This window comes from Pseudomonas sp. FP215, assembly GCF_030687795.1.
Taxonomy (GTDB): Bacteria; Pseudomonadota; Gammaproteobacteria; order Pseudomonadales; family Pseudomonadaceae; genus Aquipseudomonas; species Aquipseudomonas salmasensis.
Genome location: NZ_CP117447.1, coordinates 807,401 through 1,730,146, shown reverse-complemented (window position 1 = coordinate 1,730,146; position 922,746 = coordinate 807,401). Strand labels below are relative to the sequence as shown.

The window sequence follows — 922,746 nt, the reverse complement described above, 5'->3', positions numbered from 1 at the left end:
CGAGGCGTAGGCTATACACTGTCTTCAGGCACCAGCAGTTGTGCGGCGGCGGCTGTTTCTCGAAAACTTGGTTTGGTCGATGCTCAGGTCGCCGTGCGAATGCCCGGAGGTGTGATTAATATCGAACTTGATAATGACTACCACGTTCTGATGCAAGGTCCAGTGTGCAAAGTCGGAGAATACTCACTGGACGCTGAATGCCTTGTCCAAGAAGATTTTTAGGGTCACTAGTGATACCGAGGGCACGACAGCACAGAGTGCAAACTCAAACCATTATTTAATATAACGTCAAACCCTCCATTCACTCCATGGTCGCCACTACAGCGCCCCTAATATCGAACTTAGCATTCAGACTCGATATTCTTGAGGTATAAAGTTCTTTACTATTTCTTCGCATGCCCAGCCCATCATATTAGTGCCTAGTGCAAATCATAGCGATAGACTTGCAGAACAGCAGTCATAAATCTAAGGCGGAGCCACAGGCAAATCGGATCAATTTGGCTGTCATTAGCTCCCCCCAAACGGGTCCAGAACGCGCCGCTCACTAGATGCCGCACGTTTCCTACATGATTCCAAGAAACGTCTGACTGGATCGCCATAACGTTTAAGTCGATTATCTGGACTGGTTCGCTGTCGTAGACAGCACCTGCCTGGGTGACATGGATCTTGAAGGTCACCACGCTATCCGCGTTGATCAGCTGTAGTTCGCAAAGCATTCGGTAGCTCGGACAGTCGTCGACATTCTCGCCGACCGAATGCACCAACCCTCACTGTGACGGGAGCCTGCCGTCAGGTGGGGTCTCTACGTCACTTGCCAATCGCAGGAGACATGATGAAAATATCGCTTGCCTTATATGACGCGCTGACATCCATCAGTGTGCCAAATAACAAAGCTAAAGCTGTTGTAGATGCATGGGAGGACGATGTGAAAGATTTCGCTTCAATATCCGACTTAGAGCGTACCGAGTCGCACCTTCAGGGTTCGATCACTGCATTACGTACTGACCTCACCGCCTTGATTAAGGAGCAAGGCGCGGATTTGCGAACACTGGTCGAACGCCAAGCCAGTCAATTTCAAAGCTCAGTGTCAAAACTAGAATCAAACATAACGGTGCTTCGTTGGCAATTCTGGCTCCTGGTTCTCTGTTTTGGCTTCCCCATTTTAAAGAGCCTTTACGAGGTTTACGGGAAAGTCGTCACTTCTTGATCCATCGCGACACCCTCAGCCATCAGTAACCAACCGGTGGCCTATTAGCTTTAAGACGCCGGCCTTGTCCGTGTCCTGATTTGTAGCTATTCAGCCATGCGGGGAACACTCGCCGTATGGGCGACGTGTCTCTCCGTTTTGGGCTTTTTTCGGAGAGACACATGAAACTCGAAAAGCTCACCTCGCTGCAAACTCAACGGTTAAAACTGCCCGTCGTCTTCACAGAGTGCGCTGGGTATGAAGCTGTCTACCTAGAGCAACCTGCGAGCTTCGGCGACTTGGGCAGCCGCTTAGGCGACACCCTCGAAGATGCCTATACATGCCTCTTCCCCCCGGTATCGGCAAGGATCAAATTGAAATCCTGAGCGAACGCCGGTATCAAATTCTTGAGGCGAAAGCGTCCATCAGCAGCATGAAGCAACAAACGTCCAAGCTGATTTAACGGATCATTGGAATGGATCAGTGAGAGATTAGGGATGCAGGTCTTGGAAATGACCTGTAAGCGTTTGGATTGCTGGGTCAAATCCCAAGCAAAAAAAAGCCTGCATCTCTGCAGGCTTTTCTCTATCTGGCTCCACGACCTGGACTCGAACCAGGGACCCAATGATTAACAGTCATTTGCTCTACCAACTGAGCTATCGCGGAATGCGCCGTATGTTACTGATTAAAAAGAAGAAGTCAAGCATCCTCTGACACTTTCCGTAAATCGCCCCCCTGCTCGCTTGAATACGACGGTTCCTTGGCCAGCTCCAACCAGGCTCGCGCTGCCGGTGGCAGATGAGCGCTGGCGCGCCAGGCCAGGGCGATGTGCCAATCGGTGTGGGGTTCGTCCAGAGGGATCAAGGCGATGCCGGGGTGTTGGTGTTTGTACGCCAGCATCCGCGGCAGGAAGGCGACGCCCAGCCCGGCTGTGACCAGATCGACAATGAAGTCTATTTGCCCACTGCGAGCGGTAACTTTGGGGGTCACGCCTTTGCGTTCACAGGCGCTGAGGATCTTGGCGTTGAGGGCAAAGCCGGCTTCGAACAGGATGAACGGCGAGTCGGCCAGGTCGGTGAAGTCGATGCGCTCGCGCCGGGCCAGTGGGTGGCCCATGGGCAACACGGCGATCAATGGCTCGTTGCGCACCGGTTGGTAGTCAAAACCTTCATCAACCGGTAGCAGCAAGGCGGCGAGGTCCACCTCCCCCGCTTCCAGGCATTCGCGCAGCCTTTTACTGCCGTATTCGGTCAGTTCGATGTCGATGCCCGGGTAGCGGCTGCGATAAGTGGCAAACATGGCCGCGAACAGCACGCCGCACCCTACCGGCGGCAGGCCGATGCGCAGCACGCCGCGCTTGAGGCCGCGCAGGTCGTTGATTTCAGCCATCAGGTCGGTGCGTTCGGCGAGCATTACCAAGGCGCGGCGGTAGGCAATTTCGCCGGCGGCGGTGAGTTCGTTCTTGTGGCCGAGACGATTGAGCAGTGGCATGCCCAACTCGTCCTCAAGGGTCTTGACCGCTTTGCTGACGGTGGACTGGGTCAGGGCAACCACTTCGGCTGCCTGGGAGAACCCGCCCTGGCGCACCACTTCGACAAACGCACGCAAGGTTCGCAGGTTCATCAGTATTCCTTTGGCGACTGGATAGCAGTGATAAAAGTTGTTTTCATCATGGCATAACTTTGCTTAGGGTGTAGCACTTTGCCCTGTGGAGACACCGTCGATGATCATCTCGTCCGCTTCCGACTACCGCGCTGCGGCCAAGCGCAAGTTGCCGCGCTTTCTGTTCGATTACATCGACGGCGGCGCCTACGCCGAGCACACGCTGCGCGCCAACAGTTCGGACCTGGCCGAGATCAGCCTGCGCCAACGCATCCTGCGCAATGTCGACGACCTGAGCCTTACCACCCAGCTGTTCGGCACCGAACTGGCGATGCCGGTGATCCTCAGCCCGGTCGGCCTGACCGGCATGTACGCGCGCCGCGGTGAAGTGCAAGCGGCCAAGGCGGCGGCCAACAAACACATCCCCTTTTGCCTGTCGACGGTGTCGGTGTGTTCGATTGAGGAAGTGGCGTCGCAGAGCCCGCAGTCGATCTGGTTCCAGCTGTATGTGCTCAAGGATTGCGGCTTCATGCGCAACGCCCTGGAGCGGGCGCAGGCGGCCGGCGTGACCACCCTGGTGTTCACCGTCGACATGCCGACACCGGGCGCACGCTACCGCGACGCCCACTCGGGCATGTCCGGCCCCTATGCGGCGCAGCGGCGCATGTTGCAGGCGGTGACCAAGCCGCAATGGGCCTTCGATGTGGGCTTGATGGGCCGCCCTCACGACCTGGGCAATATCTCCAAATACCTGGGCAAACCCACCCACCTGGAAGACTACATTGGTTGGCTGGCCAACAACTTCGACCCGTCGATCAGCTGGAAAGACCTGGAGTGGATCCGCGATTTCTGGAAAGGCCCGATGATCATCAAGGGCATCCTCGACCCGCAGGATGCCAAGGACGCGGTGAGTTTCGGTGCCGACGGCATCGTGGTCTCCAACCATGGCGGCCGCCAGCTCGACGGGGTGCTCTCCACGGCCAAGGCGTTGCCGCCGATTGCCGAAGCGGTGGGCGATGACCTGACCGTGCTGGTGGATTCGGGCATTCGCTCCGGGCTCGACGTGGTGCGCATGCTCGCCCTGGGTGCCAAGGCGTGCCTGCTGGGGCGCGCCACCGCTTATGCGCTGGCCGCCGAGGGCCAGCATGGGGTGGAGAACCTTTTGGACATCTTTGCCAAGGAAATGCGCGTGGCCATGACCCTGACCGGGGTCACCTCCATCGCGCAAATCGACCGTACCACCCTGGTCTAGTGGTGATGGGTGCGGTGTACTTTGTTCACGAATAACCGAAGCGTTGTTTATTTGCGACAAGCAACTCGCCCCACCGAAACAGTTACGTTAACCGGGCCGGCAGCAACGCTGGCCCAAATCAGCCAAATAACTGGCGCCATGCTTTAACGGACTTTTCTTACTTAAAAATTAGTTAATTGATTTATAAAGAATTTTTCCAACTAAATACACTTGGCATGAATCTCGCTCTAGTACTGTTCAAGCAGGTTCGGCGATGACAAGACGTGCGGCAGTGCCCCGGGGTTATAACCCAACGAAAAGCGGTTTAAACTGTTTCCGATGTTTTACGGAACTGACGGATCAGTAAGACGCTTGGCACTCGCCACTCTCATCCCGCCTGTAAGACAGCCCAGTGCTTAGAGGCCACCCGCTTATGAAAACCCCCACCCAGACCAACGCAATTGACTTTGACAGTGCCAAATTGCAACGCCTGGGATTTGGCCAGCCATCCTTACGCCCACGCCGCCCCGCCACCCTCGCCGAACTTCGCCAGCAACTGAACCAGCAGTTGCAAACCAGCCTGGAGCCGGAGCGCATCCTGGGCCTGTTCTTTCGTGAGGTTCAGCGCCTGGTGCCGCTGGACGCCTTGCAATACCGTCACGCCGCCAGCGACCTGCGCCTGGAGTTTGGCCACCGGGGTCATCACTCCGTCAGCTACACCCTGAGCCATGAAGGCGAACACCTGGGGGAACTGGTCTTTCGTCGCAACCAGCGGTTGCTTGAAGAGGAACTGAGCCAGCTTGAACTGCTGCTGGTGACCTTGCTTTATCCGATGCGCAACGCCCTGCTCTACCGCGCCGCCACCCGCAGCGCCCTGCGTGACCCGTTGACCGAAACCGGCAACCGTGTGGCCATGGACCAGACGCTGCAGCGAGAAATCGACATGGCACGCCGGCACCTGCACCCGCTGTCGTTGTTGATGCTGGACATCGACCACTTCAAGAAAATCAACGACACCCATGGGCATGCCGCGGGCGACAACGTCCTGCGCGCCGTAGCCGGGGCGATCAAACGCCAGTTGCGTAACGTGGACATGGTGTTCCGGTTTGGCGGGGAAGAGTTTTTGATCCTGCTGTCCAACACCGGTCGCGATGCTGCGAGGATGGTGGGAGAGCGCCTGCGCCAGGCGGCACAAGCCCAGGACTACTGGGTGGAGGGCACGCGAATCGAACTGACCGTGAGCCTCGGTTGCTCGACGTTGCTGGCGGCAGAATCGGCTGAAAGCCTGCTGCGTCGGGCCGACAATGCGTTATATGTGGCCAAGCGCGAAGGTCGTAACCGCCTGGCTATGGCGGGGTAAGGTCAGTTGTGGAGAGGGAGCTTGCTCCCTCTCCACTGTTACCACTACGCCTCGCTGGCGATGCGCACAGGACGCTCGCGCACGGCTGGCGCCTTGTCTTTCTCCGCATTCTCTAGACGCATGCAGCTTTCCAGGAACAAGTGCATGTAGTCGTAGCTCTTGCACACCGCCTGGCGCAACTCTTCCTGCAAGGCCTTGCTCGGGTTGGTCCCGGCCAGGGTGCAGATGATTTCCAGGGCTTCCCAAGGGTGGGCATCGTCGTACTGGGCATGCATCTTCAGCCACTTCATCGCCCGCTTGCGATCTTCCTCCGGGAAAGCGGCAGCATACACACCGGTAGAGCAGACCACGGCGGACCACTCCCCCGTCGCCCCCTCGATCGCGTAGTTGGTGGCGGCAATCGCGACGATCAACGCATCCGCCGAGCTGGTGTGCCAGCACCAATGGCTCAGGGCGTGCAACTCGGGCGGCACCTCCTGCGCTTGCAGCTCTTCAAGGCTGACGCCGTGAGCCCGTGCCCAATTGACCCAGTAGTCGGCATGGTTGAGCTCCACACGAATGTTGCGCATCAGCCAACGGCGCGCCATGTCCTCCCCAGGATGACGGGCAAACTTGGTCTTGGTCAGGTTCTGCGCCATGTACAAGGCAAACTGTTCCACCACCGGCCAACCACCAATGAGGTAGTGACGCAGGGTCTTGGCGCTGAGGGCGTTGTCACGCATGCGCTGATACAGTTCGTGCTCGACAACCCGGCGCTTGCTCTCGCTACAGTCCTGGATCAGCTGTTGCGCCCAGGCAGGGTAACTCGAGGCTTCCATAAGCGGGCCGGTTCTGTTGAAGGTGTCGATCACTGTGGGGCTCCTTTTCAAGTGTGATTGTACAGACCAGCAAATGTTTCAGCGGAAAGTGCCGGGCGCCTTGAATAACAGTGGCTGCGGCCGCTCAGGGCGGCACTGCAGGCTATCAAAGGTAAACAATTGCGGGCGTTCAATCAGGTAGCCCTGAGCGTAATCCACACCTATCTCAAGTAAAGCCTGTTCGATCTGCGGTGTTTCAACAAACTCGGCAATTGTGCGCTTACCCATGACGTGGCCGATGTGGTTGATCACTTCGACCATGGCGCGGTTAATCGGGTCGTCCAGCATATCCTTTACGAAACTTCCATCGATCTTCAGGAAGTCTACAGGTAAATGTTTCAAATATGCGAATGAGGACATTCCGGCGCAAAAGTCATCGAGGGAAAAATGGCAGCCTAACGCTTTGAGTTCATTAATAAATCGAATCGCGCTGCCCAAATTGGCGATAGCGCTGGTTTCAGTTATTTCAAAACAAATCATTTCCGGTGGAATGTTGTAAGTATCGAATTTCTGACGTAAAAATCCTAAAAAGTCATCGTCGCCAATAGTTATTCCTGACAGATTAATCGCACACATGGCCATGGGTCGGCCCGGACGCTCATGCATGCAGCGGGCGATAATCTTGAATACGTTTTCCACTACCCAACGGTCCAGGGACGTCATCAAGCCGTAACGCTCGGCCGCCGGAATAAAACTGTTGGGCAAAATGATCCGCCCCGCTTCGTCATGCAGGCGCAAGAGAATTTCAATGTGCCCATTGCCGGCGTCGGTAGTGCCCAACGGCGCAATTTCCTGGGCGTAGAGGCAAAAGCGGTCTTCCTCAAGAGCAATATGCAGCCGCTGTACCCAGGCCATCTCGCCAAACCGCAGAGACAATTCCGAGTCATCGACGTGGTAGACCTGCACGCGGTTGCGCCCTTTTTCCTTGGCCATGTAGCACGCCATGTCGGCGGCGCGCAGGGAGGTTTCCAGGGTGGTCGGGGTTTGCGAGATATGCACCAGGCCGATGCTGACAGTGGTCATGAAGGGCCGGCCCTTCCACACGAAGTGCAAGCTCTGCACGGTATGGCGCAGGCTCTCGGCGATTTTTTCCGCCACCGGCGCCGGGCAGTTTTCCAGCAGGATGCCAAACTCGTCGCCGCCCAACCGAGCCAGGGTATCGCCCTCGCGCAGGTCCGACTGCAGCAGCGCGCAGATGTGGCGCAGCAATTCATCGCCCGTCGCGTGGCCACAGGTGTCATTGACCAACTTGAATTGGTCGAGGTCGAGGAACATCAAGGCATGGCGCCCACTTTGCTGGCGCGCTACCTGTTGCAGCACCTGTTCAAGCCGGAACTCGAACTCGCGACGGTTGGCCAGGCCGGTCAAGGCGTCGTGGGTGGCCTGCCAGGAAAGGTTGGCGATGTACTGGCGTTCCTGGGTCATGTCGTGCAGCACCAGCACCGCACCGCTGATCTTGCCGGCGCTGCGGATCGGCGCGCCCACCAGGGTCACCGAGACGGTGCTGCCGTCCAGGCGCTGGATCAGCTTGGAATGCTCGCTGCCGCCGCTGAACTGGCCCTTGACGATGTGTTCAATCAGGGTGAAGCCGTCGGGCTCGGCGTTTTCATCCAACAGCTTGAACAGCGCCGCCAGCGGTAGGCCCTGGGCCTGCTCCGAGCGCCAGTGGGTCAAAGCTTCGGCTGCAGGGTTCATGTAAGCAATGGCCCCGTCGACATCGGTGGTAATCACCCCGTCGCCAATCGACTCCAACGTGATCTGCGCCCGCTCCTTCTCCGCTTGCAGCGCATCGGCAAAGGCATGACGCTGGGCCAGCAACTTGTGGGTGCGCAGCAACGCCAACACGATCAGGCCCAGGGCGGTCGCCAGGTTGGTGATCAACAACAGGCGCAGGATCATCCGCGAACCTTCGCCCAGGGCATCGCTGAACGCCTTGGCGGCGGGCGTCACTCCTTCATTGATGGCCGTGATACGCGCCTTCCAACTATGGACATCGTCATCGCTGACGTAGCCGGAGGTAATGGCGCCGTGCATCTCCTGGGCCAGCTCATCCAACTGCACCAGGTAGCCGTCGCCCACCGTCCACAGCTCAATGGCTTTTTCCAGGTAGCTGAAATGACGGAAGTTGAGGTACAGCCAGATCAGGCTGGAAACGTCGTCCGGATGGTTGCCGCCCTTGAGAATACCCAGGCGCGCGGCCTCCATGTCGGGATTGGGACGGTCCAGGGCAATGCGCAATTCATGCCCACCCTGGGGCACGGCAATGGCCTGCTGGTATTTGAGGTAGGTGGCGTCGTTGCGGTTATCGGCGTAGAGGGTCAGGTAGTAAATGGCATCTTTCTGGCCCTTGGACCATAGGCTTTCGCCCGCCACATAGCCCCGCACTGCCGACAGCACGTAGAGACTGACGCAGCCTAACAATGCCTGGAACAACACGACGGCGATAAAGGGCCAGACAATACCCAACAGGCGTGGCGTTCCGAGAGTCCGCTTTTGCTTCATGAAGTCCCTTGCACATGCACAGCTTGATACGCACGCGAAAATCCGCTCCCGATAGCACAGCCTAAGCTAAATCAACGTACTTGTTGCAAGTGTCCGTACAGTTTGGCGTACAACCCGCCATCGGCAATCAACTGCTGATGGTCGCCGTCCTCGGCAATGTGCCCGCCATCGAACACCAACACTCGGTCAGCCTGCTTCACCGCAGACAGCCGGTGGGCGATGATCAGTGTAGTACGCCCACTGAGAAACCGCGCCAGTGCCTGGTGCAGGTTGTACTCGGTGGCCGCGTCCAATGCAGACGTGGCCTCATCCAGAATCACCACTTTAGGCTCGGCAAGCACCATGCGGGCAATGGCCAGGCGTTGGCGCTGGCCCCCGGAAAAACGCACGCCCGAGCGCCCGACCACGCTGTCCAGGCCCAAAGGCAGTGCTTTGACAGTAGCATCCAGTTGGGCGATTTCCAACGCCTGCCAGCAGGCTTGATCGGTGCGGGTACGGCCCATGGTCAGATTGGCGCGCACGGTGTCGTTGAACAGCGCCGGGTGTTGCAGCACCACCGCGACGTTCTCGCGGATGGTCTCCAGGCCGATCTCCTGCTGGGTGGCAGCGCCAAAACGAATACTGCCGGCCTGGGGCGTATAGAGCCCCAGCAACAGTTGCACCAGGGTGCTTTTGCCGCCGCCGCTGGCGCCGACAATTGCCACCTTTTCACCCGGTGCGATGGCCAGGTTCAACTGGTTGAGCACCAGGTCTTCGCCGTAGCCAAAGTCGAGGCCACGCACTTCGATGCCGACCGTCTCGCGCCCGCTGAACGGGTCTGCGCCGCCTGGGTATTGCGGTTCATCGGCACGCGCCAGCAGCTCGTTGATCCGCGACAGCGCGCCGCCCGCCGCGTAATAGGCGTATTGCAGGTTCAGCAGTTGTTCCACCGGGCCGATCATGAACCACAGGTAACTGAATACCGCGAGCATCTGGCCGATGGACAGGTCGGAAAACAGCACGGTGAGCATGGCCGCGGCGCGGAAGATGTCGATGCCGAACTGGAACAGCAAGCCACTGGCGCGGCTCGACGCGTCGGTTTTCCACTGGGAATGAATGGCGTAGTCACGCACTTCCTGGGCACGTTGGCCCAGGCGCCCGAGGAAAAAGCCCTGGCGGTTGCCGGCGCGCACTTCCTGGATGGCATCCAGGGTTTCGGTCAGCGCCTGGGTAAAGCGTGAAGTACTGTCGTTTTCCAGCTTCTTGAGATGCTTGACGCGCTTGCCCAACTGCACCGTGGCGTAGATCACCAACGGGTTGAACAACAGGATCAACAACGCCAGTTGCCAATGCATCCACACCAGGATCGCCGAGGTGCCGACCAGGGTCAGCATCGCCACCAGGAAGCGGCTGAGGGTTTCGCCGACGAATTTGTCCAGGGTGTCCAGGTCGGTCACCAGGTGGGTGGTGACCGTACCGCTGCCCAGGCTTTCGTACTCACCCAGTGAGATACGCTTGAGACGTTCGATCAGGCGCACGCGGATGCGGTACACGATGTCCTTGGCCAAGCGCGCAAACAGCCGCGCCTGCACCACGTTGAACACCAGCGCGCCGCAGCGCAGGGCCAGGGTGACCAAGAGCATCAGGCCGATATAGCCAGCAGCTTTTTGCCAACCCAGGGGCAGCGCGTGGTTCATCACCTTGAGGGCCGCATCGCCATGGCCCAGCAGCACTTCGTCCACCAGCAACGGCAACAACAGCGGGATAGGCACGCTGCACAGGGTGGCGAGCACGGCGACGCCGTTGGCGACCCACAGGGATTTCTTGTGACGCAGGGCCAGGCGGCGAATTTCCGCCCAGGTCAGGCGGTCGGTGCGTGGAGGCTGTTCATACACAGGCAGCTCGCTCCAGCCATCGACCCAGTAGCGGCGACAGCTCGGACAGCGGCTGGTAACCATTGGTCAGCAAGGCCAACTGGCCGTTGCGCTCGGCCAGCAGGGTCGGGAACCCGGCAATGCCCAGGTCCTGCACCCAGGTAAAATCAGCCGCCGTGGCCGCGTGCTGATCGGCACGGTCGAACTCGCCGGCAAACTCGATGCGTGGAATACCGGCCTGCTCGGCCAGTTCCACCAGCACAGGGGCCAGGGTCACGTCCCGACCTTCGACATAGAACGCGCGCTGGATCAGCCCCAGCAGCTTCCAGGCACAATCCGGCGCCAGGCTGCGTGCGGTGACGATCGCGCGGCACGCAGGCTCCGTGTCGTAGACAAACCCGTCGGGCAACGCGCCTTCTCGCTTGAACGGCTGGCCGGTGGCGTCGGTGACGGCCTGCCAGTGTTCAAGGATGTAGCGCCGGGTAGTCGGCTCCAGCGCCGCGCCGCTGCCGGTGCGCAAGCCGCCCACCACCAGGTGCACGTCCACGCCGGCCGCCTGGGCCTGCTCTACCAGCGCTTGTGCCACCGGGGCAAAGCCCCAGCACCAGGAACACATCGGGTCCATTACATAGAGCAGGCGCGCAGACATGGCTCAGGCCTCGGAAGGGGTTTGCTTGTAGTTGTAACCAATCGGGTGCGGCATGTTGCGGGCCTTGGCCAGTTCGATCTGCTTCTGGCGGTCGATCGCACTGCGACGGGTCTTCTCCGGCAGCTTATCCCAGCAATGGGGGCAACTGATGCCGGCCACATAATGCTCAGAGGTGCGGTCTTCTACGCTCACGGGTGTGCGGCAGGCATGACATTGATCGTAGTCGCCTTCGCTCAAGTCGTGGCGCACGGTCACGCGATTGTCGAACACAAAGCAGTCGCCCTGCCATTTGGTTTCTTCCTGGGGCACCTCTTCGAGGTACTTCAGGATACCGCCCTTGAGGTGGTAGACCTCATCGAAGCCTTCGCTGAGCATGTAGCTCGACGCCTTCTCACAGCGAATGCCGCCGGTGCAGAACATGGCGACCTTCTTGTGCTTGGCCGGGTCGAAGTTGGCTTTGATGTAGTCGGGAAATTCGCGAAAACTGGTGGTTTTCGGGTCGATTGCGCCTTCGAACGTGCCAATCGACACCTCGTAGTCGTTACGGGTGTCGATCAACAATACTTCCGGGTCGCTGATCAGCGCGTTCCAATCCTGCGGGTCGACGTAGGTACCGACCTTTTTGTTCGGGTCGACGCCTTCAACGCCCAGGGTCACGATCTCTTTCTTGAGCTTGACCTTGGTGCGATAGAACGGCTGGTCGTCGCAGTAGGATTCCTTGTGGTCGATGTCGACCATGCGCGGGTCTTTTTTCAGCCAGGCCATCAGGCCGTCAATGCCTTCGCGGCTGCCGGAAACGGTGCCGTTGATGCCTTCTTCGGCGATCAGCAAGGTGCCTTTGATGCCGTTATCGACCATCGCCTGCAACAGGGGCTCGCGCAGGGCGACGTAATCTTCGAGGGTGACGAACTTATACAGTGCCGCCACGACAATCGGTTGAGTCATGGGTGTTCTCTCCAGGTGGCTACCCTCGTAAGGGGTGAACCGGATGCAAAAAGGCGTCGCTCAGGCGACGCGGCGCGCATTCTAGCAAAACCACGCCGCCACCGCATCGGCATGCAGCCGCTGAAATGCCCTCAACGGTGTGGGTTACGTACCCCCTCCACGCGGTACCGCGGGCCACCGAGATGGCTGAACATCAATCGATAGGCACCACGCCCGCGAGAAGAGGCGTAGCCATGCAAATCAGCGGACCATAGTTGGTCTCTGTGAGCATGCCAATGAACCGCGCCGAACCGCCCTTCACGCAAGTGGCTGAGGGTAAGGGCAATACTGCGACGCTCGCGGCCCGATAGTTGGGTATCTACAAGCCTCGCGGTGTCGAACTCCATCTGCGGGGCAGCGGCTCTCGCTGCTGCCGGCGCTACCCACGGCACCTGCGCCTGTGCTTGCCGACCACCACGTGCGCGACTTGAACCAGCCACCGGTGTCGTCACCCCAACCTCGAACGCCCTTGACCCCGCCTGCCGACTGCTCGCGGCAGCGGACTCACGCTCTGGGCTTCGCAGCACTATCGCGCTATAGCCCATGCGTTTCAACTCAGGCATCGGGTTACGACTCTCCCTTAGTATGCGAGCGACGTCTCTGGACAGGTCCACAGGCCCCACGTAGCCACGCAGGGTCCCCTGACGCTGACTGACGTAAAAGGTAATGCCTTCTTCAGCGTGACGGCGCGCATAGACAAAATTCACCAACCGCTCCGTTTCTTCGTGACTCAGCCCACTCTCCTGCGCCGCCGCGATCGCCGCCTCCGAAATATTCCTGGCGAACTGTTCTTCCTGTTGTTGCGCTGCACTGGCCATGGCCTGCGGTTGCCTGCTTTGATAGGCACTGAAGCGGCTGGCACCAAACAGTAAGCCTCCCACCAGAGCCCCCACGGCAGCCCCCGCCCCCCCATTGCCCAGCAGCGCTCCCGCCCCCAGGCCCAGCAAGACCAGCACCAGGATCATCACGATTTCGTCCTGTAACTTGATATTTTCCATGGCGGCAGGCTGCAACCCCATTGAATCAACGAACGTGACCGGGTTGTTAAACGCCATGAGATAAGGATTGAGCTGCGCGCCTCCCCCTGCGGGGTCGGGGTTTATCCAGCGCTGCAACCATGGGGCGTAGTAGCGCAAACCGTAGTAATACAAACCGCTGCCATCACGCTCCTTGCCGGAGTATCGGCGGGTTTTGTAGCTGCCCTCCACCGCGTTGCGCGATGCCCACCACGCCGTCCCCCCATACGGAAAATAACTCTCCTGGCTCAGTAACTCAGCCTGTTCGCCCACCTCCAACCCATGACTTGACTGCTGATCCTTCAGGCAAAAGCGCAGGGTCTCATCGGCTGCCGCCTTATCGAGTCCCACCTCCCATTGCAAGACCTCCACCGTGCAACATGCCACTTCAAGACGCACTACATTGAGCTTACGCAACGGCCGATGGCGCAGTTCCAGGCCTGGCAGGTAATACACACGAGCCGTTTGCAGACTGCCAGCAACCTTCTGGCGAGTCAGCTTGAGCGCACGCTGGCCGTCGCTTGCATACACATAAGCCTCCTCATCCGAGTCCTCTTTCTCGCGCTGAATTGTCGTGACCCTGGACAACTGATTACGCACATTCCACGCCATCGGCAAACCACGCCCAAGCTGTTTCTGGTTGCCATTGGCATCAAAACCCTGCGCTAACTCGCCAACCGGATGCTCGCTCGACAACGCGCGATTACTGCCCGTTGCGACTTGCATGTCGCGGGTGTAGCCGACACCACTGGAGGGCACGTGGCGCAGCCGAGTCAGGTTGCCCCCCTCGTCATAGGCATAGTACTGGGCGTAGGTGCGCCATAGACCGGTATCGGTTGAACCGAACGAAATACGCGAGGGGAGCGCCGGCCCAATGGCGGCGGCGACACTTTCCCGGCCCGCCGCCTGGGTCAATTGGTACAGCGAGTCATATTCGTAGTGATATGAAGCCTCCACTTGCGTGTTGTGGCTCCATTTCGTCGGTTGTGCCTGATCCTGCAGGTTTGAAATATTGCCCACCGGATCATAGTCGTAGCTCAAATCCTGTAACGGCGCTGCCCGCTCATTTTTGCGATGGGCCACCAGTCGGCGCATACGACCATCCTCGGCCCGATAAGTGGCCAGGCTGCTCACGCCATTGCCCAACAGGGCCTCCTCCACCTGACCGGCTGCATTGTAGACGTAGCGCTCTATCACGGTCTTGCGCGCGCCACTTTTCAAGGTCAGGTGAATATGTTTCACCTGTCCGTCCAGACCATAGGCAAAGTGCCGAACATTACCCTTGGCGTCGACCTGTTCCAAGGTGCCGCCAAGGACGTCAAACACCCAGCGTGTAGCGTAATGCGCGCTTTCCAACTGCGGGTTCTGATCGGCCTGGGCAAGCGGCCAGTCAACATCGCCAGGCGCCTCGCGAAACCGCCGCGTTTGCCCAAGCACTTGTCCAGTGATCCCATACTGGTCGTACACCTGCGTGCCCGCCGGGTCGGCATGGTGTACCAAACGGCCGCTGCGGTTAAGTGCGCGGTGCTCGGGTGTTGGCGTGGCATACACCAGGCGTTCGACACATCGGGGGCGCGCGTGGTCGCCAGCTTGTTCGAACACCGCCACCGGACGCTGCAAAGCATCGTAGTCGTGGCGCTGATAAGCACCCCGCCCGTCCCAGGCATGCAACAGTTGCCCGGAGGGCGCCGACAGCATCAGCCGCATGCCTGCATCCACATCGTTGCGGCGAATCAGCGTACCGGACAGGCTGTACACCGACACCTGATTCGCCTCGGTCAATGGTTCGCGGGATTTAAGGGTATGCAGACGAGGGTCCCACTGCTCAAGCATCAGGCCGCTGGCCCCATAGACTTGACGCCTGATACGGGCCGTCGGAGCAGCCTGAGGGGTAGCGCGCAGATAAGCGACACTACGGACCGCCAACCCACGGGGGTCAAATGCCACAAGCGAGGGTGTGTTTCGATGAAGTGAAGTAGACATGATCACATGACCTGAGTTGCACAATGGTCAGAAAGCCTAGGACTCATGTCTTGCAGCGAGGTGGTATCGGTGTACGGGCACCTCAACCGGCGGGCGCCGACGCTGCCTGTAAATACCTATACCTGACGCCATTAACCTGCGTGATAGCGTTTTTCATTGCCCGCCGGCCCCATCGGCGGGCGTGAAGGAACGTATGAATATGCAAACCGACAACAGCCCGTTGCTCGCTCAACTGATTGATCACTCACGCCCGCCCGCTCCCGGTCGGGACGATTTCAAGACCGCCCTGCGGCGCCTCAACATTCACTCGATATTGGACATCGTACGTTTGTCCGAAGAGGCCTTTACCGAGCAACTGAAAAAGTACAACGATGACGATGCCCACACGGTGTATCTCAAGGCCCAGAACGCTGCCACGCAACTGGAAACCTTATTTCGCGAACAGCAAGTCTCGCCTCCCGCTTCTTCACCGCGCAATAAACGCAGTATCCCCCCCGAGACCAGCGCAATCTACCAGGCCTTGTTCCAGGAAAAGTGGGACCAGTTCTGCTCCAGTTCGTCTATTGCAGCGCTCGATTCACCGATTGCCTACCTGCGGGCGCTCTATTTATTCGCCCTGCAGCTGGAAGAAAACACCAAGGACACCCGCGCACTCAAGCTGTCGCAGCGACGCCCGGAACTCAAAGACCTGGTACTCAACCAACATAGCGTTTCGGGCCAGGTTCCCATGTTGTCGATCGTCAACCAGATCCTGCTCAAAAATATCGCGCAGGCCAAAGAAGAAGATACCTATAAGGTGCTGAGTGAAACCTGGTACCCGTTTTCTCTGCCCTATCACTTCCACCATCAGCAATGCCAACAGGGCTTGTCGGGCGACAAGCCGGCGCTGGGTGAGTTGAACTATCGCATCAGTCGCCAGTTGCCGCTGGCGGAAGAAACCAGCAGTTACGGGCAGGTCGGCGAACAGAACAACGAGGTCCAATGTCAGTTATCGGGGTTGAGCCCTCAACAACAGACACTGCTGAAAAGTAGCTGGGTAGCCGAAACGGGCGCGAAAGCGTTCTATCACAACTATTACAACTGGAAGTCTGATCTGATCGGACCGGCAAAACTCACTGACTTTCTGAGCCACACACAACTGGATGCCGACCAGCTTCAGGCACTGCTTGCACTACAGACTCAGTCACCACGCCAATCGCCTAACTGCAAGCAAAAAACCAGCCTCAGCTACGGTGCGTGCTACATCAACGGCACGACCACCCCCGCTATCAGCCTGGACAACGCCAAGCTGACCAACATCAGCCTTGAGCGCTTCGACAGGCTGCAACGCATGATTCGTCTACAGCGCTGGCTCGGCCTGCCTTTCGCGCAATTGGACACCCTGATAGTCAGCGCCATGCGCTGCGAAGGCAATCGCAACAACACGCTGCTGATCACCCATAACACCCTCCGAGCGCTGGGGGTCTTTTGCTATTTGAGCAAACGCTACACATTGCAAGCCGAAGAGTTTGCTGCCTGGCTTCATCAATTACCCGTTCATGCCTCAGGCGACCGCGTGTCATTGTTCGACCAGGTATTTAATCGCACCGGGTCTGCCCTGCCGCCCCTGTATCTGGACAGTGCCAGGTTCGACGATACCACCCGGCAACAGCTCTGCGCTGGGTTGGGCCTGCAAGACACCCAGGATTCGCTTCAACTACTGATCAACCCCAACAAGCCTGCAACCCGTACGATCGAGACAGTCAGCGAGATCTATCGGCAAGCAAGAATCGCTCGCCTGTTTGGGGTATCGGTCGTGGAATGCCGACAACTGGTGCAAATGCTCGGGAATGCGAACCTTCTCATGCAGTTGCGCAACCCAACGTTACGCAACAAACCGAAGGGCATGACTGACTTTCTCGATGTGCTCATGCAACTGGAATGGGCCAGCCGTTGGTTTAAAGAAAACGGCAGCAGCCTGGCGTTGCTCAGATGCCAACTATTGCTGGATCGCCAGGTCCAGGACCCGGTCATCAATCAGCTATTGAAGGAGTTCGCCCTCTATGACCAAGCGTCCCTTTCCAAAGCGTTGCAACCGCTTGATCTTCCTCAGCAACCCATTGACGAAAAAGACCGTTTACCCGCCGTTGACTGGGAAGCCTTGGCCTATACGGCGCTGCAACAGATGCGTCCCAGTAACAACATCGAGACAGCGCTCGATCAGGTGCTCTCTTCCGTTCAAATCAGCACGGCGCCTGCCCGTACGACACAGTTGATCAACCAAGCTAAGTCCAAGCTCCACACATTGCTGAGCACGGTGCGTGATGAGTTGTGGTCTTTATATCTACGCCTTAAAGCAATCATCCAAGCCGTCCCACAAGCCCCAAGCGATGCCAACGGCTATCAGAAATACGACAATGACCAGCATTTCCTGCGTTTATATGCCCCCGCTGCTGCGCCGCTGCAAACCCTCAGTTATCTGATACTGCTGTTACCTCACGCCGCCGATATTCTGCAACTTCCCCTCAGCTCACAAGCACTTCACCAGTTCCTGGTCAATCCGCACTGGCTCGCGCGCAAGTACAAGATGCCCTCGCTGCTTGAACTGACCCCGTACAACCTCTACCTCATGCAGCAGTTCAAACATTGCATCCACCACTGCGGCCTGACGGAAGAGCAGCTTCTGAACTACTTCGAACACGCCAATGCCCTGCCCAACAGCACTGCGCAAAACACCAGCGAAGACACGAACGAGCATCTCGCTCAACTTTTAGGTTGGAGTGCCAGTGAAATCGATGTGTTCAGCAACCAACTCAAACCTCCACGCATTACCTCAATGAACCGCCTGGACTGGGTGCTGCGCTGCCGCCGAGCCAGCATCGACACAGGCCTGCCTGCCAACATGCTGATCAAAGCCAGCGAACTGAAAGCCGACTCTGCGTTTGCTGACTGGAAGAGCGTCGGTGAGGCGATCACCAGTGCGTATCCATAACCCATTCACACACTACTCACATTCGACCTGTTCAAGGATTGATCATGTCTCACTCGCTTAATCAACAGCTCAATGAAAGCCTGCGCGACGCCATGCTCGCGTACTACCTGACCTACAAGGTACCTACCGACTTAAAGGAAAAGATCACCCTTGCCGACGACCTTTACGAATACTGGCTGCTCGACGTACAAGTCAGCCAAGCCGTACCGACCAGTCCGGTAGCCTGTGCCATCTCCAGCCTGCAGCAGTACATCACGCGCATCCAGCTCGGCCTGGAACCTGGCTATGAAAAGCAGGGCATGACCGCACCACAAGACAAATTATGGCGCGAACAGTTACACACCTACGCACTCTGGAACGCCAACCAGCAGTTGCACTATCACCCCGCCAACTACTTGGACCCGACATTACGGCGTGACAAAACCGACAGCTTTGAGCAGTTGGAAAACGACCTGAGCCAGTATCGAATCCAAGCGGATACCGTCACCACGGCGGTTCAGAATTACCTGGCCAGGTTCGAGGAAACCGCCAACATACGCACGATCAACGGTTATATCGACGCCGATGTGGGCAACCTGTATAGCGGCATCTATTACTTCGTCGGTAAATCGAGCTCGGCAAACACCTACTACTGGCGCTCCCTCGACCTGTCCAAGCGCGCTGGCTCGGTACTTTTCCAGGACGCCTGGTCAGACTGGGAGAACATCAACTTGTCGGTGTCTGACGCCACCGCCGAGCAAAGTATCCGGCCGGTGTATTTCAATAACCGGCTATTTTTCATCTGGGCCGAATGCATCAAACCCGCCCCCACCAGTTCCGTCCCACCGGCGCAAACAAATTCAGAGGAAAAAAAACAGCTGGCCGAATGGATCAACAGCCGCTACGTCAAGTTTCGCCTCAATTTTTCTTATAAAAAGCACGATGGCAGTTGGAGCGCACCCAAAGCGTGTATTGAGGAGCACTGTGCCACCGAAGACGTCAACGCATTGACCTCTGCCTTCCTGAAAACCATTACACAGACAGTGGCTATCGTCGACAGTAACGGCCCCCCTGTCCTATTTTTAAGTGTCCTGGCCACCAGCCGTAAAGACCCCAAACAGCAGGAGAATTTTATTGGCAAATTTTTCCAGGCTGTCCACATCGATCAGTCCTTCAATATCACCACCATCGCCGATGGCGGCAGCCCCGAGCGCTACAGCGTGCTGCCCGGCTCACAGGTGGAGGAGGAGATAAACCGGCTCCTGGAACACTTCGATCCGTCGCAGAAGAAAAAAGTGCAGGCTGTGGTTCAAGGCGAAGATCAAAGCGTGAGTGGATACTACAGCGAATTGCTGCCTGACACCGCTCGGCAATACCTCACGTTCTTTGCTCATAAAAACCAAGACAACTTGCAGTTCAAGGTAATGTCCCCAAACAAACACTCGATTTCCCCCACAGAGGAAACAATTACCGAAAACAACAACCATTGGAACTTTGAAAAAAATCGAGAAAAAATAAAAACCCCTGACGCCAGTGACGTCTCTTTTGATTCAAACACCAATGAACTCGTATTTACTTCCACCCTCAATGGCAATTTTCGGCAATCGTACAGTGTGACACTAACAAAAGCAGCGCCTAAAAATATCCGCATCGTACTGATAGTAGACGACGCACTCGATGATCCGACAGCCACTCAGCTTAAACTGACCAGCGGCTCTCAAATTACCGGCCCAACTGACACGTTAAAAACTGATTTTTACGCTCTTTATTTTAAAAACACGGCCACGCATGATGAGTTCCCCAACGCTGTCCATACCGCGAGCGGGTTACTCATCGTCGCTCAACCCAAAGACACAGACACAGACACTAGCTCGCTAGAAGATCATTACATCGATAAGAATGCGTTCATCAGCTTATATACAAGTACAGAAAATTCCATCCAGATCGCCATTGACCGTTACAGTAAATACACAGATGCAGACGCAGACGCAGACAAAAAGACGTCACTGCACTCACAAAGTACGTTGACTATCAAAAGGCCCAAAGTGAGCACCTCTGATTTGCGTGCCTACAAGCACATTATTATGAGAGCCAACTTTAAAGACTATCCATTCACCGAAAAAATCAATGCCAACTCACATAAAATCACCAACTATCAGGACGCTGTCCACGAAAGCCTCACCGGATCAACTCCCGAATTACCCACCGGGCATCGGGTCACGGCGCGTATTCCAGTAACCACGAAGGAAATAACGTCGGGCATCACCTTGATACACGGAGTGATGACGCTTGAGCCTACCAAAGAAGGCGACTCCACAATTCTCGGGTATAGCCTGAAAGCGACCACCTTGAAGTTGGCCGATTCCACCTCTGGCACACCGCTCACTCAACAACTGGCGCCGATGATCAAAAGGCTGACATCGGAAACACTCGGCACCGCCGAATTTATTGATTTCCCAACGAACACCTCTACCCCGCCTGCCGACACTCCGCTGCGCATTCGCATGAATACCTGTTTTGCCGGCAAGCTGGTCAAGGAGGCCAATGTCAGCCTTGAGCATTTGTTTTCGTTAACGCCCAAAACGTGGCAAGAACCTCCACTCACGCCAAGTGGCGCGGCAGACGACATTGACTTTAACGGGGCTCACGGCAAGTACTTCTGGGAGCTGTTCCTGTACGTGCCCTGGCTGGTTGCCCACCGCCTGAATCAGGAGCAGCAGTATGTCGAAGCCCAAGCCTGGCTCAAATACATCTTCGACCCAAGGCGGTTGGCCGATAAGGCCAGCGAACGCCCTGCATTCTGGGGGTTCAACGAGCTCGTTCGTACAGCTCCGCTCGAAGGTTACGTCAGCCACGACCCACACAAACTAGCGATTCGCTCACCGGTGCATTTTCGCAAAGCAATCTACCTGTTTTATCTCGATATACTGCTTAATCGTGGCGATGCCGCCTATCGGCAGCTCACCCCCGACAGCCTGACCCAAGCCAAACTCTGGTACACGCGAGCCAATCACTTTCTGGGGCCACGCCCCCGCGTCACCACCACTGAACCGTGGGATGAGATCACCCTCGAAAGTTTGGCGTCGAAGCGCTCTAAAGCCCTGGAAAAACTGGAGCAGGAAAACCCACCCATCAATGTCACCCCTGCGACCGAAGGCGCCGCACTGGCTTCGCTCACGGACACCGATAATCTGTGCCTACCCTTCAATACCGAGCTGGTAGCGCGCTGGGACAAGCTCGAAAGTCGCCTGCATAACCTACGGTACAATCTCGACATCACCGGCAAACCCTTGCGCCTGTCGCTGTACGCAACTCCACTTTCACCGCTCAAACTGTTGGCCAGCCGCAACAGCGGTGCCTTCGGCGCAGGCGGCGCGGCGCCGTTCACTGACGCGCAAGTCGGCCATTATCGCTTCCAGATCATGCACGGCCACGCACTCACGGCAACCGAGGCGGTGATTCAATTCGGCAACACGATGCTGAGCCTGATTGAGCGCAAGGAACAGACTGAATACCTGGAGTTGCAGCAACAACAAGCCTGGGACTTGGCCAATATCGTCGTAACCCAGCAACACCAGGCATTGTTGCTCGACGAGAAAAACCGCCAGGCACTCGGCGCCAGTCGGAGCATGATCGAATCGCGGATGCGCCACTACGAACACCTGCTCACCGAAGGCATCAGCCCCGCAGAAGCGCATGCAGGCCAACTCTATCTGATCAGTAGCGGATTCGAGACCGCAGGTTCCGCCGCCGCTGCAGGGGCCGGCATCGCGATGATAGCGCCGAACATCTTCGGTACAAGTACCGGCGGGTCGCGCTGGGAAGGCCCGTTCTATGCAGCCCAGGCCTTGGCCCAAGGCGTCGCGACGGCGTTGCGCGGCACTGCCGCAGACCTGGACCGCTCCCAGCAATTCAACCGCCGGGAGCAAGAATGGGCGCATGCCCAGGATCAGGCCCGACTCGAACTGGCCCAGGTCGACGCCCAGTTACAAGCCTATGCCGAGCAGGAAAACGCCACGCGCCTGCAATTACGCCTGGCCGAGACCTCCCTGGCCCAGGCCTGGTCGAACTACCAATTGCTGGCCAAGCGTTTTACCAGGGCCCAGCTGTATGACTGGCTCAACGCACAACTGAGCAAGTTCTACTATCAGGTTTATGACCTGAGCCTTTCCCTGTGCAGCACCGCACAAGCGTGCTGGCAGTACGAAGTCGCAGACTATGCGAGCACGTTTATCCAGCCCGGTGCCTGGAACAACAACTACCGCGGTTACTTGGCGGGTGAGGCGCTGAAGCTGTCGCTGTTGAAGATGAATGCGGCCTATTTGAACCATAACGTCCGGGACCTGGAGATCGTCAAGACCATCTCCCTGCGTCATCGCATGATCGATTGCAAAGTCACCACGCCCACAACAGGCACAACCGGCACTCAATCATCGAGTACGCAAAACAAATGGGCCGAGCATAAACGACAACTGGTCGATACCGGCACGCTGTGCTTCATGTTGTCCGAGGTTCTGTTTGAAGAGGATTACCCCAACCACATCCTGCGGCGAATAAAAGGCATCAGCGTGTCGTTGCCCGCGACGCTAGGCCCCTATGAGGACATTAAGGCGATACTGACCCAGACCCACAACGAAATCGTATTGCCCACAGGCGAGCGGCGCCGCGACATGCGTGCCCATCAGCAAATCGCACTGTCCACCGGACTGGATGACAACGGCCTGTTCACCCTCAACTTCGAGAGCAACGATCGCTACTTGCCTTTCGAATACACCGGGGCCATCTCCAACTGGACCTTGGAGTTCCCCAATCACAACCTGCAAAAAGCCGTACTCGAATCGATCAACGATATCGTCATCCACCTGCGTTACACCGCTAGGGTGCCGACGGTCAGCGGGGGCAAGGCATGAACGACGATACGCTCAACCTCCAGGTCAATACCCCGGCCCTGCCAAAAGGCGGCGGTGCCATTCAAGGCACGGGTAAGGGCTGGGGCGATATCGGCTCCAGTGGTACGGCAAGCTTTGAGATTCCCTTGCCGATCTCTCCCGCGCGCGGCTACGCACCCGCCATGTCACTGACCTACCGAAGCGGCGCCGGTAACGGCCCCTTCGGATTGGGTTGGGAGGTTGCCCTGCCGGCCGTCAGCCGGCGTACCTCCCATGGCGTGCCGGCCTACACGGAGCACGACGTACTGGTGGGCCCCGACGCGCAAATATGGCTACCCGAGCGCGACGCTGAAGGGGCGACCGTCAGCCGTTCCACGACCTCTTTCAATGGTTTGCCACTGACCATTGCCTACACGGCCACCCGGTATTTCCCCAGGGTCCAGAGCCACTTCGACCGTATCGAACACTGGCAAACGGCATCCGACACGGCGGGTTTCTGGTTGATACAGAGTGCCGATGGCAGCCAGCACTTTTACGGAAAAACCTCGCTGGCCCGGATTGCCGACCCGGACCAGACGCACCATGTGGCGCAGTGGTTGTTGCAGGAAAGCCTGAATGCCCACGGCGAGCACATTTATTATCACTACACAAAAGAAACCGACAACGCGCGCTATCCCAGGGATTGTCGCGCCCGGCATTACCTGGAAAGTGTCTGCTACGGCAACTTCACCGCCAGGGAGCAAGAGCAGCTGTATCTGTGGCAGACCGAGGATAAACCGGACGTAGGCTGGCACTTCCAATTGCTTTTTGATTATGGCGAACGCTCCCTTGATCTGGAACAGCGGCCCACGTATCAGAAAACTCAGCAATGGCCTGTGCGACCCGATCCCTGCTCGGATTTTGCCTTTGGCTTCGAGTTACGCACCCTGCGCCGCTGCAGCCAGATTCTGATGTTTCACCACTTCCCTAAAGAAACAAAAATGGGCCTCGACCCCGTGCTGTCCAAGCGCCTGCTACTGCAATACCACACATCCAGCCATGTCAGCCTGTTGAGCGGGGTGCATGAGCAAGCCTTCGACAGCGCGGGCAATAGCGTGAGCCGCCCGCCGCTGGAGTGCCTTTATCAGTCGAGCCAACTCAACGTCGACCCGAGCCGCTACCAGGCATTTGGTGCATTTCCCAAGCTGCATGACGGCGCTCGTTATCAACTGGTGGATCTGTATGGCGAAGGCTTGCCCGGTGTGTTGTATCGCGCAGATAAAAGCTGGTATTACCGCGAACCGCAGCGGCCGCAAAACCCGCAAACCCGCGACCAGGTGAGCTACGGCGAGGCCGTGGAATTAACGCGGGTGCCGGTCGCCGACAGCACTCGCCCCCTCCATCAGGCGCTGGCCGATGTGGATGGCGACGGGCGTTTGGAATGGCAGGTGGCCGGGCCCGGGATGAACGGATTTTTCAGCCTGGACGAACAGCGCAACTGGTCAGCCTATACACCGTTCGATGCATTCCCCTCGGAGTTCTTCCACCCCCAGGGCATGCTTGCTGACTTGATGGGGGCAGGTCGTCATGACTTTACGATGATCGGCCCGCGTAGCGTGCGCCTGTATGAAAATCGCCGAGCATCCGGCTTCGCCCCCGCCATCGAGGTACCGCACACGCCCGACGATGGCTTGCCGATCATTTCCGCCTCGCCCAACGAACTGGTGGCGTTCAGCGATGTACTCGCCACAGGCCAACAGCATCTGGTGCGTATCCGGCATAACGAAGTGAAATGTTGGCCGAACCTGGGTCGCGGCCGTTTTGCCCAGGGGTTTGTATTGGCCACATTGCCGTTGCGTTATCAAACGTTCAACGCGGCGCATGTACTGCTCGTCGACCTCAATGGCGGCGGTGCCGCAGACTTGCTGTATTTGAGCACCACTCATCTGAGTATTTTCCTCAACAAAGGCGGCAACGGCTTCGAGACAAAGGCGATCAACGTGCCGTGGCCAGAAGGCGTGCAGTACGACGACCACTGCCAGGTCAGCATTATCGACGTGCTCGGCCTGGGCTGTCCGAGCCTGATCCTGACCGCCGCCCACCAGACCCCCATCCATTGGCGCTACGACTTTTACAGCCAGAAGCCCTGGCTGCTCATACGCACCGACAACAACATGGGCGCTCAGGCTTCGATCAAATATCGCAGCAGTGCCCAGGAGTGGCTGGACGAAAAACGCGAGCTGCATGCCAAGGGCCAGCCTGCGATCAGCCAGTTACCCTTTGCGCTGCTGCTGGTCAGCCAACAAGCCCAACGGGACGAGATTACCGGCAACCAGTTGACCCAGCGCGTGAGTTATCGCCAGGCTTATTACGACCGCGTGGACCGTGAGTTTCGTGGCTTTGGGCTGTTGCTGCAAACCGACACCGACAGCCGCAAGGACGCCCCCCATACGCAGGGTTCCAGCGCACCCTTGCTCAGCAAAACCTGGTTTCATACCGGGCGATCCCTTGACATGCCCACCCTCGACCAGAGCACTCATGACCCGCACGCCAAGGCTCTCGGCCGCACGCTGGTCAGCCGCTACAGGGGGACGGTTCAGGCAGAGCCGCTGGAGCATCATGACGACTTGATCAGCGACCCCGCACCGGCGCTGGCACGCGAGGTGGCCCGTGCACTCAGTGGCAGGGTGCTGCGGGTCGAGCTGATGGCGGCGGAGCCGGCGCAAGGCGTCGTGCCCTACTCAGTTCACCACCAGCGGTATCTGGTCCGCGAACTCGCGCCGGCCAGTGCCCATACCCCTTACGCCCGGTTGCTGCCATTAGCCCTGGAGTCGATCAGCTATCAATATGAAGGCGTGAAAGACGATCCCCTCTGCCAGCACCAGATCAATCTGCGCTGGGATGCCTATGGTTACCTGGTGCATGGCGTGTCCCTGCATTATGCCCGCCGTAGCACCGCCGAGAGCCCACCGCCCGCCGTGCTGGTGGATGAGCACCAGCAGCGCTGGTGGCGCGATACCCATGACAACGCGCAACAGTTCTATTACCTGAGCGAAACGCTGGCGCAGCCTATTCATCTGGACGACGCACAGCAGTGGTGCCTGGGCTTGCCCTACCGCCAACGAGACAACGCCCTGGTGCTCGGCAAGGCACCGGCGCCTGGCGGGCTGGACCCTGCGCGTATCACCTATGAGGTGTTCATCGACACCCACGACGGGCCACTGGCCGCTGGGGCCAGGCGCACACTGAGCGGCTTGTCGGTGCAGCACTACCGTCAGGCCGGTGGCCTGGGTAAAACCCTGGCACCAGGCGTCGCCACTGCCCAGGCATTGACTGACTACCTGGAAACCGCCGAGCTGGATGACCAGGCCCTGAGCGCCTACAACGACATCCCGGCCATGCCCAACCAACCCAAGGTGGACCTGGTGCAAAAGCTCACCGACAGCGGCTATCACACCATGGAGCTGTTTTTTCTCTTCGACGGCGAGGCACCGCTCAAGGAAAACCGCCTGTGGTCGATTCGCCGGCATTTTCCCCGCTATGGCAAGGCCACCCAGTTTTATCGGATAAGGGCGCTGCGGGCCACCGAGGCCCATGGCGAAACAACGCTCAACTATGACCCCTATACGTTGCAAACCGTGCGCGTAAAAATGCCCGACGGTTGTGTGACCACGGCCGAATACGACTATCAAGTGATGCTGCCGATAAAAGTCGTCGACCCCAATGGCACTGTTCAAGAAGCGCTTTATGACGGTTTTGGGCAGTTGCTCGCCAGCACGTTTTACGGCAGTGAACAAGGCCTCAGAGTGGGTTTCGCTGCCCTGGAAAGCTACCGCACGCTCAACAATGTGACGCCCGAATTAGCCATCGAACAGGCGCAAAGCGTGTTGCAAGACATGGCCAGCGCGCACTGCTACGCCCCGTTCAGTTGGATGGGCAGCATCGACTTGGCCGTGGTCAAGCCTGAGTGGGTCACCAAGAACTATCTGCTCCCCAGCGGGCATATCCGCATGAGCGCGCGGGCGCGTCTGAGTGGTGGTCGCCAGCCCCTCGGCGACAGCGAAAAACAACTCAAGGCGTTGATCGATAAGGCCAGCCGCGTGCCGGTACACGGGCTCATGTCGCAAGCCGACCGCTACCCCGGCGATGCCGACCAACAGGTTCGCATGACCCTGACCTGCTGGGACGGCTTCGGCCGCTCGTTACAGACCAAGCAAAAGACCGAACCAGGCAAGGCCTATGCAGTGGACGACAAGGGCAACCTGCTGGTCGACGAGGTGGCGGATGCATCCGGCACCTTGAGCAAACAGCTGCGCCAAGTGGATGCCGCCCCCCGCTGGCGCGTCAGCGAGCGTGTCGAATACAACAACAAGGGCTTGGTCATACGTGCCTATCGCCCCTATTTCGCCAATAGCCACACCTACGTCAATGATCACTCCATGCGTGAGCTGGGCCACAGCGACCGGCAATTGTATGACCCCCTCGGACGCCCGACGCAGACGTTCACTGCCGGGGGATTCATGCGGCGTACCGCCTATTGGGCCTGGTACACCGTCAATGAGGACGAAAACGACACCCATGAAGAGCTGAACGCAAGCCAAACTACTGACTGAAGAACCATGGGCCGCGGCGCCGGCCCATTCATCTTCTCCTCAGGATCGCCGGGCTGCGCCCCAGCGCGAGGCCAAAGTTGTATACCCGCGCCGGGCAAACGTTACGAAAAAGCCGCGCCATTCGGTCAGTGATGCAATCACGCCGCGGGCCGCCATGACAATCGTTCGAGTGGTCCGGCTTTGTGCGGCCTGGGGCAGGCCCGTCAGCGCAACGGCCAATGCCTCGACACCGGACGCGGCCCAATGCGTCCACACCTGATTGAACATTCGGCTCAACCCACCGTGTATCGTCGCGGCCGGGTCCGGCAGTTGCAGGGTCTGGCCATGGGGGTCGTGGGCAGCGGTCAGGTGACCGCCGCGAATCATCGTTCCCACCGCCCCGTCGTAGGCTTCTATTGCAGGTGAGACATTGGGTTGCATCAGCGCAGGCACTTGCCCGCCATAAACAGCATTGGCCACGGTAGCGAGGGCATAGGCCGCCGTCGTTCCGGCGGTACGCGTGACCCTGCCGCTCAGGGGCGTGCTGCCCCAGGAGATGCCAGTACCGTGCCCACGCAAGACTTGCTGCACCAGTTCCCTGGAGAGCGCGCGAACATGCCCGCCCAAACGCTGAACCGCCACCGGGTCCCAGCTGTGCTCGGCTTGATCACCTATCGAGTCGCCATACATGGCATAACCCATACCTGCGGCACCTGCAAAAACAGCACCGATCTGTGGCGCATAGTGCGTCCAGTTAGCGACGATACCGGTGCTCATATGTGCCGAGGACACGGCATCAAGCACCGCAACGCTAATGCGCAAAATCTGGTTGCGTTGCGCCGTGGGCTGCAGGTTGCTGAAGATCGCCAGATCGACGCCCGTCGCGATGGCATTGGCGATATAGGTGGATAATCCATCGCGAATCGCGGCCGACGAGGCTGCTTGTATCCTGGGGCGCATAACCCGCCCTACATTCGCGAGCCTGCGACTGACGGAAAGCCTGCGTATTTGTTTGTCCTGCGGCTCCTCCAAAGCCGGTGTGGCGGCCAGCCCTTGCACATCGACCTGGGTGACTGGGTTACCGCCAACCATGGCGTACAGATTCAAGCCATCGGCATCGCCGGTCGGGTCCGGGCTGATCCAGCGGCATAACCACGGCGCGTAATACCTGAAGCCGTAGTAAGACAGCCCACTGGCATCGCGCTCCTTGCCCGAATAACGGATGAACCTGTAACTCGCCTCGCTGGAGCTTTTCGCCGCCCACCACGCGGTCCCGCCGTAAGGGTAATAACTTTCCTGGCTGAGCAGTTGCGCCTGCTCGCCCAACTCCAGGCTGCTGCTGCCCAAGTGGTCCGACAAGCCGTAACGGATCTGCGCCTCTTGGCGCCCTCCCGAAGGGTGGCGATCCCAAAGCAGGATGCGCACCGTGGTCGTACCGGCATCAAGGTTGAGTACATTCAGTTGCTCACCCGTTGCGCTGTCATGCCGAATTTCCAGCCCCGGCAAGTAGCGCACCTGGGCCGTATGCACCACGCCCCTGGCCTGGGAGACCCTGCGTTTGAGGATGCGCTGGCCCGTGGCATCGTAGGCGTAGCGTTCTTCATCGTCATTGCCGCCCTCGCGTCGCACCTGCGTGAGGCGCACCAGTTGATTGCGCACATCCCAGCTCATCTTGTGATCACCTGCCAACGCTTGCAGATTGCCGTTGCGGTCAAAGCCCTGGCCCAACCCCGGCGCGGTCTTGCCATCAGCCTGCGGCAAAAAATGATTGCTGCCCGCGGCCACGCTCATCTGCCGCGTGAAGCCGGCGCCGCTGCTGGGCACATGTTGCAACTTGAGCAAATTGCCGGCGGCGTCATAGTAAAATCGCTGGGTGTAGCGACGCCATACGCTGTCGTCAGTCGAGCCAAACGTCACATTCGCCGGCAACGCCGGGCCTCCCGTGTTACCGGCGGTTTCGCGGCCAGTGGCTTTGGTCAGTTGCGATAACGAGTCGTACTCATAGAGGCTGGCCGAACTGATTCGGGTGTTGCTGGACCATTGCGTCGGCTGGGCAAGGTCGTCGATCCGCACGATGTTGCCAACGCCGTCATAGTCGTAGCGCAGGTCTTGCAACGCTGCGCCCGGTTGTGCGGGTAGATGGGCAGTCATTTGCAGCAAGCGACCGTCAAACTCACGGTATTGCATGGCACGCACCACGCCGTTGCCGGCGCGTTCGCTGAGCACCTGACCCGCTGCGTTGTAGTCCCGCTGGCCCAGCACCTGCGTACGCACGCCGCCCTTGGGCGTCACAACAATACTCGCCGGTTGGCCGTCAATGCCGTAGGCGTAGTCAAAGCGATTGCCCTTGGCGTCCGTGTGATGCAGGCGCTCACCCAGCGCGTTAAACCCAATGGATGTCTGGAACCTCTCGGGCTCCAGGCGCACCTCGCGTTGTGCAGCGGGCTGCGGCCAATCCAGCGCGGCATCCGCCTGCCGAAAGCGTCGGGTCTGCTGAGCAACTTCTGCGTGCAGCCCATACCGCTCGTGGAACAACGAGCCGCCGCCGTCATCATGGCGAACCACCCGGCCACAGCGGTTGCGCGCAGCCTCCTCATCCGAGGACACGGCATAGGCAAGACGCTCGACGCACAACGCTTGCTCGTCACTGGCCGCCTGCTCGAAGACGGCGATCGGCCGCAGATATTGATCATAGTGATGAGCCTGGTGAGCACCCCGCCCATCCCATTCTTCGAGTAAATGCCCGGCTTCCCCCATCAGCGTCAGTCGCCAGCCGGCATCCACGCTGTGGGTGCGCAACGCTTGTCCACCAAGGCTATAGACCGTGCGTTGATTAGGCGCGGTGTCGGGTTGTGAGCGTGACAACTGCAACAGACGTGGGTCCCATTGTTCAATCATCAAGCCTGTACTGCCAAAGACCTGGCGATGAATGCGCACCTGCGGTTCATCCTCCGCGCTTGAGCGGTGGTAATTGACGTTACGAACAATTAACCCACGTGGGTCGACTGCGACCAGGGACGGTGTGTTTCGATGGATGGAATCAGACATGATCTCAAGACCTTATTGCTGAATAAGTAGTCCTGAAAGCCTAGGGACGGGGGGGCGAGAAAGGTGGTGCAGGAGGATGCTTTTGTGTGTCCGGGTACTGGCATCGCCCCGCCCCGCTCACGCGGGTCGAGGCGGCGTTCTTGAAGATCAAATGTGGCAGGGGCCCGCTCCCATAGGGTATGTGCTCACAGGCCGAGGCGTTTGGTCAGCGTGCCGCCCGCCCTGATACCCCGGGACGCCGCGGGGTGTAGCGACGCCAAGCAGACGCGTTTGACTCCCAAGGCGCGTCGACCCGTTGTTGGTTTTGATAGAACCTCACGCGGCCTGCCAGTTGCGTCCTGTGCCGATAGAGCCAGCGCAGCTCGGAAGCCGTAGCAGATACCCCCTGCTTGCTGATGACGGCTCCTATGTCCAAATTGTCGAGAGCGAAATGGACCACCGCCGCACTGTGCAAGCTGGTCAAGGTTTCCAAAGCGGATTTGCTGCTTCGAGTGACGATCTTTTGCTGGATGGTCAAAAGGTCTGTGCCAATGTATTGGTGAGCCGTCGCTACAAGTGAATATTTGCCTGCGCCAAGATCACTGACAAACTTCCTGGCGAATTGCTGGTTGCAGGCAGTTGACGTACACCCTGAGTACTTCAAAACAATGCCCTCGTAAAACGGCCGGACGCCGACCGAAAGCTGCTCAATGAGCTCAGCCTTGAGTTCGTTAGCTTTCGCTGGATCGTCTGGGTTTTGCGTCAAGTCTCTGAAGAGGTCCGCATTCGCGTTGCGAAAAGCAGAGAAGGCGCGAACGGGAGACGCCAGCCCGGCAGTCCAGCGCTGCAGTTCCGCGCCTGAAAAATAGGCCACCATCGCATCCCCTCGCGCACTCAGCTTCGACCAGAAACTCCTGTAGGCAGTAATTGTGGCGGCCAGGCCGAAAATGATATCCCCTCGACTGGGCTGGAATTGCTCGCCAAACGTCGTTTGCGTGCCACCGGCATCCCTGAACCCCACGGGATTGCCCCGGACCATCGCATACAGGTTCAAGCCGTCCACATCGTCCATCGGGTCCGGGCTGATCCAACGCTGCAACCACGGCGCGTAATAACGGGCGCCGTAGTAATACAAGCCCGTGGCATCGCGCTCCGTGTCTGAGTAACGACGAACCTTGTGGTCCCCCCGAACATTATTGCTGGTTGCCCACCACGCCGTTGCGCCATAAGGATAGTAATGCTCCTGGCTCAACAACCGAGCCTGTTCGTCCAGTTCCAGCGCACAGCTCTTGAGGTGATCCAGAACGCTGAATCGCAACTGATGGGCGCTCATCTCGCGGGGCTTACCCGACTCCCATTGCACCACGGTGACTCGCCCACCGCCCGTATCGATGTCCAGCACATTGAAGCGCTGTGTGCTTTGCTTGTGGACCTGCAGGCCTAGCAGGTAATAGGTTCCCTGGGTGTAGGGTTTTGTACGCGCTTCGCGGCTGCGCACCTTGAGTGCGCGCAGGCCTTGACTGTCATACAGGTAACTCTCCACATCCGGGTCACCGTTCTCACGCTGTACCTGGGTGGTGTAGGTCAATTGGTTGCGCACATCCCAGACGGCCTGCTGTACGCCGTCGAGCGACAACTGATTGCCATTGGCATCGAACGCTTCATCCCATTGAACCTGCCGCCCTTGCACCGCAGGCACGGCGCGGTTGCTGAACGCAGCCACCTGCATTTCGCGGGTATAGCCTGTGCCGCGGGAGGGCACGTGTCGAAGGCGCGTCAGATTGCCCGCCGCATCATAGGCATAATGCTGGGTGTAATTGCGCCAGAGCCCCCGATCCGTCGCCCCGAACTGCACCGCGGTCGGGAACTTCTGGCCGCCAGTGTTGGCGCTGTTTTCCCGGCCGCTGGCCTGGATCAACTGATAAAGCGTGTCGTACTGGTATCGACTGATTGCGTCGATCCGGGCGTTGCTGTGCCATTGCGTCGGCTGGACCAGATCGCTAAGACTGAGAATGTTGCCCACTGGGTCGTATTCATAAACAAGCTGCTGCAACGGCGCGGCGGCCTGCCCTTTACGATAGACCTTAAGTTCCAGCAACCGGCCATCTTGCTCGCAATAACGGGCGACTTTAGTGACATCATTACCCGCCCGCTCGGACACGATCTGGCCGCCGGCATTATAAGCGCGCTGATCCATTAACACCTGGCGCTCGCCATCCTTCAACGTCAGCGCCACTTCCGCCGGCCAGCCCTGTTGCCCATAGCGCCACTGTTGGCGGTTGTCCTTGGCGTCGGTCTGCTCAAGCAGCGCACCCAATGCATCGTAACGCCAAGTAGTGGTATAGGCCTGGCGTTCCACTAGCTCATCTTGGGCCTCATCGCTTTGTGGCCAGTCGACCAGCGCGGTGTCGGCGCGAAACCGCCTGGTTTGCTTGATGACGCGTTGATCGATCCCGTACGCCTCCATCAGCAGAACGCCTGCCGGGTCCGAATGCCGAATCAGCCGTGCGCAGCGATTACCGACGGCCTCGGCAGGGACTGCGGGCGCGTACGTCATACGCTCGACACAACGGGGTGACGGGTCCTCTGCCGATTGTTCGAACACCGCCACAGGGCGCAGCGAACGGTCATAGTGAAACGCTTGATGGGCGCCACGCGAGTCCCAGCTATACAGGCGCTGCCGCGCTGCGCCGTGCAAGACCAGGCGCCAGCCGGCATCCGCACTCAGGGTACGCACGGCCTCGCCGGAGAGGCTATAAAGGTTCGATTGCGCCGCCACCCCGGTCGAGCCGAGGGCGAACTGACGTGGGTCCCACTGTTCCAGTAAGAAACCACTGGCCCCAAACACTTGGCGATTGACGCGCGGCTGTGGGGAGTGCGCAAGCGTTGCGCGGTGATACTGCACAGTGCGCACGGCTAACCCGCGAGGGTCAATGGCCGTCAAGGTAGGTGTATTTCGATGAAGAGCGTTAGACATGAATTCATGACCTGTTTGCACTAAGGTCAAAAAATCCTAGAGGTCTCGGCATTGCGAAGGGGGTATTGAAGACGGCCTTTTGTAACCAGATCCTGATAGCACCTATCGAGACCAGCAGGCTGGCACCGCCGGTCTCAAAGGTTTTCAGTGCCCGCCGGCGCAGGTCGGCGAGGCCGGGGCTGCGTCGATTGTCGCCCATTCTTCAGGCGTGTAGGTATGCAGCGCCAGCGCATGGAACTCGCTCATCAGGCTACCCAGGGTGGCGTAGACCTTCTGGTGGCGCTTGACGCGGTTGAGCCCCGCGAACTGCTTACTGACCAGCACGGCCTTGAAGTGGGTCTGCAACCCACGGCTGTGCATGTGGCTTTCATCCAGCACGCTCAAATGTTCCGGCTCCAGGGCGGCAAGGGCCGTTTCGATACGCTGTTGCATGGTCATTCCTGCTTACTTCTTCTTGGCCGGTGCGGCGGCTTTGGGCGCCAGCTCGTTGGTCATGTCTTCCAACAGCTTGTTCACCACCGGTACGGCGCTTTCCAGTTTGGCCTGGGTCATCTGGGCCGATTGCTGGGTCAGCTGGGGCATTTTTTCCAGGACTTTCTTACCCAGTGGCGACTGGTAGAACGCTACCAGGTCCTTGAGTTCGGATTCGCTGAAGTTGGTGGTGTAGAGCTTGACCATGTCTGGCTTGAGCTTCGGCCAGCCGATGGCCTGGTCCAGAGCGGCGTTGGCCTTGGCCTGGTAGCTGTCCAGTACGGACTGCTTGGCGGCAGGCGCCTTGGTCTGTTCGAAACGCTGGGCGAACATTTGCTGCACTTGCATGTACACCGGGGTCCCCAGCTTGTCAGCATGGGCCAGGGTAAGGAAGGCTTCGGCACTGGCGTTGTGGCTGGCGGTATCGGCAAGAACCTGGCCGCTGGCGCAAACCAGAGCAACCGCGGTACAGATGGCACGAAGACGAGTCATCGAGTTTCCTTTTCTAGCAGGCGAGGTAAGACCCCAAGGGCGACCATTCTGCGCCTAAAAAACCTCGCGGCTCAACCCCACCCCATCGCAAGCCCCGGTTTCACGGGGCGCGGTGACACAAAAGCGCTTTTAGGGAACCCACGCTGGCCGCCAGGGCCTAAACTGACCAATCACGACAGCATAAGGAGGGTGACCGATGAGCCGTATCGAAACCGACAGCCTGGGGGAAGTACAGGTCCCTGATGACGCCTATTGGGGCGCGCAAACCCAACGTTCGCTGGTCAATTTCGCGATTGGCGAGCAGCGCATGCCGCTGGCGGTATTGCATGCCCTGGCCTTGATCAAGAAGGCTGCGGCACGGGTCAACGACCGTAACGGCGACCTGCCCGCCGACATCGCCCGCCTGATCGAACAGGCTGCCGACGAGGTCCTGGACGGCCAGCATGACGACCAGTTCCCGCTGGTGGTCTGGCAGACCGGCAGTGGTACCCAGAGCAACATGAACGCCAACGAAGTGATCGCCGGCCGCGCCAACGAGTTGGCCGGCAACAACCGAGGCGGCAAGAGCCCGGTACACCCTAACGATCACGTCAACCGCTCCCAGAGTTCCAACGACTGCTTCCCCACCGCCATGAGCATTGCTGCGGTGCAAGCGGTGAACAAGCAACTGCTGCCGGCGATCGCCACCTTGTCCGGCGGCCTGGCGGAATTGGCCGCGCGGCATATGAAGCTGGTCAAGACCGGCCGTACCCACATGATGGACGCTACGCCAATCACCTTCGGCCAGGAGCTGTCGGCGTTTATCGCCCAACTCGATTACGCCGAGCGGGCGATCCGCAGCGCCCTGCCCGCGGTGTGCGAGCTGGCCCAGGGCGGCACCGCCGTCGGCACCGGCCTCAACGCACCCCATGGCTTTGGCGAGGCGATTGCCTCCGAACTGGCCGCATTGTCAGGCTTGCCTTTTGTAACCGCGCCGAACAAATTCGCCGCCCTCTCCGGCCATGAGCCGCTGGTGACCCTGCACGGCGCGCTGAAAACCCTGGCCGTGGCGCTGATGAAGATCGCCAATGACCTGCGCCTGCTGGGTTCCGGCCCTCGCGCCGGGCTGGCCGAAGTCAAGTTGCCGGCCAACGAACCGGGCAGTTCGATCATGCCGGGCAAGGTCAACCCCACCCAATGCGAAGCGCTGTCGATGCTGGCCTGCCAGGTGCTGGGCAACGACGTGACCATCGGCATGGCCGCCAGCCAGGGGCACTTGCAGTTGAACGTGTACAAACCGGTGATCATCCACAACCTGCTGGAGTCCATCCGCCTGCTGGCCGATGGCTGCAACAACTTCCAGGAACATTGCATTGCCGGCCTCGAACCCGACGCCGAGCAAATGGCCCAACACCTGGAACGCGGGCTGATGCTGGTTACCGCGCTGAACCCGCATATCGGCTACGACAAGTCGGCCGAGATCGCCAAGAAGGCTTACGCCGAGGGCCTGACACTGCGCGAGGCCGCGCTGGAGCTGGGCTACCTCACCGATGCCGAGTTCGACCAGTGGGTACGCCCGGAAAACATGCTGGGTAGCTGACTACACCGCCGTACGCAGCCGCCGGGCCTTGAGCCCGGCGAGCAGCGAAGGTGCCAGCGCCACGGTCGCCGAACCCAGCACCACCACCAAGGCGCCGAAATACCCCAGGGCATTGATCTGCTCAGCCTGCACATAGTCCGGCCACAACCACGCCGCCACGGCCACGGCCACAAAGGTCACCAAAGGCGTCAACGCCAGGGTTGCACTGACCCGCGAGGCTTCCCAATGCGCCAGGGCTTCGGCAAATGCCCCGTAGGCCACCAGGGTATTCATGCAGCACGCCAACAACAGCCAGCCTTGCAATGGGCTCAACTGCAACGCCTCCAGCGGATGTGCCCAGGGCGTGAGCAACAGCGCACACGACAGGTAAATCACCATCATCACCTGCAATGAATTCCACACCGTCAGCAACTGCTTCTGCCCCAGTGCATAGAACACCCAGATGGTGGTAGCGAGCAGGATCGTCAGCACACCGGCGGTGTAGGTACCCATGGAGGTCAGTAGTTCCACCAGGCGTTGGTTGAAGAACAAGCCAAAGCCTGCGATCAACACCACCAGCCCGATAACTTGCCCCAGGCTAAAGCGCTCCTTGAACACAAACACACTGGCAACCATCAAAAAGATCGGCCCCATCTGCACCACCAACTGCGCCGTGCCTGGGCTGAGCATTTTCAGGCCCACCAGGTACAACACGTAGTTGCCCACCAGGCCACACACCGCCATGCCCACCAGCCAACCACCCTTGGGGCCAAGCACTTTGCGGCTGGGCAGGCGTTTGGTAGCGGCCAGGTAAACGAACAGGCAAGTGCCCGCTACCATGAGGCGAAACCAAGTCACGGTGATCGGGTCCATCACCTGCAACACTTGCTTGAGCTTGATCGGAAGAATGCCCCACAGAAACGCGGTCAGCAGGGTCAGGAAAAAACCGTAGACCCAGCGGCCGGAAGAAATGTGCATGAGAGCCCCAGATGCCAGAGGAAGTGGAGCAGGCATTCTAGGGGCAAGTCACTGAATTGGGATACGTCACAGTTTTGAATGTGGGAGCTGACTTGCCTGCGATGGCCATAGGTACAACGCTGTCGCGATCAACGGTAACCACGATGCGAAGCGAGCCGCTCTTGATCTTGATCTGCTTGTGATCTTGATCTCAGGCGCCCCATTAAACCACGCTGGCCGAACGCAGGCTTGAATTCGTGGGTAACCCGGCAGGACGCCGGGTTAGCCGCCCCGCGCCATGGATGGCGCGTGGCGGCGGCCCACGGATTCAAGCCTGTGTTCGGGCACACCGAGCCCAAGCGAGGTGCCGAGTGGTGGGGCAAGAGCGTTTTGCTTACTTTTGCGCTTTTCAAAAGTGAGCCGCCGTCAGGGCGGAACCCTAAGTGGCCGTTACCGCAGGAATGGATATGTACACAATCCAACTGTGTTGACTGCCAGGCCGCCTTCGCGAGCAAGCCCGCTCCCACAGTTGGATTGTGGGGTGTCAGGGAGAGAAGTGTCGGCTGGCAGGCCGTTATCGCAGGCAAGCCAGCTCCCACATTAGCCCTCCCACAATGGTGCTATTCCAACCTGAGTCAGCGCACGGCTTCGAAAAGCCCGGTGGCCCCCATCCCGCCCCCCACGCACATGGTGACAATCCCATACCGCAGATTGCGCCGTTGCAACTCCCGCACCAGATGCCCCACCTGCCGCGAACCGGTCATGCCAAACGGATGCCCAATGGAAATCGAACCCCCGTTGACGTTGTACTTGGCGTTATCAATCTCCAGACGATTACGCGCGTAGAGGCACTGGGAAGCAAAAGCCTCATTGAGTTCCCACAGGTCGATGTCCGCTACCTGCAAGCCCTTGGCCTTGAGCAACTTGGGCACCGAGAACACCGGGCCAATGCCCATTTCATCCGGCTCGCAACCAGCCACGGTAAAACCACGGAAGAACGCCTTAGGCTTGAGCCCCAGCTCCAAGGCTTTTTCCAGGCTCATCACCAGGGTCATCGACGCACCGTCGGAAAGCTGCGAGGAGTTACCTGCCGTCACCGAGCCATCCTCGGCAAATACCGGCTTCAAGCCGCTGAGGCTGGCCAGGGTGGTGTCCGGGCGGTTGCAGTCATCCCGGTCGACCACGCCGTCCAGGATCTGTACCGCGCCAGTGTTCTTGTCCTCGACCTTGTACTTGACCGCCATCGGCACGATTTCATCGTTGAACAAGCCATCAGCCTGGGCCTTTGCGGTGCGCTGCTGGCTTTGCAGCGCATAAAGGTCCTGGTCTTCGCGGCTGACGTGATAGCGCCGCGCAACGATTTCGGCGGTCTGCCCCATGGGGAAGTAAATGCCCGGCACCTGTTCTTTAAGCAGCGGGTTGATCAGGTTATCGGTGTTGACGCTCTTCATGGTCAGGCTGATGGACTCCACGCCACCGGCAACAATGATGTCGCTGCAGCCCGAAGCGATCTGATTGGCGGCAATGGCAATCGCCTGCAAGCCCGAGGAACAGAAACGATTGAGGGTCATGCCCGCCGTACCGGTGCCCAGTTGCGAGAGTACCGCCACGTTACGCCCGATGTTATAGCCCTGGGCGCCTTCGTTGGAGCCGGCACCGACGATGCAGTCTTCCACCGTCGCCGGGTCGACGCCGTTGCGGGCCAGCAGCGCATTGACACAATGGGCCGCCATGTCATCGGGACGGGTCTGGTTGAACTTGCCGCGAAAGGATTTGGCCAGGCCGGTTCGCACGCTGTCGACGATCACTACTTCACGCATGGGCTACCTCGATCTTGGGGTTGTGGATCGAGGATAGAGCCTGGCCGGGCCGACAGCGATGATCATTCACTGCGTGGATGCAAAAGCATGGAGCCTCTGTAGGAGCGAGCTTGCTCGCGAAAAACTAATAGGCGCCGCGTTCACTCAGGAAGCACGCGTTATCGTTGACGTTTTTCGCGAGCAAGCTCGCTCCTACAGGCTATTTCTTTTTCTTCTTGTCGTGCTTGTCGCTTTTATCAAACGCTTCTTCCAGCGCACGGTTGATGGTGCGCAGCACCTTGACCCGCGCCCAGCGCTTGTCATTGGCTTCTACCAGGGTCCAGGGCGCCACCTCGGTGCTGGTGCGGTCAACCATGTCGCCCACCGCCGCACGGTAGTCGTCCCACTTGTCGCGGTTGCGCCAGTCGTCTTCGGTGATCTTGAAGCGCTTGAAGGGAATTTCTTCACGGGCCTGGAAGCGCTCCAGCTGCGTCTCCTTGTCGATGGCCAGCCAGAACTTGACCACGATCACGCCCGCATCGCGCAGTTGCTCTTCAAAGTCATTGATCTCGCCATAGGCGCGCATCCAGTCCGCCGGGGTGCAAAAGCCTTCGATACGCTCCACCAGCACGCGGCCGTACCAGGAGCGGTCAAACACGGTGAACATGCCGCGCGCCGGGATTTTCTGCCAGAACCGCCATAGATACGGCTGGGCCCGTTCGTCTTCGCTGGGCGCGGCAATCGGTACGATGTGGTACTGGCGCGGGTCCAGTGCCGCCGCCACACGACGGATCGCCCCGCCCTTGCCCGCCGCGTCGTTGCCCTCGAACACGCTTACCAGGGCGTGCTTGCGCATGCGTTTGTCGCGCATCAGGCCAGAGAAGCGTGCCTGTTCGGTAATCAGTTGTTCTTCGTAATCGTCCTTGTCCAGGCGCAGGGTCATGTCGAGGCTGTCGAGCAGGCTCTTGCGGTCCACCGAGGCCAGCAACGGCGCCGGGTTCATGCCGCTGGCCTTGACCTTGGCCTGCTTCAGCGCACTTTGCAGCCCATCGAGCAGGATCTTGCCCACGGTCAGCCCACGGTAATGGGGGTCGACGCCTTCGATCACATGCCACGGCGCGTAATCGCGGCTGGTGCGGCGCAGCACCCGCTCACCGAAATGCACGAACTTGTCGTAGGTCTTGGACTGCTGCCAGTCCAGCGGGCTGATGCGCCAGCTGTGCAGCGGGTCGTCGGCCAGGGCCTTGAGGCGCGCCTTCATCTGTTTTTTGGACAGGTGGAACCAGAACTTGAAGATCAGTGCGCCTTCATCGCAGAGCATCTTTTCCAGGCGCTCGGCGCCGGCGATGGCCTGGTCCAGGCGCGCATCCTTGATCTGCCCATGCACACGGCCTTGCAGCATCTGGCTGTACCAGTTGCCGAAGAAAATACCCATGCGGCCCTTGGCCGGCAGTTGCCGCCAGTAGCGCCAGGCCGGCGGGCGCGCCAGTTCTTCGTCGGTCTGCTGGTCGAAGGTGCGCACTTCGATCAGGCGCGGGTCCATCCATTCATTGAGCAGCTTGACGGTTTCACCCTTGCCCGCGCCCTCGATGCCGTTGATCAGGATGATCACCGGGAAGCGCTTCTGCTGTTGCAGCTCGTATTGAACCTCCAGCAAGGCTTCCCGCAGGGCCGGCACTTCGGCGTCGTAGGTGTCTTTGTCGATGGCGTGACCGATTTCGGCGGATTCGAACATGGGCAGCTCCGTTTCAAGATGGCTCAAGACTAGCGGATTGGGCCCCGACACGCGCAAGGAAATACAACCCAGCCTTGCCATGGATCAATTCAATGCCTGTTGATCGGCTAGAATGGCCGCCTTGTCTTTGCCCGCTTTCATTTTATGAGTCGCCATGAACCCCATCACCCACGCCCAGCTCGACTGGGATGATCAAGGCCGCCCGCATTCGCGGGTGTTCGACGATGTGTATTTCTCCGACCAGTCGGGCCTGGAAGAAACCCGCTACGTGTTCCTGGAGCAGAACCGCTTGCAGGAACGCTTCGCCGCCTTGCCGGCAGGTGGGCGCCTGGTGATTGGTGAGACCGGCTTCGGCACCGGTTTGAATTTCCTCTGCGCCTGGCAGTTGTTCGAGCAGCACGCGGTTTCCGGTGCGCGACTGCACTTTGTCAGCGTGGAAAAATACCCCCTCAGCCATACAGACTTGCAACGCGCCCTCGCCCTCTGGCCCGAACTGCAACCGTTGGCCGAGCAACTGCTGGCGCACTACATTGCCATTCACCAGGGCTTCCAGCGCCTGGTACTGGACAACGGCCGCGTGACCCTGACCCTGCTGATCGGCGATGCGCTGGAACAATTGCCGCACCTGGACGCCCAAATCGATGCGTGGTTTCTCGACGGGTTCGCCCCGGCGAAAAACCCCGACATGTGGACCGCCGAGCTGTTCGCCCAACTGGCACGCCTGGCGGCTCCAGGCTCGACCATCAGCACCTTCACCAGCACCGGCTGGGTAAGGCGGTTGATCAATGCCGCCGGGTTCAAGATGAAACGCACGCCGGGCATCGGGCATAAATGGGAGATCCTGCGTGGGGAGTTTCTCGGCTGGCCCGAGGACGCTCCCACGCCGGCCCCACGTAAACCCTGGTTCGCCCGGCCTCCCGCCATCGAGGGTGAACGTCGCGCCCTGGTCATCGGCGGCGGCTTGGCCGGCTGTGCGACCGCCGCCAGCCTCGCCGCCCGTGGCTGGCGTGTCAGCCTGCTGGAGCGCCATGCCGGCCTGGCACAGGAAGCTTCGGGCAACCCACAGGGTGTGTTGTACCTCAAGCTTTCGGCCCATGGTACGGCCTTGTCCCAACTGATACTCAGCGGTTTTGGCCACACCCGGCGTCTGCTGGAACACTTGCACCGAGGCGTCGATTGGGACGGCTGTGGCGTGTTGCAGCTGGCGTTTGACGCCAAGGAGAGCCAGCGTCAGGCTCAATTGGCACACGCCTTCGCTCCAGACCTGCTGCACCTGCTGGACCGCGAGCAGGCGCAGCACAAGGCGGGAATCGAACTGGCCCACGGCGGGTTGTTTTTCCCACAGGGCGGTTGGGTGCATCCACCCGCGCTGTGCCAGTGGCAGGCAGCGCATCCCCTGATTGAAGTGCTCACCCACCACGAGGCACTGGAACTGCACCGGCTCGACGACCAGTGGCAAGCCCGCGCCGGTGACCGCGTGCTGGCCAGCGCCAGTGTCGTGGTGCTCGCCGGGGCTGCGGAGATCAAGCGTTTCCCCTTCAGTGCTGACATGCCGCTCAAGCGCATCCGTGGGCAGATCACGCGGCTGGCGCAAACCCCGGCAAGTAAGGCCCTGGCCACTGTCGTCTGTGCCGAGGGATACGTCGCACCGGCTCGGCTTGGCGAACACACCCTGGGCGCCAGTTTTGACTTCACCAATCAGGACCTCACGCCCACGCCGGCCGAACACCACGGCAACCTGCAGATGCTGGGTGAGATTTCTACCGACCTGCTGCAGCGCCTGGGTGCTGATCGCTTGGCGCCCGAACAGCTGGAGGGCCGTGCCGCGTTTCGTTGTACCAGCCCTGACTACTTGCCCATCGTTGGGCCACTGGCTGACCATGCGGCGTTTGAGCAGGCTTATGCGGTACTGGGCAAAGACGCCCGGCAAGTGCCGCAAACGCCATGCCCGTGGCTGCCGGGTCTGTTTCTCAATAGCGGCCATGGCTCGCGTGGATTGATCACTGCGCCGTTGTGCGGCGAACTGCTGGCTGCGTGGCTGAGTGATGAGCCCCTGCCAGTGCCAACCAGCGTAGCCGAGGCTTGCCACCCCAACCGCTTTGCCCTGCGGGCTCTGGTTCGAGGCCAAGCCGCGCCTCGCAAAGAGACCGATTGATGGCAAAGTGATTAGCTGCCTTATAACTTATCGGTCTAAAACTCCACGCATAGCACTGGGTCAGTTTCTGGGTACGCGCCCTTTTGGGCGTATTGAGTGTTGACCCCTCCCCAACGGAAAAACCGGTAAGGAATTTATGTGTGGATTAGCTGGCGAGTTACGCTTTGATCATCAACCTGCCGACCTGGCAGCCGTAGAACGCATCACCCATCACCTCGCCCCCCGAGGCCCCGACGCCTGGGGTTTTCATGCCCAAGGGCCGATTGCCCTGGGCCACCGCCGCCTGAAAATCATGGACCTGTCGGACGGCTCCGCCCAGCCGATGGTCGACGCCCATCTGGGGCTGTCCCTGGCGTTCAATGGCGCCATCTATAACTTCCCGGAGCTGCGCCAAGAGCTGGAAGCCCTGGGTTACGCCTTCTATTCCGGTGGCGACACCGAAGTATTGCTCAAGGGTTATCACGCCTGGGGCGAAGCGTTGCTGCCCAAGCTCAACGGCATGTTCGCCTTTGCCATTTGGGAGCGTGATGCCCAGCGCCTGTTCATCGCCCGCGACCGTCTGGGGGTCAAACCTCTGTACCTGTCGCGCACCGGCCAACGCCTGCGCTTTGCCTCGGCGTTGCCCGCGTTGCTCAAGGGTGGTGACATCAACCCGATCCTCGATCCGGTCGCCCTCAACCACTATCTGAATTTCCACGCCGTGGTGCCCGCACCGCGCACGCTGTTGGCCGGCATCGAAAAACTGCCGCCTGCCAGCTGGATGCGCATCGACGCCAGCGGCAAGACTGAACAGAAAACCTGGTGGACCCTGCCCTACGGCCCCCATGAGGACGAAAAACACCTGACCCTGGAAGACTGGACCGACCGCGTGCTCGACAGCACCCGCGAAGCCGTGGCCATTCGCCAACGTGCGGCGGTGGATGTGGGCGTGCTTCTCTCTGGCGGCGTCGACTCGAGCATGCTCGTCGGCCTGTTGCGCGAAGTGGGCGTGGAGGATTTGTCGACCTTCTCCATCGGTTTTGAAGACGCTGGCGGTGAGCGTGGCGATGAGTTCCAGTACTCAGACCTGATCGCCAAGCACTACGGCACCCATCACCACCAACTGCGCATTGCCGAAAGCGAGATCATCGAGCAACTGCCGGCAGCCTTCCGCGCCATGAGCGAGCCGATGGTCAGCCATGACTGCATCGCCTTCTACCTGCTGTCGCGGGAAGTGGCCAAGCATTGCAAAGTGGTGCAAAGCGGCCAGGGCGCCGATGAATTGTTCGCCGGTTACCACTGGTACCCGCAAGTGGATGGCGCCAGCGACCCGTATGCGGCCTATCGCGAGGCGTTTTTCGACCGCAGCTACGACGACTACGCGGCGACCGTCGCGCCCAAATGGCTGACCGCCAACGACGCTGCCGGCGACTTCGTGCGCGAGCATTTCGCGATGCCCGGCGCCGACGCGGCCGTGGACAAGGCCCTGCGCCTGGACAGCACGGTGATGCTGGTAGACGACCCGGTCAAACGCGTGGACAACATGACCATGGCCTGGGGCCTGGAGGCGCGCACACCGTTCCTCGACTACCGCCTGGTGGAACTCTCGGCCCGTGTGCCGGCCCAGTTCAAGCTGCCCGACGGTGGCAAACAGGTGCTCAAGGAAGCGGCGCGTCGGGTGATCCCCAGCGAAGTCATCGACCGCAAGAAAGGCTACTTCCCCGTGCCCGGCCTCAAGCATCTGCAGGGCGATACCTTGAACTGGGTGCGCGAGTTGCTGCTGGACCCGAGCCAGGACCGTGGGTTGTTCAACCCGGCCATGCTCGACCGCTTGCTCACCGACCCGCAAGGCCAACTGACCCCGCTGCGCGGCTCCAAGCTGTGGCAGCTGGCGGCGCTGAACCTGTGGCTGAGCGAACAAGGAATCTGATCCATGAAACCGAATGCCGCGGCTTACAGCCAACGCTTACTCAAAGGCCAGGCGCCGACCTACGAGCGCCTGCAAGCGCGCCTGGCCGAGGATGGCAGCGCACTGGCCGCCGACCCGATTGCCGTGCATTGCGGCTGGGGCCGGTTGTTGATCGGCCACACCTTTCCCGACCCGGCAAGCCTGGCCCAGGAACTGCTCAACGAGCAGCCCGGCGAGCGCGATATCGCGCTGTACGTGGCCGCACCCCAGCAGATCCTTGGCATTGACCCGCAGCAACTGTTCCTCGACCCGTCCGACACCCTGCGCCTGTGGTTCTCCGACTACCGCCCGGCCACCCGCGTGTTTCGCGGCTTTCGTATTCGCCGGGTGCAGAGCGAGGCCGACTGGCAAGCGGTCAACCACCTGTACCAGGGGCGCGGAATGCTGCCGGTTGACCCGGAACGCCTCACCCCACGTCATCAAGGCGGCCCGGTGTACTGGCTGGCCGAAGATGAAGACAGCGGCGCGGTGATTGGCAGCGTGATGGGCCTCAACCATCACAAGGCCTTCCACGACCCGGAGAACGGTTGCAGCCTCTGGTGCCTGGCCGTCGACCCTCAATGCACACGCCCTGGGGTCGGTGAAGTGTTGGTGCGCCACTTGGTGGAACACTTCATGAGCCGAGGCTTGAGCTACCTGGACTTGTCGGTGCTGCACGACAACCGCCAGGCCAAGAGCCTTTACGCCAAGCTCGGTTTTCGGGCGTTGACCACCTTTGCAATCAAGCGCAAGAACGGCATCAATCAACCGCTGTTTCTAGGCCCGGGGCCGCAGGCGGAGTTCAACCCTTACGCGCGCATCATTGTCGAAGAAGCCCATCGGCGCGGCATTGATGTGCAGGTCGACGATGCCGATGCGGGCCTGTTCACCCTTAGCCACGGCGGGCGTCGCGTGCGTTGCCGTGAGTCCCTGAGCGACCTGACCAGCGCCATCAGCATGACCCTGTGCCAGGACAAGAGCCTGACCCACAAGGTGCTCAAGGCTGCTGGCCTGCAGGTGCCGGTGCAACAGTTGGCGGGTAGTGCCGACGACAACCTGGAGTTTCTCGACGAACACCAGCGCATCGTGGTCAAGCCGCTGGACGGCGAGCAAGGCCATGGCGTCGCCGTGGATTTGCAGAGCATCGAAGAGGTGCAGCAGGCGATTGAAGCGGCGCGCCAGTTCGACAGCCGCGTGTTGCTGGAAAGCTTCCACGAAGGCCTGGACCTGCGCATTCTGGTGATCGGTTTTGAAGTGGTCGCGGCTGCGATTCGCCGCCCTGCCGAAGTGATCGGCGACGGTCAACATTCGATTCGCGCGTTGATCGAAGCCCAGAGCCGTCGTCGCCAGGCAGCCACCGATGGCGAGAGCAAAATCCCGCTGGATGCAGAAACCGAGCGCACCCTCAAAGCCGCAGGTTACGACTACAGCAGCATCCTGCCCCGTGGCGTGCAACTGGCCGTGCGACGCACCGCCAACCTGCACACCGGGGGTTGCCTGGAAGATGTCACGGCGATCCTGCACCCCACGCTGGTGGACGCCGCCGTACGTGCGGCCCGTGCCCTGGATATCCCTATGGTCGGCCTGGACCTGATGGTGCCTGCGGCCGACCAGCCGGAGTATGTGTTTATCGAAGCCAACGAACGGGCCGGCCTGGCCAACCATGAACCGCAACCTACGGCTGAGAAGTTTGTGGATTTGTTGTTTCCACACAGTCAGCCGACTACCTGACTACCGATCATTCCCACGCTCCGCGTGGGAATGCAGCCTGTGACGCTCTGCGTCACCACAGCGGACGCAGAGCGTCCCTGAGGCGTTCCCACGCAGAGCGTGGGAACGATCGCCCTCAACTCATCAGGAGTTTCCATGACCCGAACCATTCCCGAACCTGATCTGGCGTACCTGCAAAAAGTGCTGCTGGAAATGCTCGCCATTCCCAGTCCCACCGGCTTTACCGACACCATCGTGCGCTACGTCGCAGAACGCCTGGAAGAACTCGGCATTCCGTTTGAAATGACCCGGCGCGGCACCATTCGCGCCACCCTCAAGGGCCAGAAAAACAGCCCTGACCGCGCCGTCTCCGCGCACCTGGACACCATCGGCGCCGCCGTGCGTGCGATCAAGGACAACGGGCGTCTGACCCTGGCACCGGTGGGCTGCTGGTCGAGCCGCTTTGCCGAAGGCAGCCGCGTCAGCCTGTTCACCGACAACGGTGTGATTCGCGGCAGCGTATTGCCGTTGATGGCCTCCGGGCACGCATTCAACACCGCCGTGGATGAAATGCCGGTGAGCTGGGACCATGTGGAACTGCGCCTGGACGCCTACTGCGCCACACGTGCTGACTGCGACTCCCTGGGAATCAGCGTCGGCGACTATGTGGCCTTCGACCCACTGCCCGAGTTCACCGAAAGCGGGCATATCAGCGCCCGCCACTTGGACGACAAGGCCGGCGTCGCCGCCCTGCTCGCTGCGCTCAAGGCCATCGTCGACAGTGGCCAGCCCCTGCTGATCGACTGCCACCCGCTGTTCACCATCACCGAAGAAACCGGCAGTGGCGCAGCGGCCGCCCTGCCCTGGGATGTGAGTGAGTTTGTCGGCATCGATATCGCCCCGGTCGCCCCCGGCCAGCAGTCCAGCGAACATGCAGTGAGCGTGGCCATGCAGGATTCCGGCGGCCCTTATGACTATCACCTGTCCCGCCACTTGCTGCGCCTGGCCTCGGACAACGACCTACCGGTGCGCCGCGATCTGTTCCGCTATTACTTCAGCGATGCCCACTCGGCGGTCACCGCCGGCCATGATATTCGCACCGCGCTGCTGGCCTTCGGTTGTGACGCCACCCATGGCTACGAGCGTACCCATATCGACAGCCTGGCCGCCCTGAGCCGCTTGTTGGGCGCTTACATCCTCAGCCCGCCGGTGTTTGCCAGCGATGCGCAACCGGCCCAGGGTTCACTGGACCGGTTCAGTCATCAGATCGAGCATGAAACGCAAATGGAGAGCGACACCCGTGTGCCGTCGGTGGACAGCCTGGTCGGCCAGAAGTCCTGACGCGGTGAGTTGATACTGGCAACAAAGGTCCCGGCGCAGTAGCATCGCCGGGACCTGACACCTGAGGCTTGTATGCTGATTCCCTACGATGCACTTGAAGTCGACACCCTCACCCGCCTCATCGAAGACTTCGTCACCCGCGACGGCACCGACAATGGCGACGACACGCCCCTGGAGACCCGCGTGCTGCGCGTGCGCCAGGCGCTGACCAAAGGCCAGGCGCTGATCGTCTTCGACCCCGAGAGCGAGCAATGCCAGTTGATGCTCAAGCACGATGTGCCCAAGCACCTGTTCGACTGAACAGCGGCGCCTAAGGGTTGGGCGCCGGCACGGGATGGGTAGCCTGGCCCTCGCCTTTGAGTATCTTGCGGTACACCTCGGCGCGGTGCACGTTGACGCCCACGGGCGCCTCGATGCCGAATTTCACATGAGTACCGTTCACTTCCAGGATATGCACGGTGATGTCATCGCCAATGGCGATTGCTTCGCCTGTGGCACGGCTTAAGACCAGCATGGCGGTTGTCCTTTTCCAGTAGCAGGACCTTGACCATGCCCCCTTGGCGCTGGGCCGGCAATGGCTTGCGGGAAAATCAGGCACTGCCTACGCAGGTAGGTAATTTGTCTGACAGACCCCAGCCGAATCAGCCCTTCACAGCCTGCGCCTTGGCGCGCATCTTGTCGGCCATCAGGGTCATTTCGTCATACAGCAGTTGCGGATTTTTCTGTTTCAACGCCCAAGCCATGCGGCCTTGCTCATGGGGCAGGATCATGAATTCGCCTGCGGCCACGCGCTGGTAAATGTAGTCGGCGATATCCGCCGCCGAGATGGGCGAACTCTCCAGCAGCTTGCCCACCTGGGCCTTCATGGCCGGGGTTGGCCCACGGAAGGAGTCGAGCAGGTTGGTCTGGAAAAACGACGGGCACACCACATGCACGCCCACTTCCTGTTGCTTGAGCTCCACCAGCAGGCTCTCGGACAACGCCACCACGCCTGCCTTGGCCACGTTGTAGTTGCTCATGGCCGGGCCCTGCATCAGCGCGGCCATTGAGGCGATGTTGATAATGCGCCCCTTGCTCTTTTCCAGCAGCGGCAGGAACGCCTTGCAGCCTTTGACGACGCCCATCAGGTTGATTGCGATCTGCCAGTCCCAATCCTCCAGGGACAATTCAGCGAAGAACCCACCCGAGGCCACGCCGGCGTTGTTGACGATCACATCGATGCCGCCGAGTTTCACCTCACAGGCCTGGGCAAAGGCTGTGAGCTGGCTGTAGTCACGCACGTCACAACGCTGGGTAAAACCATCACCGCCCACCTCGCGAACCTGCTTGAGGGTTTCCTGCAAACCGGGCTCGCTGACATCGGACAACGCCAACTGCCAGCCTTCACGGGCCCAGCGCAGAGCGATTTCGCGACCCAGGCCAGACCCGGCGCCAGTGATCATCATGCGGTTTTGCATAGGAGGTAGCCTTGTGGTTCACGAAGAAGTGACCGGCAGTGTAGCGAAGGTTTTTGCTCCACCCACGCACCATCAGGGTGATGAATGCCCCAGGCAAACCGCGGGCTCGGTCACAGCTGCGCGCATAGACTAAGTTCAATTTTTTTCAACTAATTAGTTCAAGTTGCGTACGCGTTAAAAGAAATAAGCAACGCATCAAAATGTTTTATAAAAACAATGAATTTTCTGCGAAGCGGCAGAGTCGGAAGGGGTAAGGCGTCCCACTGTACATGGACGAACCAACGGTTAAACAGCCGGTTTTTGCAAAGAACCTATAAGGAATAAAACCATGAGCCTCATTCTGATTATTATCCTGATCCTCCTGCTGGTCGGTGGCCTGCCGGTGTTCCCGCACTCGCGTAACTGGGGTTATGGACCGTCGGGTATCCTGGGTGTGGTACTGGTTGTTCTGCTGGTGCTGTTGTTGCTCGGCAAGATATAACGCCGCGGTTTTGTAGGAGCGAGCTTGCTCGCGAAACACTCACAGGCGCCGCGTTTATTCAGGACGCGCGCGTTAGCGTTGAGGTTCTTCGCGAGCAAGCTCGCTCCTACAATTGAGAAGCAAAAAAAAGAGGCCTTCTAGAAGGCCTCTTTTTTATTGCCGGTCAGTTAGTCCGGCTTACCGTCCACCACACCTGCGGTGTTATCCAGCAGGCTCTTGGTCGCGGTTTGCAGGAACGACTCAAGTTTCTGCTTGAGTGCGGCTTCGTCCGGCGACTCAGGAATCACCTTGCCAGTCGGCTCGGCGCCCAGTGTGTATTCCCACAACTTGGGTGGCATTTCCTTGGGCAATACCAGTACGCGGTCGCCGGTGAGCAAGGCCACGGTCTGGTCGCTGCCCGATGGCTTGATCACGCCGAAACCTTTATCACCTTCCGGCAGGTTCAGCAGGTCACGGCCCCAGCACTGGTGCAAGGTGTCGCCGCCCAGGCGGCCCATGATGGTGGGCACGATGTCGATCTGGGTGCCCACAGTGTGGTCACGCTCACCGAACTTCTCGCGCATGCCCGGTGCGATCATCAGCATCGGCACGTTGAAGCGGCCCAGGTCCATCTCGGTAATCTGCTGCTCGTTGCCGAAGCCGTGGTCACCGACGATCACGAACAGGGTTTCCTTGAAGTACGGTTCCTTGCGGGCCTTTTCAAAGAACTGGCCCAGGGCCCAGTCGGAGTAGCGCATGGCCGTCAAATGCTCGTTGAGGCTGCCACGGTCGGTGACTTTCTCAACCGGCAATGGGGTCGGCAACGCGTACGGCGTGTGGTTGGACAGGGTTTGCAGCAGTGCGTAGAACGGCTTGCCGCCTTCGCGTGCCTTCAGTTCTTCCAGGCCACGGTTGAACATGTCCTGGTCGGACACGCCCCACGTCGGGTCGGAGAACACCGGGTTGACGAAGTCATTACGGCCGATGAAGTTGGTCATGCCCTGGTTGCTGAAGAAGCCCGACTGGTTGTCCCAGGCGAAATCGCCGTTGTAGACATACACATCGTCGAAATCACGCGCGCTGAGCAACTGCGGCAGGCCCGACAGCTTGTGGCTGCCTTCCGGGGTCTGCATCAGGTATTCGAAACCCGGCAGGTTCGGGAAGCAGGCCATGGTGGCGAACATACCCTGGTGGGTGTGGGTGCCGTTGGAGAAGAAGCGGTCGAACAGCAGGCCCTCTTGGGTCAGCTTGTCGAAGTACGGGGTGATATTGCCCGGACGTCCCAATGCGCCCACCGAGTGACCGGCGAAGCTTTCCATCAGGATGACCACGACGTTCTTGATCGGCAGGGTTTTCTCGGCCGGTGGCGTGAAGTCACGGCGCACGGCAGCGGTGTCGGTGTCTACCAGCTTCTCTTGCGGCAGCACCAGCATGTCGCGCACGGTCTGGGTGGCCAGCGGTTGTTCCAGCGTGGCCTTCCAGATATTGGCGCGGTCTTCACCAAAGCGCGCCTTGGCCGCCGCGATCAGCGACAAGGTGCCATTGAGGCCCAACTGGTTGGCGAAGTTCGAATCGGTGGTGTAGACGTCACCCCAACGCAGCGGTGGCCCCTGGCGCAGGGTGCCACGGATGGCGACCACGGCAACCAGCAGGCAGACCATGAACACCGCGATGCGGCTGTACCACGGCGCCACCTGGCGCGTGCTGATCGTGCCGCCGCTGAAGGGGCCGCGTGGGCGCGTTGCGCGGTCAGCGCCCTTGAAGGCCATGCTCAGGATCAGCGTGCCCACGGCCCAGGCCAGCAGGTAGCGCACCACCGGGAAACCGTACCAGAGCATGCTCATCACGGTTTTCGGGTCTTCCTTCACATACTGGAAGACCAGGCCATTGAGGCGCTGGTGGAACTCGCGATAGAAGTCCATCTCCATCAGGCCCAGGAACAAGGCGATGCTGGACGCGACGGTCAGCCACAAACGGAAGAACCCACGCGCCGCCATGGCCCGCACGCTGAACAGCGCCAGCAGCAGCGGAATCAGCAGGTACATTACCAGGCGAATGTCCAGGCGCAGGCCGTTGGCGAACGCTTCAAGGAACGTCGAGGCCGGCGTGTCCAGGATCATCTCGCGGTTGTAGACCAGCAACGCCAGGCGCAGCAGGGAAAACATCACCATCATGACCAGTGCGCAGAGCAGCGTGTACGCCAGATGGGATTTGACGGTCGGTTGCAGCAGGCGATTTGAAGCTCGCTGCTGATTCAGGGCGTCCGGGTTTGCCATGTCGTTTTAGGACCCATTGGAAGTTTAAGTTGCGAAATAATGCAGTGGCGTCCGTCCCTCGCCCAGGCTGGCTGGGGTAGGCGGTTAACGCGGTGGCACAAATGGTGCCCGATCAAGGCCGGCAAGGCTATTAATTACTGAACGTAAGGCACGGCCATGCCTTTAAGGGCACTGGAGATAGAGCCCTGGCAGCCGGTTAAAGCCGGCGAATTGTCTTGGATGGGATGTGAAAATTTCGTGCGGCGAATAGTTTCGACACACAAATCTACTTAATGCCGTGAAACCCGTGTGGGAGCTGGCTTGCCTGCGATAGCGGTGGGTCAGCTTGCATTGTCTTGGTTGACACACCGCAATCGCAGGCAAGCCAGCTCCCACATTGACGGTGCCCACCGCAAATCGAGCAGGTCGTCAGATCCGCACGTTACCGCGCGGCCCGGCGATAGCCCAGATGATCAGGCCCAGCACTGGCAACAGCAGGATCAACAGAATCCACAGCACTTTGGCACCGGTGCTGGCGCCGCTTTTGAACACGTTGATGATCGCCCAGATGTCCAGCGCGAGGATGATCAGGCCAATCAGGCTATTAAACGTGGAACCCATGGTGTCGCTCCTAAAGTGAGGGCATGCCCTTGTAGGATAGTCAGCCTTGGCGGGGGTTCCGTTTTATTTCAGACGTGTACGGCAATCTTCAAGGCTTCAAGCGAGGGCTCGGCCTTGATGCCGACTTCGGCACACAGTTCCAGCACTCGTGGCAGGTCGTTGCCGAACACCAGCACCGCCTGGATCTCGTCGTCCAGCAACTGGCTGAAGTTCACCAGCACATAACCGCCGTCTTCCGGGCTCAGGGCGCTCATCTGGATCTGGATGCGGTTGAGCGCGGTCAGGTCTTCGGTCTTGGCCAGTTGCTTGGGCTTGAGGTTGAACGCCACACCCGGACCGAACGACGCGACGATCTGGGCAAACAGGTCGCCATAGGTATCAGCCTGGAACAACACCGTGTCCGGCAAGCTACCCACCACCACCCACTCCCCTAGCGGGATCGGGAAACTGTCGTCGTAGTTGATATCCGGGTTGGCCGCCAGGAACGCTGCCGGGTCCGCATAGGCCTGGGCCGCTTCGTCGGCGATACGCGCTACTTCGTCCTCACCCATGACGCCGGCGCTGATTTTGCTGATGAGTTCGACGAGGGCGGTTTTCATGGGGCGATCCTGTAACGGGCAAGTTTTGAAGGGCGCGTAGCCTACACCAGTTTCTGCAACTTCGCCGCCGTATCCACCGCACCCATGGTCTGCGCCGCAGCCAGCGCCGTCGCGCCCTGTGCATCAGTGGCCTTGGGGTTTGCGCCTTTACCGAGCAGGTAATCAACCATCTCAACGCGGTTGAACATCGCCGCCATCATCAACGCCGTACGCCCATCCGAGGAGGCCGCCTCAACCGGCGTGCCACCTTCGATCAACGCCTGGACCACCGGCAGGTTGCCTTTGAACGCCGCACCGGCAATCGGCAATTGGTTCTTGTCGTTGGCGATCAGGGGATCGGCCTTGAACTCCAGCAGCACTTTGACCGCCTCGGCATGGCCGTGGTAAGCCGCGAGCATCAACAAGGTGTCACCATTGTGATTACGAAAGTTGGCCGGCAGGCCTTTGGCCAACAGTGCGGCAAGCATGGCGGCGTCGCCGCGACGGGCCACGTCAAAGACTTGCTCGGCAAATTCGGCGGCTTCGTCTTCGGTCATTTGTTTAGGCTGTTGTGACATGGGGGCTCCTTGCTGAGGCGACTGATATAACTGTTTAAGGCGCCCAGTGTCGCGAGGGAGTTCCCCGGTGTCATGGCTTTTTTGTCAAAAGCCGCCATAGCCAGAATCAATAACGGAAGTGGCCGCCCTGGATCTGCGCCAGCAATTGCCCGGTCACCGGCACATAGCTGTCCGAACCCGGCAACCAGGCATAAACCGGATCATTGCCGGCCTTGTCCGGGTCGAACCCTTGCTCCTTGAGCGTCACTTTCTGGTACTTGAACGTGCCGGTGGTTTCCATCTTCACCTTGATCCGCAAAAACAACGGCACCGCATAAGGGGGCAACTGGCCGTGGGCGAATTGCAGCAGTTCGCGCATGTCCAGGCTGGCCAGGGATTCGCTGGGGGTGATGGCGACCATGCCGGCGCGGCCGTTGGTGTTGTCGATCTCGACGCCATAGGCCACCACTTCAGCAATCTGCGGGTGTTGCAGCAAAACGTTTTCCACCTCGGTGGTCGAGACGTTTTCGCCCTTCCAGCGATAGGTATCCCCCAGGCGATCGACAAATTGCGCATGGCCGAAACCGATACTGCGCACCAGGTCGCCGGTGTTGAAATAGCGGTCGCCTTTTTCGAACACGTCCGTTAGTACCACCTTGCGGTTCTTTTCCGGGTCGGTGTAACCGTCGAAGGGCGACTTTTCATCAATGCGTGCCAGTAACAGGCCCTGCCCGCCGGTGGGCACCTTGACCATCAACCCATTGCTGCCGCGCAGGGGTTCGCCAGTGTCATGGGCGTAATCCACCAGCGCCCAATGCTGCAGGCAAAAGCCGATGGTGTTGTCAAAGTTCAGCACGTTGGTAAAGCCGATATTGCCGTCGCTGGCGGCATACAGCTCGCAGATATGCGCCACACCATAGCGCTGCTTGAACTGCGCCCACACACCGGGGCGCAAGCCGTTGCCGACCATCTTGGTCACGTGGTTATCGCGATCCTGCGCACTGGCAGGCTGGTCGAGCAGATAGCGGCAAAGCTCACCGACATAACCCAGGGTGGTCGCCTTGAACTTGCGGGCGTCATCCCAGAACTGGCTGGCGCTGAATTTGCGTCGAATGGCAAAGCCCGATGCACCGATAATCGCCGCCCCCCAGCACACGCACAGGCCGGTGGCGTGGTACAGCGGCAAGGTGCAATAGAGGACGTCCTGCGGGCCCATGTCCAGGGCGATACTGCCGAAGCTCACGGCGGTTTTGGTCCAGCGCCCGTGCTTCATGATGCCGGCCTTGGGCAAGCCGGTGGTGCCGGAGGTATAGATATAGAAGCAGGGATCATTGAAGAACACCTGCGCGGAACTCACCGGGTTGTCCACCGGGCTTTCAGCACTGGCGGCCATCAGGTCGATATAGCCATCGGGCACTGCACTGCCAGGCTGATCGGCCACGAACCAGGTGCGCTCGGCCGGGATCTGCACTTGTTCACGCACTGCTGCGTAAGGGCTCAGCAATTCGGCACCGACCACGATGGCAACCGGGTTGACCAGGGTCAGGCTGTGTACCAGTGCCCCTTGAGTTTGCGCCGTGTTGAGCATGGCGCAGATGCCGCCCAGCTTGGCCACGGCCAGTACGTTGAGCAGCAACTCGGGGCGATTTTCGATAAACAGCGCCACCACGTCACCCTTGCCGATGCCTTGGGCTTGCAGGTGGTGGGCAAGACGGTTGGCGCGCTGATTGGCGTCGCGGTAGCTGATCACGCTGTCCCCATAAAGCAGTGCAGCACCGTCCGGGTTGCGCAAGGTGGCTTGTTCGAAATGCCAGCCCAGGCCGCAGGGTTGCCTGGGGTCGGTGACGTTGGCCGCGCGCATGCCGCGCACCACGCGTGGGAGGGCTCGAACGATGGCAGGCACCTTACGCAGCATCATGCGCCAGGTGATCATGTCGTTTTGCTGGTGAGTCATGGCGGGACGTCCCTTTTCTTATTCTTGGTCGGGTCCAGGTACATCGACTGGTGTAGCGGAAAGTACGTCAGCGGTTCTTTGGCTGTACATGCGGGATTTGAAAAGTTTTGTATCCCGTGGCGGCTGGCCGATGCTTATCTCCCGGACACCCCGCCATCCAACTGTGGGAGCTGGCTTGCCTGCGATGACGACCTACCAGCCGACACTTCTCTACCTGACATCCCACGATCCAATTGTGGGAGCGGGCTTGCTCGCGAAGGCGGCCTGACAGGCGACACAGTTGGATTGTGTACATATCCATTGCTGCGGTAACGGCCACTTAGGGTTCCGCCCTGACGGCGGCTCACTTTTGAACAGCGCAAAAGTAAGCAAAACGCTCTTGCCCCACCACTCGGCACCTCGCTTGGGCTCGGTGTGCCCGTAATCCGCCAGTGATTTGGGGGGCCGCCGCCACGCGCCATCCATGGCGCGGGGCGGCTAAACCGGCATCCCTGCCGGTTTACCCCCCAAATCCCTGTCGAATTCCGGCCAGCGTGGTTTGACGGGGCGCCTAAGATCAAGAGCAGATCAAGAGCGGCTCGCTTCGCATCGTGGTTAGCTTGGGCGGATACCACCAATAACGTGTAGATGGATTTTTCCGAGCAAAAGGCGGTCAGTATGATTACAGCCCTCCCGCTCCTTGCGGAAAATCGCCGGGCAGATAGCGCAAAATGCAGGATGCACGATGGCCCTTCATGCAAATTGCACGAAAATGAAAATCCTATAAATTTATAAGATGCTGATTTATAAGGATTTTTTAGAAAATCCAATACTGGCACAATCACTGCACCTATCACTCCATGCTTGCCAACTTGAGCCAATGGAGCTGATAGACATGAGCCTGATCCAAGATAAATTCGCTTCGGTATTCTCCAACTACGACGTCACCACCCAGCCACGTCCGGACGGCGGCATCCTGTTGACCCTGCGCAACAGCGAAGGTAAGCAGGTCAAGCGCTCGATCTCTTATCAGCAGCTGCACACTGCCGACCAACTGACTTGGGTGATCAGCGCCATTCGTCGTGACTTGGCCGAACAGGCCAGCGAACTGCCGCAGATTTCGATGCTGCAAAGCCAGAACCGCTTTGCGCTGCCGACTTATCACTCGGCCTAAGCTACACATCTGAAGAAGGGCCGCGACGCTACTCAGCGTCGCGGCCCTTTTTCATGTCGTTAACATAAGCCCTGGCGGGCGGCCTCATTCTTTGCCTGTACACGGTTGGTGACATCCAACTTGCCGTAGATGTTGCGCAGATGAAATTTCACCGTGGCTTCAGAGGTGGCGCGAATCTGGCTGATTTCCCAGACCGTCTTGCCCTCGGAGGCCCATCGCAGGATTTCCAGCTCTGTGGCAGTCAGGGGCTTGCCGCACAAGCTCAGGCGTTTTCTGATAGCCGTCGGCACAATAACCAACGGGCGATACGTCTCCTCGGGGCCACTCATTGTTCTCTCCTTTATGTCTGCTGATGCGCTGCCACCTTTCGGATTCCTCCTATTGACAGATGGCATAAACATTGACGTTAAGCAGAGAGTTACATAATCAGTGGAATCAAAGCGCACAGCACAGAACAAACAGCTTTGCCCTACAAATAATTAAGTTTCTTCCCACAGCAACTTCCAACTTGCCAGGGTTGAACATTCAGTTATCTGTGCTTAGTCATCGAGTCCTGGAAAGCGTGTGGCAATCTCATTGCCCGTCAATGAGGGCACGCTGCCTTGGGCTGTGTTGAACAAGCGCAGTGTCACACAGTGCGGGTTCTCGCCCATGTCGAACCAGTGCGGTACACCGGCCGGGATGATCAGCAGGTCATTCTTCTCACAGCGCAGGCTGTACACATAGTCGCCTATGTGCAGCGTAAACAGCCCCTGGCCTGCGATGAAGAAACGCACCTCGTCTTCAGTGTAGGTACGTTCGCCCAGGAACTGCGCACGTAACTCGTCCTTCTGTGGATGGTCTTGGGTCACGCGCACCACTTCCACAGCGGCGTAGCCGAGGGCTTTGATCTGAGCCTGGTAGGCGGCAATCATTTGAGCATCCGTGGCGCCCTTTTCTAGTGGGCTGGGCTGCCAGCGTTCGAACCGCACACCGTGGTCGGCCAGGGTCGACTGGATGTCGTCGGCATGGGTCAACACTTTGTTTGGGGTGTCCGGGGTGGCGATGGAGTAGACGGCTACATAGCTCATTGCACGGTTCCTTGGTTCGGCTCTTGCAATCGAAGGCCAATGATAATGGCGGCGGCCAGGGCCGCGAGGCTGGCGATACTGAACGTGAGGGTTGGCCCCAGCAGGTTCCAGCTGTAGCCGGAATACAGGGCGCCGAGCGCGCCGCCGGTGCCGGCCAGTGCGGCATAAAGGGCCTGGCCCTGGCCTTGCTGGCGGTCGCCGAAGCTGCGTTGCACAAAGGCAATCGCCGCTGCATGGAAGCTGCCAAACGTGGCGGCGTGCATCAGTTGCGCCACCAGCAGCAGCCAGAAAACCTCGGCAAATGAACCCAGCAGCCACCAGCGCAGCGCGGCCAGCAGGAAACTGGCGAGCAGCACCCGGCGCACCGAAAAGCGCGCAAGGATACGGCTCATGGCCAGGAACATCAGCACTTCCGCCACCACCCCCAGCGCCCACAGCAGGCCAATCACGCCACGGCTGTAGCCCAAGTGCTCCAGGTGCAAGGTGAGGAAGGTGTAATACGGGCCATGGCTCATTTGCATCAGCGCCACGCAGGCATAAAACGCCAGCACGCCTGGGCTGCGCAATTGCTTGAGGAAACCCTCACCGGCCAAGCGGTTGCCGTGGCTGACAGGCTGCGCGTTCGGTACCCAAAGGCTGGCGCCGATGATGCCGGCCATGATCACCACGACCGCCACCGGGTAAATATCCAGGCTCAGCCAATCGAACAGCCGCCCCATGACCACCACGGTGAGGATAAAACCAATGGAGCCCCACAGACGGATCTGGCTGTAGCGTGAGGTTTGCGTGTGCAGGTGGGCCAGGGTGATGACTTCGAACTGCGGCAGCACTGCGTGCCAGAAGAACGCGTGCAGGGCCATCACCAGCGCCAGCCAGGCGTAGGTCTTGCTGACGAAAATCAGGCAGAAGCTGGCCAGGGTGCACACCGCGCCGAACCGCACGATGGCCAGGCGCCGGCCGGTGTAATCGCCGATCCAGCCCCACAGGTTGGGGGCCACGCAGCGCATCAGCATGGGGATGGCCACCAGTTCACCGATGCGTGCGCTGGAAAAACCCAGGTGATCGAAGTACAGCGCCAGGAACGGCGCGGTCGCCCCCAGCAGGGCGAAGTAAAAGAGGTAGAAGCTGGAGAGGCGCCAGTATGGCAGTGGTTGGGGCATGCTATTGGGGCTGCTTCGCAGCCCAGCGCGAGCAAGCTCGCTCGCCACAGCAAGCGCGCTCATTGCCCCAGGCGATCACAGCTGGCCCAGTATCGGGGTACTCACGCGCACATCGGCATTTTGCCCACGGTTACGCAAGAGGTGGTCCATCAGCACGATGGCCATCATGGCTTCGGCAATCGGTGTGGCGCGGATGCCGACGCACGGGTCGTGGCGGCCCTTGGTGATCACGTCCACCGGGTTGCCGTGCACATCGATCGAACGGCCTGGTGTGGTGATGCTCGACGTGGCCTTGAGCGCCAGGTGCGCCACGATCGGCTGGCCGGAAGAAATACCGCCAAGGATGCCGCCCGCGTTGTTGCTGAGGAAACCTTCAGGGGTCATCTCATCGCGATGCTCGGTACCGCGCTGGGAGACGCAGGCGAAACCAGCGCCGATTTCCACGCCTTTCACTGCGTTGATGCTCATCAGCGCATGGGCCAGTTCGGCGTCGAGGCGATCAAAGATCGGCTCGCCCAGGCCCGGCTTCACCCCTTCGGCCACGACGGTGATCTTCGCGCCGACCGAGTCCTGGTCGCGGCGCAACTGGTCCATGTAGGCTTCCAGTTCCGGCACCTTGTCCGGGTCGGGGCAGAAGAAGGCGTTGTCTTCGACGCTGTCCCAGGTCTTGAACGGGATTTCAATCGGGCCCAATTGGCTCATGTAGCCACGGATGACGATGCCCTGGGTGGCCAGGTATTTCTTGGCGATGGCGCCGGCGGCCACGCGCATGGCGGTTTCACGCGCCGAGCTGCGGCCACCGCCACGATAGTCGCGTTCGCCGTATTTGTGATGGTAGGTGTAGTCGGCATGGGCCGGGCGGAACAGGTCCTTGATCGCCGAGTAGTCCTTGGACTTCTGGTCGGTGTTGCGAATCAGCAGGCCAATGGCACAGCCCGTGGTGCGGCCTTCGAACACTCCGGAGAGGATTTCGACTTCATCCGGTTCCTGGCGCTGGGTGGTGTGGCGGCTGGTGCCGGGCTTGCGGCGGTCGAGGTCGCGCTGCAGGTCGTCCAGGCTCAGCTCGAGGCCTGGCGGGCAGCCGTCGACAATGGCGACCAACGCCGGGCCATGGCTTTCGCCCGCGGTGGTGACAGTGAACAGCTTGCCGAAGGTATTGCCGGACATGCAGGGCGCTCCGTGAAATCAGTTGAATCAAGTCAACCGTAATAACTTAAGGCGGCCAGTATACGCAGGCTAACCGACTAGTTCATCCTCGAAACCTTACCGGTAGACGTTGGTCCAACCGGCACCTCTCCAATGATGGCGCTATGATGCTGCGAGTTCTGCTGTTCACCCTCACCCTGTTTACCGCCGTGGCCCAGGCCGCCTCCCCTGTGGTGCTGCAACGCCCGATCAGCCTGGACACCGGCAGCGGCCAACTCTTTGGCTCGTTGCTGTTGCCGCAATCGGATAAACCGGTGCCGGTGGTGCTGATCATCGCCGGCTCCGGCCCCACCGACCGCAACGGCAACAGCGCCGACGGCGCGCGCAATGACAGCCTCAAGCGCCTGGCCTGGGTGCTGGCCAGGCATAACATCGCCAGCGTGCGCTACGACAAGCGCGGCGTGGCCGCGAGCCTGGCGGCCACGCCGGACGAGCGCAACCTGACCCTGGAGGCCTATGTGGCCGACGCCGTGGCCTGGGGCAAGTTGCTCAAGGCCGACAAGCGCATGGGCCCGCTGATTGTGCTGGGCCACAGTGAGGGCGCGCTGGTCGCCGCCCACGCCGCGCCGCAGTTGGAACCGGCCGGGGTCATTTCCTTGTCTGGCAGCGCCCGCCCGGTGGACCAGGTGATCCGTCAGCAACTGGCCGATCACTTGCCCCCTGCCCTGTTGCTGCGCAGCAATGAAATCCTCGATCACCTCAAGGCCGGCCAGGTGGACGCCGATGTGCCGCGCCCGCTGGAAGGCATTTTCCGACCCAGCGTGCAGCCGTATCTGATCAGCCTGTTCCGCGCCGATCCGTCGGCCGCTTTTGCCCGCCTGGACATGCCGGCGCTGATTATCCAGGGCACCAACGATATTCAGGTTGGCGTAAGCGATGCCCAGCAACTGAAGCAGGCCAAGCCCGACGCTCAGTTGACGGTGATCGAAGGCATGAACCACGTGATGCGCATCGTGCCCAATAACGTGAAGCAGCAACTGGCCTCCTACAACGACCCGAAACTACCGCTGGCTGCGGAGCTGGGCCAACGTATCGTCAGCTTTATCGAAGGACTTCAACCCCGTTAAGCGGCAATTGGCCTCCAGTCCTGGAAAAAACGGCCGATAAGTCCAGAGTCGACAGTAAAAAGACTGTCGGCTCGCAGGGCTTGGACAGGATCGCGCCGCATGACAACCACCGAAACAACACCCGAATCGACCGCCGAGACCCCGGCCGCAACCGAGGCTAGCGCAGCAGCGGCACTGCCGTGGGCCGACGTTCACGCCGAACATTTCAAGATGCTGCGCCTGGCCCCACTGGCCACCGACCGCGCCACCGGCGCACGGCCATTGCGCTTTGTGCAGTTCGGCTATGCCGAACGCCATGACAAACACCACAGCCTGTTGCGCATGGTCATCCAGTTACCGGGCCAGCGCGTACGGCGCGAGCAGAACCACCTGGATATCTGGGTCGATCACGATAAACACCGCGTGCACTTCGGCCCCGGCAACAGCCTGGAAATCGAGCCGGCCAACCGCGGTATCGGGCGCTTCCTCGTGGCCCAAGGCGCTGCCTGGGCGAAGAAGAAGTGGTCCCACTACCGCGTCGACGGCGTGGACCTGGCCAACAAAGACGCCCTCAACGAAGCCACGCGCCTGCGCCGCGATCACTTCCTGCGCATCCAAGGTTTCGATGTGGCCTACGCCGATGTGCAGCACCTCAAAGGCAATGTGCAACCGGGCAAGGTCAGCGACGTGCTGGACAGTTGGAACACCGAGAAAGTGCAGTTCGTGGAGATCCTGGAAGCCGCGCAAATGCTGCAACAGGCCGAGCAGAACCTGGCGGAGCAGGAAGTGAAGCTGCGCAAGGAAGAGGAGAAAGTCACCAAGTTCAAGCGAGAAGACAGCGGGCTGCGCTTTACCATCACCTGCCTGGTGGCGTTTACGGTGTTCCAAGCGGGGTTGTTGATCTGGATTGCCACGCACCGTTAACAGACTGAAATACGATCCAATGTGGGAGCTGGCTTGCCTGCTCCCACAGTTAACCGCGCCCGGCCACACACTCCACGATGCGAAGCGAGCCGCTCTTGATCTTGCTTTTGATCTGCTTTTGATCTGAAGCGCCCCGTTAAACCACGCTGGCCGGAATTCGACAGGGATTTGGGGGGTAAACCGGCAGGGATGCCGGTTTAGCCGCCCCGCGCCATGGATGGCGCGTGGCGGCGGCCCCCCAAATCACTGGCGGATTACGGGCACACCGAGCCTAAGCGAGGTGCCGAGTGGTGGGGCAAGAGCGTTTTGCTTACTTTGCCGCTTTTGCAAAGTGAGCCGCCGTCAGGGCGGAACCCTAAGCGGCCGTTACCTAAATAACGGATATGTACCCGGTCCAACTGTGTTGACTGCCAGGCCGCCTTCGCGAGCAAGCCCGCTCACACAGTTGGATTGTGGGGTGTCAGGTAGATAGATGTCGGCTGACAGGCCGCTATCGCAGGCAAGCCAGCTCCCACATTGACCGCGTTTGTGCAGTTATACCCGCGCGGCAAATACTGCCTGGTGCGCACGGCACTGTTCAGCCGTGAGCATAAACACCCCATGCCCACCGCGCTTGAAGTCCAGCCAGGCAAAGTCCACTTCCGGGTACAGCGCCTCGACATGCACCTGGCTGTTACCCACTTCGACAATCAGCAAGCCCTTCTCGGTCAGATGGTCCGCCGCTTCAGCCAGCATCCGACGTACCAGGTTCAGGCCGTCGTCACCGCAGGCCAGGCCCAGTTCCGGTTCGTGCTGGTATTCGTCGGGCATGTCGGCGAAATCTTCGGCATCCACGTAGGGCGGGTTCGACACAATGAGGTCGAAACGCTGGCCAGGCAAACCGTCAAAACCATCGCCCTGCACGGTGTAGACGCGCTCGTCGACGCCATGGCGCTCGATGTTCTGGTTCGCCACTTCCAGGGCTTCGAAGGACAGGTCTCCCAGCACCACTTCGGCCTCCGGGAATTCGTAGGCACAGGCGATGCCGATGCAGCCGGAGCCGGTGCACAGGTCGAGGATGCGTGCCGGCGGCTGGGCCAGCCAGGGTTCAAAACGGTCTTCAATCAGCTCGCCTATCGGTGAACGCGGAATCAGTACGCGCTCATCGACGATAAACGACATGCCGCAAAACCAGGCTTCGTTCAACAGGTATGCGGTAGGCACTCGCTCATGGATACGCCGATGCAGCAAACGCTGCACGTGGGAGATTTCCTCTTCTTCCAGGTTGCAGTCCAAATAGCTGTCGGCGATTTCCCACGGCAGGTGCAAGGCGCCCAGCACCAATTGCCGGGCTTCGTCCCAGGCATTGTCGGTGCCATGGCCAAAAAACAGGTCTTCCCCATGGAAACGGCTGACAGCCCAACGAATATGGTCGCGCAAGGTGCGCAGGCGGGAAGTGATCACGGGGCAAGCTCCTGGAAAAAACGACTGGCGATTCTAACAGCCTTCACCTGTACCGACGATGTACGAAACACCTGGCACCGTACGTCGGATTTCATCCAATTTGCCCGCATTGTGTTAAACAGGCCTGCCTCTTGACATGGCTGCACGCCAGCAACGGCGTACCTTACGATAGTAGCGATTCACAGAAGCGCTCAGCCAGTGGACAATGTCGCAAAAGCCCCACTCACAGGAGCCCCAGAATGTCCGTTCCAAAGACGATGTTTCAACTCAGCGGTCGCGGTTACGCAGCAGCCAACCTCAATCATGCGACCCTGGTGATCATCGACGCCCAGAAAGAATACCTCAGCGGCCCGCTCGCCCTCTCGGGCATGGACGCAGCGGTGCAGAACATCAAGCAACTGGTGACCGCAGCGCGCAGTGCCGGGCGCCCGATTGTGCACGTGCGCCACCTGGGCACCGTGGGCGGCCTGTTTGACCCCCAGGGCGAGCGCGGCGAATTCATTCCGGGCCTTGAGCCTGAAGGTGACGAAACCATCATCGGCAAACTGCTGCCCAGCGCCTTCCATGGCACCGGCCTGGAAAAACACCTGCAAGACCTGGGCTCACTGGACCTGATCGTCTGCGGTTTCATGAGCCACTCCAGCGTCAGCACCACCGTGCGTGCGGCCAAGAACCTGGGCTTTCGCTGCACCCTGGTGGAAGACGCCTGCGCTACCCGCGACCTGCCGTACAAAGGCGGCATCCTGAGCGCCGAGCACGTGCAGCAAACTGAAATGGCCATCATGGCCGACAACTTCGCCACCCTGGCGCTGGCCAAAGATCTGATCTGATCCCGTTGGCGGTGAGCGGCGTGTTTATTGCTCCGCTCATCCGCAAAGCCCTTTCATTTGGCGCATTTACCCCTCCCCCCGGAACAACCTGTGTATCTTCCGGTCGAAGGGCCGATACCCTGGAGGAAAGGTCGGAATGAAGATATCCGATGGTTTTGATGCTCGTCGCTTGCGCCCCAAGGGCCCGAGCAATTGGCGTCTGCGCCTGGTAGCGTGCATTGCCGCGTTGCTGGCGATAGTAGGCTTGTTGTTAGCGGGCGCTGGTGGCGCCGGCCTGTTTGGACGTTCGCCGGCACTCGGCGAACTGAATGCCAGCCCGGGCGGCTCGGCGCTCCTGCTGGGTGTCGGCTTGCTGGTGCTGTGGTTGGGTGTGTGGCTGTGGCGTCGCAGCCGTCGGAAAATGCGCCAACCGCTGTCGTTGAATATCGCCTCTCACCTGATGAAAAAGCACGACTGATGGCGCTTGGATAGCGTTTCCTGCGCCCTGGCCGCCGCGATTTAGGTAAACTGCCCGCCCTTCGCGGAGGCTGACATGCAAGACGACGATTTTTCCCTGTTCAAAAACGAGCTGCGCGGCGTCAAGCCGATCAAGCACGACCGCGCCGACACCGGCAAACCCAAGACTGACCGGGCGCAGATCGCCAAGCTGCGCCAGGCCGCGACCGTGCGCACCGATGCCACTACCGTGGACGGCCTGTCAGACCAGTTTGTGATCGACGTCGGCCCTGAAGATGAACTGATGTGGGCCCGCGACGGCGTGCAGGAAAGCCAGATGCGCAAGCTCAAGGCCGGCCAGATCCCCTTTGAAGGCAGCCTCGACCTGCACGGCATGACCGTAGAAAAAGCCCGGGAAACCCTCTGGGCCTTCCTGGCCGAAGCGACCAAATTCGAAATTCGCTGCGTGCGCGTCACCCATGGCAAGGCTGTGCGGCTGGACGGCAAGCGGCCGATGATCAAGAGCCACGTCAACACCTGGCTGCGCCAGCATGCCCAGGTGCTCGGCTTTACCTCCTGCCAGGCCCGTCACGGCGGTGCCGGCGCGGTGTATGTGATGCTCAAGCGCACCATGATGGAAGGGCGCGACGAGTAACAAGTGCCATCGTCAGGCTTGCAGCGATGTGTCCGCCACCGTAACCTTGCGCTTTGCGAAAATCCCACAGGTAGTTTCATGTCCCTGGAACAGAATTACACAGAGATTCTCGGCCAACTCGGCGAGGACGTGTCCCGCGAGGGCCTGCTCGACACGCCAAAGCGTGCCGCCAAGGCAATGCAGTACCTCTGCCGCGGCTATGAACAGACACTCGAAGAAGTCACCAACGGTGCCTTGTTCAGCTCTGACAACAGCGAAATGGTGCTGGTCAAGGACATCGAGCTGTACTCGTTGTGCGAACACCACCTATTGCCGTTTATCGGCAAGGCCCACGTGGCGTATATCCCGAGCGGCAAAGTGCTGGGCCTGTCGAAGGTCGCGCGCATTGTCGACATGTATGCACGCCGCCTGCAGATCCAGGAAAACCTCAGCCGCCAGATCGCTGACGCCGTGTTGGAAGTGACAGGCGCCCTGGGCGTCGCCGTGGTGATCGAGGCCAAGCACATGTGCATGATGATGCGCGGTGTCGAGAAACAGAATTCGTCGATGATCACCTCGGTGATGCTGGGTGAGTTCCGCGAAAACGCGGCCACCCGCAGCGAATTTCTCAGCCTGATCAAATAACCGGCCAGGCAGGAAAAAACCGGCGTTCATCGCCGGTTTTTTTTCGCCTGCAGAAATCAGGTAAGCTGCGCCCCCTCAGTCATGGGCAAGAGGTTTCAGCCATGTTCGTCAAAGCACTTCGAGTGGGCCTCGGCCACGTCATCATCGCGGGCGACTTTCTTACCCGCCCACGCAAAAAACAACGCCCTGCCGAACAACAGGCCAAGGTCAATGCTGCGGCCAAGGACCTGACCCTGTATCAGTTCCACGCCTGCCCGTTCTGCGTGAAGACCCGCCGCACCCTGCACCGCCTGAATGTGCCGGTGGCCTTGAAGGACGCGAAGAACAACGAACAGGACCGCCAGACCCTGCTGGAGCAAGGCGGCAAGATCAAAGTGCCGTGCCTGCGCATCGAAGAGAACGGCCAGACCACCTGGATGTATGACTCCAAGGTGATCATCGAGTATCTGGACAAGCGCTTCGCTGCGATCTGAAGCACACGGCGATCAAATGTGGGCTGGCTTGCCTACGATCCAGTCAACTCGGTGATTCAGGTACACCGAGTCGATACCTTCGCAGGCAAGCCAGCTCCCACAGTTGACCGCGCCCGGCCACACACTCCACGATGCGAAGCGAGTCGCTCTTGATCTGCTTTTGATCTTAGGCGCCCCGTTAAACCACGCTGGCCGGAATTCGACAGGGATTTGGGGGGTAAACCGGCAGGGATGCCGGTTTAGCCGCCCCGCGCCATGGATGGCGCGTGGCGGCGGCCCCCCAAATCACTGGCGGATTACGGGCACACCGAGCCTAAGCGAGGTGCCGAGTGGTGGGGCAAGAGCCTTTTGCTTACTTTTGGGCTCCTTTCAAAAGTGAGCCGCCGTCAGGGCGGAACCCTAAGTAGCCGTTACCGCAGCAATGGATATGTACACAATCCAACTGCGTCGCCTGCCAGGCCGCCTTCGCGAGCAAGCCCGCTCCCACAGTTGGACCGTGGGGTATCGGGTAGATAAGCGTTGGCTTTCAGGCCGTCTTCGCAGGCAAGCCACCACATTTGCTCTGCGGTGTTCTTAAGTCGGTATTGCCAGGTCTAGATCCAGCAGTGCCGAGCCCAGGCACTTGCCGTGGGCATCCAGCGCCAGCGAGCGGGTCACGCCGCCACGCAGGATGCCCGGCAACACGAAGTTAAGCGCCTGCACGTTCGGCAATTCATAACGCCGAACCGGCTCAGCGCCGGGTTCCAGTAAATCCGCGAAGAACGCTGCCACGCGCTCGGCCGTCAGCTGTTCGCACAGCAACGGATAGTCTTGCACGCGATAGGCAATGATCGAGATGTTCGACGTATCGCCCTTATCCCCGGTGCGGGAATGGGCCAGCGTATGCAGTTTCATTCTTCAATCCTCGGTTTGACCGCTTCACGGGGCAACAGCAACGACGCCACCGCCACCACCTGGCGCACGCTCTTGCTCGCCCCACCGCCGCCGGCCGGGCCGTTGGTGTAGAGGGTCTCTACTTCATTGCCAACCCGTACGGCATCGCCGCGCTCGTCACACCGGGCGGCGACCCGCAGGCGCACCTCCCAAGGCTCGACGCTGCTGCGTGGGCCGTGCAGTGAGTCCATGCCGATCAACTCGGCGCGCAGGTCCTGCATCTTTACGCCGATCAACGCCAGGCGCTTGAGCACCACTTCCCGCGCCAACTCGGCCCGTGCGACAGCACCGGGACCGCCGTAGGACATCTGCCCCTCACCGATCCAACCGTCCAGATAACCGACGCTGACCTTCAGTAGATCAGGCCGGGCACGCCCACTGGCTCCCTGGGCGCGCACCCGGTCCACGCCCTCCTCGACAAACCCCACCCCGGAAAAATCAGCCGTCACATCCGGGGTCAAATAGGCTGCCGGGTCGTGAACTTCGTAAATCAGTTGTTCGGCGCAGGTCGCGCGGCTGACCCGCCCACCGGAGCCTGCCACCTTGGTGATCACTGCATTGCCGTCGGCGTCGACCTCGGCCAGGGGAAAGCCCAGGCGTGCCAGATCCTCCACATCCTTGAAGCCGGGATCGGCGAAGTAACCCCCACTGACCTGCCCCGCGCACTCCAGCAAATGCCCCACCAACGTGCCCCGGCCCAACCGCTGCCAATCATCGAAGGCCCAGCCGAATTCAAACATCTGCGGCGCCAGGAACAGCGAAGGGTCGGCCACGCGCCCGGTGATCACCACATCGGCGTCGGCGCGTAGCGCCTCAACAATGCCCTCCACGCCCAGGTAAGCATTCGCGGAAATCAGCCGCTCGCCCAGCGCACCCACGGTCTGGCCGTTATCCAGCATCTGCTCGGTAGGCAAGGCGTGCAGCACGTCATCGCCGACCACGGCCACAACCTTGAGGCCCAGGCCCAGCTCGCCCGCAATACGCCGTACTTCCCTGGCCGCCGCCAGCGGGTTGGCCGCGCCCATGTTGGTGATCACCCGCAGGCGTCGACGTCCCACCCGCTGCCCCACAAAGGGCAAGACACGGCGCATGCGCTCAGCCAGCAGCGGGTCATAACCGCCCTGCGGGTCGCTGATACGCGCCTGTTGCGCCAGGGCGATGGTACGTTCGGCCAGGCATTCGAAGACCAGGTAATCCAGGTCGCCGTGTTCGGCCAGTTCCACGGCAGGTTCTATACGGTCGCCGGAGTAGCCGGCGCCGGAGCCGATGCGCAAGGTGTTCATCTCAAATCACTCCCAGGAGCAACGCCGTCAGGGTCATCAACACCGAAGCGGCAAACAGGAAAGGAATGGTGAAGCGCTGGTGATCGGCCAGTTCGATCTTGCACAGGCCCACCAGCAGGAAGGTCGCAGGCGTCAGCGGGCTGACCGGAAAACCGGTGGTGTGCACACCCAGCAGCGAAGCCTGGGCCACTTGCAGCGGGTCGACGCCCAGGGCCTTGCCGACCTCGGCGATCACCGGCATCACACCGAAATAGTAGGAATCGGGGTCAAACAACATGCTCAGGGGCATGGACAAAAAACCCACGACGGCCGGGATCAATTTGCCGTGGCCCGCCGGGATCTGCGCCACCGCCACTTCGGCGATGGCCTTGAGCATGCCGGTGCCTTGCATGATGCCGGTAAATACCCCGGCGGCGAGCAGGATACTGGCCATGGTCAGCGCGGTTTTCGCATGGGCATCGATGCGCGCACGCTGGGCGTCGACGTTGGGGTAGTTGATGCACAACGCAACCACCGTGCCGAGCATGAACATCACCACCGGGTCGACCCAGCCGGCGATCATTACCACCATCACCAGCACAGTGAGGATCAGGTTGACCCAGAACAGCCGTGGACGACGCAGCTTGATGTCGTCATCGCTGAGCACTCGTTGCGGTACCGCCTCCACGCTGGAACCCGCGCCCAGGCCCAAGCGTTTTTCTTCACGATGGCCCAGCCACCAGGCGCAGGCGAAGACAAAGATCAGCCCGACGATCTGCACCGGGATCAATGGCTGGAACAGGTCGGCCACCGGCACATGCAGCGCCGCCGATGAACGCAGCACCGGGCCGGTCCAGGGCAGGAAGTTGACCCCGGCGGCCATCGCACACACGCAGGCGAGGATGCGTTTATCTATGCCCAGGCGCGTATACAGCGGCAGCATCGCCGGCACTGTCACCAGAAAGGTCACCGCGCCAGAGCCGTCCAGGTGTACCAGCAACGCCAAGGTCGCAGTACCGACGACAATCCGTGTAGGACGGGTCCCGACCGTGCGCAGGATGCGATCAATGATGGGGTCGAGCATGCCCGCATCGGTCATGATCCCGAAAAACAGGATGGCGAACACAAACATGCCCACCACGGGGGCGACGTTCTTGATACCGGTAATGATGAAGGCGCTGGTCTGCAGGCCGAAGCCACCGAGCAGTGCAGCGATGATCGGCAAGGCGATCAGGGCCACCAGCGGCGAGAGGCGTTTGCTCATGACGGCAGCGAGCAGGCACAGGATGGTGATGACACCCAGGGTTGCGAGCATGGGTTACTCCAGGGCGGCCTGGTTGGCCGGTTATTGTTTTCCCTGGAGTATTGGAATCGCGCTAGGCTTTGTAAATTGCAATATTCAGTCACCAGCGTTCGGAAAAACAAAATGAAGCGACGCTTATGAAAAACAGCATCCAGCACATTCAAGCCTTCCTTGCGGTTGCCCGCACAGGCAGCTTCACCAAGGCGGCCAACGAACTGCATCTGTCGCCGTCGGCCCTCACCGTGCAGGTGCAGCAACTGGAAGACTGGCTCGGCGTCGCCCTGCTCGACCGCAGCCCGCGGCATGTGAGCATTACCGCTGCGGGCCAGGATGCGCGGGGGCCCATGGAAAAACTGCTGCTGGACCTGGACAACATCGTCACCGGCTCCCGCGACCTGGCCGCCTTGCGCCGTGGCGTGGTGACCATCGCCGCCCTGCCCTCAGTTTGCGCCGGCGCTCTGCCCCCGGCCTTGCGCCTGTTCCGCGAACGCTTCGCCGGCATCGAAGTGCGCCTGCATGACCTGGTGGCCCAACGCATTCACGCAAAGGTTCGCAACGGCGAAGTGGATTTCGGCATCGGCGTGCGCGCCCGCCTGAGCCACGGCCTGGACTTCGTGCCGGTGCTCAATGATCGGCTGTGCGCGTTTGTGCCGTCGGGTCATGCGCTCGCCCATCACCGCCAATTGACCCTGGAGCAACTGGCAGACCAGCCGATCATCCTGACCGGGCGCGACAGCAGTGTGCGCGAGCAAGTGGATACGTTGTTCGATGAGACACGGCTGACGTTGAACGCCGGCATGGAAGCCAACTACATGTCGACCGTATTGGCCCTGGTGCGCCAGGGGTTGGGCATCAGTGTGCTGCCGGAATCGGCGGCGGATAGCCTGGAGGGTTTGCAGCGGATCAGCATCGATCATCCCGGGGTGAATCGGGAGATCGGCTTGATCAGTCGCAGCGGCATGGGTTTGAGCCCGGCGGCGCAGCGCTGCTTTGAACTGCTAAATAGAGAATTATCTGACTCACCATTGAGCTAAATGTGGGAGCGGGCTTGCTCGCGAATGCGCAGTGTCAGTCACTGAATACTGAGACTGACCCACCGCATTCGCGAGCAAGCCCGCTCCCACAGTTTGACGGCGTTAACTCAGTCGAGCATCGCCACGTACTTGGGATGGCTGGCCACCCGCTGCAACCATGCCTGTACACCCGGATAAGCATCCAGATCAAAGCCGCCCTCTTGGGCCACATGGGTATAGGCATACAACGCCACATCGGCGATGGAGAATTGGTCGCCTACCAGATACGGGGTCAACTGCAGTTGGCGCTCCATCACCTTAAGGGCCTTGTAGCCGCCTTTGTGCAGTTTCTTGTATTCCTCCAGGCGATCTTCCGGCAGCCCCAGGTAGAACTGAATAAACCGCGCCACCGCAATGTAAGGCTCATGGCTGTACTGCTCGAAAAACTGCCACTGCAATACCTGGGTACGCAGGCGCGGTTCGGTGGGCAGGAATTCGCTGCCATCGGCGAGGAAGTTGAGGATCGCGTTGGACTCCCACAGGCAGGTGCCGTCTTCAAGCTCCAATACCGGGACCTTGCCATTGGGGTTCTTGGCCAGGAACTCAGGGGTCTGGGTATCGCCCTTGAGGATATCGATATCGATCCATTCATACGGGATGCCCAACAGAGTGAGCATCAATTTGACCTTGTAGCAATTGCCCGACTTGTAATCGCCATAAACCTTGTACATGGGGCTCCCCTTTTCGCCGCGCTGACCGAATGCTTGCGCCCACAAGGTGCGGGTATCGAGAGCTTGTTTCAAGGCGTGCCGCAGAATAAATCCCCTGGCGTGGGCCTTTCATCCCTTTTCGCCCAGATAATCGAAAACATTATTTGCTTTATTTGTATACAAAAGCATAATTCGCTTCGTGCGAGTTCCTGACCTTTTGGTCAACAAACCCGCCAGTACCTCAAAGCGCCGTTGCCCACTCATGTAACCGGCGCTGGAAATAACAATAAAACGATTGAGGAGTACTCGCTGTGGATAGCCGCAAAACCGAAGCCCCTACGTTGGACCTGGCCGCGCCCCGAGGCGGTTGGCTGGAACGCCTGTTCAAACTGCGCTTGCATGGCACCACAGTGAAGACCGAGCTGATCGCCGGCCTCACCACCTTTATCACCATGGCCTACATCATCTTCGTCAACCCCAATATCATGGCCGATGCCGGTATCGATCACGGCGCGGCCTTCGTCGCCACCTGCATAGCGGCGGCGCTGGGTTGCCTGCTGATGGGCCTGTACGCCAACTGGCCCGTGGGCCTGGCGCCGGGCATGGGCTTGAACGCGTTTTTCACCTACACCGTGGTCGGCACCATGGGCTACACCTGGGAGACCGCCCTCGGCGCGGTGTTTATTTCCGGCGTGCTGTTCATGATCCTGACGCTGTCGCGCATCCGCGAGTGGCTGCTCAACAGCATTCCGGTCAGCCTGCGCCATGCCATGGGCGCCGGCGTGGGCTTGTTCCTGGGGGTGATCGGCCTGAAAACCGCCGGCATCATCGTCGACAGCCCCGCCACGCTGATCAAGCTCGGTTCCCTGCACGAGCCGGCACCGCTGCTGGCGGCCGTGTGTTTCCTGCTGATCGCCATCCTCAGTTATCACCGCGTCTTCGGCGCCATCCTGATCAGCATCATCGCCGTAACCCTGGCCGGCTGGGGCCTGGGCCTGGTGCACTACAACGGCATTCTCGCCACCCCACCGAGCCTGGCACCGACCTGGATGGCAATGGACGTGATGGGTGTGTTCAATGTGAGCATGATCAGCGTGGTATTTGCCTTTCTTTTTGTACACATGTTCGACACTGCCGGTACACTGATGGGCGTTGCGCAACGCGCAGGCCTGGTGAATGCCGATGGCAAGATCGACAACCTGTCGCGCGCATTGAAGGCTGACAGTGCGTCCAGCGTGTTCGGCGCCATGGTCGGTGTGCCGCCGGTGACCAGTTATGTGGAAAGTGCCGCGGGTGTGGCTGCCGGCGGCCGTACGGGTTTGACTGCAGTGACCGTGGGTGTGCTGTTCGTGGCGGCGATGTTTTTCGCGCCGCTGGCCGGCATGATCCCTGCCTACGCAACGGCAGGCGCGCTGATTTATGTAGCGATGCTGATGATGGCGAGCATGGCCCATATCAATTGGGATGAGGCCACCGACAGCATTCCGGCGATCGTCACCGCGATCATGATGCCGCTGACGTTTTCGGTCGCCGACGGCATCGCCCTGGGCTTTATCACGTATGTGGCGTTGAAGGCGGGCACCGGCAAGTACCGCGAGATTTCCATCAGCCTGTGGGTGCTGTGCGCGATCTTTATCGCCAAGTTCATCTTCCTGTAGTTCGGGAACGGCTGAAAAACCGCCTCACCTTCGGGTGGGGCTTTTGCATGAAGGGAGGACTGTAAATGACCTTGGAAACCTGGCTGCTGTTCAGTGGTGCTGCGCTGGTGGTAATCCTGATACCTGGCCCGCTGTCGCTGTTGATGATCAGCAACAGCCTCAACTACGGCCTGCGCCGCTCGTACCCGGCGTTTCTCGGCGGCGTGTTCGCCTCGATCTGCCTGTTGAGCGCCTCGGCGCTGGGCCTGGGCGCGCTGTTGCTGGCCTCCGAGCAATTGTTCAGCGCGCTGAAAATCGTCGGCGCGCTGTACCTGTTCTACCTCGCCTGGCAGAGCTGGCAACAGTCGCGCCAGCCCAGCCAAGGAGCGCAAGTACCGCAGACGCCAGCCGTGCCGCGCTTTCGCGCCTTGTTTGGCCGTGCCTTTGTACTGGGCGCCAGCAACCCCAAGGACATTCTGTTTTTCGCCGCCTTCCTGCCGCAATTTCTCAATGCCCAGCAGGCCTTTTTACCGCAGTTGCTGATCATGATCGCCACCTGGACGGTGCTCGACCTGCTGTGCAAGCTGGCTTACGGCCTCGGCGCCCATGGCGCGGCGCGGTACTTGCGTTCTGGCGCTGGCCAGAGCTGGTTCAACCGGGTCAGCGCCGCGCTGTTCGGCGGCGCCGGCGCGGTGTCGCTTATCGGGGCGAGGGGCTCACTTTGACGAAATAGACGGTGGGAGAAAGCGTCCTCTTGGTCGGCCATTGAATGCCTGCCACGATCCGAACCAGGCGCCCTTCGTCCAGCGCGAGCTTGACGCCCTGCAATGGAAGCGCATTGGAGTGTTTGCTGAGTGCGTCGCTAAACCAAAGATCCGAGAGTCGGGTATTTAGCTGAATACTGCCCTCCTCCACCCAGCTGGGTGACACGTAGTACAGCTGGTTCGAGTTGGGGTGAGTCGCGATCAGATCATCCATTGCCCTGCCGTGCTTCACTTTTACTTCACGGACATTGAAACCCTGCTGCTCCAATACGCTCTTGATCGCCGCGCGTTGGGCAGTGCTTCGCTCAACCGCGACAGACCGGCCACCGAATAAAAGCGATGGGTCTAATCCCGCCACGTTAAAGTCAACGCGGGTGAAACCAGGCGCCTGGTCTTCGTAACCGATGTGTACCCTGGTGTACGGCTTATCAGTGGGCCGCAACATTCGCAATAAATCATCTGTCTGGCCAATGTTCCCCTGGGTCGGGGTTAACCACGTATCGAGCGTCGAACGCACATTAAGTAAGTGAGTGGCCGTTACCTGGCGCGTAGAGCCTGACAACTCAATCAGCCTTTCGGCGGTGAACCTTTGGCTATTGACGGTCATGGTAGGGAATGCCGTACCGATATACTGCTGCAGCGGCCTGTCAAACAAGCGCGCATGGAACCGCCATTGGTTCGTCAGGGTGTTATATGACGCCGGAAGGGGTTGTTCCGCGAGTTCAGTGGCTGTCCAACGCCCAATATCAACCCGTGCGGCTGAAACCGGCGTCCAGTCCCTGGTGATAAACACGATACCCGTCAACGGCGCCTGATCACCTTGGGGCAGCAACCTGTAATAAACGTTCGAAGGGTCCCTTATGTTGGTATAAACAGGAGCCACCCTGAGAACGTGGTGCGGCCCCCTGCGGGCATCCTTCCCGATGTAAAACACCCCAGGAGCGGCAGAAGCAAAATCGGCATCCAACCCAGGTGAAATACGCCAACTGAACCAATGGTCCCCCATTGCAGACGACTGAAGAATGGCGCTTTCAGTCACCCCGCGTGCAGTGGATGGCCGCCAGGTCGGCACGGCCGCAGGCCACGGCTGACGGGCCGCCGAACTGCTTCCCGCCACCGGTTGAGGCGTATCGGCCCCCAGTAACCACTCTGGGGGCTGATGGATATTCAATACCAGTTCATTTTGCGATTCTTTAAAGCGCACGACTGATTCGGCCTTGCGCTGATACACCGTGTAGAGCTCGCCCCCCTCGGCAAGCAACTGCTGGCCATTCTTCACGTACTGAGTCTTGCTTGCTGGCCCCTTCAACTCAACGGCGCCTTCCAATACGTCGGTTGATTTGAAGCGCGCAAGCAGATGAGTCGGCTTGGTCGACGGCGCCTTCAGGCCTGTGAGAGCGAGTGTGTTGCCTTTATAGCGAGGCAGAGCGCCCCGTGCGACGCGAGCACCCTTGGGGCCTGGGGCAAAGGTAGACAGCACATCAATAAATGCAAAGAGCGTCAAAGCCACCACATCTACCGCGTCATGACCAGAACCGCTCAAATGATAGCGCCGCGCCGCCAGCAGCATCTCATACAAGCTGATGCCCACCCCTAGCACTGGAATAAATGCCAGTAACCCACGAATCGTGGCCTCGAACTGTTCTCTCAGGCGTCGCTCACGGTACTCCCCCAGTGCCTGGGAGGAATTGGACCGAGCCTGCGTACGTCGTTGCAGCTCGAACACCCGCGCATGGGCCAGCAGCGCCGTGGGATTGGAATGGGAGGTGGTCACAACCTCCAACCAACTTTCTGGTTGCAGCGCAATCTGCTCCTCGATTTGCGCTTCGACAGCTTCAAGCCCGGCAGCCGGGTCTTTATGCTTGAGCAGGAAAAACTCAACGAGAACAGCGATCAGGTCGACCCCGCCGGTGAGACGATGCTGGGCCGAGTCAGGCAGCCTGGGCTCTACCTGGAGGCTTTCGCCGGGATAATCTTGCACCGCCTGATGCTCCCAGCCGGGAGCCACCAGGCGCGCCAACTCTTTCAGGTTGGCAGGTAATGCGCCCAACCGATTCAGGGCTTGCTCGGCCTCGGCCAAACTGGGGTACCCGACCAGCACCCGACTTGCCACTGCCGTGGGCCAGTACACCACGCATTTCCCCGTGGGCTTGTCATGAATCACCAGTACCCCGGCGATGTGGCGATCATATTCCAGGGTAACGCCCACCAGGCGCAGGACAGCCAGTTGCACGTCAAACTCGTCGTTTTTCAAATCGCCCGCCTTGCGCGCGGCCATGGCGAAGGTAAACAGGCGCTGGCCCCAATCCTTCAAGCCTTGTCGTACCGCCGAGTACAACTGCATCTCGGCGCGCTGTTTAAAGCCTCGATCAATCAGCGCCTGAGACAACCCGAAGGACGAGCCAGTGCTCGGATAAAAAGCCCTACGTATATGCTTGTCGTATTCGCCCCCCACATTCAGGGATGCGATCGTTTTGATCAGGTAGCTCACACTCAAGCGTTCTTTCCAGGTCGGGTCCAGCCAGCGCGCACGGTTCAAGCGCCAGCGGGTCCAGGGCGCCTCAGGGTCGAGGTTGTGCAACGCCAATTGCAGCATGCTGAAGGTGGTACGTTCCTTACTGACCACCGTTTTAATCTGACGATCACCCACCGCCCCCTGGCTCGTCCAGCCCTCGTAGTGAGTGCTGACATCATCGGGCATGTCGAGCAGGGGGGTATCGATATCCAATTGCGGGTAGAAACCGTCCTCGGTCAATTTGGCAATCAGGGCTTTGCGAGCAAAGGGCTCCAAGTCAGGCAAGTCCTGCCAGAGCTTGGTTTCCAGTGCAAAAATGCTGACCAGATAGCGGCGTAACAAACGCTTATAGTGTTTGCGCTCAGCGGGCGATGCGATGCCGAGCCAAGAAGGGAGTTTTTTGGCCTGAGTGGCTGCCGTCTGCAACAAGTCGATGTTGGCCAAGGCCAGTGTTCGAGCATCATTGTCAGGTACTTGCAGACACTCGAACAGCTCCCGAGCCAGCAACATCCGGCTAAGCTGCGGATCACTCACTTCGCTGAACAGTCTCTTACCCTTGTCAATACGCTTGTTCAGCGCGATATGGTGTACCGTCAGTTTCATGAACAGGTCTTTGAACATGTAACGCTCGATCGCGGTGTAGCTCACCACCAGTGCAGCCGTCTGCGGCAGCAAACCGATCGACGTGCGCACCGCCTCGCGCCGGTGACGCTCGATGCAGCGCCATAACACCGAGCCATCGCGGCTTTTCAGGCTGGCTTGCAGGCCCGCGACAAAGGCGTTCAAGCTATCGAACGTCACCAGCCCGCCGTGCTGGCCCATCACATATAACACTACGGGATACAGGGCCCCCGGCTGAGTCCGAGCCGCTTGGGTGGTTACCACTACTGCGCCCAGCAATGGGTACAATTTGGTTGCCTTGCCACCCACGGATACTTGCAGTACACAGCTGTCCGTGGACTTGGCCCCGGGTACCCATGCTTCATTCAACACAGCATCCAGACACTCCAGATGGGCGCGACTCATCAGGCCCAAGCGGTGTTGCATCTGTGCCTCCCCAAGCAAGGCGTCACGCTGTGCTTGCATTACCAACGAACCACGTGTGCGTGAGCCTTCGGGTTTCTCCAGCCAGTAATCACTCTGAAACACGCGTTCAAGCGGGCTTTGCGCCCACTTGCGCGCCACCGCAACCTGGTCCTGCCATTGGCGTTCAAGGCGCAAAAATTCCTGGTAGTCCGCGCTGGGGCTGCCCACATCCGCGGCGTCCAGCAAGCCCATCAGTTTTTTTTCGTAACGCTTGAGCTGTGCTTGCTGGGTTTTGAACGCGAGGTCCGGCGTCAGGCGCCCAAGTACAATTTCGTCACTGCGGCGCTTGTAATCCCACTCCAACAAGGCATCCAGGGTGCGGCCCAACCGAGTGAACGCCACCACACGCTGGCGCCCTTTTTGGATAAACCTGAGAAAGCGTTGGATACCGGCGATAGCTGGCTGTCCCGCGTCCTGAATGCCCATCACCCCATGATTGATCGATAACGCACACGCCAGCTCATTATCCCATTGCCCGTCCAGCAATTCGCGCGCACTGTTTTGCAACGCGTCCCCATGTTGCCGGACGAATGTCATGGGCGTTGCGCCTATGGTGTTACACGCCTCATGCCTACGACGCAGCGGCAGGCATTGCCATAAAGCACTGCTCAAGGGGCCGTTGACCAATAGCGGCAAATCACACTGCATCTGGTTAAAAGAGTCGAACTCATAGAATTCGCGGAACAGACCGGGCAGATAAATAACCTGGGGCGTCCCCCCGACGACGCCATCACGATAAATATGCAGAGCCCCTGGGATGGCCACCATGGCCCGATTAGTCCCAGGCCACATGATGTGGCTCACCTGAATCGCAGCCCATTCGCCGCCGGCCTTCTGACGCAAGCCGGCGTCAGGTATTTGCAGCAGTTTGCTTAGCATGTCATAGCCACTGTCCGTCAGTTGAGACGTGCGATGGGCCAAAAACGCATTTTCGGCGAACAACGATGTGCGCAATTGCACCCAGCGCTCTCGACGTGTCAGCCAGGAACCGTGGGCCAACTGCTGCCAATACTCGGCTACCGCGCGCTCGAACCGAGCGAGCAGCGCCAAGTCCTTGACCCGAACCAATGCTTCCCTGGCGGTAAACGTTAGACGCTTGGTCGGATCATCCTTGAGGCTCAATGAGGTGAACTGGTTGATATTGAGCGGTACATTGGGCTGGATCAGCAACGCCAGGGCCCGCTCGGTCAAGCTGTTGACCTTGCGCGCGGGAGCCGGCGGCAGAGGTTCGGTGAACAGTAAGGTGTCAGGGTCGAGGCCGAAGGCTTCGCGCAATGCGCCACGAATGACCCCCAGTATCCTCGGTGCGCGTCCAATCAGGCCGCTGAGGGCTTTGGCCGATTCGCGTCCCCTGACCTGAGCCTGGTGGATCTGGTTGATTTCATGGCTGGGGTGCGCGACCGCATTGAGCCGACGGGTCAGCAACACGCGAATGGCCTCGTCACGCTCCAGGGAAGAGGTGTGTGGGTCAGCGAAATCAAGCTTGTCGGCCCAGGCCGTGGTGTCGGTGCTCATAGCGACTATTCCGTTCAGAAAAGCCGAGACTAGGCACCGCTGCCGCCCAGGGTGCGTTACATACTTGAGCGGCCAATTCACAAGCCACGGGCAAAAAAAAGCCCGCAGTGTGCGCGGGCGAAACCAACGAAGAGCATTTGGGGGTATGAAGCGAGGTGACGACTCAGCTACCGCGATAAGTGGAGTAGCTGTAAGGCGAAATCAGCAAAGGCACATGGTAATGGTCCTGTTCGGCACTGATGCCAAAGCGCAGTACCACCACGTCCAGAAAAGCCGGCTCGGGCAATTGCACGCCACGGGCACGGTAGTAATCACCGGCGCTGAACTGCAGTTGGTACACGCCGCTGCGGTAGTCGTCGCCTTGCAGCAGCGGCGCGTCGCAACGGCCATCGCTGTTGGTGGTGGCGGTGGCAACCAGTTCCAGCTGCGCGCCTTCGACGCGGTACAGCTCAACCTTGATGGCGCTGCCGGGGCAGCCGTGCGCGGCGTCCAAAACGTGTGTGGTCAAACGTCCCATGGCTTTTATGCGCCTCCCGAAGTCAGTCATAGAAAAACCCGCACTCTTTCAGGGCAGTGAAAAAGCCGGCGATGGCTGATTAAGACATTTTCAAAGAAAATTGTACACAATAAATTTCACAGCGCTTCAACCCCCCGTAGGAGCGAGCTTGCTCGCGAAAAACGCCAACGATAACGCGGGCTCTCAGGATGAAAAGTGGCGCCCTCAGGTTATTCGCGAGCAAGCTCGCTCCTACAGTGGGCTTTTTGATCTTAACCTGACCACTTAGGCAAGTTTCTTGCAGAGACCCGTAGAGAGCCCGTTCAGAAAAAATGCAGAAATGCAGGCTTACAAAGTTCGCGATAAGTTGTATACAATCACTTATCGCTGTGACGCCACTCAGTCATTCCACTGCCCGGCCGCCACACATTTGCTACCACGAACAAGAAGGAAGACTGCAGTGAGCGCTGACTACCCACGCGACCTGATCGGTTACGGCAGTAACCCTCCTCACCCCCACTGGCCGGGCAAGGCACGCATTGCGTTGTCGTTCGTACTCAACTACGAAGAAGGCGGCGAGCGCAACATTCTGCACGGTGACAAAGAGTCAGAAGCCTTCCTCTCGGAAATGGTCTCGGCCCAGCCGCTGCAAGGCGAGCGCAACATGAGCATGGAGTCGCTGTACGAGTACGGCAGCCGTGCCGGCGTGTGGCGCATCCTCAAGCTGTTCAAAGAATTCGACATCCCGCTGACCATCTTCGCCGTGGCCATGGCCGCCCAGCGTCATCCGGATGTGATCCGCGCCATGGTCGAGGCCGGCCATGAGATCTGCAGCCACGGCTACCGCTGGATCGACTACCAGTACATGGACGAGGCCCAGGAGCGCGAGCACATGCTCGAAGCCATTCGCATCCTCACCGAACTCACCGGCGAACGCCCGCTGGGCTGGTACACCGGCCGCACCGGCCCCAACACCCGCCGTTTGGTGATGGAGGAAGGTGGCTTCCTGTACGACTGCGACACCTACGACGACGACCTGCCCTACTGGGAACCCAAAACCCCCAACGGCAAGCCGCATTTGGTGATCCCCTACACCCTGGACACCAACGACATGCGCTTCACCCAGGTGCAGGGTTTCAACAAGGGCGACGACTTTTTCGAATACCTCAAGGACGCCTTCGACGTGCTGTATGCCGAAGGTGCCGAAGCGCCGAAGATGCTGTCCATCGGCTTGCATTGCCGCCTGATCGGCCGCCCGGCACGCCTGGCCTCGCTCAAGCGCTTCATTGAATACGTCAAAGGCCATGACCAGGTGTGGTTCACCCGCCGCGTGGACATCGCCCGTCACTGGCACCAAACCCACCCTTTCCCGGGAGCGGCGAAATGACTGCGTTCCAAACCCTGAAACCTTCGACCTTGAGCCGCGACGCCTTCGTCCAGGCCTTCGCCGATATCTACGAACACTCGCCATGGGTGGCCGAAGAGGCCTTCGACCTGGGCCAGGACGCATCGATCGACCAGATCGAAACCCTGCACCAGCGCATGAGCGATATCCTGTTGAGCGCTGATCACGCCTCGCAACTGGCGCTGATCAATGCTCACCCGGACCTGGCAGGCCGTGCGGCCGTCCAGGGCCAACTGACCCAAGCCAGCACCGATGAACAAGCGGGCGCGGGTATTCACCAATGCACGGCCGAAGAGTTTTCTCGCTTCACCGAGCTGAATGAGGCCTACAAAGCCAAGTTCAAGTTTCCCTTCATCATGGCGGTAAAAGGCAGCAACCGGCACCAGATCCTCGCCGCGTTCGAAACGCGCATCCACAACTCGGCAGACGCTGAGTTCAAGTGCGCGCTGGACGAGATCAACAAGATCGCGTTGTTCCGTTTACTGACCCTCTAGCAGTCCATCCCCAGCCACTCTATCTAAGGCAGACAAGAAGAATGAAAGCTTACGCCGTACCTTTCGAAAAGTTCGTCAACCTGGCCGACGCCCGCCTGGGCACCAAGATCATCTCGGTGACCGATGACTGGTTCGCTGACGCCAACCGCCTGTTCCAGCCGACCCCGGCCGTGTGGAAGGAGGGCGTTTTCGATGACAACGGCAAGTGGATGGACGGCTGGGAATCACGCCGCAAGCGCTTCGAAGGCTACGACAGCGCGGTGATTCGCCTGGGCGTACCGGGCTCGATCAAAGGCGTGGACATCGACACTTCATTCTTCACCGGCAACTTCCCGCCGTCGGCCTCCCTGGAAGCCTGCTTCCTGGCCTCGGGCGAGCCGGATGCCAACACCCAGTGGGTGGAAGTGCTGTCGGCCGTCGAGCTGCAAGGCAACAGCCATCACTACCACGAGATCAACAATGACCAGGCGTTCAGCCACCTGCGCTTCAACATCTACCCGGATGGCGGCGTAGCGCGTCTGCGGGTGTACGGTGTGCCGTTCCGCGACTGGTCTTCGGTGGGCGACAACGAACAGGTCGACCTGGCCGCCGCGCTCAATGGGGGCCGTGCCCTGGCCTGCTCCGACGAACACTTCGGCCGCATGAGCAACATCCTCAACCCGGGCCGTGGCATCAACATGGGCGACGGCTGGGAAACCGCGCGTCGTCGTACGCCTGGCAATGACTGGGTGATCGTAGCTCTGGGCCACCCGGGCGAGATCGAGAAAATCGTGGTCGACACCCTGCACTTCAAGGGCAACTACCCGGACACCTGCTCGATCCAGGGCGCCTTTGTGAAAGGCGGCACCGACAGCCAGATCGAAACCCAATCGCTGTTCTGGCGCGAACTGCTGCCGGCACAGAAGCTGGAAATGCACGCCGAACACACCTTCGCCGAGCAGATCAAGGCGCTGGGGCCGATTACCCACATCCGCTTGAACGTGTTCCCGGATGGTGGTGTGAGTCGCCTGCGTGTCCTGGGCAAAGTGTCGAAATAACACCCGATCGTCCCCACGCTCTGCGTGGGGATGCACCCCGTGACGCTCCGCGTCACACAGCGGACGCAGAGCGTCCAGGGCAGCGTTCCCACGCAGAGCGTGGGAACGATCTATAGACAAGACAAGAAGACAGCCATGCGCACACTGATGATCGAACCTTTGACCAAAGAAGCCTTCGCCCCCTTCGGAGACGTTATCGAAACCGACGGCAGCGACCACTTCATGATCAACAACGGGTCGACCATGCGCTTTCACAAACTGGCCACGGTCGAAACCGCGAAGCCGGAAGACCACGCCATCATCAGCATCTTCCGCGCCGACGCGCAGGACATGCCGCTGACTGTGTGCATGCTGGAGAGACACCCGCTGGGCAGCCAGGCTTTCATCCCGCTGCTCGGCAACCCCTTTCTGATCGTGGTCGCGCCACTTGGCGATGAACCTGTATCGGGCTTGGTCCGTGCCTTCGTCACCAACGGCAGGCAGGGCATTAATTACCATCGCGGCGTCTGGCACCACCCGGTGCTGACGATCGAAAAGCGGGATGACTTCCTGGTGGTTGATCGCAGTGGCACAGGCAATAACTGCGATGAGCATTTTTTCAAAGAGGATGAGCGGTTGATCCTCGCCCCCCACCAATAAGAGAAGGTCTGATCACCCGACAACAAGGGTGACAGGCGAGAGGTAAAGACTGTGGAAGCACATCTGTTGGAATGGCTGAACCTGAGCGTGCGCTGGGTTCACATGATCACTGGCGTCGCCTGGATCGGCGCTTCTTTCTACTTCGTCTGGCTGGAAAACAACCTTAATCGCGTCAACCCCAAGAACGGCCTGGCCGGCGACTTGTGGGCGATCCACGGTGGCGGTATCTACCACCTGGAAAAATACAAACTGGCCCCGCCGACCATGCCGGACAACCTGCACTGGTTCAAATGGGAAGCCTATTTCACCTGGATGTCGGGCGTGGCGCTGCTGTGCGTGGTGTTTTACCTCAACCCGACGCTGTACCTGCTCGCCCCCGGCAGCAGCCTCAGCGGCACCGAAGGCGTATTGCTGGGCATCGGCTCACTGTTCGCCGGCTGGTTCATCTACTCCTTCCTGTGCGACTCGGCCCTGGGCAAACGCCCTGCCCTGCTCGGCTTGATCCTGTTCGTGCTGTTGATTGCAGCGGCCTACGGCTTCAGCAAGGTGTTCAGCGGCCGCGGTGCGTATCTGCACGTGGGTGCGGTGATCGGCACGATCATGGTCGGTAACGTGTTCCGCATCATCATGCCGGCCCAACGTGCGCTGGTGGCGGCCATCGCCGAGAACCGCACGCCCGACCCGGCGCTGCCGGCCAAGGGCCTGCTGCGTTCACGCCACAACAACTACTTCACCTTGCCAGTGCTGTTCATCATGATCAGCAACCACTTCCCGAGCACCTATGGCAGCCAATACAACTGGCTGATCCTGGCCGGGATCGCGGTGGCGGCGGTGTTGGTGCGCCACTACTTCAACACCCGGCATGACAGCCAGAAGTATGCGTGGACCTTGCCCGTGGGCGCCTTGGCGATGATCAGCCTGGCCTACGTGACCGGGCCCAAGCCCGCTGAGCCGATTGCCAAGGCACCGGCTGCCATCGAGTACCAACCCCTGCCGGAAACCGCCTTGGGCGGTGGCTTGAAACCGGCCGCGCCTGCCGCACCCGCCGCTGAACCGGCACCGGCCCAGGCCACCACGGACTTCGGCCAGGTGCACCACGTGATCGAGCAACGCTGCACCGTGTGCCACTCGGCCAAGCCCACCAGCCCGCTATTCAGCACCGCTCCGGCTGGGGTGATGTTCGACACACCGGCGCAGATCCAGCAGCAAGCCGCGCGCATTCAAGCGCAGGCCGTGGCCAGCCAGATCATGCCACTGGGCAACATTACCCAGATGACCCAGCAGGAGCGGGATTTGATTGGCACCTGGATCAACCAGGGGGCGCGCACCAACTGACTGTTTCACACCGTTCCCATGTGGGAGCTGGCTTGCCTGCGATAGCGGCAGATCACCAACGCTTTCGGTGACTGACACACCGCCATCGCAGGCAAGCCAGCTCCCACAAGCGAGATCAGTGATGGCTTGAAGATTAAGTTTCATCCGGCAATTGAATGCCAAACAACACAAAAATAAAAAGATTCGAGGTGTTGCATGTCCCAGTTAGAAACGCAGACTCCTGCCGCGCCCGCCATGGTGCGGCTGCCCCTCTTGCAATTGATTCTGGTAGGCCTGCAACACGTCTTGCTGATGTACGGCGGTGCCGTCGCCGTGCCTCTGATCATTGGCCAGGCCGCCGGCCTGAGCCGTGAAGAAATCGCCTTTCTGATCAACGCCGACCTACTCGTAGCCGGTATTGCCACCATGGTGCAGTCGTTCGGTATCGGCCCGATGGGGATCCGCATGCCGGTGATGATGGGCGCCAGTTTTGCCGCCGTGGGCAGCATGGTCGCCATGGCCGGCATGCCCGGTATCGGTTTGCAGGGCATCTTCGGCGCGACCATCGCCGCCGGGTTCTTCGGCATGCTGATCGCGCCGTTCATGTCCAAGGTGGTGCGCTTTTTCCCACCGCTGGTGACCGGTACGGTGATCACGGCCATCGGCCTTTCGCTGTTTCCCGTGGCCGTGAACTGGGCCGGCGGAGGCAGCGCCGCCGCCACGTTTGGCTCGCCGGTCTACCTGGCGATTGCCGCCCTGGTACTGGCCACTATCTTGCTGATCAACCGCTTCATGCGCGGCTTCTGGGTGAACATCTCGGTGCTGATCGGCATGGGCCTGGGTTACGCGCTGTGTGGTGTGATCGGCATGGTCGACCTCAGCGGCCTGGCCCAGGCGCCGTGGGTGCAGGTGGTGACGCCGTTGCACTTTGGCATGCCCAAGTTCGAGTTGGCGCCGATCCTGTCGATGTGCCTGGTGGTGGTGATCATTTTTGTCGAGTCCACCGGCATGTTCCTCGCTCTGGGCAAGATCACTGGCCAGGAGGTCACGCCGAAGATGCTGCGGCGCGGCCTGCTGTGCGATGCCGGCGCGTCGTTCTTTGCCGGCTTCTTCAACACCTTTACCCACTCCTCCTTCGCCCAGAATATCGGCCTGGTGCAGATGACTGGCGTGCGCTGCCGCTCCGTCACGCTGATGGCCGGCGCGTTCTTGATCGTGCTGAGCCTGTTGCCCAAGGCGGCCTATCTGGTTGCGTCGATTCCGCCCGCAGTGCTCGGCGGCGCGGCGATTGCGATGTTCGGGATGGTGGCGGCGACCGGGATCAAGATCCTGCAGGAAGCCGACATCGCTGATCGGCGTAACCAGTTGCTGGTGGCGGTGAGCATCGGCATGGGCCTGATCCCCGTGGTGCGCCCGGAGTTCTTCGCACAGCTGCCGTTGTGGATGAGCCCGATTACCCACAGCGGCATCGCCATGGCGACCCTCAGCGCGTTGTCGCTGAACATTCTGTTCAACATCCTTGGTGGCGCTGAGCGCCCCGAAGTCGCCCATACGCATTGATTCCTTTGTTAGTACAAAAATAACAACAAACAGGGAACACCCACATGCACAACCTTGACATGGGGCCGGCCACACGCCGCGCCCCATTCTTGCCCCTCGCGCTCTGTTACAGCGCACTTGAGCCCAGGCCTGGGAGCCAGTATTCTCCGCGCCCGCTCGAATCGACTCAAAAAAAAACAGCGAATGTAAAAGCTGACCTCAAGGCCAACTTATCCCGGCCTGATGTTTGCTGCCAAAGTGCGCAAAAGCCCCCTGAATTCGACTGCATTCGCTGCAGCCGACGGGGATTTTTTGGCTTTTTGAACACCTTGGCGCAGCTCTTGCTAAAAGCATCAAAGCTGACCGAACAGACGATTTTTGCAGCGAACCAAAAGGCGCCACACCAGAGCGCCTGCGTAGAAGAAAAACCATAAAACTTTAACTCGGGAGCAACCGAATGAAACCTATGTTCAAAGGCCTGATGCTGGCAGGGTCGCTGTTGGCCGGTGGCCAAGCGGTGGCTGGTGACTTGTTGCAGTGGCAAAACAACAGCCTGACTTACCTGTGGGGCAAGAGCTTTACCGTCAACCCGCAGATCCAGCAAACCGTCACCTTCGAACATGCCGACGCGTGGAAGTATGGCGACAACTTCTTCTTCCTCGACCGTATCTTTTACAACGGCAAGGAAGACGGCAACGTCGGGCCCAACACTTACTACGGCGAGTTCAGCCCGCGCTTGTCCTTCGGCAAGATCCTGGACAAGGACCTGTCATTCGGCCCAATCAAGGATGTGTTGCTGGCCTTCACCTACGAGTTCGGCGAAGGCGATAACGAGTCCTACTTGCTGGGCCCGGCATTCGATTTGAACATCCCCGGTTTCGACTACTTCCAGTTGAACTTCTACCAGCGCCAGACCGAAGGCAATCGCCCAGGTGACGGCGTATGGCAGATCACCCCGGTGTGGTCTTACACGATTCCGGTGGGCAACTCCGACGTGTTGATCGACGGTTTCATGGACTGGGTAGTGGACAACGACAAGAACGCCCGTGGCACTTACCACGCCAACCTGCACTTCAACCCACAGGTCAAATACGACTTGGGCAAGGCGCTGCATTGGGGCGATAAGCAGTTGTATGTGGGTTTTGAGTACGACTACTGGAAGAACAAATACGGGATTGAAGACAGCGGCGCCTTCAAGACGACTCAGGACACAGCAAGCTTCCTGGTCAAGTACCACTTCTGACGGCCCTGTGTAGGAGCGAGCTTGCTCGCGAAAAACTCAAGATCACCGCGCTCATGCTGAATAAACGCGGCGTTCTCAGGTTCTTCGCGAGCAAGCTCGCTCCTACAGAGGTTCACGTCAGGCCGAGGAACCGGGTGATTTCTTCGCGCTTGGCCAGCGCATCCTTGCGCCCCAGCTCGATCAACTCGCTGCAATACCCCGCCTCGAACAGCAGATAACTCAACACCCCCGCCCCACTGGTCTTGGTCGCCCCAGGCCCTCGCAAAAACACACGCAGTGCCGCCGGCAACTCCTGGCGATGTCGCGCGGCGATTTCATCGATGGGCTGGCTGGGGGCAATCACCAGCACCTCTACCGGCGCCAGGCCCTGTACCGCCGCATCCGCAGGCACGACGCGGCTGAACTGGTTCAAGCGCTCCAGCAGCTCGATATCGCTTTCCAGGCTGTCAATGAACGTGCTGTTGAGCATGTGCCCGCCAATTTGCGCCAGGGTCGGTTGCTGGCCGGTGTAGGTGCGTTGCACCGACGGTTCATTGCCCCGTGGGTTGCCACTCACCCCCACCACCAACACGCGACTGGCACCCAGGTGCAAGGCCGGGCTGATGGGGGCGGACTGGCGCACCGCGCCATCGCCGAAGTACTCCTGGCCAAGCTTGACCGGGGCAAACAGCAGCGGAATCGCCGAACTGGCCAGCAGGTGCTCCACGGTCAATTGGGTGGGCACGCCGATACGCCGATGGCGCAACCAGGCATCGATGGTGCCGCCGCCCTGATAGAAGGTCACCGCTTGCCCGGACTCATAGCCAAACGCGGTCACCGCCACCGCCTGCAAATGCTGGCGACGGATCGCTTCGTCGATGCCGTCCAGGTTCAAGCGCTCCTGCAACAGCTCGCGCAGCGGTGAGCTGTTGAGCAATGCCACTGGCACCTGGCTACCCAGGCCCAACAGGCTATGGATCAGGAAACGACTGGCCTGGCGCATCACCCCCGGCCAGTCGCTGCGCAGCACCTGATGACTACGAAAGCCCTGCCAGAAGGCCGTCAGCCGTTGGATGGCCGCGGAAAAATCGCTGGCGCCACTGGCCATGCTCACCGCATTGATCGCACCAGCGGAGGTGCCGACGATCACCGGAAAAGGATTCGGTGCACCCACGGGCAGCAACTCGGCAATCGCCGCCAACACCCCCACCTGATACGCCGCGCGCGCTCCGCCGCCGGAAAGAATCAAACCTGTGACCGGTTCCGCTGGGCGCATTGCGTCACTCCATGTGAGAAGGGGTTGGGGTTATCGACGGCGCTTTTCGTACAACTTGGGCTCACCCGGTGGCCGGCTCTTGAACCGGCGGTGCGTCCACAGGTATTGCTCGGGGCATTCGCGCACCGAGGCTTCCACCCACTGGTTGATGCGCAGGCAGTCGACCTCGTCGGTTTCACCCGGGAAGTCGGTCAGCGGCGCATGGATCACCAGGCGGTAACCGCTGCCGTCAGCCAGGCGCTCCTGGGTAAACGGCACCACCAGCGCCTTGCCCAGGCGGGCGAACTTGCTGGTGGCGGTGACGGTGGCGGCCTGGATGCCGAACAGCGGCACGAAGATACTTTGCTTGGCGCCGTAGTCCTGGTCTGGCGCGTACCAGATGGCCCGGCCGGCGCGCAGCAGCTTGAGCATGCCGCGCACGTCGTCACGCTCCACGGCCAGGGAATCGAGGTTGTGGCGTTCGCGGCCACGGCGCTGGATAAAGTCGAACAACGGGTTGCCGTGTTCGCGGTACATGCCGTCAATGGTGTGCTTTTGCCCCAGCAGCGCCGCGCCGATTTCCAGGGTGGTGAAGTGCAGCGCCATGAGGATTACGCCCTTGCCTTCCAACTGCGCCTGCGTGAGGTGCTGCAGCCCTTCGACATGGGCCAGGCGCGCCAGGCGCGGCTTGGGCCACCACCAGCTCATGGCCATTTCAAAGAAGGCGATGCCGGTGGAAGCGAAGTTTTCCTTGAGCAGACGTTTGCGTTCCTTGGCAGATTTTTCCGGGAAGCACAGCTCGAGGTTGCGCGCCGCGATACGGCGACGATCACCGGCCACGCGGTACATGCCCGCGCCCAGCAGGCGACCAATGGTCAACAGCGCCCGATACGGCAATTGAGTGACCAGCCACAGCAGGCCGAGCCCCAGCCATAGCAGCCAAAAACGCGGGTGAAGAAATACAGCTCGAAAACGCGGGCGATCCATTACAGATTCCGGTAAAGACAAGGGCCGCGCATTCTACAACGGTTCGACTCGGCTTGCGGCGGGTGAGTGTTCTCGTTATAAGTCTCGACACTTTTCGTGACAAGCCGCTTTCGCCGACCATGAGCCAAACCGAACCGCTAGACCAAGATCCCGTGTTCCAGCTAAAAGGCAGCATGCTCGCCATTACCGTGCTGGAACTGGCCCGCAATGACCTCGACGCCCTGGACCGCCAACTGGCCGCCAAGGTCGCCCTGGCGCCGAACTTCTTCAACAACGCCCCGCTGGTGCTAGCGCTGGACAAGCTGCCGGCCGGCCAGGGCGTGATTGATTTGCCCGGGCTGATGCGCGTATGCCGCTCCCATGGCCTGCGTACACTGGCCATCCGCGCCAGCCGCATCGAAGACATTGCCGCCGCCATCGCCATTGAACTGCCAGTACTGCCACCGTCCGGCGCTCGCGAGCGTGCGCTGGAACCATCGGTCGGCGAAGAAAAGAAAAAACCGGAAAAACCGCCCGAGCCTACGATCAGGCCTACCAAGATCATCACCTCGCCGGTGCGCGGCGGGCAGCAGATTTACGCCCAGGGCGGCGACCTTGTGGTGGTCTCCTCGGTCAGCCCGGGGGCGGAACTTCTTGCCGATGGCAACATCCATGTATACGGCCCGATGCGCGGACGCGCCCTGGCCGGCATCAAGGGTGATACCAAGGCGCGTATTTTTTGCCAGCAGTTGACCGCTGAGCTGGTTTCCATCGCGGGTCAGTACAAGGTTTCCGAAGATTTGCGCCGCGATCCACTGTGGGGCGCTTCGGTACAGGTCAACCTGTCGGGCGATGTGTTGAACATCATCCGTCTTTAACGGATACTGCCGCATTTTCCAAGCATCTCTAGACTCTGATAGCAAAGCGAAACCGGCAAGACTTGTGTAGGACTTTTTTGAAGTTGGTGTTTTCCCATGGAAACCCCGGCTTTTTCCTGCAAAGGCTGTCCGCCTGCGGCGAGTTTCAAGAGATGTTTTTCAGGGACCGAAAGTCCTTTTTCCTTAGGGGTGAAACACCTTGGCCAAGATTCTCGTGGTTACATCCGGCAAGGGTGGTGTGGGTAAGACCACCACCAGCGCCGCTATCGGTACCGGCCTCGCTCTGCGCGGCCACAAGACAGTCATCGTCGACTTCGACGTCGGCCTGCGTAACCTTGACCTGATCATGGGCTGCGAGCGCCGCGTGGTGTATGACTTCGTCAACGTGGTGAACGGCGAAGCCAACCTGCAACAGGCCCTGATCAAGGACAAGCGCCTTGAGAACCTGTACGTGCTGGCCGCCAGCCAGACCCGTGACAAAGACGCGCTGACCAAAGAAGGCGTGGGCAAAGTCCTGGCCGAGCTGAAAGAAACCTTCGAATACGTAGTATGCGATTCGCCGGCCGGTATCGAAACCGGTGCTCACCTGGCGATGTACTTCGCCGACGAAGCCATCGTGGTCACCAACCCGGAAGTGTCCTCGGTACGTGACTCGGACCGCATGCTGGGCCTGTTGGCCAGCAAGTCCAAGCGCGCCGAAGAAGGCCAGGACCCGATCAAGGAGCACCTGCTGCTCACCCGCTACAACCCGGAGCGCGTCAACAACGGCGAAATGCTCGGTGTTGAAGACGTGAAGGAAATTCTCGCCGTGACCCTGCTGGGCGTGATTCCAGAATCCCAGGCCGTGCTCAAGGCATCCAACCAGGGCGTACCGGTGATTCTCGACGACCAGAGCGACGCCGGCCAGGCGTACAGCGATGCCGTGGATCGCTTGCTGGGCAAGACCGTGGAACACCGCTTCCTCGATGTCAAGAAGAAGGGATTCTTCGAGCGTATCTTTGGAGGCAACTAAACAATGAAATTTCTCGACTTCTTTCGCGCCAACAAAAAACCCAGTACCGCATCGGTCGCGAAAGAGCGTCTACAGATCATCGTGGCGCACGAACGCGGCCAACGCAGCACCCCGGACTACCTGCCAGCCTTGCAGAAGGAACTGGTCGAGGTGATCCGCAAGTACGTCAATATCGGCAACGATGACGTGCATGTCGCCCTGGAAAATGACGGCAGCTGCTCGATTCTGGAACTCAATATCACCCTGCCCGATCGTTGATCGAACGGGCGGTCGCCACGGCGGCTCTGCTACCTGGCCCCTGTACTGCTGTTGTAGGAGCGAGCTTGCTCGCGAAGAACTCAACGGCACCGCGTTCATTCAGGTGAAACGCGGTGCTCTGAGGTTCTTCGCGAGCAAGCTCGCTCCTACAGGGTGAGGGGGCAGTCAGTGGAGCCGCCGTTGGCGTTTGTTACGAGGCTGTTTAATGCCGCTGTCCAATATCCATATCCTGCATCAGGACGACGCTGTCCTGGTGGTGAACAAGCCCACCCTGCTGCTCTCGGTGCCTGGCCGCGCCGACGACAACAAGGACTGCCTGATCACCCGCCTGCAGGAAAACGGCTACCCCGAAGCCCGTATCGTCCATCGCCTGGACTGGGAAACCTCAGGGATCATCCTGTTGGCCCGGGACGCGGATACCCACCGCGAACTGTCCCGCCAGTTTCACGACCGCGAAACAGAAAAGGCCTACACCGCCCTGGCCTGGGGCCAACCGGCACTGGACAGCGGCAGCATCGACCTGCCCCTGCGCTACGACCCGCCGACCAAGCCCCGCCATGTGGTCGACCATGAGTTCGGCAAACATGCACTGACCTTCTGGAAAGTGCTGGAGCGTTGCGGCGACTGGTGCCGCGTGGAACTGACGCCCATCACCGGGCGCTCGCACCAGTTGCGCGTGCATATGTTGTCCATCGGGCATCCGTTGCTGGGTGATGGTTTGTACGCCCATGAACAAGCCCTGGCCGCCTGGCCGCGCCTGTGCCTGCATGCAAGCATGCTCAGCTTCACCCATCCGCAAAGCGGCGAGCGCCTGCGCTTCGAGTGCCCAGCCCCTTTTTGAAGGCACAGACGCTTACCTGTAGGAGCGAGCTTGCTCGCGAAGAACCTAAGAACACCGCGTACAACCCGAATGACTGCGGTGCCATTGAGTTTTTCGCGAGCAAGCTCGCTCCTACAATGAATCGGCGGGGCCAATACGGTAAACTCCGCGCATTGCTGTCTGGAGCTATTTATGCGCGAAGCGTTGAATCAAGGCCTGATCGACTTCCTCAAGGCCTCCCCTACTCCTTTTCATGCCACTGCCGCCCTGGCCCAGCGCCTGGAAGCGGCCGGTTACCAGCGTCTCGACGAGCGCGACACCTGGGCCACCGAGGCCAACGGTCGCTACTACGTGACCCGCAACGACTCCTCGATCATCGCCTTCAAGCTCGGCCGCCAATCGCCGCTGCAAGACGGTATCCGCATGGTCGGCGCCCACACCGACAGCCCGTGCCTGCGGGTCAAGCCCCAGCCGGAGCTGCAACGCCAGGGCTTCTGGCAACTGGGCGTGGAAGTCTACGGCGGCGCGCTGCTGGCGCCCTGGTTCGACCGCGACCTGTCCCTGGCCGGGCGTGTCACCTTCCGCCGCGATGGCAAGGTCGAGAGCCAACTGATCGACTTCAAGCTGCCGATCGCCATCATTCCCAACCTGGCCATTCACCTCAACCGTGAAGCCAACCAAGGCTGGGCGATCAATGCCCAGACCGAGCTGCCGCCGATCCTCGCGCAGTTTGCCGGTGACGAGCGCGTGGACTTTCGCGCCGTGCTCACCGAACAGTTGGCCCGCGAGCATGGGTTGAATGCCGATGTGGTGCTCGACTACGAGCTGAGTTTCTACGATACCCAGAATGCTGCCGTGATCGGCCTCAATGGCGACTTCATCGCCGGCGCGCGCCTGGACAACCTGCTGTCGTGCTACGCCGGTTTGCAGGCTTTGCTCACCAGCGACACCGATGAAACCTGCGTGCTGGTGTGCAACGACCACGAAGAAGTCGGTTCCTGCTCGGCCTGCGGTGCCGATGGCCCGATGCTGGAACAGACCCTGCGTCGCCTGTTGCCCGAAGGTGAAGAATTCGTACGCACCATTCAGAAATCCCTGCTGGTGTCGGCAGACAACGCCCACGGCGTGCACCCCAACTACGCCGAGAAACACGACGCCAACCACGGCCCGAAACTCAACGCCGGCCCGGTGATCAAGGTCAACAGCAACCAGCGCTACGCCACCAACAGCGAAACCGCCGGGTTCTTCCGCCACCTGTGCATGGCCCAGGAAGTGCCGGTGCAAAGCTTCGTGGTGCGCAGTGACATGGGCTGCGGCTCGACCATCGGCCCCATTACCGCCAGCCACCTGGGCGTGCGTACGGTGGACATCGGCTTGCCGACCTTTGCCATGCACTCGATCCGCGAGCTGTGCGGCAGCCATGACCTGGCGCATCTGGTCAAGGTGCTGGGGGCGTTTTACGCCAGCCGCGACTTGCCCTGAGACCGAGGCGCGCCCATCGCGGGCAAGCCCGCTCCCACACTTGAATGCATTCACAGATCAAATGTGGGAGCGGGCTTGCCCGCGATGGGTTTCCAAACAGACATAAAGCTATCTGACTCACATCAACTGCACTTCTGCCAATCCGGCCTAGACTTGTCAGAACTTCCAGTCCGACAAGGCCGCCCCCGCCATGATCTCCATGTCCTCCTTCCACGCCATGCTGATCCCTATCATGATCGGCATGATCATGCTCGCGGTCGGCTTCAACTTTCGTGACAAGCCCCTGGGCGTGTTCGGCATGTGGATTGGCATGCTGTTGATCCTCGGCACTGTGGTCTACAAGATCCTCGCCAAACTGGCGCAGTGACAAATGCGCTCGCATTGGGCATAGCGGCCTCGTACACTCGGTCAATTCGTCGTTTTCAAGGTTGACCGCCTCGTGTTCTCCCGTCTGTTTGCCCTGCCCTGCTACCTGCTGATCGCCCTGCTCACGCTGCTGCCGCTAACGTCCGCCCAAGCCGTAGGCTTGCCGGGGATGCTGGGCGGTTCCAGCAAGACCCAACCCCAGGCCGAAGTGCCCCTGGGGCAGTCGCTGGACGAAGTGATCAAGACCCTCGAAAACGACCAGCAACGCACCCAGTTGCTCAGCGACCTGAAGAAGCTGCGCGCCGCCACGCAAAAGGCCCAGCCCGCCGCCGAACTCGGGGTACTCGGGTTGATCGGCAGTACGTTGTCGGGCTTTGAGCAGCAGTTTTCCGGCGCCGACAGCCCGCTGGGGCGCTGGTCCAATGAAGTCGACCTGGCCAAGGATGAACTCGCCGCGCTGATGTTGCCGGCCAGCGAATGGCTGCCGATCATCTTCGGCTTTGCTGTGATTCTGGCCGTTTGGAGCCTGCTGGCCGCCGCGCTGATCTGGCTCAGCCACCGGGTGCGCGAGCGCTTCGGCCTGCCCGAAGAGCTGCCGCAGCATCCGCGCACCTGGGACATGCTGCGCTTCGCCCTGCGCAAGCTGGGCCCCTGGCTGATCGCCCTGGTGATCACGGTTTACCTGAGCTACGCCCTGCCCTCATCCCTGGGTAAATCCTTGGCCATGGTGCTGGCCTATGCCTTGGTAGTCGGCACCTGTTTCTCGGCAATCTGCGTGATTGCCTTCTCCGTACTCGACGGCCCGCACCGCCACCGCGCCTTGTATATCCTGCGCCACCAGGCGTTCCGCCCGCTGTGGTGGATCGGCAGTTTTGCCGCCTTCGGTGAAGCCTTGAGCGACCCGCGCCTGGTTGCCGCGCTCGGCCAGCATCTGGCCCACACCGCCGCGACCGTGGCCAATGTAATGGCGGCGTTGTCCACCGGGGTGTTTATCCTGCGTTTCCGCCGACCCATTGCGCACCTGATCCGCAACCAGCCGCTGTCGCGCCGACTGACCCGCCGCGCCCTCACCGATACTCTGTCGATCATCGGCACCTTCTGGTACATCCCGGCTCTTCTGCTGGTGGGCATCTCACTGTTCGCCACCTTCCTGTCGGCCGGCGACACCAGCACCGCCCTGCGCCAGTCGTTACTGTGCACGGTGCTGCTGGTGTTGTGCATGGTGATCAACGGCCTGGTGCGCCGCCACGCTCTCAAGCCGCAACGCGGGCACAAACGCCACGCGCTGTACTCCGAACGCCTCAAAGGCTTTGTCTACACCCTGGTGCACCTGGTGGTGTGGCTGGTATTTATCGAACTGGGGCTGCGGGTCTGGGGCCTGTCGATGATTCGCTTTACCGAAGGTGAAGGCCATGAAATAGCCGTGAAGCTGTTCGGCCTCGGTGGGACCTTGTTGTTCGCCTGGCTGATCTGGATCCTCAGCGACACGGCGATTCACCACGCCCTGACGCGTTCGCGCAAAGGCTTGGCCAACGCCCGTGCGCAGACCATGATGCCGTTGATCCGCAACGTGCTGTTCGTGACCATTTTCATCATCGCCGCCATCGTCGCCCTGGCCAATATGGGTATGAACGTCACGCCCCTGCTGGCCGGTGCGGGTGTGATCGGTATCGCCATCGGTTTTGGTGCGCAGTCGCTGGTGGCGGACTTGATCACCGGCCTGTTCATCATCATCGAAGACTCCCTGGCCATCGACGACTACGTGGATGTGGGCGGCCACCTCGGCACGGTGGAAGGCCTGACTATCCGTACCGTGCGCCTGCGCGATATCGACGGCATCGTGCACACCATCCCGTTCAGCGAAATCAAGAGCATCAAGAACTACTCCCGTGAGTTCGGCTACGCGATCTTCCGCGTGGCGATCCCCTACAACATGGAAATCGACGACGCGATCAAACTGATGCGCGAGGTCGGCCATGCCATGCGCAACGACCCGCTGCAACGCCGCAATATCTGGTCGCCGCTGGAGATCCAGGGCGTGGAAAGTTTCGAGTCCGGCAGCGCGATCCTGCGCGCACGCTTCAAGACCGCGCCGATCAAGCAGTGGGAAGTGTCGCGGGCATTCAACCTGTCGCTCAAGCGGCACCTGGATGAAGCCGGGCTTGACCTGGCGACGCCGCGCTTGAGCGTGCAGGTGCTGACCGCCGGCAGCGTGCAGGAGAAAGATCCACAACAATAGGCAAGGAGAGGTTGGTATGCGTATGAACGGTCTGACACACCAATGGGTTTTGGGGTTGCTCGGCGCGGTCGCAAGCAGCGCAGTGATCGCCGCCAACAGCGGCCAGGACAGTGCCCGGGAGGAAATTGCCGCCCAGGCGAAAATCCTCGAACCCAGCCTGTTGGAAACCCGCCGCGATATCCACGCCCACCCCGAACTGGGCAATACCGAAACCCGCACCGCCGAGCTGGTCGCCAAACAGTTGCGCGAACTCGGCCTTGAAGTGAAGACCGGGGTGGCCCGCACCGGCGTCGTCGCCATCTTGAAAGGCGCCCTGCCCGGCCCGACCGTGGCCCTGCGCGCCGACATGGATGCGCTGCCGGTCAAGGAAGTCGCCGACCTGCCCTTCGCCTCCAAAGCCAAGGGCACCTACCTGGGCAAGGAAGTCGACGTGATGCATGCCTGCGGCCACGACGCCCATACCGCTATCTTGCTGAGCACTGCGAAGATTCTTACCGGGATGCGCGAACGCCTGCCCGGCACCGTGGTGTTTTATTTCCAACCGGCGGAAGAAGGCCCCAGCGACTTTATCCCCGACGGCAAAAACACCTGGGGCGCGAAGATGATGGTGCAGGAAGGCGTGATGAAAGCGCCTAAGCCCGACGCGGTGTTCGGCCTGCATGTGTGGGCCGGTGTACCTGCCGGGCAAATCGCCTACCGCCCGGGCCCGACCCTGGCCAGCTCCGATGACCTGCGCATCAAAATCCTCGGCAAACAAACCCACGCCGGCCGCCCCTGGGACGGTATCGACCCGATCACCGTCGGCGCGCAAACCATTGTCGGCCTGCAGACTGTGGTCAGCCGCCGTACCGATATTTCGTCATTCCCCTCTGTGGTGAGCATCGGCACCATCAACGGCGGCACCCGCTACAACATCATCCCCGAGTCGGTGGACATGAGCGGCACCATTCGCTCCTACGACTACGGCATTCGCCAGAAGCTGCATGCAGACGTGCGTCAAACCGTAGAGAAAATCGCCGAAAGCGGTGGCGCCAAGGCCGAAGTGACGATCATCGAGAAGTACGACCCCACCATCAACAACCCGGCGCTGACCGAGAAGATGCTGCCGAGCCTGCGCTGGGCGGCTCAGGATGATGTGGTGCAAGGCCCGTTGGTGGGTGGCGCCGAAGACTTCTCGTTCTATGCCAAGGAGGCGCCGGGGCTGTTTGTGTTCCTGGGGGTGACCCCAAGGGACCAGGACATGAGCAAGGCGGCGCCGAATCACAACCCAGGGTTCTTTGTGGATGAGTCGGCGCTGGTGGTGGGCGTGAGGACACTGGCGTCGTTGGCGACGGATTACCTCTACACCCACACCCCCTTGTAGGAGCGAGCTTGCTCGCGAAAAACTTCAGAACGCCGCGTTTATTCAGGGTAAACGCGGCGTTCTTGCGTTCCTCGCGAGCAAGCTCGCTCCTACAGGGGGTATTGGGGTGAATCAGTTGGCGAGGGCCGCGCCATCCATTTTCTGGCGCAGGCTCAGCGGGCGCATGTCGGTCCACACTTCCTCGATGTAGGCCAGGCATTCTTTCTTCATGCCGCTCTTGCCCACGGTGCGCCAGCCTTCTGGCACGGCCTTGTAGTCGGGCCAGATCGAATACTGTTCTTCGTGGTTGACCACTACCTGAAAGAGGATGTCGTCGCGGTCAAATACTGAGGTCATTGCTGTTCTCCGTCGCTCAAAGGCTGGCTGCGCACCACGCGCAGCACTGATATCTGTAGAAACGTACCAAGGGCCTGGAAAATTAGACGCTGGCTACGGCCGCCGCCAAGGCGCGCCCGAAAATCTCGGCCACCTGGTCGACTTCGCCAGCGGTGATCACCAGCGGTGGCAAAAAGCGCACCACACTGCCATGGCGCCCGCCCAGTTCCAGGATCAGCCCGCGCTTGAGGCATTCGCGCTGCACCAGCGGCGCCAACTGGCGATGCACCGGTGGGTGGCCCTGACTATCAGGCGTGCCAGCTGGGTCGACCAGCTCCACCCCCAGCATCAGCCCACGCCCGCGGATATCCCCCAGGTGCGGGAAGTCGCGCTGCAGGAGGCGCAGGTGTTCACCGAGGCGCTCGCCCATGGCCGCCGCATGGCCTGCCAGGTCGTGATCCTTGAGGTAGCGCATCACCGCCGAGCCCGCCGCCATCGCCATCTGGTTGCCACGGAAGGTCCCGGCATGGGCGCCCGGCAGCCAGGTGTCGAGCCAGTCGCGGTACACCACCACCGCCAGCGGCAGGCTGCCGCCAATGGCTTTGGACATGACCACCACATCCGGGATGATGCCGGCATGTTCGAAGGCAAACATTTTGCCGGTACGCCCAAAACCACTCTGGATTTCATCGACGATCAACGCCACCCCCGCTTGCGCGGTGATACGGCGCAGGCCACGCAGCCAGTCGAGGTCCGCCGGGATCACACCGCCCTCACCCTGGACCACTTCGACAATCACCGCCGCTGGCAGCAACACGCCGGCTTCCGGATCGTTGAGCAGGTTTTCCAGATAATGCAGGTTGACCCGCACACCCTCGGCGCCACCCAGCCCGAACGGGCAACGGTAGTCGTACGGGAATGGCAGGAATTGCACGCCATTGCCGAGCAAGGCGCCCAAGGGTTTCTTCGGCCCCAGGCTGCCCATCAAACTCAGCGCGCCCTGGCTCATGCCGTGATAGCCGCCCTGGAACGACAGCACAGTGCTGCGCCCGGTGGCGGTGCGCACCAGCTTCAACGCGGCTTCCACCGCATCGGTGCCGGTGGGGCCGCAGAACTGGATTTTCGCTTCCCGCGCCAGCTCCGAAGGCAGCAAACCGAACAGGTCCTGCACGAATTGATCCTTGACCGGCGTAGTCAGGTCCAGGGTGTGCAGGGGCAGTTCGTCGCTCAACACTTGCTGGATGGCCTGGATCACCACCGGGTGGTTATGCCCCAGCGCCAGGGTGCCGGCACCGGCCAGGCAATCGATGAACCGGCGTCCCTCAACGTCTTCCACATAAATGCCCTTGGCGCGCTTGAGCGCCAGGGGGATGCGCCGTGGGTAACTGCGGGCGTTGGATTCCTGCTGGCGCTGACGGGCCAGCAGCGGGCTTTCGTCAAACTGATAGAGCGTTTCCGCGGCCTGCACCGGGGCGTCTTCGATACGGCTGGTAGCGACTGACATCTCTGGATCCCTCAATACGCTGATGATCGTGACCAAACTGCCGATCCGTTGGCGTCTGGCCCAAGGGCATGCGCACGGATTTCCTGTTGTGGAGACGCTTCAGATGCACGGGGATTTAGGAGGTTGGTCGGATATTTACCGGCTGTGCAGTTCGCCACAGCCACCGCTAACCACGATGCGAAGCGAGCCGCTCTTGATCTGCTTTTGATCTGAAGCGCCCCGTTAAACCACGCTGGCCGAACACAGGCTTGAATTCGTGGGTAACCCGGCAGGACGCCGGGTTAGCCGCCCCGCGCCATGGATGGCGCGTGGCGGCGGCCCACGGATTCAAGCCTGTGTTCGGGCACACCGAGCCCAAGCGAGGTGCCGAGTGGTGGGGCAAGAGCGCTTTGCTTACTTTCGCGCTTTTCGAAAGTGAGCCGCCGTCAGGGCGGAACCCTAAGCGGCCGTTACCGCAGCAATGGATATGTACACAATTCAACTGTGTTGACTGTCAGCCGCCTTCGCGAGCAAGCCCGCTCCCACAGTTTGATTGCGGGGTGTCAGAGAGATAGGCGTCGGCTGGCAGGCCGTCATCGCAGGCAAGCCCCACAGTTAGATCGACGTCGGCTGTCAGGCCGACACGGGGGCAAGCCCTCTCCCACATGGGGCCCCATATTTGAACAGTACTCGGCATCAAATCCCCCGGTACTTTTCGTTCAGTGCATACAAGATCGCGCAAGTCTCTGCATCCAGGAACCCACAATAATCCCGTGGCCGAAAGTGCATCTGAAACGCTCGGGTACGCTGCTCAAAGGCCCGACGATTCTGCGCGGGCTTGTAGCCATACCGCTGAAACGCCCGCTCCACTTCCACCTCCGGCGGCAAGCCAACACAAAAGCGGCGCTGGTACATCGCCCGGGTCGACTCATCAAACCAGGCCCCGATGCCGGCTTCATGCAGCACACGCCAGGGCAACCGAGGCCCTGGGTCGCTCTTGCGCCAGTAGGCCACATCCGAATGCCCGAGCCAGTCCGTAGGGCCGACCTGCGGATAGCGTTCCAGCAGGTCGCGAAGCAATTCAATCAATACATCAACCTGCGCCGGTGCATATTCAGGAAAGGTAAAGACGCCCGCGTCATCGCGCGCCAGGTTGACGATTTCAATGCCCATCGAGCGGCTGTTGAGATCGGCCTTCCCCGCCCAATAGCTCACGCCTGCGTGCCAGGCGCGCTGCCCCTCGTCCACCAGGCGAAACACACGCAGCTCTTCATAACCGGCAGCGCGGTAGCTGGGTTCATCGGGGTCGGGCAGCAGATAGTGGGCGCTGACGCCATCTTGGGTGAGGGTGCGCAGCGAGCAAGCAAAGGGCGAAGCGGTGTAGTGCAAAACCACCTGTTGCACGGTTTCGCCGCGGCGGTCGTTGAAATCCCTGGCAGGGTAACTGGTGTCGATCACCAACATAAGAACGGTCCTTTTCAATTCAGGCCGACTCATTCGGCCCGTTCAAGCGCAAAAAAATTACCGCCATCCTGAAGGCTTGAGCTTCAGGCGGGCGGTAATTATTTGCCACGTGAAAAGTCAGTTCAGCGCCGCAATGGCATACCCAGGTCGACCCGCATACCATCGGGCTGGCTGTCAAAATGCAACGAGCAAGAGCAGCGCTGCACGATCGCTTGGACAATCGCCAGGCCCAGGCCACAGCCTTCGCTGCTGCCATTGCGCCAGAAACGTTGGGTGAGGTATTGCAGGTCTTCGCTGGAGATCTGCTGGCCATGGTCACGCACGCGGAACACCACGTTATCCGGGGTGGAAAACACCTGCAGTTCCACGCGGGTATCGGCCGGGGTATGGCGCAAGGCGTTGTCCAGCAGGTTACGCAAGGCCGCGACGGCCAGGCCCACGGGCATTGCCACTGGAACAGGGGAAAGATCCGGCGCCAGGATCAGATCGATGCGTGAATTGTCACCGGCGTTGGCATCCTGGATCGCCAACCTGGCGACTTCCTCGGCACTCGATTGCAGGCCATCATCAAACGACAGGCTGCCCTCCACTCGCGCCAGCAACAGCAGTTGCTCCAGGGTGCGATGCAAGCGGTCGGCGCCCTCCTCGGCGTGCGCCAGGGACTGGTCGCGGGCCGCCCCCTCGGTCATGCGTGCGACTTGCAGGTGGGTCTTGATCGCGGTCAACGGGCTGCGCAGTTCATGGGCGGCGTCACCGGTCAGGCGACGTTCGCGCTCGATGGTCTTGGCGATGCGTTGCAGCAATTGGTTCTGGGTGTCGAGCAACGGTTTGAGTTCGCTGGGCAGCGGATGAATCTGCAAGGGTTCGAGGGAATCGGCACTGCGCCGCATCAGCGCGTCACGCATCCGGTTGAGCGGCACCAGGCTCTGGCCGATGCCCAGCCACAGCAGGCACAGGCAGCCCAGCAACGCCACGCCGACCGGCACCGACGCCGCCAGCAGGATCGACAGGTTCAGGGCCTCGCGCTCCACCTGGCGGTCGGCGGTGGTGATCAGCAAGTCGCCACGGGACAGGGTAAAACTGCGCCAGCCCACGCCGTCGATGATCTGGTCGCGAAAGCCGCTGCGGCGCGACTCCAGCCCTTCCTCAGGCGTGGTATGGCTGCGCGCCAGGATCTCGCCGCGCAACGAACTGACCTGGCAGGCCATGCCGCCCGGCACATTCAGTTGTTCGGTGCGCAAATGCGCGCCACCGCTGACACTGGCCAGGCCCGGCATCTGCTCGGTGAGCCCGGCCACCATGCGCGCCGAAGCCACCAGGCGCTGGTCGAGGGAAAACATCATCTGGTTGCGCAAATCGTTGAGCATCCAGGCAGCCGCCAGCACCCAGATCAGTACAAAAGCGGCGCCCAGCTTGAACGTCAGGCGCAGACGCAAGCTCATCACGGGGTGTTTTCTCCCCCATCAGCCGTGCCCAGGCGATAGCCCAGCCCCCTGACGGTTTCGACAATGCCGTTGCCCAACTTGCGCCGCAGGTGGTGGATATGCACGTTGAGGGCGTTGCTTTCCAGTTCGTCGCTGAAGCCGTAGACGCTGTCTTTGAGCTGTTCGCTGGACAGTACGCGGCCCTTGTTGTGCAACAGCGCCTGCAACAACGCCTGTTCACGCCGGGACAAATCTACCGGCTGGCCGCCGAGGAAGGTCTCGCGGCTGCTGGGGTCATAGGCCAGGCGGCCATGTTCGATCAGGTTGACGCTGCGCCCCGCCACCCGGCGCAGCAGGGTTTGCAGGCGCGCGGCGAGTTCGCGCAGGTCGAAGGGCTTGAGCAGGTAGTCGTCGGCGCCGGCTTGCAGGCCGTCGACGCGGTTGGTCACCGAGTCCCGCGCGGTGAGGATCAGCACCGGAATCTCCAGCCCCTGGCTGCGCTGTTGTTGCAGCAGCTTGAGGCCGTCCTCGTCGGGCAAGCCAAGGTCGAGCACCATGATGTCGAAGGCGGCGGCCTTGAGCATCGCCCGCGCAGCCGAGGCCGTGGCCACGCGTTCCACGGTAAAGCCCTGGGCGGTCAGGCCGGCCACGATGCCACTGGCGATCAGTTCGTCGTCTTCACAGACCAGTACGTGCATGGTTAACCCTTCATGAATGATGGCGCGATTAGAAAAGCCACGGATTAAGCGCGCATTATGCCGTTAAAGTTGGCAACACCGGATAATCCCTACACTCTAGAATAGCGGCGGTTAATCATCGGTTAATCAACGCCACACATTGTGTGCCTCACTTGCATCGAACTAAGGCTTGACCATGCGGCATCTGTTTACCTTTCTGCTGGTGTTGTTCGCGGGATTCGCCCAGGCAGCGCCGGGCAGCCCCTTCGAAACCAAACCCGATTTCCTACCGGTGGGCAAAGCCTTCGCCTTTACCTCCGAACGTCTTGAAAGCGGCGAAACCCAGCTGTTCTGGCAGATTGCCGACGGTTATTACCTGTACCAGCAGCGCATGAAGTTCGACGGCCTGGCCGAAAAACCCGTGCTGCCCGAGGGTGAAGCCCATAGCGACGAGTTCTTTGGCGAGCAGCAAGTGTATCGCCAGGGCCTGGAAGTGAAGATCCCCGCCGGCACCACCGGCCAGGTCAAGCTCGGCTGGCAGGGCTGCGCCGATGCGGGCCTGTGCTATCCGCCGCAGTCGATCACCGTGGACCTGGGCGGCAACCCGGCCGTCGCCGCCACCGCGCAGGCCCAGGATCAAAGCCTGGCCAGCGGCCTGCAGCAGCGCAGCCTGGGGTGGAGCCTGCTGGTCTTCTTCGGCCTGGGCCTGCTCTTGGCGTTTGCGCCCTGCTCGTTGCCGATGCTGCCGATCCTCGCCGGCCTGGTGGTGGGCAGTGGCGCCAGCCCGCGCCGTGGCTTTGCCCTGGCCGGCAGCTACGTGGTGTGCATGGCGCTGGTGTATGCCGCCCTGGGGGTGATGGCCGCGTTGCTCGGCGCCAACCTCGCCGCGCTTTTGCAAACGCCGTGGATCCTCGGCAGCTTTGCGGCGTTGTTCGTGCTGCTCGCCCTGCCGATGTTCGGCTTCTTTGAACTGCAACTGCCCGCCTTCCTGCGCGACCGCCTCGATAACGTCAGCCGCCAGCAAAGCGGTGGCAGCCTGGTGGGTGCCGGTGTGCTCGGCGCGTTGTCCGGCCTACTGGTGGGCCCATGCATGACCGCGCCCCTGGCTGGCGCCCTGCTGTACATCGCCCAGAGCGGCAACGCGCTGCACGGTGGCCTGATCCTGTTTGCCATGGGCATCGGTATCGGCATTCCCTTGTTGCTGCTGGTCACCGTGGGCAATCGCTTCCTGCCCAAGCCGGGCACCTGGATGAACGTGCTCAAGGGCGTCTTCGGTTTCCTGTTCCTGGGCACCGCGGTGCTGATGATTCGCCCAGTGGTCGGCGACAGCCTGTGGATCGGCCTGTGGGGCGCCTTGGCGCTGGTGATGGCGTACTGTGGCTGGGCACTGGCCCGTGAGTCCGGCCTGGCGGCCAAGGTATTCGGCGCCGGTTCCCTGGTGCTGGGCCTGTGGGGCGCGGTGCTGGTGGTGGGTGCGGCCGGTGGCAGCGATGAGCTGTGGCAGCCGTTGAAGGTCTACAGCGGCTCGCGGCTCGCCGCTGCACCCAGCGCTCACGATGCCTTCACCACCGTAAGCGACCCGGCGGTATTGCAAAGCCAGCTCGACAGCGCCAAAGCCCAGGGCCAGTGGGTGCTGTTGGACTATTACGCCGACTGGTGCGTGTCGTGCAAGATCATGGAGAAACAGGTGTTCGGCAAACCCGAGGTGATGGACGCGCTCAAAGACGTGCGCCTGTTACGCCTGGACGTCACCGCTGACAACGCCGCCAGCCGCGAGCTGCTGGGCCGCTACAAAGTGCCAGGGCCACCGAGCTTCGTGTGGATCGGCCCGGACGGTGAAGAACGCCGCGCCCAACGCATCACCGGCGAAGTAGACGCCGCCGCGTTCCTACAACGCTGGACCCAGACGCGGGACGCTCTCTGATGCTGACCCTCACCATCGGCACCTTCGCCATCGCCCTGAATCACCTGCTGCTGATCAGCGCGCTGATTCTCGCCACCCTGGTGGGCTGGCGCGTGGCCAAGCGCGGCGGCGAGAACCCGGAGTCGGTGCTGTTCAGCCTGTTCCTGCTGGGCCTGCTCGCCGCCCGCGTCAGCTTTGTGCTGATGTACTGGAGTTATTACAGCAACGACTGGGTGGAGATGGTCGACCTGCGTGACGGCGGCTTTCTCGCCTGGCCCGGGATCATCGCGCTGATCCTTGGCGCGCTGGCGTACGGCTGGCGTCGCCCAGCCCTGCGCAAGCCCCTCAGCGCCGGGGTGATCACCGGCCTGTTGTTCTGGGGCATGACCAGCCTGTCCCTGAGCCTGTATGAAAAAGGCACGCGCCTGCCGGACATCACCCTGCGCAATGCCAATGGCGACGTGGTGCAACTGGCGGATTATCAGGGCGGCCCGTTGGTGATCAACCTGTGGGCCACCTGGTGCCCGCCGTGCCGACGCGAAATGCCGGTGCTGGAAAACGCCCAGCGCATGCGCCCCGACGTGACCTTCCTGTTCGTCAACCAGGCCGAAAGCATGCAAAGCGTCAGCACCTACCTGGCCACCCAGGGCCTGAACCTCGACAACGTGCTGTTCGACGCCAGCGGCCGCCTTGGCCAGGCCGTGGGTTCCATGGCCCTGCCGACTACGCTGTTCTACCAAGCCGATGGGCGCCTGATCAACAGCCACCTGGGCGAACTCTCCGAAGCCAGCCTGGCCCGCGCCATGGAACCCTTCGACAACGCCACGATAAGGAAACCGACATGCCTCGCCTCCGCCACCTGCTGACCCTGCTGCCTTTGACCCTAGCCGCTGCGCTGGCCCAGGCCGAAGACCTGCCGGCCCCGATCAAACAGATCGAAGCCAAGGGCGCCAAGATCATCGGCAAATTCGATGCGCCCAGCGGCCTCACCGGCTACGCCGCCCAGTACCAGAACCGTGGCATGGCCCTGTACTTGACCGCCGACGGCAAAAACGTCATCGCCGGCAACCTGTACGACGCCCAGGGCAATGACCTGAGCACCGCGCCCCTGGAAAAACTGGTGTATGCGCCGATGGCCAAGGAAGTCTGGGCCAAGATGGAAAACAGCAGCTGGATCCAGGACGGCGACAAAAACGCCCCGCGCACCGTCTACCTGTTCAGCGACCCCAACTGCCCGTACTGCAACATGTTCTGGGAACAGGCCCGCCCGTGGGTCAAGGCCGGCAAGGTGCAGTTGCGCCACATCATGGTCGGCATCATTCGCGAAGACAGCCCAGGCAAATCCGCCGCCCTGCTCGCCGCCAAAGACCCGCAAAAAGCCCTGCAAGAGCACGAAGCGGCCGGCAAGGGCAGCAAGCTCAAGGCCTTGGAAAAGATCCCGGCCGAGGTCGAGGCCAAGCTTGATGCGAATATGAAGCTGATGGATGAACTGGAGTTGTCGGCGACGCCGGCGATTTTCTATCTGGATGACAAGGGGGGGTTGCAGCAGCAGCAAGGGGCGCCGTCGCCGGATAAGTTGGTGAAGATTCTTGGGCCTAAGTAAAGTTATAAAAGTACAACCGTTATAAAACGCCCTCGCCTCATGCGAGGGCGTTTACATCGCTCTGGCTCATTTACAACCAAAATGTAAAGTTATCTACATAGATCCAATCGCTAGCGATGAGATCTATCCTTGCTATCTCCCTACCGCCTCCCGAGAATTCCACCCATTGATTAAGCCCTCCAGATGCATAGTGCCGAGTAGTGCGTCCTAGCCAACCACCAGTGCTATCAAAAAAGTCCGCATGAAAGGTCTGATTAAGCGCGGCAATACCGAACTGAACTTTTTTGCATGTAAACTTTAAATCCAAACGTAAAACCTGTGGTCGCGGCAGACCGTTAACGAGATAGGACATCAAGATGGCTGGACCGGAACTGAACGGTGACGCTTCATAACTATGAATACCCGCCTGCTCAGGACCCGAAACGAAGGTTATATCCATGGTAGGGACACTAAAACGCTGCCCCGCCGAGATAAAACGGTCTGACTGACCCGTAAAGTTCTCATAGCGAATTTTGGGGGGAACAATAACTGTCAATTCCAAAGATGGAAACCGCACTGCGTCCGTTGCACTTGAACTGCCGTCAGTCGTGACCTCGCAAAAAACAGTCAACGGGCTGTGATCTTTCAATTTTTCCAATTCAGATCGCAGCAGTACTGCCGACAACCCGTTATCGACTTCCTCTGAAATTACGCGTGGGTCTATACGCACGTTGATCGTATGAGAAGCACCGTTTTCGAGAGTCCCAACAACACGCAGAAAAGCATTTTGGCCTTCAAAAGCAAACCACCACGCTTTGTCGAAGTTTGCGTCATACACGGTGATATGCGCATCACCGGTAAAAGTCTGAAGATCTAAAATCCCGCCTTGAGTAGCAGGTGGCGTAGCCTCTGGCACAACGGGTGTCGGCAACCGGGTCGGCACACTGATCTTCAACGCAAGCGTCTTCGACGGCGCCAGCTTACAAGTACTGGTCACTATGTAATTGATCAGGATTGTTTTACCCGCACCCTGGATCACCGCTTTACGCGGGACCGCGAAATCGACATAGCCAGGATCGCTGTTGCCCGGTTTTGATTCCAACGGCAGGCTCGTACCGTCAGGCTTGACCCACTTGAGGTCGATCATTTGTTTGGGGCCGATCCGTTCATATTGAACCCGGACAATCACACCGTCACGGCCATTCCAGATAGTCAGTTGGTCCTCCACCGCTTGGCGCACCTTGGGAGGGGGTAGTGTCAAAGCCTCCTGCTCTATGATGAAGGTCCGAACAGGGAACTCAATAGCAGTCCCCAGTACACACTGGCCATCGAAGTTCGCCGCAAAATGCAGTTCAAATTCGCTGCAATCCGCCAACTTTTGCAGTTTGGTCCTGTCTATCGGCGTATCGACCCCATCGTGTAACCAGGGAGCGTCAAGCGGCTCACCCTCCAACACATAAAAATGATAGTCGCTGCCATCCTCAAGCGTACCGGTTACCCACATCCAGCAGCAGTCCGGCTCAAGGGCATAGCTCCAAATGGGCACCAAGCCTGTTGCATCGCCACGAAAGGTATTGAGGTCCAGCCTATTGCCCGTGGACTGTTCAATATCCGACTTCGGCAACCCCGTGATACCCAGCACTTTCATCTTACGCTCGGGTGAAGACCACTGGCTGCCATCGCAGCGCGTGACGCCGTACGTCAAGGTAATGGTTTGGTCAAAGTTGGCGCGAATCGCTGAAGGCGCTACCGCAAACACCAGGCTGGTTTCACCCTCAATCACCTGGCGACACTCCAGTACCGGCGTTCCTGGCCCCGGCATCCCGGAAAGTTTCGGGCACACCGTGTCGCCGCTGCACATGCCCTCATACGCCACAACAATATGCGCGCCGTTAACCGTGTTTATGGGGTTGACCACCCAGCCGTCGAACTCGGTGTGTACCGCTTCTTTGAGCTCAGGTGACGAGAGTTCCAGGTGAGGCTCGGTGAGCAACGTCAACACTAGCGAGGGGAACGTTCTATAGGGGTTAGCCAGACTGAAACGCACGGACGCTGAAACAAACAGTTCGCTGTCATGTTTAAGCTGTTGAAGCAACTCTCGAGGGATAGCCCGGCGCCACCCAACGCGTACGTCTTCTTCTGTAACCAGTTCATCCTTGAACGGATAAAGCCTGGCCTTGGAGCCATCGGGATAGACGCCGCCTATATAGCAGTTGATCGTTTGGATTGTGCCGATAAATGCCCAGGGTGGAATGTAAATAATCGGATCTTTACCGCACAATAGAGAAAGATCCAGCTTGCCATCGATCGCTTCGAGAATCTGTTCCTGAGGCAGGTTGGAAGGCAGGCTGATCCATACTTGACCTTGCAAAGACATTTGATCCTCACCGTTTCGAGTAACGGTGTAGGTGAACAACACGTAATTGTCCAACCATAGTGCTATGTATTCGGGAGGGATATAAATGTTGATACACCCTGCGTCGTTGCCATTTTGGGGTGGTATCGGCGGATAGGGGCTGCCCGCCAGTGGCCAATTCAGAGTGATACGGTCAGTTGCCTGCATGTCGTCGTAGCAGACGCTGACATTGCCTCCGTCTAGCAGCGTGAGTGAATCGACACGGCCATTTTCGTCAGCCTCAACCAGCGTTGGCTTGGGCAGATCAAGGGCATCCGGCAATAAATTGGGCATGGGGAGAATTCCTTTCAGTGGACAGGTAGCGCCGAGAAGCAGGTGTTAGTCCTAATCGGCACTGTTTCATCACATCGAAAAAACACTGCTTTTCCTACTGTCAGAATTCACAGTTCTCTTCCAAAAAAAGCACTATCCGACCATTGGACAATGCCCACTACACCTTAAAACGCTCTCAGAAAGACACCTGCGCACAACGGATGTCGCGGCCAGGCTAGAGGCCAATATGAAATCGATGGAGTGGTCGGCGATTTTCTATCTGGATGACAAGAGGGGGGGAAATGCTCCTGGGTTACCGGGAGCATTTTAAAAAAGCACTTAGGCCGACAAGCCGGCCCACTTAGTCAGTAGTAGAACTGGAAGCTATCCAAGTACGAGTGCTGCTGACTAACAACGCTGATCTTGTTGATTAACTTTCCATCCGGGGCGCTGAAGTCTACCCAGCTATTGATTGACAATCCCGAACGCGTCCCAAGGAGTTCGCCGTTGCGGCCATAGAAGTAGCACACCCCATAATAGGCATTGCGCGTAAAAGCAAACCTGACACGCAGATACTCACGTTTCAGAAACAGGTCAACTGATTGAGAGGGCGTCGGCCCCTCAGTACCAGTGGAACAACTCAATGCGATGGCATTGCCTGAGGTCATTCCAGGAACAGCTGGTGAAGCCGCATGGATACCGACGATACCGGACCTGGCTGTAATGGTCATTGTCGGCGTCTGTGCTGGAGAGCCCGCCGGAAAGTAACCCGGCAGCGTAGTCGTAAAGTCCTCGGTGACTAACGTTATCACGCGCACGATCAGTGTCCGCGATGGACACACCACATTCTCATTCAAGCTAGCGTCCGTTGCCACGCTGAATGTCAGGGTCAAATTGGTGTTGTCTTTTAACTTATCCAAGTCCGTTCGCAGGACTGGATATGTCACCCCTTCTGTCACCTCCTGAGGTGTAATGGTCCTGTCAGCATATATATCGAACGTATAAGGGGTGTCGTTTTTATCAGTTCCCGTTGCCCGCAGCCGGCACTTCTGCCCTGCCCGCAAAAACCACATAGGGTCTTCGTGGGAGTTGGCATTCCCGGCAAATATTCTAGTGTCCAAGATGGCATTCTGGGTATTTGGCGGCGTCGCCTCCAGTACGTTCGGCGTTTCCAGCCGCGTAGGCAGACTGATATTCAGATTCAGAGGCAGTGAAGTCTGGAGCTTGCACGCAGTGGCCACGGTGTAAGTGATAGGTATGGTTTTTCCCATGCCCTCAATGACCGCTTCCGGCGGCAGAGCGAAGATGACAGGCCCTACCGTACTGCCGGGTTTGGAAATCAGGGGCCAGCAGGTATCGTCTTGCTTGCGCCAGCAAACACTGATGCTGTGTTTGGGGTTGTTGCCAACGTAATTCACTTCCACATGCACACCACCACGACCATTCCAAGCGGTCAAATCGGAGCCCACTGCTTCGGTCACTGAAGGCTCAGGCAGGACAAGCGGCTCCTGCTCGATGTTGAAAACTTGCGAAGGGAACACCTGCGCGTTCGCAAGCGTAGAGGCATCGCAAAAAGCCACCGCAAAGTGCAACGTAAATGTGCTGCAATCGGCCAGTTTTTGCAGATCACTCCTGCGGATAGGTGCATCGACCCCATGCGCCTTCCAATCATCAATAACTGCGACACCCGCTAAAATATCGAACCTATAGGCGCTACCGTCTTCATGCTCACCAGTAGCCCACATCCAACACTGGTTTGAGCACTCGGCATAGGCCCATACGGGCACCTTGGCCATCGCATTCTCGCTGAATGTGCGGAGGTCCAGCGTCCCTCTGGTTGCCTCTTCAATATCCGGGTGGGGAAATTGGGGCGCTGAAACACTGACCACCTGTCCAGGGGATTGCTGTTCATTATCGTTGAACGCAAGGGTGTAGGTCAGCGTCATTGATTTGTCGAAGAAACACGCGACGATACAGGGCGACAGAGTGACAGCCGGAAGATCGCCGTCATGCTCAATGGTCACGCAATCAAGCAGTTTTCGTCCATAACCCGGCCCGTTTACATAGAAACAGACACGGTCGCCTGCATAGGTATCCAGGTTCAAAGCCTCTACATGCCCGCCCTCCCTGGTAAGTTCAGGGTTGAGCCACCATTCACCGTTATATTCCACAGACTCCTTCAGACGCGGAGGTGGCAGGTCTAACTCAGGCGCCACTATCAAAGCAGCCGTGCGGCGACGCTGAACTTCGAGTGCATTTCTAGGCAGGCGAGTTTCGAGATGCGGGTCGACGTCGGCATAAGGTTTGGCCGGCAAGCCGCTGGTAATCCAGGCAGATTGGAGCGTGATGGATCTCCATGGTTTACGCCGTGCCAGCCAGCCCCGCGCTATTTCAGGCCGCAGTGGAGTACCGCTGGCGACGTCCTCTTCAGTCAGCAGATGATCGTAAATAACGGTGTAGAACGTGTGCGGCGGAGCGTCTTGCTTGGTGACTGCCGTGCAGTAAACCTTATCACCTGCCTTCGCAAGAGGATGGAGCGGCACGAGGACCGTTTCGTTCCCGGGGTGGTCATTCATGTCATAGGTAGGCGTGTTGTGAAGGAGCTTTTCGTGCAGCTGTCGGGGGGCAAGTTCTTCACTTTCACTTTCCGGGTAGAACGATATGCGCACCTCCTTGACCAGCGAAGCCGCTACCTGCCCTTGCGAGCGTCCTGTATAGGAAATAAGAGCCGTGAACCCCATGAGCGTCGTCAAGTAGTCCAATGGAATATCGATATCTCTGGCTCCTGACTCACCGCTTGAATCCACCAAATCCTCAAGTAGTAGTTCAGGTGCCTCCTTTGCACCGAACTTGACGGTAATGTCTGAACTGTCCATGCGTGGATCAACAGTCAGATATGAGCCTTTCATTGCAGAGGGAACGACGCTTGAGTGGACCTCGCTGGAAATCAACGGCGCATTGACTTCAAGTGCATTTGGCGTAGCCGTTCTCGGTTTAGGCCTCTGTGGCTTTGGCGCGTTTTCAACACTCGGTGAGGTATTAGAAGCGGGAACGGGAGGTTGCTTGGCCATTTTCAGAACTCCGTGTTCAAGAGAGGTAGGTATCCTCGACCAGCCCAACCCGGCCAAGGAGCGCCCCTAAGTGAGTCCTATTTTTCTTCTCCCGCCTACTGTCAGAATTGACAGTTCTGACGAAGAAAACGGCGCTACCCGACCAGCGGGTAGCGCCCATTCAGGCCTTAAAGCCCCTCCAACTCCGCCATCAAATCACTCAACCGATCCACCTTCTCGGCACTGATCTCATTGCCCGCCAACCCCTCGATATACCCGGCCAACTCCGCCACCGTGCTGCACTCGAACATCGCCCGCAGCGGCACATCGCGCTGCAACGTCTTCTGCACCCGCGAAGCAATCTGCGTAGCCAGCAGCGAGTGCCCGCCCAGTTCGAAGAAGTTGTCCTGCACCCCGACCCGCTCCACCTTCAGCACCTCGGCCCAGATAGCCGCCAAGGTGATTTCCAGTTCAGTGCGTGGCGCCACATAGTCCTGGCTGTGTAACTGGCCAATCTCCAGGGCCGGCAGGGCCTTGCGGTCGAGTTTGCCGTTGGCATTCAGGGGCAGGCGGTCTAGCCAGAGCCAATGCAGCGGCACCATGTATTCGGGCAGTTCGGCACGCAGGCGTTGCTTGATGCGCTCCAGGTGTTCGCTCGGGTCCAGCGTGGCGTCGGTAGCCACCAGGTAGCCGACCAGATGCTTGCCGTTAACCCCCTCTTGCACACCCACCGCCGCGTCACGCACATGGGGTTGTTCATGCAGGCGCGCTTCGATTTCACCCAGTTCGATGCGGTAGCCGCGAATCTTCACCTGGTGGTCGATACGCCCGACATACTCCAGCACGCCATCGCTGCGGCGCCGTGCCAGGTCGCCGGTACGGTAGAGCCGCTCGCCAGGCGCGCCAAAGGGGTTGGGTACAAACACCTGGGCAGTGCGCAGCGGATCGCTGACGTAGCCGCGACCGACACCGGTGCCGGCGACGCACAACTCGCCCACCGCCCCTTGGGGCACCAACTCCAAGGCGCCATCGAGCAGGTACAAACGGTTGTTGTCGGTCGGCGTGCCAATCGGCAGGTAAGTACCACGGGTGGAGGCCAGATCGACGCGGAAGAACGCCACATCATCGGAGCATTCCGCCGGGCCGTAGGCGTTCACCAGGCCGATCTGCGGATAACGCAGCAGCCACTGATGGGCCAACTCCGGCGGCATGGCCTCCCCGGTCGGCAACATCCAGCGCAGGCCGTCGAGGCTGATACGCTCCTGGGCCAGCATGCCCTGGATCAGCGATGGCACACTCTCCAGCACGGTGATGCCCTGTGTTTGAACGTGGGCCAAAAGCCCTTGCGGATCATGGGCAATGGCAGGCGGCACGATGTCCACCCGCGCACCAAACAGCGGCGCGGCGAGGAACTGCCAGACGGAAATATCGAAGCTTTGCGATGCGGTCTGGGCGATCACATCGGCATCGCTCAGGTTCAGGTACGGCACCTTGCTCAACTGGTTGTTGAGCATGCCGCGCTGTTCGACCATCACGCCCTTGGGCAAGCCGGTGGAGCCTGAGGTGTAGATCACGTAGGCAAGGTTGTCCGGGGCACTGTAGACGCCTGGGTTTTCGCCACGGGCGGGGATTTCCTCCCACACCAGCAACTGGCAGTCGAAGCCTTCAAGCAGTTCGATCGTCTGTTCCCGGCATGCTTCGGTGCACACCAGCAACGGCGTGCGGCTCATGCCGATGATACGACTCAGGCGCGGCCCAGGCAGCCCAGGATCCAGCGGCAGATAACCGGCACCGGCCTTGAAGCTGCCGATGATCATGCCGAGCAAGTCCAACCCACGTTCAGCCAGCAACGCCACCGGTTGGTCCAGGCCCACACCGGCCGCAATCAACGCGTGGCCGAGGCCGTTACTGCGGCGGTTCAGCTCGTCGTAGTTCCATTGCTGGTCGAGGCAACTGGCGGCGATGCGCTGCGGATGCTGCGCGACCTGCTCCTCGAACAACTCGATGTAGCTGCGTTCCAGCGGGTAGGCATGTGCGCTCTGGTTACAGCCTTCCACAAGGAATTCACGCTCGTGCTCGCCAATCAATGGCAGCTCGGCCATGTCGCCATGGAAGCCCTGCACCAGCGCCAGCAACAGGCGCTTGAACTCAGCGAGCATGCCTTGCACGGTGCTTTCGTCGAAATAACGCTGGTCGTAGGACAGGTGCAAACCGAGGTCATCGCCCGGATAACACACCGCCGTCAGCGGGAAGTTGGTGTGGGTGCGGCCAGAATCCGAGGTAGCGTTCAGGCTTTGCGCTCGGTCCAGCACCGAGACTTCCACCGGCGCGTTCTCAAACACAAGCAGGCTGTCGAACAGCGGCTGGCCCTTGGGCAATTCGCTGTGTTCCTGGATCGTCACCAAGGGCAGGTATTCGTACTCGCGCAGTTGCATATTGCTGTCGAGCAAGGCGCTCAACCACTGGCGCACGCTGCACGTCTGGCCGTCCTCGGGCAGTTTTACCCGCAACGCGATGCTGTTGATAAACAGGCCGACGGTGCGTTGCATCTCGGGCATGTCCACCGGGCGCCCGGCCACGGTGACGCCGAACAGCACGTCGCGATCGCCACTCAAACGCCGCAGCACCAGGGCCCACGCCGCTTGCGCGAAGGTGTTGACGGTGAGCTGATGCGCCTGGGCCAGTTCGCGCAGTTGCGCACCGTCGCGGGCATCCAGGCGGGTGTAGCAGTCGCCCACCACCATGCCGCCGCTGCCACCGGCGTGTTCGCGCAGGAACGGGCGGTCGCTCGGGATCGGCGTGGCGCGCTCGAAGCCTTGCAAGTTTTGCTGCCACCACTGGCGCGCTTCGTTGAGGTCCTGGCGTTGCAGCCAGGCGATGTAGTCGCGGTAGCGCGGCGGCGTCGCCAGTTGCGCGTCGCGGCCTTCGCCCAGGGCTGTGTAGATATCGAAGAAATCATTCATCAGCAGCGAACGGCACCAGGCATCGATCAGGATGTGGTGGTTGCTCATCATGAACCAGTAGCGCGCCTCGCCCACGCGAATCAGGCGCAAGTGGAAAGGCGCCTGGTTGAGCAAGTCAAAACCGGCTTCGCGTTCGGCCTTGAGCAAGGCTTGCAGGCGCGGCTCCTGCTCATCCTGTGGGTCGGCGCTCCAGTCCAGGTAGTCAATCGGCGTGCTGCCGGGCTTGTGGATCACTTGCAGCATGTCTTCGCCGACGTTCCAGCAGAACGAGGCACGCAAGGCTTCGTGGCGGGCGATCACCGCTTGCCAGGCCTGGGCAAAACGCTCCGGGTCCAGGGCGCTGTTGATGCGGTAGCGGTCCTGCATGTAATACAGGCCGGTGCCGGGCTCCAGCAGGGTATGCAGCAGCAGGCCCTCCTGCATCGGGGTCAGCGGGTAGACGTCTTCGATGGCGCTGGCCGGAACCGGCAAGGCGTCCAGTTGCACCTGGGTCAGGTGCGCCAGGGGGAAGTCGGACGGTGTGAGTCCACCGGCATCGTCCTGTAGGCAATGGGCGATCAGGCTGTGCAATTCGCCCAGGTAAGCCTCGGCCAGATCGCGAATCACCTGTTGATCATGACGCTCGCGGCTGAAGGTCCAGCGCAGCACCAGCTCGCCGCCGTAGACCTGGCTGTCGATGCTCAGTTCATTGGGCAACGGCGCATCCGGGTCATGGGCCAAGCCGGCGGATTCCTCCAGTGGATGGAACAGCGCCTCAGTGCCAAAGCTCTGGTCGAACTGGCCCAGGTAGTTGAAGGTGATCTGCGCGCTCGGCAACGCGGCCATGCTCTGCTTGCACAGGTCATCGGCCAGGTAACGCAGCACGCCATAGCCCAAGCCTTTATGGGGCACACCGCGCAGTTGTTCCTTGATCGCCTTGATCGAGTCGCCCTGCTCGGCCTGGGGCGTCAGACGCAGCGGATAGGCACTGGTGAACCAGCCCACGCTGCGGGTCAGGTCGATGTCATCGAACAAGGTTTCGCGGCCATGGCCTTCCAGTTGAATCAGCGCCGAGGCGTGCCCGCTCCAGCGGCATAGCACGCGGGCCAGGGCGGTCAGCAACAGGTCGTTGACCTGGGTGCGATAGGCACTCGGCGCCTGTTGCAGCAACTGCCGGGTGCGCTCGGCATCCAGGCGCACGCTGACCGTCTCGGCATCACAGTTTCGCACTGTTCCTTGTGGGCGCTGCACCGGCAAGGCCACGGCCGGGCCAGCCAATTGCGCTTGCCACAGGCTCAGCTCTTCGCGCAAGGATTCACTGTGGGCATAGGCGTGCAAGCGCGCGGCCCAATCGCGCAGCGCGCTGGTTTTGGCCGGCAGGCTGACGGACTGGCCTTCACTCAGTTGGCGATAAACGTTTTGCAGGTCTTCCAGCAAGACGCGCCACGACACGCCGTCCACCACCAGGTGATGGATGGCGATCAGCAAGCGTTGCTGGCCTTGCGGCCCATCCACCAGCAAGGCGCGCAGCAGCGGCCCCTGTGCCAGCTCGAGGCTGCGCTGGGTGTCGGTGAACAACGCCGTGCATGCCTGCATGTCGCGCACCTGCGCCTGCAGCAGCACGCCGCCTTCCGGCACGCCCAGGTGTTCGGCATGCCATTGCGCATCGCGCGGGGTAAAGCTCAAGCGCAGCGCGTCGTGGTGTTCCAGCACCGCCAGCAGCGCTTGCTCCAGGCGGTGGGCATCGAGCAGTTGCAGCGGCTTGAGCACCAAGGCCTGGTTCCAGTGCTGGCGCGCCGGGATATCGGTGTCGAAAAACCAGTGCTGGATCGGCGTGAGGCCCGAGGGGCCGGTCAGCAATCCTTGCTCGGCGATGACGCGCTCCGAGCGGGTCGCCACGGCAGCCAGGCTCTGTACCGTCTGGTGCTGGAACAGGTCACGGGGGCTGAAATGAATCCCGGCCTGGCGCGCACGGCTGACCACCTGGATCGACAGGATCGAGTCGCCGCCCAGTTCAAAGAAGTTATCGTCGAGGCCGACTTGCTCCACGTTCAGCACCGCGCACCAGATGGCGGCCAGGCTGTGTTCCAGCTCACTGCGGGGCGCCACGTAGGCTTGGCGATTGGCCTCTGGGTCCGGCTCCGGCAAGGCGCGGCGGTCGAGCTTGCCGTTGGCGGTCAGCGGCATGCTTTGCAGCACGATCAGATGCGCGGGCACCATGTAGTCCGGCAGCTGCGCCTTGAGGTGCGCCTTCAACGCGTCGCGCAAGGCGACGTGCTCGGCATCGCTGACCAGGTACGCCACCAGCTGTTTGCCGCTCGGCGCATCCAGAGCCAGCACCACCGCTTCACGCACAGCCTCATGTTCGAGCAAACGCGTTTCGATTTCGCCCAGTTCGATGCGGAAACCGCGGATCTTCACCTGATGGTCGATGCGCCCCAGGTACTCCACCAGGCCATCGGCACGCTGGCGCACCAGGTCGCCGGTGCGGTACAGGCGCCCGCCCTTGGCGGCAAACGGGTCTGCGACAAAGCGCTCCGCCGTCATCCCTGGCCGCTGATGATAACCCTGGGCCAGGCCGGCGCCACCGATGTACAGCTCACCGCTGGCGCCCCGGGGCACCAGCGCCAAGTCGGCGTCTAGAATATAGGCCACGCGCTCGCCGACGATGCTGCCAATCGGCACGCTGCCGGCGCCCTCCTCTAACTGCTCGGGCGCCAGGCTGGCCAAGGGCATCACCACGGTTTCGGTGGGGCCGTAGGCGTTGAAGAACAGCTGGGGCGTGAACGCCGCACGGATGCGTTGCAGGTGTTCGCCGGTCAAGGCTTCGCCACCGGTGATGCACATACGCACCGGCAGCGTCTGTTGTTGGGTCGCCAGCCACTGCGCCAGCTGGCTGCCGTAGCTGGGGGTAAAACCGAGCACATTGATGCGATGGGTACGGATCAGCGCGCAGATTTCTTCGGCATCCCACTGGCCCTGGGCGCGCAATACCACCCGCGCCCCGCACAGTAGCGGCACCAGCAAACGCTCGGTGGCAGCGTCAAAGTTGATGGAGTAGAAATGCAGCTCGCAGTCATCCGGGCGCATGTCAAAGCGCTCGATCACCGCTTGGCAGTGCATGGCGATCTCACCATGGGACACCACCACGCCTTTGGGCTTGCCCGTGGAACCCGAGGTGTAGATGAGGTACGCCTGGTGTTGGGCCAGACTCACGAACGGCAGCGCCTCGGCGGGGTAATTGGCCAGCACCGGCGAGTCATCCTCCAGGCACCAGCACGCCACCGTCGCCGGCAACTCACCCAGGGCTTCGAACAGGGCCGCATCACTGAGCAGCAGGCCGATGCCACTGTCTTCGATCATGTAATGCAAGCGGTCCAGCGGGTATTCCGGGTCCAGCGGCACGTAGGCGCCGCCGGCCTTGAGGATCGCCAGCAAACCGATGACCATTTCCAGCGAACGCGGCAGCGCCAGGCCCACGCGCACCTGCGGGCCCACGCCACGCTCGCGCAGCATCCAGGCCAGGCGGTTGGCGCGCTCATCCAGTTGCGCATACGAAAGGGTCACACCGGCAAAGGTCAGCGCCGGGGCATCCGGCCGCTGGCTGGCCTGCTGGCTGAACAGTTGATGGATACACTGGTCGAGGCGATGCTCGCCCTTCTCCACCCCCAGGCTGTCTTGCAAGGCGCGTTGCTCATCGGCGCTCAGCAACGGCAATTCGCTGAGGCGCTGGCCGGGATCGGCGATCAGCGCTTCGAGCAGGTTGCACCAATGCGCGGCCATGCGTGCAATGCGCGGCTCATCGAACAGGTCGGTGCTGTAGGTCAGGCAGCAACCCAGGCGATGGTCGAGGTCGGTGACTTCCAGGTTGAGGTCGAACTTGGTCGCCCGCGCATCGTTGGCCAGGTACTCCACGGTCATGCCGGCGAGTTGGCGGCTTTGCTGGAATTCCCAGCGCTGCACGTTGCACATCACCTGGAACAACGGGTTGTACGCCGCGCTGCGCGGTGGTTGCAGAGCTTCCACCAGGTGGTCGAACGGCAGGTCCTGATGGGACTGACCCTCGATCACGGTGTGACGCACCTGCTCGAACAACTCGCTGACCTGCATCTGCCCAGTGAGCTGGCAACGCAGCACCTGGGTATTGAGGAACGCGCCAATCAAGCCTTCGCTTTCCGGGCGGATTCGGTTGGCCACTGGCGCGCCGATGCGCAGGTCGGTCTGGCCGCTGTAGCGGTAGAGCAACACCGCCAGGGTCGCGGTCATGGTCATGAACAGCGTGAGGCCGTGTTGCGCGTTGAAGGCACGCACGCGGGCGGCCAGTTCATCGCTTAAATCAAAACGGTACAGCTCGCCCCGGTGGCTTTGCACGGGTGGCCGTGGACGGTCGCCGGGCAGTTCCAGCAAAGGGTGTTCGTTGCCCAGTTGGGCGGTCCAGTAGTCCAGCTGGCGCTGGCGCTCACCGGCTTCCATCCACTGGCGTTGCCACACGCTGTAGTCGAGGTACTGCACCGGCAACGCTGGCAGCGGCGAGTCGCGCTCGTCGATAAAGGCTTCATACAGGGCGCTGAGTTCACGGGCAAAGATGTCCATGGCCCAGCCTTCGGTGACAATATGGTGCAGGGTCAGCACCAGGTAATGCTCTTGCTCGCCGGCCTTGACCAGGCAGGCCCGCAACAGTGGCCCGGTTTCCAGGTTGAACGGCGTGTGCGCCTCGACATCGGCCAGTTGCTGCAAACGCTGCTGGCGCTGCGGCTCATTCAGCACGGAGAAATCCTGCCAGCCCATGCGCACAGTGGTTTGCGCCGAGACCTTCTGGCAGGCCACGCCGTCAACACTGGGGAAGGTGGTGCGCAGGGTTTCGTGACGCATGATCAAGGCTTGCAAGGCCGCCTCGAAACGCCCCACATCCAGTACCCCGCGCAGGCGCGCCATGCCACCGACGTTGTAGGCCGGGCTGTCCGGTTCCATCTGCCAGAGGAACCACATGCGCTGCTGGGAATAGGACAAGGGGACCGGCTGGCTGCGGTCGACTCTGGCGATGGTAGTCTGTTGGTTGCGCTGGCCCGCCGCCTGGATCAGCCCGACCTGCTCGGCAAAATCGCCCAGCTCGCTGGCTTCGAACAGGGTGCGCAGCGGCAGTTCGACGTCACAGGCCTGGCGGGTGCGGGAGATGATTTGCGTGGCCAGCAACGAGTGCCCGCCCAGTGCGAAAAAGTCATCGCGCAGGCCGATGCGTGGCAGGCCCAGCACCTTGCGCCAGATCGCGGCGATTTGCAGTTGCAAGGGGGTGTGCGGTTCGACGTGTTCGCGGGTTTGCCATACTGGCTCTGGCAAGGCACGCCGGTCGAGCTTGCCGCTGGGGCTCAGGGGCATGGCGTCCAGGCGCATCAGCAGCGCGGGCACCATGTACTCTGGCAACTCGGCCGCCAGGGCGATTTTGACCGTTTGCTCATCCAGTTCGGCGTGGGCGGTGTAGTAGCCGATCAACTGGGCATCACGCACCAGCACCACGGCTTGGGCGATGCCTGCGAGGGCCAGCAGGCGCGCTTCGATTTCTTCCGGTTCCACCCGGAAACCGCGCAGCTTGACCTGCTGATCGAGGCGCCCGAGGTATTCGAGGACGCCATCGGCGTTCCAGCGCGCACGGTCACCGGTGCGATACAGGCGGGTGCCCGCTGCGCCCAACGGGTCGGCGACAAAACGTTCGGCCGTCAGCCCGGCACGGCCCAGGTAACCCCGCGCCAGGCCGATGCCGCCGATGCACAGTTCGCCCGGCACACCGGCCGGTAGCGGGTTGAGCTGCTCGTCCAGCACGCGACAGATCACATTGCCCAGTGGCCGGCCAATCGGCGAGCGCTCGCCATCCGAGGCGGCGCATTGCCAGTGGGTGACGTTGATCGCGGTCTCGGTCGGGCCATAGCGGTTATGCAATTGCACCGCTGGCAAGCGCGCCAATACGCGGTTACGCAACTCGGCGGGCAAGGCTTCGCCACCGGAGAACAGGCGACGCAGACTGGTGCATTCGGCCACCAGCGGCTCGTCGATAAACAGCTGCAACAGCGGCGGTACGAAGTGCAGCGTGGTCACCCCATGTTCCTGCACCAGCTGCGCGATACGGTGCGGGTCGCGATGTTCGCCCGGCCCGGCCAGTACCAGGCGGCAGCCGGTAATCAATGGCCAGAAGCACTCCCACACCGACACGTCGAAACTGATCGGCGCCTTTTGCATCAGCACATCGGTGTCGTTCAGTTGATAGGTGGCCTGCATCCACTGCAACCGCTCGGCCAGGGCGCCGTGGGTGTTGCCCACGCCTTTGGGTTGGCCGGTGGAACCGGAGGTGTAGATCACGTAGGCGAGGTTATCGCCGTGCAGGTGCAAGCCTGGCGCCTGGGTCGGCCAGCTGTCGAGGTGCAGGCTGTCCATGGCGATCACGCACACGCCTTCGGCGCTGGGCAGTTGGGGCAGCAAGGCGGTCTGGGTGAGCAGCAGTTGTACGCCGCTGTCCTTGAGCATGTAGGCCAGGCGCTCGGCGGGGTAATCCGGGTCCAGCGGCACGTAGGCGCCACCGGCCTTGATGATGGCGAGCAGGCCGATCAGCAGTTGCGGCGAACGCTCGGCGGCGATGGCCACGCACACGTCCGGGCCCACGCCCTTGTCGCGCAGGTAATGGGCCAGGCGGTTGGCCTGGGTGTGCAGTTGGGCGAAGGTCAGGCTGCCGTCCTGCCAGACCAGCGCGGTGGCGTCCGACGTCTGTTGGCTGAGCAGCTCGGGCAGCCAGTGCCGGGCCGGCTCGCAAGAGGCTTCGCTCCAGGATTGCTGTTCGTCGGCCTGCATCAATGGCAGGTCGCCGATGGCGTGTTGTGGTTGCGCGCACACAGCGCGAAGTAGATGGATAAAGTGCTCGGCCAGGCGCTGGATGGTCGCAGGTTCGAACAGCTCATCGGCGTAGTCGAACGACAGGCTCAAGCGCCCATTGCGGTCTTCTTCGCTGTGCAGTTGCAGGTCGAACTTGGCTTCGCGGCTATGCCAGGGCAACTCATCGGCCAGCAGGCCCGGCAAGCGGCGCAAGGCACTGAGGTCACGTTGCTGGTGGTTGAACATGACCTGGAACAGGCCCTGTTCGCGGGCCTGGGGGAAGGCTTCCAGCAATTGCTCGAAGGGCAGGTCCTGATGGGCCTGGGCGGCCAGTGTGGTCTCGCGAGTGGCGGCCAACAGCTGGTTGAACGGCAGGCGCCCGTCCAGCTCGGCGCGCAGTACCAGGGTGTTGATAAAGAAGCCGATCAGGCCCTGGGTTTCCTGGCGCGGACGGTTGGCATTGGGCACGCCGATACGGATATCGCGCTGGCCACTGTAGCGATAGAGCAAGGTCTGGAACGTCGCCAGCAGCAGCATGAACGGCGTCGAGTCATGGGCCTGGGCGGTCTGGCGTATCGCCGCACTGAGGCGCGCATCCAGGCGTACGCTATGGCGCGCGGCGCTGTGCCGATGCTGGGCGGCGCGCGGGTGATCGGTAGCCAGGTTCAGGGCCGGATGCTCGTCACCCAACTGCGCTTTCCAGTACGCCAGCTGTCGTTGGCCCTCGCCTTCGGCCAGCCATTGGCGCTGCCAGCTGCCGTAGTCGGCGTATTGCAAGGCCAACGGCGGCAGCTCCAGGGGTTGGCCTTGGGCGGCAGCGGCGTACAGGCGCGAGAACTCGTCGATCAGGATATTCAGCGACCAACCGTCGGCAATAATGTGGTGCATGGTCACCAGCAATTGGTGCTCTTCATCGTCCAGACGCACCAGGGTCACCCGCAGCAATGGGCCTTTTTCCAGGTCGAACGGGCTGCGCGCCTGGTCTTCGCGAACCTGTTGCGCACGGGCTTCGCGCTCGGCGTGGGGCAGGTCGCTGAGGTCGATGATCGGCAGTTCGAAATCCGCCGAAGCCTCGACACGCTGGAACGCCTGGCCGTCGCGTTCGTAGAAACGCGTGCGCAGGGCTTCGTGGCGCTGGATCAGTTGCTGGAAGCTGTGGCGCAGTGCGTCTTCATCCAGCTCGCCGCGCAGGTGCAACGCGCCGGGAATGGTGTAGGCGCTGCTGTTGGGGTCCAGTTGCCAGGTGATCCACAGTCTGTTCTGTGCCAGGGATTGGGGCAGGTCTTCTTGACGCGACAGCGCGTGGATTGCGCCTTGGGCCACGCCGCCGTCCTGTTGCAGTTGCGCCACGGCCGCAGCAAAGGCGGCGAGTGTCGGTGCCTCGAACAGCAGGCGCAGGTTCAGCTCCAGGCCGAGGGTTTCGCGCAGGCGGGCGACCACTTGGGTCGCGGTGATGGAGTTGCCACCCAGCAAGAAAAAGTGATCGTCGCCCGCCACCTGGGCCAGTTGCAGTTGTTCGCACCAGATCGCCGCGATCTGCTGTTGCAGGTCCGATTCCAGCGCCACTTCGCTCGCCGGCCCCTGCAGCCCGGGGAATTGCGCGTAGCTGTCGAGGCTGCCATCGGCATACCGAAGCGCACAGGCCGCACGCTGCACTTTGCCGCTGGAGGTCTTCGGCAACGCGCCGGGGTTGAGCAGTACCACAACGCTCGGGGCTTGCTGGCAGGCCTCGGCCACGGCTTGGCGAATCGCCTTGATCAGCGCTTCGGGCGGCAGGATTTTCTGCACGCTGCGGCTGATTTCTGCGGCAATGCCGATGCCTTCCAGACCCTGGTCATCGACCGCAAATGCGGCGACCCGGCCCTTGCGCACCACTTCCACTTCGCGCTCGATGGTCTGTTCGATGTCCTGGGGGTAGAGGTTGTGGCCGCGCACGATCAGCAGGTCTTTCAGGCGCCCGGTGATATACACCTCGCCGTCGCGGATAAAGCCCAGGTCACCGGTGCGCAACCAGGTGCGGCCGGCGTGCTGGACGAAGGTCTTGGCGCTGGCTTCGGGGTTGCGCCAGTAGCCGTGGGCGACGCTCGGGCCCGTGGCCCAGAGTTCGCCGACGCGCTGGTCGGGCAGCTCGGTGAGGGTGTGCGGGTCGGCGATCAGCACGGCGTGGTCCGGCTGGCTGGTGCCGCAACTCATGATCGCAGGGCCCTGCCCCGGTTCGGCACGGTTGGCGGCCAGCGCCTGTTCGTCCACGCGCAGAGCGGGAATACCACGGCCACGGCTGCCGCCAGCGACAAACAGGGTGGCTTCGGCCAGGCCGTAGGAGGCGAAGAAATTACTCGGCGTGAAACCACAGGCGGCGAATTTTTCCGCGAAGCGTTCCAGGGTGTCGAGACGGATCGGTTCGGAACCCGAATAAGCCACGCGCCAGCGGCTCAAGTCGAGGCGCTCCAGGGCCGACTCACTGACCCGCTCGCTGCACAGACGGTAGGCGAAATCCGGGCCACCGCTGATGGTGCCGCCGTATTCGCTGATCGCCTCCAGCCAGCGCAAGGGCCGGCCGAGGAAGTAGGCCGGCGACATCAACACGCAGGGCACGCCGCTGAAAATCGGTTGCAGCAGGCCGCCGATCAGGCCCATGTCGTGGTAAAGCGGCAACCAGCTGACGATCACGTCATCAGGGTTGAGGTCGATCCCGAAGCCGCGACGAATCAGTAGCTCGTTGGCGACCAGGTTGCCGTGGCTGACTTGCACGCCCTTGGGCAAGGCGGTGGAGCCGGAGGTGTATTGCAGAAAAGCGATGTCGTCGGCCTTGAGGTCGGGCTCGACCCACTGGTCGGCCTGCTGCGCCTCCAGGGTGTCGACGCTCAACACCGTGGGCGCATTTTCAATCTGCGCCAGGCCTTCGCTGAGGCTGGCAATAGTCAACAGCAGCCGCGGCTCGGCATCGCTGATGATCGACAGCAGACGCTCCTGGTGATGACGGCGCGTGGATTCGGGCGGATACGCCGGCACCGCGATCACCCCGGCGTACAGACAACCAAAGAACGCCGCCACATAGTCCGGGCCACTGGGGAACAGCAACACCGCGCGCTCGCCCAAGCCAGCATTGGCTTGCAAGGCAGCGGCGATGGTGCGGGCGCGTTGGTCGAGGTCGCGATAACTGAGCACCACACTGTGCTCGGCGCTCTCGGCGAGGAAGCGCAACGCCACCTGGTCCGGCGTCTGCGCAGCACGCTGTTTAAGGGACTGGACCAGGGTGCGGGGGAGTTCGAAGGCGTCCATCATGGGGTTCCTGCCTGAAATCGGCTTACGGGAAATTCGGGAAACGGTGGGGTTCAGCCGGCGGCGAGCTGCCGCGCCGCGCCAATGCGCCAGCGAGTCAGGTGCTCGTCGGCATAGCGACGCACACAGCGCAGCACCGCGCTTTCGTGCTGCACGAGGAAGAAGTGGTGGCCGTCAAACATGTCCAGGGAAAACCCACTGGCAGCGTCGAGTTGCCAGTCGAGCAACTGGTCGGCACGCACGCTGTCCTGCTTGCCACCGAACACATGGATCGGCAGCGCCAGGGGCTGGCGCTCGCCATAGGTGAAACTGCCGCACAGCAGGAAATCGGCGCGCAGGATCGGCAACATCAGTTGCATCAACTCAGGGTTGGCCAGGGCTTCTTCGGCGGTGCCCTGCAATTCGCGCAGGCGGGCTACAAGTTGGGCATCGGTCTTTTCGACGGCGTACTCGCTCACATCACGACGCGCCGGGCCCGCCGTGCCAGACGCGAACAACGCCAGCGGCGCAGGCAGACTGCGTGCGTTTAAAGCGTGGGCCAATTCAAACGCCAACAGCCCGCCAAGGCTGTGACCGAACAAGGCATAAGGGCCATCCAGATCACGGCTGATCTCTTCAGCAAGCTGCGCGGCCAGGGCCTTGATATCGCGCTGCAACGGCTCGTCCATGCGCATGCCGCGCCCCGGCAATTCCAGCGGGCACACTTGCAGCCAGTCCGGCAGCACCCGGCGCCAGCGCGCATAGACCGAGGCGCTGGCGCCTGAGTGGGGCAGGCAAAACAGGCGTAGCCGCAGGGGCGTACTCATCCGGCGAGTACTCCAAACTGAAACACGCTGAATGCACGATAAAAACCCATCTGGTCCTCCTGCGGGTGCTGATCCTTGGCCGTTGTACTAACGAACCTGTCACCCATGAGAACGGACGGAGCCTTCAAATAATTAGTCGCCGGGGGCGAGCGAGACGTGGTTCACACCTTTGCCCAAGGCATAAGATTAGTTCGCCTTCTCATTTGACAATCATTATCATTAAGCATAATTTGTTGCCCGATGTGTAGGAGGCCTCAGCAGGGAAGCCCTCCCCTAACCTATTAGCAACAAGGTGATTTCCATGACGGAACAAGTATCCACAGGCAGGTGCGATTCACCCCTTCTTCAGGCGTTCGTCGACAATCGGCTGATCCTGGTGAAGATCGCGGCCCGCATCACCGGGTGCCGCTCCCGCGCCGAAGACGTGGTGCAAGACGCCTATTTTCGGCTGCAGTCGGCACCGACCATCACCTCATCGTTCAAGGCCCAACTGAGTTATCTGTTCCAGATCGTGCGCAACCTGGCGATCGATCACTACCGCAAGCAGGCCCTGGAGCTCAAATACTCCGGGACCGAAGAGGAAGGCTTGAATGTGGTTATTCACGGCGCTTCACCGGAAACCTCGCACATCAATTTCAACACCCTGGAAAACATCGCCGACGCCCTGACGGAGTTGCCACAGCGCACCCGCTACGCGTTCGAGATGTACCGCCTGCATGGCGTGCCGCAAAAAGACATCGCCAAGGAGCTTGGGGTGTCGCCGACGCTGGTGAACTTCATGATTCGCGACGCGCTAGTGCATTGCCGCAAGGTGTCGGGTAGCCATAGCGATACGTTTGCGCGGCGGGTTTGAGAGAAGCGCAGAATGTATGGGCGGCAGCTTCCAACGGTAACCACGATGCGAAGCGAGCCGCTTTTGATCTGCTTTTGATCTGCTTTTGATCTTGATCTTAGGCGCCCCGTTAAACCACGCTGGCCGAACGCAGGCTTGAATTCGTGGGTAACCCGGCAGGACGCCGGGTTAGCCGCCCCGCGCCATGGATGGCGCGTGGCGGCGGCCCACGGATTCAAGCCTGCGTTCGGGCACACCGAGCCTAAGCGAGGTGCCGAGTGGTGGGGCAAGAGCGTTTTGCTTACTTTTGCGCTTTTCAAAAGTGAGCCGCTGTCAGAGCGGAACCCTAAGTGGCCGTTACCTAAATAACGGATATGTACCCCGTCCAACTGTGTTGACTGTCTGGCCGCCTTCGCGAGCAAGCCCGCTCCCACAGTTGGATCGTGGGGTGTCAGGTAGATAGGTGTCGGCTTTCAGGCCGTCATCGCAGGCAAGCCAGCTCCCACAGTTGATACCACTGAGCCCGAAGAATTTTATTTACTGCGATCTAGGGCAACGGCGTCACATCAATACGATACGGCTCAAAAATCCTCAGCATCTGCCCACTGCTGCGCAGCCCCTTGAGCAACGCCGAAAACGCCTCGCCCGTGATCGGCGCCTTTGGCCGCAGCAACGCATAGTGGTGATACACCTGGTCAATACGCTCCGACACCAAAAACTGCCCCGCCATGTCCGCGTTGCGCACCATGAAATCACTCAGGTACGAACGGGTAACCAACGCAATATCCGCACGCCCACGAGCAACCATCAGCAGATTACTGTCATGGGAATAGGTCAACGTCGCATTGAAACGCTCGGCCATGTTCTTGGGATCAGGATTGAAGTCAGCAAAGGCATAGTGATACCCACTGAACACCGCCAGACGTTTGCCGGTGAGGTCGGCAAAATACCCCTGGTCGCGCCCGGGCTGACGCTGAGCGACAAAAATCTCCGCATCTTCGAGCCCCATATCAACACTGGTATGGGCAATATTCTGCCAACCCCAGGCCGGGTTTTCGAAGATCGCCATGTCGACCCGGCCTTGCTCGAAGTCGCGAAAACGCCGGGGGATCGAGGTAGGCACCACCACAAACTGGTAATCGGTTTGCGCAGCGTTCAACGCTTCGACCAATTGCGGCAACAACCCGGTGTCGGCCCCTTGCTCGGGGCGCACGGTGTAGGGCGGAAAATGCGCAGCGCCGATTCTCACCAACTGCGCGGCACCGGCCTGCGTCCACGCGGCGGTGCCCAGTGCCCATAAAGTAAGTCCTGCAGCCAGCCGCCATGGCGAAAACATCGAGGCACACACCGTTGAAGAGTTCAATGCCGATAAGCTAGGCGTTTTTACCGGGGGAGACAACTTTCGCCAGCAAATTAATGGCTTGCGCCTCAGTCCGCCTTCAGCACCATCAACAAGGCCTCTTCGGCCAACTCTTCAAGGGTCAGGCTGCCTTGGGCGCGAAACCAGGTGGTGGTCCAGGACAAAGCGCCGGTGAGGAAGCGCCGAGTGATAAACACATCGCCCCGGATGTAGCCAGCGGCCTTGGCCTCGCCCAGCACCTGCAACCAGATCTGCTCATACACGTCACGCAGGGCCAGCACGTGCGCCTGGCCTTCAGCCGACAGCGAGCGCCATTCGTAGACCAGCACCGCCATGGCCTCGCCACTGCCGCCCATGATCGACTGCAACTCGCAGCGGATCAGCGCCAGCACGCGCTCGCGCACCGTGTTCGCCTCCTCCAGTGAAGCGCGCATCATCGCGGTGTTGTAGTGGATGGTTTCCTCCATCACCGCACGCAAGATCTCATCCTTGCTCTTGAAGTGATGAAAAATGCTGCCGGACTGAATGCCCACGGCGCTGGCCAGATCTCGCACGGTGGTGCGCTCGAACCCCTTGTTGCGAAACAGATGAGCCGCGGTTTGCAGCAACTTGCCGCGGGCGCTCTCGGGGTCGGTCAATTGGCCACCATCGACCATGGTGCGCATCACCCCCAGGGCTTTGTGCTCATCCATGTTGCTCTCCTTCACGTCTACTGTGGTCTTGGCCGGCAATTTAGGCCGTGACTGCCACCCAAGCAAGCGCTTGGGTAAAACTTGTGACTGGAGTTTACAAACCAAGCGCTTGCTTGGTAGTCTCGACGCCAGCCCTTGGAGGAAGGATTTCTCATGAGCAAGACGGTACGTATCGGCTGCGCCAGCGCCTTCTGGGGCGACACCTGCACCGCCGCCGCCCAATTGGTGCAGGGCGGCGCCCTGGATTACCTGGTGTTCGATTACCTGGCGGAAGTCACCATGTCGATCCTAGCCGGTGCCCGCCTGAAAGACCCCAAGGCCGGTTACGCCACGGATTTTGTCGAGGTACTGACACCCCTGCTGGCGGATATCCAGCGCCAGGGCATTCGGGTGATCAGCAACGCTGGCGGCATCAACCCGCAGGCCTGCGCCGCTGCCCTGCAAGCAGCCTGCGATAACGCGCACATCCCGCTGAAAATCGCCGTGTTGCTCGGCGATGACCTGCACCCTCAACTCAAACAGCTGCCGCCTGTCACCGACATGTTCAACGGCGCCCCACTGCCGCCGCTGTGCGTGTCCGCCAATGCCTACCTCGGCGCACCGGGCATTGCCCAGGCGTTGGAGCTCGGCGCCGACATTGTCATCACCGGCCGGGTGGTCGACAGCGCAGTGGTCAGCGCGGCACTGGTGCATGAATTCAACTGGTCGTGGCAGGACTACGATCACCTGGCCCAGGCCGCCCTGGCCGGGCATATCATCGAGTGCGGCGCGCAGTGCACCGGCGGTAACTTCACCGACTGGCGTGACGTGCCCGACTACGAACACATCGGTTTCCCTATCGTCGAAGTCAGCGCCGACGGCCAGTTCACCGTCAACAAGGTCGAAGGCAGCGGCGGCCTGATCAGCGAACTCAGCGTGGCCGAACAACTGCTGTATGAAATCGGTGACCCGCGCGCCTATGTGCTGCCGGACGTGATCTGCGATTTCAGCCAGGTCAAACTGCAGCAACAAGGCAAACATGCGGTGCGCCTGCACGGCGCCAAGGGCCTGCCACCCACCGATCAGTACAAGGTCAGCGCCACCTACCCCGATGGTTTTCGCTGTACCGCCAGCTGCCTGATCGCCGGCATCGACGCGGTGGCCAAGGCCGAGCGGGTCAGCCAGGCGCTCATCAACAAGACCTCGGAGCTGTTCAGCCAGCGCGGCTGGGCGCCCTACACCGACGTCAACATCGAACTGCTGGGCAGCGAAGCCACCTACGGCGCCCATGCCCGGCGTGCGGATTGCCGTGAAGTGGTGGTGAAGCTGGCAGTGCGGCACCCGAGCAAGCAGGCGCTGGTGCTGTTCGCCCGCGAGATCGCCCAGGCGGCCACCGGCATGGCCCCGGGGCTGACCGGCATTGTTGGCGGGCGGCCGACGGTGTATCCGCTGATCCGGCTGTTTTCGTTCCTGGTCGACAAATCGTCCTGCTCCGTCGCCATCGATTACCAGGGCCAACGTCATGCCGTTGAGCTGCCCGCCTGCGCGCCTCTGCTCACGCCGGCCGCGCCCATCGAGCCGGACAAGCCCCAGGGCCGTGCCGACGCCAGCGTGCCGCTGGTCAAACTCGCCGTGGCGCGCTCCGGTGACAAGGGCAACCACAGCAATATCGGGGTGATCGCCCGCCACCCCGACTACCTGCCGTGGATCGCCGAAGCCCTGACCCCGGAGGTGATCGTCGACTGGATGGACCACGTGCTCGACCCGATCCATGGCCGCGTCGAGCGCTGGTACTTGCCCGGCAGCCACAGCCTCAACTTCCTGCTGGAAAATGCCCTGGGCGGCGGCGGTATCGCCAGTTTGCGCATCGATCCCCAAGGCAAGGCCTTCGCCCAGCAACTGCTGGAAATCCCCATCGCCGTACCGAAACACATTGCCGATCAACTCAGCTAAAGGACCGTTGCCGTGGCCTTCGATTCGATCTTCAAAGCCGACCTGTTCCAGGGGCACACCCTGATCGTCACCGGTGGCGGCAGCGGCATTGGCCGCTGCACCGCCCATGAACTGGCGGCCCTGGGCGCCCGCGTGATCCTGGTGGGGCGCAAGCCGGACAAGTTGCAGCAGGTAGCCCAGGAAATTGCCGAAGACGGTGGCCTCGCCCATTGGCAGGCCTGTGATATCCGCGATGAAGAGGCGGTGAAGGCACTGGTCACACAAGTTCTGCACGACCACGGCCCCGTTCATGGCCTAGTCAATAACGCCGGCGGCCAATACCCTTCGCCACTGGCCGCAATCAATCAGAAGGGCTTTGAAACCGTACTGCGCACCAACCTGGTGGGCGGTTTCCTGATGGCCCGGGAAGTGTTCAACCAGTCGATGAGCAAGCACGGCGGCGCAATCGTCAACATGCTCGCCGACATGTGGGGCGGCATGCCCGGCATGGGCCACTCCGGCGCGGCGCGCTCCGGCATGGACAACTTCACCAAGACCGCCGCGTTTGAGTGGGGCTATGCCGGGGTGCGCGTCAACGCCGTGGCGCCTGGCTGGATCGCCTCCAGCGGCATGGACACCTACGAAGGCGCCTTCAAGGCGGTGATTCCCACCCTGCGTGAGCATGTACCGCTCAAGCGCATCGGCACCGAGTCGGAAGTCAGCGCGGCCATCGTCTTCCTGCTCAGCCCGGCTGCGGCCTTTATCAGCGGCAGCACCCTGCGCATCGACGGCGCCGCCAGCCTGGGCAACCGCGCATGGCCGCTGCACAAGGCGCAGGCGCCGAGCGAGCCGTTCAATGGGTTCCACCGCGCCTACCTGCCGGATGTGCTCAAGGCGGAGCAATAACGCCATGCCAGTCATTGAAACCCTGATCGACCCCAATAGCCCAGCGTTCGCGCAAAACCACGAAGCCATGCTGGCGTCCATCGCCCAGTTGCGCCAGCTGGAACACACCCTGCTGGCCAAAGCCCAGGAAGCCAAGCCCAAGTTCGACAAGCGCGGCCAATTGCTGCCCCGCGAGCGCCTCAACCTGCTGCTGGACCCCGGCGCGCCGTTCCTGGAGCTGGCCAGCCTGGCGGGCTACAAGCTCCACGACGACAAAGACGGCAGTGCCGCCGGCGGCGGGCTGATCGCCGGTATCGGCTATGTCAGCGGCGTGCGCATGCTGGTGGTCGCCAATAACAGCGCGATCAAGGGCGGCACCATTTCCCCCTCCGGGCTGAAGAAATCCCTGCGCCTGCAACAGATCGCCATGGAGAACAAATTGCCGGTGGTAACCCTCGCCGAAAGCGGCGGCGCCAACCTCAACTACGCCGCCGAAATTTTCGTCGAAGGCGCGCGCAGCTTTGCCAACCAGGCGCGCATGTCGGCCATGGGCTTGCCGCAGATCACCGTGGTACACGGCTCGGCCACGGCGGGCGGGGCGTATCAGCCGGGCTTGTCGGACTACGTGGTGGTGGTGCGCGGCAAGGCCAAGCTGTTCCTCGCCGGGCCACCGTTGCTCAAGGCCGCCACCGGCGAAATCGCCACCGATGAAGAACTGGGTGGCGCGCAGATGCACGCGCAAACCGCCGGCACCGCTGAGTACCTGGCCCAGGACGATGCCGATGGCGTGCGCATCGTGCGTGAGATAGTGGGCCTGCTGCCCTGGAATGACCGCTTGCCGCACGAGCCCCAGGGCGCCTATCGCGAACCGCTGTACCCGATTGAAGAGCTGTTGGGGCTGATCCCCGATGACCCGAAAAAACCCTACGACGTGCGCGAGATCCTGGCGCGCCTGGCCGACGGTTCCAACCTGCTGGAGTTCAAGGGCGAGTTCGACTCCCACACCGTCTGCGCCCATCTGCATATCCAGGGGCGCGCCGTGGGAGTGATCGGTAATAACGGCCCCATCACCCCAAAGGGCGCGAGCAAGGCCGCGCAGTTTATCCAGCTGTGCGACCAAAGCCGCACGCCGCTGCTGTTTTTGCACAACACCACCGGTTTCATGGTGGGCACCGAGTCGGAGCAGCAAGGGGTGATCAAGCACGGCGCGAAGATGATCCAGGCAGTGGCCAACGCCCGAGTGCCTAAACTCACCATCGTCGTCGGTGGCTCCTACGGTGCGGGCAACTACGCGATGTGCGGCCGCGGCCTGGACCCGCGCTTTATCTTCGCCTGGCCCAACAGCCGTACTGCGGTGATGGGCGGTGCACAGGCCGGCAAAGTGCTGCGCATTGTCACCGAGGCCAAGCAACTCAAGGACGGCCTGGTGCCCGACCCCAAGGTGCTCGACATGCTCGAACAGGTCACCGCGCAGAAGCTCGATAGCCAGTCCACCGCCCTTTACGGCAGCGCCAACCTGTGGGACGACGGGCTGATTGATCCACGGGACACCCGCACCTTGCTCGGGTTTTTGCTGGATATCTGTCACGAAGCCGAACGGCGGCAACTGCAACCCAACACCTTCGGCGTAGCGCGCTGATCGTTCCCACGCTCCGCGTGGTAACGCCAACCAGGACGCTGCGCGTCCCAACCGGGAGAACAATAAAAATGATCTTCACCCAGGAACACCAGGAACTGCGCCGCACCGTGCGCGCCTTCGTCGACCGCGAGATCAACCCGCACGTGGATGAATGGGAAAAAGCCGGGCGTTTTCCCATTCACGAGATCTTCCGCAAAGCCGGCGACCTCGGCCTGCTGGGCATTTCCAAACCAGAAAAATTCGGCGGCATGGGCCTGGACTACAGCTATTCCATCGTCGCCGCCGAAGAGTTCGGCAGCATCCGTTGCGGCGGCATCCCCATGTCCATCGGCGTACAGACCGACATGTGCACCCCGGCCCTGGCGCGCTTCGGCTCCGATGAACTGCGCGAGGAGTTCCTGCGCCCAGCCATCAGCGGTGAACAGGTCGGCTGCATCGGCGTCTCGGAAACCGGTGCCGGCTCCGACGTGGCCGGGCTCAAGACCCATGCGCGCAAGGATGGCGACGACTATGTGATCAACGGCAGCAAGATGTGGATCACCAATTCGCCCAGCGCCGACTTTATCTGCCTGCTGGCCAACACGTCCGATGACAAGCCGCATATCAACAAGTCGCTGATCATGGTGCCGATGAACAGTCCCGGCATCAGCGTCAGCCCGCCCCTGGAAAAACTCGGCATGCACAGCTCCGAGACCGCCCAGGTGTTTTTCGACGGCGTGCGCGTGCCGCAACGCAACCGCATCGGCCACGAAGGCGCGGGCTTCATGATGCAGATGTTGCAATTCCAGGAAGAACGCCTGTTTGGCGCGGCGAATATGATCAAGGGCCTGGAGCACTGCATCGACAGCACCATCGAGTACTGCAAAGAGCGCCAGACCTTCGGCAAGGCGCTGATCGACAACCAGGTGATCCACTTTCGCCTGGCGGAACTGGCCACCGAAATCGAATGCCTGCGCGCCTTGGTCTACCAGGCCACCGAGCAGTACATCAAGGGCCAGGACGTCACGCGGCTGGCCTCCATGGCCAAGCTCAAGGCCGGGCGGCTGGGCCGTGAGGTCAGCGACAGTTGCCTGCAATATTGGGGCGGCATGGGTTTCATGTGGGACAACCCGGTGGCCCGCGCCTATCGCGACGTGCGCCTGGTGTCGATTGGCGGCGGTGCCGACGAAATCATGCTGGGCATCATCTGCAAACTGATGGGCACCCTGCCCGGTAAAAAGCCATGAATACCTTGCTGCTCGAAGCCCATAACGGCGTGCTGCACATCACCCTCAACCGCCCCGAATGCCGCAATGCGATGAGCCTTGAAATGGTCAATGAACTGCGTGCGGTACTGGCGCAGTTGGACAGCCAGGTGCGTGCCGTGGTGATCAGCGGCGCGGGCGGGCATTTTTGCGCGGGGGCCGATGTGAAGGATCTGGTCGGCGCGGGAGATCAACTGCAAGCATTGAACCGCGCTTTTGGCTCCTTGCTGCAAGCGGTGGAGGCGCTGGCGCAGGTGGTGATCGTGGTACTGCAAGGCGCGGTGCTGGGTGGTGGGTTCGGGCTGGCGTGCGTGAGTGATATTGCGATCGCCGACCACAAGGCACAGTTCGGCTTGCCGGAGACCCGCCTGGGCTTGTTGCCGGCGCAGATTGCGCCCTTTGTGGTCAAGCGTATTGGCCTTACCCACACACGGCGCCTGGCGCTGACGGCGGCGCGGTTCGATGGGGTGGAGGCTGGGCGGCTGGGCGTGGTGCATTTTGTCGAGCACGACCCGCAGGCATTGGCGCAGCGTGTGGATGAGGTGTTGGGGCAGGTGTTGCAGTGCGCGCCGGGGGCGAATGCGCGGACCAAGGCCTTGTTGTTGGCCAGTGCGGATGAGCCGCTTGAGACCGTGCTGGATCGCGGGGCGCAGTGGTTTGCCGAGGCGGTGAGGAGTGAGGAAGGGGTTGAGGGGACGCAGGCGTTTGTGCAGAAGCGAAAGCCGAGTTGGTCTGGATGACGCCATCGCAGGCAAGCCAGCTCCCACAGGGGAACACATTTCAAATGTGGGAGCTGGCTTGCCTGCGAAGAGGCCCCAACACACGCCGCATTCATCAAGGGATAACCCAATGCCCGCATTCACCAAGATCCTGATCGCCAACCGCGGCGAAATCGCCTGCCGCATCCAGCGCACCGCCCAGGCCCTGGGCTACCGCACCGTGGCCGTCTACAGCGACGCGGATAGCGATGCCCTGCACGTGCAGATGGCCGACGAAGCCGTACACATCGGCCCGGCGCCCGTCCACCAGTCCTACCTGAACACACCGGCCATCCTCGCCGCCGCCGAATTGACCGGCGCCGACGCCATTCACCCCGGTTACGGCTTCCTCTCGGAAAACCCCGACTTCGCCCGCGCCTGCCAGCAGGCCACTCTCACCTTCATCGGCCCCAGCGTCGAGGCGATCGAACTGATGGGCAGCAAACGCCTGTCCAAACTCGCCATGCTCGACGCCGGCGTGCCCTGCATCGCCGGCTACCAGGGCAGTGCCCAGGACGATGCCACCTTGCAACAGGAAGCCGAGCGCATCGGCTTCCCACTGATGATCAAGGCCAGCGCCGGTGGCGGCGGGCGTGGCATGCGCCTGGTGCACCAGCGCGAACAGTTGCTGGAGCAACTGCGCACCGCACGCTCGGAAGCCATGAATGCGTTCGGCAGCGACGAGCTGATCCTCGAACAGGCGCTGATCGACCCGCGCCACGTGGAAGTGCAACTGTTCGGCGACCGCCATGGCAACCTCATCTACCTCGGCGAGCGCGACTGCTCGATCCAGCGTCGCCATCAGAAAGTCATCGAAGAAGCGCCCTGCCCCGTGATGACGCCCGAACTGCGCCAGGCCATGGGCGAAGCCGCGCTCAAGGCCGGGCGGGCGGTGAACTATGTGGGTGCCGGCACCGTGGAGTTTCTGCTCGACCGTAACGGCCAGTTCTATTTCCTGGAAATGAACACGCGCCTGCAAGTGGAGCACCCCGTCACCGAGATGATCACCGGCCTCGACCTGGTGGACTGGCAGTTGCAGATCGCCGCCGGTCAAGCGCTGCCACTCACCCAATCACAGGTGACCCTGACCGGCCACGCCATGGAAGTGCGCCTGTACGCCGAAGACCCGGCCCAGGGCTTCCTGCCGCAAACCGGTGACGTGTTGCGTTGGGAACCCGCCCCCGGCGTGCGCATCGACCATGGGTTGCGTGAAGGCCAAACCATCAGCCCGTTCTACGACCCGATGCTGGGCAAGATCATCGCCCACGGCGCCAGCCGCGAAGAAGCCCGGCGAAAATTGCTGCGCGCCGTGGAAGACACGGTGTTACTCGGCGTGGCGTCCAATCAGCACTTGCTCGTCGACCTGCTCAAGCACCCAGACTTTATCGCCGGCGACTTCAGCACGGGCTTGATCGCCGAACATTTCAGCGTCATCCCACAGCACACGGCGAGCGCTGAACAGCTCTCGCTGGCCGCCGCGCTGTTTTATCAACACAGCGCCAACCAGCACTCACACCCCCTCGCACGCTGGCGCAACACGGCGAGTGCCCCGGTGACATACCGCCTGGAGGTCAACGGCCAAGTCCACAGCGTCAGCGTTGACGACCTGCCACTCACCACCGACGGTCGCCACGCCACCTTTGTCATCAAGGGGGTTCGCCGCCGCATCGCCTATCACCTGAACGGCAACCGGCTGTGGCTGCCAGGGCTGACCGTCACCGACCGCACCCAGCAAGTCGCCAGCCGCCCGGCCGATGCCAGCAGTGGCACGGTCCAGGCGCCCATGGACGGCGCCATCGTCGATATACGGGTGTGCGTCGGTGAAAGCGTCAGCAAAGGCCAGCTTTTGCTGGTGCTCGAAGCGATGAAAATGGAGCACCCGTTGAAGGCCGGTATCGATGGCACGGTCAAGGAACTGCGCGTCGTGACGGGCGATCAGGTGCGCAACCGCCAGGTTTTGCTGGAGATCGAATAACGCCCCTAGGCGGAACTACAGGGCCGGGCTACGCTCTATCCCCATCAGGAAGGGACGAGTACGGGAACCTGCACCATGCCTCATTGGCTGATTATTGACCTTGAAGCCACAACGGATGACGGCGGCTGGCCCGTGACGGAGATGGAAGTCATCGAGATCGGCGCCAGCCTGGTCAACCGCCAAGGCCGCGAACTGGATCACTTCCAGCGCTTTGTGCGGCCCTTGCGGCGGCCATTGCTGACGCCCTTTTGCCGCAAACTCACCCATATCACCCAGGCCAATATCGACATGGCCGCGCCGATCACCGAGGTGTGGCCGCTATTCGAACGCTGGCTGGGCCAACATCAGCCACGCCTGGAAGGCTGGGCCAGCTGGGGAGATTATGACCGCGTGCAGCTTGAGCTGGAGTGGCAGCGCCATGGCCTCGCCAGCGCCCTGGGCGACACCCCGCATGTGAACCTCAAGCAACGCTTTGCCAAGGCTCGGCGCCTGGAAAAACCGCTGGGGCTCAATGGGGCGCTGCAATTGGCCGGGATGCAGTTCAATGGCCAGCAGCATCGCGCCCTGGAGGATGCACGCAATACCGCGCGCCTGCTGCCGCTGATATTGCCGGTCTAGGCAGCGCTTGCAGCCTTGGGCATACTGGCCAACCATTTTCCTGCTGCCCTGTAGGAGCGAGCTTGCTCGCGAAAATCGCCAACGATAACGCAGCGCCTCAGCTTTAACGCGGTGTTCTCAGGTTTTTCGCGAGCAATCTCGCTCCTACAGTGGTTGGCGTAAGCCTTGACCTTTTTCCGAGGATTCACCCATGTTCAAAGTCAACGAGTACTTCGACGGCACCGTCAAGTCGATCGCTTTCGGCACCGCAGAAGGGCCGGCGACCATCGGCGTGATGGCTCCGGGTGAATACGAATTCGGCACCGCCCAACGCGAAATCATGCACGTGGTGTCCGGCGCCCTGACCGTGAAGCTACCTGAGAGCAGCGACTGGGAAACCTTCGCCGCCGGCAGCCAGTTCCACGTCCCGGCCAACAGCAAGTTCCAGTTGAAGGTCGCGGTGGACACCGCCTACCTGTGTGAATACCGCGGCTAAGCAGTACCCGCCCCACAAAAAAGCCCGTCTCCCACGAGACGGGCTTTTTTTATTCCAGCACCGTTACCGGCATGCCGACTTCCAGGCGCCCGACGCCATCGTTGACCAGGTTCTGGCCGAACATCGCGCCCTTTTCGGTCTTGCGGTAGGTTTCCAGCGTGGCGAAGGGCTCGCGGTCGGGGCTGCGTTCGCCGGTCTGGGGGTCGATGGTGGTGAGGATGCACCGCGAGCACGGCTTGACCACCCGAAACTCCACCTCGCCGATGCGCACGCGCTTCCAGCCATCTTCGGCGAAGGCCTCGGCGCCTTCGATGACGAGGTTGGGACGAAAACGCAGCATCTGCATCGGGCGGCCGATCTTTTCACACAAGTCGTCGAGGGAGCCCTGGCCGATCAACAGCAAGGGGTAGCCGTCAGCGAAGCCGACCTTGTCGTCATCCTTGCCATACCCGGCTTCAGTGGTGCGCGCTCGTTCCAGGGGCAGTTGCACCAGGCGCGTCGGCTTGCCGAGGAACTCGCTGACCCAGGCCGCAGCCTCATCGCCAGCATCCGGCACGCGCAAGGTGTCACGCCAGATGGTCACACCGCGCAGTTCGCTGGCGCTGTCCGGCAATGCCACATCCAGCGGCGCGTAGCCCGGCGAACTCAGGGTCAAGCCCCCGCTGCTGTTCCACAACGCGATGAGCTGGCTCATCTTCGCCACCGCCCGTTGCGTCAAGAACCGCCCGCTGGCTTCATCCACCAGCATCCAGCGTCGATCCCCGTCCAACCCGAGTTTATCCAGGCCAATCTGCTGCAAGGCTTCGGCCTTGCCGGACTTCAAGGGGTAACGGTACAACGCGCTGAGACGCAGCATGGGCCTGCCTTCCTAGGAAACAAAGTGTCATCCTAAAGTCAGGCGGGCATTTCGTCCAACATCAGACGCTGACGCACCACATCCACCAGCTTGTCCGGCTGGAATTTGGAGAGGAAATTGTCGCAGCCGACCTTCTTGACCATCGAGTCGTTGAAGCTGCCCGACAACGAGGTGTGCATCACCACGTAGAGGCCGCGCAGGCGCGGGTCATTGCGGATCTCGGTGGTGAGACGGTAGCCATCCATTTCGGGCATTTCGGCGTCGGTGAAGATCATCAGCAGTTTGTCGGTCATCACCTGGCCGCTGTCGGCCCAGGCCTTGAGCATGTTCAGTGCCTTGAGGCCGTCGCTGGCAATGTGCATCTTCACGCCCAACTGGCCCAGGGTGTCACGCAACTGCGACAAGGCCACGTTGGAATCATCCACCAGCAGCACTTCACGGCCACGGGCACGCTCCAGCACCGGGTCTTCAAGTTTGTCCCGGGAGACCTTGGCGTTGTAGGGCACGATCTCGGCGAGGACTTTTTCCACGTCGATGATTTCCACCAGTTGCTCATCGACCTTGCTGATGGCCGTGAGGTAGTGCTGGCGACCGGCGCTGGTCGGCGGCGGCAGGATGGCTTCCCAGTTCATGTTGACGATGCGGTCCACGCCGCCCACCAGGAACGCCTGCACCGAGCGGTTGTACTCGGTGACGATAATGGTGCTGTTGGGGCCCGGCACCAAAGGCCGCATGCCGATGGCCTGGGACAGGTCGATCACCGGCAGGGTCTGGCCACGCAGGTTGACCACGCCGCACACAAAGGGATGGCGCTGGGGCATCAGGGTCAGTTTGGGCAGTTGCAGCACTTCCTGCACCTTGAACACGTTGATCGCGAACAACTGCCGTCCGAAGAGGCGGAACATGAGAATTTCCAGGCGATTCTCACCCACCAATTGCGTGCGTTGATCTACCGTGTCGAGAATGCCGGCCATTGAAAGCTCCTGGTGTACACGCAGGTGTGCGCTGAAGGGGTGTGCGGTTCGTATAGGCGGTTATCGGCGGCAAACGCCAAACCTTGACCCTGTTAAAATGCCACGCAAACACATTGATGTCACACTGACATCATGCTTTACTGCATTCACCCCTCAGAACGCTTGCAACGACCCCGCACGACACTCGAATCGGCGCGCGGTTCCGCCTTGTAAGGGATTCCCCTATGCGCAATCGGGCCCAACCTGATATTCGCGATATCTAATAGCCATTAATGTGACGCCATTCTCATTGCATGAATGGAGTCAGGCTTTTGTTTGCCAACCCAAGCCCTTGGTCTACGGGCCTTTCAGGCACTCACGTATCGGCAACTGAAGTTGCGTCATCTCGCATAACAGCGGCTAAAGGCGGCATTCGTGAGCGATTCAATAAACGTCCTACTGGATTATCGGAAGCAGCCTACACGCCCCAGTCGTATTTCAGCGCTAGTTTTAAGCCATTCACCCGGTGCGACATCTCATCACCCGACCTTAAGTTGTGGAGACTTGCATGATGAATAGCGCGAACGAATGGCAAACCGCACTTCCCGAGTTTTTGCTGGAAGCCGAAATGCTGCTGGCCAAGTCCGAGGAATGCCTGAACCACCTGCATTTGATCCGCAATGACAGCGACGCCATCGACTGCATGAAAACCAGCCTGGCCAAACTGGCTGAAAAGGCCGACGGCCTGGCCCTGCAGGCGATCAGCGAATTCTCCCGGCATATTCAATACCTGATTGCCAATGCCGTGAGCCCGGTGCAACTGCATGACCAAGCCCTGGATGCGTTGCACGACTGCCTGACGTTGCTGGCCTGGCAACTGGAACTGATTGACATCCGTACCGGGGAACTGGGCCTGGATGAGAGTGAGCAAACTTCGCTGATTGCCACGGTGACTTCGCAGATTCCGCAAAAAGACTACGGCCATCAGCCGCGTTTACAGCAGAGGTCTTAAAGCAAAAAGGTCGTATTTAATATCAGAGTTATCTAAAAACGACCCTTTACGTCAACTATGAAAGCGCTTTCAGAGCTTGAAGAAATATCAATTAGCCAGCACCTTAAAAATTGTACAAAACAGGCTAACTAATACAACTCAATAGCGCTGGCCGGGCTGCCAGGGCATTTCCGTGGTTAATATATCGACCAAGGAATATGCCAGGCGACCAACGGTAACAGGGGTGGTACCATGCCCCGCTCGAAATGAAGCAACTTCATTATGGATAACCACGATCCGGCACCGCACGCTCGACAGAGCCCAGTCAACCGCCGTGACCGGTCTTCGCGCAGTGAACCCTCATTGGCTCCATCCGCTATGTACGCCAGCCTCAAGTCACTCATCGCAAGGTTCGTGTCCCACTGCCATGCGCGCAGCCTCATCCTTGCCCTGTGCCTGTGTTCATTGCTGGTCAGCCTATGGGTTTACCTGCAAGGCGCGCCGTTGCCGTTACTGATTGTGCTGCTCAACCTGGTCACGTTGGCGGTGGTAGCCCTGCACCAGTGGCGCTCGCGCAACGCCATCAAGTTCCAGCCCCAGGAACTGGCCGACCGCCTGCTGCAAGTCCAGGAAAACGAACGCCACCGCCTCAGCCGCGAATTGCACGATGACATCGGCCAATTGCTGACCGCCGCCAAGCTGCAAAGCGAATGGCTGCAGCGTCGCCTGCCCCACGACCTGCAAAGCCATTGCTCGGTGCTGTGCAACACCCTCAATGAAACCCTGGCCAAGGTGCGCGACGTGTCCGCCATCCTCAACCCGCGCCAACTGGCAAGCCTGGGGCTGGAAGCGAGCCTGCGCGCGCACCTGCTCAAGACCCTGGAAAATACCCAGGTGTGCTGGAGCCTGGAGTGCCAGCAACGGCTCACCGGCATTCCCGAAGAAATGGCCGTGGCGGCCTTTCGCATCACCCAGGAAGCGGTCACCAACATGCTGCGACATGCCAACGCGCACAACCTGCTGGTGCGCCTGCAACGCTTGCCTGAAGGGCTGTCGCTGATGATCTGCGATGACGGCCAAGGCTTCGAACCTGCCGCCGACCCCGCCAAGGTAGGCCAACGGGGCATGGCCGGCATGTGCGAACGGGCGCACCAATTGGGCGGCACCTTGTCCGTCAGCAGCCAGCCGGGCAACGGCACACGCATCCACGCACTTTTCCCCTGGGCACCCCGCGCCCTCGAACGGGCCAGTGCCCATAAGGTTCTGCAGTGACCTGCAATTTGCTCCTGGTCGATGACCATGCCTTGATCCGCGCCGGCGTGCGCGCACTGATCCTGGATATCCCCGGGTACGCCGTGGTGGGCGAGGCCAGCGATGGCGCACAACTGCTTGAGGCATTCAGCGCCCTGCAGCCCGACATTGTGCTACTGGACCTGTCGATGAAACACACCGGCGGCCTGGATGCCTTGCAGCAACTCAAGCGCGCCTACCCCAAGTGCAAGGTGCTGATCCTGTCGATGCACACCGACCCCGAGATGATCATGCGCGCCCTGGAGTCTGGCGCCCACGGCTACCTGCTCAAGGACACCACCGCCAACGAGCTGGAACACGCCCTGCAGGCGCTGCGTCACAATGAACGCTACCTGAGCCCCGCCATTGCCCACACGGTGATCAATCAGGCGCTGGTTCGCAGCCAGGGCCCGAGCACGCCTGTTGCCCACAGCCACAACCTGACGGCGCGGCAACTGGAGATCCTGCGCTTGATCGTGCGCGGCAAATCCACCCGGGAAATTGCCCACGGCCTGGGCCTGAGCATCAAGACCGTCGAAGCCCACCGCTCGCAGATCATGAAGCGCTTGCAGATTTTTGACGTGGCGGGCCTGGTGTTATTTGCCGTGCGTGAGCAGATCATCAGCCTGGACGACTAACGGCGACCCCAGCGGCAAGTGCACGCGCAGGGCCTTGGGCAGCGCCTCGAAATGCAGGTCGTCGCCTTCCAGCGGCTCACCGTCGAGGTTGATGTACAAGCCTTGCGCCACCTTGATCTTCACCCACGGCAGGCGTGCGCGCACAAACATGGTGTCCAGGCCCCAGCCGTTGTTCATCAACTCACGCAGCGTGCCCACCACTTCCTGCGGCGCCGGCAGGATGCTGACATCCAGCAGCCCGTCATCAGCCAATGCACCGGGGCACAACACATGCCCGCCACCGGCCTGGCGACCGTTGCCGATGCCCAGCGCGAGCAACTCGCCTTTCCAGTGGAAATCCGGGCCTTCCAATTCACCGTAGGCGGCTTTCAATTCACTGAAGCGGGTTAAACCGGTAAACAGGTAGGCGGCACCGCCCAGAACCTTCTTCAAATCTTCAGAGGTGTTAGCCGTGACCTGGCTACCAAACCCACCGGTGGCCATATTCAGGAAAATTTGCCCACCCACCTGGCCAAGGTCGATGGCCCTGGGCTGCACGTCCAGCAAGGCCAGGGCACCCGCCGGCTCCAACGGCACGCCGGCCGCCTTGGCGAAATCATTGGCGGTGCCCAGGGGCATCAGCACCAGGCTGGCGTCGGTGTTGGCATGGGCCATGGCTTCAGCCACATCGCGCAGGGTGCCGTCGCCACCGCCTGCAATGATGTGGGTGTAGCCCGCGGCCAAGGCTTCATTGACCAGGCGCTGAGCATCACCGCCCTCCCACGTCACCCGCACGGCCAACTCCCCACCCTGCTCCCGCCGCGCCAGCACGGCAGCACGCACATCCTCGTTGAGGGCTTGTTTGCCATGGAGGATCAACAGGGCTTTGGGGGCGGTCATTTGAGGGAATCTCCTGGGTCAAAGGTGCATGAAGGATGTTGACCCTTGGGGCACCGGAAAAGTCTGTGGGCTGAAGAAAATTGATTGAAGGACACAAATCAACCTGTGGGAGCTGGCTTGCCTGCGATGGCGGCGGTTCAATCGACAAACATCTCAACCCTGCCACCCAACGGTAACCACGATGCGAAGCGAGCCGCTCTTGATCTGCTTTTGCTCTGCTTTTGATCTTAGGCGCCCCGTTAAACCACGCTGGCCGGAATTCGACAGGGATTTGGGGGGTAAACCGGCAGGGATGCCGGTTTAGCCGCCCCGCGCCATGGATGGCGCGTGGCGGCGGCCCCCCAAATCACTGGCGGATTACGGGCACACCGAGCCCAAGCGAGGTGCCGAGTGGTGGGGCAAGAGCCCTTTGGTTACTTTGGGGCTCTTTTCCAAAGTGACCCGCCGTCAGGCGGAACCCTAAGTGGCCGTTACCGCAGCAATGGATATGTACTCGCTATAACAATGTCGCCTGTCAGGCCGCCTTCGCGAGCAAGCCCGCTCCCACAATTGGAGGGTGGGGTGTCAGGTAGAGAAGGGGCGGCTGGTAGGCCGTCATCGCAGGCAAGCCAGCTCCCACAGTTGGAGGGTGGGGTGTCAGGTAGAGAAGGGGCGGCTGGCGGGCCGTCATCGCAGGCAAGCCAGCTCCCACAGCTGGAGGGTGGGGTGTCAGGTAGAGAAGGGGCGGCTGGCGGGCCGTCATCGCAGGCAAGCCAGCTCCCACAGCTGGAGGGTGGGGTGTCAGGTAGAGAAGGGGCGGCTGGCGGGCCGTCATCGCAGGCAAGCCAGCTCCCACATGAACCAAGCAAGCCCAGCCCCAATCAGCTCTTGTGCAACTTGCTCATCAACTGTGCCTCAGCCTGAGTCAACCCACACGACTGAGTCAACTCATCCACCGTCGCCCCCATGCCCACCAGCTTGGCCGCCTGGGCAAACGACAGATTCGACGGATCACGCTGCTCCAACTGCACCAACCTGTCCGGCAACGGCGCAAGAATCGCACGCAATTCATGCACCTCATCCCCCACCCGCACCGCACTTTGCTGGAAATGATCAACGCGCTTGACCAGCTCCAGAATGCGCCGGTCACGCACCGCATCGCGCTCGGCCTGTTGCAAGGCCAACTCCCGCTGCTGGCGCAGATAGCGCAGCACAAACGCCAAGGTCCCGGCCCACAACAGGGCCAGGACAATCACCGCTGCCTCAAGGAACAATCAGATGCTCTCCAGTTCCGACCACTCTTCTTCGCTCATCATCTTGTCCAGCTCAACCAGAATCAGCAGTTCGCCGTTCTTGTTGCACACGCCCTGGATGAACTTGGCCGACTCTTCGTTACCCACGTTCGGTGCGGTTTCCACTTCCGATTGGCGCAGGTAAACCACCTCGGCCACGCTGTCGACCAGGATGCCGACCACTTGCTTGTCGGCTTCGATGATCACGATACGGGTGTTGTCGCTGACTTCAACCGTGTCCAGGCCGAACCGCTGACGGGTGTCGATCACCGTCACCACGTTGCCGCGCAGGTTGATGATGCCCAGCACGTAGCTTGGCGCACCTGGCACCGGGGCGATCTCGGTGTAGCGCAGCACTTCCTGCACGCGCATCACGTTAATGCCGTAGGTTTCGTTGTCCAGCTTGAAGGTCACCCATTGCAGGATCGGATCATCCAAACCTTGTGCGGACGCTGACTTGTTCATTCATCTGACCCCTTCAAATGCCGCTATCGACGGCGTGTGTGCAAGTGGACCGCGCAACCGCACGGCCCTTATTGTTCAATCAACTGCGTTTGTTCTGTGGCATTGCCTTCACCGCACCGCTGGCGATCAACTCGGCCAGTTCGGCGACATCCAGCAACGCGCACATGTGTTCGATCACAGTGCCCGCCAACCACGGCCGCTGGCCACGGTGGCTGCGCCATTTGATTTCATTGGGGTCCAGGCGCAACGAGCGGCTGACTTGATGCACCGCCAGCCCCCACTCGTAGCCCTGCACCGAGATCACGTATTGCAGGCCCTGGCGAAAATCATCGCGGTAGCGGTCGGGCATCACCCAGCGCGCCGTGTCCAGCACCTTGAGGTTGCCGGCCTGGCTGGGCAGGATGCCGAGGAACCACTCCGGCTGCCCGAACAGCGGCGTCAGCTCCTGGCCTTCCAGGGAATAGATCGATCCCAGGCACACCAACGGCACCGCCAGGGTTAACCCGGCAACGTCGAACAGCAGGCACTCGAACGGCTCGGCAGCCCACGAAGGGCGACCGTCGCCCGTCACCGGTGGCGGCGTGATGCTGGGCGGCAGGTGCACGTCCACCAGCGGTTCGACCACCGGCGGCGCCGCCACTGCCGGGGCGCTCGGCACCACGACGGGCGCCTCCACCACCTGCGCGTCACGCGCCTGCTCCTCCATCACCGCCTGCTGGAATTCATCCAACGGGCGGTCGGGCTCGACAGCAGGCTCGAGTACCAGAATCGGTTCGGGCATTTCTTCGGCCGTCGCATCCTGCAGCAAGGCATCCAGGTAGGATTCCAGTGCCAGTTGCGGGCGGGTCTTGAATTGGACAGGACGGTTCATCACGCCACCTGCGCCACAAGCTGTTGCGACAGCAGGTGCTTGAGCAACGCACGGTAGGCCAGCACGCCACGGCTCTTGCCGTCGAACTGCGACGGTGTGAGCCCGGCACGGCTGGCGTCACGCAGGCGCGTGTCCACCGGGATGTAACCGTTCCAGATGGTGTCCGGGTAGGCATCGCGCAACACGCGCAAGGTGCCGAGGGACGCCTGGGTGCGACGGTCGAACAAGGTCGGCACGATGCTGAACGGCAGCGCCTGCTTGCGCGAGCGGTTGATCATCGCCAGGGTGCTGACCATGCGCTCCAGGCCCTTGACCGCCAGGTGCTCGGTCTGCACCGGGATCACCAATTGCTGGCTGGCCGCCAACGCGTTGACCATCAGCACGCCGAGCAACGGCGGGCTGTCGATGATCGCGTAGTCGAAGTCCTGCCACAGTTGCGCCAGGGTCTTGGCGATCACCAGGCCCAGGCCGCTCTGGCCCGGCGACTGACGTTCCAGGGTGGCCAGGGCGGTGCTCGACGGCAACAGCGAAATACTCTCGTTGCTGGTGGGCAACAGCAGTTGCCCAGGCAGATCCGCCGGCACGCTGCCCTTGTGCAAAAACAGGTCATAGCAGCTGTGTTCCAGCGCATCCGGGTCGTAGCCGAAATAGCTGGTCATGGAACCGTGGGGGTCCAGGTCCACCACGACCACACGCTTGCCCGCTTCGGCCAGCAAGCCGGCCAAGGCGATGGAAGTGGTGGTCTTGCCGACTCCACCCTTTTGATTGGCAACTGCCCAGACTCTCATTCGGTTGGTTCCTCCCGGCGGGCACAGGCGCGTCCGAGACATTGCATACGGTTATTGAGCCGGCGACGGAGAATTGACGTTACTCGGTCGGACCGGCGGCTTGACAACGGGCGGTGCAGTTTGTGTGCCAGCACGCTTCAACGCCGCATCCGGGGTGGCATTGGCGGTGCCGGTACCGGTCAGGCTGCGACGCACATCCAGGTTGCGCGAGACCACCAGCACCACCCGGCGGTTACGGGCGCGGCCTTCGACCGTGGCGTTATTGGCCACCGGCTGGAACTCACCATAGCCCACCGACGCCAGGCGCTGGGGGTTCACACCCTGCATCGCCAACATGCGCACGATGCTCGACGCGCGGGCCGAGGACAGTTCCCAGTTGGTCGGGTACTGCGCGGTGCTGATGGGGAAATTGTCGGTGAAGCCTTCCACGTGGATCGGGTTTTCAAACGGTTTGAGGATCGCCGCGACCTTGTCGATGATGGTGAATGCCTGGTCACTGGGCAACGCATCGGCACTGGCGAACAGCAGGCTGGAGTTCAGTTCGATCTCCACCCACAGCTCATTGCCACGCACGGTCATCTGGTTGGAACTGATCAGGTCGCCAAAGGCGGCACTGATATCGTCGGCGATGCTTTTGAGCGGGTCGCTGGTGCCTTGGATGCCGGCGGCGGTTTCATCACTGTCATTGACCAGAGGCTTGGCCGGGGTCACGGTCTTGGGCCGCTCTTCGCCGATAGGAATGGGCTTGAGCGACCGCTCGGCATCGTTGAATACACCCACCAGCGCCTGGGAAATGATCTTGTACTTACCTTCGTTGATCGACGAGATCGAGTACATCACCACGAAAAACGCGAACAGCAAGGTGATGAAATCCGCGTAGGACACCAGCCAGCGCTCATGATTGACGTGTTCTTCAGGCTCGCGACGGCGACGGCTCACAGGCACTCCCCTCCACACACCCACCCCACTGTAGGAGCGAGCTTGCTCGCGAAGATCGTTAACGAAAACGCGGACATCCTGAATGCACGCGGCGCTCTCGGGTTCTTCGCGAGCAAGCTCGCTCCTACGGGGGGACGGATGTTCATGTGCATCAATCCATGAAGCCCTGAAGCTTCAATTCGATGGAGCGCGGGTTTTCGCCTTCGGCGATCGACAGGATGCCTTCGAGCAGCATTTCGCGATAACGCGACTGGCGCATGGCAATCGACTTGAGCTTGCTGGCCACCGGCAGCAACACCAGGTTGGCACTGGCCACGCCGTAGATGGTGGCGACAAACGCCACGGCAATGCCGCTGCCCAGTTGCGAGGGGTCGGCCAGGTTGCCCATCACGTGGATCAGGCCCATCACCGCGCCAATGATGCCGATGGTCGGCGCGTAGCCGCCCATGCTTTCAAAGACTTTGGCCGCGTTGATGTCACGGCTTTCCTGGGTGTAGAAATCCACTTCGAGGATGCTGCGGATCGCTTCCGGTTCGGCGCCATCGACCAGCAGTTGCAGGCCCTTGCGCGCATAGCTGTCGGGCTCGGCATCGGCCACGCCTTCCAGGCCCAGCAGGCCTTCCTTGCGAGCGGTGAGGCTCCAATTGACCACGCGGTCGATGCCGCCTGCCAGGTCAACCCGTGGCGGAAAAATGATCCACACCAGAATCTGCATGGCACGCTTGAACGAGCTCAGGGGCGACTGCAACAACGCCGCGCCCACGGTGCCACCGATCACGATCAGCGCTGCCGGGCCGTTGGCCAAGGCGCCGAGGTGGCCGCCTTCCAGGTAGTTGCCACCAATGATGGCGACAAACGCCATGGTGATGCCGATCAGGCTCAACACATCCATCAGAGGCAGGCCTCCACCAGATGCTTGCCGATGTCGTCCAGGCTGTAGACCGCATCGGCCAGGTCAGCCTTGACGATGGCCATGGGCATGCCATAGATCACGCAACTGGCTTCATCCTGGGCCCAGATGGCGCTGCCGCCCTGCTTGAGCAGGCGCGCGCCTTCACGGCCATCGGCGCCCATGCCGGTGAGCACCACCGCCAGAACTTTGTCGCCATAGGACTTGGCTGCAGAACCGAAGGTGATGTCCACACACGGCTTGTAGTTCAGGCGTTCATCGCCCGGCAGGATTTTGATCGCGCCACGCCCGTCCACCATCATTTGCTTGCCGCCCGGCGCCAGCAGGGCCAGGCCAGGACGCAGGATGTCGCCATCCTCGGCTTCCTTGACGGTGATGCGGCACAGCTTGTCCAGGCGCTCGGCGAAGGCTTTGGTGAACGCCGCCGGCATGTGCTGCACCAGCACAATCGGCGCCGGGAAGTTGGCCGGCAGTTGGGTCAACACCCGCTGCAAGGCCACCGGGCCGCCGGTGGAGGTGCCGATGGCGACCAGCTTGTAAGCCTTGCGCTTGGGCGCCGGCGAATGGGCACTCGGCGCGGCAGCACGTACCGGCGCTACCGCAGGCCGGGCCACAGGCGCAGGCGCCGGGCGCGCAAACGACGACGTCGGCGCCGCTGCTGCGGGCGCAGGCGTGGGGGCTGGCGCGGGTGTGCTGAACAGGCTGCGACGGTTACTGCGGGAAATGCTGTGCACCTTCTCGCACAGCATCTGCTTGACCTTGTCGGGGTTGCGCGAGATGTCTTCAAAATTCTTCGGCAAAAAATCCACCGCGCCGGCATCCAAGGCGTCGAGGGTCACCCGCGCGCCTTCGTGAGTCAGCGAGGAAAACATCAATACCGGTGTGGGGCAGCGTTGCATGATGTGGCGCACGGCCGTGATGCCATCCATCATCGGCATCTCGTAGTCCATGGTGATCACGTCTGGCTTCAAGGCAATGGCTTGATCGATCGCCTCTTTGCCGTTAGTGGCCGTACCGACCACCTGGATCGTTGGATCAGCGGAAAGAATTTCCGAGACGCGGCGGCGGAAGAAACCCGAATCGTCCACCACCAGGACCTTGACTGCCATAAACACTCCGTTAGGCGGGGCGGGCATGACCGCCCTGCCCCACCAGAATCAAATACGCCGTGCGGCGTAACGCTTGAGCATGCTTGGAACATCGAGAATCAGTGCGATGCGACCGTCACCGGTAATGGTTGCGCCCGACATACCCGGGGTGCCCTGCAGCATCTTGCCCAAAGGTTTGATCACCACTTCTTCCTGGCCCACCAATTGGTCGACCACAAAGCCGATGCGCTGGGTGCCCACGGACAGAATCACCACATGGCCCTCGCGCTGTTCTTCATGGGCAGCCGAGGCCACCAGCCAACGCTTGAGGTAGAACAGCGGCAACGCTTTGTCGCGCACGATCACCACTTCCTGGCCGTCCACCACGTTGGTGCGCGACAGGTCGAGGTGGAAGATCTCGTTGACGTTGACCAGCGGGAAGGCGAACGCCTGGTTGCCCAGCATCACCATCAGGGTAGGCATGATCGCCAGGGTCAAAGGCACCTTGATGACGATCTTGGAGCCTTGGCCCTTGGTCGAGTAGATATTGATCGAGCCGTTGAGCTGGCTGATCTTGGTCTTCACCACGTCCATGCCCACGCCACGCCCGGACACGTCGGAGATCTCGGTCTTGGTCGAAAAGCCCGGGGCGAAGATCAGGTTGTAGCACTCGGTGTCGGTCAGGCGGTCGGCGGCGTCCTTGTCCATCACGCCGCGCTTGACCGCGATATTGCGCAAGATGGTCGGGTCCATGCCCTTGCCGTCATCGGTGATCGACAGCAGGATGTGGTCGCCCTCTTGCTCCGCCGCCAAAATCACTTTGCCGTTGCGGGACTTGCCGGCGGCTTCGCGTTCTTCCGGGGTTTCTACGCCGTGGTCGACCGCGTTGCGCACCAAGTGGACCAGCGGGTCGGCCAGGGCCTCGACAAGGTTTTTGTCGAGGTCGGTTTCTTCGCCCACCAGTTCCAGGTTGATTTCTTTCTTGAGCTGGCGCGCCAGGTCACGAACCAGGCGCGGGAAACGGCCGAAGACTTTCTTGATCGGCTGCATCCGCGTTTTCATCACTGCGGTTTGCAGGTCGGCGGTGACCACGTCGAGGTTCGACACGGCCTTCTGCATGGCTTCGTCGCCGCTGTTCAGGCCCAGGCGCACCAGGCGGTTACGCACCAGCACCAGTTCGCCCACCATGTTCATGATGTCGTCCAGGCGCGCGGTATCCACGCGCACGGTGGTCTCGGCTTCGCTGGCGGGCTTTTCCGCTGCTGCCGGCGCCGCTGCACGCGCAGGGGCCGGGGCGGCGGCAGGTGCTGGCTTGGCAGCCGGCGCAGGTTTGGCAGCAACCGGTGCCGCAGTGGCAGCGGCTGGCGCTGCAACCTGGGCGACAGCGGCCGGGGCCACTTCGCTGAACTTGCCTTTGCCGTGCAACTCGTCGAGCAGGGCTTCGAATTCGTGATCGGAGATCAGCCCGTCGCCGGCCGGTGCGGCACTGGCCGCTGGCGCAGCGGCGGCAGCAGTCGCTGCAACCTCGGGCAGGGCTTCGGCCACAAAGGTGCCTTTGCCATGCAGTTGGTCGAGCAGTGCCTCGAACTCGTCGTCGGTAATATCGGTGCTGGCGTTGGCAGCGGGTGCTTCTGGCGCTGCGGCAGGCGGTGCCACGGCATCCGCCGCGAACTGGCCTTTGCCGTGCAACTGGTCGAGCAACGACTCGAACTCAGCGTCGGTAATGTCTTCACTGCTCGGCGTCGCGGCAGGCTGCACCGGCGATTCCGCTTGGGCCTTGACCGCGCTGAGAGAGTTGAGCAGTTGTTCGAACTCGCTGTCGGTCACGTCCGGCTCGGCTTGCGCCACCGGCTCCGGCGCGGCCTCGACCACCGGCGCAGCCGCGGTGTCGGCAGGTTCTGCCAGGCGCGCCAGGGCGGCCAGCAGTTCCGGCGTGGCGGCAGTGATCGGCGCACGTTCACGCACCTGGCTGAACATGCCGTTGACCGCATCCAGTGCTTCGAGAATTACGTCCATCAGTTCCGAGTCGACGTGACGCTCACCCTTGCGAAGGATGTCGAAAACGTTCTCGGCGATGTGACAGCACTCCACCAGCTCATGGAGCTGGAGGAAGCCGGCGCCCCCTTTTACAGTGTGAAAACCGCGAAAAATTGCATTGAGCAGGTTCGCATCATCCGGTCGGCTTTCCAGCTCGACCAGTTGTTCGGACAGTTGCTCTAGAATTTCGCCGGCCTCTACAAGGAAATCCTGAAGGATTTCTTCATCGGCGCCGAAGCTCATGTGGGTGCTCCTTAGAAGCCTAAACTGGATAACAGGTCATCTACGTCATCCTGACCTGACACAACGTCTTCACGTTTATCGGCATGAATCTGCGGACCTTCACCCTTGGCGAGATGTTTTTGTGGATCTTTTTCCGAGAGGATCGCTTCGCGGTCATGTTCGATGCCGGCAAAACGATCGACCTGGCCGGCCATCAGCACCAATTTGAGCAAGTTGCTTTCCACTTCGGTGACCAACTGGGTCACGCGCTTGATCACCTGGCCGGTAAGGTCCTGGTAATCCTGGGCCAGCAGGATGTCGTTGAGGTTGCTGGCCACCGTGCGGTTTTCCTGTTCGCTGCGCGACAAGAACCCGTCGACGCGACGCGCCAATTCACGAAACTCTTCAGCACCGACTTCGCGGCGCATGAAGCGGCCCCAGTCCTGGCTCAAGGCCTGGGCTTCGGTGGCCATGCCATTGACCAGAGGCGTGGCGTTTTCCACCAGGTCCATGGTGCGGTTGGCCGCAGCCTCAGTCAGCCTGACCACATAGGACAGGCGCTCGGTGGCATCGGTGATCTGGGAAATTTCTTCGGCCTGGGGCATGCGCGGGTCAATCTGGAAATTGACGATTGCGCTGTGCAGCTCGCGTGTGAGCTTGCCCACTTCCTGGTACAGGCCGCGGTCACGGGTCTGGTTAAGCTCATGGATCAACTGCACCGCATCGGCGAACTGGCCTTTTTCCAGGCTGTCGACCAACTGGTGAGCATGTTTTTTCAGGGTCGACTCAAAGTCGCCCTGTGACGTTTCGTTATGCTCCATAGCTCCCCCGCGATGGCATTAGCCGTGGATGCGTTCGAAGATTTTCTCGATCTTCTCTTTCAAGGCCAGTGCCGTGAATGGCTTGACCACGTAACCGTTGACCCCGGCTTGGGCGGCTTCGATGATCTGTTCACGCTTGGCTTCGGCGGTCACCATCAGCACAGGCAGGCTGCGCAGTTTTTCATCGGCGCGCACGTGGCGCAGCAGGTCGATACCAGTCATGCCCGGCATGTTCCAGTCGGTCACCAGAAAGTCGATGCTCCCGCTGTTGAGAATCGGAATGGCCGTCAGGCCGTCATCCGCCTCGACCGTGTTGGTGAACCCAAGGTCACGCAACAGGTTTTTAATGATCCGCCGCATCGTTGAGAAGTCATCAACGATGAGGATTTTCATGTTCTTGTCCAATTCGACCTCCAAGCAGTCTTAAACGCGCCCAGCACCTGGACGCGCCATTTCAATCAACAGGCGTTACACAAAAAGGACTGCCCAGGGCACCACGGTACTCACCCGCAAAACCCTGCGGTTTCACGGTAGCGTCTGCAGTGTCCCCACACTGCCTGTCAGCGCGCGCGCCACTCGGCCAATCGCCCCCGCAAGCGGGCTGCGCACTGGCTATGCAACTGGCTGACACGCGATTCGCTGACCCCCAGGACCTCACCGATTTCCTTGAGGTTCAGCTCTTCGTCGTAGTACAGCGCCAGCACCAGCCGCTCACGCTCCGGCAAGTTGGCGATTGCATCGGCCAACGCGCCCTGGAAACGTTCGTCTTCCAGGTCGCGCGACGGCTCCGTATGCGCGCTCGCGCCGTCCTCGTGCAGCCCTTCGTGTTCGCCGTCCTGTAAAAGGTCGTCGAAACTGAACAGGCGGCTGCCCAAGGTATCGTTCAAAATCCCGTAGTAATCGTCGAGACTCAATTGGAGTTCGGCCGCAACTTCATGATCTTTAGCGTCACGACCGGTTTTTGCTTCAATTGCACGAATTGCATCACTGACCATGCGCGTATTGCGGTGTACCGAACGCGGCGCCCAATCGCCTTTACGCACTTCATCGAGCATCGCGCCACGGATGCGGATACCCGCATACGTTTCGAAACTGGCGCCCTTGCTGGCGTCGTATTTGGTCGAGACTTCGAGCAGGCCGATCATGCCGGCCTGGATCAAGTCTTCAACCTGCACACTCGCGGGCAGGCGCGCCAACAGGTGATAGGCAATGCGCTTGACCAGTGGCGCATAGCGCTCGATCAATTCGCCCTGGCTGTCACGTGCCGACTTTTTGTAAAGGTTGTAGCCGCTGGATGTCATAGCACCGGTCCTGCGCTCGTCTGATGCACCAAACGCTCGACGAAAAACTCCAGATGCCCCCGCGGGTTGGCGGGCAACGGCCAGGTATCGACCTTCTGGGCAATGGCCTTGAACGCCAGTGCGCATTTCGAACGAGGGAACGCTTCATAGACCGCACGCTGCTTTTGCACGGCCTTGCGCACACACTCGTCATAGGGAACTGCGCCGACGTATTGTAAAGCCACATCGAGGAAGCGATCCGTGACCTTGGTCAACTTGGCGAACAGGTTGCGCCCTTCCTGCGGGCTCTGGGCCATGTTGGCCAGCACGCGAAAGCGGTTCATGCCGTAATCACGGTTAAGCAGTTTGATCAGTGCGTAGGCATCGGTGATCGAGGTGGGTTCGTCGCACACCACCAGCAGCACTTCTTGCGCGGCGCGCACAAAGCTGACCACGGATTCGCCGATGCCGGCGGCGGTGTCGATCACCAGCACGTCGAGGTTGTCGCCGATGTCGCTGAACGCCTGGATCAACCCGGCATGCTGCGCGGGGCTCAGGTGCACCATGCTCTGGGTGCCCGAGGCCGCCGGCACAATGCGAATGCCACCGGGGCCCTGGAGCAGCACATCGCGCAGCTCACAGCGGCCCTCGATCACATCGGCCAGGGTATGTTTGGGTGTCAGCCCCAGCAGAACGTCCACGTTCGCCAAGCCCAGGTCAGCATCCAGCAGCATGACGCGACGGCCAAGCTCTGCCAGCGCCAGGGACAAATTCACTGACACGTTAGTTTTCCCGACGCCACCTTTGCCGCCGGTCACCGCGATCACCTGTACGGGATGCATGCTGCCCATTTTATTTCTTTACCTTGTCTTGCTTAGACGCAGGCTACATGGCTTGGCCGCGTGAATCGCTTGCAGACCATCGATGTAGGTACATTTCACGGTGTTCATCCTGCCTCAACCCACCCGTTTAGCCGGGTGGTGGTAAAGGTCGGCGAACATATCAGCCATCGCTTCCTCGCTAGGCTCGTCTTGCATTTGCACACTCACGGCACGGCTGACCAACTGATGACGGCGCGGCAGATGCAGATCATCCGGGATCCGCGGCCCGTCGGTGAGGTAGGCAACCGGTAATTCATGGCTGATGGCCAGGCTCAATACCTCGCCCAGGCTCGCGGTTTCGTCGAGCTTGGTGAGAATGCAGCCGGCCAGGCCGCAACGCTTGTAGCTGTGATAGGCAGCGGTAAGAACCTGTTTCTGGCTGGTGGTTGCAAGCACCAGGTAATTTTTCGACTTGATGCCACGCCCGGCCAGGCTTTCGAGCTGCATGCGCAGCGCCGGGTCGCTGGCCTGTAGGCCTGCGGTGTCGATCAGCACCACGCGCTTGCGCAGCAACGGCTCGAGGGCATTGGCCAGGGACTGGCCCGGGTCGACATGGGTCACCGGCACATTGAGGATGCGGCCCAGGGTCTTGAGCTGCTCCTGGGCGCCGATGCGGTAACTGTCCATGCTCACCAGCGCGATATTCTGCGCGCCGTACTTGAGCACATAACGGGCGGCCAGCTTGGCCAGGGTGGTGGTCTTGCCCATGCCGGCGGGGCCGACCATGGCGATCACACCGCCCTCTTCCAGAGGTTCGATTTCCGGCGTGGCGATCATGCGCGCCAAGTGCGCCAGCAACATGCGCCAGGCCTGGCGGGGCTCTTCGACCTCAGCGGTCAAGGCCAGCAGGTCGCGGGACAACGGGCCCGACAGGCCGATGCGTTGCAGACGACGCCACAGGTTGGCTTGCTGCGGCTTGCTGCCTTGCAGTTGGGTCCAGGCCAGCGAGCCGAGCTGCACTTCGAGCAATTCACGCAGGCCGTTGAGTTCAAAACGCATCGAGTCGATCACGCGCTGGTCAACTGCGGCAGCCGGGGCAGGCGCTGCAGGACGCGGCGGTTCGACGAACGTGGGCTCAACCAGCGGCTCGGCGGCGGTCAACGGCAGGCCGGCGAACAATTGGCGATTGGTGCTGGCATCGCTGTCGCCACGCATGCTCAGCTCAGCCTGGGCCGACACAATACGCGAGGCGGTCTTGCGCAGCTCGTCTTCGAGTTCCATGTTCGGCACGCGCGGGGCCAGCGCCTGGGGTGTGTAATCCAGGGCAGCCGTCAGCTCGACACCGCCGGCAATCCGACGGTTACCGATAATCGCGGCATCGGCGCCCAGCTCATCACGGACCAATTTCATGGCCTGACGCATATCGGCGGCGAAAAAACGCTTAACTTGCATAACCCACTACCTCAGCCATTGGGCCCAACTGTCGCGACGATAGTCACTTGCTTATTGTCAGGAATTTCCTGGTAAGCCAACACGTGCAAATTCGGTACAGCCAGGCGTCCAAACCGCGACAACATCGCGCGAACCGGGCCGGCCACCAGCAGGATCACCGGGTTGCCTTGCATTTCCTGGCGCTGTGCGGCGTCGATCAACGAACGCTGCAGCTTTTCAGCCATGCTTGGCTCCAGTAAAACGCCCTCTTCCTGGCCTTGCCCTGCCTTCTGAATACTATTGAGCAATATTTGTTCCAACCTGGGTTCCAGGGTGATCACAGGCAGCTCAGACTCAGTCCCTACAATGCTTTGCACGATTGCGCGGGACACGCCGACACGCACCGCCGCCACCAGAGCGGCAGTATCTTGACTCTTGGCGGCATTGTTGGCGATGGCCTCGGCAATGCTGCGAATGTCGCGCACGGGCACCTGTTCGGCCAACAGCGCTTGCAGCACCTTGAGCAACTGCGACAGCGACAGCACGCCCGGCACCAGTTCTTCGGCCAGTTTTGGCGACGATTTGGCCAGCAAGCCCATCAATTGCTGGACTTCCTCGTGGCCGATCAACTCGTGGGAGTGCTTGTAGAGAATCTGGTTGAGGTGCGTGGCGACCACGGTACTGGCATCCACCACGGTGTAACCCAGGGACTGCGCCTGGCTGCGCTGGCTCACTTCGATCCACACCGCTTCCAGGCCGAAAGCCGGATCTTTGGCGGTGATGCCGTTGAGCGTACCGAACACTTGGCCCGGGTTGATCGCCAGTTCGCGGTCCGGGTAGATCTCGGCTTCGGCCAAAATCACTCCCATCAGCGTCAGGCGATAGGCGCTGGGGGCCAGGTCGAGGTTGTCGCGGATATGCACGGTGGGCATCAGGAAGCCCAAGTCCTGGGACAGCTTCTTGCGCACGCCCTTGATCCGCGCCAGCAGTTGCCCACCCTGGTTGCGGTCGACCAGTGGGATCAGGCGGTAGCCGACTTCCAGGCCAATCATGTCGATGGGCGTGACGTCGTCCCAGCCCAGCTCCTTGGTTTCCTGGGCACGGGCCGGAGATGGCAGCAGCTCCTGTTGACGGGCGATTTCCTGCTCGGCCTGGACCTTGACCTGGTTCTGCTTCTTCCAGAACAGGTACGCCGCCCCCCCCGCCAGGGCCGCCATGCTCAGGAACGAGAAGTGCGGCATGCCCGGCACGATACCCATGATCGCCATGATGCCCGCCGCCACGGCCAGGGCCTTGGGCGAAGCGAACATCTGCCGGCTGATCTGCTTGCCCATGTCTTCGGAGCCCGAAGCACGGGTAACCATGATGGCCGCCGCTGTGGATAACAACAGTGATGGCAATTGCGCCACTAAACCGTCACCGATGGTCAGCAAGGCGTACACCTTGCCAGCATCGCCGAACGTCATGCCGTGCTGGAACATACCGACGGCCACACCGCCGATCAGGTTGATGAACAGAATCAACAGACCGGCGATGGCGTCACCGCGCACGAACTTGCTGGCGCCGTCCATGGAGCCATAGAACTCGGCTTCCTGAGCAACTTCGGCCCGGCGCGACTTGGCCTGGTTCTGGTCGATCAGGCCAGCGTTAAGGTCGGCGTCGATGGCCATTTGTTTGCCAGGCATGGCATCCAGGGTAAACCGCGCACTCACCTCGGAAATCCGCCCGGCGCCCTTGGTCACCACGACGAAGTTGATGATCATCAGGATCGCGAACACCACGATACCAACCACGTAGTTACCGCCGATCACCACCTCACCGAACGCCTGGATCACCTTACCGGCGGCGGCGTGGCCGTCCTGGCCGTGGAGCATCACCACCCGCGTGGAAGCAACGTTCAAGGCCAGGCGCAGCAGGGTCGCCACCAACAGAATGGTGGGGAATACCGCAAAATCCAGTGGTCGCAAGGCGTACACGCACACCAGCAACACGACGACGGACAGGGCAATGTTGAAGGTAAAGAACACGTCGAGCAGGAACGGCGGCATCGGCAACATCATCATTGCCAGCATCACCAGCAACAACAACGGCACACCCAGATTGCCCCGCGACAGATCAGTCAGGGTGCCACGGGCCGTGTTGAGCATTTGAGAGCGATCTACCACCGGTATTCCTCGGGTCCTTGAAGCAAAGTTTTGACGCTGGAGGGCGACTTGGAGGCGGGGTTGCAAGAAGCCTTCCAACTTTGCTTTTGGAGTGATCGTCGGGTGGTAACCGATTCGAGTGTGGGAGCTGGCTTGCCTGCGATAGCTGACTCACAGCCAATATCCCGGTGACTGACACACCGCAATCGCAGGCAAGCCAACTCCCACATTTGGATCTGTGTGCCGTCGGTACCGCTGAGGATATTTCTGACAAGGATTTGGGGTTGCCCCTAGGAAATCTGATCTCTAGTCTCCGTACACCGCTGCAAATGCAGCGGACGGGCGTCGCGGCCCGGTTTACCACCGAACAAAAGCACCATCTCCCTTTCAGTAAGCGGTTTTTTATCGTCTACTGTGCGGCGCTATGGCGGCTGTACGCGGGATACCTTCGGGTATGCCGGGTTCCTTGGTAACCGGTCCGCGAACCCGCGTACAGCTGCCACCCTCCATCGCGTCGCGGCGATCAGTGGCAGCTCCACCTTTACCGAGGCGTCACAATGATCAAACCCACCCCAAATCCCCCCATCCGGCTGTTTACCGTAGCCGACGGCATCAGCAGCGAAGACCTGTTGGTCAACCTCAGTGAAACACTCGCTTCGGCCAACGCCTTGAGCTGCGACCTGGCCTTTGACCTGGAAGGTTCGAAACGAGAGGAATTGCTCGGCGTTGCGCAGTTGATCGAACTGGCGCAGTTATTGGCTGATCGCCTGCACCTTGGCAGCGGAATGACGGACACCGCAAACAGCGGATAACGCGGTCCCCTCGATCGTTCCCACGCTCCGCGTGGGAACGATCAAGCGGTTATTCCGTTTCTAAACTGGCCGTATATTTTCAGCCTGTGGGCCTTTTGGACCTTGTGTGAGGTCATACTCTACTTTTTGGTTCTCTTCCAAAGATCGAAACCCACTCGACGCAATTGCCGAGTGATGGGCGAACACGTCCGCCCCTCCATCCTCCGGGGTAATAAAACCAAACCCCTTCTCCGTGCTAAACCACTTCACAGTACCCGTTGCCATTGCCGCTCTCCTTACCCTTACTCAGAACCCAATCCACCTCGATCATGCCCCCTGACGGGCACCGCATAGATGCCCTTGGGCCGATGGACCATTTTAAACCTCAGACGCTTACCCACCGACAGCGCGGTGCAGCGCCAATCCTTGCGATTGATAAATACCTCTTCTGTCCCCTCATCCAATTCGACCAGCCAATCGCCCCTGATCCAGTCGTAGGATTTGACAGTCCCTTTGACCTCGCTCAATCCCGCTCTCCCTGCATCTCGTTGACTACATACGCGCAGTGTTTGGTTCATCCATAAAACAACGGGGAAACGAGCTTTGGCTACTGTCAGAGTTGACAGGTAGACGCGAGCTGCCGATGGGTGGTAGCGGTGGAACAGCAAGCGATTCATGCATCCGATGATTTCTTGCGTTTGCGGGGTTTTCGCAGCTTGGGAGGATTGGGTGGCAGGTCACTGCATTGCGTGCCTGCCGATTGGACGGCAACCGGGTTGCCATCACGATCCCGGGCAATAAAGCCGATGCCTTTGACCGCATCAAACCACCTGACCGTACCCCTATCCATCACCGCCTCCCGAGTCGTGCAGGGCTGCACGTCTCATCGCTGTATCAAACAGTGAAGGCGGCGTATTGGCTACTGTCAAAGTTGACAGGTTGTAGGAGCGAGCTTGCTCGCGAAGGTGGTAAAGATAACGCGGGGAGTCAGGATGAACGCGGCGACGGTGAGTTTTTCGCGAGCAAGCTCGCTCCTACTAGGAATCGCGGCGCAGGTCCGGCGGGATCGGCAGGTCTTTGAGCGGATCAGGCCGCTTGCCCTTGCCGGCGCGGTATTGGCGAATCTGGTAAACGTAGGCCAACACCTGGGCAACGGCCAGGTACAAGCCGGCCGGAATTTCCTGGTCCAGGTCGGTAGAGTAGAAAATCGAGCGCGCCAATGCTGGCGACTCCAGCAGCAGAATGTCGTTGGCCACGGCGATTTCGCGGATTTTCAACGCGGTAAAGTCGCTGCCCTTGGCCAGCAACATCGGCGCACCACCCTTCTCGGGGTCGTACTTGAGGGCCACGGCGTAGTGGGTCGGGTTGGTGATGATCACATCGGCGTCGGGCACCGAGGCCATCATCTTGCGCTGGGACATTTCCCGCTGCAGCTGGCGGATGCGTTGCTTGACCTCGGGGCGGCCTTCCTGGTCCTTGTGCTCGTCGCGCACTTCCTGCTTGGTCATCAGCAGTTTCTTGTGGCTTTCCCACAGTTGAATCGGCGCATCCACGGCGGCGATCAGGATCAGCCCGGCCGCCATCCACAACGCACTCCAGCCCACTACCTGCACGCTGTGGATGATCGCGGACTCCAGCGGCTCATGGGCGATGCGCAGCAAATCGTCGATGTCGGACGACAACACCGCCAAGGCCACGAACAGAATCAGGAAAAACTTGGCCAGGGCCTTGAGCAATTCCACCAGGGCCTTGACCGAAAACATGCGCTTGAGCCCCGCCCCGGGGTTCATGCGGCTGAACTTGGGCGCCATGCTGCCCGCAGCAAACAGCCAGCCGCCCAGGGCCACCGGGCCGATCAGCGCGGCCAGCAGCAAGGTGATCAGGATCGGCTGCACCGCCAGCAGCGCGATTTTGCCCGAGTGCAGCAGGTATTGGGCCATGGCGTCGGGGTTGAGCAACACGTCGCGCGGCAGGCTGAAGTTGTGTTTCATCATCTCCAGCAGGTCCAGCGCCAGACCACCGCCGTAGATCAGCAAGGCGCCTGCGCCGGCGATCATGGTGGCGAAGGTGTTGAGCTCTTTGGAGCGGGCGATCTCGCCCTTTTCCCTGGAGTCCTTTTTACGTTTCTCCGTGGGGTCTTCTGTTTTGTCCTGACCACTCTCGCTCTCGGCCATGGCTCAGCGCGCCCGTGCCAGATCACGTAAGAACTGCAAGGCTTCGCTCGCCAGCGGTTGATACTGATTGAGAATGTCAGCCAGGCCGACCCAGAAAATCCCCATGCCCAACACCAGGGTCAAGGGAAAACCAATCGAGAAGATGTTCAGTTGCGGCGCCGCACGGGTCATCACGCCAAACGCGATATTGACCACCAGCAGCGCGGTGATCGCCGGCAGCACCAGCAACAGCGCTGCACCCAACACCCAACCCAGGCGCCCCACCAGCTCCCAGAAATGGTTGACCACCAACCCCGAGCCCACCGGCAAGGTGGCGAAGCTTTCGGTCAAGACTTCGAACGCCACCAGGTGACCGTTCATGGCCAGAAACAGCAAGGTCACCAGCATGGTCAGAAACTGCCCGATCACCGCCGCCGACACCCCGTTGGTGGGGTCGACCATGGACGCGAAGCCCATGCCCATCTGGATCGAAATGATTTGCCCGGCGATCACAAACGCCTGGAAGAACAACGTGAGGGAAAACCCCAGCATGGCGCCGATCAGGATCTGTTCGGCAATCAGCAGCAAGGCGCTCAGGTCGAGGGCGTTCACCGGCGGCATCGGCGGCAGGCCAGGCACGATCACCACGGTGATCGCCACGGCAAAATACAGGCGCACGCGACGCGGTACCAGGGTGGTGCCGAACACCGGCATGGCCATCAGCATGGCCGTGACGCGAAACAGCGGCAGGATGAACGAGGCCACCCAGGTACTGATCTGGGTGTCGGTCAAGGCCAGCAAGGATTGCATCGGCTCAGCCGATCAACTGCGGAATACTGCCGTACAACTGCAGGATGTATTCCATGAAGGTTTGCACCAGCCACGGGCCGGCGACAATCAGGGTCACCAGCATCACCAGCAGGCGCGGCAGGAAGCTCAAGGTCTGTTCGTTGATCTGAGTGGCGGCCTGGAACATCGCCACCAGCAGGCCGACCAACAGGCTCGGCACCACCAGCACGGCGACCATCAGGGTGGTCAGCCACAGCGCTTCACGGAACAGGTCGACGGCGACTTCTGGGGTCATGGCGCTATACCCCTCCGAAACTGCCGGCCAGGGTGCCGATAATCAGCGCCCAGCCGTCCACCAGCACAAACAGCATGATCTTGAACGGCAACGAGATGATCAACGGCGACAGCATCATCATACCCATGGCCATCAGCACGCTCGCCACCACCAGGTCGATGATCAGGAACGGGATGAAGATCATGAAGCCGATCTGGAACGCGGTCTTCAATTCAGAAGTGACAAACGCCGGTACCAGGATGGTCAGCGGTGCCTGGTCTGGGGTAGCGATGTCGGTGCGCTTGGACAGGCGCATGAACAGCTCAAGGTCGCTGGAGCGGGTTTGCGACAGCATGAAGTCCTTGATCGGGCCCTGGGCCTTGTCGATCGCATCCTGGGCCGTGAGCTTTTCCGCCAGGTAAGGTTGCAGGGCTTGCTGGTTCACCTTGTCGAACACCGGTGCCATGATGAACAGCGTCAAAAACAACGCCATGCCGGTGAGGATCTGGTTCGACGGCGTCTGCTGCAGCCCCAGGGCCTGACGCAGGATCGAGAAGACGATGATGATCCGCGTAAAGCTGGTCATCAGCATGACGAACGCCGGGATAAAACTCAGCGCCGTCATGATCAGCAGGATCTGCAGGCTGACCGAATATTCCTGCGCGCCCGCCGCGTTGGTGCCCAGGGTAATCGCCGGGATCGACAACGGGTCGGCGCCCAGGGCCATCGGCGCGGCCAACAACAGCATGAGCGTCAACAAAACGCGCATTACTTCTTATCCTTCTGATCCTTGCCCAGCAATTCCATCAGGCGCTGGGCGAATTCTGGCGTGGCGGCTTCGGTCTTGACCGCATCCACCGGGGTCTTGAGTACATGCAGCGGGGTGATACGGCCAGGGGTGATGCCAAGCAGGATCTGCTCCTCGCCCACCTGCACCAGCACCAACCGATCACGCGGGCCGAGAGCGCGCGAGCCCACCAGCTCGATCACCTGGCCGTTGCCCGGGCCGATGCGCTGTACGCGGCGCATCAGCCAGGCCAGCACAAAGATCAGGCCGATCACCAGCAACAGGCCCAGCACCAGTTGCGTCAACTGCCCGCCGACGCTGCCGACCGCAGGTGCCGTGACTGCCTGCGCCACCGGTTCAGCCGCCAGGGCGCTCAATGGCAGCGCCAGCAACAGTCCCGCCATCGCGTACTTCATCTCAGCGCAACTTCTTGATGCGTTCGCTCGGGCTGATCACGTCAGTCAGGCGGATGCCGAACTTCTCGTTGACCACCACCACCTCGCCATGGGCAATCAGGGTGCCGTTGACCAGCACGTCCAACGGCTCGCCGGCCAGGCGGTCCAGTTCGATCACCGAGCCCTGGTTAAGCTGCAAGAGGTTGCGGATGTTGATTTCGGTGCTGCCCACTTCCATGGAAATCGACACCGGGATGTCGAGGATCACATCCAGGTTCGGGCCATCAAGGCTCACCGGATCGTTGTTCTTCGGCACACTGCCGAATTCTTCCATGGCCAGGCGGTTGCCGGCCGGCGCGGTGGCGGCGTCGGCGGCCAGCAGCGCGTCGATGTCGTCCTGGCCGACATCGCCGGTTTCTTCCAGGGCCGCAGCCCACTCGTCAGCCAGGGCCTGGTCTTCGGCGGAAGTGTTTTCGTGTTCGGTAGCCATTACATGTCCTCGGCGCAGCAAACAATCATGAATTAGGGTTGAATCAGCGGCGGTTGATCGGCTCAACCACTTGCAGCGCCAGGTTGCCCTTGTGGGAACCGAGCTTGACCTTGAATGACGGCACGCCGTTGGCGCGCATGATCAACTCTTCCGGCAAGTCGACGGGGATGATGTCCCCAGGCGCCATGTGCAAAATGTCCCGCAGGCGCAACTGGCGGCGGGCCACGGTGGCGCTCAGCGGCACGTCGACGTCCAGCAGGTCTTCGCGCAGGGCCTTGACCCAGCGTTCGTCCTGGTCGTCGAGGTCGGACTGGAAACCGGCATCGAGCATCTCGCGCACCGGCTCGATCATCGAATACGGCATGGTCACGTGCAGGTCGCCGCCACCGCCATCGAGTTCGATGTGGAAGGTCGACACCACAATGGCTTCGCTGGGGCCGACGATGTTGGCCATGGCCGGGTTCACTTCCGAGTTGATGTACTCGAAATTGACTTCCATGATCGCCTGCCAGGCTTCCTTCAAGTCGATGAAGGCCTGCTCCAGCACCATGCGCACCACGCGCAGTTCGGTGGGGGTGAATTCACGCCCTTCGATCTTGGCGTGACGGCCGTCGCCACCGAAGAAGTTGTCCACCAGCTTGAACACCAGTTTGGCGTCGAGGATGAACAGCGCGGTGCCGCGCAACGGCTTGATCTTGACCAGGTTGAGGCTGGTGGGCACGTACAGCGAGTGTACGTATTCACCGAACTTCATCACCTGCACACCGCCCACGGCCACGTCCGCCGAGCGGCGCAGCATGTTGAACATGCTGATGCGGGTGTAGCGGGCAAAACGTTCGTTGATCATCTCCAGGGTCGGCATGCGTCCCCGCACGATGCGATCCTGGCTGGTCAGGTCGTAACTTTTGACGCTGCCGGGTTCGGCAGCCATTTCGGTCTGTACCAGACCATCGTCCACGCCATGCAACAGCGCGTCGATTTCATCCTGGGACAGCAGGTCTTGCACGGCCATGTCGTGATCCTACTGCAATACGAAGTTAGTGAAGAGCGCCTGCTCGACCACGACTTTGCCGAGTTCTTTCTGGGCCACTTCCTGCACGCTGGCAGTGACCTTCTGGCGCAGCATTTCCTGGCCGACCGGAGTGGCCAGGCTGTCGAAGCTCTGCCCGGAGAACAGCATCACCAGGTTGTTGCGGATCACCGGCATATGCACCTTGAGGGCATCGAGGTCCGCCTGGTTGCGCGCCAGCAAGGTGATGCTCACCTGCAGGTAGCGTTGGCGACCATTCTGGTTGTAGTTGGCGACAAAGGCCGGAAGCATCTGCTCGAAGATTGCCGGTTGCTTGACGTTAGTGGCGGTTTCGGCAGCGGGCGCCGGTTTGCTCGCACTGCTGTGCATGATGTACCAGGTGCCGCCCACCGAGGCACCGATGGCCAGGAGCAGGCCCAGCACAATCAACAGGATCAGCTTGAGCTTGCCTTTACCTGCGGGGGGAGTTGCTGCGTCGTCGCTCTTCGCCATGCCAATAATCCGTCACTATTCGGGGATTCGTAGATCTATGGCAAGGCAAGAGCAAGTGTTATGCCAGAGTTGGCTGGTAATGAGGGAAGAGCGAACACCACAAAACAAATGTGGGAGCGGGCTTGCTCGCGAATGCGGTGTATCAGTCACACATATACTGACTGACACTCTGCATTCGCGAGCAAGCCCGCTCCCACATTCAGGCCTGTACAGCCCTCAAGTCAGGCGTAGTAGTCGACCGCGCTGGAGCCGATCACGCTCTGGCTCACGGGCGCTGCCACTTCGGCCACATCCACAGGGCCACCGGCGTCGCCGTTGTCAGCACGCCTGCCGCTGCCACTGATGCCCCGCGCCTGGCTCTGCTGTTGCTGCTGGTCCTGCCCCCGCGATTGGTCGGAGACATTCACATCCACCTGCCCCATGCCCTGCTGGGCAAACATCTCCCGCAAGCGCCCCGACTGGCTCTCCAGCGCTTCACGCACCACCGCATGGCCGCTGATGAAGTTGACCTGGGCTTGCTGGTCCGCCGTCATGTTGACCTTGATATCCAAACGCCCCAGCTCAGCGGGCTGCAACTGAATCTCGGCCGACTTGAGGTTGGCGCTGGACAGGTACATCACGCGGTTGACCACCTCTTCGGTCCAGCCGCTCTGGTGCATGGCCAGGGGCGCATTGGTGACGGGCGGCAAGGCATTCGCGGTTTTCGGCGTGGCCGCCTGGGTCAGCGCGGCCAGGCGGTTGGCGAAGTCATCTACGCGGGTGTCGCTGCTGGCGTTCTTGAGGTCCTTGAGGCCGTCATCGATCAGCGCGCCGAAGGCCTTGTCACCGCCTTGGTCGGTACTGTCCTTGGTGGCTTGCTGGTCAACCATGCTGGCCAGGCCAGCGGCAAAGTTCTGCGCGGCGGTCGGTTGGTCCTGAGTGGTGGGCGCGGCTTTCTGCGGCGCCTGGCTGCTGGCCGAGACGTGACCGCCCTGCTCCATCGCCAGGCGCACGGCCGGCATCGAATCCAGCGGGTCGGCCTCGGGGTCGAAGGCCGGCTGCTTGGGCTCCTCGGTCACCGCGATGAGCGGCAGGGCCTGGTCATCTTCGGCAGCGACGGCAGGCGCTTGTACGGGCACAGGGACCGCCACCGGCGTCACGGCTGCAACCAGCGCCGGGTCGGCCACTGGTTGCTGCGCCAGGGACGGGTCGGCCGGTGGCTCGCCTTCACTGTCTGCGCTGTCATCGCTCTTGGCCGGCTTGGCAGGCAAGGGATTGCCGCTATCGGCAACCGCTGGCGCGCTGGCGGCAGGTTTATCGCTGGCGTCAGGCGCTTTGTCGCGCACGGGTTTGGCTGGCGCGTCGTCGCTCTTGGCCTGCGGCTTGGCAGCTTGCTTGGCAAACACTTGAGCGAAGCCAGGGCCCTTTTCCCGCGGGGCCGCAGGCGCTACCGCAGGCGTGGCGGCCGGCGCTTGAGGCTTGGCTGCGGTGGCAGCCTGAAGGAGCGAATTGGGGGCGACTGGCATAAGTAAGGGTCTCCACTGCATGGGGTCGGAAATGCAGTCTGTGGAGGTATAGCAAGAGTCGGGCCAGGTTTACAAAATGCCTGGACATATCCGATTCAATGTAGGAGCGAGCTTGCTCGCGAAAAGCTCACAGGCGCCGCATTCATCCAGGAAGCACGCGTTATCGTTGACGTTTTTCGCGAGCAAGCTCGCTCCTACATTCATACAGTGGCTTGACCAGCGCGAACTCATGATCAATCTGATCAACCAGAGCACCTAGATCAGAGGCCGCCTCGACGGCCTCGGTCTCCAGCAGCTCACACAATCGGGCCAAACGCACCGCCCCAAGATTGCCGCTGCTGCCTTTGAAACTGTGGGCAATCCGTCCCAACGTTTTCGCGTCGCCCCCAGCCTTGCGCAGTGCTGCGACGCGCTTTTGCGAGTCCTCGATAAAGGTGTCGAGCAACGTCGGGTACTCGCTCTCCATCACTTCCTGCAAGTCCGACAACACCTCGGGGTCCAAATGAATCTCAGCCACTTGCTCGCTCCTTGATCAAGAATCGGCGGATTATGCCAGAGCCTCCCAACAAAACTCCACGCAGACACTGCGCCCGCCATCGGACCAGCCTACAGCGCTGCTCAGTTGACGCACCAGGCTAAGACCCCGACCAGACAGACGGTCGATGTCCACGGGGCGTGCCAGCTCCTGCTCCACATCAAAACCCTGCCCGCTGTCTTCCAGACGCAAGGTCAGTTTGCCGCCCTTGTCGGTGGGTACCACCTGCACATGCACGCGCACATAACCGCTGTCCAACTGTGCCAGCCGCTCATGGCGCTGGTGATAATACTGCGCAAACCCCTGGGCATCGCGCTTGAGCCGTGAGTCCAAGCCCAGCACGCCATGCTCCAGCGCGTTGGAATACAACTCGGCCATCACGCTGTAAAGCGCCCCGCTCTGCTCACGCAGGCCGTGGATCTCCAATAGCAGTTGCAGCAGGTACGGCAGCGGGTTGTAGGCTCTAAGGGTCTGGGCGCGAAATTCGAAACTCACCGACCAATCCAGTGGGCACGACTGGCCGCTGTCGGCATACATCGGTTCGGCCGCCCGCAAGGGCTGGCCCGCCTGCAAGGTGATCTCGACCATGCTGACGTCATCGCGCGCCTGGCCGCGAAAGGCCGCCAGAGCCTGCTCGATGTCCTCGAACAGGCGGTCAGGCTCGCGGTTGGCGGCGAACACCTGCTGCAAGCGCTCGGCGCCGAACAGTTGATCGTTGGCGTCAGCGGTGTCCAGCACGCCGTCGGAGAGCAAAAACACCCGGTCGCCCAACGCCATGGGCCAGACCTCGGTGCTGTCATCGAACGCCTCTGCCGACAACACCCCCAGGGGCAGGTGCCGCGACATCAACGGCGTGCGCCTGCCGGTGGCGACTTCATGCACATAGCCTTCGGGCATGCCGCCGTTCCACACTTCCACCGCCCGCCGCTGGGCGCTCAGGCACAGCAAGGTGGCGCAGCAGAACATGTCCACCGGCAGGATGCGCTTGAGCTTGGCGTTCATTTCCCGCAGGGTCTGCGTGAGGCCGTAGCCCTTGGCGGTCATGCCGTAGAACACTTCGGCCAGGGGCATGGCGCCGATGGCGGCCGGCAAGCCATGGCCGGTGAAATCACCGAGCAGCACGTGCATATCGCCGGACGGCGTGTAGGCCGCCAGCAACAAGTCACCGTTGAACAACGCATAAGGCGATTGCAGGTAGCGAATATTCGGCGCGGCGTTGATACAACCGGAATGGGCGACCTTATCGAACACCGCCTTGGCCGCCCGCTGTTCATGCATCAGGTGTTCGTGGTGTTTGGCGATCAGGTCACGCTGCTGCAAAACCGTGGCCTGCAGGCGGCGCAGGCGGTCCATGGCGTTGATCTTCGCCGCCAGGATCAAGGGGTTATAGGGTTTGGGCAGAAAGTCATCGCCGCCGGCGTCCAGGCACTGGGCCAGGGCTTCGCTTTCGCGCAGCGAGGTGAGGAAGATGATCGGCACCAGCGCCTCGCCCGCCAGTTGTTTGATCTGCCGTGCGGCCTCAAAGCCGTCCATCACCGGCATCAGCGCGTCCATCAACACCAACTGCGGGCGCTCGCGGGCAAACACCTCAATCGCTTCGGCACCATTGCTCACCGTCAGCACCTGGTGGCCCTGGCGACGGATGATGCTCGCCAGCAACAGGCGGTCGGCGGCGCTGTCTTCGGCGATCAGGATGGTCAGCGCTTCAAGAACAGGGGCCAAGGCGCTCAACTGATGTCGAACAGCTTGTCGAAGTTGGAGATGGCGAGGATCTTGCGCACGTCGGAGTTGCTGTTCGTCACGCGGACCTCGGCGTCATCACCGCCGGCATGATCCCGTAGCAACAGCAGCATGCCGAGGGCTGAACTGTCCATGTAGGTGGCATCCTTGAGGTCGACGATATAGGTCTCGGGGACCTTGTAGAAACGCTCGTACGCATCCCGAAACGCCTGGTGGCTGCCGAAATCGAACCGGCCCCTGATTGCGATCGTCAACTTCTTCCCATCCAGGGATACTTCTGACTCGACTGACATGTGACTGCTTCCTTGTCATTGCACTAGACACAAGGCGTAGCAGCTGAAGAGCATCTGAGCAACACAGTGGATCAACTGTGGGAGCGGGCTTGCTCGCGAAGGCGGCCTAACAGTCAACACAGTTGGACCGGGTACATATCCGTTATTTAGGTAACGGCCACTTAGGGTTCCGCTCTGACAGCGGCTCACTTTTGAAAAGAGCCCAAAAGTAAGCAAAAGGCTCTTGCCCCACCACTCGGCACCTCGCTTGGGCTCGGTGTGCCCGTAATCCGCCAGTGATTTGGGGGGCCGCCGCCACGCGCCATCCATGGCGCGGGGCGGCTAAACCGGCATCCCTGCCGGTTTACCCCCCAAATCACTGTCGAATTACGGCCAGCGTGGTTTGATGGGGCGCCTAAGATCAAGATCAAAAGCAGATCAAGAGCGGCTCGCTTCGCATCGTGGTTACCGGTGAGCGCTACGGAGTCGTGTAGATACCTATGCCCATCGCAGGCAAGCCAGCTCCCACACTTAGAACTGTTCTGGGCGGGGAAGGCGCTGGGAGAGTTCATCGAGCAGTTTTTGCTCGCGCTTGTCTTCGATGGCTCGCGCTTCGTCGATGTAGCGCTGCACCAGTTTGCGCAACCCCTCAACCCGGGCAAACGCCGCTTGCCAGGCCTCGCGGGCTTTGTCGAGGTTGGCCTCGTGCCAGGCCAGGCTTTGGCGTTGTTGGCCGACGGCGGTTTCAAGCTGGTTGAGAAAGCCCTGGTACCCCATCAGCCACTGGCCGGACACGCCCTGGCTGCCGCGCTCGATCCACTGTTGCTGGTACTCGCCACGAAAACGCTCCAGGTCGCCCAGCTTGCTTTGGGCCAAACGCACCTGGCCCTGGAAGTAGCCAAGGCGCTGTACGGCGGCTTTCTCGGCCTTTTCGGCCATGTCCACCACCGGGGCCAAGCGTGCGGCGCGGCTGTTGGCCATGGCTTAGCCGCCCGGCGCCGGGGCGAAGATGGACTGCAAGTGCGACTGGCTTTCGCCCATGGTGATCTTGTCGTTGAGGCCTTGGCGCAGGTAGGTCACCAGTTGCGGCTGCAAGGCGATGGCCAGGTCGGTGTCGCGGTCGCCACCGGCCACATAGGCACCGACGCTGATCAGGTCACGGCTTTGCTGGTAGCGCGACCACAACTGCTTGAACTGCTGCGCACGGGCCATATGCTCCGGCGTGACCACCGCCGGCATCACCCGGCTGATGGACGCTTCGATGTCGATGGCCGGGTAATGCCCCTCTTCGGCCAAACGCCGCGACAGCACGATGTGGCCGTCGAGCACGCCCCGCGCCGAGTCGGCAATCGGGTCCTGTTGGTCGTCGCCTTCGGACAACACCGTGTAGAACGCGGTGATCGAGCCGCCGCCGGCTTCGGCATTACCGGCACGCTCCACCAGCTTGGGCAGCTTGGCAAATACCGATGGCGGGTAACCCTTGGTCGCGGGCGGCTCGCCGATGGCCAGGGCGATCTCGCGCTGGGCCTGGGCGAAACGCGTGAGCGAGTCCATCAGCAACAGGACGTTCTTGCCCTTGTCGCGAAAATATTCGGCGATGCGTGTGCAGTACATCGCCGCACGCAAGCGCATCAGCGGTGCATCGTCTGCCGGAGAAGCGACGACAACAGAACGCTTGAGCCCTTCTTCACCGAGGCTGTGCTCGATGAACTCCTTCACTTCGCGGCCCCGCTCGCCGATCAGCCCCACCACGATGATGTCGGCCTCGGTAAAGCGCGTCATCATGCCCAGCAACACCGACTTACCCACGCCGGTACCGGCGAACAGGCCCAGGCGCTGGCCGCGACCGACCGTCAATAAACCGTTGATGCTGCGAATACCCACATCCAGTGGCACGCTGATGGGGTTGCGCTTGAGCGGGTTGATGGTGGGGCCGTCCATCGGCACCCAGTCTTCGGCCTTCATGCCGCCCTTGCCGTCCAGCGCACGGCCGGCGCCATCGAGTACGCGGCCCAGCATGCTCATGCCCATGGGCAGGCGGCCAGTGTCGGCCAGTGGCACCACGCGGGCGCCGGGGGCAATGCCGGCGAGGCTGCCGACCGGCATCAGGAAAATCTTGCTGCCCGAAAAGCCCATCACCTCGGCTTCGACTTGCACCGGGTGGTAACTGTTGTCGTTGATCACCAGGCAGCGGCTGCCCATGGCGGCGCGCAGGCCCTCGGCTTCGAGGGTCAGGCCGACCATACGCAACAGGCGCCCTTCGAGGATCGGCTGGCCGGGCAACTCGGTGACCTCGGCGTAGCTGCCCAGGCGCTTGGCGAAGCTGGTGCGGTCAAGACGCATCGGTGGCGTCCAGGTCAACGCTCAGGTCCGGCTCAGCGGGGTGCAGGGCCTGTTCATGCAGTTGATCGAACAGCTTGGCCATTATCTGGCTGATGCGGGTTTCCACCGTTGCATCGATGCGGCTGTGTTCGGTCTCGACGCGGCAACCGCCGGGCTGCAACGAAGCATCTTCGACGATGCGCCAGGTTTCTTCATGGCGCTCGCGCAGGGCTTTGACCTGTTCGAAATCCTGGGGGTTGATGTACAGCCGCACATTGCCGACGCCCAGGGGCAGCAGCTTGAGGGCTTCACGCATCACCGCTTCGATCTGGCTGGAATCAAGCACCAGTTCGCGCTGGATCACCTGGCGCGCGATGTGCTGCACCAGGCCGACCATGGATTTTTCCAGCTGTGAGTCCTGTTCGGCGATAGGGTCGAACAGGTTGCCCATCAGGCGCTCCAGGCTGCCCAACTTGGAGGCCAGCGCCGCCTCGGCTTCCTGGCGAACCTTGAGGGTGGTGCTGCGAAAACCGTCTTTTTCCCCCGCGGCAAAACCTTCGTTGTAGGCCTCCTGGCGGATGGTTTCCAACTCTTCGAGGGTCAGTGGCTGGACTTCATCCAGCGGCACTTCTTCCATTTCCGCTGGAGGTTCCTCCACCGGTTCAGGCTCGGGCTCCGGCACATGGGGGTCGAAGCTGGGCAGCGACCAGATGTCGAAACCGCCGACATCCCGCGCGCGAATCAGATCGCTGGGCGCCTCATCTTTATTCGACATGCAAGGCGCCTTAGATCATTTCTTCGCCGCCCTTCCCGCCGAGAACGATTTCTCCGGCTTCGGCCATACGGCGGGCAATGGTGAGGATTTCCTTCTGGGCGGTTTCCACGTCGCTGACGCGTACCGGGCCCTTGGCTTCCAGGTCGTCGCGCAACAGCTCCGAGGCGCGCTTGGACATGTTCTTGAAAATCTTTTCTTTGACGTTTTCGTCCGAGCCCTTGAGCGCCAGCACCAGCACGTCCGAGGACACTTCGCGCAGCAGCGCCTGGATGCCACGGTCGTCGACATCGGCCAGGTTGTTGAACACGAACATCAGGTCTTCGATCTGGCCGGACAGGGTGTCGTCGATCTCGCGGATCGAGTCCATCAACTGGCCTTCCACCGAGCTGTCGAGGAAGTTCATGATGTCGGCCGCGCGCTTGATGCCACCCAGGGTGGTGCGCGAGGCGTTGGAATTGCCGGAGAACTGCTTCTCCAGAATGGTGTTGAGTTCTTTGAGCGCCGCCGGCTGCACGGTGTTGAGCGACGACACGCGCAGGATGATGTCCAGGCGCACTTTATGGTCGAAGTGGCCGAGCACTTCACCGGCCTGGTCCGGGTCGAGGTAGGCCACCACGATCGCCTGGATCTGCGGGTGCTCGTAGCGGATCACGTCGGCCACTGCGCGCGGTTCCATCCACTTGAGGCTGTCCAGGCCGCTGGTGTTGCCACCTAGCAGGATGCGGTCGATCAGGCCGTTGGCCTTGTCTTCGCCCAGGGCCGAGGTGAGCATCTTGCGAATGTAGCTGTCGGAGCCGACGCCCAGGCTGGTCTGGTCGCCGACGATCTCGACGAACTCACTCATCACCTGCTCGACTTGCTCGCGGTGCACATTGCGCATCTGCGCCATGGCCACGCCCACTCGCTGGACCTCTTTAGGGCCCATGTGGCGCAGCACTTGGGCAGCGTCGGTTTCACCCAGGGACAGCAGCAGCACGGCGGCTTTGTCGACCCGGGACAGCTTGGCCACAGCGGCTCGATCATTCATCTGCGTTAATCCACTCTTTCACGACCTGAGCCACACGGCCCGGGTCTTCTGCCACCAGACTCTTGATTGCGTTCAACTGAGCGTCATAGCCTTCGCTCGGGCTTGGCAACAGAATGCTTTGCGGGCCGCCGAGGCTGACGCGGTCGTTGGCCAGTTCGCCGTCCAGGCCGCCCATGCCACCCAACTCGACGTCGCCACCGGCCAGTGCCAGTTGCTTCTTGCTGCCGCCGGTGATGTTGTTGAGCACCGGGCGCAATACGCCAAACACCAGCACCAGGATGAACAACACCCCGAGCACTTGCTTGACGATGTCCCAGAACCACGGCTGGGTGTAGAACGCAGGGTCAGCGATGACTTCACCGCGCTCGGCGGAGAACGGCATGTTGATCACGCTGACGCTGTCACCACGACTGGCATCGAAGCCAACGGCGTCCTGCACCAGGCGGGTGAAACGCGCCAGCTCGTCAGCCGTCCACGGCGCACGGGTCACCGCGCCGTCTGCTGGGTTGACCTTGACTTGGTCATCGACCACCACCGACACCGACAGGCGATTGATCTTGCCCTGTTGCTGCTTGGTGTGGCTGATGGAACGGTCGAGCTCGAAGTTCTTGGTGGACTGGTTACGCTTGTCCGCAGGGTACGGCGCAAGCATCGGCTGGCCGGTGGCCGGGTCCATGATCTGCTGGCCGTTGGCGTCCAGCAGCGGCTGGCCAGGCTGGATCGCACCAGCGGTAGCGGCGGCGCCACCGGTGGTCTGCGGTGCCGAGGCCGGCGCAGGCGGCTGGTTGCTCAGGGCGCCCGGCACACCTTGGGGGCCATTGCTGGCGGTGCGTTGTTCGCTGGTGGACTGCTCGCTGCGCAGGGCCGGTTGGTCGGGGTTGAACTGCTCGGAGGTGGATTCGACGGCGCTGAAATCCACGTCGGCCGACACTTCAGCCTTGTAGCGGTCGTTGCCCAATACCGGCTGCAGAATGTTATGCACGCGCTGGGTGAGCATGCTCTCCATGCGGCGGCTGTAGTCGAACTGCTTGCCGGCCTGGGTCAGCGCAGAGTTTTCGGCCATGTCGGACAGCAGGTTGCCCTTCTGGTCCACCACGGTGATTTGCGACTTGCTCAATTCGGGAACACTGGTTGCCACCAGGTTGACGATCGCCAGTACCTGGCCAGGCTCCAGGGAGCGGCCGGCAAACAGTTCGACCAACACCGAGGCGCTGGGCTTGCGTTCGTCACGCACGAACACCGAGCTTTTCGGAATCGCCAGGTGCACACGGGCAGCCTTGACGTTATTCAGGCTGGAGATGGTGCGCGCCAGTTCGCCTTCCAGGCCACGACGGTAGCGGGTGGCTTCCATGAACTGGCTGGTGCCCAGGCCCTGGTCTTTGTCGAGGATTTCAAAACCGATATTGCTGTCGGACGGCGCCACGCCAGCAGCGGCCAGTTTCATCCGTGCGCGGGCCACGTCATCGGCCTTGACCAGCAAGGCGCCGGAGTTGGGCTCCACGGTGTAGGCGATGTCGGCGGCGGCGAGGGTTTCCATGATCTGCTTGGAATCCATGCCCGACAGGCTGCCGTACAGGGGGCGGTAATCGGGTTGCTGCGACCACAGCACCACGGCAAAACCAATCGCCACGCTGGCTGCCAGGCCCACCATCAGACCCACCTGACGCAGCATGGTCATTTCCGAGAGGTTTTCCAGGAACGACAGGCCAAACAACGGCGGTTTGCCGTCGGCCTTGGCGGGGAGGTTGTCGGAGAGTGCTTCAGCCATGACTTAAATCTCGTCCTTAAACCGGCATCTGCATGATGTCTTGATACGCCTGAACCAGCTTGTTACGCACTTGGGTCAAGGCCTGGAAGGACACGCTGGCCTTTTGCGAGGCGACCATCACATCGGTGAGGTCCACGCCGCTTTTACCGATCTCGAAAGCCGTCGCCAACTGGCTGGACGCCTGCTGGGTATCACTGACTTTATTGATTGCCTGACCGAGCATGTCGGCAAAATTGCTTTGGCCCAATTCCGGCGCTGGCGCGACGGATTTCGGTTGAGCCATGGCATCCATTTGCATGGCGCGCATATCCAACATCAACCGATTGAACTCAATACCCTGGCTCATGACCTTCTCTCTCCGACGACCTGCAATTTTTTGACACTACGCAGCGGTTACCAGGGGTGGTAGCAACAAGGGTGCCAGCTCTGGAGCAACTCGTAAGAAAAGGCGACAAAGCTTGTCAAACTTGTTACCGCAGATTTTTTGGCCCTTCTTACCGCACGTTTTTCTGTAGGAGCGAGCTTGCTCGCGAAAAACGTCAACGATAACGCGTGCTTCCAGGATGCCCGCGGCGCCTATGGGTTCTTCGCGAGCAAGCTCGCTCCTACACACGGGATTGGCGCGAGGTCAGGTGGCGAAAAGATAGGCTTCCACGTCCATCCCGGCGTCGCGCATCTGCGCCAGCTTGTAGCGCAAGGTGCGCGGGCTGATGCCCAGGCGCTCGGCCGCTTCTTTGCGGCGGCCGCGTTCGGCGCGCAGGGTGTCGATGATCATCTGGAATTCGCGGCGGCGCAGGTCATCGCCCAGGGCGCCGGCCGATTCCGCCTCGGCGACCACGGGAGCCGGGGCCAGGCTCGGCAGCGGCGCAGCCCCATTGCCCATGGCCAGGCAAAAGTCTTGCGGCTGGATCAAACCGCCCTGCTGCAAAATCAACGCACGCTGTATCGCGTTGTCCAGCTCGCGCACGTTGCCCGGCCATGGGTAACTGACCAGGCAGGCCTGGGCCTCGGGCGATAAGCGCGCCTGGGCATGCTTCATTTTTTTGACGTGGTTGTTCAGCAGGCGCTCGGCCAAGGGGATGATATCCGCCGGGCGCTCGCGCAGTGGGCGCCAGGCCAGGGGGAACACCGACAGCCGGTAGAACAGGTCTTCACGAAAGCGCCCCGCCGCCACTTCGCCCGCCAGGTCGCGGTTGGTGGTGGCGACCACGCGGATATCCAGCTGGATCGGCTTGCGTGCGCCCACGCGCTCCACTTCCCGCTCCTGCAGTACGCGCAGCAACTTGGCTTGCAGGCCCAGGGGCATTTCCGAGATTTCGTCGAGCAGGATGGTGCCGCCGTCGGCCTGTTCGAACTTGCCGGCCTGGGCCGCGATGGCGCCGGTGAACGAGCCCTTTTCATGGCCGAACAAGGTGGCTTCGAGCATGTTGTCGGGGATCGCCGCGCAGTTGATCGCAATGAACGGCTGCTTGGCACGGCCCGATTGCTGGTGGATATACCGCGCCAGCACTTCTTTACCGGTGCCGGACTCGCCGGAAATCAGCACAGTGGAATCACTGCGCGCTACCCGCGCTGCCAGTTCCAGCAATTGCGCGCTGGCCGGCTCAAAGGCAATCGGGCCATCGCCGTCGGCTGCGGGCATCACGCCCAGGGCATGCCGGGCCACCAGCTCGATCAACGCCTTGGGTTCGAACGGCTTGACCAGGTAATCCGCCGCGCCTTGACGCATGGCATCCACCGCCCGCTCCACCGCGCCATGGGCGGTCATCAGCAGCACTGGCAGTTGCGGCTGGCGCACGCGCAGCACGCCGAGCAACTGGTGGCCGTCCATGCCGGGCATATTGACGTCGCTGACCACCAGGCTGAAGGTTTCCTGCTCGACCGCCTCCAAGGCCTCCTCGGCAGAGCCGACCGCACGGTAGTCATGGCCCGCCAACAGCAGCGTGTCTGCCAATGCTTCACGCAGGGCGCGATCGTCTTCCACCAATAAAACCTTGATAGCCATCATCCTCTTACTCCGCGCTTGCCGCGCTGGAAAACAGCGGCAAGGTCATCAATGCACAGGTGCCACGCCCCAGGCGGGAACGCAGCTGCAATTGTCCCTGATGGGCACGGGCCACTGCCTTGACCACGGTCAGGCCCAGGCCAGTGCCGTTGGTCTTGGTGGTAAAAAAGGGTTCGCCCAGGCGTTGCAGCACTTGCGGGGCGATACCGCTGCCGCTGTCGCTGACGCACAGGCGCAGAGTTTGCTCGCGGGTGTACAGGTGCACTTTAAGGCGCGCACCGGGGCCACTGGCCTGGGTGGCGTTTTCGATCAGGTTGAGCAGCGCGCCCACCAGGGTGTCGCGGTTGCACAGCAATTCGCCCTGGTGGCTGTCGCACTGCCAGCGCAGATTGGCCTCCTGCACATGAGTCGCCGCTGCCGCTTGCAGGGACTGCATCAAGCCGGCAGGGGTAACGCGATCGGTCAGCGGCAGTTCGCCGCGGGCAAACACCAGCATGTCGCGCACTTGGTGCTCCAACTCATGCAAGCGCTCCTTGAGGCGTCCGGCAAAGCGTTGGTGGGTGGCCGCCGGTAATTGCTCGTCAGTCAAATGACTGGCGTAGATCAATGCCGCCGACAATGGCGTACGAATCTGATGGGCCAAGGAAGCGACCATCCGCCCCAGGGACGACAGCCGCTCATGGCGGGCCAGTTGATCTTGCAGGTGCCGGGTTTCTGTCAGGTCATTGAGCAGCACAAGCTGGCCAGGCTCAGCGTCCAAGGAACGGGTCGCGATGGACAGCCGGCGCCCGTCCTTGAGGGAGACTTCGTGGCCGTCGTCTTCACGGGGGGCAAAACAGCGGGTGATGACTTCACGCCACAGCTCGCCTTCCAGCGGCAGGCCGAGCAGGTCGCAGGCTGCCGGGTTGGCTTCGCGCACACGGCCCTGGTCGTCGATAACGATTACGCCACCGGGTAACAGGTCCAGCAGGTTTTGCAGGCGGTTGGCCAGGCGTTCTTTCTCGGCCAGCTCTTGCATGCGCTGGGCGCTGACCACCGCCAGTTCGCCTTTAAGCTCGGAAACCCGCGCCTCAAGCAGGCTGTAGGAGTCGGTCAGCTGGCTCGACATCTGGTTGAACTGCGAGAACGCGTGCTCCAGGCCCTGGCGGGTCGGCGGTTCTACAGGCGAAACCAGCCCCTGGATGGCAGGGGCCGAAGATAGTTGGGCGGCGTGGGGCATGATGCTCTCTCGCTTGGCTGACCGTCAGTTAAACGGAACGTTGCGAGGGTTGTAGCAATACCCGTGCCGAAAAAAATCTACCTATAAATCAGGTAGTTGAAAAACAGGCGTCAATCATCCGCCTGTTCATCACCTTCTTTGCGGCTCATACCGTACTTGCGCATCTTCTCCACCAGGGTGGTGCGACGGATGCGCAGGCGCTCGGCGGCGCGGGCCACGATGCCATGGGCATCGTCCAGGGCCTGCTGGATCAACCCTTGTTCCAGGCTGCCGAGGTAGTCCTTCAGATCAAGGCCTTCGGGCGGCAACATCGCGGTGGCGCCGAAGTCCGGGGTATGACCGTTGATCGCCACGCGCTCTTCCATGTCACTGCGCAGGCTGTCCATCTGCTCGTCTTCGTCGTCGACGTAACGGAATTTCTTCGGCAACTCGACCACGCCGATCACCCCGTACGGGTGCATGATCGCCATGCGCTCCACCAGGTTGGCCAGCTCGCGGACGTTGCCCGGCCAGCCGTGGCGGCACAGGGACATGATTGCCGCGGAGTTGAAGCGAATGGAGCCGCGCTTTTCGTGCTCCATGCGCGAGATCAGTTCGTTCATCAGCAACGGGATGTCTTCCACGCGCTCACGCAGCGGGGCCATCTCGATAGGGAATACGTTGAGACGGTAGTACAGGTCTTCGCGGAAGCTGCCGACCTCGATCATGCTTTCGAGGTTCTTGTGGGTGGCGGCAATGATGCGCACGTCCACGCTCTGGGTCTTGTTGCTGCCCACGCGCTCGAAGGTGCGCTCTTGCAACACGCGCAGCAACTTGACCTGCATCGGCAACGGCATGTCGCCGATTTCGTCGAGGAACAGGGTGCCGCCATTGGCCAGCTCAAAGCGCCCGGCACGGCTGGTGATCGCCCCGGTAAAGGCGCCCTTCTCGTGGCCGAACAATTCGCTTTCCAGCAGCTCTGCCGGGATCGCCCCGCAGTTGACCGGTACGAAGGGCCCGTCGCGGCGCTTGGAGTGATAGTGCAGGTTACGCGCGACCACTTCCTTGCCGGTGCCCGACTCGCCGAGGATCAGCACGCTGGCGTCGGTGTCGGCCACTTGCTGCATCATCTGGCGTACGTGCTGGATGGCACGGCTGGTGCCGACGAGGCTGCGAAACAGGTTGGGCTCACGATGACGGCCGCGCTCGCGGGCCTGGTCGTACATCTCGCGATAGACCTGGGCGCGGTGCAGGGAATCGAGCAATTTGCTGTAGCTGGGCGGCATTTCCAGGTTGGACAGCACGCGGCGGCGCTGGTCTTCCGGCAGGTCCACGGAAGAAATATCGCCCATTAGCAACACCGGAAGGAACTCATCCCAGGTAGACAGTGTCTTTAACAGGCCCAGAACTGCGCCAGGAGCGTTTACCGTCCCGATCAATACGCAAATGACTTCACGGCTCGACGACAACGAGCTGACCGCCTGCTGCCAATCGTGGCTGCCGCAGGGTAAATTTTCTTCACCGAGAAAATTTAAAATCACCGCTAAATCGCGGCGGCGGACGCTATCGTCATCGATCAGCAGAATTTTGGTTTCACGCCACATGCAATAGCAACTTCCCTAGTAAAACTTCCTGCCCCGGAATGAGGGCAATCTAGACGTCTGTAAGATTTCTTACCTTCTAGACGTCTGAAATCTGAAAACAGCACTAGTTAAGTCAAAAATGTTGGCACAGTCAAATATATGACGCGCCGTTCGGATTAACTGCGCCCGTTCAACCGAACAGATGGTAAACCTTTGACGCATTTTTCGCTTGGTTGATCTGCGACATCTCTTCGAAAATCGCCTGGCGCTCGCCGGTCGTCACCTCCAGCAACTGCCGATACACCACCAGCAGGCTTTCCAGCTTTTCGCGCAATGCATCCTCATCTACCGGCGCCTCGCTGAGCACCTCATCAATCACCGCCCGGCACCCCAGGTCCAACTCGCCGACAGCTTCCCAGTTGCGCTCAGCCAGCGCGCCGATCAGGGCTTCGCGGGTTTCGTCGATGCGTTGCAGTGCGTGGCTCATGATGTGTACCTCAAGGCAATCGGCCTTATTGTGGAGCGATGGCATCCCAGCCGGTCTTGACGGTGATCAGCAGACGGGCGACTTCGTCGATCATCTCGACATCATTGACTCGGTTGGCCTCGACCAGGCGATTGCCCATGTAGTTATACAAGGCATCCAGACGCTGGATCGCGGCTGGATCTTCGGCTTTCTCCGGCTCCAGGCCATCGCGCAGGCCCGAAATGATTTCGATCGCCTTGCCCAGCATCAGGCCTTTTTGCGCGATGTCCCCGCGACTCAACGCACCCTTGGCCTGCGCCATGCGGTCCAGGCCACCTTCCATCAGCATCTGCACCAGGCGGTGCGGGCTGGCTTCAGAGACCTGAGCGTGGGCATTGACCTTCTGGTACTGGCGAAGGGCTCTCATCGGGTTCATGTTGCTACCTCGTTACTGGCGACAATCGAATAGGTTTGCTTAACCAGTTTTTCGACCACAGCGATAAAAACTTTAATCCAGCACCCTGCGCGAGAGCCCCTGGACAGGGCTCTGGCGCGCACCGCTCATCAGTTCGACTTAGGATTGTTCAGCGAGTTGAGGGTGGTCAGGATGCTGGAGCTGCTGGCGTTGATCTGCGCGATCATGGTGTCCATCGCCGTGTACTTGGCGGTCAGGGACTTCTGCAAGGCATCCATGCGCCGCGTCAGGTCGTCGGTCTCTTTGTTCAAGTCGGTCAACTTGTTATTGAGATCGGTGGCCCGGGTCGCCAGGGTGCCGGTGGTGCCGACGTAGCTGCTGGTCGCCTTGTTCATGCGGGTGATCAAGCCCGAGTCGCCGGTGAACAGCTTGGCGATATCACCAGCGCCCTTGACCACGGCCTTGTCCCAGGTTTTGTCATCCAGGCTCAGCAGGCCGGTTTTCTGGTCGGTGGTGATGCCCATCTGCGCCAGGCTGGTCATCGTGCCCGCGCCGGAGCCGTTGACCAACTCGGAACGCAGGCTGTTCACCAATTGACGCATCGACGCATCGCCGGTCAACGCACCTGCGGTGGTGGTGGAGGCATCACCGGTGGCGGTGACCTTGGTTTGGGTGTTAATCGCCGTCATTAGCGTGTTGTACGCACTGACGAAGGACTGCACCGAGGTTTTTAAGGTGTCGGTGTTGCTGGCCACGGTGATGGTGGTCGGTTTGGTGATGTCTACCGTGTCCAGCAAGTCCAAGGTCACGCCGCTGATCGCGGAGGTGATCTTGTTGCTATTGGATGACATTTCAATGTCATCAATGGAGTATTTGGCGTTGGTCGGCGGCTTGCCTTTGTCGTACCCGGTAGCCAGCTGCGAATCACCGCTGAGGGTGATGTCGGTGCCCTCGCCCATGGTGGTCGAAGTCAGTACCAGCCGCGCGCCATTGGAGTCGCTCAGCACGTTAGCACTGATGCCCTGGGACGAGAGCTGGGTGTTGATGGATTCGCGCACCTGCTGCAACGTCGCGCCACCGGGAATGATCACGTCGTAGCTCTTGCCCGACTGGTTGATGGTCAGCGTCTGGTCTTCGTCCGTGCTGTTGGCCTTGCCTGATGCGCCATCGACATTCACCGCCGTGGTGACTTTCGAAGCCGTCGCCAGGTTAGTGACCTTCAATACGTACTTGCCGCTGGATGCGCCGTCACCCAAGGTAACCTTGGCGTTTTTTTCTTCCGAAGAAGACGCCGCCAGCCCGTTGAAGGCCGAGGCATTGTTCAACTTGGTGATCGCCGCCTGGTAGGCTTCCAACGCCGTCTTGACCGAGCCCACGGCAGACAACTGCACGGTGGCTTTCTTCTGCTCGTTGGTGATCTGAGCCTGCTTGGGCGCCTGCTCGGCACCGACCAGCGCCTTGACGATTGCTTGGGTGTCGTAGCCCGAACCTGGGCCGGAAATCGTTGAACTAGCCATTTGCCATTCTCCTTGTCCTGCAGCGGCCGTTTTTTGGCGCTTATACGCCTAGACCGCAATCAGAAACATGTTTCGTGCCAACTCAAGCCTTGCTATCAAACAACAGGCTGCCGGCATCGCTCAGGTTCTGCGCCAATTTCAGCGCGGTCTCCGATGGAATCTGTCGAATCACTTCACCACTGTCAGTGGCGATCACCTTGACCACTACCTTGCCGGTAGAGTCATCGATGGAAAAATCCAGGTTGCGCTGTGAAGCCTGCACAAACTCACGCATATCGGTCACAGCCTTTTCCAGCGCAACGCGCTGAGGCTCTTCACTTTTGATCGGCTCATTGCTGGCCACAGGCTTGGCCTGGGTCACCACTGCGCCAAGGTTGGCCGGGGCCGTGGCTGCGGGGTAAGACGAGGTCAGCTTGATGCTCATGTCCATGTCACCACCTCCAAACTGAGAAAACGGAAGGGCACGTTGTTAAACGCACCCTCCCGTTATTTAACCGCTAGCGCTATTACTGAAGCAGCTTCAGAACAGACGATGGCAGTTGGTTGGCCTGGGACAGGATCGCAGTGGAAGCCTGTTGCAGGGTTTGTTGCTTGGTCAGCTCAGCGGCTTCAGAAGCGAAGTCAGCGTCTTCTACGCGGCCTTTGGCAGCGGAGGAGTTCTGCGAAATGCTCTGCAGGTTGGCCACGGTGCTGGCGAAGCGGTTTTGTACGGCACCCAGCTGCGAACGCTGGCTGTCGATCTGCTGCATGGCGTCGTCCAGAGCTTGAACAGCCTGCTGCGAAGAAGCGGCAGTCAGAATGCTCAAGTCGGAAACGCTGGTTTCCATGGTGACGGCGGTTTTGGTGCCGTTGTTAGCAACGGTAGTCAGACCCAAAGCAGCCAGGCCAGTACCGGCGCTGCCGTCTTTGATAGTGATGTCTTTGTCAGCGAACAGATTCAAGGTGCCGTCAGCATTTTTGCTGGCTTGAACACCGGTGCTGGCGCTGTTGATCGAGGAAACGATCGCGTCAGCGGTGTCGCCCTTCTTGAACTTGACTTCAACGCCGTTCACGTCGATGGAGGTATCATCTTTCAGCTTCGCCTGAGACGTACCTGCCGACAAGCCCAACTGCGACAGCGAACCGCTTACAGTATTGGAAAGTTTAATATCTTTCCCTTCACCCGATTTAACACTGATGCGACCGTCTTCCATTTTAGCAGTAGCGCCAGCACCTGCTTGAGCTGCGATCTTACCCAATACAACCGACAGTTTATCAGTGGCAACCCAATCAACAGCAGTACCATTTACGCTGATACCACCCTTGGCCCCCATATCTGAGGCTTCACCGAACGCCGCAGCAGTCTTGGTACCCACAGCCAGCTTAAGACTTGCAAGACCATCGGTAGGTGCCGCAGGTGTAGTGATAGCCGAGGCTTCAAGCTTAATATCACCTTTCGACGAAAGTGTGAGCAAACCGTCAGCATCGGTAGAGGCAGTTACACCCGTAGCTGCGGTTTTAGCGTTGATCGCGGTCACTGCGGCATCAGCGGCAGGCTTGCCAGCGCCAGCGGCGGCCAGAGATATCTCTACACCGTTAATCCGGAAACCGTCGGTCGCTAGAGTCGCACCAGATGCAGCAGTGCCAGTTGAAGTAGCTTTAACATCACCAATATTGGAGCCCACGGCTGTAGCGCTCAGGCCAGCCATCGCTTGCCCATTTACAGCCGCTTCTTTGTAGTTACCTTTCAGCGCAGTCGAGCTGATGTCGGTCATACCGAACGAGATAGTCTCGTTGGCGTTGGCGCCGATCTGGAACGCTACGTTGCTGAACGAGCCGTCCAGCAGGTTACGACCACCGAAGGTGGTGGTGCTGGCGATACGGTTCAGCTCGCCCACTTTAGCGGTGAATTCTTGCTGCAGGGAAACACGGTCAGCGTCGCTTTTATCACCGTTGGCCGCTTGCAGGGCGAGTTCACGCAGACGCTGCAGGGTGTTGGTGGATTCTTGCATCGCGCCTTCAGCGGTCTGGGCAATCGACACGCCGTTGTTGGCGTTGGCGATGGCAACGTTCAGGCCTTTGACCTGGTTGTTCAGACGGTTAGCGATCTGCATGCCGGCAGCGTCGTCTTTGGCGCTGTTGATTTTCAGGCCGGAGGACAGACGGTTCATCGACTGGCTCAGAGCGTCGGAAGCTTTGTTCAGGTTCTTCTGGACACCCAGGGAGGTGATGTTGGTGTTTACTGATAATGCCATGACGAAATCCTCGTGGTTTGGATACTGCGGCTTCCGGCCCTGGCGACCGCCGGGTGTGGCCTAGAGAACCTACGTAATAGTTATCGTCGTGGTAGCCGGTTGCTTGAGGATTTTTTTGATTTTTTTTAGTAGCCCTATGCCAGCCCTTGTATTTCAAGGCCTTATAAAGGCGTGAAACGCCCGTAATCACGGGTTACTGGCGCCAAAACTCCGCCCTTGTAGGAGCGAGCTTGCTCGCGAAGAACGTTAACGATGACGCGGGTATTCAGGATGCACGCGGCGTTCTCAGGTTCTTCGCGAGCAAGCTCGCTCCTACAGGGAGGGGGCGCAAAAAAAACGCCGATGATCGTGGGATCATCGGCGTTTTTTTGTGCAGCGGCTAAAGCATCATGGACGATAGAGAATCGCCGAGCCCCACGAAAGGCCCACACCAAAGCCGCTGATTGCCACGCGCTTCCAAGTGGCGTCCATCACATGCTTTTCCAGCAGCAGCGGAATGCTCGACGACACGGTGTTGCCGGTCTCGACCATGTCCTTGATGAACTTGTCCACCGGCGCTTCTTCAAAGCGACGCGCCACGGCGTCGACGATGGCGGCGCTGCCCTGGTGAATGCAGAACGCGTCGATATCATCAGCCTTGAGGTCCGACTCATTGAGCAGCTCGTGCAAGTGCGCCGGCACTTTGAGCAAGGCGAAGTTGAACACCTGGCGGCCGTTCATGAAGAACACACCGTCGCTGACCTTCAGGTGCGGTGCGCCGGAGCCGTCGGTGCCGAACTTGGATTTGCCCAGCAGCCATGGTGCGTCTTCGCCCATCCATGTAGCGGTGGCGGCATCGCCGAACAGCATGGTGGTGTTGCGGTCTTCCGGGTCGACGATCTTGGAGTACGGGTCGGCGGTGATCAGCAGGCCGTTTTTCAGGCCGGCGGCTTCCATGAAGCCCTTCATCGCGTAGATGCCGTAGACGTAGCCGGAGCAGCCCAAGGAAATGTCGAAGGCGGCCACGTGAGTTGGCAGGCCCAGTTTGTCCTGCACGATGGCGGCAGTGTGAGGCAAGCCCTCTTCATCGCCGTTCTGGGTGACGACGATCAGCGCGTCGATGGACTCGCGCTTTAAATCCGGGTTATTGGCGAACAATGCGTTGACGGCTTCGACGCACAGGTCGGACGTCTCCTGTGCAGCTTCCTTGCGCGGCAGAAACGCCGAACCGATCTTGCCGATGATGAACTCTTCATCCTTGGCGAATTTGGCACCCTGGGCGTAGTTATCGATCCCGTCTGCCGGCACGTAACTGGCGATGCTTTTTATGCCAATCATTGTGGCTTCCCAATACTAAATAGCTGGAGAACACCCCTCGGGCTACGCCGGGAGTGCTGACAATAAAGGGGATAACCCCATGAAAAACTCGCTGAAAGCCGCCCGATGAAGGCCCTGTGACGACTTATCCTTTTCACACGATACAGTGAAGATGCGCTTTATGACTCACAGGTCACTCAATTTTGCGTGGTTTATGCAAAACGTTTCAACAATTAACCCCCAGAAACGACAACGGCCCGCCCTGTTTCCAGAGCGGGCCGCTTGACTGAACGCCGTTTACATCTTGTTGAACAGGCTCAACTGCGAGATTTTCACGAAGGCCAGTTGCGAAGCCTGCAACATGGTTTGCTGCAAGCTCAGGTTGACGGCGGCTTCGGCGAAGTCGACGTTGCCCAGGGCATTCATGGTGGTGGTATTGGCCAGGTCCAGGCTGACGTTTTCCTTGGACTGAATGTCCAGGCCATTGAGGCGCGCGCCCAGGGAGCCACGCGCCTGGTCGATCTGCCCGTAGGCATTGGTCAAGTTGCCAATCGACTTGGCCACCACATCCTTGAGCTCCTTCTGCGCCGCTGGGTTGCCGTCTGACGGCGTTTCCAGAATTTTGCGCAGATGGCTCAGGGTATCGAGAACGTTCTCGTTTTTGTTGCTGGTGGCACTGATCGCAAACTGATCGCCGGCTGCCGGCGCCGGTGCGGTGGTGACATCAAAGGTCACCCCTGCCGCCGTGATGGTGGTTGCGCCGGCCGCCAGGGTGCCACTGGCGATGGATTTGCTGTCTGCGGTATACGGCTGCGCATACAGGTCATAGGCGCCAGCGGCACCGAACTTCACGATCACGCCCGAATTGGGAAAGGTGCTGGCGTAGGCCGCCGGATCGCTCACCGTGCCGCCGCTCAGTTGCGCGGTGGACGGATTGCTCGGGGTGCGCGAAACGCTGAAGGTGTCTGGTTTGACCGACAGGCTGAACTCGCGGTCCTTGACGATGGCGTCCGACGGCGCGCCTGGCAGTATGTCTTTGCCCAGTGCGTCTTTGCCCAGGTTCAAGCCAATGTCGAACTTGACCCCGCGCAGGCTGACAGTCGAACCGCCTTCCTTGGTGGCGTCGAAAGCGCCGTTGCCCGGAATCTCCGAGGTGATGTCCTTGCCGGCATTGTCCGTGACGACGTATTGGGTGCTGCTGGTGAAGGTCAGCTTATACGGCTGACCATCGGAAAAACTGCTGTTATAGCTGCTGTTGGCCGCGATCAACCCGGCAGAGACGGTGACCTTGCCATCATCGACCGCTGGCGGCACGAGGATTGGCGCGGTTTGCGTACGGCCCGTATTCGCCGAGCTTTCAAGCATGCTCTTGGCGGTATTGCCCATGGCAACCGACAGGTTCTCTGCGATCTTCAGGCTCAGCGGCGTGTCATCGCCCTGGTAGCTGTAGGTGCCGTCATTGTTGCGGGCGTAGGGCGGCGTGTCGGTCTTGCTGCCGGAGAACAAGTAATTGCCGCTGGCGTCCTTGGTATTGAGCAAACCCAAAACCTGGTCTTCAATGGCGCCAATCTCGGCGGCCGTCGACTTGCGGTCAGCGTCGCTGATGCCGACGTTACCCGCCTTGAGCGCCAACTCACTGGCTCGTTGAATCGCGATATTGATATTTTCCAGCACGCCGTCCTGGGTGGTCAGCGAGTTCTTCAGGGTGTCGATGTTGCCATTGAACTGCGCCAGCATGTCTTTCTGCTGCTGCAGCATCAACAACCGCGCCGCCGCCACCGGATCATCCGCGGCGGTTTGCACGCGCACGCCGGAGCTGGCCTGGTCCTGGGCCTTGACCACGCTGGAATAGTTGCTCTGGTACTTGGCAGAGCTGGTCTCAAAATACTGCTGTGTAGAAATACGCATCGTCCCAGCCTCCCTTAAAGAGCATTCATCAGTGTGGTGAAGGTTTCCTGCGCAGCCTTGATGATCTGCGACGACGCGGTGTAGTACTGCTGGAACTTGATCATGTCGCCCGCTTCATCATCCAGGTTGACCCCGGATACCGAGTTGCGTGCTTCCTTGTTGGCGCTGAGCAACGCGCCGGTGGCGGCGGTGTCGACCCCGGCCTGGCTGGCCTTGGCACCTACGGTCGAGACCAGCTTGCTATTGGCGCCCACCAGGCTGGTGCCCCCGTTGCCGTCGCCCATGCCGACGGTGGCCTTGGTTTGCAGGTTCAGCAGTTCCTGGGCGTTGCGGCCGTCGGACTTACCGCCACTGTTGAAGGCAAAGGTGGTGCTGTCGCCGTCTGCCGGCGAGCCGTTGACGGTGGTGTCGAACTTGAAGCTCTTGCCGGGAATGGCGGCACCGCTGGCGTCGCGCATCGGCACGTCCACGGTGATCTTGTTGCCCTGCCCAGGAATGATTGAGCCAGTGCCAATCGGATTGCCCTTGGAATCGTTGATGGTATAGGACTGCGTACCGTCGGCGGCGGGCTTGCCGAACACCATTTTCACCGGCATCGAGTTTTCAATACCGGCGCGCAACTGGGCGGTGTCGGTGCCGCCATGGATATCCAGCGGCACCGTCAAGGCCGGCTGGGTAAAGGTGCCCGTGCCGCTGTTGGTCGTGCTGCTGGTACCTGCCAACGGGCCGGCGAACGCCAGTTTGTTTGCATCGGTGAGCGCCACGCCAATACCGCTGGCGCCCGTGGCGGTGGGGCTGACCTTGAAGCTGTCACCAAACGCCATGGTGCCCTTGCCGTCCAGCGCCAGGGTGAAACCATCCAGGGTCGGCGGCGGTGTTGAGCTCATGTCGAAGGTGCCCATGGCCTTGCCGTCCGAACGTAGCACCGTGATCTTGTTAGGATCGGTCTTGTCGCTGAAGGTCACGGTGTAGTCAAACGTGGACAACTGACTGCTGTCCTTGATCGTCACATTCAGGTTGCCCGCCCCGGCACTGTTGCCCGAGGCACCCTGGCTGCGCGAGGCAATGGCGGCGGCGCTGTTGATGTCTTTGAACAGCGAAACACCAAAGTCACCGTTGAGGTCCAGACCCTGGCCCAGTTGGTTGTTGAGCGTGTCTGCCGTGGCGATGGCGATACGGCCCAGTTCATTGATGGCCGGCATCAGGGCATCGCTGCGATAGCGCAACAGGCCGCCGATGCTGCCGCCGCTGATCACCGAGCCCAGGTCCAGGGTGGTGCCGTTCATGTCCAGCTGGATGGTGTATTGGCTGTTATCGGTTTTGCTTGGCGCGGCGGAAATCTTGTTGGAGATCCCGCCCTCTACCAGGGACTGGCCGCTGCCAGTGGTCACGCTGAACTGGCCGTTTTTCTCGGTGGCCGTCACGCCAATCAACTCATTGAGCGAGCGTACTGCCTCGTTACGCGAGTCCAGCAGGTTGGCCGGGGCGCTGTTGGAGCTGCCTTGGGCCTGGGAGATCTGCTGGTTAAGGGAGGCAATCGAGGCGGTCAATTGGTTGACCTGGTCACTCATGCTGCTCAGTTGGTTGTTGATCGTCTCTTTCTGCTGGGTCAACTGCGTGGAGATCGCGTTGAAACGGCTGCTCAGGGTCTGGGCGTTGGTCACCAGCAATTGGCGGGCCGACAGGTCGCTGGGGTTGGACGCGGCGGTTTGCAGGGTGGCAAAGAACGAACTGAGCACCGAGGACAAGCCGGTGGTTTTGTCCGACAGTACTTTGTCGACGGCACCGACCTGGTCCAGGTATGCCTTGGCATCGTTATTGAGCGCCGTGCTGTTCTGGTAAGCGGTGTCCAGGTACTCGTTGTACACCCGGCGCACATCGGCCAGGGTGGTGCCGCTGCCGATGTACACGCCGCCGAACGGGTTCGACGCGTTGGTATTTTGCGTGGTCTGCTGACGCGAGTACCCCGGGGTATTCACGTTGGCGATGTTATTACTCAAGACCGACAACGATCCTTGAGCGGCATTGAGCCCTGACATCCCGATACTGAGCAAACTCATGGTTCAGACCTTATAAATGTGTGGTTGCGCCAGCGGCAGCGTAGTTCTGGTAACTGTTCATGTTTTTTGCGATCTGCGAAATCTTGCTGGCGTAATCCGGGTCGGTTGCATAACCGGCTTTTTGCAACTCGCGTACAAACTGTTCCGGGTTGTCGGCTGATTTCACAACTTCTTTATAGCGATCATGGCTTTGCAGCAGGGTCACGAGGTCGTGGAAGCTGTCCTGGTAGGAGCTGTAGGAACGGAACTGCGCCGTTTCCTTGACCATCGCGCCATCGCGAAACTCGCTGGTGATCGCCCGGGCCTGACCGCCCTGCCAGCTCTGGCCGGCCTTGATGCCGAACAGGTTGTGGCTGCTGCTGCCGTCCTCGGCGCGCATCACCGATTTGCCCCAGCCGGTTTCCAGTGCGGCCTGGGCCACCAGGTACTTGGGGTCGATACCGATACGTGCGGCGGCGGCCTTGGCCATCGGCAGCATGGTGGCGACAAACTCATCCTGGGAGCTGAAGGCTTTCTTCGCTGGCGCCAGCGGTGGCTGGGCAATGGCGCGGCCATACACTTGCATGCGCCCGCTCGGCACGGCAAAGCTACGCGCGCTGCTGTTGATGACCGTATCGTCGGCAGCGCTGTTACGCAGGGGCGCGGCTTTGGCTTCGACCGGGGCGTTCGGCACGATGCCCGCCAGCAGGCGGTCGGCCAACTTGCTGGGCAAGGCGATACGGCGCTGGTTCATCAGCTCCATGTCGTTGGCATGGGTACTGGCCCCCTCAGGCACAGCCACGCGATATGCCCATAAAGGCCGCTGGCCATTGGAGCGGCCCAACGGGCCTTCAGCCTGGGTACCGGCGGCAATCTCGGTCGGCACATCGACTTTCTTCACCGCCGCATCCGCCGCCGGGCCTTGCAAGGTGGCGGCCTGGGCCTCCACCGGTTTGTTCTTCTGCATCTGGCGCATCAGCACATCGGCCAGGCCGATACCGCCGCCTTCGCGGGACATCGACACCGCCAGTTGCTGGTCGTACATTTCCTGGTACTGCTTGGCGGCCGGGGTGTTCAGCGGGTTGTCCTTGCCCAGGGCCTCGGTGGCCGAACGCATGGACTTGAGCATCTCGTTCAAAAACAGCGACTCGAATTCCTGCGCCACTTTGCGCAGGTTGCCTTCGCTGTTTTTGTCGTCGCCCACCTTGAGCTGGTTAAGCCGGTTGAGGTCGGAGTAAGACCCCGAGTCCGCCGTGCTGCTGATACCGCTCTTGCGCATATCCATGGCCATGGCCTCAGATCACAATCAGGTCGGCTTGCAACGCGCCGGCCTGCTTCAAAGCTTCGAGGATCGCCATCAAGTCGCCGGGCGCAGCGCCCACCTGGTTCACCGCACGGACAATCTCGTCCAGGGTGGTGCCGGGGCCGAACTTGAACATCGGCTTGGCTTCTTGCTGGGCATTGACGCGCGAACGCGGGACCACGGCAGTCTGGCCACCAGACAAAGGCCCCGGCTGGCTGACGATCGGGTCTTCGGTGATGGTCACCGTCAGGCTGCCGTGGGTCACCGCCGCTGGCGAAACCTTGACGTTCTGGCCGATCACGATGGTACCGGTGCGCGAGTTGATGATGACTTTGGCCACGGCCTGGCCGGGGTCCACCTCAAGGTTTTCCAGGATCGACAGGTAGTCCACGCGCTGGCTTGGGTCCAGCGGCGCAGTGACACGAATCGAGCCGCCATCGATGGCCTGGGCCACGCCAGGGCCGAGCATGTCATTGATCTTGTCGACCACGCGCTTGGCGGTGGTGAAGTCGGAGCGGTTGAGGTTCAGGGTCAGGCTGTTGCCCTGGTTGAAACCACTCGGCACGGTGCGTTCAACCGTGGCGCCACCGGGGATACGCCCGGCTGACGGCACGTTGACGGTGATCTTCGAACCGTCGCGGCCTTCGGCGTCAAAACCGCCCACCACCAGGTTGCCCTGGGCGATGGCGTAGACGTTGCCGTCGATACCTTTGAGCGGCGTCATCAGCAAGGTACCGCCGCGCAGGCTCTTGGAGTTACCCATGGACGACACGGTGATGTCCACCACCTGCCCCGGCTTGGCGAACGCAGGCAGATCGGCGCTGATCGACACTGCCGCGACGTTCTTCAACTGCACGTTGCCCGAGCCAGGCGGTACCTTGATACCGAACTGGGAGAGCATGTTATTGAAGGTTTGCAGGGTGAACGGCGTCTGGGTGGTCTGGTCACCCGTACCGTTGAGCCCCACCACCAGGCCATAGCCGATCAACTGGTTGGAGCGCACGCCGGAAATACTGGCGATGTCCTTCAGGCGCTCGGCCTGGGCCACAGCGCTCAAGGCCAACAAGAGCGCCATCGCCATCAGCTGTTTGAACTTCAAAATGGCCACCTAGAAAGGGAACAGCGGGCTGAGGAAGAAGCGGTCGAACCAGCCCGGCTGGCTCGCATCGGCAAACGAACCGGTGCCCGAGTAGGTAATGCGTGCATCGGCAATGCGCGTCGACGGCACGGTGTTGTCGGTGGAGATGTCATCGGCGCGGACCATGCCGGCGATGCGCACCAGCTCGTCGCCGGTGTTGAGGGTCATCCACTTTTCACCGCGCACGGCAATGATGCCGTTGGGTAATACATCGGCGACGGTCACGGTGATCGAACCGGTCAGGCTGTTGCCCTGCCCTGCCGCGCTCTTGCCGTTGGTGGCACGGTCGCCGCTGTAGCCGGCGTCCAGGCTCAGGTCACCGCTGCCCAGCGGGTTATTGGTGTTCAGGCCGCCGCCGAACAGCGAGGTCAGGCCGATGCTGGTCTTGCTGTTCTTGCCGATCTGCGAGTTGGCGTTCTTGCTGGCCTGGGTTTTCTCGTTCAGGGTGATGGTGATGATGTCACCGACCCGGAACGCCTTGCGGTCGCTGTACAGGTTCTGCTCGAACCCGGCCTGGTAGATCGAGCCATTGTTGGCCGCCGCCGGCAGCGGCGTGCGTGGCAACACCGGCGCGTAGTACGGGTCATTAGGCTTTGGCGAGGGGGCGACACAGCCCGCAAGCACGGCGATCCCACTCAATGCCAACACACAAACATAGCGATTCATGACCCTAACCTCACGGTGTTGCAGGCACCCTGAAGGGCGCCCCATAGACTGATTACAGATTCTGCGTAACGAACGAAAGCATCTGGTCGGCGGTGGAAATCACCTTGGAGTTCATCTCGTAGGCGCGCTGGGTGGTGATCATGTTGACCATCTCCTCAACGGTGCTGACGTTGGAGGTTTCCAGGGTGCTTTGCAGCGTGGTGCCGAAGCCGTTCAAGCCAGGGGTGCCGATTTGCGGCGCGCCACTGGAGGCGGTTTCCAGGAACAGGTTGTTGCCCATCGCCTGCAGGCCGGCCGGGTTGATGAAGTCGGCGGTTTGCAGGTTGCCGATCACTTGGGAGGCCGGGTTGCCAGCCACGGTGATGGACACGGTGCCGTCGTTGCCGACGGTGAAGGTCTTGGCGTCTGGCGGCACGACGACAGCAGGCTCCAGGGCGAAACCGTTGGCGGTCACGATCTGGCCGTTGGAGTCCAGGTGGAAGGTGCCGTCACGGGTGTAAGAGGTGGTGCCATCCGGTTGCAGCACCTGGAAAAAGCCGCGGCCATTGATCGCCATGTCCAGCGGCTGGCCGGTTTGCTGCAGGTTACCGGCGCTGAAGTTTTTCTGGGTGCCGACGATCTGCACACCGGTACCCAGTTGCAGGCCCGACGGCAGTTCGCTGTCCTGGGTCGATTGGGCGCCCGGTTGCTTCTTGATCTGATAGAGCAAGTCCTGGAACTCGGCGCGGTCACGTTTGAAGCCCGTGGTCGACACGTTCGCCAGGTTGTTGGAAATGGTCGTCAGGTTGGTGTCCTGGGCGGACAGGCCTGTCTTGGCAACCCATAGAGCCGGAAGCATGCTGTTCTCCTTCGTGCGCCGGATGGTTGGCGCTGCGTTGCAAATTAGTTAGTGGGCTTGAATCAGCTCATCTGCATGACGCGCGTCATGGCCTGGTCGTCTTCTTTAGCGCTGTTCATCATCTTGATGTGCAGCTCGAACTGCTTGGCCAGCGCCAGCACCGCGGTCATTTCTTCCACGGCATTGACGTTGCTCGCCTGCAGGAAACCCGAGGTCAGCCGCACGTTCGCGTCGGCCTGGGCCGGCTGGCCATCCTTGGTATGGATGGTGCCGTCCAGGCCCTTGGTCATGTTCTTGAGGTCTGGCTGGACCATCTTGATACGGTCCACTTCCGCCATCACCCGCGGGCCTTCGCCCATGGCACGGATGCTGATGGTGCCGTCCGAACCCACTTCGATTTTCTGCTGGGGCGGCACGGCAATCGGGCCACCGTTGCCCATGATCGGCATACCGTTGCCAGCCCGCAGCACGCCCAAGGCATCCACGTTCATACTGGCGCTGCGCACGTAGGCTTCGCCGCCATCCGGGGTTTGCACCGCCATCCAGCCGTCGCCGCTGACGGCTACGTCCAGGTCACGGCCGGTTTCGATCATCGCGCCCGGAGAAAAGTCAGTGGCCGGCCGCTCGGTCATGGCAAACGCCCGCGCCGGAAAGCTGTCACCGAACACCGGCATCGAACGCGCCTGCTCCAGGTCGCGCTGGAAACCGTTGGTGGAAATGTTCGCCAGATTGTTGGCATGGGCCTTCTGCGCCAGTGCATTCTGGCTGGCGCCGGTCATTGCCACATAAAGGTACTTGTCCACGCTCTATCCTCTTTCTGACGGACGCTTGCCGCCCACCGCTGTACTGAGGAGGCTTAAGCAATTTGCGAACCAACTTTTTAAAAGAGGCCAAAGTCCAGGCGTGGCGGGGGTTTGGTGGAGGTAGCTGAAATAGCGCGGGAAAGAAACAGTCGAAAAAACGGCGGACTACTGCCGCCTGCGGCAAACACCGGCCTGAAAAACGACAGAGCTCAAATGTGGGAGCGGGCTTGCTCGCGAATGCGGTGGCTCAGTCACTGATATGTTGAATGACCTACCGCATTCGCGAGCAAGCCCGCTCCCACAGGGGATTGATGCAGGGCGCTGACTCTGTGGGCAATACCCAACCAATGTGGGAGCTGGCTTGCCTGCGATAGCGGTGGAACAGGCACTGATATGCCAACTGACAGTCCGCTATCGCAGCATAGGTATCTACATAACTTTATGGGCTATAGCAGCAGACGGTAACCACGATGCGAAGCGAGCCGCTCTTGATCTGCTTGTGATCTTGATCTCAGGCGCCCCGTTAAACCACGCTGGCCGAACGCAGGCTTGAATTCGTGGGTAACCCGGCAGGACGCCGGGTTAGCCGCCCCGCGCCATGGATGGCGCGTGGCGGCGGCCCACGGATTCAAGCCTGTGTTCGGGCACACCGAGCCCAAGCGAGGTGCCGAGTGGTGGGGCAAGAGCGCTTTGCTTACTTTCGCGCTTTTCGAAAGTGAGCCGCCGTCAGGGCGGAACCCTAAGTGGCCGTTACCTAAATAACGGATATGTACCCGTTCCAACTGTGTTGACTGTTAGGCCGTCTTCGCAGGCAAGCCAGCTCCCACATTTGGATCGCGGTGTGTCAGTTAGATCAGCGCCGGCTGTCAGTCCGTCACGGAGCCAGCTCCCACCGTTTTAACTGCGATCAGCCTTGAGCACTTCGTAATCCCGCAGCTTGTTGGCAATGGTGGTGTGCGACACCCCCAGGCGCTTGCCCAACTGGCGACTGCTCGGGTGTTCGGCATACAGACTTTCCAACACCGCCTTCTCAAAGCGCCCGACGATATCCTCCAGGCTGCCCTCCAGGGAAAAATCACCCAGCGGCTGGCGCACGCCATAGTCCGGCAAGCGAATATGCTCAACCTTGACCGTACCGCCTTCACACAATGACACCGCCTGGAACAGCACGTTTTCCAGCTGCCGCACATTGCCCGGCCAGTGGTAGTGGCTGAGTTTGTCCATGGCCGCAGGTGCCAGCTTGGGCAGTGGGCAACCGATCTGCCGGCTGGCCTGATCGAGAAAGTGCTCGACCAACGGCGCAAGGCCATCCAGGCATTCGCGCAATGGCGGGATATGCAACGACAGCACATTCAGCCGATGATAAAGGTCCTGGCGAAACTCACCCCGAGCGCAGAGCTCCGACAAATCCACCTGGGTCGCACAGATCACCCGCACATCCAGGTACACCTCTTCATCACTGCCCACCCGACGGAAACAACCGTCCTGCAGAAAGCGCAGCAGCTTGACCTGCAAGCGCGCGCTCATTTCCCCCACGCCATCCAGAAATAAGGTACCGCCCGCCGTCAGCTCAAGCAGGCCCAACTTGCCTTCGGCCCGCGCCCCTTCAAATGCACCGGGGCCGTAGCCAAACAGTTCGGTCTCGGCCATCGACTCGGGCAACCCCGCACAGTTGAGCGCCATCAATGGCGATTGCCCGCGCGGGCTGGCCAAGTGGCAGGCCCGGGCCAACAGTTCCTTGCCGGTGCCGGTTTCGCCTTCTATTAATAGCGGTGCATCCAGCGGCGCCATGCGCCGCGCTTCCCGCACCACAGCGGCCATGACCTTGGAGCTCTGGAAGATGCTGTCGAAACCGCGCAGCTCTTGCTTGCGCACGTTATAGATACGCTCACCGACACGGTCGGCGCGGTGCAGGGTGAGCACGGCGCCGGCCATGGCTTCGCTGTCATCGTGCTCGGAAGATTGCAGGGGCGCGATGTCCGCCAGAAATACGTCGCCCTTGACCTTGACCCGCAGGCCATTGATTCGCGATTTGCTGGCGCGCACCAGTTCCGGCAGGTCGAAATCCTCGGCGTAACGCGACAGGGGAATCCCCGGCACTTCATCCACCCGTACGCCCAGCAACTGCGCCGCCGCACGGTTGGCGGCCACGATGGAGCCGCCCATATCAATGGACAGCACCGGAAATTCCAGGGCGCCGAGCAATGCATTGAGTTCCATATGCCGACGCTCGCTAGGCATCAGCCCTACCCGCTTGACGCCAAACACCCCGGCAATCGCCTCGAACTGCGGGCGCAACGCCTGAAATTGCATATTCACCAGGTTGGGGCAGAACAGGTAAATGGCATTGCCATGCTCACCGCCGACTTCGCCCTTGGCGACGTTGACGCCGTACTCCACCAGCAGGTTGAGGATGTCCCGCAGGATGCCGATGCGGTTCTGGCAGTGCACTTTGATACGCATGGAAAAACTCGAAAAGGGAGTAGGCGCCGCGTCTTTTTGTCGCTGGGCGCAGATAGTCGTCAAGATTATGTGACAGTACGGCCGCTATTCCCAGCCCATAGCTGCGACAGGCGGGCCTATCGTAACGAATACTTTACGATTAACGGTAATTTTTCCTACACGCATCCTCTAAAGGCGGATGGAATCCTGCGCCTATCCGGTTATCAATAGAGGTATCCCAGGACATAACAAGAACGAATGCCTAGCAGGAGAGCCGTATGAAGCAGACGCACTACGTGGCCCGCGAGCCCGATGCGCAAGGTTTTATCCACTACCCGCCCGAAGAACACGCGGTGTGGAATACCCTGATCACTCGCCAGTTGAAAGTGATCGAGGGCCGCGCCTGCCAGGAATACCTGGACGGCATCGACAAGCTCGGCCTGCCCCTGGACCGCATTCCCCAACTGGGCGAAATCAACAAGGTGCTGGCCGACACCACCGGCTGGCAAGTCGCCCGCGTGCCGGCGCTGATTCCCTTCCAGACTTTTTTTGAATTGCTGGCCAGCAAGCAGTTTCCGGTGGCGACCTTTATTCGTACCCGTGAAGAACTGGACTACCTGCAAGAGCCGGATATTTTTCATGAGATCTTTGGCCACTGCCCGCTGCTGACCAACCCCTGGTTCGCTGAATTCACCCACACCTACGGCAAGCTCGGCCTGGCGGCCACCAAGGAGCAACGGGTGTACCTGGCGCGCCTGTACTGGATGACCATCGAGTTCGGCCTGGTGGACACGCCCCAAGGGCGGCGCATCTACGGTGGCGGCATTCTGTCGTCGCCTAAAGAAAGTGTGTATTGCCTGTCGGACGAGCCCGAGCACCAGGCCTTCGACCCGCTGGAAGCGATGCGCACCCCCTATCGCATCGACATCCTGCAACCGTTGTACTTCGTCTTGCCCGAGCTCAAGCGCCTGTTCGACGTGGCGCAGGAAGACATCATGGGCATGGTCGAGCGCGGTATGGAGCTAGGTCTGCACACGCCGAAATTTCCACCCAAGCCCAAAGCCGCGTGAACCTCACGTTTTAAGGCCAGGTGAGTCTGTTCCCTGGCCCCGCGTTGCTTTAGGGTAACGCCACTGACCTTCAATCATTCGAATTCAGGACACCTTCCATGACCACCTTGAACCAAGCCCACTGCGAAGCCTGCCGCGCCGATGCCCCGCAAGTCAGCGATGAAGAACTGCCGGTGCTGATCAAGCAGATCCCTGACTGGAACATCGAAGTGCGCGACGGCGTGATGCAGTTGGAAAAGGTTTTCCTGTTCAAGAACTTCAAATTCGCCCTGGCTTTCACCAACGCGATGGGTGAAATCTCCGAAGCCGAAGGCCATCACCCTGGCCTGCTCACCGAGTGGGGCAAAGTCACCGTGACCTGGTGGAGCCACTCCATCAAGGGCCTGCACCGCAACGACTTCATCATGGCCGCGCGCACCGACGACGTGGCCAAGACTGCCGAGGGCCGCAAGTAATGCATTTCGATGCCATCGACCTCGTGCCCGGCGACCCGATCCTCGGGCTGATGGACCTGTATGCCCAGGACGCCAACCCGAACAAGTTCGACCTGGGCGTAGGTGTCTATAAAGACGACCAGGGCCTGACGCCGATTCCCCACTCGGTGAAGCTGGCGGAACAGCGCCTGGTCGACACCCAAGTGACCAAGACCTATATCGGTGGCCATGGCGATGCGGCCTTCGGCAGCCTGATCAGCGAACTGGTGCTCGGCGCCGACTCGGCCTTGCTGCGTGACCGCCGCGCTGGCGCCACGCAAACCCCCGGCGGCACCGGCGCCCTGCGCCTGAGTGCCGACTTTATCGCCCACAGCCTGCCGGGCCGTGGCGTGTGGCTGAGCAACCCGACCTGGCCGATCCACGAAACCATTTTTGCCAAGGCCGGGCTCAAGGTCAGTCATTACCCTTACGTGGGCAGTGACAACCGCCTGGACGTGAAGGCGATGCTGGCAACCCTGTCCAGCGTGCCGAAGGGTGACGTGGTATTGCTGCACGCGTGCTGCCATAACCCGACCGGCTTTGACCTGTCCCAGGACGACTGGCGCCAGGTGTTGCAGATCGTGCGGGAACGCCAGTTGCTGCCGCTGATCGACTTTGCCTACCAGGGCTTTGGCGACGGCCTGGAGCAAGACGCCTGGGCGGTGCGCCTGTTTGCCGCCGAGCTGCCGGAAGTGCTGATTACCAGTTCCTGCTCGAAGAACTTCGGCCTGTATCGCGACCGCGTGGGTGCATTGATTGTGTGTGCGGCGGATGCCGAAAAGCTCACCGATGTACGCAGCCAACTGGCGAATATCGCGCGCAACCTGTGGTCGACGCCGCCGGATCATGGTGCCGCCGTGGTGGCGACCATCCTCGGTGATGCGCAGTTGAAAAAGCAGTGGAGCGAGGAAGTCGAGGCCATGCGTTCACGGATCGCCCAGTTGCGTTCCGGGTTGGTGGAAGCACTTGCGCCCCATGGGCTGGCCGAGCGCTTTGCGCATATCGGCGCGCAGCGGGGGATGTTTTCCTATACCGGCTTGAGTGCCGAGCAGGTCAAGCAACTGCGCGAGAAGCACAGTGTGTATATGGTCAGTTCGGGGCGGGCTAACGTGGCTGGGGTTGATGCGACGCGGTTGACGTTGCTGGCTCAAGCCATTGCTGACGTCTCTAACTGAAGAAATGGGATTAGGTGTGGGAGCGGGCTTGCTCGCGAAGGCGGCCTAGCAGTCAACACAGTTGGACCGGGTACATATCCGTTATTTAGGTAACGGCCACCTAGGGTTCCGCCCTGACGGCGGCTCACTTTTGAACAGCGCAAAAGTAAGCAAAACGCTCTTGCCCCACCACTCGGCACCTCGCCTAGGCTCGGTGTGCCCGTAATCCGCCAGTGATTTGGGGGGCCGCCGCCACGCGCCATCCATGGCGCGGGGCGGCTAAACCGGCATCCCTGCCGGTTTACCCCCCAAATCCCTGTCGAATTCCGGCCAGCGTGGTTTAACGGGGCGCCTGAGATCAAAAGCAGATCAAGAGCAAGATCAAGAGCGGCTCGCTTCGCATCGTGGTTACCGTTGGCTGCTACGACCTACAAAGTTGTGTAGACCTAAAGCAATCGCAGGCAAGCCAGCTTCCACCTTCAGCCAGCAACCATTTCAGCCTTCAGCAGTGCCTCTTTAGCCTGCGCATCCGCCAACCGATACAACTCGATATGCCCATCCCAGTGCTCGATCAAGGCCGTGCACGACTCCACCCAATCCCCGCAGTTGAGGTAATCCACCTCGCCCACCTTGCGAATCTCGGCATGGTGAATATGCCCGCACACCACGCCGTGCAATTCGCGCTTGGTTACTTCGTGGGCGATCGCCTCTTCGAAATCGCTGATAAAACTCACCGCTGTCTTGACCTTGTGCTTCAGGTACGCCGACAGCGACCAGTAACCGTAGCCGTACCGCGCGCGCCAGTGATTCAACCAGCGGTTCAGCGTCAGGGTGAATTCGTAGGCCGAATCGCCGAGGAAGGCGAGCCAGCGGTGATAGCGCGTGATCACATCAAACTGGTCGCCATGAATCACCAGCAAGTGGCGGCCATCGGCGGTGACGTGCACGGCTTCATCCACCAACTGGATATTGCCCAGGATCAGCTTGGAATAGCGGCGCAGGAACTCGTCATGGTTGCCGGTGACGTAGATGACCTCGGTGCCACGCTTGGCCATGGTCAGCAGCCGCCGGATCACGTTGGTATGGGCTTGAGGCCAATACATGCCGCCGCGCATTTTCCAACCGTCGATGATGTCACCGACCAGGTAGACCTTGTCGGCGTGATAGCCCTTGAGAAAGTGCGACAGGTGTTCGGCCTGGCAATCCCGGGTGCCCAGGTGCACGTCGGAAATCCATAGGGTTCGCACCCGTTGCTTGCGGCTGGGCTTGGTGAACTCGGCACGGGTCATGGGCATCCCTCGACGCTGTTTTGGCGAGCTTGCGCCTTGGCGATTAATAGCCCATGACAAGCGTGCGTCAGTCTGATGACAGCGCTCGTCGCTCGCCAAGCGTTGTAGACTGACAGCTTGCCGCCCTGGAGACCGCGATGAGCCCGACCCTCACGCTACGCCACTACCTCGAAGCGCCCATTGCCCACAGCCATGACCATGCGCAGTTGGTGTTCGGCCTGTCCGGACACCTGGACCTGGAAGTGGATGGCCGTGGCAGCCAGGTGCGCGAAAGCAGCGTGATGGTGCTGCCCTTCTCCACCCATCATGCCTGCATCAGCCGCGATGGCAGCCGCTGCCTGGTGCTGGATGTGCCGACTGAAAACTGGATGGTGCAATCCTTGGGCGAACATGCCGATGCCAGCCGCCGCTTGCTCGACCAACCCGCGCGCCTGGCGCTGGATGCCCGGCAACACCAACTGGTGCAGTGGCTGGCACAAAGCCCGGTGCACGACCCGCTGATCGTCCAGCAAGGCGCTGTGCTGTTACTGGCCAGCCTCAACCATCCTCAGGCCCAACCGCTGCCTGGCCGGCGCCTGCCTTACGCGGCGTTCAATGCTCATATCGAGCGCCATGCGGCGCGCCCGCTGCAGGTGGCCGACCTGGCGCGGATTGCCGATTTGTCCGTGCCGCGCCTGCATGCACGGTTTATGGCGGAGTGCGGGCAGACGCCGATGGACTATCTACGCAGTCGCCGCCTGCACATGGCGCTCAGGCTGTTACGCGAAACCTCCCTGCCCATCGGCGAGATTGCCGAGCGCGTCGGCTACGCCTCACAAAGCGCATTTTGCGCGGCCATGCTACGGGCCTTTGGCGCCTCGCCCGGGGCGTTGCGTCGGGCGGGCTAGCAAGAGTCTTGCGCTAAAAATCACCCCGTCCGCGACAGACGCCCACCCGCCAACCCTCTAGACTGCGAGGCTGTCACCCCCTGTTGGATCAAGGATCGCAATGACTCCCCGCTCAGCCCTTGGCGCCCTGCATATCGGCGCATTGATGTTTGGCCTCACCGGTGTATTCGGCAAGCTGGCGGCTGCCTCCCCTGCCATCATCGTATTTGGCCGGGCGGCGTTTGCCGTGCTGGCGCTGGCGGTGTTTGCGCGCTTTGCCAGCAATGCTCCGTGGAAGAGGCTGGAGATGCGTGACTGGCGCCGGCTGCTGGTCAGCGGTGTGTTGTTGGCCGCCCATTGGGTGACGTTCTTTATTGCCGTCAAGGTCGCCGGCGTGGCTGTCGCGACCCTGGGCTTCACCGCCTTTCCGGCCTTTACGGTGATCCTTGAGGGGCTGATTTTCCGCGAGCGTATTCGGGCCAACGAAGTGCTGCTGGTGGTGCTGGTTACCGTTGGCCTGGTGCTTGTGACCCCGGATTTCAATCTCGCCAGCGAGGCTACGGGCGGGCTGCTGTGGGGCATCGCCTCGGGCTTGCTGTTCTCGTTGTTGTCGCTGAACAATCGCGCCAGTTCCGGGCGCATTCCTGCGGTCCAGGCCGCGCTGTGCCAGAACGTCGTGGTCGCCGCGCTCCTGCTGCCCGTGGCCGCGCCGGGGCTGGCGGATGTGCGTGGGATAGATTGGTTGTGGATCGGGCTGCTGGGGGTGTTCTGTACAGGCCTGGCCCATAGCCTGTTTGTCGCCAGCCTCGCGGTGATCAAGGCGCGCACCGCGTCGGTGGTGTTTGCCATGGAGCCGGTCTACGGCATTACCGTGGCCTGGCTGTTGTTCGCCGAAACCCCGACCTTGCGCATGCTGCTGGGCGGCGCGTTGATCATCGTCGCCATCGTGCTCTCCGGCCTGATGGGCAGCGCCAGCCAGGCCAAACAACCGGCGCCGGCCTGATTTCAGACGCTACGGTCGTTATGCCCGAGGTCGCGCTGCGGGTCGATCTGGTCGCGCACTCGCTGCTTGAGCACCTTGGCCTCGGGAAAACCGCCATCGGCCTTGCGCTCCCAAATCTGCACGCCATCACAGGTGATGCGAAACGCGCCGCCAGTGGCCGGTTCCAGCGCCACGCGCCCCAAATCATCGGCAAAGGTGCTGAGCAACTCCTGGGCCAGCCACGCGGCGCGCAGCAACCACTGGCACTGGGTGCAATAGGTGATGACGATCTCGGGTTTGCATGCAGACATCATTAAGCGGCTCCTGGCGTAACAGGCTCAGCGAATCGGGTGGCTATAATAGCGGCCTTTGTCGCCCAGCCACGAGATTGATGATGCGCCGCCTGTTGTCTTGCCTGTTCCTGTGCCTTGTCCCCCTACTTGCCGACGCTGTAGAAGCCCCCCGCCCGAAAATCGGCCTGGTGCTGTCTGGCGGTGCCGCCCGTGGCCTGGCGCACATCGGCGTGCTCAAGGCGCTTGAGGAGCAAGGTATTCATATCGATGCGATTGCCGGCACCAGCATGGGCGCGGTGATTGGCGGGTTGTACGCGTCGGGCTACAAGATCGACGAGCTGGAGAAATTGGCGCTGGGGATCGACTGGCAGCAGGCCCTGTCCGACGCGCCACCGCGTGAAGACGTACCGTTTCGGCGCAAGCAGGATGACCGGGATTTCCTGGTCAAACAAAAACTCAGTTTCCGCGACGATGGCAGCCTCGGCCTGCCGCTGGGCGTGATCCAGGGTCAGAACCTTGCACTGTTGCTGGAGAGCATGTTCGCCCACAGCAGCAACACGCGTAACTTCGACAAGCTGCCGATCCCTTTCCGCGCCGTGGCTACCGACATCACCACCGGCGAAAAAGTAGTCTTCAGCAAAGGCCACCTGCCCCAGGTGATCCGCGCCAGCATGTCGATCCCTGCGGTGTTCGCCCCGGTGGAGCTGGATGGCCGCCTGCTGGTGGACGGCGGCATGACTGACAACATCCCGTTGGACGTGGCGCGGGAGATGGGCGTCGACATCGCGATTGTGGTCGACATCGGCACCCCGCTGCGTTCGCGCAAACAACTGGCCACCGTGGTGGACGTGCTCAACCAGTCCATCACCCTGATGACCCGGCGCAACTCCGAGGAGCAACTCAAGGCCCTGTACCCCAAGGACGTGTTGATCCAACCGCCGCTGGCCGCTTATGGCGTCACCGATTTCGGCCGCGCCAAGGACATGATCGAAGCCGGTTACCGCGCCACCCGTGCCCTCGACGTACGCCTGGCACACCTGCGCCCTGCCGAACCCATCGACGCCGACCTGATAGCTGCGCGCACGCCAGGCGAACGCACCCCGGTGATCACCGCAATCCAGGTGGAGAACGACTCCAAGGTCAGCGACGACGTTATCCGCTACTACATCCGCCAGGACCTGGGAGAACCGCTGAACCTGGGCCGCCTGCAATCGGACATGGGCACCCTGTACGGCCTGGATTACTTCGAGCAGGTGCAATACCGCGTGGTGAAAAAAGGCCAGGACAACACCCTGGTAATCAGTGCACGCGGCAAGCGCAGCGGCACCGACTACCTGCGCCTGGGCTTGAACCTCTCGGACGACATGCGCGGCGACAGCGCCTTCAACCTCGGCGCCAGTTACCGCGTCAACGGCATCAACCGACTCGGCGCGGAATGGCTCACGCGGGTGCAGATCGGTGATCGGCAGGAGCTGTACAGCGAGTTCTACCAACCCATGGACACCGGCTCACGCTACTTTGTGGCCCCCTACATCAGGGCCGAGGCACAGAACGTCGAGCTGATCCTGGATAACGACCCCATCTCCGAATACCGCCTGGAACGCTATGGCTTCGGTTTGAACGTGGGCCGGCAGATCGGCAACAGCGGCGAGATCCGCTTTGGCGTGGGCGAAGCCTGGGGCAAGGCGGACGTGCGCATTGGCGACCGCGATCTACCGAGTGTGAGCTTCAGCGAAGGCTTCTATGAGCTCAAATACTCCTTCGATTCCCTGGACAACGTGTACTTCCCCCACAGCGGCGAAGACATCGGCCTGGCCTTTCGCGAGTTCGAACCCGGCCTGGGCTCGGACCAGCGCTACCGCCAATGGGAGTTCAAGCTGGACAAGGCCATGAGCCACGGCCCGGACACCCTGATACTGGGCGGCCGCTATGGGCGCACCCTGGATGATTCGGATGTGGTGATTTCCAGCTTCCTGCTGGGGGGCGCACGGCAATTGTCGGGCTTTCGCCAGGATGCGATTTCGGGGCAGAACATCAGCCTGATGCGCGCGGTGTACTTCCGCAGGCTCACTCCGCGTTCTTACCTGCCGCTGGACTTCCCGTTGTACCTGGGTGCATCCCTGGAACGGGGCCGGGCGTGGAACAACGATAACGAGTTCGACAGCGGCTATATCAACGCCGCGAGTATTTTCCTGGGGTTTGATACGCCATTGGGGCCGCTGAATTTCAGCTATGGGTTCAACGATGATAATCAGAAGGCGGTGTACTTGAACCTGGGCCAGACGTTCTAGGAAAGCCAAACCCACATGCGGGAGTGGATTGCCAAGGTTTTTTTGTAGGAGCGAGCTTGCTCGCGAAAAACCCACAGACGCCGCGTTTATTCAGGAAACCCGCGTTATCGTTGACGTTTTTCGCGAGCAAGCTCGCTCCTACAGAAGGCTTTGATCGTCCCCACGCTGGAGCGTAGGGACGATCAAATGTAATTGAAGATCAGGACTTTTCCAGGTTCGCCAGGATGTGCTCATGCACCCGCATGCACACCCGCAGGTCTTCCTCATTCACACCCACGAACAACTCATGGCGCAATGCCGTGGCGATGGTTTCGATCTGGTCGATCAGCGGTTGGGCGGTATCGCACAGCAGGATGCGTTTGGCACGACGGTCTTCCACCACGGCTTGGCGTTGTACCAGGCCCTGGCCTTCCAGGCTGTCGAGCAGACGCGCCAGGGTTGGCCCTTCCACGCCGACACTTTGGGCCAATTCACGCTGGGTGGGTGCTTCGACAAAACGGGCCAAGTGCAGCAGCACCAACCAGCGCGCCTGGGACAAGCCCAGCCCCGCCAGGCGGCGGTCCAGTTCGGCGCGCCAACCTCGCGACATTTGCGCCAACTGCATGCCAAAACGGTGTTGATCGGTTAAAGGCATAAAAAACTCGTGTTTAAGACTGAAAATAAAGTATGGCTAATTATTAGTCAGCTAAGCATGAGCCCTGCCCGTAGGCAAGGCCCGCTATGTACTGATTCGTTACATTGTGGTAATTGCCACACTAAATTTCGAATTCCGACTGCAAAGCGGCACGCACGCAGTACAAAACGCCTTCCGGAACACGCCCGGTAAACAACGGCGCAATCTCCGTCACAGCTGGCAATTCGCCTTCTCCATCGAGAAAGGCGTCCTGGATTTCACCGAGCAAATCCTCTGGCAAATCAAGGGCCTGCTCCAGGGACAATTGCTGCTTGCCGATGGCTTCGGCGAGCAAGGTGTACACGTTTTTTTCCGAGCATTGCAGCTGGCCAGCGATCTGGACCGGGGTCATGCCGGCGCGGGCCAGGCTGATCAGTTCGTGGCGAATATCAGCGATTTCCTTCGGCGCTTCGGCCTGGCCGCCGAGCACTTCCAGGAAGGCCTGGCCGTAGCGCTCCAGTTTGCGCGCGCCCACGCCGCTGACTCGGGCCATCTCGGCCATGGTGGTGGGCTGCTCGCGCAGCATCTCCAGCAAGGTGGAGTCGGGGAAGATAACGTAGGGTGGCACGCTGTGCTCCTGCGCCAATTTGCGCCGCAGGGTGCGCAAGGCTTCCCATTGTTCACGCTCCTCGCCCCGCACCAGCTGGCTGGCCTGGCTGGTACTGCTGCTTTTGGCGGTGGTCTGCGGCTTGAGGTCGCGGCGCAGTTCCAGGCTTACTTCGCCCTTGAGCAACGGCCGGCAACTGTCATTCAGGCGCAGCCCGCCGTAGCCCTCGATATCGATGTCGACCAGACCACGGGCCACCATCTGGCGAAACAGCGAACGCCACTCACCTTCGGCGCGGGCTTTACCGACACCGTACACCGAGAGTTTTTCGTGGCCGAAGCTGCGGATTTTTTCGTTGTCCTTGCCCAGCAGAACATCCACCAGATGGCCCACACCATAGCGCTGGCCGGTGCGATAGATCGTCGACAACGCCTGGCGCGCCGGCTCGGTGGCGTCCCAGGTTTGCACGCCGTCGATGCAGTTATCGCAGTGGCCGCAGGGTTCAGGCATGTCTTCGTCGAAATACGCCAGCAGGGTCTGGCGGCGGCAGCGGGTCTCTTCGCACAACGAGAGCATGGCGTCGAGCTTGTGCTGCTCCAGGCGCTTGTGGCGCTCGTCGCCTTCGGAGTTCTGCAGCATCTGCTTGAGCATCACCACGTCTTGCAGGCCGTAGACCATCCAGGCATCCGCCGGCAGGCCATCGCGGCCGGCACGCCCGGTTTCCTGGTAATAAGCCTCAAGGGACTTGGGCAGGTCCATGTGCGCCACGAAACGCACGTTGGATTTGTCGATGCCCATGCCAAAGGCAATGGTCGCCACCATGATCAGGCCTTCCTCGTTGAGGAAGCGTTTTTGGTGCGCAGACCGCGTGTCATTGGGCAAGCCGGCGTGGTAAGGCAGCGCCGGGTAGCCTTGCTCACAGAGGAACGCCGCGACCTCGTCGACTTTCTTGCGCGACAGGCAGTACACGATGCCCGCATCACTGCGCCGTTCGGACAGAAACGCCAGCAACTGCTTGCGCGGCTGCTCTTTGGGCACGATGCGGTAGAAAATATTGGGCCGGTCAAAACTCGACAGGAAGCGCTCGGCGTTCTGCAAATGCAGGCGCTCGACGATCTCTTCGCGGGTCCGCTTGTCGGCGGTGGCGGTCAGCGCAATGCGCGGCACATCGGGAAACAGTTCGGCCAATTGGCCAAGCTGCAGGTATTCGCGACGGAAATCGTGACCCCATTGCGAAACGCAGTGGGCTTCGTCGATGGCGAACAGGGCGATCTCAAGGCTCTGCAAAAAGGCCAGCATGCGTGGCTGCACCAGGCGCTCCGGCGCCAGGTAAAGCATCTTCACCTCGCCACGCTTGATACGGGCAGCCAGGTCGCGCTGCTGCTCGGCGCTGAGGGTGGAGTTCAACGACGCGGCAGCGACTCCGAGTTCTTCAAGGGTGGCGACCTGATCGTCCATCAGCGCAATCAGCGGCGACACCACCACGGCCAGGCCATTGCGCAACAGCGCCGGCACCTGGAAGCACAGCGACTTGCCGCCACCGGTAGGCATCAGTACCAGGGCATCGCCGCCACTGGCCACGCGCTCAATGATCGCACCCTGGCGGCCACGAAAACTGTCGTAGCCGAAGATGTCCTTGAGGACGCGTTGAGCCTGCTCGAGCATGTAAAACTCCAAAATGGTGCCGAAATCCCTCTATACAGGCTGGCCGAAAAAATCCGCGTTCACGAAAAAAAATCCGTAAGCGAAGTTTTCCCGGATTGGCGCTGGGCCTGCAGGGGCATCACAAAACGCGGCAGTATACCCGAGCGTTATCCCCCAAAGGGCGCGACTGACGAATAGACGCACCAGGCTAAAACCGGGCAAATATGCCGTGCGGCTGGCCTGGGCGCTCAAGAAAGCCTAGAATTCAGCATCGTTTATTCCCAAGGTAGCCCTTCAATGTCCTTCGCTGAGCAACTAACCCGCCTGCAAGCCTTCCTCGACGCCGATGAGCTGCATGACGAGGCGCTGGACTACGTGGCCGCCCACGGCTACCTGACCGCCCTGTCGATCTGCTCCGACCCCGTCCCGGACCGTGAATGGATCGACGCGCTGTTTGCTGAAGAGCCTCACTACAGCGACGACGCCCAGCGCACAGAAATCGAAGCCACCCTGCTCGCCCTCAAAGCCCACATCGCCCGCCAACTGGCCTCCGACGAAGAGTTCGAGCTGCCGTGCGAGCTGGACCTGGGCGACGATCCGGATGACTCCGACCTGCGCGGCTGGTGCATCGGCTTCATGGAAGGCGTGTTCCTGCGCGAAGCCGCCTGGTTCGAAACCGCCGAAGAAGAAGTCAGTGAAATGCTGCTGCCGATCATGGTCGGTTCGGGCCTGTTCGAAGAGGAAGCAGAGTTCTCCGACATCGCCGCCGACGCCAACCTGATGGACGACATGATCGTGCAGATCCCGGAAGCCCTCACCGCGCTGTACCTGCTGTGCAACGCGCCTGACGAAAAACCGGCGATCCTCAAGCCACGTCACCACTGAGTCGCTTGCCCGTGGCACCCATGGGCAACCGTCCACTGCTCCTGCGCTACGCGCTGCTGGCCATTGGCTGGCTAAGCGTAGCGCTAGGCGTCATCGGTATTTTCCTGCCGGTGTTGCCGACCACACCCTTCCTGCTACTCGCCGCCGCCTGCTTCGCTCGCAGCTCCCCGCGCTTCTACCACTGGCTGGTGGAACACCCGCACCTGGGGCCTTGGGTGCGCGACTACCTGGACGGCAATGGCATCCCGCTCAAAGGCAAGGTCTACGCCATTGGCTTGATGTGGTTGAGCATCTCGATTTCCTGCTACCTGGTGCCGCTGCCGTGGGCAAGGGGCTTTATGCTGACCAGTGCGGTGCTGGTGACGATCTACATCCTGCGCCAGAAAACCCTGCCACCCCGCTGAGCGCCGCCTGCGACATTCGATCCCACACGACCTTGGTCGACACTGACTAACATCAGGCATCATGCGAGACTGTCCAGCCGGGCCTGGAATGCCCGGGTGTTCTTATGCTCGGAGTTACCATGACGCTGTCCAGCGGGCTGATCGCCGCCGTTGCCCTGGCCTATATGGCCACTATGTTTGCCATCGCCTTTTACGGTGACCGCCGCCATGCGCCACTGCCACCGCGCGTGCGTGCGTGGGTGTATAGCCTGTCGCTGGCGGTGTACTGCACCAGTTGGACCTTCTTTGGCGCCGTAGGCCAGGCCGCGGAACAACTGTGGGCATTCTTGCCGATCTATCTGGGGCCCGTGCTGTTGCTGGTGCTGGCCCCCTGGGTGCTGCAGAAGATGATCCTGATCAGCAAGCAGGAAAACATCACCTCCATCGCCGACTTTATCGCCGCCCGTTACGGCAAGTCCCAGTCCTTGGCGGTGGTGGTGGCACTTATTTGCCTGGTCGGCGTGCTGCCCTATATCGCGCTGCAGCTCAAAGGCATCGTGCTGGGCGTGAACCTGCTGATCGGCGCCGGCCCCGACACCACCGGCACCCGCGCCCAGGACACGGCCTTGATTGTGTCGCTGGTATTGGCGCTGTTTACCATCGTGTTCGGCACCCGCAACCTCGACGCCACCGAACACCACCGCGGCATGGTGCTGGCGATTGCCTTTGAGTCGCTGGTCAAGTTGTTCGCTTTTCTGGCCGTCGGTGCGTTTGTCACCTACGGCTTGTACGACGGTTTCGGCGACCTGTTCAGCCAGGCCATGCTCGCCCCGCGCCTGGAGGAGTACTGGAAAGAGACCATCAACTGGCCATCGATGGTGGTACAGACCGGCGTCGCCATGATGGCGATCATCTGCCTGCCACGACAATTTCATGTGACGGTGGTGGAGAACATCGACCCCCAGGATTTGCGCCTGGCCAAGTGGGTATTCCCGGCCTATTTGATCCTAGCAGCACTGTTTGTGGTGCCCATCGCCCTGGGCGGCAAGATGCTGTTGCCAAGCTCAGTGCTGCCGGACTCCTATGTGATCAGCCTGCCAATGGCCGAGGCCCACCCGGCGCTCGCGGTGCTGGCATTCATCGGCGGTGCATCGGCGGCCACCGGCATGGTGATCGTGGCGAGCATCGCCTTGTCGACCATGGTCTCCAACGACATGCTGCTGCCCTGGCTGTTGCGGCGCTCCAGCGCCGAACGGCCATTCGAAGTCTTCCGCCACTGGATGCTGTCGGTACGCCGGGTGAGCATTGTGATCATCCTGCTGCTGGCTTACGTGAGCTACCGCTTGCTGGGCTCCACCGCCAGCCTGGCGACCATCGGCCAGATCGCCTTTGCCGCCGTGACCCAGCTGGCCCCGGCGATGCTCGGTGCGCTGTATTGGAAGCAGGCCAACCGGCGTGGCGTGTTTGCCGGTTTGGCCGCCGGTACCTTCTTGTGGTTCTACACCTTGGTGCTGCCGGTGACGGCGAAAAGTCTGGGCTGGTCACTCAACCTTTTCCCCGGCCTGACCTGGATTCACTCCCACCCGTTCGGGCTGTCGGTGACGTCGCTGACCCTGGGCACTGTGTTCTCCCTGGCCGGTAACTTCACCCTCTTCGTGTGGGTGTCGATGCTGTCGCGCACACGGGTTTCCGAGCACTGGCAGGCAGGCCGTTTTATCGGCCAGGAAATCAGCCAGCGCGCGAGTGCGCGTTCCATGCTGTCGGTACAGATCAGCGACCTGCTCAGCCTGGCGGCACGCTTCGTCGGGGAAGAACGGGCCCAGCAGAGCTTTATTCGTTTCGCCTATCGCCAGGGCAAAGGCTTCAACCCCAACCAGAATGCCGATAACGACTGGATCGCCCACACCGAACGCTTGCTGGCTGGAGTACTCGGCGCCTCCTCGACGCGGGCGGTGGTGAAAGCGGCGATTGAAGGGCGGGAAATGCAACTGGAGGACGTGGTCCGTATCGCCGACGAAGCCTCGGAAGTACTGCAGTTCAACCGCGCGCTGCTGCAAGGCGCCATCGAGAACATCACCCAGGGCATCAGCGTGGTGGACCAGTCGCTCAAGCTGGTGGCCTGGAACCGGCGTTACCTGGAACTGTTCAACTACCCGGACGGCTTGATCAGCGTTGGCCGGCCGATTGCAGACATCATTCGCTACAACGCCGAGCGCGGCCTGTGTGGCCCCGGTGAAGCGCAAGTGCACGTGGCGCGTCGCCTGCACTGGATGCGCCAGGGGCGTGCGCACACCTCCGAGCGCCTGTTCCCCAATGGCCGGGTGATCGAGTTGATCGGCAACCCGATGCCCGGCGGCGGGTTTGTCATGAGCTTCACCGACATCACCGCGTTCCGCGAAGCCGAACAAGCGCTGACCGAGGCCAACGAAGGCCTGGAGCAGCGGGTGACCGAGCGCACCCATGAACTGTCGCAACTGAACGTGGCCCTCACCGACGCCAAAGGCGTGGCCGAATCCGCCAGCCAGTCGAAGACGCGGTTCCTGGCGGCCGTGAGCCATGACCTGATGCAACCGCTGAACGCTGCGCGGCTGTTTTCCGCCGCCCTCTCCCACCAGACCGATGGCCTGTCCAGCGAGGCACGGCAATTGGTGCAGCATCTGGACAGTTCACTGCGCTCAGCTGAAGACCTGATCAGTGATTTGCTGGATATTTCGCGCCTGGAAAACGGCAAGATCAATCCGCAACGCCAGCCCTTTGTCCTCAACGAGTTGTTCGACACCCTGGGCGCAGAATTCAAGGCGCTGGCTCAGGAGCAACACTTGCGCTTCCGCTGGCGCGGCAGCCGTTTACGGGTCGACAGCGACATCAAGCTGCTGCGGCGGATTTTGCAGAATTTTCTGACCAATGCCTTCCGTTATGCCGACGGCCCGGTGCTGCTGGGCGTGCGTCGTCGCAAGGGCGAACTGTGCCTGGAAGTCTGGGATCGCGGCCCTGGCATTGCGCCGGATAAACAGAAGGTCATCTTCGAAGAGTTCAAGCGCCTGGACAGCCACCAGACCCGTGCCGAAAAGGGCCTGGGCCTGGGCCTGGCGATTGCCGACGGCCTGTGCCGCGTACTGGGCCATCGCCTGAGCGTGCGCTCCTGGCCGGGCAAAGGCAGCGTCTTCAGCGTGTGCGTGCCGCTGGCCCGCAACCAGGCCAGCGTGCAACCCAAGGCGCCGGCAGAAACCGGCCTACCCTTGAGTGGCGCACGGGTGCTGTGCGTGGATAACGAAGACAGCATTCTGATCGGCATGCGCAGCCTGCTCACGCGCTGGGGCTGTGAAGTCTGGACAGCCGCTAACCAGGCCGAATGCGCGGCGTTGCTGGCCGAGGGTATCCGCCCGCAACTGGCGTTGGTGGATTACCACCTGGACCACGGCGAAACCGGCACCGAGTTGATGGGCTGGCTGCGTGCGCAACTGGCCGAGCCGATTCCCGGTGTGGTGATCAGTGCCGATGGGCGACCGGAGATGGTGGCCGAGGTGCATGGGGCGGGGTTGGATTACTTGGCCAAACCGGTGAAGCCGGCGGCGTTGCGGGCGCTGTTGAGCAGGCATTTGCCCCTGTAACGGCATAGGTATGACGCCGAGCCTGTGGCGAGGGAGCTTGCTCCCGCGACGGCCTGACAGCCGGCGCTGATCTAACTGACACACCACGATCCAAATGTGGGAGCTGGCTTGCCTGCGAAGACGGCCTCACAGTCAACACAGTTGGACCGGGTACATATCCGTTATTTAGGTAACGGCCACTTAGGGTTCCGCCCTGACGGCGGCTCACTTTGCAAAAGCGGCAAAGTAAGCAAAACGCTCTTGCCCCACCACTCGGCACCTCGCCTAGGCTCGGTGTGCCCGTAATCCGCCAGTGATTTGGGGGGCCGCCGCCACGCGCCATCCATGGCGCGGGGCGGCTAAACCGGCATCCCTGCCGGTTTACCCCCCAAATCCCTGTCGAATTCCGGCCAGCGTGGTTTAACGGGGCGCCTAAGATCAAGATCACAAGCAGATCAAGATCAAGAGCGGCTCGCTTCGCATCGTGGTTACCTTTGAGCGCTACAGAGTTGTGCCTATGACGGGGTCGAACTCGATCTATGTGTGGGAGCGGGCTTGCTCGCGAAAGCGGTGTTTCAGTGTTAGATGTGCTGACTGACATTACGCCTTCGCGAGCAAGCCCGCTCCCACAATTTAGGTCCGTGTTTATTCCGGGAGATGTGCCACGCCGTCCGAATCGGTCATTGCCCGTTCCAGCAGATCTGCCGGCAAGCTCTTACTGGCGCGGGCGCCGAGCAACCTTAGTTGCTCGGTACGGCTGACCAGGTTCCCACGCCCATCCGTCAGCTTGTTGCGCGCCGCGCTGTAGGCCTTGTCCAACTGTTGCAGTCGGTTGCCCACTTCGTCCAGATCCTGGATAAACAGCACGAACTTGTCATACAGCCAACCGGCACGCTCGGCAATTTCCCGGGCGTTCTGGCTCTGGCGTTCCTGCTTCCAGAGGCTGTCGATCACGCGCAGGGTGGCGAGCAAGGTGGTGGGGCTGACGATCACGATATGGCGGTCGAAGGCTTCCTGGAACAGGTTGGGCTCGGCCTGCAATGCGGCAGAAAAGGCGGCCTCGATCGGTACGAACAGCAGCACGAAATCCAGGCTGTGCAAACCCTCCAGACGCTTGTAGTCCTTGCCGGCCAAGCCTTTGACATGATTGCGCAGGGACAGCACGTGCTGCTTCAAGGCGGCCTGGCCAATCACCTCGTCATCCGCCGCGACGTACTGTTGATAGGCGGTCAAGCTGACTTTGGAGTCGACCACCACCTGCTTGTCGCCCGGCAACATGATCAGCACGTCAGGCTGGAAACGCTCGCCATCCGGGCCTTTGAGGCTGACCTGGGTCTGGTATTCACGGCCCTTCTCCAGGCCCGCGTGCTCCAGCACCCGCTCGAGAATCAGCTCGCCCCAGTTGCCCTGGGTTTTCTGGCCCTTGAGGGCCCGGGTCAGGTTGGTGGCTTCGTCCGACAGGCGCAGGTTCAATTGCTGCAGGCGCTCAAGCTCTTTGGCCAGGGAAAAGCGCTCACGGGCTTCGTTCTGATAGCTTTCTTCGACACGTTTCTCGAAGGACTGGATACGTTCCTTGAGCGGGTCCAGCAGTTGACCGAGGCGTTCCTGGCTGGTTTCGGCAAAACGTTGCTCACGCTCGTCGAAGATCTTGCCGGCCAGTTCGGCAAATTGCGCACGCAGCTCGTCTCGTGAGCCTTGCAGGTCGGTGAGGCGCTGCTGATGACTCTCTTGCTGCTCGCGCAATTCGGCGCTCAGGGCCGCGGCCAAGGCGTCGAGGCGACGCAGTTCGGTTTCCTTGGCGCTGCGGTCGAGGTTCCAGGCGTGCGCGGCGTCGCGGGCGTTATCGCGGTCGATCTGCAACAGCTCGACTTCACGGCGCAGCGCCGCCAGGTCGGCTTGCTTGGCGGCATTAGCCTGGCTCAGGTCACTGATCTCATCGCGGCTGGCGTCCAGTTGGGCGGCGAGCCCTTCCTGGGCCAGTTGGGCGGTCGCCAGGCGTTCCTCCAGCAGTTCCCAGCCGGTGGTGCGTGCGGTCAGGCGCCGCTGGAGTTGCCAGCACAGCGCCAGTAGCGGCACGGCTGCGCCTACAAGCCCCAAGGCGATACTGGTCCAGTCAAACACCATAGCCATTTCTGCCATCACCGAAAAAGATCAAGGGTAACCAAGCCTAAGGCCGCAGGACAGCTCAGTCTTCGACCTGGCCCAGTTCGCGCTGGGCGCAACGGTCGCCGGCGCGAGCAGCCGAACGCAACAAATCGTGGCCGATGCGCCGGTCACGGGCGTTTCCACACTCGCGACACATCAGTTGGCCGAGACGGCTCTGAGCGGCCACCACGCCTTCGCGGGCAGGCTGCTTGAGCAAGCGGCCGGCGATATGCTTGATATTGGTACTCTGCCCCAGGCGCGGGCTGTCGAGCAGCCACAAAGCAACCTTCAAGGAAAAACGCTTGGGCGCGGTAACAGTTTGGGGCGTGTCGGTAACAGAAGGTGATACTGAGCGAAACTTCATAAAGCACTGTGGGGCAGAACGGAAGGCGCGCCACTCTACTCTTTTTTTCGTACAGGTAAAGCTGAAAAAACCGTGCACGCCCGTCCTAGAGCAAGCGCTCGGGACAATCCACAGAAGCTGTGGATAACTCAGTGGACAACCCCCCTTGAACAGGCGCAAAGCCCCATGGAACGGGGGCCGCAGTCAAACTGACGATTTTTTCACCAATAAAAAAAAGCGAGATTTTTCATTGACTTAAATTTTGATTACAGGCAAATGGGCGCACTTGCACACCCGTGACAGCAGGGTTACACCCTTGGCCACGAATGTGCACAAGTCACGATCGGCTGATTATATCGTCGGCGTTTTTTGATTCAACAGCGGTTAAACATGTTACTGAGCAGGCAAACTCGAGGGCTTTTCAAATCTGCCTCGGCTCGCCACACTGCGCCACCGACAATGCAAACCAGTAGGGCCGATGAAAGGAATTCTGTTATTCGCCGGGCTGCTGCTGGCCATCTGCGCGACCTCGCTTGGGATCAATGCCGCGCTCCCCTCCCCTGACGGCGCACTGTTTGCTATTGCTATCCTGCTATCGGCCGCCTTTACCGCTGTGATCCTGTGCATCGAACTCAGTGATGGCAGAATCAACGACATGGGCGATGTGATCCGCATGATCGAGACCGGGCAGTCCTTGCGACTGACGCTCGCAGCCTACGGGCTGGGATGCGCCCTGGCTGCGGCCATCACCGTGCTGGTCTATCGCGAGTTGCTCGGCGGCTGATGAAGTTTTTTGCAATCGGCCTTCCCTTCCCTGTTTCAATCCGTTACTATCCGCGGCGTTAGTACCAAGCTGAAAGTCAATTCTGGTCGAATACGTCCCCTGAACCACATGGGATCGACCACCTCGATGGTTTCCAGGTATTCCTTGCGACGACACTGCCTTTGAACAAGCAAAGGGTGGCGCGAAGTTCCAATACTCTGACCGAACCAACCTGCAAATTGATCAGGATCTTCACCCCGGGCCCAGAACCTTTGCCCCTGTTGTGTTGCCTGCCCTCCTAAGTACCTACCTGCCAGCCCAAGCGCGCCTAATTTAATAGCGCTTCAAACTGGCTGCTTTGTTCCAGTCGGGTTCTTCGTTTGATCAATGGTGATCAGCGTTACTGGAACGTTTTAACGTTGCACGGTTCTTATCCGTGTCATTTGTAGGAACACCAATAATATGAACGCTCAAATCCACACTCAGGATGCCATTCGCACCCTCACCAACGCTTTTGCCCCAATGAACTGCCTGATCATGGCTGCTCGCAAAGGCTGCTTCAGCTTCACCCTGGTCAACGAACACGGCATCGCTCGTCACAGCGAACGCCTGTACCCCGATCAATACTCCAGCGCAGAACCGCTGCAGGCCGTGATCGATCGTACCCGTCAGGCACTGACTGCCTGATCGACCCGCGTCGCTGAAACTCAAAAAACCCTGTTTGAATAACAGGGTTTTTTATTGCCTGGAATTTGGCACTGAACACCTGGTGCTAAGTACAAATCGATATAAACGTTATAACCGGTTGCAGAAGATGTTTTAAAAACAGTCCTTTACATCGTGAATATGACACTACACTTCAACTCAAGCGGCATGATCCGCTTACGACGGGCCTGAGATCCGATTCACCGCTGCCAAGCTCCCCTTCTCAGGCTCGTCCACTCTTTGCATGGACTGAGGCTCGTATGGGTATTGCCGCCAGTGAATTGTGTCGTTATGTGATCCGGCCAACGCTGATGTACCTCGGCCGTCACAGCCCAACAGCCGAGTCCCTGCTGCTGGGCATTGCCGCCAGCCAGTCCGAACTGGGCTCGGCGCTGCATGACCGGCGCGGCCATGGCCTGTACAGCATCACCGAACCCCGCCACCGCGCCCTCTGGGATGATTACCTGGCGCTGGACCCGGAACGTGCCAGCCTGGTGCGCGGGCTGGCCAGCCAACATGCGTTCCTCAGCGCGCCCCAGTTGGAGTTGACGGTAAACCTGCGCTACGCCACGGCGATCGCCTGGTTGCTGGTGGAACAACATCGTCCCGCCCTGCCCGCACCCGGCGATGTACTGGCCATGGCGCGTATCTGGAAAGAAATATTCCACCCCCAGGGCCGCCTGCGAGATTTCACCCACGCCTGGCAAACCTGTGTAATCCCAATGAAACAGGCAGCTTGCTGACCGGGCAAATTGCAAGATTCGCCAAAAAACAGCAATTTTGGTCGGATTGTCCTACAAAACAGCTCTATCTCCAGCATTACAGCCTATAGCGCGATCTGAAATTTATTGATACTTTCCGCAGCGGTGATCACACGGAGTTCTAATAATGAAAAAAGTAATGCTCAAGACCACACTTAGCCTCGCCGTTGCCATGGCATCCTCCCAACTGTTCGCCAGCGGCTTTGCCCTCAACGAACAGAGCGTGAGCGGGATGGGTACCGGTTTCGCAGGTCGCTCTTCTTCTGCCGATGATGCGAGCACTGTGTTCGGTAACCCTGCTGGTATGGCACGTCTGGAAGGTCAGCAGGTCACCGGCGGCGTTGCAGCCATTGATGCCTCCACCGATATCAGCAATGTCAGCGGCCGTTCCGCTGGCAGCAACAAAGGCGACATGGTGCCTTTTACTGCCGTGCCTTTCGGTTTCTACACCAATAAACTCAACGACCAGTGGGCTGTCGGCTTCGGCGTCTATGCGCCGTTCGGCCTGGTGACCGACTACGAAAGCGGCTTCCAGGGCCGTGGCTTTGGCAGCAAGAGCGAAGTGAAAGTCATCACCTTGCAACCGACCGTCAGCTACGCCTTCAACGATCGCGTTTCCGTGGGTTTCGGCCCGACGATCAACCGCATCGCCGGCACCCTGGAATCGGACCTGACGCTGAACCCTCGCGCGCCAGACACCAATATCAAGATCAAGGGTGACGACACCGCACTGGGCTTCAATATCGGCGTGCTGGTTCAAGCCACCGATACCACCCGTGTCGGCCTGACCTACCACTCCAAGGTCAGCTACAAGCTGGACGGCCATACCGAAGTCACCGCACCGACCGCGACCTCGCCGTTCCTGCGCAGCAACCGCTACGACGCCTCGCTGAAAATCGACACGCCTGAGTCCTACGACCTGTCCGTCACTCAAGACCTGACCGACGCGTGGAAACTCTACGCCGGTGCAACCTGGACGCGCTGGAGCCGCCTGAAAGACATCACCGTCAAGAACGAAGGCGTCAGCGGCGCTACTGGCGGCGCGCTTGCCCCGGGCCTGGTCAGCACGATCAAGGAAGACCAGAACTGGCACGACACCTGGGCCTACGCCGTGGGTACCTCGTACCAGCTCACCAAGCAGGTGGTGCTGCGTACCGGCCTGACGTTCGACCAGTCGCCTACCAACAACACGGATCGCTCGCCGCGTATCCCGACCGGCGACCGTACGATCTTCAGCCTGGGCCTGGGCTATCAGGTCATGGATAACATGACCATCGACCTGGCCTACTCCTACCTGAAGGAAGAGGACGTCAAGGTTTCGCGTTCCAACCAATTGGCCAGCTACAACGCCAAGTATGAAAACAGCGCCAACGGTTTCGGCTTGGGCATGACCTACAAGTTCTAACCCGCAGCCGTATAAAAAAGCCCCGCTCTCCTGTGAAGGAGGCGGGGCTTTTCAGTGCTCGCCCATCAGGGTTTGGACGCTATGGCCTGCTCCACCGCCTTGATCAGTTCCGGGCTGTCCGGCTTGGTCAGGCTGGAAAAACTGGCAACCACATTGCCTTGGCGATCCACCACATACTTGTAGAAGTTCCACTTCGGCGCCGCGTCAGCCTGCTGCGCAAGCACCTTGAACAGGTGCACCGCGTCCGGCCCCTTGACCTTCTGCGGCTCGGTCATGGTGAAGGTCACGCCATAATTCACGTAGCAGACCTTGGCGGTTTCTTCACCCGTCTTGGCTTCCTGCTTGAAATCATCGGACGGCACGCCAATCACTTCCAGGCCTTCGCCCTTGTAGCGCTGATATAACGCTTCCAGGCCTTTGAACTGCGGAGCGAAGCCGCAGAAACTCGCCGTATTAACGATCACCAAGGGTTTGCCAGCAAATTGCTGGCACAGGTCGATGGATTCCTTGGCCCGCAGCTTGGGCAACTGGCCCTCCAGCAACGGTGGGCAACTGGCGGCCATCGCCACGCTGCCAATAGCCATCAGGACGGGTACAGCGAGCCAGCGCATCTGCATGTCAAAAGTCCTTGAGTCGGTTCAGACCCACAACTTAACAGATCGCCATGCCCAGTTGCATCAACGCCAGGCCGCCCCGCTGCCAGCCCCACCAGGCCAGCAGCAACAACACCATCCCCACCGCCAACAGCATAAGACGCGCCGTCATGCTCATGCTGCCTCCATCTGCGCCTGAATACGTGCCACCGGCCGTTCACGCACCGGCCAATTCAGCGCGGCGGCGAGCAGGCTGAGCAAAATTGCCACCTGCCAGATCAAATCGTAGCTGCCGGTTCGATCATAGACCACCCCGCCCAACCACCCGCCGAGGAACGAGCCAAGCTGGTGGAACAGGAACACAATCCCGCCCAGCATCGAGAGGTTGCGCACACCAAACAGGGTCGCGACGGTGCCGTTGGTCAGCGGCACGGTGGACAACCACAAAAAGCCCATCGCCATGCCAAACAGATACGCCGTGACTTCGGTGACCGGCGCCCACAGGAACAACACGATCACCACCGCCCGCAACAGGTACAAGCCGGTGAGCAGGCGCGGCTTGGACATGCGCCCACCGAGCCAACCCGCCGTGTAGGTGCCAAATACGTTGAACAGGCCAATCAACGCCAGCACCGTGGTGCCCACCGTGGCCGGCAGGTGCTGGTCGACCAGGTACGCCGGCAAGTGCACACCGATGAACACCACTTGGAAACCGCAGACAAAAAAGCCGAAGGACAGTAGCCAGAAGCCGGAGTGAGAACAGGCTTCTTTGAGCGCCTCACCCAGGGTTTGCTGGCCCACCGTGACCGCCAGCGGCCGGTCCTTGAGCATGGCGACCAGCGGCAGGATCAGCGCCACCATCAAGCCCAGCGCCAGCAAGGCGGCCGACCAGCCGAGCCAGCCAATCAGGCCCAGGGTGCCGGGCACCATGGCGAACTGGCCGAACGAGCCGGCCGCACTGGCAATGCCCATGGCCATGCTGCGTTTTTCGGGCGCTACGGCGCGGCCGACCACGCCGAGGATCACCGAGAACGAGGTGCCGGACAGGCCAATGCCAATCAGCAAGCCTGCGCTCAATGACAGCGACCAGGCGGAGTCGGACATGCCCATCAGCACCAGGCCGACGGCGTACAACACCCCGCCGACAAACACCGCCTTGGTCGCGCCGAAACGGTCGGCCAAGGCCCCGGTAAATGGCTGCGCCAAGCCCCAGATCAGGTTCTGCAAAGCGATGGCAAAGGCAAAGGTTTCACGCCCCCAACCGAATTCGCTGCTCATCGGCGCCAGGAACAGGCCAAAGCCATGCCGTACGCCCAAGGACAACGCCAGGATCAGCGCACTCCCTAAAAGAACCCAACCACTGGTGCGCCACATCGAGGTCATTTCTTATTCTCCGTTCGCGGGTATATACCCGCTTGTAGTCGAACAAACCGCCGTTCAGGCGAGTTCATCCAGCAAGGCCAACAACATTTCGCGCTTTTCGGCGCCAAGCTTATCAATCAGTTTCTGTTGCGCTGCTTCCCACGCCGGCAACGCAGCGGCCAGCCGTTCATGGCCGGCGTCAGTCAACACCACCAGGCGGTTGCGCAAATCGTCGCCCTCCACCAACTGCACCAGCCCATCACCTTCCAGGACGCGCAGGTTGCGCCCCAGGGTGCTGCGATCCAGGCCCATGGCGTCCGCCAGGCTGGAAATGCTCGGCTGGTCGAGACGCTGCAGGTTGCACAGCAAAGAATACTGGGCAACGTTGATCCCGAAGCCGTCGAGAGCGCCGTCGTAGTGCCTGCTGACGCCACGGGCGGCGCGTCGCAGGTTAGTGCATAAACATTGGGAGGCAAGCATAGAGCGTGTATATACCCGGAGTTAACCAATTGCAAGAAAGCGTTACAACGCCAGCCCGACCAACACCGCGACTTCAAGCAGCTCCAGCAGTGCGCCAGCGGTGTCGCCCGTGGTGCCACCCAGACGCTTGACCATCAACTGGCGCAGCCACACGAAACACAATGCCGCCAGCAACACCGCGATGCCGCCGTTGAAACCGCCGATCAGGATACAGACCAACCCGCTGAGGATCAGCACCTGTTGGCCGACAATTCGCGGCAGATGGTCTGACAGTGCCTGGCCCAATCCGCCCGCCCGCACATAGCGCGTGGTGAGAAACAGCGCCAGCATCGAGGCGCGTCCGATCAGGGGCGCCAGGATCAAGGCAGCGCCATTGTGTTGTTCGATCAACGCCACCAAGGCGCTGAACTTGAGCAGCAGCACCAAGCACAGGGTGACCACCGCAATCGGGCCGCTGCGCGGGTCTTTCATGATGCTGAGGGTGCGCTCGCGGTCGCCAAAGCCACCCAGCCAGGCATCGGCGCTGTCGGCCAGGCCGTCCAGGTGCAGGCCACCGCTGAGCAATACCCAGGCCGTGAGCAGCAACGCGGCGTGCAACAGCAACGGGGCGCCCTGCAACACCTGGTTGAGGCCCCATAACAGCACGCCGAACAGCAACCCTACCAGCGGATAAAACAGCAACGAACGGCCCAGCTCTTGAGGCTGCGGCATGCCCGGCAAGCGAATGGGCAGACTGCTGAGAAATTGCAGAGCAATCCAGAACGGCAGCATCATCAGCGTCCTTCCTTCAACACGCCATCGGCCTCAACCTGCAGGCCGAACAGGGCACCGTGACCCACTTCGACATTCAGCAGTTGCTCACGGGGCAACCCTCGCGCCTGGGCCAGCAGCAGGCGCATTACACCGCCATGGCTGATCAACAGCACGCGCTGGCCAGCATAGGCCTGATGCAGCCGCGTGACAGCGCCAAGCACGCGCGCGGAAAACTGGATGACCGGCTCGCCTTGCGGCGGCGTGAAGGCATAGGGGTTGGCCCAGAACAAGCCCAGCCCTTGGGCATCGGTGTCCATCAACGCGGCCGCACTCTGCCCTTCCCAGGCGCCGAAGTGAAGCTCCTGCAAGTCAGGCTCCAGACTCACCGGCACATCGAGCTGCGCCCCCAACTCCTGGGCAAACAGAGCGCAGCGTTGCAGTGGTGAGCTGATCAGCCGATCCCATGGCCCCTGCCCCACCACTGCGTCGCGCATCTGCTGCCAGCCGTTGGCGGTCAGCGCATCGTCCAGGCTGCCACGCAGGCCACCGCCCAGTTCGGTTTCGCCGTGGCGCAGCAGGTCCAGGCGCAAGGTCATGCGGGGCGGTCCGCCACGGCGGCTTCGGCGAAGGTTGCCATCTGCCCGTGCAGCGCACACGCCAGGCGCAACAAGGGCACCGCCAACGCCGCACCGCTGCCCTCGCCCAGGCGCAGGCCCAGTTCCAGCAACGGCTGAGCATCGAGGCTGTGCAGCACATGGCGATGGCCTGGCTCTGCGCCCCGATGGCCGAACACCAGCCATTCGCGGCACGCCGGGTTCAAGCGCACCGCCACCAGCGCGGCCACGCTGCAGATGAACCCATCCACCAGCACCACCATGCCTTCCTGGGCGCAGGCCAGGTAGGCGCCGACCAGCGCGGCTATTTCAAAACCGCCGAGATTGAACAGGGTTTGCAGCGCATCGCTGCGCTGGCCGGCGTGCAACGCCAAGGCGCGTTCAATGACCGCGACCTTGTGGCTGACCCCTGCGGCATTCAAACCGGTGCCTGGGCCTGTGAGGTCAGTGACCTGGCAATCCAGCAATGCGCAGGCCAGGGCGCTGGCGGCAGTGGTGTTGCCGATGCCCATCTCGCCGCCGATAAACAGCTGCGCGCCGCCTTCCAGGGCGCGGCGTGCGCTGTCTCGTCCAGCTTGCAAGGCCAACTGCCCTTGGGCCTGGGTCATCGCCGGGCCATGGACAAAGTTGGCCGTGCCCGCGCCGATATTCAGATGACGAACGCCGGGCAGATCCAGGGACGGCGTGACGGTGCCGAGGTCGACCACTTCCAATTGCGCTCGCAGTTGCCGCGCCAACACGCTGATCGCCGCACCACCGGTGACGAAGTTTTGCAGCATCTGGCCAGTGACCGCTTGGGGAAACGCCGACACACCTTCAGCGACCACACCGTGATCGCCGGCAAAAATCGCGATCCACAGGTGATCTACCGAGGGTTTGACCTGGCCCTGCAAACCCGCCAACTGCACCGCCAGCGCTTCCAACTGGCCGAGGGAGCCGGCGGGTTTGGTCAACTGCTGCTGGCGTGCCAGCGCCTGCTCGTGGGCCGTGGCATCAATGGTCCTGCAGGGGTTGAGCCACCAGGAATCGGTCATAACGCAGTACCTTTCAAAGTCAGGGGCAGGCCGGCAACTGTCAGCACAACGCGCTGACAGTGCTCGGCCAAGGCTTGATGCAGCCAACCGGCTTCATCCACATAACGGCGAGTCAATTCGCCCAGCGGCACGACACCCAGGCCGGTTTCGTTGCTGACAAAAATGATTTCCCCCGGCAGCGAGGCCAGGGTTTGCAGCAGGTGATCACGCTCGGATGCAAGGCGCGCCGGGTCTTCGAGCATCAGAAGATTGGTGAGCCATAAGGTCAGGCAATCCACCAGCAGGCAGCGATCAGTGGCGGCGTTTTCGCGCAGCACGCGCGCAAGGTCGATGGGTTCTTCAACCAGGCCCCAATGGTCGGGGCGGCGCTGGCGGTGCAGCGCGACGCGCTCGTTCATCTCACCGTCGAGGGGTTGGCTGGTGGCGATGTAAATGACGGCAAGCCCGCTCTGTGCGGCAAGCTTTTCGGCCAGGCGGCTCTTGCCCGAACGGGCGCCGCCGAGGATCAATTGATACATGCAAAGGTCTCTGGCGAACAGTGTGGGAGTGGGTTTGCTCGCCAATAGGGTGTGTCAGTGAATGCATCTATGGCTGGCCCACCGCATTCGCGAGCCAGCGTGCTCCCGCGCCGGCCTGACAGCCGACCGGGATGTTGGATTAGACCGCGTACATATCCGTTATGTAGGTAACGGCTACTTAGGGTTCCGCCCTGACGGCGGCTCACTTTTGAACAGCGCAAAAGTAAGCAAAACGCTCTTGCCCCACCACTCGGCACCTCGCTTAGGCTCGGTGTGCCCGTAATCCGCCAGTGATTTGGGGGGCCGCCGCCACGCGCCATCCATGGCGCGGGGCGGCTAAACCGGCATCCCTGCCGGTTTACCCCCCAAATCACTGGCGAATTCCGGCCAGCGTGGTTTAACGGGGCGCCTGAGATCAAAAGCAGATCAAGATCAAGAGCGGCTCGCTTCGCATCGTGGTTACCGTTGAGCGCTGCAGAGGTGTGTAGATAGCTATGGCTATCGTAGGCGTGCCAGCTGCCACAATTGGGTCGTGTGAACACCTTCAGATTCCACATAGCTTGCGCAACAACTCGGTGTCCAGGTGGTGCTCCACCAAGTCCGCCAAGCGCTCGATATCGCGCTCGCGCAGGCCGTGATAATCCACCTCTTGCACGTCCTGCAACCCGGCCCAACGCAGCAACGCGCTGCACGCTGCCGGGGTTTCGAATAAGCCGTGCAGGTAGGTGCCTAGAATTTGCCCATCGGGGCTCTGCGCGCCATCGCTGCGGCCATCGTCCAGCAGCACGGCAGCGCTTGCCAAGGCAGCGCCGCAGGTTACCCCCGCATGGATCTCGTAACCGCTGACGTCGGCATCTTCCAACACAAGGCGCCCACGCACGTTGCGCAACTGCTTCTCTTGTTCCAGGGTGGTGCTGAACGCCAGTAACCCGAGGCCGTCGCTGGAGCCCGCAAGCCCTTCCAGGCCCAGCGGGTCATGGACTTGCTCGCCGAGCATCTGCAAGCCGCCGCAGATCCCCAGTACCTTGCCGCCATAACGCAGGTGCCGCGCCACGGCGGTGTCCCAGCCATTGGCACGCAGGTAGGCCAGGTCACTGCGCACGCTTTTCGAGCCCGGCAGGATGATCAGGTCAGCAGCCGGTATCGACTGGCCTGGCCCGACGAACTGCAAATCCACCTGGGGATGCAAGCGCAGCGGGTCGAAGTCGGTATGGTTGCTGATGCGCGGCAGCACCGGCACCACCACCTTGAGCACTTGGGCGGCCTTGTCGATCTGGCGCTGGTCGATGCCGTCTTCCGCCTCCAGGTGCAGGTCCATCACGTAGGGCAGCACGCCGATCACCGGTTTGCCGGTGCGCGCTTCGAGCCAATCCAGCCCGGGTTGCAGCAACGCGATATCACCGCGAAAACGGTTGATGATGAAGCCCTTGACCCGCGCCTGCTCACTGGGTGACAGCAGTTCCAGGGTGCCGACCAGATGGGCGAACACGCCGCCGCGATTGATGTCTGCGATCAACAGCACCGGGCAGTCCACCGCTTCGGCGAAGCCCATGTTGGCGATGTCATTGGCGCGCAGGTTGATCTCGGCCGGGGAGCCCGCGCCTTCGACCATTACCACCGGGTAGGCCTGGCTCAAGCGCGTGTGGGAGGCCAGCACAGCTTGCATCGCAATGGCTTTGTAGTCGTGGTACGCCACGGCATTCATGCTGGTAACGGCACGGCCATGGATGATCACCTGGGAACCGGTGTCGCTGTTGGGTTTGAGCAACACCGGGTTCATGTCGGTGTGGGGCGCCAGGTTGGCAGCCTGGGCCTGCACCGCCTGGGCGCGGCCGATCTCGCCGCCTTCGGCGGTCACTGCGCTGTTGAGCGCCATGTTCTGCGGTTTGAACGGTGCCACTGCGATGCCCTGGCGTACCAGCCAGCGACACAGCGCGGTCACCAAGGTGCTTTTGCCGGCGTCAGAGGTGGTGCCCTGCACCATCAACGTGCTCATGTGGCGTCCTTGTAGGCGGCCAGGGCTTCGTCAAGGCGCAGCCAGTCGGCGTCGGTGTCGGGCAGGCCGAAGCGCACGCTGCTGTTGTGCACAAACAGGCGCAGCAGGATGCCGCGCTGGGCCATGAATTCGTACAGCCGTTCAGCGTGGGGGGTAATCAACCACTGGAACAATGCGCAGCCGCCGTGGGGTTGAAGGCCGCGGCGCTCAAGCAACTCGAACAGACGCTGGCCGGCTTCGATGCAACGACTGCGCTGGCGCGCATGCCCGGCGGTATCGCGCAGGCACACTTGGCCCAGCACCCGCGTCGGCCCGCTGACGGCCCAGGGCCCGACTTGTTCGGCCAACAGCTTGAGCAACTTGCGCTCGGCCAGCACGAAGCCCAGGCGCACACCGGCCAGGCCGAAGAACTTGCCGAATGAGCGCAGCACGATCAAGCCGACTTGATCGGCATGCCTGGCCAGGCTCAAGTCCGGGGTTACGTCAATGAACGCCTCGTCCACCACCAGCCAGCCACCGCGTTGGGCCAGGCGTGCATGCCAGTCCAGCAGGCGCTGCGGGCTCAAGCTCAAGCCCGTGGGGTTGTTGGGGTTGACCACCACCAGCACGTCGAGGCTGTCGAGAAAGAAGTCGACTTCCTGCTCCTGCACTTCGCGCACCACATAACCGGCGCGGCGCCAGGCTTCGGCGTGCTCGGCATAACAGGGCGACAGCACGCCGACCTTGCCGGAACGACGCAGGCGCGGTAGCAGTTGGATCGCCGCCTGGGAGCCCGGCACTGGCAGCAATGGGCCGGCGCCGTAATACTCGCTGGCAGCCTTTTCCAAACCGTCATCGGTTTCCGGCAAACGCGCCCAGGCACGCAAGGGAATCTCGGGAATCGGCCACGGCCAGGGCGCCAGGCCGCTGGACAGGTCGAGCCAATCCGCTTCGGCAATGCCGTACTCAATCGCGGCCTTACGCAGCCGACCACCATGTTCAAGCATAGATTTGCGCCCCCACGCACAGGACCAGCAGCCACAACCATACGCCGCGCTGCACCAGTTGCCAGCCGCGATCAATGGAATCGGCGTCGGCCGGCGGGCCTTCGCCCAATGGCGGGCGCTGATGCACCTCGCCGTGATAAATCGCCGCGCCGCCGAGTTCCACACCCAAGGCTCCGGCCCCTGCCGCCATCACCGGGCCGGCGTTGGGGCTGTCCCAGGTCGGGCCCTGGGTGCGCCAGCATTTGAGCGCCAGGCGGGTTTTACCCAGTAGCGCGTAGGTTAAGGCCACCAAACGCGCAGGAATATAGTTGAGCACATCATCGATCCTGGCGGCTGCCCAGCCGAAACGCTCAAAGCGCTCATTGCGATAGCCCCACATGGCGTCCAGGGTGTTGCTGAGGCGATAGAGGACCACGCCTGGCACACCGGCCACCACGAACCAGAACAACGCAGCGAATACCGCATCGCTGCCGTTCTCCAGCACCGATTCGGTGGCCGCGCGGGCGACTTCAGTGCGGTCCAGTTCGCTGGTCTGGCGGCTGACCAGGTAACTCACACGCGTGCGCGCTTCGTCCAGGTCATCACGGCGCAGGGCCTGTGCCACTGGGGTGACGTGCTCACCCAGGCTGCGCATGCCCAGAGCGCAGTACAACGCCATAATCTCCAGCAGCCAGCCGATATAGGGCGCCCACGACAACGCGGTGGCCAGCAGGGTCAGCGGCACCACCGCGATAAACCACGCGGTCACGCCATGGCTGCGCCAGCCACGCCCACCGCTATTGAAACGTTGCTCGATGCGCCCGGCGAAATTGCCGAACGCCACCAGCGGATGCCAGCGCCTGGGCTCACCCAGCAGCGCATCCAGCGCCACCGCAGCCACACACAGCAAGGCCACACTCATTGACTCACTCCCCACGTGTTTTCATACAGCATGTCACTTAGCGGTCGCGGCTCGGCCCAGCCTTCTAGCTGCAACATCGGTGCCGGGTAAAACTCGGCCACTGGCCCCAGGCACAACACTGCCAGCGGTTTTGCGCCGGGCGGCAAGCCCAGCAGCTCGGCCAGGGCCTGGGGGTCGAACAGCGAAACCCAGCCCATGCCCAACCCTTCCACGCGCGCCGCCAGCCACAGGTTCTGGATCGCGCAAGAGAGCGAGGCCATGTCCATTTCCGGCAAGGTGCGGCGCCCGAAGATGTGGCGCTCGCGGTCGTCCATCAAAGCGGCGACCAATACCTCGGCGCAGTCGTTGATGCCTTCGACCTTGAGCTTCATGAACGCATCGGAGCGCTCGCCCAACGCTTCGGCAGTGCGCACGCGCTCTTCTTCCACCAACTGTTGAATCTGGCTGCGCAACGGGCGGTCGCTGATGCGGATAAAACGCCACGGCTGCATCAGGCCGACGCTGGGCGCCTGGTGCGCGGCGTGGAGCAGGCGTTGCAGCAGTTCAGGCGCGACACTGCCGCCGCTGAAGTGGCGCATGTCGCGGCGTTCGGCGATGGCGCGGTAGACGGCTTCGCGGTCGGCTTGGGGGAATGCGTTGTCAGTCATGGCCTCTTCGCGAGCAAGCCCGCTCCCACATTTGAAATGCATTCCCCTGTGGGAGCGGGCGCAAACAACGCGGCCACCGCGCCAGGATTCGACGGAAAATAAAAGTGTACGTAGGACGCGGTCAATCGACCTTGGCGATAGACCGCTTCGGCCCCGCGCCCGCCGTTAGGGCTCAGGCCACGGGCAATCGGCGCCCATTCGGTGCTGGTCAGGGAATGATGATAGGTATGCCCACGCAAGGTCCCCTCCGGCAGCTCAACGCTTTGCAGCGCCAGGGCCGCGAGTTTCTTCTGCATCACTGCATCGCCTTGCAACAAGCCAACCAGTTCGGCGCGTGTACCCTCCACATCGGTCAAGGAGTCGAGCAGATAGAGCATGCCACCGCATTCGGCGAGCAGCGGTTTGCCAGCGCTGTGATGAGCACGAATGGCGCCTAGCATCGCGGTATTGGCCGACAATGCCTGGTGGTGCAATTCTGGATACCCACCGGGCAGATAGAGGCTGTCAGCTTCAGGCAGTTGGCGATCATGGATCGGTGAGAAGAACTTCAGCTCGGCGCCCATTGCCCGCAACAGATCCAGGCTGGCGCCGTAGGTAAAGGCAAAGGCTTCGTCACGGGCCACGGCAATACGCACACCGGCCAGCAAAGGTTCGGCTTCGATCACCTCGGGCGCGGCAAAGGTCACCGGCGGCGGCAGGGCCACTTCGCAACTGCTGCCCAACGCCTGGGCGGCGGCGTCCAGGCGCACGTCTAGGTCGTTCAATTCGCTGGCTTGCACCAGGCCCAGATGACGGCTGGGCAGTTCGATGCCGGTCTCGCGGGACAATGCACCGTACCAACGCAAGCCCTCGGTGAGGCTGCCTTCGAGCAATTGCGCATGGCGCAACGTGCCGACGCGGTTGGCCAGCACGCCGGCGAACGGCAGGTCGGGTTGATAGCGCGCCAGCCCCAGGGCCAAAGCGCCGAACGTCTGGGCCATGGCGGTGCCATCGATCACGCCCAGCACCGGTACACCGAAGTGCCGCGCCAGGTCAGCGCTGGAAGGCGTGCCGTCGAACAGGCCCATCACGCCTTCGATGAGAATCAGGTCGGCCTCCCCCGCCGCCTCCCAGAGCAGACGGCGACTTTCCTGCTCGCCCACCATCCACATGTCCAACTGGTACACCGGCGCTCCACTGGCACGCTCGTGGATCATCGGGTCGAGAAAGTCCGGCCCGCATTTGAACACGCGCACCTTGCGCCCCAGGTTGCGGTGCAAACGGGCGAGCGCGGCGGTGACCGTGGTTTTGCCCTGGCCGGACGCCGGAGCGGCGATCAATACGGCCGGGCAATGACGGGGCTGATTCAAAGTTCGACGCCTTTTTGTGCCTTGATACCGGCCTGGAACGCGTGCTTGAGCATGCCCATTTCGGTGACGGTGTCGCCCATTTCGATCAGTTCAGGCTTGGCGCCACGGCCAGTGACCACCACATGCTGCATGGGCGGGCGGGCTTGCAGGTCGCTGAGTACCTGGTCCAGGTCGAGGTAACCGTGCTTGAGGGCGATGTTCAGTTCGTCCAGCACCACCAAGCCGATGGAGGGGTCATTCAACATGGCCCGAGATACCGCCCAAGCCGCTTCGGCGGCGGCGATATCGCGCTGGCGGTCCTGGGTTTCCCAGGTGAAGCCTTCGCCCATCACATGAAAGCGCACCTGCTCGGGGAAGCGGCGGAAGAACAATTCTTCGCCGGTGCTGTTACGCCCCTTGATGAACTGCACCACACCGCATTGCATGCCATGGCCCATGGCTCGGGCCAGCATGCCGAACGCCGAACTGCTCTTGCCTTTGCCATTGCCGGTCAACACCAGCAGCAGGCCACATTCGTTGGGGGAATTGGCGATGCGCTCGTCAATCACGGCTTTTTTGCGCAGCATGCGCGCCAGGTGGCGTTCGTCGCGTTCGGGGGAATCAGTCATGGCAGCTCTCCGTTGGGGCTGGACAAAAACGGCGGGCAGGAAAAAGAAAAAAACAGACAGCCAAGCATCGCCCACCGTGATGCTGTTGGATGATCCAGGCCGGTCTCCGGGCTCATGAGTGGCGCTTTTGATAGCAAGCAGCCGAGGGTGCGCCTTCCCATATCGCACGCGATACAGTGGCAAACAGCACCGTCTTGACTCATTTACCGTTGCGGGGGCAGCGCCGGAATCGCGGCAGCACTGTGTACAAGTGCGCTCACTCACCGGCTTCCCTGTTTCACTCCGTCGACGCGTACGCCACAGAGCACCTGGAACAAGCCGCGAAGGTTAGTGGGTTGGGGGTGGAGCGTCAATTAAAGCTGGCCTTGTACTTGAACCATCCGCCGTTCGTGCTTCTCTACCCCTACAGGTATCAAGGAGAAAACCATGCCTAAAACCCGACTCGCCCTAATGATCATGTTCGCCGGCAGCCTCGCTGCGTGCGGCGAAAGCTCGACCCTGCAGGTCGCCGACGGCACCGGGCCCTCGCCCCGGCTGCCGGAGCCGAACAAGACGCTGATCCCCACTGTCAATATCGCCCCGGCCATCAGCTGGCCCGAAGGCGCCAAGCCCGTCGCCGCCGCCGGCACCCAGGTGGCCGCGTTTGCCGAAGGCCTGGATCACCCGCGCTGGCTCTACGTATTGCCCAACGGCGATGTACTGGTGGCCGAGACCAATGCACCGCCCAAGCCGGACGATACCAAAGGCCTACGCGGCTGGGTGATGGAAAAAGTCATGGACCGCGCTGGCGCCGGCGTGCCGAGCCCGAACCGCATTACCTTGCTGCGCGATGCCGACCATGATGGCGTGGCAGAAACTCGCACGGTGTTCCTGGAAAACCTCAATTCGCCGTTTGGCATGACCCTGGTGGGTAACGACCTCTATGTGGCCGATTCGGATAAGTTGCTGCGCTTCGCCTATCAGCCGGGTGAAACCGCGATCACCTCCCCCGGCACCAAGGTGGTGGATTTACCCGGTGGCCCTTTGAACCACCACTGGACCAAAAACGTAGTGGCCAGCCAGGACGGCAGCAAGCTGTACGTGAGCGTCGGCTCCAACAGCAACGTCGGCGAAAACGGCCTGGAAGCCGAACAGGGTCGCGCCGCCATTTGGGAAGTCGACCGCGCCAGCGGCCAGCACCGCATTTTTGCTTCTGGCCTGCGCAACCCCAACGGCATGGCGTGGGAGCCACAGAGCGGCAAGTTGTGGACGGCGGTCAACGAGCGCGATGAGATTGGCAGTGACCTGGTGCCGGACTACATCACCTCGGTCAAGGATGGCGGCTTCTATGGCTGGCCGTTCAGCTATTACGGCCAGCATGTGGACGTACGTGTCACCCCGCAGAACCTGGACATGGTCGCCAAGGCCATCGCTCCCGACTATGCGGTAGGCCCTCATACTGCGTCGCTGGGGCTGACCTTCGCCGAAGGCAGCAAACTCCCCGCCCCCTTCAGTCATGGCGCATTTATCGGCCAGCATGGTTCCTGGAACCGCAAGCCGCACAGTGGCTACAAGGTGATTTTCGTGCCGTTCGAAGGGGGCCAGCCGAAAGGGCAACCGGTGGATGTGCTGACGGGGTTTCTTGATAGCGATGAGAAAGCCATGGGCCGGCCGGTTGGCGTGGTGATTGATCAGCAGGGGGATTTGCTGGTGGCCGATGATGTGGGCAATAAGGTTTGGCGGGTTACTGCGGCCAAATAATCCATTTGAACAGCGCCACAAAAACAATGTGGGAGCGGGCTTGCTCGCGAAAGCGGTGGTTCAGTCAGAAAGTTTATCGACTGACACTCCGCCTTCGCGAGCAAGCCCGCTCCCACATGGGGTGCTGTGTTCGGCTCAGGGGTTACGCGCAAGATTCGCTGGCAGTACCCGCTTGGCGCTCAGGTAGGCATTCTGCCAATACGCTTTGGATAGCGTATCCAGCTTCACCGTACCGCCAGTTTGCGGCGCGTGTACGAAGCGCCCCTCCCCCACATAAATGCCCGCATGGCTGACCCGCGAACCACCACCGGTGGCGAAGAACAGCAAGTCGCCGGTTTGCAGGTTTTGTTCGCTGACGTCCTGGGCACGCATCACGATCAATTCACGGGTGGTGCGCGGCAATGAGATGCCGGCAGCGTCGCGGAATACAAAGCCGATCAGGCCGCTGCAATCAAAACCCGAGTCCGGTGTGTTGCCGCCCCAGCGATAAGGCGTGCCGACCAGGCCTAGCGCACGAAAGAGCACGTCTTCGGCAGCCGGCGAGAAATTCTGGGTGGCATAGTTGAACACCGGCTTAGGCTTGACCGCGACGGGCGCGGGCGGCGGTGTGCGACTGGCGCAGGCGCTGAGCAGCGCGGCGCAAACAATAAGCATCAGGCGGGCCGAGGTCGACATGTGCAGAACAATCCTGGTCTGGATGCGGCTTTCGCTGCCGAACGTTGAAAACCAGAACGCGCAAGCAAAGCTCGCGCGAACGGATGACAACAATGTCCAGGGATTCTAGCGCTTACACGTCAAACTTCAAGTATCACTTTAACTTTACTTACTAGCGGTAACCGTCGTCGGGGCCATGGCGAGTGCGCGCTTGGCTTCGATGAAGGTTTTGCTCCAGTAACTGTCACCCAGGTTATCGACCCGAACACCACCACTGCGGCGGCTGCTGGAGTGAATAAACTGGTTATCGCCCAGGTAGATACCGGCGTGGCTGACACGACCGCGGCCACTGGTACTAAAGAAAAGCAGATCACCGGGCTTGAGGTTGTTTCGTGCGACCAACGGTGCATTCACGTTGATCATCTCGCGCGTGGAGCGCGGCAGGTTCATACCGGCTTCTTCACGAAACAGGTAGCCAATGAACCCGCTGCAATCAAAACCGGCTTCCGAGGTGCCGCCAAAACGGTAACGGGTACCGATCAAGGACATGCCGCGCTCAAGGATGCTGTCGGCCAGAAGTGGCAGCTGGTAAGGCTTGCTGTCGGAGAACTCGGCGAGTTCTTTTTCGGTTGCCACCTCTTCTTCATAAACAGAAGCAGACTGTGCAGCAACGAACTTTGCCTGATTTTGAACCTGTGGTTTTTGCTGTTCTGCCACCTGCTGAGGGTGGGAGGCGCAACCAAACAACAGGGTAACGAGTGCGAGAGGCACGAGGGGTGCGAAGCGATTTAGCATGGGCACGACCGTGGCTGATGTGTAAAGAAGCCGAGACTATGCCCTCTATCACATCGATTTGCAAATTCAATCGTGATCTATGTGACTTCCCGTTTCGACCATGACATCTAAGCCGTGATTCCATTTTTTGCTTCAGTTGCGTAGCCCTTAAGGCTCAAACGCAGGTTTTCTGACGCCTTGAAAATGCCGACATATGGAAAATCAAGGCCTTACCAACCCAAGGTCTCTTTCAGAAAAGGGATCGTCAATTTTCTTTGCGCCTGCAAAGAAGCCTGGTCGAGCTGTTCAAGCAAATCGAACAGCGCACTCATGCTGCGGGTACCACGGGTAAGAATAAAGTGCCCGACTTCGTCGGTCAGGTGCAGGCCACGGCGGGAAGCACGCAGTTGCAGCGCACGCAGCTTGTCCTCGTCGGACAACGGGCGCATCTGGAAGATCAGCGCCAAGGTCAGCCGCGACTTGAGGTCGGCCAGCTTCACCGGCAGCTCGCGAGGCGAGGTAGACGCCGCAATCAGCAGGCGTCGGCCGCTGTCGCGCAGGCGGTTGAACAAATGAAACAGCGCCTCTTCCCACTCCGCCTTGCCGGCCACTGCCTGCAAGTCGTCGAGACACACCAGCTCGTACTGCTCAAGGTTATCGAAGATGCCGATGCCGCGGTCCATCAACTCTGCCAGGGGCAGGTACACCGCCGGTTCGCCCATCTGTTCGAACCGCAGGCACGCGGCCTGCAGCAGGTGGGTGCGCCCCACGCCATGCTTGCCCCACAGATAGATCAGGCTTTCAGTCCACCCGGCGTCGGCTTCGCAGAGCCGCTCGACATAGCCGAGTGCAGCGGCATTGGCGCCTGGGTAGTAGTTGATAAAGGTAGCGTCATCACGCAGACGCACACCTAGGGGCAGCTGAATCGGTTTCATGCTGACTGAACGGCTCCCATCGAACCGTTAGTGGCCTCTGTGTAAAGTTTGCAAAGTTTATACCCGTGACGCCGGGCGCACAATGCAGCAGACCACAAGCAAAATCAAAGGTTTGCGTTAACTCGCAGGTTTACGCAAATTGTTTGACGCACCCGGCGCCAGAAATAACAAACCCGGCCAAGGCCGGGTTTGTGACATTGCGATTACAACTCGGGCTCATCCACCCCTGTGTAAACGTCCGAATCCTTGTACAGGTCGTGCACATGGCGCACCAGCACCATGATCACCGCCGCCACCGGCAGCGCCAACAGGATGCCGGTAAAGCCGAACAGCTCGCCACCCGCCAGGATCGCAAAGATTACTGCCACCGGGTGCAGGCCGATTCGATCGCCCACCAGCAGTGGCGTCAGCACCATGCCTTCCAAGGCCTGGCCCACCATGAACACTGCGACAATCCCCAGCATCGGGTACAGGTCGCCGCCGAACTGGAACAGCCCGGCCACCAGCGCCGCACCGATGCCGATCACAAAGCCCATGTAGGGCACGATGGCCGCGAGGCCCGCAATCAAGCCGATCAACAGCCCCAGCTCCAGGCCGATCGCCATCAGGCCGGCAGCGTAAATCACGCCCAGGGCGAGCATCACCAGCAACTGCCCGCGCACGAACGCACCCAGCACCTCATGACACTCCGCCGCCAGGGAAACCACGCGCTCTTCACGGTCACGGGGCAGCAGGCTGCGGATCTTGGCCATCATGATGTCCCAGTCTCGCAGCAGGTAGAACGCCACCACCGGGATCAGCACCAGGTTGGTCAACCAGCCGATCAGCGCCAGGCTCGACGCGGTTGCCTGGCTGAGCACCACCGTAACGATGTCGGTGGTCTTGTCCATATGTTCGCTGATGGCCGCCTTGACCTTGTCGAACTTCCAGAAGCCATCTGCCAGCCCGAACTTGGACTGGGCCCACGGCATTGCCGTGTGCTGCAACCAGTCGAGCATCTGCGGCGCCAGTTCATAAAGGCGAAACAGCTGCTTGGCCAACATCGGCACCAATATCAACACCAGCGCCGTGATGATCAACGTGAACAGCGCAAACACCGTGATCACGCCCCAGGTGCGCGACATGCCGACTTTTTCCAGGCGATCCACCACCGGATCGAACAGGTAGGCGAGCAGTAGCGCCACCAGGAACGGCGTCAGGATCGAATGCAGCAAGAACACAAAAACGCACAGCAGGACAATCCCGCCAAGCCACACCCAACGACGCGTATCCGCCATAAACCACTCCATCTGTTATCTACGCCCTTCTTCTATATAGAAGGAGGAACACCGTTTACCAACGAAAACGCAGTTGCGCCTGGGGCTCAGGTGCAGCAGCCGGTTGCGTGCCATCGACCACGACTGGCTGGGCCGGGGCTTCGCCAGCAGGAATTTCCTGCAGCTTGGCCAAGCTCAATTGGGTGCGCAGTTGTTCAGCGCTGCCATTGACGCGATACACGATCCGGTTGCCATCCACTAACTGCGGCTGGCCGCCAAAGGGCTCCAGCAAGCGGCCCAGGGCAGCGTAGCGCTCCAGGTTCATGCCTTGTACTTCAAGCAGTTGCTCAGTGCTCACGCCCGGCTTGACCGCAAAGCGTGGCGCCAGCTTTTGGCTGACCGCCAGCAATACCGCATCGGCGAGCGCGGCAGTGTCAGCGCCTTGGGCGGTGCCCTCCTCAGCCTTGTCGCCCAGCCACAGGCGCCATTTGGCCTGCCATTGACTGCCTTCCTGACGCGCATGCACCGCCAGCAACGCATCGGCACCGTAGCGCTCGGACGCTGCACGCAAAGGCGTGGCGTCTGGGCTTTCAAGATTCGGCGCGGTGGCAACTACCTGTTCATCCAGGTCTCCCAGCGGCAAGCGCAGCGGCAGACCCCGGTGTTGCGCGGCCCGGCGCAGGGCCTGGGCAACGGCCTGGCCATCGCCGACCAGGCTGCTGCCTTCGGTTGAATCGTTGAGCCACCAACCCAGGATCGACGGCCGGTTGCTGCCCCAGATCGACAGGCCCGCATCACGCAAGGCGCGGTCGGTGCTGACCGGGTCGAAGTCCACTTGCAGGCTTTCCGGCGGGCCGGCGTCGTAGCCGTACTGGCTGATGATTTGTTGCGGGTCTTTGCGGATAGCCGCCAGGCCCGGGCCTTCGGCGGCCTTGGCGTCGCCGGTCAGGCGGATCACCAGGGTCTGCACGGCACGCTGGGTGGCTTGGTCACGCTCTTGGGGCGACTGGCTGCTGACCGGTTCAAGTACTTGATAGAGGCCATTGAGGGTTTCGGCATGACTCGCCAGGCTGACCAACGACAAGCAGCCTACAAAAAAGAATTTACACAGACGCATGGAAGATTCCCGAACGACAAATTTAGCGGTTGGAACAGACCGCGTGATCTCGGTTTGGCAAGGCTGTGACACAGCGACCGGTAAAACATTCACAGGGTCCCGGTAAGTTTTCATACTGTCATAACGCTAGCGAGCTCAAGGCTATACCTTAATACGCACGATTACCGGCCCGATTTGCATTTTTTTGAGCTCATATGCCCTGCCCGTCGGCCCGAGGATGGCCGCTGCCCCTCAAGCCTGATAAAATCGCGCGCCTTCGCAGACCGTCAACGGCAGGGCCCTTTCCAAAAGCCCCCGCCCGCCCGGTCGTTACCCAGAAATCCCCCCTAAAGGCCTGGATCATGAGCAAGCAACCCTCCCTGAGCTACAAGGACGCCGGTGTAGACATCGACGCCGGTGAAGCATTGGTCGAACGCATCAAGAGCGTCGCCAAGCGCACTGCGCGCCCTGAAGTCATGGGTGGCCTGGGCGGTTTTGGCGCCCTCTGCGAAATCCCGGCCGGCTACAAGCAGCCTGTACTGGTGTCCGGCACCGACGGCGTGGGCACCAAGCTGCGCCTGGCCCTGAACCTGAACAAGCACGACAGCATCGGCATCGACCTGGTCGCCATGTGCGTCAACGACCTGGTGGTGTGCGGCGCCGAGCCGCTGTTCTTCCTCGACTACTACGCCACCGGCAAGCTCAATGTCGAGACCGCGACCCAGGTCGTGACCGGCATCGGCGCTGGCTGCGAACTGTCGGGTTGCTCCCTGGTGGGCGGTGAAACCGCTGAAATGCCAGGCATGTACGAAGGCGAAGACTACGACCTGGCCGGCTTCTGCGTGGGTGTGGTGGAAAAAGCCGAAATCATCGACGGCTCCAAAGTCGCTGCTGGTGACGCCCTGCTCGCCTTGCCATCGTCCGGCCCGCACTCCAACGGCTACTCGTTGATCCGCAAGATCATCGAAGTGTCCGGCGCCGACATCGAGAACATCCAGCTCGACGGCAAGCCACTGACCGACCTGCTGATGGCGCCGACCCGCATCTACGTCAAGCCACTGCTCAAGCTGATCAAGGACACCGGTGCCGTCAAGGCCATGGCCCACATCACCGGTGGCGGCCTGCTGGACAACATCCCGCGCGTCCTGCCAAAAGGCGCCCAGGCGATTGTCGACGTAGCCAGCTGGCAGCGCCCGGCAGTCTTCGATTGGCTGCAAGAGAAAGGCAACGTCAACGAAACCGAAATGCACCGCGTGCTGAACTGCGGCGTGGGCATGGTGATCTGCGTTGCGCAGGAACACGTTGAAACCGCGCTGAACGTGCTGCGTGAAGCCGGCGAGCAACCTTGGGTCATTGGCCAGATCGCCACTGCCGCCGAAGGCGCAGCCCAGGTTGAACTGAAGAACCTCAAGGCTCACTGATGCCCCAGACCTGTGATGTCGTGGTGCTGCTTTCCGGCACCGGCAGTAACTTGCAGGCCCTGATCGACAGCACGCGCACCGGCGACAGCCCGGTGCGCATCGCTGCGGTGATTTCCAACCGCAGCGACGCCTACGGTCTGCAACGCGCCCGTGACGCGGGTATCGACACCCGCGCCCTGGATCACAAGGCGTTCGACGGTCGCGAGGCCTTCGACAGCGCCTTGATCGAACTGATCGACGCCTTCAAGCCCAAACTCGTGGTCCTTGCCGGCTTCATGCGCATTCTCAGCGCAGATTTCGTCCGGCACTACGAAGGGCGCCTGCTCAATATCCACCCTTCCCTGCTGCCAAAGTACAAAGGCATGCACACCCACCAGCGCGCCCTCGACGCCGGCGACAGTGAGCATGGCTGCAGCGTGCACTTTGTGACCGAGGAACTCGATGGCGGGCCCCTGGTCGTACAGGCAGTGGTTCCGGTAGAGTCAGGCGACTCGGCGCAGACGCTTGCGCAACGGGTTCATACCCAGGAACACAGGATTTACCCGCTGGCTGTTCGCTGGTTTGCCGAAGGACGGTTGATTCTTGGCGACCAGGGTGCATTATTGGACGGCCAGTTACTCGCGGCCAGCGGCCACTTGATTCGAACCTAGGAGATTTTATGCGTCGCGCCCTGCTTTTCGCTTTTGCGCTGTTCGCTTTGCCTGCCGTACAAGCGGCAGACCTTCACCCCTTCTCCGTCAGCTACACCGCCGACTGGAAACAACTGCCCATGAGCGGTTCGGCTGAACGCAGCCTGGCCAAGAATGGCGACGGTACCTGGACCTTGAATTTCAAGGCCTCGATGATGATCGCCAGCTTGACCGAAACCAGCGTGATCCTGTTCGACAAGGACACCCTGCAACCCAAGAGCTACAGCTTCGAACGCGGCGGCCTGGGCAAGGCGAAGAAGATCAACCTGGACTTCGACCAGAGCGCCAAGAAAGTCACCGGCTTTGAAAACAAAGACCCGGTCAATGTCACGCTCGAAAGCGGCATGCTCGACAAGTCCACCTACCAACTCGCCCTGCAGCGTGATGTGGCTGCGGGCAAAAAGAGCATGAGCTACCGCGTGGTTGAGGGTACCGATACCGATACCTACGATTTCCGCGTGATCGGCTCGGAAAAGGTCCAGACCAAGGTCGGTTCGATCGACGCGATCAAGGTCGAGCGCGTGCGCGACCCGTCGCAGAGCAAGCGCATCACCCAGATGTGGTTTGCCAAGAACCAGGGCGGCATCCTGGTTGCCCTGCGTCAGGTTGAGACCGATGGCAAGGAATACAACATCATGCTGCAGGATGGCACCGTTGACGGTAAGGCCGTCAAAGGCAGCTGATTGCTGATGCACCGGAAAAGAGCCTCGCTGAATGCGGGGCTTTTTTTTGCCTGCAATTTTAGGCGCGGCCACTACCGCTATCGCAGCATAGGTATCTACACAACTTCGGTACGACGCTACACCTGTGGCGAGGGAGCTTGCTCCCGTGACGACCGGACAGCCGACGCCCATCTATCTGGCACCCCGCGATCAACCTGTGGGAGCGGGCTTGCTCGCGAAGACGGCCTGACAGCCAACACAGCTGGACCGGGTACATATCCGTTATTTAGGTAACGGCCACCTAGGATTCCGCCCTGACGGCGGCTCACTTTTGAAAAGCGCAAAAGTAAGCAAAACGCTCTTGCCCCACCACTCGGCACCTCGCTTAGGCTCGGTGTGCCCGTAATCCGCCAGTAATTTGGGGGGCCGCCGCCACGCGCCATCCATGGCGCGGGGCGGCTAAACCGGCATCCCTGCCGGTTTACCCCCCAAATCCCTGTCGAATTCCGGCCAGCGTGGTTTAACGGGGCGCCTAAGATCAAAAGCAGATCAAGAGCGGCTCGCTTCGCATCGTGGTTACCGTCTGCTGCTATAGCCCACAAAGTTGTGTAGATACCTACAGCCATCGCAGGCAAGCCAGCTCCCACAGTGGAATGCATTTCAAGGTGGGAGCTGGCTTGCCTGCGATGGCGGTGCCGAGGTCAACCTGGTCGCCCGGAACATGAAACTTTTGTCATAAAGCCCCGGTGGTGGCGACGTAATGCCTTGGTTTACGCGGCCTGCAGCATTGTTGCGTTTCCTGCAATGAATTATTGCGCGCAAAATCAGTTTACTTAGCAAGCTAACAAATCATATAACAGAGGCCTGCGACGACTTGCCGCAGATCAACCAGAGATTGGAGCAAGCAGATGACTGTAAAAGTAACTGAACGCGACGATGAACATATGTCCCATGAAGCCGTAGGCCACGGGATTCACATCTGGGATGTCCATCAGCAAGACGTATTGGTCGGCATGTTTCACAACGAGAGCGACGCCAATAATTATAAAAACGAGCTCGAAACTCTCGAACTGCAACGCCAGGCAAAAAGCTCCTGAAGCTCTGAAATCATGTTGACGCCCGGCCCACGCAGCCGGGCCGTCTACAAGAAACCGCGCCTTTGGAGCGCGGTTTTTTTGTCAATAATCGCCAAAAATTAATGTAACAAAAACACACACAAATAATGATTCTCGATATCATTCGTTCGCTTTTCATTCAGGCTCACGAATCAGGGAATCAATTTGATGCATGGAAACAGCAGCAAGCCGGAAAACGCGTTACTGAAACGCTGGAGCGAAGCACTTGCCACCGCGCAATTTCAGGCCAGCCACATCAGCCTCCAAGCCCTGATCAAAACGCTGGCACCCGCCGCCGAACGTAGCTTCCAACGCCTGATCCAAGCTTTGTTTCGTGAAAGCCTGCTGGACCCCAGCACCCTCATTTATGACGAACACGGGCATTGCTCACTGACACTGCCTTGCCAGGCCCGACTGCGTTTCGAACATTTGCGTCCTGGCCGCATGGCAAGCTGGGACCTGCGCGGCGAAGTCATCCTGTTGCGCGAAGGCCAGCCCGAACAGAAAATCCAGTTCCCCTCACAGTTGTTGACGTTGCTTAACGCCAGCCTTGATTCGCCTGCCGACCGGGAAGTGCTCAACCGCCTCAACGTTGAGATCGACGACAGCTTCATCAACGACACCTTGTGCCTGGCCTTCCATGAGCAATGGACGCTCAAGTTGCAGGCGTCCATGGGCCCGGCGCACCAAGACAACCTGCTGAGTCATCTCAAAAACAGCCCGAGCGTTATCAACCCGACTTCCGTGCTTGAACAGTGGGGAACATTGGGTCACCCATGGCATCCCAACTACAAGACCAAGCTGGGCCTGAATACCGAGCAAGTCATCGACTATTCGCCAGAGTTCGAAGCACGCTTCCCAGTGCTGCTGTGTGCGCTACATCGCCAATTTGCCCATGTCGAAAAGTTGGCCGGTACCGCCGATTACTGGCAGTGGTGGAGCGAGCACTTCCCGCAAGCGGCACAGCAACTGACCGCAGTCCTGCAAGCACAGGGCCTTCAGGCAAGCGATTATCTGCCATTGCCCGCCCACCCTTGGCAGGCACGCCAGGAGCTGCCCCAACTGTTCGCCAACGAAATCGGTGACAAGCTGCTGGTGCTGACCGATATCGTCGCGTTTACCGCCCACCCCACCATGTCATTCAGGACCGTGTTGCCTGAAGGCCGTTGCGATGCGCCGATGGTCAAGCTGCCCGTGTCACTGCGACTGACCAGCGTACAGCGCACCGTATCGCCGCGTTCAGCGCGCATGGGCCCACGGATCAGCCATCTGCTGCTGAGCATCCTGGAGCGCGAGCCTGCGATTCAACAACGCCTGAACATCGTTCCCGAGCGGATCGGTGTGCATTTCCAGCCACAACCGGCCAATGACGAGCACTCCCGCCACTTGGCAGTGCTCTATCGCGACAATCCCCAGAGCCAGCTCCAGCCTGGGGAAATGGCCGTGCCAGTGGGCAGCCTGTTTGCCATTGATCAACACGGCCAGCCACTGCTACGCCAATGGGTGCGCCTGAGCCAAGGCAAGGATGACGTCGCGGCCATGCTCGCGTTCTTCCATGACTACGCAGCGATCACCGTGCCAGCACTGCTGGGCATGTACCTGCGTTATGGCATCGCTTTTGAGGCCCATCAACAGAACTCGTTCATGGTGATGGCCGCAGACGGACAATTGAGCCGCCTGCTGTTGCGCGACTTCGGCGATATCCGAATCGACCGCAAGACCTTGCACGCCCACGGCCTGGACATTGAACTGCACGACCCGAAGATGACGCTGTACGACGACGCCGGTTTCGTACGGGACAAACTCCTGCACACCGTATTCATGTGCCATCTGGGCGAGCTCATCCTGCTTGCCGCGCGCCACTTCGACATCCCCCAGGCGCTGCTCTGGGATGAACTGTCGGCTCAGGTCAGCCAGTGTTTTGACGACCTGCGCACGCAGGTTGATCCACAGCGCTGGACCACCGAGCGCGAAGCACTGCTGGAGCACGCGTGGCCGGCCAAGTCGTTCATGCGCATGCGCCTGCTGGAGAGCCATGCCGATATCGTCGGGCGCCTGCCTAACCCGTTGAGCGCGGCCGCCAATGCCGACTAACAACACAGCGCTGCGGCTGCTGGTGGTGATTCAGTTGGTGTCGATGGGAGCGATGGAAATGAGCGGCCCGTTCTGGCCGCTGCAAATCCAGAAGCTGCTGGGCGTTGCCAATGCCCAGTACACAGGCCTGCTGTCTTCGCTGGTGTATGCAGGGCCAATGATGGCGGCGATGATCCTCACGCCTATGTGGGGAAGACTCGGCGACCGCACCGGCCATAAGCTCATGATTATCCGTGCGTTACTGGCATTGGCGGTATGCCAGGCGCTGGCTGCGATTACGCCTGATCCATGGTGGCTGGTGGTCATCCGCGTGGTACAAGGCGCATTGGCTGGTTTCATCGCCGCTGCCCAAGCTTACGCGCTGGCCTGCTGCGGCGACGGCGGACGGGGGCACATTCTTGCCCGGCTGCAATCAGCCACCGCCGTAGGCTCCCTGGCCGGGCCGGTGTTGGGCGGCTGGCTGATGGACATATCCGGTTTCGCATTGCTGTGCTACAGCGCCACCGGCGTCTGCCTGTTGTGCGCGATAATCAGCGCGTTCTTACCCAGCGACTCACCACGATCGAGACCTGCCCGCACGTCCAAGCCTGCCGCACTCCCCAAAGGCTGGATTGGCGCGATGCTGGGGATCATCGTATTGATCCAGGCAGCCAGGATGATGCCGCAACCGTTTTACGCCCTGTATGTCGCCGAGGTTTTGCACGCACCCGCGTGGCTGATCGGCGCCAGCTATGGCGCCAGCGCCTTGACCCTGGCGCTGTCCGCGCCGTTGTGGGGCCGCCTGTTCGATCGGCATCAGCCAGCCCATACGCTGCGCATCATCGAGTGGGTCACGTGGGCCTGCGCCTTCACGCTGGCCTGCACGGCGCTGGCCAGTGAGTGGGTGGGGTTCATCGCCAGCCGGCTGCTGTGGGGCGTGTGGCAGGGTGCTTTGTTGCCCGTGGCCTACACACTGATCGCCACTACCGTAGCGCACAACCAGCAGGGTTTTGCCCTGGGCATGGGCAACAGCGCCGCCAAAGCCGGTGCGCTGTGCGGCGCCTTGTTGGGCGGTATCGGCATGGGGTGGGTGGGCCTGGCGCACAGCTTCTGGCTGGTCGCACTGACCTATGCCCTGGCCGCCGCGAGTATCCGAGTCATCCGTGCATTTGCGCGAGCGCCTGAGACATCCGATTTTTCTGTCAATACTTCTAATAACTCTGAGACATGATCATGAACACATCGCAATGGGCAGTACTGCTGCCACTTCTTGGGTCGATAAGCGCCCCTGCCTGGGCCGATCAGACCGAGCAGGCACCGGCAACGCCGACCAGCCTGCAACTGCAGGCGACAGTGGTATCGGCCACGCGCAGTGAAACCAGCATTGCGCAGATTCCAGGCTCGGTGCAGGTGATCAATCAAGAGCAAATCCGCCAGCAGACGGGTGCAGGACGTCGGGTCGCCGATATCCTCGGCCAACTGGTGCCTGGCATTGCGCCTTCCAGCGGCGGCATGAGCAACTTCGGCCAGACGCTTCGCGGGCGTAATACCCTGATCCTGATCGACGGGGTTTCGCAAAACGCCACCCGCGATAACTTCCGCCAGCTCAACAGCGTGGCACCAGAAAGCATCGAGCGTATCGAAGTGATCTCCGGCGCCAGCAGTGTCTACGGCGCAGGCGCATCGGGCGGCATCATCAACATCATCACCAAGCGCAACCAAGGTGAAGACCTGGCGTTCAGCAGCAAGATCGGCATGACCGCCGGCAACAACTTCAGCCACAAGGGTTTCGCTTACCAGGCGTTCCAAAGCGCCACGGGCCGCAAGGGCCCGGTGGACTGGTACCTCTCGGGCAACACCGTGCAGCGCAACGATCAGTTCGACGGTAATGGCAAACGCATTCCCCAGGACACGTCCCAGGGCAGCAACATGGACACCGATACCTACGACCTGCAAGGTCGCTTCGGCTATGAGCTTGATGACGACAAGAAGATCAGCCTGTCGCTGCAAGACTACAAGGACGAACAAGACACCCGCTACACCAAGAACCCACGCATCACCAGCGACGCAGTCGCCGTAAAAGGCCTGGACCTTGGCGACCAACCCTACACCCATAACCAGGCGGTCAACCTCAACTACGCCGACAAGGATTTTTACGGCCAGGGTTTGCAGGTCGAAAGTTACTGGCGGCGGGCGGATGCACTGTTCTTCCCAGACCTGTCCCGAGGCCGGGCAGGCGTGTCAGACAACAACAGCGTGCAGGATGTCTACGGTTTGCGTGCGGCGATCGATACCCAGATGCCAGACATCGGCCCGGCAACGGGCAACCTGGTATGGGGCGCGGACTACGACCATGAAACCTCACGCCAGCGTGGCGACCAATACCGGGTCAATGGCCTGACCTACACCAAAACCGGTACCACGTTCGAACTGGGCCCAGATATCGAGACCACCACCAAAGCCATCTTTGGCCAGCTGTCCTACGACATCGACAACTGGACCTTGCGCGGTGGCGTACGTCGCGAGTGGATTGAGAGCAAGGTCTCCGACAGCATCGCATACGGCGAAATCGTCCAGACCGGCAACCGCGCGACACTGCCCGGTGGCACGCTCAAATACGATGACACGCTGTATAACCTCGGTGCGGTGTACCACCTGACCGACAACCAGGATGTGTTCGTCAACTTCAGCCAGGGCTTTTCCCTGCCGGATATCCAGCGCTTCCTGCGTGACGTGAGCAGCAAATACGATATCCAGGACCTCAATGCCCAGGCCCTTAAAGTCGACAGCTACGAGCTGGGCTGGCGCGGCGACTGGGACAAGTGGCAGGCCAGTGTCACCGCGTATGAAAACACCTCGGATGTCACGCAGTTCTATGATGCCAATGATCGTGTGCTGCGCCTGATCAATCAGAAAGAACGCGTGCGTGGCGTCGAAACCGGCCTGACCTATAACATCACCGACCAATGGTCCGTCGGCGGTACTTACGCGTACGCCAAAGGCGAGACCCAGCAGAACGGCAAGTGGATCGACCTGCCTGCCACCCGCATCTCCCCCGCCAAGACCACAGCCTTTGTCGGCTATGAGCGTGACGACTACAGCCTGCGCTTGCAGGGCATGCGCCTGGCCAATTACGACGCGGCGGCCAAGGACAACAACGGTCGAGATATCCAAGGCTACACCCTGGTTGACCTGCTGGGCTCGGTAAGGCTACCGGTAGGCCGCCTGGAAGGTGCGGTGTACAACCTCACCAATCGCAACTACCAGAACATGTTCGCCCAGGCCAACGCCCGCGCACCGTACCCGAATGCCGAGGGTCGTACCTTCAGCCTGAGTTACGCCGTGGATTGGTAACAGGCTGACGCTGCACGCTTAAAACACAAACCCCGCCTTTTGGCGGGGTTTGTCGTTTCTAGATGCTTACCACATCAGATCATCAGGAATCTGGTAAGCGGCGTACGGATCGTCTTCATCCGGCACCTGGCTTTCGGTGAGGATGTTGAGCTGCACGATACGTTCCGGCGCGCGCTCCTGGATTTTGAGCGCCGCCTCGCGCGGGATCACCTCGTAGCCGCCACCGTGGTGCACGATCGCCAGGGAGCCGTTGCTCAGCTTGTTGCGCATCAGCGTGTTGACCGACAGGCGCTTGACCTTCTTGTCATCCACAAAGTTGTAGTAGTCCTCGGTGGTCAGCTTGGGCAGGCGCGAGGTCTCGATCAGTTGCTTGACCTGGGCGGTACGCGCCTTGGCCTCGGCTTTTTCCTGCTGCTGACGGTTCAGCTCCTGGTCGCGCTTGACCTTCTCGGCCTGGGCCTCGGCGGCCAGGCGCGCCTGGGTGTCATCGACTTCGGCCTGGCCTTTGTGGACCAGGCGCTGCTGTTTCTGTTTCTCTTTGCCGACCTGCTTGGCCTGCTTTTGGTTGACCAGACCTGCTTTGAGCAACTGGTCGCGAAGGGAAAGGCTCATGGTGCTTACTCACTTAGGCAACTGCTCAACCGCAGCTGGACACATTCTTTTCCTGACGTTTGGCTTCACCCCAGAGGGCGTCCAACACTTCGAGGGTGCAATCTTCTATGGGTTGGTGTGTATCGCGCAATGCCTGTTCGATAAATCGGAAACGTCGTTCGAACTTGGCATTGGCGCCGCGCAAGGCGATTTCCGGGTCGACCTTGAGGTGACGCGCCAGGTTGACCGCGGCAAACAGCAGGTCGCCGACTTCATCGGCAATGGCTGCCGAGTCGTTATCGGCCATGGCTTCGAGCACTTCGTCCAACTCTTCGCGCACGTTGTCCACCACCGGCAATGCGGACGGCCAGTCGAAGCCGACCTGGCTGGCGCGCTTTTGCAATTTGGCCGCGCGGGACAACGATGGTAAGGCGGTGGGCACATCATCGAGCAGGGAGAGTTGCTCGGGGGCGTCGGACTTTTCTGCGCGTTCCTCAGCCTTGATCTGCTCCCAGCGCTGCTTGACCTGTTCTTCGCTCAACTGCGGGATATCCAGCGGCGCGTACAGGTCGCCGGTTGGGAACACATGGGGATGCCGGCGAATCAACTTACGGGTGATGCTGTCGATCACGCCGGCAAATTCGAAGCGCCCTTCTTCCCGGGCCAGCTGGCTGTAATACACCACTTGGAACAGCAGGTCGCCCAACTCGCCTTGTAGGTGATCGAAATCGCCGCGCTCGATGGCGTCGGCCACTTCATAGGCTTCTTCCAGCGTGTGCGGGACGATGGTGGCGTAGGTTTGCTTGATGTCCCACGGGCAGCCGTATTGCGGGTCGCGCAGGCGGCTCATCAGGTGCAGCAGGTCTTCGAGTGAATACATCAGTCTCTTTCCGCTGGAGTGAAAACACTGAAAATCCAATGTGGGAGCGGGCTTGCTCGCGAAAGCGGTGGGCCAGTCGACACATCCGGCACTGACAAACCGCATTCGCGAGCAAGCCCGCTCCCACAGGTTACTGCGCGTTCATTCAGATTTTCATGGGGTGCGGTTGCGCCGGGTTTCGATGATGTTCGGCAACTGGGAAATCCGCCCCAGCAACCGTCCCAGTGCATCCAACCCCGGAATCTCGATGGTCAGCGACATCAACGCAGTGTTGTCTTCCTTGTTCGAGCGGGTGTTGACCGCCAGCACGTTGATCCGCTCGTTGAGCAGCACTTGCGAGACGTCACGCAACAGGCCGGAACGGTCGTAGGCACGGATGATGATGTCCACAGGATACGTGAGCACCGGCACCGGGCCCCAGCTGACCTGGATGATCCGCTCCGGTTCGCGCCCGCCCAACTGCAGCACCGAGGCGCAATCCTGCCGGTGAATGCTCACGCCACGGCCCTGGGTGATGTAGCCGACAATGGCGTCGCCCGGCAGTGGCTGGCAGCAGCCGGCCATTTGCGTCATCAGGTTGCCCACGCCCTGGATCTGGATATCGCCACGCTTGCCCGGCTTGTAGCCAGTGGCTTTGCGCGGGATCAGCTCCAGCTGTTCGTTGCCGCGCTCCGGCTCGACCAGTTGCTGGGCCAGGTTGACCAGTTGCGCCAGGCGCAGGTCGCCCGCGCCGAGGGCGGCGAACATGTCTTCGGCGATCTTCATGTTGGCCTTTTCGGCCAGCTTGTCGAAGTCCACCTGAGGCAGGCCCAGGCGCGCCAGTTCGCGTTCAAGCAAGGTCTTGCCGGCGGCGACGTTCTGGTCACGCGCCTGCAGTTTGAACCAGTGGACGATCTTCGCCCGCGCCCGCGAGGTGGTGATGTAGCCCAGGTTCGGGTTCAGCCAGTCGCGGCTCGGCGTGCCGTGCTTGCTGGTGATGATCTCGACCTGTTCACCGGTTTGCAGGCTGTAGTTGAGCGGCACGATGCGCCCGTTGATCTTGGCGCCGCGGCAGTTATGCCCGATTTCGGTGTGCACGCGGTAGGCGAAGTCCAGCGGCGTGGCGCCTTTGGGCAGGTCGATGGCGTGGCCGTCGGGCGTGAAGATATAGACCCGGTCCGGCTCGATATCCACCCGCAGCTGTTCGGCCAGGCCGCCGATGTCGCCGAGCTCTTCGTGCCATTCCAGCACTTGGCGCAGCCAGGAAATTTTCTCTTCGTACTGGTTGGACCCGGCCTTGACGTCGGTGCCCTTGTAGCGCCAGTGCGCGCACACCCCCAGCTCGGCCTCTTCGTGCATGGCGTGGGTGCGGATCTGCACTTCCAGCACCTTGCCTTCAGGGCCGATTACCGCCGTGTGCAGCGAGCGGTAGCCGTTTTCCTTGGGGTTGGCGATGTAGTCGTCGAATTCCTTGGGAATGTGCCGCCACAGCGTGTGGACGATACCCAGCGCGGTGTAGCAGTCGCGCATTTCCGGCACCAGCACGCGCACCGCACGCACATCGTAGATCTGGCTGAAGGCCAGGCCCTTGCGCTGCATTTTGCGCCAGATGGAATAGATGTGCTTGGCGCGGCCGCTGATGTCGGCGTCCACGCCGGTGGCCTGCAACTCCGAACGCAACTGGCCCATCACGTCGCTGATAAAGCGCTCGCGGTCCAGGCGCCGCTCATGCAGCAGCGTAGCGATCTGTTTGTATTGGTCGGGTTCCAGGTAGCGGAAGGACAAATCCTCCAGCTCCCACTTGATATGGCCGATGCCCAGGCGATGGGCCAGCGGCGCGTAGATGTCGAAGACTTCGCGGGCCACGCGGTTGCGCTTTTCGTCATCAGCGGTCTTCACCGCCCGGATCGCGCAGGTGCGTTCGGCCAGCTTGATCAGGGCGACGCGTACGTCGTCGACCATCGCCACCAGCATTTTGCGCAGGTTCTCTACCTGCCCCTGGGTGCCCAGCACCATCGACTGGCGCGGGCTGAGGCTGGCGCTGATGGCCGCCATGCGCAGCACGCCATCGATCAGCTTGGCCACCACCGCGCCGAAACGCTGGCTGACCAGCGGCAACGCAATGTGCCCTTCGCGCACGCCGCGATAGAGCACGGCGGCGATCAGCGAATCCTGGTCCAGCTTGAGATCGGCGAGGATCTCGGCGATTTCCAGGCCGGTGCGAAAACTTGAAGTGCCTTCGGCCCACAGGTTCTTGGCCGCATTGTCTTGCTGTTCAGACTCACGAGCGAACTCGCAGGCTGCTTTCAAGGCTTCACGGTCCAGTGCCGGGTCGACACTGACGGCATGATCCAGCCATGCCTCGAGATTGATACTGCCGTCGGTGTTGATCGGCTGGTGTGCTCTCACCTGTACCATCTTGCTTACCTTCCCTACGACGCACCTTCGATGCGCCAAAATCATCGCCGACTTTTACTGCGAGCTCCGTGGCAGTGTTCAGGCCCTGGAGAACGCAGGCCAGTCGGATTAAACGGGCATCCTAGCCCGCTTCAAATAACGCCATGGCCTCGACATGCGCGGTCTGCGGAAACATGTCGAGGATCCCGGCACGCTTTAGCCGGTAGCCTTGCTTGACCAACTCAACCGTGTCCCGCGCCAGCGTGGCTGGGTTGCAGGACACATACACCAGGCGCTTGGCCCCCAAGGCTGCAAGTTTGCGCACAACCTCCAGGGCACCATCGCGGGGTGGGTCCAAGAGTACCGCAGAAAAGCCCTGTTTGGCCCATTCTGCGTCGGTCAAAGGCTGGGACAAATCGGCCTGAAAAAACTGCGCGTTATGCAAATGGTTGCTGACGGCATTGAGCGCCGCACGCTCCACCATGGCCTGTACGCCCTCCACCGCCACCACTTCGCGCACATTGCGAGCCAGTGGCAGGGCAAAGTTGCCCAAGCCGCAAAACAGGTCCAGTACCCGTTCGTCGGCTTGTGGCGCCAGCCATTGCAGGGCCTGGGCGACCATCGCCTGGTTGACCCCGGCGTTGACCTGCACAAAGTCACCCGGCCGGTACGCCAGCTCCAGGTCCCAGGCATCCAGACGGAAGCCCAGGGCCTGACCCGGTTCGACGGGCTCCGGCTGCCCTTCCCCGTGCAGCCACAATTGGGCGTCATGGAAGGCGCAGAATTCCTTGAGGACCTGCAGGTCAGCCTCGGACAACGGCGCCATATGCCGCAGCAACACGGCGATGGACGAACCGCTGAACAACTCGACATGCCCCAACGCCTGCGGTTTGCTCAAGCGACGCAGCATCGTTGGCAAACGCTGCATGATCGGTTGCAAGGCCTGTACCAGCACCGGGCAATCATCGATAGCGACGATGTCCTGGCTGGCCACGGCGCGAAAACCCACTTCGAGTTTCTTCGCCTTGGCGTCCCAACGTACGGCCACGCGGGCGCGGCGCCGGTAACCGAACTCCGGCCCGCTCAACGGCGCTGCCCACTCCTGTGGCTCGACACCGGCCACCCGGGACAATTGCTCGGCAAGCATGCGCTGTTTCAGGGCAAGTTGTTCTTCATGGGGCAGGTGCTGCACGCTGCAACCGCCGCAGCGGCCAACATGGGCGCAGGGTGCCGGGCGACGCAACTCACTGGCCTGAAACACCCGTTCGGTACGCGCCTCGACCACTTTGCCATGGGCGCCCAACACCCGTGCTTCCACCTCTTCACCGGCCAACGCGCCATTCACAAACCAGGTGCGGCCTTCAAAGAACACGATGCCCCGGCCGTCATTGGCCAGGCGCTCGATGGTCAGGCGTTGTTTCTTGCCCACGGGTATCTGTGGGGCCCGGCTGCCGCCCGTCGGTTGGAAGCGCAGGCCTCTCTCGTGCTTGGCCATCAGTTGGGTTCGTCGAAAATGCCGGTCGACAGGTAACGGTCGCCTCGGTCACAGATGATCGCGACGATCACCGCGTTTTCCACTTCTTTGGACAAGCGCAACATACCGGCCACGGCGCCACCGGAGGACACGCCGCAGAAGATGCCTTCTTCACGGGCCAGGCGGCGGGTGGTGTCTTCGGCTTCGCGCTGGGCCATGTCGATGATGCGGTCTACCCGCGTGGCGTTGTAGATCTTCGGCAAATACTCTTCGGGCCAGCGGCGAATACCCGGGATGGCCGCGCCTTCCATCGGTTGCAGGCCGACGATCTGGATCGCCGGGTTCTGCTCCTTGAGGTAGCGCGAGTTGCCCATGATGGTACCGGTGGTGCCCATGGAGCTGACGAAGTGGGTGATGGTGCCCTGGGTCTGGCGCCAGATCTCCGGGCCGGTGCTGGTGTAGTGCGCCTCGGGGTTGTCGCCGTTGGCGAACTGATCGAGCACCACGCCACGGCCTTCGGCGGCCATGCGCTCGGCAAGATCGCGAGCGCCTTCCATGCCTTCTTCCTGGGTAACCAGGATGAGCTGGGCGCCATAGGCGGTCATCGCCGCCTTGCGCTCGGCACTGCCGTTGTCGGGCATGATCAGCACCATCTTGTAGCCTTTGATCGCCGCGGCCATGGCCAGGGCGATCCCGGTGTTACCGGAGGTGGCTTCGATCAGGGTGTCGCCGGGCTTGATCTGCCCACGCAACTCGGCGCGGGCGATCATCGACAGCGCCGGGCGGTCTTTGACCGAGCCGGCCGGGTTGTTGCCCTCGAGTTTGAGCAACAGGGTATTGCTGGTTTCACCCGCCATGCGTTGCAAGCGGACCAGGGGCGTGTTGCCGACGCAATCGGCGATTGTGGGGTACTGCAAGGTCATGGCGTATTCGCAATCCAGACTGCGGGGCGCACATCATACCGGGAAAGGCCGGCGGGCCATATCACGCAAAGTGTGGTGCTTATGGCTTAAAGGCATAAGCAGGGTTTATGTCGGGTCGCCATGGTTACGCTGGAAGACTTCCTCGCCCATCGCAGCAATCTGCCCTTCGATCAGCGCTTCAAAAGGTTTGAGCAGTGGCTCGAACGACGTCGGCGCTTCCAGCACCTGCAAGGCTTGCGTGATCGCTTCGACCGTCGACAAGGCGCCAGGCCCCGGCGCCTTGCGCAAGCGATAGCGGGAAACGCCGCCTTCGGCCAATGTCACCCGGGGCAACGCTGCCAGCAAAGGGTTGAGGTGCAACAGCTTGCGTGCCTTGCGCCAGGTGCCATCGGGAACCACCAACAGCAGTGGCTGATCGTCAGGGGCATAGGCGTGCAGCGGCTCGGCGTCATCCGCCGGGAACAACAGCCGTGCCCGATAGCCAGGCGGGTTCAATAGCGTCGCCAGGTCATCAAACACCTCCCCCACCACCAACTGCGCGTTGTTCAGGCCCAACGCCGCCAACCGCGCCGTATTGAGCGCATGGCCGACCTCGCTCGGGTGCTGCAGCAGCAACACGCGGGTGCGGCTGTCGAGGTGGGGGATCAGCGCACAGAGGCAGTGCGAGGTCGGGCGCAGGCAGCGCGGGCAGTGGGGTCGGGACATGGTGTTTTCAGGCCTGGTTGAGCTGGGTCTTGAGCAAATCGCGGAAGGTCTGGATCAGTGGCTCGCGGCTGCGGCCACGGCGCATGATCATCGAAAACGGCGCCTGGTAACCAAAAGTGGCCGGCAGCAAAACACGCAGGTCGCCCTTGTCTGCCCAGGCCTGGGCGTAATGCTCCGGCAGGTAGCCAATATAAGCGCCCGACAGCACCAGAATCAGTTGCGCTTCCATACTTTCCACCGTCGCAGCGCTGTGCTTGAAGCCGTGGCGCGCCAGCTCGGCCTGGCTCCAGTAACCTCGCCCGACCATGCGTTGCTGGGTGATCACTTGCTCCGGGATGCGCCGCTCGTTGAACAGCGGGTGCCGGGTGCTGCAATACAACCAGTGCTGTTCGCGGTACAGCGGCATGTAGATCAGCCCGCTCATGCGGTTGGAAAACGCGCCGATGGCCAAGTCCAGGCGGTTGTCCTGTACCCCCAGTTGCAATTCGTAGGGGCTCATCACCGACAGGTGCAAATGCACAGCCGGGTGCTCCAGGCTGTAGGCGCCAATCACTTCGGCAAACGGCAAGGCCTTGTCGCTGACGGTGGAGTCGAGCACACCGAGTTTGAGGGTGCCGCGCAATTCGCCTTTCAACGCAGCGGCGTATTGCTCGAAGCCTTCGAGTTCGCCCAACAGGCGCAGGGTTTCCTGATGAAACAGCTCGCCCTTGCTGGTCAGGCTGAAGCCACCTCGGCCTCGATGGCACAGCACCAGGCCCAAGGCAGATTCGAGTTGGCTCATGTAGGTGCTGATGGCCGACGTCGACAGGTTGAGTTCGTGCTGGGCATTGGCGAACCCTTGATGGCGCACGACGCTGACGAAGATGCGCAGGAGTTTCAGGTCGGGCAAGGCGTTGGCCATGGGGGCTCCAATGAAGCGTGACGCAGAGCATCACAGGATGCATCCCCACGCAGAGCGTGGGAACGATCAACTGTAGGAGCGAGCTTGCTCGCGAAAAACCTGAGGACGCCGCGCACATTCTGGGCGTGCGCATCATCGTTGACGTTTTTAGCGAGCAAGCTCGCTCCTACAGGATCCAGGGAGTTTAACCCAGGCTTTAGTTTAGAAAAATCTGAACTAAGTATTTGCGTCTGCCGATTCTTCATACGCCAGGCTTTTCGCAGAATCGGCCATCAATAAACAAAACAACGATGAGGCAATCCCGTGGACAAGATTCTCCACCAACCACTGGGCGGCAACGAAATGCCGCGCTTCGCCGGCATCGCCACCATGATGCGTCTTCCCCACCTGCAAACAGCCAAGGGCCTGGACGCCGCCTTCATCGGCGTGCCTCTGGATATCGGTACCTCGCTGCGCGCCGGTACGCGCTTCGGCCCTCGGGAAATCCGCGCCGAGTCGGTGATGATCCGCCCCTATAACATGGCCACTGGCGCCGCCCCGTTCGACTCACTGTCGGTGGCCGATATCGGCGATGTGGCGATCAACACCTTCAACCTGCTCGACGCGGTGCGCATCATCGAAGAGGCCTACGATGAGATCCTCGAGCACGACGTCATCCCGCTGACCTTGGGCGGCGACCACACCATCACCCTGCCGATCCTGCGGGCGATCCACAAGAAACACGGCAAGGTCGGGCTGGTGCACATCGATGCCCACGCCGACGTCAACGACCATATGTTCGGCGAGAAAATTGCCCACGGCACCACCTTCCGCCGCGCCGTGGAAGAAGGCTTGCTCGATTGCGACCGCGTGGTGCAGATCGGCCTGCGGGCCCAGGGGTATACCGCCGAAGACTTCAACTGGAGCCGCAAGCAAGGCTTTCGCGTGGTCCAGGCCGAAGAATGCTGGCATCACTCCCTCGCGCCGCTGATGGCCGAAGTACGGGAGAAAGTCGGCGGCGGCCCGGTGTACCTGAGCTTCGACATCGACGGCATCGACCCCGCCTGGGCGCCCGGCACCGGCACCCCGGAAATCGGCGGGCTGACCACCATCCAGGCCATCGAAATCATCCGTGGCTGCCAGGGCCTCGATCTGATTGGTTGCGACCTGGTAGAAGTGTCGCCGCCTTACGACACCACCGGCAATACCTCGCTGCTGGGCGCCAACTTGCTGTACGAAATGCTCTGCGTACTGCCTGGCGTCGCGCATCGCTGATACAGCGTCTTCACATTAACAACCAAGGGGATCTAACAGGTCCCCACAACGATGTACCTGACTTTCGCTCGCGTGCTTACCGAGCCAGCTGCCGCCTGATCGCCCATAAAAAATATAATCGGAGAACCGCCGTCATGGCTTTGGATTTATTCGTCGTACTCATCTACGCCGCCGGCATGCTGGTGCTCGGCTACTACGGCATGCGTCGCGCCAAGACCCACGAAGACTACCTGGTCGCCGGCCGCAACCTCGGCCCATCGCTGTACATGGGCACCATGGCCGCGACGGTGCTGGGCGGTGCCTCCACCGTCGGCACCGTGCGCCTGGGGTATGTGCATGGTATTTCGGGTTTCTGGCTGTGCGCCGCGCTCGGCGCGGGCATCATTGCCCTGAACCTGTTCCTGGCCAAGCCTCTGTTGAAGCTGAAAATCTTCACCGTCACCCAGGTCCTGGAAAAACGCTACAACCCCATGGCCCGCCAGGCCAGCGCGGTGATCATGCTGGCCTATGCGCTGATGATCGGCGTGACCTCGATCCTGGCCATCGGCACGGTGCTGCAAGTGCTGTTCGACCTGCCGTTCTGGATGTCGGTACTGGTGGGCGGTGGCGTGGTGGTGGTGTATTCGACCATCGGTGGCATGTGGTCGCTGACCCTCACCGATATTGTGCAATTTGTGATCAAGACCGTCGGCCTGATGTTCATCCTGCTGCCGATCTGCCTGTACCGCGTCGGTGGCTGGGATGAGCTGGTGGCCAAGCTGCCAGCGTCGAACTTCAGCTTCACCGCGATCGGCTGGGACACGATCATCACCTACTTCATGATCTACTTCTTCGGCATCCTGATCGGCCAGGATATCTGGCAACGGGTGTTCACCGCCCGTGACGAAAAGGTCGCCCAGTACGCAGGCACTTTCGCCGGTTTCTATTGCATCCTGTACGGCCTGGCCTGTGCGCTGATCGGCATGGCTGCCCATGTGCTGATCCCGGATCTGGACAATGTCAACAATGCCTTCGCCGCGATCGTCAAAGCCTCGTTGCCGGACGGCATTCGCGGCCTGGTCATCGCCGCCGCGCTGGCCGCCATGATGTCCACCGCCAGCGCCGGCCTACTCGCCGCCTCCACCGTGTTGACCGAAGACCTGCTGCCCCGCCTGCGCGGCGGCAAGGCGTCGAGTCTGCGTATCAACCGCCTGTTCACCCTGTTGACTGGCATTGCCGTGCTGGGTATCGCCTTGGTGGTGAACGATGTGATCAGCGCCCTGACCCTGGCCTATAACCTGTTGGTCGGCGGTATGTTGGTGCCCTTGATCGGCGCGATCTTCTGGAAGCGCGCGACAACCACGGGCGCAATCACGTCCATGAGCCTGGGCTTTGTGACCGCGCTGGTGTTTATGTTCAAAGATGGGTTGGATGCAAACACGCCGATCTACTACAGCCTGGCGGTGGCGCTGGTGAGCTTTGTGCTGGTGAGCTTGCTGTCACGTCGACCCGAGAAAGTGGCGGCTGCGGTGGTTTGAGCTATAACAAGGACAGGAATATTTTCTTCAGCGGGCGCGACGTCGGAGGTCGCGCCCGTTTTTTTCGCCGGGTACAAAATAATTGTGGGAGCGGCGGTGCGACGATTCGACTTGCTCGCGAAAGCGGTGTGTCATTCAACCTTTTCGTTGCCTGACACACCGCTTTCGCGAGCAAGCCCGCTCCCACATTTTTTAGCGGCGACGTGGCCGACGCTGCTCGTCATCCGTGCGAATCGGCACCGGTTGCAGCGGAGGCTCGATCAAGCCCAATGCAACGCCAAGGTCGTGGAGCCAGTTTTGGATTTTCTCTTTCATGATTGCCCCCTTTGAGGGTAGTGCTGGCCGGCGTGAGTTCTGTCGCCGTTTCCTACAGTGATAGTAGCCCTAAGTCCTAGGTAATGCTTGAAGGAAACCACAACGAACTATTACTGAATTGATCCGAATCCTGACGGATCGTTCAAGCAATGGCACGTGTGTCTTGCACGCATCGCGGATTACCGTCTTGCTGCAGGTCGATCCATGCATTGAGGTTAGCGCCGAGCATACCCTTTCGCCACATCAGCCAGGTGGTCGCAGTGGCAAAAGGCCCGGTCAGCGGATGAACGGACACGCTGTCCTTGCCGGGCAGGCTTGCGAGCATGGACTCAGACATCAACGCCACGCCGGAACCTGCGATCACGCAGGCGAGCATGCCTTGGTAAGACTCGATCTCGATGGCTCGCCCCATCGCCACACGCTCGTGGGAAAACCAGGTTTCCAGGCGCGTGCGGTAGGCGCAACTGCGCCGGAACGTGAACACCGCACGGCCTGCCACATCCTGGGGGCCGCGCACCGGCGGATGGTCGGCCTCGCAAATCAGCACCAGGCGCTCTTCGCACAGCGGTACGCCATCCAGGGTGGCGATGGTCAGCGGGCCGTCGACGAAGGCTGCGTCCAGGCGCCCGGTAATCAGCCCTTCCAGCAACTCCCCACTGGGCGCCGACTGCACCTGCAGGTTCACCATGGGGTAGGTCTTGTGATAGCGCGCCAGCAGCCTCGGCAAATGCACAGCGGCCGTGCTGTACATGCTGCCCAATACGAAATCACCGGCTGGTTGCCCGCCTTGTACTGCGCCGTGGGCTTCGTCGTGCAGCGCCAGCAGGCGGGTGCTGTAGTCCAGCAGTACTTTGCCCGCCGGAGAAAGCTGCAAACGCTGGCGCTCGCGCACGAACAGGTCGACGCCCAGTTGCTCTTCCATTTGTTTAAGCCGGGTCGACAGGTTGGACGGCACGCGGTGCAGGCGCTCGGCGGCGCGGGTAATGGAGCCCTCTTCCGCCACGGCCTGGAAAATGCGCAATTGACTGAACTCCATTACTTTCTCCAAAACTGAACAAGTTACTCACTATTATTCAATTTTACAGAAAGTCAATCCGTCTTAGCCTGCAAGGCATTCGCTTCTTTGCAGGAAACCTGAATATGTCCCCGCTGATTCGTTTACTCGCCAGCTTCGTCGCCCTGATGATGGCCATGGGCATTGGCCGCTTCGCCCTGACCCCGCAAATGCCGCATTTGCTCAGTGAAGGCCAGATCGACCTGACCGGCGCCGGCCTGCTCGCTGCCGCCAACTACCTGGGTTATTTCGTCGGCGCGGTGGACTCGATCTTTGCTCGTAGCCATCAGCATGTGCGCGGGCGCCTCTACGGCGGGTTGTGGCTGTGCGTATTGCTGACCCTGGCGTCCTACTGGGCCCACGGGTTCTGGCCGCACGTGTTGCTGCGCTTCGGCACTGGGGTCGCCAGTGCCTGGGCCCTAGTGATGATTACCAGCCTGAGCCAGCCACTGGCGATTGCCGCTGGCCGCCCGCGCCTGGGTGCGTTGGTGTTTGCAGGGCCGGGGTTGGGGATTGTGCTGACGGGGCTGCTGGCGTTGGTTTCCAACCTGTTGGGGCAAAGTTCTGCCACGCTGTGGTTGCTCTACGGGACGGTGGCGCTGGTGATGCTGCTGGCGATCCTGCCGTTTTTACCCAAACCGGCCGTCACGGTTACCCAGGTCGCCAGCGCGGGGAGCAACGGCAGCATCGCGCACCTGTGCTGGATTTATTTCCTGTACGGCCTGGGCTACATCATCCCGGCGACCTTTCTGTCGCAGATGGCCAGCGCACAATTCCAAGGCGCCTGGCAGGCCGATCTGTTCTGGCCCTGCTTTGGCTTGGCGGCCGCGTTGGGTGTAGGGGTGGCGAGCCTGCGCCGCAAGCACCCGAATACCACCCGTCGCTGGTTGATGGCGACTTTATGGCTGCAAGCGGCCGGGGTGTTCGCCTGCCTGCTTGGCAATGGCTGGGGCTTGGCGCTGGGCGTGTTGCTGTGCGGTGCGCCATTTCTGGCGTGCATGCAACTGGTGATGGCGCGGCTCAGAGAAGTCGCGCCCCATGGCTACCAACGCAGCACGGGGTTGCTGACCGCCAGCTTCGCCGTCGGCCAATTGAGCGGCCCCCTGTTGGCGTCGGTCAGCAGCCACCTCAGTGGCGGCCTGCAACCGGCGCTGGTCGTTGCCGGTACCGGGTTGCTATTAGCCGGGTCAGTACTGATCAACCGGCCGCTACCGGCGCAGCCGATTTGCACACAAGTGGCCAACGGTGCAGCAAATGGCGGTTAGGCAGGTGCCCCACGCCATATCCATCAGTGCCAACCCGGCAGACCAGCCTTGAAGCGTGGCCCAGTTGCTCAGGTCATAGGTGCCGTAGGCCACCAGGCCAAGCAAGGCGCCCAAACGCGCAGCGCGCTGCCAACTGGCGCTGGGCAAGATCACCAATACTACGCAACCGAGGACATACAGGAGATAGAACAATACCGCAGGCAGCAGGCGTGGCTGATCAAGCATCAGCGCGCCGAGCAGGGATTTGTAGGTAGGCCCCATGAGCACGCCGAGCCAGAGGCCGTCGAGGACCAGGAAGGCGAGCAAGGTGCCGAGGTAGGCAAAAACCGTTCTTTTCGACATGACACAACCCTGTAGGAGCGAGCTTGCTCGCGAAAAACGTACATCCGACGCCACACTGCGCCTGGAATATTTTCGCGAGTAAGCTCGCTCCTACAGGAGAGCAGCGTGTACTCAGCTTAGTTCAATGCGGTCCGCATGAATCACGATCTGGCCCTGCTTGTAGAGCGCGCCAATGGCCTTCTTGAAGTTGCCCTTGCTCACGCCGAACAAGTTGCTGATCACCGCCGGGTCGCTTTTGTCGCTGACCGGCAGGGTGCCGTTGTTGTCGCGCAACTTGGCGAGGATCTTCGAGTTCAGGCTGGAGGCCGCTTCCTGGCCCACCGGTTGCAGGCTCAGGCTGATGTTGCCATCGGCGCGGATCTCTTTGATGAACCCCTTCTCTTCCTTGCCCGGGCGCAGGAACTTGAACACTTCGTTCTTGTGGATCAGGCCCCAGTGCTTGTTGTTGATGATCGCCTTGAAGCCCATGTCGGTGGCTTCGGCCACCAGCAAGTCGACTTCCTGGCCCACCTGGTAGTTGGCTGGCGTCTTGTCCAGGTAACGGTCAAGGCGAGCGGTGGCGGTGATGCGCTTGGTGTGCTTGTCGAGGTAGACGTGCACCACGCAATACTCACCCGCGGTCAGCTGGCGTTTTTCTTCCGAGTACGGCAGCAGCAGATCCTTGGGCAAACCCCAATCAAGGAATACGCCAATGCTGTTGACTTCCACAACTTTCAAACTGGCGAATTCACCAACTTGAACTTTGGGCTTTTCGGTGGTGGCGATAAGTTTGTCATCGCTGTCCAGATAAATGAAAACGTTGAGCCAGTCTTCATCTTCACTGGGAATATCTTTAGGGATATACCGATTAGGCAAGAGGATTTCCCCGTCTTGCGCACCATCGAGGTACAAACCAAAGTTAGTGTGCTTGACCACTTGCAAGCTGTTGTAGCGCCCGACTAAAGCCATTTCCAATACCCTCATTGCGTGGGCGGCATTCTACCCGAGTTGGGCCCTGCACGCGCGCACGCCTGAAAAATCGCGGGCTGGCATGGCATTCCAGTGGCAGCGCCCCACTCGTCTGATCGTTTGGTTCACTTTGAGCAGGCCACCAGGGCGCGACCCAGGCTTTGGTTTCCAGCTAAAACAGTAAGTTAGCGCTTTATTTCGACGCTGAACTTCGGCTATTTCCAGCGCTGCGTCTTATTCCTGAGGGATATTTGCCAAGCAATTGTCAAGTATTTCCTGTACGATGCCTGGCCAAGTTAATTTTCTACAGGTTAGTGGCCGCCATGCGTGTAAAAGCATCCAACAGCAAAGCAAAGCCAGCTCCCGCCGTTGAAACCAGCGAATCGATCAACAGCCAGATTGCTGCGTTCCTCAAGTCCGGCGGCGAAATCCAGCAAATTGCCAAGGGCGTGAGCGGCCAGACTTTCGGCCCGTCCAAGCAGATCAGCCTGGGCAAGAAGTAATCGTCTTACCCGCGCACTGCATCTGGTCCCTAAGCGTCTTGCCTTCAAGGCGCTAGGACTAGAGTTGTAACCCCCTCCTGACACCTTCAATACGCAGCTAATCGACGAACGGGCCTCAACGCCTGGCATTCGCCGGTATCCTTGCACACGTCTAGCACGGGCATCCGCCTGAATCCTTCCGTTACTGCTCCTCGCTTTTCATGGAGTGAAGCATGCTTAAACGCTGTATTTTCGTGGTCAGCTTCCTGGTCGCCAGTCCTTTGGCCCAAGCGCATATCTTCCAGCGCGAATTGGGTGACTTCGACCTGAAGTTAGGTACAACCCCCAGCCGTACAATGGCCCAGGGCCTGGTCAAGCCGACCACCCCTGGCAGCGACTCGTTCCACGGTGGCCTGGACCTTACCCACGACAGCGGCCTGTATTTCGGCCAGTTTTCCCCGAATATGGGCCTGTCGTCGGCCAATAACCTTGAAGTCGACTCCTACATGGGCTTCAAGCGTCCGTTCGACCAGACCCTGGGCTACGAAGTCGGCTTGATCCACTACAGCTACCCCAAGGTCAGCCCCCTCGACAGCCAGGAGTTCTACGGTGGGCTGAACCTGTTGGGCAACCGCTTTGGCGTGTCTTTCAGCAATGACCCCGACCGCCAGGACAGCACCCTGTTCGCCGACCTCGGCGGCACCCAGCCTTTCGGCATCGGCGTCAGCATGAAGTACACCACCCATCAACTGGGCACGCCGGTCTCGGTAGAGAACGGCGCCATCAGCAGTTTCAGCGATTGGTCGGTGCAATTTTCCCGGGCCTGGAAAGGCATTGACCTGGATCTCATCTACAGCGGCTCCAGCCTCAGCGGCAGTGACTGCTCAGCCTACTCCGGACACAATTCGCAATGTGATGGGCTGTTGACCTTGAAGGCTGCACGGTCGTTTTATTGATGGGCTGAACTGTCGCACCCCGCGCAGGTTCACATGCATTAACGCCCTCCATGCAAGGACCTGCCCATGTTGCGCCGGCTTAAATTCCTGGTGGTACTGCTGACCCTGAGCCTGGTGCTCGCCGGCTGCAATCGCGTAGGCCTGGCCTACCGAAACCTCGACGTGATCATCCCCTGGACCCTCAACGATTACCTGGACATGAATGCCGGGCAAAAGAGCTGGTTCAACGACACCCTCAAGGAACACCTGGCCTGGCACTGCACCACGCAATTGCCTGGCTACCTGGACTGGCTCGACCGCCTGCAACAGATGGTCGACAGTAACCAGGTCACCGACGCCGCATTGCAAACCCGTACTGTCGAAGCCAAAAAGGCAATTGCCGAGATCGCGCGGGAAATCACGCCCTCAGCCGTGCAATTGCTGCAAGGCCTGGACGATCAGCAGGTCAAGGACATGAGCGATGCCCTGGCCAAGGACCTGCGCAAACGCCAGGACGAATACCTCAAACCGCCGCTGGACCAGCAAATCAAGGAACGCGCCGAACGCATGAGCAAGCGCCTGGACGCCTGGATCGGCCCGTTGAGCCCAGGCCAGCAAAACCGCGTGACGGCCTGGTCTGCCGAGTTGGGCACACAAAACCAGGCATGGATCGGTAACCGCGCCCATTGGCAGGCGCAATTTATCGAGGCGCTGCAACAGCGTCACAGTGCCGATTTCCCGCAGAAAATCCAGCAATTGCTGGTTGATCGCGAAAGCCTGTGGACCGCACAATACCGCGCCGCCTACGCACAGACCGAAGCCGCCGCGCGCAGCCTGCTCGTCGACGTGATGGCCCAAAGCTCCCCAGCGCAGCGCCTGAAACTCACCCAGAAAATCAACAAGGTCCGCAGCGACTTCCAGGCGCTCAAATGCCTGAAAAGCGCACAGTCTTGATGCGTGCCTCCCATCAGAACCACAGGCGCACGCCAACCACCCAGCGCAGTTGGTGAACGTCCTCATCGTCGTCCCGTGCGTATTGCGCGGTCTGGCCATAAGCCCGGTTCCAGCTGACCCCAACGTAGGGCGCAAACTCGCGGCGAATTTCGTAGCGCAAGCGCAGACCCAGTTCACTTTCAGCCAAGCCCGACCCGACACCCCGTTGCGGATCGTTCTGCGCATAAAAATTGAGTTCTGCGGTGGGCTGCAAGATCAGGCGATTGGTGAGCAGAATGTCGTAGTCACCCTCAAGGCGTGCGGCGGTATGCCCCGATTCGCCGACAAACAACGTGGCTTCGGCCTCGAAGTTGTAGAGCGCCATGCCTTGTAGGCCAAAGGCTGCCCAGGTCTGGCTGTCACCGGGTTTGAAGTCCTGGCGCACGCCGCCGACCACGTCCCACCACGGGCCGATAGCGTGCCCCCATAACGCTTGGGCTTCGGCGCTTTCAGTGCGGCCGGCGCTGCGTTCGCCTTCACTGCGTAGCCACAGCCGGTCGATATCACCGCCGACCCAACCCTTGATGTCCCAACTCTGCGCGTTGCCGTCGCCGCCCTGCCATTCCAACTGGTTGATCAGCAGCATCGCGTTGACGCCGCGGTCGTGCACCTGATGCCCTCCCGGCGCGTTGTAGACCGCTGCACGGTCTGCGTCGGTCAGCGCCGGAATCGGCGTACGGCTTTCGGTCAGCGCTGGCGTCGCCGGGCTCATGCCCTGAAATTCATACTCGGCCGCCAACGCCCATGGGGCGAACCCCAGCGCGGCGAACGCGATACAAACGGGTAGAACGCAACGGTTCATGCTCGCTTCCTTATTCATGCACGCGCACCTCACGGAACATGCCCATTTCCATGTGGTACAGCAGGTGGCAGTGATAGGCCCAGCGCCCCAGGGCATCGGCGGTGACGCGGTAACTGCGGCGGGAGCCCGGTGGCATGTCGATCGTATGTTTGCGCACCTGGAACTGGCCGTTTTCGTCCTCCAGGTCGCTCCATAAGCCATGCAGGTGAATCGGGTGGGCCATCATGGTGTCGTTGACCAGCACCACCCGCACGCGCTCGCCATAGGTCAGTTGCAGAGGCTCGGCATCGGAAAACTTCACGCCATTGAACGACCAGGCGAACTTCTCCATATGCCCGGTGAGGTGCAATTCAAGCGTGCGCGAGGGGTCTCGGCCATCGGGGTCTTCGAAGGTACTGCGCAGGTCGGCATAGGTGAGCACCCGGCGGCCGTTGTTGCGCAGGCCGATTCCAGGGTCGTCCAGCTTGGGCACCGGGTTCATCGCCTGCATGTCTACCAGCGGGTTGTTCTGCTCGCTGGCGGGGTGTTTCTGCATCGCCATCGCGCCCATGGCGCTGTGATCCATGCCTTCCATGCCCGGCATATCGGCCATGGCACCGTGGTCCATGCCGCCCATGCCCATATCGTCCATGGTCAGCCACGGGCGCGGATCAAGCGGCGGTACCAAGGCCGTCGCTCCCACCTGCCGGGCGAGGGTGCCACGGGCAAACCCTGTGCGGTCCATGGACTGGGCAAACAGGGTGTAGGCCTCTGCCACGGGCTCGACCAGCACATCGTAGGTTTCCGCCACGGCGATACGGAATTCATCGACGCTCACCGGCTTCACTGGCTGCCCATCCGCGGCGATCACGGTCATCTTCAGTCCGGGAATACGCACATCGAAATAGGTCATCGCCGAGCCATTGATAAAGCGCAGGCGAATCTTTTCTCCCGGTTTGAACACCCCGGTCCAGTTCTGCCCAGGCGGCTGGCCGTTGAGCAAGTAGGTGTAGGTCTCGCCGCTGACGTCCGCAAGGTCGGTGGGGTTCATCTTCATTTGCGCCCACATCAGCCGGTCGGCAGCCGTGGCCGACCAGCCCTGCTCGCCCACATCCCGGATAAAATCGCCCAGGGTGGGTTTGTGCAGGTTGTAGTAATCGGACTGCTTCTTGAGGGTCTTCATCAGGGCGACGGGGTCTTCGTCGGTCCAGTCCGACAGCATCACCACGTAGTCACGCTGGTAGGTATAAGGCTCGGGCTCCTTGGGGTCGATGACCAGCGGGCCGTACACGCCCTGCTGCTCCTGAAGCCCGGAATGGCTGTGATACCAGTAGGTGCCGTGCTGCTTGACCTTGAACTGGTAGACATAAAGACCGCCCGGCTCGATGCCCTTGAAGCTCAGGCCGGGCACGCCGTCCATGGTCGATGGCAGCAGGATGCCGTGCCAGTGGATCGAGGTGGGCTCCCCGAGGCGGTTTTTCACGCGCAGGGTCACGGTGTCGCCTTCGCGCCAGCGCAACAGCGGGCCGGGCAGGCTGCCGTTGACGGTCAACGCGGTGCGCGCACGGCCGGTCAGGTTGACGGGGGTCTGGTCAATAAACAGGTCAAATTCGCTGCCGGCGAGTACCGTGGGCTGGCCGGGGCTGGTCAGTGCCCACACAGGGGGGCGCCAAAGCCCGAGCCCGCCTAGCAGGCCGCCTGCGGCCAGGCCTTTAACGAATGTGCGTCTGGAGGTAGTGGAGTGCATGCCGATTCAAGTCCGTGAGTTGAATGGCAGCAGATTAGAAGTCGCCGGCTGTCAGCAACCTTAGCGGCAGATTACCGATTCGACAGGTTCACCCGGCACCCTCGGGGGCGCCCGGGCATAAGAGGATCAGGCGATCTGGGCTTTGGAGGCCACTTCAGCGAACGTTGCCGGATCAAGCGCGTCAGCCTGCTCATCCAACACCTGGCGCGGATGATCATTGCCCGGAATCGAGCTGTCGATCAGCGCCAGCAGTTGCGCACCCAGGCCCGTGAGGATGAAGTTCTCGCCATTGCCGCCCTCTTCCTCCGGCCGCGACTCGATAAAGCCACGCTTGAATAGCAGCGCCTCGTAATCGGCAGCGGTCTTCTTCAGCGCATCCAGGTTGCCAGTGTCCTCGCCGGCCGTCGCCTTCTCGGCAGCCTCCTGCTCGGCGTATTTGCGCGGGGCAAAGCTGCCCTCGCCGTTCTGCACTTCATGCAGCAGACGTTCGATCAGATCCCAATTGTAAGCCTTCATCCTGATTCCTCCTGCAGGCCGATGGAGTTAGCCCGTCTAAGGGAGTGACACGTCCTGGCACTGGCCGTTCAACCGAACGGACGGGCGTCATTTCTCTGAACTTTCCAGAGGTTCGCCACCTCAACTGCACATCACTGCCAAGGAAGTCCGACCATGAAAACCTTGCTGAAGCTGACCCTCGCCGCCACGCTGTTAAGCGCCCTGCCCGCCTGGGCCTGCACCCCCGAGGAGGCCACCGCCAAGCGCGAAGAACTGGCCAAGGAAGTGACCAAGCTCACAGAGCAGAACCCGACCAAGGCCAAGGAGATGAATGACGAGTTGCAGAAAATGGACCTGGATACCGAAAGCGCCGAGTTTCCCGACAAGTGCCAGTTGATCGATGCGCGGCTCAAGGAGCTCAGAGAAGCTGCGGGGAAGCGTTGAGCACAGCGGGACGCTGATGGCGAAAAAAAACCGGACATCGTCCGGTTTTTTTAGGCCCGCCTGCTTATTCGGCAGCCGGTGCTTCTGGCTTGCGGCGCTTGAGCGGGGCCATGCCGTCCTTGCTGACGAGCGACAGGTTGTCGGTCTTCGGCCGGTTGGCGATCTTGCGCTTGGTCGGCGACTTGGCGCCGGTTTTCTTCTTGTCGCCCTTGGCGTCGGTCTTTTTCTTCTTCACGCCAACGGCCTTGCCCGACGCCTTGACCTTCTTCGGCCCGGTGTACGTGCCTTTGACTTCCTTGATGGTGCGGCGCTCGAACGACTGCTTCAGGTAGCGTTCGATGCTCGACATCAGGTTCCAGTCGCCGTGGCAGATCAGCGAGATGGCCAGGCCATCGTTGCCGGCCCGGCCGGTACGGCCGATGCGGTGCACGTATTCGTCGCCGCTGCGTGGCATGTCGAAGTTGATCACCAGGTCCAGGCCGTCCACGTCGAGGCCGCGTGCGGCAACGTCGGTGGCCACCAGGATCTTCACACCGCCCGCCTTGAGACGGTCGATGGCCAGCTTGCGGTCCTTCTGGTCTTTCTCGCCGTGCAGCACGAACGCCTTGTACTCCTGCGCAACCAGGCGCCCGTAGATACGGTCGGCGGCGGCACGGGTGTTGGTGAACACGATGGCCTTCTGGTAGGTCTCGTTGGCCAGCAACCAGTTCAGGATCTGTTCTTTGTGCACGTTATGGTCAGCGGTGACGATCTGCTGACGCGTGGTGGCGTTCAGGTCGCTGACGTTGTTGACCTGCAAGTGCTCAGGGTTGTTCAGCACCTTGGCGACCATGTCGCGCAGGGTCGAACCACCGGTGGTGGCGGAGAACAGCATGGTCTGCTGGCGGTTGACGCACTCGCCGACCAGACGTTGCACATCATCGGCAAAGCCCATGTCGAGCATGCGGTCGGCTTCGTCGAGCACCAGCACTTCGACTTCCTTGAGGTCAAGGTTGCCAGCGTTGAGCTGCTCGATCATGCGCCCTGGGGTGCCGATCAGAATATCCGGCACCTTGCGCAGCATCGCGGCCTGGACCTTGAAGTCTTCGCCACCGGTAATGATGCCGGACTTGATGAAGGTGAACTGCGAGAAACGCTCGACTTCCTTCAGGGTCTGCTGGGCCAGCTCGCGGGTCGGCAGCAGGATCAGGGTCTTGATGCTGACGCGCACCTTGGCCGGGCCGATCAGGCGGTTGAGCACCGGCAGGACGAAAGCGGCGGTCTTGCCGCTGCCGGTTTGCGCCGTCACCCGCAGGTCACGCCCTTGCAGCGCGAGCGGGATGGCCGCTGCTTGCACAGGCGTAGGCTCGACAAATTTAAGCTCGGCCACGGCTTTGAGCAGGCGTTCGTGCAGGGCGAATTGGGAAAACACGGGTGCTACCTCGAAGAAATACAAAATATCAGCTGTATAGGTTACCGGTTTCGCGCGCCCAAACCGAGTTTCTTTACGCGAACGGGGCTAATCAGCTGCTTTTTTGTCAGCGATTTTGTCCAGAGCGTCAACTTTGTTGCACTTAAATGCTCTAATCGCCCCGTGTTGTCTTAAAGAAGAATCGGTTCACTCATGGATATCAAACAGCTCTGGCTCAACGTCAAAGACCTTTGGGGCACCCTCGATGAACACCCGGTCCTGCATTCCAGCCTTGGTTTGCTGGTGTTGCTGGTGGTGGCATTGGTGGTGGGACGGGTCGCCCGTTACCTCATCCTGCACGCGGTCAAATTGCTCGGCCGGCAACCGGCGCTGCACTGGCTGAACGACCTGCGGCACAACAAAGTCTTCCATCGCCTGGCGCAAATGACGCCGTCGCTGGTGGTCCAGTTCGGCCTGTACCTGGTACCAGACCTGAGCAAGACCGCCATCCTGTTCATCGGCAACGTGGCCCTGGCGATCAGCATTCTGTTCATGGTGCTGGCGATTAGCGCCCTGCTCAACGCGCTGCTGGATATCTACGCACGCACCGAACACGCACGCACCCGCTCGATCAAGGGCTATGTGCAACTGGCGAAAATGGTGCTGTTCGTGTTCGGCGCGATCATCATCGTCGCCACCCTGATCGACCGCTCGCCGCTGTTGCTGCTGTCGGGCCTGGGTGCGATGTCGGCGGTGATTCTGTTGGTGTACAAGGACACCCTGCTGTCGTTCGTCGCCAGTGTGCAATTGACCAGCAACGACATGCTGCGCGTCGGTGACTGGATCGAAATGCCCCAGGTCGGCGCCGATGGTGATGTGGTGGATATCACCCTGCACACGGTGAAGGTGCAGAACTTCGACAAGACCATCGTCTCGATCCCCACCTGGCGCTTGATGTCCGAGTCGTTCAAAAACTGGCGTGGCATGCAGGCCTCCGGTGGGCGCCGTATCAAGCGCAGCCTGTACATCGACGCCAGCGGCGTGCGCTTCCTGAACGATGAGGAAGAAGTGCGCATGACCCAGGTGCACCTGCTCAGCGGCTACATCAGCCGCAAACAGGCCGAACTCAAGGCCTGGAACGAGGCCCAGGGCCACAGCGCGCAACTGTCGGCCAACCGTCGGCGCATGACCAACCTCGGCACCTTCCGCGCCTACGCGCTGGCGTACCTGCAAAGCCACCCGGAGATTCAGCCGAACATGACCTGCATGGTGCGCCAGATGCAAACCACCGCCCAGGGCGTGCCGCTGGAGATCTACTGCTTTACCCGCACCACGGCGTGGGGCGATTACGAGCGGATTCAGGGCGATATCTTCGATTATCTATTGGCCGTGTTGCCGGAGTTCGGGCTGAGCCTGTATCAGCAGCCGAGCGGCAATGACCTGCGCGCCGGCGTGCTGCCGGCGTTGGCTGGGGCCATGCCGGTGCCCGTCGCCGAAACGGCATGAGGTGATGCGAACGGGATTACGGCAGTGATGCCGTAATCTCCTTGCGGCACACTTCAAGCACTTCATCGGCCAGGGCGGAATCATCCGGGCACGCCCGCGACAGCATGATTGCGCCGATGGCATGGGCCATGCTGTCGAGCATTTTCGCGCGCACGCCTTCTTGTGGCGTTTCATGAGCCGCGTTGTACTTTGCTTCCAAGGCTTGCAGGGTGTTTTCCAAACCGTTGGCAAAGGTCGCCTTCAGCGTGTCCGATTGACGGGCAGCATCGGCACACAACGCCGCCAAGGTGCATCCGCCGCCGCGATGATCGCGGTGCTGTCTGGACAGGTAAACCTCGAAAAACTGCTCCACCTCCATCTCTGCGCTGTCGGCCAATGACTGCGCCAGGCTGTTGGCGGCGGCTTCCGCCATCAGGTCCGCCTTGGAACCGAAGTGCTTGTAAAAGCCGCCCTGGGTAAACCCGGCCGCGGCCATCAGCTCGGCCACGCCCACCCCATCAAAACCCCGCTCGCGGAACAGCTCGGAAGCTGTCGCGACGATATGGGCTCGATTGTTCTGTGACTGCGCCTTGGTGATCTTCATGTCTGTGGTCCTGCCAGCTTGCGAGATAGGCATATTACTATGATGTCGATCATAATCAAAACCGTTGACAGCTTTGATTATGATCGACATCATAAAACCTCCTCGCACTCACAGAGCATCACACCATGAGCACTTCCAACACCGTTCTGATCACTGGCGCTTCGACCGGCATTGGCGCCGCCTATGCCGAACGCTTTGCCGCACGCGGCCACGACCTCGTACTGGTCGCCCGTGACGTCACGCGCCTGGAAGCGCTCGCCGCCCGACTGCGTGAACAGCATGCCGTCAGCATTGATATCCTCCCGGCCGACCTGACCCAGAGCGCGGACCTGGCAGTGGTTGAAGCGCGCCTGCGTGATGACGCCAGCATTGGCACCCTGGTCAACAATGCCGGCGCTGCGCAGTCCGGCGGTTTTATCGAACAATCCACCGACAGCGTCGCGCAGTTGGTCGCCCTCAACACCACCGCGCTGGTACGCCTGGCCAGTGCCATCACCCCGCGCCTGGCGGCAGCGGGCAACGGCGCTATCATCAACATTGGCTCAGTAGTGGGCCTGGCCCCGGAATTCGGCATGACGGTCTACGGCGCGACCAAGGCGTTCGTACTGTTCCTGTCCCAGGGCATGAGCCTGGAACTGGCGCCCAAAGGCGTGTACGTGCAAGCCGTGCTGCCCGCCGCCACGCGTACCGAGATCTGGGAACGTGCGGGCATTGATATCAACACCCTCACGGACGTGATGGAAGTAGGTGATCTGGTGGACGCAGCGCTGGTGGGGTTTGATCGCCGCGAGCCGGTGACCATTCCGCCGTTGCAGGACGGTGCCCGCTGGGATGCGTTGCAAGCTGCGCGACAAGGCCTGCTGGCGCAGATCAAGCAGTCCCAGGTTGCCGAGCGTTACCTGGCCAACGCCTGATTAACCGGTAGCAGGCGTGCTCCGCGCCTGCCCTTCTCAGCCAAGCAACGAGCGTTGAACCATGAAGGCATTTTCCATCGAACGGTACGGCAAACAGCCCGGCCGCCTCATCCAGGCCCCCGCGCCTATCGTAGGCGAGCACGACGTGCTGGTTCAGGTGCGGGCCAGCAGCGTCAATGTGCTGGATGCAAAGATCGCCAAAGGCGAATTCAAACTGATCCTGCCGTATGCGTTGCCGTTGACACTGGGCAATGACCTGGCCGGCGTGGTGCTCAGCGTCGGCACGGCGGTACAACGCTTCAAGCCGGGGGACGAAGTCTACGCCCGCCCGCCCCAGCAGCGTATCGGCACCTTCGCCGAGTTGATTGCCGTGCGCGAAGACGCACTGGCGCGCAAACCCGACAACATCACCATGGAGCAAGCCGCGTCCCTGCCCCTGGTCGCGCTGACGGCGTGGCAGGTGCTGGTGGAAACCGCGAAGCTGAAAAAAGGCCAGAAGGTGTTCATTCATGCCGGCTCAGGCGGGGTGGGCAGTATCGCCATCCAACTGGCCAAGCATTTGGGCGCTTTTGTCGCGACCACCACCAGCACCGCCAATGTGGAGTGGGTCAAGGCGTTGGGCGCGGATGTGGTGATCGACTACAAACAGCAAGCCTTCGAGGCCGTGCTGCGGGATTACGATGTGGTGCTGAACAGCCTGGGCGCGGAGGCGCTGGCCAAGTCACTGAAGATTCTCAAGCCCGGCGGTCAACTCATCTCCATCTCCGGCCCACCGACGCCTGCCTTCGCGCGCGCGCAGAAACTGCCCTGGGTATTGGGCCTGGTCATGGGTGTGTTGAGCAGCGGTATCCGCAGGAAAGCACGCAAGCAAGGCGTGAGCTATGACTTTGTGTTCATGCGTGCCAGCGGCGCCCAACTGGATGAAATCACCGCGTTGGTTGAGTCCGGGATTATCCGGCCGGTCATCGACCGTACCTTTCCTTTCGAATCCACAGCTGCGGCCCTGGACTATGTGGAACAAGGCCGCGCCAAAGGCAAGGTGGTGATCACGATGGCGACGGCACCGCCCGACGCACACCCAGCCGGCTGATCCACACGGCCCCCAGAATCACCAGACCGCCCAGGGCCAAACGGCCCAGCGGTTCGTGCTGGTTCCAGATCAGCAGGTTCAGCAGCAACCCCACCGGCACATGCAGGTTGTTCATCACCGCCAGGGTGCCGCCATTGACCAGGCAGGCGCCCTTGTTCCACCAGTACATGCCCAGCGCGGTGCTGACCAACCCGAGGAACACCAGCACGCCCCATTGCAGCGGCGCTTGCGGCAGGAAGTCAGCCTTGCCGAACAGCAGGAACGCCGGCAACACCACCAACAAGGCGCCCAGGTAGAAATAACCGAAACGTCGAAAGTGCGGCTGGTCACTGGGATAACGCGCCACCAGGTGCTTGTACATGACTTGCCCGGCGGCGTAGGTGAAGTTGGCCAGTTGCAGGAGCAAGAACCCCATCAAAAAGTGCGGGGTGATCTGATCGAAACGAATCACCGCCGCCCCCCCCACCGCCACCAGGGCCGCGACCAGTGCCCAGGGATTGAAGCGGCGATTAAGCGCGTCCTCGATCAGGGTCACATGCAGCGGTGTGAGGATGGTGAACAGCAGCACTTCCGGCACCGTGAGCACGCGAAAGCTCAGGTACAGGCACACATAGGTCACGCCGAACTGCAATGCACCGATCACCAACATGCCGCGCATGAACGCGGGCTCCACCGAGCGCCAGCGTGTCAGCGGAATAAAGATCAGCCCGGCCAGCACCACACGCACCAGCACGGCAAAGTAGCTGTCGACGTGACCGGCGAGGTATTCGCCGATCAAGCTGAAGGAAAATGCCTGAATCAGGGTGACAACCAGTAGATAGCCCATGCGCGCCTCGTTTCGAATGGGCGCGACATTAAAGCTTTTTGGGGTTTGAAGAAACTCGGCGCAAAAAAAACCCGACCTCGCTAAAGCGGCAGTCGGGCAGGAGCACTCAGGAGCAAAAAGTGCAAAGGGAGGTTCGATACGCGTACTTGAAGGGTTTGCGTGGGGCTATATAAGCAGCACGGGATTATCTGACGATTAACGCCTCAGGCCACCTGGGCCAGCAGTGCCTTGGCGTGATTGACGCCCTTCTCCTGGAAGTCGCCGCCCAGGTTGACGCCTTCGGCGTGAATGAAGGTGACGTCATGAATGCCGATAAATGCCATGACCTGGCGCAAGTACGGTTCCTGATGATCCGAAGTGGCGCCGGTGTGGATACCACCGCGTGCGGTGAGCACAATGGCGCGCTTGCCGGTCAACAAACCCTGGGGCCCGGTAGCGGTGTACTTGAAGGTCACACCGGCCCGCAACACGTGATCCAGCCAGGCTTTGAGGGTGCTGGGGATGGCGAAGTTGTACATCGGCGCGGCCATCACCAATACGTCGGCGGCCAGCAGTTCGTCAGTCAACTCGTTGGAGCGGTCCAGGGACACCTGTTCGTCGTCGTTACGCTGCTCCGCCGGCTTCATCCAGCCACCCAGCAGGTTGGCATCCAGGTGGGGTACCGGATTGAGCGCGACGTCACGCACGGTGATGCTGTCTGCCGGATGGGCGACTTGCCATTGGCTGATGAACTGTTGGGTGAGCTGGCGGGAAATCGAATCCTGCTGGCGCGCACTGCTTTCGATGATCAGGACATTGGACATGGCTTCGTAGGCTCCATCGGTAATTGCTGTAAGTCGATGGAGAGAAGGTTAACCAGGGCCCATTCGATAAAAAAGCGCAAAAAACTGCTACAACCCATCTAGAAATTTGTTTATATGCGGAGTATTCCTGTGGGCATGCTCCGCTGCTGCTTTATTTTGGCGCGCAGTCCAGGGCAATACGCATCTTGATGATGGAGCGGTTGAACTTGGCCGTGGTGTTGGTGCTTTTGCCGGCTGGCACGGTCACGGTGCGGCGGCGTGGCGATTCCGGGCCGTTGGTGAAGGTTACCGAACACACAGCATCCTGGGTGCCGTAGTTGCTTAGCTGAATCGAACTGATGTCTGCGTCCACATCGGACGCTGTGTAATCAATGCTGACGCCATCGATCTTTTTCGTCACGTCGATAGGATAGGCAAACGCGCTCATCGGCAGCAGCGCCAGCAACACACAACACAATTTTCTCATTCGGCAGTCTCCAATAAGGACCGCCAGCTTAGGACAAGAGGAGCTCATCTTGAAAGCGCCCCGCGTTACCCTCGATCAATGGCGCACCTTGCAAGCCGTGGTCGACCATGGCGGCTTTGCCCAAGCCGCCGAAGCGCTGCACCGTTCGCAATCTTCGGTGAGCTACACCGTGGCGCGCATGCAGGACCAACTTGGCGTCCCGCTGCTGCGCATTGACGGGCGCAAGGCGGTGCTGACCGAGGCTGGTGAGGTGCTGCTGCGCCGCTCCCGCCAGTTGGTGAAAAACGCCAGCCAGTTGGAAGACCTCGCCCACCATATGGAACAGGGCTGGGAAGCCGAAGTGCGCCTGGTGGTGGATGCCGCCTACCCCAGCGCCCGTCTGGTTCGCGCGTTAACCGCCTTTATGCCGCAAAGTCGTGGCTGCCGGGTGCGCCTGCGCGAAGAAGTGCTGTCTGGCGTCGAAGAGTTGCTGCTCGACGGCATGGCGGACCTGGCCATTTGCGGGTTTATCATCCCCGGCTACCTGGGCACGGAAATGAGCGATGTGGAGTTTGTCGCCGTGGCCCACCCCGATCACTCGCTGCATCGCCTCAACCGTGAGCTGAGTTTTCACGACCTTGAAAGCCAGATGCAGGTGGTGATCCGTGACTCGGGCCGCCAGCAACCGCGCGACGTCGGCTGGCTCGGCGCCGAACAGCGCTGGACCGTCGGCAGCCTCGCGACCGCCGCCACCTTCGTCGGCAGCGGCCTGGGCTTTGCCTGGCTGCCCCGGCACATGATCGAGCGCGAACTCAAGGAAGGCGTGCTCAAGCAGTTGCCCCTGGAAAAAGGCGGCAGTCGCAACCCGACCTTTTACCTGTACTCGAACAAGGATAAGCCCCTGGGGCCCGCCACGCAGATCCTCGTGGAATTGCTGCGCACCTTTGACACCGCTCCCTTGGACGCGCCCTTTGCCGCCCCTCAACAAGCCTGAAACGGAGTTCACCCATGGCCTGGTTCGACCATGAAGGCTGCAGCCTGCATTACGAAGAATATGGCCATGGCAACCCGCTGATCCTGATCCACGGCCTGGGCTCCAGCAGCCAGGATTGGGAACTGCAAGTGCCGGTACTCGCCCGGCACTACCGCCTGATCGTGGTTGACGTGCGCGGCCATGGTCGCTCGGACAAACCCCGGGAGCGCTACAGCATCAAGGGGTTTACCTTCGACCTGATCGCCCTGATCGAACACCTCAACCTGCCAGCGGCCCACGTGGTGGGTTTATCCATGGGCGGCATGATCGCCTTCCAACTGGCGGTGGATGAACCCCTGCGGGTCAAGAGCCTGTGCATCGTCAACAGCGCGCCTGAGGTCAAGGTGCGCAGTGCCGATGACTATTGGCAGTGGGCCAAACGCTGGACCCTGGCCCGCGTGCTCAGCCTGGGCACCATCGGCAAGGCCTTGGGCGATCGGCTGTTCCCCAAACCTGAGCAGGCCGACCTGCGCCGCAAGATGGCCGAGCGCTGGGCAAGAAACGACAAACGTGCTTATCTCGCCAGCTTCGACGCCATTGTGGGCTGGGGCGTGCAGGAACAACTGTCGAGAATTGCCTGTCCAACCCTGGTCATCAGCGCCGACCATGACTACACCCCCGTGGCGCAGAAAGAAATCTATGTAAAACTGCTGCCCGATGCGCGACTGGTGGTCATCGAAGATTCCCGCCATGCCACGCCCTTGGATCAACCCGAGGTCTTTAACGCGACCTTGCTCGATTTTCTAAAGACCGTCGAAACCACTACCAGGATCACTGACCCATGCTGAAAAAAATCGCCTTCTTTGCCGGTTCCGCCTTGTTCGCTGCCAACCTGATGGCGGCTGAGCCGGCCAAGGCGCCACACGTGTTGCTCGACACCACCAACGGCCAAATTGAAATCGAACTCGACCCGGTCAAGGCGCCGATCAGCACCAAGAACTTCCTGGCCTATGTCGACAAAGGCTTCTACACCAACACGATCTTTCACCGCGTGATCCCGGGCTTCATGGTCCAGGGCGGCGGGTTCACCCAGCAAATGTCGCAAAAGCCGACCGAAGCCCCGATCAAGAACGAAGCCAGCAATGGCCTGCATAACGTGCGTGGCACGTTGTCCATGGCTCGCACCAATGACCCGAACTCGGCCACCAGTCAATTCTTCATCAACGTGGCTGACAATGCCTTCCTCGACCCGGGCCGCGATGCCGGTTATGCCGTGTTCGCCAAAGTGGTCAAGGGCATGGACGTGGTCGACATCATCGTCAACTCCCAGACCACCACCAAGCAAGGCATGCAGAACGTGCCTATCGATCCTGTGATCATCAAGTCGGCCAAGCGCATCGACTGAGGTCTGCAGGCAGCTTTGCGCGGTGCCCACACGGCACCGTGCACCTTTGAAAGGAGAGCCCGCCCGGCGGGCGTCAAACCTAATGCTCTATCGTCGTTTTGAACAACTGATCGATATTTTCCGCGACGCCCCCAGCGCGGCCCCTCCCGAAAAAGTCCTGCCCTTCTATCTCTATTACCTACGCCAGGTGTGGCCGTGCTTCGCCGCGCTCTTGGTAGTGGGACTGGTCGGCGCCCTGATCGAAGTCGCGCTGTTCAGCTATTTGAGCCGCATCATCGACCTGGCCCAGGGCACGCCGCCGGCGAACTTCTTCCAGAGCCACAGCGCCGAGCTGATCTGGATGGCCGTGGTCGCCCTGTTGTTGCGCCCGCTCTTCAACGGCCTGCATGACTTGCTGGTGCACCAGACCATCAACCCTGGGATGACCAGCCTGATTCGCTGGCAGAACCACAGCTACGTGCTCAAGCAGAGCCTGAATTTCTTCCAGAACGATTTCGCCGGGCGCATCGCCCAGCGGATCATGCAAACCGGCAACTCCTTGCGTGACTCGGCGGTGGCGACCGCAGAGGCTATCTGGCACGTGTCGATCTACGCCATCAGTGCCCTGGTGTTGTTTGCCGAGGCCGACTGGCGGCTGATGATCCCGCTGATCACCTGGATCGTTTGCTACAGCCTGGCCCTGCGTTACTTCGTACCTCGTGTGAAAGAACGCTCGGTGGTCTCCTCGGAGGCGCGCTCCAAGTTGATGGGCCGAATTGTCGACGGCTATACCAATATCACCACCTTGAAGCTGTTCGCCCATACGCAGAATGAACAGGAATACGCCAAGCAAGCGATCATCGAGCAGACCGAAAAAACCCAACTGGCCGCCCGCGTGCTCACCAGCATGGACACCGTGATCTGTATTTTGAACGGCCTGCTGATCGTCACCACCACTGGCCTGGCCTTGTGGCTGTGGACGCAGTCGCTGATTTCCGTGGGCGCAATTGCCCTGGCCACCGGCCTGGTGATCCGCATCGTCAACATGTCCGGCTGGATCATGTGGGTGGTCAACGGCATCTTCGAAAACATCGGTATCGTGCAGGACGGCCTGAAGACCATCGCCCAGCCACTGGCTGTGGTCGACCGTGAAAACGCGCCGCGCCTGACCGTGCCCCACGGCCAGGTGCGCTTTGAGCAGGTGGACTTCCACTACGGCAAGAAGAGCGGAATCATTGGCGGCCTGAACCTTGAGATCAAGGCCGGGGAAAAGATCGGTTTGATCGGCCCATCCGGCGCAGGCAAATCGACGCTGGTCAACCTGCTGCTGCGCCTTTACGACCTGCAGGGCGGGCGCATCCTCATCGACGGCCAGGACATCGCCGAAGTGGCCCAGGAAAGCCTGCGCGCACAGATCGGCATGATCACCCAAGACACCTCGTTGCTGCACCGCTCGATCCGCGACAACCTGTTGTATGGCAAGCCCGACGCGACTGATGAGGAACTGTGGGCGGCGGTGCACAAGGCCCGCGCCGATGAGTTCATCCCGCTGCTGTCGGACTCCGAGGGCCGCACCGGGCTGGATGCCCATGTGGGTGAACGCGGGGTAAAACTCTCCGGCGGGCAACGCCAGCGTATCGCTATCGCCCGCGTGCTGCTCAAGGACGCGCCGATCCTGATCATGGACGAAGCCACCTCTGCGCTGGACTCGGAAGTGGAAGCGGCGATCCAGGAGAGCCTGGAAACCCTGATGCAGGGCAAGACGGTAATTGCGATTGCGCACCGGTTGTCGACCATCGCACGCATGGACCGCCTGGTGGTGCTGGAAAAAGGCCAGATCGCCGAAAGCGGCAGCCATTCCGAGTTGCTGGCATACGGCGGGCTTTATTCGCGGTTATGGCAGCATCAGACCGGAGGGTTTGTCGGTATAGACTGATTTTGCTGGGTAAAGCCCTGCTCAATTCCGAACAATTCTGACAGCTTTCTCTATCTGACTGGTCTTGCGGCACAATCCTGCTGTACTGCAATCAGGCCCCAGGAGGGCCCTGATTTAAGGCGGCAGGGAAGCCACACAGACCGTTAATCAGATAGAGCAATCTAAGGAAGTGTTCATGTCACTGTTCAAACGTTCCGTAACGGAAGGACTGGGTACGTTTTGGCTGGTGTTGGGCGGCTGCGGGAGTGCGGTGTTGGCCGCAGCGTTCCCCAATGTAGGCATCGGCCTGCTCGGTGTGTCACTGGCTTTCGGGCTCACGGTACTGACCATGGCGTTTGCCATCGGGCATATCAGCGGCTGCCACCTTAACCCGGCCGTCTCGGTGGGGCTGGTGGTCGGCGGCAGGTTCCCGGCCAAGGAGTTGCCAGCCTACATCGTGTCGCAAGTGATCGGTGGCGCCATCGCCGCCGCACTGCTGTACTTCATCGCCAGCGGCAAGCCTGGGTTCGAACTGGCCTCCGGGCTGGCAAGCAATGGTTACGGCGAGCATTCACCCGGTGGTTATTCCATGGCGGCAGGCTTTGTCTGTGAGCTGGTAATGACGGCGATGTTCGTGCTGATCATCCTTGGCGCCACCGACCGTCGAGCCCCGGCAGGCTTCGCGCCCATCGCCATTGGCCTGGGATTGACGCTGATCCACCTGATCTCCATCCCGGTGACCAACACCTCGGTCAACCCGGCCCGCAGCACAGGGCCTGCGTTGATTGTCGGCGGCTGGGCGCTGCAGCAGTTGTGGCTGTTCTGGCTCGCGCCGATCCTCGGCGCGGTGATCGGCGGCATCACCTACCGATGGTTAGGTGCAGAGAAAACAGCTTGACCCAATCCCTGTAGGAGCGAGCTTGCTCGCGAAAAACGCCAACGATGACGCAGTGCTTACAGCTGTAAACCCGCGTCGCCTGTACGTTCTTCGCGAGCAAGCTCGCTCCTACAAGGTGTTTTACGGCTTGACCTCTATTGAATGCGCTTCAACCCTGGTGGGCTTGCATGTACTGACGCAACAATTGATTAATACGTGTCTGATATCCGGTGCCTTGACCTTTGAACCACTCCAGAACATCGGCATCCAGTCGAATGGTCACCGCCTGCTTAACCGGAACACGTAACTCGGCGCGTCGGAAAAATTCGGCGTCCAGCTCAGGAATATCGCTGGTGTCGATTTCTTTATCATTCATGTTGGCCAGGCGCTCCCAATCAGTTTTCGATGTTTGCGTCATAGTATTCAGACCTGCCGATAAGGCAAAGCCGCCCTCGCCTCTTCGGCATACGCCAGAACCCCCACCCGTTCTCGCTCAAGAAAACCTTCCACAGCGTTCTTCAACCCCGGGTGGCGCAAATAGTGCCATGAGCGCGTAATCACCGGTTCAAACCCGCGAATCAATTTGTGCTCCCCCTGGGCACCGGCATCGAAGCGTTGCAGGCCGTGGGCGATGGCGTAGTCCATGCCTTGGTAGAAGCAGGTTTCGAAATGCAGGCGGTCGAATTCCGCCAGGCAACCCCAGTAGCGGCCATAGAAGCTGTCGCCACCAAGCAGGCTGAAGGCCATGGCCACCGGCCGCGTGCCTTGTTTGGCCAAGACTACGCGGATGGCTGCGGGCATGCGCTCAGCCAGCAGGCTGAAAAACGCGCGGGTCAGGTAGGGTGATTGCCGGCGCACCGCGTAGGTATTGGCGTAGCAGGCGTAGACAAAATCCCACTGGGCTTCGCTCAGCTCATGGCCTTGCAACCACTCGAACTCGATACCCTGCCCTGCCACCTGTTCACGCTCTTTACGCATCTGTTTGCGCTTGCGTGAACTCAAGGCGTCGAGGAAATCCTGGAAGTCGCGGTAGCCTCGGTTCTGCCAATGAAACTGACACCCCAGGCGTTGCAACCAGCCGGGGTGTTGGGCCATGGCTTCATCGGCGAGGGCATCGGTAAAGTTGATATGGGCGCTCGACAAGCCCTCGATCTCCAGATACCCCGGCAGGCTATTGAGCAACTCAAAAGCGTCTGCGGCACTGGCAGCCAACACGCGCGGCCCACCGACCGGGCTGAACGGCACGGCCGTCAGCAACTTGGGATAGTAGTCGATGCCAGCGCGCTCGCAGGCGTCGGCCCAGCCGTGATCGAACACGTACTCGCCGTAAGAATGCCATTTGCGATAACCCGGCAATGCCGCCATCAGCCGGTCGCCTTCCCAGTGCAGCAAATGCTCCGTCTGCCAGCCCGAATGCGGGCCGACGCTGGCGCTGTCTTCCAGCGCACTCAGAAACCCATGCTGCATAAACGGCTGGGCCGTTGGCATCAGGGCATCCCACGTGTGCGCAGCGATATCGGACAGGCTGTCCAGGCGTTGCAGCGGCATCGGCATCCTCATTGTTTCTTGGCATGAAAACCTGGCGAGTATCGCTGATCACAGCCGCGCGCACATCCTCAAAACACGCGGACAGACCTCAAAACCCTTAGTTCCGTAGCGAAACGATTTGTCATCTAGATGAAATCACTTAGCCACTACTCCGTCATAAACGGTCGCGATACTGACGCCAGTTTTTAGAGCGTCCGGGTCTACCGGGCGACATTTTTCCGCCCGTCATGGGTCGGTTGTGTCCTGGAGGGTGTTGCCCTCCCTCCTCACTTTCGGAGATTGATATGCGTCTTGCTTCCACTAAAACTGCGGCGGTCCTGTGTGGCGGCCTGTTGCTGGCACTGAGCGTTCCGGCCAGCGCTGCAGTCGACGCTAAATTGCTCGACATGCTCAAGGCCAACGGCCAGATCACCGCGGCGCAGTACACCGAACTGCAAATGGAGCTGGCCAGGGATCAGAAAGAACAGCAGATCGCTCGCCAGGCTCAGCAAGAGACCAACGAGCAGATCGCGGCCACTGCGAAAAAAACCAACGAGCTGAGCAGCTTCGACCAGAAATTGGCTTGGGCAGCCAAGACCCAGTTCAAGGGTGACGTGCGCTTCCGCCAGGAAACCATCAAGATCGACGGCGAGCCCAACAACGGTGGGCGTGACAAGGACCGTCAACGTATCCGTGCACGCCTGGGTGCCTACACCGAAATCAACCCGCAGGTGGACACCGGTATCCGTATCGCCACCGGCGGCGGCGACGATGCACGCTCCACCAACCAGGACCAGGATGGCTACTTCGATAAGAAGTCGATCTGGCTGGACCTCGGCTACATCGACTACCACCCGGACCAGATCAAGAACCTGCACGTGATCGGCGGCAAGATGCTGCAACCGTGGGTGAACATGGGCGACGTGATCTGGGATAGCGACATCAACCCTGAAGGCCTGGCCGTCACCTACAAATACCCGCTGGGTAGCAGCGCTGAGCTGTTCGGCAGCCTGGGTAACTACAACCTCAAGGACAACGTGGACGGTGACGGCGTGCAATTTCGCCATGACCTGCGCCTGACGTCCGGCCAGTTGGGTACGCGTTTCTCGGTCACCGACAACCTGAAAATGACCTTGGGCGGCAGCATCTACGCCTACAAGAATGACGAAGACAGCCGCTGCACAACCACCACCACGCCTTGCGCATTGGCGGTCAACGGCAACTCGGCCAACAATGAATTCCGCTTGTACGAAGGCTTTGCGCAAGCAGACATCGGTGGCCTGGCTGTGCCGCTGTCGTTCTACGGTCAGTACGTGAAAAACAACGATGCAGTGACCGATCAGGACACCGCCTGGTTGCTGGGTGCCAAGTCCAAGGTGTTCGGTTTGAACCTGGACTACAACTACCGCGACGTTCAACGTAATGCCGTCGTAGGCGCCTTCACCGATTCGGACTTCGCCAACGGCACCACCGGCTCGCGCGGTCACAAGATGAAAGTCAGCTACGACATCGACAAGAACTTCGCCATCGGCGCCACCTACTTCCTGACCAAGGCTGACTTCGCCAGCCGGACCCAGCGGGATGCCGACACCAACACCTTGCAGCTGGATGCTGAAGCCAAGTTCTAATGCCTAACATGTAGGAGCGAGCTTGCTCGCGAAGAACGTCAACGATAACGCGGGTATCCTGGATAATCGCGTTGCCTGTGGGTTCTTCGCGAGCAAGCTCGCTCCTACATGATGTCTTTACGGCGCTCGGCGGCCAGCTGTTCAGCCAACGCATCCACACCCTCCACCGGCTCCTGCGGCATACGCTTGAGCGTCGCCTGCATCAGGCGCATCTGACGGATAAAGCGCCGGCAGTTCGGGCAAAACATCAAGTGATGACGCACCATCAGACGCTCGCGAAAGGTCAATTGCCCATCGAGATAGTCACTGGAACGCGCTACTTGCTCTTTACAGGTCAACATTCGCCCGTTTCCTCAAAATGCTCCACCGTGGCGAAGACTTTAAGCCGTGCTCGATGCAACAGCACACGGACGTTGGAGAGTGAAAGGGTGAGAAGATTACAGATCTCTTCCAGCTCCAGGCCCTGGCGTTCACGCAACACCAGCACGCTGCTTTGCAATTCGGACAAACTCAGAATCGTATGCTCCAGGCATTTGCGCAATTCATCTTCGGTCAGCAGCGCTTCCGGGGTGTCCTGGTGCCAGGCATACGGGGCGACAGCCCAATGGCCATCATCCGGGCTGAAGCGGTCATCACCGATAGTGCCGTGGGGTGAGGGCAAATCATCGAGCAGCACTTCCCGACGATTTTGTTTGTAACGACTCTTTGCGGAGTTGGCAGTAATGGTCAATAACCACGTCTTGAGGCTTGATCGCCCTTCGAACTTGGCCAGGTTGCGCACCACGGAAAGCCAGGCGTCTTGCACGACTTCGTCGGCGTGGCGCTGGCCGACGATGGCATAGGCCACTGCCCGCATTGCACTCTGGTAGGTGTTGACCAAATCCTTATAAGCCCGCTGCTCACCCTTGAGCAGGCGTTGAAGCAGGTGCGTGTCGTCCGCTGCTGCCATCGTTTACCTCAATCTTGCCGTGGAAATACGGTCAATGTGGAAGCTGGCTTGCCTGCGATCCAGACAACTCGGTGAATCAGGCACACCGAGCCGATGCCTTCGCAGGCAAGCCAGCTCCCACAGTTGACCGCGCCCGGCCACACACTCAGCGTTTGCGCAGGATCACACTGCCAATCGAATACCCGGCGCCAAAGGAGCTGAGTACCGCAACCGCGCCCTTGGGCAGGTCATCTTGATAAGTGTGGAACGCAATCACCGAGCCGGCCGAGCTGGTATTGGCGTAAGTATCGAGGATCACTGGCGCTTCTTCCACCGACGCGTCGCGCCCCAGCAGCTTCTTCACGATCAGGTGGTTCATGCTCAGGTTGGCCTGGTGCAGCCAGAAGCGCTTCACATCGGTGACACTCAGCTGGTTTTCTGCCAAGTGTTCGCCGATCAATTCGGCCACCATCGGGCAAACATCACGGAATACCTTGCGGCCTTCCTGCACGAACAGCTTGTCGGGGGCGCCGATACCCTCTTCCGCCGTGCGGTTGAGAAAACCGAAGTTGTTGCGAATGTTGTTGGAGAACTTGGTCAGCAGCTTGGTGCTCACCACGTCGAACTGATGCTCGGATGTCGCCAGGTCAGCACGCTCCAGGATCACCGCCGTGGCGGCATCGCCGAAGATGAAGTGGCTGTCACGGTCACGGAAGTTCAGGTGGCCGGTGCAGACTTCTGGGTTGACCATCAGGATCGCCCGGGCCTGGCCCAACTGGATGCTGTTGGCCGCGTTCTGGATGCCGAAGGTGGCCGAGGAGCACGCCACGTTCATGTCGAAACCGAAGCCTTGGATACCCAAGGCTTCCTGGACTTCGATGGCGATCGCCGGGTAGGCGCGTTGCAGGTTGGAGCAGGCGACGATCACGCCGTCGATGTCGGCGGCGGTCTTGCCGGCGCGCTGCAGGGCTTGTTCGGCGGCACCGATGGCCATCTGGCAAAGCACCGACCATTCGTCGTTGCTGCGCTCGGGCAGGCGTGGGGCCATGCGCTGCGGATCGAGGATGCCGTCCTTGTCCATCACAAAACGGCTCTTGATGCCGGATGCTTTTTCGATGAATGCCGCGCTCGACTCAGTCAGCGCCTGCACATCGCTACGTTCGATAGCGGCGGCGTTGTCGGCATTGAACTGTTGTACGTAGGCATTGAAAGACTGCACCAGCTCTTCGTTGGAAATGCTGTTGGCCGGGGTGTACAGGCCAGTGCCGCTGATGACGACGTTATGCACGGTCGTTCCTCTAAATCTGTCAGGCAGAAGATATTGGTACCGTCGTACCAAACTTAAAGTGGTTTGATGTCATCCAGCGGGCATCAAACTGGCAATGCTTTTATTCACTCTTGTAACCGCGAAGTTTGCCACAACCCCGGGGATTTGGCGCTATAGGCCAAACAAACATCCCATTTGGGGCGGGGCTTGCCCTGATGCCTGTAGGAGCGAGCTTGCTCGCGAAGAACCCACAGGCAACGCGTTTATCCAGGATACCCGCGTTATCGTTGACGTTTTTCGCGAGCAAGCTCGCTCCTACAGGGGTTCAGGGCTCTACCTGGCTCCATTGCTTGCTCAAACGCTTGTCGGAAATCGGCACTTTGGTGCCCAGTTGTTGAGCAAACAGCGACACCCGGTATTCTTCCAGCCACCAGCGGTACAGCTCCAACTGCGGGTCGCGCTTGCCTTCCTGGGTGTGTTTGTTCAAGCGGTTCTGGTACTGCGCCCATAGGCCGCCCAATTCGCTGCTCCACACCCGGTCCTTTTGCACCTGGCTCGGCAGTTTTTCCAGGCGCAGCTCGATGGCCTTGAGGAAACGCGGCAGTTCCTTGAACCATTGGGCCGGGGTTTCCCGCACAAAGCCTGGGTACACCAGGTTGCTCAGTTGCTGCTTGATATCGTTCAAGGCCACGGCCTGGGCCAGGTCGATCTTGCCCTTAAAGCGTTTTTGCAGGCCGTGCCAGAGTTTCAGCACCTCCAGGGTCAGGCGCGCCAGGCGTTCGGCGTGCTCAGTCCAACTGCCGCGCTTGCGCTCAGCCAAGGCCGCCAAACCCGCGCCATCGCGTGGCAGGCTGTCTTCGCCTTCGAGTACGCAGGTATCGAGGCTAGCCAGCAGGATGTCTTCCACCAGCGCGTCAATGCGCCCCAGTTCGCGGTACATCAAGCCCAACTCGGTCAAGCCTGGCAATTTGCCACGCAGGAATTTCGCCGGTTCCGCCAATTGCTGCATCAGCAGGCGCTGCAAGGCGCGACGGTGCTGGAACTCGGCTTCGGCAGCGGTAGAGAAACGCCCCTCCTTGACCGTGCCGTTCTCTTCCACCAGGGCCGGGTACACCGTCATCGATAGACCGGCGATGTTCTGCTGGGTTTTTTGCGCCACCGCCGCAAACACCTTGGCCTCTACCGGCTGCTGGCTTTTCGCGGTTTGCGGCACGGCCAAGGCGGCCTGGCTGGCTTCGGCGAACCGTGCGGTCAGCTCGGCCAGGTCGCGGCCTTCGCCGAGGAACTTGCCCTGGCCGTCGACCACTTCCAGGTTCATCTTCAGGTGGTTTTCCACCTGCTGCGCCGCCTCCGCCCACGCCTCATCGCTGACCCGCGCGCCGGTCATGCGCAGCAATTCACGCCCCAGCGCCTGGGGCAGCGAGCCCTGGCCGAATTCGATGCGTTGCAGCGCGGCCTTGACGAAGTCCGGCACCGGCACAAAGTTTTTGCGCAGCGCCTTGGGCAAGTTGCGCACCAGGGCGATGCACTTGGCCTCGATCAACCCCGGCACCAGCCACTCCAGGCGCTCGGCTGGCAACGCCGGTAACAACGGCGCCGGCACCCGCAAGGTCACGCCGTCACGGGGATGGTTGGGTTCGAAGTGGTAACTCAACGCCAGGGCCAGGTCGCCCAGGTGCAAGGTGTCCGGGTAATGCGCGGCGGTGACTTCACTGGCCTCGCGGGCCAGTACGTCTTCTTCGCGCATGATCAGCAGTTGTGGGTCTTTCTGGCTGTTGACCTTGTACCAACTGTCAAAAGTGGCGGTCTGGTGAATCTCTGCGGGCAGGCGCGCATCGTAGAAGGCGTAGAGGGTTTCTTCGTCGGCCAGGATGTCGCGACGGCGGGCCTTGGCTTCCAGCTCGTCGAGTTGCTCCAGCAGTTTCTGGTTGGCCGTCAGGCATTTGGCCCGGGACTGAATCTCGCCGCGCACCAGGCCTTCACGAATAAACAACTCGCGGGACACCGCCGGGTCAATCGGCCCGTAATGCACCGGCCGGCGCCCGACCACGATCAGCCCGAACAGGGTGATCTGCTCAAAGGCCACCACCTGGCCGCGCTTCTTCTCCCAATGGGGTTCGAAGTGGTTTTTCTTGATCAGGTGCCCGGCCAGCGGTTCGATCCAATCCGCGTCGATTTTCGCCACCATGCGTGCATAGAGCTTGGTGGTTTCCACCAGTTCGGCGGTCATCAGCCATTGCGGGCGTTTCTTGCCGATGCCCGAAGACGGGTGAATCCAGAAACGTCGCTGCCGCGCCCCGAGGTAGTCGCCGTCTTCGGTCTTCTGGCCGATCTGGCTGAGCAGGCCGGACAACACGGCTTTATGCAGCTTTGGATAGTCGGCGGGCTCTTTGTTGAGGCTCAGCTGCATGTCGCGGCAGATCAGGCTCAATTGGCGATGGGAGTCGCGCCACTCGCGCAAACGCAAGTAGTTGAGGAAGTTCTTGCGGCACCAGTTGCGCAACGGGCTGGCGGTCAGTTCCTGGCGCTGCTCCTCGAAACCGCGCCACAGGTTGACCAACCCGGCGAAGTCCGAATCCGGGTCTTTCCACTGGGCGTGGGCCTGGTCGGCCGCTTGTTGACGCTCTGGCGGCCGCTCGCGCGGGTCCTGGATCGACATGGCGCTGGCGACGATCAACACTTCCTGCAAACTGCCGAGCTTGGCCGCTTCCAGCAACATGCGGCCCATGCGCGGGTCCACCGGCAAGCGGGCGAGCTGGCGACCCAAGGGTGTGAGCTGGCTGTTGCGGTCGACCGCCGAGAGTTCTTGCAGCAGGTTGAAACCGTCGCTGATGGCCTTGCCATCCGGCGGTTCGATAAACGGGAAATCGGTGATCTCGCCCAGGCGCAGGTGCAGCATCTGCAGGATCACGGCCGCGAGGTTGGTACGCAGGATCTCCGGGTCGGTAAATTCCGGGCGCCCGATAAAATCTTCTTCGCTGTACAGGCGTACGCAAATACCCGGCTCAACCCGGCCGCAACGGCCTTTACGCTGGTTGGCGCTGGCCTGGGAAATCGCCTCGATTGGCAAACGCTGCACCTTGGCGCGGTAGCTGTAGCGGCTGATGCGCGCCGTGCCGCTGTCGATCACGTAGCGAATGCCCGGCACGGTCAGCGAGGTTTCCGCGACGTTGGTCGCCAGTACCACCCGCCGGCCCGGGTGGGACTGGAAAATGCGCTGCTGCTCGGCCGGCGACAGCCGTGCGTACAACGGCAAAATCTCGGTGTGCTTGAGCTGGGCCTTGCGCAGCATGTCGGCCGCGTCACGAATCTCGCGCTCGCCGGGCAAAAACACCAGTACGTCGCCAGGGCTGCGGCGTTCGCTGCGTTCATAGGCGGCGATTTCATCGAGGGTAGCAAGGATCGCCTGGTCGACAGTCAGGTCGTCCTCGACGCGGTTGCCCTCCTCGTCCTGTTCCAAGGTGAGCGGGCGATACCAGGTGTCCACCGGGAAGGTACGGCCCGACACCTCGACAATCGGCGCATCGTCAAAATGCTTGGAAAAGCGCTCCAGATCGATGGTGGCCGAGGTGATGATGACTTTCAGGTCGGGGCGACGCGGCAACAGGGTCTTGAGGTAGCCGAGCAGGAAGTCGATGTTCAGGCTGCGTTCGTGGGCTTCGTCGACGATGATCGTGTCGTAGCGTTCCAGGTAACGGTCGTTCTGGGTTTCGGCCAGCAGGATGCCGTCGGTCATCAGCTTGATCAGGGTGTTGGCATCGCTCTGGTCTTCAAAGCGCACTTGATAGCCAACCAACGCGCCCAGTGGTGTGGCCAGTTCTTCAGCGACGCGGCTGGCGACACTGCGCGCGGCGATCCGACGCGGCTGGGTATGGCCGATCAGGCCGAACTGGCCGCGGCCGATTTCCAGGCAGATTTTTGGCAACTGCGTGGTTTTACCCGAGCCGGTCTCACCGGCGATGATCAGCACCTGGTGCTTGTTCAGCGCGTCTTTGATCTCATCGCGCTTGGCGGCAATCGGCAGGCTGTCGTCGTAGCGAATCACCGGCAGGCTGGCGCGCCGCGCCGTAACCTGCGCGCAAGATGCCTGCATGCGCGCCACCCACTGCGCCATTTTGTCCTCGTCGGGCTTCTTGCGCAGCTCAAGCAACTGGCGCCGCAAGCGGTGGCGGTCGGCGAGCATGGCGTGATCGAGGGTTTTGAGCAGTTGGTCGAGGGTGGGTGCTTGGTCAGTCATCAGCTATTTCGACGGTCATCTATTTATGCACGGCCGGCAAGTGTGGCAGAAAAGCAGCCCATCTGGCAGGCGGTTGAGCTTCAACGGGTGTAAACCGAACCAAAATGTGGGAATAGGTTATAGCGGGTCTTTGCGGCGGTAGGGGAAGACGTCGATCACCTTGCCGGCACGAATCGCGTCCTGCAGGCCCTTCCAGTAATCAGCGTTGTACAACTCGCCATGCAGCTCATCGAACAACCGGCGTTGCCCGGCGTCGGCAAACAGGAACGGCGGGAACTCTTCGGGGAACACGTCCAGCGGGCCGATGGAGTACCAGGGCTCGGAGGCCATTTCATCCTCGGGGGTACGCGGCGCGGGGATATGGCGGAAGTTGGCTTCGGTGAGAAAGCAAATTTCGTCGTAGTCGTAGAACACCACGCGGCCGTGGCGGGTGACGCCAAAGTTCTTCAGCAGCATGTCGCCGGGGAAGATATTCGCCGCCGCCAATTGCTTGATCGCCAGGCCGTAATCCTCCAATGCTTCGCGCACCTGGGCGGGGTTGGCGTTGTCGAGGTAGAGGTTGAGCGGGGTCATGCGTCGCTCGGTCCAGCAGTGGCGGATAAGCACGGTGTCGCCCTCCACTTCGACAGTACCGGCGGCGACTTCCAGCAACTCGGCCAGGCACTCGGGCTCGAACTTGCTCAAGGGGAAGCGGAAGTCGGCGAACTCCTGGGTATCGGCCATGCGCCCTACCCGGTCGACGCTTTTCACCAGGCGGTACTTTTCGATCACCGTGGCGCGGTTGACGTTTTTTGACGGTGAGAAGCGGTCCTTGATGATCTTGAACACCGTATTGAAACCCGGCAGCGTGAACACGCTCATGACCATGCCGCGCACGCCGGGGGCCATGATGAACTGGTCGTCGGTGGTAGCCAGGTGGTTGATCAGCGCGCGGTAGAACTCGGATTTGCCGTGCTTGTAGAAACCGATGGAGGTGTACAGCTCAGCAATGTGCTTGCCCGGCAGGATGCGCTTGAGAAAGCCGATGAACTCGGCGGGCACCGGTACATCGACCATGAAGTAGGAACGGGTGAACGAGAAGATGATCGACACGTCGGCTTCGTCGGTGATCAACGCATCGATCTGAATGCCACGCCCTTCGCGGTGCAGCAGCGGGATCACCAGCGGCCATTGTTCGTCGCGGGTGTAGATGCGCCCCACCAGGTAGGCGCCTTTGTTGCGGTACAGCACCGAGGAAAACAACTCGACCTTGAGGTCTGGGTCCTTGCACACCCAATCCGGCAGGTTTTCCCGCAACCGGGCTTCGAGGCGGCGCAGGTCGGCGGGCAGGTCGGCGTAGGGCTCGCTGAAGCTGTAGTCAGAGAACACCTGCGCGAGCATGTCCGAAATTTTACCGGCCGGCGTGTAGATGCGGGTTTGCGCCGCCCGCGCCCGGCGCAGGCTTGGCCGGGTGGTGTGGATGAACATGCAGCCGTCGCTGATCAGGTCATGGCTGAACAAACCGCAGAAGATCGAGTTGTACCAGGTCTCGGACAGCTCATCGTCAAAGCGCAGGTCGATCAAGCCGATATAAGCGTTTTTTACCAAGGGCCACTGGCCGATGTCCTGCAACGCCGCAGGGTCAAAACTGGCGCGCAGGCGGGTCGTCACCTCAGCGACTTTCTCCTCATAGAGGTTGATGCGCGCCGCCGACGCGGCCTGCCCCAGCTGCCACTGGGCCTTCTCGAAGCGCTCACGGGCACCATCGGTGATCTGGCGGAAGTGCTCACGGTAATCGTCGAAACCGTCGAGGATCATCCGGGCGATAGCGAGGGCAGACTGCGACATGCGGGGAACCTCGAACGGGTATCTGGAAGCCCAGAGCTTAGCCAGTGAACCGAGGCAGGAGAAGAATGATTTTGCACGGGGGCGAACTGACTGCAATTAGCCATTGTGCCGACCTGCCCGCTGGGCAACACTTCTGCGCCCGATTGGCGTAGGAGTTTTCCGTGAGACCTGTTGACACCCTGTATCTGCTGGGGCTGGCTGCCATCTGGGGCGCGAGTTTCCTGTTCATGCGCATGATCGCGCCGGAAATCGGCACGGTGCCCACCGCGTTTTTCCGCGTGTCGATTGCCGCCGCGGGTTTATTGGTGATCCTGGCGATGATGCGCGTGAGCTGGGATTTCCAGGGCAAGTTCAAGACGGTCTTGCTGCTGGGGGTGATCAACTCGGGGATTCCCGCGACTATGTACTCGGTGGCGGCGCAGGTACTGCCGGCGGGCTATTCGGCGATTTTCAACGCCACCACACCGCTGATGGGTGTATTGATTGGCGGATTGTTTTTCAGCGAACGCCTGACGCTGTCGAAAATCGCGGGTGTCGCCTTGGGGCTGTTTGGCGTTGCCGTGCTCACACGTGCGGGGCCGGTGGCCTTTGATCTGGAATTATTGATGGGCGCGTTGGCGTGCCTGCTGGCAACCACCTGCTATGGCTTTGCCGGTTTCCTGGCGCGGCGTTGGCTGGACCAGCGCGGCGGGTTGGACAGCCGTCTCTCGGCCTTGGGTAGCATGTTGGGGGCGACGTTGTTCCTGTTGCCGTTCTTTGCCTACAGCGCCATCAGCCATCCACCCGCGAGTTGGGGCGGCTGGCAGGTGTGGTCGTCGCTACTGGGATTGGGGCTGGTGTGTACGGCGTTTGCCTACATCCTGTATTTCCGCCTGCTGTCATCCATTGGCCCGGTCAAGTCGATGACCGTGACCTTTATGATTCCGCCGTTCGGCGTGTTGTGGGGGGCGTTGTTGTTGGATGAGCCATTGTCCATGGCTCATCTGTATGGCGGGGTGTTGATCGCCGGGGCGTTGTGGTTGGTGCTGCGCCGCACCAAATGACCACTTCACTATTGTAGGAGCGAGGGGGACGCCTAGTTCTTGCTCGCGAAAAACCCGAGAGCACCCTGTTCATTCAGGATGCCCTCGTTATCGTTGACGTTCTTCGCGAGCAAGCTCGCTCCTACAAGGGGTGGGTTTAGTGCTTACGGAACACGAAGACCAAGCCTACGATGATCAACGCCATTCCCAGTACGCTCAACAAGGCCAGGCGATTGCCGAAGATCAGGTAGTCCATCACCGCGGTTACCGCCGGCACCAGATAAAACAAACTGGTGACATTCACCAGGTTGCCCCGGGCAATCAGGCGGTACAGCAACAACGTCGCCAGCACGGACACCACCAGCCCCATCCACAGCACCGGCAGGTAAAAACGTGCACTGTGTTCAAAATGGAACGGCTGGAACGGCACGAACACCGCGCATAGCAGCAACCCGGCCAGGTATTGCAGGGGCAACGTACCCAAGGGGTTGTCGGTGATGCGCTTTTGCATGATCGAGCCAAACGTCATGCTCGCCAGCGCCAGCAACCCGAACAGCATCCCCGCCAGGGACATGCCCGCCAGCCCGATGCCTTGGTAAACCACCATGATCAAGCCCGCCAACCCCAACCCCAGGCCAAACAGCCGGCGCCAGGAGCGTTGGCGCTCCATCAGCACCACTGTAAGGATCGGCTGCACGCCCATGATGGTCGCCATCACCCCAGGGGTGACGTTGAGGTCCAGGGCCAGCAGATAGAAAATCTGGTAGGCCCCCAGCAATACCAGGCCCGTCGCCGCCGCATACAGCAGGGGCTTGCCGGGACGTGGCAGCTTCAACTTGAGGATCGGTACCAGCACCACCAACCCCATCAGGGCGATGGCAAAGCGGATCAGCAGAAAGACAAAGGGCGAAGCATGGGCCAGGCCCAACTTGGAGAATATCGCCCCGCTGCTCCACAGCAGGACAAACACGCTCGTCGAGGCCGCCGCGGCCACGGATTGTTTCGAAAGCAAAGACATGGTTACCACCTGTTATCAGGCCAAAAGCCGACTCAGTAGAAACTGAATTTCAGTAGGTTTTTTCAGGCAGGCACGGGGCAACAGCGGATTGCTGATCAGCCCGAAATGCCAACACCCGGCGGTGATACGACTGCGTACACCGGCGTGCTACTGACAGGTGGGGGGTAGTGACTGATCTGCGCAGGCTGCTTGCCACGGCACGGCACGACCACAGCGTTGACCGCTGAATCGACTACCGCTATGCGCTGGGAAGCTGGCATGTGCTGATCTTTTTGAAGGGATAAAGACGCGATGACTATAACCAGCCGCAAATACATTTTGCAATCCTTTCCCCCTTGCCTTGTACGTGGAGGCGTTTTCATGCCCTAGAACCTGGCCACTCGCTATAATGCCGCCCGGATTTTTCGAAGGATTTCACATGATTGCTTTGCCCTGGCTGTACCTCACCCTACTTTCCATTGGCTATGTCGTGGCCTTGATCTACGGCCAACTGGGCGTACTGGCGGCGGTCTCCATCGCACTGCTGCTGGTGGCCGGGTATGCCGTACGCCAGCAACGCAACCCTTGGGCGCGCTACCTGGGCCACGGTTTGTTTATCGTCCTGGCCCTGGGCCTGGCGATGCACTGGTTGCCGGGGTTCTATAACGGTCGCGGTATTGCGCCCCAGCGTTTCACTCCGGACTCAGTGCCCTTCTCGATGTACCTGAACCAGGACAAACCTCTGATCGGCTTCTGGCTGTTGCTGGCCTGCCCGTGGATTGTGGCGCGGCGCTCATTGCGCCTGTCGATCTGCGTCACGGCCGTGGCCCTGACCCTGGCCGCTATCGCCGCCTTGGGTGGCGCGGCCCTGATGGGGATGATCAGTTGGGCGCCCAAGTGGCCGGACGAGGCGTGGCTGTGGGTGTTGAATAACCTGCTGCTGGTGACGCTGGTCGAAGAAGCGCTGTTTCGCGGGTATATCCAGGGCGGCCTGAGCCGACGCTTCAAACACCTGCCCTATGGCGAAAACCTCGCGCTGCTGCTGGCCTCACTGTTATTCGGCCTGGTGCATTTTGCTGCGGGTTGGCAGTGGATGCTGCTGGCGAGTATTGCCGGCGTGGGTTACGGCCTGGCGTATCGCTTTGGCGGGCTCGGCGCGGCGATTGCCACGCATTTTGGCTTGAATCTGCTGCACTTCGGCCTGTTCACCTACCCGATGCTCGCCGGCTAAACCTTTCTTCTGTAGGAGCGAGCTTGCTCGCGAAGCACTTCAACGCTGACGCGGGCATCCTGAATGAACGCGTTGCCCTTGGGTGCTTCGCGAGCAAGCTCGCTCCTACAGGGGCAACGCCGTTCGCAGGATTGTTGCAAAAATAAGTTAAATAAATGCCCCCCATGGCCGATACCCCCTGAAAGCCTTGCGGATTGAACAATCATGCGTAATAACCAACCCGTTACCCAGCGCGAACGTACCTTCCCCGCTCAGCAACGGTTGATCTCCACCACGGATGCCAAGGGTGTGATTACCTACTGCAACGACGCCTTTGTCGAAATCAGTGGGTTCACCCGTGAAGAACTGATCCGCGCCCCACACAACCTGGTGCGTCACCCGGATGTGCCGCCGGCCGTGTTCGCGCATATGTGGTCCACGCTCAAACAAGGCTTGCCATGGATGGGCATCGTCAAGAATCGCTGCAAGACCGGTGACCACTACTGGGTGAACGCCTATGTGACGCCGGTCTTCGACGGTAACCAGGTGATCGGCTACGAATCGGTGCGCATCAAGCCCACCGCCGAGCAGATCCGCCGGGCCGAAGCGCTCTATCAACGCATCAACCAGGGCAAGTCGGCCGTTCCCCAGCGGGACAAGTGGCTGCCGGTGTTGCAGGACTGGCTGCCGTTTATCCTGGTCAGCCAACTGAGCTTCATGATCGGCGCCACCCTCACCTCCCAATGGGGCTTTGCCCTGGCAGCGGCGCTGTCGGTGCCGTTGGGCCTGCTGGGCCTGAGCTGGCAGCAGCGCGGCCTCAAGCGTTTGCTGCGCCTGGCCGAACAGACCACGTCCGACCCGTTGATCGCGCAGATGTACACCGACAGCCGTGGCGCACAAGCGCGCCTGGAAATGTCGATCCTCAGCCAGGAAGCGCGTCTGAAGACCTGCCTTACCCGCCTGCAAGACACCGCCGAGCACCTCAACGATCAGGCGGCGCAGTCCAACACCCTGGCACACAACAGCTCCAGCGGCCTGGAACGCCAGCGCGTGGAAACCGAACAGGTGGCCACTGCGGTGAACCAGATGGCGGCGACCACCCAGGAAGTGGCCAGCCACGTGCAGCGCACCGCCGATGCCACCCAGGAAGCCAATCGCCTGACCGGGCGCGGCCGCGATATCGCCGGGGAAACTCGCGAGGCGATTCAGCGTCTTTCGGCAGCCGTTGGGGAGACCGGTGTGACCGTCACGCAACTGGCCAAGGACAGCGATGAAATCGGCGGCGTGGTTGATGTGATCAAAGGCATCGCCGACCAGACCAACCTGCTGGCCCTTAACGCCGCCATCGAAGCCGCGCGGGCCGGTGAGATGGGCCGTGGTTTTGCGGTGGTCGCCGATGAAGTGCGCCAACTGGCACAGCGTACGGCCGAATCCACCGGGCAGATCCATACCCTGATCGCCAAGCTGCAGCAAACCGCCAGCGCGGCCGTGCAAACCATGGACGCCGGGCACCGCCAGGCTGAAGAAGGTGTAGCGCGGGTGATGGAAGCGGACCAGGCCTTGGTGGGCATCAGTGAGGCGGTGGCCAATATCACCGACATGACCACCCAGATTGCCGCTGCTACCGAAGAGCAAAGCGCGGTGGCCGAGGAGATCAGCCGTAACATCAGCACCATTGCGCTGTTGGCGGACCAGACCTCGGAGCAGGCGATGAACTCGGCGCAGTTGAGTGAAGAACTGACTCATACGGCGAATACTCAGTACTCGCTGGTGGAGCGTTTTAACCGATAAACCGCTATCGCAGGCAAGCCAGCTCCCACATTGGACGGCATTTCCAATGTAGGAGGGGGCTTGCCCCCGATAGGCATAAGTATCTACACAACTCTGTGAGCTGTAGGCGCAAACGGTAACCACGATGCGAAGCGAGTAGCTCTTGATCTTGCTTTTGATCTTAGGCGCCCCGTTAAACCACGCTGGCCGGAATTCGACAGGGATTTGGGGGGTAAACCGGCAAGGATGCCGGTTTAGCCGCCCCGCGCCATGGATGGCGCGTGGCGGCGACCCCCCAAATCACTGGCGGATTACGGGCACACCGAGCCCAAGCGAGGTGCCGAGTGGTGGGGCAAGAGCGTTTTGCTTACTTTTGCGCTTTTCAAAAGTGAGCCGCCGTCAGGGCGGAACCCTAAGTGGCCGTTACCGCAGGAATGGATATGTACACGGTCCAACTGTGTTGACTGTTAGGCCGTCTTCGCGAGCAAGCCCGCTCCCACATTTGGATCGCGTTGTATCATTTAGAGAGTCGTTGGCAGTCAGGCCGTCACGGGAGCAAGCTCCCTCGCCACAGGGTCAGCGTCGTACCGAAGTTGTGTAGATACCTATGCCCCGATAGGGCCCTAACAGGCCCTGAGAAACTCAGCCACCTGCACCGCCGCCGCCTCCAGATGCTGCTCATGGCTGAACCCAGAAGCCTTCAGCGGCTTCAAGTCATGATCCCCCGCCACCAGCCACATCACCTCGATACTCTGTGACAACTCATAACCCTGCACCGCCGCCCGATTGCCCAAGGCATCGCGCTCGCCCTGCACTATCAAGGTGGGCGTCTTCAGCGCAGCCAAATGCTCCACACGGGGTTTCTCTGGCTTGCCCACCGCGTAGAACGGATAGCCCAGGCACACCAACCCATCGGCGCCCAATTCATCGGCCAACAAACTGGCCATGCGCCCGCCCATCGACTTGCCGCCAATCGCCAGTTTCCCAGCGACATGACGTCGCACCTGGGCATACACCTCACGCCACGCCTCCAGCAGTTTCGGCGCCGGATTCGGCGGGCGTTTGCCGCCGTCCACACGGCGCTGGGCCATGTACGGGAACTCGAAGCGCAACACGCTCACGCCATGCCCGGCAAGGCGTGCAGCCATGTCGTTCATGAACGCCGAGTCCATCGGTGCGCCGGCGCCATGGGCCAGGATCAGCGTGACCGGCTCACCCGACGTCGTGCCCGTGGCGACATCCCACAACCAGCCATGTTCCCGTACACACTGCGCCCATTGATCCCCGTCAATACTGGCCTTGTGCTCTTTGCCCATGCTTGCCTCGCTTTTTAGTCTGCCTATAACTCCAGCCCAAGTGCCGCACTTGCTTGGGTTGAACCGTGGATGGGGAACCATGAACACTACTTTAAGTACCGCCTATAACTACAAGGTGGTCCGCCAATTCGCCATTATGACGGTGGTGTGGGGCATCGTCGGCATGGGGCTCGGGGTTTTTCTCGCTGCCCAATTGGTTTGGCCTGCGCTCAACTTCGATTTGCCTTGGACCAGCTTCGGCCGCCTGCGCCCTTTGCACACCAACGCGGTGATCTTCGCGTTCGGTGGCTGTGCGCTGTTCGCCAGCTCCTTTTACTCGGTGCAACGCACCTGCCAGACACAGCTGTTCGCGCCGAAAGTCGCCGCGTTCTGCTTCTGGGGCTGGCAGCTTGTGATCCTGCTGGCCGCGATCAGCCTGCCACTGGGCTACACCAGCTCCAAGGAATACGCCGAACTGGAATGGCCGATCGACATCCTGATCACCATTGTCTGGGTCGCCTACGCCATCGTGTTCTTCGGCACGATCATGAAACGCAAGACCAAGCACATCTATGTGGGCAACTGGTTCTTCGGCGCGTTCATCATCACCGTGGCCATTTTGCATATCGTCAATAACCTGGAAATCCCGGTCAGCCTGACCAAGTCCTACTCGCTGTACGGCGGTGCGACGGATGCCATGGTGCAGTGGTGGTATGGGCATAACGCCGTAGGCTTTTTCCTCACTGCGGGCTTCCTCGGCATGATGTATTACTTCGTGCCCAAGCAGGCCGAACGCCCGGTGTATTCGTATCGTTTGTCCATCGTGCACTTCTGGGCGCTGATCACCCTGTACATCTGGGCCGGCCCGCACCACTTGCACTACACCGCCCTGCCGGACTGGGCACAGTCCCTGGGCATGGTGATGTCGCTGGTGCTGCTGGCACCGAGCTGGGGCGGCATGATCAACGGCATGATGACCCTCTCGGGCGCCTGGCATAAGCTGCGCAGCGACCCGATCCTGCGCTTTTTGGTGGTCTCCCTGGCGTTCTATGGCATGTCGACCTTCGAAGGCCCGATGATGGCGATCAAGACCGTCAACGCCCTCTCCCACTACACCGACTGGACCATCGGCCACGTACACGCCGGCGCGCTGGGTTGGGTGGCGATGATCTCCATCGGCGCGCTGTACCACATGATCCCGAAAATCTTCGGTCGCGAGCAGATGTACAGCCTCGGCCTGATCAACGCGCACTTCTGGCTGGCCACCATCGGCACCGTGCTCTACATCGCCTCGATGTGGGTCAACGGCATCGCCCAGGGCCTGATGTGGCGTGCGGTCAACGAAGACGGCACCCTCACCTACTCCTTCGTCGAAACCCTGGTGGCCAGCCACCCAGGCTTCATCGTGCGTCTGGTGGGCGGTGCGATCTTCCTCAGCGGCATGTTCCTGATGGCTTACAACACATGGCGCACCGTGCGTTCGGCGCAACCTGCCGAAGTCACCGCTGCCGCGCAGATGGCCTGAGGAGTCGATGATGAAACACGAAACGATTGAAAAGAACGTCGGCCTGTTGATGCTGCTGATGGTGCTCGCCGTGAGCATCGGTGGCCTGACCCAGATCGTCCCGCTGTTCTTCCAGGACGTGACCAACAAGCCGGTCGAAGGCATGAAGCCCTACACCGCGCTGCAACTGGAAGGCCGCGACATCTACATCCGCGAAGGCTGCGTACAGTGCCATTCGCAGATGATCCGCCCGTTCCGCGCCGAGACCGAGCGCTACGGCCACTATTCGGTGGCTGGCGAAAGCGTGTGGGACCACCCGTTCCTGTGGGGCTCCAAACGTACCGGCCCGGACCTGGCCCGCGTCGGCGCACGCTACTCGGACGACTGGCACCGCGCGCACTTGTACAACCCGCGCAACGTGGTGCCGGAGTCGAAAATGCCGGCCTACCCCTGGCTGGTCACCGCCGCCGTCGACAGCAGCCACACCGAGACCAAGCTGAAAGTGATGCGCACCCTCGGCGTGCCGTACACCGACGACGACATCAATGGCGCGGTCGCCAGCCTCAAGGGCAAGACCGAGATGGACGCGCTGGTTTCCTACCTGCAAGTGCTCGGCACTGCCATCAAGAGCAAGAGGTGAGCCATGGGATTTGAATTCGATGCGGGCACCATCCGCGGCCTGGGCACGCTGGTGGTTGCCATCGCCTTTATCGGCCTGTCGCTGTGGGTATTCAACAACCGCCGCAATGCGGAATTCGAGCAGGCGCGCCTGCTGCCGTTTGCCGATGAACCTTCCCCACCCGACGCTCAAGCAGAGCCAGCCACAAGGAGCACTCGGCCATGACTACGTTTTGGAGTACATGGATCTGCGTATTGACCCTGGGCAGCCTCATCGGCCTGACCTGGCTGTTGGTCGGCACCCGCAAGGGCGAGACCAAGGGCAGCGTCGACCAGACCATGGGCCACGCCTTCGACGGTATCGAGGAATACGACAACCCGCTGCCCCAGTGGTGGTTCATGTTGTTCGCAGGCACCCTGGTGTTTGCCGTCGGCTACCTGATCCTCTACCCGGGCCTGGGCAACTGGAAAGGCGTGCTGCCGGGCTATGAAGACGGCTGGACCCAGACCAAGGAATGGGACAAGGAAATGGCCAAGGCCGACGCCAGGTTCGGGCCGATCTTCGCCAAGTTCGCGGCCATGCCGGTGGAAGAAGTCGCCAAGGACCCGCAAGCACTGAAGATGGGCGGTCGCCTGTTCGCCTCCAACTGTGCGGTGTGTCACGGCTCGGACGCCAAGGGCGCCTATGGCTTCCCCAACCTGGCGGACAACAACTGGCGCTGGGGTGGCTCGGCTGAGGCTATCAAGGCCACCATCCTGAACGGTCGCCACGCGGCGATGCCGGCCTGGGGTGAAGTGCTGGGCGAAGACGGGGTGAAGAACGTCGCCGCTTACGTGCGCCACGACCTGGCCAAGCTGCCGTTGCCTGCTGACAACAGCGCCGACCTGGCAGCCGGGCAAGCCGCGTTCAACACCACCTGCGTCGCCTGCCACGGCCCGCAAGGCCACGGTGTGGAAGCCATGGGCGCACCGAACCTGACCGAGCCAGCAGGCTTTATCTACGGCACCAGCCTGGCGCAGTTGCAACAGACTATCCGCCATGGTCGCCAGGGCCAGATGCCGGCACAGGACGTGCTGCAAGGCAACGACAAGGTGCACCTGCTGGCAGCTTACGTGTACAGCCTGTCCCACAACGCTGAAGGTGCAACGCCAGACAGCGCGACCGAGTAACCGCTGCCCCGGCCCGGGGCGGCAACCCGTTTCACTGTAGGAGCGAGCTTGCTCGCGAAGAACTTCAGAGCGCCGCGTTTATGCTGGATAAGCGTGGTGCCCTCAGGTTCTTCGCGAGCAAGCTCGCTCCTACAGGGATCGGGTGTTGTTTTCATTTGCGCGACCAAGTGTCGCACCTCTTCCAAGCCTACCTTTCCCCACCTCCTATTCGGGTCTACGCTTGTTCCCACAGTGGACCATTCCTGGCCTACGCGACGGTAGCCGTTGCGCCCCTGAAATTTCCTGTCCACTCGATCAGCTTTCTATTTTGGATTTTGTCCCTACGCCAAACATGGAAAGGGCGCAGAATCTGGCGTGGAACGCATTGATCCAGGTCAGCCATTGCGTTGCAATGGCCCCTCGCTTTCTACATACTTGCGGCCGATTTTACCTATAAAAAAACCTAAACCGTGGAACCTTAGAATGAGCACAGCAATCAGTCCGACTGCTTATAACTATAAGGTAGTCCGCCAGTTCGCCATCATGACGGTGGTCTGGGGGATCCTTGGCATGGGGCTCGGGGTGTTCATCGCCTCGCAACTGGTTTGGCCGCAATTGAATTTCGACCTACCCTGGACGACTTTCGGCCGCCTGCGCCCGCTGCACACCAACCTGGTGATCTTCGCCTTCGGCGGATGTGCACTGTTTGCCACCTCCTACTATGTCGTGCAGCGCACCTGCCAGACGCGACTGATCTCCGATGGCCTTGCCGCCTTCACCTTCTGGGGCTGGCAGGCGGTCATCGTCGGCGCCATCATCAGCCTGCCCCTGGGCTACACCACCACCAAGGAATACGCCGAGCTGGAATGGCCGATCGCCATTTTGCTTGCCATCGTGTGGGTGACCTACGGCCTGGTGTTCTTCGGCACCATCGTCAAGCGCAAGACCAAGCACATCTACGTGGGCAACTGGTTCTACGGCGCCTTTATCGTGGTCACGGCGATGCTGCACATCGTCAACCACGCCTCCCTGCCGGTGAACCTGTTCAAATCCTATTCGGCCTATTCCGGCGCAACGGACGCGATGATCCAGTGGTGGTACGGCCACAACGCCGTAGGCTTCTTCCTCACCACCGGTTTCCTGGGGATGATGTACTACTTCGTGCCCAAGCAGGCCGAGCGTCCGATCTACTCGTATCGCCTGTCCATCGTGCACTTCTGGGCGCTGATCACCCTGTACATCTGGGCCGGCCCTCACCACTTGCACTACACCGCCTTGCCGGATTGGGCACAGTCCCTGGGCATGGCGATGTCGATCATCCTGCTGGCGCCAAGCTGGGGCGGCATGATCAACGGCATGATGACCCTGTCGGGCGCCTGGCATAAGCTGCGCACCGACCCAATCCTACGGTTTTTGGTGGTGTCCTTGGCGTTCTACGGCATGTCGACCTTCGAAGGGCCGATGATGGCGATCAAGACCGTCAACTCGCTGTCCCACTACACCGACTGGACCATCGGCCACGTGCACGCCGGCGCGCTGGGTTGGGTGGCGATGATCTCCATCGGCGCGCTGTACCACATGATCCCCAAACTGTTCGGCCGCGCGCAGATGCACAGCGTCGGGCTGATCAACGCGCACTTCTGGCTGGCCACTATCGGCACTGTGCTCTACATCGCCTCGATGTGGGTCAACGGCATCACCCAGGGCCTGATGTGGCGTGCGATCAACGATGACGGCACCCTCACCTACTCCTTCGTCGAAGCGCTGCAAGCCAGCCACCCGGGCTTTATCGTACGTGCCCTGGGCGGTGCGTTCTTTGCCAGCGGCATGCTGTTGATGGCCTACAACGTGTGGCGCACCGTGCGTGCCAGCGACCCTGTTGAAGCCGAAGCCGCCACCAAGATCGCCGTTGTGGGAGCTCACTGATGAAGCATGAAGTAGTCGAGAAGAACATCGGCCTGCTGGCCTTCTTCATGGTCATCGCCGTGAGCATCGGCGGCCTGACCCAAATCGTCCCGCTGTTTTTCCAGGACGTGACTAACAAGCCGGTCGAAGGCATGAAGCCGCGCACCGCCCTTGAACTGGAAGGCCGCGACGTCTACATCGCCAACGGTTGCGTGGGCTGCCACTCGCAGATGATCCGCCCCTTCCGCGCCGAAACCGAACGCTACGGCCACTACTCGGTCGCCGGTGAAAGCGTGTGGGACCACCCGTTCCTGTGGGGTTCCAAGCGTACCGGCCCGGACCTGGCCCGTGTGGGTGGGCGTTACTCCGATGACTGGCAGCGTGCGCACCTGTACAACCCGCGCAACGTCGTGCCTGAGTCGAAAATGCCGGCGTACCCGTTCCTCGTGGAAAACAAGCTCGACGGCAAGGACACCGCCAAGAAGATGGAAGTCTTGCGCACCCTGGGCGTGCCCTACACCGACGAAGACATCGCCGGTGCGGCCGCCGCCGTGAAGGGCAAGACCGAAATGGACGCATTGGTGGCCTACCTGCAAGGCCTTGGCACCATCATCAAAAGCAAACGGTGACCTTCATGGATATCGGGATGATTCGTGGCCTGGGCACCGTTGTGGTGATGGTGGCCTTTATCGGCCTGGCGTTGTGGGTGTTCAGCCCACGGCGCAAGTCGGAGTTTGACGACGCGACCATGCTGCCCTTCGCAGATGACCCCGAAGCCATCAAGCACGTCGAGCAAGCTTCTAGGAGTAACAAAGAATGACTACGTTCTGGAGTCTGTACGTCACAGTCCTCAGTCTGGGTACCATCTTCGCCCTGACCTGGCTGCTGCTGTCGACCCGCAAGGGCCAGCGCACCGAGCAGACGGACGAGACCGTCGGCCACTCGTTCGACGGCATCGAGGAGTACGACAACCCGCTGCCCAAGTGGTGGTTCATGCTGTTTGTCGGCACCATCGTCTTCGCCCTTGGCTACCTGGTGCTCTACCCTGGCCTGGGTAACTGGAAAGGCCTGCTGCCGGGCTACAACTACCTCGACAACGACAAGCAAACCCCGTTCGCCAACGGCCAGACCGGCTGGACCGGCGTACACGAATGGGAAAAAGAAATGGCCAGGTCGGAAGCCAAGTTCGGGCCGATCTTCGCCAAGTTCGCGTCGATGCCGATTGAAGAAGTCGCCAAGGACCCGCAAGCCTTGAAGATGGGCGGCCGCTTGTTTGCCTCCAACTGCTCGGTGTGCCACGGCTCCGACGCCAAGGGCGCCTACGGCTTTCCCAACCTGACCGACGCCGACTGGCGCTGGGGTGGCGAACCCAACACCATCAAGGAAACCATCATGAAGGGCCGCCACGCGGTGATGCCAGGCTGGGCCGAAGTCATCGGCGAGCAGGGCGTGGCTGACGTAGCGGGCTTTGTGGTGACCAACCTCGACGGCCGCAAACTGCCGGAAGGCGCCAAGGCCGACGTGGCCAACGGTGAGAAACTCTTCGCCGCCAACTGCGTGGCCTGCCACGGCCCGGCGGGTAAAGGCACCCCAGCGATGGGCGCGCCCGACCTGACGCATCCGGGTGCGTTCATCTACGGTTCAAGCTTCGCGCAACTGCAGCAGACCATCCGCTATGGCCGCCAGGGCCAGATGCCGGCGCAGGAGCAGTTGCAAGGCAATGACAAGGTGCACCTGCTTGCGGCGTATGTGTATAGCTTGTCTCATGGGGATAAGAAGGCTGAGGAGCAGTAAGACCTCTGAAACAATGGAGCCCCGCGCAGCGAATGCTGGCGGGGCTTTTTTGTTCTGGCGCCGAACCTTGCAAAGCCAACTCTACCGTTCGTAACCTCAACCTTGCCGCGCGCACTCGCCAAGTAGTAACGTAACTACATTCAGTCCAGCAAAGGGGGCCTACCCCATGACCATCACGACCATTTCCAGCCGCGAATTCAATCAAGACACAAGTGGTGCCAAAAAAGCCGCCCGCAAAGGGCCGGTTTTTATCACTGATCGCGGCAAGCCTGCCCATGTACTGCTAAGCATTGAGGAGTACCAGAAGCTGACAGGTCTGAACGCCGACATTGTCGACCTGTTGGTGATGCCGGAAGCGGCCGATATCGACTTCGAAACCGAACGTGCCGTGATCATTCATCGACCCGTGGACTTTTCTTGATGTATCTACTCGACACAAATGTGATCTCTGAACTGCGTAAACCTCAGGCTGATGCAAATGTCGTGGCTTGGGCAAAAAGCGTAGTAGCGCCGCGCATGTTTATTTCGGCGATCACGCTGAAGGAACTGGAAACCGGAGTCCTGCGAATTGAACGGCGAGACCCGGTTCAGGGGAAGGTGTTGAGAACCTGGCTCAAGCGTCATGTAATGCCCGCCTTCGATGCCAGAATCCTGCCCGTCGATGCAGCAGTCGCGTTGCGTTGCGCGCACTTGCATGTACCCGACCGGGCCAACGAAAGCGATGCATTGATTGCCGCAACCGCGCTGGTTCACGGACTCACCGTAGTCACGCGCAACGTCAGCGACTTCAAATCGAGTGGCGTGCCACTGCTCAATCCATGGGACGAATGACCGGCTTACCGGCAAAAACCGTCCATACTTGCCAAGTCAATTGATCCAGATCACGTACACCATCAATTGATTTCCCCCAACGCGACCAAAGGTCGCACCCTTTGCGCACCATCGGGGGCGTATCATTAGGCCACTGCAACACCCTTAATTTGACCCCGGTTGGCACGTACTGGCCGAGGCAAATCTCCACCGCCGTGGGATGCAATGATGAGCGACCAGATACCGGTACATGACGTTACCCCGCCTGCCAAAACCGTCGACCTCTACGCTTCAAGAGAGAAGATCTACACCCGCGCCTTCACTGGCTTGTTCCGCAACTTGCGCATGGTCGGCGGTGCCGCTCTGTTCCTGTTGTACTTCGGCACCGTGTGGCTGAACTGGGGCGGTCATCAGGCGGTGTGGTGGAACCTGTCGGAGCGTAAGTTCTTTATTTTTGGTGCGACGTTCTGGCCCCAGGATTTCATCCTGCTGTCGGGCATTCTCATTGTCGCGGCATTTGGCCTGTTCTTTATCACCGTGTACGCCGGGCGCGTGTGGTGCGGCTATACCTGCCCGCAAAGCGTGTGGACGTGGATCTTCATGTGGTGTGAAAAGGTCACCGAAGGCGACCGCAACCAGCGCATCAAGCTCGACAAGGCGCCGATGAGCGCCAACAAGTTCCTGCGCAAGTTCAGCAAGCACAGCCTGTGGCTGCTGATCGGCTTTGCCACCGGCATTACCTTTGTCGGCTACTTCTCGCCGATCCGCGAACTGGTATTCGATTTCTTCACGGGCCAGGCCGATGGCTGGTCGTATTTCTGGGTGGGTTTCTTCACCCTCGCCACCTATGGCAACGCCGGCTGGCTGCGCGAGCAGGTGTGCATCTACATGTGCCCCTATGCGCGCTTCCAGAGCGTGATGTTCGACAAGGACACCTTGATCGTGTCCTACGACCCGCGCCGTGGCGAAGTACGTGGGCCACGTAAAAAGGGTACCGACTACAAGGCCCAGGGCCTGGGCGACTGCATCGATTGCACGATGTGTGTGCAGGTGTGCCCTACCGGTATCGATATCCGCGATGGGCTGCAAATCGAATGCATCGGCTGCGCCGCCTGTATCGATGCGTGCGACAACATCATGGACAAGATGGAGTACCCGCGCGGCCTGATCAGCTACACCACCGAACACAACCTGTCAGGGCAGAAAACCCATAAGCTGCGCCCGCGCCTGATCGGTTACGCCCTAGTGTTGCTGGCGATGATCAGCCTGTTGGTGGCCGCCTTCTTCATGCGCTCGCTGGTGGGTTTCGACGTCAGCAAGGACCGCGTGCTGTACCGCGAAAACGCCGAAGGGCGCATCGAAAACGTCTACAGCCTGAAGATCATGAACAAAGACCAGCGCGACCACACCTACGTGCTCGACGCCGCTGGCCTGCCAGACCTCAAGCTGCAAGGCCGACGCGAAATCAAAGTGGCCGCGGGCGATATCGTCAGCATGCCAGTGGAGTTGTCGAGTGCGCCGGAGCAGTTGCCGTCGAGCACCAACGAGGTGACCTTCATCCTCAAGGACGCCGATGACACCAGCGTCCATATTGAAGCCAAGAGCCGATTCATTGGCCCACAAGTTCGTTAACAGGGAACACACGCATGCCTGCAACTACTGCCGCCAGCCCTTGGTACAAGCACCTCTGGCCCTGGATCATCATCGCGATCCTGGCCTGCTCGGTGACCCTGACCTTGTCCATGGTAACCATCGCAGTGAACAACCCGGACAACTTGGTCAACGACAACTACTACGAGGCCGGCAAAGGCATCAACCGTTCCCTGGACCGCGAACGCCTGGCCCAGACCCTGCAACTGCGCGGCAAGCTGCACCTGGACGAACTGACCGGCGAGGTCGAGCTGCAACTGACTGGCTACAGCAATCCAAATACCCTGGAGCTGAACCTGATCTCCCCGACCCAGCCAGAGAAGGATCGCAAGATCAACCTCACCCGCAGCGACAGCGAGCCCGGCCGCTACATCGGCCAGGTCACCGACAAGGTCGAAGGTCGCCGTTTCGTGGAACTGCTTGGCGTGGAGGGCGGCAACACCTGGCGCCTGTTCGAAGAAGAAGAGGTCAGCCATGACAAGGACCTGCTGCTGGGTGACGAACCGTTGCAGGGCGCTGAAGACCTGAAGAAGTAGACGATGATCGTTCCCACGCTCTGCGTGGTAACGCCTTGCTGGACGCTCTGCGTCTGCTTTGTGACGCAGAGCGTCACGGGCAACATTCCCACGCAAAGCGTGGGAACGATCTACGGAACTGAGCAATGACCCAACCCACCCCCTGCTACCACTGCGCCCTACCCGTCCCCTCCGGCAGCCGGTTCACCGCCCAGATCCTCGGCGAACGCCGCGAACTCTGCTGCCCGGGCTGCCAGGCCGTGGCCGAGGCAATAGTGGCCGGCGGGCTGGAAAGCTATTACCAACACCGCAGCGAAGCCTCGGCCAACCCCGAGGCGCTGCCCGTGCAGTTGGTGGACGAACTGGCGCTGTACGACCGCGCCGATGTGCAAAAACCCTTTGTGCGCCATCAAGGCGACCTGGCCGAAACCACCCTGCTGATGGAAGGCATCAGTTGCGCCGCCTGCGGCTGGTTGATCGAGAAACACCTGCGCAGCCTGCCCGCCGTAGCCGAGGCGCGGCTGAACCTCTCTAACCATCGCCTGCACGTGCGCTGGGCCGATGGGCAATTGCCGTTGAGCCAACTGCTCAGCGAGCTGCGCCATATCGGTTACGCCGCCCACCCTTACCAGGCCGACCGCGCCGCCGAACAATTGGCCAGCGAGAATCGCCTGGCCCTGCGACAGCTGGGGGTCGCTGGTTTGCTGTGGTTCCAGGCCATGATGGCAACCATGGCCACTTGGCCAGAATTCAATATCGACCTGAGCCCGGAGCTGCACATCATCCTGCGCTGGGTGGCGATGTTTCTGACCACGCCCATCGTGTTCTACAGCTGCGCGCCCTTCTTCAAAGGTGCCCTGCGTGACCTGCGCACGCGCCACCTGACCATGGACGTCTCGGTGTCCCTGGCGATTGGCGGCGCTTACCTGGCCGGCATCTGGACCGCGATCACCGGCGTGGGCGAACTGTATTTCGATGCCGTAGGCATGTTTGCCCTGTTCCTGCTGGCCGGGCGCTACCTTGAGCGCCGCGCCCGGGAACGCACCGCCGCAGCCACCGCCCAACTGGTCAACCTGTTGCCCGCCTCCTGCCTGCGCCTCAAGGACGATGGCCAGAGCGAACGCATCCTGCTTAGCGAATTGGCGCTGGGTGATCGGGTGCTGGTGCATCCCGGTGCGGTGCTGCCGGCGGATGGGGTGATTCTCGACGGCCAATCCAGCATCGATGAATCCCTGCTGACCGGCGAGTACCTGCCGCAACCTCGGCGCACGGGCGACAACGTCACGGCCGGCACGCTGAATGTCGAGGGCGCGCTGACCGTCCAAGTGCGCGCATTGGGCCATGACACGCGCTTGTCTGCCATCGTGCGCCTACTGGAGCGCGCCCAGGCCGAGAAGCCGCGCCTGGCACAGATTGCCGACCGCGCTGCGCAGTGGTTCTTGTTGTGCTCGCTGATCGCCGCCGCGCTGATCGGCCTGCTGTGGTGGGAGCTGGACCCGTCGCGGGCGTTCTGGATTGTACTGGCAATGCTGGTGGCGACCTGCCCGTGCGCGCTATCCCTGGCCACGCCCACCGCGCTCACCGCCGCCACTGGCACCTTGCACAGCCTCGGCTTACTGCTGACCCGCGGCCATGTGCTTGAGGGCCTGAACCAGATTGATACGGTGATTTTCGACAAGACCGGCACCCTCACCGAAGGGCGCCTGGCGTTGCGCACCATTCGGCCCTTGAGTGCGCTGGACAGCGACCAATGCCTGGGCCTTGCCGCCGCCCTGGAGAACCGTTCCGAACACCCGATTGCCCGTGCCTTCGGCCGTGCGCCGCTGGCCGCCGATGAAGTGCTGAGCACCCCAGGCCTGGGCCTGGAAGGTCGTGTGGGCGAACGTGTGTTGCGCATCGGCCAGCCGGGTTTTGTCTGTGAACTCAGTGGCTGCGCGATTCCCGCCTCACCGGATGAAGCCGGGCAATGGCTGCTGCTGGGCGACCGCAGCGGGGCGCTGGCCTGGTTCGTACTGGATGACCGCCTGCGCAGCGATGCACCTGCCTTGCTCGCCGCCTGCAAGGCGCGGGGCTGGCGCACGCTGCTGCTCTCCGGCGACAGTTCGCCGATGGTGGCCAGTGTCGCCTCTGAGCTGGGTATCGACGAAGCCCACGGCAGCCTGCGCCCTGACGATAAGCTGCAGGTGCTGCAAACCCTGCACAAGGAAGGTCGCAAAGTGCTGATGCTGGGCGATGGGGTCAATGATGTGCCAGTGCTGGCCGCCGCCGATATCAGCGTGGCGATGGGCTCGGCCACGGACCTGGCGAAAACCAGCGCCGATGCGGTGCTGTTGTCCAACCGCCTGGATGCGCTGGTGCAGGCCTTCAGCCTGGCGCGGCGTACTCGCCGAGTGATCATCGAGAACCTGTTGTGGGCCGGGTTGTACAATGGGCTTATGCTGCCGTTTGCCGCCCTGGGTTGGATCACTCCGATCTGGGCGGCGATCGGCATGTCCCTCAGTTCGTTGACCGTGGTGCTCAACGCGTTGCGCCTGACTCGCCTGCCGAGCGCGCAAGCCCCGGGCACCGCCCCCGTAACCCGCCCGCTGCCGGCCTGAGCCGCGCGGGCATGGAGTACAGATGCCAGCTCTCTATGTGATGATTCCGGCGGCACTGCTGTTAGTGGGCGTGGCCATCTACATCTTCTTCTGGGCCGTAGACAGCGGCCAGTACGAAGACCTCGATGGCCCGGCCCACAGCGTGTTGTTCGACGACCAGGACCCGAACCACCTGGCCGCCATCGACGAAGCCAACAGCCCCGAGCAACCGCCCAAAGAGCCCCCCCATGCTTGAGCTGGCGCCCTTGCTGGTCTCGGCGCTGATCCTCGGCCTGCTCGGCGGCGGTCATTGCCTGGGCATGTGCGGCGGACTGATGGGCGCGCTGACCCTGGCGATCCCCAAGGAACAACGCAGCCGCCGCTTTCGCCTGCTGCTGGCGTACAACCTGGGGCGCATCCTCAGCTATGCCACCGCCGGTCTATTGATCGGCCTGGCCGGCTGGGCGGTGGCCAACAGCGCGGCGGCGATGTTTATGCGGGTGCTGGCCGGGTTGCTGCTGATCTGCATGGGCCTGTACCTGGCCGGCTGGTGGAGCGGCCTCACCCGTATCGAGAGCCTGGGGCGTGGCCTGTGGCGGCATCTGCAGCCGGTGGCCAACCGTTTGCTGCCGGTGTCCAGCCTGCCGCGAGCCTTGCTGCTGGGCGCGCTGTGGGGCTGGTTGCCGTGCGGGCTCGTCTACAGCACCCTGCTCTGGGCGGCGAGCCAGGGCAATGCGCTGGACAGTGCCTTGCTGATGCTGGCGTTCGGGCTGGGCACCTGGCCGGTTTTGCTGGCCACCGGGCTGGCCGCCGAACGGGTAACGGCGTTGTTGCGCAAACGCAGCGTGCGGGTGGCCGGTGGCGTGCTGGTGATGATTTTCGGCCTCTGGACCTTGCCCGGCCCCCATCAGCACTGGCTAATGGGGCATTAACAGGCCCTGTGGCATAGCGCCGCTCCCCGTTGATGCAAATCAAGATGCCTGCACCTCCCTGCCCCTAGACTCGGCCCACTAGCCAATCCGGGGGACCGCCCGCATGCTCGACGCCATTCGTTGGGACACAGATCTGATTCACCGCTACGACTTGGCGGGGCCGCGCTACACGTCCTACCCCACCGCCGTACAATTTGACAGCCAGGTCGGCACCTTCGACCTGCTCCACGCCCTGCGTGACAGCCGCAAGGCCGTGCGGCCACTGTCGCTGTATGTGCATGTGCCGTTCTGCGCCAACATTTGCTACTACTGCGCCTGCAACAAGGTGATCACCAAGGACCGTGGCCGTGCCCAGGCCTACCTGCAGCGCCTGGAGCAGGAAATCCAATTGGTGGCCTGCCACCTCGACCCGCAGCAGCCCGTGGAACAGTTGCACTTCGGCGGCGGTACGCCAACCTTTCTCAGCCACGATGAACTGCGCCAGGTAATGAAATGCCTGCGCCAGCATTTCAATTTGCTGGATGACGATTCGGGCGACTACGGCATCGAAATCGACCCGCGCGAAGCCGACTGGGCCACCATGGGCCTGCTGCGCGAACTGGGCTTCAACCGCGTGAGCATCGGCCTGCAAGACCTCGACCCCGAGGTGCAACGGGCGGTCAATCGCCTGCAAAGCCTGGAAGAAACCCGCGCCGTGATCGATGCAGCGCGCACCTTGCAATTTCGCTCGATCAATATCGACCTGATCTACGGCCTGCCCAAGCAGTCGCCGTTGAACTTTGCGCGCACCGTGGAAGAAGTCATCCGCTTGCAGCCAGACCGCCTGTCGGTGTTCAACTACGCGCACCTGCCGGAACGCTTCATGCCCCAGCGGCGGATCAACACTGACGAGCTGCCCTCGCCGGCAGAAAAACTGCTGATGCTGCAAACCACCATCGAACAACTGACCCAGGCCGGTTACCGCTACATCGGCATGGACCACTTTGCCCTGCCCGACGACGAATTGGCGGTGGCCCAGGAAGAAGGCAAGCTGCAGCGCAACTTCCAGGGTTACACCACCCACGGGCACTGCGACCTGATTGGGCTGGGGGTGTCGGCGATCAGCCAGATCGGCGACCTGTATTGCCAGAACAGCAGTGACCTGAACCAGTACCAGAACGCCTTGGCAGGCGCGCAGTTGGCGACCAGTCGCGGTCTGGTCTGCACCACGGATGATCGGTTGCGCCGGGATGTGATCCAGCAATTGATCTGCAATTTCAACTTGGCATTCGAGGGGATCGAACAGACGTACAACATCGATTTTCGCGGCTACTTTGCCGAGTTATGGCCGCAGCTGGAAACGATGGCCGCCGACGGCCTGATCGAGTTGGACGCCCAGGGCATTCGTGTGCTGCCGGCCGGGCGCTTGCTGGTGCGCTCCGTGTGCATGGTGTTCGATGTTTACCTGGAGCACCAGAACAGGCAGCGGTTTTCGCGGGTGATCTAAAAGCGTTTACTTCATGGCCAGGCTGGCGGCCTTGACTGCATCACCTGCACTCATGTCTTTCATCGCCTTGGTCAGGGACGCCTGGGCGCTGGTCAAGCTGGCTTGCAACGCGCTCAAGGCCGACTGCAGCCCGGAGAGCCGGGCACGGGCTTGTTCAGGACTGAGATTTCTGTCAGCCATTACCGCAGCCATCTCGGCCTGTTTCTCGGCGATCTGTTTTTTGATCTCACGGATCATCTTCAGCAGGTTCTTGACGTTGTCCGCCAAGCCACTGTCGTCGATATCACTGTTTGAGGTCTTCTCAGCCGCCGCCGCTTTCATCGCAGCGCCGGAAATGGTCACTGACACCGCAGGCTTGGCTTCATCCGTCGGCGCAACCGCAGCAGCATCGGTCGCGGCAGCCTTCTTGGTTTCGGGCAGTGCCTGGATCTGGGTGCGTGAAGCCAGTTGTGTACTGAGGGATAACATGGTCTGAGCCACCGTGTTGGTATTCGATGGCAGTGCTATCGGCCGTTTCGGGCAAATCTTTACTTCGCGACAGGTTTTTGTACAGGCTGGCCTCCGTGGCCCCCAGTGCGTTACCCTTACGTCTTATGTGTGTTTTCCCACAAGGATTTAAGAAATGTCCGAGCCAGTCAAACTGCGCGCTCACAGCCAGGCCCATTGCAAGGATTGCAGCCTGGCCCCCCTCTGCCTGCCACTTTCATTGAATCTGGAAGACATGGATGCGCTGGACGACATCGTCAAACGCGGCCGCCCGCTGAAAAAGGGCGAGTTTCTGTTTCGCCAGGGCGACAAGTTTGATTCCGTCTATGCAGTACGTTCGGGCGCACTGAAAACCTTCAGCCTCAGCGACGGCGGCGAAGAGCAAATCACCGGTTTCCACCTGCCCAGCGAGTTGGTCGGCCTGTCGGGGATGGACACCGAGATTCACCCGGTGTCGGCCCAGGCCCTGGAAACCACGTCGGTGTGCGAAATTCCTTTCGAGCGTCTGGATGAGTTGGCCCTGCAACTGCCGCAATTGCGCCGCCAGTTGATGCGCGTGATGAGCCGCGAGATTCGTGACGACCAGCAAATGATGCTGCTGCTGTCGAAGAAAACCGCCGATGAGCGCATCGCCACGTTCCTGGTCAACCTGTCGGCGCGCTTCCGTGCCCGTGGGTTCTCGGCCAACCAGTTCCGCCTGAGCATGTCGCGCAATGAGATCGGCAATTACCTGGGCCTGGCAGTGGAGACCGTGTCCCGCGTGTTTACCCGCTTCCAGCAGAACCAGTTGATTGCTGCAGAAGGTAAAGAGGTGCATATCCTCGACCCGATCCAGCTGTGTGCATTGGCTGGCGGTTCCCTGGAGGTCTGATCCAGACTGCGGCCGCGCCAATCGGCGAGGCCGCAGGTATACTTCGAGTCCGTTTTCCGCTCTGGACTCCTCGACGATGACCTTTGATTCGTTCGACATCAAATCCCTGATTCGCCCCGTCATCGACTTCCCCAAGCCTGGGGTGATCTTCCGTGACATCACGCCGTTGTTCCAATCGCCCCGCGCCCTGCGCCTGGTGGCCGACAGCTTTGCCCAACGCTACGTCGAAGCCGACTTCACCCATATCGGTGCGATGGATGCCCGTGGCTTCCTGATCGGCTCGATCATCGCCTACCAGCTCAACAAGCCGCTGATCCTGTTTCGCAAGCAAGGCAAGCTGCCGGCGGACGTGCTGGCCGAGGGTTACCAGACCGAGTACGGCGAAGCCTTCCTGGAAGTGCACGCCGACAGCCTGTGCGAAGGCGACTCCGTACTGATGTTCGATGACCTGATCGCCACCGGCGGCACCCTGATTGCGGCGGCGAACCTGGTACGGCGCATGGGGGCAAAGATCTTTGAAGCGGCGGCGATTATCGATTTGCCGGAGCTGGGTGGCTCGCAGCGGTTGGCAGACATGGGGATTCCGACGTTTTGCCTGACGCAGTTTGGGCTGACTGAAAGATAAAGGTCGTCAATACTGCCGCCATCGCGGGCAAGCCCGGCTCCCACCTAGGACTGCATTCCCCTGTGGGAGCCGGGCTTGCCCGCGATGAGGCCCGAAAGAACACCCTGAACGTCAAAGCCCCATCTGCTTACTGATGATTTCATTCATCACTTCACGCGTCCCGCCACCAATCGACAGAATCCGGTTATCACGATACAGCCGCTCCACCAGGCTGCCACGCATATACCCCTGCCCACCCAGGATCTGCACCGCGTCATACGTCACCCGATCAGCGGTATCGGTGGCGAGGTTCTTGGCCATGGAAATCTCTTTAATCACGCTCTTGCCGGCGGCCATCTTCGCGGCCTGGCGGTAGGTGAACTCGCGAGAAACTTCCACGGCGGTAGCCATTTCCGCCAGGCGATGCTTGAGCACCTGGAATTTGCCGATAGGTTTGCCGAATGCTTCACGCTGGGCGGCCCACTGAAGGCTTTCCTCCAGGGCCAGCTGTGCAGTCATATTGGCCATCAGCGCCAAAGCCAGGCGCTCGCTCTGGAAGTTACCCATGATGCAGGCAAAGCCCATGTTCTCGACGCCGATAAGGTTGCCCACGGGCACGCGGCAATCGTCGAAGAACAACTCGGCGGTGTCCGACGCCCACCAGCCCATCTTCTTCAGTGGCTGGCCGACGGTGAAACCCGGGGTGTCTTTTTCGATCAGCAGCAGGCTGATACCGCCAAAACCCGGCCCGCCTGTGCGCACGGCCACGGTGTAGAAGTCAGCGCGAATACCGCTGGTGATAAAGGTCTTGGCGCCGCTCACGCGGTAATGCTCGCCCTCACGTACGGCACGGGTTTGCAGGTTGGCTACATCTGAGCCGCCGCTGGGCTCGGTGACCGCCAGGGCGATGATCTTCTCGCCAGCCAGCACCAGGGGCGCTATGCGCTCACGCACGTCGGGCCGGGCCCATTTGACGATGGGCGGCAGGCCGATATCCAGGGAGCCGAGCCCCGCCACAACCCCACCGGAGCCGCAGCGCATCAGTTCTTCGCTGGCAGCAACCTTGGCGAACAGATCGCCTTCATGGCTGCCACCCAGCGCCTCGGGGTATCCAATGCCTAGAATGCCCGCCGCACCCGCCTTGAGGTAGAGCTCGCGAGGAAAGCTTTCTGCCTCCTCCCATTGCTCGATGCTGGGCAACATCTCACGCTCGACGAAGCGGCGCACGCTGTCGCGGACCAATTGGTGGCTGGGATCGAAGTATTCCTGATAGGCAGACATCGGCAAGCTCCATGGCGGGATGGAGCGAACTTACCAAGCGCTTGCTTGGTTATCAAGCCATGCGTCTGCGCTAACCCTGTAGGAGCGAGCTTGCTCGCGAAAAACGTCAACGATAACGCGTGCTTCCTGAGTGAACGCGGCGTCTATTGGTTTTTCGCGAGCAAGCGCGCTCCTACAGGGTTAGGAAGTTCCAGATTGCAGTGGGTTTTAGAGGGCGATGGGTTTGCGGCCTGCGAACGAGTGCGCCAAGGTGCCGCCGTCCACCAATTCCAGCTCACCCCCCAACGGCACGCCATGGGCAATCCGCGAAGTGATCAAGCCTTTGTTGGTCAACAGTTGGGCGATGTAGTGCGCCGTGGCTTCACCTTCCACCGTCGGGTTGGTCGCCAGGATCACTTCAGTAAAGGTGCCCTGCTCCTGGATCCGCCCCACCAGCTGTGGAATACCGATGGCTTCCGGCCCCAAGCCATCGAGCGGCGACAGGTGGCCCTTGAGCACAAAGTAACGCCCGCGATAACCGGTCTGCTCAACGGCGTATACATCCATCGGCCCTTCCACCACGCACAGCAACGTGTCGTCGCGACGCGGGTCGGCGCATTGCGGGCAGAGCTCTTCTTCGGTGAGGGTACGGCACTGGCGGCAGTGGCCCACGCCTTCCATGGCCTGGCTCAGGGCCTGGGCCAGGCGAGTGCCGCCGCTGCGATCACGCTCCAGCAGTTGCAGCGCCATGCGCTGGGCAGTTTTCTGGCCGACACCGGGCAAAGTGCGCAAGGCGTCGATCAGTTGGCGAATCAGGGGGCTGAAGCTCATGAGCGAAGGGTCCGACAAAACAACGAGACGCGGTTTATACCCGCGCCCCGGATTAGCGTCAAATACTCAATCCTGCGCGACGCGCACCACCAACTTGCCGAAGTTGCGCCCTTCGAGCAGGCCGATAAAGGCTTCGGGCGCCTGCTCCAGGCCATCGACCACGTCCTCGCGGAACTTGATCTTGCCCTCGCGCACCCAAGGCGCCATGGCGCTGAGGAACTCCGGCTGGCGGTCGCCATAGTCATCGAACACGATAAAGCCCTGGATGCGCACCCGCTTGGTCAGCAAAGTGCGTTGCAGCGCCGGCAAACGGTCGGGGCCGCTGGGCGCTTCATGGGCGTTATAGCCGGCGATCAACCCGCACAGCGGCACGCGCGCCTTGGGGTTGAGCAAAGGCAGCACGGCATCGAAGACTTTACCGCCGACGTTTTCAAAGTAGATGTCCACGCCTTTGAAGCAGGCCAGGGCCAGCTCATGGGCGAAATCTTCGCTCTTGTGGTCGATACAGGCATCAAAGCCCAACTCATCCACCACATAGCGGCACTTGTCGGCGCCACCGGCAATGCCCACCACGCGCAAGCCCTTGAGCTTGGCCACCTGGCCCACCACTGACCCCACCGCGCCAGACGCAGCCGCCACCACCAGGGTTTCCCCGGCCTTGGGCTGGCCGATATCCATCAGGCCCATATAGGCGGTCATGCCCGGCATACCCAGTACGCCCAAGGCCATCGACGGGCTCGGCAGGCCCTTGGGCAGCGGGATCAGGTTATGGCCTTCGCAAATGCAGTGGCTTTGCCAGCCAGTGGCGCCGACCACCAGGTCGCCCACTTCGAACTTCGGGTTGCGCGATTGCTCGACACGGCTGACAGCCCCACCGGTCATCACTTCACCGATTTCCACGGGTGCTGCGTAGGACGGCGCGTCACTCATGCGTCCACGCATGTAGGGGTCCAAAGACAGGTAGAGGGTCTTGAGCAGCACCTGGCCGTCTGCCAGGTCCGGCAGGCTTACACGTTCCAGGCGAAAGTTTTCCGGCGTGGGTGCGCCCTGAGGGCGTGAGACCAGAACGATGCGTTGGTTGAGCGTCATTTCTTGAGGCATCAGCGGGGCTCCTTTATCGGTGAATGGTTTCAACGGTATAGGGTGCAGACCATCGGTGAAGGCTTGGGGTTCGATGTTTCGACCGCGCAAAAAAAATGCCAGGCGCGATGCCTGGCATTTGAGTCTAGCTAAAAGCGTGTGTCAGAACGGCAGTTTCATGCCCGGTGGCAGTTGCATGCCCGCGGTCACGCCGGACATTTTGTCCTGGCTGTTGGCTTCGATCTTGCGCACAGCGTCGTTGACGGCTGCGGCGAACAGCGCTTCGAGCATTTCCAGGTCATCTTCACCCACGCCCGGCAATACGCTTGGGTCGATGCTGACACGCTTGATGTCGTGACGACCGGTCATCACCACGCTGACCATATCGCCACCGGCTTTACCGGTGACTTCGGCGTTGGCCAGTTCTTCCTGCATCTTGGCCATTTTTTCCTGCATCTGCTGCGCCTGCTTCATCAGGCCGGCCATGCCACCTTTCATCATGGGAATCACCTCAAAAGTACGTGGATCAATGAGTAGCCCGGAGTCATGACGCTTGGGACACCGGGGCTTCGACAGGTTCAATAGTATCGTGGCGGACGACCGCACCGAACTGTTGCATCATTTGTTGGATAAGCGGATCTGCGTGGATCGAATCCTCAGCCTCGCGCTGGCGGTTAAGGCGCCGACGGGTCGCGGCCTGGGCCGGGGTTTCCTGCTCGGGCTTGATCAGTTCGATGGCGATGGTCAGCGTGCGCCCATGGTACTGGTTGAGCGCATCGTTGAGCCGGCGCTGCTGGGTGGCGTTGAACAAGGCGCTATGGGCCGGGTCCAGGTGCAGCAGCCAGTGGTCGCCTTCGATGGAAATCAGGGTGCAGTTGGCAGCGATACTGCCGGTCATGCCGGAGATCGGCAATTTCGGAAACAATTCCAGCCATTGCAGGGCCAGGCCGGTAGCCGGGGCCGCGGCAGGTTCTGCCTCGGGCTCGGGCGCAGGTTCGGCGGTGTGCTCGCTGGCCAAGTCGTCCAGGTAGCTGTAAGCCGAATCCATGTCTGGCTCGATGTAGTCTTCGTCCAGCGGCGGTTCGTCGTCCAGGTCAATGCCTGGGGTAGCCGCATCAACCTGGGCGACCGTCGGCTCAGGAACCGGGGCCGATACCCACTCAGGGGCATCCGGCACCACGCTGTCCGGAGTCGGCGCAGGCATCGGCGTCAGCTCGGGCTGCTCGCCGGTGGTTTCCAGCACGGGTTCTACAGCGGGCTGTTGCTCGGGCTCTACTTGTGCTTCGACCGGGTCATTCCAGGGCAGGTCGACCACGGGCGCGGGCTCAATGACCGGCTCGGGCTCGACCACCGGTGCGACGGCAACCGGCGCAGGTTCGGGCTCAGGTGCCGGCGCAACCGGCTCAGGCGCAGCAACTACTGGCGCAACAACGGCCGCGCCAGCCACTGGTTTGGCGGAATCAACTGTGGCCTGGCTGATCCCCACTGGCTTTAGCGGCTGTCTCGGCGCGTCTGCCGAATCTGCTGGCCGGAACGCCAGCATGCGCAGCAGCACCATTTCAAAGCCACCCCGCGGGTCGGGTGCCAGGGGCAGGTCGCGGCGGCCGATCAGGCCCATCTGGTAGTAGAACTGCACGTCCTCGGCCGGTAAAGCCTGGGCCAGGGCCAATACGCGATCGCGGTCGCCGTGGCCGTTGTCCACGCCTTCCGGCAGGGCCTGGGCGATGGCGACGCGGTGCAGTACGTTGAGAATTTCGGAGAGCACACCGTTCCAGTCCGGGCCTTGCTCCGACAGGTGGCGCACGGCCTCGAGCAACGCCTTGGCGTCACCCTCGATCAGCGCGTGCAGAACGTCGAACACCTGGCCGTGGTCCAGGGTACCGAGCATGGCGCGCACGTCGGCGGCCATGACCTTGCCTTCACCGAAGGCGATGGCCTGGTCGGTGAGGCTCATGGCATCGCGCATCGAACCATCGGCGGCGCGGCCCAGCAACCACAGTGCGTCGTCTTCGAACGGTACGTTCTCGACGCCCAGCACATGGGTCAAATGCTCGACCACACGCTCGGGGGTCATGTTTTTCAGGGAGAACTGCAAGCACCGCGACAAAATCGTTGCCGGAAGTTTCTGCGGGTCGGTGGTAGCCAGGATGAACTTGACGTAGGGCGGTGGCTCTTCCAGGGTTTTCAACAAGGCGTTGAAGGAGTGGCTGGACAGCATGTGCACTTCGTCGATCAGGTAGACCTTGAAGCGGCCACGGCTCGGCGCGTACTGCACGTTGTCCAGCAGTTCGCGGGTATCTTCGACCTTGGTGCGGCTTGCGGCGTCGATCTCGATCAGGTCGACGAAACGCCCTTCGTCGATCTCACGGCACACCGAACAGGTGCCACAAGGCGTCGAGGTGATACCGGTTTCACAATTCAGGCACTTGGCGATGATGCGCGCAATCGTGGTCTTGCCCACCCCGCGTGTACCGGTGAACAGGTAGGCGTGGTGCAGCCGTTGGCTGTCCAAGGCATTGATCAGAGCCTTGAGCACATGGGTCTGGCCGACCATTTCGCGGAACGAGCGCGGGCGCCATTTACGTGCAAGAACCTGATAACTCATCGAAAACCGTCGCAACTGGGAAGCGGAAGCCGGTAATGCTAGCGGAGCAAGGGGGAAATTGCATCCGGCACGCTCGTCTAATCTGACGAAGCCTGTTCAATTGGCCTCCCAGAGGGCACCTGCGGGCGTTTTGCTGGCACCTTGGAGCGCCAACGCCCTTCCAGACTGATAGCGGCGACGCTGGCCAGCACGATCACCGCGCCCAGCATCACCTGCAGGGCAACGTGTTCGCCGAGCAGCGTGGCGGCCATCAGCATCGCGACCGGTGGAATCAGGTACATCGCCACCGACGCGCGACTGACCTCGACGTGCTTCAACACGTAACCCCAGGCCAGATAGGCCAAGGCGCTGGGGAAAATGCCCAGCACCAGCACGGCGAGATTCTCCGCCATCGGCGCCTGCACGATGGCGCCGGGCAGGCCCGGCAGGTGCACGCACAGCATCAGGGTGCCGGACCACACCATGTAGCACGCCATCGTCAACGGGCTGTAGCGCTGGGCATGATGCCGCTGGATGGCGAAGTACACACTCCATGAGCAGGCCGCCAGCAAGATCAGCAAACCTCGCGGGTTGAGATCGCCCATGCCCTGGTCGCCCCAGATCACCACCAGTACGCCGGCCAACCCCAGCAGCACGCAGCCCCAACGCCAGGCGCTGACCCGCTCCTTCAAGCAGAAAAACGCGATTAGTACACTGAACAGCGGCGCCGACTGTGCCAGCACACTCGACGCCGCCGCCGTCACCCATTGCTGCCCATAATTGAGACTGGTGTGGTGCAGGAACACCCCGAAAAAACCCAACACCAACAGCCACGGCACGTCGCGCAACGGTGGCCGTCCAATGCCCACCACCCAGGCTACGCCGCCCATGAATACCGATGCGATCAGAAACCGCAGCAGCGCCAATTGGCCGGGGCTATAACTGTGCAGCCCCATGTGCACGCCGATCGGCGAATACGCCCAACAGAGGATAACGCTGGCAATGACTAGCGTAAGCTTTAGAGGTGACGGAGTATTCATCGACAGCATCCACGCAAAAGGAATGCTGCCAGTCTTGGCCCAGGCCAGGCATAGGACAATTAAGCGTTTCTGACTTCTGAAATCATTGGAACTGAGCAATGGAACTGGCCCAACTGAAAATGGTGCGAGCCGTGGCGCAAACCGGCAGCGTGGCCCAGGCTGCGCTGCAATTGCACTGCGTGCCGTCCAACATCACCACACGCATCAAGCAGTTGGAAAGCGAGTTGGGCACGCCGTTGTTTATCCGTGCTGGCCGAGGGCTGGCGATCAGCGCCGCGGGAGAGATCTTCCTGGATTACTGCGAACGTATCCTGGCCTTGGTGGATGAATCCAAACGTGCGGTGGATGCCAACGCCATTCCCCGTGGCACCTTGCGCATCGGTGCGGTGGAATCCAGTGCCAGCGGGCGCTTGCCGCCGCTGCTGGCGGAATACCACCGGCGTTATCCCGATGTCAGCCTGGAACTGGTCACCGGTGCCTGGGCGCAACTGCTGGACGACCTGCAACACCACCGCCTGGATGTGGCGCTGGTGGCCGCTGGCGGCAAACGCACGAAGCTGGAACAGAGCGTGGTCTACAGCGAACGCCTGGTGCTGATCGCCAGCGCGTGCAGCGCGCCTATCAACAGCGCCGAGGACTTGGCCGGCCGTACATTGCTGGTATGGCCGCCGGGCTGCCCTTATCGCGCCGCCCTGGAAAACTGGCTCAAGCCCCATGACGTCAAGCCAGCGATTGCCAGCTATGCCAGTTGGGGCACGATTATCGGGTGCGTCAGCGCGGGGATTGGCGTGGCGTTGGCACCCGAGGGGATCCTGGCGCGCTATGAGCAGGCCAATCAGCTGGCGTCGTATCGCTTTGACGCGCTGGCGCCCGTGGACAATCTGTTGTTCTGGCACACGGACACCCAGCGGCACCTGGCGCGAGATGCGTTTGCCGGGCTACTGCGCGAGACCTTTGGCTGACTCGCCCTAATAACCCTGATGTAGGAGCGAGCTTGCTCGCGAAAAACTCACAGGCGCCGCGTCTATTCAGAAAGCACGCGTTATCGTTGAGGTTTTTCGCGAGCAAGCTCGCTCCTACAATTCAGGGCTTGGGCGCGGCCAACCGTGCGTACTGGCCCTGGCTGATCCAGCCCGTGAACGAACGGTCGTCAGCGTTGATAAATTCCACCTGCGCCCAGCCGTCCTTGAATGCCAGTACGCCCACCACGTCATGCTTGACGATGTAGGGCCGCTTTGCCGCTTTGGCGCCCGGCGTTTTCAGCAGGTAAGCCTTGTCGGCAGACACCGTCACCAAGCCGATCCATTGTTTGCTGGCGGTCTGGCTCAGCTCCAGGCCGGTGGCGATCTCCGGCATCAGCACGTTGATGCAGCCAGGGTGCTGGCGGCCCTGCTCCACCGTCAGGGTCACCCCGTCGGGCGCCGCTGCCACACTGCCTGGGTAGGCAGCGTCCCGCCAGGTGGTGAGCGCCTCTGGCTTGCCTTGGAGGTAGAACGTGCAGCCACGGGCCACACCCTCGCCCATCGACTCCTGGTAGAAACCTTCGACCTGATGCCCAGGCGTCACCGCCAGCATCAGCCCTTCATATTTACCTGAATGCAACGCCGCCGAGCCGGCCAACGCGGGCGCCACGGCGCACCACGACAACACTCCCATCGCCAGATAACGAATCATCTTATTTCTTCCCTTCAAAGGCTTCGTAGGCTTGTTTCATCAGGACGTCATAGTTGCCGTAATCATCGCCGTTATAGTTACGGGCCATGGCGGTAAAGTCCTTGTTTTTCATCGCGCTCAACAACGCCGAGTTGTGGCTGCAAAGGCTGAGATAGGCCTTGAGTTGGTTACCGGCATTGATCTTCAATGACGCCACGAACTCAAACACCGTCTTGAACCCGCACGCGGCGAAATTGAACCCCATGATCTGAAACATGCCCCAGGAGGCCGACATCAGGGCGGCTTCCTGGTCCAGCGCAAAGGCGGTGGCCATGGTCTCCCAAGCCTTGACCTGATCCTTGTTGTTCGTCTGCCATTGCGGGCCGGCTTTTTTCTTGTAGACATACGACAGCAGCGGCTGCGACTGGTCGTAGATGTGCTTGGTGTACTTGCGAAAGTGGTGCCCTTCAAAGGCGATGATCGGCAACTTGGCGGGCCCAAACCCCACCTTCCCGCCCGACTCCACCGTGGCGAACGCCTTAACCACATTCATCGAAATACCATTGCCCAATTGCTTGGCGGCATTCTGAAAATCCGTATCGCTCAAGGTTGTCCCGCCGTCGCAGGTGGACTGCATCATCAATTGCCGGTTACGCCGCTCGGCCTCGATCACCGCGCGCACGCGGTCCAGGTACACATTGACCGTGGCCTGCACCGCATCGACGTTGTTATTGCCCAAGATATTGAGAAATGTCGGGATGCGCGTAGTGGGAAAAGCCCGCACCGGCACCTTCAGTGCCTCTTCGATCAGACTGTTGAACGTGCGCCCGGTGGGGTCGATCACGCCATCGGGATGGGCGTACTTGAGATGGCGAAACTGGTACTGGCTGATGCACTGCACCAACTGGCCGTCGCACTTGCCGTTTTCGAGCAAGGCAAAGCCCATCTTGGGAATGATCAAATTGAATAAATACTGGATGCACTGAACATCGGCGGGCAAGTTGCGGGCTTTGCCGGGCGTCCCTACCGGAGCACTGATAAGACGAGGCAACCCTTGCAGGCTTTTCATGACAGACATCCTTGTGAGTGAAAGAAGCGATAGCACTTCAATATCAAATCCACGCCCTTGTCATACTCTGAAACAAGTGGCCGGCGCAAGCTAACAAGGCGGTCTGCGGGTTGTCCAGAGGGCTTTATGAAAGTTGTGAAACAGCCGGATTAAATCCGTCAGTAACCGTGGGACTCACGGGTCTTTTGATACTTGTGGTAGTCGAGCCACTCGACCACATCATAGGGCAGGTACAACTGCACCCTCGCCCGTGAAATGGCGATATACACCGCGCAGAGTCGTTGATCGAAGGCGTAGGCGTCCTGGAACTTCACGTTGGTCAACAGTTCCGGGGTGAGCAGTACTCGGTCGAATTCCATGCCGCCCGCGTCCTGCGCCAGCATCAGCAGAACGCGCTCGTCCGGATGGCCGCTCAGCCTGTTCAACCGCGTGACATCCGCCACGTTGAAGCCTTTTTCCAGCTCGGCCTCGACCCACACAAACGCCTCATCGAACTGGCAGGCTTCGCGCACCTGCTGCCAATCGGCCATGTCGCTGAAAAACGGATGGGGGCCGAGGTCATTGAATTCATTGCTATAGAAATCGGGTTTGAACAACGCGATGACCGTGTCCATGAAGTGCTTGAGCGACTGCTGGGCCTCTTTGCTCGCCAGGCCGAACGCACAACGGGCGTGGCTCAGTTGGATCGCCCACTGCATGGTGTCCCAATGGGAGGCGGTCAACACCACGCAACCTTGCGGGGGCACAAAACCCTGGGGGTAAAACTCAATACCCACGTCGGCATCGCGGGCGCCTTCGAAAAGCGATTTGGTTTTTTCCGAGTGCAAGCTGATCAATGGGTTGACCAGGCGCTCGACATTGCGTCCGGAACGCACGGAGTAGCACACGTCGGTATGGCGAACCTCACGGGCGCGCTTGACCACGCCGCCGCTGGCCTGCTGATATTCATCCCCCAAGGTGATCAGCACCTGGCGGCCGCGCTCGATGATTTGCAGCAGCGGCGCCGGGATATCCTGGCTCTCATCGATCAGCACATGGGTATAGCGCTCGGGCACCACGCAGCCTGCCAGGCTGGCGCGTTTGATCATCAACAAGGCTTCAAACCCGGTGTGGCGGCCCCAGGCCGGGTTCGCCTCTAGGTAGCCCCATAACCGGCTGGCATATTCGAGCAGCACCCTGGCATCGACGCCGGCGAGCGGTTGCTTGAAATGCGGCAAATGCTGGGCTGAGAGGCTGTACTCCCAAGAGCGGCAGTAGGCCTCAAGCACCTTGAGGCACACCTCCACCACCGCCTGCCCTTCCAGGCGGCGAAAACCAAAGATATTCAATTCTTGAGCGAGCGCCTGCTTGGTCGGCACCCTCGCCGGTGTATTCAACGGCTGTGGCCTCGGCCCATGCAACAGGGCATGGGCAAAGCCCTGGAAGGTATGCCCAGCCTTACGCTCCCGTACACCCACCATGCGGGCACGCAGGGTTTCGAGTTTTGCCGGGGTACGCGCCAGCAATAAGGTCTTTTCCGGGCGCAGGTGCTCCAGCAAGGCCACCAGCAGGTGACTCTTGCCAATGCCGGCGTAGCCTTGCACATGCAAGTCTTCGTTCAGGTTGGCGCGGAAGGTTCTGAGCAGCTTGTCCTGCTCGGCGCTCAACCAGCGCTCGCGGTGCCTGGGCGTGATCACCTGCTGGCTGAACGGGTCATTGGCCTTGAGGTGGCGGACTTTATACTCGACGTCCCATTTGCCACTGGGCAACAGATAGTCCCGCGCTTGTACTTCCTCCTCCAGCAGAAAGCGCAGCTTCAGGCTTTTGACCACATTGAGGCCGAAGTACAACTTCCTCTGATCGAACAGCCGCTGCGCTTCAGAGAGCAGGGACACACTGGCCGAATGGCTGGCATCGACTGCCCAGTCAATCAGCTTGGCCAACACTTTTTCCGCACCGCTGGCGCTCAGGTCGCTTTCCGGCACCTGCGCCAGGTTCTGGATCACCAGCACCGCCGCCAATTGCGGCTCACTCAGGGCTACAAGCGCATCGAAACCCTCGTTGCCCAACAAACCCGCACAGGTGTGCTCGGTGATCGGCAAGAAAACAGGGCTGGATAAGTCGAAATGTTCCGAGTGCATAGAGCCTCGTAGCCAGGGGGAAGAGACGCTTGGGAGTATGCCACCAGATGCGAAATGACCGTCATGCACTGTGCAATAAGCATCACAGATGACTGGCTGAAAATAACTTGGGTTTTAGAAGGGACTGCAGAAGGGAGCGTTATGGAGGCAACCCCACCAGCCACACCCCGGCACACAATGTTCCCGCTGTGGCTGCTGCCTTCCGGCTCTGACCAGGTTCACGGGTAATCGTTGCGGGGGGACCGATGGGGTCACCATAACGACGCTGCCTCTCGGCAAGCCGCGCCATTGTACCCATCTCATCGGAAGTTACAACCGTTGGTTCCGGATTAAAAAATGAGAAGGCTCAAGCACTTGCCATAACCCCATCGGCCCTGCCGCCTTCTTCCTGGATGACCAGGTGAATAAAGTGCAGCTTGGCAATCACCGCGGACGGCAGCACGAAGGGGTAGAAATCCGGCTGGCCCATGGCACGGGACAGTTCGTTGAGCATGCCGGCCAGTTCGATCCAGGCATTGACGAAGCAGAGAAATGCCGGGCCGCCAGGGTGTTGGGGGTCGTAGAGCGTGGTCAGGGGGAATGGCTGATAATCCAGGTCCATCTCGCGGGCGCTCATGCCAAAGCCCAGGGCCGTGTCCACAGCATCCATCATGTGCAGGTAGTGGGCCCAGGTTTCGGCCCAGTCTTCCCAGGGGTGCATGGTGGCGTAGGCGCTCACGCAGGTGAGTTGCCAGTCCGGGCGCGGGCCGTTCTGGTAGTGCTGGTCGAGGGCCTCGGCATAACTGGCGCGTTCGTCGCCGAACAGGTTGCGAAAAGGTGTGAGCCAGTGGCTGTTGGCGATCAGGCGGTCCCAGTAGTAATGGCCGACTTCATGGCGAAAATGGCCGAGCAAGGTGCGGTAGGGCTCGCGCATCTGTACGCGGACTTTTTCGCGGTGGGCGTCGTCGGCTTCCTTGATGTCCAGGGTGATCAGCCCATTGGCGTGACCGGTGGTGGGCGCATTGCCTTCCAGGTCGATGCCGATGAAGTCGAAGGCCAGGCCAGTCTCTTCGTCAACGCTCTTGGGCACCACTTGCAGGCCCAGGCTGATCAATTGCGCCACCAGTCGGCGCTTGGCGGTTTCGACTTTGCGCCAGCGTTCGGGGTTTTCCGCAATCGATAGGTCAGGGATGGTGCGGTTCAGGCTACAGGCCACGCACAACGGCGCGGTGCTGTGGGCAGGTATCAGCCAGTTGCACGCGGCCGGTGAGTCGAGGTTGGCGCAGCGCCGGAAAGCGCCGGCATCAAGATTGTCGTCGGCCAGCCACGTACCGACCACCGGCCCAGGTTGCAGGGACGACAGGCGGCTTTGCTGCGGCTGGTAACCCAACGCCGCCTGGCAGGCCAGGCATTGGCTGTTGCGAAAGAACAGCGACTGGCCACACCGGCATTGCCACACCTTGCTGTTGCGCGAGGTTTCGGCCATGAACGGAGCGGCGATGCGCGTGCTGAGTTGCTCGAAGTAGCGGAACATGGCGATCTCTCCCTGGGGTGACAGAGACTAGATCATTTCTCGCTCGGGATCGTTCAACTGCTCCCTGTAGGAGCGAGCTTGCTCGCGAAGATCGTCAACGATAACGCGGGGCGCCTGGTTCACAGCGGCGCCCTCCGGATCTTCGCGAGCAAGCTCGCTCCTACAGGTTGAGAGCTCGTTCCCACGCTCCGCGTGGGAATGCCGCCTTGGACGCTCTGCGTCTGCGCGAAGGCCGTGACGCGGAGCGTCATAGGATGCGTTCCCACGCGGAGCGTGGGGACGATCAATCAGACGGTGATGTTGTGCTTGGCCAGGAAGGCGACGAAGGCCTCCTCGTCCAGTACTTTCAGGCCCAGCTCATTGGCCTTGGCCAATTTCGAACCGGCGCCCGGCCCGGCCACCACGCAGTGGGTTTTCGCCGAAACGGAACCGGCCACCTTGGCCCCCAGGCTTTCGAGCTTGTCCTTGGCCACATCGCGACTCATCAACTCCAGGGAGCCGGTGAGTACCCAGGTGTGCCCGGCTTCAGGCAAGCCTTCGACGAGCTTTTTCTCGCTCTGCCAGTGCATGCCGAAGTCCTTGAGCTGTTGCTCGATGGCCAGGGCATGGTTGGCGTTGTCGGCATTGTCGAAAAACTCCCGTACAGCCTTGGCTTGCTTCTCGGGCAGCGCCTGGCGCATATCGAGCCAGTCAGCCTTGATGACGCCTTCCAGGGAACCGAACTTGTCCGCGAGCTTCTGCGCCGCGCCCGGCCCCACCGAAGGTACGTGCAGCTTGTCGAGCAAACCGCCCAAGGTGGTGCTGGCGGCGAATTCGGCGCTGAGCTCGCCCTGCTCCTGCAATTGCAGGCCGCATTCGTCCGGCGACAACAGTGCGCCAATCACCTGCTGGTTGTGGCCGTCTTCAAAGAAGCTATGGATCTCATGGGCCACTTCCAGCCCGACATCCGGCAAGTACGTCAGCACCTCTGGCAATGCCTTTTGTACACGCTCCAGGGACGCCAGCGAGCGCGCCAGAACCTTGGCCGTTTCCTCGCCCACATCGGGAATGCCCAGGGCGTAGATAAAGCGCGCGAGGGTTGGGGTCTTGCTGTTTTCGATAGCGCTGATCAGCTTCTTGCTGGAGATATCGGCAAAGCCTTCCAGGTCGATGATCTGTTCGTATTTGAGTTTGTAAAGATCGGCCGGCGAACCGATGAGCTGTTCATCCACCAGTTGCTCGATGGTCTTATCACCCAGGCCGTCGATGTCCATGGCCCGGCGAGAGACGAAATGAATGATCGCCTGCTTGAGCTGTGCACCGCAGGCCAGGCGCCCGACGCAACGGTACACCGCACCTTCGCTGATGGTTTCCTTGCCCTTGCTGCGCTTGACCAGTTGCGTGCGCTCCACATGGGAACCGCACACCGGGCAATTTTGCGGGATCTGCACGGCGCGGGCGTTTTCCGGGCGGCGTTCGGTGACCACCGAGACCACCTGCGGAATCACATCACCGGCGCGGCGGATGATCACGGTGTCGCCGATCATCAGCCCCAGGCGTGCCACTTCGTCCATGTTGTGCAGGGTGGCATTGGACACGGTCACGCCGGCCACCTTGACCGGTTTGAGGCGCGCCACCGGCGTCACCGCACCGGTACGGCCGACCTGGAATTCCACGTCGAGCAGCTCGGTGAGTTCTTCCATGGCCGGGAATTTGTGCGCGATCGCCCAGCGCGGCTCGCGGGCGCGGAAGCCCAGTTCACGCTGGTAGGCAATGCTGTTGACCTTGAACACCACGCCGTCGATTTCGTAGCCCAGCGCATTGCGGCGCTCGCCGATGTCGCGGTAGTAGTCCAGGCATTCCTGGATACCCTTGGCCAGCTTCAATTCGTGGCTGATCGGCATGCCCCACTGCTGCAACTGCTTGAGGTTGCCGATATGGGTGTCGCTGATATCCGCGGTCACTTGGCCGATGCCATAGCAGCAGAATTCCAGCGGGCGACTGGCGGTGATCTTCGAGTCCAGTTGGCGCAGGCTGCCTGCTGCGGCGTTGCGCGGGTTGGCGAAGGTCTTGCCGCCCACTTCCAGTTGCGAGGCGTTCAATCGCTCGAAACCGGCCTTGGACATGAACACTTCACCGCGCACTTCCAGGGTGGCCGGCCAGCCCGTGCCGTGCAGTTTCAGAGGGATATTGCGCACGGTGCGCACGTTGACGCTGATGTCCTCGCCGGTGGTGCCGTCACCCCGGGTGGCACCGCGCACCAGTTCACCATCCTGGTACAGCAGGCTGACCGCCAGGCCGTCCAGCTTCGGCTCGCAGCTGTATTCCACCGCCGCGCCAGCGCCAAACAGATCGCCCACCGGCAGATCAAGGCCCTCGGTGACCCGGCGATCAAACTCCAGCATGGTGGTTTCATCGAAGGCGTTGCCCAGGCTGAGCATCGGGATCTCGTGCTTGACCTGGGTGAACGCCGACAGCGCCGCACTGCCGACCCGCTGCGTCGGCGAATCACGCGTCACCAGTTCCGGGTGCTCGGCCTCCAGGGCCTTGAGCTCGTGGAACAGGCGGTCGTACTCGGCGTCCGGGATGCTCGGCTCGTCGAGGACGTGGTAGCGGTAGTTGTGCTGATCCAGTTCAGCGCGCAGTTCGAGAATGCGGGTATGGGCGGCGGTCATGGGTGTTCTCTCATAAAGCAAAAGAGCAGCCGAAGCTGCTCAATATGTTAGTGCACGGATTCTACAGACAACGCTTAAGATCGATCCTCAGCGTTTCTGTGTCAGGGCGCGACGCTCGAACTCGACGATGCGCTGACGGTAGTGTTCGATGGTCTGAGCGGTAAGCACGCTGCGTTGGTCGTCCTTGAGCTCGCCGTTGAGTTCCTGGGACAGCTTGCGGGCGGCGGCCACCATCACGTCGAACGCTTGTTTGGGGTGGCGCGGGCCTGGCAGGCCAAGGAAGAAGCTCACCGCCGGGGTGCTGAACAGGTCGATATCGTCCAGATCGAAGGTGCCCGGCTTGACCGCGTTGGCCATGGAGAACAGCACTTCGCCGTTACCGGCCATGCTTTCGTGACGATGGAAGATATCCATCTCGCCGAAACGCAGGCCGCTTTCGAGGATGTTCTGCAAGAGTGCCGGGCCTTTGAAACCGCCGGCGTCGCGGCAGATCACGCTGATGACCAAGACTTCTTCGGCCGCCGGCTGATCGTTCACCGATTGGCGTGCCGCGCTCTTGCTGGACGTCTCGTCCGGGAAATCGTCATCGCGGCTGCTGAAGCTCGGGCCATCATCGACGTCGAGGTTCAGGTCGCCCTGGTGCGGCTCGGCAACCGCCGCGCTCCCGCGCTTGCCGCGTTTGGACGATGGCTCACGGGCTTCACGCAGCGGCGCGCTCATCGACGGCAGGTCGTGCTCGTCCAGTTGCGGCTCTTTATGGGTATCCAGCACACGGGGCGGCCCCAGCAGCTCGGCGGCGCCGTCGTCGTCAGGCAAGTTGGACAGGTTTCGGTCCAGACGGAACTTAAGCTTGCCCTTGCCACCGCGCATGCGGCGCCAGCCATCAAAAAGAATACCGGCAATGACAATAATGCCGATGACGATCAGCCACTCGCGCAGACCGATTTCCATGTAATCCCGTGCCTCTAATAAAAAATGCTGAAAAATAAGGGGTTTAGCACCGTGCAAACCGCTTTAAAACGTGGCGCCAACTCTATGTTCTGACTGACGTTTTGCCCACGCACACGAAAAATTGACATTAAACTAGCACGACCAAAGATAACTTTACACCGTCTGTCAAAATGCCTTGAACAAATATGTCCATTTGCCACTTTCCCCAGACCGGTAAATCGCCCTACGCCGCGCGGTAAATTCTCTCTCCGGCATGGCTCAGGATTCCACCATCGCCATCGCCTCTTCCACATCCACTGCTACCAATCGCGAACATCCCGGCTCATGCATCGTCACGCCCATCAACTGGTCGGCCATTTCCATGGCGATCTTGTTGTGGGTGATATAGATGAACTGCACGGTCTGGGACATCTCTTTAACCAACCGAGCGTAGCGTCCAACGTTAGCGTCATCCAGCGGTGCGTCAACTTCGTCGAGCATGCAGAACGGCGCCGGGTTCAACTTGAAGATGGCAAATACCAGGGCCAATGCGGTCAGGGCTTTCTCGCCGCCGGACAACAAATGGATGGTGCTGTTCTTCTTGCCCGGAGGCCGCGCCATGATCGTTACCCCTGTATCGAGTAGATCTTCGCCCGTCAGTTCCAAGTAGGCGCTGCCACCACCGAAAACTTTTGGGAATAACGCCTGTAAACCGCCATTAATCTGATCAAAGGTATCTTTGAAGCGGTTGCGGGTTTCCTTGTCGATCTTGCGGATCACGTTTTCCAACGTGTCCAGGGCTTCCACCAGATCGGCGTCCTGGGCATCCAGATAACGTTTACGCTCGGACTGCTGCTGGTACTCATCAATGGCGGCGAGGTTGATCGCGCCCAAGCGCTGAATACGTGCGGCAATCCGTTCAAGTTCTTCTTCGGCGTCTTTCTCGTTGGCCTGGGCGGTCAGGGTGTTGAGTACGCCGTGCAGGTCATAGCCGTCTTCCAGCAATTGGTCTTGCAAGGTCTTGCGGCGCACGCTGAGGGCTTGCCATTCCATGCGCTGTTGTTCGAGCTGGCCGCGGATCAACTGGGACTGCTGCTCGGCCATGGTGCGGCGCTTTTCGGCGTCGCGCAGTTCGCGGTCGGCGTCTTCCAGGGCGATCTGTGCAGTCTTGAGTTCGACGTCGACGGTCATGCGCTTGTCGAGTAATTCCTCAAGCTTGAGGCGCAGCTCTTCCAGCGGCGCCTCACCCTCCTCCAGGTTGAGGCTCAGTTGCTCGCGCTTTTCGGTCAGGCGTTCGGACTGCATCTCCAGGCGCTCAAGGGCCTGGCGCGTGGAATCATGCTGGGCGCGCAACGAGCCCAGGCGTACGGCCAACTGATGGGCGTGATCCTTGTGCTGCCGGGCTTCCTGGCGCACGCGGTCAAGGCGCTCGCGCAGGCTGTCGCGCTGGGCCAACAGCAATTCGCGCTGTTCGGTGTCCAGGGCCATGCTGTCGAGGGCTTCCTGCAAGTGCAGGCGCGCTTCACCGATCTGTTCGTGTTCCAGGGCGCGCTGTTCGCCCATCTCTGCTACTTCTTCGTCAAGACGGGTGCGGCGCAGGGTCAATTGTTCGACCTTGGCCCTGCTCGCCGACAGTTGGGCTTTCAACTCGCCTTGCTGGCGCGCTTCGTCCTGCAACAGACGGCGCAGGTGTTCGCGGCCGGTTTCCTGCTGGCGCTGGGTGGCGCGCAGGGTTTGCAATTCAGTTTCCAGGCTTTCCAGGGTGGCTTCGCGTTCTTCACGCTCGGCGCTCAGGTTGACGATTTCCTGGCCACGGGCCAATACGCCACTTTCCGCTTCACTGGCGCGGCGCACGCGCAGGAAGTGGCGGCCGACCCAATAGCCATCGCGGCTGATCAGGCTTTCGCCGGCCGCCAACTGGCCGCGCTGGGCCAGGGCTTGCTCAAGGGACTCCACCGGCCTGACCTGGCCCAGCCAGGGCGACAGATCTATCGCCGCCTCAACCTTGTCCAGCAAACTGCCCGGCACCCGCGTACCGTCGGCCGCCGGGCTGAGCAGGCGCAAATCGCCCTGGGCAAACCCGGCCAGGTCGAAGCCGCCGAAATCATCCACCAGCACCGCTTGCAGATCGGCGCCCAGCACGGTTTCCACCGCCAGTTCCCAGCCGGCTTCGACTTTCAAGCCTTCGGCCAGACGCGGGCGCTCGGCCAAATGCTGATCGCGCAGCCATTCAGCGGTGCCGGTACCGGGGTCGAGCGCGGCTTGCTGCAAGGCTTCCAGCGAAGCCAACCGACCATTGAGCCGCTGCAAATCGCCTTGGGCCTGCTGCTGCGCCTGGGTCGCGGTGTGCAATTGCTGACGCAGTTGCTCCAGGCGCTCCACTTGCTGTTCTTCGCTGGCCTCCAGCTCTTCCAGGGTCATTTCGCTTTCGGCCAGTTGCTCGCTCAACTGCATGATTGCCGCGTCTTCCGGGTCGGCGGCGAGCAGTACGCGCTCTTCCTGCAGCCGGCGCTGGCGCTCGGCCAGGCGTTCCATGCTGGTTTCCAGCTGCTGGATGCGCGACTGCTGCACCTCGGCCTGGCGGCGTGGCTCGGCGGATCGCAGGTTGAAGGCGTCCCACTGTTCCTGCCAACCGTGCATGGTGGTTTCGGATTCTTCCAGGGCGGCGGCGGCTTCTTCGGCGGCGGCGCTGGTGATTTCCTGCTCGGGGGTGAGCATGTCCAGCTCTTCACCCAGGGTCAGCAGCAAGGTGCGGTCATGGCCCAGGTGCGATTCGGTTTCCAGGCGTGCGCGTTCGGCTTCCTTCAAGTCGTCCTGCAACTGGCGCAAACGTTGCTGGCCGTGCTGGATGCTCTGCTCGACCCGAGCAATGTCACCGCCCACCGAATAGAAGCGGCCCTGCACCAGATTGAAGCGCTCGGACAACTCATGGTGGCCGTCACGCAGGCGTTCAATGCTGGCGTCGGCGTTACGCTGCTCGGCCACCAGTGCTTCAAAGCTGACTTCCTGGGTGCCAATAATCGCTTCGCGCTGGCCCACCTGATCATTCAATGCCTGCCAGCGCAGGGCCGACAGTTGCGCCTTGAGCTGGCGCTCCTCGCCCTTGTATTCCTGATACTTCTCGGCGGCCTGGGCCTGGCGGTGCAGGCGTTCGAGCTGGCGCTCCAGTTCTTCGCGCAGGTCGGTGAGGCGGGCGAGGTTTTCGTGGGTGCGGCGGATACGGTTTTCAGTCTCGCGGCGGCGCTCCTTGTACTTGGAGATACCGGCCGCTTCTTCGATAAAGTTACGCAGGTCTTCGGGCTTGGCCTCGATCAGCTTGGAGATCATGCCCTGCTCGATGATCGAGTAGCTGCGCGGACCGAGGCCGGTGCCGAGGAAGATATCGGTGATATCGCGACGACGACACTTGGTGCCGTTGAGGAAGTAACTGTTCTGGCTGTCGCGGGTGACTTTACGACGGATGGAGATTTCCGCGTAGGCCGCGTATTCGCCGATTAGGGTGCCGTCGGAATTATCGAATACCAGTTCGATACTGGCCTGGCTCACCGGCTTGCGGCTGGTGGAGCCGTTGAAGATGACGTCGGTCATCGACTCGCCGCGCAGGTTTTTCGCCGAGCTCTCGCCCATCACCCAGCGCACGGCGTCGATGATGTTCGACTTGCCGCAGCCATTGGGCCCCACCACCGCCGCCATGTTGCTGGGGAAGTTCACGGTGGTGGGGTCGACGAAGGATTTGAACCCCGCCAACTTGATGCACTTGAGCCGCACGCTTAGACGTCCGCCAAGGCTGCGATGACCAGCGAACTGCTGCGCTGGCAATAGGCTGTGAGCACCAGGCGAATCTGCACCAGGTCACGGGCAAGCACCGCAGCGAGCAATTGCGCGAACAGCGCCTGGAACTCGCTCATGGACGCCTTGCGCTGATCCAGGGCCAGGTAATAAGCGCGGTTCATCGCCGGCTGCAGGTTTTCAACGGTTTCCTGCAAATACGGGTTGTTGGCGAAGGGGTAAGCGGCGCGCATCACGTTGAAGCTTTCTTCGACGAAGGCGCGGATGTCCTCGCGCTCCAGGCTCAGTTGCAGGCGTTGCTGGATCTGCAGGAACGGCGCCATGTCGGCCTGGGTCTGCCAGCCTTCGGCAACCGCATTGCCGAGCAGGATGTACATCTCGCCCATCAACGTACACAGGCTCTGCACCTTGTGCGCGGTGAGTTCGGTGACGTGGGCGCCACGGCGCGGCAGGATCGCAATCAGATGGCGGCGCTCAAGGATCAGCAAGGCTTCGCGCACGGAACCACGGCTGACGTTGAGCGCCAGCGTGACCTTCTGTTCCTGGATCCGCTCCCCAGGCTTGAGATCGCCGCGAATGATACGTTCGGCGAGGTGGTGAGCAATTTGCTCGGCGAGACTGTCCGGCGCCTTGAACGTCATGTTTTCCCTTCAAAATCTGCTATCGGTACAAGCGCGGCAGTGTAGCGCATTGGCCCGCTGATGGCGCTACGCCCACCGTGGCGAATTTGGCATGAAATAAGCAACGTTGAAAGCCTGCAAGCCGCCAAAAACGCCGGTTCCAGAAGACTGGACCATAATTGAACGTGTTGCGACCGCATTTTCTTGACCCTTAGGTCAGAAAACCATTGACCGAAAAGTCAGACATGACTAGATTCGGCGCAAAGCGGTTAACAACAATAATGAGTCTGCGAGGCCTTCCGTGATCCAGTTTTTACTTAACCAGGAACTCCGTAGCGAGCACGCCCTGGACCCCAACCTGACCGTGCTTAACTATCTGCGCGAGCACGTGGGCAAACCCGGTACCAAGGAAGGCTGCGCCAGTGGCGACTGTGGCGCGTGCACCGTGGTGGTCGGCGAGCTGCACATCGACGAGCAAGGCGCCGAGCAGATTCGTTATCGCAGCCTCAACTCCTGCCTGACATTTGTGTCGTCACTGCACGGCAAACAACTGATCAGCGTCGAAGACCTCAAGCACCAGGGCCAACTGCACAGCGTGCAACAGGCCATGGTCGAGTGCCACGGTTCGCAGTGCGGCTTTTGCACCCCAGGCTTTGTGATGTCGCTGTTTGCCCTGCAAAAAAACAGCGACGCCCCCGACAGTCAGAAAGCCCATGAAGCCCTGGCCGGCAACCTATGTCGCTGCACCGGTTATCGCCCGATCCTCGCCGCCGCCGAACAGGCCTGCTGCAACAAACCCCAGGATCAATTCGACAGCCGCCAGGCTGAAACCATCGCCCGCCTCAAGGCCATCGCGCCGACCCAGACCGGTGAACTCAACAGCGGTGACAAGCGCTGCCTGGTGCCGCTGACCGTCGCCGACCTGGCCGACCTCTACGACGCCTACCCGCAGGCCCGCCTGCTGGCCGGTGGCACTGACCTGGCGCTGGAAGTCACCCAGTTCCACCGCACCCTGCCGGTGATGATCTACGTGGGCAACATTGAAGCCATGAAGCGCATCGAGCAGTTCGACGACCGCCTGGAAATCGGCGCGGCCACCGCCCTCTCCGATTGCTACGCCGCGCTGCACCACGAATACCCGGACTTCGGCGAACTGCTGCAGCGCTTCGCCTCCCTGCAAATTCGCAACCAGGGCACCCTGGGCGGCAATATCGGCAACGCTTCGCCCATTGGGGATTCGCCGCCGTTGCTGATAGCTCTGGGCGCGCAGATCGTACTGTGCAAGGGCAACACCCGCCGTACCCTGGCGCTGGAAGACTACTTCATCGATTACCGCGTCACCGCGCGCCAGGACAGCGAATTCATCGAGACCATTATCGTGCCCAAGGGCCACACGCTGTTTCGGGCCTACAAGGTGTCCAAGCGACTGGACGACGATATTTCCGCCGTGTGCGCGGCGTTCAACCTGAAGATCGACAACGGTGTGGTCAGCGCGGCTCGCGTTGCCTTCGGAGGCATGGCCGCTACACCAAAACGCGCAAAAAATTGCGAGGCCGCGTTGGTGGGCGCCATCTGGAACTTGGCCACGGTCGAGAAAGCCTGCGCCGCCCTGGCACAGGACTTCACCCCACTGTCGGACTTTCGCGCCAGCAAGGAATACCGCCTGCTCAGCGCGCAGAACCTGCTGCGCAAATACTTCATCGAACTGCAAACGCCGCACATCGAGACTCGGGTGACCGCTTATGTCTAACCATCACGCCGTGGTAAAAACCCAGGCCGAACTTGCCGCACTGTTTGCCCAGGACCTCACCACCGGGGTCGGTCGCAGCGTCAAGCATGACAGCGCCGCCAAGCACGTCAGCGGTGAAGCGCAGTACATCGACGACCGCCTGGAATTCCCCAACCAGTTGCACCTGTATGCGCGCATGTCCGACCGCGCCCACGCCCGCATCATCAGCATCGACACCGCGCCCTGCTATGCCTTCGACGGCGTACGCATAGTCATCACCCACGAAGACGTGCCGGGCCTGAAAGACATCGGCCCGCTGATGCCCGGCGACCCGCTGCTGGCCATCGACACCGTGCAGTTCGTCGGCCAGGTGGTGCTGGCCGTGGCCGCCCGCGACCTGGAAACCGCACGCAAAGCGGCGATGGCAGCGGTGATCGAATATGAAGACCTGGAGCCGGTGCTGGATGTGGTCGAGGCATTTCGCAACAAGCATTTCGTGCTCGACAGTCACACCCACCAACGCGGCGATTCGGCCACTGCGCTGGCAAGCGCCAAGCACCGCATCCAGGGCACCTTGCATATCGGTGGCCAGGAACATTTTTATCTGGAAACCCAGATCTCTTCGGTGATGCCCACCGAAGACGGCGGCATGATCGTCTACTGCTCCACGCAAAACCCCACCGAAGTGCAAAAGCTGGTGGCCGAAGTGCTGGATGTGTCGATGAACAAGATTGTGGTGGACATGCGCCGCATGGGCGGTGGTTTTGGCGGCAAGGAAACCCAGGCCGCCAGCCCGGCGTGCCTGTGCGCCGTGGTGGCGCGCCTCACCGGCCAGCCGACCAAGATGCGCCTGCCACGGGTCGAAGACATGCTGATGACCGGCAAGCGCCACCCCTTCTATATCGAATACGACGTGGGCTTTGACGACACCGGCCGCCTGCACGGCATCAACCTGGAGCTGGCAGGTAACTGCGGCTGTTCGCCGGACCTGTCCAACTCGATTGTCGACCGCGCCATGTTCCACGCCGACAACTCGTATTACCTGGGCGACGCCACGGTCAACGGCCATCGCTGCAAGACCAACACCGCCTCCAACACCGCCTATCGCGGCTTTGGCGGCCCCCAGGGCATGGTCGCCATCGAAGAGGTGATGGACGCCATCGCGCGCCATCTGGGCCAAGACCCGCTGGCGGTGCGCAAGGCCAACTACTACGGCAAGACCGAGCGCAACGTCACCCACTACTACCAGACCGTCGAGCACAACATGCTCGAAGAAATGACCGCCGAGCTGGAAGCCAGCAGCCAATATGCCGAGCGCCGCGAAGCGATCCGGCTGTACAACGCCCACAGCCCGATCCTGAAAAAGGGCTTGGCGCTGACCCCGGTGAAATTCGGTATTTCGTTCACCGCCAGCTTCCTCAACCAGGCGGGCGCACTGATCCATATCTACACCGACGGCAGCATCCACCTGAACCACGGCGGCACCGAGATGGGCCAGGGCTTGAATACCAAGGTGGCGCAAGTCGTAGCCGAGGTATTCCAGGTCGACATCGACCGCGTCCAGATCACCGCCACCAACACCGACAAGGTGCCTAACACCTCGCCCACGGCCGCCTCCAGCGGCGCCGACCTGAACGGCAAGGCCGCGCAGAATGCGGCCGAAACCATCAAGCAGCGCCTGGTGGAATTTGCGGCGCGCAAGTACGACGTGAGCGAGGCGGACGTGGAGTTTCGCAACGGCCATGTGCGCGTGCGCGAGCAGATCCTCAGCTTCGAAGCGTTGATCCAGCAGGCGTATTTCGCCCAGGTGTCGCTCTCCAGCACAGGCTTCTACAAGACCCCGAAAATCTTCTACGACCGCAGCCAGTCACGCGGGCGGCCGTTCTACTACTACGCGTTCGGCGCGGCTTGCTGCGAAGTAATCGTCGACACCCTGACCGGCGAATACAAAATGCTGCGCACCGACATCTTGCACGATGTGGGCGCCTCGCTGAACCCGGCCATCGACATCGGCCAGGTCGAAGGCGGCTTCATTCAGGGCATGGGCTGGCTGACCATGGAAGAGCTGGTGTGGAACAACAAGGGCAAGCTGATGACCAACGGCCCGGCCAGCTACAAAATCCCGGCGGTGGCCGACATGCCGCTGGACCTGCGAGTGAAGCTGGTGGAGAACCGCAAGAACCCGGAGGACACGGTGTTCCACTCCAAGGCCGTGGGCGAGCCGCCGTTCATGCTCGGGATTGCGTCGTGGTGTGCGATCAAGGATGCGGTAGCGAGCCTCGGTGATTATCGCCATCAGCCCCACATTGATGCGCCGGCGACGCCGGAGCGGGTGTTGTGGGGGTGTGAGCAGATGCGGCAGTTGCAGGTGGCGAAAGCTGTCGAGGCTGACACTGAATTGGCTTCGCTCTAGACCCAGGCGCTGCCATCGCGGGCAAGCCCGGCTCCCACATTTTGAGGTGCGAACCCGATCAAATGTGGGAGCTGGCTTGCCTGCGATAGCGGCCGAACTAACAGCAGAAATGTTGAGGTAGACATGGACAACTGGATCAGCGCCCTCGCCACCCTGCAAAACCAGGGCGAACCCTGCGTACTGGTGACCATCATCGAAGAACTCGGCTCCACCCCGCGCAACGCCGGTTCCAAAATGGTCATCAGCGCCGCGCAAACCTTCGACACCATCGGCGGCGGGCACCTGGAATACAAGGCGATGCAGATCGCCCGGGACATGCTGGTGCGTGGCCAGCAAAACACCCATCTGGAGCGCTTCAGCCTCGGTGCCAGCCTGGGCCAGTGCTGCGGCGGCGTCACCGTGTTGCTGTTCGAGCCCATGGGCCAGGCGCAGGCGCACATCGCCGTATTTGGCGCCGGCCATGTCGGCCGTGCGTTGGTGCCATTGCTGGCAAGCCTGCCCTGCCGGGTGCGCTGGATCGATTCCCGCGAGCAGGAATTCCCGCAGCATATCCCCCAAGGCGTGCGTAAAATCGTCAGCGAAGAGCCGGTCGACGAAATTGCCGACTTGCCGGCAGGCAGTTACTGCATCGTCATGACCCACAACCACGCACTGGACCTGGAACTGACCGCCGCCCTGCTCAAGCGCAACGACTTCGCCTACTTCGGCCTGATCGGCTCGAAAACCAAGCGGGTCAAATTTGAACACCGCCTGCGTGACCGTGGCTTTGATGCCACGCAGTTACAGCGCATGCGCTGCCCCATGGGCCTCCCCGAGGTCAAGGGCAAGCTTCCGGTGGAAATCGCCATCTCCATCGCCGGCGAAATCATCGCCACCTATAACGCCAATTTCGGCCAGCACCTTGCCGGCGCCGAACCTATTGCCAAACTGCTGCCGGCTTCGCGCCGCAGCCACGCTATCTAAATCGAGACGATCATGCCTTTGACTCGCAAAGCCTACCGTGCCGCCATCCTGCACAGCATCGCCGACCCTGCCGTTGTTGGGATCGAAGCCTCCTATGAATATTTCGAGGACGGCCTGCTGGTGATCGACAACGGCCAGATCAGCGCCCTTGGCCACGCCAGCGACCTGCTGCCGAGCCTGCCCGCCGATATCGACATCACCCATTACCAGGACGCGCTGATCACCCCTGGCTTGATCGACACCCATATCCACTTGCCGCAGACCGGTATGGTCGGCGCCTATGGCGAACAGTTGCTGGACTGGCTCAACACCTACACCTTCCCCTGTGAAAGCCAGTTTGCCGACCAGGCTCACGCCGAAGAAGTCGCGGATATCTTCATCAAGGAACTGCTGCGTAACGGCACCACCACCGCGCTGGTGTTCGGCAGCGTGCACCCGCAATCGGTGAATGCATTCTTTGAAGCGGCCGAGAAACTCGACCTGCGCATGATTGCCGGCAAGGTGATGATGGACCGCAACGCACCGGACTACCTGACCGACACCGCCGAATCCGGCTACCAGGAAAGCAAGGCACTGATCGAACGCTGGCACGGCAAGGGGCGCCTGCATTACGCGGTGACGCCCCGCTTCGCGCCTACGAGCACGCCGGAACAACTGACGCTGGCCGGGCAGTTGCTAGGCGAATACCCAGATCTGTACATGCAGACCCACATCAGCGAGAACAAGCAGGAAATCGAGTGGGTAAACGAGCTGTTCCCGGAGCGCAACGGCTACCTGGATGTCTACGACCACTACAAGCTGCTCGGCGAGCGCTCGGTGTTTGCCCACGGCGTACACCTGTGTGACGACGAATGCGCACGGCTGGCAGAGACCGGCTCGGCAGTCGCGTTCTGCCCGACCTCGAACCTCTTCCTCGGCAGTGGCTTGTTCAACCTGCCGATGGCCGAAAAACACAACCTAAACGTGGGCCTGGGCACCGACGTGGGCGGCGGCACCAGCTTCTCGCTGCTGCAAACCCTGAACGAAGCGTACAAGGTCATGCAACTGCAAGGTGCGCGGTTGAGCCCGTTCAAGTCGCTGTACCTGGCAACCCTGGGCGGCGCCCGGGCGTTGCGCCTGGAAGACAAGATCGGCACCTTGCAGCCGGGCACCGATGCGGACTTTTTGGTACTGGATTACAACGCCACGCCGCTGCTGAGCTATCGCCTGAAACAGGCCAATAACATTGCCGAGACGTTGTTTGTACTGATGACGCTGGGGGATGACCGGACGGTGCTACAGACCTATGCAGCCGGGCAGCTCGTGCACCAGCGCTGATTTCGGATACACCATCGAAACAAATGTGGGAGCGGGCTTGCTCGCGAATGCGCAGTGTCAGTCTCTAGGTATATTGACTGATCCACCGCATTCGCGAGCAAGCCCGCTCCCACAATTTTGTTCTCAGTGAGCCAGGGAAACTAGAGTTTTACTGAAGAACGCCCTGGCTTCTTGGTCTGCAACAAATGCGAAAACACCGCATGCAAATCATCCGACGCGCTCTCTTCATCGAGGTTGAGCTTGCTGTCGATGTGATCCATGTGATGCATCATCAAGTTCACCGCCAACGTCGCATCCCGTGCTTCGATCGCATCGATCAACTGGGTGTGTTCATCGTAGGAACAGTGCGAGCGGTTGCCGCTTTCGTACTGGGCGATGATCAATGACGTCTGCGACACCAGGCTGCGCTGGAAGCTGATCAGCGGCGCGTTCTTCGCGGCTTCGGCCAGCTTCAAGTGGAATTCGCCGGAGAGGCGGATACCGGCGCCACGGTCACCACGGGAGAAGCTGTCGCGCTCGTCGTTGACCATCTGGCGCAACTCGGCCAACTGCTCGGCCGTGGCGTGCTGCACCGCCAACTCCGTGATCGCCCGCTCCACCAGGCGCCGGGCCATGAACACCTGGCGCGCTTCTTCGACGCTTGGGCTGGCAACCACCGCACCGCGATTGGGCCGCAGCAGTACCACGCTTTCATGGGCCAGGCGCGACAGCGCGCGGCGAATGATGGTGCGGCTCACGCCGAAGATCTCGCCCAGTGCCTCTTCACTCAATTTGGTTCCGGGCGCCAGGCGTTGTTCAAGGATCGCCTCGAAGATATGCGCATAGACGATATCGTCCTGGGTTCCGCTGCGACCGGCCTTGCCGGCTCGCGGTTGTTTCTTGAGAGGTTGCAACTGTTCGTTCATGGGCACTCGGGTTTGAGAACGGCGAATTAACGGTAATACGGCAACAGCGTGTCGCTGGCAAGTATCACCTAAAAACAGCGCACATTGTACACAACCCACTGCGCCAACACACTGTACGGCTGTTTGCGGGCTCGGCTGTATTGCAATGACTCGTTACGTTTGAGTTTAGGCTTGATTCCACGATTTCCCATGAACGACATCCCACTGTAGGAGCGAGCTTGCTCGCGAAGAACCCAAGGGCGCCGCGTTTAATCTGATTGCCCGCGTTATCGTTGGCGATTTTCGCGAGCAAGCTCGCTCCTACAGCGTGCGGAGTCAGGTAAAAGGAACACCTCTCCATGACCGACGCCACCCAAGCGCCCTTGCGCCCACTGGCCGACACTTCTGCGTCGGCCGTCGTCGCCGGCTTTATCGCCATGATGACCGGCTACACCAGCTCCCTGGTGCTGATGTTCCAGGCCGGCCAGGCCGCCGGCTTGACCACCGCGCAGATATCTTCATGGATCTGGGCAATTTCCATCGGCATGGCGGTGTGCAGCATCGGCCTGTCCCTGCGCTATCGCACCCCCATCACCATCGCCTGGTCCACCCCTGGCGCGGCGCTGCTGATCACCAGCCTTGGCGGCGTGAGCTATGGCGAGGCCATCGGTGCCTACATCACTTGCGCGGTACTGGTGACGCTCTGCGGGTTGACCGGCAGCTTTGAGAAGCTGGTCAAGCGGATTCCGGCGTCACTGGCGGCAGCGCTGCTGGCGGGGATTCTGTTCAAGATCGGCAGCGAAATTTTCGTCGCCGCCCAGCACCGCACCGGGCTGGTGCTGGGGATGTTCTTCACCTACCTGATCATCAAGCGTCTGTCGCCGCGCTATGCCGTGCTGGCCGCCTTGCTCATCGGCACCGCCTTGTCAGGGCTGATGGGGCTGCTGGACTTCAGCGGCTTTCATCTGGAAGTGGCGACGCCCGTATGGACCACGCCGCACTTCTCGCTGGCGGCGACCATCAGCATCGGCATCCCGCTGTTCGTGGTGGCCATGACCTCGCAGAATATGCCAGGCGTTGCGGTGCTGCGGGCCGACGGCTACACGGTGCCGGCTTCACCGTTGATCACCACCACTGGTCTGGCTTCATTGGTGCTGGCACCGTTCGGCTCCCACGGCATCAACCTGGCAGCGATCAGCGCCGCGATCTGCACCGGGCCCCATGCCCATGAAGACCGCAACAAACGCTACACCGCGGCGGTGTGGTGCGGGGTGTTCTACGGCATTGCCGGGGTGTTCGGCGCCACGCTGGCGGCACTCTTTGCGGCGTTGCCCAAGGAGTTGGTGCTGTCGATTGCGGCGTTGGCGTTGTTTGGCTCGATCATCAATGGCTTGAGCATCGCCATGAATGAGCCGAAGGAACGGGAAGCGGCGCTGATCACCTTTATGGTCACCGCGTCAGGCTTGACGTTGTTTTCCATCGGGTCGGCGTTCTGGGGGATTGTGGCGGGGGTGTTGACGCTGCTGATTCTGAATTGGCGCAAGGCATAAAAAAACGGCGACCCTCAGGTCGCCGTTTTTTCAGTATCACTTAGCCGCGTTGATCGGCTTTTCCGGATACCACACGTCCAGCAACGGGCTGACTTCAGCCTTGGTCAGCTCGGAACGGGTTTTCAGCCAGGCTTCGACCGCAGCACGCTGCTCTTCGGAGACCGAGCCACGCTTCTGCAGGCAAACCAGACCGTAGTCATCGCCGCCCACATAGCCCAGGCCGTTGGCTTCCATGGCTTCTTTGATGAATGCTTCGAGGAAAGCGTCGATAGCTTCTTCACTCAGGCCTTCGTTGAAGTCCAGGTTCAGTTCGAAACCCAGCTCTTGAAATTCATCAACGCACAGTTTTTTGCGCAGACGCTGGGAACGGTTAGTCGCCATTGGAACAATCCTCATAAGTATTAACGGGCGGCACTTTAGCAGTTTAAGGCGGCAATTGCCCGACTCTCTGGGACCGACGTGCAAATGCGCGCAAAAAAACCACGATTAGCAGCTATCGTTCAGCTACACGTGGCGCCAGCTTGGGGCATAATGCCGACACTTTCGTGACCACTGAGGGATTTTCTTCCATACCCCTCGCCTTTTTCACCCTCCTCAGCAGTAGGGTTTTATTTCTTATGATCAAATCTTTGCGTTCAGTGTTACTTGCCAGTGTTGTCTTGCCCCTGGCCTTTTCCGTTTGCGCCGCGCCCGTCAATAACACCCTGCCACCCAGCGTTGCCCAGGCCTTGCAGAAGGCCAAGCTGCAAAATACCGCGCTATCCCTGGTGATGCTGCCCCTGAACGGCCCTGGTACCCCTACGGTTTTCAACGCCGACGTCTCGGTGAACCCGGCCTCCACCATGAAGCTGGTCACCACTTACGCGGCCCTGGAAATGCTCGGCCCCAACCATCAGTGGAAGACCGAGTTCTACACCGATGGCACCCTCAGCGGCGGCGTGTTGCGCGGCAACCTGTACCTCAAGGGCGGCGGCGACCCCAAGCTGAACATGGAAAAACTCTGGCTGCTGATGCGCGACCTGCGCGCCAATGGTGTGCAGCAAGTCACCGGCGACCTGGTGCTGGACCGCAACTTCTTCAACCAGCCGCAATTGCCCGAGTTCAACGACGACGGCAACGATGAGAACAAGCCATTCCTGGTCAAGCCCGACGCCTTGCTGGTCAACCTCAAGGCCCTACGCTTTGTAACCCGCAATGATTCAGGGCGGGTGATCGTGTCGGTCGAGCCGCCGATTGCCAGCATTCGCATCGACAACCAGGTGAAAGTCACCAACGCCAAACAGTGCACCGGTGACGTGCGCTACAGCCCGGTGACCGCCGCCGATGGCAGCGTGACCGTGACCGTCAGCGGCCAACTGGGTGATGGCTGCAGCTCGCAGACCTACCTGTCGCTGCTCGACCACGCCACCTACACCGCAGGCGCCGTGCGGGCGATCTGGAAGGAGTTGGGCGGCACCATCCAGGGCCGTGATATCCAGGCACCGGTGCCCAAGGATGCCAAAGTCCTGGCTCGCGCCTTCTCACCGGACCTGGCGGAGATCATCCGCGACATCAACAAATACAGTAACAACACCATGGCCCAGCAGTTGTTCCTGAGCCTGGGTGCACAGTTTCGCAACGATGCCGATGGCGACGATGCCAAGGCCGCGCAACGCGTCGTGCGCCAGTGGCTGGCCAAGAAAGGCATCACCGCGCCGCACCTGGTGATGGAAAACGGCTCCGGCCTGTCCCGCGCCGAACGGGTCAGCGCCCGCGAGATGGCGGCCATGCTGCAAGCGGCGTGGAAAAGTCCTTATGCGGCGGAGTACATCAGCTCGATGCCCATCGCCGGCACCGACGGCACCATGCGTAAACGCCTGAAAACCACCGCCCTGCGCGGCGAAGCCCATGTGAAGACCGGCACCTTGAACACCGTACGCGCCATCGCCGGCTACAGCCGCGACAACAATGGCAATACCTGGGCGGTAGTGGCGATTCTCAACGACTCCAAGCCGTGGGGAGCCTCGTCGGTGCTGGATCAGGTGCTGCTGGACCTGTATCGCCAGCCGAAGGCCGTTGCCGCCGCGCCGATCCTCTAAAGCCTCCCTCTGATCGTTCCCACGCTCTGCGTGGGAACGATCATCAACGATCAGCGCGTCTCAGCGACCACACACCTGCACCCGATCTCTGCCCGCCTGCTTGGCCACATACACCGCCGAATCCGCGCGCAGCAGCAAGCCATCGATACCTTCATCGACCCGCCAACTGGCCACGCCAAAACTGGCGGTAACCACCCCCACCGGCTCCATCGACGCATCGCGCAGCGACTGCCACAACTGCATCGCCAGGCTGTAGGCCTGGGCGCCATCGGTGTTGGGGCACAGCACCACAAACTCTTCCCCGCCGATCCGGCAAAATACATCGGTGCGGCGCAAGCGTTGGCCGATACGCTTGCACAACTCCTGCAGCACGCCGTCGCCCACGGCATGGCCGTGCTGATCGTTGATGCGCTTGAAGTGGTCGATATCGAGCATGATCAACGACAGCGCGCCAGACATACGGTTGAGCCGGAGCATTTCGCCCTTGAGGCGATCCTGGAAATAGCGACGGTTATAGATCCCTGTCAGGGAGTCGGTGATGGACAGCGCACGCAGTTCTTCCTCGACCCGTTTGAGATCAGAAATATCCGACACATAACCGTGCCAAAGCGTACCGCCTCCAGGTAACTCTTCCGGCGTCGCTTCCCCGCGAATCCAGCGCAGGCCTCGCTGGGGTAATTGCACGCGGTATTCTTCGCGCCAATGGCTCAGTTGCAACGCAGACAGGCGTATCGACGCACGTACGCGCTCCAGGTCCAAAGGATGAATGCGCTCCAGCACCTTGCCCGCATCCTGCTGCAGCACGCCCAGCTCGATTTCATAGATATCGCGCATGCCTTCGCTGGCATAGATGAAACGCCAGGTGTCTTGGGGCTCCAGGGTGAACTGGAAGATCCCACCCGGCACATGGGCGCTGAGTTTTTTCAGCAGGCGGTCGCGTACGGCAAGGGCCTCATAGGCGCGCTTTTGCTCGGTGACATCCAGGTAAATCGCCAGGTGCCCGACCCACAGGCCATGGTCATCCAAGAGCACGGTCGGCAACATGTTGACCGTCAGTTGGCTGCCGTCCTTGCGCACCAGCGTCCACTCACGGCCTTCATGTTGACTGTCCGGGCTCTCCACCAGCATCGCCTGGCTCGCGGGGATGCGCTTGCCCAGCGCCCTGCTCAACGGCTCAGCGCGGGCGTCGAGTTCCATGGCTACGTGCAGACGGTCCAAGGTCATATGCCCCAGCACCTCCTCGGCCGTAAAGCCCAGCATCTGCTCGGCACCGGCATTGAAGGTGTTGATCACGCCGCGCAGGTCCGTGGCAATGATCGCCACTTGAGTCGCCGCATTCAGCACACTGCGCAGTTGCCCATGGGCGCCACGCAACTCCTGCTCACGGGCACGCAATTGCACGGTGCGTTGCTCCACCAGTTTCAGTGCGCGCTGGCGCTGGCTCACCAGCATGTAAAGCAGCGCACTGAGCAAGGCGCTGAGCAACACGCCCATCGCCAGAATGGCGTGCATCGAGGAATGGTTGGCCCTGTCGAACACTTCGCTGGCGCTCAGGCTCAGGGCATAGACATGGTCGCCTAGGGTGAGGCGGCGCGCAGCCGTCAAGCCACTGCTGCCCAAGGCGTTGCTGGAGGCATACAACACCCGTTGCTGGGTGTCGGAAGTGTCTACGATCTGCATCACCAGGTTGTCCCGGTTGGGCCTGGGCAACCCCTCGGCTACCAGCTGACGCATGCTGATCACCGCCATCACATAGCCGTAGGGCTCGGCACCTGCGAGCTTGCTCACGGGCGCCACCAACAACACGCCTGCCGCATAAGCGGGTTCCACCCCCACCAGTTGCATGGGTTGCGACACCGCCAACTGGCCGCTTTGTTGCGCACGCTCCAGGGCTGAGCGACGCAGGGGTTGGGCCAGCAAATCAAAGCCCAGCGGCGAGCCCAGCAGACTTTGTGTCTGGCTGTACAGCACCGGTACGTATTCATCGCGTTCGGCCGCTGGCGCCAACTCACCTGCAGTATTCAGTTCGCGGATACTGAAAGGAATGCCGCGCTGGCGAGAAATGTCCTGCTCAAACAGGCTGCGCTGCGTGCGAAATATCCGTGGAGCCCAGGCATAAGCACGGGCATGCAACAACAGCGGTTTGGCGAAACCGTCGAACTCGGCGCGAGACACCTCGCCGGAATTGACGAAGAAACGCTGCAAGCTGCCCAGGCGTTGCTCCTGGTCTTCAAAACGTTCCTGGATGCGGGTGTAGCGCTCGTTGACCAGCAACTGGAACCGCTGGCGCACCTGTTGCTGATATAAGTCGGATGCCGCCCACGCGACGACCACCGTCAGCGCGCTACCGATCAACAACACCATCAATGCCACCAGCCAAGCCGATGCCTGCTCACTGATAAAACCAAGGATTTTCGGGCGAACGACTTGCATCGGCATAGGCAACACTCACAGCGCCAGTGTGCGGGGGTGTCACTTTGGCTAGGGCTTAAGTTATAGCCATCGGCAGGGTGTTTGACCAGCGTAAAACCGTCACGGACTTATTGTGGGCGAGGGAGCAAGCTCCCTCGCCACAGAGGCTTACTGTAGGAGCGAGCTTGCTCGCGAAAAACTCACAGGCACCGCGTTCATCCAGGATATCCGCGGTATCGTTGACGATCTTCGCGAGCAAGCTCGCTCCTACAGGGGAGAATCAGCGTGCGGTGATTTTCCAGGCGCGGTGGATCTTGGCATTGCGCGCAAAATCCGGGTCGATGGTCTTGTCGCTGATTTCCTCGACCGCATAGCGTTCGCTGAGGTTGTCTTCCAGCTGGAACTTGCGGAAGTTGTTGGAGAAGTACAGCACGCCACCCGGCGCCAGGCGCGCCATGGCCAGGTCGAGCAACTGCACATGGTCACGCTGCACGTCGAAGATGCCTTCCATGCGCTTGGAGTTGGAGAAGGTCGGCGGGTCGATGAAGATCATGTCGAATTCATCGCGGCTCGCGTCCAGCCACGCCATCACGTCACCCTGTTCCAGGCGGTTCTTGTCGGAAAAGCCGTTGAGGGAGAAGTTGCGACGCGCCCAGTCCAGGTAGGTCTTGGACAGGTCGACGCTGGTGGTGCTGCGCGCGCCGCCCTTGGCAGCATGCACACTGGCGGTGGCGGTGTAGCAATACAAATTGAGGAAACGCTTGCCCGCCGCTTCCTTCTGAATGCGCATGCGCATCGGGCGGTGGTCGAGGAACAGGCCGGTGTCCAGGTAATCGGTGAGGTTGACCAGCAACTTAACGCCGCCTTCGCTGACCTCGGTGAATTTACCTTGGGCACTCTGACGCTCGTATTGCTTGGTGCCGCTCTGACGCTCACGGCGCTTGACCACTACACGGCTCTTGTCGACGTTCAGTGCCTGGGGAATGGCCGCCAGGGCATCGAACATGCGGGCCGAGGCTTTTTCCGGGTCGATGGATTTTGGCGCGGCGTATTCCTGCACGTGCACCCAATCGTGGTACAGGTCGATCGCCATGGAGTACTCAGGCATGTCGGCGTCATACACACGGTAGCAATCCACGCCTTCGCGCTTGGCCCATTTGCCCAACAGCTTGAGGTTCTTCTGCAGGCGGTTGGCAAACATCTGCCCGCCTTCGCTCAAGCGCGCCTGCTCCACCACAGGGGCCGGGGCGGGTTTGATCGGGTTGCCGTTCTTGTTGTACTGACGCTCTGCCGGCTCGCTCGGGGCCTGGTCGTAAGCCGCTTGCTCACGTTCGGCCTGGCGCTGCTCCGGGGTACGGCGCTCGCCAGTGACAAACTGATCCGGGTTGACCTTGATCAGCAGCAACTTGCACGGCAATGCGCCGTTCCAGAACGAATACTGTTTGTGGCTACGGATACCCATGCGCTTGCCCAGGTCTGGCGCGCCGGTGAACACCGCCGCTTCCCAGCCCATGCAGGCCTGGCGCAGACGCTCACCGAGGTTCTGGTAGAGGTACAACAGGCTGGCTTCATCACCCAAGCGCTCGCCGTAAGGCGGGTTGCAGATGACCAGGCCTTTCTGGTTCTGGTCCGGGCGCGGCTCGAACGTGCCGACTTCGCCCTGGTACACCTTGATCCAGTGACTCAGCCCGGCGCGCTCGATGTTATTGCGAGCAGGCTGGATCAAGCGTGGGTCGGCTTCATAGCCACGCACCCACAACGGCGGCTTGTTCATGCCGATGGCGGCACGCTCAGTGGCTTCTGCGTGCAGTTTTTTCCACAGCGCCGGGACGTGGCCCAGCCAGGTGGTGAACCCCCAGAGTTCACGGTTGAGGTTGGGGGCCATGTCGGCGGCGATCATCGCGCCCTCGACCAGGAAGGTACCCACACCGCACATCGGGTCGGTGAGTGCGCCGCCTTCGGCTGCAATACGCGGCCAGCCGGCGCGGATCAGGATCGCCGCCGCCAGGTTTTCCTTCAGCGGTGCCGCGCCCTGCTGCAGGCGGTAGCCGCGCTGGTGCAGGCTGTGGCCGGAGAGGTCCAGGGACAGGATGGCTTCGCCACGGTCCAGGCGCAGGTGAATGCGCAGGTCAGGGTTGATCTTGTCGATGGACGGACGTTCGCCGGTCGGGGTGCGCAGTTTGTCGACAATCGCATCCTTGACCTTCAGCGCGCCGAAGTGGGTGTTGTCGATGCCCGAGCCATGGCCGCTGAACTCCACCGCGAGGGTACCGTCGGGGACCATGTGGTCAGCCCATTCGATGTCCAGCACGCCGTGGTAAAGATCCTCGGCGTCTTTCATCGGGAAGCGCTTGAGCACCAGCAACACGCGGTTGGCCAGGCGCGACCAGAGGCACAAGCGGTAGGCGGTTTCCATGTCGGCCATGCCGCGCACGGCCGAGGTGTGCTCGCGGGCTTCCTCAAGGCCAAGCCCGACGGCTTCCTCGATCAGCAGGCCTTCGAGGCCCTTGGGGCAGGTGAGGAAGAGTTCAAAACGGTCCGACATGGGGCATTCCAGGCTTTTCAGCAATAAGTGAACAGGCGACGCATCGCCGGTTCGGTTTTCAATCAAGCACTTTTCTCGAAGAGTGCTCGCGTGGCACGAATGTGCCGTTCCACCCCGTCTGGCGGGCTCTTGAGCCTTTATGGGCGAGGCAGAAGAAGAATGTTGCGCAACAAAAAGAAATATTCCGACCCTTCGTCGAATAATAACCGACTGCAACAGGCGGGCATTCTCACTAAGGAATTAAACCTTTCCTCTTTGCAGGGCACATCATAGCTGGCTTTGCCCTATAAAAGGGGCGAATAACCAGCCCAGCTTATGGCTATAGCATCGTTATCGTTACGTGCTTATGACAAAACGATCATTGAATACATGTGACCTATTGGTTAGAACTCAACACAGGTTGGCGCCGTAACGGTGCCAACACTTGGCTCGCCACGCCGGCAGCGAGCCCACCAACGGCAGAAAAACTCTGCCCGGCCTTGGACAAGGCCGAAGGATATCTAGACAGTCAACAAGTGAGGGAAACACCCTATGAGAAGACTTAAGCGTGATCCGTTGGAAAGAGCATTTTTACGCGGATATCAATATGGCGTTCATGGAAAATCCCGTGAGCTTTGCCCATTTACTCTACCGTCGGTACGCCAAGCCTGGATCAACGGCTGGCGAGAAGGACGCGGCGACAACTGGGACGGTATGACTGGCACTGCGGGCATCCACAGACTCAACGAACTTCACGCCGTCGGCTAATCAGGGGATTTAATTGCGACACACACATCTTTGAATCTGTAACGACTTAACCACGCGCGCCCCATCCGGGCGGCGGGCTTCGGCCCAGGGGCTCCTTCATGGAGCCCTTTTTATTGCCTGCTCAGCGTAAGGCAGCGATGGCATCCACCGACTGGCGAATCAGCGCCGGGCCTTTGTAGATAAAACCGGAGTACAACTGCACCAGGCTGGCGCCAGCTGCGATCTTCTCAGCCGCGTGCTTGCCTTCGGTGATACCGCCCACCGCGATGATCGGCAAACGCCCGGCCAACTCGGCCGCCAGCACCTTGACGATATGGGTGCTCTTGTCACGCACCGGCGCGCCCGACAGGCCGCCCGCCTCGTCACCATGAGCCAGGCCTTCGACGCCCACGCGGCTGAGGGTGGTGTTGGTCGCAATCACCGCATCCATCCCTGAATCCACCAGGGCCTGGGCCACCAGTACGGTTTCTTCATCGCTCATGTCCGGCGCGATCTTGATAGCCAGCGGCACACGCTTGCCATGACGCACGGCCAAGTCTTCCTGGCGCTGGCGCAAGGCTTCGAGCAGTTGCTTGAGGGAATCACCAAATTGCAGGCTGCGCAGGCCCGGGGTGTTGGGCGAGCTGACGTTGACGGTGACATAGCTGGCGTGGGCGTAGACCTTGTCCAGGCAAATCAGGTAGTCATCCACCGCACGCTCCACCGGCGTGTCAAAGTTCTTGCCGATGTTGATACCCAGGATGCCGGTGTACTTCGCCGCCTGAACCCGCGACAGCAGATGGTCGACCCCGAGGTTGTTGAAGCCCATGCGATTGATGATTGCCTCCGCTTCCGGCAGGCGGAAAATACGCGGCTTGGGGTTGCCCGGTTGCGGCCGCGACGTCACGGTACCGATTTCGACAAAGCCGAAACCCAACTGCGCAAACCCGTCGATGGCCGCGCCGTTCTTGTCCAGGCCGGCTGCCAGCCCGACCGGGTTGGGGAAGTTCAGCCCCATCACCGACACCGGTACTTTCGTCGGTGCCTTGCATACCAGGCCATTGAGCCCCAGGCGGCCACCAGCACCGATCAGGTCCAGGGACAGATCGTGGGAGGTTTCCGGGGAGAGTTTGAACAACAGCTGGCGGGCCAGGGTATACATGGGCGGGCTAGACTCGGATGGCGACAAAAGGTGGCGCTGATTATAGCCAGGGTGGCGGCCTGCATGCGAGGCGTGCCACCTGATCTCATTGACGTTGCGCCGTCAACGCCTCATAACGCACCCAGATCCTTTCGGCGTAGCGCAGACGCAATGCCTCACGCTGTGGCCCGGGCCCCGGCCCCACGTTGTAAGCCCCCACCGCCGTCCAGTTGTAGCCAAAACGCTGGATGAATTCGGCAAGAATCGAGGCGCCTACTTCCACCGACAGGCAAGGCTCGCTCAACAGCCGTTCTTCGGTAATGCCCTGCTTGAGCAAGCGCGGCAAGTGGATGCTGTTGATTTGCATCAAGCCGATATCCCGCGTGCCATTGCGGTTGGTGTAGTTCATCGCTTGCGCCCGGTAACCCGATTCGACCGAGGCGATAGCTTGCAGCAACTCTGGCTCAAGGTCGTAGCGGCTGGCCGCCTCTTCCCAGCAAAAGGCCCAGGCCTGGCTGCTGCCCATCAATACCCCGAGCACCAGGCCTTTGCCCCATGCCTTAACCCTGGACATTGCTGGCCTGACCACAGATGGCGCACACGTGTGCCACTGCCTTGGGTTGATCACCTGTGCGCACCGGGCAGGTAAAGCGATAGCCCTTGCCATAAATCGTCTTGATAAAGCCTTTGTCGGCCTTCAAGTGCTTGCGCAGGGAATAAATGCACCGCGTAAGTGACTCTTCGGCCACTTCGCCCCGAGGCCAGGCCAGTTCCAGCAAACGGTCCTTGGTCATCAGCGCGCCACCGGAGGCCAGCAGCAACCGCAGCACGTGCCCCTCCTTGGGAGGCAACTGAATATCCGCCTCCACGCCCGTCAACCGGCCGTCGCCATGCAAGGTCCAACGCGCGAAAACCAGGGACGTCGTCGTTTCATCCGTCACGACGGCCATACGCACCTCTGTAGTCGACTACTGACATTCAAATCCTTATTGTGTGACCAGCTCATCTGCCATGGGCACGACTATAAAAAACCGGCTCGAAGACCCGCGTTAGGAAAAAACCCATTCATTCGCCTTTTTTTGGCCACTGCCGGTCAGACAATTCGCTAACGCACCCTTATCGCGGCATAGGTATCTACACAACTTTGGTGCGACGCTGGACCTGCGGCGAGAGAGCTTGCTCCCGTGACGACCGGATAGCCGACGCTGTTCTAACTGACGCCCCGCGATCCAAATGTGGGAGCTGGCTTGCCTGCGATAGCGACCTGACAGTCGACACAGTTGGATTGTGTACATATCCATTCCTGCGGTAACGGCCACTTAGGGTTCCGCCCTGACGGCGGCTCACTTTTGAAAAGCGCAAAAGTAAGCAAAACGCTCTTGCCCCACCACTCGGCACCTCGCCTAGGCTCGGTGTGCCCGTAATCCGCCAGCGTGGTTTAACGGGGCGCCTAAGATCAAAAGCAGATCAAGAGCAAGATCAAGAGCGACTCGCTTCGCATCGTGGTTACCGTCTGCTGTTACAACCCACAAAGTTGTGTAGATACCTATGCTTATCGCGGCAACCACTCCTGAAACGTCTCCTGCAATTCAACCCCTAGCCGATCCTCCAACTGCACCAACTCTCCCACTGCCATCAGTTGTCCATTGACCCGCACCTCCACACAGCGGGTGACGCCTGGGTCCAAGGGCAGCACCTTCCCCGGTGCGAATGCGGCCAAACGCTTGCGGCTGATCAGTTGCTCCTGCAGCAATATTTCCAGGTGCATGGACAAACGCCTTTTTCAGGGGGAAAACTCAGGGTCCGCTCCCAGGAACGCACGTCGCACACGCTCGTGTTGCGCGGGGCTCAACTGAGGTGGGCCAATCCAGGGCAGTCCGTCGCCACCTACGCCAGCCTGCCCTGGCGAGGCGTCATCCAGCGGCTGGGCGACATCCAACTCGGCCACCAGTTTTTCGATAACCTTCACTTGGGCGGGAGGGCCCTTGATCAACAGACTGTTGGTATCCGGATAGGCCATCAACACAATGCGGCCATCGGCCAGTTGGTCCCTCTGCGCCGGGGATAGCCGAGCTTCGAGCATGGAGGCCATGCCCGGTACCTGGACCTTGTTGGCTCCCGCGCCCTGCAGGTGATCGTCCACGAGGACATTGATCACTTTCACCACGCCAAATACCGGGGCGCGCTCTGGCACCTTGCGAGGGGGTCGGTCCATCCGTTGGGCGAGACGCAACACCTGGTCGACATAGCTGGAAGGGCCGGTTACATAGAACGTACGCCCGCCGTGTTCACGCAGTGGGTAACGCGGCTCTTCCAGCCCCGCACGGCGCATGATGCCGCGCAGCTTACTGACGGAAATATGCCGCAGCACCACCGCCGAGCTTCTCGTGTCGTCGAAAGCGTAGAGCTGCAACACCTCGCCACAGGCCGTGCGACTGCCCAGCAACAGCGCGGCGCACAGCAGCGCGCTGAACAGCCAGCGACAATTGAGGGTTGCGAGGTAATCAGCGTGCACCGTGGGTATGCCTGGCGGTCTGGCCTGAAGAAGCGGCCATACTGCGAGGCGCACGAGGATCAATCATGATGGAAAGTTGACGGCCAACTGCGACCTCCTGCCCATGGCATGTGCCTTGCTTTGCACTCTGGATCAGGCTCGCACCAACGGCGGCACGGGCCTACAGACAAAGGCGTCGTTCCCCTGCAATGGCCTATACGCCAACCTGGGAAACGGCGCTTTTTTTTTCAGAAAAAGGCAGGTATTGATGAACGATCCGCTGGCTTGGGTAAACGGCAGCGATGCCCCGGAAAAGAGCAGCCTGGACCTGGGGTTCATGGCCCTGACCGATTGCGCCTCGCTGGTGGTCGCCGCCACCCAGGGCTTCGCCCAACCCTACGGCCTCACACTCAACCTCAAGCGCCAAGCGTCCTGGGCCAACCTGCGCGACAAGCTGGTCAGCGGTGAACTGGACGCTGCCCACAGTCTCTACGGGCTGATCTACGCCGTACACCTGGGCATCGGCGGCGTGGCCCCCAGCCCCATGGCGGTGCTGATGGGGCTGAACCAGAATGGCCAGGGCATCAACCTGTCCCATGGCCTGCAACAGCAAGGGGTGATCACTCCTGAAGCATTGAAACGCCACGTGCACCAAAGCCGGACAAAACTGACCTTCGCCCAGACGTTTCCCACCGGCACCCACGCCATGTGGTTGTATTACTGGCTGGCGAGCCAAGGCATTCATCCCTTGCAGGATGTGAACAGCGTAGTAGTGCCGCCGCCACAAATGGTCGCGCACCTGCAAGCCGGACGTATCGACGGCCTTTGCGTGGGCGAACCCTGGTGCGCCAGCGCAGTGCAACAGCACCAGGGCTTTACCCTGGCGACCAGCCAGGCGATCTGGCCGGACCACCCGGAAAAAGTCCTGGGCTGCACCCAAGCCTTCGTTGACGCCTACCCCAATACCGCACGCGTGCTGGTCATGGCGATCCTGGAGGCAAGCCGGTTTATCGAGCAGAGCCGTGAAAACCGCCGCTCTACCGCCCAGTTGCTCAGTGCCCCTGAATACCTCGATGCGCCTGTGGCCTGCATCGAACCGCGCTTGCTGGGCCACTATGAGGATGGCCTGGGCAACCAGTGGCAGGATCCCAACGCACTGCGCTTTTTCGCCAACGGCGAGGTGAACCTGCCTTACCTCAGCGATGGCATGTGGTTCATGACCCAGTTCCGGCGCTGGGGCTTGCTGCGTGAAGACCCGGACTACCTGGGCGTCGCCCGGCAGGTACAGCAACTGGCGCTGTACCGCCAGGCGGCCGAGACGCTGGGCATTCCCGCAGGCAACTCGGACATGCGCCGCTGCCAGTTGCTCGACGGCAAGACCTGGGACGGCAGCGACCCCGCTGGCTATGCGCGCAGCTTCCAGCTGCATGCCCTGGCCGATGACACTAACCGTCAAGCGCTGCGCTGACAGGAGCCCGAAGATGCTGCGAATCCTGTTGATCAACGACACCCCCCGTAAGGTCGGGCGCCTCAAGGCCGCATTGACCGAGGCCGGCTTTGAGGTGATCGATGAGTCCGGCTTGACTATCGACTTGCCCGCACGCGTCGAAACAGTGCGCCCGGATGTGATCCTGATCGATACCGAGTCACCCGGGCGCGATGTGATGGAGCAAGTGGTGCTGGTCAGCCGCGATCAGCCCCGGCCCATCGTGATGTTTACCGACGAGCACGACCCTAATGTGATGCGCCAGGCCATCAAGTCCGGCGTCAGTGCCTATATCGTCGAAGGCATCCAGGCCCAGCGCCTGCAACCGATCCTCGATGTGGCCATGGCGCGTTTCGAGAGTGACCAGGCCCTGCGCGCCCAGCTGCATGCCCGCGACCAGCAACTGGCCGAACGCAAGCGCATCGAATTGGCCAAGGGCCTGTTGATGAAGATGAAGAGCTGTAACGAAGAAGAGGCCTACACCCTGATGCGCCGCCAGGCCATGAGCCGTCAACAGAAACTGATCCAGGTGGCAGAGCAGATTATTGCCATGAGCGAGTTGCTCGGCTGATGTGGCTCAGCTCTTGCTAAAGAATTATCACAGGTAGCCAACGGCGGTTGCCCCCTCCACGACAAAGACGTCGCCCACCCGGTTTGCCCTCGCGAACCCGGTGGCGGCGTTTTTTCGTTTCTAGACCCCCAACCGTTGAGGTGCGTGATGAAATCAAGCTTCTGGAAATCCGGGCACACCCCGACCCTGTTTGCCGCGTTCCTGTATTTCGACCTGAGCTTCATGGTCTGGTACCTGTTGGGCCCCCTGGCGGTGCAGATTGCCGCTGACTTGCACCTGACCACCCAACAGCGTGGCCTGGTGGTGGCCACGCCGATCCTGGCGGGCGCGGTGCTGCGCTTCTTGATGGGGATGCTGGCCGACAAGCTGTCGCCCAAGACCGCCGGGCTGATTGGCCAGGTGATTGTGATCGTAGCGCTGTTCTGCGCCTGGAAACTGGGGATCCACAGTTACGAACAAGCGCTGCTGCTGGGCATGTTCCTGGGCATGGCCGGTGCGTCCTTCGCGGTCGCCCTGCCCTTGGCGTCCCAGTGGTACCCGGCGGAGCACCAAGGCAAGGCCATGGGCATCGCCGGCGCCGGTAATTCCGGCACCGTGTTTGCCGCGCTGCTGGCGCCCGTGCTGGCGGCCGCGTTTGGTTGGAGTAACGTGTTCGGCTTTGCGCTGATCCCACTGGTGCTGACCCTGATCGTGTTCGCCTGGCTGGCGCGCAATGCGCCTCAGCGGCCAAAAGCCAAAGCCATGGCCGACTACTTCAAGGCTTTGGGCGACCGTGACAGTTGGTGGTTCATGTTCTTCTACAGCGTGACCTTCGGCGGGTTTATCGGCCTGGCCAGCGCCTTGCCCGGCTACTTCAACGACCAGTACGGCCTGAGCCCGGTGACCGCCGGCTACTACACCGCCGCCTGTGTGTTCGGCGGCAGCCTGATGCGCCCATTGGGCGGCGCCCTGGCAGACCGGTTCGGCGGGATCAAGACCCTGCTCGGCATGTACAGCGTGGCGGTGATCTGCATTGCGGCAGTGGGGTTCAACCTGCCAAGTTCCTACGCGGCGCTGGCGCTTTTCGTCTGCACCATGCTCGGCCTGGGCGCCGGCAATGGCGCGGTATTCCAACTGGTGCCGCAGCGTTTTCGCAGTGAGATCGGCGTCATGACCGGCCTGATCGGCATGGCCGGTGGCATCGGCGGCTTCGCCCTAGCAGCGGGCATGGGCGCCATCAAGCAGAGCACCGGCAGCTATCAACTGGCCCTGTGGTTGTTCGCCAGCCTCGGTGTGCTGGCCTGGTTCGGCCTGCATGGGGTGAAACGGCGCTGGAGAACCACCTGGGGTTCGGCCGCCGTGACCGCCGCCCGCGTCTGATGAGCTTACAACTGAGCGTCGCCCAGGCCAGTGCCATCGGCCCGCGCAGCGAGAACCAGGATGCGCTGCGGGTGGTCACGCCCATGGAGGAACTGGCCGCGAGCAAAGGCTACCTGTGCGCACTGGCCGATGGTGTGAGCCAATGCGCCGACGGTGGCCTGGCCGCACGCTCGACCTTGCAGGCCCTGGCCCTGGACTACTACGCCACGCCACAGACCTGGAGCGTGGCCCAGGCGCTGGAGCGTCTGTTACTGGCGCAGAATCGCTGGTTGCAAGCCAACGGCGGCGGGCAGCCGTTGCTCACCACCCTCAGTGCCCTGGTGTTTCGCGGCCAACGTTTCACCCTGGCCCATGTCGGTGATTGCCGGGCGTATCGTTGGCTTGACGGCGAGTTGCAACGCATCAGCGAAGACCATGTGTGGGAACAGCCGGGCATGCAACATGTGCTCAAGCGCGCCCTCGGCCTGGATCAGCACTTGGTGCTGGACTTCCTCGATGGCCAACTGCGCGAGGGCGAAAGTTTCCTGCTGCTCAGCGACGGGGTATGGGCCACGCTGGGCGATCACAACATCGGCGCGATCCTGCGCGAGCAAAGCGACCTCGACCTGGCCGTCAACACCCTGGTCAACGCCGCCCACCTGGCAGGTAGCCAAGACAACGCCAGCGCCTTGCTGGTGCGCATCGATCAACTCGGCGCCGCCACCCTCGGCGACGCCCTGGTGCAGTTGCAGCAATGGCCGCTGCCGCCACCGCTGAAAGTCGGGCAAACCTTTGAAGGCTGGGAGGTGCAAAGCGTGCTGGCGCAGAGTCGCCAGTCGTTGCTGTACCGCGTGCACGACGCCCAGGGGCAACCCTGGCTGCTCAAGACCTTGCCGTTGCGTTGCGAGGATACCGATGCGGCCCAGGCCTTGTTATCGGAGGAATGGTTTCTGCGCCGGGTCGCCGGCCGCGCCTTTCCCGAAGTGCATGCCGCCAGCGGTCGTCAGCATTTGTACTACGTGATGCGCGAATATGCCGGACAAACCCTGGCCCAACTGTTCCAACAACAGGGCCCGCTGCCGTTGGCGCAGTGGCAGTCCATTGCCGAACGCTTGCTGCGTGCCGTGGGCCTGTTGCATCGCCGGCAGATCCTGCACCGCGACATCAAGCCGGAAAACCTGCTGCTGGGAGACGATGGCGAACTGCGGGTGCTGGACTTCGGCCTGGCCTATTGCCCCGGGCTCTCCGAGGACCGTGCCCATCTGCTGCCCGGCACCCCAAGTTTTATCGCACCCGAGGCGTTCGCTGGCGAGCAGCCTACGGCGCAACAGGATTTGTATAGCGTCGGCGTGACCTTGTATTACCTGCTGACCGGGCATTATCCCTACGGTGAAATCGAGGCCTTCCAACGGCCCAGGTTTTCCCAGCCCGTCAGCGCCAGCCGTTATCGCCCCGACTTGCCGGAGTGGTTGCCACACAGCCTGGAACGGGCGGTGACCGCTGCCCCGGCCCAACGTTATGAAACCGCCGAAGAATGGCTGTTGGTGCTGGAGCAGGCCGACCGCCGCGAATTGAGCCTACGCCCACGGCCCTTGCTCGAACGCGAACCCTTGAAGGTCTGGCAAACCCTGGCGGTGGCTTCAATGCTGCTCAATCTGGTGCTGCTGTACTGGCTGCTGCACCACTAACGGGCAGAATCCGCCGGTTCTGCGTGTAAACGCTCAGTAAAACTGGGGCTATAGGGACTTGGCACAGCTGCTGCATTAGCTTTCCCAACACCCCACATATAGCCGCTCCTTCAACGACGAAGGGCCGAGCTTCCCGAGAGAACGGGACCAGGACAAAGGCGTCCTCGCTAGCTGACTAGCGGGGACGCCTTTTTTGTTTGCGCACGATTTGTCGAGCCATTGCGGAGAACGACATGAAAAAACTCAAACTGGTGATGATCGGCAACGGCATGGCCGGGGTTCGCACCCTGGAAGAACTGCTCAAGCTGAGCAACGAGCTGTACGACATCACCGTGTTCGGCGCCGAGCCTCACACCAACTACAACCGCATCCTGCTGTCGCCGGTACTGGCCGGTGAGCAAACCTTCGAAGAGATCGTGCTCAACGATCTGGATTGGTACCTGAACAACAACGTCAAGTTGCTGCTCAACCGCAAGGTGGTGCAGATCGATCGGGTCAAGCGCAAAGTCATCGCCGAAGACGGCACCGAGGCCGAGTATGACCGCCTGCTGATCGCCACCGGTTCCACGCCGTTTATCCTGCCGATTCCCGGCAATACCCTGCAGGGCGTGATTGGCTACCGCGACATCGCCGACACCCAGGCGATGATCGACACCGCCAAGACCCACAAGCATGCAGTGGTGATCGGCGGCGGCCTGCTCGGCCTGGAAGCGGCCAACGGCCTGATGCTGCGCGGCATGCACGTGACGGTGGTGCACATCGGTGAATGGCTGCTGGAGCGGCAACTGGACAAGACCAGCGGCCAGCTACTGCAAACCGAACTGGAAAGCCGCGGCCTGGTGTTCCGCCTGTGCGAGCAAACCCAGGCCCTGCACGATGCCGGCAACGGCCGCGTCGGCTCGGTGCAGTTCAAAAATGGCGACATCATCCCCGCCGACCTGGTGGTGATGGCTGCCGGCATCCGCCCCAACACCGAACTGGCGGAAAAGTCCGGCATCCCCTGCAACCGTGGGATTCTGGTCAATGACACGATGCAAACCTACGACCCGCGCATCTACGCGATCGGCGAATGCGCCAGCCATCGCGGGATCGCCTACGGCCTGGTGGCGCCGTTGTTCGAACAGGCCAAGGTCTGCGCCAACCACCTGGCCCAACTGGGGTTTGCCACTTACAAGGGCTCGGTGACCTCGACAAAACTGAAAGTCACCGGCATCGACCTGTTCTCCGCCGGCGACTTCATGGGCGGCGAAGGCACCGAGACCATCACCCTCTCCGACCCGATTGGCGGCGTGTACAAGAAGCTGGTGATCAAGGACGACATCCTGGTCGGCGCCTGCCTGTACGGCGATACCGCCGATGGCGGCTGGTATTTCCGCCAGATCCGTGAGAACCACGCCATCGGTGAAATCCGCGATCACCTGATGTTCGGTGAAAATGCACTCGGCGATGTCGGCCACCAAGGCCAGGACAAAGCCATGAGCATGGCCGACAGCGCCGAAGTCTGCGGCTGCAATGGCGTGTGCAAGAGCACCATCGTCAAGGCGATCCAGGAACAAGGGCTGTTCAGTGTCGATGAGGTGAAAAAACACACCAAGGCCGCCAGTTCCTGCGGTTCCTGTGCCGGGTTGGTCGAGCAGATCCTGATCAACACCGTGGGCGGCGCCGCCGACGTCAAACCCAAAAGTGAAAAAGCCATCTGCGGCTGCAGCGACCTCAACCACGGGCAGATCCGCCAGGCCATTCGCGAGCAGCACCTGCTGACCATCGACAGCACCCTGCGCTACTTGAACTGGCGCACCCCCAATGGCTGCGCCACCTGCCGCCCGGCGCTCAACTATTACCTGATCTCCACCTGGCCCGGCGAAGCCAAGGACGACCCGCAATCGCGGCTGATCAACGAACGGGCCCACGCCAATATTCAAAAAGACGGCACCTATTCTGTGGTGCCACGGATGTGGGGCGGCGTGACCAATCCTTCGGAGCTGCGCCGCATCGCCGATGTGGCCGACAAGTACAACGTGCCGATGGTCAAGGTCACCGGCGGCCAGCGCATTGACTTGCTCGGTATCAAGAAGCAGGACTTGCCAGGGGTGTGGAAGGACCTGGATATGCCGTCTGGGCACGCCTATGGCAAATCCATCCGCACCGTCAAAACCTGTGTGGGCAGCGAGTTCTGCCGGTTTGGTACGCAGAACTCGACGCAACTGGGCATTGAGCTGGAGCATGACTTGTTCAATATGTGGTCGCCCCACAAGGTCAAGTTGGCGGTCTCCGGTTGCCCACGCAACTGCTCGGAAGCGGGCATCAAGGACGTAGGCATTATCGGTGTCGACTCGGGCTGGGAGATGTACATCGGCGGCAACGGCGGGATCAAGACAGAAGTTGCGGAGTTCTTCGTCAAGGTGAAAACCGCCGAGGAAGTACGTGAATACAACGGCGCGTTCCTGCAGTTGTACCGCGAAGAAGCCTTCTACCTGGAACGCACCGTGCACTACCTGCAGCGAGTGGGCATGGAACATATCAAAAAGGCCGTGCTGGAAGACCCGGCGCGCCGCCAGGCCCTCAATGAGCGTTTGCAGTTCTCGTTGTCATTCGAGCAGGACCCGTGGAAGGAACGCCTGGAACAGCCGCTGCTGAAAAAGGAATTCGACGTGATCCCTGTCAAACACCTGGAGGTCTCGCTATGAACTGGCTGGATATCTGCGCCCTCGACGAAATCAACGCCCTGGGCTCGCGCATCATCAGCGGGCCCAAAGGTGACATCGCGATTTTTCGCACCAGTGACGACGAAGTCTTTGCCCTCGACGACCGCTGCCCGCACAAGGGCGGGCCGCTGTCCCAAGGCTTGATCTATGGCAAGCGTGTGGCCTGCCCATTGCACAATTGGCAGATCGACCTTGAATCCGGCCAAGCCCAGGCCCCGGATATCGGCTGTGCCCACCATCACCAGGCACGGGTCGAAAACGGCCGGGTGATGCTGGCCCTGCGGGACGCGGGTTGATGAACCGCCAGACCACCGCGTCCACCTGCTGTTATTGCGGAGTGGGCTGCGGCGTGCTGATCGAGCATGACGGCGAACAGATCCTGGGGGTGCAAGGCGACCCCAGCCATCCGGCCAACTTCGGCAAGTTGTGCAGCAAAGGTGCCAGCCTGCACTTGACCGGCGACGTGAGCGCCCGCGCCCTGTACCCGCAATTACGCTTGGGCAAAGCACTGGCACGCACTCGCACCGACTGGGACACCGCCCTGGAGCATGCGGCCAACGTGTTCGCCGATACGATTGCCGAGCACGGGCCCGACAGTGTGGCGTTCTATATCTCCGGGCAACTGCTGACCGAGGACTACTACAGCTTCAACAAGTTGGCGCGGGCGTTGGTGGGCACTAACAATATCGACAGCAATTCTAGGCTATGCATGTCTTCGGCGGTGGTCGGCTACAAGCGCAGCCTGGGCGCCGATGCGCCGCCGTGCAGCTATGAAGACCTGGAAAACAGCGACTGCGTGATGATCGTCGGCAGCAATATGGCCTACGCCCACCCGGTATTGTTCCGACGCCTGGAGCAAGCCAAGGCGCAACGCCCGCAGATGAAAGTGCTGGTGATTGACCCTCGGCGTACCGACACCTGCGACTTGGCCGACCTGCACTTAGCCATCTTGCCGGGCACGGATGTGGCGTTGTTCCACGGGATTTTGCATCTGTTGCTGTGGGAAGACTGGGTCGACCGCGCGTTTATCCAGGCTCACACCGATGGCTTGGCCGAACTCAAGCGCCTGGTGCATGACTACACGCCGCAGATGGTCACGCAGCTGTGCGGTATCAGCGTCGAACAGTTGCGCCTGTGCGCGCAGTGGGTCGGCACCTCCAGCAGCTTTTTGTCGCTGTGGTGCATGGGGCTTAACCAGTCCACAGCTGGCAGCGCCAAAAACAGTGCACTGATCAACCTGCATTTAGCCACGGGGACCATTGGCCGCCCGGGCTGCGGGCCGTTTTCCCTCACCGGCCAACCGAACGCCATGGGTGGGCGCGAAACCGGCAGCCTGTCCAACTTGCTGCCGGGCCACCGCGACGCGGCCAACCCTGAACACCGCGCTGAAGTGGCGGCCTATTGGGGCGTGGAACAACTGCCCGCGACCACCGGCCTTACCGCCATCGAACTGTTTGAACAGGTGCAGGCTGGCAAGATCAAGGCGCTGTGGATCGCCTGTACCAACCCTGCCCAATCCCTGCCCGACCAGAACGCGGTGCGCGCAGCCTTGGCCGCGTGTCCGTTCGTGGTGTTGCAGGAAGCATTTCATACCACCGAAACCGCCGCCTATGCCGACCTGCTACTGCCCGCCGCCAGTTGGGGTGAAAAAGACGGCACGGTGACCAACTCCGAGCGGCGCATTTCCCACGTGCGCCGCGCCATCAACCCACCGGGTGAAGCACGCGCGGATTGGGCGATCACGGTGGATTTCGCCCAGCGCCTGGAGCGCCGTCTGCGTCCAGGGTTGCCGAGCCTGTTCGCCTTTGAACAAGCGGCCCAGCTGTTTGATGAATTCAAGCCACTGACTCAAGGCCGTGACCTGGATATGTCCGGCATCAGCCATGCCCTGCTCGACCGGCTCGGCCCGCAGCAGTGGCCGTTTCCCGAGGGTGCGCAGGCGGGTACGTCGCGCTTGTACACCGACGGTATTTTCCCCACTGACAGTGGGCGGGCGCGGTTTGTCGCCGAGCCTTATCGCGCCGCCAAGGAACAGCGCGATGCGCGATTCCCGTTGACCCTGATCACTGGTCGCCTGCGTGATCAATGGCACGGCATGAGCCGCACCGGCACCGCCGCCCAGCTGTTCGGGCACGTCAGTGAGGCGCTGCTGAGCCTGCACCCGGACGAGCTGCGCCGTCACCGTTTCAAAGAGGGTGACCTGGTCAGCCTGAAAAGCCGTCGCGGCAGCGTGATCGTCGCCGTCGGCAGCGATGACAGTGTGCGCCCCGGCCAAGCGTTCCTGCCCATGCACTGGGGTGACCGTTTTCTCAAGGGCGGCGTTAATACCCTCACGCAACCGGCGTTCGACCCTTTGTCCAAGCAGCCGGAGCTCAAGCACAGCGGCGTGCGCCTGGAAGCAGTGCAACTGCCATGGCAGCTGTTTGCGCTGATCGAAGGCGATGTGCAGCAGCACTTCGAAGCCTTGCGCCCACTGTGTGAAACCTTTGCCTACGTCAGCCTGAGCCTGGCTGGCCGTGAACGCCCCGCGTTGCTGGTGCGCGCCGCGCATACCGAGGCGCCCGACCTGCAACTGTTGACCCGTATCGACCACCTGCTGGGCCTCAACGACGGCCCGGTAATGGCCTATGACGACCCCCGCCGCTCAATCGGCAAGCGCGTAAAAATCGAGAAAGGCCGCATCACCGCCCTGCGCCTGGCCGGCGAAACCCTGGCCCGTCACTGGCTGCAAAGCCTGTGGCTGGAAGGCCGCGCCGACGAGCAACTGCGGCGCTGGTTGCTGGCGCCCTTGAGCGCGCCACCGGGCGGTACCACGGCCAGCAACAAGATTGTGTGCAACTGCAAGAACGTCAGCGAAAACGCCGTGTGTGCCGGTATCGGCAGCGGCCTGGACCTGGATGGCCTCAAACAGGCACTGGGCTGCGGCACCCAATGCGGCTCCTGCGTGCCGGAAATCAAACGTCTTTTGGCCAGCAACCCGCAGCCAATCGCCATCAGTGTGTAAGGGGAACAACATGAGCGCAAAAGTATGGCTGGTAGGCGCAGGGCCGGGTGATCCGGAGTTGCTGACCCTCAAGGCGGTCCGGGCTCTGCATGCAGCGGATATTGTGCTGATTGATGACTTGGTCAACCCGGCAGTACTGGAACACTGCGCCAGCGCCCGGGTGATTACCGTTGGCAAGCGTGGGGGCTGTCGCTCCACCCCGCAGGAGTTTATTCACCGCCTGATGCTGCGTTATGCGCGCCAGGGCAAGTGCGTGGTACGCCTCAAAGGTGGCGACCCGTGTATTTTTGGCCGCGGTGGCGAAGAGGCAACCTGGCTGCGCGAGCGTGGCGTCGAGGTGGAATTGGTCAATGGCATCACCTCGGGGCTGGCGGGAGCGACCCAGTGCGATATCCCGTTGACCTTGCGTGGCGTGAGCCGTGGAGTGACCTTGGTCACCGCGCATACCCAGGATGACAGCAGCCTGAACTGGCGTGCGCTGGCGGAGGGAGGCACCACGCTGGTGGTGTATATGGGCGTGGCCAAGCTAGAAGAAATCCGCGAGCAGTTACTCAACGGTGGCATGGCTGCGGATATGCCGGTGGCAATGATCGAAAACGCTTCGTTGCCCCAGCAACGCGAATGCCGCAGCTCGCTTGCGGCCATGCATGAAGCTGCAAAAGCCTTTGCGCTCAAGAGCCCGGCCATCCTGGTGATTGGCCAGGTTGCCGGCGCCGCACAGATGGATGGCATCGCCGCTGCGGCAAGCGCCTGAGGCAAATCGCAGGCGAAAAAAAGCCCGGCCTGAGCCGGGCTTTTCTTTACTCAGTAATTACTGAGCTTGAGCTTCAACCGACGCTTCTACGCGACGGTTAACAGCGCGACCAGCTTCAGTTGCGTTGTCAGCAACTGGGCGGGATTCGCCGTAACCAACAGCAGTTACACGGTTAGGAGCAACGCCGTCTTTAACCAGGACTTGCTTAACAGCGTCAGCACGACGCTGGGACAGCTTCTGGTTGTAAGCGTCTGGACCTACGGAGTCAGTGTGACCAGCAACTTCTACGTTGGTAGCTGGGTACTGAGCCATGAAGTCGGCCAGGTTTTTAACGTCGCCGTAGCTGTTAGGCTTAACAACGGCCTTGTCGAAGTCGAACTTAACGTCCAGCTCAACACGAACAACCTGAGCAACCGGAGCTTCTGGCTCTGGAACTGGCTCTGGAGCTGGTGCTGGGGTAGGAGCTGGAGCAGCTGCGCCAGCGTTACCGCCGAAGTTCACGCCCAGGCCAACCAGTGCGGAGTAGTCCCACTTGCCGTTGTCCAGACCGTAGTCAGCTTCAACACCAGCACGAGCGTACAGGTTGTTGGTGAAGTAGTACTTCACGCCGGTACCGATGGTAGCGAAAGTGGTCTGGTCGCGACCGCTGTGGCCGTCAACCTTAACGTTGGTACGGCTCTGGTGGCCGAAACCGCCTTCAACGTATGGACGCAGGCTATCAACGCCAGCCTGACCGAAGTGGTACTGAGCAACGAGGCTGCCAGTGTCACCTTTGATCTTCTGGTTGCCAGTGCCGTCGTTCGAACGGGTGTGGTTGGTCTTGTCGTACGACAGATTCAACGACAGATCGTCGGTCAGGAAGTAACCAATGCGAGCGCCTGGGTTGAAGCCGTCTTCGATGTGCTTAACGCTATCGTTGTACTGCTTCTTGTAGAACAGCTCGCCTTCAACTGCGCCTTGGCCTTGTGCCAGAACGCCGAAAGAAGTAGCGGCAATAAGAGAACCAATGGCCAAGCCCAAGGTGTTTTTCAGTTTCATCCGTTAAATCCCCATCTGGTGATTGTAAAGCAGTCCCACAAACCGGGGGACAACTCGGCGACAAGTCTAACAGAACTTGCCTACACGTAAGAGATATTTGCTACGCACTAAGTTTCAGTCTCGCCCGCAAATTTCTCACGTAATTTATCAAGAGCACGTTTGTACCGCATTTTTGTAGCACTCAAGCCCATATGCATGATGTCAGCGATTTCCTGAAATTCCAGCTCTGCGACAAATCGAAGCACCAGAATTTCCCGGTCAATCGGGTTCACATGCACCAACCAGCGATCAAGTCCGCCCTTCTCCTCGGGTGCCGGCGCCTTCTCTTCAGACGCCTCCTCAAGGGGGTCCAGACTCAAAGCGTCCATCAAGCGACGCTTTCGCCGTTCCTTACGATACTGCGTGATGCACTCGTTGTACGTGATGCTGTACAGCCAGGTCTTGAACTTCGATTTGCCCTCGAAGTTCTTCAGGCCGTATAGCACCTTGAGCATCACTTCCTGACAGACATCATCCGCGTCTCTATCGTTCCCCAAATACCTTGAACAAACGTTGAACAGAGTGCGTTGATACCTGCGCATCAATTCTTCGTACGCGCGTGTTACGTGAAACAGCTCCGTGTGCGAGCGCGCGACCAACTCCTCATCAGAGAGCTCACGGGGGTCATAGCGCGTGGACAGCGTTTGGGCTTTATTCAAAACAAGTCGTGCCGACAGTCAGGTCAATGTCCGCTGCAACCCGGTCACCCGGGTTTGCGGCGGCGTACATTAGCAGGATTTGCCGGATTAGCGGCTACTGACCTGCTGCTCCAGGAGAATCCGGTTAGACAGCGACACCAGTTCCCCGTCATCGGTCAGCACGGTTGTCTTGACTGTGCCGATCTCCTCGATTTGCCCTTCGACCTCGCCCACACGCACCTGTTGCCCAACTTGATACAGCTCACGCACATAGATTCCCGCAAGAATCTGACCGGCAATTTCCCGGCTTCCCAACCCCATGGCCAGCGCAACTGCCAGACCAACGGTAATCAAAACAATCACAATCACGTGGTTGAGCAGGTCAGTTTTGACCTCCAACTGGCTGATCGCGACAGAAATACTGATGATGATCACCAGCCCCTGGGCGATTCGCCCCAGGCCCGCCGCGTAGTCCAAGCCCACGCCTTCGGCGGCCCCGCGCACCAGCCCGTTGGCCAGTTGCGCGAGTAAAACCCCCACCAGCAGCACCAGCGCGCCGCCGAACACTTTCGGCAAATACAGTGCCAGCATGTCGAGCGTAGCTGAAACTCGCTCAAGTCCAAGGGACTGTGCCGCAGAAACCAGAAAAATAAGTAGAACGAACCAATAGACGATCTTGCCGATGAGGGTCGAAATCGGGACTTGCAACCCAGCGCGGCCGAGCAATTTGGTCAGGCCAGTGCCGGCCATCAGGCGATCGAGGCCCAGTTTGGCGAGCAATTTGGACAGCAGGGTATCGAGCAGCTTGGCGACGACAAAACCCAGCAATACCAGGACCAGGGCACCAAACAGGTTGGGAATGAAATTCGCCACCTTGGTCCACAATGCGGTCATCGCGGTGACCAGGCTCTGGGTCCAGAGATCAAGTTCCATATTCAATCAGCCTTATCAGCAGTGCTAGCAAGAGGTTTACGACGGGAAACCGGTGACACATGGGCTGAACCGTTGTTCAGGGCCATCATCAACGCCGGCAACCAACGCCCGAGCAGACCGAACAGGTCACCCGCCCCTACCTGACGGTTGGCGGTTTTCAGTACGCGGCCCAGGCAAGCATCGTCATCACGGTTGGATGGCGAAGCATTGAGCATGTCACGCAAAGACTGTTCGAACGGATCGTGCATAGAGACCTCTCGCAAGTGAATTAAAAGACGAGGGTAAAATTCATCGGGTCACATCGGCCCTTTCTTACGTTCAGGTCATATTCAGGTCAAACCCAGCGCAATCGTCGAAATAACCACCATTGCCCCAGTGCCACAGACACCATCAACAGGCACGCAATCATGAATCCATAAGGGCTGTCGGAGAACGGGATGCCTCCCACATTTATACCGAGCAGACCGGTGAGAAAACTCATCGGCAAGAAGATCCCGGTGATGATCCCGAAGCGGTACATGGTGCGGTTCATACGCAGGCTCAAGCGCCGATCTTCGGCCTCAAGCACAAGCCCCACGCGCTCTCTGGCCAATTCCAGCTCTTCCAGGTAACGGGTCAGGCTGTTGTGCAGTTCGTTCCAATAGTCCGCATCGTCGTCGCAGAACCACGCCAATTTGATTCGTGTCAGCTGGGCGAAAATATCCCGCTGGGGGGCCAGGAAGCGCTTGAGTCCGGCGGCTCTTCGACGGATCTGCAGAACGCTGCCGTGCTCCGGGGTATACCGTTCGTCGGCATCGAGTTTTTCTTCCTCGGAATCGACGATTTCAGACAAACCAGCGACCAGATCCTGCACTTTGTTGGTCAGGTACTGAGCCATATAAAGAATGAGTTCAGACGCCGTCCTGGGGCCTTTGCCGTCTGCCAGTTGCACCAGCAACTCATCGGTAGCACGCAAGGGGCGCAAACGCAGGGAAATCACTCGGTTGGCGGCGGCGAAGATGCGCACCGACACCATGTCTTCGGGCTCGGCGCCTGGGTTGAGGTTGATCCCGCGCAGAAACAACAGCAATTCGGCGTCCGGCAGCGGCAACAGGCGTGGACGAGTGTTCTCCTCCAGCAGCAGATCACAGGCGAACTCGCTCAGGCCGCTGGATTTACGCAGCCAGGTCTGGGTTTGAGGATGGCTGCGATCCCAGTGCAGCCACAGGCTTTCCTGGGGCTGCAACTGCAAATCGTCGAGCTCAGTCCGGGCAATCGAACGCGCACCGCCTTTACCGTCCAGCACCAGGGCATGCACCAGCCCCCATTGCGCGTTTTCTTCTTCGAACATCCTCACCCCAATCGGTTACGGCAGCTTATTCAGGCATTTTCAGTGGGCTGGGCGACACGATCACCCCGTTGTTGTCGGCGTAAATGTACTCACCGGGGCGGAACGTCACGCCGCCGAATGTCACCGCCACGTTCAGGTCGCCAAGGCCGCGCTTGTCGGTTTTTTTCGGGTGCGAGGCCAGGGCCTGCACGCCCAGGTCGGTCTGGGCGATGACGTCGACGTCACGGATACACCCGTAGATCACCAGCCCTTCCCAACCGTTTTTCGCGGCTTTCTCGGCAATCATGTCACCCAACAGCGCGCAGCGCAGGGAACCGCCACCGTCGACCACCAGCACTTTACCAGCGCCCGGCATATCGGCTTGCGCCTTGACCAGGGAGTTATCCTCGAAGCATTTGAGGGTGACTATCTCGCCACCAAAGGAGTCTCGGCCACCGAAGTTGCTGAACATCGGCTCCACTACCTGCACCAGCTCCGGGTAGGCGTCACACAGGTCGGGGGTCACGTAATGGTTCATCGAGAAACTCCTGTCATCAAAGAAGAGGTCGAACATCCACGGTGTACATCAAGAAAACGCCCCGCGACAGGCATTCTTTAAGTGCCCGCGCCTTGGCGGCGGCCATGATCAAACCCTGATCAGCGCAACGCAATACACGTTACGCGACTGAATATGACCAGAAGCGCCTGGCGCGTCATATCTTAGCCGCAACCCTTCAAGAGTGAAACGCCCCTGGCAGGGCGTTTCGTCAAACCGTTGCAGCCACCTCGGGCTGCGTGCCGAATACGGGTGTCAGCGGGTCGTTCAACCAACGCTCCACCAATGGCCACACTTGGGCCTGGGCGGCTTTGCTGACCAGCATCTGCACATGGCCGAAATCTTCGCTGAAACCTTGCTGACGCCCCAGGCACAGGTACTGGCGATGCTCGCTGCCCACTTGCTCGAAGAGCTTGCGGCAGGCCCAGTCCGGGTCTTGCCGGTCGCCCGCGGCGCTCACCGCCAACAGCGGCACATCGACCTGCGCCAAGCCTTTCCACCAGTCATGCTCGGCATCGCCAAACCGGCCGAACAGGCCGTTCCAACGCATCGCCTCGATCATCACGCCAGCCGGTTCGTCCTCGGGCCCACGTTTGAAGCGCGGGCCGGACAGGTGGCCAAGGCGCTTGAGAATAAAGCGCCCACCCCACTGCACCGGTGGGATTTTCAACGGCCAATGGTTACGACTGACCTGGCAGCCGAACAACGCCACCGATGCCACCGCAGATGCATCCAAGTGCTGCCCGCCCAAGGCCGCAGCCAAGGTGGTGGCGCCGAGAGAATGCCCGATCCAGTGCGGAACCTGCCCGCTTTGCTCAGACACAAACGCCCCCACCGCCGGCAAATCGTAGCGTGCGTAATCGGCGACACGGTTTCTGGCGTAGTCGTGATTGCGCTTGGACAAACCATGGCCGCGCATTTCCGGGATCCACACATCAAATCCGCGACGCGCCAGGTAAGCCCCCAAGCCGATGCCCTTGGGCGAATACCAGAAGCGCCGGTTGGAAAAACTGCCATGCAACAAAATAATTGGCGTGCCCCGGTTTTCCGGGACATCGGCCAGGCCCAAACGGGTCACCGCCAGCTCGACGGTGCCGTCAGGACTGTTACCGGGCTTGAGCCGATAGACGTCTTCACTCAGATCGCCGCGACGTTCAGCGCTGATCAGGGCGACAGGAAATAGATTGCTGCTGCTTTGCATAATGCTCTTGCACAAAAAAGGGCGGCGTCCGCAAGGATTCCCGCCCTGTACAGATAAGAATGCCGGTCACCCGCAACGAGTGACCGGCACTTTTGACCACGCGATCTTAGGCGGACGCTTGGCCTTCAGCCAGGAAGAACCAGGTTTCCAGCACGGAATCGGGGTTCAACGAAACGCTCTCGATCCCCTGCTCCATCAGCCATTTGGCCAGGTCAGGGTGGTCCGAAGGGCCTTGGCCGCAGATACCGATGTACTTGCCAGCCTTGTTACAGGCCTGAATGGCGTTGGCCAACAGCTTCTTGACCGCCGGGTTACGCTCGTCGAACAAGTGGGCGATGATCCCCGAGTCGCGGTCCAGGCCCAGGGTCAACTGGGTCAGGTCGTTGGAGCCGATGGAGAAACCGTCGAAGAACTCCAGGAACTCTTCAGCCAGGATGGCGTTGGACGGCAATTCGCACATCATGATCACGCGCAGGCCGTTCTCGCCACGGGTCAGGCCGTTTTCGGCCAGCAGGTCCACCACTTGGCTCGCCTCGCCCAGGGTGCGCACGAACGGCACCATGATCTCGACGTTGGTCAGGCCCATCTCGTTGCGCACACGCTTGAGCGCACGGCATTCGAGCTCGAAGCAGTCACGGAAGGCTTCGCTGATGTAACGCGAGGCACCGCGGAAGCCCAGCATCGGGTTTTCTTCTTCTGGCTCGTAGAGCTTGCCGCCGATCAGGTTGGCGTATTCATTGGACTTGAAGTCCGACAGGCGCACGATGACCTTTTTCGGGTAGAACGCCGCAGCCAGGGTGCTGATGCCTTCGACCAGTTTCTCGACGTAGAACCCTACCGGGTCGTTGTAGCCGGCGATGCGCTTGTCGACGCTTTCCTTGATGTCCAGTGGCAGGCCGTCATAGTTCAGCAGTGCCTTGGGGTGCACACCGATCATGCGGTTGATGATGAACTCCAGGCGGGCCAGGCCCACACCGGCATTCGGCAATTGCGCGAAATCGAAGGCGCGGTCCGGGTTGCCGACGTTCATCATGATCTTGAACGGCAGGTCGGGCATGGCGTCGATGGAGTTTTGCTTGATATCGAAGCCCAGTTCACCTTCGAAGATAAAGCCGGTATCGCCTTCGGCGCAGGACACGGTCACACCCTGGCCATCCTTGAGCAGTTGAGTGGCGTTGCCGCAACCCACGACTGCCGGAATCCCCAGTTCACGGGCGATGATCGCCGCGTGGCAGGTACGCCCGCCACGGTTGGTGACAATGGCACTGGCGCGCTTCATCACCGGCTCCCAGTCGGGGTCGGTCATGTCGGAAACCAGTACGTCACCCGGCTGGACCTTGTCCATCTCGGACACGTCCTTGATGATCCGCACCTTGCCTGCGCCAATGCGCTGGCCAATGGCACGGCCTTCCACCAGCACGGTGCCGGTTTCCTTGAGCAGGTAGCGCTCCATGACGTTGGCCGAAGTGCGGCTCTTCACGGTTTCGGGGCGCGCCTGCACGATGTAGAGCTTGCCGTCGTCACCGTCCTTGGCCCACTCGATGTCCATCGGGCACTTGTAGTGCTTTTCGATGATCATCGCTTGTTTGGCCAACTCGCTGACTTCAGCGTCGGTGAGGCAGAAACGCGCGCGCTCGGCCTTGTCGACGTCAACGGTTTTGACCGAACGACCGGCCTTGGCCTCGTCGCCGTAGATCATCTTGATGGCCTTGCTGCCCAGGTTACGGCGCAGGATGGCCGGGCGACCCGCTTCGAGGGTGCCCTTGTGTACGTAGAATTCGTCCGGGTTGACCGCGCCTTGTACGACGGTTTCGCCCAGGCCGTAGGCGCCGGTGATAAACACCACGTCACGGAAACCGGATTCGGTATCGAGGGTGAACATCACGCCGGCCGTGCCGGTTTCCGAACGCACCATGCGCTGCACGCCGGCAGACAGGGCCACCAGCTTGTGGTCGAAACCCTGGTGTACGCGGTAGGAAATCGCACGGTCGTTAAAGAGGGAGGCAAACACTTCCTTGGCCGCGCGGATCACGTTTTCGACGCCGCGAATGTTGAGGAAGGTTTCCTGCTGGCCGGCAAAGGAGGCGTCCGGCAAGTCTTCGGCGGTGGCCGAGGAGCGCACAGCAACGGCCATGTCCGGGTTACCCGCAGACAAGGTGGCGAAGGCGGTACGAATTTCTTCGTTGAGCTTCTCGGGGAACTCGGCTTCCATGATCCACTGGCGGATCTGGGCGCCGGTCTTGGCCAGGGCGTTGACGTCATCGACGTCCAGGGCGTCCAGCGCGGCGTGGATCTGGGCGTTGAGGCCGCTCAGCTCGAGGAAGTCGCGGTAAGCCTGGGCCGTGGTGGCGAAACCACCGGGCACCGAGACACCAGCGCCTGCAAGATTACTGATCATCTCGCCGAGGGATGCGTTCTTGCCCCCCACATGCTCTACATCATGGACGCCGAGCTTATCGAGGGAAACTACGTACTCTACCAAGGTGATCTCTCCACTTTCTGTGTTGGAAAAGCTCAGGACGCGGGTTGCTCAGTAGGAGCTAACGCCAGCGCTTGTGGCCTGGACCTGGAAAATAAGTGAGAATGCGGCCCACTGCGGGACGGCAAAATCGCGCCTATCATATCCAAGATTCGCCATCAGCTTAAGGCCCAGGGCTCAAATGAAACGATCTGCTTTCTTTATTTCCGACGGCACCGGCATTACAGCCGAAACATTGGGTCAGAGCCTGCTCGCGCAGTTCGAAAACATTACCTTCGCCAAATTCACCCGGCCTTATATAGACAGCGTGGATAAAGCGCGGGCCATGGTACAACAAATCAATCTGGCGGCTGAAAAAGACGGTTTTCGCCCGATCATTTTCGACACCATCGTCAATCAAGACATTCGTGAGATTCTCGCAACGTCGAATGGTTTCATGATCGATATTTTCTCTACCTTCCTGGCGCCACTGGAACAGGAGTTGAGTGAACATTCGTCCTATTCCGTCGGAAAGTCCCACTCCATTGGGCATAACTCCAACTATATGGAGCGTATCGAGGCGGTGAACTTCGCCCTCGACAACGACGACGGCGCCCGCACCCACTACTACGACAAGGCCGACCTGATCCTGGTGGGCGTGTCGCGTTGCGGCAAGACCCCGACCTGCCTGTACATGGCCATGCAGTTCGGTATTCGTGCGGCCAACTATCCGCTGACCGAAGACGACATGGAGCACCTGACCCTGCCCGCCGCCTTGCGCGCGCATTCACACAAGCTGTTCGGCCTGACCATCGACCCGGACCGGCTGACCGCCATCCGCAACGAACGCAAGCCCAACAGCCGCTATTCCAGCTATGCCCAGTGTGAATTTGAAGTGCGTGAAGTAGAAAATCTGTTCCGCCGCGAGAATATTGCGCACATCAATTCCACGCATTTTTCGGTGGAAGAGATCTCGGCGAAGATTTTGGTGGAGAAAGGGGTTGAGCGGCGCTTTAAGTGATCTTGTGATCGTTCCCACGCTCTGCGTGGGAACGCCGCCTGGGACGCGGAGCGTCCCGCAATAGCGACGCGGAGCGCCGCAAGATGCATTCCCACGCAGAGCGTGGGAACGAGCGCGGTCTCACAGATGAAACCGCCCGCCCCCCTGCCCCAACGCCGTCGCCAGCGCATCAAACCCTTCGCGCAATAACTGATCATCGCCCGACGTGTTGCAGATACTCGCCCGAATAAACTGCGGCACCGCCGTCTGCCCCACGGCAAACGCCTCGGCGGTGGCGATCAGGTAATTGTTCTGCTTGAGCTCTGCCTCGATTTCCGACGCACGCCAGGGCTCGGGGACTTCGATCCAAAAATGCGGACTGTTAAGGTGGGTGCGATAGGCCAGGCCGGTCAATAAATCTTCGACCAGCGTCTTGCGCCGACTGATCTCATTGATCTGCTGACGCAACAAATATTCCGCCGTGCCGTTTTCGATCCACTGGGTCGCCAGTTCCAAGGTCACAGGTGTGGCCATCCAGCAGGTCGAACGGATCGCCGCCGAGATGCGGCTGACCAGCGCCGGTGGCGCATGCACGTAGCCCACCCGCAAACCGGCTGACACCGCCTTGCTCAGGCTGCTGATCAAAATCGTACGTTCAGGCGCGAAATAGCTGAGGGGCGGCGGACGGTCCTCCACCAGCACACCGTGGGCTTCGTCCTCCAGAATCAGTAGGTTATGTTCGCGACACACCCTGGCCAAGGCTTCGCGGCGCGCAACTGACAACACGGCGGTCGTCGGATTCTGGATAGTCGGCGTGCAATACAACGCCGAAATCCGGTGATTACGACAGACCTCATCCAGCGCCGTGGGCAGCACACCCTCCTCGTCCATCTCCAGGCCGATCAGCCGCACCCCCAGCATACGCGCGGCGGTAATCAGCCCTGGGTAAGTCAGTTGCTCGGTCACCACTGTATCGCCAGCACGCAGCAACGCCATCATGGCGCACAACAAGCCGTGCTGGCCGCCGTTGACGCAGATGACCTGCTCGGGAATCGGATGAAACTCGCGCTGCACCAGCCATTGCGCGCCTGCTTCACGGTAGCGCGGCAGGCCGGCGTCCGGGGTGTAGGCGCTGATGTCCTGGAGGAACTTGGCGTTGGTCGACAGGGTTTGGAAGCTCTGGGCGAGAAACACCGTCTCTTGCCCAGGAATGTGCATGTTGCGGCTCATGTCGAAGTACTGGCGCGGCTCCTCGCTGAAATTGCGAAAACCTTCATCACGCTGGCGCTCCATCCCACGCTTGCGCACGAAAGTGCCGTCACCGACTCGTGCAACCACCAGGCCCAGGCGCTCCAGCTCACCGTAGGCCCGGCTGATGGTGCCGATGGTCACGCCTAAATTGTCGGAAAGCACCCGATGGGGCGGCAGTTTTCGTCCCGGTTCAATCAAGCCTTCTAGGATGCCCCGTTCCATCACATCGGACAGGCGCTTGTACTTCACGCCCTGCCCGTTGGACAGGCCCTCACGCATAATTGACACCATGTCAATATTTGTTTTGACAGCCATCTTTCGCCCTAATAGTGTGCTTTTACGGGTTCAATCGCCGATAAACATAACTCATTACAAGTTCAATATAGAGTTCAATTCCGGCTCAGGGAAGCAATAAACGATGCCAATGTCCGCCGTTCTCGAAAACACTGCAAAAACAAAAACGCAAAAACAGTGGCTCGCCGGGCTGGTGACCAGCGTGATGTTCCTGATCGTGTGCCTGAGTTGGGGCACCACCTGGCTGGGCATCAAGATCGCCGTGGAGAGCGTGCCGCCGCTGACATCCGCCGGCCTGCGCTTTCTCATCGCGTTTCCGCTGTTCCTGTGTTTTGCCATGGTGCGCCGTGAGCCGATCCTGTTTCCCCGGGAAAGCCGCTGGTTCTTCGTATTCGTGACCCTGTCTTACTTCAGCGTTCCCTACTATTTGCTCAACTATGGCGAAATGCATGTGTCGTCGGGCCTCACCGCCCTGCTGTTCAGCTGCATGCCGGTGTTCATCCTGATCTTCTCCGCGCTGTTCCTGCGCGAGCGCATCTATTTTTCCCAGGTGGTCGGCATCGGCATCGGTTTCGGCAGCCTCTACATGATTATCAAGAGCCAGGGCCTGCACCTGGACCACGCCGAGTTCCTGGGGGTGCTGGCCATTCTGAGCGCCGCAATCATGCACGCCTTGTGCTATGTCATTACCAAGCAAAAAGGCAGCGCCATCAGCGTCATCACCTACAACACCCTGCCCATCGGCATTGCCGGGCTGATGCTGTTCCTGGCCGGTCTGTGGTTTGAAACGCCGACGTTCGACGCCATCACCCTGCGCTCCTGGAGCGCGCTGTTCTACCTCGGGCTGGTGGCCTCGGTGGGCGGGTTCATTGTGTATTTCATGCTGCTCAAGCGCCTGAGCCCGATCATCCTGTCGTTCGTCTTCATTATCTTCCCGGTGTTCGCGGTCATCATCGGTGCCTGGTACGAAGGCGTGGAAATCTCCCGCGACCTGATGCTGTACTCGGCCATCCTGCTGGCCGGCTTTGCGATTACCAAATTGCCGATCGAAAAACTCATGGCCAAGAAAAAGTGACCCTCAACCAACGCGAGAGAAACATGGACGTCCTCCGCCCCACCGCCCTGGAACAGATCTACGCCCACGCCAGCAGCAGCTACCCCGAGGAGTGCTGTGGTTTTGTCTTCGCCGACGGCAGCGTGTACCTGGGCAGCAATATCCAGAATGAGCTGCACCGCAAGAACCCCCAGATGTACCCACGCAGCGCGGCCAACGGTTACACCTTTTCGGTGGCCGACACCCTGCTGATGAACAAGGCGTTTCGCAGCGACAACCCGGTGGTGGTGATCTACCACTCACACCCGGATGTGGGCGCCTATTTCAGTGACGAAGACCAGGACAAGGCGCTGTTCCTGGGCGAGCCGATCTTCCCCGTCAGTTACCTGGTGGTGGATGTTCGTCAGGGCCAGGCCCTGGGCTCCAAGCTGTTTGCCTGGGATGGCAAGCATTTCTCCCTTCAACCTTTCAACGACCTGCACACGGAGTTGTCCATGAACGCTGTCTCTTTCCCCGACATTCTGGTTCGCGTGGCCAAGCTGCCGGAATCGACCCTTGAGGGCGCCGGATCGACATTGCGCGAAGTCATTGAAAATCTCTGCACCCATCACCCCCAATTGCGTCAGCACCTGTTCCATGAAAAGAACGACCAGCTCAAGGAACACTTCCTGTTTACCGCCGAGGAGGAGTTGATCGACGCCGATGAACCGCTGCCAGCAAAAGCCCGGATCGAAGTATTGCTCGCCACCTCCGGCGGCATGGACATCGACACACTGAGCAACGAAGAAGTGCAGCGCTACGTGCGCCACATCACCCTGCCGGGCGTCGGCCGCGAGGGCCAATTGAACCTGAAGAAAGCCAAGGTGCTGGTCATCGGTACCGGCGGCCTGGGCTCGCCCATCAGCCTGTACCTGGCGGCGGCCGGCATCGGCACCCTGGGCCTGGTGGACTTTGACGTGGTGGAAAGCAGCAACCTGCAACGCCAGATTGTGCATGGCAACAGCACCCTGGGCATGCCCAAGGTCGAGTCCGCCAAGCAGCGTCTGCTGGACCTCAACCCCTATATCCAGATCAACGCGCACAACACCGCGCTTGACACTGACAACGCCCTGGAACTGGTGGGCGCCTATGACCTGGTGATCGACGGCACCGACAATTTCGACACCCGCTACCTGGTCAACGACGCCTGTGTGCAGTTGGGCAAACCTTTGGTGTACGGCGCCATCTACCGTTTCGACGGGCAGATCAGCGTGCTCAACTATAAAGGTGGGCCGTGCTATCGCTGCCTGTTCCCCAAGGCCCCGCCCGCTGAGCTGGCGCCCAATTGCAGCGCGGGCGGTGTGATCGGCGTGTTGCCGGGCGTGGTCGGCATGATCCAGGCCACCGAGGCGATCAAATTGTTGATTGGCATTGGCGAACCCTTGTCCGGCCGCTTGATGCGCTTCGACGCACTGGCGATGAAGTTCAGCGAGATCCGCTTCAAGCGCCGCGCCGACTGCCCCTGCTGTTCGGACCTGCGCCACAGCGAAACCGTCGCGCCGGCCACCTGCGCCGATGCCGTACCGAGCCAGCCCTCCCTGGCCGCAGAACGCTACATCAAGCCCCAGGTGCTAAAGCAAGTGCTCGAACACCCCAGCAGCGCCGATGTATTGCTGGACGTGCGTGACGCCAGCGAACTGGAGGTCTGCAAATTACCCGGCGTGGTGCATATCCCGCTGGCAGAACTGGATGGGCAGCTCGCCAGCCTGAGCCGCGACAACACCCACTACCTGATCTGCTACGCAGGCACTCGCGCCGAGCAAGCCGCCAGCACCCTGTTGGCAGCCGGCTTTGCCAACACCAAAGTCTTGCAGGGCGGCATGAAACATTGGGTTCGCGACGTCGAACCTGACATGCCGTTGTACTAAGGGTGGGGGCGTACTGATGCTGCATAACTCCATCCTCGACGTGATCGGCCAAACGCCGATCGTGCGTCTGGCCCAGTTTTCCGAAGACCTCGGCATCGAGGTCTACGCCAAGCTGGAGTCCCTCAACCCCGGCGGCAGCCACAAGGCGCGCATCGCCTTGGGCATGATCCTGGATGCCGAGCGCCGCGGTGTGCTGATCCGTGATTCCGGGCAGACCATCATCGAACCCAGTGGTGGCAACACCGGCATTGGCCTGGTGATGGCCGGCAATGTGCTGGGCTACAAAGTGGTGCTGGTGATCCCCGACAACTACAGCCCGGAAAAACAGAAGCTGCTGCGCCTGTACGGCGCCAGGGTCGTGCTGTCCGACAGTCGCCTGGGCAATAACTCCCACGGTGAAAAGTGCATGGAGCTGCAGTTGGAGAACCCCAACTACGTGATGCTCAACCAGCAACGCAATGGCGCCAACCCCCAAACCCACCGTGACACCACCGCCCCGGAAATCCTGCGCGCCTTCGGTGAACAGCGCGTGGACTACTTCGTCAGCGGCATAGGCACCGGGGGCCACATCACCGGTATCGGCGAAACCCTCAAGGCCGCCTGGCCGGCGCTGCGAGTGATGGGCGTAGAGCCGGAGGAATGCGACTTGCTGAAAGACCAGCACGCCGCGCACGCGATCCAGGGCCTGTCGATTGGCCTGATCCCCAGCATCCTCAACCTGGATGTGATCGACGGCATGCTCAAGGTGTCGCACGCCGATTGCCTGGACATGATCAAACGCATCATGCGCACCGATGCCATCAGCCTGGGGCTGTCTTCGGCCGCCAACATGGTCGCCATCGCCCAACTTGCCCCCGAACTGCCGCCCGAAACGGTGGTGTTGACCATGGTCTACGACAATGCCGACAGCTACCTGTCCAGCTTCGAATAACCGGGCTTTTAACCATTCAACATACGGGGGTGTCTCCATGGGGGGCTTTATCGACATGCAACAGCTGCACGATGAGTTGCTGACCCACCTCATCACCACCCTGACGCCCGGGCAGATGAAGCAGCTGGAACCGCACCTGGCGCCGTTGATCCAGAACGCCGCCCAGGCAGTGGCCGAGGACCTGATCGCCTATGCCTATCGCGACCCGGCGTCCCGTGGGCGCGGTGAGTTGATCCTGGAGTCCTACGCCTCGTTCAAGGCCGTGCTGTTCTACCGCCTTGCGCACCTGGTGTGGCATTTCCAGGCCGCTGACAACGGCGAGTTTTCGCGCATGGCCCTCAAGCTGAGCAACCAGGGCAAAATCCTCTCCGGCGCCGAGATTCACCCGGCAGCGCGTATCGGCCGGCGCTTTGTGCTGGACCATGGCTACGGCACGGTCATCGGCGAAACCTGCGTGATCGGCAACGATTGCTACATCCTCTGCGGCGTGACCCTGGGCGCGCGCGGTATCGCCAACAACCCGGACGGCAAGCGCCACCCGCGCCTGGGCAATAACGTCGAAGTCGGCGCCGGCGCCCGGGTGCTGGGCTATGTTTCGATCGGCGACAACGTGTTTATCAGCCCCTCCTGCGTGATTACCCAGGACGTGCCGGCAGGCACCAAGGTCAAGGTGGTCAACCAGATCCAACTGCAAAAAAACGATGAATCGGACCACAGCAACTACCTCGGCGCTTTTGCCCTGGATGAGCGCTTGCACGTGGTGGGCGAAGTGAGTGTCGGCCACAAGGTCACCGTGCTGGACGCCGACTTTCATCCCCTGCAAGGGCTGATGCTCGAACCCACGGTGAAAGAGCGGCACCACCTGCAGTTTCGCCTGCGTCGCCTCGACAACGACGAACAACTGCCACGCCTGCCGCTGAACCTGAAGGTATGCGGGCCGGAATTTGAAATCACCCTGCTCTCTCCCCCTGGCTTGAGCGCACTGGTGCGCCACCTCTTGCAAGCCACCCCATTGATCGTCGGAGGTTGAACATGTCCGTGCATACCATGGAAACCCTGGCGCTGTTCGACAGCGCGCCCTACCAGAACGCCTTCAGCGCCCGGGTGATTGCCGTCAGCGAACAGGGTATCGCCCTGGAGCACACCCTGTTCTACCCCACCGGCGGCGGGCAACCGGGCGATACCGGCCACCTCACCCTGGCCGATGGCACACGGGTGCAAGTGACCGGCACCGTGCGCGACCCGGTATTGCGCTCGATCATCTGGCACCAGGTGGACCACTGCCCCGAACAGTTGGCCGCTGGCGTCCAGGTCGACGCCGGGCTGGATTGGGAGCGGCGCTACCAGCACATGAAGATGCACACCTGCCTGCACTTGCTGTGTTCGCTGATCGACGCGCCCGTGACCGGTTGCAGCATCAGCGCAGATAAAGGCCGCCTGGATTTCGACCTGCCGGAAATGACCTTGGACAAAGACCGCCTCACCCACGACCTCAACGCCCTGATCGAGCAGGCCCACGCGGTCAAGACTCTGTCGATGCCCGCCACGGAGTACGCGACCCTGCTGCAGATCACCCGCACCCAGGCGGTTGCGCCGCCGGTGGTCTCGGGTTCGGTACGGGTGATTGAAATCCCCGGCATCGATATCCAGCCCTGCGGCGGTACCCACGTGCTCAACACCGAGGAAATCGGCCGGGTGTTCTGCGAGAAGATCGAGAAGAAGAGCAAGCACAATCGCCGGGTGATACTGCGGTTTGAACCTGCGTCATTGCCTTTGTAGGAGCGAGCTTGCTCGCGAAAAACGTCAACGACAACGCGTGCTTCCTGAATAAGCGCGGCGCCTATGGGTTTTTCGCGAGCAAGCTCGCTCCTACAGGGGTTAGGGCAAACCAGGTCCAACAGTGAACGTGTTGTTTTTTCAGATCGTGAGCAGGTCCATGAAACGGTTCACAGGCGTCGCCTCAAGCCGTGCCTGATCCTTGCACAATGCAAAAATCTCAGCGCTGCGTTGCGCAGTAAACCGCGTGGCCAGGTTGGCCTTGAACTTGTCTTCCAGCAGTGGAATGCCGTCCACCCGACGGCGGCGATGGCCAATCGGGTACTCCACCGCCACCTGCTCGGTGCAGGTGCCGTCCGTGAAAAACACCTGCACCGCGTTGGCAATCGAGCGTTTGTCAGCCTCCAGGTATTCGCGGCTGTAGCGCGGGTCTTCGACGATGACCATCTTGTCGCGCAGCTCATCGATGATCGGGTGGGCCGCGTGGAAATCATCTTCATACTGCTCGGCCACCAGGTTGCCGAACGCCAAGGGCACGGCGGTCATGTATTGCAGGCAGTGGTCGCGGTCGGCAGCGTTGGCCAATGGGCCGACCTTGGAAATAATGCGAATCGCCGACTCGTGGGTGGTGATCACGATGCGCTCGATTTCATGCAGGCGATGCTTGACCTGCGGGTGCAGGGCGACTGCCGCTTCACAGGCGGTTTGCGCGTGGAACTCGGCCGGGAAGCTGATCTTGAACAGCACGTTTTCCATCACGTAGGTGCCGTAGGGTTGGGGCAGGCTGAAGGCGCGCTTATCCTCGGGCTTGAGCGCCAGGTCCTTGTTGGTGTGGCTGAACAGCACGTCGTAGAAGCCCCATTGCGGCGCACTCAGCACGCCGGGGATGCCCATTTCGCCACGCAAGGCGATGTCTGCCAGGCGCACGCCGCGGCTCGATGCATCGCCTGCAGCCCAGGATTTGCGCGAGCCGGCATTCGGCGCATGGCGATAGGTGCGCAGCGCCTGGCCATCGACAAACGCATGGGACAACGCCGATAACAGTTGTTCACGGTTGGCGCCCATCAGCTTGGCGGTGACCGCCGTGGAGGCGACTTTCACCAGCAACACATGGTCGAGGCCTACCCGGTTGAAGGAGTTTTCCAGGGCAATCACACCTTGGATTTCGTGGGCCATGATCATCGCTTCCAGCACCGCACGCACAGTGAGCGGCGCGTCGCCATTGGCCAGGCGTTTTTGCGACAGGTGATCGGCCACGGCGAGGATGCCGCCAAGGTTGTCCGAAGGGTGGCCCCATTCAGCGGCGAGCCAGGTGTCGTTGTAGTCGAGCCAGCGCACGATGCAACCGATGTCCCAGGCGGCCTTGACCGGGTCCAGGCGATACGAAGTGCCCGGCACCCGTGCGCCGAACGGCACTACGGTGCCCTCCACCATCGGCCCCAGGTGCTTGGTGCACTCGGGGAAGCGCAGGGCCAGCAGGCCACAGCCGAGGGTGTCCATGAGGCAGTTGCGGGCGGTATCCAGAGCATCCTGGGAGTCGATGCGGTAGTTGAGGACGTAGTCGGCGATGTCCTGCAACACCGGGTCGTAGTCGGGGCGGTTGTTGTGGTCGACGTTGGTGCTCATGGCAGTTCTCCTAAAAGTTGGTTGTTCCATCCTCAGGGTCAGGGTTTACGATCGTTCCCACGCTCCGCGTGGGAATGCATCCCGTGACGCTCCGCGTCACAGCGGGACGCAGAGCGTCCCAGGCGGCGTTCCCACGCGGAGCGCGGGAACGATCAAGCTAGAAGGCGTCGCCGGGGATGCGCACGTAGCCTTCCATTAATACCCGCGCACTGCGGCTCATGATGGCTTTCTTCACCACCCATTCACCGTCCACCTGGCTGGCCTCGGCGCCGACGCGCAAGGTGCCGGACGGGTGACCGAAGCGCACGGCATTGCGCTCTACGCCGCCCGCCGCCAGGTTGACCAAGGTGCCGGAAATCGCCGCCGCGGTGCCAATCGCCACCGCCGCGGTGCCCATCATCGCGTGGTGCAGTTTGCCCATGGACAAGGCGCGCACCAGCAGATCCACATCGCCGGCCTTGATCGCTTTGCCACTGGAGGCCACGTAATCAGCAGGCTTGGCCACGAATGCTACCTTGGGCGTGTGCTGGCGCTGGGCGGCTTCGTCCAGGTGTTTGATCAGGCCCATGCGCAACGCGCCATACGCCCGCACGGTCTCGAACATCGCCAGGGCCTTGGGGTCGCTGTTGATCGCGCCTTGCAGCTCGGTACCGGTGTAGCCCAGGTCTTGGGCATTGATGAAAATCGTCGGGATACCGGCGTTGATCAACGTGGCCTTGAAGGTACCGACGCCGGGTACCTCCAGGTCGTCGACGAGGTTGCCGGTGGGGAACATCGAACCACCACCGCCCTCTTCTTCCGCCGCCGGGTCCATGAACTCCAACTGCACTTCGGCGGCCGGAAAGGTCACGCCGTCCAGCTCAAAGTCGCCGGTTTCCTGCACCGCGCCGTCAGTGACCGGCACGTGGGCAATGATGGTCTTGCCGATATTGGCCTGCCACACCCGCACCACGGCCACGCCGTTGTGGGGCACGCGGGCCGCATCGACCAGGCCGGCGCTGATGGCGAACGAGCCTACCGCCGCCGACAGGTTGCCGCAGTTGCCGCTCCAATCGACAAATGGCTTGTCGATGGAGACCTGGCCAAACAGGTAATCCACGTCGTGATCGGCGCGGCTGCTTTTGGCCAGGATCACGGTCTTGCTGGTGCTCGAGGTGGCCCCACCCATGCCGTCGATCTGCTTGTCATAGGGGTCGGGGCTGCCAATCACCCGCAGCAACAAGGCGTCGCGTGCAGGGCCTGGCACCTGCGCCGCTGCGGGCAGGTCCTGTAGGCTGAAGAACACGCCCTTGCTGGTGCCGCCACGCATGTAAGTGGCGGGGATTTTGATTTGCGCTACGTGTGCCATGGTTATCCTCTTCAGGCGGTCGCCTTTGATTCCAGGAAGTCCTGGGCGAAACGCTGCAACACGCCACCCGCCTCGTAGATCGACACTTCCTCGGCGGTGTCCAGGCGGCACGTCACCGGCACCTCGACACGTTCGCCATTCTTGCGGTTGATCACCAGGGTCAGTTGCGCACGCGGGGTGCGCTCGCCGACCACGTCATAGGTTTCACTGCCGTCGATCTTGAGGGTGTGGCGGTCGGTGCCTGGCAGAAACTCCAGGGGCAACACGCCCATGCCCACCAGGTTGGTGCGGTGGATGCGCTCGAAGCCTTCGGCGGCAATCGCTTCCACACCGGCCAGGCGTACGCCCTTGGCCGCCCAGTCGCGGGACGAACCCTGGCCATAGTCGGCGCCCGCGATGATGATCAGCGGCTGCTTGCGCTCCATGTAGGTTTCAATCGCTTCCCACATCCGCGTGACTTTGCCTTCCGGCTCGATACGCGCAAGAGAGCCCTGCTTGACCTTGCCGTTTTCCTGCACCATTTCGTTGAACAGTTTCGGGTTGGCGAAGGTGGCGCGCTGCGCCGTCAGATGGTCACCCCTGTGGGTGGCGTAGGAGTTGAAGTCGACTTCCGGCAAGCCCATTTTCGCCAGGTATTCACCGGCGGCGCTGTCCAGCATGATCGCGTTGGACGGCGACAAGTGGTCGGTGGTGATGTTGTCCGGCAGCACCGCCAGCGGGCGCATGCCCTTGAGCGGCCGTGCGCCGGCCAGCGCGCCTTCCCAGTACGGCGGGCGGCGGATATAGGTGCTTTGTGGGCGCCAGTCGTACAGCGGCGTGACCTTGGGGCCGGTGTCTTCGTGGATGGCGAACATCGGGATATACACAGCACGAAATTGCTCGGGTTTTACCGAAGCCTTGACCACCGCGTCGATCTCTTCATCGCTCGGCCAGATGTCTTGCAGGCGGATTTCCTTGCCGTCGGCGTCCAGGCCGAGCACGTCCTTCTCGATGTCGAAACGGATGGTGCCGGCAATCGCATAGGCCACCACCAGCGGCGGCGACGCCAGGAAGGCTTGCTTGGCGTAAGGGTGAATGCGCCCGTCAAAGTTGCGGTTACCCGACAACACTGCGGTGGCGTACAGGTCGCGGTCGATGATCTCTTGCTGGATCACCGGGTCGAGCGCGCCGGACATGCCGTTGCAGGTGGTGCAGGCAAAGGCCACCACGCCAAACCCGAGTTTTTCCAGCTCATGGCCAAGTCCCGCTTCTTCCAGGTACATGGCCACGGTTTTCGAGCCTGGCGCCAAAGAAGACTTGACCCACGGCTTGCGGGTCAGCCCCAGCTTGTTGGCGTTGCGTGCCAACAGGCCAGCGGCGATCACGTTGCGCGGGTTGCTGGTGTTGGTGCAACTGGTGATGGCGGCGATGATCACCGCGCCGTCGGGCATTTGCCCCGGCACGTCATCCCATTGGCCAGCGATGCCTTTTGACGCCAGGTCGCGGGTGGCCAGGCGGGCATGCGGGTTGCTCGGGCCGGCCATGTTGCGCACGACGCTGGAGAGGTCGAAGCTCAGGCTGCGCTCGTACCGCGCGCCTTTCAGGTCGTCGGCCCACAGGCCGGTGTGACGGGCGTATTGCTCGACCAGGGCGACCTGTTCGTCTTCGCGGCCGGTGAGTTTGAGGTAAGCGATGGTTTGCGCGTCGATGTAGAACATCGCGGCGGTGGCGCCGTACTCCGGGGCCATGTTGGAGATGGTCGCTCGGTCACCCAAAGTGAGTGCCGCAGCCCCTTCGCCGAAGAACTCCAGCCAGGCGCCAACAACTTTCTGCTGACGCAGGAACTCGGTGAGCGCCAGCACCATATCGGTGGCGGTAATGCCCGGTTGCAGCTTGCCGGTCAGTTCCACGCCCACGCTTTCCGGCAGGCGCATCCACGACGCGCGGCCGAGCATCACGCTCTCGGCTTCCAGGCCACCGACGCCGATGGCGATCACGCCCAGGGCATCCACGTGGGGCGTGTGGCTGTCGGTGCCGACACAGGTATCCGGGAAGGCCACGCCGTCACGCACCTGAATCACCGGGGACATTTTCTCCAGGTTGATCTGGTGCATGATGCCGTTGCCTGGCGGGATCACATCAACGTTCTTGAAGGCCTTTTTGGTCCACTCGATAAAGTGGAAACGGTCTTCGTTGCGACGGTCTTCAATGGCACGGTTTTTTTCGAAGGCTTGCGGGTCAAAGCCACCGGCTTCGACGGCCAGGGAGTGGTCGACGATCAGTTGGGTGGGCACCACCGGGTTGACCTGCGCCGGGTCGCCGCCTTGCTGGGCGATAGCATCACGCAGGCCGGCGAGGTCGACCAGGGCGGTCTGGCCGAGGATGTCATGGCACACCACGCGGGCCGGGAACCACGGGAAGTCGAGGTCGCGCTTGCGCTCGATCAGTTGGCTCAGGGACGCGTCGAGGGTAGCCGGGTCGCAACGGCGCACCAGGTTCTCGGCGAGCACGCGCGAGGTGTAGGGCAACGTGGCATAGGCGCCGGGGGTGATTGCCTCGACAGCCGCACGGGCGTCGAAAAAATCCAGGCGGCTGCCGGGGAGCGGTTTGCGAAATTCAGTGTTCATCGTCAGGACTCGGTCACGGAATAGGTTACTGCGCGAAGCCGCCTTCTGTAGGAGCGAGCTTGCTCGCGAAGGTCGTCAACGATAACGCTGGCATGCTGAATGATCGCGGTGCCTTGACGTTTTTCGCGAGCAAGCTCGCTCCTACAGAGAGCAGGGTTACACCTGCAATTCAGCGACGTTCGATTGGCACGAACTTGCGCTGCTCAACGCCGGTGTACTCGGCGCTTGGACGGATGATGCGGTTGTTGGCGCGCTGCTCGAACACGTGCGCGGCCCAGCCGGTCAGGCGCGAGCACACGAAGATCGGCGTGAACAGCTTGGTCGGGATGCCCATGAAGTGGTACGCCGAGGCATGGTAGAAGTCGGCGTTGGGAAACAGCTTCTTCTGTTCCCACATGGTCTTGTCGATGGCTTCGGAGACCGGGAACAACACGGTGTCGCCCACTTCGTCAGCGAGTTTTTTCGACCAGCCTTTGATCACCTCGTTGCGCGGGTCGCTGTCTTTATAGATCGCGTGGCCAAAGCCCATGATCTTGTCTTTGCGCGCCAGCATGCCAAGGGTGCCTTCAACCGCTTCCTGGGCCGAGGAGAAACGCTCGATCATTTCCATCGCCGCTTCGTTGGCACCGCCGTGCAGCGGGCCGCGCAGGGAGCCGATGGCAGCGGTGACGCAGGAATACAGGTCGGACAGGGTCGATGCACACACCCGTGCGGTGAAGGTCGAAGCGTTGAATTCGTGTTCGGCGTAGAGGATCAGCGACACGTTCATCACTTTGACGTGCAGCTCGCTTGGTTTCTTGCCGTGCAGCAGGTGCAGGAAGTGGCCGCCGATGCTCGGTTCGTCGGTCACGCAGTCGATGCGCTGGCCGTCGTGGCTGAAGCGATACCAGTAGCACATGATCGCTGGGAACGCGGCGAGCAGGCGGTCGGTGACATCGCGCTGCACGCTGAAATCTTTCTCGGGCTCGATATTGCCCAGGAACGAGCAACCGGTGCGCATCACGTCCATCGGGTGGGCGTCGGCGGGGATGCGTTCGAGCACTTCTTTCAGGGCTTGGGGCAGGTCACGCAGTTTGCTCAGCTTGTTGCTGTAGGCGTCCAGTTCTGCCTGGGTTGGCAATTCACCGTACAGCAGCAGGTAGGCGACTTCTTCAAACTGGGCGTCGGCGGCCAGTTCGCGTACGTCGTAGCCACGGTAGGTCAGGCCAGCGCCGGCCTGGCCCACGGTGGACAGTGCTGTCTGCCCGGCAACCTGGCCACGCAGGCCAGCACCACTCAATACTTTTGCTTCAGCCATGTTCGTTCTCCAATTTTGTAGTTGTTCAGGGAACCACAGGGTTTATTTTTTCGCGGCGAACAGCGCGTCGAGCTTCTGCTCGAAGGTGTGGTAGTCGATGCGATCGTAAAGCTCCATGCGCGTTTGCATGGTGTCGATCACGTTCTGCTGAGTACCGTCGCGACGAATCGCGGTATAGACATTCTCGGCGGCCTTGTTCATGGCACGGAAGGCCGAGAGCGGGTACAGCACAATGGAAACATCCGCAGATTTCAACTGTTCGGTGGTGTACAGCGGTGTGGCGCCGAATTCGGTGATGTTCGCCAGGATCGGCGCCTTCACGCGGGAGGCGAACAGCTTGTACATCTCCAGTTCAGTGATGGCTTCCGGGAACACCATGTCGGCACCGGCCTCGATGCACGCCGCGGCACGTTCCAGCGCAGACTCCAGGCCCTCGACCGCCAGGGCGTCGGTGCGCGCCATGATCACGAAGCTGTCATCGGTACGCGCATCCACGGCGGCCTTGATGCGGTCGACCATCTCCTGCTGGGACACGATTTCTTTGTTCGGGCGATGACCGCAGCGCTTGGCGCCGACCTGGTCTTCGATATGGATGGCAGCGGCGCCGAACTTGATCATCGACTTGACGGTACGCGCCACGTTGAACGCCGAGGAGCCGAAACCGGTGTCCACGTCCACCAGCAGCGGCAGGTCGCACACGTCGGTAATGCGGCGCACGTCGGTGAGCACGTCATCCAGGCCGGTGATGCCCAGGTCTGGCACGCCGAGGGAGCCGGCGGCTACACCGCCGCCTGACAGGTAAATCGCCTTGAAGCCGGCGCGCTTGGCCAAGAGCGCATGGTTGGCGTTGATGGCGCCCACCACTTGCAAGGGCTGCTCGCTGGCGACGGCGTCACGGAAACGTTGGCCGGGAGTGCTGTTGTTGTTGGAACTCATGACTCACCTCGTGATGAAGGCGCACCGTCCGGGAAGTGACGGGCAATGTTGCGTTTGGAGGCGCCGATGTGCCGGCGCATCAACAGTTCGGCCAGTTCACCGTCGCGATCGGCAATCGCGTCCAGAATGCGGTGATGCTCGGCAAAAGCCTGGCGTGGACGATTGGGGGTGGCGGAGAACTGGATGCGGTACATGCGCACCAATTGGTACAGCTCGCCGCAAAGCATTTGGGTGAGGGTGCGATTACCGGCACCTTGAATGATGCGGTAGTGAAAATCGAAGTCGCCCTCCTGCTGGTAATAGCCGACACCCGCCTGGAACGCCGCGTCCCGTTCGTGGGTGTGCAACACCTGGCGCAGCTCTTCGATTTCCGCGTCGGTCATGCGCTCGGCGGCCAGGCGACAGGCCATGCCTTCCAGCGACTCGCGAATTTCATACAGTTCGACCAACTCGGCGTGGCTCAAAGACACCACGCGCGCGCCGACGTGAGGCACCCGCACCAGCAGGCGCTGGCCTTCCAGGCGATGGATCGCTTCGCGCAGCGGGCCGCGGCTGATGCCGTAGGTGCGCGCCAGCTCCGGCTCGGAAATCTTGCTGCCGGGGGCGATTTCGCCTTTGACGATGGCGGCCTGGATACGCCGGAAGACGTTCTCCGACATGGTCTGGGAATCGTCTGGTGCCACGGCTGGGTTTTCCAGTTGCTCCAACATATTGTCGACACCTTTAAAAGCAATTCCGCAAAAACTAGTCAGTTATCCCCGCATAGTCAAAGAATAAATACACATTGTCGACAATCGTCTAATAACCCCCTCATTCGCTTGCCAAGGCATGGCCGCCTGCCAGCGCTGGCGCCAAAAAAGCATCATGTTAGAATGCCCGCCGCTTTTGCCTGACATCAGATGATGAAAGGGCGCACCCGAGATTGCGCAGCAATGCCAGTCGCCTTGAAATGAACAGTGCACTGCCCTGCCTCAGGATTTATGAGACTCAAGCCTTACCTACTAGTGATGTGCCTGCTGTGCATACCGAGCCTTGGCGCTGGCGCCGAGAAGACCGTGTACGGCCTGAATGAATACGCCAAGCTTGCAGGTATCGACCTGGAAGTGGCGGCCAAACTCGACACCGGCGCCAAGACCGCCTCGTTGAGTGCCCGCGATATCAAGCGCTTCAAGCGCAATGGCGAATCCTGGGTACGCTTCTACCTGGCCATCGACACCGCCCATTCCCACCCCATCGAACTGCCCCTGGCGCGTGTCAGCAAGATCAAGCGCCGCGCCGGCGACTACGACCCCGATGAGGACAAGAACTACACCGCCCGCCCAGTGATTGCGCTGGATATCTGCATGGGCAGTGCTTTACGCAGCATCGAAGTGAACTTGACTGACCGCAGCGCATTCCAATACCCGCTGCTGATTGGCTCCGAAGCCTTGAAACGCTTTGATGCGCTGGTCGACCCTAGTCTTAAATATGCAGCAGGCAAACCCGCCTGCGCCGCCGACGCTTAATACCGCCGAGTAAACCGAATGCGCTCTCTGACCCTGCACCTGAAAATCCTGATCACCTTGCTGGTGGTGCTGGGCATTTCGGTCACCGCCTATCAGATCTTCGTGCTGGGGATTCCCGTCACCGAAGATGCCACCGACGACTTGTGGAACATCGACGCCAAGGTCGAGTTCGTCGCCAACCCGAAAGACCCGGTCAAGATCCAGATGTTCGTGCCGCCCCTGAGCCGCGACTTCGTCAGCCTCAATGAAAGCTTTATCTCGAACAACTACGGGGTGAGCGTCAACCGCATCGACGGCAACCGCAAGGTTACCTGGTCGGCGCGCCGGGCCAAGGGCAACCAGACCCTCTATTACCGCCTGGTGCTGACCAAGCGCTACAGCGGCGAGAAGGTCAAGATCAAAGGCCCGACCTTCCGCGACAGCATCGCCGTGGAAGGCCCGGAGAAGATCGCCGCCGAAGCCCTGCTGGCGCCGATCCGCCAGCACTCGGCCGACGTCGAGACCTTCATCAGTGAAGCCATCAAGCGCACCAACAACCTCAACGACGACAATGTGAAGTTGCTGCTGGCCGGCGACCCCTCGACGCCGCACAAAGCCAAGATCGTCGAGCTGCTGCTGTCCATCGCCCATGTGCCGGTAGAGAAAGTCCACACCATCCGCCTGGTGGCCGACCAGCCGCAAACCCCGGAACTGTGGCTGCGCAGCTTCAACGGCAACGACTGGCTGTACTTCAACCCGGAGACCGGCGAACAGGGCCTGCCCGCTGACCGCCTGCTGTGGTGGACCGGCGATGAAAACCTGATCACCGTCGATGGCGGCAAGAAAGCCATGGTGACCTTCAGCCTCAACAACAGCGAGATGAACGCCATCCGCCTGGCCAAGCTGACCGACGAAAACACCGACGCCAACTTCCTCGAATACTCGTTGTACGGGCTGCCGCTGCAAACCCAGCAGACCTTCATGATCATGGTGATGATCCCGATTGGCGTGCTGGTGATCTTGATCCTGCGTAACCTCATCGGCCTGCAGACCCTGGGCACCTTCACGCCGGTGCTGATCGCCCTGGCGTTCCGCGAGACCCAGTTGGGCTTCGGGATTGTACTGTTCACGATTATCACGGCGCTGGGCCTGTCGCTCAGGTCGTACCTGGAACACTTGAAACTGCAAATGCTGCCGAGGCTGTCGGTGGTGCTGACCTTCGTGGTGGTGCTGATTGCCGCCATCAGCCTGTTCAGCCACAAGCTGGGGCTGGAGCGGGGCTTGTCGGTGGCGCTGTTCCCGATGGTGATCCTGACCATGACCATCGAACGCCTGTCGATCACCTGGGAGGAACGTGGTGCCAACCATGCGCTGAAAGTGGCGATTGGCACGCTGTTCGCCGCGTCCCTGGCGCACCTGATCATGAGCGTGCCGGAGCTGGTGTACTTCGTGTTCACCTTCCCGGCGATCCTGTTGATTCTGGTGGGCTTCATGCTGGCCATGGGTCGCTATCGCGGCTACCGCCTCACCGAGCTGGTGCGTTTCAAGGCGTTCCTGAAGGCTGATTCTTGATGTTCGGCTTCTGGAAGACCTGGAAGGCCCTGGAAGCGCGGGGGATCATGGGCATCAACCGGCGTAATGCCGACTACGTGCTCAAGTACAACAAGCGCAGCCTGTACCCCATCGTGGATGACAAGATCATCACCAAGGAACGGGCCCTGGCGGCCGGCATCCACGTGCCGGAAATGTATGGGGTGATCTCCACCGAAAAAGAAATCGACAAGCTCGACGAGATTATCGGTGGGCGCAGCGACTTCGTGATCAAGCCCGCCCAGGGCGCCGGTGGTGACGGCATTTTGGTGGTGGCCGACCGGTTCGAGGGGCGCTACCGCACGGTGTCCGGCAAAATCATCAGCCATGAGGAGATCGAGCACCAGATCTCCAGCATCCTCACCGGCCTGTATTCCCTCGGCGGCCACCGCGACCGCGCATTGATCGAGTACCGCGTGGTGCCCGACCAGATCTTCAAGAGCATCAGCTATGAAGGCGTGCCAGACATCCGCATCATCGTGCTGATGGGCTACCCGGTGATGGCGATGCTGCGCTTGCCCACCCGCCAATCCGGCGGCAAGGCCAACCTGCACCAGGGCGCGATTGGCGTGGGTGTGGACCTGGCCACCGGCCTGACCCTGCGCGGCACCTGGCTGAACAACATCATCACCAAGCACCCCGACACCACCAACGCCGTGGATGGCGTGCAACTGCCCAACTGGGACGGTTTCATGAAGCTCGCCGCTGGCTGCTATGAGCTGTGCGGGCTGGGCTATATCGGCGTGGACATGGTGCTGGACCAGGAAAAAGGCCCGCTGATCCTTGAGCTGAACGCACGGCCTGGGCTGAACATCCAGATTGCCAACGACTGCGGCCTGACGTTGCGCACCCATGCGGTGGAGGCACGACTGGAAGAACTCAAGGCGGCCGGCGTGACAGAAACGCCGGAAGAGCGTGTGAAGTTCGTGCAAGAAATGTTCGGGCATATACCGCCCGTGGAAGGCTGATCCGGTCTTCGAACTGTCTATCCCCGACATCCCCTCTAGGAGCAAATCCTACAGGGGACTACAATCCCTCCCCCGCGCCACTGGCTGATCCACCCCCGCATGTCGACCTGTTCCGTATACCCGTTGCCCTACCGGGCCAATCCCACCGAGTTCTTTGCGGTCATTCGCCACGCCCCTGGTGCGGTGCTGCTCGACAGCGGCCGCCCGATGGCTGTTCGCGGCCGGTATGACCTGCTCAGTGCCTGGCCCGAAGCGACCCTGACGGTAGGGCCGGACGAAAGTGGCGGTGATTTCCTGCAACGCTTGCGCAAGAACCTGACGCAGTTGGGTCAAGCGACATTGCCTGACGGCTATGAATTACCGTTTGCCGGGGGGTTGATCGGTTACCTGAGCTATGACTTTGGTCGGCACCTGGAGCAGGTTTCACATCTGGCCGTGGACGATTTGCATCTGCCCGATGCGCGTTTCGGGCTCTATGCCTGGGCGCTGGTCAGCGATCACCAGATGCAAACCAGCCAGTTGGTCTTTCACCCTGCGCTGGCCGACAGCGAGCGGCAACGCTTGATCAACGTGTTCAGTCAGGCACAAAGCGATGCGCCGACGACCTTCAAGCTTCACGGCCCCATGGTCCCGGACCTCAGCGCCGAGGCTTATCACCAGGCCATCATTCGCATCCAGGATTACATCCAGGCCGGCGACTGCTACCAGGTCAACTTTGCCCAACGCTTTCGTGCGCCGTGCATCGGCGATCCGTGGGCAGCCTACTGCGCGCTGCGCGAAGCCTGCCCGACGCCGTTTTCCGGGTTCCAGAGTTTGCCCGATGACGGCGCGGTGCTGAGCCTGTCGCCGGAACGCTTTGTGCGCATCAGCGAGCGTCAAGTGGAAACCCGCCCGATCAAGGGCACCCGCCCTCGCGGTTTAACACCCGAAGAGGATGCCGCCAACGCCGCTGAGTTGCTCGCCAGCCCCAAGGACCGCGCAGAAAACCTGATGATCGTTGACCTGCTGCGCAACGACCTTGGCCGCAGTTGCCGTATAGGCTCAGTGAAAGTGCCGGAACTGTTCAGCCTGGAAAGCTACCCCAACGTGCACCACCTGGTGAGCAGTGTCACCGGCATATTGGCCGACGACAAAGACGCCCTCGACCTGATCGCCGGCAGCTTCCCCGGCGGCTCCATCACCGGCGCACCGAAGATTCGTGCGATGCAGATCATCGACGAGCTTGAACCCACCCGTCGCGGGCTCTATTGCGGCTCGCTGATGTACCTGGACGTGCGCGGCGAGATGGACAGCTCCATCGCAATTCGCAGCTTGCTGGTCAAGGACGGGCAAGTGTGTTGCTGGGGTGGCGGTGGGATTGTGGCGGATTCAGAGTGGCAGGCGGAGTATCAGGAGTCGCTGACGAAGGTGCGGGTGTTGTTACAGACATTGGAAGGTTTGTAGGGCCTGTACCGGCCCTATCGGGGGCAAGCCCCCTCCCACCTTCGACCGCGCAGCGATCAAAGGTGGGAGCTGGCTTGCCTGCGATGGGCATAGGCATCTACACAATTTCGTTACGACGCTGAACCTGTGGTGAGGGAGCTTGCTCCCGTGACGACCGGATAGCCGATGCTTATCTACCTGACGCCCCGCGATCAAACTGTGGGAGCGGGCTTGCTCGCGAAAGCGGCCTGACAGCCGACCGGGATGTGGGATTAGATTGAGTACATATCCGTTATTTAGGTAACGGCTACTTAGGGTTCCGCCCTGACGGCGGCTCACTTTTGAACAGCGCAAAAGTAAGCAAAACGCTCTTGCCCCACCACTCGGCACCTCGCTTGGGCTCGGTGTGCCCGTAATCCGCCAGTGATTTGGGGGGCCGCCGCCACGCGCCATCCATGGCGCGGGGCGGCTAAACCGGCATCCCTGCCGGTTTACCCCCCAAATCCCTGTCGAATTCCGGCCAGCGTGGTTTAACGGGGCGCCTGAGATCAAGATCACAAGCAGATCAAGATCAAGAGCGGCTCGCTTCGCATCGTGGTTACCGTTGGCTGCTACAACCTACAAAATTGTGTAGATACCTATGCTGCGATGGGGCAATCAGCCGCGCCACATAACTTACAGGCTCAACTGCCGATTCGACGCCTTGATAAACTCTTTCTTCAAGTCTTCAAACGTATGCACCGCCGGGAACTGCGGGAATTCGCGAATCACATTCTCCGGCGCATGGAACAGAATCCCACGGTCAGCTTCACCCAGCATGCTGGTGTCGTTGTAGGAATCACCGGCAGCGATCACGCGGTAGTAGAGGGTCTTGAATGCCAGCACCGATTGGCGCTTGGGGTCTTTCTGGCGCAGTTGGTAGCTCACCACCCGGTCGTTTTCATCGGTGATCAAGCGGTGGCAAAGCAAGGTCGGGAAACCCAGCTGACGCATCAGCGGTTGGGAGAATTCGTAGAAGGTGTCGGACAGGATCACCACCTGGAAACGCTCACGCAGCCAGTTGACGAACTCGATGGCGCCGTCCAGCGGCTTGAGTGTGGCGATCACGGCCTGGATATCGGCCAGCTTGAGCCCATGCTCGTCGAGGATGCGCAGGCGTTGCTGCATCAGCACGTCGTAGTCGGGGATGTCACGGGTGGTGGCCCGCAGGGACTCAATGCCGGTTTTCTCGGCGAAGGCGATCCAGATCTCCGGAACCAGCACCCCTTCCAGGTCAAGGCAGGCAATTTCCACACGACACTCCTATTAGATGTTGTTAGTTGAGCGAGCAAAAGGACTGCCGAACTCTAGCGACTCACGCCCGCCGCCGCAACGCGGGACAGATTTTGATACCATCGCCCTCCTAGAGAGCGCTCAGCGCCACTGACCTGTAGGAACCGTCCTGATGAACCAAGCCTTCGACGTCGTTGAACTCGCCACGACTTATGCCAACAAGTCTGCCCAGGACATTCTCAAGCTGGCGTTCAGCCAGTTCGGCGATGACCTGTGGATTTCCTTCAGCGGTGCCGAGGATGTGGTGCTGGTGGACATGGCCTGGAAGCTGAACAAGAACGTCAAGGTGTTCAGCCTCGACACTGGCCGCCTGCACCCGGAGACCTACCGGTTTATCGAGCAGGTGCGTGAGTTCTACAAGATCGACATCGAACTGATCTCGCCGGACCCGAGCAAGCTGGAGCCCTTCGTCAAAGACAAAGGCCTGTTCAGTTTCTATAAGGACGGCCATGGCGAATGCTGCGGCATCCGCAAGATCGAACCGCTGCGCCGCAAACTCGCAGGTGTGAGTGCCTGGGCCACCGGCCAGCGCCGCGACCAGAGCCCCGGCACTCGCAGCCAGGTGGCGGCGCTGGAAATCGATACGGCGTTCTCCACGCCGGAACGTACCCTGTACAAGTTCAACCCGCTGGCGCAGATGACCAGCGAAGAAGTCTGGGGCTACATCCGCATGCTGGAGCTGCCGTACAACAGCCTGCATGAGCGCGGCTTCATCAGCATCGGCTGCGAACCGTGCACCCGGCCGGTATTGCCCCGCCAGCATGAACGTGAAGGCCGCTGGTGGTGGGAAGAAGCCACGCAGAAGGAATGCGGGCTGCATGCGGGGAATATCATCAGCAAGGCTTGAGCCTCTGACACCACCGCCTCTGTAGGAGCGAGCTTGCTCGCGAAAAACGTCAACGATAACGCGGGCTTCCTGAATAAACGCGGGGTCGTTAAGTTTTTCGCGAGCAAGCTCGCTCCTACAGAAAGCGAAATTTGCTTTGTGGCCGGGAAAATCTTGTACACAACCTTGTAACCATAGGTGCCATTTTTGTGTGCAACTTAATGTACAACGCACCAAAACGTAACATCTCTCTGCGCCCATGGCGCTGTCTATAAATAGCCCTGCAATTAACAAAAAAATAAATACCTGTTCAAACGGTCAATTTATAACGTTTGTAATTCAGTAAGTTATTCTCAACCTATATAAAAACGACATTAGCCAAGATTTTCATATATCGAGAATTGGCACGCATATGGCTTAGGCACAAGTACGCTTTGTATACAATCAATACAAAACCTACATACACTTTGCCATCCGCCGCTTTGCTGCAGATGCGCTGGAGCCTGCCGGAATGCGTACAAGCCTCTCGAACACCCTCGCACTGGATCTGCCCTCCTCCCCATTAAACCCTGCAGCCACAGGCCCCGGCCCGCTGGTGCTCAGCCCGCGCCTGCACAACAAGGACCTGGCGCCCACCAAGGTCGAAGGCCGACGCTGGGGGCGCTATAGCATCTTTGCGTTGTGGACCAATGACGTGCACAACATCGCCAATTATTCATTCGCCATCGGCCTCTATGCATTGGGCCTGGGCGGCTGGCAAATATTGCTGTCCCTGGGGATCGGCGCGGCGCTGGTGTACTTCTTCATGAACTTGTCGGGCTACATGGGGCAGAAGACCGGTGTGCCGTTTCCTGTTATCAGCCGCATCAGTTTCGGTATTCATGGGGCGCAAATTCCGGCATTGATTCGGGCGGTAATTGCGATTGCCTGGTTTGGGATCCAGACCTACCTGGCCTCGGTGGTTTTCCGCGTGTTGCTGACGGCCATTCATCCAGGGTTTGCCGATTATGACCACGACTCGATTCTCGGCCTGTCGTCCCTGGGTTGGGCGTGTTTTGTGGCGATCTGGCTGGTGCAGTTGGTGATCCTCGCCTACGGCATGGAAATGGTACGTCGCTATGAAGGCTTCGCCGGGCCGGTGATTCTGCTGACCGTGGCCGCACTGGCCGGCTGGATGTACTTCCAGGCGAACGGGCAGATTGCCTGGTCGATCCGCGAGCCCCTGAGTGGCGGCGAGATGTGGCGCAATATCTTTGCCGGCGGCGCGCTGTGGCTGGCGATCTACGGCACCTTGATCCTCAACTTCTGCGACTTCGCCCGTTCCTCACCCTGCCGCAAGACCATCCAGGTCGGCAACTTCTGGGGCCTGCCGGTGAATATCCTGGTGTTCGCCGCCATCACCGTGCTGCTGTGCGGCGGGCAGTTCCAGCTCAATGGCCGGGTGATCGAAAGCCCGACCGAGATCATCGCGGCGATCCCCAACACCTTTTTTCTGGTGCTCGGCTGCCTGGCCTTCCTGATCGTCACCGTGGCGGTGAACATCATGGCCAACTTCGTCGCTCCGGCCTTTGTACTGAGCAACCTGGCGCCCAAGTACCTGAACTTCCGCCGCGCCGGGTTGATCAGCGCTTTTGTTGCCGTGCTGATCCTGCCGTGGAACCTCTACAACAGCCCGTTGGTGATCGTGTACTTCCTCTCTGGCCTGGGCGCGCTGCTGGGGCCGTTGTACGGGGTGATCATGGTCGATTACTGGCTGATCCGTAAAAGCCAGGTGGACGTGCCACAACTGTATAGCGAAGACCCCCAAGGCATTTATTACTACAGCCGAGGGGTGAATATGCGTGCGGTGGCGGCGTTTATTCCAGCGGCGGTGATCGCCATCCTGCTGGCGCTGTTGCCGGGGTTTGCCAGCGTCTCGCCGTTTTCCTGGTTGTTTGGCGCAGGCATCGCGGGGTTGCTGTACCTGCTGATTGCCAAGCGTCAACCGCACTACGCCGATGTCAGCGGCGAAAGCATTGCCGTCGATAACGTCAGTCACTAAACAAGGACTTTCCATGCGTATCCTCGTGGTCAACGTCAACACCACCGAATCCATCACCGAGACCATCGCCCAGCAAGCACGGGCCGTGGCGTCACCGGGCACCGAGATTGTCGGGCTCACCCCGTACTTCGGCGCCGAATCGGTGGAAGGCAATTTTGAAAGCTACCTGGCGGCCATCGCCGTGATGGACCGGGTGATGGCCTACGACCAGCCCTTTGATGCGGTGATCCAGGCCGGCTATGGCGAGCATGGCCGTGAAGGCCTGCAGGAACTGCTCAATGTACCGGTGGTGGATATCACCGAAGCGGCGGCCAGTACCGCGATGTTCCTGGGGCACGCCTACTCGGTGGTGACCACCCTGGACCGCACTGTGCCGCTGATTGAAGACCGGCTGAAACTCGCCGGCCTCTACCAGCGTTGCGCTTCGGTGCGCGCCAGCGGCATGGCGGTGCTGGAATTGGAAGACGACCCGCTGGGCGCCATGGAAGCTATCGTGCGCCAGGCGGAACTGGCCATTCGCGACGACAAGGCCGAGGTGATCTGCCTGGGCTGCGGCGGCATGGCCGGACTGGATGAGCAGATTCGCCAGCGCACCGGGGTGCCGGTGGTGGACGGGGTGACGGCGGCGGTGATGGTGGCCGAGTCGTTGGTGCGGTTGGGGTTGTCGACGTCCAAGGTCAGGACGTACGCCACGCCGCGACCAAAGAAGGTCATCGGCTGGCCGGGTAAGTTCGGGCGGTAGACCGATGCGCCTGCATCGCGGGCAAGCCCGGCTCCCACATTGGATCGCGATCACTGTGGGAGCCGGGCTTGCCCGCGATGGCCACAACTCGATATACCGCCCTGCTCAGATAGCACTGAACCGTTGAGCCAGTTTTTGCTCGGCAAACTGCTCAATAATGAAATCCACAAACGCCCGCGTCTTGCCCGGCAGCAACTTATGCTCGGCGTAGTAGATGGAAATATTGCCGTCGTCCACATACCAGTTGGGTAACACCCGCACCAGCGCCCCGCTGTCCAGGAACGGCACGGCCATTGGCATGCTCACCAGCGCGATGCCAAGGCCCTGGGCACTGGCGCAGCACGCGGCTTCGGAGTCGCTCATGGTCATCGCCGGTTTCAGCACTAAAGGGCTGTGCTCGCGCTCACGATTGGTCAGTTGCCACGAACGCACCCGGCCAGTCTGCGGCGAGCGGATCAAGATGCCGAGGCAGTGCGACAGGTCCTCGGGCACCAGTACCGGAAGGCGTCGCGCCAGGTAATCCGGCGACGCCACCAGCACCCGGTGCGCCGGCGTCAACTTGCGCGCTACCACACCTTGGGGCAACTCGAACCCGCCGCCGATGGCCGCATCGAAGCCTTGGCCGATCAGGTCGACCTGGCGGTTATCGAAGTGCCAGTCCGGGCTGATATCAGGACAGCGCCGCATAAATTCGCCCAACAACGGCACCACATACCGATTGCCGAACACCGGCCCCATGCTGACCTTGAGCGTACCCACCGGCCGCCCTTCGGCACTGGCCAGGTTGGCGACCGCATTCTGAATGGTGGTGAGGCTGCCACTGACTTCCTCCAGGAACACCTTGCCGGCTTCGGTCAGCGCCAAGCGCCGAGTGCTGCGCTGGAACAGCCGCACACCGAGGCGCGCCTCCAACTTGGCAACGCTTTTACCCACTGCAGCAGGCGTGAGGCTCAGGTGCCGTGCAGCCTCGGCAAAGCTGCCACCCTCGGCGCTGCGCACAAAGCATTCGATACTGCCAAAGCTTTCCATATCGCCCCACTCTAAACTTTTGGTTTACACAGACTATAGCAACCACGGGCTACCGAGCTGGGCGGGTGAGGTCGATACTCGCCCCATCAACTACCTCGGAGATCGACATGACCACACACAACCTCACCGGCAAAGTCGCCTTGATTCAAGGCGGTTCCCGCGGCATCGGCGCCGCCATCGTCAAGCGCCTCGCCGCCCAGGGCGCAGCGGTTGCCTTTACCTACGTCAGTTCGGCCGCCAAGGCCCAAGCGTTGCAGAACGAAGTGATCAGCGAAGGCGGCAAAGCCCTGGCGATACAGGCCGACAGCGCCGATGCCACGGCGATTCGCGCGGCGGTCAACGCTACAGTCGAGGCGTTTGGACGCCTGGATATCCTGGTGAATAACGCTGGCGTGCTGGCCATCGCGCCGCTGGACGAATTCAAGCTGGAAGACTTCGACCAGACCTTGGCGATCAACGTACGCAGCGTATTTATCGCCACCCAGGAAGCCGCCAAGCATATGGGCGAAGGTGGCCGGGTGATCAATATCGGCAGCACCAACGCCGAACGCATGCCCTTTGGCGGTGGCGGGCCCTACGCCATGAGCAAAGCGGCGCTGGTGGGGTTGACCAAGGGGTTGGCACGAGACCTGGGGCCACGGGGCATCACCATCAACAACGTGCAGCCTGGCCCGGTGGACACCGATATGAACCCGGCGAACAGTGATTTTGCCGAAAGCCTGATCGGGTTGATGGCGGTAGGTCGGTATGGGCATGTGGAGGAGATCGCCAGTTTTGTGGCGTATCTGGCTGGGCCGGAAGCGGGCTATATCACGGGCGCCAGCCTGACCATCGATGGTGGTTTCAGCGCCTGATTCTTTGCAGAACCGCAACCCAAATGTGGGAGCGGGCTTGCTCGCGAAGGCGGTGGGTCAGTTGATAAATCTACTGACTGACACCCTGCATTCGCGAGCAAGCCCGCTCCCACATTTTTGACCGCGCGGGGTCAGGCCATGGGAGGCAAGCCGTAGGCGGCCAGGTCAAAGTCGGCGAGTTTGCGAATAATCAGGTCAGCATGCTGGTACTTGCTGTCAGCCATCGCCTCATCAGGCACCGCAATGGCGGTCATGTGCGCAGCCTTCGCCGCCGTCACGCCGAACGGCGAGTCTTCGAACACCAGGCAATCCTCAGGCGCTACACCCAACCGGAGCGCGGCGGTGAGGAAGATATCTGGCGCGGGCTTGGCGGCGCCGACTTCCGGGTCGTCGGCGGTGACGATGGTGTCGAACAGGCCAAACCATTCACGGTGCAGGGTGGTCTTGTGGCCAAACGAATTACGCGATGAACTGGTGCCCACCGCAATCGGAATATTGTGCGCCTTCAAGTGCCGCACCAACGCCTCTGCACCGGGCATGCCCAGGGCCTTGGGAAAACGCTCGCTCATCAGCGGTTCGCGTATTTCCAGAAACTCGGCGGGCGTGATCGGCAGGTCCAGCGCCTTGACCACGTAATCGGCCAAATCCTGCGCGCCCCGCCCGATGATGTGCTGCTTGATGCCCCAGTCGTAGGTACGGCCATAGCGTTCGGCAATGATCTGCGTCACTTCGGTGTAGATGCCTTCGGTATCCAGCAACAACCCGTCCATATCGAAAATCACGGCCTTGATCGGGACAGCGGTACGCGGTGCATTCATCACAACACAACCTTGGGGCGAGGACTAAAAGGATTCAGCACAATAACGGCCCTCGTTGCCTGCAAGCAACCTTCGTGGACCAACCGTTGATTCATACCAAGCAACAGTTTTAACCATCGGCGCTGACGGCGGCCGTCTAGGGTTTGAGAGGACAACGCCATGACCCGTCGACACGGATCTGAAAATACCGATTGCAAACCTTATAAAAGACTTATTAACCTCCATGAACTCAATCCACTGGACGCGAAAAGCCGTCAAACAATTGCTTCGGTTGCATTCATTTCATCAGCAACAGGTACGCGATGCCGTGTCCGCTCTTGAACACATGCCCGATGCAATCAACGTCAAGGTGCTGGTTAACCATCCTCACAGCTATCGCTTGCGGGTAGGTCATTACCGGGTCCTTTTCGACTGGGACGGCAGCATCCAGGTCGTCAGCATCCAAGAGGTTAAAAAACGTGACGAGCGAACCTACTGCCGTACAGATCATCCACAATACGCAGGGCAAGCCAGCCTATGTGGTGATTCCCTATGAACACTATGTGGCGCAGCAAAAAGATCCAAACCTGATCCCCCATGCGGTAGTCAGCCGCCTGGTGGATGGCGTAACACCTATCCGCGCGTGGCGCGAGCACCTGAGCTTGACCCAGGAAGAAGTCGCCCAACGCCTGGGTATTTCACAATCGGCATTTGCCCAGCAGGAAGCGGTCAGCAAACCTCGTCGCACCACGCGGGAAAAGATAGCCAAGGCGTTCGGTATCAATGCCAGTCAACTGGAGCTATAACTTCACCCGGCAAGAATTCACGTATTCCTTTACTCAGATCGAGCTCAAACATGCTCTACCGCCTAGCCGCCGACGGCCTCGTGCTGTTCCACCTGGCCTTTATCCTGTTCGTGCTGTTCGGCGGCCTGCTCACCCTGAAGTGGCCCAGGGTAATGTGGCTGCACTTGCCCGCCGTTGCCTGGGGCATCGCGGTAGAGGTGCTGCACCTGCCCTGCCCACTCACCCGTTGGGAAAACCTGTTTCGCCAACTGGCCGGGCAGGACGGTTATGGCGGCGGGTTTATCGAGCACTACATCCTCACGCTGATCTACCCCGCCGGGCTGACTGCCAATATCCAATTGCTGCTGGGAGCCGTGGTGGTGGTGATCAACCTCGCGGTGTATGGGCGGGTTATCCGGCGTTACGTACAGGCTTGAGACAGTTGCGCTGGTGAAGAATCAGCGCACCTCAATCCGTCGTGGTTGCATCTATGACACGCCGAAGCGCAAATGTGGGAGCTGTCGAGCCCCAGCGAGGCTGCGATGGGATCACCGCAAAGCACGCGCCAGACTGAGCCATCTGCATCCCAGCCTCGCTGATCGATTTCAATCTGCCAGCTGAGCGCTTAGAGTGTCGCCCCCGAGAATTGAATCTCGAGCTTGAATCTATGGAGTTATAAGTGAAATACCTCAGTAAAGTCGTAGCAGCAGCCGTACTTGGTTTCACCCTGGCAGGTTGCACCGGCACCGCCATGAAAACCCAGCAATACGACGCCAGCCAGTACACCGTGCTCGGCCACAGCGAAGCCAGCGCCACCGGCATCATGCTGCTGGGCGTCATCCCGATCGGCCAGAACAACCGCTTCGTACGCGCTCAAGATGCAGCCATCAAGGCCAAGGGCGGCGACGCGCTGATCAACACTCAAGTGCAAGAGAAGTGGTTCTGGGCCTGGGTATTGAACGGCTATACCACCAAGATCTCCGGTGATGTGATCAAGCTGAAAACCGCGCAATAAAGTACGAATTTGCCAGGGCGCTGACCCCGGTAAGCGACGTATCATGGGCCTGACTTTCGAGGATGGCCCATGAACCTCAGCATCATTTACGCCCTCGCGGCTGCCGCCCTGTTCGGCGCCAGCACCCCGCTCGCCAAAAGCCTTGGCCTGGGCCTTTCGCCCATACTGCTCGCCGGCCTGCTCTACCTCGGCAGCGGCATCGGCCTTGCCGGTGTGCGCTTGATCCGTGATCGCGGCTGGAAACCTACCGGGCTAACTCCATCGGAATGGCCCTGGCTACTTGGCGCCATCGCCTTCGGCGGCATCTTCGGCCCCGTTGCATTGATGTTCGGCCTAACCCGAACCACCAGCGCCAGCGCCTCCCTGATGCTCAACCTTGAGTCGGTACTGTCCGCCGTGATCGCCTGGGTCGTGTTCCGCGAAAACGCCGACCGACGCATCGTCCTCGGCATGCTTGCCATTGTGCTGGGCGGCGTGGTGTTGTCGTGGTCCGGTGCTGACAGCAGCCACCAGGACTGGACCGGACCGCTCGCCGTCGCGCTGGCGTGTTTGTGCTGGGGCATTGATAACAACCTGACGCGCAAGGTGTCGGCGTCTGACGCGCTCTTTATCGCTGGCGCCAAGGGTTTGATTGCGGGGTTGGTGAATTGCAGCCTGGGGCTTTATCTGGGGGCGCAGATTCCGGGCGTGGCGCAATTGGCGCCGATCCTGGTGGTGGGGTTCCTCGGCTATGGCATCAGCCTGGTGATGTTCGTGCTGGCGCTACGCGGGCTGGGCAGTGCGCGCACCGGGGCTTATTTCTCCACCGCACCTTTCCTCGGTGCCGCAGTGGCGTTGCTGGCATTTGGCGAGTCGGTGAGCGTGGCGTTCTGGATTGCTTCGGCGCTGATGGCCTTGGGCGTGTGGCTGCACCTGACGGAGCGACATGCTCATGAGCATCTGCATGAGGCGACGGAGCATGGGCATTGGCATGTGCATGATGAGCATCATCAACATGAGCATGGGTTTGAGTGGGATCCGGCGCAGCCGCACAGTCATGTGCATGTTCACAAGGTGATGACCCACAGCCATGCGCACTTTCCTGATGTGCATCATCGGCATAGGCATTGAGGATCGTTTGGTGTGAAGAGACTTCGGTATTCTCCAATCCTGAAGCCCATTGGGGGTAGCTAACCCCAAACACTACAGTGCAGGCGAAGGCAGGTATGATTCAGGCTAACCCGGCCAGACTGGACCTACGCACATGCCTGCCTCCGACACCCGCCCTACCCCCGCGCCATTCCTCAAGCCCGGTGAAACCGTGGTGTTGTTCGACGGGGTGTGCAAGCTGTGTAACGGTTGGGCAAGGTTTCTGATCCGCCACGACCACCAACGGCGCTTGCGATTAGCCGCCGTGCAGTCACCCGAGGGCCAGGCGCTGTTGGCGTGGGCGGGGTTGCCGCTGGAGCAGTTCGACACCCTCGCAGTGATCCGCGATCGGCACTGTTGGGAGCGTTCGGAGGCGGTGTTCGAAATCATTGCGCAACTGCCTGCTCGCTGGCGCCCAATGCTGCTCCTGCGTGGCATCCCGCGCTTTCTTCGGGATTGGGCTTACGACCGCATCGCGCGCAATCGCTATCGGCTGTTCGGGAAATACGATACCTGTCTGTTGCCGAACGCGGATCATGAACAGCGCTTTTTAAAGGATCAGCCATGAATCCCCTTTTGCGCATCAACTGGATCGCCCGGGGCGGCCTGGCTTTCATGTTTGCCTACCATGGGCTGGTGCCGAAGCTGCTGTGGCTAAGCCAGGGTGAGCGGGCAATGATCCAGGCGCACGGGATCGAGCAGGTGCAGTTGTTCGCCACGCTGGCGGGGGTTGGGGAAATTGCCCTGGCGATATGGATACTGCTTTGGCCACGCAGTGTCTGGCCGCTTGTAGTGGCTGCGACTGCGCTGGCGGGGCTGCTGGTGGATGTGGCGGTGTTCAGCCCGTCGATGCTCAGGGAAGCGTTTAATCCTGTGTCGCTGAATGTGGCGGGTTTGGCGTTATGTGCGGTGGCTTGGAATACCAAGCCCTGAACGGCATTTATTTCAGCCCGAGCGCCTCAAGTGCAACGGCCAGCGCTGATGTCAGCCATACAGCAACAGCCCAATCAACTGCCATGGCGTCATCTTAGTAACCATGATCAGCACGATCACAAACATCCCAGAGAAACCCAAAACACCCATCCAGAACCATTGCCTATAGACGCTGCGGTATCCATCACCAAGCGCCCTGCTCGTCTCAACCGCGCTGAGCGCCATTTGCTGCAAACGCTTCTGCAGCACCAGCACCGGCAGCCAAAGAGCCCCCACACACAGGAAGATGATCAGCGAAGTCAGCACCCATTCGGTGGTCAACCCAAGTCCGGCAAGCTTGATCAACACAAAGCCGGTAATGATCTGAATGACGCCCGCCGGCGTAGTGATCCAAGTATCGAACTGCACCACCATCCGCGCCACATGGGCAATCACTTGCGGGTTGGCCGTACGGCTCGCGGCGATCAGATACAGATACGAGCCCATGCCGAAGCCAAACAGGAAAATCGCCGCGATGATGTGGATGTATTTCAGGCTCAGATAGAGCATGGTCAGCCCTGCCCGTCAGAGAAATGCACGGCCAGGCTAAGGTTCGCCGGGTCGTTGATGGCGGCCATGTATTCGTCGACAGTGATTTCGCCAACGCACGGCCGCGCACCGGGTTCAGGCACATAGCCTTGGGCGACTTTGAGGGCCAGAGCAACGGCGGCACAGCTGGGGATTTCCGGGCCTTTGTCATTCAGCGCCGTCAGTTGCACCGCCAGGGACAGCGGTTGCCCTTCTGCACCGAGGCCGTTCACGTCGATGTACATCGCGCTTTTGCCATCGCCAAAGCGCTCGAACCAAGTACCCAGCCGATGCAGCCGCGCAGCCCAGGCAAGATGGTCACGCACGACGCCCCACCGCAGCGCCTGGGCCAGCAGATAGTTGGCGACACCGCCAAGCTTGAGCCCCGCACCAGCCTTGAAGCTCAGGGTGTGGGCACCATAGCGGCCAGCAAAAATGTCCATGTCGGGCACATCCACATTGGCCAACACCCGCGTGCCAAGCCCAGGCATTTTGCGCAGCGTCAGGTCCTGCCAGCCCAGCACTTCATGCACCTGGCCATGCCTGAGCTGCTTGATGGGTTTGCCCGCGTAAGCCAGCACACCTTCGACGGTGGACAGGCCCGGCATCTTGGCCGAGGAGGAAATACCGTGCTCGATCGAGTCGATACGGGTGAAGCGATAGCGATACTGATCGATGATGGCGCACGACAGCGTCGGCACTGAGCTGCACCCGCTAAGGATCGCCACGCCTGCCTGCCGTGCTTGTGCATCCAGCACGCTCACGCCGTTGACGAAGGTGCGGCAGTCGGACAAGTCGCAGTAGTTCACGCCAGCGTCGATGCAACTCTGGGCGACAGCATAGGACTGCCCCTGGAACGGGCCGCCGGTGTGGATCACCCACTTGATGTTCATCGAACGCAAAACGGAGGCGAACCCGGCGCCCATGGCATCGCCACACCAACCCTCGCAAGCGGTGTTCGACTGGCTTTTCAGCTCATCCACCTTGCGCTGCAGCTTATGTGGATCGCGACCCGAGATCACCAGTTCAATGCCCGGCGCCACCACCAGATGCCGGCAAACGATGCTGCCGAAATTGCCGTAGCCACCGACTACCAACACCCTGAGTGTCATTCCATTCTTCCCTAAACAATCGATCATGCGCTGAGCCTGAGGAAAACTGGCGGCTGAGTCGGCTAAAGATACCCGATTTGTTCAGCTTCTTGAGCCAGGATCAACGGGGAGCCTCGAGGAAATGGCTACGGTTGTGAGTCAATGCAACGGGTCATGATCACACCACCCGTCGCCATAGTAGGTTCGAGCTACATGTGCGCCTTCAATCGCACAGGGGTTGGTGGCTTTGGGCAACGTCCTACACATTACTCAGAAGCGACAGGCTGCCGTTTTAAAACCTCAATGCCTATAGTCTTCTGGTCGCCCATATGGCGACCGGGTTTGGCGACTCGACTATAAGATGGCAAAAGCCTCCCGGCTGATTTGCGGGATGCCCCTGCACGCAATAAGCTGCTCAATGGTAGCTGTGCGTGGGAGACCCTCGGGTCTGCCGGTCTTTGTCCGTTCTTATGCCGGTTCGCCAACCTGCGTACAGTTGCCACCTTTTGTTTGGCGACTAATAGGTGGCTTCTCCCCCTCCAAGCGAACGGACTTTACGCATGAACCAATACATAGCACTTACCAGCAACGACAGCGCCACACCTGCCCTTTTTGTCGATACCACCGTGCCATTGGAAATACTCCTCGACGCTGCGACCTATCGACTTCGTGCTGTTACACAAGTCCTCGAGAACCTCGCACTACGCAGTGAGATCGGTAGTGATGCGGTTGTACTCAGTGATTTTGCGTTGCTTTGTTCAATCCCTTTGCGCGACGGCTGCGATTTGCTGGACGTCATAGGAAGGCGAATGGATATGCCAAGCGCGTGACCTGATAAAGCTGGACTTTTCAAACCCCAGAAATCACAAAACCCCTGGTTTCTCTCGAAACCAGGGGTTTTGTTTACATCGAATTTGGCGGTGAAGGAGAGATTCGAACTCTCGATACAATTTCTTGTATACACACTTTCCAGGCGTGCTCCTTAAGCCACTCGGACACTTCACCGTATCTCGTCAAACCAGTTCAGTCTGTCGAGGCGCGCTAATGTAGTCGAAAGCCTTTCTGATGGCAAAGGTTTTTTTCAGAATTTTCATGCGGTTAGACCGTTATGCCATTCACCGCCCGACAGGGGGTGGTGATTGTGCCATTCTCAGGCAGTGGCGGCACGCGTCTGGAATGCTTGCTGCGCCCTGCTCCGGGGTGTCTACCCTTGGGGATGAGGCAAAAGCCTGACTGGGTAGTCAGTCACGGCGCTTTACCCGCGCGGGCGTGGTGAGTAACGTCTGTGCATCTATCTCTATAACAAGCCCTACAAGGAACCGCGTCATGAGTGAGTTGATTGCCTACCACTTCGAAGACGGTATCGCGACCCTGACCCTGAGCAACGGCAAGGTGAATGCCATTTCTCCGGCGGTGGTCAGTGAGTTTAATGCGGCGCTGGATCAGGCCGAGAAGGATCGGGCGGTGGTGATCATCACGGGCACGCCGGGGATTTTGTCGGGCGGTTATGACTTGAAGGTAATGACCGCCGGCCCTAAAGAGGCAATCAGCCTGGTGACCTCAGGCTCGACCCTGGCGCGGCGGATGTTGGCGCATCCGTTCCCGGTAATCGTGGCCTGCCCTGGGCATGCGGTGGCCAAGGGCGCGTTCCTGTTGTTGGCGGCCGATTATCGGATTGGCGTCGAAGGGCCGTTCAGCATTGGCCTGAATGAAGTGGCGATTGGCATGACCATGCACCACGCCGGTATCGAGTTGGCGCGCGATCGCCTGCGTAAGTCGGCGTTTCAGCGTTCGGTGATCAATGCCGAGATGTTTGATCCACAAGGCGCCCTGCACGCCGGTTTCCTCGACAAGGTGGTGGCACCGGAAGAACTGCACGCGGCTGCACTGGAAGCGGCACGGCAGTTGAAGAAGATCAATATGAACGCCCACAAGCACACCAAGTTGAAAGTGCGCCGCGCACTGCTCGAAGCGCTGGACGATGCAATCATCCAGGATCAGGGCCATAGCCTGAGCTAAGTCCTACACCTTTCGTGCCTGAGCCCGACCTTGAGTCGGGCTTTTTCTTACCTATAGATATGAAACGTCCGTAGCCGCTCTAGTTAGCCGTTATCGGCCCATGTGGAAACATGCGCTTAAACATCGGCTATCTCCTACGTCTGTAGGGGCAATTGCCGAATACAGTGCACATCCGTACACTGCGCCACCTTTTGTCCCGATGGGCCGTGTCGATGCTTTTTCTGTTGCGTATGTTGTTGATGGGCCTGCATTTTATGATCGCTGGCGTGCTGGGTGTGCTGGTCGGTGTGTGCCGGCCGTTCAATCCGGACAACAGTCGCCTTTGTGCTCGCCTCTATGCGTTGCCAGCCATGCGGATCCTGGGCTTGAACGTGAAGGCCGACGTCGACTCGCTGCGCAACAAGCCCGGTACCTGCGTGGTGATCGCCAACCATCAGTCCAACTACGATCTGTTTGTGCTCGGCAATGTAGTGCCGCACCGCACGGTCTGCATCGCCAAGAAAAGCCTGAAATGGGTACCGCTGTTCGGCCAGCTGTTCTGGCTGGCGGGCAATGTGCTGATCGACCGTGGCAATGCTCACAAGGCGCGGCGTGCGATGCTGACCACCACGCATACCTTGCAGCATGAGGACACGTCGATCTGGGTGTTCCCGGAGGGCACGCGCAACCTGGGCAAAGGGTTGTTGCCGTTCAAGAAAGGCGCGTTCCATATGGCGATTGCGGCCGGTGTGCCTATCGTGCAGGTGTGTGTCAGCAATTACGTGACGCAGATGAAGCTCAATCGCTGGGCCAGCGGCAGTGTGCTGATACGCTCGTTGCCGCCGATTCCTACCTGTGGGTTGACGGTGGATGACATCCCTCAGTTACTGCAGACGTGTCAGACGCAGATGGATGAGTGCATTGCACAAATGGACCGTGAGCTTGTAGGAGCGAGCTTGCTCGCGAAAAACGTATAAGCGATGCGGGTCAACTGATGGCGCTGCGTTATCGGTGACGATTTTCGCGAGCAAGCTCGCTCCTACAGGGAAGTGGGCAATGTCGGTGAGCAACAACGGAACGCCATTCAGGCTAAGCTGCCCAACATCTGTCCTCTTGATAAGAAGTGATCAGCACCATGGGTAGAGTTGTTGCGGCTGCCGTTTACAGCGCCGGTAAGAAAGTCTCGGATATTACTCTCGATGAAGGCGCGGCCTGGGCCGCCAAACCTGGGCACTTTGTGTGGATCGGCCTGGAAGAGCCCAGTGCCCAGGAATTGAACAACCTGCAACGCCAGTTCAACCTGCACGAGCTGGCGATCGAAGATGCCATGGAAAAACACAGCCGCCCGAAGCTGGAAACCTTCGGCGACGCGCTGTTTATCGTCACCTACTCCCCGGTGCGCGAGAACGGCAAGCTGGAGTTTATCGAAACCCATATCTTTGCCGGCAACGGCTACATCATCACCGCACGCAACGGCCACTCGGCGTCCTACGGTTTTGTGCGCCAGCGTTGTGAGGCGCGCCCGTTGTTGCTGGAGCATGGGGAAGATTTCGTACTCTATGCGCTGCTGGATTTTGTCACCGAAAACTATCAGCCGGTGAGCGAGGCGATCCACGCCGAGATCGATGAGTTGGAGCGTAACGTGCTGTGCAGTTCGCTCAACGAGCGCGATATCCAACACCTCCACGGCTTGCGCCGCGATGTGTTGCGGCTCAAGCGGCACGTGGCGCCGATGGTGGAGATCAGCCAGGAATTGCAGAAGCTCAGCTTCCCGTTTATCGACAAGAACATGCGCCCGTATTTTCGTGACGTGCAAATCCACGTTACGCGGCAGATGGAAGACCTCACCACCTTGCGCGATATAGCCAGCCAGACCATCGAGATCGGTGTGCTGCTGGAGGCCTCGCGCCAGAGCGTGGTGCAGCGCAAGTTCGCCGCGTGGGCGGCGATCCTGGCGTTCCCCACGGCGGTGGCGGGGATTTATGGGATGAACTTCCAGAACATGCCCGAGCTGCAATGGCACTACGGCTATTTTGCGGTGCTCGGGTTTATTACCCTGGGCTGTACCGGTTTATGGGCCAGCTTCAAGCGTTCGGGCTGGCTTTAAGCCTTGGCTTCAGGCTGATGCGCAACGAAGCGCATCATCCATTCCGCCACGGTGACGCCGTGGTGGTCGCGTTCCAGGCTGGCCACGCCGTTGCTGTAGACCTTTTCACCCAGGGTTGTCTGAAGGATTTCCAGCAACTCGCGGGAATAGTCGTGAACAAACTCCGGATGGCCCTGGAAGCACAGCACCTGGTCGCCGATGTGGTACGCGGCAAACGGGCAGAATTCGCTGGAGGCGATGACCGTGGCATTGTCCGGCAATGTAGTGACTTGGTCCTGGTGGCTGATCAACATCCTCAGTTCAGGCACCTCTGGGCTCATCCACGGGGCCTTGGCGTCCAGCTTGTAGTCGTGGGTGCCCATGCCCCAGCCCTGGCTGGCCCGTTCGGCCTTGCCGCCCAGCAGCAGCGCGAGCAATTGATGGCCGAAGCACACGCCCAGCAGCTTGTCGCCACGCTCATAGCGCGTGAGCAGGTAGGTCTTGAGGGTCTGGATCCAAGGGTCGGTCCCGAACGAATCGGCCTTGCTGCCAGTGATCAGGTACGCGTCAAACACTTCGTCATCCGGCGGGTACTCGCCCTGCACCACGTTGTAGACGACAAACTCGGCGGCAATCGGTTGCTTGGCGAACAGGCGCTTGAACATCTGCCCATAGCCTTGGTACTCATCGATCAAAGCGGGACGCAGAATATCGGTTTCCAGGATGCAGACGCGTAGCGACATAAAAAATACCTGACACGGCGATGGGAATATTGCACACCCCAGAGCCTGCCCTGAAATACATCCCCAAAGCAAGCCCTCAATGGGCGCCCACACACACTGTAGGAGCGAGCTTGCTCGCGAAAAACGTCAACGATAATGCAGGTAGCCTGGATTAAAGCGTTGCCTGTGCGTTCTTCGCGAGCAAGCTCGCTCCTACAGTGAAACGTCTAAAACAGTGCGCCTTTTGCGGCTTTTTCCAGTAATAACGCCGGCGGCGAGAAGCGCTCCCCGTACTCCTCGGCGAGATAGCGGGCGCGGGCGATGAAGTCGTTCAGCCCGTACTGGTTGATAAACTGCAACGCACCGCCACTCCATGCAGCAAAGCCGATGCCGAAGATTGAACCAACGTTGGCGTCCGCCGTGGACATCAACACGCCCTCCTCCACGCAGCGTACGGTTTCGATGGCTTGGATAAACAGCAAGCGGTCACGCACGTCCTGGGGTGAGATTTGCTTGCCAGGCTGTTCAAAGCGGGTTTTCAGCTCAGGCCACAGGTGCTTCTGGCCGCCAGCGGGATAGTCGTAAAAACCAGCGCCCGCCGCCTTGCCCGTGCGCTTGTATTCGTTCACCAACAGATCAATCACCGCCGTCGCCGGATGGTTCGGCATGGCCTTGCCTTCGGCCTGCAGGTCCTTGGCCGTTTGCTGTCGGATATGGCTCATCAGGCTCAGGGACACTTCATCGGACACCGCCAACGGCCCCACTGGCATCCCGGCCTTGCGCGCTTCGGTCTCGATTATCGGCGCAGCCACGCCTTCGCCGAGCATGGCGATGCCTTCGTTGGTAAAGGTGCCGAATACCCGCGAGGTGAAAAAGCCGCGACTGTCGTTGACCACAATCGGGGTTTTCTTGATTTGCAGTACGAAGTCAAACCCTCGGGCCAGGGTTTCGTCGCTGGTGCGCGCACCCTTGATGATTTCCACCAGGGGCATCTTGTCCACGGGGCTGAAGAAGTGCAGGCCGATGAACTTGGCTTGATCGGGCACTGCCGTGGCCAGGCCGCTGATGGGCAAGGTGGAGGTGTTGGAGGCGATCACAGCGTTGGCCCCCACCACGCTTTGCGCTGCGGCCGAGACCTTGGCCTTGAGTGCGCGGTCTTCGAATACGGCCTCGATGATCAGGTCGCAGCCGGCCAGGTCGGCGTCATCCTGGGTAGGATGAATGCGCGCCAGGGTGGTTTCGCGCTGTTCGGCGGTCAGTTGCCCACGGCTGACTTTCTTGTCCAGCAATGCAGCTGAATGGGCTTTGCCTTTTTCGGCGGCGGCCAGGGTGATGTCTTTGAGCACCACCTCGATACCCGCACAGGCACTGACATAGGCGATGCCCGCGCCCATCATCCCGGCGCCGAGCACACCGAGCTTACGCGTGACGTAGGGCGCATAGCCCGGGGGGCGTGAGCTGCCGGCATTGATTTGGTTGAGCTGGAACCAGAAGGTGCCGATCATGTTTTTTGCCACTTGCCCGGTCACCAGCTCGGTGAAGTAGCGGGTTTCGATCAGGTGAGCGGTGTCGAAGTCCACTTGGGCGCCCTCGACGGCGGCACAGAGGATTTTCTCCGGCGCGGGGAAGCAGCCCTGGGTCTTGCTGCGCAAAATCGACGGTGCAATGGCGAGCATCTGCGCGACTTTAGGGTGGGACGGCGTGCCGCCGGGAATCGCGTAGCCCTTGTTGTCCCAGGGTTGCCTGACTTCGGGATTAGCCAGAACCCAGGCGCGGGACTGGGCCAGCAATGCCTCGCGATCCGCCGCCAACTCGTCAATCAAGCCTGCTTGCAGGGCCTGGGCAGGCCGGACTTTTTTACCTTCGAGCAGATACGGCAAGGCTTTTTCCAGGCCGAGCATGCGCACCATACGCACCACGCCGCCGCCTCCTGGCAACAGGCCAAGGGTGACTTCCGGCAAGCCCAGTTGCACGGACTTGTCGTCCAGCGCGACCCGGTGGTGGCAGGCCAGGCATATCTCCCACCCACCGCCCAGGGCCGCACCATTGATCGCAGCCACCACCGGTTTGCCGATGGTTTCCAGGCGGCGCAATTGCGCTTTCAACACCAACACGCTGTCGTAGAACGCCTTGGCCTGGGCTTTGTCGACCTTGATCAGCTCATTGAGGTCGCCGCCGGCAAAAAAGGTCTTCTTGGCCGAGGTGATCACCACCCCGGCGATCTCGTCCTTTTCCGCTTCCAGGCGCGTGAGGGTGGCCGCCATGGCTTCACGGTAGGCGGCGTTCATGGTGTTGGCGCTCTGGCCGGGCATGTCGAGGGTCAGCACCACGATCTGGTCCTGGCCTTTTTCGTAACGAATGGCATCGGTCATGACAAATTCCTTAGGCTCAGAGGCGTTCGATAATGGTGGCGATACCCATGCCACCGCCGACACACAAGGTGGCCAGGCCGTAGCGTTGCTGGCGCACCTCCAGCTCGTCGAGCAAGGTGCCGAGGATCGCGCAGCCGGTGGCGCCCAAGGGGTGGCCCATGGCTATGGAGCCGCCGTTGACATTGACCCGTGTGGGGTCGATACCCATGTCCTTGATGAACTTGAGCACCACCGAAGCAAAGGCTTCGTTGACTTCGAACAGGTCGATGTCTTCAACCCGTAGGCCGGCCTTGGCCAGCGCCTTGCGAGTGGCCGGCGCGGGGCCGGTGAGCATGATGGTCGGGTCGGTGCTGGTCACCGCCGTGGCGACAATGCGCGCCCGTGGTTGCAGGCCCAGCTGGCGGCCCTTGGCCTCGGAGCCGATCAACATCAACGCGGCGCCATCCACGATCCCGGAGCTGTTGCCCGGTGTATGCACATGATGGATGCGCTCCACGTGGCTGTAGACCCGCAGCGCGGTGGCATCGAAGCCCATCTGGCCCATCATTTCGAAGCTGGGCTTGAGCTTACCCAAGCCCTCGAGGGTTGAGTCGCCACGGATAAATTCGTCATGGTCCAGCAGCACGATGCCGTTCTGGTCGTGCACCGCGATCAGCGACTTATTGAAGGAACCGTCTGCCCGCGCCCTAGCGGCTTTCTGCTGGGACTGTAGGGCAAAGCTGTCGACATCCTGGCGCGTGAAGCCTTCCAGGGTGGCGATCAGGTCGGCGCCAATGCCTTGGGGGGTGAAGTGGCTGTGCATATTGGTTTGCGGGTCGAGCACCCAGGCGCCGCCATCGCTGCCCATGGGCACGCGGGACATGGATTCGACGCCGCCGACGACCACCAGGTCTTCGAAGCCGGAACGCACCTTCATTGCCCCCAGGTTCACCGCTTCCAGGCCTGAAGCGCAGAAGCGATTGACCTGCACACCGGCCACGCTGATGTCCCAATCCGCCACCAGCGCGGCGGTCTTGGCGATATCGGCGCCTTGGTCCCCCACCGGTGTGACGCAGCCCAGGACGATGTCATCCACTTGGCGGGTGTCGAGGTCGCTGCGTTGCGCCAGCGCCGTAAGCAGGCCAGCCACCAGGTTTACCGGTTTGACGCTGTGCAGGGCACCGTCGGCCTTGCCTTTACCCCGGGGCGTGCGTATCGCATCAAAGATCAAAGCTTGGGTCATGACATCCTCGAACCGCTGTGGGTGTGTGCCCCTACCTTAGGCCCGATTGACACGGTTTCAATGACGGATGCGCTCATTGCTTTTGACCCCCTCGCTCGGACGAACGGTAGGTGCCTATGGGAAAACTCTGATTAATCGTTTTAGCGGTCTAGCCCTAGGGTTGGCGCCAAGATGGCAATAAGCCTCATGCCGTTTTTAGCGCAAATACTTATTAGCTGATATGAAATGGGTCTAAGCCAGAAAGAACGGGCGCTCTAAGGTTGAACCTGTAAGACGCTGCTGCCGGGTTTTGCTGGAGCGGCTGTAAGAAAAGTGCAACGTCACCTCGCGATACTGAATACAACGGCACGCATTTGACGCTCAGGAATAACAACAAAAGAAAAGGCAGTCAGCCATGTTCAAACAATCGAAAGTACGTCAGGCGGGACTTATTCTGTTCGCCACCACCCTGATTCTGATCTTGCCCAATTTACCCAAGGTTATTGGGTGACGATTGCGCTCCCACCTGTGGTGAACGCACCGCACCAGGCCAGCAGCTTTTGGCAGCACCTGCCAGGATATTGCGCTTAGCGCGCCTGTTGCAGGGGCTGTCTTTTTACCTGCCGTTTTCCGTTATCGTGTGCGCCCTTACTCTCTTGCAACGGGCCTGTGCCTTGAAACCGATCCTCGCCCTTTTTGCCCTGCTGCTCAGCCTGCCTGCGGCGGCGGCACCCTTGACCATCGAGCTGGACCACAGCCAAAAGACCTGGCAGACCGCCGAGTTGCTCAAGCACCCCGACGCTCAGACGGTGCAGATCGTCGATGATGTGTCCTACAAGCGCACTATGACCTATCGCGCGGTGCCCCTCGCGGTGCTCTTACCGGGCCTTAAGCCTGCGAACCACCTGCAAGCCGTTGCCCTTGATGGTTTTGCCGCCGAACTTGCCGCCGCGCCGTTACTGGAAAAAAACGGCGCCCGCGCCTGGCTGGCCGTGGAAGACCCGGCGCATCCATGGCCACCGCTGGCGCAAGGCAAGCCCAGCGCCGGGCCGTTCTATCTGGTCTGGACCCACCCTGAAGCCGGGCATATCAGCCCCGAACAGTGGCCGTTCCAGGTATCGAAATTCAAGCAGTTGCAGACGGTTGGCGAGCGTTTCCCGGCGTTATTGCCCGACCCGAAGCTGGCGGCGAACGACCCGATCAACCAGGGCTTTGCGTTGTTCCAGAAGAACTGCCTGGCGTGCCATCGCCTCAATGGCGGCGGTGATGCCCAGATGGGCCCGGACCTGAATGTGCCCTACAACCCCACCGAGTATTTCAGCGGCGATTTCCTCAAGCGTTATATCCGCGATCCGCAAAGCCTGAGGCATTGGCCACAGGCGAAGATGCCGGCGTTTACAGCCAGTGTATTGCCGGACACTGAGTTGGATTTGCTGGTGGGGTACCTGCGGCACATGGCAGGCCGCAAACAGCAACCTTGAGCCTGCGCTGTATCGATCGTTCCCACGCTCCGCGTGGGAACGCCTCTTGTGACGCTCTGCGTCACGCTTTGGGACGCGGAGCGTCCTCGGCTGCATTCCTACGCAGAGCGTGGGAACGATCAAGCAACGCAGAGCGCGGGGGCGATCATTGCTGCGGCGCCACGAATACCTTGGCATGCATCTGCTCATGCCCACCGCCACGGCGCATGCCGCGTACCGGGCAGGCGTCGAGGTAGTCCAGGCCCACGGCCAGCTTCAAGTGCCGCTCCGGCCGCGCCAGTTGGTTGGTTACGTCAAAGCTGTACCAGGCGTCATCCAGCCAGGCTTCGGCCCAGGCATGGCTGGCCAGGTGCGTGCTGTCTTCGGTGTACAGATACCCCGACACATACCGCGCGGGGATCCCCAGGCTGCGGGCGCAGGCCAGGAACGCATGGGTGTGGTCCTGGCACACCCCAGCGGCACCTGCAAAGGCCTGGGCGGCGCAGGTATCGACGTCGGTCGCGCCAGGGGCGTAGACCATGGTGTGGTTAAGCGCCTGCATCAGGTCGATAAGCGCCGTGCGGTCGCGACGCTGATGGCAGTGTTGTTCGGCAAAGCCGCGCAGGGCGTCGTCGGGCTCGGTGAGGCGCGTGGCGCGCAGGAACGGAAAGGCTGACTGGCTTTCGTGTTCGGCCTCGCGCAACTCATCGATCTCCACCACGCCCCGGGCGCCAATGATGATGGCGTCATGGGGCTCGTCCAGGGTGAGCACATGCAAAATGTTGCCGAAGGGGTCCACCTGGGCCCGCACCGGGCGTGGCAGGTCGAGTTGCCAGCTCAGCACGTGCTGGCGCTCGCTGTCATGGGGTGTCAGGCGCAGGTACTGGATGCTGGCGCGCACCTGGTCTTCGTAGTGGTAGGTGGTGTCGTGGCTGATGGAGAGTCTCATGCCGCCTCCAGGTAGGAACTGTAGATGGCGTCGCCCAACTGGCGGACCAAGGGGATAAAGTCGGTCAGCCAGGCATGCAGGCCTTCCTCGAGGATTTCGTCGATGGCGGTAAAGCGCAGGCGCGCATCCATCTCGGCGGCCAGGCGCTGGGCCGGGCGGCCGTTGATGCCGGGCAGGCTGGCGAGGATCTGGTCGATCTCTTCGCTGCAAGCACGCAGCGAACGCGGCACATCGGCGCGTAACAGCAGCAGCTCGGCCACTTGCCGAGCCCCCGGTGCATCGCGATAAATCTCGGTGTACGCCTCGAATGACGACAGGGCGCGCAGCAACGCACTCCATTGGTAATACGCGTGAGCCGTGCCATCGCTGACCGCCTCAGCCTGTTCGCCGGCTATTTCGTAGCGGGCATCCAGCAGGCGCAGGGTGTTATCGGCGCGCTCAATGAAGGTGCCAAGGCGAATAAAGCGGAAGGCATCGTTGCGCATGATGGTGCCGTAAGTGGCCCCACGGAACAGGTGTGAACGCTCCTTGACCCACTCACAAAACCGGCTCATGCCGTAGTGGCTCAGCCCCTGCTGCGCGATATCGCGAATGTCCAGCCAGGTGGCATTGATGTTTTCCCACATGTCGGCGGTGATTCGCCCACGTACTGCATGGGCGCTGGCCCGCGCCGCGCCCAGGCAGCTGTAGATGCTGGCCGGGTTGGCCGCGTCCAGGGCAAAAAAGTGCAGCAAGCGTTCAGCGTGCAATGGGCCATGGCGCGTGTGGTAATCCTCCAGGGTGCCGGTGATCAACAGCGGCATGGCCAATTCGTGCAGGCCATCGCCGCGCCCGTCCTGGGGCATCAGCGACAGCGAATAGCTGACATCGAGCATGCGCGCGAGGTTTTCGGCGCGTTCCAGGTAGCGCGACATCCAGTACAAATCCGAGGCAGTTCTACTCAACATGGCATCAGTCCTCGACCACCCAGGTGTCTTTGGTTCCGCCGCCCTGGGACGAGTTGACCACCAGCGAGCCTTCGCGCAGCGCCACGCGGGTCAGGCCACCCGGTACCACGCGAGTCTCCTTGCCGGACAACACGAAGGGGCGCAGGTCGATGTGGCGCGGGGCGATGCCGTTTTCGACAAAGGTCGGGCACGTGGATAAACACAGGGTCGGCTGCGCGATATAAGCGTGTGGCTTGGCCTTGATACGCGCCCGGAACGCTTCGATTTCTGCGGTTGTAGACGCCGGGCCGACCAACATGCCGTAACCACCGGAGCCTTGGGTTTCCTTGACCACCAGGTCGGGCAGGTTGGCCAGTACGTGGGACAACTCGTCAGGCTTACGGCATTGGAAGGTCGGAACGTTCTGCAGGATCGGTTCTTCGTCGAGGTAGAAACGGATCATCTCGGTAACGAACGGGTAAACCGATTTATCGTCCGCGACTCCGGTGCCAATGGCATTGGCCAGCACCACATTGCCGCAACGGTAAGCAGCGAGCAGGCCGGGTACACCGAGCATGGAGTCGGGGTTGAATGCCAAGGGGTCGAGAAATGCATCATCGAGGCGACGGTAGATCACATCGACAGCCTTGGGCCCGTCGGTGGTGCGCATGAATACACGGTCATCGCGCACAAACAAATCCGCGCCCTCCACCAACTCCACGCCCATTTCCCGGGCCAGAAAGGCATGTTCGAAAAACGCGCTGTTGAAACGCCCGGGCGTCAGCACCACCACACTGGGGTTATCCAGAGGGCTGGCGCTTTTGAGGGTATCGAGCAGCAAGTTGGGGTAATGGTCGATGGGTGCGATGCGCTGGGCCGCGAATAGCTCGGGGAACAGACGCATCATCATTTTGCGGTCTTCGAGCATGTAGCTGACACCGCTGGGCGTGCGCAGGTTGTCTTCAAGCACGTAGTACGTGCCGTCGCCATCGCGTACGAGGTCGACCCCGGAGATGTGCGAATAGATATCGCGGTGCAAATCCAGGCCCTGCATTGCCAGTTGGTATTGTTCGTTGGCCAGTACCTGTTCGGCAGGAATGATGCCGGCCTTGATGATGCGTTGGTCGTGGTACAGGTCGGCGAGGAACAGGTTCAGCGCCTTGACCCGCTGGATGCAACCGCGCTCGACAATCCGCCATTCACTCGCCGGAATGCTGCGGGGGATGGTGTCGAAGGGGATCAGGCGCTCGGTGCCTTGTTCGTCCCCGTAGAGGGTGAAGGTGATGCCGGCGCGGTGGAACAGCAAATCGGCTTCACGCCGACGCTGAGCCAGCAGTTCGGCAGGGGTATCGGCCAGCCAACGGGCAAACTCGCGGTAATGGGGGCGAACCTGCCCTGCCCCATCGTACATTTCATCGTAATAAGTGCGGATCATGCCGTACTCCTTGTCACCCGGACGCAAGAACCTTCGCAAGGCCCGTGCCAGCGGCATAAACACTTAATAATCAATCAGTTGAATAATCCCAGCGCAAGCACCGCACCGTCCTGGTGCGCGCAGTTGCCTGGGGCAGACCGTGCGCTTCATTGCAATGCGATCTTTGGCTATCAACAGCATAGTCAGAGTTGATTTCACTGCCCGCCTGCACATACGGATAATCGCCCACATCGGCTGAACAGGACACGTCCTACAGCCAAACCCTTTGCACATTCAGTAACGTGTCAATTCGTGTACTGATGACTCCTCAGTCTTCCCTTTCCGCCACCCTATCCGGGTGGCTTTTTTTTGCGCGTAAAACGGCAGTTCCCTTTGCGATGGCCGCCCAAACAAAATCGGCCGACCCAAAGGTCAGCCGATACGCTGTGCTGCTCATAAATACCAACTACATGGGTAACCCACGCACCTCCTGCTTGACGCCCCATCCCTCGATAATCCCACCCAGGGGCTCCACCACTGCCTCAAAGTCTTGCTCGAAGTCTCCTATGCCGTCGTAGGTTGCAAACATGATTTTGCTCAGTTCCAGGTACCAGGCGCCATCGTCGCGCGCGCTGACTTGGGCATTGAGGGACTCCCCACGAAATCGACCCGCAGCCCTGCGCGCCCGTTCCTCATCCGGGAAAATGGCGTAGAACTCGATGGGGTGAAAACGCGAGAAATCAAAGCCGCCTTCTTTCATGCGGCGCAGTACGTTGGTGCTGATGTCTTCTTGATAGGCTGTGCTCATGAAACGTCCTCCTCAAACCGATGGATAGACTTTCCGTGCTTCCTGAAGCCCCGCGCCCTGCTGGCGCGGGCACCACGGCATAACAACGCCGCAGGAAAACAAGCATGTAGCTGACAAGACCAGACCTTAGCGATTCATTCGCTGATCTCGATTGCAGAGTAGCGCGAAGCTATCACCTCCACCAGAGGTGCTCGTGTGGCGTGTGAAAAATGTTTAGACGGAGGGAGAAATATCGAGAATCTGGATACTGTTCTGATCTTTGAGAATCTTGACCGTCGGCTCGGGTTTACGGCCTTCCAGGTCATTGAGATCGAGTTCGGCAGCAATCGGCACCAGCTTCGCACGAATCATATGCGCAGCGTCTTCGAGGCTGGGCTTTTGTTCGCAGGTGAACTGCTGCACGGACTTTTCACCGTGATCATCAACGAAGGTAATTTGCCACGTTTGCATCGGTGCCTCCTCGATAAAACCCATAGGTGGGCTTACAAGTATCTGGACCTTGGCGGCGCGCAAAACGTTCCGCTCAAGCCCGGAGGCACCGGATCAACACTTATTTTTCAGCGTGTTCTTTCAAGGCTTTCAAGGTGTTGAACGGCGCGTCCACCACGAACTTGTTGGCCAACCACGAAGGTACGCTGCCGCCTGGCTCGGTGTGTACCTGGTAGGTGACTTCGGTCTGGTTATCGCCCTTTGGCACCAGTTTCCAGAAACCCTCCACCTGGGCGACCCGCACGTAGCCTTTTGCTTCGGGCTTGTAGGTCGGCACACCTTCCAGTTTGCGCGTGACGGTGCCGTCTGCGGCTTTGGTGGTGGTGACGTGGATGTACGAGTCGCGGTCCGTCACGGGGAACGGCGCCTTGAACTGGGTGTAGGTCCAGGCCTCGTCGCCTTTCTTGTCGACGAGTTTCTGGGATTTGCATTCGTGGATCCATGCGCAAGCACCGGCCACATCTTCCTGCAGCGCCTGGACTTTGGCCAAAGGCGCCTTGATCAGAGTCACACCGCGATACGCCTTGTATTTGGAACCGGCAATCTCGCTCAGGGACACCTTGATACCGTCTTCGTCCTTGGCGACTTGCCAATCTTCAGCCTGGGCAGTGGCCGCAAACAACAGCGTAAAACCGCACAGCACAGCCACTCGTTTCAGCGAACCCATCATTGTATTCCTTATTGTTGAAGTTCCGATAGTAAAGCCCATCAAGCCGCCGTCATCTGTTCCCACCAGCCGATCAGCCGGATGGCATCGGCCTGGTCGTTGCCACAGACGTCGATATCCGCCTTGAAATCACTGCACACGGCGGGCCGCTGCGGTTGACCGAACAACTGGCACAGTTGTTCCGCCGACAGGTGCACGCAGCGAACGCCAGCGGGTTTGCCCAGGGGCATTCCCGGCAATGGTGAACTGATGGAGGGGGCAATGCAGCATGCGCCACAGCCTTCACGGCATTTCATGACCAGCAGGTCCTCGACGACTCAATAGGGATCGCCGGGCTAGAGTACGCCCTTAAACAGCCGTTTTAAAATGGCCCAACAGGGGTTTTTCGCACAAAACAAAAGTGACCGACCAGTCTGCGACAGATGGTCGGCGACTCGGGTCACCTGAGCTCAGAAAGTTTATTGCTTGAATTCGAAATCCAGAGCAGCGCCTTCAACATCACGGCGCTCTTCGTTACGCAGTTGCAGCTTCATCTCATTGCTGAGCAAGCGGCCGTTGATCTGGAACGCGCTGTTGTCGGTGGGTTTTTCGCCAAACATTGGCGGCAACAAGGGCACGCTCTTGGGCTTGGGCATGGTGCCGATAGGCTGCAAGTGCCTGACCATGTCCGAAGGCAGGGACAGATCCAACTGTGCCGGTGACAGTTTGGTCTGGGCGACTTCACGGGCCGACTTGGACTTGCTCGCCACGGGTGCACGCTTTTTGGTCGAGGCGGCTTTCTTTTGTGCCGCGGGGGCTTTTTTCGCAGGCGCTGGCTGCTTGGCTGAGGTCTTCTGCTCGGCACTCATAGCAGGCTTGCCATCAGCCACCGGCGCTGCAGCCAGCACGCTGCCGGCATTGCACAGGCTCAGCAGACCAAGCATCAACGTAACGCGAAAAATAGAAGTCATATCGCCAACAGCATTAACGGCAGAAGGCCATATGCTCGCTTGTTGTGCGCGGCATGACAAGGGCACAGATCAGTCTTGTCCCCTTTGCATACCTCAAAAACCCGCTGCGGCCTCTTGGCATAGCTGGCTGGCAAGCATTCCCAGGGTCATCAACGCCCGCTCTGCCTCGCGGTTCCACGGCGTGCCGCAATTGAGGCGAATACAGTGGTTGAACTGTTCGGTATTACTGAAGATCAGCCCTGGCGCAATGCTGATGCCTTGTTGCAGGGCACGCACATGCAGTTCCTGGGTATTGACCCGCCCCGGCAAACTGACCCACAGGATAAAGCCGCCGGTCGGGCGGGTCATCTGGGTGCCTTCGGGAAAATACTGCTGCACCGCCAATTGGAAGGCGCTGAGGTTCTTGCGGTATTCCTGGCGGATGTAGCGCAAATGACGGTCGTAGCCACCGTTTTCCAGATAGGCCGCGACGCCCATTTGCGTGACGCTGCAAGCAGAATGGGTGCTGAACATCTGCAGGCGCTGGATTTCCTGCTGGTATTTGCCGGCAATCATCCAGCCAATGCGCACGCCCGGCGACAAGGTCTTGGAAAAGCTTGAGCAATAGATCACCCGGTCAAGGCGGTCGTAGGCCTTCAGGGCTTTGGTGCGGCCAAGTTCGAACATCAACTCGCCGTAAATATCATCCTCGACGATCTGGATATCGAAGTCCGACGCCAGGCGTAGCAACTGTTTCTGCCGCTCCTCCGGCATGGTGCCGCCCAGCGGGTTACTCAGGCGCGTGGTCAGCACCAGCGCTTTGATCGACCATTGGTTGGCGGCCAGTTGCAAAGCCTCCAGGCTCATGCCCGTGGCCGGGTCGCTGGGGATCTCGATCACCTTGAGGCCCAGCAGGTCAGCCAATTGCAGCAAGCCGTAATAGGTGGGTGATTCAGCCGCGATCAGGTCGCCAGGGCGCGTCAGCACGCGCAGCGACATCTGCAATGCATCGACACAGCCGTGGGTAATCACCACTTCGGAAGGGTCCACGACCACCCCGGCATCGCGCATGCGGATCGCCACCTGGCGGCGCAGGGGTTCAAAGCCAGGGCTGAACATGTAGCTGAACGCCCGTGGGCTCTGGAAACGCGTGACCTTGGCCAATTGCTGATGCAATGCCCGCACCGGCAGGTAGTCGACACTCGGCACCGCCGCACCCAAGGGAAACACCCCTTCACGGCGCGACTCGACCAGCACCTGCTGGATGATGCTGCTACGGGTGACCAACCCTGGGCGCTCGACCCGTGCGATATCGGGCGTAGGCGCCGTGAGTGCTGGCGTCTGGTGCACGTAATAGCCCGACTGCGGCCGCGCCCGGATCAGCCCCTGGTCTTCCAGGTTGGCGTAGGCCTGCAGTACCGTGGCATGGCTCACATTGAGCTGGGAACTCATCTTACGCACCGACGGCACGCGCTCCCCCGGTTGGTAGACACCGCGCCGGATGTCCTCAGCCAGTTGCTGGGCAATACGTTGGTAAAGCAACAGATTGGTCATGACGCAGCACTCGATTTCACGGGTATTTTATTTTTGTGTGAAACATACCGGCACAGTTTAGAAGTGTACGGGGACAGTTGCCACAATAGTCGAGCGCGGGCGGGAGTGACAGTAAAAACTGTAAGGGTGTAGGCCTAATAAAATCTTGCAGGGGCCTGCCCCGTGTAGGAGCGAGCTTGCTCGCGAAAAACTCACGGGCGCCGCGTTCACTCAGAAAGCACGCGTTATCGTTGACGTTTTTCGCGAGCAAGCTCGCTCCTACAGAGGCGACGGCTGTCAGCGGGAGGCGCCCAATTCAGAGGCGATGGCTGTTAGCGGGCGGCGCCCAATTGGCCCTTCTCGTCAGAGAATACAATTTCCACGCGGCGGTTCTGCGCACGACCACGCTCGGAGGCATTGGCTTCCACCGGGTATTGATCGCCATAACCTTCGACTTCGATGCGCTTGTCATCGATACCCAGGTCCATCAACAGATCGGCCACCGATTGAGCACGGTCGCGGGACAGTTTCAGGTTTTCCTGCTCGCCACCGGTGTTGTCGGTGTAGCCCTCGACGCGCACCCGACGCTTGGGGTTCAGTTGCAGGAATTGCACGATCTTGAGCACTGTGCGGTTGGCCGAGTTCTGCAGCTCAGCTTCGCCAGTGTCGAACAGTACGTCCCCCAGGGTCATCACCAGGCCACGATCGGTCTGGGTGGTGAGGCTGGCGATCTGCGCTTCAACCCACTTGCCCTGCTGTTGCACGCTGGCCAGCTTGTTTTCGCGCAAGGCCAGTTGCAGACGCTGACGCTCCAGTTCCAGTTGGGTACCGCGCTCGGCATTCAGGCCCTGCTGGGTGTGTTCTCGGGCGATGGCGCTGTAACGCTGGCTCAGGTAGGCGTAATGCACCACGTCGGCGCCGCTGCCCCAGTAGCTGGACAGGCGATCGGCGCGTGCCAGTGACTCGCCGGCGCGGATCACGTCCTTGGGCGCAAAGCGCAGCACGTTGGCGTCTTCCTTGACCTTCTGAAAGTCATCGCCGGCCTGCTGCAACGCCTGCTCGCTGGTGGGTTGGCTGGCACAACCGCCCAAGGCCACGCTGCCCAACAGCAGTACACAGCTCAAACTACGGATCATCGGACTCATTGTGCCTCTCCCAACTGCAGCTGCTTACGCAGGCGAGTGATACGGGTATTGAGCACGTTCAATTGTTCCTGGCTCTTGCCGGTCAGCACTTTGGCCTCGGCCAGACGCGCGTCCAGCTCAGCCTGCTCTGCGCGCATACGCGCTCGCTTGTAGGATTGGTCGGCCATGTTGCCCTTGGCCCGGGCGAATTTTTCTTCGGCCAGCTTCAATTCGGGGGATTCATCGGTGTTGGCCCCGACCGCGGTGGCTTGTTCCAAGGCTTGCTGGGTCAGGCGCATTTGTTCGATCGGCGCAGGATCGGTTGCGCATCCCGCCAGCGCGACAACGGCGAGGGCCGCGAAAAGAGCTCGAAAAATCACTGTAAATCCCTACTTTGTTGGGGTGCCGACAGGCTGTTGCAATTGCGCCTTCCAGCGCTCCAGATTGCGCTGCAGCGCGGCTTGCGCGACACCGGAGGCGGACAATTCTGTCATCTTTTTCGTCAGCTGTCCGCGCAGCCACGGATCATTGCAGGCCGAGTTGTGGGAAATCGCCAGGTACAGGCCGGGCTGATCGACAGGCACCGCATGGGCCACGAGGTCATTACTCATGCCCAGCGTCTGGGCCATGGCCATGCCGGAATAGCGCCCAGCCAGCACGTAGTCCACCTCACCCAACAGCAGTTTCTGGAAGGCCGGCGTCAAGTTGGGCAGGCGTTGCAGGTTGAGTTGCTGGCTGGCGAAGGTCTCGAACTCGGCGCTCAAGCGCGCACGTTCCGAGACTGCGCCTTTGTGGCCGTGCAAATCGGCGGCGGTGGAATAGACCAATGCGGAATCCTTGCGCGTCCACACCAGGTAGTCGGTCTGCATCAGCGCCGGATGGATGTAGTCGAAGTTATCCAGCTCGCCCAGGTTCAGCGGTGCGTCGGCGAGGATGTCCATGCGCCCGCTACGCGCTTCCTCCAGGGCCAGGGAGCGTTTGCCGCCGTAGAGCAGGTCGATTTTCAGCCCGAGGTCCTTGCCCACTTGTTGCAGCACATCAGCGGTGGCGCCGATCAGGTGCGTGGGGTCTTGGGGGTCGCGCCACAGTAAAGGCGGTGCGTCCGGGCTGCCGGTGATCACCAGGCGCTCGCATTTGCCGGCGGCGAGCGCCAGGCTCGGCAGCAGCGTAAGGCCCAGCAGTACAGTCCAGGGGCGCAGCGCCATGGCATGTTCCTTCCTAAAGTGCTCGCGAAAAACGTCAACGATAACGCGTGCTTTCTGAATAAATGCGGCGCCTGTGGGTTTTTCGCGAGCAAGCTCGCTCCTACAGGATCGAATAAAAAAGCCCGGTCATAAGACCGGGCTCTTTATAAGTGAAGCGGCTGGATTAGACCAGCTTCTCCAACTCCGGTACGGCTTCGAACAAGTCCGCCACCAGGCCATAATCGGCAACCTGGAAGATCGGCGCTTCTTCATCCTTGTTGATCGCAACGATCACTTTGGAGTCTTTCATACCGGCCAAATGCTGGATCGCGCCGGAGATACCGACGGCAATGTACAGCTGTGGCGCCACGATCTTGCCGGTCTGGCCGACCTGCATGTCGTTGGGTACGAAACCTGCGTCAACGGCTGCGCGGGAAGCGCCGACCGCAGCGCCCAGCTTGTCGGCCAGGGCGTACAGGTGCTTGAAGTTGTCACCGTTTTGCATGCCACGACCGCCGGAAACGACGATCTTGGCAGCGGTCAGTTCAGGACGGTCCGACTTGGCCAGCTCTTCGCCGACAAAGCTGGACGTGCCAGCGTCGTGGGCAGCGGAGACGGCTTCAACGGCAGCCGAGCCACCTTCGGCGGCAACCGGGTCGAAACCGGTGGCGCGCACGGTGATGACCTTGACCGCAGCATTGGACTGTACGGTAGCGATGGCGTTACCGGCGTAGATCGGGCGCTTGAAAGTGTCGGCGCTTTCTACCGAGATGATCTCGGAGATCTGGTCAACGTCCAGCTGCGCGGCAACGCGTGGCAGGATGTTTTTGCCGTTGGAGGTGGCGGCAGCCAGGATGTGGCTGTAGCTCTTGCCCAACTCTGCGACCAGTGGTGCAACGTTTTCCGGCAGCTGATGCGCGTAAGCGGCATTGTCAGCGTTCAGGACTTTGCTCACGCCCGCGATTTTCGCAGCGGCTTCAACCACGGCGCCAGCGCCCTGCCCTGCTACCAGGACGTGGATGTCGCCACCGATTTTAGCGGCAGCGGCCACGGTGTTCAGGGTGGCCGGGGCCAGCACCTTGTTATCGTGTTCGGCGATTACGAGGATAGTCATGATCAGATCACCTTCGCTTCGTTTTTCAGTTTCTCGACCAGTTCAGCCACCGACTTGACCTTGATGCCCGCGCTGCGCGCAGCCGGCGCTTCGACTTTGACGGTCTTGTTGGTAGAAGCGGTGGAAACGCCCAAAGCATCCGGAGTCAGCGTCTCCAGGGGCTTCTTCTTGGCTTTCATGATGTTTGGCAGGGACGCATAACGCGGCTCGTTCAAACGCAGGTCGGTGGTGACGATGGCCGGCAGTTTCAGGGAAACCGTCTGCGCGCCGCCGTCGATTTCACGGGTGACCGCAACGCTGTCGCCGCTCACTTCGACTTTCGAAGCGAAGGTGCCCTGGCCGTAACCGGTCAGTGCAGCCAGCATCTGGCCAGTCTGGTTGTTGTCGCTGTCGATGGCTTGTTTGCCAAGGATCACCAGTTGTGGCTGTTCCTTGTCGACAACGGCCTTGAGCAGCTTGGCCACGGCCAGGGAGGTCAACTCTTCAGCAGACTCCACCAGAATGGCGCGGTCGGCGCCCAGGGCCAGAGCGGTACGCAACTGCTCTTGGGCAGTGGTCGGGCCGATGGACACCACGACGATTTCCGTCGCCACGCCTTTCTCTTTCAGGCGTACGGCTTCTTCCACAGCGATTTCGCAGAAAGGGTTCATCGACATCTTGACGTTAGCAAGGTCGACGCCGGAATTGTCCGCCTTGACGCGAACTTTCACGTTGTAATCGACAACGCGTTTGACAGCTACAAGAACCTTCATGGATTCCTCGTTACTCTCCGGTGAAAAGAAAGTCGCCTAGGCGAACCTGGCGGTTGATGCTCATCGGCACACAAGGGCACCTCCAAAGACCTCGGCAGTGGCCTTGCACACGGGAAATGACGACCGTTCGTCAGTGGTGACTGAGAGGTCATTCTTTATCGCGGCGTGTAAACTGCGCCCCAACGTTTGGGTGCGCATCACCTTTATTGCCTTCGGCCTGTCTTTGGACGTGCTCTTGAAACCTGCAGTCTGCCTACGGGAAGCGCAAAACCGACCGTATCTTGACCGGAACGCCTATTCTGGTCAATACGGCAAAATGGTCAGTCATAAGCCCCGTTGCTTTGATTTATCTAGGCTGCAGGCAATTCAAACAAACGTTTGTATTGGACGCTGTCAGTGGTCTATATATAATGCGCCACCTAGAGAGACAGGTGGGTGCTGCCTTCGCGCAGAACCACACCGAACCTCCACCCATTAGAAAAAAAGCCTGTTGAGCCTTGAGTAGGAGATAGCCTGTGGAACGCGAATACATGGAATTCGACGTGGTCATCGTCGGCGCTGGCCCGGCGGGCCTGTCTGCCGCCTGCCGACTGAAGCAGAAGGCCGCCGAAGCCGGTAAGGAAATCAGCGTCTGCGTGGTCGAGAAAGGCTCCGAAGTCGGCGCCCACATCCTCTCCGGTGCCGTGTTTGAACCACGTGCCCTGAATGAACTGTTCCCGGACTGGAAAGCACTCGGCGCCCCGCTCAACACACCGGTGGTGCGCGACGACATCTATGTGCTGCGCAGCCCGGAAGCCTCCACCAAGGTGCCCGACTTCTTTGTGCCCAAAACCATGCACAACGAAGGCAACTACATCATTTCCCTGGGCAACCTGTGCCGCTGGCTGGCCCAACAGGCCGAGAACCTGGGCGTGGAAATCTACCCAGGCTTCGCCGCCCAGGAAGCGCTGTTCGACGAGAACGGCGTGGTGCGCGGCATCATCACTGGCGACCTCGGCGTTGACCGTGAAGGCAAGCCAAAAGACGGCCTGTACACCCCGGGCATGGAGCTGCGTGGCAAGTACACGCTGTTCGCCGAAGGTTGCCGCGGCCACATCGGCAAGCAACTGATCCAGCGCTTCAACCTGGACAGCGACGCCGACGCCCAGCACTACGGCATCGGCCTGAAGGAAATCTGGGAAATCGACCCAGCCAAGCACCAGCCGGGCCTGGTGGTGCACACCGCCGGTTGGCCGCTGGACATCATGGGTAACGAGAACACCGGTGGCTCGTTCCTCTATCACCTGGAAAACAACCAGGTGGTGGTCGGCCTGATCGTCGACCTGTCCTACAGCAACACCTTCCTGTCGCCGTTCGATGAATTCCAGCGCCTCAAGCATCACCCGGTGCTGGCCCAGTACCTGGAAGGCGGCAAGCGCATCAGCTACGGCGCCCGTGCGATCTGCAAAGGTGGCCTGAACTCGCTGCCGAAGATGGTCTTCAAGGGCGGCGCGCTGATCGGTTGCGACCTGGGTACCCTCAACTTCGCCAAGATCAAGGGCAGCCACACCGCGATGAAGTCCGGCATGCTCGCCGCCGACGCCGTGGCCGGCCGCCTGTTCGCCGAATCCGAAGGCGGCGACGAACTGACCACCTATGTCGACAGCTTCAAAGCCAGCTGGCTGTACGAAGAACTGTTCGCCAGCCGTAATTTCGGCCCGGCCGTGCACAAGTTCGGCGCAATCATCGGCGGCGGTTTCAACTGGCTCGACCAGAACATTTTCGGCGGCAAGATCCCTTTCACCCTGCACGACACCAAGCCGGACTACGCCTGCCTGAAGCTGGCCAAAGACAGTCAGAAGATCGACTACCCCAAACCCGACGGCAAGTTGAGTTTCGACAAGCTGAGCTCGGTGTTCATCTCCGGTACCAACCACGAAGAAGAGCAGCCGTGCCACTTGAAGCTCAAGGACCCAAGCATCCCGATCGGCACCAACCTGCCGCTCTACGATGAACCGGCGCAGCGCTACTGCCCGGCTGGCGTGTACGAAGTGGTGACCAAGGAAGACGGCGAGAAGCGCTTCCAGATCAACGCCCAGAACTGCGTGCACTGCAAGACCTGTGACATCAAGGACCCTTCGCAGAACATCACCTGGGTAACGCCGGAAGGTGCGGGCGGGCCGACTTACCCGAATATGTAAGTCGTTCGCTTAACCAAAAAGGCTCCCGAGACGGGGGCCTTTTTTGTGGGCAATATCGATCAAAATGTGGGAGCTGGCTTGCCTGCGATGGCCATAGGTATCTACACAATTGTGTAGTTCGCCGCAGCCACCGGTAACCACGATGCGAAGCGAGCCGCTCTTGATCTTGATCTGCTTTTGATCTTAGGCGCCCCGTCAAACCACGCTGGCCGGAATTCGACAGTGATTTGGGGGGTAAACCGGCAGGGATGCCGGTTTAGCCGCCCCGCGCCATGGATGGCGCGTGGCGGCGGCCCCCCAAATCACTGGCGGATTACGGGCACACCGAGCCTAGGCGAGGTGCCGAGTGGTGGGGCAAGAGCCCTTTGGTTACTTTGGGCTGGGCCGGCATTCCGGCTCTTTTCCAAAGTGACCCGCCGTCAGGCGGAACCCTAAGCGGCCGTTACCGCAGCAATGAATATGCACACAATCCAACTGTGTTGACTCACAGGCCGCCTTCGCGAGCAAGCCCGCTCCCACAAGTTGGATCGTTGGGGTGTCAGGTAGATAGGGGGCGGCTGGCAGGCCGTCATCGCAGGCAAGCCAGCTCCCACAATGACCGTGGGGTGTCAGGCGGCCCGCTCTTCGCCTGGGTTGCGCAGGAAGTAGCGTTTGTACTCCCGACTGAACTGCGACGTACTCTGGTATCCCACCTTGTGCGCCGCCTGCGCCACGCTCATGCCCTCCACCAGCAGCAACTGTTGGGCCTTCAATAACCGCAAGCGCTTGAGGTACTGCACCGGTGACAACAAGGTGCAGCGTTTGAAATGCTCATGAAAGGTCGAGGCACTCATGTGCGCAAATCCGGCCAACGTCTCGATATTCAGCGGCTCGGCGTAATGGGCATGCAGGTGATTCAATGAGGTGGCGATGCGCGAAAACTGCCCCTGTTGTTCCACCAGCGCACGCAACACATCCGCCTGAGGCCCACGCAAGGCGGTGAACAACAATTCGCGCACCCGCGCAGGCCCCATGATCCGGCTTTCCAGCGGATCGTGCAGGCACTGCAACAACCGCTCGACGCAGCCGCGCATCGCATCGTCCAGCACCACCGAACTCATCGACTCCAAGGTCTGCGCGGTCGGCGGCGGCCCGGCCTGCATGCCCATGGCAATCACCAACTCGCCCAACACCACGCGGTCGATGCCCACCGTCACGCCATACAGCGGCGCCTCGGGGGCCATGGCAAAGGTCTCGCATTCGAACGGCACCGGCATGGCCTGGATCAGGTAATGCCCGGCGCCATACTCCAGTGTGCGCGGGCCAAGGTAGGCGACCTTGCTGCCCTGGGCCACGAACATCAGGCTTGGCTCATAGATCTGCGGCCCACGCGCCACATCGCAACTGGCGCGCAGCACTTGCACACCGGGCAAGTGAGTCGGGGAAAAACCATCGCGGGGCGTGAGCCCTTCGATCAAGGCAACCAGCGTGGCATTGGCGTCCAAATGGCGGGTCAACAGCATGGCAAAAAACTTCGCGAATGAGGGATGACAGCATCATCGCAGGTCTGGCGGCCAATATATCCAAACCTCAGGCACTGCCGGACGAATAGGCATGAGACTCGGAGCAATTGCCATGTTCGCGCCCCCAGGCCGGCGCGCAGAATTTGCCGCCTCTGCAGTCCAAGCTTTTGTGAGGTTTACTATGTACACCGCCATCGGTTACGCCGCCCAGTCGGCCACCACGCCCCTCGCCCCGATGTCATTTGAACGCCGCAGCCCGCGCGTCGATGACGTGGCCATCGAGATTCTCTACTGCGGCGTGTGCCACTCCGACATCCACCAGGCGCGCAACGAATGGGGCATCGCCGTGTACCCGCTGATGCCAGGCCACGAAATTGTTGGCAAAGTCACCGCCGTCGGCGCCAACGTCACCGCGCATAAAGTCGGCGACTTGGTGGGCGTAGGCTGCATGGTGGACTCGTGCCGCCACTGTGAAGCCTGCCAATCGGACCTTGAGCAGTATTGCCTCGAAGGCCCGACCATGACCTACGCCACGCCAGACCGCGTGGATGGCAGCAACACCATGGGCGGCTACTCCGACAGCATCGTGGTCAGTGAGCACTTTGTGGTGAAGATCCCGGCCAAGCTCGACCTGGCCAGCGCTGCGCCGATCCTGTGCGCAGGCATCACCACCTACTCGCCCCTCAAGCACTACGGCGTGAAGGCCGGCGATAAAGTCGGGATCCTCGGCATGGGCGGCCTGGGCCACATGGGCATCAAGTTCGCCAAGGCCATGGGCGCCGAAGTCACGCTGTTCACCCGCTCGGCCAGCAAGGCTGAGGAAGGCCGTCGCCAGGGCGCCGACCATGTGATCGTGTCCACCGATGCCGAGCAGATGAAAGCTGCTGCCGGGCACTTCGACTTCTTGCTGGACACCATCCCGGTGCAGCACGACCTGAACCCCTACCTCGATGTGCTGCGCTTTGACGGCGTGCATATCCTGGTCGGCCTGATCGAGCCGGTGGACCCGCCCGTCAACGCCGCCAAGCTGGTGCTGGGCCGTAAAGTGTTGGCCGGTTCGCTGATCGGCGGTATTGCCGAAACCCAGGAAGTCCTGGATTTCTGCGCCGAGCATGGCATTACCTGCGACATCGAGATGCTCGACATCCGGCAGATCAACGAAGCTTACGCGCGCATGATTGCCGGTGACGTGAAGTACCGCTTTGTCATCGACATGGCGAGCCTGAAAGCCTGATCAGGCTTTGGCGCCCAACTCCGCTGACAGCCGGGCTGCGACCTGTTTGATCACAGGGATCAGCTCGGCCATTTTCTCCAGCGGCATGTAGGGCACCGTACTGGCGATGCTGATGCCGGCGACAATGCGCCCGCTGGCATCGCGCACCGGTGCCGCTACGCAGCGGATCGAAGGCTCGTTGTCTTCAAGGTCAAACGCGTAGCCACCCTCGACATACTCATGCATGCGCTGTTCGAACTGCGCCCAGGATTGCTCCGGGTGCTGCGGCCATTGCAGGCTCTTGCCCGCCGCCGGCAAGCTCGCCTCGTACAAGCGCTGCCACTCCTGCGGCGAATCATCCAGCATCAACGCCTTGCCGATACCGGTGCGCGCCAGCGGCATACGATGGCCGACCCGCGAGCGCATTTCCGGGCCGTTGCGGCCGGGGTTCTTGTGCAGGTAGAGCACCTCGTCGTATTCACGAATCGCCAGGTGAATGGTGTCGCCGGTCAACGCCGACAACTCGTCCAGGTACGGCACTGCCAGGTTCACCAAGGGCAACTCTTCACGGGCCTGGAACCCCAACTCGATCAGCTTGGGGCCCAGCAGGTAACCGACCTGGGGCACCACGCGCAGGTAACGCTCGTCCACCAGGCAACTGGCCAGGCGGTGCGTGGTGCTGCGCGTGGTGCCGATGCGCCGGGCGATCTCCTTGAGATCCCGTGCACCGGCCGCCACCGCTTGCACCACGCCCAGGCCGCGCAACAGGGTCTGGGTGCCGGTGGGGGCGGCGTCTTTGACGGGGGTGAGGGCGTTTTCCTGCATATCGGGCCTATAAGTATGAAAGCGGGGGCATTATGGCAAATACCGCCCTCCTGAACACAGGAGATCCAATGTGGGAGCTGGCTTGCCTGCGATGGCGGTGGGTCAGTTAAAGATAGGTTGGCTGACATACCGCTATCGCAGGCAAGCCAGCTCCCACAGTTTGATCTTCATAGGGCGAACATTAGCGTTGCTTCATGCGATCGATGATGACGGCCAGCAAGAGGATCGAGCCACGAATCACATATTGGTAAAAGGTATCGATGTTCTTCAGGTTCATCGCGTTCTCGATGATCGCCAGAATCAACACCCCAGCGATCACGTGGCGGATCATGCCGATGCCGCCGCTTAACGACACCCCGCCCAGCACGCACGCCGAAATCACCGTCAGCTCGAACCCCTGGCCAATCATCGGCTGGCCCGAGGTCATGCGTGAGGCGAGGATCACCCCGGCCAATGCGCCGATCAAACCGTGCACGGCAAAGATGATGATCTTGGTGCGATCAACATTCACCCCCGCGAGCAACGCGGCTTCCTGGTTGCCACCAATGGCCATGGTGTTGCGCCCGTAGGTGGTGTAATTGAGCAGCCAGCCAAAGAACACAAAGCACAACACGGTGATGATAATCGGCACCGGCACGCCCAGCAGTTGGCCGTTGCCGAATACGAAGAACCCTTCATTCATCACCCCCACCGCCTTGCCATTGGAGAAGATGTAGGCCAGGCCGCGCACGATCTGCATGGTCGCCAGGGTGGCAATCAACGCGTTGATGCGCAGCTTGGCGATCACGATGCCGTTGATCAGCCCGACCACCAGGCCCATGGCCAAGGCCGCCGACACGCCGAGTAGTACGCTGTCGGTGTCGCGCATCACAATGCCCGCCACCACCCCGGCACAGGCGATCACCGAACCCACCGACAAGTCGAAGTGCCCCGACGCCAGGCAGAACAGCATGGTGCACGCCGCAATACCCACGGTGGAAATCGCCAGGCCCAGACCGCGCATGTTCAGCGGCGACAGGAAGTTGTCGATGAACACCGCGCTGAGCACAAAGATGCCCAGCGCCGCCAACAGCATCACCCAGTCATCGAGAAATTTGCGCTGGTTGAAACCCGGCCAGAAACCCTTTGCAGTTTTTACCTCAGACATAGCCAAACCCTCTTATTCTTGTTCAAGCCCGCGACTGTGGCAGCGCCCGTTGCAGCAGACGCGCTTCATCCGCTTGGGCGCGGGGCAACTCACCGGTCAAGGCGCCTTCACTCATCACCAGGATGCGGTCAGAGATGCCCATCACCTCCATCAGGTCGCTGGACACCACAATCACCGCAATGCCACTGGCCGCCAGGTTATGGATGATCTGGTAGATCTCCGACTTGGCGCCGATGTCGATACCGCGAGTAGGTTCGTCGAGCAGCAGCACCTTCATGGGCATCGACAACCAGCGGCCGAGAATGGCCTTCTGCTGATTGCCGCCGGACAGGTACATGATCTTTTGCGCCGCGTTCGGCGTTTTGACCCGCATCGCCTGGATCTGTCGGTCGGCGTTACCTTTCTCCCAACTTTCGCACAACAGCCAGCCAAAGGTGGAATGGGCGCCACGGGCGCTGATGTTGATGTTTTCGGCGACGCTGCCCAGCGGGATGATGCCCTCTTTCTTGCGGTCCTCCGGACACAGCAATACCCCGGCGGCGATGGCGTCGCGAGGTGAACGCAGTTGCAGCGCTTGCCCGCACAGTTCCAGGCTGCCGGCGCTGGCGCGCTCTAACCCACTGAGCAAGCGAAACAGCTCGGTACGCCCCGCGCCCACCAGCCCGAACAGGCCCAGGATCTCGCCCTTGCGCACCTGGAAGCTGATCGGCTCACGCAGGCCCGGACCGAGCAAACCGTCCACCTTGAGCGCCACTTCGCCCTGCTCACGCGGTCGGTAATCGTAGATATCCTGGATATCGCGACCGACCATGCAGGTCACCAACTGGTCGTGGGTCAATGTGCTCATGTCCTCGAACGTGCGCACATAGCGACCGTCCTTGAACACCGTCACCGCATCGCAAATACGGAACACCTCTTCCATACGGTGCGACACGTAAAGCACCACTTTGCCCTCATCGCGCAGGCGCGCGATGATCGCCATCAAGCGGTCGATTTCCCGCGCCGATAAACTGCTGGTGGGTTCATCAAAGGCGATCACGTTGGCGCCGCGAGACAGCGCTTTGGCGATTTCCACCAGTTGGCGCTGGCCCAGGGACAGGCGCCCGAGCTTCTCGTCAGGGTCGATTTCATCGGCCAGGCCCTTGAGGCAGGCCAGGGCCTGCTTGCGCAGCAGGCCCCGGTTGACCACGCCAAAGCGCGTGGGCAAATGCCCGAGGAACAGGTTCTCGGCCACGCTCATTTCCGGCACCAGGTGCAGCTCTTGGTGAATCACCGCCACGCCGCTGGCGATGCTGTCGGCGGCGCATTTGAAGGCCATGGTTTGCGCGCCGATCTGCACCGTACCGCTGGACGGAATGTAGGCGCCGCCGAGGATTTTCAGCAGGGTCGACTTGCCGGCGCCGTTCTCGCCCATCAGCGCGTGCACCGAGTGCGGCCGCGCTTCAAAGCTGATCTGCGCCAGGGCTTTCACACCGGGAAACTCCTTGCCGATGCCATTGAAACGCAGAGCCGCGCCGCTCATTTCCACAGGCCGATCTTGGTCAGTTCTTCCTGGAAATTGGCGCGGGTGATCAAGGTCACTTCGTCCATGGCGGTGTATTTGGCCGGCTCCTTGCCGGTGGTGACCCACTCGTACATCGCCAGCGCGGTGTTATAGCCCTCGATATGCGGGCTGGGCAGCATGGAGCCGAAGAAGCCACTGTCGGCTTTCTTCAATTCGCCGATGGCGTCAGTGCCATTGATGCCGATGCCGATCACGTTGGCGGCCTTGAAGCCGGCGCTCTCAGTGGCGCGCACGCCGCCGAGCACGGTGTTGTCGTTCATGCCGCCGATGATCAGGTTCTTCGCCCCGCTCGGCAGCTTGACCAAGGCCGAGTTGGTGGCGTCCATACTGCCGGGCACGTCGAGGGTTTTCAGTGCAGCGGTGAGGATGTGATCCTTGGGAATACCGGCCTCCTCCAGGGATTTGATCGAGCCGTCAGTGCGCTTCTTGCCGGTGTCGAGTTCGTTGAAGGTGTTGATCACCGCGTAGGTGTCCTTCCAGTCCCAACCGCGTTTTTTCGCTTCGGCGGCCATGGCGGCGCCCTGCTTCTGGCCGACTTCAAACGCGGCCATGCCCAGGTACGGCACGTCTTCCATGAAGTTGCCCTTGGCATCGACAAAGCGATCATCCACGGCCATCACTTTCAAGCCGTTGACCTTGGCCTTGGCGACGATGGCCGGGCCCAGAGACACGTCTGGCGGGCAGATCACAAAACCCTTGGCGCCGTTGGCGGCCAGGCTGTCGATGGCCGACAAGGTCTTTTCGCCATCGGGCACGGCGATCTTGATCACGGTGAAACCATGCTCCTTGCCGGCTTTCTCCGCGAATGCCCACTCCGTTTGAAACCAGGGTTCCTCGGCCTGTTTGACCAGGAAACCGATCTTCACTTCTTCAGCCGATACCCAGCCGCTGAACGCCATCGCCAGTGCCACGGCACCGAGTGTTTGCTTGAACATGGACCACCTCCTTCTTGTTATTGAAAAACGCTTTAGTCGTGGTACATCACAGACCGCCCGCCATCGATCATCAGGCAAGTGGCGTTGATAAAGGGCGCCTCATCGGTCGCCAGGAACAGAGCCGTCATGGCCACTTCGATGGGCTGGCCAATGCGTTTGGGCGGGTGCAGGTCGAACGCACGCTGGCGTTCGGCGTGGGGGTCTGGGAAACCGTTCCAGTAATCGACGTTGAGCTGGGTTTCGATATAGCCGGGGGCAATGGCATTCACGCGGATGCCCTTGGGCGCGTACTCGATGCCCAAGGCACGGGTGAGGCCGAGCAGGCCGTGCTTGGCGACAGGGTAAGGAAAGCAGCCGGGAATGATGTGGCTGGAATGGGTGGACGCGATATTGATGATGTTGCCGATGCCCTGCTCGATCATGTGCGGCAACACCGACCGGCAGCCGTACCAAGCGCCGTCGAGGTCGATGGCGAAACAGCGACGCCAGTCCTCGTCGCTCATTTGCAGCGGGTCACGGAACACATTGACGCCGGCACAGTTGACCAGCACATCCACGCGGCCAAAGCGCTCGATGGCCAGGTTGACCAGCGTCTGCCATTGATCCTTGGAAGTGATATCAACCGGTTGGGCGTAAATCTGCGCGCCGCGTTCGCGCCAATGAGCGGCGACCTTCTCGACTTTGTCGCCCAGGATATCGGCAATGATCAACCGCGCCTGCTGGGCCTGGAAACAGGCAACGATGGCTTCGCCAATGCCTTGGGCGGCGCCGGTGATGATCACCACCTTGTTCTTCAGCCGCTCGCCGTAAGTCGGCTCGGGCACGGCGGGTAGGGACAACGGTTGTGCCTGCATCGCTTCACCTTTTTATTTTTAGTAGTGAGTGCTGATGCTGGCGACTATAAACCCATCGCCTGAAATATCTCAATATATAAATTATCATCCCATATAATGGACAAAGCTTAAAAAAATGTGGGAGCGGGCTTGCTCGCGAATGCGGTGTGTCAGTTAAAGCATGTGCTGACTGATACACCGCATTCGCGAGCAAGCCCGCTCCCACATTCGATCTTTGGTGCCTATAGAAATGAGGCTTCAGCCCAGCGCGAAGTCTCGCAGGGCATCGCCTTCCATGCGATAACGCACCCACTCTTCCTGAGGCTGGGCGCCGATGGATTTGTAGAAGGCAATCGCGGGCTCGTTCCAGTCCAGCACGCTCCATTCAAAGCGCCCGCAACCGTTGTCGCAGGCGATCTTGGCCAGGTGACGCAGCAACTTCTTGCCCGCCCCGCCGCCGCGTTGTTCCGGGTTGATGTACAGGTCTTCCAGGTACAGGCAGTTGCTGCCCAGCCAGGTCGAGTAGCTGAAAAAGAACACCGCAAAGCCAATCGGCAAGCCGTCGCGCAAGCAGATCAGGCCATGGGCCGTGGCGCCTTCGCTGAACAGGCTGCGTTCGATATCCACCACGCTGGCGATCACTTCATGCCGGGCTTTCTCGTACTCGGCCAGTTCAGTGATAAAGGTCAGGATCTGCGCAGCATCGCTGGGCACGGCGGGGCGAATCTCGATGGTCATGGGCAAGCCTTGAGCAAATTCAAAGGCCACATACTAAGACGGTTTGATTGCCGTTTGCAGTGCAATTGATGCCGACGAGCGCGTTTCACTCCGGCGCGGGGTGATGCAAGCATCGGCAACCACAGAACAAAGCCTGCGCACGCCCATGGTAAACAATGGGCCTAAATCCAACGATCAGAGACCTGCTCATGCACGCCACGCCACCTGTGGGCACCAAGACATTCGCGCTGTTCTGCCTCGCCAGCTTCCTGTTGTCGCTGTCTTACGGCTCGACCTTTTTGTTGTCACTGCTGATCCATGCCCGTGGCGGTAATGAACACGACGCGGGCAGTGTCATTGCCACGGCGATGCTCAGCACTTTTGTGGCGGTGGTGTTTTCCGGGCACCTGGCTGATGCGCTGGGCGCAGCGCGAGCAATTGCGAGCACCGGCCTATTGTTGGTGGTGGCCTGCCTGGGGTTTGCCCTGACGCCGGGGTTTGGCCAGGGCTTGATGCTGTTTGGATTGTCCCTTGGCTTGGGCTGGGGCGTGTTCTATACCCTGGGCCCAATCATCGTGACGCTGCTAGTGGAACCGCGCCAGCGGGCCAAATATTTCGCCTTGCTCTCGGGCAGTATGTTGAGCGGCATAGGCTCCGGCCCTTTGCTGGGACGCGCCGCCACTGCGCTGGACCTGCCCCTGACCACCGCGTTCTATATCGCCGGGCTCGCCAGCCTCGCCGGGGTGGTGATGTTCTGGCGCATGGGCTCCCGGTTGCGACAGCACGCGAATATGCCAACCGCCAGGATTTCCTGGCGCGCAAGCCGCCGCATACTGTCTTCCAAGGCGGCGTTCGCCATCCTGATGGTCGGCCTGGGTGGCTGCGTATTCGGGGGGCTGTCTTCGTTCCAGACCAGCTATGCCGTGGCTCATAAGCTGGACTATTCACTGTTCTTCGCGGGCTTCCTGACAGCAGCAATCTCCAGCCGCTTGCTGATCGCAGGCTTCGTGGTCAAACGCGATGCGTACCAGGGTGCCTGTGTGTTATCGGGGGTGATGTTCGGCGCGATCGCGCTGTTCGCGTTTGGTGTCAGCGGTAACCTCAGTTATGTGCTCGCCGCCGCCACGCTAGGGATCGGGTATGGCCTGACGTATTCAGTGATCAACGGCCTGGTGGCCAACGAGGCGCCCAGCGGCACCACCTCCCAGGCGTTGTTGCTGTTCAGCCTGGCGTACTTTATCGGCGTCTTCGGGTTTCCCTGGCTCGCAGGCAAGATCATCGTCGACTTCGGCCTTGCGACAATGATGCTGAGCGTACTGGTGATCGCGGCCCTCAACTGGGCGATCACAGTGGCACGCTTGATAGCGCGCCGAGTATCGGCACACAAAGTGATACAGGTGAGCTGATACCGTTCGTCGCCCTCCCGGCACGATCAACAATCGCGGGCAGACCAATACAGGGTAAGGACATTAATCATATGGAGACACCCTGATGAAAAATTCCAAATTTGCTGCCCTCGCCCTCACTGGCCTGTTGTCTGCCGCGTCCCTGAGCGCCTTCGCGGCCAGCTCGACCACCGGCCCCACCGATCCAACGCCGGACGCCACCACCGAGTCGCAAAAATCCATGGGCACGGGCCTGGATACCAACGGTGGTGCGATCATCGACAACAGCGCCGACCCACGCACCAAAGGCAACGACACCCAGCGCCAGGCACCGCCTGCCGTAGGCAACGGCAAGATGGGCCCTGGCACGAGCAACAATGAGCCGAAGATCAACAAGGGCGACGACTCGAACATCCCCGGCGCACAGAAACAACCCGCCCCTTGATGCCCCCTTGGTACGACCAACACCCGACCATTTCCCAGTGAAGAGGTACGCATGAACGTCGATAGAAACCTTGAAAAAGAAGTCCTCACCCGCCTGCTGCACGCTCACCCGCAAGGCTTGGGCAAGGAGGTGCTGGACAATTACCGCGGTGAAAAAGAGGTCGCCAGTGTCTTGGCGTTCCTGCAGGACCGCGGGCTGATCAAGGATGGGCATGTGACCACCGACGACGCCGGCGAATACGCGTTGAACCTGCCAATCAAGCTCACCGCTTCTGGTGTGGATGAAGCGCGCAAGCTCGACGCCCAAAGTACTCAGTAATCCATTTCTGGCCTGGCCCCGCGACTGGGGCCAGAAGGAGTTTTAGCGATGCCTCGTGGAAGCAAAGCCAAATACACCGACGAACAGAAACGCAAGGCCGCTCATATCGAAGACAGTTATGAGCACAAAGGGTTGCCCAAGGACGAAGCCGAAGCTCGTGCCTGGGCCACCGTGAACAAACAGTCTGGCGGCGGTGAGAAAACCGGCGGATCAGGCAGGCGCAAAGCACCGACCAAGAAGGCCCAGGACCGGCAGGAATCGGCCAAGCGCGCCGCTGCCAGCCGTGAAGGCCACCCGCGCAGCAGTCGCGCTTCATTGGGTACGCAGACCAAGGAAAGCTTGATGAAAGAGGCGCGGGAAAAGAATATTTCAGGACGCTCGACGATGCGCAAAGATGAGTTGATCCAAGCCCTGAAAAAAGCAGGCTAAACGCAGAACCCATTGTGGGAGCGGGCTTGCTCGCGAAGGCGGTGTGTCAGTTAAAGCATGTGTTGACTGACACACCGCATTCGCGAGCAAGCCCGCTCCCACATTTTTTGGGCCTCGTTTATTGAGTCACTAATGCATCGACCTCAGCAGTGCCAGGCGAAGTAGCCGGTCCCCAGCGGGTTACCGCCAATGCCGCCGCTGCGTTCGCTCGACGCGCTGCCTCAGCCGGGTTCAAGCCCTTTGCCAACCCAGCAATAAATACGCCAGCATGTGCATCCCCCGCGCCATTGCTGTCCACGGCGTGAACCTTGAAGCCTGGTACATGCTCGGTCTGCGCCCCACGCCCTACCCAGCAGCCATTTGGCCCATCACGCACCACCAGCAGTGCCTGCATGTGCTGATTGAGCATGGGCAGCGCCTGATTAATATCCGCCGCCCCGGTAAACGCCAGGGCTTCAGGGCCATTGCTGGTCCAGATGTCGATACGCGGTAACAACGCGCGCATCAACGCCGAGTCCGGCGCCTTGACCAGCGGGCCTGGGTCGAACACAACCACGATCTCTCGCGGCAGCGCCAGCAACCAGTCAAGCAACGGCTGCGCCTTACCTTCAAGCAGCAAGCTGTAGCCACTGACGTATACGTAGTCATCGACACGCGGGACGATCTGAGCCAAATCGTCGGCGCTCAGTTCACCCTCGGCGCCAAGATGGGAGATGAAGGTGCGTTCGGTGCTCGCTTCAGTCAGCGACACGCACAAGCCGGTATCTTTGCCAGCGCTGGCCGCCAAGGCCATTTCAATACCCTCGGCCTGCATCGCGGCACGCGCCAGCTCGCCAAAGCGCCCCTCGCCATGGCGGCCCAGGTAAACCACCGGCAACCCATTGCGCCGCGCCGCAGCCATTACATTGAAACCGCCACCCACTTGAAAACTGGCGGAGTTGGCCAGCACGTCACCGCCGCTTGCCGGCAGGGTGTCGAGGCCCATGACCAGGTCGACAATGACCTGGCCGGTATGCAGCAATCTAGACATTGGCGCTCTCTGCTAAAGCCGGACGACGGTCAGACGCCCCGCCCAATACTGCATATATGCCGCCCGCCACCAGGAAGGTCACGATCCAGCCCAGGCCGTTATGGCCCAGCCAGGAATCGGACAGCGGCCCGGCAAACCAGATGTTTTCGGCGGTGGTGCCGATGGTGGTGAAGCTGAACCCCAGCACGATGGCCACGGCCCAGGCGCCAAATGCACGCCACTCCACACCGCCGCGATACCAGTAAGCACTGCTGGGGCTGACATCCAGCAGGTCGGTGGGGCTGTAGTAATGCCGGTGAATCAAGTCGACCACGAAGATCCCGACCCACGCCGTGATCGGCACCGCCAGCAGCGAAATGAAGGTGATGAACGGGCCATAGAAGCTGTCGGCGATCAGCATGAAGTAGATGGAGCCGGCAAAGATCGCCACGATATCGACAATCACGGCATGCACGCGCTTGACCTTCAAGCCCAGGGTCAAGGTGGTGAGGCCGGCCGAATACACCGACAGGTTGTTCGACAGCAACAGCCCGCCGAACGCGGTGATCAGGTACGGCACGGCCATCCAGGTCGGTAGCATGTCGCGGATCGCGATGATGGGGTCGGTGGCCGACGCCAGGTCATTGTTACCCACCGACAACAGGCCGCCGAGGGTGATCAACAGCACCAGCGGGATGCCCGCGCCAAACGCGGCAGAGGCCACCAGGCGCACGGCCTTGACGCTGCGGTGCTGGTAACGCGACATGTCTGCACCGGCGTTGGCCCACCCGATACCGGTACCGGCAGCCATGGTGCCCACGCCAATGATCATCGCGCTCAACGGCGCCGGGGTGGCGTTGAACACCGCGCTCCAGTCGATGGTGGCGCACAGAAAGCCGCCCACCAGAATGTTCAATCCGCCGAAGACGTAGGTGGCCCACTTCTGGATCACCAGCAGCGTGGCGTGGCCCAGGCCCGATACGGCCAGGGTCAGCAGCACGAAGATGGCGATGAAAATCAGGGTGAGCACCGGCGCGCTCTTGGCCTCCACTGCCGAGCCGAACAGGATGGAGCTTAACGACAACAACACGAAGGCTGCAGTGGTGGTGTTAACGGTTTCCCAGCCCAGGCGGGACATCAGCGACACCAACGTCGGGCCGATATTGCCGCGCACACCGAAGATGGCGCGAGACAAGGTCAGGCTGGGCGCTCGACCACGGCGGCCGGCGATGGAGATGATGCCCACCACGGCGAAGGAGCCCGCGGCGCCGAGGATCGCGACGATGATCGCCTGCCAGATGGCCAGGCCACGAAACGCCACCAGCGTCGCGCCGAGGGGCAAACCGAGGATGCTGATATTGGCGGCGAACCATACCCAGAACAGTTGCAGCGGATGGCCGTTGCACTCACCTTCCGGGACCGGCTCGATGCCGCGTGTTTCCAATTGCCCAGCGCTTTGGCCGGAAGAGGGGCTGCTCATGAAAGGGTGCTCCTGGTGCCTGTATTGTTGTGGTTGTGGCAGCGAGTCGAATCTTTATCCGGTCTTCCTGACCCAACGCTTTAATGTGGGAGCTGGCTTGCCTGCGATTGCGGTGGGTCAACCAGCCCCGCAGCCACTGGAAAACCGCTATCGCAGGCAAGCCCCCACAGTTAGTCCCGTGTTTATCGCAAGGCCAATAACCCCTGGACCAGCGGCTGCAAGTCCAGGCCATTGACCCGCTTGACCTGTTCAACCAACGCCTCAGGCCAGCACTGCATGCCCAGGCACGCCCCCAGCATGGCGCCGAGGATCGCGGCAATGGTGTCGGTGTCGCCGCCCAGACTGGCTGCCAGGCACAGGGCTTCGAAGGCGTTCATGTCGCCCGATGCCACTTGCTGCGCCAGGGCAAACGAGACCACTACCGATTCCTGGGAAGCCACCGAAGTACCAATCAACTCGTAAAGCAGGTCGGCAAACAACGCTTTATCGCCGCTGCCGACGCTTAGAGTGCGAGCCCAACTGATGCGGGTAGAAATGCGCCCGCCCGCGATCCAGTGACCATGGCTTTCGGCCTGTCGGGCAATCTGGGTCCCGATATTCAGGGCTTCCCCCAGGTCCACGCCATTGATGCCGGCCGAGACCACTGCCGCCACGGCCGCAGCGCTGGAAATGCCCAGGCTGGTGTTATGGGTGACCTGGCACGCCTGGATCACTGCCTGGATAAACCGCATCGGGTCACTGACATCGGCGGCGATGCCCACCGGGGTGATGCGCATGGCCGCACCGTTGGTGGTGCCGTAGCGCCCGGATTCTTCCGGGGTATGGCCGGCCAGAATCATGTCGATCGCGCGTTTGGTGGACGGCCCGAGCAAGTCCTGGGAGCCCTTGGCGCGCATCTCCGCTTCCCAATCGATCAGGCGTTGGGCAAGCACGGTGGGCTCGATCTGGCCCTGGCCTTGCACCAGTAACTCGGCGACCAGGATGGCTTGCTCGGTGTCATCGGTGATGGAACCGGCAGGCATATTCGGCGCGATAGGCTGGTCGGCGTCGGCGTCTTCCAGGGCGGTGATGGCACCGAAGCGCTTTTGTACCTGCTCGCGGCTCAATGATTGGGTGGGCATACCCAGGGCATCGCCCAGGGCCAGGCCATAAAAGGCGCCAAGGGCGCGATTTTCGCGGGTCATTTCGACGCTCCAAACTGCAGATGCAGGCGAAAGTGCAGCGGGTCGAGCAGGCTTTCGACATGTTCCATGAAACGCTCGCGACGATCGTAGGTGGTGCGTGACGCCTTGAGAAATACCGTACCGCTAGGGCGCCCGAGTAACTCGGCGTCTTCATCACTCAGGGGTTCGGCACCGATCCACTGATCGCCGTCGGCCCCGACGTAGCCGTAGGCGGCCAGGGTGATGGTCAGGGAGTTGTCGATCAGGCCAATGCGCGGCAGGCTTTCCAGGTCGCCAACGGCCGGCATCAGCGAGCGTTCCAGGGACACCGCTGTGCCGTCTGCCGTGCGCCGGAGGCGGTCGAGGGTAATGAACTGGTCGGTGCCGAAACGGCTGAACAGATCCGGGCGCGTGACGGCCTCGAAACGCAGGATGTCGGTGCTTACCTGGGCGCCCGTATCGGCCAAGGCCTGGGCCCAACCGCTGCGTTGGTCCAACACCATGCCGTCAAAGGTGACAATCGAGCCGACCCCGCTCTGCGTGGCGATGTAGTTGCGACGCTTGAGCTCGGCCAGCGCCTCACGCAGCGTGCCACGACTGACCGCAAACTCCTCGGCCAGTTGATGCTCGCCCGGCAACAGGAAGCCGTCGGCCATGACCCCACCCTCGATACGGCGGATGAGCTCGTCGACGACGCGTTTTTTCTTATCAAATCGAACATGTCTAATCATGTACAAATTGATAACCGAAAGCGCGCGTTTACCGCAAGAGGATTATTTCAGGCTGAAGACAAAAACCGCCTCAGGGCTCCAGGCCGATGGGGAAAAACTCCCCGCTGCTCCATACGCCAAGCCAGTTCTGACCGTTGATCGGACGGCTCACGGCCAGCTCCACCAACTGGTAAAAAGCGTTGCGATGCACCAGGGCTTCAAGATTGGTGCGAACGCGCACGTAGGGTGCGGGTTCCTGGGTGACGGGGTCGATCACCACCCGCAGCGGGTGTTCGAGGCCTGCCTCGACCTGTTCATCGACGTTGGTGGTAAAGCGCAAAACCTGGCTTTCGCCCCGCCCTTGCACGTCCAGGGTCACGGCGACAAAGGGCGCATCATCGACCTGGATGCCGACCTTCTCCACGGGTGTCACCAGGAAATAATCATCGCCATCGCGTCGGATGATGTTGGAGAACAGCTTGACCATCGGCTTTCGCCCGATGGGCGTGCCCTGATAAAACCAGGTGCCGTCGCGGGCGATGCGCATGTCGATATTGCCGCAGAAAGCCGGGTTCCACAGATGCACCGGTGCCGGCCCCTTGCCCTTGGGCAGTTGGGCCAATAAATCATTGGCCTTGGCGGAATCGGTCATGACGGGCTCCTCTGTTTACTGATTGCTCATACCCAGCAAACCGCGGGCATATTGCGCCAGGGGACGGGCAATCAAATCTTGTGGCGATGTATCGTGGAACGTCAGTAAACCGCCACGACTGCGAATACGTGCAGTATCAATCAAATACTGGGTGCTGGTCTCGATCAACATGACTTGGATCACCCCGCTGTCCAGGCCAAGGCGGTCCAGAGCTTGTTGGTCGGTCCACTCGTCGGCGTTGCCGATACGGTCATCGGCTGCCGCAAAGCGGCAATACAGCAGGTAGTGAGCACCGGCGTCGCGGGCTTCGGCCATGGCCTGTTCCAGCCCTTCCGGCTGACGGGCGCGACGCACCATGGGGAAATATTCGACGAAGCCATTGAATGCTTCCTCGGCCACCACATTGGGCCGCGGGTAAGCGCTGCCCGGCGGCACGAAGGCGCCTTGGGCGATAAACACAAAGGAGTCCGGCTGTATGCGCACCGAGGCAGTACGCCGAGTATCGCTGTGGTCGAGCAGCCCGGCATCGCTCATCTGATAGCGGGTGCCTTCGGCCATATCACTGACGGTCATGCAACCGCCCAAGGCCAATGACGCCAGCAGCAAAACCAGACTACGCATCCTAATCCTCCAGAGGCCGGTGACAGGAAACCGGCGAATGGGGCGTGAGATGCAGGTTCTACGCCAGTTCGAGCAGCGCATGACAAATGTGGGGCTTGCCTGGGATGCGCATAGGTATCTACACAACGTCGCTACGACGCTGGACCTGTGGCGAGGGAGCTATTGATCCATCAATTGACAGCCAAAAAAAAGGGCGACCGAAGTCGCCCAAAATGCCTTGCGTGCTCATGTAACCCGGAAAAACTTAAGGTTTTTTACGCTTGTTCGCGTCTTTCCAGATAAAAAATCCAAACCCTACAAAAAACAGCACCATGAGGCTAACAGTCAGCACTCCGGCAAAAACCACATTATCGAAAAACATGACCGGCCTCCTGCACTTGCCCTGTTGCGATAGGGCTAAGTTAATGGAGAAGGCGCGGTGGGAAATTGACCAGGATCAATGTCGCCCACAACGGGGCGTAAAGAAGGGGAATAACTGACCTGCATCAACGGATGCAGGGCGTTTCAACGCTTTTTCGGCTTGTTCTTGGGCTTTTTCTTGGGTTTGCCCAGGGGCATGGCTTGTTCGAAGGCTTGGCGCACTTCATTCAGGCGTTTGTCATTGAGGTCGTGCACGCGCTTGGCGCGTTCGGCGTTCAGGTCGATCAGCTTGTCGTCATCACTCATGGCTTGGCTTACGTCGTGGCGGTAATGCCTCAATAATGCGGCCTGCCTCGCCCGACGGCAATTAAGCGGGCGACAAAATGCAGGCCATCGACCAGAATCGGCACTTTCTACCCTGCCCAGGAGGCGCATCCAGGTGGCCTTGCACAACGACCTTCCGCCACTGTTGGCCCTGCGCGCCTTCGAAGCCGTGGCGCGGCACTTGAGTTTTATCAAGGCGGCCAACGAGTTGTCGGTGACCCAAAGTGCGCTGAGCCACCAGGTGCATAAGCTCGAACACCACTTGGGCAAGCCGCTGTTTATCCGGCGAACCCGTGCGATTGACCTGACGTTGGCCGGGCAAGCGTACTACGAGCAGATCCGCCCTGCCCTCGACGCCATCGCCGCTGCGACGCGCAACCAACGGGGTGCGCCCAGCGCCAATGTGTTGCGTATCGGCTTGCTGGCGTCCTTTGCCACGCTGTGGCTGGCGCCGCGCCTGGCCGAGTTTCTACAGCGCTACCCGCATATCCAGGTGGAGATGCTGCCCGCGATTCAATTGGCCAATGTCGCCACGGCCGAGGTTGACCTGGCCATCCGCTACGGCAAGGGCGACTGGCCCGACGTGCACGCTACGCGCCTGATGGCCGAAACCCTGTCACCGGTGTGCAGCCCCGCGTTCAAAGCCCGGCAGGTCGCCAGTGGCCCGCTGTTGATGGCAACTTCGCACCGCCCTTTCGAGTGGACCGATTGGTCGGCCCATTACCAAGTCAACCTCGAGCGCCACCCCCGCGTGATGCTGCATGACTACAACATCGTGGTCGAAGCGACCGTGGCCGGCCAGGGGATCGCCATGGGCCGCCATCGCCTGATCGAACGCAGGCTCCAGGACGGCAGCCTGGTGGAGGCTTTTGACTGGCCGCCCTATCACAGCGACATCGGCTATTGGCTGATCGCCCCCCAGGGCCCGCTCAGTGAGGCGGCTGAATGCTTCAGCCAGTGGCTAAAACAAGCGTGCGCCGACGCGTGAGTTTTTTCGATACGTCGAGTGAGATCTATCCGTTTGTCGCCCCTCGCCACCGCCAACATGCTGGAACCTTCTGACACCAGAGGGTTTCACCATGACCGACTCCATCCGCCAGCGCGTACACGCCCTTGGCCTGACACTGCCCACGCCCAGCCAACCCGCGGCCAACTACATCAATCATGTGAGCAGCCAGCATCAACTGTTCATCTCCGGGCAAATTCCCCTGCTCGATGGCAAACCCGCCTACCTTGGCCGCCTGGGTGACTCCCTCAGCGACGAAGACGGCGCCCAAGCGGCAGAACTGGCGGCGCTGGGCCTGCTGGGGCAACTAAGCGATGCGCTGGGCGATGACCTGTCGCGGGTGGTGCGTATCCTGCGTCTGGGTGTGTTCATTGCCAGCAGCGCCGATTTCCAGCGCCAAAGCCTGGTCGCCAATGGCGCCTCGAACCTGCTGGTCAACGCCCTCGGCGACAAGGGCCGGCACGTGCGCACCGCCGTAGGGGTCAGCAGTTTGCCGGCTGGCGTCGCCGTGGAGGTGGATGCCATTTTCGAGCTGCAGCCATGAGCCCGCTGCAAGTGCAGCACTTGCGAGAGGCCACGCCCGGTTGCCAGTCGGGCATCGTGCACTTCAACCACGCCGGGGCGTCCTTGCCCAGCCAGGCGACGCTCGACGCCATCATCGAACAGTTGCAACGCGAAGCGCACGACGGCCCGATGGAGGCCGGAGAACAAGGTGCCGTCTTAGTGGAAAAGGCCCGCCGCGCCGCCGGGCAACTGCTCAATGCGCCCGCCTCAGCGATTGCCTTCGCCAGCAGTGGCTCCACGGCCTGGAGCATGGCCTTCCAGGCGCTGGGGCCGTGGCAGCCGGGCGATCGAATTCTGGTGGGGCGCCACGAATGGGGCGGCAACCTGGCGAGCATGGAACTGGCTGTTCAAGCCGGGGCGCGGGTGGAGGTCATCCCGTGCGATGCCAGCGGCGCCGCCTGCCCGGTGGCACTGGAGGCGATGCTCGATGCCAGGGTGAAGCTGATCGACCTCACCTGGCTGCCGGCCAACGGTGGTTTGATCAACCCAGCCCAGGCCATCGGCGATGTGGCCAGGCGGCATGCCATTCCCTATTTCATCGACGCGGGCCAAGCCGTCGGCCAGCTGCCGGTGGATGTGCAAGCGTTGCAGTGCGATGTGCTCAAGTCCGCCGGCCGCAAACACCTGCGCGGGCCTCGCGGTACCGCACTGCTGTACATCCGACCGGAGTTTCTCCCGCACCTGAACCCGGCCCAACGCGACGTGTTTTCAGCGCCCTGGACCGCCGAAGGCTTCGACCTGCGCAACGACGCGCGACGCTTTGAAACCAGCGAAGTGTCCTTCGCCCTGCTGGCCGGCCTGGGCAATGCGTTGCACGAGATCAATCAACTGGGGATTGAGCGGGTATGGCAAAGAGTCTTGCAGACCAGCGCGCGAATCCGCGAAGCACTGCGTCAGATACCGGGGATCAGCTTGCACGACTTGGGCAACACGCATTCAGGCTTGATCGCGTTCAACCTGGCCGGCTGGGATAGTTTTGAACTCAAGCAACGCCTGGGGTTAAAGCGCATCAACATCGGCGCCAATGGCGTGGCCTACACCCCGCTGGACATGCAAGCGCGTGGGTTGAGCAGCGTTGCGCGCATCTCCGTCAGCCCGCTTAACACCGATGACGAGATTGAGTGGCTGGTGAAGGCCTTGCGCGAACTGAAGGGTTAAACCTCGATATCCACCCACAGGCCCTGGCGCGGCGCGTCTTCGATCAGCGGCGCCACGGGCACGGTGTTGTCAGCGTTGAGCAAGTCGCCGGGAATCGGCAAATGCTGCTGCTCGTCGTCGTCAGCTTCGCGCCGACGCTTCTGTTGCTCCTGCTGGCGCCGCTGCTCTTCGCGCAACAGAAAGGTCGATTGCTCGGCATCGCCTTTTTTCAGGTCGATCGTGCTCTCGTTGGAGCCCGCTTGAACGGGCACCACCGGCGGAATATCCGGCTTCTGGCGTGCCGGGTCGAGTTGCGACGTGACCGGCACAACACTGACGGGCAGCATGGGTGGCAGCATGATAATTATTCTCCTGATCAACAGGCTGTCGGCGGGTAGCAGGGTGACTTGAGCACTCGCGTGCCAAGCTGTGACTCAGTCGACACTCTCAAGTGCCCGCCATCCGTCGATTCAATTTCCGCCGGCCCGTATAAACAGCGTAGTTTTTGTCAGAGTTCTTGGGCGCCGGGCCGTGTTCCGTTAACATAGTCGGCTTTTTCACGGCGGGAGTCAGGCAGCATGGCGCAGCAGTATCAACCGGGGCAACGCTGGATTAGTGACAGCGAAGCAGAGCTGGGGTTAGGCACCGTTCTGGCACAGGACGGCCGCTTGTTGACCGTGCTCTATCCGGCCACTGGCGACACGCGCCAGTATGCGCTACGGAATGCGCCCCTCACTCGCGTGAGGTTTTCGCCGGGTGACACCATCACCCATTTCGAAGGCTGGAAAATGACCGTACAGGAAGTCGACGACGTCGATGGCCTGCTGGTCTACCACGGCCTCAATGGGCAGAACGAGCAGGTCACCCTGCCCGAAACCCAACTGTCCAACTTCATCCAGTTCCGCCTGGCCAGTGACCGTCTGTTCGCCGGGCAGATTGACCCGCTGGCGTGGTTCTCGCTGCGCTACCACACCCTGGAGCACACCAGCCGCCAGTTGCAGTCCTCGCTGTGGGGCCTGGGTGGCGTACGCGCCCAACCGATTGCCCACCAACTGCACATCGCCCGCGAAGTCGCGGACCGTATCGCGCCACGGGTGTTGCTGGCGGACGAAGTAGGCTTGGGCAAGACCATCGAAGCGGGCCTGGTGATCCATCGCCAACTGCTCTCGGGCCGTGCCAGCCGCGTACTGATCCTGGTCCCGGAAAACCTGCAGCACCAATGGCTGGTGGAAATGCGCCGCCGCTTCAACCTGCAGGTTGCGCTGTTCGATGAAGAGCGCTTTATCGAAAGCGATGCCACCAACCCGTTCGAAGACACCCAGCTTGCACTCGTTGCCCTGGAATGGCTGGTGGACGACGAGAAGGCCCAGGATGCGCTGTTCGCCGCCGGTTGGGACTTGCTGGTGGTCGACGAAGCCCACCACCTGGTGTGGCACGAAGACAAGGCCAGCGCCGAATACTCGCTGGTCGAACAACTGGCCGAGGTGATTCCCGGCGTGCTGTTGCTGACCGCTACCCCGGAGCAACTGGGCCAGGACAGCCACTTTGCGCGCCTGCGCCTGCTGGACCCGAACCGCTTCCACGACCTGCAAGCCTTCCGCGCCGAGAGCGAAAACTATCGCCCGGTGGCCGAAGCTGTGCAGGAGCTGCTGGACAAGGGCCGCCTGTCGCCGACCGCACACAAGACCATTCAAGGCTTCCTCGGCGACGAAGGCGAAGCCCTGCTCACCGCCGTCAACGATGGCGACACCGAAGCCAGTGCCCGCCTGGTCCGTGAGCTGCTGGACCGCCACGGCACCGGCCGCGTGCTGTTCCGTAACACCCGTGCTGCGGTGCAAGGCTTCCCCGAGCGCAAGCTGCACGCCTACCCGCTGCCGAACCCGGACGAATACCTCGAACTGCCCCTGGGCGAACACGCCGAGCTGTACCCGGAAGTCAGCTTCCAGGCGCAACCGGACATCGAGGAAGAGAACCGCTGGTGGCGCTTCGACCCACGGGTCGAGTGGCTGATCGACCAGTTGAAAATGCTCAAGCGCACCAAGGTCCTGGTGATCTGCGCCCACGCCGAAACCGCCATGGACCTGGAAGACGCCCTGCGCGTGCGCTCCGGCATTCCGGCCACGGTGTTCCACGAGGGCATGAACATCCTGGAGCGTGACCGCGCGGCGGCTTATTTTGCCGATGAAGAGTTCGGCGCCCAGGTACTGATCTGCTCGGAAATCGGCAGTGAAGGCCGCAACTTCCAGTTTTCCCATCACCTGGTGCTGTTCGACCTGCCGTCCCACCCCGACCTGCTGGAACAACGCATCGGGCGTCTGGACCGGATCGGCCAGAAACACGTGATCGAACTGCACGTGCCGTACCTGGAAACCAGCCCGCAAGAGCGCCTGTTCCAGTGGTACCACGAAGCGCTCAATGCCTTCCTCAACACCTGCCCAACCGGCAACGCCTTGCAGCATCAGTTCGGCCCACGCCTGCTGCCCTTGCTGGAAGCTGCCGACGACGGCGAGTGGCAAGCCCTGATCGACGAAGCGCGTGCCGAGCGCGAGCGCCTGGAGCAGGAGCTGCACACCGGTCGCGACCGTTTGCTGGAACTTAATTCCGGCGGCGCCGGCGAAGGCGATGCGCTGGTCGAGGACATCCTCGAACAAGACGACCAGTTCGCCCTCCCGATCTATATGGAAACCCTGTTCGACGCGTTCGGCATCGACAGCGAAGACCATTCGGAAAACGCGCTGATCCTCAAGCCCAGCGAAAAAATGCTCGACGCCAGCTTCCCCCTGGGCGACGACGAAGGTGTAACCATCACCTACGACCGTAACCAGGCGCTGTCGCGCGAAGACATGCAGTTCATCACCTGGGAGCACCCGATGGTGCAAGGCGGCATGGACCTGGTGCTGTCCGGCTCCATGGGCAACACCGCCGTGGCGCTGATCAAGAACAAGGCGCTCAAGCCAGGCACCGTATTGCTTGAGCTGCTGTATGTCAGCGAAGTAGTCGCCCCGCGCTCCCTGCAACTGGGCCGCTACCTACCACCGGCCGCCTTGCGCTGCCTGCTGGATGCCAACGGCAATGACCTGTCGGGCCGCGTGTCGTTCGTGACCTTGAATGACCAGCTGGAAAGCGTGCCACGGGCCAGCGCGAACAAATTCGTACAGGCCCAGCGCGACCAACTCACACCGCGCATCAACGCCGGTGAAGAGAAGATCGCCCCACGTCACGCCGAGCGCGTGGCCGAAGCCAAGCGTCGCCTGGCGGCAGACACCGACGAAGAGCTGGCACGCCTGACCGCGTTGCAAGCGGTCAACCCGACCGTGCGCGACAGCGAGCTGGTTGCCCTGCGCAACCAACGCGAGCAAGGCCTGGCCATGCTCGATAAAGCCGCGTTGCGACTGGAAGCGATTCGAGTGTTGGTGGCAGGTTGATAATCCGCTGAACATAAAAGGCCCGCGCAATGCGGGCCTTTTTATTGGCCTTGCAGGCCTCCTCGCTGCATAGGTATCTACACAACTCTGAAGCAATCGACAGTAACCACGATGCGAAGCGAGCCGCTTTTGATCTGCTTTTGATCTTGATCTTAAGCGCCCCGTCAAACCACGCTGGCCGGAATTCGACAGTGATTTGGGGGGTAAACCGGCAGGGATGCCGGTTTAGCCGCCCCGCGCCATGGATGGCGCGTGGCGGCGGCCCCCCAAATCACTGGCGGATTACGGGCACACCGAGCCCAAGCGAGGTGCCGAGTGGTGGGGCAAGAGCGTTTTGCTTACTTTTGCGCTTTTCAAAAGTGAGCCGCCGTCAGGGCGGAACCCCAAGTGGCCGTTACCTAAATAACGGATATGTACCCGGTCCAACTGTGTTGACTGTTAGGCCGCCTTCGCGAGCAAGCCCGCTCCCACAGGTTGATCGTGGTGTGCCAGGTAGATGGGTGCAAGCCCGGCGCCCACAATTGACCACACAAGGTTCAGTCAACTCGGTCAAAGGTGGGAGCTGGCTTGCCTGCGAAAGGGTCACCTCGATCTCAAGCTGTAGCCGCAGCCGCCGGCACCTCAACCGCACTCAACCCTTCCTTCATCCGCTTGGCATCGCGCACAAAACTGCGCGAGGCCTGGAACAGAAACAGCATGGTCAAGAACAGCGCCACCGGAATCAGGTACATGGCGTCATGCAAGCCCACTGCTTTATAAGCCTCCGTCATCTGCTGCGCCCCGTCCGCATACATCGCCGAATGAGCAAAGTGATCGGACAATGCCCCGACCACCACCGGCCCCATGCCACCGCCGAGCAAATACAGCCCAGCAAAAAACAGCGCCATCGCTGTCGCGCGCAAACGCGGCTCGACCACGTCCTGGATCGCGGTATACACGCAGGTGTAGAAGTTGTAGGCAAACAACCAGCCCACACTGAACAGCGCAACAAACACCCCGATCTCAACACGCCCGGCGTGCAATGCCCAGGCGGTGGTGACCGTGGAGATGATCAAGCTGAACGCAGCAAACAACAATCGACCATTGGCGACCCGTTGATGAATCTTGTCGGCAATCCAGCCACCCAGCGTCAATCCCACCAGGCCGGTCAGGCCGACGATGACGCCGGTTGCGACGGCCGCGTCCTGCAACGGCATGAGGAAATAGCGTTGCAGCATCGGCACCAGGAATGAGTTGCACGCATAGGTAGCAAAGTTAAAGCACAACCCGGCCAGCACCAGCCACAGAAAAGTCGGCACAGCCAGCACGCGGCGGATCGGGCGGTCAACGCGCTCCTGGGAAACTTGCACGGTTTCGGCTGCCCCCCGCTTGGGTTCTTTTATGTAGAACATGAACACCGCCAGGATCAGCCCCGGCACCGCCGCGATAAAGAAGGGCGCGCGCCAGCTGTCGAACGCCTTGACCATCGCACCGATGGTGAAGAACGCCAGCAACAGGCCCAACGGCAGGCCGAGCATGAAAATCCCCATGGCCCGGGCGCGGCGGTGGGCGGGAAACAGGTCGCCAATCAGCGAATTGGCCGCCGGTGCATAGCTGGCTTCGCCGATGCCAATGCCCATGCGCACCAACAGGAAGGTCCAGAAACTGCCGACCATGCCATTGACCGCCGTCAGCCCGCTCCAGGCGAACAAGCCCCAGCCCATCAACTTGCTGCGTGAGCCGGTGTCGGCCAGGCGCCCCAGCGGCAGCCCGGCAATGGCGTAGACGATGGTAAAGGCGGTGCCGATGATACCGAGCTGAAAATCGCTCAAGTGCCATTCCATGCGGATGGGCTCGATGATGATCGCGGGAATGGTACGGTCAAAGAAATTGAACAGGTTGGCGAGGAACAGCAGGAACAGAATGCGCCAGGCATTCGCCGCTTGGGTCGAGTTCTGCATGGGTCCGTCTCTTTTATTGTTATGAGAGCTGCGATGCCCGATGCATCCTGCTCAGGTCACTGCAACATAGTCAGGCTGGCGGTGATTGTCTGTAATGATTCGTAAAGCTGATAGGGCATGATTTCACCCAGGCAACCGGGGATTTTGCCCACGAAAATATAAGTGCGTGCCCCTCTTCCCAACGGCCATGGCACGGATAGAATGGCGAGCCTTTCGCAGCACCCTCCTCCTACTTTTCTTATTGATGACGCCCATGTCCGAAGCCAGTCCGTGTCTGAATTGCGGTGCCTGCTGTTCACACTTTCGCGTGTCTTTCTTTTGGGGTGAGTGCGCCTCGTCCGGGGGCACGGTGCCCGATGAGCTGGTGGTGCAGATCAACCCCAGCCGCGTGGCGATGATCGGCACCGACCGCAAGCCGGCACGGTGCGCCAGCCTTGAAGGTGAAGTCGGACAGGCCACCAGTTGCTCAATTTATGAACAACGCTCCAGTGTCTGCCGTGAGTTCGAGGCGTCCTGGAGCCAGGGCGTGCAAAATGTCGATTGCGACGCCGCCCGTGCCGCATTTGGCCTGGCCCCGCTGGAGGCCCCGCACTTCGAACTCGACCTGCCCATCAGCGCTTAGCACCAAACGCTATGGAAGGCATATCAAAATAATTTGAGATCAAAACGCCATTAGTGATGGCAAAGCTCGAGAGACTCCTATACTCGAGCTCATAGGTCATCGCCGCTGGCAGTGACAGGGCTCTGTGACGGGATAAGCTATGGAATGGCTGGGGCAGCATTTTTTTACCGACCTTCCAGACAGCGGGCATTTATTGCTCAATTGCAGTCATAACCCGTTTCTGGTGCTGCTGGCGTACCTGGTCGCCTGCGCGGCGGGTTTCGGTACGCTGGACATGGCCGAACGTGTCGGCCATGTCGAAGACCCCACCGCCCGCCGCCATTGGCGCTGGCTGGGTGCGGGATGCCTGGCAGGTGGCATCTGGTCGACCCACTTCATCAGCATGTTGGCCTTCCAGGCCCCCATTGCCATTCACTACGAATTGATCTTGACCTTCGCCTCGCTGCTGATCGCCCTGATCGCTTCGTTGCTCGCCATGCAGACCCTCAGTCATACCCACCTGCGTTTTCATCAGTACCTGGTGGCTTCGGTGTGGATGGGGCTGGGTATCGCGCTGATGCACTACGTGGGCATGTCAGCCATGCGTTCCCAGGCCCAGGTGTACTTCGAAACACGGCTGTTTTTGGCCTCGGTGGCGATTGCCATGGGCGCCAGCCTGGCGGCGTTGTTGCTGTCCAGTTACCTGCGCAATGGGGCCGGTGTGTTTCACCAGCTGCTCAAATATGCCGCCAGCCTGGTGCTGGGTGCCGGGATCCTGAGCATGCACTTCACCGGCATGGCGGCCATGCAAATGCTGGTGCCCAGCGGCACGGACCTGTCGTTGCGGGCCGATGACAACCCGATTCAACTGGGCCTTTCAGTCGCGATGATCACCTTGCTGGTGATCGGCAGCAGCGTCAGCGCAGCCCTGGCCGACAAGAAGCTGCAACACAAGGAGCGCGACCTGCGCCGGGTCAACGCGCTGCTCAGCGAACTCGACCAGGCCCGCGCCTCGCTGCAGCAAGTGGCCCATTTCGACGCGTTGACCAGCCTGCTCAACCGCCGTGGTTTCAATCAGATCTTCGCGGAGAAAGTCGCGGAAAAAACCCGCACTCAGGGCATGATGGCGGTGATCTTCCTCGATATAGATCACTTCAAACGTATCAATGACAGCCTGGGCCATGATGCGGGCGACCAGCTGCTCACGGTGCTGGCCGGGCATATCAAGGGTTCGATACGCAGCCATGAAGATGTGGTGGCACGCTTTGGCGGCGATGAGTTCTGCATCCTGGTCAATATTCATCACCGCGACGAAGCCCGAAACATGGCCCAGCGCATCATGCAGAAGATGAAAGAGCCCATCGAACTGGCCGGCCGGCGCATGGTGATGACCACCAGCATCGGCATCAGCCTGTTTCCCGAAGACGGCCACACCTGCGAAGAACTGCTTAAAACCGCCGACCTGGCGCTGTACCAATCCAAGGATGCCGGGCGCAATTGTCTGAACTTCTTCAGTTCCAACCTTAAAACCCGTGCGTTTCTTGAGCTGCAACTGGAAGAAGAACTGCGCGCCGCCTTGCGTACGCGCAGCCAGTTGGTGCTGTTTTATCAACCCATCTTCGACATGAAGCTGGGCAAGGTCACGCGCCTGGAAGCCCTGGTGCGCTGGCAACACCCCCAACACGGGCTGCTGGCCCCGGACCGCTTTATCGGCATTGCCGAGAACAACGGGCTGATCGCCGAACTGGACCACTGGGTATTGCGCCAGGCCTGTCACGACCTGAGCCTGTTGTCTGACCGAGGCTACACCGAGTTGATCATGGCGGTGAACTGCTCGGCGTTGAACCTGGCGCGTGACGAACTGGCCGATGAAATCGAAGACGCCCTGCGCTTCGCCGGCATCGGCACCAACCGCCTGGAACTGGAAGTCACTGAAAACGCGTTGATGGGCAATATCAGCAGCACCCTGGCCCTGTTGCGGCAGATTCGCGCCCTGGGTGTGTCACTGGCCATCGATGACTTCGGCACCGGCTATTCGTCGCTGGCTTACCTCAAGCGCTTGCCGCTCAACACCTTGAAGATCGACCGCTCGTTTATCCAGGACATCCCCAAATCCACCGCAGACAGTGAAATTGTCCAGGCGATTATTGGCATGGCCCACACCCTGCACTTGCAGGTGGTCACCGAAGGCGTGGAAACCCAGGCGCAGTTCGAGCTGTTGCTCAAGCATGGCTGTGACTACATCCAGGGCTACCTGCTCAGCCCGGCGGTGCCCTTCGACGCCATCATCGGCGTGATGCAGGGGATTGCCATGCGCAATCCGCTGTACCCGCTCAGCGTGGAAACCAACAGCGAAACCCCTGCCCCCAAGGATCCTGCTACGGAACGAATGGGTTCGCAGTCTATTGTCAGGCCGATTCGCTGATAGCGTCTGCTGCCCAAAACAAGCCGTGTGCAGGGGAGACACCTAGAACCAAGCGCTAGGTATCCAACCTGATAATGAACAGCTGGGAGGGCTGGACGCTACGCCTGTTGTGTTGGAGTCCGCCAATCAGATTCATGACCTTTTGGTGATGCAGCGCCGTACCGAAGTCCGTATTTGTGAAACTGGTGTACTGCAGCCCAAATTGCCCCCTATTCACCCCCCGATAGTCCAGGGATCGATGTAAGGTTCTTCGGAACGCCCGGTCAGCGATAAACGCCCCCGACGTATCGACCAGGTGCAAACAATACAACCTATCGTCCCCTGCTCGCCTGAACAGCAGTTTGGTGCCTGACACCTCCAGAAGCTCTCCATGGGCAACCTTGGCCATTACTTCGGTCATCAATGCCCGCAGCGTCACCGGCCCCGGACGCGTGACGGCGTGATTGAAGTGCGGTTCAAAGCGATCCGAAGCAAAATCCACACGCCGCCAGGCTGCTGGCTGCGTACCTTCGTGCGCGCGCCCCAGAGGAATCCTCGGGTTCGATCCTATCGTGTGCCGCGTCGGTTCGAGCAGTGACAAAGGGGTATCCAAGGCTGTCTGCCCAGTACGCCATACCCGCAGCATGTCCACATACTTGTAGTCCTTGCGATACTTATTGAATACAGCCCGAGCGATCTGCGTGTGGCTCACTGAAGTCAAGTCTGGAAACGCCTCTTGAACATAGGCCGTGATGGTTTTCTCAAACGGTCTTCTTTCGATGACCTCCCAGCTTTGTGCTCCCCGTAAGTAGGCGGCCCGATCATAGGTGGCGATCATCGGTTGTTCGGTGGGGTTGTTGCGCAACATCAGTTCAAAGCTGTCAAAGTCGTCATAGGTGGTACCCGGCTTGTAGATACTTACATTGTCGGCAAACCACAGCGGATTCTCATGGGTGCGATAGTAAAGATCATCGATTTTAATAAAGTTGCCTTCGAGCTGAGACCAACCCGATTGCTGGCTGTAAACCGGTTTGTACTCCCAGATACTGAACATATCAGACTTACGTTGCAGCAAGGCAGGATCAATCTTCGTGCCCCAGGACTTCCATTGCTGAGTCACGATGACACTCGCGCGCGCCGCCGGCAGGGCAACAGGGGCGGTACGCCCTGGGTCTATACCCTGTAGCCGCAGCCTGGCCTGATCGAGCGTCGTGGTCGCATTGAGGTATTGACGAAATTCGACAGGAATATCGCGCAGCCCAATGGCTTGCAATTCCAGCGGGCCATCCCCCAGACGCCGCACCAGACGAAGCTCCATGGCCCGTTCCCGCCCGGCGGGAAACTCGAACGAATCCAGGACCCGTGCCGCTTGCACATCACCCAGGTCTGGGTAGAGCCGCATCAGGTCATCACGTGCCATACGCGAGTGATAACCGCCCCTCAGGCCACTCTCGGGCGAGCGTATGATCCATTCGTTAGCCGTGTTGCGAGTAATAGGCGGCAGGTGATAGTGATGCCGACCGTCTCGACGAGGGCTCTGCAAACGCCAGGTTCCGATTGACGTCGTCTCGTCATAGATGACCTTGAACCACTGGTCCTTTTCCTTGAGGAAATGCTGTCCGGGCGTCGAGCCTTTTCCCGCGCGGGTATAAAACCCTTGGCTTTCCCAGCCGGCCAATGGCGTGACGTCCTTGGGCGCCGCGTTGAGCGCCATCTGGTGCGGCAAGCCTGGCCGCGCCGAAGGAAGGCGCACAGGCGCGAACCCCACCGCACCGTCAATCAACGCCCCCACCATATAGCCGAATGCCCTGACAAACTCATGAGTCGCCCCCACGCTGTCATCATTTTGCAAAGCATCCAGGGCGGCACTCAACGCCATTGCGCTGCGCACCAAGCCAATGACAAACGTCACCTTGACCGGGAAAATCGCTAACGCCACTTCAACCAACCCTTCGATTACCGTCCAGGTGCTGCGCACATTTGACTCATGGGTACTGGTGGTCTTGCGGTCAGCCTGAGCGATGGCAGCGCGGGCCTCGAAATCGTAGGCCCGCTCCAGAAAATTGCCCTTGATCCCCCACAGAGAGATCTCGCTTCGGAAAATCCCTCTTCTGAATGTGGTTCGCAGTCGTGGCAGCGCAGAACCATCCATGCGCTCAAATAAATAATCCTGCCACGCATTGTTATTGACGAATTGATCCAGCAGTTGCGTCATACCGGTGTATTCGCGAAAGGCGCGCCCATCCGGGGACCGTGGGGTATACAAGGCGATCACATTGTTTTTCGGGTTGGCGCAGGTAACCGCCAGGACACCGCGCACGTGAATATCACGTATATAAAGCGCCGAAACGCTGACTTCATAGCCCCCCACCTTGGCCCGCTCCGCAGTCTCAGTGGGGTGGTCAAGCACGCTTTTGACCCGTGCATAACTGTCGCTCGTAAAGTCCTTGGCAATCTTGGCTTCAATCCCATCGACCCTGAGCTGCTTGCACATGACGTCGACGAAACTCTGCTTGAGCTGCTTGGCTTCGGCCGATGTCAGAAGACGTTTATTGAGAAACTCAATGTAGGAGCCGCCAATATCCACGTCACGTACCAGGTCCTTGACCTGTTGCGTGGTCAACGCCGTGTAGGGTTCCCCGTACAGGCTCAATTGGGACTTGGCCACAAACACCTCGTCCAGATAGTCGACATTTTCCAGGGCCAGCGCCGCCAGGCTTTTAGTGTCAGTGGAATAGTGCGGCTGGCCACTCTGCGGATTGGGCCTGGCGCCGGGAAAATAAAGACCAGACGCGGGGTTGGGCCGACGAACAGTGACCTGAATATCGCACGGGTCCGTCTCGATGCCGTACTGGTTTTCCAGCGCCTGGGCCAGTTGCTCACTGCTGTAGGCCAATAGCGTCTGCTGGTCACCATACTGTAAAACCGAGGGCAACCCCTCCCCGGTATAAGCACGTTCAAGTTCGCCCAGGTAGTCACGCGCGGCCGCTGCCCAGGCCTGTTTATCGGCCTCTGAGGCCGCGCTTAAAAACTGCTCGAGTTCGGCCTTGGAGCGTTTGGTTTCACGAGCGCGCAACACCTCGCTGACGCCGAAGCACTTTTGCATGTCCATGGTTCGATCCAGGCTGACTGGCAGCTGGCTGAAGTCTTCATCGGTGCCCCTTCGCTGATACCGACTCACCATGAACGCAAAATCATCGACCAGCTTTTCATACTGCGCCGCCACGCTGGCGCTGAAGACTGATTCAAGGATTTCTTGGTAGTCAAAGCAACCGGTGGTCTGTGCCTTATCACGCAGGGCCGTCGCCGGCTCGTAGTGTTTGTCCGCAAGCAGGGAGAATAGGCCATCGAACTCGTAGTCGGTGTTTAATCGCCGATGCAGTTCCTGATCCAGAAGCGCCAAGGACTGGAACGCCTCGAGGCCGCGATTAGGTGTAAACAAAACGACGATACCCACATTGACGCTGGTTGTTACCGGGCGAGCCACGAGCGGTGCAAGCGGCTTACTCCTGTTGGAGGACGAATCGAAAGGATCCCTAGCGGTCAGCATCACCGCACCCTGCAAAGGCATATCAGCGCCAGTACCTGCGCCCTTCAACACCACTGCGTAGGCCGCTGGCCTGTTGGGCCTTGCTTGCCGTGCGACCGCATCGGGATATGCCACGAACGTCTCGACCAGGCGCAAGCCGTTGGTGTTCAGCGTCCCATCGGCCCTGAGCAAGGAAGCTTCCACGCTGATCTGTTTGCTACGTGCCGAGATCACAGAATCCTGGGGCAAGCGCGGGTCGGTCGTACTGACTGCCTGTTTCCAGAAAGTATCCAGGCACGCCCGGTAGGCCGTCTGCAGCGAAGCCGACAGTTCATCGAGAAACGTGTCAAATGCAGCCGGTGTCAGCGATGAGGGCAACTGCTCGTCGGCTTCCTCGTCGCGGTCAAAGGTAAAAGTAGTGCTGCGGCTGGCAAAAGACGCGGGTTGCTGGTCAACGATTCGTCTGATGACAGCATCCATCACGCTAGGAAGCAGCCGAGTCGCCTGAACGGCGTCCTGCGCAACCACAACGTCGCTCGGATCGCTTTTGATAAATACCCGAGACGCGTCCAGGTTTGCGGTGGACGTGAACGTCGCATTTACCCGTTCATTGATAAAAGCCGAGAAGGTGGGGCGAGACCGCAGGAACTGCAGTGTGGTGTCGATGCCCTGGAGTTGGTCGCGGTAATGGGTCTTGTATTCGTTGTCCTGCGTCGCCGCAAGGCTTGCGGCAGGCGTGGAGGACAATCGGTAAGTCGGTTGCATGGTCGAGCCCTGAGTCAATGATTTCAGGGCTGAGAATTACGGATGTGTCGCTGGAAACAGCGTTACATACTTACCGGGAAGATCCTGACATACCCTATAACAATTAAAACGGCGTGGCAGAAGGCATACAACTGTGCCCGTGACGTTAACGTCACCCTGGCGTGTGACGTTTCTTCACGGCAAAGAGCCATCACGCTACTCGATTACACACTTTAACCTTCTTCAGTTCGCGCCAAATAAGTGCAGCGCCTCAGAGTCGTGCCCTTTCCTGGATCAGGATCCAGGGCGAGACCACCACCGCCCATAAACTCGGATCCCGTTCAACCAGGTCCAATGCCCGCGTCGCAGACACTTCGCCAAGGCTCCCGGCGGCTAGCCAGGCGGCGACTTTGTCCCGGTTGTCTTCGGCCATTCCCTCGGCTGCCTCGATCAAATCCAGGCTGGCATCGACCCACAATAGGGCACCCTTGGCAAAGAACGGCTCAAGCTCCTTCCAGGAAATTTCGGCGGTTTCACCGAGCAGCTTGGCATAGAGGGTGCTTGGTTCTTGCGTCATGGGAATTCACCTGAGTAAAAAATCGGCGCAATCATAGCCCCGTCGCTCAGGCAGAAAAACCCAGTAGCAAATGAAGTAACGATTGAAAGTGCCAGGAAAGCCAAGGAATGCCTTGAAAGCTGTTCGCATCCCGCCGCGATTCTGTCTTTTTCTTTCATTTAAGCGACATACCCAGGTTTTGCCCCCAGCTGCCAGCTTTTCAAGCCATCAGCCAGCGCTCTACACTGTACCGGTACAGTTGCCAGGGCAATGCCGGGGGGATATCCGCGATATCTGATCCGGTTCTGCAGCTCACAAGGCCGCTAGAACTATAAAAAATACAACAGTAAGAGTGGAGCACTATGAATAAGGCTACTAAGCAGATTTCCAAACTGTTTGCCGCTATGGTCCTGGCTGGGGTTGCCGGCCATTCGTTCGCAGCCGACACCATCAAGATCGGCATCGCCGGTCCCAAGACCGGTCCGGTGACGCAATACGGCGACATGCAATTCATGGGTGCCAAGCAAGCCATCAAAGACATCAACGCCAAGGGCGGCGTAGACGGCAAGATGCTTGAAGCCAAGGAGTACGACGACGCTTGCGATCCAAAACAAGCCGTGGCCGTTGCCAACAAAGTGGTCAATGATGGCGTCAAGTTCGTCGTCGGCCACCTCTGCTCCAGCTCCACTCAGCCAGCGTCGGATATTTATGAAGACGAAGGCGTCATCATGATTACCCCGGCTGCCACCAGCCCTGAAATCACGTCCCGTGGCTACAAGCTGATCTTCCGCACCATTGGTCTGGACAGCGCACAAGGCCCAGCGGCCGGCAACTACATCGCCGACCACGTGAAGCCGAAAATCGTTGCCGTACTGCACGACAAGCAGCAATACGGTGAAGGCATCGCTACCGCCGTCAAGCAGACCCTCGAGAAGAAAGGCACCAAGGTTGCCGTCTTCGAAGGCCTGAACGCCGGCGACAAAGACTTCTCCTCGATCATCCAGAAACTCAAGCAAGCCAACGTCGACTTCGTCTATTACGGCGGCTACCACCCTGAGCTGGGCCTGATCCTGCGCCAAGCCAAGGAAAAAGGCCTGAACGCCAAGTTCATGGGCCCAGAAGGCGTGGGTAACGACTCCATCTCGCAAATCGCCCAGGTCGCTTCCGAAGGCCTGCTGGTGACCTTGCCGAAATCCTTCGACACCGACCCTGCCAACAAAGCCATCGTTGAAGAGTTCGCCAAGAACAAGCAGGACCCAACCGGTCCGTTCGTGTTCCCGGCCTACTCGGCAGTTGAAGTGATTGCCGGTGGTATTGCTGCGGCCAAAAGCGAAGACACCGCCAAAGTGGCCGAGGCCATCCACGCCGGTACCTTCAAGACCCCTACGGGCGACCTGAGCTTCGACGCCAAGGGCGACCTGAAGGACTTCAAGTTCGTGGTCTACGAATGGCACTTCGGTAAACCAAAAACCGAAGTTTCCCCTCAGTAAGCCAGGCGTTACTGGTCAACAAGCCCACTGTGCAAGCAGTGGGCTTTGTTTTACGAGGTTTATGGGCCATGTCACCCGCGATCCGGGCGCTGGCTCACCTGAAAATCTTAAAACCGTCACCAGCGGTTCGCTGGCAAACGCTTTGTGCAACCTGGTCACAGAACAGGGCACCGAGCCGGAAATGACTCCACCAGTGAAATGCGTATCGGGTTTTTAGGAGCGCTGTAATGCCTGAGATCTATCATTTTTTCCAACAGCTGGTTAATGGCCTGACCATTGGCAGCACCTATGCCTTGATAGCCATTGGCTACACAATGGTTTACGGCATCATTGGAATGATCAACTTCGCCCATGGCGAGGTGTACATGATTGGTTCCTACGTGGCCTTCATCGCCCTTGCCGGGCTGGCCATGATGGGGATCCACTCCCTGCCGCTGTTGATGACCGCTGCGTTTTTGGCGTCGATCATCGTAACCAGTGCCTATGGCTACAGCATCGAGCGGGTTGCCTACCGTCCCCTGCGGGGCAGCAACCGTTTGATCCCGCTGATTTCTGCCATCGGCATGTCGATTTTCCTGCAGAACACCGTATTGCTGTCCCAGGACTCCAAGGACAAGTCCATTCCCAACCTGATTCCGGGGAGCATCTCCTTCGGCCCGGGTGGCGCACAAGAAGTGCTGATTTCGTACATGCAGATTCTGGTTTTCGTGGTCACCCTGGTGGCCATGCTGGGCCTGACGCTGTTCATCTCCCGCTCCCGTCTGGGGCGCGCCTGCCGGGCCTGCGCCGAAGACATCAAGATGGCCAACCTGCTGGGCATCAACACCAACAACATCATCGCCCTGACCTTCGTCATTGGTGCTGCGCTGGCGGCCGTGGCGGCCGTGTTGCTGAGCATGCAATACGGCGTGATCAACCCCAACGCCGGATTCCTGGTGGGCCTCAAGGCCTTTACCGCAGCGGTATTGGGGGGCATCGGCAGCATTCCGGGCGCCATGCTCGGCGGGCTGGTGCTGGGTGTGGCCGAAGCCTTTGGTGCCGATATCTTCGGTGACCAGTACAAGGACGTCGTCGCGTTCGGCCTGTTGGTTCTGGTGTTGTTGTTCCGTCCGACCGGCATCCTGGGCCGTCCGGAGGTTGAGAAAGTATGAGCAGATATCTTAAATCGGCGTTTTTCAGCGCCTTGCTGGTCTGGGCCGTGGCCTTTCCGGTACTCGGTCTCAAGCTGAGCATTGTCGGCATCAACCTGGAAGTGCATGGCACCGGGCCCGTCACCCTGACCGTCATCGCGCTGTGTTCGGTGCTGATGTTCCTGCGTGTACTGTTCACCCAGCAGGTCGGTGCCTTGTTCAAGGGCAACCGTGGCCCGTTGGTGTCGCCCAAGGTCAGCCAATTTCTGACCCTGCCGCGCACCCAGCGCTACATCATCATCGGGCTGATCATCGCAGCACTGATCTGGCCGTTCTTTGGCTCGCGCGGCGCGGTCGACATTGCCACCCTGATCCTGATCTACGTGTTGCTGGGCCTGGGCCTGAACATCGTGGTGGGCCTGGCCGGCCTGCTCGACCTGGGTTATGTGGGCTTCTACGCCGTGGGTGCCTACACCTACGCGCTGCTCTCGCATTACCTGGGCTGGAGCTTCTGGATCTGCCTGCCACTGGCCGGTATGGCAGCGGCCACGTTCGGCTTCCTGCTGGGCTTCCCGGTGCTGCGCCTGCGCGGTGACTACCTGGCGATCGTGACCCTGGGCTTCGGCGAAATCATTCGCCTGTTCCTGCGTAACCTTACCGACATCACCGGTGGGCCCAACGGCATCAGCAGCATCCCCAAGCCGACGTTCTTCGGGCTGTCGTTCGACCGCAGCGCCGCCGAAGGCATGCAGACCTTCCACGAGTACTTCGGGATTGCCTACAACCCGGTGAGCAAAGTGGTGTTCCTGTACCTGGTCGCGCTGTTGCTGGCATTGGCGGCCCTGTTCGTGATCAACCGCCTGCTGCGCATGCCCATCGGGCGCGCCTGGGAAGCGTTGCGCGAAGATGAAATCGCCTGCCGCGCCCTGGGCCTGAACCCGACCATCATCAAGCTTTCCGCATTCACCCTGGGCGCTGCGTTCGCAGGTTTCGCCGGCAGCTTCTTCGCCGCTCGCCAAGGCCTGGTGACGCCGGAATCGTTCACCTTTATCGAGTCGGCGATCATTCTCGCCATCGTGGTATTGGGTGGCATGGGCTCGCAACTGGGCGTGATCCTGGCGGCCATCGTGATGATCCTGCTGCCGGAAATGATGCGTGAGTTCAGCGAATACCGCATGTTGATGTTCGGCGCCATGATGGTGCTGATGATGATCTGGCGCCCTCAAGGCCTGCTGCCCATGCAACGTCCACACATGGAGCTGCGCAAATGAGCCGCGAGATCCTGAAAGTCGAAAACCTGAGCATGCGCTTCGGCGGTTTGCTGGCGGTCAATGGCGTGGCCCTGACCGTCAAAGAGAAGCAAGTGGTAGCGCTGATCGGCCCCAACGGCGCCGGCAAGACCACCGTGTTCAACTGCCTCACCGGTTTCTACAAGCCCAGCGGTGGCAGCATCCTGCTGGACGGCCAGCCGATCCAGGGCCTGGCCGGCCACGAAATCGCGCGCAAAGGCGTGGTGCGGACCTTCCAGAACGTGCGGTTGTTCAAGGACATGACGGCGGTCGAGAACCTGTTGATCGCCCAGCACCGTCACTTGAACACCAACTTCTTCGCCGGCCTGTTCAAGACCCCGGCGTTCCGCAAGAGCGAACGCGAGGCCATGGAATACGCGGCGTATTGGCTGGACAAGGTCAACCTGACCGAGTTCGCCAACCGCCCGGCCGGTACCCTCGCCTACGGCCAGCAACGTCGCCTGGAAATCGCCCGTTGCATGATGACTCGCCCGCGCATCCTGATGCTCGACGAACCCGCTGCCGGCCTGAACCCCAAGGAAACCGAAGACCTCAAGGCGCTGATCAGTGTGCTGCGTGAGGAAAACAACGCCACCGTGCTGTTGATCGAACACGACATGAAACTGGTCATGAGCATCTCCGACCACATCGTGGTGATCAACCAGGGCACGCCACTGGCTAACGGGACGCCGGAGCAGATCCGCGACAATCCTGAAGTGATCAAAGCCTATTTGGGGGAAGCGTAAAATGCTGCAATTCGAAAACGTTTCCACTTTCTACGGCAAGATCCAGGCCCTGCACAGCGTCAATGTGGAAGTGCGCCAGGGTGAGATCGTCACCCTGATCGGCGCCAACGGTGCCGGCAAATCGACCTTGCTGATGACCTTGTGCGGTTCGCCGCAAGCCTACAGTGGCAGCATCCGCTACATGGGTGAAGAACTGGTGGGCAAGCACTCCGCCGAGATCATGCGCAAGAGCATTGCGGTGGTGCCCGAAGGCCGTCGGGTGTTCTCGCGCCTGACCGTCGAAGAGAACCTGGCCATGGGTGGGTTCTTTACCGACAAGGGCGATTACCAGGAGCAGATGGACAAGGTGCTGCACCTGTTCCCCCGCCTCAAGGAGCGCTTCAGCCAGCGCGGCGGCACCATGTCCGGCGGCGAGCAGCAAATGCTCGCCATCGGCCGGGCGCTGATGAGCAAGCCCAAGCTGTTGCTGCTGGACGAGCCTTCCCTGGGCCTGGCACCGATCATCATCCAGCAGATCTTCGACATCATCGAACAGCTGCGCAAGGACGGTGTGACGGTGTTTTTGGTAGAGCAGAACGCCAACCAGGCGCTGAAAATCGCTGACCGCGCCTATGTGCTGGAGAATGGCCGGGTGGTGATGCAGGGCACCGGTGAGCAATTGCTGACCGATCCGAAGGTGCGGGAGGCGTACCTGGGCGGCTAAACAAAGGCTGCCATAGAAACCGGATCAAAAATGTGGGAGCGGGCTTGCTCGCGAATGCGGTGAATCAGCCAGGAAACTGTTGGCTGACACACTGCATTCGCGAGCAAGCCCGCTCCCACATTTGTTTGGTGTGAACCCTAATATTTAATTTATTTCCGAAGTCTGTGTAACGCAATTCGTCGAGCCCTCTCTAGTGGTGCATGCAGGCAATCAAGCCTGCGCATTCAACCACTGCTGGAGACACACCATGACCACCAAACTGTCCGCTGCCACCCTCGTTCTGGCCCTTGGTTCTGCCCTGAGCCTGTCCGCCCTGACCACCACCGCCCACGCAGCCGACGACATGCAGAAATGCTTCGGCGTGGCTGAAGCCGGCAAGAATGATTGCGCCGCAGGCGCCGGTACTTCCTGCGCTGGCACCTCCAAAACCAAAGACCAGGCCAATGCCTGGAAACTGGTCCCTGCCGGCACGTGCACCCAGACCCCAAGCACCACCTCGCCGACCGGTTTTGGCCAGGAAGCGGCCTTCACCGCCAAATCCTGACCCCCGCGCAGCCTGAGTATTGATGATGACGCTTACAGCCCAACACGCGGTCTCACCGGCTCAGGCGCCCGGCCTGCCCTATCGGGCCGGGCTGGGGCTCAAGACCGAGCACTTCACCGAGGTGCTCGAGACCTGCCCCGACATCGGTTTTTTCGAAGTACACGCCGAAAACTACATGGTGGCCGGCGGCCCGTTTCACCACTATCTGGGGTTGATTCGTGCGCAGTACCCCCTGTCACTGCACGGCGTCGGCCTGTCCATCGGCGGCGAAGGCCCTCTGGACCGCGAGCACCTGGCACGCCTGGCCACGCTGATCGAACGCTACCAACCCCAGTCTTTTTCCGAACACCTGGCCTGGTCCAGCCACGGCCCGGTGTTTCTCAACGACCTGCTGCCTCTGGCCTATGACGCCAGCACCCTGGAGCGGGTATGCGCACACGTCGACCAGGTACAAAGCACGCTCAAGCGCCCGATGCTGCTGGAAAACCCGTCCACCTATTTGCAGTTCCAGCGCTCTACCCTGGACGAAACCGACTTCATCAGCGAGATCGTCCGCCGTACGGGTTGCGGCCTGCTGCTCGACGTCAACAACGTCTACGTGTCCTGCATCAATCACCAGCGCGACCCGCTGGCCTACATCGATGCCTTGCCATTACACGCAGTGGGCGAGATTCATCTGGCCGGTTTTGCCGAAGACACCGACAGCTTGGGCGACCGCCTGCTGATCGATGACCACGGCGCGCCGATCGATAACGCCGTGTGGCAGTTGTACGCACAGGTATTGGCACGGACGGGAGCGGTGGCAACACTGATCGAGCGGGACAACCAGGTGCCCGCGTTCAGCGTGTTGCAAGCAGAGGCCCGGCAGGCCGAAGGGTATTTGTCGCAGGTGGCCCGATGAGTATTCAGCAGGCATTTGCCCAGGCTTTACTGGCCCCGCAAGCAACCTGCCCCGAGGGCGTGTTCAGCAGCAACGGTGCCGAGCCGGCGAGCCGCTTTGCGGTGTATCGAAACAATGTGCATAGCGCGTTGATCAATGCTTTGGCAGCCGCCTACCCGGTGGCACGGCAACTGGTCGGCGATGAGTTTTTCCGCGCCATGGCCGGCCTGTATGTCCAAGCCCACCCGCCTATCAGCCCGTTGATCAGTGAGTACGGCGGCACGTTCGCTGACTTTATCCAGGCTTTCGAACCGGCCTCAAGCGTGCCCTACCTGGCCGATGTCGCTCGGCTGGAACGCTTACGGGTTCGCGCTTATCACGCGGCGGATTGCCAGGTCCTGGATCAGCACAGCGTACTTGAGCAACTGCAAGGTTGCGCGCAACTGGGGCAACTGCGTGTACGACTGCATCCGTCACTCGCCACGCTGGAATCGTCCTACGCGGTGGTATCGGTTTGGGCGGCGCACCAGACCGACGGGGCCGTCGCCAACTTGAACCCCTGGCATGCCCAAGGCGCGCTGGTCTTGCGCCAAGGGTTGGCGGTCAAGGTATTCGCCGTCGACAGCGGATCAGTGACCTTTATCAACCGCCTCAACCAAGGCGCTGGGTTGGAGATGGCCATAGCTGATGCCCTGCAAGCCTCCACCGAATTCGATTTGCACCAATGTCTCACGCTGTTGATCAGCCACGACGCCATCACCCATTTGCACCTGCAACCCGAGGTATTGCCATGAACACTTCCGCTCCCTGCCTGGTAAAGCGAACCGTCGCACTGTTTGAAAAAATCCCCTACAGCCTGATCGCCTTTATCGCGCGCTTCTCCATTGCGGCGGTGTTCTGGAAGTCCGGGCAGACCAAGGTCGAAGGCTTTGCCATCGACCTGATCAGCGGCACCTTCCAATGGGGCGAGCCCAAACTTGCCGCCTCGACCCTGTTTTTGTTTCGCAGCGAATACCAGTTGCCTCTGCTGTCGCCGCAGGTGGCAGCGCACTTGGCAACCTTTGCCGAGCACTTTTTTCCGGTATTGATCCTGCTGGGGTTCGCCACGCGCTTTTCGGCCCTGGCCTTGATCGGCATGACCCTGACCATCCAGCTGTTCGTCTACCCGGACGCCTATCCCACTCACGGCACCTGGCTTGCACTGTTATTGCTGTTGCTTGCCAAAGGGCCGGGTTGGCTGTCCATCGACCACCTGATTGCCCGTCGTTATCGCTGAAGTCGGTCCAGTGCCTCGCCGCTGCGCTTGAACCCGTCCACCAGGTAGTCGGCCAACACCTGGGTACGCCGTGGCAGGCCGCCCTGATAGGGATGCACCAGGTACATCGGCATGCTGCGTGTCTGATAGTCGCGCAGCAGCCAGCGCAATCGGCCGTCAGCCAGTTCCGCGGGTAGAACGTAGGACGGCAGGCGGGCAATACCGGCGCCGACCAACGCGGCTTTTTTCAGCAGGTTGTAGTGGTTGGAGGCGAAGGTGCCGCTCACCTTTACCCGCAGCAATTCGTGTTGCTGGTGGTACAACCATTCCTCGCGGCCACTGTAATGGCTGTTGAGCAAACAGCTGTGCGCCGCCAGGTCTGCCGGGGTCTGCGGCTCGCCATGCTGTTCCAGATAAGCCGGGCTGGCGCAGGTCATCTCATGCCAGGCCAGCAAAGGCTTGGCTACCAGGCGTTCATGTTCGATGGCGCCGGAGCGTACGCCCAAGTCAAAGCCATCGCGTGCCAAGTCTCGATAGCTGTTATTGAGCTCCAGTTCGATCTGCACCTGGGGATATTGCTTGGAGAATTCCAGCAACAAACCATCGAAGAAGGTTTCGCCCAACGACACCGGGACGGTCATACGCACAGGGCCGGCCAAATCATCTTTGAGCCGCGCCAAGGCCTGGCGGGCGCGCTCTACCTGCACCACCAACGCTTGTGCCTGGGGCAGCAACGCCGCGCCGGCAGCGGTGAGGCTCAGCTTGCGCGTGGTGCGGTGCAGCAGTACCACGGCGAACTGCGCTTCCAACTGGCTGATGCGCTTGGACAACTGCCCTTTGCTGCAGCCCAATTGTGCAGCCGCCACGGTGAAACTGCCGGCTTCGATCAGCACGGCGAACGCCGCCAGGTCATCCATTTCGCTCATGGATTGTTTCCATTTGAAAACCAAAGGTTGCCTATTAGCGCGTTTATCCAGCTAAAAAGCCACACTAGACTGAATGCGAACCCATACCCCTGTAGGAGCGAGCTTGCTCGCGAAAAACTCAAGATCGCCGCCGTGTAGTCATTTTTACCGCGTGATCGTTGACGTTCTTCGCCAGCAAGCTCGCTCCTACAGGCAATCAGCCTAGAGGAACAGCACGATGAAAATCCTATTGATCGGTGCCAGCGGCACCATCGGTTCAGCGGTCAAGGCGGAACTGGCCCAGCGCCACGAAGTGATCAGCATCGGCCGCACCAGCGGCGACTTTCAGGTGGATATCAGCGATAGCGCCTCGATCCGCAGGCTGTTCGAGCAGACCGGCAAGTTCGACGCCCTGATCTGCGCGGCAGGCAACGTCAACTTCGTGCCCCTGGCAGACATGAACGACAGCGATTTCGAACTGGGCCTGCGTGACAAGCTGATGGGCCAGGTCAACCTGCTGTTGATCGGTCGTGAGTACGCCAACGATGGCGCTTCGTTCACATTCACCAGCGGCATTCTGAACCGTGATCCGATCCGCACCGGCGCTTCGGCTGCTTTGGTCAACGGTGCATTGGACGCCTTCGTCAAAGCGGCGGCCATTGAGTTGCCACGCGGCCTGCGCATCAACTCGGTCAGCCCGACGGTGTTGCTGGAAGCCATGGGCAGCTATGCCCCTTATTTCCGCGGCTACAAACCGGCCCCCGCCGCCGATGTGGCGCTGGCTTACGCGAAAAGCGTCGAGGGCCTGCAAACCGGTCAGACCTTTATCGTAGGTTGAAGGTGATATCTGTAAGAAACGCCTGAAGCTGGCAAGCGGGCTTGTGATGCACGGCCAGCCTGCGTAACGTGGCGGCACTTGCCTGGAGACCCGATAATGCGCGCCGCCCGTACCCTCGCCCTGTTTGCCTTGCTTCCTCTGTTCGCCGCCTGCCAATTGTTTGAAAGCGAGCCGGCCAAGCCATCGACTGTCGGGCTGACCCGTATGCAGGGTGAGTTGACGGCGGTGGACGGCAAACTGCTGTTCCAGCCGTGTGGCGACCAGCGTAGCTACGTGGTCAACGACACCGGCGGCACCAGCGTTCTGCAGGAAGCGGCCTCGCTGGCCGGCCAGCAGGGCATGCTGTTTGCCGACCTGCGTGGCAAGTTTTCCGGGGTCGCCAGCGGCACCCAGGGTTCAGTGGACCTGCAACAACTGTATCGCGTCGAACGCTCGACCTCAGCGTGCTCCGACCCGGACTTCAAGCGCATGATCCTGCGAGCCAATGGCCATAAACCCGCCTGGGCAATGAATGTCACGGCCAAGGGCATGGTGCTGGAACGCGAAGGCCAGCCACCTTTGGCAGTGCCGTACGTCGAGGAACAACTGGGCGACGGCCGTTTCAACCTGATGACCGAAGCCAATAACCAGCACATCGAACTGTGGGTGGCGCCCCAGCGCTGCGTCGACAGTGTGAGCGGCAGCCTGCAACACATGAGCGCCGAGTTGCGTGTGAACGGCCAGGTGCAGCGTGGTTGCGCGGCGTTCGGCGGCTCGCGGGACGATTAACCTGACGGAAAGTCGCCATTGGGGCTTATAATCGCCGGTTTGCAAAACAGCCGGCCTCCTTGCCCGCCGCCTACCGGATCCTGTCATGTTACGAATCACTGAACTCAAGCTGCCCATCGACCATCCCGAAGAAGACCTGCGCACTGCCATCGTGCAGCGCCTGGGCATCGCCAGTGATGACCTGCTCGATTTCACCCTGTTCAAGCGCAGCTACGATGCGCGTAAAAAGACCTCTGAGCTGTGCTTCATCTACACCGTTGACCTGAACGTGAAGGGCGAAGCCGCCCTGCTGCTTAAGTTTGCCGACGACCGCAACGTCAACCCGGCACCGGACGTCAGCTACAAGGTGGTGGGCCAGGCGCCGGAAGGCCTGGCTGAGCGGCCAATCGTGGTGGGCTTTGGCCCCTGCGGGATTTTCGCCGGGCTGCTGCTGGCACAGATGGGCTTCAAGCCGATCATCCTCGAGCGCGGCAAGGAAGTACGCCAACGCACCAAGGACACCTGGGGCCTGTGGCGCAAAAGCGTGCTCAACCCCGAATCCAATGTGCAATTTGGTGAAGGCGGCGCCGGTACCTTTTCCGACGGCAAGCTGTACAGCCAGATCAAGGACCCGAAATTCCACGGTCGCAAAGTGCTGCACGAGTTCGTCAAGGCCGGCGCGCCGGAAGAAATCCTCTACGTCAGCAAGCCGCACATTGGCACCTTCCGCCTGACCGGCGTGGTGGAAAACATGCGCGAGCAGATCATCGCCCTGGGCGGTGAAGTGCGCTTCGAACAGCGGGTCACCGACGTGCTGATCGAAGACGGCCAGTTGAACGGCGTGGTCATCGACGGCGGCGAGCAGATCCTCTCCAAGCATGTGATTCTTGCATTGGGCCACAGCGCCCGTGACACCTTCCGCATGCTCCACGAGCGCGGCGTGTACATGGAAGCCAAGCCGTTCTCGGTGGGTTTCCGTATCGAGCACCCGCAGTCGCTGATCGACGCCGCGCGCCTGGGCAAATACGCTGGCCACCCGAAGCTGGGCGCTGCGGACTACAAGCTGGTGCACCACGCCAAGAATGGCCGTTCGGTCTACAGCTTCTGCATGTGCCCGGGCGGCACCGTCGTGGCCGCGACCTCGGAACCCCATCGCGTCGTGACCAACGGTATGAGCCAGTACTCGCGTAACGAGCGTAATGCCAACTCGGGCATCGTGGTAGGCATCACCCCCGAGGTGGATTACCCGGGCGGTCCGTTGGCCGGTATCGAGTTGCAGGAGCGCCTGGAATCCCACGCCTACATCCTCGGCGGCAGTAACTACGAGGCCCCCGCGCAACTGGTGGGCGACTTCATCGCCGGCAAGCCCTCCACCGCGCTAGGCAGTGTGGAGCCGTCCTACAAACCCGGAGTGTCGTTGGGCGACCTGGCCCTGGCCTTGCCGGACTTCGCCATCGAAGCCATCCGCGAAGCCTTGCCGGCATTCGAAAAGCAGATCAAAGGCTACTCGCTGCACGATGCGGTGCTGACCGGCATCGAGACCCGCACCTCGTCCCCCTTGCGCATTACCCGCAACGAGTCGATGCAGAGCCTGAATGTCAAAGGCCTGTTCCCGGCCGGTGAAGGCGCAGGCTATGCCGGTGGGATTCTATCGGCGGGTGTCGACGGGATCCGGATCGCCGAGGCGCTGGCGCGGGATATGCTCGGCATCGAGGCCTAAAGCACACTGGCGGCAAGCATACATCCAATGTGTGGCTTGCCTGCGATGAGCATAGGTATCTACACAACTCTGGTGCGACGCTGGACCTGTGGCGAGGGAGCTTGCTCCCGTGACGGCCCCGGCGGCCAGTGCATATCTACTTGACGCCCGGCGATCCAAATGTGGGAGCGGGCTTGCTCGCGAAGGCGGCCTGACAGCCGTTCAAGATGTTAGGTCTGACCGCGTACATATCCATTATTTAGGTAACGGCCACCTAGGGTTCCGCTCTGACAGCGGCTCACTTTTGAAAAGCGCAAAAGTAAGCAAAACGCTCTTGCCCCACCACTCGGCACCTCGCTTAGGCTCGGTGTGCCCGTAATCCGCCAGTGATTTGGGGGGCCGCCGCCACGCGCCATCCATGGCGCGGGGCGGCTAAACCGGCATCCCTGCCGGTTTACCCCCCAAATCCCTGTCGAATTCCGGCCAGCGTGGTTTAACGGGGCGCCTAAGATCAAAAGCAGGTCAAGAGCAAGATCAAGAGCGGCTCGCTTCGCATCGTGGTTACCGTCGGTGGCTACAACCTAGATAGTTGTGTAGATACCCATGCTGCGATGAGGTCAGTGCAGGTCACAAAGCCGGAAAGTGAATCCTGAACGCCGCCCCACCCAACGCTGAATCCCCCAACGTCAACCGCGCGTGATAGCTTTCGATGATGTCCTTGACCACCGCCAGCCCGATCCCCTGCCCCGGGTGCTGGCGGTCGAGCCGTTCGCCACGCTGCAGGATCCGTGCACGCTGGTCCGATGGCACACCAGGGCCGTCGTCTTCGATACACAGCTCAATGCCATCCAGGTTTTCCACCAGGCTGATACGCACTTGCTTGAGGCACAGGCGGTAGGCGTTTTCCAGCAGGTTGCCGAGCATTTCAAGCAACGCGCCCTTTTCGATGGGCACCTCGCAGGCCTGCGGCAGATCAAACGTCACGGTGACCCGCTTGTCGCGATAAACCTTTTCCAATGTATCGCACAGGCTTTGCACCACCGGTTCCAGGCGTACCTGGTGACGCACCAGGCCACTTTTTCGCAGGCTGGCACGCTGCAACTGGTAACCGATCTGCTGGCTCATGCGTTCGATCTGCGATTGCAGCACCCACGCCTGGCTACGTTCTTCGGGGCGCTGGGCCATGTCTTCACTCACGCCCTGCAACACCGCCAGTGGCGTTTTCAGGCTGTGGGCCAAGTCATCGAGGGAGTCGCGGTAGCGCGCACGCTGTTCGCGCTCGCTGTGCAGCAAACGGTTGAGGGAGCCGGTCAGGCGCAGCAGTTCGCGGGGGTGTTCTTCGCTGAGGCTTTCGCGGGTGCCGCCTTCGATCTGGTCGAGTTCATGGCTCAGCCGTCGCAGGGCTTGCAGGCCCCAGGTCAGGCCCAGCCACAACAGCGTCAACAGCACCAGCAAGGCCGCGCCGAACCCGAGGTAGAGGTTCTCGCGCAGGCCTTCGAGGGTCAGTTGGTATTCGCGTACCGGCTGCAGGGCGACAATGCTGAACGCCGCGCTCTTGCCTCCCAGCAGCCGCACCTCGACGTCATACACGAAGAATTCCTGGCCATTGGCCTCGCGAATCCGCGCAAACTCGTTGCCGCGCCCGTCGTAACGCGGTTTGTAGTTGATGTTTTCTTCCTGGGTCGCCCGCGAGCGCCATACCAGATGGCCTTCACGGTCGTAGATATAGCCCAACAGCCGACTGTCGGTGAGGTTGAAACGCTCATCGGGCAACTGTGCCGGCATCAGCAGGCGGTTATTGTCGACCCGCGCCGCAGAAATCAGCGTTGTCACATCCGACGCCAGGCGCTGTTCGATGGAATCCTGCAGCGCCAGGCTGAACGCGCCTTGCATGGCCGGCAACAAGCCGAGCATAAACAGCACGGCCAGGGTGGCGGCCGCCAGCATCAGGCGCACACGTAGCGAACGAATCAACGGCAGCGCTCATTGAACAGGTAGCCCAGGCCACGCACGGTATCGATCGGCTTGAACCCAGCCGGGCCTTCCAGCTTGCGGCGCAGACGGCCGACCAGCACTTCGATCACGTTTGGGTCGCGCTCGTCGTCATCCGGGTAGAGTTGCTCCATCAAGCGGTCCTTGGCGACCACTTGCTGATGATGACGCATCAAGTATTCGAGGATCCGATACTCATAGGCGGTCAGTGCCAGGGGTTGCTCGTCCAGGGAGGCTTGCTTGCGGTTGAGGTCCAGCAGCAGCGGCCCGGCAACGATGGTCGACTGGGTAAAACCGCTGGAGCGGCGCAGCAAAGCGTTCATGCGCGCCTCCAGCTCTTCGAACTGGAACGGCTTGACCACGTAGTCGTCGGCCCCGGCCGCCAAGCCTTCAACCTTGTCCTGCCAGTTGCCGCGGGCGGTCAGGATCAGGATCGGGAAAGTCTTGGTCTGGGTGCGCAACTGGCGAATCAGGTCCAGGCCGCCCATGCCGGGCAGGCCAAGGTCGATGATCGCCAGGTCATGGTTGAACTGGCCGGTCTGGTACAGGGCTTCCTCGGCATTGGCCACGGCTTCGACCACATGCCCGCTGTCGGTCAGGCGGGTAAACAGGTGATGACGCAGCAGCGCCTCATCTTCCACCACCAGCAATTTCATAAGGTTCTCCACTGCAATTCAACTAGCCGACAGGGGGATATCATAGCGGCCCTGCAGCTCTTGGGGGCGCAGTTTTATGCCATTGTAGTGGCCGGTCAGGTGCGCGTAGCCGCTGCGATAGTCGGGTTGCGCAGGGGTAGCGCCCAGGGCCTGGCCCCACGGCGCGGCCTGGGTGCCGGCGTCTTCGAAGCTGACACGATGGATCAGGTTGCTGGATTTCTTGGTTTTCTCGCTGCCAAAGGCCGCAAAGGCGCCATCGGACGCCTGCACGCCGGCAGTGGCGCCGAGCATGGTCAAGGCCAACATCAGCTTTTTGATCGCAGTCATGGTGGTTACCTCATACGCGTTTGGGCTGTGGGGTCCAGACTACGCAGGCGCCCCTGAACTCCCCCTGAACAGGCTCTGAACCGCAGCTGAACCGCACCGGGCTATTCACTGGCCCGCCAACTCGGCAAAATACCGCGCATGACGCCCCTACCCGCTTGCTGCACCCCACTCGATGATCATTGGCCGTTGCCGGTTCCCTTGCCGGGCACGGTGTTTTTGAGCACGCGATTCGACCCGGCTTTATTGAGCCCCGACGATTTCCAGCGCTGCGATGTGCCGCCGCCCGCGAGCATCCAGCGCTCGGTCGCCAAGCGCCAGGCGGAATTTCTCGCCGGCCGCCTGTGCGCGCGCGAAGCGCTGCAACGACTCGATCATCTGCACTGCATCCCGGCCATCGGCGAAGACCGCGCCCCGGTCTGGCCAGGGCATATCAGTGGTTCCATCACCCACAGCACCGGGCACGCTGCGGCGATTGTCGGGCACAAGGCTCAATGGCGCGGGCTGGGCATGGACCTGGAGCATCTGCTGTCACTGGAGCGGGCCGAACGCCTGGCCGGGGAAATTTTGACCGCCAATGAGCTGCAGCGCATGGCTGCCCTGCCCCGTGAGCAACAAGCCTTGCTGGTGACGCTGACGTTTTCGGTGAAGGAAAGCCTGTTCAAGGCGCTCTATCCGATCGTGCACAAGCGCTTTTATTTCGAGCATGCCGAGGTGGTGGAGTGGTCAGCGGCTGGGAGGGTGCGGTTGCGGCTGCTGACCGATCTTTCGCAAGAATGGAAACATGGCAAAGAGCTGGAAGGGCAGTTTGTGGTGCAAGGGGAGCAGTTGTTGAGCCTGGTGGCTGTCGCAATGTAGGAGCGAGCTTGCTCGCGAAAAACTCACAGGCGCCGCGTTTAGTCAGGCAGCACGCGTTATCGTTGAGGTTTTTCGCGAGCAAGCTCGCTCCTACAGTTGGGTTTCAGGGTTTATCTTGATCCCTGGGCCAGCTCAGGCTGAAGCACGCCCCGCCCAGGTTGTTGCTCTTGCTGATCAACGCCCGCCCGCCGTGCCAATAGATAATCCGCCGCACGATCGACAAGCCCAGGCCATGCCCGCCCGAGGCGCGGGTACGGCTGTCGTCCAAGCGCAGAAACGGCGTGAAGATCCGCTCCCAGGCGCTTTCCGGCACGCCCGGGCCGTCGTCTTCTACGTCGATGCGACAACGCACCTGCCCTACCTGATAACTGATCAGCACCTGGCCCTTGGCATGGCGCATGGCGTTACTCACCAGGTTTTGCAGGGCGCGGTGCAGGTAGCGCGGTTCGGCATCGACCCAGGCGTCATCCCAATGTGCCGAGGACAGGCAAATGCCACGGGTGACGGTGACCTGCGGGCGCAATGGCGATAATTCGCCAATCACCTGGTCGAGCAATGCATTAAGGTCCACTTGCTGGAAGTTCAGCTCCGGCGCGCCCTGCTCCAAGCGGGCATAAGTGAGCATCTCGTCCACCAGGCCATCGAGGTCCTGGATATCGCCATCCATGCCTTCCAGGTATTTGCGCCGGGCTTCGGGCGTGGCAGCGTCACCGATCATCTCCAGGCCAAAGCGCAGGCGCGCGACCGGTGTGCGCAGCTCGTGGGAGACCGCGCGCACCAGCTCGCGCTGAATCGCCAGCAATTGCTGCAAGTGCTCGGCCATGCCATTGAAAGCTGCCGCCAGGCGCCCAACCGAGTCGGCACCGCGAGCGGGTACGCGCACTTCCAGGTTGCCCTTGGCGATACGCGTGGCCGCCGCTTCCAGGCCTTTGAGCCGGCGCTCAAGCTGACGCACCAGCAGATAGACGATCAAGCCGATCAGGGTCAGGCCAATCAAGGTGATCAGGATCAGCCACTGCGCCGGGTAAGGGTTCATCTGGTACAGCGGGCCGATCTCTAGAACCCACGGGGTGCCGACCATGCCGGCAAACACGCGAATCGAATCGCCGCCCTTGCCCAGCGCCATCACCGTATCGCCTTCCGCCACACGACGACGCTGGTCATCGTCCATGTCGGCCTGGTCAAGGGCCGTCAGGTGCATTTCAAAACCAAAACCCTTGGCGTGTTTAATGTCGGCCAGGCGCTGGGGCTGTTCGGCCACCGGGAAACGCACCAGTTCGTCGGCCAGCAGGTAAATAGTCGCACGGGCCAATTGCTCGCTGATCTGCTGCACTTCGCCGGTAAGCACCAATTGCTCTTGCTCGCTGACCAACCGCAGCACCCGCGCCGCGTGGGGGCCGGTCTGTTCCACCAGGACCTGGCCGCGTTGCAGGCGGTTGCGCTGGCCCAGGTCCAATTGGGCGTCGGTGAACGTGCGCAGCTCCAGCGGTATGCCCAGCAAACGCTCCCACACTGCCAAAGCGCGCTGGCGCTCAATGGCGCTCATGGGTTGCAGGTTATCGCCCATCAACGCAAAGGTGCCGTGGGCCAGGCGCTCACGGTACTGGCCGCTGCGCACGTCGTTGAGCAGGTGCAGCGCCAGGGCGCCGAGCAGCGCCACCAGGATCAGCGCCGCACACATACCGCCGTAGATGCGCAGGAAGATCGAGTTCACAGCGGCATATCGGCAGCGGCTTCGGGGACGAACAGGTAGCCTTTGCTGCGAATGGTCTTGATCAGGCGTGGATGGATCGGATCGTCGCCGATCTTCGGTCGAATGCGCGAGATACGCACGTCAATAGAGCGATCCTGGCCGTCATAACCAATACCGCGCAGGGCGATGAAGATTTCTTCGCGGGACAGGATGCGCCCGGCGTTCGCAACCAGCAGCCACAGCAGGTCGAATTCAGCGCTAGTCAGTTCGATGCTGCCTTCCTGCAACCAGGCTTCGCGCAAGGCATTGTCCACCACCAGCGGGCCAAACTGCAGGCGGCGCTGGGTTTCCACTGCAACGGGCAACACCGGTTCGCTGCGGCGCAGCAGCGCCTGGATACGCGCCAGCAACAAGCGCGGGCGCACGGGTTTGCACACATAGTCGTCGGCGCCCATGTCCAGGCCCAGCACCTGGTCCATGTCGTCGGTGCGCGCGGTGAGCATCAGGATCACGCCGTCATAGCGCTCGCGCACCTTGCGGCAGATGCTCAGGCCGTCTTCGCCGGGCAGCATCAGGTCGAGGATCACCAGGTCCGGCTGCTCGGCGATGATGCGCGCCACGGCCTTGGCACCATCGCCTTCCACCGACACGCGCAGGCCGTTGCTTTCCAGGTACTCACGGGTCAACTCGGCGAGTCGCTCGTCGTCCTCGACGATCAGTATCTGCCAGGCTTCTTGCTCCATGCGCTACCTCGTTGTTATTAGAATTTCTTCTGGCCGACACAATCGAATGTGAAATACGGTCGGTGTGGGAGCTGGCTTGCCTGCGATGGCGGTGGGTCAGCGAGCCTGTGGGTGGCTGATACACCGCCATCGCAGGCAAGCCAGCTCCCACATATTGATCTTCAGCAGGCATAGCCTGTTTGTCATGTTTTGAGGGCATAACAAAGGCCGATTGTAGCCATGCACCGGCCCTTGAACACAAGCCGGGAAATCCATTCGGCCATGGCGGTTTTTTATGGTAGGGTTCGCGCCCTCAAAATTCCCGCCGGCAGTTTCTACCCGGGAATATTCGGTGACAAACGGTGTAATCCAGTAGTAATGCGGCCTACACGGGTGTTCCATGATTCATACACATTTTACCCACAGCGTTATCCACAGGTAGTGCGTTGCTAAGCCCCCCAAAACGCATTATCTTGTACCTCGGCGCTAAAAAAACCCTACATGTAGGGTTTTCAGCGAAAAGACCAAACACATATCCGGCAAGAAACTCAAGCGCTTTCTTGCTCGCGTCTGGTTGAACCAAAGCATTTTTTGAAAGCCCAAACCGCGCACGCGGATGGCAACCGTTTTCCAGCCCGATTGGCAGAAAACGGTACGGGTGTTGCAGGGCTTGAATGGGGCCACTGTCACCCACCAGGAATACGGCGAAGGGCTCCCCGGCCCCGAACCAAAGACTTCGGCATGGAAGCGGCGCGATGAGCTCCCTTCCTCCTGTCCCGAAGTTGTTATGCCAGGCCAAGGCCTGCTGTAAGTGCTTCAGGACGGAACGGTGGGCACCGTGATGGTGCCCAAATAAATATAGAATGTGGAGACACCCCCTCATGCAAACCGACACAACTCGCGAGAACCCGCAAGGCTCCGTGCCGCAGGCCGCTGATTCGAACCTGGATCTGTCCGCCACTGCACCTGGCCAACTGCGCGTGATCAAGCGTAACGGCACTGTCGTTCCTTATACCGATGACAAAATCACCGTCGCCATCACCAAAGCGTTTCTTGCAGTTGAAGGCGGCACCGCTGCCGCTTCGTCGCGCATCCACGATACCGTTGCCCGCCTGACCGAACAGGTCACCGCGACCTTCAAGCGTCGCATGCCATCGGGCGGCACCATCCACATCGAAGAAATCCAGGACCAGGTTGAACTGGCCCTGATGCGTGCCGGCGAGCAGAAAGTGGCCCGCGACTACGTGATCTACCGTGATTCGCGCGCCAAGGAACGTGCCGTACGTTCCCCGGCCGAAGAAGCCGCCGTTCAAGCGCACCCGTCGATCCGCATCACCCTGGCCGACGGCAGCTTCGCACCGCTGGACCTGGGCCGCCTGAACACCATCATCACCGAGGCCTGCGAAGGCCTGGAAGAAGTCGACGGTGACCTGATCCAGCGCGAAACCCTGAAGAACCTGTACGACGGCGTGGCCCTGACCGACGTCAACACCGCCCTGGTGATGACCGCCCGTACCCTGGTCGAGCGTGAGCCGAACTACTCGTTCGTGACCGCGCGCCTGCTGATGGACACCCTGCGCGCCGAAGGCCTGGGCTTCCTGAAAGTCGCCGACAGCGCCACTCACCACGAGATGGCCGACCTGTACGCCAAGGCCCTGCCGGCCTACATCGCCAAAGGTATCGAATTCGAATTGCTGAACCCGATCCTGGCCACCTTCGACCTGGAAAAACTCGGCAAGGCGATCAACCACGAGCGCGACCAGCAGTTCACCTACCTGGGCCTGCAAACCCTGTACGACCGTTACTTCATCCACAAGGACGGTATCCGCTTCGAACTGCCGCAAGTGTTCTTCATGCGCGTGGCCATGGGCCTGGCGATCGAAGAGAAGAACAAAGAAGACCGCGCTATCGAGTTCTACAACCTGCTGTCGTCCTTCGACTACATGTCGTCGACCCCGACCCTGTTCAACGCCGGTACCCTGCGTCCACAGCTGTCGAGCTGCTACCTGACCACCGTGCCGGATGACCTGTCGGGCATCTACCACGCGATCCACGACAACGCCATGCTGTCCAAATTCGCCGGCGGCCTGGGTAACGACTGGACACCGGTGCGCGCACTGGGTTCGTACATCAAGGGCACCAACGGCAAGTCCCAGGGTGTCGTACCGTTCCTGAAAGTGGTGAACGACACCGCCGTTGCCGTGAACCAGGGTGGCAAGCGCAAAGGCGCTGTGTGTGCCTACCTGGAAACCTGGCACATGGACATTGAAGAGTTCATCGAGCTGCGCAAGAACACCGGTGATGACCGTCGTCGTACCCACGACATGAACACCGCCAACTGGATCCCGGACCTGTTCATGAAGCGCGTCTTCGATGACGGCAAGTGGACCCTGTTCTCGCCATCCGAAGTACCGGACCTGCACGACCTGACCGGCAAGGCCTTCGAAGAGCGCTACGAGTACTACGAAGCCCTCACCGAGTACCCAGGCAAGGTCAAGCTGTTCAAGACCATCCAGGCCAAAGACCTGTGGCGCAAAATGCTGTCCATGCTGTTCGAAACCGGCCACCCATGGTTGACCTTCAAGGACCCATGCAACCTGCGCAGCCCGCAGCAGCACGTGGGCGTGGTCCACAGCTCGAACCTGTGCACCGAGATCACCTTGAACACCAACAAGGACGAGATCGCCGTTTGCAACCTGGGCTCGATCAACCTGCCGAACCACATCGTCAACGGCAAGCTGGACACCGCCAAGCTGGAACGCACCGTCAACACCGCTGTACGCATGCTCGATAACGTGATCGACATCAACTACTACTCGGTGCCACAGGCGCAGAACTCCAACTTCAAGCACCGTCCGGTTGGCTTGGGCATCATGGGCTTCCAGGACGCTTTGTACCTGCAGCACATTCCTTACGGTTCGGACGCAGCCGTCGAGTTCGCCGACAAGTCCATGGAAGCGGTCAGCTACTACGCGATCCAGGCTTCCTGCGACCTGGCCGACGAGCGTGGCGCCTACGAGACGTTCCAGGGTTCACTGTGGTCCAAGGGCATCCTGCCGCTGGATTCGCAACAGATCCTGATCGAAGCCCGTGGCCAGAAGTACATCGACGTTGACCTGAACGAAACCCTGGACTGGGCGCCGGTACGTGCCCGTGTGCAGAAAGGTATTCGTAACTCCAACATCATGGCCATCGCACCGACCGCCACCATCGCCAACATCACTGGCGTGTCGCAGTCGATCGAACCGACCTACCAGAACCTGTATGTGAAATCGAACCTGTCGGGCGAATTCACCGTGATCAACCCGTACCTGGTTCGCGACCTCAAGGCCCGCGGCCTGTGGGACTCGGTCATGATCAACGACCTGAAGTACTACGACGGTTCCGTGCAGCAGATCGAGCGCATCCCGCAAGAACTCAAAGAGCTCTACGCGACCGCGTTCGAAGTGGACACCAAGTGGATCGTTGACGCCGCCAGCCGTCGTCAGAAGTGGATCGACCAGGCCCAGTCCCTGAACCTGTACATCGCCGGCGCTTCGGGCAAGAAGCTGGACGTGACCTACCGCATGGCGTGGTACCGTGGCCTGAAAACCACTTACTACCTCCGTGCCCTGGCCGCCACCAGCACCGAGAAGTCGACCATCAACACCGGCAAGCTGAACGCAGTGTCCAGCGGCAACCACGGTGATGACTCGGTACTCGCAGCGCCAGCCGGCCCGGCACCGGTGCCAAAGGCCTGCGCGATTGACGAGCCGGATTGCGAAGCTTGCCAATAAGCTGAGCCAGTTCAGGGGTATTGTCCCCCTGGATTGAAAAAGCCCGATAGACCCCGACTGCATAGGGTTTATCGGGCTTTTTGCTTACTCCTAGAGAAACGCGTACGCAATGCCCTGCTTGGGCGCGCCACCTCGGCGCCCCCACAACTCCACGCGCCCGTCGATGACCGCCATCGAATGGCGATCGTAGGCCACGACACCGAGCTTGCCGCTCGCCAGCTCACCGCTTGAAGACTGCCGGTAAAGCCCTTTCAAACCCAGGCGATCCAATGCTTCGTGGGGCATTTCGCCGTTGTTCAAACTTTGCATCGCATGGGCGAAGCTTCTTTTGGATTGACTCGGGTTGTCGTCCAGGCCATTCCCTTCCATCTGTGCCCGCTTGGCGCTCGCTGCGAACATGAAGTTGGCATCGGTCAGCATGCTCGGATTGTCCCCCTTGAACTGCGCATACCTGGCCGCCTGCTTTAATTCATCCTTGGATAGATCAAGTTCGAAGCCGTCGCGCATCTTCACGTGGTAACCGTCTGCCGTCTCTTTTACCTCCTTGAAAACGTCGGTGGGTTTCTGGCCAAACTTCATCATTGCGCCCTTTATTGCTGAAACCGTGACGCAATTGCCATCGGGGCCCTGGCTGAATCCGCTCCAGATGTTGTCCGGCTTTTTTCCTGGGTTACTTTGATCAGGCTTGTAGTTGAAATGCTTGGAGCCTTCGGTAATCGGCAGATTACTCATGGGCTCACTGGGCCCGAGATTGCCGGGGCTTGGCCTGCCACCACCGCCTCCCCCACCTGGCGACGGGCCAGGAGAAGGTGGCGAAGGTTTGGGTGATGTATCGTCGGTTTCCGGAAACCATTCCCTCATCAGACGCCGCAGCATCTCCAGCCACGAGACGTCCGCCTTCGCGATCAACTCCTGCATGATCTCCTTGAATTTTTCGTCACCCAGTTCTTCGCGCTTCGCGTTCAACTGGTCACGAAGGTATTGGACGGTCTGGCTCTTGGATGTTTTCTCGGCATCCCTCAGTTGATCGAGCAGTTGCCTGACCGACTCAGCATCAGAGGACTTGCCTCCCCCGGGTTCATCCGACTGACTTTTGCGTCCGTATACACCGTCGCTGAAATCACTCGGGACAAACCAATGGCTGCCTGCTGATGCCCCTTCCCACTGCTTGTACATCGCCATGCCTCTCTCCCGCTGGTCGATGGGCGACAGGCGCCCGTGCCCCGTACGTGGCGCAATGGGCGCTGGGCGTTCCAGCAGCAAGGCGAGATGAAACAGGCGGTAAACCATTAACGCGCGCACACAAAAAGGCCCCTCGATCGAGGGGCCTTTTTGTGTGCGGGTATTAGCGCGGTGGCATCAGGTCATCTGAATGATGGTCTGCATGATGGTGCTTTGGGTGGAGATGGTCTTGGCGTTCGCCTGGTAGTTGCTCTGGGCCTTGATCAGGTCAACCAGCTCGCTGGTCAGGTTGACGTTGGAGTTCTCCAGGGAGTTGGCCACGATCGAACCCAGGGTACCGGCCTGCGGGTTGTCATAACCCGGCTGGCCCGAGGCGAAGGTCTCTTTCCAGGTGGTCGCACCGGCTGGCTGCAGGCCCTGCTCGTTGTTGAAGCTGGCCAGGGAGATCTGGCCGATAGCCTTGCTCTGCTGGTTGCTGAAAGTGGCGAACAGGACGCCGCTGCCGTCGATCTTCAGGCCGGTGATCTGGCCGGTGGCATAGCCATCGGTGACCGGCGGGTTACGGTAGGTGGCCGAGTTGTACTGGGTAATGTTGGCCATGTTGATGGCGATACCACCCGGGTTGGCATCTGCACCGTTAGCCTTCCATACGCCGTCGGTTACCTTGCCGGGAACCCAGCCGGCAACGGTCAGGGTCTTGTCGGACACACCATTGGTGACGACGGTAGTCAGATTGCCAGCGCCGTCAAAGGTCAATGTCGACGGCACAGGTGGCGTCGAAGGGGTGCCGGTCGGTGCCGAACCATCAGGGTTACGACCGTCGATCAGGGTATAGGCATTCCACTTGTTGCCGTCGGTTTTCACCAGATACTGCACCATCGGGTGCGCGTTACCTTGGGAGTCGTACAAGGTGGTGCTGTACTGGGTAGTGAAGGTGTCGGTCTTGGTTGGATCAAACGGCTTGGCCGCCTGGTCGATCACCGGCTCCGAGGAGTTCAGGTTGCTGGTGGAGTCGACCTTGGTGGACGCTTTGGGTGGCAGGTTCGCCAGGTTCAGCTGCAGGTCGACCAAGCCACCCTTGCTGATCTTGCCATTATCGTCCGCGGCATACCCTTGCAAGCGGGAAGTGCCGGTGTTGTTGGTGATGTAGCCGTCCTTGTCCGCACGGAAAGCGCCGCTACGGGTGTACTCCAGCGAACCGTCGCTGCCCTTCTGTACGAAGAAGCCACCGCCCTGGATCGCCATGTCGAGGATGCCACCGCTGCCGTTGACGTCGCCCTGGGTGAACTGCTGGGACACCGCCGCCAGGTTCACACCGTTGCCGATGCTGTTCTGGCCAGTGCCCAGCTTGGAAGCCGCGTAGATATCGGCGAATTCCGCACGGGATGACTTGAAGCCAGTGGTCGCGACGTTGGCGATGTTGTTGCCGGTCACGTCCAGTTGTTTGTTGGCCGCATAGAGGCCGCTAAGGCCGATATTAAAAGACATGTTTCTCTCCCTCTGCCGTATTTAGCCGGCTCTATGTACCGATAGTCTGAATTTGCGACAGCTTGACGCTGCCCATGCCGCCTGCAAGGTTGAGCAGCATTTCGCCGCCGGTCTTGCTCAGGGTCACGCTGGTGACCGTGGCGGGCAGCGAAGTGGTCAAGGCCACTGCGTCGCCTTTGTCGTTCTTGGTGGTGGCATTGAAGGTGTAGGTGCCTGCTGGGGCAACCTCGCCCTTGTCGTTCTTGCCGTCCCAGATAAAGCTCTGGGCGCCGGCACTCTGGGCACCCATGTCAACGGTGCGCACCACATTGCCGTCTTTGTCGGTGATCTTGACAGAGACATTGCCCACCGCCGCGGTCACATCCACCGAACCGGTCATGCTCTTGCTGGTATCCACCATGGCCTTGTCGGTCTGGATGATGATCGAGCGCCCCACCAGCGACGAAGCCTGCAGCGCCTGCGACGAGCTGAAGTTGCTGGAGATGTTGTTCACCGAGTCGTTCAGGGTGTTGATGCCTTCCAGGCTGCTGAACTGTGCAAGCTGCGCGACGAACGCGCCGTTGTCCTGGGGCGACAGCGGGTTCTGGTTTTTCAGTTGGGTGACGAGCAGTTGCAGGAACGCATCCTTGCCCAGCGACTGGTTGCCCGTCGCCGTCTTGGAAGCGTCGCTGACGCTGCTGTTGTTCGTCGCGGTCTTGACCTTGGAATTGAAAAGGTCCTGAACCGCCGTGTTGTTTGACGTATCAACGATGGCCATTATTTGGCGCCCCTTATCACTGACCCAGGGTCAGAACCTTCTGCATCATGGTTTTGGCGGTGTTCATCATTTCCGCGTTGGTCTGGAACGAGCGACTGGCGGAGATCATGTCAGCCATTTCCTCGACCACGTTGACGTTGGGGTAGTAGACGTAGCCCTTTTCGTTCGCGGCCGGGTGGTTGGGCTCGTAACGGGCCTCCAGGTTGCTCTGGTCTTCGACCACGCCCAACACCTGCACACCGGAGCCGGCGGCGTCCTGGTTCTGGAACAACGAATCGCTGCCGCTTGCCTGCCCCCCTTGGAACATGGTGGCGAACACCGGGTGGCGGGCGCGATAGGTCTGGTCAATGCTCGAGGAGACGGTTTCGGCGTTGGCGATGTTACTGGCGACGGTGTTCAAACGCGTGGTCTGCGCGCTCATGCCACTGCCGGCAATATTGAAAACACTGGACAGGGACATGGCTTACTCTCCACGCAGGGCTGACATCAGCCCTTTGAATTTGCTATTGAGCAGGGTGAAGCTGGCCTGGAAGTTCACCGAGTTTTCGGCGTAGTTCGATTGCTCCAGCTGGGCGTCGACGGTGTTCTGGTCGATCGACGGCTGCATCGGCGTGCGATACAGCAGCGACTCGTCACCCTTGCTCAGGCCTTGCGCTTCAATATGACGGCTGTTGGTCATATTCAAGGCGAAGGTGCCGTTCTTGGTCTTGTCCTGTTGTGCGGCGAGCACAGCGGAGAAGTCCAAGTCCCGAGCCTTGTAGTTCGGGGTGTCGGCGTTGGCAATGTTGTTGGCCAGGACTTCGGCACGCTGGGCGCGGAAGCCCAGGGCTTGTTCGTGGATACCGAGCGCTTTATCGAAGCTGATGCTCATGGCGGAAACCTTTAGGCTGACCTGCTGTTCGTTAGCAGGGTTATAGCAAGGTGCATGCCAATCTTGCGGGAGCCCGTATATCAAGGGTTTCGAGGGGAGTTGCCGGCGACTCTGCCAGAAAAGCGGCAAGCGATTTCCGCGTAGTGCCAGTAAAGCGGCAATGGGGCTTGCCGCTTTACTCGAGCTTGCCGAGAAAACAAATGTGGGAGCTGGCTTGCCTGCGATGGCTGCGTACCTGCCGACCTATTCATCGACTAACACACCGCCATCGCGGGCAAGCCCGGCTCCCACAGTTCTATTGCCTACACCCAGGCTTACTTGGCCTGGTAGATGATCCCAGGGCTGCATTGCACCATCTGGAAGTGATCCGGCAGCCCATTGAGCGCCTCGGAAGCACCGAGGAACAGATACCCTCCGCGCTTGAGGGTGCCGTGGATGCGCAACAGGATGTCTTTCTTCACTTCAGCCGAGAAATAGATCAGCACGTTGCGGCAGAACACCATGTCGAACTTGCCCAGGCTGGCGTAGCTGTCGAGCAGGTTGAACGAGCGAAATTCGACGCGGTTCTTGATCGGCGCCTTGATCGCCCAACGCCCTGCCCCTTTGGGATCGAAGTAGCGTTGCAGCCGTTCCTGGGACAACCCTCGGCCCAGCGCCAGGCTGTCGTACTCACCGGTCTTGCAGTTGGTGAGCATGGTGCCGGACAAGTCCGTGGCCACAATTTGCGCGCCGGCTTTCAACTGGCCCATGTTGGTCCGCTCGAACTCATCGATGGACATCGAGATCGAGTACGGCTCCTGCCCCGAAGAACAGGCCGCCGACCAGATACGCAGGCGCTGGCCCGGGCTGGCCTTGATGGCTTCCGGCAACACTTTGTTCTTGAGCACTTCAAAGGGATAGGTATCGCGAAACCATAAGGTTTCGTTGGTGGTCATGGCATCGACCACCATTTCCTTGAGCCCACTGCGCGGCTGACCCTGGATCCGCTGGACCAACTCACCCAGGGATTTGATGCCCTGCTGTTCCATCAGCTTGTTGAGGCGGCTGGATACCAGGTACTGCTTGTTTTCACCGAGCAATATGCCACAGGCTTTTTCCAGGAAGACCCGGAACTGTTCGAAATCCAAATTACCCGTAGACAATGATGCCGCCTCTTAAATCGTGTGACCGCCAGGGGACATCCCCTAGCCGTGATCTGCTGCCTTGATCCGGTCGACTACCCGGGATGCGAGGTCATCAGGACGGAATTTGGCCAGAAAGTCATCCGCACCGACCTTCTTGACCATTGCCTGATTGAATACCCCCGACAACGAAGTATGCAGGATGATATGCAATTTTTGCATGCGTGGATCGTTACGTATCTCGGCCGTGAGCGTGTAGCCATCCATTTCCGGCATCTCGATGTCAGAGATCATCATCAAGAATTCTTCTTCGGGCTTCTTGCCTTCGTCCGCCAGCTTGCGCAGGTAATCCAGGGCTTGGCGCCCGTCATTGAGGGCTACCACCTCCACCCCGACGGTTTGCAGGCAACGTGTGACCTGCTTGCGCGCCACGGAAGAGTCGTCCACGGTCAACACGCGCAGCGAAACCGCCTTGTGTGCCGTTTCGGCATCCACCACACCGACGGAAATAGTTTCCGAGGTAGGGGCCACTTCGGCGAGGATCTTCTCCACGTCGATGATTTCCACCAACTGGTTATCGACCCGCGTCACCGCCGTCAGGTAGTGATCGCGCCCGGTGCCCTTGGGCGGCGGATGGATCTCTTCCCAGTTCATATTGACGATGCGCTCCACCGAGCGCACCAGGAAACCCTGGGTCTTGGTGTTGTATTCGGTGATGATCACGAAAGGGTTCTGACGGTCTTGCAAACCCGCAGCCCCCGTGGCCATTGCCAGGTCAAGAATCGGAATGGTCGCGCCACGAATGTTGGCCACGCCACACACTACCGGACTGGACTTGGGCATGATCGTCAATTTGGGACATTGCAGCACTTCACGCACTTTAAACACGTTGATGCCATACAACTGATTGCCATCCAGGCGGAAAAGCAACAACTCCAGGCGATTCTGCCCTACCAGCTGTGTGCGCTGGTTTACTGAATCCATTACACCTGCCATGCCCAGACTCCTAAATCCTAGGGGTACGACGCGTACCCAACACTAAACGGCACGAGCTTTGCTATTTACTGAGTATGGATATTAAAACGACAGTTTCCCGACACCCTGGCCGCTCACGCTACCGCAGACTGCTCTGCGCCGCGATGGCGCTGCTTGTCTCGGGCCTGGGCGCCACGGCCCGCGCCGACAACGTTACCCTGCCTGATCTACTTATCGGCGTCACCCAAGGCTTTCTTGAGTTCACTGTAGAAGATTATCTGGCGACCACCCAGACGCCGGGGCGTTATGAAATCCAGGTCAACCAGTTGGACCCACGCTTGCGCATGCCACTGTGCGACAAGGAATTGACAGCCACCCTGGAAAGCCCCGCCCAGCCCATCGGCCGTGTGACCGTAAAGGTGCGCTGTGAGGGCGCCTCGCCCTGGACGGTTTTCGTACCGGCTCAGGTCAAGCTGTTTCGCGATGTAGTGGTGGTGGCGCGACCGTTGAAGCGCACCGGCATCATCGGCTACGACGATGTGGCGTTGCGCGAGCGGGACATCAGCCTGATCAACCAGGGCTACCTGACGTCGCTGGACCAGGCCGTCGGGCAGAAACTCACGCGACCGGTGGTCACCGACCAAGTCCTCACGCTGGTTCATCTGGAACAGGCCGAGGTCATTCGTAAGGGTGACCAGGTGGTGATTTCCGCCAGCAGTGGCGGTCTGAACGTCAGGATGCCGGGCGAGGCGTTGTCCAACGGCGGCATGAGCGAACAGATCCGCGTCAAGAACCTCAACTCCAATCGCGTGATCAAAGCACGGGTCACGGCGCCGGGCCAGGTCGAGGTGGCGCTATAGATGACTGGAATCAAATGCCAGCTTTTCCTACACTGTGTGCTGGATATTGAGCCGAACAGGTTTATTGTCAATCGAGCCTAAAGTTTGCCCGGGTATGGCCGAAAACATGGCAAGCGTCCAAATACCCAGAGGTTTTTCAACATGGTCATTGATTTCAGTCGTTTGAATAACGCCCCGGCCTTGCCCGGCAGTACGCGCACCGGCGGTGCCAAGGACAGCGTAGAAGCCAAGCCGCAGCCCTTGCCTGCCAAAGCAGAGCAGGCCGCCGCTAGCCAGAGTGGGGAATCGGTACATCTGAGCAATGAGGCTCAACAGTTGCAGAAGGTCACTGACTCGCTGCGCGATCAACCCGTCGTCAACAAAGCCCGCGTGGCCGAGTTGAAACAGGCGATCGCCGATGGCAGCTATAAAGTCGACAGCAACCGTGTAGCCAGCAAGCTGCTCAACTTCGAAGCCGAGCGCTAGGCAAAGGCCTGCGCAAGGCTTTTGGACGCTTAAAACCCAAGGCCAGCCATGCACCACGACGAACATTTGCTCCAACTGATCATTGATGATCTGGCACCGACGCAACAATTGCTCGAGTTGCTTAAGGAAGAATCTCTGGCCTTGTACGGCCGAGATATGCCCTTGCTGGAAGATATCCTGGCGCGCAAACAATCGCTGATTGTCTTGCTCGAACAGCATGGCAAGAAGCGCAGCGAGATTCTGATCAGCCTGGGTCTGCCTGCCGATCATGACGGCCTGGCACAACTGGCCAGCCACTCTTCAGTTGGCGATCAACTGCTGGCACAAAGCAAAGAACTCAATCATTTGCTCGCCCAGTGCCAGGAAGCCAACCTGCTCAACGGTCAGTCGATCCAGCTTCAGCAAGCCACGACCGCCAATCAGCTGCGCATACTGCATGGCGGAGAGCCTCCGGCCCTTTACAACGCCCAAGGCTCCACCTCACGCCTGGTCAAGCCAAGCACCCGCAGCCAAGCCTGACGCCGGTTTACAGCGTGACCTATCCAAGGCGCGCTACATACTGGCAAAATGCCGGTTCTTGCGTGTAGTCGTATTTTGCCTGGAGATGGAAGAACCGTGTTCAACGCCCTTAATGCGGAAGATGCACCGCAGCCACCCAAGGTGCTCACCACGCCTCTGGAAATCGCCAGCACGTTGCGGATGCTGCAAGAAAGTCATGACCCGCTGATCATCACTTTCCACGAACGCAGCCAGCGCTTCCAGAGCTACCTGGTGGACATCGACCGGGACAGCAAGACGCTGGTACTGGACGAAATGATCCCCCGTGACGGTGAACGCTATCTTGAGAATGGCGAAGCTTTCCGTATCGAAGGTTTCCATGAGGGCGTGCGGGTCGCCTGGGAAAGCAACGGCACCTTGACCATCAGCGAAAAAGGCGGCCACCGTATCTACAGCGGCAGCCTGCCCGGCGAAGTGGTTTACCATCAACGACGCAATGCCTTCCGCGCCGCTCTCAAACTCGCGCAATTGGTGGACATTCAGTTGGGTGGCGAGAAGCTCAAGGCGCCTATCAGCGGTAAGCTGCTGGATATCTCGGCAACCGGCTGCAAATTGCGCTTTGAAGGCGATATCTCCGAGCGTCTGCAGTTGGGCCAGGTCTATGACCGCTTTATCGCTGCCCTGCCCTTCGGCAGCATGACCACCTCTGTGGAACTGCGCTACCTGCACTTTGAAGACAAGATCAACACCACCTTTGCCGGCGTGCGCTTTCACAACATGAGTGGTTTGGTACAGCGCCAAGTGGAGCGCTTTGTCTACCAATTACAACGTGAAGCTCGGCGCTTCGATAAAGACGACGATCTTTAAGCATTAAACGCTGAGATAAAAAACGGGCAGATCCTGATGGGATCTGCCCGTTTTCCGTTCAGGGGCGCGCCCTGCTCAAATCATGGGGATGTTCGTCCGGGTCGGGTGGCTCGTGCGGTTCTTCGCTCGTCGGCTCCTCGGTTTCAGGGGCAGGCTCTGGATCAGGCACAGTGACTTGCATCTGCTCCTGTACCACCTGCTCATCCACCCGCGGATCAAGGGCAGCCACCAAGGGCGAACTGGACATGCTGTCGGGCATCGCCACGTGATGCAGCGGTGCGTCGTCGACCTGATGCAGGTTGGTCACAGCCTTGGGTCGAATGCGCCACACCAGGATCAACGCACACAGGCTGAAAAACGCATAGAGCATCTGGCTGCCGAATAGCTTCATCACCACACCGGCCAACAGCGGCCCCACGCTGGCGCCGATCCCGTAGGTCACCAGCAACATGGCCGTCAGTGATACCCGACGATCACCTTCCACATGGTCGTTGGAAAAGGCCACAGCCAAAGGGTAAAGACAGAACTGCACCAGCGAACAGAAGAAGCCTGCCACGAACAGTACTTCCAACGGTACCTGCGTCATGATTGCCAACGGCAAAGCCGTTATCGCCAGGCACAAGGCAAAGCAGCGAATCAGCAGTGCGCGGTCATAGCGGTCCGACAACCAGCCCAGCGGCCACTGCACGACCAATCCAGCAAAAATGCAGCTACCCATGAACAGGCCGACTTGCTCAGTCGTCAGGCCCTGCTGAGAGGCGTAGAGCGGTGCCAAGCCGTAGAACGAACCGACGATCAACCCGGCGCCCAACACGGTGCTGAGCGACTGCGGCACGCGCTTGATAAAGAAGCGCGGCTCCATCGGGGCCGGGTGCAGTGGGGCCGGGTGAATGCGTCGAGTCATCGCCACCGGGACCAGGCACAGCGCGAAGCACAGCGCCACGAGCATTAACAGCTCAAGCCCCAGATGGGGATGCATGACCAGGATCAACTGGCCCAGTACCAGCCCAAGGTAGGACGCAATCATGTAGCCGCTGAACACTACGCCACGCTGCTTGGCATCCGCCTGCTCATTGAGCCAACTCTCGATAACCATGTACTGGCACATCATCCCCAGGCCCACGATCATCCGCAGCACAATCCAGGCTGGCAGCCAATCAACCAAACCGTGACCCAGCACTGCTGCGCCGACGATCCCCGCGCAGGTGGCGTAGGCACGAATATGCCCCACCCGGGCAATCAGGCGGTGCCCGAGCTTGCCGCCCAGCACCAAGCCAAAATAGTTGGCAGCCATCAGTGCACCCACCCACAGGCTGTCGACATTGTCTGCTGCCAGGCGCAAAGCCAGATAAGTACTAAGCAGGCCGGAGCCGATCAGCATCATCAAGGAGGCGAAATAAAGGGCTCGAAAAGATTTCCAGATCTGGCGCATCGGCGTTCCGAGCGGCTCCTTGCGGTAAGGGGTAGGGCTATCAGCATGATAGTCCGGGGCAGTTGAATCCGGACAGGCGGCAGGGCCTGTTTACGGGGATTATTTTGTTTCACAGCTCAGACGCTACGTGAGTGTCTGTGAGATACATAACCGTGGAGATAAATACACGGCGCACCACCTGTGAACCTTGATCACACGCAAGGTTCGACTGGTATTCGGGTATCTGTACAAAAGGCTTCAATGGAACGCTATGCAGGCTTTGGAAGTTGGCGTTCTTTTCGAGCGCCCAAAACAAAACCCCAACTGCTTTCGCAATTGGGGTTTCGGAATTTAATCTTGACGATGACCTACTCTCACATGGGGAAACCCCACACTACCATCGGCGATGCATCGTTTCACTGCTGAGTTCGGGATGGGATCAGGTGGTTCCAATGCTCTATGGTCGTCAAGAAATTCGGGTACTGAGTCGCGGCCAGCTGGCCTCGCTTCAGCAAATTGGGTACGTGATAGATCTCGGTGTTTTGTGAGCGTCGAACTTTCGGTTCATCTTCGTCTTCACACACCGCAATCTGATGCTCGTTAGAGTAGTCAAATTGCTTGGGTGTTATATGGTCAAGCCTCACGGGCAATTAGTATTGGTTAGCTCAACGCCTCACAGCGCTTACACACCCAACCTATCAACGTCGTAGTCTTCGACGGCCCTTCAGGGAACTCAAGGTTCCAGTGAGATCTCATCTTGAGGCTAGTTTCCCGCTTAGATGCTTTCAGCGGTTATCTATTCCGAACATAGCTACCCGGCAATGCCACTGGCGTGACAACCGGAACACCAGAGGTTCGTCCACTCCGGTCCTCTCGTACTAGGAGCAGCCCCTCTCAAATCTCAAACGTCCACGGCAGATAGGGACCGAACTGTCTCACGACGTTCTAAACCCAGCTCGCGTACCACTTTAAATGGCGAACAGCCATACCCTTGGGACCGGCTTCAGCCCCAGGATGTGATGAGCCGACATCGAGGTGCCAAACACCGCCGTCGATATGAACTCTTGGGCGGTATCAGCCTGTTATCCCCGGAGTACCTTTTATCCGTTGAGCGATGGCCCTTCCATACAGAACCACCGGATCACTAAGACCTACTTTCGTACCTGCTCGACGTGTCTGTCTCGCAGTCAAGCGCGCTTTTGCCTTTATACTCTACGACCGATTTCCGACCGGTCTGAGCGCACCTTCGTACTCCTCCGTTACTCTTTAGGAGGAGACCGCCCCAGTCAAACTACCCACCATACACTGTCCTCGATCCGGATAACGGACCTGAGTTAGAACCTCAAAGTTGCCAGGGTGGTATTTCAAGGATGGCTCCACGCAGACTGGCGTCCACGCTTCAAAGCCTCCCACCTATCCTACACAAGCAAATTCAAAGTCCAGTGCAAAGCTATAGTAAAGGTTCACGGGGTCTTTCCGTCTAGCCGCGGATACACTGCATCTTCACAGCGATTTCAATTTCACTGAGTCTCGGGTGGAGACAGCGCCGCCATCGTTACGCCATTCGTGCAGGTCGGAACTTACCCGACAAGGAATTTCGCTACCTTAGGACCGTTATAGTTACGGCCGCCGTTTACCGGGGCTTCGATCAAGAGCTTCGCGTTAGCTAACCCCATCAATTAACCTTCCGGCACCGGGCAGGCGTCACACCCTATACGTCCACTTTCGTGTTTGCAGAGTGCTGTGTTTTTAATAAACAGTCGCAGCGGCCTGGTATCTTCGACCGGCATGAGCTTACGGAGCAAGTCCTTCACCCTCACCGGCGCACCTTCTCCCGAAGTTACGGTGCCATTTTGCCTAGTTCCTTCACCCGAGTTCTCTCAAGCGCCTTGGTATTCTCTACCCAACCACCTGTGTCGGTTTGGGGTACGGTTCCTGGTTACCTGAAGCTTAGAAGCTTTTCTTGGAAGCATGGCATCAACCACTTCGTTACTAAAAGTAACTCGTCATCAGCTCTCGGCCTTAGAATCCCGGATTTACTAAGATTCCAGCCTACCACCTTAAACTTGGACAACCAACGCCAAGCTGGCCTAGCCTTCTCCGTCCCTCCATCGCAATAACCAGAAGTACAGGAATATTAACCTGTTTTCCATCGACTACGCTTTTCAGCCTCGCCTTAGGGACCGACTAACCCTGCGTCGATTAACGTTGCGCAGGAAACCTTGGTCTTTCGGCGTGGGTGTTTTTCACACCCATTATCGTTACTCATGTCAGCATTCGCACTTCTGATACCTCCAGCAAGCTTCTCAACTCACCTTCACAGGCTTACAGAACGCTCCTCTACCGCATCACTTACGTGATACCCGTAGCTTCGGTGTATGGTTTGAGCCCCGTTACATCTTCCGCGCAGGCCGACTCGACTAGTGAGCTATTACGCTTTCTTTAAAGGGTGGCTGCTTCTAAGCCAACCTCCTAGCTGTCTAAGCCTTCCCACATCGTTTCCCACTTAACCATAACTTTGGGACCTTAGCTGACGGTCTGGGTTGTTTCCCTTTTCACGACGGACGTTAGCACCCGCCGTGTGTCTCCCATGCTCGGCACTTGTAGGTATTCGGAGTTTGCATCGGTTTGGTAAGTCGGGATGACCCCCTAGCCGAAACAGTGCTCTACCCCCTACAGTGATACATGAGGCGCTACCTAAATAGCTTTCGAGGAGAACCAGCTATCTCCGAGCTTGATTAGCCTTTCACTCCGATCCACAGGTCATCCGCTAACTTTTCAACGGTAGTCGGTTCGGTCCTCCAGTTAGTGTTACCCAACCTTCAACCTGCCCATGGATAGATCGCCCGGTTTCGGGTCTATTCCCAGCGACTAGACGCCCTATTAAGACTCGCTTTCGCTACGCCTCCCCTATTCGGTTAAGCTCGCCACTGAAAATAAGTCGCTGACCCATTATACAAAAGGTACGCAGTCACCCAACAAAGTGGGCTCCCACTGCTTGTACGCATACGGTTTCAGGATCTATTTCACTCCCCTCTCCGGGGTTCTTTTCGCCTTTCCCTCACGGTACTAGTTCACTATCGGTCAGTCAGTAGTATTTAGCCTTGGAGGATGGTCCCCCCATATTCAGACAAAGTTTCTCGTGCTCCGTCCTACTCGATTTCATGACTAAGAGATTTTCGCGTACAGGGCTATCACCCACTATGGCCGCACTTTCCAGAGCGTTCCGCTAATCTCAAAGCCACTTAAGGGCTAGTCCCCGTTCGCTCGCCACTACTAAGGGAATCTCGGTTGATTTCTTTTCCTCAGGGTACTTAGATGTTTCAGTTCCCCTGGTTCGCTTCTTGCACCTATGTATTCAGTACAAGATAACCATCTTATGATGGCTGGGTTCCCCCATTCAGACATCTCCGGATCAAAGTCTGTTTGCCGACTCCCCGAAGCTTTTCGCAGGCTACCACGTCTTTCATCGCCTCTGACTGCCAAGGCATCCACCGTATGCGCTTCTTCACTTGACCATATAACCCCAAGCAATCTGGTTATACTGTGAAGACGACATTCGCCGAAAATTCGAATTTCTCAATTAAGAGAACTCACAAATTTTACCTTAGCCTGATCCGTTACCAGTGAAAGTAACGTTCAGTCTATCTTTCTATCACATACCCAAATTTTTAAAGAACGAACTAGTCAAAGACTAGAAATCAACATTCACCATCACAACGATGGAATGCTCATTTCTAAGCTTTATACAAACAGAAGCAGTAGTGGTGGAGCCAAACGGGATCGAACCGTTGACCTCCTGCGTGCAAGGCAGGCGCTCTCCCAGCTGAGCTATGGCCCCGTATTTCTACAGGCGTTTCCCACACAAAATTGGTGGGTCTGGGCAGATTCGAACTGCCGACCTCACCCTTATCAGGGGTGCGCTCTAACCAACTGAGCTACAGACCCAATTTCGGGCTGCTTCTTTTCGTCTTCTTCAATGAATCAAGCAATTCGTGTGGGAACTTATGGAGCAGCTGATGTCGTCGATTAAGGAGGTGATCCAGCCGCAGGTTCCCCTACGGCTACCTTGTTACGACTTCACCCCAGTCATGAATCACACCGTGGTAACCGTCCTCCCGAAGGTTAGACTAGCTACTTCTGGTGCAACCCACTCCCATGGTGTGACGGGCGGTGTGTACAAGGCCCGGGAACGTATTCACCGCGACATTCTGATTCGCGATTACTAGCGATTCGACCGACTTCACGCAGTCGAGTTGCAGACTGCGATCCGGACTACGATCGGTTTTATGGGATTAGCTCCACCTCGCGGCTTGGCAACCCTCTGTACCGACCATTGTAGCACGTGTGTAGCCCAGGCCGTAAGGGCCATGATGACTTGACGTCATCCCCACCTTCCTCCGGTTTGTCACCGGCAGTCTCCTTAGAGTGCCCACCATAACGTGCTGGTAACTAAGGACAAGGGTTGCGCTCGTTACGGGACTTAACCCAACATCTCACGACACGAGCTGACGACAGCCATGCAGCACCTGTCTCAATGCTCCCGAAGGCACCAATCTATCTCTAGAAAGTTCATTGGATGTCAAGGCCTGGTAAGGTTCTTCGCGTTGCTTCGAATTAAACCACATGCTCCACCGCTTGTGCGGGCCCCCGTCAATTCATTTGAGTTTTAACCTTGCGGCCGTACTCCCCAGGCGGTCAACTTAATGCGTTAGCTGCGCCACTAAAAGCTCAAGGCTTCCAACGGCTAGTTGACATCGTTTACGGCGTGGACTACCAGGGTATCTAATCCTGTTTGCTCCCCACGCTTTCGCACCTCAGTGTCAGTATTAGTCCAGGTGGTCGCCTTCGCCACTGGTGTTCCTTCCTATATCTACGCATTTCACCGCTACACAGGAAATTCCACCACCCTCTACCATACTCTAGTCAGTCAGTTTTGAATGCAGTTCCCAGGTTGAGCCCGGGGATTTCACATCCAACTTAACAAACCACCTACGCGCGCTTTACGCCCAGTAATTCCGATTAACGCTTGCACCCTCTGTATTACCGCGGCTGCTGGCACAGAGTTAGCCGGTGCTTATTCTGTCGGTAACGTCAAAATTGCAGAGTATTAATCTACAACCCTTCCTCCCAACTTAAAGTGCTTTACAATCCGAAGACCTTCTTCACACACGCGGCATGGCTGGATCAGGCTTTCGCCCATTGTCCAATATTCCCCACTGCTGCCTCCCGTAGGAGTCTGGACCGTGTCTCAGTTCCAGTGTGACTGATCATCCTCTCAGACCAGTTACGGATCGTCGCCTTGGTGAGCCATTACCTCACCAACTAGCTAATCCGACCTAGGCTCATCTGATAGCGCAAGGCCCGAAGGTCCCCTGCTTTCTCCCGTAGGACGTATGCGGTATTAGCGTCCGTTTCCGAACGTTATCCCCCACTACCAGGCAGATTCCTAGGCATTACTCACCCGTCCGCCGCTCTCAAGAGAAGCAAGCTTCTCTCTACCGCTCGACTTGCATGTGTTAGGCCTGCCGCCAGCGTTCAATCTGAGCCATGATCAAACTCTTCAGTTCAAACATCTTTGGGTTTTTAAGAAACCCTAAACTTGGCTCAGCAATCGTTGGTTACATCTTTGATTTCTCGCGGAGTAACTTGTGATGCTGATAATCTTGTTGACTATCAGTCTGACCCCACAAGCACCCACACGAATTGCTTGATTCAGTTGTTAAAGAGCGGTTGGTTAAGATCTTTCGTCTCAACCGAGGCGCGCATTCTACAGCAGCCTCATTTGCTGTCAAGTGGTTATTTTCAGAAGTTTTCGAAGATTTCTTCAACAACTTCAACCACTTGCGCTTGCGATCTCTCGTAAGCGGGAGGCGAATTCTACAGGGATCGCCATGGACGTCAACCCCTTATCTTAAAAAAAGCGAAACACTTACTCGCCTATAAAAATCAGGGTACTCCGCCGCCTCTTCTATATAGAAGGAGCGCACAACCTAAGGACGTGCATTATCCCCACCCACACAAATGCATCTGGATCTCAACCGAAAGAAGCGCGGTTGGATCCCGCACAGGCGAGGAACGAGGATGACTGTTGTTGAGACCGGCGAATACCAGGAGGGGAAAGCTTTACAGAGATGGTGTCCCAGGGCCGGTTCGAACGGCCAACCTTCCCCTTAGGAGGGTCAATTCAGGGTCAACAGGATCAAGGCAGAGCCCGCTACTGCTGGGCCATTCCGTCCGGTTGAGTCCGTGCAAACACGCCGGCATAGTGTTTTTTGCTGCCATCCTGCTGTCACGGTCGAAACCTTGAAAACCAAAATCACCCAAAAACTCATTGGCAGTCTCGCCGCCGAGGCAAAAGCATACCGCGTGCATGACACCGTGCAACCTGGATTCTTCATCCGCGTTCTGCCCAGAGGGCACAAGTCCTATATGGTCACCTGGGGGCGCAACAAGAACGCCACCCTGGGGCGCGTTGGGGTCCTAACGCTCGATCAGGCCCGGACCGAGGCCGCCCAGTACCTGGCCGACGCGCACGCACACGGCGAGCCCCTGGCAGTCGCCCAAGGCCGAAAGGGAATAGCCCTCCCCTCTCTGCGTGAGTTCATCGACGACACCTATATGCCGTGGTTCAAGGCCCATCACAAAGGCCATGAAAAGACCCTGCACACGCTCAACAACAACTTCGACGCGATCATGCCTCGGCGCCTGGGCGACATCACCGGTCGCGACCTAGAGCAGATCCGTACCGGCTGGATGCAGGCCGGCAACAAGCCCTCAACGGTGAACCGCAAAATGGGCTCCATCAGCGGTGTATTCAGCCGGGCGGCAGAGTGGGACTACATCGCGGATCACCCCTTGGCCAAGCTTAAACAGCTCAAGGTCGACTCCAACGGGGTGATCCGATACCTGAGCACTGAAGAGGCCAAGCGCCTGCGGGAGGCGCTGGACGCCCGGCAGGATGAGACTCGCGTCGAACGTGAGACGGCGAACAAGTGGCGCGCAGATCGGGGCAAAGAGCAGATGCAAAGTTTGCTGCAGCTGCCCTTCACCGACCACCTAAAGCCTATGGTGCTGGTATCGCTGAATACCGGCATGAGGCGCGGCGAGCTGTTTGATCTGAAATGGCCGGCCGTGAACTTCGACACTAGGACGGTTACAGTCGCCGGCGACACCACGAAGACGAGCGACACGCGGCACATTCCGATGAACAAGGAGGCGTTCGCGGTGCTGGACGAGTGGAGAAAGCAGGGCGGAGATTCCCAGTATGTGTTCCCAGGACAGGACGGCGGACGCTTTGAGGATGTGAAAAGCGCCTGGCTCAAGCTGCTGGAGCGGGCGCAGATCGAGGCGTTCCGCTGGCACGATATGCGTCACGACTTCGCGTCACGCCTGGTGATGGCCGGCGTGCCCCTCAACACAGTGCGGGACCTGCTGGGGCACGCGGATATCAAGATGACGTTCGCTACGCGCACTTGGCGCCAGGGACCAAGGCGGCGGCGGTGGAGTTGATTTAGCGTTTTATACCCAAGCTTTCAATCAAATCGTCAGGCTCTCTCTCTGCGCCCATATAACCAATCCCATCGTCATCACGGAATATCTCTCCTGGGATTTTGATATCTGGCGATACAGAAGAGAGCGGCTTACCTATGTAAGATTCCACCTCTTCCGCAGATAAGTCAGCACAAAATCCTTTGTCAGCAAGCTCCGCCGCCCTCTCCTTGATCAGCCCCCAAGCAAGTTTTATGGTGTTCCGCTTCGGGGTTACAAAAACAATTTGACCGTTTTCGTTCTGCTGGAAAGCCCCACCCATGCGCTCGAAGGCGTGGCTTCTATAATCAGCGTCTGCTTTATTACGGACCTCATATATTGTAAAGAAAATATGGCTGGCCCCCTCAAGCACGGAACGAATACAACCCTCTTCGTGATTTAGCAGCGTGGGGGTGAACATAGCCATATTAACCACCCGATCACTTTCAACCGGCGACCAAATTCGTTCGGACGCATAGGCGAGTGACAGCTCAGAACTAGCCATCACGACCCTGCGGTCATGGGCAAGGCGTGACACGGCAGATTCGATCACACCTGTAATGCTCTGGTGACCGACTCTAGACAAAAGCTCGATAAGAAACTTAACGCGAGGGTCGAGCCTCAACGTCAGTGCATCGGTCTTCTTCGGCGTTTTTTTAATCGTCATCAGATTCTCCTTCCCGCGAAGTATACGCCTTGATGGGTCCTGTTCAATCCGAATATTACTGCACATAATTTGACGTGCAGCATTTCCATAGGTAGCCTTTCATCATCTGGCAAAACTCCTTAATGCCAGGAGGAGAAAATCTATGTCGCAAATTGCAACCATTCCTCCTCTTTCGGTCAGCGTCGAAGAAGCCGCCCGCCTGGTCGGGCACTCTCGGTCGGGAATCTATGAGGTCATTGCTCAAGGCGAACTTAAGGCATTCAAGCTCGGCAAGCGCCGCCTGATCTTGATGGCAGAGCTCAAGGCATGGATCGAGCGCGCAGCGCAGGCCGGCGCACGGTGAAGGGCACAAAGAACAAGGGGCAGGAATTGCGCAGGACTGCGCGAGAGGTTGCCAAGACGGTGTTCGAGCACCGCCTTGGCAAAAACACACTGGATAGCACCAACGTGAAGGGCAAACTATGACACGCCATTCTTCAACTGAGCAAGACCGCAAGATGATGGAGGCCCTGCGAAACGGGCCGGTATCTACCATCGAAGCCGCCAAGAACCTGGATATCGTCCAGCCACCAAACACCATTCGCCGACTCAGGAAGAAGGGTCACGAAATCCGCACCTACTGGACGCATCAGTCCACTGAGCCAGGCCGACCGCCACACCGCGTGGCCAAGTACATCCTGATGCGCGAAGCGTCGTAATCCGGAGACCGCAAGGGACGCCGCGAAATTGCGGCGTCGCTTGTGCCTGCCTGTGAGCTGCTGGCGGGCTTCGGCCCGTTGCTTATCCAGCCGAACTACGCTGAGGTCGATTCAGTGGAATGCCTAGCCACAAAACTACTTAGCCGCGGTGACGCGGTGAGCATTGAGTGTGGGCAGCTCGTCATTCAACCGGCGAGCGGCAAGCCCGTACCGCCTGATTGGATCAACACCAACCGTGCCAGGCTTTGCCGTAAAGCGCTTATCTCATTAGGCCTGGATGCTTTCGAGTACACGGATTATTCAACTGGGCACTATGGCAAAACCCGGAGCGCCGGTATCACGCTGAGGTTCGTCTCGCTAGTAAATGGGCAGTCGGTATACGCCGTTTTCAATGCAGACCTGACCCGCCAGCGGAACACGGCCACAGCTAAGGCTGGCGCGCTGCTTCCCAAGGGACAATTCCGCATCGGCAAGCGCAGCCACTTCTACAAGTTCTGGATGGGGACCGGCCTGCCTTTTCCTCGGCGGCTGGCGGCTATGCACGATTACATGGGAAAACTGCGTAGCGTCATGCTGACCGGATTGCTGACTGACGACCGAATTAACGCCGGCAGTTTGGCGCCTATCAGTCTGAGTTCCGAGCAATTCAGAAAGGCAATTTTGCCGGACAAATTCCGGACAATATCCGGACAACTTCCGGACAAGAGCCCCGGACATGGAAAACGCTCCAGCCCATGCAATGCGCGGGTTACAGCCCATTCCAACTACGTGCGTTTCAAACCACGAAAACAAGTTAATAAGAAAGGACGAATACAAGACAGCTTCCATAACTAATTTACCTATCACTAAGTGTCCTCAGGATCAGAGTGTTGATGAGTGGTTGGAGGCATACAGCTCGACCTGATCCACTTCGTCGAGCTGGCACCGCCCGCCCGCCAATGAAAAAGGGCACCACCCTATTTCGGGGTAGTGCCCTTGATGCTGCGAATGTTTCTTTGCTTGTCAGCCCTACTCCAACACCACCGCGCGGTATTGCTGATCGCCGCCCAGGTCGTCGGAACCGAACAGGGCTTGATTGACGGTCTTCCGGCTCTCAAGCATCAGATCGTGCTCATCATGCGTGCCGATGCCCGCCGCTACCCACTCTGGCAACTCCTTGCGGCGCCGCATCTCGTTCAAGTGCGTCCACCACCGGGTAGCGTGTGCTCGCTCGGCAGAAATCGCCTCGGCCACATCGCTGCTGCGCTGGTCCAGCAGGTAATGAGGCAATGGCGGTGCCTTTTGCGCCCCCACGTTCGCGTCATCCATCTCGTTTTCCATGCACTCGCACCACTGATAAACCTTGGTGTACCAGTCCTTGAGGCCGAGGGTGCCCAATTGCGCGAACGCGTGAGGCGTACTGTCTTCGGGGAAGATCTCAAGCATCAGCGTGAATATTGCGCTCACGCTATCGAAGGCACTGGTCACTTCGTACAGATCCTGGACGGCAGTCTCGGCAATTGCCTTGTAGGAGCGGCTCATTGGTCACCCCCGGCGCCCAGCGCAACACACCCGGCCAGCGCGGCGGCGATTTGCTCGCGGTCGCAGTCGGCGGCGTTGGCGCCGTCAGCGGCCAGGTTCCATGCGACGTCTACCAGGTTGCGGACGTGCTGACTGGTGCCCTTGTCTGCCAGTACGGCGTAGAGAACTGCTTCAACCTTGCGCAGGGCGATCTGAGCGCTTTCAAGGTCCTCAAGCGCATCATGGGCAACTTCTTGGATGGTGCGGGCCTGGACGCTCATACAGCACTTCCTACGCACACACCGCGGAACGGGTCGGCACCTGGCAGAACCTTGAAGCTGACGTCGCCCAGGATCTTCAAAGGGGCCAGCTCGGTGAGCTTGATATTGGCCGGCAGCGCCATGGTGGCGATGATCTGGCCGCGCGCATCCAGAATTTGGATGGTATTCTGTTTAAATTGCATGACGTATACCTTCAAGTCGCGTCGTGTGATCGCCAGGCCGCTGTTGACGCAGCGGCTTGGCACCTCTTCTGGGATGGCCTAAATCTGGACCATCGATTCAATCGGCTACGGCTTAAGCCGATCGACATACGGGATCTCCCCGCATCTACTGCTTACCCTTCTCGCTGATCCAGCCTGCCGCCCAGCTCAAGGGGGCTTTCGACTCCATCGGCTCTAGTGGCTCCCCGGCGCGTGCTGCCTGCTTACCCTCCTGCTCCGTCTCTGTGTGAATCCACACCGTGGTGTTCTTATAGCCGGCTGCTTTCTGCCGCTCCTTGAATGCTCGCTGGCGCAGGGTGTTCGGGCTTTCGGTTTTGTCTGCCATCTGCATTCCTCATTACCGGTAACGTCAAGCAATACTGCTACTTCATTACCGGTAACGCAACAAGCAAATGCAAAAAGATAGCTCTACCCTACGTGCGACCTCCGATTCCGGGCTAATTCATGAGCCTGAACGACGCCGGCCACGATTTAGTAGTCGCTGTACCAAAAAAGCAGAGCAACACGTCCCAAGGAGGTCTCGACTCATCCACGCGCGATAGCTATCTTGAACAATCACAGAGTGAATCGATCAAGGAAGGAAAATGCAGAAAAGACACCAGGTATTTATTAGCTCGACTTATACAGACCTAAAAGAAGAACGGGCGTTAGTCACACAGACACTGATGCAAATGGATTGTATTCCTGCTGGCATGGAGCTATTTCCCGCTACAGATGAAGAGCAATTCGAATTTATTAAGAAGGTGATAGATGATTGCGATTATTACCTACTAATTATCGGCGGTCGTTACGGGTCCACTACAGATGACGGGATAAGTTATACAGAAAAAGAATACGAATATGCGGTGGAGCAATCTATTCCTGTCATTGCCTTGCTTCACGGAAGCCCAGGTTTACTTTCAGTATCGAAATCCGAAATAGCTTCGGAGATGCGAGATAGACTTGATAATTTTCGTGCACGGGTGTCCACGGGTCGCCTAGTCAAATATTGGAGTAGCGGAAGCGATTTACCAGGCCAGGTAGCAATAAGCATAGCTCAAACCATATCCCGCTTCCCAAGAGTTGGGTGGATACGGGGCAATAACGTGGCTAGTGAAGACTTACTACGCGAAATAAATGATTTAAGAAAAGAAAACCAATCCCTGAAAAGCAAATATGAATCTCAGAAGTCCCTTCCTGCAATTGAAGACTTAAATCCTGCTGATTTAGACTCAACTATAACATTACATGGAACCTATTCAGCAAGCGGAACCAGACATGAGTGGTCTTCAAATACTAACTGGAAGGAAATATTCTATTTCATATCACCGTATCTGACCGAAAACGCATCTGAGGCTACGGTAAAGGAAGCCCTGCGAGCCGGGATCGTTGCAAAAAACCGAATTTCAACATTTAGAAATATTCTAAATGACCAAGACTTTCAGACCGTAACTATACAGATGAAAATTCTTGGACTAGTCACGATTAGCACTCTAAACGAACATTCACGAGAAAAGCTTTGGAAGTTAACTCCAAACGGTGAAGCTCTAATGTATAAACTTAGAGTCATACAAAAATAGTTTAAAAAATCCGACAAGGCATAGTTAGAACTTTGCGGGCCAGGCCTACTCTCTGGTCATAGGTGAATTTCAAATCCAGAAGCAGGATGATCAAAAACAGGGCCATCGCCGGCGTGCTCAAATCTGAGCACGCCCAGCGCTTGAACTAGATCACACGCAGACCTGAATTCCCGGCCTGCCATCTAACAGAAAGAGGTTTGCGCAGAGCCTCGACTCTGGCTATCATGATAGCCATAAGCCACTAAAAGCGCGAACTAAGGTAGATATATTCAATGCGACACTTATCAACAACCAATATAGTCTTGGCACTGCTTCTATCTTTTTTAATTGGCACACTAGTTGGGCTATCAGTAAATTTTGGATGGGGCCTCCCACTCGGAACTTCTTTAACATTGGTTATTGCCACATTGGGTTTCGGGGTCGCTCTCTATCAGTCATATGCAACCAGAAAACACAATAGGCTATTAGTAAAACCCCACCTAGTGATAAGATCACCTATTTCAAGCATTCAGCTTGAAGGCTATTACACCTTTACATTAATAGTAAAAAACTCTGGGCTCGGACCAGCTTTGATTGAGGATTTCTCGATTTCTATTGGTAAGGACGGAGAAATAGTTAGAGGCACCTTATTAAAAACCATCCAAAAGCACGCTCGAACTAGGTTCAACACCGAAGGAGCAACACGTTGCTTGGCATATTTTCCGCAGAAGGGTGACGCCATAGACAAAGGAGAAGAGAAAATATTAATTCAGATAAATTTCTCTAGAAAGGGAATTTCCACCGCTCAAGCTCAGGAATTAGTGCTGGCCTACTCTTCCGAAGTAGAGGTTAATATCGACTACCACTGCCATTACGGACATAAATTCAAAGTAGAAAGACTAGCACCACAAAACAAACAACCAAAACCTGATTTATTTCCTCTTGCCTCAACCGATTAAAACGCCGGGAAACCTGTTGTTCTCGTAGCACCTTACAACCGAGCCGTAAGAGCTTAGTACACCGGCGACGGGTAGTAATGCCCCCTGTATGCCAAGGTCGGTCTCACTGAGACGTTTTGGTCTCACTGAGTGTGGAAAGCAACACACATAGTAAAAATCAACACAGGGTGTGGTCAACATCACCATACCTTTGCTGCAAGCCCCACGATGGAGCCTCCTCCCTTCCCATCGAGACAGACCAAAGGAGCCGATTCGGATCATCAGGTCTGCTTGCCTCAAATCTGCGACGGAGACCAGGCAAGGTCAGCTACCTACGTCGCTCTGCCTCCATGAGGCATAAGTGCTGCTCTCCCCTCCCCATTGAGATCTGGGAAAGTGTGACGCTTTGATCTCTGTGAGACGTTTTTGTCTCACAGACCAAACTGATGCTGATTATTGCCCCTCAGGAGATATAGCTTTTGAGCTTTTCCCGAACAAGAAGTCTTGATAGATCTCTTCCGGACAAGGGTTACCCGTGAATTTGATAATCCGCTTGGTCACCCTGCGACCATCACCAGTAAGCCCTGCGGTAACGCCCTCATCCTTCATAGAAACCCCAAGTTGGCCGCTTCCTGAAACGTCGTAGAACTCTTCGATCTGCACCTCTTCAGCGCAGGCTATGCGAAGGGCAATGGCTTGTTCCTGTTGAACCTTAGCTTGAGCTAAAACGATACTGGCCATTGTTTCAGCCTGCATTTTCGCGTGGTTGAGCTCGTCCGGTGCAGCCGCTTTAGTGCCACTTGCCGATACGACTTTCAGAAGCGCCTCAATTGCGACGCCAGTAAGGCCAAGATAAGAAAGCATGGTTTTTTCTCATAAGTGTTCACACATAGTTTCGGCCTACGTACGCAGTCCTTTAAGGCTCCCACAGCGAAATCCTCGTGAACTGGACAGATTTATAGCTCTAGCAGCACATGAACACCTGACAGCAGGCCGGAACAGGCGTTGCTGTGGCAGCAACCCCTTGAGATGAACCTGGCTCACCTTTAAACCATTCGGACCGAAGTGGCATTCTCTCACCCCGCCTGAGCTGCCAACTGCCGAGGATTTCTCTGTGGTTCGCAAATCCCACCGATCAGGGGTGTTCCACCAGTGGTGGATCATACTTCCGCGCCACGTTTTCATATCTCGCAAAACGTGGCGCGGAAACCTGACATACCGAAACGATAGGTCAGCCCTCCCCGCTCCATCCTCAATCTGAGATCGGTCTGAGCCGAAAACCCGGCTGCGTATCACTTTGCCTATCCGGGACTTACTGCAACAAAAAACCTCTTCTAGATTCGCTGTAAACCAACTATTTCAGTCCCGTTTAATCCGGTTATATGTATCACATAGAGTGCACCTAAAAAGCACTGGATAAATGATCAGATCATGCCTAATGTGAGTTTTTGAGCCACTCAAAACCCATTCGAGGCAGCACCTATGAACACAGCTAAGCCCGCCCGAGGACGTCAGCACAAACCAACTCGCTCCGAAGTTGCTGCTGCCTGGGGCCGCCTTCGCGAAGCCGCAGCAGACGGAAGCGTTCAAGCATCCGCCCTGCCGATAGCGCTCGCTGAAAACAAACCGGTCATCGCCATGGAATCGCCGGCCGCATGACTGATCGCGATAAAGCCGGCAAATGGAAGCCGGGGCAATCGGGTAATCCCGGTGGTCGTTCTGGCCAAACGCAGGAGCTGCGCGCCCGACTCGCGGAAGGTGCAGACGCCGTGACAAAGAAGGTTCTGACAGCGGCCAAGAAGGGCGATATGCAGGCTTGCCGGCTGATCCTTGAACGACTGGTACCGCCAATCAAGCCAACTGCCGAAACAGTGTGCTTCGAACTCGACGACACCGACCTACCCAGCGCAGCCAAATCAATCCTTCGCGCAGTTGCCGCCGGCTAGCTACCGCCCGACCAAGGTAAAGCATTGATCGAAGGACTAGGCGCTGTAGCCCGGGTGATCGAAGTCGCCGAGCTGCAAAAGGCCGTCGAAGAACTCCGCGAACAGATGGAGGGAATGCGGCAATGAGCATTAAGTGGATGCGGGCCGAGCTCAAGCGAATTGCAGAAAAGATTGGCACCGAAGACGAAGAGACAGTGCTCGTTATGTTGACGGTGGTGGACTGCAGGGCTGACGCGGTTGGGGAGGAGATGGACTACCCCAAGACAATAGGCCATTCGTTCAACTATCCCGTCCTGGGCGTATAGACGGTGATGCACTTCCCACTCTGCACCATGAACAGCTATGACGCGGCCAATCTAGCAGAGGCGTTCATCCTCCACGTCCGCGCAATTGAAAGCCTCCGCCGTCCCGCCCCGGTAGGTGTGATGGATATGCGGCCATTCCCAAGCTCTGGTGCCTGGATCTTCCCGCCACCGGCTGATGGGCAAAACATCAAAGAGCACGTCGCAGAACAGTACCAACTGATCATCGAGGCCCGCCATGAACATCCGTAACCAGGTGGCCAAGCTGCGTCAGCAATCCGGTCTCACCCAGTTCAATCGCGACGTGCGAGAGATCAGCGCACTTATGAACGAGTTGCACGCCGCAACAGCCGGCGGCGTCCCCCAAGAGAGCGTGTCCCTATTCGAGATCCTGAGCGAAGCCTCAGACCAAAACCGGCCGCCCCACGGCCAGACAATCAAAAGGTAACTCAATGAAAATCGGCAAACGATCCGTCCTCAAAGTTGGCTTGGCCAACCTCCATTACTCCGAATACGAACACTCCCAGGTAGAGGCGAGAACATTCAATATTCAGCGACCAGATGGCACCAAAGGAACCTGGCAGGCAGGTGGCTTGCTGAAGTCTGTTCGCCATTTGCAGGGTTTGTCGCTGGAGGCGTTCAAGGACCTCGGAGAGGAAATTCTCTCGATTCGCGAGAACAAGGACCTCAACGCCGCAGCCATTGAGCGCAAGGGCAAGGAGCAGATTGATGGAATCATCCCCGTCCTGATGCCTGCGATGGAAAAGGCGGCAAAAGATATGCTCACGTTGGCCCAAACAGTGGCCAGCGGCTTTGCCGCGGTCACGCCGCGCGCTAGCTCGGACGTTGTTGGCTTCCTGGCCGATCAGGAGCTACGAGCCATCGTGCGTAGCCTCAAGCCGGAAGAGCGCCAGCGACTAGTCGCTGAGGCGCGCGCAGGCAGTCACCCCGACGTTGTAGAGGCGGTGCTCAGGGCAAACCCAATGCTCTCCGGATTATCGCCAGAGGCGGCTGACAGCCTTTCGCGCGCAGGCATTGCCGCGTCGCGCGCCGAAGACATTGAAGGGCTCAAGCAGATGCTAGCGATCTACGATGACGTGCTAGCCACAGCCTCCAATGCCGGTGTCGCACTGAGCGGCATGGTTGCTAATTCGAATGGGTACACCGGCCGATTTGAGAAGTGGCGATCGGGCTGTGAGGGCTCCGAAGCACTTCGCGAGTGGCTGGCGAAAATGCCCACTCGCACCTCTACACAAGCGACCCCTGATCAATCCGAAGCGGCCTAACTGACGATCCGTGCGCTACGCAAGTATTGGTAGCGCCGATCAGCTGGCTGATTCTTTGAGTAAGAAAAAATGACGTTTCAAGAGCGCTTTACCGAGGCGTGCAAAACGCAGAAATTCAAACCCTACGAACTGATCCAAGGGCCGGACGCCGGCTACACGGTGTGTGAGGTCCAGCACGTCAGTGGTGGCCAACAGGTGACAGTCGGCGGCCCCTTCTTCACTGAAGAAGAAGCCAGGGTTTCGGCCGACCTGCTGAGGGGTACATTCCGAGGCGCCCGGGCCAGCGAGGCGGTCTACAACCGGGTGTGGAACTACGACCCGCGCCAGGAGCAACTGACCATCGACCAGGCGCATATGTCGCGTGCAGTACTCGCCATTCGTCTTGGGCTGCCCGCCCCATCCACCCAGCCATAGGAGGCCCCATGGCCGCTCCAGCAATCGAATACGCTCCGCTCACCACAATCAAACTGTACGGGCAGCTACGGCAGTTCGGTAAGTCCTACCAGTTCTCCGTCCGAACGCCGGCCGAGGCCATCAAAGCATTGTCAGTGCAGATCCCTGGGTTTGAACGGTTTCTGTCGAATGCGAAGTCTCGCGGCCTCGTGTTCGCGGTATTTCGAGGCAAGAAAAATATCGGTGAGGGTGAGCTTGGGTTTGAAGGCAAAGGCGACATCATCATTGCCCCTGTGATCGTAGGTAGCAAACGCTCGGGAGTTCTTCAAACCGTCGTCGGTGCCCTGCTGATCGCAGCGTCATTCTTCACTTTCTGGGCACCTCCAGTATCAGCCGGCCTGTTTGCATCTGGCGTGGGTATGGTCGCCGGCGGCGTGATCCAAATGCTCAGCCCCCAGGCCGGCGGACTCAAGACCAGCGCCGCACCAGATAACACCCCCGGCTACGCCTTCGGCAGTGCCAAGAACACCACGGCTTCCGGCAACCCGGTACCGCTCTGCTACGGCAAGCGGCGGGTGGGCGGCGCAATCATCAGCGCCGCCATCTATGCCGAAGACCAGATGTAGGCCAAAACTACCTACTCCTTCGGCGGCGTCAAAAACAACTCGGCCGGCGGCAATCCCGAGCCGATCCGTATCGGGGAACGCCGGTGGGGCGACGGCATTATTTCGGCGTCGATCCACACCGAGAACAAAATATAATCTCTATCACTGTTAGTTTTTCTTTCCTAGGCTTACAGCAGCATCTAAAGCCTTTTCCACTAACTTGCTTGCAGCTCCGGTTACGGCAGGGTCGACATCATCAGACTCAGCTTGGGAGAAAGCACTTTGTCCACTTATATTCCAATGAGCAAAAGCCTCTTTTACCTCAGACCACTGAGCATTAGCTCCATAGGTATCCAAGTAAAATTCACCGAAACGAATAGCATGAGCGCGCTCCCCAATCTTCAAGGATTCGTGCATATATGATTTACTAAAAACAAATGCGTATCTAGACAGCACCCCGCAGAGGCCGACCACCACCAAGCCGCGAAATAAGTGAAAAAAATAGTAGGCCAACCCCGCGCCTGAGGCGCTGTGAAAAGTATCCGCGCTACTCACCATTGTGAGAACCGCAACAATTACACCTACCAACAGCGCCGATGCTCCCAAAATCGCCCACACACTAGAAATAGTGTGGAATCGGGTCTCTTTGGCATTTAAAAGTGAAAGCGCAGAACCGACGAATTTCTTAGAGTTACCCTGCAATGTTTTCTGACTTTCTTCGGTTAGACTCTGCTTCTCGAGCGTCAACTCCCTCTTTAGATCGTCAACAGTCTTCTTCTGAGAGGTTAGTTCTTCGCGCTCCTTCAACAGCTGTACTCTTTGATCTGCAAGCTCGCGTTCGATAAGTTCTTGCCGCTGATTTGCGACCATCTCATGCTGTGACAGAGCTTGTTGACGCTTCTCGAGCGAATCGAAAACCTGTTGCTCCCGCGTCTCTAGCTGCTTCTTTTCATGTTGCATTCGAGTCTCGAGGAACGACTCACGCTGGGATAACTCTAGGCGTAGTTTGTCGAGTTCCTTTTCTCTCTCAGCAAGCAGCACTAGCCGCTGACGCTGTTCCTCTCGATCCTTTCCCGTATCGATAATCGCCATACCACGTCCTTTGATCGCCACACTACGCTTAAAGGGCAAATGTTACTCGAAGTATGCCTATCCAGATACAGGCTTATTTTGCCTTTTTCGGGCTTACCGCTTGATAAGTAACACCCAAAGTGCAACAGTATTAGTAGAACGCCCTAACTGATACAGGCACCCATCATGTTCATTCGCGCATACCTCCGAGCATCCACCGAAGAGCAAGACGCCGGCCGCGCCCGCGCCTCGCTCGAGCAGTTCGCCAGCGACCATAACAAGGTCATCGCCAGCGTGTACCTGGAGAACGCCAGCGGCGCCACCGCCGACCGGCCGGAGCTGCTGCGCCTGCTGAAAGATGCGCGAAAGGGTGACGTTCTGCTGGTGGAATCGATAGACCGTCTCTCCCGCCTGCCGGTGGAGGACTGGCAAAAGCTCAAGTCCGCGATCGACTCCAAGGGCCTGCGCATCGTCGCGCTCGACCTTCCGACCAGCCACCAGGGAATGCAGGACACCAAGGGCGACGAGTTTACCGGGCGGATGCTGGGCGCCATCAACTCAATGCTGGTGGAAATGATGGCCGCGATCGCGCGCAAGGATTACGAGCAGCGCCGCGACCGGCAGGCCCAGGGCATCGAGAAGGCCAAGGCCGCCGGCAAGTACCAGGGGCGCCCAGTGGATGCCGATCTGCACAAGCGCGTGACCGAGTTACTCGGCGCCGGCCTGGGAATTCGCGCGACGGCACGGCACGCCAACTGCTCGACCACCACCGTGCTGAGGATCAGGGACCAGATCGCTTTAGCCTGAAAAGGGCAAAGTGGAAATCAAAAATAAACGCTTTTTGGTTTGGCTTGGCGTGCCAAGGAAAATGCACATATTCTCAGAGCTCTACTCGGCCAGTGCTGTCGAGCTCTATTCCCCAACCCTGCGGAAAAAAGAATGGAAGCAAACTGGGTTTTTGGCATCGGTACCATCGTTGCCACACTGCTTGGGCCGATCCTTGCGGTTCAAGCACAAAAATATCTTGAGCGCATAAACGAGTCCAGAAACCAAAAAACCTGGATCTTCAGCACCTTGATGGCGACTCGGGGGGCAAGGCTCTCACCTGATCATGTTCGCGCATTGAACATGATTGATCTTGCTTTCAACGGAGGCCGCTCAAACCGCCGAAAGGCGTCAGAAACAGACGTTTTGGATACCTGGCGCGATTATCTGGACCACCTTACCTCAACGATAAACGAGAGTAACGCGGACAGGTGGATAGAGAAGCAGCAGGAGCTTCTGATCCTAATGTTGAGTGCAATGGCCGCGGATCTAAACCTTCGGTATGACCGGGTCCTTCTACGAAACGGAGCCTACATTCCAAAAGGCCACACAGATCTTGAGCTCGACCAGCAAAAGCTCAGACACTACGCAATTGAAGTCCTTTCAGGGCAGCAACCGATTAGCATGAACGTGACCGGCTTCCCTTTCAGCGAGGAAATGACAAATTCACAGCTTAAGTTGCAGGAAGGGCTTTCTGACGTTCTGTCCGGGCAAGGTCACTTGAAAGTTAGGATAGAGCCCGCAGGCGCACCCGAAACTGACGAGAAGGCTCCCACCTAAGCAATGTCAGGTCGACGACCGGAAAAAGTTGATCCATTTTCGGCAACAAAAAAGCCCCACCAGATAGATTCTGAGTGGGGCTTTTTCAGGCCTACCGCTGCCACCCTACTGTCACGGAGAAATGATACCGACAGAGAAATAGCTTCAAAGGCCTGATTTATATGGTGTCCCAGGGCCGGTTCGAACGGCCAACCTTCCCCTTAGGAGGGGGATGCTCTATCCAATTGAGCTACTGGGACAAATGCCACGCTTACCCTGAAGGGCTAGCGACAGACGGCGTGCATCTTAACGGCCGAGGCTGGTTTTGTCATGTCGTCCGTTGGCATTTTGACTGTAGGCCAATCCTTGCGCGTACGTTCATCGCCTCATCCAGCATGCCAAGACCTTCACCGTTATAGTGCAAATTGCACTGCGCCAATATGCCATCATTGCAAACTGCAACCCAGCGCCCTCAAGAAACAAACTTAACTCATTGTTTTTATCGGAATAATAGATTGGCACGACATCTGCAAAGTCATAAACACAAAACCAATCGTTCCAGGCACCGTGGAGACTATGATGATGAACAGCGCCCTTCTACTAGCACTGAACGCTGTGGCACTGGCTACGGTGGTGATGTTTCATTTCCAGCCGACCAATACTGAAGACAGTGCGCAAATCAGCCAAGCCATTCCCCACCATCTGCAACAGCGCCCTCAGTTGGCACTGATGACTGCAACCCCCCAGTCTCCCATCCGCCTGACCCAAGATACACAACCAGCGCCAGCGGCCGAGCATTGGGTTTTCTGAGAACACTATTCATGTCGAAATCTGCCTGGTTGTTTCTGTGCCTGACGCTCCTATCTGTTGCGCTAGGCCTGGGAGCTACATCACAACAAACTCAAACCCTAGCCTTCGTCGCCAGCGCCGTGCTGGGCAGCCTACTGGTACTGACACTCATCAAGGGTCGCCGAATCAAATTCGATCCGCTCCTGCGCTAACCCCCCTTCCCCACCTCCCTCCCCTACCTTATGTCGCCTGACACTCGTAAATAGGCGAACAGCTACTAACCTTAAGCTTGAGGGCAAAAGGCCATATCGCTATAGGACGGGCGCCCTTCAACCCAGAGGCGGTGCAGGCTTGAGCGAAAATTGACGAGCTTCGCTGCACTCGCGGGATTTTTTCCAACCAGTCCGCAAAAACGCAAATCAGTACTGGCATAAAGCCTGTAGGCGGTTCAATATTTGTCACAGAATTGACGCCAATGAAATGTCAAATCTGAGGCATGATGCGGCCTCTTTGCAATTCGGGTTGAACTTTGGTCGTGAGCCTTGTCTTAACACTCATCTTGCGGCCAATTCCAGAAACCGCTCCCCTGAACTAACCGGTTAAATATATGCGCCCATTGAAACAGGCAATTTATTCCAGCCGTACGGCTGACAAATTCGTCGTACGTCTGCCAGACGGAATGCGGGAACGCATTGCCGAGGTGGCTCGCAATCATCACCGCAGCATGAACTCCGAAATCATCGCACGCCTGGAACAAAGCCTTATTCAGGAAGGTGCCTTGGGTGAAGAGTTGAGCATGCGCCTGGACAGCCCCGAGCTGTCACTGCACGAACGCGAACTGCTGCAGCGTTTTCGTCAGCTCTCCCACCGCCAGCAAAATGCTCTCGTCTCGCTTATCGCGCATGACGTGGAGGCGGCCGCAGAAGCCAATTGATTGACACCTGAAAGCCGAAGCCAGCCATGTGCTGGCTTTTTTTTGCCTGGAATTTGGGAAATAAGAAGCAAAGCGAGGGCAGGTTTGCCCCCGCTGGAAGGGTCAGAGCAGGAAGATCGTTGCCAGGCCCAAGAAGATGAAGAAGCCACCACTGTCAGTCATGGCCGTGATCATCACACTGGCCCCCATGGCGGGATCGCGACCTAGACGCGCCAAGGTCATAGGGATCAACACTCCCATCAAGGCCGCCAGTAACAGGTTAAGGGTCATGGCTGCAGTCATGACCACGCCCAGGGACCAACTACCGTAGAGCAAGTAGGCCACCACGCCAATCACGCCGCCCCACACCAACCCGTTTATGAGGCCTACCGCCAGTTCCTTGCGCAGCAGTCGTGAGGAATTGGCGGTACTGACCTGGTCCAGCGCCATGGCGCGTACGATCATGGTGATGGTCTGGTTCCCGGAGTTACCGCCAATGCCCGCCACAATCGGCATCAACGCCGCCAACGCCACCAGCTTCTCGATAGAGCCTTCAAACAACCCGATCACGCGAGAAGCGATAAACGCGGTAATCAGATTGATAGCCAGCCAGGCCCAGCGGTTATGCAGTGAACGCCAGACCGACGCGAAAATATCTTCCTCTTCACGCAAACCTGCCATGTTGAGGACTTCGGTTTCACTTTCTTCACGGATCAAGTCAACGATTTCATCGATGGTCAGACGACCGATCAACTTGCCGTTCTTATCCACCACCGGAGCCGAGATCAAGTCGTAACGCTCGAATGCCTGGGCCGCGTCGTAGGCATCTTCGTCCGGATGGAAACTCACGGTATCGCTGGCCATCAGGTCAGCAACCTTCTTCTCCGGATCATTGACCAGCAGGCGCTTGATCGGCAAAACGCCCTTGAGGATCCCCTCATAGTCGACCACAAACAGTTTGTCGGTGTGGCCGGGCAATTCTTTGAGACGGCGCAGGTAACGCAACACCACTTCAAGGCTGACGTCTTCGCGGATGGTGACCATCTCGAAGTCCATCAGTGCGCCGACCTGGTCCTCGTCGTACGACAGCGCAGAACGCACACGCTCACGCTGCTGCGTATCGAGCGCCTCCATCAACTCATGGACAACATCACGGGGCAGCTCAGGGGCCAGGTCCGCCAGCTCATCCGCGTCCATCTCCTTGGCGGCAGCCAGGAGCTCGTGGTCATCCATGTCGGCGATGAGCGTCTCACGCACCGAGTCCGATACTTCCAGAAGGATGTCACCGTCGCGATCGGCCTTGACCAACTGCCACAGGGTCAGTCGGTCATCCAGCGGCAAGGCTTCAAGAATATAGGCGACGTCGGCGGAGTGCAGGTCATCGAGCTTGCGTTGCAACTCGACGAGGTTTTGCCGGTGAACCAGGTTTTCGACGCGGTCGTGGTTCGGACCTTCCTGGCGATGCGTGAGGTCTTCGACCACGCGCTGGCGCTGCAGCAGCTCGATAACTTGAGCCAGACGATCCTGCAGGCTTTCTTGTGTTTTCTTTACTTCTACTTCGGTCATAGGCGAACTCCACTCCCAGCAGCGGGGCACGCCGGAAGGATCAATCAGTCAATTCATGATTGGTAAAACGGGGTACTGAGTAACTACTGGGTAAGTCCATGGAGGTATTCCACAAGCCCCGGCGGGGCTGACGGGCGCATGATACACCGCCCGGACGTTTTAAACGTTAAAAAACTGGAAAGAACAAGCGCTTGCACGCCAAAGCTCAGTATTGGCTGCATCTATGAACTGCGACGACGCAGGCGCGGGGGAAAACACATGAGGAGGGAGAAAAAGGAGAACGCCGGATAAAACCTACACAAACCCCAGACGGCAAAAAGCCCGCACTAGGCGGGCTTTTTGTTTGTATGGTGCACTCGACAGGATTCGAACCTGTGACCGCTCGGTTCGTAGCCGAGTACTCTATCCAGCTGAGCTACGAGTGCAGATTGTGTTTTTAGACCAGATCACAACTGGTTGAAGCCAAGCCACCTGCATCGCTGCAACTAACTCTTAAATGGTGCACTCGACAGGATTCGAACCTGTGACCGCTCGGTTCGTAGCCGAGTACTCTATCCAGCTGAGCTACGAGTGCATTTGTTGCCGCGCATTATAGGCCGTTCAATCTCTATGTAAAGCTATTTTTTCGAGTATTTTCAACAACTTACCGAAAAAACCAGATTGCAACGTACTAAGCAAATAATGGCGGAGAACGGGGGATTCGAACCCCCGACACCCTTTTGAGGTGTACTCCCTTAGCAGGGGAGCGCCTTCGGCCACTCGGCCAGCTCTCCGCAACACGGGGCGTATATTAACCACGTTCCTCCCCGTTTGCAAACATAAAAAACGATAAAAATTAAAGGCTTGGTTCTTCGTCCTTCTCTTTCTTGATCCGCAGGTAGATTTCCTCGCGGTGGACAGCCACCTCTTTCGGAGCATTAACCCCAATACGTACTTGATTGCCTTTGACGCCGAGCACGGTCACGGTGATTTCGCCATCACCGATAATCAGGCTTTCTGCGCAACGACGAGTCAGAATCAGCATACCTTTCACCTCACGCATTTCAGTTCAGGAACAACAGTCTGCAAAAAAAAAGCATTCAACCTACAACCAAAAGGTCGTAGCCCTACTCGCTAAGTATTGTCGAGCCCATGCAAAAGACCATGTACCCCACAAAAAAATGAAAGGCGCGGTAAACCGCGCCTTCCTGGCAACGCATTACTCGCCCTGTCGGGCCGGAGCATCCAGCTCAAAAGCGGTATGCAGCGCGCGTACAGCCAGTTCCAGGTACTTCTCTTCGAGCACTACCGAGACTTTGATTTCCGAGGTGGAAATCATCTGGATGTTGATACCTTCCTTGGCAAGGGCCCCAAACATACGGCTGGCAACCCCAGCATGGGAACGCATGCCCACCCCTACGATCGACACCTTGGCAATCTTGGTATCGCCGACCACTTCACGGGCGCCAATCTCGCTCGCCGTGTTCTGCAGGATTTTCAATGCCGCATCGTATTCGTTGCGGTGCACGGTGAAGGTGAAATCGGTGGTGTTATCGTGCGAAACGTTCTGCACGATCATGTCGACTTCAACATTCGCATCGCTGACAGGGCCCAGAATCTTGAAAGCCACGCCCGGGGTGTCTGGCACGCCACGGATCGTCAGCTTGGCTTCATCGCGATTGAAAGCGATGCCGGAAATGATCGGCTGTTCCATGGATTCCTCTTCATCAATAGTAATGAGGGTGCCCGGACCCTCCTTGAAGCTGTGCAATACGCGCAGCGGAACGTTGTACTTGCCGGCGAACTCCACCGCGCGAATCTGCAACACCTTGGAACCAAGGCTGGCCATTTCCAGCATTTCTTCAAAGGTGATCTTGTCCAGGCGCTGGGCCACTGGCACGACGCGTGGGTCAGTGGTGTAGACGCCATCCACATCGGTATAGATCTGGCATTCGTCAGCCTTCAGCGCTGCTGCCAGGGCCACACCGGTGGTGTCCGAACCGCCACGACCGAGCGTGGTGATGTTGCCGTGTTCATCCACGCCCTGGAAACCCGCTACAACTACCACGCGCCCTGCTTTCAGATCAGTACGAATTTTCTGATCATCAATTTGCAGGATCCGCGCCTTGGTATGCGCGCTGTCTGTAAGAATGCGCACCTGGCTACCAGTGTAGGACACCGCTGGCACGCCACGCTTGTTCAGCGCCATGGCCAACAGCGCAATGGTCACCTGCTCGCCCGTGGAGACGATCACATCCAGCTCACGCGGCAGCGGCTGTTGATCACCACTGATGGCCTTGGCCAGATCGATCAGGCGATTGGTCTCGCCACTCATGGCCGACAGCACCACTACCAGGTCATCACCGGCATCGCGGAACTTCTTAACCTTGTCGGCGACCTGCTCGATTCTTTCGACAGAACCGACCGAGGTGCCTCCAAATTTCTGTACGATCAAAGCCATTTCCAAGCCGCCTCAGCCCGTAAAGGGGCGCCTAATATCAATCCACCTGCACTGAACAAGCCCGTGACTAGACCACGGGCCGGTTAACAGTGCCTTAAATACCTGCCTCGACAAATGGCACGGTCAAGGCCAGCGCCGCGTCCAGAGCTGCGGCATCGACACCACCGCCTTGCGCCATGTCCGGACGACCACCGCCCTTGCCGCCCACTGTCGCAGCGGCTTGCTTCATCAAATCACCGGCTTTGAGTTGGCCAGTCAGGTCCTTGGTTACACCAGCAACCAGAACGACCTTATCCTCATGGACACTGCCGAGTAGGATCACTGCGCGGCCGAGCTTGTTCTTCAACTGATCGACCAAGGCCAACAGCGCCTTGCCATCCTGGCCGTCCAGGCGCGCCGCCAGGACTTTTACATCCTTGACGTCAACCGCCGCGGCCGACAGGTCATCACCCGCAGCGCTGGCCGCCTTGGCCTGCAACTGCTCCAGCTGTTTTTCCAGCGCACGGTTGCGCTCCAGCACGGCGGACAGCTTGTCGATCAGGTTGTCGCGGCTGCCCTTGACCAGGCCGGCCGCTTCCTTGAGTTGTTCTTCGGCTGCATTGAGGTAAGCCAGGGCCGCAGCACCGGTCACCGCTTCAATACGACGCACACCCGAGGCCACACCGCCTTCGCTGATGATCTTCAGCAGGCCGATATCGCCGGTGCGGTTGGCGTGGATACCACCACACAGCTCTACCGAGAAGCTGCCGCCCATGCTCAGCACGCGGACTTCGTCGCCGTACTTCTCGCCAAACAGCGCCATGGCGCCTTTGTTCCTGGCGGTCTCGATATCGGTTTCTTCGGTTTCAACCGGGGTGTTCTTGCGAATCTCGGCGTTGACGATGTCTTCCAGGGCCTTGATCTGCTCAGGCTTGATCGCTTCAAAGTGGCTGAAGTCAAAGCGCAGGCGCTGGCTGTCCACCAACGAACCTTTTTGCTGCACGTGCTCGCCCAGTACCTGGCGCAGTGCGGCATGCAGCAAGTGAGTAGCCGAGTGATTCAACGCAGTGGCATGCCGCACGTCGGCATCGACCTGGGTGTCTACCGGCGCACCCACGGTCAAGTTGCCCAGCACCAGCACACCGTGATGCAGGAACGCGCCGCCGGTCTTGGTGGTGTCGCGCACGTCAAAACGACCGGATGTCGAGCTCAGGAAACCGCAATCGCCAATCTGGCCACCGGACTCGGCATAGAACGGCGTTTGGTCCAGCACCACAACCGCCTCTTCACCTTCGCTCAATACGTCGACCGACTTGCCGTCTTTATAGATGGCGACGATTTTGGCCGAGCCCGCAGTGGCTTTGTAGCCGGTGAACTCGGTCGGTACGTCGACCTTGACCAGGGTGTTGTAGTCCAGGCCAAAGGAGCTGGCAGAACGTGCACGCACGCGCTGGGCTTCCATTTCACGCTCAAAACCGGCTTCGTCGACGGTCAGCTCGCGCTCGCGGGCGATGTCGGCAGTCAGGTCCATCGGGAAACCATAGGTGTCGTACAGCTTGAACACCACATCACCCGGCACCACGGTGCCTTTGAGCTCAGCCAGGTCCTGTTCCAGAATCTTCAGGCCGTGCTCCAGGGTCTTGGAGAACTGCTCTTCTTCAGCCTTGAGCACCCGCTCGATGTTGCTTTGCTGTTGCTTGAGTTCCGGGAAGGCATCGCCCATCTCGGCAACCAGCGCGGCCACGATCTTGTAGAAGAAGCTGCCGGTAGCGCCCAGCTTGTTACCGTGACGGCACGCGCGACGGATGATGCGACGCAGCACGTAGCCACGACCTTCGTTGGACGGCAGCACGCCATCGGCGATCAGGAAACCGCAGGAGCGGATGTGGTCCGACACCACCTTGAGCGAAGACTGGCCTTCATTGGCGCAACCAATGGCCGCCGCCGAGGCGCTCAGCAGGTTGGTGAACAGGTCGATCTCGTAGTTGGAGTGAACGTGCTGCATCACCGCACTGATCCGCTCCAGGCCCATGCCGGTGTCCACCGACGGTGCCGGCAGCGGATGCAACACGCCGTCGGCGGTGCGGTTGAACTGCATGAACACGTTGTTCCAGATCTCGATGTAACGGTCGCCGTCTTCTTCTGGCGAGCCTGGCGGGCCACCCCAGATATCGTCGCCGTGATCGTAGAAAATCTCGGTGCACGGGCCGCACGGGCCGGTATCGCCCATGGTCCAGAAGTTATCGGACGCGTAAGGCGCGCCTTTGTTGTCGCCGATACGGATCATGCGCTCGGCAGGTACACCGATTTGCTGGGTCCAGATGTCATACGCTTCGTCGTCCGTCGCGTACACGGTGACCCAGAGTTTTTCCTTGGGCAGCTTCAGCACGCCGGTGAGGAAGGTCCAGGCGAACGTGATCGCGTCTTTCTTGAAATAGTCGCCGAAGCTGAAGTTACCCAGCATTTCGAAGAACGTGTGGTGGCGTGCGGTGTAACCGACGTTTTCCAGGTCGCTGTTCTTGCCGCCGGCGCGTACGCACTTCTGGCTGCTGGTGGCGCGGGTGTAGGCGCGCTTTTCCTGGCCCAGGAAGCAGTCCTTGAACTGGTTCATCCCCGCGTTAGTGAACAGCAGGGTTGGGTCATTGCCTGGGATCAAGGAGCTTGAGGCTACACGGGTGTGACCTTGCTCTTCGAAGAAGCGAAGGAAGGCTTCACGGATTTCTGCGCTTTTCATTAGGTTCTTCCACGGAGGCTGCGGCCAAAGGCCAGTGCGCAACATCATCAGACGGAGCGACGGCAAAGGGCCGCATTATATCGGCCCTTTGCCGGTGGTACAGCGTGTTTATGTGATAGAAACAGTCAATTAGACGGCCTGCACTGTCATTTCTGCGAAAACGCGACGAATGTCTGCAGCACTTGCTCGATCTGCGCCCGGCTCACATCCAGATGGGTGACCATGCGCAGGCGCGGCGCGGCACTCAACTTGACCCCACGCTCGGCAGCAAAAGCCTTCAGCGCCTGAGCCTGATCGCCTACCTGCACATACACCATATTGGTCTGCACCGGCTCGACGCTGTAGCCGGCCTTGCGTAACTCATCGCCCAGCCATTGGGCGTTGGCATGGTCCTCAGCCAGGCGCTGTACCTGGTGGTCCAGGGCGTACAGACCCGCTGCCGCCAGGGAGCCGGCCTGGCGCATGCCGCCGCCGACCATCTTGCGCAAGCGCCGAGCCTTGGCGATCAGCGCCGTCGACCCACACAGCACCGAGCCAACCGGCGCGCCGAGGCCCTTGGACAGGCACACCGACACCGAATCGAAATGCTGGGCGATTTCTCGCGCATCCACGCCCAGCTTGACTGCCGCGTTGTAGAGGCGTGCGCCATCCAGGTGCAGGGCCAGGCCATGCTCGTGGGTAAATGCACGGGCCTTGGCCAGGTAATCCAGCGGCAGCACTTTGCCCTGCATGGTGTTTTCCAGCGCCAGCAGGCGTGTGCGGGCGAAGTGGAAGTCGTCGGGCTTGATGGCTTCAAGCACCTGGTTCAGATCAAGGGAGCCATCGGCTTGGACTTCCAGGGGCTGCGGCTGGATCGACCCCAGCACCGCCGCGCCGCCGCCTTCGTATTTGTAGGTGTGGGCCTGCTGGCCGACGATGTATTCCTCGCCGCGCTCACAGTGAGCCATCAACGCCAGCAGGTTGCTCATGGTGCCGGTGGGCACGAACAGCGCTGCGGCAAAGCCCAGGCGCTGGGCCAGTTCGGCCTCCAGGCGATTGACGCTGGGGTCTTCGCCGTAAACATCATCGCCACTGACGGCGTTGGCCATCGCGTCGAGCATGCCGGGGGTGGGTTGGGTCACGGTGTCGCTGCGCAGGTCGATCACGGTCATCAAGGGGGCCTCTAACGGAGTGGATAAGTCCTTTTGTGTGTGATTACTGCGGGCAACGCCGCGGAATATCAAGCCCCGATTGCATTCATTCGAATACCAACCAAACAAACCGATATAAGTTATCGAGACGGCAACCGTGCAGTTTTTGAAAAACCATGTTAAAAACTCTGCGCCGCCAGGGTTCTGGCGGCAACGTTCTCAGGGCGGGGTGCAATTCCCCACCGGCGGTAATTGCACGCAATGTGCATAGCCCGCGAGCGCTTGGCGCCTTGAACTGCTCAGGCAGGACGGCGACAAGGTCAGCAGACCCGGTGTGATCCCGGGGCCGACGGTCATAGTCCGGATGAAGAGAGAACGGGATTGGCACCTAAGGGCCGCGCGCCTGCTTGCGCACGCGTACCCTTAAATCCCATTCGATTCATAACGCCCTGTTTTTTTCTTAAACAGGAGTCAGAACATGCAACCCACCGCAATCGACAGCAAAAGCAAAAACCATCACGGCGAGCGCGTCGCGTTTATCCAGGCCTGCTGGCACAAGGATATTGTCGACCAATCGCGCAAAGGCTTCCTCGCCGAAATGATCGCCCAGGGTTATCAGGAATCGGACATCGACTTCTTCGAAGTCGGCGGCGCCTTTGAAATGCCCCTGCACGCCAAGCTACTGGCCAAGACCGGCCGTTACGCCGGCATCGTCGCTGCCGCGCTGGTGGTGGACGGTGGCATCTACCGCCACGAATTCGTCGCGCAATCGGTGGTCAGCGGCCTGATGCAGGTGCAGTTGGAAACTGAAGTGCCGGTGTTCTCGGTGTCCCTGACGCCGCACCACTTCCATGCCGGCAGCGAGCACACCACATTCTTCTACGAGCACTTCGTGCACAAGGGCCAGGAAGCGGCGCGCACCTGCGCCGATACGCTGCACAAGGTGCGTGCGATCCGTCGTAGCGAGCCACGTGCGGTAGCGGTCTAAACCCAGTGTGGCTTGCCTGCGATGCAGACACCTGGGTGTATCAGTGATACCCAGGTGATGCTATCGCAGCATAGGTATCTACATAACTCTGTGGGCTTTAGCAGCAGACGGTAACCACGATGCGAAGCGAGTCGCTCTTGATCTTGATCTGCTTTTGATCTCAGGCGCCCCGTTAAACCACGCTGGCCGGAATTCGACAGGGATTTGGGGGGTAAACCGGCAGGGATGCCGGTTTAGCCGCCCCGCGCCATGGATGGCGCGTGGCGGCGGCCCCCCAAATCACTGGCGGATTACGGGTACACCGAGCCTAGGCGAGGTGCCGAGTGGTGGGGCAAGAGCGCTTTGCTTACTTTCGCGCTTTTCGAAAGTGAGCCGCCGTCAGGGCGGAACCCTAGGTGGCCGTTACCGCAGGAATGGATATGTACACAATCCAACTGTGTCGGCTGCCAGGCCGCCTTCGCGAGCAAGCCCGCTCCCACATTTGAATCGCGGCGCGTTAGTGAGATCGACGCCGGCTGTTAGGCCGTCACGGGAGCAAGCTCCCTCGCCACAGGTTCAGCACCACAATTGTGTAGATACCTATGGCTATCGCACCACATTTACATATCGCACCACATTTACATCGGGTCAGGCCTTGAGATCTACACCAGGCCAGCATCCGTGGTTGGCACGATCAATATCCCGGCGCGCAAGCCGTTCTTCACCTTTGGGTTGGGGAAGATGATGCGGGCGCCCTCCTCCTCGATCACCCAGCGGGTCTTGGCCACGTCTTCGGCCAGCAGGTAGCCCTTTTCCAATTCCGAAAAGTTTTCCACATCTGCGGGCAGGTGCATCAGGAAGGCGTCGCTGTGCTTGATCACTTCTCGCGCAACGGCGAAGAGTTGCAGGCCGTCGAGGCTACCGGTCTCAGGCTCGTTACCCTCGATGATCTGCTTCAGACGCGCTTCCAGGCGCGACACGTCCACTCCGTCGTTCTGCCCGAACGGCCGCGCCTTGCCCAACTCCAGGGTGAACGCCTCGGCGCCGAGTTGCTCGTAGGTAAACGCGGTGAAGGTAATCGAGGTTTTATTCTGCAACAGCACCGCCTGCATGCCGGCAGCGTTCAAGCGCTCCAGCTCACGGCGCGAATGCTGTCGGTCTTCCTTCCACGGGTACAACGCGAACTGCTCGATTTTCGAACCACGAATCGCGGTATGCAGGTCGTAATGCAGGCGCGAGCGGCCAGGCAGGCTGAAAAAGCTGCGGGCCAATTGCTCAAGCTCGGCGGCGCGCATGGCTTCGGGGCCGATGTTTTGTTCATGACGGCCGTTGAACAGCCGGTTGACGTCCAGTTCGAGGTAACGCTCACCGCGGCGCATGGCCTCGGTATTCCCGAACAGGAACAGAATACGGGTGCGGGGTTTGATCTCCCCGCGGGCAATGCCATGCAACAGGCGGTCGAGCAGTTCGATCGGCGCGGTTTCGTTGCCATGGATGCCGGACGACAGCAGCAGGTCGCTGCCGTTGTCCAAAGCTTCAGGAGGACGCACTTCAAGCGCGCCTTCGCTGAGCCAGCGCATCTGCACGCCGTCGACAGTCAGTTGAATTTTTTGCGCCGGTTCACGACCGGCGAGGGTCAGTTCAAGCAGTTTGCCGAGGGCGAGCATAAGCAGCTTCCTTAGTGGTTGCAGCCTGGGCCGTGGACGTGATCGTCGTCGTCACCTTCAACGTCGGCCGGTTCCATTTCCAGTTGCAGGCTCATCAGGTTGGTGGCCAATGGGCGCATCAGCAGGTTGGCGTACTCGGCGTCGCCTTCTTCTACGTCCACGCCAATCAGCAGTTGGCCGCGGCCATCGTGCTGGATCCAGATCTCCTTGCCCTGCCAGACCACGGCGACGCGGGTGCAGGAGGTTTCCAGCTGGGTGCCGTCGGTGTCTTCAAGGATGAGTTTCAGGGTGTCGGTCATAAATAAAATATCTCAGCCGTGTGGCATTAATTGATCTGGAAAGGATAAACCGAGCCCAGTTTAAGGATTTGCGTCAGTTCATCCAGTGCCGTCCGGCACTCAAGCAGTAACTGCGGGTCAGCCAGGTCGGTTTCGCGCAGGCTGTCGCGATAGTGCTTGCCCACCCACTGGGTCAGGGTTTCGTACAACGGCGCGGTCATGATAACCCCTGGGTTCACGGCCGCCAGCTCGGTTTCGTTCAACGCCACACGCAGGCGCAGGCACGCCGGCCCACCGCCATTCTGCATGCTTTGCTTGAGGTCGAAGACCTTGACCTCGCGAATCAGCCCGCCGGAAGCGGTCAGGCCTTGCAGGTACTGCCACACGCGCTCATTGGCGCGGCACTCTTCCGGCACGATCAGCAGCATCGAGCCGTCAGGCCGAGTCAGCAACTGGCTGTTGAACAGGTAGGAACGCACCGCGTCCTCGACACTGACCAACGCGCGAGGCACACACACCGACTGGAAATTGCCGCCCAGCTTGCCCAACTTGCCGTGCAGTTCGGCGAGCATCTGTTCAGTGTTGAGGAACGCATCCTCGTGATAGAACAGCACTTCGCCGTTGCCCACTGCGATCACATCGTTGTGGAACACACCGGCGTCGATCACCGCCGGGTTCTGCTGGGCGTAAACCACGCCGCCATCCTTCAAGCCATGCAGGCGCGCAACGGCCTGGGAGGCTTCCAGGGTCTGGCGCGCCGGGTACTTCTGCGGGGCCGGGTAACGGGGGTCGAAAGCACTGCGGCCGAAGACGAAAAACTCGACACCCGCCTCACCGTACTCACGGCAGAAACGCGTGTGGTTGGCCGCGCCTTCATCGCCAAACTGCGCCACGGCCGGCAAGGCGGCGTGGTGGGCGAAGTGCTTGCCATCGGCGAACATCGCCCCCAGCACGCGGCTGGTGGTGGGGTGTTCGATGCTGCGGTGGTATTTGCAATTGAGGTTGGCGGCAGTGAAATGCACGCGGCCGTCTACGGTGTCTGCGCTTGGGCTGACGGTGGCGGCGTTGGCTACCCACATGCTGGAAGCCGAGCAGCTCGCTACCAGCAAAGGCATGGCCTGCTTGGCGGCCTGCTCAATCACCTGGGCGTCGGTGCCGCTGAAACCCAAGCTGCGCAAGGCGGCCACATCCGGGCGTTCCTGGGGCGCCAACACACCTTGCACAAAGCCCATGTCCATCAGGGCTTTCATTTTCTGCAGGCCCTGCAACGCCGCTTCCTTCGGGTTGGAAGACTGCTGGCTGTTGCTTTGGGACGCGACGTTGCCGAAGGACAAACCGCCGTAGTTATGGGTCGGCCCCACTAGACCGTCAAAATTGACTTCACAGGATTTCATCGGCGAGGCTCCACGAACATCTGTTTTTATAGGCATCAAATCACTTGAATACACCACAGATCCCTTGTGGGAGCGGGCTTGCTCGCGAATGCAGTATGTCATTCAACATTTGAAGTGACTGAACCACCGCTTTCGCGAGCAAGCCCGCTCCCACATTTAGATCAGCGTTATACCTGGCGTGAGCGTTGCCGGGACTATCAGGCTCGGCGTCTCCAGCGACGCCACCGGGTACGCGCAATAATCCGCCGCGTAATAGGCGCTGGCGCGATGATTGCCCGACGCCCCGACACCACCGAACGGCGCGGTACTGGCGGCGCCGGTCAACTGTTTGTTCCAGTTGACGATACCGGCGCGGCTTTCCAGCCAGAACTGCTGGTAACGCGCTTCGGAATCCGACAACAGGCCAGCGGCCAGGCCGTATTGGGTGTTGTTGGCCTCAGCGATGGCACCGGCAAAATCCGCGTAGCGGATCACCTGCAGCAGCGGGCCAAACAGCTCTTCGTCTTCACGTTCCGTCACAGCGGTCACGTCGATGATGCCAGGGGTCAGCAACGCGGCCTGAGCCTGAGGTTGGGTCATCTCCAGCAGCGCCACGGCGCCATTGGCCAACATCAGTTCCTGGGCTTGCATCAGCGCTTTGGCCGCAGCAAGTGAAATCACCGAGCCCATGAACGGCGCCGGTTGCTGGTCGAAAGCACCGACTTCAATGCTCGCACTCACCGCCACCAGGCGCGCCAGCAAGGCATCGCCCCAGGCACCTTCAGGCACCAGCAAGCGGCGGGCACAGGTGCAACGCTGGCCTGCCGAGATAAACGCCGACTGAATGATGGTGTACACCGCCGCATCCACGTCGGCGACTTCGTCCACGACCAGCGGGTTATTACCGCCCATTTCCAGGGCCAGGATCTTGTCCGGGCGCCCGGAGAACTGCTGGTGCAAGTGGTTGCCGGTGCGGCTGGAACCGGTGAAGAACAGGCCGTCGATGCCTGGGTTGGCCGCCAGGGCGATGCCGGTTTCCCGCGCGCCTTGCAGCAGGTTCAGCACGCCCGCCGGCAAACCGGCTTCGATCCAGCACTGTACGGTCAGCTCGGCGACCTTGGGGGTCAGCTCGCTCGGCTTGAACAGCACGGTATTACCGGCCAGCAACGCCGGGACGATGTGCCCATTCGGCAAGTGCCCAGGAAAATTGTAAGGGCCGAACACCGCTACCACACCGTGGGGTTTGTGGCGCAACACAGCGGTGGCGTCGCCCAGGGGGCCGCTCTTCTCGCCGGTACGCTCGCGGTAGCTTTGCACCGAGATCGCAATCTTGTTGGCCATGCTGGTGACTTCGGTGGCTGATTCCCACAGCGGCTTGCCGGTTTCTTCGCCAATGCAGCGGGCGATTTCGTCGGCACGGCTTTTAAGCGTGGCGGCGAAGGTTTCCAGCACGCTGATGCGTTCTTCGAGCGAGCGCTTGGCCCATGCCGGGAATGCCTGACGCGCAGCCTGCACGGCGGATTCGACCTGTTCGGCGCTGGCGCCATTGCCGGCCCACAGTACTTGCTGGGTCACCGGGTTGCGCGATTCAAACAGTTCACCCTGGCCAGCCAGCCAGCTACCTGCGATATACAACGAATTCATTATTTCGACTCCCGAGCAGCAGACAACGCAACAGCACGCACTTGATCACCCACCACCAGTTGCAGGCGCTTGGCGGTCTGCGGATCGACCACCAGGGTGCCTGCCGCCAGCCGGGCCGGAGCGGCGGTGATACGGCACTCCTCGCGCTTGCGGTTATGAATCAGGAACGGCGTGGCGTCGTCCCCCGGTGTGCCGATGGCCAACACCAGTGACTGGCTGTCGCGCACCGCACGGATCTTGCTGGTTTCACATTCCACCGCCGGGCCTGCGTCGAAAATATCCACATAGCCCTGGTAGCTGAAGCCTTCGCTCTTGAGCATGCTCAGGGCCGGCTCGGTGTCCGGGTGGACCTTGCCGATCACATTGCGTGCGTCTTCGGAGAGAAAGCAGCTATACAGCGGAAACTTGGGCATCAGCTCAGCGATAAACGCTTTGTTGCCCACGCCGGTGAGGTAGTCGGCCTGGCTGAACTCCATCTTGAAGAAGTGCCGGCCCAGGCTTTCCCAGAACGGCGAACGCCCGGCGTCGTTGGACACACCGCGCATCTCGGCAATGATCTTGTTACCAAACAGTTGCGGGAACTCGGCAATAAACAACATGCGCGCCTTGGCCAGCATGCGGCCGTTAAGGCCGTTGCGGTAATCGGCGTGCAAAAACAACGAGCACAATTCGGAATTACCAGTGAGGTCGTTAGCCAGGAACAGCGTCGGAATCTCACGGTAGATATTCAGCTCCTGGGACGCGCTGACGGTCAGCCCCACCCGGAAGTTGTACCACGGCTCGCGCAGGCCGACGGCGCCAGCGATGGCGGAAATTCCCACCACGCGGCCTTCATCGTTTTCCAGCACGAACAGGTAGTCGGCATCGCCGCGCCCGGCTTCGCCGCGAAAGGTTTTTTCCGCCCAGCCCACCCGGTGGGTCAGGCGCTCTTCGTTGGCCGGCAAGGTGGTAAGGCCGGTGCCAGTGCTGCGCGCCAGATCAATCAGGGCCGGTAAATCGCTGCTGCGTACGGGACGAACGATCATGCTATCTCCTCGAACGGGCCGCTGTTGTCAGCCACCCGCGAAACTCTCTTTTTAAACCGCAACCAGGCGCACGCTGGCGCCTTCGCCAACACCCAGCGCTTCGGCGGCCGCCAGGTCCAGGGTCACCGGTTTGCCGGGCGCGTAGTCCAGTTCCAGCATCACCGCACGGTAATCCTGCAACTGCGCGTTGCTCACCAGGTACTGGCGGCCAACACCCTTGACCATCTCGCCGATCTTCACCGGCACCACGCGGCTCTGAGCGATCGAGCGAATGCCCGAGACCCGTGCGTGCAACGTCGGGCCACCGTCGAAGATGTCGATGTAATGGTCAGTCTCAAAGCCTTCACGCATCAGGATGTCGAAGGTGATTTGCGCACGTGGGTGCACCTGGCCCATGGCCTCTTGCGCTTCGTCCGGCAGCAGCGGTACGTAGATCGGGTAATGCGGCATCAGCTCGGCGAGGAAGGTGCGGCTTTTCAGCCCGCACAGGCGCTCGGCGGCGGCGTAGTTGAGGTCGAAGAAGTTGCGGCCGATGGCATCCCAGAACGGCGAGTCACCGTTCTCGTCGCTGTAGCCGACAATCTCGGTCACCACCGAGTCGGCAAAGCGCTCGGGATGGCTGGCAACAAACAGCAGACGGCCACGGGAGTTGAGTTCCGACCACGGCGAACCGACCAGCTCCGGCACCACATAGAAGCTGGTGAGCAGGCTGTTGCCGGTAAGGTCGTGGCACTGGGAAAGCACGTGGATCTTGTTGTGGATCTTCAGCTCGCGGGAGGCGTGCACGAAGGTTTCGTTACGAAAGCTGTAGAACGGCTCGGAGTAACCGGCCGAGGCCACGATGGCCGAGCAGCCGGCAAGCTTGCCGGTCTCGGTGTCTTCCAGCACGAAGAAATAGCTCTCTTCACCGTTGAAACTCACCTCGGCGGCGAAGGACGCTTCGCTGGCCGCGATCTTGTCGCTCAGGCGTTCCACATCATCCGGCAAGGAGGTGACACCAATCGGGCTGTCCGCAGCCAGACGCTGTACCTCGCCCAGATCAGCCATTTGCGCGGGGCGCATCACCAGCATGGTGTCACTCCTTAACTCGAAAACTCACAGAAAAAAAAGCCAAACACACTGTTGAAAACAGTGAGGTCAAGTGTGGGAGCGGGCTTGCTCGCGAAAGCAGTGGTTCAGTCACCTGAAATGTTGAATGACACACTGCATTCGCGAGCAAGCCCGCTCCCACATTTGATCTTCACAGCCCCAACTAAACGGTCCGGCATACAAAATTTGTATTCGGTACCGGGATCGCCAGGCACCGAACGGTCCATCAGGCTTGCGTCAACGTCTTCACAGCACGCTCAAAACGATCCAGGCCTTCATTGATGTCCGCCTCTTCCACCACCAGGCTCGGCGCAAAACGCACCACGTCGGGGCCGGCTTGCAGGATCATCAAGTTTTCTTTTTCGGCCGCGTTGAACACGTCCTTGGCCTTGCCTTTGAACGCATCGCTCAACACGCAACCGATCAACAAGCCCATGCCGCGCACCTCGGTAAAGATGCCGTACTGCTTGCCGATCTGCTCCAGGCGCGCCTTGAACAGGTCGTGCTTGGCATTCACACCCGCCAGCACTTCTGGGGTGTTGATCACGTCGATCACCGCTTCCGCTACCGCGCACGCCAGCGGGTTGCCGCCGTAGGTGGTGCCGTGGGTGCCGACCACCAGGTGCTTGGCCAAGTCTTCACGGGTGAGCATCGCCGCAATCGGGAAACCGCCGCCCAGGCTCTTGGCACTGGTGAGGATGTCGGGCGTCACGCCGTAATGCTGGTAGGCAAACAGGTGGCCGGTGCGGCCCATGCCGGTTTGCACTTCGTCAAATACCAGCAGTGCGTCGTGAGCGTCGCACAGCTCGCGAGCGCCTTGCAGGTAAGCCAGCTCGGCCGGCAGTACACCGCCTTCGCCCTGGATCGGTTCCAGCACCACGGCGCAGGTCTTATCGGTCACCGCCGCTTTCAGCGCAGCCAGGTCGTTATAAGGAACGTGGGTGATGCCGGTGATTTTAGGCCCGAAACCATCGGAGTACTTCGACTGGCCACCGACGTTGACGGTGAACAGGGTACGGCCGTGGAAGCTGTTCAGCGCGGCGATGATCTCGTACTTCTCGCTGCCAAAACGGTCGAACGCCACGCGACGGGCCAGCTTGAAGGCGGCCTCGTTGGCTTCGGCGCCGGAGTTGCAGAAGAACACGCGCTCGGCAAAGGTGGCATCGATCAGCTTGTGGGCCAGGCGCAAGGCCGGCTCGTTGGTGAACACGTTGGAGACATGCCACAGCGTGTTGGCCTGTTCGGTCAGTGCACCGACCAGCGCCGGGTGCGCATGGCCCAATACGTTGACCGCGATGCCGCCGGCAAAGTCGATCAGCTCGCGACCGGCCTGGTCCCACACGCGCGAACCTGCGCCACGTACGGGGATGAAGGCAGCAGGTGCGTAGTTGGGCACCATCACTTGGTCGAAATCGGCACGTTGCACCGGGGCTTGCTCAACGGACATCGGAGTCTCCTGAAGAGGAACGCCTGCCTGGAACTGGCGGGCGATGCAGGGATTGTAAGGACAGTTTTCAGCGCCACCTTGTCGCCAAGCGACAACTTCTTATAGCGCCAACCCCGGTTTTACGCGGGTTTACGGCAATGCGACATATTGCATCGCAATGGCGCAGTGTAAACGCTGCGTTCAGTGAGAGGCAGAGGCACGGCCCGCTGATTTTCGCCTAATGCCTTAACTATCTGCTGCCCATGAACCCATCAGGCTTGCTGTGATGACAGTGACTCACCCCCACTGAAGGATCAGCCCCGTGCCCACGACAATCAGCCAACGCCTCGCAGTCGCCGCCACCCAAGTGCCTGCCGGGTTTCACACACGCCTGCCGGCCTGGCTGGCAAACGCCTCGGATGACAAGCGCCAAGCGTTGAAAACTGCGCCACTGGATGTCGCCGACTGGCAGGCCGACGCCAGCCGCCAGCAACACGCGCCCCTCAAGCAGGCGGTGGAGCAGAGTTGGACCGCGCAAAGCAAAGTAGACGCGGCACTGGCCGACCTCAAGACACCGCACGCCTTCACCGCACCGCTTTTGCAACAGGCGCTCAAGACCCGCTGGGGCGTGGACATCGATGTCAGCACCACCCATCTGCGCCTGTATGCGCCCCTGACGATCCCACTGTTCCCCATAGAAACCGGCGGCGTCAAAGCCTGGACCGTGTCGCTGGTGGATGCCGCGCTGCACAACTTTGATGCAGCAGAAAGCAAGAAAGCTGCCTACACCGCAGACTCAAGCTTCATCACCCAACCCTCTGCCACCGGGCAATTCGACACCCTGCCCTCAGTAAACAGCAAAGTCAGCATCCAGGCCTTCATCCGGCTCTGCCGTGAACTGGACATCGGCACGCAATACCAGGCCTACCTCAAGACATTTTTCGGTTTCCAGGACGCCACCCGCAAGAGCGCGCTGCGCAGTACCGTCATCGAAAGCCTGAAGGCCGAGGCACAAGCCGCCGTGCACCTGGCGCGCCTGAAAAAGGACGGCAGCGAAGCCGTACTGCGCACGCTCCAGGCCCAGCTCAAAGGCATCAGCAGCCTGACACTGGAAGGCAAGACCCTGCTCAGCCACGACCTGAGCCTGATGGACGCGCCGCTGGCCGGCATTGTGCTGTTCGCCGCCGACCTGGAACTGCACCACAGCGCAGTGCCCGTGGTGGCGTACATCCCCGGCGATCCGCAGGCACCGCTCAAGTATTACCGCGACGGCATTGCCTTCATTCAAGACCTGACCCGCAAATTGCGCGACGCCGATTACCAAGCGTTCTTCAGCCGCTTTATCAGCCACGAACACCGCGCCTACTTCTTTGCCAACCTCAATAACCGCTTGTCCCAGATAACCTGGCACTCCCCCATCCCTGGCGACCCCAGGCCGACCTGGCGAGCTGAACCGGTGGCCAACCCCAAGCTGCAATTGCACGCGACCAAAATCACGGGCGAGCTGTACGAACACCTCTACGAAAGCAAACTCAACAGGCTGCTCAATGACGCGCGCAATATTGCCGTGTCCACCGCAGACGCCGACAGCAAGGCACGCTGGCAACGTTGGGACGTCGTGGCAAAAATCGGCAAAACCCTGCTCGAAATCGTCGCCTTCATCGCCACGCCGTTCATTCCCCCCCTGGGCCTGCTGATGCTTGGCTACACCGCCTATCAACTGCTCGACGACGTGTTCGAAGGCATCATCGACTGGGCTGAAGGCCTCAAGCGCCAGGCGTTCGGGCACCTGATGTCGATCCTGGAGCAAATGGTGCAATTGGGTATGTTCGCGGTCGGCGCACCGATTGCCGAAGGGCTGCTACGCCAGGCACTGCCTCGGGAAGTCTGGGCGTTTTTCGAGCGCCTGCACCCGGTCACCTCGCACGACGGCAAAACGCGCCTGTGGAACCCGGACCTGAGCCCCTACACCCACGACCTTCAGTTGCCCGCCGCCTCACGCCCCCAGGCCGATGGATTGCATACCTACGGGGACAAACAGATCCTGCCCCTCGATGGGCAACACTTCGCCGTCAAGCAACAAGCGGACAACACCGTACTGGTGCACCCAAGCCACATGCATGCCTACCAACCGCCCATTATCGGTAATGGCAAGGGTGCCTGGTTGACCCCACTGGATCGCCCGCTGACCTGGGACCGCAGCACCTTGCTGCGCCGCCTCGGCCCGCCCGCCGAGAGCCTCAGCGAAACCGGCCTGGAACAGGCACAGCGTATCAGCAGCACCGACGATGGCGCCCTGCGCAAACTCTACATGGACCGCCAGCCGCCACCGCCGTTGCTGGCCGACAGCCTCAAGCGCATTCACATCGACCAGCACCTGCAAGACTTCATCGACCAGATGAACAGCGACGACCCGCAGGTTTATCGAAAAGCCGACACGCAGACCCAACTCTGGCTGCTCAGCCAGACCGGCCTGTGGCCCGAAACCAAGACCCTGCGTTTTCTAAACGCCAAAGGCGAAACGGTATGGGAACATCCTGGCCGAGAAAACGCGGCAGTGGCGCAAATCCATGAAGCGCAGATGAACAACGGCGACCTGCTCAAGACCCTGCTGGAAACCCTCGACGAGCCAGAGCGCAAGACGTTGCTGGAAGAAGACTTTGGCACCCCCACCACCCAATTGCATGTGCGCGCCGCCAAGCTGCGCAAACAGCTGGCACGCAGAGCCGCGGATAAACGCGCTTCGATGTTCGACTCACGCTACCGAGGCCTGGAGCTGACCACCGATGCGCGCGTTCAGAAGGTCATCGACAGCACGCCAGGCCTGCCGGTCAGCGCGGCCGAGGAAGTGCTGCGCGGTGCCAGCGGCCAGGATCTGCTCGACATCGACCAGGGCACACTGCCTTCGCACCTGGTCGAACGTGCACGCTGGGCAGCCCACCAGGTTCGAATCAGCCGGGCGTATGAAGGCTTGTACATGAGCGCGCTGGAGAGCGGCGACACCCACCGACTCTCCCTGCACTCCCTGGAAAAACTGCCGGGCTGGTCGCCCCAGGTTCGCCTGGAAGTGCGCGACTTCAAGCGCGACGGCCAGTTGCACGACGCCATCGGCCCTGCCCAGGCGCCCATCCGACGCCTGTTGGTGCGCACCATCGAAGGCGACTACATTCCCGAAGACAGCAAGGGCACCCTGCTTGGCGAAACCGACTTCTACACCGCCGTGCTCCAGGCACTGCCCGATGCGCAGCGCGACGCGCTGAATATGCAGATCGGCCAGGGCCCGCACCTGCGAGAAACCCTGCGCCAACATGCGCTGGCACGTGACGAGCTTGGCCCTCTGCTGGCCGAAGTGCCGCTGCTCAAACCCTCCTACGACCCCACCCTGATGCGCCTGCCCGGCGGCATGGAAGGTTACGATGCCAGCCCATCCACTGCCGGTAGCAGCAGCGGCGCTGTCTCGCTTGAGGCGCGGCTGCACGAGTTGTACCCGCAACTGAGCCCCAACGAGCTGACCGCCGTACTCGCTGCCATGCACAACGACCCCGGTACGCCATTGGGTACCCTTCAATTCCTGAAGAACGAGTTCTCGCAGTTGGACGCCAGCCTCAGAGCCTGGCAGCAGAACGTGCCACAAACCCTTGTGGGCACTGACCTACCCCTGAGCCGCTGGCGAATTGCTTCTGAACAGCAGAATCGTCGGCTCTGGGCGCAACGGCTGATCAGCGCCTGGCGCCACGACACACCCCGGGACGCCGCGTTTGATAACGGGCACCTGTTGCAACTCAACCAACCCATTTACGGCGAACTGCCGACACTGGAGGCCAGCTTCGGGCACATCACCAGCCTGGAGTTGCTGGGCTACCTGACCACCCGTGGCACGCCGGCCTTCTTGGGGCGCTTTCCCGGGCTACGCCGGCTGGCTATCAGCGACATCGCCCTCAGAACACTGCCCGAGGAGGTCAGCGCATTAACTCGCCTCAATGCACTGGTACTGCGCAATTGCGAACTCAACCTCACCACCCCAAGCCGTGCAGCCCTGGCCAACCTGGCCGAGCTGCACACCCTGGACCTGTCCAACAACCCGCTGGCGCTGGCGCCCAATCTGGAAAACATGGCCAACCTGCGTACGCTCAACCTTGCGCGCAGCGGGATTTCCGTCTTCCCCTCCGGCCTGCTCAGTCGACCTCGGCTGGTCAGCGCCAACCTCAGCAACAACCTCCTGCGCAGACTGCCCGACGCCCTGTTTTCCCTGCGCGCCGGCGCCGCCAGGGCCTTCGACCTTTCCGGCAACCCACTCTCACGCACGACGCTTGAACGGATAAAAACCTACTGCCAGAACACCGGGGAACACTTTGGCGCCGACGCCAACCCAGCGGAGGTGCGCCTGGCCCAAGCGCTTTACCCGACCTATAGCACCTACGAGGCCAATCAATTTATCTTCAGGTTGCCAGGCGGGCTGGACGATTCAATGGCGACACTGGTGCGCCTCAAGGCCGACTACGAACGCCTGCAGGCCGACCTGCAAGAATGGGTAGCGGATGTGCCCGCGCGCTACCCGTTCACGGACGTGCCCATGGATGAACAGGTTCGCGCACAGCAGCAGCTCATGCGCGGGGAAATAAGAGGCTTGCTGGAGCAAGTGTGGCGACGCGAGAGCGACCTGGACTTCAGTCATGACACGCTGACCCAAACCCATCAAATGGTCCTGACGTTGCCACTGTTGGGCGACCTGCCGAAACTGAATGTGGATTTCAAGCACGTTTCCAAGCTGGAACTGAGGGCGCAGGAAACCACCTCGATACCCGAAGGCTTTCTGGAACGCTTCTCCAACCTGGAGAGCCTGCTGATTGACCGCTATGTCCTCAAAGACATTCCCGCTGCCGTGTTCAAGCTGCCCAAGCTCAATACACTCAGCCTGACGCAATGCCAACTGCGGCTGACCCCCGAAAGTGTCGCAGCGTTGAGCGACCTGCACGACCTGAACTACCTGGACCTGAGCGATAACCCACTGGGGCTGCCCCCCGATGTCAGCAACATGTCCGGCCTGGAGACCTTGATGATGGAAAACGCCGGGCTTACTGAAGTGCCGCGCGGCGCATTCAACCTGACATCGCTCACCCAACTGAACCTGAGCGATAACCGTATCACCGAGTTGCCCACCGACCTGATTGAAGTGGACCCGGACGCAGCTGCAGGTTTTGATCTGAGCGACAACCCCTTCTCACCCGAGGCGATTGCCATCCTGCGTCGCTATTACAACCGCACGGCGGTGGATTTCGACGTCGCGCAAGCCAGGCAACCGGCGCCAGATGACTCTGGCTCAAGCTCCCCGACTTCATCCGAAACAGACAACGAACCCTGAGCGCCGCTCAACCGCGCTCGGAGGGCACCGACGATAACTCGAACGGGCTGCTGCTGCGGCGCTGGTTACGGTCTTCGCGAGGGGTGGCGCCGAAAAAATTGCGGTAGGCGCTGGAGAAGTGCGGCCCTGAGGAGAAGCCGCACGACAGGCCGATCTGGATGATCGACTTGCTGGTTTGCATCAACATCTGGCGCGCCTTGTTCAGGCGCAATTCCAGGTAGTACTGGCTGGGAACACGGTTGAGGTATTGCTTGAAGATCCGTTCAAGCTGTCGTCGTGAGACGCACACGTGCTGGGCGATTTCATCGGTGGTCAGCGGTTCTTCGATATTGGCCTCCATCAGCAAAACCGCCTGGGTCAGCTTCGGATGGCTGGAACCCAGGCGATTTTGCAATGGAATACGCTGGCGCTCGCCGCCTTCGCGGATGCGTTCTACTACCAACTCTTCGGACACCGCACCGGCCAGCTCCGCACCGTGGTCACGGGCCAATACCGCCAGCAGCAGGTCGAGTACCGACATGCCGCCGCAGGCAGTGAGGCGATCACGGTCCCAGTCGAACAAATGGCTGGTGGCAATGACCTTGGGGAACCGCTCGGCGAAATCGTCCTGCCAGCGCCAGTGCACGGCGGCGCGGTAGCCATCGAGCAGGCCCAGTTGGGCCAGCGGGTACACACCCGCCGACAAGCCGCCGATTACACACCCTGCCCGAACAAGCTGCTTGAGCGCGGAACTCAGTGGCGAAGCGATGACCGTCGGCGGTTCGTCGGCCAACAGGAACAGCTTCTGAAAGCCCTCCAGCTTACCGGCCCACGGCTCGCCCGGCAGTTGCCAGGCACCTTCGACGGCGGGCTCGGCGAGCAAAAACGACAGCTCGTAGATCACATCCGGATGCACCCGCTGGGCAACGCGCAAGGCCTCCTCAGCCAGCGCAAGCGTAAGGGCTTTTGTGCTGGGCCAAATCAGGAAACCAATTTTGTGGGCGGTCATGGAGTGCTATCCAAAGCGAAAACAGTGAAAGAAGCTGTGGGCCAATGCTAGCCCGTAAACCAACACAAATCTCAAAAACAATGAAGACCTGCTTCCCTGTAGGAGCGAGCTTGCTCGCGAAAAACCTGAGAACGCCACGGGGTATCAGGCTTGCCGCGTTATCGTTGACGATCTTCGCGAGCAAGCTCGCTCCTACAGGGGGTGGGTGGCCGCCTTGATTATTTCAAGCTGCCAGAGAGGAACTGCTGCAAACGCTCCGACTGCGGGTTCACCAGCACTTCCCGTGGGTTGCCACGTTCTTCAACAACGCCTTTGTGCAAAAACACCAACTGGTTCGAGACTTCACGGGCAAAGCCCATTTCGTGGGTCACCACCACCATGGTGCGGCCTTCCTGGGCCAGGTCCTGCATCACCTTGAGCACTTCGCCTACCAGCTCAGGGTCGAGTGCCGAGGTCGGTTCGTCGAACAACATTACCTCTGGCTCCATCGCCAGGGCGCGGGCAATCGCTACGCGCTGCTGCTCACCGCCGGACATATGGCCGGGGAACGCATCCTTACGATGGCCCACGCCGACCTTGGCCAGGTAGTGCTCGGCCTTTTCACGCGCTTCTTTCTTCGATACGCCCAGCACGTGCACCGGGGCTTCCATCACGTTTTCAAGCGCGGTCATGTGCGACCACAGGTTGAAATGCTGGAACACCATGGACAGGCGCGAACGCATGCGCTGCAACTGCTTGGGGTCGGCAGCCTTCATGGCGCCGTCTTTGTTGGCGACCAGTTTGAGCTCTTCGTTATTGAGCAGAATCTTGCCGGCGTGGGGTTGCTCGAGCAGGTTGATGCAGCGCAAAAAGGTACTTTTGCCCGAACCACTAGAGCCGATGATGCTGATCACATCGCCGGCGGCGGCGGCCAGGGATACGCCTTTGAGCACTTCATGACTGCCATAGCGTTTATGCAGGTCTTGGACTTCAAGCTTGTACATGCGGTCGATTCTCACAAAAACAGGTGGTCAGTCGTTGAGCAAGCGCCCGCAGCGCAGCGCTTCGCGCCCCGCCACCTTGGCCAGCCAGAAACCCGCTTGGGCATAACGTAGCCGTTCAACGGCAAACAACACCCCCGAGGTGCCCGCGCAAATAGTGCTTACGCGGTCGGTGAGGGGGTCAATCACTTCAAAAATCTCGTCGCCGGCTTCTACCCAGTCGCCAGCTTTACGCAGGTAACTGATCACCCCGGCGTGGGGCGCGAACAACAACTCGGTGCCTTCGAACGGCACGCCTTCGCACGGTTCAAACTGCGGCGCCGGCCATTGGCCTTTGATCAGGCCCTGCTCGGCGAGAAAGGCCAGGATGCCTTCGGCGTGGAAGATCGCTTCATCACGGCCGGTATCAGCCTGGCCGCCCAGTTCCAAGGTCGTCGCCAGACAGGCCAGCGGAATCTGCGCCTCGGGGAACATGCGCGACAACCGCAGCCATGGCAACGAGCACGCTTCGTCGAATGAACTGCCGCCGGAATCTTCCGCCAGCAGGCCGACCTTCACATTCAAATGCGCCGACAACGAACGCCACTGGGGCCAATGCTGGGGCAGCGCGTACATATGCAGCGCGGCTTCAGCGTCGCAATGCAGGTCAAGCACCACATCGGCGGTGCAGGCGTGGCTCAGCAGGATGCGTTGCATGCCTTGCAGCTGGCTGCTCGGTTCGGGCAAGGCATTGAGCGCATCGCTCATGGCCTGGCGGATCAGGCGCACATTAGCGTGCGGGTCGTCCCCCAGCTTGCCTTGCAGCAACTCGGCCACCGGCTCGCTCAGTTCGACAAAATCGCGGTTGAAATTCTTGCCGCTGCCGACTTCGAAACGCCCTTGGTGGCTGCCCTGCAACAACTGGCCGAGACCCATCGGGTTGGCGACTGGCACCAACTCGATCACGCCGTTGAGGGCGCCTTGCTGTTCCAGCGCCACAAGGCGCTTTTTCAGTTCCCAGGCGGCGCGCATGCCAGGCAATTCATCGGCGTGCAGGCTGGCCTGGATATAGGCCTTGCGCTCGCCACTGCCGAAACGAAACACGCTCAGCTGGCGCTCGCAGCCCAGGTGCCCCCAGGGCAGCAGATGGTCGATACGTTCCATATCAGTGCTTCCGTGGAGCCAGGTAGCTCAGCCAGCGGCGCTCGGCCAACTTGAACAGGCGCACCAGCATGAAGGTCAGGCACAGGTAGAACACGCCGGCGGTGATATAGGCTTCGAACGGCAGGTAGTACTGGGCGTTCACCGTGCGCGCGGCACCGGTGATGTCGATCAGCGTGACGATGGAGGCCAGGCTGGTGGTCTGCAGCATCATGATCACTTCGTTGCTGTACTGCGGCAGCGCACGGCGCAGGGCCGACGGCAACAGGATGCGGCGGTACAGCTTGTAGCGCGACATGCCCATGGCCTTGGCCGCTTCGATCTCACCGTTAGGCGTGGCCTTGAGGCTGCCGGCGATGATCTCGGCGGTGTAGGCGCTGGTGTTGATGGCAAACGCCAGGCACGCACAGAACGTGGCACTGGACAGCAGCGGCCACAGGAAGCTCTCGCGCACCACTTCGAACTGCGCCAGGCCGTAGTAGATCAAAAACAACTGCACCAGCATCGGCGTGCCGCGGATCACATAGGTATAGAGCCAGGCCACGCCGTTGACGACAGGCTGCTTGGACACCCGCATCAAGCCCAGGGGCAAGGCGGCGAGCAGGCCGAAGAACAGCGAGATGGCGAGCAGTTTCAGGGTGGTCAGCAAGCCGCCAAGGTACAGCGGCATGGCCTCCCAGATGACGTTGTAGTCGAAGATCATAGATCAGCCGCCCTTACGCCTACCGAGTAGCGCTTCTCAAGGTAACGCAAGGCCAGCAACGACACGCTGGTGATCACCAGGTACATCGCCGCCACTGCGAGGAAGAAGGTAAAAGGCTCGCGGGTGGCGTCTGCCGCCTGCTTGGCCTTGAACATCATGTCTTGCAGACCTACCACCGAAATCAGCGCGGTGGCCTTGGTCAATACCAGCCAGTTGTTGGTAAAACCAGGGATCGCCAGCCGAATCATCTGCGGCACCATCACCCGGAAAAACACCTGGAAACTGCTCATGCCATACGCCAGGCCGGCTTCGGCCTGGCCTTTGGGGATGGCCATGAAAGCGCCACGGAAGGTTTCCGAGAGGTAGGCGCCAAAGATGAAACCCAGGGTGCCGATACCGGCGGCCAAGGGGTTCAAGTCGATATAGTCGTCAAAGCCCAGCAAGGGCGCGACGCGGTTAAGCAAGTCCTGACCGCCGTAGAAAATCAGCAGGATCAGCACCAGGTCGGGGATCCCGCGGATCACCGTGGAGTACAGGTCGCCCAGCCAAGCCAGCCAGCGTACCGGCGACAGGCGTAGCGCGACCCCGATCAGACCCAGAACAATGGCCAAGGCCATGGACGACAAGGCGAGCTGAAGCGTCAACCAAGCGCCATCGAGGATAACGGCCCCGTAGCCTTTCAACATGATTCAGGTCCTCGAAAAGGGGGATGAAAAAATGGCGCAAACTTCAGGATGACTGTTGCTTGCGCCATTTCGGACAGACAGCTGCGATGAATTACTTGGCGTCAGCGCCGTAAATATCGAAGTCGAAGTACTTGTCCTGGATTTTCTTGTATTCGCCGTTGGCACGGATGGCAGCGATGGCCGCGTTGATGCGCTCCAGGTTTTCCTTGTCGCCTTTGCGCACTGCGATGCCGATACCGTCGCCGAAGTATTTGGCTTCGGTGAACGATGGGCCTACGAACGCGTAGCCTTTGCCGGCGTCGGTTTTCAGGAAACCGTCTTGCAGCAGGGTGGCGTCAGCCACGGTACCGTCGAGACGACCGGCAGCCACGTCCAGGTAGATTTCGTTCTGGGTGCTGTAACCCTTGATTTCCGCACCTTTAGGAGCCAGGACTTCCTTGGCGAAACGATCGTGGATCGAACCGCGCTGCACACCGATCTTCTTGCCTTTGAGTTCATCCAGGCTGTCGCTGACGGTGGTGCCTTCCTTCATCACCAGCCGCGCTGGGGACAGGTAATAGCGGTTAGTGAAGTCCACGGATTTCTTGCGGTCTTCCGTGATGGACATGGACGACAGGATCGCGTCGATCTTGCGCACTTTGAGTGCCGGGATCAGGCCATCGAATTCCTGCTCGACCCAGGTGCACTTGACGTCCATCTGCTTGCACAGGGCGTTGCCAATGTCGTAGTCAAAACCGACGATGCTGCCATCCGGCGCCTTCGAGGCAAAGGGAGGGTAAGCCGCTTCGATACCAATTTTCAGCGGCTTGCCTTCGGCGAAAGCCTGCATGGACAGCACGGACAGCGCCAGGGCGCCCAACAGCACGAGTTTCTTCATCTTGGGACTCCATCGGTATAGGGCAAAAACAGCAGTATGAGCCAGGGCCCACGATGCGGCGAAGGTGTAACCGAATAGCGGTGCTGCGTCCTGCGCGGGCGACACCTGCGACGACGAGCGAGTGATCGGCATTCTAACGACAGGCCGGAAGCCGATATTTCCTCAATGCGACAACAATTTACAGAAGCACTGAGAAAGCGGTTCCAGCTCATTGACAGCCCCTGAATTTTATGCAGAGACAAAAGATATTAAACCTGATGATGCTGCAAATTGCGGGCCTATTATTCGCAAACCCTTCTAGCACGGCAAGTCTGGCGTTTAATCTTATTTTTTGGGGTGTCTAGAACGCGGTTTTTCGGGGCGTGGGCGTGGTCCATTGCCTCAGGTTTGTGCGGGCGGTTACACATTTGAGCGAGGCGGTAACATTCAGAAACGTCCTACGATGAAAACCGATATTTATTGGTTTGGTGGATATACAGGTGTGTCAGACCGCCACCACTGCCTGCTATGGAAAGCACCCCAAATGTGGGAGCGGGCTTGCTCGCGAAAGCGGTGGGTCAGCTAAATATGAGCCAACTGACCCACCGCTTTCGCGAGCAAGCCCGCTCCCACAGGGAATTGGCCTCGGCTCGAACGCCTACAAAAAAGCCCCACCCGGCTTGCACCGAATGGGGCTCTGTCCCACCTACCCCGCTTACGCGACGTTCATGGTCTTGTGCGTTTCAATCAAATGCGCCACCACGCTTGGATCTGCCAGGGTAGAGATATCCCCCAACCCATCGTATTCAGCCGTGGCGATCTTGCGCAAAATGCGCCGCATGATTTTCCCCGAGCGCGTTTTCGGCAGCCCCGGCGCCCACTGGATGACATCCGGCGAGGCTATCGGCCCGATTTCCTTGCGCACCCAGTTCTTCAATTCCAGGCGCAGCGCTTCATTGGGCTCTTCGCCATTTTTCAGGGTGACGTACACATAGATGCCCTGCCCCTTGATGTCATGGGGCACGCCCACCACTGCCGCCTCGGCGACTTTGGGGTGGGCAACCATGGCGCTTTCGATCTCGGCGGTGCCCATGCGGTGGCCGGACACGTTCAACACGTCATCCACACGGCCGGTGATCCACCAGTAACCGTCCTCATCGCGACGTGCGCCGTCACCGGTGAAGTACATGCCGCGGAAGGTCTTGAAGTAGGTGTCGACAAAACGGTCATGGTCGCCGTACAGGGTACGCGCCTGGCCTGGCCAGGAATCCAGAATCACCAGGTTGCCCTCGGCGGCGCCTTCGATGATGTTGCCCAGGTTGTCCACCAGCGCCGGCACCACACCGAAGAACGGCCGCGCCGCCGAACCCGGCTTCAGCGCATGGGCGCCCGGCAGCGGACTCATCAGCGTGGCGCCGGTTTCGGTCTGCCACCAGGTGTCGACGATCGGGCAACGGGATTGGCCGACGTTCTTGTAGTACCAGTCCCAGGCTTCCGGGTTGATCGGCTCGCCCACCGAACCGAGCAGGCGCAGGCTGCTGCCGTCGGCGCCTTCGCAGGCAGCGGTGCCGGAGGCCATCATGGCGCGGATGGCGGTCGGTGCGGTGTAGAGGATGTTGACCTTGTGCTTGTCGACGATCTTCGCCACGCGGGTGATGTCCGGGTAGTTCGGCACGCCTTCGAACAGCAGCGTGGTCGCGCCATTGGCCAGCGGGCCGTAGACGATGTAGGTGTGGCCGGTGACCCAGCCAACGTCAGCGGTGCACCAGTAGATTTCGCCCGGGCGGTAGTCGAATACGCGCTCGTGGGTCAGGGCCGCATAGAGCAAGTAGCCACCGGTGGTGTGCTGCACACCCTTAGGCTTGCCGGTGGAACCGGAGGTATAGAGGATGAACAGCGCTTCTTCGGCACCCATCTCTTTTGGCGCGCAGACGGTGCCCGCTACTTTCATCAGGTCTTCGTACCAGATGTCGCGATGCTGGTTCCACTTGATCGCGCCATTGGTGCGCTTGCACACGATCACCTTCTGGATGCTGCTGGTTTCCGGGTTGGTCAGTGCGTCGTCGACGTTAGCTTTCAGCGGAATCTTCTTACCGGCACGGATGCCTTCGTCAGCGGTAATCACCACTTTCGACTTACAGTCGATGATGCGACCAGCCAAGGCTTCCGGAGAGAAACCGCCAAACACCATCGAATGAATCGCGCCAATGCGGGTACAGGCCAGCATGGCGACCACGGCTTCGGGGATCATCGGCATATAGATAGTCACCACGTCGCCGCGATGCACGTCCTGGCCGCGCAGGGCGTTGGCGAACTTGCAGACTTCTTCGTGCAGCTCGCGGTAGGTGATGTTGCGGCTCTCGGCAGGGTCATCGCCCTCCCAGATGATCGCGATCTGGTCACCACGCTCGGCGAGGTGACGGTCCAGGCAATTGTAGGAAACGTTCAGGGTGCCATCGGCGAACCATTTGATGTCGACATGGTGGTCGTCGAAAGAGGTCTGCTTGACCGCGGTGAAAGGCTTGACCCAGTCAAGGCGCTTGGCTTGCTCACGCCAGAAGCCGTCGGGGTTGACCACCGACTGCTGGTACATGGCCTTGTAGGTCGCCTCGTCGGTCAGCGTGTTGGCTGCTACTTCGGGGCGAACGGGGTACAGGGAAGCCGCACTCATCTTTCTTACCTCGGTGACATAGTTGTTGTTGTATGGCCCCTGTTGTAGCCGGGGTGGGCCTATAGAACCATTCGACGATGGTAGTAACAAGACCCTACAAATTGCCCTGCTATGCCGTTTTACCCCTCTGGCCCGCGTGCTGCGGCGCCTGGCAGGCTTCTGAAAAAATCTTGATTGAGGGATTGTTACAAAAACCGCCAAAAGTGTTTATCAAAACCACGGGTATATGAATATAACCGAGGCGCCTAAAATCAACTCCGCCAACAAGGCACTCTGATTAACAACGCAACAGCCCCCACGAAGGCAACGTTAATCCGAACTTCCCAACTTTTAAGTGACACACGCGGCCTCACAAGGGCCCCGTGCCCCCTTTCGCCCTGAAGAAGGTAATGAAGCAATGAAAGCGTTATTAGTGATGGCCCTGAGCAGCCTGTGCGCCACTGCCGCCCTGGCTGACGAAGCCCCGACTGAACTGGCCGGCCAGAACGCTCCGATCGTTGAGGACTACACCTACAGCACGCACTTGGATGTGGCCAAAGTCTTGTCCATGAGCAGCATTCCAGAAGTCTGCGAAGTTGTACCGGTAAAAATGGAATATGAAGATTCGCAAGGCCAGCGGCATATTCTTAACTATCAAGTGATGGGCAATGGTTGCTCTAACGGCTAACAACTTCTGAAGTTGGATTCTTAATTGCCGCAAGAAATCGTTCTTGCGGCCAAGAACCCGCCGTGAATACACCCCACATCAATTGTGGGAGCTGGCTTGCCTGCGAAGGCGATTTCAGCCACGACCACTCTTTTTACGCCCGCTTCCCCTGCCCCAAAAAAAACATCCCCGCCCGTCAAAAAACCCCACCCCCTGCAAAGCCTTGCAAACACTCGCTTTGGCCGAAAACCACGTCATTTTGGCGCTCCCAAGTGACCATCCGCCGCAACACAAACCCAATTTTTTCCCTATAATGCGCGGGTAAATCGGGCCTGCAATATCCCTTTACACAGGGATAAAGAGCCAGACCTTGAGCCTGCGCTGCGGCAAGCACGCATCGCTGCGCCCCTCAAGCCTCATGCAGCACCCGTAACCTGATTCCGTTTATTTGCCTGCGCGAGCTGTTGCAACAAACGATTCCTTAAGATCCACCGCGGCCCAAGGGTCGTGTGAACACCCAACCATCCGGTTTCACACGGGCACCTTTGAGCCCTCACGCAGGAGACGACACGTCATGCTGAGCTGGGACGAATTCGACAAAGAAGAAGAAGGCGAAGTAGCCGCTAAAGGCGCCAACGCCGGCCACGCCACCGAAGCCAACATGGACCGCCTCGACGGTGCCGGCGCCGCTGCCGCCGTGGAAGCCCGCGCCGTCACCGCCAACGACTCCGCCGCCATCGTGCGCGCCAAGGCTGCCCTGGACAAACTCGACGTCGCCGAAGGCCTCGCCGAGCTGGAAGGCGCCTCTGCCCGCGTCGCCGTTGACGAAAAACGCATGATCAACTGCCGCGCCGACCTCAACCAACTCGTGCCGTTCAAGTACGACTGGGCCTGGCAGAAGTACCTCGACGGCTGCGCCAACCACTGGATGCCGCAAGAGGTCAACATGACCGCCGACATCGCCCTGTGGAAAAACCCCGAAGGCCTGACCGACGACGAACGTCGCATCGTCATGCGCAACCTGGGCTTCTTCTCCACCGCCGACTCCCTGGTGGCCAACAACCTGGTACTGGCCGTGTACCGCCTGATCACCAACCCGGAGTGCCGCCAGTACATCCTGCGCCAGGCCTTCGAAGAGGCGATCCACACCCACGCCTACCAGTACTGCATCGAATCGCTGGCCATGGATGAAGGCGAGATCTTCAACATGTACCACGAGATTCCATCGGTCGCTAAAAAAGCCGCCTGGGGCCTGAAATACACCCGCTCGATCTCCGATCCGAAGTTCGAAACCGGCACCGTCGACACCGACAAAGAACTGCTGCGCAACCTGGTCGCCTACTACTGCGTGCTGGAAGGCATCTTCTTCTACTGTGGCTTCACCCAGATTCTGTCCATGGGCCGCCGCAACAAAATGACCGGCGTGGCCGAGCAGTTCCAGTACATCCTGCGCGATGAGTCGATGCACCTGAACTTCGGTATCGACGTGATCAACCAGATCAAAATCGAAAACCCACACCTGTGGGATGCCGAGATGAAAGAAGAAGCGACCCAGATGATCCTGCAGGGTACGCAGCTGGAGATCGAATACGCTCGCGACACCATGCCTCGTGGGGTGTTGGGTATGAATGCGGCGATGATGGAAGATTATTTGAAATTCATCGCTAACCGTCGTTTGACGCAGATTGGTTTGAAGGAAGAGTACCCGGGGACGACTAACCCGTTCCCTTGGATGAGCGAGATCATGGACTTGAAGAAAGAGAAGAATTTCTTTGAGACTCGGGTGATTGAGTATCAGACGGGTGGGGCGTTGAGCTGGGATTGATTTCCAAATCAAGTAACACTAAAGAGCCCTGACTTGTTCAGGGCTTTTTTATGCTCACAGGAATGAACAGGATGCTTCCTACAGGATCATCATCCATAGAGCGGTTGATTCAAACTCCTGTGCCACCTAGGCTCATCCGCCGGTGCCTAAGAAACGCCCAACGTAGAAGCAAGCCTTAATCACACAGCTAAACCTCGCTCGACGTCAGTCATGCGAATTAGATGTCGTTATGTGGCTTAGCCGGTTGGCGTTTCTTAAACCGCACTCTCTACGCTGGGTTCTCGCCCTTGAGCAAATCACGTAGAGGTCATAGGGAATGTCAAATCAACACGTATCCATCTTTCCGGCCAGCAACGCCGTACATGAAGCATTTATCGCGGTAGTGTTCACACGCCACAGCCTTCATTTACATACTCTTCTTTTGGAAAACCAACCCTGGTTTTGCGCCCGCGAGCTTGGGCGCTTGATGGGATGGCATCTGGACGAGCGAACGACTCGCAAGCTCGATAAAGATCAAAAAAGAATCGTAAAATTGCTGTTCCACGGCCAACCGGAAGAAATGCTGATGATCAGCGAATCCGGTGCCTATGCATTGCTGGTCTATCACTATGTGCCGGGAAACCGTCTTTTACGAAGCTGGCTGACTCATGAAGTTGTTCCGACCTTACGCGACCAACGCCAACCTGGAAGCATGGAGCGACCATCTTTGAGCATGCTGGACTGGCCAGAGATGTCGTTAAACCTGCTGCATTGGCAGGATGAGGGCTGGATACGCCTACGGGACATGCCATACCTGTTGGTAAATCGAACGTCACGGAGACAGCGAGCAAAAACGCCGTGGTGGCGAAAGCTCATCCAACCATTCCGAATCAAGCAGCGAACTTGCTGAAGAGCACGTCCGCCAACTCCCACCAATCCGTAGGAAATTTCGTAGACTCGACAACGACCACTCAGTATCGTCCGAGGGTTTTCCACCCTCGGCGGCTGTATGGATATTACGAAAGACAAAACGGACTGGAGCGACGCGGAGCTGGAAGCGGCGGTTGAGGCTTATCTGAAAATGTTGGCTTGGGAAAAGGCCGGCCAGTCTTTCAATAAAGCCCTCGAAAACCGCCTTCTGCGCGAAGGCCCGGTGGCGGGCCGTGCGAAAGGCTCCATCGAATTTCGCATGCAGAATATTTCCACCGTATTGGTCCGTATGGGCTGGGACCGCATCGATGGTTACAAGCCTGCCAAGAACGTGGGCACCGGCGTAGAACAACGTATCCGCCAAGCCCTCGCCGCACAGGCCGTGTTCGAATCCGAGGACGCGGCCCAAACCGCCGATGAACAAACGCTTATTCGCCGCGCTTCCAAGCTGCAGCAGCAAACCTTCCCGAAACTACCGGATGGCATCGCCCAACCGCAGAAAGTAGCCAGTGTCAGCACTGCCTTCGTTCGCGATCCAAAGGTACGCGCCTGGGTGCTCAAGGAAGCCAACGGCATCTGCGAAGGCTGCGGTTCGAATGCGCCGTTTGAGGTCGACGGTTTTCCGTTTCTTGAAGTCCATCACGTCAAGCACCTCGCCCAGAAGGGGTCGGATCGCATCACCAATGCTGTAGCCTTGTGCCCCAATTGCCATCAGCGTTGTCACCGGTCGAGTGATCGGGAGGCTTTTAGCGAAGGGCTTTACGCCAAAATCGGAAGATTGGCACGGGAGTAACCTCCTGCTGTCGCAATTGATGCACGCTTAACACTATTAGTAGGACCGAGGCCAACTTGCGAACCCGGACATGCTAGAAGCCGCCCCTAAGGGCTGACTACTCTCTGCCTCCGACAAGCCTGCGCTCTTTCTCTTTTTTCTTTCAAAACCAGCGCCTGACCTTCCATTTCACCGGAAGTGCAAATCCGTGAGCCAATATGCCGAAAAAGGCAATCCACTCGATGATTGGATATTGAATAATAAAATCACTTCTAACCCCAAAAAAAGGAAACTCGCCATACTTAATCACTTCAATATATGACACCACAAAAAAGCCGTTAAATATCACACACAAAAATAACTTTAGGGTATTAAGACCTTCACCCGAAAGCCTAGCCCTTAGAGCATACGCTCCGGCCACGCCAAAAATCACAAATACAAAAGCATAAAGTACAATCAATCTACCACCACCTTATACACCTGCTTCCCTGTCTCATATCGATATACAACTCAACACCTAATAAAAACATCCCCATTCTTTTGTAAGCCCTCTCTTTATCTGATCGTAGTCCTGAGTTGAAAAATTTGCAGAAATGAGACTTTGGGATTTGCCGTTGATGGTCATGTAGCCGTGGTTTGCCATGGGATTAACGCCTTGTTGTTTTTGGCATTTACCATACGAAAAATTGCAAATAGGAAATATCGGAAAGTTCGCTTTAAGTGGTACGAACGGTATGTAGGAAATTTAACCCACACTCCGATCAGTCAGCCAAAACACTTGTAAGAACTACCTGCACTCGCTTTCGAGTGAGCATGCCGGAACCTCAGAAGCCCCACTCCTGGCGCAGGGGTAGTAAACTCGTATCGCCATAAACGCATGGACCGTCGCACGCACACAGAAGAGCGCAGAGGCTGACCCGCTGAACCGTCAACCTGAACCCCGACAGGCAAGCGCCAGTCACAACGCTATGAAACCGCCCTACCTGATAAGGACCACCCGTGAACCCAGACATGCTCGAAGCCGGCCCCGCAGACGCCAAAGTACTTTCCGTCTTTGACTTCGACGGCACCCTCACCCACCACGACAGTTTCGTGCCCTTCCTCAAGTTCGCCTTTGGCACCGGTGAGTTTTATGGCCGGATGGTCAAGCTGGCGGTGCCGGGGCTGCGGTTTTTGGTGCGGCAGATCAGCCGGGATGAGTTGAAGGCGCAGTTGATTCGCACCTTCATGACCGGGGTGGAGAAGGCTTGGGTTGAGCAGCAAGCGCAGGAATATTGCCAGGCGCGCTGGAGCAAGTTGATGCGTCCGAGTGGGTTGCAGTCGGTGGCGGATGAGGTGAAGTCCGGGGCGGTGGTGACGCTGTGTTCGGCGTCGCCGGCGCTGGTGTTGCAGCCGTTTGCCGACCGGCTTGGCATTCGTTTGATCGGCACTGAGCTTGAGGTGGTGGATGGGGTGCTGACCGGCAAGCTCACCGGGAATAATTGCCGTTGTGAGAACAAGGTGCTGCGCCTTGAGGCGGTGTATGGGGACCTGGGGGAGTATCGGCTCAGGGCCTGGGGCGATACGCGCGGCGATCGAGAGTTGTTGGCGGCGGCGCAGGATGCGCATTTTCGGCATTTTCATACGAAGAAGAAAAAGCGGGCTCAAGTGCAGCGGTGATGCGGGTGGGCGGGGTTAACGGGCGAACCGAGGCGATCCCATCGCAGCCTCGCTGGGGCTCGACACCTCCCACATTTGGATCGGCGTGGTGCGTAAACCGTATTCGGTACGGCGTTTACCTCGCCGCTTAAACCCAATCTTCTACCCGCAAACCTGGCACGCGGTCGAACTCGCGCCGGTTGTTAGTGACCATAATCAGGCCCTGCGAACGGGCATGCCCAGCGATCATCTGGTCGTATGAACCTATCGGAGTACCGGCTCTCGCTAGCTCAGCGCGAAGTTGGCCTGTGTGCATAGCGGCATCCTGGTCGTATTTCAAAACTTCCAGACGTGCTGCAAAGCCTTCGATATCAGCCAAGTTTCGCTCTGGGTTAGGTGATTTTTCCGCGCCGTAAATCAGCTCCATCAGGGTTACTGTACTGATAGCTAGTTGGCCATAGTGCTTTTTGAAGGTTTCGCGCACCTGCTGAGGTCTGTTTTTGATTGTGAAGATACAGATGTTGGTATCGAGCATGAACTTGAGCATTAAAAAGATTCCCGCTCTTGGTCAGCAGGCTGATCTCGGTCGTTCATGAAGTCCGGCGTGACACCCTCGCCATCGAACCAGCTGTCCCATGACTCACCGGCTGGGGTGATGATTCGGGCCCTACCGATTGAGACGACATCTACACGTTTTACGTCATCCGGCAGCGCAGCTGCCTTTGGCAAACGTACAGCTTGGCTGCGGTTGCTTTGAAATACAGAACCTTGATCCATATTGGCCTACCTCCAGTGGTCGTGTGATTACGCAACGCTACACTACGAGATGGATATGTCAATGGGATATACATTCCGTTACTGGTTGAACGTTGATCTTCGGCAAGCCAAGCATGAAGGCGCTCACGGCCTTCATGAAACAGACCTATCATCCTCTGCGGTCGCGAAAAATAGTAATGAGTATTGAAATTCGTTAACAAATCCACTTCTCGCTTCGAAAAAGCTAGCGATACGGGTTTGTAGATCGACGGGCGACCGAGGTGCTCCCCATCGCAGCCTCGCTGGGGCTCGACAGCTCCCACATTTGAGCTTTGTTGAGGCTTAGGCCGACGTCTTCAGGTCTACACCCAGCGCTGTTGCAAAGGCTTTCACCATCGGGCTTCTCGGCGCGTTGTGGCGCAGGATCAGGTTGAACGCGGTGCTCAGTTGTACCTGCTCCGGGCACAGTGCGCGCAGGCATCCTTCCCTTACCAGTGGCGTGGCGTAGTGTTCTGGCAGAAAGCCCAGGAAGCGGCCGGTGAGGATCAGGATGGCGACGGCTTCCACTTGTGAGGCCGAGGCGGACTGGCTGTCGTGGTTGACGAAGTTGGCCTTGTCGCGATGGATCGCATACCGATGGTTCACCACTTCATATTGGCGAAGGGCATCGGGGGTGATGTCGCTGGCGGTGAACAGTGGATGCCCTACGGCGCAGTAGGCGTGGGCCTTTTCTTCGTAGAGCGGGAAGTAATCGAATTCTTCACGGCGTTGGTACACCGGGACGATGCCGGCGACCAGGCGCCCTTCCACGACGCCGCGTTCAACTTCGTCCAATTGCGAGGCATGTAGGCGCAATCTTATTTTTGGCGATTGGCGATGTAAGTTGCCCAGGGCGGTAATCAGCGGCGAGTTAACGTCGGAGACGGTGTTATCGATAACGCCCACACTCAGGTCGCCGATGAGTTCATTCTGTGCCGAACTAAGCTTGTCGCGAAAACTGTCCACCGAGGTGAATAACTCGATGGACGCTTGATACACCAACTTGCCTTCTTCGGTCAGCCCGAACCCTTCGCGGCCCCGTGTGCACAGGCGCATGCCGATGCGAATCTCCAGGTCGGAGATCTGTTTGCTGATGGCGGCCAGGCCCACGTTCAACTCGTTTTGCGCAGCACTGAAGCCGCCGGCTTCGACCACGGCCATAAATACCCGCAGCAATTTGAAGTCCAACCCGCTCAGTTGCAGCGGTGCTCGGGTGCCGGGTTTTGGCGGCAGGTTTCCAGAAGTGGAAAGTGGGGTTTCCATAATGCGCGTTGACCTCGAGTGCCATATTCAACAGGCTTGAACCCAATCCTTGAACATAGCCAGGCGGCGATAATGAACATAAACATCCGCCCGTGGCAACCTTGAATACGGCGCGTCAGATGCCGGTTCTACACCGATAAACTTCTGTTGAAACTGCCTCCGACTCTTCTAAAAACAAGCGTGAGGAATACCCATGTCCCAGCCCACCGACCGCCTTTGGGGCGCTCGTTTCAAGACCGGTCCGTCTGCGGCGTTGGCCGCGTTGTCGCGCTGCCCTGAGCGTTATTTTCGCCTGACGCCCTACGACCTGGCCGGCTCCCGCGCCCATGCCCGTGAGTTGCAGCGCGCCGGTTTGCTGGATGAGTCAGAAACCCTACGCACCCTCGAAGCCCTGGACCGTATCGGCGAGGATTTCGCCGCCGGCCGCTTGCATCCCACCCTGGATGACGAGGACGTGCACACCTTTATCGAACGCGTATTGACCGAACGCCTGGGCGCCCTTGGCGGCAAGTTGCGCGCCGGGCGCTCGCGCAATGACCAGACGGCCAACGATCTGCGCCTGTTCCTGCGTGACCATGCCCGCACCATCGCCACCGAGGTGTTGGGCCTGCAGCAGGCGTTGGTCGAGCAGGCCGAGCAACATGTAGAGAGCATCTGCCCGGGCTTTACCCATTTGCAGCAGGCGCAACCCATTGTGTTCGCCCATCACTTGTTGGCTCACGCACAGTCGATGCTGCGCGATGTGCAGCGCCTGGTGGATTGGGATGCGCGTACGGCGCTGTCGCCATTAGGCGCGGCAGCCATGGCAGGTTCCGCGATAGCGCGTCAGCCAGAACACTCAGCCAAGGAAATGGGCTACACCGGGCCCTGCGAAAACTCCATCGACGCTGTCGCCAGCCGTGACCATGTGGCGGAGTTCCTGTTTGTGGCGGGCATGCTCGGGGTGAATATTTCGCGACTGTCGGAGGAGTTTTGCCTGTGGTCGTCGCGCCAGTTTCGCTGGGTGGTGTTGGACGATGCCTACGCCACCGGCAGTTCGATCATGCCGCAGAAAAAGAACCCGGACATTGCCGAACTGGCGCGGGGCAAGGCCGGGCGTTTGATTGGCAACCTGACCGGATTGATGTCGACGCTCAAGTCGTTGCCGCTGTCGTACAACCGCGATTTGAGTGAAGACAAGCACAGCGTGTTGGACAGCGTGGACACCTTGCTGCTGGTGTTGCCGGCGATGGCCGGGATGGTGGCGACCATGAAGGTGCAGGTAGAGGAGTTGCGGCGCCAGGCACCGATGGGTTTTACCTTGGCGACGGAGGTGGCGGATTGGTTGGCCACCCGTGGTGTGCCGTTCAAGGAGGCCCATGAAATAACCGGCGCGCTGGTGCAGGCCTGTGAACAGCATGAGATTGAGTTGTGGCAAGCCTCACCGGCGATGTTGGCCGAGGTGGATGGGCGGCTCACCCCGGACGTGCGCGATTGCCTGACCCCTGGAGGCGGCGATTGCGGCGCGCAGTGGCTGGGGTGGTACGGCGCCGGAGCGGGTGAAGGAGCAGATTGGGCGGTTGACGGTGGCGTTGGCGGCTCAGCAGGAGTGGGCTGAAAGTTATCAAGGATTTCGAATTTAAGCCGGTGACGATCGTTCCCACGCTCTGCGTGGGAATGCATCCCGTGACGCTCCGCGTCGTCACGTTACGCGCCAACGGCGGGACGCGGAGCGTCCGAGGCGGCGTTCCCACGCGGAGCGTGGGAACGATCATGCATCAAGAATAATTTTGGAGTAGCAGCATGAACCAAACCCCGGCAGAGCGCTTGGAAGCCGAGCGCAAGTTGTCCGAGAACCAGTTCGATATCACGCAGTACGAGCATGTGCCGCGGCGCTATTACGGGCGGATGTTTTTTGCCACGTTGATCGTGATTGTGTTGGCTGCGCTGTTGCGCGCGTTTGCCAATGGCCAGATCGAATGGTCCTACATTGGCCAGTTCCTCACGTCGCAAGCCATCATCTGGGGCCTGGTGAACACCATCGTCATGTCGATCCTGGCGATGGCGCTGGGCGTGGTGATCGGGGTGATCACCGCGATCATGCGCATGTCGGCCAACCCGATCCTGCGTTACGTGGCCATCACCTACACCTGGTTGTTTCGCGGTACACCGCTGATTTTGCAACTGCTGCTGTGGTTCAACCTGGCGTTGATCTTCCCGGTGATCGCGATTCCGGGCCTGTTCAGCATCGACACCGTCGACCTGATGACGCCCTTTGTGGCCGCCTTGCTCGGCTTGAGCATCAACCAGGGCGCCTATACCGCTGAGGTGGTGCGCGCCGGCTTGCTGTCGGTGGACACCGGTCAATATGAGGCGGCCAAGTCCATCGGCATGCCGAGCCTGCAAGCGCTGCGTAGGATCATTCTGCCGCAGGCCATGCGCGTGATCATCCCGCCCGTGGGCAACGAGTTCATCAGCATGGTGAAAATGACCAGCCTGGCCAGTGTGATCCAGTACTCCGAGCTGCTGCACAACGCGCAAAACATCTACTACGCCAACGCCCGGGTGATGGAGCTGCTGATTGTGGCGGGCATCTGGTACCTGGCGGTGGTGACTGTTCTTTCATTTGGTCAAAGCCGCCTCGAGCGTCGTTTTGCCCGCGGCGCCGGCAAGCGTTCGTAAGCCTGGGTTGAGGAGATTTGCCCCATGAGAAGCATCGTCAAGGCCGTCAACCTGAACAAGTATTACGACCAGTATCACGCCCTGCGTGACATCAATATCGAGGTCGAGCAAGGCGAGGTGATGTGCATCATTGGCCCGTCCGGCTCGGGTAAAAGTACGTTGCTGCGTTGCGTCAACCAGCTGGAAAAAATCGACAAGGGCGGCCTGTGGGTCGATGGCGAATTGGTCGGTTATCGGGTGGTCGGCAACAAGCTGCACGAGATGAACGAAGCGCAGATCGCCCGCCAGCGCCTGGCCACCGGCATGGTGTTCCAGCGATTCAATTTGTTCCCGCACATGACCGTGTTGCAAAACATCATCGAAGGCCCGTGCCAAGTGCTCAAGCGCTCGCCCAAGGAAGCCATCGAAGATGCATTGGAACTGCTGGCCCGCGTTGGCCTGGCAGACAAGCGCAATGCCTACCCAGTGGAATTGTCCGGTGGCCAGCAACAGCGCGTGGCAATCGCCCGTGCCTTGGCCATGCGCCCCAAGTTGATGCTGTTTGACGAACCCACGTCAGCCCTCGACCCGGAGCTGGTAGGCGAAGTGCTGTCGGTGATGCGCGATTTGGCCACCACCGGCATGACCATGATCGTGGTCACCCATGAGTTGGGCTTCGCTCGCGAAGTGTCCAACCGCATGGTGTTTATGGACGCCGGCCAGATTGTGGAAGCCGGCAGCCCGGAAGACATTCTAATAAGCCCACAAAATCCACGTACCCAAAGCTTTATTTCTGCCGTTCGCACTTAACTAAAAAACTAACGAGAACGCCCCCATGAAAAAGATGTTTATCCCTTCCTTGCTTGCCGGCCTGATGGCCTCCTCGTGTGTATTGGCGGCCTTGCCGCAAGCCATCAAGGACAAGGGTGAGATCAGCGCGGCCATCGTGCCGAACTACCCGCCGATGGACTTCAAGGACCCGGCCACCAACAAGCTCACTGGTTTTGACTTCGACCTGGGCAACGCCCTGGCCGAGCGCCTGGGCGTGAAGATCAAATGGCAGGAAACCGGCTTCGAACAAATGCTCAGCGGCCTGACCACCAAGCGCGTCGATATCGTGCTGTCGGGCATGAGCGACACCGCCGAGCGCCAGAAGGCCGTGACCTTCGTCGACTACTTCACCAGCGGCCCACAGTTGTACACCCTGGCCAAGCGCGAAGAGATCAAGGAATTGACCGACTTGTGCGGTAAAAAAGTCGGCACCAGCCGCCGCACCACCTGGCCGTCGGAAATTACCGCCTGGAGCAAGGCAAACTGCGAAGCGGCGGGTAAGCCGGCAATCGTGGTGATCGGCACCGAAGGTTCGGCGGATGCCCGGGCGCAGTTGCAGCAGAACCGCCTGGATGCGGCGATGCAGGGCAGCGAGACCATTCCTTATTTGATGTCGCTGGACAAGGGTAAATACAAGCCGGTGGGCCTGGCGATTTCCAAGCAGTTCACCGGGCTTGGGATTGAGAAGAGCAATACCGAGTTGGTCACGGCGATCAGTGAAGCGTTGCAGGGCATGATTGATGATGGGACGTACGGCAAGATCCTGAAGAAGTGGGATCTGGAGCAGGGGGCGGTCGAGAAGATCAGCATCAATGCAGGCCAGTAAACACTGCAAAACCCTGTGGGAGCTGGCTTGCCTGCGATAGCGGTGGTTCAGCCAATGACGATGCAAACTGGCCCACCGCTATCGCAGGCAAGCCAGCTCCCACACTGGTTCTGTGTTCACATTTAAGTTGTGTTGTCGTGAAGGTATAACAAGGATCCCACCCCACCGTGGCCACCTACTCCCTGGTAATCCGTCGCCTGATGATCTGCTCGGTGACCATCGTGGTCAGCCGCGCCATGACCAGCCCGTTGCTGGCCCTCTGGCTGAGCACACGCCTGGGCCTCAACCAGCAGGACATCGGCCTGCTGATGGGGATCGCCGTGTTCATCGCCACGCTCCTGGGGTTGTACGGCGGCTACATCATCGACCGCCTGGAAAAGCGCAAGCTGCTGATCCTGGCCATGCTCTCCAGCTCCATCGGTTTTTTGTTGCTGACCTTTGCCAGCAACCTCTACCTCACCACCCTGACCCTGGTGATCACTGAGGCCGCGTCGGCGTTGTTCCTGATCGGCTCCAAGGCGATCATCAGCGAGAACCTGCCGGTGGGTGAGCGCGCCAAAGTGTTTTCACTGCGCTACACCCTGACCAATGTGGGCTATGCGACGGGCCCGATGTTGGGCGTATTGATTGCCGGCCAACTGCCGTGGGCGCCGTTCCTGATTGCCAGTGCCATTGCCTTTGGCAGCCTGTTCCTGATGATCGATATTGCGCCGACCCAACGGGACGACAGTCACAAACCCCAGAGTTTTCTCAGCACCCTGCGCACCTTGCGCAACGACCGCACGTTGATCCTGTTCACCAGCGGCAGCCTGTTGAGCACCATCGTCCATGGGCGCTACACCCTGTATCTGTCGCAGTTTCTGCTGGTGGCCTACACACCCGACCAGGCACTGAAAATTCTGTCGGCGGTGCTGGCCTGTAACGCAATCACCGTGATTTTGATGCAGTACCAAATCGGTCGATTCCTCAAGCGCGAGCAACTGCGCCATTGGATCGTGCTGGGTACCTTATTGTTTATTGCCGGGTTGGTCGGCTTCAGCCAGGCGAACAGTCTGCTGAGCTGGTGCCTGGCGATGTTCGTGTTCACCTTGGGCGAGATGATCATCTACCCCTCGGAATTTCTGTTTATCGACACCATTGCGCCGGATGCGCTACGGGGCAGTTACTACGGTGCCCAGAACCTGGCCGCGTTTGGCGGGGCCATGAGTCCGGTGATTTGTGGCTACCTGCTGATCAACGCGGCACCCACCAGCATGTTCTTTGCCCTGGCCGCACTTACTGCCATAGGCGGCACGCTGTGTTTCTTGAGCGGGCGCCGCGTGGCAGGTTCTTGCTGATATTTACCCAAGATACGGCTATTAATAGCCAAACCTCTGACGGACCCGAGCCCCATGAAATTCGACACGGCCTACAGCCTGAGTCTCGACGACAAGCTGTCGATCTACGACGTGCGAGACCTGAATTTCGACGAAACCACCGGCTTCGATTCCGACAAGGACAGCTTCCTGTGCCCCAACGACGCCTGCCGCGCGGCCTTCGATAGCGCCAATGCGTTGAGCACTTTCAACGCCAAGAACGTCAACTACCAGCGCACGCCGCACTTCAAGAACAAACCCGGCACTCGGCATATCGATGGCTGCCGCTATGCCGGCAGCCATAAATCGGCGACGGGTGAAAGTGATGACGAGCGTGAGGAAAATTTCCCATCGGAGTTTGTGCTGACGCGGCGACTGTACGCGCCTAAAACACCGGTAGTCAGCACCGATGCAGGCGCCCTACAGGCACCGACGAAAGCGCCTGCAAACCGCGCTACGACATCCTCTGGCAGTAATGACACAACCCCGGACAAAACCAGCGTGTTCGCACACCCGGTGGAGTGCTACGTGTCCAACATCGATGACAAGGACAAGCTCAAGGCCATGCCCTTGAAGATCGGTGAACACACGGCGACCTACTGGGCATTCTTCAAGAAGATCGAATACCTGCAAGACAACCAGGGGTTGATTTACTGGGGCAAGATCAAGGCTATCAAGGACTACACCAGCAGCTTTCGCATCGACTTCGAGAAGAAGGTGTGGCTCGACAAAAAACCTTATTCGGTGAACGTCTACCTGAGCAAAAAACTCATCGAAAACTACCGCAAGCGCACGGCATTCCTGGAGCAGATCAAGGCGGCGGCCAGCAGTGAACGGCCGCTGTATTGCTTTTTCTATGGGGTCACACCGCAGCTTATGCAGGTGCCCAGTAAGAAAAACCCCGAGCAAACGTTCGGGGTATTCAGCGCCAAAATCGAGAACCTGGACCACCTGATTATTCGTGAGGCGCCAGGGCTGGAATCATAAGGGGTTGCATCGCCAGTGGATGAGCGGTAGAAACAACTGTACAAAAACACAGTATAGTTGCACCTCCCCTGTCGAACCTGGAGAAAACCCCATGTCCTCTCTGGCAATGAGTTCTTTCGTAGAACAACAGATCGTCCTGCATCAATTCACCGCCAAACACTGCGCGCAGGCGCGCGTCATGCTGGGCTGGAGCCGCGAAGAGCTGGCTCGCCAGGCTGGCGTGGCGGTGCAAGCAATTGAGCAATTGGAAGGCCACGGCGACGTGGACGATGAAACCCGTTTAGTCCTGGCGTTTCGCCTGGAGGCCGAAGGGCTGGTGTTTTTCCCGGGGTTCGCACCGGGGTGGGGGATGAGTGCGCGCCGGTTTGATACCCCGGCGGCGCAACCTTCTGTGCAAGGCCTCATTTCTCAATTGATGGGTTCAACAGTGGCAACCAGCAGAGGCTGACGCAATTTCAGCCGTTGGTGGCCTCAACTGTTTTATCTGGACTGGCTGGTATTTGCGTAAAAGGAATACCTGGGAGAAAAGCCGGTTCTCGGATGGCCTGCGAGGCTTGTTCATAACCATAGGCGACAGAGAGCAAGGTGGCTTCACTATTGCCGGAGCCATAAAAATAAAGTGCTGTCGGCATGCCTTCATCATCCATGCCTGATGGAACGGATATACCGGGGTACCCGGCCGCAGCACTGTAAAAATAGTTGTGGGACAGAAAGTTCGACACCATGGCGTCGAGCTTGTGCTCCTTCATGGGGTCATCAACGGTTTTCTGAAATACAGGAAGGATCGCTTCCCACAACGCCTCGCGTTTTTGCGGGGTGGTCTCCAGGTCATTGATCATTTCCAACAGTTTCTGGTCTGGCTCACCCGCTTTGTGCGTGCGTTTGATAAAAGCGATCAGCTCAGAAAGTGATTTGACCGGCAAGCCCTCCCGCCCGGCCAGATAGTCGTCCAGTTGCTGCTTGACCTCGGAGAAAAGCGCTTCGTTATATTCTTCAAAAGCTTCATCTGACACGCTATCTTCCAGCGCCTCCACTGGCACCAGGATCGCACCCTGGGCCTTCAATACCTCCAGCGCCTGCTCATAGTGCTTGCGGTCTGCTCGCTTGGCTGGGTCCTTGGCCTCCTCAGCAGACAGCTCAGGTAAAGGGGTATAGCCAATTCGCTTACCCTTCAAGGCGTCGGAACGCAGGCCTTTGGTGTAGACAGTGGTCTCGGTCATTGCATTAAGCGCTTCTGCCGCATCGCAGATATTGCGGGTGAAAGTCCCCACTGCATCCATCCGTGTGCTGGTCATGACGCCTTCGGTGCTGATCAGGCCCGTCGTGGTTTTCAGGCCAAACACACCGTTGTGGGCTGCCGGGCTGATGATCGAGCCGTTGGTTTCCAGCCCTAACGCCACCGGCACATGCCCTTGCGCTACAGCTACTGCCGAGCCAGAACTGGAGCCTGCCACCGGCCCGCCAAGTCGATGCGGGTTCAACGTCTGGCCACCTCGCGAACTCCAGCCATCGACAGCTGATAGTGAGCGAAAGTTGGACAGCTCACTCATATTGGTTTTGCCTACAATCACCACTCCGGCTTTCAGCAAATTGTCGACGACCTTGGCATTTTTAGTGGCCGGCGCGCCTACCAAGGCCTTTGAGCCTGCGCTGGTCTGCATGCGGTCGTTGGTTTCAAAGACATCCTTCAGCGCTATCGGCACACCATGCAAATGCCCGCGAACACGGCCATCGGCACGCTCCTTATCGCGAGCCTTCGCCTCACTGAGGGCATCCGGGTTGGTTTCCAAGAATGCATTGCCGCCCTGTAGCCCGCGATCAATATTGGCAATTTGCTTGAGCGAGTCCTTCAACAGTGACTCTGAGGTGACGCCGCCTCCTTGGCCCATCTCCACTGACATCTGGCAGGCACTTTTGAAGCCTTGCACAGGGTTTGAAAGCTCCTGAAGCAGGCCTGTCGCCCATCCACCTGCCGAAACTGGTCCGATCATCAAATGCCCCTCTGTTTGACTGAGTGTGAGCGCTATCGGTCGATAACACCGCACCAGTCTAAGAGCCGGCACCCCACCACTATTTCAGGCGAATCTTGCCACCGCGTCCTCCCCTTCCCAGCCCGGTGTAGGCATCTATACCGTCTATGGCCGAAGCTGGCGGTAAGCGCGCACCAGTGCCGCCAAACCATCACCTGCCCAGCGCGCACCGTAAAACCAGACTCGGGAGCCATCCTCCAGGGTTTCACACACAAAGGGGTATCCGCTTCTTATGGCATGATGAAAGGCGGCCTGGGGATCCTCGGACACCAGGGCATCCAGGCGAAGACCTGCCACCTGCTCATCGATTTCACGACAGGCCTGCTGGCTGTCGCCACTGCCCTGCATGTCCACCGCTACCCATTGCACACCGGCGTGACGCAGGGTGTCGAAGACCCGCTGCAAAGCCGCACTGCGCTCAACCGGCTCTACCTGATTGCCCTGCACATAGTGCTCGGCATAGCCGATCCGATACCCGGTCAACGCCCGCGTGGCGGTGAAGGTGGTGTTATTCAATACTAGTGGTACTTCGACCATTACCGGTTCGGTAGGGTCCACGCCGCTGATGGCGACAAGTGATAGCGCCGGGTCACGTACTGGTCGTATATGGGGCGCCAGGGCGTTATACCCAGGGACGAGCGTGGCGCCCGCAGCCTGTTCGGCGCCAAAGACAATAGAACTGGGTACTGCATGGGGTGGCGAAGCGGGCACGTCGGCGGCGTTTATTGGCGCGGGCAGCGGCTGGGCTGGGGCACAAGGCAACCCCATTCTCCAAAGCTTCTTACAGTGGCTGTCCATCGAAACGTCCTCCCGGAGATAAAATTCCCGCGGGATCATCGCACTCTCATTTGGCGTTTGTCGCAGAGCTGAAATCCGCTGAAAAACTCTTTTCCAAGCGGGTTTTCGGCTCAGCCTGCTGCGTGTTCGTTAACCGATTGAGGCTCGACTTCCAACCACCAGGCATGCCCACGCTCGGGCTGGTTCAAGCGAAATGCCTGGCCCATTGCCGGGGTAGTGATCGAGACATTGCGCTCCCAGGCCAGGGCCATGATGCGGTCGAACGGTTCGTGCCAGGCGTGGAAGGCTAAGTCGAAGGTGCCATTGTGAATCGGCAACAGCCAGCGCCCTTTCAGATCGATATGCGCCTGCAGTGTCTGCTCAGGCTGCATGTGCACATGGGGCCAATCAACATTGTAAGCGCCGGTTTCCATCAGGGTCAGGTCAAACGGCCCGTATTGCTCGCCGATGCGTTTGAAACCGTCGAAATAGCCGGTGTCGCCACTGAAAAAGATACGTCGCGTGTCGTCGATCATCACCCAGGAGCACCACAGGGTCTGGTTGCCATCAAACAGGCCGCGCCCGGAAAAGTGCTGGGCCGGTGTGCAGACAAAACGAACGCCATCGACTTCGGTGCCCTGCCACCACTCCAGTTGGCGCACTTTGCTGGCGTCTACGCCCCATTTGACCAGCGTGTCACCCACGCCCAGGGGCGCCAGGAAGTAGCGGGTCTTTTCGGCCAATTGGACCACTGCTTTGCGGTCGAGATGGTCGTAATGATTGTGGGAAAGGATCACCGCTTCCAGCGCTGGCAGCTCTTCAAGGCTGATAGGCGGCTGATGAAAACGCTTGGGGCCGGCCCAACTGAAGGGCGAGGCGCGCTCGGCAAACACCGGGTCGGTGACCCAGAATTTACCGCGCATTTTCAGCAGCACGGTTGAATGGCCCAGGCGATACACGCTGTGATCAGGGGCGGCCAATAACTGCTCGCGAGTCAGTGGCTGTACCGGAATCTGCCCCACCGGCCGAGTGGTGCGCGGTTTGTTGAACAGCATGTTCCAGAAAATACGCAGGGTCTTGCCCAAACCACCGTGCTGCACCGGGGCGTCGTTGCTGAAGTGCCCCAGGCCCTGCTCGGCAGGTTTGGGCGCCGAGGGCGCAGGGTCGAGACGGGTTGAAATAGTGGCCATGACGAAGTGACTCCTGCGGTCCGCTCAAGTATTACACTGCACAGTGTAGTTTCTAGATTGCAACAAAATCCGGAGCAAGTAAACTGCCCGGTGTAATTTCATTGTTGAGTCGAATACCTTCCATGACTGCCCCCAAACGCCTCACCGAGCGTAAACGCGAAGCCATCGTGGCGGCGGCGATTGCCGAATTTCGCGAGAACGGCTTCGAGGTCACCAGCATGGACAAAATCGCCGCCACTGCGGGCGTTTCCAAGCGCACGGTGTACAACCATTTCCCCAGCAAGGAAGAACTGTTCGCCGAGATCCTCCACCAGTTGTGGGCCAGCAGTGTTGCCCAACTGGACGTGATCTACACCAGCGACCGCCCCCTGCGCGACCAACTGCGCACGTTGCTGGAAGCGAAAATGCAGATGATGTCGGACGCCAACTTCCTCGACCTGGCACGCGTAGCCATTGCTGCCACCATCCATTCGCCGGAGCGTGCGCAAGACATGGTCAACCGCCTCAGCGCACGGGAAGAAGGCTTTACCCAATGGGTACGCGCCGCTCAGGAAGACGGCCGCCTCACCTGCACCGACCCGGCGTTCGCTGCCCATCAGATCCAAAGCCTGCTCAAGGCCTTTGCATTTTGGCCGCAAATCACCCTCGGCCAGCCCACCCTCGACCTTGTCGCACAGGCCCACGTCATCGAATCGGCCATCGACCTGTTTCTCGCCGGTTACGAAGCCAGCACGCAGCGCCCGCCCCAGTAAGCCCTGTTGCAGGCGCGACATTTAAGGTCGTTTTTGGCGTATTTACCCGCTGTTTTGCGCAAATGGCCTGGAAGGACACTGATTATTCCTACGGGAATAATCGACAATTCACCTTTCTTATCCGACCACCGGCTCTGCCCGTTGACGCGTGCTGTTGCACCCGCAAAAAAAGTTGACCCAGGACACTATGGAAAACAGACGAGGCAAAGGGCTTTCATTTGCCAGGCGAATCTACACGCCAAGGATTATCGGCCTGGGTATCGGCAGCATCAGTGTGATCGGGGCTTTGTATCCCTTGTCGATGCCCGGTTGGGTCTGGGCGTTGCTGCTGTTCAACGGCATTGCCTGGCCGCACGTGGCGTACCTGGTTTCCACCCACTCGCCGTTTCCCTACCAGGCCGAACAACGCAACGTGATGTATGACTCGGTGCTGGGCGGTTTCTGGGCCGCTGCCGCCCAGTTTTCACCACTGACAGCGGTAACCATTCTGTCGATGATGGCCATGAACAACGTCGCAGCCGGGGGCAAACGCCTGTTCCTGCGCGGGTTGCTGGCACAGGCGGCCGGTATCGCGGTGGCCTGGGGCCTGTTCGGCGTCAAGTTCGACCCCAGCGTCAACCTCACCGAGGTCTACACCTGCCTGCCGATGCTGACGCTCTACCCGATGGCCATCGGCATGGTCTGTTACCAGTTGGCGATCAAACTGTCGGAACACAAACGCGCCCTCAGCGCCCTGAGCCGCGTCGACAGCCTTACCGGCCTGCTCAACCATGGTTCGTGGAAAGACCTGCTCAACCTCAAGTTTCACAAGTGCCAGCAGCAACAAGGCCAAGCGACCATTGCCTTGATCGATATCGACCACTTCAAGCACATCAATGATGTGCATGGCCACACCGTCGGTGACGCGGTACTGCGCCAGTTGAGCCAGGCGCTGCGCGAACACTTGCGCGAAGAAGACCTGGCCGGCCGCTACGGCGGCGATGAGTTCTGTGTGATTCTGCCGAAAATGCCCCTGCACGCCGCTGCGCAGGTGATGGAACATCTACGCGAAACCTTCAGCGGCTATCGTCATGCGCAGATCCCCGACCTGCGCGTCAGCCTGAGCATTGGCCTGGCGGATTTCCACCCGTCGTTCAAGGACGCGGTCATGTGGCTCGATGCGGCGGATCGCGCGTTGTACACCGCCAAAAACAGCGGCCGCAACCGCGTCAAGGTCAGCGAATGCACGCCCGCTCATTCAGCCTGAGTTGTCTGATGACACCTCGTCCGAATCTTGCTCCGCCCACCTGCTGCAATAGCATAATGCCGCCATTGGTCGCCTGGTCAAAATAGTCCTGCCTGATGGGCGAACTTCCAGGCCGATTGATCACTCTGAGACCGTTGTTCCACCCCCCTCTGTCAGCATCAGGAAGCTGGCAATGAGCAAGTCAACCGTAAGGCCAAGGGCCCTACGGGGTCAGGCGCAAATACATGGACCCCGCATACGCTTGCATGCCCGAGCCCTCCACCATGCTATTTCACGCTCATAAGAAAACCATCAGTACCCTGCAACACAGCCTTGCCCAACAGACCAGCCTGCTGGACGCCATTGAGCGCTCCATGGCCGTGATCGAATTCGACCTGCAAGGCACCGTGCTGCGCGCCAATGACAACTTCTTCAAGACCATGGGTTACCGCGCCGAACAGATCCTGGGGCAGCCTCACCGGATGTTCTGTACCCCGGCGTTCGCCCGCAGCGCGGATTACAACCAGCTGTGGACACACCTGCGCAACGGCCAATTCCAGTCGGGCACCTTTGAACGAGTAGGCGCCAACGGTGCCTCGGTGTGGCTGGAAGCCAGCTATAACCCGGTACGGGATGAAGCGGGGAACGTGATCAAAGTGGTGAAATACGCCATGGACGTCACCCCACGCCTGCAGGCCGAAAGTGAAGCCAACGCCAAGCTCGAAGCCATCGACCGCGCCATGGCGATGATCGAGTTCAACCTCGACGGCACCATCATCACCGCCAACGGCAATTTCCTGCAGCGCATGGGCTACAGCCTGGCGCAGATCCAGGGCAAGCATCATCGCCTGTTCTGCACACCGGAGCTGGCCAACAGTGCGGCCTACAGCGAGTTCTGGAAGCGCTTGAACCAGGGCGAGCTGTTCAATGGCCAGTTCGAGCGGGTGGACAAACACGGCCAGGTGGTGTGGCTGGAAGCCAACTACAACCCGGTGTACGACGCCAGCGGGCGCCTGTGCAAAGTGGTGAAGTTCGCCTCGGACGTCACCGCCCGCGTGCTACAGCATGCCGCCGACGCACAAAGCGCCGCACAGGCTTATCACCTGTCGTTGAACACCCAGGAGATGGCGGAAAAAGGCGCCGAGGTGATTCAGAAAACCGCCACTGGCATGCGCGAAATTGCCGTGGATATCGACACCTCTTCGCAACTGATCGCCAAGCTGGGCGAGCGCTCGCAACAGATCACCGCCATCGTCAACACCATTCGCGGCATTGCCGACCAGACCAACCTGCTGGCCCTCAACGCAGCTATTGAAGCGGCCCGCGCCGGCGAGCAGGGCCGTGGCTTTGCCGTGGTGGCTGATGAAGTGCGGCAACTGGCGGCGCGCACCAGCGGCTCCACCGCCGAAATCTCCGGCATGATCGCCATGATCCAGGACGAAACCCGCCAAGCCATCGACAGCATGGACGCCACCCGCGACCGCGCCGCCCAAGGTGTGGAACTGGCCAACCAGGCCGGCACGGTGATCCTGCAAATTCGCGAAGGCACCGGCGAGGCGGTACAGGCAGTGAGCGCGTTTGCAAACGAGCGAGGTAATCGCTGACCCATTGGCGCTGGCTGTCTGAAGGTTAACTTCGCAGCCAGCGCACATGCCGCCCCAGCTCATCAAACAGCGTCACCACCGAGCGCAACGCCCGGCAATCAGGCCGCGTCAACAACCACAGCGCCGTATCGTGCCCTGCCAGCGCAGGGCCCAGCGGTTGCAGGCCATCGCCCATGAGAAAATCCGGCAGTGCCGCCACGCCCAATCCAGCCCTTACCAATTCGGTCACCGACTGCATGCTGTTGCACCGATAACGGGGACGCACGCCCGGCAAATGTTCACGACGCCAGATGACGGTGGGGTGATCGGGTAAAAAGTCATCTGGCGCGATCCAGGCCAGGTCGGCCCACTCGTGGCCTGCATGCTGGCGCGCATAGTCGGCACTGGCACACACCTGATAGGTCACCGGCCCCAGGCAGCGTCCGACAAGATGCGCTGGCGGTGCCTTCGTCAGGCGCAGGGCGATATCCGCATCGCGGCGGCTGAGGTTGGCGAAGTCATTGGAGGTGCTCAGTTCCAGGGTCAACGCCGGGTAGGCCGGCATGAACTGCGCGAGGGCCGGCAACAGCAAGCCTTGCAACACCGAGTCGGTGCAGGTCAGGCGCACGGTGCCGCTGATCACTTCACCGCCCTGCTCCACGCCAATGCGCGCCGCCTCCAGGGCCTGCTCGGCACGCTCGGCCTGTTGTGCCAGGTTGCTCGCCAGGCTGGTGGGCAAATAACCGGCACGGCTTTTTTCAAACAGGGTCTGGCCCAGCGCCGCCTCCAGCCGCCGCACCGCACGGAACACCGTGGACACATCCACCCGCAGCAACGCCGCCGCCCGCGCCAGAGTGCCGCCGCGCACCAGGGCCAGGATCAATGACAGGTCGGCGTAGTCGATTTGATAGTGCGTGGCTGCATTGAGCATGTGGGCAAACGCCAATATTGATTGCGTGAGCGCCAATCTATAGTGGGTATCAACCCACCACAAGCCATGGGACGTACACGATGCCAACCCCCGCGCTGCACCTTGCCCTGATCGGTGACTACAACCCCGATGTGACCGCCCACCAGGCCATTCCCGTGGCCCTGCAACAGGCCGCCAACGCCCTGGGCCTGAGCGTCCAGGTGCAATGGCTGGCCACCGACACCCTCACCTGCACTTCTGCCTTGTACGATTTTGACGGCTTCTGGTGCGTGCCCGGCAGCCCCTATCGCGATATCGACGGCGCCCTGCGGGCGATCCGCTTTGCCCGCGAACAAGGTCGCCCTTTCCTCGGCACCTGCGGCGGTTTTCAACATGCCGTGCTGGAATATGCCCGCAACGTGCTCGGTTGGGCCGATGCCCAGCACGGCGAATTAGTACCGGATGCTGAGCGCGCCGTCATCACGCCGCTGGACTGCTCCCTGGTGGAAGTGAGCGACACCGTGCGCCTGGCCCCATATACGCGCATTGCCCAGGCCTACGGCAGCCTGGATATCCACGAAGGATACCGCTGCCGCTACGGCATCAACCCCACCTTCGCCGACGCCCTGCTGCAAGCCAACCTGATTCCCACCGGCCACGATTCGGCGGGCGACCTGCGCGCGGTGGAACTGCTCGACCACCCGTTCTTCGTCGCCACCCTGTTCCAGCCCGAACGCGCCGCGCTCAAAGGCATCACGCCGCCGCTGGCGATTGCGCTGCTCAAAGCCTGCCAGGAGGTATCTGCATGATCGCCAAGACACCCGCCCCACCTTATTACGCGGTGATTTTCAGCTCGCTGCGTACCGGCGCCGACCTGGGTTATGGCGAGGCCGCCACACGCATGCTGGAACTGGCCAGGCAACAACCGGGGTTTCTTGGAGTGGAATCAGCGCGGGAGGATGGGCTGGGAATCACCGTGTCCTATTGGACCAGCGAGGCGGCGATCCTGGCCTGGAAACAGCAGGCCGAGCATCGGCAGGTGCGCGAGCAAGGGCGGGCCACCTGGTATGCAGCGTTTCACACGCGGGTGTGCAAGGTAGAGCGGGCCTACACCTTCCCCACTTGAAATATTGCCCTTGTGGGAGCTGGCTTGCCTGCGATGGCCATAGGTATCTACACAATCTTGTAGGTTGTAGCAGCCAACGGTAACCACGATGCGAAGCGAGCCGCTCTTGATCTTGATCTGCTTGTGATCTTGATCTCAGGCGCCCCGTTAAACCACGCTGGCCGAACGCAGGCTTGAATTCGTGGGTAACCCGGCAGGACGCCGGGTTAGCCGCCCCGCGCCATGGATGGCGCGTGGCGGCGGCCCACGGATTCAAGCCTGCGTTCGGGCACACCGAGCCTAAGCGAGGTGCCGAGTGGTGGGGCAAGAGCCCTTTTGGTTACTTTTGGGGCTCTTTTCCAAAAGTGACCCGCTGTCAGAGCGGAACCCTAAGTGGCCGTTACCGCAGCAATGGATATGTACCCAATCCAACTGTGTCGCCTGCCAGACCGCCTTCGCGAGCAAGCCCGCTCCCACAGTTTTGACCGCGGGGTGTCAGGTAGATAAGTGTCGGCTGGCAGACCGCCATCGCAGGCAAGCCAGCTCCCACATTTGCTTGTCATCGCTTGCAAAATGACGGACGACTAACTCACCAAACTACGCAATGCGCTGATCTGCGGGATCTCTACCCGGCGCATATACACGCGTAGCGGCTCGGTGATGTTGATGCGGTCGTCGATATTCTGGTCGAGCAACAACTGCAGGCGCGCTCGGCACAGGGTCATGGTGTGGTCGGCGGCCGGCAGCCAGACGAACTCGGCTGTAGGGATGATGCCGTCATCAGCCACGTCCATGCCAAATGAGTCTTCGCTGAAACGTACGATGTACTGGCCGGTCTTGCGGTTGAGGCCGACAAATCCCTGGAGTTGGTCGGCGGCCTGGCAGATAAGCTCGGAAGTGATGCGCATGGTAAACCTCACTGAAAAGTCCCACTGGGACTGGAAAGATGGTTTACACGCGTGGCAGAAAATACCACCCTCTGACGGGGCAGCTACCCGTAAGAATACTGCAACGCCCTGCAAAAAAGCCCACAAAATTGGCCGGTGCGCACGTTAATGTCGGTTTGGTGATAGCGCCGTTCGCAATCAATTGTTAAAAAGGACACCTTCTCAAAGTTACCTCCACGAAAGGACTTCGCATATGCCTGTCACGTTTTCCAAAAGCGCCTTGCTGCTGGCGCTGATGCTCGGCCTTGGCCAGGCACAGGCTGCCGAGCCGGTCAGCCCGGCCGAATTGGCGACAAACGAAGGCATCCCCTACCCTGCCGTGATCGCTCACCGTGGCGCTTCCTACGACGCGCCTGAATCCACCGCCGCGGCCTACAAGGTTGCACGCGACCTGGGCGCCGACTACCTGGAACTGGACCTGCAACGCAGCAAAGATGGCGTGCTGTTCGCCCTGCACGACAACAACCTGCAGCGCACCACCGACGTCGCCACCAAATTCCCCGAGCGCAAAGACGCGCCCGCCAACGAGTTCACCTGGAAAGAACTGCAAACCCTCGACGCCGGCAGCTGGTTCAACGCCGCCTACCCGGACCGCGCGCGCTCTGGTTTCGTCGGCCTGAAGATTCAGAGCCTGGACGACATCATCAAGATCGCCGAAGGCAACCCCTCGCACAAACCCGGCCTGTACATCGAGACCAAGGAGCCCAAGCAGTTCCCGGGTATAGAGGCCGACCTGAAAAACAAGCTGCTCGACAAAGGCTGGCTGAGCTCCGCCGGTTCCAAGCTGGGCAAGAGCAACACCGGTGTCGGCCAGGGCAAAGGCCGCGTGGTGCTGCAAACCTTCGAAACCGCCAGCCTCAAAGAGCTGCAGAAGGAAATGCCCAATACCCCGAAAATCCTGCTGTTGTGGGTGGGTGAAGGCAGTATCGAGCCCAAATCCAAAGTGACCTTCGCCGAGTCTGGCGAAACCACCAAGGCCGCCTACTACGCCAAGCAAGAGCCCAAAGACGCCGCTGAATTCGAAAAGTGGGTCGATGAAGCCAAAAGCCTTGGCGCCATCGGCACCGGCCCGTCGGCAGAATTGACCGACCACGGCGACCAGAGCTACACCGACCTGGTGAAGCCGGAAATGAACAAGCTGACCCACGACAAGGGCCTGCTGGTGCATGTGTATACCGTGGATGAGCCGGTGGACTTCGAGAAAGTCATGAAGGCCGGCGTCGATGGCATCTTCACCAACCGCGCCGCCGAACTGCTGAAGTTCTACAAGCGCTGGCCGTCGTCCAGCGTGCAAGACCTGCTCAACGACCATAAGTACTAAAAGCATTGGTGTCAGTGAGCCATTAAGGATGAGTTAAGTTGCGCCGGTTAATCTGGCGCCACTTAAACAGCTCAACCAGAAGGACACACACTATGAAAACCTTGACTGCCCTGTTCGCCGCTACTGCCCTGACTTTGACCGCCGGCCTGGCCCAGGCTGACGTTCGTCCGGATCATATCGAAGCCCTGCTCAAGTCCGGCGCTGTGATGTCTTTCGACAAGCTCAACGCAGCAGCCGTGGCAACTCACCCTGGTGCTTCGATCACTGACACTGAGCTGGACACCAAACACGGCGTCGCCGACCAGTATGTCTACGAAGTGGACCTGACCGATACCACCGGCAAGCGCTTTGAAGTGAAGCTCGATGCCAAAACCGGTGCCGTGCTGGAAAACAAGCAAGACACCTGAGTTGTATCCCCAAAAAACGCGCCACCTTCGGGTGGCGCGTTTTTTTATGCGCGCCTCAAACCGTCACATAACCGTCATACCGCCTTGCAATGATTCGCCTGGGAACCTGTGAAACGTCCTACAGGCCCTTTCTCTGCGAGTCGCCATGAACCACAGCATCGACCACGCCCACCAGGATTCCGATCTGTTTGGCCTGCTTTACGGTTTTCGTTTTCGCCCCGGCGAGAAAGGCCAACAAATTGATTCCGCCACAGCCCTCGCCGCCTTGCAGCAACCGCCAGACCCGGAAGAATTCCTGTGGCTGCACCTGAACCTGGCCCACGCCGCCTGCGAGCGCTGGATGCAGGCGCATTTGTCGCTGCCGGAAGAGTTTTTTGAAGCCCTGCACGAGGGCTCGCGCTCCACACGCATCGAGCATGTGGACTCGGCCTTGTTGGCGGTGGTCAACGATGTGGTGTTCAACTTCAGCAGCATGGTGTCGTCGGATATTTCCACGCTGTGGGTGTGCGCGCGCAGCCGCTTGCTGGTGAGCGCACGCCTGCAGCCGTTGCACTCGGTGGATAAATTACGCTCGTCGGTGAAGGCCGGCGAACACTTTCGCTCGCCGTTGGAGCTGCTGGTACACCTGCTGCGCGACCAGGGCGAAGTGCTGACACAGATCGTGCGCAAGACCAGTATCAGCGTCGACCATATCGAAGATCAGCTGTTGTCTTCGCGCCTGTCCACCAACCGCGCCGAACTGGGTGCCGCCCGCCGCGTGCTGGTGCGCCTGCAACGCCTGCTGGCGCTGGAACCGGGCTCGCTGCTGCGCCTGCTCAATCGCCCGCCGCAATGGCTGCAAAAGGAAGACGTGAAAGAGCTGCGCAAATCCACCGAGGAGTTTGCGCTGATCATCAACGACCTGACCGCCCTGGGCGAGCGCATCAAGCTGTTGCAGGAAGAGATCGCCGCCAACCTCAATGAACAGAGCAACCGCACATTGTTTACCCTCACGGTGGTGACGGTGCTGGCGCTGCCGATCAATATCATTGCCGGCTTTTTTGGCATGAATGTGGGTGGGGTGCCCCTGTCTCAAGACCCGGAAGGCTTCTGGATATTGGTGGCACTGGTTGCCACCTTCACCTTGATCGCCGGGCGCTGGGCCTTTCGCAAATTCTCAAATTGAAATAAGCCCCAACTGTGGGAGCTGGCTTGCCTGCTCCCACAGGGGTTATGCGTATGTTCAGTGATTGAAGAGTCCAGCCATCGCTTTGAGCCGCTTCTTGTATACCCGCCGCGCCTCCAGGGCCTCCTCCAGGCTTACCGCCACAAACCCCGCTCGCTGGTTGGGCTGCATCTGCCCAATCAAGTCCAGGTCGGCGCTGATCACCGTGCCAATCATTGCGTAGCCACCGCCCGACACCGCATCGCGGTGCAGCACAATCGGCTCCAGCCCCGCCGGTACTTGAATCGAGCCAATCGGGTAGCAACTGTCGACGATGTTGGACGGATCGGAGCCCGCGCCAAACGGCTGTTCCCGTGGCTGGAAGCTCAACGCGCTGCCGCCCTTGAAGCGATAGCCGATGCGATCGGCCTCGGAGCCCACCGTCCACGGTTCGGCAAAAAAACTGCTTTTGGCCTCGTCAGTCAAGCGCTCGTAATACAGCCCCGGCACCACCCGCAAGGTCACATCGCCGCCGACCGAACGCCGCAACGCCATCGGCAAGCTATTGCCCGCACGCCCGGTACCGCTGGCGGTACCGATCGGCAATTGATCGCCCTCCTGCAAGCGCCGGCCATTAAACCCGCCGAGGGCACCGAGGGTGTAGGTGGAGCGGCTGCCGAGCACCAACGGCACGTCGATACCGCCGGCGACGGCAAGATAAGTGCGTGCGCCGGCCTTGGGAAATTCGAACCGCAGCACCTGCCCGGCGCGCACGGCAAAAGCGGTGTCTTGGTGCACCACTTCGCCGTCCAGGCGCGGCGACATCAAGGCGCCGCTCAAGGCCACCAGCGCGTCCTGCTGGAACTCCAGCTCCGGTCCGATCAGCGTGCATTCCAGGCCCGCCGCGCCCATGGGGTTGCCCACCAGGTGGTTGGCCGCACTCAACGCGTATTGGTCCAGCGCCCCCGACGGTGGGATGCCCAAGTGGTAATAACCTTCACGGCCCAGGTCCTGCACGGAGGTGGCGAGGCCAGGTTTGAGGACCTTGATCATGCCAGCGCCTCCTGCAGGGTTTTCGGATAGCCGATGGGGTCGGCGAGAAAGGCATCCAGGGAAAATTCCACCGGGCGAATGCGCAAGTCGAAACGCCCCGCGTCCACCTCGGCGACCGCCAGGTCATAAGCCTCGCGGTCTATCGGCTTGAACTGCACGATATCGCCGGGGCGGAAGAACACCATGTGCGCCTTGAGGTACGCCAACTGCTGCGCCGGGTCGTAGATCGGTGCCGGGGTGACGCCGAACATCTGGTAACCGCCCGCCCCTCGCACTGAGTAGATACAGCCAAAGCAGCCGCCATGGCCCAGGGTCAGTTTCGGTGTGTCGGTGCGTGGTCGCAGGTACTTGGGCACCTGCAATTGCCGCTCGCGTTCGACCATCTGGAACATGAACGGCAAGCCCGCGACAAACCCCACCATCGACACAAACCACGGCGCGCCACTGTGGGCGGCAATGAACGCGTTTACGTCGGCCAGGCCATTGATGCGTGCGGCGTATTCCAGGTCGGTGCCGCTGGGGTCTTGGTGGCGGTCACGAAAGCGCATCAGGGTTTCGTGAGTCCAGGGGTCGTTATAGAGCACCGGGATTTCGATGATGCGCGTGCGCAAGGTGCGTTCGGCCACGGCCTGGGCTTCGGCGCTTTGCACGGCGTCGAGCAGCGCGTGAGGGGCGATGCGGTCGGGGTCGAAGCGAATCTGGAACGATGCATTGGCCAGGCAGACATCCAGTACGCCTTCCAGCGCCAGGCGCTCCACGGCGCGGGTCACCGCCATGCCCTTGAAAAAAGCCTCCAGGGACATGCTGTCGCTGACCTCGGCAAACAGGTGTTCATCACCGCCGAAGCTATAGCGGATGGGGGACGTTTCAGCCATGTCTGTTCCTCTTGGAATCATTGTAGAAAGGCAGGCAAAAAAGTAAGGGGTGGATCTTATTGGGGTGTTCTGACGTCGATACCCGCCTGGTCCAGGGCTGCACGGGTGGCCTCCACCAGATCCAGGGCGCCAGGGGTGTCGCTGTGCAGGCAGATGGAATCGAACTCGATGGCCAGGTCTTCGCCTTCGACGGTACGCACCAGGCCGGTCTGGCAGGCGCGCAAGACCCGCGCGGCAACCGTGGCGGGGTCCAGCGCCCGCACATTGCGAGTAAACACGATGGAGCCGCTCAGGTCGTATTCACGGTCGGCATAGAACTCGCGCACCACCGGCTGCCCCAGTTCCTTGGCAATGCGCCAGATCACCGAGTTGGGCATGCAGTACAGCAACAGCGTGGGCTCGATGATCTGCAGGTTTTGCACCAACAGCCGCGCAGCTTCTTCATCGCGGGCCAGGTGCATGTACAGCGCGCCGTGAGGCTTGATGTGTTGCAAGGCCATGCCTTGGGCGCGGGCTATTTCGCGCAAGGCACCGAGCTGGTAGAGCATGTCGTCCACCAGTTCCTGAGCCGGTGCGTTGATATGTCGGCGACCGAAACCCACCAGGTCACGAAAGCCTGGGTGCGCGCCGATGGCCACCCCCAGTTGCTTGGCGCGCTCGACAGTGCGGCGCATGGTGCCGGGGTCGCCGGCGTGAAAGCCGGTAGCGATATTGGCCGAGCTGATGTAGGCCATCAGCTCTGCGTCAACGCCGTCGCCGATGGTCCAGGGGCCAAAGCCTTCGCCCATGTCTGAATTGAAATCCACTGCCTGCATCGAGGTCGCTCCGCCAAAGGTGATGCCCGCAAAGTAGGCTGGGGCTTGACCCCTTGGGAAGATCTATTATCAGATGGCCCATCTTCTGAAAATCAGATATCGCTCATGTCCCTCACCTTGCGCCAGGTTCGCTACTTCGTCGCCACCGCCGAGATTGGCCAGATTTCCCAGGCGGCGATTCACTTGAATATTTCCCAATCGGCGGTGACCACGGCGATCAAGGAGCTGGAAGCCATGCTCGGCGTGCAGCTGTTTGTGCGCTCGGCCCAGGGCATGAACCTCACCGATGCCGGGCGGCATTTTCTCAACCGTGCCTATGTGATTGTGCGCAGCGTGGACGACGCCCTCAACAGCCCGTTGCCGGACTACCGCGCCAGCGGCGTGCTGCGGGTGGCGGCCAGTTACACCGTGCTGGGTTATTTCCTGCCGCACCATTTACAGCGCATGGAGCATTGGCATCCGGACGTGACCATCGAGGTGTTCGAACAGGAACGCCAGGCCATCGAACAGGGCCTGCTCGACGGCCAGTTCGACATGGCCGTGGTGCTCACCGCCAACCTCACCCACGCCGATATCGTCTCGGAAATTCTATTCAACTCCGAGCGCCGCCTGTGGCTGCCCAGCCATCACCCATTGTGCGAACGCGGTGCCGTGAGCCTGGCGGACGTGGCCCAAGAACCCTACATTTTGCTCACCGTCGATGAAGCCGAACACAGCGCCATGCGCTACTGGGAACAGGCCGGGCAAACCCCCAAGGTGCGTCTGCGCACCAGCTCCGTGGAGGCGGTGCGCAGCATGGTTGCCAACGGCAGCGGCGTGGCGATCCTGTCAGACCTGGTGCACCGGCCCTGGTCCCTGGAAGGCAAGCGCATCGAAACCCTGACCGTCACCGACCCGGTCACGCCCATGAGCGTCGGCCTGGCCTGGCACCGCGAGCGCGCGTTTACCCCGGCGATGCAAGCGTTCCGGGACTACTTCCACGACGCGTTCCTGGCACCGCAGCAGTTGTCGGCGCGCCGCTAGAGATGGGCTTGCAGGGTGGCGGCCAACCAGTCCATGAACACCCGCACTCGCAATGGCAAATGCCGCTGGCCGGCGTACAACAACGACACATCCAGGGGCGGCGCCTGGTAGTCGGGCAACACCGCCACCAACTCGCCGCTGGCCAACAAGTCGCGTATGCCGAGCTGCGGCACCTGGGTGATGCCAAACCCGCCCAGGCACGCCGACTGATAGGCGTCGGTGCTGTTGACCGTCACCCGGCCTGCCATCGGTAACCGTTGCACCTTGTTGCCCACCAGGTATTCGAACCCGGCCGAGCGTGCGCCCAGTGGCCGCACGTAATGCACCAACTGGTGATGCGCCAGGTCTGCCAGGGTTTCGGGCACGCCATACCGTTGCAGGTACGCCGCGCTCGCGCAGTTGACCATCGGCATGCTGCACACCCGCCGCGCTACCACGGTTTGATCGGGCTGGGCGCCGACGCGCACCACGCAGTCGAACCCTTCGGCGATCAGGTCCACCTGGCGGTCCGAACAACTGATCTCCATGTCGATCAGTGGGTGGCGCGTCATGAAGGTGGGCAGGTTCGGCAAGATCACGCTGCGCGCCATGACATTGGGCATGTCCACCCTTATGCGCCCGGCCAGTTGAGTTTCATCCTGGCGAAACAAGCCCTCCAGTTCCTCCATGTGCGCCAGCAGGTCCTTGCTGCGTTCGTACAGCACACGACCATCCTGGGTCGCCTGCACCTTGCGTGTGGTGCGTTGTAACAGCCGTGCGCCCAGCAGTTCTTCCAGCGCCTGCACATGCTCGGACACGGTGGAGCGCGGCAGGCCGAGACTTTCACCGGCCTTCGTGAAACTCGACAATTCCGTCACTCGCACAAAGGTACGCAGTAGCTCTAGCTTGTTCATGGATTGTTCGCCTTATCCGGCCAGTGATTCCGTTATAGCGCTGTTTATCACGTAATGGGCGGACAAATACACTCAGTCCCACTAACCCCGTTCGAGGACTGCACCATGACCCGTAAAATCGCACTCATCACCGGCGCCAGCCGTGGCCTGGGCAAAAGCGCCGCTCTGCACCTGGCTGCGCAAGGCATCGACATCATCGGTACCTACCACAGCGCAGCGGCCGAAGCCCAAGCCGTGGTTGCCCAAGTAGAGGCTTTGGGTGGCCGCGCCGCCATGCTGCAACTGGATGTAAGCCAGAGCGCGACCTTCGATGCATTCGTTGGCCAGATCGGTAAGTTGCTCAAGGATGTGTTCGCCGTGGATCGCTTCGATTTCCTGATCAACAACGCCGGAGTCGGCACCCACGCAAGCTTTGTCGAGACCACCGAAGCCCAGTTTGACCAGTTGGTGGCGATCCACGTGAAGGCGCCGTTTTTTCTCACGCAAAAACTGCTGCCGTTGATCAACGACGGCGGGCGCATCATCAATATCTCCAGCGGCCTGGCGCGCTTCAGCCTGCCGGGTTATGCGGCCTACGCGTCCATGAAAGGCGCGGTGGAAGTGTTGTCGCGCTACCAGGCTAAAGAGCTCGGCCCACGGGGGATTACCGTGAACACCCTGGCACCGGGTGCGATTGCCACCGACTTCGGCGGCGGCGCGGTACGCGATAACACCGACGTGAATGCGATGGTGGCCAACAACACCGCCCTGGGCCGCGCTGGCTTGCCGGACGATATTGGCGGGGCGATTTCGATTTTGCTGGCCGATGGCAGCCACTGGATCACCGGCCAGCGGATCGAGGCGTCGGGCGGGATGTTCCTCTAAACGGCGGCCTCCTCTGTAGGAGCGAGCTTGCTCGCGAAAAACTCAAGAGCGCCGCGTGTTTCCAAAGGCTCCGCGTTATCGTTGGCGATCTTCGCGAGCAAGCTCGCTCCTACAGGGTGGCTGGGGTTTTACCGGCAAATTTCTCGCGCAACACGTCGTAACCCCAGTGGTACACGTAGGTGTACGGCAGGAAGAACAACAACACACCAATGTCGAGGATGAAGGCTTCCAACAGGCTGATCTTCATCAAGGCGGCAATCAACGGCACCGCCAAGAGGATCAGGCCACCTTCAAACAGCAGCGCATGCAGCACACGGGTCCAACTGCCGTTGGCCAGTTGCAGGCGGGTTTTAAGGCGGTCGAACAGGCTGTTGAATACCACGTTCCAGCTCAGTGCCAACAGGCTGATGCCCAAGGTCACTGCGCCCATCTCCAGCGCCGGCCGGCCGGTGATCCACACCAGCAGTGGCGTGCAGATCAACAAGGCCAGCCCTTCGAAACCAAGGGCTTGAAAAACGCGTTCAGTAAGGGATTTGGTAGGGGTCATGACCCGGCTCCGTGAGTGACGATGGTTGCCATGATCAGGCTTTGTCTCGATACTTCATAACCAATAACCATCGATCAAGGCGATAGTCATGGCCTCCCATGAAGTGCTCCAGGCGTTTGTCCAGGCGGCCACCCAAGGCTCGTTTTCTGCAGCGGCGCGCAAGCTGGGCAAGAGCCAGTCCACCGTGAGCGCGGCGGTGGCCAGCCTTGAGATCGACTTGGACGTGGTGCTGTTTGACCGCAGCAGCCGCAAACCGACCCTTACGCCTGCGGGGCATGTTTTGCTGCAACGGGCTGAGCAAGTGCTGGAAGCCAGTAGCCGCCTGGAGCTGGCGGCCAGTCAGTTATCGCAAGGCCTGGAGCCGAAGCTGAGTATCGCCATGTCCGATACTTACCAATCCGATCGGTTCGAGGTCGCCCTCACCGCCTTCGAACAACGCTACCCGGACCTTGAGCTGGAATGCCTGATCGCGGAATGCGAAGACCTGATCGCGCTGGTGCAAAGTGGCCGGGCGCAGATCGCGTTTATCGAGCAACAGGAAGTCTACCCGCCGGACTTGACGTTTTCCCCCGTGGAGGAACGCACGGAGATCGCGCTGTTCGTCTCGCCCAAACACCCGTTGGCGAGCCTGGAAAAGGTTACCCCGCACACCCTGCAACAACACCGGGAGCTGCGCTTGGCGAGCATCATCAGCCCCAATGAAAACCGCAGCACCCAGCGCGTATGGTCGGCACCGAGTTACCTGATGCTGATGGAAATGGCCCAATTGGGTTTTGGTTGGGCACCGATTCCGCGCTGGCTGGTGGAGCGCTTTGGCGGCAACCAGTTGGTTGAACTCAAGGTGCGCAGTTGGCCACGCTCGGTGGCGGTGGATGCGTTGTGGTCGCGGCAACAGCCACCGGGGCCTGCGGGGAGTTGGTTGCTGGGCAAGATGCTGGAATGAGCCTGTAGGAGCGAGCTTGCTCGCGAAGAACGTCAACGATAACGCGTGCTTCCTGAAGAAACGCGGCGTCGGTGAGTTTCTCGCGAGCAAGCTCGCTCCTACATTTGGATCGTCACTGTCTGGGGGAATTGAGTTCGGCGAGGCGTCCCGTGATGAAGCGTTTTTCTGGCGCCTGTTGGGTCAGGGCCAAGGCCTTTTCGTACGCGCTGCGGGCTTCGTCAAACCGCCCCAACTGCCGGCAAAACTCCCCACGCGCCGAATGCGCCAAGTGGTAGTCCTGCAGCTCACCGCGCTGCAATAGGTCGTCTACCAGCGCCAACCCCGCCAACGGCCCCTGCTCCATCGCCACCGCGACCGCACGGTTCAACTCGATCACCGGCGACGGCACAGCCCTGAGCAATACATCGTAGAGCCCGACAATCTGCCGCCAATCGGTTTGCCCCGCATTGGGCGCCTCGGCGTGTACGGCGGCAATCGCCGCCTGCAGACAATACGGTCCAAAGCGCCGCGTGGTGAGCGCCTGCTCCACCAGTGCACAGCCTTCAGCAATCAAGGCGCTGTCCCAAAGCGTACGATCCTGAGCGTCCAACAGCACCAGTTCGCCGCTGGCAGAAGTGCGGGCGGGCCGGCGCGACTCGTGCAGCAGCATCAACGCCAGCAAGCCCATGACTTCCGGCTCGGGCAACAACTCCAGCAGCAAACGGCCCAGGCGAATGGCCTCCAGGGTCAGGTCTTCACGGGTGAGGTCGGCACCCGCTGAGGCCGAATAGCCCTCGTTGAACACCAAGTAAATCACCCGCAGCACACTGTCCAACCGTTCGGGCAATTCGGCGCGGGACGGCACTTGATAGGGGATTTTCGCTTCACGGATCTTGCCCTTGGCGCGCACGATGCGTTGGGCAATGGCGGTGGGCGTGGCAAGAAAAGCGTGGGCGATGGCCTCGGTGCTCAGGTCGCAGATCTCGCGTAAGGTCAGCGCAACCTGGGCGTCGGCTGCCAACGCCGGGTGGCAGCAGGTGAACATCAGGCGCAGGCGGTCGTCTTCCACGTCTTCATCACTCCACGGCGCGGCTTCCAGCGCGTCGGCCTGCTCCTCCAGTAACGGGGTAAACCGCGACTGGCGCCGCAGGCGGTCGATGGCCTTGAAGCGGCCGGTGGACACCAGCCACGCCCGAGGATTATCCGGCACGCCATCCTCGGGCCAGCGCTGCACGGCGACAAAAAACGCCTCGTGCAGCGCCTCCTCGGCCAGGTCGAAATCCCCCAGCACGCGAATCAACGTCGCGAGCACGCGGCGTGATTCGCTGCGGTAAATGGCGTCGATCTGCGCGGTCAATCGACCATGCCCTCGGCCACCCACTTCACCAGGCGGTCCAGGCTCTGGCCCCAGCCGTCATGAAAGCCCCATGGCCTCGTGGGCTTGCTGGACAGTTCACATTCAGCGGGTTGAGTGTTCACGGGGAAACCTCCTCACGTCTTTTGATTATTGTGTTGAGAGATCCAATTGGCGCACGGGGCGCACTTCCACACTGCCGACCCGGGCCGCCGGAATGCCGCCCGCCACCTGGAGCGCTTCATTGAGGTCCTTGGCGTCGATCAGGTAGAACCCGGCGAGCTGCTCCTTGGTTTCGGCAAACGGCCCGTCGGTGATCGACAGCTTGCCGTTGCGCATGCGCACGGTAGTGGCGGTGGTCACCGACTCCAGCGGCTCGGCGGCCAGCATGCGCCCGCTGGCCTGGATGGCCTCGGCGTAGGCCAGGCATTCCGAGTCATGGGGGCTGTCGGGCGAGGTGTGCAACACCTGCTCGTCGCTGTAGATAAGGCACAGGTATTTCATGGCGTTCTCCGTTTTCGGACTACTGACTATAGTTCGCGGTGCTCAAGGTTTCAGGTCGAACAACGCCGTGCCGCTTTGCATATCAAACGGTGCCGACCAGTGCTCGTGCACCACCTTCCATTGGCCATCGATGCGCTGGTAGCCAGCGGTGACGCGCATCCAGCAGGCCTTCACCTCACCGTCCGGCCCGGCACCGCCGCAATGGGCCAGCCAATGGGCGAATGCGCTGTCTGGCGCTTCGACGACATGCAGTTCATGAAACTCGAAGATGCCGGGGCCGGGGCAGTGCTCCATACACGCTTCCCAGTGCGCGCGGTAGGCCGCCTTGCCCTTGAATTGCAAGGCGGTTACCGCGTCGAACGAGACGATATCGTCGGCGTAAAAGCTGACAATCTGGTCGATATCGCGGCTGACAACGGCGTGTTTCCATTGCTCGATCAAGCTCTTGATTGCAGTGCTCATGGCGATGACTCCTTGGGGTGGAAAATCACGGAAGACATCCTTAGTCGAATGGCCCGAAGGGAAATCGACATCCCCCTGAAAAATAATTTCCCGTGGCCCAAACCCGATAAACTGCCACTTCCCTTGCAGCCGTTCGGACAGCCCCATGCAAACCCGCCTCGTTGCCTACGAGGCGCTGAACGCTGTGCAACAACAGCACGTCGGCGCCATCGAAGTTCACCCTGAGCAACTGCCGTTTTGCGGTGATATGTATTGCGCGCTCAACACTCTGCTCGCCAAGCCAAGCCCTGGGGTCAAGGGCTTTGCGCTGTTGGCCGATGACCTTCCCGTGGCGTTCCTGCTGCTCAAGCGCCCACCGTGCCTGCCTCATTGGGCCGATGAACACAGCGCCACGCTCCACGCGCTACAGGTAGACCGGCATCAGCAGGGGCGTGGATACGGCAAGGTGTGTTTGCAGGCGTTGCCCGCCGTGGCGCGTGAGGCGTGGCCGCAGATCAAGGGGTTGGAGTTGTCGGTGGATACCCACAACCTGGCGGCGATGGGGTTGTACCTGGGGGCGGGATGGGTGGATCGCGGTGAGGCGTACAAGGGCCGCGTGGGGTATGAGCGCCGGTTGAGTTTCAGGTTTGATCCATAGCGGCAATGTCACGTAAACATGTTCTGTTTACGTGACATCCGGTGCAGTGTCAGCCCCGCTCCCCGATCGGCAGCCAGATTTCCACCGTCCCCGTGCCCTTCCTGGCATCGAAATCCGCGCTGTAGCGCTCGAAATCTGCGCCCATGACCTTGTAGCCCGAATGCGGCAGCCATTCAAACATGATGCGCTCGTAGGTTTGCTCAAGCGCCTGCACCGGCCCGTAGTGGGGGAACACGGCATAGTTGAGCGGCGGGATTTCGATGTACTCGAAATTGCTCGGCACATCCTTTTTAGCCGGGACTTCAACCCCTGCCAGGTAATCGAATTCGCCGTGGTGCGGGTTATGGCACACCCCGTAGGTCACACCGCCGACGCGCTTCTTGAGGTATTTGATACAGGTATCGAACAACTCCCACAGCCGTGGGATATCGCCCACGGTGGCCTTCGAATATCGCCCTTGCACCCCGGCGATCACCAGGGCTTTGCCGGCTTCCAAGCGTAACTCCAACGGTTTTTTTGTCTGCTGATCCATACGAACAGTCTCCTTCTTATGAGGGAACAAACCCGCATCGAGTATAGGGGCATATCTGCGTTGCACTCCATGTAGAAAAATTTCCTACGCATCTAGACAACTGGCCATCATCGCCCGTATTGTCTGCCCCGCAGGCCACCGCAGTGGCCGACGTCGCTCGGACGGTTCCGGGCGCTTACGTACCTCGAGGCAACAATGGCAGACCAAGGTTCGCCGCGCCGCTTTGCGCGCATAGATCGACTCCCCCCGTATGTTTTCAATATCACTGCCGAGCTGAAGATGGCTGCGCGTCGGCGCGGCGAAGACATCATCGACTTGAGCATGGGTAACCCTGACGGCGCCACGCCTCCTCATATCGTGGAGAAAATGGTCACCGTCGCCCAGCGTGAAGACACCCACGGCTACTCCACCTCCAAAGGTATTCCGCGCCTGCGCCGGGCGATTTCGCGCTGGTACAAGGACCGTTACGCGGTAGATATCGACCCGGAGTCCGAAGCCATCGTGACCATCGGTTCCAAGGAAGGCCTGGCGCACTTGATGCTGGCCACCCTGGACCAGGGCGATACCGTACTGGTGCCCAACCCCAGCTACCCGATTCATATCTACGGCGCAGTGATTGCCGGCGCCCAGGTGCGTTCGGTGCCGCTGATACCCGGCGTGGATTTCTTCGCTGAGCTGGAGCGCGCGATTCGCGGCTCGATCCCCAAGCCGAAGATGATGATCCTCGGCTTCCCGTCCAACCCGACCGCGCAGTGTGTGGAACTGGACTTCTTCGAACGGGTGATCGCCCTGGCCAAGCAGTACGACGTACTGGTGGTGCACGACCTGGCCTACGCCGACATCGTCTACGACGGCTGGAAAGCCCCCTCGATCATGCAAGTGCCCGGCGCCAAGGACATTGCGGTGGAGTTTTTCACCCTGTCCAAGAGCTACAACATGGCTGGCTGGCGCATTGGCTTCATGGTGGGCAACCCGGAACTGGTCAACGCCCTGGCGCGCATCAAGAGCTACCACGACTACGGCACCTTCACCCCGCTGCAAGTGGCGGCAATTGCGGCGCTGGAAGGCGACCAACAGTGCGTCAAAGACATCGCCGAGCAGTACCGCCAGCGCCGCAATGTGCTGGTCAAAGGCCTGCATGAGCTGGGCTGGATGGTGGAGAACCCGAAGGCGTCGATGTATGTCTGGGCCAAGATTCCCGAGCAGTACGCGGCCATGGGCTCGCTGGAGTTTGCCAAGAAACTGCTATTGGAAGCGAAGGTGTGTGTGTCGCCGGGGATCGGCTTTGGTGAGTATGGCGACGATCATGTGCGCTTTGCGCTGATCGAAAACCAGGACCGGATTCGCCAGGCCGTGCGCGGGATTCGCGGGATGTTCAGGGCGGATGGGTTGGTCAGCAAAGCCTGACCTGCCTTACCTGAAGAAACCCAATCAATGTGGGAGCTGGCTTGCCTGCGATGGCAGTGTTGGATTCACTACAGCTATCGCAGGCAAGCCAGCTCCCACATTTGATCAGCTCCCACTCTTGCTTTGGGGTGTGGCTTACACCACCAACGACAGCAACATGATGAAGATCAGCGCCACGATCGACAGAATGGTCTCCATCGCCGTCCAGGTCTTGAACGTCTCGGCCACGGTCATGTTGAAGTACTGCTTGACCAGCCAGAACCCCGCATCGTTGACGTGAGACAGGATCAACGAACCCGCGCCCGTCGCCAGCACCAGCAACTCACGGTTAACCCCAGGGATCATGCCCACCACCGGCACCACAATGCCTGCGCCAGTAATGGTCGCGACCGTGGCGGAACCGGTCGCCACGCGAATCACCGCCGCCACCAGCCACGCCAGCAGGATCGGGTTGATCTGCGCGTTCACCGCCATATGGCCGATCACGTCCCCCACGCCGCTGGTCACCAGCATCTGCTTGAAGCCGCCACCGGCACCGATGATCAGGATGATCGCGGCGGTCGGCGCAAGGCTGGCGTCGAGCAGCTTGAGGATCTGCTTGGAGTGGATGCCCTGGCGATGGCCAAAGGTGTACAGCGACAACAGCAAGGCCAGCAACAGTGCGGTGATCGGGTGGCCGATCATGTCCATCCAGTTGCGCACCACGTTGCCTTCGGCAAACGCGATATCGGCAAAGGTTTTGAGCAGCATCAAGAACACCGGCAGCAGCACGGTGACCAGGGTGATGCTAAAGCTGGGCAGCGACTTGTTATCGGTCTCGCGGGCCAGTTGGTCCACCAGTTCCTGGGACGGGTTACCCGGGATGTACTTGGCGATGAACGTACCGAAGATCGGGCCGGCGATGATGGCGGTCGGCAGGGCGACGATCAGGCCGTACAGGATGGTCTTGCCGATATCGGCACCGAACACGCCGATGGCCAGCAGCGGGCCCGGGTGCGGTGGCACCAGGCCGTGCACCGCCGAGAGGCCAGCGAGCAGCGGAATGCCGATCTTGATCAGCGACACGCCGGTACGCCGGGCGACGATAAACACCAGCGGGATCAGCAACACAAAGCCGATCTCGAAGAACAGCGGGATGCCCACCAGGAACGCGGCGAACATCATGGCCCACTGGACCTTTTCCTTGCCGAAGGCGCGGATCAGGGTCTGGGCGATCTGATCGGCACCGCCGGACTCGGCCATCATCTTGCCGAGCATCGTGCCCAGCGCGAGGATGATGCCGACAAAGCCGAGCACCCCGCCGAAACCGTCCTGGAACGCCTTGATGATCTTGTCCACGGGCATGCCCGAGGTCAGGCCGAGGAAACCGGCCGCGATGATCAGTGCAATGAACGGGTGCACCTTGAACTTGGTGATCAGTACGATCAACCCGATGATAGTGACTACTGCATCTAGCAGCAGGTAAGACTCGTGGGACATGCCAAACATGGGGGGTCTCTCCTGTTTGTTGTTGTTATTAAAGCGGGTGTTGAACTTCCTGCCGGGGATAGCGCTATCTTTTCCGGCAAAAAATTAATGAGTAGGTTCAAAGCCGTGCTTGCGCCACCAGATATTGGTCTGCTCGGCCAGCTCCTTCACGCTGTCTTCACTGGCGTTGAGCGCCAGGGTCAGCGGCTCGCCCTTGGGCGATTCAAGGGTGGCGAACTGGCTGTCGATCAGGCTGGCCGGCATGAAATGGCCGGGGCGGTGAGACACGCGGTCGGCAGCGACTTCGCGGGTCAGCTCCAGGAAGACAAAACCCAGGCCCGGCGCGGCTTCGCGCAGGTGGTCACGGTATTTTTTCTTCAGGGCCGAACAGGTCAGTACGGGATGCTCGCCGGCTTTCAACGCGCGGCGCAGTTCATCGCACAGGATGTCGAGCCAGCCGGCGCGGTCGTCGTCGTTGAGGGGGTGGCCGGCGCTCATCTTTTCGATGTTCGCGGCAGGGTGAAAGCTGTCGCCTTCAATGGCAGTGGCGCCGTTGAGGGCGCACAGGGCTTGGCTGACGCTGGACTTGCCACAGCCGGAAACACCCATGATGACCAGGGCGGTAACAGGTTGACTCATGAAACACCTCAGGACGCAGATAGCGCTACCTTTGCATAGCGTAAGGCTAGTGCAAAAACAGGCTTTTCCCGCGCCGACTTGTCATTTTTATGGAGTGACGCGTGCATCCGCTCCAATCATTCGAACCGGATCAGGCAACCCTAGGTTCAATAATTTGCAGCCCTTTGGAGACAGCGCTACCTTAGTGCCTCGATTTTTGTTTGGCAAGCCGCCTGATGACCTCCAAGAACGATAAAAATACCCGCACAACGGGCCGCCCTACCCTCAATGAAGTGGCGCGCCTTGCTGGCGTCAGCCCGATCACCGCCTCCCGCGCCCTGCGCGGCATCAGCACGGTGGCCACCGAACTGGTGGAAAAAGTGCAACAGGCCGCCGCCGAACTGAGCTACGTGGTCAACCCCGCCGCCCGCGCCCTGGCCTCGGCGCAGAGCCATTCGGTGGTGGTGCTGGTGCCGTCACTGTCCAACCTGCTGTTTATCGAAACCCTGGAAGCTATCCATCAGGTACTGCGGCCCAAGGGCTTTGAAGTCCTGATCGGCAACTCCCATTATTCGCGCGATGAAGAAGAAGACCTGCTGCGCAACTACATGGCCTACCAGCCACGGGGGTTGTTGCTGACCGGCTTTGACCGCACCGAAAGCGCGCGACGAATGGTCGAGGCCAGCAACGTGCCCTGCGTGTACATGATGGATCTGGACCCCAATGCTGGGGTGAACTGCGTGGGCTTCTCGCAACTGGCCGCCGGCGAGACCGCGGCCGCGCACTTGCTGTCCCGGGGGCGCAAGCGCCTGGCCTATATCGGCGCACAACTGGACCAACGTACTTTGCTGCGTGGCGAAGGCTTCCGCCGCGCCTTGCAGCAAGCAGGCATGTACGACCCGGCGCTGGAGCTGCTGACACCACGCCCGTCTTCCGTGGGCCTGGGTGGCGAACTGTTTTTGCAACTGCTGGCCGCCCACCCGGATGTGGACGCGATCTTCTTCGGCAACGACGACCTGGCCCAGGGCGCCCTGCTCGAAGCCCTGCGCCACGGCATCAAGGTGCCGGAACGTGTAGCCGTGCTGGGCTTCAACGACCTCCCCGCCTCGTCATTCATGGTGCCGCGCCTGAGTAGCATCAGCACGCCACGGGAAGCCATCGGGCGCCGAGCGGCGGAGCATCTGCTGACGATCATGGCGGGCAACAAGGTGGCCAAACCGGTGGTGGATATGGGGTTTGAGCTGCAGGTGCGCGAGAGCACCTGAGCGTCGAGCCGAACGCAATCAATGTGGTGCCCGCAGAATCAGCGCCTGGCACAGATCCCCTGTGGGAGCGGGCTTGCTCGCGAAGGCGGTGGGTCAGTCAATCAATCTTTAACTGAACCACCTGAAATCGCCATTTCCCTTTCAACAGGCGGTTGTCAATGTACGCAACCACTCATCGGCCGACGCAGAAAACTGTCATAAATGACAGTAGACGCGAACTGTGTACGCGGCCTAAATATTAGGCGCAGCCCCCGGCATGCTCATTAATTCTCAAGGAGACTCATCATGAATTCGCCCAACAAAATCACTGGCTTTCTAAAAGAGGCTAACCAGAGCTTTGATTCTCACAACATTCTCCACTTGAATACCTTCCCTGGCACAAAAAACACCACACTGGCGTTCATACAGGACAGCCATTTTATTGCATTTGAAATAGATAAGAACTTCGCAGTAGGCACCTATGAACTTCCTTACTCAGAAGAGGAGGGGAATGTTCAAGTTATTTATAACGTACCTAATCCTAATGGGGGTTCGTATCAATATCCGGCCACCTCGGGGACATTTGAAATCGTCAACAACGAAAACAATATCCTTGATGCAAAATTTGCCTTCGTAGCCGCCAACGCCGACGACCCAAACGATATTATTACCGTCGAACGTGGCGTGTACTACATCAATAATTTCAATGCTCCTGAATAACCGGTCACACAACCATCCACCTGAAGGCAGCACTGCGCCTGGTCAGGCAAGTGCTTGCCTTTTCTGATCTCTGCCCAACCTCGCTACAGCTCCCAAACGTCTGGTAAATTGCCCCTGTCGTCTGCCCACCTGATACTCAGAGTTCCTACGTAATCGTGTAAGAGCAGTCAGAGCGCTGTGGGACGCCTGTAGGAAGTGCCTGACATTGCAGCAAGCGCCTTGCTCCGCTGCCTACGCTTACGTCAGAATCCGCCGGCTTGTGCGCCTCGGTGGCGGTCTCTAAGGTTTGACGGTCGCTGAATTTCTCGGTGATCGGGTTTAGTAGCCTGAGCTTCCTCACACAAGATGCATGAGCCTATCGATGCTTGATGGTGGCTGTGCGCAGGGCGCCTTCGGGTGCGCCGGGTTTGTGTGGGATACCGGTCTACTAACCTGCGTACAGCTGCCACCCCTCGTTTAGTAGCGATGAGGTGTCAGCCCAAAACAGGTATTTCAACAATGCAAAGCATCCATCCCACGCATACGCTTTTCACCGTCATCCCTGATACTTCCCTCGAATCTTTACTGACCAACAGCTACGAAACCGTCTGCTCCGTCAGCACCCTCCTGCTCGACCTATCCGATGACCTCACTGGCAAACACCGCGATGTAGCCCTGGCCATTCATCAATTGAGCGAGCTGAGCGTATTGCTGGTGGGCAAGGCCATGGACCAACACACACCACGCTGCTGAATCCCTGTGGGAGCTGGCTTGCCTGCGATAGCCATAGGTATCTACACAACTTTTGGGCTGTAGCAGCCAACGGTAACCACGATGCGAAGCGAGCCGCTCTTGATCTTGATCTGCTTTTGATCTTAGGCGCCCCGTTAAACCACGCTGGCCGGAATTCGACAGGGATTTGGGGGGTAAACCGGCAGGGATGCCGGTTTAGCCGCCCCGCGCCATGGATGGCGCGTGGCGGCGGCCCCCCAAATCACTGGCGAATTACGGGCACACCGAGCCTAAGCGAGGTGCCGAGTGGTGGGGCATGAGCGTTTTGCTTACTTTTGCGCTTTTCAAAAGTGAGCCGCCGTCAGGGCGGAACCCTAAGTGGCCGTTGCCTAAATAATGGATATGTACCCGGTCCAACTGTGTTGACTGTTAGGCCGCCTTCGCAGGCAAGCCAGCTCCCACAATTGGATCGTGGGGTGTCAGATAGATAGGCGTCGGCTATCCGGTCGTCACGGGAGCAAGCTCCCTCGCCACAGGTCCAGCGTCGCACCAAAGTTGTGTAGATACCTATGCTGCGATAGCGGTGTATCAGGCAACACCCTCATTGACTGACACAACGCTATCCCAGGCAAGCCAGCTCCCACATTTTCGACCGTGCCCGCTTCACGCCCTCGCCGCCATGCCCGGCCCCTGCTAGATTGGTCATTCTCTTAGATGCCAGGGAAGCACCATGGGCCATTCACTGAAAATCTTGGGTCGTACCTCCTCCATCAACGTGCGCAAAGTACTGTGGACCTGCCAGGAACTGGGCATCGATTATGTGCGCGAAGACTGGGGCACAGGCTTCAAGCCCACTCAATCCCCCGATTTCCTCGCCTTGAACCCCAACGCCCAGGTACCGGTGCTGATCGACGACCATGGCGTGCTGTGGGAGTCCAATACCATTTGCCGCTACCTAGTCGGCCTCTATCAGCGCCATGACCTTCTACCCATCGAGCCGGCTCCACGGGCTCGCGTCGAGCAATGGATAGACTGGCAAGCCGTCGAACTCAACCGTGCCTGGGGCGACGCCTTCACCGCGCTGGTGCGTAACAATCCCGATGGCCTGGACACGACGCAGATTGCCGCCGCTGTGCAGCTGTGGAACAACAAGATGGGCATTCTCGAACAACAGTTGTCCAAGACCTGCGCTTACGTAGCCGGCGATGAGTTCACCCTCGCCGATATATTGATCGGTCTCTCCGTGCACCGCTGGCAGGTGACCCCCATGGAGCGTCCGCCCTACCCCGCCATTGCTGCCTATTATCAGCGACTCAGCCAGCATGCCGGCTTCAAGGTTTTCGCCCTTGACGGGCACAACTGAGCATAAAGACGGTAACGTGAAAGGGCTCCACGTACCGCTCGCTGGAGCCCATGAATAAATCTGCAGGCCGTTTCTCAAGGCAACATTGAGGTGCCCGTCGGTCGGATAGAGCAGCGCACCTGTCAGAGTTGACAGTAGCCAACACCCCTGGCACGTCGTTAGATGCCTGCATCTTCCTGTTGAAAGGACATGCATCATGTCTACCAAACGAGGCTCGTCCCTCACCAGCAAAGTGTGCGCGACAATCGCCGTAGCCCCCCATAACCCGTGCTACCCCAACGATTTCAGTTCCGAGTATGCCCACAGTCTAGGGCCCGATATTCTGGCAGGAATGCGTTTTGGCCCAAACCAGCGATACCTATTGCTTTATTTTCATCTACCCGACGATCTCCAACTGCGCACATACGAGATCGGTGACCCTCCCCATCTCAAGGTCGACCTTTCTGTGCCTGCACCCTGGGGCGAATACACCCACCACGCGCACAGCGGCATCCTCTCAGTCACCCAGCTCGCAAACCAGCAGATATACGCCACGTTCAACTTCGAAACCGAGATTAAAACACCTGACGAGACGCTCACCTTCAGCTTCACCGCAGGCATCATCAGCCTAGAGTATTACCCCACACCGCAGCCATATCGACTCGGGAACCAAGCATTTGTGCAATAAATCAGCGAATCAGATGGCAACCCCCTTAATGTTCGCAATCACTGACTTCCGTTAGCACGCTAAGCTTCCAGGTCACCACCTCCAGGAAGCTGCCCATGTTCGCACTGACTGCCTCGCCCCCAGACGGAGCCGCCCCCCACCGAGCCGCCCACATCAGCGCCCGCATCGACCGCCTGCCCGCCGTCGCCACTATTTGGCGCTTGGTGGCATTGCTCTCCATCGGCGGTTTTTTCGAGCTGTATGACCTGTTCCAAACCGCCTATATCAGCCCTGGCCTGATCAGCGACGGGATTTTTCATACCGGCAGCGAAGGTGTGTTCGGCTTCTCGGACCAGGCCGCTTTCGCCTCGGCCACATTCCTGGGCCTGTTCTTCGGGGCCAGCCTGCTCAGCCCCATCGCCGACCGCTTCGGGCGCCGCGCGATTTTCACCTTTGCGTTGGTCTGGTACACCGTGGCCACCGTGTTGATGGGCATTCAAACCTCGGCCGTGGGCATCATTTGCATGCGCTTTCTGGTGGGCATTGGCCTGGGTATCGAACTGGTGACCATCGACGCCTACCTTTCGGAACTGGTGCCCAAGCGCATGCGCAGTTCGGCGTTTGCCTTTGCGTTTTTTATACAGTTTCTGTCGGTGCCGGCCGTGGCCTTGATGTCGTGGTGGCTGGTGCCACAGGCGCCGTTCGGTATCGCGGGCTGGCGCTGGGTGGTGCTCTCAAGTGCGGTGTTTGCGCTGTTTATCTGGCAACTGCGCAAGCGCCTGCCGGAGTCACCGCGCTGGCTTGCACAACAGGGCCGCTTCGAAGAGGCCGACACGATCCTGAACAACCTGGAGGCACGCTGCCAAAAGGATCACGGCAAGCCGCTGGACGAGCCGGAGCCCGAAGCGATCAGCGTGCAGGGCAGTGGCCGTTTCGCCGATATCTGGCAGCCGCCCTACCGTCGCCGCGCCTTGATGCTGATCGTGTTTCATGTATTCCAGGCCATCGGCTTCTTCGGCTTTGGCAACTGGCTGCCGGCCTTGCTCTCGGGCCAGGGCGTCAGCGTGACCCACAGCCTGCTCTATGCCTTCATCATCACCCTCGCCTATCCGCTGGGCCCGCTGTTGTTCGTCAAGGTGGCCAACCGCTTTGAAAACAAATGGCAGATTGTCGGCTCGGCCATGGGGGCAGTGATCTTCGGCAGCCTGTTTGCCCTGCAAACCACCGCGTTAGGGCTGATTTTCTGCGGGGTGATGATCACCTTCTGCAACGCCTGGCTGAGCTTCAGTTATCACTCCTACCAGAGCGAATTGTTCCCCACCAATATCCGTGCACGGGCGGTGGGGTTCTGTTATTCGTTCAGCCGTTTATCCACGGTGTTCAGCAGTTTGTTGATCGGTTTTATCCTCGAACACCTGGGCACGCCGGGTGTGTTGGCATTTATCGCCAGCAGCATGTTGATCGTGATGATTACCATCAGTTGGTTCGGGCCACGCACGCGCAACCTGGCGCTGGAGAACATCGCTCACTGACGGCAACGGTTGGCCGCACATGGAGAAGGCTTGCCGCGCCGACGACTCCCGCCCCAGTAAACACTGGGGTCCGGCACCCGGCACAGTATTTGCTCCAGCTGTCGCACCGTCTGTTTTCATAGGTGACCGATCATGCTGGTTAACAACTCTCAAGCGGCGTCGAACGTGCAACAGATCACGCGACCCGACATGGACCCCGCCAACGCCGCCGCCAGTGCGCTGTACAGCGGCGCCCTGCAGGCTGCGCAACACAGCGTCACGGTGCCCGCTGCGCAGAAGGAATTGGACAAAGCCAGCGATCGCATCGACGAAGCTTTCGCCAAGACTCGCGTGCAGTTACAGGCCACGACTAACGGGGCGCGTGCCGAGTTCACCGAATACATGAGCAAATCCCCGGCCGAACGTATTCGTGAACAGTTGCTCAAGGAACAAGGGCTGACCGAAGAGCAAGTGCAGGCGCTGCCCCAGGAAAAACAAGACGCCATCGCCAAACAAGTGGCCGAGCGCTTGAAGGAGCAGCAACAGCAGCAGATAGCGGCGAAGGCCACTGCTTCGCCAGCCCAAACAGTGAAGGAAACCTTGGCCGCGATCTGAGCCACACAGCAGAGCAAGCCCGCTCCCACACTTGGACCTTTTTTTACATGGGATCAGCTCAGTGTTCAGTTATTGCAATTGCAACGTCGAATTGAACTGACTGATCGCATCCACCACATGCCGTGACCCTTCCTGGATCTCGAGGATCACCTGCCCCGCCTCGTTCGCCAACTCCACGCCCAGGCCCGTGCGGCTCAAACTCGACTGCATGCTCGACACTGCGCTCAACGACAGGTCGTGGTTCTTGCGTACCACGTCCACGATCTCAACGGTGGCCTGGCTGGTGCGTGCGGCGAGGCTGCGCACTTCATCGGCCACCACCGCAAACCCACGCCCGTGCTCGCCCGCGCGCGCGGCTTCAATTGCCGCATTCAGGGCCAGCATGTTGGTTTGTTCGGCAATGCTGCGGATGGTTTGCACGATGGCACCGATGATGTCCGACTGCTTGCTCACCGCATCGATGCTCTGCGCCGCCTGGTTAAGGTCGTGGGACATGGCTTCAATGATCTGCACCGTTTGCTGCACCACCTGCGAGCCCTTGCGGGCGCAGGCATCGTTCTGTACCGAAGTGGCGTGGGCCGAGTCGGCGGCCGTGCGCAGGGTGCTGACTTGCTCGGTGATATCGCTGGCGAACTTCACCACTTTGTACAAGCGCCCATGCGTATCGAAGATGGGGTTGTAAGAGGCTTCCAGAAACAGGGTCTTGCCGTATTTGTTTTTACGTTCGAAGCGGTGGGAGTGAAACTCACCGCGATTGAGTGAAGCCCAAAACGCCTTATACGCCGGGGACTCCACTTCGCTGCGGTGGCAAAACATGCTGTGATGCTGGCCGATGATTTCTTCGCGCGTGTACTGCACCGTGCGCAAGAAGTTGTCGTTGGCATTGAGGATCTGGCCCTGTGGCGTGAATTCGATCACCGCCATGGAACGACTGATGGCGTCGATCAGACTTTGGTTTTCGTGTTCGTGATGGACCCGTGCGGAAATATCCGCCGCCACCTTGATCACACTGCGTACCTGATGGTCGCTGTCCAGCACTGGCAAGTAGCTGGCTTCCAGCCACACTTGCTCACCGCGCTTGTTAAGGCGCATGAAGGTGCCGCTGAGCGCCTCGCCTCGCGTCAGATCGCGCCACAACTGGTGGTAGGCATCGGTGTGGGTATACGCCTCCTCGCAAAACAGACGGTGATGTTTGCCACGGATCTCCCCGACGCCGTAGCCCATGGTTTGGCAAAAACGTTCGTTGGCATTCAGGATCACTCCCGTGCGGTCGAACTCGATCATCGCCATGGAGCGGCTGATGGCGGCAAGCTTGGCGTTGGCTTCGGTGAGAGCACAGGAAAAACGCTGGATTTCTTGCAGGTCGGATTTGTGCTGGCGGTTGAACATGGTCAGATCACCCTAGATTCCCGGCGCCTGGAGGGCGCATTCCATTCATACGTTGGATATTTCTGGTACACCTGCATGGGGAAATAACCATTGGAAACGCTTTATCGGCCAAGCGTCGTTAACGGTTCTGGGTGAGCATAGACAGGCCTTGGCACTCTGCAAGGCCACTAATCCGCCAGCATTGCTGCTCAGGGATGACCAAGGGGCTTAAAGACAGCCTGCTGCACATCGACTTTTTTCGGGATCAGGCCGTTGGCAAAAAACAGGTCAGCGGTGCGTTGCTGGTTGGCGATGTCGATGGCCTCCAAAGGGCGGATCGGCTCAGGCGAGCGATGTTCGAAGTAGCTTTTGACCACCGCCGGTTGCAGCCCCAAAGTGCCGGCCATCAGCGCGATGCTCGCGTCGGGCTGGTCAAGCGATAGGCGCTGGGCCTTGCCTAGTGTCTGGATAATCGTGGCGATGGCCTCGGGGTGCTGCTTGGCAAACGGGTGGTTGACCACGAAGAAACTGCCCGCAGGGTTCAACCCTTGCCCATCCCCTAGCACGCGTGCCGAACCGTCGATCACGGCGGCCGAGTAGTACGGGTCCCACACTACCCAGGCATCCACCTTGCCTTGTTCGAATGCGGCTCGGCCGTCGGAAGGCGACAGGTACACCACGTTCACATCCTTCCACTGCAACCCGGCGCGCAGCAGGCTCTTGAGGAACAAGTTGTGTGCACTGGAACCCTTGAGCAACGCCACGCGCTTGCCCTTGAGTTCAGCCACGGTCTGCACGCTACTGGCCTTGGGCACCAGCACCGCTTCGGTCTTGCCCTCGTTAGGCTCGACGGCGAAGTATTGCAAGTCGATCCCGGCCGCCTGGGCGAAGATCGGCGGGATATCGCCAATGTTGCCAATGTCCAGGCTGCCGGCGTTGAGCGCTTCGATCAGTGGCGGGCCGCCGAGAAATTCGGTCCACTGCACCTGGGTGCCGGGCAGCGCCGCTTCAAAAAGTTTGTGCTCACGGGCGAGCACCATGCTGACCGAGCTTTTCTGGTAGCCGATGCGCAGCGTGGAAGGTTCGGCCGCCGAGGTGGGTTGCGCCAGTATCGCCAATGCCAGCAGCGCGCTGCCCAGCAGGTGTTTGATTGCTTTCATAAGTTGCCTCTTGGTGGTTCGATTCACAACAGGGTCAGAGTGGGCACAGCCAGGGCGGGAGGTGCATGGATTTCAGGGCCGGTAACAGGCGATGTCTTCGGCGTGAGCACGGGAGTTGAGGGGGCGGTGCAAGCGGCGCCGGACATAGTGGCTCCTTCTTAATAGGTTGCGGGGTATGTCCGGTGTTCCGGTGAAGCGATCCTAACAAGGCGGCTTATGCTTTAATAATACTTAAAGCGTATTTTTATATAACCATATGCAAGTCCCGCAGAGGCTACAATGCGCGCCTCGCCCTCTGAGTGGTTTTGACATGCACATCGAACGGCTGGCGCCGCCGCTATGGCCCTTACTGAATAAGTTTTACCGCAGCCATGACTCGTCGATGAAGGCACTCAAGGACGGGCAATTGTGGGTGGCGCGCGACAGCGAGATTGTGGCCGGTGCGTGCATGAGCCCGGTCGTGGGTGGCCAGTGGCTTACGGGGGTGTTTGTAGCGCCGGCTTATCGTGGCCAGGGGCTGGCAGCGCGATTGATTGGCGAGGCCGTGGCGAGTTGTGAGGGGACGGTTTGGTTGCTGTGCCATCCGGACCTGGAAGGGTTGTATCAGGGGATGGGGTTCAGCCAAGACACGGTTTTGCCGCAATCACTGAGTGAACGGCTGGTGCGCTACAAGCGTAATAAACCGATGATTGCGATGGGGCTCAATGCCCTGGATAAACGCTGACCCATGTGGGAGCTGGCTTGCCTGCGATAGCGGTGGGCCAGCCACCTTATTTGTAGCTGATACACCGCCATCGCAGGCAAGCCAGCTCCCACAGTTGAACTGTAGGTGTGCCAGTAACGTTATTCGTCAGCCGTTGGGTCCAGCTCCGGGAACATCACTTCAATAAACCCGAATTTGCTGAAGTCGGTGATCCGCGACGGGTACAGCCGGCCGATCAAATGGTCGCACTCATGCTGCACCACCCGCGCATGGAAGCCGTCGGCAAAGCGTACGATCGGCTCGCCTTTGGGGTCGAACCCTTCGTAGCGGATCTGCTGGTAACGGTTCACGGCGCCGCGCAGGCCGGGCACCGACAGGCAACCTTCATAGCCCTCTTCCAGTACCGGGCTGAGCGGTGTGATCAGCGGGTTGATCAGGATGGTCTGCGGCACCGGTGGCGCGTCCGGGTAGCGTTCGCTGGCCTCGAAACCGAAGATCACCAGTTGCAGGTCCACGCCAATCTGCGGCGCGGCCAGGCCAACGCCGCCCACGTGCTCCATGGTCTGGAACATATCGTCGATCAGTTGCCACAACTCAGGGCTGTCGAACATTTCCGGCGGCACCGGCGGGGCGATACGCAGCAGGCGCTCGTCGCCCATTTTCAGGATTTCACGGATCATTGCTCAGGCTCGGTCATGGGCTTGGAGTGGTCCCGGCCTAGGCCAGAGACGTGTTGTTTTTCATCGGTGTGGCCCGGCTCGCCTATTTCCTTCTCACCAGGGTCCTTGCCCTCGGCAGACATGTGTTCGATCACGGCGTTCATCTCTGCGCCCAGCAACAGTACGGCGGCAGAGATGTAGAAATACAGGAGCAAGACAATGATCGCGCCGATGCTGCCATACATGGCGTTGTAGTCCGCGAAGGTTTTGACGTAGTAGCCAAAGCCCAGGGAGGCGACGATCCATACCACCACGGCCAAGACGGAGCCTGGGGTGATAAAGCGAAATTCCTGCTCCACGTCCGGCATCACGTAGTACATGAGGGCCACGGCGAACATCAACAAGATCACAATCAGCGGCCAGCGCAGGATGGTCCACAGCGTGACCACGAACTCCTGCATGCCGATCTGCCCGGCCAGCCACTCCATCACCTGCGGGCCCAGCACCATCAGCGCGGCGGCGGCCAGCAGCATGCCGGCGATGCCCACGGTGTAGAAGATCGACAGCGGAAAACGCTTCCAGATCGGCCGCCCTTCAACCACGTCGTAGGCGGCGTTCATGGCGCTCATCATCAGGCGCACGCCCGCAGAGGCCGTCCACAGCGCGATGACGATACCCACCGAGAGCAAGCCACCCTTGGACTGCTGCAACTGGTCGATCACCGGGTTGACCTGTTCCAGCGCCTGGGGAGGCAACACCAGCTCCGATTGCAGGCGCAGCCAACTGAAGAAGTCCGGCAGGTGCAGGAAGCCGATCAGGGCAATGAGGAACAGCAGGAACGGAAACAACGAGAACAGCATCTGGTAGGCCAGTGCCGAGGCGTAGGTAGGCATCTCGTCATCGACGAATTCCTTGATGGTGCGTACCAGCACCTTGTGCAGCTTGAGACCATCGAGTACCGGAAAAAGCATAGCGTCTCCTTTCGCCGCAAAGAGGTTGAGTTCGTGGGCGACTCAGGGGCCGTTTTCTACATCAAAGTAGCCCATTTGGCGACTTTGAAACAATTTCGAAAGTTTAGTTGCACGCTCAGATACAAAAACGGCCATCCGTGGATGGCCGTCGGGCTGCTGGGGGCTGCCCGCCAGGACGTGTTACTCAGTGGCTTTTTTCACTGCGTCCTTGGTCTTGCCCACTGCTTGCTGCGCTTCGCCTTTTTTCTCTTGGATCACGCCTTCAGCACGCAGTTTGTCGTTGTCTGTGACTTTACCGACGCCTTGCTTGATGTTACCCACAGCTTCGTTCGCCAAGCCCTTTACCTTATCGGAAGTGCTGCTCATGGTATTACTCCTGATAACAATCAAATGGTTTTTGGTCACTACGTAGCGGTTGACCTGAAGCGCAACGGCAGAGTTTCAATTATTTTTGCGCAAGCATTTCATCGAATGCGGCAGGTTTGGCTTTATGTTTTGCAGCCAACCCATGAGAATGCCCGGCACATTCAGGCTGCAACGCTGAATAACAGATCCCGTAGGAAGGTTATGAAACTCAATAAAGCACAGGCCATTGCCCGCAGAAACCAGGAACTGGGCGGTGCCGTACTCGGCGTCAACAACTGCCACTTCACCGACCTGGACCGCAAACGCAACATCTGGTGGTTCGACCTGCCGGTGGGGCGCATTGCCGTGGGCCAGTACGAGTGGGTCCACCTGTTGATGCACAACGCCGACACCGACCAGTTGCTGCACCTGAAGGTGCCGACCGTGTTCCTGCGTGAAAAACTCGAAGGGCTGGTGGTGCGCAATGCGGGCAAGCGCAAGCCGGAGATTACCCTGGAGCTAAGCGCGGATAAGGACTCGTTCTTGAAAGATGTGCGCCCCGCCGGTGCGGGTGTGAGCTTCGCGCAGTTCGCCCTGTAAAAACCGTGCGGGCTGCCCTGACAGGCTCTTTGTAGGAGCGAGCTTGCTCGCGAAAAACTCACAGGCACCGCGTTTATCCAGCAAGCACGCGTTACCGTTGACGTTTTTCGCGAGCAAGCTCGCTCCTACATAAAAAACCCCGCATCAGCGGGGTTTTTTATGGGTTACTTTTTGAGGCCTAGCTTCTTAAGCTCTTCATCACGCAATTCACGCCGCAAGATCTTGCCCACGTTGGTGGTCGGCAACGCATCACGGAACTCCACGGCCTTGGGCACCTTGTAGCCGGTGACGTTAGCGCGCATGTGTTCCATCACCTGGTCCTTGGTGAGCGTAGCCCCTGGCTTGACCACGATGAACAGCTTGATGTGCTCACCGGATTTTTCATCCGGTACGCCGATGGCCGCACACTGGAGCACGCCCGGCAGGCCCGCCAGCACGTCTTCCAGTTCATTGGGGTAGACGTTGAAGCCGGAGACCAGAATCATGTCCTTCTTGCGGTCGACGATACGCATGTAGCCGTCTGGCTGGATGATCGCGATGTCGCCGGTCTTCAGCCAGCCTTCGCTGTCGAGCATCTCGTCGGTGGCGTCCTGGCGCTGCCAGTAGCCCTTCATCACTTGCGGACCTTTCACACACAGCTCGCCGGTTTCACCCAGTGCAAGCTCGGTGCCGTCGTCGGCGATGACTTTACACGCGGTGGAAGGCACCGGAATGCCAATGGTGCCGATCTGGATGTGCTGGATCGGGTTGACCGTGGCCACCGGGCTGGTTTCGGTCATGCCGTAGCCTTCGCAGATCGCGCAGCCGGTCACCGCCTTCCAACGCTCCGCCGCCGCCAGTTGCAACGCCATGCCGCCCGACAGGGTGACCTTCAGCGCAGAGAAGTCCAGCTTGCGGAAACCTTCGTTGTTGCACAGTGCCACGAACAGGGTGTTGAGGCCGACGAAGCCGCTGAACTTCCACTTCGACAGTTCCTTGACCATCGCCGGCAGGTCGCGCGGGTTGCTGATCAGGATGTTGTGGTTGCCGATCAGCATCATCGCCATGCAATGAAAGGTGAAGGCATAGATGTGGTACAGCGGCAGCGGCGTGATCAGGATCTCGCAGCCTTCGTTGAGGTTGGAGCCCATCAGCGCCTTGCATTGCAGCATGTTGGCGACGAGGTTGCGGTGGGTCAGCATCGCGCCCTTGGCCACGCCGGTGGTACCGCCGGTGTATTGCAACACGGCCACATCGCCGCTGGCCGGGCTGGCATCGTTGACCGGCTGGCCATGGCCCTTGGCGAGTACGTCGTTGAACTTGATGGCCTGGGGCAAGTGATAGGCCGGGACCATTTTCTTCACGTACTTGATCACGCTGTTGATCAGCACGCGCTTGAACGGTGAGAGCAGGTCGGCAACTTCGGTGACGATCACATGCTTGACGCCGGTCTTGGGCACGACTTTTTCAGCCAGGTGCGCCATGTTGGCCAGGCAAACCAGGGCCTTGGCCCCCGAATCATTGAATTGGTGTTCCATTTCCCGCGCGGTGTACAGCGGGTTGGTGTTGACCACGATCAGGCCGGCGCGGATCGCACCGAATACCGCGACCGGGTATTGCAGAACGTTGGGCAGTTGCACGGCGATTCGATCGCCAGGCTTCAAGTCGGTATGCTGTTGCAGATAGGCGGCGAATGCGCCGGACAATTCGTACAGTTCACCGTAGGTGATGGTCTTGCCCAGGTTGCTGAAAGCCGGTTTGTTGGCGAAGCGCTGGCAGGACTGCTTCAGTACCGCCTGAATATTCGGATACTCGTCTGGATTGATCTGTGCAGCAATCCCGGCGGGGTACTTATCCTTCCAAAAGTCTTCATTCATGGAAGCCCACTCCTCAGCGACGCGAATTCATCATCGCATTTGATGCGATTATTATTGGTGTATGTTTTTAGGTGAGTCTGGCGCTTTCAAGCAGGCCTAGAAGTCACAAAGCGCGCCGAGAGTAGCAGCTTTGCCAAGGGCCGCCTAGAGCCAAAAGAGGCCCCTACAGTCATAAACATGACTCAAGAATATCCAATGGTCACTTTTAGAGCAAAAATTCTATAACGCCAGAAATGGCTCTAGAACAAGCTCTCAAGGGTGCAGAATGACAATGTGGGAGCTGGCTTGCCTGCGATAGCGGTGGCTCAGTCAATTCAACACGTGACTGAAACACTGGTATCGCAGCATAGGTATCTACATAACTTTGTAGGCTGGAGCAGCCAACGGTAACCACGATGCGAAGCGAGCCGCTCTTGATCTTGATCTGCTTGTGATCTTAGGCGCCCCGTCAAACCACGCTGGCCGGAATTCGACAGTGATTTGGGGGGTAAACCGGCAGGGATGCCGGTTTAGCCGCCCGCGCCATGGATGGCGCGTGGCGGCGGCCCCCCAAATCACTGGCGGATTACGGGCACACCGAGCCCAGACGAGGTGCCGAGTGGTGGGGCAAGAGCCCTTTGGTTACTTTGGGCTGGGCCGGCATTCCGGCTTTTCCAAAGTGACCCGCCGGGCGGAACCCTAAGTGGCCGTTACCTAAATAACGGATATGTACCCGGTCCAACTGTGTTAACTGTTAGGCCGCCTTCGCAGGCAAGCCAGCTCCCACATTTTTTGCACCCGGTTTCAATTCAAGCGATGTCGCGCAGCTCCCGGCGCAGAATTTTCCCCACCGGTGTCATCGGCAACGACTCCCTCAACACAATATGCTTGGGCACCTTGTACCCGGTGAAGTTGGCCTTGCAGTACGCCTTCAGTTCCTCAAGGCTCACCCCCTGGGCCCGTGCCACCACGAACAGCTTCACCGCCTCCCCTGTGCGCTCGTCCGGCACGCCGATCACGGCGCAGTTGGCCACGGCCGGGTGGGCCATGATCACGTCTTCGATTTCGTTGGGGTACACGTTGAAACCCGAGACGATGATCAAATCCTTCTTGCGATCCACAATGCTGATGTAGCCATCGGTGTCGATCACCGCAATGTCACCGGTCTTCAACCAGCCATCGGCGTCCAGGGTTTCGGCGGTGGCGGCCGGTTGCTGCCAGTAGCCCTTCATCACTTGCGGGCCCTGGATGCACAACTCGCCACGCTCGCCCAACGGCAGTTCTTGCCCCAGGTCATCCACGACTTTCATCGCCGTACCCGGCACCGGGATGCCCACGGTACCCAGTCGCGACAGCCCGCCGTAGGGGTTGGTGCTGGCCACTGGTGAGGTTTCGGTAAGGCCATAGCCTTCGCCGATGGCGCAGCCGGTCAATGCCTTCCAGCGTTCCGCCGTGGCCTTGACCAGGGCAGTGCCGCCGGAGTTGGTGATTTTCAGGTGGGAGAAATCCAGGGTCTTGAAATCCGGGTGGTCCATCAGCGCCACAAACAGTGTGTTCAGCCCCAACAGGCCGGAGAACTGCCACTGCTTGAGTTCCTTGATAAACCCGCCGATGTCCCGTGGGTTGGTGATCAGCACGTTGTGGTTGCCGGAGACCATCATGCACATGCAATTGGCCGTGAATGCATAGATGTGGTACAGCGGCAGCGGTGCAATCATCACCTCCTGCCCTTCCTTGATCAGCGGATGGCCGTCGTCGCCCAGTTGCGACATGCACGCCCGCACCTGCTGCATATTCGCCACCAGGTTGCCGTGGGTGAGCATCGCGCCCTTGGCCAGGCCGGTGGTGCCGCCGGTGTATTGCAGCACGGCGATATCGTCCAGGGTCACCGGGTGGCGCGTCACCCCAAGGCCCGCGCCCATGCGCAGGGCGCGCTTGAACGACACTGCCCGCGGCAGGTGGTAGGCCGGAACCATCTTCTTCACCTTGTCGACCACGGTGTTGACCAGCCAGCCTTTGGCGGCGGGCATGAAATCGCCCATCCTGGCTTCGATCAGGTAGTCGATCTCGGTATCGGTGCACACCTCCTGCACCCGCGAACCGAACAGGTTGAGATAGACCAGCGCGCGCACACCGGCGTCCTTGAACTGGTGGCGCATCTCGCGCGGGGTATACAGCGGGTTGGTGTTGACCACGATCAGCCCGGCGCGCAGTGCGCCGAACACCGCCACCGGGTAATGCAGCACGTTGGGCAACTGCACCGCGATGCGCTCGCCGGGCTTGAGGTCGGTGTGCTGCTGCAGGTAACCGGCAAACGCCGCACTCTGGCGTTCAAGCTCGGCGTAGGTGAGGGTAATGCCCATGCTGCTGAATGCCGGACGGTCGGCGAAGGTCTTGCAGGAACGCTCGAAGACCTCGATCACCGACTTGTAGGCGCTGAGGTCGATGGCATTGGGGACGCCCGCCGCGCGTTTGTCATTCCAGAAATCAGGTTGCATTATTCTTGTCCTCTATACCTGAGTGTGTCCGGCCGCTGCCATGCAGATGTGCAGCAATAAGAAGCGGAGCTTTGGGGAAGTTAGCAGCTATGGCCAAACAGGCAAGACGCTGAACTGTGTCATTGATTGTATGAATCTTGCACCTAAGGCGTAGGCAGATACCCCGCCCCATGCCGGATGAGCTATACAATGCAACCACCCTGAGCAAAGGAAGCCGCCATGAACCACAGCACCTTCTGGCTGACCGCGAACGACCACACCCGTCTGTACGTCAATCAATGGATACCCGACATCCCGCCCAGAGCCGTGGTGATGCTCTCCCATGGCATGGCCGAGCACGGCGGCCGCTATGCACGCCTGGCGCAAGCATTGTGTGCGGCAGGCCTGGGTGTGTATGCACTGGACCAGCGTGGGCATGGCCGTACCGCAGAGGCCGGCACCGTTGGGCTGTATGCTGAGTCGGATGGCTGGAACAAAGTAGTGGGCGACCTGGCCAGCCTCAATCAGCACATTGGCCAACAGCATCCCGGGCTGCGGATCATCCTGCTGGGCCACAGCATGGGCAGCTATATCTCCCAGGCGTACTTGCTGCATCACAGCGCCAGCTTGCATGGCGCAATACTCAGCGGCTCGAATTTCCAACCGGTGGCCCTCTACCGTGCAGCGCAAATCATTGCGCGCATCGAGCGAGCGCGCCAAGGCCTGCGAGGGCGCAGTGCGTTGATCGACTTCCTGTCGTTCGGCTCATTCAACAAAGCCTTCAAACCCAATCGCACCGCCTTTGACTGGCTCAGCCGCGACCCGGTTGAAGTGGACAAGTACATCAACGACCCACTCTGTGGCTTTCGTTGCACCAATCAACTGTGGATCGACCTGCTGGGCGGCTTGCAGCAAATCAGCAAAGTCTCCAACCTGGCGCAGATCGATCCTGGCCTGCCGATCCTGGTGATGGGCGGCGATTGTGATCCGGTGAGTGAAGGCAAGCGTCTCAAGAACCTGGCCCACGCCCTGCGTGAAGCTGGCTGCCAGCACGTACAATTGACGCTCTACCCGCAGGCGCGCCATGAAGTGTTCAACGAAACCAACCGGGATGAAGTCACCGCCGACCTGCTGGCCTGGCTCGACCAGGCGCTGGCGTTGCGCAGGCCCGCCCGCTGCGAATAGTTTTTGCTTTAAAATCAGCCGATTAATTACCGTTAAGCCACAGGATGCACCTTGAGATGACCCAGGTAACCAACACCCCGTACGAAGCGCTTGAAGTGGGCCAGACTGCCAGCTTCAGCAAAACCGTCGAAGAGCGCGATATCCAGCTGTTCGCCGCCATGTCGGGTGACCACAACCCGGTGCACCTGGACGCCGAATACGCCAAGGCGACCATGTTCAAGGAGCGGATTGCCCACGGCATGTTCAGCGGTGCACTGATCAGCGCGGCGGTGGCCTGCGAGCTGCCTGGGCCGGGCACGATTTACATCGGCCAGCAGATGACCTTTCAGAAGCCGGTGAAGATCGGCGACACCCTGACCGTGCGCTTGGAAATCCTCGAGAAACTGCCGAAGTTTCGCGTGCGCATTGCCACTCGGGTGTTCAACCAGCGCGATGAGTTGGTGGTAGATGGCGAGGCAGAGATTCTGGCGCCACGTAAGCAGCAAGTCGTGACCCTGACCGAATTGCCGCCGATCAGCATCGGCTGATCTGAATTCCAGCCTGTGCATTAAACAAATGTGGGAGCGGGCTTGCTCGCGAATGCGGTGTGTCAGTCAATACAACAGTGACTGATCCACCGCTTTCGCGAGCAAGCCCGCTCCCACATTAGGTCCAGCGTAGAGCTTACGACTGAGCGCGAGCCTGGTTACGCAGGGCTTTTACCTGGTCGTGGTTGCGCTGTACACCGTGGTACTGACGCTCAACCAAGTCACGAATGCCCACCAGGTTGTGCTTGTTGATCTTCTCGATCGCTTCCTTGTAAGCCTTCAGTGCGTGGTCTTCACCGCGCTCGGCTTCGTTCAATACCGCCTCTTCGTCCTTGCCAGTGACCATCGACTTCACGTCGACCCAGCCACGGTGCAGGGCGCCGGCCATGCTGCCGGAATCTTCAGGATCGCCACCCAAGGCACGCACGGCAGTTTTCAGTTCTTCGGCAGCGGTACCGCAATCAACGGCACGCTTGGCAAACAGTGCCTTGAGTTCTGGATGCTTGATGTCTTCAGCGCATTCCTTGAAACCCTTTTGGCCGTCGATGCTGGTCTCGATCAGGTCGTTGAGTACGGAGATCGATTCTTTGTTGATATCAGTCATTTTTCAATTCCTTGTACGGGTTAGAAGGTTGCGTTGGTTATTGCAGCGCCCGTGCCAGGTTTTCAAAAATTATTTTTATGTTTAATTTCAACAAGTTACGAATTATTGAACCATCTGTATCTTGGTTATTTGCATGATCTGTCATTTGGCCTTCATGCAGAATGCCTGTATTTTCGAAAGCCTGGCCTCAACCCTGCGACGCTCATGAATCCCGAAAAACTCGAACTGCTGATCACCCGCCAAATGCCTTTCGGCAAATACAAAGGCCGGATCATTGCCGACCTGCCTGGGCCCTACCTTAATTGGTTCGCCCGTGAAGGTTTCCCCCACGGGGAACTGGGCGGTTTGCTGGCCTTGATGCAGGAAATCGACCACAACGGCCTGTCCGAATTGCTCGAACCGCTGCGCGCCAAACACGGTAAACCCGCCCCCCGCCACTAAAGAGATTCACCATGCCAAGGAATGCCGATAACGAAGCGCACTGGCAGGCCATCGCTCAGCGCTATGAGTGTGAGCCCGGCCCGATCAACCTGGAAAACGGCTACTTCGGGCGCATGAGCCGCGCGGTGCAGGCCCAATACCTTGAGCACATCAGCTTTATCAACCGCAGCAACGCGGTGCATGTGCGCCAGCGCTTTGAGCAGGGTGAAAACAACAAGATACGCCGCCAGTTGGCCGGGTTGATTGATGTCGACCCGGAGTCGGTCGCTTTCACCCGTAACGCCACCGAAGCCTTGCAGTCGCTGATCCGCAACTACAACCGCCTGCAACCGGGCGACCAGGTGCTGGTCAGCGATCTGGAGTACGACACGGTCAAAGGCGCCATGCGCTGGTTGGCAGCGAATCGCGGCGTGGAAGTGATAGAGGTGGCCCACACCCACCCGGCCACTTTCGACAGCCTGGTGCAGACTTACCACGACGCCTTCGCACAGTACCCGCGCCTGAAGCTCATGGCCTTGACCCATGTAACCCATCGCACCGGCCTGGTCATGCCGGTTGCGGCCATTGCCAAGGCCGCGCGCGAACGCGCAATCGACGTGATCCTCGACGGCGCTCACGCCTTGGGCCAGATCGAATTCAACCTGGCCGAACTGGGCATTCAGTTCGCAGGCTTCAACCTGCACAAATGGATCGGTGCACCGCTGACCCTGGGCTTTTTGTACATCGCACCCGAGCGCCTGGCGGATATCGACCCGGACATGGGTGAGTTCCACTACCCGGCCACGGATGTGCGAGCGCGTACGTCCTACAGCACGCCGAACTTCCCCGCGCTGATGACCTTACCCCTGGTGTTTGAAGAGCATCGACAATTGGGTGGCGCCGCCGCTAAGGGCGCACGCGTCAATTACCTGCGCAACCTGTGGGTGAACCAGGTGCGGCCGTTGGCGGGGATTGAAGTGCTGACTCCGGATGATCCGCGACTGTACTGCGGCATTACGGCCTTCAAGTTCATCGGACGGGATCAGCAGGTGATGGTGGACCGGTTGCTCAAGGAGCATGGTCTGTTCACCACTACACGCACGGGGGCGGCGTTTGGTACCTGCATTCGGGTGACGCCGGGGCTGGTGACGTCGGCGGCGGACATCAACGCGCTGGTCCACGCAATTACCCAACTAAACACCGATTAAAACTGTGGGAGCTGGCTTGCCTGCGATAGCGGTGTATCAGCCAAAGATGGGCTAACTGATAAATAGCTATCGCAGGCAAGCCAGCTCCCACCTTCAGAACGGCGATGTGTTTGAGGTTTTTACAGGCAAAAAAAAGCGGCACACCGACCAAGTGCGCCGCAAAAATGCCGTTAAGCACAGCAACAACGATTCGATAAATCAGTCAAGCAGCGCCAGCGCCTGGGCAGTGACTTCCTGGATACGCGCCCAGTCGCCGTTCTTGACCCACTCCGGATCCAGCATCCAGCTGCCGCCCACGCACATCACGTTTTTCAACGCCATGTAGCTCTTGATGTTGGCCGGGCCAACACCGCCAGTCGGGCAGAATTTGACTTCGCCGAACGGGCCGCCGAGAGCCTTGATGGCAGCAACACCACCGCTGACTTCAGCCGGGAACAGCTTGAAGCGGCGATAACCCAGGCCGTAGCCTTCCATGATGCCGGAGGCGTTGCTGATGCCCGGCAGCAGCGGGATCGGGCTGTGCACCGAGGCTTCCAGCAAGTCACGGGTGATGCCGGGGGTGACGATAAATTGCGAGCCTGCCACTTCTGCCGCTTCGAGCATGTGACGATCAAGCACGGTACCGGCACCGGTGCACAACTCAGGACGTTGTTCGCGCAAGACCTGAATGGCTTTAAGGCCGAACTCGGAACGCAGGGTCACTTCCAGCGCGGTCAAACCGCCAGCGGCCAGGGCGTCGGCCAACGGCAGGATGTCCTGCTCGCGGGCGATGGTGATCACCGGCAGGATCCGCGCCTTGGCGCAGAGGCTGTCGATCAAGGCAACTTTATCCGCCATGGACACGGTCGGTTGAGGGCTTTTCATAGCGGCTGATCCTTGGCTCATGGGCACCAGTAAATCTCTAGAGTAGGTTGCAAAAACGCGCGAATCGGCATGGCAGCAACATCGTCGCTGGCCAAGGCGGCGCTCAAGGTCGTCAATTTCGAACTGCCGAAAATCGACAGCACGGTGTAGTCGGCCGTGGCCAGCAACGCACGACTCATGGTCAGGCGCTGGTGCGGCACAGTGGGCGCCAGCATCGGCCAGCAACGGCGGGTACCGTCGGCCTTCAGCGCTTCACTCAGGTTGGGGCTGTTGGGGAACAGCGATGCGGTGTGGCCGTCATCGCCCATGCCCAGCACCAGCACATCAATGGCTGGCAACTCGCCCAGCAGGCGATCGGCCTGCTCGGCAGCGTCTTCTAGGTTGGCGGCAGGGCTATACAGGCTCAAGAACTTCGCCTTGGCCGCCGGACCTTGCAGCAAGTGTTGCTTCAACAGGCCAGCATTGCTGTCGGCGTGTTCGACCGGCACCCAGCGTTCATCGGCCAGGGTGATGGTGACCTTGGACCAGTCCAGGCCCTGCTTGGCCAGGTTCTGGAAAAACGCCACGGGGCTGCGGCCACCGGATACCACCAACGTCGCCTCGCCACGGGCACTGATGGCCCCGCGCAGTTGCTCGGCCACGTCATTGGCCAGACCATCGGCCAGCAGCGCAGGCGTACGGTACTCATGGGCAGTGACACCCTGAGGCAGTTTCAATTCAGATATCGCCATACCACGACCTCCCATCCCGCGTGATCAGTGCAATGGAGCTCATCGGCCCCCAGGACCCCGCCGCATACGGCTTGGGCGCATCACCGGATTTTTTCCACCCGGCGATCAACTGGTCACACCACTTCCACGCGGCTTCGATTTCATCTTTGCGAACAAACAGGTTCTGATTGCCGCGCATCACTTCCAGCAACAATCGCTCGTAGGCATCGGGGATGCGTGCGCTGCGATAGGTATCGGAAAAATTCAGTTGCAGTGGCCCGCTGCGCAGTTGCATGCCTTTGTCCAGGCCCTGCTCCTTGGTCATCACGCGCAAGGAAATACCTTCGTCCGGCTGCAGGCGGATGATCAGCTTGTTGCTGATTTGCAGGCGCTGCTCGGGGGCGAAGATGTAGTGGGACGGTTCCTTGAAGTGGATGACAATCTGCGACAGCTTTTGCGGCATGCGCTTGCCAGTACGCAGGTAGAACGGCACGCCGGCCCAGCGCCAGTTACGGATATCGGCACGCAGGGCAACGAACGTCTCGGTGTCGCTCTGGGTGTTGGAGTTGTCTTCTTCCAGGTAACCCGGCACGGCTTTACCGGCGCTGTAGCCGGCGATGTACTGGCCACGGACTACTTGAGTGGTGAGGCCCTCGGGGCTGATCGGCGCCAGGGCCTTGAGCACCTTGACCTTCTCGTCGCGGATGCTGTCGGCGGACAGGTCGGCCGGCGGGTCCATGGCAATCAGGCAAAGCAGTTGCAACAGGTGGTTCTGGATCATGTCGCGCAGCTGGCCGGCCTTGTCGAAATAGCCCCAACGGCCTTCGATGCCAACCTGCTCGGCCACGGTGATTTCCACGTGGGAAATGTAGTTCTGGTTCCACTGGGTTTCGAACAGGCTGTTGGCGAAACGCAGGGCGATCAGGTTCTGCACCGTCTCTTTGCCCAGGTAGTGGTCGATGCGGTAGGTGCGGTTTTCCGGGAAAAACTGCGCCACGGCGTCGTTGACCTTGCGCGACGACTCCAAGTCCGAACCGATGGGTTTTTCCAGCACCACGCGGGTATTTTCCGCCAGGCCGACCTTGGACAGGTTTTCGCAGATCGCGCCGTACACCGCCGCGGGGGTGGCGAAGTAGGCAATCAGGCGTTGCTCGCTGCCGACCTTTTCGGCGAGGGCAACGTAGTCGTCGGCCTTCATGAAGTCGACATGCACATAAGCCAGGCGCGCGAGGAAACGCTGGGCCACGGCTTCGTCGAGTTCCTTGCCGACGTACTTACGCAATTCTTTTTCGATATGGGCCAGGTGTTGCTGCTCGGAGCCGGCTTCACGGGCCAGGGCCAGGATACGTGTGTCGTCGTGCAGCAACCCGGCGCCATCGAGTTGGTAAAGGGCAGGAAATAACTTGCGCAGCGCCAGATCACCCAAGGCGCCAAACAGGGCAAAGGTGCAGGGTTCCACGGTTATCGAAGGCATGATGTTTGTTCTTTTATCAAGTTAAGCTACAAATACCTTTTTTCAAGGCATCACTCAAGGAAAAATGTAGTAATAACCACAACATTTTCCGCAAATACGCATTGCGAGTGGTGGTGTTCGGCTACCCTCAGTAGGATAGGCCACCGCGAAAAGCCACTCATCGATTGGTTACCGCCTTTTTATTTGCATCGTCGCCCGAAGGAAAGACTGAATGGACCGCGTGCGAAATCTTCTGGAACAGATCCGGAACCGCCTCGAAGAATTGAACAAGGCCGAGCGCAAAGTCGCTGAAGTGATCCTGCTCAACCCGCAGCAGGCCACACGCTTCTCGATCGCCGCACTCGCCCAGGCCGCCTCGGTCAGTGAACCGACGGTCAACCGTTTCTGCCGTTCGTTCGGTGTCAGCGGTTACCCTGAACTTAAATTGCAGTTGGCGCAAAGCCTGGCCAGTGGCGCCGCGTATGTCAGCCGCGCCGTGGAAGCCGATGATAACCCCGAGGCCTACACCCAGAAGATCTTTGGCAGCGCCATTGCCTCCCTGGACAGTGCCTGCCAGGCCCTGGACCCGGCGCTGATCAGCAAGGCCGTGGACTTGTTGATCCAGGCACGGCAGATCCACTTCTTTGGCCTGGGCGCTTCAGCCCCGGTGGCCATGGATGCGCTGCACAAGTTCTTCCGCTTCAACCTGGCAGTGACCGCCCACGCCGACGTGCTGATGCAACGCATGATCGCCTCGGTGGCGCACACCGGTGAGTTGTTCGTGATCATTTCCTACACTGGCCGTACCCGCGAGCTGGTGGAAGTGGCGCGTATCGCTCGGGAAAACGGTGCATCAGTGTTGGGCGTGACCGCCGAGAACTCGCCGCTGGCCAAGGCCAGTACGGTGAGCCTGAACATCCCGTTGCCGGAAGACACCGATATCTACATGCCGATGACTTCTCGGATTATCCAATTGACGGTGCTGGACGTGCTGGCAACCGGCATGACCTTGCGCCGCGGGGTGGATTTCCAGCCGCATTTGCGCAAGATCAAAGAGAGCTTGAATGACAGCCGGTATCCGGTGGGGGATGAGTTCAACTAGCAAGCAGCCCTGCCAGCAGTACCGGCCTTATCGCAGGCAAGCCAGCTCCCACATTTGGAATGCATTCCCCTGTGGGAGCTGGCTTGCCTGCGATAGCGCCATCAGCCACACGGCTAAGCTCCAGCCCGCGCCTGCAAACTCAAATGCGCCCTCTCCCCCGGCGCCAGGCTCGCCGCCGCCATCGCCGCCTCCACGCACACAAACCCCGACGCTTCGTTAAAGCTCACGCCCAACAGCGGCCGGCTCCCCGGGTGCCACACCACGGTGTCGGCAGTGTCGCCCGTGTCGATGCACAGTTCACGCTGCCAGGCGTGGTCCTTGAGCTGTAATTCGCCCTCATGCTGGAACACCCGCTGGCATCCACCATCGACCCGCAGTTCACCTTCCTGCTGGCAAACCTGGCGATTGAGCTGGTCATAACCTTGCGCTCCTTCGAGTCCAGACAGCGCTACCTCATCAACGTGACCAATACGCCAGTAAGCGTGCAATGCATGGCTCAACTGGCACGGCAGCTCGTCGTGATGCTCGGTGCTCAGGCGCAGCTCCAAGGTGTCGCCCAGGTGCGCGTGCAAGTCCACCTGCCAGTCGCACAGTTGCAATTGCCAGTGCAGGCGCACGCCGTCGTCATCGGTGCTGCTGTCGAGCAGTTTCCAGTCGATCAAGCGGGCCCAACCGTGGGAAGGCCAGGCGTTTTCGCTGGGGTGGCGGCCATACCACGGCCAGCACACCGGCACGCCGCCACGAATGGCGCCGACCTGCGGCCACTTGGCTGCGCACCACAGCCAGGGCTTCTGGCCGGTGGGCTGAAAATGCAACAGTTGCGCACCCTGGCGACTGAACACCGCCTGGCACAGCGGATGGTCGATTACCAACACATCACGCGTCTGAAAGCGCTCCCAAGCGAACACCGGACGCTCGCGCAGGGATTTGAAAAAGCGTTGCAGCGGTTGCTCGTGCATGTGCCCAGGTCCCGAATATCACAGTGCCACGCAAAAAAAAGCGGATAGCCATGGCTACCCGCAAATGCGCACAGAGAGAGGAGCTTATCGCAACAGCGTTAGAACGTAGACTGAATTTTCAGGCCCGCTACCAGCGCGTTGTCGACTTTATCCACGCCGCCAGGCTGAACAACGTACTGCAGGTTCGGACGCACAGTCAGCCAGTTGGTGACGTGGAAACCGTAGTTGAGTTCGACGTTGTATTCAGTCTCACGAATCGGCGTGTACAGCGGATTGTCGTAGTCGCTCACGCCCCTGGCGTCGTTGAGCAGCTCAGAGTTCTTCTTCACATCATTGTTGACATGCAGGCGAGCGACGCCAATGCCGACGTCATCTTTTGGACGCGCGTCGAATGGGCCTTTGTACACCAGCATCAACGACTGGTAGTTGTCGACCAGGTTGGTTTCCTTGTCATGGAAGGTCGCGTTGGCTGCGATGTTCAGGCCACGGGAAGCGTCGCCGTTATGGGTGGTGAGTTGCTGTTGCGCAACGAACCAGTAGCCTTTCTTGCTGCTGCGGGTACGGAAGTCGGCGCCGCTGAGGACCGCATCGTTACCGTTGACGTCTTCACGTACATCCGGAGCATCGGCCGCACTTTTATAGAAGCCCACACGGTATTCGCCCGGCAGGTTATTAACCTTCGGCGACCAGACCAATTCCACCGGGATCACGGTGCCCTTGGTACCGCTGCCGCTGAGTTTGAAGCCGTTGCCATGCTCCAATTGCGACGGGTTCTGGTTGTAGGCACCGATTTGCGCATACAGCTCAGGCGTGATGTTGTACTTCACGCGGATAGCGGCCTGGGCGACCGGCCAGTTGTACCAGGTATTGACGTAGTTACCGACCTGGGAGCCGCAGAACGACAGGTTCTGGAAGTCGCAAGGGAAGGTGTTGAAGTCTTCGCCCTCACCGAAGTAACCGAGCTTCACGTCCAACTTGTTGTCGAACATCTGGTGCTGAATCCAGAACTGGGTCAGACGCACCATGTGGCCACGGCCATACACTTCTTGCGAGGAGCTCAAGGTGCCGGCACGCGGGTCGCCAATGCGGTCATTGGAGATGTTCTGGCCATTCCGGTTGGTCAACTGGATCTTGGCCTGGGTGTTATCCCAGCCCCACAGTTTTTGCAGGTCCAGTGCCACGCCCAGACCGAACTGGTCGGAGTAACGACCGGTCTTGTCGTCGTTGTAGCCGCCGTGGGCGTTGTAGCCCATCTCGCCCACGTAGTCGGCCTTGATGTCGATACCTTGCTCGATCAGCTTGGTACGCTCGCCGCCCCAATCGCCGGTCATCCACTTGGAATCGGCGCTGAATGCATCGGCCGCCATCGCATTGGCGGACAATACAAGGGCTGCTGCCGCTGACAGTTGGCAGATCAGCCGGGTGTTGTTGTGTTGCTTTTTCATCCCTACATCCTCGTCTTTATTGTTATTAAACTGTTTTTATCTAACGCGGGTTACATTTTTTAACTAAAACAATCACTTATCTTGCTTAACGGCCCTTGAACTGGGTCACATTGTCGGCATGCCCCTGTGCCGGCAATGAAGCCGCTGTGCCCAATCGCTCACCGGTCTTGGCGTCAAACAGCAATACCTTGGCCGGGTCGAACTGCAAGGTCAGGGTCTCACCCACTTGCGGTGCCACGTCCGGCGCCAAACGGCAGCAGACCTTGGTGTCGTTGAGCTGCACAAACACCAAGGTGTCCGGGCCGGTCGGCTCGGTTACCTGCACTTCGGCACGAATGCTCGACGAGCCATTACCCTCGCCCGCTGCCAGTACGATCTGCTCCGGGCGCAGGCCCAGGATCACATCGCGGTCTTCCAGCCCGGCGTCATTCATGCCCAGCGCCAACTCGCAACGGGCTTGACCGCTGTCGAGCACCGCCACCAGATCACCGTTCTGGCGTTTTAGGCGCATGGGAACGAAGTTCATCGGTGGTGAACCGATAAAGCTTGCCACAAACAGGTTGGCAGGGTCGTTGTAAATTTCCTTCGGCGTGCCGAATTGCTGGATGATTCCGTCCTTCATCACCGCCACTTTGTCGCCCAGGGTCATCGCTTCGATCTGGTCGTGGGTCACGTAGACGGTGGTGGTTTTAAGACGCTGGTGCATCAGCTTCATTTCGGTACGCATCTCGACGCGCAGCTTGGCGTCAAGGTTGGACAGTGGTTCGTCGAACAGGTAGATCTTCGGCCGGCGCGCCAAGGCACGGCCCATGGCCACGCGCTGTTGCTGGCCACCGGACAACTGGCCCGGCTTGCGGTTGAGCAGGTGTTCGATCTGCAGCAACTTGGCCACGCGCGCCACTTCAGCGTCGATGTCGGCTTGGGGCATCTTGCGGATCTTGAGGCCGAACTCGATGTTCTCGCGCACGCTCATGGTTGGGTACAACGCGTAGGACTGGAACACCATGGCGATGTCACGGTCCTTGGGGCTCATGCCGCTCACGTCTTGATCACCGATCATGATCGCGCCGCCAGTGATGGTCTCAAGGCCGGCGATGCAGTTCATCAGCGTGGATTTACCACAACCCGACGGGCCGACCAGGATGAGGAACTCGCCTTCCTTGATCGACAGTTCGATGTTCTTCAAGGTGTCGGGCAGGCCGGCGCCATAGGTCTTGTTTACATTGCGAAGTTCAAGCGTAGCCATGATTACCCCTTGACCGCGCCGGCCGTGAGGCCGCGCACGAAATACTTGCCTGCGATCACATAGACCAGCAGGGTCGGCAGCCCGGCGATCATCGCCGCCGCCATATCCACGTTATATTCCTTGGCCCCGGTGCTGGTGTTGACCAGGTTGTTCAGCGCCACCGTGATGGGCTGGGAGTCGCCGCTGGAGAACACCACACCGAACAGGAAGTCGTTCCAGATCTGGGTGAACTGCCAGATCAGGCAGACCATGATGATCGGCGTCGACATCGGCAGGATGATCCGGCGGAAGATGGTGAAGAACCCCGCTCCGTCCAGGCGTGCGGCCTTGATCAGCGCATCCGGGATGCTCACGTAGTAGTTACGGAAGAACAGCGTGGTGAACGCCAGGCCGTAGACCACGTGGATAAACACCAGGCCGGTGGTGGTGCTGGCCAGGCCCATCTTGCCGAGGGTGAACGACGCGGGCAGCAGCACGGTCTGGAACGGCAGGAAGCAGCCGAACAGCAGCAGGCCGAAGAACAACTGCGAACCGCGAAAGCGCCAGAACGACAGCACGTAGCCGTTCAAGGCGCCGATGGCGGTAGAGATCAGCACAGCGGGAACGGTGATCTTGATCGAGTTCCAGAAGTAGCCATCCACAGTGGCCCAGGCCTTGACCCAGCCGATGCCGCTGACCACGGTGGGCCAGCTCAGCAGGTTACCGGTGCTGATGTCTTCCGGGGTCTTGAAGCTGGTGAGCAACATCACCACCAGCGGCACCAGGTACAGCAGCACCGCCAGGACCAGCACCGCGTAGATCGCGATGCGGCTCAGGCTGATGGCAGGTTTGGCGGCGAGACTAGTCATTGCGCTTGGTCCTCAGCTCGGAATACAGGTACGGCACGATGATCGCGAGGATCGCACCGAGCATCAGGATTGCACTGGCCGAGCCCATGCCCATCTGGCCGCGACTGAAGGTGAACGAGTACATGAACATCGCCGGCAGGTCGGAGGAGTAGCCCGGGCCGCCTGCGGTCATTGCCGCCACCAGGTCGAAGCTCTTGATCGCAATGTGCGCCAGGATCATCACCGCACTGAAGAACACCGGACGCAGGCTGGGCAGCACCACGCTCCAGTAGATGCGCGGCAAGCTCGCGCCGTCGATCTGCGCAGCACGAATGATCGACTGATCAACGCCGCGCAGGCCAGCGAGGAACATCGCCATGATAAAGCCCGAGGCTTGCCACACAGCAGCGATCACCAGGCAGTAGACCACACGGTCCGGGTCGATCAGCCAGTCGAGACGGAAGCCTTCCCAGCCCCAGTCCCGCAGGAGTTTGTCCAGGCCCATGCCCGGGTTGAGCAGCCATTTCCAGGCGGTACCGGTGACGATCATGGAGAGCGCCATCGGGTACAGGTAAATGGTGCGGATAAAGCCTTCGCGGCGGATTTTCTGGTCGAGGAAAATCGCCAGCAGCACACCGATCACCAGGGTGATGCCGATGAACATGCCGCCGAACACGGCCAGGTTCTTGCTCGCCACCCACCAGCGGTCGTTATCGAACAGCCGCTGATACTGCGCCAGGCCCGCCCATTTGTAGCTGGGCAAGAAGGTCGAGGTGGTGAACGACAGCACGAACGTCCACAGGATGTAGCCATAAAAGCCCACCAGCACGATGAACATGCTCGGCGCCAGCACCAGTTTAGGGAGCCAGCGCTGCAGCACATCGAATGGCGAGGCCTTGCTGAACACAGCAACAGAACTCATGGGAAAATCCAGTACAGGGAAAAAGGACTAGCAGCAGAACCGAACCCTGTAGGAGCGAGCTTGCTCGCGAAGGACTTCAACGATAACGCGTGCATACAGGATGAACGCGGTGACCTTGAGTTTTTCGCGAGCAAGCTCGCTCCTACAGTGGCTGTGTTACTTGGCCGACTTGATCGCCGCGCCAAGCTTCTTGGCGGTGTCGGCCGGGTCGGCTTTCGGGTCGTTGATGAAGTTGGTCACGACATCAAAGAACGCACCCTGCACTGCCAGGGTCGTGGCCATGTTGTGGGCCATGCTTGGCTGCAGGCCACCGGTCTTGGCGTCGGCCAAAAAGTCCTTGGCGGCGGTCTGGGCGCAGGAGTCAAAACCGTAGGATTCCATCTTGGTCAGCATGTCGTTACGCACAGGGATAGAACCCTTGTTGATGCTGAACACCTTCTGGAAGTTTTCACCCAGCACGACTTTGGCGATGTCCTGCTGGCCCGCAGCAGTGCCTTTGTCTTTCTGCTTGAACACCGCCAGGGAGTCGATGTTGTAGGTGAAGGCTTTGTCGGTGCCCGGGAACGCTACGCACTCATAATCCTTGCCGGCGACTTTCTTGGCGGCGGTCCATTCGGACTTGGCCCAGTCACCCATGATCTGCATGCCGGCCTTGCCGTTGATGACCTTGCCAGCTTCCAGGTTCCAGTCCTGGCCCTTGCCGTCGACGTCCATGTAGGTCGCGACTTTCTTCAGCTCGGTGAGGGCCTTGACCATTTCCGGGCCGGTCAATGCGCCGTTATCCAGGTCGACCAGGGCTTTCTTGTAACCATCAGCGCCCATGACCGAGAGCACCACTGCTTCGAACACGGTGCTGTCCTGCCAAGGCTGGCCGCCGTGGGCGAGCGCAATGAAGCCTGCGGCCTTGAGCTTGTCGCCGGCTGCGTAGAATTCTTCGAGGGTGGTTGGGTTCTTGGTGATGCCGGCTTTCTTGAAGACTTCCGGGTTGATCCACAGCCAGTTCACGCGGTGGATGTTCACCGGCACGGCGACGTAGTCACCGTCGTATTTCACGGTGTCGGAGACTTTCTTGTCGAGCAGCGAATCCCACTTTTCTTCTTTGGCGACGTCTTTGAGCACGTCGGTGTCGAGCAGGCCAGTAGACGCCCATTCCTGGATGTCAGGGCCTTTGATCTGGGCAACGCCTGGCGGGTTACCAGCGACCGCGCGGCTTTTGAGCACGGTCATGGCAGTGGCGCCACCGCCGCCTGCTACAGCACCGTCTTTCCAGGTGAAGCCGTCTTTCTCAACTTGGGCCTTCAGGACATCCACAGCCGCTTTTTCACCGCCGGAGGTCCACCAATGCACCACTTCCACCGTACCTTTGGAGTCGGCGGCAAATGCACTGAGGGGGAACAACGAGGCAATGGAAATAGCGACGGCGAGGCGATTAATCGCGTTCATCTGAGTACCTTTTCTTGTTGTTATGCATGCAAGTCTAGAGCTTGCGCTGCACGGAGTTTAAACATGGATTTTCAGGGCGCAGGTAACAAAGGGACGCACAAATGTCACCACTTGGTGACATAGCATCCGCTGCCCAATGCGCTGGCCAAACTGGGTGCCAAGGGCAGTGCAGGCAGCACTACCGCTTGCCAGGCATGGTACAGGTCAGGTTTGCCGCCCCAGATTTTACTGCTGGGTTGGTTGTGCGGGCTGAGCTCGTGGTGCCAACTGCCCTGGAGCCGGTCGATGAAGTGGGTTTCGCAAAATTCCCAGAAGCGTCGGTACCAGGTTTCGTAATGCAACTCGCCGGTACGTTTGAGCAGCGCCTGAGCGGCGGCGCTGGCTTCAGCATGGGTCCAGTGCAGGCGCTCGCGTACCACCGGGCGCTGGTTCCAATCCAAAGTGTAGACAAGGCCCGGCGCACCATCCACCGCCCAGGCGTACTCGCAGGCACTGGCGAACAGGTCTTTGGCGTCGCTCACCAGCCAGTCTGGCGTGGCCAGCTTAGCCTTGAGGCGCGCAGCTTCCAGGTGCAGCAGCAACCGCGCCCATTCAAAACCATGGCCGGGTGTAATGCCGTAAGGGCGAAAGCCATCGGCGGGGTTGTCTTGGTTGTAACCGAGCAAGGGCTTCCACTGCGCGTCGAAATGCTCGATGACCATGAACTGGTTGCCGGCGGCATGGGTGTGGATCACTCGCTCGACAATGCGCAGCGCGCGGTCCAGCCAGCGTGTATCACCGCTGACATCGGCCAGCGCCAGGAAGGCTTCGGTGGCGTGCATGTTGCTGTTGGCGCCACGATAGGCTTCGACGCCGCTCCAGTCCTGGGCAAAAGATTCGAGCATGACGCCCTCCTCTTCGCTCCAGAAGAACTGGTCGATGATTTGGATAGCGTCGTTCATTAATGTGCGCGCATCCGGCGCGCCGGCCACCACGGCAGAGCTGGCCGCGAGGGCTACGAAGGCGTGCAGGTAGGCGGCCTTGCCGGTGTTGCCATCAGCCGCGTGGGGCGCCGCGAACCAGCCACCGTGCTCGCTGTCGCGCAGCGGGCCGCTGAGCGCCGCCACACCGTGCGCCACCAACTCGGCATAACCCGGCAACCCCATGGCATGGGCCATGGCAAAGCTGTGGGTCATGCGCGCAGTGTTCATGGTTTCAGAGCGGGCGTTGGCCGGCAATTGGCCTTTATCGTCAAGGTTGCCGAAACCGTCCGGCAGGCGCGATGCCTTGGCGAACGCCAGCAGGCGCTGGCCTTCGGCGGCGAGCCAGGCGTGATGGGCAGGTGCATTCAGCCAACTGCTGGCAGGCAGTGGATGGGTGGTCATGGGTGGCCCTTATTGTTTTTTTGGGATGACCGGAGTCTAAACAAGGGCGTGGGATGGGCAAGTAACGAAAGGGATGGCAAATGTCACCAAATGGTGACAATCAACACCCTAATCCTAATGTAGGAGCGAGCTTGCTCGCGAAAAGCCAACAAGCGCCGCGCTTATCCAGGAAACCCGCGTGATCGTTAACGTTTTTCGCGAGCAAGCTCGCTCCTACACAAGGCGATTTGCGGTCATTGGCCCAGTGGGGTGGCCGTAGCTGGCGCATTGAGGCGCTGATTCAAGTTCTGCACCTGGCTCTGCAAGGTGGTGATATTGCGCGTGGTCTGGATGCGGAACACGTCGAATTCCTTGTTGGTCGGTGCGTCGACGTTGGCCGGCTGGTTTTCCTGGGCGCTCTTGAGCACCAGCAGGTCCTGCTCGAGACGGGCGATGGCCGCGCTTGGGTTGCCTTGCTTCTTCAAGGCCGCCACATCGGTGGCCAGGCCCTTGACCTCGGCCTGCGCTGCCGTAAGGGTGGCGACCGCGTCAGTGAGGGCCTGCACCTGGCCTTGCAGCTTGGTGTTGGCCGCTGTCAGTTCGGTGGTGCTGGCACTCATCTGCGCCAGGCGGCTGTCCAGTTCGGTGGCTTGACCCGCGACGCCCAACTGTTGTTTGCCCTGCTCCTGCAACTGGGCTTCCAGCTGCTTGATCTGCAGTTTCAAGGCTTCGCTGCCGTTGTTCACATTGGCTTCGCTGGCCACGACCTTGCCGGAAATCGCCTGCAGGCGCCCCGCCGCTTCCTCGCTGATGCGGGCAAAACTCTCCTGGGTGGCGACCAACTGCTGGCCCATCAGGGAGATCTGCTGGAAGCTCCACCAGGCCAGGCCCGCGAAGGCGATCAACAGCGCGCCGACCAGTGCCCACAACGGGCCGGTGCTGGCGCTCTTGACCTTGACTACGGGCGTCGTTCGCGAACGCACCGACGTCGCGGCGGTCGGCACGAAATCATCGTCATCCCCACTATCGGCCCGCAGGCTGGGAACGTTGTCGAAGTCGTCTTTAGCATCGTTACGCATGAATCTACCCTGAATCAATGAGATGGCTGGCTGCAAAGCCGAGCGGCAGGAGTATAAACCGCACTCCCGGCGCATGGATCGACTCGGAACCTGGAATTGGGTTCCCGAAGTGTTGCTGCTTATGAGCTTATTGGCGGCCCGGGTCCTGGGCTTTCCACCAGCTGCAGAACTCGTCGAGCGCGGCCCACAGGCTGACCTTGGGCTCGTAGTCGAGATAATGCCTGGCGCGGCTGATGTCGAGGGTGAAATCTTTGTTCATCACCTGCATGCCCAGGCGCGACAATGCCGGCTCAGGCCGCCCCGGCCACATCGCGCAGAAGGCTTCATTCAAGGCTGCCACGCTGTAGGCCACACCGTAGGAGCGGTAACGGGTCACCTGGGGCAATTCCATTTGCCGCATCACGTAGTTCACCACATCCCAGATCGGCACCGGTGCGCCGTTGCTGATGTTGTAGGCTTTGCCCAGGGCCGAGCCGGTGGCGAGTAAACTGCTGAGCAACGCCTCGTTAAGGTTATGCACGCTGGTGAAGTCGACTTTGTTCAAGCCGTCGCCGACGATCGCCAGGCGGTTCTTGCGCTGCATTTTCAGCAGGCGCGGGAAGATGCTCATATCGCCGGCCCCGGTGACGAAGCGCGGGCGCAGGGCTATCACTTGCAGGCCGAATTCCTGGGCGCCGAACACCTTCTGCTCGGCCAGGTACTTGGTGGCGGCATAGGGATGCTTGAAACGCTTGGGCACTTGTTCTTCGGTGAGCCCCAGGTGGTCCCTGCCGTCAAAGTAGATCGACGGCGACGACAGGTGCACCAGGCGCCCGACGCGCTGTTTCAGGCAGGCTTCGACGACGTTTTCGGTGACCAGCACGTTGTTCTGGTGGAAGTCCTGATACTTGCCCCACAGCCCGACGGCGCCGGCGCAATGCACCACGGCTTCGACATCGCGGCACAGGTCACGCACCAGGTCGGCGTCATTCAAGTCACCCTGGATAAACTCGGCACCACGCCGTACCAGGTGTTCCACACCCTCGGCGCGCCGCCCGTTGACCCGCACGTCCAGGCCCTGTTCAAGGGCGAAGCGCGCAAAGCGCCCGCCGATGAAGCCGCTTGCGCCGGTGACCAGAATTTTCATGTAGTACTCCGTGTTCTTTCGTTTTTCATCGCTGTTGCCTTGACGCGCGCCATCACTCCAACGGCACCAACCAATGGCCACACACATCGGCCAGATGGTCGGTCAACAAGCCCAACAGTTGTCCGCCACTGCGCCAATGATGCCAGTACAGCGGCACATCGATGGGCTTATCTGGCAATAACTCGACCAATACGCCGGTTTCCAACTGGTCGCGCACCTGCAATTCAGGCACCAGCCCCCAGCCCAGGCCGGCTTCCGTCAGGCGGATAAAGCCTTCGGATGACGGGCATAGATGATGTTCGAAACCACCGTCCACTCCCAGGGATGCCAGGTAGCGGTGCTGCAGGAAATCATCCGGGCCGAACACCAGCGCAGGCGTGCGCGCCAATTGGTCGGCCCGCACGCCCCCAGGAAAATGCCGCGCCAGAAAGGCCGGGCTGGCCAGCGCCCGATAACGCATGGCGCCCAGCAACAGGCTGCGGGCACCGGCCACGGGGCGCTCGCTGGCGCAAATGCAGGCCGCCACTTCACCAGCGCGCATGCGTTTGAGGCCCACGGTCTGGTCTTCGACCACCAGGTCCAGCAGCAAATGCTGTTCGGCGCAGAAGTCGCTGACCGCCTCGGCCCACCAGGTGGCGAGGCTGTCGGCATTCAGGGCAATGCGCAGGCGCTCGGGCATGCCCTCCTCGTCCAGGGCCGGCACCTGGCTTTGCAGGTCACGCTCCAGCAAACGCACCTGCTGCACATGGTTGAGCAGGCGCCGGCCGATATCGGTGGGCGTTGGCGGCGAGGCGCGTATCAACACCGGCTGGCCGATGCGCGCCTCCAATAGCTTGATGCGTTGGGAGATGGCGGACTGCGACAGCCCCAACACCTGGGCACCGCGCTCAAAGCCGGCTTGTTCCACCACCGCCGCCAGGGCGGAAAGCAATTTATAGTCGAACATCAGTTTCTCTAATGAGCGATCAGCAATATTGGTTTTTCTTATACAGCCCCGACCCGCACCATAGCCAGCATCGTTTGAGCATCAACAAGGATCTCCTTCTATGTGGCAAAGCTATATGAACGGTTTGCTGGTGGCCCTCGGGTTGATCATGGCAATCGGCAGCCAAAATGCATTCGTACTCGCGCAAAGCCTGCGCCGCGAACATCACTTACCCGTGGCGGCGCTGTGTGTGATCTGCGACGCACTGCTTGTGGCCGCCGGGGTATTCGGGTTGGCCACCGTGCTGGCGCAAAGCCCGATACTGCTGGCGGTGGCACGCTGGGGCGGCGCTGCGTTCCTGCTGTGGTACGGCGCATGCGCGTTGCGCAGGGCCTGCTCGAAACAGAGCCTGGACCAAAGCGACAGCCTCAAGACGCGCTCATTGCGCGCCGTATTGCTGAGCGCCCTGGCGGTGACCTTGCTCAACCCCCACGTCTACCTGGACACCGTCCTGCTGATCGGCTCCCTGGGCGCGCAACAAACCGAACCGGGTGCCTACGTAGCCGGTGCGGCCAGTGCTTCGTTTCTGTGGTTCGCCACCCTGGCGCTGGGCGCGGCATGGCTGGCGCCCTGGCTGGCACGCCCGGCCACCTGGCGCCTGCTGGACCTGCTGGTGGCCGCGATGATGTTCTCGGTGGCCTATCAACTGATCAGCGCCTGAGCAATATTCCAAAACGCGCTGGAACCTCTATCCCACACAGTTGTTGCGTGGTTATGCCGCACCCCCGGTGCTATGATCGGACCCCTGCGCCGCAAAGAGTACAAACTCCCCGGCGCATGTTTGGCCGCCCGTGATCGGCCTTGCGCTCACCGCAACTGACCTGATTAGGAGAATCATCATGGCTTTCGAATTGCCGCCGCTGCCCTACGCACACGATGCCCTGCAGCCGCACATCTCCAAGGAAACCTTGGAATACCACCACGACAAGCACCACAACACCTATGTCGTGAACCTGAACAACCTGGTGCCTGGCACCGAGTTCGAAGGCAAGACCCTGGAAGAGATCGTCAAGTCTTCCTCGGGCGGCATCTTCAACAACGCCGCTCAAGTCTGGAACCACACCTTCTACTGGAACTGCCTGGCGCCAAACGCCGGCGGCCAACCCACCGGCGCGCTTGGCGATGCCATCAACGCTGCGTTCGGTTCGTTCGACAAGTTCAAGGAAGAGTTCACCAAGACTTCGGTCGGCACCTTCGGTTCCGGTTGGGGCTGGTTGGTGAAAAAGGCTGACGGTTCCCTGGCCCTGGCCAGCACCATCGGCGCCGGCAACCCGCTGACCAACGGCGACACCCCGCTGCTGACCTGCGACGTCTGGGAACACGCCTACTACATCGACTACCGCAACGTGCGTCCAAAGTATGTGGAAGCGTTCTGGAACCTGGTCAACTGGAAGTTCGTGGCTGAGCAGTTCGAAGGTAAGGCCTTCACTGCCTAAGTAACGCTTGCAGTAGAAAGAGCCCGGCAATCGCCGGGCTTTTTTATGCGCGCCAGGCAGACAGCCCAGAGATACCGGAACTCAACCGTAACAATTGACCACACAACCGTCAGGAGGAATAACCCTCCTGAATGAATGTGGAGAATGACGATGGATCCTATTTCGATGGCAGCAGGCGCAATCCCGATGGTATCGGGCCTTCTCGACAAGGGCCTGGATGTGGCAAAAGGCGCTCTGGACTTGGCGAACAAGCTCGTAGACACGGTCGGCAAGGACGCAAAGGTCGCCGGGGACGCACACCAGTCAGAGGGTAAGTGCAATTATTAAGAGAGTCGTAGAACCGGAAGGCGGATCTGCTCCGCCTTCTCCCCTGCCAAGCCTGCTGCGCACGTCGTGCCCTTTTGCCCGCCTGTGAAAGCCCCACCATAAGTTGTCGCCGCGGCACCTTTAATCAGCAACACCCTCAATTTATCCCAAGCCCCAATGTCCCTTTGACTGCCATCACCAGATTGCCAATACTCATGGCATATTGACGGCCACCCGCATGAGACAAGGAATGCCCCTTTGAAGCTGGAACTCAAGAACAGCTTGTCGGTGAAGTTGCTACGGGTTGTGCTGCTGTCGGCCTTGATCGTGGGTGTGGCGCTGAGCGTGGCGCAGATCGTTTTTGATGCCTACAAGACGCGCCAGGCCGTGGCGGGCGATGCCCAGCGCATCCTCGACATGTTTCGCGACCCCTCGACCCAGGCCGTGTACAGCCTGGATCGCGAGATGGGCATGCAGGTGATCGAAGGCCTGTTCCAGGACGACGCTGTGCGCATGGCCTCTATCGGCCACCCCAACGAGACCATGCTGGCGGAAAAAAGCCGCCCTTTACAGCAGTCCCCCAGCCGCTGGTTGACCGACCTGATTCTTGGCCAGGAACGCTCCTTTACCACTGCGTTGGTGGGCAAGGGCCCCTACAGCGAATATTACGGCGACCTGAGTATCACCCTCGACACCGCCACCTACGGCCGAAGTTTCCTGGTCAGCTCGGTCATCATCTTTATCTCGGGCGTATTGCGCGCCTTGGCCATGGGGCTGGTGCTGTACCTGGTGTATCACTGGATGCTGACCAAGCCGCTGTCGCGGATGATCGAGCACCTGACCTCGATCAACCCGGACCGCCCCAGCGAGCACAAGATCCCTCAGCTCAAGGGCCACGAACGCAACGAACTGGGGCAGTGGATAAACACCGCCAACCAATTGCTCGAATCCATCGAGCGCAATACCCACCTGCGCCACGAGGCCGAATCGAGCCTGTTGCGCATGGCCCAATACGACTTCCTGACCGGCCTGCCGAACCGCCAGAAGTTGCAGGCGCAACTGGACAAGATCCTCACGGACGCTGGCCGCCGGCAGCGCCGTGTCGCGGTGTTGTGCGTGGGCCTGGATGACTTCAAGAGCGTCAACGAGCAGTTCACCTACCAGGCCGGCGACAAACTGCTGCTGGCCCTGGCCGACCGCCTGCGCGCCCACAGCGGCCGCCTGGGTACGCTCGCGCGCTTGGGCGGCGACCAGTTCGCCCTGGTGCAAGCCGATATCGACCAGCCCTACGAAGCTGCCGAACTGGCGCAAAGTATTCTCGATGACCTGGAGGCTGAATTTGCGCTCGATCATGACCTGATCCGCCTGCGCGCCACCATCGGCATCACGCTGTTTCCGGAGGATGGCGACAGCACCGAGAAGTTGCTGCAAAAAGCCGAGCAGACCATGACCCTGGCCAAGAGCCGCTCGCGCAACCGCTACCAGTTTTATATCGCCAGCGTCGACAGCGAAATGCGCCGGCGCCGTGAACTGGAGAAAGACCTGCGCGATGCCCTGAGCCGTGAGCAGTTGCACCTGGTGTACCAACCGCAAATCAGCTACCGCGACCATCAGGTGGTGGGCGTGGAAGCCCTGCTGCGCTGGCAGCACCCTGAGCACGGGCTGGTACCGCCGGACTTGTTTATCCCGCTGGCGGAACAGAACGGCACCATCATTCCCATTGGCGAATGGGTGTTGGACCAGGCGTGCCGGCAATTGCGCGAATGGCATGACCAGGGCTTCACGGCGCTGCGCATGGCCGTCAACCTGTCCACCGTGCAACTGCACCACACCGAGTTGCCGCGGGTGGTCAACAACCTGATGCAGATCTATCGCCTGCCGCCGCGCAGCCTGGAGCTGGAAGTGACCGAGACCGGCCTGATGGAAGACATCAGCACCGCCGCCCAGCACCTGTTGAGCCTGCGCCGCTCCGGGGCGCTGATCGCCATTGATGACTTCGGCACTGGCTACTCATCCCTGAGTTACCTCAAGAGCCTGCCCCTGGACAAGATCAAGATCGACAAGAGCTTCGTCCAGGACCTGCAGGACGACGACGATGACGCAACCATCGTGCGCGCCATTATCCAACTGGGCAAAAGCCTGGGCATGCAGGTGATTGCCGAAGGGGTGGAGACTGCCGAACAGGAGGCCTACGTCATCTCCGAGGGGTGCCATGAGGGGCAGGGTTATCACTACAGCAAACCGCTGCAGGCCCGGGAGTTGACGGCTTATTTGAAGCAGGCCGAGCGCAATAACGCCGTGAGCCTTTGAATTTACACTTCGATACTCAATATTTCCCGCGTATAAGCCTTTACACAAAATGCAAATCTTTCGCATTATGTCGCAGCGTTTGCGCTCCCCGCGCGCCCTTTCAACAACCGAAGCAGGATGTTCGCCATGATTCGTATGCCCCTGGCCACCGCCAGTCTGCTGGCCATTGCCATTTCTCTCGCCGGTTGCGGCGAAGGTAAAGACAAGGCCGCCGCGCCCCAGGCACCCACTGCCGCCAGCACTACCGCACCGGCGGCTGCCCCGGCTGGCCAGGTCGACGAAGCGGCCGCCAAGGCCGTGGTCGCGCACTACGCAGACATGGTGTTTGCGGTGTACAGCGATGCCGAATCCACCGCAAAAACCCTGCAGACCGCAATCGACACCTTCCTCGCCAACCCGAACGACGAAACCCTGAAAGCGGCCCGTACCGCCTGGATCGCCGCGCGCGTACCCTACCTGCAGAGCGAAGTATTCCGCTTCGGCAACACCATCATCGACGACTGGGAAGGCCAAGTTAACGCCTGGCCCCTGGACGAAGGCCTGATCGACTACGTCGACAAGTCTTACGAGCACGCACTGGGTAACCCAGGCGCCAACGCCAACATCATCGCCAATAACGAAATCCAGGTGGGCGAAGACAAGGTTGACGTCAAGGACATCACCCCGGAAAAACTCGCCAGCCTCAATGAGCTGGGCGGTTCCGAAGCGAACGTCGCCACCGGCTACCACGCCATCGAATTCCTGCTGTGGGGCCAGGACCTCAACGGCACCGGCCCAGGCGCGGGCAACCGTCCGGCGTCGGACTACATGACCGGTGACGGTGCAACCGGCGGCCACAACGAGCGTCGCCGCACTTACCTGCGTGCGGTCACCCAACTGCTGGTCAGCGACCTGCAGGAAATGGTCGACAACTGGAAGCCCAACGTCGAAGACAACTACCGCGCCACCCTGGAGTCGGAACCGGGCACCGACGGCCTGCGTAAAATGCTGTTCGGCATGGGCAGCCTGTCCTTGGGCGAGCTCGCCGGGGAGCGCATGAAAGTGTCCCTGGAAGCCAACTCGCCGGAAGACGAGCAAGACTGCTTCAGCGACAACACCCATTACTCGCACTTCTACGACGCCAAGGGCATCCGTAACGTCTACCTGGGCGAATACACCCGTGTTGACGGCACCAAGCTGACCGGCGCCAGCCTGTCGTCCCTGGTGGCCAAGGCCGACCCGGCAGCCGACGCGGCCCTCAAGGCTGACCTGGCGGCCACCGAAGCGAAGATCCAGGTAATGGTTGACCACGCCAACAACGGCGAGCACTACGACCAATTGATCGCCGCCGACAACGAAAAGGGCAACCAGATCGTGCGTGACTCGATCGCCGCCCTGGTCAAGCAGACCGGCTCGATCGAAGCCGCTGCCGGCAAGCTGGGCATCAGCGACCTGAACCCGGACAGCGCTGATCACGAGTTCTGATCAAGCGCAGTTGAAAGAGGCGACCTGCGGGTCGCCTTGTTTATGCGCGCAATAACTGCTGCACCTATCTCTGTGGGAGCTGGCTTGCCTGCGATCCGGACAACTCGGTGATTCAGGCACACCGAGTCGATACCTTCGCAGGCAAGCCAGCTCCCACAGTTGACCGCGCCCGGCCCCACACTCCACGATGCGAAGCGAGCCGCTCTTGATCTTGATCTGCTTTTGATCTCAGGCGCCCCGTCAAACCACGCTGGCCGGAATTCGACAGGGATTTGGGGGGTAAACCGGCAGGGATGCCGGTTTAGCCGCCCCGCGCCATGGATGGCGCGTGGCGGCGGCCCCCTAAATCACTGGCGGATTACGGGCACACCGAGCCTAAGCGAGGTGCCGAGTGGTGGGGCAAGAGCCCTTTTGGTTACTTTTGGGGCTCTTTTCCAAAAGTGACCCGCTGTCAGAGCGGAACCCTAAGTGGCCGTTACCGCAGCAATGGATATGTACACAATCCAACTGTGCTGACTGCTAGGCCGCCTTCGCGAGCAAGCCCGCTCCCACAGTTTTGATCGTGGGGTGTCAGGTAGATAAGTGTCGGCTGGCAGGCCGCCATCGCAGGCAAGCCAGCTCCCACAGTTGGATCATGGGGGTGTCAGGTAGATAAACATCGGCTGGCTGGCCGTCATCGCAGGCAAGCCAGCTCCCACATTTGGATCGTGATGTGTCAGGTAGATAGGCGCCAGTGGGTAGGTCGTCACGGGAGCAAGCTCCCTCGCCACAACTTCAGCGTCGCTGCGAAGCTGTGTAGACACCAAGCCACCGCAGCCCTTGGTTTACAAGACCTGCACCGCAGGTAGAATGGCGCCTCTGCCCAATCACCCGAGCGAACTTCATGGCGTTGCCGACCCTGCGTATCATCGGTTTCATCATCGGCATCTTCCTGATCACCCTTGCGGTCGCCATGGTGATCCCGATGGCGACCCTGGTGATCTTCGAACGCACCAGCGACCTGCCCTCGTTCCTGTGGGCCAGCCTGATTACCTTTATCGCCGGGTTGGCGCTGGTCATCCCTGGCCGCCCCGAGCACGTGCACCTGCGCCCCAGGGACATGTACCTGCTCACGGTCAGCAGTTGGGTAGTGGTGTGCATCTTCGCCGCCCTGCCCTTTTTGCTGACCCAGCACATCAGCTACACCGACTCGTTCTTTGAAAGCATGTCCGGCATCACCGCCACCGGCTCCACCGTGTTGAGCGGCCTGGACAGCATGTCGCCAGGCATTTTGATGTGGCGTTCGCTGCTGCACTGGCTCGGCGGTATCGGCTTTATCGGCATGGCGGTGGCGATCCTGCCGCTGCTGCGCATTGGTGGCATGCGCCTGTTCCAGACCGAATCTTCGGACCGCTCGGAAAAGGTCATGCCTCGCTCGCATATGGTGGCGCGCTTGATCGTGGCGGCGTATGTGGGCATCACCATCTTCGGCAGCCTGGCCTTCTGGTGGGCCGGAATGGGCGTGTTCGATGCGATCAACCATGCCATGTCGGCGATCTCCACCGGTGGGTTTTCCACTTCGGACGAGTCCCTGGCCCATTGGAAACAACCGGCGGTGCACTGGGTCGCGGTGGTGGTGATGATCCTCGGCAGCTTGCCGTTCGCCCTGTACGTGGCCACCTTGCGCGGCAACCGTCGGGCGCTGATCAAGGACCAGCAAGTGCAAGGCCTGCTCGGCCTGTTGCTGGTGACCTGGCTGGTACTCGGCACCTGGTACTGGTGGACCACCAACCTGCATTGGCTCGATGCCTTGCGCCACGTGGCGCTGAACGTGACGTCGGTGGTGACCACCACCGGCTTTGCACTGGGGGATTACAGCCTGTGGGGCAACTTCTCACTGATGCTGTTCTTCTACCTGGGCTTTATCGGCGGCTGCTCGGGCTCCACCGCGGGCGGTATCAAGATCTTCCGTTTCCAGGTGGCCTATATCCTGCTCAAGGCTAACTTGAATCAGTTGATTCATCCGCGCGCGGTGATCAAGCAGAAGTACAACGGCCATCGCCTCGATGAAGAAATCGTGCGGTCGATTCTGACGTTTTCGTTTTTCTTCGCCATCACCATCTGCATGATCGCCCTGGCCCTGTCACTGCTGGGCGTGGACTGGATGACCGCGTTGACCGGCGCCGCCAGTACCGTATCCGGCGTGGGCCCAGGCCTGGGCGAAACCATCGGCCCGGCCGGCAATTTCGCCACCCTGCCGGATGCCGCCAAGTGGATCCTGTCCCTGGGCATGTTGCTGGGACGCCTGGAGATCATCACCGTGTTTGTGTTGTGCATTCCGGCGTTCTGGCGTCACTGACGCTCGACATTTGCTGCAACCGCGCCCGGTATTCGCCGGGCGTGGCATCGAACCAGCGGCGAAAGGCGCGGAAAAAGTTACTCGGGTCGGCAAACCCCAGCAGGTAGGCGATTTCCAGCAAGGTCATGTTGGGTTGTGCCAGGTACTGCTCGGCCAGTTCGCGCCGGGTGTCATCGAGCAAGGCCTGGAAGCTGGTGCCCTCCTCCTGCAGCCGCCGCTGCAAGGTGCGCTGGGACAGGTGCAACGTCTGGGCCACCGCTTCGCGCTTGGGTTCGCCCTGGGGCAGCAGGCGGCACAGCACCTGACGCGCCTTGTGGGTCACGCGGCTTTCGGAAAAACGCGCCAGGTATTCTCCGGCAAAGCGATCATGCAGCAGCGCCATGGCTTCATTGGCCGTGGGCAGCGGCGCCTCCATGTCGGCCTGCTCGAAAATCAACGCGTCATAGGGTGCATTGAATTGCAAAGGCGCGTGGAAGGCGTGCTGGTAGGGCGCCAGGTCCGCCGGCTGATCGCCTTGCAGCAGCACTTTGCGCGGTTGCAGGGTGCGCCCGGTAAGCCAGCCGCACAGGGCCAAAGCGCTGGCCAGCGAGGCTTCGGCGCTTTGACGGGTGGGCGGCAGGTGATCGCCATGCACTGTCAGAATCAACGCATAGCCTTCGGGTAAAAGTCGGAAACTCAAGTCAGCGCTTTCGGCGATGATGCGCTGGTAGCGCACCAAGCGCATAAAACCTTCGGCCAGGGTGTTGCTGGACATCAACGCATAACCGGCAACATGAAACGAGGCAGGGCGTACCACTTTGCCCATGTTCAGGCCAATCGCCGGGTTGCCCGACACCTCGACCGCACGCTGCCACAGGCGGGTCATGGCGTCTTGCGGGAAGCGCGCATCGGGGTCAGTGAGGGACGCATAATCCAGGCCCAACTGCTTGAACAAGGCCCTGCAATCCAGGCCATCCATTTCCAGCGCCTTGACGATGCCCATCGCCCAGCTTGCAGAAGTTGTTCGTTCGCTCATGGCGTCTTCTTATTGAAAGCAGGCTCAAACGGCAGCCAGGAAGCCAAGGATACTAAAGTGGCATCTATTGTCACTGGCTGTTAGCACTGTTCACTCTAGACTCAAATAAGCTCCCCGCCGCGCACCCGTTGGCGGCACAACAACCAGAGGGCCGGTGACCGTGGAAAACATCAAGAAATTCAACAGTTTTGCCGAGTTCTACCCGTACTACCTGGCCGAGCATGGCAACAGCACCTGTCGGCGCCTGCACTTTATCGGCACCACCCTGGTGATCGGCATTCTCGCCTATGCCATCGGCAGAGGCTCATTGGTCCTGCTGCTGGCCTTGCCACTCGCGGGCTACAGCTTTGCCTGGATTGGCCACTTCTTCTTCGAAAAGAACCGCCCCGCCACCTTTCAACACCCGTTCTACAGCTTGCTGGGGGATTTTGTGATGTACCGCGACATGATCCTGGGCAAGGTGCCGTTCTAAGACTTGCCCCTTGTAGGAGCGAGCTCGCTCGCGAAGCACCCACAGACACCGCTGGCTACCTGACGCACTGCGTTATCGTTGACGCTTTTCGCGAGCAAGCTCGCTCCTACAGTCTTTTAGGAGAAAAATGGACGAGACAGTCGAGATAAAAGTCTTTTTGTCATTTACGGTGCTGTATCCTGCCAAGGCTTTTTGAGAGCGCGGAATCACCTGCGATTGAAAAAACAGACCTTGCGAGGAGCGACCACGATGCACGAGATACCTAATCTCCCCTTCCCAAGCCTGCACCCAACTGAGCAGCCAACACCGCAGCAGGCCAGCGACAAGCAGCCTGAGGCCAAAGAAGCAAAACCAGTCGAGCGCGAAAGCCGGGACTGACGCCGTACCAGACCGTGTGGAAAGCGCGCCTTTGAGCGCTTTCCACACTGCCTGAATCATCGAGACCTTCCCTATGACCACTTCCCTTCCCGACACGCCGGACGCCGCTGTACTCGACGCTGCCTTGCAGATGGTCGAGGTCTGGAACCGCCTCAGTGCCGACAAGCAAGCGGCACTGCTCAAGCGCTTTGGCACTCAGGAAAACGCCCTGGCGGCCCTGGTGACCACCCAATTGCTGGCCCCCGCCCAAGCTTGATCGGCTTTAGATCCGACGTTTTACATTTTTGCCGCCCTGCCCGGCCTGCGCGCCGGTATCATTAGCAGCCTATCTTTACCTGCTGCGACAGTGGATCTCTCCCATGCCAGATACCCAGCGCCCCATGGCGGTCACGCTGCAAGTCGTTTCCATCGTGCTGTTTACCTTCATCGGCTACCTGAATATCGGCATTCCCCTGGCCGTATTGCCCGGTTATGTGCATAGCCAACTGGGCTATGGCGCCGTTATCGCCGGGCTGGTCATCAGCGTGCAATACCTGGCAACCCTGCTGAGCCGCCCCTATGCCGGCAAGATCATCGACAACCTGGGCAGCAAGCGCGCCGTGCTGATCGGCCTGGTGGGCTGCGGTTTGAGCGGCGTATTCATGTTGCTGGCGGCGTGGTTTTCCAGCCTGCCGGCCTTCAGCGTCGGCTGTCTGCTAATCGGGCGGCTGGTGCTGGGCAGCGCTGAAAGCCTGGTGGGTTCGGGCGCGATTGGCTGGGGTATCGGCCGTGTCGGCGCGGCGAACACGGCCAAGGTTATTTCCTGGAACGGCATCGCCAGCTACGGCGCGCTGGCGGTCGGCGCGCCGTTGGGGGTGCTGCTGGTCAGCCAGTTGGGGCTGTGGAGCATGGGCGTCAGCATCATTCTATTGGCCGTGCTGGGCGTGCTGTTGGCCTGGAAAAAACAAGCCGCGCCGATTGTACCCGGCGTCCGTTTGCCGTTCATGAATGTGCTGGGCCGCGTGCTGCCCCATGGTTGCGCGCTGGCGCTGGGCTCCATCGGCTTTGGCACCATCGCCACCTTTATCACGCTGTATTACAGCACCCAGCACTGGGATAACGCGGTGTGGGCCTTGAGCCTGTTCGGTGCCAGTTTTATCGGCGCGCGTTTGCTGTTTGGCAATTTGATCAACCGCATTGGCGGGTTTCGCGTCGCCATCGCTTGCCTGTCGGTGGAAGTGCTGGGCCTGCTGTTGCTGTGGCTGGCGCCGGATGCCCAGCTGGCGTTGGCGGGTGCGGCGTTGAGCGGTTTCGGCTTTTCCCTGGTGTTCCCGGCGTTGGGGGTAGAGGCGGTCAACCTGGTGCCGGCTTCCAGCCGTGGCTCGGCGGTGGGCGCCTATTCGCTGTTTATTGATTTGTCCCTGGGCATCACCGGGCCACTGGCGGGCGCCGTGGCGGCAGGCTTTGGCTTTGCCTCGATCTTCCTGTTCGCCGCCCTCGCCGCTTTCGCCGGTTTGCTGCTGAGCGTCTACCTGTACCGCCAGGCGCCTAAGGCCCGGGAAACACGCGACGCCTAGAAGTCGACCTTGCCGCGCCCGGCCTTGATGCTGCCGCGCTTGGTCTTGGACTCCAGGCGGCGTTTCTTCGAGCCCAGGGTAGGCTTGGTCGGACGGCGTTTTTTCTCGACCTTGGTAGCGCTCTGGATCAACTCCACCAGGCGCTCCAGCGCATCGGCGCGGTTCTGCTCCTGGGTGCGATATTGCTGGGCCTTGAGCACCAGCACGCCTTCGCTGGTGATCCGGCTGTCGCGCAACGCCAGCAGGCGCTCCTTGTAGAACTCTGGCAACGACGAGGCCGGAATATCAAACCGCAGGTGCACCGCACTCGACACTTTATTGACGTTCTGCCCACCGGCACCTTGGGCACGAATGGCGGTCAGCTCGATCTCGGCATCGGGCAAGTGTACGTTGTTGGAAATCACCAGCATGGAAAACGCGAGCCTTGTTAGGAGAGTTAGAGATACGCCCCCTCAAGCCGAGCGCGGTCAAAAATGTGGGAGCGGGCTTGCTCGCTCCCACATTTAGCGCAGTATACGGCCTTACTTCGCCGTCAAGGCTTGGACTGCGACGGACTGCTGCGCCCGCCTGTTCTTGACCCAGTAACAAACGCCCATGAACGCCACCCACACCGGGATCGCGTACACCGAGCGGTCAATGCCTGGAATCATCAACATGGTGCCCAGGATAAACACCACGAACGCTACACAGATGATGTTGCCATACGGGTACCACAGCGCCTTGAACAGCGGCACCTGGCCGGTGCGGTTCATGTGCTGGCGGAACTTGAAGTGGGAGAAGCTGATCATCGCCCAGTTGATCACCAGCGTGGCCACCACCAGCGACATCAACAGTTCCAGCGCGTCATGGGGCATCAGGTAGTTCATCAGCACCGCCACCAGGGTGATCGCCGCCGAGGCCAGGATCGAACGCACCGGCACGCCGCGCTTGTCGATCTTCGCCAGTGCTTTGGGCGCGTCGCCCTGCTCGGCCATGCCCAAGAGCATGCGGCTGTTGCAGTAGGTGCCGCTGTTGTACACCGACAGCGCGGCCGTCAGCACCACGAAGTTGAGGATATGCGCGGCCGTGTTACTGCCCAGCATCGAGAACACCTGCACGAACGGGCTACCGCTGTAGGCATCGCCGGAGGCGTTGAGGGTCGCCAAGAGGCTGTCCCATGGTGTGAGCGACAGCAGTACCACCAGGGCACCGATGTAGAAAATCAGGATGCGGTAGATCACCTGATTGATCGCCTTGGGGATCACGGTACGTGGCTGGTCGGCTTCGGCAGCGGTAAAGCCGAGCATTTCCAGGCCGCCGAAGGAGAACATGATGATCGCCATGGCCATCACCAAACCGCCGACGCCATGGGGGAAGAAACCACCATGCTCCCACAGGTTGCTGACCGAGGCTTGCGGGCCGCCGCTGCCGCTGACCAGCAGGTAGCTGCCCAGGGCAATCATGCCGACGATCGCCACCACCTTGATGATGGCGAACCAGAACTCGGCTTCACCGAAGACTTTGACGTTGGCCAGGTTGATCGCGTTGATCAGCACGAAAAACGCCGCCGCCGAAACCCAGGTCGGGATCTCCGGCCACCAGTAGTGCACGTATTTGCCGACGGCCGTCAGCTCCGACATACCCACCAGAATGTACAGAATCCAGCAGTTCCAGCCCGACAAAAAGCCGGCGAAACCGCCCCAGTACTTGTGGGCAAAGTGGCTGAAAGAGCCAGCAACCGGCTCCTCGACAATCATTTCGCCAAGCTGGCGCATGATCATGAAGGCGATAAAGCCGCAGATGGCATAGCCCAGGATCATCGACGGGCCGGCGGATTTGAGCACCCCGGCCGAGCCCAGGAACAGGCCGGTGCCGATGGCGCCACCGAGGGCGATCAACTGGATATGCCGGTTTTTCAGGCCGCGTTTCAGCTCGCCTGAAGAAGAATGGGGTCCACTCATGAAAAGGGTCTCACGCAAGGTTTGAAGAGTTGAATGCAGGTTGCTGCCTTGAATTACCGACTCAAGCAGCGCCGCTCAAACCCCAGCGCAGGCACCAGGAGTACAGCGTCTTTCTAATGGTCATGCGTCACCTGTTTGTTTTTATCTGTGACGAAATCGAACCCGTCCGGCTCGTGGCCAGGCGGAGTGATCAGGGGGATCAAACCCTGAGGTCTTGGCCTTTTGCGTGGGTACGCAAGGGGGGTCACAGTAAAACGCGGCGCATTGTACACCGCTCGACAGCTTCGGCACGCACCGGGAAAGTGCACAGGCGATTCTGTCAGCTAATGCTTACATCAGCGCAACCCCCAACAAAGCCAGGACATTTGCGTAAAGCTGTCGTTACACCCCGGAAAACCTGCGTTACAGCCAGACTTCGGCAGCCCTCAACGGAATTCTGTCGGTAGGCAGCATCTGAAGAATCGCTTCAGCCAATGCACTGTTTTGCCTTAATAAAAAAATCCGCCAAAAAACAGAAGAAAAAATCCAAATGAAACCGTGTCAATAAATTTTTTGCATTTCGAAACACTCTCTTCTAGGTTCTTTGCACTTGCCCGCGAAGCCCGTGGGTGAGCCGTTCTCAATCAACGTCCTCTAGGAGATACACCATGCAAGCACTGGAAAACGACCTGGAAACCGAACTGCAACTCGACGATTGGTTTGAAGCGCCGACCCATGAGGCCGCCGTTGAAATGATGCAAGCCGATGCCGTTGTGCCTTTTGGCACCGCGATGTGGCCTTTCTAATACCCGGCAGGCATCCGGCAGGCGCTGTGCACGGCGCCTGCCCCCTTACCCAAGGCACAGAAGGACACCCGTCATGGACAAGGCCCGCGCCGTCGAACACTTTCTCTACTACCTTGCGCACCACCCGGCCCTCAACGGCCTGAGCCGCCCCACCGTGTTGCTGGGCCATACCGCGCGCTATGACGCCATCGCCCAGGCGATCACCCACGGCAGCGCCGCCCGCTTCAACTTCCAACTGCAACGCCTGGACCTGGCGCCCAGCGATGCCCTGGCCCAAGCCATTCAAACCTGCGACCTGTACCTGTTTCTCTACGACTCCTCCACGCTGCCCAACCCCCGCGCCGAAGGCCCGGACCTTATCCGCGCCCTGCAAGGCGTGATGGCCGAACACTGGAAAAAATCCCTGCTGTTCAAGGATTACGGCGACTATTTCTACGACACCTTCAGCGTCGAGCCCCAACGCATCGCCGACCTCAACGCCACGCTGATCCGGCGCATGGCCCAGGCCAACGTGCTGAGCTTCACCGACAAACACGGTTCGCGCCTGGAAGCGCCGATGAGCAGCATCAAGAAGTGGACCAATATCAACGGCGTCGGCAACCACGACCTGGCCCCCGGCGAAATCGCCACTCACAGCGAAGCCATCAACGGCCAGGTGCGGTTTGTCGGCACCTTCCTCAGCACCATCCCCTTTGCGCGCAAATACGGCGTGCTGCAATCGCCGCTGGAGTTATGGATCGAAAACTCCACCGTTTGCAGCGTGGCCAGCGACGTGCCGGGGCTGGCGGATGATTTCAACAAGTACCTGAATGCCAACCCGTCCAACCGTCGTGTGGAGGAGTTGGGGATTGGTACCAATGAAGGGGTCAAGGACCTGTATGCGCGCAATGCCGGGTTTGAAGAGCGCCATTGCGGGTTGCACCTGGGCTTGGGTGGCGGGCAGAAAGGCAGTCATCACCTGGACCTGATCTTCGCCAGTGGGGTGTTGGCGCTGGATGACAAGCCGGTGTTTGATGGCGCCTTTGCCTTTTAAAAGACCGTCAGACGTGTAGAGATCCCTGTGGGAGCTGGCTTGCCTGCGATAGCGGTGGGTCAGTTAGCATAAAGGTGACTGACCCACCGCTATCGCAGGCAAGCCAGCTCCCACAGTGGGTTGCATTTCAAATTCAGGTCGAAAAAAACGCCAACCCTAGGGTTGGCGTTTTTGTGCAGCGCTTAACGCATCACTGCGGCTTCTTGCGACCAAAACCAGGGCGCTGGCCGGAACCGGCCGGGGCGCCACGGCGCTTGCCCGACGGCTCGTCCGCGACCAGTTTCGGGCCAGGACGCTTGTTCGCCGCTGGCTTGGCTGGACGCTTGGTGCTGGCGTTGTCGGCCGGGCGATCCGATTCACCACGGTTGCTGCGACCACCCGCCGGGGCAGGACGCGGCGTACGTGGCGCACGCTCACCTTCTTGACGCGCTGGCGCGGTGGGGCGGCGCTCGCCTTCAATGTGCGGCTGACGCGAGATACGACCGCCGGTGGCCGGTGCATCCAGCGCAGGGCGCAGGGTGCGGGCAACACGTTCGGTACGTGGCACCGGGCGCGACGATTTACGCTGCATACGCTCAAGCTTGTCTTTGCTCTTGGCGTTCATCTGCGGCATGGCAACCGGCGTCAGGCCCACTTCGGCGCTGAGGATATCGACTTCGTACTGGCTCATTTCGCGCCAGCGGCCCATCGGCAGGTCGGAGTTCAGGAACACCGGGCCAAAACGCACGCGCTTGAGGCGGCTGACCACCAGGCCCTGAGACTCCCACAGGCGACGCACTTCACGGTTACGGCCTTCCATCACTACGCAGTGGTACCAGTGGTTGAAACCTTCGCCACCTGGCGCCTGCTTGATGTCGGTGAACTTGGCCGGGCCGTCTTCGAGCACCACGCCCGCCTTGAGGCGTTCGATCATCTCGTCATCGACTTCACCACGTACACGCACGGCGTATTCACGGTCCATCTCGTAGGACGGGTGCATCAGGCGGTTGGCCAACTCACCGTCAGTGGTGAACATCAGCAAGCCGGTGGTGTTGATGTCCAGGCGGCCGATGTTGATCCAGCGGCCCTCTTTAGGCTTGGGCATCTTGTCGAACACGGTCGGACGGCCTTCCGGGTCGTCACGGGTGCAGATCTCGCCGTCGGGCTTGTTGTACATGATCACGCGGCGCACCGATTCGGCGGCCTCTTCACGCTTGATGACCTTGCCATCAATGGTGATTGCATCGTGCAGGTCGACGCGCTGGCCGAGGGTGGCCTCGACGCCGTTGACCTTGATGCGCTTCTGGGTAATCCACGCTTCGACGTCGCGGCGCGAGCCCACGCCGATACGCGCCAGCACCTTTTGCAGTTTTTCGCCTGCTGGGCCGATTTCCTGGTCTTTCTGGTCTTGGTCATTCATCGTAAGCACCTCCCGGTGGGTCGATTCAGGCATGGCCTGAAGGGTATTGAAAGCGGGGCCTTGGCCGAATAGGTCGGCAAGGGGTCGCGAATCATACGCGCATGGCGCGTGTTGCGCATCACAGACTAGCCGATAACGCCCAGCTCATTTGCTTTTCCGCCGACCGGTGGCCCCCAAAGCCAGCAAGCGCAGCTCGGCTTCGGCCAGAACCGTGCGCTTGTCGGCTTTGTCGAGTTTCTTCCAGGCACGGATTTCACGCTTGCTGCGGCCACAGCCGACGCAGATGTCGTCGTTGAATTTGCAGATGCTGATGCACGGGTCTTTGGTCGAGCTCATACACTTCCCCTGCCGACGCTGATTAAATGTGGGAGCGGGCTTGCTCGCGAATGCGGTGGTTCAGTCAATGTATCTGCAAGCTGATACACCGCATTCGCGAGCAAGCCCGCTCCCACATGGGGTATTGCGGTGTTTGGAAATACCGGGTCAGTCTTCGAGCTGACGACGTTCGTTCTCGATGGCCTCGGCCAGCGCCCGGGCTTCGTCTTCTTCGTCACTCAGGGGCGGCTGTTCGAGGGCGGCGACGGCGGCCAGGAGCTTTTCCCGGGCTTGGGCCACGCCAAGCACATCGTCTTCGGCTTCGACCTCAGGCGCGGACTCAACGTTCACCTGGGTTTCTGGCTCTGCCGCACCATCACGCAGCAAATCGTCGAAGTCGGTCTTGATGCCCTGCTCCATGTCGTCCAGTTCCAGCAACAGCGTATGGAAACTGGTCTCGTCCTTGGGCTCCTCCGGCTCGGCGCTGGCGTCGGCCAGTTCCTGCAGGCTTTGCGGCACCGGCGCGTCGTCGAAGTCGAGCACCGGCTCGGCTTCCATTTCCCGCAGTTCGGCCAGGGGCGGCAGATCGTCGAGGTTTTTCAGGTTGAAGTGATCGAGGAACACCTTGGTGGTGGCGAACATGGCCGGCTTGCCCGGCACGTCGCGGTAGCCGACGATGCGGATCCACTCGCGCTCCAGCAGGGTCTTGACGATATGGCTGTTCACCGCCACGCCACGCACGTCTTCGATCTCGCCCCGGGTGATGGGCTGGCGATAGGCGATCAGCGCCATGGTCTCCAGCATCGCCCGGGAATAGCGCTGCGGGCGCTCTTCCCACAACCGCCCGACCCACGGCGAAAACTTCTCACGGATCTGCAGGCGGTAACCCGACGCCACTTCGCGCAGTTCAAAGGCACGCCCCTCGCAGGACTTGCGCAGGACCTCCAAGGCCTTCTTGAAGACCGGCGGCTCCGGGCGTTCGGCTTCTTCGAAAAGCTCGAACAGGCGCTCCAAAGATTGCGGTTTACCCGAGGCCAGGAGAAAGGCCTCCAGCAAAGGGGCCAGTTCGCGGGGTTCAGTCAGATTCATCGATTCAGCTCGTTATTCGGCTCGCGCCCGCACGTGGATAGCCGCAAAAGGCTCATTCTGCACCAGCTCGACCAAGGACTCCTTGACCAGCTCAAGGATCGCCATAAAGGTCACCACCACGCCCAGGCGCCCTTCTTCGGCGGTGAACAGCTCGACAAAGGGCACAAACCCACCGCCCTTGAGGCGCTCCAGCACATCGCTCATGCGCTCGCGGGTAGACAGCGCTTCACGGCTGACCTGGTGGCTCTCGAACATATCGCCACGGCGCAGGACTTCGGCCATGGACATCAGCAATTCTTCCAGGCTCACGTCTGGCAGCAACTTGCGCGCGCGCGCCTCGGGGGCGTCGAGCTTGGGCACCACCACATCACGGCCCACACGGCTCAGGCCGTCGATGCCTTCGGCGGCAGCCTTGAAGCGTTCGTACTCTTGCAGGCGGCGGATCAGCTCAGCGCGTGGGTCATCCTCTTCGGCTTCCACCGTCTCCGAGCGCGGCAACAGCATGCGCGACTTGATCTCGGCGAGCATGGCCGCCATCACCAGGTACTCGGCGGCCAGTTCCAGGCGCACCGACTGCATCAGCTCCACATAGCCCATGTACTGGCGGGTGATTTCTGCCACCGGAATGTCGAGGATATTGATGTTCTGCTTGCGGATCAGGTACAGCAGCAAGTCCAGCGGGCCTTCGAAGGCTTCAAGGAATACCTCAAGGGCGTCCGGCGGGATGTACAGGTCCAGGGGCATTTCCATGACCGCCTGGCCGTACACCATGGCAAACGGCAGTTCCTGCTGGGCGCCGGCCTGGGGATCAGCGGTTTCCACGGCCGACATTCAGGCCTCGACCATGAACGGAGCCGGGTCGCCACAACCCACACGCACCACTTCTGGCTCACCGTCGGCCAGGTTGATCACCGTGGAGGCCTTATTGCCGCCGTAGCCGCCGTCGATGATCAGGTCGACGTGTTTTTCCAGCAAACGGCGCATTTCGTAAGGGTCGTACAACGGCTCGGTTTCGCCGGGCAGGATCAACGACACGCTCATCAGCGGTTCGCCCAACTCGGCCAGCAGCGCCAGGGCAATCGGGTGTTCCGGCACGCGCAGGCCGATGGTGCGTTTCTTGGGGTGCAGCAACAGGCGCGGCACTTCGCGGGTGGCGTTGAGAATGAACGTGTAGGGCCCCGGCGTATGGGCCTTGAGCAGGCGGAACGTACCGGTGTCGACCTTCGCAAACAGACCAAGCTGGGACAAGTCGCTGCAGATCAGCGCAAAGTTGTGCTTGTCGTCCAGCTGGCGCAAGCGTCTTACCCGCTCGACCGCGCCCTTGTCGCCGATCTGGCAGCCAATGGCATAGGAAGAATCCGTCGGGTAGATCACTACCCCACCGGCACGGATGATCTCCACGGCCTGCTTGATCAGGCGCGCCTGAGGGTTTTCCGGATGAATCTGGAAGAATTGGCTCACGTACTCTACCTGTTCAGACGGTGGCAATAATGGGGTCATGCTTGAATCGCCCCCACAACAGCGGCAGATCTTCCGGAACCTGGCGATACTCGCCAATCTCGGACCAGCCGCCTGGGCCATGAAAGTCACTGCCGGCACTGACCAGCAGACCAAATTCGCGGGCAAGGATCGCCAGGCTGCCGACCTGTTCGGCGGGTTGATGCCCGTTGACCACCTCGATGGCGTGGCCACCCGCTCCAATATAGTCGCTGATCAGCTTGCGGCGCTTGCTGCGGGTGAAATCGTAATGCCAGGGGTGCGCCAGGCTCACCCAGGCCCCGGAGGCCCGCAGGGTCTGGACGGTGTCTTCCAGGGTCGGCCAATGCAGCTTCACGTCGCCCAACTTGCCGGCGCCCAGCCATTTGCGAAAGGCTTCGGCGCGATCCTTCACATAGCCTTCACGCACCATCCAGTCGGCAAAGTGCGGACGGGCCGGTGCGTTGCCGCTGTCGCCCAGCTCTTGCTGGATAGCCCGGGCGCCGTCTAGGGCACCCGGCATGCCTTTAAGGCTGAGCTTGCGGCTTATTTCTTCGGACCGCAGCCAGCGGCCATCGTGCAATTGGGCAATAGCCGCCACCAAGGGTGGGGCCTTTTGATCAAAACCGTAGCCCAGCACATGGATGGTGGCGCCGCCCCAGGTGCAGGACAATTCCACGCCATTGACCAGCTGCATGCCCAGGGAATGCGCGGCCTGGCGGGCTTCATCGAGGCCTTCGAGGGTGTCGTGGTCGGTCAATGCCAAAACTCGCACGCCTTTTTCAAACGCACGCGCAACCAGTACCGCGGGCGCCAGGGCGCCGTCGGAGGCCGTGCTGTGGCAGTGCAAATCAACATTCACGGGAGTGTGTAACCTCAAGTCAGCTGGCGCTATCGCAACCAAGGATGTTTGTTATTATGCCGCCACATCCAGCTTCTGGCTCTTACTGTGAAACAATTCATCGACTTCATCCCGCTGTTGCTGTTTTTCATCGTTACCAAACTCGACCCCAGGGTCATCGAAATCGCCGGCCACGAGCTATCGTTCGGGGGCATCTACAGCGCCACCGCCGTACTGATCGTCAGCTCCATCGTGGTCTACGGCGCCATCTTCATCTCCCAGCGCAAGCTGGAAAAAAGCCAATGGCTCACGCTTATCGCCTGCCTGGTATTCGGCGGCCTGACCCTGGCCTTCCACAGCGAAACCTTCCTCAAATGGAAAGCCCCGGTGGTGAACTGGCTGTTCGCCCTGGTGTTCATCGGCAGCCACTTTATCGGTGACCGCCTGCTGATCAAGCGGATCATGGGGCACGCGCTGACCTTGCCGGAGCCGGTGTGGGTACGCCTGAACGTGGCCTGGATCGTGTTTTTCCTGTTCTGCGGTGCCGCCAACCTGTTCGTGGCCTTTACCTTCCAGGACTACTGGGTCGACTTCAAAGTGTTCGGCAGCCTGGGCATGACCGTATTGTTTTTGATCGGCCAGGGTATCTACCTGTCGCGTCACCTGCATGACACCGCAGCTACCACACCAAAAACCGAGGACTGACATGCTCTACGCCATCATTGCCACCGACGTTGCCAACTCGCTGGAAAAACGCCTGAGCGTACGCCCGGCCCACGTCGAGCGCCTCAAACAGCTGCAAGCCGAAGGCCGCATCGTACTGGCCGGCCCGCACCCGGCCGTCGACAGCAATGACCCGGGCGACGCCGGGTTCACCGGCAGCCTGATCGTGGCCGAGTTCGCCTCCCTGGCCGACGCCGAGGCCTGGGCCAAGGCAGACCCTTACGTTGCAGCAGGCGTCTACGCCGATGTGGTGATCAAGCCGTTCAAGCAAGTCTTGCCTTGAGCCCGGCTGCGTCGAACCTAATCGTTTCGGCGTACTCATAATGGCTCACGGCGTCACCGGTGGGGCCTTCGCCGCCGACAATGGCTAAATTGAGTGAGTCATGAGCGAGCTGTTACTGATAGATGATGACCAGGAGCTCTGTGAGCTGCTGACCAGTTGGCTGAGCCAGGAAGGTTTCCAGGTGCGCGCCTGCCACGATGGCTTGAGCGCCCGTAAAGCCTTGGCCGACAGTGCGCCGGCGGCCGTTGTGCTCGACGTGATGCTGCCCGACGGCAGCGGCCTGGAGCTGCTCAAGCAATTGCGCAACGACCACCCGGAGCTGCCGGTGCTGATGCTCTCGGCCCGGGGCGAACCCCTGGACCGCATCCTCGGCCTGGAACTGGGCGCCGACGACTACCTGGCCAAGCCCTGCGACCCGCGTGAGCTGACGGCGCGCCTACGCGCCGTATTACGCCGCAGCCACCCGGCCGCGGTGTCGACCCAACTGGAACTGGGCGACCTGTGCTTCAGCCCGGTGCGCGGCGTGGTCAGCATCGATGAACAGGAGTTCGCCCTCACCGTCTCCGAAAGCCGCCTGCTCGAAGCCCTGCTGCGCCAACCGGGCGAGCCCCTGGACAAACAGGAACTGGCGCAGATCGCCCTGGGCCGCAAGCTGACCCTGTATGACCGCAGCCTGGACATGCACGTCAGCAACCTGCGCAAAAAGATCGGCCCGCATCCTGATGGCCGGCCAAGGATCGTGGCGTTGCGTAGCCGTGGTTACTACTACAGCCTCTAAACACAATACAGCCCCCTGTAGGAGCGAGCTTGCTCGCGAAAAACGCCAACGATAACGCAGGCATCCTGATTAAACGCGGTGCCTATACGTTCTTCGCGAGCAAGCTCGCTCCTACAGAGACCGGGTTTTGTCAGTTCCTTTCAAACCCGTCTTTACCGAAGCTTTACCCTCCCCTGACCGCCGCTGACCTTGCCCTGCGTAACCTACTCACATCCGGACTCACCGGAATAGAGACAGGAGAATCACCATGCGCAAGACCCTTATCGCTTTGATGTTCGCCACTGCCCTGCCCACCGTTGCCATGGCAATGCCAGAAGGCCCAGGCCCGATGGGTGGGCCTGAAAGCCGCATGATGGGTGGCCCAGGCCACGGTGAACACGGCCAGCGTGGCAAAGGCGGCCCGTTCAGCCAGTTGGACTTGAGCAAGGAACAGCGTGAGCAGATCCGCAAGCTGATGGGTGACCAATGGCACGCCCGCAAAGACCTGACCCAAAAGTACCTGGACAAACTCCCGGCCGCTGACCAGAAGGCCATGCAGGACGAAATCGCCGCCGGCAAGCAGAAAACCCAGGCCGATATTCGTGCGGTGCTTAAGCCCGACCAACAGAAGAAGTACGACGATATCGTCAAGAAGCAAGCCGAGCGCCGCGCCGAATGGAAAGAGTTCCAGGCCTGGAAAGCCCAGCAAGCGCAAAAAGCGCAATAATGGCCTAGCTTCACCCCCAGCCCAGTGGTTCACGCCGCTGGGCTTTTCCTGTTTGAGGGTTTCCTGTGCGTTCATTGTTCTGGCGTATCCTGGCGAGTTTCTGGCTGGCCATCGCCCTGGTTGCCGGGTTATCGATCCTGCTTGGGCACATGCTCAACCAGGACGCCTGGATTCTCAGCCGCCACCCTGGGCTCAACAACCTGGCCCAGGAGTGGACGCAGCTCTACGAAACCCAGGGTGAAGACGCTGCCCAGGACTTGTTGCAGCAGCGCAAACGCCAGTACCACATCGACGTGCAAGTGCTTAACGAAAGCGGCGACCCGGTGGTGCGCGGCACCTTCCCGCGCCGCGCCGCCGCCTTCGAAGCCCGGCAAAACGACAGCCAGGACGGCCACCTGCCCTGGCGGCGCCTGACCGCCGAGTACACCAGCGCCAAAACCGGCGATACCTACCTGCTGATTTACCGTATTCCTCACCCGGAGCTGGACGCCTGGCACCGCAGCAGCCTGCTGTGGCCGCTCAGTGCATTGGCGATTACCCTGGTGGTGCTGACCCTGTTCAGCTTGCTGGTGACCTTGTCCATCACCCGCCCGCTCAGCCGTTTGCGCGGCGCGGTGCATGACCTGGGGCAAACCACCTATCAACAGAACAGCCTGGCGCAACTGGCCAACAGGCGTGATGAATTCGGTGTGCTGGCCAACGACTTCAACCGCATGGGCGCACGCTTGCAAAGCCTGATCGGCAGCCAGCGCCAGTTGCTGCGCGACGTCTCCCATGAACTGCGCTCACCCCTTGCACGCTTGCGTATCGCCCTGGCCCTGGCCGAGCGCGCCAGCCCCGAAGAACGGGAAAAACTCTGGCCGCGCCTGACTCGCGAATGCGATCGCCTGGAAGCCTTGATCAGCGAAATTTTGGTATTGGCACGGGTCGACGCCGACAACGCCAGCGCCGAAGACATCGACCTCAACCCGTTGCTTAAAACGCTGCAAAAGGACGCCCAACTCAGTGCCCCCGAGCAAGTGGTGCAACTGACGACTGCCAATGATTTGCAGCTCAAAGGCTGGCCGACCATGATCGAACGCGCCGTGGACAACCTGCTGCGCAATGCCCAGCGCTTCAACCCGGTGGGCGAGCCGATTCAATTGCAGGCCCAGCATCAAGGCGGGCGCATTCTGATCAGCGTACGCGACCACGGCCCCGGCGTTGAAGCTGAGCACCTGAGCCAATTGGGCGAGCCGTTCTACCGTGCGCCCGGCCAAACCGCCCAAGGCCATGGCCTGGGCTTGGCCATCGCTCGTCGCGCTGCCGAGCGCCATGGCGGCAACCTGATCCTGGCCAACCATCCCGAGGGCGGTTTTATTGCCAGCATCGAACTGCCCTTGATCCCTGGGGTTGCCACACCAGTGGGATGATCTTCTATAGTGGCCCTTCTCTTACGGAGGGCCTTTGATGACTGACCTGCTGACTCCCATCCAAGCCGCACTCGCTCTACCGCACGCCCCACTGCCCCAGACCCAGGCCGGTGCCTTGCCCTCGACCTTTGCCGTGACTGACCTGGCGGCCGCCAGCATCGGCGCCGCCGGCCAAGCCGTCGCCCAGTTGATTGAGCAACAAACCGGGCGCCTGCCCAGTGTCAGCGTGGATAGGCGCCTGGCCTCGTTGTGGTTCTCCTCGTCGATTCGCCCCGTAGGTTGGCAAGTGCCGCCTTTGTGGGACCCGGTAGCGGGTGACTACGCCAGCGTCGATGGCTGGATTCGCTTGCACACCAACGCGCCCCATCATCGTGCAGCGGCCGAGCGGGTATTGGGACCTGCCGCTGATCGCGCAGCCATGGCGAGCAAAGTCGCAACCTGGAAAGCCGCCGAACTGGAACAGGCGGTGGTCGATGCGGGCGGTTGTGCGGCGCAGATGCGTAGCTGGCAAGCCTGGCAGCAGCATCCTCAAGGCTTGGCAGTGAACGCCGAGGCGTTGATCCAGCGCCAGGTCTTCGAACCCGGCATCGACAAACCCTGGCTCGGTTCCGCAGCGCGCCCACTGGCCGGCATCAAGGTGCTGGATTTGACCCGGGTGCTAGCCGGCCCGGTGGCCAGTCGTTTCCTCGCGGGCTTGGGCGCCGACGTACTGCGCATCGACTCGCCCACCTGGAACGAACCTGGCGTGGTGCCGGAGATGACGTTGGGTAAACGCTGCGCCCGTCTTGACCTAAAGAGCCAGGAAGGCCGACAGGTGTTCGAAGCATTGCTCAAGGACGCCGACATCCTGTTCCACGGCTACCGCGCCGATGCCCTGGAGCAACTGGGTTACACCCTTGGCGAGCGGCAACACATCGCCCCCGGCCTGATCGACGTCAGCCTAAACGCCTACGGTTGGAACGGCCCATGGCGTAATCGTCGTGGCTTTGACAGCCTGGTGCAGATGAGCAGCGGGATTGCCGAGGCCGGCATGGCCTGGAAACAGACGGATAAACCACTGCCGCTACCGGTACAAGCGCTGGATCACGCCACCGGCTACTTGATGGCCGCCAGTGCGATCCGGGCGTTGACCGAGCGCCTGGAATCCGGACGCGGCGGTTCGGCGCGTTTGTCGTTGGCGCGCACGGCGAAGTTACTGGTGGAGGCCGGACCAGTGGCACAGCAAGCGGCATTGCGAGAGGAAGACATCAATGACCAAGGCCTGGTCGTGGAGCAGACAGCCTGGGGCCAGGCCCATCGGCTACTGGCGCCGCTGAGTATCAGTGGCACGCCGCTGCAGTGGGATTTGCCGGCGGTGGAACTGGGCTCGCACCGACCTCAGTGGTGACTAATACCCTGTAGGAGCGAGCTTGCTCGCGAAGGTCGCCAACGATAACGCGGGAAACCTGATACACAGCGGCGTTCTCAGGTTTTTCGCGAGCAAGCTCGCTCCTACAGGGTTGTCCACAAATGCTGCGCCGCATACGCCCTCAACGGCCGCCACGCCTCGGCCCGCGCCAATAACTGCCGGGCCGACACTGGCCCACCTTCCAAAGCCGCCAAAGCATTGATCAGCCCGATGTCCCCCGGCGCAAACGCATCCGCCTCGCGCAACTGGCGCATGGCGATGTACTGCGCGGTCCACTCTCCAATCCCCGGCAACGCCACCAGCCGTGCCACGCCATCCTTGAGGCTGGCCTTGGGTTCGAAAAGCTGAGGATCATCCAACAGCGCCTGGGCCACACCAGACAAGGTGCGGCCCCGCGCCTTGGGCATGCCCAGTGTGGCAAGGTCCGCCGCCGCCAGCACTTCAGGTGTCGGAAACAGGTGGGTAATACCGGCGCGCGGGGTTGGCAGCGCCTGGCCATACTGCGCCACGAGCTTGCCCGCCAGGCGAATCGCCGCCACCACGGTGATCTGCTGGCCCAGCACTGCACGAATCGCCAGTTCCAACCCATCCCAGGTGCCAGGCAACCGCAGGCCAGGGCGAGCCACAACCAGTTGCGCCATCAGAGGGTCCTGCGCCAATTGCGCGTTGATTACCTCAGGCACGGCATCCAGATCAAACATCCTGCGCAAGCGCCGCTCGATCTCAGGCATGGCGGCAGGCTCGGGAAAGTCGACCGTCACCTCCAGCCAATCCCCCGCCCCCGGTTCGACGCTGATCCAGCCATGGCGCCCTGCCACACTGATGCTGCGTCGATACACGCCGGCGACCACGGTTTCCAACCCGGTAATCGCCCGCGCCGACAGGAACCCCAGCATCGCCGCCCAGTCGTAGGGCGGTTGATACGCCAATCTCACAGTGACAATACCCCGCTATACAGCCCATACGCGGCGAACCCGGCGCCCGCGATCACGCCGCTGAAAATGCATTTTTCCACGGTGGTAAACAAGGGTTGGCCCTGCTCGCGCTTGGCCAGGGCAAACAGGATCACACCCGGTGCGTACAACAGCGCCGACAGCAGCAAGTACTTCAAGCCCCCCGCATACAGCAGCCAGATCGCGTAGCCAAGGGCAACCAGCCCCACCAGCAGATCTTTCATGCGCCGGCGCTGCCAGCCGGCATAGGTTTCGCCGCGCGCGCTCAATAGCACCGCATAGGCCGCCGACCACAAATAAGGTACCAGGATCATCGACGATGCCAGGTAGATCAGGGTGGTGTAGGTGCTGGCTGAAAACAGCGTGATCACCAGGAATGCCTGGATCATCACGTTGGTCAGCCATAAGGCATTGACCGGCACCTGATTGGCGTTTTCCTTCTTCAGGAACGCCGGCATGGTCTTGTCCTGGGCAGTGGCATAGAGGATTTCCGCGCACAGCAGCGCCCAGGAGAGCAACGCCCCGAGCAACGAAACTGCCAGGCCGAGGCTGATCAATACCGCGCCCCAAGGCCCGACGATATGCTCCAACACACCGGCCAGGGACGGGTTCTGCAATTGCGCCAACTCCGGCTGGCTCATGATGCCCAGGGACAGCACGTTCACCAGCACCAGCAAGGCCAGCACGCCCACAAAACCAATCACCGTGGCGCGCCCCACGTCCGAGCGTTTCTGCGCCCGCGCTGAATACACACTGGCGCCTTCGATGCCGATAAAGACAAACACGGTGACCAGCATCATGTGGCGCACCTGCTCGACCACGCTGCCCATCTGCGGGTTGCCCAGGCCCCAGATATCGCGGGTGAAGATATCCGCCTTGAATGCAACCGCAGCGATCACGATAAACATCAGCAGCGGCACAATCTTCGCCACCGTCGTCACCTGATTGATGAACGCTGCCTCTTTGATCCCGCGCATCACTAGAAAATGCACCGCCCACAGCAACAGCGATGCGCAGCCGATGGCCAGCGGTGTATTGCCCTGGCCGAACGCCGGAAAAAAGTAGCCCAGGGTGCTGAACAGCAAGACGAAATAACCAACGTTGCCCATCCACGCACTGATCCAGTAACCCCAGGCGGATGAAAAGCCCATGTAGTCGCCGAAACCCGCCTTGGCGTAGGCATACACCCCGGAATCCAGTTCGGGCTTACGGTTCGCCAACGTCTGGAACACAAAGGCCAAGGTCAGCATGCCGATGGCGGTGATTGCCCAGCCGATCAGTATGGCGCCCACCTCGGCACGGGCGGCCATGTTCTGCGGCAACGAAAAAATCCCACCGCCAATCATCGAGCCCACCACCAGGGCGATCAGGGCGCTGAGCCGAAGTTTCTGGGCGGGTTGGGACATGCAGGTTCCTCAAAATAAACGGTTGGGCGACAACTGCGCACACACGTAATTCAAATTAATGACGGTGTCATAACATAAGGATATGTAAAGGCGCGAAGTTTAGGCTTATTTAGAATTTAAATACGCCAATTATGAAGTACTCGACAAACAACGTACAAAAAATTTGCACATCCGCAAATAAGAACTAGCGTCAACACCCATGCCCTCGACCAACTGATTAACCACAAAGCAAGTAGCGCTCTAGCAAGCGCCTTTGCGGGACTCGTTCGCCCGTAAAAACCTCAACCTAAGTCGTTAATTCACAATGGAATGTGCCAATGAAGTGATCTGAGTCAGCTGTTTGATTAGCGCACGGAATTATTCTGTGGTCTCTCTTCTCCTGCATTGGAGTCATGCAATGTCTGAAACTCCCGGAAAACTTCGATTAGGCGCCCTGGTCGCACTTGTCGTCGGCTCGATGATTGGCGGCGGCATCTTTTCATTGCCGCAAAACATGGCCGCCAGCGCCGATGTCGGTGCGGTGTTGATTGGCTGGGTGATTACCGCCATCGGCATGTTGACCCTCGCCTTCGTGTTCCAGACCCTCGCCAACCGCAAACCCGACCTCGACGGCGGGGTGTACGCCTACGCCAAGGCCGGTTTCGGCGACTACATGGGTTTTTCATCCGCCTGGGGCTACTGGATCAGCGCCTGGCTGGGCAACGTCGGCTACTTCGTCTTGCTGTTCAGCACCCTGGGCTACTTCTTTCCGGTGTTTGGCGAGGGCAATACGCCTACGGCGGTGATCGCTGCGTCAGTGCTGTTGTGGGCCGTGCATTTCCTGGTGCTGCGCGGGATCAAGGAAGCCGCGTTCATCAACCTGGTGACCACCGTCGCCAAGGTGGTGCCGCTGCTGCTGTTCGTGCTCATCGCGCTGTTCGCGTTCAAGCTGGACATCTTCACCGCTGACATCTGGGGCGTGAAAAACCCGGACCTGGGCAGTGTAATGAACCAGGTGCGCAACATGATGCTGGTCACCGTGTGGGTGTTTATCGGCATCGAAGGCGCGAGCATCTTCTCGTCCCGTGCCGAAAAACGCAGCGACGTGGGCAAGGCCACCGTGATCGGCTTTATCACCGTGCTGCTGTTCCTGATGCTGGTGAACGTGCTGTCCCTGGGGATCATGACCCAACCGGAACTGGCCAAGCTGCAGAACCCGTCGATGGCCGCCGTGCTGGAGCATGTGGTGGGCCACTGGGGCGCGGTGCTGATCAGCGTGGGCTTGATCATTTCCCTGCTCGGCGCGCTGCTGTCCTGGGTGCTGCTATGTGCGGAGATCATGTTCGCCGCTGCCAAAGACCACACCATGCCGGAGTTCCTGCGCAAGGAAAACGCCAACCATGTGCCGGTCAACGCGCTGTGGCTGACCAACGCAATGGTGCAGATATTTCTGGTGATCACGCTGTTTTCCGCCAGCACTTACCTGTCGCTGATCTACCTCGCCACCTCGATGATCCTGGTGCCTTACCTGTGGTCGGCGGCCTACGCCCTGCTGCTGGCGGTGCGCGGCGAGACTTACGAGAACGCCCTCAAAGAGCGCAAGAAAGACCTGTTCATCGGCGCCATCGCCCTGATCTACGCGATCTGGCTGCTGTATGCCGGCGGCACCAAATACCTGCTGCTCTCCGCCCTGCTCTACGCCCCCGGCGCGATCCTGTTCGCCAAGGCCAAGCGTGAACTGGGCAAACCGATTTTCACCCCCGTCGAGAAGCTGATTTTCGCCGCAGTGGTCATTGGCGCCCTGGTGGCGGCCTATGGGCTCTACGACGGCTTCCTGACCCTGTAATTGTTGTTCACTGGAGGATCTGTAATGACCACGGAAAAAGTGAAGTACGGCGTACATTCCGAAGCCGGCAAACTGCGCAAAGTCATGGTGTGCTCCCCAGGCTTGGCCCACCAGCGGCTGACCCCCAACAACTGCGACGAACTGCTGTTCGATGATGTGCTGTGGGTGGCTCAGGCCAAGCGCGACCACTTCGACTTCGTCACCAAGATGCGCGAGCGGGACATTGATGTGCTGGAAATGCACAACCTGCTCACCGACATCGTCGCCAACCCCGAAGCGCTGGACTGGATCCTGGAGCGCAAGATCACCGCCAACACCGTAGGCCTGGGCCTGGTCGACGAAGTCGGCTCGTGGCTGCGCAGCCTGGAGCCGCGCAAAATCAGCGAGTACCTGATCGGCGGCGTGTCGGCCGACGATCTGCCGAGCAGCTTCGGTGGCAAGACCATCGAGATGTTCCGCGATTTTCTCGGCCACGCCAGTTTCATCCTGCCGCCGCTGCCCAACACCCAGTTCACCCGCGACACCACCTGCTGGATCTACGGCGGCGTGACGCTCAACCCCATGTACTGGCCGGCGCGACGTCAGGAAACCCTGCTGACCAGCGCCATCTACAAATTCCACCCTGAGTTCACCAACGCGGACTTCCAGATCTGGTACGGCGACCCCGACCAGGAACATGGCGCCGCGACGCTCGAAGGCGGCGACGTGATGCCGATTGGCAACGGCGTGGTGCTGATCGGCATGGGCGAACGCTCATCCCACCAGGCCATCGGCCAACTGGCGCGCAACCTGTTCCAGAACAGAGCCGTGGAACGCGTCATCGTTGCCGGCCTGCCCAAATCCCGCGCGGCGATGCACCTGGACACCGTGTTCAGCTTCTGCGACCGCGACCTGGTCACCGTCTTCCCCGAAGTGGTCAACCAGATCGTGCCCTTCACCCTGCGCCCTGACGAGAGCAAGCCTCACGGTATCGACATTCAGCGCGAGAAAACCAACTTCCTCGAAACCGTGGCCGCAGCGCTCAACCTCAAGGCTTTGCGCGTGGTCGAGACCGGCGGCAACAGCTTCGCCGCCGAACGCGAGCAATGGGATGACGGCAACAACGTGGTGGCCGTGGAGCCGGGCGTGGTGATTGGCTACGACCGCAACACCTACACCAACACCTTGCTGCGCAAGGCCGGTGTGGAAGTCATCACCATCAGCGCCGGTGAACTCGGCCGTGGCCGTGGCGGCGGCCACTGCATGACCTGCCCGATCATCCGCGACCCTATCGACTACTAAGGAGATTCCATCATGGCTTTCAATATGCGCAACCGCAGCCTGCTGTCGCTGATGCACCACACCACCCGCGAGCTGCATTACCTGCTGGACCTGTCCCGCGACCTCAAACGCGCCAAATACACCGGCACCGAGCGTCCGCACCTGCAGGGCAAGAACATCGCGCTGATCTTCGAAAAAACCTCCACCCGCACTCGCTGCGCCTTTGAAGTCGCGGCCCATGACCAAGGCGCCCACGTCACCTATATCGACCCGGTGTCGTCGCAGATCGGCCACAAAGAAAGCATGAAAGACACCGCCCGCGTACTGGGCCGGATGTTCGATGCCATTGAATACCGTGGCTTTGAACAGGAGATTGTCGAAGAACTGGCCAAGTTCGCCGGTGTGCCGGTGTTCAACGGCCTCACCGCCGAATTCCACCCGACCCAGATGATCGCCGACACCCTGACCATGCGCGAACACAGCGACAAGCCGCTGCATGACATCAGCTACGCCTACCTGGGGGACGCCCGCTACAACATGGGCAACTCGCTGCTGATGATCGGCGCCAAGCTCGGCATGGACGTGCGCATCGGCGCGCCGAAAGCGCTGTGGCCCCATGAAAATTTCATCAAGGAGTGCCAGGCGTTTGCCGAGGAAAGCGGCGCACGCATCACCATCACCGAAGACCCTGCAGAGGCCGTGAAGGGCGTGGACTTCATCCACACCGATATCTGGGTGTCCATGGGCGAACCGGTGGAAGCGTGGGACGAGCGCATCGAGCAACTGCTGCCGTACCAGGTCAACGCCAAGATGATGAAAGCCTCGGGCAACCCTCGGGTGAAATTCATGCATTGCCTGCCGGCGTTCCACAACAGTGAAACCAAGGTCGGCAAGGACATTGCGGCGCGCTATCCGCACCTGGCCAATGGCGTGGAAGTGACCGAAGAGGTGTTCGAGTCGCCAGCCAATATCGCCTTCGAGCAGGCGGAAAACCGCATGCATACCATCAAGGCGATTCTGGTGTCGGCGTTGGCAGACATTTAATTTCCACGGTGTGAACACCGTCAGTGTGGGAGCTGGCTTGCCTGCGATAGCGGTGGGTCTGGCAACAGCAGGTCGCCTGCCAGGCCCTCATCGCAGGCAAGCCAGCTCCCACATTGACCGAGGTGTTCATGCGTTCCCTGAAAGGACATTCTGTATGCGCATCGTCGTAGCCCTGGGCGGCAACGCCCTCCTGCGTCGTGGTGAACCCATGACCGCAGACAATCAACGGGCCAACATCCGTATCGCCACCGAACAGATCGCCAAGATCCACCCCGGCAACGAACTGGTGATCGCCCACGGCAATGGCCCGCAAGTGGGCCTGCTGTCGTTGCAGGCAGCGGCCTATACCAGCGTCTCGCCTTACCCGCTGGACGTGCTGGGCGCCGAGACCGAGGGCATGATCGGTTACATCATCGAACAGGAACTGGGCAACCTGCTGGACTTTGAAGTGCCGTTCGCCACCCTGCTCACCCAAGTGGAAGTGGACGCCAAAGACCCGGCCTTCCAGAACCCCACCAAGCCCATCGGCCCGGTGTACGCCAAAGCCGAAGCCGAGAAACTCGCCGCCGAAAAAGGCTGGGCCATCGCGCCCGACGGCGACAAATACCGCCGCGTGGTCGCCAGCCCGCGCCCCAAACGCATCTTCGAAATCCGCCCGATCAAATGGCTGCTGGAGAAAAAAGCCATCGTGATCTGCGCCGGTGGTGGCGGCATCCCGACGATGTATGGCGAAGATGGCAAGCTGCGCGGCATTGAAGCCGTGATCGACAAAGACCTGTGTTCCTCCTTGCTGGCCACGCAACTGGAAGCTGATTTGCTGGTGATCGCCACCGACGTCAACGCCGCCTTTATCGACTTCGGCAAGCCCACCCAGAAGGCCATCGGCCAGGCCCACCCGGACGACATGGAAAAACTCGGCTTCGCTGCCGGCTCCATGGGCCCCAAGGTCCAAGCCGCCTGCGAGTTCGCCCGCCAGACTGGCAAAACCGCGGTGATCGGTTCACTCTCGGACATCGAAGCTATCGTCCAGGGCAGCGCCGGCACCCGCATCAGCACGGCAACACCTGGCATCACCTACCTGTGAAGTTGAGGAGAAACGCCTATGGCTATCTTTGAACCCGGCCACCTGCATATCGAGCGACACGCGCTGAACAAGGACGATGTCAGCTACGACCTGTGCCTGGACTACGAAGTCTTCACGGATGAGCGCGAAGGCAAAGGCATGCAGTTCACGCTGCATGGGAGCATTCAGGGCAAGGCCATGAAAGAGACCTTTTTCCTGCCCAAGGACCAGGCCTACAACTTCGCCAGCAATGTGACCAAGATTGTCGAAAAATACGGCATTCCCAAGACCCATAGCAGCGTCGGCTCGCAGCACAAGCACTACGATCTGATGTTCGAGGATGTGCGCAAGCAGTTGGATATGAAATCCGGCGACCCGGTCAAACCCGAACACCTGGAATAAAAACACCGCAAATCCCTTGTGGGAGCGGGCTTGCTCGCGAATGCGGTGGATCAGTCAATAACCGGTTGACTGACCCACCGCATTCGCGAGCAAGCCCGCTCCCACATTTTGATCTCCACTCGCTCCAAGGCATACTTGCCGCCTCTGCTCTTCAGAATTGCCAATCGCCCCATGCGTATCCACGTCAGCTTCATCGACCGCGTCGGCATCACCCAGGAAGTCCTGGCCTTGCTCGGTGGGCGCAATCTCAATCTGGATGCGGTGGAGATGGTGCCGCCCAACGTCTATATCGACGCGCCGACCCTCAGCGCCGACGTGCTCGAAGAGCTGCGCGACGCGTTGTTCAGCGTGCACGGCGTGCAGGCGGTGAAGGTGGTCGACATCCTTCCGGGCCAGCGTCGCCACTTGCAACTCGACGCCCTGCTGGCGGCCATGACCGACCCGGTGCTGGCCCTGGACAGCGCGGGCAAGATTTTGCTGGCGAACCCGGCATTGATCGCCTTGTACGGGCGTGAACCGGCCGGCGAAAGCATCGCCGAGCTGTTCGATGACGCGGCATTGCTGGAGACCCTGCTGGAGCAGGGCTTTCGCTTGCCGCTGCGCGAGATCAGCGTGAACGGCCAGACCTTGCTGCTGGGCGCCACGCCGATCACCGACGCCGGCGCCCTGCTCACCCTCTACCAGCCCAACCGTATCGGCGAACAACTCTCTGCGCTGCACCATGACCACGCCGAAGGCTTTGATGCACTACTGGGCGAGTCCCCGGCGATCCGCACGCTCAAGGCCCGGGCGCAACGGGTGGCGGCGCTGGATGCACCACTGCTGATCCAGGGCGAAACCGGTACCGGCAAAGAGCTGGTGGCCCGCGCCTGCCATGCAATCAGTACGCGCCACAGTGCGCCGTTTCTGGCGCTGAACTGCGCGGCACTGCCGGAAAACCTCGCCGAAAGCGAATTGTTCGGCTATGCGCCCGGCGCCTTTACCGGCGCGCAACGCGGTGGCAAACCGGGGCTGATGGAGCTGGCCAACCAGGGCACGGTGTTCCTCGATGAGATCGGTGAAATGTCGCCCTACCTGCAAGCCAAGCTGCTGCGCTTTCTCAATGACGGCAGCTTTCGTCGCGTGGGCGGCGACCGCGAAGTGAAGGTCAATGTGCGCATCCTCAGCGCCACCCACCGCGACCTGGAAAAGATGGTCAGCGAAGGCACCTTTCGCGAAGACCTGTTCTACCGCCTCAACGTGCTCAACGTCGCCGTACCGCCCTTGCGTGAACGCGGCCAGGACATCCTGCTGCTGGCGCGCTACTTCATGCAGCAAGCCTGCGCGCAGATCCAGCGCCCGGTCTGCCGCCTGGCGCCGGGTACTTATCCAGCCCTGCTGGGCAACCACTGGCCGGGCAACGTGCGGCAGTTGCAAAACGTGATCTTCCGCGCTGCCGCCATCTGCGAAAGCAGCCTGGTGGACATCGGCGACCTGGACATCGCCGGCACCTCCGTGGCGCGCCAGAGCGATGGTGAAGTCGACAGCCTGGAACAGGCCATGGAAGATTTCGAGCGCAGCCTGCTGGAAAGCCTCTACAGCCGCTACCCCTCGACCCGCCAACTGGCCAGCCGCTTGCAAACCTCCCACACGGCGATCGCCCACCGCCTGCGCAAGTACGGCATACCCAACAAGCCCTGAGCCATGCTTTATCCACTGTAGGAGCGAGCTTGCTCGCGAAAAACCCGAGGGCGCCAGGTTCATCCAGGCTTCCCGCGTCATCGTTGACGATTTTCGCGAGCAAGCTCGCTCCTACAATGGGCGCATTACAGTTTTGGTCTGAGAACGACATTCCGTGTACTGAAAGCGCTACAGCGTAACGATATCGCTACAACCCTGTTTTTTGCGCGCCATGCAAGGCTTTGATCCGCATAGGCTTTTTTTCCTGCGCCCAACTGTAGCGAAATCGCTACAGCTTACTCAGCCAGCCTTCTCGCGAAATTTATTAACCTGTTGATCTATAACGACTTAATAACATTGGCCGCGATATTGCTAAGCAACTCCCCATTATTCCAATCCCGTCCACCAGACGATTCTGGCCCTGAGGAGTTTCCATGAGCGAGTTGCGTTTCACTGAAGATCACGAATGGCTGCGCGCCGAAGCCGATGGCAGCGTCACCGTGGGTATCACCGCGTTTGCGCAGAACGCGCTGGGTGATGTGGTTTTCGTGCAACTGCCGGAGTTGCAGGCCTATGCCAAGGGCGCCGAAGCCTCCACCGTGGAGTCGGTCAAAGCCGCCAGCGGTGTGTACATGCCGTTGGACGGTGAAGTCCTCGAAGTCAACGACAAGCTCGATGGCAGCCCGGAACTGGTCAACGAAGACCCGATGGGCGAAGGCTGGTTCTTCCGCTTTAAACCCGCCGATGCCGATGCAGTGGCTAAGCTGTTGGATCAGGATGCGTACGACCGCCTGATCAAAGCCAACGCTGAAGCTTGAGGAGCGCGCCATGACCGTTAATCTGACCACCGCCAACGAATTCATCGCCCGCCACATCGGCCCGCGCCAGGCAGATGAGCAGCAAATGCTCGCCAGCCTGGGGTTTGATTCCCTCGAAGGCCTGAGCGCCAGCGTGATCCCGGAAAGCATCAAGGGCACCAGCGTACTCGGCCTGGAAGACGGCCTGAGCGAAGCCGAGGCCCTGGCCAAGATCAAGGCCATCGCCAGCCAGAACCAACTGTTCAAGACCTACATCGGCCAGGGCTACTACAACTGCCACACACCGTCGCCGATCCTGCGCAACCTGTTGGAAAACCCAGCCTGGTACACCGCCTACACGCCCTACCAGCCAGAGATTTCCCAAGGCCGCCTGGAAGCCCTGCTCAACTTCCAGACCCTGATCAGCGACCTCACTGGCCTGCCGATCGCCAACGCCTCCCTGCTCGACGAAGCCACTGCCGCCGCCGAAGCCATGACCTTCTGCAAGCGCCTGAGCAAGAACAAAAGCAGCCACGCGTTCTTCGCATCGGTGCACAGCCATCCGCAAACCCTCGACGTGCTGCGCACCCGTGCCGAGCCACTGGGCATCGATGTGGTGGTGGGCGATGAGCGCGAACTGACCGACGTCAGCCCGTTCTTCGGCGCCCTGCTGCAATACCCGGCCAGCAACGGCGACGTGTTCGACTATCGCGAACTGACCGAACGCTTCCACGCCGCCAACGCACTGGTCGCCGTGGCCGCCGACCTGCTGGCCCTGACCCTGCTGACGCCGCCAGGCGAATTCGGCGCCGACGTCGCCATTGGCAGCGCACAGCGCTTTGGCGTGCCACTGGGCTTCGGTGGCCCGCACGCGGCGTACTTCTCCACCAAGGATGCGTTCAAGCGCGACATGCCAGGCCGTCTGGTCGGCGTTTCCGTCGACCGCTTCGGCAAGCCGGCCCTGCGCCTGGCCATGCAGACCCGCGAGCAACATATCCGCCGCGAGAAAGCCACCAGCAACATCTGCACTGCCCAAGTGCTGCTGGCCAACATCGCCAGCATGTACGCCGTGTACCACGGCCCCAAAGGCCTGACCCAGATCGCCCAGCGCATTCACCAGTTGACCGCGATTCTGGCCAAGGGCTTGACGGCACTGGGCCAGAACGTCGAGCAGGCACACTTCTTCGACACCCTGACAATCCACACCGGCGCTCACACTGCCGCCCTGCACGACAAGGCCCGCGCCCAGCGCATCAACCTGCGTGTGGTGGATGGCGAGCGCGTTGGCCTGTCGGTCGACGAAACCACCACCCAGGCCGATATCCAGGCCTTGTGGGCGATCTTCGCCGACGGCAAAACCCTGCCGGCCTTTACTGCCACCGACAGCACCCTGCAGAGCGCATTGCTGCGCCAGTCGCCGATCCTCAGCCACCCGGTGTTCAACCGCTATCACTCGGAAACCGAGCTGATGCGCTACCTGCGCAAACTGGCCGACAAGGACCTGGCACTGGACCGCACCATGATCCCGCTGGGCTCGTGCACCATGAAGCTCAACGCCGCCAGCGAAATGATCCCGGTGACCTGGGCCGAATTCGGTGCCCTGCACCCGTTCGCTCCCGCCGCGCAAAGCGCCGGCTACCAGCAACTGACCAGCGAACTGGAAGCCATGCTCTGCGCGGCCACCGGTTACGACGCGATCTCCCTGCAGCCGAACGCCGGCTCCCAGGGTGAATACGCAGGCCTGTTGGCCATCCGCGCCTATCACCAGAGCCGTGGCGAAGAACGTCGCGACATCTGCCTGATCCCGTCGTCAGCCCACGGCACCAACCCGGCCACCGCCAACATGGCCGGCATGCGCGTGGTGGTCACCGCTTGCGATGCACGCGGCAACGTCGACATCGAAGACCTGCGTGCCAAGGCCATCGAACACCGCGAGCACCTCGCCGCGCTGATGATCACCTACCCGTCCACCCACGGGGTGTTCGAGGAAGGTATCCGCGAAATCTGCGGGATCATTCACGACAACGGCGGCCAGGTATACATCGACGGCGCCAACATGAACGCCATGGTCGGCCTCTGCGCACCGGGCAAGTTCGGTGGCGATGTGTCCCACCTGAACCTGCACAAAACCTTCTGCATCCCCCACGGCGGTGGCGGCCCGGGCGTTGGCCCGATTGGCGTCAAGTCGCACCTCACGCCGTTCCTGCCCGGCCACGCAGCCATGGAACGCAAGGAAGGCGCGGTGTGCGCCGCGCCGTTCGGCAGCGCGAGCATTCTGCCGATCACCTGGATGTACATCAGCATGATGGGCGGCGCCGGCCTCAAGCGCGCGTCGCAGTTGGCGATCCTGAATGCCAACTACATTTCCCGTCGCCTGGAAGAGCACTACCCCGTGCTGTACACCGGCAGCAATGGCCTGGTGGCCCACGAATGCATCCTGGACCTGCGCCCGTTGAAAGACAGCAGCGGCATCAGCGTGGACGACGTGGCCAAGCGCCTGATCGATTTTGGTTTCCACGCGCCGACCATGTCGTTCCCGGTGGCTGGCACCTTGATGATCGAGCCGACCGAAAGTGAATCCAAGGAAGAACTGGACCGCTTCTGCGACGCCATGATCGCCATCCGCGAAGAGATTCGCGCGGTGGAAAACGGCACCCTCGACAAAGACGACAACCCCCTCAAGAACGCGCCGCACACGGCAGCGGAACTGGTGGGCGAATGGAGCCACCCTTACAGCCGTGAACAAGCGGTGTACCCGGTAGCATCGTTGATCGAAGGCAAGTACTGGCCGCCGGTTGGCCGGGTCGACAACGTGTTTGGCGATCGCAACCTGGTGTGTGCGTGCCCGTCGATCGAGAGCTACGCCTGATAATGCCCCACCTGTAGGAGCGAGCTTGCTCGCGAAGAACCTGAGATCGCCGCTCAAACCTGATTGAACGTGGCGCCTGTGAGTTTTTCGCGAGCAAGCTCGCTCCTACAGGGAAAGGGTGGATTGGGTTTCCAATAATAAGAAACCGGAGAACAACCATGTCCCTTAGCGTGTTCGACCTGTTCAAGATTGGCATCGGCCCCTCCAGTTCCCACACCGTCGGCCCGATGCGCGCCGCCGCTCGATTTGTCGAGGGGCTCAAGCGTGACAACCTGCTGGAGGCCACCACCGGCATCAAGGTGGAACTCTACGGATCGCTGGGCGCCACCGGCAAAGGCCACGGCAGCGACAAGGCCGTGTTGCTGGGCCTGGAAGGCGAACACCCAGACACCGTGAATACCGAAACCGTGGCTGCACGCCTGGCGCAGATGCGCAGTGACGGGCGCCTCAACCTGCTCGGCGAACACAGCATTGCGTTCAACGAGAAAGAACACCTGGCGATGATTCGCAAGCCCCTTGCCTACCATCCCAACGGCATGATTTTTCGTGCCTTTGACGCCGCTGGCATCCAGATCCGCAGCCGCGAGTATTACTCGGTCGGTGGCGGTTTCGTGGTGGATGAAGACGCCGCAGGCGCCGACCGTATCGTCGAAGACGCCACACCCCTGACCTTCCCGTTCAAACACGCCAAGGACTTGCTTGGCCATTGCACCACCTATGGCCTGTCTATCAGCCAGGTGATGCTGACCAATGAAAGCGCCTGGCGCCCGGAAGCGGAAACCCGCAGCGGGTTGTTGAAGATCTGGCAGGTGATGCAGGACTGCGTCGATGCCGGCTGTCGCAATGAAGGCATCTTGCCCGGAGGCTTGAAGGTCAAGCGCCGGGCGGCGGCCTTGCACCGGCAGTTGTGCAAGAACCCCGAATCGGCGCTGCGCGACCCGCTGTCGGTGCTGGACTGGGTCAACCTGTATGCGCTGGCGGTCAACGAAGAAAACGCCAATGGCGGACGCGTGGTCACCGCGCCCACCAACGGCGCGGCCGGGATCGTTCCCGCCGTGCTGCATTACTACATGCGTTTTATCCCCGGCGCGAACGAAGACGGCGTGGTGCGCTTTTTGCTCACCGCCGCCGCCATCGGCATTTTGTACAAGGAAAACGCTTCGATCTCAGGCGCCGAAGTCGGGTGCCAGGGCGAAGTCGGCGTGGCCTGTTCCATGGCCGCAGGCGCACTCTGCGAAGTGCTGGGCGGCAGCGTGTCCCAAGTGGAAAACGCCGCCGAGATCGGCATGGAACACAACCTCGGCCTGACCTGCGACCCGATTGGCGGGCTGGTGCAGGTGCCGTGCATCGAGCGCAATGCCATGGGCTCGGTGAAGGCAATCAACGCGGTGCGCATGGCCCTGCGTGGCGACGGGCAACACTTTGTGTCCCTCGACAAGGTCATCCGCACCATGCGCCAGACCGGCGCCGATATGAAAAGCAAATACAAGGAAACCGCCCGCGGCGGTTTGGCGGTCAACATTATCGAGTGCTGACGCCCACAAGCGCGTCGGCACGTTTTTCAGGAGCTGAATATGTCCACCGAAAACCTGTTGAAAACCCCATTGCATGCCCTGCACCTGGAACTGGGCGCACGCATGGTGCCCTTCGCCGGCTACGACATGCCGGTGCAGTACCCCTTGGGCGTGATGAAAGAACACCTGCACACCCGTGAACAGGCCGGGTTGTTCGACGTGTCCCACATGGGCCAGATTCGCCTCACCGGCGCGAATGCCGCCAAGGCCCTGGAAACCCTGGTGCCCGTCGATATCATCGACCTGCCGGTGGGCATGCAGCGCTATGCGATGTTCACCAATGAGCAAGGCGGCATCCTCGACGACCTGATGGTCGCCAACCTGGGTAACGACGAGTTGTTCCTGGTGGTCAACGCCGCGTGCAAGGACCAGGACCTGGCGCACCTGCGCGCACATATCGGCGACCAATGCACCATCGAACCGCTGTTCGAAGAACGCGCCCTGCTGGCCCTGCAAGGCCCGGCGGCGGTGAAGGTTTTGGCGCGCCTGGCCCCTGAAGTCACCCAGATGACTTTCATGCAATTTGCCACCCTGCGTTTGCTGGGCGTGGACTGCTACGTCAGCCGCTCCGGCTACACCGGTGAAGACGGTTTTGAAATCTCCGTGCCAGCGGCCAATGCCGAGAGCCTGGCCCGCAGCCTGTTGGCCGAAACCGAAGTGCAGGCCATCGGCCTGGGTGCCCGCGATTCGCTGCGCCTGGAAGCCGGCCTGTGCCTGTACGGCCACGACATGAACACCGACACCACCCCGATCGAAGCCAGCCTGCTGTGGGCGATCTCCAAGGCCCGGCGTGCCGATGGCGCGCGGGCCGGCGGCTTCCCTGGCGCCGACCGCATCTTCACCCAGCAGCAAACCGGTGTGGCGCGCAAACGCGTAGGCCTGCTGCCACAGGAGCGTACCCCAGTGCGTGAAGGCGCAGAAATCGTCGATGCACAAGGTACGGTTATCGGCAGCGTGTGCAGCGGCGGCTTTGGCCCCACCTTGGGCGGCCCATTGGCGATGGGTTACCTGGACAGCGCATTTGTCGCACTGGATACCGAAGTTTGCGCAATGGTACGTGGGAAAAAGGTGCCACTACGTGTAAGTAAAATGCCATTCGTTCCGCAACGTTACTACCGCGGCTGATTGACTGTTTCTATAAGTAACGCGGTTGCGTTAACGTGCACTAAACTGTAACGCAACCGCCATAAAACAGTGCATTCACGATAGGCGTTTTTATAGCTGACGCCCTATAACAAGTGAATAACTCTATCGAATAAGTCGGTATCAGAACATTCAACAAAGTGTCATGAGACCCAGCAAAATCGGGGCCTGCCCCAGGGCTTGTTTTTTTCATCTTAGTTGGCGTAGAGTTTGCCCACTGTGTTTGCATGGGTCGCTTGGAACCTGGACCTGGGCAGTAGCTGAAGTAGTTTGCTACAACCCGTTCGACGTCTCTTAACTTTCCTGCAACCCAGCCCAGTACTCTTTCGTGTGAAAGGGGCTGTCATTAATTTTTAGCGTCAAAGGAAAGAAGAAAATGTCGGATAGCAAACGTCAGAGCGGTACCGTCAAGTGGTTCAACGACGAGAAAGGGTTTGGTTTTATCACTCCTGAAAGCGGCCCGGATCTGTTCGTGCATTTCCGCGCTATTCAGGGCAACGGCTTCAAAAGCCTGAAGGAAGGCCAGAAGGTCACCTTCGTTTCAGTTCAAGGCCAGAAAGGCTTGCAGGCTGACGAAGTCCAAGCAGAAGGCTGATCCTTCCTGCGACAAAAAGCCCCTGATATGACATCAGGGGCTTTTTTATGGGCGCCATTGCGTAAACTGCGTGCTTTCTCCAGAGAGCCCTGCCATGTCCAAACCCCTGTTGAGCCCCCAGGGCGAATTCCCCGCCGTTGGCCTGGGCCGTCGCCTGGCAGCGATGTTCTACGACTTTCTTTTATGCACCGCCCTGCTGATCGTCACGGCGTTTATCTACAAGCTGGTGTGGATCGCCTTCGTGGGCGAAGCGAAGATGCGCACGCTCACCGAATCCGGCGCGCTGGACGGTGACCCGTTGCTGTCGACTCTGCTGCTGTTCGTGCTGTTCGGGTTCTTTGCCAAGTTCTGGACCCATTCGGGGCAAACCCTGGGCATGCAGGTGTGGGGCGTGCGCGTGCAAAACGCTGACGGCTCGCGGATCAGCCTGTGGCAGGCATTGTTGCGTTTTGTGGTGTCGATTGCGTCATGGTTGTGTGTGGGGTTGGGGTTTATCTGGTCGTTGTTCGATAAACATAAACGCAGCTGGCATGACATCTATTCGGATACCCAACTGGTGCGGATCCCGAAGCAAAAGAAATAACTCAAGCGCATCGCAGATCAACTGTGGGAGCTGGCTTGCCTGCGAAGACGGCCTAACAGTCAACATAGTTGGACCGTGTACATATCCGTTATTTAGGTAACGGCCACTTAGGGTTCCGCCCTGACGGCGGCTCACTTTCGAAAAGCGCGAAAGTAAGCAAAGCGCTCTTGCCCCACCACTCGGCACCTCGCTTAGGCTCGGTGTGCCCGTAATCCGCCAGTGATTTGGGGGGCCGCCGCCACGCGCCATCCATGGCGCGGGGCGGCTAAACCGGCATCCCTGCCGGTTTACCCCCCAAATCCCTGTCGAATTCCGGCCAGCGTGGTTTGACGGGGCGCCTAAGATCAAAAGCAGATCAAGATCAAGAGCGGCTCGCTTCGCATCGTGGTTACCGTCGGCTGCTACAGGCTACAAAGTTGTGTAGATACCTAATGGCTATCGCAGGCAAGCCAGCTCCCACATTTTGATCAGTGCTCAGTCTCAGATCAGGCGTTGCCGACCAGCTTTAACCGGGCTGCCTGGGTAAAGTCGAGCATGCGCTTAAGCGGCCGTACCGCCTGCGGAATTACCGCCGGTTCCACGAAGATCTCATTGCTGCCCTCACGCAAACACTGCAGCGTGCGCTCCAGCGTATTCATCGCCATCCACGGGCAGTGCGCGCAACTGCGGCAGGCTGCGCCGTTACCGGCGGTAGGCGCTTCGACGAAGACTTTGTCCGGGCACAGCTGCTGCATCTTGTAGAAGATGCCGCGGTCGGTGGCGACGATAAAGGTCTTGTTTGGCAAGCGTTGCGCAGCGGCGATCAGTTGGCTGGTGGAGCCCACCGCGTCCGCCAGTTCGATCACCGAAGTCGGTGACTCGGGGTGCACCAGGATCGCCGCATCCGGGTACAGCGCTTTCATGTCTTCAAGCTGCTTGGACTTGAACTCTTCGTGAACGATGCAGGCACCGTCCCACAGCAGCATGTCGGCGCCGGTCTGGCGCTGGATGTAGGTGCCCAGGTGTTTGTCCGGCCCCCAGATAATGGTCTCGCCGTTGTCCATCAGGCTCTCGACGATTTCCAGCGCGCAGCTGGAAGTTACCACCCAATCGGCCCGGGCTTTGACCGCCGCCGAGGTGTTGGCATACACCACCACGGTGCGCTCGGGGTGTTGATCGCAGAACGCGGAAAACTCATCCACCGGGCAACCCAGGTCCAGGGAGCAGGTGGCTTCCAGGGTCGGCATCAGGATGCGTTTTTCAGGCGTGAGGATCTTGGCGGTCTCGCCCATGAAGCGCACGCCGGCTACCAGTACGGTCTTGGCCGGGTGGGCGGCGCCGAAGCGGGCCATCTCCAGGGAGTCGGAAACACAGCCACCGGTTTCTTCGGCCAGGGCCTGAATCACCGGGTCGCAATAAAAGTGGGCAACCAGCACCGCGTCCTGAGCTTTGAGCTCGGCGGCGATGGCGGTTCGCAGGCTCGCCTCTTCGGCAGCGCTGAGCACCTTGGGCTGCTTGGCGTCGAGGTGGGCTTGAACCAGTAGGCGTTCGGAAATGTGCGTCATGTTCGCAAGACCTGCAGGCGCAGTAGCGCGAAAGTCGAGTGTACCACCGGCTCCGGAGCCCTTCGGGCGCCGCCGGACGAAGTGTTTTTGTTCATCAAGCACGGGTAAAGCTAAAGCTGCGCAAGGCTACAGAATATCCAATGGATTCAAAAGCCTAATCTGGTGACCCGGCAAAGTGCTCAATCCCTGGCCGTGAAACGCCGATTAGGTGACGCTCGCACAACAATCAAAACCGCCCCGGCCCCTCTCCCGCCTCTGAAAAATCAGGAATATCAGGTCCCCTCACCCCGGCGCGCACTAAATTTGTGCATTTATGCACTGAATTACGCGATTTTTCTTACGTCTTGTGTAATAAATCCTACAGCGATGTAACAAACCGTCGACCACTCACTCAAGTAGGGCAATTACCGCTGAGTTCAACGTTGGCTCAGACGGTATGGATCGTGTGTATTTCTACGTTAAGGATGTCGAGTGCCAAACCTGCTCTCAACCGGACACTTGTGCTGTACCCGGAACCTGGGCATCGCCCTGCTCTGCTTGTGGGCGCTGCCCGTGGCTGGCGCCGAGGCGCCGCAGCCAGGCCAGGAAGCCCTGCGCTTGCAGCAGCAACAGCAACGCGACCTGCAGCAATTACAACTGGAGCAGCGCCAACGCCAGATGCAACGTGGCAGCTTCGGTACACCAGCGGCCACATCGGCCTTGCCCACAGACATCACAAAGGATGAACACTGCTGGCCCTTGAGCGGTACGCGCCTGGCCGGGGTCACGCTGTTCAGCCGTGCCCAGTTGAATAAGCATATCGAGCCCTACGTGGCGCCTTGCATGGGCGTCACGCAGATCAACCGCCTACTGGCCGAGATCACCCGGCTGTATGTCGAGGCCGGTTATATCGCCAGCCGCCCCTACCTGATCAGTGCGCCCGCCGCCGGGCAACCGTTGGATATTCACGTCGAAGAAGGCTACCTGGAAGCCATCGAACTGGCCGACCAGAGCCTGCCGGTTTCATTGGGCGGGGCATTCCCCGGCATGCTCGGCAAACCCCTGAACCTACGAGACCTGGAACAGGGCCTGGACCAGCTCAATCGCCTGCGCTCGGTGGACCTTACCGCCGACATCGCCCCAGGCAGCACGGCGGGCGCGTCGCGCATCATCCTGCGCTCGCGCAGCAGTGCCTCGCGCTGGGCCCTGGGCCTGGGGGTGGATAACCTTGGCAGCGCTGGCACCGGGCGTGATCGCAATGCCATCAACTTGAGCCTGGACAGCCCGCTGCAAATCAACGACTCGCTCAACCTGAGCTTCAGCGACACGCTCGACCATGGGCCGCGCTACAGCCGCAGCCACAGCCTGTTTTATTCCATCCCCTACGGCTACTGGACCTACAGCCTGTTCGCCAGCCATGCCGAGTACCGCTCGCCGTTCAAGCTCAGCCGCACCACGTTTTACAACAGTGGCCGCACCGATCAGGTAAGCCTGCGCAGCGACCGGGTGTTGTGGCGCGACCAGGGCCACCAACTGAGCGCCAACCTGCAACTGGCCTACAAAGACGTCGACAGCTACCTGCAAAAGGTACACCTGGACATCCAGAGCCCCACGCTCACCGTAGCCGAAGCGGGCCTGAATCTGTTCTGGCTCAACAGCGCGGTGTGGAACCTGGACGTCAATTATGCCCAGGGCCTGACTTGGTTCGGTGCCGATCGGGATGCCGACCAGGTACAGAAAAACCGGCCCAAGGCGCAGTTTCAAAAGTACCGCGCCAACCTCACCCAATGGCGCAACGGCCAATGGTCAACGCAGCCGTGGCAGTGGCAAAGCCAGTTGTCGGTGCAATACAGCCCGGATGCATTGCCCGCCATCGAACAGCTGCTGATCACCGATGACTCGGCCGTGCGCGGCTACCGCGAAAACAGTACTTCCGGTGCCATTGGCGCGGTATGGCGCAACACCTTGCGCCTGCCGCTCAACACTGACTTGCCGGTGAAGCTCACCCCGCGCCTGGGCCTGGACAACGGCTGGGTCAAGCATGAACACGGCGCCCGGAGCCAACGCCTGAGCGGCGCCAGCGCGGGGCTCAACCTGAGCTGGAAGAACGTGCAGCTCGATGTCGATTACCAACGCAACCTCAACACCCCCACAGGTTTTCGCCAGGAGCCGGAGGTCTGGCTGACGCGCCTTAGCGTACAGATATGAGCCAACACCTGTTTTTAGCCTGAGTCACCGCCGTACCTGACCACCCCAGCAGCGTTGCAACGAACAACGCGCGTGGTGGATCAGCCAACACAGAGCGAGATTATTTATGCCGACTACTCCACACAGCTTCCACCTTTCACCCCAGGGCAAACTGCGCTGGGCCATCGCCAGCCTGTTCCTGCTGCCGCAGCTCGCGCTCGCCGCAGGCTTGACCGTCGTCGAAGGGCCTGGCGGCACGCCGCAACTGCAAAACCAGGGTGGCGTGCCCATCGTCAACATCGTCGCGCCGAACGCCGGCGGCCTGTCCCATAACCAGTTTTTGGACTACAACGTCGACCGCCAGGGTGTGGTGTTGAACAACGCCCTGCAGGCCGGCCAGTCCCAACTCGCCGGGCAACTGGCGGCCAACCCGCAGTTCCAGGGCCAGGCGGCGAGCGTGATCCTCAACGAAGTGATCAGCCGCAACGCCTCGACCCTCAACGGCGCCCAGGAGATTTTCGGCCAGGCGGCCGATTACGTGCTGGCCAACCCTAACGGCATTTCGGTGAATGGCGGCAGTTTCATCAACACGCCCAATGCCAACCTGGTGGTCGGCCGCCCCGAACTCAACGACGGCAAGCTGCAAGCCTTGAGCACCCGCGATGCCAACGGCCAACTGACAGTGCAAGGCCAGGGCCTGCAAAACCGTGAAGGCTCCATCAACCTGATCGCGCCGCGCATCGACAGCGAAGGTCGCCTTAGCGCTCGCGATCAATTGAACCTCACCGTCGGCCGTAACCAAGTCGATTTCGCCAGCGGGCAAGTGCGCCAGGTGGACCCGGCCAGCAAGACCCAGGACCAACGCATCGACGCGCGCCTGTTCGGCGCCATGCAGGCCGGGCGCATCAACATCATCAGCACCGCCGAAGGCGCCGGTGTGCGCGTGGGTGGCGTGCAGGTGCAAGGCACCGACGGGGTGAAGATCAGTTCGGCCGGCGACCTCGACATCAGCGGCCAGGTGCGTGCCGACAGCCTCGACGCCACCCGCGCTGGCGTGCACAGCCGCCAGGGCGATATCGACTTGCACAGTGCCAAGGATTTGAACCTGGCCGCCACCGACGTCAGCGGGCGCAACGTCAAACTCGACGCCAGCCGCAACCTGACCCTCAGCAGCCTGGAAAGCCGCAAGCTCCAGGAAAAGCGTGAGCAGTGGAACAACAGCAACTTCCTGTTCACCTACGAAACCTACGACCGCACCATCACCGACAAAGACTCGCGCCAGCACGGCAACAAGGTCGTGGCGCAACAGGATGCCGCGCTGTCTTCCGGCGCCAACACCGAGATCAAAGCCAGCCATGTAGAAGCGGGCAACACCCTGCGCGTCGACAGCGGTGCCGACCTGCACGTTAACGCCGCCACCGAAACCCATGAAACCCGCGACCAGGGCAACCATCGCAAGCACCTGTGGAAAGCCAATTGGGATAAGTCCAGCAGCGAACAACGCAGCATCACCAGCAGCCTCAAGGCCGGCAAGGCACTGGAGCTGACCAGCCAACAGAAGCTGCAATTGCAAGGCGCCGAGCTGAAAACCCCCGGCGATATTCAACTGGCCGCCCGGCAGGTGGAAATCACCAGCGCCAGCCGCACCCAGAGCAGCAGCGACAACGCCTACTCCGGCGACCTCACCGGCGGCAGCTTCTTCGGCAAGAACGGCGACGGCAACCAGGGCAAGACGTCGAACACCGGCAGCAAGGTCAACGCCGATGGCAAGCTGATCGTCAAGGCCGACGACGTGCGCATCAGCGGCAGCCAGGCCCGTGGCGGCAAGCAGGCCAGTGTCATCAGCGACAAAGGTTCGCTGGTGATCGACGGCGTGCAGGACACCTCCCACGACAACCGCTACAGCAATGACAGCAAGTTCTTCGGCATCTCCAAGGATGAAAGCCGCAAGAACCTCAAGGGCAGCACCGTGGTTGCCAGCGACCTGCGCTCGGACAGCAACCTCAAGCTGCAAAGCGCTCAGGACATCCGCGTCAGTGGCTCGCAGGTGTCGGCTGGCGGCGAACTGCAGGCGGATGCCAAAGGCGATATCAAGGTCGTGGCCGCCGAGAACACCACTCACGACACCACCGGCACCCATACGCGTGGCTTCGATGGCTACGCCAAGGAAACCGAGGGTGTCAGCCGCCAGTACCGTGCGGGGTTGAGCTATGAAGACCAGCAGCAAACCCGCACGACCGACACCACCGAGCAGCAGGCTTCCAGCCTCAAGGGTGGCAGTGTCGTGGTGAAGGCCGGTGGCGATGTGAGCATCCAGGGTTCGGACCTCAAGGCAACCGCAGGCGATGCCACCGTCAGCGGCAAAAACGTCGAGCTGTTGGCTGCCCACGACAAGCGCACCGAAGCCGTCGACAAAACCACCACCGGCGGCAGTTTCTACTACACCGGCGGCATTGATCGCGCAGGCAGTGGCGCTCAGTTCAGCCACCAAAGCAGCCAACACACCGCTGAAAAAACCACCGCGCAAACCAGCACCGTGGCCGCGACCGGCAAGCTGACCATCAACGCTGGTAATACCTTCACCAGCGAGGGTGCACAGGCCAAGGCCGGCGCCGAGCTGCAGGTCAACGCTGGGCAGATCAACAACCAGGCCGCCCATTCCACCGAGACCAGCACCCACAAGGAAAACGGCTGGACCGCCGACGTCGGCGCCAATGTCGAATACCGGGGCATTACCCGCCCGATCGAAAAAGCCGTCGAGGGCGTGGCCCAGGCCAAGTTCCATCAGCCCGGTTTGCTGGATGCGTTCGAGCAACCCAATGTCGGCCTGGATGTGGAAGTCGGCCACACGAACAAAACCGGCACAACGCAGGACAGCACCGCCGTGGTCAGCCAGTTCAGTGGCGCCACGGTGCAGGTCAATGCAGCCGGCAAATTGCAGGACGAGGGCACCCAGTACCGCGCCACCGAGGGCGGGCTGAACATCAAGGCCGGCGAGCACCTTGCCACGGCAGCGGCCAACACCCACAGCAGCAGCGAGCAAAGCGTGGACGCCAAGGCTGGCGTGCGGGTTTACACCACCACCGGTGAAGACGTGAACGTGCGCGGCAGCGGCCTGGGCGGCAGCAGCGATGTGCGCGAATCCACCAGCACAGCAGTAGTCGGTAGCTATGTGGCCAGCCAAGGCGTGAACATCGAGGCCAAGGGCGATGCCCGTTATGAAGGCAGCCAGTTCGACGGCGGCCAGGCCGGGGTCAACCTCAAGACCGGCGGTGAATTGGCGCTCAACCAGGCCACCGATACCCAGAGCAAAAACAGCAGCACGCTGCGCGGCAACGGCTCACTGACGGTGGGCACCGCACCCGGCGCCAATGGTAGCAACGTCAACCTCGGTGCCGGTGTGCAGCTGGATAACAAGCGCCTGGACACCCAGGACAGCCAGGCCCGTGTCGCCACGATTCAGGGCCGCGGCCCCGTGCAGCTCAGCAGTGGCGCTGACATGACCCTTCAAGGCACGCAGATCGGCAGCACGGGCGCGAAGGCTGGCGATATCAGCCTCAGCGCCGGCGGCAAGCTGAACCTGCAAGCCGCCACCGACAGCCACGTCAGCAATGGCAGCAACCTGGGCGGCGGCCTGACCCTCGGCGCCGGCAAGACCAGCAGCGCCGAAAGCAGCAGCAAGACCGGCAGCCTCAGCGCCAATTTCAACATTGGCAAAGTGGCAGAGAACGACCAGAGCGCCGTCGTCGGGCAGTTGCACAGCAGCGGCAAGGTCAGCCTCGCCAGCGGCGCTGAGGCAACCGACGCCATCCACTTGCAGGGCACTCAGGTCAGCGCAGCCAGCGTTAGCCTGGATGCGCAAAATGGCGGCATCCTGCAGGAGTCCGCGCAATCGACCCAGGCCCATAACAACTGGGGCGTGACCCTGGGCGCAGGCGGCAGCGTCGGCAAAACCACCCTGGCCGACGCCGGTGAACATGAGACACCCAAGACCCAGCGCGGCATCAATGCGCGGGCCAAGGTCGATGTAGATCACCTGCAAGGCACCACCCAGCACAACAGCCTGATCACGGCGGGTGACGTCACCCTCAACAGTGCCGGCGACACCCATCTGGCCGGAGCGCGTATCGACGCCGACAAGGTGAGCGGCACGGTGGGCGGCGACCTCGTCGTCGAAAGCCGCAAGGACCACGTCAACAGCACCCAGGTGAATGTCGACGCCAGGCTGGATGTCGAGAAGAACCAGCCGGGGGTGGTCGATAAACTGGCCAAAACCACCGGCCCGCTCAAGGACAAGGTACAAGCCAAGGCCGAAGGCGCGTTCGACAAGCATCGCGACAAGCTGGAGAACGTCGTCGACAAGGGCGCCGGGCACCTGGCTTCGGCCAAGGACAGCGTGGTCAACAGCGTGGTCAATGCCAAGGAACGCCTGGGCGAAAAACTCACCCGCAGTGGCAGCTACGACGTGAACCCAGAACCCCGTGGCGCCTTCGGCACTCGCGTGGACAAGGCCAAGGCTTACCTGGCAGACAAGACCGATGCCCTGGGCACGCGCCTGTCTGGCTTCAAGGATAAGGTCTGGCCAAAAACCAGCGACAGCTACACCGTCAGTGGCAAAGACACCACCGGCAGCACGGTGGCCAATACTGCCGAGAACGTGTTGTTCGGTGACAAGAGCGGCAACACCAGCTACACGCCGACCTTGTACCTGGATGTCAGCCATGTGGTCAAAGACAGCGTCACCCAGGCGTCAGGCATTCGCGCAAGCCAGGGCGTCAACCTGCAGGTCAAGGGTGACACGCAGCTCACGGGCGCGCGGATCAGTGCGCCCAATGGCAAGGTCGAGCTGGGTGGCTCCAAGGTGACTGCAACCACACTGGCCGGCAGCGACTACCGTGCCGATGTCGGGCTGAACGTTTCGAAGTCACCGGTCAACCTGGCCCTGGGTGCCAAGGACGAACTGACCCAGAAACACGACGACGCCACGCGCAAGGACCAAGCCTTCAACCTGGGCCCGCTGCGCGCGGGTGGGCACAGTGAAAGCCAGGCCTTGCAGGCGGGCATTGATCAGGCCATCAACTAAAAGGTAATCCCCACCCCACTGTAGGAGCGAGCTTGCTCGCGAAGAACGTCAACGATGACGCCGGCATGCTTGGAGTACGCGGCGCCCTCAGGTTTTTCGCGAGCAAGCTCGCTCCTACACCTAGGCACATTTTCAGTGTGTCAGTCAGTTGAAGAGTGCCTGTAGGTTCTTCATCGCATCATCGGCAAAGCCTTGCAGGAAGGCTTCGAACGCCGGTACGTCCTCCTGGCTGCCCGCGTAGGGCTGGCCAATGATCGTCCAGGTCGCCAGGCTCTGGGTCGGGCCTTGTGGCACCACCTCCATCAGCGCCCACAGGTTGCCAATGTTCAGTGAGGTGTAAATCAGTGACCAGGTCATGGTCATGGCTTGGTCGTCATGGCTGTTGAGTTGCTCCATCACCACATTGCCGTCCTTGAACAACTTCTTGCGGACCGACCGCACGCCCTCGCCGGTCATTTCGATGTGGGACAAGGCCGGAATAAACTTCGCAAAACCAGCGAAATCGCCGACCACATTCCACACACTGCGAGCATCGCCGTTCACGCTGACGCTGGCGACGACAGGGTTACCCGCCGGGTTACGGACCAGGGTATCGGGTTGTTGCATAAGAGCGCTCCTTTTTTCCGGGGGGCGGATAGTGGGCTCCTACACAACGCAGTGGGCTGTACACATTCAACACCTGCCTGGCGTGGTTATGCGTTTTTGGCTGGCTGCCGTAATGCCAAGGCCGCGACACCACACACGATCAACGCGACACAGGCCACGTAGAACGCATCGCTGTAGGCCATCAGGTACGCCTCGCGCCGCACGGTGTGGATCAAGCCGTCGATCACCTGCTGTTGAGCGGGTAGTAGCTGGTTGAAGATGAAAGCCTCGCTGTCAGCCATGCTGGCGCGCAGACGTTCCTGCAAGGAGGGGGAAAACAGCGTGATCGACTCCCCTACCCGCTCAGAATGAAAGCGCTCGCGCATGGCCACGATCTGCGTCAGACCTGCCGTGCCCACGGCGCCCCCTAGGTTACGCAGCATGGAGAACAAGGCCGAAGCCGATCCGGCTTCGTCCTTGGCCAGGCCAGACACCGCCAGCACGGAAAGCGCCACCATGATCAGCGGCTGCCCGATGCCCCGTACCACGGTGGACGGAATAATCACGTTGGCGGCGCTGTCCGCGTTCAGGTGCGCGCCGAGATAGCACCCCAGGGCCATGATGAAAAAGCCGCTGGCGACCATCAGTTTCGGGTTGAGCCACTTCATCAGGCGCGGCATGAACGGCGCCAGTACCAGTTGCACCATGCCGTAGGCGATCAGGCTGATGCCAATCTCCCGGGCGTTGTAGCCCTGCAATTGGGACAGGTAATTGGGCACCAGGAACACCAGGCCGAAGGTGGCCCCGCCGAAGATAAACATCGCTGCGCTGGCCACGCCGAAGTTGTAGCTCTTGAGCAGGCGCAGGTTGATGAAGGAGCGACTGCCATACAACTGCGACAGCACGAAGTACACCAGGGCAACGCCGGCAATCAGTGACATCCACACAATGAAATCGGAGCCGAACCAGTCCTTGCGGCCGCCCTCTTCCAGCACGATCTGCAAGCCACCCAGGCCGACGATCATGGCGATGATCCCGCCCCAGTCGCCACGCTTGAGCAGGCTTAGTTGCATGGGTTTGGCATCGATGGACCATGCCACCGCCAGCAGCAAGAGAATGCCGGGAGCCAGTTGCAGGTAAAAGATCCAGCGCCAGGAATAGGCATCGGTCAGCCAGCCGCCAATGGACGGCCCGGCGGCCTGGGCGACGCTGTTGGACAGCGCGAACAAGGCCATGCCCATCGCGATTTTGCTGGGCGGCAGCTCGGTGATGATCAACTGGAATGACAAGGGGATCAGCACTGCGCCGGCAGCGCCCTGGATCACCCGAATGATGATCATCACTTGCAGGTTGGGCGCCCAGGAGCAGGCAATCGACGCCACCAGAAACACAAACGAGCCGACGAGCATCACCCGGCGCAGGGAAAACACCTGCACCAGCCAGGCGGTGAGCGGGATCATCACGATTTCTGCGACCAGGTAGGCGGTGGAGATCCACGAGCCTTCCTCGAACGTCGCCCCCAGGGAGCCTTCGATCTCCGGCAGCGCGGCGCTGGTCACGTGCACGTTCATGCCGGCCATGAAACAGCCGAACAGCCCACCGATCACCGCCACCCAGGCGCGAAAGGAGACGCTCTTTTCAGCCGCGTCAGTCATGTGTAGCGCCCTGATCATCTGGGCGGGTGTCCACCGTGGTGATGACCGACATGCCCGGCAGGATAGGTCCGCCTTCGTCATGCTCATCAATGGCGATCTTCACTGGAAAGCGTTGCACGATCTTGGTGAAGTTGCCGGTGGCGTTGTCCGACGGCAACAGTGCGAACACCGCCCCGGAGCCTGGCGAAAAGCTCACCACATGGCCTTTGAGCTTGCGCCCCGAATAACTGTCGACGCTGATATCTACCGGTTGGCCGGCACGCATATCGCGCAATTGGGTTTCCTTGTAGTTGGCCACGACGTAAGCCTGCTGCAAAGGCACCACCGCCAGCAGCGGCAACCCTGGCGCGACGTATTGACGGGTTCGCACTTTGCGCTGCCCCACCACGCCGTCGATGGGCGAGCGGATCAAGGTGTCCTCCAACGCATGCGTCGCCAGGTTCAACTGCGCCTCGGCCTGGCTGCGCCGGGCTATCTGTTGCTGGAGCGAAGCCTGGGCCAATTGACGGCGGGTGACGGCCACGTTCAAGCGGGTTTCCTGCTGGCGTTGCATCGCCTTGGCCATTTCCACTGCGGCACTGGCCTGGGTGTAACTGGCGGCGGCCGTTTCCAAGCGCTGGGCGCTGGCGGCGTGTTCGCGCACCAAGCCTTCATAGCGGCGCTGGTCCAGGCTTGCGCGGCGTAATTCGGCGGCCACGCTGCGGGCGTGGGCCTCGGCCTGGGCAACCCCGGCCTTTTGCTGAGCGATCAGGCTGTCGGTGACTTCCAAGTTGGCCTCTTGCGCTGCCACCGAGGCTTGGGTTTCGGCCAGTTGTGCGCGGGCTTGTGCCAAGCGGGCCTGGTAGTCACGGTCCTCGATGCGCACCAGCACATCCCCGGCCTTGACGGGCTGATCGTCCTCCACCATTACCTCGGCCACATAGCCTGAGACCTTCGGGCTGATGGGAATCCAGTCGGCCCGCACATAGGCATCATCGGTCTGCTCCAAGTAACGGCCAACCGTCATCCAGTACAGGCCGAACACCACCGCCGCGATCAACAACCCAGCGCCGCCCAGGATGAACAGATGCCTTTTGCGGCGTGAGTTGCGCGCAGGCACCTGTTCATCCTGGACAGCAGTTTTTTCATCAACGGCGATATTCATGGCTGGGTACCGGAAAAAGGGGTGTAAGCGTGGGTGGGCGCTGAAGGCTGCCAACCACCGCCAAGGGCACGAAACAGGCTGATCTGGCGTTGCAGCAATTGACCATCGGCGTCGGCCCGCGTGGCCTGCAAGCGGATCAGCTCACGTTCGCTGTCCAGCACGTCGAGAAAGTCGATAGCCCCCGCCTCATAGTTGAATTGGGCCAATGTGTAAGCCTGGCGGCTGCTCTCCAGCGCCTGGCTCAGGGCCGCGTGGCGCTGGCGTTCGCCGTCGTATAACACCAGCGCCTGGCGCACCTCCTTGAGGGCCTTGAGCACGCTGGCCTCGAACTGCGCCACCTCCCCTTGCTCAAGCGCCCGCGCCTGCCTGACCCGCGCACGGTTGGCCTGCCAATTCGGGAACTGCCAGGTGATCAGTGGGCCGATGCCGAACATCACCGCACTGCTGTCCCCCAGCTCATGTGGCTTGTTGGCCGATGAAGACACGGACGCGCCGAAGGTCACCTTGGGGTACAGGTCGGCCTGGACGATATCCACTTGCAGCGTGGCCGCCTGCAACGTGCGCTCGGCCTGCCGGATATCAGGGCGGCGCGCCAACAATTGCCAGCCATCGCCCACCGGCAATTCGGCATTGAGTTGGGGCACCCCTTCACACGTCGCGACGCCAGTGCCTTGGTCCAGATCAGCCACGCCGGTGAGCATTGCCAGCTCGTACAACGCGGCTTGTCGACGCGCCTCCAGCATCGGCAACAGCGCCTGGGTTTCGCCTTGCAGGGCGTGCATGCGGCTGTACTCAAGGTCGGTCACCACACCGGCCTGGCGCTGGCGATCAATCAACGCCAGGCTGCGCCCGACCACGTCCAACGAATGGCGCTGGACCTTGGCACGCGCACCCAGCGCGCAGGCATTCACATACGCGCGAGTGGTTTGCGCCACGACCGTGATGCGCAGCAGTTCTTCGGCATCCTGCGCCGCCGCGGCTTGCACCTGAGCCCGTTCAATGGTGCGCTGAACCTGGCCCCAGACATCCACTTGATAAGCCAGCTCCAAGCCTGGGTTGAATGCCCACTCCGACGGCGCATGGCTGTCGGTGGCCTTGGCCAGCGTCTGGTCATCAGCCGTCTTGCCGTAAGCGGCACCCAGTGACGCCTGGGTGGACGGCCAGCGCTCGGCATCGGCCTGCAGGATACCGGCCAGCATCGCCTGCACATGGGCCTGGGCCGCTGCCAGGTCGCGGTTGTGCAGCAACGCCTGTTGCACCAGCGCATCGAGTTGCGGGTCGTTGTACAACTGCCACCAACGCTCGGGCAATGCCTGGGCCGACACGCCTTGCGGCAAACGACTCAGGGCATTGATGCGTTCAGGATGGGGCTGTGCCGGTGTATGGGCGACCCAGGACGAACATCCCGCCAACAACGCCACCGCCACGCCGAGCAGCGAGAGACGGCCGTGCCGTGGGAAAAAAGAAGGCGAACCCATCGAAAAAATCCAGAATGCCAAGTAGAGACGCAGGGTAAAAGCGCAACGGGGTGCGCATCTCCCGAGTTCTGGACAACCATCGTTTCGATTGGGACAAAGTGCAGGTCTGTAGGAGCGAGCTTGCTCGCGAAAAACGTCAACGATAACGCAGCGCTCTCAGGTTTTTCGCGAGCAAGCTCGCTCCTACACGGGCATAAGGGCAAGCCCCCACATTTGGGCCGAGGCTAGAAGGGAAGCCTGTCGCCGACTCAAGTCAGACCAGTCGACGGTGACTCGGCGTGTAACCCAGGGTGCGCTTGAACATCGCGGTAAATGCACTCGGACTCTGGTAACCGTGCTCCAGTGCCACTTCCAGGATGGAGGCCCCACTGGCCAGCCGCTGCATGCTGAGCAGCAACCGCGTGCGCTTGCGCCACTCGCCGTAACTCATGCCCAGCTCTTTCTGGAACAACCGCGCCAGGGTGCGTGAACTCATATTCAGTTGCGCCGCCCAACACTCCAGTTTCGACTCCTGGGAAGGGTTGTCGATAAAGTCCGCGCACAGCACCTTGAGCCTCGGCTCATCCGGAATCGGCACATGCGCCAGCACTCGCTGCGCGCGGTCAAGCTCCGAGAAAATCAGCTCGACAATCTGCACATGACGCAACGACACCGCCTGACTGTCAGTCTCATCACCCGCAGCCACAATCAGCTCGCGCAGCAAGGGTGAAACCCTGATCACCTCACACGCCTGCGCCAACCGACCGTGCGCCCCCGGCGAGATCAACAAAGTGCGCATACGCACCTCGCCGGTCATGCGGATCTGATGCTCCATTGCCGGTGGCACCCACAGGGCGTGCCCGGAAGGCAGCACCCAGGTTGCCTGCTGCACCGACACCAGCATCACACCGTTGATGGCATAGACCAATTGGCCCTCGTCATGTCGGTGGGCAGCCACTATGTCGCCGTGAAGATAGTTACCGGCAAGGGCCGCCAAGGGGGTATGCGCGTTCATATCAGGAGGCCGCGAGCAGGTTAGATCGGCCAGTGTTGGAAGGATCCTGGGATGTCATGTCGCTTCTCCTTTTTTGAACAGCGTGACCCGTTGGGCCTCGGTGGCCACTGGATTCAATACTAAACAAAGAAAGGGTGGAGGGAATTGCGTATTGGGGTGAGTATTGGGGAAAAACGTCGAGGAAAAATTAAAAAAACCGGAATATTGGGGAGTGGATTTCAATAAAGAAAGATTGTTGTTTTTGGGGATGACAGAGGCGCGCAAAGAGACCTTGTGTGCCTGTGCCATTTTTTCCTGCGCCGATGAACAAAGCGGTGGGGTACCGAATTTACTTAGGTTGATCGCCAGGAAACGTGTCGAAAACCGGCCGGGACGGATTGAGCCTCGCGCCATAAAACGAAGACTCAAGCCTTACCCGATGCTAATGCAAACGCGTTCGGCGGCAAGGGCCGAGATCAGGAAAATGGACAGCCTAAGAAGGTTAAGTAAGTGCCATTCAAATCTGTCCCATTTTCTTGGGGCCGTTGCTGCGCCTTTTGCACCAACTAACCCTTAAGAACAATAGAGAAATCCGGTCCGAGTTCATTTCTCAAGCTTTCAGCTAATCGCTCTCCCTCTCGCTTGAATTCGTGCTCTAACTCCTCACTTTTGAACCCAGAGTTTGGCGGGTAATCAGCATCTAGTGTTTCATCGTATGTAGCGGCCCACTTTGATAGACGCATCTGAAGCTCTTCAGAGATAGGAAGCTCGCAAGGAGCTATGTCTCCATACTCATCGGGGGACATATTCCAAAGCGGATGACACTGATAATCCGCCATCAACTTTATTTTTTTCACTTAACGCTGCCCCTTGGATTTGCACCGACGACAAAACCGTTTTCGCCAACAGCCACAGCAATTCGCTGCTGCTGCCCGTTAATAGTTAACTCATAAATTGGGCGCCCAGTTCCAGAGCCTTGATAACCAACGAGCTTACCCTCAGAAACGGCCTTCATTACCACACGCGGAATCTGAGCCTCAGACACTCCCATCATTTGCCCCATTTTTTCTTCTAGCCTCACCCCGACTCAACAATGAAATCTTTCGCTAAAATCATCGCCTCAAAAAAACCAGAGAATGGAACTCTCAAAGTCGCGCTACTTAAGTCAGCAAAGATCTCCACCTCTAAAGCGTCCACCCCTTTATCCTGATTAACTTGAGCAATAGGTTCGCCTTTATATTGAATCTCCGCAGTCAGCCTTTTGTAGCGACTATCACTAAAGCCCAGAACTTCAAAATCCGAATTGCTTTCAAGTTTCATGGTTTCGCCTTAGGGTCCAAAAACCCAGAAAATGAGCCATCATTATTGTAGCGCAGACCTCTTCCATCGGGAGCCCGGACCTCTAGCCCACCGCGACTCAAATTTGAGAATGTTGAATTTGGATTCTTGAGAACGTCATCGATAATACCGAGTGCAGTTGCATTTTTCTTTTCAATTCCACCTGTAAGTTTTGGGAACGTTCCAGTAGCTCGCTGGCCAGAAGCATGCTTTGTGAGCGCCCTAGCAGCCTCTGTCAGACCTTCCTTATTGATAGGATTTGAAGCGGCGGCAGATAGATTATCCAAAGTGCGGCCGCCGAAATTTTGCAGGGCGGAAGGCAATCCTTTTGCACCTCCCATCACAAGCCGACCTAATACTGCCGCCAGCCCCGCACCTGTGAGCTCGCCGGCCATAAAATAGCCCCAAGCCTTGACGAACTCGTTAGACGGTTGAACCCCTTCAAAACCTTGCCCTCGGACCAGCTCCAGCTGTGCTTGGGCAATTTGATCGTTAGTGGCACCTTTTTCCAGCATGTCCTTTGCCAGAGTAGTCGCCGCTGATCCGTATTCACTTAAACCTGGTGGCAGATGCTCCAGAAAATTGTATTGCGTCAGGTTTTGCGCAACCCAAACCCCTTTCTCGATCTTGGCGGCATCCGCATCTTTCTGCCCCGCAGCCGCCAACACTCCCACGATCTGCGAACTCATCGTCAGCAACTCTTCGTTGCCGTTAACCAGCGTATTCAGATGAGTAACCAGCGCCTCATTCGCCCCCGCCGCCAATGCACCGGTTTTAAAATCGCCGCCCGTAGCCTCAGCCAGCAAACCACCTACCATCGCGTGAATCGCAATCTTGGGTGCCGATCCATCGGCAATTACGCCTTGGGTGTAATTGCCCACTAGGTTAAAACTGGCTGCCGCCAACGTATTGAACAGCGCACTTTTTAATGCATCGCTGGCGCTACCGCCCTGCCCGAGTGCCTTGCTCAGCAGCATGGATGTGCCGCTTTGCAACGTCTGGTTGGCGGCAAATTTACCGACACCGCTCCACGTACTCAGTAGACCTGGCGTCGTGACTTTCCCAGTGATTGTGTTTGTTTAAGTCCCCGTCCAATCACCAAAATAAGCAGCGGTCATGCCAGCCGTGACGCCAGCAATCACATCCCCCTTCATCGCATCCGAAGAAGTCACGTCCTTGAGTACCGCGCCCAAGTTGCCACGGTTGTTAACGACACTGACCGTAGCGTTTGTCGCCGCTCCCGCTGCCACCGCCCCAGCTCCGGCGGCCACCCCAACGCCCGCCCCTGCACTGGCAGCCGCACCAGCAGCCAACGGGCCAACCACCGCCGCCATCACAATCGCAATAATGATCTGCGACGCAGGCCCCAACCCCGAGTTGCTGTACTTGAAGCTGTCATGAATCTCCTTGACCTGCCTCCAGTCCACATCCCCACGCGCTTCGGCCTCTTTGATCCAGGCCAACTGCGGATCGGCCTTGACCATCGCATCAATCGATTGGCTGACGGTTTGCTGGTTGACCTGCCTGACATCGATCTTCAGGCCTTCCACCGCCTTGATCGCGATATTGCCCTCAGCCACCATTTGGGTCTGGCGCAGGGTCTCATCTGTATTTCCTTTTCCTTTTGACGATGTCCAGAACGCATCTCCCTTGCTCTTCTCGTGGCTCTCCTGATGCAGATCCTTCACCGCCTCAAATTCGACCGCCCCTCCACTGACAATCGCAATATCCCCCCCACTCTCAAGCTTCGCCGCCTGATACTTCTGATCCCCCCCGCTCTCCAGCGTCAGGTCCCCCCCAGTCTTGATCTCACTGCCGACATTCTTCACATCGGTCACTTCATCACGCTGAGTCTTCTTGCTGCCCCAACTGCCCTTCTTGCTCATGTCGTACAGCGAGTAGTGGCTGTCTTACGCCGCCAACATTTGCAGTTCGTTATCCGCATGCACATAGGCTTCGTTGCCCGCGCTGATTTTGCTGGCGACTAGCGTGAGGTCGGTGCCAGCGATGGCGATCAGGTCGCCGCCGGCTTTGAGTTCGGCGCTTTGTTGGGTGACGTCGTCCAGTTGGGTGGTGGTTTTGGTGCCGCCTTTTTTGCCTTTGGAGTAGTCGTGTTGTTCATTGGCGGCGGCGGCCAGGGTCAGGTTTTCGCCGGCTTTGACGCTGAGGTCTTTGGCGGCGCTGACGGTGCTGGCGACCACGGCGATGTCGCGGCGGGCATCGATGGCGAGGTTGCCGCCCACGTCCACGGCGGAGGCGTGTTGCAGGATGGTTTGCTCGGTGCCGCTGATACGGCGGCGTTGGTAGGCGTAGTCGTCCTGTTCGGTCTGGCTGGCGATCAGTACGTCGCGCCCTGCCGTTACGCTGGCGTCGCCACCGGCCTTGAGGTTGCTGCCGAGGTTGAGCACGTCGCGGCCGGCGTTCAGTTTGAGCGTGTCGGTGGCTTCGAAACGGGAGGCTTCGCTGGCCACGTCGTTGCGCAGTTGGTAGCCCTGGCCGTCCTGTTTGAAGGTGGTGACGGTGCGTTCGTTGAGGATGTCGCCGGTCACGGCGGTGGCGCTGATGTCGCGGCCATTGACGATACCGCCGCGGGTGTTGCGGATCGAGTCGGTGGCGAGCATTTCCAGGCGGTTGCCGGCTTGCATCAGGCCGCTGTTGTCGATGTTGCCGGCGACCATGTTCAGGTTGTTGGTGGCCCGCAGGGTGCCGCTGTTGTGCAAGTCGCCGCCGGTGACCAGGCTCACGTCCTGGCCCTGGATCAGCGCGCCGTTGGGCGCCAGGCGGTTGTTGGCCTGGGCCAGGTAGAGCACCGGGGTCAGGACTTTCTGGCCGTTGACCTCGGCTTCTTCCATCCACACGATGTCGTGGGTCAGCGCCGCGACTTGTTCGGCGGTGAGGGACACGCCCAGTTGCAGGTTGAGCGAGTCCTTGTTTGAATCATTTTTGAAGACGTAATACCGTATTCCCGAGCTTCGGACTTTTCCCACGAACTGACGAGGTTGAGCCATAGGAACTAACTTGGCTAGGATTCCCCGTCGCAGTAAATCCTGTGGCCGGGTGTCGCAACCTGAAGTAGTCTGAGGCGCGGTAGCGCCATAGCTCTGTAGCAGGCGCTTTTTTTATGCCTGCTTACCGCATCTATGGTGGACCGTGTGAGGCGGGCTTTTGCCCGGCCGGTACCCTCGGACACCGGTTTGCGACCCTCGCACGGTCCACCACCCACTCGTGTCGCAACGAACGTGGTGGTCCCTTAACTGTCTGAGGATCGAGTGGATGTTTTCTACAAATCGAAACTGTCGAGTTATTGAAATAAAAGTCGTGATGAGGTGTTCGCGCTCTGCCGTTGACACTCATTCAATGTGTGGCACATTGGAGTATCGCTCATGAACACCCAAATAGTTGATGACGATTTGCCTACCAGTGTTTTCACTGTGAGGTCAGACTTGAGTTCCGAAGAAGCATTAGTGAATGCCAGCGAGCTTTTGGCCTCGGCGTCAGCCATGGCTAATGAACAGGCATTTTCCTCAAGCGGATCACAGCGGCTTCAAACCTTCGGGTTGGCCCAGCTAATTGAAAGCGCGCACCTTCTAGTAAACGATGCTCTGAAAAAAACGAACCCAGTAACTCTCTGATTATTAACAGAGGAGATGAGGGTAGGTTACCCAGTTTTACTCGAAATCGTGGCCTACCCCACCTATAACTTACATTTAAACAATTGAATTTTTCACAAAAAAGATGATGCCTATAGACATCCATCTTCGCCAAACATAAAACTAGCAGGCACAACAAAAGAACGTTATTAAAGAACGAACCGCCAACAGAATTCAACAATAAATCTGTTCCTTTTCCCTCCAAAGCAAGGCCGGCATCGAGATTATTAAAGTAGGTTTAAGCTTTACTAGAGCGCAAAGCAGCCAGTTCATCTTTCAACCATTGCTCATGTTCGTGAACAACGTGATCATAGTTCGATGCAGAGTGGTATTGATCTTCCGGCAAAGTCATCGCGTCAAGCGTCATCGACAGTGGAGCATCAGCAGGCCACTCCCAACTTGACCAAAACTCAGTCAACTTTATCAACCCATAGAGCGGGTCTGAGTCTAAATTTGTTAACAGTTCTTCCAATGCAACAGCTCGCCATATTCTCCTGGCCCGTTGCATGTCCGCGTTTTGAAGTTTGCTCATTTTTTGCAATTGCGAGCATAGCTCAGATATAGGCAGGTCACTATCGTTAGCCAAGCTAACAATCACATCAAGCAAGGGATTATTCCCAGTCGCCTTTTCAAGTTCAGCGTTTGCAAAGTTTTCCACACAAAACGCTGGTAAGCGCCCAAAAAGGCTAGGGATGCCACAGACGCCCTGGAGCAAAACGGCCCAGTCAATCAAGCCATATTTGGTAATTCGTTCAAAGACTGCTTGAATCATGGTTTCACCGGTATACCGTTAACAGTTCCATTTGGCACAAACATTCTGTGTGTCACACCACCCAACTTCGGATCTACAATCCATTCAAACCTACCCGCCACCCCGTTGTAGCTACCTGATGCTTGGTAAAGCGATGAGCCGTTGCTGAGCGAAAATTTAGTCGCACTGTTTGCATAGTTATCGACAACATCGGGAAAACCATGCGCAACTGAAGTCGATGGAAACTCTTGTGTGGCATAAGGACCATTGGGCCTCTCCGAGTACACAGGTATTGGTTTTCCGTCAGCACCAACAACTTGTTGGTTCGGGAGTTGGTCGACTTTATTTCCGCTACCTTGACCCTTCGTACCATTGCCAATACGCGTTTCGACTAGAACATCATTTGATAGCGCTGTTCCCCCTTTTGCACCCGCCAACTCTACCTTAACAACCTTAGCAGTGACCTTTTCGACGAGCAAGGCCCCGCTTTTCAGCGCCCCCCCAACCCCCGTCCCAAGCGCCACCACGTCGCTTATCAGCTTCCCGGTTTCACGCCCTGCGTTAAACGATCCACCCGCCCCAGCTCTTTCATACTCCGCTTCCAGATTGTCAATTCGTGCGATGTAGGACTGCTTCACCGCGTCCGAGACATTACCCAGCACATCCCCGCTTTCAAGCACGGATCTCAACGCCTGATACGTCTCTATCGGGCTGACGGCAACTTCCAAGATACCCTTGACCGTATCCAGTAGCCCTTCCGGCACCCCAACCACTGCCCCACCCGCAAAGCTGGCGTCCTGCCCGGCGTCGATCAATTCCCACTTCGTATTGATCCTGAGTGTTTCCAGTGAATCTTTGCTTTCTTCCAGCTCTTTCGCTCTCTGAGCCTTTTGATGATCGCCCAGGTAGTTGTATTGCGTGGCATTCTTTGCCACCCACGCCCCAGTTTGCAGGCTTTCCGCATCCGCATTGCTCTGTACCGATGCCGCAAGCACACCAAGCAACTGCGAGTTCATGACCAGCAAACCTTTTTTCTGGTCATCGGGCATGTCGGCGTAATTCTTGGCGAGGCTATCCAGCAATGCCTCATTCACACCCGCTGCCAGAGCGCCTGTGCGGAAATCTCCTCCAGAAGCCTCAGCTGCCAACCCGCCCATCAAGGCATGTAGCCCAATCTTGGTAATGCCACCTTCTGCAAACCGGTTCTTGGAAATATCCCCGACCAGGTTGAATCCATACGCCGCAAATGCGTTAGCCAAACTACTCTGCAACGCGTCGCCAAGACGGGCTTCGCCCCCGAGCGCCCGATCCACCAATAGTGATGTTCCGTTTTGCAGTACTTGGTTGGCCGTGAACTGCCCCACGCCTTGCCAAGTGCTCAACGGACTTACGGTGGCAACTGCACCTGAGTTGGGGAGTGCAGTGGAAGTACCCGTCTGAGTGCCGGTCCATTTGTCATAGACACCTGCAGTCAAGCCCGCAGTGACGCCGGACACCACGTAGCCTTTCATCGCGTCGCTGGAAGTGACATCCTTTAAGACGGTGCTCAGGTTTCCACGGTTATTGACGGCGCTGATCGCACCGTTACTCGCCATGCCAGCAAGCACGGTACTGCCCGCAGCATTGGCCCATCCGGCAGACGTGGCCGCAGTCCCAACAGCCGTGGCACTCGCCATCGATGTCCCCGAACCCGCTGCGGCAATTGCACCGCTGGCGGCCCCCATCGTGAAGTACGTAACGATGATCGCAATGATGATTTGCGCGCCGGCGCCCAAGCCTGAATTGCTGTATTTGAAACTGTCGTGCAGTTCTTTAACCTGGCGCCAATTTACGTCCCCGCGCTGCTCGGCCTCTTTTAGCCAGGCCAGTTGCGGGTCGGCTTTGACCATCACATCAATCGTCTGGCTAACCGTATTTTGATCGATCTGCTTGATGTCAATTTTCAAGCCATCGACGGCTTTAATCACGACGCTGCCTTCTGCAATCATCTGCGTTTGGCGTAGCGTCTCGTCGGTATTCCCCTTGCCCTTGGAACTGGTCCAGGCGAGGTCGCCCTTGCTCTTGGTGTGGCTCTCGTCGTGCAGATCCTTCACTGCCTCAAACGTCACCGCCCCTCCACTGACAATCGCAATATCCCCCCCACTCTCAAGCTTCGCCGCCTGGTACTTCTGATCCCCATCACTCTCCAGCGTCAAATCACTCCCAGTCTTGATTGCGCTCCCGATATTCTTCACATCGGTCACTTCATCACGCTGGGTTTTCTTGCTGCCCCAACTGCCCTTCTTGCTCATGTCATACAGCGAGTAGTGGCTGTCTTGCGCCGCCAACATTTGCAGTTCGTTATCCGCATGCACATAGGCTTCGTTGCCCGCGCTGATTTTGCTGGCGACTAGCGTGAGGTCGGTGCCAGCGATGGCGATCAGGTCGCCGCCGGCTTTGAGTTCGGCGCTTTGTTGGGTGACGTCGTCCAGTTGGGTGGTGGTTTTGGTGCCGCCTTTTTTGCCTTTGGAGTAATCGTGCTGTTCGTTGGCGGCGGCGGCCAGGGTCAGGTTTTCGCCGGCTTTGACGCTGAGGTCTTTGGCGGCGCTGACGGTGCTGGCGACCACGGCGATGTCGCGGCGGGCATCGATGGCGAGGTTGCCGCCCACGTCCACGGCGGAGGCGTGTTGCAGGATGGTTTGCTCGGTGCCGCTGATGCGGCGGCGTTGGTAGGCGTAGTCGTCCTGTTCGGTCTGGCTGGCGATCAGCACGTCGCGACCTGCGGTGACACTGGCGTTGCCACCGGCCTTGAGGTTGCTACCGAGGTTGAGCACGTCGCGCCCGGCGTTCAGTTTGAGCGTGTCGGTGGCTTCGAAGCGTGAGGCTTCGCTGGCCACGTCGTTGCGCAGTTGGTAGCCCTGGCCGTCCTGTTTGAAGGTGGTAACAGTGCGTTCGTTGATGATGTCGCCGGTCACTGCGGTGGCGCTGATGTCGCGGCCATTGATGATGCCGCCGCGGGTGTTGCGGATCGCGTCGGTGGCGAGCATTTCCAGGCGGTTGCCGGCTTGCATCAGGCCGCTGTTGTCGATGTTGTTGGCAACCATGTTCAGGTTATTGGTGGCCCGCAGGGTGCCGCTGTTGTGCAAGTCGCCGCCGGTGACCAGGCTCACGTCCTGGCCCTGGATCAGCGCGCCGTTGGGGGCCAGGCGGTTGTTGGCCTGGGCCAGGTAGAGCACCGGGGTGAGGACTTTCTGGCCGTTGACCTCGGCTTCTTCCATCCACACGATGTCGTGGGTCAGCGCCGCGACTTGTTCGGCGGTGAGGGACACGCCCAGTTGCAGGTTGAGCGAGTCCTTGTAAGAGATGGCGTTGTCCATCAGGTAGCGGAACAGCGCGTCATCGCTGGCGAGGCCGTTGATGTAGCGTTGGCCGGTACGGGCAACCACGGCTTCGCGGATCAGGCGCTGCTCGTACAGGCCGTCGCCCAGGCGCTTCCAGCTGGCGTCGGGGTTGTAGCCGAGTTTGCCGAGCAGGTAGTCGGAGCTCATGAACTGCTTGAGGTCGGTGAGCGCCGGGTTGGTTTCGATCAGGTATTTGTGGCTGTTATCCACCGGGGCGATTTCCGGCAGGCCTTGTACGCGGGTGACGGAGGGCGCGCGGTTGTCCAACGCCAGCGGGCCCTGGCCGTTGACTGCACCGCTGACGGGCTGGCCGTCGAGGCTGAAACCGCGTTCTTGCACAGCGGTGTAGTCGAGGGTTTTCTCGCGGTCGGCGGCGGTGATGACACGTCCGTTTGCGCTGAAGTCACCCGTGGCGGTATCCGCTTTACCCGCTGCACCGCCCTTCGCGGCCTGGCCGCTGAGGCGGAATAGGCCGTTCTCACTCGTTGGCAGGCTGAAGCCCGGCAAGGTCACCGGGTTGACCTGACGTTGGGCCAGGTCTGGCGGCAGTTGCGCGGTGATCGCCGGTTTTACCGTGGAGGCAAATACATCCGAGTTGGTGTTGCGGTTGGCCGCCGGGGTGTCGATGTTGGTGGCGTTCGGGCGGATGACGCTGTTGTTGATTTCTTTGGTGGCGTTAACGGTGACCGAGCCGGCTGCCTGGATCACCGCTTGGGCAATCACGCTGCCAGAGGTGGGGACGGTGTAGTCGATATTGGAAGTGAAGTAGGTATCCGAGAACCTTGTCTTCTGAATGAACTGGTCATAGGTGTACTGACCCGGCTGATAGTCACTTGAGGTGGGATCGTTGCTGCGGTTGAACAGCTCGATTTCGCTCATCAGCAACGAGTAAGCCGAGCGGTTGCGTGTGTAGTAGGCGTAACCGACATTACGCTGCTCACCACCAGCAGCGCCGGTGTTGTTCAGCACGTCGGTGTTGATCAGGATATTTTTAGCGGCCGATACCGAGCTGTAGAGGTTATCGAAGGTCTGGCTGCCCACCGTCAGGTCGCCACCGGCATTGATGAATGCGGAGGCGGAGCTGCCTTTGATGACGTCCTCATAGGTTTCGACGCCGCTGAACTTCAGCTCACAGCCTTTGCCTTTGCAGTAGTCGTTGCCGTAGACACTGATGCTCCCGGAAACCAGGCTTTTTTCGGTGGTGAACTGGTCACGACGGTTGCTCAGGGTATCGGCCAGCAAACGCATATTGCCGTCGCTCTCCAACGTACCGGAGACGTTTTCGATCAGCGCACTGCGCCCATTGGCATCGTCGCGGGCGATGTCGAGACCGCCCAGGCTGTAGACATCGCCAAAGCGGTTGCTGAAGTCGTTGACCCGCAGGGTCATGTCCTCACCGCTGAACAGCAGGCCTTTTTCGTTGAGCAGATGGGTGGCGTTGAGGCGAACGCTCTCGGAGCCGCCCAGGGTGCCGTAGTTGTTCAGGGTGGCGGCGTTGACCGTCAGATCACCTACGGACGTCAGGCGACCACGGTTGTTCAGAACGTTGGTGCTCGTGATTTGAGTAAGCGCGCCACCGGCAATACGACCATTCTCGCCCAGGTCCAGGTTGGCCGCCGCGAGAGTCATGTCGCCCAGGCTGCTGACCCGCCCGTTGCCGCTGTAGCCACCGGTGAGGGTCAGCTTGAGGGTGCCGTCACTGGCCAACAGGCCGTCGTTGGTCCAGGTGTCGCCGATACCGGTCAGGCTTTGTGCGCCGAGCAATTGCCCGCTGGCGGTCTGGGTGAATTGGCCGATGTCGAGGTTCAGGCGCCCGGCCTGGATCACGCTGCTGTTGGTCCAGCTGGCAGCCTTGATGTCCAATTGGCCGTTGGTGACGAAGCTGCCGCCGGCGCGGGTGACTTGATCGGACGTGAGGTCGAATTTACCGCCGCCAGTGTGGACGATATGCCCGCCGTTGTTATCCAGGCTGGCCGCTTGCAGGTTGAGGGTTTCGTTGGCGCTTTCCAGCGCGCCGAAGCGGTTATCGAACAGGCCCGTGGTGCGAATATCAGTGGTGCCAACCCGGCCCATGGCGCGCAGGTTGCCGCTGACGTTGTCGATGGTCTGCGCGACGAGGCTCAGGGTGTCGTCGCTTTCGATCAGGCCATTGCGGTTGCTCAGGGTGCCGGTGAGGCCGAAGTCAATGGTGCGCGCACCGACCTTGCCACCGTTGTTGGCCGCTGTGCCCTGGTTGTCGAAGTCCTGGGCGGTGACTTTAAGCAAGGTGTCGGCATACACACCGCCGCCCTGGTTATTCAGGGTAGTGGTGACAATCTGGCTGTCGCCGCCAAGGGCCGACAGATGCCCCAGTTGGTTGAGCAGCCCGCCTTTGGCTTCGATGTTCAACGACTGCGCCTGGGTGATGCCGCTGCCGTTGTTGAACAGCCCAGTGACCAGCTTGATCCAGCCTTTGCTGCTGTTGAGAATGCCACCTGCGGTATTGGCGACGCTGGCCGTTTCCAGGTCCAGGTTGCCACTGAGGCTGTCGACACGGCCGCCCTGGTTATTCAGGGCACCACTGAGGCGCAGGCGGTTATCGGTCTGGCTTTGCAGCGTGCCTTGATAGTTGGTGAGGGTGCGGGCGGTAAGGTCGAGCTTGCCCTTCTGGCTGAACATCAGGCCGTCTTGCTGGTTGTGAACGTCACCGGCCAACAGCTTGATCACCAGGTCTTTCTGGCTGGCGAGTGTACCTTTGGCGCTGTTATCCAGGTCGCCCTTGGCGAGGGTCAGGTCAAGGCGGTCCTGGCTGACCAGTTGACCACCACGGTTGTCCAGGCTGGCGGCGTTCAGCAACAGGGCTGCGCCACTGGCCAGGCGGGCGTTGTTGGCGTTGATCAGCGCACCACTGAGGGTGCCTTCCAAGGTGCCCTGGCTGATCAGTTGACCGCCGCTGTTGTCCAGGCTTTCACCGAGCAGTGAGAGGCTGGCAGCGTTGATCCGACCACCACGGTTGAGCATGTGGCTCTGAGCGTTATTGAAGTCCAAGTGCTGGGCTGCGGAGATCAAGCCGTTGTTGCTGTTTTCCAAGCGGCCGGCCACGTTGAGGCTGACATCAGCCTGGCCGGAGATGATCCCTTGATCATTGTTCAGGCTGCCCGCGATGAGGGTTTGTTTGCCCTGGCTGACCAGAGCACCCGCTGCGTGGTTATCCAATACACCTGTGAGGTCGGTGTGCAGGGTGCCGCTCTTGCTCGACAACGTGCCTTCGGCGCTGTTGTCGAGGCTATTGCCGACCACCGTCAGACCGTTCCAGCCGGAGATCAAGCCCTTGTTGGCGTTGACCACAGCATCTGCTTCAAGGCGCAATTGATCGGCACTGAGGATGACTCCACGATCGCCGTTATCGATGCGTTTGGCGGCCACGGTGAACGCCGTCTGGCTGGAGATTTCGCCTTGTTCGCGGTTGGTCAGGTTGGCCAGGCGCGCGAACGTCAGTGGGCCTCTGGCGCTGATCAAGCCTGCGCTGTTATCGAGGTTCCCGCCTTGCAGGTCGAGGGTTACGGCGCGCTCGCCGATCAAGCGGCCCTGGCGCTGGATCAGCTGTTGGACGATGAGCGTCAAATCACCTTTGGCTGAGATTTCCCCATCCTGGCTTGAGTCGACTGTTTGCCCGGTCAGGGTCAGGTCCGCCTGGCTATTGATCAACCCGGCAGTGTTATCGAGGTTGGCAGTGGTCAGGTTCAGCGCCTGTTGGCTGCCGATCACACCCGTGCGGTTATCCACATTGGCGGCAGTGACTGTCTGGCTACCGTCGCTGACGATTCGTCCGCCTTGGTGGTTATCCAGCGCGCCGGTGTTGAGGGCCTGGTGCGTGCCCGCCGAGAGGCGGCCCTTGTCGCTGTTGTCCAACGAGCCTGCGTTAGTGGTCAAGGCTGTAGCAGCGGAAATCAGCCCTTGGTTATGGTTGTCCAGTGCGCCGGTGACCTTCAGGTCCAGCGCGCCCTGGCTGGCGAGTGCGCCACCGGCCTGGTTGTCCAGGCTTTCGGCTGCCACTTGCAGAACGCTCTTGGCGGACAGTACACCTTCCACGCTGTTATCCAGCGCTTTGGCAATACGTACCTGCAGGCTGTCGCCACTGATGACTTTGCCGCCGCGGTTATTCAGCGCATCGGCCATCAGCAGGAATGACTGGGTGCTGGAGATTTCACCGCCCTGGCTGTTGTCGACGCTGCCCAGGTTGTTCAGTAGCAGTTGACCCGGTGTTGCGATCAGGCCGTGGTCACGGTTGATCAGTTGCCCATGGTTCAAGTCCAGTTCGATGCCGGTATTGCTGACCAACTCACCACGGTCATGTTGGTCCAGCCCATTCAAGGTTGCCTTGACCGTGGACTTAGCGAAGATCGAGCCTTGTTGGCTGTTGTCCAGTTGCCCCGCGTTAAGGGTGATCCCGGCATCACTGCTGATGCTGCCACGCTGGCTGTTGTCCAGGCCGGCACTGCGTACATCAACCTGTTGCTTGGCGCTGATCACGCCGCCTTGACTGTTGTTCAGCGCAGCGCTCACCAACGTGGCCGTGCCATCGGCCAGCAGTTTGCCGGCCTGATTGTTCAGTAGGCCTTGCGTGGTGATCGACAACGCATTGGCTGCGGACAGAATGCCGCCCTGGCTGTTGTCCAGGGTGCCAGCCTTGACGGTCAGCCCGCCCTCGCTGAGCAGCGTGCCCTGCCCTTGGTTGAGCAAGGCGCCGGTCAGGGTGATATTCAGGTCTTTTTGGCTGGTAACGCGGCCACCTTGGCTGTTGTCCAGTTGGGCGCCGCTCAACACGAGACTCTCACGCCCCGCCAGCAAGCCTTTGCTCTGGTTGAGCAGGCGTTGCACCGTGAGGGTCAGGCCGCTGTCGCCAATGACTTTGCCGGTGGTGTTGTTCAGTTGGTCGGCAACCACCAGCACCTTGGCCTGGCTGGAGATCTCGCCCTGCTGGTTAAGGATGGTCTGGCTGCGCAGGTCCACGCCGTGGGTGGCCGCGACAAGGCCGCCGTTGCGGTTGTCCAGCGAAGTGCCGCGCAGTGTCAGGGCACCGTCGCTGACGAGTTCGCCCGCTTGTTGATTGAGCACACCGACCGTTGCCTGCAAGTCGCCCTTGGCGCTGATACGACCGGCGCCGTTTTCGAGCCGGGTGGCGTTGAGGGTCAACGCACCATCGCTGCTCAATTTGCCGCCGTTGCTGTTGTTCAACTGATTCAGCTGCACCTGCGCAGTGGCCTTGGTGCTGATCACCCCCGCGTGGCTGTTATCCAGATCGCCGCCGGTGAGGGTCAGCGCATCGTCAGCAATCACCAAGCCGCCTTGGTTGATCAGGTTGTCGCTGCGCAGCGTCATTGTGGCTTTGCTGGATACCAGCCCGCCCTGGCTGTTGTTCAATTGCCCAGCGGTTATTTGCTGAGCGCCCTGGCTGGCCAGGTTGCCTTCATTGCGATTGTCCAGCAGCCCGGCGACGGTCAGGTTCATCAGGCCTTGGCTGGCAACGGAGCCTTTATCGCGGTTATCCAGGTTGGCCGCCTGTACCGTCAGCAGGCTGGTGGCGGAAAAAATCCCCAAGCGGTTATCGATGGCACCGCTGGCGGTCACGTTGAGGTTGCTGCCCAACAATTTGCCGGAGCGGTTATCCAGGTTCGTGGCAATCACGGTGGTCTGGCTGGCAGATATTTCACCCGCCTGGTTACTCAACTGCCCTGCAGTTACACGGGCCTGCGCCTGGCTGGCAACCAGACCGCTATCGTTAGTCAGTTGGCCGGCGTTCACCGTCAGGTTCTTGAGGCCGATCACGCGACCGCTCTGGTTATCCAGCGCAGCGGTTACCGTAACGTCGGTGCTGTTTTCGCTGTGCAGCAAACCGTTGGTGCGGTTATCCAGGCCGGTAACCGTGACCTTGAGCGACTCCGTACCCAGTACACGACCGCCACGGTTGTCGAGTTGGCCGGCGTTAACCACGGCGCTCATGCCGCTCAATGTGCCGCCTTGATTGTTCAAGGTTTGGCTGGCCGTGGCGGTAAGGGTTCGGCTGGCAACCACGCTGCCACTATTCCTCAGGTTCGCCGCGTGCAGGCTGACATCACCACTGGCATTACGGCCTTCATCGGCGTTGACACCGGCTTCGATGATGCCTCTGTTCATCAGCGCCCCACCGCTGGTCACGGTGATGCTGTCGCGGGCCGCCAGGCTTTTCTGGTTGCTCAGGCCTGCCGTGGTTTGTACATCGATTCGCGTGCCGGCATACACAGCCCCAGCAGCGTCCAATTGACCGGCCTTGATCACCACCGCTTCGCTGGCTTTGGCATTGGCCAAACTCAGTCGTCCATTGGCATCGAGCTGAATATCACCGCCACTGGCCATTAACGTACCGTCGAGCTTCACGCCCACCCCGGCCTCGGTGCCCACCAGTTTGATCGCCCCGGCATACATCCCGCCCAACGCCGTCGAGTCAATCGCCAGCTCCGGCTTGGCACTGCCGTCATCGGTGCGGGCAGTGGCTTGCAGGCTTTTAGCATCGACGTCATTACGACCGGCAACCACGCTCAAGTTGCGCGCATTGATCTGCGCATTGATCTTGGCCGAGCGGGTGATGATTTCGAAGCGGTCGACGTTGTCGGCATTCAAGCCCTGGCCGTCGATGGTCACGGCGCCGCCATCGACCTGGTAACGCTGCAGTTGGCCGCTTGCATCGAGTATCGGTTTGCCGGTGGTCAGGGTGACGTTGGGGGTGTTGATGAAGCCGCAGCCGTTGCAACTGATGCCGTAGGGGTTAGCGACGATGACCTTGGCCGACTGGCCCGCCACTTCGGTGTAGCCGCGCAGTTGGCTGGGGCTGCCGCCGTTGACTTCGTTGAGGATGATATTGGCGGCGCGGCCTTGCAGGTTCGGGTTGCCGAGGATGATGCCGCCCAGTTGCGTCGATTGAGTGCGTTCGGTGGCGTTGTTGAGGATTACGCCGTTGGCGCCGACGTTGTAGTCCTTGAACTGGTTGTGGGACAGGCCACTGCCATTGGGAGCGGCGATGTTCACCACCGGCACGCCATTGCCCGCCGCGCCCACGGTGGTTCCGGGGGCGCTGACCACAATGCCTTCGGCCTGGGCCAGCAGCGGTTGCCAGAACAGTGCGTTGGCCAGGATCAGCGCCAGGCCACGTTTGGGCAGGCCGAGGAACGCGTCACGGTTTTTCAGCGCAGCAGAAGGCTGGCGAACCAGGAAGGCAAATTGGCGAACATCCATTTCAAATTCTCGTTGCAACTGGGCGTTGAATTACAGGAAGAAATCCAGGCGGAAGTAGATCGGCGCTTCGCGCTCAAGCAGCGCGGCCGGTCGTTCCAGGGAGTGGGCAAAGGTCACGCTGGTGCTTACGTGTTGGCCGCGGGCGAACAGCTCAAGTGAGTTGCTGGAGACCCGGCCGTGTACTTCGCCGTTGTAGCGACCATTGCGGATCACGCCCTGGTCGTAACCGACGCTGGCGCCGTACTCACCGAACACCGGGCGCAGCCAACCGAGGGTCACCGGGCGGCTCCAGCGCAGGTCATTGCGCCAGTAACCGCCGCTGTCGCCGGTCAGTTGCTGATCTTTGTAGCCGCGAACCGAGGCTGAGCCACCGAGGCTCATGCGCTGGGGGCTGAACAGTACGTCTTCGCTGCGCTGCCCGGTGGCCAGGCTGGTGAAACTGAACGACTCGCCCCACAGCGTGAACGGTTGCAGGTAGCTGACAGTGGCGGTGTATTTGCGGTAGCGCGCATCCGGCACGCCAGGCAGGGGGTTGTGATTGCCTTGGGCGTCGAAGGCGCCGGTGCCGTTTTGCATGCCTAGATCGACGTTGACGAACGCGCTGCCGATACGACGACCGTGGTTGATGCCCAGTTGCAGTTCACTGAGGCGATTGCTGCTCTCTTTGAGGCGGCTGCTTTCGATGTAGTTGTTGGTGCGCAGGTGCGACAGGCCGACATTGAGCGAGGTTTTGCTCACGGCGTCACGGTGGATCACCCGCTCAGCACGCAGTTGATGGTTTTCACTATCACCGGTTTGCTTGAAGTCGAAACCATCGCCCTGGACGACCGAACGGTAATCGCTCTGGTTGTAGCTGTAGCTGAAGTTCCACCAGCCCCAGGGCACGTTGTAGTAGAGCATCGCGTTCTTGGAGGTTTTCTGGTGGTCACTGATGGCGTCGTGGCCGCCGCGCAGAATCAGTTGGTCGGCCAGGCCCAGCGGGCTGTCCCATTCAAAGCCGGTGCCCCACTGCTGTTCGCCGGTGCTTTTCTGGCCATCGTTGTTGCGCGACAGGCTGGCGCGCCAGTGCTTCTGCGGGTTGTTTTTGACCAGCACCGAACTGCCGCCCACGGCATCGCCTGGGGTCAGTTCCATTTGGGCTTGGTTGGAGGGCAAGCGGTTGAGCTGGTCGACGGCCTGCTCGATTTCTCGCAGGTTCAATATCTCACCGCTTTTGCCGGGGAAGGCCATGGCCAGCTCGCGGTCCGACAGTTTGCTGTTGTCAGCGCCCTTTAGGCCTTCGAGTTTGCCTTCCACCACCAGCACTTGCAGATGCCCCTTGGACATATCTTGCTGGGGCAAGTAAGCGCGGCTGGTGACCAGGCCTTTGTCGATGTAGAAGTCGGTGAGGTCTTTGAGCAAGGCGTTGAGTTGTGAAACGCCCAGGCATTGATTGGTGTACGGCTTGAGCAGACGCTCGCGCTGAGTGACAGGCAGGTGCTCGGCACCTTGCAGTTCAATGGTCTGGATCGGAAAGCAACGGCTGTCCACCGGGGCCGCCGGCGCTTCGGGCCTGGCCTCTTTGCCGGGCAGCTCTTTGAGCTGTTCCAGGCGCCGCTGCTGATCTTCCAACAGGCGGTTTTGCCGCTCGCGGATCAGGTCCTGATCACCCGGGAGGGTTGCCGCCATCACGTTGTGGGAAACGAGGCAGGCAAGCAGGGCAATACTCAGTGAATACCGAGTCCGTGGCAGTTGGGAAGACATGTTCGATCCATCGAATTTACGAAGGGTGGCAAACTAACATCGTCCGCCCCTCACGCCAATAAACCGACTGCACTTTAGGAAATGTCTTAAAAAATTCGTAAGCAGCTGACACATAAGAAAAAACAACAAAACAGGAAAGAATTTCGTTTGGAGTTCTGAGCTGGTTTCCGACCAGCGGTATCAGGTTTGATACACATGAGGGCGCACACGAACGACCGGACTCTTCGGTCAGCACCGGTTCGCGTATGAATATTTGAATTTAAGGAATGCTTTTTGGACGGCGACAGAATCTGAGCAAGGGATGACTCAGCGTCGACTCGGACCTGCCAAATGACAGGCAAAAAAAAACCCGGAAATCCTCACTTACGTGGGCCTTCCGGATTTTCTAAACCGCCAAAAATGGTGGGTCGTGTGGGATTCGAACCTACGACCAATTGGTTAAAAGCCAACTGCTCTACCAACTGAGCTAACGACCCGCTGTGTGGTGGCGCGTATAATACTGATTTCTAAGGATTATTCAACACCTTATTTTAAATAAATCAGAAAAAACGCATTTGCACGGTAATTCGGTGGGTAGAACGCCTATCGCAGCCGCCTGATCAGCGCCCTGGCTCGTCGTTCCACAGGTACTTGTGCAGCTGCAATTGCAGGCGCACCGGCAGGTTGTCCGCCACTACCCAGTCCGCCAGCTCCCGGGCGTTCAGGTCGTGATGGCTGGGCGAGAACAGCACCTCGCCCGCACGGCGCTCCAGGCCATACTGGATCAGCTTGGAGGTGGCCCAGTCATAATCGTCACGGGAACAGATAACGAACTTGACCTGATCGTTGGCCGTCAGCAAGTCGATGTTCTCGTAGCGGTTGCGGTGCGCTTCCTTGGAGTCCGGGGTCTTGAGGTCGACGACTCGGCTGACGCGCGGGTCGACCGCAGAGATGTCCAGAGCGCCGCTGGTTTCCAGTGAGACCTCGTAGCCGGCGTCACACAGTTGCTTGAGCAATGGGATGGCGTTGGGTTGCGCCAAGGGCTCGCCGCCCGTCACGCAGACGTAGCGCGGCCGGTAGCCGGCAACCTGTTCCAGGATGTCGTCGAGGGTGCGCACGGTGCCGCCACTGAAGGCGTAGGCGCTGTCACAGTATTGGCAGCGCAATGGGCAGCCGGTGAGCCGCACAAATACGGTGGGCAGGCCAGCAGTGCGCGTTTCACCCTGCAACGAGTAAAAGACTTCGGTAATACGTAATGTGTCTTGCATAGTCGCCACGGGCGTAACAGCTAAACAGGCTGTCCGCCTCCGTCAGGCACTTCAAGGGATTGCGCCAACGCGTCAACCCCAGGAAGCGTGTTTCATAAAAGGGCGTGGATTCTAACGAAAAAACCCGCGACAAGCGCGGGTTTCTTCTAAACGGCTGCATCGCTTACAAGCGTTGCAGGTCCCGTTGGGCCAACTGAGCCGCGGAGGTACCCGGGTACTGGGCAACCACCTGCTGCAGAATGCCTTTGACCTTGTCGGTATGACCCAGGCGGCGTTCTACGTCAGCGAGTTTGTACAGCGAATCCGGAACCTTGGCGTGCTTGGGGTACAGCTGGCTGACCTTGGCAAAAGCCTGGCCCGCCGCTTGCAAATCACCCTTTGCCAGGTTGACCTCACCCAACCAGTACTGGGCATTGCCCGCGTATTGGCTGTTAGGGTATTTGCGCAGGAAAGCGGTAAAAGCCTGGCTGGCTTTATCGAAGTCCTTGGCCTTGATCAGGTCGAAGGCTGCATCGTAATACAGTTTTTCCTTCGCTGGATCACCCGGCTCGCTGCTGGCAGCAGGGGCGGCAGCAGCGACCCCCGCTGCGGCGCCACCGGCAGCGGCACTGGGTGCGCCACCGGCAGAAGAATTATCAGGAGTAGCGGCAGGTGCAACACCGGCTCCAATACGACGATCAAGATCCTGGTATCGCTCCAGGCCTTCTTGCTTCAGCTGACGCACTTCATTTTGCAGAACTTCAATGGTGCCTTGTTGCTGCGCCAATTGATCCTGCATGCGTTGCAGCTGGTTGAACAGCTCGCCCTGTGCCGAGGGAGCGGACGTAGCCGCTCCCCCCGCATAGGCGCCGTTCGTGCCATAACCTGCTGGCGGATAACTGCTCCCGCTATTGTTATAGCCTGAGTTGCTATCCGTTACAGGAACCGCAGCCCACACCGCAAGCGGTGCGAAGCTGAGAGCCAATACAGTTAGAGCACGACGGCACGTTCGCATGACGAATTACTTACGCAGTTCGACGCGACGGTTCTGAGCCCACGACTGTTCGTCGTTGCCAGTTGCAACTGGACGCTCTTTACCGTAGGAAACCAGTTCCAGTTGGCCTGGAGCAACACCTTGCAGTACCAGGTAGCGCTGAACGGCTTTCGCACGACGCTCGCCCAGAGCCATGTTGTACTCACGAGTACCACGGGCGTCAGTGTTACCTTCCAGAACAACGCGAGCGCCGTTAGCTTTCAGGTCCTTGGCGTGAACGTCCAGAGCGCGCATGGCTTCTGGCTTCAGGTCCGAACTGTCGTATTCGAAGTAGAAAGTGGTGATAGCGCGCAGAGCAGCTTCTTCGCTCAGGGAGCCGTCGACCGCACCAGTGTTGGCGCCGTAACCAGCGTTTGGATCAACAGCTGCGCCTTCACCGGCATTGTCGCCGCCTTTAGAGGAGCAACCAACGGCTACGGACAGAGCCAGAGCCAGAGCAGCAAACTTACCAAACTTCAGCATTTCCATCGTGAAACTCCTAATGAACCCCAGTGTGTTAAGTACTTCTTTTTGTAGCGCCGCGTCAGTTCAGGTAAGGGGACCAGGATGGTTCTCTGACTTCGCCTTGTGCGGTAGGAAGTGGGAGCCTTACGCGTCCATTGATGGACACGAGCATCAAGACTCCCCGGCCCTGCTGGCGGGTGGCGTAGATTACCATGGTGCCGTTGGGCGCAACAGTGGCTGACTCATCAAGGTTGGTATCTGTAAGGATTTTTACGGTTCCGCGCTGCAAATCCTGGGCCGCAACCCGGAAATTAGTGAAACCATCCTGACGGTGAATCATCACCAACGTCTTTTCATCGGCCGAAAGCTTGGGGTTGGCGTTGTAGTTACCAATAAAGGTCACACGTTCCGCACCGCCGCCGTTCACATTTGCCTTGTAGACCTGAGGCTTGCCGCCACGGTCGGAGGTGAAGTAGATGGTCGAACCATCCTTACCCCAGAACGGTTCGGTGTTGATGCCCGGGCCGCTGGTCACACGCGAGAGCTGACGCGAGGCCATGTTCATCACGTAGATATCCGGGTTGCCGTCCTTGGACAGCACGAAAGCCAGGCGCGAACCGTCCGGCGACCAGGCTGGCGCACCGTTGAGGCCTTCGAAGTTGGTGATCTGCTCACGACGGCCAGTATCGATGTGCTGCACAAAAATGCGCGGGCGACGCTGTTCGAACGATACGTAGGCAATACGCTTGCCGTCTGGCGCAAAACGCGGCGACAGGATTGGCTCACGGGACTGCAGCAAGGTCACTGCACGTGCACCGTCGTAGTCCGAACGCTGCAGGGTGTAGCGGGTGTTGTCTACAGAGAAACGCTCAGCCGTGACATACAGCAGGCGCGTCGAGAACGCCCCTTTGATACCGGTGAGTTTTTCAAACGACTGGTCCGAGATGTAGTGGGCCATGTCGCGCAATTGCTCGGCGGTACCCGATACGCTGCCGGTCAGAACCTGCTGCTCGGTGGCCACGTTGAACAACGTGTACTGGATCTGCAGGCGACCGCCGGCCGGCGTGATGCTGCCGACCATCAGGTATTGGGCACCCACCGCCTTCCAGTCACGGAAGATGACTTCGCTGGCCTGGGTTGGCTGGCTGATCATGTTGCCTTTTGGAATCGGCGCGTAGTAACCGGAGTTACGCAGGTCGTCGCTGACGATCTGGGCCATGTCGTCCGGCAGCACGCTGCCGCCCTGCCAACCGAACGGCACGACTGCAATCGGGGTGGCCCGATCACTGCCGCTGGTTACCAGGATGTTCTTTTCATCTGCCGCCGCTATCCCTGCCATACAGCAAATAACGACAAGCATTCCTCGAAGAAGGTTTCTCACAAGGCTAGATCCTCAGGTGTGAATGTCATCTTGAATGAACGATAGGGAGCGAAGTCACTTGGTTTCATTCCCTGCATCTCGGTCAACCGGCCAATGTTCTTGACCGCGGCAACCGCCGAACTGTCGAACGAACCGTCACCACTGGACTTGGCCACGCTGACCGAAGTCACCGTACCGTCCGGCAACATGCCGATCTGCAGCACTACTGTCATGCCTTTACGTGCCGAAGGTGGACGTGTCCAACCTTCTGCTGCCCTCGCCCGTATCAGGTCGTCGAAACTGCCCGCGACTTCATCGCCACGCTCATCGGCCAAGGCTTGCTGACGCTGCGGCGTGTCGGAAAGCAAATCTGCCAGGGCCTGGGCCTTTTTCTCTTCGGCGGATTTGCGCGCTGCTTCCTGGGCCTTCTTCTTGGAGGCGTCGGCGGCAGCTTTCTTCTTCGCTTCGTCGGCGACTTTCTTCTTCGCCTCGTCTGCTTCAGCTTTTTTCTTGGCGTCTTCGGCGGCTTTCTTCTTCGCGTCTTCGACGATCTTTTTCTTGGCTTCTTCAGCGGCCTTTTTCTTGGCCTCTTCTTCGGCAGCCTTCTTGGCTTCTTCTTCCGATTTCTTCTTGGCTATATCAGCCAATTGTTTCTCTTCGGCCTTTTTCGCTTCGGCAGCTTTCTCGGCTTTCTTGGCTTCATCAGCCTTTTTCGCCTCGTCGGCCTTCTTGGCTTCGTCAGCCTTTTTCGATTCCTCGGCCTTTTGAGCCGCCTCTTCTTTCTTTTGTTCCGCAGCAGCCTTCACCGCTTCCTGCTCGACCTTCTTCTGTTCCATCTGCTCGACTTCAGTCTGGCGCGCGGCCGACTTCTGGGCCTCACCCGCAATCTTCTGATTGGTCTGGGTGGTGGCCTGGCTTTTCGATTTCAGCTGATACAGGGTCGCCTGCACGATCGGCTTGGCTGGCGGCAGGTCCGGCGTCATGGCAAAGCTGACGAACAGCATGCCGAACACCAGGACGTGCAGGGCAATTGCCCACACGCCAGGCCAGAAGTAGCTTTCCGAGGCGGACGGCTCTCGCTGTTGCTGCATCAGGGCGCCTCGGTAATCAAGCCAACGTTACCGACGCCGGCCTTCTGCAGCCCGCCCATGGCACCCATGACGGAGCCGTAGTCGACCGATTTGTCGCCCCGGATAAACACCTGGGTGTGCTTGCCGCCTTCGTTGCCGGAGCGAATGATCTTGGTCACCGCATCGGTCATGGCCGGCAAGGTCAGGGCCTTGTCCTGCTGCTTTTGCGTGTCGACTTCGCTGCCAAGGTTCCAGTAATAGGTCTTGTCAGCCTTGATCGAAATGGTCAGGACCTGAGTGTTGTTGTCCTGCGGCAAGGCTTCACTGGAAACCTTGGGCAGATCAACCTTCACGCCCTGGTTGAGCATCGGCGCGGTCACCATGAAGATCACCAGCAGTACCAGCATCACGTCGATGTAGGGCACTACGTTCATCTCGGCGACCGGCTTGCGCTTTTTGCGAGCTCGAGCGATTAAAGCCATTGGGAATTACCTGCTTATTCTTCGCTGGTGTGCACTTTACGGTGCAGGATCGCCTGGAATTCATCGGCGAAGGTGTAGTAACGGCCGATCAAGGTTTCGCTGGTGGCGGCAAAACGGTTGTAGGCGATTACTGCGGGGATAGCGGCGAACAGGCCGATCGCGGTGGCGATCAGGGCTTCGGCAATACCCGGGGCCACGGTGGCCAGCGTGGCTTGCTGCGCCTGGGCCAGGCCGCGGAAGGAGTTCATGATGCCCCATACGGTACCGAACAGGCCGATGTACGGGCTGACGGAACCCACGGTGGCGAGGAACGGCAGGCCCTGCTCAAGTTTCTCTTCTTCGCGGGAGATGGCAACGCGCATGGCACGGGCCACGCCTTCCATCACCGCTTCCGGGTCTACACCAGGCTGCTGGCGCAGACGGGAGAATTCCTTGAAGCCGGCACGGAAGATCTGCTCGACGCCCGAGTCCGGGTCCGGGTTGCTGCCGGCCTGGCGGTACAGCTTGGACAGGTCGATACCCGACCAGAAGCGCTCTTCAAAGCTCTCCAGGGCACGTCGACCGGCACGCAGCATGTTGCTGCGCTGAAAAATCATGACCCAAGAGGTAACCGATGCGGCTACCAGGGTCAGCATGACCAGTTGAACCACAACACTGGCATTGCTGACCAGGCTCCACATGGAGGAATGGTCGACGACGGTAGGTTCCACGCTAAATCTCCTGCTTTGATTGTTGACCCGCGCCGCTCACGGCGGCAAAGGCCGCACGTAGAGTTTCGGGAATGGCCCGAGGTTTCAAGCTGTTGGTGCGCACACACGCCACCAGGAACTGCCCCTCACAGAGCAGCGTTGCATCCGTGGCCCGCCTGACCTGCTGTTTGAAACGCAGGCTGGCACGGTTCAATTCGATGACTTCGGCACTGACCAGCAATTCGTCGTCCAGTCGCGCCGGTGCGTGGTAACGCGCCTCGCTGGAATGCACGACGAATAACAGGTCCTCGCCTACCAGCTCGGACTGGGCAAAACCCAACTCCCGCAGCCGCTCGGTTCGAGCCCGTTCCATGAATTTCAGGTAATTGACGTAATAAACGATGCCGCCGGCATCGGTGTCCTCGTAATAAACGCGACAGCGATGTGCGAACGACTGATCCCCGTTTTGCGCGCGCATACTCTAGTGCTTACTCCTCAGGTTGCCAATTGGCTGGGCAACTGTTTTTTCATTCCTGAACGCTTTCAAATGACGACGCCAGACACTGGGACAGCACAAAGCTCGGATAAATCACCCCACATGACAAATACCCTGTAGGAGCGAGCTCGCTCGCGAAGAACCTGAGCGCGCCACGTATAACCAGACATACCGCATTATCGTTGGCGTTTTTCGCGAGCAAGCTCGCTCCTGCAATTTTTTAATCGTCTACTGCATCGAGGAATTCGTCTACCACGGGCATCTCTCCCAATCGTGACGGAATGTTTAGCCCAAAGTGCAGGTAAGCATGACGCGTCACCACCCTGCCCCGCGGGGTTCGCATGATGTAGCCCTGCTGGATCAGGTAGGGCTCCAGCACATCCTCAATGGTATGGCGTTCTTCACTGATGGCTGCGGCCAGGCTGTCCACGCCGACCGGGCCACCGTCGAATTTCTCGATCATGGTCAAAAGTAGGCGCCGATCCTGGTGATCAAAACCATGCTCGTCCACGTCCAGCAGGTTCAACGCCAGGTCCGCCACCGCCTTGGTGATGTGGCCCTTGGCACGCACTTCGGCAAAATCGCGCACGCGGCGCAGCAAGCGGTTGGCGATGCGTGGCGTACCGCGGGCGCGCCGGGCGATTTCAAAGGCGCCTTCCGGGTCCAGGGGCAGGCCAAGGATACTCGCCGACCGGCTGACAATGGTCGCCAGATCGACGGTGCTATAGAACTCTAGACGTTGAACAATGCCGAAACGGTCTCGCAGCGGGTTGGTCAGCATGCCTGCGCGGGTGGTCGCGCCCACCAGGGTGAATGGCGGCAGGTCGAGCTTGATCGAGCGGGCCGCCGGGCCTTCGCCGATCATGATGTCGAGCTGGAAGTCTTCCATGGCCGGGTACAGCACTTCCTCGACAATCGGCGACAAGCGATGGATTTCGTCGATAAACAGCACGTCATGGGGTTCAAGGTTGGTCAGCAGCGCCGCCAGGTCACCCGGCCGTTCCAGCACCGGACCGGAAGTGGACTTGATCGACACGCCCATTTCCTGGGCGATGATATTGGCCAGGGTGGTCTTGCCCAACCCCGGCGGGCCGAAGATCAAGGTGTGGTCCAGGGACTCACTGCGCCCGCGCGCGGCCTGGATAAACAGCTCCATCTGCTCGCGCACGGTAGGCTGGCCGATGTATTCGGCCAGGCTCAGGGGGCGGATGGCCCGGTCCTGGACTTCTTCACGGTCACGCGGGCCGGTGGCCGCGATCAGACGATCGGCTTCAATCACTTAAATCATTCCCTTCAGGGCACGGCGAATCATGTCTTCAGCGCTCAGGTTCTTGTCCTTGATGGCCGATACGGCCTTGCTGGCTTCCTGGGGCTTGTAGCCCAGGGAGATCAGCGCATTGACCGCATCGCTTTCCGCACTGGCAACCTGGGCCGCCGGCATGTCCGGCTGGTTCGGTACCAGGGCGAACATGCTCGGTACCACCTCCCAGGCTTTGAAGCGGTCCTTGAGCTCGACCAACAAGCGCTCGGCGGTCTTCTTGCCCACCCCCGGCACCTTGGTCAGGGCCGAGGTGTCCTGGGCGGATACGGCACGCACCAATTCATCCACTTCCAGGCTCGACATCAAGGCCAGGGCCAATTTGGGCCCCACGCCATTGAGGCGAATCAGCTCGCGGAAGAAATCGCGGTCGCGCTTGCCGATAAAACCATAGAGTAGTTGCGCGTCTTCGCGCACCACTAAATGGGTGTGCAAGGTTATCGGCTCGCCGACCGACGGCAGGCGATACAGGGTGGTCATGGGCACTTCCAGCTCATAACCCAACCCATTCACATCCAGAATCAGGTGCGGCGGCTGTTTCTCAGCCAGGGTGCCGCGCAAGCGTCCAATCACGGTTCAGATCCTTAAAGCTTGGGGGTCAGTGCAAGGCCTGACCGCAAAAATAACGATTGCGCTGATGCTATCAGAGACGCAGCCGCCCGCCACGACTACGTGCTGCGCCCAAACCATGAGGCAACAGGCTGGAGCGGGTATGGGCATGGCAAATGGCGATGGCCAGGGCGTCCGAGGCGTCGATCTGCGGCTTGGACGTGAGCTTGAGCATGTGCATGACCATCATCTGCACCTGCTCCTTGTTGGCGCCACCGGTGCCGACCACGGCCTGCTTGACCTGGGTCGCGGTGTATTCAGCGATCTCCATGCCCTCCTCGGCACCCGCCACGATGGCAGCGCCACGGGCTTGGCCGAGCTTCAATGCCGAGTCGGCATTCTTGGCCATAAACACTTTTTCGATGCCCATGGTGACCGGGCCATAGGTCTGGATGACTTCACGCACGCCGCGATAAACGATCTGCAGCCGCTCGGCCAGCTCGCCGGCACCGGTGCGGATGCAACCCGAGGCGACATACACACAGCCGCGCGGGGTTTGCTGCACCACGCCAAAACCGGTGATGCGCGAACCGGGGTCGATACCTAGGATTAAAGTCATAACGCCTGCGGGTTTATCAGTTGAGGCGTCAGAAGCGACGCTATTCCACTGTAGGAGCGAGCTTGCTCGCGAAAAACTCGATAGCGACGCGGGGTGTCAGATACCCAGCGTTATCGTTAACGACCTTCGCGAGCAAGCTCGCTCCTACAATGGTGGGTGTCAGGTGAGTTGTTCGGCTACCGATTCCGGGATGTCGGCATTCGAATACACATTCTGCACATCATCCAGGTCTTCAAGCATGTCCAGCAGCTTCAGCACCTTTTGCGCACCGTCCAGGTCCAGTTCGGCACTGGTGGTCGGCAGCATCACGATTTCCGCGTCGGTGCCGTTGAAACCAGCAGCTTCCAGGGCGTTACGCACGGCGTAGAAGCTGGCGAACGAGGTAAACACGTCGATGGAGCCGTCTTCGTTGGTCACGACGTCATCGGCATCCGCTTCCATCGCAGCTTCCATCAGCGCGTCTTCATCTGTGCCCGGTGCGAAGGTGATCTGCCCCTTGCGCTCGAACAGGTAGGCCACCGAACCATCCGTGCCGAGATTACCACCGCACTTGCTGAACGCATGACGTACGGCTGCCGCTGTACGGTTGCGGTTGTCGGTCATGCATTCGACCATCACCGCCACGCCGCCCGGGCCATAGCCTTCGTAGGTCAGCTCGACCATGTCGTCGGTATCGGCCGCACCGGCACCACGGGCCACGGCGCGGTCAATGATGTCGCGGCTCATGTTCGCGCCCAACGCCTTGTCCAGCGCGAGGCGCAGACGCGGGTTGGAGCCCGGATCACCGCCACCCTGGCGGGCCGCGACGGTCAGTTCGCGGATCCACTTGGTGAAGATCTTGCCTTTCTTGGCATCCTGACGCTCTTTGCGGTGCTTGATGTTCGCCCACTTGGAATGGCCAGCCATAACACAACTCCGAAATTCTCTAAAAAACTTATCAATCCCGCCCTTCCGGCGTAATGCCGTTCAGTTAAGCGTATATCGCCCTCTGTAGGAGCGAGCTTGCTCGCGAAAAACGTCAATGATAACGCGTGCTTCCTGATTGAACGCGGCGCCTGTGAGTTTTTCGCGAGCAAGCTCGCTCCTACAAAAAGCCTTAACTGAACGGCATTACGCCCCAGGCGAGATTTCCCTCTTTTAAACGCAAAGGCGCATCCGAAGATGCGCCTTTTTGACTGTCTACCACTTTATCGCGCTTTCACGCAGCAGCCTTACTCAGCCTTCGGCGTCTCGCGCAGACGGATGTGCAGCTCGCGCAAGGCCTTGGCATCCACCACACCCGGCGCCTGGGTCATGACGTCCGCAGCGCTCTGGGTTTTCGGGAAGGCGATCACTTCACGGATCGACTGGGCGCCGGTCATCAGCATCACCAGACGGTCCAGGCCGAACGCCAAGCCACCGTGCGGCGGCGCGCCGTATTTCAGGGCGTCAAGCAGGAAGCCGAATTTCTCTTCCTGTTCCGCTTCGTTGATGCCCAGCAGGCGGAAGACCGCTTGTTGCATCTCTTTGCGGTGGATACGGATCGAACCGCCACCCAGTTCAGTACCGTTGAGCACCATGTCGTAGGCACGGGACAGCGCGCCTGCAGGGTTGGCTTCCAGCTCCTGCGGGGAGCACTTCGGCGCAGTGAACGGGTGGTGCAAAGCGCTGAAGCTGCCGTCGTCGTTCTCTTCGAACATCGGGAAGTCCACAACCCACATCGGTGCCCATTCGCAGGTCAGCAGGTTCAGGTCGTGACCGAGCTTGATACGCAGCGCGCCCAGGGCTTCGCTGACGATCTTGGCCTTGTCGGCGCCGAAGAACACGATGTCACCGTCAACCGCACCAACGCGATCAAGGATCGTGTTCAGGTTGGCTTCAGGGATGTTTTTCACGATCGGCGATTGCAGGCCGTCGACGCCGTTGGCGCGCTCGTTGACCTTGATGTAGGCCAGGCCCTTGGCACCGTAGATGCCGACAAACTTGGTGTAGTCGTCGATCTGCTTGCGCGGCATGCTCGCGCCGCCAGGCACGCGCAGGGCGGCGATACGGCATTTAGGGTCGTTGGCCGGGCCGCTGAACACCTTGAAGTCGACATCCTTGAGCTGGTCGGCCACGTCCACCAGTTCCAGCGGGTTACGCAGGTCTGGCTTGTCGGAACCGTAGCGGCGCATGGCTTCTTCGAAGGTCATGTGCGGGAATTCGCCGAACTCCAGGCCCAGCACTTCCTTGAACAGGTTGCGGATCATTTGTTCGGTCAGGCCCATGATCTCTGTTTCATCGAGGAAGCTGGTCTCGATGTCGATCTGGGTGAATTCCGGCTGGCGGTCAGCGCGCAGGTCTTCGTCACGGAAGCACTTGGCGATCTGGTAGTAACGGTCGAAGCCGGCCACCATCAGCAGTTGCTTGAACAGCTGTGGCGATTGCGGCAAGGCGAAGAAGCTGCCGGCGTGGGTGCGGCTCGGTACCAGGTAGTCACGCGCGCCTTCCGGGGTGGCCCGGGTGAGGATCGGCGTTTCGACGTCCAGGAAGCCATTTTCGTCGAGGAAGCGGCGGATGCTGGTGGTCATGCGCGAACGCAGGCGCAGCTTCTCGGCCATTTCCGGACGACGCAGGTCCAGGAAGCGGTAGCGCAGGCGGGTTTCTTCGCCCACGTCAGAGTATTCGTTGAGTGGGAACGGCGGGGTTTCCGACTCGTTCAGCACTTCCAGCTCATAGCCCAGCACTTCGATGCCGCCGGACGCCATGTTCTTGTTCACGGCACCGGCCGGACGCAGGCGTACCTTGCCGGTGATCTTCACCACGTATTCGCTGCGCACGCGGTCGGCGGCGGCGAAACTCTCGGCGCGGTCCGGGTCGAACACCACCTGGGCCAGACCATCACGGTCACGGATATCGAGGAAGATCACCCCGCCGTGGTCGCGGCGACGGTGAACCCATCCGCAAAGGGTGATTTCCTGACCTTCCAGGGTCTCGTTCAGTTGGCCGCAATAGTGGCTGCGCATCATGGTCGTGGTTTCACTTCTCGTAATTCGAAATTCGGTGGCAGGCCTGCCTCGTCACCGTACAGTTAAGCAGGGGACGGATAATGCAGGAGCCTGCGCGTAGAGTTCAACTCAGTCTGCTTTGTCGCCGCCCGCCAGGTTCTTCTTGGCGCCGGTCTTGAAATCGGTCTCGTACCAGCCGCTGCCGCTCAGGCGGAAGCCCGGCATGGACAACATCTTCTTCAACTCAGGTGCCTGGCAGGCAGGGCAATCGACCAGCGGCGCGGCGCTGATCTTCTGAATGGCTTCCAACTGATGACCACAGGAAGCGCATTGATAGTCGTACATGGGCATGGAGATGTCTCGGCGATCAGATCGTTACAGCGCCACGCCCTGCCCTGTGCATAAAGCCCGGCATGCGCAGCAAAGCGCGGGATTATATCTGGTAAATCAACACAGCGCAGCCGGCTTTGTGCCCAGGGCCCGGCCCGCCGGGATGACGGGCCGACCATCGGACTACTGCGTGAGCGTATCCCCCGTCGTGAGGGCGCCCCGGCCTTTGAGCACGTGGACCACGCACACCACCCTCACCAGCCCACTGAAGTTCTTTACGCCTCCGTAACGCAAATGCACTTCCCGATCGACATAGGACAACAATGCACTGACCGAACAGGTATTGAGCCTGGCGATTTCCGTCAGGATGTTCCAATAGATCTGTTCAAGCCGCAAACAGGTAGAAAACCCATTGAGCCTGACCGACCGGGACAGTGGCTTGGCCAGTCCCATATCAAACCCCTTCGAAAAAGGGTCAACTTTTATCTTGTGAAAACCACAGGCTTCCATCACTCCCTTACCCACTCCACGTGACATACACCTGACACTCCATTGCCAAACAGCAGCCAACAGGTTTCTCCCATTGGACGATGGGCCTATAAAACAGCAGCCAGCGCAGAGCAGCCAGAAGACGGGGAGTAGTTAGTCGTAGGACAACGCCAGGAAGCGCAGGGAAACCAGCAGGCAGCGCCCAAAAGGCGCCGCCTGGGTTTAACCGTTACTGGTTTTCGAGCAGGGAGCGCAGCATCCACGCGGTTTTCTCGTGAACCTGCATACGCTGGGTCAAGAGGTCAGCCGTCGGCTCATCACTGACTTTGTCGAGCAATGGGAAGATGCCTCGCGCGGTACGCGTGACCGCTTCCTGGCCGGCCACCAACTGCTTGATCATCTCTTCGGCGCTCGGCACACCCTCTTCTTCCTTGATGGAAGACAGGCGCGCGTAAATCGAATAGGCACCCGGCGCCGGGAAGCCCAGGGCACGGATACGCTCGGCAATGGAGTCCACTGCCAGCGCCAGTTCGTTGTACTGCTCCTCGAACATCAGGTGCAGCGTACGAAACATCGGGCCTGTGACGTTCCAATGGAAATTGTGGGTCTTCAGATACAGAACATAGGTATCGGAAAGCAGGCGGGAAAGTCCGTCGACGATGGATTTACGGTCTTCTTCACTGATACCAATATCGATTGCCATGTGTTTCCCCTTCAATTGACGAGCATTCATTGATCAGGTGCAGCTCCACTCTAGCAAGAGAGTGCGCCATGTGCAGCCCGACACACCCGAGCGACATGCGGCAAATCGCCCCGCACCGCCTGCGGGATCTGACTTGGCAAGCCTGTTTACCTGTGGGAAGAGTCTCGGCATGCCAATGAAAAATCCCGCACGTGTCTAGGACAAGCGTTTGACGCAGAAATGCCCTGGCCGTGGCAACACCCCGAAATGCTTGATTTGAGTAGGCACAGCCTTTGCTGTTAAATAGACGCGGTGTGGCTGCCGTTTATTCCTGCGGCACGTCACATAGGCTGATACCCGCGCACGTGCTCAACGCCTCCCATTGTTCAGAAGCGAACCGTGCCAGTCAGCTCTTCCTTGTGATCCGTCTTAACGTGAGTTAACCAAAATGTTGAAAATCGTCCACCTGCTAACGGGCGTTGCAGCGTTGCTGCTGTCCTTTATTCCGAGCCTGCAGCCTGAAAGCCTGCCCTATCTGGAACAACACGACGCCCTGTACCTGGCCTTGTTCGGCCTTCTTAACCTGACGCTCGCACCGGTAATCCCTTACTGGAACAAAGGCACGCGTCATCAACTGCAAAACCTGGTCAGTGCGCTGCTGGTGCTGACTGTTGTCGTACAAACCCTCACCCTCCTGGCGCCCATGCCTGAAGTCGGGGGCCATCCGGCCATCCTGCTCAGCCTGGTGATTGCTGTGGTCGCCATCGTTCTTCACCTGGCCATCAGCTTCTACCGCTCGTCTCCAGCGGCCGCGTCGCAAAACTATGACATGACCAACCGGGATACCGGGACCGTCAAGTGGTTCAACACCTCCAAGGGCTTCGGCTTCATTTCCCGCGATTCGGGCGACGATATCTTCGTCCACTTCCGAGCCATTCGTGGCGAAGGCCATCGCGTCCTGGTCGAAGGCCAGCGCGTGGAGTTCTCGGTGATGAACCGTGACAAGGGCCTGCAAGCCGAAGACGTCATCGCTGCCCTGCCGCGTCGCTGATTCCTAGCCTTCGCAGCAAAAAAAACCGCGATCCAGCCTTGGCTGGGTCGCGGTTTTTTATTGCCTGCACATTCAATAGTGGGGCGGCGGCGCTTCTTCTTCGGATGACTCGAACTGCCCGCCCATCTCTTCCTGGCGCTTGAGCAGTGCAGTCATCTGCAATTGCAGGCGTTCGACGGCCCGCTGCTGGGCAACCAGGATGTCGTTGAGGGTTTCAATGGTGTCGTCCTGGAAGGCCAGACGGCTTTCCAGGTCGGTGACGCGTTCTTGCAGGTCCATGGTTCAGTCCTGGGTAAAGATGAAGTCGGCAGGCAATAGCTCGCGCAATCGGCTGCGAATCGCGGCCACCTGCTCTTCGGTGTAGGGCCGGGCTGGATGCTTGCCCCACACCGGGGCTGGCCAGGCGGCGTCGTCGCGCTTGCGCACAATCACATGCACATGCAACTGGCTGACCACGTTACCCAGCGCGCCGATGTTCATCTTGTCGGCCGCCAGCCCGTCGTTAAGCAGCTGCGCCAGGGCCGTCGTTTCTTGCCACAAGGTTTGTTGATCTGCGACATCCAGTTGAAACACTTCGCTGATACCGTTGACGCGTGGCACCAGGATGAACCAGGGGTAATTCGCGTCATTGGACAGCAGCAGGCGACAGAGCGGGAAGTCCCCAATGGCCAAGGTATCTTGTTGCAGGCGTTGATCTAAGGCGAACACGTGGCACTCCGTTCGGCAGGTCGGTAACAGGTGCCCAGCATACCTTCGAATGCCCAAGGCTTCACGGGCAATGCTGGCGGCCTTGAGGCAGTCGGGCAAAAAAATGCACCCTTTAGAGGCAGTAACTCAGAGGAGCAACGCTAGACCGGGCCTCAACGGGATGCACCAAAATGACCCACCTGTGCCTCAAAGGGATCCGCCGATTACCCACCGATAAGGGTCAACCGGTAACGTTTTACACAGATACAGGATTCAGGTGCCACCGAACCTGGGTAACACCCTGGCGTCAAGCCCAACCCAAATGGCGTAAAACCCCCGTGCTTATGCGGTTTTTACAGGTTCATCACACTTTTCACGAAAAAATGACATTCGGTCGGCGGTTTGAGCACGCTTGTTGCATTCACCCCCCTATCGTCGACAACGGCACCCGTTTGGACACAGGTGTTTCGCGATAAAAATAGTGGCGTTTCAATGTGTATCAGGGATGTGTTCAAACTTTGGAAGAAGTCTGAAAACAGCATTGAAGTTGTCAGCCTGGATACATTTCAGGCTGTGAATTTGCGACATGGATCTAGCGATTTACGACAGCCTCGTAAAGAAGCTGAAAGGATAGTTGAGTAAGTATCGTCAATAGGGTCTGCGTGAGCTAACTTTGCGCCGACACAAAAAGAAAGAGCCGCCCAGATAAAAATACAGGTGGGACGGCAGTACTCTTCCTAAAACCAAAGGAGCAAATCACGATGCGCGTGATGAAGTGGAGCATGATCGCCCTGGCTGTTTCAGCAGGCACCTCGCAGTTCGCAATGGCGTCCGCCCAGGACGATTCCAAGGGCTTTGTTGAAGACAGTACGTTCAGCATCAATACTCGCGCGCTGTACTTCAGCCGTGACTTCCGTAACAACCCGTCGGGCCCAGGCTCCAAGAGCCGTGCTGAAGAAACCGGCCTGGGCTTCAATGCCCTGTACGAATCGGGCTTCACCCAGGGCACCATTGGTGTCGGTGTAGACGTGATCGGCCTGATGGGCCTCAAGCTCGACAGCGGCAAGGGTCGCGCCGGCACCGGCCTGTTCCCTACCGGTTCCGACGGTCGTTCGCAAGATGACTATTCCAAAGGCGGCGGCGCGGTCAAGTTCCGCATCTCCAATACGGTGCTGAAAGTCGGTGACCAATACACCACAGCCCCAGTGTTTGCCTCCGATGACAGCCGCCTGCTGCCAGAGCTGCCACAAGGTATCTCGATCACCAGCAACGAGATCAAGGGCCTGAAGCTTGAAGGCGGTCACTTCACTTCCAGCGTCGCGCAGAACCAGACCTACCACGACAGCCTGGGCCTGACCAAAACCGACTTTGTCGGCGGCGTGTATGCCTTCACTCCGGAATTCACCGGCAGCCTGTACTACGCGAAAACCGAAGATTACTTCCGCAAGTACTACAGCAACCTGAACTGGACCCACGCCCTGAGCGATGATCAGTCGTTTGCCCTGGACTTCAACATCTACGACACCAAGAGCGATGGCGCCGGCCTGCAACGCGCAGAGAAAGACGGCGTGACCAAGCTCGACAACCGCGCCTTCAGCTTGCAGGGCGCGTACACCATCGGCGCTCACACCTTCACCCTGGCAGCCCAGAAAGTCACCGGTGACGGCGACTACGGTTACGGCGTAGACGGCGGCGGCACTGTGTTCCTGGCCAACTCCATTGCCCGTTCCGACTTCAACGCCGAAGGCGAAAAGTCCTACCAGGCGCGTTATGACATCAACATGGCAACCTTCGGCATTCCGGGCCTGAGCTTCATGACCCGTTATGTCACCGGTAGCGGCGCCAACACGGGCACCACCAGCAACGGCAAAGAGTGGGAACGCGACATCGAGGCCAAGTACGTGATTCAGAGCGGCCCGGCGAAAGACCTGAGCTTGCGTCTGCGTCAAGCGACTTACCGTTCCGGTGATGGCGTGTACTACGGTTCGCCGTCGATCGATGAACTGCGTCTGATCGCCAACTACCCGCTGAACATCTTGTAATTGCTGGTTCAATTACAACGATGACTTGAGGCTTAGGCCTTAAATAAAAAGCCGCTCCTCTGTTCAACAGGGAGCGGCTTTTTTATTGCAGTTTTATTTCAACCGAAAAAACAACTAGCAAGCTAAGTAACTAGTTTGTCAAAGCTGACCTTTCGGCCAAGTTTGATAGCGTCACGCCGTGTTATTTCGTCGCACTTTCCTGCATCACCCGAATAACCCGTTGCGGAAACGGAATATCAATCCCGGCCGCTTTCAAACGGTCACGCGCCAGTTCATTGAGCATAAACACTACGTCCCAATAATCCGGGGTGTTGGTCCAGCAACGCAGGGAGACGGTGATAGAGCTGTCGCCCAAGGTCGACACCACGGCCACTGCGGCAGGGTCCTTCAGTACACGCGGGTCTTCAGCCAGAGCCAGCAGCACTTCACGGGCCTTCTGCAGGTCCGCCTCATAGTCCACACCCACGTCAAACACAACCTTGCGGGTCGGCTGGCGGTTGGTGTTGGTGATAAGGCCGTTGGACAGGCTGCCGTTGGGAATGATCACCGTCTTGTTGTCGCCGGTACGCAACACCGTGTGGAAGATCTGGATGCTGTCCACGGTACCCGAGGTGCCTTGGGCTTCGATCCAGTCACCGATGCGGAACGGGCGGAACAACAGAATCAGCACGCCGCCGGCAAAGTTCGCCAGGCTGCCTTGCAAGGCCAGGCCGATAGCCAGGGTAGCGGCACCGATCGCCGCCACGAACGAGGTGGTGGCCACACCGATCATCGAGGCCACGTTGACCACCAGCATGACTTTGAGCGCGATGTTGGCAAGGCTGGTGATGAAGTGTTGCAACGCCATGTCCGCGTTACGCATGGCCAGCAGGCGGCCCACGCGTTGCGTCAAGACATTGATCAACCACCAGCCGATGGCCAGGGTGACCAACGCCAGCAATACGCGGCTGCCGTATTCCATGATCATGGGGATCCAAGACTGGGAGGTCTTGATCAGGTGATCCATTTCAGCGTTCAAATCCATCTACTTTCTCCTGTTGTGCGGCGATAAGGCTCGACTGACTGCCTGAAAACGCAATTGAGCCCCGAAGGGCTCAATTGTAGGCAATGATGCTGGGGCGTGGGACGTCAAAAGTGCCCACAGGTTCCCCAAAGTGCCATCAGTCGCGGAAGTTATTGAACTGCAGTGGCATGTCAAACGTCTTGGCGCGCAGGGCCGCGATGGCCTCTTGCAGGTCGTCACGCTTCTTGCCGGTAACGCGAACCTGCTCGCCCTGGATGGCGGCCTGGACTTTGAGCTTGGCGTCCTTGATGTGCGCGACGATTTTCTTGGCCAGCTCTTTGTCGATGCCTTCCTTGAGCACGGCTTCCTGCTTCATCAGCTTGCCGGAAGCGTAGGCATCCTTGACTTCCAGGCACTGCACGTCGATCTTGCGCTTGACCAGGGCCAGTTTGAGGATCTCGATCATCGCTTCCAGCTGGAAATCGGCTTCAGCGGTCAGGTTGACGGTCAGTTCCTTTTCCTTGAATTCGAAGCTGCCCTTGCCTTTCAAGTCGTAGCGACGGTCCAGTTCCTTGACGGCGTTCTCGACGGCGTTGGTGACTTCGTGTTTGTCCAGTTCAGATACCACGTCGAACGAAGGCATGTGATTTCTCCAATATAAGGGGCGGGCTCAGTAGAGATGGAGCGCGCCCGAGCTAAAATGCCGGGGCATTATAGCGGTTCTTTCGCGCCGTTCACCGCTGGCGAGCTTATGGAGTACACACTGATGGCGACCCCCTGGCATATTCTTGGCGCCGGCAGCCTGGGCACCCTCTGGGCCGCACGGCTGGCGCGCGCGGGCGTGCCCGTGAGGCTGATCCTGCGCAATGAGGCGCGCCTGGCTGACTATCGAGCCGGCCAGGGGCTGACCCTGGTCGAGCAGGGTGTGGAACAGACTTACCCGGTAGTCGGCGAAACGCCTGACAGCCCAGAGCCGATTCATCGCTTGCTGGTGGCGTGCAAAGCCTACGACGCCCAAGGCGCCATTGCCCAGCTGCAACCTCGACTGGCGCCCGACGCCGAACTGATCCTGCTGCAAAACGGCCTCGGCAGCCAGGACGCAGTGGCTGCACAGGTGCCGTCGGCCCGTTGCATCTATGCCTCAAGCACCGAAGGCGCGTTTCGCGAAGGCGACTGGCGGGTGGTATTTGCCGGCCATGGTTTCACCTGGCTGGGGGATGCGAGCCACCCCACGCCACCGCTGTGGCTGGACGACCTGCAAGCAGCCGGCATTCCCCACGATTGGGCCAGCGATATTCTCACGCGCCTGTGGCGCAAGCTGGCGCTCAATTGCGCCATCAATCCCCTGACCGTGCTTTACCAGTGCCGCAACGGCGGCTTGCAAGCCCACGCGTGTGAAGTGGCGACCTTGTGCGCTGAACTGGCCGAGCTGCTCGAATGCTGCGGCCAGCCCGCCGCCGCACAGGACCTGCACAGCGAAGTGCTGCGGGTGATCCAGGCCACGGCGGCCAATTACTCGTCCATGCACCAGGACGTGGCCAACGCACGGCGTACCGAGATCAGCTACCTGTTGGGCTACGCCTGCCAGGCGGCCGCCCGCCATCAATTGGTGTTGCCGCACCTGCAACAGTTGCAAGCGCGCCTGGTCGAGCATTTGCGTGCACACGGATTGGCCAGCGACTGAGGCACGCGCTACCCTGCCTACCTGTCTATCACCTGGGAAAACCCTGATGCCACTGCGCCAGCGTCTTGAAAATCTACCGGTAGGGCAGAAACTGCTGGCGGCCCTGCTGGTGTTGTTGACCACCGTATTGCTGGTGGCCAACCTGACGTTTATTAGCGCTGCCTACTGGATCTCCCAGGAAAGCATGGCCCCCCAGGCCTTGCAGTCCATTGGTCGACTGGTGTCCAACCCCGCGCTCGCCGCCGAGGCCCTTGAGTCTCCGACCAAGGCCGAGGCGCTGCTCAATGAGCTGACCAGCTATTCACCCTTGCGCGCCGCCGCGCTGTACGACGGTGAAGGCAACCGCCTGGCGCAGATGCAGCACGGCGACCGCCTGCACCTGCCGGACCACTACCGCCATATCGAAGCGTGGCGCCTCACTGAGTTTCGCAGCAACCAAGTCATCACCCTGCCCCGCGGCAACCAGCCTTCGGGGCATTTGTTGCTGGTGGCCAGCAGTGAGCTGCCGGTGGCGTTCTATACCGGCACCCTGACCGCGAGCCTGGGCATCCTGATTTTCAGTGTGTTGCTGTGGCTGGTCATCGCCCGGCAGATCAAACGCCTGATCACACGGCCGATTCATGAACTGGAAGAACTGTCCCGCCAGGTGACCCGCGAGGAGAACTACGCCTTGCGCGCCGGGCGTGGCAACCGTGATGAAATTGGCAGCCTGGCCGAAGCCTTCAACACCATGCTGTCGCGTATCGAAGCCCGTGAGCAGCAACTTAAACGTGCGCGCGACGATTCCCAGGCTGCGTATGACCAGGCCCAAGGTTTGGCCGAAGAAACCCGGCATACCAACCGCAAGCTGGAACTGGAAGTCCAGGTGCGCAGCAAGATCGAGAAAAAGCTCACGGGCTTCCAGAACTACCTGAACAGCATTATCGACTCGATGCCCTCGGCGCTGATCGCCCTGGACGAACAACTTTACGTCACCCAGTGGAACCAGGAAGCCACCGCCCTATCCGGCACGCGCCTGGACGAAGCCTTGAACCAGCCGGTGTTCCTGGCCTTCCAGCCGCTCAAGCCGTACCTGCCACAGATCAAGGCCACCGTGGAGCAACACACGGTGGAGCGGATCGAGCGGGTCACCTGGATCAAGGACGACGAGCCTAAGCATTATGCGCTGACGTTCTACCCATTAATGGGCGGCGCCGGGCGCGGTGTGGTGATCCGAATCGACGACATCACCCAGCGCCTGTCCCTGGAAGAAATGATGGTGCAATCGGAAAAAATGCTCTCCGTGGGCGGCCTGGCCGCCGGTATGGCCCATGAGATCAACAACCCGCTGGGCGCGATCCTGCATAACGTGCAGAACATCCGTCGGCGCCTGTCCCCCGAGCTGCCCAAGAACCTGGAACTGGCCGAACAAGTGGGCATCGAGCTGGAGACAGTCAACCGTTACCTGCAAGGCCGCGAAGTCCCGCAACTGCTCGACGGCATCCAGCAGGCCGGCGCACGTGCCGCGAAAATCGTCACCCACATGCTCAGCTTCAGCCGCCGCAGCAATCGGCAGATGGCGCCCTGCGATTTGCCGGCGCTGATCGACCAGGCTGTGGAAATCGCTGGTAACGACTTCGACCTGACCATCGGTTTCGACTTCAAGGGCCAGGCGATTATCCGCCAGTTCGATCCGCAACTGGGCCCGGTGCCAGGCACTGCCAACGAGCTGGAGCAAGTGCTGCTCAACCTGTTGAAGAACGCCGCCCAGGCCATTCACCTGCGTGAAGACGACAGCGAGCCGGGGCGGATTATCCTGCGCACGCGCCTCAACCCGCCGTGGGCAGAAATCCAGGTAGAAGACAACGGCATCGGCATGAGCGAAAACGTGCGCAAACGTACGTTCGAACCCTTCTTTACCACCAAGGAAATCGGCCAGGGCACCGGGCTAGGCCTGTCGGTGTCGTATTTCATCATCACCAACAACCACAAGGGCCAGATGGAAGTGCACTCCACCCTGGGCCAGGGCACCTGCTTTACCTTGCGCCTGCCCCTGGCCGGCAGCCAATTGCCCCCCACTGAACTTACCCAACTGGAGCACTGACCATGGGCTTTCGCCTGTCGAAGATCTACACCCGTACCGGCGACAAAGGCGAGACCGGCCTCGGCGACGGCCGCCGCGTGCCCAAGGACCATCCACGCGTGGAAGCGATTGGCGAGGTGGATACGCTGAACAGCCAGTTAGGCCTGCTGCTGGCCAACCTTGAAGAACAAAGCGGCAAGCACCCGGCGTTGAAGGATGTGATTGAAGTGCTCACCCCTTGCCAGCACCGTCTGTTTGACTTGGGCGGTGAACTGGCGATGCCGGTGTACAAGGCACTGAATGCAGCGGAAGTGGATCGACTGGAAGCAGCGATTGATCGCTGGAATGAGGAAGTCGGGCCGCTGGAAAATTTCATCTTGCCCGGCGGCTCAGCCCTGATTGCCCAGGCCCATGTGTGTCGCAGCCTGGCGCGCAGCGCAGAGCGCCGCTGTCAGCACCTGAATGCGGTCGAGCCGTTGGAGGGTGTGGGGTTGGCGTATATCAATCGGTTGTCGGATTTGCTGTTTGTGGCGGCCAGGGTGATTGCCAAGCGCCAAGGTGTTGCGGAAGTGTTGTGGCAGGCGGCGGCCAAGCCACACTGAGCAGATCGTGACGCAGAGCGTCACAGGAGGCGTTCCCACGCAAAGCGTGGGAACGAGTATCAGAGCTGCGGCCAGAACGCCCGAATACCTGCCACACCTTGCGCACCAGCCTCCCAAGCCTGCTCCCGCTGCGCCGGCCCAACCCCGCCCAACAGAAACACCGGCTTGCTGAACCCGGCGATCAACTGCTGCGCCTGCTCCCAGCCCAACGGCTGGGCATCCGGATGAGTCTGGGTCGGCTGCACCGGCGACAGGGTGACAAAGTCCACGTCCATCATTTCTGCCAGCGCCAGCTCTTCAGCGTTATGGCACGAGGCAGCCAGCCAACGGTCTTTGGGCAGCGGGCGGCCCTTGCTCGCGTATTTGCGCAACTGCGCCGAGGTCATGTGCCAGCCGGCAGCGGGGAAATCCCCCAGCCACTCGAACGGCCCCTTGAGCATCAACTGCGCCTTGCCCGCGCACAGGCCCACCGCATCCACCGCCAGGTCGCGGTATTTGGGGTCGTAACCGTTGGGGGCACGCAGTTGAACCAGCTTGATGCCACCGGCGATAGCCTTCTGGATACCGCGCAACAACGTCGGGGTTTCCAGCTCGCCCGGGGTGATCAGGTACTCGGCGGGCAAGCGTGCCGCCGCGACAATCGGCGCATTCGCCGCCGGGAATTCATAGTTGATCAGGTCACGCGGTGCCACCCATTCCAGCGGCTGCCCTTCGGCGCCATGGGGCTCGCCAGTAAAGGCCGAGACTTCCCAGACATCCAGCAATACCTGTTTGTCCGGGTAGTCATGTTGCACCTTGATCAGCGGCCGCGCCGTGGTGACCTGGATGCCCAGCTCTTCCTGCAATTCACGGGACAAGGCGGTGGCAACCGACTCATCGGCCTCCACCTTGCCGCCGGGGAACTCCCAGAGGCCGCCTTGATGCTGGGTATCGGCACGGCGCGCCAGCAGGATCCTGCCATCGACACCGCGGATCACCGCTGCTGCTACATGCACTCGTTTCACGCCACTGCTTCCTCTCGTTATAGCCCTTTGTAGGAGCGAGCTTGCTCGCGAAGAACGTCAACGATAACGCGTGCATCCTGGATAAACGCGGTGGCCTTGAGTTTTTCGCGAGCAAGCTCGCTCCTACAGGGGGAGGGTCATTTTCAGGTACGGTATTCCGCGTTGATCTTCACGTACTCGTGGGACAGGTCGGTGGTCCAGATGGTTTCGCTGCACTCGCCGCGACCCAGCTCGATACGGATGGTGATTTCTTCCTGCTGCATCACCGCCGAGCCCTGGGCTTCGGTGTAGGTTTCGGCGCGGGCGCCACGGCTGGCGATGCACACATCGCCCAGGAACACGTCGATCTTGCTCACGTCCAGGTCCGGCACGCCGGCACGGCCAACGGCAGCCAGGATACGCCCCCAGTTCGGGTCCGATGCAAACAGCGCGGTCTTGATCAGCGGCGAGTGCGCCACGGTGTAGCCCACATCCAGGCATTCCTGATGGTTGCCGCCGCCGTTGACTTCAACCGTGACGAACTTGGTCGCGCCCTCGCCATCACGCACGATGGCCTGGGCCACGTCCATGCACACTTCGAACACCGCCTGCTTCAACGCCGCAAACAACGGGCCTTCGGTAGAGGTGATTTCCGGCAGGTTGGCCTGGCCGGTGGCGATCAGCATGCAGCAGTCGTTGGTGGAGGTATCACCGTCGATGGTGATGCGGTTGAACGACTTGTTGGCGCCGTCCAGCATCAGGCGTTGCAGCACATCGCGGGAGACTTTGGCGTCGGTGGCGATATAGCCGAGCATGGTGGCCATGTTCGGGCGAATCATGCCTGCGCCTTTGCTGATACCGGTAACGGTAATGGTCACGCCGTCATGCACGAACTGGCGGCTCGCGCCTTTTGGCAAGGTGTCGGTGGTCATGATGCCGGTGGCCGCAGCCGCCCAGTTATCCACAGACAGGTCATCAAGCGCGGCTTGCAGGGCGCCTTCGATTTTTTCCACCGGCAGCGGTTCACCGATCACACCGGTGGAGTACGGCAGCACCTGGCTGGCATCGACGCCGGTCAACTGGGCCAGCTTGGCGCAGGTGCGCGCCGCCGCGACCAGGCCTGGCTCGCCGGTGCCGGCGTTGGCATTGCCGGTGTTGGTCAGCAGGTAACGGATCGAACCGGCCACGCGCTGCTTGGCCAGAATCACCGGTGCGGCGCAGAAGGCGTTGAGGGTGAACACACCCGCCACGGTCGAGCCTTCAGCACAACGCATCACCACCACATCCTTGCGCCCCGGGCGCTTGATGCCGGCCGAAGCGATACCGAGTTCAAAACCGGCAACCGGGTGCAACGTGGGCAAAGGACCAAGACCAACAGCCATGAATGCGCTCCTTAAAAATAGGTGATGTCTGTGCCGTCGCTATCGACGGTGGGAATTAATGGCAAAACGCCGCGACGGCAAAGGCCGGTCGCGGCGCGGGATGTTGCAGCGTCAGGCGAAAATCTTATTCGATCTGGCCGTGGCAGTGTTTGAATTTCTTGCCCGAACCGCAGTAGCACAGCTCGTTGCGACCCAGCTTCTGGTCATCGCGAACCGGGGTCTGGGCCAGTGCCACATCGACCTCTTCACCCAAGGCTTCAGGCTCATCCAGGCCCGGCGCTTCGTCGTGCTGGAACTGCATGCGCGCCGCCAGGGCCTCGGCTTCCTGACGCAGGCGTGCTTCTTCCTCGATCGGGTCTTCGCGACGCACCTGAACGTGGGACAGCACGCGGATCGAATCGCGCTTGATCGAATCCAGCAATTCGGAGAACAGCGTGAACGACTCGCGCTTGTACTCCTGCTTCGGGTTCTTCTGGGCGTAGCCACGCAGGTGGATACCGTGGCGCAGGTGGTCCATGGTCGACAGGTGGTCTTTCCACAGGTCATCCAGCACGCGCAATACGATCTGTTTCTCGAAGGTGCGCAGTGCTTCGGCACTCGCTTGCTCTTCTTTCTCGTTGTACGCAGCCAGCAGCTCGGCCATCAGTTTTTCGCGCAGGGTTTCTTCGTACAGGTGGTCGTCTTCGTCCAGCCATTGCTGAACCGGCAAGTCCACACCGAAGTCGCTCTTCAATGCCGCTTCCAGGCCGGCAACATCCCACTGCTCAGGCAGCGATTGTGGCGGGATATGCGCGCTGACAGTGGCGTTGAGCACGTCCTGACGGAAATCAGCGATGGTCTCGCCAATGTTGTCGGCGGCCAGCAACGTGTTACGCATGTGATAAATCACTTTACGCTGTTCGTTGTTGACGTCGTCGAACTCGAGCAGTTGCTTACGAATGTCGAAGTTACGGCCTTCTACTTTGCGCTGGGCCTTCTCGATGGCGTTGGTCACCATGCGGTGCTCGATCGCTTCACCGGACTGCATGCCCAGGGCTTTCATGAAGTTCTTCACCCGGTCCGACGCGAAGATACGCATCAGGCTGTCTTCCAGCGACAGGTAGAAACGGCTGGAACCGGCGTCACCCTGGCGACCGGCACGGCCACGCAGCTGGTTGTCGATACGACGCGATTCGTGACGCTCGGACGCGATCACCTGCAAGCCACCGGATTCCAGCACCGCCTGGTGGCGCTTCTGCCAGTCGGCTTTGATCTGGGCGATCTGCTCAGGCGTCGGGTTGTCGAGCGAGGCCACTTCCACTTCCCAGTTGCCGCCCAAAAGGATGTCGGTACCACGACCGGCCATGTTGGTGGCGATGGTCAGTGCGCCTGGGCGACCGGCCTGGGCGATGATCTCGGCTTCTTTTTCGTGGAACTTGGCGTTCAGTACCTTGTGCTCGATGCCTTCCTTGTTGAGCAGGTTGGACACGTGCTCGGAAGTCTCGATGGTGGCGGTACCCACCAGGATCGGGCGGCCCTTGGCCATGCCGTCCTTGATGTCATTGATGATCGCCGCGTATTTCTCTTCGGCGGTCAGGAACACCAGGTCGTTGTAGTCTTTACGCGCCAACGGCTTGTTCGGCGGAATGACCATCACGGCCAGGTTGTAGATCTGGTGGAATTCGAACGCTTCGGTGTCGGCCGTACCGGTCATGCCGGACAGCTTGTTGTACAGACGGAAGTAGTTCTGGAAGGTGGTGGACGCCAACGTCTGGCTTTCGGCCTGGATGTTGAGGTGTTCCTTGGCTTCGATGGCCTGGTGCAGGCCTTCGGACAGGCGACGACCGGGCATGGTACGACCAGTGTGTTCGTCGACCAGAACCACCTGGCCTTCCTGCACGATGTATTCGACGTTGCGGTGGAACAGCTTGTGGGCGCGCAGGCCGGCATACACGTGGGTCAACAGGCCCAGGTTGTGCGCCGAGTACAGGCTTTCACCCTCGGCCAGCTCGCCGATCTGGGTGAGCATTTCTTCGACAAACTGGTGACCGGCTTCGTTGAGCTCGACCTGGCGGGTCTTCTCGTCGATGGTGAAGTGACCTTCTTTGGTCACCACGCCTTCCACTTCCTCGATGTGCTGCTCAAGACGCGGGATCAACTTGTTGATCTCGGTGTACAGGCGCGAGCTGTCTTCGGCCTGGCCGGAGATGATCAGCGGGGTACGGGCTTCGTCGATGAGGATGGAGTCGACTTCGTCGATCACGGCAAAGTTGAGTTCACGCTGGAATTTTTCATCCATGCTGAACGCCATGTTGTCGCGCAGGTAGTCGAAACCGAATTCGTTGTTGGTGCCGTAGGTGATGTCGCAGGCGTACGCAGCGCGCTTCTCTTCCGGCGGCTGGAACGGCGTTACCACGCCGACGGTCAGGCCGAGGAATTCATACAGCGGGCGCATCCAGTTGGCGTCCCGGCGAGCCAGGTAGTCGTTCACCGTCACAACGTGCACGCCCTTGCCGGACAGTGCGTTGAGGTAGACGCCCAGGGTTGCCACCAGGGTCTTGCCTTCACCGGTGCGCATTTCGGCAATCATGCCTTCATGCAAGGTCATGCCGCCGATCAACTGGACGTCGAAGTGGCGCATGCCCATGACGCGCTTACCGGCTTCACGGGCGACCGCGAAGGCTTCGGGCAGCAGCTTGTCGAGGGTTTCACCTTTGGCTATGCGGGCCTTGAACTCTTGGGTCTTGGCGCGCAATTGCTCGTCCGACAGAGCAACCATCTGCTCTTCGAAGGCATTGACCAGCTGCACCGTCTTGAGCATGCGTTTGACTTCGCGCTCATTCTTGCTTCCAAAAAGTTTCTTTAACAAAGGCGCAAACATATCGGCAGGTTCTTCCACACATAGGGATGGAGGGCGCACCGTGAGTGGCCCGAGCAGCCCTCACGGCCGCATTGCGAACGCGCATTCTACCCGGAATCGTGGGTGAGGAAAGTGGCGTTGTTCCCCGAGGCAGGCACGGCGCTGTGAGAGGGCTTGTTTAAAATAAGGGCTTTTGCGCGAACTTCAACCCATGGAGTGCAGAAGTTACTTATTGATTTCATGGGCAAAGCCCAGCCGACGCAGAGCCTCGGGGTGTGCAGGCGCTTTCTGCTAAGATAGCCGCTCTGTTACCTAAGGTGTCTAAACATGGCATTTCGCCCTCTTACAGCCCGCGCTCCCGGCGTGTTGCTTCGCGAAGCCAAGCCGTTGAAAGCCATCTTTGGCCATGCCAAGCGCCTGGGCCATTTACAACGCCTGCTTGAAAGCCAGCTGCAACCGGCCGCACGTGAGCACTGTCACGTGGCGTCCTGGCGTGAAGGCAATCTGCTATTAATTGTCACCGATGGTCATTGGGCCACGCGCTTGCGTTATCAGCAAAAACGCTTGCAGCGCCAGTTGCTGGTGTTTGAAGAGTTCGCCGGTTTGACGCGCATTCAGTTCAAGGTACAGCCACCCACCGTGCCGCAAGGCGCGGTGGGGCATACCCTGGACCTGTCGGAAACGGCCGCCGAAACCCTTCAGGCCACCGCCGAAGGGATCAACGACCCGGGCTTGCGCGCCGCCCTGGAACGGCTGGCCGCTCATGCCCGGCCCAAAGCCTGAAGCGCTACTTGCGTTTGCTGCCGCCCAATAACGAACCGAGCAGACCCCGCACCAACTGGCGCCCCATCTGATTGGCGGCCTGCTGCATGGCTGATTTCAACGCCTTGCCCGCCGTGGTCCCCAGGAAGGCACCGGCCTTGTCGGTGAAGCTCGGCTCTTCGGCGGCCGGCGCGGCCTGCTCGGCAGGCCCCAGTTCCTTGCGGGCCATCAGCACTTCATAGGCAGACTCACGATCCACCGGCTTGTCATAGCGCCCCAACAGCGGCGAACTGGCGATCAACGCTTTGCGTTCGGCTTCGGTGAGCGGCCCGATCCGCGATTGCGGGGGGGCAACCAATACGCGCTGGACGACTTCCGGCGTGCCCTTTTCCTGCAAGGTTCCCACCAATGCCTCACCGGTGCCCAACTCTGTAAGCACCGACAAGGTATCGAATGTCGGGTTGGGCCGGAAACCATCCGCCACTGCCCGCAGCGATTTCTGTTCTTTGGCGGTGAACGCACGCAAACCGTGCTGGATGCGCAGGCCCAGTTGCGCCAGTACCGTATCCGGCAGGTCGCCCGGCGATTGGGTGACGAAATACACGCCGACGCCTTTGGAACGGATCAGGCGCACCACCTGCTCAAGGCGTTCCTGCAAGGCTTTTGGCGTATCGGCGAACAACAAATGCGCCTCATCGAAAAACAACGCCAACAATGGTTTGTCGGCATCGCCGCGTTCCGGCAGTTGTTCGAACAACTCTGCCAGCAGCCACAGCAGGAAGGTCGCGTAGACCTTCGGCGCTTCATGCACCAAGCGGCTGGCGTCCAGCAGGTGGATGCGTCCACGTCCATCGCTGGCGGGCTGCAAAATATCCTCCAGTTGCAGGGCCGGCTCGCCAAACAAGGCTTCGGCGCCCTGCTGCTCCAGCACTGCCAGGCGCCGCAACAAGGCCTGGCTGGAACCGGTGGTCATCAAGGCGGCGTCTTCGCCCAGCAGTTCCGGGTGATAGCGCAGGTGATTGAGCAGTGCCTTGAGGTCCTTGAGGTCCAGCAGCAACAGGCCTTCGCGGTCGGCCACCTTGAACGCCGCATAGAGCGCCGATTGCTGGCTGTCGGTGAGTTCCAACAGGCTGCCGAGCAACAGCGGGCCCATTTCACTGATGGTGGTGCGCAGTGGGTGACCGGATTGGCCGTGGATATCCCACAGGGTGACCGGGTACGCCTGGGCGGTGTAATTAAGGAAGGGCATGCCGGCAATACGCTCGGCCACTTTGCCCTGGGGGTTGGCGGCGGCGCCCAGGCCGCAGAGGTCGCCCTTGATGTCGGCAGCGAACACCGCCACACCCGCATCACTGAAGGCTTCTGCCAGGCGCTGCAAGGTGACGGTCTTGCCGGTGCCCGTGGCGCCAGCGATCAACCCGTGACGGTTGGCCAGGCGCATGGACTGGGCGATGGGCTGGCCGTCAAGGCCAGCACCGATAAGCAGTTGTGTGGAGTCAGGCATTTCGTCACCTATGGTTAATCTTTAGTGCCGCGAGGTCGATATAGACAGATGTAAGCCCGACAAAGACTAAAAAACGGTCAGATAATTCCGATACGGACCAACGGAGCTATCACCAGAAATACCACACCTTTTTTGACGCTGCCATTTTGCGCCTCCCGCATAGGATGCGCCTCGGATATTAAGACCTTAGCGGACCCTTCAAGCCATGAACAAAAATCTGCGCTTCAGCCACAAGATCCTGCTTGCAGCCTCCCTTATCGTCATCGCCGCCTTTGCGTTGTTTACCCTCTACAACGACTACCTGCAGCGCAACGCGATTCGTGACGACCTCAACAACTACCTGCATGAGATGGGCGACGTCACCGCCAGCAACATCCAGACCTGGCTCACCGGCCGTATCGGCCTGGTGGAAAACGCCGCACAGAACATCGCTATCAACCCTGAAAAAACCGTGGTCGCCAGCCTGCTGGAGCAGAAAGCGCTGACCTCGTCATTCATGGCCACCTACGTCGGTGACAGCCAGGGCACATTCACCATCCGCCCTGACACCAAGATGCCCGACGGCTTCGACCCGCGTGTTCGCCCCTGGTACAAGGGCGCCCAGGCCAGTAACGGCTCGACCCTGACCGAACCCTATATCGACGCGGCGACCGGCCAACTGATCATTTCTGTCGCTACGCCCAGCGCCAAGGGCGGCCAGAGCATCGGCGTAGTCGGCGGCGACCTGAGCCTGCAGACCCTGGTGGATAACATCGGCGCGCTGGATTTTGGCGGCATGGGCTATGCGTTCCTGGTCAGCGCCGACGGCAAAGTGCTGGTGCACCCGGATAAAGCCCTGGTGATGAAGACCCTCGCCGACGTGTACCCGAAAGACACGCCGAAGATCAGCGGTGACTTCAGCGAAGTCCAAGCCAACGGCAAGACCAATATCGTGACGTTCACACCGATCAAGGGCCTGCCCTCGGTGAACTGGTACCTGGGCGTTTCGGTGGATAAAGACAAGTCTTTCGCCATGCTCAGTGAGTTTCGCACCTCGGCGGTGATCGCCACGATCATCGCGGTAGTGATCATCATCGCCCTGCTCGGCATGCTCATCCGCGTCTTGCTGCAACCTCTGCACCTGATGACCCGCGCCATGCAGGACATTGCCGACGGTGAAGGCGACCTGACCCGCCGCCTGACCATCCAGAACAATGATGAGTTCGGCACCTTGGGCAATGCCTTCAACCGCTTCGTGGAGCGCATTCATACCTCGATTCGCGAAGTGTCTTCCGCCACCGAGCATGTCAATGAAGTGGCCCTGCGGGTGGTCAGTGCCTCCAACTCATCGATGGTCAACTCCGATGAACAGGCCAACCGCACCAACAGCGTCGCCGCCGCCATCAACCAACTGGGGGCCGCAGCCCAGGAGATCGCACGCAACGCCGCCCAAGCCTCCAGTCAGGCCAGCGATGCCCGGCACCTCGCCGAGGACGGCCAGCAGGTGGTTGAACGCAATATCAAGGCGATGACGCAGTTATCCAGCATGATCAGCACCTCAAGTACCAATATCGAAGCACTTAACAGCAAAACGGTGAATATCGGCCAGATCCTTGAGGTGATCACCAGCATTTCCCAGCAAACCAACCTGCTGGCGCTCAACGCGGCGATCGAAGCGGCGCGCGCCGGGGAAGCCGGGCGTGGCTTTGCGGTGGTCGCCGATGAAGTGCGCAACCTGGCCCATCGCACTCAAGAGTCGGCGCAACAGGTGCAGACGATGATCGAAGAGCTGCAGGTGGGCGCCCGTGACTCGGTGACGACCATGAGCGAAAGCCAACGCCACAGCCTGGACAGCGTGGAAATCGCCAACCTGGCCGGCGAGCGCCTGAACAGCGTGACCCAGCGTATTGGCGAGATCGACGGCATGAACCAGTCGGTCGCCACCGCCACTGAAGAACAGACCTCGGTGGTGGAGTCGATCAATATGGACATCACCGAGATCAACACCCTCAACCAGGAAGGGGTGGAAAACCTGCAATCGACCCTGCGCGCCTGCTCGGACCTGGAACAACAGGCCTCGCGTTTGAAGCAGTTGGTGGGCAGCTTCCGGATCTAAAATTCACCTGTAGGAGCGAGCTTGCTCGCGAAAAACGTCAACGATAACGCGAGCTGCCTGAAGAAACGCGGCGTCTGTGAGTTTTTCGCGAGCAAGCTCGCTCCTACAGCGTGGGTTTGTCCGCTCCCGCCACCGTCATGCTGCGAATCTAAACCGAACATCTATCCTTACCTCAGGTCCATCTAGGGAGAGCAATGGATCGGAGGGATGTTCATCGTGCATATCGCTGACATAACCATGTTCTACGCCCCGGCCAGCGGTGGCGTACGCACTTACCTTGACGCCAAGCACCGGCGTCTGGCGCTCAAGCCGGGCATTCGCCACAGCCTGTTGATCCCCGGCGCACATTTGAGCGAACAGGACGGCATCTTCAAAGTACCGGCGCCCGCCCTGCCCTTCGGCAAAGGCTACCGTTTCCCCGTTCGCTTGGCGCCATGGCGAAATGTCCTGCACGATTTACAGCCCGACCTGATCGAAGTGGGCGATCCTTACCTGACCGCCTGGGCAGCCCTGGACGCACGGCGTCAGTTGGATGTGCCGGTCATCGGCTTCTACCACTCCGACCTGCCACTGCTGGTGAGCAACCGCATGGGGCCTTGGTTTACTCCCAATGTTGAAGCCTACGTACGCAAACTCTATGGGAATTTTGACCGGGTGCTCGCCCCCAGCCAGGTCATGGCCGACAAGCTCACCGGGCTTGGCGTCAGAAATGTCTTCGTACAACCCCTGGGCGTAGACCTGCAAACCTTCACCCCCGAGGTACGTGACCCCGGCCTGCGCGCCGAACTGGGGATTGGCGAAGACACTCGGCTATTGATCTTCGCCGGGCGCGGCTCCAAAGAGAAAAATCTGCCGGTGCTGCTCAACTGCATGAAGCGCCTGGGGGATGGCTACCACTTGCTGCTGGTGGGCTCCGGCATGCCCGCCAGCGTGCCAGACAATGTCACCGTCATTGATGGATTCCGGCCCGCCCAGCATGTTGCGCGGCTGATGGCCAGCGCCGATGCCTTGCTGCACGGTGGCGACCAGGAGACCTTCGGGCTGGTGATCCTGGAAGCCATGGCCTGCGGTATTCCGGTGGTCGCCGTGGCGGCCGGGGCCTTTACCGAGATTGTCGACGAGCGTTGTGGCCTGCTGTGCCCGCCGAACAACCCCAAGGCCATGGCCGATGCGGTGCGCGAGCTGTTCAGTACCGACAGCCGACGCCTGGGGGCCCAGGCTCGGCACCATGTCGAGCGGCATTATGCGTGGGATACGGTAGTCGACAGCCTGCTGGGGCATTACTACGCCGTGCTGGGCAGCCATGAACCGATGCTCGCCCATGGCTGAGCGCGCGCTGATGCTGGTACTGCACGACGTGGCACCGCACACCTGGGCCGACTACCGGCCCTTCGTCGAGGCCGTCGATGCATTGGGCAACGTGCCCATTACTTGGCTGGTAGTGCCGGACTTCCACCACCATGACGACCTGGCCGCCCACCGCGATTTTCGGCGCCTGCTCGATAGCCGTGTCGCCAAGGGCGATGAGCTCACCTTGCATGGTTATTACCATTGCGACGACCAACCTCGGCCGCGTACGCCAAAAGAATGGTTTATGCGACGCATCTATACCCACGAAGGCGAGTTTTATCAGTTGTCCGAGGCCGAGGCGTTGCGGCGGCTGACCGCCGGCATTGAGGTGTTCCAGCGCAATGGTTGGCCGCTGCATGGCTTTGTTGCGCCCGCCTGGTTGATGAGCGATGGCACCCGGAAGGCATTGCGCCAGTTGCCGCTGAGCTACACCAGCGACCCGCAACATTTTTATCGCTTGCCTGACTTCACGCCCATCGACGCTCCCGGCCTGGTGTGGAGTGCCCGCAGTGCCTGGCGCCGCGGGCTGTCCAAAATCCTCAGCGACCGCCGTGAACAGCGCTGGCAGACGGCCCCGCTGATCCGACTCGGATTGCACCCGGTGGACATGCGCCACAGGTTTTCCCGCGATTATTGGCTGCACACCCTGCAACGCCTGCTCAACGCGGGGCGCGTCCCCCAAACCAAGGCCGCCTGGCTGGCGACGCAGCCATGGGGCGACTGATCTGGCTGGTGCTGGCCCTCCTGGCGGCACTGGCCATTCCGGTGTGGCTGGGCGGCGGCGAAAGCATTGCGCGCCTGCGCCAGTTTCCGTTGCCCCAGTTGCTGGGGATGTTCGCCATGATCATCGGCTGCTGGCTGATCAACAGCCTGCGCATCCGCCTGTTGCTTGGCGAGCATCGCGCCCAGTTAGGGCCGCTTAAAAGCCTTGGCGTGGTGATATCCACCGAGTTCGCCATGTGCGCCACTCCCGGCGGCAGCGGCGGGCCGTTGACCCTGATGGCGCTGCTGGCACGTAACGGCGTGCGCCCTGCCCACGGCAGTGCGGTGTTCGCCATGGACCAATTGAGCGACTTGGTGTTTTTTCTCTGCGCACTGGTGGGGATCCTGCTGTATGCGCTGTTTCATAGCCTCAGCCCGCGCATGGAGTGGTTGCTGGGGCTCAGCGCCGTGTCGATGGTGGGTGGGGTGATCAGTGGCTGGGCCGTGGTGCATTTTCACCGGCGGCTGATTCGCCTGGCGGGTTTGGCACTCAAGGCCATGAAGGTCGGCGCTACCACCCGCCGACGCTGGGCGCGCCGGTTGCTGCGTTTTCTTGCGGCGTTCAGCGCCACCCTGAAGCTCCCCCGGAGTACCTTGCTTGGGGTCTTTGCGCTGACCAGCCTGCATTGGCTGCTGCGTTACAGCGTGCTGTACCTGGCGCTGCGCGGGTTGGGCGGTGAGGTGCAGTGGGCCTGGAGCTTTCTGATCCAGATGCTGTCGCTGACTGCCGGGCAGTTCAGCCTCGCGCCAGGCGGGGCCGGCGCAGCGGAGCTGACGTCCGCGGCACTGCTGGCGCCCATGGTGGGCACATCCACAGCGGCGGCGGCGATTCTGATCTGGCGCGCGGTGACCTATTACTTCTATTTGCTGGCCGGTGCACCAGTGTTTCTATTGATGGTCGGCAAACCGCTGCTCAAGCGTCTTTTTCAGGGGCGGCAGGCGGCTCGTCCTGCGCCTGTGTCTGTTCCCATAAACGCGCCGCGCCTGGAAAATCAGTTCCATCCTCGGCATCCAGCGCGTCCGGGTCGTAACGACTCAAACAGCCCTCGCCCAAGGTAGCAGGCGCCCGTGAGGTGGCTTTATCGAGCGGGTCGCTCATGGGAATCTCCTGAAACAGAAATAAAAAAAGGGCCTGGAGAGTTTTACCTCCAGGCCCCGGTGTCTTTCAATCAAAACCGCTGAGTCAGAAAACCACGGTCTTGTTGCCGTGCACCAACACGCGGTCTTCCAAGTGGTAGCGCAAGCCACGGGCCAACACCATTTTCTCGACGTCACGGCCGAAGCGCACCATGTCTTCAATACTGTCGCTGTGGCTGACGCGCACCACGTCTTGCTCGATGATCGGGCCGGCGTCCAGCTCTTCGGTCACGTAGTGGCAGGTTGCACCAATCAACTTCACGCCACGCAGGGAAGCCTGGTGATACGGCTTGGCACCGACAAAGGACGGCAAGAAGCTGTGGTGAATGTTGATCACTTTGCCCGCGTATTCGCGGCACAGCTCCGGCGGCAGGATCTGCATGTAGCGCGCCAGCACCACCACATCCGCGTCGTGCTGCTTGACCAGGCGCGACACCTCGGCGAATGCCGGCTCCTTGTCCTGTGGGTTGACCGGCACATGGTAATAAGGGATGCCATGCCATTCGACCATGCTGCGCAGGTCGTCGTGGTTGGAGATCACGCAAGCAATCTCGCAATCGAGTTCGTCGCTGTGCCAGCGGTGCAGCAGGTCTGCCAGGCAGTGGGATTCGCGGCTGGCCATCAGCACCACGCGTTTCTTCTGCTCTGTATCAGTGATGTGCCAGGTCATCGAAAACTCTTCGGCAATCGGCGCAAACGCCTCGCGGAAGGCTTCCAGGCCAAAGGGCAGCGTATCGGCACGGATTTCGTGACGCATGAAAAACCAACCACTGAGATCGTCCGAGTGATGGCTCGCCTCGGTGATCCAGCCATTATGGGAAGCCAGAAAGTTACTGACCTTGGCAACGATGCCAACCCGGTCCGGGCAAGCAATCACCAGCCGAAAAGTGCGCATTAGGGGGAAACTCCAGAACTTCACAAAGGCGGCTATTCTAGCGATTACGCAAAAAAACTGCAGTATTCCCTTGCACCTGATCTTGAGCCCTCGCCGTGGCAACACCCCTTAATCGTGTAAGGTTTTACCACCGCTAAATGACGATACAAGGGCATGCTCAGGCCAGTAGCAAAAAATTAAGGAAACTCTGAAAAAGACTTTCTGATTTGGCAAAATACCGCGACCCCACCCACCGAGTTTCCCGATGAAGCAGATGACCTTCGCCGACGCCGAGTACGCTGGCAAGCGCAAGCAAACCCGCAAGGAGTTGTTCCTGATCGAGATGGATCGGGTGGTGCCGTGGAAGGGCTTGATTGCTTTGATCGAGCCACATTATCCGAAAGGTGAAGGTGGCCGTCCGGCCTACCCGTTGATGGCGATGCTGCGTGTGCATCTGCTGCAGAACTGGTTCGGCTACAGCGATCCAGCGATGGAGGAAGCGCTGTACGAAACCACGATCCTGCGCCAGTTTGCCGGGCTGAACCTGGAGCGCATCCCCGACGAAACCACCATTCTCAACTTCCGCCGCTTGCTGGAGAAACACGAGCTGGCGGCCGGCATCCTCGCTGTCATCAATGGCTATCTGGGCGACCGCGGCCTGTCGCTGCGCCAGGGCACCATCGTCGATGCAACGCTGATCAATGCGCCCAGTTCGACCAAGAACAAGGACGGCAAGCGCGACCCGGAAATGCACCAGACCAAGAAGGGAAACCAGTATTATTTTGGCATGAAGGCCCACATCGGCGCCGATGACGAATCGGGTCTGGTGCACAGCGTAGTGGGCACGGCGGCCAATGTGGCGGATGTCACCCAGGTGGACAAATTGCTGCATGGCGACGAAAACGTGGTCTGCGCCGATGCAGGCTACACCGGTGTCGAAAAGCGGCCCGAGCATGAAGGACGTGAAGTTATCTGGCAGGTGGCGGCACGCCGCAGCACCTACAAAAAACTCGATAAGCGCAGCGTGCTGTACAAAGCCAAGCGCAAGATTGAAAAGGCCAAGGCTCAGGTGCGCGCCAAGGTCGAGCATCCGTTCCGGGTAATCAAGCGCCAGTTCGGTTACACCAAGGTGCGCTTTCGCGGCTTGGCCAAAAACACGGCGCAACTGGTGACACTGTTCGCTCTGTCGAACCTGTGGATGGCGCGCCGACATTTACTGACGAATGCAGGAGAGGTGCGCCTGTAATGCGGGAAATGGCCACCGGAGTGGGGTCCGGGTGGCGAAAACGTAAGAAATACTCGTCGAATTGATTGTTTTTTGATCATTTGGCGAGTTTAAAAGTTGCGCTAGGTGGTATGCCGGGGAAATACATGGCTACTTCAGACCATCCCTAAGTCGACGAGCCAATCTGGACGGAATAGCTGCCTTCGGTATGCCCGTGGGATCGCTCGGAATGGAGTCAGGTGACCGACGCAGCGCCTACCCGGTAATTGGGATGAGCAAGTCAAGGGGAGAGACGGTTTTACAGGATTTTCGGGCCCGCTAGTGGCTGAGGAACCGCTCTACTAAACTGGTTGAATACCGGATACCGGGTTTCGAAAAAGCTACAGCCGGCTGATCAAATCTTCCGGCTGGAGTCTGATTAGCGGATCGCTGTATCCAAGCAAATATTAGTCGAAAATTTCCCGTAAAAACGATTTCTTATGATAAACCTGCTCTTCCTGATGCCTCGACTGATTCTGATGGCCGTTCTGATATCCGTCCCGCCAACCACCACCGTGACCAGGCTGCGGCGCGGAGTGGCCGTGCTTAGTGCCGCGTTTGTTGTCATGGTGGCCAGAAGACGGCTGGGCATACACAGGTTCAGACGGAGGTGTACCTTGCAGCGACTGAGATACGCTCTGTGGAAGAAAACGAGCTTCTTGTTCTTCCTGCTGGCTACGCTCGATGATCTTGTCGAGTTCTCCCCGGTCAAGCCAAACACCTCGACATTGCGGGCAATAGTCGATTTCAACGTTTTGACGTTCCGACATTACCAACAGTACTTCTTTGCAAACTGGGCAGTGCATGGTTCTCTCCTCCAGCGAATGAGCTATATAAAACGCAGCAGCCATTTCACCGACGCAGCAGCCGCAAGCCATTGAATACGACGAGCAAGCTCGCCCCCATGTCGGCGAAAACGGCCATCCACAATGTCGCGAAACCAGAGAGAGCCAACGCCAAGAAGACAACTTTTATGCCCAGAGCCAAAATGATGTTTTGCTTTAGAACCGAGGCGGATCGGCGACTCAGGCTGATAAAGTACGCGATTTTTCGAGGGTCGTCGTCCATGATCGCAACGTCAGCTGTTTCGAGAGCTGTCGCTGTCCCTGCGGCTCCCATTGCGAAACCTATATCGGATTGCGCTAAGGCGGGGGCGTCATTAACGCCGTCACCAACCATCCCAACGGCGCCATATCTGCGTTTGAGTTCAGCGACTGCAGTCTGCTTGTCCTCTGGCATCAGATTTCCACGGGCATCCTCGATGCCCAATTGCTCAGCGATCGACCTCGCCGTCGCAGGATTATCCCCAGTCAGCATTACTGGAACCACGTTCAAAGCCTTCAAAGCAGCCACAGCTTCAACACTCTCCGGTCGGACTGTGTCTGCGACCGCGAATATCGCGGCGGGGCCGCTATTGCCGCATAGCACGATCACCGTTTTGCCAGTTTCCTCAAGCCGTGAAAGTCTGGCCTCCAGCTCCGAAGAACACACGCCCAACTCCTCAACCAAACGATGGTTGCCTAGATGCCAAAGATGACCGTCGATCGTGCCTTTCACGCCTCGGCCATTTAGCACACTGAAGTCACTGACAGGCAGAGCCACAGCGCCAGGCTGCTGCGATTTCCACCCATTGACCAATGCTTTCGCTACTGGGTGGGTACTTTGCTCATCAAGACTCGCAGCAATCAAAGTTGCCTTCTCGATAGACAAGTCACTGAATATATCTGAGTCAGTCAGAACTGGCTTGCCCTGAGTCAACGTGCCTGTTTTATCCAGAGCAACCACCTTCAGCAGGCGCCCGCTTTCCAGGTAGGCACCACCCTTGATCAAGATTCCATGCCGTGCGGCTGCGGCAAGACCACTCACAACAGTGACAGGCGTTGAGACGACCAAGGCACAAGGACACGCGATGACCAACAACACCAGGGCCTCATACAACCATTCACCCCACGTACCACCAAGCAGCACTGGGCCTAAAACGGCAACAAGAAATGCCACCGCCACTACGGCTGGGGTGTAATACCGTGCGAACTGGTCAACGAACCTCTGCGTCGGCGCCCGCTGAGACTGCGCATCCTGAATCGCGGCAGCAATACGAGCGAGCGTACTTTCGCCAGCGACTGCCGTGACAGTCGCCTCCACGACGCCGTCTGTCACGATACTGCCAGCATATAGCGGATCCCCCTCTGCCTTATCTACTGGCAAGCTTTCACCAGTGATAGGGGCTTGGTCGAGAGCAGCACGACCAGATTCCACCCTCGCATCCAGCGGTACCCGCGACCCTGTGCGAACACGAATACGGCTGCCGAGAACGACATTCTCAACCGGGTGTTCTTTCCAGCCAGCTTCGGTCATGACTTCCGCAGTCTCAGGAGCTAATGCAGTCAGCGATTTAATCGCGTTACGCGCTCGCTCAAGTGAGAGTGCTTCGATGGCTTCGGCAATAGCGAAAAGGAAAACCACCATCGCGGCTTCCGGCCACTTGCCAATCACCATGGCACCCAAGACAGCCAAAGACATCAAGAAGTAGATGTTCAATGTGAAGTTCTTTACAGCGATCCACCCCTTCTTCAGAGTTGGTAGACCAGCAGTAAGAATGGACAGCGCAGCCAAGGACATTACAGGCAAAGAACCCTCCTGTCCGGTCGTCCAAGCGATCACTTCAGCGGCGATGGCAGCTAGACCGCTGACCGCCAGCAGCCCTTTCAAGCGCGTCGTCAGAGCAGGTGAAATGGCATTCGGGGTTGCGCCGGCCTCGATGAGATTGGGCCCCATATCCAGCGCGGTCAAAGCGATGACTATCGCCTTCGGATCATCCAAGCGATGATGCACTGTCAGCTCACGATCCAACAGATTGAAATCAAGTCGTGCGATGCCAGGCATCGGCTCTAAGCGATTACGAATTAGCCGCTCTTCGGTAGGGCAATCCATCTTATCAATGCGATACCGAACCAGGGTCGTGCCTTCTGGCTCAGCCATGGCCGAATGTGAAGTCACCGCCCCTGCGGAATCCACTTTGCTCAAACAGCAATGGTCGGCATCGGAATGGGCTTGAGCTGAAGTGCCATGATCGTGTGCGCTATGGTCTTGATTATGGTCGGTGGACTTGGCTCCACAAGGCTGAGAATCCTTCGAACCGCACGCATGCGATCCCGTTCTGCCCAAGCTCTCGGCGTGATCAGGCCCATGCTCAACATGATGTGCACGAGAATGAACCTGTTTGGCGAAGGTCTCGCGGGGGTCAGCAGAACAGCAATCGTCCGACTTCGGCACGAGGTGCAATTTGGCTTTCGACGGGTTTTCCTGGCTCATGACGCATCTACCAATAAGGATATGGCGTCATTGAACAGCCTGTAGTAGCTACAGTGTCAAGCAATGAGTTTGAAATTTCGACTGGGCCGAGGGCGCCGCTCGAGTCTACGTCCCTCAGTGCGAGCGCCTGATAGCTGCATGCTGCGATGCATCAGCCAGGTTGGTCAGCACCTCAAATGCCCACTCAGCTTTCACCCTGGGAGTCATGCATATCGAGCAAGTCGTCAATCGCGTTGTGAAGCCTACGAGTAAACGTTTGGAGAAATCCGCCATGATGGTTTTCGACGCCATTGGCATGTGTCGGCTGTAGACCTCTCTAAGCGCTCATTACCATCGGTAGCCGACAGGGTTAAGGGTAGAAATATCCAGAAAGCTCCTCGACACAGTCGCACCAGCATGTCCTCCTCAACAACCCTACTACAAGCTTTTCGGCATTAATTAGGAGATGCCCACTGGAAATCCGGTGACACCTGCTAACCGAGAATAAAACCCCGCCATGTCTGGCGGGGTCTCATCAATCACCCTTCTTGTGCTTATGCACGTCCAGGTCGGGATGCTTAGGCTTGTTCTCGGGGGTTACACGGCGACGCTGGTCTGTCTTGCCGGTTGATTCGGCAATTGGCTTGGGCCCAGGTTTGATGGCCATAGAACTTGCTCCTTCAGTTGATAGGTATATGCCCTGGCAAACGTCTGCCGTGTAAGCGTTCGCTCAGTACGGTCACGAGATTGAGGGCCCCAAACACTATAGCTTGATATTTTTATGCCAGCAGTGGCGCACCACTTTAGTAAGCGTCTGCCGAACACATCTTGCACCAGCCCGTTTGGTGTAGACGGACGCTCGAAAGACCCTGTCGAGACTATCGCGCTATTCGGTTTCAATGGCAGCTTGCTCCCCTATGCTCTTGACTCGTCTAGGAGCAGCAACCAGAGCGAGCCCCAGCAGCGGGTTCGAACAGTGACTCAATAATCGTACAGTCTGGAGTGTTCGAGCCTAGGCATCTTGACTCACACGTGCCTGCCATTGAGAGCAGCTCTATCCGGATCTGCAGGAGCTTAGCTACCTTAGATTCCACTTCTGCCAAGTGCTTCTTGACCACCGACAACGCATCAGCACACGGACGATCAGCATCTGCCGCGAGCGCAATGAGTTCGCGGATATCGTCGAGTGGAAAGCCCAGTTCACGATTCTGCCTGATGAAGATGAGTCGTGACCGATGCTTTTCGGTATAGATTCGATGCCGCCCTGTCGACCGTAGGGCCGGAGGGAGAAGGCCTATTTTCTCGTAGTAGCGAATCGTTTCAATGTGGCAACCCGTTGATTTCGACAGCGCTCCGATTCCTGACATCCAAACTCCCCAAGCATTTTCTTGAACCTGTAGTAGCTACAGATATTAACCTGCTCAATCGAAAAATGATTTCACGCGTTTTAAGGGCATTCCGTGGACAGAGAACAGCTAGAGAAGAACCAGATTCCCGTTTACTTCGTCGCGGTCATTGTCGCGGCTATCGGGGGCCTGCTCGCACCTGATGCCTCTCAAGCGTTAGGTGCGTTGGTGACACCAGCCATCGCTGTGCTGATGTACGCCATGTTTCTGCAGATCCCATTCTTGGATCTTCGCAAAGGGCTTGCAAACAAGCGTTTCATGACCGCGCTGCTGACCGCCAATTTCGTCGCCATCCCCCTGTTGGTTTGGGCGTTGACGATGGGCCTAGCCGACCACCCGGCGATTTTGGTGGGCGCACTATTGGTCTTGCTGACGCCTTGTATCGATTATGTTGTTGTGTTTACCCATATCGGTAAGGGCGACTCCAAACTGACTCTGGCGGCAACACCATTACTACTCGTGCTTCAGCTTGTGCTACTACCCCTCTATCTAGCCTTCATGGTGAGTGATGACTCGGCGGTGGTTATATCGGTCGGCCCATTTGTTGAGGCCTTCGTAGTGCTGATCGCTTTACCCTTGGTCTTGGCAGTAGCAACAGCTGCCGGGGCAAAGGGGTCACGCATCGTTGAGGGCTGGAACAATGTATGGGCTTGGATGCCTGTGCCAGCTATGGCGGCTGTATTGGTCGTAGTGATCGGCTCTCAGATTTCAACGGTGGTCAGAGACATGGACAAGCTGCTGCCTGTTATTCCCGTCTACATTGGTTTCATGCTCTTGGCACCCGTGGTGGGTGCGCTGGTGGCTCGGGCGTTTAAGTTACCGGCTAGCACGGCAAGATCTGTCGCTTTCAGCAGTTCGACACGAAACTCATTGGTAGTTCTACCATTGGCATTGGCCTTGCCCGAGGAAATCAGAGGGCTCGCTGCGGCAGCAGTGATTACTCAAACGCTGATTGAGTTGGTCAGCGAACTAATTTACATCCGAGCAATTCCTGCTTTGGTGTGGCGCAAAATGTAGATGCCAGGGAAGACATAAGCACAAAACACCCTGCGCGATTAAACAGGTGCCCACCTGTGCGGCAGCAGCTTGTTAATCTCACTCGCGCGCCGCGTCGGCAGGCGCGTGAGAACATCCTTTAGATAGGCGTACGGATCATGGCCATTCAGCCGCGCTGACTGGATCAAGCTCATGATCGCCGCAGCCCGTTTTCCGCTGCGTAGCGACCCGGCGAAGAGCCAGTTCTTGCGCCCAAGAGCCCATGGCCGGATCTGGTTGTCGGGTAGTCAGACGCGGTTGCCCGCGTCCAACCCCCTAAGAACCGTGCATGCGAGTTTCCCAGCACACGGCTCAAGCCTCTGCTAAGGCGCCATTGGGCACCCGGTTATACATCGTCGACATTGGCAAATTGCACATCTCGTGGGCAACGCAGGTGGTAAATCTCAAGATTAGCCGCAGCGTCCGTCCCGCCATGACCTAGCTTCACAATATGGCGACTGTGCCACGGTGTGTCTTTGGTCACCGGCTTGAAGCAGGCGCAGCACCTGCCGCCCTGTTGCACCCATACCCGATACAGCTTGGCTCGACCTTTAACGGAAGTGAGCATCTTCTTGCCCCAGCGGGACTCGAAGTACTCATCCCATGCAGGGTCGTGAGGGTTGGCAGCAGCCTTAATCTTGATATGTCGCACAATCGGTGTGTCTGAGGCGTCTACTAGCGTGTACTGACGCTTCCGACCATCGGCGGATTTTTCAGTACACGAGAACACCCAACGGCGCGCCCCTTGTACTTTGAAATACCGATCCTTCACCCATCGGCGTGTCTTGCGAGGGTGGCGACGTACCGCCCATCGCCAGAGCATTTCCCACACTGCGCTGTCCACCTGGTTGAAGACCTTCTTGGCGACGACATGACTGTGATAGTTCGCCCAGCCCCGTAGAACCGGGTTGAGCAAACCTATCAAGTTAGCCTGTCGTATCGTTTTGTTGGTCTTGATCAACTCTCGCAGCTTGGCAAGTAGAGCCCCGATGTTCGCCTTGGACGGCTTGATCAGGAGCTTGCCGTTGTACTTGCGCAGGTTCCATCCGAGGAAGTCGAACCCGTCCCCTATGTGCGTTATCTTGGTTTTTTCCGGAGAGAGGACAAGTCCACGCTCTGCCAGAAATTCAACCACGGCGGGCCTGACTTCATTCTCCAGCCATTCTTTCGAACAACCAGTGATGATGAAATCATCTGCATAACGCACCACGCGCATTTTTCGGGCTGTCCACTTCGCGTTGGGAAATCTCTTCGCCAGCATCGCTTCCAACCCATCCAGCGTCATGTTCGCCAACCCCGGGGATATGATGCCTCCCTGCGGGGTTCCGGCGTGGCTGGGGAATAGCTGCTTTTGGTAGACATAACCAGCCCGGAGCCATTTCTGCAAAATCGCCTTGTCCATGGGAATGTTGGCGATCAACCAGTCATGGCTGATATTGTCGAAACAGCCTTGAATGTCGCCCTCTAACACCCATTCCGCGTTTGCTTTTCGTGACAGCACACCAAAGCACTGTGCGACGGCATCCGCAGTTGAGCGTTCCGGCCTGAACCCATAAGAGTTCGGGTCGCCGGTAGTTTCCGCTATCGGTTCCAGAGCCAGCAGATGAAGCGCCTGCATGGCCCGGCATTTCATCGCGGGAATTCCAAGAGGTCTCGTTTTGCCGTTTTTCTTCGGAATAAGCACTCTCCGAAGCGGGAGCGGCGAGTAACCTCGCCGCGTCAACGACTCTATCGCGCCGAGCTTGGCCCTAGGCGTATTCCAAGTAACCTTGTCCACGCCGGGGGTATTTTTGCCTTTGTTTTCAGACACCCGTTTCACAGCAAATGCCTTGCCACTGAACGAGTGAGTCAGCAGCCATTGCAGGGCTTTCACCTTGTTATGTCTGCCATCTTGTACAGCCTTCACAATACGCGCTTGCAGCCCTCTGACACGACGTTGTACGGCGATCCAATCGATGCTGTCCCACGACGTGCCGGAAGGTGCACACGCCAATGCTGCTGCGTTCATTTGCTCTCCTTCCGTTGAAAGGGTTCTACCTACTCTCGTGTGAAGAGAGACCATGAGGACGTCTGCCCGCTTTCGCGTGAAGTGATGTTTCAACCTCTATCCAACCCATTACAGGACGGCGTTCGCTTTTTCCTCGTTCCTTCGCCCGCACCGCCATGGGCAATTTTTACAAACGGCTTTCCCTGACGGGAGCGATACGGGATTTCCACGTTCCGCTTACTGAAGTGCGTCGGGTTAGGTGCCTGCTATCGACCGGGAGGCATGTGGGTCACGAATGCGTAGTAGAAAGACGCAGTTCCCACCTCCATTACCATTTTGGTTCGAGCGTGTAAGCCATTTCCGCTCGCTTAATTTAACGATCGTTGCGCAGATTCACGTGTGTTCACCATACCAACTATCTAGCACTTGTCCGGCCATGGCTGCCAGAAGGGTACGCCTCTCACGATTGGTACCCCGCACCTTGCGGCGCCTCGTAACATTGTCGAAGGCGCTCTTGATTCAGCCTTCTAGATTCACCCGGTGACACGGGTGGTTCCCACCAAGGGGGAACAACTTCATTAAGCGACTTCGTGTCGCACCTCCGCCCAATTATTATCAATGGGAACCGCCCCGTCATCGAGGTAGCGCGACAGCGCTGCCCAGCGTTTAAGGCTGTAATCGAGCGCTCTGCTGATGGCCGAACCTTCGGGCACAAGATCACGCTGCGCGTTCATCCAGGCATGCAGCCTATCCTTCACCGGTACGGCTTTTTCTTGCCGTATTCGGCGCCGTAAATCCGGCTCCAGGTCTCTGACTTCTCTTTCGATTTCGTACAACAACTGGATATAGCGCAGGGCTTGCTCGGCGAGCGTGCTTTTATTCGTAGCGTGCAGTTCAAAGAACTTGCGCCGTGCATGGGCCATGCAGCCGATCTCGGTCACGCCGAGTTCAAAGCTGGCCTTGTAGCCGCCAAAATCGTCGCAGACCAACTTGCCATTCCAGTCCTGAAGGAAGTCGCGAGCATGCTCTCCGGCGCGACTGGGGCTGAAGTCATAAACCACCGCTGCCACATCCGAGAACTGGCTGGTAGCGTAGGACCACACATAGGAGCGGTGGGTTTTCTTTGTTCCCGGCATGAGCATCTGCACCGGTGTTTCATCTGCGTGGATGATTTGTTGCCCAAGCACTACTTCGCGCAGCGCATCGACCAGCGGCTGCAACTGAACTCCGGTCACGCCAACCCATTGAGCCAAGGTTGAACGTGGAATCGCCAAGCCCGCTCGACCTAAGATCGATTCCTGACGGTAAAGCGGCAGATGGTCAGCAAACTTGGCGATCATGACGTGTGCGAGCAGGCCCGAAGTCGGGATGCCCTTATCAATGACCTGCGGCGGAACCGGTGCCTGGATCAGCGTTTCGCAGTTATCGCAGACCCACTTGCCACGGACATGGCGTTCGACGGTGAACACGCCGGGCGTGTAGTCCAGCTTCTCGCTAACGTCCTCACCGATGCGCTTCAGGGCGCAGCCGCATGGGCGGTGAGTGTTGTCCGGTTCGTGATGGATCAACGTTCGCGGAAATTCTGCCGGCAATGCCGTGCGCTTGGGCCTTAGCTTTTCCTCGGTCGCCTCTGGTGCTATTTGCAACGCCTGAAGCTCGGCCTCAATCGCCGCGATATCAGTATCGATCAGGTCATCTAGCAGGCTGGCCTGTTCAGGATTCATCTGCTCGCTGCGCTTGGCAAACTTCAAACGCTTGAGCTGGGCGATCTCGTGGGTCTGTTTCTCAATGACTGTTTGATCACGGTTGATTTTCTTGCCCATAGTGTCGACTTGCGAGAGCAACTGCGCTGCGAGGACGCGCAGTTGATTGGGAGACAGTTGGTCGAGATTGGGCGAAGAAGTCATACGCCGGACTTTGCCAGAGCGGGCGTTTCGCGACGATAGACCGATAGGCTAATGGCTGCCGTTAAAGCAGTGTGATCGAGCCTCCAGAACCTGCGCGTTGCCATGGCAGCCCCAGCAACAACGTTTGAAGTTGCTCGGCATCCAGTTCCATCTCAGGACCATGGCGGATGCCAGGCCAGTGGAACTTGCCTTGGTTTAACCGGCGCGCCGCCAGCCATATTCCGAAGCCGTCATGCACCAGCACTTTCATGCGATTGGCGCGGCGGTTGGCGAACAGATAAGCGCAGTGCGGCTGCGCCGCACCGAACACCGCGATCACCTTGGCTAGCGCCGTTTCGGTGCCTGCGCGCATGGCCATCGGTTCGGTGGCGAGCCAGATGGAGTCGATGTGAATCATCGCAGAATATCTCGAAGAAAAGTCGCGCAGGCGGCAGCACTTTCAGTGGGCCAGTCCACTTTGATGATGGCGCGCGGGTGCTGTATTTCAACGCAGATATTCGATGATGCTGGATGGGAGTTCGCCCCCGCAGGTGGGTGTGCCGGAATTTTCTGCGTTTGCAGCCGAATCCATTTGTGGACGAGGTTTGCGTTGAGGCTATGGCCGAGCGCGACGCTGGCAATCGAAGCGCCTGGTTGGGCGCACTCTTGAATGATCTGGGCTTTGAAGGATTTGGAATAGGAACGGCGTGTTGGCTGCATGAAATACCCGCTTGAAAGGCTAGAATTGGTGTCCACTTAATTTAAATGCACACCATGTCTTCGCTTTGCAGAGCTGGGTAGATGACCTGGCCGGACGGTTACCCACTTTATTCTGACTCCGCAGATCATTATCACGGGTTTTTAAGACTTTACTCCGCGCAGTGGGGCTACGGTATATGGCTTTACCCAACACCTTGCAACAGGCATTTCGACGGTGATGGCGGATTGGGCAAAAGCAGCCAGTGAGGGTGTTTTTTTGGCTATGCCGGCAGCTCTCAGATTACTTGCCTGCAGTTGATGGCCAAGAAAATCGCCGTGATTCAAAGCACGTCGGGAGATGTGCCAGATTCTGGTCTCGACTCGCTGAACCAAGATGGTGATTCAGTTGAAATGACACTTGCAAGGCAGCTCATTGCTTCATAGTTTGACGGCCACCTTCGGGTGGCCATTTTTTTATAACGATCCCAATTTACCAGCGGCCAACTCGACACTTCAAAAACCATGCGTCCTGGAAAACCTATTTCCTGATGCACCTAAGAGACTGGTTTGAGAGGGTGTATTCGCTTTTGCGCGAGGACGCCCATGAACCTACCACGCCCTACTCGAACCACAGCGATACTCAGTCTGTGCCTTGCATTATTGGCAGGCATTCTGTGTTATGAGCATCATCAACTCTCCCAACTCCGCACCAGCTTGGCTGCGACTGCAGACAAAGAGTCGCTCGATGCGTTGTTGACGCGGCTTGGCAAAGTCGATGAGCGACTGGGCACGGTAGCCGGCAACCACCTGGTGACCAACGAGGACTTCCGAGCCGGGCAGCAGGCTTTATCGAATCGAATTGATGCCGCACAAGCGTATGCAAAGCAAGCGACGGAGTCAGCGCAAGAAATCTCTCAAAATGCTGCGTCTGCTGGTGAATTGCTAGTCCTCAAAGCCAGCGTCGAAACACTCGATAGCCGTCTTCAAGAACTCAGTCAGTCACGCATCAAACAAACCACTGCTGTGCCCCTCAAGCCCAAGCCTAAGCCCGTTGCCCGCCAACCAAAGCGGCCAAAACCGCCCGCTACCGCCACTGTCACACCGCAAACACCCCCTTTTACCGTTGTCGGTATCGAGTATCGCGGCGGTGAACGCTTTTTGTCCGTAGCACCGCCTGGCAGCACGCAGTTGAATCAAATTTACCTTATCCGACCTGGTGACGCTGTGGCGGGCACCGCCTGGCGACTCAACGCGCTGGACGGAAGATCCGCACGCTTTGACGTGGCCGGAACACCTCAAACCGTAACCGTCGCGCAATAGGACCTCCTTTATGCACTCCCCTACCACTTCCTCGAAAACAATGAAGCCCAGGAACATTTTGGGTTTCATTGCAGGCTTGGCCACCTTCGCGTTTGCATACGGCTGTCATGCGGCTTCGGGGCAATCAACGTCGATCTCGAACACTCAGAACAGTGAAGTTCACAACTCTTCTCAAGGAGCAAGTCAGACAGAACTCGCCCGCGAGTGGGGATTGACCCCCCAAGAATGGTCCCGTTTTCAAACTGTGATGGAGGGTCCTCGCGGAATCTATTCGCCAGGCCTGGATCCTCTGACAGCACTTGGCATCGAAGCGAAGTCGGAGGAGGAGCGGCGACGCTATGCAGAGCTGCAGGTGCGAGCCGAGCGACAGCGTATCGATAAGGAACTGGCGTACCAAAGGGCCTATGACCAAGCCTTCGCACGTCTTTACCCCAATGAAAAAGTCATCCAACTATCGTCCAACCCTGCATCTGCTCCTGGCTCGGGAGCGTTAACTGCTGTGAAAGGCACTGGACGACTAGCCGTTTTTGTTCAAGACAGTTGCAACGCATGTATTGACCGCGTCAAAGACTTACAAAACCAGAAACAGTCCTTTGATCTGTACTTCGTTGGTAGTCAAGGTGATGACGAAATAATTCGCCGCTGGGCCATCTTGGCTGGAGTCGAACCGGCCAGCGTGAGAAGCCGACAGATCACATTGAATCACGATGCCGGTCGATGGCTTGGCCTTGGACTCGGCGGTGAGCTGCCGGCCGTGGTACGCGAGGTGAATGGACAATGGCAGCGTCTGTAATTCGCGCGGCTTTAACGGGGGGGCTACTGCTCACCGCGGCATTTGCTAACGGTGCCGAGGTTCCGCCACCGGCCTATCAGTTGATTGCCCTGCCTGCCGGCGTTCCGTCCGAGGTGCTGTACTCCGTTGCACTGCAAGAGAGTGGCACCCGACTTCGCGGCCAGATCGTCCCCTGGCCCTGGACGTTGAATGTCGCCGGCGCCGGATATCGCTTTGCGACACGCAGCGATGCTTGCAGAGCGTTGATGATCGCCCTTCAGACCGCAGGCCCAAATAGAGTCGACGTCGGGCTTGGACAAACCAACATCGGTGCCAACGGCCACCGTTATAGCTATCCCTGCGAAGGGCTGGATCCGTACAAAAACCTCTCGGTTACGGCCCAGATCCTGGCTGAGCAAAAAGCCAAAGGAGGCGACTGGATCACCGCTGCTGGTCGGTACCACCGCCCTGCCGGAGGCGAACCCGCTGCCCGATACCGACGAGCTTTTGCCAAACACCTCAGCCGGGTCACCGGTATCAACCTGATGGCGAATAATCCATGAATAGATTGCTGCATCTGCCTGTTTTGCTGTCTTTGGCCTCCCCCATGGCAGTGCATGCCACCTCGCTGATTGTTGTTGAAGACCGAGGGGGTGTTTCCGCTCTGCCCTACTACCAGTACTTGGCTCCAGAACCTACTGAGCAGTCAGCACAGTCAGAGAATATTGGTGTGCGTGGGCAAGGCTCGTTTCCAGTGCGCTCTGACCAACTGACACCCGGGCAGGTACAGGGCCGGGTAATCAATGCACCTGGCCTGCAACCATTGTTTCTTGTAGGCGACGATGAAAGCTCCAGAAAGTGGTTATCACAGCGCCGCGATCAGTTACAGCAACTGCAGGCAGTGGGCCTTGTGGTTAACGTGGCCAGCGCCGAGCGGTTTGCCGAAATCCAACGATGGGCAGGAAATCTACAGTTGGTCCCGGCTCCATCAAATGATCTGGCACAGCGCTTGGGAGTCCAGCATTACCCGCTGTTGATCACTGCCACAACGATCCAGCAGTAACCAGGGTATGGCCTCTCTTACGCACATCACCTTGGTCATCAAGCAACCAGATGACCCACGAGCAGGCCAACTGCTTTTTGAACAGGTCACCTATGTCGCCAAGCTCTATGGCGGCACCGTCATCGCCCGCGTACCTGGTGACGAGGTGGAGCTATGTCAGCGGCTAAAAGAACGACTGCCCGAGGCAGTTGAGCAAGCGAGGCAAGAGTTGGCCAATTCATCATCACGCATGAAAGGAGGATCCCGGCCCCATGAAGCTGACCAAGAAGCAACGCTGCGAGCTTCACGCTAAATTCGCGGGCCATTGCGCATACTGCGGTGTGCTGTTGGGTGACCGGTGGCATGCGGACCACATGGAAGCAGTATGGCGAGAACCAGAGAGGGTGGACGGCAAGTACTCCGGTGCCATCATTTTGGGGCGGCCAGAGAACCACGCCATCAGCAACATGATGCCCGCGTGCGTGCCGTGTAATTTGAGCAAGGCAGCGATGCCACTAGAAGTCTGGCGAGAGCGCATTGCTGGACACGTCAACTCCCTTAACAGCTACCACCCCATATACCGCCTGGCCAAGTCCTATGGGCTGATCGCTGAGACAGGCAAGCCAGTCGTTTTCCATTTCGAAACAGTGGGGCCATTGTCCCCTTTCACTCATAGGAAGTGATCCATGACCACCTCCTACACCATTGAGTCGTTACTACGCCCTGCTGTTGAGCTGTACACAGTTTGCGTATGTGCCGCTGCGGCGTTGCTCTGTATTTTCGCGCCCTGGGCGGTTGCTCTGACGCCTTTATTCGGCATGGTTGCCGGTACAGGCTTTCTGGGTCTAGGGTTCGTCCGCCTCAAACAAGCGTTGGTAGTGCTGCGTTACCGGCGCAATATTCGGCGCCTACCCCACTACACCATGACCAGCAAAGACATGCCGGTCAGCAATGAGCGGCTATTCATCGGTAAAGGCTTTCGCTGGACCCAAAAACATACTCAGCGGTTGATGGAGACTTACCTCCCAAAGTACGCCGAGTATGTCGAGCCCACGTCTATCTATACCTTTGCTCGCAGAATTGAGGAGCGTCTGGAGTTCGCACCCTTTCCACTCAAATTGCTGTCAAAGGCTACCTCGTGGGATGTGCCATTTAACCCGGCGCGTCCACTTCCTCCAGTCGGGGGGCTACCGCGCTTACACGGTATAGAGCCGAACGAAGCGGATGTCAGCCTGCCACTGGGTGAGCGGGTTGGACACTCCCTTGTATTGGGGACTACTCGTGTTGGAAAAACCCGCTTGGCAGAGTTGTTTATCACCCAAGACATCAGGCGTACCCGCCGTAGCCCCCGGCGCCGCGTTCATATGGGGCGCCGCGTGCAACCCGTTCATCGAAGCCAGCGCAATGTAGAAATGGACCTGGACCGCGAAGTGGTGATTGTCTTCGATCCTAAAGGCGACGCAGACCTCCTGAAGCGCATGTACATCGAATGCAAGCGCGCAAACCGACTGGAGGAATTCTACGTGTTCCACCTAGGCTGGCCCGATCACTCCGCTCGCTACAACGCCGTCGGCCGGTTTGGTCGGATCTCGGAGGTTGCCACCCGCATTGCCGGCCAACTTTCGGGGGAAGGCAATTCCGCGGCATTCCGGGAATTCGCCTGGCGTTTCGTCAACATCATCGCGCGCGCCCTCGTGGCACTGGGACGTCGGCCGGACTATGAACAGATCCTCAAGCATGTGACAAACATTGACGCGCTGTTTATTGAGTATGCGCAGAAGCACTTTGCTGAAAATGATCCCAAAGCCTGGCAAACCATCGTTGAGCTGGAAGGAAAGATCGATCGTAAGAACCTCAGTTTCGCCATGAAGGATCGACCGCTACGCGTGGTGGCCCTGGACATGTACCTCACTCAGCAACGCATCTCCGACCCAGTGATGGAGGGTCTGCGATCAGCCGTACGCTATGACAAAACCTATTTCGACAAGATCGTGGCCAGCCTTCTGCCATTGCTGGAAAAACTGACCACAGGCCGGATTGCAGAGCTGCTATCTCCCGACTACATGGATCTTGAGGACCCACGACCAATCTTTGACTGGATGCAGATCATCCGCAAACGGGCAGTGGTCTATGTCGGCCTGGACGCTTTATCTGATACAGAGGTAGCTGCAGCGGTGGGCAACTCGATGTTCAGCGACCTGGTGTCAGTTGCGGGTCACATCTATAAGTTTGGCATCGATGATGGCTTGCCCGGGGCCACCGGCGGCAAGGTAGCAATTAACGTACATGCGGACGAATTCAACGAACTGATGGGCGATGAATTCATACCGATGATCAACAAAGGCGGTGGTGCCGGCATGCAGGTCACGGCCTATACCCAAACCATGAGCGATATTGAGGCAAAAATCGGTAACCGGGCTAAAGCTGGCCAAGTCATCGGTAACTTCAACAACCTGTTCATGTTACGTGTACGTGAGACTGCAACCGCCGAGCTGCTGACCAACCAGTTGCCAAAGGTCCAGGTGTTTACCAGTACACCAGCAAGCAGTGCAAACGACGCTATTAACGGCAACACCGCTTTCACCTCTAACACTCACGATCAGATCCAAAGTGTCAGCGTACCGATGATCGAACCGGCGCATGTGGTTGCCCTACCCAAGGGGCAATGCTTTGCCCTGATAGAGGGCGGGAATTTGTGGAAGATTCGTATGCCGTTGCCGGCAAGCGATCCCGATGAAGTGATGCCCAAGGATCTTCAGGCCTTGGTTGAGGGCATGCGTAAAGGATCCGGAACCAGCAGCGACTGGTGGCAAGCACCGGGATATGACGCACTAAGTGAGTCGCTTCCTGATGACTTGGTAGACGACTTCCGCCAGATGGCCAATAACGGAAAAGCCGCATAGGCTTGAAGGAACAGAGCCATGGCCGATATCGCGGAAAAAGCCCAGCAACAGCAGGAAGGTCAAAAAAACTTCCTGGGCATGCTGTTCTCTACCCCTTTTCATTTCTTGGGGGTGATGTTCGGCTCCTTGCTCGGCGCCATCGTCGTTGAATGGCTTTGCATGTACACGTTCTGGCCGGATGCCGGCTGGAAACATGCTCAGCAGATGTTCCAACATGAACTGGGCTGGCTGTCCCAGGATCTGCTGCACAGCGTTGTCATCAAAGAACCGGGGCGTACGGCAACCTGGCTGGCACAAACGGTCTATGACTGGCTGATGGTGAAAACCGGCATGCAGGACAATATAAATGCACTGACACAGTACGCTCGCTCAACATCACCACAACAAACGGGAACCTTGAACCTTCGCTACGAACTCGGTCGGGCGATGATCAAATTCCAGGACTATGGCTTAGCCGCGTTATACACAGTCCTGACCTTCTGTGTGCGAATGGTCATTCTGACGTTGACGATTCCGCTGTTCGCACTGGCGGCGTTCACTGGCTTGGTCGATGGCCTGGTGCGGCGTGATCTACGAAAATTCGGCTCCGGCCGCGAGTCAAGTTACCTGTATCACAAAGCCCGGGGGACGATCACTCCGCTGACCATCGTGCCCTGGACGGTCTACCTGGCCATCCCCATCAGCATCAGCCCCCTTTTGATTCTGTTGCCCTGCGCCGTGCTGTTGGGTGTGTCCGTTTACATCACCGTTTCAAGCTTCAAAAAATACCTTTAGGAGCTGCCCATGCAGTGGACACAAGAACAGCAGCCCATCATCCATTCCACGGCTGACAAGCTACTGGTTCAGGCTTTTGCCGGTACCGGCAAAACCACCACACTGGTGGGCTACGCCACACAACACGCCTCGGTGAAAATGCTCTACCTCTGCTACAACAAATCCGTCGAGCTCGCTGCCAGGGGCCGCTTTCCACGCAGAAACGTGGTGTGTAAGACGGCGCATGGCCTCGCATATGCAGTCTATGGCAGTCAGTACGCCACCAAGCAGACCAATAACTTACGCCTGACGGACATCGCAAGGGCCATCAACACCCAGGACTGGGAGCTCGTGCGGGATGTCCTCAGCACGCTTAACAACTTCATGGCCAGCGCCGATGACGAGTTGGGCCGTGTGCATTTTCCCAGATTCCAGGGGCAACGAATGCTCACAAGTGCCCAGGAACGTTTCCTGAACAATGCTTTAAACGTGGCTAAAACCATCTGGAACCGGATGATCGATCTGCAGGACACAGCAATGTCGATCACCCATGACGCTTACTTGAAGCTGTATCAGCTAAGCAAGCCCGACCTGAGCGAACGATTTAACGCCATTCTGCTCGACGAAGGTCAAGACGTGAACCCAGTTATTGCCGACATAGTAAAAATACAACGGGTCCGCAAGGTGGCAGTCGGCGATCCCCACCAGCAGATCTATCGCTTCCGCGGCGCAGAAGATGCGCTCAACAGCGACTGGATGGCCGACGCCGAACGTCACTACCTGACCCAAAGCTTTCGCTTCGGCCCTGCCGTCGCGCATGTGGCCAACATCATTCTTTTTTACAAGGGTGAGACACGAAAGCTGCAGGGGTTAGGTTGCAATACCCTGGTTAAACGGGCTCTGCCTGAAGAGCTACCGCATCGCACGTTTATCCATCGTACCGTGACCGGCGTCATCGAGAACGCCCTGCAGCTGGTCGCAAGCAACCCCAAGATTTTCTGGGTCGGCGGTATCGACAGCTACTCGCTACGCGATCTGGAAGATTTATACCTATTCAGCCGCAACCGTAACCATGAGGTGCAGAACCGCAGGCTGTTGAGAGATTACCGGGACTTTTCACAGTACGTGGAAATAGCCGAGGTAAGCCAGGATACGGAGATGTTGCGATCGATCAAGATCATTACAGCCTATCCGGACCTGCCCCAGCGGATCCAAACCCTACGTTCCCGCTCTGTAGATAACGAGCTCGACGCCACCGTGACACTCACGACTGGGCACAAGGCCAAGGGGCTGGAGTGGGACTTTGTCAGCCTGTATGACGACTTTAGCGCTGATCCGCTTTCACCCGATATCGATCAAGGTCGTAAAGATGACGAGTTGAATTTGCTGTACGTGGCGGTGACGCGAGGGATGAAGATCCTAGCGTTGAACTCAATGGTGCTTTCTATCATGCAGCGCTATGTCGATGCTCGGACCTCTGCACTCCAACCTCAGAAATCACGCGCTTAGCAACAAACTATTTCAGATTGCTGGCACGCGCTTATTATTGAAACCCTGGTAGCTCTGCACATTGAGGACGTCGCCATGGGCCGTCAGAAATTTGAATACCACACTGAGTTCTCTCCCTTTCAGTACGTTGTCAGAACCAAAAAGCTCTTCATGTTCAAGTCCGAAGAGCCCACCACTGAACCCGACACCCAGGGTTTTCTGGAAGATTCTGAACGTCAAAACCGCCTTGCTCAATTAGGCAGCGAAGGCTGGGAGCTGGTCAGCGTGCAGCCCGTGGTCAAAGGAGAAGTCAAGGTTGGCAATCAAAACGCCCAAGGCTGGGCTTACGGATTCGCCTTGCCCATCGGGTATCTGCTGTTCTTCAAACGCCCTATCCACTGTGATTGATGGTGTCAGTACCGTCAGAAGAAATCCTTACAGTCCTGAATATGGTTTTCTTGCGGCGACCATAGCTTGATCACGGCAAGCTGACGGCATCAGGAATGACTAGAGCCCAGCCGTGATCCAGTACCCGCGTCTCACTGCACTCACTTGCCGACTTGCCTTGCCAGGCCTCATCGCACTTTTTGGATGCGGCCTGCCTGTCTCTCATGCGACCGCTGCTTCAGCCTCCGAACAGGCCAACCTGGACGTGATGATCCGCCAGTTGAATGCCTTAGAGGACACCGCACGTCGTAGCGCTCAAGTGGCCGACGAACCTGGCAAGCGTTACTTCTTCGATTACCAGCGTCTAGCAGGTGATATCGCTCGAATTCGTCATGGGTTGGAGGGCTATCTAACCCCAACCCGAGCCCAGCCTCGTGATCCTGTTGAGCTGTCAGGCCAATACACGACCGAAGGACGCAAGCCATGAGCATGAGCGGCGCTCAGGCTGCTGCGTTTCAAGCGGCAGGAGGATTTCCTGCCTCGACGAGCTACCTGTTTTTCGTCGGCGTCGCTGTAGCCATCATCTTTATGTGGGGCGCCTGGGCTATCTGGAGCTGCTACCGAGGATGGGCCACTGGCAACCTTGATCGAACGATTGCCTCGACCTCGCTCGTCCGCATCCTACTGCTTTGCATGATCCTCACCACATTTGTTCTTAGTTGACCCTATGGGAGATACACCATGACTTCATTCTTAAAACCGGGCCGCATGCTGATCGGGTTGCTTGCTCTCCCCCAACTGGCCATGGCGGCTCTTCCGCAGTCTCAGCCTCCTACCCGGGGGGAAGGCTCTAACCTGATGCAAACCATGCAGAACTACGCCTTTGACGGTTTTACTTTGCTTGGCCTCATCATCTGCGCAGTCATTTTCAGTGGCGTTGCTTGGCATGCCTTCGGCACCTACCACGAAATTCAACTTGGCAAGAAAAAATGGGGAGATCTGGGGGCGACAGCCGCCGTTGGCGTCGCCATCCTCGGTGTCGCCATTTTTCTGGTCACCAAGGCTTCAAATATTCTTTAAAAGAGCCGTGGCCATGACAGAACTCTCAGACGATGGGACCCTGATTTTCCTCCCTGTGCGATTGAACAATCAGCCAGTCATCATGGGCGGCCTTACCGCTGACGAAATGTGGGCCACCTTGGCGTTGAGCACCGGCGCAGGGCTGGTTATCGGTATTCCGGCCGCGATATTGACCCAGATTTGGGCACTTATCATCGGCGCCGCCATGCTCTGTGCTGTCCTAGGGCTGTTTCTTGCCAGTCGTTTCTTGCGTCGGTGGAAACGCGGCCGACCTGATACATGGCTATACCGCCAGATGCAATTGAACATCGCGCGGTTCTTTCCTACCTGGAATAAAGCCCTGCTGATTACTCGTACAGGTGCGTGGACCTGTCATCGAACGGAGGTTCAATGACTTACCGTAAAAAAGTAGACGCCCAACTGGCCCACATTAACAGCCTGCGCATGGTCATTGGTTTTCTCATTGCCCTGGGTCTGTACATGGCTTATGGCTGGCAGAGCGCACCGCGTGACCTAACTGTTCATGTACCTCCAGATCTACGTTCAGGTAGCACCCGTAAGTGGTGGGATATTCCACCGGAGTCGGTATACGCCTTCGGTCTGTACATTTTTCAGCAGATGAACCGTTGGCCCGTTGACGGTGAAACCGACTACGAGGACAACATTACCCGCTTGGAAAGCTACCTGACTCCCAGCTGCAAAGCCTACTTGCAGAAAGATTTCGAGCTACGCCGCAATAGCGGGGAACTGCGCAAACGTGAGCGGGGTGTATTTGAAATTCCAGGCAGAGGCATCGACGATAAGTCTGAGCAACATATTGAACAGCACAGCATCAATGACTGGACCGTCAACCTGGACATCACCGCTGACGAGCACTACGGCGGGGAGCGCGTAAAGCGGGCATTTGCTCGCTATCCGTTAAGAATTATCCGATTCGACGTCGATCCCGAAAAAAACCCATTCGGCTTGGCCTGGGACTGTTATAGCAGTAATCCACAACGCATCGAAGTCTCCGCAGAAACGACCAGAGCAGGAGGCAAATGATGACACGCCGCCTACTGATCATCGGGCTCGTAGCCCTTCACTTCTGCGGGTTGGCCAACGCCGTCGAAATCCTGCGCTGGGATCGTATCCCTATAGCACTGCCCTTGATCGTGGGTCAGGAGCGTATTGTCTTTGTGGACCAAAACGTACGGGTGGGTCTGCCTCGTAACCTCGTCGACAAACTGCGCGTGCAGAGCACCGGTGGTGCCCTCTACCTGTTGGCGAAAGAGCCGATTGAACCGACTCGCTTACAGCTGCAGAACATGAACTCCGGTGAGATCATGCTCGTGGATATCATCGCAACGGTAGGGAAACCAAATCAGGTCGCATCCGAGCCGGCTAAAATTGTAGCCGGGGACAGTCCCGCCCCGCGTTACGGCCAAGTCAACGCCAAACCTACAAGCAACCATTCAACTTCTTCCACGGCCCAAGCCAGCGCTCAAGCCGAGGAGGATGAGGACGCGCCGAAACCGCGTCGTGAGACCCCTCTTCCGGTGGTCATGACGCGCTATGCCGCACAGATGCTTTACGCGCCCCTACGCACCGTTGAGCCCGTGGAGGGGATTGCTCAGATCAATCTGAAGCGCGGTTTGGACCTCACCACCCTAATGCCGATATTGCCGGTCGAAGCCTCTGCGTTGGGGTCGTGGCGGTTAGACGAGTATTGGGTCACGGCGGTGAAGCTACGTAACACAAGCGCCCAAAACCTCACATTGGATCCGCGTGACCTGATGGGTGACTTTGTCACCGCGACTTTTCAGCATCCCTACCTTGGCGCCAAAGGTGATTCCAGCGACACCTCGACGGTCTACTTGGTGACCCGTGGTCATGGTCTAGCCGAATCGTTATTGCCGGCCGCCATCAGCCAGATCGATCCGAAGGGAGGCCGTCGTGAAGAGTAATCCACTTGTTAAATACCTGGTCATACCGTTCGCGATCCTGGCGATATACGTAGTGGTCAAATTATTCAATCGCGAAAGTGCCGACCAACAGGTTCATGCGCCGGAAACGGTTGTACTTAGTACGAAGGAGGCTAAAAAGCTTGGGGTTGACGGAGATACACCCAGCGACACATTGCGCACCATTGTCGTGGAAAGCAGACAACTCAAGGACCAAGTCTCCAATGCTTTGAAGAACAATGACGAACTAAAGCAACAGAACATCGAGCTGCAAAAACGCCTGCAGAACATCGACCTCAACGTCGATAACAAACTGCAGAACGTTCAGCAAACGATGAAGCAGGAGGCGCAACAACAGAGCCAAACCCTCTTGGACACACTGCAGCAGCAGTACAATACCCTGAGCAGCAAATCGGGCAGTGGCAATGAGTCTGGATCTGATTTGCCGATCGGCTTCGGCGTTCAGCCAGGTGACGGTCAAGGCTTCAAAGGCGGACCTGGCGCGGACGTTGTTTGGATAGAGCCGCAGGACGCAACGCCGGTCGATGTCAACGGCAAGCCCATCGCTGCAGGGACAAATCAAACGGCAAGCGGCTTCAACTTCCCGACCTCTTTTGGCGAGTCCGTGGACCGAGGACAAAATGCACTGCGCACGGGCGCTCAAAGTGTTGCGAATGAAATCTCGCCACAGGAGGCCCGCAAACAGGTGCGCAAGGTCTACACCTTGCCGCAGAACTCGACATTGATGGGTTCGGTGGCCATGTCCGCGCTGATCGGCCGGGTGCCCATTGACGGCACTGTCAACGACCCCTACCCGTTCAAGGTATTGATCGGGCCGGACAATCTCACGGCCAACGGCATCGACTTGCCCGACGTCGCCGGCGCGGTGGCCAGCGGAACGGCTTCCGGCGATTGGACCCTGTCTTGCGTACGCGGTCAGATCAAAAGCCTGACGTTCGTCTTCAATGACGGCACTGTGCGCACGCTGCCACAACCTCAGGAAGAAACGAATAGCAGTCAAAATAGTAACAATCAGAACAATGGCAACCAAACCACCATTCAGGGTGGCCTGGGCTGGATAAGCGATGCCTATGGCATTCCTTGTATCAGTGGCGACCGCAAAAGCAACGCCTCGCAATACATTGGCTCGCAGGTACTGATTACCGCCGCCGGCGCAGGTGCTGCCTCCCTCATCAAGTCAGATGGAAACAGCGGCTCTTTTATAAACCCTCAGTCCGGGACCATCGGTTCTGTCGGCGGCTCGGGCAGTGAAGCCATGGGCAAAATTATTGGCCAGGGCGTCAATGACGTCTCCAGCTGGGTCAACAAACTCTACGGGCAAGCCTTCGCAGCGGTGTATGTACAACCCGGGGCAAAGATAGCTGTGCACCTGGACCAGCAACTGACCATCGATTACGAACTCAATGGCCGCAAGGTCAACTATCGCTCAGGAGCCCGTCATGTTTCGACTGCGCTTGACTAATCATGGCTTAAAACTAGGTGCATACCTGGCCATCGCCCTACTCGCCTCGGCCTGTTCCACCAACAAAGACGAATTGCTCCCCCATGGGGACCGCACAATGATGGACGTTTGGGATCAAGGCTCCAGCGGCTCAAGCAGCTCGAGCAGCCGCCAATTGCTCGATGCACGCCAAGATCTTCGTCGGCCTCTGGAGACGAGGGAAACAGACAACACCATGTTCACACGTACCGCACAAAACGAGATCTACAGCCAATTTAAACGCCTACCCAATCCCGACCTGGTGATGTACGTCTTTCCTCATTTAGCGGGTTCAGACCCGGCACCGATCCCAGGCTACACCACGGTGTTTCCGCTGTATCAGCGGGTGCAATACGCCATGCCTGGCGAACGCACGGAGGCATATTGATGGGTTTTTTTGAACGATTCAAAACGCGACGGGCGACAGAGCGTGTGGAACCTGGCGTAACACCAGGTTCGCCGTTATCTGACGATGTGCAGGGACCAGCAACCGAGACGTTTGAGGCTGCTACAGAGCGTTACTACGAACGCCTTGCTGCCATGGGTATTCCCTCGCCGAGCGATTGGCGTAACCCAAAGAAAAAGCCAGCCACAACCGCTGATGCTGACCGTCTATACCACGTCAACCCCTCCTTCGTAGACCTACTGCCGTGGGTAGATTACCTGCCTGCAGAAAAAGCCATGCTATTGGAAGACGGCGTGTCTCGTGCTGCCTTTTTTGAGCTGACACCGATTGGTACTGAAGGTCGGGATCCCGAATGGTTACGCAAGGCCCGCGACGCCCTGGAAAACGCCCTCCAGGACTCCTTCGACGAGCTTGAAACCTCACCCTGGGTGGTTCAGCTCTATGCCCAGGACGAAACCAGCTGGGACGATTACCTTCAGCAACTGCATGACTACGTTCAACCACGCGCACAAGGCAGTGCATTCACCGAGCTTTATTTGAAGCTGATGAAGCAACACCTGGAATCCATCTCCAAACCAGGCGGGCTGTTTGAAGACACCAAGGTCAGCCAACTGCCCTGGAGGGGCCAACAGCGCCGCGTCCGTGTTGTTGTCTACCGCCGTACCCAAGGCGCGCAAGCGGATGTGCGAGGCCAGGCACCAGGTCCTTACCTGAAAATCATCTGCGATCGCTTGGTGGGCGGCTTGGCGAACGCCGGCATTAAAACCCATCGCATGGATGGCCACGCCATTCGCCATTGGCTGATTCATTGGTTCAATCCACGTCCCGATCATCTTGGCCCTGCCGATGCAGATATTCGCCGCTTCTACGAATTGGTGTGCAAGCAAGCACCTGGTGCTGCAGAGGGCGAGCTGCCGCTCGCCAGCGGCACTGACTTCTCGCAAAACCTGTTTTATCGCGAACCACTGTCAGATATAGAGAAAGGTCTGTGGTATTTCGACGGCCTTCCCCATCAGGTGGTGATGCTTGACCGCTTGAGGGATGCTCCCAAGACCGGGCACTTAACCGGTGAAACCCGAAAGGGCGGTGATGCGCTCAACGCACTGTTCGACAAAATGCCAGAGGACACCATTCTCTGTATCACTCTCGTGATCACCCCGCAGGACATTCTCGAAGGGCATCTGGAACAGCTTTCACGCAAGGCAGTTGGAGACACTCAGGCCTCGATCCTGACACGCGAAGACGTCGCCACCGCCCGTCAGTTGCTCGGGCGCAAGCACAAGCTGTACAGAGGTAGCGTAGCGTTTTACCTGCGGGGTAAAGATGATGCCCAGCTGCACGAACGCAGTTTGCAACTCAGCAGCGCATTGCTGGGTGCGGGCATGGAGCCGGTGGAACCTCGGGATGAAGTGGCACCGCTGAACTCCTACCTTAGATGGCTACCCGGCAACTTCGACCCCAATGCGCGCAAAGCACTGGAGTGGTACGCACAACTGATGTTCGCCCAACACATTGCGAACCTGGCCCCCGTCTGGGGTAGGTCGACCGGAACCGGGCACCCGGGTATTACCCTGTTTAACCGTGGGGGAGCGCCGATAACCTTCGACCCGCTGAACAAGCTGGACCGGCAGATGAACGCGCATTTGTTCATTTTCGGGCCTACGGGTTCAGGTAAATCGGCCAGCGCGACAAACATCCTTAGCCAAATCATCGCCATCTATCGGCCACGTCTATTCATTGTGGAGGCTGGCAACAGCTTCGGCTTACTCGGTGATTTCGCCAAAAAGTTGGGTTTGACGGTAAACCGGGTTCGACTTGCACCTGGATCGGGTGTCAGCCTCGCGCCATTCGCTGATGCCGTAAAGCTCATCGAACCCAGCCAAAACGTGAAGATTATCCAAGCTGATGATCTTGAGGCGTCGGACGAACATCTGACTAGCCAGACCGAGGATGAACAACGCGACATCCTGGGCGAGATGGAAATTGCGGCCAGGCTGATGATCACCGGTGGTGAAGAAAAAGAGGATGCCCGTCTTACTCGTGCCGACCGTAGCGCCATCCGCCAATGCATACTGAATGCAGCGAAAAAATGCGTGACGGAGCAACGTATCGTTCTGCCGGAAGATATCCGTGAAGCGCTGCGAGAAATGGGACTCGAGCCCGGTATTCCAGACGCCCGAAGCTCACGATTCTTGGAGATGGCGGAAGCCTTGTCCATGTTCTGTATGGGCACCGAAGGCGACATGTTCAACCGTCCTGGCACCCCATGGCCAGAAGCGGACATTACCATTGTCGACCTTGCCACCTATGCGCGAGAAGGCTATAGCGCACAGATGGCCATCGCTTATATTTCCCTGCTCAACACGGTCAACAACATTGCCGAGCGTGACCAGTTTAAAGGCCGTCCGCTGATCTGCTTCACCGACGAAGGCCACATCCAGTTGAAGGTCCCACTCCTATCCCCCTACTCCGTCAAGATTACCAAAATGTGGCGAAAGCTCGGCGCCTGGTTCTGGATGGCCACCCAGAACGTTGACGACGTGCCGCCAGAGGCCTCAGCCCTGCTCAACATGATCGAGTGGTGGATGTGCTTAAACATGCCGCCTGATGAGGTGGAGAAGATCGCGCGGTTTCGTGAACTGACTCCTGCACAGAAGTCGATGATGCTGTCAGCGCGTAAAGAAAGCGGCAAATTCACCGAGGGCGTCGTGTTGTCCAAAAGCATGGAAATGTTATTCCGGGCGGTACCACCGAGTTTGTATCTGGCCCTGGCCATGACCGAGCCGGAAGAGAAAAAGCAACGCTTCGACATCATGCAAGCCAAAGGCTGCAGCGAGCTGGATGCGGCCATTGAAGTTGCTGCAACGCTTGACCGCTATCGCGGTATCGAACCTCACATCATTACTTTCCCCGAGCAAGTCACGGCCTTGGAGCGCCAAGCATGAGAGCATTGAATTCCCTGACCCAGAACCTTATAGAAAGTCTGACCCAGCTGCTTGAACAACCGGGTGAAGACGCCCTTCAAACCCTTGAGGTGTGTGCCCCCGTTTTGATAGAGCAACTGCAACAGGTTTTGGTTCGTGCGGTGGATCGTCGTGACATCGAGTCCCAACTTCACGCGGTGTTAGCCAATTGGCTGCTACAGCACCCACAACCCGAGAATGCTGAGAACGCTCTTCTTGAGGCCCTTCGTAAACAAGCGCTGCTTTCATCGAAGCCAGCAGAGGCTCGGGCATGATAGGCCTTCGCAAATATTGGTTGATGCTGGGGTGCGTTTTGGCAGGCACATCGATGGCCTGCTTAGCCCTCACTCGAAGTGAGATACCATCCCCGCACAACACAGGCCCGTGGTTGTTTGGTCCTTCCAAAGCACGCTGGACTGTGACTGAGTTCGCGGATCTGGAGTGCCCCTACTGCAAGACGTACACACCTGCGTTGAAAACCTGGATACAGCAGCAGAAGGATGTAAACCTGCAGTGGCATCATCTGCCACTGGATGTGCACGGTCCGACCGCATTACACGAAGCCAAGCTCGCTGAATGTGCGGGGGCGCTTGGTGGCGCACCTGCCTTCTGGCAAGCCATTGACCAGATTTTTGACCGGACCCGTAGCAACGGTGAGGGTTTCAATGGGCATCTGAACGTCGTTGATGTTACTTACCAGGACTTATTGTCCTGTGCAGCTACCGACAAAGTGATCGCCCGGCATGTTGGCCAACAGGTCGAGGAGGCCCTCAAAGCGGGCATTACGGCAACTCCTACTGTGATAATTAAAGACAACACGACTGGCAGCTCCGTAAAGCTTGAGGGACCAGCTGACGGGGTATTGTTATTATCAGCTCGTGATTGGCTGGCTCAAAAAAAGAGCTGCGACGCTCTGCAAAAGTCGAACGTTAAATCACTTAGCCATTGTCATTAAATGAGCTTGCATTCCATTCATACATTTTCATGCCCGGCATGTCCTACGCGTGGGCCGAAAGAGACAGCGCAAATACGGTGTTTGCAACTGCAATCAGGGTCAGTTTCATACGACTTTTTCTTGAGGATTGATGGGCTCAACTGAGAGGTGCCGGCGACGCATCAGTCGATAGGCTGCCGGAATGACAAACAGCGACAGCAAGGGCGCGGTAATCATGCCTCCAACCATGGGTGCCGCAATTCGGCTCATCACCTCGCTGCCGGTCCCGCTGCCCAGCAAAATGGGTAACAAGCCAGCAATGATGACAGCCACAGTCATGGCTTTGGGCCGAACGCGCTGGACAGCGCCTTCACGAATCGCGGCCATCAGCCCGTGCTCGGTCCTATCGCCGAGGTCTTCACGCTCAGCCCAGGCGTTCTTCAGATAAAGCAGCATAATTACGCCAAATTCGGCAGAAACACCGGCCAAAGCGATAAAGCCGACACCAGTGGCGACCGACAGGTTGAATCCCAATAGATAGAGAAACCATACCCCACCAGTCAGTGCGAATGGCAGAGTGGCCATGATCAGCAAGGCCTCATCGAAGCGAGCAAAGGTTAAATAAAGCAGCACGAAGATGATCAACAGCGTGGCAGGCACCACCAGCTTGAGTCGTGCGTTGGCCCTTTCGAGAAATTCGAACTGTCCTGCGTAGCTCAGGCTCATACCAGGCTGCAACTTAACCTGCTCGCTGACGACCCGTCGTAGATCGGCGACTACCGAAGCAATATCCCGTCCCCGCACGTCGATATACACCCAGCCTGAAGGTCGGGCGTTCTCACTCTTAAGCATCGGCGGACCATCGCTGACCTTGATCTTCGCAACGGTGCCAAGAGTGATCTGGCTGCCTAGAGGGGTATAGATAGGTAACTGCTCCAGAGCGCCGAGTGAATCCCGCCACTCACGAGGGTAACGTACGTTAATTGGGAAACGAGCCAACCCTTCAATCGTCTCCCCGACGTTTTCACCGCCGATTGCGCCGGCCACGATCGATTGCACATCGGCAATATTTAACCCATAGCGGGCCGCAGCTTTACGATCGATATCCACATCAATATAGCGGCCACCGGTCAGTCGTTCGGCCAACGCTGAACTCACACCTGAGACATCCTTGGCAACACGTTCGATGGCTTGGGTGACGGCATCGATCTCCGTCAGGTTGGTACCGGCAACCTTCACACCAATAGGGCTTTTTATGCCAGTGGCCAGCATGTCGATGCGGTTACGAATCGGCGGTATCCAGATGTTGGTCAATCCTGGGACACGCACCGCTTGGTCTAGCTCCTCAACGAGCTTTTCCTGGGTCATGCCTGGGCGCCACTGTTCGTGTGGTTTGAATTGGATGGTGGTTTCGAACATTTCCAAAGGTGCTGGGTCAGTCGCGGTTTCAGCGCGGCCGGCTTTGCCGAAAACGTGTTCGACCTCTGGAACTGTCTTTATCAGACGGTCAGTCTGTTGAAGCAGTTGCGCGGCCTTCTGCGCCGATAATCCAGGCAGAGCTGATGGCATATAGAGCAGGTCCCCTTCGTCCAGCGGGGGAAGAAACTCACCACCCAGACGAGAGATCGGCCACAACGCGCTGACAAAGACTAGCAACGCAACCAGCAGCGTTATTTTAGGTCGATGTAATACGGCGTCCAGAGCGGGTTCGTAGATCCGGATCAACCAGCGATTTAGCGGATTCTGCTGCTCATTGGGAATTCGTCCACGAATCCAATACCCCATCAACACCGGTACGAGAGTTACCGACAGTCCAGCCGCTGCGGCCATAGCGTAGGTTTTGGTGAACGCCAATGGACCGAATAGACGTCCTTCCTGAGCCTCCAGCGTGAACACCGGAATGAACGACAGGGTGATGATCAGCAGACAGAAGAACAATGCAGGTCCTACCTCGGCAGCCGCTTCAGTCATCACGTGCCAATGACGTTCACCTTTCAGTTCCTCCCCAGGATTGGCCACGTGCCAAGCCTCGACCTTCTTGTGGGCATTTTCAATCATCACCACGGCAGCGTCGACCATAGCGCCGATGGCGATGGCAATCCCGCCAAGGGACATGATGTTGGCGTTGATACCCTGATAGCGCATCACGATGAAGGCGATCAGCACCCCAACCGGCAGGGAAATGATTGCCACCAGAGATGAACGCAGGTGCCAGAGAAAGATTCCGCAGACCAACGCGACGACGATGAACTCTTCGATCAGCTTGTGGCTGAGGTTTTCCACGGCACGATCAATCAACTTGCTGCGGTCGTAGGTGGTGACGATTTCAACCCCCGCCGGCAGACTGCTTTTCAGCTCGTCGAGTTTGGTTTTGACCGCCGCAATGGTTTCACGAGCATTCTTCCCGCTGCGCAGAATCACCACGCCGCCGACGGTCTCACCTTCACCGTCGAGTTCGGTAATGCCTCGACGCATCTCAGGCCCTAACTGAATCGTGGCAACATCGCCCAACGTGACCGGCACACTGCCCGCGCCCAGTTTGAGCGGGATGGCGCGAAAGTCATTGAGCGTCTTTAGGTAGCCGGAAGCTCGTACGATGAACTCTGTCTCCGCCATTTCCAGCACGGCTCCACCGGTTTCCTGATTGGCTTTGCCGATCGCCTCGGTCACCTCAGACTGCGTGATACCCAAGTTCGCCAACTTTAGCGGATCGAGCTGGACCTGATACTGTTTGACCATGCCACCTACGGTGGCAACTTCCGCAACGTTCGGCAGCGTCTTGAGCTCGAATTTGAGAAACCAGTCCTGTAGGGCTCGCAGTTGCGCCAGATCGTGCCCACCGCTGCGATCAACCAACGCGTACTGGAAAATCCAGCCAACGCCAGTGGCATCAGGTCCTAAGGCTGGCTTAGCACTGGCTGGTAGGCGGCTTTGTATCTGGCTCAGGTATTCCAACACCCGCGAGCGGGCCCAGTACAAGTCAGTTCCGTCTTCGAACAGCACATAAACGAAGCTGTCGCCAAAGAAGGAGTAACCGCGCACAGTCTTGGCCCCAGGTACCGAGAGCATGGTGGTTGCCAGTGGATAGGTCACCTGGTTTTCGACGATCTGTGGGGCTTGGCCTGGGTAAGGTGTACGGATAATTACCTGAACATCCGACAGGTCTGGCAATGCATCGATGGGCGTACTTTGAACCGCCCAGATCCCCCATGCCGTGACGAACAGCGTCGCCAGCAACACAAGAAAGCGGTTGGCCACCGACCAGCGAATAAGGGCCGCAATCATGGCTGGCCCCCAGAGCGTTCCAGACGTTCAACACGCAGACCATCGTCCGTCTGGCTAACAGCGATCCGAACCTTGTCGCCCGTTTTTAGGCCCTTCATCAGAGCAGGAGTGGCGAGAGGGAAAGTCATCGTCATGCCTGGCATACCCAATGTCTTGAAGGGACCGTGGGCGAGCGTGACTTCTTTGTCGTTGATCTCAACGATCTGACCATCGGCCTCATGCAAAGCGCCAACGGGCATAGTAGATGGCGAAACGTCCAATGAGCTTGCGACAACGCCCTTGAGACTGGCCTCCGAGTCGAGCAGGAACTGGCCAGAGGTCACCACTTTCTGCCCCTCTTCCAAGCCTTTCAATATCGCCGTCTTGCCATCGTTATCCTGGCCTAGCTGCACCTCCACCGGGCGATATCGACCAGCGTCTTCAGAGAGCATGACCAACGCACGTCGACCGGTACGAATGACGGCCTCGCTCGGCACCCACAGAACACTTTGCTCCGTTGAACGATTGAGGCTTACCTGTGCGGTCAAACCTGGTCTGAGTCGGCCATCTGGATTGGGTAACTCAACTCGAACGCGAAGTGTGCGACTGTCCGAACTGGTTTCCGGAAGAATCGCACTGACGACGCCCTTGAGCACAACTCCAGGGAATGCGGATAAACGCGCTTCAGCTGCTTGCCCTACTACGATTGACCCAGCTTCCGCCTCTGGTACAGCCACGGCCAGCCAGACACTGCTCAAACCATTAACACGAGCCAACGTCTCGCCTGCGGCCACCGTCATACCTTCACGCACACTCAGCTCTTGAAGCACACCACCAATAGGGCTGGTCAGCGTCAGGTTCGATTGAACTTTGCCAGTGCGCTCAACTTGAGCAATTAACGTAAGTGGCATTCCGGTTAGCCGCAGTCGCTGCCGGGCCGCTGTCAGCAAGCCAGCATCGCCACTACGCTTGAGGGCGAGAAATTCCTCCTGAGCAGCTGCCCACTCCGGCACCAAGATATCTGCCAAGGCGGCATTCGCTTTCAGCACATCACCAGGTGCGTGGGCATACACACGCTCGACAAAACCCGCTGTACGGGCCTGAATGACTGCAACGTCCCGTTCGTTGAAGGCCAGCACACCTACCACGTTCAGTGTCGAGGCAAATACGCCTCGACTGACACTAGCCAGTCGCACACCAAGGTTCTGAGTCAGGCTTGGATCAATTCGAATGGCAGCGCTGTCCCCCTTGGTATCTGCGTATTGAGGGATCATCTGCATGTCCATGAAGGGTGACTTACCCGGTTTATCGAATTTCTGTTGTGGGTACATGGGATCATACCAATACAGAACTTTTCGATCGGCAGAGGCTTTGGGTTCATGATCCGGTACGACACCAGCTACTCCGCTCATTCGCGGTTGGGCTAACCAGTAACCCCCGGCAACACCCAAGGCAATCGAGATGCCGATGATTAAAGTCCCTTTCCATAATTTAAAAATCATTGAGCGGACTCCCCGTAAGAGAAATACAGGCGAGCGCTGGTCAGGGCACGTTGCTCTTCAACGTCAACCTGCTTGAGACGGGCTTCGATGAGTTCGCGTCGGGCGGCAACAACCGAGTTCAAATCACCCTTGCCGGAGCGGTAGCTGGCCATCGTGAGTTCGACCTTTTCTTTAGCCAACGGCAACAAGCTTTCCTGATTACGGCTGACTGCACGATTGAGGCGCTCGTAGTCAGCCAACTCATCCTCCAGTTGCTGGGTATGCTCGCGTGACAGGGCTTCGCGCTCAGCCTCAAGCTGGTTTAGTTCGGCGTGCTTGGCCGCAATCTTGGGGTTTTGCCGAGAGTTAGGGAACAGCGGGAGATCCCATGAAAACTGCACGCTGACCATGTCACCGAATTGTTGGCCTCGGTGCTGATAATCGAATTCCCAGCTCCAGTCAGACTGCTTTTCCGCCTCAGCTTCACGGATCTTGGCTTGTGCTTCACGGGTCATCGGCACAAAAGCCGCTAATTCGGGGTGATGTTGCAGCTTATGGGAGTAACCTGAGGTCTCAATAGGCCAATCAGGCAAACCGCCTACCGGTTTGTCATCGGCGGCAGGGCCAATCCAGCGCTTGAGGGCGGCCCGGGCCTGTGCACGTTGACGAACTAAATCATCCTGCTGCTCAGCCAGTTGAGCAGCTTCCTGTTTAGGTGTCACCGCATCGGCGGGTTGGGCTCGGCCACCCGCAATCTGAGCTCTGACGGTATCGGTCAGAAGACGGTTTTCTTTGTAGAAGTCCTGGAACAACGCATCTTTACGCTCAACCGAGTAGCTTCTGATCCAGGCTAATGCCGTGGACTGTCGGACGTTCAGACGCGCCACTCGACGCTCGGCTGACGCTCGATCAACAGCCGCATCCGCGACCTCGATACGTGCTTTGCGCTTGTCGCTGTTGGGCATCTCCTGCCTAATCCCGACCACTTGCATGGTCATGAAGTCCTGGTCGATGCTCCATCTGTCGGGTCCACCAATGGGGTAGTTCTGCACGCCCAGCAGTAGCTTGGGATCGGGTAGTTCGCCGGCGGGAATGGCCGCGCTAGTGGCTGCTTGAATTTTGGCGTCTTGTGCGGTCAACGATGGTGCATTGTTTTCGGCCAGACGCAGCGCTTCATCGAATGTCAATGCGCTAGCGAAGCTCGGCAATGCAAGTACGCTTGCCGCCAGGCCGGCCAGGAAGGACCAACCTGTGCAACAGCACTTGGAGTTCATGTTCACGATTCCTGTGATGATCCACCGCGCGCTTCATAAGACATGCGCGCAGATATGCCATCCCGCTAACGCGGAATGAGGCTCAGTGTGGTACAGGAATCAAGTACGTGGGGGTCGCCATACCCCTGAAGAGGTTTGTACGAGCGGGAAATGGCTGGAGAATGATAGAATGAGAGGACTGGACAGGGTGATAGGAGGCTTGATGATCGATACTTGCAACATGCCGCCAGTTTTGCATTCCTGACCGGGCTTACAAGGTTTGCCATGCTCGGTGGGACTTTTCATGTCGTGGCAGCAGTCTTGCCCCATACCATCCATCATCGCCATGCCCATGGTTTTCATCGGGCATGGTTCAATCGATGTCTGAACACCCGCCATCCCGCTGAGGGGAAGCGCCAAGCTAATCAGGAAAATTAGGCAAAACCGCAGGTAGCGTTTCATGAGCTGGAGTGTAGACGGTGCAAATGGCCCTTACAATTCACCCTTGAGACTCCTTAGTCGGCCATCACCAACCGCTATGCCGCGCTCATTTCCATGACCGGGCTTAAAGTACCTAACCATGCGACTAGACAAATAATGATGACTGCCATTGAAAATTCGAGCTTCATGCTACGGCGCAAGGCATTGACCGCGACAGCATAGTCTCCATTTCGAACAGAACGTTCCAAGAGCGGGCTTAGGTGAAAACGGTTGAGCGTCGCTAATACGATCATCCCGGCAAAGAGCAGGACCTTCAAAAATAGCAACTCGCCATAAGTGCTGAGCATCACCTCATCGAGATTTGGCCCAACGATAAATAGGTAGTTCGCCACTCCCGTAATGCTGATGATCACTACAATCACCGCGCCGGCCGATTCAAACCCTGTCAGTACCCGAGCAAGAATTCGTGCTTCTCGCTCACCTTTCAGTGATTTCAAACGCAGCAGCAGGGCAAATGCCGCTAGCGCACCCAACCAACCGCCTGCGGCCAAAAGATGGAAGATATCGCTAATAAAGTGCCAGTAGCGACGGCTCCCCTCGTCCATTGCTCCGTGCCCTGTCCATGCCAGCGTCGCTAGCGCAATCGCGCCACAGACAGTGACAATCCAAAGACTCAGTGTTGGAAAGCGCTTGTTCAGGGAAACGCCAATAATGGCCGTCACCAACGCCCCTATTCGGACCATCCAGGTCAAACCGACGTCAGTCCCCATGAGAACCATTTGAAAGATATGGTGATGTAGCTCCATGAAACCCGACACGCCACTCATTGCTTTCGCAAGTAACAACATGGCGGCAAGGGACAGAGCTACACCTACAGCAGAAGTACTGTAAAGAAGCGACTCAAAATTCAAAACTGTTCCCGATATTCTTTCTTTTCCCCTGAGGCTATAAAGACCAAAAATTGCCAGTCCAAATAACAGCATCAGGTCGAAATAAAGAGCAAAGCGAACAACGATATTTAATGAGTCGCTCATGAATCATTTCACTTTGAAAGAAAAGTTGCCGGTAATCGGGTGAGTGTCCGAGGAAACGGCACGCCATTCGACTTTGTAAGTACCCGTGGTCAATGGCGATGCGGGTGTAATAACCATCGTCTTCGGATCACCGCCACCTGCCACGTTAGCTTTTACGCCCATAGGTGAATTCGGCATACCAGGCATATCGGTCATAATCAGCTTTGCACCAGAGAACTGAGTCGTTAGATTCTCAGAAAAGTGCAGTTCGATTTTAGACGGAGCCGCCGCATCCGATCCTTCAGCGGGAGTAGAAGAAACCAGCTTTGGATGCGCCTGAGCAACTGCACTCAGAAGCAAACCCGCAGTCAGCGCAACAGCTACGGTGGTAGTTTTAAGGAATGACATGCAAGACTCCTGACAGCAAAAGCTGTTGGTTCTAGGTTTTTAGGGAATATCTAGTTTTTTACTTTTTGACGCTCGTTAAAACCACTGACGAATACCTAGCAAATTCCGTGTTCTAGGGCCGGCTGGACAGGGAGGAATCACAAGATTTCCAACGTCACAGTGCGAGTACACGATGCCACATGAACGCAAACTGTTCGATTACATTTCAGTCAGCTTGGGGCGGGTTTTTGGCACTGATCTGCCCGGATACGGCGCCAAATACGCGACTTTCTTTGGAACGCTCCAAGAGTTTTCTCTCATCCAAAAACGATCCTATTGAGCTAACCACATGTTGCCTGCATACATATGAACAAGGTGTCTTAGACCTTTCTTGCATCAGCACATGGGAGTTCAATATGAAAGGCTGTTATTCCGTTTAACGACGTACACCATATTTTTCCGTCATGCGCTTCAATGATAGATCGAGTAATCGATAAACCTAGCCCTGCATTACTTGGACTTCCTTCTCTGCGAGCTGGGTCCACGCGATAAAATCGATCAAACAGCTTTTCAAGATGCTCGGACGCAATGGGCTCTCCCGGGTTCTCCACAGAGACTGATATTGAAGTTCCTTTCTGCCGAATATCGACAGTAATACACTTTCCTTCGGGGGTGTACCGGAGCGCATTTGAGAGCAGATTAGAGATGGCCCTGTCGAGCATGAGTACGTCACCTCGGACGCTACCCCTGCCTGTGACCTTCAGGTCGATCCCTCGCTCATCAGCCAGCAAACGGTAGTACTCGAGTAATTTCTCTACTACTGCTACCAGGTCAATCGGTTTGTTTTCATGTGTAATTAGACCGTTATCTGATTTCGCTAGAAAAAGCATGTCATCAATCATACGTCCCATACGTTTCAAGTCATCAAGATTTGAGTACAGATTGTCCTCGTAGTCCTCAATATTTCTTTTTCTAGATAAAATCACTTCAGTGTGAGTCATCAAATTGCTAACGGGTGTCCGTAATTCGTGAGCAATGTCCGCAGAGAAGTTCGATAAACGAACAAACGCATCGTCCAGTCTAGATAACATTGCGTTGAACGAGAGCACCATCTGCTGGAGCTCTTGGGGAACGGGACCTAATGGAATACGCTCTTTGAGCGATTTAGCTGACATCGAAGCTGCTACCTGAGTGACTAGGCGAATAGGTCGTAGTCCACTACGCGCTACCATCCAGCCCAGTGCAGCACTGACCAGCGCGCTTATCACCAGTCCTATCCAAAACCATCGTTCAAGCGTCTCGAAGAAGGCCATATGTTGAGTAACATCAAAGATCAACATCACTGTCAATGGCTTGTCCTGCCCCGTCACTATGGCTTGCGCCGTCACGCCTCGAAATATCTGCTCCTGGTCTCGCCACTCCCAGACATTGCTGTTTGTGACCGTTCGGAAGTCTTCAGGAACTACGATCGGACCTGGGTCAGCAAACAGGAGCTTACCGTCACCATCGATGATAAGAGCTGTCAAATCACGATGAGCACCAAGCAGTGCCTCCAGCTCAGGCTTAACATCACTGAATTGATCAATGCTGTTCAACCCAGTCAAAATTCTTTGCGTCGAGTGAAGCTTTTCGTTCAGCGCCTGCTGATCCAGCATCTTGAAATGATGCCGGCTGAGGTTGTTAAAACTGAGTCCAGCGACGGTGAGCACAGCCGTTACAGCTAGCATGAACATCAGGCTCATGCGCGTAGTCAGGGACATTCGCTTCATTCCGACCCCGTCCCCGAATCCGGCGCATCCAGCATGTACCCCATGCCTCGAGAGGTGTGGATAAGCTTGACCTCAAAATCATCATCAATCTTTGCTCTGAGCCTCCTGACAGCAACCTCGATGACGTTAGTATCGCTGTCAAAGTTCATGTCCCAGACCTGGGAAGCAATAAGCGACTTGGGCAGAACCTCACCTCGACGACGGAGCAGCAATTCGAGCAACGCAAACTCTTTGGCCGTTAGATCTATACGTTTGCCTGCGCGGATAACCCTGCGTTTGAGGAGGTCCACCTCCAAATCAGCCAATTTCATATGGGTTTGGGAGGGGGCAGTGGTACCTCTACGCAGCAGCGTTCTGACGCGAGCCAGCAATTCAGAAAATGCGAAGGGTTTGATCAGGTAATCGTCAGCCCCCAGCTCAAGTCCTTTTACCCGATCCTCAACTCGGTCTCGCGCCGTGAGGAAAAGCACAGGGACATTTTTTCCGGATGCTCTCACTTTCTGAAGTACTTCCCAGCCATCCAGCCCAGGCATCATCACATCGAGAATCAGCAGGTCATACGCCTCGCTCAAGGCGTGCTGAAGCGCGTCTTTGCCATTGGTAAAACGATCAACATTGAACCCCGCCTCGGTGAGTCCTTGCTGCAAATAAATACCTATTTTGGGTTCGTCTTCCGCAACCAGAAGTCTCATGGGGATGGCTCTCGAATAATTGTGAGGCTGAGTCTGCAATGAAATGCCTCTGCCAACCAGCAACTGACAGAAAAGTAATATTGGCTTCAGGTAGATGTCAGCGAGTGCTGTCTAGGGTTCGAGCATGAGTACTTTCTGGTGCTCGACCGACTCTTAACCATGAAAGCTAGAGGAGCCGGAAAACAAATCAAAAAGGAGCTTCCTCATGAACCGTTTAAAAGTCCTATTCTTTGCTAGTTCGATACTCATCTCAGCATCTGCGTTGGCTGAAGGTGGTGCAGATCGGATTATGGAGCGCATGGAAAGCCTGCGCGATAAAGCCGAAGCGACCTTGGTACAAGCTGAAAAAGCTCCTGAAGGGCAGCGCCATGTTCACATGGCCGAGCATATGAAAATACTGGGCGAGATCATGGGCCAGCTTCATCTAGATCATCCAAAAGCATCAATGTCACCTCAGGAACATCTCGCCTGGATGGAAAAACACGACGCCATGGTTGATGACGTTTTGAACCAAATGCAGCGCGAGCACAAACTGATGCTTTCTGAGAACCATCAGTAACCGAATAACTCCTACGGGGCTCTCTGAACCGCCCACTAGACACGGCGTCATCTGGGCGCCGTGTTTTCTCAGGAAAACTGACAGAAATGTAGTGTTCAAGTCAGTTAACGCTCAGCTCTATCCCTTTAGCATAGCTAGTATTTTCCACTGGCTCTCGAGGTCACCATGAAAACTAAGCTCATTACTCCAGTTATTGCGGCAATCACCCTACTCCTCGGCGCTACGGCGATGGCCAGCGTAGGTCATGGGAAAGAGGATATCGGTCAGCCTGGAGTCGCCTCAGAGGTCACTCGCACGGTTGATGTAGAGATGGGTGATATTTTCTTCAAAACTAAAAGCATCGACGTAAAGCCCGGTGAAACGGTTCGCTTTGTACTTCACAACAAAGGGGCGTTGCTGCACGAGTTCAATATCGGCCAAGCCGCTGCTCACGCGGCGCACCAAAAAGAAATGGCGAGCATGTTCCAGAATGGAACGCTTACACCCACCGGAACTGGAAAAATGTGGGGCAACATGGGCCATAGCATGGGAGGCATGAAGATGGTTGGAATGGAACACAACGACCCGAATAGCGTGCTGATCGAGCCAGGGGCAACCAAGGAGTTGATCTGGACCTTCAACAACACAACTGGACTTCAATTTGCCTGCAACGTGCCAGGTCATTACCAGTCGGGGATGGTCGGTCAATTTGACTTGAAGTAAGCCTGAACCGACCGCTAAAACCGCGTCGACGCAAGAGTTCGCTATGCTCTGAGGCAGAGATCAGAGCAACACGCTCACACACGGGGTCTAGATCATGGATAAGCATCAGCATCCGGCTGGAAGCACCTCCCCACCATTTTGGAGGCGCAAAACAGGCGTTGTACTGATCATGCTCATTGCGATCGGTGCCTTTTACGGGGTGCGGGAACATTTCACCCACGTTTATCCGTATTTGCCCTACCTCATCCTGTTGATCTGTCCATTGATGCATTTTTTTGGACATGGACATGGCGGACATGACCATGGCGATCAGGCAGGAACCAACAAGGAAGAGAAATAGCTATGCCCACTCCACCGAGCCACCACGATCACGGTCCCGCCCACGCTGCCTCACCCAATGACGGTGGTCTACGCGACCCGGTGTGCGGTATGGCGGTTATACCTCCAAGTAAATTTGGCGAGTCTTACCAAGGACAGACGTATCAATTTTGTAGCCAGAAATGCCAAGAGAAATTTCGGGCAGATCCAGAACGCTACATTGGTAATCATCCCAGCGCTGAACCCAGCAGCGCCGCTATAGAGCCCACGCTACAGGTAGCCACTGAGTTTACCTGTCCTATGCACCCGGAAATAAGACAGCCAGGGCCCGGCAATTGCCCTAAATGTGGCATGACATTAGAGCCCGTCATGCCCGCGCTTGATGACGATGACAAACCCGAGCTCCTGGATTTCACCCGCCGCTTTTGGTGGTCGCTGCCTTTAACCGTAATGGTGGCCCTTCTAGCCATGGCGGGTCACTCATTACAAATCTTCCATGGTTCGGTTCAAAACTGGATCGAGTTCGCTCTTGCCACTCCGGTCACCTTATGGGCAGGTTGGCCCTTTTTTGTAAGAGGCATAGCATCCGTTAGAAATCGCAGTCCAAACATGTGGACTCTGATTGGTTTAGGTACTGCCGCAGCCTATCTTTACAGCGTCGCGGCAACCCTATTTCCCCAAAGTTTTCCCACCACCTTCATGCAAGATGGACGCATCGGCGTCTACTTCGAAGCCGCTGCGGTCATCATCTCGCTCACCTTGCTTGGGCAGATTCTTGAGCTCAAAGCACGGTCACAAACCTCCGCCGCCATTAAGTCCCTTCTTGGCCTATCTCCCAAGACTGCACGCAGGATCAACGCCGATGGTCAGGAGGAAGACATTCCTCTTACCCATGTTCACTTGGGAGACCATTTGCGGGTCAGACCTGGTGAAAAAGTGCCAGTTGATGGCTCTGTACTCGAGGGAGAAAGTGCGGTGGATGAATCCATGCTCACTGGTGAACCTGTGCCGGTCATGAAAAGAGCAGGGGATAGTCTGATCGGTGCCACGCTTAATACTCATGGAAGCTTGGTGATGGAGGCGCGAAAGGTCGGCGCTGACACCATGCTGTCGCAGATAGTACAAATGGTCGCACTAGCCCAACGCTCCAAAGCGCCCATGCAACGAATGGCCGACTCGATCGCCGGCTACTTTGTGATGGCGGTTATCGCGATTGCGTTGCTGACCCTCATAGGTTGGGGACTGTTCGGCCCGGAACCCAGCTGGGTCTTCGGCCTGATCAACGCTGTCGCCGTGCTTATCATCGCTTGTCCCTGTGCTCTGGGTCTGGCAACGCCCATGTCGATCATGGTTTCGACGGGTAAAGCCGCCAGTATGGGTGTGCTGTTCAGAGATGCCAGTGCCATCGAAAACCTTTGCAAGATCGACACACTGATTGTCGATAAAACGGGAACCCTGACAGAGGGACGGCCGGTATTTCACAGTGTGGAGGCCACACCAGATTTCAACCCACGCGATGTGCTTCAACTGGCCGCTAGCCTTGATCAAGGCAGCGAACATCCTTTGGCACACGCCATCGTCGATCACGCCCGAACTGAAAATATTGCGCTCACCAAGCCTGAATCGTTTGAGTCCGGCTCAGGGATTGGGGTGAGTGGTCTCGTTGATGGCAAGAAAGTACAGCTGGGCAACACTGCACTGATGGAAGCTGCCGGCGTGAGCACAAAGGTCTTACAAGAACGTGCAGAGTTGTTGCGCCTTGAAGGCATCAGCATCATCTATCTAGCAGTTGACGGGGTCTTGGCAGGATTACTAGCGGTCTCAGACCCGATAAAACCGACCTCTAAAGAAGCAGTCACCAAGCTTAAGGCTGATAACGTAAAAATCATCATGGCCACGGGAGACGGGCTCACCACCGCACGTGCTGTCGCCAAGGAGATGGGTATTGAAGAGGTTCATGGTGAAGTGAAACCTCAGGACAAGGAGCGCCTGGTGGCGGACCTCCAGCAATCCGGTCGAAAGGTTGCCATGGCCGGCGACGGTATCAACGACGCACCGGCCTTGGCGCGAGCAGATGTGGGCATTGCCATGGGTACAGGGACTGACGTCGCGATGAATAGCGCGCAGCTCACGCTGGTAAAAGGCGACCTGATGGGGATTTTACGGGCACGGGCACTTTCGGTTGCAACGGTAAAAAACATGCGGCAAAACTTGGGGTTCGCCTTCCTTTACAACTCAATGGGTATTCCCCTCGCCGCAGGCCTGCTCTATCCACTGACGGGGCACCTTCTGTCTCCAATGATTGCTGCGTTAGCCATGAGCGTCAGTTCTGCGTCTGTAGTTTTCAATGCTTTGAGGCTGAGGAATACCCGAATTGAATGAGCGTAACCGATGCTCACAGCCCGCTATACATAACTCTTGACCTTACCGTGGTGTCAACGTTGATCTTGTTGTTGCGGTGAAAATAGACTGCTCAGCACAAGAGGAATAACCATGTTCGTCTTAAACGTATCAGGCATTGGTTGCGGTAGCTGCGTCAGCAAAATCACCAAAGCAATTCAGTCACTGGACAGCGAGGCTATGATTTCCGTGGATCGCGCAGCAGGTAAGGTAAGCGTTGAAAGCAGTGAAAACCCAGAGCAAGTCCGTAAAACTGTCGAAGCACTCGGTTTCCCTTCCCAAATCAGCGCCTGAGGCGCTGATTCCCTCGCTGGGTAAAGTTTATTATTCACCTCGCAGAGCTTTAAGTAGCCCCTTAAATGCTCCATTTAATCTAGTAAAGGCGGTTTCGAAATGAATTTCATTTTCCGTATACTTTGCGACCTCGACCTGTTGATCCACAGTATTTTGATCAATGGAAGGTTGGTTCGGCGTACTGTAAAGCAAAGCACCGCCGTGAATATCACTTACTAATTCGTTTACGGCAATATGTTTTGGGTTTGTTGTTTTTAAAGAGAACGGAGTAGCCAAACCTCCTTTTGTTTGGCTAGCCAGTACAGCAGAAAAGTCCAAGTCCCTGGCCTTAAAGTTAGGAGTGTCGGCATTAGCGATATTATTGCTAAGTACCTCAGCTCGTTGGCTGCGAAAACGTAATGCTCTTTCTGCGGAGCCAAGCGCTTTGTCAAAATTAATACTCACCGGTGGCCACCTTTAGTTACGCTGCCATTTAATTCCCACCTATCGAACACTCAAGTGCTTAACGTAGTGCGTCCGAGCCGATGTATGATTTCAGCGAAAAACTCAAAAAACGCCACGCCATCGTGCAGTGACCGGAAACTTACAACGCCGCACAGGTAAATTTTAGATGGTGGATGGAGGTTATGTGTCGTTGGATAGCTTAGACCTTACGGACTAATCACTCTGCATCTCAAGAGAAATATCGCAACCTGACACAACTGTAATATTGGCCTAAGCTTCCTGACAGGGGATGAGTCTTATAGTCCTATTGAGCCTCAAGCTCACCCCCTAGAGTCAACGACTGATGTGGATTCAGGGGTCACCAATAATCATCCGAGGCCCCCCAAATGAACCCTATCAAAACCTTGTTCGTCATCGCGGCTCTGACCGTCTCTTCTTTGGCTATGGCTGAAGGGGGTGGTGACCGGACTTTCGCACGCATGGAAGTGGCCAGGAATAATTCGATGGAATCGTACCGAGTAGCTCAAACGCAAAATGCCCAACATCCCGTCGCTGAAAGCAAAGCCAAGGCGATGGATCACAAGAATTGCTAAATAGCTAGCCCTCCAAGCTGACAGAAATGTAATCACTGCGGTGGTTTAAATGTGGCAATTTCTGAGCTCGCTTGCCGTAAGAGTTTGTCTTTTGTGACGGTGGGCAAAGCTGATCCGGGCAACTCATGATCGGTTGTTTCGCACGGCTTCCCTTTTGACTGATTGGAAATAAACGGCATGCATTCCAAAACCTCTAGACGGACATTCGTAAAAGGCTTGGCCGCTGGTGGCATTCTCGGCGGCTTTGGCCTTTGGCGCACTCCAGTATGGGCGGTGACAAGTCCAGGTCTGCCGAGCGTACTCACCGGCAATGAATTTGATCTGTTTATTGGTGAAACACCTGTAAACATTACCGGCTCGCCGCGAACAGCCATGACCATCAATGGATCATTGCCAGGACCTTTGCTGCGTTGGCGCGAAGGAGAGACAGTCACCCTGCGTGTAAAAAACCGCCTGGACCAAGACACCTCAATCCATTGGCACGGGATCATTCTGCCGGCCAATATGGACGGTGTACCTGGCTTGAGTTTCCATGGCATCGCACCCGACGGCATGTACGAGTACAAGTTCAAGGTTCATCAGAATGGTACGTACTGGTACCACAGCCACTCGGGCTTACAGGAGCAGGCAGGGGTTTACGGGCCAATCGTTATCGACTCGAAAGAGCCTGAACCTTTTCAATACAACCGCGACTATGTGGTGATGTTGACTGATTGGACCGATGAAGATCCTAGTCGCGTCATGGCCAAGCTTAAGAAACAGTCGGGCTACTACAACCACCATAAACGCACCGTTGGTGATTTTATCGACGATGTCAGTAAGCAAGGTTGGTCAGCTACAGTAGCTGACAGGAAGATGTGGGCTGAAATGAACATGAGCCCAACCGACCTTGGAGACGTCAGCGCAGATACTTACACCTATCTCATGAATGGCCAGGCGCCAAACGGTAACTGGACCGGTATTTTCAAGCCGGGTGAGAAGCTACGACTACGCTTTATCAACGGCTCGGCGATGAGCTATTTCGACGTCCGCATTCCTGGTTTGAAAATGACCGTTGTGGCCGCCGACGGCCAACACGTCAACCCAGTGAGTGTTGACGAATTCCGCATCGCCGTAGCTGAAACGTATGACGTGATCGTAGAGCCTGCCAGTGAAGAGGCTTACACCATCTTCGCCCAGTCTATGGATCGGACGGGTTATGCACGCGGAACCCTCGCTCTTCGTGAAGGGCTAGTTGCTCAGGTACCTGCTATAGATCCACGTCCAATCGTCACTATGGATGACATGGGGATGGGCGGTATGGCTGGTATGGACCATGGCAGCATGGCTGGTATGGGCGGCGCAGAGAAGACACCAGGTGACATGTCCGGCATGGCGGGCATGGCGGGCATGGACCACAGCAAGATGACCGGTATGGACCAAAGTGACATGACCGGGATGACCGGCATGGACAGCGGTGACATGACTAACATGGCGGGCATGGATCACAGCAAGATGGCTGGGATGGGCAATGGTGATATGTCAGGGATGGCTGGCATGGGTGGTATGGGTGGAGAAATGCAGACACACCCTGCCTCTGAAACCAACAATCCCCTGGTTGATATGCAAGCCATGAATCCAACGCCAAAGCTAAGTGATCCGGGCATAGGCTTGCGGAACAATGGTCGTCGAGTGCTCACTTACTCCGACTTGAAAAGCACTTTCCAAGACCCTGACGGCCGCGAGCCAAATCGTACCATCGAGCTTCATTTGACCGGTCACATGGAGAAGTTTTCGTGGTCGTTCAACGGCATCAAATTCTCTGACGCCGAACCGCTGCGCCTGAAGTATGGCGAGCGTCTGCGCATCACCTTGGTGAACGACACCATGATGACACACCCCATCCACCTTCACGGCATGTGGAGTGACCTTGAGGACGAGAACGGCAAGTTCATGGTGCGCAAGCACACGATCGATATGCCACCAGGTACCAAACGCAGCTATCGAGTCACCGCTGATGCCTTAGGCCGTTGGGCATATCACTGTCACCTGCTTTTCCATATGGAAATGGGCATGTTCCGTGAAGTACGGGTTGATGAGTAAAGGAGACGATCTGTGAGCACATACCGAAATCGTAATTCCCTCGTGGGTTGCCTCTTTGCCGCTGTCCTGCTGGGTGGACTCTCGTCCACGGTGCTGGCAGAGGAAAATGGCAGCGACCATTCAACCACTGTTCCTGTTACAGCAACGGACAAGCCAGCAACGGCAAACGATTCGAAGCTAGATCACGGGGCGATGGACCATAGCCAGATGAGCCATGAGTCGATGGATCATGACCAAAAAACCAAAAAGGCAGATTGAGATCATGACCAGTAAGTTTTTACGCCCAACGCTGATGGCACTTGCAGTCTCTACCGGTCCAGCATTCTTTTTCATGGCTCAAGCCGCTGAAGAGATGGATCCGTCGATGGCGATGCCATCAAGTGCGGACGCAAAGTCTTCAACTGCACAAAAATCCAAACCCGCCAAACCGAAAGATGCCGCGATGGATCACTCCAAGATGGACCACGGCTCAATGGGAGCCATGGACCATAGCAAGATGGGGGCTATGGATCACAGCGATAACGGGCAAATGGACGGTATGGAAAGCATGGATGGAGGGGCGACTACCACAAGCCGAACCCCAATCCCCGTACTTACCGACGCTGACCGGGCCGCCGCTTTTCCAGACTTACCAGGCCATGGTGTGCACGATAAAAAAATTAACTCGTTCATCCTCCTGGATAAATTTGAGTACCAAGACGCTGACAACGGTAGTGCGCTGGCTTGGGATGCAAAAGGGTGGATCGGCGGTGACGTCGATCGCCTATGGTTGCGTTCGGAAGGCGAACGTACCAATGGCGTAACCGAGAACGCTGAACTTCAGGCTCTGTGGGGACACGCCATCGGTCCTTGGTGGGATGTCGTCACCGGCATTCGACAAGACTTCAAACCTGGGTCACCTCAAACATGGGGAGCGCTCGGTATTCAGGGCATGGCCCTCTATAACTTTGAAGCTGAAGCGACTGCTTATATTGGTGAGAACGGTCAAACCGCAGCTCGGTTTGAAGGCGATTACGACATCCTGTTGACCAATCGCCTGATCTTGCAGCCGACCGCCGAAGTAAACTTGTACGGGAAAAATGATCCTCAGCGCGGCATAGGATCTGGATTGGCCAACACCGAACTAGGCCTGCGGTTGCGCTACGAAATTACTCGTCAATTCGCACCCTACATTGGTGTTAGCTGGAATCGCTCATATGGTAAGACGGCTGACCTAGCCAGCGATGAAGGGGAAAAGACAAACGAGGCCCGGTTTGTAGCTGGTATTCGGATGTGGTTCTGAGCGATTTGAGCACTAGCCCTACGAATTCAAATGATCGGGGAGTTGGCTCCCCGACTCTAAAGTAGATCCTTCAATGTAACCTTTGCAGCGGCATGAACGCTTGAGTGGGGTTCTATTGCTTCGTAGAACATCTCGCCGTCTCCAAGGGAAAAGGAAATATTCATGACAGGTAGCTTCCGACTTTCAAGTCGATTTCTGCGTATTGCAACATTCGCTGCGCTGTTCATCGGCTCAACGGCTCAAGCGGCGCAGGCCCTGACCATCGATGTGCATCGAGATGCAAACTGCGGATGCTGCAAAAAATGGATTCAGCATCTTGAGGCCAATGGCTTCACCGTCATTGATCATGTAGAAACCAACATGAGTGCTGTCAAACAAGATCTAGGTGTCGCTCCACGACTCTCGTCTTGTCACACTGCGATGATCAACGGGAAGTTTGTTGAAGGTCATGTGCCAGTTGAGCAAATAATTGCGATGAGTAAGCGTGACGACCTTCTCGGGATCGCTGCTCCTGGAATGCCAGCAGGTTCTCCAGGAATGGAAGTCGACGGAGTACATGAGACCTACCAAATAATCGGCCTGACCAAAGCCGGCGTAGATCAGGTCATTGCTGAATACCCCGCAAACTAATCCCACCTCATCCATTCGGCCACAGCATGGTCCCAGCTCATGGCCATGCAGCGGGACATGCTATGTTGATTTCATTCTCAAGCAATACGCAAAGGACGATCAGCAACAAGCTGTAAAGGCGCGCCTGCGCCGAATCGGATAACCCCGTACCGCTGTCCTCAATAACAATTTGAGATGACGCCATGCTCCGTCTGCTGACAAGCACTGCGCATCTGACCACGATAGTGCTAAGTTCGGGTGGCGTTGCCACTCAGCTTGCCTTTCCGAATCTGGACATCTGTCTCGGCTGAAAGCGTAGAAAAGTTAAATTACAGTGGTTTGAGAGTTCTTTTTTTGCAGGCTTTTCAGACGCAGGGTCGCGCGTTGTACAGCGGCCATTTTTTCTGGACGCTTCATTCGTTTCCATTTTCTGATGTCTTCCTTGGTGCGACCGCAGCTGACGCACAGTTCGCTGTTCAACTGGCAGACAGAAGTACACGGATTCTCGATGTCCTTGGCCATTGGTCAATTCCTCGGCGAACTTATGCGAACTACGGGCTCATTGCTAAGCCTGAACGGCGACCTGATCGGGTGAAACAGCGCCCGGCTTCGTGCGGTACTCAACTGTCAGATGAGTGATCTCATGAACTGTCGCAAGCCGTTCTCGTATGTTTTGTGCATTCACTGCTGGGCTGCCTAGAACACTCACAATAGCGGCGCGGGCTTGCGGCCCTACCTGCCAGACATGAAGATCTATGATCGAAGCATCTCCCTGTCGCTCAACCAGTTCACGAATCTCTTCAGCGACATGATCATCTGTCTGGTCTAGCAATACACTCGCAGTCACCCGCATCAACGACCAAGCCCAGCGTGCGATGACAACTGCACCCACAATCCCCATTGCAGGGTCGAGCCAGACCCAACCAAGGTAACGACCAGCAAGCAGTGCTGCGATGGCCAGAACCGAAGTCAGTGCATCTGCAATGACGTGAATATAAGCAGAGCGCAGATTATTGTCATGACCATGTGCATGGTGAGATTCATCTTGGCCGTGGTCATGCCCATGGTGATGATTATGACCGCCAGACAGCAAAAGCGCGCTCACCACATTCACTGCTAATCCGACAATTGCGATAAGAGTCGCTGTCCCGAATTGCACTTGAGTCGGTTGAAAGAGACGAAATAGCGACTCTCCGGCAATTCCCAAAGAGACCAGTCCCAAAATCAGAGCAGATGCGAAGCCACCCAAGTCTCCAACCTTGCCAGTTCCAAAACTGTAGCGAGCATTTGAGGCATGTCTTTTTGCGTAACCGTAAGCAGCTGCGGCTATGCCAAGTGCTCCAGCGTGTGTTGCCATGTGAAATCCATCAGCAAGCAACGCCATTGAGCCAGTGAGATAACCTGCGGTGATTTCAGCAACCATCATTACGACGGTCAGAGCCACTACCCACAAGGTTCGCTTGGCGTTTTCTTCATGTGATTTCCCCAGGAACATATGGTCGTGGGAATAGTCGGTGTACGAATTACTCATCTGGGCAAATCCTATTTGGAATAGCGGCGAATGGCTTCGAGAAGCTCATCGACGCCTTTCGCTCTTTCTTCGTTGCTGAGTGTCGGATTCGCAACGTGTTCACGAGCGTGGTCTTCGATAATTTCATCCATCAGCCCATTGATAGCGCCACGGGCAGAAGCGACCAAAAGCAGGGTTTTCGAGCAGTCATCATCAGAGTCGAGTGCTCGCTCAATCGCCTGGACTTGCCCAGCGATTCGCTTTACACGCTTAAGAAGATTGTCTTTGCTTGATCTCATATGACCCATACCATACCCCCCCTACCTATATTGAGAGTATGTTCACACGTTCCAATCAGCCATACAACCCCAGGGACGCTCGCCGCCGGGATGGATATACCAACAGTTTCTTCAATCCACAAAAAAAGGCGCCACTAGGGCGCCTAAGCCGTCTCCAAACCAAAGGAGAAACAAGGAGACGGGGTGTATCGGGGATACCGGACAGTTGATGCCGATGGCTAATGCCCGTTAAAGGAGTTGCAGTGGATATTCAACAATCAGTCTGACCTCGTCCAAATCAGATTCGAAATCGGTAGCTCGTGTCGTTGCTTGGCGGACACGTAAAGACATGTCCTTCAGTGAGCCTGACTGGATGACATACTTAGCCTCGATGTCTCGCTCCCAACGCTTTTGGTCCTGCAATGGGGCACCGTCCGCTCCGCGACGCATGTACACGCTGTTTGCGTTGGAATAGTCCGCATCCCAACCCTTAGCGTAGCGGGTCATGAAGCTCAGACCGGGGATGCCGAAAGCCTGCATATCTAGATCGTAGCGCAGCTGCAAGGATTGCTCTTTCGGTGAGTTGAAATCGCTGTACTGAATGGAGTTATCCAAAAAAATTGAGTCGGACTGGCGAAGGTAGTCAAAGTCGTCGTTACCATTATTGCGCTGGTAACCAACGGTCACGGCGTGCGCTCCGAATTTGACCCCGGTCTTGCCGCTCCAGATCTTGTTATCGAAGCTTCCCAGAAGTTTTTCACCCTCATCAACCGCTCGGTAGTAATTAAAGCCGCCAATTAGCGATACGCTTTCTGAGAGTGGATAGCTCAATGTGGTGCCCGCGTAGTATTGGTTCCACACATCCTTGAATTGGCTGGTGTAAAGACTCACACCTACGTGTTCATTGACCGTGTAATCGCCCCCTAGATAAGCGATCCATGGAGCATCTACTACACCGGCGTAAAAAGTTGAAAAGCCGTCACGCATGCTACTGGAATTGGGTTGGCTCATCGCATGCAGCCGGCCCCCCTGAAGGGTCAGGCCTTTGATGCTGGTATTAGTGAACGTTGCACCCCGGAAACTCTCCGGGAGAAGTCGGGAATCCCCATAGGCAACGACAGGCGTCGATGGAAATACGTCGCCTACCTTGACGACTGTATCCAGGAAACGCACTTTTGCGGCCCCGCCTACTTTTGAGTAGGAGTCTTCAGGTTGGCCTTTGCTATTGTGCGGCAAGACATCGACTGAGCTACGGGCTCCCGAGCGACCATCACCTGAATCGAGCTTGAGGCCTTCCATTGCAAACGCATCAATGCCGAAGCCTACGGTACCTTGAGTAAAGCCTGATTCGAATCGGCCAATGATGCCATGAGCCCATTCGGCTGAGTAACCATTGCCCGTGGGGCTTGATTGACCCTTTCGATAATCACGATTGAGATAGAGATTCCGATTGAGAATACTAAAGGTGCTCCCCTCAATGAACCCTTCAGGCTTTTGCTCCACAGCTACTGCAACTTGCCCCATGCTCATGCCAAGGGAAATGAGAGAAAGACCATAAATGCTTTTATTGTTCATTTAACACTCCAGGCTTTAGCTTGGCAGAGTTTCTTTATGAAATATTTTTTATAATTATAAAAGCCACCAGCACGTGAGGATTTCTCCTACGTGCCGGCAGACATAATTTCATACAATAGATAACTCCAGCGTGACCTGAAAATTACTTCTGTGTCAGCGAACAGCAAGCAGGCTCAAAACATACCGAACAACCTTGCGCAGTCAGGGCTAACGCTAATTAACTTCCGTGAGGGCAGTTAGTACCCATAACCTTGTATTCCAAGGTGTTGAGCTTGCCCGCCGAATCTTCATAGGTCATGCGCGAAGGGGCTACGCCACAGGTTTTATTGGCTTGAGTGGTACTGATTACCTTCTGGACATCGAGGTTCATTCCGTATTCATAATGAACAACTTCAGGTGTCGCCTTTCCGTTTTCTAAGGCGTACTGCTCCATCGCCTTCTGGTTCTCTTGCATCATTCGACCATAAACACGGTCACCACCTCCTTCAGCCATGGCCAAAGAAGACATGGTCAAGATGGAAGCGGCAAAAACAACTTTTAATAATTTCATGATTTTCTCCTAGTGCTCACTTACTTCTGACTAGAGGATAACCAGTGATGCCTTTCAGGAAGCTGCCGCGAATATTACATATCTGTAAGGCCTCTCGTAGAGCTCGTGAGTTCAACTATTTAAAGTTTAGCTTTATTGGCAGAGCACGCTGAATGCATCATACGACCATCAGAAATCAACTCGTATCCCACCTGGAGCATCTAGAGATTTTTTATAAAAATGCATATCTTCCTATTATGAAAAGCGGCTTTGACCGCTACAGGCGGATGAATCGTTTGGGCGTAGCTAAATGAGACTACGAACGTGTCACAAAAGCCTCATGGGCTGCGGAAATTAGGCACTACGTAGAGCACCGAAAACGCAATCGGCAGGATGGTCTTTAACAGCAATACGGTCTCGGAGGATAGGTTTTTATCTTATCCTTAACGTCATCGAAGATGACATTGAAGCTGTGCAGCAGGCGCTCCGTTTGCAACATTTGATCGTGAAGGATCTCAAGCAGGACAGCACAAACTACTGCCTGCCCAAGGATAAAGATAAAGCCTTCGAATCTTGAGGTTGTTTTCTCCAGCACGACCAAACCCGCTGACGATATCGGCAGGGCGAGCATTTTGCCGTTGATGTCGCCCGAAGCTTCAATAGAAGTGATTTTTCGTTATGTCGTGGGGCGGTGGCGAGACTCGTCCGACTGGCGTACTGTGGACCATCGGCGGCGATGGGGCCAAGAAGGGTCGCCTCATAAACTTGGCTTGAACTCTTGCTGTGTGGATAGCCAGTTAACTGCGTACTCACTGCGTCGTCAATTTGAGCCGACCAAGTGCCATCTCTAATCCAACCCACACGAATTCGTCGCTCTCAAATACCCAAAGCTTCCAAATTCCTATTTCTTACTGCGCTCAAGACAGCCATCCGGTCTTCTGTACCTGAATCCATATCAGGTACGGTGCCATGCTCCAGATCCTTACCCACATTAGCGAAACGCGGCGCTGGCTGTTTTCACTGCTACTGTTCTTGTCAACTGCGTCCCACGCGGAGACGTGGGTCATTACAAACCGAGCACATCCAGTATCCGCACCTTCTGGCGCTCGCGTCATCTTCCTGGATGATCAGCAGCGCCTTGAAGAACAACTTTCCAACCAACTACCCGCCGATCCACGCCAGGCAGAAGCGGCCATTCAACGCTACCTTGTCAGCCCTGCAGGGAAGCATCTGCAAAACGAGTTGGCCCAAGCCCAGCAGGGCGTCATAGACGCCTGGAGCCTGCGAGTCGAAAAACTCCCAGCCGTGGTCGTAGATCGTCGCTACGTCGTGTACGGCGAGCCTGACGCAGCTAAAGCCGTCGCGTTGATTGAACGAGCACGGAGCCTGTCACGATGAGACGCTCACGTTTTGCGATCCGGCCTTTGTCGCTGGCTATCACTTTCAGCCTGTCATTCAGTGCATCGGCTGCGATCAACTCGGCAGCGATTATTGCCTCGACCCTGTCACCAACCTGCCTGGAGTACAAAGTGGTCGGCATCTGCTATTGGCTGCTCTGCACGCCATTCGGATGCAAAGTCAAAACCTCGACCAAGGTTCGTCACTACGTACCGGACGCTGTGGTGTCTGCATATGCGAATACCGGGATGAACCCTTGGATAGAGATGTCACCTCTTGGCACCCCGAATCCGATGGCCCAAGCGGGCAACGACGGCACTACCAATCACGTTGCAGAGAACAACATCATCAAATTTAAGGAAGCCGATGTCATCGGCCATCCAGGTGGTGCGGCGTTGAGTCAGTTTGCCAGCGCCTCGGGCTATGTATGCAAAGGCGCAACCTTACCGCTTGTGCCTTACTTTCTGAGCACCCTTGACCCCATTGCTTGGCGATACGGCGTCCCGGAATCCGTATACCCCGAAGCACTCATTCCGGGCATGCGCGAAGTCGGTAGCCTGCTCTCAGCAAGCAGCTGGGGGAACGTCTACCCGCGTAGCGGCTTCCTTAACCAGACTGACGACTACAAAACGGGCGCAGTTATTGCGCAGCGTGCCGGCGACGTGGTTACCCGCCCAGGCCAGGTCCATGTCTACTTGCCGATGCTCGCCCTTCCCTACCCCGGTTACTGGCCCGCAGGGCCGCTACGCGAAGGTGACGCCTCCACTGGTAAGTGGCAAGAGCTCACCCCAGTCCTCAACCCGACTTGCGCAACCTTTCCCACCATCGATCCGAACATCGATGCGCAGGATGGCGGCTACGCCTGGGCACTCTGGCGCCCTTATTCGTGTTGCCAGCGTCGAGGACAGACCTTCCTCGGCAGTACGGACTTCCAATGAAACAGCGATCGGAGCAAAGCATGAAACTCACTACCTTGGCGATAGGGCTCGCCTGCAGCCTCAGCAGTGCAATAGCGCTCTCTGCTGATCCAATCAACGTCTCCTCCTCCGGAAGCGTCATTGGGGACAACGTGCTGTATAGCATTGGCGGCGGCAACGCAGTCACCATGGGGAGCGCAGGCAACATGGATAGTATTTCTGTGGGAGGCGGTTGGAATACCAATCTAATCTGCGGAAACATGAGCCTGAGCACAACCCTTGAAAACCAATTGAATGGTGCCACTTCCGGCTTCAAAAACATCATGAGCTCGGTGGTACAGAGCGCCACCAGCGCCGTGGCTTCGCTGCCGGCACTGATTCTTCAACGTGCGAACCCGGCGCTATACAACCTCATCACCAACGGCATTTTGCAGGCCCGCCTGGACTTCGACCGCTCCAAAGGCACCTGCCGCGCCATTGGCGAAAAGATGGCGGATATCGCCGGTAACCAAATGGGCTGGGGCAAGCTTGCTGAAGGTCAGGCTATGAGTCAGGCGCTAACATCCAACACAGACGCAGTGTCGGCGGTGGAACAAGTCGAAAAGAAAGGTGGAAACGATGGCGTCACTTGGGTTGGTGGTGATAGAGCAGGTGGTTCCGGTCAGAAGCCAATTCGTATCGTAGGCGACGTCACCAAGGCGGGCTACAACCTTCTGAACAAGCGCGCGGCCGGCGACACCGCATCCATCAGTAAAGCGAACTGCAACAACGGCATGGTGTGCAATGTCTGGTCATCGCCCCAGGAAGCCACCACCTTTGCCAATCGTGTCCTGGGTGAACAACAACAGCAGACCTGTGACAGTTGCCCTAAAACGGTGACAGCCGCAGGCGTCGGCCTCACGCCGCTGATCCAGGAAACGTACGACACCAAGCTGAAGGCCCTGCAGGAACTGCTGAGCGGAAGCAAAACGCTGTCGCTAGAAAACCTGGAAGCAGCGAGCAGCAACTCGTTACCCATCACCCGAGGCGTTGTAGCAGCACTCAAGGATGAGCGCGACCAGGACGTACTCGCTCGCCGGCTTGCCTCCGAAGTCGCGTTGTCCGATGTGTTGGAGAAAGCTCTGACCCTACAGCGCACCTTGATGGCAGGCAGTCGGGAACCGAACGTCGCGGCTAATGACCTCGCCGTCCAGGCAGTCGGCCAGCAGAGCTCCTCGCTGCAACAGGAGATCGGCAACCTCAAAATGGAACTGGACATGCGTCAGCAGCTCGCGAAGAACTCGCCTCTGACCATCATTGAACGCAGCAAAGCACGGGCAGAAGACTCTCGTGGCGTGTCCCCGGGAGCCCCAGAAACGAATCGATTGGACCAGTTGCAGTCACCCGCCCAGAACAAACAGTGAGAAAGGCCATGACCGAAATACAGGAGCCTGTCGCCGCTCCCAACCGTTCGCTGGTTCGACGAACCGGGAGGAGCATTCTGCTTGTTCTGGGTGTTTTGCTCGCGACTGCCGCCCTCGTAGTCCTACTCAGCGCTGTCCTGATGAACATGTTCGACAGCGCCGAGCAATGGCAAGCCTGGCGCACCGACCACTATTGGCCGCTCTTTACCTGGCGCCTAATGCTTTATATCGCACTGACCGTTGCCTGGTTCAAATTCAAGGTACGGTTATCGAACTCAGAACGCTCGAAACGGCGCAAAGGCCTGTTGAAGATCGAGATAATGGTGATCTTATTATTTCTGATGGTTGAACTGAGCAAGGTGCTGTATCAGGCAGGGGGTGTTCTGTGACGCTCTACACCAATGACTATTTAGAGTACTACCTGACGTTGGTCGGTTGGATCATCAACAATGGTATCTGGGCGATGATTTCAGATACCGGTCTATTCGCCCTCCCCTTCTGCATCATCGTTATTCGAGAGTGGCTGAAAGTCCGTGGTGAGGGGGCCGATGAGGGCAACAAAGGCGTTCTCTCACTGGCACGTATCGAAACCAATATCTACGTTGGCTACATCGTAGTCGCATTCTTCGCTGTACCAGCCGTCAATGTGAGTTTTGATACCTTGGCATTTGACCAGAGTAGAGCTCAGCAATGTCAATACAACTTACCTAAACCCACAGACACAGGCTGGAACACAACATTCAGCTCACTGGCAGGAAAGAGTGCCCAGATGCCCATGTGGTGGGCATTAATGCATGCATTATCAAAGGGATTAACCAATGGCGCTGTAGCAGCAATTCCCTGCGGGACTGATTTACGGCAAGTACGCATGGAAGTTAGCAACACCAAGATCAACAACCCGCTATTGGCTCAGGAAATTGGCGACTTTACGCACGATTGCTATGGACCCTCCCGTGCCAGATTATTCATGCGCCAACCCGAATTGGGAGCGCAAGGGAATGACCCTCGTTTTGCGCAGGAACTCAGCTGGATTGGTTCGCACTATTTATTGAACACCTCGGGTTATTACGACACGGACTACTCCAAAACTCCAAGGGCATCATGGCCCTATAACGCATCTCGTGATGTGGGTTTACCACAAGTGGGTGGAGGTGGGGGCTATCCAACTTGCAAACAATGGTGGTCAGATAGCGGAGTGGGACTGCGGGACCGTATCAAGGCTCAAGTGTCGCCGGACCTCATGACCAAAATGCTCGGCTGGGCAAAGTGGTTGTCCCCGGACGAAGTCACTGACTCGCTTGTCCGGCAACTGGTCTCGCCGTCGAACCAGGTGAAAGGGGATGTTTATACGGACTACGGGGGACAAATCGACGGAACTGTGTGGAATGGTGCAGCCCGGGCAGCGGGGACTCTCGGGGTTGCATTAGGATCTATGGCCTATTTTCCAGCGATGGACATGGTTCGCCAGGCGCTACCGATGGTCATGGCGTTCTTGAAAATGGCGATGGTGATTTGCATTCCCTTGGTGCTAATCGTCGGGGCTTACCAACTAAAAGTGGCCATGACTATGTCCGTTGTTTTTTTCGCTCTGATATTCGTGGACTTTTGGTTTCAACTGGCTAGATGGGTCGATACCACGATATTGGACGCTTTATATGGAGCCGGTTCTCCGCATTTATCATTTGATCCTGTGATGGGTTTGAACACTGCCACCCAGGACGCAATCTTAAACTTCGTGATGGGCTCGATGTTCATCATCCTGCCAGTGTTTTGGATGGGCGCGCTGGGATGGGCAGGGGTGAGCGCAGGAAAAGCATTGGAAGGCCTTACCAGCGGAACAAAAGATGTTCAAAAGGCAGGTCAGGAAGGGGTGAATACTGTCAAACGTAGCGTTATGTAACGTAAGGGTCTCATATCATTGATATGAGACCCTTAATCATCGTCGTCTACACGTTGACCAGCAACATAGTACCCATAGCCATCGGGGCCATAGCATTGACCATACTCTATCTGGTTTCTGCGAGGCGTAGGTCTGTGATTCAACGCCCAGAGCCCTCCACCCAAAACCAAGGTAAATACTGCAACGCTGATAATCCCGCTGAAAATGTCTGCAGAAAAATATAGGAGTACGGCAGCCACAACCAGACGCTTGACCCAACGCAGGGTACGGTTCTGACTGCACCAAACGAGGCGCGCAGCCTGACCCAGGCCATAGCCTAAGCGACTTGCTACTCCCTGAGAGGTCTGTGCGGTCATGGTGCGTCTCCTTCTTACCCGGTCTAGGGGCGATTTGACATTACTTATAATACCGATTTTTCTATGCTGCAAGATCATGAGACAAACGGCCTTTGCCTTCAGCACCAGATGCCCCCCTTTCACAACAAAAATGGCCCAAAAGGTAAAAGGTTTTGTAGAAGCGAATGGAATGGTTCACAAGGGTAAAAGCCTTACCCGAAAGGGCCGCTTTCAGCGGGAAAAAGGTCCAATCTCATCAACGCATCTCGCGAGTCGAATAAACTTCAACTAACTCGTCTTCTGTAAAATTACTAAGCAAAGAAAAGTATTCAGCTCTGGACTCAACCGTCAACGGTTGGATAGAACCTAAATTAATAAGAGTTGAAACAGCCTCGTCAGGAGTCATTTCGCTAGTAAGTGGGGCTCTCTGCCCAGAGTAATAAACCTTGTCAGACGCAATAGCTACATCCAGCAGTTCACGTACTTCACCATAACGAGCGGAACGCGCAGCGGTTAGAAACACTCCATCAAAAATGACCAAGACGCTATCAACGTGAGGAATAATATATTTAGCTAAGGCGACAACCAGAGGAAGGTTGTTGTCCCACCTTGCTTCCTCATCATCAAGATCATTCCCTACACTAGCAAAAAGAATGATCTCATCACACTTATTGTCACGTATCAAATCACAAAGTGCCCAAACATTATCTGAGGTTGATTTCGTAGCGTAGCGAAGTGAAACCATCATTTTTTCCTCACATAGTCGATCTGCGGCCCCGTGCCCTTAGACCGAAACGACGATAATTCTGCATTCCTTTCTCCGTCACCACCATAGAAAGATGGCTCTTCGCCAAAAGAAATACCCGAGGCAACCAGTGATCCTTTCCCCTTGCTCGCCCCCCCTTTGATAGGAGAAAAGCCTGCCCCATGAATCATTTACGGAGCAGGCGATGTTCTCTATTTTCCGCCGCAATAAAGCGCTACCCGCCCAAAGCCCCTCCCCTAACGGTTTTATACAGCCGGCCTCTAGCCAAGCACTACTGGCATCGCCGCGCCGTCAGAAACTACTGGAGAACATTTGGCAGCGCGCATCGTTATCTCGCTCACAGTTTGTCGAGCTCTATAGGCGTCCACTTGAGCGCTACGCGGAGTTGGTCCAGCAGCTCCCTGCTTCGCAAAACCACCATCATGCACACCCTGGCGGCATGCTGGATCACGGGCTTGAAATCGTCGCCTATGCCTTGAAAATTCGACAGAGCTACCTGCTTCCTATAGGCGCACCGCCGGAGTCTCAATCAGCACAGGCTGAGGCCTGGACTGCCGCCGCGGCTTACGGCGCTCTGATACACGACCTCGGCAAGATCGCCGTCGACGTGCACGTCGAGCTGGCAGGAGGTAAAACCTGGCACCCGTGGCACGGCCCAATCGATCGTCCCTATCGATTCCGTTACGTGAAAGGACGCAACTACCAACTTCACGGAGCCGCTGCCGCACTGATCTACGCGCAGATCCTCTCCTCAGAAATCTTAGATTGGCTCAGTAATTTCCCCGAAGTGTGGTCGCAGTTAATCTTCATTTTGGCTGGTCAGTACGAACATGCCGGCATTTTGGGAGAGATCGTGGTCAAGGCCGATCAGGCGTCCGTCGCACAGGAGCTCGGTGGAAATCCAGCCCGCGCGCTGTCCGCGCCCAAACAGTCTTTGCAGCGTCAATTAGCAGATGGGTTGCGTCACCTGGTCCGAGATACATTCAAACTGAATCAACCCGATGGACAGTCAGATGGATGGCTGACACAGGATGCTCTTTGGCTGGTTAGCAAGCCTATTGCTGATCAATTGCGAGCCTATTTGCTGACCAAAGGCGTTGAAGGTGTACCCAGTACGAATGCGCCTTTCTTCAACATGCTGCAAGATCAGGGGGTAATCCAAACCAATGCCCAAGACAAGGCAATCTGGAAAGCCACGATAGACAATGGTCGTGGCTGGCGAAACACCTTCACCCTGCTGAAGCTCTCACCGGCACTGATCTGGAATGATCCAAGTGATCGGCCCACAGCTTACGCTGGGACTCTTGAGGTAGAAGCTGGCAACCCGGTAGAAGACTCTGCAGCTGAAAATACCGTCGCCACACCGGCCAAAAAGTTGCCTTCGGAAATTCAATCCAGCCCTGTGCCGGCGCCTTTAGCACCGGCACAGCCATCACCGTTCGAACTACCTCAGCATTCCTCGAGCAGTACAGATGAATTTGACGAGCTACTGGCGCTCCTTGGTAACATCAATGAGCCATCAGAAGACACCAAAAACAAAGCGGTCTCAGCGGCACATACCGCGCCTCCGAAACTGGATGAAATCCAGCCTTCCCAAACCTCCAATCAAGGAGGTGCGCCTTTAGCAATAATCGAAGAAGTCACTCCGATGCCTAGCAATAACACCGAGATCGGTCAGGGATTTGTTGAATGGCTTAAGAAAGGCATCGCATCCCGGACCATCATTATCAACGATACCAAAGCGCTGGTTCATACCGTAGCAGGGACCGCTATGCTGGTAACGCCTGGAATTTTCAAACGCTACGTCCTTGAATTCCCCCATATCGAACAGCAAGCCAAAGTACAGCAAGTCAGCGCCTGGCAGCTGGTTCAACGTAGTTTCGAGAAACAGAAACTTCATCGAAAAACGCATAAGAGTTTGAATATTTGGACCTGTGACGTTGTTGGACCTCGAAAATCCAAGCAGCTCAAGGGGTACTTACTACTAGACCCGCGAACAATCTTCTCTGAGGTCCCTTTCGACAATATCAGCCTGTCCTTGAAGTCAGAAGCAACGGAGCCGCCACAATGACGACGCCCTCGAATCTGACGGAGGAATACATCTTTGCCCATGATCTGCGGCCTGCCAGTGCAAAGATCTATCGCGCCTCGACCAAAGCACTACTCAAGCATTTCCGAACGGCCTCAGTTGAGGAGATCGATCATCGTGCGGTTCTGACATGGCGAAAAAAAGTCCTTGAGAACGGATTATCCAAACGCAGCTGGAACACCTATTCAAATCACCTTCGAACTGTTTGGGGCTACGCCATAGAACACGGCCTGATGACCCATACCACGATCAACCCATTCAAGAAAACCAGCGTTATCCCACCAAAGCGAGCCAGCAAGACAATCAATGGAGACGCCATCCAACGAGCACGCAACTGGCTCATATCCCTTGTAGGCCAAGAACGTTGTACGCATGAACGTAGCCAGATCACACCTGCCTGGTTCTGGCTCAGCGTCTTCGAGATGTTTTATTACACAGGCATACGTCTGAATGCCCTGCTGTGCCTGCGTTACAAAGATATCGACTGGGACAGCCAGATGATCTTGGTCCGCGGTGAAACAGAGAAGACCCATCGGGAGTTTTTCCTCCCCATTATGGAAGGACTCGCTCCACACTTATCCAGGATCTTGGGGGAGGCCGAGAAAATCGGTTTTTCACCAGACGATCAGCTGTTCAACGTCAACAGATTCTCTCGTCACTTCCATGGCAAGGAAATGAACATCGACCAGGTGGAGTCAATGTACGGCAAGCTCACCGATAAGATCGGCGTGCGCATGACCCCTCACCGCTTCAGGCACACATTAGCAACAGACTTGATGAAGCAGCCTGAGCGAAACATTCATCTCACGAAAAGCCTGCTGAATCATTCGAATCTAGCGACAACGATGAATTACATAGAGGCGGACTACGACCATATGCGTGCTGTTCTACATGAGCGGAGTCGGGCTCAGGGCGCTCTGAGCCGAGTGACACGGGTTGATCCAAGTGGCAAACCCTCTGCCCCCTTACCCGCCAAAATAGGTGTGCATTCACAGGAAACCGCTCAACCAGAGCCCAAGAAGCTGCCAGCTCCACAACAATCTAGCAGCACAGAGGTCAGTATTGATCGGCGGACCAAGTCGACTGGCCGAAGCGCGCTACAGAAGGCTCTCGAGCTCGCATCTGCGCAACTGCATCGCGAGTCAATGACATGCTCTATGGACCCACCAGTAGATCAAGTAGAGCAGAGTCTACTATTGACGCTAATGGCGAGCGGGCTTGGTGTCGGCACATTCAGGAAACGCACCTCAACTGAGCATTCAATGCGAAGCTCATCATTTTCCAGAGCATCGCCCTAGTACGCTCATAATCAAAGCGCACTGGCTATAGGGAATTCTGGTTGGCCAGAGGCTTTCGCATGCCCGGAATAAAGAACCAGGTCGAAATCCGGATTTTTTCCAGACGAACGGTACGACTTTGCTCAAGGCACAAAAAAAGGCGTCATAAAGACGCCTTTTTCATTAAATATGGTCGGGGTAGGGGGATTCGAACTCCCGACATCCTGCTCCCAAAGCAGGCGCGCTACCGGACTGCGCTATACCCCGGAATGCGCATCGCAAAGCCTATGCACATTGACATCATGACGAACCGAAACTACTGTTCGCCTCAGACGGCTGCATGTCTACGGCGATATCTAAGTGCTGTAACACTTTCCAAAACCGTAAAACCGCCTCTATCAGAGCTAGAACCTCTGATTCTAAGATTTGATTCCAGCGTCAACTGGTCTCAAAAATGGTGGGTCGTGTGGGATTCGAACCTACGACCAATTGGTTAAAAGCCAACTGCTCTACCAACTGAGCTAACGACCCAAATATGGTCGGGGTAGGGGGATTCGAACTCCCGACATCCTGCTCCCAAAGCAGGCGCGCTACCGGACTGCGCTATACCCCGGTTTGAAATTGGCTCCGTGACCAGGACTCGAACCTGGGACCCAATGATTAACAGTCATTTGCTCTACCGACTGAGCTATCACGGAACTACATATTTCAAAGTTACTGCTGTGTTGCTTCCTCTTCGACCCTGTCCGTATCGCTACGTTAGCGTCTCTGAGGCGCGCTATTCTACAATCTTAAAAACCCCTGTCAACCCTTTAAATTGCTTTTAAGACAATGATTTGCGCTTCTTTCTGATTTCTTCTTGGGGAGAAGAAACCCGTGGGCTGACGTTGCTGCGGGGCGCACTTTACAAGCCTTTGCCTTACAGTTCAACGCCCTATCGAAAAAAAAGGCCCCGCGATGCGGGGCCTTCTCTGTTTACGCCAAGCGCTGGGCTTAATGGAAGACGATTTCGTCGTCTTTCACCGTCGCCGTGACGCGAGTACCAGGCATAAAGCTGCCCGACAGGATCAACTGCGCCAGCGGGTTCTCGATCCAGCGCTGGATCGCACGTTTAAGCGGCCGTGCGCCATACACTGGGTCGTAACCGACCGCGATCAGCTTATCCAACGCTTCGCCGCTCAGCTCCAGGTCAAGCTCGCGCTCAGCCAGGCGGCTACGCAGGCGGCCCAACTGGATCTCGGTGATGCCCGCGATCTGATCACGCGCCAGAGGCTCGAAGATCACCACTTCGTCGACCCGGTTGATGAATTCCGGACGGAAGTGCGTGGTCAACGCGTCCATCACCGCCGCACGCTGGGCTTCACGATCACCCACCAACTCCTGGATCTGCGCAGAGCCCAGGTTGGAGGTCATCACGATCACTGTATTACGGAAGTCCACCGTACGCCCGTGGCTGTCCGTCAAGCGACCATCTTCGAGCACCTGCAGCAAGATGTTGAACACATCCGGGTGCGCCTTCTCGACCTCATCCAGCAGGATCACCGAGTAAGGCTTGCGCCGCACGGCTTCGGTCAGATAACCGCCCTCTTCGTAACCCACATAGCCTGGTGGTGCACCGATCAGGCGAGCCACCGAGTGTTTCTCCATGAATTCGGACATATCGATCCGCACCATGGCCTCTTCCGTATCAAAGAGGAACTCGGCCAGGGCCTTGCACAACTCGGTCTTACCCACACCGGTCGGACCCAGGAACATGAACGAGCCGCTTGGACGGTTAGGGTCGGACAAGCCTGCCCGGGAACGCCGTACCGCGTTGGACACCGCCACCACTGCCTCTTCCTGGCCGATGACGCGCTGATGCAACAGGCTTTCCATCTTCAGCAACTTGTCGCGCTCGCCTTCGAGCATCTTCGACACCGGAATACCGGTCCACTTGGAGACCACTTCGGCAATTTCTTCCTCGGTCACCTTGCTGCGCAGCAACTGGTTATCAGGCTTGCCATGCTGGTCGACCATCTGCAGGCTGCGCTCCAGGTCCGGGATCACCCCGTACTGCAACTCGGCCATGCGGTTCAGGTCGCCTTTACGGCGCGCGGCTTCCAGTTCCTGGCGGGACTGCTCGATTTTTTGCTGGATCTGCGCCGAGCCCTGCACTTCGGCTTTTTCCGAGGTCCAGATTTCTTCTAGGTCCGAATACTCACGTTCCAGACGGACGATTTCTTCCTGGAGTTTTTCCAGGCGTTTCTTGGCCGCTTCGTCTTCTTCTTTCTTCAGCGCCTGGGATTCGACTTTCAGTTGAATCAGGCGTCGATCCAAACGATCCAGCACTTCCGGCTTGGAGTCGATCTCCATGCGGATGCGGCTGGCCGCTTCGTCGATCAGGTCGATAGCCTTGTCCGGCAACTGACGATCAGTGATATAGCGGTGGCTCAACTTGGCCGCCGCAATGATCGCACCGTCGGTGATCGCCACCTTATGGTGAACCTCATAGCGCTCTTTCAGGCCACGCAGGATCGCGATGGTGTCTTCTTCGCTCGGTTCTTCCACCAAGACTTTCTGGAAGCGACGCTCAAGGGCCGCGTCCTTTTCGATGTACTGACGGTATTCGTTGAGCGTGGTCGCACCGACGCAGTGCAGCTCACCCCGCGCCAAGGCGGGCTTGAGCATGTTGCCGGCGTCCATGGAGCCTTCGCCCTTACCGGCGCCGACCATGGTGTGCAATTCGTCGATAAACAGAATGATCTGCCCTTCCTGCTTCGACAATTCGTTAAGCAAGGATTTGAGGCGCTCTTCGAACTCACCCCGGAACTTGGCACCGGCAATCAGCGAGCCCATGTCCAGAGACAGCAGGCGCTTGCCCTTGAGGCCGTCCGGCACCTCACCATTAATGATGCGCTGGGCCAGGCCCTCGGCAATCGCGGTTTTACCCACGCCAGGTTCACCGATCAGCACCGGGTTGTTCTTGGTGCGACGTTGCAACACCTGGATGGTGCGACGAATCTCGTCGTCACGACCGATCACCGGGTCCAGCTTGCCTTCTTCGGCACGCTTGGTCAGGTCGACGGTGTATTTGTCCAGGGCCTGGCGCGACTCCTCATGGTTAGGGTCGTTCACCGCCTCGCCGCCACGCAGGTTGTTGATGGCGTTTTCCAGGGCTTTCTTGCTCACGCCCTGGCCCAGCAACAATTTGCCGAGTTTGCTGTTGTCGTCCATGGCGGCGAGCAGCACCAGTTCGCTGGAGATGAACTGGTCACCTTTCTGCTGGGCCAGGCGGTCGGCCTGGTTGAGCAGGCGCGCCAGATCCTGGGACATATTCACGTCCCCGGTGGGGTTCTGGATTTTCGGCAGTTGGTCGAGCTCTTTGCTCAACTCCTTGCGCAGGCTGTTGACGTCAAAGCCCACCTGCATCAGCAAGGGTTTGATAGAACCACCTTGCTGTTCCAGGAGCGCCTGCATCAAGTGCGCAGGCTCAATGGCCGGGTGGTCGAGGCCCACCGCCAAGGATTGAGAGTCAGACAAGGCCAACTGCAATTTGCTGGTTAAACGATCAATACGCATTAGTCACCTTCCTTTTGAGCAGGCCGGAGCTATGAACAAACACATCCTGAATGAAGAAACCTGCCAGATACCCTTATAGATGGGGTGGATTCTGGGCGTTTCAAGCGGCGGACGGTTGATACAGGTCAGGACAGTCTAGCGTTCAAGCCAGATAAGGGAGGCGAATCGGCCCGTGTGCGGGCTGCGGCGATAAGAAAAGAAACGCGGGTCGGTCACAGTGCACAAACCGCCACCATACACAGCGGTGACACCACACGCTGCCAGGCGCAGGCGCGCCAACTGGTAGATGTCGGCCATGAACTTGCCAGGGTTGTGGCTGGGAACAAAGGCTTGGGCGGTGGCCGGCAGTTGCTGCATGAATGCTTCACGCACTTCCGGGCCGACCTCAAAGGCTTGTGGGCCAATGGCAGGGCCGAGCCAGACCAGAACCTCTTCAGGGGCGGTATCCAGGCGTTCGAACGCGGCTTCCAGCACACCAGCCGCCAAGCCACGCCAACCGGCATGGGCTGCGGCAACTCGGCTGCCCGCTCGATTACAGAACAGCGCCGGCAAGCAATCGGCGGTCATGGATGTACAGGCGATGCCAGGGGTGCTGGACCAACTGCCGTCAGCCTCGACAGTAAGGCCCGGATCGGCCTCAACCACGCGAGTACCGTGGACTTGGCGCAACCAGGCAGGCTGGATATCGAAGGCGTCACTCAGGCGACGGCGATTTTCAAGGACGGCCTCAAGGCTGTCCTCGACATGATCGCCCAGGTTGAGGCTGTCGAACGGCGCCAGGCTGACGCCGCCCGCACGGGTGGTGACGCAGGCTTTTACCCGAGCCGGCGCGGGCCAGTCAGGTATCAGCCAGTCACTCATCCGACAAACGCCTCGCGATCCTGCTTGAGCAGCGACAACAGCCAGACCAGATCGTCTGGAAGTGGCGATTCCCAGCTCATACGCTTACCGCTCGTCGGATGATCCAGCTCCAGGAAGCGTGCATGCAGTGCCTGGCGCGGGAACGTCTTGAGCGACTCAACCATGGTCTGGCTGGCCGCTGGCGGAATACGGAAGCGGCCACCGTAGGCCGGATCGCCGACCAACGGGAAGTTGATGTGCGCCATGTGCACACGAATCTGGTGGGTACGCCCGGTTTCCAGCTTGACCCGCACATGGGTGTGGGAGCGGAAACGCTCCAGCACACGGTAGTGGCTGACGGCTTGCTTGCCGCCCTCCATCACCGCCATACGCTGGCGCTGCTGGCCGTGACGACCAATGGGTGCGTTGATCTTGCCACCGGCCACAACAACGCCGATCACAATGCACTCATAGATGCGGCTGACGCTACGGCTCTGCAATTGCGTAACCAGTTGCGTCTGCGCCTGAATGGTCTTGGCTACCACCATAAGGCCGGTGGTGTCCTTGTCCAGACGGTGCACGATGCCGCAGCGCGGCACATTGATGATGTCCGGCACGTGGTGCAACAGGGCATTGAGCAAGGTGCCATCAGCGTGCCCGGCGGCCGGGTGAACCACCAGGCCTGCGGGTTTGTTGATGACCAGGATGTCGTCGTCTTCATAGACGATATCCAGCTCGATGTCCTGGGCGACCCATTCTCCCTGGGCTTCCTGCTCGGCAGTCAGCTCAAGAATCGCACCGCCATGGACTATGTCTCGCGGGCGGATAACCGCTCCATCCACAGTCAGGCGGCCGTCTTTGATCCAGGCGGAAAGGCGCGAGCGCGAGTGCTCAGCGAATAATTGTGCGGCGACTTGATCGAGGCGTTGGCCGCCCAATTCGGACGGCACCTCTGCGCGAAGTTCAATTTTATCGGACATGCTCAGACTAGGCGTGGCGTAGCCTTTGGTTTCGGCTGCGCGCTTGTGGTTAAATACGGCGTCTTTTGCCCCGAGGCTTTCAACGGGGCGCTCATCATAACAGGACGGCCCCGCCCAAGACAGCGGCCGTCATAGGGACGCAAGCCGCCATGCAAGTGAAACACCTGCTGCTGATCGCCATCCTCGCCATGACTGCTGCTTGCTCGTCAACAAAGGACGTCGTCGACGAAAACCTGAGCGAAGTCGAGCTGTACCAGCAAGCTCAGACAGACTTGGACAATAATAGCTTCACCAGCGCCACAGCGAAGCTGAAGGCATTGGAGTCGCGTTACCCGTTCGGCCGCTATGCCGACCAGGCCCAGCTTGAGCTGATCTACGCCAACTACAAGAACGCCGAGCCGGAAGCTGCCAAGTCCGCTGCCGAGCGTTTCATCCGCCTGCACCCGCAGCACCCGAACGTGGACTACGCCTACTACATGAAGGGCCTGACCTCGTTCGACCAGGATGTTGGCCTGCTGGCGCGCTTCCTGCCGCTGGACATGACCAAGCGCGACCCGGGTGCTGCCCGCGACTCCTATAACGAGTTCGCCCAGCTGACCAGCCGCTACCCCAACAGCCGCTACGCGCCGGACGCCAAGCAGCGCATGATCTACCTGCGCAACCTGCTGGCTTCGTACGAGATCCACGTGGCCCACTACTACCTGACCCGTCAGGCTTATGTGGCCGCCGCCAACCGTGGCCGCTACGTGGTGGAAAACTTCCAGGAAACCCCATCCGTGGGCGACGGCCTGGCCGTGATGACCGAGGCTTACCAACGCCTGCACCTGGACACCCTGGCGACCACCAGCCTGGAAACCCTGAAGCTCAACTACCCTGACCACCCGAGCCTGAAAGACGGCCAGTTCGTGCCTCAGGTTGCCGAAGCGGACAACCGTTCGTGGCTGAGCAAATACACCCTGGGCCTGATCGAGTCCCGTCCACCGCTGCCGCCGGGTGAAACCCGCGCCAACCAGGACGTGATCAAGATGTACCAGGACGCCAAGGACGCCATTCCTTCGGAGCTCAAGCCGCACGACGAGAACGGCGATGTGATCGAAGAAGAAGAGCCGCAAGCCCTGGGCGATAACCAGGACCGTTCGTGGTTCAGCTACATGACCTTCGGTGTGTTCGACTGATTGTTCGACGCAACGCAAAAAGGGAGCTCTCAAGGAGCTCCCTTTTTTATGAGCGAGTATTTATTGCCCTGTGCGGCCGTGATCACCTTGGCTAAACTGGCGCATTCCTTGTCGAGAAATGCCCATCATGCTTCGTCTACTGTTCTGGATTGCCGTCATTGCCGCCGCGGTATGGTTCTGGCGCAAATTCAAAAACCCTGCCGCCCGTCAGCAACGGCCCGCCGAGCCGGATGCGGCCCTGATGGTGCGTTGCGCCCACTGCGGCGTGCACCTGCCGCAGGACCGCGCACTGAGCTCACGCCAGCAATGGTACTGCACCCAGGCGCACCTGGAACAAGGGCCAAAGTCTATCCAGCGTTGAGGCGACCTGCGGGGGCGTAAGGCGCTGGATCGATGATCGGAGCCCGCGCCAGCAGCAAGTCGGTGAACAACTGGCAAGAGGCTGGTGCGAGTACCAGGCCATTGCGGTAATGCCCGCAATTGAGCCACAACCCCTTGAAGCCAGGGACCTCACCGATAAACGGTATACCTTCGGGTGAGCCAGGCCGCAAACCGGCCCAATGCCCGACTACCTCGGCGTCCGCCAAGGCGGGAATCAGTTCCACCGCAGACGCCTTGAGGCTTTCCAGCGCGATGTCGGTTGGCGTCTTGTCGAACCCTTCATGCTCCAACGTGCTGCCGATCAGGATGTGCCCATCCCGCCGCGGGATCGCATAGCGCCCCTTGGCCAGGACCATGCTGGATAAAAAGTCGGACGCGCATTTGTACAGGATCATTTGGCCCTTGACCGGCTCCACGGGCAGCCCCAAGCCCAGCGTACCCAGCAATTGCCCGCTCCAGGCGCCGGCCGCGAGTACAACCTGATCACCCAAAACCTGGCCGGTAGCGGTATTCACACCCACCACCCTGTCGTCGCCGAGCACAAAGCCCGACACATCGCATTGCTCGTAAATCGTCACGTTCGGCAACGCCAGCAGCGCCGCCTTCAGTGATTTGACCAGGCGCGGGTTGCGAACATTGGCCACGTCGGCCATGTAGATCGCCTGGGCGTAGCCGCCACCCAGCACGGGCACCGCGTCATGGGCCGCCGATACGTCCACTTTACTCAACGGCCGCCCTTCACGGTCAGCCCAGGCCAGTGCATCCGCTTCGTCATCCAGGTCGAGCCAATACAAACCGGTGGTATGTACCTCTGGATCGACGCCGGTGGCAGCAAACAGCCGTTGCGCCAGTTGCGGGTAAAAATCCTGGGACCAATGGGCCAAGGCCGTGACCGCCTGGCTATAGCGCCACGGATACAACGGCGAAACAATCCCACCGCCCGCCCAGGAAGATTCCTGCCCAAGCCCACCGCGCTCCAGCAGCGTAACCCCCTGGCCCTCACTGGCGAGGTTGTACGCCGTCAACAGCCCGATTACTCCACCGCCGACAATCACCACTTGCTGTTGCTTAGCCATCATTTGATCCAGCCGATAAACAGGGAAAGGCGCGCCCGGCGCCCACGCTTCAAGTACGCTCATCCTTGCCCCCAGCAGACCTTGGGCGACATTTCAGGCTCCGCTCCCGGGTTGCTGCGCATACCAGTGCTGGTCAAGCTGAAGGCTGCGCACGCGTCGTTCGCCATGACCGAGTCCGTAGCAGGTGTGGCGAGCAGGTCAAAATCCTGGGGGTTCAGGACGACACTGATTCTATAGTGATCATTGCCCGCGCTGACGTCGCCCGCATCAATAAAAGTGCCATTTCTCGTATACGAACGCTCCAGATGCTGGGCTTGTTCGCTCAACAACGCGACGATCTGCGCCCGGTACACCTTTTTTACCTGCCCGAGGTACCCGGGATACGTAATCCCGGCCAGCAACGCGATGATCGCCACGACGATCAGTAACTCCATCAGGGTAAAACCCTGGCTCTCCTTGCCCATCCGATTGCTCCTTATTGAAGTTGCCGCCATAAGACCCGTCGAAACCTGACGCGGCCGCCCTCCTCTACCCGTGCATAGACCGTCTCCAGCACCGTGCGCGATTGCCCCGCGAGCCCGACCGAGGTGACACGAAAAAGCGAGGCCGGGGAACGGGGCGGCAAATGAGCCAGCCCTTTACCCTCCCCGAGGGATTGAATGCCATAAAACCCATCCTTCAAGGCAAGCCAGGTGACCGCCGAGGCAGGGTTCGTCCCGGCCGCCGTCAAGGAAAAAGCTTCAGCAGGCGGCGCACAGCGGGTGATCGAGTGACAGACAGGCATCGCCTGGCCAACCTTTTGCACGGCCGATTCCCCCAACCTCAGCCCGCTTTCGGCAGCTTGAAACGATTGATTGCGATGCCACAGGCTGCTCGCGACTTTTTGCTGGGAGACCGCAGCCTGTATCGAAGACAGCCCCACCTGCGACAGCACCAACAGAAACACCAGACTGATCAGCAGCACCATCCCGGCCTGCCGTACACGAATACCACCCTGTATGGTCATCGCCCCTACCCCAGTCGATTCCGCAGTGCCGCCACGACACTGTAGGTCTGGTCCTTCACCCGCCCAGCGGGGTCTTGAAGGGTCATGAGGATGCGCACGCTACGTATCAGCGACTCATCGGCCGGATGGCTGTCGTAGCGCACCACACCCGTTGATGCCGAGGTGGCCGCCATGCCGAAGCTGACATCGAATGCCCGTACGTTATCCATCAATACCGCCCTGGCTGGTGCTGCCGGGGTACTGATCTTCAACTGGCCCGACTCGTAGGTGTAGGTGAGTTGGCGTATGCCAAAGCGAAGCTGGCCGGGTTCGACAACGGGTGGTGTGCCGGCATAAGCTCGGGCCGCCTCCTTGCAGTCGGAGAGCACCGTCCAGTCGGGCTTGCCGACGCCGTCGCCGACATTCGCGGTCACCAGCGTCAGCGACTTCGCGCTCCCCGCCGCTTCCCAGCTTATCGGCCGATCAAAGGCAGCCGGAGCATTGTCGATAACGGCCATGGCCAAACACCCCAACATGCCTGCCTGGCGAATATCCTGGGTGATCTTGCTCAGCACAAACCGTGCATCATCCTGCAGCAGCATGGCGGCCTGCTGGCTGGCATGGGTCAACCGCGCACTGATCAGTATCTGGCTTGCCCCAAGTATCAAAACCAACCCGAGGGCGAGCGCCAGCAAGACTTCCACCAGGCTGAAACCTCGCGCAAGACGCTTCATTGCGACACTCCTTGTTCATTGCTGATGCGACTGGTCAGGGTGAAGGTTTCCCGCGCCCCTGGACGGTTTGCTGCCCGGGCATCCACCCAACTGATGCTGATGGTGACCTCGTGCCCGTTCACCACCACTGAACCTTTGGCATCCTCGCCGGCAAAACCCATGATATTGGCTTCGAAATCGTGCAGGTCCAGGTCACGCACGCTGGCGGTGGCAGTGTTGGGTGGTGCCAGCTCTGCCCTGCCCCATGTGTAATCCGCGCCAGCATTGGTGCGAATACGGTCGAGCATGTCGTAGGCAATAAAGCTCGCTTGGCTGGTCATCCTGGCGCTGTTGGTGTACTTGAGCGCGTTGAGTTGCAGCACCGCAGCGCCCATCAGGCCGATCGCCAAAATCAACAGCGCTACCAGCACTTCGACCAGCGTCATGCCGGACTGGCGCGAGCGCGCAGCGCGCAGGAAAAATCGGTTCTGGCAGGCTGGCATTTGCGTCCTCATCCATGTCGAAGGCCGGTTAAAAAAGCAGGCAAAGCCTGCTGTGCGACCCAAGACTAGCGTCGGTTTTCGAGCCGCGCTGCTCCCGGAATAAAGGGAAATACTTTGGACATAAAGGCCATCATCCAGGGCCAGGGACCAAGCGCTATACCTAGAAAACCCACTCGTGCCCAAGGAGGGAACGCACATGAAACAACGAGGATTCACCCTGATTGAAATGCTGCTGGGGCTGATCGTCACCAGTTTTCTCGCACAACTGGCCGTACCTGGTTTCAAGGGTTTACTTGAATCACAGCAACGACAAAACGTTGCCCAATCACTTGCCTCCGGGCTGCGCTACGCACGTACCGAGGCCATCGCGCGCAACCGGGCGGTGGTGATTCATGCAAAGAGTGAGGACTGGAGCCTGGGATGGCGCGTGATACTGGATGTGAGTGGGCGCGGCCACCTGGATGACGACAATCCAGTATTGCTGGAGCGTGAGGGCAGTGGGCGCGTGCCGGTCGCCGGTAATGGCCCGGTGACGAGCCAAGTGCGCTTCAGCGGCCTGGGGGAGCCGGTGTTCGCCGGCGGGGGATTTCGTGCCGGCACCGTGCACGTGTGTGACAAGGCCCATGCACAGAGCCTGTATCAGATCGTGCTGGCCCCCAGCGGGCGCATCAGCCTGCGCAGTGACAAGACCGAACAGGCACTATGCCGAGGTTATTCCAGCACCCTGGCCGTCAGAGCAGCGAGCGGACCCGCAGCTCCTTGGGCATCGAGAACGTGATGTTTTCTTCACGACCCGCCAGCTCATCGGCGCCGGTGGCACCCCAGGCCTGCAACTGTTGGATCACGCCGCGCACCAGCACTTCCGGAGCGGAGGCACCCGCCGTGATGCCGATACGCTCGACACCGTCGAACCAGCTGCGCTGCATGTCTTCGGCGCCGTCGATCAGGTACGCCGGTGTGGCCATGCGTTCGGCCAGCTCGCGCAAGCGGTTGGAGTTGGAACTGTTAGGGCTGCCGACTACCAGTACCACATCGCATTCATTCGCCAGTTGCTTGACCGCATCCTGGCGGTTTTGTGTGGCGTAGCAGATGTCATCCTTGCGGGGGCCGCCAATGGCCGGGAAACGCGTGCGCAGGGCGTCGATGACGCGACTGGTATCGTCCATGGACAAGGTGGTCTGGGTGACGAAAGCCAGGCGATCAGGGTTGTGCACCTGCAGGTTGGCAACGTCTTTTTCGTCTTCCACCAGGTAGATGGCGCCGCCGTTGCTGGCATCGTACTGGCCCATGGTGCCTTCGACTTCCGGGTGACCGGCATGGCCGATCAGGATGCATTCGCGGCCGTCGCGGCTATAACGCGCGACCTCGATGTGCACCTTGGTCACCAGCGGGCAGGTGGCATCGAACACTTTTAGGCCACGGCCGGCCGCTTCGGTACGCACAGCCTGGGACACACCATGGGCACTGAAGATGACGATAACGTCGTCGGGGACCTGGTCGAGTTCTTCGACAAAGATCGCACCGCGTGCGCGCAGGTCTTCGACCACGAACTTGTTATGCACGACTTCGTGGCGCACATAAATCGGCGGCCCGAAGACTTCCAAGGCGCGGTTGACGATTTCGATCGCCCGGTCCACGCCAGCGCAGAAGCCACGGGGGTTGGCGAGTTTGATTTGCATGCTGTGCCTCGTGCCTTGCAGGCCAAGAAATTGGATCAACTCAGCTCTATAGAATAAGCGTCTGTGGGAGCGGGCTTGCCCGCGATGCAAACGACTCGATGTATCAGGTACACCGAGGTGATGCTATCGCAGGCAAGCCAGCTCCCACACAAGCCAGCCCCACAGGAACCGGTTTCGTCAGTTAGAGCGCTTTAACGTCGATGATTTCAACATCAAACGTCAAGGTTTTACCGGCCAACGGATGGTTAAAGTCGATGGTCACTTGCGCATCATCGAAGGCTTTAACCACTCCGGGCAATTCGGTATTGGCCGCATCATTGAAGATCACCAGCAAACCTTCCGACAGGTCCATGCCTTCGAACTGCGAACGCGGGATGATCTGCACGTTTTGCGGGTTGGGTTGGCCGAAGGCGTTTTCCGGCAGGATCTGCAGGTTGCGCTTGTCGCCCGCCTTGAACCCGAACAATGCTGCTTCAAAACCAGGCAGCAGGTTACCGTCGCCCACCTTGAAGGTTGCCGGGGCCTTATCGAAAGTGCTGTCTACCGTGTCGCCATTCTCCAGGCGCAATGCGAAATGCAAAGTGACTTCCGTGTTCTGGCCGATGCGTTGCTCAGCCAATACCTGATCAGTCATTGACGGTTTCTCCGGTTTTCTTGCTCTTGAACATATCCAGCGCCAGCATGATTGCACCAACGGTGATGGCGCTGTCGGCAAAGTTGAACGCCGGGAAGTAGTAGCGGTTCTGCCAATGCACCAGGATAAAGTCGATCACATGGCCCAGGGCGATGCGGTCATACAGGTTACCCAGCGCGCCGCCCAACACCAGCGCCAGCGCGATGGCCAGCCAGGTGTCGTCGCGGCCCAGGCGCTTGAGCCACACCACCAGCACGGCACTCACCACCACGGCGATCACCGCGAACAGCCAGCGCTGCCAGCCACCGCCATCAGCCAGAAAGCTGAAGGCGGCGCCAGTGTTGTAGGCCAGGGTCCAGCTGAAGTAATCCGGGATCACCACGATTTGCTGGAACATTTCCAGGGAGCCTTCGAAGTGAGCCTTGCTGACCTGGTCAATGACCAGCACCAGCAGGCTCAGTACGAGCCAGCCCAGACGTCCGAAACGACTGGCTGCATTAGGCATAGTGGCGAACCTCGCCTTCACCGCTGATGTTATCGACACAACGACCGCAGATTTCCGGGTGCTCAGGGTTCACACCGACATCTTCACGGCAGTGCCAGCAACGGGCGCACTTAGGGAAGGCCGACTTCACCACTTTGAGCTTCAGGCCCGGCACCTCGGTGACCACGGCATCTGCCGGGGCCTGGGCGAAAGGTGCCAGGCTCGCGGTAGAGGTGATCAGCACGAAGCGCAGTTCGTTGCTCAGCTTGGCCAGGTCGGCGGTCAGGCCATCTTCGGCAAACAGAGTGACTTCGGCTTGCAGGTTGCCACCCACGACCTTGGCCGCACGTTGGACTTCCAGCTCCTTGTTCACTGCAACCTTGACGGCCATGACGCCTGCCCAGTACTCGCGGCCCAGTTCGAAGTCGGCCGGCAGTTCGGTCAAGCCTTCGTACCAGGTGTTGAGCATGACGGACTCGTTACGCTCGCCCGGCAGGTATTCCCACAGCTCGTCGGCGGTGAACGCCAGGATCGGTGCGATCCAGCGCACCAGCGCTTCGCTGATGTGGTACAGCGCGGTCTGCGCCGAACGGCGCGCCTTGCTGTTGGCGCCGGTGGTGTACTGACGGTCCTTGATGATGTCGAGGTAGAAACCGCCCAGCTCCTGCACGCAGAAGTTGTGGATCTTGGAGTAGACGTTCCAGAAGCGGTATTCGCCGTAGTGCTCTTGCAGCTCGCGCTGCAGCAACAGGGTACGGTCCACGGCCCAACGGTCCAGGGCGAGCATGTCTTCGGCCGGCAGCAGGTCGGTGGCCGGGTTGAAACCGGTCAGGTTCGACAGCAGGAAGCGCGCGGTATTGCGGATACGACGGTAGGCGTCGGCGCTGCGGGCCAGGATCTGGTCCGACACGGCGATTTCACCCGAGTAATCGGTGGAGGCCACCCATAGGCGCATGATGTCGGCGCCCAAGGTGTCGTTGATCTTTTTCGGTTCGATCACGTTCTTCAGCGACTTGGACATCTTGCGGCCCGTCTCGTCGACGGTGAAGCCGTGAGTCAGCAGCTCGCGGTACGGCGCGTGATTGTCGATGGCGCAACCGGTCAGCAATGACGAGTGGAACCAGCCACGGTGTTGGTCCGAACCTTCCAGGTACAGGTCGGCGCGCGGGCCGGTCTCGTGACCCATCGGGTGCGAGCCACGCAGCACGTGCCAGTGAGTGGTGCCCGAATCGAACCACACATCCAGGGTGTCGCTGATCTTGTCGTACAGCGGCGCTTCGTCGCCCAGCAGCTCGGCGGCGTCCAGCTTGAACCAGGCTTCGATGCCTTCTTGCTCAACGCGCTGGGCCACGACTTCCATCAACTCGACGGTGCGTGGGTGCAGCTCGCCGCTTTCCTTGTTCAGGAAGAACGGGATCGGCACGCCCCAGTTACGCTGGCGGGAGATGCACCAGTCAGGACGGTTGGCGATCATCGAGTGCAGGCGCGCCTGGCCCCAGGCCGGAACGAACGTGGTGTCTTCGATGGCCTTGAGCGAACGTACGCGCAGGGTGTCGCCGCTGGTCGGCTCTTTGTCCATGCCGATAAACCACTGCGCCGTAGCGCGGTAGATCAGCGGGGTCTTATGACGCCAGCAATGCATGTAGCTGTGCTGGATGGTGGCGGTTTGCATCAGCGCACCGACTTCACGCAGCTTTTCGATGATCGGTTGGTCGGCCTTGAAGATGAACTGGCCACCGAAGAACTCGAGCGAAGGCACGTATACGCCGTTGCTCTGCACCGGGTTGATGATGTCATCGTTGACCATGCCGTACTTCTTGCAGATCACGAAGTCGTCCACACCATAGGCAGGCGAGCAGTGAACAATGCCAGTACCCGAACCCAGCTCGACGTAGTCAGCCAGGTACACCGGCGACAGACGGTCATAGAACGGGTGACGGAAGTTGATCAGCTCCAGCGCAGAACCGGTGGTGGTGGCGATTACCGAACCTTGCAGCTCGTAACGCGCCAGGCACGACTCGACCATTTCTTCGGCCAGCACCAGCAGGCGATCACCAACATCCACCAGGGCGTAGGTGAATTCCGGGTGCACGTTCAGCGCCTGGTTGGCCGGGATGGTCCAGGGGGTGGTGGTCCAGATCACGATGGCGGCTGGCTTGGCCAGGCTTGCCAGGCCGAACGCCTCGGCCAGCTTGGCGTCGTCGGCGATCGGGAAGGCCACGTCGATGGTCGAGGACTTCTTGTCTTCGTACTCCACTTCCGCTTCGGCCAGGGCCGAACCGCAGTCAAAGCACCAGTTCACGGGCTTGAGGCCCTTGAACACGAAACCGCCCTTGACGATTTCGGCCAAGGCACGGATTTCACCGGCCTCGTTCTTGAAACTCATGGTTTTGTAAGGGTTGTCCCACTCGCCCAGCACACCCAGGCGGATGAACTCGGACTTCTGCCCTTCGATCTGTTCGGCGGCGTAGGCACGGCACAGTTCGCGGGTCTTGTCCGCGCCCAGGTTCTTGCCGTAGGTCACTTCGACTTTGTGTTCGATCGGCAGGCCGTGGCAGTCCCAACCCGGGACATACGGCGCGTCAAAGCCCGACAGGGTCTTGGAGCGCAGGATCATGTCCTTGAGAATCTTGTTCAGCGCATGACCGATGTGAATCGTGCCGTTGGCATAAGGAGGGCCGTCGTGCAGGACGAATTTCGGACGATCCTTGCCAATTTCGCGCAACTTTCCGTACAGGCCAATACTGTCCCAGCGCTGCAGGATCTGCGGTTCGCGCTGTGGCAGGCCGGCCTTCATTGGGAAGGCGGTGTCCGGAAGGTTTAGCGTGGCTTTATAGTCGGTCATTTAAGGCTCTTCGGTTAGCGATGGGCGCTAGGTGCGGCTAGTGCACGGGCGGCGGCGACATCCGCATTGATCGCCGTTTTCAACGCCTCAAGGGAGGCGAAACGCTGCTCTTCACGCAGCTTCTGGTGGAAAACCACCGTCAAACGCCGGTCGTATAAATCACCGGCAAAATCCAAAAGGTGAACTTCCAGGTGGGCCTTGCCATCACCTGCAACCGTGGGCCTGACGCCTATATTGGCGACTCCTGGCCACGATTGGCCGTCGATGTCGACGCTTACCAGGTAAACCCCGGTCAGCGGCACACGACGGCGCTTGAGTTGCACGTTGGCGGTTGGCGTGCCCAGTTGGCGCGCCAGCTTCTGGCCGTGCAGTACCCGCCCGGCAATGCGGAACGGGCGACCGAGCAAACGCTCGGCCAGGTCGAAGTCGGCGGCGGCCAGGGCGTTACGCACCTGGGTGCTGCTCACGCGCAAGCCGTCCAGTTCGACGGTTTGCGCGGCTTCGACAGTGAAACCCTGATTGACGCCGGCATGCTGCAGGAAATCGAAATCCCCGACCCGGTCACAACCGAAATGGAAGTCGTCGCCGACCTCCAGGTGCTGCACACCCAAGCCGTCCACCAGGATGCGGTCGACGAACTCGGCGGCGCTGAGGCTGCGCAAACGCTGGTTGAATGCCAGGCAGAGGACACGGTCCACGCCCTCTTCCGCCAACAGCTGCAACTTGTCCCGCAAGCGCGCCAAGCGGGCCGGCGCGGTTTGCGGGGTAAAGAACTCCCGCGGTTGCGGCTCAAAAATCACCACGCAGCTGGGCACGCCCAACTCGACCGCACGCTCGCGCAGCCGAGCCAGGATAGCCTGGTGGCCACGGTGAACACCGTCAAAGTTGCCAATAGTGGCGACGCAGCCCCGATGCTCGGGGCGCAGGTTGTGGAGACCTCGAACCAGCTGCATAACGCGCTTCTTGCTCATAAAGTGGTCGATTATAACCACACCCAGCCCCGGACGACAGGCAACAGCGCAGGCCAAATGGGTCGAATCGATAAAACAATCGTTTTATCGCGGCAAACTCGCTATCCCAACGACTTGCGATTGAAATCGCGCAGGCGAAAACCCTGCAACAGCAACATCCCGAAGTACACCACCACGCCCGCCACGACCAATACACCCAGGCGCATGAAGCGCTCCAGCATATTGCCTTGGCACCAGGCCGGCATGATGTGCATCAGGCCAAACAGCACAACCGACATCGCGGCGACCGCCACCAGCAGCTTGAGCGCAAACACGCCCCAGCCTGGCTGTGGTTGATACATCTGTTGTTTACGCAATTGGTAAAACAGCAGGCCTGCGTTTATGCATGCACCTGCGCTGATCGCCAAGGCCAGGCCGGCGTGGGCCAGCGGGCCGATAAACACCAGGTTGAGCAATTGCGTCACGACTAGGGTAAAAATCGCGATTTTCACCGGGGTGCGGATGTTTTGCTGGGCGTAGAAGCCCGGCGCCAGCACCTTGATCACGATAATGCCGAGCAGGCCGACAGAGTAGGCGACCAGCGCATGCTGGGTCATCAAGGCGTCATGGGCGTCGAACTGCCCGTACTGAAACAGCGAGACCGTCAACGGTTCGGCGAGGATGCCCAGGGCCAGGGCGCACGGCAGCACCAGCAAAAAGCACAGGCGCAGGCCCCAATCGAGGATGCGCGAATATTCCTGGCGATCCTTGCTGGCATAGGTACGCGCCAAGGTCGGCAGCAGGATCGTGCCCAACGCCACACCCAGCACACCGGATGGCAATTCCATAAGGCGGTCGGCGTAGTACATCCACGACACCGAGCCGGATACCAGCAACGAGGCGAACGCGGTGTTGATGATCAGGGAGATCTGACTGACCGACACCCCGAGGATCGCCGGCAGCATGTTGCGCATGACGCGCCACACGCCAGTGTCCTTGAGGTTCAGGCGCGGCAGTACGAGCATGCCGATTTTTTTCAGGTGGGGCAGCTGGTACAGCAACTGTGCCAGGCCGCCGGCCAGCACCGCCCAACCCAGCGCCATGACGGGCGGGTCGAAGTACGGTGTGAGGAACAGCGCAAAAATAATCATGCTGACGTTCAGCAAGGTCGGCACGAAGGCCGGCACCGAGAAACGGTTCCAGGTATTGAGGATCGCCCCAGCGAGCGAAGACAGGGAAATCAGCAATATATAAGGAAAGGTCACCCGCAGCAGATCAGTGGTGAGCGCGAACTTTTCCGGCGTATTGGCAAAACCAGGCGCCGTGGCCCAGATCACCCAGGGCGCGGCGAGCATTCCCACGATGGTTACCAGCATCAGCACCAGGGTCAGCAAACCCGAGACGTAGGCGATGAACGTACGAGTCGCCTCCTCGCCATGCTGGGTCTTGTATTCGGCCAGGATCGGCACGAACGCCTGGGAAAATGCGCCTTCGGCGAAGATCCGCCGCAACAGGTTGGGCAGTTTAAAGGCAATAAAGAACGCATCCGTGGCCATGCTGGCCCCAAAGATGCGTGCCAGCAGGGTGTCACGCACGAACCCCAAAACCCGGGAAATCATCGTGATAGAGCTGACGGCAGCCAACGATTTGAGCAGATTCATTGAAAGAGTTTGCGCCTATAGATAAAGAGCAGGCGAACTACGCGCCCACTTATGCGATACTGCGCGCCTGCAACAGCACAGAGCCAAAGCTCGCGAGTTTACAGGTCAAGCGCCGGAAATAAATCACCCGCCTCTTCAGATCGACCACTCAGCAGTTCGCATCAGCCGCCCTTGACAACCCGTCAAGTCATCGGCATGATTCGCGGCCTATTTTGTTTGCTATTTCCTAAAAAGTCTTTCGAGGAGCTCGACGGTGGCCAACACACCTTCCGCCAAAAAACGTGCAAAACAGGCTGAGAAGCGTCGCAGCCACAACGCCAGCCTGCGTTCCATGGTTCGCACCTACATCAAGAATGTAGTCAAAGCCATCGACACCAAAGACGCTGAAAAAGCTCAAGCAGCTTACGTTCTGGCTGTGCCTGTTATCGACCGTATGGCCGATAAAGGCATCATCCACAAGAACAAGGCCGCTCGCCATAAGAGCCGCCTGAATGGCCACATCAAGGCTCTGAGCGTTCCTGCTGCAGCCTAAGTGGTAACAACTGCAACGCAGCTCAGGCTGTGTAACAGTTAAGAAATGCCCCGCACCGAAAGGTCCGGGGCATTTTTGTGTGCGCCGAAAAACACGCCCAACAACTGTAGGAGCGAGCTTGCTCGCGAAAATCGTTAACGATGACACGGGAAGCCTGGCGCCCAGCGGGGCTCTCAGGTTTTTCGCGAGCAAGCTCGTTCCTACAGAGAGTTGACCGGGGATATTCTCAGGGCAAAAAAAAAACGCCCCGAACCAGTCGGGGCGTTTTTGCTACCACTTGATCAAAACATCAATCAATGGTGATGACCGCCTTCACCGTGGACGTGGCCGTGAGCCACTTCTTCCTGGGAAGCGTCGCGGATGGCCACGATCTTCACTTGGAAGTTCAGGCGCTGGCCAGCCAGAGGGTGGTTACCGTCAACGGTGACGTCGTCGCCGTCCAGGTCGCGGATGGTGACGATCTGCATTTGGCCGTCCGGCGCCGAAGCGTGGAACTGCATGCCCACTTCCAGCTCATCAACACCTTCGAACATGCTGCGGCTCAAGGTGCTGACCAGTTCGGCGGAGTATTCGCCGTAGGCATCTTCAGGTTCTACGGCGACGGTCAGTTCGTCACCGACGCTCTTGCCTTCCAGAGCCTTTTCCAAGCCCGGGATGATGTTGCCTGCGCCTTGCAGGTAAACCAGCGGCGCGCCGCCGGCGGAGCTGTCGATGACCTCACCAGCGTCGTTGGTCAGGGTATAGTCGATGGAGACAGCCTTGTTAGCGGCGATCGTCATGGGGCGAGACCTTTTGCATAAGAATGAAGAACGGACAAGTCTAAACAAGGATTTGCCCGAAAGCGAACGGAACCCGGACGGACGGGGCCGATCAACGGTCACGATCACAGGTTTTCATCAAGACGACGATGGGCACTGGGTGGCCGAGCTGTCTTGCGGCCACACCCAGCACCTGCGCCACCAGCCGCCCTGGCAGTCACGCGCCTGGGTGCTCGACCCCGCGCAACGCCTTGAAAAAATAGGCCAGGCCTTTGCGTGCGGCTGGTGTGCGCAAGGGCACGAATAACGATAACCTTGGCGCCTGATTCGCGGTAGGCACTCACCCATAGAGCGCCACCCAAGCCATGCACCTCCAGAGAATTCGCATGCAGACTTTTTTTATCGCGCCCACCGATTTTGGTGTGGGTCTGACCTCCATCAGCCTTGGGCTGGTGCGTACCCTGGAACGGGCCGGCCTGAAAGTCGGCTTTTTCAAACCCATTGCCCAACCACACCCTGGCGACACCGGGCCGGAACGCTCCACCGAGCTGGTGGCGCGCACCCACGGCCTGAAACCGCCGCAACCGCTTGGCCTGGCTCACGTAGAGCGCATGCTCGGCGACGGCCAGCTCGATGAGCTGCTCGAAGAGATCATCACCCTTTACCAACAGGCAGCCGTAGGCAAGGACGTGCTGATCGTCGAAGGCATGGTGCCTACCCGCAGCGCCAGCTATGCGGCACGGGTCAACCTGCACCTGGCCAAGAGCCTGGACGCAGAAGTGATCCTGGTCTCGGCCCCGGAAAACGAAGTGCTCACCGAGCTTTCCGGCCGCGTGGAATTGCAGGCCCAACTGTTTGGCGGCCCCAAAGATCCGAAAGTGCTGGGCGTGATCCTCAACAAGGTACGCACCGACGAAAGCATGGAAGCCTTCTCGGCGCGCCTCAAAGAGCATTCGCCGCTGTTGCGCAGCGGTGATTTCCGGCTGCTCGGCTGCATCCCCTACCAACCCGAGCTGAATGCTCCGCGCACCCGCGATGTGGCGGACTTGATGGGCGCGCAGATCCTCAACGCCGGCGACTACGAAAGCCGGCGCATGACCAAGATCATCATTTGCGCGCGCACCATGCGTAACACCGTCGAACTGCTCAAACCCGGCGTGTTGGTGGTGACCCCGGGCGATCGCGACGACATCATCCTCGCCGTCAGCCTGGCCGCCATCAATGGCGTGCCGCTGGCCGGGCTGCTGCTGACCAGCGACACCCTGCCCGACCCGCGCATCATGGATCTGTGCCGAGGCGCCTTCCAGGCCGGGTTGCCGGTGTTGTCGGTGAGCACCGGCTCCTATGACACCGCCAACCAGCTCAATAGCCTCAACAAGGAAATCCCCATCGATGACCGCGAGCGCGCGGAAATCATCACCGATTTTGTCGCCAGCCACCTCGATGCACGCTGGCTGCACCAGCGTTGCGGCACGCCACGGGAGATGCGCCTGTCGCCGGCGGTGTTCCGTTACCAACTGATCCAACGCGCCCAGGCCGCCAACAAACGTATCGTGCTGCCCGAAGGCAGTGAGCCGCTGACCGTACAGGCCGCCGCGATCTGCCAGGCCCGCGGCATTGCCCGTTGCGTGCTGTTGGCCAAGCCTGCGGATGTGGAAGCCGTTGCCCGTGCCCAGGGTATCGACCTGCCCGAAGGCCTGGAGATTCTCGACCCCGACCTGATTCGCCAACGCTACGTGGAGCCGATGGTCGCCCTGCGCAAGAGCAAAAGCCTCAACGCGCCCATGGCCGAGCAACAACTGGAAGACACCGTGGTGATCGCCACCATGATGCTCGCCCTCGACGAAGTGGATGGCCTGGTCTCCGGCGTGATTCACTCCACCGCCAACACCATTCGCCCCGCGTTACAGTTGATCAAGACCGCGCCGGGCTGCACCTTGGTGTCGTCGGTGTTCTTCATGCTGTTCCCCGAGCAGGTGCTGGTGTACGGCGACTGCGTGATGAACCCGCACCCAAGCGCTGCAGAACTGGCAGAGATCGCCCTGCAAAGCGCCGACTCGGCAGCCGCGTTCGGCATCACGCCACGGGTGGCGATGATCAGCTATTCCAGCGGTGACTCGGCCAGCGGCGAGGAAGTGGAAAAAGTCCGCGAAGCCACCCTGCTCGCCCACGAACAACAAAGCTCGCTGCTGATCGACGGCCCGTTGCAATACGACGCCGCCGCCAACGAAAACGTCGCCCGGCAACTGGCGCCCAACAGCCAGGTGGCAGGCAAGGCCACCGTGTTTGTGTTCCCAGACCTGAACACCGGCAACACCACCCACAAAGCCGTACAACGCAGCGCCGATTGCGTGAGCCTGGGGCCGATGCTCCAGGGCCTGCGCAAACCGGTCAATGACCTGCCACGTGGCGCCCAGGTGGACGACATCGTGTACACCATCGCCCTCACGGCGATCCAAGCCGCCAACCGACCCATGGATATCTAAATGCTGGATTTTCTACCTGCCGCCGTGCGCGGGGTGATCGCTTCGCTGTTGCTGGCGCTGAACACGATCCTGCTGTGTTCGTTCCTGTTCATCGTGGCGCTGTTCAAGGCGCTGCCGTTTGCCAAGCGCCTGAGCGAATGGCTGATGAACCACACCCACGAAGCCTGGGTCACCAACAACAAGGGCTGGATGAACCTGGTGCGGCGTACGCGCTGGCACCTGACCGGCCTTGAGGGCTTGGACTACCAGCACTCGTACCTGGTGACCAGCAACCATCAGAGCTGGGTCGACATCATGGTGTTGCAGTACGTGCTCAATCGGCGCATTCGCCCGCTGAAGTTCTTCCTCAAGCAAGAGCTGATCTGGGTACCGGTGATTGGCCTGGCGTGGTGGGCACTGGGCTTTCCCTTCATGAAGCGCTACAGCAAGGCTTATTTGGAGAAGCACCCGGAGAAGAAAGGCAAAGACCTGGAAACCACGCGCAAGACCTGCGCGAAGTTTCGCGATAACCCCGTGGGGATTTTTAACTTTGCCGAAGGCACCCGCTTTACCCCGGGCAAGCATGCGCAGCAGCAGTCACCGTTTCGCTACCTGCTTAAACCCAAGGCGGGCGGTATTGCGTTTGTGCTGGATGCCATGGGTGAGCAGCTCAAATCACTGGTGAATGTGACCATCCACTACCCCGGCGGGCGCCCAGGTTATTGGGATCTGCTGTGCGGCAATGTGAAGGACGTGGTGGTGCACTTTGAAGAAGTACAGATCCCGGCTGAGTTCATCGGCAAGAATTATGAGCAGGATGGGGACTATCGGTTGGCGTTCCAGGGCTGGATCAACCGGTTGTGGCAAGACAAGGATGCGTTGCTGGAGCAGCTTCACAAAGACTTTCCGGCCAGCCGCTGATCAACATGGGGAGCAGGCTTGCCTTAATATCACTCGGTAGGAGCGAGCTTGCTCGCGAAAAACTCATAGGCGCCGCGTTTATCCAGGAAGCACACGTAATCGTTGACGTTTTTCGCGAGCAAGCTCGCTCCTACAGAAAGCAATAGCCAGGCCTCAAGCATGTAAAAGCCCGCCACCGAGTGATCGATGGCGGGCTTTTTTATGGCCGCGAAGTTTAGATCGCGCCGCGCTGACGCAACAGCTCCAGCACTTGCTTGACGCTGTCTTCCAACGACAATGCCTGAGTGTCGATCACCAGATCAGCATTCAACGGCACGTCATACGGGAAAGATTCGCCAGGAATGTTATCCCCACCGGCCGCGTACAAACCTTGCGGGTCACGCTCGGCGCACACCAACGGCGATGCCTGTACGTAGACGGTCAGCAAGCGGTCGGCACCGATCAGCGCCTTGGCCTGTTCACGGCCTTCGGCATCCGGGGCAACGAAGGCCGCCAGGGTCAGCAGGCCGGCTTCGTTGAACTGGCGCGCCACATGAGCGGCACGACGCCAGTTCTCGGTACGCCCGGCACGGTCCTGCGGCAACCCTTTGTTCAGGTCGTGGCGCAGGTTCTGGCCGTCCAGTACGAACACCGCACGGCCCATGTCGAACAGCTTGCGCTCGACCGCATAGGCCAGGGTGCTCTTGCCAGCGCCCGACAAACCGCTGAACAACACCGTGGCCGGCTGCTGGCCGAAACGCAGGGCGCGCTCTTCGGTGGCCACATGCGCCAGGCTGCCGTGCTGCGCTGCGCCGCCATGACCCACCGGCGGTGCGATGATCATACCCGCGGCCACTGTACCGTTGGTCAAGCGATCGATCACGATAAACGCGCCGGTGGTGCGGTTGCTGTCGTAACCGTCCAGGGCGATGGCGGCGTCCAGGCTGACCTTGACCCGGCCAATCTCGTTGAGCTGCAGCGAACTCGCCGGGCCTTCGGCCAGGGTGTTCACATCCACGCGGTGCACGATGCTGGTGATGGAACCCGGCACGTAGCTGGTGGCGCGTTTGATGTCGTATTTCTTGCCCGGCAGCATCGGTTCTTCAGCCATCCACACCAGCATGGCGTCGAAGGCATCGGTCACTTGCGGCACGTTGTCGGCATGCACCAACAGATCGCCACGGGAGATGTCGATCTCGTCTTCCATGGTCAAGGTCACGGCCTGGCCTGGGCCTGCGTGTTCCAGCTCGCCTTCAAAGGTGACGATGGATTTGACGCGGCTGCTCTTGCCCGACGGCAACACCACCACTTCGTCGCCCTTGTGCACGATGCCGCTCGCCAAGGTGCCGGCAAACCCACGGAAGTTCAGGTTCGGGCGGTTGACGTATTGCACCGGGAAACGCAGGTCGGTGTAGTTGCGGTCGTTGGCGATCTCGACAGTCTCCAAGATCTCCATCAGCGACTGGCCGGTGTACCAGGGCGAACGCTCGCTCTTGTTCACCACGTTGTCGCCCTTGAGCGCCGACATCGGCACGAAGGCCAGGGTGCTCGGCTTGAACGCGATACCTTCGGCGAACTTCAGGTAATCGGCCTTGATCGACTCGAATACGCTTTGGTCAAAGCCGTTGATGTCCATCTTGTTGATGGCCACCACGATGTGTTTGATGCCCAGCAACGAGGCGATGTAGCTGTGGCGACGGGTCTGGGTCTGCACGCCGTAGCGGGCGTCGATCAGGATGATCGCCAGGTCACAGGTGGACGCACCGGTGGCCATGTTGCGGGTGTACTGCTCATGGCCGGGGGTGTCGGCGATGATGAATTTGCGCTTGGCGGTGGAGAAATAGCGGTAGGCGACATCGATGGTGATGCCCTGCTCACGCTCGGCCTGCAGGCCATCGACCAGCAACGCCAGGTCGATATCGTCACCGGTGGTGCCGGACTTTTTCGAGTCGCGGGTAATGGCTTCCAGGTGATCCTCGTAGATCATCTTGGAGTCGTGCAGCAGGCGCCCGATCAGGGTGCTCTTGCCGTCGTCGACGTTGCCGCAGGTCAGGAAGCGCAACATCTCTTTGCGCTCGTGCTGGCCCAGGTAGGCGAGGATGTCCTCGCTGATCAAATCAGATTGATGCGACATGACAGCCCCTTAGAAATAGCCTTGACGTTTTTTATCTTCCATCGAGCCGGCACCATCGTGGTCGATGACACGGCCCTGGCGCTCGGAAGTTCGCGTCAGGAGCATTTCCTGAATGATGTCCGTCAGCGTCTCGGCTTCGGACTCCACCGCACCCGTCAACGGGTAGCAGCCAAGGGTGCGGAAACGTACTTTCTTTTTGACGATGCGGGCTTTGTCTTCGTCGGACAGGTGCTCAAGGATGCGGTCGTCGTCGATCATGATCAACGTGCCGTTCTTCTCGATCACCTCACGCTCGGCGGCGAAATACAGCGGCACGATCGGGATGCCTTCCAGGTAGATGTACTGCCAGATGTCCAGCTCGGTCCAGTTGGACAGCGGGAACACACGGATCGACTCGCCCTTGTTGACGTTGCCGTTGTAGACGTTCCACAGCTCGGGGCGTTGGTTTTTTGGGTCCCAGCGGTGTTTGCTGTCGCGGAACGAGTACACGCGCTCTTTGGCACGGGATTTCTCTTCATCGCGACGGGCACCGCCGAATGCTGCGTCGAAACCATGCTTGTCCAGCGCTTGCTTGAGGCCCTCGGTCTTCATGATATCGGTGTGCTTGGCGCTGCCGTGGGTGAACGGGTTGATGTTCTGCGCCACGCCATCGGGGTTGATGTGGGTGATGAGGTCCAGGCCCAGCTCCTCGACCATCTTGTCGCGGAACGTGTACATTTCCTGGAATTTCCAGCGGGTGTCGACGTGCATCACCGGGAACGGCAGCTTGCCTGGGAAGAAGGCCTTGCGTGCCAGGTGCAGCATCACGGCGGAGTCTTTACCGATCGAGTAGAGCATCACCGGGTTATCGAACTCGGCGGCGACCTCGCGGATGATGTGGATGCTTTCCGCCTCCAGCTGTTTCAGATGCGTCAGTTTGTCGACCATGGTTACTCACGGAAAAACGATCTTATGGACGGCCAGCGGGCCGTGTTCGAGCGAGGCATGCTAGCACAGCAACTTCTTCTATTTAGGGCGCCAGCTAGACCGAAACGATATATGAATATGCCGGCCGGTTTGGGCTTCAATCTGGGCAGTGTGGGAGCTGGCTTGCCTGCGAAAGCCATACTGTGGCGAGGGAGCTTGCTCCCGTGACGGACTGATAACCGACGCTGATCTAGCTGACGCACCGCGATCCAAATGTGCGGGCTTGCTCGCGAAGGCGGCCTAACAGTCAACACAGTTGGACCGGGTACATATCCGTTATTTAGGTAACGGCCACCTAGGGTTCCGCCCTGACGGCGGGTCACTTTTGGAAAAGAGCCCCAAAAGTAACCAAAAGGGCTCTTGCCCCACCACTCGGCACCTCGCTTAGGCTCGGTGTGCCCGAACACAGGCTTGAATCCGTGGGCCGCCGCCACGCGCCATCCATGGCGCGGGGCGGCTAACCCGGCGTCCTGCCGGGTTACCCACGAATTCAAGCCTGCGTTCGGCCAGCGTGGTTTAACGGGGCGCCTGAGATCAAGATCAAAAGCAGATCAAGATCAAGAGCGGCTCGCTCGGCGTTTTTCAAGGTAGTTGTCGCGTCCACCGTCGCGCTACGCGATTTTTATTACCACGGTCAGCTCCCTTTCGGGGTTCAGATACACCGTCCCGATAGGGTTCCAGTTGCGTGTCTCTCCTGACCATCGTTCCGGTCTTTTCTCTCTGGCCTGCCGGTATATCGCATCTCGACGAGCCAAGATTTCTCGGTCTTTTCCTTCATGACGTTGAGCCGGTGTTACGAAGCGGATCCGGCTATGACGGTGCACGGTGTTGTACCAGGTCATAAAATTCCTCACCCAGATACGCGCATCATCCAGGCTGGTAAACCCTGCCTGTGGCCACTGCGGGCAGTATTTCAGTGTCCTGAACAGTGATTCCGAGTACGGGTTGTCGTTGCTAACCCGTGGTCGACCGCGAGACGGCGTGATGCCCAGGTCATACATCTTGGTCAGTAACGTCACCGATTTCATTGGTGCACCATTGTCCGAGTGAAGCACCAGCGGCTGGCGCCAACACTTCTCCTGAGTCACGCTTCGTTGCAGCAACGCTGCCGCCTTTTCCCCGCTCTGCTTCATAAACTTCCCAGCCCACGGCTTTTCGGCTGTAGATGTCTTCGATCAGATAGAGATAGTAAAATTTCCCGCGAACCGGGGACGGCAGGTAGGTGATGTCCCATGACCACACCTGATTAGCTGAAGTCGCTGCGTAAGTGGTCGGTGCCTCATGGCGATGCGGTCGCTTGGCTCTGGATCGGTGATGCTGCTGACCTGCCGCATGCAGCACACGATAAAAAGTCGCCTCCGAGGCTACATATCTTCCTTCATCGGCCAATTGCGGCACGATCTGGCTTGGCGGGAGGTGCGCGTAAGCTTTGCTGTTGCACAGCGTCACGATGCCTTGTCGCTCAAGCTCACTGAGCGCGTTGTTCGGTATCGGCCTGAGCGTCGTCGTGCGTCCATCTGCCAAGAGTTCTTGCGGCAAGCTCCAGCGTTGCAGCGTCCTCAGTGAAATGCCTACCTCCTGACAAGCAGGCGCCCTGCGGGCGCCCGCCAGAATGGCTTCATTAAGCCAATCAACGAGTAAATACCGTTCTGGCAACAAGGTCAGGTGGCCTCGTCGTCGCTCCCCCAGTAGGCATTGAGCTTTTTTCGTAGTACCAGTAAAGCCGCTGTTTCAGCCAGGGCTGCATCTTTGCGGCGCAACTCACGTTCAAGTTCACGGATACGATTTTTATCATCTCGTGACTGTCCGGAGCTTGCAGTTTTCGCGGTTGACTGTTTCGTGCTGCCGGCAATAAAAGCGTTGCGCCAATCGGTTATTTGCTCGGGAAAAATACCTTTTCGTCGGCAGTACTCACCGATTTCCAGTTCCGATAGCGAACCTGTTTCTATGATGATCGCCAGCTTGGATTCGGCTGACCAATTTTCGGCCGGTTGCTTGGCATCGGACAATTGCGTTCCTCTGGCGGCAGCTTGTTTGCGCCAATAATGGAGAGACATATCGCTACAACCTTCGCGCCGAGCGACCTCCGCCGCCGAGAGGCTCAGGGGCGGAAGCATCATTTTCAGCAGCGCAGCTTTACGTTCTTCTGAATAGAAAGGCATGACCATACTCTTGCCGCCCCCGGAATGCTTTTCAAAAAGCGGGGGACACGACAACTACCCTGACACCGGGGGCGCTTCGCATCGTGGTTACCGTTGATCGAGTTGTGTGGAGACCTACGATTCTCGCAGGCAAGCCACACCCCACCGTGTTCAGCGCTGTGCTTTAGATCGGGTTGGGGCAGTCGATGAACAGGTGCTCCAGGGCAAAGCGGCGCGCCAGGTAGTCGCCTAACGCCTGCACGCCATAACGTTCGGTGGCGTGATGGCCGGCGGCGATGAAGCTGATGTTGTTTTCCCGGGCGCTGTGGAAGGTCTGTTCGGACGCTTCACCGCTCAGGTACAAATCGACACCGGCGGCAATCGCCTGGTCGATGTAGCCCTGGCCGCCACCGGTACACCAGCCGACGCGGCGAATCATTTCGCTGCCTTCGATCAGCAGCGGTTCGCGGCCCATCACGTCCTGCACGCGGCGGGCGAAGTCGCGGGGTGACAGGGGCTCGGCCAGGGAGCCTACCAGGCCGACGACTTTGGGGTTGCCAGGGTCCAGCGGGCCTTCGACGGTGATGTCCAGGTGGCGAGCCAGTTGCACGTTGTTGCCGACATCGGCGTGCAGGTCCAGGGGCAAGTGGTAGGCCAGCAGGCTGATGTCATGCTTGAGCAGGGTTTTGAGGCGGCGTTGCTTCATGCCGGTGATGCAGGGGTTTTCGCCCTTCCAGAAGTAACCGTGGTGCACCAGCACCAGGTCGGCCTTGGCTTCGACGGCGGCGTCCAGCAGGGCTTGGCTGGCGGTCACGCCACTGACGATGCGCATCACTTGGGGCCGGCCCTCGACCTGCAGGCCATTGGGGCAGTAATCGGCAATTTTGGCGCTGCCGAGGTAGCGGTCGGCTTCCTCGACGAGGGTAGTAAGGGGCACGGCCATAAAAGACTCCTAAATATCCCGTTCGCAGGCGTCACAGCCTCGTATAATGCGCGACATTATGGGCGCTCTCCCGCCCCCTGCAACCTGTCAGGACTTACTTGATGCTCAAGGCACTGCGTTTTTTTGGATGGCCATTGTTGGCTGGCGTGCTGATCGCGATGCTGATTATCCAGCGTTATCCCCAGTGGGTGGGCCTGCCCACACTGGATGTGAACCTGCAACAGGCGCCGCAGACCAACACGGTGGTGCAGGGTCCGGTGACCTATGCCGACGCCGTGGTCATTGCCGCGCCGGCGGTGGTCAACCTGTACACCACCAAGGTCATCAACAAACCTGCGCATCCGTTGTTTGAAGACCCGCAATTTCGCCGCTATTTCGGTGACAACGGCCCCAAGCAGCGCCGTATGGAATCCAGCCTCGGCTCCGGTGTGATCATGAGCCCTGAAGGCTACATCCTCACCAATAACCACGTGACCACTGGCGCTGACCAGATCGTGGTGGCCCTGCGTGACGGCCGCGAAACACTGGCCCGCGTGGTGGGTAGCGACCCGGAAACGGATCTGGCGGTACTCAAGATTGATCTGAAGAACCTGCCGGCCATCACCCTCGGCCGCTCCGACGGTTTGCGCGTGGGCGATGTGGCGCTGGCCATCGGCAACCCGTTCGGGGTGGGCCAGACGGTGACCATGGGCATCATCAGCGCCACCGGGCGCAACCAGCTGGGCCTTAACAGCTACGAAGATTTCATCCAGACCGACGCGGCGATCAACCCTGGCAACTCCGGCGGTGCGCTGGTGGACGCCAATGGCAACCTGACCGGCATCAACACCGCGATTTTTTCCAAGTCCGGCGGTTCACAGGGCATTGGTTTTGCGATCCCGGTGAAGCTGGCGATGGAAGTGATGAAGTCGATCATCGAACACGGCCAGGTGATTCGTGGCTGGCTGGGCATTGAAGTACAGCCTTTGACCAAGGAACTGGCAGAGTCATTTGGCCTGACCGGACGTCCAGGCATCGTGGTAGCGGGGATTTTCCGCGACGGCCCGGCGCAGAAAGCCGGCCTGCAGCTGGGCGATGTGATCCTCAGCATCGACGGCGCGCCAGCGGGTGATGGGCGCAAGTCGATGAACCAGGTGGCGCGGATCAAGCCAACCGACAAGGTGGCGATCCTGGTGATGCGCAACGGCAAGGAGATCAAACTGTCGGCAGAAATCGGCCTGCGCCCACCACCGGCGACCGCGCCGGTGAAAGAAGAGCAATAACCGTCGCGACCCAAGCGCCCGTTCGCGGGCGCTTGTAAGGCCATATTTCTTAGCGATTCATTCTCATTAGTCATGTTATATTGTTTCAATATCGCTATTGGAACGCTCTATCATGTCGTCTCGAAAGTTTGTGCCCTTGGCCGGCCTGGCCCTGGGTTTGCTGCTCGACCCTGCCTACGCCGAAGAAAACACCCTGGAACTGGACACCATCAGCGTCACCTCCGACGCCTATGAATCCGCCACCGGCCCAGTCGACGGCTACCGTGCCACCCGCTCTGCCAGTGCGACCAAGACCGACACGGCGTTGCGCGACATCCCACAATCGATCAGCGTGATTCCGGCCACGGTGCTCAAGGACTTGGGCAATACCAGCGTGGAGCGCGCCCTGGAATTCGCCGGCGGTGTGTCCAAGCAAAACAACTTCGGCGGCCTGACCCTCTACGAATACAGCGTGCGCGGCTTCACCACGTCCGAGTTCTACCAGGATGGTTTCAGCGCCAACCGTGGTTACCCCAGCACCCCGGACGCAGCGAATATCGAGCGCATCGAAGTGCTCAAGGGCCCCGCCGCCAGCCTCTATGGGCGTGGCGATCCCGGCGGCACGGTGAATATCGTCACCAAGAAACCCCAGCCCGAGGCCTTCACCACGCTGCAGACCAGCGCCGGCAGTTGGGACCGCTACCGCACCGCGCTGGATGTGAATACGCCGCTGGACAGCGAGGGGCGCGTGCTGACGCGAGTGAACCTGGCCGTTGAAGACAACCACAGCTTTCGCGATCACGTCGACGCCAAGCGCGTGTTCGTCGCGCCCTCCTTCAGTTGGCAGTTGGACCCGGACACCACCCTGCTGGTGGAAAGCGAGTTCGTGCGCCACAGTTCCACCTTCGACCGAGGCATCGTCGCCAATACCGGCATGTCCCATTCCACCTTCCTCGGCGAGCCCAACGACGGCAATATCCGCAACCACAACAACCGCATCCAGGCGGAATTGGAACACCACCTCAACGACGCCTGGAAACTGCGCCTGGCCAGCCATTACAAGCAAGGCAGCCTGTGGGGCGATGCGTCGGAAAGCCGTGCGCTGAACCCAGACGGCCACAGCGTCAACCGCCGCTACCGTGAACGCTCCACCGGTTGGCACGACAGCATCACCCAGCTGGAACTGCGCGGGGTGTTCGATATCGGCAGTTGGCAACACGAACTGTTGATTGGTACCGAATACGAGGATTACCGCAAGAAAGAGCGCGTGACGGCGATCGCTGGCGACTACCCCATCGACATCTACAAGCCGGTGTACGGCCAGCCCAAACCCAACGGCACACGCTCCGGCACCGACTTCTTCGAACAGACCAAAAGCCACGCATTGAACCTGCAGGACCAGATCATCTTCACCGACCGCCTGCGCGGCATGATCGGTGCGCGCTTCGAGCATTTCGAACAAAGCACCGACGACTTCACCCGCAACCACGCCAAGAGCCGCCAAACCCACGACGCCTTCACCCAGCGCGCCGGCCTGCTCTACCAGCTCACGCCAGAAGTCGGCGTATTTGCCAACGCCTCCACCTCGTTCAAGCCCAATAGCGGCCTGGATGCTGGCGGCAAGTCCTTCAAGCCCGAAGAAGGCGTGGGTTACGAGGTGGGAATCAAAAGCGAGCTGTTTGACGACCGCCTCAGCGCCACGCTTGCGGCCTTTCATATCGAAAAGGAAAACGTGCTGACCCTCGACCCGGCGACCAACCTCAACCGCGCCATGGGCAAGGCCCGTAGCCAGGGGTTCGACCTGCAAGTAACCGGGCAAATGACCGATGCCGTACGCGTGATCGGCGCCTTGGCCTACATCGACGCCGAAGTGACCAAGGGCGACAAAACCATTCCTACGGGCAGCCGCATCCTCGGCGTGGCAAAGCGCAGCGGCAGTGTGTTGGGCGTGTATGAATTCCAGGACGGCGCACTGCGTGGCTCAGACCTGGGCGCAGCGTTCACCTATGTGGGTGACCGCTCAGGCGAAGCCGGCACAGGCTTCGAACTGCCCGCCTACCACACCGTGGATTTGCTGGCCCATTACAAGGCCACGCAGAACGTGACGGTGGGGCTGAACCTCAACAACCTGTTCAATGAAAAGTATTACGAGCGGTCTTATAGCAACTATTGGGTCAACCCCGGCGAGCCGCGCAACTTCACGGTTAGCCTGACCCTTAATCTGTAAATACAGTCAAATGGTGGGAGCTGGCTTGCCTGCGATGACCATAGATATCGACACAACGCTGTCGCAATCAACGGTAACCACGATGCGAAGCGAGCCGCTCTTGATCTTGATCTGCTTTTGATCTCAGGCGCCCCGTCAAACCACGCTGGCCGAACGCAGGCTTGAATTCGTGGGTAACCCGGCAGGACGCCGGGTTAGCCGCCCCGCGCCATGGATGGCGCGTGGCGGCGGCCCACGGATTCAAGCCTGCGTTCGGGCACACCGAGCCTAGGCGAGGTGCCGAGTGGTGGGGCGAGGACCTTTTGGTTACTTTTGGGTCCTTCCAAAAGTGACCCGCTGTCAGAGCGGAACCCTAAGCAGCCGTTACCGCAGCAATGGATATGTACACAATCCAAATGTGTTGACTGCCAGGCCGCCTTCGCGAGCAAGCCCGCTCCCACAGTAGGATCGTTGGGGTGTCAGGTAGCTGGGCGTCGGCTGTCAGGCCGCCATCGCAGGCAAGCCAGCTCCCACGGTTGGATCGTTGGGGTGCCAGGTAGATGGGCGTCGGCTGGCAGGCCGCCATCGCAGGCAAGCCAGCTCCCACAATTGGGTCACCCCAGGCCTCGTTTACAAGGCAACCGGCGCCCGTTCGCACAGGGTATTAAGCGCCGCCACCCACTGCGGCTCATCATTCAGGCAAGGCACCAACACCAACTCCTCGCCCCCCGCTTCACGAAATTGCTCACGACCGCGATCACCAATTTCCTCCAACGTCTCAATGCAATCGGCGACAAACGCCGGGCACATCACCAACAGCTTCTTCACGCCTTGCTGGGCCAACGCCTCAAGGCGCGCCTCGGTGTAGGGTTCGATCCACTTGGCCCGCCCCAGGCGAGACTGGAACGCCACCGACCATTTACCCTCCGGCAAACCCAACCGCGCGGCCACGTCCCGCGCCACGCTGAAACACTGCGCGCGATAACAAGTGGCAAGCACCTCGGGGGATGCATTCTTACAGCAATCGGCGTCCTTGAAGCAGTGCTGGCCCGTGGGGTCGAGCTTGGTCAGGTGACGCTCAGGCAAACCATGGAAACTGAGCAGCAAGTGATCGTAATCCTGCTCCACATAAGCGCGCACACTCGCCGCCAGCGCATCCAGGTACTCAGGCTGATCGTAGAACGGTTGCAGGATCGAAAACTGCACATTCAGTCGTTTGTCGCGCACCACTCGCTTGGCTTCCTCTATCACCGTGGTCACGGTGCTGTCGGCAAACTGCGGGTACAACGGCGCCAATGTGATTTTTTGAATACCCTGGGCGGCCAGGCGTGTCAGGGCCGTTTCCAGGGACGGCTCGCCGTAACGCATCGCCAGTTCCACCGGGCCCTGGGTCCACTGCGCGGTCATTTGCTGTTGCAGGCGGCGGCTTAAAACCACCAGCGGCGAACCCTCGTCCCACCAGATCGATGCATAGGCATGGGCCGATTGCTCGGGGCGCTTGATCAGGATCAGCGACACCAGCAAGCGCCGCACCGGCCACGGCAGGTCGATCACATAAGGGTCCATCAGGAACTGATTGAGGTAGCTGCGCACATCGGCCACTGAAGTGGACTTTGGCGAACCCAGGTTGACCAGTAACAACGCGTGATCGGTCATGCAACATCCTATCTTTAGAGGCGGCTGGACAAGTCGTCCAGAGCCGCACGCAACTCAGTGAACTGGAAAGTGAAACCTGCGGCCTGCAGCCGTTCAGGCAAAGCCTTTTGCCCGCCCAGCAACAAGCCGGACAACTCACCCAGGCCAACCTTCAACGCAAATGCCGGCATCGGCATGAACGCCGGGCGGTGCAGCACCTGGCCCAGGGTCTTGGCAAATTCGCGGTTGCGCACCGGGTGTGGCGCGCAGGCATTATAAGGACCGTTGGCGTCTTGCTTGTGCAGAAGAAAATCAATCAGGGCGATTTGATCCTTGATATGCACCCAGGGCATCCACTGCCGCCCATTGCCAATCGGCCCGCCCAGCGCCAGTTTGAACGGCAGCAGCAGGCGCGACAAAAAGCCGCCCTCGGCAGACAGCACCAACCCCGTACGCACCAGCACCACACGAATGCCCAAGGCTTCGGCACGCTGGGCGGTTTCCTCCCAGGCGATACACAACTGGCTGGGGAAATCATCCTGCACCGGGCCGCTGGCTTCGGTCAGTTCGCGCTCGCCGCCGTCGCCGTACCAGCCCACCGCAGAACCGGAGATCAGCACCGCCGGTTTTTGCTCCAGGCTTTCCATCCAGGCCAGCAAGGTTTCGGTGAGGTGAATGCGACTGTTCCACAGCAACGCCTTGCGCTTGTGGGTCCAAGGCCGGTCGGCGATAGGCGCGCCTGCCAGGTTGACTACCGCGTCCACCGCGCCAATCACCTCTTGCAAACGCGCCACCCCGAGCACCTGTGCACCACACAGCTGGGCGACCGTTTCCGGTTGCCGGCTCCATACGGTCAGGCGATGCCCTTGTGCGAGCCAGTGCTTGCAGAGTTGGCGACCGATCAAGCCGGTACCGCCGGTCAGCAAAATATGCATGGGACTCTCCTCATGTAACGTTCGCCGCCGCTCACTGGTCTATTTTATAAGCAGGGATCAATTTGATATTTGAGCGTGACGGGGGTTTAAGCCTTAGCTTAACCATAGGTCACGCCACACAATCAGGCACGCCAAAACTTATACCAAAAAACAATATTGTACAGCTATTGGTGTCGGCGTAGTCTGTACCCAACGGTAAAACGAGGCCTCCCATGACTGTCCCCATCGCGATCATTGGTACCGGCATCGCCGGTCTCTCCGCCGCCCGAGCGTTACAAGACGCCGGGCACGCAGTACAACTTTTCGATAAAAGCCGCGGCAGCGGTGGCCGCATGTCCAGCAAGCGCAGCGACGCCGGCGCGCTGGACATGGGCGCGCAATACTTCACCGCCCGCGACCGGCGCTTCGTCAACGAAGTGCAGCGCTGGCAGAGCAACGGCTGGGCTGAGCAATGGAAGCCGCAGTTGTATAACTTCAAGTCCGGGCAACTGACGCCCTCCCCCGATGAGCAGATCCGCTGGGTGGGCACGCCGCGCATGAGCGCCATCACCCGCGCACTGCTCGACGACTTGCCAGTGGAGTTCGGTTGCCGCATCACCGAAGTCTTCCAGGGCACGCAGCACTGGAACCTGCTCGACGCGGACGGCGGCAATCACGGCCCTTTCAGTCACGTGATCATTGCCACGCCGGCTCCGCAAGCCACCGCCCTGCTGGCCGCTGCGCCCAAGCTGGCGAGCGCCGCCGCCGGGGTGAAAATGGACCCGACCTGGGCCATCGCCCTGGCATTCGACAAGCCCCTGGATACGCCGATGGAGGGCTGCTTCGTGCAAGACAGCCCCCTCGACTGGCTGGCGCGCAACCGCAGTAAACCCGGGCGCGACACCACCCTCGACACCTGGGTACTGCACGCCACCAGCGCCTGGAGCAAGGCCCACCTGGACCTGCCCAAGGAAGCAGTGATCGAACACCTGCACGGCGCCTTTGCCGAATTGCTGCACAGCGCCATGCCCGCGCCGTCATTCAGCCTGGCGCACCGTTGGCTCTACGCGCGCCCATCGAGCAGCCATGAGTTCGGTGTGCTGGCCGACGCCGACTTGGGCTTGTTCGTCTGCGGCGACTGGTGCCTCTCCGGTCGGGTGGAAGGTGCCTGGCTCAGTGGCCAGGAAGCAGCGCGACGCTTGATCGAGCACCTGCAATGAACCGCATCAACCCCGCCAAACTGCTGCTGTCAAAATGGACGGCAGCCCATCCGCGCCACAAGGAAAAACACTTCCTGGTCACCGAGTTGTTCCGTGACGACGAGGGCACGGTGCTGGACATCGAACTGCAAGCCGTCCTCACCCGGCGCGCCGAACGCCTGCCCTGGGAAACGTTGAAAAACGCTGAAGACTGGAAAATCGGCTGGAAATAACGCACCCGCACAAACCTGTACAAATTATTTGACTTGTACAACATCGAGCCTATGATGAGATTTAGTTGTACAAGCTTTGTGGCTTGTACAGGATTCTTGCAGAGGTTTGCTTATGTCCAGCCACGTGAAACCGAAGATCGCCATCAGCGCCTGCCTTCTGGGTGAGAACGTGCGCTTCAACGGCGGGCATAAACAGTCCCTGCTGTGCAGCCAGACCCTCAGTGACTATTTCGATTTTGTCCCACTGTGCCCTGAAGTTGCCATCGGCCTGGGCATTCCTCGGCAAGCGATCCGCCTGGTCGGTGACCCCGACCATCCGCAGGCCGTGGGCAGCGTAAACCCTGCGCTCAATGTCACGCAGCCACTGGACGATTACGGCCAGCAAATGGCCCGGGAACACACCGACCTGTGCGGCTACATCTTCATGCAGAAGTCACCGTCCTGCGGCCTGGAGCGGGTCAAGGTGTACCGCGACAACGGCACGCCCGTTGACGGTGGCGGGCGCGGCATTTACGCCCAGGCGTTTTGTGCTCGCCACCCCAACCTGCCGGTGGAAGAAGACGGTCGCCTGAACGACCCGGTGCTGCGGGAAAACTTCCTTACCCGCGTATTCGTGTACGCCAGTTGGCAGCAACTGCTGGCCGACGGCCTCACCCGTCACCGCTTGCTGACGTTTCACTCGCGCTACAAGTACCTGCTGATGGCCCACAGCCCGGCACATTACAAAAGCCTGGGCCACTTGCTCGGCAGCATGGGCAAGGGCATTGACCTGCAAGCGTTGGCCGACGGCTATTTCAGCGAACTGATGGCGGGCCTGAAAAAATGCGCGACGCGCGGCACCCATACCAATGTGCTGCAACACATCAGTGGCTACCTCAAGCAGGCCATCAGTGCCGATGACAAACAGGAAATGCAGACCGTTATCGGCCAATACCGCCACGGCATCGTGCCGCTGGTGGTGCCGCTGACCCTGCTCAAGCACCACTTTCGCCAACACCCGGACCGCTACATCGCGCAGCAGGCCTACCTGCAACCGCACCCGGAAAACCTCAGCCTGCGTAATGCGATCTAACCCATGAAACCTGCCCTGCTCGACGAACCCGGCGAAGACCTCGCCCTGGCCCTGGAAAACGGCTGGCTGCCGATCCGCGAAGTGGCGCGCCAGACCGGCGTGAACGCGGTGACGCTGCGTGCATGGGAGCGCCGCTATGGCCTCATCGTGCCCCAGCGCACACCCAAAGGGCATCGGTTGTTCAGCGCCGAACATGTGCAACGCATCCAGGCTATCCTCACCTGGCTCAATCGCGGCGTGCCGGTCAGCCAGGTCAAGGGGCTGATCGACTCCGCCCAAGGCAGTCCGGAGCCGATGGAAAACGAGTGGCAGAGCCTGCGCCAGCACTTGGTGAGTGCCATCAGTGAACTGGCCGAGCGCCGGGTCGATGACGCGTTCAACCAGGCCATGGCGCTGTACCCGCCGCGTACCCTGTGCGAGCAACTGATGCTGCCGCTGCTCAACGAGCTGGAACAACGCTGGCAGGGCCAGTTCGGCGCGCAGATGGAGCGGGTGTTTTTCCTGTCCTGGTTGCGCAGCAAGTTCGGCGCACGGATCTATCACAACAATCGTCAACTCCACGGCGCGCCGCTGTTGCTGGTCAATCACTCCGACCTGCCCCTGGAACCCCACCTGTGGCTAAGCGCCTGGCTGGCCAGCAGTGCCGATTGCCCGGTGGAAGTGTTCGATTGGCCGCTGCCGGTCGGCGAACTGGCCCTGGCGGTGGAACACCTGCAACCGCGTGCGGTGCTGCTGTATTCGAGCAAGGCCCTGCAGGTGCCGGCACTCAGCAAACTGTTGGGCGGCATTAGTTGCCCAACCGTGATTGCCGGACCAACGGTGTGCATCCACCACGCCGAGTTGGGCGTATTAACCCAGGACATCCCCGAGTTGTCCGTGGCCGAGGACCTGTTGTCGGCCCATCAATTATTGATCCAGCGTGGAATTGTCTAAATGCATTTGATCTGGCTGCGCACCGACTTGCGCCTGCACGACAACACTGCCCTGGCTGCCGCGAGCCAGCGCGGCCCCGTCGCGGCTGTTTACCTGATCACCCCCGCGCAATGGCTGGCCCACGATGACGCGCCGTGCAAAGTCGATTTCTGGCTGCGCAACCTGCAGCACCTGAGCCAGGCACTGGGCAGCCTCAACATCCCGCTGTTAATCCGCCACGCCGCGACCTGGGACCAGGCGCCGACGGTGCTGAGTCAACTGTGCCGCGAGCTGTCGGTGGAGTCGGTACACGTCAACGAGGAATACGGCATTCACGAGAGCCGCCGCGACAGCGCCGTGGCCCAGGCCCTGGAAGCGGACGGCGTGACCTTCCACAGCTACCTGGACCAACTGTTTTTCCAGCCGGGCAGCGTGCTGACCAAGACCGGCACCTACTTCCAGGTGTTCAGCCAGTTCCGCAAGGTCTGCTACAGCCGCCTGCACAGCGCCCTGCCCCGCGTGGTGCCGACGCCAAAGGCCCAGGCCGAGCTTGGCGTGAAGAGCGACCCTGTGCCGACGACAGTCGAAGGTTTCCAAACACCCAGCGAAACCTTGCGTGCACTCTGGCCCGCAGGCGAAGACGAAGCGCGCCGTCGCCTCGATGCCTTCGCCGATCAACAGATCAGCTATTACAAGGACGAACGCGACTTTCCGGCCAAGCCCGGCACCAGTCAGCTTTCTGCCTACCTGGCCGCCGGTGTGGTTTCGCCGCGCCAGTGCTTGCACGCCGCGCTGCAAACCAACCAGGGCGAGTTCGAAAGCGGCGACATCGGCGCCATCACCTGGATCAACGAGCTGCTGTGGCGCGAGTTCTATAAACACATTCTGGTGGGCTACCCGCGGGTTTCCCGCCACCGCGCGTTTCGCCCGGAAACCGAAGCGCTGGCCTGGCGCAAGGCGCCCGAGGACCTGGCCGCCTGGCAACAGGCGCGCACCGGCTTGCCGATCATCGACGCGGCCATGCGCCAACTGCTGGAAACCGGCTGGATGCACAACCGCCTGCGCATGGTGGTGGCGATGTTCCTGACCAAGAACCTGCTGATCGACTGGCGCGAAGGTGAGCGCTTTTTTATGCGCCACCTCATCGATGGCGACCTGGCAGCCAACAACGGCGGCTGGCAGTGGAGTTCGTCCACCGGCACCGACTCGGCGCCGTATTTCCGGATATTCAGCCCACTGAGCCAATCGGAAAAATTCGACGGCGACGGCGTGTTCATCAAACGCTGGCTCCCGGAGCTGGCCGCGCTGAATAAAAAACAAGTGCACAACCCCGAAGCGGCTGGCGGCCTGTTCGGCGTGGCGGATTACCCGCGTGCCATCGTCGATTTGAAACAGTCCCGCGAGCGCGCCTTGGCCGCTTTTCGCCGGCTGCCTTCGCGACAGGAGATGGCCGAACATGAGTGACTTCCTGCGCCAGTTCGCCCACACCTTCGCCACGCTGGACAAGCACAACCTGCACCTGCTTGGCAGCCTGTACAGCGAGGACATCGCCTTTGCCGATCCCCTGCATGAAGTCCAGGGCCTGCCCGCATTGCGGCGCTACTTTGCCGACTTGTACAGCAACGTCAGCCAGCTGCATTTTGACTTCCACGGCTTCGATACCGTGGCCGAAGGCGAAGGCTACCTGCGCTGGACCATGCGTTTTCGTCACCCACGCCTGGCCGGCGGCCAGGTGATCGAGGTGCCAGGCTGTTCCCATTTGATGTGGCACGACACGGTTTACCGCCATCGCGACTATTTCGATGCCGGCGCTCTGCTCTATGAACATGTCCCCCTACTGGGTCGCGTTATTCGTTGGCTGAAAAGGAGAATGGGATGAGCCTTACACCGCCCCGTCGTTACTGGCTGACCGGCGCCAGCAGTGGTATCGGTGCCGCGCTGGCCGTGGAGTTGCTCGACAGCGGCGCCCACGTGGCCCTCAGTTCCCGCACCCAAGGCCCACTGGATGCCCTCGCCCTTCGTTATCCAGGCCAGGTGCTGGTGGTGGCCGGCGACCTGACCAACAGCCAGACCGTGCGCGAGATCGGTGAGCGTATCAGCGAGGTCTGGGGTTCACTGGACACCGTGATCCTCAACGCCGGCACTTGTGAATACGTGGACGCCCGGCAATTTGACGCCTCGATCATCGAACACGTGGTGCGCACCAACCTGCTGGCCAGCAGTTATTGCATCGAGGCCGCGCTGCCGCTGTTGCGCGCCGGGCGTACCCCGCATCTGGTGGGCGTGGCCAGCGCCGTGACCTACCTGCCCATGCCCCGCGCCGAAGCCTACGGCGCATCCAAGGCCGGCCTGCGTTACTTGTTCGAATCCCTGCGTATCGGCCTGTCGCCGGAAAACATCGATGTCACCGTGATCAGCCCAGGCTTTGTCGACACGCCGCTGACCGAACGCAATGATTTCCCCATGCCCTTGAGCTGGCCGGCCGACAAAGCGGCGAAACACATCTTCGCCAAGCTGGAAAAACGCCCGCTGGAAATCGCCTTTCCGGCCATGTTCATTGCCACCTTGTGGCCGCTGTCGAAGCTGCCCAACCGCGCGCAATTGATCATCGGCAAACGCATGCTGCGCAGCCCGCCACCGAAGAAGGACGACCTGTGAAGATCGCCATTATCGGCAGCGGCATCGCCGGGCTGACCAGCGCCTACCTGCTCAGCCGTCGCCACGACATTACGCTGTTTGAAGCCAGTGACTGCATTGGCGGGCATACCCATACGGCCAACGTGACGGTCGACGGCAAAAGCTATGCGGTGGACACGGGCTTCATTGTGTTCAACGACTGGACCTACCCGAATTTCATCCGCTTGCTGGAGCAAATCGGGGTCAAGTTCAAACCCACCGAGATGAGCTTTTCGGTGTGCGACCAAAGCACCGGCTTTGAGTACAACGGCAACAACCTCAACAGCCTGTTTGCCCAGCGCCGCAATATTCTGTCGCCGGGGTTCTGGGGCATGTTGCGCGATATCCTGCGCTTCAATCGCCAGGCACCGCTGGACTTGCAAGAGCAGCGCATCAGCGCCGACATGACCCTGGGCGATTACCTCACCGCTGGCGGTTATGGCCCCAGGTTTATCCGGCATTACATCGTGCCGATGGGTGCGGCCATCTGGTCGATGTCCCTGGCCGATATGCTCAAGTTCCCCCTGCAATTTTTTGTGCGCTTCTTCAAGAACCACGGCTTGCTCTCGGTGAGCAACCGCCCGCAATGGTGCGTGATCGAAGGCGGCTCCAGCCGTTATATCGAGCCGCTGACCCGCAGCTTTCGCGAACAGATACGGCTCAACTGCCCTGTGCATAAGGTGCAACGCACCGACGAGGGTGTAGTTATCCACAGCCCGGCCGGCAGTGAAACCTTCGACCGCGTGGTGTTCGCCTGCCACAGCGATCAGGCCCTGGCCTTGCTTGATGACCCCAGCCAGGCCGAACAGCAGATCCTCGGTGCCCTGCCCTACGCCGACAACGACGTGGTACTGCATACCGACACGCGCCTGCTGCCTGACCGCAAACTGGCCTGGGCCAGTTGGAACTACCGGCTGACGGGCAGCGCGCAACAACAGGCCGCCGTCACCTATGACATGAACATCCTGCAAGGCATCGACAGCGCCACTACCTTTTGCGTCAGCCTCAACCAGACGCCGATGATCAACCCGCTGAAGATCCTGGCGCGCTACACCTACGCGCATCCGCAATACAGCCTGGCCGCAGTGGCGGCGCAGGCACGCTGGGAAGAATTGCACGGCGTGCGCAATACCTTTTACTGCGGGGCCTACTGGGCCAACGGCTTTCACGAAGATGGCGTGGTCAGTGCCCTGCGTGTGGCCCAGGCTTTTGGGGAAACCCTGTGAACAGCGCCCTGTACAGCGGCTGGATCGCCCATCGGCGGTTTATGCCCAGGGCCCACGCCTTTCGCTACCGCATCGGCCTGTTGTACCTGGACCTCAGCGAAGAGGATGAAGTACTGGGGCTCTCGCCGCTGGCCGGCACGGGGCGCCTGGCGCCCTTCGGTTTCCGCCAGCAGGATTACCTGCGTGAATTTACCCGCCACGGCATGAGCCTGAGCGATGCCGTGCGCCACGCAGTCGGCAAGGCCCTGGGGCAAACACCCCAGGGCGCTATCTGCCTGCTGACCCAGGCCCGCAGTTGGGGCCTGGCTTTTAACCCGGTGAGTTTCTTCTACTGCTTCGAGGCTGACGGGCAACTGGCCGCGATCCTGTGTGAAGTGACCAACACCCCATGGCGCGAGCGCTATCACTACGTGCTGCCCGTCCAGGCACTGGGCGCCGACGAGCACCAGCACTTCGCCGTGGCCAAGGCCTTCCATGTGTCGCCATTTTTGCCTCGCGACCTGGAATACCGCATGAGCTTCAGCCCGCCCGCCGCCCGGCTCGGCGTGCACATGGCCGATTGGCAGGGCACGCAAAAAGTCTTCGACGCCACCTTGAGCCTGGAAAAACAGGCACTGAGCCGCGCCAGCCTGCATCGCTATTTGTGGCGCTTTCCCTGGATGACCGCCAAGACCGGCCTTGCGATCTACTGGCAAGCCTTGCGCCTGCTGCTCAAACGCACACCGATTTTTTCCCATCAGGCCGCCGATGGCGCCTCTCGCACCGCAGTCGGGTATACCAAGGATCGCCACCATGAAATCCCCTAGCTTATCGGTCAAGGCTAACCGCCTGAACGTCAACGGCATGACCGCTGCGCTGTTGCGCAAAGGCGTGTTGCGCCAGCTCAGCCAATTGCGCCATGGCCAGTTGGTGCTCATCGAGGATGGCGAGCGGCAAGTCTTCGGCGCACGGGAAGCGCACCTGCTGGGCGAGATCCAGATTCTCGACGCGGCCGTTTGGGGCCTGGTGGCCGCCAATGGCTCGATCGGCGCTGGCGAAGCGTTTATCCATGGTTATTGGACCAGCCCCGACCTCACCGCCGTGGTGCGGGTGATGGTCAGCAATCTGGAGGTGCTCGACGCCATGGAGGGTGGCCTCGCTCGCTTGGCCCGGCCGTTCACCCAGGGCCTGCACTGGCTCAACCGCAACACGCGCAAAGGCTCGCAAAAAAATATCGCCGCCCATTACGACCTGGGCAACGACCTGTTCGAAGAATTTCTCGACCCCACCATGATGTACTCGGCGGCGCAGTTCCTCACGCCTGATGACACCCTTGAGCAAGCCCAACTGAACAAGTTGGCGCGCATCTGCCAGAAACTGGCGCTCAAGCCCAGCGACCATCTGCTGGAAATCGGCACCGGCTGGGGCAGCATGGCGTTGTATGCCGCGCAGCACTACGGTTGCCGGGTCACCACTACGACCTTGTCCAAGGAACAGTTCGCCTACACCGCGCAGCGTATTGAGGCGCTGGGCCTGCAAGACCAAGTGACGGTGCTGCTGAGCGATTATCGCGACCTCACCGGTGAGTACGACAAACTGGTGTCGATCGAAATGATTGAAGCGGTGGGCCATCGTTTCCTGCCCACCTATTTCAAACAATGTGCCCAGTTGCTCAAGCCCGACGGCTTGATGCTGCTGCAAGCCATCACCATTCGTGAACAGCGCTTTGAACAGGCCAAGCGTAGCGTCGACTTTATCCAGCGCTACATCTTCCCTGGCGGCGCGCTGCCCTGTGTACAAAACATGCTGCAGATCGTCAGCCGCGACACCGACATGAACCTGTTGCACATGGAAGACTTCGGCCTGCACTACGCCCGCACCTTGCGCCTGTGGCATGAAAATTTTCGCCGCGCCCATGGCCGTCTTGCGGAACTGGGTTATGACGAATACTTCCTGCGCCTGTGGGAGTTTTACCTGTGTTACTGCGAAGGCGGCTTTATGGAGCGCACCATCGGCACCGCGCAATTGCTGCTGGCCAAACCGGCGGCCATCAATCCACCGCTGCTCGGGCGTTTCAGTGCTTAAATCCTTGGCCAATGCCGTGCTGTTTCAGTGCGGCTGGTTTGCCTGCGTGCTCGGCGGCGACAGCCGTTGGCTGCTGATCGGCATCGCGGCGCTGGGCGCGCACCTGCTGTGGATAAGTTCCTGGGCCAGGGAGGGGCGAGTGATTCTGGCCGTAACGGCGCTGGGCACACTGGTCGATACGGCATTGCGTGGGCTCGGCGTGTTTGAGTTCAATACACCGGGGCCACTGATTCCGCTGTGGCTGATACTGTTATGGGCCTTGTTGTCCACCACCTTGCGGCATTGCCTGGCCTGGAGCGCACAGCCCTGGTGGCTGGCCAGCCTGCTGGGCGCAGTGGGCGGGCCGTTGTCTTATTACGCCGGCAGCCAATTGGCAGGCGTGAGTTTTACCTACGGCACGGCAACGACGCTGATCGGCCTGGCGCTGTTATGGGCCATGCTCTTTCCGCTGTTGCACAGGATTGCGCAGAGGCTGGAGCATTGACGCCCGTCCGAGCATTCATACACGTCTAGCGCACTTGCCTTACACTGCGCGCCTATGACCAACATCCCTCACATTCAAATCACCGAACCCGTCACCTGCTCGACGTGCGCGGCCTGTTGCTGCCAGCTGGAAGTCATGCTGATCACCGACACCGGCGTGCCGCAACGCTTTATCGATACCGACGATTGGGGAGGTGAGGTAATGCTGCGCCTGGACGACGGCTGGTGCGCAGCGTTGGACCGCGACACGATGATGTGCACGATCTATGAGTTGCGGCCGTTGATTTGCCGGGAGTTCGAGATGGGGGCGCCGGAATGCCTTGAAGAGCGTGAAGGCATTACCACGGCCTACCGCTGATGTTGTAGGAGCGAGCTTGCTCGCGAAAAACCTGAGAGCGCCGCGTTAAACCCGATTCGCTGCGTTATCGTTGAGGTTCTTCGCGAGCAAGCTCGCTCCTACAGTGCATTACAACGGCATGGTGTAGTGCAGCGAGTAGCTCTCTACCCCATCGTTATTGCTGCTGATGCCGGCGTTGGAATAGTGCGTGGCACGGATGCCCACTTCATGCCCGCCGTTGAACCGCAGGCCGAAACCCAGGCGGTCTTCGAACTGGAAGGACTGGCCAATGTTGTTGTCTTCCAGCCGAGTGCGGGAGAACAACGCCACGCCGATACCGGCTTCGATGTAGGGCTTGACCGACTCGCCGGCAAACTCATACACAAATACCGGCGAGAACGACAGGCTGCTGGCGCCTGCACGGTCATCCCCTTCCCAATAGGTATAGGCGCCGCTCCAGTAGCCGGTCAGTCGGCCGACATTGCTCTGCATCCAGCTTTTGTCCCAATCGGAGGTCAGGCCCAGGCGGTAGGTCAGCGTCGAATCGCTGGTGCTCCCCAAGCCGAACTCCAGGCCAGCGGCCTGGGCTGAAACAGAGTGTCCCAACATAGCGGCCGCAATCGCAGCCAAACAGAACAAGCGCTTCATGTGAAACATCCTTTGCAAACGGAATAATTGGGTTGTGTACAGGCTAACGGGCTATAGAAGCCGACGCATAGCCAGAAGTTCAGCTTTTTTCAGTGTTATTTCACGAAATTTTCACGAGCCAAAGCTTCGCACAACTCCAGGATGCTTCCAAAGTGTCGGTAGGATATTTCTTAGGTGATACAGGTCGCCGCTGGTCCAGAACTGTGCAGGTTCAGGTTCGCCAGCGGCCAGCAGGTCGCGCTCACCGAGCAAGCGCTTGAGCTGACGCGCCACGGCGGCGCCGGTATCAATGAGGATGATGCTGGGGGGCAGCATCTGCGCCAGGAGTGGCTTGAGGAAAGGATAGTGAGTACAACCCAGGATGATGGTGTCGCAACCGGCGCTGAGCAGCGGCTCGATATAGCCTTGCAGCAGGGCGCTCAAGGCGGGGCTATTCAGGTCGCCGGCTTCAATCAACTCCACCAGGCCTGGGCACGGCTGGGTAATCACGCGCACATCGGTGGCGAAGCGATCGAGCAAGGCGGCGAACTTGGCGCTTTGCAGGGTGCCGGTGGTGGCAAGCACACCCACCACGCCGCTGCGCGTGGCAGCAGCAGCAGGTTTGACCGCAGGCTCCATGCCGACCAACGGCCAGTCGGGGTAGTCCTGGCGCAAATCGGCGACGGCGGCGACGGTTGCCGTGTTACAGGCAATCACGAACGCCTTGGCGCCACGCTCGCGGAAAAACTCAGCGACAGAGCGAGAACGCTCAAGAATGAACGCCGGGGTTTTCTCGCCATAGGGGATGTGCCCGCAGTCCGCCACGTACAGCAGCGACTCGTGGGGCAACAACTGCTGGATTTCTTCCAGCACCGTCAGGCCGCCGATGCCGGAATCGAACACACCAATAGGCGCGCCCTTAACCATGTTGTGTCCCGCAGACGCTGCAGCCTGGGTCGCGCTTGACGCGCAACTCGCGAAAACGCGTAGTCAGCGCATCGATCAACAACAAGCGCCCCACCAACGGCTCACCAAAACCGGCCAGCAGTTTCAACGCTTCCAGCGCTTGCAGGCTGCCAACCACCCCCACCAACGGCCCGACGACGCCGGCTTCGCTGCAGGTCAGTTCCGTGTCGCTGCCGTGCCCATACAAACAGTGGTAACAGGGGCTGTCGGCGCGACGGGGGTCGAATACCGACAATTGCCCCTCAAGGCGAATGGCCGCGCCACTGATCAACGGTTTGCCAGCGGTTACGCAGGCCGCGTTGACCGCCTCGCGGGTAGAGAAGTTGTCGCTGCAATCGAGCACCAGGTCCACTGCGTTGACCGCAGCGGCCAGCGAGTCGGCATCCAGCGCGGCGCGATGGGCGACCAGGGTGACTTCAGGGTTGATCGCCTTCAGGCGCCCCATGGCCGACTCGACCTTGGTCTGCCCCACGCTGTTAGTGTCATGGATGATCTGGCGTTGCAGGTTGGTCAAATCGACCGTATCGAAATCCGCCAAGTGCAATTCGCCCACCCCAGCAGCGGCCAGGTAGAGCGCCACCGGAGCGCCCAGGCCACCCAGGCCGACGATCAACGCGCGGCTCTGCTTCAGGCGTAATTGGCCGTCGATGTCCACATGCTGCAACAGAATCTGCCGGCTATAGCGCAACAGCTCCTGGTCGGTCAGCACGGGCGGCGCCCCAAGGTGATGCGTTCGTGACCGCCGAGGTCGATGCGGCTGTGTACGCCGTCAAAGCCCTGGTTCAGCAACAAGTCGCGCACGGCCTGGGCCTGGTCGTAACCGTGTTCGAGCAACAGCCAGCCGCCGTCGTTCAGGTGAGCAGGAGACTCTGCAATGATCAGGCGCAAATCGTCCAGGCCATCGTGCCCCGCCACCAGCGCACTGGCCGGTTCGAAGCGCACATCACCGGCCACCAGGTGCGGGTCATTGTCGGCAATGTAGGGCGGGTTGCTGATGATCAGATCGAAGCGGTGGCCTTGCAAGGCGCTGAACCAATGGCTGCTCAGCACCGTGGCGTTATGAAGGTGCAGGCGTTGGCGATTGCGCTCGGCCAGGGCCACGGCCTCCAGCACGCGGTCGACCGCCGTGACCTGCCAGGCCGGGCGTTCACTGGCCAAGGCCAAGGCGATGGCGCCGCTGCCGGTGCCCAGGTCCAGGACCTGGGCGGGCGTGGCGGGCAGCAATTCCAGGGCAGCCTCCACCAGCAGCTCGGTTTCCGGGCGCGGGATCAGCGTGTGCGGAGCCACTTCCAGGTCGAGTTTCCAGAAACCTTGCTGGCCGAGGATATACGCCACCGGCTCGCCGCTGCGGCGGCGCTGCAGGTAGCTGGCAAAGGTCAGGGCGTCTTCGCTGCTGACGATTTTTTCCGGCCAGGTATGCAGGTAGCTGCGCGATTTGCCCAGGGCAGCGGCCAGCAGCAACTCCACGTCCAGGCGCGCTGTCGGCGAGTCGGGCAGGTCAGCGGCGCGCAGCAGGCTGGCAATGATGGTCATTTAGTCACCTATCGCCGCCAGTTGATCGGCCTGGTATTCGGCGAGCAACGGCTCGATCACCGCATCCACGCCACCGGCAAGGATTTCGTCGAGGGAGTACAGGGTGAGGTTGACCCGATGGTCGGTAACCCGGCCCTGGGCAAAATTGTAGGTGCGGATACGCTCGGAGCGGTCGCCGGAGCCCACCAGCAGCTTGCGTTCGCTGGCAATCGCGTTGGCCGCGGCGCTGGTCTGCTGGTCGTTCAACTTGGCCGATAACCAGGACATGGCCCGCGCACGGTTCTTGTGCTGGGAACGTTCTTCCTGGCACTCCACCACAATGCCCGACGGCAAGTGAGTGATACGGATCGCCGAGTCGGTCTTGTTAACGTGCTGGCCACCCGCGCCGGATGAGCGGTAGGTGTCGACGCGCAAGTCCGCCGGGTTGATCTCGATGGCTTCCTGTTCGTCCGGCTCAGGCAACACGGCGACGGTACATGCCGAGGTGTGGATACGGCCTTGGGACTCGGTGGCCGGCACACGCTGCACGCGGTGCGCACCGGATTCGAACTTCAGCTTGCCGTAGACGTTGTCGCCTTCAACCCGGGCGATGACTTCTTTATAGCCGCCATGCTCGCCCTCGTTCTCGGAGAGGATCTCCACGCGCCAGCCGCGACGCTCGGCATAGCGCGAATACATGCGGAACAGGTCGCCGGAAAAAATCGCCGCCTCGTCGCCACCGGTACCGGCGCGGATTTCGAGGAACACGTTGCGCCCGTCGTTAGGGTCCTTGGGCAGCAACATGCGTTGCAAGTCACCCTCAAGCTCAGCGAGCTTTTCCTTGGCTTCGCGGACTTCTTCCACGGCCATTTCGCGCATGTCCGGGTCGTTGTCCTTGAGCAGGGCCTGGGCGCCTTCAAGATCGGCCTGAACTTTCAGCAGGTTTTTATAGGTGGCCACAATGGGCTCAACTTCGGCGTATTCCTTGGAATAGGCACGGAATTTGGTTTGATCGGAAATGACCTCGCCATCGCCGAGCAAGGCGGTCAGTTCTTCGAAACGGTCCTGGAGCACGTCCAGTTTATTGAGCAGTGACGCTTTCATTGCGGTTTTTTATCCGAAGAGCTGTCTGACGCGCCCTCACCGAGGGCAAAGAGTTCCTGGGCCATGGCCAGCGCATCGAGGCGGCCTTCGGCGGTAAGCTTTTTCAACTGGACGCTAGGGGCGTGAAGCAGTTTGTTGGTCAGGCCACGGGCCAATTGCATCAGCACCTCTTCGGCGCCGCTGCCGTTAGCCAGCATGCGCTGGGCCTTGAGCAACTCTTCATCACGCAGGCGTTCGCCCTGCTGACGATACGCCTTGAGCACATCCACTGCCGCCAGTTCACGCAGGCGCACCATGAAATCTTCGGCGCCGGTGCTGACCATTTCCTCGGCGGCCTGGGCGGCACCCTGGCGGCTCTTGAGGTTTTCGGCAACGACTTCATGCAGATCATCGACGCTGTAGAGGTAAACGTCGTCTAACTCGCCGACTTCGGGCTCGATATCCCGGGGAACGGCGATATCTACCATGAAGATCGGCTTGTGCTTGCGCAGCTTCAATGCGCTTTCGACCGCACCCTTGCCAAGAATCGGCAACTGGCTGGCGGTGGAGCTGATGACGATATCACTGCGTACCAGCTCAGCGGGAATGTCCGATAGCAGCACCGCATGGGCGCCGAACTGCTCGGCCAGAATGCTGGCGCGCTCCAGGGTGCGGTTGGCGACCACAATACGCTTCACACCAAGGTCGTGCAGGTGACGGGCCACCAGGGTGATGGTTTCCCCGGCGCCGATCAGCAGGGCCTGGCTGCGCTGCAAGTCGCTGAAGATCTGCTTGGCCAGGCTCACGGCGGCAAAGGCCACGGACACCGGGTTTTCGCCGATGGCCGTGTCGGTGCGCACTTGCTTGGCGGAATTGAAGGTGGCCTGGAACAGGCGGCCCAGCAACGGGCCGACGGTGCCGGCCTCACGGGCCACGGCGTAAGCGGACTTCATCTGGCCGAGGATCTGCGGTTCGCCCAATACCAGCGAGTCGAGACCGGCCGCCACGCGCATCATGTGACGAACTGCCGCATCCTCTTCATGCACATAAGCGCTGGCGCGCAGGTCATCGAGGCTCAAATGGTGATAATCGGCCAGCCAGCGCAGCACGACATCGGCTGAAAGATGTTCCTGCTCTATATAGAGCTCGCTGCGATTGCAGGTCGAAAGGATCGCAGCTTCGCGGCTGTCGGTGAGCCGGCAGAGCTGCTGCAGGGCCTCAACCAACTGCTCTGGCGTAAACGCCACGCGCTCGCGCACGTCTACGGAGGCAGTCTTGTGGTTAATACCGAGTGCGAGGAAGGCCATTCAATATCGCTGATGATGTCGGGAAGCCGACAATTGTCCTACTTCGAAAGATCCAGAACAACCACCGTCGTCTATTGTCCCTATACCTTATGCCTATCAATGCGCTTTTGTAGGAGCGAGCTTGCTCGCGAAAAACCTGAGAGCGCCGCTGAGCGCCAGGCTTCCCGCGTTATCGTTGACGATTTTCGCGAGCAAGCTCGCTCCTACAAAGGAAAGGCAAAAGGCAGCAATAGTCGTATTCCGAGTGCCCCGGTTATGTTTGGCCGAAGGCTTGTGTCATGATGATCCGACCGCAGGTTAGTCGTCCTCTTCCTATATGAATAGATCTTCCGCGTTGCTCCTCGCTTTTGTCTTCCTCAGCGGCTGCCAGGCCATGGCCCCCGTGTCGCCGGACGCTACGTCGCCGGTGGAAGACAGCACTCCCGCCCCTGAAAAGCCCAAGGTTTATTCCTCGTTCAGTGAAGAAACGATCTACAGCCTGCTGACCGCTGAACTGGCAGGCCAGCGCAATCGCTTCGATATTGCGCTGGATAATTACGTGACCCAGGCCATCAACACCCAGGACCCGGGGATTTCCGAGCGAGCGTTTCGCATCGCCGAATACTTGGGCGCCGACCAGGCAGCGCTGGACACCTCGCTGATCTGGGCCAAAAACGCCCCGGATGACCTGGAAGCCCAGCGCGCCGCAGCCGTGCAACTGGCACGTGCCGGGCGCTACGACGACTCCATGGTCTATATGGAGAAGGTTTTGCAGGGCAAGGGCGACACGCATTTTGACTTTCTTGCGCTATCGGCCGCCGACACCGACCAGGACACGCGCAACGGGCTGATGAAGAGTTTCGATCGGCTGCTGCAAAAGCACCCGAAGAACAGCCAGTTGATTTTCGGCAAGGCCCTGCTGCTGCAACAGGACGATGAAGCCGACGCCGCGCTCAAGCTGCTGGAACAGAACCCGCCGGAAGAAGGCGAAATTGCGCCGATCCTGTTGCGCGCACGCCTGCTGCAAAGCCTGAACCGCGGCAAGGAAGCGATTCCGCTGCTGGAAAAAAGTATCAAGAAATACCCCGGCGACAAGCGCCTGCTCCTAACCTATGCACGCATGCTGGTTGAACAGGACCGTATGGAAGACGCCAAAGTGCAGTTCGCCAACCTGGTCCAGCAATACCCGGACGACGACGAACTGCGTTACTCACTGGCATTGGTGTGCCTGGAAGCCAAGGCCTGGGACGAGGCCAAGGGCTACCTGCAAGAGCTGATCGAACGTGACAGCCACGTGGACTCGGCGCACCTGAACCTGGGCCGCATCGCTGAAGAGCGCAACGACCCACAGGCTGCCCTGCTTGAATATGCCCAGGTCGGGCCCGGCAATGACTACCTGCCCGCGCAGTTGCGCCAGGCCGATATCCTGATGAGCAATGGCCGCACCGACGAAGCGGAAAAACGCCTGGCCGCGGCCCGCGATGCTGAGCCGGACTACGCCATCCAGCTGTACCTGATCCAGGCCGAGACCTTATCGGCCAACAAGCAGGGCGAACGCGCGTGGAAACTGCTGCAACAAGCGTTGCTGCAATACCCCGACGATTTGAACCTGCTGTACACCCGCGCCATGCAGGCGGAAAAACGCAATGACCTGGCACAGCTGGAAAAAGACCTGCGCCTGATCATCAAGCGTGACCCGGACAACGCCATGGCCCTTAACGCCCTGGGCTACACCTTGTCCGACCGCACCACGCGCTACGCCGAAGCCAAGGTGCTGATCGAACAGGCTCATGCGCTCAACCCGGAAGACCCGGCCGTGCTCGACAGCCTGGGCTGGGTAAATTACCGCCTGGGCAACCTCGACGAGGCCGAACGCTTGCTGCGCCAGGCACTGGAGCGTTTCCCGGACCAGGAAGTCGCCGCGCACCTAGGCGAAGTGCTCTGGGCCAATGGCAAGCAACGCGAAGCCCGACAAATCTGGGAAAAATTCCTCAAGGAACAACCCGACAGCCCCATCCTGCGCAGCACCATCAAGCGCCTGACCGGATCCGAGACCCTTTAAATTTATGTTCTTGCGCCACGTTATTGTTTTCAGCTTCATCGCCCTGCTCGCCGGTTGCGCGGGTATCGGCAGCCGTGAATCCGTTGAAGGCCAGGGCAACCCGGCCCAATGGAAACAACACAAGGACCAGCTCAGCAGCATCGATGGCTGGCAGATCGAGGGCAAGGTCGGGGTACGTGCGCCGAAAGACTCTGGCAGCGGCACCCTGTTCTGGCTGCAGCGCCAGGACTACTACGACATTCGCCTCTCGGGCCCCCTCGGTCGTGGCGCAGCCCGCCTGACTGGCCGACCAGGGCAAGTCAGCCTGGAAGTGGCCAACCAGGGCCGCTACGAGGCAACCTCCCCGGAAGAACTGCTGGAGCAGCAGATTGGCTGGAAGTTGCCCGTCTCGCATCTGGTCTGGTGGGTGCGCGGCTTGCCGGCGCCTGACAGCAAGAGCCGTCTGAGCCTCAATGGCGACAGCCGCCTCGCTACCCTCGAGCAGGATGGCTGGCAGGTCGAATATTTGAGCTATGTGGAACAAAGCGGCTACTGGCTTCCAGAACGCATCAAGCTGCATGGCACCGACCTGGATGTCACGCTGGTGATCAAGGACTGGCAACCGCGCAAACTGGGGCAATAACGTGTCCGCACAAAAATTGACCCTGCCCTCCCCGGCCAAGCTCAACCTGATGCTGCATATCCTTGGTCGTCGTGAAGATGGCTACCACGAGTTGCAGACGCTGTTTCAATTTCTCGACTACGGCGATGAGCTGACCTTTGCCGTACGTGACGATGGCGTGATCCAGCTGCACACCGAATTCGACGGTGTGCCCCACGACAGCAATCTGATTGTGCGGGCGGCAAAAAAAATTCAGGAACACTCTGGCTGCACACTCGGCATCGATATCTGGATCGACAAAATCCTGCCCATGGGCGGGGGTATCGGTGGCGGCAGCTCAAATGCCGCGACTACTTTGTTAGGCCTCAATCACTTATGGCAACTGGGCTGGGACCACGACCGCCTTGCTGCGCTGGGCCTTACGCTGGGCGCCGACGTCCCGGTTTTCGTGCGGGGGCACGCCGCATTTGCTGAAGGCGTTGGGGAGAAACTCACCCCTGTAGAGCCCGAAGAACCTTGGTATGTCGTGCTGGTGCCGCAAGTATCTGTAAGTACAGCAGAAATTTTTTCAGATCCGTTGTTGACACGTAACTCTTCTCCCATTAAAGTGCGCCCCGTTCCCAAGGGAAACAGTCGAAATGACTGCTTACCGGTTGTAGCAATGCGTTATCCAGAGGTACGTAACGCTTTGAATTTGTTAGGTAAATTTACCGAAGCAAAATTAACCGGAACTGGAAGTTGTGTGTTTGGGGGCTTCCCAAGCAAAGCTGAAGCTGATAAAGTCTCGGCCCTTCTTACAGAGACCCTTACAGGGTTTGTAGCAAAGGGAAGCAACGTTTCGATGTTGCATCGCAAGCTGCAAAGTCTGCTCTAAAAGGAACCGAGTGTTAGGCACTCGTTGCAACAGATACAGGGGCGTCGCCAAGCGGTAAGGCAGCAGGTTTTGATCCTGCCATGCGTTGGTTCGAATCCAGCCGCCCCTGCCATTTTCTAATACTCATCCAGGTTACCCTCAGCCTCTAGGTACTGCGCGTGTCCAAGATGATGGTCTTTACGGGGAATGCCAACCCCGATCTGGCTCGACGTGTCGTACGTCAGCTGCATATCCCTCTCGGTGACATCTCTGTCGGTAAATTCTCCGACGGCGAAATTACAGCCGAGATCAATGAAAATGTCCGCGGTAAAGACGTCTTCATTATTCAGCCGACCTGCGCTCCGACCAACGATAACCTGATGGAACTCGTCGTGATGGCTGATGCCTTCCGCCGCTCCTCAGCGACTCGAATCACAGCTGTAATCCCTTACTTTGGTTATGCCCGTCAGGATCGCCGTCCGCGCTCCGCACGTGTAGCTATCAGCGCGAAAGTCGTTGCTGACATGCTGACCGTGGTAGGTATCGACCGTGTGCTCACGGTTGACCTGCACGCTGACCAAATCCAGGGGTTCTTCGATATTCCGGTAGATAACATCTACGGCTCCCCCGTTCTGGTGGATGACATCGAAGACCAGCGCTTTGAAAACCTGATGATCGTGTCCCCGGACATTGGTGGCGTCGTGCGTGCACGGGCTGTTGCCAAATCCCTGGGCGTGGACCTCGGGATCATCGACAAACGCCGTGAGAAAGCCAATCACTCTGAAGTGATGCATATCATCGGTGATGTCGAAGGGCGTACCTGTATTCTGGTTGATGACATGGTCGACACCGCCGGCACCCTGTGCCACGCGGCGAAAGCCTTGAAAGAGCACGGTGCAGCAAAAGTCTTCGCCTACTGCACACACCCTGTGCTGTCGGGCCGAGCGATCGAGAACATCGAGAACTCCGTGCTGGACGAACTGGTGGTGACCAACACCATCCCGTTGTCCGCCGCAGCTCAAGCCTGTGCACGTATCCGCCAACTGGATATTGCACCGGTCGTTGCCGAAGCGGTTCGCCGCATCAGCAATGAAGAATCGATCAGCGCGATGTTCCGTTAAGGGTCAAACCAACGGATCACCTCACTGACGAAAAGCGCCCCGCCCCAGCATTCCGCTGGGGCGGGGCTTTTTTGCCCATATCGAGTTCGGCGCTGGTCGCAAACGCCCCTCGATGATGGCTATTTTGGAGATACAACATGAACGAATTTACTCTGAACGCCCAAGCGCGTACTGACCTGGGGAAAGGTGCGAGCCGCCGCCTGCGTCACGCCGCCAACATTCCAGCCGTTGTCTACGGTGGTAACAAGCCTGCTGAATCCGTGACCATCCTGGCCAAGGAAATCGCCAAGCTGTTCGAAAACGAAGCTGCCTACAGCCACGTTATCGAGCTGAACGTCGACGGCGCCAAGCAGAACGTCATCGTTAAAGCGATGCAGCGTCACCCTTCCAAGCAGTTCATCATGCACGCTGACTTCGTTCGCGTTGTAGCTGGGCAGAAACTGACCGCCATCGTGCCTGTGCACTTTGTGGGTGAAGAAGCTCCGGTCAAGAAAGGCGGCGAGATCTCTCACGTCCTGAACGAAATCGAAGTGACCTGCCTGCCGAAAGACCTGCCTGAGTTCATCGAAGTCGACCTGTCGGCTCTGGAAATCGGCGCCATCGTTCACCTGTCCGACCTCAAGGCTCCTAAAGGCGTTGAGTTTGTCGCACTGGCTCACGGTGATGACAAAGCTGTTGCCAACGTTCACGCTCCACGCGTTGCTCCAGAAGAAGCTGAAGAAGGCGCTGCAGAGTAATTCACTCTGTATTGCCGGAGCTTGAGGAAACATCGCGGACCGAAACGTAGCGAGAAAGCGGGCGATAACGCGGCGTTTACTCTTGAGTAAATGATGTAGTGTCGTCCACTTTCGCCGCACACGGGTACGGCGATGTTATCCACAACTCCAAAGGAAGGGCCCCTGTCGTGACTGCCATTAAACTGATCGTTGGCCTGGGAAATCCAGGCGCCGAATACGAACAGACCCGGCATAACGCGGGGGCCCTTTTTGTTGAGCGTATCGCCCACGCCCAAGGCATCAATCTGGTGGCCGATCGCAAATATTTTGGCCTGACCGGGCGCTTCTCGCACCAGGGTCAGGATGTTCGTCTACTGATTCCCACCACCTACATGAACCGCAGCGGCCAGGCTGTCGCGGCGCTTGCGGGCTTCTTCCGGATCAAACCCGAAGAAATCCTGGTGGCCCATGACGAACTGGACCTGCCACCCGGCGTAGCCAAGCTCAAGCTCGGCGGCGGGCATGGTGGGCACAATGGCCTGCGCGACATCATCGCGCAGTTGGGCAATCAGAATAATTTTTACCGTCTGCGGCTCGGCATTGGCCACCCAGGCGTTGCCAGTATGGTTTCAAATTTCGTCCTGGGTCGTGCGCCACGCGCCGAACAGGAAAAACTCGATGCCAGCATCGATTTTGCCCTCGGCGTGCTGCCGGATATCTTCGCCGGTGAATGGAACCGTGCGATGAAAAACCTGCACAGCCAGAAGGCCTGACTCTTACCGAGGGGAAACACCATGGGATTCAATTGCGGCATCGTCGGCCTGCCCAACGTCGGCAAATCCACCCTGTTCAACGCCCTGACCAAGTCCGGTATTGCGGCGGAGAACTTCCCCTTCTGCACCATCGAACCCAACAGCGGCATTGTGCCGATGCCGGACCCGCGTCTTGACGCGCTGTCGGCCATCGTCAATCCCAAGCGTATCCTGCCGACCACCATGGAGTTCGTCGACATCGCGGGCCTCGTCGCCGGCGCCTCGAAAGGTGAAGGCCTGGGCAACAAGTTCCTGGCCAACATCCGCGAAACCGATGCCATCGCCCACGTGGTCCGTTGCTTTGAAGACGAGAACGTGATTCACGTCTCCAACAGCGTCGACCCGAAACGCGACATCGAGATCATCGACCTGGAACTGATTTTCGCCGACCTCGACAGCTGCGAGAAGCAACTGCAGAAAGTCGCGCGTAACGCCAAGGGCGGCGACAAGGATGCAGTGGTCCAAAAGGGCTTGCTGGAGCAACTGATCGCGCACTTCACCGAAGGCAAGCCAGCGCGCAGCCTGATGAAGAACATGGGCGCAGACGAGAAGGCCGTGATCAAGGGCTTCCACCTGCTGACCACCAAGCCTGTGATGTACATCGCCAACGTTGCCGAAGACGGCTTCGAGAACAACCCGCTGCTCGACGTGGTCAAGGCCATTGCCGACGAAGAAGGCGCCATCGTTGTTCCGGTGTGCAACAAGATCGAAGCGGAAATCGCCGAGCTCGATGACGGCGAAGAAAAGGACATGTTCCTCGAGGCGCTGGGCCTGGAAGAGCCTGGCCTGAACCGCGTGATCCGCGCCGGCTACGAAATGCTCAACCTGCAGACCTACTTCACCGCCGGCGTCGAAGAAGTCCGCGCCTGGACCGTCAAGGTGGGTGCCACTGCGCCACAGGCCGCCGGCGTGATCCACACCGACTTCGAAAAAGGCTTCATCCGTGCCGAAGTGATCGCCTACAACGACTTCATCCAGTTCAAAGGTGAAGCCGGTGCCAAGGAAGCCGGTAAATGGCGCCTGGAAGGCAAGGACTACATTGTTAAAGATGGCGATGTGATGCACTTCCGCTTTAACGTATAAGCGTTAGCTGAACACCCTGCCCGATACAAGAAACCGACGCATTGCGTCGGTTTTTTGTTGCCTCCTATTTCTATCTACCGCTCAACTAAAGGCCCTCTACATAGAAACCTTAATCATCCAGATCCGGCGATCCATTTGAACGATGAATCCCTCAACTCTTAAGTCTTCTCCTACACTAAACGCTCAATAACCAACACTAAAGCACTTGAATAATACAGCGCACTGACATAGTTAATATTTCACACATTCTCCTGCAGCATTTTCATACTCACAGCCACGATGACTTTTTTGATTATTTGCGTTCTACTGGCCGTACGCCAACAGCGTTCTATCAACAGTGAAGTGATAGCGATAGTGGAGTACCCGGACTATGTCAGCCTCTTACAAAATAACAAATGAGACATACCTCCCCTCTGTTGAAGCCTTGGACATCGAGCGTACGCTCAAGAGTACTGCGGCGCTCGATATCGACATTCTATTATTAGGAGAGACGGGGACGGGCAAGGATACCTTGGCCCAACGGATCCATCGTTTATCGGGGCGACGAGGTCATTTTGTCGCCGTGAACTGCGCCGCCATCCCGGAAAGCCTCGCAGAGAGCCAACTGTTCGGCGTCAACAGCGGCGCCTATACCGGAGCAGTGCAATCACGTGCGGGTTTTATCGAAGCCGCTCACCTGGGTACCTTGTATCTGGATGAAATCGACAGTATGCCGCTCTCCATGCAAGCCAAACTGCTACGGGTACTGGAATCAAGGGGTGTGGAACGGCTGGGCTCAACCCGGTTTATCCCGGTAGACATGCGAGTCATCGCCTCTGCGCAGCAATCCCTGCATGAGATGGTCGAGCAGGGAAGGTTCAGGCGCGACCTGTATTTCCGCCTTAACGTCGTAAATATCAATCTGCCTCCGCTGCGCAATCGCCGTGACCGAATCGTCCCGTTGTTCCTGAATATGATTCAAGAGGAAGCCGAGCACTATAAGTGTCTCGCCCCAAACCTGTGCAGCGAGTTGGTGCAACAGTTGCTGTGCCACCCATGGCTGGGAAATGTGCGTGAGCTGCGCTCCACTGCCAAACGTTTCGTGCTGGGTCTGGCGCCGTTATCAAGCTCCCCCTCGAACGTTACAAACGAGCCAATCAACCTGAAAGAACGCCTGCAACAAATCGAGAAAGCTCTGATTGAAGAGTCGTTGCGTCGTCATACCTACTGTGTGGACGAGGTGGCTGTAGAGTTGGGGATGGCGAAGAGAACGCTTTACTATCGAATGAAACAACTAGACATACAGTAACCCGCTGCGCAGGCCACAGGCACCGAAGAAATCCCCAGATACACCCTTCAAGTAAAAGCTGGAACCATATTCGCCCCAGAACCACACAAGGATGAGCCTGATATATTTAGTGCCTATTGGAAGCAACAATATTGCAACTACATATCAAGACTCAAACACCATTTCTTAGATATTGGAGTATCACTATGAGTGTTTCTGGCATTAACCCGCAAACCTATCAAGTCCCTGTCCAAAGCTCCGGCGGCGGCGAAAACGAAGACCTTAAAGCAGAAAGGAAAGCAGCGGTTCGCGAATCCCTGAAGGAAAGTATTGAAGCCTTCAAGATCTCTGAGAAGAAAAAGAACATCGACGCGATGCGCTAAATAGCATTACCGCCCTTTGTCACCAAAGGGCGGTTTCCCCAGGAGGTCTATATGCAGATAAAAGAAGTCGATGTATTACACGAATATCAAAACGGCCTCACAGCTCGCAGGCCCCCTACCCAACCTACACACCACGGCGAAGACGTGAGCTTTTTCAGCTCGTTATTGGAACCGTCGATGCATCGGGCTACCGCCACGTCATCATCGAATGCCCTGACCGACGCTTTGCAGCATCTGGACAAGGCAAGAAGTGGCATGAGTCGAGGCCTGAAAGACTTCAACAATGAGTTCAAAGAGAAAAATCGGCTTAACTATGCCTCCCATCTTTCAGACTCCGTACTGCTGACCCAAACCCTGGTGAAGTGCGTCGGCAAGGGCGCGCAATGCCTAGAAAAAGTCAGCAACCTGCAGTAGGAAAAAATGATTCGTTTTCTATCCATCGGATTAGTTTTCTCGCTGACGCTGATACTGGGCGGCTGCGGCGAAAGTGTCGAACTGCATCGCCAACTCTCCGAGCAGGATGCCAATGAGGTCATCGCAGAACTGGCTGACAAACACATACGCGCACAAAAAGTGCCTGCCAAGGACGGCGTCGTGGTGCGTGTCAATGCAGCCGATATCAGCCGCGCCGTTCGCACACTGGAAGCGGTCGGATTGCCGAAGGTCGCCCGTGCCACACTGGGCGACACCTTCCGCAAGGAGGGCGTCATCTCTACCCCACTGGAAGAGCGTGCCCGGTATATCTATGCACTGTCCCAGGAGTTGGAGGCGACACTGTCAAACATCGATGGCGTCATCGTCGCCCGCGTGCACGTGGTGTTGCCCGAACGCGTGGCTCCCGGTGAGCCCGTCCAACCCGCCTCCGCCTCGGTGTTCATCAAGCATGACCCGCGACTGGAGCCCGACAGCATCCGGGCGCGCGTACGCAGGATGGTATCCAGTAGTATTCCCGGCATGACCACTGCATTGGATAACGCGCAGAAGCTCACGGTGGTTTTTGTGCCGGCAGCGGCTTACCAAGAGCAACAGCGCCTGAGCTATTTCGGTCCGTTCCTGGTTCCCGAGGAAGACATCGGTTTTTGGCGTACCACTGTCAGCTTGTTGGTTATCGGCGCGATACTGACGCTCGTCGCTGCGCTGTTCTGGCGCATACGAGGCCAACGATCAAGGCAGGATCCTGTCAGCCCCAGCGCATCTACCGAATGAGTGATCATCTGGCCTGGGCCCAATGGTGGGCCAGTCCGTGGCGGTTTTCGCACCCGGATGCGACCAGCGCCCAGGCCTACCACGCATTACCCGCCCTGTGTCGCAGCCAACCCGCACTGGCGTGTGCAGCGTTGGGCATCGAACCGTGCCTACCTCCCCCTCCCTGTGCAACGGTGCTTGGTTTGGCCCTGGCTTCACGAGAGCAGTTCGATCTGGCGATAGCGCTACTGGAGCTTACGTGCCATCCCAACGTCGACAGCCCCTTGTACGATGAACACCGCAAGTGGTGTGAGCGCCTTGCAAAGGCCCTGCACCCTGACGCCCTGTTGCAGCCGGAGAATGATCCACTGCAATTGCTGAGGGCGTGGGTTGAGCCTGCTGTCTGGCAACGTCTTCGGCTGCGCTTGCCCCCTGACCGGGTGCAGGCGCTTGAAACCACTCACCTGCCACTCGACGACGCGCATGGCCGGCTCAATACGCTGTGGCAGGCGATTGTCTGGCGTATCGAAGCAACGGGCAGCGAAACAAATCGTCGTTAACTGCAACACGCCAGAGCATTGTCTATGTTGACCCTACGCAAAATCGAATTGCACAACGGCGCTTGCGGGCAGCCAAAAGTATTGATTACCCGGGAGATGCTCGCCGATTGCGTTCAGTCCGCGCAGTTGCTGGGTAGCGCACAGACCCAAGCTGAAGAGTTGCTGCGCCAGGCGGCTGAGCATCGCGAAGAAATGCTCGAGCAGGCCCGCCTCGACTTCTGGTCACGTGCCCACGCGCAACTCAGCGCGTGGGAGCGCCAACGCCAGACGATGTGTGACAGCCTCGAACACTACGCAACATCCATTGCCAACCGAGCCTTCCACTGCCTGTTGGAAGAAGTGCCTCCCCCAAAGCGTCTTTCGGCATTGGTCAAACAGTTGGTAGCGACGCAAATTCCACCTATCAAGGCAACCTTGGTTTGCCACCCGCACGAGCATGAGCAGATAGCCCAAGCCTTGGCCCGGTTGGGCTCTACACCCTGGAAGCTTCGCCCCGATGACCAGATCAAACCTCAATCACTGCTACTGGAAACAGATGAAGGCGATTTTCGTATCGACTGGGCCTCGATGCGAGAAATATTGTTTACAGGCGAGTAGGACATAGCGGTAGAGGCAGGCGATATCTTTAAAAAGATGTCTGCCGATGGAACTGGTGGCAAACAACCCGCCACACAGTTCAGACACATCTGGAGTAAAAATCATGGACTTTCACGGAAACCTGAAAAACCATCTATTGAAGCAAGTTCAGGCTGATATCAAGCGAGTGAATACAGCCTATAAAGATCCGGTTGCGCTCGATGCAGATATCGAATATTTCAGCGACCTTGTGAAGCAACAGAAGCTCTCTCTTATCGCGTTCAACGAACACACGCGCTCCAGGCATACGTTGCTCAAAACAGCGCTGGACGGCGTGCAATAAGTTGCAAGCACTCCTTGCCGATTGGCTGAATGGCCACGAAGGGCAGCTGACTTTGTTTGAGAACGACGACGAAATCATCTTTCAACGCGTTTCGAACAGACTGCTGGTAAAGGTTCAGTTGACCAAAGCGGACGAAGACAAAGCCCAGCTGCGCACCTGGATGCGTCTGGGAGGCCCCAGCCTGAGCTATTTTCACGGCGCAGTGGCATTGGCGCCGACCACCGGTGCGCTTTGGCTTATTCAATGTGTGGAGAGGGGGCACGGCGAGCAGCTGGCGAAGTGTCTCGAATCCCTTCTCAACCAACGCGACACCTGGCGCGCCATTGTCGCGCGCCAGGCGCGGCCTGTACGCACATTCATACCCACGTCGCTGCGCTCGATATCGCACTAATCAGAGACTTTCCCATGCCTGACAAAAACGACAAGCACAAACGCTTGCGCCCTCACGTACCTGCTTCGACCCACCGCGCCGCCTGGTGTTGGCTCATCATGCTGCCTGGGTGGCTGCTGCCACTGGATAGCGCGCTGGCCGCAATTCCTCCCGAATGGAAAAACACAGCCTACGCTTATGAAGCCCAGCACAAACCGGTGCGCGAAGTGCTGGAAGATTTTGCCCAGACATTTGGTACTCAGCTCCAGGTCGAGGGCCTGCTCGAAGGTAACGTCAACGGCAAGATACGCGCGAATACGCCACAGTCATTGCTCGACCGGTTGGGGGTCGAACACCGTTTCCAATGGTACATGTACAACAACACCCTTTATATCAGCACCCTGGACCAGCAAGAGTCCGCACGCCTGGAAGTCTCTTCCGAGACCATCGCAGACCTCAAGCAAGCGCTGACCGATATAGGCTTGCTCGACAGTCGTTTCGGCTGGGGCGAGTTGCCGGAAGACGGTGTTGTGCTGGTCTCCGGCCCGAAAGTTTATATCGAACAAATCAAGCGTTTCAGCAGCCAGCGCCGTTCCGCGGATGAAAAACAGAGCGTGTTGAGCTACCCACTGAAATTCGCCAGCGCGGCGGACCGCCAAATGGAATACCGCAACGAAAAAATCACCATCCCCGGTGTAGCCACCATGCTACGAGGGCTTCTGGAACCGCGCTCAACCTCAACCTCGACCTCTTCGGCACAGGCTCAACGCTCCATCACCCAGCCCGCGTTCATTACGCCCGTGGTTCCACGCTTGAGCAACCCGTTGCTGGGGCAAATGCTCGGCTCCACCGCGACAACCGGGCTGAACGGCTCTACCGATACAGGCATGTCAATCACCCCACGTGCCCCGGTCAGCCCAGCCCGTATCCGCGTCGAAGCCGACTTGCGCAATAACGCCATCCTGATTTATGACGTGCCGGAACGGCAGGCGATGTATCGCGAACTGATCACTCAACTCGACGTGGCACGCAAACTGGTGGAAATCGATGCAATCATCCTCGACATCGAGCGCACGCAACTGCGCGAATTCGGGGTGAGATGGGGCTTTCAGAACAGTCGCTTCAGTGGCGCATCCAACCTGATTTCCGGCAACGCTCAACTGACAATTGAAAACCGTGGTCGTTTCGACGCGGAGATACGCGCGCTGGAAGCCAAGGGCCTGGCAACCATGGTATCCAATCCGTCAGTGCTGACACTGGAAAACCAGCCGGCGGTGATTGATTTCAACCGAACCCAATACCTGACCAGCGGTCGGCAAAACGCTACGATTCTGCCGATCACCGTGGGCACCGGCTTCCAGGTCGTGCCGCGCGTCATCACGAGCCGTGGCGGTCATCAGATCCAGCTGTTGGTAGATATCGAGGACGGTAACTTCGAAGATGCCAACCCTACTCCCGGCAGCTTCGATGTACGCCGAGGCAAAGTCAGCACCCAGGCCATCATGGCCGAAAAACGCTCGCTCGTGATCGGCGGTTTCCACGTCACCGAAAGCATCGACAAGCACAGCAAGGTGCCCCTGCTGGGTGATATTCCTCTATTGGGCAAGGCGTTGTTTTCCTCGACTGAACGACAGAACAATCGGCGCGAACGTCTGTTTATCCTCACGCCACGCGTCATCGGCGACCAGGCCGACCCGTCACGTTACCTGCCCCAGGCAGACCAGGCCCAATTGCAGGCCGCTCTCACCCCCCTGGTCAGGCGCTATGACCCTCACCAGCCGGAGATCAAGCGCAGTGACATTATCAGTACCCTGGCGCATCTGGTCGCAGGGCAAGTGCCCAAAGCGTTCAAGGTAGCGCCGATGCCCCTGGGGTTGAACACCTTGTGCAGCACCCGCAACTTGCTGGCGCTGAACACCGAGCGCAGCCAATGGTACGCCGGCCCGCAGTACAACGTAGCCGTGGTGGTGCTGCGCAATCAGTTCAACCGCAATGTGCGTATCGACGAAAAGGAATGCAGTACGTCGCAAACCCTGGCCGTGAGTGTCTGGCCGCGCGCCTGGCTCAAGCCTGGCGAGGAAGCAGAAGTGTTTATCGCCATGCGTCCGGTGGTCAAGGATGAACACGTCAGCGTGCCCCGTCCCTCCCTGATCACTCCAACCCAAAAGGCCAAGCCATGAAACATCGCTTGCTGTACGTCACCCTGATCGGCGCGGCGCTGCTTGTCGCCGGCTGTACGCCCACCTGCAAGGGCGACTCCTGCTCACGTCCGCAATCGACCCAGGACAAGCTGGTGATCTGGTGGCCTCCACAAATGCGCGTCGAACCCGGCCCTGCCGGGGAGCGCGCGGACTATCAGACAGTGTCGCTGGAACGATGAGCGCCCAAGGAACCCCGGCCGATGAACGCCAGGTATTCCTCGACAGCCTGGTGGGCGGCTCTGCCGCTCACCTGACACTTGGCCCGGGGGTAACGGCCAGCAGCCTGCAAGCCGGACCCCGTCAGGGCCTGGCCCTGCACGTGGCTCGCGAGGCACTGCAAGCTTCACAATTGCAGAACGTGCTGGAGCGGCGTTTCGAGCAAGCCGTGGCATTCGATGGCTGCTTTATCTACGTTGATGCACAGGACGCTCTGGTGATCTGGCATGCACTGCCCCCACAGCGCAACCTGCTCAACAGGCTCCTCAGCCGAATGTTGTCGTTGGCCAACCTTGAAACCCTGGATGCGCGTACCCGGCGCTGATCAACGCAGATCAAGCTCCGGCAATTCCAGGGTTTCACGCTTGGCCTCATCATCAAGCTCGCGCAGGGTGCGGTAGATCAATGCCACGGCCTGCAGGGTTTCACGAGGAATGGTCGCCCCCAGCTTGTTCGGGTACAGCGTACGGGCCAACCACACGCACTGGATCACCGGTACATCGGCCGCTTTGGCGCGAGCGATCAACGCACGGGCGTCATCATCAGTCCCTTTGCTCACCAGCAGGGGCAGCGGCGTTTCACCGGGGCGGTAATACAAGGCCACGGCAAAGTGCGTCGGGTTGACCACCAGCATATCGGACTCCTCCAGCTTGGGCAGCTTGACCTTCGGCTCCTCCTGGGCCAATTGCTGTGCCAGGGCGCGGCGCTGGCCCTTCACGTGGGGATCGCCCTCCATGTCCTTGTACTCTTTCACGACCTCGACCTGGGTCATGCGCATGCGCTTGGCAAAGAAGTACTTCTGCATCGCCAGGTCGATAAGCGCCAGCACCAGCAATAACCCAAGACAGGCATGCAGCAGATAGCGAAACAGGGCGATCAATCCCAGGATGTAGCTTTGCAGATCGCTGCTGGCCATATTGATCAACACCCCCAGGGAAGGCCAGATCACCACGTACAGGATCAGGCCCAGCAGTGTTGCCTTGACGATGCTCATCAACAGGTTCATTACCGACTGGACAGAGAACATTTGCTTGAGTTGGCTGAGCGGGTTCAGACGATTGAAGTCCAGCTTCAAGGAGTCCGGTGCGAACAGAATCCCGAACTGCATCCAGCTGCTGACCAGCTTGGTGATAATCGCCACCGCGGCCATCAGCAGGGCGAAGGAGAAAAACACCATCAAGCCTTCGACCGTCACTTCTTCCAGCGCCTGCGGGAAAGGCAAGGACAGGCGCGAGATCGGCAGCAGCATCAACTGCTGGAAACGTTGCAAGCTGCTCTCGGCGGTGAACAAGGCGATTTCGCTGATGGCTGTCAGCACCAGTAGCTTACCCACATCCTGGCTTTGGGCGACTTGGCCTTTCTTACGCTGATCGCGCAGCTTCTTGGCTGACGCGGGGTGCTTCTTTTCCCCCGAATCACTCATGACAGCGAGACCTCGAAAAACACGCCCAGGGAGTGCTTGAGGTCTTTAAGCAAGCCCATGCGTCCGACGATCAGGTCCTGCAGCAACGCAAAATACAACAACAGCACTCCGATACCCGCCAGGCTCTTGAGGGGCGGCGCCAACGTACTCACTTGCAATTGCTGACTGTAGACCCCCAGCAGGGCAATGCCGAACTCCAGCAACAGCAGCACTGCAATAAAGGGCGCGGCGTAGAGCATCATGTGCGTGAAGGTATCGCCCAGCAGGCCGACAAATACATCGAAGCCATCGGCAGCGGGCAGCGGGAACCACACCGTCGGTGGCCAGAGCAGATAGCTGTCCCAGATCACCTGCGTCAACGCCCCAAGGCCCATGCTGGTCATCAGCAGAAAAATCGCCAATTGCTTGAACAAGTGCCCGGCTGGCGTCGCGTCTGGCCCAAGCGAGGGGTTGAGCTGCCCACCGGCCAAGGCGCCCCGCTGGTTGTCCAGCAACGCCCCAACCGACTCGAACAGCCAGAACGGCATGGACAGCAACACGCCCAGCAATAATCCCAGAGCCAACTCTTTGAAGACCAGCCCACCGAGCATCAGCGCCGAGTATTCCTGGCCCGCCAGCATGACGTGAATGGCAGGTGCAGGCAGCAGTGCCATGACCATCACAATGGTGTGCCGCAGCATGCCGCGTATATGTTGAAAACAGAATGCCGCCACGAGGAAGGCACAGGGGTAGATACGCGCCATGGCGACCAGCAGGCTGGGCAAATACTCAAGATATAGCAGCACAGGCAAGACCTCAGTGCAGGGCCGAGCGACCGATCATGTCAAAGGTCACGTTCATCAACTGGATCAACTCCACACCGATCCAGCGGCCGGTCATGATCAGGGTGATCCCCACTGCCACCAGCTTGATACCAAAGGGTAACGTCTGGTCCTGTACCTGCATCAGCGCCTGCACCAGGGAGGTCATGACCCCCACCACCACCGCCACAATCAGCGGCGGCGCCGTCAGCATCACTACCAGCAACATGCCCTGCTTGAATAATACGATGGGTTCCATAGGCCACTCAGAGATAGGAAAGGAACAGGCTGTCGAGCAACCGCGACCACCCGGAGACCATCACGAACAAGAGCAATTTGAGCGGCAGGGAAATGGTCATGGGCGAGACCATTTGCATCCCCAGCGCCAACAAGAGATTGGAGACAATCAGGTCAATCACGATGAAAGGGATATAGATCAGGAAGCCGATTTCGAACCCCGCCTGCAACTGTGACAGCACAAAGGCCGGCGCCAGCAGGATCAGGTCCTCACGTTGGACCTCCTGTGCCATCTGTGCCGGCCACATGCGCATGGCATTTTCCAACAGGTGGGTAAGGATATCCGGGTCACTGTTGCGCAGCATGAAGGTGCGCAATGGTTTGATCGCCTCCATTCCCGTCTGCTGAAGTGTGCCCACGCTGGTCAGGTCCAGGGGCGACACCTTGACGATCTCGGCCATCTCATAGCCTACAGGCGCCATGATGAACAGGGTGGCCGCCAGGGCAATACCATTGATGGCCATGCCCGGAGGCACCTGCTGCACACCGATGGCATTGCGGGTGATCATCAGCACAATCACGATCTTCAGGAACGCCGTGCAGACGACCAACAGCATGGGCATCAACGACAATGCCCCCAGAAATATTGCCAGGACGACCGGATCTATTCCCTGGAAACTACTCATCGAGAAAAGATCACGCGAGTCATCTGCAGCCCCAGCCGCCCGTCCACTTCAACCAACTGGCCCTGGCCGAGGGGGCGGTCGCCGTAGTAGAGCCCCGCAGTGCCAGGGGCATAGCCGGCGACTCCCAGCACCGCGCCGGGCGCAAGGTTGCGCAACTCGCCGAGGGTCAGGTTCAGCGTACCGCACCGTACATTGAGCGCCATGCTCAGCTCGTCGAAGGGTTCATGCCCGAACACATCCATCACCGCGGTTTCATCCTCATGCCCTGAGTAGGGTTGTGTTGCAAAATCCTCGTCCACAAACATATCCTCGATAGAAGTAAGGGTAAGACGCGTCGGCCCGGATCCAGCGTCGATCCAGCCCACCAGACGCTGTTTGCCAACCTGTACGTGGCCGGTTCCCGACGCACTGAAAAAGGCTCGTTCAAGCACCAGCACGTCACCGGCACGCAAGCTGCGCAGTTGGTGCATGGACAACCGCAGGCGCCCGAGCGTTACGTCCACCGCCAGCTGAAACTGCGCCGGCATTGGCTCAGCCTTGAGCCGCCACGGCCCCGCCTTGCATAGCGCCAGAAAGCTCTCGACAGACAGCCACAGATAGCCCGTGACGCGAGAGGCGCCGAGCGTCACGCAGAGTCGACAACCAAAGTTCAAGGGGCGGGGGCCGGGCAGCAAACGCAGGTAACCAAACAGCGCTTGCACCTGAGGGCTCAGATGATGCTGAAACAACTCCCAGAACCAGGCGTCGGGATCGTTGCCGGCCTGCGCGAACGTCACCGGGCATTCGCCCATCAGGCTTAACTGCGGTCCTGGCTCACTGAAGGCCACTACTCCACAGGCGGTTTCGAAGCAAAGCGGCTGGATGTCCACCGGAGCAGTACCAGGCTCCATTCTCAACTCGCCTCTCGAACCGGCGACCTCGAACGGCATACACAACCCTTGCCCCAACCGCTGCCGGGCAACCGCAATATCGGCTTTGAATGTGGGAAATATCAGAGGTGGCAGCATCATGCCTGCGCCGATTTTGCCAGATACACATTGACGGGCTGGCGCAGGCTCGCCGCCAGCCGTTGCTCACATTGTTGGCGTACGCCACTGAGCCAGCGCGCCGTGTTGTCTTGCTCCGCGTCCAGCTCGACATTCCAGCTCCCCTGCTCCCGGCGGATACTGGCGTTGACCCGTCCCAGGCGGCCCAGGTGAAAAACCGCCATCATCGGCCATTGCGAACCGACGAGCATTCGCGGCGCCAACTGCTCGGTCAACGCCTCGATCATGGCCACATCGCCCGAGGCTTTGATTGCGTTCAGAGACGTTCCATATCCCCCGCCGTCCTGGCCCCCATCGTTAAACAACCGGGCGAAGAATCGTCCTTGCTCCCAAGGCACCAGGGCGCCGAATTCAGGCGCACGGTCATCACGAGACTCACGCAGACGCGGACGTTCAGGCGGACTAACTGAAACCTGTTTCATATCGGCTCCTGCGTCAGTAACTTAGATAACTCTTGGATTTTTTCCACCTGGCGCAAGCACAAGGTGACGTGTTTCTGCGCGTGGTCGACCTGTGCAGCCTGCTCTTGCTGCCGCTCTTTGAGTTGCAACAACTGGCCTTCTTCACGCCGGGTACCCGCCGATAATTGCCGCTCCGTGGCATTCCAGTTTTTCAGCGCCTTGAACGTCACCACCTGCCCCTGGTGCAGACTCAACAACTCGGCGCATTGCCGAGCCTCTTCCAGGCGGGTTTGTTCGAGGACTTCTTGCGCCTCCAGGATGTGCGCGACCAGCGCTTGCTGCGCCCGTTTTGCCTCACGCAGCGCACGCTCGGCACGGTCAGCGCGGTGTCGACGCAAACGTCGCAGAGTGTCGATTTCACCCGGTAACACTTCAGAATGGGACATGGGCGGTCAGCTCAGCCAATTGATCCATGGTGGCGGCAAGCGGCGAAGGTTCGCGCAAGTCCTGGCGCAGAAAGCCATCCACCGCCTGCCGACTATCAACTGCCAGGTCGGTGAGCGCATCGTTGCCGGGCTGATATTCCCCTAGCTTGAGCATCAGCTCGATCTGCTGGTAAGCCGACAGCAAGCGTCGTAACGCCGTACCGGCACGGATATGCACGGGCTCGGCGACATTGCTCAGAATCCGCGAAAGGCTGGCCAGTACATCGACCGCCGGGTAGTGGCCGCGCTCGGCCAGCTTGCGCGACAGGACGATATGACCGTCGAGCAGAGAGCGCACCTCATCCGCCACCGGATCGTTCATGGAGTCCTGTTCGATCAGCACTGTATAGATGGCCGTGATCACGCCTTCACGGGTCAAGCCGGCACGCTCCACCAAGCGTGGCAGCAAACTGTAGACCGACGGCGGCAGACCACCGCGCCCCAAGGGTTCACCGGCAGCCAGGCCGATTTCACGCTGGGCCCTGGCAAAACGGGTCAGAGAGTCGATCAGCAACAGCACACGCTGACCCTTACGCCGGAAACCTTCGGCCAGCGCGGTTGCCGTGAACGCGGCACGCGCGCGCTCCATGCTTGAGCGGTCGGACGTTGCGCACACCAACACGGCCTTGGCACGCAACTGCTCGTCCAGTTCGTGATCAAGAAACTCGCGCAACTCCCGGCCCCGCTCCCCGATGAGACCGAATACGATCACATCGCACTCCACGTTACGGGCGATCTCGGCCAACAAGGTGGTCTTGCCACAACCGGCACCGGCAAACAGCCCCACACGCTGCCCCTCCCCCAGGGTCATCAGGCCATCAATCGAGCGCACACCCGTGGCCAGTGCACGGTTGATCCGCGGCCGTTCGGTAGGAAGAGGCGCCTCACATAACACGGTGGTCGCCCCAGGTATTTCCGCTTCCACGAACGCGCCCACACCATCGCCCGCAATCGGGCGACCAAAACCATCCAGCACCTGTCCCAACAGCTCATCACCGACCCGAACCTGATGCGGAACCCCCAACCGCGCAACGCTGGCCCCTACACGCACGCCTTCCAGATTGCCCAGGGCACTGAGCACCGCATCGCGCTGATCGAACCCGATGATCTCGGCGAGCATGTAGTCGCCCGGTGCTTTTTCGACTTGGCACAGGTCGCCAATACGGGCCTGCGGCAATCGGCATTGCAACAGCATGCCGTTCACGCGCTGAATACGACCGAGCATCGTCACCGGTGCGAAGCTGCTCAACGCCTGTGACTGGTTCAGTTGCCAGGCCTCCAGACGCTCCTGCAGCGACCCCTTCACCAGCCCACCTCATAACGTTGCTCGCCGTCGAAAACCACTTTGCTGTTATCGATCAAAACCAGGCGCAGACCATCCACTTCATCACCCACGAATAAGCGGGTTCCTTCTTCCAGCACCACGTGGCCATTCGGACCGCCCACTATCTGCAAGATCTTGAACGGTAACCTGCCATCGCGTACCCGTACGCGACTGATTACCGGCACCACCGTGTCGAATTGCTCGGCAAAACGGTCGAGCATGCGCGCAATCAGTTCCACTTCATCCTGGGAAACAACACCATTGAGGGCAATCTGACCATTGACGATCTGCAAGCTGACACGCTGGAGCAATTCGCGCTCGTTGAGCATCCTCATGAGTTGCTGGCGCACCTCAATGGGTGAGTCCAACCCAGGTTTCTGAATGACCGCCGGCATCAGCGATGCCTGGGCTTCGCGCTCACCGCTGAAGATAATGCCAACCGCAGCGATGATCACGGCGCATAGCAGCACCAGGCTTACCAGGCGTTTTTGCTGCAACGCGGAAATGGAAGACAGCGTCAGCGGCAGTGGCGCCGGGGGCAAGGGTTCCGTTGCCGGCTGGGGCGGTTTGAGCACCGATGCCTGGCGCCAAGGATGATCGGCAGGGCTGACACACAAGCTGACAGAGCCAATCACAAACGGCGTGTTGAGTGCCAGATCGCCGATCTGCGCCAACATTTGCCCATCGCTGTTTTTCAGCAACCCCGCTTCAGCCTGCACTGACCAGCGCCCTTCAAGCAATAACAGGCGGGCATGGTGCTCGGCGACACCAGGGTCATCCAGCAAGAGGTCAGCGCCCGCGTTGGCGCCAAGGCTCCATTGCTCGCCAAACAGAGGCAGCGCGGCCCCTTGATGCGAACCATCCAACACTCGGAGTTCGAACATCAGTACGTCCCCCCGTACTCTGCAAGTAGCGATGTGTTCATGCCAATGTCCCGTGCATCAACTCATCCTGGCCAAGGTCAAAACGCCCCAGCACCTTGACCTTGGAATTGCTCCCCAGCTCGGCGAAAGACAACACCGGTACATGGTTGAACTCCTCAAGCAACAAGGTTCGCAAGGGGCTGCGCAAATCCTGCGCCACCAACAACACGCTTTTAATTTTTGCGCGTGCACTGAAGGCCTGGTTGAGCAGGTTGATCAGCGCAGCGCTATTGTCGCCGTCGAGTGCAAAGAACACCCCGGTCTGGGTCTGACGCAGTGCCTCGCGCAACACGTTTTCGGTCTGCGGTGACAACAGCCAGGCATGCAGCCCATCGGCCTCGCTGTACTGGTGGTAGATCTGCGACTTGAGGGCAATGCGCGCATAGTCAGCCAGTGCTTCGGGCTCACGTTCGTGCTGGCCGTATTCGATCAGCGATTCGACAATCAACCTCACGGCGCGCAGCGGAACCCCTTCGCTGGCCAGGCGTTGCAGCACCGCCGAAAAGCGCGAGATCGGCATGATGCGCTGCAGCTCCTGCACCAGTTCGGGTTGATTGTTCTCCAGCCAACTGAGGATCGCCTTGCTCTCCTGAATCCCCAGGAACTGTGGCCCGCTGAGCATCATCGCCTTCTTCATGCGCTCGACGATCAGGCTCGTCGCATTGAAGCGCTCCAACTGCGCGTCATTGAGCAGTGGGTCGTCAGGTGGCAGCCAGAGCCAATCCTGCTCGTTACGCTCGGCCAATCCCGGTATGCCATGCTCAGGCTCAACCGTCAGGGCGCTGCGCTCTACGGCAACGCGCTGGACCACCGACGCCTTGACCATTGGCACTTCATGAACGCAGAAGCGCATTTCATCATCGGCCAGCGAGTCATCGATCTCGACCTCAAACGGCGGCAATGTCAGGCCGATATTGGCAACCAGGGAATTTCGAACCTGGCGGATGCCGTGAATAAGATCGGTCACCTCAGGCGTGCCGCGCAGGGCCGAGGGAAACTGCAACAGATAAGGCCGGGACGGATCAAACCCGCGCAGGTCTTCTTTGCCATTTTCTTCAGGCCGCATGGCTTCGACGGCTTCAGCTTCTGGCTGCGCTTCACGTCGGCGCCGACGGTCGAGGTAATAACCCAAGGCGCCGGTCATCATCGCCAGCAGGATAAACACCAGGGTCGGCATGCCAGGCACGATCGCAAACACCAGCATGGCCACCGAGGCGATCATCCAGCTCTTGGGCTCACTGGTCATCTGGCGTGCGATCTCGGCGCCCATGTTCGTGATGCCCTTGCGCCCTTCCGGTGCCACGCGGGTAATGATCATACCGGCGGTCAGGGAAATCAGCAGCGCGGGAATCTGCGCAATCAGGCCATCACCGATGGTCAGCACAGAATACAGCGCCATCGAATCGGCAGCGCTCAAACCGTGCTGGAACATCCCCGTGGAAAACCCACCCAGCAGGTTGACCACCACAATGATCAAGCCAGCAATGGCATCGCCTTTGACGAACTTCATCGCGCCATCCATGGCGCCGAACAGCTGGCTCTCGCGGGACAACTGTTCACGCTTGTCGCGCGCTTGCACACCGTCAATCAAACCGGCACGCAAGTCACTGTCGATGGACATCTGCTTGCCCGGCATTGCGTCCAGGCTGAAGCGCGCCGCCACTTCGGCAACCCGCTCAGAGCCCTTGGTGATCACCAGAAAGTTGACCAGGGTGAGGATCAGGAAGATCACCATCCCAACAGCCAGGTTGCCGCCCACTACGAAGTTGCCGAAGGCCTCAACGATATCGCCGGCGTCCTGTTCGAGCAGAATCAAGCGCGTCGTAGCGATCGACAATGCCAGGCGAAACATGGTGGTCAGCAACAAAATCGACGGGAAGGAAGAGAACGCCAAAGGCCCGGGCAAGTACAGCGCCAGCATGATCAACAGGCAGGAAATACAGATATTCAGCGCAATCAGAATGTCCACCAGCCAGGTAGGCAGCGGCACGATGAAGATGAACACAATGGCCATGATCACCACGGCGCCCAAGACCTCGGCGCGCTGAGCTACCTTGAGCAGTACGCCATTGACGGTGGACAGCACGCTCACGCCAGGACACTCGAATTAGGAAAGCCTGGGCTTATGCCTTCGAGGCGGGCAAGCGGGTCCATCACCAGTAGAAAGTTGTGCAGCGCCTCTTGGCGTGACTGGCTATCCGGCCACAAAGCCAGAGGCAATTTCAGAAACAGCGGATAAAGCGCATTGAGCGCCACGAGTGTTGACGTGCCGGCCCCCATATCTTCGGCCAGGCGCATGACTTCATTTGTCACGATGCCGGTACTTGTATAACCCAGCAGGCGTTGCAGCAGGCTTACCGCATGCAGTTCGGTTGCAAGGTTCTGGACCAGCTCACGACAGCTGCACAACACCCCGCTCAATGCACCGCAGCTGCGCAGCCCTACCAGCAAGGTGCGCAACATTGCCGTAGGCACGGAGGACACATGGGCGGCGATGTCAGCCGTCAGGGCGCTGGACATCACATTCAAGCCATGTGCAAAACGGTCGTCACCGTAGACGCCCAGCAGCGCCTGCATCATGGTGGCCAGGGATTGCCGTGTCACCACACTGGCGTAGTACAGCGCGCGCAGCGCCTGGCGCTCTTGTGGATCGCCACCCGCCGTCTGCAAGGCCATGGCGATATTCAGGCCCGCCTGGATCTGCCCTTTGAAACGGACCTCCAGCTTGGCAATAGCATCCCGCGCCAGGTCGGCTTCGGAGCTGCGCACGTCAGCCTCGGCCTGCTCGCACACCGCCTTGAGTACCACGAAGGTGCGCGCCGGATCACCGCCAGTGGCCTCCAGCAACTTATCGATGCTGGGTTGCATCAGCAATTGCAGCCTGATTCGACGCGCTACCGCAGCAAAGCTTTCCTGGGCCGGATGCCCCAACTGCTCATAGAGCTGCGCGAGCGCCTGGACAGGAGGCACACGTACGCCAATTTTGCGTTTGTCCAACGTACGGCTGCTGGATTCAACCTCCTGACTGAAGTGCAGGAAAAGATCATCGATACCTTGGCCTGGCTCAGGCTTGGCGGCCGGGCTAACGGTGGGGAGCTCCACACGCGGGGTGATTGGCACTTCGGGGGTAGATTCGACTTTCATGGGCAGGCCAGTACAGGAAGAGAGTGCCAATGTGTGGTTAGGCCCGTCCAGATGGTTCCATTGAAACTCGCTCTTCCAACAAGGTGAAAAAACCCGCACAAGCCCCTGGTGCCTTTTGCAAATTACTGCACAAAAGCGCCACGAAATTAAAGTATTTATATATATAAATCATTGGGTTATGTGCAGATTCTCCTTTGGCACAGGCAGTGCAAAAGAGGTAAACGCCGAAACTATTTCGACTGCGTCTACCTTAAGGAAAAATCATGAATATCCCTATTGAAGCCTTAGTTCACCTTGGTGGCAGTTCGCCTCAATTCATGCTCCATCTGACAGACGACCAACAGAAAAAACTCCGACGTTTCATTCACAAACGGGTTCTCAACCCGGAAGACGCGGATGATCTTTTGCAACTGACATACTTGGAAGCCTGGCGCAATCGCGAGCGTTTCAGTGGTACCGCGACGCTGAGTACCTGGATGTGCGGTATCGCGCAAAACCTGATCCGCAACCACTTTCGACGCCTGTATGCCAAGCCTGCACATTGCGAATTCGATGAGTCGCTGTGGCACGGACAGGAAGAAAGCCACAGCCTGGACTGGGAATTCGAGGTCAACCGGAGACTGGAAAATACCCTGAGCGCGATTGATCATTTGCCCACAGAAATGCGTAGGACGTTGTATGCCTCGCTGGAAACCGACGGCAGCTACCAGGACACCGCCGACGTACTGGACATTCCTATCGGCACCGTGCGCTCGCGCCTGTCACGGGCACGCGAACAGCTCAAGCGCGTCACCCACACCCCACTGCACCCGTAAGTTGAATTAGCCGGTCAAGCGTTGGGCGACAGGGATATCTGCCCAACACTGTCGGACTTGGCCCGCGAGTAAACCTTCAAAGACACCGAGCTTCTTCTACTCCCCCTCATCCACGGTGCATTCGCCACCGCCCGTCGCCAAAATCAGCGCTTTGGCTTAAACAGTTGAAAGCGTAGAAAAATTTTCAACAAAAACGCTTGACGCATTGCCGTTCCAAGCGAATAATGCGCGCCACTTGGCTACATAGCTCAGTTGGTTAGAGCATAGCATTCATAATGCTGGGGTCCGGGGTTCAAGTCCCTGTGTAGCCACCAAGTACTAAAAACGGCTTACCGAAAGGTAGGCCGTTTTTTTATGCGCGCAAAAAAACTCCCCAACTGTATTTTGACGCCCCCCACCCCCACTGTTAGTGTCCAGCCTCCCCTAAACACGGAGTGCCACGATGCAACTGGACATCTACCAAGTCGACGCTTTCAGCCACCATCCCTTCGGCGGCAACCCGGCAGCAGTGTGCCCACTCACTGAGTGGCTGCCTGATGAGCAACTGCAGCAGATTGCGGCCGAGAACAATCTTTCGGAAACCGCGTTCTTCGTACCCCGTGGCGACGTCTATGAGTTGCGCTGGCTCACCCCGCAAGTGGAGGTGGACCTGTGCGGCCATGCCACGTTGGCAGCCGCGTGGGTATTGATCCACAAGTTGGCGGACGCCCCGCAGGTGTTGCGCTTTGCCACCCGTAGCGGCGAGTTGCGGGTAACGCGCAACGGCGATGAGCTGGCGATGGATTTTCCGGCCAAGAAACCCGAACGCTGCGAGCCGCCCCACGGCATGTTGAGCGCCCTGGGGCTTGAAACCGCCGAGGTGTTTGGCACCGACGACTACATCGTGCTGGTGGAAGATGAAGCCCAGGTAGCGGCCCTCACACCCGATTTCGCGCGGCTCAAGGGCCTGCCTAAACGCGGGATTGCGGTAACCGCCAAAAGCACGCGGTTTGATTTCGTCTCGCGCTGGTTCGGCCCGAATGTGGGGGTCAACGAAGACCCGGTTACCGGCTCGGCGCACACCTCGCTGGCACCGTTCTGGGCCGAGCGCCTGGGCAAATCGCAATTGAGCGCCGAGCAAGGCGGCCAGCGTAAGGGCCAGTTGCGCTGTGAGCTCCAGGGTGACCGGGTGATTATTTCCGGCAAGGCCGTGCTGTACATGCAAGGCACGATTTACCTGTAAAACGCAGTAGCCCAAGGACAACAGCCCCTTCTCACCATGAACGGAGTTCAGCGCGTGTTTTTGATTTCCCGCCGCAGCCTGACAGTCATCGCCGCCGCCCTGGCCCTTGCCGCCTGCCACACGCAGGTCAATGAACAGCCACCGGCCCCGGAGTTGGGCTCGGGCTATCGCACCGACCTGAGCACCCGCCACGCCGAGCGCCATATGGCTGCCGCCGCCAACCCATTGGCCGCCGAAGCCGGGCGTGAAATGCTGCGCCAAGGCGGTTCGGCCATTGATGCGGCGATTGCCATGCAAGCGGTATTGACCCTGGTGGAACCACAGTCTTCCGGCATCGGCGGCGGTGCATTCATCATGCTGTGGGATGGGCACAACGTGCAGGCTTACGATGGCCGCGAAACAGCACCGGCCGGGGCGACAGAGCGTCTGTTCCTGAAGGCCGACGGTACGCCGATGGCGTTCACGGATGCGCAGATTGGCGGGCGCTCGGTGGGCACGCCAGGGGTATTGCGCGCCCTGGAGATGGCGCACAAAAAGAGCGGCCACTTGCCGTGGGCCAAGCTGTTCGAGCCGGCGATTCGCCTGTCGGAGCAAGGCTTCGCCATTTCCCCGCGCTTGCACAGCTTGATCGCCGCTGACCGCTTTATCGCGCAATCACCCGACATGGCGGCGTACTTCCTGAATGCCGATGGCTCGCCAAAAGCCACCGGCACGCTGCTGAAAAACCCGGCACTGGCCGCCGTGTTCAAGCGCATCGCCAAGGAAGGGCCGGACGCGCTGTACCAAGGCCCGATTGCCGAGGAGATCGCACGCAAGGTGCAGGGCCATCGCAATGCCGGCAGCTTGTCCCAGGCCGACCTCAAGGGCTACGCCGCCAAGCAACGCGCACCGCTGTGCACCGACTACAAACAATGGAAGGTCTGCGGCATGCCACCGCCGTCCTCGGGCGGGATAGCCGTGGCGCAGATCCTCGGGACACTGCAAGCCCTGGAAACCCGCGACCCGCAGTTGGCCATCGCCCCGATGACACCGGTCAAGAGTGCTTCGCCGGCCGGGTTTGAACCGACACCCGAGGCCGTGCACCTGCTCGCCGAAGCCGGGCGCCTGGCCTTTGCCGACCGCGCGATGTACGTGGCCGATGCAGACTTCACCCCCGTCCCGGTTGCTGGTCTTGTCGCACCAGGTTACCTGGCACAACGCGCCACGCTGATCGGCGAGCGCAGCATGGGCGTCGCCAAGCCCGGCCAACCCGCCGGTATTCAGGTGGCGTACGCACCAGACCGCTCGCCGCTGCGCATCTCTACCTCCCAGGTGGTGGCGGTGGACGACCAGGGCGGCGCCGTGTCGATGACCACCACGGTGGAAGCGGCATTCGGCTCCCATGTGATGGTCCAGGGCTTTTTGCTCAACAACCAGATGACCGACTTCTCGTTCATTCCCGAAGAAAACGGCCAGCCCGTGGCCAACCGCGTACAACCGGGCAAACGCCCACGCTCGGCCATGGCGCCGACCTTGGTGTTCGACCGCAACACGGGCGAACTGCTGGCTACCGTCGGCTCCCCCGGCGGCTCGCAAATCATCGAGTACGTGAGTAAATCCCTGGTCGCCATGCTCGACTGGAAGCTCGACCCGCAGGCAGCCATCAGCCTGCCCAACTTTGGCAGCCGCAATGGTGCTACCGAGTTGGAAGTTGGACTGTTCAGCCCAGCGCTGAAACAGGCGCTCAAGGACAAGGGCCACGCCCTGAGCGAGATCGAGATGACCAGCGGCGTGCAAGCCATCGTGCGCACACGGGATGCCCAGGGCAAGGTGACGCTCAGTGGCGGCGCTGACCCTCGGCGTGAAGGTGAGGCGTTGGGTGATTAAGGTGTTGACCTATCCGTACAGGCTTATAAAAAAAGACCTGCAATCTTATGTCGTAAATCACAACTGGAGTGCGGAGCAGTAGTCGCGCTACTGATTTACGGCAAGAGCGCCACGGAGAATATTCCGGCACATATCCTGTACAAAATCGCAAAGGAAATGAACCATGCCACTCACTGATAAAGAACTGAAGGAACGTGACGCCAAACGCAATATAGGCGAAGAACTACTGACAGCCATTCAGGATGTCAAAGCGGGACGTTACGGTGCTGTGCAGCACGTTGAGGTCACTCAGGCTGCCGAAGCAAGAAGCAAGACAGGGCTCTCACAACCCAAATTTGCCGAGCTTCTGGGCGTGTCAGTAAGAACCCTTCAAGAATGGGAACAAGGGCGTCGCGCACCTTCCGGAGCAGCACGTTCGCTACTGCATATTGCGGCCATAAGGCCGGACGTTTTTCGCGAAGTGCTCAGTAACGCCTGATGGCGTTACTGGTGCGGGCCAATCACTGGCGGCTGATCTTCAACCCCTTACGCCCCGCATGCCGCTCCAGCGCCAGCTCGATCAACCGGCTGACCAGCTCGCTGTAGCTCATGCCCGCCGCCTGCCACAGCTTGGGGTACATGCTGATGCGGGTAAAACCGGGCAGTGAGTTGATCTCGTTGATCAGCACTTCGCCGTCCTGCGTCAGGAACACATCCACCCGCGCCAACCCGGCGCAGCCCAGCACTTCAAACGCCTCAATGGCCAGGCTGCGGATCCGCTCGCTGGCTTCATGACTGATCGCCGCCGGCACCACCACTTGGGCGGCCTGGCCGTCGATGTATTTGCTGTCGTAGGAATAGAAACCGCTGCTCACCACGATCTCGCCACAACCGCTGGCGATGGGCTGGTCATTACCCAGCACGGCGCATTCGATTTCGCGGCCCTGCACGGCGGACTCCACCAGCACTTTTTCATCAAACCCCAACGCCAGTTCAACCGCTGCGCGGTATTCGGTTTCGTCACTGACTTTGCTCACGCCCACCGACGAACCCTGGTTGGCGGGCTTGACGAACATCGGCACACCGAGCTTGCCAGCGGCTGTTTCGAACGAGGTGCGCGCCGCGTTACCGCGCGTGAGGGTGATGAACGGCGTGACCGCAATACCCGCGTCACGCAGCAGGCGCTTGCTGATGTCTTTGTCCATGCACACCGCTGAGCCGAGCACGTCGGAGCCGACGAAGGGCAAGTCGGCCATACGCAGCAAGCCTTGCAGGCAGCCGTCTTCGCCGAGGGTGCCGTGGACAATCGGGAAGATCACATCGATGTGTTCCAGCAAGCCCTGGCCGGAGGTTTCCACCACTTGCTGGCTGGCCTTGCCGGGCACCACCGCCAATTCACGGTTGGATTGGTTGAGGGCGATCAGCGCCGGATTTTCCTGGTTGATGAGGAAGTTCGAGGTGTCATTGAGGTGCCAGTGACCGGCCTTGTCGATACCGATCAGCACGGGCTCAAAGCGCGAGCGGTCAAGGGCGTCGACGATGTTGCGCGCCGATTGCAGCGAGACCTCATGCTCCGCCGAACGCCCACCAAAAATAATACCTACCCGCACCTTACTCATAACCGGCCTCACTGTTGAAAGTAAGGCTTCTTACCACGGGTGGTCAGCGATTCGCTACCCGATGTGCATTGCCCAGCACCTGCACAATCGTACAAGACCCCGGCAGACAACCGGTGCAGACTCAGTTAACGTGTTTCCACCTCCTTTTGTGACAAGTCACCATGGGCAACCCCACCCACTCCCTCGACTGGCTGCACCGCGCGCCCCACGCCAGTGGCTTGGACCGTATCGAGGCGTACTTTGCCGGCTTCGCTTTCGACCCCCACCGCCATGACACCTACGCCATCGGGCGCACGTTGTTCGGCGTGCAGAGCTTTCATTATCGCGGCGGCACCACCCACAGCCTGCCCGGCACCACCATGGTGATCCACCCGGATGAAACCCATGACGGCCGTGCCGGCAGCGAAGAAGGTTTCAAGTACCGGATGATTTATGTGGAGCCGGCGCTGATCCAGCAGATCCTCGGTGGGCAGCCATTGCCATTTATCCCCGGCGGCTTGTCCACCGACCCACGGCTGCACCGCGCCAGCGAAGTGTTGCTGCAAAGCCTGGATTGCCCGATAGACCCGATGCAAGAGCAAGACGCCCTGTTCGACCTGGCCCAGGCGCTGAGCGCTGCGTCCGGGGCCATCATCCACCGTAAATCCTTCGACTACATCGCAGCCGAACGCGCCCGTGAATTCATCCACAGCGCCCTGGGCCGCAGCATCACCCTGGATGAAATTGCCGACCACGCCGGCCGCGACCGCTGGGCGTTATCGCGGGATTTTCGCGTGCTGTTCGGCACCAGCCCCTACCGCTACCTGACCATGCGCCGGCTGGACCTGGTGCGCCACTTATTGGCCCAAGGCCAATCGTTGGTGGATGCGGCCATGACCGCAGGCTTCACCGACCAAAGCCACATGACCCGCCAATTTCGCAGTACCTACGGCATGCCGCCGTCGCGTTGGGTGAAAATGCTCGGACGCTGAGTGCTGGGTTGGAATACGTTCAAACTGTGGGAGCTGGCTTGCCTGCGATGCAGACACCTTGGTGTATCAGGCACACCCTATTGATGCCATCGCAGGCAAGCCAGCTCCCACATTTGGATCTCGGTGTGTCAGGTAGATAGGCGGTTGACAGGTGGTCACGCAGGCAAGCGCCCCTCCCACCGTTGAAGTGTGGCGTTACTGGCATTTGGTCATGGTTTGTAAAAGGCCAGCAAGCCGCGTCCCTTTAAATTGCAGGACGTTTCCGAGACAATCCCTGCCGCCTTGTGCCTGTTGGAATCGATGGCTAGTCTTCGGTCCGTCACTGCCTTTTCAGTGATCGGGTTTAGTCGCCCGGACTCTAATCAGGCGCATGGTCCTCCATGAGGTTTTATGGTGGCTGTGCGCAGGGCACCCTCGGGTGCGCCGGATTTTCCTGATTAGCCGGTCGACTAACCTGCGTACAGCCGCCACCCTTCGTTTAGTCGCGACTGGGCCGGCTTCTGCCTTAATCAGGAGTTACACCATGACCAAAGCACTTCCCGATCCACCCATGGATTGCCTAGTCGTCAACGAAGAGCTCAGCTTCGAAGACGCTCAACTCTATATTTCCCATCTGATCAACAGCGCATCGGCCACGGTGTGGGACTGTTGCGATCACCTGCAACCCCACGACCGCGCCCGAATCCATGCCGCATGGCACTTGCTGGAGATGGCCAAAACCGTGATAAACCGCACCATCGAGTGCATGCCGCGAACCTGAAAACCCCACAAACCCTATGTGGGAGCTGGCTCGCCTGTAACCACGATGCGAAGCGAGCCGCTCTTGATCTTGATCTGCTTTTGATCTTAGGCGCCCCGTCAAACCACGCTGGCCGGAATTCGACAGTGATTTGGGGGGTAAACCGGCAGGGATGCCGGTTTAGCCGCCCCGCGCCATGGATGGCGCGTGGCGGCGGCCCCCCAAATCACTGGCGGATTACGGGCACACCGAGCCTAGGCGAGGTGCCGAGTGGTGGGGCAAGAGCGTTTTGCTTACTTTTGCGCTTTTCAAAAGTGAGCCGCTGTCAGAGCGGAACCCTAGGTGGCCGTTACCTAAATAACGGATATGTACACGGTCCAACTGTGTTGACTGTTAGGCCGTCTTCGCAGGCAAGCCAGCTCCCACATTTGATCTTCGTTGCTTTGAACATGCGTTCGCTTAACTCGGACATGCCGCCTCAGTCAGAGCTGACGCCCGACAACCGGTTGGCCAATGGCCAGAAAATTCCCACCCGCCACATGGTGCAACGTGCGCAGTTCATCATGCCCTTCAAAATGCCAGTGGCCCTCACTGAATACCCGCTCATCAGCATAGGCCGCGACCACTTCGCCCAGGAACAGGTCATAGGCCTGCTGATTATGCGGCTCGGGCAGCAAGCGGCACTCCAACCAGGCCACACAGCCTTCCAGCATCGGCGCCTCGGTGTGCTCACCGCTGAAGCTGTGCAAGCCGTAGGCCGCGAACTTGTCGGTTTCAACGCCGCGGGTATTGCCCACCGTCTGCACCAGATCAGCCTGCGCAACACAAGGCACTTGCAGCACAAAGGTGCCGGAGCCTTCCAGTAGCTGGCGAGTCCAGGTGGCCTTGTCGAGCACCACCGCGACTTTCGGCGGTTCGAAATCCAGCGGCATGGCCCAGGCAGCGGCCATGATATTGCGCTGGCCGTTGTGGGCTGCGCTCACCAACACGGTCGGCCCGTGGTTGAGCAAACGGTAAGCCTTGGACAGTGGGACGGGGCGACGGAACGTAGGGCTCATGGTCGATCAGCTCTGCAAGCGAGAAAAGACCTACGATACCTCAAGCACAAGCCCCACAGGTCAGCTCGACAGCTGATTGGCAAACTGCCCGACCGCACTCACCACTTTTTGCGCACCGTCTTGAATCTCGACGATCACTGTGCCCGCCTCGGCCGCCAGGGCCAGGCCCTGCTCGGCTTGCGCACGACCGTCGGCCATCAAGGCCACCGCGTCGCGGGCCATGTCCTGGTTCTGGCGCACCACACCGACAATTTCCTCGGTGGCTTTGCTGGTGCGTGACGCCAGTTGCCGCACTTCATCGGCCACCACCGCAAAGCCACGGCCCTGCTCACCGGCACGCGCCGCTTCGATGGCGGCGTTGAGCGCCAGCAGGTTGGTTTGCTCGGCAATGCCGCTGATGGTCTTGACGATGCTGCCAATCACTTGGGACTGGGCATTCAACGCCTCGATGCCTTCGCCGGCTTGCTGCATGTGCTGGGCCAGGTCGCGCATCACGTCCACGGCCTGGGTGACCACGGTGGTGCCGCGCTGGGCGCTGTCGTCGGTTTGCAAAGAGGTGCTGTAGGCGATATTGGCGGCCTCGGCCACCGCCTGCTCGCGGTTGACCTGCTCGGTAATGACCGTGGCGAACTTGACCACTTTGTACAGCCGCTCATTGGCATCCACCACCGGGTTGTAGGTGGCCTCCAACCACACCAGGCGGCCGTGGCTGTCCACACGTTTGAAACGCGCGGCGACGAACTCACCAGCGTTCAGGCGCTTCCAGAACTGTTGGTATTCGGCACTGTTGTATTCCTGCGGTTCACAGAACATACGGTGATGCTTGCCTTCGATCTGCGCCAGGCTGTAACCCATGGCGCCGAGGAAGCGGTCATTGGCGGTGAGCACATGCCCTTCCAGGTCGAACTCGATCAACGCGGTAGAACGCATCAACGCAGTGATGAGGTTTTCATGTTCACGCGAGCTCTCGATGGTGCGGGTAAGGTCGCTGGAGAACATCGAAAACTGCCTGATGCGCCCCTCCGAACTGCGCACCGGCTGCACGATTGAGCGCAACCAGGCCTCTTTGCCATTGCCACGCATCAGGCGTACGGCGCCGGCAAAGTGTTCGCCGCGGGCCAGCGCCTGCTTGAAGCGCAGTTGGAACTCGTCCTGGCGCACATGGGCCGGCACCAGGTCTTCGATTGCGCGCCCGACAATCTCGCCGAGTGAATAAGCCAGTTCCTGCAGGAAGTTGGCATTGGCCCACTCCACGCGGCCTTCAGGGTCCAGGGTCAGGCAGAGCATTTCGCTTTCCAGGCTCTCTTTCACCTGGAGCAAGCTCGACAATTCTTCGCGCAGAGCGGTCAGCTCTTGCTTCAGGCGGGTGTTGAACATGGGGCACCGTTAGGCAAGTGAGGTGGGTGTTCTAACCTGCATCGGCGCTGCCGGGGTTTTCTGAAGAGCGCTTGAGCCCTGGGCCCAACTATATTTTCAACCGCCATTGTTACGGCATACGCCCATGACCTGATATTCCAGGGTATTGAGCTTGCCGCTGGAGTCTTCGTAGGTCATGCGCGACGGCACGGCGTTGCACGAACGGATCGGCGGCGTCACGTTGACGACCTTGGCAATGTCCAGGTCCATGCCATAGCGGTAGGCCTGCACCTCGGGCACCGGCTTGCCTTTTTTGATGGCGTAGGCGGCCATGGCTTTCTCATTGCGCTCCATCATCAGGGCAAAGGTGCGATCCCCACCCCCTTCGGCCAGTGCGCCAAATGACAAGACTGCGGTTAACACACCCAAGCCTAATTTATAAAAGTTCATCACAGGTTCCTCGACTGGAAAGTTCAGTGTCGAGAGTAACCAGTGAACCCTGACGCCAGGTTCACCAGAACATTACTTATTTGTTAGATGGCCGTTAGTTTCCAGAATTGTAATGTGCAAGCCATGCAGTTGTTATCCGCCATTTGCAACTATCAACCAGGGCCAGATCAATAAAAACGTCCGCCTCTATAAGAAGCCGATAACTGCCATCACCGAGGAGCGCATCATGAGCATTCGTCATTACACCCTTCCCTTTTCACTGATGGCTGCACTGCCCATGGCCGCCATGGCGGTGGAGGACAAGCCCGAGGGTTTTATCGAGGGCAGCCGCATCAACGTGCTGGCGCGCAATTTTTACTTCAACCGCGATGACCGCAAAGGCCAGTCCAGCCCCACCGGCAATGGTTATTCCGAAGCCTGGGCCCAGGGCTTTATCGGTAAATTCGAATCCGGTTTTACCCAGGGCACCGTGGGTTTTGGCCTGGACGCGTTCGCCATGTACGGCCTGACGCTTGACTCGGGCAGCGGCCGCAGCGGCGGCAAAGGCTCGTTCGGCGTGCTGCCGGTAAACAGCGACAACCAGCCGGAAAACAGCTACAGCAAAGTCGGCGGCGCGGCAAAAGTGCGCGTGCTGGACACGGTGATCAAAGCCGGCGACGTGTTCCCACTCACCCCCGTGGTGGCCTACGGCGACTCTCGCTTGTTGCCCGAGAGCTTTCGCGGCGTCACCCTGCAAAACACCAGCGTGGAAGGCTTGAGCCTGCAAGGCGGACGCCTGAGCGGCATGAGCCAGCCCAGTGAAAGCGGCATGAACAAAGGCTTTGCCACCTTCTATGCCGGCAAGGTCGACTCGCCTTGGATCGCCTACTTCGGCGGTGACTACCAACTCAACAGCCACCTGGGTTTCAGCCTTTACAGCAGCCGTTTGAAGGACGCCTGGGACCAGTACTACTTGGGCAGCAATGCCAATTACGCGTTGACCGACGACGTGTCGCTGTTCGGCGACTTCAACTATTACAAGGCCGTGGACGAAGGCCAGAAACGGCTCGGTGAGTTCGACAACAACATCTGGAGCGCCAGGCTCGGGGTCAAGGTCGGTGCCCACAGCGTGGCCGTATCGCACCAGCGTAACAACGGCGACGATGATTTCGACTACCTGCGCCAATCAGACTCGATCTTCCTCAATAACTCGATCCAGTACAGCGACTTCAACGCGCCCAAGGAGCGCTCGTGGATGGTGCGCTACGACCTGGACATGCAGGCGTTCGGCATTCCCGGCCTGTCGTTCATGACCCGCTACGGCAAAGGCACCGGCGCCGACTACAGCAACGCCAATGCCGTGTATATGCGCCGCGATGCAGCGGGCAACCCCTTGACCGATCAACGCCGCTGGGAACGGGATATCGAAGCCAAGTACGTGGTGCAAAGTGGGCGTTTGAAGGACTTGTCCCTGCGCTTGCGCCAAGCCACGGTGCGCTCCAGTGCGTTCGAATCAGACCTGGAAGAAGTTCGTTTTATTGCCGAATACCCATTGGCCGTGCTGTAGCCCTTACATTCGCTCGCGATTAACTAACATCTGTTCACAAATAGCCGGTTATCAAAATTGTAATATTGGCCTCAGCTTCCCGTTAAGTTGAGCTTTCTATACTCGCTTCAACTTATTCACCCGAGCACATTCATCTCTGAAGCTTTTGTGTAGCTCCTTTGGAAAGAGATGAATTTTTAACGCCCCGCTTGGGGCGTTTTTTTTGCCTGCGGTGCATGCGACCGACGGTCGCAGTTGACCCTAGAGTTACTTCAGCCTTCAGACTTTTCCCACTTCCGAAACCGCCGCCATAGGGAAATAGGCGCCTTCTCTCCCCTAATTCAAGAGGTAACCCCCCATGCGTATTCTTGTGGTTGAAGACGAGCAGAAAACCGCCGACTACCTGCAACAGGGCCTGAATGAAAGTGGCTACGTGGTCGACTGCGCCGCCAATGGCATCGACGGCCTGCACCTGGCCGGGCAACACGCCTATGAACTGGTGATTCTGGACGTCAACCTGCCGGGCAAGGATGGCTGGCAAGTGCTGGAAGAATTGCGCCGCAATGGTACCCAGCGCGTGATGATGCTCACCGCCCGTGGCCGGCTGGCTGACAAGATCAAGGGCCTGGACATGGGCGCCGACGATTACCTGGTCAAGCCGTTCGAGTTTCCCGAACTGCTCGCCCGCGTGCGCACCCTGATGCGCCGCAGCGAGCACATTCCACAGCCGGAAGTGTTCCGCGTCTCGGACCTGGAACTGGACCCGCGCCGCCACCGCGCTTATCGCGGCACCCGGCGCATCGACCTGACCACCAAGGAGTTCGCCCTGCTGCAAGTACTGATGCGCCAGGCCGGCGAAGTGCTGACCCGCACGCAGATTATTTCCCTGGTGTGGGACATGAATTTCGACTGCGACACCAATGTGGTGGAAGTCTCCATCAGCCGCCTGCGCGCCAAGGTCGATGACCAGAGCGAGGTCAAGCTGATCCACACCATTCGTGGCGTGGGCTATGTGCTTGAGGCGCGCCCATGAAGACCGGCAGTCTGTCGATGCGCCTGGGCCTCACGGTCAGCCTGATGGGCGCGGGCCTGGTGTTGCTGCTGGCGACCCTGGCCTACCTGGCCCTCACCCATGAGCTGGAAAAACTCGCGCGCAAGAACCTGGAAAGCAAGATGGAGCAGATTCAGCACAGCCTGGCCCTGGGCCTGGACGCCCATGGTATTCGCGCCCGCCCGCACTCGCTGATGGACCTGGTGATGGGCCACGACAACTTCCACCTGACCATCGTCGGCACCGCACCCGATAACAGCGTGCTGCTCAACGTCGGCAGCAAGCCCCAGGAACCACTGCTCACCGACTTCAAGCCACGGGAAACCCTGGGCTACCTCAATTGGGTCGACAGCTACGGCAACCAGATACTCAGTGCCTCCAGCCTGATGCGCCTGGCCAGCGGTGAGCGCGTGCGGGTGCTGCTGTCCCTGGACCGGATGGACGACCAGGCGCTGCTCAGTGCCTACCTGCGCGCCACGCTGATTGCGCTGCCGCTGCTGTTGATACTGATTGGCATGGGCGCCTGGTGGCTGGTGCAACGCGGCCTGGCACCGTTGAAGCAGTTCAGCCAGGTGGCGGCGAAAGTCACCACCCAAGACCTCACCCATCGCTTATCCGTAGACAACCTGCCCCACGAACTGGGTGAACTGGCCCACGGCATCAACGTGATGCTCGACCGCCTGGATGCCGGGGTGCAGCAACTCTCGCAATTCTCCGATGACCTGGCCCACGAACTGCGTGCGCCCTTGACCAACCTGATGGGCAAGGCCCAGTTGACCCTGTCGCGCCAACGCCCACCGCAGGAATACAAGGCAGTGCTGGAATCCAACACCGAAGAGCTCGAACGCCTGGCGCGGATTGTCAGCGACATGCTGTTTCTGGCGCAGGTCAGCCACCCGGCGGCGCGGGCCTCATTCACCGAGGTGTCCCTGGCGCAGGAAGCCCAGCGCGTGATGGAGTTGTTCGCCCTGAGTGCCGAAGACAAACACGTGACCCTGAGCCTGCGCGGCGATGCCTGGGTGACGGGAGACCGGCTGATGATTCAGCGGGCGATTTCCAATTTGCTCTCCAATGCCATTCGCCACACACCCGAGGCCTCCACCGTGTTGCTGTTGGTGGAGACCTACGAGCAGAGCGTATCGCTGTCGGTGGGCAACCCTGGGCGAGGTATTGAAGCGCACCACCTGCCGCACCTGTTCGAACGTTTCTACCGCGCCGATAGCAGTCGTACCCGCGCCGAGGGCGGCACCGGGTTGGGCTTGGCCATTGTGAAGTCGATCATGCATTTGCATCAGGGGCATGCTCATGTCACCAGCCAGCCTGGGCGTTTTACGCGGTTCAGCCTGGTGTTTCCCCAAGGGGCTTGCGCTCTGTAGGAGCGAGCTTGCTCGCGAAAAACGTCAACGATAACGCGTGTTTCATGAATAAACGCGGCGCCTATGAGTTTTTCGCGAGCAAGCTCGCTCCTACAGGTATTAGGGCAAGCCTTTATTTTGCGGCGTTCTCAAAGTATCAGGCGGCCTCTTCATCGCGGCGATGAGCCCATTGGTACAACGCCGGCAGCACCAGTAATGTCAGCAAGGTCGAGGAAATAATCCCGCCAATCACCACCGTCGCCAACGGGCGTTGTACTTCAGCGCCGGTGCCGGTGGCGAGTGCCATGGGGATAAACCCTAGGGACGCCACCAGCGCAGTCATCAACACCGGGCGCAGGCGCGTCAACGCGCCTTCGTGGATCGCCACCGATAACGAGCGGCCTTCCTCGCGCAGGTTTCGGATGAAGGCGATCATCACCAGGCCGTTGAGCACCGCCACACCCGACAAGGCGATAAAGCCCACCCCCGCCGAAATCGACAACGGGATATCGCGCAGCCACAGCGCCATGATCCCGCCGGTGAGCGCGAAGGGGATGCCGGTAAACACCAGCAGGCCGTCCTTGAGGTTGTTGAACATCATGAACAGCAAGCCGAACACCAGCAGCAACGCCACCGGCACCACGATGCGCAAGCGGTCAGAAGCCTCTTTCAACTGTTCGAACTGGCCGCCCCAGGTGGTCCAGTAACCAGCGGGGACTTTCACCTGGGTGGCGATGGCGGCCTCGGCCTCCTCGACAAACGAGCCGATATCGCGCCCACGCACGTTGGCGCTGACGATCACCAGGCGTTTGCCGTTCTCGCGGCTGATCTGGTTAGGGCCCAGCACCAGGTCGAGGCTGGCAACCTGGGACAAGGCGATAAAGCCCAACTGCCCCGAGGTACTACTCGCCAGCGCCGGCACCGGAATCAACAGGCGTGACAAGCCGTCGATATCGGTGCGCAACGTGTCGGACAAGCGCACCACCATGTCAAAACGCCGATCGCCCTCGTACAGCGTACCCGCCTGGCGCCCACCGACCGCGACGGCGATGGTGTCCTGCACATCGCCCACATTCAGGCCAAAGCGAGCGGCCTTGTCGCGGTCGATATTGATGGTCAGCACCGGCAGGCCGGAGGTCTGTTCCACCTTCACTTCCGAGGCGCCGTTGAGCTTCTGCAAGGTCTCGGCGATTTCCCCGGCAGTCTGGTTGAGCACCGCCATATCATCGCCGAACACCTTCACCGCCACGTCGCTGCGCACCCCGGAAATCAGTTCGTTGAAGCGCAACTGGATCGGCTGCGACAGCTCATACACGCTGCCCGGCACAATCGCGCTGGCCCGTTGGATATCGGCGATGATTGCCTCGCGGGACTTCTTCGGGTCTGGCCATTGGTCCTTGGGTTTGAGCATCACGTAGCTGTCGGAAATATTCGGCGGCATCGGGTCGGAGGCAATTTCCGCCGTACCGGTGCGCGCAAACACCCGCTCGATTTCCGGCACTTGGGCCAGCAAGGTTTTTTCCAGTTGCTGCTGCATCTGCACCGACTGGGTCAGGCTGGTACCGGGCACACGCAGCGCCTGTTGGGCAAAGTCGCCCTCGCTGAGGCTGGGGATAAATTCACTGCCCATGCGGCTGGCAACCAGGCCCGAGACGACGATAGTCAGTGCGGCCAGGCCGAACACCAGGGGCCGACGTACCATCACCCAGTTGAGCACCGGGTCATACACCCGGCGCGCACTGCGCATGACGAAGTTTTCTTCTTCCTTGACCTTGCCGGTGACGAACAACGCAATCGCCGCCGGTACGAAGGTCACCGACAGAATCATCGCGCCGAGCAAGGCAATCACCACGGTGAATGCCATGGGGTGGAACATCTTCCCGGCCACACCCGTGAGGGCGAAGATCGGCAGGTACACCACCATGATGATCAACTGCCCGAAGATCAACGCGCGTCGCGCCTCTTTGGCCGCGGCAAACACTTCGTGCAGGCGCTCACTGCGCGTTAGCAACCGACCATGGCGGTGCTGCGCATGGGCCAGCCGGCGGATGGCGTTCTCGACGATCACCACCGCGCCATCAACGATAATGCCGAAGTCCAGCGCACCGAGGCTCATCAAGTTGGCGCTGACTTTGTTGGTGAACATGCCGGTGAAGGTGAACAGCATCGCCAGCGGAATCACCATCGCCGTGATCAGCGCCGCACGGATGTTGCCCAAAAACAGGAACAACACCGCCACCACCAGCAACGCACCTTCGAAGAGGTTTTTCTTCACGGTGGCGATGGCTTTTTCCACCAGGTTGGTGCGGTCATAGACGGTGACCGCTACCACGCCGTCGGGAAGCGAGCGGTTGATCTCCTCAAGCTTTTTCGCCACTGCCTGGGACACGCTGCGGCTGTTCTCACCGATCAACATGAACACCGTGCCCAGCACCACTTCACGGCCATTTTCGGTGGCCGCGCCAGTGCGCAGCTCGCGGCCAATGTCGACCTGGGCCACATTGCGCACGCGGATCGGCGTGCCGTCCGAGGTGGTGATGACAATGTTGGCGATGTCGTCGATAGACGCCACCTGGCCCGGTGCGCGGATCAACAACTGTTCGCCGCTGCGCTCGATATAGCCGGCGCCGACGTTGGCGTTGTTACGCTCCAGCGCCGTGACCAGATCGTTGAGGGTCAGGTTGTAAGCGGCCAGGCGCTTGGGGTCTGGCGCAATCTGGTATTCCTTGGCGAAGCCGCCGATGGTATTGATCTCGGCCACGCCCGGCACGTTGCGCAATTGCGGTTTAATGATCCAGTCTTGGATCACCCGCAAGTCGGTGGGTGTGTAGGGCGTGCCGTCCTCTTTGAGCACACCGTCCTCGGCTTCGACGGTCCACAGGAAAATTTCCCCAAGGCCGGTGGAAATCGGCCCCATCGCGGTTTCGATGCCGTCGGGCAATTGCTCACGGGCCACTTGCAGGCGCTCGTTGACCAATTGGCGGGCAAAGAACAGATCGGTGCCGTCCTTGAAAATCACCGTGACCTGGGACAAGCCGGAACGCGACAACGAACGCGTCTGCTGCAGGCCCGGCAGGCCGGCCATGGCCGTCTCGATGGGAAAGGTGATGCGCTGCTCGGTTTCCAGCGGCGAAAAACCGGCCGCCGCCGAGTTGATCTGCACCTGCACGTTGGTGATATCGGGCACTGCGTCGATGGGCAGTTTCTGATAGCTGGCGATGCCGACACCGGCCATCAACAGCACCGCCAGCAGCACGACAATGCGTTGCTCGATGGCGAATTGGATAAGGCGCTCAAACATGGGGAATCACTCGCAGGATCAATGGGCGTGTTCGGCCGAGCCTTTGCCCAGTTCGGACTTGAGGATGAAGCTGCCAGCCGTCGCCACCTGCGCGCCGGCCTCCAGGCCTTTGCGCACTTCGACGTAGCCGTTTTCACTGACGCCCAGTTCAAGATGGCGAGTGATAAAACCGTCCGCGGTGCGCACAAACACCGAGGGTTTGTCCTCGACGGTCTGGATCGCGGTTTGCGGCACGGTCACCTTGGCCTGGTAGGTATCGGTGGCCACTTGCACGGCCACGAACAAGCCCGGGCGCCAGGCGTCGTCGGGGTTGGGCACCGTCACACGCACGGTAGCGGTGCGCGTCTGCTCACCGAGCAAGTTGCCCACATAGGCCACGGTGCCCAGTACTTCAGTGCCCATTTCCGTCGAGCTGACTTTCACCGGTTTGCCCACGCGCACCTTGTTCAAGTCCTTGGGAAACACGCCGAAGGTGACCCACACCTGGGACAGGTCCGAGAGGGTGAACGCATTACTGGTTTCACTGACCACCTCGCCCACCCCCAAGTGTTTTTCCACCACCACACCGGCGAAAGGCGCACGCAGTTCATAACGATTGCCGCCGGCCAATACCGCGCTGCCGCTGAGCGCAGTCATCTTTTGCCGCGCATTGTTCAGGGCGATTTCGGCTTCTTGCAGGGTTTGCCGCGCCAGCAGGTAATCCTGTTCGGCAGAGATTTTGTCCTGCCACAACTGACGCTCGCGCTGGAAGGTGGTGCGCGCCAGTTCGACCCGGCGCTCGCTGGCGGCCAATTCGCTGCGCTGGTCGGAAATCTGCTGGCTGGCGATCACCGCCAACAGTTCGCCCTTCTTCACCGACTGGCCCAGGTTGACCTTCACCGCCTCCACCACACCCGCTGCGCGGGGCACGATGTGAGAGGTACGGTCTTCATCAAAACGCACCTCGCCCGGCAGCGTCAGCACGGTGCTGATGGCGCGCGGTTGCGCCTGGGCCAACTGGATGCCGGCGGCTTGAATCTGCTGCTCGGTGAGTTCGAGCTTGCCTTCTTCTTCCTCGGCGTGGGCGAAGCCCGATAGCATCAGGCCCAGGGCGACGGCGAGCGCCATGCCATGTTTTTTGTTCATCAGGAGACTCCAGGAAAAATCAAAAGCGGGCGAGGTCGCCGTAAATGCGTTCGATGCGTACCCAGGCCTCGGTGGCCTGGGCGGTCGCCGCGAGGTATTGGGTGCGAGCCGCGATCAAGGTGCGCTGGGCGTCGAGCACGTCGAGGAAGTTGAACTTGCCCATCTCGAAGCCACGGGTGGCGCTGTCTACCGCACTTTGTGCGGCGGGCAGGATCTGCTGGTTGAACGCGCGCACTTCGGTATTCGCGGTTTGCCACAGGTCCAGGGCCTGGCGGGTTTCGGTGCGCAGGCGCAGTTCGGCGGCGTTGCGCAGGTCGCGGGCCTGGTCGGCGCGTCGAGTGGCCGCGAGGATGTTGCCCTGGTTGCGGTTGAACAGCGGGATCGGCATCGACACGCCCACCAGGTTTACCCGTTCGCGCACGCTGGCGTCGTATTGGCTGCCGATGGACACATCCAGGTCCGGAATGCGCTGGGCTTTTTCCAGGCCCACGCTGGCTTCGTTCTGCACAATATTGAGTTCGGCCAGGCGCAATTCCGCGGTTTGCTCAAGGCGTGCCAGCAATGGCGCGGCGGCGGGTAACGCCGGTACCAAGGTGCTTGGCGCAGCGACGGCCTGGAAGTCGGTGGCGGCGCTGCCGGTGCTGGTGGCGAGGCGACGGTAGGCGTCAGTGAGGCCGATCTGGGCGCGGTTCAATTCCAGGCGGATTTCCGACACCTGCACCTGGGCGCGAGTGGCCTCCACGGGTGACGACTTGCCGGCGGTGACGCGCCCGTTGGCGACCACCAGGCCGCGTTCGGCAAGCGTCATGGAGCGTTGCGCCAGGTCGAGGCGTTCCTGGGCGCGCAAGGCGCCGTAGTAGCTGTCGATGACCTCGGCGCGCAACTGGTTGCGACGCTGCTCCAGGGTCAGCGCGGCGGCATCTTGGGCACGGCTGGCCACTTCGATGCGTGCACCGCGCTTGCCGCCCAGTTCCAGGGTCTGGCTGAGCTTGATGCTGGTGGTGCGGCTGTTGCGGCGGGTGTCTTCGGCGTCCCAGGAGGCCACCGGGTTGGGGATCAGGCCGGCCTGTTGGCGACCGCCCTGGGCGATGTCGATTTCCCATTGTGCGGCCGCCAGGTCCGGGTTGTTGGCGAAGGCGGTTTGCAAGGCTGCATCGAGGGTGAGGGGTTGTGCCTGGGCGGCGTTTGCGGATATCCACAAGGCCAATGCCGCCGCCCCCAACAGTGTTCTAACAAAAATTGCCATAACGAGAGTTCCACGCCCATGAAGTCGCTGAGGTTTCCCAGCGGGGGCAATGTAGCTTTCGGTACTTATCAGGGCCGTGGGCGAAAGATTACAAATCCGTTAGCCAGGCTCAGGCATGCACCTCGTCATGCTCGTCGTGCGTGAATCCCTCGCCCTCCACTTGGATCGTGGCGTGGGAAATATCGAATTGTTCGTGCAGTAACTCCGTCACTCGGCTGAGGATCTGTTGCTCGCTGCCTTGGGACGCATCCGCGACCAGGTGCGTACTCAGCACGTTCTTGCCACTGGTGAGGGCCCAGATGTGCAGGTCGTGCACGTCCTTGACCCCCGGCACGCTGCGAATGCCCTGCTCCACCTGCTCGATGTTCACACCCTCCGGCACACCTTGCAGCAGGATATTCATGCTCGCCTTGAGCAACGTCCAAGTGCGCGGTAACACCCAAAAACCAATGGCGGCCGCGACCACGGAATCGACCCAACCCCAACCGGTGAACATGATCACCAGCGCGGCAATGATCACGCCGACGGAGCCCAGCATGTCACTCCAGACTTCCAGGTAGGCGCCCTTGACGTTAAGGCTCTCGCCACTGGCCGCGCTGAGCAAACGCATGGAGATCAGGTTGACCACCAGCCCCAGCAGCGCAATCACCAGCATGCCGGTGGACTGGATTTCGGCAGGCGCCTGCAGCCGTTGGTAAGCCTCGTACAAGATGTAGAACGCCACGGCGAACAGCAGTAATGCGTTAAAGGCGGCTGCGAGGATCTCGAACCGCGCATAACCGAAGGTGCGCTTGCGATCCGCCGGGCGCTTGGCGACCTGAATCGCCACCAGGGAAATTGCCAGGGCCAGGGCGTCGGTCATCATGTGCGCCGCATCGGACAACAGCGCCAGGCTGCCGGTGACAAAGGCGCCGATCACTTCGGCGAGCATGAAGCTGCCGGTGAGCCCCAGGGCGATCCATAACTTGCGTTCGTGGCCGGCGCGTACTTGGGCGTGGCTGTGTCCTGCGCTCATGAAATGTCCTCGTGGGTTGGGATGGGGCGGATCATAGAGCTATAGGCCAGATCCACGGGCATGGTTTGCAAAATTGTCATCTGCGCGCCAGAGCGTCGTTACTTTCGAACGCACCAAAATCGCCCATGCACGCGTTGGGGGAGCGCTATCAGGTATGCTTTTCAGGCTGAAACAAAAAGAAACATATTAGCCAACCTGCTCGATAAGGAGTCCCGTCTTGGAGTTATCGACTGCCGCGTGGATGGTTCACGACACCCGCCTCATGTTCTGCGTGCTGTTGGCGATCGCCAGCATCATTGTGCTGATCAGCGCGACCAAACTGCCGCCCTTTCTGTCGATTCTGATCGGCACATTTATCGCCGGGGTCGGCGCCGGCCTGCCGCCGGAAGAAGTGGCCAAGGCGTTCAGCAAAGGCGCCGGGGCGATTCTGGGGGAAGCCGGGATCATCATTGCCCTGGGTGCGATGCTCGGCGCGCTGATGGCCGAATCCGGCGCGGCCGACCGTATCGCCACCACGTTGCTCGGGCTGGGCAAAGGCAAGTCATTGCCCTGGGTGATGGCGCTGGTCGCCATGGTCATCGGCCTGCCGCTGTTCTTCGAAGTGGGCCTGGTGATGATGGTGCCGATCATCTTTGTGATGGCCAAGCGTTCGAACCAGCCGTTGCTGAAAATCGCCATCCCGGCACTGGCGGGCATGACCACCTTGCACGCCCTGATGCCGCCGCATCCGGGGCCGCTGATTGCCGTGGGCGCATTGCACGCCGACCTGGGCCTGACCATGTTGCTGGGTTTTTGCCTGGCGGTGCCGGCCGTGATCCTGGCCGGGCCGCTGTATGGCAACTGGCTGTCCAAGCGCCTGCACGTGGATGAACCGGCCGATATCGGCGCGCTGTTCAGCGCACCGCCCAAGGCCCCGCGCCAGCCGAGCTTTGGTGTGTCGTTGCTGATCATTCTGTTGCCGGTGATCCTGATGCTCGGCAGCACCTTGGCCAAAGTCGCGCTGGCGCCGGAAAGCACCCTCGCCCTGAGCTTGAAATTTCTCGGTGAACCGCTGGTTGCCCTCGGCCTGGCGGTGATCGCCGCGGTGGTTTGCCTGGGTTGGGCGGCGGGCATGCCACGCGCCGACGTCGGCAACACCCTGCGCAAAGCGCTGGCGCCCATCGCCGTACTGCTGCTGACCATCGGCGCCGGCGGCGGCCTCAAGCAAACCCTGCTGGACGCCGGCGTCAGCCAGACCATCAGCAAGGTCGCCGAAGGCGCACACATGCCCTACCTGCTGCTGGCCTGGCTGATCGCTGTGGCCCTGCGCCAAGCCACCGGCTCGGCCACCGTCGCCACCACCACGACCGCCGGGATCCTCGCGCCGATGATGGCCGGGTTGGCGGCAACGCAAAGCTCATTGGTCGCCCTGGCTATCGGCGCCGGCTCGGTGTTCTTCTGCCACGTCAACGACGCCGGGTTCTGGATGGTGCGTGAGTACTTTGGCTTGCAGTTGAAACAGACGATTTGGGTGTGGTCGGTGTTGCAGACGATTGTTTCGGTGGTGGGGTTGGTGGGTACCCTGGTGCTTTGGCACTTTTTGACTTGAGTGTCATATCGAGGGGAGACTTTCCTCCCCTCAATTATCAGTGATGCAAGACGAAGCGCGCGTCGAGTTTACCGAGCAATTCAAAAGTATTCATGTAAGGCACGTCAAACAATGAGCACACATTGGGAATGGTGAATTTACGCTTGATGTCAGGGTTATAAACTTCATGCGTAACAACCACTGCGCCTGTAGCCATTGCCTTGGCTATCAACCAAGCATCTGCGCCCTCAAGAAACTCTTCTAAAGCACCGACTTTCATCACCGGTACTTGCTGGGCAATTCTTGAGACAATATTCCCATAGGCCGCTTGAGTCCGTTGATCATTCGAATCTTCAAACAGGCTGGCATTACCTTTCACCCATTGGGTCAACTCGTCATTGCCTTTAGCCAACTCGTCCCTGACGGGGACAATACTGGCAATTTCCAAAGCTTGATGCTGCTGAAGTATCCATGCCCAATAACCTGGGCAAATCGTCATACCGTAATAGCGATTTTTGGCCTCGATCAACGTATTCGAATCCAATAGATGCTTCATGCCGATAGCTTCATCCCGTAAGTCTTCAACTTGGCCGGCTGCACACCCAGCAGTTTCCCAGCATCTCGCAGCAAAATCCGCCCGCTCTGCGCTTCTGCAAGAACAGCCTTGCTCAACCGGGTGCTGTTCCTGATAGCCGCTACGCGGTAGTAATCCCCGCCACTGCCGCCTTTATCTCGATACTCTTGCAGGACCCGACGGTAGTAAGCGCCGTATTGTTCACTACTGATGTGGCCAAGATCACGGGCACGACGGGCAATTACCAATGTGCTGACACGGAAGCGTCCGGCCAACGGCGCCAGGTTTTCTTCCCAATGAAGAGCCGAATTCCAGTGCGCCCGAAAATCATCCTCCGGCGCAAGAAACTCCCCTGCCACCGCATTACAAAAGGCCTCCTCCTGACGAGCGCCTTGACTGCTGCCATCAGATACGCCCGTGCTACCAATCCAGATATGCGCCAGTTCATGCATCAATGTAAAAAGACGTGCCGTGGGCGCGTCCGCGCTATTGATGAAAACCACGGGAGCCATAGGATGGCTGACCGCAAATCCCCGGAATTCACTGACATCAAGTTTCCGATGGGTATTGCCTAAGGCAACACCACTGCGCATTACAAGAATCCCGGCCTCTTCCGCGCCGCTGACCAGCGCCCTCACATAGTCTTCATAACTCATTCGGGCAAAAGAATCCGCCACGCCAAGTACGCGCCGAATATCTGCAACCACTTCTTTTATTGGCGAACGGATACTGAAACTTCCTACGAAGGACAGAGCAGAACGCTCATGATCCTGCAGGTATTCCAAGTACCAGTCCTGTTTACGGAGCACGTCCCTTACGGTGTCCATCAGGTTCAAACTTGGCTTGTCTGGAAAAACGCCACCCACGGTCCGCAGGTCGGGAAGAGGAAGTTGCTCGGGCGGGGGCGTACTGAGAAAGAGATAGCCAAAAGGCACATGCACAAGTGCAGCCCACTTTTGCGCCTGGTTGAAAGAGGGAAGGCTCTGACCATCCTCCCACTCCTTCAGCTTTTCCAATTTGACCATCAGACCTTTAGCAACCTGCTCTTGAGACAGCCCCGCCCGCTGGCGAGACCAGGACAGGATTGCAGAGTTGATATAGGCAGTCTGGGACATAGGGTAAATGTGTTCGTCAAGAATGGACGTGACTATAGGAGCGACCTACCTACCCGTCAATTAATGGCCCCAGGTGCCATTTGTAACAGCGTCTATAGCGTGGCGCTTGCCAAACAGCGCCACACTCGCCACCCCCACCGCCCCCATCACTACGCAATACCCCACACAGATCCAAGGGCTGGTTGGCATCAGCGCGATCAGCAGCAACGGAGTGGTGCTCGCCCACAACGCATAGGCAATGTTGTAGGTGAAGGAAATGCCTGATACCCGTACCTGCGCCGGAAACAGCCCGACCATCACCGACGGCACCGCCCCCACCACGCCGCAGCTCAGGCCCGCCACGGCGTACGCCGCGCCGAGCCACACGCCGCCGGCGATCAGGCTGGCGTACAGCAGGGCAATGCCCACCGGCAGCAACAGGCTGTAGACCAATACCGCGCGCCACGCGCCGATGCGGTCCACCAGCAGGCCGGCGAGGACGCAGCCGATATTCAGGAAGACGATGCCCAGGGCGCTCAGGGCGAAGGTGTGGCTGGGGCTCATGCCGAAGGTTTTCTGCATCATGGTCGGGGTGATGACCACCAGCACCACCACGGCAGACGTCAGCACACAGGTGAGGATCATCGCCGGCAGCAGCACGGCGCGATGGTCGCGCAGCACGGTGCGCAAGGGCATTTCGGCGGCGGCCTGGCGGCGCGCCTGCATTTCCAGGAACACCGGGGTTTCGCTGAGCCAGCGGCGCAGCCATACGCCGATCACGCCGAACACGCCGCCGAGCAGGAAGGGGAAGCGCCAGGCGTAGTCGAGGATTTCGGCCGGGGTGAAGACTTGCGCGAGCAAGGTGGCGGTCAGCGCCCCCAGCAGGTAACCGAAGGTCAGGCCGGCCTGCAAAAAGCCCAAGGCGTAGCCACGATGATGACGCGGTGCGTGCTCGGCGACGAAGGTCCAGGCGCTGGGCACTTCGCCGCCCACCGCTGCGCCTTGCAGCACGCGCAGCGCCAGCAGGATCAGCGGGGCGAAATAGCCGATTTGCGCGTAGGTCGGCATGATGCCGATCAGCAGGCAGGGCAAGGCCATCATCAGGATGCTCAGGCTGAAGACGCGCTTGCGCCCCAGGTGGTCGGCGAAGTGTGCCATCAGGATGCCGCCCAGTGGACGCGCAAGGTAACCGGTGACGAAGATGCCGAAGCTTTGCAGCAGGCGCAGCCACTCGGGCATTTCTGGGGGGAAGAACAGTTGGCTGAGGGTCAGCGCAAAGAACACGAAGATAATGAAGTCGTAGATTTCCAGGGCGCCGCCGAGGGCGGCCAGGCCCAGGGTTTTGTAGTCGGAGCGGGAAAAACGCTGCGCCCGTGGGGAAAAGGTGGCAGTCATGTGCAGGCTCGGCAGACAAACAAAATGGCGTGCAGGTTATGAGCTGAGCCCATCGATGGCAATCGCGACGGATATATTTGTTTTACTCATTGATCGTTGAAGATAACTACATTCCCAAATCAATGGGCTTAGAGGAACATGCCGTAAAACTGCCAAACCCCATAATAACTACAAGAGGAAAGACTCGTGGCCGATGCTATCGAAGACAGCCGCTATGCCCGATTTGCACTGCGTTGCTCCAACTTCGCCGAGCGCTGGTTTCCTGACTCCTGGGTGTTTGCCGCCCTCGCCGTGATCATCGTCGCCGTGGCGACCCTGGGCATGGGCGCCGCACCGGCCGAAGCGGCCAAGGCATTTGGCGATGGGTTCTGGAGCCTGATCCCGTTCACCATGCAGATGGCCTTTGTGGTGATCGGCGGTTACGTGGTCGCCAGCTCACCGCCCGCGGTGAAGTTGATCGACCGCCTGGCGCGCATTCCCAAGAATGGCCGTTCGGCCGTGGCCTGGGTGGCGTTGATTTCCATGGTGGCGTCGTTGCTTAACTGGGGCCTGTCCCTGGTATTCGGCGGTTTGCTGGTAAGGGCATTGGCCCGGCGCACGGACTTGCGCATGGACTACCGCGCCGCTGGGGCAGCAGCGTACCTGGGCCTTGGGGCCGTTTGGGCGCTGGGGCTGTCGTCGTCGGCCGCGCAGTTGCAGGCCAACCCGGCCAGCTTGCCGCCGTCGATCCTGTCGATCACCGGGATGATCCCGTTCACCGAGACCATTTTCCTGTGGCAATCCGGCGTGCTGTTGCTGGCGCTGATCGTGGTGTCGCTGATCATCGCCTACGCCACCGCACCTGGCCCCAACAGCGCCCGGGATGCCAAGGCCTGCGGCATTGACCCGGCCTTCAACCTGCCCAAGCCGCAAGCGCCGACGCGCCCGGGTGAATGGCTGGAACACAGCCCATTGCTGACCATTCTGCTGGCGTTGCTGGCGGCCGGCTGGCTGTTCCATGAGTTCTCGACCAAGCCGGCGATCAGCGCTATCTCGGGGCTCAACACCTATAACTTCCTGTTCATCATGGTTGGCGCGCTGCTGCACTGGCGCCCGCGCAGCTTCCTCGATGCCGTGGCCCGTGCGGTGCCGACCACCACCGGCGTGCTGATCCAGTTTCCGCTGTACGGTTCGATCGCCGCACTGATGACGGTGGTCAAGGGCGGCGACGGCCAGACCTTGGCGCACCACATCTCGACGTTCTTCACCTCCATCGCCTCCCACGACACCTACGCCCTGCTGATGGGTGTGTACTCGGCGGTGCTGGGTTTCTTCATCCCCTCGGGTGGCGGCAAGTGGATCATCGAAGCGCCGTACGTGATGCAAGTGGCCAATGACCTGCAATACCACCTGGGCTGGGCGGTGCAGATCTACAACGCCGCCGAGGCACTGCCGAACTTGATCAACCCGTTTTATATGTTGCCGTTGCTGGGTGTGCTGGGGCTGAAGGCGCGGGATTTGATCGGGTTTTCGTTTGTGCAGTTGCTGGTGCATACGCCGCTGGTGTTGTTTTTGCTGTGGGCGTTGGGGACGACGTTGAAGTATATGCCGCCTGTGATGCCTTAAAAGGGGTCGGTGTGGGAGCGGGCTTGCTCGCGAATGCGGAGTGTCAGTCAGCGGATTCATTAACTGATCCACCGCATTCGCGAGCAAGCCCGCTCCCACAGTTTGTTTTGTAGCGCTCTTAAACCTGTCTTTGTTCCGTCACATTCCGTTGCTACCGTCCTGCGAAATATCTTGCAACATCTCGCCAAGGACTCCCCCGCAATGAGTGATGAGCACGAAGACCTTCCCTCCTCCGATTCCGCCATCCAACCGACGGTAGACACCAGCCGCCGGCGCTTCCTAGGTGGTGCGGCGGTGTTGGGGGTGGGTGCGACTTTGAGTGCCTGCGGCAATACCAGCGAAGCACCGAGCCCACCCGTGACCCGGCCGCTCACGCCCCAGGAGTTGGATAAGGCATTGCGCGAGCAGGTGAAGACCGTGGTGGTGATTTACGCCGAGAACCGCAGCTTCAATAACCTGTTCGCAGATTTCCCCGGAGTGGAAAAACCGCTATCGGCGTTAACCGCCAAGGACTTCCAGCAGCGCGACCGCGATGGCAGCGTATTGTCTGCCCTGCCACCGAGCTGGGGCGGTGTGTTGCAGGTCGGGCCGCAAACGGTGGACGGAGTGACCTACCCAAGCGAAGTGCAATTCCAGCAAAACCTGCCCAACGCCCCCTTCGCCCTCAAAGGCCCGCAGGGCGAAGACTTGCCATTGAGCCTGGTGACACGCGACCTATGGCACGTGTTCTACCAGAACCAGATGCAGATCAACGGCGGCAAGAATGATGGTTTTGTCGCCTGGGGCGATTCCGGTGGGCTGGTGATGGGCCATTACGCCCAGAGCCGTTATGCCCTGCGCCTGTGGGACGTGGCCAAGGAGTTCGTGCTGTGCGATAACTTCTTCCAGGGCGCGTTTGGCGGCTCGTTCCTTAACCACCAGTACCTGATCAGCGCCACCGCGCCGTTTTATCCCAATGCCGCGCAGTCGGTGGCCAAGGCACAGATCGCCACGCTGCAAAGCGATGACCCCAGCGGCACACGCCTCAAGCCCTTGGACACCTCCCCGGCCAGCGCCATGACCGGCCCGCCACAATTTGGCCCCAGCGCGCTGACTCCCGATGGTTACGGCGTAAACACCCTGGCCCCACCCTACTGGCCCACCTGGATCCGCGACCCGCAAAACCCGGATTATTCCAAGCCCGACCTGCCCAATGTGCTGGTGCCGCAAACCCACGAGCATATTGGCGACAAGCTGTCGAAAAAGAACATCGACTGGGCCTGGTACGCCGGTGCGTGGCAAGCCACCCTGGAGCAGTTCAAGGACTCCGGCGGCATCCCCAAGATTCCGAATTTCCAGTACCACCACCAGCCGTTCAATTACTTCAAGCAGCAAGGGCCGCAAAACCCTGCAGAACGTGCCAAGCGCCTGCGCGACGGCGGTTTGGGCGATGAGTCGAGCACCAACCGGTTCTTCGCCGACGCCCAGGCCGGCAAGCTGCCTGCCGTGAGTTTCTACAAACCCCAGGGCAACCTGAACATGCACGCAGGCTATGCCGATGTGGCCTCGGGCGACCGCCATATCGCCCGCGCCTTGAAGGTGCTGCAAGAAAGCCCGCAGTGGAAAAACATGGTGGTGGTGGTGACCGTGGATGAAAACGGCGGCTGGTGGGACCACGTGGCGCCGCCCCAGGGTGACCGCTGGGGCCCGGGCTCGCGGGTTCCGGCGCTGGTGGTGTCGCCGTTTGCCCGCAAAGGCACGGTGGACCATACGGTGTACGACACGGCATCGATCCTGCGCTTGATCACGCGCGTGTTCCAGTTGGAGACCCTGGACGGCCTCAAGCAACGCGATGACGCGATGATCGCGCGCGGCCAGAAGCCCATGGGCGATCTGAGCAATGCCTTGCAGTTCAGCCTGTAGGGGCTTATCCAATAACGACATGCCGGGCGATTTAACACGCGATTTTCCTGGTCAGCCGCTACTGTGTGCAGGTGGGCTTTCATCCCGCGCAGACGGGTTTCGCTGACAAGGAATCGACTTATGTTTAAACCGACCAGGCTGTCCTTCACCCTCGTCGCACTGCTGGTGAGTGCGGTCGTACAGGCCGACATCGAGGTGCCACTGGGCAGCACGCAGCGCGTCACCCAGTTGTTCGCGTACCCCAACAACTGCAATGTGATCTGCTTTCGGCCATGGTCACTGGAGCAGACCGCCGAACACTATTTGAACCAGAGCCTGCAACGTGACGGTTACAGCCGGGCCAAGGTCAGTGTGAAGACCCACGACGGTCAGGTCACGGCGACCTTCAGCGGCGTGCCAGAGGGCTACGGCCAGCCGCTGACCACGCTGCTCAATACCGCCGATCTCGCTTACCAAGGTGCCCGCCAGCTCAACAGTGACGGCAAATGGGCCTACAACTGGTACCTGTTCCTGCCGCTGGGCATGGCCCTGGAAAACCGCAAAAGCATCGAGCTGTTGCACTTCCCTCCAGATTACTCGCTGACCCAGGCCCAGGATTACCTGGAATCGGCCACCACCGACCGCTGGGCCACCTTGTTAAGCGAAAACGGCGTACCGGCCACGGAAACGCCGGCGTACCAGACCATCATCGATATCGCGCCCATCGCTGCGCCGTCCAATGCCGGCAAAGACCTGGAAACCGTCTATGGGTATTTCACCGACTACCAGACCCGCATGGTCAAGGAACTGAGCCTGCGCCCTGGCGGCGCATTGCCGATGGTAGCCTTCGGCGCACCGGTGCGTAACTGGATCAAGCAACAATACGGGCAAACCGTGGGCGTGCTGAACCTGGCGCAGATCAGCCCGGAGCCCGGCAAAACCGTCGCGGTATTGGGCGCCAACCACCCAAGCTACATTTGGTACGCGGCCAGCCCCGACAGTTATGACGGTGACGAACAAAAGGCCGACGACGCCGGCTTGAAAGTGATGGGCCAAGACTTGAGCGCCGCCTGCTGGCAAGCCGGTATGGGCCAGAAACCCGCCAGCGATGCCAATGTATTGCTCAAGGCCTGCCTGAATACGTGGCAGGTCACGCGCAAGGAGCAGACGTGTGAGCTGTTCTACACCTCGGTGCGCCAGCTGACGCCCGAGCAGGCCAACGCCAAGTGCGCCACAGCGCCCATCAAGGCACAGTTGAAACAGCTGAGAAATGCCGCCCCCGCGCCCACCGTCACAGCCCCCGCGCTTTAAGGCGAAAAACCGCTTCTACTGTCAACTTTGACAGTAGAAATAGGATCCCACTTCGGCGAATCTGGGGCCGCGCCCATTTGCTGCAAGACTGGCCATCACACCCGCACGTCCATGCAGCCCCGCTCAGGAGAGTGATGAAAACTCGAGCCATGGATAAGGCTAAAACGGCTGTGAATGACTGCCTCTATCCCTTCAAGACGCTGCTCGTGGAACAGGGTTACCCCTCGACCGAGCACTTTGAGGTCAAGCAAGAGGCTGAAGGGGTTGCAGCCAGGGTCATGGCGCGCGTGGCCTTCGAGAGTCGCATGCGCATTGCCCAGGTTTCCGGTTATGCCGTGAGTGAACGTCGCCCGCACACACTGCAACTGTCACCCCGCATCCACTTGTACGATTGCTGGTTCTGCGGCCTGTTACAGCACTCCTGCAACCCGAACGTGTTTCTGGACACCACGTACCTGGAGCTATGGACGGTGCAACCCATCCACGCCGGCAGCCTGCTGACCCTGGATTACGCCACCACCGAAGACACGCTGGCCCGGCAGTTCGCTTGCCATTGCGGCGAGCTGAACTGCCGGGGCTGGATCACCGGCAACAAGGAGCCGCTGAACGCCGAAGGCCAGGCCTTCATGGCCTGGTGGCGCGAGCACAAGCGACCTTAGGCTTCGCCCAACGGACGCAGGCGGTATTGCGGCGGCAGTTGCTCAAAGCCACTGATGGTGGTGTTCAAACTCTTCCAACGGCCGTCCTTGATGCCATAGATGCAGCCATGGATCGACAGGCTCTGCCCACGGTGCCAGGCATTTTGCACAATGCTGGTGTGGCCGACGTTGGCCACCTGCTGGATCACGTTGAGTTCGCACATGCGGTCTACGCGCTCTTCTTCGGTGGGCAATTGGGCCAGCACATCGCGGTTTTCGTAGTAAAGGTCGCGAATCGTGCGCAGCCAGCCGTCGATCAGGCCGAACTGGCGGTCCTGCATCGACGCACGCACGCCACCACAGCCGTAGTGGCCAGTGACGAGGATGTGTTTGACCTTGAGCACATCCACCGCGTACTGGATCACCGACAGGCAATTGAGGTCGGTGTGCAGCACCACGTTGGCGACGTTGCGGTGCACGAACAGATCACCGGGCAACATGCCGACGATCTCGTTGGCCGGTACACGGGCGTCGGAACAGCCGATCCACAGGTATTCCGGGGTTTGCTGGCGGGCGAGCTTGGCGAAGAATTCGGGATCTTCCTGTTTGATCGCGTCCGCCCAGCGTTCGTTGTTATCAAGCAGGTCTTGTAGTTCGTTCATCAGGGAAGCCTCAGGAATGATGCGCAGTTTTGTGACTGACAAGCCCTCGTCCGGGTCACGCCAGGCGCTAATTAGCTTGAATTTTTTGGCGGCCATGCCTGTCCACACACTATAAGCCCCACAGTATGAGGATTGGCCATGACTGAATCACGACGTCCCTACGGCGCAACACAGCCCGAACCGATCGATGACAACGAAGACCGCATGGGTGAGATGCGCGAGCTGGATTTTGACGAGCCCGACCAGACCGCAGAAATCGGCGACGAGCTGCCGCGCGGTGAACGCGACCACTTGATGCCCGACGAACGGGTACGCGAAGCCGGGCTGACCGGGGCTTCGACGGATGATCATGAAGCTACCGATGATGATATGAGCCCGGAAACGCTGATCCGTGAGGATGGCGCGCGGGATGCGCAGGAGCAAGGCGAAGACAATGCCGCCGACTACGACTTGAGCGTCGTGGGAGAAAATGACATTGGGGGCGGGAATGGCTTGGATGAGGCGGAACTGGCGGATCTGGACCCGCTGAACCGCAAGCGCTGATCGATCATCACCCTATGTAGGTGTAGGAGCGAGCTTGCTCGCGAAAAACCCACAGGCGCCGCGCTCATCCAGGAAGCACGCGTTATCGTTGACGTTTTTCGCGAGCAAGCTCGCTCCTACAGCTCACGGTTTTTCAGTCGACGAGGGTGCAGGCCATCACGACCGCGTCTTCGCGGCCACCGACTGCCGGGTAGTAATCCCGGCGACGGCCAATTTCGTTGAAGCCATAGCGCTCGTACAACCGAAACGCGCCGGTATTGCTGTCACGCACTTCCAGGAAACATTCCCGGGCATTGGCCGCATAGGCACGGGACATCAAGTGTTCCAGCAGCGCCAGGCCCAGGCCCCGGCCCTGGTTTTCCGGTTTCACGGTAATGTTCAGCAAGTGCGCTTCATCGAGGATGATCTGCACCACCCCATGGCCCACTTGCTGCTCGCCTTCGAACATCAGCCAGATCTGGTACTTGCCCAGCCCGTCGAGAAAAATCCCACGGGTCCAGGGGTGGCTGAACGCCGCGTATTCGATTTTCAGCACGGCGTCGAGGTCGGCCTCGGTCATCGGGCGGAAGGATAAAGCCTCACTCATCAGTTGTTTTCCAGCGCGCCATCAGCCGGCGCATGGCTTGCCAGACATCAGCCTTACGCTGTGGCTCTTCCATTAATAATTCCAGGCCCGGCAGGGCCCACACCGAACCCAGGCCTTCAACCTGCAGCTCGCGGTACCAGGCCTCGGCGTTGGCTTCACCGGCAAACCGCACGGCGGGCAGGCCGATCAGCCACAGGCACACGCAGGGCTCGTCTTCCAGGCGCGCCGAGACAAACCCTTGGACGAAATCCCGTGCGGCCTCGGGGCCCTGGTCCATGGTGCCGCGCACCAGCAGCGGCCAGCGCACCGGCTCACCGACAATTTGCGGGCTGTCGGGCAGGCCGGCGGCGCGCAGCATGTCCTTGAGCAACAGGTAGGCCGGGTCACGGGACTGGAAACGTTCGCCGGTCGGCAGTTCCACCAGCAACAGGCAACGCCCGGCCCGCAGCAATTGCAGGGCAAAGCGTGGCGGCGGCACCACCGGCGCCTTGGCCACCGGCACAGCCTCTTCAGCCACCTTGACAGCCTTGGTCACCGGCGCTGGGCGCGGCACTTCGATCTTGGCCCGCTCGACCGCCGGGCGCGCCTCAGGGGTGGGTTTGACCACCGCCACGGGCGCGGCCGCTTCTTCTCCCGACGGCTCGAACGCCTCATAGGGCTCAAGCGCCTGCAACAACTCGGGCCGCGACGGCGCGGCAAACGGCAGTTCGGTGCGGGGCAGCCAGTTGACCACCTGCATGGCGGTCAAGTAAGCGCGACGTCGGGACTCGATAAGCACAGCTCGGCCACTTGTGGATAAGTAAAGAGCGGGGATTCTACCGCTGTTCAGCCACAATCGCCCACTGCGCACTGACCGGCTGTGGATAAATCCCGCGCGTGATGCAGTACAATCGCGACTTTTAATCGCCAACCAGCCGGCCATTCCCATGATCGAACCCAAGCGCGTCCTGCGCGCCCTCGCCGAACACTGGGCCTTACTTGAGCCTCTGTGCGAACACTTCGACCAAGGCACCCTGAGCCTGGCCGAGCTGCGCGCGCAGTTGGCCGCCCAACAACTGGACAGCACGCCCCAGGACATCACCAGCCTGCTGGACGTATGGATTCGCCTGGATATCCTGGTGCCTGTCGCCAAGAGCCCGAACCGTTTCGAGCTCAACGCGCAGATCCACGACTTCCTCGCCTATCTTCGCAAGGAGCACCGGCTTGGCCTGTGCCTGGAAATCGAAGCCTACCTGCGCCACCTGGAGCGCCTGGCCGGTTACATCCAGGACGCCTTCGACATTCGCGACGGCCACGACCTGGCCCGGCAACTGCGCCTGTTGGATATGCGCGTGCGCGATGTGCTCAAAAAGCTCGCCAACGACGAACAAGCCCTCGCCGCCGTGGCCGACCGCGCCAAGACCAGCGACCGGCAGATCCCGCTGCGCCAGCGTTACGCCGAAGTGTTGGCGACCTGGGACGAATACGTCGAGCCGATGATCCAGTTGGTGAACGCCGACGGCGCCTTCGAGCAAGGCGTGCGCAAGGTGGAAAACGTACTGCTGCGCATGCTCACCGAGCAACAGCGTCTTGGCCACCTGGTGGATGACGACATGCTGCTGCGCACCCACGCGCGCATCCTCGAAATGCAAACCAGCGCCCAGCTGACCTTGCGCCATGCGCGGGAGTTGCTGCTGCCGCTGCGTGAAGAAGCACGCCGGCATAACGCCGTGACTCGCGGCGCGGCGCTGGCCCTGTCGGCGATTCGCCGCAAAGGCCTGGACGCGGTGCCGCAAGCGGCGATGCCGATGTTCACGCGGCCGCAAAGTACCTTTTTGGGCAGTGCGAGCCAGGTCGAGGCCTATGTGTATGCCCTGGCCAATTTCGAGCCCAAGCCGGCGCGTTTCCCCAAGGCGCACAAGTCGCACAAAGGCGAAGCCCAGCGCGCACCGCGTACGGTCAAGGAAATGCTCGAGCGCTGCGAAGACGCGCTGCCGATGCCTGACCTGATGACCTGGCTGCTGGAGCAGGAGCCGGACGGCGCCACCGATGAATTGCTGTACTGGTTCTCGCGCCTGTCCCGGGAGAAACGCTTCAAGCGCGAGCGCCTGGAACGTCGCGATTACCACACCCACGAGCACCAGGTCAGCCTGCGCTCCTTCGCCCTGCTCCCGGCCGGCGTCGATGCCACCGAGAATTCTGCGAGCACGCCTTATGCATCTTGATCTATCCGAACTGTCCCAGCTGGCGCCGATCTTTCGCGAGCTGTTCAAGGGTTACCACGTCAGTCGTCGCGACCCGGAGTTGTACGCGCAATTGTCGAACTTCCAGGACCAGTACCGCACGCTGTTCAAGGCCCTGGGCTTTGAGCTCGTGTGCGATACCCGCGGCTTCTACTACTTCGTGCCGGACACTGCCGTGGCTGCCGCGCAGGTGAACAAGACCGCCCAGCGCCTGGCCCTGTTTACCTTCATCATCGTCGAACACCTGGCCGACCAGGGTCGCGACCCGATTGCCGTGCTCGACGGTGGCAGCCTGGGCCGCGATGAGCTGCCTTCGTTGCTGGAGAAATACCGCGACCTGTTTATCCAGGCCGAGGTACAGACCCAGGAAGAGCTCGAAGAAAAAATCATGCGCCGCATGACCCAACTGGGTTTTGCCAGCGAAGACAACGGTATCTACCGCTTCCTGCCGCCGATGCACCGCTTCCTGGATGTGTGCCTGTCGGTGCAGCAAGACCGCGACCTGGCCGCCAGCGTGCACAGCGTATTACCGCTGCCGGCGCCGGTGATCATCGACGAAGACAGCGATGAAAAACTGCTGAAGACCGACGACCCGCTAGATCTGAGCGCCTTCACTGAAGAAAGCGAAGAAGATGCCCTGGCCCGTGCCATTGCCGAAGAACAGGAGACCGACGCATGAGTAAGGAACGCTACGGCATCCGCCGCTTCGCCCTATTGAACACCGCCGGTTACAGCCTGGGTTTGTTCCCACTGGAAGAACCGCTGTCGGTGTACGGCGCCAACAACCTTGGTAAATCCGCCTCGATCAACGCCTTGCAGTTCCCGATCCTGGCACGCATGTCGGACATGAGCTTCGGCAAGTACACCCTGGAACAATCGCGGCGCTTCTACTTTGCCACCGACACCAGCTACATCCTGGTAGAAGTCTCCCTGCCCCACGGCCCCCACGTCATCGGCGTGGTCGGTCGCGGCCCGGGCGGTGGCTTTGGTCACCAGTTCTTTGCCTATGCGGGCAAGCTGGACCTGGCCCACTACCAGAAAAACGACACCTGCCTGCGCCAGAAAGAGCTGTTCACCAACCTTGAGCGCGAGGGCCTGAAAGCCTATGAACTCAAGCCCGATGAGCTGCGGCGCTTGCTGGTGGGCGGGCATACGTCTATCCCGCTGGACCTGACCCTGATTCCGCTGCGCTCCACCAGCGAGCAGAGCCTGAAGACGTTCCGCGCGCTGTTTATCAACCTGCTGCACATGCGCGAAATCACCGCGGCCAAGCTCAAGCAACTGTTCCTTGATGCCTTCGAACACAGCCTGCGTTCGGGCAGTGTCGATTACATCGCGGCCTGTGAAGAAGCCTTCCGCGATGTGCGACGCATGGAGCAGGACTACAACTCGCTGGTGGCTGCCGGCCCCTTGGTTGAAGCCCTGGCCAATGGCGTGAAACAGCGCGACGCCCTGCGCGGCAAACTGCATCGCCTGTCGCCGCTGCTGGATTCGTTGCTGGGCACCTGGTCGGACTACGCCAGTGCGCGCAAGGAAGAGCTGACCATCCAGGCCGAACACTACCGCAACGAGCAGGACGCGCTGCAGAACGACCAGCGCGGCGGCACCCAGGAGCTGATGCGCCTGGAGCGGGAAATCAGCGGGATCCAGCGTTGGTTGGGCGAGTTGTCGGTGCTCAAGCACCGCTTTGCCCTGGTGGATGACGTCAAGATGCTGGAGCAACAACTGCTCGCCGCCAAGGACGCTCACGATGAACTTGCGGGCGCCTTGGCGCAGTCACGACAGTTCAGCGCCGAAGACTTGGAAGAGCGCCTGCGCGACCTGGAAAAGCGCTTGAAGTCGGTCAAGCAGCAGCTCGATCACGCGGACAACAACAGCTACGCCAAGCTGCGCGAAGAGTTCTCGCAGCAGGACGTCGAGCGCCTGATGCGCCTGTTCAACAGCTCGTTGTTCAGCCTGCCGCTGGGCGAGCATGGCATCACGCTGGACGAGGACGGCCAGTGGGTCAAATCCCTGGAGCAGATCCTCGATGGCTTCAAGGGCGAGCGCTTTGAAGTGCCGGGGCTGTCCATCGACATCTCGCACATCGAGCCGCCGGCCCTGCAAGCCCTGGCAGACCGTGCCGCGCTGCGTGACCAGAAAGAGCGCCTGGAAAAAGAACTCAAGCAACTGAAAACCCAGCAGGCCGTGGCGTCCGACCGCGCCGCAAGCAAGACCCAGACCGAAGCGCTGTACCAGCAGGTACTGGATGCCCAGAAGGCCCTGGAAGACTTCCGCCGCACCCAGACCCTGAGCGCCGAAGAAGGCGAGAAACTGGAAAACCTGGCGCAGATGGAAGCGGCCCAGGACGAGTTGAAGCGTTCCAGCGATGCCTTTACCGAGCGCGTCCAGCAACTGTCGGCCAAGCTGCAATTGGTCGGTCGCCAGATCGGCGACATGGAAGCCAAACAGCGCACGCTGGATGACGCGTTGCGCCGTCGTCAGCTGTTGCCGGCGGACCTGCCGTTCGGTACGCCGTTCATGGACCCGGTCGACGATTCCATGGACAACCTGTTGCCGCTGCTCAACGACTATCAGGACAGCTGGCAGGGCTTGCTGCGCGCCGATGGCCAGATCGAAGCGCTGTACGCCCAGGTACGTCTCAAGGGCGTGGCCAAGTTCGACAGTGAGGATGATGTCGAGCGTCGCCTGCAACTGCTGATCAACGCCTACGCGCACCGTACCGACGAGGCACTGACCCTCGGCAAGGCGCGCCGTGCAGCGGTCACCGACATCGCCCGTACCCTGCGCAATATCCGCAGCGACTACGACAGCCTGGAACACCAGCTGGCGCTGTTCAACCGCGAGATCAACAAGCGCCAGGTCTCCAACCTGCAAAGCTTTCGCATTGTGCTGGCACCGAACAAGGAAGCGCTCAAACATATCGACCAGATCATTCACAGTGCCGGTCAGTATGAAGAAGGCGAGACCCTCTCGGTGTTCGACCTCAGCCAGAGTGCCGAACAGGACAACAAGAACGAAGAAGCCAAGGAATACCTGGCTCGCCTGGTGGCCGCCAACCATAACCAGTTGGGCCTCAAGGACTTGTTCGAGTTGGCGTTCGAAATCACCAAGGTTCACGGCCAGCCGGTGATCCATACCGACATCGACGGCGCTGCGTCCAACGGCACCACCATGACCATCAAGGCGCTGACCAACATGTACTTGTTGCTGCACCTGATGGACCGCGACCAGGCCGGTCGCGTGCGCTTGCCGTACTACCTGGATGAAGCGGCAGACATCGATGAGAAGAACCAGGCAGCGCTGTTGGAAACCAGCCTGCAACTGGGCTTTGTGCCGATCCTGGCCAGTGTGAAGCCGCAGGTGTCCGCCCAGGTGGCGATCGACCTGGAAGGCGGCAGCGGGCCGAACGGGATCTACATTGATGAGGCGGACTGGAAGTACATCCGTCGCCATGATGTGGTGAAGGCGACGATGAATGTGCAGGCGGACGAGCCGGAGCTGGATGAAGTCTGACGGGTTGTACTGAAAGGCAAAAAGGCCGCGATCTTTTGGATCGCGGCCTTTTTTTCGGCTTGGGTTTTGTGGTGTTTTGGCGGGCCTCTTCGCGGGCAAGCCCGCTCCCACAGTTGACCGAGTTTCCCCGTAGGGATGCGATCGAATATGGGAGCGGGCTTGCTCGCGAAGGCCGCGCCTCGGTTTATTTACCCAGTGGAATCTTGGGCGCCCAGGTCAGCCATTCATCCTCAAACTTGTCGAACAACGGGAACGTCTGCTGCGGCCGTGCCGGGTTACCCATACGCTCGCCATCCGGCGTGGCAAAGGCGATCCCGCCGGCCACCAACGTCTCCAGGGATTCGGTACGCACGGTCGCGCCCTTGAACAAGCCGAAGTCGAGGCCAAAGCCGCTGGTGTTCCAGAAGCGGCTGCCACTGCGTACCAGCGGCGCGTACTTGGGCTCGATCAGGATGTGCACCAGCACGCGGTCAGCGGTCTGGCCCAGCTCATAGCCGGTGACTTTGCCGACCGTCACTTCACGGTAGGTGACCGGCACGCCTTCCTTCAACGAACCACGGCGGGCGGCGCTGAGTGTGAGGCTCAGGCCAGCTTCCTGATGCAC

General features: G+C 59.8%; 814 protein-coding genes, 15 tRNA genes, 3 rRNA genes, 1 other RNA gene, 19 pseudogenes and 2 riboswitches (2 of these 854 only partly in view). Of the genes and pseudogenes, 392 read left to right on the top strand and 460 right to left on the bottom strand.

What is annotated here, in order from left to right; all coding sequences use genetic code 11:
- The 3 genes from dapF to PSH76_RS07715 form a co-directional block, all read left to right on the top strand.
- Positions 1–222 carry the end of a diaminopimelate epimerase gene (gene dapF, locus PSH76_RS07725; protein WP_305493833.1) on the top strand. It extends 588 nt beyond the left edge of the window, so 222 of the gene's 810 nt are visible here — the last part of the coding sequence; its start codon lies off the left edge, out of view; its stop codon occupies positions 220–222.
- A gap of 610 nt (positions 223–832) precedes the next feature.
- Complete coding sequence (locus tag PSH76_RS07720; protein ID WP_044274447.1) at positions 833–1,207, top strand: hypothetical protein; 375 nt, start codon at positions 833–835, stop codon at positions 1,205–1,207.
- Positions 1,208–1,368: 161 nt separating this feature from the next.
- The gene (locus PSH76_RS07715; RefSeq protein ID WP_305494511.1) at positions 1,369–1,572 is read left to right on the top strand and encodes a hypothetical protein; all 204 of its coding nucleotides are present in this window, start codon (positions 1,369–1,371) and stop codon (positions 1,570–1,572) included.
- Here the strand turns inward: PSH76_RS07715 and PSH76_RS07710 are convergent.
- The 3 genes and pseudogenes from PSH76_RS07710 to PSH76_RS07700 all read right to left on the bottom strand — a co-directional run.
- A pseudogene (locus PSH76_RS07710) lies at positions 1,524–1,706 on the bottom strand (ParA family protein); the annotation flags it as partial. The gene PSH76_RS07715 and the pseudogene PSH76_RS07710 overlap by 49 nt on opposite strands.
- A 70-nt stretch (positions 1,707–1,776) precedes the next feature.
- A tRNA-Asn gene (locus tag PSH76_RS07705) sits at positions 1,777–1,852 on the bottom strand.
- A 33-nt stretch (positions 1,853–1,885) separates the two neighbouring features.
- Positions 1,886–2,809: a LysR family transcriptional regulator gene (locus PSH76_RS07700; RefSeq protein WP_305493832.1), complete on the bottom strand. Its 924-nt coding sequence runs from the start codon at positions 2,807–2,809 to the stop codon at positions 1,886–1,888.
- 100 nt (positions 2,810–2,909) lie between these two features.
- On the opposite strand from PSH76_RS07700, the gene lldD reads away from it, so the two are divergent.
- Together lldD and PSH76_RS07690 are read left to right on the top strand one after the other, a co-directional pair.
- Entirely contained in the window at positions 2,910–4,040 is a 1,131-nt protein-coding gene (gene lldD / locus PSH76_RS07695; protein WP_305493831.1) for an FMN-dependent L-lactate dehydrogenase LldD, read from the top strand.
- 412 nt (positions 4,041–4,452) lie between these two features.
- Positions 4,453–5,379 carry a GGDEF domain-containing protein gene (locus PSH76_RS07690; protein ID WP_032896050.1) on the top strand — a complete coding sequence of 309 codons (927 nt, stop codon included), beginning with the start codon at positions 4,453–4,455 and terminating at the stop codon, positions 5,377–5,379.
- 44 nt (positions 5,380–5,423) lie between these two features.
- Here the strand turns inward: PSH76_RS07690 and PSH76_RS07685 are convergent, their stop codons facing one another.
- The 6 genes from PSH76_RS07685 to PSH76_RS07660 all read right to left on the bottom strand — a co-directional run bounded on the left by PSH76_RS07685 (position 5,424) and on the right by PSH76_RS07660 (position 15,223).
- The gene (locus PSH76_RS07685) at positions 5,424–6,197 is read right to left on the bottom strand and encodes a TenA family transcriptional regulator (protein WP_178110423.1); all 774 of its coding nucleotides are present in this window, start codon (positions 6,195–6,197) and stop codon (positions 5,424–5,426) included.
- A gap of 78 nt (positions 6,198–6,275) precedes the next feature.
- Entirely contained in the window at positions 6,276–8,738 is a 2,463-nt protein-coding gene (locus PSH76_RS07680; protein WP_305493830.1) for an EAL domain-containing protein, read from the bottom strand.
- Positions 8,739–8,809: 71 nt separating this feature from the next.
- Positions 8,810–10,612, bottom strand: coding sequence for an ABC transporter ATP-binding protein (locus PSH76_RS07675; RefSeq protein ID WP_032896047.1), 1,803 nt, complete (start codon positions 10,610–10,612; stop codon positions 8,810–8,812).
- Positions 10,605–11,240 (bottom strand): DsbA family protein, encoded by a 636-nt coding sequence (locus tag PSH76_RS07670; protein WP_032896046.1) that lies wholly within the window; start codon positions 11,238–11,240, stop codon positions 10,605–10,607. Before PSH76_RS07670 ends, PSH76_RS07675 begins: the two co-directional genes overlap by 8 nt.
- A gap of 3 nt (positions 11,241–11,243) precedes the next feature.
- Positions 11,244–12,185, bottom strand: coding sequence for a rhodanese-related sulfurtransferase (locus PSH76_RS07665; protein WP_032896045.1), 942 nt, complete (start codon positions 12,183–12,185; stop codon positions 11,244–11,246).
- 131 nt (positions 12,186–12,316) lie between these two features.
- On the bottom strand, positions 12,317–15,223 hold the full coding sequence (locus PSH76_RS07660; protein WP_305494442.1) for an RHS repeat-associated core domain-containing protein: 2,907 nt from the start codon (positions 15,221–15,223) through the stop codon (positions 12,317–12,319).
- A 193-nt stretch (positions 15,224–15,416) separates the two neighbouring features.
- Here PSH76_RS07660 and PSH76_RS07655 point away from each other — a divergent pair, with 193 nt between their 5' ends.
- The 3 genes from PSH76_RS07655 to PSH76_RS07645 are packed head-to-tail and all read left to right on the top strand — an operon-like array spanning position 15,417 to position 27,654.
- Positions 15,417–18,194: a Tc toxin subunit A gene (locus PSH76_RS07655; protein ID WP_305493829.1), complete on the top strand. Its 2,778-nt coding sequence runs from the start codon at positions 15,417–15,419 to the stop codon at positions 18,192–18,194.
- Positions 18,195–18,238: 44 nt separating this feature from the next.
- Positions 18,239–23,083, top strand: coding sequence for a neuraminidase-like domain-containing protein (locus tag PSH76_RS07650; protein WP_305493828.1), 4,845 nt, complete (start codon positions 18,239–18,241; stop codon positions 23,081–23,083).
- Complete coding sequence (locus tag PSH76_RS07645; RefSeq protein WP_305493827.1) at positions 23,080–27,654, top strand: SpvB/TcaC N-terminal domain-containing protein; 4,575 nt, start codon at positions 23,080–23,082, stop codon at positions 27,652–27,654. Before PSH76_RS07650 ends, PSH76_RS07645 begins: the two co-directional genes overlap by 4 nt.
- 39 nt (positions 27,655–27,693) lie before the next feature.
- Here the strand turns inward: PSH76_RS07645 and PSH76_RS07640 are convergent, their stop codons facing one another.
- The 4 genes from PSH76_RS07640 to PSH76_RS07625 form a co-directional block, all read right to left on the bottom strand.
- Positions 27,694–30,681 (bottom strand): RHS repeat-associated core domain-containing protein, encoded by a 2,988-nt coding sequence (locus PSH76_RS07640; RefSeq protein WP_305493826.1) that lies wholly within the window; start codon positions 30,679–30,681, stop codon positions 27,694–27,696.
- A 205-nt stretch (positions 30,682–30,886) separates the two neighbouring features.
- Positions 30,887–33,637, bottom strand: a complete 2,751-nt coding sequence (locus PSH76_RS07635; protein WP_305493825.1) for an RHS repeat-associated core domain-containing protein — start codon at positions 33,635–33,637, stop codon at positions 30,887–30,889.
- Positions 33,638–33,781: 144 nt separating this feature from the next.
- Positions 33,782–34,075, bottom strand: a complete 294-nt coding sequence (locus tag PSH76_RS07630; RefSeq protein WP_069557728.1) for a BolA family transcriptional regulator — start codon at positions 34,073–34,075, stop codon at positions 33,782–33,784.
- Between the two features lie 6 nt (positions 34,076–34,081).
- Positions 34,082–34,600 (bottom strand): DUF2059 domain-containing protein, encoded by a 519-nt coding sequence (locus PSH76_RS07625; protein ID WP_014719258.1) that lies wholly within the window; start codon positions 34,598–34,600, stop codon positions 34,082–34,084.
- A gap of 196 nt (positions 34,601–34,796) precedes the next feature.
- On the opposite strand from PSH76_RS07625, the gene PSH76_RS07620 reads away from it, so the two are divergent.
- On the top strand, positions 34,797–36,179 hold the full coding sequence (locus tag PSH76_RS07620; protein WP_032896037.1) for a class II fumarate hydratase: 1,383 nt from the start codon (positions 34,797–34,799) through the stop codon (positions 36,177–36,179).
- Here the strand turns inward: PSH76_RS07620 and PSH76_RS07615 are convergent, their stop codons facing one another.
- From PSH76_RS07615 to pap, 3 genes are all read right to left on the bottom strand, one after another.
- On the bottom strand, positions 36,180–37,136 hold the full coding sequence (locus PSH76_RS07615; protein ID WP_138762420.1) for a DMT family transporter: 957 nt from the start codon (positions 37,134–37,136) through the stop codon (positions 36,180–36,182). It abuts the gene before it with no gap.
- Between the two features lie 614 nt (positions 37,137–37,750).
- Positions 37,751–38,935, bottom strand: coding sequence for a thiolase family protein (locus tag PSH76_RS07610; protein ID WP_305493824.1), 1,185 nt, complete (start codon positions 38,933–38,935; stop codon positions 37,751–37,753).
- A 199-nt stretch (positions 38,936–39,134) separates the two neighbouring features.
- Positions 39,135–40,649, bottom strand: coding sequence for a polyphosphate:AMP phosphotransferase (gene pap, locus PSH76_RS07605; protein WP_032896033.1), 1,515 nt, complete (start codon positions 40,647–40,649; stop codon positions 39,135–39,137).
- A gap of 154 nt (positions 40,650–40,803) precedes the next feature.
- On the opposite strand from pap, the gene mnmC reads away from it, so the two are divergent.
- From mnmC to PSH76_RS07580, 5 genes are all read left to right on the top strand, one after another.
- Positions 40,804–42,804, top strand: a complete 2,001-nt coding sequence (mnmC, locus tag PSH76_RS07600) for a bifunctional tRNA (5-methylaminomethyl-2-thiouridine)(34)-methyltransferase MnmD/FAD-dependent 5-carboxymethylaminomethyl-2-thiouridine(34) oxidoreductase MnmC (protein WP_305493823.1) — start codon at positions 40,804–40,806, stop codon at positions 42,802–42,804.
- 136 nt (positions 42,805–42,940) lie between these two features.
- Positions 42,941–44,713, top strand: a complete 1,773-nt coding sequence (locus PSH76_RS07595) for an N-acetylglutaminylglutamine amidotransferase (protein WP_034126154.1) — start codon at positions 42,941–42,943, stop codon at positions 44,711–44,713.
- A 3-nt stretch (positions 44,714–44,716) separates the two neighbouring features.
- The gene (gene ngg / locus PSH76_RS07590; RefSeq protein WP_032896029.1) at positions 44,717–46,462 is read left to right on the top strand and encodes an N-acetylglutaminylglutamine synthetase; all 1,746 of its coding nucleotides are present in this window, start codon (positions 44,717–44,719) and stop codon (positions 46,460–46,462) included.
- Between the two features lie 135 nt (positions 46,463–46,597).
- Positions 46,598–47,782, top strand: a complete 1,185-nt coding sequence (locus tag PSH76_RS07585) for an osmoprotectant NAGGN system M42 family peptidase (RefSeq protein ID WP_032896028.1) — start codon at positions 46,598–46,600, stop codon at positions 47,780–47,782.
- A gap of 72 nt (positions 47,783–47,854) precedes the next feature.
- Positions 47,855–48,082 (top strand): YheU family protein, encoded by a 228-nt coding sequence (locus PSH76_RS07580; RefSeq protein WP_003192759.1) that lies wholly within the window; start codon positions 47,855–47,857, stop codon positions 48,080–48,082.
- A 10-nt stretch (positions 48,083–48,092) separates the two neighbouring features.
- Here the strand turns inward: PSH76_RS07580 and csrA (PSH76_RS07575) are convergent, their stop codons facing one another.
- On the bottom strand, positions 48,093–48,296 hold the full coding sequence (csrA, locus tag PSH76_RS07575) for a carbon storage regulator CsrA (RefSeq protein ID WP_138762426.1): 204 nt from the start codon (positions 48,294–48,296) through the stop codon (positions 48,093–48,095).
- Positions 48,297–48,423: 127 nt separating this feature from the next.
- A complete protein-coding gene (locus PSH76_RS07570) occupies positions 48,424–49,239 on the bottom strand; it encodes an SDR family oxidoreductase (RefSeq protein ID WP_032896025.1) in 816 nt (271 codons plus the stop codon).
- A gap of 328 nt (positions 49,240–49,567) precedes the next feature.
- Here PSH76_RS07570 and PSH76_RS07565 point away from each other — a divergent pair, with 328 nt between their 5' ends.
- On the top strand, positions 49,568–49,720 hold the full coding sequence (locus tag PSH76_RS07565; RefSeq protein ID WP_003192767.1) for a DUF3309 family protein: 153 nt from the start codon (positions 49,568–49,570) through the stop codon (positions 49,718–49,720).
- Between the two features lie 167 nt (positions 49,721–49,887).
- On the opposite strand, the gene PSH76_RS07560 is transcribed toward PSH76_RS07565, so the two are convergent.
- The 5 genes from PSH76_RS07560 to PSH76_RS07540 all read right to left on the bottom strand — a co-directional run bounded on the left by PSH76_RS07560 (position 49,888) and on the right by PSH76_RS07540 (position 55,664).
- Positions 49,888–51,975 carry an LTA synthase family protein gene (locus tag PSH76_RS07560; protein ID WP_032896024.1) on the bottom strand — a complete coding sequence of 696 codons (2,088 nt, stop codon included), beginning with the start codon at positions 51,973–51,975 and terminating at the stop codon, positions 49,888–49,890.
- 408 nt (positions 51,976–52,383) lie between these two features.
- Positions 52,384–52,575, bottom strand: a complete 192-nt coding sequence (locus PSH76_RS07555; RefSeq protein ID WP_003192770.1) for a PLDc N-terminal domain-containing protein — start codon at positions 52,573–52,575, stop codon at positions 52,384–52,386.
- A 68-nt stretch (positions 52,576–52,643) separates the two neighbouring features.
- Positions 52,644–53,174 (bottom strand): hypothetical protein, encoded by a 531-nt coding sequence (locus PSH76_RS07550; RefSeq protein ID WP_003192772.1) that lies wholly within the window; start codon positions 53,172–53,174, stop codon positions 52,644–52,646.
- A gap of 41 nt (positions 53,175–53,215) precedes the next feature.
- The gene (locus tag PSH76_RS07545; protein ID WP_032896022.1) at positions 53,216–53,731 is read right to left on the bottom strand and encodes an ankyrin repeat domain-containing protein; all 516 of its coding nucleotides are present in this window, start codon (positions 53,729–53,731) and stop codon (positions 53,216–53,218) included.
- 106 nt (positions 53,732–53,837) lie between these two features.
- Positions 53,838–55,664 carry a long-chain-acyl-CoA synthetase gene (locus tag PSH76_RS07540; protein ID WP_305493822.1) on the bottom strand — a complete coding sequence of 609 codons (1,827 nt, stop codon included), beginning with the start codon at positions 55,662–55,664 and terminating at the stop codon, positions 53,838–53,840.
- Positions 55,665–56,538: 874 nt separating this feature from the next.
- On the opposite strand from PSH76_RS07540, the gene PSH76_RS07535 reads away from it, so the two are divergent.
- On the top strand, positions 56,539–56,817 hold the full coding sequence (locus PSH76_RS07535) for a DUF3509 domain-containing protein (RefSeq protein ID WP_003172952.1): 279 nt from the start codon (positions 56,539–56,541) through the stop codon (positions 56,815–56,817).
- Between the two features lie 59 nt (positions 56,818–56,876).
- Here PSH76_RS07535 and PSH76_RS07530 read toward each other — a convergent pair whose 3' ends face one another.
- The 4 genes from PSH76_RS07530 to aroC all read right to left on the bottom strand — a co-directional run bounded on the left by PSH76_RS07530 (position 56,877) and on the right by aroC (position 60,214).
- Positions 56,877–57,146, bottom strand: coding sequence for a response regulator transcription factor (locus PSH76_RS07530; RefSeq protein ID WP_003192780.1), 270 nt, complete (start codon positions 57,144–57,146; stop codon positions 56,877–56,879).
- 210 nt (positions 57,147–57,356) lie between these two features.
- Positions 57,357–57,887: an acireductone dioxygenase gene (locus PSH76_RS07525; RefSeq protein ID WP_278917578.1), complete on the bottom strand. Its 531-nt coding sequence runs from the start codon at positions 57,885–57,887 to the stop codon at positions 57,357–57,359.
- Complete coding sequence (locus PSH76_RS07520) at positions 57,884–59,047, bottom strand: MFS transporter (RefSeq protein WP_305493821.1); 1,164 nt, start codon at positions 59,045–59,047, stop codon at positions 57,884–57,886. Before PSH76_RS07520 ends, PSH76_RS07525 begins: the two co-directional genes overlap by 4 nt.
- A 75-nt stretch (positions 59,048–59,122) precedes the next feature.
- On the bottom strand, positions 59,123–60,214 hold the full coding sequence (gene aroC, locus PSH76_RS07515; protein ID WP_003192786.1) for a chorismate synthase: 1,092 nt from the start codon (positions 60,212–60,214) through the stop codon (positions 59,123–59,125).
- A gap of 143 nt (positions 60,215–60,357) precedes the next feature.
- On the opposite strand from aroC, the gene PSH76_RS07510 reads away from it, so the two are divergent.
- Positions 60,358–61,320, top strand: coding sequence for an alpha/beta hydrolase (locus PSH76_RS07510; RefSeq protein ID WP_305493820.1), 963 nt, complete (start codon positions 60,358–60,360; stop codon positions 61,318–61,320).
- A 99-nt stretch (positions 61,321–61,419) separates the two neighbouring features.
- On the top strand, positions 61,420–62,223 hold the full coding sequence (locus tag PSH76_RS07505) for a hypothetical protein (RefSeq protein ID WP_032896017.1): 804 nt from the start codon (positions 61,420–61,422) through the stop codon (positions 62,221–62,223).
- A gap of 534 nt (positions 62,224–62,757) precedes the next feature.
- Here PSH76_RS07505 and prmB read toward each other — a convergent pair.
- Positions 62,758–63,666, bottom strand: a complete 909-nt coding sequence (gene prmB, locus PSH76_RS07500) for a 50S ribosomal protein L3 N(5)-glutamine methyltransferase (RefSeq protein ID WP_047711471.1) — start codon at positions 63,664–63,666, stop codon at positions 62,758–62,760.
- Between the two features lie 239 nt (positions 63,667–63,905).
- Between prmB and PSH76_RS07495 the strand changes: the two genes are divergently transcribed.
- The 5 genes from PSH76_RS07495 (at position 63,906) to PSH76_RS07475 (ending at position 66,683) form a co-directional block, all read left to right on the top strand.
- On the top strand, positions 63,906–64,496 hold the full coding sequence (locus tag PSH76_RS07495) for a cysteine hydrolase family protein (RefSeq protein ID WP_003192792.1): 591 nt from the start codon (positions 63,906–63,908) through the stop codon (positions 64,494–64,496).
- Positions 64,497–64,632: 136 nt separating this feature from the next.
- Positions 64,633–64,953 carry a hypothetical protein gene (locus PSH76_RS07490; protein ID WP_032896015.1) on the top strand — a complete coding sequence of 107 codons (321 nt, stop codon included), beginning with the start codon at positions 64,633–64,635 and terminating at the stop codon, positions 64,951–64,953.
- A 75-nt stretch (positions 64,954–65,028) separates the two neighbouring features.
- The gene (locus PSH76_RS07485) at positions 65,029–65,586 is read left to right on the top strand and encodes a Smr/MutS family protein (protein ID WP_003192796.1); all 558 of its coding nucleotides are present in this window, start codon (positions 65,029–65,031) and stop codon (positions 65,584–65,586) included.
- A 78-nt stretch (positions 65,587–65,664) separates the two neighbouring features.
- The gene (gene folE, locus PSH76_RS07480) at positions 65,665–66,210 is read left to right on the top strand and encodes a GTP cyclohydrolase I FolE (protein WP_003192797.1); all 546 of its coding nucleotides are present in this window, start codon (positions 65,665–65,667) and stop codon (positions 66,208–66,210) included.
- 101 nt (positions 66,211–66,311) lie between these two features.
- On the top strand, positions 66,312–66,683 hold the full coding sequence (locus tag PSH76_RS07475; RefSeq protein WP_003192799.1) for a glutathione S-transferase N-terminal domain-containing protein: 372 nt from the start codon (positions 66,312–66,314) through the stop codon (positions 66,681–66,683).
- Between the two features lie 573 nt (positions 66,684–67,256).
- On the opposite strand, the gene PSH76_RS07470 is transcribed toward PSH76_RS07475, so the two are convergent.
- Genes PSH76_RS07470 through PSH76_RS07460 form a run of 3 tightly spaced genes read right to left on the bottom strand, consistent with a single transcriptional unit; the run spans position 67,257 to position 70,193 of the window.
- Positions 67,257–67,577, bottom strand: coding sequence for a hypothetical protein (locus PSH76_RS07470; protein WP_138762436.1), 321 nt, complete (start codon positions 67,575–67,577; stop codon positions 67,257–67,259).
- On the bottom strand, positions 67,574–68,899 hold the full coding sequence (locus PSH76_RS07465) for an acyclic terpene utilization AtuA family protein (protein WP_138762437.1): 1,326 nt from the start codon (positions 68,897–68,899) through the stop codon (positions 67,574–67,576). The genes PSH76_RS07470 and PSH76_RS07465 overlap by 4 nt, the downstream gene beginning before the upstream one ends.
- Position 68,900: 1 nt before the next feature.
- On the bottom strand, positions 68,901–70,193 hold the full coding sequence (locus PSH76_RS07460) for a CitMHS family transporter (RefSeq protein ID WP_098950763.1): 1,293 nt from the start codon (positions 70,191–70,193) through the stop codon (positions 68,901–68,903).
- Between the two features lie 125 nt (positions 70,194–70,318).
- Here PSH76_RS07460 and PSH76_RS07455 point away from each other — a divergent pair, with 125 nt between their 5' ends.
- Positions 70,319–71,215 carry a LysR family transcriptional regulator gene (locus tag PSH76_RS07455; RefSeq protein ID WP_032896009.1) on the top strand — a complete coding sequence of 299 codons (897 nt, stop codon included), beginning with the start codon at positions 70,319–70,321 and terminating at the stop codon, positions 71,213–71,215.
- Positions 71,216–71,322: 107 nt separating this feature from the next.
- Here the strand turns inward: PSH76_RS07455 and PSH76_RS07450 are convergent, their stop codons facing one another.
- The gene (locus PSH76_RS07450; RefSeq protein ID WP_098950761.1) at positions 71,323–71,925 is read right to left on the bottom strand and encodes a glutathione S-transferase family protein; all 603 of its coding nucleotides are present in this window, start codon (positions 71,923–71,925) and stop codon (positions 71,323–71,325) included.
- 290 nt (positions 71,926–72,215) lie between these two features.
- On the opposite strand from PSH76_RS07450, the gene PSH76_RS07445 reads away from it, so the two are divergent.
- On the top strand, positions 72,216–73,562 hold the full coding sequence (locus tag PSH76_RS07445) for an NCS2 family permease (protein ID WP_003192809.1): 1,347 nt from the start codon (positions 72,216–72,218) through the stop codon (positions 73,560–73,562).
- A 65-nt stretch (positions 73,563–73,627) separates the two neighbouring features.
- Positions 73,628–74,266, top strand: coding sequence for a LysE family translocator (locus tag PSH76_RS07440; RefSeq protein ID WP_032896007.1), 639 nt, complete (start codon positions 73,628–73,630; stop codon positions 74,264–74,266).
- Here PSH76_RS07440 and PSH76_RS07435 read toward each other — a convergent pair.
- Together PSH76_RS07435 and uraH are read right to left on the bottom strand one after the other, a co-directional pair.
- Positions 74,241–79,421, bottom strand: a complete 5,181-nt coding sequence (locus PSH76_RS07435) for a dermonecrotic toxin domain-containing protein (RefSeq protein WP_305493819.1) — start codon at positions 79,419–79,421, stop codon at positions 74,241–74,243. The genes PSH76_RS07440 and PSH76_RS07435 overlap by 26 nt on opposite strands.
- A 163-nt stretch (positions 79,422–79,584) precedes the next feature.
- Positions 79,585–79,938, bottom strand: coding sequence for a hydroxyisourate hydrolase (gene uraH / locus PSH76_RS07430; RefSeq protein WP_032896006.1), 354 nt, complete (start codon positions 79,936–79,938; stop codon positions 79,585–79,587).
- Positions 79,939–80,377: 439 nt separating this feature from the next.
- Here uraH and puuE point away from each other — a divergent pair, with 439 nt between their 5' ends.
- The 8 genes from puuE (at position 80,378) to PSH76_RS07390 (ending at position 87,588) form a co-directional block, all read left to right on the top strand.
- A complete protein-coding gene (gene puuE / locus PSH76_RS07425) occupies positions 80,378–81,304 on the top strand; it encodes an allantoinase PuuE (protein WP_305493818.1) in 927 nt (308 codons plus the stop codon).
- Positions 81,301–81,816: a 2-oxo-4-hydroxy-4-carboxy-5-ureidoimidazoline decarboxylase gene (uraD, locus tag PSH76_RS07420; RefSeq protein ID WP_305493817.1), complete on the top strand. Its 516-nt coding sequence runs from the start codon at positions 81,301–81,303 to the stop codon at positions 81,814–81,816. The genes puuE and uraD overlap by 4 nt, the downstream gene beginning before the upstream one ends.
- A 41-nt stretch (positions 81,817–81,857) precedes the next feature.
- Positions 81,858–82,853, top strand: coding sequence for an allantoicase (alc, locus tag PSH76_RS07415; protein WP_014719294.1), 996 nt, complete (start codon positions 81,858–81,860; stop codon positions 82,851–82,853).
- 135 nt (positions 82,854–82,988) lie between these two features.
- On the top strand, positions 82,989–83,492 hold the full coding sequence (locus PSH76_RS07410; protein ID WP_003192823.1) for an ureidoglycolate lyase: 504 nt from the start codon (positions 82,989–82,991) through the stop codon (positions 83,490–83,492).
- A gap of 51 nt (positions 83,493–83,543) precedes the next feature.
- Positions 83,544–84,827 carry a urate hydroxylase PuuD gene (locus PSH76_RS07405; protein WP_003192825.1) on the top strand — a complete coding sequence of 428 codons (1,284 nt, stop codon included), beginning with the start codon at positions 83,544–83,546 and terminating at the stop codon, positions 84,825–84,827.
- 195 nt (positions 84,828–85,022) lie between these two features.
- Positions 85,023–86,366 (top strand): nucleobase:cation symporter-2 family protein, encoded by a 1,344-nt coding sequence (locus PSH76_RS07400; RefSeq protein WP_032896003.1) that lies wholly within the window; start codon positions 85,023–85,025, stop codon positions 86,364–86,366.
- A 44-nt stretch (positions 86,367–86,410) separates the two neighbouring features.
- Entirely contained in the window at positions 86,411–86,779 is a 369-nt protein-coding gene (locus PSH76_RS07395) for a hypothetical protein (RefSeq protein ID WP_156995572.1), read from the top strand.
- A 23-nt stretch (positions 86,780–86,802) separates the two neighbouring features.
- Positions 86,803–87,588, top strand: a complete 786-nt coding sequence (locus PSH76_RS07390; protein ID WP_003192827.1) for an outer membrane protein OmpK — start codon at positions 86,803–86,805, stop codon at positions 87,586–87,588.
- Positions 87,589–87,700: 112 nt separating this feature from the next.
- On the opposite strand, the gene PSH76_RS07385 is transcribed toward PSH76_RS07390, so the two are convergent.
- Together PSH76_RS07385 and PSH76_RS07380 are read right to left on the bottom strand one after the other, a co-directional pair.
- A complete protein-coding gene (locus tag PSH76_RS07385; protein WP_305493816.1) occupies positions 87,701–88,843 on the bottom strand; it encodes a patatin-like phospholipase family protein in 1,143 nt (380 codons plus the stop codon).
- Between the two features lie 30 nt (positions 88,844–88,873).
- Complete coding sequence (locus PSH76_RS07380; RefSeq protein WP_032896000.1) at positions 88,874–89,809, bottom strand: lipid A biosynthesis lauroyl acyltransferase; 936 nt, start codon at positions 89,807–89,809, stop codon at positions 88,874–88,876.
- 119 nt (positions 89,810–89,928) lie between these two features.
- Here PSH76_RS07380 and minC point away from each other — a divergent pair, with 119 nt between their 5' ends.
- From minC to PSH76_RS07340, 8 genes are all read left to right on the top strand, one after another.
- Positions 89,929–90,666 carry a septum site-determining protein MinC gene (minC, locus tag PSH76_RS07375; RefSeq protein ID WP_032895999.1) on the top strand — a complete coding sequence of 246 codons (738 nt, stop codon included), beginning with the start codon at positions 89,929–89,931 and terminating at the stop codon, positions 90,664–90,666.
- Between the two features lie 199 nt (positions 90,667–90,865).
- Positions 90,866–91,678, top strand: a complete 813-nt coding sequence (gene minD / locus PSH76_RS07370) for a septum site-determining protein MinD (RefSeq protein WP_003192835.1) — start codon at positions 90,866–90,868, stop codon at positions 91,676–91,678.
- A 3-nt stretch (positions 91,679–91,681) separates the two neighbouring features.
- Positions 91,682–91,936: a cell division topological specificity factor MinE gene (minE, locus tag PSH76_RS07365; RefSeq protein ID WP_003175252.1), complete on the top strand. Its 255-nt coding sequence runs from the start codon at positions 91,682–91,684 to the stop codon at positions 91,934–91,936.
- 205 nt (positions 91,937–92,141) lie between these two features.
- Positions 92,142–92,777, top strand: coding sequence for an RluA family pseudouridine synthase (locus tag PSH76_RS07360; RefSeq protein ID WP_003192838.1), 636 nt, complete (start codon positions 92,142–92,144; stop codon positions 92,775–92,777).
- 171 nt (positions 92,778–92,948) lie between these two features.
- Positions 92,949–94,238 carry a M18 family aminopeptidase gene (locus PSH76_RS07355; protein WP_138762444.1) on the top strand — a complete coding sequence of 430 codons (1,290 nt, stop codon included), beginning with the start codon at positions 92,949–92,951 and terminating at the stop codon, positions 94,236–94,238.
- A gap of 190 nt (positions 94,239–94,428) precedes the next feature.
- Positions 94,429–94,605, top strand: a complete 177-nt coding sequence (locus PSH76_RS07350) for a hypothetical protein (RefSeq protein ID WP_186606815.1) — start codon at positions 94,429–94,431, stop codon at positions 94,603–94,605.
- A 72-nt stretch (positions 94,606–94,677) separates the two neighbouring features.
- Positions 94,678–96,843, top strand: a complete 2,166-nt coding sequence (locus PSH76_RS07345) for a mechanosensitive ion channel family protein (RefSeq protein WP_305493815.1) — start codon at positions 94,678–94,680, stop codon at positions 96,841–96,843.
- Positions 96,844–96,859: 16 nt separating this feature from the next.
- The gene (locus PSH76_RS07340; RefSeq protein WP_305493814.1) at positions 96,860–98,206 is read left to right on the top strand and encodes an amidohydrolase; all 1,347 of its coding nucleotides are present in this window, start codon (positions 96,860–96,862) and stop codon (positions 98,204–98,206) included.
- 111 nt (positions 98,207–98,317) lie between these two features.
- On the opposite strand, the gene PSH76_RS07335 is transcribed toward PSH76_RS07340, so the two are convergent.
- The 5 genes from PSH76_RS07335 to PSH76_RS07315 all read right to left on the bottom strand — a co-directional run bounded on the left by PSH76_RS07335 (position 98,318) and on the right by PSH76_RS07315 (position 103,590).
- Positions 98,318–98,542, bottom strand: a complete 225-nt coding sequence (locus tag PSH76_RS07335) for an MbtH family protein (RefSeq protein WP_003192847.1) — start codon at positions 98,540–98,542, stop codon at positions 98,318–98,320.
- A gap of 82 nt (positions 98,543–98,624) precedes the next feature.
- Complete coding sequence (locus PSH76_RS07330) at positions 98,625–100,025, bottom strand: aspartate aminotransferase family protein (RefSeq protein ID WP_098950756.1); 1,401 nt, start codon at positions 100,023–100,025, stop codon at positions 98,625–98,627.
- Positions 100,026–100,700: 675 nt separating this feature from the next.
- A complete protein-coding gene (locus PSH76_RS07325; RefSeq protein WP_305493813.1) occupies positions 100,701–101,468 on the bottom strand; it encodes an N-acetylmuramoyl-L-alanine amidase in 768 nt (255 codons plus the stop codon).
- Positions 101,469–101,590: 122 nt separating this feature from the next.
- Entirely contained in the window at positions 101,591–102,910 is a 1,320-nt protein-coding gene (locus PSH76_RS07320) for an ATP-binding protein (RefSeq protein WP_014719306.1), read from the bottom strand.
- Positions 102,910–103,590, bottom strand: coding sequence for a response regulator (locus PSH76_RS07315; protein ID WP_032895992.1), 681 nt, complete (start codon positions 103,588–103,590; stop codon positions 102,910–102,912). The genes PSH76_RS07320 and PSH76_RS07315 overlap by 1 nt, the downstream gene beginning before the upstream one ends.
- Before the next feature lie 175 nt (positions 103,591–103,765).
- On the opposite strand from PSH76_RS07315, the gene dsbD reads away from it, so the two are divergent.
- Genes dsbD through dsbG form a run of 3 tightly spaced genes read left to right on the top strand, consistent with a single transcriptional unit; the run spans position 103,766 to position 107,075 of the window.
- Positions 103,766–105,493, top strand: a complete 1,728-nt coding sequence (gene dsbD / locus PSH76_RS07310; protein WP_044274927.1) for a protein-disulfide reductase DsbD — start codon at positions 103,766–103,768, stop codon at positions 105,491–105,493.
- Positions 105,493–106,338, top strand: coding sequence for a TlpA disulfide reductase family protein (locus tag PSH76_RS07305; protein WP_032895990.1), 846 nt, complete (start codon positions 105,493–105,495; stop codon positions 106,336–106,338). Before dsbD ends, PSH76_RS07305 begins: the two co-directional genes overlap by 1 nt.
- Complete coding sequence (gene dsbG, locus PSH76_RS07300) at positions 106,314–107,075, top strand: thiol:disulfide interchange protein DsbG (protein ID WP_044274929.1); 762 nt, start codon at positions 106,314–106,316, stop codon at positions 107,073–107,075. Before PSH76_RS07305 ends, dsbG begins: the two co-directional genes overlap by 25 nt.
- 70 nt (positions 107,076–107,145) lie before the next feature.
- On the opposite strand, the gene PSH76_RS07295 is transcribed toward dsbG, so the two are convergent.
- The 4 genes from PSH76_RS07295 to PSH76_RS07280 form a co-directional block, all read right to left on the bottom strand.
- Positions 107,146–109,743 (bottom strand): hypothetical protein, encoded by a 2,598-nt coding sequence (locus PSH76_RS07295; RefSeq protein ID WP_305493812.1) that lies wholly within the window; start codon positions 109,741–109,743, stop codon positions 107,146–107,148.
- A 344-nt stretch (positions 109,744–110,087) separates the two neighbouring features.
- Entirely contained in the window at positions 110,088–112,793 is a 2,706-nt protein-coding gene (locus PSH76_RS07290) for a hypothetical protein (RefSeq protein WP_305493811.1), read from the bottom strand.
- Between the two features lie 167 nt (positions 112,794–112,960).
- The gene (locus tag PSH76_RS07285; RefSeq protein ID WP_305493810.1) at positions 112,961–125,857 is read right to left on the bottom strand and encodes a non-ribosomal peptide synthetase; all 12,897 of its coding nucleotides are present in this window, start codon (positions 125,855–125,857) and stop codon (positions 112,961–112,963) included.
- A gap of 50 nt (positions 125,858–125,907) precedes the next feature.
- Positions 125,908–126,660, bottom strand: coding sequence for a thioesterase II family protein (locus PSH76_RS07280; protein ID WP_138762453.1), 753 nt, complete (start codon positions 126,658–126,660; stop codon positions 125,908–125,910).
- Between the two features lie 301 nt (positions 126,661–126,961).
- Here PSH76_RS07280 and PSH76_RS07275 point away from each other — a divergent pair, with 301 nt between their 5' ends.
- On the top strand, positions 126,962–127,513 hold the full coding sequence (locus tag PSH76_RS07275; RefSeq protein ID WP_005789991.1) for an RNA polymerase factor sigma-70: 552 nt from the start codon (positions 126,962–126,964) through the stop codon (positions 127,511–127,513).
- A gap of 526 nt (positions 127,514–128,039) precedes the next feature.
- Here PSH76_RS07275 and PSH76_RS07270 read toward each other — a convergent pair.
- Together PSH76_RS07270 and PSH76_RS07265 are read right to left on the bottom strand one after the other, a co-directional pair.
- Positions 128,040–128,828 carry an ABC transporter substrate-binding protein gene (locus PSH76_RS07270; RefSeq protein ID WP_305493809.1) on the bottom strand — a complete coding sequence of 263 codons (789 nt, stop codon included), beginning with the start codon at positions 128,826–128,828 and terminating at the stop codon, positions 128,040–128,042.
- Between the two features lie 92 nt (positions 128,829–128,920).
- Entirely contained in the window at positions 128,921–129,544 is a 624-nt protein-coding gene (locus PSH76_RS07265) for a TetR/AcrR family transcriptional regulator (RefSeq protein WP_186606827.1), read from the bottom strand.
- A gap of 153 nt (positions 129,545–129,697) precedes the next feature.
- On the opposite strand from PSH76_RS07265, the gene PSH76_RS07260 reads away from it, so the two are divergent.
- From PSH76_RS07260 to PSH76_RS07225, 8 genes are all read left to right on the top strand, one after another.
- On the top strand, positions 129,698–131,476 hold the full coding sequence (locus PSH76_RS07260; protein WP_305493808.1) for an acyclic terpene utilization AtuA family protein: 1,779 nt from the start codon (positions 129,698–129,700) through the stop codon (positions 131,474–131,476).
- A 12-nt stretch (positions 131,477–131,488) separates the two neighbouring features.
- Positions 131,489–132,361 (top strand): SDR family oxidoreductase, encoded by an 873-nt coding sequence (locus tag PSH76_RS07255; RefSeq protein ID WP_032895983.1) that lies wholly within the window; start codon positions 131,489–131,491, stop codon positions 132,359–132,361.
- A 4-nt stretch (positions 132,362–132,365) separates the two neighbouring features.
- Positions 132,366–133,979: a geranyl-CoA carboxylase subunit beta gene (gene atuC / locus PSH76_RS07250; protein WP_305493807.1), complete on the top strand. Its 1,614-nt coding sequence runs from the start codon at positions 132,366–132,368 to the stop codon at positions 133,977–133,979.
- 68 nt (positions 133,980–134,047) lie between these two features.
- Positions 134,048–135,205 (top strand): citronellyl-CoA dehydrogenase, encoded by a 1,158-nt coding sequence (atuD, locus tag PSH76_RS07245; RefSeq protein WP_305493806.1) that lies wholly within the window; start codon positions 134,048–134,050, stop codon positions 135,203–135,205.
- Positions 135,202–135,963, top strand: a complete 762-nt coding sequence (locus tag PSH76_RS07240) for an enoyl-CoA hydratase/isomerase family protein (RefSeq protein ID WP_305493805.1) — start codon at positions 135,202–135,204, stop codon at positions 135,961–135,963. The genes atuD and PSH76_RS07240 overlap by 4 nt, the downstream gene beginning before the upstream one ends.
- A gap of 109 nt (positions 135,964–136,072) precedes the next feature.
- Complete coding sequence (locus PSH76_RS07235; RefSeq protein WP_305493804.1) at positions 136,073–137,956, top strand: acetyl/propionyl/methylcrotonyl-CoA carboxylase subunit alpha; 1,884 nt, start codon at positions 136,073–136,075, stop codon at positions 137,954–137,956.
- 75 nt (positions 137,957–138,031) lie between these two features.
- Positions 138,032–138,574 (top strand): exonuclease domain-containing protein, encoded by a 543-nt coding sequence (locus tag PSH76_RS07230; protein WP_044272462.1) that lies wholly within the window; start codon positions 138,032–138,034, stop codon positions 138,572–138,574.
- Between the two features lie 190 nt (positions 138,575–138,764).
- Complete coding sequence (locus tag PSH76_RS07225) at positions 138,765–139,049, top strand: pyrimidine/purine nucleoside phosphorylase (RefSeq protein WP_003192883.1); 285 nt, start codon at positions 138,765–138,767, stop codon at positions 139,047–139,049.
- 49 nt (positions 139,050–139,098) lie between these two features.
- Here the strand turns inward: PSH76_RS07225 and PSH76_RS07220 are convergent, their stop codons facing one another.
- The gene (locus PSH76_RS07220) at positions 139,099–139,905 is read right to left on the bottom strand and encodes an MOSC domain-containing protein (protein WP_305493803.1); all 807 of its coding nucleotides are present in this window, start codon (positions 139,903–139,905) and stop codon (positions 139,099–139,101) included.
- Between the two features lie 38 nt (positions 139,906–139,943).
- Positions 139,944–140,879, bottom strand: a complete 936-nt coding sequence (locus tag PSH76_RS07215; protein WP_003192887.1) for a chemotaxis protein CheV — start codon at positions 140,877–140,879, stop codon at positions 139,944–139,946.
- Between the two features lie 547 nt (positions 140,880–141,426).
- Here PSH76_RS07215 and PSH76_RS07210 point away from each other — a divergent pair.
- The 3 genes from PSH76_RS07210 to PSH76_RS07200 all read left to right on the top strand — a co-directional run bounded on the left by PSH76_RS07210 (position 141,427) and on the right by PSH76_RS07200 (position 143,777).
- The gene (locus PSH76_RS07210; protein WP_169918226.1) at positions 141,427–141,870 is read left to right on the top strand and encodes a hypothetical protein; all 444 of its coding nucleotides are present in this window, start codon (positions 141,427–141,429) and stop codon (positions 141,868–141,870) included.
- A 357-nt stretch (positions 141,871–142,227) separates the two neighbouring features.
- The gene (locus tag PSH76_RS07205; RefSeq protein ID WP_098950741.1) at positions 142,228–143,121 is read left to right on the top strand and encodes a sensor histidine kinase; all 894 of its coding nucleotides are present in this window, start codon (positions 142,228–142,230) and stop codon (positions 143,119–143,121) included.
- On the top strand, positions 143,118–143,777 hold the full coding sequence (locus PSH76_RS07200; protein ID WP_032895970.1) for a response regulator transcription factor: 660 nt from the start codon (positions 143,118–143,120) through the stop codon (positions 143,775–143,777). The genes PSH76_RS07205 and PSH76_RS07200 overlap by 4 nt, the downstream gene beginning before the upstream one ends.
- Here the strand turns inward: PSH76_RS07200 and yegS are convergent.
- From yegS to flhA, 15 genes are all read right to left on the bottom strand, one after another.
- Complete coding sequence (yegS, locus tag PSH76_RS07195) at positions 143,736–144,656, bottom strand: lipid kinase YegS (protein ID WP_032895969.1); 921 nt, start codon at positions 144,654–144,656, stop codon at positions 143,736–143,738. The genes PSH76_RS07200 and yegS overlap by 42 nt on opposite strands.
- Positions 144,657–145,516: 860 nt before the next feature.
- Positions 145,517–145,909, bottom strand: coding sequence for a DUF2802 domain-containing protein (locus PSH76_RS07190; protein WP_098950739.1), 393 nt, complete (start codon positions 145,907–145,909; stop codon positions 145,517–145,519).
- The gene (locus PSH76_RS07185; RefSeq protein ID WP_003192896.1) at positions 145,910–146,392 is read right to left on the bottom strand and encodes a chemotaxis protein CheW; all 483 of its coding nucleotides are present in this window, start codon (positions 146,390–146,392) and stop codon (positions 145,910–145,912) included.
- 79 nt (positions 146,393–146,471) lie between these two features.
- Entirely contained in the window at positions 146,472–147,263 is a 792-nt protein-coding gene (locus PSH76_RS07180) for a CheW domain-containing protein (protein WP_098950738.1), read from the bottom strand.
- On the bottom strand, positions 147,263–148,051 hold the full coding sequence (locus PSH76_RS07175) for a ParA family protein (protein ID WP_014719332.1): 789 nt from the start codon (positions 148,049–148,051) through the stop codon (positions 147,263–147,265). The genes PSH76_RS07180 and PSH76_RS07175 overlap by 1 nt, the downstream gene beginning before the upstream one ends.
- A gap of 51 nt (positions 148,052–148,102) precedes the next feature.
- A complete protein-coding gene (motD, locus tag PSH76_RS07170) occupies positions 148,103–148,990 on the bottom strand; it encodes a flagellar motor protein MotD (protein WP_032895965.1) in 888 nt (295 codons plus the stop codon).
- A 151-nt stretch (positions 148,991–149,141) separates the two neighbouring features.
- Positions 149,142–149,882, bottom strand: a complete 741-nt coding sequence (locus tag PSH76_RS07165) for a flagellar motor protein (RefSeq protein WP_003192902.1) — start codon at positions 149,880–149,882, stop codon at positions 149,142–149,144.
- The gene (locus PSH76_RS07160) at positions 149,882–151,009 is read right to left on the bottom strand and encodes a chemotaxis response regulator protein-glutamate methylesterase (RefSeq protein WP_186606839.1); all 1,128 of its coding nucleotides are present in this window, start codon (positions 151,007–151,009) and stop codon (positions 149,882–149,884) included. Before PSH76_RS07160 ends, PSH76_RS07165 begins: the two co-directional genes overlap by 1 nt.
- A 48-nt stretch (positions 151,010–151,057) precedes the next feature.
- Entirely contained in the window at positions 151,058–153,268 is a 2,211-nt protein-coding gene (locus tag PSH76_RS07155; RefSeq protein WP_305493802.1) for a chemotaxis protein CheA, read from the bottom strand.
- A gap of 11 nt (positions 153,269–153,279) precedes the next feature.
- Positions 153,280–154,068, bottom strand: coding sequence for a protein phosphatase CheZ (locus tag PSH76_RS07150; RefSeq protein WP_003192906.1), 789 nt, complete (start codon positions 154,066–154,068; stop codon positions 153,280–153,282).
- Positions 154,069–154,086: 18 nt separating this feature from the next.
- On the bottom strand, positions 154,087–154,461 hold the full coding sequence (locus tag PSH76_RS07145; protein ID WP_003192908.1) for a chemotaxis response regulator CheY: 375 nt from the start codon (positions 154,459–154,461) through the stop codon (positions 154,087–154,089).
- 167 nt (positions 154,462–154,628) lie between these two features.
- Positions 154,629–155,369, bottom strand: a complete 741-nt coding sequence (gene fliA / locus PSH76_RS07140) for an RNA polymerase sigma factor FliA (protein ID WP_003192909.1) — start codon at positions 155,367–155,369, stop codon at positions 154,629–154,631.
- Complete coding sequence (fleN, locus tag PSH76_RS07135; protein ID WP_003192912.1) at positions 155,366–156,199, bottom strand: flagellar synthesis regulator FleN; 834 nt, start codon at positions 156,197–156,199, stop codon at positions 155,366–155,368. Before fleN ends, fliA begins: the two co-directional genes overlap by 4 nt.
- 105 nt (positions 156,200–156,304) lie before the next feature.
- Entirely contained in the window at positions 156,305–157,621 is a 1,317-nt protein-coding gene (gene flhF / locus PSH76_RS07130) for a flagellar biosynthesis protein FlhF (protein ID WP_019818351.1), read from the bottom strand.
- Between the two features lie 11 nt (positions 157,622–157,632).
- On the bottom strand, positions 157,633–159,747 hold the full coding sequence (gene flhA / locus PSH76_RS07125; RefSeq protein ID WP_169856175.1) for a flagellar biosynthesis protein FlhA: 2,115 nt from the start codon (positions 159,745–159,747) through the stop codon (positions 157,633–157,635).
- Positions 159,748–160,301: 554 nt separating this feature from the next.
- On the opposite strand from flhA, the gene PSH76_RS07120 reads away from it, so the two are divergent.
- Positions 160,302–160,556 (top strand): DUF6124 family protein, encoded by a 255-nt coding sequence (locus PSH76_RS07120; RefSeq protein WP_305493801.1) that lies wholly within the window; start codon positions 160,302–160,304, stop codon positions 160,554–160,556.
- Between the two features lie 60 nt (positions 160,557–160,616).
- On the opposite strand, the gene PSH76_RS07115 is transcribed toward PSH76_RS07120, so the two are convergent.
- The 37 genes from PSH76_RS07115 to PSH76_RS06935 all read right to left on the bottom strand — a co-directional run bounded on the left by PSH76_RS07115 (position 160,617) and on the right by PSH76_RS06935 (position 198,761).
- Positions 160,617–160,820, bottom strand: coding sequence for a cold-shock protein (locus tag PSH76_RS07115; RefSeq protein ID WP_034136111.1), 204 nt, complete (start codon positions 160,818–160,820; stop codon positions 160,617–160,619).
- A 17-nt stretch (positions 160,821–160,837) separates the two neighbouring features.
- The gene (locus tag PSH76_RS07110; RefSeq protein ID WP_305493800.1) at positions 160,838–161,212 is read right to left on the bottom strand and encodes a hypothetical protein; all 375 of its coding nucleotides are present in this window, start codon (positions 161,210–161,212) and stop codon (positions 160,838–160,840) included.
- 360 nt (positions 161,213–161,572) lie between these two features.
- Complete coding sequence (gene flhB / locus PSH76_RS07105; RefSeq protein ID WP_032895955.1) at positions 161,573–162,709, bottom strand: flagellar biosynthesis protein FlhB; 1,137 nt, start codon at positions 162,707–162,709, stop codon at positions 161,573–161,575.
- A gap of 3 nt (positions 162,710–162,712) precedes the next feature.
- Positions 162,713–163,498, bottom strand: a complete 786-nt coding sequence (gene fliR / locus PSH76_RS07100) for a flagellar biosynthetic protein FliR (RefSeq protein WP_138762465.1) — start codon at positions 163,496–163,498, stop codon at positions 162,713–162,715.
- A 4-nt stretch (positions 163,499–163,502) separates the two neighbouring features.
- Positions 163,503–163,772 carry a flagellar biosynthesis protein FliQ gene (gene fliQ / locus PSH76_RS07095; RefSeq protein WP_003192936.1) on the bottom strand — a complete coding sequence of 90 codons (270 nt, stop codon included), beginning with the start codon at positions 163,770–163,772 and terminating at the stop codon, positions 163,503–163,505.
- Positions 163,773–163,776: 4 nt separating this feature from the next.
- Positions 163,777–164,520 carry a flagellar type III secretion system pore protein FliP gene (fliP, locus tag PSH76_RS07090; RefSeq protein WP_003192937.1) on the bottom strand — a complete coding sequence of 248 codons (744 nt, stop codon included), beginning with the start codon at positions 164,518–164,520 and terminating at the stop codon, positions 163,777–163,779.
- A complete protein-coding gene (gene fliO, locus PSH76_RS07085) occupies positions 164,520–164,954 on the bottom strand; it encodes a flagellar biosynthetic protein FliO (RefSeq protein WP_044274977.1) in 435 nt (144 codons plus the stop codon). The genes fliP and fliO overlap by 1 nt, the downstream gene beginning before the upstream one ends.
- Before the next feature lies 1 nt (position 164,955).
- Positions 164,956–165,423: a flagellar motor switch protein FliN gene (fliN, locus tag PSH76_RS07080; RefSeq protein WP_003192941.1), complete on the bottom strand. Its 468-nt coding sequence runs from the start codon at positions 165,421–165,423 to the stop codon at positions 164,956–164,958.
- 43 nt (positions 165,424–165,466) lie between these two features.
- Positions 165,467–166,435: a flagellar motor switch protein FliM gene (gene fliM, locus PSH76_RS07075; RefSeq protein ID WP_014719344.1), complete on the bottom strand. Its 969-nt coding sequence runs from the start codon at positions 166,433–166,435 to the stop codon at positions 165,467–165,469.
- Positions 166,436–166,444: 9 nt separating this feature from the next.
- Positions 166,445–166,945 carry a flagellar basal body-associated protein FliL gene (gene fliL, locus PSH76_RS07070; RefSeq protein ID WP_032895951.1) on the bottom strand — a complete coding sequence of 167 codons (501 nt, stop codon included), beginning with the start codon at positions 166,943–166,945 and terminating at the stop codon, positions 166,445–166,447.
- 221 nt (positions 166,946–167,166) lie between these two features.
- Positions 167,167–168,450: a flagellar hook-length control protein FliK gene (locus tag PSH76_RS07065; protein ID WP_305493799.1), complete on the bottom strand. Its 1,284-nt coding sequence runs from the start codon at positions 168,448–168,450 to the stop codon at positions 167,167–167,169.
- A 160-nt stretch (positions 168,451–168,610) separates the two neighbouring features.
- Positions 168,611–168,967 carry an Hpt domain-containing protein gene (locus PSH76_RS07060; RefSeq protein WP_138762467.1) on the bottom strand — a complete coding sequence of 119 codons (357 nt, stop codon included), beginning with the start codon at positions 168,965–168,967 and terminating at the stop codon, positions 168,611–168,613.
- A gap of 30 nt (positions 168,968–168,997) precedes the next feature.
- Positions 168,998–170,716, bottom strand: a complete 1,719-nt coding sequence (locus PSH76_RS07055) for a fused response regulator/phosphatase (protein WP_305493798.1) — start codon at positions 170,714–170,716, stop codon at positions 168,998–169,000.
- On the bottom strand, positions 170,713–171,018 hold the full coding sequence (locus PSH76_RS07050; protein ID WP_032895947.1) for an STAS domain-containing protein: 306 nt from the start codon (positions 171,016–171,018) through the stop codon (positions 170,713–170,715). The genes PSH76_RS07055 and PSH76_RS07050 overlap by 4 nt, the downstream gene beginning before the upstream one ends.
- 510 nt (positions 171,019–171,528) lie before the next feature.
- Complete coding sequence (fliJ, locus tag PSH76_RS07045; RefSeq protein ID WP_032895946.1) at positions 171,529–171,978, bottom strand: flagellar export protein FliJ; 450 nt, start codon at positions 171,976–171,978, stop codon at positions 171,529–171,531.
- Positions 171,979–171,981: 3 nt separating this feature from the next.
- Positions 171,982–173,340: a flagellar protein export ATPase FliI gene (gene fliI / locus PSH76_RS07040; protein WP_138762469.1), complete on the bottom strand. Its 1,359-nt coding sequence runs from the start codon at positions 173,338–173,340 to the stop codon at positions 171,982–171,984.
- Positions 173,330–174,094, bottom strand: a complete 765-nt coding sequence (fliH, locus tag PSH76_RS07035; RefSeq protein ID WP_138762470.1) for a flagellar assembly protein FliH — start codon at positions 174,092–174,094, stop codon at positions 173,330–173,332. Before fliH ends, fliI begins: the two co-directional genes overlap by 11 nt.
- Before the next feature lie 10 nt (positions 174,095–174,104).
- Positions 174,105–175,121 carry a flagellar motor switch protein FliG gene (fliG, locus tag PSH76_RS07030; protein ID WP_003192957.1) on the bottom strand — a complete coding sequence of 339 codons (1,017 nt, stop codon included), beginning with the start codon at positions 175,119–175,121 and terminating at the stop codon, positions 174,105–174,107.
- The gene (gene fliF / locus PSH76_RS07025; protein WP_032895944.1) at positions 175,114–176,889 is read right to left on the bottom strand and encodes a flagellar basal-body MS-ring/collar protein FliF; all 1,776 of its coding nucleotides are present in this window, start codon (positions 176,887–176,889) and stop codon (positions 175,114–175,116) included. Before fliF ends, fliG begins: the two co-directional genes overlap by 8 nt.
- Before the next feature lie 16 nt (positions 176,890–176,905).
- A complete protein-coding gene (gene fliE, locus PSH76_RS07020) occupies positions 176,906–177,235 on the bottom strand; it encodes a flagellar hook-basal body complex protein FliE (protein WP_003192959.1) in 330 nt (109 codons plus the stop codon).
- A gap of 282 nt (positions 177,236–177,517) precedes the next feature.
- On the bottom strand, positions 177,518–178,894 hold the full coding sequence (locus PSH76_RS07015; RefSeq protein WP_098952638.1) for a sigma-54 dependent transcriptional regulator: 1,377 nt from the start codon (positions 178,892–178,894) through the stop codon (positions 177,518–177,520).
- A gap of 7 nt (positions 178,895–178,901) precedes the next feature.
- Complete coding sequence (locus PSH76_RS07010) at positions 178,902–180,113, bottom strand: PAS domain-containing sensor histidine kinase (RefSeq protein ID WP_032895943.1); 1,212 nt, start codon at positions 180,111–180,113, stop codon at positions 178,902–178,904.
- 110 nt (positions 180,114–180,223) lie between these two features.
- Positions 180,224–181,696 (bottom strand): sigma-54 dependent transcriptional regulator, encoded by a 1,473-nt coding sequence (locus PSH76_RS07005; RefSeq protein ID WP_032895942.1) that lies wholly within the window; start codon positions 181,694–181,696, stop codon positions 180,224–180,226.
- Between the two features lie 169 nt (positions 181,697–181,865).
- Complete coding sequence (locus tag PSH76_RS07000; protein ID WP_003192968.1) at positions 181,866–182,162, bottom strand: hypothetical protein; 297 nt, start codon at positions 182,160–182,162, stop codon at positions 181,866–181,868.
- A 25-nt stretch (positions 182,163–182,187) separates the two neighbouring features.
- Positions 182,188–182,577: a flagellar export chaperone FliS gene (gene fliS / locus PSH76_RS06995; protein ID WP_014719355.1), complete on the bottom strand. Its 390-nt coding sequence runs from the start codon at positions 182,575–182,577 to the stop codon at positions 182,188–182,190.
- Positions 182,578–182,705: 128 nt separating this feature from the next.
- Positions 182,706–184,073, bottom strand: coding sequence for a flagellar filament capping protein FliD (fliD, locus tag PSH76_RS06990; RefSeq protein WP_305493797.1), 1,368 nt, complete (start codon positions 184,071–184,073; stop codon positions 182,706–182,708).
- Positions 184,074–184,155: 82 nt separating this feature from the next.
- Entirely contained in the window at positions 184,156–184,503 is a 348-nt protein-coding gene (locus PSH76_RS06985) for a flagellar protein FlaG (RefSeq protein ID WP_014719357.1), read from the bottom strand.
- A 76-nt stretch (positions 184,504–184,579) separates the two neighbouring features.
- A complete protein-coding gene (locus PSH76_RS06980; protein WP_305493796.1) occupies positions 184,580–186,307 on the bottom strand; it encodes a flagellin in 1,728 nt (575 codons plus the stop codon).
- A gap of 387 nt (positions 186,308–186,694) precedes the next feature.
- On the bottom strand, positions 186,695–187,624 hold the full coding sequence (locus PSH76_RS06975; RefSeq protein WP_003192977.1) for a ketoacyl-ACP synthase III: 930 nt from the start codon (positions 187,622–187,624) through the stop codon (positions 186,695–186,697).
- Between the two features lie 276 nt (positions 187,625–187,900).
- Complete coding sequence (locus PSH76_RS06970; RefSeq protein ID WP_305493795.1) at positions 187,901–189,511, bottom strand: flagellar hook-associated protein 3; 1,611 nt, start codon at positions 189,509–189,511, stop codon at positions 187,901–187,903.
- 14 nt (positions 189,512–189,525) lie between these two features.
- A complete protein-coding gene (gene flgK / locus PSH76_RS06965) occupies positions 189,526–191,571 on the bottom strand; it encodes a flagellar hook-associated protein FlgK (RefSeq protein ID WP_305493794.1) in 2,046 nt (681 codons plus the stop codon).
- Positions 191,572–191,581: 10 nt separating this feature from the next.
- Entirely contained in the window at positions 191,582–192,841 is a 1,260-nt protein-coding gene (gene flgJ / locus PSH76_RS06960; RefSeq protein WP_305493793.1) for a flagellar assembly peptidoglycan hydrolase FlgJ, read from the bottom strand.
- A 4-nt stretch (positions 192,842–192,845) separates the two neighbouring features.
- Positions 192,846–193,955: a flagellar basal body P-ring protein FlgI gene (locus PSH76_RS06955; RefSeq protein ID WP_161794338.1), complete on the bottom strand. Its 1,110-nt coding sequence runs from the start codon at positions 193,953–193,955 to the stop codon at positions 192,846–192,848.
- Positions 193,956–193,961: 6 nt separating this feature from the next.
- Positions 193,962–194,657 carry a flagellar basal body L-ring protein FlgH gene (gene flgH, locus PSH76_RS06950; RefSeq protein ID WP_032895934.1) on the bottom strand — a complete coding sequence of 232 codons (696 nt, stop codon included), beginning with the start codon at positions 194,655–194,657 and terminating at the stop codon, positions 193,962–193,964.
- Positions 194,658–194,709: 52 nt separating this feature from the next.
- Entirely contained in the window at positions 194,710–195,495 is a 786-nt protein-coding gene (gene flgG / locus PSH76_RS06945) for a flagellar basal-body rod protein FlgG (protein WP_003192986.1), read from the bottom strand.
- A 62-nt stretch (positions 195,496–195,557) separates the two neighbouring features.
- A complete protein-coding gene (locus PSH76_RS06940; protein WP_003192988.1) occupies positions 195,558–196,298 on the bottom strand; it encodes a flagellar basal body rod protein FlgF in 741 nt (246 codons plus the stop codon).
- A gap of 897 nt (positions 196,299–197,195) precedes the next feature.
- Positions 197,196–198,761 (bottom strand): sigma-54-dependent phenylalanine hydroxylase transcriptional regulator PhhR, encoded by a 1,566-nt coding sequence (locus tag PSH76_RS06935; protein WP_003192990.1) that lies wholly within the window; start codon positions 198,759–198,761, stop codon positions 197,196–197,198.
- Positions 198,762–199,018: 257 nt separating this feature from the next.
- On the opposite strand from PSH76_RS06935, the gene phhA reads away from it, so the two are divergent.
- From phhA to PSH76_RS06920, 3 genes are all read left to right on the top strand, one after another.
- Positions 199,019–199,810 carry a phenylalanine 4-monooxygenase gene (gene phhA, locus PSH76_RS06930; RefSeq protein WP_305493792.1) on the top strand — a complete coding sequence of 264 codons (792 nt, stop codon included), beginning with the start codon at positions 199,019–199,021 and terminating at the stop codon, positions 199,808–199,810.
- Between the two features lie 98 nt (positions 199,811–199,908).
- Complete coding sequence (locus tag PSH76_RS06925) at positions 199,909–200,265, top strand: 4a-hydroxytetrahydrobiopterin dehydratase (RefSeq protein ID WP_098950725.1); 357 nt, start codon at positions 199,909–199,911, stop codon at positions 200,263–200,265.
- The gene (locus tag PSH76_RS06920; RefSeq protein ID WP_305493791.1) at positions 200,265–201,458 is read left to right on the top strand and encodes an amino acid aminotransferase; all 1,194 of its coding nucleotides are present in this window, start codon (positions 200,265–200,267) and stop codon (positions 201,456–201,458) included. Before PSH76_RS06925 ends, PSH76_RS06920 begins: the two co-directional genes overlap by 1 nt.
- A gap of 458 nt (positions 201,459–201,916) precedes the next feature.
- Here PSH76_RS06920 and PSH76_RS06915 read toward each other — a convergent pair whose 3' ends face one another.
- Positions 201,917–202,726, bottom strand: a complete 810-nt coding sequence (locus PSH76_RS06915) for a UDP-2,3-diacylglucosamine diphosphatase (protein WP_003192999.1) — start codon at positions 202,724–202,726, stop codon at positions 201,917–201,919.
- A gap of 137 nt (positions 202,727–202,863) precedes the next feature.
- Between PSH76_RS06915 and PSH76_RS06910 the strand changes: the two genes are divergently transcribed.
- Positions 202,864–203,613, top strand: coding sequence for an AraC family transcriptional regulator (locus PSH76_RS06910; RefSeq protein ID WP_098950722.1), 750 nt, complete (start codon positions 202,864–202,866; stop codon positions 203,611–203,613).
- A gap of 100 nt (positions 203,614–203,713) precedes the next feature.
- A complete protein-coding gene (locus tag PSH76_RS06905; RefSeq protein ID WP_305493790.1) occupies positions 203,714–204,595 on the top strand; it encodes a DMT family transporter in 882 nt (293 codons plus the stop codon).
- 2 nt (positions 204,596–204,597) lie between these two features.
- On the opposite strand, the gene PSH76_RS06900 is transcribed toward PSH76_RS06905, so the two are convergent.
- A complete protein-coding gene (locus PSH76_RS06900) occupies positions 204,598–204,885 on the bottom strand; it encodes a SelT/SelW/SelH family protein (protein ID WP_212614566.1) in 288 nt (95 codons plus the stop codon).
- Between the two features lie 83 nt (positions 204,886–204,968).
- Between PSH76_RS06900 and PSH76_RS06895 the strand changes: the two genes are divergently transcribed.
- Positions 204,969–207,158 carry a patatin-like phospholipase family protein gene (locus PSH76_RS06895; protein WP_098950721.1) on the top strand — a complete coding sequence of 730 codons (2,190 nt, stop codon included), beginning with the start codon at positions 204,969–204,971 and terminating at the stop codon, positions 207,156–207,158.
- Positions 207,159–207,357: 199 nt separating this feature from the next.
- On the opposite strand, the gene PSH76_RS06890 is transcribed toward PSH76_RS06895, so the two are convergent.
- Together PSH76_RS06890 and recQ are read right to left on the bottom strand one after the other, a co-directional pair.
- Complete coding sequence (locus PSH76_RS06890) at positions 207,358–207,792, bottom strand: MarR family transcriptional regulator (RefSeq protein WP_003193007.1); 435 nt, start codon at positions 207,790–207,792, stop codon at positions 207,358–207,360.
- A gap of 121 nt (positions 207,793–207,913) precedes the next feature.
- On the bottom strand, positions 207,914–210,043 hold the full coding sequence (gene recQ / locus PSH76_RS06885) for a DNA helicase RecQ (protein WP_032895927.1): 2,130 nt from the start codon (positions 210,041–210,043) through the stop codon (positions 207,914–207,916).
- Between the two features lie 276 nt (positions 210,044–210,319).
- Here recQ and PSH76_RS06880 point away from each other — a divergent pair, with 276 nt between their 5' ends.
- The 3 genes from PSH76_RS06880 to PSH76_RS06870 all read left to right on the top strand — a co-directional run bounded on the left by PSH76_RS06880 (position 210,320) and on the right by PSH76_RS06870 (position 214,901).
- Positions 210,320–210,907, top strand: a complete 588-nt coding sequence (locus PSH76_RS06880) for a YecA family protein (RefSeq protein WP_032895926.1) — start codon at positions 210,320–210,322, stop codon at positions 210,905–210,907.
- Between the two features lie 20 nt (positions 210,908–210,927).
- Complete coding sequence (locus PSH76_RS06875; protein ID WP_098950719.1) at positions 210,928–211,311, top strand: YbaN family protein; 384 nt, start codon at positions 210,928–210,930, stop codon at positions 211,309–211,311.
- 119 nt (positions 211,312–211,430) lie between these two features.
- The gene (locus PSH76_RS06870) at positions 211,431–214,901 is read left to right on the top strand and encodes a PAS domain-containing hybrid sensor histidine kinase/response regulator (protein WP_278917733.1); all 3,471 of its coding nucleotides are present in this window, start codon (positions 211,431–211,433) and stop codon (positions 214,899–214,901) included.
- 624 nt (positions 214,902–215,525) lie between these two features.
- Here the strand turns inward: PSH76_RS06870 and rmuC are convergent.
- Both rmuC and PSH76_RS06860 read right to left on the bottom strand, forming a co-directional pair.
- A complete protein-coding gene (gene rmuC, locus PSH76_RS06865; protein WP_169918249.1) occupies positions 215,526–216,890 on the bottom strand; it encodes a DNA recombination protein RmuC in 1,365 nt (454 codons plus the stop codon).
- A 175-nt stretch (positions 216,891–217,065) separates the two neighbouring features.
- Entirely contained in the window at positions 217,066–217,389 is a 324-nt protein-coding gene (locus PSH76_RS06860) for a hypothetical protein (protein WP_032895922.1), read from the bottom strand.
- Between the two features lie 457 nt (positions 217,390–217,846).
- Here PSH76_RS06860 and PSH76_RS06855 point away from each other — a divergent pair, with 457 nt between their 5' ends.
- From PSH76_RS06855 to PSH76_RS06840, 4 genes are all read left to right on the top strand, one after another.
- Positions 217,847–218,152 (top strand): hypothetical protein, encoded by a 306-nt coding sequence (locus PSH76_RS06855; RefSeq protein WP_056786475.1) that lies wholly within the window; start codon positions 217,847–217,849, stop codon positions 218,150–218,152.
- A gap of 441 nt (positions 218,153–218,593) precedes the next feature.
- Positions 218,594–218,818, top strand: a complete 225-nt coding sequence (locus PSH76_RS06850; RefSeq protein ID WP_003193022.1) for a hypothetical protein — start codon at positions 218,594–218,596, stop codon at positions 218,816–218,818.
- A 278-nt stretch (positions 218,819–219,096) separates the two neighbouring features.
- Positions 219,097–219,579 carry a hypothetical protein gene (locus tag PSH76_RS06845; RefSeq protein ID WP_305493789.1) on the top strand — a complete coding sequence of 161 codons (483 nt, stop codon included), beginning with the start codon at positions 219,097–219,099 and terminating at the stop codon, positions 219,577–219,579.
- A gap of 145 nt (positions 219,580–219,724) precedes the next feature.
- Positions 219,725–221,002: an OmpP1/FadL family transporter gene (locus PSH76_RS06840; protein WP_032895917.1), complete on the top strand. Its 1,278-nt coding sequence runs from the start codon at positions 219,725–219,727 to the stop codon at positions 221,000–221,002.
- Positions 221,003–221,067: 65 nt separating this feature from the next.
- Here the strand turns inward: PSH76_RS06840 and PSH76_RS06835 are convergent, their stop codons facing one another.
- From PSH76_RS06835 to cobO, 13 genes are all read right to left on the bottom strand, one after another.
- A complete protein-coding gene (locus tag PSH76_RS06835; protein WP_032895915.1) occupies positions 221,068–221,619 on the bottom strand; it encodes a glutathione peroxidase in 552 nt (183 codons plus the stop codon).
- 150 nt (positions 221,620–221,769) lie between these two features.
- Positions 221,770–222,978, bottom strand: a complete 1,209-nt coding sequence (locus PSH76_RS06830; RefSeq protein WP_014719382.1) for an MFS transporter — start codon at positions 222,976–222,978, stop codon at positions 221,770–221,772.
- Between the two features lie 54 nt (positions 222,979–223,032).
- Positions 223,033–223,437: a MarR family winged helix-turn-helix transcriptional regulator gene (locus tag PSH76_RS06825; RefSeq protein ID WP_044268436.1), complete on the bottom strand. Its 405-nt coding sequence runs from the start codon at positions 223,435–223,437 to the stop codon at positions 223,033–223,035.
- 42 nt (positions 223,438–223,479) lie between these two features.
- Positions 223,480–224,208, bottom strand: a complete 729-nt coding sequence (locus tag PSH76_RS06820) for an adenosylcobinamide-GDP ribazoletransferase (protein WP_305494441.1) — start codon at positions 224,206–224,208, stop codon at positions 223,480–223,482.
- 2 nt (positions 224,209–224,210) lie between these two features.
- The gene (gene cobC / locus PSH76_RS06815; RefSeq protein WP_305493788.1) at positions 224,211–224,786 is read right to left on the bottom strand and encodes an alpha-ribazole phosphatase family protein; all 576 of its coding nucleotides are present in this window, start codon (positions 224,784–224,786) and stop codon (positions 224,211–224,213) included.
- Entirely contained in the window at positions 224,783–225,838 is a 1,056-nt protein-coding gene (gene cobT, locus PSH76_RS06810; protein WP_305493787.1) for a nicotinate-nucleotide--dimethylbenzimidazole phosphoribosyltransferase, read from the bottom strand. Before cobT ends, cobC begins: the two co-directional genes overlap by 4 nt.
- Positions 225,835–226,356 (bottom strand): bifunctional adenosylcobinamide kinase/adenosylcobinamide-phosphate guanylyltransferase, encoded by a 522-nt coding sequence (cobU, locus tag PSH76_RS06805; protein ID WP_044268425.1) that lies wholly within the window; start codon positions 226,354–226,356, stop codon positions 225,835–225,837. Before cobU ends, cobT begins: the two co-directional genes overlap by 4 nt.
- Before the next feature lie 544 nt (positions 226,357–226,900).
- Positions 226,901–228,352 carry a cobyric acid synthase gene (locus PSH76_RS06800; protein WP_138762487.1) on the bottom strand — a complete coding sequence of 484 codons (1,452 nt, stop codon included), beginning with the start codon at positions 228,350–228,352 and terminating at the stop codon, positions 226,901–226,903.
- Positions 228,349–229,338, bottom strand: coding sequence for a threonine-phosphate decarboxylase CobD (cobD, locus tag PSH76_RS06795; protein ID WP_032895906.1), 990 nt, complete (start codon positions 229,336–229,338; stop codon positions 228,349–228,351). Before cobD ends, PSH76_RS06800 begins: the two co-directional genes overlap by 4 nt.
- The gene (gene cbiB / locus PSH76_RS06790; RefSeq protein WP_003193041.1) at positions 229,331–230,239 is read right to left on the bottom strand and encodes an adenosylcobinamide-phosphate synthase CbiB; all 909 of its coding nucleotides are present in this window, start codon (positions 230,237–230,239) and stop codon (positions 229,331–229,333) included. The genes cobD and cbiB overlap by 8 nt, the downstream gene beginning before the upstream one ends.
- On the bottom strand, positions 230,236–230,886 hold the full coding sequence (gene bluB / locus PSH76_RS06785; RefSeq protein WP_032895904.1) for a 5,6-dimethylbenzimidazole synthase: 651 nt from the start codon (positions 230,884–230,886) through the stop codon (positions 230,236–230,238). Before bluB ends, cbiB begins: the two co-directional genes overlap by 4 nt.
- Entirely contained in the window at positions 230,883–232,235 is a 1,353-nt protein-coding gene (locus tag PSH76_RS06780; protein WP_278916372.1) for a cobyrinate a,c-diamide synthase, read from the bottom strand. Before PSH76_RS06780 ends, bluB begins: the two co-directional genes overlap by 4 nt.
- Positions 232,232–232,843 carry a cob(I)yrinic acid a,c-diamide adenosyltransferase gene (gene cobO, locus PSH76_RS06775; protein WP_137205163.1) on the bottom strand — a complete coding sequence of 204 codons (612 nt, stop codon included), beginning with the start codon at positions 232,841–232,843 and terminating at the stop codon, positions 232,232–232,234. The genes PSH76_RS06780 and cobO overlap by 4 nt, the downstream gene beginning before the upstream one ends.
- A gap of 79 nt (positions 232,844–232,922) precedes the next feature.
- Positions 232,923–233,170, bottom strand: a riboswitch (cobalamin riboswitch).
- A 99-nt stretch (positions 233,171–233,269) separates the two neighbouring features.
- Between cobO and PSH76_RS06770 the strand changes: the two genes are divergently transcribed.
- Entirely contained in the window at positions 233,270–234,583 is a 1,314-nt protein-coding gene (locus PSH76_RS06770) for a sorbosone dehydrogenase family protein (protein ID WP_305493786.1), read from the top strand.
- Positions 234,584–234,718: 135 nt separating this feature from the next.
- On the opposite strand, the gene PSH76_RS06765 is transcribed toward PSH76_RS06770, so the two are convergent.
- From PSH76_RS06765 to PSH76_RS06745, 5 genes are all read right to left on the bottom strand, one after another.
- Positions 234,719–235,258 carry a C40 family peptidase gene (locus PSH76_RS06765; protein WP_032895899.1) on the bottom strand — a complete coding sequence of 180 codons (540 nt, stop codon included), beginning with the start codon at positions 235,256–235,258 and terminating at the stop codon, positions 234,719–234,721.
- A gap of 144 nt (positions 235,259–235,402) precedes the next feature.
- Positions 235,403–236,032 (bottom strand): C40 family peptidase, encoded by a 630-nt coding sequence (locus PSH76_RS06760; RefSeq protein WP_003193051.1) that lies wholly within the window; start codon positions 236,030–236,032, stop codon positions 235,403–235,405.
- A 209-nt stretch (positions 236,033–236,241) separates the two neighbouring features.
- The gene (hda, locus tag PSH76_RS06755) at positions 236,242–236,946 is read right to left on the bottom strand and encodes a DnaA regulatory inactivator Hda (protein ID WP_003193052.1); all 705 of its coding nucleotides are present in this window, start codon (positions 236,944–236,946) and stop codon (positions 236,242–236,244) included.
- A gap of 203 nt (positions 236,947–237,149) precedes the next feature.
- Positions 237,150–238,223 carry an AI-2E family transporter gene (locus PSH76_RS06750; RefSeq protein ID WP_003193054.1) on the bottom strand — a complete coding sequence of 358 codons (1,074 nt, stop codon included), beginning with the start codon at positions 238,221–238,223 and terminating at the stop codon, positions 237,150–237,152.
- Between the two features lie 55 nt (positions 238,224–238,278).
- Entirely contained in the window at positions 238,279–239,319 is a 1,041-nt protein-coding gene (locus PSH76_RS06745) for a DUF2066 domain-containing protein (protein ID WP_305493785.1), read from the bottom strand.
- A gap of 341 nt (positions 239,320–239,660) precedes the next feature.
- Here PSH76_RS06745 and purM point away from each other — a divergent pair, with 341 nt between their 5' ends.
- From purM to PSH76_RS06710, 7 genes are all read left to right on the top strand, one after another.
- Complete coding sequence (gene purM, locus PSH76_RS06740; RefSeq protein WP_014719398.1) at positions 239,661–240,719, top strand: phosphoribosylformylglycinamidine cyclo-ligase; 1,059 nt, start codon at positions 239,661–239,663, stop codon at positions 240,717–240,719.
- Positions 240,719–241,369, top strand: a complete 651-nt coding sequence (gene purN / locus PSH76_RS06735) for a phosphoribosylglycinamide formyltransferase (protein ID WP_305493784.1) — start codon at positions 240,719–240,721, stop codon at positions 241,367–241,369. Before purM ends, purN begins: the two co-directional genes overlap by 1 nt.
- An 8-nt stretch (positions 241,370–241,377) precedes the next feature.
- Entirely contained in the window at positions 241,378–242,091 is a 714-nt protein-coding gene (locus PSH76_RS06730) for a DUF3108 domain-containing protein (protein ID WP_032895894.1), read from the top strand.
- 887 nt (positions 242,092–242,978) lie between these two features.
- Positions 242,979–243,167 carry a hypothetical protein gene (locus tag PSH76_RS06725; protein ID WP_034128323.1) on the top strand — a complete coding sequence of 63 codons (189 nt, stop codon included), beginning with the start codon at positions 242,979–242,981 and terminating at the stop codon, positions 243,165–243,167.
- A gap of 186 nt (positions 243,168–243,353) precedes the next feature.
- Positions 243,354–245,279, top strand: a complete 1,926-nt coding sequence (locus PSH76_RS06720) for an IucA/IucC family siderophore biosynthesis protein (RefSeq protein ID WP_305493783.1) — start codon at positions 243,354–243,356, stop codon at positions 245,277–245,279.
- Positions 245,269–246,489 carry an MFS transporter gene (locus PSH76_RS06715; RefSeq protein WP_305493782.1) on the top strand — a complete coding sequence of 407 codons (1,221 nt, stop codon included), beginning with the start codon at positions 245,269–245,271 and terminating at the stop codon, positions 246,487–246,489. Before PSH76_RS06720 ends, PSH76_RS06715 begins: the two co-directional genes overlap by 11 nt.
- Positions 246,490–246,491: 2 nt before the next feature.
- Complete coding sequence (locus PSH76_RS06710) at positions 246,492–248,612, top strand: TonB-dependent receptor (protein WP_305493781.1); 2,121 nt, start codon at positions 246,492–246,494, stop codon at positions 248,610–248,612.
- Positions 248,613–248,678: 66 nt separating this feature from the next.
- Here PSH76_RS06710 and PSH76_RS06705 read toward each other — a convergent pair whose 3' ends face one another.
- The 8 genes and pseudogenes from PSH76_RS06705 to PSH76_RS06670 all read right to left on the bottom strand — a co-directional run.
- Entirely contained in the window at positions 248,679–249,224 is a 546-nt protein-coding gene (locus tag PSH76_RS06705) for a DUF2058 domain-containing protein (protein WP_003193073.1), read from the bottom strand.
- Positions 249,225–249,249: 25 nt separating this feature from the next.
- On the bottom strand, positions 249,250–250,083 hold the full coding sequence (gene mazG, locus PSH76_RS06700) for a nucleoside triphosphate pyrophosphohydrolase (protein ID WP_305493780.1): 834 nt from the start codon (positions 250,081–250,083) through the stop codon (positions 249,250–249,252).
- A gap of 153 nt (positions 250,084–250,236) precedes the next feature.
- Positions 250,237–252,480 (bottom strand): GTP diphosphokinase, encoded by a 2,244-nt coding sequence (gene relA, locus PSH76_RS06695; RefSeq protein WP_003193076.1) that lies wholly within the window; start codon positions 252,478–252,480, stop codon positions 250,237–250,239.
- A 121-nt stretch (positions 252,481–252,601) separates the two neighbouring features.
- Entirely contained in the window at positions 252,602–253,954 is a 1,353-nt protein-coding gene (gene rlmD, locus PSH76_RS06690) for a 23S rRNA (uracil(1939)-C(5))-methyltransferase RlmD (protein WP_098950702.1), read from the bottom strand.
- The gene (gene cysM / locus PSH76_RS06685) at positions 253,954–254,856 is read right to left on the bottom strand and encodes a cysteine synthase CysM (protein ID WP_003193080.1); all 903 of its coding nucleotides are present in this window, start codon (positions 254,854–254,856) and stop codon (positions 253,954–253,956) included. Before cysM ends, rlmD begins: the two co-directional genes overlap by 1 nt.
- Before the next feature lie 105 nt (positions 254,857–254,961).
- Complete coding sequence (locus PSH76_RS06680; RefSeq protein ID WP_305493779.1) at positions 254,962–255,561, bottom strand: tRNA-uridine aminocarboxypropyltransferase; 600 nt, start codon at positions 255,559–255,561, stop codon at positions 254,962–254,964.
- Between the two features lie 7 nt (positions 255,562–255,568).
- A complete protein-coding gene (locus tag PSH76_RS06675; RefSeq protein WP_034108063.1) occupies positions 255,569–256,462 on the bottom strand; it encodes a LysR family transcriptional regulator in 894 nt (297 codons plus the stop codon).
- Between the two features lie 68 nt (positions 256,463–256,530).
- Positions 256,531–256,641: pseudogene (locus tag PSH76_RS06670) on the bottom strand (outer membrane lipoprotein carrier protein LolA); the annotation flags it as partial.
- Positions 256,642–256,765: 124 nt separating this feature from the next.
- Between PSH76_RS06670 and speB the strand changes: the two are divergent.
- Positions 256,766–257,716: an agmatinase gene (gene speB / locus PSH76_RS06665; RefSeq protein ID WP_003193086.1), complete on the top strand. Its 951-nt coding sequence runs from the start codon at positions 256,766–256,768 to the stop codon at positions 257,714–257,716.
- Between the two features lie 134 nt (positions 257,717–257,850).
- Positions 257,851–259,233: a sodium:solute symporter gene (locus tag PSH76_RS06660; protein WP_305493778.1), complete on the top strand. Its 1,383-nt coding sequence runs from the start codon at positions 257,851–257,853 to the stop codon at positions 259,231–259,233.
- Between the two features lie 192 nt (positions 259,234–259,425).
- Here PSH76_RS06660 and PSH76_RS06655 read toward each other — a convergent pair whose 3' ends face one another.
- Together PSH76_RS06655 and PSH76_RS06650 are read right to left on the bottom strand one after the other, a co-directional pair.
- On the bottom strand, positions 259,426–259,548 hold the full coding sequence (locus tag PSH76_RS06655; protein ID WP_003193089.1) for a PA1414 family protein: 123 nt from the start codon (positions 259,546–259,548) through the stop codon (positions 259,426–259,428).
- A gap of 142 nt (positions 259,549–259,690) precedes the next feature.
- Positions 259,691–260,584: a LysR family transcriptional regulator gene (locus PSH76_RS06650; RefSeq protein ID WP_032895875.1), complete on the bottom strand. Its 894-nt coding sequence runs from the start codon at positions 260,582–260,584 to the stop codon at positions 259,691–259,693.
- 104 nt (positions 260,585–260,688) lie between these two features.
- Here PSH76_RS06650 and PSH76_RS06645 point away from each other — a divergent pair, with 104 nt between their 5' ends.
- The gene (locus tag PSH76_RS06645) at positions 260,689–261,867 is read left to right on the top strand and encodes an MFS transporter (protein WP_305493777.1); all 1,179 of its coding nucleotides are present in this window, start codon (positions 260,689–260,691) and stop codon (positions 261,865–261,867) included.
- Here the strand turns inward: PSH76_RS06645 and PSH76_RS06640 are convergent.
- Together PSH76_RS06640 and PSH76_RS06635 are read right to left on the bottom strand one after the other, a co-directional pair.
- Complete coding sequence (locus tag PSH76_RS06640; protein ID WP_138762318.1) at positions 261,811–262,209, bottom strand: DUF2177 family protein; 399 nt, start codon at positions 262,207–262,209, stop codon at positions 261,811–261,813. The genes PSH76_RS06645 and PSH76_RS06640 overlap by 57 nt on opposite strands.
- Before the next feature lie 111 nt (positions 262,210–262,320).
- A complete protein-coding gene (locus tag PSH76_RS06635) occupies positions 262,321–263,157 on the bottom strand; it encodes a S1 RNA-binding domain-containing protein (protein WP_019820451.1) in 837 nt (278 codons plus the stop codon).
- 323 nt (positions 263,158–263,480) lie between these two features.
- Between PSH76_RS06635 and PSH76_RS06630 the strand changes: the two genes are divergently transcribed.
- From PSH76_RS06630 to PSH76_RS06620, 3 genes are all read left to right on the top strand, one after another.
- Entirely contained in the window at positions 263,481–263,660 is a 180-nt protein-coding gene (locus PSH76_RS06630; RefSeq protein WP_003193095.1) for a hypothetical protein, read from the top strand.
- Positions 263,661–263,872: 212 nt separating this feature from the next.
- Complete coding sequence (locus PSH76_RS06625; protein WP_098950698.1) at positions 263,873–264,595, top strand: TorF family putative porin; 723 nt, start codon at positions 263,873–263,875, stop codon at positions 264,593–264,595.
- 66 nt (positions 264,596–264,661) lie between these two features.
- A complete protein-coding gene (locus PSH76_RS06620; RefSeq protein WP_305493776.1) occupies positions 264,662–265,528 on the top strand; it encodes a DUF6279 family lipoprotein in 867 nt (288 codons plus the stop codon).
- Positions 265,529–265,541: 13 nt separating this feature from the next.
- Here the strand turns inward: PSH76_RS06620 and PSH76_RS06615 are convergent, their stop codons facing one another.
- The 3 genes from PSH76_RS06615 to PSH76_RS06605 all read right to left on the bottom strand — a co-directional run bounded on the left by PSH76_RS06615 (position 265,542) and on the right by PSH76_RS06605 (position 268,611).
- Entirely contained in the window at positions 265,542–266,369 is an 828-nt protein-coding gene (locus tag PSH76_RS06615) for a copper resistance protein B (protein ID WP_305494440.1), read from the bottom strand.
- A gap of 10 nt (positions 266,370–266,379) precedes the next feature.
- Positions 266,380–268,095, bottom strand: coding sequence for a copper resistance system multicopper oxidase (locus PSH76_RS06610; RefSeq protein ID WP_305493775.1), 1,716 nt, complete (start codon positions 268,093–268,095; stop codon positions 266,380–266,382).
- A 126-nt stretch (positions 268,096–268,221) separates the two neighbouring features.
- A complete protein-coding gene (locus PSH76_RS06605) occupies positions 268,222–268,611 on the bottom strand; it encodes a hypothetical protein (RefSeq protein ID WP_032895863.1) in 390 nt (129 codons plus the stop codon).
- Positions 268,612–268,764: 153 nt separating this feature from the next.
- On the opposite strand from PSH76_RS06605, the gene PSH76_RS06600 reads away from it, so the two are divergent.
- Positions 268,765–269,034 carry a hypothetical protein gene (locus PSH76_RS06600; protein WP_032895862.1) on the top strand — a complete coding sequence of 90 codons (270 nt, stop codon included), beginning with the start codon at positions 268,765–268,767 and terminating at the stop codon, positions 269,032–269,034.
- Positions 269,035–269,098: 64 nt separating this feature from the next.
- Here PSH76_RS06600 and PSH76_RS06595 read toward each other — a convergent pair whose 3' ends face one another.
- Positions 269,099–270,445, bottom strand: coding sequence for a DEAD/DEAH box helicase (locus PSH76_RS06595; RefSeq protein ID WP_003193110.1), 1,347 nt, complete (start codon positions 270,443–270,445; stop codon positions 269,099–269,101).
- Positions 270,446–270,637: 192 nt separating this feature from the next.
- On the opposite strand from PSH76_RS06595, the gene PSH76_RS06590 reads away from it, so the two are divergent.
- Complete coding sequence (locus PSH76_RS06590) at positions 270,638–271,930, top strand: mechanosensitive ion channel family protein (RefSeq protein ID WP_305493774.1); 1,293 nt, start codon at positions 270,638–270,640, stop codon at positions 271,928–271,930.
- A 16-nt stretch (positions 271,931–271,946) separates the two neighbouring features.
- Here the strand turns inward: PSH76_RS06590 and PSH76_RS06585 are convergent, their stop codons facing one another.
- Complete coding sequence (locus PSH76_RS06585; protein ID WP_056786582.1) at positions 271,947–272,513, bottom strand: TetR/AcrR family transcriptional regulator; 567 nt, start codon at positions 272,511–272,513, stop codon at positions 271,947–271,949.
- 125 nt (positions 272,514–272,638) lie between these two features.
- On the opposite strand from PSH76_RS06585, the gene PSH76_RS06580 reads away from it, so the two are divergent.
- A complete protein-coding gene (locus PSH76_RS06580) occupies positions 272,639–273,427 on the top strand; it encodes an SDR family oxidoreductase (RefSeq protein ID WP_098950693.1) in 789 nt (262 codons plus the stop codon).
- A 61-nt stretch (positions 273,428–273,488) separates the two neighbouring features.
- Positions 273,489–274,517 carry an NADP-dependent oxidoreductase gene (locus PSH76_RS06575; RefSeq protein ID WP_305493773.1) on the top strand — a complete coding sequence of 343 codons (1,029 nt, stop codon included), beginning with the start codon at positions 273,489–273,491 and terminating at the stop codon, positions 274,515–274,517.
- On the opposite strand, the gene PSH76_RS06570 is transcribed toward PSH76_RS06575, so the two are convergent.
- From PSH76_RS06570 to PSH76_RS06560, 3 genes are all read right to left on the bottom strand, one after another.
- Positions 274,474–275,343, bottom strand: a complete 870-nt coding sequence (locus PSH76_RS06570; RefSeq protein ID WP_034136149.1) for a carboxylate/amino acid/amine transporter — start codon at positions 275,341–275,343, stop codon at positions 274,474–274,476. The two genes, PSH76_RS06575 and PSH76_RS06570, sit on opposite strands and share 44 nt — an antisense overlap.
- A 203-nt stretch (positions 275,344–275,546) precedes the next feature.
- Positions 275,547–276,146, bottom strand: a complete 600-nt coding sequence (locus PSH76_RS06565; RefSeq protein ID WP_032895856.1) for an FMN-dependent NADH-azoreductase — start codon at positions 276,144–276,146, stop codon at positions 275,547–275,549.
- 151 nt (positions 276,147–276,297) lie between these two features.
- On the bottom strand, positions 276,298–276,612 hold the full coding sequence (locus PSH76_RS06560) for a 3-phosphoglycerate kinase (protein WP_098950690.1): 315 nt from the start codon (positions 276,610–276,612) through the stop codon (positions 276,298–276,300).
- A gap of 49 nt (positions 276,613–276,661) precedes the next feature.
- Here PSH76_RS06560 and PSH76_RS06555 point away from each other — a divergent pair, with 49 nt between their 5' ends.
- The 5 genes from PSH76_RS06555 (at position 276,662) to aqpZ (ending at position 281,761) form a co-directional block, all read left to right on the top strand.
- A complete protein-coding gene (locus tag PSH76_RS06555) occupies positions 276,662–277,585 on the top strand; it encodes a LysR family transcriptional regulator (RefSeq protein WP_003193120.1) in 924 nt (307 codons plus the stop codon).
- A 14-nt stretch (positions 277,586–277,599) separates the two neighbouring features.
- Positions 277,600–278,412: an alpha/beta fold hydrolase gene (locus PSH76_RS06550; protein ID WP_098950689.1), complete on the top strand. Its 813-nt coding sequence runs from the start codon at positions 277,600–277,602 to the stop codon at positions 278,410–278,412.
- Complete coding sequence (locus tag PSH76_RS06545; protein ID WP_014719428.1) at positions 278,406–278,969, top strand: peptidylprolyl isomerase A; 564 nt, start codon at positions 278,406–278,408, stop codon at positions 278,967–278,969. Before PSH76_RS06550 ends, PSH76_RS06545 begins: the two co-directional genes overlap by 7 nt.
- A gap of 82 nt (positions 278,970–279,051) precedes the next feature.
- A complete protein-coding gene (locus tag PSH76_RS06540; RefSeq protein ID WP_305493772.1) occupies positions 279,052–280,884 on the top strand; it encodes an ABC transporter ATP-binding protein in 1,833 nt (610 codons plus the stop codon).
- Between the two features lie 175 nt (positions 280,885–281,059).
- Positions 281,060–281,761 (top strand): aquaporin Z, encoded by a 702-nt coding sequence (gene aqpZ / locus PSH76_RS06535; protein ID WP_044275039.1) that lies wholly within the window; start codon positions 281,060–281,062, stop codon positions 281,759–281,761.
- A 148-nt stretch (positions 281,762–281,909) separates the two neighbouring features.
- On the opposite strand, the gene PSH76_RS06530 is transcribed toward aqpZ, so the two are convergent.
- Both PSH76_RS06530 and PSH76_RS06525 read right to left on the bottom strand, forming a co-directional pair.
- Positions 281,910–282,158 (bottom strand): BrnA antitoxin family protein, encoded by a 249-nt coding sequence (locus PSH76_RS06530; RefSeq protein ID WP_032895852.1) that lies wholly within the window; start codon positions 282,156–282,158, stop codon positions 281,910–281,912.
- Positions 282,159–282,163: 5 nt separating this feature from the next.
- Positions 282,164–283,288 carry a GNAT family N-acetyltransferase gene (locus PSH76_RS06525; protein ID WP_305493771.1) on the bottom strand — a complete coding sequence of 375 codons (1,125 nt, stop codon included), beginning with the start codon at positions 283,286–283,288 and terminating at the stop codon, positions 282,164–282,166.
- A gap of 284 nt (positions 283,289–283,572) precedes the next feature.
- On the opposite strand from PSH76_RS06525, the gene PSH76_RS06520 reads away from it, so the two are divergent.
- A complete protein-coding gene (locus tag PSH76_RS06520) occupies positions 283,573–284,895 on the top strand; it encodes a putative porin (protein WP_003193136.1) in 1,323 nt (440 codons plus the stop codon).
- Between the two features lie 104 nt (positions 284,896–284,999).
- On the opposite strand, the gene PSH76_RS06515 is transcribed toward PSH76_RS06520, so the two are convergent.
- The 5 genes from PSH76_RS06515 to aceK all read right to left on the bottom strand — a co-directional run bounded on the left by PSH76_RS06515 (position 285,000) and on the right by aceK (position 293,154).
- Positions 285,000–285,236 carry an anti-sigma factor gene (locus tag PSH76_RS06515; protein WP_003193137.1) on the bottom strand — a complete coding sequence of 79 codons (237 nt, stop codon included), beginning with the start codon at positions 285,234–285,236 and terminating at the stop codon, positions 285,000–285,002.
- Positions 285,230–285,844: an RNA polymerase sigma factor gene (locus PSH76_RS06510; protein WP_032895849.1), complete on the bottom strand. Its 615-nt coding sequence runs from the start codon at positions 285,842–285,844 to the stop codon at positions 285,230–285,232. The genes PSH76_RS06515 and PSH76_RS06510 overlap by 7 nt, the downstream gene beginning before the upstream one ends.
- A gap of 145 nt (positions 285,845–285,989) precedes the next feature.
- A complete protein-coding gene (locus tag PSH76_RS06505; protein ID WP_305493770.1) occupies positions 285,990–287,111 on the bottom strand; it encodes a beta-ketoacyl-ACP synthase III in 1,122 nt (373 codons plus the stop codon).
- Between the two features lie 304 nt (positions 287,112–287,415).
- Positions 287,416–291,327, bottom strand: coding sequence for an ATP-dependent RNA helicase HrpA (gene hrpA, locus PSH76_RS06500; RefSeq protein ID WP_305493769.1), 3,912 nt, complete (start codon positions 291,325–291,327; stop codon positions 287,416–287,418).
- A gap of 117 nt (positions 291,328–291,444) precedes the next feature.
- Positions 291,445–293,154, bottom strand: coding sequence for a bifunctional isocitrate dehydrogenase kinase/phosphatase (aceK, locus tag PSH76_RS06495; RefSeq protein ID WP_305493768.1), 1,710 nt, complete (start codon positions 293,152–293,154; stop codon positions 291,445–291,447).
- A 161-nt stretch (positions 293,155–293,315) separates the two neighbouring features.
- Between aceK and PSH76_RS06490 the strand changes: the two genes are divergently transcribed.
- On the top strand, positions 293,316–294,197 hold the full coding sequence (locus PSH76_RS06490; RefSeq protein ID WP_305493767.1) for a DMT family transporter: 882 nt from the start codon (positions 293,316–293,318) through the stop codon (positions 294,195–294,197).
- 136 nt (positions 294,198–294,333) lie between these two features.
- Here the strand turns inward: PSH76_RS06490 and PSH76_RS06485 are convergent, their stop codons facing one another.
- Complete coding sequence (locus PSH76_RS06485) at positions 294,334–295,194, bottom strand: DMT family transporter (protein WP_305493766.1); 861 nt, start codon at positions 295,192–295,194, stop codon at positions 294,334–294,336.
- Positions 295,195–295,612: 418 nt separating this feature from the next.
- Here PSH76_RS06485 and PSH76_RS06480 point away from each other — a divergent pair, with 418 nt between their 5' ends.
- Together PSH76_RS06480 and PSH76_RS06475 are read left to right on the top strand one after the other, a co-directional pair.
- The gene (locus PSH76_RS06480; RefSeq protein ID WP_032895842.1) at positions 295,613–296,404 is read left to right on the top strand and encodes a CPBP family intramembrane glutamic endopeptidase; all 792 of its coding nucleotides are present in this window, start codon (positions 295,613–295,615) and stop codon (positions 296,402–296,404) included.
- Between the two features lie 204 nt (positions 296,405–296,608).
- Positions 296,609–298,174 (top strand): PAS domain-containing methyl-accepting chemotaxis protein, encoded by a 1,566-nt coding sequence (locus PSH76_RS06475; protein WP_032895841.1) that lies wholly within the window; start codon positions 296,609–296,611, stop codon positions 298,172–298,174.
- 602 nt (positions 298,175–298,776) lie between these two features.
- On the opposite strand, the gene PSH76_RS06470 is transcribed toward PSH76_RS06475, so the two are convergent.
- Positions 298,777–299,469: an alpha/beta family hydrolase gene (locus PSH76_RS06470; protein WP_278918092.1), complete on the bottom strand. Its 693-nt coding sequence runs from the start codon at positions 299,467–299,469 to the stop codon at positions 298,777–298,779.
- A gap of 79 nt (positions 299,470–299,548) precedes the next feature.
- Between PSH76_RS06470 and ccoN (PSH76_RS06465) the strand changes: the two genes are divergently transcribed.
- From ccoN (PSH76_RS06465) to hemN, 16 genes are all read left to right on the top strand, one after another.
- Positions 299,549–300,973: a cytochrome-c oxidase, cbb3-type subunit I gene (gene ccoN / locus PSH76_RS06465; RefSeq protein ID WP_003193158.1), complete on the top strand. Its 1,425-nt coding sequence runs from the start codon at positions 299,549–299,551 to the stop codon at positions 300,971–300,973.
- 10 nt (positions 300,974–300,983) lie between these two features.
- Positions 300,984–301,592 carry a cytochrome-c oxidase, cbb3-type subunit II gene (gene ccoO / locus PSH76_RS06460; RefSeq protein WP_003193159.1) on the top strand — a complete coding sequence of 203 codons (609 nt, stop codon included), beginning with the start codon at positions 300,984–300,986 and terminating at the stop codon, positions 301,590–301,592.
- A gap of 3 nt (positions 301,593–301,595) precedes the next feature.
- Entirely contained in the window at positions 301,596–301,796 is a 201-nt protein-coding gene (locus PSH76_RS06455; protein ID WP_003193161.1) for a cbb3-type cytochrome c oxidase subunit 3, read from the top strand.
- Positions 301,793–302,740: a cytochrome-c oxidase, cbb3-type subunit III gene (ccoP, locus tag PSH76_RS06450; protein ID WP_003193162.1), complete on the top strand. Its 948-nt coding sequence runs from the start codon at positions 301,793–301,795 to the stop codon at positions 302,738–302,740. Before PSH76_RS06455 ends, ccoP (PSH76_RS06450) begins: the two co-directional genes overlap by 4 nt.
- Positions 302,741–303,202: 462 nt before the next feature.
- Positions 303,203–304,645 (top strand): cytochrome-c oxidase, cbb3-type subunit I, encoded by a 1,443-nt coding sequence (gene ccoN / locus PSH76_RS06445; RefSeq protein WP_003193164.1) that lies wholly within the window; start codon positions 303,203–303,205, stop codon positions 304,643–304,645.
- Positions 304,645–305,253 carry a cytochrome-c oxidase, cbb3-type subunit II gene (gene ccoO / locus PSH76_RS06440; RefSeq protein ID WP_003193167.1) on the top strand — a complete coding sequence of 203 codons (609 nt, stop codon included), beginning with the start codon at positions 304,645–304,647 and terminating at the stop codon, positions 305,251–305,253. Before ccoN (PSH76_RS06445) ends, ccoO (PSH76_RS06440) begins: the two co-directional genes overlap by 1 nt.
- Before the next feature lie 5 nt (positions 305,254–305,258).
- Complete coding sequence (locus PSH76_RS06435; RefSeq protein ID WP_003193169.1) at positions 305,259–305,444, top strand: CcoQ/FixQ family Cbb3-type cytochrome c oxidase assembly chaperone; 186 nt, start codon at positions 305,259–305,261, stop codon at positions 305,442–305,444.
- Entirely contained in the window at positions 305,441–306,418 is a 978-nt protein-coding gene (gene ccoP / locus PSH76_RS06430) for a cytochrome-c oxidase, cbb3-type subunit III (protein ID WP_032895838.1), read from the top strand. Before PSH76_RS06435 ends, ccoP (PSH76_RS06430) begins: the two co-directional genes overlap by 4 nt.
- Before the next feature lie 166 nt (positions 306,419–306,584).
- Positions 306,585–306,839: a type II toxin-antitoxin system Phd/YefM family antitoxin gene (locus PSH76_RS06425; protein WP_003193175.1), complete on the top strand. Its 255-nt coding sequence runs from the start codon at positions 306,585–306,587 to the stop codon at positions 306,837–306,839.
- Complete coding sequence (locus PSH76_RS06420) at positions 306,839–307,249, top strand: type II toxin-antitoxin system VapC family toxin (RefSeq protein ID WP_032895837.1); 411 nt, start codon at positions 306,839–306,841, stop codon at positions 307,247–307,249. The genes PSH76_RS06425 and PSH76_RS06420 overlap by 1 nt, the downstream gene beginning before the upstream one ends.
- 207 nt (positions 307,250–307,456) lie before the next feature.
- Positions 307,457–308,860 (top strand): cytochrome c oxidase accessory protein CcoG, encoded by a 1,404-nt coding sequence (gene ccoG / locus PSH76_RS06415; protein WP_305493765.1) that lies wholly within the window; start codon positions 307,457–307,459, stop codon positions 308,858–308,860.
- Between the two features lie 14 nt (positions 308,861–308,874).
- Positions 308,875–309,414 (top strand): FixH family protein, encoded by a 540-nt coding sequence (locus tag PSH76_RS06410; RefSeq protein WP_014719446.1) that lies wholly within the window; start codon positions 308,875–308,877, stop codon positions 309,412–309,414.
- Between the two features lie 125 nt (positions 309,415–309,539).
- Positions 309,540–311,990: a heavy metal translocating P-type ATPase gene (locus tag PSH76_RS06405; RefSeq protein WP_032895834.1), complete on the top strand. Its 2,451-nt coding sequence runs from the start codon at positions 309,540–309,542 to the stop codon at positions 311,988–311,990.
- Positions 311,991–312,012: 22 nt separating this feature from the next.
- The gene (gene ccoS / locus PSH76_RS06400) at positions 312,013–312,225 is read left to right on the top strand and encodes a cbb3-type cytochrome oxidase assembly protein CcoS (protein ID WP_003193184.1); all 213 of its coding nucleotides are present in this window, start codon (positions 312,013–312,015) and stop codon (positions 312,223–312,225) included.
- Positions 312,218–312,901 carry a sulfite exporter TauE/SafE family protein gene (locus PSH76_RS06395; RefSeq protein WP_138762343.1) on the top strand — a complete coding sequence of 228 codons (684 nt, stop codon included), beginning with the start codon at positions 312,218–312,220 and terminating at the stop codon, positions 312,899–312,901. The genes ccoS and PSH76_RS06395 overlap by 8 nt, the downstream gene beginning before the upstream one ends.
- Positions 312,902–313,004: 103 nt before the next feature.
- On the top strand, positions 313,005–314,387 hold the full coding sequence (gene hemN / locus PSH76_RS06390) for an oxygen-independent coproporphyrinogen III oxidase (protein WP_305493764.1): 1,383 nt from the start codon (positions 313,005–313,007) through the stop codon (positions 314,385–314,387).
- 6 nt (positions 314,388–314,393) lie between these two features.
- Here hemN and PSH76_RS06385 read toward each other — a convergent pair whose 3' ends face one another.
- Positions 314,394–314,855 carry a hypothetical protein gene (locus tag PSH76_RS06385; RefSeq protein WP_003193188.1) on the bottom strand — a complete coding sequence of 154 codons (462 nt, stop codon included), beginning with the start codon at positions 314,853–314,855 and terminating at the stop codon, positions 314,394–314,396.
- Positions 314,856–315,009: 154 nt separating this feature from the next.
- On the opposite strand from PSH76_RS06385, the gene fnr reads away from it, so the two are divergent.
- Together fnr and PSH76_RS06375 are read left to right on the top strand one after the other, a co-directional pair.
- Positions 315,010–315,744, top strand: a complete 735-nt coding sequence (gene fnr / locus PSH76_RS06380; RefSeq protein WP_005790290.1) for a fumarate/nitrate reduction transcriptional regulator Fnr — start codon at positions 315,010–315,012, stop codon at positions 315,742–315,744.
- A 76-nt stretch (positions 315,745–315,820) separates the two neighbouring features.
- Positions 315,821–316,369 carry an adenine phosphoribosyltransferase gene (locus PSH76_RS06375; RefSeq protein ID WP_003193191.1) on the top strand — a complete coding sequence of 183 codons (549 nt, stop codon included), beginning with the start codon at positions 315,821–315,823 and terminating at the stop codon, positions 316,367–316,369.
- Between the two features lie 111 nt (positions 316,370–316,480).
- Here the strand turns inward: PSH76_RS06375 and PSH76_RS06370 are convergent, their stop codons facing one another.
- From PSH76_RS06370 to PSH76_RS06345, 6 genes are all read right to left on the bottom strand, one after another.
- Complete coding sequence (locus PSH76_RS06370) at positions 316,481–317,629, bottom strand: acyl-CoA dehydrogenase family protein (protein ID WP_305493763.1); 1,149 nt, start codon at positions 317,627–317,629, stop codon at positions 316,481–316,483.
- Between the two features lie 207 nt (positions 317,630–317,836).
- Positions 317,837–318,439 carry a recombination mediator RecR gene (recR, locus tag PSH76_RS06365; RefSeq protein WP_305493762.1) on the bottom strand — a complete coding sequence of 201 codons (603 nt, stop codon included), beginning with the start codon at positions 318,437–318,439 and terminating at the stop codon, positions 317,837–317,839.
- Positions 318,440–318,505: 66 nt separating this feature from the next.
- Positions 318,506–319,540 (bottom strand): NADP-dependent oxidoreductase, encoded by a 1,035-nt coding sequence (locus PSH76_RS06360; protein ID WP_003193196.1) that lies wholly within the window; start codon positions 319,538–319,540, stop codon positions 318,506–318,508.
- Positions 319,541–319,681: 141 nt separating this feature from the next.
- The gene (locus PSH76_RS06355; protein ID WP_003193199.1) at positions 319,682–320,020 is read right to left on the bottom strand and encodes a YbaB/EbfC family nucleoid-associated protein; all 339 of its coding nucleotides are present in this window, start codon (positions 320,018–320,020) and stop codon (positions 319,682–319,684) included.
- 43 nt (positions 320,021–320,063) lie between these two features.
- On the bottom strand, positions 320,064–322,124 hold the full coding sequence (dnaX, locus tag PSH76_RS06350) for a DNA polymerase III subunit gamma/tau (RefSeq protein ID WP_003193200.1): 2,061 nt from the start codon (positions 322,122–322,124) through the stop codon (positions 320,064–320,066).
- 77 nt (positions 322,125–322,201) lie between these two features.
- Positions 322,202–323,143, bottom strand: coding sequence for a DMT family transporter (locus PSH76_RS06345; protein WP_305493761.1), 942 nt, complete (start codon positions 323,141–323,143; stop codon positions 322,202–322,204).
- A 98-nt stretch (positions 323,144–323,241) separates the two neighbouring features.
- On the opposite strand from PSH76_RS06345, the gene PSH76_RS06340 reads away from it, so the two are divergent.
- Complete coding sequence (locus PSH76_RS06340) at positions 323,242–324,105, top strand: LysR family transcriptional regulator (protein WP_305493760.1); 864 nt, start codon at positions 323,242–323,244, stop codon at positions 324,103–324,105.
- Positions 324,106–324,226: 121 nt separating this feature from the next.
- Here the strand turns inward: PSH76_RS06340 and PSH76_RS06335 are convergent, their stop codons facing one another.
- The 5 genes from PSH76_RS06335 to PSH76_RS06315 form a co-directional block, all read right to left on the bottom strand.
- Positions 324,227–324,817, bottom strand: coding sequence for a hypothetical protein (locus PSH76_RS06335; protein WP_305493759.1), 591 nt, complete (start codon positions 324,815–324,817; stop codon positions 324,227–324,229).
- Position 324,818: 1 nt separating this feature from the next.
- Entirely contained in the window at positions 324,819–325,865 is a 1,047-nt protein-coding gene (locus PSH76_RS06330; protein ID WP_098950674.1) for an N-acetylmuramidase family protein, read from the bottom strand.
- 158 nt (positions 325,866–326,023) lie between these two features.
- Complete coding sequence (locus PSH76_RS06325; RefSeq protein WP_305493758.1) at positions 326,024–327,985, bottom strand: hypothetical protein; 1,962 nt, start codon at positions 327,983–327,985, stop codon at positions 326,024–326,026.
- A 151-nt stretch (positions 327,986–328,136) separates the two neighbouring features.
- Positions 328,137–328,233: signal recognition particle sRNA small type (gene ffs / locus PSH76_RS06320), an RNA gene on the bottom strand.
- 98 nt (positions 328,234–328,331) lie between these two features.
- Positions 328,332–329,498, bottom strand: coding sequence for a putative zinc-binding metallopeptidase (locus PSH76_RS06315; RefSeq protein WP_305493757.1), 1,167 nt, complete (start codon positions 329,496–329,498; stop codon positions 328,332–328,334).
- 48 nt (positions 329,499–329,546) lie between these two features.
- On the opposite strand from PSH76_RS06315, the pseudogene PSH76_RS06310 reads away from it, so the two are divergent.
- A pseudogene (locus PSH76_RS06310) lies at positions 329,547–329,663 on the top strand (outer membrane lipoprotein carrier protein LolA); the annotation flags it as partial.
- Between the two features lie 122 nt (positions 329,664–329,785).
- Here PSH76_RS06310 and ligA read toward each other — a convergent pair.
- The 4 genes from ligA to PSH76_RS06290 all read right to left on the bottom strand — a co-directional run bounded on the left by ligA (position 329,786) and on the right by PSH76_RS06290 (position 337,512).
- Complete coding sequence (gene ligA, locus PSH76_RS06305) at positions 329,786–332,152, bottom strand: NAD-dependent DNA ligase LigA (RefSeq protein WP_305493756.1); 2,367 nt, start codon at positions 332,150–332,152, stop codon at positions 329,786–329,788.
- 87 nt (positions 332,153–332,239) lie between these two features.
- On the bottom strand, positions 332,240–333,103 hold the full coding sequence (gene zipA, locus PSH76_RS06300; RefSeq protein WP_032895820.1) for a cell division protein ZipA: 864 nt from the start codon (positions 333,101–333,103) through the stop codon (positions 332,240–332,242).
- Between the two features lie 258 nt (positions 333,104–333,361).
- Entirely contained in the window at positions 333,362–336,850 is a 3,489-nt protein-coding gene (smc, locus tag PSH76_RS06295; protein WP_056786678.1) for a chromosome segregation protein SMC, read from the bottom strand.
- 2 nt (positions 336,851–336,852) lie between these two features.
- Positions 336,853–337,512, bottom strand: a complete 660-nt coding sequence (locus PSH76_RS06290; RefSeq protein ID WP_032895818.1) for a GntR family transcriptional regulator — start codon at positions 337,510–337,512, stop codon at positions 336,853–336,855.
- Positions 337,513–337,792: 280 nt separating this feature from the next.
- Between PSH76_RS06290 and xdhA the strand changes: the two genes are divergently transcribed.
- The 4 genes from xdhA (at position 337,793) to guaD (ending at position 343,913) form a co-directional block, all read left to right on the top strand.
- Positions 337,793–339,241, top strand: a complete 1,449-nt coding sequence (xdhA, locus tag PSH76_RS06285; protein WP_305493755.1) for a xanthine dehydrogenase small subunit — start codon at positions 337,793–337,795, stop codon at positions 339,239–339,241.
- A complete protein-coding gene (gene xdhB, locus PSH76_RS06280; protein WP_098950669.1) occupies positions 339,234–341,633 on the top strand; it encodes a xanthine dehydrogenase molybdopterin binding subunit in 2,400 nt (799 codons plus the stop codon). The genes xdhA and xdhB overlap by 8 nt, the downstream gene beginning before the upstream one ends.
- A 123-nt stretch (positions 341,634–341,756) precedes the next feature.
- Positions 341,757–342,596 (top strand): xanthine dehydrogenase accessory protein XdhC, encoded by an 840-nt coding sequence (xdhC, locus tag PSH76_RS06275; RefSeq protein ID WP_098950668.1) that lies wholly within the window; start codon positions 341,757–341,759, stop codon positions 342,594–342,596.
- Between the two features lie 12 nt (positions 342,597–342,608).
- A complete protein-coding gene (gene guaD, locus PSH76_RS06270; protein WP_032895814.1) occupies positions 342,609–343,913 on the top strand; it encodes a guanine deaminase in 1,305 nt (434 codons plus the stop codon).
- Positions 343,914–344,053: 140 nt separating this feature from the next.
- Here guaD and PSH76_RS06265 read toward each other — a convergent pair whose 3' ends face one another.
- Positions 344,054–344,818, bottom strand: coding sequence for a GntR family transcriptional regulator (locus PSH76_RS06265; RefSeq protein WP_014719469.1), 765 nt, complete (start codon positions 344,816–344,818; stop codon positions 344,054–344,056).
- 338 nt (positions 344,819–345,156) lie between these two features.
- Here PSH76_RS06265 and PSH76_RS06260 point away from each other — a divergent pair, with 338 nt between their 5' ends.
- Positions 345,157–346,347 carry a benzoate/H(+) symporter BenE family transporter gene (locus PSH76_RS06260; protein ID WP_019820510.1) on the top strand — a complete coding sequence of 397 codons (1,191 nt, stop codon included), beginning with the start codon at positions 345,157–345,159 and terminating at the stop codon, positions 346,345–346,347.
- A gap of 36 nt (positions 346,348–346,383) precedes the next feature.
- Here PSH76_RS06260 and PSH76_RS06255 read toward each other — a convergent pair whose 3' ends face one another.
- Positions 346,384–346,728: a YggL family protein gene (locus PSH76_RS06255; RefSeq protein ID WP_003193255.1), complete on the bottom strand. Its 345-nt coding sequence runs from the start codon at positions 346,726–346,728 to the stop codon at positions 346,384–346,386.
- A gap of 236 nt (positions 346,729–346,964) precedes the next feature.
- Here PSH76_RS06255 and dacB point away from each other — a divergent pair, with 236 nt between their 5' ends.
- Positions 346,965–348,425 carry a D-alanyl-D-alanine carboxypeptidase/D-alanyl-D-alanine-endopeptidase gene (gene dacB, locus PSH76_RS06250; protein ID WP_032895812.1) on the top strand — a complete coding sequence of 487 codons (1,461 nt, stop codon included), beginning with the start codon at positions 346,965–346,967 and terminating at the stop codon, positions 348,423–348,425.
- A 60-nt stretch (positions 348,426–348,485) separates the two neighbouring features.
- Here dacB and PSH76_RS06245 read toward each other — a convergent pair whose 3' ends face one another.
- Positions 348,486–350,864, bottom strand: coding sequence for a diguanylate cyclase (locus PSH76_RS06245; RefSeq protein ID WP_305493754.1), 2,379 nt, complete (start codon positions 350,862–350,864; stop codon positions 348,486–348,488).
- Positions 350,865–351,117: 253 nt separating this feature from the next.
- A complete protein-coding gene (gene rlmKL / locus PSH76_RS06240) occupies positions 351,118–353,382 on the bottom strand; it encodes a bifunctional 23S rRNA (guanine(2069)-N(7))-methyltransferase RlmK/23S rRNA (guanine(2445)-N(2))-methyltransferase RlmL (RefSeq protein WP_032895809.1) in 2,265 nt (754 codons plus the stop codon).
- Between the two features lie 531 nt (positions 353,383–353,913).
- On the opposite strand from rlmKL, the gene rmf reads away from it, so the two are divergent.
- Positions 353,914–354,129 (top strand): ribosome modulation factor, encoded by a 216-nt coding sequence (gene rmf, locus PSH76_RS06235; RefSeq protein ID WP_002553055.1) that lies wholly within the window; start codon positions 353,914–353,916, stop codon positions 354,127–354,129.
- Positions 354,130–354,250: 121 nt separating this feature from the next.
- On the opposite strand, the gene PSH76_RS06230 is transcribed toward rmf, so the two are convergent.
- From PSH76_RS06230 to PSH76_RS06210, 5 genes are all read right to left on the bottom strand, one after another.
- Complete coding sequence (locus tag PSH76_RS06230; protein WP_305493753.1) at positions 354,251–355,270, bottom strand: quinone-dependent dihydroorotate dehydrogenase; 1,020 nt, start codon at positions 355,268–355,270, stop codon at positions 354,251–354,253.
- Positions 355,271–355,355: 85 nt separating this feature from the next.
- Positions 355,356–355,823, bottom strand: a complete 468-nt coding sequence (locus PSH76_RS06225; protein ID WP_305493752.1) for a transglycosylase SLT domain-containing protein — start codon at positions 355,821–355,823, stop codon at positions 355,356–355,358.
- Entirely contained in the window at positions 355,810–356,199 is a 390-nt protein-coding gene (locus PSH76_RS06220) for a winged helix-turn-helix domain-containing protein (protein ID WP_305493751.1), read from the bottom strand. The genes PSH76_RS06225 and PSH76_RS06220 overlap by 14 nt, the downstream gene beginning before the upstream one ends.
- A 602-nt stretch (positions 356,200–356,801) precedes the next feature.
- Complete coding sequence (locus tag PSH76_RS06215) at positions 356,802–357,017, bottom strand: FliM/FliN family flagellar motor switch protein (protein ID WP_003193267.1); 216 nt, start codon at positions 357,015–357,017, stop codon at positions 356,802–356,804.
- 15 nt (positions 357,018–357,032) lie between these two features.
- The gene (locus PSH76_RS06210) at positions 357,033–357,764 is read right to left on the bottom strand and encodes a secretin N-terminal domain-containing protein (protein WP_305493750.1); all 732 of its coding nucleotides are present in this window, start codon (positions 357,762–357,764) and stop codon (positions 357,033–357,035) included.
- A 247-nt stretch (positions 357,765–358,011) separates the two neighbouring features.
- On the opposite strand from PSH76_RS06210, the gene PSH76_RS06205 reads away from it, so the two are divergent.
- The 8 genes from PSH76_RS06205 (at position 358,012) to cobA (ending at position 369,289) form a co-directional block, all read left to right on the top strand.
- Complete coding sequence (locus tag PSH76_RS06205) at positions 358,012–359,211, top strand: CmpA/NrtA family ABC transporter substrate-binding protein (RefSeq protein ID WP_305493749.1); 1,200 nt, start codon at positions 358,012–358,014, stop codon at positions 359,209–359,211.
- Between the two features lie 13 nt (positions 359,212–359,224).
- A complete protein-coding gene (locus PSH76_RS06200) occupies positions 359,225–359,800 on the top strand; it encodes an ANTAR domain-containing response regulator (protein WP_003193274.1) in 576 nt (191 codons plus the stop codon).
- A gap of 147 nt (positions 359,801–359,947) precedes the next feature.
- A complete protein-coding gene (locus PSH76_RS06195; RefSeq protein ID WP_003193275.1) occupies positions 359,948–361,159 on the top strand; it encodes a NarK/NasA family nitrate transporter in 1,212 nt (403 codons plus the stop codon).
- Positions 361,159–362,826: a bifunctional protein-serine/threonine kinase/phosphatase gene (locus PSH76_RS06190; protein ID WP_305493748.1), complete on the top strand. Its 1,668-nt coding sequence runs from the start codon at positions 361,159–361,161 to the stop codon at positions 362,824–362,826. The genes PSH76_RS06195 and PSH76_RS06190 overlap by 1 nt, the downstream gene beginning before the upstream one ends.
- A gap of 233 nt (positions 362,827–363,059) precedes the next feature.
- Positions 363,060–365,513, top strand: coding sequence for a nitrite reductase large subunit NirB (gene nirB / locus PSH76_RS06185; protein ID WP_305493747.1), 2,454 nt, complete (start codon positions 363,060–363,062; stop codon positions 365,511–365,513).
- On the top strand, positions 365,510–365,827 hold the full coding sequence (gene nirD / locus PSH76_RS06180) for a nitrite reductase small subunit NirD (protein WP_003193279.1): 318 nt from the start codon (positions 365,510–365,512) through the stop codon (positions 365,825–365,827). Before nirB ends, nirD begins: the two co-directional genes overlap by 4 nt.
- Positions 365,827–368,535, top strand: coding sequence for a nitrate reductase (locus PSH76_RS06175; protein WP_305493746.1), 2,709 nt, complete (start codon positions 365,827–365,829; stop codon positions 368,533–368,535). The genes nirD and PSH76_RS06175 overlap by 1 nt, the downstream gene beginning before the upstream one ends.
- 10 nt (positions 368,536–368,545) lie before the next feature.
- A complete protein-coding gene (cobA, locus tag PSH76_RS06170) occupies positions 368,546–369,289 on the top strand; it encodes a uroporphyrinogen-III C-methyltransferase (protein ID WP_032895801.1) in 744 nt (247 codons plus the stop codon).
- 57 nt (positions 369,290–369,346) lie between these two features.
- On the opposite strand, the gene PSH76_RS06165 is transcribed toward cobA, so the two are convergent.
- From PSH76_RS06165 to ppsA, 8 genes are all read right to left on the bottom strand, one after another.
- On the bottom strand, positions 369,347–370,327 hold the full coding sequence (locus tag PSH76_RS06165) for an OmpA family protein (RefSeq protein ID WP_032895800.1): 981 nt from the start codon (positions 370,325–370,327) through the stop codon (positions 369,347–369,349).
- A gap of 107 nt (positions 370,328–370,434) precedes the next feature.
- Complete coding sequence (gene sigX / locus PSH76_RS06160; protein WP_003193286.1) at positions 370,435–371,025, bottom strand: RNA polymerase sigma factor SigX; 591 nt, start codon at positions 371,023–371,025, stop codon at positions 370,435–370,437.
- Positions 371,026–371,112: 87 nt separating this feature from the next.
- Positions 371,113–371,937 carry a mechanosensitive ion channel domain-containing protein gene (locus tag PSH76_RS06155; RefSeq protein WP_003193288.1) on the bottom strand — a complete coding sequence of 275 codons (825 nt, stop codon included), beginning with the start codon at positions 371,935–371,937 and terminating at the stop codon, positions 371,113–371,115.
- 2 nt (positions 371,938–371,939) lie between these two features.
- Entirely contained in the window at positions 371,940–372,185 is a 246-nt protein-coding gene (locus PSH76_RS06150; RefSeq protein WP_014719486.1) for a hypothetical protein, read from the bottom strand.
- A gap of 86 nt (positions 372,186–372,271) precedes the next feature.
- A complete protein-coding gene (locus tag PSH76_RS06145; RefSeq protein WP_305493745.1) occupies positions 372,272–373,267 on the bottom strand; it encodes a zinc transporter ZntB in 996 nt (331 codons plus the stop codon).
- A 25-nt stretch (positions 373,268–373,292) separates the two neighbouring features.
- Positions 373,293–373,784, bottom strand: a complete 492-nt coding sequence (gene rraA, locus PSH76_RS06140; protein WP_305493744.1) for a ribonuclease E activity regulator RraA — start codon at positions 373,782–373,784, stop codon at positions 373,293–373,295.
- A gap of 229 nt (positions 373,785–374,013) precedes the next feature.
- Positions 374,014–375,003: an alpha/beta fold hydrolase gene (locus PSH76_RS06135; RefSeq protein ID WP_032895797.1), complete on the bottom strand. Its 990-nt coding sequence runs from the start codon at positions 375,001–375,003 to the stop codon at positions 374,014–374,016.
- A gap of 106 nt (positions 375,004–375,109) precedes the next feature.
- The gene (gene ppsA / locus PSH76_RS06130) at positions 375,110–377,485 is read right to left on the bottom strand and encodes a phosphoenolpyruvate synthase (RefSeq protein ID WP_032895796.1); all 2,376 of its coding nucleotides are present in this window, start codon (positions 377,483–377,485) and stop codon (positions 375,110–375,112) included.
- A gap of 178 nt (positions 377,486–377,663) precedes the next feature.
- On the opposite strand from ppsA, the gene PSH76_RS06125 reads away from it, so the two are divergent.
- The gene (locus PSH76_RS06125; protein ID WP_003193298.1) at positions 377,664–378,482 is read left to right on the top strand and encodes a pyruvate, water dikinase regulatory protein; all 819 of its coding nucleotides are present in this window, start codon (positions 377,664–377,666) and stop codon (positions 378,480–378,482) included.
- 120 nt (positions 378,483–378,602) lie between these two features.
- On the opposite strand, the gene PSH76_RS06120 is transcribed toward PSH76_RS06125, so the two are convergent.
- Positions 378,603–380,027, bottom strand: a complete 1,425-nt coding sequence (locus tag PSH76_RS06120) for a PLP-dependent aminotransferase family protein (protein ID WP_003193301.1) — start codon at positions 380,025–380,027, stop codon at positions 378,603–378,605.
- Positions 380,028–380,136: 109 nt separating this feature from the next.
- Here PSH76_RS06120 and PSH76_RS06115 point away from each other — a divergent pair, with 109 nt between their 5' ends.
- The 5 genes from PSH76_RS06115 to PSH76_RS06095 are packed head-to-tail and all read left to right on the top strand — an operon-like array spanning position 380,137 to position 385,677.
- Positions 380,137–381,081 (top strand): DMT family transporter, encoded by a 945-nt coding sequence (locus tag PSH76_RS06115; RefSeq protein ID WP_032897827.1) that lies wholly within the window; start codon positions 380,137–380,139, stop codon positions 381,079–381,081.
- A gap of 23 nt (positions 381,082–381,104) precedes the next feature.
- Positions 381,105–382,967 (top strand): molybdopterin-synthase adenylyltransferase MoeB, encoded by a 1,863-nt coding sequence (gene moeB, locus PSH76_RS06110; RefSeq protein WP_305493743.1) that lies wholly within the window; start codon positions 381,105–381,107, stop codon positions 382,965–382,967.
- 16 nt (positions 382,968–382,983) lie between these two features.
- Positions 382,984–383,898, top strand: coding sequence for a PLP-dependent cysteine synthase family protein (locus PSH76_RS06105; protein ID WP_305493742.1), 915 nt, complete (start codon positions 382,984–382,986; stop codon positions 383,896–383,898).
- A 37-nt stretch (positions 383,899–383,935) separates the two neighbouring features.
- The gene (locus PSH76_RS06100) at positions 383,936–384,928 is read left to right on the top strand and encodes a serine O-acetyltransferase (protein ID WP_003193308.1); all 993 of its coding nucleotides are present in this window, start codon (positions 383,936–383,938) and stop codon (positions 384,926–384,928) included.
- A 2-nt stretch (positions 384,929–384,930) separates the two neighbouring features.
- Positions 384,931–385,677 carry an alanyl-tRNA editing protein gene (locus PSH76_RS06095; RefSeq protein WP_032895793.1) on the top strand — a complete coding sequence of 249 codons (747 nt, stop codon included), beginning with the start codon at positions 384,931–384,933 and terminating at the stop codon, positions 385,675–385,677.
- A gap of 138 nt (positions 385,678–385,815) precedes the next feature.
- On the opposite strand, the gene prpD is transcribed toward PSH76_RS06095, so the two are convergent.
- The 6 genes from prpD to PSH76_RS06060 form a co-directional block, all read right to left on the bottom strand.
- Entirely contained in the window at positions 385,816–387,300 is a 1,485-nt protein-coding gene (gene prpD, locus PSH76_RS06090; RefSeq protein WP_305493741.1) for a 2-methylcitrate dehydratase, read from the bottom strand.
- A 157-nt stretch (positions 387,301–387,457) separates the two neighbouring features.
- A complete protein-coding gene (gene prpF, locus PSH76_RS06085; RefSeq protein WP_305493740.1) occupies positions 387,458–388,648 on the bottom strand; it encodes a 2-methylaconitate cis-trans isomerase PrpF in 1,191 nt (396 codons plus the stop codon).
- 11 nt (positions 388,649–388,659) lie between these two features.
- Positions 388,660–391,254: a Fe/S-dependent 2-methylisocitrate dehydratase AcnD gene (acnD, locus tag PSH76_RS06080; protein ID WP_044275119.1), complete on the bottom strand. Its 2,595-nt coding sequence runs from the start codon at positions 391,252–391,254 to the stop codon at positions 388,660–388,662.
- A 169-nt stretch (positions 391,255–391,423) separates the two neighbouring features.
- Positions 391,424–392,551, bottom strand: coding sequence for a 2-methylcitrate synthase (gene prpC / locus PSH76_RS06070; RefSeq protein WP_003193317.1), 1,128 nt, complete (start codon positions 392,549–392,551; stop codon positions 391,424–391,426).
- Between the two features lie 42 nt (positions 392,552–392,593).
- Positions 392,594–393,487 (bottom strand): methylisocitrate lyase, encoded by an 894-nt coding sequence (gene prpB, locus PSH76_RS06065; RefSeq protein WP_003193320.1) that lies wholly within the window; start codon positions 393,485–393,487, stop codon positions 392,594–392,596.
- Complete coding sequence (locus PSH76_RS06060; protein WP_305493739.1) at positions 393,484–394,197, bottom strand: GntR family transcriptional regulator; 714 nt, start codon at positions 394,195–394,197, stop codon at positions 393,484–393,486. The genes prpB and PSH76_RS06060 overlap by 4 nt, the downstream gene beginning before the upstream one ends.
- A gap of 270 nt (positions 394,198–394,467) precedes the next feature.
- Between PSH76_RS06060 and PSH76_RS06055 the strand changes: the two genes are divergently transcribed.
- From PSH76_RS06055 to pabB, 4 genes are all read left to right on the top strand, one after another.
- Complete coding sequence (locus PSH76_RS06055) at positions 394,468–394,992, top strand: ATP-dependent zinc protease (protein ID WP_014719501.1); 525 nt, start codon at positions 394,468–394,470, stop codon at positions 394,990–394,992.
- Between the two features lie 18 nt (positions 394,993–395,010).
- Entirely contained in the window at positions 395,011–396,543 is a 1,533-nt protein-coding gene (locus PSH76_RS06050) for an inactive transglutaminase family protein (protein WP_003193324.1), read from the top strand.
- Positions 396,543–397,529 carry an alpha-L-glutamate ligase-like protein gene (locus PSH76_RS06045; RefSeq protein WP_003193326.1) on the top strand — a complete coding sequence of 329 codons (987 nt, stop codon included), beginning with the start codon at positions 396,543–396,545 and terminating at the stop codon, positions 397,527–397,529. The genes PSH76_RS06050 and PSH76_RS06045 overlap by 1 nt, the downstream gene beginning before the upstream one ends.
- Positions 397,530–397,628: 99 nt before the next feature.
- On the top strand, positions 397,629–398,972 hold the full coding sequence (pabB, locus tag PSH76_RS06040; RefSeq protein ID WP_278917914.1) for an aminodeoxychorismate synthase component I: 1,344 nt from the start codon (positions 397,629–397,631) through the stop codon (positions 398,970–398,972).
- A gap of 654 nt (positions 398,973–399,626) precedes the next feature.
- Here the strand turns inward: pabB and thrH are convergent.
- Entirely contained in the window at positions 399,627–400,244 is a 618-nt protein-coding gene (gene thrH, locus PSH76_RS06035; protein WP_032895783.1) for a bifunctional phosphoserine phosphatase/homoserine phosphotransferase ThrH, read from the bottom strand.
- Positions 400,245–400,395: 151 nt separating this feature from the next.
- Here thrH and PSH76_RS06030 point away from each other — a divergent pair, with 151 nt between their 5' ends.
- The 3 genes from PSH76_RS06030 (at position 400,396) to PSH76_RS06015 (ending at position 403,892) form a co-directional block, all read left to right on the top strand.
- Positions 400,396–401,130, top strand: coding sequence for a phosphoadenylyl-sulfate reductase (locus tag PSH76_RS06030; protein WP_278917912.1), 735 nt, complete (start codon positions 400,396–400,398; stop codon positions 401,128–401,130).
- Positions 401,131–401,620: 490 nt separating this feature from the next.
- Entirely contained in the window at positions 401,621–403,150 is a 1,530-nt protein-coding gene (locus tag PSH76_RS06020) for an NCS1 family nucleobase:cation symporter-1 (protein WP_305493738.1), read from the top strand.
- Positions 403,151–403,163: 13 nt separating this feature from the next.
- On the top strand, positions 403,164–403,892 hold the full coding sequence (locus PSH76_RS06015; protein WP_032895778.1) for an aspartate/glutamate racemase family protein: 729 nt from the start codon (positions 403,164–403,166) through the stop codon (positions 403,890–403,892).
- 105 nt (positions 403,893–403,997) lie between these two features.
- Here the strand turns inward: PSH76_RS06015 and PSH76_RS06010 are convergent, their stop codons facing one another.
- Positions 403,998–404,921 carry a LysR family transcriptional regulator gene (locus tag PSH76_RS06010; RefSeq protein ID WP_138762370.1) on the bottom strand — a complete coding sequence of 308 codons (924 nt, stop codon included), beginning with the start codon at positions 404,919–404,921 and terminating at the stop codon, positions 403,998–404,000.
- Positions 404,922–405,028: 107 nt separating this feature from the next.
- On the opposite strand from PSH76_RS06010, the gene PSH76_RS06005 reads away from it, so the two are divergent.
- Positions 405,029–405,775 (top strand): 3-oxoacyl-ACP reductase family protein, encoded by a 747-nt coding sequence (locus tag PSH76_RS06005; protein ID WP_003193340.1) that lies wholly within the window; start codon positions 405,029–405,031, stop codon positions 405,773–405,775.
- 131 nt (positions 405,776–405,906) lie between these two features.
- Here PSH76_RS06005 and PSH76_RS06000 read toward each other — a convergent pair whose 3' ends face one another.
- Positions 405,907–406,593, bottom strand: coding sequence for an HAD-IA family hydrolase (locus PSH76_RS06000; protein ID WP_098950657.1), 687 nt, complete (start codon positions 406,591–406,593; stop codon positions 405,907–405,909).
- Positions 406,594–406,816: 223 nt separating this feature from the next.
- Here PSH76_RS06000 and PSH76_RS05995 point away from each other — a divergent pair.
- The 7 genes and pseudogenes from PSH76_RS05995 to PSH76_RS05965 form a co-directional block, all read left to right on the top strand.
- Positions 406,817–407,068: pseudogene (locus tag PSH76_RS05995) on the top strand (type II toxin-antitoxin system RelE/ParE family toxin); the annotation flags it as partial.
- Positions 407,052–407,378: a helix-turn-helix domain-containing protein gene (locus PSH76_RS05990; protein ID WP_305493737.1), complete on the top strand. Its 327-nt coding sequence runs from the start codon at positions 407,052–407,054 to the stop codon at positions 407,376–407,378. The pseudogene PSH76_RS05995 and the gene PSH76_RS05990, both read left to right, overlap by 17 nt.
- Positions 407,379–407,428: 50 nt before the next feature.
- Positions 407,429–407,794 (top strand): DUF2784 domain-containing protein, encoded by a 366-nt coding sequence (locus tag PSH76_RS05985; protein WP_098950656.1) that lies wholly within the window; start codon positions 407,429–407,431, stop codon positions 407,792–407,794.
- A gap of 242 nt (positions 407,795–408,036) precedes the next feature.
- On the top strand, positions 408,037–408,372 hold the full coding sequence (locus tag PSH76_RS05980) for a hypothetical protein (RefSeq protein WP_032895768.1): 336 nt from the start codon (positions 408,037–408,039) through the stop codon (positions 408,370–408,372).
- Between the two features lie 69 nt (positions 408,373–408,441).
- Entirely contained in the window at positions 408,442–409,482 is a 1,041-nt protein-coding gene (locus PSH76_RS05975) for a DMT family transporter (RefSeq protein WP_305493736.1), read from the top strand.
- 133 nt (positions 409,483–409,615) lie between these two features.
- The gene (locus PSH76_RS05970; RefSeq protein ID WP_305493735.1) at positions 409,616–410,068 is read left to right on the top strand and encodes a thiol-disulfide oxidoreductase DCC family protein; all 453 of its coding nucleotides are present in this window, start codon (positions 409,616–409,618) and stop codon (positions 410,066–410,068) included.
- On the top strand, positions 410,065–410,433 hold the full coding sequence (locus tag PSH76_RS05965) for a DoxX-like family protein (RefSeq protein ID WP_305493734.1): 369 nt from the start codon (positions 410,065–410,067) through the stop codon (positions 410,431–410,433). Before PSH76_RS05970 ends, PSH76_RS05965 begins: the two co-directional genes overlap by 4 nt.
- 51 nt (positions 410,434–410,484) lie before the next feature.
- On the opposite strand, the gene PSH76_RS05960 is transcribed toward PSH76_RS05965, so the two are convergent.
- The gene (locus tag PSH76_RS05960) at positions 410,485–410,982 is read right to left on the bottom strand and encodes a DUF2269 domain-containing protein (protein ID WP_305493733.1); all 498 of its coding nucleotides are present in this window, start codon (positions 410,980–410,982) and stop codon (positions 410,485–410,487) included.
- Between the two features lie 2 nt (positions 410,983–410,984).
- Positions 410,985–412,112, bottom strand: a complete 1,128-nt coding sequence (locus PSH76_RS05955; RefSeq protein ID WP_305493732.1) for a saccharopine dehydrogenase NADP-binding domain-containing protein — start codon at positions 412,110–412,112, stop codon at positions 410,985–410,987.
- 539 nt (positions 412,113–412,651) lie between these two features.
- On the opposite strand from PSH76_RS05955, the gene PSH76_RS05950 reads away from it, so the two are divergent.
- Entirely contained in the window at positions 412,652–412,921 is a 270-nt protein-coding gene (locus tag PSH76_RS05950) for a short-chain dehydrogenase (RefSeq protein WP_138762377.1), read from the top strand.
- A gap of 85 nt (positions 412,922–413,006) precedes the next feature.
- On the opposite strand, the gene PSH76_RS05945 is transcribed toward PSH76_RS05950, so the two are convergent.
- Positions 413,007–413,096, bottom strand: a tRNA-Ser gene (locus tag PSH76_RS05945).
- Positions 413,097–413,417: 321 nt separating this feature from the next.
- Between PSH76_RS05945 and PSH76_RS05940 the strand changes: the two genes are divergently transcribed.
- The 3 genes from PSH76_RS05940 to PSH76_RS05930 all read left to right on the top strand — a co-directional run bounded on the left by PSH76_RS05940 (position 413,418) and on the right by PSH76_RS05930 (position 416,196).
- Positions 413,418–414,110 (top strand): crotonase/enoyl-CoA hydratase family protein, encoded by a 693-nt coding sequence (locus tag PSH76_RS05940; protein WP_305493731.1) that lies wholly within the window; start codon positions 413,418–413,420, stop codon positions 414,108–414,110.
- A 212-nt stretch (positions 414,111–414,322) separates the two neighbouring features.
- Positions 414,323–415,066, top strand: coding sequence for a 1-acylglycerol-3-phosphate O-acyltransferase (locus PSH76_RS05935; protein ID WP_044275131.1), 744 nt, complete (start codon positions 414,323–414,325; stop codon positions 415,064–415,066).
- Positions 415,067–415,224: 158 nt separating this feature from the next.
- Positions 415,225–416,196 (top strand): magnesium and cobalt transport protein CorA, encoded by a 972-nt coding sequence (locus PSH76_RS05930; RefSeq protein ID WP_003193449.1) that lies wholly within the window; start codon positions 415,225–415,227, stop codon positions 416,194–416,196.
- Here the strand turns inward: PSH76_RS05930 and PSH76_RS05925 are convergent.
- From PSH76_RS05925 to PSH76_RS05915, 3 genes are all read right to left on the bottom strand, one after another.
- Positions 416,193–416,918, bottom strand: coding sequence for an amidotransferase (locus PSH76_RS05925; RefSeq protein ID WP_032895712.1), 726 nt, complete (start codon positions 416,916–416,918; stop codon positions 416,193–416,195). The two genes, PSH76_RS05930 and PSH76_RS05925, sit on opposite strands and share 4 nt — an antisense overlap.
- A 206-nt stretch (positions 416,919–417,124) precedes the next feature.
- Positions 417,125–419,269 (bottom strand): 3-hydroxyacyl-CoA dehydrogenase NAD-binding domain-containing protein, encoded by a 2,145-nt coding sequence (locus PSH76_RS05920; protein ID WP_305493730.1) that lies wholly within the window; start codon positions 419,267–419,269, stop codon positions 417,125–417,127.
- A gap of 16 nt (positions 419,270–419,285) precedes the next feature.
- Positions 419,286–420,491, bottom strand: coding sequence for an acetyl-CoA C-acetyltransferase (locus tag PSH76_RS05915; RefSeq protein ID WP_305493729.1), 1,206 nt, complete (start codon positions 420,489–420,491; stop codon positions 419,286–419,288).
- Between the two features lie 653 nt (positions 420,492–421,144).
- Here PSH76_RS05915 and PSH76_RS05910 point away from each other — a divergent pair.
- Positions 421,145–421,951: a cytochrome c gene (locus PSH76_RS05910; RefSeq protein WP_278915816.1), complete on the top strand. Its 807-nt coding sequence runs from the start codon at positions 421,145–421,147 to the stop codon at positions 421,949–421,951.
- 145 nt (positions 421,952–422,096) lie between these two features.
- Here the strand turns inward: PSH76_RS05910 and PSH76_RS05905 are convergent, their stop codons facing one another.
- The 14 genes from PSH76_RS05905 to PSH76_RS05840 all read right to left on the bottom strand — a co-directional run bounded on the left by PSH76_RS05905 (position 422,097) and on the right by PSH76_RS05840 (position 433,819).
- Complete coding sequence (locus PSH76_RS05905) at positions 422,097–422,879, bottom strand: transglutaminase family protein (RefSeq protein WP_032895708.1); 783 nt, start codon at positions 422,877–422,879, stop codon at positions 422,097–422,099.
- Positions 422,876–423,826 carry an alpha-E domain-containing protein gene (locus PSH76_RS05900; RefSeq protein ID WP_305493728.1) on the bottom strand — a complete coding sequence of 317 codons (951 nt, stop codon included), beginning with the start codon at positions 423,824–423,826 and terminating at the stop codon, positions 422,876–422,878. Before PSH76_RS05900 ends, PSH76_RS05905 begins: the two co-directional genes overlap by 4 nt.
- Before the next feature lie 4 nt (positions 423,827–423,830).
- Positions 423,831–425,240, bottom strand: coding sequence for a circularly permuted type 2 ATP-grasp protein (locus PSH76_RS05895; RefSeq protein ID WP_032895706.1), 1,410 nt, complete (start codon positions 425,238–425,240; stop codon positions 423,831–423,833).
- Between the two features lie 445 nt (positions 425,241–425,685).
- Positions 425,686–426,027 (bottom strand): ribonuclease E inhibitor RraB, encoded by a 342-nt coding sequence (locus PSH76_RS05890; protein WP_003193463.1) that lies wholly within the window; start codon positions 426,025–426,027, stop codon positions 425,686–425,688.
- Between the two features lie 213 nt (positions 426,028–426,240).
- The gene (locus PSH76_RS05885) at positions 426,241–426,477 is read right to left on the bottom strand and encodes a hypothetical protein (protein ID WP_014719530.1); all 237 of its coding nucleotides are present in this window, start codon (positions 426,475–426,477) and stop codon (positions 426,241–426,243) included.
- A 100-nt stretch (positions 426,478–426,577) separates the two neighbouring features.
- The gene (locus PSH76_RS05880; protein WP_032895704.1) at positions 426,578–427,183 is read right to left on the bottom strand and encodes an START domain-containing protein; all 606 of its coding nucleotides are present in this window, start codon (positions 427,181–427,183) and stop codon (positions 426,578–426,580) included.
- A gap of 41 nt (positions 427,184–427,224) precedes the next feature.
- Complete coding sequence (locus PSH76_RS05875) at positions 427,225–427,479, bottom strand: YkgJ family cysteine cluster protein (protein WP_047711588.1); 255 nt, start codon at positions 427,477–427,479, stop codon at positions 427,225–427,227.
- Positions 427,480–427,641: 162 nt separating this feature from the next.
- The gene (locus tag PSH76_RS05870; protein ID WP_138762381.1) at positions 427,642–428,133 is read right to left on the bottom strand and encodes a translation initiation factor 2; all 492 of its coding nucleotides are present in this window, start codon (positions 428,131–428,133) and stop codon (positions 427,642–427,644) included.
- 93 nt (positions 428,134–428,226) lie between these two features.
- The gene (locus PSH76_RS05865; RefSeq protein WP_003193472.1) at positions 428,227–429,666 is read right to left on the bottom strand and encodes a PLP-dependent aminotransferase family protein; all 1,440 of its coding nucleotides are present in this window, start codon (positions 429,664–429,666) and stop codon (positions 428,227–428,229) included.
- A gap of 311 nt (positions 429,667–429,977) precedes the next feature.
- Positions 429,978–430,790, bottom strand: a complete 813-nt coding sequence (locus PSH76_RS05860; protein WP_032895700.1) for an OmpA family protein — start codon at positions 430,788–430,790, stop codon at positions 429,978–429,980.
- A complete protein-coding gene (locus tag PSH76_RS05855) occupies positions 430,787–431,149 on the bottom strand; it encodes a DUF4398 domain-containing protein (protein ID WP_003193475.1) in 363 nt (120 codons plus the stop codon). The genes PSH76_RS05860 and PSH76_RS05855 overlap by 4 nt, the downstream gene beginning before the upstream one ends.
- 9 nt (positions 431,150–431,158) lie before the next feature.
- On the bottom strand, positions 431,159–431,974 hold the full coding sequence (locus tag PSH76_RS05850) for an ABC transporter substrate-binding protein (protein ID WP_305493727.1): 816 nt from the start codon (positions 431,972–431,974) through the stop codon (positions 431,159–431,161).
- 163 nt (positions 431,975–432,137) lie between these two features.
- Positions 432,138–433,067, bottom strand: a complete 930-nt coding sequence (locus tag PSH76_RS05845) for an electron transfer flavoprotein subunit alpha/FixB family protein (protein WP_032895698.1) — start codon at positions 433,065–433,067, stop codon at positions 432,138–432,140.
- Positions 433,068–433,069: 2 nt separating this feature from the next.
- Positions 433,070–433,819 carry an electron transfer flavoprotein subunit beta/FixA family protein gene (locus tag PSH76_RS05840; protein WP_014719538.1) on the bottom strand — a complete coding sequence of 250 codons (750 nt, stop codon included), beginning with the start codon at positions 433,817–433,819 and terminating at the stop codon, positions 433,070–433,072.
- A 515-nt stretch (positions 433,820–434,334) separates the two neighbouring features.
- On the opposite strand from PSH76_RS05840, the gene PSH76_RS05835 reads away from it, so the two are divergent.
- A complete protein-coding gene (locus PSH76_RS05835) occupies positions 434,335–435,999 on the top strand; it encodes an electron transfer flavoprotein-ubiquinone oxidoreductase (protein ID WP_305493726.1) in 1,665 nt (554 codons plus the stop codon).
- 608 nt (positions 436,000–436,607) lie between these two features.
- On the opposite strand, the gene PSH76_RS05830 is transcribed toward PSH76_RS05835, so the two are convergent.
- Entirely contained in the window at positions 436,608–437,501 is an 894-nt protein-coding gene (locus PSH76_RS05830; RefSeq protein WP_003193483.1) for an AraC family transcriptional regulator, read from the bottom strand.
- A gap of 181 nt (positions 437,502–437,682) precedes the next feature.
- On the opposite strand from PSH76_RS05830, the gene PSH76_RS05825 reads away from it, so the two are divergent.
- Positions 437,683–438,735, top strand: coding sequence for an NAD(P)-dependent alcohol dehydrogenase (locus PSH76_RS05825; RefSeq protein WP_054897943.1), 1,053 nt, complete (start codon positions 437,683–437,685; stop codon positions 438,733–438,735).
- Here the strand turns inward: PSH76_RS05825 and PSH76_RS05820 are convergent, their stop codons facing one another.
- From PSH76_RS05820 to PSH76_RS05795, 6 genes are all read right to left on the bottom strand, one after another.
- Positions 438,736–439,539: an IclR family transcriptional regulator gene (locus tag PSH76_RS05820; protein WP_305493725.1), complete on the bottom strand. Its 804-nt coding sequence runs from the start codon at positions 439,537–439,539 to the stop codon at positions 438,736–438,738.
- Between the two features lie 181 nt (positions 439,540–439,720).
- Positions 439,721–440,686, bottom strand: coding sequence for an L-arabinose ABC transporter permease AraH (araH, locus tag PSH76_RS05815; RefSeq protein WP_032895695.1), 966 nt, complete (start codon positions 440,684–440,686; stop codon positions 439,721–439,723).
- A gap of 22 nt (positions 440,687–440,708) precedes the next feature.
- Positions 440,709–442,208, bottom strand: a complete 1,500-nt coding sequence (gene araG, locus PSH76_RS05810) for an L-arabinose ABC transporter ATP-binding protein AraG (RefSeq protein ID WP_305493724.1) — start codon at positions 442,206–442,208, stop codon at positions 440,709–440,711.
- On the bottom strand, positions 442,205–443,185 hold the full coding sequence (locus tag PSH76_RS05805; RefSeq protein ID WP_305493723.1) for a substrate-binding domain-containing protein: 981 nt from the start codon (positions 443,183–443,185) through the stop codon (positions 442,205–442,207). Before PSH76_RS05805 ends, araG begins: the two co-directional genes overlap by 4 nt.
- Before the next feature lie 32 nt (positions 443,186–443,217).
- A complete protein-coding gene (locus PSH76_RS05800; RefSeq protein WP_305493722.1) occupies positions 443,218–444,039 on the bottom strand; it encodes an SDR family oxidoreductase in 822 nt (273 codons plus the stop codon).
- A gap of 237 nt (positions 444,040–444,276) precedes the next feature.
- On the bottom strand, positions 444,277–444,756 hold the full coding sequence (locus tag PSH76_RS05795; protein ID WP_003193496.1) for a GNAT family N-acetyltransferase: 480 nt from the start codon (positions 444,754–444,756) through the stop codon (positions 444,277–444,279).
- Positions 444,757–444,944: 188 nt separating this feature from the next.
- Here PSH76_RS05795 and PSH76_RS05790 point away from each other — a divergent pair, with 188 nt between their 5' ends.
- The 4 genes from PSH76_RS05790 to PSH76_RS05775 all read left to right on the top strand — a co-directional run bounded on the left by PSH76_RS05790 (position 444,945) and on the right by PSH76_RS05775 (position 447,312).
- Positions 444,945–446,141 carry an MFS transporter gene (locus PSH76_RS05790; protein ID WP_305493721.1) on the top strand — a complete coding sequence of 399 codons (1,197 nt, stop codon included), beginning with the start codon at positions 444,945–444,947 and terminating at the stop codon, positions 446,139–446,141.
- An 85-nt stretch (positions 446,142–446,226) separates the two neighbouring features.
- The gene (locus tag PSH76_RS05785; RefSeq protein WP_034128424.1) at positions 446,227–446,565 is read left to right on the top strand and encodes a hypothetical protein; all 339 of its coding nucleotides are present in this window, start codon (positions 446,227–446,229) and stop codon (positions 446,563–446,565) included.
- Positions 446,566–446,616: 51 nt separating this feature from the next.
- The gene (locus PSH76_RS05780; RefSeq protein ID WP_032895690.1) at positions 446,617–446,883 is read left to right on the top strand and encodes a hypothetical protein; all 267 of its coding nucleotides are present in this window, start codon (positions 446,617–446,619) and stop codon (positions 446,881–446,883) included.
- Positions 446,884–446,931: 48 nt separating this feature from the next.
- On the top strand, positions 446,932–447,312 hold the full coding sequence (locus PSH76_RS05775) for a Rho termination factor N-terminal domain-containing protein (RefSeq protein WP_003193505.1): 381 nt from the start codon (positions 446,932–446,934) through the stop codon (positions 447,310–447,312).
- Between the two features lie 118 nt (positions 447,313–447,430).
- Here PSH76_RS05775 and PSH76_RS05770 read toward each other — a convergent pair whose 3' ends face one another.
- The 8 genes from PSH76_RS05770 to PSH76_RS05735 form a co-directional block, all read right to left on the bottom strand.
- Positions 447,431–448,342, bottom strand: a complete 912-nt coding sequence (locus PSH76_RS05770; protein WP_305493720.1) for a PfkB family carbohydrate kinase — start codon at positions 448,340–448,342, stop codon at positions 447,431–447,433.
- A complete protein-coding gene (locus PSH76_RS05765) occupies positions 448,335–449,801 on the bottom strand; it encodes a cytosine permease (protein ID WP_305493719.1) in 1,467 nt (488 codons plus the stop codon). Before PSH76_RS05765 ends, PSH76_RS05770 begins: the two co-directional genes overlap by 8 nt.
- 182 nt (positions 449,802–449,983) lie before the next feature.
- Positions 449,984–450,985, bottom strand: coding sequence for an ADP-ribosylglycohydrolase family protein (locus tag PSH76_RS05760; protein WP_278915207.1), 1,002 nt, complete (start codon positions 450,983–450,985; stop codon positions 449,984–449,986).
- The gene (locus PSH76_RS05755) at positions 450,982–451,695 is read right to left on the bottom strand and encodes a GntR family transcriptional regulator (protein WP_098950626.1); all 714 of its coding nucleotides are present in this window, start codon (positions 451,693–451,695) and stop codon (positions 450,982–450,984) included. Before PSH76_RS05755 ends, PSH76_RS05760 begins: the two co-directional genes overlap by 4 nt.
- A 70-nt stretch (positions 451,696–451,765) precedes the next feature.
- Positions 451,766–452,326: a DUF1285 domain-containing protein gene (locus PSH76_RS05750; protein WP_305493718.1), complete on the bottom strand. Its 561-nt coding sequence runs from the start codon at positions 452,324–452,326 to the stop codon at positions 451,766–451,768.
- A gap of 15 nt (positions 452,327–452,341) precedes the next feature.
- A complete protein-coding gene (locus PSH76_RS05745) occupies positions 452,342–452,947 on the bottom strand; it encodes a DUF4823 domain-containing protein (RefSeq protein ID WP_003193513.1) in 606 nt (201 codons plus the stop codon).
- 244 nt (positions 452,948–453,191) lie between these two features.
- On the bottom strand, positions 453,192–453,308 hold the full coding sequence (gene ccoM / locus PSH76_RS05740) for a cytochrome c oxidase subunit CcoM (protein ID WP_019817835.1): 117 nt from the start codon (positions 453,306–453,308) through the stop codon (positions 453,192–453,194).
- A 143-nt stretch (positions 453,309–453,451) separates the two neighbouring features.
- Positions 453,452–453,613: a hypothetical protein gene (locus PSH76_RS05735; RefSeq protein WP_003193515.1), complete on the bottom strand. Its 162-nt coding sequence runs from the start codon at positions 453,611–453,613 to the stop codon at positions 453,452–453,454.
- 133 nt (positions 453,614–453,746) lie between these two features.
- Between PSH76_RS05735 and PSH76_RS05730 the strand changes: the two genes are divergently transcribed.
- The 3 genes from PSH76_RS05730 (at position 453,747) to PSH76_RS05720 (ending at position 456,359) form a co-directional block, all read left to right on the top strand.
- Positions 453,747–454,619, top strand: a complete 873-nt coding sequence (locus PSH76_RS05730) for a LysR substrate-binding domain-containing protein (RefSeq protein ID WP_138762396.1) — start codon at positions 453,747–453,749, stop codon at positions 454,617–454,619.
- A gap of 91 nt (positions 454,620–454,710) precedes the next feature.
- Positions 454,711–455,181: a RidA family protein gene (locus tag PSH76_RS05725; protein ID WP_032895683.1), complete on the top strand. Its 471-nt coding sequence runs from the start codon at positions 454,711–454,713 to the stop codon at positions 455,179–455,181.
- Complete coding sequence (locus PSH76_RS05720) at positions 455,178–456,359, top strand: aminotransferase class V-fold PLP-dependent enzyme (RefSeq protein ID WP_032895682.1); 1,182 nt, start codon at positions 455,178–455,180, stop codon at positions 456,357–456,359. Before PSH76_RS05725 ends, PSH76_RS05720 begins: the two co-directional genes overlap by 4 nt.
- Here the strand turns inward: PSH76_RS05720 and PSH76_RS05715 are convergent.
- Entirely contained in the window at positions 456,356–456,697 is a 342-nt protein-coding gene (locus PSH76_RS05715) for a hypothetical protein (RefSeq protein ID WP_032895681.1), read from the bottom strand. The two genes, PSH76_RS05720 and PSH76_RS05715, sit on opposite strands and share 4 nt — an antisense overlap.
- Positions 456,698–456,916: 219 nt before the next feature.
- On the opposite strand from PSH76_RS05715, the gene rapA reads away from it, so the two are divergent.
- Positions 456,917–459,763, top strand: coding sequence for an RNA polymerase-associated protein RapA (gene rapA / locus PSH76_RS05710; protein WP_032895680.1), 2,847 nt, complete (start codon positions 456,917–456,919; stop codon positions 459,761–459,763).
- Positions 459,764–460,356: 593 nt separating this feature from the next.
- On the opposite strand, the gene PSH76_RS05705 is transcribed toward rapA, so the two are convergent.
- Positions 460,357–461,703, bottom strand: a complete 1,347-nt coding sequence (locus PSH76_RS05705) for an MFS transporter (protein WP_032895679.1) — start codon at positions 461,701–461,703, stop codon at positions 460,357–460,359.
- 253 nt (positions 461,704–461,956) lie between these two features.
- On the opposite strand from PSH76_RS05705, the gene PSH76_RS05700 reads away from it, so the two are divergent.
- Together PSH76_RS05700 and PSH76_RS05695 are read left to right on the top strand one after the other, a co-directional pair.
- Positions 461,957–462,325: a YkgJ family cysteine cluster protein gene (locus PSH76_RS05700; protein WP_032895678.1), complete on the top strand. Its 369-nt coding sequence runs from the start codon at positions 461,957–461,959 to the stop codon at positions 462,323–462,325.
- A gap of 139 nt (positions 462,326–462,464) precedes the next feature.
- The gene (locus tag PSH76_RS05695; protein WP_098950620.1) at positions 462,465–464,729 is read left to right on the top strand and encodes a bifunctional diguanylate cyclase/phosphodiesterase; all 2,265 of its coding nucleotides are present in this window, start codon (positions 462,465–462,467) and stop codon (positions 464,727–464,729) included.
- Between the two features lie 55 nt (positions 464,730–464,784).
- Here the strand turns inward: PSH76_RS05695 and PSH76_RS05690 are convergent, their stop codons facing one another.
- Both PSH76_RS05690 and PSH76_RS05685 read right to left on the bottom strand, forming a co-directional pair.
- Positions 464,785–469,002, bottom strand: coding sequence for a dermonecrotic toxin domain-containing protein (locus tag PSH76_RS05690; protein ID WP_305493717.1), 4,218 nt, complete (start codon positions 469,000–469,002; stop codon positions 464,785–464,787).
- A gap of 250 nt (positions 469,003–469,252) precedes the next feature.
- Complete coding sequence (locus PSH76_RS05685) at positions 469,253–469,558, bottom strand: DUF2288 domain-containing protein (RefSeq protein WP_032895676.1); 306 nt, start codon at positions 469,556–469,558, stop codon at positions 469,253–469,255.
- A 341-nt stretch (positions 469,559–469,899) separates the two neighbouring features.
- Here PSH76_RS05685 and PSH76_RS05680 point away from each other — a divergent pair, with 341 nt between their 5' ends.
- From PSH76_RS05680 to PSH76_RS05635, 9 genes are all read left to right on the top strand, one after another.
- Entirely contained in the window at positions 469,900–471,027 is a 1,128-nt protein-coding gene (locus PSH76_RS05680) for a branched-chain amino acid ABC transporter substrate-binding protein (RefSeq protein ID WP_032895675.1), read from the top strand.
- A gap of 227 nt (positions 471,028–471,254) precedes the next feature.
- A complete protein-coding gene (gene livH / locus PSH76_RS05675; RefSeq protein ID WP_003193535.1) occupies positions 471,255–472,178 on the top strand; it encodes a high-affinity branched-chain amino acid ABC transporter permease LivH in 924 nt (307 codons plus the stop codon).
- On the top strand, positions 472,175–473,428 hold the full coding sequence (locus PSH76_RS05670) for a high-affinity branched-chain amino acid ABC transporter permease LivM (protein WP_003193536.1): 1,254 nt from the start codon (positions 472,175–472,177) through the stop codon (positions 473,426–473,428). Before livH ends, PSH76_RS05670 begins: the two co-directional genes overlap by 4 nt.
- Positions 473,425–474,192, top strand: a complete 768-nt coding sequence (gene livG / locus PSH76_RS05665; protein ID WP_003193538.1) for a high-affinity branched-chain amino acid ABC transporter ATP-binding protein LivG — start codon at positions 473,425–473,427, stop codon at positions 474,190–474,192. Before PSH76_RS05670 ends, livG begins: the two co-directional genes overlap by 4 nt.
- 1 nt (position 474,193) lies before the next feature.
- Complete coding sequence (locus PSH76_RS05660) at positions 474,194–474,895, top strand: ABC transporter ATP-binding protein (RefSeq protein WP_003193540.1); 702 nt, start codon at positions 474,194–474,196, stop codon at positions 474,893–474,895.
- Between the two features lie 247 nt (positions 474,896–475,142).
- Entirely contained in the window at positions 475,143–475,439 is a 297-nt protein-coding gene (locus PSH76_RS05650) for a DUF2282 domain-containing protein (RefSeq protein ID WP_014717277.1), read from the top strand.
- A gap of 22 nt (positions 475,440–475,461) precedes the next feature.
- Positions 475,462–476,340 carry a DUF692 domain-containing protein gene (locus PSH76_RS05645; protein WP_138762404.1) on the top strand — a complete coding sequence of 293 codons (879 nt, stop codon included), beginning with the start codon at positions 475,462–475,464 and terminating at the stop codon, positions 476,338–476,340.
- Complete coding sequence (locus PSH76_RS05640) at positions 476,337–477,113, top strand: DUF2063 domain-containing protein (protein ID WP_098950617.1); 777 nt, start codon at positions 476,337–476,339, stop codon at positions 477,111–477,113. Before PSH76_RS05645 ends, PSH76_RS05640 begins: the two co-directional genes overlap by 4 nt.
- Complete coding sequence (locus PSH76_RS05635; RefSeq protein WP_032895670.1) at positions 477,110–477,595, top strand: DoxX family protein; 486 nt, start codon at positions 477,110–477,112, stop codon at positions 477,593–477,595. Before PSH76_RS05640 ends, PSH76_RS05635 begins: the two co-directional genes overlap by 4 nt.
- On the opposite strand, the gene PSH76_RS05630 is transcribed toward PSH76_RS05635, so the two are convergent.
- A complete protein-coding gene (locus PSH76_RS05630) occupies positions 477,586–478,500 on the bottom strand; it encodes a LysR family transcriptional regulator (protein ID WP_032895668.1) in 915 nt (304 codons plus the stop codon). The two genes, PSH76_RS05635 and PSH76_RS05630, sit on opposite strands and share 10 nt — an antisense overlap.
- A 217-nt stretch (positions 478,501–478,717) precedes the next feature.
- Between PSH76_RS05630 and PSH76_RS05625 the strand changes: the two genes are divergently transcribed.
- The 3 genes from PSH76_RS05625 to PSH76_RS05615 all read left to right on the top strand — a co-directional run bounded on the left by PSH76_RS05625 (position 478,718) and on the right by PSH76_RS05615 (position 481,784).
- Positions 478,718–479,317: a short chain dehydrogenase gene (locus PSH76_RS05625; RefSeq protein WP_032895667.1), complete on the top strand. Its 600-nt coding sequence runs from the start codon at positions 478,718–478,720 to the stop codon at positions 479,315–479,317.
- Between the two features lie 96 nt (positions 479,318–479,413).
- On the top strand, positions 479,414–480,085 hold the full coding sequence (locus PSH76_RS05620; protein WP_032895666.1) for a COG3650 family protein: 672 nt from the start codon (positions 479,414–479,416) through the stop codon (positions 480,083–480,085).
- A gap of 85 nt (positions 480,086–480,170) precedes the next feature.
- The gene (locus PSH76_RS05615; RefSeq protein ID WP_032895664.1) at positions 480,171–481,784 is read left to right on the top strand and encodes an NAD(P)/FAD-dependent oxidoreductase; all 1,614 of its coding nucleotides are present in this window, start codon (positions 480,171–480,173) and stop codon (positions 481,782–481,784) included.
- A 606-nt stretch (positions 481,785–482,390) separates the two neighbouring features.
- Here the strand turns inward: PSH76_RS05615 and PSH76_RS05610 are convergent.
- From PSH76_RS05610 to PSH76_RS05600, 3 genes are read right to left on the bottom strand one after another with little or no spacing between them, the layout of a single operon-like run.
- Complete coding sequence (locus tag PSH76_RS05610; protein ID WP_098950615.1) at positions 482,391–483,737, bottom strand: ATP-binding protein; 1,347 nt, start codon at positions 483,735–483,737, stop codon at positions 482,391–482,393.
- Positions 483,734–484,411: a response regulator gene (locus PSH76_RS05605; RefSeq protein WP_003193559.1), complete on the bottom strand. Its 678-nt coding sequence runs from the start codon at positions 484,409–484,411 to the stop codon at positions 483,734–483,736. The genes PSH76_RS05610 and PSH76_RS05605 overlap by 4 nt, the downstream gene beginning before the upstream one ends.
- Positions 484,412–484,429: 18 nt before the next feature.
- Positions 484,430–484,738 (bottom strand): hypothetical protein, encoded by a 309-nt coding sequence (locus PSH76_RS05600; protein WP_003193560.1) that lies wholly within the window; start codon positions 484,736–484,738, stop codon positions 484,430–484,432.
- Positions 484,739–484,876: 138 nt separating this feature from the next.
- Here PSH76_RS05600 and PSH76_RS05595 point away from each other — a divergent pair, with 138 nt between their 5' ends.
- A complete protein-coding gene (locus PSH76_RS05595; protein WP_138762409.1) occupies positions 484,877–485,593 on the top strand; it encodes a 4'-phosphopantetheinyl transferase in 717 nt (238 codons plus the stop codon).
- Between the two features lie 103 nt (positions 485,594–485,696).
- Here the strand turns inward: PSH76_RS05595 and PSH76_RS05590 are convergent, their stop codons facing one another.
- Both PSH76_RS05590 and PSH76_RS05585 read right to left on the bottom strand, forming a co-directional pair.
- Positions 485,697–487,307 carry an ATP-binding protein gene (locus tag PSH76_RS05590; RefSeq protein ID WP_305493716.1) on the bottom strand — a complete coding sequence of 537 codons (1,611 nt, stop codon included), beginning with the start codon at positions 487,305–487,307 and terminating at the stop codon, positions 485,697–485,699.
- On the bottom strand, positions 487,304–488,029 hold the full coding sequence (locus tag PSH76_RS05585; RefSeq protein WP_032895658.1) for a response regulator: 726 nt from the start codon (positions 488,027–488,029) through the stop codon (positions 487,304–487,306). Before PSH76_RS05585 ends, PSH76_RS05590 begins: the two co-directional genes overlap by 4 nt.
- Before the next feature lie 860 nt (positions 488,030–488,889).
- Here PSH76_RS05585 and PSH76_RS05580 point away from each other — a divergent pair.
- Positions 488,890–491,784, top strand: coding sequence for a ribonucleoside-diphosphate reductase subunit alpha (locus PSH76_RS05580; protein WP_032879843.1), 2,895 nt, complete (start codon positions 488,890–488,892; stop codon positions 491,782–491,784).
- A gap of 90 nt (positions 491,785–491,874) precedes the next feature.
- Here PSH76_RS05580 and PSH76_RS05575 read toward each other — a convergent pair whose 3' ends face one another.
- From PSH76_RS05575 to PSH76_RS05545, 7 genes are all read right to left on the bottom strand, one after another.
- On the bottom strand, positions 491,875–492,966 hold the full coding sequence (locus PSH76_RS05575) for a hypothetical protein (RefSeq protein WP_305493715.1): 1,092 nt from the start codon (positions 492,964–492,966) through the stop codon (positions 491,875–491,877).
- 177 nt (positions 492,967–493,143) lie between these two features.
- Positions 493,144–494,454 (bottom strand): flagellar hook protein FlgE, encoded by a 1,311-nt coding sequence (gene flgE / locus PSH76_RS05570; protein WP_078803649.1) that lies wholly within the window; start codon positions 494,452–494,454, stop codon positions 493,144–493,146.
- A gap of 31 nt (positions 494,455–494,485) precedes the next feature.
- Positions 494,486–495,211, bottom strand: coding sequence for a flagellar hook assembly protein FlgD (flgD, locus tag PSH76_RS05565; RefSeq protein WP_032895651.1), 726 nt, complete (start codon positions 495,209–495,211; stop codon positions 494,486–494,488).
- Between the two features lie 16 nt (positions 495,212–495,227).
- Positions 495,228–495,671 (bottom strand): flagellar basal body rod protein FlgC, encoded by a 444-nt coding sequence (gene flgC / locus PSH76_RS05560; protein WP_044267590.1) that lies wholly within the window; start codon positions 495,669–495,671, stop codon positions 495,228–495,230.
- Between the two features lie 3 nt (positions 495,672–495,674).
- Positions 495,675–496,082 (bottom strand): flagellar basal body rod protein FlgB, encoded by a 408-nt coding sequence (flgB, locus tag PSH76_RS05555; protein ID WP_003193573.1) that lies wholly within the window; start codon positions 496,080–496,082, stop codon positions 495,675–495,677.
- Between the two features lie 314 nt (positions 496,083–496,396).
- Positions 496,397–497,224, bottom strand: coding sequence for a protein-glutamate O-methyltransferase CheR (gene cheR, locus PSH76_RS05550; RefSeq protein ID WP_014719581.1), 828 nt, complete (start codon positions 497,222–497,224; stop codon positions 496,397–496,399).
- 42 nt (positions 497,225–497,266) lie between these two features.
- Positions 497,267–498,199 carry a chemotaxis protein CheV gene (locus tag PSH76_RS05545; RefSeq protein WP_003193578.1) on the bottom strand — a complete coding sequence of 311 codons (933 nt, stop codon included), beginning with the start codon at positions 498,197–498,199 and terminating at the stop codon, positions 497,267–497,269.
- A 74-nt stretch (positions 498,200–498,273) separates the two neighbouring features.
- Between PSH76_RS05545 and flgA the strand changes: the two genes are divergently transcribed.
- The 4 genes from flgA (at position 498,274) to PSH76_RS05525 (ending at position 500,868) form a co-directional block, all read left to right on the top strand.
- Entirely contained in the window at positions 498,274–499,038 is a 765-nt protein-coding gene (flgA, locus tag PSH76_RS05540) for a flagellar basal body P-ring formation chaperone FlgA (protein WP_278917800.1), read from the top strand.
- 141 nt (positions 499,039–499,179) lie between these two features.
- Positions 499,180–499,503, top strand: a complete 324-nt coding sequence (gene flgM / locus PSH76_RS05535) for a flagellar biosynthesis anti-sigma factor FlgM (protein ID WP_056786938.1) — start codon at positions 499,180–499,182, stop codon at positions 499,501–499,503.
- 48 nt (positions 499,504–499,551) lie between these two features.
- Complete coding sequence (locus PSH76_RS05530; protein WP_032895643.1) at positions 499,552–500,022, top strand: flagellar protein FlgN; 471 nt, start codon at positions 499,552–499,554, stop codon at positions 500,020–500,022.
- A 96-nt stretch (positions 500,023–500,118) separates the two neighbouring features.
- Complete coding sequence (locus PSH76_RS05525) at positions 500,119–500,868, top strand: flagellar brake protein (protein ID WP_014719585.1); 750 nt, start codon at positions 500,119–500,121, stop codon at positions 500,866–500,868.
- Positions 500,869–500,926: 58 nt separating this feature from the next.
- On the opposite strand, the gene PSH76_RS05520 is transcribed toward PSH76_RS05525, so the two are convergent.
- The 6 genes from PSH76_RS05520 to PSH76_RS05495 form a co-directional block, all read right to left on the bottom strand.
- Positions 500,927–502,300, bottom strand: a complete 1,374-nt coding sequence (locus tag PSH76_RS05520; protein WP_032895641.1) for an MFS transporter — start codon at positions 502,298–502,300, stop codon at positions 500,927–500,929.
- 334 nt (positions 502,301–502,634) lie between these two features.
- Positions 502,635–502,750: ribosomal RNA gene (gene rrf, locus PSH76_RS05515) — 5S ribosomal RNA — on the bottom strand.
- Positions 502,751–502,908: 158 nt separating this feature from the next.
- Positions 502,909–505,797: ribosomal RNA gene (locus PSH76_RS05510) — 23S ribosomal RNA — on the bottom strand.
- A 247-nt stretch (positions 505,798–506,044) separates the two neighbouring features.
- Positions 506,045–506,120, bottom strand: a tRNA-Ala gene (locus PSH76_RS05505).
- A 30-nt stretch (positions 506,121–506,150) separates the two neighbouring features.
- Positions 506,151–506,227 (bottom strand) — tRNA-Ile (locus tag PSH76_RS05500).
- A gap of 82 nt (positions 506,228–506,309) precedes the next feature.
- A 16S ribosomal RNA gene (locus PSH76_RS05495) occupies positions 506,310–507,849 on the bottom strand.
- Together the 16S, 23S and 5S rRNA genes with 2 tRNA genes alongside form the textbook arrangement of a ribosomal RNA operon.
- A gap of 736 nt (positions 507,850–508,585) precedes the next feature.
- Between PSH76_RS05495 and PSH76_RS05490 the strand changes: the two are divergent.
- A pseudogene (locus tag PSH76_RS05490) lies at positions 508,586–509,796 on the top strand (tyrosine-type recombinase/integrase).
- Here the strand turns inward: PSH76_RS05490 and PSH76_RS05485 are convergent.
- Positions 509,793–510,476 carry a hypothetical protein gene (locus PSH76_RS05485; protein WP_305493714.1) on the bottom strand — a complete coding sequence of 228 codons (684 nt, stop codon included), beginning with the start codon at positions 510,474–510,476 and terminating at the stop codon, positions 509,793–509,795. The pseudogene PSH76_RS05490 and the gene PSH76_RS05485 overlap by 4 nt on opposite strands.
- 142 nt (positions 510,477–510,618) lie before the next feature.
- Here PSH76_RS05485 and PSH76_RS05480 point away from each other — a divergent pair, with 142 nt between their 5' ends.
- The 3 genes from PSH76_RS05480 (at position 510,619) to PSH76_RS05470 (ending at position 512,008) form a co-directional block, all read left to right on the top strand.
- On the top strand, positions 510,619–510,819 hold the full coding sequence (locus PSH76_RS05480; protein ID WP_305493713.1) for a helix-turn-helix domain-containing protein: 201 nt from the start codon (positions 510,619–510,621) through the stop codon (positions 510,817–510,819).
- A 118-nt stretch (positions 510,820–510,937) separates the two neighbouring features.
- Positions 510,938–511,174, top strand: coding sequence for a helix-turn-helix domain-containing protein (locus PSH76_RS05475; RefSeq protein WP_148853753.1), 237 nt, complete (start codon positions 510,938–510,940; stop codon positions 511,172–511,174).
- A 42-nt stretch (positions 511,175–511,216) separates the two neighbouring features.
- A complete protein-coding gene (locus PSH76_RS05470; protein ID WP_305493712.1) occupies positions 511,217–512,008 on the top strand; it encodes a hypothetical protein in 792 nt (263 codons plus the stop codon).
- A gap of 174 nt (positions 512,009–512,182) precedes the next feature.
- Here the strand turns inward: PSH76_RS05470 and PSH76_RS05465 are convergent, their stop codons facing one another.
- From PSH76_RS05465 to PSH76_RS05450, 4 genes are all read right to left on the bottom strand, one after another.
- Positions 512,183–512,695, bottom strand: coding sequence for a hypothetical protein (locus PSH76_RS05465; protein WP_305493711.1), 513 nt, complete (start codon positions 512,693–512,695; stop codon positions 512,183–512,185).
- Positions 512,692–512,955 (bottom strand): hypothetical protein, encoded by a 264-nt coding sequence (locus PSH76_RS05460; protein ID WP_305493710.1) that lies wholly within the window; start codon positions 512,953–512,955, stop codon positions 512,692–512,694. The genes PSH76_RS05465 and PSH76_RS05460 overlap by 4 nt, the downstream gene beginning before the upstream one ends.
- Positions 512,952–513,137, bottom strand: coding sequence for a hypothetical protein (locus PSH76_RS05455; protein ID WP_305493709.1), 186 nt, complete (start codon positions 513,135–513,137; stop codon positions 512,952–512,954). The genes PSH76_RS05460 and PSH76_RS05455 overlap by 4 nt, the downstream gene beginning before the upstream one ends.
- 145 nt (positions 513,138–513,282) lie before the next feature.
- Entirely contained in the window at positions 513,283–513,501 is a 219-nt protein-coding gene (locus PSH76_RS05450; RefSeq protein WP_305493708.1) for a hypothetical protein, read from the bottom strand.
- A gap of 259 nt (positions 513,502–513,760) precedes the next feature.
- Between PSH76_RS05450 and PSH76_RS05445 the strand changes: the two genes are divergently transcribed.
- Positions 513,761–514,735 carry a DUF4062 domain-containing protein gene (locus tag PSH76_RS05445; RefSeq protein WP_305493707.1) on the top strand — a complete coding sequence of 325 codons (975 nt, stop codon included), beginning with the start codon at positions 513,761–513,763 and terminating at the stop codon, positions 514,733–514,735.
- Between the two features lie 302 nt (positions 514,736–515,037).
- Complete coding sequence (locus tag PSH76_RS05440; protein WP_305493706.1) at positions 515,038–515,673, top strand: hypothetical protein; 636 nt, start codon at positions 515,038–515,040, stop codon at positions 515,671–515,673.
- 432 nt (positions 515,674–516,105) lie between these two features.
- Here PSH76_RS05440 and PSH76_RS05435 read toward each other — a convergent pair whose 3' ends face one another.
- Complete coding sequence (locus PSH76_RS05435; RefSeq protein WP_305493705.1) at positions 516,106–516,516, bottom strand: hypothetical protein; 411 nt, start codon at positions 516,514–516,516, stop codon at positions 516,106–516,108.
- 791 nt (positions 516,517–517,307) lie between these two features.
- Between PSH76_RS05435 and PSH76_RS05430 the strand changes: the two genes are divergently transcribed.
- The 7 genes from PSH76_RS05430 to PSH76_RS05400 all read left to right on the top strand — a co-directional run bounded on the left by PSH76_RS05430 (position 517,308) and on the right by PSH76_RS05400 (position 520,205).
- Complete coding sequence (locus PSH76_RS05430) at positions 517,308–517,598, top strand: DUF5681 domain-containing protein (RefSeq protein ID WP_305493704.1); 291 nt, start codon at positions 517,308–517,310, stop codon at positions 517,596–517,598.
- Between the two features lie 122 nt (positions 517,599–517,720).
- On the top strand, positions 517,721–517,903 hold the full coding sequence (locus tag PSH76_RS05425; RefSeq protein WP_305493703.1) for a hypothetical protein: 183 nt from the start codon (positions 517,721–517,723) through the stop codon (positions 517,901–517,903).
- 27 nt (positions 517,904–517,930) lie between these two features.
- Positions 517,931–518,152 carry a hypothetical protein gene (locus PSH76_RS05420; RefSeq protein WP_305493702.1) on the top strand — a complete coding sequence of 74 codons (222 nt, stop codon included), beginning with the start codon at positions 517,931–517,933 and terminating at the stop codon, positions 518,150–518,152.
- Positions 518,139–518,348 (top strand): hypothetical protein, encoded by a 210-nt coding sequence (locus PSH76_RS05415; RefSeq protein WP_305493701.1) that lies wholly within the window; start codon positions 518,139–518,141, stop codon positions 518,346–518,348. The genes PSH76_RS05420 and PSH76_RS05415 overlap by 14 nt, the downstream gene beginning before the upstream one ends.
- A gap of 4 nt (positions 518,349–518,352) precedes the next feature.
- Positions 518,353–519,186 (top strand): hypothetical protein, encoded by an 834-nt coding sequence (locus PSH76_RS05410; protein WP_305493700.1) that lies wholly within the window; start codon positions 518,353–518,355, stop codon positions 519,184–519,186.
- Between the two features lie 69 nt (positions 519,187–519,255).
- A complete protein-coding gene (locus PSH76_RS05405) occupies positions 519,256–519,600 on the top strand; it encodes a hypothetical protein (protein WP_305493699.1) in 345 nt (114 codons plus the stop codon).
- 8 nt (positions 519,601–519,608) lie between these two features.
- On the top strand, positions 519,609–520,205 hold the full coding sequence (locus tag PSH76_RS05400) for a tail assembly protein (protein WP_305493698.1): 597 nt from the start codon (positions 519,609–519,611) through the stop codon (positions 520,203–520,205).
- A 147-nt stretch (positions 520,206–520,352) separates the two neighbouring features.
- On the opposite strand, the gene PSH76_RS05390 is transcribed toward PSH76_RS05400, so the two are convergent.
- Entirely contained in the window at positions 520,353–521,276 is a 924-nt protein-coding gene (locus PSH76_RS05390; RefSeq protein WP_305493697.1) for a hypothetical protein, read from the bottom strand.
- 165 nt (positions 521,277–521,441) lie between these two features.
- Here PSH76_RS05390 and PSH76_RS05385 point away from each other — a divergent pair, with 165 nt between their 5' ends.
- Both PSH76_RS05385 and PSH76_RS05380 read left to right on the top strand, forming a co-directional pair.
- Complete coding sequence (locus PSH76_RS05385; RefSeq protein ID WP_305493696.1) at positions 521,442–522,062, top strand: recombinase family protein; 621 nt, start codon at positions 521,442–521,444, stop codon at positions 522,060–522,062.
- A gap of 132 nt (positions 522,063–522,194) precedes the next feature.
- The gene (locus tag PSH76_RS05380) at positions 522,195–522,860 is read left to right on the top strand and encodes a DUF6680 family protein (RefSeq protein WP_305493695.1); all 666 of its coding nucleotides are present in this window, start codon (positions 522,195–522,197) and stop codon (positions 522,858–522,860) included.
- A gap of 162 nt (positions 522,861–523,022) precedes the next feature.
- Here PSH76_RS05380 and PSH76_RS05375 read toward each other — a convergent pair.
- Positions 523,023–523,099 (bottom strand) — tRNA-Arg (locus tag PSH76_RS05375).
- A gap of 322 nt (positions 523,100–523,421) precedes the next feature.
- Between PSH76_RS05375 and PSH76_RS05370 the strand changes: the two genes are divergently transcribed.
- The 3 genes from PSH76_RS05370 (at position 523,422) to PSH76_RS05360 (ending at position 524,562) form a co-directional block, all read left to right on the top strand.
- Complete coding sequence (locus PSH76_RS05370; protein WP_305494439.1) at positions 523,422–523,649, top strand: hypothetical protein; 228 nt, start codon at positions 523,422–523,424, stop codon at positions 523,647–523,649.
- A gap of 11 nt (positions 523,650–523,660) precedes the next feature.
- Positions 523,661–523,840, top strand: a complete 180-nt coding sequence (locus PSH76_RS05365; RefSeq protein WP_003193590.1) for a PA3371 family protein — start codon at positions 523,661–523,663, stop codon at positions 523,838–523,840.
- A gap of 395 nt (positions 523,841–524,235) precedes the next feature.
- Entirely contained in the window at positions 524,236–524,562 is a 327-nt protein-coding gene (locus PSH76_RS05360; protein ID WP_003193592.1) for an Arc family DNA-binding protein, read from the top strand.
- Positions 524,563–524,664: 102 nt separating this feature from the next.
- On the opposite strand, the gene mgtE is transcribed toward PSH76_RS05360, so the two are convergent.
- The 8 genes from mgtE to ltaE all read right to left on the bottom strand — a co-directional run bounded on the left by mgtE (position 524,665) and on the right by ltaE (position 532,411).
- Positions 524,665–526,107 carry a magnesium transporter gene (gene mgtE / locus PSH76_RS05355; RefSeq protein WP_003193593.1) on the bottom strand — a complete coding sequence of 481 codons (1,443 nt, stop codon included), beginning with the start codon at positions 526,105–526,107 and terminating at the stop codon, positions 524,665–524,667.
- A 348-nt stretch (positions 526,108–526,455) separates the two neighbouring features.
- Positions 526,456–526,532: transfer RNA gene (locus PSH76_RS05350), tRNA-Arg, on the bottom strand.
- 72 nt (positions 526,533–526,604) lie between these two features.
- Positions 526,605–526,681: transfer RNA gene (locus PSH76_RS05345), tRNA-Arg, on the bottom strand.
- 108 nt (positions 526,682–526,789) lie between these two features.
- Positions 526,790–526,880, bottom strand: a tRNA-Ser gene (locus PSH76_RS05340).
- 62 nt (positions 526,881–526,942) lie between these two features.
- Complete coding sequence (gene csrA / locus PSH76_RS05335) at positions 526,943–527,131, bottom strand: carbon storage regulator CsrA (RefSeq protein WP_003175645.1); 189 nt, start codon at positions 527,129–527,131, stop codon at positions 526,943–526,945.
- Positions 527,132–527,305: 174 nt separating this feature from the next.
- A complete protein-coding gene (locus PSH76_RS05330; protein ID WP_003193595.1) occupies positions 527,306–528,547 on the bottom strand; it encodes an aspartate kinase in 1,242 nt (413 codons plus the stop codon).
- A gap of 94 nt (positions 528,548–528,641) precedes the next feature.
- The gene (gene alaS / locus PSH76_RS05325; protein ID WP_098950578.1) at positions 528,642–531,260 is read right to left on the bottom strand and encodes an alanine--tRNA ligase; all 2,619 of its coding nucleotides are present in this window, start codon (positions 531,258–531,260) and stop codon (positions 528,642–528,644) included.
- Positions 531,261–531,406: 146 nt separating this feature from the next.
- The gene (ltaE, locus tag PSH76_RS05320; protein WP_305493694.1) at positions 531,407–532,411 is read right to left on the bottom strand and encodes a low-specificity L-threonine aldolase; all 1,005 of its coding nucleotides are present in this window, start codon (positions 532,409–532,411) and stop codon (positions 531,407–531,409) included.
- A 190-nt stretch (positions 532,412–532,601) separates the two neighbouring features.
- A riboswitch (FMN riboswitch) is annotated at positions 532,602–532,771 on the top strand.
- A gap of 97 nt (positions 532,772–532,868) precedes the next feature.
- Between ltaE and PSH76_RS05315 the strand changes: the two genes are divergently transcribed.
- A complete protein-coding gene (locus PSH76_RS05315) occupies positions 532,869–533,378 on the top strand; it encodes a 6,7-dimethyl-8-ribityllumazine synthase (protein ID WP_003193604.1) in 510 nt (169 codons plus the stop codon).
- Between the two features lie 641 nt (positions 533,379–534,019).
- Here PSH76_RS05315 and astE read toward each other — a convergent pair.
- The 7 genes from astE to PSH76_RS05280 all read right to left on the bottom strand — a co-directional run bounded on the left by astE (position 534,020) and on the right by PSH76_RS05280 (position 541,880).
- A complete protein-coding gene (gene astE, locus PSH76_RS05310) occupies positions 534,020–535,024 on the bottom strand; it encodes a succinylglutamate desuccinylase (RefSeq protein ID WP_098950575.1) in 1,005 nt (334 codons plus the stop codon).
- Between the two features lie 11 nt (positions 535,025–535,035).
- The gene (locus tag PSH76_RS05305; protein WP_003175651.1) at positions 535,036–535,323 is read right to left on the bottom strand and encodes a hypothetical protein; all 288 of its coding nucleotides are present in this window, start codon (positions 535,321–535,323) and stop codon (positions 535,036–535,038) included.
- A 26-nt stretch (positions 535,324–535,349) separates the two neighbouring features.
- A complete protein-coding gene (astB, locus tag PSH76_RS05300; RefSeq protein WP_305493693.1) occupies positions 535,350–536,696 on the bottom strand; it encodes an N-succinylarginine dihydrolase in 1,347 nt (448 codons plus the stop codon).
- A 156-nt stretch (positions 536,697–536,852) separates the two neighbouring features.
- On the bottom strand, positions 536,853–538,322 hold the full coding sequence (astD, locus tag PSH76_RS05295; protein WP_169918644.1) for a succinylglutamate-semialdehyde dehydrogenase: 1,470 nt from the start codon (positions 538,320–538,322) through the stop codon (positions 536,853–536,855).
- Positions 538,319–539,344, bottom strand: coding sequence for an arginine N-succinyltransferase (astA, locus tag PSH76_RS05290; protein ID WP_003193612.1), 1,026 nt, complete (start codon positions 539,342–539,344; stop codon positions 538,319–538,321). The genes astD and astA overlap by 4 nt, the downstream gene beginning before the upstream one ends.
- 51 nt (positions 539,345–539,395) lie before the next feature.
- On the bottom strand, positions 539,396–540,415 hold the full coding sequence (aruF, locus tag PSH76_RS05285) for an arginine/ornithine succinyltransferase subunit alpha (protein WP_003175655.1): 1,020 nt from the start codon (positions 540,413–540,415) through the stop codon (positions 539,396–539,398).
- A gap of 244 nt (positions 540,416–540,659) precedes the next feature.
- Complete coding sequence (locus PSH76_RS05280) at positions 540,660–541,880, bottom strand: aspartate aminotransferase family protein (protein WP_305493692.1); 1,221 nt, start codon at positions 541,878–541,880, stop codon at positions 540,660–540,662.
- A gap of 301 nt (positions 541,881–542,181) precedes the next feature.
- On the opposite strand from PSH76_RS05280, the gene PSH76_RS05275 reads away from it, so the two are divergent.
- Positions 542,182–547,221, top strand: coding sequence for a dermonecrotic toxin domain-containing protein (locus tag PSH76_RS05275; protein ID WP_305493691.1), 5,040 nt, complete (start codon positions 542,182–542,184; stop codon positions 547,219–547,221).
- 7 nt (positions 547,222–547,228) lie between these two features.
- Here PSH76_RS05275 and argR read toward each other — a convergent pair whose 3' ends face one another.
- The 7 genes from argR to acs all read right to left on the bottom strand — a co-directional run bounded on the left by argR (position 547,229) and on the right by acs (position 555,245).
- Positions 547,229–548,209, bottom strand: coding sequence for a transcriptional regulator ArgR (gene argR / locus PSH76_RS05270; RefSeq protein WP_014719597.1), 981 nt, complete (start codon positions 548,207–548,209; stop codon positions 547,229–547,231).
- A gap of 218 nt (positions 548,210–548,427) precedes the next feature.
- Entirely contained in the window at positions 548,428–549,192 is a 765-nt protein-coding gene (locus PSH76_RS05260; protein WP_003193620.1) for an ABC transporter ATP-binding protein, read from the bottom strand.
- Positions 549,193–549,219: 27 nt separating this feature from the next.
- On the bottom strand, positions 549,220–550,332 hold the full coding sequence (locus tag PSH76_RS05255) for a succinylglutamate desuccinylase/aspartoacylase family protein (protein WP_305493690.1): 1,113 nt from the start codon (positions 550,330–550,332) through the stop codon (positions 549,220–549,222).
- Position 550,333: 1 nt separating this feature from the next.
- Positions 550,334–551,032: an ABC transporter permease gene (locus tag PSH76_RS05250; RefSeq protein ID WP_305493689.1), complete on the bottom strand. Its 699-nt coding sequence runs from the start codon at positions 551,030–551,032 to the stop codon at positions 550,334–550,336.
- Positions 551,029–551,718, bottom strand: a complete 690-nt coding sequence (locus tag PSH76_RS05245) for an ABC transporter permease (RefSeq protein WP_003193627.1) — start codon at positions 551,716–551,718, stop codon at positions 551,029–551,031. The genes PSH76_RS05250 and PSH76_RS05245 overlap by 4 nt, the downstream gene beginning before the upstream one ends.
- 91 nt (positions 551,719–551,809) lie before the next feature.
- Positions 551,810–552,595 carry an ABC transporter substrate-binding protein gene (locus tag PSH76_RS05240; RefSeq protein WP_032895631.1) on the bottom strand — a complete coding sequence of 262 codons (786 nt, stop codon included), beginning with the start codon at positions 552,593–552,595 and terminating at the stop codon, positions 551,810–551,812.
- A 694-nt stretch (positions 552,596–553,289) separates the two neighbouring features.
- Positions 553,290–555,245, bottom strand: a complete 1,956-nt coding sequence (gene acs / locus PSH76_RS05235) for an acetate--CoA ligase (RefSeq protein WP_305493688.1) — start codon at positions 555,243–555,245, stop codon at positions 553,290–553,292.
- Between the two features lie 397 nt (positions 555,246–555,642).
- Between acs and PSH76_RS05230 the strand changes: the two genes are divergently transcribed.
- From PSH76_RS05230 to PSH76_RS05215, 4 genes are all read left to right on the top strand, one after another.
- The gene (locus tag PSH76_RS05230) at positions 555,643–555,912 is read left to right on the top strand and encodes a DUF2790 domain-containing protein (protein WP_014719601.1); all 270 of its coding nucleotides are present in this window, start codon (positions 555,643–555,645) and stop codon (positions 555,910–555,912) included.
- 553 nt (positions 555,913–556,465) lie between these two features.
- Positions 556,466–557,716 carry a ribonucleotide-diphosphate reductase subunit beta gene (locus PSH76_RS05225; RefSeq protein WP_032895630.1) on the top strand — a complete coding sequence of 417 codons (1,251 nt, stop codon included), beginning with the start codon at positions 556,466–556,468 and terminating at the stop codon, positions 557,714–557,716.
- A 316-nt stretch (positions 557,717–558,032) separates the two neighbouring features.
- Positions 558,033–558,605 carry a Bro-N domain-containing protein gene (locus tag PSH76_RS05220; RefSeq protein WP_098950571.1) on the top strand — a complete coding sequence of 191 codons (573 nt, stop codon included), beginning with the start codon at positions 558,033–558,035 and terminating at the stop codon, positions 558,603–558,605.
- Between the two features lie 99 nt (positions 558,606–558,704).
- Positions 558,705–559,418, top strand: a complete 714-nt coding sequence (locus PSH76_RS05215; RefSeq protein ID WP_305493687.1) for an HNH endonuclease — start codon at positions 558,705–558,707, stop codon at positions 559,416–559,418.
- A gap of 142 nt (positions 559,419–559,560) precedes the next feature.
- Here PSH76_RS05215 and PSH76_RS05210 read toward each other — a convergent pair whose 3' ends face one another.
- Positions 559,561–559,857 (bottom strand): hypothetical protein, encoded by a 297-nt coding sequence (locus tag PSH76_RS05210; RefSeq protein ID WP_098950569.1) that lies wholly within the window; start codon positions 559,855–559,857, stop codon positions 559,561–559,563.
- Positions 559,858–560,408: 551 nt separating this feature from the next.
- Here PSH76_RS05210 and PSH76_RS05205 point away from each other — a divergent pair.
- A complete protein-coding gene (locus PSH76_RS05205) occupies positions 560,409–561,056 on the top strand; it encodes an HAD-IB family hydrolase (protein WP_305494438.1) in 648 nt (215 codons plus the stop codon).
- 127 nt (positions 561,057–561,183) lie between these two features.
- Here PSH76_RS05205 and vapC read toward each other — a convergent pair whose 3' ends face one another.
- From vapC to PSH76_RS05190, 3 genes are all read right to left on the bottom strand, one after another.
- Positions 561,184–561,582, bottom strand: coding sequence for a tRNA(fMet)-specific endonuclease VapC (vapC, locus tag PSH76_RS05200; RefSeq protein WP_191960425.1), 399 nt, complete (start codon positions 561,580–561,582; stop codon positions 561,184–561,186).
- A complete protein-coding gene (gene vapB / locus PSH76_RS05195) occupies positions 561,582–561,812 on the bottom strand; it encodes a type II toxin-antitoxin system VapB family antitoxin (RefSeq protein WP_034135537.1) in 231 nt (76 codons plus the stop codon). The genes vapC and vapB overlap by 1 nt, the downstream gene beginning before the upstream one ends.
- A 321-nt stretch (positions 561,813–562,133) precedes the next feature.
- Positions 562,134–563,093, bottom strand: a complete 960-nt coding sequence (locus PSH76_RS05190) for a LysR family transcriptional regulator (protein WP_305493686.1) — start codon at positions 563,091–563,093, stop codon at positions 562,134–562,136.
- Positions 563,094–563,286: 193 nt separating this feature from the next.
- Between PSH76_RS05190 and argH the strand changes: the two are divergent.
- The 7 genes and pseudogenes from argH to PSH76_RS05155 all read left to right on the top strand — a co-directional run bounded on the left by argH (position 563,287) and on the right by PSH76_RS05155 (position 570,180).
- Positions 563,287–564,715 (top strand): annotated as a pseudogene (argH, locus tag PSH76_RS05185) (argininosuccinate lyase).
- A gap of 160 nt (positions 564,716–564,875) precedes the next feature.
- Entirely contained in the window at positions 564,876–565,754 is an 879-nt protein-coding gene (locus PSH76_RS05180) for an amino acid ABC transporter permease (protein WP_305493685.1), read from the top strand.
- A gap of 24 nt (positions 565,755–565,778) precedes the next feature.
- On the top strand, positions 565,779–566,543 hold the full coding sequence (locus tag PSH76_RS05175; protein ID WP_003193648.1) for an amino acid ABC transporter ATP-binding protein: 765 nt from the start codon (positions 565,779–565,781) through the stop codon (positions 566,541–566,543).
- A 25-nt stretch (positions 566,544–566,568) separates the two neighbouring features.
- On the top strand, positions 566,569–567,390 hold the full coding sequence (locus PSH76_RS05170; RefSeq protein ID WP_305493684.1) for an ABC transporter substrate-binding protein: 822 nt from the start codon (positions 566,569–566,571) through the stop codon (positions 567,388–567,390).
- Positions 567,391–567,557: 167 nt separating this feature from the next.
- A complete protein-coding gene (locus PSH76_RS05165) occupies positions 567,558–568,727 on the top strand; it encodes an MFS transporter (protein ID WP_305493683.1) in 1,170 nt (389 codons plus the stop codon).
- A 54-nt stretch (positions 568,728–568,781) separates the two neighbouring features.
- Complete coding sequence (locus tag PSH76_RS05160) at positions 568,782–569,732, top strand: hypothetical protein (protein ID WP_305493682.1); 951 nt, start codon at positions 568,782–568,784, stop codon at positions 569,730–569,732.
- A gap of 91 nt (positions 569,733–569,823) precedes the next feature.
- Positions 569,824–570,180, top strand: a complete 357-nt coding sequence (locus PSH76_RS05155) for a helix-turn-helix transcriptional regulator (RefSeq protein WP_032895618.1) — start codon at positions 569,824–569,826, stop codon at positions 570,178–570,180.
- 7 nt (positions 570,181–570,187) lie between these two features.
- On the opposite strand, the gene PSH76_RS05150 is transcribed toward PSH76_RS05155, so the two are convergent.
- The 3 genes from PSH76_RS05150 to PSH76_RS05140 all read right to left on the bottom strand — a co-directional run bounded on the left by PSH76_RS05150 (position 570,188) and on the right by PSH76_RS05140 (position 573,729).
- A complete protein-coding gene (locus tag PSH76_RS05150; protein WP_305494437.1) occupies positions 570,188–571,633 on the bottom strand; it encodes an amidase family protein in 1,446 nt (481 codons plus the stop codon).
- A gap of 234 nt (positions 571,634–571,867) precedes the next feature.
- Positions 571,868–572,530, bottom strand: coding sequence for a hypothetical protein (locus PSH76_RS05145; protein WP_305493681.1), 663 nt, complete (start codon positions 572,528–572,530; stop codon positions 571,868–571,870).
- A 140-nt stretch (positions 572,531–572,670) separates the two neighbouring features.
- Positions 572,671–573,729 (bottom strand): MBL fold metallo-hydrolase, encoded by a 1,059-nt coding sequence (locus PSH76_RS05140; RefSeq protein ID WP_098950563.1) that lies wholly within the window; start codon positions 573,727–573,729, stop codon positions 572,671–572,673.
- Between the two features lie 122 nt (positions 573,730–573,851).
- Here PSH76_RS05140 and PSH76_RS05135 point away from each other — a divergent pair, with 122 nt between their 5' ends.
- The 3 genes from PSH76_RS05135 (at position 573,852) to PSH76_RS05125 (ending at position 577,310) form a co-directional block, all read left to right on the top strand.
- Positions 573,852–574,481 (top strand): TetR/AcrR family transcriptional regulator, encoded by a 630-nt coding sequence (locus PSH76_RS05135; protein WP_032895616.1) that lies wholly within the window; start codon positions 573,852–573,854, stop codon positions 574,479–574,481.
- A gap of 187 nt (positions 574,482–574,668) precedes the next feature.
- Entirely contained in the window at positions 574,669–575,727 is a 1,059-nt protein-coding gene (locus tag PSH76_RS05130; RefSeq protein ID WP_305493680.1) for a diguanylate cyclase, read from the top strand.
- A 263-nt stretch (positions 575,728–575,990) separates the two neighbouring features.
- Positions 575,991–577,310, top strand: a complete 1,320-nt coding sequence (locus PSH76_RS05125) for a PAS domain-containing methyl-accepting chemotaxis protein (protein WP_098952624.1) — start codon at positions 575,991–575,993, stop codon at positions 577,308–577,310.
- Between the two features lie 25 nt (positions 577,311–577,335).
- Here the strand turns inward: PSH76_RS05125 and PSH76_RS05120 are convergent, their stop codons facing one another.
- Positions 577,336–578,220: a LysR family transcriptional regulator gene (locus tag PSH76_RS05120; RefSeq protein ID WP_138763522.1), complete on the bottom strand. Its 885-nt coding sequence runs from the start codon at positions 578,218–578,220 to the stop codon at positions 577,336–577,338.
- 80 nt (positions 578,221–578,300) lie between these two features.
- Between PSH76_RS05120 and PSH76_RS05115 the strand changes: the two genes are divergently transcribed.
- Entirely contained in the window at positions 578,301–579,008 is a 708-nt protein-coding gene (locus tag PSH76_RS05115) for a CTP synthase (protein ID WP_305493679.1), read from the top strand.
- Entirely contained in the window at positions 579,005–579,325 is a 321-nt protein-coding gene (locus tag PSH76_RS05110; RefSeq protein ID WP_305493678.1) for an antibiotic biosynthesis monooxygenase, read from the top strand. The genes PSH76_RS05115 and PSH76_RS05110 overlap by 4 nt, the downstream gene beginning before the upstream one ends.
- A gap of 563 nt (positions 579,326–579,888) precedes the next feature.
- On the opposite strand, the gene PSH76_RS05105 is transcribed toward PSH76_RS05110, so the two are convergent.
- Entirely contained in the window at positions 579,889–580,212 is a 324-nt protein-coding gene (locus tag PSH76_RS05105; protein WP_032895610.1) for a DUF2025 family protein, read from the bottom strand.
- 232 nt (positions 580,213–580,444) lie between these two features.
- Here PSH76_RS05105 and PSH76_RS05100 point away from each other — a divergent pair, with 232 nt between their 5' ends.
- The 3 genes from PSH76_RS05100 (at position 580,445) to PSH76_RS05090 (ending at position 583,144) form a co-directional block, all read left to right on the top strand.
- Entirely contained in the window at positions 580,445–581,572 is a 1,128-nt protein-coding gene (locus PSH76_RS05100; RefSeq protein ID WP_032895609.1) for a glycerophosphodiester phosphodiesterase family protein, read from the top strand.
- A 92-nt stretch (positions 581,573–581,664) separates the two neighbouring features.
- A complete protein-coding gene (locus PSH76_RS05095) occupies positions 581,665–581,979 on the top strand; it encodes a PepSY domain-containing protein (RefSeq protein WP_032895608.1) in 315 nt (104 codons plus the stop codon).
- A gap of 145 nt (positions 581,980–582,124) precedes the next feature.
- A complete protein-coding gene (locus PSH76_RS05090; RefSeq protein WP_003193678.1) occupies positions 582,125–583,144 on the top strand; it encodes a transporter in 1,020 nt (339 codons plus the stop codon).
- 57 nt (positions 583,145–583,201) lie between these two features.
- On the opposite strand, the gene PSH76_RS05085 is transcribed toward PSH76_RS05090, so the two are convergent.
- Genes PSH76_RS05085 through PSH76_RS05075 form a run of 3 tightly spaced genes read right to left on the bottom strand, consistent with a single transcriptional unit; the run spans position 583,202 to position 585,866 of the window.
- The gene (locus PSH76_RS05085) at positions 583,202–584,176 is read right to left on the bottom strand and encodes a biotin-dependent carboxyltransferase family protein (protein ID WP_032895607.1); all 975 of its coding nucleotides are present in this window, start codon (positions 584,174–584,176) and stop codon (positions 583,202–583,204) included.
- A complete protein-coding gene (locus PSH76_RS05080; protein WP_032895606.1) occupies positions 584,173–585,051 on the bottom strand; it encodes an allophanate hydrolase subunit 1 in 879 nt (292 codons plus the stop codon). The genes PSH76_RS05085 and PSH76_RS05080 overlap by 4 nt, the downstream gene beginning before the upstream one ends.
- Before the next feature lie 56 nt (positions 585,052–585,107).
- Positions 585,108–585,866 (bottom strand): 5-oxoprolinase subunit PxpA, encoded by a 759-nt coding sequence (locus PSH76_RS05075; protein ID WP_032895605.1) that lies wholly within the window; start codon positions 585,864–585,866, stop codon positions 585,108–585,110.
- Between the two features lie 105 nt (positions 585,867–585,971).
- Between PSH76_RS05075 and PSH76_RS05070 the strand changes: the two genes are divergently transcribed.
- Positions 585,972–586,889 carry a LysR family transcriptional regulator gene (locus PSH76_RS05070; RefSeq protein WP_032895604.1) on the top strand — a complete coding sequence of 306 codons (918 nt, stop codon included), beginning with the start codon at positions 585,972–585,974 and terminating at the stop codon, positions 586,887–586,889.
- On the opposite strand, the gene PSH76_RS05065 is transcribed toward PSH76_RS05070, so the two are convergent.
- On the bottom strand, positions 586,886–587,782 hold the full coding sequence (locus PSH76_RS05065; protein ID WP_032895603.1) for a LysR family transcriptional regulator: 897 nt from the start codon (positions 587,780–587,782) through the stop codon (positions 586,886–586,888). The two genes, PSH76_RS05070 and PSH76_RS05065, sit on opposite strands and share 4 nt — an antisense overlap.
- A gap of 105 nt (positions 587,783–587,887) precedes the next feature.
- Here PSH76_RS05065 and PSH76_RS05060 point away from each other — a divergent pair, with 105 nt between their 5' ends.
- Positions 587,888–588,646: an SDR family NAD(P)-dependent oxidoreductase gene (locus PSH76_RS05060; protein WP_032895602.1), complete on the top strand. Its 759-nt coding sequence runs from the start codon at positions 587,888–587,890 to the stop codon at positions 588,644–588,646.
- A gap of 109 nt (positions 588,647–588,755) precedes the next feature.
- Here PSH76_RS05060 and PSH76_RS05055 read toward each other — a convergent pair whose 3' ends face one another.
- Positions 588,756–589,193 carry a multidrug/biocide efflux PACE transporter gene (locus PSH76_RS05055; RefSeq protein WP_098950552.1) on the bottom strand — a complete coding sequence of 146 codons (438 nt, stop codon included), beginning with the start codon at positions 589,191–589,193 and terminating at the stop codon, positions 588,756–588,758.
- An 88-nt stretch (positions 589,194–589,281) separates the two neighbouring features.
- Here PSH76_RS05055 and PSH76_RS05050 point away from each other — a divergent pair, with 88 nt between their 5' ends.
- Positions 589,282–590,136, top strand: a complete 855-nt coding sequence (locus PSH76_RS05050) for a LysR family transcriptional regulator (protein ID WP_305493677.1) — start codon at positions 589,282–589,284, stop codon at positions 590,134–590,136.
- A gap of 112 nt (positions 590,137–590,248) precedes the next feature.
- Here the strand turns inward: PSH76_RS05050 and PSH76_RS05045 are convergent, their stop codons facing one another.
- The 4 genes and pseudogenes from PSH76_RS05045 to PSH76_RS05030 all read right to left on the bottom strand — a co-directional run bounded on the left by PSH76_RS05045 (position 590,249) and on the right by PSH76_RS05030 (position 592,435).
- The gene (locus PSH76_RS05045; protein WP_305493676.1) at positions 590,249–591,472 is read right to left on the bottom strand and encodes an RNA polymerase sigma factor; all 1,224 of its coding nucleotides are present in this window, start codon (positions 591,470–591,472) and stop codon (positions 590,249–590,251) included.
- Positions 591,469–591,562 (bottom strand): annotated as a pseudogene (locus PSH76_RS05040) (polyketide cyclase); the annotation flags it as partial. The pseudogene PSH76_RS05040 and the gene PSH76_RS05045, both read right to left, overlap by 4 nt.
- A 57-nt stretch (positions 591,563–591,619) precedes the next feature.
- On the bottom strand, positions 591,620–591,973 hold the full coding sequence (locus PSH76_RS05035) for a YciI family protein (protein ID WP_032895597.1): 354 nt from the start codon (positions 591,971–591,973) through the stop codon (positions 591,620–591,622).
- 42 nt (positions 591,974–592,015) lie between these two features.
- Positions 592,016–592,435, bottom strand: a complete 420-nt coding sequence (locus PSH76_RS05030; protein WP_054918266.1) for a nuclear transport factor 2 family protein — start codon at positions 592,433–592,435, stop codon at positions 592,016–592,018.
- A gap of 145 nt (positions 592,436–592,580) precedes the next feature.
- On the opposite strand from PSH76_RS05030, the gene PSH76_RS05025 reads away from it, so the two are divergent.
- Entirely contained in the window at positions 592,581–593,072 is a 492-nt protein-coding gene (locus PSH76_RS05025; protein ID WP_305493674.1) for an N-acetyltransferase, read from the top strand.
- A 49-nt stretch (positions 593,073–593,121) separates the two neighbouring features.
- Here PSH76_RS05025 and PSH76_RS05020 read toward each other — a convergent pair whose 3' ends face one another.
- Positions 593,122–593,604, bottom strand: coding sequence for a GyrI-like domain-containing protein (locus tag PSH76_RS05020; protein WP_138763658.1), 483 nt, complete (start codon positions 593,602–593,604; stop codon positions 593,122–593,124).
- Positions 593,605–593,799: 195 nt separating this feature from the next.
- Between PSH76_RS05020 and alaC the strand changes: the two genes are divergently transcribed.
- Complete coding sequence (alaC, locus tag PSH76_RS05015) at positions 593,800–595,011, top strand: alanine transaminase (RefSeq protein WP_032895593.1); 1,212 nt, start codon at positions 593,800–593,802, stop codon at positions 595,009–595,011.
- Positions 595,012–595,146: 135 nt separating this feature from the next.
- Here the strand turns inward: alaC and PSH76_RS05010 are convergent, their stop codons facing one another.
- Positions 595,147–596,499: a GntP family permease gene (locus tag PSH76_RS05010; RefSeq protein WP_305493673.1), complete on the bottom strand. Its 1,353-nt coding sequence runs from the start codon at positions 596,497–596,499 to the stop codon at positions 595,147–595,149.
- 84 nt (positions 596,500–596,583) lie between these two features.
- A complete protein-coding gene (locus PSH76_RS05005) occupies positions 596,584–597,117 on the bottom strand; it encodes a gluconokinase (RefSeq protein WP_098950545.1) in 534 nt (177 codons plus the stop codon).
- A 212-nt stretch (positions 597,118–597,329) separates the two neighbouring features.
- Here PSH76_RS05005 and PSH76_RS05000 point away from each other — a divergent pair, with 212 nt between their 5' ends.
- From PSH76_RS05000 to PSH76_RS04970, 7 genes are all read left to right on the top strand, one after another.
- Complete coding sequence (locus PSH76_RS05000; RefSeq protein WP_161793224.1) at positions 597,330–598,361, top strand: LacI family DNA-binding transcriptional regulator; 1,032 nt, start codon at positions 597,330–597,332, stop codon at positions 598,359–598,361.
- A gap of 285 nt (positions 598,362–598,646) precedes the next feature.
- Entirely contained in the window at positions 598,647–599,060 is a 414-nt protein-coding gene (locus tag PSH76_RS04995; RefSeq protein ID WP_278916367.1) for a hypothetical protein, read from the top strand.
- Positions 599,061–599,558: 498 nt separating this feature from the next.
- Entirely contained in the window at positions 599,559–599,792 is a 234-nt protein-coding gene (locus tag PSH76_RS04990; RefSeq protein ID WP_032895589.1) for a DUF6124 family protein, read from the top strand.
- Between the two features lie 709 nt (positions 599,793–600,501).
- Positions 600,502–601,134, top strand: coding sequence for a glutathione S-transferase family protein (locus tag PSH76_RS04985; RefSeq protein WP_032895588.1), 633 nt, complete (start codon positions 600,502–600,504; stop codon positions 601,132–601,134).
- A gap of 196 nt (positions 601,135–601,330) precedes the next feature.
- On the top strand, positions 601,331–601,801 hold the full coding sequence (locus PSH76_RS04980; protein WP_032895587.1) for a hypothetical protein: 471 nt from the start codon (positions 601,331–601,333) through the stop codon (positions 601,799–601,801).
- A gap of 95 nt (positions 601,802–601,896) precedes the next feature.
- On the top strand, positions 601,897–603,312 hold the full coding sequence (locus PSH76_RS04975) for an MFS transporter (RefSeq protein WP_305493672.1): 1,416 nt from the start codon (positions 601,897–601,899) through the stop codon (positions 603,310–603,312).
- A gap of 132 nt (positions 603,313–603,444) precedes the next feature.
- Complete coding sequence (locus PSH76_RS04970; RefSeq protein WP_305493671.1) at positions 603,445–603,906, top strand: hypothetical protein; 462 nt, start codon at positions 603,445–603,447, stop codon at positions 603,904–603,906.
- Between the two features lie 69 nt (positions 603,907–603,975).
- Here the strand turns inward: PSH76_RS04970 and PSH76_RS30710 are convergent.
- The 3 genes and pseudogenes from PSH76_RS30710 to PSH76_RS04960 all read right to left on the bottom strand — a co-directional run.
- Positions 603,976–604,371 (bottom strand): annotated as a pseudogene (locus PSH76_RS30710) (methyl-accepting chemotaxis protein); the annotation flags it as partial.
- A gap of 198 nt (positions 604,372–604,569) precedes the next feature.
- A pseudogene (locus PSH76_RS30705) lies at positions 604,570–605,190 on the bottom strand (PAS domain-containing protein); the annotation flags it as partial.
- A 293-nt stretch (positions 605,191–605,483) separates the two neighbouring features.
- Positions 605,484–606,434 carry an aliphatic sulfonate ABC transporter substrate-binding protein gene (locus PSH76_RS04960; protein WP_098950538.1) on the bottom strand — a complete coding sequence of 317 codons (951 nt, stop codon included), beginning with the start codon at positions 606,432–606,434 and terminating at the stop codon, positions 605,484–605,486.
- Between the two features lie 310 nt (positions 606,435–606,744).
- Here PSH76_RS04960 and PSH76_RS04955 point away from each other — a divergent pair, with 310 nt between their 5' ends.
- A complete protein-coding gene (locus PSH76_RS04955; protein ID WP_305493669.1) occupies positions 606,745–607,158 on the top strand; it encodes a GNAT family N-acetyltransferase in 414 nt (137 codons plus the stop codon).
- Positions 607,159–607,277: 119 nt separating this feature from the next.
- Here the strand turns inward: PSH76_RS04955 and def are convergent, their stop codons facing one another.
- The 3 genes from def to PSH76_RS04940 form a co-directional block, all read right to left on the bottom strand.
- Positions 607,278–607,817 (bottom strand): peptide deformylase, encoded by a 540-nt coding sequence (gene def, locus PSH76_RS04950; RefSeq protein WP_003193731.1) that lies wholly within the window; start codon positions 607,815–607,817, stop codon positions 607,278–607,280.
- The gene (locus PSH76_RS04945) at positions 607,814–608,767 is read right to left on the bottom strand and encodes a YihY/virulence factor BrkB family protein (protein WP_032895581.1); all 954 of its coding nucleotides are present in this window, start codon (positions 608,765–608,767) and stop codon (positions 607,814–607,816) included. The genes def and PSH76_RS04945 overlap by 4 nt, the downstream gene beginning before the upstream one ends.
- 180 nt (positions 608,768–608,947) lie before the next feature.
- A complete protein-coding gene (locus PSH76_RS04940) occupies positions 608,948–609,133 on the bottom strand; it encodes a CsbD family protein (protein WP_003193737.1) in 186 nt (61 codons plus the stop codon).
- Positions 609,134–609,334: 201 nt separating this feature from the next.
- Here PSH76_RS04940 and PSH76_RS04935 point away from each other — a divergent pair, with 201 nt between their 5' ends.
- Positions 609,335–609,712, top strand: a complete 378-nt coding sequence (locus PSH76_RS04935; RefSeq protein WP_098950536.1) for a hypothetical protein — start codon at positions 609,335–609,337, stop codon at positions 609,710–609,712.
- 164 nt (positions 609,713–609,876) lie between these two features.
- On the opposite strand, the gene fadD1 is transcribed toward PSH76_RS04935, so the two are convergent.
- Both fadD1 and fadD2 read right to left on the bottom strand, forming a co-directional pair.
- Positions 609,877–611,568 (bottom strand): long-chain-fatty-acid--CoA ligase FadD1, encoded by a 1,692-nt coding sequence (gene fadD1 / locus PSH76_RS04930; protein ID WP_305493668.1) that lies wholly within the window; start codon positions 611,566–611,568, stop codon positions 609,877–609,879.
- A gap of 788 nt (positions 611,569–612,356) precedes the next feature.
- Complete coding sequence (gene fadD2, locus PSH76_RS04925; protein ID WP_032895579.1) at positions 612,357–614,045, bottom strand: long-chain-fatty-acid--CoA ligase FadD2; 1,689 nt, start codon at positions 614,043–614,045, stop codon at positions 612,357–612,359.
- 219 nt (positions 614,046–614,264) lie between these two features.
- Between fadD2 and PSH76_RS04920 the strand changes: the two genes are divergently transcribed.
- Positions 614,265–615,209, top strand: coding sequence for an alpha/beta hydrolase (locus PSH76_RS04920; protein ID WP_305493667.1), 945 nt, complete (start codon positions 614,265–614,267; stop codon positions 615,207–615,209).
- Between the two features lie 56 nt (positions 615,210–615,265).
- The gene (locus PSH76_RS04915; RefSeq protein WP_003193747.1) at positions 615,266–615,736 is read left to right on the top strand and encodes a MaoC family dehydratase; all 471 of its coding nucleotides are present in this window, start codon (positions 615,266–615,268) and stop codon (positions 615,734–615,736) included.
- Positions 615,737–615,872: 136 nt separating this feature from the next.
- Here PSH76_RS04915 and PSH76_RS04910 read toward each other — a convergent pair whose 3' ends face one another.
- A complete protein-coding gene (locus tag PSH76_RS04910) occupies positions 615,873–616,340 on the bottom strand; it encodes a PA2169 family four-helix-bundle protein (protein WP_020303130.1) in 468 nt (155 codons plus the stop codon).
- A gap of 204 nt (positions 616,341–616,544) precedes the next feature.
- Between PSH76_RS04910 and PSH76_RS04905 the strand changes: the two genes are divergently transcribed.
- Positions 616,545–616,781, top strand: coding sequence for a DUF3820 family protein (locus tag PSH76_RS04905; RefSeq protein ID WP_008056784.1), 237 nt, complete (start codon positions 616,545–616,547; stop codon positions 616,779–616,781).
- Positions 616,782–616,792: 11 nt separating this feature from the next.
- Positions 616,793–617,968, top strand: a complete 1,176-nt coding sequence (locus PSH76_RS04900) for an aminotransferase class V-fold PLP-dependent enzyme (protein ID WP_305493666.1) — start codon at positions 616,793–616,795, stop codon at positions 617,966–617,968.
- A 198-nt stretch (positions 617,969–618,166) separates the two neighbouring features.
- Here PSH76_RS04900 and PSH76_RS04895 read toward each other — a convergent pair whose 3' ends face one another.
- Genes PSH76_RS04895 through zwf form a run of 3 tightly spaced genes read right to left on the bottom strand, consistent with a single transcriptional unit; the run spans position 618,167 to position 621,016 of the window.
- On the bottom strand, positions 618,167–618,832 hold the full coding sequence (locus PSH76_RS04895) for a bifunctional 4-hydroxy-2-oxoglutarate aldolase/2-dehydro-3-deoxy-phosphogluconate aldolase (RefSeq protein WP_026067364.1): 666 nt from the start codon (positions 618,830–618,832) through the stop codon (positions 618,167–618,169).
- 17 nt (positions 618,833–618,849) lie between these two features.
- Positions 618,850–619,563: a 6-phosphogluconolactonase gene (gene pgl / locus PSH76_RS04890; RefSeq protein ID WP_305493665.1), complete on the bottom strand. Its 714-nt coding sequence runs from the start codon at positions 619,561–619,563 to the stop codon at positions 618,850–618,852.
- Entirely contained in the window at positions 619,550–621,016 is a 1,467-nt protein-coding gene (gene zwf, locus PSH76_RS04885) for a glucose-6-phosphate dehydrogenase (protein WP_305493664.1), read from the bottom strand. Before zwf ends, pgl begins: the two co-directional genes overlap by 14 nt.
- Positions 621,017–621,236: 220 nt before the next feature.
- Here zwf and PSH76_RS04880 point away from each other — a divergent pair, with 220 nt between their 5' ends.
- Positions 621,237–622,097 carry a MurR/RpiR family transcriptional regulator gene (locus PSH76_RS04880; RefSeq protein WP_169856377.1) on the top strand — a complete coding sequence of 287 codons (861 nt, stop codon included), beginning with the start codon at positions 621,237–621,239 and terminating at the stop codon, positions 622,095–622,097.
- A gap of 113 nt (positions 622,098–622,210) precedes the next feature.
- Here PSH76_RS04880 and PSH76_RS04875 read toward each other — a convergent pair whose 3' ends face one another.
- The 10 genes from PSH76_RS04875 to PSH76_RS04830 all read right to left on the bottom strand — a co-directional run bounded on the left by PSH76_RS04875 (position 622,211) and on the right by PSH76_RS04830 (position 633,433).
- Positions 622,211–623,056 carry a D-hexose-6-phosphate mutarotase gene (locus tag PSH76_RS04875; RefSeq protein WP_305493663.1) on the bottom strand — a complete coding sequence of 282 codons (846 nt, stop codon included), beginning with the start codon at positions 623,054–623,056 and terminating at the stop codon, positions 622,211–622,213.
- Between the two features lie 98 nt (positions 623,057–623,154).
- Positions 623,155–624,501: a carbohydrate porin gene (locus PSH76_RS04870; protein WP_003193760.1), complete on the bottom strand. Its 1,347-nt coding sequence runs from the start codon at positions 624,499–624,501 to the stop codon at positions 623,155–623,157.
- Between the two features lie 85 nt (positions 624,502–624,586).
- On the bottom strand, positions 624,587–625,747 hold the full coding sequence (locus tag PSH76_RS04865) for an ABC transporter ATP-binding protein (RefSeq protein ID WP_044267736.1): 1,161 nt from the start codon (positions 625,745–625,747) through the stop codon (positions 624,587–624,589).
- A gap of 2 nt (positions 625,748–625,749) precedes the next feature.
- Positions 625,750–626,595, bottom strand: a complete 846-nt coding sequence (locus PSH76_RS04860) for a carbohydrate ABC transporter permease (RefSeq protein ID WP_305493662.1) — start codon at positions 626,593–626,595, stop codon at positions 625,750–625,752.
- Entirely contained in the window at positions 626,588–627,496 is a 909-nt protein-coding gene (locus tag PSH76_RS04855; RefSeq protein WP_003193765.1) for a carbohydrate ABC transporter permease, read from the bottom strand. Before PSH76_RS04855 ends, PSH76_RS04860 begins: the two co-directional genes overlap by 8 nt.
- A 156-nt stretch (positions 627,497–627,652) precedes the next feature.
- The gene (locus tag PSH76_RS04850) at positions 627,653–628,939 is read right to left on the bottom strand and encodes an ABC transporter substrate-binding protein (RefSeq protein WP_003193767.1); all 1,287 of its coding nucleotides are present in this window, start codon (positions 628,937–628,939) and stop codon (positions 627,653–627,655) included.
- A 104-nt stretch (positions 628,940–629,043) separates the two neighbouring features.
- Positions 629,044–630,303, bottom strand: a complete 1,260-nt coding sequence (locus PSH76_RS04845) for an AGE family epimerase/isomerase (RefSeq protein ID WP_305493661.1) — start codon at positions 630,301–630,303, stop codon at positions 629,044–629,046.
- Positions 630,304–630,536: 233 nt separating this feature from the next.
- A complete protein-coding gene (locus tag PSH76_RS04840) occupies positions 630,537–631,361 on the bottom strand; it encodes an ATPase (protein ID WP_305493660.1) in 825 nt (274 codons plus the stop codon).
- 127 nt (positions 631,362–631,488) lie between these two features.
- Positions 631,489–632,487, bottom strand: a complete 999-nt coding sequence (locus tag PSH76_RS04835) for an NAD(P)-dependent oxidoreductase (RefSeq protein WP_069557660.1) — start codon at positions 632,485–632,487, stop codon at positions 631,489–631,491.
- A gap of 52 nt (positions 632,488–632,539) precedes the next feature.
- The gene (locus PSH76_RS04830) at positions 632,540–633,433 is read right to left on the bottom strand and encodes a LysR family transcriptional regulator ArgP (protein WP_003193773.1); all 894 of its coding nucleotides are present in this window, start codon (positions 633,431–633,433) and stop codon (positions 632,540–632,542) included.
- A gap of 100 nt (positions 633,434–633,533) precedes the next feature.
- On the opposite strand from PSH76_RS04830, the gene PSH76_RS04825 reads away from it, so the two are divergent.
- The 6 genes from PSH76_RS04825 (at position 633,534) to PSH76_RS04800 (ending at position 641,326) form a co-directional block, all read left to right on the top strand.
- A complete protein-coding gene (locus PSH76_RS04825) occupies positions 633,534–634,133 on the top strand; it encodes a LysE/ArgO family amino acid transporter (RefSeq protein ID WP_032895568.1) in 600 nt (199 codons plus the stop codon).
- A gap of 178 nt (positions 634,134–634,311) precedes the next feature.
- Positions 634,312–634,908, top strand: coding sequence for a superoxide dismutase (locus PSH76_RS04820; RefSeq protein ID WP_032895567.1), 597 nt, complete (start codon positions 634,312–634,314; stop codon positions 634,906–634,908).
- 150 nt (positions 634,909–635,058) lie between these two features.
- On the top strand, positions 635,059–635,235 hold the full coding sequence (locus PSH76_RS04815) for a hypothetical protein (RefSeq protein ID WP_156995569.1): 177 nt from the start codon (positions 635,059–635,061) through the stop codon (positions 635,233–635,235).
- A 237-nt stretch (positions 635,236–635,472) separates the two neighbouring features.
- Positions 635,473–637,524, top strand: coding sequence for a bifunctional diguanylate cyclase/phosphodiesterase (locus PSH76_RS04810; RefSeq protein WP_098950525.1), 2,052 nt, complete (start codon positions 635,473–635,475; stop codon positions 637,522–637,524).
- Between the two features lie 126 nt (positions 637,525–637,650).
- Positions 637,651–638,988 (top strand): imelysin family protein, encoded by a 1,338-nt coding sequence (locus PSH76_RS04805; protein ID WP_305493659.1) that lies wholly within the window; start codon positions 637,651–637,653, stop codon positions 638,986–638,988.
- Between the two features lie 883 nt (positions 638,989–639,871).
- Positions 639,872–641,326: a TrkH family potassium uptake protein gene (locus PSH76_RS04800; RefSeq protein WP_003193780.1), complete on the top strand. Its 1,455-nt coding sequence runs from the start codon at positions 639,872–639,874 to the stop codon at positions 641,324–641,326.
- Here the strand turns inward: PSH76_RS04800 and PSH76_RS04795 are convergent.
- The gene (locus tag PSH76_RS04795; RefSeq protein WP_138762304.1) at positions 641,283–642,341 is read right to left on the bottom strand and encodes an AraC family transcriptional regulator; all 1,059 of its coding nucleotides are present in this window, start codon (positions 642,339–642,341) and stop codon (positions 641,283–641,285) included. The two genes, PSH76_RS04800 and PSH76_RS04795, sit on opposite strands and share 44 nt — an antisense overlap.
- Positions 642,342–642,501: 160 nt before the next feature.
- On the opposite strand from PSH76_RS04795, the gene PSH76_RS04790 reads away from it, so the two are divergent.
- The 3 genes from PSH76_RS04790 (at position 642,502) to PSH76_RS04780 (ending at position 644,747) form a co-directional block, all read left to right on the top strand.
- Positions 642,502–642,813, top strand: coding sequence for a DUF962 domain-containing protein (locus tag PSH76_RS04790; protein ID WP_003193783.1), 312 nt, complete (start codon positions 642,502–642,504; stop codon positions 642,811–642,813).
- 451 nt (positions 642,814–643,264) lie between these two features.
- A complete protein-coding gene (locus PSH76_RS04785) occupies positions 643,265–643,447 on the top strand; it encodes a hypothetical protein (protein ID WP_305493658.1) in 183 nt (60 codons plus the stop codon).
- A 103-nt stretch (positions 643,448–643,550) separates the two neighbouring features.
- Positions 643,551–644,747 carry an MFS transporter gene (locus tag PSH76_RS04780; RefSeq protein WP_305493656.1) on the top strand — a complete coding sequence of 399 codons (1,197 nt, stop codon included), beginning with the start codon at positions 643,551–643,553 and terminating at the stop codon, positions 644,745–644,747.
- Here PSH76_RS04780 and arfB read toward each other — a convergent pair.
- Positions 644,744–645,157: an alternative ribosome rescue aminoacyl-tRNA hydrolase ArfB gene (arfB, locus tag PSH76_RS04775; protein ID WP_032895560.1), complete on the bottom strand. Its 414-nt coding sequence runs from the start codon at positions 645,155–645,157 to the stop codon at positions 644,744–644,746. The genes PSH76_RS04780 and arfB overlap by 4 nt on opposite strands.
- A 111-nt stretch (positions 645,158–645,268) precedes the next feature.
- Positions 645,269–646,687: an amino acid permease gene (locus PSH76_RS04770; protein WP_032895559.1), complete on the bottom strand. Its 1,419-nt coding sequence runs from the start codon at positions 646,685–646,687 to the stop codon at positions 645,269–645,271.
- Positions 646,688–647,334: 647 nt separating this feature from the next.
- Between PSH76_RS04770 and PSH76_RS04765 the strand changes: the two genes are divergently transcribed.
- Complete coding sequence (locus PSH76_RS04765; protein ID WP_003175756.1) at positions 647,335–647,472, top strand: hypothetical protein; 138 nt, start codon at positions 647,335–647,337, stop codon at positions 647,470–647,472.
- 73 nt (positions 647,473–647,545) lie between these two features.
- Positions 647,546–648,505, top strand: coding sequence for a leucyl aminopeptidase (locus PSH76_RS04760; protein WP_305493655.1), 960 nt, complete (start codon positions 647,546–647,548; stop codon positions 648,503–648,505).
- Positions 648,506–648,695: 190 nt separating this feature from the next.
- On the opposite strand, the gene rluB is transcribed toward PSH76_RS04760, so the two are convergent.
- The 6 genes from rluB to PSH76_RS04730 all read right to left on the bottom strand — a co-directional run bounded on the left by rluB (position 648,696) and on the right by PSH76_RS04730 (position 653,646).
- Positions 648,696–649,904, bottom strand: coding sequence for a 23S rRNA pseudouridine(2605) synthase RluB (gene rluB, locus PSH76_RS04755; protein ID WP_044267783.1), 1,209 nt, complete (start codon positions 649,902–649,904; stop codon positions 648,696–648,698).
- A 144-nt stretch (positions 649,905–650,048) separates the two neighbouring features.
- Positions 650,049–650,240: a DUF1289 domain-containing protein gene (locus PSH76_RS04750; protein ID WP_044267786.1), complete on the bottom strand. Its 192-nt coding sequence runs from the start codon at positions 650,238–650,240 to the stop codon at positions 650,049–650,051.
- Positions 650,241–650,387: 147 nt separating this feature from the next.
- On the bottom strand, positions 650,388–651,308 hold the full coding sequence (gene scpB, locus PSH76_RS04745) for an SMC-Scp complex subunit ScpB (RefSeq protein WP_305493654.1): 921 nt from the start codon (positions 651,306–651,308) through the stop codon (positions 650,388–650,390).
- A 12-nt stretch (positions 651,309–651,320) separates the two neighbouring features.
- Positions 651,321–652,079, bottom strand: coding sequence for a ScpA family protein (locus PSH76_RS04740; RefSeq protein WP_171905498.1), 759 nt, complete (start codon positions 652,077–652,079; stop codon positions 651,321–651,323).
- A gap of 60 nt (positions 652,080–652,139) precedes the next feature.
- A complete protein-coding gene (locus PSH76_RS04735; protein ID WP_003193796.1) occupies positions 652,140–652,769 on the bottom strand; it encodes an L-threonylcarbamoyladenylate synthase in 630 nt (209 codons plus the stop codon).
- 13 nt (positions 652,770–652,782) lie between these two features.
- A complete protein-coding gene (locus PSH76_RS04730; protein ID WP_003193798.1) occupies positions 652,783–653,646 on the bottom strand; it encodes a PHP domain-containing protein in 864 nt (287 codons plus the stop codon).
- Between the two features lie 87 nt (positions 653,647–653,733).
- Here PSH76_RS04730 and PSH76_RS04725 point away from each other — a divergent pair, with 87 nt between their 5' ends.
- The 6 genes from PSH76_RS04725 (at position 653,734) to PSH76_RS04700 (ending at position 658,914) form a co-directional block, all read left to right on the top strand.
- Positions 653,734–654,330, top strand: a complete 597-nt coding sequence (locus PSH76_RS04725; protein ID WP_044267795.1) for a septation protein A — start codon at positions 653,734–653,736, stop codon at positions 654,328–654,330.
- 1 nt (position 654,331) lies between these two features.
- Complete coding sequence (locus tag PSH76_RS04720) at positions 654,332–654,631, top strand: YciI family protein (protein ID WP_032895552.1); 300 nt, start codon at positions 654,332–654,334, stop codon at positions 654,629–654,631.
- Between the two features lie 100 nt (positions 654,632–654,731).
- Positions 654,732–655,409, top strand: a complete 678-nt coding sequence (locus PSH76_RS04715) for a response regulator transcription factor (protein ID WP_003193803.1) — start codon at positions 654,732–654,734, stop codon at positions 655,407–655,409.
- A 247-nt stretch (positions 655,410–655,656) separates the two neighbouring features.
- Complete coding sequence (locus PSH76_RS04710) at positions 655,657–656,115, top strand: LTXXQ domain protein (protein WP_305493653.1); 459 nt, start codon at positions 655,657–655,659, stop codon at positions 656,113–656,115.
- Positions 656,116–656,180: 65 nt separating this feature from the next.
- Positions 656,181–657,527 (top strand): HAMP domain-containing sensor histidine kinase, encoded by a 1,347-nt coding sequence (locus PSH76_RS04705; protein ID WP_305493652.1) that lies wholly within the window; start codon positions 656,181–656,183, stop codon positions 657,525–657,527.
- Between the two features lie 37 nt (positions 657,528–657,564).
- A complete protein-coding gene (locus PSH76_RS04700) occupies positions 657,565–658,914 on the top strand; it encodes a CoA transferase (RefSeq protein ID WP_305493651.1) in 1,350 nt (449 codons plus the stop codon).
- A gap of 104 nt (positions 658,915–659,018) precedes the next feature.
- Here PSH76_RS04700 and PSH76_RS04690 read toward each other — a convergent pair whose 3' ends face one another.
- Positions 659,019–659,870: a DNA-3-methyladenine glycosylase gene (locus tag PSH76_RS04690; RefSeq protein WP_305493650.1), complete on the bottom strand. Its 852-nt coding sequence runs from the start codon at positions 659,868–659,870 to the stop codon at positions 659,019–659,021.
- Positions 659,867–661,294, bottom strand: a complete 1,428-nt coding sequence (arcD, locus tag PSH76_RS04685) for an arginine-ornithine antiporter (RefSeq protein WP_305493649.1) — start codon at positions 661,292–661,294, stop codon at positions 659,867–659,869. Before arcD (PSH76_RS04685) ends, PSH76_RS04690 begins: the two co-directional genes overlap by 4 nt.
- A 397-nt stretch (positions 661,295–661,691) precedes the next feature.
- Here arcD (PSH76_RS04685) and arcD (PSH76_RS04680) point away from each other — a divergent pair, with 397 nt between their 5' ends.
- From arcD (PSH76_RS04680) to PSH76_RS04625, 12 genes are all read left to right on the top strand, one after another.
- Positions 661,692–663,119, top strand: a complete 1,428-nt coding sequence (arcD, locus tag PSH76_RS04680) for an arginine-ornithine antiporter (protein WP_032895542.1) — start codon at positions 661,692–661,694, stop codon at positions 663,117–663,119.
- A 24-nt stretch (positions 663,120–663,143) separates the two neighbouring features.
- The gene (gene arcA, locus PSH76_RS04675; protein ID WP_305493648.1) at positions 663,144–664,400 is read left to right on the top strand and encodes an arginine deiminase; all 1,257 of its coding nucleotides are present in this window, start codon (positions 663,144–663,146) and stop codon (positions 664,398–664,400) included.
- Positions 664,401–664,412: 12 nt separating this feature from the next.
- Positions 664,413–665,423 carry an ornithine carbamoyltransferase gene (locus tag PSH76_RS04670; RefSeq protein ID WP_305493647.1) on the top strand — a complete coding sequence of 337 codons (1,011 nt, stop codon included), beginning with the start codon at positions 664,413–664,415 and terminating at the stop codon, positions 665,421–665,423.
- A gap of 154 nt (positions 665,424–665,577) precedes the next feature.
- Entirely contained in the window at positions 665,578–666,507 is a 930-nt protein-coding gene (arcC, locus tag PSH76_RS04665; RefSeq protein WP_032895541.1) for a carbamate kinase, read from the top strand.
- Positions 666,508–666,525: 18 nt separating this feature from the next.
- On the top strand, positions 666,526–666,888 hold the full coding sequence (locus PSH76_RS04660; protein WP_032895539.1) for a DUF5064 family protein: 363 nt from the start codon (positions 666,526–666,528) through the stop codon (positions 666,886–666,888).
- 171 nt (positions 666,889–667,059) lie between these two features.
- Positions 667,060–668,568: a sigma-54-dependent transcriptional regulator gene (locus tag PSH76_RS04655; protein ID WP_305493646.1), complete on the top strand. Its 1,509-nt coding sequence runs from the start codon at positions 667,060–667,062 to the stop codon at positions 668,566–668,568.
- Between the two features lie 413 nt (positions 668,569–668,981).
- Positions 668,982–669,365, top strand: a complete 384-nt coding sequence (gene gcvH / locus PSH76_RS04650; RefSeq protein WP_098950519.1) for a glycine cleavage system protein GcvH — start codon at positions 668,982–668,984, stop codon at positions 669,363–669,365.
- A gap of 10 nt (positions 669,366–669,375) precedes the next feature.
- Positions 669,376–672,213, top strand: a complete 2,838-nt coding sequence (gene gcvP / locus PSH76_RS04645) for an aminomethyl-transferring glycine dehydrogenase (protein ID WP_305493645.1) — start codon at positions 669,376–669,378, stop codon at positions 672,211–672,213.
- A gap of 158 nt (positions 672,214–672,371) precedes the next feature.
- The gene (locus PSH76_RS04640) at positions 672,372–673,748 is read left to right on the top strand and encodes an L-serine ammonia-lyase (RefSeq protein ID WP_047711665.1); all 1,377 of its coding nucleotides are present in this window, start codon (positions 672,372–672,374) and stop codon (positions 673,746–673,748) included.
- 39 nt (positions 673,749–673,787) lie between these two features.
- On the top strand, positions 673,788–674,912 hold the full coding sequence (gcvT, locus tag PSH76_RS04635) for a glycine cleavage system aminomethyltransferase GcvT (protein WP_098950517.1): 1,125 nt from the start codon (positions 673,788–673,790) through the stop codon (positions 674,910–674,912).
- A gap of 394 nt (positions 674,913–675,306) precedes the next feature.
- Entirely contained in the window at positions 675,307–675,525 is a 219-nt protein-coding gene (locus tag PSH76_RS04630) for a cold-shock protein (protein ID WP_003193835.1), read from the top strand.
- Between the two features lie 94 nt (positions 675,526–675,619).
- Positions 675,620–676,108 (top strand): RDD family protein, encoded by a 489-nt coding sequence (locus PSH76_RS04625; protein WP_032902749.1) that lies wholly within the window; start codon positions 675,620–675,622, stop codon positions 676,106–676,108.
- A 485-nt stretch (positions 676,109–676,593) separates the two neighbouring features.
- Here PSH76_RS04625 and nadA read toward each other — a convergent pair whose 3' ends face one another.
- Positions 676,594–677,652: a quinolinate synthase NadA gene (gene nadA / locus PSH76_RS04620; RefSeq protein WP_305493644.1), complete on the bottom strand. Its 1,059-nt coding sequence runs from the start codon at positions 677,650–677,652 to the stop codon at positions 676,594–676,596.
- A 471-nt stretch (positions 677,653–678,123) separates the two neighbouring features.
- Between nadA and PSH76_RS04615 the strand changes: the two genes are divergently transcribed.
- Both PSH76_RS04615 and PSH76_RS04610 read left to right on the top strand, forming a co-directional pair.
- Entirely contained in the window at positions 678,124–679,839 is a 1,716-nt protein-coding gene (locus PSH76_RS04615; RefSeq protein WP_370874645.1) for a ShlB/FhaC/HecB family hemolysin secretion/activation protein, read from the top strand.
- A gap of 106 nt (positions 679,840–679,945) precedes the next feature.
- On the top strand, positions 679,946–684,901 hold the full coding sequence (locus tag PSH76_RS04610; RefSeq protein WP_305493643.1) for a hemagglutinin repeat-containing protein: 4,956 nt from the start codon (positions 679,946–679,948) through the stop codon (positions 684,899–684,901).
- A 144-nt stretch (positions 684,902–685,045) separates the two neighbouring features.
- Here PSH76_RS04610 and PSH76_RS04600 read toward each other — a convergent pair whose 3' ends face one another.
- From PSH76_RS04600 to PSH76_RS04580, 5 genes are all read right to left on the bottom strand, one after another.
- On the bottom strand, positions 685,046–685,507 hold the full coding sequence (locus PSH76_RS04600) for an SRPBCC family protein (RefSeq protein WP_305493642.1): 462 nt from the start codon (positions 685,505–685,507) through the stop codon (positions 685,046–685,048).
- Between the two features lie 86 nt (positions 685,508–685,593).
- Entirely contained in the window at positions 685,594–687,141 is a 1,548-nt protein-coding gene (locus tag PSH76_RS04595; protein ID WP_305493641.1) for an MDR family MFS transporter, read from the bottom strand.
- Positions 687,134–688,285 carry an HlyD family secretion protein gene (locus tag PSH76_RS04590; RefSeq protein WP_305493640.1) on the bottom strand — a complete coding sequence of 384 codons (1,152 nt, stop codon included), beginning with the start codon at positions 688,283–688,285 and terminating at the stop codon, positions 687,134–687,136. Before PSH76_RS04590 ends, PSH76_RS04595 begins: the two co-directional genes overlap by 8 nt.
- Positions 688,282–689,763 (bottom strand): efflux transporter outer membrane subunit, encoded by a 1,482-nt coding sequence (locus PSH76_RS04585; RefSeq protein ID WP_305493639.1) that lies wholly within the window; start codon positions 689,761–689,763, stop codon positions 688,282–688,284. Before PSH76_RS04585 ends, PSH76_RS04590 begins: the two co-directional genes overlap by 4 nt.
- Positions 689,764–690,016: 253 nt before the next feature.
- Positions 690,017–690,757, bottom strand: coding sequence for a helix-turn-helix transcriptional regulator (locus PSH76_RS04580; protein ID WP_305493638.1), 741 nt, complete (start codon positions 690,755–690,757; stop codon positions 690,017–690,019).
- A gap of 325 nt (positions 690,758–691,082) precedes the next feature.
- Between PSH76_RS04580 and PSH76_RS30700 the strand changes: the two are divergent.
- Positions 691,083–691,246: pseudogene (locus PSH76_RS30700) on the top strand (IS4 family transposase); the annotation flags it as partial.
- Positions 691,247–691,813: 567 nt separating this feature from the next.
- On the opposite strand, the gene PSH76_RS04570 reads toward PSH76_RS30700, so the two are convergent.
- Positions 691,814–692,056 carry a hypothetical protein gene (locus tag PSH76_RS04570; RefSeq protein ID WP_305493636.1) on the bottom strand — a complete coding sequence of 81 codons (243 nt, stop codon included), beginning with the start codon at positions 692,054–692,056 and terminating at the stop codon, positions 691,814–691,816.
- A pseudogene (locus PSH76_RS04565) lies at positions 692,053–695,034 on the bottom strand (DUF637 domain-containing protein); the annotation flags it as partial. The gene PSH76_RS04570 and the pseudogene PSH76_RS04565, both read right to left, overlap by 4 nt.
- A gap of 423 nt (positions 695,035–695,457) precedes the next feature.
- On the opposite strand from PSH76_RS04565, the gene PSH76_RS04560 reads away from it, so the two are divergent.
- Positions 695,458–695,706 (top strand): DUF3077 domain-containing protein, encoded by a 249-nt coding sequence (locus tag PSH76_RS04560; protein WP_305493635.1) that lies wholly within the window; start codon positions 695,458–695,460, stop codon positions 695,704–695,706.
- A gap of 256 nt (positions 695,707–695,962) precedes the next feature.
- Here the strand turns inward: PSH76_RS04560 and PSH76_RS04555 are convergent, their stop codons facing one another.
- The 21 genes and pseudogenes from PSH76_RS04555 to PSH76_RS04450 form a co-directional block, all read right to left on the bottom strand.
- Entirely contained in the window at positions 695,963–696,496 is a 534-nt protein-coding gene (locus tag PSH76_RS04555) for a DUF2247 family protein (RefSeq protein WP_056791364.1), read from the bottom strand.
- The gene (locus PSH76_RS04550; protein ID WP_305493634.1) at positions 696,493–707,106 is read right to left on the bottom strand and encodes a filamentous hemagglutinin N-terminal domain-containing protein; all 10,614 of its coding nucleotides are present in this window, start codon (positions 707,104–707,106) and stop codon (positions 696,493–696,495) included. Before PSH76_RS04550 ends, PSH76_RS04555 begins: the two co-directional genes overlap by 4 nt.
- A gap of 30 nt (positions 707,107–707,136) precedes the next feature.
- Positions 707,137–708,849, bottom strand: coding sequence for a ShlB/FhaC/HecB family hemolysin secretion/activation protein (locus PSH76_RS04545; protein ID WP_305493633.1), 1,713 nt, complete (start codon positions 708,847–708,849; stop codon positions 707,137–707,139).
- Between the two features lie 400 nt (positions 708,850–709,249).
- Positions 709,250–709,325: transfer RNA gene (locus PSH76_RS04540), tRNA-Lys, on the bottom strand.
- 123 nt (positions 709,326–709,448) lie between these two features.
- Positions 709,449–710,096, bottom strand: a complete 648-nt coding sequence (gene queE / locus PSH76_RS04535) for a 7-carboxy-7-deazaguanine synthase QueE (protein WP_005790893.1) — start codon at positions 710,094–710,096, stop codon at positions 709,449–709,451.
- Between the two features lie 163 nt (positions 710,097–710,259).
- Positions 710,260–711,090: a tol-pal system protein YbgF gene (gene ybgF / locus PSH76_RS04530; protein ID WP_032895511.1), complete on the bottom strand. Its 831-nt coding sequence runs from the start codon at positions 711,088–711,090 to the stop codon at positions 710,260–710,262.
- Between the two features lie 6 nt (positions 711,091–711,096).
- Complete coding sequence (pal, locus tag PSH76_RS04525; protein WP_003193861.1) at positions 711,097–711,597, bottom strand: peptidoglycan-associated lipoprotein Pal; 501 nt, start codon at positions 711,595–711,597, stop codon at positions 711,097–711,099.
- Positions 711,598–711,652: 55 nt separating this feature from the next.
- Positions 711,653–712,933, bottom strand: coding sequence for a Tol-Pal system beta propeller repeat protein TolB (tolB, locus tag PSH76_RS04520; RefSeq protein ID WP_032874245.1), 1,281 nt, complete (start codon positions 712,931–712,933; stop codon positions 711,653–711,655).
- 17 nt (positions 712,934–712,950) lie between these two features.
- Positions 712,951–714,024 (bottom strand): cell envelope integrity protein TolA, encoded by a 1,074-nt coding sequence (gene tolA / locus PSH76_RS04515; RefSeq protein ID WP_003193863.1) that lies wholly within the window; start codon positions 714,022–714,024, stop codon positions 712,951–712,953.
- Positions 714,024–714,476: a protein TolR gene (gene tolR / locus PSH76_RS04510; protein WP_161793227.1), complete on the bottom strand. Its 453-nt coding sequence runs from the start codon at positions 714,474–714,476 to the stop codon at positions 714,024–714,026. Before tolR ends, tolA begins: the two co-directional genes overlap by 1 nt.
- 23 nt (positions 714,477–714,499) lie before the next feature.
- Entirely contained in the window at positions 714,500–715,195 is a 696-nt protein-coding gene (tolQ, locus tag PSH76_RS04505; protein WP_003193865.1) for a protein TolQ, read from the bottom strand.
- Position 715,196: 1 nt separating this feature from the next.
- On the bottom strand, positions 715,197–715,652 hold the full coding sequence (gene ybgC / locus PSH76_RS04500) for a tol-pal system-associated acyl-CoA thioesterase (protein ID WP_003193866.1): 456 nt from the start codon (positions 715,650–715,652) through the stop codon (positions 715,197–715,199).
- 238 nt (positions 715,653–715,890) lie between these two features.
- Entirely contained in the window at positions 715,891–716,949 is a 1,059-nt protein-coding gene (gene ruvB / locus PSH76_RS04490) for a Holliday junction branch migration DNA helicase RuvB (protein ID WP_305493632.1), read from the bottom strand.
- Positions 716,950–717,561 carry a Holliday junction branch migration protein RuvA gene (gene ruvA, locus PSH76_RS04485; protein ID WP_003193868.1) on the bottom strand — a complete coding sequence of 204 codons (612 nt, stop codon included), beginning with the start codon at positions 717,559–717,561 and terminating at the stop codon, positions 716,950–716,952.
- Positions 717,562–717,631: 70 nt separating this feature from the next.
- On the bottom strand, positions 717,632–718,156 hold the full coding sequence (gene ruvC / locus PSH76_RS04480; protein ID WP_019821257.1) for a crossover junction endodeoxyribonuclease RuvC: 525 nt from the start codon (positions 718,154–718,156) through the stop codon (positions 717,632–717,634).
- 46 nt (positions 718,157–718,202) lie between these two features.
- Positions 718,203–718,319: pseudogene (locus tag PSH76_RS04475) on the bottom strand (outer membrane lipoprotein carrier protein LolA); the annotation flags it as partial.
- A complete protein-coding gene (locus PSH76_RS04470) occupies positions 718,316–719,062 on the bottom strand; it encodes a YebC/PmpR family DNA-binding transcriptional regulator (RefSeq protein WP_003193870.1) in 747 nt (248 codons plus the stop codon). The pseudogene PSH76_RS04475 and the gene PSH76_RS04470, both read right to left, overlap by 4 nt.
- A gap of 305 nt (positions 719,063–719,367) precedes the next feature.
- Complete coding sequence (gene aspS, locus PSH76_RS04465) at positions 719,368–721,143, bottom strand: aspartate--tRNA ligase (protein ID WP_032895509.1); 1,776 nt, start codon at positions 721,141–721,143, stop codon at positions 719,368–719,370.
- Positions 721,144–721,251: 108 nt separating this feature from the next.
- Positions 721,252–721,473, bottom strand: a complete 222-nt coding sequence (locus PSH76_RS04460; RefSeq protein ID WP_003193872.1) for an FmdB family zinc ribbon protein — start codon at positions 721,471–721,473, stop codon at positions 721,252–721,254.
- Positions 721,474–721,635: 162 nt separating this feature from the next.
- A complete protein-coding gene (locus tag PSH76_RS04455; protein WP_032895508.1) occupies positions 721,636–721,989 on the bottom strand; it encodes a ribbon-helix-helix domain-containing protein in 354 nt (117 codons plus the stop codon).
- Between the two features lie 181 nt (positions 721,990–722,170).
- Entirely contained in the window at positions 722,171–722,644 is a 474-nt protein-coding gene (locus PSH76_RS04450; RefSeq protein WP_003193874.1) for a Dps family protein, read from the bottom strand.
- Between the two features lie 427 nt (positions 722,645–723,071).
- On the opposite strand from PSH76_RS04450, the gene PSH76_RS04445 reads away from it, so the two are divergent.
- Complete coding sequence (locus PSH76_RS04445) at positions 723,072–723,674, top strand: cold-shock protein (protein ID WP_003193875.1); 603 nt, start codon at positions 723,072–723,074, stop codon at positions 723,672–723,674.
- Between the two features lie 72 nt (positions 723,675–723,746).
- Here PSH76_RS04445 and PSH76_RS04440 read toward each other — a convergent pair whose 3' ends face one another.
- Positions 723,747–723,953, bottom strand: a complete 207-nt coding sequence (locus PSH76_RS04440) for a SlyX family protein (protein WP_003193876.1) — start codon at positions 723,951–723,953, stop codon at positions 723,747–723,749.
- Positions 723,954–723,956: 3 nt separating this feature from the next.
- Positions 723,957–724,382, bottom strand: a complete 426-nt coding sequence (locus PSH76_RS04435; protein WP_305493631.1) for an HIT domain-containing protein — start codon at positions 724,380–724,382, stop codon at positions 723,957–723,959.
- Between the two features lie 740 nt (positions 724,383–725,122).
- Between PSH76_RS04435 and PSH76_RS04430 the strand changes: the two genes are divergently transcribed.
- Entirely contained in the window at positions 725,123–726,403 is a 1,281-nt protein-coding gene (locus PSH76_RS04430; protein WP_032895504.1) for an OprD family porin, read from the top strand.
- A 181-nt stretch (positions 726,404–726,584) separates the two neighbouring features.
- Here PSH76_RS04430 and PSH76_RS04425 read toward each other — a convergent pair whose 3' ends face one another.
- Positions 726,585–727,427, bottom strand: a complete 843-nt coding sequence (locus tag PSH76_RS04425) for a mechanosensitive ion channel family protein (protein WP_056791140.1) — start codon at positions 727,425–727,427, stop codon at positions 726,585–726,587.
- Positions 727,428–727,563: 136 nt separating this feature from the next.
- A complete protein-coding gene (locus tag PSH76_RS04420; protein ID WP_003193880.1) occupies positions 727,564–728,049 on the bottom strand; it encodes a YajQ family cyclic di-GMP-binding protein in 486 nt (161 codons plus the stop codon).
- 123 nt (positions 728,050–728,172) lie between these two features.
- Here PSH76_RS04420 and PSH76_RS04415 point away from each other — a divergent pair, with 123 nt between their 5' ends.
- Genes PSH76_RS04415 through PSH76_RS04405 form a run of 3 tightly spaced genes read left to right on the top strand, consistent with a single transcriptional unit; the run spans position 728,173 to position 731,754 of the window.
- On the top strand, positions 728,173–729,090 hold the full coding sequence (locus tag PSH76_RS04415; protein WP_278916599.1) for a putative 2-dehydropantoate 2-reductase: 918 nt from the start codon (positions 728,173–728,175) through the stop codon (positions 729,088–729,090).
- A 46-nt stretch (positions 729,091–729,136) separates the two neighbouring features.
- Positions 729,137–731,173, top strand: a complete 2,037-nt coding sequence (locus PSH76_RS04410; protein WP_032895499.1) for an ATP-binding protein — start codon at positions 729,137–729,139, stop codon at positions 731,171–731,173.
- Positions 731,174–731,175: 2 nt separating this feature from the next.
- Positions 731,176–731,754 carry a cob(I)yrinic acid a,c-diamide adenosyltransferase gene (locus tag PSH76_RS04405; RefSeq protein WP_032895497.1) on the top strand — a complete coding sequence of 193 codons (579 nt, stop codon included), beginning with the start codon at positions 731,176–731,178 and terminating at the stop codon, positions 731,752–731,754.
- 59 nt (positions 731,755–731,813) lie between these two features.
- On the opposite strand, the gene PSH76_RS04400 is transcribed toward PSH76_RS04405, so the two are convergent.
- The 3 genes from PSH76_RS04400 to secA all read right to left on the bottom strand — a co-directional run bounded on the left by PSH76_RS04400 (position 731,814) and on the right by secA (position 736,979).
- Positions 731,814–732,758: a Nudix family hydrolase gene (locus PSH76_RS04400; RefSeq protein WP_056791134.1), complete on the bottom strand. Its 945-nt coding sequence runs from the start codon at positions 732,756–732,758 to the stop codon at positions 731,814–731,816.
- Between the two features lie 143 nt (positions 732,759–732,901).
- Entirely contained in the window at positions 732,902–734,119 is a 1,218-nt protein-coding gene (gene argJ, locus PSH76_RS04395; protein ID WP_032895495.1) for a bifunctional glutamate N-acetyltransferase/amino-acid acetyltransferase ArgJ, read from the bottom strand.
- A 124-nt stretch (positions 734,120–734,243) separates the two neighbouring features.
- Positions 734,244–736,979, bottom strand: a complete 2,736-nt coding sequence (gene secA, locus PSH76_RS04390) for a preprotein translocase subunit SecA (protein WP_305493630.1) — start codon at positions 736,977–736,979, stop codon at positions 734,244–734,246.
- Positions 736,980–737,285: 306 nt separating this feature from the next.
- Between secA and PSH76_RS04385 the strand changes: the two genes are divergently transcribed.
- Positions 737,286–737,741 carry a DUF721 domain-containing protein gene (locus tag PSH76_RS04385; RefSeq protein ID WP_305493629.1) on the top strand — a complete coding sequence of 152 codons (456 nt, stop codon included), beginning with the start codon at positions 737,286–737,288 and terminating at the stop codon, positions 737,739–737,741.
- Between the two features lie 4 nt (positions 737,742–737,745).
- On the opposite strand, the gene PSH76_RS04380 is transcribed toward PSH76_RS04385, so the two are convergent.
- Positions 737,746–739,224, bottom strand: a complete 1,479-nt coding sequence (locus PSH76_RS04380; protein WP_047711675.1) for a helicase HerA-like domain-containing protein — start codon at positions 739,222–739,224, stop codon at positions 737,746–737,748.
- A gap of 205 nt (positions 739,225–739,429) precedes the next feature.
- On the opposite strand from PSH76_RS04380, the pseudogene PSH76_RS30695 reads away from it, so the two are divergent.
- From PSH76_RS30695 to PSH76_RS04360, 5 genes and pseudogenes are all read left to right on the top strand, one after another.
- Positions 739,430–740,413: pseudogene (locus PSH76_RS30695) on the top strand (cache and HAMP domain-containing protein); the annotation flags it as partial.
- Positions 740,414–740,554: 141 nt separating this feature from the next.
- A complete protein-coding gene (locus tag PSH76_RS30690; protein ID WP_370694806.1) occupies positions 740,555–741,319 on the top strand; it encodes a methyl-accepting chemotaxis protein in 765 nt (254 codons plus the stop codon).
- A 207-nt stretch (positions 741,320–741,526) separates the two neighbouring features.
- Positions 741,527–742,648, top strand: a complete 1,122-nt coding sequence (locus tag PSH76_RS04370; protein ID WP_305493627.1) for a glycosyltransferase family 1 protein — start codon at positions 741,527–741,529, stop codon at positions 742,646–742,648.
- A complete protein-coding gene (locus PSH76_RS04365; RefSeq protein WP_138762273.1) occupies positions 742,641–743,393 on the top strand; it encodes a DUF2334 domain-containing protein in 753 nt (250 codons plus the stop codon). Before PSH76_RS04370 ends, PSH76_RS04365 begins: the two co-directional genes overlap by 8 nt.
- Positions 743,381–744,490, top strand: a complete 1,110-nt coding sequence (locus PSH76_RS04360; RefSeq protein ID WP_032895486.1) for a lysylphosphatidylglycerol synthase transmembrane domain-containing protein — start codon at positions 743,381–743,383, stop codon at positions 744,488–744,490. Before PSH76_RS04365 ends, PSH76_RS04360 begins: the two co-directional genes overlap by 13 nt.
- 124 nt (positions 744,491–744,614) lie before the next feature.
- On the opposite strand, the gene purU is transcribed toward PSH76_RS04360, so the two are convergent.
- Positions 744,615–745,463 carry a formyltetrahydrofolate deformylase gene (gene purU, locus PSH76_RS04355; protein WP_019821236.1) on the bottom strand — a complete coding sequence of 283 codons (849 nt, stop codon included), beginning with the start codon at positions 745,461–745,463 and terminating at the stop codon, positions 744,615–744,617.
- 244 nt (positions 745,464–745,707) lie between these two features.
- On the opposite strand from purU, the gene PSH76_RS04350 reads away from it, so the two are divergent.
- Positions 745,708–746,688, top strand: coding sequence for an IS5-like element IS1384 family transposase (locus PSH76_RS04350; protein WP_010466230.1), 981 nt, complete (start codon positions 745,708–745,710; stop codon positions 746,686–746,688).
- A gap of 425 nt (positions 746,689–747,113) precedes the next feature.
- On the opposite strand, the gene PSH76_RS04345 is transcribed toward PSH76_RS04350, so the two are convergent.
- The 4 genes from PSH76_RS04345 to PSH76_RS04330 all read right to left on the bottom strand — a co-directional run bounded on the left by PSH76_RS04345 (position 747,114) and on the right by PSH76_RS04330 (position 751,364).
- The gene (locus PSH76_RS04345) at positions 747,114–747,512 is read right to left on the bottom strand and encodes a zf-TFIIB domain-containing protein (protein WP_073844972.1); all 399 of its coding nucleotides are present in this window, start codon (positions 747,510–747,512) and stop codon (positions 747,114–747,116) included.
- Positions 747,513–747,558: 46 nt separating this feature from the next.
- On the bottom strand, positions 747,559–750,018 hold the full coding sequence (locus tag PSH76_RS04340; protein ID WP_024073364.1) for a heavy metal translocating P-type ATPase: 2,460 nt from the start codon (positions 750,016–750,018) through the stop codon (positions 747,559–747,561).
- Positions 750,019–750,532: 514 nt separating this feature from the next.
- The gene (locus PSH76_RS04335; RefSeq protein ID WP_024073362.1) at positions 750,533–750,664 is read right to left on the bottom strand and encodes a hypothetical protein; all 132 of its coding nucleotides are present in this window, start codon (positions 750,662–750,664) and stop codon (positions 750,533–750,535) included.
- A gap of 265 nt (positions 750,665–750,929) precedes the next feature.
- Entirely contained in the window at positions 750,930–751,364 is a 435-nt protein-coding gene (locus tag PSH76_RS04330; RefSeq protein ID WP_024073361.1) for a helix-turn-helix domain-containing protein, read from the bottom strand.
- A 93-nt stretch (positions 751,365–751,457) separates the two neighbouring features.
- Between PSH76_RS04330 and PSH76_RS04325 the strand changes: the two genes are divergently transcribed.
- On the top strand, positions 751,458–752,420 hold the full coding sequence (locus PSH76_RS04325) for an arsenic resistance protein (protein WP_024073360.1): 963 nt from the start codon (positions 751,458–751,460) through the stop codon (positions 752,418–752,420).
- 38 nt (positions 752,421–752,458) lie between these two features.
- On the opposite strand, the pseudogene PSH76_RS04320 reads toward PSH76_RS04325, so the two are convergent.
- From PSH76_RS04320 to PSH76_RS04300, 5 genes and pseudogenes are all read right to left on the bottom strand, one after another.
- A pseudogene (locus tag PSH76_RS04320) lies at positions 752,459–752,680 on the bottom strand (transposase domain-containing protein); the annotation flags it as partial.
- A gap of 104 nt (positions 752,681–752,784) precedes the next feature.
- The gene (gene ltrA / locus PSH76_RS04315) at positions 752,785–754,446 is read right to left on the bottom strand and encodes a group II intron reverse transcriptase/maturase (RefSeq protein WP_024073359.1); all 1,662 of its coding nucleotides are present in this window, start codon (positions 754,444–754,446) and stop codon (positions 752,785–752,787) included.
- Positions 754,447–755,024: 578 nt separating this feature from the next.
- Positions 755,025–756,332 (bottom strand): annotated as a pseudogene (locus tag PSH76_RS04310) (IS66 family transposase); the annotation flags it as partial.
- Positions 756,333–756,393: 61 nt separating this feature from the next.
- Positions 756,394–756,729 carry an IS66 family insertion sequence element accessory protein TnpB gene (gene tnpB, locus PSH76_RS04305; protein WP_024073357.1) on the bottom strand — a complete coding sequence of 112 codons (336 nt, stop codon included), beginning with the start codon at positions 756,727–756,729 and terminating at the stop codon, positions 756,394–756,396.
- A complete protein-coding gene (locus PSH76_RS04300) occupies positions 756,726–757,031 on the bottom strand; it encodes a transposase (protein ID WP_093235877.1) in 306 nt (101 codons plus the stop codon). Before PSH76_RS04300 ends, tnpB begins: the two co-directional genes overlap by 4 nt.
- Positions 757,032–757,222: 191 nt before the next feature.
- Here PSH76_RS04300 and PSH76_RS30685 point away from each other — a divergent pair.
- The 22 genes and pseudogenes from PSH76_RS30685 to PSH76_RS04195 all read left to right on the top strand — a co-directional run.
- Positions 757,223–757,454 (top strand): annotated as a pseudogene (locus PSH76_RS30685) (DEAD/DEAH box helicase); the annotation flags it as partial.
- 159 nt (positions 757,455–757,613) lie between these two features.
- On the top strand, positions 757,614–758,330 hold the full coding sequence (locus PSH76_RS04295; RefSeq protein ID WP_024073356.1) for a hypothetical protein: 717 nt from the start codon (positions 757,614–757,616) through the stop codon (positions 758,328–758,330).
- Positions 758,331–758,370: 40 nt separating this feature from the next.
- Positions 758,371–759,123 carry a TIGR03759 family integrating conjugative element protein gene (locus PSH76_RS04290; protein WP_024073355.1) on the top strand — a complete coding sequence of 251 codons (753 nt, stop codon included), beginning with the start codon at positions 758,371–758,373 and terminating at the stop codon, positions 759,121–759,123.
- Positions 759,108–759,665: a lytic transglycosylase gene (locus tag PSH76_RS04285; RefSeq protein WP_008437382.1), complete on the top strand. Its 558-nt coding sequence runs from the start codon at positions 759,108–759,110 to the stop codon at positions 759,663–759,665. The genes PSH76_RS04290 and PSH76_RS04285 overlap by 16 nt, the downstream gene beginning before the upstream one ends.
- Positions 759,662–760,165: an integrating conjugative element protein gene (locus PSH76_RS04280; RefSeq protein ID WP_008437383.1), complete on the top strand. Its 504-nt coding sequence runs from the start codon at positions 759,662–759,664 to the stop codon at positions 760,163–760,165. Before PSH76_RS04285 ends, PSH76_RS04280 begins: the two co-directional genes overlap by 4 nt.
- A gap of 7 nt (positions 760,166–760,172) precedes the next feature.
- Positions 760,173–760,457, top strand: a complete 285-nt coding sequence (locus PSH76_RS04275) for a hypothetical protein (protein WP_024073354.1) — start codon at positions 760,173–760,175, stop codon at positions 760,455–760,457.
- On the top strand, positions 760,417–760,827 hold the full coding sequence (locus PSH76_RS04270) for a hypothetical protein (RefSeq protein ID WP_008437384.1): 411 nt from the start codon (positions 760,417–760,419) through the stop codon (positions 760,825–760,827). Before PSH76_RS04275 ends, PSH76_RS04270 begins: the two co-directional genes overlap by 41 nt.
- Before the next feature lie 3 nt (positions 760,828–760,830).
- Positions 760,831–763,047 (top strand): type IV conjugative transfer system coupling protein TraD, encoded by a 2,217-nt coding sequence (gene traD / locus PSH76_RS04265; RefSeq protein ID WP_024073353.1) that lies wholly within the window; start codon positions 760,831–760,833, stop codon positions 763,045–763,047.
- Between the two features lie 18 nt (positions 763,048–763,065).
- On the top strand, positions 763,066–763,821 hold the full coding sequence (locus PSH76_RS04260) for a TIGR03747 family integrating conjugative element membrane protein (RefSeq protein ID WP_044275342.1): 756 nt from the start codon (positions 763,066–763,068) through the stop codon (positions 763,819–763,821).
- Between the two features lie 9 nt (positions 763,822–763,830).
- Positions 763,831–765,309: a UvrD-helicase domain-containing protein gene (locus PSH76_RS04255; protein WP_008437391.1), complete on the top strand. Its 1,479-nt coding sequence runs from the start codon at positions 763,831–763,833 to the stop codon at positions 765,307–765,309.
- A 75-nt stretch (positions 765,310–765,384) separates the two neighbouring features.
- Positions 765,385–765,696 (top strand): hypothetical protein, encoded by a 312-nt coding sequence (locus PSH76_RS04250; protein WP_008437393.1) that lies wholly within the window; start codon positions 765,385–765,387, stop codon positions 765,694–765,696.
- A gap of 157 nt (positions 765,697–765,853) precedes the next feature.
- Positions 765,854–766,162, top strand: a complete 309-nt coding sequence (locus PSH76_RS04245; RefSeq protein ID WP_178110642.1) for an RAQPRD family integrative conjugative element protein — start codon at positions 765,854–765,856, stop codon at positions 766,160–766,162.
- On the top strand, positions 766,159–766,398 hold the full coding sequence (locus tag PSH76_RS04240) for a TIGR03758 family integrating conjugative element protein (RefSeq protein ID WP_008437400.1): 240 nt from the start codon (positions 766,159–766,161) through the stop codon (positions 766,396–766,398). Before PSH76_RS04245 ends, PSH76_RS04240 begins: the two co-directional genes overlap by 4 nt.
- A gap of 18 nt (positions 766,399–766,416) precedes the next feature.
- On the top strand, positions 766,417–766,755 hold the full coding sequence (locus tag PSH76_RS04235) for a TIGR03745 family integrating conjugative element membrane protein (protein ID WP_008437401.1): 339 nt from the start codon (positions 766,417–766,419) through the stop codon (positions 766,753–766,755).
- 13 nt (positions 766,756–766,768) lie between these two features.
- A complete protein-coding gene (locus PSH76_RS04230; protein WP_008437403.1) occupies positions 766,769–767,149 on the top strand; it encodes a TIGR03750 family conjugal transfer protein in 381 nt (126 codons plus the stop codon).
- Complete coding sequence (locus PSH76_RS04225; protein ID WP_020302977.1) at positions 767,146–767,799, top strand: PFL_4703 family integrating conjugative element protein; 654 nt, start codon at positions 767,146–767,148, stop codon at positions 767,797–767,799. The genes PSH76_RS04230 and PSH76_RS04225 overlap by 4 nt, the downstream gene beginning before the upstream one ends.
- The gene (locus PSH76_RS04220; protein WP_008437410.1) at positions 767,799–768,701 is read left to right on the top strand and encodes a TIGR03749 family integrating conjugative element protein; all 903 of its coding nucleotides are present in this window, start codon (positions 767,799–767,801) and stop codon (positions 768,699–768,701) included. Before PSH76_RS04225 ends, PSH76_RS04220 begins: the two co-directional genes overlap by 1 nt.
- Positions 768,691–770,181 (top strand): TIGR03752 family integrating conjugative element protein, encoded by a 1,491-nt coding sequence (locus tag PSH76_RS04215; protein ID WP_024073352.1) that lies wholly within the window; start codon positions 768,691–768,693, stop codon positions 770,179–770,181. The genes PSH76_RS04220 and PSH76_RS04215 overlap by 11 nt, the downstream gene beginning before the upstream one ends.
- Positions 770,159–770,587, top strand: coding sequence for a TIGR03751 family conjugal transfer lipoprotein (locus tag PSH76_RS04210; RefSeq protein WP_008437412.1), 429 nt, complete (start codon positions 770,159–770,161; stop codon positions 770,585–770,587). Before PSH76_RS04215 ends, PSH76_RS04210 begins: the two co-directional genes overlap by 23 nt.
- Positions 770,587–773,550 (top strand): conjugative transfer ATPase, encoded by a 2,964-nt coding sequence (locus tag PSH76_RS04205; protein ID WP_024073351.1) that lies wholly within the window; start codon positions 770,587–770,589, stop codon positions 773,548–773,550. Before PSH76_RS04210 ends, PSH76_RS04205 begins: the two co-directional genes overlap by 1 nt.
- On the top strand, positions 773,547–773,843 hold the full coding sequence (locus tag PSH76_RS04200) for a hypothetical protein (RefSeq protein ID WP_008437414.1): 297 nt from the start codon (positions 773,547–773,549) through the stop codon (positions 773,841–773,843). The genes PSH76_RS04205 and PSH76_RS04200 overlap by 4 nt, the downstream gene beginning before the upstream one ends.
- Positions 773,840–774,523 (top strand): DsbA family protein, encoded by a 684-nt coding sequence (locus PSH76_RS04195; protein ID WP_008437415.1) that lies wholly within the window; start codon positions 773,840–773,842, stop codon positions 774,521–774,523. The genes PSH76_RS04200 and PSH76_RS04195 overlap by 4 nt, the downstream gene beginning before the upstream one ends.
- Before the next feature lie 105 nt (positions 774,524–774,628).
- Here the strand turns inward: PSH76_RS04195 and PSH76_RS04190 are convergent, their stop codons facing one another.
- The 8 genes from PSH76_RS04190 to PSH76_RS04155 form a co-directional block, all read right to left on the bottom strand.
- Positions 774,629–777,787, bottom strand: coding sequence for an efflux RND transporter permease subunit (locus PSH76_RS04190; RefSeq protein ID WP_008437418.1), 3,159 nt, complete (start codon positions 777,785–777,787; stop codon positions 774,629–774,631).
- Entirely contained in the window at positions 777,784–779,268 is a 1,485-nt protein-coding gene (locus tag PSH76_RS04185) for an efflux RND transporter periplasmic adaptor subunit (RefSeq protein ID WP_008437420.1), read from the bottom strand. The genes PSH76_RS04190 and PSH76_RS04185 overlap by 4 nt, the downstream gene beginning before the upstream one ends.
- Complete coding sequence (locus PSH76_RS04180) at positions 779,265–780,521, bottom strand: TolC family protein (RefSeq protein WP_008437421.1); 1,257 nt, start codon at positions 780,519–780,521, stop codon at positions 779,265–779,267. The genes PSH76_RS04185 and PSH76_RS04180 overlap by 4 nt, the downstream gene beginning before the upstream one ends.
- Positions 780,522–780,620: 99 nt before the next feature.
- Complete coding sequence (locus PSH76_RS04175) at positions 780,621–780,962, bottom strand: hypothetical protein (RefSeq protein WP_073844967.1); 342 nt, start codon at positions 780,960–780,962, stop codon at positions 780,621–780,623.
- 74 nt (positions 780,963–781,036) lie between these two features.
- Positions 781,037–781,975: a copper homeostasis membrane protein CopD gene (gene copD / locus PSH76_RS04170; RefSeq protein WP_008437423.1), complete on the bottom strand. Its 939-nt coding sequence runs from the start codon at positions 781,973–781,975 to the stop codon at positions 781,037–781,039.
- 3 nt (positions 781,976–781,978) lie between these two features.
- Positions 781,979–782,362 carry a copper homeostasis periplasmic binding protein CopC gene (copC, locus tag PSH76_RS04165; protein WP_008437424.1) on the bottom strand — a complete coding sequence of 128 codons (384 nt, stop codon included), beginning with the start codon at positions 782,360–782,362 and terminating at the stop codon, positions 781,979–781,981.
- 359 nt (positions 782,363–782,721) lie between these two features.
- On the bottom strand, positions 782,722–784,110 hold the full coding sequence (gene copS / locus PSH76_RS04160) for a copper resistance membrane spanning protein CopS (protein ID WP_008437425.1): 1,389 nt from the start codon (positions 784,108–784,110) through the stop codon (positions 782,722–782,724).
- Positions 784,107–784,802 (bottom strand): heavy metal response regulator transcription factor, encoded by a 696-nt coding sequence (locus tag PSH76_RS04155; RefSeq protein WP_008437429.1) that lies wholly within the window; start codon positions 784,800–784,802, stop codon positions 784,107–784,109. The genes copS and PSH76_RS04155 overlap by 4 nt, the downstream gene beginning before the upstream one ends.
- Before the next feature lie 205 nt (positions 784,803–785,007).
- Between PSH76_RS04155 and PSH76_RS04150 the strand changes: the two genes are divergently transcribed.
- The 5 genes from PSH76_RS04150 (at position 785,008) to PSH76_RS04130 (ending at position 789,075) form a co-directional block, all read left to right on the top strand.
- On the top strand, positions 785,008–785,361 hold the full coding sequence (locus PSH76_RS04150) for a co-regulatory protein PtrA N-terminal domain-containing protein (RefSeq protein WP_008437430.1): 354 nt from the start codon (positions 785,008–785,010) through the stop codon (positions 785,359–785,361).
- A gap of 165 nt (positions 785,362–785,526) precedes the next feature.
- Positions 785,527–786,063 carry a plastocyanin/azurin family copper-binding protein gene (locus tag PSH76_RS04145; RefSeq protein WP_008437431.1) on the top strand — a complete coding sequence of 179 codons (537 nt, stop codon included), beginning with the start codon at positions 785,527–785,529 and terminating at the stop codon, positions 786,061–786,063.
- 94 nt (positions 786,064–786,157) lie between these two features.
- Positions 786,158–786,403 (top strand): DUF2933 domain-containing protein, encoded by a 246-nt coding sequence (locus tag PSH76_RS04140; protein WP_032899631.1) that lies wholly within the window; start codon positions 786,158–786,160, stop codon positions 786,401–786,403.
- A gap of 2 nt (positions 786,404–786,405) precedes the next feature.
- On the top strand, positions 786,406–788,763 hold the full coding sequence (locus PSH76_RS04135) for a heavy metal translocating P-type ATPase (RefSeq protein WP_024073349.1): 2,358 nt from the start codon (positions 786,406–786,408) through the stop codon (positions 788,761–788,763).
- A 111-nt stretch (positions 788,764–788,874) separates the two neighbouring features.
- On the top strand, positions 788,875–789,075 hold the full coding sequence (locus tag PSH76_RS04130) for a heavy-metal-associated domain-containing protein (RefSeq protein ID WP_008437435.1): 201 nt from the start codon (positions 788,875–788,877) through the stop codon (positions 789,073–789,075).
- A 30-nt stretch (positions 789,076–789,105) separates the two neighbouring features.
- Here the strand turns inward: PSH76_RS04130 and flgB (PSH76_RS04125) are convergent, their stop codons facing one another.
- The gene (flgB, locus tag PSH76_RS04125; RefSeq protein ID WP_008437437.1) at positions 789,106–789,519 is read right to left on the bottom strand and encodes a flagellar basal body rod protein FlgB; all 414 of its coding nucleotides are present in this window, start codon (positions 789,517–789,519) and stop codon (positions 789,106–789,108) included.
- Between the two features lie 386 nt (positions 789,520–789,905).
- Here flgB (PSH76_RS04125) and PSH76_RS04120 point away from each other — a divergent pair, with 386 nt between their 5' ends.
- The 5 genes from PSH76_RS04120 (at position 789,906) to PSH76_RS04100 (ending at position 794,106) form a co-directional block, all read left to right on the top strand.
- Entirely contained in the window at positions 789,906–790,112 is a 207-nt protein-coding gene (locus PSH76_RS04120) for a co-regulatory protein PtrA N-terminal domain-containing protein (protein WP_019821302.1), read from the top strand.
- A 177-nt stretch (positions 790,113–790,289) separates the two neighbouring features.
- Positions 790,290–792,194: a copper resistance system multicopper oxidase gene (locus PSH76_RS04115; RefSeq protein WP_008437439.1), complete on the top strand. Its 1,905-nt coding sequence runs from the start codon at positions 790,290–790,292 to the stop codon at positions 792,192–792,194.
- A gap of 12 nt (positions 792,195–792,206) precedes the next feature.
- Positions 792,207–792,452 (top strand): hypothetical protein, encoded by a 246-nt coding sequence (locus PSH76_RS04110; protein ID WP_024073347.1) that lies wholly within the window; start codon positions 792,207–792,209, stop codon positions 792,450–792,452.
- A complete protein-coding gene (locus PSH76_RS04105; protein ID WP_008437443.1) occupies positions 792,424–793,476 on the top strand; it encodes a copper resistance protein B in 1,053 nt (350 codons plus the stop codon). Before PSH76_RS04110 ends, PSH76_RS04105 begins: the two co-directional genes overlap by 29 nt.
- Positions 793,477–793,638: 162 nt before the next feature.
- Positions 793,639–794,106 (top strand): DUF411 domain-containing protein, encoded by a 468-nt coding sequence (locus tag PSH76_RS04100; RefSeq protein WP_008437448.1) that lies wholly within the window; start codon positions 793,639–793,641, stop codon positions 794,104–794,106.
- Between the two features lie 303 nt (positions 794,107–794,409).
- Here PSH76_RS04100 and PSH76_RS04095 read toward each other — a convergent pair whose 3' ends face one another.
- The 5 genes from PSH76_RS04095 to PSH76_RS04075 all read right to left on the bottom strand — a co-directional run bounded on the left by PSH76_RS04095 (position 794,410) and on the right by PSH76_RS04075 (position 797,998).
- Positions 794,410–794,607 (bottom strand): DUF1289 domain-containing protein, encoded by a 198-nt coding sequence (locus PSH76_RS04095; RefSeq protein WP_008437450.1) that lies wholly within the window; start codon positions 794,605–794,607, stop codon positions 794,410–794,412.
- 43 nt (positions 794,608–794,650) lie between these two features.
- A complete protein-coding gene (dmeF, locus tag PSH76_RS04090) occupies positions 794,651–795,616 on the bottom strand; it encodes a CDF family Co(II)/Ni(II) efflux transporter DmeF (protein ID WP_008437453.1) in 966 nt (321 codons plus the stop codon).
- 11 nt (positions 795,617–795,627) lie between these two features.
- The gene (locus PSH76_RS04085) at positions 795,628–795,903 is read right to left on the bottom strand and encodes a metal/formaldehyde-sensitive transcriptional repressor (protein WP_024073346.1); all 276 of its coding nucleotides are present in this window, start codon (positions 795,901–795,903) and stop codon (positions 795,628–795,630) included.
- A gap of 219 nt (positions 795,904–796,122) precedes the next feature.
- Positions 796,123–797,448: an OprD family porin gene (locus PSH76_RS04080; protein ID WP_008432871.1), complete on the bottom strand. Its 1,326-nt coding sequence runs from the start codon at positions 797,446–797,448 to the stop codon at positions 796,123–796,125.
- Between the two features lie 217 nt (positions 797,449–797,665).
- Positions 797,666–797,998: a DUF2790 domain-containing protein gene (locus PSH76_RS04075; protein WP_008432869.1), complete on the bottom strand. Its 333-nt coding sequence runs from the start codon at positions 797,996–797,998 to the stop codon at positions 797,666–797,668.
- Between the two features lie 948 nt (positions 797,999–798,946).
- On the opposite strand from PSH76_RS04075, the gene PSH76_RS04070 reads away from it, so the two are divergent.
- The 5 genes from PSH76_RS04070 to PSH76_RS04050 are packed head-to-tail and all read left to right on the top strand — an operon-like array spanning position 798,947 to position 803,595.
- Positions 798,947–799,375 (top strand): TIGR03757 family integrating conjugative element protein, encoded by a 429-nt coding sequence (locus tag PSH76_RS04070; RefSeq protein ID WP_008432865.1) that lies wholly within the window; start codon positions 798,947–798,949, stop codon positions 799,373–799,375.
- Positions 799,372–800,313 (top strand): TIGR03756 family integrating conjugative element protein, encoded by a 942-nt coding sequence (locus PSH76_RS04065; protein ID WP_008432863.1) that lies wholly within the window; start codon positions 799,372–799,374, stop codon positions 800,311–800,313. The genes PSH76_RS04070 and PSH76_RS04065 overlap by 4 nt, the downstream gene beginning before the upstream one ends.
- A 20-nt stretch (positions 800,314–800,333) precedes the next feature.
- Complete coding sequence (locus PSH76_RS04060; RefSeq protein ID WP_024073345.1) at positions 800,334–801,695, top strand: integrating conjugative element protein; 1,362 nt, start codon at positions 800,334–800,336, stop codon at positions 801,693–801,695.
- Between the two features lie 8 nt (positions 801,696–801,703).
- Entirely contained in the window at positions 801,704–802,084 is a 381-nt protein-coding gene (locus tag PSH76_RS04055) for a hypothetical protein (protein WP_008432858.1), read from the top strand.
- The gene (locus PSH76_RS04050; protein ID WP_008432856.1) at positions 802,081–803,595 is read left to right on the top strand and encodes a conjugal transfer protein TraG N-terminal domain-containing protein; all 1,515 of its coding nucleotides are present in this window, start codon (positions 802,081–802,083) and stop codon (positions 803,593–803,595) included. The genes PSH76_RS04055 and PSH76_RS04050 overlap by 4 nt, the downstream gene beginning before the upstream one ends.
- Before the next feature lie 32 nt (positions 803,596–803,627).
- Here the strand turns inward: PSH76_RS04050 and PSH76_RS04045 are convergent, their stop codons facing one another.
- Positions 803,628–803,951: a hypothetical protein gene (locus tag PSH76_RS04045; RefSeq protein ID WP_008432855.1), complete on the bottom strand. Its 324-nt coding sequence runs from the start codon at positions 803,949–803,951 to the stop codon at positions 803,628–803,630.
- A gap of 235 nt (positions 803,952–804,186) precedes the next feature.
- Positions 804,187–804,675 carry a hypothetical protein gene (locus PSH76_RS04040; RefSeq protein ID WP_019821334.1) on the bottom strand — a complete coding sequence of 163 codons (489 nt, stop codon included), beginning with the start codon at positions 804,673–804,675 and terminating at the stop codon, positions 804,187–804,189.
- Positions 804,676–804,880: 205 nt separating this feature from the next.
- Here PSH76_RS04040 and mobH point away from each other — a divergent pair, with 205 nt between their 5' ends.
- Both mobH and xerC read left to right on the top strand, forming a co-directional pair.
- A complete protein-coding gene (mobH, locus tag PSH76_RS04035) occupies positions 804,881–806,767 on the top strand; it encodes a MobH family relaxase (RefSeq protein ID WP_044270808.1) in 1,887 nt (628 codons plus the stop codon).
- On the top strand, positions 806,764–808,083 hold the full coding sequence (xerC, locus tag PSH76_RS04030) for a tyrosine recombinase XerC (protein WP_008432853.1): 1,320 nt from the start codon (positions 806,764–806,766) through the stop codon (positions 808,081–808,083). Before mobH ends, xerC begins: the two co-directional genes overlap by 4 nt.
- Positions 808,084–808,252: 169 nt before the next feature.
- Here the strand turns inward: xerC and PSH76_RS04025 are convergent.
- From PSH76_RS04025 to rluD, 7 genes are all read right to left on the bottom strand, one after another.
- Positions 808,253–808,329, bottom strand: a tRNA-Pro gene (locus PSH76_RS04025).
- Positions 808,330–808,517: 188 nt separating this feature from the next.
- Positions 808,518–808,593, bottom strand: a tRNA-Lys gene (locus tag PSH76_RS04020).
- Between the two features lie 5 nt (positions 808,594–808,598).
- Positions 808,599–808,675 (bottom strand) — tRNA-Pro (locus PSH76_RS04015).
- A gap of 9 nt (positions 808,676–808,684) precedes the next feature.
- Positions 808,685–808,760: transfer RNA gene (locus tag PSH76_RS04010), tRNA-Asn, on the bottom strand.
- A 295-nt stretch (positions 808,761–809,055) separates the two neighbouring features.
- Positions 809,056–811,620 (bottom strand): ATP-dependent chaperone ClpB, encoded by a 2,565-nt coding sequence (gene clpB / locus PSH76_RS04005; protein WP_305493626.1) that lies wholly within the window; start codon positions 811,618–811,620, stop codon positions 809,056–809,058.
- A 135-nt stretch (positions 811,621–811,755) separates the two neighbouring features.
- Positions 811,756–812,481: a peptidoglycan editing factor PgeF gene (gene pgeF / locus PSH76_RS04000; protein WP_305493625.1), complete on the bottom strand. Its 726-nt coding sequence runs from the start codon at positions 812,479–812,481 to the stop codon at positions 811,756–811,758.
- Positions 812,478–813,440, bottom strand: coding sequence for a 23S rRNA pseudouridine(1911/1915/1917) synthase RluD (rluD, locus tag PSH76_RS03995; RefSeq protein WP_003188422.1), 963 nt, complete (start codon positions 813,438–813,440; stop codon positions 812,478–812,480). The genes pgeF and rluD overlap by 4 nt, the downstream gene beginning before the upstream one ends.
- A gap of 149 nt (positions 813,441–813,589) precedes the next feature.
- Between rluD and PSH76_RS03990 the strand changes: the two genes are divergently transcribed.
- Positions 813,590–814,615 carry an outer membrane protein assembly factor BamD gene (locus tag PSH76_RS03990; protein WP_032893630.1) on the top strand — a complete coding sequence of 342 codons (1,026 nt, stop codon included), beginning with the start codon at positions 813,590–813,592 and terminating at the stop codon, positions 814,613–814,615.
- A gap of 127 nt (positions 814,616–814,742) precedes the next feature.
- Positions 814,743–814,976 carry a PP0621 family protein gene (locus tag PSH76_RS03985; protein WP_032897621.1) on the top strand — a complete coding sequence of 78 codons (234 nt, stop codon included), beginning with the start codon at positions 814,743–814,745 and terminating at the stop codon, positions 814,974–814,976.
- On the opposite strand, the gene thiO is transcribed toward PSH76_RS03985, so the two are convergent.
- The 5 genes from thiO to pilV are packed head-to-tail and all read right to left on the bottom strand — an operon-like array spanning position 814,963 to position 818,273.
- A complete protein-coding gene (gene thiO, locus PSH76_RS03980) occupies positions 814,963–816,072 on the bottom strand; it encodes a glycine oxidase ThiO (RefSeq protein ID WP_305493624.1) in 1,110 nt (369 codons plus the stop codon). The genes PSH76_RS03985 and thiO overlap by 14 nt on opposite strands.
- A gap of 59 nt (positions 816,073–816,131) precedes the next feature.
- A complete protein-coding gene (locus tag PSH76_RS03975; RefSeq protein WP_305493623.1) occupies positions 816,132–816,536 on the bottom strand; it encodes a type IV pilin protein in 405 nt (134 codons plus the stop codon).
- A gap of 11 nt (positions 816,537–816,547) precedes the next feature.
- Positions 816,548–817,078 (bottom strand): PilX N-terminal domain-containing pilus assembly protein, encoded by a 531-nt coding sequence (locus tag PSH76_RS03970; RefSeq protein ID WP_305493622.1) that lies wholly within the window; start codon positions 817,076–817,078, stop codon positions 816,548–816,550.
- Between the two features lie 5 nt (positions 817,079–817,083).
- Positions 817,084–817,791: a prepilin-type N-terminal cleavage/methylation domain-containing protein gene (locus PSH76_RS03965; RefSeq protein WP_305493621.1), complete on the bottom strand. Its 708-nt coding sequence runs from the start codon at positions 817,789–817,791 to the stop codon at positions 817,084–817,086.
- Positions 817,788–818,273 (bottom strand): type IV pilus modification protein PilV, encoded by a 486-nt coding sequence (pilV, locus tag PSH76_RS03960; RefSeq protein ID WP_305493620.1) that lies wholly within the window; start codon positions 818,271–818,273, stop codon positions 817,788–817,790. Before pilV ends, PSH76_RS03965 begins: the two co-directional genes overlap by 4 nt.
- Positions 818,274–818,469: 196 nt before the next feature.
- Here pilV and PSH76_RS03955 point away from each other — a divergent pair, with 196 nt between their 5' ends.
- The gene (locus PSH76_RS03955; protein ID WP_138761268.1) at positions 818,470–819,051 is read left to right on the top strand and encodes a GspH/FimT family pseudopilin; all 582 of its coding nucleotides are present in this window, start codon (positions 818,470–818,472) and stop codon (positions 819,049–819,051) included.
- Here PSH76_RS03955 and ispH read toward each other — a convergent pair.
- From ispH to murJ, 6 genes are all read right to left on the bottom strand, one after another.
- Positions 819,005–819,952, bottom strand: coding sequence for a 4-hydroxy-3-methylbut-2-enyl diphosphate reductase (ispH, locus tag PSH76_RS03950; RefSeq protein ID WP_032893637.1), 948 nt, complete (start codon positions 819,950–819,952; stop codon positions 819,005–819,007). The two genes, PSH76_RS03955 and ispH, sit on opposite strands and share 47 nt — an antisense overlap.
- A 181-nt stretch (positions 819,953–820,133) precedes the next feature.
- Positions 820,134–820,571: a peptidylprolyl isomerase gene (locus PSH76_RS03945; RefSeq protein ID WP_169855857.1), complete on the bottom strand. Its 438-nt coding sequence runs from the start codon at positions 820,569–820,571 to the stop codon at positions 820,134–820,136.
- Between the two features lie 7 nt (positions 820,572–820,578).
- Positions 820,579–821,091: a signal peptidase II gene (gene lspA, locus PSH76_RS03940; protein WP_044270796.1), complete on the bottom strand. Its 513-nt coding sequence runs from the start codon at positions 821,089–821,091 to the stop codon at positions 820,579–820,581.
- Positions 821,084–823,915 (bottom strand): isoleucine--tRNA ligase, encoded by a 2,832-nt coding sequence (gene ileS, locus PSH76_RS03935; protein WP_305493619.1) that lies wholly within the window; start codon positions 823,913–823,915, stop codon positions 821,084–821,086. Before ileS ends, lspA begins: the two co-directional genes overlap by 8 nt.
- 14 nt (positions 823,916–823,929) lie before the next feature.
- Positions 823,930–824,868, bottom strand: a complete 939-nt coding sequence (gene ribF, locus PSH76_RS03930) for a bifunctional riboflavin kinase/FAD synthetase (RefSeq protein WP_057701670.1) — start codon at positions 824,866–824,868, stop codon at positions 823,930–823,932.
- 119 nt (positions 824,869–824,987) lie between these two features.
- Positions 824,988–826,526: a murein biosynthesis integral membrane protein MurJ gene (gene murJ / locus PSH76_RS03925; RefSeq protein ID WP_305493618.1), complete on the bottom strand. Its 1,539-nt coding sequence runs from the start codon at positions 826,524–826,526 to the stop codon at positions 824,988–824,990.
- A gap of 253 nt (positions 826,527–826,779) precedes the next feature.
- On the opposite strand from murJ, the gene rpsT reads away from it, so the two are divergent.
- Complete coding sequence (gene rpsT, locus PSH76_RS03920) at positions 826,780–827,058, top strand: 30S ribosomal protein S20 (protein WP_003188401.1); 279 nt, start codon at positions 826,780–826,782, stop codon at positions 827,056–827,058.
- Between the two features lie 293 nt (positions 827,059–827,351).
- Here the strand turns inward: rpsT and PSH76_RS03910 are convergent, their stop codons facing one another.
- Positions 827,352–827,837, bottom strand: coding sequence for a peptidylprolyl isomerase (locus tag PSH76_RS03910; protein ID WP_027606858.1), 486 nt, complete (start codon positions 827,835–827,837; stop codon positions 827,352–827,354).
- On the opposite strand from PSH76_RS03910, the gene PSH76_RS03905 reads away from it, so the two are divergent.
- The 3 genes from PSH76_RS03905 (at position 827,836) to PSH76_RS03895 (ending at position 831,202) form a co-directional block, all read left to right on the top strand.
- Positions 827,836–828,123 carry a DUF3565 domain-containing protein gene (locus PSH76_RS03905; RefSeq protein WP_102666761.1) on the top strand — a complete coding sequence of 96 codons (288 nt, stop codon included), beginning with the start codon at positions 827,836–827,838 and terminating at the stop codon, positions 828,121–828,123. The two genes, PSH76_RS03910 and PSH76_RS03905, sit on opposite strands and share 2 nt — an antisense overlap.
- A 79-nt stretch (positions 828,124–828,202) precedes the next feature.
- Complete coding sequence (pta, locus tag PSH76_RS03900) at positions 828,203–830,302, top strand: phosphate acetyltransferase (RefSeq protein ID WP_003188396.1); 2,100 nt, start codon at positions 828,203–828,205, stop codon at positions 830,300–830,302.
- Positions 830,303–831,202 (top strand): acyltransferase, encoded by a 900-nt coding sequence (locus PSH76_RS03895; RefSeq protein ID WP_138761265.1) that lies wholly within the window; start codon positions 830,303–830,305, stop codon positions 831,200–831,202.
- A 214-nt stretch (positions 831,203–831,416) separates the two neighbouring features.
- Here the strand turns inward: PSH76_RS03895 and cysN are convergent, their stop codons facing one another.
- The 4 genes and pseudogenes from cysN to PSH76_RS03875 all read right to left on the bottom strand — a co-directional run bounded on the left by cysN (position 831,417) and on the right by PSH76_RS03875 (position 837,365).
- Positions 831,417–833,315, bottom strand: coding sequence for a sulfate adenylyltransferase subunit CysN (gene cysN / locus PSH76_RS03890; RefSeq protein ID WP_003188392.1), 1,899 nt, complete (start codon positions 833,313–833,315; stop codon positions 831,417–831,419).
- 9 nt (positions 833,316–833,324) lie between these two features.
- A complete protein-coding gene (cysD, locus tag PSH76_RS03885; RefSeq protein WP_179029646.1) occupies positions 833,325–834,242 on the bottom strand; it encodes a sulfate adenylyltransferase subunit CysD in 918 nt (305 codons plus the stop codon).
- Between the two features lie 650 nt (positions 834,243–834,892).
- A pseudogene (locus PSH76_RS03880) lies at positions 834,893–836,443 on the bottom strand (IS3 family transposase).
- A gap of 163 nt (positions 836,444–836,606) precedes the next feature.
- Positions 836,607–837,365: a Nif3-like dinuclear metal center hexameric protein gene (locus tag PSH76_RS03875; RefSeq protein WP_032893642.1), complete on the bottom strand. Its 759-nt coding sequence runs from the start codon at positions 837,363–837,365 to the stop codon at positions 836,607–836,609.
- Positions 837,366–837,466: 101 nt separating this feature from the next.
- Here PSH76_RS03875 and algW point away from each other — a divergent pair, with 101 nt between their 5' ends.
- Complete coding sequence (algW, locus tag PSH76_RS03870; protein WP_003188388.1) at positions 837,467–838,627, top strand: Do family serine endopeptidase AlgW; 1,161 nt, start codon at positions 837,467–837,469, stop codon at positions 838,625–838,627.
- Between the two features lie 112 nt (positions 838,628–838,739).
- A complete protein-coding gene (locus PSH76_RS03865; RefSeq protein ID WP_305493617.1) occupies positions 838,740–840,833 on the top strand; it encodes a TonB-dependent siderophore receptor in 2,094 nt (697 codons plus the stop codon).
- 609 nt (positions 840,834–841,442) lie between these two features.
- Here PSH76_RS03865 and hemH read toward each other — a convergent pair.
- Together hemH and PSH76_RS03855 are read right to left on the bottom strand one after the other, a co-directional pair.
- On the bottom strand, positions 841,443–842,468 hold the full coding sequence (gene hemH, locus PSH76_RS03860; RefSeq protein WP_305493616.1) for a ferrochelatase: 1,026 nt from the start codon (positions 842,466–842,468) through the stop codon (positions 841,443–841,445).
- A gap of 14 nt (positions 842,469–842,482) precedes the next feature.
- Complete coding sequence (locus PSH76_RS03855; RefSeq protein ID WP_032893645.1) at positions 842,483–843,382, bottom strand: TIGR01777 family oxidoreductase; 900 nt, start codon at positions 843,380–843,382, stop codon at positions 842,483–842,485.
- 212 nt (positions 843,383–843,594) lie between these two features.
- Between PSH76_RS03855 and PSH76_RS03850 the strand changes: the two genes are divergently transcribed.
- The 12 genes from PSH76_RS03850 (at position 843,595) to PSH76_RS03795 (ending at position 853,584) form a co-directional block, all read left to right on the top strand.
- Entirely contained in the window at positions 843,595–844,581 is a 987-nt protein-coding gene (locus PSH76_RS03850) for an NAD(P)/FAD-dependent oxidoreductase (RefSeq protein ID WP_014716849.1), read from the top strand.
- Positions 844,578–844,793, top strand: coding sequence for a TIGR02450 family Trp-rich protein (locus tag PSH76_RS03845; RefSeq protein WP_044271430.1), 216 nt, complete (start codon positions 844,578–844,580; stop codon positions 844,791–844,793). Before PSH76_RS03850 ends, PSH76_RS03845 begins: the two co-directional genes overlap by 4 nt.
- A 112-nt stretch (positions 844,794–844,905) precedes the next feature.
- Positions 844,906–845,865 carry a DUF523 and DUF1722 domain-containing protein gene (locus tag PSH76_RS03840; protein WP_032893647.1) on the top strand — a complete coding sequence of 320 codons (960 nt, stop codon included), beginning with the start codon at positions 844,906–844,908 and terminating at the stop codon, positions 845,863–845,865.
- A 3-nt stretch (positions 845,866–845,868) separates the two neighbouring features.
- Positions 845,869–846,798 carry a MerR family transcriptional regulator gene (locus PSH76_RS03835; RefSeq protein ID WP_032893648.1) on the top strand — a complete coding sequence of 310 codons (930 nt, stop codon included), beginning with the start codon at positions 845,869–845,871 and terminating at the stop codon, positions 846,796–846,798.
- Positions 846,799–848,241, top strand: coding sequence for a deoxyribodipyrimidine photo-lyase (gene phrB, locus PSH76_RS03830; RefSeq protein WP_305493615.1), 1,443 nt, complete (start codon positions 846,799–846,801; stop codon positions 848,239–848,241).
- Positions 848,234–848,656, top strand: a complete 423-nt coding sequence (locus tag PSH76_RS03825; RefSeq protein WP_032893650.1) for a nuclear transport factor 2 family protein — start codon at positions 848,234–848,236, stop codon at positions 848,654–848,656. Before phrB ends, PSH76_RS03825 begins: the two co-directional genes overlap by 8 nt.
- Entirely contained in the window at positions 848,653–849,435 is a 783-nt protein-coding gene (locus tag PSH76_RS03820; RefSeq protein ID WP_032893651.1) for an SDR family oxidoreductase, read from the top strand. Before PSH76_RS03825 ends, PSH76_RS03820 begins: the two co-directional genes overlap by 4 nt.
- Complete coding sequence (locus PSH76_RS03815; RefSeq protein WP_305493614.1) at positions 849,432–850,679, top strand: NAD(P)/FAD-dependent oxidoreductase; 1,248 nt, start codon at positions 849,432–849,434, stop codon at positions 850,677–850,679. Before PSH76_RS03820 ends, PSH76_RS03815 begins: the two co-directional genes overlap by 4 nt.
- On the top strand, positions 850,676–851,485 hold the full coding sequence (locus PSH76_RS03810; protein ID WP_305493613.1) for a DUF1365 domain-containing protein: 810 nt from the start codon (positions 850,676–850,678) through the stop codon (positions 851,483–851,485). The genes PSH76_RS03815 and PSH76_RS03810 overlap by 4 nt, the downstream gene beginning before the upstream one ends.
- Entirely contained in the window at positions 851,472–852,743 is a 1,272-nt protein-coding gene (locus PSH76_RS03805) for a cyclopropane-fatty-acyl-phospholipid synthase family protein (RefSeq protein WP_305493612.1), read from the top strand. The genes PSH76_RS03810 and PSH76_RS03805 overlap by 14 nt, the downstream gene beginning before the upstream one ends.
- Positions 852,736–853,227, top strand: a complete 492-nt coding sequence (locus tag PSH76_RS03800; protein ID WP_305493611.1) for a DUF2878 domain-containing protein — start codon at positions 852,736–852,738, stop codon at positions 853,225–853,227. Before PSH76_RS03805 ends, PSH76_RS03800 begins: the two co-directional genes overlap by 8 nt.
- A 54-nt stretch (positions 853,228–853,281) precedes the next feature.
- Positions 853,282–853,584: a YkgJ family cysteine cluster protein gene (locus PSH76_RS03795; RefSeq protein ID WP_003188364.1), complete on the top strand. Its 303-nt coding sequence runs from the start codon at positions 853,282–853,284 to the stop codon at positions 853,582–853,584.
- 108 nt (positions 853,585–853,692) lie between these two features.
- Here PSH76_RS03795 and PSH76_RS03790 read toward each other — a convergent pair whose 3' ends face one another.
- The 6 genes from PSH76_RS03790 to hemA form a co-directional block, all read right to left on the bottom strand.
- Complete coding sequence (locus tag PSH76_RS03790) at positions 853,693–854,211, bottom strand: acyloxyacyl hydrolase (RefSeq protein WP_014716838.1); 519 nt, start codon at positions 854,209–854,211, stop codon at positions 853,693–853,695.
- A gap of 111 nt (positions 854,212–854,322) precedes the next feature.
- Complete coding sequence (murI, locus tag PSH76_RS03785) at positions 854,323–855,117, bottom strand: glutamate racemase (protein ID WP_044271411.1); 795 nt, start codon at positions 855,115–855,117, stop codon at positions 854,323–854,325.
- Entirely contained in the window at positions 855,110–855,865 is a 756-nt protein-coding gene (locus PSH76_RS03780; RefSeq protein WP_098949625.1) for a molybdopterin-synthase adenylyltransferase MoeB, read from the bottom strand. Before PSH76_RS03780 ends, murI begins: the two co-directional genes overlap by 8 nt.
- The gene (gene prmC / locus PSH76_RS03775; RefSeq protein WP_138761258.1) at positions 855,859–856,689 is read right to left on the bottom strand and encodes a peptide chain release factor N(5)-glutamine methyltransferase; all 831 of its coding nucleotides are present in this window, start codon (positions 856,687–856,689) and stop codon (positions 855,859–855,861) included. Before prmC ends, PSH76_RS03780 begins: the two co-directional genes overlap by 7 nt.
- Positions 856,690–857,772, bottom strand: a complete 1,083-nt coding sequence (prfA, locus tag PSH76_RS03770) for a peptide chain release factor 1 (RefSeq protein ID WP_044271404.1) — start codon at positions 857,770–857,772, stop codon at positions 856,690–856,692.
- Positions 857,769–859,058: a glutamyl-tRNA reductase gene (gene hemA / locus PSH76_RS03765; protein WP_003188356.1), complete on the bottom strand. Its 1,290-nt coding sequence runs from the start codon at positions 859,056–859,058 to the stop codon at positions 857,769–857,771. Before hemA ends, prfA begins: the two co-directional genes overlap by 4 nt.
- 316 nt (positions 859,059–859,374) lie before the next feature.
- On the opposite strand from hemA, the gene PSH76_RS03755 reads away from it, so the two are divergent.
- The 19 genes from PSH76_RS03755 to PSH76_RS03665 all read left to right on the top strand — a co-directional run bounded on the left by PSH76_RS03755 (position 859,375) and on the right by PSH76_RS03665 (position 873,711).
- Positions 859,375–861,099: a tetratricopeptide repeat protein gene (locus tag PSH76_RS03755; protein ID WP_003188355.1), complete on the top strand. Its 1,725-nt coding sequence runs from the start codon at positions 859,375–859,377 to the stop codon at positions 861,097–861,099.
- Between the two features lie 4 nt (positions 861,100–861,103).
- Complete coding sequence (gene lolB, locus PSH76_RS03750; protein WP_032893661.1) at positions 861,104–861,721, top strand: lipoprotein insertase outer membrane protein LolB; 618 nt, start codon at positions 861,104–861,106, stop codon at positions 861,719–861,721.
- 49 nt (positions 861,722–861,770) lie between these two features.
- Positions 861,771–862,574: a 4-(cytidine 5'-diphospho)-2-C-methyl-D-erythritol kinase gene (ispE, locus tag PSH76_RS03745; RefSeq protein ID WP_305494435.1), complete on the top strand. Its 804-nt coding sequence runs from the start codon at positions 861,771–861,773 to the stop codon at positions 862,572–862,574.
- Positions 862,575–862,611: 37 nt separating this feature from the next.
- Positions 862,612–862,686: transfer RNA gene (locus PSH76_RS03740), tRNA-Gln, on the top strand.
- A 46-nt stretch (positions 862,687–862,732) separates the two neighbouring features.
- A complete protein-coding gene (locus tag PSH76_RS03735; RefSeq protein WP_003171603.1) occupies positions 862,733–863,674 on the top strand; it encodes a ribose-phosphate pyrophosphokinase in 942 nt (313 codons plus the stop codon).
- A 137-nt stretch (positions 863,675–863,811) separates the two neighbouring features.
- The gene (locus tag PSH76_RS03730; protein ID WP_003188351.1) at positions 863,812–864,411 is read left to right on the top strand and encodes a 50S ribosomal protein L25/general stress protein Ctc; all 600 of its coding nucleotides are present in this window, start codon (positions 863,812–863,814) and stop codon (positions 864,409–864,411) included.
- A gap of 167 nt (positions 864,412–864,578) precedes the next feature.
- Positions 864,579–865,163, top strand: coding sequence for an aminoacyl-tRNA hydrolase (gene pth, locus PSH76_RS03725; protein WP_003188350.1), 585 nt, complete (start codon positions 864,579–864,581; stop codon positions 865,161–865,163).
- A gap of 21 nt (positions 865,164–865,184) precedes the next feature.
- Entirely contained in the window at positions 865,185–866,285 is a 1,101-nt protein-coding gene (ychF, locus tag PSH76_RS03720) for a redox-regulated ATPase YchF (RefSeq protein WP_032893664.1), read from the top strand.
- Between the two features lie 370 nt (positions 866,286–866,655).
- A complete protein-coding gene (locus PSH76_RS03715) occupies positions 866,656–867,573 on the top strand; it encodes a sigma 54-interacting transcriptional regulator (protein WP_032893665.1) in 918 nt (305 codons plus the stop codon).
- A gap of 185 nt (positions 867,574–867,758) precedes the next feature.
- Positions 867,759–867,935, top strand: coding sequence for a hypothetical protein (locus PSH76_RS03710; protein ID WP_032893666.1), 177 nt, complete (start codon positions 867,759–867,761; stop codon positions 867,933–867,935).
- A 51-nt stretch (positions 867,936–867,986) separates the two neighbouring features.
- Positions 867,987–868,349 carry a hypothetical protein gene (locus PSH76_RS03705; protein ID WP_305493610.1) on the top strand — a complete coding sequence of 121 codons (363 nt, stop codon included), beginning with the start codon at positions 867,987–867,989 and terminating at the stop codon, positions 868,347–868,349.
- 6 nt (positions 868,350–868,355) lie between these two features.
- Positions 868,356–869,141, top strand: a complete 786-nt coding sequence (gene sctJ / locus PSH76_RS03700; protein WP_032893668.1) for a type III secretion system inner membrane ring lipoprotein SctJ — start codon at positions 868,356–868,358, stop codon at positions 869,139–869,141.
- Entirely contained in the window at positions 869,138–869,680 is a 543-nt protein-coding gene (locus PSH76_RS03695; RefSeq protein WP_084570972.1) for a hypothetical protein, read from the top strand. Before sctJ ends, PSH76_RS03695 begins: the two co-directional genes overlap by 4 nt.
- 24 nt (positions 869,681–869,704) lie before the next feature.
- Entirely contained in the window at positions 869,705–870,277 is a 573-nt protein-coding gene (gene sctL, locus PSH76_RS03690) for a type III secretion system stator protein SctL (protein ID WP_032893670.1), read from the top strand.
- Between the two features lie 46 nt (positions 870,278–870,323).
- Positions 870,324–870,599, top strand: a complete 276-nt coding sequence (locus PSH76_RS03685; protein ID WP_138761256.1) for a hypothetical protein — start codon at positions 870,324–870,326, stop codon at positions 870,597–870,599.
- Between the two features lies 1 nt (position 870,600).
- On the top strand, positions 870,601–870,990 hold the full coding sequence (locus PSH76_RS03680; protein ID WP_138761255.1) for a type III secretion system chaperone: 390 nt from the start codon (positions 870,601–870,603) through the stop codon (positions 870,988–870,990).
- A gap of 14 nt (positions 870,991–871,004) precedes the next feature.
- On the top strand, positions 871,005–873,149 hold the full coding sequence (sctC, locus tag PSH76_RS03675; protein WP_032893673.1) for a type III secretion system outer membrane ring subunit SctC: 2,145 nt from the start codon (positions 871,005–871,007) through the stop codon (positions 873,147–873,149).
- Positions 873,146–873,349, top strand: a complete 204-nt coding sequence (gene hrpT, locus PSH76_RS03670; protein WP_032893674.1) for an HrpT family type III secretion system protein — start codon at positions 873,146–873,148, stop codon at positions 873,347–873,349. The genes sctC and hrpT overlap by 4 nt, the downstream gene beginning before the upstream one ends.
- Positions 873,346–873,711 (top strand): hypothetical protein, encoded by a 366-nt coding sequence (locus tag PSH76_RS03665; RefSeq protein ID WP_032893675.1) that lies wholly within the window; start codon positions 873,346–873,348, stop codon positions 873,709–873,711. The genes hrpT and PSH76_RS03665 overlap by 4 nt, the downstream gene beginning before the upstream one ends.
- On the opposite strand, the gene sctU is transcribed toward PSH76_RS03665, so the two are convergent.
- Genes sctU through PSH76_RS03610 form a run of 11 tightly spaced genes read right to left on the bottom strand, consistent with a single transcriptional unit; the run spans position 873,712 to position 883,855 of the window.
- The gene (gene sctU, locus PSH76_RS03660) at positions 873,712–874,809 is read right to left on the bottom strand and encodes a type III secretion system export apparatus subunit SctU (RefSeq protein ID WP_305493609.1); all 1,098 of its coding nucleotides are present in this window, start codon (positions 874,807–874,809) and stop codon (positions 873,712–873,714) included.
- Entirely contained in the window at positions 874,806–875,594 is a 789-nt protein-coding gene (sctT, locus tag PSH76_RS03655; protein ID WP_032893677.1) for a type III secretion system export apparatus subunit SctT, read from the bottom strand. The genes sctU and sctT overlap by 4 nt, the downstream gene beginning before the upstream one ends.
- A gap of 10 nt (positions 875,595–875,604) precedes the next feature.
- Positions 875,605–875,868, bottom strand: coding sequence for a type III secretion system export apparatus subunit SctS (sctS, locus tag PSH76_RS03650; protein ID WP_003188329.1), 264 nt, complete (start codon positions 875,866–875,868; stop codon positions 875,605–875,607).
- 7 nt (positions 875,869–875,875) lie between these two features.
- The gene (gene sctR, locus PSH76_RS03645; RefSeq protein WP_032893678.1) at positions 875,876–876,532 is read right to left on the bottom strand and encodes a type III secretion system export apparatus subunit SctR; all 657 of its coding nucleotides are present in this window, start codon (positions 876,530–876,532) and stop codon (positions 875,876–875,878) included.
- A complete protein-coding gene (locus PSH76_RS03640; protein ID WP_305493608.1) occupies positions 876,529–877,542 on the bottom strand; it encodes a FliM/FliN family flagellar motor switch protein in 1,014 nt (337 codons plus the stop codon). Before PSH76_RS03640 ends, sctR begins: the two co-directional genes overlap by 4 nt.
- Positions 877,539–878,000, bottom strand: a complete 462-nt coding sequence (locus PSH76_RS03635; RefSeq protein ID WP_138761252.1) for a type III secretion system HrpP C-terminal domain-containing protein — start codon at positions 877,998–878,000, stop codon at positions 877,539–877,541. Before PSH76_RS03635 ends, PSH76_RS03640 begins: the two co-directional genes overlap by 4 nt.
- Entirely contained in the window at positions 877,997–878,425 is a 429-nt protein-coding gene (locus tag PSH76_RS03630) for a YscO family type III secretion system apparatus protein (protein WP_032893681.1), read from the bottom strand. The genes PSH76_RS03635 and PSH76_RS03630 overlap by 4 nt, the downstream gene beginning before the upstream one ends.
- Positions 878,412–879,770, bottom strand: coding sequence for a FliI/YscN family ATPase (locus PSH76_RS03625; protein WP_032893682.1), 1,359 nt, complete (start codon positions 879,768–879,770; stop codon positions 878,412–878,414). Before PSH76_RS03625 ends, PSH76_RS03630 begins: the two co-directional genes overlap by 14 nt.
- Positions 879,767–880,672: an FHA domain-containing protein gene (locus tag PSH76_RS03620; protein WP_138761250.1), complete on the bottom strand. Its 906-nt coding sequence runs from the start codon at positions 880,670–880,672 to the stop codon at positions 879,767–879,769. Before PSH76_RS03620 ends, PSH76_RS03625 begins: the two co-directional genes overlap by 4 nt.
- 37 nt (positions 880,673–880,709) lie before the next feature.
- Complete coding sequence (gene sctV, locus PSH76_RS03615) at positions 880,710–882,803, bottom strand: type III secretion system export apparatus subunit SctV (protein ID WP_032893684.1); 2,094 nt, start codon at positions 882,801–882,803, stop codon at positions 880,710–880,712.
- Entirely contained in the window at positions 882,800–883,855 is a 1,056-nt protein-coding gene (locus PSH76_RS03610; protein WP_138761249.1) for a TyeA family type III secretion system gatekeeper subunit, read from the bottom strand. The genes sctV and PSH76_RS03610 overlap by 4 nt, the downstream gene beginning before the upstream one ends.
- Positions 883,856–884,118: 263 nt before the next feature.
- Between PSH76_RS03610 and PSH76_RS03605 the strand changes: the two genes are divergently transcribed.
- The 5 genes from PSH76_RS03605 to PSH76_RS03585 all read left to right on the top strand — a co-directional run bounded on the left by PSH76_RS03605 (position 884,119) and on the right by PSH76_RS03585 (position 888,236).
- Complete coding sequence (locus PSH76_RS03605; protein WP_032893686.1) at positions 884,119–884,670, top strand: RNA polymerase sigma factor; 552 nt, start codon at positions 884,119–884,121, stop codon at positions 884,668–884,670.
- 237 nt (positions 884,671–884,907) lie between these two features.
- Positions 884,908–884,984: transfer RNA gene (locus PSH76_RS03600), tRNA-Met, on the top strand.
- 128 nt (positions 884,985–885,112) lie between these two features.
- Entirely contained in the window at positions 885,113–885,892 is a 780-nt protein-coding gene (locus PSH76_RS03595; RefSeq protein ID WP_138761236.1) for a PhzF family phenazine biosynthesis protein, read from the top strand.
- Positions 885,893–885,928: 36 nt separating this feature from the next.
- The gene (ggt, locus tag PSH76_RS03590) at positions 885,929–887,758 is read left to right on the top strand and encodes a gamma-glutamyltransferase (RefSeq protein ID WP_138761235.1); all 1,830 of its coding nucleotides are present in this window, start codon (positions 885,929–885,931) and stop codon (positions 887,756–887,758) included.
- Positions 887,759–887,921: 163 nt separating this feature from the next.
- Positions 887,922–888,236: a DNA-binding transcriptional regulator gene (locus tag PSH76_RS03585; RefSeq protein ID WP_019817027.1), complete on the top strand. Its 315-nt coding sequence runs from the start codon at positions 887,922–887,924 to the stop codon at positions 888,234–888,236.
- Positions 888,237–888,258: 22 nt separating this feature from the next.
- On the opposite strand, the gene ddlA is transcribed toward PSH76_RS03585, so the two are convergent.
- A complete protein-coding gene (ddlA, locus tag PSH76_RS03580; protein ID WP_305493607.1) occupies positions 888,259–889,356 on the bottom strand; it encodes a D-alanine--D-alanine ligase in 1,098 nt (365 codons plus the stop codon).
- A 161-nt stretch (positions 889,357–889,517) separates the two neighbouring features.
- Here ddlA and PSH76_RS03575 point away from each other — a divergent pair, with 161 nt between their 5' ends.
- The gene (locus tag PSH76_RS03575; protein WP_138761233.1) at positions 889,518–890,327 is read left to right on the top strand and encodes an AraC family transcriptional regulator; all 810 of its coding nucleotides are present in this window, start codon (positions 889,518–889,520) and stop codon (positions 890,325–890,327) included.
- A gap of 523 nt (positions 890,328–890,850) precedes the next feature.
- Positions 890,851–891,087, top strand: coding sequence for a hypothetical protein (locus PSH76_RS03570; protein WP_098949640.1), 237 nt, complete (start codon positions 890,851–890,853; stop codon positions 891,085–891,087).
- A 461-nt stretch (positions 891,088–891,548) separates the two neighbouring features.
- Here the strand turns inward: PSH76_RS03570 and PSH76_RS03565 are convergent, their stop codons facing one another.
- The 4 genes and pseudogenes from PSH76_RS03565 to PSH76_RS03555 form a co-directional block, all read right to left on the bottom strand.
- Positions 891,549–892,124, bottom strand: coding sequence for a flavin reductase family protein (locus tag PSH76_RS03565; RefSeq protein ID WP_138761232.1), 576 nt, complete (start codon positions 892,122–892,124; stop codon positions 891,549–891,551).
- A 60-nt stretch (positions 892,125–892,184) separates the two neighbouring features.
- Positions 892,185–892,616 (bottom strand): annotated as a pseudogene (locus PSH76_RS30680) (methyl-accepting chemotaxis protein); the annotation flags it as partial.
- Positions 892,617–892,772: 156 nt separating this feature from the next.
- A pseudogene (locus PSH76_RS30675) lies at positions 892,773–893,411 on the bottom strand (PAS domain-containing protein); the annotation flags it as partial.
- 186 nt (positions 893,412–893,597) lie between these two features.
- Complete coding sequence (locus PSH76_RS03555) at positions 893,598–893,930, bottom strand: DUF2790 domain-containing protein (RefSeq protein ID WP_044271288.1); 333 nt, start codon at positions 893,928–893,930, stop codon at positions 893,598–893,600.
- Between the two features lie 226 nt (positions 893,931–894,156).
- Between PSH76_RS03555 and PSH76_RS03550 the strand changes: the two genes are divergently transcribed.
- The 3 genes from PSH76_RS03550 (at position 894,157) to PSH76_RS03540 (ending at position 897,882) form a co-directional block, all read left to right on the top strand.
- Positions 894,157–895,476, top strand: a complete 1,320-nt coding sequence (locus tag PSH76_RS03550; RefSeq protein ID WP_032893694.1) for an OprD family porin — start codon at positions 894,157–894,159, stop codon at positions 895,474–895,476.
- 337 nt (positions 895,477–895,813) lie between these two features.
- On the top strand, positions 895,814–896,488 hold the full coding sequence (locus PSH76_RS03545) for a heavy metal response regulator transcription factor (RefSeq protein ID WP_032893695.1): 675 nt from the start codon (positions 895,814–895,816) through the stop codon (positions 896,486–896,488).
- Positions 896,485–897,882, top strand: a complete 1,398-nt coding sequence (locus tag PSH76_RS03540; RefSeq protein WP_186608463.1) for a heavy metal sensor histidine kinase — start codon at positions 896,485–896,487, stop codon at positions 897,880–897,882. The genes PSH76_RS03545 and PSH76_RS03540 overlap by 4 nt, the downstream gene beginning before the upstream one ends.
- 136 nt (positions 897,883–898,018) lie before the next feature.
- Here the strand turns inward: PSH76_RS03540 and PSH76_RS03535 are convergent, their stop codons facing one another.
- The 4 genes from PSH76_RS03535 to PSH76_RS03520 form a co-directional block, all read right to left on the bottom strand.
- Positions 898,019–901,162, bottom strand: a complete 3,144-nt coding sequence (locus tag PSH76_RS03535; protein WP_098949644.1) for a CusA/CzcA family heavy metal efflux RND transporter — start codon at positions 901,160–901,162, stop codon at positions 898,019–898,021.
- A gap of 18 nt (positions 901,163–901,180) precedes the next feature.
- Positions 901,181–902,287, bottom strand: a complete 1,107-nt coding sequence (locus tag PSH76_RS03530) for an efflux RND transporter periplasmic adaptor subunit (protein ID WP_098949645.1) — start codon at positions 902,285–902,287, stop codon at positions 901,181–901,183.
- Positions 902,288–902,306: 19 nt separating this feature from the next.
- Positions 902,307–903,533: a TolC family protein gene (locus tag PSH76_RS03525; protein WP_138761229.1), complete on the bottom strand. Its 1,227-nt coding sequence runs from the start codon at positions 903,531–903,533 to the stop codon at positions 902,307–902,309.
- A gap of 109 nt (positions 903,534–903,642) precedes the next feature.
- Positions 903,643–904,548, bottom strand: coding sequence for a cation diffusion facilitator family transporter (locus tag PSH76_RS03520; protein ID WP_138761228.1), 906 nt, complete (start codon positions 904,546–904,548; stop codon positions 903,643–903,645).
- A 217-nt stretch (positions 904,549–904,765) separates the two neighbouring features.
- Between PSH76_RS03520 and PSH76_RS03515 the strand changes: the two genes are divergently transcribed.
- Positions 904,766–906,136: a gluconate:H+ symporter gene (locus PSH76_RS03515; RefSeq protein WP_138761227.1), complete on the top strand. Its 1,371-nt coding sequence runs from the start codon at positions 904,766–904,768 to the stop codon at positions 906,134–906,136.
- A 37-nt stretch (positions 906,137–906,173) separates the two neighbouring features.
- On the opposite strand, the gene PSH76_RS03510 is transcribed toward PSH76_RS03515, so the two are convergent.
- From PSH76_RS03510 to PSH76_RS03500, 3 genes are read right to left on the bottom strand one after another with little or no spacing between them, the layout of a single operon-like run.
- Positions 906,174–906,671 (bottom strand): DUF4411 family protein, encoded by a 498-nt coding sequence (locus PSH76_RS03510; protein ID WP_044271266.1) that lies wholly within the window; start codon positions 906,669–906,671, stop codon positions 906,174–906,176.
- Positions 906,668–907,804 carry an XRE family transcriptional regulator gene (locus PSH76_RS03505; protein ID WP_138761226.1) on the bottom strand — a complete coding sequence of 379 codons (1,137 nt, stop codon included), beginning with the start codon at positions 907,802–907,804 and terminating at the stop codon, positions 906,668–906,670. Before PSH76_RS03505 ends, PSH76_RS03510 begins: the two co-directional genes overlap by 4 nt.
- Positions 907,805–907,864: 60 nt before the next feature.
- A complete protein-coding gene (locus tag PSH76_RS03500) occupies positions 907,865–909,178 on the bottom strand; it encodes an MFS transporter (RefSeq protein WP_044271261.1) in 1,314 nt (437 codons plus the stop codon).
- 186 nt (positions 909,179–909,364) lie between these two features.
- Between PSH76_RS03500 and PSH76_RS03495 the strand changes: the two genes are divergently transcribed.
- From PSH76_RS03495 to PSH76_RS03480, 4 genes are all read left to right on the top strand, one after another.
- Positions 909,365–910,783, top strand: coding sequence for a short-chain fatty acid transporter (locus PSH76_RS03495; RefSeq protein WP_138761225.1), 1,419 nt, complete (start codon positions 909,365–909,367; stop codon positions 910,781–910,783).
- A 201-nt stretch (positions 910,784–910,984) separates the two neighbouring features.
- Positions 910,985–912,685, top strand: coding sequence for an acid phosphatase (gene acpA, locus PSH76_RS03490; RefSeq protein WP_138761224.1), 1,701 nt, complete (start codon positions 910,985–910,987; stop codon positions 912,683–912,685).
- A gap of 120 nt (positions 912,686–912,805) precedes the next feature.
- Positions 912,806–913,975, top strand: coding sequence for a hypothetical protein (locus tag PSH76_RS03485; protein ID WP_305493606.1), 1,170 nt, complete (start codon positions 912,806–912,808; stop codon positions 913,973–913,975).
- 134 nt (positions 913,976–914,109) lie between these two features.
- Positions 914,110–914,634 carry an SET domain-containing protein-lysine N-methyltransferase gene (locus tag PSH76_RS03480; protein ID WP_098949653.1) on the top strand — a complete coding sequence of 175 codons (525 nt, stop codon included), beginning with the start codon at positions 914,110–914,112 and terminating at the stop codon, positions 914,632–914,634.
- Here the strand turns inward: PSH76_RS03480 and can are convergent.
- Positions 914,631–915,275, bottom strand: a complete 645-nt coding sequence (gene can / locus PSH76_RS03475; RefSeq protein ID WP_003188288.1) for a carbonate dehydratase — start codon at positions 915,273–915,275, stop codon at positions 914,631–914,633. The two genes, PSH76_RS03480 and can, sit on opposite strands and share 4 nt — an antisense overlap.
- A 138-nt stretch (positions 915,276–915,413) precedes the next feature.
- Here can and PSH76_RS03470 point away from each other — a divergent pair, with 138 nt between their 5' ends.
- Positions 915,414–915,818: a serine kinase/phosphatase gene (locus tag PSH76_RS03470; protein ID WP_138761223.1), complete on the top strand. Its 405-nt coding sequence runs from the start codon at positions 915,414–915,416 to the stop codon at positions 915,816–915,818.
- 133 nt (positions 915,819–915,951) lie between these two features.
- On the opposite strand, the gene rimI is transcribed toward PSH76_RS03470, so the two are convergent.
- Positions 915,952–916,404: a ribosomal protein S18-alanine N-acetyltransferase gene (rimI, locus tag PSH76_RS03465; RefSeq protein WP_003188286.1), complete on the bottom strand. Its 453-nt coding sequence runs from the start codon at positions 916,402–916,404 to the stop codon at positions 915,952–915,954.
- Complete coding sequence (locus PSH76_RS03460) at positions 916,397–917,143, bottom strand: energy transducer TonB (protein ID WP_305494434.1); 747 nt, start codon at positions 917,141–917,143, stop codon at positions 916,397–916,399. The genes rimI and PSH76_RS03460 overlap by 8 nt, the downstream gene beginning before the upstream one ends.
- A 187-nt stretch (positions 917,144–917,330) precedes the next feature.
- On the opposite strand from PSH76_RS03460, the gene mksB reads away from it, so the two are divergent.
- From mksB to mksF, 3 genes are read left to right on the top strand one after another with little or no spacing between them, the layout of a single operon-like run.
- Positions 917,331–918,608, top strand: coding sequence for an Mks condensin complex protein MksB (gene mksB, locus PSH76_RS03455; RefSeq protein WP_032893713.1), 1,278 nt, complete (start codon positions 917,331–917,333; stop codon positions 918,606–918,608).
- Entirely contained in the window at positions 918,598–919,305 is a 708-nt protein-coding gene (mksE, locus tag PSH76_RS03450; RefSeq protein ID WP_003188281.1) for an Mks condensin complex protein MksE, read from the top strand. The genes mksB and mksE overlap by 11 nt, the downstream gene beginning before the upstream one ends.
- Positions 919,302–922,142 carry an Mks condensin complex protein MksF gene (mksF, locus tag PSH76_RS03445; protein ID WP_032893715.1) on the top strand — a complete coding sequence of 947 codons (2,841 nt, stop codon included), beginning with the start codon at positions 919,302–919,304 and terminating at the stop codon, positions 922,140–922,142. The genes mksE and mksF overlap by 4 nt, the downstream gene beginning before the upstream one ends.
- A gap of 184 nt (positions 922,143–922,326) precedes the next feature.
- Here mksF and PSH76_RS03440 read toward each other — a convergent pair whose 3' ends face one another.
- A protein-coding gene (locus tag PSH76_RS03440) for a PqiB family protein (protein ID WP_305493605.1) crosses the window boundary here: on the bottom strand, positions 922,327–922,746 show its final stretch. It continues 1,884 nt past the right edge of the window; only the last 420 of its 2,304 coding nucleotides appear in the window; its start codon lies off the right edge, out of view; its stop codon occupies positions 922,327–922,329.

Coding starts and splice junctions, on each gene's coding strand:
- PSH76_RS07720 (WP_044274447.1), top strand. CDS start 833: ATGAAAATATCGCTTGCCTTATATGACGCGCTGACATCCATCAGTGTG.
- PSH76_RS07715 (WP_305494511.1), top strand. CDS start 1,369: ATGAAACTCGAAAAGCTCACCTCGCTGCAAACTCAACGGTTAAAACTG.
- PSH76_RS07700 (WP_305493832.1), bottom strand. CDS start 2,809: ATGAACCTGCGAACCTTGCGTGCGTTTGTCGAAGTGGTGCGCCAGGGC.
- lldD (WP_305493831.1), top strand. CDS start 2,910: ATGATCATCTCGTCCGCTTCCGACTACCGCGCTGCGGCCAAGCGCAAG.
- PSH76_RS07690 (WP_032896050.1), top strand. CDS start 4,453: ATGAAAACCCCCACCCAGACCAACGCAATTGACTTTGACAGTGCCAAA.
- PSH76_RS07685 (WP_178110423.1), bottom strand. CDS start 6,197: ATGGAAGCCTCGAGTTACCCTGCCTGGGCGCAACAGCTGATCCAGGAC.
- PSH76_RS07680 (WP_305493830.1), bottom strand. CDS start 8,738: ATGAAGCAAAAGCGGACTCTCGGAACGCCACGCCTGTTGGGTATTGTC.
- PSH76_RS07670 (WP_032896046.1), bottom strand. CDS start 11,240: ATGTCTGCGCGCCTGCTCTATGTAATGGACCCGATGTGTTCCTGGTGC.
- PSH76_RS07665 (WP_032896045.1), bottom strand. CDS start 12,185: ATGACTCAACCGATTGTCGTGGCGGCACTGTATAAGTTCGTCACCCTC.
- PSH76_RS07660 (WP_305494442.1), bottom strand. CDS start 15,223: ATGTCTACTTCACTTCATCGAAACACACCCTCGCTTGTGGCATTTGAC.
- PSH76_RS07655 (WP_305493829.1), top strand. CDS start 15,417: ATGAATATGCAAACCGACAACAGCCCGTTGCTCGCTCAACTGATTGAT.
- PSH76_RS07650 (WP_305493828.1), top strand. CDS start 18,239: ATGTCTCACTCGCTTAATCAACAGCTCAATGAAAGCCTGCGCGACGCC.
- PSH76_RS07645 (WP_305493827.1), top strand. CDS start 23,080: ATGAACGACGATACGCTCAACCTCCAGGTCAATACCCCGGCCCTGCCA.
- PSH76_RS07640 (WP_305493826.1), bottom strand. CDS start 30,681: ATGTCTGATTCCATCCATCGAAACACACCGTCCCTGGTCGCAGTCGAC.
- PSH76_RS07635 (WP_305493825.1), bottom strand. CDS start 33,637: ATGTCTAACGCTCTTCATCGAAATACACCTACCTTGACGGCCATTGAC.
- PSH76_RS07630 (WP_069557728.1), bottom strand. CDS start 34,075: ATGACCATGCAACAGCGTATCGAAACGGCCCTTGCCGCCCTGGAGCCG.
- PSH76_RS07625 (WP_014719258.1), bottom strand. CDS start 34,600: ATGACTCGTCTTCGTGCCATCTGTACCGCGGTTGCTCTGGTTTGCGCC.
- PSH76_RS07620 (WP_032896037.1), top strand. CDS start 34,797: ATGAGCCGTATCGAAACCGACAGCCTGGGGGAAGTACAGGTCCCTGAT.
- PSH76_RS07615 (WP_138762420.1), bottom strand. CDS start 37,136: ATGCACATTTCTTCCGGCCGCTGGGTCTACGGTTTTTTCCTGACCCTG.
- PSH76_RS07610 (WP_305493824.1), bottom strand. CDS start 38,935: ATGCGTGAAGTAGTGATCGTCGACAGCGTGCGAACCGGCCTGGCCAAA.
- pap (WP_032896033.1), bottom strand. CDS start 40,649: ATGTTCGAATCCGCCGAAATCGGTCACGCCATCGACAAAGACACCTAC.
- mnmC (WP_305493823.1), top strand. CDS start 40,804: ATGAACCCCATCACCCACGCCCAGCTCGACTGGGATGATCAAGGCCGC.
- PSH76_RS07595 (WP_034126154.1), top strand. CDS start 42,941: ATGTGTGGATTAGCTGGCGAGTTACGCTTTGATCATCAACCTGCCGAC.
- ngg (WP_032896029.1), top strand. CDS start 44,717: ATGAAACCGAATGCCGCGGCTTACAGCCAACGCTTACTCAAAGGCCAG.
- PSH76_RS07585 (WP_032896028.1), top strand. CDS start 46,598: ATGACCCGAACCATTCCCGAACCTGATCTGGCGTACCTGCAAAAAGTG.
- PSH76_RS07580 (WP_003192759.1), top strand. CDS start 47,855: ATGCTGATTCCCTACGATGCACTTGAAGTCGACACCCTCACCCGCCTC.
- csrA (WP_138762426.1), bottom strand. CDS start 48,296: ATGCTGGTCTTAAGCCGTGCCACAGGCGAAGCAATCGCCATTGGCGAT.
- PSH76_RS07570 (WP_032896025.1), bottom strand. CDS start 49,239: ATGCAAAACCGCATGATGATCACTGGCGCCGGGTCTGGCCTGGGTCGC.
- PSH76_RS07565 (WP_003192767.1), top strand. CDS start 49,568: ATGAGCCTCATTCTGATTATTATCCTGATCCTCCTGCTGGTCGGTGGC.
- PSH76_RS07560 (WP_032896024.1), bottom strand. CDS start 51,975: ATGGCAAACCCGGACGCCCTGAATCAGCAGCGAGCTTCAAATCGCCTG.
- PSH76_RS07555 (WP_003192770.1), bottom strand. CDS start 52,575: ATGGGTTCCACGTTTAATAGCCTGATTGGCCTGATCATCCTCGCGCTG.
- PSH76_RS07550 (WP_003192772.1), bottom strand. CDS start 53,174: ATGAAAACCGCCCTCGTCGAACTCATCAGCAAAATCAGCGCCGGCGTC.
- PSH76_RS07545 (WP_032896022.1), bottom strand. CDS start 53,731: ATGTCACAACAGCCTAAACAAATGACCGAAGACGAAGCCGCCGAATTT.
- PSH76_RS07540 (WP_305493822.1), bottom strand. CDS start 55,664: ATGACTCACCAGCAAAACGACATGATCACCTGGCGCATGATGCTGCGT.
- PSH76_RS07535 (WP_003172952.1), top strand. CDS start 56,539: ATGAGCCTGATCCAAGATAAATTCGCTTCGGTATTCTCCAACTACGAC.
- PSH76_RS07530 (WP_003192780.1), bottom strand. CDS start 57,146: ATGAGTGGCCCCGAGGAGACGTATCGCCCGTTGGTTATTGTGCCGACG.
- PSH76_RS07525 (WP_278917578.1), bottom strand. CDS start 57,887: ATGAGCTATGTAGCCGTCTACTCCATCGCCACCCCGGACACCCCAAAC.
- PSH76_RS07520 (WP_305493821.1), bottom strand. CDS start 59,047: ATGCCCCAACCACTGCCATACTGGCGCCTCTCCAGCTTCTACCTCTTT.
- aroC (WP_003192786.1), bottom strand. CDS start 60,214: ATGTCCGGCAATACCTTCGGCAAGCTGTTCACTGTCACCACCGCGGGC.
- PSH76_RS07510 (WP_305493820.1), top strand. CDS start 60,358: ATGATGCTGCGAGTTCTGCTGTTCACCCTCACCCTGTTTACCGCCGTG.
- PSH76_RS07505 (WP_032896017.1), top strand. CDS start 61,420: ATGACAACCACCGAAACAACACCCGAATCGACCGCCGAGACCCCGGCC.
- PSH76_RS07495 (WP_003192792.1), top strand. CDS start 63,906: ATGTCCGTTCCAAAGACGATGTTTCAACTCAGCGGTCGCGGTTACGCA.
- PSH76_RS07490 (WP_032896015.1), top strand. CDS start 64,633: ATGAAGATATCCGATGGTTTTGATGCTCGTCGCTTGCGCCCCAAGGGC.
- PSH76_RS07485 (WP_003192796.1), top strand. CDS start 65,029: ATGCAAGACGACGATTTTTCCCTGTTCAAAAACGAGCTGCGCGGCGTC.
- folE (WP_003192797.1), top strand. CDS start 65,665: ATGTCCCTGGAACAGAATTACACAGAGATTCTCGGCCAACTCGGCGAG.
- PSH76_RS07475 (WP_003192799.1), top strand. CDS start 66,312: ATGTTCGTCAAAGCACTTCGAGTGGGCCTCGGCCACGTCATCATCGCG.
- PSH76_RS07470 (WP_138762436.1), bottom strand. CDS start 67,577: ATGAAACTGCATACGCTGGCCCATTCCCGCACCGGGGATAAGGGCGAT.
- PSH76_RS07465 (WP_138762437.1), bottom strand. CDS start 68,899: ATGAACACCTTGCGCATCGGCTCCGGCGCCGGCTACTCCGGCGACCGT.
- PSH76_RS07460 (WP_098950763.1), bottom strand. CDS start 70,193: ATGCTCGCAACCCTGGGTGTCATCACCATCCTGTGCCTGCTCGCTGCC.
- PSH76_RS07455 (WP_032896009.1), top strand. CDS start 70,319: ATGAAAAACAGCATCCAGCACATTCAAGCCTTCCTTGCGGTTGCCCGC.
- PSH76_RS07450 (WP_098950761.1), bottom strand. CDS start 71,925: ATGTACAAGGTTTATGGCGATTACAAGTCGGGCAATTGCTACAAGGTC.
- PSH76_RS07440 (WP_032896007.1), top strand. CDS start 73,628: ATGACCTTGGAAACCTGGCTGCTGTTCAGTGGTGCTGCGCTGGTGGTA.
- PSH76_RS07435 (WP_305493819.1), bottom strand. CDS start 79,421: ATGAGCACCGACACCACGGCCTGGGCCGACAAGCTTGATTTCGCTGAC.
- uraH (WP_032896006.1), bottom strand. CDS start 79,938: ATGGGACGTTTGACCACACACGTTTTGGACGCCGCGCACGGCTGCCCC.
- uraD (WP_305493817.1), top strand. CDS start 81,301: ATGACTGCGTTCCAAACCCTGAAACCTTCGACCTTGAGCCGCGACGCC.
- alc (WP_014719294.1), top strand. CDS start 81,858: ATGAAAGCTTACGCCGTACCTTTCGAAAAGTTCGTCAACCTGGCCGAC.
- PSH76_RS07410 (WP_003192823.1), top strand. CDS start 82,989: ATGCGCACACTGATGATCGAACCTTTGACCAAAGAAGCCTTCGCCCCC.
- PSH76_RS07400 (WP_032896003.1), top strand. CDS start 85,023: ATGTCCCAGTTAGAAACGCAGACTCCTGCCGCGCCCGCCATGGTGCGG.
- PSH76_RS07395 (WP_156995572.1), top strand. CDS start 86,411: ATGCACAACCTTGACATGGGGCCGGCCACACGCCGCGCCCCATTCTTG.
- PSH76_RS07390 (WP_003192827.1), top strand. CDS start 86,803: ATGAAACCTATGTTCAAAGGCCTGATGCTGGCAGGGTCGCTGTTGGCC.
- PSH76_RS07385 (WP_305493816.1), bottom strand. CDS start 88,843: ATGCGCCCAGCGGAACCGGTCACAGGTTTGATTCTTTCCGGCGGCGGA.
- PSH76_RS07380 (WP_032896000.1), bottom strand. CDS start 89,809: ATGGATCGCCCGCGTTTTCGAGCTGTATTTCTTCACCCGCGTTTTTGG.
- minC (WP_032895999.1), top strand. CDS start 89,929: ATGAGCCAAACCGAACCGCTAGACCAAGATCCCGTGTTCCAGCTAAAA.
- minE (WP_003175252.1), top strand. CDS start 91,682: ATGAAATTTCTCGACTTCTTTCGCGCCAACAAAAAACCCAGTACCGCA.
- PSH76_RS07360 (WP_003192838.1), top strand. CDS start 92,142: ATGCCGCTGTCCAATATCCATATCCTGCATCAGGACGACGCTGTCCTG.
- PSH76_RS07355 (WP_138762444.1), top strand. CDS start 92,949: ATGCGCGAAGCGTTGAATCAAGGCCTGATCGACTTCCTCAAGGCCTCC.
- PSH76_RS07350 (WP_186606815.1), top strand. CDS start 94,429: ATGATCTCCATGTCCTCCTTCCACGCCATGCTGATCCCTATCATGATC.
- PSH76_RS07340 (WP_305493814.1), top strand. CDS start 96,860: ATGCGTATGAACGGTCTGACACACCAATGGGTTTTGGGGTTGCTCGGC.
- PSH76_RS07335 (WP_003192847.1), bottom strand. CDS start 98,542: ATGACCTCAGTATTTGACCGCGACGACATCCTCTTTCAGGTAGTGGTC.
- PSH76_RS07330 (WP_098950756.1), bottom strand. CDS start 100,025: ATGTCAGTCGCTACCAGCCGTATCGAAGACGCCCCGGTGCAGGCCGCG.
- PSH76_RS07325 (WP_305493813.1), bottom strand. CDS start 101,468: ATGTTGGTGATCGACACCAGTTACCCTGCCAGGGATTTCAACGACCGC.
- PSH76_RS07320 (WP_014719306.1), bottom strand. CDS start 102,910: ATGAGCTTGCGTCTGCGCCTGACGTTCAAGCTGGGCGCCGCTTTTGTA.
- PSH76_RS07315 (WP_032895992.1), bottom strand. CDS start 103,590: ATGCACGTACTGGTCTGTGAAGACGACGAACTGATCGCCAGTGGCATC.
- dsbD (WP_044274927.1), top strand. CDS start 103,766: ATGCGGCATCTGTTTACCTTTCTGCTGGTGTTGTTCGCGGGATTCGCC.
- PSH76_RS07305 (WP_032895990.1), top strand. CDS start 105,493: ATGCTGACCCTCACCATCGGCACCTTCGCCATCGCCCTGAATCACCTG.
- dsbG (WP_044274929.1), top strand. CDS start 106,314: ATGCCTCGCCTCCGCCACCTGCTGACCCTGCTGCCTTTGACCCTAGCC.
- PSH76_RS07295 (WP_305493812.1), bottom strand. CDS start 109,743: ATGCCCAATTTATTGCCGGATGCCCTTGATCTGCCCAAGCCAACGCTG.
- PSH76_RS07290 (WP_305493811.1), bottom strand. CDS start 112,793: ATGGCCAAGCAACCTCCCGTTCCCGCTTCTAATACCTCACCGAGTGTT.
- PSH76_RS07285 (WP_305493810.1), bottom strand. CDS start 125,857: ATGATGGACGCCTTCGAACTCCCCCGCACCCTGGTCCAGTCCCTTAAA.
- PSH76_RS07280 (WP_138762453.1), bottom strand. CDS start 126,660: ATGAGTACGCCCCTGCGGCTACGCCTGTTTTGCCTGCCCCACTCAGGC.
- PSH76_RS07275 (WP_005789991.1), top strand. CDS start 126,962: ATGACGGAACAAGTATCCACAGGCAGGTGCGATTCACCCCTTCTTCAG.
- PSH76_RS07270 (WP_305493809.1), bottom strand. CDS start 128,828: ATGTTTTCGCCATGGCGGCTGGCTGCAGGACTTACTTTATGGGCACTG.
- PSH76_RS07265 (WP_186606827.1), bottom strand. CDS start 129,544: ATGGATGAGCACAAAGCCCTGGGGGTGATGCGCACCATGGTCGATGGT.
- PSH76_RS07260 (WP_305493808.1), top strand. CDS start 129,698: ATGAGCAAGACGGTACGTATCGGCTGCGCCAGCGCCTTCTGGGGCGAC.
- atuC (WP_305493807.1), top strand. CDS start 132,366: ATGCCAGTCATTGAAACCCTGATCGACCCCAATAGCCCAGCGTTCGCG.
- atuD (WP_305493806.1), top strand. CDS start 134,048: ATGATCTTCACCCAGGAACACCAGGAACTGCGCCGCACCGTGCGCGCC.
- PSH76_RS07240 (WP_305493805.1), top strand. CDS start 135,202: ATGAATACCTTGCTGCTCGAAGCCCATAACGGCGTGCTGCACATCACC.
- PSH76_RS07235 (WP_305493804.1), top strand. CDS start 136,073: ATGCCCGCATTCACCAAGATCCTGATCGCCAACCGCGGCGAAATCGCC.
- PSH76_RS07230 (WP_044272462.1), top strand. CDS start 138,032: ATGCCTCATTGGCTGATTATTGACCTTGAAGCCACAACGGATGACGGC.
- PSH76_RS07225 (WP_003192883.1), top strand. CDS start 138,765: ATGTTCAAAGTCAACGAGTACTTCGACGGCACCGTCAAGTCGATCGCT.
- PSH76_RS07220 (WP_305493803.1), bottom strand. CDS start 139,905: ATGCTGCGTCTCAGCGCGTTGTACCGTTACCCCTTGAAGTCCGGCAAG.
- PSH76_RS07215 (WP_003192887.1), bottom strand. CDS start 140,879: ATGGCCGGCATTCTCGACACGGTAGATCAACGCACGCAATTGGTGGGT.
- PSH76_RS07210 (WP_169918226.1), top strand. CDS start 141,427: ATGATGAATAGCGCGAACGAATGGCAAACCGCACTTCCCGAGTTTTTG.
- PSH76_RS07205 (WP_098950741.1), top strand. CDS start 142,228: ATGTACGCCAGCCTCAAGTCACTCATCGCAAGGTTCGTGTCCCACTGC.
- yegS (WP_032895969.1), bottom strand. CDS start 144,656: ATGACCGCCCCCAAAGCCCTGTTGATCCTCCATGGCAAACAAGCCCTC.
- PSH76_RS07185 (WP_003192896.1), bottom strand. CDS start 146,392: ATGAACAAGTCAGCGTCCGCACAAGGTTTGGATGATCCGATCCTGCAA.
- PSH76_RS07180 (WP_098950738.1), bottom strand. CDS start 147,263: ATGAACCGTCCTGTCCAATTCAAGACCCGCCCGCAACTGGCACTGGAA.
- PSH76_RS07175 (WP_014719332.1), bottom strand. CDS start 148,051: ATGAGAGTCTGGGCAGTTGCCAATCAAAAGGGTGGAGTCGGCAAGACC.
- PSH76_RS07165 (WP_003192902.1), bottom strand. CDS start 149,882: ATGGATGTGTTGAGCCTGATCGGCATCACCATGGCGTTTGTCGCCATC.
- PSH76_RS07160 (WP_186606839.1), bottom strand. CDS start 151,009: ATGGCAGTCAAGGTCCTGGTGGTGGACGATTCGGGTTTCTTCCGCCGC.
- PSH76_RS07155 (WP_305493802.1), bottom strand. CDS start 153,268: ATGAGCTTCGGCGCCGATGAAGAAATCCTTCAGGATTTCCTTGTAGAG.
- PSH76_RS07150 (WP_003192906.1), bottom strand. CDS start 154,068: ATGGAGCATAACGAAACGTCACAGGGCGACTTTGAGTCGACCCTGAAA.
- PSH76_RS07145 (WP_003192908.1), bottom strand. CDS start 154,461: ATGAAAATCCTCATCGTTGATGACTTCTCAACGATGCGGCGGATCATT.
- fliA (WP_003192909.1), bottom strand. CDS start 155,369: ATGACATCCAGCGGCTACAACCTTTACAAAAAGTCGGCACGTGACAGC.
- fleN (WP_003192912.1), bottom strand. CDS start 156,199: ATGGGCAGCATGCATCCCGTACAGGTGATCGCGGTGACCGGCGGCAAA.
- flhF (WP_019818351.1), bottom strand. CDS start 157,621: ATGCAAGTTAAGCGTTTTTTCGCCGCCGATATGCGTCAGGCCATGAAA.
- flhA (WP_169856175.1), bottom strand. CDS start 159,747: ATGCTCAACACGGCCCGTGGCACCCTGACTGATCTGTCGCGGGGCAAT.
- PSH76_RS07120 (WP_305493801.1), top strand. CDS start 160,302: ATGATCAAACCCACCCCAAATCCCCCCATCCGGCTGTTTACCGTAGCC.
- PSH76_RS07115 (WP_034136111.1), bottom strand. CDS start 160,820: ATGGCAACGGGTACTGTGAAGTGGTTTAGCACGGAGAAGGGGTTTGGT.
- PSH76_RS07110 (WP_305493800.1), bottom strand. CDS start 161,212: ATGAATCGCTTGCTGTTCCACCGCTACCACCCATCGGCAGCTCGCGTC.
- flhB (WP_032895955.1), bottom strand. CDS start 162,709: ATGGCCGAGAGCGAGAGTGGTCAGGACAAAACAGAAGACCCCACGGAG.
- fliR (WP_138762465.1), bottom strand. CDS start 163,498: ATGCAATCCTTGCTGGCCTTGACCGACACCCAGATCAGTACCTGGGTG.
- fliQ (WP_003192936.1), bottom strand. CDS start 163,772: ATGACCCCAGAAGTCGCCGTCGACCTGTTCCGTGAAGCGCTGTGGCTG.
- fliP (WP_003192937.1), bottom strand. CDS start 164,520: ATGCGCGTTTTGTTGACGCTCATGCTGTTGTTGGCCGCGCCGATGGCC.
- fliO (WP_044274977.1), bottom strand. CDS start 164,954: ATGAAGTACGCGATGGCGGGACTGTTGCTGGCGCTGCCATTGAGCGCC.
- fliN (WP_003192941.1), bottom strand. CDS start 165,423: ATGGCTACCGAACACGAAAACACTTCCGCCGAAGACCAGGCCCTGGCT.
- fliM (WP_014719344.1), bottom strand. CDS start 166,435: ATGGCCGTGCAAGACCTGCTGTCCCAGGATGAAATCGACGCGCTGTTG.
- fliL (WP_032895951.1), bottom strand. CDS start 166,945: ATGGCGAAGAGCGACGACGCAGCAACTCCCCCCGCAGGTAAAGGCAAG.
- PSH76_RS07065 (WP_305493799.1), bottom strand. CDS start 168,450: ATGCCAGTCGCCCCCAATTCGCTCCTTCAGGCTGCCACCGCAGCCAAG.
- PSH76_RS07050 (WP_032895947.1), bottom strand. CDS start 171,018: ATGTCAGTCGAGTCAGAAGTATCCCTGGATGGGAAGAAGTTGACGATC.
- fliJ (WP_032895946.1), bottom strand. CDS start 171,978: ATGGCCAACAGCCGCGCCGCACGCTTGGCCCCGGTGGTGGACATGGCC.
- fliI (WP_138762469.1), bottom strand. CDS start 173,340: ATGCGTCTTGACCGCACCAGCTTCGCCAAGCGCCTGGGCAGCTACGCC.
- fliH (WP_138762470.1), bottom strand. CDS start 174,094: ATGTCGAATAAAGATGAGGCGCCCAGCGATCTGATTCGCGCGCGGGAT.
- fliG (WP_003192957.1), bottom strand. CDS start 175,121: ATGAATGATCGAGCCGCTGTGGCCAAGCTGTCCCGGGTCGACAAAGCC.
- fliF (WP_032895944.1), bottom strand. CDS start 176,889: ATGGCTGAAGCACTCTCCGACAACCTCCCCGCCAAGGCCGACGGCAAA.
- fliE (WP_003192959.1), bottom strand. CDS start 177,235: ATGAGCCAGGGTATTGAGTTCAATCGGTTGATGTTGGATATGCGCGCC.
- PSH76_RS07015 (WP_098952638.1), bottom strand. CDS start 178,894: ATGGCTATCAAGGTTTTATTGGTGGAAGACGATCGCGCCCTGCGTGAA.
- PSH76_RS07010 (WP_032895943.1), bottom strand. CDS start 180,113: ATGCCCCACGCCGCCCAACTATCTTCGGCCCCTGCCATCCAGGGGCTG.
- PSH76_RS07005 (WP_032895942.1), bottom strand. CDS start 181,696: ATGTGGCGTGAAACCAAAATTCTGCTGATCGATGACGATAGCGTCCGC.
- PSH76_RS07000 (WP_003192968.1), bottom strand. CDS start 182,162: ATGAGCCACGCACTGCAACGCATCGACGAAACCCGCGAAGCCCTGATC.
- fliS (WP_014719355.1), bottom strand. CDS start 182,577: ATGAACCCGATGAGAGCCCTTCGCCAGTACCAGAAGGTCAATGCCCAC.
- fliD (WP_305493797.1), bottom strand. CDS start 184,073: ATGGCTAGTTCAACGATTTCCGGCCCAGGTTCGGGCTACGACACCCAA.
- PSH76_RS06985 (WP_014719357.1), bottom strand. CDS start 184,503: ATGGACATGAGCATCAAGCTGACCTCGTCTTACCCCGCAGCCACGGCC.
- PSH76_RS06980 (WP_305493796.1), bottom strand. CDS start 186,307: ATGGCATTATCAGTAAACACCAACATCACCTCCCTGGGTGTCCAGAAG.
- PSH76_RS06975 (WP_003192977.1), bottom strand. CDS start 187,624: ATGATTGGCATAAAAAGCATCGCCAGTTACGTGCCGGCAGACGGGATC.
- PSH76_RS06970 (WP_305493795.1), bottom strand. CDS start 189,511: ATGCGTATTTCTACACAGCAGTATTTTGAGACCAGCTCTGCCAAGTAC.
- flgK (WP_305493794.1), bottom strand. CDS start 191,571: ATGAGTTTGCTCAGTATCGGGATGTCAGGGCTCAATGCCGCTCAAGGA.
- flgJ (WP_305493793.1), bottom strand. CDS start 192,841: ATGGCCATGGATATGCGCAAGAGCGGTATCAGCAGCACGGCGGACTCG.
- flgH (WP_032895934.1), bottom strand. CDS start 194,657: ATGAATCGCTATGTTTGTGTGTTGGCATTGAGTGGGATCGCCGTGCTT.
- flgG (WP_003192986.1), bottom strand. CDS start 195,495: ATGCTTCCGGCTCTATGGGTTGCCAAGACAGGCCTGTCCGCCCAGGAC.
- PSH76_RS06935 (WP_003192990.1), bottom strand. CDS start 198,761: ATGCGTATCAAAGTGCACTGCCAGAACCGCATCGGCATCCTGCGGGAC.
- phhA (WP_305493792.1), top strand. CDS start 199,019: ATGAAGCAGACGCACTACGTGGCCCGCGAGCCCGATGCGCAAGGTTTT.
- PSH76_RS06925 (WP_098950725.1), top strand. CDS start 199,909: ATGACCACCTTGAACCAAGCCCACTGCGAAGCCTGCCGCGCCGATGCC.
- PSH76_RS06920 (WP_305493791.1), top strand. CDS start 200,265: ATGCATTTCGATGCCATCGACCTCGTGCCCGGCGACCCGATCCTCGGG.
- PSH76_RS06915 (WP_003192999.1), bottom strand. CDS start 202,726: ATGACCCGTGCCGAGTTCACCAAGCCCAGCCGCAAGCAACGGGTGCGA.
- PSH76_RS06910 (WP_098950722.1), top strand. CDS start 202,864: ATGAGCCCGACCCTCACGCTACGCCACTACCTCGAAGCGCCCATTGCC.
- PSH76_RS06905 (WP_305493790.1), top strand. CDS start 203,714: ATGACTCCCCGCTCAGCCCTTGGCGCCCTGCATATCGGCGCATTGATG.
- PSH76_RS06900 (WP_212614566.1), bottom strand. CDS start 204,885: ATGTCTGCATGCAAACCCGAGATCGTCATCACCTATTGCACCCAGTGC.
- PSH76_RS06895 (WP_098950721.1), top strand. CDS start 204,969: ATGCGCCGCCTGTTGTCTTGCCTGTTCCTGTGCCTTGTCCCCCTACTT.
- PSH76_RS06890 (WP_003193007.1), bottom strand. CDS start 207,792: ATGCCTTTAACCGATCAACACCGTTTTGGCATGCAGTTGGCGCAAATG.
- recQ (WP_032895927.1), bottom strand. CDS start 210,043: ATGCTCGAGCAGGCTCAACGCGTCCTCAAGGACATCTTCGGCTACGAC.
- PSH76_RS06880 (WP_032895926.1), top strand. CDS start 210,320: ATGTCCTTCGCTGAGCAACTAACCCGCCTGCAAGCCTTCCTCGACGCC.
- PSH76_RS06875 (WP_098950719.1), top strand. CDS start 210,928: ATGGGCAACCGTCCACTGCTCCTGCGCTACGCGCTGCTGGCCATTGGC.
- PSH76_RS06870 (WP_278917733.1), top strand. CDS start 211,431: ATGACGCTGTCCAGCGGGCTGATCGCCGCCGTTGCCCTGGCCTATATG.
- PSH76_RS06860 (WP_032895922.1), bottom strand. CDS start 217,389: ATGAAGTTTCGCTCAGTATCACCTTCTGTTACCGACACGCCCCAAACT.
- PSH76_RS06855 (WP_056786475.1), top strand. CDS start 217,847: ATGAAAGGAATTCTGTTATTCGCCGGGCTGCTGCTGGCCATCTGCGCG.
- PSH76_RS06850 (WP_003193022.1), top strand. CDS start 218,594: ATGAACGCTCAAATCCACACTCAGGATGCCATTCGCACCCTCACCAAC.
- PSH76_RS06845 (WP_305493789.1), top strand. CDS start 219,097: ATGGGTATTGCCGCCAGTGAATTGTGTCGTTATGTGATCCGGCCAACG.
- PSH76_RS06840 (WP_032895917.1), top strand. CDS start 219,725: ATGAAAAAAGTAATGCTCAAGACCACACTTAGCCTCGCCGTTGCCATG.
- PSH76_RS06835 (WP_032895915.1), bottom strand. CDS start 221,619: ATGCAGATGCGCTGGCTCGCTGTACCCGTCCTGATGGCTATTGGCAGC.
- PSH76_RS06830 (WP_014719382.1), bottom strand. CDS start 222,978: ATGACCTCGATGTGGCGCACCAGTGGTTGGGTTCTTTTAGGGAGTGCG.
- PSH76_RS06825 (WP_044268436.1), bottom strand. CDS start 223,437: ATGCTTGCCTCCCAATGTTTATGCACTAACCTGCGACGCGCCGCCCGT.
- PSH76_RS06820 (WP_305494441.1), bottom strand. CDS start 224,208: ATGCTGCCGTTCTGGATTGCTCTGCAATTTCTCAGCAGTCTGCCCATT.
- cobC (WP_305493788.1), bottom strand. CDS start 224,786: ATGACCTTGCGCCTGGACCTGCTGCGCCACGGCGAAACCGAACTGGGC.
- cobT (WP_305493787.1), bottom strand. CDS start 225,838: ATGACCGATTCCTGGTGGCTCAACCCCTGCAGGACCATTGATGCCACG.
- cobU (WP_044268425.1), bottom strand. CDS start 226,356: ATGTATCAATTGATCCTCGGCGGCGCCCGTTCGGGCAAGAGCCGCCTG.
- PSH76_RS06800 (WP_138762487.1), bottom strand. CDS start 228,352: ATGAGCACGTTGATGGTGCAGGGCACCACCTCTGACGCCGGCAAAAGC.
- cobD (WP_032895906.1), bottom strand. CDS start 229,338: ATGCTTGAACATGGTGGTCGGCTGCGTAAGGCCGCGATTGAGTACGGC.
- cbiB (WP_003193041.1), bottom strand. CDS start 230,239: ATGAGTGTGGCCTTGCTGTGTGTGGCTGCGGTGGCGCTGGATGCGCTG.
- bluB (WP_032895904.1), bottom strand. CDS start 230,886: ATGACTGACAACGCATTCCCCCAAGCCGACCGCGAAGCCGTCTACCGC.
- cobO (WP_137205163.1), bottom strand. CDS start 232,843: ATGACTGATTCCCCCGAACGCGACGAACGCCACCTGGCGCGCATGCTG.
- PSH76_RS06770 (WP_305493786.1), top strand. CDS start 233,270: ATGCCTAAAACCCGACTCGCCCTAATGATCATGTTCGCCGGCAGCCTC.
- PSH76_RS06765 (WP_032895899.1), bottom strand. CDS start 235,258: ATGTCGACCTCGGCCCGCCTGATGCTTATTGTTTGCGCCGCGCTGCTC.
- PSH76_RS06760 (WP_003193051.1), bottom strand. CDS start 236,032: ATGCTAAATCGCTTCGCACCCCTCGTGCCTCTCGCACTCGTTACCCTG.
- hda (WP_003193052.1), bottom strand. CDS start 236,946: ATGAAACCGATTCAGCTGCCCCTAGGTGTGCGTCTGCGTGATGACGCT.
- PSH76_RS06750 (WP_003193054.1), bottom strand. CDS start 238,223: ATGGCGGATACGCGTCGTTGGGTGTGGCTTGGCGGGATTGTCCTGCTG.
- PSH76_RS06745 (WP_305493785.1), bottom strand. CDS start 239,319: ATGCGTCTGTGTAAATTCTTTTTTGTAGGCTGCTTGTCGTTGGTCAGC.
- purM (WP_014719398.1), top strand. CDS start 239,661: ATGAGCAAGCAACCCTCCCTGAGCTACAAGGACGCCGGTGTAGACATC.
- purN (WP_305493784.1), top strand. CDS start 240,719: ATGCCCCAGACCTGTGATGTCGTGGTGCTGCTTTCCGGCACCGGCAGT.
- PSH76_RS06730 (WP_032895894.1), top strand. CDS start 241,378: ATGCGTCGCGCCCTGCTTTTCGCTTTTGCGCTGTTCGCTTTGCCTGCC.
- PSH76_RS06725 (WP_034128323.1), top strand. CDS start 242,979: ATGACTGTAAAAGTAACTGAACGCGACGATGAACATATGTCCCATGAA.
- PSH76_RS06720 (WP_305493783.1), top strand. CDS start 243,354: ATGCATGGAAACAGCAGCAAGCCGGAAAACGCGTTACTGAAACGCTGG.
- PSH76_RS06715 (WP_305493782.1), top strand. CDS start 245,269: ATGCCGACTAACAACACAGCGCTGCGGCTGCTGGTGGTGATTCAGTTG.
- PSH76_RS06710 (WP_305493781.1), top strand. CDS start 246,492: ATGAACACATCGCAATGGGCAGTACTGCTGCCACTTCTTGGGTCGATA.
- PSH76_RS06705 (WP_003193073.1), bottom strand. CDS start 249,224: ATGAGCCTTTCCCTTCGCGACCAGTTGCTCAAAGCAGGTCTGGTCAAC.
- mazG (WP_305493780.1), bottom strand. CDS start 250,083: ATGTATTCACTCGAAGACCTGCTGCACCTGATGAGCCGCCTGCGCGAC.
- relA (WP_003193076.1), bottom strand. CDS start 252,480: ATGGTACAGGTGAGAGCACACCAGCCGATCAACACCGACGGCAGTATC.
- rlmD (WP_098950702.1), bottom strand. CDS start 253,954: ATGGCCAAGCACGAGAGAGGCCTGCGCTTCCAACCGACGGGCGGCAGC.
- cysM (WP_003193080.1), bottom strand. CDS start 254,856: ATGACCTTGCAGTACCCCACAATCGCCGATTGCGTCGGCAACACGCCC.
- PSH76_RS06680 (WP_305493779.1), bottom strand. CDS start 255,561: ATGTCCCGACCCCACTGCCCGCGCTGCCTGCGCCCGACCTCGCACTGC.
- PSH76_RS06675 (WP_034108063.1), bottom strand. CDS start 256,462: ATGGCCAACGCCTTGCCCGACCTGAAACTCCTGCGCATCTTCGTCAGC.
- PSH76_RS06660 (WP_305493778.1), top strand. CDS start 257,851: ATGGCTTTGGATTTATTCGTCGTACTCATCTACGCCGCCGGCATGCTG.
- PSH76_RS06655 (WP_003193089.1), bottom strand. CDS start 259,548: ATGAAAGAGAAAATCCAAAACTGGCTCCACGACCTTGGCGTTGCATTG.
- PSH76_RS06650 (WP_032895875.1), bottom strand. CDS start 260,584: ATGGAGTTCAGTCAATTGCGCATTTTCCAGGCCGTGGCGGAAGAGGGC.
- PSH76_RS06645 (WP_305493777.1), top strand. CDS start 260,689: ATGTCCCCGCTGATTCGTTTACTCGCCAGCTTCGTCGCCCTGATGATG.
- PSH76_RS06640 (WP_138762318.1), bottom strand. CDS start 262,209: ATGTCGAAAAGAACGGTTTTTGCCTACCTCGGCACCTTGCTCGCCTTC.
- PSH76_RS06635 (WP_019820451.1), bottom strand. CDS start 263,157: ATGGCTTTAGTCGGGCGCTACAACAGCTTGCAAGTGGTCAAGCACACT.
- PSH76_RS06630 (WP_003193095.1), top strand. CDS start 263,481: ATGCGTGTAAAAGCATCCAACAGCAAAGCAAAGCCAGCTCCCGCCGTT.
- PSH76_RS06625 (WP_098950698.1), top strand. CDS start 263,873: ATGCTTAAACGCTGTATTTTCGTGGTCAGCTTCCTGGTCGCCAGTCCT.
- PSH76_RS06620 (WP_305493776.1), top strand. CDS start 264,662: ATGTTGCGCCGGCTTAAATTCCTGGTGGTACTGCTGACCCTGAGCCTG.
- PSH76_RS06615 (WP_305494440.1), bottom strand. CDS start 266,369: ATGAACCGTTGCGTTCTACCCGTTTGTATCGCGTTCGCCGCGCTGGGG.
- PSH76_RS06610 (WP_305493775.1), bottom strand. CDS start 268,095: ATGCACTCCACTACCTCCAGACGCACATTCGTTAAAGGCCTGGCCGCA.
- PSH76_RS06605 (WP_032895863.1), bottom strand. CDS start 268,611: ATGAAGGCTTACAATTGGGATCTGATCGAACGTCTGCTGCATGAAGTG.
- PSH76_RS06600 (WP_032895862.1), top strand. CDS start 268,765: ATGAAAACCTTGCTGAAGCTGACCCTCGCCGCCACGCTGTTAAGCGCC.
- PSH76_RS06590 (WP_305493774.1), top strand. CDS start 270,638: ATGGATATCAAACAGCTCTGGCTCAACGTCAAAGACCTTTGGGGCACC.
- PSH76_RS06585 (WP_056786582.1), bottom strand. CDS start 272,513: ATGAAGATCACCAAGGCGCAGTCACAGAACAATCGAGCCCATATCGTC.
- PSH76_RS06580 (WP_098950693.1), top strand. CDS start 272,639: ATGAGCACTTCCAACACCGTTCTGATCACTGGCGCTTCGACCGGCATT.
- PSH76_RS06575 (WP_305493773.1), top strand. CDS start 273,489: ATGAAGGCATTTTCCATCGAACGGTACGGCAAACAGCCCGGCCGCCTC.
- PSH76_RS06570 (WP_034136149.1), bottom strand. CDS start 275,343: ATGGGCTATCTACTGGTTGTCACCCTGATTCAGGCATTTTCCTTCAGC.
- PSH76_RS06565 (WP_032895856.1), bottom strand. CDS start 276,146: ATGTCCAATGTCCTGATCATCGAAAGCAGTGCGCGCCAGCAGGATTCG.
- PSH76_RS06560 (WP_098950690.1), bottom strand. CDS start 276,612: ATGAGAAAATTGTGTTGTGTGTTGCTGGCGCTGCTGCCGATGAGCGCG.
- PSH76_RS06550 (WP_098950689.1), top strand. CDS start 277,600: ATGGCCTGGTTCGACCATGAAGGCTGCAGCCTGCATTACGAAGAATAT.
- PSH76_RS06545 (WP_014719428.1), top strand. CDS start 278,406: ATGCTGAAAAAAATCGCCTTCTTTGCCGGTTCCGCCTTGTTCGCTGCC.
- PSH76_RS06540 (WP_305493772.1), top strand. CDS start 279,052: ATGCTCTATCGTCGTTTTGAACAACTGATCGATATTTTCCGCGACGCC.
- aqpZ (WP_044275039.1), top strand. CDS start 281,060: ATGTCACTGTTCAAACGTTCCGTAACGGAAGGACTGGGTACGTTTTGG.
- PSH76_RS06530 (WP_032895852.1), bottom strand. CDS start 282,158: ATGACGCAAACATCGAAAACTGATTGGGAGCGCCTGGCCAACATGAAT.
- PSH76_RS06525 (WP_305493771.1), bottom strand. CDS start 283,288: ATGCCGCTGCAACGCCTGGACAGCCTGTCCGATATCGCTGCGCACACG.
- PSH76_RS06520 (WP_003193136.1), top strand. CDS start 283,573: ATGCGTCTTGCTTCCACTAAAACTGCGGCGGTCCTGTGTGGCGGCCTG.
- PSH76_RS06515 (WP_003193137.1), bottom strand. CDS start 285,236: ATGTTGACCTGTAAAGAGCAAGTAGCGCGTTCCAGTGACTATCTCGAT.
- PSH76_RS06510 (WP_032895849.1), bottom strand. CDS start 285,844: ATGGCAGCAGCGGACGACACGCACCTGCTTCAACGCCTGCTCAAGGGT.
- hrpA (WP_305493769.1), bottom strand. CDS start 291,327: ATGACTGACCAAGCACCCACCCTCGACCAACTGCTCAAAACCCTCGAT.
- aceK (WP_305493768.1), bottom strand. CDS start 293,154: ATGTCGCAGTCTGCCCTCGCTATCGCCCGGATGATCCTCGACGGTTTC.
- PSH76_RS06485 (WP_305493766.1), bottom strand. CDS start 295,194: ATGTCTTTGCTTTCGAAACAATCCGTGGCCGCGGCGGCCTCGACGAGC.
- PSH76_RS06480 (WP_032895842.1), top strand. CDS start 295,613: ATGATTGCTTTGCCCTGGCTGTACCTCACCCTACTTTCCATTGGCTAT.
- PSH76_RS06475 (WP_032895841.1), top strand. CDS start 296,609: ATGCGTAATAACCAACCCGTTACCCAGCGCGAACGTACCTTCCCCGCT.
- PSH76_RS06470 (WP_278918092.1), bottom strand. CDS start 299,469: ATGGGCAAAGAGCACAAGGCCAGTATTGACGGGGATCAATGGGCGCAG.
- ccoN (WP_003193158.1), top strand. CDS start 299,549: ATGAACACTACTTTAAGTACCGCCTATAACTACAAGGTGGTCCGCCAA.
- ccoO (WP_003193159.1), top strand. CDS start 300,984: ATGAAACACGAAACGATTGAAAAGAACGTCGGCCTGTTGATGCTGCTG.
- PSH76_RS06455 (WP_003193161.1), top strand. CDS start 301,596: ATGGGATTTGAATTCGATGCGGGCACCATCCGCGGCCTGGGCACGCTG.
- ccoP (WP_003193162.1), top strand. CDS start 301,793: ATGACTACGTTTTGGAGTACATGGATCTGCGTATTGACCCTGGGCAGC.
- ccoN (WP_003193164.1), top strand. CDS start 303,203: ATGAGCACAGCAATCAGTCCGACTGCTTATAACTATAAGGTAGTCCGC.
- ccoO (WP_003193167.1), top strand. CDS start 304,645: ATGAAGCATGAAGTAGTCGAGAAGAACATCGGCCTGCTGGCCTTCTTC.
- PSH76_RS06435 (WP_003193169.1), top strand. CDS start 305,259: ATGGATATCGGGATGATTCGTGGCCTGGGCACCGTTGTGGTGATGGTG.
- ccoP (WP_032895838.1), top strand. CDS start 305,441: ATGACTACGTTCTGGAGTCTGTACGTCACAGTCCTCAGTCTGGGTACC.
- PSH76_RS06425 (WP_003193175.1), top strand. CDS start 306,585: ATGACCATCACGACCATTTCCAGCCGCGAATTCAATCAAGACACAAGT.
- PSH76_RS06420 (WP_032895837.1), top strand. CDS start 306,839: ATGTATCTACTCGACACAAATGTGATCTCTGAACTGCGTAAACCTCAG.
- ccoG (WP_305493765.1), top strand. CDS start 307,457: ATGAGCGACCAGATACCGGTACATGACGTTACCCCGCCTGCCAAAACC.
- PSH76_RS06410 (WP_014719446.1), top strand. CDS start 308,875: ATGCCTGCAACTACTGCCGCCAGCCCTTGGTACAAGCACCTCTGGCCC.
- PSH76_RS06405 (WP_032895834.1), top strand. CDS start 309,540: ATGACCCAACCCACCCCCTGCTACCACTGCGCCCTACCCGTCCCCTCC.
- ccoS (WP_003193184.1), top strand. CDS start 312,013: ATGCCAGCTCTCTATGTGATGATTCCGGCGGCACTGCTGTTAGTGGGC.
- PSH76_RS06395 (WP_138762343.1), top strand. CDS start 312,218: ATGCTTGAGCTGGCGCCCTTGCTGGTCTCGGCGCTGATCCTCGGCCTG.
- hemN (WP_305493764.1), top strand. CDS start 313,005: ATGCTCGACGCCATTCGTTGGGACACAGATCTGATTCACCGCTACGAC.
- PSH76_RS06385 (WP_003193188.1), bottom strand. CDS start 314,855: ATGTTATCCCTCAGTACACAACTGGCTTCACGCACCCAGATCCAGGCA.
- fnr (WP_005790290.1), top strand. CDS start 315,010: ATGTCCGAGCCAGTCAAACTGCGCGCTCACAGCCAGGCCCATTGCAAG.
- PSH76_RS06375 (WP_003193191.1), top strand. CDS start 315,821: ATGACCTTTGATTCGTTCGACATCAAATCCCTGATTCGCCCCGTCATC.
- PSH76_RS06370 (WP_305493763.1), bottom strand. CDS start 317,629: ATGTCTGCCTATCAGGAATACTTCGATCCCAGCCACCAATTGGTCCGC.
- recR (WP_305493762.1), bottom strand. CDS start 318,439: ATGAGCTTCAGCCCCCTGATTCGCCAACTGATCGACGCCTTGCGCACT.
- PSH76_RS06360 (WP_003193196.1), bottom strand. CDS start 319,540: ATGCCTCAAGAAATGACGCTCAACCAACGCATCGTTCTGGTCTCACGC.
- PSH76_RS06355 (WP_003193199.1), bottom strand. CDS start 320,020: ATGATGAAAGGTGGCATGGCCGGCCTGATGAAGCAGGCGCAGCAGATG.
- dnaX (WP_003193200.1), bottom strand. CDS start 322,124: ATGAGTTATCAGGTTCTTGCACGTAAATGGCGCCCGCGCTCGTTCCGC.
- PSH76_RS06345 (WP_305493761.1), bottom strand. CDS start 323,143: ATGAATACTCCGTCACCTCTAAAGCTTACGCTAGTCATTGCCAGCGTT.
- PSH76_RS06340 (WP_305493760.1), top strand. CDS start 323,242: ATGGAACTGGCCCAACTGAAAATGGTGCGAGCCGTGGCGCAAACCGGC.
- PSH76_RS06335 (WP_305493759.1), bottom strand. CDS start 324,817: ATGATTCGTTATCTGGCGATGGGAGTGTTGTCGTGGTGCGCCGTGGCG.
- PSH76_RS06330 (WP_098950674.1), bottom strand. CDS start 325,865: ATGAAAAGCCTGCAAGGGTTGCCTCGTCTTATCAGTGCTCCGGTAGGG.
- PSH76_RS06325 (WP_305493758.1), bottom strand. CDS start 327,985: ATGCACTCGGAACATTTCGACTTATCCAGCCCTGTTTTCTTGCCGATC.
- PSH76_RS06315 (WP_305493757.1), bottom strand. CDS start 329,498: ATGTTCCGCTACTTCGAGCAACTCAGCACGCGCATCGCCGCTCCGTTC.
- ligA (WP_305493756.1), bottom strand. CDS start 332,152: ATGACCGCCGCCCATACCCGCATTCTCGAACTGCGCGCTGAACTGGAT.
- zipA (WP_032895820.1), bottom strand. CDS start 333,103: ATGGAAATCGGTCTGCGCGAGTGGCTGATCGTCATCGGCATTATTGTC.
- PSH76_RS06290 (WP_032895818.1), bottom strand. CDS start 337,512: ATGACGTTCAAGGCGCCGGACAGTCTCGCCGAGCAAATTGCTCACCAC.
- xdhB (WP_098950669.1), top strand. CDS start 339,234: ATGTCTAACCATCACGCCGTGGTAAAAACCCAGGCCGAACTTGCCGCA.
- xdhC (WP_098950668.1), top strand. CDS start 341,757: ATGGACAACTGGATCAGCGCCCTCGCCACCCTGCAAAACCAGGGCGAA.
- guaD (WP_032895814.1), top strand. CDS start 342,609: ATGCCTTTGACTCGCAAAGCCTACCGTGCCGCCATCCTGCACAGCATC.
- PSH76_RS06265 (WP_014719469.1), bottom strand. CDS start 344,818: ATGAACGAACAGTTGCAACCTCTCAAGAAACAACCGCGAGCCGGCAAG.
- PSH76_RS06260 (WP_019820510.1), top strand. CDS start 345,157: ATGACCGACGCCACCCAAGCGCCCTTGCGCCCACTGGCCGACACTTCT.
- PSH76_RS06255 (WP_003193255.1), bottom strand. CDS start 346,728: ATGGCGACTAACCGTTCCCAGCGTCTGCGCAAAAAACTGTGCGTTGAT.
- dacB (WP_032895812.1), top strand. CDS start 346,965: ATGATCAAATCTTTGCGTTCAGTGTTACTTGCCAGTGTTGTCTTGCCC.
- PSH76_RS06245 (WP_305493754.1), bottom strand. CDS start 350,864: ATGCCGATGCAAGTCGTTCGCCCGAAAATCCTTGGTTTTATCAGTGAG.
- rlmKL (WP_032895809.1), bottom strand. CDS start 353,382: ATGTCGGACCGTTTTGAACTCTTCCTCACCTGCCCCAAGGGCCTCGAA.
- rmf (WP_002553055.1), top strand. CDS start 353,914: ATGAGAAGACTTAAGCGTGATCCGTTGGAAAGAGCATTTTTACGCGGA.
- PSH76_RS06230 (WP_305493753.1), bottom strand. CDS start 355,270: ATGTATACCCTGGCCCGCCAGCTGTTGTTCAAACTCTCCCCGGAAACC.
- PSH76_RS06225 (WP_305493752.1), bottom strand. CDS start 355,823: ATGTCCAGGGTTAAGGCATGGGGCAAAGGCCTGGTGCTCGGGGTATTG.
- PSH76_RS06220 (WP_305493751.1), bottom strand. CDS start 356,199: ATGGCCGTCGTGACGGATGAAACGACGACGTCCCTGGTTTTCGCGCGT.
- PSH76_RS06215 (WP_003193267.1), bottom strand. CDS start 357,017: ATGCACCTGGAAATATTGCTGCAGGAGCAACTGATCAGCCGCAAGCGT.
- PSH76_RS06205 (WP_305493749.1), top strand. CDS start 358,012: ATGAACGATCCGCTGGCTTGGGTAAACGGCAGCGATGCCCCGGAAAAG.
- PSH76_RS06200 (WP_003193274.1), top strand. CDS start 359,225: ATGCTGCGAATCCTGTTGATCAACGACACCCCCCGTAAGGTCGGGCGC.
- PSH76_RS06195 (WP_003193275.1), top strand. CDS start 359,948: ATGAAATCAAGCTTCTGGAAATCCGGGCACACCCCGACCCTGTTTGCC.
- PSH76_RS06190 (WP_305493748.1), top strand. CDS start 361,159: ATGAGCTTACAACTGAGCGTCGCCCAGGCCAGTGCCATCGGCCCGCGC.
- nirB (WP_305493747.1), top strand. CDS start 363,060: ATGAAAAAACTCAAACTGGTGATGATCGGCAACGGCATGGCCGGGGTT.
- nirD (WP_003193279.1), top strand. CDS start 365,510: ATGAACTGGCTGGATATCTGCGCCCTCGACGAAATCAACGCCCTGGGC.
- PSH76_RS06175 (WP_305493746.1), top strand. CDS start 365,827: ATGAACCGCCAGACCACCGCGTCCACCTGCTGTTATTGCGGAGTGGGC.
- cobA (WP_032895801.1), top strand. CDS start 368,546: ATGAGCGCAAAAGTATGGCTGGTAGGCGCAGGGCCGGGTGATCCGGAG.
- PSH76_RS06165 (WP_032895800.1), bottom strand. CDS start 370,327: ATGAAACTGAAAAACACCTTGGGCTTGGCCATTGGTTCTCTTATTGCC.
- PSH76_RS06155 (WP_003193288.1), bottom strand. CDS start 371,937: ATGGAACTTGATCTCTGGACCCAGAGCCTGGTCACCGCGATGACCGCA.
- PSH76_RS06150 (WP_014719486.1), bottom strand. CDS start 372,185: ATGCACGATCCGTTCGAACAGTCTTTGCGTGACATGCTCAATGCTTCG.
- PSH76_RS06145 (WP_305493745.1), bottom strand. CDS start 373,267: ATGTTCGAAGAAGAAAACGCGCAATGGGGGCTGGTGCATGCCCTGGTG.
- rraA (WP_305493744.1), bottom strand. CDS start 373,784: ATGAACCATTACGTGACCCCCGACCTGTGTGACGCCTACCCGGAGCTG.
- PSH76_RS06135 (WP_032895797.1), bottom strand. CDS start 375,003: ATGCAAAGCAGCAGCAATCTATTTCCTGTCGCCCTGATCAGCGCTGAA.
- PSH76_RS06125 (WP_003193298.1), top strand. CDS start 377,664: ATGAAACGATCTGCTTTCTTTATTTCCGACGGCACCGGCATTACAGCC.
- PSH76_RS06120 (WP_003193301.1), bottom strand. CDS start 380,027: ATGGCTGTCAAAACAAATATTGACATGGTGTCAATTATGCGTGAGGGC.
- PSH76_RS06115 (WP_032897827.1), top strand. CDS start 380,137: ATGTCCGCCGTTCTCGAAAACACTGCAAAAACAAAAACGCAAAAACAG.
- moeB (WP_305493743.1), top strand. CDS start 381,105: ATGGACGTCCTCCGCCCCACCGCCCTGGAACAGATCTACGCCCACGCC.
- PSH76_RS06105 (WP_305493742.1), top strand. CDS start 382,984: ATGCTGCATAACTCCATCCTCGACGTGATCGGCCAAACGCCGATCGTG.
- PSH76_RS06100 (WP_003193308.1), top strand. CDS start 383,936: ATGGGGGGCTTTATCGACATGCAACAGCTGCACGATGAGTTGCTGACC.
- PSH76_RS06095 (WP_032895793.1), top strand. CDS start 384,931: ATGTCCGTGCATACCATGGAAACCCTGGCGCTGTTCGACAGCGCGCCC.
- prpD (WP_305493741.1), bottom strand. CDS start 387,300: ATGAGCACCAACGTCGACCACAACAACCGCCCCGACTACGACCCGGTG.
- prpF (WP_305493740.1), bottom strand. CDS start 388,648: ATGGCACACGTAGCGCAAATCAAAATCCCCGCCACTTACATGCGTGGC.
- acnD (WP_044275119.1), bottom strand. CDS start 391,254: ATGAACACTGAATTTCGCAAACCGCTCCCCGGCAGCCGCCTGGATTTT.
- prpC (WP_003193317.1), bottom strand. CDS start 392,551: ATGGCTGAAGCAAAAGTATTGAGTGGTGCTGGCCTGCGTGGCCAGGTT.
- prpB (WP_003193320.1), bottom strand. CDS start 393,487: ATGAGTTCCAACAACAACAGCACTCCCGGCCAACGTTTCCGTGACGCC.
- PSH76_RS06060 (WP_305493739.1), bottom strand. CDS start 394,197: ATGTTGGAGCAACTGGAAAACCCAGCCGTGGCACCAGACGATTCCCAG.
- PSH76_RS06055 (WP_014719501.1), top strand. CDS start 394,468: ATGAGACTCAAGCCTTACCTACTAGTGATGTGCCTGCTGTGCATACCG.
- PSH76_RS06050 (WP_003193324.1), top strand. CDS start 395,011: ATGCGCTCTCTGACCCTGCACCTGAAAATCCTGATCACCTTGCTGGTG.
- PSH76_RS06045 (WP_003193326.1), top strand. CDS start 396,543: ATGTTCGGCTTCTGGAAGACCTGGAAGGCCCTGGAAGCGCGGGGGATC.
- pabB (WP_278917914.1), top strand. CDS start 397,629: ATGTCGACCTGTTCCGTATACCCGTTGCCCTACCGGGCCAATCCCACC.
- PSH76_RS06030 (WP_278917912.1), top strand. CDS start 400,396: ATGAACCAAGCCTTCGACGTCGTTGAACTCGCCACGACTTATGCCAAC.
- PSH76_RS06020 (WP_305493738.1), top strand. CDS start 401,621: ATGCGTACAAGCCTCTCGAACACCCTCGCACTGGATCTGCCCTCCTCC.
- PSH76_RS06015 (WP_032895778.1), top strand. CDS start 403,164: ATGCGTATCCTCGTGGTCAACGTCAACACCACCGAATCCATCACCGAG.
- PSH76_RS06010 (WP_138762370.1), bottom strand. CDS start 404,921: ATGGAAAGCTTTGGCAGTATCGAATGCTTTGTGCGCAGCGCCGAGGGT.
- PSH76_RS06005 (WP_003193340.1), top strand. CDS start 405,029: ATGACCACACACAACCTCACCGGCAAAGTCGCCTTGATTCAAGGCGGT.
- PSH76_RS06000 (WP_098950657.1), bottom strand. CDS start 406,593: ATGAATGCACCGCGTACCGCTGTCCCGATCAAGGCCGTGATTTTCGAT.
- PSH76_RS05985 (WP_098950656.1), top strand. CDS start 407,429: ATGCTCTACCGCCTAGCCGCCGACGGCCTCGTGCTGTTCCACCTGGCC.
- PSH76_RS05975 (WP_305493736.1), top strand. CDS start 408,442: ATGAACCTCAGCATCATTTACGCCCTCGCGGCTGCCGCCCTGTTCGGC.
- PSH76_RS05970 (WP_305493735.1), top strand. CDS start 409,616: ATGCCTGCCTCCGACACCCGCCCTACCCCCGCGCCATTCCTCAAGCCC.
- PSH76_RS05965 (WP_305493734.1), top strand. CDS start 410,065: ATGAATCCCCTTTTGCGCATCAACTGGATCGCCCGGGGCGGCCTGGCT.
- PSH76_RS05960 (WP_305493733.1), bottom strand. CDS start 410,982: ATGCTCTATCTGAGCCTGAAATACATCCACATCATCGCGGCGATTTTC.
- PSH76_RS05955 (WP_305493732.1), bottom strand. CDS start 412,112: ATGACACTCAGGGTGTTGGTAGTCGGTGGCTACGGCAATTTCGGCAGC.
- PSH76_RS05950 (WP_138762377.1), top strand. CDS start 412,652: ATGAACCAATACATAGCACTTACCAGCAACGACAGCGCCACACCTGCC.
- PSH76_RS05940 (WP_305493731.1), top strand. CDS start 413,418: ATGAGTGAGTTGATTGCCTACCACTTCGAAGACGGTATCGCGACCCTG.
- PSH76_RS05935 (WP_044275131.1), top strand. CDS start 414,323: ATGCTTTTTCTGTTGCGTATGTTGTTGATGGGCCTGCATTTTATGATC.
- PSH76_RS05930 (WP_003193449.1), top strand. CDS start 415,225: ATGGGTAGAGTTGTTGCGGCTGCCGTTTACAGCGCCGGTAAGAAAGTC.
- PSH76_RS05925 (WP_032895712.1), bottom strand. CDS start 416,918: ATGTCGCTACGCGTCTGCATCCTGGAAACCGATATTCTGCGTCCCGCT.
- PSH76_RS05920 (WP_305493730.1), bottom strand. CDS start 419,269: ATGACCGATGCCATTCGTTACGAAAAAGGCCAGGACCAGATCGTGGTG.
- PSH76_RS05915 (WP_305493729.1), bottom strand. CDS start 420,491: ATGACCCAAGCTTTGATCTTTGATGCGATACGCACGCCCCGGGGTAAA.
- PSH76_RS05905 (WP_032895708.1), bottom strand. CDS start 422,879: ATGAGACTCTCCATCAGCCACGACACCACCTACCACTACGAAGACCAG.
- PSH76_RS05900 (WP_305493728.1), bottom strand. CDS start 423,826: ATGTTGAGTAGAACTGCCTCGGATTTGTACTGGATGTCGCGCTACCTG.
- PSH76_RS05895 (WP_032895706.1), bottom strand. CDS start 425,240: ATGATCCGCACTTATTACGATGAAATGTACGATGGGGCAGGGCAGGTT.
- PSH76_RS05890 (WP_003193463.1), bottom strand. CDS start 426,027: ATGAGCACAGCCTATCAAGAAGACATCAGCACCAACGTACTGCGCCGC.
- PSH76_RS05885 (WP_014719530.1), bottom strand. CDS start 426,477: ATGCAAACGTGGCAAATTACCTTCGTTGATGATCACGGTGAAAAGTCC.
- PSH76_RS05880 (WP_032895704.1), bottom strand. CDS start 427,183: ATGGGTTCGCTGAAACGAGTGGCTGTGCTGTGCGGTTTTACGCTGTTG.
- PSH76_RS05875 (WP_047711588.1), bottom strand. CDS start 427,479: ATGAAATGCCGTGAAGGCTGTGGCGCATGCTGCATTGCCCCCTCCATC.
- PSH76_RS05870 (WP_138762381.1), bottom strand. CDS start 428,133: ATGACTTCTATTTTTCGCGTTACGTTGATGCTTGGTCTGCTGAGCCTG.
- PSH76_RS05865 (WP_003193472.1), bottom strand. CDS start 429,666: ATGACCAATCTGTTGCTTTACCAACGTATTGCCCAGCAACTGGCTGAG.
- PSH76_RS05860 (WP_032895700.1), bottom strand. CDS start 430,790: ATGAGTCCGATGATCCGTAGTTTGAGCTGTGTACTGCTGTTGGGCAGC.
- PSH76_RS05850 (WP_305493727.1), bottom strand. CDS start 431,974: ATGGCGCTGCGCCCCTGGACTGTACTGCTGGGCCTTACGCTGCTGCCG.
- PSH76_RS05845 (WP_032895698.1), bottom strand. CDS start 433,067: ATGACTATCCTCGTAATCGCCGAACACGATAACAAGGTGCTGGCCCCG.
- PSH76_RS05840 (WP_014719538.1), bottom strand. CDS start 433,819: ATGAAGGTTCTTGTAGCTGTCAAACGCGTTGTCGATTACAACGTGAAA.
- PSH76_RS05830 (WP_003193483.1), bottom strand. CDS start 437,501: ATGCTGTTGACCCGCCATTTGGACGCCAATGCCACGCTGGTTGCCTTG.
- PSH76_RS05825 (WP_054897943.1), top strand. CDS start 437,683: ATGTACACCGCCATCGGTTACGCCGCCCAGTCGGCCACCACGCCCCTC.
- PSH76_RS05820 (WP_305493725.1), bottom strand. CDS start 439,539: ATGCAGGAAAACGCCCTCACCCCCGTCAAAGACGCCGCCCCCACCGGC.
- araH (WP_032895695.1), bottom strand. CDS start 440,686: ATGTCTGAGGTAAAAACTGCAAAGGGTTTCTGGCCGGGTTTCAACCAG.
- araG (WP_305493724.1), bottom strand. CDS start 442,208: ATGAGCGGCGCGGCTCTGCGTTTCAATGGCATCGGCAAGGAGTTTCCC.
- PSH76_RS05805 (WP_305493723.1), bottom strand. CDS start 443,185: ATGTTCAAGCAAACACTCGGTGCCGTGGCACTGGCGATGGCGTTCAGC.
- PSH76_RS05800 (WP_305493722.1), bottom strand. CDS start 444,039: ATGCAGGCACAACCGTTGTCCCTACCCGCCGTGCCCGAGCCGACTTAC.
- PSH76_RS05795 (WP_003193496.1), bottom strand. CDS start 444,756: ATGACCATCGAGATTCGCCCCGCCGTGCCCAGCGATGCTGCGCAGATC.
- PSH76_RS05790 (WP_305493721.1), top strand. CDS start 444,945: ATGCACGCCACGCCACCTGTGGGCACCAAGACATTCGCGCTGTTCTGC.
- PSH76_RS05785 (WP_034128424.1), top strand. CDS start 446,227: ATGAAAAATTCCAAATTTGCTGCCCTCGCCCTCACTGGCCTGTTGTCT.
- PSH76_RS05780 (WP_032895690.1), top strand. CDS start 446,617: ATGAACGTCGATAGAAACCTTGAAAAAGAAGTCCTCACCCGCCTGCTG.
- PSH76_RS05775 (WP_003193505.1), top strand. CDS start 446,932: ATGCCTCGTGGAAGCAAAGCCAAATACACCGACGAACAGAAACGCAAG.
- PSH76_RS05770 (WP_305493720.1), bottom strand. CDS start 448,342: ATGTCTAGATTGCTGCATACCGGCCAGGTCATTGTCGACCTGGTCATG.
- PSH76_RS05765 (WP_305493719.1), bottom strand. CDS start 449,801: ATGAGCAGCCCCTCTTCCGGCCAAAGCGCTGGGCAATTGGAAACACGC.
- PSH76_RS05760 (WP_278915207.1), bottom strand. CDS start 450,985: ATGACCCGCGAAAATCGCGCCCTTGGCGCCTTTTATGGCCTGGCCCTG.
- PSH76_RS05755 (WP_098950626.1), bottom strand. CDS start 451,695: ATGATTAGACATGTTCGATTTGATAAGAAAAAACGCGTCGTCGACGAG.
- PSH76_RS05750 (WP_305493718.1), bottom strand. CDS start 452,326: ATGACCGATTCCGCCAAGGCCAATGATTTATTGGCCCAACTGCCCAAG.
- PSH76_RS05745 (WP_003193513.1), bottom strand. CDS start 452,947: ATGCGTAGTCTGGTTTTGCTGCTGGCGTCATTGGCCTTGGGCGGTTGC.
- ccoM (WP_019817835.1), bottom strand. CDS start 453,308: ATGTTTTTCGATAATGTGGTTTTTGCCGGAGTGCTGACTGTTAGCCTC.
- PSH76_RS05735 (WP_003193515.1), bottom strand. CDS start 453,613: ATGAGTGATGACGACAAGCTGATCGACCTGAACGCCGAACGCGCCAAG.
- PSH76_RS05725 (WP_032895683.1), top strand. CDS start 454,711: ATGACCGACTCCATCCGCCAGCGCGTACACGCCCTTGGCCTGACACTG.
- PSH76_RS05720 (WP_032895682.1), top strand. CDS start 455,178: ATGAGCCCGCTGCAAGTGCAGCACTTGCGAGAGGCCACGCCCGGTTGC.
- PSH76_RS05715 (WP_032895681.1), bottom strand. CDS start 456,697: ATGCTGCCACCCATGCTGCCCGTCAGTGTTGTGCCGGTCACGTCGCAA.
- rapA (WP_032895680.1), top strand. CDS start 456,917: ATGGCGCAGCAGTATCAACCGGGGCAACGCTGGATTAGTGACAGCGAA.
- PSH76_RS05705 (WP_032895679.1), bottom strand. CDS start 461,703: ATGCAGAACTCGACCCAAGCGGCGAATGCCTGGCGCATTCTGTTCCTG.
- PSH76_RS05700 (WP_032895678.1), top strand. CDS start 461,957: ATGTCCGAAGCCAGTCCGTGTCTGAATTGCGGTGCCTGCTGTTCACAC.
- PSH76_RS05695 (WP_098950620.1), top strand. CDS start 462,465: ATGGAATGGCTGGGGCAGCATTTTTTTACCGACCTTCCAGACAGCGGG.
- PSH76_RS05690 (WP_305493717.1), bottom strand. CDS start 469,002: ATGCAACCGACTTACCGATTGTCCTCCACGCCTGCCGCAAGCCTTGCG.
- PSH76_RS05685 (WP_032895676.1), bottom strand. CDS start 469,558: ATGACGCAAGAACCAAGCACCCTCTATGCCAAGCTGCTCGGTGAAACC.
- PSH76_RS05680 (WP_032895675.1), top strand. CDS start 469,900: ATGAATAAGGCTACTAAGCAGATTTCCAAACTGTTTGCCGCTATGGTC.
- livH (WP_003193535.1), top strand. CDS start 471,255: ATGCCTGAGATCTATCATTTTTTCCAACAGCTGGTTAATGGCCTGACC.
- PSH76_RS05670 (WP_003193536.1), top strand. CDS start 472,175: ATGAGCAGATATCTTAAATCGGCGTTTTTCAGCGCCTTGCTGGTCTGG.
- livG (WP_003193538.1), top strand. CDS start 473,425: ATGAGCCGCGAGATCCTGAAAGTCGAAAACCTGAGCATGCGCTTCGGC.
- PSH76_RS05660 (WP_003193540.1), top strand. CDS start 474,194: ATGCTGCAATTCGAAAACGTTTCCACTTTCTACGGCAAGATCCAGGCC.
- PSH76_RS05650 (WP_014717277.1), top strand. CDS start 475,143: ATGACCACCAAACTGTCCGCTGCCACCCTCGTTCTGGCCCTTGGTTCT.
- PSH76_RS05645 (WP_138762404.1), top strand. CDS start 475,462: ATGATGACGCTTACAGCCCAACACGCGGTCTCACCGGCTCAGGCGCCC.
- PSH76_RS05640 (WP_098950617.1), top strand. CDS start 476,337: ATGAGTATTCAGCAGGCATTTGCCCAGGCTTTACTGGCCCCGCAAGCA.
- PSH76_RS05635 (WP_032895670.1), top strand. CDS start 477,110: ATGAACACTTCCGCTCCCTGCCTGGTAAAGCGAACCGTCGCACTGTTT.
- PSH76_RS05630 (WP_032895668.1), bottom strand. CDS start 478,500: ATGAGCGAAATGGATGACCTGGCGGCGTTCGCCGTGCTGATCGAAGCC.
- PSH76_RS05625 (WP_032895667.1), top strand. CDS start 478,718: ATGAAAATCCTATTGATCGGTGCCAGCGGCACCATCGGTTCAGCGGTC.
- PSH76_RS05620 (WP_032895666.1), top strand. CDS start 479,414: ATGCGCGCCGCCCGTACCCTCGCCCTGTTTGCCTTGCTTCCTCTGTTC.
- PSH76_RS05615 (WP_032895664.1), top strand. CDS start 480,171: ATGTTACGAATCACTGAACTCAAGCTGCCCATCGACCATCCCGAAGAA.
- PSH76_RS05605 (WP_003193559.1), bottom strand. CDS start 484,411: ATGAAATTGCTGGTGGTGGAAGATGAGGCGCTGCTGCGTCATCACCTG.
- PSH76_RS05600 (WP_003193560.1), bottom strand. CDS start 484,738: ATGACTGCGATCAAAAAGCTGATGTTGGCCTTGACCATGCTCGGCGCC.
- PSH76_RS05595 (WP_138762409.1), top strand. CDS start 484,877: ATGACGCCCCTACCCGCTTGCTGCACCCCACTCGATGATCATTGGCCG.
- PSH76_RS05585 (WP_032895658.1), bottom strand. CDS start 488,029: ATGGAGCAAGAAGCCTGGCAGATACTGATCGTCGAGGACGACGAGCGA.
- PSH76_RS05580 (WP_032879843.1), top strand. CDS start 488,890: ATGCAAACCGACACAACTCGCGAGAACCCGCAAGGCTCCGTGCCGCAG.
- PSH76_RS05575 (WP_305493715.1), bottom strand. CDS start 492,966: ATGGCGATGTACAAGCAGTGGGAAGGGGCATCAGCAGGCAGCCATTGG.
- flgE (WP_078803649.1), bottom strand. CDS start 494,454: ATGTCTTTTAATATCGGCCTTAGCGGCCTCTATGCGGCCAACAAACAA.
- flgD (WP_032895651.1), bottom strand. CDS start 495,211: ATGGCCATCGTTGATACGTCAAACAACACGGCGGTTCAGGACCTTTTC.
- flgC (WP_044267590.1), bottom strand. CDS start 495,671: ATGTCCCTGTCCAGTGTTTTCAATATTGCCGGCAGTGGCATGAGCGCG.
- flgB (WP_003193573.1), bottom strand. CDS start 496,082: ATGAGCATCAGCTTCGATAAAGCGCTCGGTATCCACGAACAAGCCCTG.
- PSH76_RS05545 (WP_003193578.1), bottom strand. CDS start 498,199: ATGGCAGGTGTAATGGATTCAGTAAACCAGCGCACACAGCTGGTAGGG.
- flgA (WP_278917800.1), top strand. CDS start 498,274: ATGGATATTAAAACGACAGTTTCCCGACACCCTGGCCGCTCACGCTAC.
- flgM (WP_056786938.1), top strand. CDS start 499,180: ATGGTCATTGATTTCAGTCGTTTGAATAACGCCCCGGCCTTGCCCGGC.
- PSH76_RS05530 (WP_032895643.1), top strand. CDS start 499,552: ATGCACCACGACGAACATTTGCTCCAACTGATCATTGATGATCTGGCA.
- PSH76_RS05520 (WP_032895641.1), bottom strand. CDS start 502,300: ATGCGCCAGATCTGGAAATCTTTTCGAGCCCTTTATTTCGCCTCCTTG.
- PSH76_RS05485 (WP_305493714.1), bottom strand. CDS start 510,476: ATGACGATTAAAAAAACGCCGAAGAAGACCGATGCACTGACGTTGAGG.
- PSH76_RS05480 (WP_305493713.1), top strand. CDS start 510,619: ATGTCGCAAATTGCAACCATTCCTCCTCTTTCGGTCAGCGTCGAAGAA.
- PSH76_RS05475 (WP_148853753.1), top strand. CDS start 510,938: ATGACACGCCATTCTTCAACTGAGCAAGACCGCAAGATGATGGAGGCC.
- PSH76_RS05465 (WP_305493711.1), bottom strand. CDS start 512,695: ATGAGCCGCTCCTACAAGGCAATTGCCGAGACTGCCGTCCAGGATCTG.
- PSH76_RS05460 (WP_305493710.1), bottom strand. CDS start 512,955: ATGAGCGTCCAGGCCCGCACCATCCAAGAAGTTGCCCATGATGCGCTT.
- PSH76_RS05455 (WP_305493709.1), bottom strand. CDS start 513,137: ATGCAATTTAAACAGAATACCATCCAAATTCTGGATGCGCGCGGCCAG.
- PSH76_RS05450 (WP_305493708.1), bottom strand. CDS start 513,501: ATGGCAGACAAAACCGAAAGCCCGAACACCCTGCGCCAGCGAGCATTC.
- PSH76_RS05445 (WP_305493707.1), top strand. CDS start 513,761: ATGCAGAAAAGACACCAGGTATTTATTAGCTCGACTTATACAGACCTA.
- PSH76_RS05435 (WP_305493705.1), bottom strand. CDS start 516,516: ATGCTTTCTTATCTTGGCCTTACTGGCGTCGCAATTGAGGCGCTTCTG.
- PSH76_RS05430 (WP_305493704.1), top strand. CDS start 517,308: ATGACTGATCGCGATAAAGCCGGCAAATGGAAGCCGGGGCAATCGGGT.
- PSH76_RS05425 (WP_305493703.1), top strand. CDS start 517,721: ATGAGCATTAAGTGGATGCGGGCCGAGCTCAAGCGAATTGCAGAAAAG.
- PSH76_RS05420 (WP_305493702.1), top strand. CDS start 517,931: ATGAACAGCTATGACGCGGCCAATCTAGCAGAGGCGTTCATCCTCCAC.
- PSH76_RS05415 (WP_305493701.1), top strand. CDS start 518,139: ATGAACATCCGTAACCAGGTGGCCAAGCTGCGTCAGCAATCCGGTCTC.
- PSH76_RS05410 (WP_305493700.1), top strand. CDS start 518,353: ATGAAAATCGGCAAACGATCCGTCCTCAAAGTTGGCTTGGCCAACCTC.
- PSH76_RS05405 (WP_305493699.1), top strand. CDS start 519,256: ATGACGTTTCAAGAGCGCTTTACCGAGGCGTGCAAAACGCAGAAATTC.
- PSH76_RS05400 (WP_305493698.1), top strand. CDS start 519,609: ATGGCCGCTCCAGCAATCGAATACGCTCCGCTCACCACAATCAAACTG.
- PSH76_RS05390 (WP_305493697.1), bottom strand. CDS start 521,276: ATGGCGATTATCGATACGGGAAAGGATCGAGAGGAACAGCGTCAGCGG.
- PSH76_RS05385 (WP_305493696.1), top strand. CDS start 521,442: ATGTTCATTCGCGCATACCTCCGAGCATCCACCGAAGAGCAAGACGCC.
- PSH76_RS05380 (WP_305493695.1), top strand. CDS start 522,195: ATGGAAGCAAACTGGGTTTTTGGCATCGGTACCATCGTTGCCACACTG.
- PSH76_RS05370 (WP_305494439.1), top strand. CDS start 523,422: ATGAACAGCGCCCTTCTACTAGCACTGAACGCTGTGGCACTGGCTACG.
- PSH76_RS05365 (WP_003193590.1), top strand. CDS start 523,661: ATGTCGAAATCTGCCTGGTTGTTTCTGTGCCTGACGCTCCTATCTGTT.
- PSH76_RS05360 (WP_003193592.1), top strand. CDS start 524,236: ATGCGCCCATTGAAACAGGCAATTTATTCCAGCCGTACGGCTGACAAA.
- mgtE (WP_003193593.1), bottom strand. CDS start 526,107: ATGACCGAAGTAGAAGTAAAGAAAACACAAGAAAGCCTGCAGGATCGT.
- csrA (WP_003175645.1), bottom strand. CDS start 527,131: ATGCTGATTCTGACTCGTCGTTGCGCAGAAAGCCTGATTATCGGTGAT.
- PSH76_RS05330 (WP_003193595.1), bottom strand. CDS start 528,547: ATGGCTTTGATCGTACAGAAATTTGGAGGCACCTCGGTCGGTTCTGTC.
- alaS (WP_098950578.1), bottom strand. CDS start 531,260: ATGAAAAGCGCAGAAATCCGTGAAGCCTTCCTTCGCTTCTTCGAAGAG.
- ltaE (WP_305493694.1), bottom strand. CDS start 532,411: ATGACCGTGATCGACCTGCGCAGCGACACCGTGACCCAACCCACCCCC.
- PSH76_RS05315 (WP_003193604.1), top strand. CDS start 532,869: ATGCAACCCACCGCAATCGACAGCAAAAGCAAAAACCATCACGGCGAG.
- astE (WP_098950575.1), bottom strand. CDS start 535,024: ATGCTCGCCCTCGGCAAACTGCTTGAACTGACCCTCGCCGGTCGTGAA.
- PSH76_RS05305 (WP_003175651.1), bottom strand. CDS start 535,323: ATGACCGACACCCTGAAACTCATCCTTGAAGACACCGACGGCACCCAG.
- astB (WP_305493693.1), bottom strand. CDS start 536,696: ATGAAATCCTGTGAAGTCAATTTTGACGGTCTAGTGGGGCCGACCCAT.
- astA (WP_003193612.1), bottom strand. CDS start 539,344: ATGATCGTTCGTCCCGTACGCAGCAGCGATTTACCGGCCCTGATTGAT.
- aruF (WP_003175655.1), bottom strand. CDS start 540,415: ATGCTGGTGATGCGCCCCGCGCAAATGGCTGATCTGGGCGAGGTACAG.
- PSH76_RS05280 (WP_305493692.1), bottom strand. CDS start 541,880: ATGTCCGTTGAGCAAGCCCCGGTGCAACGTGCCGATTTCGACCAAGTG.
- argR (WP_014719597.1), bottom strand. CDS start 548,209: ATGACCGCCCACAAAATTGGTTTCCTGATTTGGCCCAGCACAAAAGCC.
- PSH76_RS05260 (WP_003193620.1), bottom strand. CDS start 549,192: ATGTACAAGCTTGAAGTCCAAGACCTGCATAAACGCTATGGCAGTCAT.
- PSH76_RS05255 (WP_305493690.1), bottom strand. CDS start 550,332: ATGGAACGTATCGACCATCTGCTGCCCTGGGGGCACCTGGGCTGCGAG.
- PSH76_RS05250 (WP_305493689.1), bottom strand. CDS start 551,032: ATGATCTTCGACTACAACGTCATCTGGGAGGCCATGCCGCTGTACCTT.
- PSH76_RS05245 (WP_003193627.1), bottom strand. CDS start 551,718: ATGTTGAAAGGCTACGGGGCCGTTATCCTCGATGGCGCTTGGTTGACG.
- PSH76_RS05240 (WP_032895631.1), bottom strand. CDS start 552,595: ATGAAGAAACTCGTGCTGTTGGGCGCCCTGGCGCTGTCCGTGCTGTCC.
- acs (WP_305493688.1), bottom strand. CDS start 555,245: ATGAGTGCGGCTTCCCTGTACCCCGTTCGCCCCGAAGTAGCAGCCAAC.
- PSH76_RS05230 (WP_014719601.1), top strand. CDS start 555,643: ATGAAAGCGTTATTAGTGATGGCCCTGAGCAGCCTGTGCGCCACTGCC.
- PSH76_RS05225 (WP_032895630.1), top strand. CDS start 556,466: ATGCTGAGCTGGGACGAATTCGACAAAGAAGAAGAAGGCGAAGTAGCC.
- PSH76_RS05220 (WP_098950571.1), top strand. CDS start 558,033: ATGTCAAATCAACACGTATCCATCTTTCCGGCCAGCAACGCCGTACAT.
- PSH76_RS05215 (WP_305493687.1), top strand. CDS start 558,705: ATGGATATTACGAAAGACAAAACGGACTGGAGCGACGCGGAGCTGGAA.
- PSH76_RS05205 (WP_305494438.1), top strand. CDS start 560,409: ATGCTCGAAGCCGGCCCCGCAGACGCCAAAGTACTTTCCGTCTTTGAC.
- vapC (WP_191960425.1), bottom strand. CDS start 561,582: ATGCTCAAGTTCATGCTCGATACCAACATCTGTATCTTCACAATCAAA.
- vapB (WP_034135537.1), bottom strand. CDS start 561,812: ATGGATCAAGGTTCTGTATTTCAAAGCAACCGCAGCCAAGCTGTACGT.
- PSH76_RS05190 (WP_305493686.1), bottom strand. CDS start 563,093: ATGGAAACCCCACTTTCCACTTCTGGAAACCTGCCGCCAAAACCCGGC.
- PSH76_RS05180 (WP_305493685.1), top strand. CDS start 564,876: ATGAACCAAACCCCGGCAGAGCGCTTGGAAGCCGAGCGCAAGTTGTCC.
- PSH76_RS05175 (WP_003193648.1), top strand. CDS start 565,779: ATGAGAAGCATCGTCAAGGCCGTCAACCTGAACAAGTATTACGACCAG.
- PSH76_RS05170 (WP_305493684.1), top strand. CDS start 566,569: ATGAAAAAGATGTTTATCCCTTCCTTGCTTGCCGGCCTGATGGCCTCC.
- PSH76_RS05160 (WP_305493682.1), top strand. CDS start 568,782: ATGAAATTCGACACGGCCTACAGCCTGAGTCTCGACGACAAGCTGTCG.
- PSH76_RS05155 (WP_032895618.1), top strand. CDS start 569,824: ATGTCCTCTCTGGCAATGAGTTCTTTCGTAGAACAACAGATCGTCCTG.
- PSH76_RS05150 (WP_305494437.1), bottom strand. CDS start 571,633: ATGTCAGTGGAGATGGGCCAAGGAGGCGGCGTCACCTCAGAGTCACTG.
- PSH76_RS05145 (WP_305493681.1), bottom strand. CDS start 572,530: ATGGGGTTGCCTTGTGCCCCAGCCCAGCCGCTGCCCGCGCCAATAAAC.
- PSH76_RS05140 (WP_098950563.1), bottom strand. CDS start 573,729: ATGGCCACTATTTCAACCCGTCTCGACCCTGCGCCCTCGGCGCCCAAA.
- PSH76_RS05135 (WP_032895616.1), top strand. CDS start 573,852: ATGACTGCCCCCAAACGCCTCACCGAGCGTAAACGCGAAGCCATCGTG.
- PSH76_RS05130 (WP_305493680.1), top strand. CDS start 574,669: ATGGAAAACAGACGAGGCAAAGGGCTTTCATTTGCCAGGCGAATCTAC.
- PSH76_RS05125 (WP_098952624.1), top strand. CDS start 575,991: ATGCTATTTCACGCTCATAAGAAAACCATCAGTACCCTGCAACACAGC.
- PSH76_RS05120 (WP_138763522.1), bottom strand. CDS start 578,220: ATGCTCAATGCAGCCACGCACTATCAAATCGACTACGCCGACCTGTCA.
- PSH76_RS05115 (WP_305493679.1), top strand. CDS start 578,301: ATGCCAACCCCCGCGCTGCACCTTGCCCTGATCGGTGACTACAACCCC.
- PSH76_RS05110 (WP_305493678.1), top strand. CDS start 579,005: ATGATCGCCAAGACACCCGCCCCACCTTATTACGCGGTGATTTTCAGC.
- PSH76_RS05105 (WP_032895610.1), bottom strand. CDS start 580,212: ATGCGCATCACTTCCGAGCTTATCTGCCAGGCCGCCGACCAACTCCAG.
- PSH76_RS05100 (WP_032895609.1), top strand. CDS start 580,445: ATGCCTGTCACGTTTTCCAAAAGCGCCTTGCTGCTGGCGCTGATGCTC.
- PSH76_RS05095 (WP_032895608.1), top strand. CDS start 581,665: ATGAAAACCTTGACTGCCCTGTTCGCCGCTACTGCCCTGACTTTGACC.
- PSH76_RS05090 (WP_003193678.1), top strand. CDS start 582,125: ATGAACCACAGCATCGACCACGCCCACCAGGATTCCGATCTGTTTGGC.
- PSH76_RS05085 (WP_032895607.1), bottom strand. CDS start 584,176: ATGATCAAGGTCCTCAAACCTGGCCTCGCCACCTCCGTGCAGGACCTG.
- PSH76_RS05080 (WP_032895606.1), bottom strand. CDS start 585,051: ATGGCTGAAACGTCCCCCATCCGCTATAGCTTCGGCGGTGATGAACAC.
- PSH76_RS05075 (WP_032895605.1), bottom strand. CDS start 585,866: ATGCAGGCAGTGGATTTCAATTCAGACATGGGCGAAGGCTTTGGCCCC.
- PSH76_RS05070 (WP_032895604.1), top strand. CDS start 585,972: ATGTCCCTCACCTTGCGCCAGGTTCGCTACTTCGTCGCCACCGCCGAG.
- PSH76_RS05065 (WP_032895603.1), bottom strand. CDS start 587,782: ATGAACAAGCTAGAGCTACTGCGTACCTTTGTGCGAGTGACGGAATTG.
- PSH76_RS05060 (WP_032895602.1), top strand. CDS start 587,888: ATGACCCGTAAAATCGCACTCATCACCGGCGCCAGCCGTGGCCTGGGC.
- PSH76_RS05055 (WP_098950552.1), bottom strand. CDS start 589,193: ATGACCCCTACCAAATCCCTTACTGAACGCGTTTTTCAAGCCCTTGGT.
- PSH76_RS05050 (WP_305493677.1), top strand. CDS start 589,282: ATGGCCTCCCATGAAGTGCTCCAGGCGTTTGTCCAGGCGGCCACCCAA.
- PSH76_RS05035 (WP_032895597.1), bottom strand. CDS start 591,973: ATGAAATACCTGTGCCTTATCTACAGCGACGAGCAGGTGTTGCACACC.
- PSH76_RS05030 (WP_054918266.1), bottom strand. CDS start 592,435: ATGAGCACTGCAATCAAGAGCTTGATCGAGCAATGGAAACACGCCGTT.
- PSH76_RS05025 (WP_305493674.1), top strand. CDS start 592,581: ATGCAAACCCGCCTCGTTGCCTACGAGGCGCTGAACGCTGTGCAACAA.
- PSH76_RS05020 (WP_138763658.1), bottom strand. CDS start 593,604: ATGGATCAGCAGACAAAAAAACCGTTGGAGTTACGCTTGGAAGCCGGC.
- alaC (WP_032895593.1), top strand. CDS start 593,800: ATGGCAGACCAAGGTTCGCCGCGCCGCTTTGCGCGCATAGATCGACTC.
- PSH76_RS05010 (WP_305493673.1), bottom strand. CDS start 596,499: ATGTTTGGCATGTCCCACGAGTCTTACCTGCTGCTAGATGCAGTAGTC.
- PSH76_RS05005 (WP_098950545.1), bottom strand. CDS start 597,117: ATGAGTCAACCTGTTACCGCCCTGGTCATCATGGGTGTTTCCGGCTGT.
- PSH76_RS04995 (WP_278916367.1), top strand. CDS start 598,647: ATGAATTCGCCCAACAAAATCACTGGCTTTCTAAAAGAGGCTAACCAG.
- PSH76_RS04990 (WP_032895589.1), top strand. CDS start 599,559: ATGCAAAGCATCCATCCCACGCATACGCTTTTCACCGTCATCCCTGAT.
- PSH76_RS04985 (WP_032895588.1), top strand. CDS start 600,502: ATGGGCCATTCACTGAAAATCTTGGGTCGTACCTCCTCCATCAACGTG.
- PSH76_RS04980 (WP_032895587.1), top strand. CDS start 601,331: ATGTCTACCAAACGAGGCTCGTCCCTCACCAGCAAAGTGTGCGCGACA.
- PSH76_RS04975 (WP_305493672.1), top strand. CDS start 601,897: ATGTTCGCACTGACTGCCTCGCCCCCAGACGGAGCCGCCCCCCACCGA.
- PSH76_RS04970 (WP_305493671.1), top strand. CDS start 603,445: ATGCTGGTTAACAACTCTCAAGCGGCGTCGAACGTGCAACAGATCACG.
- PSH76_RS04960 (WP_098950538.1), bottom strand. CDS start 606,434: ATGAAAGCAATCAAACACCTGCTGGGCAGCGCGCTGCTGGCATTGGCG.
- PSH76_RS04955 (WP_305493669.1), top strand. CDS start 606,745: ATGCACATCGAACGGCTGGCGCCGCCGCTATGGCCCTTACTGAATAAG.
- def (WP_003193731.1), bottom strand. CDS start 607,817: ATGATCCGTGAAATCCTGAAAATGGGCGACGAGCGCCTGCTGCGTATC.
- PSH76_RS04945 (WP_032895581.1), bottom strand. CDS start 608,767: ATGCTTTTTCCGGTACTCGATGGTCTCAAGCTGCACAAGGTGCTGGTA.
- PSH76_RS04940 (WP_003193737.1), bottom strand. CDS start 609,133: ATGAGCAGCACTTCCGATAAGGTAAAGGGCTTGGCGAACGAAGCTGTG.
- PSH76_RS04935 (WP_098950536.1), top strand. CDS start 609,335: ATGAAACTCAATAAAGCACAGGCCATTGCCCGCAGAAACCAGGAACTG.
- fadD1 (WP_305493668.1), bottom strand. CDS start 611,568: ATGAATGAAGACTTTTGGAAGGATAAGTACCCCGCCGGGATTGCTGCA.
- fadD2 (WP_032895579.1), bottom strand. CDS start 614,045: ATGCAACCTGATTTCTGGAATGACAAACGCGCGGCGGGCGTCCCCAAT.
- PSH76_RS04920 (WP_305493667.1), top strand. CDS start 614,265: ATGAACCACAGCACCTTCTGGCTGACCGCGAACGACCACACCCGTCTG.
- PSH76_RS04915 (WP_003193747.1), top strand. CDS start 615,266: ATGACCCAGGTAACCAACACCCCGTACGAAGCGCTTGAAGTGGGCCAG.
- PSH76_RS04910 (WP_020303130.1), bottom strand. CDS start 616,340: ATGACTGATATCAACAAAGAATCGATCTCCGTACTCAACGACCTGATC.
- PSH76_RS04905 (WP_008056784.1), top strand. CDS start 616,545: ATGAATCCCGAAAAACTCGAACTGCTGATCACCCGCCAAATGCCTTTC.
- PSH76_RS04900 (WP_305493666.1), top strand. CDS start 616,793: ATGCCAAGGAATGCCGATAACGAAGCGCACTGGCAGGCCATCGCTCAG.
- PSH76_RS04895 (WP_026067364.1), bottom strand. CDS start 618,832: ATGAAAAGCCCTCAACCGACCGTGTCCATGGCGGATAAAGTTGCCTTG.
- pgl (WP_305493665.1), bottom strand. CDS start 619,563: ATGGCGATATCTGAATTGAAACTGCCTCAGGGTGTCACTGCCCATGAG.
- zwf (WP_305493664.1), bottom strand. CDS start 621,016: ATGCCTTCGATAACCGTGGAACCCTGCACCTTTGCCCTGTTTGGCGCC.
- PSH76_RS04875 (WP_305493663.1), bottom strand. CDS start 623,056: ATGCACGAGCAACCGCTGCAACGCTTTTTCAAATCCCTGCGCGAGCGT.
- PSH76_RS04870 (WP_003193760.1), bottom strand. CDS start 624,501: ATGAAAAAGCAACACAACAACACCCGGCTGATCTGCCAACTGTCAGCG.
- PSH76_RS04865 (WP_044267736.1), bottom strand. CDS start 625,747: ATGGCTACGCTTGAACTTCGCAATGTAAACAAGACCTATGGCGCCGGC.
- PSH76_RS04860 (WP_305493662.1), bottom strand. CDS start 626,595: ATGACTAGTCTCGCCGCCAAACCTGCCATCAGCCTGAGCCGCATCGCG.
- PSH76_RS04855 (WP_003193765.1), bottom strand. CDS start 627,496: ATGAGTTCTGTTGCTGTGTTCAGCAAGGCCTCGCCATTCGATGTGCTG.
- PSH76_RS04850 (WP_003193767.1), bottom strand. CDS start 628,939: ATGAACGCGATTAATCGCCTCGCCGTCGCTATTTCCATTGCCTCGTTG.
- PSH76_RS04845 (WP_305493661.1), bottom strand. CDS start 630,303: ATGACCACCCATCCACTGCCTGCCAGCAGTTGGCTGAATGCACCTGCC.
- PSH76_RS04840 (WP_305493660.1), bottom strand. CDS start 631,361: ATGCGTAACGATGCTAAAGACGACTTCGACAACGTTCCCAGCCTGCGG.
- PSH76_RS04835 (WP_069557660.1), bottom strand. CDS start 632,487: ATGAAAATTCTGGTCACCGGCGCAAGCGGCTTCATCGGCGGGCGCTTT.
- PSH76_RS04830 (WP_003193773.1), bottom strand. CDS start 633,433: ATGTTCGACTATAAATTGCTTTCCGCCCTGGCGGCGGTGGTGGAACAA.
- PSH76_RS04825 (WP_032895568.1), top strand. CDS start 633,534: ATGTGGCAAAGCTATATGAACGGTTTGCTGGTGGCCCTCGGGTTGATC.
- PSH76_RS04820 (WP_032895567.1), top strand. CDS start 634,312: ATGGCTTTCGAATTGCCGCCGCTGCCCTACGCACACGATGCCCTGCAG.
- PSH76_RS04815 (WP_156995569.1), top strand. CDS start 635,059: ATGGATCCTATTTCGATGGCAGCAGGCGCAATCCCGATGGTATCGGGC.
- PSH76_RS04805 (WP_305493659.1), top strand. CDS start 637,651: ATGATTCGTATGCCCCTGGCCACCGCCAGTCTGCTGGCCATTGCCATT.
- PSH76_RS04800 (WP_003193780.1), top strand. CDS start 639,872: ATGGCGTTGCCGACCCTGCGTATCATCGGTTTCATCATCGGCATCTTC.
- PSH76_RS04795 (WP_138762304.1), bottom strand. CDS start 642,341: ATGAGCGAACGAACAACTTCTGCAAGCTGGGCGATGGGCATCGTCAAG.
- PSH76_RS04785 (WP_305493658.1), top strand. CDS start 643,265: ATGACCACTTCCCTTCCCGACACGCCGGACGCCGCTGTACTCGACGCT.
- PSH76_RS04780 (WP_305493656.1), top strand. CDS start 643,551: ATGCCAGATACCCAGCGCCCCATGGCGGTCACGCTGCAAGTCGTTTCC.
- arfB (WP_032895560.1), bottom strand. CDS start 645,157: ATGCTGGTGATTTCCAACAACGTACACTTGCCCGATGCCGAGATCGAG.
- PSH76_RS04770 (WP_032895559.1), bottom strand. CDS start 646,687: ATGAGTGGACCCCATTCTTCTTCAGGCGAGCTGAAACGCGGCCTGAAA.
- PSH76_RS04765 (WP_003175756.1), top strand. CDS start 647,335: ATGCAAGCACTGGAAAACGACCTGGAAACCGAACTGCAACTCGACGAT.
- PSH76_RS04760 (WP_305493655.1), top strand. CDS start 647,546: ATGGACAAGGCCCGCGCCGTCGAACACTTTCTCTACTACCTTGCGCAC.
- rluB (WP_044267783.1), bottom strand. CDS start 649,904: ATGAATGACCAAGACCAGAAAGACCAGGAAATCGGCCCAGCAGGCGAA.
- PSH76_RS04750 (WP_044267786.1), bottom strand. CDS start 650,240: ATGAGCTCGACCAAAGACCCGTGCATCAGCATCTGCAAATTCAACGAC.
- scpB (WP_305493654.1), bottom strand. CDS start 651,308: ATGAATCTGACTGAACCCCGCGAACTGGCCCCTTTGCTGGAGGCCTTT.
- PSH76_RS04740 (WP_171905498.1), bottom strand. CDS start 652,079: ATGGTGTACGGCCAGGCGGTCATGGAAATGCCCCTGGACCTGTACATC.
- PSH76_RS04720 (WP_032895552.1), top strand. CDS start 654,332: ATGCTCTACGCCATCATTGCCACCGACGTTGCCAACTCGCTGGAAAAA.
- PSH76_RS04715 (WP_003193803.1), top strand. CDS start 654,732: ATGAGCGAGCTGTTACTGATAGATGATGACCAGGAGCTCTGTGAGCTG.
- PSH76_RS04710 (WP_305493653.1), top strand. CDS start 655,657: ATGCGCAAGACCCTTATCGCTTTGATGTTCGCCACTGCCCTGCCCACC.
- PSH76_RS04700 (WP_305493651.1), top strand. CDS start 657,565: ATGACTGACCTGCTGACTCCCATCCAAGCCGCACTCGCTCTACCGCAC.
- arcD (WP_305493649.1), bottom strand. CDS start 661,294: ATGTCCCAACCCGCCCAGAAACTTCGGCTCAGCGCCCTGATCGCCCTG.
- arcD (WP_032895542.1), top strand. CDS start 661,692: ATGTCTGAAACTCCCGGAAAACTTCGATTAGGCGCCCTGGTCGCACTT.
- arcA (WP_305493648.1), top strand. CDS start 663,144: ATGACCACGGAAAAAGTGAAGTACGGCGTACATTCCGAAGCCGGCAAA.
- PSH76_RS04670 (WP_305493647.1), top strand. CDS start 664,413: ATGGCTTTCAATATGCGCAACCGCAGCCTGCTGTCGCTGATGCACCAC.
- arcC (WP_032895541.1), top strand. CDS start 665,578: ATGCGCATCGTCGTAGCCCTGGGCGGCAACGCCCTCCTGCGTCGTGGT.
- PSH76_RS04660 (WP_032895539.1), top strand. CDS start 666,526: ATGGCTATCTTTGAACCCGGCCACCTGCATATCGAGCGACACGCGCTG.
- PSH76_RS04655 (WP_305493646.1), top strand. CDS start 667,060: ATGCGTATCCACGTCAGCTTCATCGACCGCGTCGGCATCACCCAGGAA.
- gcvH (WP_098950519.1), top strand. CDS start 668,982: ATGAGCGAGTTGCGTTTCACTGAAGATCACGAATGGCTGCGCGCCGAA.
- gcvP (WP_305493645.1), top strand. CDS start 669,376: ATGACCGTTAATCTGACCACCGCCAACGAATTCATCGCCCGCCACATC.
- PSH76_RS04640 (WP_047711665.1), top strand. CDS start 672,372: ATGTCCCTTAGCGTGTTCGACCTGTTCAAGATTGGCATCGGCCCCTCC.
- gcvT (WP_098950517.1), top strand. CDS start 673,788: ATGTCCACCGAAAACCTGTTGAAAACCCCATTGCATGCCCTGCACCTG.
- PSH76_RS04630 (WP_003193835.1), top strand. CDS start 675,307: ATGTCGGATAGCAAACGTCAGAGCGGTACCGTCAAGTGGTTCAACGAC.
- PSH76_RS04625 (WP_032902749.1), top strand. CDS start 675,620: ATGTCCAAACCCCTGTTGAGCCCCCAGGGCGAATTCCCCGCCGTTGGC.
- nadA (WP_305493644.1), bottom strand. CDS start 677,652: ATGACGCACATTTCCGAACGCCTACTGGTTCAAGCCCACCTCGACGCC.
- PSH76_RS04610 (WP_305493643.1), top strand. CDS start 679,946: ATGCCGACTACTCCACACAGCTTCCACCTTTCACCCCAGGGCAAACTG.
- PSH76_RS04600 (WP_305493642.1), bottom strand. CDS start 685,507: ATGCAACAACCCGATACCCTGGTCCGTAACCCGGCGGGTAACCCTGTC.
- PSH76_RS04595 (WP_305493641.1), bottom strand. CDS start 687,141: ATGACTGACGCGGCTGAAAAGAGCGTCTCCTTTCGCGCCTGGGTGGCG.
- PSH76_RS04590 (WP_305493640.1), bottom strand. CDS start 688,285: ATGAATATCGCCGTTGATGAAAAAACTGCTGTCCAGGATGAACAGGTG.
- PSH76_RS04585 (WP_305493639.1), bottom strand. CDS start 689,763: ATGGGTTCGCCTTCTTTTTTCCCACGGCACGGCCGTCTCTCGCTGCTC.
- PSH76_RS04580 (WP_305493638.1), bottom strand. CDS start 690,757: ATGAACGCGCATACCCCCTTGGCGGCCCTTGCCGGTAACTATCTTCAC.
- PSH76_RS04570 (WP_305493636.1), bottom strand. CDS start 692,056: ATGAAACTTGAAAGCAATTCGGATTTTGAAGTTCTGGGCTTTAGTGAT.
- PSH76_RS04560 (WP_305493635.1), top strand. CDS start 695,458: ATGAACACCCAAATAGTTGATGACGATTTGCCTACCAGTGTTTTCACT.
- PSH76_RS04555 (WP_056791364.1), bottom strand. CDS start 696,496: ATGATTCAAGCAGTCTTTGAACGAATTACCAAATATGGCTTGATTGAC.
- PSH76_RS04550 (WP_305493634.1), bottom strand. CDS start 707,106: ATGGATGTTCGCCAATTTGCCTTCCTGGTTCGCCAGCCTTCTGCTGCG.
- PSH76_RS04545 (WP_305493633.1), bottom strand. CDS start 708,849: ATGTCTTCCCAACTGCCACGGACTCGGTATTCACTGAGTATTGCCCTG.
- queE (WP_005790893.1), bottom strand. CDS start 710,096: ATGCAAGACACATTACGTATTACCGAAGTCTTTTACTCGTTGCAGGGT.
- ybgF (WP_032895511.1), bottom strand. CDS start 711,090: ATGCGAACGTGCCGTCGTGCTCTAACTGTATTGGCTCTCAGCTTCGCA.
- pal (WP_003193861.1), bottom strand. CDS start 711,597: ATGGAAATGCTGAAGTTTGGTAAGTTTGCTGCTCTGGCTCTGGCTCTG.
- tolB (WP_032874245.1), bottom strand. CDS start 712,933: ATGCTTGTCGTTATTTGCTGTATGGCAGGGATAGCGGCGGCAGATGAA.
- tolA (WP_003193863.1), bottom strand. CDS start 714,024: ATGCAGCAACAGCGAGAGCCGTCCGCCTCGGAAAGCTACTTCTGGCCT.
- ybgC (WP_003193866.1), bottom strand. CDS start 715,652: ATGCGCGCGCAAAACGGGGATCAGTCGTTCGCACATCGCTGTCGCGTT.
- ruvC (WP_019821257.1), bottom strand. CDS start 718,156: ATGACTTTAATCCTAGGTATCGACCCCGGTTCGCGCATCACCGGTTTT.
- PSH76_RS04470 (WP_003193870.1), bottom strand. CDS start 719,062: ATGGCTGGCCATTCCAAGTGGGCGAACATCAAGCACCGCAAAGAGCGT.
- aspS (WP_032895509.1), bottom strand. CDS start 721,143: ATGATGCGCAGCCACTATTGCGGCCAACTGAACGAGACCCTGGAAGGT.
- PSH76_RS04460 (WP_003193872.1), bottom strand. CDS start 721,473: ATGCCCATGTACGACTATCAATGCGCTTCCTGTGGTCATCAGTTGGAA.
- PSH76_RS04455 (WP_032895508.1), bottom strand. CDS start 721,989: ATGTCACGTGGAGTGGGTAAGGGAGTGATGGAAGCCTGTGGTTTTCAC.
- PSH76_RS04450 (WP_003193874.1), bottom strand. CDS start 722,644: ATGGCAATCGATATTGGTATCAGTGAAGAAGACCGTAAATCCATCGTC.
- PSH76_RS04445 (WP_003193875.1), top strand. CDS start 723,072: ATGTTGAAAATCGTCCACCTGCTAACGGGCGTTGCAGCGTTGCTGCTG.
- PSH76_RS04440 (WP_003193876.1), bottom strand. CDS start 723,953: ATGGACCTGCAAGAACGCGTCACCGACCTGGAAAGCCGTCTGGCCTTC.
- PSH76_RS04430 (WP_032895504.1), top strand. CDS start 725,123: ATGCGCGTGATGAAGTGGAGCATGATCGCCCTGGCTGTTTCAGCAGGC.
- PSH76_RS04425 (WP_056791140.1), bottom strand. CDS start 727,427: ATGGATTTGAACGCTGAAATGGATCACCTGATCAAGACCTCCCAGTCT.
- PSH76_RS04420 (WP_003193880.1), bottom strand. CDS start 728,049: ATGCCTTCGTTCGACGTGGTATCTGAACTGGACAAACACGAAGTCACC.
- PSH76_RS04415 (WP_278916599.1), top strand. CDS start 728,173: ATGGCGACCCCCTGGCATATTCTTGGCGCCGGCAGCCTGGGCACCCTC.
- PSH76_RS04410 (WP_032895499.1), top strand. CDS start 729,137: ATGCCACTGCGCCAGCGTCTTGAAAATCTACCGGTAGGGCAGAAACTG.
- PSH76_RS04405 (WP_032895497.1), top strand. CDS start 731,176: ATGGGCTTTCGCCTGTCGAAGATCTACACCCGTACCGGCGACAAAGGC.
- argJ (WP_032895495.1), bottom strand. CDS start 734,119: ATGGCTGTTGGTCTTGGTCCTTTGCCCACGTTGCACCCGGTTGCCGGT.
- secA (WP_305493630.1), bottom strand. CDS start 736,979: ATGTTTGCGCCTTTGTTAAAGAAACTTTTTGGAAGCAAGAATGAGCGC.
- PSH76_RS04385 (WP_305493629.1), top strand. CDS start 737,286: ATGGCATTTCGCCCTCTTACAGCCCGCGCTCCCGGCGTGTTGCTTCGC.
- PSH76_RS04380 (WP_047711675.1), bottom strand. CDS start 739,224: ATGCCTGACTCCACACAACTGCTTATCGGTGCTGGCCTTGACGGCCAG.
- PSH76_RS30690 (WP_370694806.1), top strand. CDS start 740,555: ATGGTCAACTCCGATGAACAGGCCAACCGCACCAACAGCGTCGCCGCC.
- PSH76_RS04370 (WP_305493627.1), top strand. CDS start 741,527: ATGTTCATCGTGCATATCGCTGACATAACCATGTTCTACGCCCCGGCC.
- PSH76_RS04365 (WP_138762273.1), top strand. CDS start 742,641: ATGGCTGAGCGCGCGCTGATGCTGGTACTGCACGACGTGGCACCGCAC.
- PSH76_RS04360 (WP_032895486.1), top strand. CDS start 743,381: ATGGGGCGACTGATCTGGCTGGTGCTGGCCCTCCTGGCGGCACTGGCC.
- purU (WP_019821236.1), bottom strand. CDS start 745,463: ATGCGCACTTTTCGGCTGGTGATTGCTTGCCCGGACCGGGTTGGCATC.
- PSH76_RS04350 (WP_010466230.1), top strand. CDS start 745,708: ATGAAGCAGATGACCTTCGCCGACGCCGAGTACGCTGGCAAGCGCAAG.
- PSH76_RS04345 (WP_073844972.1), bottom strand. CDS start 747,512: ATGCACTGCCCAGTTTGCAAAGAAGTACTGTTGGTAATGTCGGAACGT.
- PSH76_RS04340 (WP_024073364.1), bottom strand. CDS start 750,018: ATGAGCCAGGAAAACCCGTCGAAAGCCAAATTGCACCTCGTGCCGAAG.
- PSH76_RS04335 (WP_024073362.1), bottom strand. CDS start 750,664: ATGGCCATCAAACCTGGGCCCAAGCCAATTGCCGAATCAACCGGCAAG.
- PSH76_RS04330 (WP_024073361.1), bottom strand. CDS start 751,364: ATGTCAGGAATCGGAGCGCTGTCGAAATCAACGGGTTGCCACATTGAA.
- ltrA (WP_024073359.1), bottom strand. CDS start 754,446: ATGAACGCAGCAGCATTGGCGTGTGCACCTTCCGGCACGTCGTGGGAC.
- tnpB (WP_024073357.1), bottom strand. CDS start 756,729: ATGATTCACATCGACTCCATCTGGCTCGCCACCGAACCGATGGCCATG.
- PSH76_RS04300 (WP_093235877.1), bottom strand. CDS start 757,031: ATGCAGCCAACACGCCGTTCCTATTCCAAATCCTTCAAAGCCCAGATC.
- PSH76_RS04295 (WP_024073356.1), top strand. CDS start 757,614: ATGAACCTACCACGCCCTACTCGAACCACAGCGATACTCAGTCTGTGC.
- PSH76_RS04290 (WP_024073355.1), top strand. CDS start 758,371: ATGAAGCCCAGGAACATTTTGGGTTTCATTGCAGGCTTGGCCACCTTC.
- PSH76_RS04285 (WP_008437382.1), top strand. CDS start 759,108: ATGGCAGCGTCTGTAATTCGCGCGGCTTTAACGGGGGGGCTACTGCTC.
- PSH76_RS04280 (WP_008437383.1), top strand. CDS start 759,662: ATGAATAGATTGCTGCATCTGCCTGTTTTGCTGTCTTTGGCCTCCCCC.
- PSH76_RS04275 (WP_024073354.1), top strand. CDS start 760,173: ATGGCCTCTCTTACGCACATCACCTTGGTCATCAAGCAACCAGATGAC.
- PSH76_RS04270 (WP_008437384.1), top strand. CDS start 760,417: ATGAAGCTGACCAAGAAGCAACGCTGCGAGCTTCACGCTAAATTCGCG.
- traD (WP_024073353.1), top strand. CDS start 760,831: ATGACCACCTCCTACACCATTGAGTCGTTACTACGCCCTGCTGTTGAG.
- PSH76_RS04260 (WP_044275342.1), top strand. CDS start 763,066: ATGGCCGATATCGCGGAAAAAGCCCAGCAACAGCAGGAAGGTCAAAAA.
- PSH76_RS04255 (WP_008437391.1), top strand. CDS start 763,831: ATGCAGTGGACACAAGAACAGCAGCCCATCATCCATTCCACGGCTGAC.
- PSH76_RS04250 (WP_008437393.1), top strand. CDS start 765,385: ATGGGCCGTCAGAAATTTGAATACCACACTGAGTTCTCTCCCTTTCAG.
- PSH76_RS04240 (WP_008437400.1), top strand. CDS start 766,159: ATGAGCATGAGCGGCGCTCAGGCTGCTGCGTTTCAAGCGGCAGGAGGA.
- PSH76_RS04235 (WP_008437401.1), top strand. CDS start 766,417: ATGACTTCATTCTTAAAACCGGGCCGCATGCTGATCGGGTTGCTTGCT.
- PSH76_RS04230 (WP_008437403.1), top strand. CDS start 766,769: ATGACAGAACTCTCAGACGATGGGACCCTGATTTTCCTCCCTGTGCGA.
- PSH76_RS04225 (WP_020302977.1), top strand. CDS start 767,146: ATGACTTACCGTAAAAAAGTAGACGCCCAACTGGCCCACATTAACAGC.
- PSH76_RS04220 (WP_008437410.1), top strand. CDS start 767,799: ATGACACGCCGCCTACTGATCATCGGGCTCGTAGCCCTTCACTTCTGC.
- PSH76_RS04210 (WP_008437412.1), top strand. CDS start 770,159: ATGTTTCGACTGCGCTTGACTAATCATGGCTTAAAACTAGGTGCATAC.
- PSH76_RS04205 (WP_024073351.1), top strand. CDS start 770,587: ATGGGTTTTTTTGAACGATTCAAAACGCGACGGGCGACAGAGCGTGTG.
- PSH76_RS04200 (WP_008437414.1), top strand. CDS start 773,547: ATGAGAGCATTGAATTCCCTGACCCAGAACCTTATAGAAAGTCTGACC.
- PSH76_RS04195 (WP_008437415.1), top strand. CDS start 773,840: ATGATAGGCCTTCGCAAATATTGGTTGATGCTGGGGTGCGTTTTGGCA.
- PSH76_RS04190 (WP_008437418.1), bottom strand. CDS start 777,787: ATGATTGCGGCCCTTATTCGCTGGTCGGTGGCCAACCGCTTTCTTGTG.
- PSH76_RS04185 (WP_008437420.1), bottom strand. CDS start 779,268: ATGATTTTTAAATTATGGAAAGGGACTTTAATCATCGGCATCTCGATT.
- PSH76_RS04180 (WP_008437421.1), bottom strand. CDS start 780,521: ATGAACTCCAAGTGCTGTTGCACAGGTTGGTCCTTCCTGGCCGGCCTG.
- PSH76_RS04175 (WP_073844967.1), bottom strand. CDS start 780,962: ATGAAACGCTACCTGCGGTTTTGCCTAATTTTCCTGATTAGCTTGGCG.
- copD (WP_008437423.1), bottom strand. CDS start 781,975: ATGAGCGACTCATTAAATATCGTTGTTCGCTTTGCTCTTTATTTCGAC.
- copC (WP_008437424.1), bottom strand. CDS start 782,362: ATGTCATTCCTTAAAACTACCACCGTAGCTGTTGCGCTGACTGCGGGT.
- copS (WP_008437425.1), bottom strand. CDS start 784,110: ATGAAGCGAATGTCCCTGACTACGCGCATGAGCCTGATGTTCATGCTA.
- PSH76_RS04155 (WP_008437429.1), bottom strand. CDS start 784,802: ATGAGACTTCTGGTTGCGGAAGACGAACCCAAAATAGGTATTTATTTG.
- PSH76_RS04150 (WP_008437430.1), top strand. CDS start 785,008: ATGAACCGTTTAAAAGTCCTATTCTTTGCTAGTTCGATACTCATCTCA.
- PSH76_RS04145 (WP_008437431.1), top strand. CDS start 785,527: ATGAAAACTAAGCTCATTACTCCAGTTATTGCGGCAATCACCCTACTC.
- PSH76_RS04140 (WP_032899631.1), top strand. CDS start 786,158: ATGGATAAGCATCAGCATCCGGCTGGAAGCACCTCCCCACCATTTTGG.
- PSH76_RS04135 (WP_024073349.1), top strand. CDS start 786,406: ATGCCCACTCCACCGAGCCACCACGATCACGGTCCCGCCCACGCTGCC.
- PSH76_RS04130 (WP_008437435.1), top strand. CDS start 788,875: ATGTTCGTCTTAAACGTATCAGGCATTGGTTGCGGTAGCTGCGTCAGC.
- PSH76_RS04120 (WP_019821302.1), top strand. CDS start 789,906: ATGAACCCTATCAAAACCTTGTTCGTCATCGCGGCTCTGACCGTCTCT.
- PSH76_RS04115 (WP_008437439.1), top strand. CDS start 790,290: ATGCATTCCAAAACCTCTAGACGGACATTCGTAAAAGGCTTGGCCGCT.
- PSH76_RS04105 (WP_008437443.1), top strand. CDS start 792,424: ATGACCAAAAAACCAAAAAGGCAGATTGAGATCATGACCAGTAAGTTT.
- PSH76_RS04100 (WP_008437448.1), top strand. CDS start 793,639: ATGACAGGTAGCTTCCGACTTTCAAGTCGATTTCTGCGTATTGCAACA.
- PSH76_RS04095 (WP_008437450.1), bottom strand. CDS start 794,607: ATGGCCAAGGACATCGAGAATCCGTGTACTTCTGTCTGCCAGTTGAAC.
- dmeF (WP_008437453.1), bottom strand. CDS start 795,616: ATGAGTAATTCGTACACCGACTATTCCCACGACCATATGTTCCTGGGG.
- PSH76_RS04085 (WP_024073346.1), bottom strand. CDS start 795,903: ATGGGTCATATGAGATCAAGCAAAGACAATCTTCTTAAGCGTGTAAAG.
- PSH76_RS04080 (WP_008432871.1), bottom strand. CDS start 797,448: ATGAACAATAAAAGCATTTATGGTCTTTCTCTCATTTCCCTTGGCATG.
- PSH76_RS04075 (WP_008432869.1), bottom strand. CDS start 797,998: ATGAAATTATTAAAAGTTGTTTTTGCCGCTTCCATCTTGACCATGTCT.
- PSH76_RS04070 (WP_008432865.1), top strand. CDS start 798,947: ATGCTCCAGATCCTTACCCACATTAGCGAAACGCGGCGCTGGCTGTTT.
- PSH76_RS04065 (WP_008432863.1), top strand. CDS start 799,372: ATGAGACGCTCACGTTTTGCGATCCGGCCTTTGTCGCTGGCTATCACT.
- PSH76_RS04060 (WP_024073345.1), top strand. CDS start 800,334: ATGAAACTCACTACCTTGGCGATAGGGCTCGCCTGCAGCCTCAGCAGT.
- PSH76_RS04055 (WP_008432858.1), top strand. CDS start 801,704: ATGACCGAAATACAGGAGCCTGTCGCCGCTCCCAACCGTTCGCTGGTT.
- PSH76_RS04045 (WP_008432855.1), bottom strand. CDS start 803,951: ATGACCGCACAGACCTCTCAGGGAGTAGCAAGTCGCTTAGGCTATGGC.
- PSH76_RS04040 (WP_019821334.1), bottom strand. CDS start 804,675: ATGGTTTCACTTCGCTACGCTACGAAATCAACCTCAGATAATGTTTGG.
- mobH (WP_044270808.1), top strand. CDS start 804,881: ATGTTCTCTATTTTCCGCCGCAATAAAGCGCTACCCGCCCAAAGCCCC.
- xerC (WP_008432853.1), top strand. CDS start 806,764: ATGACGACGCCCTCGAATCTGACGGAGGAATACATCTTTGCCCATGAT.
- clpB (WP_305493626.1), bottom strand. CDS start 811,620: ATGCGTATTGATCGTTTAACCAGCAAATTGCAGTTGGCCTTGTCTGAC.
- pgeF (WP_305493625.1), bottom strand. CDS start 812,481: ATGAGTGACTGGCTGATACCTGACTGGCCCGCGCCGGCTCGGGTAAAA.
- rluD (WP_003188422.1), bottom strand. CDS start 813,440: ATGTCCGATAAAATTGAACTTCGCGCAGAGGTGCCGTCCGAATTGGGC.
- PSH76_RS03990 (WP_032893630.1), top strand. CDS start 813,590: ATGCAAGTGAAACACCTGCTGCTGATCGCCATCCTCGCCATGACTGCT.
- PSH76_RS03985 (WP_032897621.1), top strand. CDS start 814,743: ATGCTTCGTCTACTGTTCTGGATTGCCGTCATTGCCGCCGCGGTATGG.
- thiO (WP_305493624.1), bottom strand. CDS start 816,072: ATGGCTAAGCAACAGCAAGTGGTGATTGTCGGCGGTGGAGTAATCGGG.
- PSH76_RS03975 (WP_305493623.1), bottom strand. CDS start 816,536: ATGGGCAAGGAGAGCCAGGGTTTTACCCTGATGGAGTTACTGATCGTC.
- PSH76_RS03970 (WP_305493622.1), bottom strand. CDS start 817,078: ATGACCATACAGGGTGGTATTCGTGTACGGCAGGCCGGGATGGTGCTG.
- PSH76_RS03965 (WP_305493621.1), bottom strand. CDS start 817,791: ATGAAGCGTCTTGCGCGAGGTTTCAGCCTGGTGGAAGTCTTGCTGGCG.
- pilV (WP_305493620.1), bottom strand. CDS start 818,273: ATGCCAGCCTGCCAGAACCGATTTTTCCTGCGCGCTGCGCGCTCGCGC.
- PSH76_RS03955 (WP_138761268.1), top strand. CDS start 818,470: ATGAAACAACGAGGATTCACCCTGATTGAAATGCTGCTGGGGCTGATC.
- ispH (WP_032893637.1), bottom strand. CDS start 819,952: ATGCAAATCAAACTCGCCAACCCCCGTGGCTTCTGCGCTGGCGTGGAC.
- lspA (WP_044270796.1), bottom strand. CDS start 821,091: ATGCCTAATGCAGCCAGTCGTTTCGGACGTCTGGGCTGGCTCGTACTG.
- ileS (WP_305493619.1), bottom strand. CDS start 823,915: ATGACCGACTATAAAGCCACGCTAAACCTTCCGGACACCGCCTTCCCA.
- ribF (WP_057701670.1), bottom strand. CDS start 824,868: ATGCAGCTGGTTCGAGGTCTCCACAACCTGCGCCCCGAGCATCGGGGC.
- murJ (WP_305493618.1), bottom strand. CDS start 826,526: ATGAATCTGCTCAAATCGTTGGCTGCCGTCAGCTCTATCACGATGATT.
- PSH76_RS03905 (WP_102666761.1), top strand. CDS start 827,836: ATGGGGCGAGACCTTTTGCATAAGAATGAAGAACGGACAAGTCTAAAC.
- PSH76_RS03910 (WP_027606858.1), bottom strand. CDS start 827,837: ATGACGATCGCCGCTAACAAGGCTGTCTCCATCGACTATACCCTGACC.
- pta (WP_003188396.1), top strand. CDS start 828,203: ATGCAGACTTTTTTTATCGCGCCCACCGATTTTGGTGTGGGTCTGACC.
- PSH76_RS03895 (WP_138761265.1), top strand. CDS start 830,303: ATGCTGGATTTTCTACCTGCCGCCGTGCGCGGGGTGATCGCTTCGCTG.
- cysN (WP_003188392.1), bottom strand. CDS start 833,315: ATGTCGCATCAATCTGATTTGATCAGCGAGGACATCCTCGCCTACCTG.
- cysD (WP_179029646.1), bottom strand. CDS start 834,242: ATGGTCGACAAACTGACGCATCTGAAACAGCTGGAGGCGGAAAGCATC.
- PSH76_RS03875 (WP_032893642.1), bottom strand. CDS start 837,365: ATGGCCGTGCCCCTTACTACCCTCGTCGAGGAAGCCGACCGCTACCTC.
- algW (WP_003188388.1), top strand. CDS start 837,467: ATGCTCAAGGCACTGCGTTTTTTTGGATGGCCATTGTTGGCTGGCGTG.
- PSH76_RS03865 (WP_305493617.1), top strand. CDS start 838,740: ATGTCGTCTCGAAAGTTTGTGCCCTTGGCCGGCCTGGCCCTGGGTTTG.
- hemH (WP_305493616.1), bottom strand. CDS start 842,468: ATGACCGATCACGCGTTGTTACTGGTCAACCTGGGTTCGCCAAAGTCC.
- PSH76_RS03855 (WP_032893645.1), bottom strand. CDS start 843,382: ATGCATATTTTGCTGACCGGCGGTACCGGCTTGATCGGTCGCCAACTC.
- PSH76_RS03850 (WP_014716849.1), top strand. CDS start 843,595: ATGACTGTCCCCATCGCGATCATTGGTACCGGCATCGCCGGTCTCTCC.
- PSH76_RS03845 (WP_044271430.1), top strand. CDS start 844,578: ATGAACCGCATCAACCCCGCCAAACTGCTGCTGTCAAAATGGACGGCA.
- PSH76_RS03840 (WP_032893647.1), top strand. CDS start 844,906: ATGTCCAGCCACGTGAAACCGAAGATCGCCATCAGCGCCTGCCTTCTG.
- PSH76_RS03835 (WP_032893648.1), top strand. CDS start 845,869: ATGAAACCTGCCCTGCTCGACGAACCCGGCGAAGACCTCGCCCTGGCC.
- phrB (WP_305493615.1), top strand. CDS start 846,799: ATGCATTTGATCTGGCTGCGCACCGACTTGCGCCTGCACGACAACACT.
- PSH76_RS03825 (WP_032893650.1), top strand. CDS start 848,234: ATGAGTGACTTCCTGCGCCAGTTCGCCCACACCTTCGCCACGCTGGAC.
- PSH76_RS03820 (WP_032893651.1), top strand. CDS start 848,653: ATGAGCCTTACACCGCCCCGTCGTTACTGGCTGACCGGCGCCAGCAGT.
- PSH76_RS03805 (WP_305493612.1), top strand. CDS start 851,472: ATGAAATCCCCTAGCTTATCGGTCAAGGCTAACCGCCTGAACGTCAAC.
- PSH76_RS03795 (WP_003188364.1), top strand. CDS start 853,282: ATGACCAACATCCCTCACATTCAAATCACCGAACCCGTCACCTGCTCG.
- PSH76_RS03790 (WP_014716838.1), bottom strand. CDS start 854,211: ATGAAGCGCTTGTTCTGTTTGGCTGCGATTGCGGCCGCTATGTTGGGA.
- murI (WP_044271411.1), bottom strand. CDS start 855,117: ATGGTTAAGGGCGCGCCTATTGGTGTGTTCGATTCCGGCATCGGCGGC.
- prmC (WP_138761258.1), bottom strand. CDS start 856,689: ATGACCATCATTGCCAGCCTGCTGCGCGCCGCTGACCTGCCCGACTCG.
- prfA (WP_044271404.1), bottom strand. CDS start 857,772: ATGAAAGCGTCACTGCTCAATAAACTGGACGTGCTCCAGGACCGTTTC.
- hemA (WP_003188356.1), bottom strand. CDS start 859,058: ATGGCCTTCCTCGCACTCGGTATTAACCACAAGACTGCCTCCGTAGAC.
- PSH76_RS03755 (WP_003188355.1), top strand. CDS start 859,375: ATGAATAGATCTTCCGCGTTGCTCCTCGCTTTTGTCTTCCTCAGCGGC.
- lolB (WP_032893661.1), top strand. CDS start 861,104: ATGTTCTTGCGCCACGTTATTGTTTTCAGCTTCATCGCCCTGCTCGCC.
- ispE (WP_305494435.1), top strand. CDS start 861,771: ATGCTGCATATCCTTGGTCGTCGTGAAGATGGCTACCACGAGTTGCAG.
- PSH76_RS03730 (WP_003188351.1), top strand. CDS start 863,812: ATGAACGAATTTACTCTGAACGCCCAAGCGCGTACTGACCTGGGGAAA.
- ychF (WP_032893664.1), top strand. CDS start 865,185: ATGGGATTCAATTGCGGCATCGTCGGCCTGCCCAACGTCGGCAAATCC.
- PSH76_RS03715 (WP_032893665.1), top strand. CDS start 866,656: ATGTCAGCCTCTTACAAAATAACAAATGAGACATACCTCCCCTCTGTT.
- PSH76_RS03710 (WP_032893666.1), top strand. CDS start 867,759: ATGAGTGTTTCTGGCATTAACCCGCAAACCTATCAAGTCCCTGTCCAA.
- PSH76_RS03705 (WP_305493610.1), top strand. CDS start 867,987: ATGCAGATAAAAGAAGTCGATGTATTACACGAATATCAAAACGGCCTC.
- sctJ (WP_032893668.1), top strand. CDS start 868,356: ATGATTCGTTTTCTATCCATCGGATTAGTTTTCTCGCTGACGCTGATA.
- PSH76_RS03695 (WP_084570972.1), top strand. CDS start 869,138: ATGAGTGATCATCTGGCCTGGGCCCAATGGTGGGCCAGTCCGTGGCGG.
- sctL (WP_032893670.1), top strand. CDS start 869,705: ATGTTGACCCTACGCAAAATCGAATTGCACAACGGCGCTTGCGGGCAG.
- PSH76_RS03685 (WP_138761256.1), top strand. CDS start 870,324: ATGGAACTGGTGGCAAACAACCCGCCACACAGTTCAGACACATCTGGA.
- sctC (WP_032893673.1), top strand. CDS start 871,005: ATGCCTGACAAAAACGACAAGCACAAACGCTTGCGCCCTCACGTACCT.
- hrpT (WP_032893674.1), top strand. CDS start 873,146: ATGAAACATCGCTTGCTGTACGTCACCCTGATCGGCGCGGCGCTGCTT.
- PSH76_RS03665 (WP_032893675.1), top strand. CDS start 873,346: ATGAGCGCCCAAGGAACCCCGGCCGATGAACGCCAGGTATTCCTCGAC.
- sctU (WP_305493609.1), bottom strand. CDS start 874,809: ATGAGTGATTCGGGGGAAAAGAAGCACCCCGCGTCAGCCAAGAAGCTG.
- sctS (WP_003188329.1), bottom strand. CDS start 875,868: ATGGAACCCATCGTATTATTCAAGCAGGGCATGTTGCTGGTAGTGATG.
- sctR (WP_032893678.1), bottom strand. CDS start 876,532: ATGAGTAGTTTCCAGGGAATAGATCCGGTCGTCCTGGCAATATTTCTG.
- PSH76_RS03640 (WP_305493608.1), bottom strand. CDS start 877,542: ATGATGCTGCCACCTCTGATATTTCCCACATTCAAAGCCGATATTGCG.
- PSH76_RS03635 (WP_138761252.1), bottom strand. CDS start 878,000: ATGAAACAGGTTTCAGTTAGTCCGCCTGAACGTCCGCGTCTGCGTGAG.
- PSH76_RS03630 (WP_032893681.1), bottom strand. CDS start 878,425: ATGTCCCATTCTGAAGTGTTACCGGGTGAAATCGACACTCTGCGACGT.
- PSH76_RS03620 (WP_138761250.1), bottom strand. CDS start 880,672: ATGTTCGAACTCCGAGTGTTGGATGGTTCGCATCAAGGGGCCGCGCTG.
- PSH76_RS03610 (WP_138761249.1), bottom strand. CDS start 883,855: ATGAAAGTCGAATCTACCCCCGAAGTGCCAATCACCCCGCGTGTGGAG.
- PSH76_RS03605 (WP_032893686.1), top strand. CDS start 884,119: ATGAATATCCCTATTGAAGCCTTAGTTCACCTTGGTGGCAGTTCGCCT.
- PSH76_RS03595 (WP_138761236.1), top strand. CDS start 885,113: ATGCAACTGGACATCTACCAAGTCGACGCTTTCAGCCACCATCCCTTC.
- ggt (WP_138761235.1), top strand. CDS start 885,929: ATGAACGGAGTTCAGCGCGTGTTTTTGATTTCCCGCCGCAGCCTGACA.
- PSH76_RS03585 (WP_019817027.1), top strand. CDS start 887,922: ATGCCACTCACTGATAAAGAACTGAAGGAACGTGACGCCAAACGCAAT.
- ddlA (WP_305493607.1), bottom strand. CDS start 889,356: ATGAGTAAGGTGCGGGTAGGTATTATTTTTGGTGGGCGTTCGGCGGAG.
- PSH76_RS03575 (WP_138761233.1), top strand. CDS start 889,518: ATGGGCAACCCCACCCACTCCCTCGACTGGCTGCACCGCGCGCCCCAC.
- PSH76_RS03570 (WP_098949640.1), top strand. CDS start 890,851: ATGACCAAAGCACTTCCCGATCCACCCATGGATTGCCTAGTCGTCAAC.
- PSH76_RS03565 (WP_138761232.1), bottom strand. CDS start 892,124: ATGAGCCCTACGTTCCGTCGCCCCGTCCCACTGTCCAAGGCTTACCGT.
- PSH76_RS03555 (WP_044271288.1), bottom strand. CDS start 893,930: ATGAACTTTTATAAATTAGGCTTGGGTGTGTTAACCGCAGTCTTGTCA.
- PSH76_RS03550 (WP_032893694.1), top strand. CDS start 894,157: ATGAGCATTCGTCATTACACCCTTCCCTTTTCACTGATGGCTGCACTG.
- PSH76_RS03545 (WP_032893695.1), top strand. CDS start 895,814: ATGCGTATTCTTGTGGTTGAAGACGAGCAGAAAACCGCCGACTACCTG.
- PSH76_RS03540 (WP_186608463.1), top strand. CDS start 896,485: ATGAAGACCGGCAGTCTGTCGATGCGCCTGGGCCTCACGGTCAGCCTG.
- PSH76_RS03535 (WP_098949644.1), bottom strand. CDS start 901,162: ATGTTTGAGCGCCTTATCCAATTCGCCATCGAGCAACGCATTGTCGTG.
- PSH76_RS03530 (WP_098949645.1), bottom strand. CDS start 902,287: ATGAACAAAAAACATGGCATGGCGCTCGCCGTCGCCCTGGGCCTGATG.
- PSH76_RS03525 (WP_138761229.1), bottom strand. CDS start 903,533: ATGGCAATTTTTGTTAGAACACTGTTGGGGGCGGCGGCATTGGCCTTG.
- PSH76_RS03520 (WP_138761228.1), bottom strand. CDS start 904,548: ATGAGCGCAGGACACAGCCACGCCCAAGTACGCGCCGGCCACGAACGC.
- PSH76_RS03510 (WP_044271266.1), bottom strand. CDS start 906,671: ATGAAGCATCTATTGGATTCGAATACGTTGATCGAGGCCAAAAATCGC.
- PSH76_RS03505 (WP_138761226.1), bottom strand. CDS start 907,804: ATGTCCCAGACTGCCTATATCAACTCTGCAATCCTGTCCTGGTCTCGC.
- PSH76_RS03500 (WP_044271261.1), bottom strand. CDS start 909,178: ATGACTGCCACCTTTTCCCCACGGGCGCAGCGTTTTTCCCGCTCCGAC.
- acpA (WP_138761224.1), top strand. CDS start 910,985: ATGAGTGATGAGCACGAAGACCTTCCCTCCTCCGATTCCGCCATCCAA.
- PSH76_RS03485 (WP_305493606.1), top strand. CDS start 912,806: ATGTTTAAACCGACCAGGCTGTCCTTCACCCTCGTCGCACTGCTGGTG.
- PSH76_RS03480 (WP_098949653.1), top strand. CDS start 914,110: ATGAAAACTCGAGCCATGGATAAGGCTAAAACGGCTGTGAATGACTGC.
- can (WP_003188288.1), bottom strand. CDS start 915,275: ATGAACGAACTACAAGACCTGCTTGATAACAACGAACGCTGGGCGGAC.
- PSH76_RS03470 (WP_138761223.1), top strand. CDS start 915,414: ATGACTGAATCACGACGTCCCTACGGCGCAACACAGCCCGAACCGATC.
- rimI (WP_003188286.1), bottom strand. CDS start 916,404: ATGAGTGAGGCTTTATCCTTCCGCCCGATGACCGAGGCCGACCTCGAC.
- PSH76_RS03460 (WP_305494434.1), bottom strand. CDS start 917,143: ATGCAGGTGGTCAACTGGCTGCCCCGCACCGAACTGCCGTTTGCCGCG.
- mksB (WP_032893713.1), top strand. CDS start 917,331: ATGATCGAACCCAAGCGCGTCCTGCGCGCCCTCGCCGAACACTGGGCC.
- mksE (WP_003188281.1), top strand. CDS start 918,598: ATGCATCTTGATCTATCCGAACTGTCCCAGCTGGCGCCGATCTTTCGC.
- mksF (WP_032893715.1), top strand. CDS start 919,302: ATGAGTAAGGAACGCTACGGCATCCGCCGCTTCGCCCTATTGAACACC.